The 903,920-nt window shown below is 68.7% G+C and carries 841 protein-coding genes, 8 tRNA genes, 1 other RNA gene, 5 pseudogenes and 4 riboswitches (2 of these 859 running past the window's edge); of the genes and pseudogenes, 425 read left to right on the top strand and 430 right to left on the bottom strand.

The features are described from left to right. The 3 genes from GBB76_RS18355 to GBB76_RS18345 all read right to left on the bottom strand — a co-directional run. Positions 1-1,085, bottom strand: the beginning of a protein-coding gene (locus GBB76_RS18355) for an acetate--CoA ligase family protein (protein ID WP_152304646.1). 1,117 nt of this gene lie to the left of the window's left edge; the window shows 1,085 of its 2,202 coding nt (coding positions 1-1,085); it begins with the start codon at positions 1,083-1,085; the stop codon falls past the left edge of the window. Between the two features lie 10 nt (positions 1,086-1,095). After that, a complete protein-coding gene (locus tag GBB76_RS18350; RefSeq protein WP_152304645.1) occupies positions 1,096-2,631 on the bottom strand; it encodes an acyl-CoA carboxylase subunit beta in 1,536 nt (511 codons plus the stop codon). A 61-nt stretch (positions 2,632-2,692) separates the two neighbouring features. Further along, positions 2,693-3,769: a mandelate racemase/muconate lactonizing enzyme family protein gene (locus GBB76_RS18345; protein ID WP_152304644.1), complete on the bottom strand. Its 1,077-nt coding sequence runs from the start codon at positions 3,767-3,769 to the stop codon at positions 2,693-2,695. A gap of 369 nt (positions 3,770-4,138) precedes the next feature. On the opposite strand from GBB76_RS18345, the gene GBB76_RS18340 reads away from it, so the two are divergent. The 7 genes from GBB76_RS18340 (at position 4,139) to GBB76_RS18310 (ending at position 11,993) form a co-directional block, all read left to right on the top strand. Further along, positions 4,139-5,110, top strand: coding sequence for a tripartite tricarboxylate transporter substrate binding protein (locus tag GBB76_RS18340; protein WP_162375664.1), 972 nt, complete (start codon positions 4,139-4,141; stop codon positions 5,108-5,110). A gap of 84 nt (positions 5,111-5,194) precedes the next feature. Next, complete coding sequence (locus tag GBB76_RS18335; RefSeq protein ID WP_152304642.1) at positions 5,195-5,698, top strand: tripartite tricarboxylate transporter TctB family protein; 504 nt, start codon at positions 5,195-5,197, stop codon at positions 5,696-5,698. Between the two features lie 7 nt (positions 5,699-5,705). Then, positions 5,706-7,232 carry a tripartite tricarboxylate transporter permease gene (locus tag GBB76_RS18330; protein WP_152304641.1) on the top strand — a complete coding sequence of 509 codons (1,527 nt, stop codon included), beginning with the start codon at positions 5,706-5,708 and terminating at the stop codon, positions 7,230-7,232. Beyond that, the gene (locus GBB76_RS18325) at positions 7,229-8,155 is read left to right on the top strand and encodes a CoA ester lyase (protein WP_152304640.1); all 927 of its coding nucleotides are present in this window, start codon (positions 7,229-7,231) and stop codon (positions 8,153-8,155) included. The genes GBB76_RS18330 and GBB76_RS18325 overlap by 4 nt, the downstream gene beginning before the upstream one ends. Before the next feature lie 189 nt (positions 8,156-8,344). Further along, complete coding sequence (locus tag GBB76_RS18320) at positions 8,345-10,276, top strand: glycosyltransferase (protein WP_162375661.1); 1,932 nt, start codon at positions 8,345-8,347, stop codon at positions 10,274-10,276. 101 nt (positions 10,277-10,377) lie between these two features. After that, a complete protein-coding gene (locus GBB76_RS18315; protein WP_152304638.1) occupies positions 10,378-11,505 on the top strand; it encodes a DegT/DnrJ/EryC1/StrS aminotransferase family protein in 1,128 nt (375 codons plus the stop codon). Continuing rightward, a complete protein-coding gene (locus tag GBB76_RS18310; RefSeq protein WP_152304637.1) occupies positions 11,502-11,993 on the top strand; it encodes a GNAT family N-acetyltransferase in 492 nt (163 codons plus the stop codon). Before GBB76_RS18315 ends, GBB76_RS18310 begins: the two co-directional genes overlap by 4 nt. A gap of 22 nt (positions 11,994-12,015) precedes the next feature. On the opposite strand, the gene GBB76_RS18305 is transcribed toward GBB76_RS18310, so the two are convergent. The 4 genes from GBB76_RS18305 to GBB76_RS18290 form a co-directional block, all read right to left on the bottom strand. Further along, positions 12,016-13,959 (bottom strand): glycosyltransferase family 39 protein, encoded by a 1,944-nt coding sequence (locus GBB76_RS18305; RefSeq protein WP_162375659.1) that lies wholly within the window; start codon positions 13,957-13,959, stop codon positions 12,016-12,018. A gap of 433 nt (positions 13,960-14,392) precedes the next feature. Next, a complete protein-coding gene (locus GBB76_RS18300; RefSeq protein ID WP_152304635.1) occupies positions 14,393-14,575 on the bottom strand; it encodes a hypothetical protein in 183 nt (60 codons plus the stop codon). An 80-nt stretch (positions 14,576-14,655) separates the two neighbouring features. Continuing rightward, positions 14,656-15,051, bottom strand: a complete 396-nt coding sequence (locus GBB76_RS18295; RefSeq protein ID WP_152304634.1) for a hypothetical protein — start codon at positions 15,049-15,051, stop codon at positions 14,656-14,658. Positions 15,052-15,090: 39 nt separating this feature from the next. Beyond that, complete coding sequence (locus tag GBB76_RS18290) at positions 15,091-15,897, bottom strand: sterol desaturase family protein (protein WP_152304633.1); 807 nt, start codon at positions 15,895-15,897, stop codon at positions 15,091-15,093. A 166-nt stretch (positions 15,898-16,063) separates the two neighbouring features. On the opposite strand from GBB76_RS18290, the gene GBB76_RS18285 reads away from it, so the two are divergent. After that, positions 16,064-17,173, top strand: a complete 1,110-nt coding sequence (locus GBB76_RS18285; protein ID WP_152304632.1) for a Zn-dependent alcohol dehydrogenase — start codon at positions 16,064-16,066, stop codon at positions 17,171-17,173. A 30-nt stretch (positions 17,174-17,203) separates the two neighbouring features. Here GBB76_RS18285 and GBB76_RS18280 read toward each other — a convergent pair whose 3' ends face one another. The 6 genes from GBB76_RS18280 to GBB76_RS18255 all read right to left on the bottom strand — a co-directional run bounded on the left by GBB76_RS18280 (position 17,204) and on the right by GBB76_RS18255 (position 22,261). Then, entirely contained in the window at positions 17,204-17,932 is a 729-nt protein-coding gene (locus GBB76_RS18280) for a GntR family transcriptional regulator (protein ID WP_152304631.1), read from the bottom strand. 67 nt (positions 17,933-17,999) lie between these two features. Next, positions 18,000-18,794: an alpha/beta fold hydrolase gene (locus GBB76_RS18275; protein WP_162375657.1), complete on the bottom strand. Its 795-nt coding sequence runs from the start codon at positions 18,792-18,794 to the stop codon at positions 18,000-18,002. A gap of 7 nt (positions 18,795-18,801) precedes the next feature. Further along, positions 18,802-19,098, bottom strand: coding sequence for a DUF6166 domain-containing protein (locus GBB76_RS18270; protein ID WP_152304629.1), 297 nt, complete (start codon positions 19,096-19,098; stop codon positions 18,802-18,804). Between the two features lie 66 nt (positions 19,099-19,164). Further along, positions 19,165-20,676: a tripartite tricarboxylate transporter permease gene (locus tag GBB76_RS18265; RefSeq protein WP_152304628.1), complete on the bottom strand. Its 1,512-nt coding sequence runs from the start codon at positions 20,674-20,676 to the stop codon at positions 19,165-19,167. A gap of 9 nt (positions 20,677-20,685) precedes the next feature. Beyond that, the gene (locus GBB76_RS18260) at positions 20,686-21,183 is read right to left on the bottom strand and encodes a tripartite tricarboxylate transporter TctB family protein (protein ID WP_152304627.1); all 498 of its coding nucleotides are present in this window, start codon (positions 21,181-21,183) and stop codon (positions 20,686-20,688) included. A 94-nt stretch (positions 21,184-21,277) separates the two neighbouring features. After that, positions 21,278-22,261, bottom strand: a complete 984-nt coding sequence (locus GBB76_RS18255) for a tripartite tricarboxylate transporter substrate binding protein (protein ID WP_152304626.1) — start codon at positions 22,259-22,261, stop codon at positions 21,278-21,280. Between the two features lie 338 nt (positions 22,262-22,599). On the opposite strand from GBB76_RS18255, the gene mdcA reads away from it, so the two are divergent. Genes mdcA through GBB76_RS18220 form a run of 7 tightly spaced genes read left to right on the top strand, consistent with a single transcriptional unit; the run spans position 22,600 to position 28,788 of the window. Next, the gene (mdcA, locus tag GBB76_RS18250; RefSeq protein ID WP_152304625.1) at positions 22,600-24,258 is read left to right on the top strand and encodes a malonate decarboxylase subunit alpha; all 1,659 of its coding nucleotides are present in this window, start codon (positions 22,600-22,602) and stop codon (positions 24,256-24,258) included. An 11-nt stretch (positions 24,259-24,269) separates the two neighbouring features. Continuing rightward, positions 24,270-24,590 carry a malonate decarboxylase acyl carrier protein gene (gene mdcC / locus GBB76_RS18245; RefSeq protein WP_152304624.1) on the top strand — a complete coding sequence of 107 codons (321 nt, stop codon included), beginning with the start codon at positions 24,270-24,272 and terminating at the stop codon, positions 24,588-24,590. After that, positions 24,587-25,483 carry a biotin-independent malonate decarboxylase subunit beta gene (locus tag GBB76_RS18240; RefSeq protein ID WP_152304623.1) on the top strand — a complete coding sequence of 299 codons (897 nt, stop codon included), beginning with the start codon at positions 24,587-24,589 and terminating at the stop codon, positions 25,481-25,483. The genes mdcC and GBB76_RS18240 overlap by 4 nt, the downstream gene beginning before the upstream one ends. Further along, positions 25,480-26,217 carry a biotin-independent malonate decarboxylase subunit gamma gene (locus GBB76_RS18235; protein WP_152304622.1) on the top strand — a complete coding sequence of 246 codons (738 nt, stop codon included), beginning with the start codon at positions 25,480-25,482 and terminating at the stop codon, positions 26,215-26,217. The genes GBB76_RS18240 and GBB76_RS18235 overlap by 4 nt, the downstream gene beginning before the upstream one ends. Before the next feature lie 5 nt (positions 26,218-26,222). After that, a complete protein-coding gene (gene mdcG, locus GBB76_RS18230; RefSeq protein ID WP_152304621.1) occupies positions 26,223-26,966 on the top strand; it encodes a malonate decarboxylase holo-[acyl-carrier-protein] synthase in 744 nt (247 codons plus the stop codon). Further along, complete coding sequence (locus GBB76_RS18225) at positions 26,960-27,862, top strand: triphosphoribosyl-dephospho-CoA synthase (RefSeq protein WP_152304620.1); 903 nt, start codon at positions 26,960-26,962, stop codon at positions 27,860-27,862. The genes mdcG and GBB76_RS18225 overlap by 7 nt, the downstream gene beginning before the upstream one ends. Then, entirely contained in the window at positions 27,853-28,788 is a 936-nt protein-coding gene (locus GBB76_RS18220; RefSeq protein WP_152304619.1) for an ACP S-malonyltransferase, read from the top strand. Before GBB76_RS18225 ends, GBB76_RS18220 begins: the two co-directional genes overlap by 10 nt. Before the next feature lie 5 nt (positions 28,789-28,793). Here GBB76_RS18220 and GBB76_RS18215 read toward each other — a convergent pair whose 3' ends face one another. Genes GBB76_RS18215 through GBB76_RS18200 form a run of 4 tightly spaced genes read right to left on the bottom strand, consistent with a single transcriptional unit; the run spans position 28,794 to position 32,681 of the window. After that, the gene (locus tag GBB76_RS18215; protein ID WP_152304618.1) at positions 28,794-29,444 is read right to left on the bottom strand and encodes an HAD family phosphatase; all 651 of its coding nucleotides are present in this window, start codon (positions 29,442-29,444) and stop codon (positions 28,794-28,796) included. Next, on the bottom strand, positions 29,441-30,943 hold the full coding sequence (locus tag GBB76_RS18210; protein WP_152304617.1) for an FGGY-family carbohydrate kinase: 1,503 nt from the start codon (positions 30,941-30,943) through the stop codon (positions 29,441-29,443). Before GBB76_RS18210 ends, GBB76_RS18215 begins: the two co-directional genes overlap by 4 nt. A 36-nt stretch (positions 30,944-30,979) precedes the next feature. Next, complete coding sequence (locus GBB76_RS18205) at positions 30,980-31,780, bottom strand: BtpA/SgcQ family protein (RefSeq protein WP_152304616.1); 801 nt, start codon at positions 31,778-31,780, stop codon at positions 30,980-30,982. Positions 31,781-31,820: 40 nt separating this feature from the next. Then, the gene (locus GBB76_RS18200) at positions 31,821-32,681 is read right to left on the bottom strand and encodes a DeoR/GlpR family DNA-binding transcription regulator (RefSeq protein WP_152304615.1); all 861 of its coding nucleotides are present in this window, start codon (positions 32,679-32,681) and stop codon (positions 31,821-31,823) included. 159 nt (positions 32,682-32,840) lie between these two features. On the opposite strand from GBB76_RS18200, the gene GBB76_RS18195 reads away from it, so the two are divergent. From GBB76_RS18195 to GBB76_RS18175, 5 genes are all read left to right on the top strand, one after another. Then, positions 32,841-33,641, top strand: coding sequence for an SDR family NAD(P)-dependent oxidoreductase (locus tag GBB76_RS18195; RefSeq protein ID WP_152304614.1), 801 nt, complete (start codon positions 32,841-32,843; stop codon positions 33,639-33,641). Positions 33,642-33,784: 143 nt separating this feature from the next. After that, on the top strand, positions 33,785-34,927 hold the full coding sequence (locus GBB76_RS18190; protein WP_152304613.1) for an ABC transporter ATP-binding protein: 1,143 nt from the start codon (positions 33,785-33,787) through the stop codon (positions 34,925-34,927). Positions 34,928-34,946: 19 nt separating this feature from the next. After that, positions 34,947-35,744, top strand: a complete 798-nt coding sequence (locus GBB76_RS18185; RefSeq protein ID WP_152304612.1) for a carbohydrate ABC transporter permease — start codon at positions 34,947-34,949, stop codon at positions 35,742-35,744. Positions 35,745-35,828: 84 nt separating this feature from the next. Next, on the top strand, positions 35,829-37,103 hold the full coding sequence (locus GBB76_RS18180; RefSeq protein WP_152304611.1) for an extracellular solute-binding protein: 1,275 nt from the start codon (positions 35,829-35,831) through the stop codon (positions 37,101-37,103). Positions 37,104-37,221: 118 nt separating this feature from the next. Then, positions 37,222-38,100: a carbohydrate ABC transporter permease gene (locus GBB76_RS18175; protein WP_152304610.1), complete on the top strand. Its 879-nt coding sequence runs from the start codon at positions 37,222-37,224 to the stop codon at positions 38,098-38,100. A gap of 31 nt (positions 38,101-38,131) precedes the next feature. Here the strand turns inward: GBB76_RS18175 and GBB76_RS18170 are convergent, their stop codons facing one another. The 16 genes and pseudogenes from GBB76_RS18170 to GBB76_RS18095 all read right to left on the bottom strand — a co-directional run bounded on the left by GBB76_RS18170 (position 38,132) and on the right by GBB76_RS18095 (position 54,684). Beyond that, positions 38,132-39,448 (bottom strand): aspartate aminotransferase family protein, encoded by a 1,317-nt coding sequence (locus tag GBB76_RS18170; protein WP_152304609.1) that lies wholly within the window; start codon positions 39,446-39,448, stop codon positions 38,132-38,134. Positions 39,449-39,452: 4 nt separating this feature from the next. After that, positions 39,453-40,511: a phosphotransferase gene (locus GBB76_RS18165; RefSeq protein ID WP_152304608.1), complete on the bottom strand. Its 1,059-nt coding sequence runs from the start codon at positions 40,509-40,511 to the stop codon at positions 39,453-39,455. A 32-nt stretch (positions 40,512-40,543) separates the two neighbouring features. Further along, a complete protein-coding gene (locus GBB76_RS18160) occupies positions 40,544-41,317 on the bottom strand; it encodes an SDR family NAD(P)-dependent oxidoreductase (RefSeq protein WP_152304607.1) in 774 nt (257 codons plus the stop codon). Next, the gene (locus GBB76_RS18155) at positions 41,314-42,402 is read right to left on the bottom strand and encodes an ABC transporter ATP-binding protein (RefSeq protein ID WP_152304606.1); all 1,089 of its coding nucleotides are present in this window, start codon (positions 42,400-42,402) and stop codon (positions 41,314-41,316) included. Before GBB76_RS18155 ends, GBB76_RS18160 begins: the two co-directional genes overlap by 4 nt. A 14-nt stretch (positions 42,403-42,416) precedes the next feature. Beyond that, the gene (locus tag GBB76_RS18150; protein ID WP_152304605.1) at positions 42,417-42,848 is read right to left on the bottom strand and encodes a diol dehydratase small subunit; all 432 of its coding nucleotides are present in this window, start codon (positions 42,846-42,848) and stop codon (positions 42,417-42,419) included. Next, positions 42,845-45,151 (bottom strand): propanediol/glycerol family dehydratase large subunit, encoded by a 2,307-nt coding sequence (locus GBB76_RS18145; RefSeq protein WP_152304604.1) that lies wholly within the window; start codon positions 45,149-45,151, stop codon positions 42,845-42,847. Before GBB76_RS18145 ends, GBB76_RS18150 begins: the two co-directional genes overlap by 4 nt. A 1-nt stretch (position 45,152) precedes the next feature. Beyond that, a complete protein-coding gene (locus GBB76_RS18140; protein WP_152304603.1) occupies positions 45,153-46,043 on the bottom strand; it encodes a carbohydrate ABC transporter permease in 891 nt (296 codons plus the stop codon). 79 nt (positions 46,044-46,122) lie between these two features. Then, the gene (locus GBB76_RS18135) at positions 46,123-47,421 is read right to left on the bottom strand and encodes an extracellular solute-binding protein (protein ID WP_152304602.1); all 1,299 of its coding nucleotides are present in this window, start codon (positions 47,419-47,421) and stop codon (positions 46,123-46,125) included. A 57-nt stretch (positions 47,422-47,478) separates the two neighbouring features. Beyond that, on the bottom strand, positions 47,479-48,282 hold the full coding sequence (locus GBB76_RS18130) for a carbohydrate ABC transporter permease (protein ID WP_162375655.1): 804 nt from the start codon (positions 48,280-48,282) through the stop codon (positions 47,479-47,481). Between the two features lie 116 nt (positions 48,283-48,398). Continuing rightward, the gene (locus tag GBB76_RS18125) at positions 48,399-49,088 is read right to left on the bottom strand and encodes a GntR family transcriptional regulator (protein WP_152304600.1); all 690 of its coding nucleotides are present in this window, start codon (positions 49,086-49,088) and stop codon (positions 48,399-48,401) included. A gap of 189 nt (positions 49,089-49,277) precedes the next feature. Continuing rightward, a pseudogene (locus tag GBB76_RS18120) lies at positions 49,278-50,491 on the bottom strand (NADP-dependent isocitrate dehydrogenase). A gap of 70 nt (positions 50,492-50,561) precedes the next feature. After that, positions 50,562-51,266 carry a fumarylacetoacetate hydrolase family protein gene (locus GBB76_RS18115; protein ID WP_152304598.1) on the bottom strand — a complete coding sequence of 235 codons (705 nt, stop codon included), beginning with the start codon at positions 51,264-51,266 and terminating at the stop codon, positions 50,562-50,564. After that, a complete protein-coding gene (locus GBB76_RS18110) occupies positions 51,266-52,018 on the bottom strand; it encodes an ABC transporter permease (protein ID WP_152304597.1) in 753 nt (250 codons plus the stop codon). Before GBB76_RS18110 ends, GBB76_RS18115 begins: the two co-directional genes overlap by 1 nt. Before the next feature lie 11 nt (positions 52,019-52,029). Continuing rightward, positions 52,030-52,836 (bottom strand): ABC transporter ATP-binding protein, encoded by an 807-nt coding sequence (locus tag GBB76_RS18105; protein WP_152304596.1) that lies wholly within the window; start codon positions 52,834-52,836, stop codon positions 52,030-52,032. 2 nt (positions 52,837-52,838) lie between these two features. Continuing rightward, the gene (locus tag GBB76_RS18100; RefSeq protein WP_152304595.1) at positions 52,839-53,669 is read right to left on the bottom strand and encodes an ABC transporter permease; all 831 of its coding nucleotides are present in this window, start codon (positions 53,667-53,669) and stop codon (positions 52,839-52,841) included. A 10-nt stretch (positions 53,670-53,679) separates the two neighbouring features. After that, positions 53,680-54,684, bottom strand: coding sequence for an ABC transporter substrate-binding protein (locus GBB76_RS18095; RefSeq protein ID WP_152304594.1), 1,005 nt, complete (start codon positions 54,682-54,684; stop codon positions 53,680-53,682). Between the two features lie 180 nt (positions 54,685-54,864). Here GBB76_RS18095 and GBB76_RS18090 point away from each other — a divergent pair, with 180 nt between their 5' ends. Both GBB76_RS18090 and GBB76_RS18085 read left to right on the top strand, forming a co-directional pair. Next, entirely contained in the window at positions 54,865-55,554 is a 690-nt protein-coding gene (locus tag GBB76_RS18090; protein WP_152304593.1) for a FadR/GntR family transcriptional regulator, read from the top strand. Between the two features lie 70 nt (positions 55,555-55,624). Beyond that, entirely contained in the window at positions 55,625-55,999 is a 375-nt protein-coding gene (locus GBB76_RS18085) for a DUF2147 domain-containing protein (protein ID WP_152304592.1), read from the top strand. Between the two features lie 58 nt (positions 56,000-56,057). Here the strand turns inward: GBB76_RS18085 and GBB76_RS18080 are convergent, their stop codons facing one another. From GBB76_RS18080 to GBB76_RS18070, 3 genes are read right to left on the bottom strand one after another with little or no spacing between them, the layout of a single operon-like run. Beyond that, positions 56,058-57,290 (bottom strand): cyclopropane-fatty-acyl-phospholipid synthase family protein, encoded by a 1,233-nt coding sequence (locus GBB76_RS18080; RefSeq protein WP_152304591.1) that lies wholly within the window; start codon positions 57,288-57,290, stop codon positions 56,058-56,060. 12 nt (positions 57,291-57,302) lie between these two features. Beyond that, the gene (locus GBB76_RS18075) at positions 57,303-58,088 is read right to left on the bottom strand and encodes a DUF1365 domain-containing protein (RefSeq protein WP_202911129.1); all 786 of its coding nucleotides are present in this window, start codon (positions 58,086-58,088) and stop codon (positions 57,303-57,305) included. Further along, on the bottom strand, positions 58,085-59,434 hold the full coding sequence (locus tag GBB76_RS18070; protein WP_152304590.1) for an NAD(P)/FAD-dependent oxidoreductase: 1,350 nt from the start codon (positions 59,432-59,434) through the stop codon (positions 58,085-58,087). The genes GBB76_RS18075 and GBB76_RS18070 overlap by 4 nt, the downstream gene beginning before the upstream one ends. Positions 59,435-59,644: 210 nt before the next feature. Between GBB76_RS18070 and GBB76_RS18065 the strand changes: the two genes are divergently transcribed. The 5 genes from GBB76_RS18065 to GBB76_RS18045 are packed head-to-tail and all read left to right on the top strand — an operon-like array spanning position 59,645 to position 63,599. Next, a complete protein-coding gene (locus GBB76_RS18065; protein WP_152304959.1) occupies positions 59,645-60,211 on the top strand; it encodes a sigma-70 family RNA polymerase sigma factor in 567 nt (188 codons plus the stop codon). Beyond that, the gene (locus GBB76_RS18060; RefSeq protein WP_152304589.1) at positions 60,208-60,876 is read left to right on the top strand and encodes a ChrR family anti-sigma-E factor; all 669 of its coding nucleotides are present in this window, start codon (positions 60,208-60,210) and stop codon (positions 60,874-60,876) included. Before GBB76_RS18065 ends, GBB76_RS18060 begins: the two co-directional genes overlap by 4 nt. A 7-nt stretch (positions 60,877-60,883) precedes the next feature. After that, positions 60,884-61,762 carry an alpha/beta hydrolase gene (locus tag GBB76_RS18055; RefSeq protein ID WP_152304588.1) on the top strand — a complete coding sequence of 293 codons (879 nt, stop codon included), beginning with the start codon at positions 60,884-60,886 and terminating at the stop codon, positions 61,760-61,762. A 47-nt stretch (positions 61,763-61,809) separates the two neighbouring features. Continuing rightward, on the top strand, positions 61,810-62,574 hold the full coding sequence (locus tag GBB76_RS18050; RefSeq protein WP_202911261.1) for a DUF1295 domain-containing protein: 765 nt from the start codon (positions 61,810-61,812) through the stop codon (positions 62,572-62,574). After that, a complete protein-coding gene (locus tag GBB76_RS18045; RefSeq protein ID WP_152304586.1) occupies positions 62,571-63,599 on the top strand; it encodes a cyclopropane-fatty-acyl-phospholipid synthase family protein in 1,029 nt (342 codons plus the stop codon). The genes GBB76_RS18050 and GBB76_RS18045 overlap by 4 nt, the downstream gene beginning before the upstream one ends. 30 nt (positions 63,600-63,629) lie before the next feature. On the opposite strand, the gene GBB76_RS18040 is transcribed toward GBB76_RS18045, so the two are convergent. Then, complete coding sequence (locus GBB76_RS18040) at positions 63,630-64,040, bottom strand: DUF2177 family protein (protein ID WP_152304585.1); 411 nt, start codon at positions 64,038-64,040, stop codon at positions 63,630-63,632. A 371-nt stretch (positions 64,041-64,411) separates the two neighbouring features. On the opposite strand from GBB76_RS18040, the gene GBB76_RS18035 reads away from it, so the two are divergent. Then, entirely contained in the window at positions 64,412-64,897 is a 486-nt protein-coding gene (locus tag GBB76_RS18035; RefSeq protein ID WP_152304584.1) for a hypothetical protein, read from the top strand. A 2-nt stretch (positions 64,898-64,899) separates the two neighbouring features. Here GBB76_RS18035 and GBB76_RS18030 read toward each other — a convergent pair whose 3' ends face one another. From GBB76_RS18030 to katG, 5 genes are all read right to left on the bottom strand, one after another. Continuing rightward, on the bottom strand, positions 64,900-66,612 hold the full coding sequence (locus tag GBB76_RS18030; RefSeq protein ID WP_152304583.1) for a carbamoyltransferase C-terminal domain-containing protein: 1,713 nt from the start codon (positions 66,610-66,612) through the stop codon (positions 64,900-64,902). A gap of 193 nt (positions 66,613-66,805) precedes the next feature. Continuing rightward, entirely contained in the window at positions 66,806-67,537 is a 732-nt protein-coding gene (locus tag GBB76_RS18025; RefSeq protein WP_162375652.1) for a glycosyltransferase family A protein, read from the bottom strand. 71 nt (positions 67,538-67,608) lie between these two features. Then, a complete protein-coding gene (locus GBB76_RS18020; RefSeq protein ID WP_152304581.1) occupies positions 67,609-68,538 on the bottom strand; it encodes a hypothetical protein in 930 nt (309 codons plus the stop codon). Between the two features lie 142 nt (positions 68,539-68,680). Then, the gene (locus GBB76_RS18015) at positions 68,681-68,893 is read right to left on the bottom strand and encodes a hypothetical protein (protein WP_152304580.1); all 213 of its coding nucleotides are present in this window, start codon (positions 68,891-68,893) and stop codon (positions 68,681-68,683) included. A 149-nt stretch (positions 68,894-69,042) separates the two neighbouring features. Then, positions 69,043-71,223 carry a catalase/peroxidase HPI gene (katG, locus tag GBB76_RS18010; protein WP_152304579.1) on the bottom strand — a complete coding sequence of 727 codons (2,181 nt, stop codon included), beginning with the start codon at positions 71,221-71,223 and terminating at the stop codon, positions 69,043-69,045. A gap of 178 nt (positions 71,224-71,401) precedes the next feature. On the opposite strand from katG, the gene GBB76_RS18005 reads away from it, so the two are divergent. Then, a complete protein-coding gene (locus tag GBB76_RS18005) occupies positions 71,402-72,304 on the top strand; it encodes a hydrogen peroxide-inducible genes activator (protein ID WP_152304578.1) in 903 nt (300 codons plus the stop codon). Positions 72,305-72,314: 10 nt separating this feature from the next. Here GBB76_RS18005 and GBB76_RS18000 read toward each other — a convergent pair whose 3' ends face one another. The 3 genes from GBB76_RS18000 to GBB76_RS17990 form a co-directional block, all read right to left on the bottom strand. Continuing rightward, positions 72,315-73,745 (bottom strand): basic amino acid/polyamine antiporter, encoded by a 1,431-nt coding sequence (locus GBB76_RS18000; RefSeq protein WP_152304577.1) that lies wholly within the window; start codon positions 73,743-73,745, stop codon positions 72,315-72,317. Between the two features lie 158 nt (positions 73,746-73,903). Next, complete coding sequence (locus GBB76_RS17995; RefSeq protein ID WP_152304576.1) at positions 73,904-75,139, bottom strand: arginine deiminase; 1,236 nt, start codon at positions 75,137-75,139, stop codon at positions 73,904-73,906. Between the two features lie 25 nt (positions 75,140-75,164). After that, a complete protein-coding gene (locus GBB76_RS17990) occupies positions 75,165-76,598 on the bottom strand; it encodes a basic amino acid/polyamine antiporter (RefSeq protein WP_152304575.1) in 1,434 nt (477 codons plus the stop codon). A 422-nt stretch (positions 76,599-77,020) separates the two neighbouring features. Here GBB76_RS17990 and GBB76_RS17985 point away from each other — a divergent pair, with 422 nt between their 5' ends. Continuing rightward, complete coding sequence (locus tag GBB76_RS17985) at positions 77,021-78,034, top strand: helix-turn-helix domain-containing protein (protein WP_246668974.1); 1,014 nt, start codon at positions 77,021-77,023, stop codon at positions 78,032-78,034. Positions 78,035-78,046: 12 nt separating this feature from the next. On the opposite strand, the gene GBB76_RS17980 is transcribed toward GBB76_RS17985, so the two are convergent. From GBB76_RS17980 to GBB76_RS17970, 3 genes are all read right to left on the bottom strand, one after another. Beyond that, the gene (locus GBB76_RS17980) at positions 78,047-79,303 is read right to left on the bottom strand and encodes an MFS transporter (RefSeq protein ID WP_152304574.1); all 1,257 of its coding nucleotides are present in this window, start codon (positions 79,301-79,303) and stop codon (positions 78,047-78,049) included. Between the two features lie 268 nt (positions 79,304-79,571). Continuing rightward, entirely contained in the window at positions 79,572-80,855 is a 1,284-nt protein-coding gene (locus GBB76_RS17975; RefSeq protein ID WP_152304573.1) for an ATP-binding protein, read from the bottom strand. Beyond that, the gene (locus GBB76_RS17970) at positions 80,852-81,616 is read right to left on the bottom strand and encodes a response regulator transcription factor (protein ID WP_246668973.1); all 765 of its coding nucleotides are present in this window, start codon (positions 81,614-81,616) and stop codon (positions 80,852-80,854) included. Before GBB76_RS17970 ends, GBB76_RS17975 begins: the two co-directional genes overlap by 4 nt. A gap of 431 nt (positions 81,617-82,047) precedes the next feature. Here GBB76_RS17970 and GBB76_RS17965 point away from each other — a divergent pair, with 431 nt between their 5' ends. The 6 genes from GBB76_RS17965 (at position 82,048) to GBB76_RS17940 (ending at position 91,193) form a co-directional block, all read left to right on the top strand. Next, complete coding sequence (locus GBB76_RS17965) at positions 82,048-83,175, top strand: DegT/DnrJ/EryC1/StrS family aminotransferase (protein ID WP_162375650.1); 1,128 nt, start codon at positions 82,048-82,050, stop codon at positions 83,173-83,175. Between the two features lie 60 nt (positions 83,176-83,235). After that, the gene (locus GBB76_RS17960; protein ID WP_152304571.1) at positions 83,236-83,922 is read left to right on the top strand and encodes a NeuD/PglB/VioB family sugar acetyltransferase; all 687 of its coding nucleotides are present in this window, start codon (positions 83,236-83,238) and stop codon (positions 83,920-83,922) included. An 8-nt stretch (positions 83,923-83,930) separates the two neighbouring features. Then, positions 83,931-84,983 (top strand): glycosyltransferase, encoded by a 1,053-nt coding sequence (locus GBB76_RS17955; RefSeq protein ID WP_152304570.1) that lies wholly within the window; start codon positions 83,931-83,933, stop codon positions 84,981-84,983. Positions 84,984-85,035: 52 nt separating this feature from the next. After that, entirely contained in the window at positions 85,036-87,819 is a 2,784-nt protein-coding gene (locus tag GBB76_RS17950) for a glycosyltransferase (protein ID WP_152304569.1), read from the top strand. A 168-nt stretch (positions 87,820-87,987) separates the two neighbouring features. Then, positions 87,988-89,211 carry an efflux RND transporter periplasmic adaptor subunit gene (locus tag GBB76_RS17945; RefSeq protein WP_202911128.1) on the top strand — a complete coding sequence of 408 codons (1,224 nt, stop codon included), beginning with the start codon at positions 87,988-87,990 and terminating at the stop codon, positions 89,209-89,211. 2 nt (positions 89,212-89,213) lie between these two features. Next, positions 89,214-91,193 carry a MacB family efflux pump subunit gene (locus GBB76_RS17940; RefSeq protein ID WP_152304568.1) on the top strand — a complete coding sequence of 660 codons (1,980 nt, stop codon included), beginning with the start codon at positions 89,214-89,216 and terminating at the stop codon, positions 91,191-91,193. A gap of 321 nt (positions 91,194-91,514) precedes the next feature. Here the strand turns inward: GBB76_RS17940 and GBB76_RS17930 are convergent, their stop codons facing one another. The 20 genes from GBB76_RS17930 to GBB76_RS17835 form a co-directional block, all read right to left on the bottom strand. Next, positions 91,515-94,595 (bottom strand): efflux RND transporter permease subunit, encoded by a 3,081-nt coding sequence (locus GBB76_RS17930; RefSeq protein ID WP_152304566.1) that lies wholly within the window; start codon positions 94,593-94,595, stop codon positions 91,515-91,517. A 10-nt stretch (positions 94,596-94,605) separates the two neighbouring features. Continuing rightward, on the bottom strand, positions 94,606-95,706 hold the full coding sequence (locus GBB76_RS17925; RefSeq protein ID WP_202911127.1) for an efflux RND transporter periplasmic adaptor subunit: 1,101 nt from the start codon (positions 95,704-95,706) through the stop codon (positions 94,606-94,608). Positions 95,707-95,899: 193 nt separating this feature from the next. Further along, on the bottom strand, positions 95,900-97,348 hold the full coding sequence (locus tag GBB76_RS17920) for a gamma-aminobutyraldehyde dehydrogenase (RefSeq protein ID WP_152304565.1): 1,449 nt from the start codon (positions 97,346-97,348) through the stop codon (positions 95,900-95,902). A 10-nt stretch (positions 97,349-97,358) separates the two neighbouring features. Beyond that, positions 97,359-98,159 carry an ABC transporter permease gene (locus GBB76_RS17915; protein WP_152304564.1) on the bottom strand — a complete coding sequence of 267 codons (801 nt, stop codon included), beginning with the start codon at positions 98,157-98,159 and terminating at the stop codon, positions 97,359-97,361. A 306-nt stretch (positions 98,160-98,465) separates the two neighbouring features. Further along, positions 98,466-99,413, bottom strand: coding sequence for an ABC transporter permease (locus tag GBB76_RS17910; protein ID WP_152304563.1), 948 nt, complete (start codon positions 99,411-99,413; stop codon positions 98,466-98,468). Further along, complete coding sequence (locus GBB76_RS17905; protein ID WP_152304562.1) at positions 99,410-100,450, bottom strand: ABC transporter ATP-binding protein; 1,041 nt, start codon at positions 100,448-100,450, stop codon at positions 99,410-99,412. Before GBB76_RS17905 ends, GBB76_RS17910 begins: the two co-directional genes overlap by 4 nt. A gap of 301 nt (positions 100,451-100,751) precedes the next feature. Next, on the bottom strand, positions 100,752-101,921 hold the full coding sequence (locus GBB76_RS17900) for an ABC transporter substrate-binding protein (protein ID WP_152304561.1): 1,170 nt from the start codon (positions 101,919-101,921) through the stop codon (positions 100,752-100,754). A gap of 261 nt (positions 101,922-102,182) precedes the next feature. Then, the gene (locus GBB76_RS17895; RefSeq protein ID WP_152304560.1) at positions 102,183-103,091 is read right to left on the bottom strand and encodes a LysR family transcriptional regulator; all 909 of its coding nucleotides are present in this window, start codon (positions 103,089-103,091) and stop codon (positions 102,183-102,185) included. 193 nt (positions 103,092-103,284) lie between these two features. Then, positions 103,285-104,535 (bottom strand): NAD(P)/FAD-dependent oxidoreductase, encoded by a 1,251-nt coding sequence (locus GBB76_RS17890; RefSeq protein ID WP_152304559.1) that lies wholly within the window; start codon positions 104,533-104,535, stop codon positions 103,285-103,287. Next, entirely contained in the window at positions 104,532-105,254 is a 723-nt protein-coding gene (locus GBB76_RS17885; protein ID WP_152304558.1) for a 1-acyl-sn-glycerol-3-phosphate acyltransferase, read from the bottom strand. Before GBB76_RS17885 ends, GBB76_RS17890 begins: the two co-directional genes overlap by 4 nt. A gap of 190 nt (positions 105,255-105,444) precedes the next feature. Continuing rightward, positions 105,445-106,152 (bottom strand): hypothetical protein, encoded by a 708-nt coding sequence (locus GBB76_RS17880; protein WP_152304557.1) that lies wholly within the window; start codon positions 106,150-106,152, stop codon positions 105,445-105,447. 118 nt (positions 106,153-106,270) lie between these two features. Beyond that, on the bottom strand, positions 106,271-107,983 hold the full coding sequence (gene ade, locus GBB76_RS17875) for an adenine deaminase (protein WP_152304556.1): 1,713 nt from the start codon (positions 107,981-107,983) through the stop codon (positions 106,271-106,273). Between the two features lie 4 nt (positions 107,984-107,987). Next, a complete protein-coding gene (locus GBB76_RS17870) occupies positions 107,988-108,947 on the bottom strand; it encodes an aldo/keto reductase (protein ID WP_152304555.1) in 960 nt (319 codons plus the stop codon). A gap of 163 nt (positions 108,948-109,110) precedes the next feature. After that, positions 109,111-109,896: a DeoR/GlpR family DNA-binding transcription regulator gene (locus GBB76_RS17865; RefSeq protein WP_152304554.1), complete on the bottom strand. Its 786-nt coding sequence runs from the start codon at positions 109,894-109,896 to the stop codon at positions 109,111-109,113. A gap of 100 nt (positions 109,897-109,996) precedes the next feature. Then, positions 109,997-111,169 (bottom strand): beta-ketoacyl synthase N-terminal-like domain-containing protein, encoded by a 1,173-nt coding sequence (locus GBB76_RS17860; protein ID WP_152304553.1) that lies wholly within the window; start codon positions 111,167-111,169, stop codon positions 109,997-109,999. Further along, positions 111,166-112,563 carry an AMP-binding protein gene (locus GBB76_RS17855; RefSeq protein WP_152304552.1) on the bottom strand — a complete coding sequence of 466 codons (1,398 nt, stop codon included), beginning with the start codon at positions 112,561-112,563 and terminating at the stop codon, positions 111,166-111,168. Before GBB76_RS17855 ends, GBB76_RS17860 begins: the two co-directional genes overlap by 4 nt. Positions 112,564-112,565: 2 nt before the next feature. Next, the gene (locus GBB76_RS17850) at positions 112,566-113,123 is read right to left on the bottom strand and encodes a biotin transporter BioY (RefSeq protein WP_152304551.1); all 558 of its coding nucleotides are present in this window, start codon (positions 113,121-113,123) and stop codon (positions 112,566-112,568) included. Continuing rightward, entirely contained in the window at positions 113,120-113,731 is a 612-nt protein-coding gene (locus GBB76_RS17845; RefSeq protein ID WP_152304550.1) for an energy-coupling factor transporter transmembrane protein EcfT, read from the bottom strand. Before GBB76_RS17845 ends, GBB76_RS17850 begins: the two co-directional genes overlap by 4 nt. Beyond that, positions 113,728-114,417 carry an energy-coupling factor ABC transporter ATP-binding protein gene (locus tag GBB76_RS17840; RefSeq protein ID WP_152304549.1) on the bottom strand — a complete coding sequence of 230 codons (690 nt, stop codon included), beginning with the start codon at positions 114,415-114,417 and terminating at the stop codon, positions 113,728-113,730. The genes GBB76_RS17845 and GBB76_RS17840 overlap by 4 nt, the downstream gene beginning before the upstream one ends. Before the next feature lie 121 nt (positions 114,418-114,538). After that, positions 114,539-115,375 carry an aldo/keto reductase gene (locus GBB76_RS17835; RefSeq protein WP_152304548.1) on the bottom strand — a complete coding sequence of 279 codons (837 nt, stop codon included), beginning with the start codon at positions 115,373-115,375 and terminating at the stop codon, positions 114,539-114,541. 124 nt (positions 115,376-115,499) lie between these two features. On the opposite strand from GBB76_RS17835, the gene GBB76_RS17830 reads away from it, so the two are divergent. Beyond that, positions 115,500-116,495, top strand: coding sequence for a hypothetical protein (locus GBB76_RS17830; protein WP_152304547.1), 996 nt, complete (start codon positions 115,500-115,502; stop codon positions 116,493-116,495). On the opposite strand, the gene GBB76_RS17825 is transcribed toward GBB76_RS17830, so the two are convergent. Beyond that, the gene (locus GBB76_RS17825) at positions 116,496-116,924 is read right to left on the bottom strand and encodes a GNAT family acetyltransferase (protein WP_152304546.1); all 429 of its coding nucleotides are present in this window, start codon (positions 116,922-116,924) and stop codon (positions 116,496-116,498) included. It lies immediately after the preceding gene. Positions 116,925-117,095: 171 nt separating this feature from the next. Here GBB76_RS17825 and nadA point away from each other — a divergent pair, with 171 nt between their 5' ends. From nadA to GBB76_RS17800, 5 genes are all read left to right on the top strand, one after another. Then, on the top strand, positions 117,096-118,193 hold the full coding sequence (gene nadA, locus GBB76_RS17820) for a quinolinate synthase NadA (protein WP_246668972.1): 1,098 nt from the start codon (positions 117,096-117,098) through the stop codon (positions 118,191-118,193). A 22-nt stretch (positions 118,194-118,215) separates the two neighbouring features. Further along, positions 118,216-119,730, top strand: a complete 1,515-nt coding sequence (locus GBB76_RS17815; protein ID WP_152304545.1) for an L-aspartate oxidase — start codon at positions 118,216-118,218, stop codon at positions 119,728-119,730. Positions 119,731-119,903: 173 nt separating this feature from the next. Further along, positions 119,904-120,767 (top strand): carboxylating nicotinate-nucleotide diphosphorylase, encoded by an 864-nt coding sequence (nadC, locus tag GBB76_RS17810; RefSeq protein ID WP_152304544.1) that lies wholly within the window; start codon positions 119,904-119,906, stop codon positions 120,765-120,767. Positions 120,768-120,939: 172 nt separating this feature from the next. Further along, positions 120,940-121,041: riboswitch (glycine riboswitch) on the top strand. Position 121,042: 1 nt separating this feature from the next. After that, positions 121,043-121,168: riboswitch (glycine riboswitch) on the top strand. Next, positions 121,166-122,539, top strand: a complete 1,374-nt coding sequence (locus GBB76_RS17805) for a D-amino acid dehydrogenase (RefSeq protein WP_371716989.1) — start codon at positions 121,166-121,168, stop codon at positions 122,537-122,539. (Overlaps the previous riboswitch by 3 nt.) A 178-nt stretch (positions 122,540-122,717) precedes the next feature. After that, positions 122,718-123,185 carry a hypothetical protein gene (locus GBB76_RS17800; RefSeq protein ID WP_162375648.1) on the top strand — a complete coding sequence of 156 codons (468 nt, stop codon included), beginning with the start codon at positions 122,718-122,720 and terminating at the stop codon, positions 123,183-123,185. Here GBB76_RS17800 and GBB76_RS17795 read toward each other — a convergent pair. Then, positions 123,182-125,674: a heavy metal translocating P-type ATPase gene (locus tag GBB76_RS17795; protein ID WP_371716988.1), complete on the bottom strand. Its 2,493-nt coding sequence runs from the start codon at positions 125,672-125,674 to the stop codon at positions 123,182-123,184. The genes GBB76_RS17800 and GBB76_RS17795 overlap by 4 nt on opposite strands. Positions 125,675-125,761: 87 nt before the next feature. On the opposite strand from GBB76_RS17795, the gene GBB76_RS17790 reads away from it, so the two are divergent. Further along, a complete protein-coding gene (locus GBB76_RS17790) occupies positions 125,762-126,037 on the top strand; it encodes a metal-sensitive transcriptional regulator (protein ID WP_152304540.1) in 276 nt (91 codons plus the stop codon). Positions 126,038-126,043: 6 nt separating this feature from the next. On the opposite strand, the gene GBB76_RS17785 is transcribed toward GBB76_RS17790, so the two are convergent. The 3 genes from GBB76_RS17785 to GBB76_RS17775 are packed head-to-tail and all read right to left on the bottom strand — an operon-like array spanning position 126,044 to position 129,568. After that, complete coding sequence (locus tag GBB76_RS17785) at positions 126,044-126,679, bottom strand: LysE family translocator (RefSeq protein WP_152304539.1); 636 nt, start codon at positions 126,677-126,679, stop codon at positions 126,044-126,046. A 37-nt stretch (positions 126,680-126,716) separates the two neighbouring features. Then, on the bottom strand, positions 126,717-128,231 hold the full coding sequence (locus GBB76_RS17780) for a malonyl-CoA synthase (RefSeq protein ID WP_152304538.1): 1,515 nt from the start codon (positions 128,229-128,231) through the stop codon (positions 126,717-126,719). Further along, positions 128,228-129,568 carry a glycoside hydrolase family 5 protein gene (locus tag GBB76_RS17775; protein WP_152304537.1) on the bottom strand — a complete coding sequence of 447 codons (1,341 nt, stop codon included), beginning with the start codon at positions 129,566-129,568 and terminating at the stop codon, positions 128,228-128,230. Before GBB76_RS17775 ends, GBB76_RS17780 begins: the two co-directional genes overlap by 4 nt. 228 nt (positions 129,569-129,796) lie before the next feature. Here GBB76_RS17775 and GBB76_RS17770 point away from each other — a divergent pair, with 228 nt between their 5' ends. The 4 genes from GBB76_RS17770 (at position 129,797) to GBB76_RS17755 (ending at position 134,249) form a co-directional block, all read left to right on the top strand. Continuing rightward, a complete protein-coding gene (locus tag GBB76_RS17770) occupies positions 129,797-131,131 on the top strand; it encodes a GntP family permease (RefSeq protein ID WP_152304536.1) in 1,335 nt (444 codons plus the stop codon). 18 nt (positions 131,132-131,149) lie between these two features. Next, positions 131,150-132,613 carry a GH1 family beta-glucosidase gene (locus tag GBB76_RS17765; RefSeq protein ID WP_152304535.1) on the top strand — a complete coding sequence of 488 codons (1,464 nt, stop codon included), beginning with the start codon at positions 131,150-131,152 and terminating at the stop codon, positions 132,611-132,613. A gap of 152 nt (positions 132,614-132,765) precedes the next feature. Further along, positions 132,766-133,035: an acyl carrier protein gene (locus GBB76_RS17760; protein ID WP_152304534.1), complete on the top strand. Its 270-nt coding sequence runs from the start codon at positions 132,766-132,768 to the stop codon at positions 133,033-133,035. Beyond that, the gene (locus GBB76_RS17755) at positions 133,035-134,249 is read left to right on the top strand and encodes a beta-ketoacyl synthase (protein ID WP_152304533.1); all 1,215 of its coding nucleotides are present in this window, start codon (positions 133,035-133,037) and stop codon (positions 134,247-134,249) included. Before GBB76_RS17760 ends, GBB76_RS17755 begins: the two co-directional genes overlap by 1 nt. Before the next feature lie 141 nt (positions 134,250-134,390). Here GBB76_RS17755 and GBB76_RS17750 read toward each other — a convergent pair whose 3' ends face one another. Next, on the bottom strand, positions 134,391-135,362 hold the full coding sequence (locus GBB76_RS17750) for a LysR family transcriptional regulator (protein WP_152304532.1): 972 nt from the start codon (positions 135,360-135,362) through the stop codon (positions 134,391-134,393). 89 nt (positions 135,363-135,451) lie between these two features. On the opposite strand from GBB76_RS17750, the gene GBB76_RS17745 reads away from it, so the two are divergent. The 7 genes and pseudogenes from GBB76_RS17745 to GBB76_RS17715 form a co-directional block, all read left to right on the top strand. Next, positions 135,452-136,702, top strand: coding sequence for a sarcosine oxidase subunit beta family protein (locus GBB76_RS17745; protein WP_152304531.1), 1,251 nt, complete (start codon positions 135,452-135,454; stop codon positions 136,700-136,702). A 145-nt stretch (positions 136,703-136,847) separates the two neighbouring features. Beyond that, positions 136,848-137,141, top strand: coding sequence for a sarcosine oxidase subunit delta (locus GBB76_RS17740; RefSeq protein WP_152304530.1), 294 nt, complete (start codon positions 136,848-136,850; stop codon positions 137,139-137,141). Beyond that, positions 137,138-140,116, top strand: coding sequence for a sarcosine oxidase subunit alpha family protein (locus GBB76_RS17735; RefSeq protein ID WP_152304529.1), 2,979 nt, complete (start codon positions 137,138-137,140; stop codon positions 140,114-140,116). Before GBB76_RS17740 ends, GBB76_RS17735 begins: the two co-directional genes overlap by 4 nt. Positions 140,117-140,259: 143 nt before the next feature. Beyond that, on the top strand, positions 140,260-140,856 hold the full coding sequence (locus tag GBB76_RS17730) for a sarcosine oxidase subunit gamma (RefSeq protein WP_152304528.1): 597 nt from the start codon (positions 140,260-140,262) through the stop codon (positions 140,854-140,856). A gap of 93 nt (positions 140,857-140,949) precedes the next feature. Beyond that, entirely contained in the window at positions 140,950-141,819 is an 870-nt protein-coding gene (gene purU, locus GBB76_RS17725; protein ID WP_152304527.1) for a formyltetrahydrofolate deformylase, read from the top strand. Positions 141,820-141,830: 11 nt separating this feature from the next. Continuing rightward, complete coding sequence (gene folD / locus GBB76_RS17720; RefSeq protein ID WP_152304526.1) at positions 141,831-142,703, top strand: bifunctional methylenetetrahydrofolate dehydrogenase/methenyltetrahydrofolate cyclohydrolase FolD; 873 nt, start codon at positions 141,831-141,833, stop codon at positions 142,701-142,703. 240 nt (positions 142,704-142,943) lie between these two features. Continuing rightward, positions 142,944-143,231, top strand: a pseudogene (locus tag GBB76_RS17715) (GIY-YIG nuclease family protein); the annotation flags it as partial. A gap of 196 nt (positions 143,232-143,427) precedes the next feature. Here the strand turns inward: GBB76_RS17715 and sthA are convergent. Then, positions 143,428-144,822: a Si-specific NAD(P)(+) transhydrogenase gene (gene sthA, locus GBB76_RS17710; protein WP_152304524.1), complete on the bottom strand. Its 1,395-nt coding sequence runs from the start codon at positions 144,820-144,822 to the stop codon at positions 143,428-143,430. A gap of 164 nt (positions 144,823-144,986) precedes the next feature. Between sthA and GBB76_RS17705 the strand changes: the two genes are divergently transcribed. The 6 genes from GBB76_RS17705 to GBB76_RS17680 all read left to right on the top strand — a co-directional run bounded on the left by GBB76_RS17705 (position 144,987) and on the right by GBB76_RS17680 (position 151,103). Next, positions 144,987-145,706 carry an XRE family transcriptional regulator gene (locus GBB76_RS17705; RefSeq protein WP_152304523.1) on the top strand — a complete coding sequence of 240 codons (720 nt, stop codon included), beginning with the start codon at positions 144,987-144,989 and terminating at the stop codon, positions 145,704-145,706. 133 nt (positions 145,707-145,839) lie between these two features. After that, positions 145,840-146,721 carry a glutamine amidotransferase family protein gene (locus tag GBB76_RS17700; RefSeq protein WP_152304522.1) on the top strand — a complete coding sequence of 294 codons (882 nt, stop codon included), beginning with the start codon at positions 145,840-145,842 and terminating at the stop codon, positions 146,719-146,721. Next, positions 146,718-147,446 (top strand): protein glxC, encoded by a 729-nt coding sequence (locus tag GBB76_RS17695; RefSeq protein ID WP_152304521.1) that lies wholly within the window; start codon positions 146,718-146,720, stop codon positions 147,444-147,446. The genes GBB76_RS17700 and GBB76_RS17695 overlap by 4 nt, the downstream gene beginning before the upstream one ends. Positions 147,447-147,453: 7 nt before the next feature. Continuing rightward, positions 147,454-148,791 (top strand): FMN-binding glutamate synthase family protein, encoded by a 1,338-nt coding sequence (locus GBB76_RS17690; protein WP_152304520.1) that lies wholly within the window; start codon positions 147,454-147,456, stop codon positions 148,789-148,791. Between the two features lie 191 nt (positions 148,792-148,982). After that, positions 148,983-150,287 (top strand): type III glutamate--ammonia ligase, encoded by a 1,305-nt coding sequence (gene glnT / locus GBB76_RS17685; protein ID WP_152304519.1) that lies wholly within the window; start codon positions 148,983-148,985, stop codon positions 150,285-150,287. Between the two features lie 255 nt (positions 150,288-150,542). Then, the gene (locus tag GBB76_RS17680; protein WP_152304518.1) at positions 150,543-151,103 is read left to right on the top strand and encodes a hypothetical protein; all 561 of its coding nucleotides are present in this window, start codon (positions 150,543-150,545) and stop codon (positions 151,101-151,103) included. 45 nt (positions 151,104-151,148) lie between these two features. On the opposite strand, the gene GBB76_RS17675 is transcribed toward GBB76_RS17680, so the two are convergent. After that, on the bottom strand, positions 151,149-152,606 hold the full coding sequence (locus tag GBB76_RS17675; protein WP_152304517.1) for a short-chain fatty acyl-CoA regulator family protein: 1,458 nt from the start codon (positions 152,604-152,606) through the stop codon (positions 151,149-151,151). Positions 152,607-152,750: 144 nt separating this feature from the next. Between GBB76_RS17675 and GBB76_RS17670 the strand changes: the two genes are divergently transcribed. From GBB76_RS17670 to GBB76_RS17625, 10 genes are all read left to right on the top strand, one after another. Next, the gene (locus tag GBB76_RS17670; protein ID WP_152304516.1) at positions 152,751-154,286 is read left to right on the top strand and encodes an acyl-CoA carboxylase subunit beta; all 1,536 of its coding nucleotides are present in this window, start codon (positions 152,751-152,753) and stop codon (positions 154,284-154,286) included. Positions 154,287-154,432: 146 nt separating this feature from the next. Next, entirely contained in the window at positions 154,433-156,448 is a 2,016-nt protein-coding gene (locus GBB76_RS17665; protein WP_152304515.1) for an acetyl/propionyl/methylcrotonyl-CoA carboxylase subunit alpha, read from the top strand. Between the two features lie 15 nt (positions 156,449-156,463). Further along, positions 156,464-158,335, top strand: coding sequence for a methylmalonyl-CoA mutase family protein (locus GBB76_RS17660; RefSeq protein ID WP_152304514.1), 1,872 nt, complete (start codon positions 156,464-156,466; stop codon positions 158,333-158,335). A 60-nt stretch (positions 158,336-158,395) separates the two neighbouring features. Further along, the gene (locus GBB76_RS17655; RefSeq protein ID WP_152304513.1) at positions 158,396-158,764 is read left to right on the top strand and encodes a hypothetical protein; all 369 of its coding nucleotides are present in this window, start codon (positions 158,396-158,398) and stop codon (positions 158,762-158,764) included. 52 nt (positions 158,765-158,816) lie between these two features. Then, positions 158,817-160,973 carry a methylmalonyl-CoA mutase gene (scpA, locus tag GBB76_RS17650; protein WP_152304512.1) on the top strand — a complete coding sequence of 719 codons (2,157 nt, stop codon included), beginning with the start codon at positions 158,817-158,819 and terminating at the stop codon, positions 160,971-160,973. Between the two features lie 677 nt (positions 160,974-161,650). Next, positions 161,651-162,400: a GntR family transcriptional regulator gene (locus tag GBB76_RS17645; RefSeq protein ID WP_152304511.1), complete on the top strand. Its 750-nt coding sequence runs from the start codon at positions 161,651-161,653 to the stop codon at positions 162,398-162,400. Positions 162,401-162,404: 4 nt separating this feature from the next. Next, positions 162,405-163,208, top strand: a complete 804-nt coding sequence (locus GBB76_RS17640) for a transporter substrate-binding domain-containing protein (protein ID WP_152304510.1) — start codon at positions 162,405-162,407, stop codon at positions 163,206-163,208. 321 nt (positions 163,209-163,529) lie between these two features. After that, on the top strand, positions 163,530-164,201 hold the full coding sequence (locus GBB76_RS17635) for an amino acid ABC transporter permease (RefSeq protein ID WP_152304509.1): 672 nt from the start codon (positions 163,530-163,532) through the stop codon (positions 164,199-164,201). A 9-nt stretch (positions 164,202-164,210) separates the two neighbouring features. Continuing rightward, positions 164,211-164,870: an amino acid ABC transporter permease gene (locus GBB76_RS17630; RefSeq protein ID WP_152304508.1), complete on the top strand. Its 660-nt coding sequence runs from the start codon at positions 164,211-164,213 to the stop codon at positions 164,868-164,870. Next, entirely contained in the window at positions 164,848-165,576 is a 729-nt protein-coding gene (locus tag GBB76_RS17625; RefSeq protein WP_152304507.1) for an amino acid ABC transporter ATP-binding protein, read from the top strand. Before GBB76_RS17630 ends, GBB76_RS17625 begins: the two co-directional genes overlap by 23 nt. On the opposite strand, the gene GBB76_RS17620 is transcribed toward GBB76_RS17625, so the two are convergent. Next, a complete protein-coding gene (locus tag GBB76_RS17620) occupies positions 165,573-166,517 on the bottom strand; it encodes a LysR family transcriptional regulator (protein ID WP_152304506.1) in 945 nt (314 codons plus the stop codon). The two genes, GBB76_RS17625 and GBB76_RS17620, sit on opposite strands and share 4 nt — an antisense overlap. Before the next feature lie 153 nt (positions 166,518-166,670). Here GBB76_RS17620 and GBB76_RS17615 point away from each other — a divergent pair, with 153 nt between their 5' ends. From GBB76_RS17615 to GBB76_RS17600, 4 genes are all read left to right on the top strand, one after another. After that, positions 166,671-167,495 carry an alpha/beta hydrolase gene (locus GBB76_RS17615; RefSeq protein ID WP_152304505.1) on the top strand — a complete coding sequence of 275 codons (825 nt, stop codon included), beginning with the start codon at positions 166,671-166,673 and terminating at the stop codon, positions 167,493-167,495. A gap of 17 nt (positions 167,496-167,512) precedes the next feature. Next, positions 167,513-168,826 (top strand): efflux RND transporter periplasmic adaptor subunit, encoded by a 1,314-nt coding sequence (locus tag GBB76_RS17610; RefSeq protein ID WP_152304504.1) that lies wholly within the window; start codon positions 167,513-167,515, stop codon positions 168,824-168,826. 39 nt (positions 168,827-168,865) lie between these two features. Beyond that, positions 168,866-172,045 (top strand): efflux RND transporter permease subunit, encoded by a 3,180-nt coding sequence (locus GBB76_RS17605; RefSeq protein ID WP_152304503.1) that lies wholly within the window; start codon positions 168,866-168,868, stop codon positions 172,043-172,045. A gap of 142 nt (positions 172,046-172,187) precedes the next feature. After that, a complete protein-coding gene (locus tag GBB76_RS17600) occupies positions 172,188-172,535 on the top strand; it encodes a (2Fe-2S) ferredoxin domain-containing protein (protein WP_152304502.1) in 348 nt (115 codons plus the stop codon). Here the strand turns inward: GBB76_RS17600 and GBB76_RS17595 are convergent, their stop codons facing one another. Together GBB76_RS17595 and GBB76_RS17590 are read right to left on the bottom strand one after the other, a co-directional pair. Then, on the bottom strand, positions 172,536-173,522 hold the full coding sequence (locus GBB76_RS17595) for an FUSC family protein (RefSeq protein ID WP_152304501.1): 987 nt from the start codon (positions 173,520-173,522) through the stop codon (positions 172,536-172,538). It abuts the gene before it with no gap. Between the two features lie 11 nt (positions 173,523-173,533). Continuing rightward, positions 173,534-174,514 (bottom strand): HlyD family secretion protein, encoded by a 981-nt coding sequence (locus GBB76_RS17590; protein ID WP_152304500.1) that lies wholly within the window; start codon positions 174,512-174,514, stop codon positions 173,534-173,536. A gap of 261 nt (positions 174,515-174,775) precedes the next feature. Here GBB76_RS17590 and GBB76_RS17585 point away from each other — a divergent pair, with 261 nt between their 5' ends. The 3 genes from GBB76_RS17585 to GBB76_RS17575 all read left to right on the top strand — a co-directional run bounded on the left by GBB76_RS17585 (position 174,776) and on the right by GBB76_RS17575 (position 176,430). After that, complete coding sequence (locus GBB76_RS17585; protein WP_152304499.1) at positions 174,776-175,444, top strand: DedA family protein; 669 nt, start codon at positions 174,776-174,778, stop codon at positions 175,442-175,444. A 135-nt stretch (positions 175,445-175,579) separates the two neighbouring features. Next, on the top strand, positions 175,580-176,230 hold the full coding sequence (locus tag GBB76_RS17580; protein ID WP_152304498.1) for a hypothetical protein: 651 nt from the start codon (positions 175,580-175,582) through the stop codon (positions 176,228-176,230). Next, the gene (locus tag GBB76_RS17575; RefSeq protein ID WP_152304497.1) at positions 176,167-176,430 is read left to right on the top strand and encodes a hypothetical protein; all 264 of its coding nucleotides are present in this window, start codon (positions 176,167-176,169) and stop codon (positions 176,428-176,430) included. The genes GBB76_RS17580 and GBB76_RS17575 overlap by 64 nt, the downstream gene beginning before the upstream one ends. 7 nt (positions 176,431-176,437) lie before the next feature. Here GBB76_RS17575 and rpe read toward each other — a convergent pair whose 3' ends face one another. From rpe to GBB76_RS17535, 8 genes are all read right to left on the bottom strand, one after another. Continuing rightward, entirely contained in the window at positions 176,438-177,115 is a 678-nt protein-coding gene (gene rpe / locus GBB76_RS17570) for a ribulose-phosphate 3-epimerase (protein ID WP_152304496.1), read from the bottom strand. A gap of 181 nt (positions 177,116-177,296) precedes the next feature. Continuing rightward, the gene (cbbX, locus tag GBB76_RS17565) at positions 177,297-178,229 is read right to left on the bottom strand and encodes a CbbX protein (protein WP_152304495.1); all 933 of its coding nucleotides are present in this window, start codon (positions 178,227-178,229) and stop codon (positions 177,297-177,299) included. Between the two features lie 257 nt (positions 178,230-178,486). Next, positions 178,487-178,906 (bottom strand): ribulose bisphosphate carboxylase small subunit, encoded by a 420-nt coding sequence (locus GBB76_RS17560; protein WP_152304494.1) that lies wholly within the window; start codon positions 178,904-178,906, stop codon positions 178,487-178,489. Between the two features lie 133 nt (positions 178,907-179,039). After that, positions 179,040-180,509, bottom strand: coding sequence for a form I ribulose bisphosphate carboxylase large subunit (locus GBB76_RS17555; RefSeq protein WP_152304493.1), 1,470 nt, complete (start codon positions 180,507-180,509; stop codon positions 179,040-179,042). Positions 180,510-180,597: 88 nt separating this feature from the next. Further along, positions 180,598-181,683: a class II fructose-bisphosphate aldolase gene (gene fba / locus GBB76_RS17550; RefSeq protein ID WP_152304492.1), complete on the bottom strand. Its 1,086-nt coding sequence runs from the start codon at positions 181,681-181,683 to the stop codon at positions 180,598-180,600. 16 nt (positions 181,684-181,699) lie between these two features. Further along, positions 181,700-183,727, bottom strand: a complete 2,028-nt coding sequence (gene tkt / locus GBB76_RS17545; protein WP_371716987.1) for a transketolase — start codon at positions 183,725-183,727, stop codon at positions 181,700-181,702. A gap of 14 nt (positions 183,728-183,741) precedes the next feature. Continuing rightward, the gene (locus tag GBB76_RS17540; RefSeq protein ID WP_152304491.1) at positions 183,742-184,617 is read right to left on the bottom strand and encodes a phosphoribulokinase; all 876 of its coding nucleotides are present in this window, start codon (positions 184,615-184,617) and stop codon (positions 183,742-183,744) included. A 13-nt stretch (positions 184,618-184,630) separates the two neighbouring features. Continuing rightward, positions 184,631-185,656: a class 1 fructose-bisphosphatase gene (locus GBB76_RS17535; protein ID WP_152304490.1), complete on the bottom strand. Its 1,026-nt coding sequence runs from the start codon at positions 185,654-185,656 to the stop codon at positions 184,631-184,633. Positions 185,657-185,836: 180 nt separating this feature from the next. Here GBB76_RS17535 and GBB76_RS17530 point away from each other — a divergent pair, with 180 nt between their 5' ends. Then, positions 185,837-186,805 (top strand): LysR family transcriptional regulator, encoded by a 969-nt coding sequence (locus GBB76_RS17530; RefSeq protein WP_152304489.1) that lies wholly within the window; start codon positions 185,837-185,839, stop codon positions 186,803-186,805. 6 nt (positions 186,806-186,811) lie between these two features. Here GBB76_RS17530 and glyA read toward each other — a convergent pair whose 3' ends face one another. Together glyA and GBB76_RS17520 are read right to left on the bottom strand one after the other, a co-directional pair. Then, entirely contained in the window at positions 186,812-188,074 is a 1,263-nt protein-coding gene (gene glyA / locus GBB76_RS17525) for a serine hydroxymethyltransferase (protein ID WP_152304488.1), read from the bottom strand. Positions 188,075-188,149: 75 nt separating this feature from the next. Further along, positions 188,150-189,154 carry a DUF2778 domain-containing protein gene (locus tag GBB76_RS17520; protein ID WP_152304487.1) on the bottom strand — a complete coding sequence of 335 codons (1,005 nt, stop codon included), beginning with the start codon at positions 189,152-189,154 and terminating at the stop codon, positions 188,150-188,152. 397 nt (positions 189,155-189,551) lie between these two features. Between GBB76_RS17520 and GBB76_RS17515 the strand changes: the two genes are divergently transcribed. The 4 genes from GBB76_RS17515 (at position 189,552) to GBB76_RS17500 (ending at position 195,948) form a co-directional block, all read left to right on the top strand. Beyond that, entirely contained in the window at positions 189,552-191,360 is a 1,809-nt protein-coding gene (locus GBB76_RS17515; protein WP_246669141.1) for a heavy metal translocating P-type ATPase, read from the top strand. 148 nt (positions 191,361-191,508) lie between these two features. Further along, the gene (locus GBB76_RS17510) at positions 191,509-191,925 is read left to right on the top strand and encodes an Hsp20/alpha crystallin family protein (RefSeq protein WP_152304485.1); all 417 of its coding nucleotides are present in this window, start codon (positions 191,509-191,511) and stop codon (positions 191,923-191,925) included. Between the two features lie 17 nt (positions 191,926-191,942). After that, a complete protein-coding gene (gene lon / locus GBB76_RS17505) occupies positions 191,943-194,378 on the top strand; it encodes an endopeptidase La (RefSeq protein WP_152304484.1) in 2,436 nt (811 codons plus the stop codon). Between the two features lie 136 nt (positions 194,379-194,514). Further along, on the top strand, positions 194,515-195,948 hold the full coding sequence (locus GBB76_RS17500) for a phospholipase D-like domain-containing protein (protein ID WP_152304483.1): 1,434 nt from the start codon (positions 194,515-194,517) through the stop codon (positions 195,946-195,948). A 536-nt stretch (positions 195,949-196,484) separates the two neighbouring features. Here the strand turns inward: GBB76_RS17500 and GBB76_RS17495 are convergent. Beyond that, entirely contained in the window at positions 196,485-197,522 is a 1,038-nt protein-coding gene (locus GBB76_RS17495) for a glutamine synthetase beta-grasp domain-containing protein (RefSeq protein WP_152304482.1), read from the bottom strand. Positions 197,523-197,984: 462 nt separating this feature from the next. Here GBB76_RS17495 and GBB76_RS17490 point away from each other — a divergent pair, with 462 nt between their 5' ends. Beyond that, a complete protein-coding gene (locus GBB76_RS17490) occupies positions 197,985-198,182 on the top strand; it encodes a DUF2735 domain-containing protein (protein ID WP_152304481.1) in 198 nt (65 codons plus the stop codon). A gap of 134 nt (positions 198,183-198,316) precedes the next feature. Here GBB76_RS17490 and GBB76_RS17485 read toward each other — a convergent pair whose 3' ends face one another. The 9 genes from GBB76_RS17485 to GBB76_RS17445 form a co-directional block, all read right to left on the bottom strand. Further along, positions 198,317-199,243: a glutaminase gene (locus tag GBB76_RS17485; RefSeq protein ID WP_152304480.1), complete on the bottom strand. Its 927-nt coding sequence runs from the start codon at positions 199,241-199,243 to the stop codon at positions 198,317-198,319. Positions 199,244-199,378: 135 nt separating this feature from the next. Next, entirely contained in the window at positions 199,379-200,743 is a 1,365-nt protein-coding gene (locus GBB76_RS17480) for an APC family permease (protein ID WP_152304479.1), read from the bottom strand. A gap of 102 nt (positions 200,744-200,845) precedes the next feature. Further along, the gene (locus GBB76_RS17475; RefSeq protein WP_246668971.1) at positions 200,846-202,054 is read right to left on the bottom strand and encodes a cytochrome-c peroxidase; all 1,209 of its coding nucleotides are present in this window, start codon (positions 202,052-202,054) and stop codon (positions 200,846-200,848) included. Between the two features lie 102 nt (positions 202,055-202,156). Then, complete coding sequence (gene tehA, locus GBB76_RS17470) at positions 202,157-203,110, bottom strand: dicarboxylate transporter/tellurite-resistance protein TehA (RefSeq protein WP_202911126.1); 954 nt, start codon at positions 203,108-203,110, stop codon at positions 202,157-202,159. 69 nt (positions 203,111-203,179) lie between these two features. Further along, positions 203,180-203,596 (bottom strand): DUF6691 family protein, encoded by a 417-nt coding sequence (locus GBB76_RS17465; RefSeq protein WP_152304478.1) that lies wholly within the window; start codon positions 203,594-203,596, stop codon positions 203,180-203,182. Positions 203,597-203,599: 3 nt separating this feature from the next. After that, positions 203,600-204,040: a YeeE/YedE family protein gene (locus GBB76_RS17460; RefSeq protein ID WP_152304477.1), complete on the bottom strand. Its 441-nt coding sequence runs from the start codon at positions 204,038-204,040 to the stop codon at positions 203,600-203,602. Then, a complete protein-coding gene (locus GBB76_RS17455; protein WP_152304476.1) occupies positions 204,037-204,372 on the bottom strand; it encodes a helix-turn-helix transcriptional regulator in 336 nt (111 codons plus the stop codon). Before GBB76_RS17455 ends, GBB76_RS17460 begins: the two co-directional genes overlap by 4 nt. A 35-nt stretch (positions 204,373-204,407) precedes the next feature. Then, a complete protein-coding gene (locus GBB76_RS17450) occupies positions 204,408-205,289 on the bottom strand; it encodes an MBL fold metallo-hydrolase (protein ID WP_152304475.1) in 882 nt (293 codons plus the stop codon). Between the two features lie 28 nt (positions 205,290-205,317). After that, positions 205,318-205,521, bottom strand: a complete 204-nt coding sequence (locus tag GBB76_RS17445; RefSeq protein ID WP_152304474.1) for a DUF2892 domain-containing protein — start codon at positions 205,519-205,521, stop codon at positions 205,318-205,320. Positions 205,522-205,785: 264 nt separating this feature from the next. Here GBB76_RS17445 and GBB76_RS17440 point away from each other — a divergent pair, with 264 nt between their 5' ends. Continuing rightward, entirely contained in the window at positions 205,786-206,856 is a 1,071-nt protein-coding gene (locus tag GBB76_RS17440) for a YeiH family protein (protein WP_152304473.1), read from the top strand. Positions 206,857-206,862: 6 nt separating this feature from the next. Beyond that, positions 206,863-207,762, top strand: a complete 900-nt coding sequence (locus tag GBB76_RS17435) for a LysR family transcriptional regulator (RefSeq protein WP_152304472.1) — start codon at positions 206,863-206,865, stop codon at positions 207,760-207,762. 13 nt (positions 207,763-207,775) lie between these two features. Here GBB76_RS17435 and GBB76_RS17430 read toward each other — a convergent pair whose 3' ends face one another. Further along, positions 207,776-208,663 carry a LysR substrate-binding domain-containing protein gene (locus tag GBB76_RS17430; protein WP_152304471.1) on the bottom strand — a complete coding sequence of 296 codons (888 nt, stop codon included), beginning with the start codon at positions 208,661-208,663 and terminating at the stop codon, positions 207,776-207,778. 151 nt (positions 208,664-208,814) lie between these two features. Here GBB76_RS17430 and choX point away from each other — a divergent pair, with 151 nt between their 5' ends. The 6 genes from choX to GBB76_RS17400 all read left to right on the top strand — a co-directional run bounded on the left by choX (position 208,815) and on the right by GBB76_RS17400 (position 214,870). Beyond that, positions 208,815-209,756 carry a choline ABC transporter substrate-binding protein gene (gene choX, locus GBB76_RS17425; RefSeq protein WP_202911125.1) on the top strand — a complete coding sequence of 314 codons (942 nt, stop codon included), beginning with the start codon at positions 208,815-208,817 and terminating at the stop codon, positions 209,754-209,756. Positions 209,757-209,840: 84 nt separating this feature from the next. Then, positions 209,841-211,379: a choline-sulfatase gene (gene betC, locus GBB76_RS17420; RefSeq protein WP_152304469.1), complete on the top strand. Its 1,539-nt coding sequence runs from the start codon at positions 209,841-209,843 to the stop codon at positions 211,377-211,379. A 121-nt stretch (positions 211,380-211,500) separates the two neighbouring features. Beyond that, on the top strand, positions 211,501-211,845 hold the full coding sequence (locus tag GBB76_RS17415; RefSeq protein WP_152304468.1) for a CidA/LrgA family protein: 345 nt from the start codon (positions 211,501-211,503) through the stop codon (positions 211,843-211,845). Continuing rightward, a complete protein-coding gene (locus tag GBB76_RS17410; protein ID WP_152304467.1) occupies positions 211,842-212,564 on the top strand; it encodes an LrgB family protein in 723 nt (240 codons plus the stop codon). The genes GBB76_RS17415 and GBB76_RS17410 overlap by 4 nt, the downstream gene beginning before the upstream one ends. 341 nt (positions 212,565-212,905) lie before the next feature. After that, positions 212,906-213,622 carry a YoaK family protein gene (locus GBB76_RS17405; protein ID WP_152304466.1) on the top strand — a complete coding sequence of 239 codons (717 nt, stop codon included), beginning with the start codon at positions 212,906-212,908 and terminating at the stop codon, positions 213,620-213,622. A 114-nt stretch (positions 213,623-213,736) separates the two neighbouring features. Further along, positions 213,737-214,870: a cupin domain-containing protein gene (locus GBB76_RS17400; protein WP_152304465.1), complete on the top strand. Its 1,134-nt coding sequence runs from the start codon at positions 213,737-213,739 to the stop codon at positions 214,868-214,870. A gap of 143 nt (positions 214,871-215,013) precedes the next feature. On the opposite strand, the gene GBB76_RS17395 is transcribed toward GBB76_RS17400, so the two are convergent. Continuing rightward, positions 215,014-215,634 carry a hypothetical protein gene (locus GBB76_RS17395; RefSeq protein WP_152304464.1) on the bottom strand — a complete coding sequence of 207 codons (621 nt, stop codon included), beginning with the start codon at positions 215,632-215,634 and terminating at the stop codon, positions 215,014-215,016. A gap of 225 nt (positions 215,635-215,859) precedes the next feature. On the opposite strand from GBB76_RS17395, the gene pstS (GBB76_RS17390) reads away from it, so the two are divergent. The 13 genes from pstS (GBB76_RS17390) to GBB76_RS17330 all read left to right on the top strand — a co-directional run bounded on the left by pstS (GBB76_RS17390) (position 215,860) and on the right by GBB76_RS17330 (position 228,115). Further along, positions 215,860-216,876 carry a phosphate ABC transporter substrate-binding protein PstS gene (gene pstS, locus GBB76_RS17390; RefSeq protein ID WP_152304463.1) on the top strand — a complete coding sequence of 339 codons (1,017 nt, stop codon included), beginning with the start codon at positions 215,860-215,862 and terminating at the stop codon, positions 216,874-216,876. 22 nt (positions 216,877-216,898) lie between these two features. Beyond that, complete coding sequence (locus GBB76_RS17385) at positions 216,899-217,801, top strand: helix-turn-helix domain-containing protein (protein ID WP_152304462.1); 903 nt, start codon at positions 216,899-216,901, stop codon at positions 217,799-217,801. 67 nt (positions 217,802-217,868) lie between these two features. Then, complete coding sequence (locus GBB76_RS17380) at positions 217,869-218,270, top strand: helix-turn-helix transcriptional regulator (protein WP_246668970.1); 402 nt, start codon at positions 217,869-217,871, stop codon at positions 218,268-218,270. Continuing rightward, a complete protein-coding gene (locus GBB76_RS17375; protein WP_152304461.1) occupies positions 218,263-218,805 on the top strand; it encodes an arsenate reductase ArsC in 543 nt (180 codons plus the stop codon). Before GBB76_RS17380 ends, GBB76_RS17375 begins: the two co-directional genes overlap by 8 nt. A gap of 10 nt (positions 218,806-218,815) precedes the next feature. Next, the gene (gene arsC, locus GBB76_RS17370; RefSeq protein WP_152304460.1) at positions 218,816-219,241 is read left to right on the top strand and encodes an arsenate reductase (glutaredoxin); all 426 of its coding nucleotides are present in this window, start codon (positions 218,816-218,818) and stop codon (positions 219,239-219,241) included. An 18-nt stretch (positions 219,242-219,259) separates the two neighbouring features. Beyond that, complete coding sequence (gene arsB, locus GBB76_RS17365) at positions 219,260-220,339, top strand: ACR3 family arsenite efflux transporter (RefSeq protein ID WP_152304459.1); 1,080 nt, start codon at positions 219,260-219,262, stop codon at positions 220,337-220,339. A 78-nt stretch (positions 220,340-220,417) separates the two neighbouring features. Then, positions 220,418-220,744: a helix-turn-helix transcriptional regulator gene (locus GBB76_RS17360; protein ID WP_152304458.1), complete on the top strand. Its 327-nt coding sequence runs from the start codon at positions 220,418-220,420 to the stop codon at positions 220,742-220,744. Further along, positions 220,741-221,991, top strand: a complete 1,251-nt coding sequence (locus GBB76_RS17355) for an MFS transporter (protein WP_152304457.1) — start codon at positions 220,741-220,743, stop codon at positions 221,989-221,991. Before GBB76_RS17360 ends, GBB76_RS17355 begins: the two co-directional genes overlap by 4 nt. 12 nt (positions 221,992-222,003) lie before the next feature. Continuing rightward, a complete protein-coding gene (gene arsH, locus GBB76_RS17350; RefSeq protein WP_152304456.1) occupies positions 222,004-222,768 on the top strand; it encodes an arsenical resistance protein ArsH in 765 nt (254 codons plus the stop codon). Positions 222,769-222,972: 204 nt separating this feature from the next. Then, positions 222,973-224,016, top strand: coding sequence for an ArsJ-associated glyceraldehyde-3-phosphate dehydrogenase (locus GBB76_RS17345; protein ID WP_152304455.1), 1,044 nt, complete (start codon positions 222,973-222,975; stop codon positions 224,014-224,016). Positions 224,017-224,018: 2 nt separating this feature from the next. Further along, complete coding sequence (gene arsJ, locus GBB76_RS17340) at positions 224,019-225,257, top strand: organoarsenical effux MFS transporter ArsJ (protein ID WP_152304454.1); 1,239 nt, start codon at positions 224,019-224,021, stop codon at positions 225,255-225,257. Between the two features lie 381 nt (positions 225,258-225,638). After that, on the top strand, positions 225,639-226,925 hold the full coding sequence (locus GBB76_RS17335; RefSeq protein WP_152304453.1) for a tyrosine-type recombinase/integrase: 1,287 nt from the start codon (positions 225,639-225,641) through the stop codon (positions 226,923-226,925). Positions 226,926-227,236: 311 nt separating this feature from the next. Beyond that, positions 227,237-228,115, top strand: coding sequence for an NAD(P)-dependent oxidoreductase (locus GBB76_RS17330; RefSeq protein WP_152304452.1), 879 nt, complete (start codon positions 227,237-227,239; stop codon positions 228,113-228,115). A 355-nt stretch (positions 228,116-228,470) separates the two neighbouring features. Here GBB76_RS17330 and GBB76_RS17320 read toward each other — a convergent pair whose 3' ends face one another. From GBB76_RS17320 to GBB76_RS17280, 11 genes are all read right to left on the bottom strand, one after another. Beyond that, positions 228,471-229,064, bottom strand: a complete 594-nt coding sequence (locus GBB76_RS17320; RefSeq protein ID WP_152304450.1) for a hypothetical protein — start codon at positions 229,062-229,064, stop codon at positions 228,471-228,473. 31 nt (positions 229,065-229,095) lie between these two features. Further along, positions 229,096-229,302, bottom strand: a complete 207-nt coding sequence (locus GBB76_RS17315) for a hypothetical protein (RefSeq protein ID WP_152304449.1) — start codon at positions 229,300-229,302, stop codon at positions 229,096-229,098. Positions 229,303-229,649: 347 nt separating this feature from the next. Then, positions 229,650-230,402 carry a hypothetical protein gene (locus GBB76_RS17310; RefSeq protein WP_152304448.1) on the bottom strand — a complete coding sequence of 251 codons (753 nt, stop codon included), beginning with the start codon at positions 230,400-230,402 and terminating at the stop codon, positions 229,650-229,652. 228 nt (positions 230,403-230,630) lie between these two features. Continuing rightward, a complete protein-coding gene (locus GBB76_RS18965; protein ID WP_256366639.1) occupies positions 230,631-230,759 on the bottom strand; it encodes a hypothetical protein in 129 nt (42 codons plus the stop codon). A 4-nt stretch (positions 230,760-230,763) separates the two neighbouring features. Continuing rightward, complete coding sequence (locus GBB76_RS17305) at positions 230,764-231,153, bottom strand: thermonuclease family protein (protein WP_162375646.1); 390 nt, start codon at positions 231,151-231,153, stop codon at positions 230,764-230,766. 679 nt (positions 231,154-231,832) lie between these two features. Further along, positions 231,833-232,111 carry a hypothetical protein gene (locus tag GBB76_RS17300; protein ID WP_152304446.1) on the bottom strand — a complete coding sequence of 93 codons (279 nt, stop codon included), beginning with the start codon at positions 232,109-232,111 and terminating at the stop codon, positions 231,833-231,835. Positions 232,112-232,141: 30 nt separating this feature from the next. Then, the gene (locus GBB76_RS18685; protein WP_162375643.1) at positions 232,142-232,297 is read right to left on the bottom strand and encodes a hypothetical protein; all 156 of its coding nucleotides are present in this window, start codon (positions 232,295-232,297) and stop codon (positions 232,142-232,144) included. After that, positions 232,294-233,001, bottom strand: coding sequence for a hypothetical protein (locus GBB76_RS17295; RefSeq protein WP_152304445.1), 708 nt, complete (start codon positions 232,999-233,001; stop codon positions 232,294-232,296). Before GBB76_RS17295 ends, GBB76_RS18685 begins: the two co-directional genes overlap by 4 nt. A 1-nt stretch (position 233,002) precedes the next feature. Further along, positions 233,003-233,611, bottom strand: coding sequence for a hypothetical protein (locus tag GBB76_RS17290; RefSeq protein WP_152304444.1), 609 nt, complete (start codon positions 233,609-233,611; stop codon positions 233,003-233,005). Between the two features lie 71 nt (positions 233,612-233,682). After that, positions 233,683-234,105: a hypothetical protein gene (locus GBB76_RS17285; protein ID WP_152304443.1), complete on the bottom strand. Its 423-nt coding sequence runs from the start codon at positions 234,103-234,105 to the stop codon at positions 233,683-233,685. Between the two features lie 10 nt (positions 234,106-234,115). Beyond that, the gene (locus GBB76_RS17280; RefSeq protein ID WP_152304442.1) at positions 234,116-234,541 is read right to left on the bottom strand and encodes a hypothetical protein; all 426 of its coding nucleotides are present in this window, start codon (positions 234,539-234,541) and stop codon (positions 234,116-234,118) included. Between the two features lie 47 nt (positions 234,542-234,588). Between GBB76_RS17280 and GBB76_RS17275 the strand changes: the two genes are divergently transcribed. Continuing rightward, positions 234,589-234,861: a multiprotein-bridging factor 1 family protein gene (locus GBB76_RS17275; protein WP_371716981.1), complete on the top strand. Its 273-nt coding sequence runs from the start codon at positions 234,589-234,591 to the stop codon at positions 234,859-234,861. Between the two features lie 289 nt (positions 234,862-235,150). Here the strand turns inward: GBB76_RS17275 and GBB76_RS17270 are convergent, their stop codons facing one another. Then, a complete protein-coding gene (locus GBB76_RS17270; RefSeq protein WP_152304441.1) occupies positions 235,151-235,990 on the bottom strand; it encodes a hypothetical protein in 840 nt (279 codons plus the stop codon). 1,233 nt (positions 235,991-237,223) lie between these two features. Between GBB76_RS17270 and GBB76_RS17265 the strand changes: the two genes are divergently transcribed. From GBB76_RS17265 to GBB76_RS17185, 18 genes are all read left to right on the top strand, one after another. Beyond that, on the top strand, positions 237,224-237,469 hold the full coding sequence (locus GBB76_RS17265) for a hypothetical protein (RefSeq protein WP_152304440.1): 246 nt from the start codon (positions 237,224-237,226) through the stop codon (positions 237,467-237,469). A 105-nt stretch (positions 237,470-237,574) separates the two neighbouring features. Then, positions 237,575-238,762 (top strand): hypothetical protein, encoded by a 1,188-nt coding sequence (locus GBB76_RS17260; RefSeq protein ID WP_152304439.1) that lies wholly within the window; start codon positions 237,575-237,577, stop codon positions 238,760-238,762. Positions 238,763-238,885: 123 nt separating this feature from the next. Further along, positions 238,886-239,101: a helix-turn-helix domain-containing protein gene (locus GBB76_RS17255; protein WP_152304438.1), complete on the top strand. Its 216-nt coding sequence runs from the start codon at positions 238,886-238,888 to the stop codon at positions 239,099-239,101. A 95-nt stretch (positions 239,102-239,196) separates the two neighbouring features. Beyond that, positions 239,197-239,394, top strand: a complete 198-nt coding sequence (locus GBB76_RS17250; RefSeq protein WP_152304437.1) for a hypothetical protein — start codon at positions 239,197-239,199, stop codon at positions 239,392-239,394. A gap of 2 nt (positions 239,395-239,396) precedes the next feature. Continuing rightward, positions 239,397-239,753, top strand: a complete 357-nt coding sequence (locus tag GBB76_RS17245; protein WP_152304436.1) for a hypothetical protein — start codon at positions 239,397-239,399, stop codon at positions 239,751-239,753. Continuing rightward, on the top strand, positions 239,750-239,980 hold the full coding sequence (locus GBB76_RS17240) for a hypothetical protein (RefSeq protein WP_152304435.1): 231 nt from the start codon (positions 239,750-239,752) through the stop codon (positions 239,978-239,980). Before GBB76_RS17245 ends, GBB76_RS17240 begins: the two co-directional genes overlap by 4 nt. Next, complete coding sequence (locus GBB76_RS17235) at positions 239,980-240,303, top strand: hypothetical protein (protein WP_152304434.1); 324 nt, start codon at positions 239,980-239,982, stop codon at positions 240,301-240,303. The genes GBB76_RS17240 and GBB76_RS17235 overlap by 1 nt, the downstream gene beginning before the upstream one ends. Beyond that, positions 240,300-240,521: a hypothetical protein gene (locus GBB76_RS17230; RefSeq protein WP_152304433.1), complete on the top strand. Its 222-nt coding sequence runs from the start codon at positions 240,300-240,302 to the stop codon at positions 240,519-240,521. The genes GBB76_RS17235 and GBB76_RS17230 overlap by 4 nt, the downstream gene beginning before the upstream one ends. After that, a complete protein-coding gene (locus GBB76_RS17225; RefSeq protein ID WP_152304432.1) occupies positions 240,511-240,816 on the top strand; it encodes a hypothetical protein in 306 nt (101 codons plus the stop codon). Before GBB76_RS17230 ends, GBB76_RS17225 begins: the two co-directional genes overlap by 11 nt. Then, a complete protein-coding gene (locus GBB76_RS17220; RefSeq protein WP_152304431.1) occupies positions 240,813-243,008 on the top strand; it encodes a DUF3987 domain-containing protein in 2,196 nt (731 codons plus the stop codon). Before GBB76_RS17225 ends, GBB76_RS17220 begins: the two co-directional genes overlap by 4 nt. A 363-nt stretch (positions 243,009-243,371) precedes the next feature. Beyond that, entirely contained in the window at positions 243,372-243,674 is a 303-nt protein-coding gene (locus GBB76_RS17215; RefSeq protein WP_152304430.1) for a hypothetical protein, read from the top strand. 124 nt (positions 243,675-243,798) lie between these two features. Continuing rightward, positions 243,799-244,044: a hypothetical protein gene (locus tag GBB76_RS17210; protein ID WP_152304429.1), complete on the top strand. Its 246-nt coding sequence runs from the start codon at positions 243,799-243,801 to the stop codon at positions 244,042-244,044. Between the two features lie 19 nt (positions 244,045-244,063). Continuing rightward, positions 244,064-244,222 carry a hypothetical protein gene (locus tag GBB76_RS18680; protein WP_162375641.1) on the top strand — a complete coding sequence of 53 codons (159 nt, stop codon included), beginning with the start codon at positions 244,064-244,066 and terminating at the stop codon, positions 244,220-244,222. Then, a complete protein-coding gene (locus GBB76_RS17205) occupies positions 244,222-245,601 on the top strand; it encodes a hypothetical protein (protein WP_152304428.1) in 1,380 nt (459 codons plus the stop codon). Before GBB76_RS18680 ends, GBB76_RS17205 begins: the two co-directional genes overlap by 1 nt. After that, entirely contained in the window at positions 245,601-248,663 is a 3,063-nt protein-coding gene (locus tag GBB76_RS17200; RefSeq protein ID WP_152304427.1) for a hypothetical protein, read from the top strand. Before GBB76_RS17205 ends, GBB76_RS17200 begins: the two co-directional genes overlap by 1 nt. 5 nt (positions 248,664-248,668) lie before the next feature. Then, on the top strand, positions 248,669-249,412 hold the full coding sequence (locus GBB76_RS17195; RefSeq protein ID WP_152304426.1) for a hypothetical protein: 744 nt from the start codon (positions 248,669-248,671) through the stop codon (positions 249,410-249,412). Next, positions 249,297-249,569 carry an HGGxSTG domain-containing protein gene (locus GBB76_RS18980; RefSeq protein WP_371716980.1) on the top strand — a complete coding sequence of 91 codons (273 nt, stop codon included), beginning with the start codon at positions 249,297-249,299 and terminating at the stop codon, positions 249,567-249,569. The genes GBB76_RS17195 and GBB76_RS18980 overlap by 116 nt, the downstream gene beginning before the upstream one ends. A 1,460-nt stretch (positions 249,570-251,029) precedes the next feature. Continuing rightward, positions 251,030-252,376, top strand: a complete 1,347-nt coding sequence (locus GBB76_RS17185) for an integrase arm-type DNA-binding domain-containing protein (protein ID WP_152304425.1) — start codon at positions 251,030-251,032, stop codon at positions 252,374-252,376. 236 nt (positions 252,377-252,612) lie between these two features. Here GBB76_RS17185 and GBB76_RS17175 read toward each other — a convergent pair whose 3' ends face one another. From GBB76_RS17175 to GBB76_RS17150, 6 genes are all read right to left on the bottom strand, one after another. Beyond that, entirely contained in the window at positions 252,613-253,335 is a 723-nt protein-coding gene (locus GBB76_RS17175) for a spermidine synthase (protein ID WP_202911258.1), read from the bottom strand. 195 nt (positions 253,336-253,530) lie between these two features. Further along, the gene (locus GBB76_RS17170; protein ID WP_162375639.1) at positions 253,531-254,697 is read right to left on the bottom strand and encodes an MFS transporter; all 1,167 of its coding nucleotides are present in this window, start codon (positions 254,695-254,697) and stop codon (positions 253,531-253,533) included. Between the two features lie 201 nt (positions 254,698-254,898). Next, a complete protein-coding gene (locus tag GBB76_RS17165; protein WP_152304422.1) occupies positions 254,899-255,141 on the bottom strand; it encodes a hypothetical protein in 243 nt (80 codons plus the stop codon). A 71-nt stretch (positions 255,142-255,212) separates the two neighbouring features. Beyond that, the gene (locus GBB76_RS17160; RefSeq protein WP_152304421.1) at positions 255,213-255,560 is read right to left on the bottom strand and encodes a TraR/DksA C4-type zinc finger protein; all 348 of its coding nucleotides are present in this window, start codon (positions 255,558-255,560) and stop codon (positions 255,213-255,215) included. Beyond that, complete coding sequence (locus GBB76_RS17155) at positions 255,553-255,765, bottom strand: hypothetical protein (RefSeq protein ID WP_152304420.1); 213 nt, start codon at positions 255,763-255,765, stop codon at positions 255,553-255,555. The genes GBB76_RS17160 and GBB76_RS17155 overlap by 8 nt, the downstream gene beginning before the upstream one ends. Then, positions 255,762-256,280, bottom strand: coding sequence for a hypothetical protein (locus GBB76_RS17150; protein WP_152304419.1), 519 nt, complete (start codon positions 256,278-256,280; stop codon positions 255,762-255,764). The genes GBB76_RS17155 and GBB76_RS17150 overlap by 4 nt, the downstream gene beginning before the upstream one ends. A gap of 619 nt (positions 256,281-256,899) precedes the next feature. On the opposite strand from GBB76_RS17150, the gene GBB76_RS17145 reads away from it, so the two are divergent. Then, positions 256,900-257,100 (top strand): hypothetical protein, encoded by a 201-nt coding sequence (locus GBB76_RS17145; RefSeq protein WP_152304418.1) that lies wholly within the window; start codon positions 256,900-256,902, stop codon positions 257,098-257,100. A 42-nt stretch (positions 257,101-257,142) separates the two neighbouring features. Here the strand turns inward: GBB76_RS17145 and GBB76_RS17140 are convergent, their stop codons facing one another. The 4 genes from GBB76_RS17140 to GBB76_RS17125 all read right to left on the bottom strand — a co-directional run bounded on the left by GBB76_RS17140 (position 257,143) and on the right by GBB76_RS17125 (position 261,373). Then, a complete protein-coding gene (locus GBB76_RS17140) occupies positions 257,143-257,667 on the bottom strand; it encodes an NYN domain-containing protein (RefSeq protein WP_152304417.1) in 525 nt (174 codons plus the stop codon). Positions 257,668-257,694: 27 nt separating this feature from the next. Further along, a complete protein-coding gene (locus GBB76_RS17135; protein WP_152304416.1) occupies positions 257,695-258,918 on the bottom strand; it encodes a cyclopropane-fatty-acyl-phospholipid synthase family protein in 1,224 nt (407 codons plus the stop codon). A gap of 102 nt (positions 258,919-259,020) precedes the next feature. Then, positions 259,021-259,875, bottom strand: coding sequence for a universal stress protein (locus GBB76_RS17130; protein ID WP_152304415.1), 855 nt, complete (start codon positions 259,873-259,875; stop codon positions 259,021-259,023). 10 nt (positions 259,876-259,885) lie between these two features. Further along, positions 259,886-261,373 carry a SulP family inorganic anion transporter gene (locus GBB76_RS17125; protein ID WP_152304414.1) on the bottom strand — a complete coding sequence of 496 codons (1,488 nt, stop codon included), beginning with the start codon at positions 261,371-261,373 and terminating at the stop codon, positions 259,886-259,888. 757 nt (positions 261,374-262,130) lie between these two features. Here GBB76_RS17125 and GBB76_RS17120 point away from each other — a divergent pair. Next, complete coding sequence (locus GBB76_RS17120; RefSeq protein ID WP_152304413.1) at positions 262,131-262,982, top strand: bifunctional 2-polyprenyl-6-hydroxyphenol methylase/3-demethylubiquinol 3-O-methyltransferase UbiG; 852 nt, start codon at positions 262,131-262,133, stop codon at positions 262,980-262,982. A 170-nt stretch (positions 262,983-263,152) separates the two neighbouring features. On the opposite strand, the gene arsJ (GBB76_RS17115) is transcribed toward GBB76_RS17120, so the two are convergent. Both arsJ (GBB76_RS17115) and GBB76_RS17110 read right to left on the bottom strand, forming a co-directional pair. Beyond that, positions 263,153-264,412: an organoarsenical effux MFS transporter ArsJ gene (arsJ, locus tag GBB76_RS17115; protein ID WP_152304412.1), complete on the bottom strand. Its 1,260-nt coding sequence runs from the start codon at positions 264,410-264,412 to the stop codon at positions 263,153-263,155. Between the two features lie 2 nt (positions 264,413-264,414). Beyond that, positions 264,415-265,458 (bottom strand): ArsJ-associated glyceraldehyde-3-phosphate dehydrogenase, encoded by a 1,044-nt coding sequence (locus GBB76_RS17110; RefSeq protein ID WP_152304411.1) that lies wholly within the window; start codon positions 265,456-265,458, stop codon positions 264,415-264,417. Positions 265,459-265,807: 349 nt separating this feature from the next. Here GBB76_RS17110 and GBB76_RS17105 point away from each other — a divergent pair, with 349 nt between their 5' ends. The 6 genes from GBB76_RS17105 (at position 265,808) to moaA (ending at position 273,645) form a co-directional block, all read left to right on the top strand. Next, positions 265,808-266,566 (top strand): PhnD/SsuA/transferrin family substrate-binding protein, encoded by a 759-nt coding sequence (locus GBB76_RS17105; protein WP_371716978.1) that lies wholly within the window; start codon positions 265,808-265,810, stop codon positions 266,564-266,566. Between the two features lie 42 nt (positions 266,567-266,608). Continuing rightward, positions 266,609-268,021 (top strand): sensor histidine kinase, encoded by a 1,413-nt coding sequence (locus tag GBB76_RS17100; RefSeq protein WP_246668969.1) that lies wholly within the window; start codon positions 266,609-266,611, stop codon positions 268,019-268,021. Further along, the gene (locus GBB76_RS17095) at positions 268,011-269,333 is read left to right on the top strand and encodes a sigma-54 dependent transcriptional regulator (protein WP_152304948.1); all 1,323 of its coding nucleotides are present in this window, start codon (positions 268,011-268,013) and stop codon (positions 269,331-269,333) included. The genes GBB76_RS17100 and GBB76_RS17095 overlap by 11 nt, the downstream gene beginning before the upstream one ends. A 190-nt stretch (positions 269,334-269,523) precedes the next feature. Next, positions 269,524-270,048: an arsenate reductase (azurin) small subunit gene (locus GBB76_RS17090; RefSeq protein WP_152304408.1), complete on the top strand. Its 525-nt coding sequence runs from the start codon at positions 269,524-269,526 to the stop codon at positions 270,046-270,048. An 11-nt stretch (positions 270,049-270,059) separates the two neighbouring features. Continuing rightward, on the top strand, positions 270,060-272,522 hold the full coding sequence (locus GBB76_RS17085) for an arsenate reductase (azurin) large subunit (RefSeq protein WP_152304407.1): 2,463 nt from the start codon (positions 270,060-270,062) through the stop codon (positions 272,520-272,522). Between the two features lie 76 nt (positions 272,523-272,598). After that, the gene (gene moaA, locus GBB76_RS17080; protein WP_152304406.1) at positions 272,599-273,645 is read left to right on the top strand and encodes a GTP 3',8-cyclase MoaA; all 1,047 of its coding nucleotides are present in this window, start codon (positions 272,599-272,601) and stop codon (positions 273,643-273,645) included. 69 nt (positions 273,646-273,714) lie between these two features. On the opposite strand, the gene GBB76_RS17075 is transcribed toward moaA, so the two are convergent. The 7 genes from GBB76_RS17075 to pstS (GBB76_RS17045) all read right to left on the bottom strand — a co-directional run bounded on the left by GBB76_RS17075 (position 273,715) and on the right by pstS (GBB76_RS17045) (position 280,420). Next, positions 273,715-274,782 carry an ArsO family NAD(P)H-dependent flavin-containing monooxygenase gene (locus GBB76_RS17075; protein WP_152304405.1) on the bottom strand — a complete coding sequence of 356 codons (1,068 nt, stop codon included), beginning with the start codon at positions 274,780-274,782 and terminating at the stop codon, positions 273,715-273,717. A 153-nt stretch (positions 274,783-274,935) separates the two neighbouring features. Continuing rightward, entirely contained in the window at positions 274,936-275,754 is an 819-nt protein-coding gene (gene phnE / locus GBB76_RS17070; RefSeq protein WP_152304404.1) for a phosphonate ABC transporter, permease protein PhnE, read from the bottom strand. Further along, a complete protein-coding gene (gene phnE / locus GBB76_RS17065) occupies positions 275,754-276,557 on the bottom strand; it encodes a phosphonate ABC transporter, permease protein PhnE (protein WP_152304403.1) in 804 nt (267 codons plus the stop codon). Before phnE (GBB76_RS17065) ends, phnE (GBB76_RS17070) begins: the two co-directional genes overlap by 1 nt. After that, positions 276,557-277,402, bottom strand: coding sequence for a phosphonate ABC transporter ATP-binding protein (phnC, locus tag GBB76_RS17060; protein WP_152304402.1), 846 nt, complete (start codon positions 277,400-277,402; stop codon positions 276,557-276,559). The genes phnE (GBB76_RS17065) and phnC overlap by 1 nt, the downstream gene beginning before the upstream one ends. A 25-nt stretch (positions 277,403-277,427) precedes the next feature. Further along, a complete protein-coding gene (gene phnD / locus GBB76_RS17055) occupies positions 277,428-278,402 on the bottom strand; it encodes a phosphate/phosphite/phosphonate ABC transporter substrate-binding protein (protein ID WP_202911124.1) in 975 nt (324 codons plus the stop codon). Positions 278,403-278,490: 88 nt separating this feature from the next. Further along, positions 278,491-279,378, bottom strand: coding sequence for a metalloregulator ArsR/SmtB family transcription factor (locus GBB76_RS17050; protein WP_152304401.1), 888 nt, complete (start codon positions 279,376-279,378; stop codon positions 278,491-278,493). Between the two features lie 22 nt (positions 279,379-279,400). Next, positions 279,401-280,420: a phosphate ABC transporter substrate-binding protein PstS gene (gene pstS, locus GBB76_RS17045; protein ID WP_152304946.1), complete on the bottom strand. Its 1,020-nt coding sequence runs from the start codon at positions 280,418-280,420 to the stop codon at positions 279,401-279,403. 481 nt (positions 280,421-280,901) lie between these two features. On the opposite strand from pstS (GBB76_RS17045), the gene GBB76_RS17040 reads away from it, so the two are divergent. From GBB76_RS17040 to pstB, 4 genes are all read left to right on the top strand, one after another. Next, positions 280,902-281,903, top strand: a complete 1,002-nt coding sequence (locus GBB76_RS17040; protein ID WP_152304400.1) for a PstS family phosphate ABC transporter substrate-binding protein — start codon at positions 280,902-280,904, stop codon at positions 281,901-281,903. A 63-nt stretch (positions 281,904-281,966) separates the two neighbouring features. After that, entirely contained in the window at positions 281,967-282,896 is a 930-nt protein-coding gene (pstC, locus tag GBB76_RS17035) for a phosphate ABC transporter permease subunit PstC (protein WP_246668968.1), read from the top strand. A gap of 14 nt (positions 282,897-282,910) precedes the next feature. Next, complete coding sequence (gene pstA / locus GBB76_RS17030; protein ID WP_152304399.1) at positions 282,911-283,831, top strand: phosphate ABC transporter permease PstA; 921 nt, start codon at positions 282,911-282,913, stop codon at positions 283,829-283,831. Between the two features lie 32 nt (positions 283,832-283,863). After that, positions 283,864-284,667, top strand: coding sequence for a phosphate ABC transporter ATP-binding protein PstB (gene pstB / locus GBB76_RS17025; RefSeq protein WP_152304944.1), 804 nt, complete (start codon positions 283,864-283,866; stop codon positions 284,665-284,667). A gap of 78 nt (positions 284,668-284,745) precedes the next feature. Here the strand turns inward: pstB and GBB76_RS17020 are convergent. The 6 genes and pseudogenes from GBB76_RS17020 to GBB76_RS16995 form a co-directional block, all read right to left on the bottom strand. Next, a pseudogene (locus GBB76_RS17020) lies at positions 284,746-285,933 on the bottom strand (acetyl-CoA C-acyltransferase). 37 nt (positions 285,934-285,970) lie between these two features. Then, positions 285,971-286,879, bottom strand: a complete 909-nt coding sequence (locus GBB76_RS17015) for a cation diffusion facilitator family transporter (protein WP_152304398.1) — start codon at positions 286,877-286,879, stop codon at positions 285,971-285,973. Then, positions 286,876-287,289, bottom strand: coding sequence for an OsmC family protein (locus GBB76_RS17010; RefSeq protein WP_152304397.1), 414 nt, complete (start codon positions 287,287-287,289; stop codon positions 286,876-286,878). Before GBB76_RS17010 ends, GBB76_RS17015 begins: the two co-directional genes overlap by 4 nt. Then, entirely contained in the window at positions 287,289-287,525 is a 237-nt protein-coding gene (locus GBB76_RS17005) for a thioredoxin family protein (RefSeq protein ID WP_152304396.1), read from the bottom strand. The genes GBB76_RS17010 and GBB76_RS17005 overlap by 1 nt, the downstream gene beginning before the upstream one ends. Positions 287,526-287,546: 21 nt before the next feature. Continuing rightward, positions 287,547-288,614: a permease gene (locus GBB76_RS17000; RefSeq protein ID WP_246668967.1), complete on the bottom strand. Its 1,068-nt coding sequence runs from the start codon at positions 288,612-288,614 to the stop codon at positions 287,547-287,549. After that, entirely contained in the window at positions 288,611-288,904 is a 294-nt protein-coding gene (locus GBB76_RS16995) for a metalloregulator ArsR/SmtB family transcription factor (protein WP_152304395.1), read from the bottom strand. Before GBB76_RS16995 ends, GBB76_RS17000 begins: the two co-directional genes overlap by 4 nt. Positions 288,905-289,196: 292 nt before the next feature. On the opposite strand from GBB76_RS16995, the gene GBB76_RS16990 reads away from it, so the two are divergent. From GBB76_RS16990 to GBB76_RS16955, 9 genes and pseudogenes are all read left to right on the top strand, one after another. Then, entirely contained in the window at positions 289,197-290,390 is a 1,194-nt protein-coding gene (locus tag GBB76_RS16990; protein WP_152304942.1) for a DUF932 domain-containing protein, read from the top strand. Positions 290,391-290,564: 174 nt separating this feature from the next. Further along, positions 290,565-292,628: a ParB/Srx family N-terminal domain-containing protein gene (locus GBB76_RS16985; RefSeq protein WP_152304394.1), complete on the top strand. Its 2,064-nt coding sequence runs from the start codon at positions 290,565-290,567 to the stop codon at positions 292,626-292,628. A gap of 69 nt (positions 292,629-292,697) precedes the next feature. Continuing rightward, positions 292,698-293,732: a toprim domain-containing protein gene (locus GBB76_RS16980; RefSeq protein WP_152304393.1), complete on the top strand. Its 1,035-nt coding sequence runs from the start codon at positions 292,698-292,700 to the stop codon at positions 293,730-293,732. A gap of 369 nt (positions 293,733-294,101) precedes the next feature. Further along, positions 294,102-295,028 (top strand): DUF2493 domain-containing protein, encoded by a 927-nt coding sequence (locus tag GBB76_RS16975; protein ID WP_152304392.1) that lies wholly within the window; start codon positions 294,102-294,104, stop codon positions 295,026-295,028. Positions 295,029-295,112: 84 nt separating this feature from the next. After that, a complete protein-coding gene (locus tag GBB76_RS16970) occupies positions 295,113-295,367 on the top strand; it encodes a plasmid stabilization protein (protein WP_149577072.1) in 255 nt (84 codons plus the stop codon). Then, positions 295,364-295,786 (top strand): type II toxin-antitoxin system VapC family toxin, encoded by a 423-nt coding sequence (locus GBB76_RS16965; RefSeq protein WP_152304391.1) that lies wholly within the window; start codon positions 295,364-295,366, stop codon positions 295,784-295,786. Before GBB76_RS16970 ends, GBB76_RS16965 begins: the two co-directional genes overlap by 4 nt. A 282-nt stretch (positions 295,787-296,068) precedes the next feature. Beyond that, on the top strand, positions 296,069-296,236 hold the full coding sequence (locus GBB76_RS18795) for a hypothetical protein (RefSeq protein WP_188079217.1): 168 nt from the start codon (positions 296,069-296,071) through the stop codon (positions 296,234-296,236). Between the two features lie 122 nt (positions 296,237-296,358). Next, positions 296,359-296,779 (top strand): annotated as a pseudogene (locus GBB76_RS16960) (hypothetical protein). Between the two features lie 651 nt (positions 296,780-297,430). Further along, positions 297,431-297,757: a DUF736 domain-containing protein gene (locus GBB76_RS16955; RefSeq protein WP_152304390.1), complete on the top strand. Its 327-nt coding sequence runs from the start codon at positions 297,431-297,433 to the stop codon at positions 297,755-297,757. A 54-nt stretch (positions 297,758-297,811) separates the two neighbouring features. Here GBB76_RS16955 and GBB76_RS16950 read toward each other — a convergent pair whose 3' ends face one another. The 3 genes from GBB76_RS16950 to GBB76_RS16940 all read right to left on the bottom strand — a co-directional run bounded on the left by GBB76_RS16950 (position 297,812) and on the right by GBB76_RS16940 (position 299,557). Continuing rightward, positions 297,812-298,030, bottom strand: coding sequence for a helix-turn-helix domain-containing protein (locus GBB76_RS16950; protein ID WP_152304389.1), 219 nt, complete (start codon positions 298,028-298,030; stop codon positions 297,812-297,814). A gap of 102 nt (positions 298,031-298,132) precedes the next feature. Continuing rightward, positions 298,133-298,819: a GntR family transcriptional regulator gene (locus GBB76_RS16945; RefSeq protein WP_152304388.1), complete on the bottom strand. Its 687-nt coding sequence runs from the start codon at positions 298,817-298,819 to the stop codon at positions 298,133-298,135. Beyond that, positions 298,820-299,557 carry an aspartate/glutamate racemase family protein gene (locus tag GBB76_RS16940; protein ID WP_152304387.1) on the bottom strand — a complete coding sequence of 246 codons (738 nt, stop codon included), beginning with the start codon at positions 299,555-299,557 and terminating at the stop codon, positions 298,820-298,822. Between the two features lie 128 nt (positions 299,558-299,685). Here GBB76_RS16940 and GBB76_RS16935 point away from each other — a divergent pair, with 128 nt between their 5' ends. Continuing rightward, on the top strand, positions 299,686-300,837 hold the full coding sequence (locus GBB76_RS16935; protein WP_152304386.1) for a Xaa-Pro peptidase family protein: 1,152 nt from the start codon (positions 299,686-299,688) through the stop codon (positions 300,835-300,837). Between the two features lie 22 nt (positions 300,838-300,859). Beyond that, a complete protein-coding gene (locus tag GBB76_RS16930; RefSeq protein ID WP_152304385.1) occupies positions 300,860-301,567 on the top strand; it encodes a GntR family transcriptional regulator in 708 nt (235 codons plus the stop codon). Between the two features lie 152 nt (positions 301,568-301,719). Here GBB76_RS16930 and GBB76_RS16925 read toward each other — a convergent pair whose 3' ends face one another. The 9 genes from GBB76_RS16925 to GBB76_RS16885 all read right to left on the bottom strand — a co-directional run bounded on the left by GBB76_RS16925 (position 301,720) and on the right by GBB76_RS16885 (position 309,065). Beyond that, on the bottom strand, positions 301,720-302,097 hold the full coding sequence (locus GBB76_RS16925; RefSeq protein ID WP_202911123.1) for a type II toxin-antitoxin system HigA family antitoxin: 378 nt from the start codon (positions 302,095-302,097) through the stop codon (positions 301,720-301,722). After that, positions 302,094-302,390: a type II toxin-antitoxin system HigB family toxin gene (locus GBB76_RS16920; RefSeq protein WP_152304383.1), complete on the bottom strand. Its 297-nt coding sequence runs from the start codon at positions 302,388-302,390 to the stop codon at positions 302,094-302,096. The genes GBB76_RS16925 and GBB76_RS16920 overlap by 4 nt, the downstream gene beginning before the upstream one ends. A 112-nt stretch (positions 302,391-302,502) precedes the next feature. Beyond that, positions 302,503-303,945: an amidase gene (locus GBB76_RS16915; RefSeq protein ID WP_152304382.1), complete on the bottom strand. Its 1,443-nt coding sequence runs from the start codon at positions 303,943-303,945 to the stop codon at positions 302,503-302,505. Beyond that, positions 303,942-304,166 carry a hypothetical protein gene (locus GBB76_RS16910; RefSeq protein ID WP_152304381.1) on the bottom strand — a complete coding sequence of 75 codons (225 nt, stop codon included), beginning with the start codon at positions 304,164-304,166 and terminating at the stop codon, positions 303,942-303,944. The genes GBB76_RS16915 and GBB76_RS16910 overlap by 4 nt, the downstream gene beginning before the upstream one ends. After that, on the bottom strand, positions 304,163-304,981 hold the full coding sequence (locus GBB76_RS16905) for an ABC transporter permease (protein WP_152304380.1): 819 nt from the start codon (positions 304,979-304,981) through the stop codon (positions 304,163-304,165). Before GBB76_RS16905 ends, GBB76_RS16910 begins: the two co-directional genes overlap by 4 nt. Further along, entirely contained in the window at positions 304,978-306,150 is a 1,173-nt protein-coding gene (locus tag GBB76_RS16900) for an ABC transporter permease (RefSeq protein WP_152304379.1), read from the bottom strand. The genes GBB76_RS16905 and GBB76_RS16900 overlap by 4 nt, the downstream gene beginning before the upstream one ends. Then, positions 306,147-307,220: an ABC transporter substrate-binding protein gene (locus tag GBB76_RS16895; protein ID WP_152304378.1), complete on the bottom strand. Its 1,074-nt coding sequence runs from the start codon at positions 307,218-307,220 to the stop codon at positions 306,147-306,149. The genes GBB76_RS16900 and GBB76_RS16895 overlap by 4 nt, the downstream gene beginning before the upstream one ends. 31 nt (positions 307,221-307,251) lie before the next feature. Then, positions 307,252-308,373 carry an ABC transporter ATP-binding protein gene (locus tag GBB76_RS16890; protein WP_152304377.1) on the bottom strand — a complete coding sequence of 374 codons (1,122 nt, stop codon included), beginning with the start codon at positions 308,371-308,373 and terminating at the stop codon, positions 307,252-307,254. 8 nt (positions 308,374-308,381) lie between these two features. Next, the gene (locus GBB76_RS16885) at positions 308,382-309,065 is read right to left on the bottom strand and encodes a GntR family transcriptional regulator (RefSeq protein WP_246668966.1); all 684 of its coding nucleotides are present in this window, start codon (positions 309,063-309,065) and stop codon (positions 308,382-308,384) included. Between the two features lie 209 nt (positions 309,066-309,274). On the opposite strand from GBB76_RS16885, the gene GBB76_RS16880 reads away from it, so the two are divergent. Next, positions 309,275-310,102 carry a hypothetical protein gene (locus tag GBB76_RS16880; protein ID WP_152304376.1) on the top strand — a complete coding sequence of 276 codons (828 nt, stop codon included), beginning with the start codon at positions 309,275-309,277 and terminating at the stop codon, positions 310,100-310,102. Then, the gene (locus tag GBB76_RS16875) at positions 310,099-311,037 is read left to right on the top strand and encodes a LysR family transcriptional regulator (protein WP_152304375.1); all 939 of its coding nucleotides are present in this window, start codon (positions 310,099-310,101) and stop codon (positions 311,035-311,037) included. Before GBB76_RS16880 ends, GBB76_RS16875 begins: the two co-directional genes overlap by 4 nt. Before the next feature lie 23 nt (positions 311,038-311,060). Here GBB76_RS16875 and GBB76_RS16870 read toward each other — a convergent pair whose 3' ends face one another. Further along, positions 311,061-311,336, bottom strand: a complete 276-nt coding sequence (locus GBB76_RS16870; RefSeq protein ID WP_152304374.1) for a helix-turn-helix domain-containing protein — start codon at positions 311,334-311,336, stop codon at positions 311,061-311,063. Positions 311,337-311,658: 322 nt separating this feature from the next. Between GBB76_RS16870 and GBB76_RS16865 the strand changes: the two genes are divergently transcribed. From GBB76_RS16865 to GBB76_RS16790, 16 genes are all read left to right on the top strand, one after another. Next, positions 311,659-311,919 carry a DNA -binding domain-containing protein gene (locus tag GBB76_RS16865; RefSeq protein ID WP_152304373.1) on the top strand — a complete coding sequence of 87 codons (261 nt, stop codon included), beginning with the start codon at positions 311,659-311,661 and terminating at the stop codon, positions 311,917-311,919. Between the two features lie 107 nt (positions 311,920-312,026). Next, positions 312,027-312,245, top strand: coding sequence for a transcriptional regulator domain-containing protein (locus GBB76_RS18895; protein ID WP_152304372.1), 219 nt, complete (start codon positions 312,027-312,029; stop codon positions 312,243-312,245). Positions 312,246-312,477: 232 nt separating this feature from the next. Next, on the top strand, positions 312,478-312,810 hold the full coding sequence (locus tag GBB76_RS16855) for a DUF2285 domain-containing protein (RefSeq protein ID WP_152304940.1): 333 nt from the start codon (positions 312,478-312,480) through the stop codon (positions 312,808-312,810). 118 nt (positions 312,811-312,928) lie between these two features. Then, positions 312,929-313,210, top strand: coding sequence for an AlpA family transcriptional regulator (locus GBB76_RS16850; protein ID WP_152304371.1), 282 nt, complete (start codon positions 312,929-312,931; stop codon positions 313,208-313,210). 8 nt (positions 313,211-313,218) lie between these two features. Further along, a complete protein-coding gene (locus GBB76_RS16845; RefSeq protein WP_152304370.1) occupies positions 313,219-314,328 on the top strand; it encodes a replication initiator protein A in 1,110 nt (369 codons plus the stop codon). After that, positions 314,325-314,978 (top strand): ParA family partition ATPase, encoded by a 654-nt coding sequence (parA, locus tag GBB76_RS16840; RefSeq protein ID WP_152304369.1) that lies wholly within the window; start codon positions 314,325-314,327, stop codon positions 314,976-314,978. The genes GBB76_RS16845 and parA overlap by 4 nt, the downstream gene beginning before the upstream one ends. Further along, positions 314,975-315,226: a hypothetical protein gene (locus GBB76_RS16835; RefSeq protein WP_152304368.1), complete on the top strand. Its 252-nt coding sequence runs from the start codon at positions 314,975-314,977 to the stop codon at positions 315,224-315,226. The genes parA and GBB76_RS16835 overlap by 4 nt, the downstream gene beginning before the upstream one ends. Next, positions 315,223-315,744 carry a DUF2840 domain-containing protein gene (locus tag GBB76_RS16830; protein WP_152304367.1) on the top strand — a complete coding sequence of 174 codons (522 nt, stop codon included), beginning with the start codon at positions 315,223-315,225 and terminating at the stop codon, positions 315,742-315,744. The genes GBB76_RS16835 and GBB76_RS16830 overlap by 4 nt, the downstream gene beginning before the upstream one ends. After that, complete coding sequence (locus GBB76_RS16825) at positions 315,741-316,286, top strand: S26 family signal peptidase (RefSeq protein ID WP_152304366.1); 546 nt, start codon at positions 315,741-315,743, stop codon at positions 316,284-316,286. Before GBB76_RS16830 ends, GBB76_RS16825 begins: the two co-directional genes overlap by 4 nt. A gap of 1 nt (position 316,287) precedes the next feature. Further along, positions 316,288-316,950, top strand: a complete 663-nt coding sequence (locus tag GBB76_RS16820; protein WP_152304365.1) for a lytic transglycosylase domain-containing protein — start codon at positions 316,288-316,290, stop codon at positions 316,948-316,950. 244 nt (positions 316,951-317,194) lie between these two features. Then, positions 317,195-318,934 (top strand): VirD2 family relaxase/mobilization nuclease, encoded by a 1,740-nt coding sequence (locus GBB76_RS16815; RefSeq protein ID WP_152304364.1) that lies wholly within the window; start codon positions 317,195-317,197, stop codon positions 318,932-318,934. Between the two features lie 21 nt (positions 318,935-318,955). Continuing rightward, on the top strand, positions 318,956-320,947 hold the full coding sequence (locus GBB76_RS16810) for a conjugal transfer protein TraG (RefSeq protein ID WP_152304363.1): 1,992 nt from the start codon (positions 318,956-318,958) through the stop codon (positions 320,945-320,947). Positions 320,948-320,952: 5 nt separating this feature from the next. Beyond that, a complete protein-coding gene (locus GBB76_RS16805; RefSeq protein ID WP_152304362.1) occupies positions 320,953-321,399 on the top strand; it encodes a CopG family transcriptional regulator in 447 nt (148 codons plus the stop codon). Positions 321,400-321,663: 264 nt separating this feature from the next. Then, on the top strand, positions 321,664-322,443 hold the full coding sequence (locus GBB76_RS16800) for a phage Gp37/Gp68 family protein (protein ID WP_152304361.1): 780 nt from the start codon (positions 321,664-321,666) through the stop codon (positions 322,441-322,443). A gap of 48 nt (positions 322,444-322,491) precedes the next feature. Beyond that, positions 322,492-323,760, top strand: coding sequence for a three-Cys-motif partner protein TcmP (locus GBB76_RS16795; RefSeq protein ID WP_152304360.1), 1,269 nt, complete (start codon positions 322,492-322,494; stop codon positions 323,758-323,760). Between the two features lie 7 nt (positions 323,761-323,767). After that, on the top strand, positions 323,768-324,721 hold the full coding sequence (locus tag GBB76_RS16790; RefSeq protein WP_152304359.1) for a hypothetical protein: 954 nt from the start codon (positions 323,768-323,770) through the stop codon (positions 324,719-324,721). A gap of 80 nt (positions 324,722-324,801) precedes the next feature. Here GBB76_RS16790 and GBB76_RS16785 read toward each other — a convergent pair whose 3' ends face one another. Beyond that, positions 324,802-325,902 (bottom strand): Fic family protein, encoded by a 1,101-nt coding sequence (locus GBB76_RS16785; RefSeq protein ID WP_152304358.1) that lies wholly within the window; start codon positions 325,900-325,902, stop codon positions 324,802-324,804. Between the two features lie 203 nt (positions 325,903-326,105). Between GBB76_RS16785 and GBB76_RS16780 the strand changes: the two genes are divergently transcribed. From GBB76_RS16780 to GBB76_RS16725, 12 genes are all read left to right on the top strand, one after another. Continuing rightward, a complete protein-coding gene (locus GBB76_RS16780; RefSeq protein WP_152304357.1) occupies positions 326,106-327,005 on the top strand; it encodes an HNH endonuclease in 900 nt (299 codons plus the stop codon). 174 nt (positions 327,006-327,179) lie between these two features. Continuing rightward, entirely contained in the window at positions 327,180-328,151 is a 972-nt protein-coding gene (gene trbB, locus GBB76_RS16775) for a P-type conjugative transfer ATPase TrbB (RefSeq protein ID WP_152304356.1), read from the top strand. After that, positions 328,148-328,480 carry a TrbC/VirB2 family protein gene (locus GBB76_RS16770; RefSeq protein ID WP_152304355.1) on the top strand — a complete coding sequence of 111 codons (333 nt, stop codon included), beginning with the start codon at positions 328,148-328,150 and terminating at the stop codon, positions 328,478-328,480. Before trbB ends, GBB76_RS16770 begins: the two co-directional genes overlap by 4 nt. After that, positions 328,480-328,749, top strand: a complete 270-nt coding sequence (locus tag GBB76_RS16765) for a VirB3 family type IV secretion system protein (protein WP_152304354.1) — start codon at positions 328,480-328,482, stop codon at positions 328,747-328,749. The genes GBB76_RS16770 and GBB76_RS16765 overlap by 1 nt, the downstream gene beginning before the upstream one ends. Before the next feature lie 13 nt (positions 328,750-328,762). Then, positions 328,763-331,216: a conjugal transfer protein TrbE gene (gene trbE / locus GBB76_RS16760; RefSeq protein ID WP_152304939.1), complete on the top strand. Its 2,454-nt coding sequence runs from the start codon at positions 328,763-328,765 to the stop codon at positions 331,214-331,216. Beyond that, positions 331,213-331,974, top strand: coding sequence for a P-type conjugative transfer protein TrbJ (gene trbJ, locus GBB76_RS16755; protein WP_152304353.1), 762 nt, complete (start codon positions 331,213-331,215; stop codon positions 331,972-331,974). Before trbE ends, trbJ begins: the two co-directional genes overlap by 4 nt. An 11-nt stretch (positions 331,975-331,985) precedes the next feature. Next, complete coding sequence (gene trbK-alt, locus GBB76_RS16750) at positions 331,986-332,255, top strand: putative entry exclusion protein TrbK-alt (protein ID WP_152304352.1); 270 nt, start codon at positions 331,986-331,988, stop codon at positions 332,253-332,255. Position 332,256: 1 nt separating this feature from the next. Beyond that, positions 332,257-333,486, top strand: coding sequence for a P-type conjugative transfer protein TrbL (gene trbL, locus GBB76_RS16745; protein ID WP_152304351.1), 1,230 nt, complete (start codon positions 332,257-332,259; stop codon positions 333,484-333,486). After that, positions 333,483-334,172 carry a conjugal transfer protein TrbF gene (trbF, locus tag GBB76_RS16740; protein WP_152304350.1) on the top strand — a complete coding sequence of 230 codons (690 nt, stop codon included), beginning with the start codon at positions 333,483-333,485 and terminating at the stop codon, positions 334,170-334,172. Before trbL ends, trbF begins: the two co-directional genes overlap by 4 nt. Then, the gene (gene trbG / locus GBB76_RS16735; RefSeq protein ID WP_152304349.1) at positions 334,169-335,152 is read left to right on the top strand and encodes a P-type conjugative transfer protein TrbG; all 984 of its coding nucleotides are present in this window, start codon (positions 334,169-334,171) and stop codon (positions 335,150-335,152) included. Before trbF ends, trbG begins: the two co-directional genes overlap by 4 nt. Continuing rightward, positions 335,149-336,330 carry a TrbI/VirB10 family protein gene (locus tag GBB76_RS16730; RefSeq protein ID WP_152304348.1) on the top strand — a complete coding sequence of 394 codons (1,182 nt, stop codon included), beginning with the start codon at positions 335,149-335,151 and terminating at the stop codon, positions 336,328-336,330. Before trbG ends, GBB76_RS16730 begins: the two co-directional genes overlap by 4 nt. Before the next feature lie 2 nt (positions 336,331-336,332). Further along, the gene (locus GBB76_RS16725) at positions 336,333-336,617 is read left to right on the top strand and encodes a DUF2274 domain-containing protein (RefSeq protein ID WP_152304347.1); all 285 of its coding nucleotides are present in this window, start codon (positions 336,333-336,335) and stop codon (positions 336,615-336,617) included. Here GBB76_RS16725 and GBB76_RS16720 read toward each other — a convergent pair. The 5 genes from GBB76_RS16720 to GBB76_RS16700 all read right to left on the bottom strand — a co-directional run bounded on the left by GBB76_RS16720 (position 336,600) and on the right by GBB76_RS16700 (position 340,773). Further along, positions 336,600-337,181, bottom strand: coding sequence for a LysR family substrate-binding domain-containing protein (locus GBB76_RS16720; protein WP_152304346.1), 582 nt, complete (start codon positions 337,179-337,181; stop codon positions 336,600-336,602). The genes GBB76_RS16725 and GBB76_RS16720 overlap by 18 nt on opposite strands. After that, positions 337,123-337,488: a LysR family transcriptional regulator gene (locus GBB76_RS16715; RefSeq protein WP_152304345.1), complete on the bottom strand. Its 366-nt coding sequence runs from the start codon at positions 337,486-337,488 to the stop codon at positions 337,123-337,125. The genes GBB76_RS16720 and GBB76_RS16715 overlap by 59 nt, the downstream gene beginning before the upstream one ends. 234 nt (positions 337,489-337,722) lie before the next feature. After that, positions 337,723-337,799: transfer RNA gene (locus GBB76_RS16710), tRNA-Arg, on the bottom strand. Positions 337,800-337,925: 126 nt separating this feature from the next. Then, positions 337,926-339,182 carry a glycoside hydrolase family 2 TIM barrel-domain containing protein gene (locus GBB76_RS16705; protein WP_152304344.1) on the bottom strand — a complete coding sequence of 419 codons (1,257 nt, stop codon included), beginning with the start codon at positions 339,180-339,182 and terminating at the stop codon, positions 337,926-337,928. Beyond that, positions 339,175-340,773, bottom strand: coding sequence for a HAMP domain-containing sensor histidine kinase (locus tag GBB76_RS16700; protein WP_152304343.1), 1,599 nt, complete (start codon positions 340,771-340,773; stop codon positions 339,175-339,177). Before GBB76_RS16700 ends, GBB76_RS16705 begins: the two co-directional genes overlap by 8 nt. 409 nt (positions 340,774-341,182) lie before the next feature. Here GBB76_RS16700 and rpmH point away from each other — a divergent pair, with 409 nt between their 5' ends. The 5 genes from rpmH to GBB76_RS16675 all read left to right on the top strand — a co-directional run bounded on the left by rpmH (position 341,183) and on the right by GBB76_RS16675 (position 345,487). Continuing rightward, positions 341,183-341,317 (top strand): 50S ribosomal protein L34, encoded by a 135-nt coding sequence (gene rpmH / locus GBB76_RS16695; protein WP_013165198.1) that lies wholly within the window; start codon positions 341,183-341,185, stop codon positions 341,315-341,317. Between the two features lie 65 nt (positions 341,318-341,382). After that, positions 341,383-341,790 carry a ribonuclease P protein component gene (gene rnpA, locus GBB76_RS16690; protein WP_152304342.1) on the top strand — a complete coding sequence of 136 codons (408 nt, stop codon included), beginning with the start codon at positions 341,383-341,385 and terminating at the stop codon, positions 341,788-341,790. Next, positions 341,780-343,597, top strand: coding sequence for a membrane protein insertase YidC (yidC, locus tag GBB76_RS16685; RefSeq protein ID WP_152304341.1), 1,818 nt, complete (start codon positions 341,780-341,782; stop codon positions 343,595-343,597). The genes rnpA and yidC overlap by 11 nt, the downstream gene beginning before the upstream one ends. Positions 343,598-343,601: 4 nt before the next feature. Next, positions 343,602-344,306: a ribosome biogenesis GTP-binding protein YihA/YsxC gene (gene yihA / locus GBB76_RS16680; RefSeq protein ID WP_152304340.1), complete on the top strand. Its 705-nt coding sequence runs from the start codon at positions 343,602-343,604 to the stop codon at positions 344,304-344,306. A gap of 107 nt (positions 344,307-344,413) precedes the next feature. After that, positions 344,414-345,487 carry an NAD(P)-dependent alcohol dehydrogenase gene (locus GBB76_RS16675; RefSeq protein WP_152304339.1) on the top strand — a complete coding sequence of 358 codons (1,074 nt, stop codon included), beginning with the start codon at positions 344,414-344,416 and terminating at the stop codon, positions 345,485-345,487. A 178-nt stretch (positions 345,488-345,665) separates the two neighbouring features. Here GBB76_RS16675 and GBB76_RS16670 read toward each other — a convergent pair whose 3' ends face one another. The 10 genes from GBB76_RS16670 to GBB76_RS16625 form a co-directional block, all read right to left on the bottom strand. Continuing rightward, on the bottom strand, positions 345,666-345,992 hold the full coding sequence (locus GBB76_RS16670; RefSeq protein WP_152304338.1) for a helix-turn-helix transcriptional regulator: 327 nt from the start codon (positions 345,990-345,992) through the stop codon (positions 345,666-345,668). Positions 345,993-346,100: 108 nt separating this feature from the next. Then, entirely contained in the window at positions 346,101-346,565 is a 465-nt protein-coding gene (gene ptsN, locus GBB76_RS16665) for a PTS IIA-like nitrogen regulatory protein PtsN (protein WP_152304337.1), read from the bottom strand. A gap of 103 nt (positions 346,566-346,668) precedes the next feature. Then, a complete protein-coding gene (gene hpf, locus GBB76_RS16660) occupies positions 346,669-347,268 on the bottom strand; it encodes a ribosome hibernation-promoting factor, HPF/YfiA family (RefSeq protein WP_152304336.1) in 600 nt (199 codons plus the stop codon). A 171-nt stretch (positions 347,269-347,439) separates the two neighbouring features. Next, positions 347,440-349,032, bottom strand: coding sequence for an RNA polymerase factor sigma-54 (gene rpoN / locus GBB76_RS16655; RefSeq protein WP_152304335.1), 1,593 nt, complete (start codon positions 349,030-349,032; stop codon positions 347,440-347,442). Between the two features lie 93 nt (positions 349,033-349,125). Beyond that, positions 349,126-350,073 carry an LPS export ABC transporter ATP-binding protein gene (gene lptB, locus GBB76_RS16650; protein WP_152304334.1) on the bottom strand — a complete coding sequence of 316 codons (948 nt, stop codon included), beginning with the start codon at positions 350,071-350,073 and terminating at the stop codon, positions 349,126-349,128. 193 nt (positions 350,074-350,266) lie between these two features. Beyond that, positions 350,267-350,947, bottom strand: a complete 681-nt coding sequence (locus GBB76_RS16645) for an LptA/OstA family protein (RefSeq protein WP_152304333.1) — start codon at positions 350,945-350,947, stop codon at positions 350,267-350,269. Between the two features lie 45 nt (positions 350,948-350,992). Further along, on the bottom strand, positions 350,993-351,790 hold the full coding sequence (gene lptC / locus GBB76_RS16640) for an LPS export ABC transporter periplasmic protein LptC (RefSeq protein ID WP_246668965.1): 798 nt from the start codon (positions 351,788-351,790) through the stop codon (positions 350,993-350,995). Positions 351,791-351,922: 132 nt separating this feature from the next. Next, positions 351,923-352,555, bottom strand: coding sequence for a ribonuclease D (locus GBB76_RS16635; RefSeq protein WP_152304937.1), 633 nt, complete (start codon positions 352,553-352,555; stop codon positions 351,923-351,925). A gap of 64 nt (positions 352,556-352,619) precedes the next feature. Continuing rightward, entirely contained in the window at positions 352,620-353,561 is a 942-nt protein-coding gene (gene ubiA, locus GBB76_RS16630) for a 4-hydroxybenzoate octaprenyltransferase (RefSeq protein ID WP_152304332.1), read from the bottom strand. An 8-nt stretch (positions 353,562-353,569) separates the two neighbouring features. Next, positions 353,570-354,298 carry a hypothetical protein gene (locus tag GBB76_RS16625; protein ID WP_246668964.1) on the bottom strand — a complete coding sequence of 243 codons (729 nt, stop codon included), beginning with the start codon at positions 354,296-354,298 and terminating at the stop codon, positions 353,570-353,572. Between the two features lie 132 nt (positions 354,299-354,430). On the opposite strand from GBB76_RS16625, the gene GBB76_RS16620 reads away from it, so the two are divergent. From GBB76_RS16620 to GBB76_RS16610, 3 genes are all read left to right on the top strand, one after another. Next, positions 354,431-355,231, top strand: a complete 801-nt coding sequence (locus tag GBB76_RS16620) for a 16S rRNA (uracil(1498)-N(3))-methyltransferase (RefSeq protein ID WP_152304331.1) — start codon at positions 354,431-354,433, stop codon at positions 355,229-355,231. A gap of 274 nt (positions 355,232-355,505) precedes the next feature. Continuing rightward, positions 355,506-356,630, top strand: a complete 1,125-nt coding sequence (locus GBB76_RS16615) for a carboxylate-amine ligase (RefSeq protein WP_152304330.1) — start codon at positions 355,506-355,508, stop codon at positions 356,628-356,630. A gap of 126 nt (positions 356,631-356,756) precedes the next feature. Then, positions 356,757-358,127: a glutamate--cysteine ligase gene (locus GBB76_RS16610; protein WP_152304329.1), complete on the top strand. Its 1,371-nt coding sequence runs from the start codon at positions 356,757-356,759 to the stop codon at positions 358,125-358,127. A gap of 13 nt (positions 358,128-358,140) precedes the next feature. Here GBB76_RS16610 and GBB76_RS18675 read toward each other — a convergent pair whose 3' ends face one another. Together GBB76_RS18675 and GBB76_RS16605 are read right to left on the bottom strand one after the other, a co-directional pair. Then, complete coding sequence (locus GBB76_RS18675) at positions 358,141-358,281, bottom strand: hypothetical protein (protein WP_162375637.1); 141 nt, start codon at positions 358,279-358,281, stop codon at positions 358,141-358,143. Between the two features lie 205 nt (positions 358,282-358,486). Continuing rightward, positions 358,487-359,371 (bottom strand): LysR substrate-binding domain-containing protein, encoded by an 885-nt coding sequence (locus GBB76_RS16605; protein WP_152304935.1) that lies wholly within the window; start codon positions 359,369-359,371, stop codon positions 358,487-358,489. A gap of 194 nt (positions 359,372-359,565) precedes the next feature. Between GBB76_RS16605 and GBB76_RS16600 the strand changes: the two genes are divergently transcribed. Continuing rightward, on the top strand, positions 359,566-359,937 hold the full coding sequence (locus tag GBB76_RS16600; RefSeq protein ID WP_152304328.1) for a DUF1127 domain-containing protein: 372 nt from the start codon (positions 359,566-359,568) through the stop codon (positions 359,935-359,937). A 255-nt stretch (positions 359,938-360,192) separates the two neighbouring features. Beyond that, entirely contained in the window at positions 360,193-361,290 is a 1,098-nt protein-coding gene (locus GBB76_RS16595) for an LLM class flavin-dependent oxidoreductase (RefSeq protein WP_371716969.1), read from the top strand. A gap of 260 nt (positions 361,291-361,550) precedes the next feature. Here the strand turns inward: GBB76_RS16595 and GBB76_RS16590 are convergent, their stop codons facing one another. Then, a complete protein-coding gene (locus GBB76_RS16590) occupies positions 361,551-362,951 on the bottom strand; it encodes a glutamine synthetase family protein (protein WP_152304327.1) in 1,401 nt (466 codons plus the stop codon). Positions 362,952-363,147: 196 nt separating this feature from the next. Here GBB76_RS16590 and GBB76_RS16585 point away from each other — a divergent pair, with 196 nt between their 5' ends. From GBB76_RS16585 to GBB76_RS18960, 9 genes are all read left to right on the top strand, one after another. Then, positions 363,148-364,323, top strand: a complete 1,176-nt coding sequence (locus GBB76_RS16585; RefSeq protein ID WP_152304326.1) for an ABC transporter ATP-binding protein — start codon at positions 363,148-363,150, stop codon at positions 364,321-364,323. A gap of 10 nt (positions 364,324-364,333) precedes the next feature. Next, a complete protein-coding gene (locus tag GBB76_RS16580; protein WP_152304325.1) occupies positions 364,334-365,245 on the top strand; it encodes an ABC transporter permease in 912 nt (303 codons plus the stop codon). Further along, positions 365,245-366,066 carry an ABC transporter permease gene (locus GBB76_RS16575; protein ID WP_152304324.1) on the top strand — a complete coding sequence of 274 codons (822 nt, stop codon included), beginning with the start codon at positions 365,245-365,247 and terminating at the stop codon, positions 366,064-366,066. Before GBB76_RS16580 ends, GBB76_RS16575 begins: the two co-directional genes overlap by 1 nt. A 250-nt stretch (positions 366,067-366,316) precedes the next feature. Beyond that, a complete protein-coding gene (gene mutL, locus GBB76_RS16570; RefSeq protein WP_152304323.1) occupies positions 366,317-368,260 on the top strand; it encodes a DNA mismatch repair endonuclease MutL in 1,944 nt (647 codons plus the stop codon). A 23-nt stretch (positions 368,261-368,283) separates the two neighbouring features. Further along, a complete protein-coding gene (locus GBB76_RS16565) occupies positions 368,284-369,564 on the top strand; it encodes an FAD-binding oxidoreductase (RefSeq protein ID WP_152304322.1) in 1,281 nt (426 codons plus the stop codon). Positions 369,565-369,577: 13 nt separating this feature from the next. Further along, entirely contained in the window at positions 369,578-370,099 is a 522-nt protein-coding gene (locus GBB76_RS16560) for a DedA family protein (RefSeq protein ID WP_152304321.1), read from the top strand. Between the two features lie 91 nt (positions 370,100-370,190). Then, on the top strand, positions 370,191-371,309 hold the full coding sequence (locus GBB76_RS16555; RefSeq protein WP_152304320.1) for a DegT/DnrJ/EryC1/StrS aminotransferase family protein: 1,119 nt from the start codon (positions 370,191-370,193) through the stop codon (positions 371,307-371,309). Beyond that, positions 371,306-372,310: a glycosyltransferase family 2 protein gene (locus GBB76_RS16550; RefSeq protein ID WP_152304319.1), complete on the top strand. Its 1,005-nt coding sequence runs from the start codon at positions 371,306-371,308 to the stop codon at positions 372,308-372,310. Before GBB76_RS16555 ends, GBB76_RS16550 begins: the two co-directional genes overlap by 4 nt. Before the next feature lie 2 nt (positions 372,311-372,312). Further along, a complete protein-coding gene (locus GBB76_RS18960; RefSeq protein ID WP_152304318.1) occupies positions 372,313-373,290 on the top strand; it encodes a WxcM-like domain-containing protein in 978 nt (325 codons plus the stop codon). Between the two features lie 37 nt (positions 373,291-373,327). On the opposite strand, the gene GBB76_RS16540 is transcribed toward GBB76_RS18960, so the two are convergent. Beyond that, positions 373,328-375,205, bottom strand: a complete 1,878-nt coding sequence (locus GBB76_RS16540; protein ID WP_152304317.1) for a hypothetical protein — start codon at positions 375,203-375,205, stop codon at positions 373,328-373,330. Further along, on the bottom strand, positions 375,202-375,591 hold the full coding sequence (locus tag GBB76_RS16535; protein ID WP_152304316.1) for a GtrA family protein: 390 nt from the start codon (positions 375,589-375,591) through the stop codon (positions 375,202-375,204). Before GBB76_RS16535 ends, GBB76_RS16540 begins: the two co-directional genes overlap by 4 nt. A 226-nt stretch (positions 375,592-375,817) precedes the next feature. Between GBB76_RS16535 and GBB76_RS16530 the strand changes: the two genes are divergently transcribed. Further along, on the top strand, positions 375,818-376,339 hold the full coding sequence (locus GBB76_RS16530) for a macro domain-containing protein (RefSeq protein ID WP_152304315.1): 522 nt from the start codon (positions 375,818-375,820) through the stop codon (positions 376,337-376,339). 61 nt (positions 376,340-376,400) lie between these two features. Here GBB76_RS16530 and GBB76_RS16525 read toward each other — a convergent pair whose 3' ends face one another. The 4 genes from GBB76_RS16525 to GBB76_RS16510 all read right to left on the bottom strand — a co-directional run bounded on the left by GBB76_RS16525 (position 376,401) and on the right by GBB76_RS16510 (position 378,702). Next, positions 376,401-376,625 (bottom strand): hypothetical protein, encoded by a 225-nt coding sequence (locus GBB76_RS16525; RefSeq protein ID WP_246668963.1) that lies wholly within the window; start codon positions 376,623-376,625, stop codon positions 376,401-376,403. Further along, positions 376,594-376,887 (bottom strand): BrnT family toxin, encoded by a 294-nt coding sequence (locus tag GBB76_RS16520; RefSeq protein WP_152304314.1) that lies wholly within the window; start codon positions 376,885-376,887, stop codon positions 376,594-376,596. Before GBB76_RS16520 ends, GBB76_RS16525 begins: the two co-directional genes overlap by 32 nt. A gap of 122 nt (positions 376,888-377,009) precedes the next feature. Beyond that, positions 377,010-378,029, bottom strand: coding sequence for a ketol-acid reductoisomerase (gene ilvC, locus GBB76_RS16515; protein ID WP_152304313.1), 1,020 nt, complete (start codon positions 378,027-378,029; stop codon positions 377,010-377,012). A 16-nt stretch (positions 378,030-378,045) separates the two neighbouring features. Further along, complete coding sequence (locus tag GBB76_RS16510; RefSeq protein WP_152304312.1) at positions 378,046-378,702, bottom strand: TetR/AcrR family transcriptional regulator C-terminal domain-containing protein; 657 nt, start codon at positions 378,700-378,702, stop codon at positions 378,046-378,048. A 155-nt stretch (positions 378,703-378,857) separates the two neighbouring features. Between GBB76_RS16510 and GBB76_RS16505 the strand changes: the two genes are divergently transcribed. Further along, entirely contained in the window at positions 378,858-379,406 is a 549-nt protein-coding gene (locus GBB76_RS16505; protein ID WP_152304311.1) for a DUF924 family protein, read from the top strand. 48 nt (positions 379,407-379,454) lie between these two features. On the opposite strand, the gene ilvN is transcribed toward GBB76_RS16505, so the two are convergent. After that, positions 379,455-379,970, bottom strand: coding sequence for an acetolactate synthase small subunit (gene ilvN / locus GBB76_RS16500; protein ID WP_152304310.1), 516 nt, complete (start codon positions 379,968-379,970; stop codon positions 379,455-379,457). 156 nt (positions 379,971-380,126) lie between these two features. Beyond that, a complete protein-coding gene (locus GBB76_RS16495; protein WP_152304309.1) occupies positions 380,127-381,887 on the bottom strand; it encodes an acetolactate synthase 3 large subunit in 1,761 nt (586 codons plus the stop codon). Between the two features lie 342 nt (positions 381,888-382,229). Here GBB76_RS16495 and dapB point away from each other — a divergent pair, with 342 nt between their 5' ends. The 3 genes from dapB (at position 382,230) to GBB76_RS16480 (ending at position 384,240) form a co-directional block, all read left to right on the top strand. Further along, positions 382,230-383,036, top strand: coding sequence for a 4-hydroxy-tetrahydrodipicolinate reductase (gene dapB / locus GBB76_RS16490; protein WP_152304932.1), 807 nt, complete (start codon positions 382,230-382,232; stop codon positions 383,034-383,036). 19 nt (positions 383,037-383,055) lie between these two features. Then, a complete protein-coding gene (locus GBB76_RS16485; RefSeq protein WP_152304308.1) occupies positions 383,056-383,679 on the top strand; it encodes a 2,3-bisphosphoglycerate-dependent phosphoglycerate mutase in 624 nt (207 codons plus the stop codon). Positions 383,680-383,793: 114 nt separating this feature from the next. Beyond that, on the top strand, positions 383,794-384,240 hold the full coding sequence (locus tag GBB76_RS16480; protein WP_152304931.1) for a PACE efflux transporter: 447 nt from the start codon (positions 383,794-383,796) through the stop codon (positions 384,238-384,240). 19 nt (positions 384,241-384,259) lie between these two features. On the opposite strand, the gene GBB76_RS16475 is transcribed toward GBB76_RS16480, so the two are convergent. Then, a complete protein-coding gene (locus GBB76_RS16475; protein ID WP_152304307.1) occupies positions 384,260-385,144 on the bottom strand; it encodes a bifunctional helix-turn-helix domain-containing protein/methylated-DNA--[protein]-cysteine S-methyltransferase in 885 nt (294 codons plus the stop codon). A gap of 73 nt (positions 385,145-385,217) precedes the next feature. Further along, the gene (locus GBB76_RS16470; RefSeq protein ID WP_152304306.1) at positions 385,218-385,748 is read right to left on the bottom strand and encodes a DUF2244 domain-containing protein; all 531 of its coding nucleotides are present in this window, start codon (positions 385,746-385,748) and stop codon (positions 385,218-385,220) included. 22 nt (positions 385,749-385,770) lie between these two features. Here GBB76_RS16470 and nth point away from each other — a divergent pair, with 22 nt between their 5' ends. Then, positions 385,771-386,625: an endonuclease III gene (gene nth, locus GBB76_RS16465; protein ID WP_202911122.1), complete on the top strand. Its 855-nt coding sequence runs from the start codon at positions 385,771-385,773 to the stop codon at positions 386,623-386,625. 9 nt (positions 386,626-386,634) lie between these two features. On the opposite strand, the gene GBB76_RS16460 is transcribed toward nth, so the two are convergent. Next, positions 386,635-387,300 (bottom strand): sulfate transporter family protein, encoded by a 666-nt coding sequence (locus tag GBB76_RS16460; protein ID WP_152304305.1) that lies wholly within the window; start codon positions 387,298-387,300, stop codon positions 386,635-386,637. A gap of 255 nt (positions 387,301-387,555) precedes the next feature. Between GBB76_RS16460 and GBB76_RS16455 the strand changes: the two genes are divergently transcribed. Beyond that, positions 387,556-388,911 (top strand): FAD-dependent oxidoreductase, encoded by a 1,356-nt coding sequence (locus GBB76_RS16455; RefSeq protein ID WP_152304304.1) that lies wholly within the window; start codon positions 387,556-387,558, stop codon positions 388,909-388,911. Positions 388,912-388,958: 47 nt separating this feature from the next. On the opposite strand, the gene pheT is transcribed toward GBB76_RS16455, so the two are convergent. The 6 genes from pheT to GBB76_RS19035 form a co-directional block, all read right to left on the bottom strand. Beyond that, positions 388,959-391,364, bottom strand: coding sequence for a phenylalanine--tRNA ligase subunit beta (gene pheT / locus GBB76_RS16450; RefSeq protein WP_152304303.1), 2,406 nt, complete (start codon positions 391,362-391,364; stop codon positions 388,959-388,961). 9 nt (positions 391,365-391,373) lie between these two features. After that, positions 391,374-391,913, bottom strand: coding sequence for a hypothetical protein (locus GBB76_RS16445; protein WP_246668962.1), 540 nt, complete (start codon positions 391,911-391,913; stop codon positions 391,374-391,376). Then, complete coding sequence (gene pheS / locus GBB76_RS16440) at positions 391,910-393,010, bottom strand: phenylalanine--tRNA ligase subunit alpha (protein ID WP_152304302.1); 1,101 nt, start codon at positions 393,008-393,010, stop codon at positions 391,910-391,912. Before pheS ends, GBB76_RS16445 begins: the two co-directional genes overlap by 4 nt. Before the next feature lie 288 nt (positions 393,011-393,298). Beyond that, entirely contained in the window at positions 393,299-393,667 is a 369-nt protein-coding gene (gene rplT / locus GBB76_RS16435; protein ID WP_013165152.1) for a 50S ribosomal protein L20, read from the bottom strand. Positions 393,668-393,700: 33 nt separating this feature from the next. After that, positions 393,701-393,901: a 50S ribosomal protein L35 gene (gene rpmI / locus GBB76_RS16430; protein ID WP_152304301.1), complete on the bottom strand. Its 201-nt coding sequence runs from the start codon at positions 393,899-393,901 to the stop codon at positions 393,701-393,703. Positions 393,902-394,019: 118 nt separating this feature from the next. Beyond that, positions 394,020-395,180, bottom strand: coding sequence for an SH3 domain-containing protein (locus tag GBB76_RS19035; RefSeq protein WP_152304300.1), 1,161 nt, complete (start codon positions 395,178-395,180; stop codon positions 394,020-394,022). Between the two features lie 234 nt (positions 395,181-395,414). Between GBB76_RS19035 and GBB76_RS16420 the strand changes: the two genes are divergently transcribed. Beyond that, a complete protein-coding gene (locus GBB76_RS16420) occupies positions 395,415-396,221 on the top strand; it encodes an undecaprenyl-diphosphate phosphatase (protein WP_152304299.1) in 807 nt (268 codons plus the stop codon). A gap of 80 nt (positions 396,222-396,301) precedes the next feature. On the opposite strand, the gene GBB76_RS16415 is transcribed toward GBB76_RS16420, so the two are convergent. Continuing rightward, positions 396,302-397,258, bottom strand: a complete 957-nt coding sequence (locus GBB76_RS16415) for a complex I NDUFA9 subunit family protein (RefSeq protein WP_371717119.1) — start codon at positions 397,256-397,258, stop codon at positions 396,302-396,304. A gap of 352 nt (positions 397,259-397,610) precedes the next feature. On the opposite strand from GBB76_RS16415, the gene GBB76_RS16410 reads away from it, so the two are divergent. Beyond that, positions 397,611-397,695, top strand: a tRNA-Leu gene (locus GBB76_RS16410). A 255-nt stretch (positions 397,696-397,950) separates the two neighbouring features. Continuing rightward, positions 397,951-398,592, top strand: a complete 642-nt coding sequence (locus tag GBB76_RS16405; RefSeq protein ID WP_246668961.1) for a hypothetical protein — start codon at positions 397,951-397,953, stop codon at positions 398,590-398,592. A gap of 25 nt (positions 398,593-398,617) precedes the next feature. Here the strand turns inward: GBB76_RS16405 and GBB76_RS16400 are convergent, their stop codons facing one another. The 17 genes from GBB76_RS16400 to GBB76_RS16320 form a co-directional block, all read right to left on the bottom strand. Then, entirely contained in the window at positions 398,618-400,540 is a 1,923-nt protein-coding gene (locus GBB76_RS16400; RefSeq protein ID WP_152304296.1) for a cytochrome c, read from the bottom strand. 99 nt (positions 400,541-400,639) lie between these two features. Beyond that, the gene (locus tag GBB76_RS16395) at positions 400,640-401,752 is read right to left on the bottom strand and encodes an acyltransferase (RefSeq protein WP_162375635.1); all 1,113 of its coding nucleotides are present in this window, start codon (positions 401,750-401,752) and stop codon (positions 400,640-400,642) included. Positions 401,753-401,922: 170 nt separating this feature from the next. After that, a complete protein-coding gene (gene trxA / locus GBB76_RS16390) occupies positions 401,923-402,243 on the bottom strand; it encodes a thioredoxin (RefSeq protein ID WP_013165144.1) in 321 nt (106 codons plus the stop codon). A gap of 84 nt (positions 402,244-402,327) precedes the next feature. Continuing rightward, positions 402,328-405,756 (bottom strand): double-strand break repair helicase AddA, encoded by a 3,429-nt coding sequence (gene addA / locus GBB76_RS16385; RefSeq protein WP_152304294.1) that lies wholly within the window; start codon positions 405,754-405,756, stop codon positions 402,328-402,330. Next, on the bottom strand, positions 405,753-408,797 hold the full coding sequence (gene addB / locus GBB76_RS16380; protein ID WP_152304293.1) for a double-strand break repair protein AddB: 3,045 nt from the start codon (positions 408,795-408,797) through the stop codon (positions 405,753-405,755). Before addB ends, addA begins: the two co-directional genes overlap by 4 nt. 18 nt (positions 408,798-408,815) lie before the next feature. Beyond that, positions 408,816-409,535 carry a nucleotidyltransferase family protein gene (locus GBB76_RS16375; protein WP_152304292.1) on the bottom strand — a complete coding sequence of 240 codons (720 nt, stop codon included), beginning with the start codon at positions 409,533-409,535 and terminating at the stop codon, positions 408,816-408,818. Continuing rightward, positions 409,532-411,226, bottom strand: coding sequence for a tRNA (adenosine(37)-N6)-threonylcarbamoyltransferase complex ATPase subunit type 1 TsaE (tsaE, locus tag GBB76_RS16370; protein WP_152304291.1), 1,695 nt, complete (start codon positions 411,224-411,226; stop codon positions 409,532-409,534). The genes GBB76_RS16375 and tsaE overlap by 4 nt, the downstream gene beginning before the upstream one ends. 4 nt (positions 411,227-411,230) lie before the next feature. Continuing rightward, positions 411,231-413,798 (bottom strand): PAS domain-containing sensor histidine kinase, encoded by a 2,568-nt coding sequence (locus GBB76_RS16365; RefSeq protein ID WP_152304290.1) that lies wholly within the window; start codon positions 413,796-413,798, stop codon positions 411,231-411,233. A gap of 135 nt (positions 413,799-413,933) precedes the next feature. After that, positions 413,934-414,899 carry a cysteine synthase A gene (gene cysK / locus GBB76_RS16360; protein WP_152304289.1) on the bottom strand — a complete coding sequence of 322 codons (966 nt, stop codon included), beginning with the start codon at positions 414,897-414,899 and terminating at the stop codon, positions 413,934-413,936. Positions 414,900-415,023: 124 nt separating this feature from the next. Next, positions 415,024-415,467 (bottom strand): Rrf2 family transcriptional regulator, encoded by a 444-nt coding sequence (locus GBB76_RS16355; RefSeq protein WP_152304288.1) that lies wholly within the window; start codon positions 415,465-415,467, stop codon positions 415,024-415,026. Between the two features lie 9 nt (positions 415,468-415,476). After that, positions 415,477-415,950, bottom strand: coding sequence for a dUTP diphosphatase (dut, locus tag GBB76_RS16350; protein WP_152304287.1), 474 nt, complete (start codon positions 415,948-415,950; stop codon positions 415,477-415,479). Continuing rightward, complete coding sequence (gene coaBC / locus GBB76_RS16345) at positions 415,947-417,176, bottom strand: bifunctional phosphopantothenoylcysteine decarboxylase/phosphopantothenate--cysteine ligase CoaBC (protein WP_152304286.1); 1,230 nt, start codon at positions 417,174-417,176, stop codon at positions 415,947-415,949. Before coaBC ends, dut begins: the two co-directional genes overlap by 4 nt. Positions 417,177-417,381: 205 nt before the next feature. Continuing rightward, complete coding sequence (locus GBB76_RS16340; protein WP_152304285.1) at positions 417,382-417,603, bottom strand: amino acid transporter; 222 nt, start codon at positions 417,601-417,603, stop codon at positions 417,382-417,384. Between the two features lie 15 nt (positions 417,604-417,618). Beyond that, positions 417,619-419,187 (bottom strand): 2-polyprenylphenol 6-hydroxylase, encoded by a 1,569-nt coding sequence (gene ubiB / locus GBB76_RS16335; protein ID WP_152304284.1) that lies wholly within the window; start codon positions 419,185-419,187, stop codon positions 417,619-417,621. 4 nt (positions 419,188-419,191) lie between these two features. After that, complete coding sequence (gene ubiE, locus GBB76_RS16330) at positions 419,192-419,971, bottom strand: bifunctional demethylmenaquinone methyltransferase/2-methoxy-6-polyprenyl-1,4-benzoquinol methylase UbiE (protein WP_152304283.1); 780 nt, start codon at positions 419,969-419,971, stop codon at positions 419,192-419,194. Between the two features lie 119 nt (positions 419,972-420,090). Next, positions 420,091-421,020, bottom strand: a complete 930-nt coding sequence (locus GBB76_RS18790) for a L,D-transpeptidase (protein WP_246668960.1) — start codon at positions 421,018-421,020, stop codon at positions 420,091-420,093. 123 nt (positions 421,021-421,143) lie between these two features. Then, positions 421,144-421,620: a hypothetical protein gene (locus GBB76_RS16320; protein WP_152304282.1), complete on the bottom strand. Its 477-nt coding sequence runs from the start codon at positions 421,618-421,620 to the stop codon at positions 421,144-421,146. Between the two features lie 198 nt (positions 421,621-421,818). On the opposite strand from GBB76_RS16320, the gene GBB76_RS16315 reads away from it, so the two are divergent. The 7 genes from GBB76_RS16315 (at position 421,819) to GBB76_RS16285 (ending at position 428,560) form a co-directional block, all read left to right on the top strand. Continuing rightward, entirely contained in the window at positions 421,819-422,349 is a 531-nt protein-coding gene (locus GBB76_RS16315; RefSeq protein ID WP_152304281.1) for a GNAT family N-acetyltransferase, read from the top strand. A 3-nt stretch (positions 422,350-422,352) separates the two neighbouring features. Then, the gene (locus GBB76_RS16310; protein WP_152304280.1) at positions 422,353-423,255 is read left to right on the top strand and encodes a DMT family transporter; all 903 of its coding nucleotides are present in this window, start codon (positions 422,353-422,355) and stop codon (positions 423,253-423,255) included. A 101-nt stretch (positions 423,256-423,356) separates the two neighbouring features. After that, positions 423,357-424,583 carry an ABC transporter substrate-binding protein gene (locus GBB76_RS16305; protein ID WP_152304279.1) on the top strand — a complete coding sequence of 409 codons (1,227 nt, stop codon included), beginning with the start codon at positions 423,357-423,359 and terminating at the stop codon, positions 424,581-424,583. 30 nt (positions 424,584-424,613) lie between these two features. Next, a complete protein-coding gene (locus GBB76_RS16300) occupies positions 424,614-426,512 on the top strand; it encodes an ABC transporter permease (RefSeq protein ID WP_152304278.1) in 1,899 nt (632 codons plus the stop codon). Next, entirely contained in the window at positions 426,509-427,288 is a 780-nt protein-coding gene (locus tag GBB76_RS16295; RefSeq protein ID WP_152304277.1) for an ABC transporter ATP-binding protein, read from the top strand. The genes GBB76_RS16300 and GBB76_RS16295 overlap by 4 nt, the downstream gene beginning before the upstream one ends. Then, a complete protein-coding gene (locus GBB76_RS16290) occupies positions 427,285-428,007 on the top strand; it encodes an ABC transporter ATP-binding protein (protein WP_152304276.1) in 723 nt (240 codons plus the stop codon). Before GBB76_RS16295 ends, GBB76_RS16290 begins: the two co-directional genes overlap by 4 nt. Before the next feature lie 91 nt (positions 428,008-428,098). Further along, a complete protein-coding gene (locus tag GBB76_RS16285) occupies positions 428,099-428,560 on the top strand; it encodes a MarR family winged helix-turn-helix transcriptional regulator (RefSeq protein ID WP_152304275.1) in 462 nt (153 codons plus the stop codon). Between the two features lie 7 nt (positions 428,561-428,567). Here the strand turns inward: GBB76_RS16285 and GBB76_RS16280 are convergent, their stop codons facing one another. Both GBB76_RS16280 and GBB76_RS16275 read right to left on the bottom strand, forming a co-directional pair. Continuing rightward, complete coding sequence (locus GBB76_RS16280) at positions 428,568-429,308, bottom strand: aspartate/glutamate racemase family protein (protein ID WP_152304274.1); 741 nt, start codon at positions 429,306-429,308, stop codon at positions 428,568-428,570. Positions 429,309-429,358: 50 nt separating this feature from the next. Then, positions 429,359-429,433 (bottom strand) — tRNA-Gln (locus tag GBB76_RS16275). Between the two features lie 253 nt (positions 429,434-429,686). On the opposite strand from GBB76_RS16275, the gene GBB76_RS16270 reads away from it, so the two are divergent. Together GBB76_RS16270 and GBB76_RS16265 are read left to right on the top strand one after the other, a co-directional pair. After that, a tRNA-Pro gene (locus tag GBB76_RS16270) sits at positions 429,687-429,763 on the top strand. 137 nt (positions 429,764-429,900) lie between these two features. Continuing rightward, complete coding sequence (locus tag GBB76_RS16265; protein WP_152304273.1) at positions 429,901-430,803, top strand: amidoligase family protein; 903 nt, start codon at positions 429,901-429,903, stop codon at positions 430,801-430,803. 72 nt (positions 430,804-430,875) lie between these two features. Here GBB76_RS16265 and GBB76_RS16260 read toward each other — a convergent pair whose 3' ends face one another. Next, the gene (locus tag GBB76_RS16260) at positions 430,876-431,490 is read right to left on the bottom strand and encodes a carbonic anhydrase (protein WP_152304272.1); all 615 of its coding nucleotides are present in this window, start codon (positions 431,488-431,490) and stop codon (positions 430,876-430,878) included. Between the two features lie 122 nt (positions 431,491-431,612). On the opposite strand from GBB76_RS16260, the gene GBB76_RS16255 reads away from it, so the two are divergent. Continuing rightward, the gene (locus GBB76_RS16255) at positions 431,613-432,539 is read left to right on the top strand and encodes an MBL fold metallo-hydrolase (RefSeq protein ID WP_152304271.1); all 927 of its coding nucleotides are present in this window, start codon (positions 431,613-431,615) and stop codon (positions 432,537-432,539) included. A 21-nt stretch (positions 432,540-432,560) separates the two neighbouring features. Here the strand turns inward: GBB76_RS16255 and GBB76_RS16250 are convergent, their stop codons facing one another. Both GBB76_RS16250 and GBB76_RS16245 read right to left on the bottom strand, forming a co-directional pair. Continuing rightward, positions 432,561-433,352, bottom strand: coding sequence for a DUF1499 domain-containing protein (locus GBB76_RS16250; protein ID WP_246668959.1), 792 nt, complete (start codon positions 433,350-433,352; stop codon positions 432,561-432,563). Positions 433,353-433,371: 19 nt separating this feature from the next. Next, positions 433,372-434,094, bottom strand: a complete 723-nt coding sequence (locus GBB76_RS16245) for an HAD family hydrolase (protein ID WP_152304270.1) — start codon at positions 434,092-434,094, stop codon at positions 433,372-433,374. A 45-nt stretch (positions 434,095-434,139) separates the two neighbouring features. Between GBB76_RS16245 and GBB76_RS16240 the strand changes: the two genes are divergently transcribed. Together GBB76_RS16240 and GBB76_RS16235 are read left to right on the top strand one after the other, a co-directional pair. Continuing rightward, on the top strand, positions 434,140-435,474 hold the full coding sequence (locus tag GBB76_RS16240) for an extensin family protein (protein WP_152304269.1): 1,335 nt from the start codon (positions 434,140-434,142) through the stop codon (positions 435,472-435,474). 90 nt (positions 435,475-435,564) lie between these two features. Next, the gene (locus tag GBB76_RS16235) at positions 435,565-436,947 is read left to right on the top strand and encodes an aminotransferase (RefSeq protein WP_152304268.1); all 1,383 of its coding nucleotides are present in this window, start codon (positions 435,565-435,567) and stop codon (positions 436,945-436,947) included. Positions 436,948-437,277: 330 nt separating this feature from the next. Here the strand turns inward: GBB76_RS16235 and GBB76_RS16230 are convergent, their stop codons facing one another. Beyond that, on the bottom strand, positions 437,278-438,240 hold the full coding sequence (locus GBB76_RS16230; RefSeq protein ID WP_162375633.1) for an AraC family transcriptional regulator: 963 nt from the start codon (positions 438,238-438,240) through the stop codon (positions 437,278-437,280). A gap of 214 nt (positions 438,241-438,454) precedes the next feature. On the opposite strand from GBB76_RS16230, the gene GBB76_RS16225 reads away from it, so the two are divergent. The 3 genes from GBB76_RS16225 to GBB76_RS16215 all read left to right on the top strand — a co-directional run bounded on the left by GBB76_RS16225 (position 438,455) and on the right by GBB76_RS16215 (position 440,735). Then, positions 438,455-439,225: an alpha/beta hydrolase gene (locus GBB76_RS16225; RefSeq protein WP_152304267.1), complete on the top strand. Its 771-nt coding sequence runs from the start codon at positions 438,455-438,457 to the stop codon at positions 439,223-439,225. 76 nt (positions 439,226-439,301) lie between these two features. After that, entirely contained in the window at positions 439,302-440,162 is an 861-nt protein-coding gene (locus tag GBB76_RS16220) for an alpha/beta fold hydrolase (protein WP_152304266.1), read from the top strand. Between the two features lie 78 nt (positions 440,163-440,240). Further along, on the top strand, positions 440,241-440,735 hold the full coding sequence (locus tag GBB76_RS16215; protein ID WP_152304265.1) for a DUF302 domain-containing protein: 495 nt from the start codon (positions 440,241-440,243) through the stop codon (positions 440,733-440,735). A gap of 193 nt (positions 440,736-440,928) precedes the next feature. Here GBB76_RS16215 and GBB76_RS16210 read toward each other — a convergent pair whose 3' ends face one another. The 4 genes from GBB76_RS16210 to GBB76_RS16195 form a co-directional block, all read right to left on the bottom strand. Further along, complete coding sequence (locus GBB76_RS16210; protein WP_152304264.1) at positions 440,929-441,579, bottom strand: TetR/AcrR family transcriptional regulator; 651 nt, start codon at positions 441,577-441,579, stop codon at positions 440,929-440,931. A 36-nt stretch (positions 441,580-441,615) separates the two neighbouring features. Continuing rightward, positions 441,616-444,762: an efflux RND transporter permease subunit gene (locus tag GBB76_RS16205; RefSeq protein WP_152304263.1), complete on the bottom strand. Its 3,147-nt coding sequence runs from the start codon at positions 444,760-444,762 to the stop codon at positions 441,616-441,618. A gap of 14 nt (positions 444,763-444,776) precedes the next feature. Continuing rightward, positions 444,777-445,880 (bottom strand): efflux RND transporter periplasmic adaptor subunit, encoded by a 1,104-nt coding sequence (locus GBB76_RS16200; RefSeq protein WP_152304262.1) that lies wholly within the window; start codon positions 445,878-445,880, stop codon positions 444,777-444,779. Positions 445,881-446,345: 465 nt separating this feature from the next. Further along, positions 446,346-446,948: a L,D-transpeptidase gene (locus GBB76_RS16195; RefSeq protein WP_246668958.1), complete on the bottom strand. Its 603-nt coding sequence runs from the start codon at positions 446,946-446,948 to the stop codon at positions 446,346-446,348. 292 nt (positions 446,949-447,240) lie between these two features. On the opposite strand from GBB76_RS16195, the gene GBB76_RS16190 reads away from it, so the two are divergent. Both GBB76_RS16190 and GBB76_RS16185 read left to right on the top strand, forming a co-directional pair. After that, the gene (locus GBB76_RS16190; RefSeq protein WP_152304261.1) at positions 447,241-447,474 is read left to right on the top strand and encodes a hypothetical protein; all 234 of its coding nucleotides are present in this window, start codon (positions 447,241-447,243) and stop codon (positions 447,472-447,474) included. A 234-nt stretch (positions 447,475-447,708) separates the two neighbouring features. Then, positions 447,709-448,686, top strand: a complete 978-nt coding sequence (locus GBB76_RS16185) for a magnesium transporter CorA family protein (protein WP_152304260.1) — start codon at positions 447,709-447,711, stop codon at positions 448,684-448,686. A gap of 55 nt (positions 448,687-448,741) precedes the next feature. Here the strand turns inward: GBB76_RS16185 and GBB76_RS16180 are convergent, their stop codons facing one another. Both GBB76_RS16180 and pdxH read right to left on the bottom strand, forming a co-directional pair. Continuing rightward, the gene (locus GBB76_RS16180) at positions 448,742-449,485 is read right to left on the bottom strand and encodes an SDR family NAD(P)-dependent oxidoreductase (RefSeq protein WP_152304259.1); all 744 of its coding nucleotides are present in this window, start codon (positions 449,483-449,485) and stop codon (positions 448,742-448,744) included. 63 nt (positions 449,486-449,548) lie between these two features. Further along, positions 449,549-450,175: a pyridoxamine 5'-phosphate oxidase gene (gene pdxH / locus GBB76_RS16175; protein WP_152304258.1), complete on the bottom strand. Its 627-nt coding sequence runs from the start codon at positions 450,173-450,175 to the stop codon at positions 449,549-449,551. 151 nt (positions 450,176-450,326) lie between these two features. On the opposite strand from pdxH, the gene GBB76_RS16170 reads away from it, so the two are divergent. The 8 genes from GBB76_RS16170 to GBB76_RS16135 all read left to right on the top strand — a co-directional run bounded on the left by GBB76_RS16170 (position 450,327) and on the right by GBB76_RS16135 (position 456,852). Then, entirely contained in the window at positions 450,327-450,725 is a 399-nt protein-coding gene (locus GBB76_RS16170) for an RT0821/Lpp0805 family surface protein (RefSeq protein ID WP_152304257.1), read from the top strand. A 100-nt stretch (positions 450,726-450,825) separates the two neighbouring features. Continuing rightward, the gene (locus GBB76_RS16165; protein WP_152304256.1) at positions 450,826-451,782 is read left to right on the top strand and encodes a DnaJ C-terminal domain-containing protein; all 957 of its coding nucleotides are present in this window, start codon (positions 450,826-450,828) and stop codon (positions 451,780-451,782) included. Between the two features lie 211 nt (positions 451,783-451,993). Beyond that, complete coding sequence (fabI, locus tag GBB76_RS16160) at positions 451,994-452,809, top strand: enoyl-ACP reductase FabI (protein WP_202911254.1); 816 nt, start codon at positions 451,994-451,996, stop codon at positions 452,807-452,809. 50 nt (positions 452,810-452,859) lie between these two features. Next, positions 452,860-453,447 (top strand): hypothetical protein, encoded by a 588-nt coding sequence (locus GBB76_RS16155; RefSeq protein ID WP_246668957.1) that lies wholly within the window; start codon positions 452,860-452,862, stop codon positions 453,445-453,447. Then, positions 453,444-454,031, top strand: a complete 588-nt coding sequence (locus tag GBB76_RS16150; protein ID WP_152304254.1) for a histidine phosphatase family protein — start codon at positions 453,444-453,446, stop codon at positions 454,029-454,031. The genes GBB76_RS16155 and GBB76_RS16150 overlap by 4 nt, the downstream gene beginning before the upstream one ends. Before the next feature lie 22 nt (positions 454,032-454,053). Beyond that, positions 454,054-455,439: a M17 family metallopeptidase gene (locus tag GBB76_RS16145; RefSeq protein WP_152304253.1), complete on the top strand. Its 1,386-nt coding sequence runs from the start codon at positions 454,054-454,056 to the stop codon at positions 455,437-455,439. Between the two features lie 172 nt (positions 455,440-455,611). Continuing rightward, the gene (locus GBB76_RS16140) at positions 455,612-455,962 is read left to right on the top strand and encodes a MarR family transcriptional regulator (protein WP_152304252.1); all 351 of its coding nucleotides are present in this window, start codon (positions 455,612-455,614) and stop codon (positions 455,960-455,962) included. Positions 455,963-455,988: 26 nt separating this feature from the next. Further along, complete coding sequence (locus tag GBB76_RS16135) at positions 455,989-456,852, top strand: C40 family peptidase (protein ID WP_152304251.1); 864 nt, start codon at positions 455,989-455,991, stop codon at positions 456,850-456,852. Here GBB76_RS16135 and GBB76_RS16130 read toward each other — a convergent pair. The 7 genes from GBB76_RS16130 to GBB76_RS16100 all read right to left on the bottom strand — a co-directional run bounded on the left by GBB76_RS16130 (position 456,849) and on the right by GBB76_RS16100 (position 466,461). Next, complete coding sequence (locus GBB76_RS16130) at positions 456,849-457,496, bottom strand: NUDIX domain-containing protein (protein WP_152304250.1); 648 nt, start codon at positions 457,494-457,496, stop codon at positions 456,849-456,851. The two genes, GBB76_RS16135 and GBB76_RS16130, sit on opposite strands and share 4 nt — an antisense overlap. Continuing rightward, the gene (locus GBB76_RS16125; protein ID WP_152304249.1) at positions 457,493-459,124 is read right to left on the bottom strand and encodes an ABC transporter ATP-binding protein; all 1,632 of its coding nucleotides are present in this window, start codon (positions 459,122-459,124) and stop codon (positions 457,493-457,495) included. The genes GBB76_RS16130 and GBB76_RS16125 overlap by 4 nt, the downstream gene beginning before the upstream one ends. Continuing rightward, entirely contained in the window at positions 459,121-460,296 is a 1,176-nt protein-coding gene (locus tag GBB76_RS16120) for an ABC transporter permease (RefSeq protein ID WP_152304248.1), read from the bottom strand. The genes GBB76_RS16125 and GBB76_RS16120 overlap by 4 nt, the downstream gene beginning before the upstream one ends. 2 nt (positions 460,297-460,298) lie before the next feature. Then, positions 460,299-461,405, bottom strand: a complete 1,107-nt coding sequence (locus GBB76_RS16115) for a microcin C ABC transporter permease YejB (RefSeq protein WP_152304247.1) — start codon at positions 461,403-461,405, stop codon at positions 460,299-460,301. A 152-nt stretch (positions 461,406-461,557) separates the two neighbouring features. Then, on the bottom strand, positions 461,558-463,378 hold the full coding sequence (locus GBB76_RS16110) for an extracellular solute-binding protein (protein ID WP_246668956.1): 1,821 nt from the start codon (positions 463,376-463,378) through the stop codon (positions 461,558-461,560). 224 nt (positions 463,379-463,602) lie between these two features. Next, complete coding sequence (locus GBB76_RS16105) at positions 463,603-465,501, bottom strand: extracellular solute-binding protein (RefSeq protein WP_202911253.1); 1,899 nt, start codon at positions 465,499-465,501, stop codon at positions 463,603-463,605. Positions 465,502-465,738: 237 nt separating this feature from the next. Then, a complete protein-coding gene (locus GBB76_RS16100) occupies positions 465,739-466,461 on the bottom strand; it encodes a cytochrome c family protein (protein ID WP_152304245.1) in 723 nt (240 codons plus the stop codon). A gap of 221 nt (positions 466,462-466,682) precedes the next feature. On the opposite strand from GBB76_RS16100, the gene GBB76_RS16095 reads away from it, so the two are divergent. Together GBB76_RS16095 and GBB76_RS16090 are read left to right on the top strand one after the other, a co-directional pair. Continuing rightward, positions 466,683-467,459 (top strand): 3-deoxy-manno-octulosonate cytidylyltransferase, encoded by a 777-nt coding sequence (locus tag GBB76_RS16095; protein ID WP_152304244.1) that lies wholly within the window; start codon positions 466,683-466,685, stop codon positions 467,457-467,459. Further along, the gene (locus GBB76_RS16090; RefSeq protein ID WP_152304243.1) at positions 467,456-468,307 is read left to right on the top strand and encodes a prephenate dehydratase; all 852 of its coding nucleotides are present in this window, start codon (positions 467,456-467,458) and stop codon (positions 468,305-468,307) included. Before GBB76_RS16095 ends, GBB76_RS16090 begins: the two co-directional genes overlap by 4 nt. A gap of 154 nt (positions 468,308-468,461) precedes the next feature. On the opposite strand, the gene fabI (GBB76_RS16085) is transcribed toward GBB76_RS16090, so the two are convergent. The 3 genes from fabI (GBB76_RS16085) to fabA all read right to left on the bottom strand — a co-directional run bounded on the left by fabI (GBB76_RS16085) (position 468,462) and on the right by fabA (position 471,123). Next, the gene (gene fabI / locus GBB76_RS16085; protein ID WP_152304242.1) at positions 468,462-469,298 is read right to left on the bottom strand and encodes an enoyl-ACP reductase FabI; all 837 of its coding nucleotides are present in this window, start codon (positions 469,296-469,298) and stop codon (positions 468,462-468,464) included. A 26-nt stretch (positions 469,299-469,324) separates the two neighbouring features. Next, positions 469,325-470,551, bottom strand: coding sequence for a beta-ketoacyl-ACP synthase I (fabB, locus tag GBB76_RS16080; RefSeq protein WP_152304241.1), 1,227 nt, complete (start codon positions 470,549-470,551; stop codon positions 469,325-469,327). A 65-nt stretch (positions 470,552-470,616) separates the two neighbouring features. Then, on the bottom strand, positions 470,617-471,123 hold the full coding sequence (gene fabA, locus GBB76_RS16075; protein ID WP_152304922.1) for a 3-hydroxyacyl-[acyl-carrier-protein] dehydratase FabA: 507 nt from the start codon (positions 471,121-471,123) through the stop codon (positions 470,617-470,619). Positions 471,124-471,558: 435 nt separating this feature from the next. Between fabA and irrA the strand changes: the two genes are divergently transcribed. Continuing rightward, positions 471,559-472,089, top strand: coding sequence for an iron response transcriptional regulator IrrA (gene irrA / locus GBB76_RS16070; protein WP_152304240.1), 531 nt, complete (start codon positions 471,559-471,561; stop codon positions 472,087-472,089). A gap of 123 nt (positions 472,090-472,212) precedes the next feature. Further along, positions 472,213-472,632, top strand: coding sequence for a hypothetical protein (locus tag GBB76_RS16065; RefSeq protein ID WP_152304239.1), 420 nt, complete (start codon positions 472,213-472,215; stop codon positions 472,630-472,632). A gap of 61 nt (positions 472,633-472,693) precedes the next feature. Here GBB76_RS16065 and GBB76_RS16060 read toward each other — a convergent pair whose 3' ends face one another. Then, positions 472,694-473,542, bottom strand: coding sequence for a LysR family transcriptional regulator (locus GBB76_RS16060; RefSeq protein ID WP_152304238.1), 849 nt, complete (start codon positions 473,540-473,542; stop codon positions 472,694-472,696). Between the two features lie 93 nt (positions 473,543-473,635). Between GBB76_RS16060 and GBB76_RS16055 the strand changes: the two genes are divergently transcribed. Then, complete coding sequence (locus GBB76_RS16055; protein ID WP_152304237.1) at positions 473,636-474,049, top strand: tautomerase family protein; 414 nt, start codon at positions 473,636-473,638, stop codon at positions 474,047-474,049. Between the two features lie 3 nt (positions 474,050-474,052). Here the strand turns inward: GBB76_RS16055 and GBB76_RS16050 are convergent, their stop codons facing one another. Further along, on the bottom strand, positions 474,053-474,592 hold the full coding sequence (locus GBB76_RS16050) for an SH3 domain-containing protein (protein ID WP_371717118.1): 540 nt from the start codon (positions 474,590-474,592) through the stop codon (positions 474,053-474,055). A 221-nt stretch (positions 474,593-474,813) separates the two neighbouring features. On the opposite strand from GBB76_RS16050, the gene GBB76_RS16045 reads away from it, so the two are divergent. Next, positions 474,814-475,815 (top strand): D-glycerate dehydrogenase, encoded by a 1,002-nt coding sequence (locus GBB76_RS16045; RefSeq protein WP_152304235.1) that lies wholly within the window; start codon positions 474,814-474,816, stop codon positions 475,813-475,815. 137 nt (positions 475,816-475,952) lie between these two features. Here the strand turns inward: GBB76_RS16045 and GBB76_RS16040 are convergent, their stop codons facing one another. Beyond that, a complete protein-coding gene (locus GBB76_RS16040) occupies positions 475,953-476,801 on the bottom strand; it encodes a molybdopterin-synthase adenylyltransferase MoeB (protein WP_202911121.1) in 849 nt (282 codons plus the stop codon). 139 nt (positions 476,802-476,940) lie between these two features. Between GBB76_RS16040 and GBB76_RS16035 the strand changes: the two genes are divergently transcribed. Together GBB76_RS16035 and GBB76_RS16030 are read left to right on the top strand one after the other, a co-directional pair. Then, complete coding sequence (locus tag GBB76_RS16035) at positions 476,941-478,215, top strand: glycine hydroxymethyltransferase (RefSeq protein WP_152304234.1); 1,275 nt, start codon at positions 476,941-476,943, stop codon at positions 478,213-478,215. Positions 478,216-478,423: 208 nt separating this feature from the next. Next, positions 478,424-478,500: transfer RNA gene (locus tag GBB76_RS16030), tRNA-Arg, on the top strand. A gap of 213 nt (positions 478,501-478,713) precedes the next feature. On the opposite strand, the gene GBB76_RS16025 is transcribed toward GBB76_RS16030, so the two are convergent. Beyond that, positions 478,714-479,418: a thioredoxin family protein gene (locus tag GBB76_RS16025; RefSeq protein ID WP_162375631.1), complete on the bottom strand. Its 705-nt coding sequence runs from the start codon at positions 479,416-479,418 to the stop codon at positions 478,714-478,716. 241 nt (positions 479,419-479,659) lie between these two features. Between GBB76_RS16025 and mtnK the strand changes: the two genes are divergently transcribed. Beyond that, positions 479,660-480,925, top strand: coding sequence for an S-methyl-5-thioribose kinase (mtnK, locus tag GBB76_RS16020; RefSeq protein ID WP_152304233.1), 1,266 nt, complete (start codon positions 479,660-479,662; stop codon positions 480,923-480,925). Between the two features lie 35 nt (positions 480,926-480,960). Here mtnK and GBB76_RS16015 read toward each other — a convergent pair whose 3' ends face one another. Then, the gene (locus GBB76_RS16015; RefSeq protein ID WP_162375628.1) at positions 480,961-481,395 is read right to left on the bottom strand and encodes a PRC-barrel domain-containing protein; all 435 of its coding nucleotides are present in this window, start codon (positions 481,393-481,395) and stop codon (positions 480,961-480,963) included. Between the two features lie 159 nt (positions 481,396-481,554). Here GBB76_RS16015 and GBB76_RS16010 point away from each other — a divergent pair, with 159 nt between their 5' ends. From GBB76_RS16010 to GBB76_RS15995, 4 genes are all read left to right on the top strand, one after another. Continuing rightward, positions 481,555-482,199 (top strand): cytochrome b/b6 domain-containing protein, encoded by a 645-nt coding sequence (locus GBB76_RS16010; protein WP_152304231.1) that lies wholly within the window; start codon positions 481,555-481,557, stop codon positions 482,197-482,199. A gap of 11 nt (positions 482,200-482,210) precedes the next feature. Continuing rightward, positions 482,211-483,002 carry a molybdopterin-dependent oxidoreductase gene (locus tag GBB76_RS16005; RefSeq protein ID WP_152304230.1) on the top strand — a complete coding sequence of 264 codons (792 nt, stop codon included), beginning with the start codon at positions 482,211-482,213 and terminating at the stop codon, positions 483,000-483,002. Positions 483,003-483,063: 61 nt separating this feature from the next. After that, the gene (locus GBB76_RS16000) at positions 483,064-485,112 is read left to right on the top strand and encodes a hypothetical protein (protein WP_152304229.1); all 2,049 of its coding nucleotides are present in this window, start codon (positions 483,064-483,066) and stop codon (positions 485,110-485,112) included. A 354-nt stretch (positions 485,113-485,466) separates the two neighbouring features. Beyond that, positions 485,467-486,066 carry a TetR/AcrR family transcriptional regulator gene (locus GBB76_RS15995; RefSeq protein WP_152304228.1) on the top strand — a complete coding sequence of 200 codons (600 nt, stop codon included), beginning with the start codon at positions 485,467-485,469 and terminating at the stop codon, positions 486,064-486,066. Positions 486,067-486,288: 222 nt separating this feature from the next. On the opposite strand, the gene GBB76_RS15990 is transcribed toward GBB76_RS15995, so the two are convergent. From GBB76_RS15990 to GBB76_RS15965, 6 genes are all read right to left on the bottom strand, one after another. Continuing rightward, positions 486,289-486,924, bottom strand: coding sequence for an NrsF family protein (locus GBB76_RS15990; protein WP_152304227.1), 636 nt, complete (start codon positions 486,922-486,924; stop codon positions 486,289-486,291). A gap of 104 nt (positions 486,925-487,028) precedes the next feature. Beyond that, complete coding sequence (locus GBB76_RS15985) at positions 487,029-487,397, bottom strand: 4-amino-4-deoxy-L-arabinose transferase (protein WP_152304226.1); 369 nt, start codon at positions 487,395-487,397, stop codon at positions 487,029-487,031. Continuing rightward, the gene (locus tag GBB76_RS15980) at positions 487,394-488,464 is read right to left on the bottom strand and encodes an NAD(P)-dependent oxidoreductase (RefSeq protein ID WP_152304225.1); all 1,071 of its coding nucleotides are present in this window, start codon (positions 488,462-488,464) and stop codon (positions 487,394-487,396) included. Before GBB76_RS15980 ends, GBB76_RS15985 begins: the two co-directional genes overlap by 4 nt. Before the next feature lie 19 nt (positions 488,465-488,483). Continuing rightward, positions 488,484-489,239, bottom strand: a complete 756-nt coding sequence (locus GBB76_RS15975) for a glycosyltransferase family 2 protein (RefSeq protein WP_152304224.1) — start codon at positions 489,237-489,239, stop codon at positions 488,484-488,486. Next, positions 489,236-489,979: a TIGR04282 family arsenosugar biosynthesis glycosyltransferase gene (locus GBB76_RS15970; protein ID WP_152304223.1), complete on the bottom strand. Its 744-nt coding sequence runs from the start codon at positions 489,977-489,979 to the stop codon at positions 489,236-489,238. Before GBB76_RS15970 ends, GBB76_RS15975 begins: the two co-directional genes overlap by 4 nt. 11 nt (positions 489,980-489,990) lie before the next feature. Beyond that, positions 489,991-491,148 carry a PLP-dependent aspartate aminotransferase family protein gene (locus tag GBB76_RS15965; RefSeq protein WP_152304222.1) on the bottom strand — a complete coding sequence of 386 codons (1,158 nt, stop codon included), beginning with the start codon at positions 491,146-491,148 and terminating at the stop codon, positions 489,991-489,993. Positions 491,149-491,723: 575 nt separating this feature from the next. Here GBB76_RS15965 and GBB76_RS15960 point away from each other — a divergent pair. The 10 genes from GBB76_RS15960 (at position 491,724) to otnC (ending at position 502,268) form a co-directional block, all read left to right on the top strand. Beyond that, positions 491,724-492,278, top strand: a complete 555-nt coding sequence (locus tag GBB76_RS15960) for a sigma-70 family RNA polymerase sigma factor (RefSeq protein WP_152304221.1) — start codon at positions 491,724-491,726, stop codon at positions 492,276-492,278. Positions 492,279-492,373: 95 nt separating this feature from the next. Continuing rightward, on the top strand, positions 492,374-493,426 hold the full coding sequence (locus GBB76_RS15955; protein WP_152304220.1) for a LysR family transcriptional regulator: 1,053 nt from the start codon (positions 492,374-492,376) through the stop codon (positions 493,424-493,426). Between the two features lie 268 nt (positions 493,427-493,694). After that, positions 493,695-494,954 (top strand): substrate-binding domain-containing protein, encoded by a 1,260-nt coding sequence (locus GBB76_RS15950; protein ID WP_162375625.1) that lies wholly within the window; start codon positions 493,695-493,697, stop codon positions 494,952-494,954. A 78-nt stretch (positions 494,955-495,032) separates the two neighbouring features. Next, entirely contained in the window at positions 495,033-496,556 is a 1,524-nt protein-coding gene (locus tag GBB76_RS15945) for a sugar ABC transporter ATP-binding protein (RefSeq protein WP_162375623.1), read from the top strand. A gap of 4 nt (positions 496,557-496,560) precedes the next feature. Then, entirely contained in the window at positions 496,561-497,559 is a 999-nt protein-coding gene (locus GBB76_RS15940; protein ID WP_162375620.1) for an ABC transporter permease, read from the top strand. 49 nt (positions 497,560-497,608) lie between these two features. Continuing rightward, on the top strand, positions 497,609-498,532 hold the full coding sequence (locus GBB76_RS15935; RefSeq protein WP_152304216.1) for a 3-hydroxyacyl-CoA dehydrogenase: 924 nt from the start codon (positions 497,609-497,611) through the stop codon (positions 498,530-498,532). Positions 498,533-498,638: 106 nt separating this feature from the next. Continuing rightward, positions 498,639-499,358 (top strand): FCD domain-containing protein, encoded by a 720-nt coding sequence (locus GBB76_RS15930; RefSeq protein ID WP_152304215.1) that lies wholly within the window; start codon positions 498,639-498,641, stop codon positions 499,356-499,358. 65 nt (positions 499,359-499,423) lie between these two features. Then, the gene (locus tag GBB76_RS15925) at positions 499,424-500,332 is read left to right on the top strand and encodes an SMP-30/gluconolactonase/LRE family protein (RefSeq protein WP_152304214.1); all 909 of its coding nucleotides are present in this window, start codon (positions 499,424-499,426) and stop codon (positions 500,330-500,332) included. A gap of 12 nt (positions 500,333-500,344) precedes the next feature. Then, complete coding sequence (gene otnK, locus GBB76_RS15920; RefSeq protein ID WP_152304213.1) at positions 500,345-501,613, top strand: 3-oxo-tetronate kinase; 1,269 nt, start codon at positions 500,345-500,347, stop codon at positions 501,611-501,613. A gap of 13 nt (positions 501,614-501,626) precedes the next feature. Continuing rightward, a complete protein-coding gene (gene otnC / locus GBB76_RS15915) occupies positions 501,627-502,268 on the top strand; it encodes a 3-oxo-tetronate 4-phosphate decarboxylase (protein ID WP_152304212.1) in 642 nt (213 codons plus the stop codon). A 239-nt stretch (positions 502,269-502,507) separates the two neighbouring features. On the opposite strand, the gene GBB76_RS15910 is transcribed toward otnC, so the two are convergent. The 4 genes from GBB76_RS15910 to mdoH form a co-directional block, all read right to left on the bottom strand. Continuing rightward, entirely contained in the window at positions 502,508-503,218 is a 711-nt protein-coding gene (locus tag GBB76_RS15910) for a L,D-transpeptidase (RefSeq protein ID WP_152304211.1), read from the bottom strand. A gap of 253 nt (positions 503,219-503,471) precedes the next feature. Next, positions 503,472-508,169 carry an autotransporter domain-containing protein gene (locus GBB76_RS15905; protein WP_152304210.1) on the bottom strand — a complete coding sequence of 1,566 codons (4,698 nt, stop codon included), beginning with the start codon at positions 508,167-508,169 and terminating at the stop codon, positions 503,472-503,474. Positions 508,170-508,490: 321 nt separating this feature from the next. Next, positions 508,491-509,258, bottom strand: a complete 768-nt coding sequence (locus GBB76_RS15900) for a helix-turn-helix transcriptional regulator (RefSeq protein ID WP_162375618.1) — start codon at positions 509,256-509,258, stop codon at positions 508,491-508,493. 145 nt (positions 509,259-509,403) lie between these two features. Next, positions 509,404-511,230, bottom strand: coding sequence for a glucans biosynthesis glucosyltransferase MdoH (gene mdoH / locus GBB76_RS15895; RefSeq protein WP_152304208.1), 1,827 nt, complete (start codon positions 511,228-511,230; stop codon positions 509,404-509,406). A gap of 151 nt (positions 511,231-511,381) precedes the next feature. Between mdoH and GBB76_RS15890 the strand changes: the two genes are divergently transcribed. The 4 genes from GBB76_RS15890 to GBB76_RS15875 are packed head-to-tail and all read left to right on the top strand — an operon-like array spanning position 511,382 to position 514,665. After that, positions 511,382-512,368, top strand: a complete 987-nt coding sequence (locus GBB76_RS15890) for a zinc-binding alcohol dehydrogenase (RefSeq protein ID WP_152304207.1) — start codon at positions 511,382-511,384, stop codon at positions 512,366-512,368. A gap of 8 nt (positions 512,369-512,376) precedes the next feature. Then, entirely contained in the window at positions 512,377-512,778 is a 402-nt protein-coding gene (locus GBB76_RS15885; RefSeq protein ID WP_152304206.1) for a 6-carboxytetrahydropterin synthase, read from the top strand. 10 nt (positions 512,779-512,788) lie between these two features. Then, positions 512,789-513,835: a glycosyltransferase family 4 protein gene (locus GBB76_RS15880; RefSeq protein WP_152304205.1), complete on the top strand. Its 1,047-nt coding sequence runs from the start codon at positions 512,789-512,791 to the stop codon at positions 513,833-513,835. Continuing rightward, the gene (locus GBB76_RS15875; protein ID WP_152304204.1) at positions 513,832-514,665 is read left to right on the top strand and encodes a trans-aconitate 2-methyltransferase; all 834 of its coding nucleotides are present in this window, start codon (positions 513,832-513,834) and stop codon (positions 514,663-514,665) included. The genes GBB76_RS15880 and GBB76_RS15875 overlap by 4 nt, the downstream gene beginning before the upstream one ends. 21 nt (positions 514,666-514,686) lie before the next feature. Here the strand turns inward: GBB76_RS15875 and GBB76_RS15870 are convergent, their stop codons facing one another. Together GBB76_RS15870 and GBB76_RS15865 are read right to left on the bottom strand one after the other, a co-directional pair. Next, the gene (locus tag GBB76_RS15870) at positions 514,687-515,262 is read right to left on the bottom strand and encodes a cytochrome b (RefSeq protein WP_152304203.1); all 576 of its coding nucleotides are present in this window, start codon (positions 515,260-515,262) and stop codon (positions 514,687-514,689) included. Next, positions 515,246-515,974: a RibD family protein gene (locus GBB76_RS15865; RefSeq protein WP_152304202.1), complete on the bottom strand. Its 729-nt coding sequence runs from the start codon at positions 515,972-515,974 to the stop codon at positions 515,246-515,248. Before GBB76_RS15865 ends, GBB76_RS15870 begins: the two co-directional genes overlap by 17 nt. A 305-nt stretch (positions 515,975-516,279) precedes the next feature. Between GBB76_RS15865 and GBB76_RS15860 the strand changes: the two genes are divergently transcribed. After that, positions 516,280-518,100 (top strand): adenylate cyclase, encoded by a 1,821-nt coding sequence (locus GBB76_RS15860; protein WP_152304201.1) that lies wholly within the window; start codon positions 516,280-516,282, stop codon positions 518,098-518,100. Here GBB76_RS15860 and GBB76_RS15855 read toward each other — a convergent pair. From GBB76_RS15855 to arcD, 5 genes are read right to left on the bottom strand one after another with little or no spacing between them, the layout of a single operon-like run. Continuing rightward, complete coding sequence (locus GBB76_RS15855; RefSeq protein WP_152304200.1) at positions 518,094-519,335, bottom strand: arginine deiminase; 1,242 nt, start codon at positions 519,333-519,335, stop codon at positions 518,094-518,096. The genes GBB76_RS15860 and GBB76_RS15855 overlap by 7 nt on opposite strands. Continuing rightward, positions 519,332-520,306 (bottom strand): carbamate kinase, encoded by a 975-nt coding sequence (gene arcC / locus GBB76_RS15850; RefSeq protein ID WP_152304199.1) that lies wholly within the window; start codon positions 520,304-520,306, stop codon positions 519,332-519,334. Before arcC ends, GBB76_RS15855 begins: the two co-directional genes overlap by 4 nt. 5 nt (positions 520,307-520,311) lie before the next feature. Beyond that, positions 520,312-521,316: an ornithine carbamoyltransferase gene (locus GBB76_RS15845; protein WP_152304198.1), complete on the bottom strand. Its 1,005-nt coding sequence runs from the start codon at positions 521,314-521,316 to the stop codon at positions 520,312-520,314. Next, positions 521,316-522,695, bottom strand: a complete 1,380-nt coding sequence (locus GBB76_RS15840; protein WP_152304197.1) for an amino acid permease — start codon at positions 522,693-522,695, stop codon at positions 521,316-521,318. The genes GBB76_RS15845 and GBB76_RS15840 overlap by 1 nt, the downstream gene beginning before the upstream one ends. A gap of 11 nt (positions 522,696-522,706) precedes the next feature. Continuing rightward, positions 522,707-524,191 (bottom strand): arginine-ornithine antiporter, encoded by a 1,485-nt coding sequence (arcD, locus tag GBB76_RS15835; protein WP_152304196.1) that lies wholly within the window; start codon positions 524,189-524,191, stop codon positions 522,707-522,709. A gap of 245 nt (positions 524,192-524,436) precedes the next feature. Here arcD and ppk2 (GBB76_RS15830) point away from each other — a divergent pair, with 245 nt between their 5' ends. From ppk2 (GBB76_RS15830) to GBB76_RS15795, 8 genes are all read left to right on the top strand, one after another. Then, on the top strand, positions 524,437-525,306 hold the full coding sequence (ppk2, locus tag GBB76_RS15830; protein WP_152304195.1) for a polyphosphate kinase 2: 870 nt from the start codon (positions 524,437-524,439) through the stop codon (positions 525,304-525,306). A 43-nt stretch (positions 525,307-525,349) separates the two neighbouring features. Next, a complete protein-coding gene (locus tag GBB76_RS15825; RefSeq protein WP_152304194.1) occupies positions 525,350-525,853 on the top strand; it encodes a hypothetical protein in 504 nt (167 codons plus the stop codon). A gap of 88 nt (positions 525,854-525,941) precedes the next feature. Continuing rightward, positions 525,942-526,343, top strand: coding sequence for a hypothetical protein (locus GBB76_RS15820; RefSeq protein ID WP_152304193.1), 402 nt, complete (start codon positions 525,942-525,944; stop codon positions 526,341-526,343). Next, a complete protein-coding gene (locus GBB76_RS15815; protein ID WP_152304192.1) occupies positions 526,336-527,571 on the top strand; it encodes an HlyD family secretion protein in 1,236 nt (411 codons plus the stop codon). Before GBB76_RS15820 ends, GBB76_RS15815 begins: the two co-directional genes overlap by 8 nt. Then, positions 527,571-529,052: a DUF3300 domain-containing protein gene (locus GBB76_RS18975; protein ID WP_305765047.1), complete on the top strand. Its 1,482-nt coding sequence runs from the start codon at positions 527,571-527,573 to the stop codon at positions 529,050-529,052. The genes GBB76_RS15815 and GBB76_RS18975 overlap by 1 nt, the downstream gene beginning before the upstream one ends. Positions 529,053-529,062: 10 nt before the next feature. After that, on the top strand, positions 529,063-529,983 hold the full coding sequence (locus GBB76_RS15805; protein WP_152304191.1) for a DUF2950 domain-containing protein: 921 nt from the start codon (positions 529,063-529,065) through the stop codon (positions 529,981-529,983). Positions 529,984-530,114: 131 nt separating this feature from the next. After that, positions 530,115-531,806, top strand: coding sequence for a SulP family inorganic anion transporter (locus tag GBB76_RS15800; protein WP_152304190.1), 1,692 nt, complete (start codon positions 530,115-530,117; stop codon positions 531,804-531,806). Continuing rightward, positions 531,803-532,183 carry a hypothetical protein gene (locus GBB76_RS15795; protein ID WP_152304189.1) on the top strand — a complete coding sequence of 127 codons (381 nt, stop codon included), beginning with the start codon at positions 531,803-531,805 and terminating at the stop codon, positions 532,181-532,183. Before GBB76_RS15800 ends, GBB76_RS15795 begins: the two co-directional genes overlap by 4 nt. A 22-nt stretch (positions 532,184-532,205) precedes the next feature. Here the strand turns inward: GBB76_RS15795 and GBB76_RS15790 are convergent, their stop codons facing one another. Beyond that, positions 532,206-533,120 carry a LysR family transcriptional regulator gene (locus GBB76_RS15790; RefSeq protein WP_152304188.1) on the bottom strand — a complete coding sequence of 305 codons (915 nt, stop codon included), beginning with the start codon at positions 533,118-533,120 and terminating at the stop codon, positions 532,206-532,208. A 180-nt stretch (positions 533,121-533,300) separates the two neighbouring features. On the opposite strand from GBB76_RS15790, the gene GBB76_RS15785 reads away from it, so the two are divergent. Beyond that, on the top strand, positions 533,301-534,377 hold the full coding sequence (locus GBB76_RS15785) for a tartrate dehydrogenase (RefSeq protein WP_152304187.1): 1,077 nt from the start codon (positions 533,301-533,303) through the stop codon (positions 534,375-534,377). Positions 534,378-534,389: 12 nt separating this feature from the next. Here GBB76_RS15785 and GBB76_RS15780 read toward each other — a convergent pair whose 3' ends face one another. The 8 genes from GBB76_RS15780 to GBB76_RS15745 form a co-directional block, all read right to left on the bottom strand. Further along, the gene (locus GBB76_RS15780) at positions 534,390-534,866 is read right to left on the bottom strand and encodes a GNAT family N-acetyltransferase (protein WP_152304186.1); all 477 of its coding nucleotides are present in this window, start codon (positions 534,864-534,866) and stop codon (positions 534,390-534,392) included. Continuing rightward, a complete protein-coding gene (locus GBB76_RS15775; RefSeq protein WP_152304185.1) occupies positions 534,863-535,303 on the bottom strand; it encodes a thioesterase family protein in 441 nt (146 codons plus the stop codon). Before GBB76_RS15775 ends, GBB76_RS15780 begins: the two co-directional genes overlap by 4 nt. Then, on the bottom strand, positions 535,300-536,358 hold the full coding sequence (locus GBB76_RS15770; protein ID WP_152304184.1) for a histone deacetylase family protein: 1,059 nt from the start codon (positions 536,356-536,358) through the stop codon (positions 535,300-535,302). The genes GBB76_RS15775 and GBB76_RS15770 overlap by 4 nt, the downstream gene beginning before the upstream one ends. Next, the gene (locus GBB76_RS15765; protein WP_152304183.1) at positions 536,355-537,281 is read right to left on the bottom strand and encodes a 3-keto-5-aminohexanoate cleavage protein; all 927 of its coding nucleotides are present in this window, start codon (positions 537,279-537,281) and stop codon (positions 536,355-536,357) included. The genes GBB76_RS15770 and GBB76_RS15765 overlap by 4 nt, the downstream gene beginning before the upstream one ends. Next, positions 537,278-538,633, bottom strand: coding sequence for an aspartate aminotransferase family protein (locus GBB76_RS15760; protein WP_152304182.1), 1,356 nt, complete (start codon positions 538,631-538,633; stop codon positions 537,278-537,280). Before GBB76_RS15760 ends, GBB76_RS15765 begins: the two co-directional genes overlap by 4 nt. A gap of 150 nt (positions 538,634-538,783) precedes the next feature. After that, positions 538,784-539,740: a LysR family transcriptional regulator gene (locus tag GBB76_RS15755; RefSeq protein WP_152304181.1), complete on the bottom strand. Its 957-nt coding sequence runs from the start codon at positions 539,738-539,740 to the stop codon at positions 538,784-538,786. A gap of 90 nt (positions 539,741-539,830) precedes the next feature. Next, a complete protein-coding gene (ppk2, locus tag GBB76_RS15750; RefSeq protein WP_152304180.1) occupies positions 539,831-540,781 on the bottom strand; it encodes a polyphosphate kinase 2 in 951 nt (316 codons plus the stop codon). Positions 540,782-541,216: 435 nt separating this feature from the next. Further along, positions 541,217-541,909: a GntR family transcriptional regulator gene (locus GBB76_RS15745; RefSeq protein ID WP_246668953.1), complete on the bottom strand. Its 693-nt coding sequence runs from the start codon at positions 541,907-541,909 to the stop codon at positions 541,217-541,219. A gap of 292 nt (positions 541,910-542,201) precedes the next feature. On the opposite strand from GBB76_RS15745, the gene GBB76_RS15740 reads away from it, so the two are divergent. The 10 genes from GBB76_RS15740 to GBB76_RS15695 all read left to right on the top strand — a co-directional run bounded on the left by GBB76_RS15740 (position 542,202) and on the right by GBB76_RS15695 (position 552,140). Then, the gene (locus GBB76_RS15740; RefSeq protein WP_152304178.1) at positions 542,202-543,017 is read left to right on the top strand and encodes a transporter substrate-binding domain-containing protein; all 816 of its coding nucleotides are present in this window, start codon (positions 542,202-542,204) and stop codon (positions 543,015-543,017) included. A 150-nt stretch (positions 543,018-543,167) separates the two neighbouring features. After that, positions 543,168-543,830, top strand: coding sequence for an amino acid ABC transporter permease (locus GBB76_RS15735; protein ID WP_152304177.1), 663 nt, complete (start codon positions 543,168-543,170; stop codon positions 543,828-543,830). A gap of 25 nt (positions 543,831-543,855) precedes the next feature. Further along, positions 543,856-544,509, top strand: coding sequence for an amino acid ABC transporter permease (locus tag GBB76_RS15730; RefSeq protein ID WP_202911251.1), 654 nt, complete (start codon positions 543,856-543,858; stop codon positions 544,507-544,509). An 8-nt stretch (positions 544,510-544,517) separates the two neighbouring features. Next, positions 544,518-545,243 carry an amino acid ABC transporter ATP-binding protein gene (locus GBB76_RS15725; protein ID WP_152304175.1) on the top strand — a complete coding sequence of 242 codons (726 nt, stop codon included), beginning with the start codon at positions 544,518-544,520 and terminating at the stop codon, positions 545,241-545,243. A gap of 39 nt (positions 545,244-545,282) precedes the next feature. Further along, positions 545,283-546,179: a dihydrodipicolinate synthase family protein gene (locus GBB76_RS15720; RefSeq protein WP_152304174.1), complete on the top strand. Its 897-nt coding sequence runs from the start codon at positions 545,283-545,285 to the stop codon at positions 546,177-546,179. Between the two features lie 133 nt (positions 546,180-546,312). Next, complete coding sequence (locus tag GBB76_RS15715; RefSeq protein ID WP_152304173.1) at positions 546,313-547,569, top strand: FAD-binding oxidoreductase; 1,257 nt, start codon at positions 546,313-546,315, stop codon at positions 547,567-547,569. A 12-nt stretch (positions 547,570-547,581) separates the two neighbouring features. Beyond that, on the top strand, positions 547,582-548,583 hold the full coding sequence (locus GBB76_RS15710; RefSeq protein WP_152304172.1) for a 4-hydroxyproline epimerase: 1,002 nt from the start codon (positions 547,582-547,584) through the stop codon (positions 548,581-548,583). Between the two features lie 171 nt (positions 548,584-548,754). Continuing rightward, positions 548,755-549,858: a cis-3-hydroxy-L-proline dehydratase gene (locus GBB76_RS15705; protein ID WP_152304171.1), complete on the top strand. Its 1,104-nt coding sequence runs from the start codon at positions 548,755-548,757 to the stop codon at positions 549,856-549,858. 153 nt (positions 549,859-550,011) lie between these two features. Continuing rightward, positions 550,012-551,049 carry a proline racemase family protein gene (locus tag GBB76_RS15700; RefSeq protein WP_152304170.1) on the top strand — a complete coding sequence of 346 codons (1,038 nt, stop codon included), beginning with the start codon at positions 550,012-550,014 and terminating at the stop codon, positions 551,047-551,049. A gap of 98 nt (positions 551,050-551,147) precedes the next feature. Continuing rightward, positions 551,148-552,140: a nucleotidyltransferase family protein gene (locus GBB76_RS15695; protein WP_152304169.1), complete on the top strand. Its 993-nt coding sequence runs from the start codon at positions 551,148-551,150 to the stop codon at positions 552,138-552,140. Here the strand turns inward: GBB76_RS15695 and GBB76_RS15690 are convergent. From GBB76_RS15690 to GBB76_RS15675, 4 genes are all read right to left on the bottom strand, one after another. Beyond that, complete coding sequence (locus GBB76_RS15690) at positions 552,137-553,153, bottom strand: serine kinase (protein WP_152304168.1); 1,017 nt, start codon at positions 553,151-553,153, stop codon at positions 552,137-552,139. The genes GBB76_RS15695 and GBB76_RS15690 overlap by 4 nt on opposite strands. Continuing rightward, the gene (locus tag GBB76_RS15685) at positions 553,137-553,562 is read right to left on the bottom strand and encodes a lasso peptide biosynthesis B2 protein (RefSeq protein WP_152304167.1); all 426 of its coding nucleotides are present in this window, start codon (positions 553,560-553,562) and stop codon (positions 553,137-553,139) included. Before GBB76_RS15685 ends, GBB76_RS15690 begins: the two co-directional genes overlap by 17 nt. Positions 553,563-553,569: 7 nt before the next feature. After that, complete coding sequence (locus GBB76_RS15680) at positions 553,570-553,854, bottom strand: PqqD family protein (protein WP_152304166.1); 285 nt, start codon at positions 553,852-553,854, stop codon at positions 553,570-553,572. An 811-nt stretch (positions 553,855-554,665) separates the two neighbouring features. Then, positions 554,666-555,454: a DeoR/GlpR family DNA-binding transcription regulator gene (locus tag GBB76_RS15675; RefSeq protein WP_152304165.1), complete on the bottom strand. Its 789-nt coding sequence runs from the start codon at positions 555,452-555,454 to the stop codon at positions 554,666-554,668. Positions 555,455-555,983: 529 nt separating this feature from the next. Here GBB76_RS15675 and GBB76_RS15670 point away from each other — a divergent pair. The 6 genes from GBB76_RS15670 to GBB76_RS15645 all read left to right on the top strand — a co-directional run bounded on the left by GBB76_RS15670 (position 555,984) and on the right by GBB76_RS15645 (position 563,228). After that, entirely contained in the window at positions 555,984-556,532 is a 549-nt protein-coding gene (locus GBB76_RS15670) for a TRAP transporter small permease subunit (protein WP_246668952.1), read from the top strand. Next, entirely contained in the window at positions 556,532-557,869 is a 1,338-nt protein-coding gene (locus GBB76_RS15665; protein WP_152304164.1) for a TRAP transporter large permease subunit, read from the top strand. Before GBB76_RS15670 ends, GBB76_RS15665 begins: the two co-directional genes overlap by 1 nt. A 48-nt stretch (positions 557,870-557,917) precedes the next feature. Further along, positions 557,918-559,030 (top strand): C4-dicarboxylate ABC transporter, encoded by a 1,113-nt coding sequence (locus GBB76_RS15660; RefSeq protein WP_152304163.1) that lies wholly within the window; start codon positions 557,918-557,920, stop codon positions 559,028-559,030. 159 nt (positions 559,031-559,189) lie between these two features. Then, positions 559,190-560,596 (top strand): NAD(P)/FAD-dependent oxidoreductase, encoded by a 1,407-nt coding sequence (locus GBB76_RS15655; protein ID WP_152304162.1) that lies wholly within the window; start codon positions 559,190-559,192, stop codon positions 560,594-560,596. Further along, entirely contained in the window at positions 560,593-561,834 is a 1,242-nt protein-coding gene (locus GBB76_RS15650) for an NAD(P)/FAD-dependent oxidoreductase (protein WP_152304161.1), read from the top strand. Before GBB76_RS15655 ends, GBB76_RS15650 begins: the two co-directional genes overlap by 4 nt. Beyond that, a complete protein-coding gene (locus tag GBB76_RS15645) occupies positions 561,834-563,228 on the top strand; it encodes an FGGY family carbohydrate kinase (RefSeq protein ID WP_152304160.1) in 1,395 nt (464 codons plus the stop codon). Before GBB76_RS15650 ends, GBB76_RS15645 begins: the two co-directional genes overlap by 1 nt. Positions 563,229-563,313: 85 nt before the next feature. On the opposite strand, the gene GBB76_RS15640 is transcribed toward GBB76_RS15645, so the two are convergent. From GBB76_RS15640 to GBB76_RS15575, 14 genes are all read right to left on the bottom strand, one after another. Then, positions 563,314-564,084 carry a LamB/YcsF family protein gene (locus GBB76_RS15640; protein WP_152304159.1) on the bottom strand — a complete coding sequence of 257 codons (771 nt, stop codon included), beginning with the start codon at positions 564,082-564,084 and terminating at the stop codon, positions 563,314-563,316. A 12-nt stretch (positions 564,085-564,096) separates the two neighbouring features. After that, positions 564,097-565,128, bottom strand: coding sequence for a biotin-dependent carboxyltransferase family protein (locus GBB76_RS15635; protein WP_152304158.1), 1,032 nt, complete (start codon positions 565,126-565,128; stop codon positions 564,097-564,099). After that, positions 565,128-565,883: a 5-oxoprolinase subunit PxpB gene (gene pxpB, locus GBB76_RS15630; protein ID WP_246668951.1), complete on the bottom strand. Its 756-nt coding sequence runs from the start codon at positions 565,881-565,883 to the stop codon at positions 565,128-565,130. The genes GBB76_RS15635 and pxpB overlap by 1 nt, the downstream gene beginning before the upstream one ends. Positions 565,884-565,998: 115 nt before the next feature. Next, entirely contained in the window at positions 565,999-567,075 is a 1,077-nt protein-coding gene (locus GBB76_RS15625) for an Ldh family oxidoreductase (protein WP_246668950.1), read from the bottom strand. A 111-nt stretch (positions 567,076-567,186) separates the two neighbouring features. Beyond that, positions 567,187-568,857 (bottom strand): thiol reductant ABC exporter subunit CydC, encoded by a 1,671-nt coding sequence (gene cydC, locus GBB76_RS15620; RefSeq protein ID WP_152304156.1) that lies wholly within the window; start codon positions 568,855-568,857, stop codon positions 567,187-567,189. Beyond that, on the bottom strand, positions 568,854-570,623 hold the full coding sequence (gene cydD / locus GBB76_RS15615) for a thiol reductant ABC exporter subunit CydD (protein WP_152304155.1): 1,770 nt from the start codon (positions 570,621-570,623) through the stop codon (positions 568,854-568,856). Before cydD ends, cydC begins: the two co-directional genes overlap by 4 nt. 73 nt (positions 570,624-570,696) lie before the next feature. After that, positions 570,697-570,912, bottom strand: coding sequence for a hypothetical protein (locus tag GBB76_RS15610; RefSeq protein ID WP_152304154.1), 216 nt, complete (start codon positions 570,910-570,912; stop codon positions 570,697-570,699). Positions 570,913-570,924: 12 nt separating this feature from the next. After that, a complete protein-coding gene (gene cydB, locus GBB76_RS15605; protein ID WP_152304153.1) occupies positions 570,925-572,073 on the bottom strand; it encodes a cytochrome d ubiquinol oxidase subunit II in 1,149 nt (382 codons plus the stop codon). A 1-nt stretch (position 572,074) separates the two neighbouring features. Then, positions 572,075-573,637, bottom strand: coding sequence for a cytochrome ubiquinol oxidase subunit I (locus tag GBB76_RS15600; RefSeq protein ID WP_152304152.1), 1,563 nt, complete (start codon positions 573,635-573,637; stop codon positions 572,075-572,077). A gap of 423 nt (positions 573,638-574,060) precedes the next feature. Next, a complete protein-coding gene (locus GBB76_RS15595) occupies positions 574,061-574,546 on the bottom strand; it encodes a hypothetical protein (RefSeq protein ID WP_152304916.1) in 486 nt (161 codons plus the stop codon). 144 nt (positions 574,547-574,690) lie between these two features. Continuing rightward, on the bottom strand, positions 574,691-575,395 hold the full coding sequence (locus GBB76_RS15590) for an ROK family protein (RefSeq protein WP_152304151.1): 705 nt from the start codon (positions 575,393-575,395) through the stop codon (positions 574,691-574,693). 13 nt (positions 575,396-575,408) lie between these two features. Next, positions 575,409-577,907: a glucan 1,4-alpha-glucosidase gene (locus GBB76_RS15585; RefSeq protein ID WP_152304150.1), complete on the bottom strand. Its 2,499-nt coding sequence runs from the start codon at positions 577,905-577,907 to the stop codon at positions 575,409-575,411. A 653-nt stretch (positions 577,908-578,560) separates the two neighbouring features. Then, positions 578,561-578,953, bottom strand: coding sequence for a VOC family protein (locus GBB76_RS15580; RefSeq protein WP_152304149.1), 393 nt, complete (start codon positions 578,951-578,953; stop codon positions 578,561-578,563). Positions 578,954-578,960: 7 nt separating this feature from the next. Further along, positions 578,961-579,434 (bottom strand): cupin domain-containing protein, encoded by a 474-nt coding sequence (locus GBB76_RS15575; RefSeq protein ID WP_152304148.1) that lies wholly within the window; start codon positions 579,432-579,434, stop codon positions 578,961-578,963. A gap of 115 nt (positions 579,435-579,549) precedes the next feature. Between GBB76_RS15575 and GBB76_RS15570 the strand changes: the two genes are divergently transcribed. After that, positions 579,550-580,431, top strand: coding sequence for a LysR substrate-binding domain-containing protein (locus tag GBB76_RS15570; RefSeq protein WP_152304147.1), 882 nt, complete (start codon positions 579,550-579,552; stop codon positions 580,429-580,431). A 60-nt stretch (positions 580,432-580,491) separates the two neighbouring features. On the opposite strand, the pseudogene GBB76_RS15565 reads toward GBB76_RS15570, so the two are convergent. Beyond that, positions 580,492-580,671: pseudogene (locus tag GBB76_RS15565) on the bottom strand (transposase); the annotation flags it as partial. Between the two features lie 186 nt (positions 580,672-580,857). Between GBB76_RS15565 and GBB76_RS15560 the strand changes: the two are divergent. Genes GBB76_RS15560 through GBB76_RS15545 form a run of 4 tightly spaced genes read left to right on the top strand, consistent with a single transcriptional unit; the run spans position 580,858 to position 588,032 of the window. Next, positions 580,858-583,557: a BPTD_3080 family restriction endonuclease gene (locus tag GBB76_RS15560; RefSeq protein WP_202911120.1), complete on the top strand. Its 2,700-nt coding sequence runs from the start codon at positions 580,858-580,860 to the stop codon at positions 583,555-583,557. Positions 583,558-583,592: 35 nt separating this feature from the next. Continuing rightward, positions 583,593-584,537, top strand: a complete 945-nt coding sequence (locus GBB76_RS15555) for an HNH endonuclease (protein ID WP_162375616.1) — start codon at positions 583,593-583,595, stop codon at positions 584,535-584,537. A 44-nt stretch (positions 584,538-584,581) separates the two neighbouring features. Next, entirely contained in the window at positions 584,582-585,907 is a 1,326-nt protein-coding gene (locus tag GBB76_RS18870) for a hypothetical protein (protein WP_246668949.1), read from the top strand. Between the two features lie 55 nt (positions 585,908-585,962). Continuing rightward, a complete protein-coding gene (locus tag GBB76_RS15545) occupies positions 585,963-588,032 on the top strand; it encodes a 3'-5' exonuclease (RefSeq protein WP_152304144.1) in 2,070 nt (689 codons plus the stop codon). Here the strand turns inward: GBB76_RS15545 and GBB76_RS18780 are convergent. The 10 genes from GBB76_RS18780 to GBB76_RS18775 all read right to left on the bottom strand — a co-directional run bounded on the left by GBB76_RS18780 (position 588,014) and on the right by GBB76_RS18775 (position 594,937). After that, the gene (locus tag GBB76_RS18780) at positions 588,014-588,679 is read right to left on the bottom strand and encodes a hypothetical protein (protein WP_152304143.1); all 666 of its coding nucleotides are present in this window, start codon (positions 588,677-588,679) and stop codon (positions 588,014-588,016) included. The two genes, GBB76_RS15545 and GBB76_RS18780, sit on opposite strands and share 19 nt — an antisense overlap. A 159-nt stretch (positions 588,680-588,838) precedes the next feature. Beyond that, positions 588,839-588,914, bottom strand: a tRNA-Phe gene (locus GBB76_RS15535). A 277-nt stretch (positions 588,915-589,191) separates the two neighbouring features. After that, a complete protein-coding gene (yacG, locus tag GBB76_RS15530; protein WP_152304142.1) occupies positions 589,192-589,407 on the bottom strand; it encodes a DNA gyrase inhibitor YacG in 216 nt (71 codons plus the stop codon). Positions 589,408-589,432: 25 nt separating this feature from the next. Continuing rightward, positions 589,433-590,056: a Maf-like protein gene (locus GBB76_RS15525; RefSeq protein ID WP_152304141.1), complete on the bottom strand. Its 624-nt coding sequence runs from the start codon at positions 590,054-590,056 to the stop codon at positions 589,433-589,435. A 109-nt stretch (positions 590,057-590,165) separates the two neighbouring features. Then, complete coding sequence (locus GBB76_RS15520) at positions 590,166-590,630, bottom strand: low molecular weight phosphatase family protein (protein ID WP_202911119.1); 465 nt, start codon at positions 590,628-590,630, stop codon at positions 590,166-590,168. Between the two features lie 29 nt (positions 590,631-590,659). Beyond that, positions 590,660-591,160 (bottom strand): UPF0262 family protein, encoded by a 501-nt coding sequence (locus GBB76_RS15515; protein ID WP_152304140.1) that lies wholly within the window; start codon positions 591,158-591,160, stop codon positions 590,660-590,662. 10 nt (positions 591,161-591,170) lie between these two features. After that, positions 591,171-592,463 carry a histidinol dehydrogenase gene (gene hisD, locus GBB76_RS15510; protein WP_152304139.1) on the bottom strand — a complete coding sequence of 431 codons (1,293 nt, stop codon included), beginning with the start codon at positions 592,461-592,463 and terminating at the stop codon, positions 591,171-591,173. A 168-nt stretch (positions 592,464-592,631) separates the two neighbouring features. After that, positions 592,632-593,114 carry a DUF2948 family protein gene (locus GBB76_RS15505; protein ID WP_152304138.1) on the bottom strand — a complete coding sequence of 161 codons (483 nt, stop codon included), beginning with the start codon at positions 593,112-593,114 and terminating at the stop codon, positions 592,632-592,634. Between the two features lie 106 nt (positions 593,115-593,220). After that, the gene (gene murA / locus GBB76_RS15500; protein ID WP_152304137.1) at positions 593,221-594,510 is read right to left on the bottom strand and encodes a UDP-N-acetylglucosamine 1-carboxyvinyltransferase; all 1,290 of its coding nucleotides are present in this window, start codon (positions 594,508-594,510) and stop codon (positions 593,221-593,223) included. Between the two features lie 250 nt (positions 594,511-594,760). Then, positions 594,761-594,937 (bottom strand): hypothetical protein, encoded by a 177-nt coding sequence (locus tag GBB76_RS18775; protein WP_202911118.1) that lies wholly within the window; start codon positions 594,935-594,937, stop codon positions 594,761-594,763. Between the two features lie 380 nt (positions 594,938-595,317). Here GBB76_RS18775 and GBB76_RS15495 point away from each other — a divergent pair. Then, positions 595,318-595,392, top strand: a tRNA-Thr gene (locus GBB76_RS15495). Positions 595,393-595,599: 207 nt separating this feature from the next. On the opposite strand, the gene GBB76_RS15490 is transcribed toward GBB76_RS15495, so the two are convergent. The 9 genes from GBB76_RS15490 to GBB76_RS15450 all read right to left on the bottom strand — a co-directional run bounded on the left by GBB76_RS15490 (position 595,600) and on the right by GBB76_RS15450 (position 607,798). Beyond that, the gene (locus GBB76_RS15490) at positions 595,600-596,139 is read right to left on the bottom strand and encodes an invasion associated locus B family protein (protein WP_152304136.1); all 540 of its coding nucleotides are present in this window, start codon (positions 596,137-596,139) and stop codon (positions 595,600-595,602) included. A 50-nt stretch (positions 596,140-596,189) separates the two neighbouring features. Then, complete coding sequence (locus tag GBB76_RS15485; RefSeq protein ID WP_162375614.1) at positions 596,190-599,333, bottom strand: autotransporter domain-containing protein; 3,144 nt, start codon at positions 599,331-599,333, stop codon at positions 596,190-596,192. A gap of 538 nt (positions 599,334-599,871) precedes the next feature. Further along, the gene (locus tag GBB76_RS15480; protein WP_246669133.1) at positions 599,872-600,831 is read right to left on the bottom strand and encodes a helix-turn-helix domain-containing protein; all 960 of its coding nucleotides are present in this window, start codon (positions 600,829-600,831) and stop codon (positions 599,872-599,874) included. Between the two features lie 494 nt (positions 600,832-601,325). Next, positions 601,326-601,532, bottom strand: a complete 207-nt coding sequence (locus tag GBB76_RS15475) for a hypothetical protein (protein WP_246668948.1) — start codon at positions 601,530-601,532, stop codon at positions 601,326-601,328. 267 nt (positions 601,533-601,799) lie between these two features. Continuing rightward, positions 601,800-603,164 carry a diguanylate cyclase domain-containing protein gene (locus GBB76_RS15470; RefSeq protein WP_152304132.1) on the bottom strand — a complete coding sequence of 455 codons (1,365 nt, stop codon included), beginning with the start codon at positions 603,162-603,164 and terminating at the stop codon, positions 601,800-601,802. A 126-nt stretch (positions 603,165-603,290) separates the two neighbouring features. After that, on the bottom strand, positions 603,291-604,121 hold the full coding sequence (locus GBB76_RS15465) for an ABC transporter permease (protein WP_152304131.1): 831 nt from the start codon (positions 604,119-604,121) through the stop codon (positions 603,291-603,293). Between the two features lie 168 nt (positions 604,122-604,289). After that, a complete protein-coding gene (locus GBB76_RS15460; protein WP_152304130.1) occupies positions 604,290-605,141 on the bottom strand; it encodes an ABC transporter permease in 852 nt (283 codons plus the stop codon). 163 nt (positions 605,142-605,304) lie between these two features. Next, positions 605,305-606,639, bottom strand: a complete 1,335-nt coding sequence (locus GBB76_RS15455; protein WP_152304129.1) for a PotD/PotF family extracellular solute-binding protein — start codon at positions 606,637-606,639, stop codon at positions 605,305-605,307. Between the two features lie 64 nt (positions 606,640-606,703). Beyond that, positions 606,704-607,798, bottom strand: a complete 1,095-nt coding sequence (locus GBB76_RS15450) for an ABC transporter ATP-binding protein (protein ID WP_152304128.1) — start codon at positions 607,796-607,798, stop codon at positions 606,704-606,706. Positions 607,799-608,152: 354 nt separating this feature from the next. Between GBB76_RS15450 and GBB76_RS15445 the strand changes: the two genes are divergently transcribed. Next, a complete protein-coding gene (locus GBB76_RS15445; RefSeq protein ID WP_152304127.1) occupies positions 608,153-609,139 on the top strand; it encodes a tripartite tricarboxylate transporter substrate binding protein in 987 nt (328 codons plus the stop codon). A 241-nt stretch (positions 609,140-609,380) separates the two neighbouring features. After that, on the top strand, positions 609,381-610,367 hold the full coding sequence (locus GBB76_RS15440; protein WP_152304126.1) for a tripartite tricarboxylate transporter substrate binding protein: 987 nt from the start codon (positions 609,381-609,383) through the stop codon (positions 610,365-610,367). A 137-nt stretch (positions 610,368-610,504) separates the two neighbouring features. On the opposite strand, the gene GBB76_RS15435 is transcribed toward GBB76_RS15440, so the two are convergent. Both GBB76_RS15435 and GBB76_RS15430 read right to left on the bottom strand, forming a co-directional pair. After that, positions 610,505-611,746 carry a URC4/urg3 family protein gene (locus GBB76_RS15435; protein WP_152304125.1) on the bottom strand — a complete coding sequence of 414 codons (1,242 nt, stop codon included), beginning with the start codon at positions 611,744-611,746 and terminating at the stop codon, positions 610,505-610,507. 144 nt (positions 611,747-611,890) lie between these two features. Continuing rightward, the gene (locus tag GBB76_RS15430; RefSeq protein ID WP_152304124.1) at positions 611,891-613,159 is read right to left on the bottom strand and encodes a GTP cyclohydrolase II; all 1,269 of its coding nucleotides are present in this window, start codon (positions 613,157-613,159) and stop codon (positions 611,891-611,893) included. Positions 613,160-613,379: 220 nt separating this feature from the next. On the opposite strand from GBB76_RS15430, the gene upp reads away from it, so the two are divergent. The 4 genes from upp to hemA all read left to right on the top strand — a co-directional run bounded on the left by upp (position 613,380) and on the right by hemA (position 617,567). Continuing rightward, complete coding sequence (gene upp / locus GBB76_RS15425; RefSeq protein ID WP_152304123.1) at positions 613,380-614,045, top strand: uracil phosphoribosyltransferase; 666 nt, start codon at positions 613,380-613,382, stop codon at positions 614,043-614,045. Between the two features lie 90 nt (positions 614,046-614,135). Next, positions 614,136-614,255, top strand: a riboswitch (guanidine-I (ykkC/yxkD leader). 92 nt (positions 614,256-614,347) lie between these two features. Further along, positions 614,348-615,553: an agmatinase family protein gene (locus GBB76_RS15420; protein ID WP_152304122.1), complete on the top strand. Its 1,206-nt coding sequence runs from the start codon at positions 614,348-614,350 to the stop codon at positions 615,551-615,553. A 149-nt stretch (positions 615,554-615,702) separates the two neighbouring features. Continuing rightward, positions 615,703-616,206: a hypothetical protein gene (locus GBB76_RS15415; protein ID WP_152304121.1), complete on the top strand. Its 504-nt coding sequence runs from the start codon at positions 615,703-615,705 to the stop codon at positions 616,204-616,206. Positions 616,207-616,340: 134 nt separating this feature from the next. Continuing rightward, complete coding sequence (hemA, locus tag GBB76_RS15410; RefSeq protein ID WP_152304120.1) at positions 616,341-617,567, top strand: 5-aminolevulinate synthase; 1,227 nt, start codon at positions 616,341-616,343, stop codon at positions 617,565-617,567. 17 nt (positions 617,568-617,584) lie between these two features. Here hemA and GBB76_RS15405 read toward each other — a convergent pair whose 3' ends face one another. Beyond that, positions 617,585-618,727 carry an AbrB family transcriptional regulator gene (locus tag GBB76_RS15405; protein WP_246668947.1) on the bottom strand — a complete coding sequence of 381 codons (1,143 nt, stop codon included), beginning with the start codon at positions 618,725-618,727 and terminating at the stop codon, positions 617,585-617,587. Between the two features lie 92 nt (positions 618,728-618,819). Between GBB76_RS15405 and hemN the strand changes: the two genes are divergently transcribed. Continuing rightward, a complete protein-coding gene (hemN, locus tag GBB76_RS15400) occupies positions 618,820-620,139 on the top strand; it encodes an oxygen-independent coproporphyrinogen III oxidase (protein ID WP_152304119.1) in 1,320 nt (439 codons plus the stop codon). A gap of 137 nt (positions 620,140-620,276) precedes the next feature. On the opposite strand, the gene GBB76_RS15395 is transcribed toward hemN, so the two are convergent. From GBB76_RS15395 to mscL, 10 genes are all read right to left on the bottom strand, one after another. After that, on the bottom strand, positions 620,277-620,918 hold the full coding sequence (locus GBB76_RS15395; RefSeq protein WP_152304118.1) for a Crp/Fnr family transcriptional regulator: 642 nt from the start codon (positions 620,916-620,918) through the stop codon (positions 620,277-620,279). A 197-nt stretch (positions 620,919-621,115) separates the two neighbouring features. Beyond that, entirely contained in the window at positions 621,116-621,451 is a 336-nt protein-coding gene (locus GBB76_RS15390) for a response regulator (protein WP_152304913.1), read from the bottom strand. Between the two features lie 140 nt (positions 621,452-621,591). Next, the gene (locus GBB76_RS15385) at positions 621,592-622,209 is read right to left on the bottom strand and encodes a response regulator transcription factor (RefSeq protein ID WP_152304117.1); all 618 of its coding nucleotides are present in this window, start codon (positions 622,207-622,209) and stop codon (positions 621,592-621,594) included. 11 nt (positions 622,210-622,220) lie between these two features. Then, on the bottom strand, positions 622,221-623,372 hold the full coding sequence (locus GBB76_RS15380; protein WP_152304116.1) for a nitrogen regulation protein NR(II): 1,152 nt from the start codon (positions 623,370-623,372) through the stop codon (positions 622,221-622,223). Between the two features lie 61 nt (positions 623,373-623,433). Beyond that, entirely contained in the window at positions 623,434-624,642 is a 1,209-nt protein-coding gene (locus tag GBB76_RS15375) for a pyridoxal phosphate-dependent aminotransferase (protein WP_152304115.1), read from the bottom strand. 111 nt (positions 624,643-624,753) lie between these two features. Then, the gene (gene rfbA, locus GBB76_RS15370; protein WP_152304114.1) at positions 624,754-625,626 is read right to left on the bottom strand and encodes a glucose-1-phosphate thymidylyltransferase RfbA; all 873 of its coding nucleotides are present in this window, start codon (positions 625,624-625,626) and stop codon (positions 624,754-624,756) included. 17 nt (positions 625,627-625,643) lie between these two features. Next, positions 625,644-626,531 (bottom strand): dTDP-4-dehydrorhamnose reductase, encoded by an 888-nt coding sequence (rfbD, locus tag GBB76_RS15365; RefSeq protein WP_152304113.1) that lies wholly within the window; start codon positions 626,529-626,531, stop codon positions 625,644-625,646. Further along, positions 626,528-627,592, bottom strand: a complete 1,065-nt coding sequence (gene rfbB, locus GBB76_RS15360; RefSeq protein WP_152304112.1) for a dTDP-glucose 4,6-dehydratase — start codon at positions 627,590-627,592, stop codon at positions 626,528-626,530. Before rfbB ends, rfbD begins: the two co-directional genes overlap by 4 nt. A 4-nt stretch (positions 627,593-627,596) precedes the next feature. Further along, a complete protein-coding gene (gene rfbC / locus GBB76_RS15355) occupies positions 627,597-628,175 on the bottom strand; it encodes a dTDP-4-dehydrorhamnose 3,5-epimerase (protein ID WP_152304111.1) in 579 nt (192 codons plus the stop codon). A gap of 144 nt (positions 628,176-628,319) precedes the next feature. Then, positions 628,320-628,748 carry a large conductance mechanosensitive channel protein MscL gene (mscL, locus tag GBB76_RS15350; protein ID WP_152304110.1) on the bottom strand — a complete coding sequence of 143 codons (429 nt, stop codon included), beginning with the start codon at positions 628,746-628,748 and terminating at the stop codon, positions 628,320-628,322. A 182-nt stretch (positions 628,749-628,930) separates the two neighbouring features. On the opposite strand from mscL, the gene GBB76_RS15345 reads away from it, so the two are divergent. Next, positions 628,931-632,470 (top strand): NahK/ErcS family hybrid sensor histidine kinase/response regulator, encoded by a 3,540-nt coding sequence (locus GBB76_RS15345; protein ID WP_152304109.1) that lies wholly within the window; start codon positions 628,931-628,933, stop codon positions 632,468-632,470. A gap of 251 nt (positions 632,471-632,721) precedes the next feature. Here the strand turns inward: GBB76_RS15345 and GBB76_RS15340 are convergent, their stop codons facing one another. Together GBB76_RS15340 and GBB76_RS15335 are read right to left on the bottom strand one after the other, a co-directional pair. Beyond that, positions 632,722-633,432 (bottom strand): response regulator transcription factor, encoded by a 711-nt coding sequence (locus GBB76_RS15340; RefSeq protein ID WP_152304108.1) that lies wholly within the window; start codon positions 633,430-633,432, stop codon positions 632,722-632,724. A gap of 115 nt (positions 633,433-633,547) precedes the next feature. Beyond that, complete coding sequence (locus GBB76_RS15335; RefSeq protein WP_152304107.1) at positions 633,548-634,012, bottom strand: secondary thiamine-phosphate synthase enzyme YjbQ; 465 nt, start codon at positions 634,010-634,012, stop codon at positions 633,548-633,550. 119 nt (positions 634,013-634,131) lie between these two features. On the opposite strand from GBB76_RS15335, the gene GBB76_RS15330 reads away from it, so the two are divergent. Beyond that, positions 634,132-635,115 carry an alpha/beta hydrolase gene (locus GBB76_RS15330; protein ID WP_152304106.1) on the top strand — a complete coding sequence of 328 codons (984 nt, stop codon included), beginning with the start codon at positions 634,132-634,134 and terminating at the stop codon, positions 635,113-635,115. An 8-nt stretch (positions 635,116-635,123) separates the two neighbouring features. Here GBB76_RS15330 and GBB76_RS15325 read toward each other — a convergent pair whose 3' ends face one another. From GBB76_RS15325 to GBB76_RS15315, 3 genes are all read right to left on the bottom strand, one after another. Next, positions 635,124-635,666: a hypothetical protein gene (locus GBB76_RS15325; protein ID WP_152304105.1), complete on the bottom strand. Its 543-nt coding sequence runs from the start codon at positions 635,664-635,666 to the stop codon at positions 635,124-635,126. A gap of 30 nt (positions 635,667-635,696) precedes the next feature. Next, on the bottom strand, positions 635,697-636,311 hold the full coding sequence (locus tag GBB76_RS15320) for a 2-hydroxychromene-2-carboxylate isomerase (RefSeq protein WP_152304104.1): 615 nt from the start codon (positions 636,309-636,311) through the stop codon (positions 635,697-635,699). A gap of 193 nt (positions 636,312-636,504) precedes the next feature. Beyond that, a complete protein-coding gene (locus GBB76_RS15315) occupies positions 636,505-636,936 on the bottom strand; it encodes a MerR family DNA-binding transcriptional regulator (RefSeq protein WP_152304103.1) in 432 nt (143 codons plus the stop codon). A 530-nt stretch (positions 636,937-637,466) separates the two neighbouring features. Here GBB76_RS15315 and GBB76_RS15310 point away from each other — a divergent pair. Continuing rightward, positions 637,467-640,748 carry a tetratricopeptide repeat protein gene (locus GBB76_RS15310; RefSeq protein ID WP_152304102.1) on the top strand — a complete coding sequence of 1,094 codons (3,282 nt, stop codon included), beginning with the start codon at positions 637,467-637,469 and terminating at the stop codon, positions 640,746-640,748. Between the two features lie 83 nt (positions 640,749-640,831). On the opposite strand, the gene pdeM is transcribed toward GBB76_RS15310, so the two are convergent. Genes pdeM through GBB76_RS15295 form a run of 3 tightly spaced genes read right to left on the bottom strand, consistent with a single transcriptional unit; the run spans position 640,832 to position 645,018 of the window. Continuing rightward, on the bottom strand, positions 640,832-641,521 hold the full coding sequence (gene pdeM, locus GBB76_RS15305; RefSeq protein WP_152304101.1) for a ligase-associated DNA damage response endonuclease PdeM: 690 nt from the start codon (positions 641,519-641,521) through the stop codon (positions 640,832-640,834). Positions 641,522-641,525: 4 nt separating this feature from the next. After that, positions 641,526-644,042, bottom strand: coding sequence for a ligase-associated DNA damage response DEXH box helicase (locus GBB76_RS15300; RefSeq protein WP_202911248.1), 2,517 nt, complete (start codon positions 644,040-644,042; stop codon positions 641,526-641,528). 49 nt (positions 644,043-644,091) lie between these two features. After that, positions 644,092-645,018, bottom strand: a complete 927-nt coding sequence (locus GBB76_RS15295; protein WP_152304099.1) for a class I SAM-dependent methyltransferase — start codon at positions 645,016-645,018, stop codon at positions 644,092-644,094. Positions 645,019-645,093: 75 nt separating this feature from the next. Between GBB76_RS15295 and GBB76_RS15290 the strand changes: the two genes are divergently transcribed. The 4 genes from GBB76_RS15290 to GBB76_RS15275 all read left to right on the top strand — a co-directional run bounded on the left by GBB76_RS15290 (position 645,094) and on the right by GBB76_RS15275 (position 649,576). Continuing rightward, complete coding sequence (locus tag GBB76_RS15290) at positions 645,094-646,155, top strand: ligase-associated DNA damage response exonuclease (RefSeq protein WP_152304912.1); 1,062 nt, start codon at positions 645,094-645,096, stop codon at positions 646,153-646,155. Continuing rightward, on the top strand, positions 646,152-647,879 hold the full coding sequence (locus GBB76_RS15285; protein WP_152304098.1) for a cisplatin damage response ATP-dependent DNA ligase: 1,728 nt from the start codon (positions 646,152-646,154) through the stop codon (positions 647,877-647,879). Before GBB76_RS15290 ends, GBB76_RS15285 begins: the two co-directional genes overlap by 4 nt. Before the next feature lie 91 nt (positions 647,880-647,970). Further along, the gene (locus GBB76_RS15280) at positions 647,971-648,246 is read left to right on the top strand and encodes a DUF6460 domain-containing protein (RefSeq protein ID WP_152304097.1); all 276 of its coding nucleotides are present in this window, start codon (positions 647,971-647,973) and stop codon (positions 648,244-648,246) included. A gap of 4 nt (positions 648,247-648,250) precedes the next feature. Next, positions 648,251-649,576 carry an MATE family efflux transporter gene (locus GBB76_RS15275; RefSeq protein ID WP_152304096.1) on the top strand — a complete coding sequence of 442 codons (1,326 nt, stop codon included), beginning with the start codon at positions 648,251-648,253 and terminating at the stop codon, positions 649,574-649,576. Between the two features lie 7 nt (positions 649,577-649,583). Here the strand turns inward: GBB76_RS15275 and GBB76_RS15270 are convergent, their stop codons facing one another. The 3 genes from GBB76_RS15270 to GBB76_RS15260 are packed head-to-tail and all read right to left on the bottom strand — an operon-like array spanning position 649,584 to position 652,498. Beyond that, positions 649,584-650,663, bottom strand: a complete 1,080-nt coding sequence (locus tag GBB76_RS15270) for a quinone-dependent dihydroorotate dehydrogenase (RefSeq protein WP_152304095.1) — start codon at positions 650,661-650,663, stop codon at positions 649,584-649,586. Between the two features lie 3 nt (positions 650,664-650,666). Then, the gene (locus GBB76_RS15265; RefSeq protein WP_152304094.1) at positions 650,667-651,017 is read right to left on the bottom strand and encodes a DUF952 domain-containing protein; all 351 of its coding nucleotides are present in this window, start codon (positions 651,015-651,017) and stop codon (positions 650,667-650,669) included. Positions 651,018-651,061: 44 nt separating this feature from the next. Then, positions 651,062-652,498, bottom strand: coding sequence for a pyridoxal-dependent decarboxylase (locus GBB76_RS15260; protein ID WP_152304093.1), 1,437 nt, complete (start codon positions 652,496-652,498; stop codon positions 651,062-651,064). A gap of 143 nt (positions 652,499-652,641) precedes the next feature. Between GBB76_RS15260 and GBB76_RS15255 the strand changes: the two genes are divergently transcribed. Beyond that, positions 652,642-653,268 carry a helix-turn-helix transcriptional regulator gene (locus GBB76_RS15255; protein WP_152304092.1) on the top strand — a complete coding sequence of 209 codons (627 nt, stop codon included), beginning with the start codon at positions 652,642-652,644 and terminating at the stop codon, positions 653,266-653,268. Positions 653,269-653,329: 61 nt separating this feature from the next. On the opposite strand, the gene GBB76_RS15250 is transcribed toward GBB76_RS15255, so the two are convergent. Then, the gene (locus GBB76_RS15250) at positions 653,330-653,587 is read right to left on the bottom strand and encodes a YMGG-like glycine zipper-containing protein (protein ID WP_152304091.1); all 258 of its coding nucleotides are present in this window, start codon (positions 653,585-653,587) and stop codon (positions 653,330-653,332) included. 286 nt (positions 653,588-653,873) lie between these two features. Between GBB76_RS15250 and GBB76_RS15245 the strand changes: the two genes are divergently transcribed. Beyond that, a complete protein-coding gene (locus GBB76_RS15245; RefSeq protein ID WP_152304090.1) occupies positions 653,874-654,509 on the top strand; it encodes a peroxiredoxin in 636 nt (211 codons plus the stop codon). 128 nt (positions 654,510-654,637) lie between these two features. On the opposite strand, the gene GBB76_RS15240 is transcribed toward GBB76_RS15245, so the two are convergent. The 3 genes from GBB76_RS15240 to def are packed head-to-tail and all read right to left on the bottom strand — an operon-like array spanning position 654,638 to position 656,600. Then, positions 654,638-655,093: an N-acetyltransferase gene (locus tag GBB76_RS15240; protein ID WP_152304089.1), complete on the bottom strand. Its 456-nt coding sequence runs from the start codon at positions 655,091-655,093 to the stop codon at positions 654,638-654,640. Continuing rightward, a complete protein-coding gene (gene fmt, locus GBB76_RS15235; protein ID WP_152304088.1) occupies positions 655,090-656,007 on the bottom strand; it encodes a methionyl-tRNA formyltransferase in 918 nt (305 codons plus the stop codon). Before fmt ends, GBB76_RS15240 begins: the two co-directional genes overlap by 4 nt. 38 nt (positions 656,008-656,045) lie before the next feature. Continuing rightward, positions 656,046-656,600 (bottom strand): peptide deformylase, encoded by a 555-nt coding sequence (gene def, locus GBB76_RS15230; protein ID WP_152304087.1) that lies wholly within the window; start codon positions 656,598-656,600, stop codon positions 656,046-656,048. A gap of 111 nt (positions 656,601-656,711) precedes the next feature. Between def and GBB76_RS15225 the strand changes: the two genes are divergently transcribed. The 3 genes from GBB76_RS15225 (at position 656,712) to GBB76_RS15215 (ending at position 659,212) form a co-directional block, all read left to right on the top strand. Continuing rightward, positions 656,712-657,914: a DNA recombination protein RmuC gene (locus tag GBB76_RS15225; protein ID WP_152304086.1), complete on the top strand. Its 1,203-nt coding sequence runs from the start codon at positions 656,712-656,714 to the stop codon at positions 657,912-657,914. A 96-nt stretch (positions 657,915-658,010) separates the two neighbouring features. Then, positions 658,011-658,910: a LysR family transcriptional regulator gene (locus GBB76_RS15220; protein ID WP_152304085.1), complete on the top strand. Its 900-nt coding sequence runs from the start codon at positions 658,011-658,013 to the stop codon at positions 658,908-658,910. Between the two features lie 122 nt (positions 658,911-659,032). Then, a complete protein-coding gene (locus GBB76_RS15215) occupies positions 659,033-659,212 on the top strand; it encodes a DUF1328 domain-containing protein (protein WP_152304084.1) in 180 nt (59 codons plus the stop codon). A gap of 145 nt (positions 659,213-659,357) precedes the next feature. Here GBB76_RS15215 and GBB76_RS15210 read toward each other — a convergent pair whose 3' ends face one another. Beyond that, entirely contained in the window at positions 659,358-659,909 is a 552-nt protein-coding gene (locus tag GBB76_RS15210; RefSeq protein WP_202911116.1) for a sigma-70 family RNA polymerase sigma factor, read from the bottom strand. Beyond that, positions 659,906-660,154: a NepR family anti-sigma factor gene (locus GBB76_RS15205; RefSeq protein WP_152304083.1), complete on the bottom strand. Its 249-nt coding sequence runs from the start codon at positions 660,152-660,154 to the stop codon at positions 659,906-659,908. Before GBB76_RS15205 ends, GBB76_RS15210 begins: the two co-directional genes overlap by 4 nt. Positions 660,155-660,356: 202 nt before the next feature. On the opposite strand from GBB76_RS15205, the gene GBB76_RS15200 reads away from it, so the two are divergent. The 7 genes from GBB76_RS15200 to GBB76_RS15170 all read left to right on the top strand — a co-directional run bounded on the left by GBB76_RS15200 (position 660,357) and on the right by GBB76_RS15170 (position 669,903). Then, positions 660,357-661,160: a response regulator gene (locus tag GBB76_RS15200; protein WP_152304082.1), complete on the top strand. Its 804-nt coding sequence runs from the start codon at positions 660,357-660,359 to the stop codon at positions 661,158-661,160. Positions 661,161-661,169: 9 nt separating this feature from the next. After that, on the top strand, positions 661,170-662,495 hold the full coding sequence (locus tag GBB76_RS15195; protein ID WP_152304081.1) for a sensor histidine kinase: 1,326 nt from the start codon (positions 661,170-661,172) through the stop codon (positions 662,493-662,495). 246 nt (positions 662,496-662,741) lie between these two features. After that, positions 662,742-663,245 carry a hypothetical protein gene (locus tag GBB76_RS15190; protein ID WP_246668945.1) on the top strand — a complete coding sequence of 168 codons (504 nt, stop codon included), beginning with the start codon at positions 662,742-662,744 and terminating at the stop codon, positions 663,243-663,245. Between the two features lie 143 nt (positions 663,246-663,388). Beyond that, on the top strand, positions 663,389-663,961 hold the full coding sequence (locus GBB76_RS15185) for a PRC-barrel domain-containing protein (RefSeq protein WP_152304080.1): 573 nt from the start codon (positions 663,389-663,391) through the stop codon (positions 663,959-663,961). A gap of 197 nt (positions 663,962-664,158) precedes the next feature. Beyond that, the gene (locus GBB76_RS15180; RefSeq protein WP_152304079.1) at positions 664,159-666,951 is read left to right on the top strand and encodes a [protein-PII] uridylyltransferase; all 2,793 of its coding nucleotides are present in this window, start codon (positions 664,159-664,161) and stop codon (positions 666,949-666,951) included. Between the two features lie 92 nt (positions 666,952-667,043). Next, positions 667,044-667,469, top strand: coding sequence for a hypothetical protein (locus tag GBB76_RS15175; protein ID WP_202911115.1), 426 nt, complete (start codon positions 667,044-667,046; stop codon positions 667,467-667,469). A gap of 196 nt (positions 667,470-667,665) precedes the next feature. Beyond that, positions 667,666-669,903 carry a transglycosylase domain-containing protein gene (locus GBB76_RS15170; RefSeq protein WP_152304078.1) on the top strand — a complete coding sequence of 746 codons (2,238 nt, stop codon included), beginning with the start codon at positions 667,666-667,668 and terminating at the stop codon, positions 669,901-669,903. 125 nt (positions 669,904-670,028) lie between these two features. Here GBB76_RS15170 and GBB76_RS15165 read toward each other — a convergent pair whose 3' ends face one another. Continuing rightward, positions 670,029-670,793 (bottom strand): M48 family metallopeptidase, encoded by a 765-nt coding sequence (locus GBB76_RS15165; RefSeq protein ID WP_152304077.1) that lies wholly within the window; start codon positions 670,791-670,793, stop codon positions 670,029-670,031. 96 nt (positions 670,794-670,889) lie between these two features. Beyond that, positions 670,890-671,390: a GcrA family cell cycle regulator gene (locus GBB76_RS15160; RefSeq protein ID WP_152304076.1), complete on the bottom strand. Its 501-nt coding sequence runs from the start codon at positions 671,388-671,390 to the stop codon at positions 670,890-670,892. Between the two features lie 416 nt (positions 671,391-671,806). On the opposite strand from GBB76_RS15160, the gene GBB76_RS15155 reads away from it, so the two are divergent. The 3 genes from GBB76_RS15155 (at position 671,807) to GBB76_RS15145 (ending at position 675,077) form a co-directional block, all read left to right on the top strand. Continuing rightward, positions 671,807-673,018, top strand: a complete 1,212-nt coding sequence (locus GBB76_RS15155) for an aspartate aminotransferase family protein (protein WP_152304075.1) — start codon at positions 671,807-671,809, stop codon at positions 673,016-673,018. Next, complete coding sequence (argF, locus tag GBB76_RS15150; protein ID WP_152304074.1) at positions 673,015-673,929, top strand: ornithine carbamoyltransferase; 915 nt, start codon at positions 673,015-673,017, stop codon at positions 673,927-673,929. Before GBB76_RS15155 ends, argF begins: the two co-directional genes overlap by 4 nt. Before the next feature lie 119 nt (positions 673,930-674,048). After that, positions 674,049-675,077 (top strand): Hsp33 family molecular chaperone, encoded by a 1,029-nt coding sequence (locus GBB76_RS15145; protein ID WP_152304073.1) that lies wholly within the window; start codon positions 674,049-674,051, stop codon positions 675,075-675,077. A gap of 31 nt (positions 675,078-675,108) precedes the next feature. Here GBB76_RS15145 and argE read toward each other — a convergent pair whose 3' ends face one another. The 4 genes from argE to GBB76_RS15125 form a co-directional block, all read right to left on the bottom strand. Next, entirely contained in the window at positions 675,109-676,272 is a 1,164-nt protein-coding gene (gene argE, locus GBB76_RS15140; protein WP_152304072.1) for an acetylornithine deacetylase, read from the bottom strand. A gap of 54 nt (positions 676,273-676,326) precedes the next feature. Next, positions 676,327-677,778 (bottom strand): TrkH family potassium uptake protein, encoded by a 1,452-nt coding sequence (locus GBB76_RS15135; RefSeq protein WP_152304071.1) that lies wholly within the window; start codon positions 677,776-677,778, stop codon positions 676,327-676,329. 155 nt (positions 677,779-677,933) lie between these two features. Next, positions 677,934-678,326 carry a Co2+/Mg2+ efflux protein ApaG gene (apaG, locus tag GBB76_RS15130; RefSeq protein ID WP_152304070.1) on the bottom strand — a complete coding sequence of 131 codons (393 nt, stop codon included), beginning with the start codon at positions 678,324-678,326 and terminating at the stop codon, positions 677,934-677,936. A gap of 154 nt (positions 678,327-678,480) precedes the next feature. Continuing rightward, positions 678,481-679,689: an O-succinylhomoserine sulfhydrylase gene (locus GBB76_RS15125; RefSeq protein ID WP_152304069.1), complete on the bottom strand. Its 1,209-nt coding sequence runs from the start codon at positions 679,687-679,689 to the stop codon at positions 678,481-678,483. Between the two features lie 47 nt (positions 679,690-679,736). Next, positions 679,737-679,817, bottom strand: a riboswitch (SAM riboswitch). Between the two features lie 124 nt (positions 679,818-679,941). On the opposite strand from GBB76_RS15125, the gene GBB76_RS15120 reads away from it, so the two are divergent. Together GBB76_RS15120 and GBB76_RS15115 are read left to right on the top strand one after the other, a co-directional pair. Then, positions 679,942-681,057, top strand: coding sequence for a 2'-deoxycytidine 5'-triphosphate deaminase (locus GBB76_RS15120; RefSeq protein ID WP_152304908.1), 1,116 nt, complete (start codon positions 679,942-679,944; stop codon positions 681,055-681,057). Positions 681,058-681,226: 169 nt separating this feature from the next. Continuing rightward, positions 681,227-681,787 (top strand): hypothetical protein, encoded by a 561-nt coding sequence (locus GBB76_RS15115; RefSeq protein ID WP_152304068.1) that lies wholly within the window; start codon positions 681,227-681,229, stop codon positions 681,785-681,787. Positions 681,788-681,975: 188 nt separating this feature from the next. Here the strand turns inward: GBB76_RS15115 and nudC are convergent, their stop codons facing one another. Together nudC and GBB76_RS15105 are read right to left on the bottom strand one after the other, a co-directional pair. Next, on the bottom strand, positions 681,976-682,938 hold the full coding sequence (nudC, locus tag GBB76_RS15110; protein ID WP_152304067.1) for an NAD(+) diphosphatase: 963 nt from the start codon (positions 682,936-682,938) through the stop codon (positions 681,976-681,978). Continuing rightward, positions 682,938-683,357 carry an HIT domain-containing protein gene (locus tag GBB76_RS15105; RefSeq protein ID WP_152304066.1) on the bottom strand — a complete coding sequence of 140 codons (420 nt, stop codon included), beginning with the start codon at positions 683,355-683,357 and terminating at the stop codon, positions 682,938-682,940. Before GBB76_RS15105 ends, nudC begins: the two co-directional genes overlap by 1 nt. Positions 683,358-683,543: 186 nt before the next feature. On the opposite strand from GBB76_RS15105, the gene GBB76_RS15100 reads away from it, so the two are divergent. The 6 genes from GBB76_RS15100 to GBB76_RS15075 all read left to right on the top strand — a co-directional run bounded on the left by GBB76_RS15100 (position 683,544) and on the right by GBB76_RS15075 (position 689,747). Next, positions 683,544-684,746 (top strand): MFS transporter, encoded by a 1,203-nt coding sequence (locus tag GBB76_RS15100; protein WP_152304065.1) that lies wholly within the window; start codon positions 683,544-683,546, stop codon positions 684,744-684,746. Between the two features lie 58 nt (positions 684,747-684,804). Continuing rightward, positions 684,805-685,758, top strand: a complete 954-nt coding sequence (gene pip / locus GBB76_RS15095) for a prolyl aminopeptidase (RefSeq protein ID WP_152304064.1) — start codon at positions 684,805-684,807, stop codon at positions 685,756-685,758. Positions 685,759-685,779: 21 nt separating this feature from the next. Further along, the gene (gene ampC, locus GBB76_RS15090) at positions 685,780-686,952 is read left to right on the top strand and encodes a class C beta-lactamase (protein WP_152304063.1); all 1,173 of its coding nucleotides are present in this window, start codon (positions 685,780-685,782) and stop codon (positions 686,950-686,952) included. A gap of 62 nt (positions 686,953-687,014) precedes the next feature. Beyond that, positions 687,015-687,112, top strand: an RNA gene (gene ffs / locus GBB76_RS15085) — signal recognition particle sRNA small type. Positions 687,113-687,436: 324 nt separating this feature from the next. Further along, complete coding sequence (locus GBB76_RS15080) at positions 687,437-689,413, top strand: DNA polymerase III subunit gamma/tau (RefSeq protein WP_152304062.1); 1,977 nt, start codon at positions 687,437-687,439, stop codon at positions 689,411-689,413. Between the two features lie 13 nt (positions 689,414-689,426). Then, positions 689,427-689,747 carry a YbaB/EbfC family nucleoid-associated protein gene (locus tag GBB76_RS15075; protein WP_152304061.1) on the top strand — a complete coding sequence of 107 codons (321 nt, stop codon included), beginning with the start codon at positions 689,427-689,429 and terminating at the stop codon, positions 689,745-689,747. A 224-nt stretch (positions 689,748-689,971) separates the two neighbouring features. Here GBB76_RS15075 and GBB76_RS15070 read toward each other — a convergent pair whose 3' ends face one another. The 11 genes from GBB76_RS15070 to ccoN all read right to left on the bottom strand — a co-directional run bounded on the left by GBB76_RS15070 (position 689,972) and on the right by ccoN (position 703,758). Further along, positions 689,972-690,595: a TetR/AcrR family transcriptional regulator gene (locus GBB76_RS15070; protein ID WP_152304060.1), complete on the bottom strand. Its 624-nt coding sequence runs from the start codon at positions 690,593-690,595 to the stop codon at positions 689,972-689,974. Continuing rightward, positions 690,592-694,002, bottom strand: coding sequence for an acyl-[ACP]--phospholipid O-acyltransferase (locus GBB76_RS15065; RefSeq protein WP_152304059.1), 3,411 nt, complete (start codon positions 694,000-694,002; stop codon positions 690,592-690,594). The genes GBB76_RS15070 and GBB76_RS15065 overlap by 4 nt, the downstream gene beginning before the upstream one ends. Before the next feature lie 312 nt (positions 694,003-694,314). After that, positions 694,315-695,484, bottom strand: coding sequence for an MFS transporter (locus GBB76_RS15060; protein WP_152304058.1), 1,170 nt, complete (start codon positions 695,482-695,484; stop codon positions 694,315-694,317). After that, positions 695,481-695,696: a cbb3-type cytochrome oxidase assembly protein CcoS gene (gene ccoS / locus GBB76_RS15055; protein WP_152304057.1), complete on the bottom strand. Its 216-nt coding sequence runs from the start codon at positions 695,694-695,696 to the stop codon at positions 695,481-695,483. The genes GBB76_RS15060 and ccoS overlap by 4 nt, the downstream gene beginning before the upstream one ends. Then, the gene (locus tag GBB76_RS15050) at positions 695,693-697,954 is read right to left on the bottom strand and encodes a heavy metal translocating P-type ATPase (protein ID WP_152304056.1); all 2,262 of its coding nucleotides are present in this window, start codon (positions 697,952-697,954) and stop codon (positions 695,693-695,695) included. Before GBB76_RS15050 ends, ccoS begins: the two co-directional genes overlap by 4 nt. Positions 697,955-697,974: 20 nt before the next feature. Next, positions 697,975-698,472 (bottom strand): FixH family protein, encoded by a 498-nt coding sequence (locus tag GBB76_RS15045; RefSeq protein ID WP_152304055.1) that lies wholly within the window; start codon positions 698,470-698,472, stop codon positions 697,975-697,977. A 28-nt stretch (positions 698,473-698,500) separates the two neighbouring features. Next, positions 698,501-699,967, bottom strand: a complete 1,467-nt coding sequence (gene ccoG, locus GBB76_RS15040; RefSeq protein ID WP_152304054.1) for a cytochrome c oxidase accessory protein CcoG — start codon at positions 699,965-699,967, stop codon at positions 698,501-698,503. 229 nt (positions 699,968-700,196) lie between these two features. Next, complete coding sequence (gene ccoP, locus GBB76_RS15035; protein WP_152304053.1) at positions 700,197-701,096, bottom strand: cytochrome-c oxidase, cbb3-type subunit III; 900 nt, start codon at positions 701,094-701,096, stop codon at positions 700,197-700,199. A 4-nt stretch (positions 701,097-701,100) separates the two neighbouring features. Next, the gene (locus GBB76_RS15030) at positions 701,101-701,256 is read right to left on the bottom strand and encodes a cbb3-type cytochrome c oxidase subunit 3 (protein ID WP_152304052.1); all 156 of its coding nucleotides are present in this window, start codon (positions 701,254-701,256) and stop codon (positions 701,101-701,103) included. 10 nt (positions 701,257-701,266) lie between these two features. After that, positions 701,267-702,028 carry a cytochrome-c oxidase, cbb3-type subunit II gene (gene ccoO, locus GBB76_RS15025; protein WP_152304051.1) on the bottom strand — a complete coding sequence of 254 codons (762 nt, stop codon included), beginning with the start codon at positions 702,026-702,028 and terminating at the stop codon, positions 701,267-701,269. An 11-nt stretch (positions 702,029-702,039) separates the two neighbouring features. Continuing rightward, positions 702,040-703,758, bottom strand: a complete 1,719-nt coding sequence (ccoN, locus tag GBB76_RS15020; protein ID WP_162375611.1) for a cytochrome-c oxidase, cbb3-type subunit I — start codon at positions 703,756-703,758, stop codon at positions 702,040-702,042. 300 nt (positions 703,759-704,058) lie between these two features. On the opposite strand from ccoN, the gene GBB76_RS15015 reads away from it, so the two are divergent. From GBB76_RS15015 to cysG, 5 genes are all read left to right on the top strand, one after another. Continuing rightward, a complete protein-coding gene (locus tag GBB76_RS15015) occupies positions 704,059-704,358 on the top strand; it encodes a hypothetical protein (RefSeq protein ID WP_152304050.1) in 300 nt (99 codons plus the stop codon). Positions 704,359-704,450: 92 nt separating this feature from the next. After that, on the top strand, positions 704,451-705,104 hold the full coding sequence (gene msrA, locus GBB76_RS15010) for a peptide-methionine (S)-S-oxide reductase MsrA (protein WP_152304049.1): 654 nt from the start codon (positions 704,451-704,453) through the stop codon (positions 705,102-705,104). Positions 705,105-705,245: 141 nt separating this feature from the next. Then, positions 705,246-705,962, top strand: a complete 717-nt coding sequence (locus GBB76_RS15005) for a hypothetical protein (RefSeq protein ID WP_152304048.1) — start codon at positions 705,246-705,248, stop codon at positions 705,960-705,962. 99 nt (positions 705,963-706,061) lie between these two features. Continuing rightward, positions 706,062-706,559 carry a TIGR00645 family protein gene (locus tag GBB76_RS15000; protein WP_152304047.1) on the top strand — a complete coding sequence of 166 codons (498 nt, stop codon included), beginning with the start codon at positions 706,062-706,064 and terminating at the stop codon, positions 706,557-706,559. Between the two features lie 90 nt (positions 706,560-706,649). Beyond that, positions 706,650-708,155 carry a siroheme synthase CysG gene (gene cysG, locus GBB76_RS14995; RefSeq protein WP_202911114.1) on the top strand — a complete coding sequence of 502 codons (1,506 nt, stop codon included), beginning with the start codon at positions 706,650-706,652 and terminating at the stop codon, positions 708,153-708,155. Between the two features lie 242 nt (positions 708,156-708,397). On the opposite strand, the gene hisG is transcribed toward cysG, so the two are convergent. Beyond that, a complete protein-coding gene (hisG, locus tag GBB76_RS14990) occupies positions 708,398-709,384 on the bottom strand; it encodes an ATP phosphoribosyltransferase (RefSeq protein WP_152304046.1) in 987 nt (328 codons plus the stop codon). Next, complete coding sequence (locus GBB76_RS14985) at positions 709,381-710,499, bottom strand: ATP phosphoribosyltransferase regulatory subunit (protein WP_152304045.1); 1,119 nt, start codon at positions 710,497-710,499, stop codon at positions 709,381-709,383. The genes hisG and GBB76_RS14985 overlap by 4 nt, the downstream gene beginning before the upstream one ends. A gap of 215 nt (positions 710,500-710,714) precedes the next feature. Between GBB76_RS14985 and GBB76_RS14980 the strand changes: the two genes are divergently transcribed. Further along, positions 710,715-711,005, top strand: coding sequence for a GIY-YIG nuclease family protein (locus GBB76_RS14980; RefSeq protein ID WP_152304044.1), 291 nt, complete (start codon positions 710,715-710,717; stop codon positions 711,003-711,005). A gap of 171 nt (positions 711,006-711,176) precedes the next feature. Here the strand turns inward: GBB76_RS14980 and hisS are convergent, their stop codons facing one another. The 3 genes from hisS to GBB76_RS14965 all read right to left on the bottom strand — a co-directional run bounded on the left by hisS (position 711,177) and on the right by GBB76_RS14965 (position 716,010). Continuing rightward, positions 711,177-712,781 (bottom strand): histidine--tRNA ligase, encoded by a 1,605-nt coding sequence (gene hisS, locus GBB76_RS14975; protein ID WP_152304043.1) that lies wholly within the window; start codon positions 712,779-712,781, stop codon positions 711,177-711,179. Positions 712,782-712,859: 78 nt separating this feature from the next. After that, a complete protein-coding gene (locus GBB76_RS14970) occupies positions 712,860-713,975 on the bottom strand; it encodes a TIGR03364 family FAD-dependent oxidoreductase (protein ID WP_152304042.1) in 1,116 nt (371 codons plus the stop codon). A gap of 103 nt (positions 713,976-714,078) precedes the next feature. Next, entirely contained in the window at positions 714,079-716,010 is a 1,932-nt protein-coding gene (locus GBB76_RS14965) for a tetratricopeptide repeat protein (protein ID WP_246668944.1), read from the bottom strand. A 265-nt stretch (positions 716,011-716,275) separates the two neighbouring features. On the opposite strand from GBB76_RS14965, the gene GBB76_RS14960 reads away from it, so the two are divergent. From GBB76_RS14960 to GBB76_RS14950, 3 genes are all read left to right on the top strand, one after another. After that, positions 716,276-717,613, top strand: a complete 1,338-nt coding sequence (locus GBB76_RS14960; RefSeq protein WP_152304041.1) for an aspartate aminotransferase family protein — start codon at positions 716,276-716,278, stop codon at positions 717,611-717,613. A gap of 90 nt (positions 717,614-717,703) precedes the next feature. Further along, on the top strand, positions 717,704-720,184 hold the full coding sequence (hrpB, locus tag GBB76_RS14955; RefSeq protein WP_152304040.1) for an ATP-dependent helicase HrpB: 2,481 nt from the start codon (positions 717,704-717,706) through the stop codon (positions 720,182-720,184). Between the two features lie 301 nt (positions 720,185-720,485). Continuing rightward, entirely contained in the window at positions 720,486-720,704 is a 219-nt protein-coding gene (locus GBB76_RS14950) for a hypothetical protein (protein ID WP_152304039.1), read from the top strand. Here GBB76_RS14950 and GBB76_RS14945 read toward each other — a convergent pair whose 3' ends face one another. After that, positions 720,705-722,024: a hemolysin family protein gene (locus GBB76_RS14945; protein WP_152304038.1), complete on the bottom strand. Its 1,320-nt coding sequence runs from the start codon at positions 722,022-722,024 to the stop codon at positions 720,705-720,707. 159 nt (positions 722,025-722,183) lie between these two features. On the opposite strand from GBB76_RS14945, the gene aroC reads away from it, so the two are divergent. The 3 genes from aroC (at position 722,184) to GBB76_RS14930 (ending at position 725,688) form a co-directional block, all read left to right on the top strand. Then, entirely contained in the window at positions 722,184-723,296 is a 1,113-nt protein-coding gene (aroC, locus tag GBB76_RS14940) for a chorismate synthase (RefSeq protein ID WP_152304037.1), read from the top strand. An 84-nt stretch (positions 723,297-723,380) separates the two neighbouring features. Beyond that, positions 723,381-724,682 (top strand): 3,4-dihydroxy-2-butanone-4-phosphate synthase, encoded by a 1,302-nt coding sequence (ribB, locus tag GBB76_RS14935; protein WP_152304036.1) that lies wholly within the window; start codon positions 723,381-723,383, stop codon positions 724,680-724,682. A gap of 148 nt (positions 724,683-724,830) precedes the next feature. After that, a complete protein-coding gene (locus GBB76_RS14930) occupies positions 724,831-725,688 on the top strand; it encodes a DUF1194 domain-containing protein (RefSeq protein ID WP_371716950.1) in 858 nt (285 codons plus the stop codon). Between the two features lie 138 nt (positions 725,689-725,826). Here GBB76_RS14930 and GBB76_RS14925 read toward each other — a convergent pair whose 3' ends face one another. Next, a complete protein-coding gene (locus GBB76_RS14925; RefSeq protein ID WP_152304035.1) occupies positions 725,827-727,077 on the bottom strand; it encodes a class I SAM-dependent RNA methyltransferase in 1,251 nt (416 codons plus the stop codon). A 213-nt stretch (positions 727,078-727,290) separates the two neighbouring features. Between GBB76_RS14925 and GBB76_RS14920 the strand changes: the two genes are divergently transcribed. Then, entirely contained in the window at positions 727,291-727,827 is a 537-nt protein-coding gene (locus GBB76_RS14920) for a DUF1097 domain-containing protein (RefSeq protein ID WP_152304034.1), read from the top strand. Between the two features lie 39 nt (positions 727,828-727,866). On the opposite strand, the gene GBB76_RS14915 is transcribed toward GBB76_RS14920, so the two are convergent. Then, complete coding sequence (locus GBB76_RS14915) at positions 727,867-728,619, bottom strand: TlyA family RNA methyltransferase (protein ID WP_152304033.1); 753 nt, start codon at positions 728,617-728,619, stop codon at positions 727,867-727,869. Positions 728,620-728,637: 18 nt separating this feature from the next. Then, positions 728,638-730,560 carry a 1-deoxy-D-xylulose-5-phosphate synthase gene (gene dxs, locus GBB76_RS14910; RefSeq protein WP_152304032.1) on the bottom strand — a complete coding sequence of 641 codons (1,923 nt, stop codon included), beginning with the start codon at positions 730,558-730,560 and terminating at the stop codon, positions 728,638-728,640. A 214-nt stretch (positions 730,561-730,774) separates the two neighbouring features. On the opposite strand from dxs, the gene GBB76_RS14905 reads away from it, so the two are divergent. Genes GBB76_RS14905 through GBB76_RS14895 form a run of 3 tightly spaced genes read left to right on the top strand, consistent with a single transcriptional unit; the run spans position 730,775 to position 732,924 of the window. After that, on the top strand, positions 730,775-732,037 hold the full coding sequence (locus GBB76_RS14905; protein ID WP_152304031.1) for a hypothetical protein: 1,263 nt from the start codon (positions 730,775-730,777) through the stop codon (positions 732,035-732,037). A 15-nt stretch (positions 732,038-732,052) separates the two neighbouring features. Then, the gene (locus GBB76_RS14900) at positions 732,053-732,640 is read left to right on the top strand and encodes a protein-S-isoprenylcysteine O-methyltransferase (RefSeq protein ID WP_152304030.1); all 588 of its coding nucleotides are present in this window, start codon (positions 732,053-732,055) and stop codon (positions 732,638-732,640) included. Between the two features lie 32 nt (positions 732,641-732,672). After that, a complete protein-coding gene (locus GBB76_RS14895) occupies positions 732,673-732,924 on the top strand; it encodes a DUF1272 domain-containing protein (protein WP_152304029.1) in 252 nt (83 codons plus the stop codon). A 3-nt stretch (positions 732,925-732,927) separates the two neighbouring features. Here GBB76_RS14895 and GBB76_RS14890 read toward each other — a convergent pair whose 3' ends face one another. The 3 genes from GBB76_RS14890 to GBB76_RS14880 all read right to left on the bottom strand — a co-directional run bounded on the left by GBB76_RS14890 (position 732,928) and on the right by GBB76_RS14880 (position 734,621). Then, positions 732,928-733,350: a DUF1284 domain-containing protein gene (locus GBB76_RS14890; RefSeq protein WP_152304028.1), complete on the bottom strand. Its 423-nt coding sequence runs from the start codon at positions 733,348-733,350 to the stop codon at positions 732,928-732,930. Between the two features lie 28 nt (positions 733,351-733,378). Continuing rightward, entirely contained in the window at positions 733,379-733,624 is a 246-nt protein-coding gene (locus tag GBB76_RS14885) for an exodeoxyribonuclease VII small subunit (RefSeq protein WP_152304027.1), read from the bottom strand. Positions 733,625-733,691: 67 nt separating this feature from the next. Beyond that, positions 733,692-734,621: a histone deacetylase family protein gene (locus tag GBB76_RS14880; RefSeq protein ID WP_152304026.1), complete on the bottom strand. Its 930-nt coding sequence runs from the start codon at positions 734,619-734,621 to the stop codon at positions 733,692-733,694. A 222-nt stretch (positions 734,622-734,843) separates the two neighbouring features. On the opposite strand from GBB76_RS14880, the gene GBB76_RS14875 reads away from it, so the two are divergent. Both GBB76_RS14875 and GBB76_RS14870 read left to right on the top strand, forming a co-directional pair. Then, positions 734,844-735,836 (top strand): L-threonylcarbamoyladenylate synthase, encoded by a 993-nt coding sequence (locus GBB76_RS14875; protein WP_202911246.1) that lies wholly within the window; start codon positions 734,844-734,846, stop codon positions 735,834-735,836. 208 nt (positions 735,837-736,044) lie between these two features. Next, positions 736,045-737,361 (top strand): cell wall hydrolase, encoded by a 1,317-nt coding sequence (locus GBB76_RS14870; RefSeq protein WP_246668943.1) that lies wholly within the window; start codon positions 736,045-736,047, stop codon positions 737,359-737,361. Positions 737,362-737,743: 382 nt separating this feature from the next. Here GBB76_RS14870 and GBB76_RS14865 read toward each other — a convergent pair whose 3' ends face one another. The 6 genes from GBB76_RS14865 to GBB76_RS14840 form a co-directional block, all read right to left on the bottom strand. Then, positions 737,744-738,265: an ATP F0F1 synthase subunit B gene (locus GBB76_RS14865; RefSeq protein WP_202911113.1), complete on the bottom strand. Its 522-nt coding sequence runs from the start codon at positions 738,263-738,265 to the stop codon at positions 737,744-737,746. Then, positions 738,237-738,845: a F0F1 ATP synthase subunit B gene (locus GBB76_RS14860; RefSeq protein WP_152304023.1), complete on the bottom strand. Its 609-nt coding sequence runs from the start codon at positions 738,843-738,845 to the stop codon at positions 738,237-738,239. Before GBB76_RS14860 ends, GBB76_RS14865 begins: the two co-directional genes overlap by 29 nt. A gap of 83 nt (positions 738,846-738,928) precedes the next feature. Continuing rightward, positions 738,929-739,156, bottom strand: coding sequence for a F0F1 ATP synthase subunit C (locus GBB76_RS14855; RefSeq protein ID WP_131833791.1), 228 nt, complete (start codon positions 739,154-739,156; stop codon positions 738,929-738,931). Positions 739,157-739,221: 65 nt separating this feature from the next. After that, the gene (locus GBB76_RS14850; protein WP_202911245.1) at positions 739,222-739,971 is read right to left on the bottom strand and encodes a F0F1 ATP synthase subunit A; all 750 of its coding nucleotides are present in this window, start codon (positions 739,969-739,971) and stop codon (positions 739,222-739,224) included. Between the two features lie 136 nt (positions 739,972-740,107). Then, positions 740,108-740,491: an AtpZ/AtpI family protein gene (locus tag GBB76_RS14845; RefSeq protein WP_152304021.1), complete on the bottom strand. Its 384-nt coding sequence runs from the start codon at positions 740,489-740,491 to the stop codon at positions 740,108-740,110. Positions 740,492-740,824: 333 nt separating this feature from the next. After that, positions 740,825-744,277, bottom strand: a complete 3,453-nt coding sequence (locus tag GBB76_RS14840; RefSeq protein ID WP_152304020.1) for a chromosome segregation SMC family protein — start codon at positions 744,275-744,277, stop codon at positions 740,825-740,827. Positions 744,278-744,473: 196 nt separating this feature from the next. On the opposite strand from GBB76_RS14840, the gene GBB76_RS14835 reads away from it, so the two are divergent. Continuing rightward, positions 744,474-745,022 carry an Lrp/AsnC family transcriptional regulator gene (locus GBB76_RS14835; protein ID WP_152304019.1) on the top strand — a complete coding sequence of 183 codons (549 nt, stop codon included), beginning with the start codon at positions 744,474-744,476 and terminating at the stop codon, positions 745,020-745,022. Positions 745,023-745,152: 130 nt separating this feature from the next. Continuing rightward, positions 745,153-746,139, top strand: coding sequence for a DMT family transporter (locus tag GBB76_RS14830; RefSeq protein ID WP_152304018.1), 987 nt, complete (start codon positions 745,153-745,155; stop codon positions 746,137-746,139). Here the strand turns inward: GBB76_RS14830 and GBB76_RS14825 are convergent. Further along, the gene (locus tag GBB76_RS14825) at positions 746,126-747,169 is read right to left on the bottom strand and encodes an FUSC family protein (protein WP_152304017.1); all 1,044 of its coding nucleotides are present in this window, start codon (positions 747,167-747,169) and stop codon (positions 746,126-746,128) included. The genes GBB76_RS14830 and GBB76_RS14825 overlap by 14 nt on opposite strands. Positions 747,170-747,281: 112 nt before the next feature. On the opposite strand from GBB76_RS14825, the gene GBB76_RS14820 reads away from it, so the two are divergent. Continuing rightward, entirely contained in the window at positions 747,282-748,457 is a 1,176-nt protein-coding gene (locus GBB76_RS14820; protein ID WP_152304016.1) for a site-specific DNA-methyltransferase, read from the top strand. Between the two features lie 5 nt (positions 748,458-748,462). Here GBB76_RS14820 and mutY read toward each other — a convergent pair whose 3' ends face one another. Continuing rightward, on the bottom strand, positions 748,463-749,536 hold the full coding sequence (gene mutY, locus GBB76_RS14815; RefSeq protein WP_152304015.1) for an A/G-specific adenine glycosylase: 1,074 nt from the start codon (positions 749,534-749,536) through the stop codon (positions 748,463-748,465). Positions 749,537-749,634: 98 nt separating this feature from the next. Between mutY and GBB76_RS14810 the strand changes: the two genes are divergently transcribed. Both GBB76_RS14810 and GBB76_RS14805 read left to right on the top strand, forming a co-directional pair. After that, entirely contained in the window at positions 749,635-750,168 is a 534-nt protein-coding gene (locus GBB76_RS14810) for a DUF721 domain-containing protein (protein ID WP_152304014.1), read from the top strand. Positions 750,169-750,269: 101 nt separating this feature from the next. Then, on the top strand, positions 750,270-750,947 hold the full coding sequence (locus GBB76_RS14805; protein ID WP_152304013.1) for a DsbA family protein: 678 nt from the start codon (positions 750,270-750,272) through the stop codon (positions 750,945-750,947). A 135-nt stretch (positions 750,948-751,082) separates the two neighbouring features. Here GBB76_RS14805 and GBB76_RS14800 read toward each other — a convergent pair whose 3' ends face one another. Further along, the gene (locus GBB76_RS14800) at positions 751,083-751,607 is read right to left on the bottom strand and encodes a VOC family protein (protein ID WP_152304012.1); all 525 of its coding nucleotides are present in this window, start codon (positions 751,605-751,607) and stop codon (positions 751,083-751,085) included. Beyond that, positions 751,604-752,716, bottom strand: a complete 1,113-nt coding sequence (locus tag GBB76_RS14795) for a PA0069 family radical SAM protein (RefSeq protein WP_202911244.1) — start codon at positions 752,714-752,716, stop codon at positions 751,604-751,606. The genes GBB76_RS14800 and GBB76_RS14795 overlap by 4 nt, the downstream gene beginning before the upstream one ends. A 325-nt stretch (positions 752,717-753,041) precedes the next feature. On the opposite strand from GBB76_RS14795, the gene GBB76_RS14790 reads away from it, so the two are divergent. After that, entirely contained in the window at positions 753,042-753,626 is a 585-nt protein-coding gene (locus GBB76_RS14790; protein WP_152304010.1) for a glycosyl transferase, read from the top strand. A gap of 16 nt (positions 753,627-753,642) precedes the next feature. On the opposite strand, the gene moaB is transcribed toward GBB76_RS14790, so the two are convergent. The 4 genes from moaB to GBB76_RS14770 form a co-directional block, all read right to left on the bottom strand. Beyond that, positions 753,643-754,203, bottom strand: coding sequence for a molybdenum cofactor biosynthesis protein B (gene moaB, locus GBB76_RS14785; RefSeq protein WP_152304009.1), 561 nt, complete (start codon positions 754,201-754,203; stop codon positions 753,643-753,645). 38 nt (positions 754,204-754,241) lie between these two features. After that, the gene (locus GBB76_RS14780; RefSeq protein ID WP_152304008.1) at positions 754,242-755,183 is read right to left on the bottom strand and encodes a neutral zinc metallopeptidase; all 942 of its coding nucleotides are present in this window, start codon (positions 755,181-755,183) and stop codon (positions 754,242-754,244) included. A 91-nt stretch (positions 755,184-755,274) separates the two neighbouring features. Continuing rightward, positions 755,275-755,907 (bottom strand): alpha/beta hydrolase, encoded by a 633-nt coding sequence (locus tag GBB76_RS14775; RefSeq protein WP_152304007.1) that lies wholly within the window; start codon positions 755,905-755,907, stop codon positions 755,275-755,277. A 157-nt stretch (positions 755,908-756,064) separates the two neighbouring features. Then, positions 756,065-756,997 carry a ring-cleaving dioxygenase gene (locus GBB76_RS14770; protein ID WP_152304006.1) on the bottom strand — a complete coding sequence of 311 codons (933 nt, stop codon included), beginning with the start codon at positions 756,995-756,997 and terminating at the stop codon, positions 756,065-756,067. A 192-nt stretch (positions 756,998-757,189) separates the two neighbouring features. On the opposite strand from GBB76_RS14770, the gene GBB76_RS14765 reads away from it, so the two are divergent. Then, entirely contained in the window at positions 757,190-758,140 is a 951-nt protein-coding gene (locus tag GBB76_RS14765) for a LysR family transcriptional regulator (protein WP_152304005.1), read from the top strand. On the opposite strand, the gene GBB76_RS14760 is transcribed toward GBB76_RS14765, so the two are convergent. Further along, complete coding sequence (locus tag GBB76_RS14760) at positions 758,130-758,579, bottom strand: MarR family winged helix-turn-helix transcriptional regulator (RefSeq protein ID WP_152304004.1); 450 nt, start codon at positions 758,577-758,579, stop codon at positions 758,130-758,132. The two genes, GBB76_RS14765 and GBB76_RS14760, sit on opposite strands and share 11 nt — an antisense overlap. A 186-nt stretch (positions 758,580-758,765) precedes the next feature. On the opposite strand from GBB76_RS14760, the gene GBB76_RS14755 reads away from it, so the two are divergent. Further along, positions 758,766-759,788 carry a sugar-binding transcriptional regulator gene (locus tag GBB76_RS14755; protein ID WP_152304003.1) on the top strand — a complete coding sequence of 341 codons (1,023 nt, stop codon included), beginning with the start codon at positions 758,766-758,768 and terminating at the stop codon, positions 759,786-759,788. 119 nt (positions 759,789-759,907) lie between these two features. Next, complete coding sequence (locus tag GBB76_RS14750; RefSeq protein WP_152304002.1) at positions 759,908-761,242, top strand: NAD(P)H-dependent oxidoreductase; 1,335 nt, start codon at positions 759,908-759,910, stop codon at positions 761,240-761,242. 88 nt (positions 761,243-761,330) lie between these two features. On the opposite strand, the gene GBB76_RS14745 is transcribed toward GBB76_RS14750, so the two are convergent. The 7 genes from GBB76_RS14745 to GBB76_RS14715 form a co-directional block, all read right to left on the bottom strand. Continuing rightward, positions 761,331-761,612, bottom strand: coding sequence for a hypothetical protein (locus GBB76_RS14745; RefSeq protein ID WP_152304001.1), 282 nt, complete (start codon positions 761,610-761,612; stop codon positions 761,331-761,333). A 112-nt stretch (positions 761,613-761,724) separates the two neighbouring features. Then, complete coding sequence (locus GBB76_RS14740) at positions 761,725-765,156, bottom strand: error-prone DNA polymerase (protein WP_202911243.1); 3,432 nt, start codon at positions 765,154-765,156, stop codon at positions 761,725-761,727. Positions 765,157-765,202: 46 nt separating this feature from the next. Next, the gene (locus GBB76_RS14735; protein WP_202911242.1) at positions 765,203-766,708 is read right to left on the bottom strand and encodes a DNA polymerase Y family protein; all 1,506 of its coding nucleotides are present in this window, start codon (positions 766,706-766,708) and stop codon (positions 765,203-765,205) included. A 79-nt stretch (positions 766,709-766,787) separates the two neighbouring features. Further along, the gene (locus GBB76_RS14730) at positions 766,788-767,672 is read right to left on the bottom strand and encodes an ImuA family protein (protein ID WP_246668942.1); all 885 of its coding nucleotides are present in this window, start codon (positions 767,670-767,672) and stop codon (positions 766,788-766,790) included. A 71-nt stretch (positions 767,673-767,743) separates the two neighbouring features. Further along, a complete protein-coding gene (locus GBB76_RS14725) occupies positions 767,744-768,205 on the bottom strand; it encodes a GtrA family protein (RefSeq protein ID WP_246668941.1) in 462 nt (153 codons plus the stop codon). A gap of 10 nt (positions 768,206-768,215) precedes the next feature. Continuing rightward, positions 768,216-769,991, bottom strand: a complete 1,776-nt coding sequence (locus tag GBB76_RS14720) for a glycosyltransferase family 39 protein (RefSeq protein WP_152303998.1) — start codon at positions 769,989-769,991, stop codon at positions 768,216-768,218. Continuing rightward, complete coding sequence (locus tag GBB76_RS14715) at positions 769,988-771,028, bottom strand: glycosyltransferase family 2 protein (protein WP_152303997.1); 1,041 nt, start codon at positions 771,026-771,028, stop codon at positions 769,988-769,990. The genes GBB76_RS14720 and GBB76_RS14715 overlap by 4 nt, the downstream gene beginning before the upstream one ends. Before the next feature lie 215 nt (positions 771,029-771,243). Here GBB76_RS14715 and GBB76_RS14710 point away from each other — a divergent pair, with 215 nt between their 5' ends. Next, positions 771,244-772,080 carry a ChbG/HpnK family deacetylase gene (locus GBB76_RS14710; protein ID WP_246668940.1) on the top strand — a complete coding sequence of 279 codons (837 nt, stop codon included), beginning with the start codon at positions 771,244-771,246 and terminating at the stop codon, positions 772,078-772,080. On the opposite strand, the gene GBB76_RS14705 is transcribed toward GBB76_RS14710, so the two are convergent. Continuing rightward, entirely contained in the window at positions 772,077-772,511 is a 435-nt protein-coding gene (locus GBB76_RS14705; RefSeq protein ID WP_152303996.1) for a DUF983 domain-containing protein, read from the bottom strand. The genes GBB76_RS14710 and GBB76_RS14705 overlap by 4 nt on opposite strands. 338 nt (positions 772,512-772,849) lie before the next feature. Between GBB76_RS14705 and GBB76_RS14700 the strand changes: the two genes are divergently transcribed. Then, positions 772,850-773,053 (top strand): hypothetical protein, encoded by a 204-nt coding sequence (locus GBB76_RS14700; RefSeq protein WP_152303995.1) that lies wholly within the window; start codon positions 772,850-772,852, stop codon positions 773,051-773,053. 13 nt (positions 773,054-773,066) lie between these two features. Here the strand turns inward: GBB76_RS14700 and GBB76_RS14695 are convergent, their stop codons facing one another. Next, positions 773,067-773,729, bottom strand: a complete 663-nt coding sequence (locus GBB76_RS14695) for an exopolysaccharide biosynthesis protein (RefSeq protein ID WP_246668939.1) — start codon at positions 773,727-773,729, stop codon at positions 773,067-773,069. A 350-nt stretch (positions 773,730-774,079) separates the two neighbouring features. Between GBB76_RS14695 and GBB76_RS14690 the strand changes: the two genes are divergently transcribed. Then, entirely contained in the window at positions 774,080-775,366 is a 1,287-nt protein-coding gene (locus GBB76_RS14690; RefSeq protein ID WP_152303994.1) for an Hsp70 family protein, read from the top strand. Here the strand turns inward: GBB76_RS14690 and GBB76_RS14685 are convergent. After that, the gene (locus tag GBB76_RS14685; protein ID WP_152303993.1) at positions 775,329-776,714 is read right to left on the bottom strand and encodes an aldehyde dehydrogenase family protein; all 1,386 of its coding nucleotides are present in this window, start codon (positions 776,712-776,714) and stop codon (positions 775,329-775,331) included. The genes GBB76_RS14690 and GBB76_RS14685 overlap by 38 nt on opposite strands. 365 nt (positions 776,715-777,079) lie before the next feature. On the opposite strand from GBB76_RS14685, the gene GBB76_RS14680 reads away from it, so the two are divergent. Beyond that, entirely contained in the window at positions 777,080-778,486 is a 1,407-nt protein-coding gene (locus GBB76_RS14680) for a sensor domain-containing diguanylate cyclase (protein ID WP_246668938.1), read from the top strand. Positions 778,487-778,501: 15 nt separating this feature from the next. Here the strand turns inward: GBB76_RS14680 and GBB76_RS14675 are convergent, their stop codons facing one another. Then, positions 778,502-778,927, bottom strand: a complete 426-nt coding sequence (locus GBB76_RS14675) for a VOC family protein (protein ID WP_152303991.1) — start codon at positions 778,925-778,927, stop codon at positions 778,502-778,504. A gap of 187 nt (positions 778,928-779,114) precedes the next feature. Between GBB76_RS14675 and GBB76_RS14670 the strand changes: the two genes are divergently transcribed. Further along, positions 779,115-779,888, top strand: coding sequence for a ferredoxin--NADP reductase (locus GBB76_RS14670; RefSeq protein WP_152303990.1), 774 nt, complete (start codon positions 779,115-779,117; stop codon positions 779,886-779,888). Positions 779,889-779,903: 15 nt separating this feature from the next. On the opposite strand, the gene GBB76_RS14665 is transcribed toward GBB76_RS14670, so the two are convergent. Then, entirely contained in the window at positions 779,904-780,218 is a 315-nt protein-coding gene (locus GBB76_RS14665; RefSeq protein ID WP_152303989.1) for a hypothetical protein, read from the bottom strand. A gap of 117 nt (positions 780,219-780,335) precedes the next feature. On the opposite strand from GBB76_RS14665, the gene GBB76_RS14660 reads away from it, so the two are divergent. Next, positions 780,336-780,824: a GNAT family N-acetyltransferase gene (locus GBB76_RS14660; protein WP_202911112.1), complete on the top strand. Its 489-nt coding sequence runs from the start codon at positions 780,336-780,338 to the stop codon at positions 780,822-780,824. A gap of 51 nt (positions 780,825-780,875) precedes the next feature. Here the strand turns inward: GBB76_RS14660 and ahcY are convergent, their stop codons facing one another. The 6 genes from ahcY to GBB76_RS14630 all read right to left on the bottom strand — a co-directional run bounded on the left by ahcY (position 780,876) and on the right by GBB76_RS14630 (position 786,333). Further along, positions 780,876-782,297 carry an adenosylhomocysteinase gene (ahcY, locus tag GBB76_RS14655; protein WP_152303988.1) on the bottom strand — a complete coding sequence of 474 codons (1,422 nt, stop codon included), beginning with the start codon at positions 782,295-782,297 and terminating at the stop codon, positions 780,876-780,878. Positions 782,298-782,446: 149 nt separating this feature from the next. Further along, positions 782,447-782,734, bottom strand: a complete 288-nt coding sequence (locus GBB76_RS14650; protein WP_152303987.1) for an HPr family phosphocarrier protein — start codon at positions 782,732-782,734, stop codon at positions 782,447-782,449. Beyond that, positions 782,731-783,132, bottom strand: a complete 402-nt coding sequence (locus GBB76_RS14645) for a PTS sugar transporter subunit IIA (RefSeq protein WP_152303986.1) — start codon at positions 783,130-783,132, stop codon at positions 782,731-782,733. The genes GBB76_RS14650 and GBB76_RS14645 overlap by 4 nt, the downstream gene beginning before the upstream one ends. A 198-nt stretch (positions 783,133-783,330) precedes the next feature. Continuing rightward, on the bottom strand, positions 783,331-783,783 hold the full coding sequence (locus GBB76_RS14640) for an HPr kinase/phosphorylase (protein ID WP_152303985.1): 453 nt from the start codon (positions 783,781-783,783) through the stop codon (positions 783,331-783,333). Positions 783,784-783,797: 14 nt separating this feature from the next. Then, positions 783,798-785,627: a sensor histidine kinase gene (locus tag GBB76_RS14635; RefSeq protein ID WP_152303984.1), complete on the bottom strand. Its 1,830-nt coding sequence runs from the start codon at positions 785,625-785,627 to the stop codon at positions 783,798-783,800. Positions 785,628-785,634: 7 nt separating this feature from the next. After that, positions 785,635-786,333, bottom strand: coding sequence for a response regulator transcription factor (locus tag GBB76_RS14630; protein WP_152303983.1), 699 nt, complete (start codon positions 786,331-786,333; stop codon positions 785,635-785,637). 188 nt (positions 786,334-786,521) lie between these two features. Here GBB76_RS14630 and GBB76_RS14625 point away from each other — a divergent pair, with 188 nt between their 5' ends. The 3 genes from GBB76_RS14625 (at position 786,522) to GBB76_RS14615 (ending at position 789,579) form a co-directional block, all read left to right on the top strand. After that, the gene (locus GBB76_RS14625; RefSeq protein ID WP_152303982.1) at positions 786,522-787,271 is read left to right on the top strand and encodes a HugZ family protein; all 750 of its coding nucleotides are present in this window, start codon (positions 786,522-786,524) and stop codon (positions 787,269-787,271) included. Between the two features lie 131 nt (positions 787,272-787,402). Next, positions 787,403-789,016, top strand: a complete 1,614-nt coding sequence (locus GBB76_RS14620) for a phosphoenolpyruvate carboxykinase (ATP) (protein WP_152303981.1) — start codon at positions 787,403-787,405, stop codon at positions 789,014-789,016. 41 nt (positions 789,017-789,057) lie between these two features. After that, positions 789,058-789,579: a DUF3016 domain-containing protein gene (locus tag GBB76_RS14615; protein ID WP_162375609.1), complete on the top strand. Its 522-nt coding sequence runs from the start codon at positions 789,058-789,060 to the stop codon at positions 789,577-789,579. 4 nt (positions 789,580-789,583) lie between these two features. Here the strand turns inward: GBB76_RS14615 and GBB76_RS14610 are convergent, their stop codons facing one another. After that, the gene (locus GBB76_RS14610; protein WP_152303979.1) at positions 789,584-791,026 is read right to left on the bottom strand and encodes a sodium:proton antiporter; all 1,443 of its coding nucleotides are present in this window, start codon (positions 791,024-791,026) and stop codon (positions 789,584-789,586) included. 224 nt (positions 791,027-791,250) lie between these two features. Between GBB76_RS14610 and recR the strand changes: the two genes are divergently transcribed. Beyond that, entirely contained in the window at positions 791,251-791,856 is a 606-nt protein-coding gene (gene recR / locus GBB76_RS14605; RefSeq protein ID WP_152303978.1) for a recombination mediator RecR, read from the top strand. 142 nt (positions 791,857-791,998) lie between these two features. On the opposite strand, the gene GBB76_RS14600 is transcribed toward recR, so the two are convergent. The 6 genes from GBB76_RS14600 to GBB76_RS14575 all read right to left on the bottom strand — a co-directional run bounded on the left by GBB76_RS14600 (position 791,999) and on the right by GBB76_RS14575 (position 805,037). Continuing rightward, positions 791,999-793,363 carry an MFS transporter gene (locus tag GBB76_RS14600; protein ID WP_152303977.1) on the bottom strand — a complete coding sequence of 455 codons (1,365 nt, stop codon included), beginning with the start codon at positions 793,361-793,363 and terminating at the stop codon, positions 791,999-792,001. Positions 793,364-793,464: 101 nt separating this feature from the next. After that, entirely contained in the window at positions 793,465-794,418 is a 954-nt protein-coding gene (locus GBB76_RS14595) for a transglutaminase family protein (RefSeq protein WP_152303976.1), read from the bottom strand. Beyond that, on the bottom strand, positions 794,415-796,928 hold the full coding sequence (locus tag GBB76_RS14590) for a circularly permuted type 2 ATP-grasp protein (protein WP_152303975.1): 2,514 nt from the start codon (positions 796,926-796,928) through the stop codon (positions 794,415-794,417). The genes GBB76_RS14595 and GBB76_RS14590 overlap by 4 nt, the downstream gene beginning before the upstream one ends. Positions 796,929-797,051: 123 nt before the next feature. Further along, positions 797,052-800,363, bottom strand: a complete 3,312-nt coding sequence (locus GBB76_RS14585) for a DUF2126 domain-containing protein (protein WP_152303974.1) — start codon at positions 800,361-800,363, stop codon at positions 797,052-797,054. A 237-nt stretch (positions 800,364-800,600) separates the two neighbouring features. Next, positions 800,601-803,792: an efflux RND transporter permease subunit gene (locus GBB76_RS14580; protein ID WP_152303973.1), complete on the bottom strand. Its 3,192-nt coding sequence runs from the start codon at positions 803,790-803,792 to the stop codon at positions 800,601-800,603. 81 nt (positions 803,793-803,873) lie between these two features. Beyond that, positions 803,874-805,037, bottom strand: coding sequence for an efflux RND transporter periplasmic adaptor subunit (locus GBB76_RS14575; RefSeq protein ID WP_152303972.1), 1,164 nt, complete (start codon positions 805,035-805,037; stop codon positions 803,874-803,876). A gap of 532 nt (positions 805,038-805,569) precedes the next feature. Between GBB76_RS14575 and GBB76_RS14570 the strand changes: the two genes are divergently transcribed. Continuing rightward, positions 805,570-805,923 (top strand): hypothetical protein, encoded by a 354-nt coding sequence (locus GBB76_RS14570; RefSeq protein WP_152303971.1) that lies wholly within the window; start codon positions 805,570-805,572, stop codon positions 805,921-805,923. A gap of 264 nt (positions 805,924-806,187) precedes the next feature. Beyond that, positions 806,188-806,277 (top strand) — tRNA-Ser (locus GBB76_RS14565). Positions 806,278-806,299: 22 nt separating this feature from the next. On the opposite strand, the gene GBB76_RS18665 is transcribed toward GBB76_RS14565, so the two are convergent. Then, positions 806,300-806,440: a hypothetical protein gene (locus GBB76_RS18665; protein WP_162375607.1), complete on the bottom strand. Its 141-nt coding sequence runs from the start codon at positions 806,438-806,440 to the stop codon at positions 806,300-806,302. Between GBB76_RS18665 and GBB76_RS14560 the strand changes: the two genes are divergently transcribed. Next, the gene (locus GBB76_RS14560; protein WP_162375604.1) at positions 806,441-806,818 is read left to right on the top strand and encodes an autotransporter domain-containing protein; all 378 of its coding nucleotides are present in this window, start codon (positions 806,441-806,443) and stop codon (positions 806,816-806,818) included. 182 nt (positions 806,819-807,000) lie between these two features. On the opposite strand, the gene GBB76_RS14555 is transcribed toward GBB76_RS14560, so the two are convergent. The 6 genes from GBB76_RS14555 to GBB76_RS14530 form a co-directional block, all read right to left on the bottom strand. Continuing rightward, positions 807,001-807,936 (bottom strand): acetamidase/formamidase family protein, encoded by a 936-nt coding sequence (locus GBB76_RS14555; RefSeq protein ID WP_152303969.1) that lies wholly within the window; start codon positions 807,934-807,936, stop codon positions 807,001-807,003. A gap of 32 nt (positions 807,937-807,968) precedes the next feature. Next, on the bottom strand, positions 807,969-808,661 hold the full coding sequence (gene urtE / locus GBB76_RS14550) for an urea ABC transporter ATP-binding subunit UrtE (protein ID WP_152303968.1): 693 nt from the start codon (positions 808,659-808,661) through the stop codon (positions 807,969-807,971). Between the two features lies 1 nt (position 808,662). Beyond that, on the bottom strand, positions 808,663-809,391 hold the full coding sequence (gene urtD, locus GBB76_RS14545; RefSeq protein WP_152303967.1) for an urea ABC transporter ATP-binding protein UrtD: 729 nt from the start codon (positions 809,389-809,391) through the stop codon (positions 808,663-808,665). Next, entirely contained in the window at positions 809,388-810,485 is a 1,098-nt protein-coding gene (urtC, locus tag GBB76_RS14540) for an urea ABC transporter permease subunit UrtC (protein WP_152303966.1), read from the bottom strand. Before urtC ends, urtD begins: the two co-directional genes overlap by 4 nt. Continuing rightward, positions 810,482-812,104 (bottom strand): urea ABC transporter permease subunit UrtB, encoded by a 1,623-nt coding sequence (gene urtB, locus GBB76_RS14535; protein WP_152303965.1) that lies wholly within the window; start codon positions 812,102-812,104, stop codon positions 810,482-810,484. Before urtB ends, urtC begins: the two co-directional genes overlap by 4 nt. Before the next feature lie 74 nt (positions 812,105-812,178). Further along, positions 812,179-813,432, bottom strand: coding sequence for a transporter substrate-binding protein (locus GBB76_RS14530; protein ID WP_152303964.1), 1,254 nt, complete (start codon positions 813,430-813,432; stop codon positions 812,179-812,181). A 472-nt stretch (positions 813,433-813,904) separates the two neighbouring features. Between GBB76_RS14530 and GBB76_RS14525 the strand changes: the two genes are divergently transcribed. The 5 genes from GBB76_RS14525 (at position 813,905) to GBB76_RS14505 (ending at position 818,235) form a co-directional block, all read left to right on the top strand. Continuing rightward, positions 813,905-814,276 (top strand): transposase, encoded by a 372-nt coding sequence (locus tag GBB76_RS14525; RefSeq protein WP_162375602.1) that lies wholly within the window; start codon positions 813,905-813,907, stop codon positions 814,274-814,276. A gap of 278 nt (positions 814,277-814,554) precedes the next feature. Beyond that, positions 814,555-815,577, top strand: a complete 1,023-nt coding sequence (locus GBB76_RS14520) for an ABC transporter substrate-binding protein (RefSeq protein ID WP_152303962.1) — start codon at positions 814,555-814,557, stop codon at positions 815,575-815,577. Continuing rightward, positions 815,574-816,401, top strand: coding sequence for an ABC transporter ATP-binding protein (locus GBB76_RS14515; protein WP_152303961.1), 828 nt, complete (start codon positions 815,574-815,576; stop codon positions 816,399-816,401). Before GBB76_RS14520 ends, GBB76_RS14515 begins: the two co-directional genes overlap by 4 nt. Positions 816,402-816,411: 10 nt before the next feature. Further along, the gene (locus tag GBB76_RS14510) at positions 816,412-817,266 is read left to right on the top strand and encodes an ABC transporter permease (RefSeq protein ID WP_152303960.1); all 855 of its coding nucleotides are present in this window, start codon (positions 816,412-816,414) and stop codon (positions 817,264-817,266) included. A gap of 45 nt (positions 817,267-817,311) precedes the next feature. Beyond that, positions 817,312-818,235 carry an acetamidase/formamidase family protein gene (locus GBB76_RS14505; protein WP_152303959.1) on the top strand — a complete coding sequence of 308 codons (924 nt, stop codon included), beginning with the start codon at positions 817,312-817,314 and terminating at the stop codon, positions 818,233-818,235. Positions 818,236-818,276: 41 nt separating this feature from the next. Here the strand turns inward: GBB76_RS14505 and GBB76_RS14500 are convergent, their stop codons facing one another. Then, entirely contained in the window at positions 818,277-819,764 is a 1,488-nt protein-coding gene (locus GBB76_RS14500) for an MFS transporter (RefSeq protein ID WP_162375600.1), read from the bottom strand. A 264-nt stretch (positions 819,765-820,028) separates the two neighbouring features. On the opposite strand from GBB76_RS14500, the gene GBB76_RS14495 reads away from it, so the two are divergent. Further along, complete coding sequence (locus tag GBB76_RS14495; RefSeq protein ID WP_152303957.1) at positions 820,029-821,096, top strand: dipeptidase; 1,068 nt, start codon at positions 820,029-820,031, stop codon at positions 821,094-821,096. 6 nt (positions 821,097-821,102) lie between these two features. On the opposite strand, the gene GBB76_RS14490 is transcribed toward GBB76_RS14495, so the two are convergent. Further along, positions 821,103-821,978, bottom strand: coding sequence for a LysR substrate-binding domain-containing protein (locus tag GBB76_RS14490; protein ID WP_152303956.1), 876 nt, complete (start codon positions 821,976-821,978; stop codon positions 821,103-821,105). A 214-nt stretch (positions 821,979-822,192) separates the two neighbouring features. Between GBB76_RS14490 and GBB76_RS14485 the strand changes: the two genes are divergently transcribed. Beyond that, entirely contained in the window at positions 822,193-823,206 is a 1,014-nt protein-coding gene (locus GBB76_RS14485; protein WP_152303955.1) for a zinc-binding alcohol dehydrogenase family protein, read from the top strand. A gap of 43 nt (positions 823,207-823,249) precedes the next feature. On the opposite strand, the gene GBB76_RS14480 is transcribed toward GBB76_RS14485, so the two are convergent. Continuing rightward, the gene (locus GBB76_RS14480; protein ID WP_152303954.1) at positions 823,250-823,546 is read right to left on the bottom strand and encodes a hypothetical protein; all 297 of its coding nucleotides are present in this window, start codon (positions 823,544-823,546) and stop codon (positions 823,250-823,252) included. Between the two features lie 65 nt (positions 823,547-823,611). Beyond that, positions 823,612-824,640 carry a LacI family DNA-binding transcriptional regulator gene (locus tag GBB76_RS14475; RefSeq protein ID WP_152303953.1) on the bottom strand — a complete coding sequence of 343 codons (1,029 nt, stop codon included), beginning with the start codon at positions 824,638-824,640 and terminating at the stop codon, positions 823,612-823,614. A 168-nt stretch (positions 824,641-824,808) separates the two neighbouring features. Between GBB76_RS14475 and GBB76_RS14470 the strand changes: the two genes are divergently transcribed. The 11 genes from GBB76_RS14470 (at position 824,809) to GBB76_RS14420 (ending at position 839,077) form a co-directional block, all read left to right on the top strand. Continuing rightward, positions 824,809-825,867, top strand: coding sequence for a sugar phosphate isomerase/epimerase (locus GBB76_RS14470; protein WP_152303952.1), 1,059 nt, complete (start codon positions 824,809-824,811; stop codon positions 825,865-825,867). Further along, on the top strand, positions 825,864-827,000 hold the full coding sequence (locus GBB76_RS14465) for a Gfo/Idh/MocA family protein (protein WP_202911111.1): 1,137 nt from the start codon (positions 825,864-825,866) through the stop codon (positions 826,998-827,000). The genes GBB76_RS14470 and GBB76_RS14465 overlap by 4 nt, the downstream gene beginning before the upstream one ends. Beyond that, positions 826,997-828,529, top strand: a complete 1,533-nt coding sequence (locus tag GBB76_RS14460) for a sugar ABC transporter ATP-binding protein (protein WP_152303951.1) — start codon at positions 826,997-826,999, stop codon at positions 828,527-828,529. The genes GBB76_RS14465 and GBB76_RS14460 overlap by 4 nt, the downstream gene beginning before the upstream one ends. Further along, on the top strand, positions 828,522-829,550 hold the full coding sequence (locus GBB76_RS14455; RefSeq protein ID WP_202911110.1) for an ABC transporter permease: 1,029 nt from the start codon (positions 828,522-828,524) through the stop codon (positions 829,548-829,550). The genes GBB76_RS14460 and GBB76_RS14455 overlap by 8 nt, the downstream gene beginning before the upstream one ends. 26 nt (positions 829,551-829,576) lie before the next feature. Then, positions 829,577-830,548, top strand: coding sequence for an ABC transporter substrate-binding protein (locus tag GBB76_RS14450; RefSeq protein ID WP_152303950.1), 972 nt, complete (start codon positions 829,577-829,579; stop codon positions 830,546-830,548). Between the two features lie 174 nt (positions 830,549-830,722). Further along, a complete protein-coding gene (locus tag GBB76_RS14445) occupies positions 830,723-831,574 on the top strand; it encodes a polyphosphate kinase 2 family protein (protein WP_152303949.1) in 852 nt (283 codons plus the stop codon). A gap of 124 nt (positions 831,575-831,698) precedes the next feature. Then, complete coding sequence (locus GBB76_RS14440; RefSeq protein ID WP_152303948.1) at positions 831,699-832,937, top strand: SLC13 family permease; 1,239 nt, start codon at positions 831,699-831,701, stop codon at positions 832,935-832,937. 121 nt (positions 832,938-833,058) lie between these two features. Then, positions 833,059-835,677: a plasma-membrane proton-efflux P-type ATPase gene (locus tag GBB76_RS14435; RefSeq protein ID WP_246668936.1), complete on the top strand. Its 2,619-nt coding sequence runs from the start codon at positions 833,059-833,061 to the stop codon at positions 835,675-835,677. Between the two features lie 129 nt (positions 835,678-835,806). Beyond that, complete coding sequence (locus GBB76_RS14430) at positions 835,807-837,969, top strand: FUSC family protein (protein WP_152303947.1); 2,163 nt, start codon at positions 835,807-835,809, stop codon at positions 837,967-837,969. A gap of 2 nt (positions 837,970-837,971) precedes the next feature. Continuing rightward, entirely contained in the window at positions 837,972-838,202 is a 231-nt protein-coding gene (locus GBB76_RS14425; RefSeq protein ID WP_246668935.1) for a DUF1656 domain-containing protein, read from the top strand. Further along, on the top strand, positions 838,202-839,077 hold the full coding sequence (locus GBB76_RS14420) for an efflux RND transporter periplasmic adaptor subunit (RefSeq protein WP_152303946.1): 876 nt from the start codon (positions 838,202-838,204) through the stop codon (positions 839,075-839,077). The genes GBB76_RS14425 and GBB76_RS14420 overlap by 1 nt, the downstream gene beginning before the upstream one ends. Before the next feature lie 28 nt (positions 839,078-839,105). On the opposite strand, the gene GBB76_RS14415 is transcribed toward GBB76_RS14420, so the two are convergent. From GBB76_RS14415 to GBB76_RS14350, 14 genes are all read right to left on the bottom strand, one after another. After that, positions 839,106-840,344: a CaiB/BaiF CoA-transferase family protein gene (locus GBB76_RS14415; protein WP_152303945.1), complete on the bottom strand. Its 1,239-nt coding sequence runs from the start codon at positions 840,342-840,344 to the stop codon at positions 839,106-839,108. 87 nt (positions 840,345-840,431) lie between these two features. After that, positions 840,432-841,421 carry a dihydroxyacetone kinase subunit DhaK gene (locus GBB76_RS14410; protein ID WP_152303944.1) on the bottom strand — a complete coding sequence of 330 codons (990 nt, stop codon included), beginning with the start codon at positions 841,419-841,421 and terminating at the stop codon, positions 840,432-840,434. 107 nt (positions 841,422-841,528) lie between these two features. Beyond that, entirely contained in the window at positions 841,529-841,939 is a 411-nt protein-coding gene (locus tag GBB76_RS14405) for a hypothetical protein (RefSeq protein WP_152303943.1), read from the bottom strand. A 2-nt stretch (positions 841,940-841,941) separates the two neighbouring features. Continuing rightward, a complete protein-coding gene (locus GBB76_RS14400) occupies positions 841,942-843,564 on the bottom strand; it encodes a putative PEP-binding protein (RefSeq protein ID WP_152303942.1) in 1,623 nt (540 codons plus the stop codon). Next, positions 843,548-843,916, bottom strand: coding sequence for an HPr family phosphocarrier protein (locus tag GBB76_RS14395; protein WP_152303941.1), 369 nt, complete (start codon positions 843,914-843,916; stop codon positions 843,548-843,550). Before GBB76_RS14395 ends, GBB76_RS14400 begins: the two co-directional genes overlap by 17 nt. Then, positions 843,916-844,326 (bottom strand): dihydroxyacetone kinase phosphoryl donor subunit DhaM, encoded by a 411-nt coding sequence (gene dhaM / locus GBB76_RS14390; RefSeq protein WP_152303940.1) that lies wholly within the window; start codon positions 844,324-844,326, stop codon positions 843,916-843,918. Before dhaM ends, GBB76_RS14395 begins: the two co-directional genes overlap by 1 nt. Beyond that, positions 844,323-844,937: a dihydroxyacetone kinase subunit DhaL gene (dhaL, locus tag GBB76_RS14385; RefSeq protein ID WP_152303939.1), complete on the bottom strand. Its 615-nt coding sequence runs from the start codon at positions 844,935-844,937 to the stop codon at positions 844,323-844,325. Before dhaL ends, dhaM begins: the two co-directional genes overlap by 4 nt. A gap of 29 nt (positions 844,938-844,966) precedes the next feature. Then, the gene (locus GBB76_RS14380; RefSeq protein ID WP_152303938.1) at positions 844,967-846,598 is read right to left on the bottom strand and encodes a dihydroxyacetone kinase subunit DhaK; all 1,632 of its coding nucleotides are present in this window, start codon (positions 846,596-846,598) and stop codon (positions 844,967-844,969) included. A gap of 63 nt (positions 846,599-846,661) precedes the next feature. Continuing rightward, positions 846,662-847,678, bottom strand: coding sequence for an ABC transporter ATP-binding protein (locus GBB76_RS14375; RefSeq protein ID WP_152303937.1), 1,017 nt, complete (start codon positions 847,676-847,678; stop codon positions 846,662-846,664). Next, positions 847,671-848,783 (bottom strand): ABC transporter ATP-binding protein, encoded by a 1,113-nt coding sequence (locus GBB76_RS14370; protein WP_152303936.1) that lies wholly within the window; start codon positions 848,781-848,783, stop codon positions 847,671-847,673. Before GBB76_RS14370 ends, GBB76_RS14375 begins: the two co-directional genes overlap by 8 nt. A gap of 4 nt (positions 848,784-848,787) precedes the next feature. After that, positions 848,788-849,024, bottom strand: a complete 237-nt coding sequence (locus GBB76_RS14365; RefSeq protein ID WP_152303935.1) for a hypothetical protein — start codon at positions 849,022-849,024, stop codon at positions 848,788-848,790. Further along, positions 849,021-850,001 carry a carbohydrate ABC transporter permease gene (locus GBB76_RS14360; RefSeq protein WP_152303934.1) on the bottom strand — a complete coding sequence of 327 codons (981 nt, stop codon included), beginning with the start codon at positions 849,999-850,001 and terminating at the stop codon, positions 849,021-849,023. The genes GBB76_RS14365 and GBB76_RS14360 overlap by 4 nt, the downstream gene beginning before the upstream one ends. Then, positions 849,998-850,966, bottom strand: coding sequence for a carbohydrate ABC transporter permease (locus GBB76_RS14355; protein WP_152303933.1), 969 nt, complete (start codon positions 850,964-850,966; stop codon positions 849,998-850,000). The genes GBB76_RS14360 and GBB76_RS14355 overlap by 4 nt, the downstream gene beginning before the upstream one ends. 223 nt (positions 850,967-851,189) lie before the next feature. After that, positions 851,190-852,512 carry an ABC transporter substrate-binding protein gene (locus tag GBB76_RS14350; RefSeq protein ID WP_152303932.1) on the bottom strand — a complete coding sequence of 441 codons (1,323 nt, stop codon included), beginning with the start codon at positions 852,510-852,512 and terminating at the stop codon, positions 851,190-851,192. Positions 852,513-853,005: 493 nt separating this feature from the next. Here GBB76_RS14350 and glpD point away from each other — a divergent pair, with 493 nt between their 5' ends. The 8 genes from glpD (at position 853,006) to glpK (ending at position 862,309) form a co-directional block, all read left to right on the top strand. After that, the gene (glpD, locus tag GBB76_RS14345) at positions 853,006-854,556 is read left to right on the top strand and encodes a glycerol-3-phosphate dehydrogenase (protein WP_152303931.1); all 1,551 of its coding nucleotides are present in this window, start codon (positions 853,006-853,008) and stop codon (positions 854,554-854,556) included. After that, the gene (locus GBB76_RS14340; protein WP_152303930.1) at positions 854,553-855,662 is read left to right on the top strand and encodes an ABC transporter ATP-binding protein; all 1,110 of its coding nucleotides are present in this window, start codon (positions 854,553-854,555) and stop codon (positions 855,660-855,662) included. The genes glpD and GBB76_RS14340 overlap by 4 nt, the downstream gene beginning before the upstream one ends. A gap of 10 nt (positions 855,663-855,672) precedes the next feature. Further along, positions 855,673-856,761 (top strand): ABC transporter ATP-binding protein, encoded by a 1,089-nt coding sequence (locus GBB76_RS14335; protein ID WP_152303929.1) that lies wholly within the window; start codon positions 855,673-855,675, stop codon positions 856,759-856,761. After that, positions 856,761-857,663: a carbohydrate ABC transporter permease gene (locus GBB76_RS14330; protein ID WP_152303928.1), complete on the top strand. Its 903-nt coding sequence runs from the start codon at positions 856,761-856,763 to the stop codon at positions 857,661-857,663. The genes GBB76_RS14335 and GBB76_RS14330 overlap by 1 nt, the downstream gene beginning before the upstream one ends. Further along, positions 857,660-858,481: a carbohydrate ABC transporter permease gene (locus tag GBB76_RS14325; RefSeq protein WP_152303927.1), complete on the top strand. Its 822-nt coding sequence runs from the start codon at positions 857,660-857,662 to the stop codon at positions 858,479-858,481. The genes GBB76_RS14330 and GBB76_RS14325 overlap by 4 nt, the downstream gene beginning before the upstream one ends. Before the next feature lie 11 nt (positions 858,482-858,492). Then, positions 858,493-858,798 (top strand): DUF2160 domain-containing protein, encoded by a 306-nt coding sequence (locus tag GBB76_RS14320; RefSeq protein WP_152303926.1) that lies wholly within the window; start codon positions 858,493-858,495, stop codon positions 858,796-858,798. Positions 858,799-858,855: 57 nt separating this feature from the next. After that, positions 858,856-860,613, top strand: a complete 1,758-nt coding sequence (locus GBB76_RS14315) for an ABC transporter substrate-binding protein (protein ID WP_152303925.1) — start codon at positions 858,856-858,858, stop codon at positions 860,611-860,613. 193 nt (positions 860,614-860,806) lie between these two features. Then, complete coding sequence (gene glpK / locus GBB76_RS14310; protein ID WP_152303924.1) at positions 860,807-862,309, top strand: glycerol kinase GlpK; 1,503 nt, start codon at positions 860,807-860,809, stop codon at positions 862,307-862,309. Between the two features lie 36 nt (positions 862,310-862,345). Here glpK and GBB76_RS14305 read toward each other — a convergent pair whose 3' ends face one another. Next, positions 862,346-863,257: a LysR family transcriptional regulator gene (locus tag GBB76_RS14305; protein ID WP_152303923.1), complete on the bottom strand. Its 912-nt coding sequence runs from the start codon at positions 863,255-863,257 to the stop codon at positions 862,346-862,348. 97 nt (positions 863,258-863,354) lie between these two features. Between GBB76_RS14305 and speB the strand changes: the two genes are divergently transcribed. Genes speB through betA form a run of 7 tightly spaced genes read left to right on the top strand, consistent with a single transcriptional unit; the run spans position 863,355 to position 870,130 of the window. Beyond that, entirely contained in the window at positions 863,355-864,332 is a 978-nt protein-coding gene (gene speB, locus GBB76_RS14300) for an agmatinase (RefSeq protein ID WP_152303922.1), read from the top strand. Position 864,333: 1 nt separating this feature from the next. Beyond that, positions 864,334-865,116 carry an SDR family NAD(P)-dependent oxidoreductase gene (locus tag GBB76_RS14295; protein WP_152303921.1) on the top strand — a complete coding sequence of 261 codons (783 nt, stop codon included), beginning with the start codon at positions 864,334-864,336 and terminating at the stop codon, positions 865,114-865,116. Beyond that, on the top strand, positions 865,113-865,844 hold the full coding sequence (locus GBB76_RS14290) for an SDR family NAD(P)-dependent oxidoreductase (protein ID WP_152303920.1): 732 nt from the start codon (positions 865,113-865,115) through the stop codon (positions 865,842-865,844). Before GBB76_RS14295 ends, GBB76_RS14290 begins: the two co-directional genes overlap by 4 nt. Further along, complete coding sequence (locus GBB76_RS14285; RefSeq protein ID WP_152303919.1) at positions 865,841-866,731, top strand: polysaccharide deacetylase; 891 nt, start codon at positions 865,841-865,843, stop codon at positions 866,729-866,731. The genes GBB76_RS14290 and GBB76_RS14285 overlap by 4 nt, the downstream gene beginning before the upstream one ends. Positions 866,732-866,788: 57 nt before the next feature. Next, the gene (locus GBB76_RS18770) at positions 866,789-866,959 is read left to right on the top strand and encodes a hypothetical protein (protein ID WP_202911109.1); all 171 of its coding nucleotides are present in this window, start codon (positions 866,789-866,791) and stop codon (positions 866,957-866,959) included. Position 866,960: 1 nt separating this feature from the next. Continuing rightward, a complete protein-coding gene (locus GBB76_RS14280) occupies positions 866,961-868,424 on the top strand; it encodes a cytosine permease (RefSeq protein ID WP_152303918.1) in 1,464 nt (487 codons plus the stop codon). Positions 868,425-868,435: 11 nt separating this feature from the next. Then, positions 868,436-870,130, top strand: a complete 1,695-nt coding sequence (gene betA / locus GBB76_RS14275) for a choline dehydrogenase (protein WP_152303917.1) — start codon at positions 868,436-868,438, stop codon at positions 870,128-870,130. A gap of 40 nt (positions 870,131-870,170) precedes the next feature. On the opposite strand, the gene GBB76_RS14270 is transcribed toward betA, so the two are convergent. After that, positions 870,171-870,632, bottom strand: a complete 462-nt coding sequence (locus GBB76_RS14270; RefSeq protein WP_152303916.1) for an Lrp/AsnC family transcriptional regulator — start codon at positions 870,630-870,632, stop codon at positions 870,171-870,173. 143 nt (positions 870,633-870,775) lie between these two features. On the opposite strand from GBB76_RS14270, the gene alr reads away from it, so the two are divergent. From alr to GBB76_RS14245, 5 genes are all read left to right on the top strand, one after another. Further along, on the top strand, positions 870,776-871,897 hold the full coding sequence (gene alr, locus GBB76_RS14265; RefSeq protein ID WP_152303915.1) for an alanine racemase: 1,122 nt from the start codon (positions 870,776-870,778) through the stop codon (positions 871,895-871,897). 21 nt (positions 871,898-871,918) lie between these two features. Then, positions 871,919-873,172: a D-amino acid dehydrogenase gene (locus GBB76_RS14260; RefSeq protein WP_152303914.1), complete on the top strand. Its 1,254-nt coding sequence runs from the start codon at positions 871,919-871,921 to the stop codon at positions 873,170-873,172. Between the two features lie 92 nt (positions 873,173-873,264). Continuing rightward, a complete protein-coding gene (gene pncA, locus GBB76_RS14255) occupies positions 873,265-873,927 on the top strand; it encodes a bifunctional nicotinamidase/pyrazinamidase (protein WP_152303913.1) in 663 nt (220 codons plus the stop codon). Positions 873,928-874,024: 97 nt separating this feature from the next. Continuing rightward, positions 874,025-874,228, top strand: coding sequence for a DUF3775 domain-containing protein (locus GBB76_RS14250; protein WP_256366660.1), 204 nt, complete (start codon positions 874,025-874,027; stop codon positions 874,226-874,228). 38 nt (positions 874,229-874,266) lie between these two features. After that, positions 874,267-875,154: a PfkB family carbohydrate kinase gene (locus GBB76_RS14245; protein WP_152303912.1), complete on the top strand. Its 888-nt coding sequence runs from the start codon at positions 874,267-874,269 to the stop codon at positions 875,152-875,154. 22 nt (positions 875,155-875,176) lie between these two features. Here the strand turns inward: GBB76_RS14245 and GBB76_RS14240 are convergent, their stop codons facing one another. Both GBB76_RS14240 and GBB76_RS14235 read right to left on the bottom strand, forming a co-directional pair. Then, positions 875,177-875,854: an LOG family protein gene (locus tag GBB76_RS14240; RefSeq protein ID WP_202911241.1), complete on the bottom strand. Its 678-nt coding sequence runs from the start codon at positions 875,852-875,854 to the stop codon at positions 875,177-875,179. Positions 875,855-875,999: 145 nt separating this feature from the next. Next, positions 876,000-878,039: an NAD(+) synthase gene (locus GBB76_RS14235; RefSeq protein ID WP_152303910.1), complete on the bottom strand. Its 2,040-nt coding sequence runs from the start codon at positions 878,037-878,039 to the stop codon at positions 876,000-876,002. 364 nt (positions 878,040-878,403) lie between these two features. Here GBB76_RS14235 and GBB76_RS14230 point away from each other — a divergent pair, with 364 nt between their 5' ends. The 10 genes from GBB76_RS14230 to GBB76_RS14185 all read left to right on the top strand — a co-directional run bounded on the left by GBB76_RS14230 (position 878,404) and on the right by GBB76_RS14185 (position 889,498). Further along, positions 878,404-879,552, top strand: coding sequence for a transporter substrate-binding domain-containing protein (locus GBB76_RS14230; RefSeq protein ID WP_202911108.1), 1,149 nt, complete (start codon positions 878,404-878,406; stop codon positions 879,550-879,552). Then, positions 879,552-880,208 carry an ANTAR domain-containing response regulator gene (locus GBB76_RS14225; protein ID WP_152303909.1) on the top strand — a complete coding sequence of 219 codons (657 nt, stop codon included), beginning with the start codon at positions 879,552-879,554 and terminating at the stop codon, positions 880,206-880,208. Before GBB76_RS14230 ends, GBB76_RS14225 begins: the two co-directional genes overlap by 1 nt. A gap of 19 nt (positions 880,209-880,227) precedes the next feature. After that, entirely contained in the window at positions 880,228-881,466 is a 1,239-nt protein-coding gene (locus tag GBB76_RS14220; protein WP_152303908.1) for an urea ABC transporter substrate-binding protein, read from the top strand. Between the two features lie 303 nt (positions 881,467-881,769). Further along, positions 881,770-882,642, top strand: coding sequence for a branched-chain amino acid ABC transporter permease (locus GBB76_RS14215; protein ID WP_152303907.1), 873 nt, complete (start codon positions 881,770-881,772; stop codon positions 882,640-882,642). A gap of 21 nt (positions 882,643-882,663) precedes the next feature. After that, positions 882,664-883,728, top strand: coding sequence for a branched-chain amino acid ABC transporter permease (locus GBB76_RS14210; protein WP_152303906.1), 1,065 nt, complete (start codon positions 882,664-882,666; stop codon positions 883,726-883,728). Next, the gene (locus GBB76_RS14205; protein ID WP_152303905.1) at positions 883,728-884,483 is read left to right on the top strand and encodes an ABC transporter ATP-binding protein; all 756 of its coding nucleotides are present in this window, start codon (positions 883,728-883,730) and stop codon (positions 884,481-884,483) included. The genes GBB76_RS14210 and GBB76_RS14205 overlap by 1 nt, the downstream gene beginning before the upstream one ends. Then, complete coding sequence (locus tag GBB76_RS14200) at positions 884,476-885,189, top strand: ABC transporter ATP-binding protein (RefSeq protein WP_152303904.1); 714 nt, start codon at positions 884,476-884,478, stop codon at positions 885,187-885,189. The genes GBB76_RS14205 and GBB76_RS14200 overlap by 8 nt, the downstream gene beginning before the upstream one ends. Before the next feature lie 24 nt (positions 885,190-885,213). Further along, complete coding sequence (locus GBB76_RS14195) at positions 885,214-886,206, top strand: acetamidase/formamidase family protein (RefSeq protein ID WP_152303903.1); 993 nt, start codon at positions 885,214-885,216, stop codon at positions 886,204-886,206. Between the two features lie 224 nt (positions 886,207-886,430). Continuing rightward, positions 886,431-888,152 carry a nitrilase-related carbon-nitrogen hydrolase gene (locus GBB76_RS14190; protein ID WP_152303902.1) on the top strand — a complete coding sequence of 574 codons (1,722 nt, stop codon included), beginning with the start codon at positions 886,431-886,433 and terminating at the stop codon, positions 888,150-888,152. 77 nt (positions 888,153-888,229) lie between these two features. Continuing rightward, positions 888,230-889,498, top strand: coding sequence for a porin (locus tag GBB76_RS14185; protein ID WP_246668933.1), 1,269 nt, complete (start codon positions 888,230-888,232; stop codon positions 889,496-889,498). Positions 889,499-889,532: 34 nt separating this feature from the next. On the opposite strand, the gene fabG is transcribed toward GBB76_RS14185, so the two are convergent. Continuing rightward, on the bottom strand, positions 889,533-890,312 hold the full coding sequence (fabG, locus tag GBB76_RS14180) for a 3-oxoacyl-ACP reductase FabG (RefSeq protein WP_152303900.1): 780 nt from the start codon (positions 890,310-890,312) through the stop codon (positions 889,533-889,535). 259 nt (positions 890,313-890,571) lie between these two features. Here fabG and GBB76_RS14175 point away from each other — a divergent pair, with 259 nt between their 5' ends. From GBB76_RS14175 to GBB76_RS14125, 11 genes are all read left to right on the top strand, one after another. Then, complete coding sequence (locus GBB76_RS14175; RefSeq protein WP_152303899.1) at positions 890,572-891,726, top strand: PotD/PotF family extracellular solute-binding protein; 1,155 nt, start codon at positions 890,572-890,574, stop codon at positions 891,724-891,726. Between the two features lie 200 nt (positions 891,727-891,926). After that, positions 891,927-893,048 (top strand): ABC transporter ATP-binding protein, encoded by a 1,122-nt coding sequence (locus GBB76_RS14170; protein ID WP_152303898.1) that lies wholly within the window; start codon positions 891,927-891,929, stop codon positions 893,046-893,048. Positions 893,049-893,052: 4 nt separating this feature from the next. After that, positions 893,053-893,958, top strand: a complete 906-nt coding sequence (locus tag GBB76_RS14165) for an ABC transporter permease (protein ID WP_152303897.1) — start codon at positions 893,053-893,055, stop codon at positions 893,956-893,958. A 1-nt stretch (position 893,959) separates the two neighbouring features. Next, positions 893,960-894,754 carry an ABC transporter permease gene (locus GBB76_RS14160; protein ID WP_152303896.1) on the top strand — a complete coding sequence of 265 codons (795 nt, stop codon included), beginning with the start codon at positions 893,960-893,962 and terminating at the stop codon, positions 894,752-894,754. Next, positions 894,751-895,560, top strand: a complete 810-nt coding sequence (locus GBB76_RS14155; RefSeq protein WP_152303895.1) for a DeoR/GlpR family DNA-binding transcription regulator — start codon at positions 894,751-894,753, stop codon at positions 895,558-895,560. Before GBB76_RS14160 ends, GBB76_RS14155 begins: the two co-directional genes overlap by 4 nt. Before the next feature lie 5 nt (positions 895,561-895,565). Next, entirely contained in the window at positions 895,566-896,477 is a 912-nt protein-coding gene (locus tag GBB76_RS14150; RefSeq protein WP_152303894.1) for a proline iminopeptidase-family hydrolase, read from the top strand. Continuing rightward, positions 896,474-897,505, top strand: a complete 1,032-nt coding sequence (locus GBB76_RS14145; protein WP_152303893.1) for a phosphotransferase enzyme family protein — start codon at positions 896,474-896,476, stop codon at positions 897,503-897,505. Before GBB76_RS14150 ends, GBB76_RS14145 begins: the two co-directional genes overlap by 4 nt. After that, positions 897,502-898,815: an aspartate aminotransferase family protein gene (locus GBB76_RS14140; protein ID WP_152303892.1), complete on the top strand. Its 1,314-nt coding sequence runs from the start codon at positions 897,502-897,504 to the stop codon at positions 898,813-898,815. Before GBB76_RS14145 ends, GBB76_RS14140 begins: the two co-directional genes overlap by 4 nt. A gap of 93 nt (positions 898,816-898,908) precedes the next feature. After that, positions 898,909-899,754 carry a fumarylacetoacetate hydrolase family protein gene (locus GBB76_RS14135; protein WP_152303891.1) on the top strand — a complete coding sequence of 282 codons (846 nt, stop codon included), beginning with the start codon at positions 898,909-898,911 and terminating at the stop codon, positions 899,752-899,754. A gap of 130 nt (positions 899,755-899,884) precedes the next feature. Continuing rightward, positions 899,885-900,127 carry a hypothetical protein gene (locus GBB76_RS14130; protein WP_152303890.1) on the top strand — a complete coding sequence of 81 codons (243 nt, stop codon included), beginning with the start codon at positions 899,885-899,887 and terminating at the stop codon, positions 900,125-900,127. A gap of 243 nt (positions 900,128-900,370) precedes the next feature. Further along, positions 900,371-901,072, top strand: coding sequence for an aspartate/glutamate racemase family protein (locus GBB76_RS14125; RefSeq protein ID WP_202911240.1), 702 nt, complete (start codon positions 900,371-900,373; stop codon positions 901,070-901,072). Positions 901,073-901,127: 55 nt separating this feature from the next. Here the strand turns inward: GBB76_RS14125 and GBB76_RS14120 are convergent, their stop codons facing one another. The 3 genes in view from GBB76_RS14120 to GBB76_RS14110 are tightly spaced (at most 9 nt apart) and all read right to left on the bottom strand, a layout consistent with a single transcriptional unit that may run on beyond the window. After that, positions 901,128-902,669 (bottom strand): amidohydrolase family protein, encoded by a 1,542-nt coding sequence (locus tag GBB76_RS14120; RefSeq protein ID WP_152303889.1) that lies wholly within the window; start codon positions 902,667-902,669, stop codon positions 901,128-901,130. 9 nt (positions 902,670-902,678) lie between these two features. Next, the gene (locus tag GBB76_RS14115; protein WP_152303888.1) at positions 902,679-903,521 is read right to left on the bottom strand and encodes a carbon-nitrogen hydrolase family protein; all 843 of its coding nucleotides are present in this window, start codon (positions 903,519-903,521) and stop codon (positions 902,679-902,681) included. A gap of 5 nt (positions 903,522-903,526) precedes the next feature. Beyond that, positions 903,527-903,920 carry the 3' portion of an ABC transporter ATP-binding protein gene (locus GBB76_RS14110; RefSeq protein ID WP_152303887.1) on the bottom strand. Its footprint extends 395 nt past the window's final position, so 394 of the gene's 789 nt are visible here — the last part of the coding sequence; its start codon lies beyond the right edge, outside the window; the stop codon is at positions 903,527-903,529.

The following is a 903,920-nucleotide window of genomic DNA, read 5'->3' as shown; positions in this document are numbered from 1 at the left end:
TCGCCGAAGCCCGACGAGATGACCTGCGCGATGCGGCATCGCCCGCCGGCTTCCGCGAGAATGTTCGGAATGCGCTCGGCGCCCACCGCGATATAGGCGTAGTCGACCGGCTCGGGCGTCGCGGCGAAGCTCGCATAGGCCTTGAGCCCCTCGATCTCCGGCGCCGTCGGATGGATCGGGTAGAGGCTTCCGGCAAAGCCGAACGCCTTCATACGGCGGATGAAGGTATTGGCGATGCCGACATCCTTGGTGGAGGCGCCGAGCACCGCCACGGTGCGCGGCTCGAAGAGCGGGCGGAAGGTCTCCCCTGCGGAATCCTGTAGGACCGGGACGGCCGGCTCCGCGCCGGCCGGCGCGCTCAGGATGACGCGGGCGTCGACCGCCACCGCGCCGGTCGCCGAGACGATCACCGGGTTGAGGTCGAGTTCGGCGATATCCGCTTCGTGCGTCATCAGCAGGCCGTCGGCGCCGCCGATGCGCAGCATGACCTCGATCAGCGCCGCCTCGTCGACCCCCGCCTCGCCGCGCGCGCCCTTGAGCAGCGCCCGCCCCTTGAGCTCGCCCAGCATCGCCTCGGCGTCGGCCGCGTCGATCGGGCAGATCCGGAACGCGACGTCGCGCAGCACTTCCACGAAGATGCCGCCAAGGCCCACCATGAGCATCGGCCCGAACTGGGGATCGCGATAACCGCCGATCACCATTTCGCGGCCGGCCGGCGCCATTTCCTCGACAAGCCAGCCGTCCAGCGTGGCGGCGGCGATGAGGGGCTTCTGCGCCATCTCCTCGACGGCGACCCGAACGGCGGCCGCATCGGGCAGGCGCAGCGCGACGCCGCCGGCGTCCGACTTGTGCAGGATCTCCGGGGAGACGACCTTCACCACGAAGGGGCCGTCGAGTTCCCCGGCGATCGCCGCCGCCTGCGCCGCGTCGGCGGCAAGGCGCGAGCGCGGCACGCGGATGCCGAAATCCGCCAGCAGCGCCTTTCCGTCCGCCTCGTCGAGGCTGAGGCGGCCCTTTTCGCGGGCCTGGGAGATAAGGGTCTTGCCGCGCAGGCCGCGCAGCGCCTGGGTGTTCTGGATGGTCATACCGTCCCCCTCAGTAGCTGGTCGGCCAGGTGCGCATGAGATGCTGACCGACGCCGCCGGAACGGCGACGGCGCTGGACTTCCAGCATGCGGATGATCCAGGCGCGGGTTTCCTGCGGCTTCACCACGTCCTGCGCCGAGAAGATGCGGGCCATGTCCCAGATCTCGAGGTCCTTCTGGATATGCGCCAGCGCCTCCTCGAAGCCGTCCTGCCCGGCAGTAAGGTTGTGGACGATGCTGGTGGCGAAGACCGGGTCCATGAAGCTGACCTCGGCGTTCGGCCAGGCGATCATCGCGTCATTGTGCGAGCCGCCGCCCATGGCGACATAGGCACGCCCATAGGCCTTGCGGCACAGCACCGTGACCGAGGGGACGGAGGTCAGGCAGGTGGCGTTCATGAAGTTCATGATGTGGCCGGGCGCGCCGCGCCGTTCCGCATCGGTGCCGACCACGAAGCCGGGGGTGTCGACCAGCCGGATGAGCGGAATGTTGAAGCTGTCGCACAGCACCGTCAGGTCGATGATCTTGCGGCAGGCCTCGGCCGAGAGCGCGCCGCCGCCGACCTGCGGATTATTGGCGATGACGCCGACGGCCTGTCCGTCGAGCCGGGCGAGACCGACGACCGCCGGCTTGCCGAAGCGCGCCTTCAGCTCGAAGAAGCTGTCGCGATCGAACAGGATCTCGATGATCTTCTTCATGTTGTAGACCTGCGTGCGCCGCTCCGGCAGCACGTCGAGAATGCGCTCCTGATCCTCGCCCGAGCCTTCGGGAACCGGGGCGAGCGGCGCCACCTCCCCGTTGTGGCTCGGCAGGTAGGACAGAAAGCGGCGGATCACCGCCATCGCCTCGGCGTCGGTGTCCACGAAATGGTCGATGAGGCCGGTCTGCTCGGCATGCAGCCGCCAGCCGCCCAGTTCCTCCAGATCGACCTTCTCGCCGATCGCCATCGAGACGAGGCGCGGGCTCGATACCGACATGATCGAGCCCTTCTTCATCACCGCGAAGTCGGCGCAGCAGCACAGCCAGGCGGAAGAGCCGAAGGAGGTGTCGAGGGCGGCCGCCACCCAGGGCGTGTCACGCATGCGCCGGAACTGGGTGGTGTCGTTGCCCAGCATCTGGCCCATGCCCTTGGAGCCCATGGCGTCCGGCAGGCGGGCGCCGGTCGATTCGCCGATATGGACGAAGGGCATGCCGCGCTCGGTGCAGGTGCGGCGGATATAGCCCATCTTCTTGGAGTTGGTGGCGCTGGTGGAGGCGCCCTTGACGGTGAAGTCGTTCACCACCACGCCGACCTCGCGCCCCTCGACCTTGCCGAAGCCGGTGATCTTGCCGTCACGCGGCGTCGCCTCGACGTCGGCCTCGAACACGCCGGAGGCACCGAGCAGGCCGACTTCGAAGAAGCTGCCGGGATCCACCAGCGCATCCACGCGTTCCGCCGCGTTCAGCTGGCCGCGCGCCGCGCGCTTGGCGAGTTTGTCCGGGCCGCCCATCTGCCGCGCATGGGCGCGGCGCTCGTCGAGAGCGGCAAGCATTGCGTCGTGAGACATCTACAGATTCCTGTTTCTTCGCTGATGGCCATCGTTCCGGGAAAGGCGCGGAAGCGATGCGCTAGGCGGCAACCTCGGTGGTCGCGACGATCGCCCGCTCGACGGCGGCGCGGTCGAGGCTCGGGCGGTAGCCGGCCGGCATGCGGATCGCGCCGCGCTCGAACGGCAGGGGCACCTCGAACAGGCCGGTCTTCGGCTTGAGGAAGCCATTGAACTCGCCGGCATTGTCGACCGTGCTGCGGGCGATGCAGGCCTCAAGCCACCCGTGCACCTCGCTGCCCAGCCCGTCGCCGAGCACCGGCCGCATGCCGTTGGCCCGCACGGCGTTGAGCCCGTCGGCCAGCCGCTGGAGGCTGCCGAAGCGCTTCAGCTTGAGCTTGCAGAAGCCTACGCCCTCGATATCGGCGGCGCGCTGGATGTCCTCCAGCGTGCAGATCGGCTCGTCGAGCATAAGCGGCACGTTCGAGGCGGCGGCCACCGCGCCATTGGCTTCCCAGTCGTCGGCATCGCAGGGCTGCTCGAACAGTTCGATGCCTTCCGGATCGAGCCGCGAGGCGAACTCGATGCCCTGCGCGCGGCTGAACGCCCGGTTGGCGTCGAGCCGCAGGCTCGCCCGCCCGGCGCAGGCCTTCTGGATGGCGGCGACGCGGGCGAGATCGGCGTCGACATCCTTGCCGACCTTGACCTTGAAGGTGCGGAAGCCCTGCGCCAGCCACTCCTCGATCTCGGCGGCGATGGCGTCGGGCTCCAGCGCGTTGATCGGGGTAAGCAGCGGCTGGTCGCGATGCTCGTCGACGTCGAGCAGGCGGCTGCCTTCCAGCACCTCGATGGCGGTCACGAGAGCCGTCGCGGCCACTTTGCTCCGGTAGAAGTCGGCAAGGATGATGTCCTTGGCCTCCTCCGGAGAGCGCCCGACGACCGCCGCCATCTTCTCGGTACAGAACGCCCAGCCGCCCTCGCGCGTTTCCGAACTTGAGCCGGGCGAGATGTGCGCATCGGCGAAGCCGGTGCGCCCGTCGCTGTCCTCGACCTCGACCAGATAGGGCTCGAACTCGTCGAAGGTCCGGTAGGAGAGCCGGTAGGGCCGGACAAGCGGCAGGCGAAGCCGGCTGAGGCGTATGCGGCGCAAGGTCGTCATGGCGTTTCCCTGAAGCACGGCCGTTCTTCGGCCATGAGGTGATTCCGACGTCACCGATTAGTAGTTGCTATTACTACTACGAACTTTTAGACTGCGCAATGTGGATATGCCGACGAGCGTCAAGCCGCTCGAAAGCGGGAGATGCCGGATGATCGATTCCTGGGCGTTCTCTTCCCGTGGCTGCCGTCTCGGCGGTCGCGGAGCGTTGCAGGGGCCAGGCTGACCGGATCGGCGGGCACCCCCGTCGACCCAAGAACAAGAAAATGCGGCTCGTCGGGCATCGTTGGATGCTCCGGCCAATCGGCCGCCGAGGAACGCCAACGGGACCAATCCGCGCATAAGCGGGCCCCGACCAAAAGGGAGAACGAGATGCTGAAGACGCTGTTTCGAACGGCCTTGATCGCCGCCGCGATAGCCGCGGCACCTGCCGCCGCGCGGGCCGACTATCCCGACAAGCCGATACGCTATCTGCTGCATGTTTCGCCCGGCGGGGCGACGGACGTCATGGCGCGCAAGCTCGCCGTGGCGATGGAGAAGATCCTCGGCGTCTCGATCGTCGTCGAGAACAAGCCGGGCGGCCGCGGCGCGGCGCAACTGGCCGAACTCTCCGCCGCCAAGCCGGACGGCTACACGATCGGCGCCGTCACGAGCACCCATATCGGCGCGTTCAACCAGACCCTCAAGCAATACACGGTCGACAGCTTCGACTGGATCGCGCGGCTGGTGAACGAGCCCTACCTGATCGTCGTCAACCAGAGCAGCAAGATCACCTCGATGAAGGATCTTGTCGCCGCGGCGAACGCCAATCCCGGCAGCGTGGTGATGGCGGGATTCGTGCGCGGTTCCGGCGGGCACTTCGCCTGGGAGATCATGGCGAAGTCCGCCGATCTCGACAGCCGCAAGGTGCGCTGGGTGCCCTTCGACAGCGTCGGCGACGCGGTGACCGCGGCGCTCGGCAACCACGCCGAGGTGGCCATCGCCTATGTCGACCTCGTCAAGACCCATGTCGACGCCGGCAGCCTGCGGGTCATCGGCGTGATGTCCGACGAGAGGGTGCCGCAGTTCCCGAACGTGCCGACGCTGAAGGAGCAGGGCTTTGCCGCCGATACCTCCTGGCAGCAGATGCGCGGCATCATCGGGCCGAAGGGCATTCCCGAGCCGATAAAGGCCAAGCTGGCCGATGCGGTGAAGCAGGCGCTCCTGACGCCGGAGCTCAAGGCCTATATCGAGGAATCCGCGCTGTTTCCCGCCTTCCTGCCGCCGGCCGATTTCACCACCAATGCCGCCCTCCAGGACAAGCTCACCAAGCAGTGGATGGAAACGCTCGGACTGAAGCGTTGACGTTCCGCGTCGAATCCGCGGGAGGCCGCCGCCCGCCGGCGGCCTCCCACTCCGGTGCTTCGTGCGAGAGATATTGCTGTGGCGATGGTAACTTCACACAACGAGTCCGGCGTTGCCGAGACATCCGATCAAGCTGTCTTTCGAATTCGTCTCGAAACGGGTGACGTGCTCGCCGGCGGCGCGCTGCTGGCCATGGCAGTCACGTTCTGGGTGCTCGGCGCCGACATCGACGACGGCGGCGGCTCGGGCATAGGCGCGGCGGACTTTCCGCGCGGCCTGGCGCTCCTGCTCGGCATCGCGTCCTTCATCCTGCTCGCCAACGGCGTGCGCCACGTGCTGGGCACGCGGACCGGCCATCTGATCGAGATCGGCCGACCAAGCCGGGTGATCGCCGGCATGCTGCTGATGGCGGCGTTCGCCCCGGCGATGCGGGCGTTCGGCTACTACCCGACCATGGCGTTTTTCCTGGCCGCCATGCTGTGGATCGCGGATTGCCGCCGGCCCCTCCCCCTCCTGGCCTATGTGGCCGGGTTCCTCCTCTTCAGCAGGGTTGTCTTCGAGACCATCCTGTCCATTCCGCTTCCGTGAGGGCGCCATGCTGGACGGATTTCTCATAGGACTCTCGACCTTCTCGTCGTGGCAGGTGATCGCCGGGCTCTTCGGCGGCGTCCTCATCGGCTATATCGTCGGCGCCCTGCCCGGCCTCTCGGCCGGCGTTGGAATGGCGCTCCTGATCCCGTTCACCTTCGGGCTCGACCCGGTGGTGTCGGTGGTCATGCTGGTGACGCTCTACATGGCCTCCGAATATTCGGGCGCCATCCCGGCGATCCTGATGAACACGCCCGGCGAGCCCTCCTCGGCGATCACCGCGCTCGACGGCTATCCGATGCGCGAGCGCGGCGAGGCGGGTGAGGCGTTGACGCTGTCGATCCTCAGTTCGGCGGTTGGCTCGGTGATCAGCACGATCCTGCTGATCTTCACCGTGATGTGGATGACCAAGATCGCGCTGGCCTTCGGCCCGGCCGAATATTTCGCCCTTGCGGTGCTCGGGCTCAGCCTGATCTCGACGCTCGCCGGCCATTCGGTGCTGCGGGGCTTCATCGCGCTGCTGTTCGGGCTGCTGCTCACCACGATCGGCACCGATCCGGTCGACGGCGTGGTGCGCTACATGTTCGCGGAGGGCCTGATCGGCGGCGTGCCGTTCATCGCCGCGCTGATCGGACTTTTCGCGCTGTCCGAAGTGCTCAAGATGCTGGAATCGCCCGGCGACCGCACCACGCCGCTGAAGGACCTGCCCGGCCTCTCCGCGCAGTTCGGCCTGCTGAAGCCGCACACGGGCAATCTCGTCCGCTCCACCTTCATCGGCTACATTCTCGGCGTCATCCCGGGCGCGGGCGCGACCATCGCCTCCATCACCGCCTATTCCGTGCAGAAGCGCTTCTCCAAGTCGCCCGAGACCTTCGGCAAGGGCAACCCGGAAGGCGTCGTCGCGTCGGAGACCGCCAACAATGCCTGCATGCCGGGCGCGCTCGCCCCGATGCTGGCGCTCGGCATTCCCGGCAAGGCGAGCACGGCCGTGCTGGTCGGCGCGCTGGCGATCCAGGGCGTGCGGCCGGGGCCGCTGATCTTCACCCAGCACCCCGAGATTCCATACTCTATCTACATCGCGCTGCTGGTCGGCATGCCCTTCATGGTGCTGCTCGGCCTGCTCGGCTCGCGCCTGTGGGTACGGCTCACCACCATTCCGGCCTCGGTCGTGACCGGGCTGGTCGCCGCGACCTGCCTGCTCGGCACCTATTCGGAGTCGAACGACATCTTCGCGGTCGGCGTGGCGGTGGCCTTCGGCATCATCGGCTATCTGCTGTCGAAGGTGGAGATCGAGCCGGCGCCGATCGTGCTCGCCCTCGTGCTTGGCTACATGATGGAATCCAACTTCCGCCGCAGCCTCGTCATGTCGGGCGACGACATGGGCATCTTCCTGCGCGAACCGATTTCCGCCGTCTGCCTGGGGCTGGCGCTCATCATCTTCGCCGCGCCGTTCGTCCAGAGTCTTCTCGGCTGGCGCCGGCGGCGGGCCGCGCTGTCTTCTCCCCCGGTCGCCGGCGGAGAGCACGTGTCATGAGCGACACCCGCCCCCGCCGCAGCGTCCTCTACGCGCCGGGCGACAAGGCCCGCGCTCTGGAGAAGATGCGTCAGCTCGACGTCGACGCGGTGATCATCGACCTCGAGGATTCGGTCGCGCCGGAGATGAAGGCACTGGCGCGCGAACGCGCCTGTGCCGCGGTGGCGGCCGGTGGCTTCGGCTTCCGGGAAGTGGCGATCCGCCTCAACGCCCGCTCGACGGCCCATTTCGCCGACGATCTGGCCGCCGTCGGTGCGGCGGGGCCGGACGTGATCGTGCTCAGCAAGGTGGAGACGCCGGAGGACGTGATCGATGCCGAGCGCCGGCTCGACGCGAACGGCGCCGGCACGGGGCTGCGCCTGTGGGCGATGATCGAGACGCCGCTCGGGCTGCTGAACCTGCGCGACATCGCCGAACGCAGCCGCGCCGGCAGCCGCCTGCGACTGGCCGGCATCGTGCTGGGCACCAACGACATCGCCAAGGATACCGGGGTTCAGCCCGGCGAAGACCGGGCTCCGCTCGTCCCCTGGCTGCTTCAGGCGGTGCTGGTCGCGCGCGCCTATGGCCTTCTGGTCTTCGATGGCGTCTACAACGCCTTCTCGGACCTGCCCGGCTTCGAGCGCGAATGCGCGCAGGGCAGGCAACTGGGCTTCGACGGCAAGACGCTCATCCATCCCTCGCAGATCGAGGCCGCCAACCGGGTCTTCGCGCCCGATGCCGACGCCGTGCGGCAGGCACAGGCGATCATCGCGGCCTTCGCCCAGCCCGAGAACCGCGACAAGGGCGCCATCAATCTCGAGGGCCAGATGGTCGAGCGGCTTCACGCCGAGACGGCGGCGCGGCTTATCGAGACCGAAGCCGCGATCCGCCAGCGCACCGCCGATGCGGCCGGCAGCCCGCCCACGGACGGGCCGGGGCGATAGGCTCCGCCGACAAGGCGGCGCCGGGCGGACTGACGCGCGGCGCCGATGATGCGGACGATAATTCCCGAGCGGTTCGGCCCGGCGCAAGAGCGGGCGACCGCGTTGAGCCGACACTCGAAGCGCCTGCGGGGGCGTGGCGGAGGCCGGCGATCGTCGAAGCCGGCCCCATCGGCAACCGGCTTCATTGGAATGCGGGTTCTCCGGCCGGCGCACAGCGCTCCGCGCGGCATCGAAGAACAGCATCCGTTATCGCCCGCCTATCGCGCGAAGTCTTCGCGTTCTATGAAGAGATGGCGCAGCCATACCCAGGTTCAGAATGAGATGACGTCGCCGCAGGCGGACACTACGCCCACGCCAGTCGTGCCGGCACGGCGGCTGCGGGTCGCGGTGGTCGTCCACACCTGGATTCCCAGTCTTGTCATCGGCGTGCTCGCCCCGCTTTCGATCCTGAGGCAGCAGGGGCGTATCGAACTGCGCCTCGTCGACTCGCTGCGCTCGCAGAGGGCGCGCGCGGCGATCAAGTGGAGCGATGTCGTTGTGTTCGACCGCTCCAACGACCGCCGCGAACTGAAGTTGCTCTACGAATCCAAGATCAACCGAAAGCGCGTCATCTATGAGATCGACGACAACTTTCTGGAGATCCCGCAGAGCACGCCGGCGGCCCGGGCCGCGCGCCGCTATTACCGGCTGCATGCCATCAAGGTCTTCATGCAGCTTAGCGACCTTGTTCGCGTCTATTCCCCGCTCATGCTGGCCCAGGCGCGGGAGATGGACGCCGACGCGGTCGTAGCGCCGACCTATTTCGACCGCGCGCTGATCGCCAACCGTCGCCCGCCGCGCCCAGCCCCGGCACGCAAGGGCCTCCCGCCCCTCGTGCGCATTGCCTATCCCTCCGCCCGCACGGACGAGATCCGCCTCGAGCGCATGCTCTACGAGGCCCTGCGACAGATCCTGATGACCCATGAAGGCCGCGTGGAGCTGCATCTGTGGCGTCAGTGCCCACCCGGATTGCTGGGACTGAGGGGTGTCGTCGTTCACCCGGTCTCGCGTTCCTATGACCGCTTCATGCAGTCCTTCTACGCGCTGGGGATCGACATCGGACTGGCTCCCCTCCTCGACGAACCGTTCTACAATTCGAAGACGAACCTCAAATATCGCGACCTCGGCGGATGCGGGATCGCCGGAGTCTATTCGGACTGCGTTCCCTATACCGGCAGCGTCGTGCACGAGCGGACCGGATTGCTGACGGCCAATTCGGTCGAGGCATGGTGCGCGTCGATAACCCGCCTGATCGAGGACGCCGACCTTCGGCGCACGCTCGCCGCAGCGGCACGGGAGGACGTGCACGCAAATTACCGCATCGAAAAGGCCGTAGAGGCGTGGGACGCCGAACTGGCGACGGTGATGAGCCGCCCCCCAAGACCATGGCCATGGCTGTACGCCCCCGGCATCATACTTTCCGCCCTCGTGGTCAGCTCGCGCACGCGCTCTATCCCCGTTTTCGGCGACGCGCCCGTGGATCGCAGCGCGATGTTCGCGGACGCCGTCGCGGCCGTCGGCGGCAGGGCCAGCCGGTCTGTTCCCGGGCCGGAACTCGGCAAGGCGTTGACCGAGGCCACCGACGCGAACCTCGCCCTTTTCCTGGTCGACACGGCTGATGATCTGCGCACCGCGCTCTCCCATCTCGCCCATTGCAACAGCGCCGTGCTGGACATCTCCTTCCTCGCCGTCTCGGCCTCCACCCTGTCGGACGCCGTTGCCGGTCACAGGCTGGAGCCCGGCCTCAGCCTCGTGACGCTTGCGCCGCAGGAGGACGATCCGGCCTCCTCCCGCCGGCAGGCTCACATTGCGGCGATACGGGCGCTGGGTCTGCCGCTCCACATCGTCGGCAGGCTCGCCTCGCTCGAAGAGATGGAAACCTGCCTGACCGGCTATCCCGCGGCCTATCTCGACGTGATCGAGCGCCACATGCATTTCGGGCGCGGGATTCGCGCGGACCGGCGCAGGAAGCGGCGCCGCCGCTTCGCGGCCTGGTGTGCGGGGCGGATGAAGCCGCGCCTCGACCGACTGCGGCGCCGGCTGCGTCTGCTGGCGTGGCGTCTCGGCCTCGAACTGAAGTGAGGAACAGGCAGGGGAAATTACGTCCGCTACGCCCCTGAAATGTGGACCATCCGGTCTGTTGTCGCCATATAATACCGTCAGACTAACGTGGAAGTGTCGCCATGCCGGCCCGATTATTCGTTCCCAGGTTCCGGATCGACGAGTGCCTCGCCGAAATTCGCGAGTGCCTCGAAAAGGGATGGACGGGGATTGGCTACAAGACGCTCATGTTCGAGGCGGCCTTCAAAGACTATGCCGGCCTGCCGCATGCCCATTTCCTGAACTCGAACACATCCGGCCTGCATCTGGCGTTCGAGTGCCTGAAGCGCCGCCTCGGCTGGGCGGATGGCGACGAGGTGATCACCACGCCGCTCACCTTCGTCTCCACCAACCACGTCATCCTGCATGCCGGGCTGACGCCGGTCTTCGCCGATGTCGACGACTATCTGTGCCTCGACCCCCGGAGCGTTGCGCAGCGCATCACGCCGCGGACTCGCGCCGTCATCTTTGTCGGGATGGGCGGAAATGTCGGCCAGTACGCCGCCATCCGCAGCCTGTGCAGCACGCACGGGCTAAGTCTGGTGCTCGACGCCGCCCACATGGCGGGTACGCGTGTCGGCGGCCGTCAGGTGGGGCATGAGGCGGACGCCTGCGTCTTCAGCTTTCAGGCGGTGAAGAACCTGCCGACCGCCGACAGCGGCATGGTGTGCTTCGCCAACCCGGCCGACGACGAGCGCGCGCGCAAGCTCTCGTGGCTGGGCATCAACCGCGACACCTATTCCCGCACGCAGGAGAAGGGCACGTATCGCTGGCGCTACACGGTCGAGGACGTGGGCTTCAAATACAACGGCAATTCGATCATGGCGGCGATCGGCCTCGTCCAGCTGCGTTATCTCGACGAAGACAATGACCGGCGGCGGGAGATCGTCTCCTGGTATCATGCCAACCTGGCGGGTGACCCACGGATCCGGATGGTGGAAATGGCGCCGGATTGCGAGCCCTCGCGCCACCTGATGCAGGTGGAGGTCGCAGATCGCGACGAGGTGATGGTGCGGCTCAACGCCGACGGCATCTATCCCGGCGTGCACTATCACGACAACACCAACTACCCCATGTACGCCCATGCAGCCGGCACCTGTCCGCGCGCAGCGCGGGCGAGCGCCTCGATCATCTCCCTGCCGCTGCATCTGGAACTGAGCCGCGCGGACGTCGACACCGTGAGCCGCTGCCTGAAAGCCGCCGTGCGATGAAGCCGGCCGTCGCTCCGTTCGGCTCCAGAGGCATCCTTCTGCGCCCGATCCGCACCGACGACCTGCCGCTGACCCTGGCATGGCGGAATCGCGACGAGGCGCGCATCTGGTTCAAAAACTCCGCGCCGATCAGCGAGGAAGGGCACCGGCAGTGGTTCGAGGCCTATCTCCGGAAAGCCGACGACCTGCACTTCATCGTGGAGGCGAACGGTGTGCGCGTCGGGCAGGCGGCCGTCTATCATTTCGACGGGACAACCCGATCCGCCGAAATCGGCCGCTTCCTGATCGCGCCGGAAGCTTCCGGCAAGGGCATCATGCGAATGGCGGTGGCGCACCTGCTCGATCTCTGCCGGGACGAGCTGGGGCTGGAGCGCCTGTATCTCGACGTGTTCGAGACCAACCGGAAGTCGATCGCCCTCTGCCGTCAGTGCGGCTTCGAGGAGACCGGCCGCCACGGCGCTCTTCTGACGATGGCGCGCCAACTGTGACCAGGGGCCGTCCGGCCTCGTGTCACTTCAGGCCGTAGCCGACGCGGTAATAGACGGCGCCGGCCGGCTTTCCGTCCTTCAGGATCGTGCGCTCCATCGGCGCGCTCAGGCTGGCGAAATGCTCGGCCAGCAATGGATTGTCGATCTGGTAGCGCCGGAAGGCGAACAGCACGGCGGGCCGCCCGTGCAGCGGCGCTTCCGGGTACCAGAACCCGTACATGAGACTGGTCTGCCCGACGACGCCTCGCCCGACCGAACTGGATACGGGCTCCCCGCTGCGGCTGCCATAGAAGGCGAGTTCGCTGGCCAGCTTGTAGGTGTCGAGCCCCACCAGCAGCGGCTCCTGCCCGGTCTCTTTCTTGACCTCGCCTCCGATGGCGGCGACCTCGCGGCCGAACTCGGTCCAGGCCACCGGCGTTTCCGGCAGGCCCGCCACATAGCCGAGGCCCGGCAGGCCGCTGGCGAGGTAGCCGAGCCCAACTCCATAGATGACGAGGGTGATCGCGATCGTCGGCGTCCACGCCCGGATCATGCGCTGCCGGAAGGCGGAGGCACGCCCCGCCGCCGTCAGGATGGTCGCCGACATCGCCGGAAGCACGGCGAGCCAGAGCGGGCCGGTCCAGTTCAGCTCCACCGTGTGCTTCAGGCTGAAGGCGACGAAGACGGACAGAGGCGTCAGCGTGAAGATCGCGACGAAGAACGAGAGGCGCTTCGTGTCCGCGTCGGTCGATCTGGCGAAGGCGAGCCGCAGTCGCTCCCACACAGCGGCCAGCGCCGCGATCAGGCCGGGGGGCGTGAGAAGCGCCGCCATGCCGCCGATCAGCGCCGGCAGGGAGAAGCGGGACAAGGCCTCCATGCGGCGGGCGCTCTGGAAGACGAAGGAGGCCAGGCCGTTCTCAAGGTTCCAGATGAGCACCGGCGAGAAGATGACGAGGGCCAGCACGGCGGCGAGATAGGGCTCGGGCCGTCTCAGCCAGTCACGCGAGGGCCTGTCGACGAGTATGAACAGCAACGCGGCGGGCCCCAGCAGCGCGATGGTGTATTTCGAGAGCATGCCGAGGCCCATGCAGGCGCCCACGCCCCACCAGGCCCAACGCCGCCGGCCCAGCAAAGCACGCTCCAGGAAATACAGCGCGCCGGCCCAGGACGCCGTGAGCGCGGCATCGGGCGTCATCACGAGGCCGATGCCGAAATAGAAGGGCAGTACCGCCACCAGCAGCAGGCTGACGAAGGCGGCCGACCGGCCGAACATGTTGTCGGCGAGGCGGAAGCTGAAGAAGGCCGTGGCCCACCAGCACAGCCAGGCGGCGATCCGTACGCCGAACTCGTTATGGCCGAACAGGCTGGTGCCGGCCCAGATCAGCCACGCGACCAGAGGCGGATGGTCGAGATAGCCGATGTCGAGATGCTGGGCATAGTTCCAGTAATAGGCCTCCTGCGGCATGAGATCGATCAGGCCGAGGAAGAGCAGCCGCAACACCGCGACATAGAAGACGACACCGATGGCGGCGACGCGCCAGCGCAAAGCGGGAGGGGTCAGCGGATCGACAGAAGGAAACACGAAGAAGGCCGCGCCGAGATAGCTCACGATCGCCGCCGCGCCGATCGCGAACAGGATGGCGGCCTGAACCGGCAGGTCGAGGAAGGTGATGGCGCCCATCAGGACGCCGCCGCGCAGGCCGAGCGCCAGCAGGCACACGGTGACGAAGCGGGCAAAGCGCTCCCCCGCGCGCCCGCGCCCGGCATCGCGTGCCTCGGCGAACGCCCAGCGCGAATACAGGATGTAGTTGAAGACCATGGCGAGGCCGAAGCTGGCGAGATGAGCCGCCGTGAGGCCCGCGCCGAGGGCAAAAAGTGCCTGGAACGCCAGGACGTCGACCAGCATGCCGCCCAGGCCGACCGCCGCGAAGCGCCACGCCCCGGTGGCCGATACCGTCCCGCCCGCCGGGCCAAGAAGACGAGTCACATATGCCAGCATCTGCGCCGTACCGATCTCTGATGCACCGTTGAAACGGCCGGGAAAGTCCCTGAACTCGCGTGCCCCGCCGTCATTGGCGACGATTTCCGACCCGAGGTCGGACCCCGGACCCGCAAGGCGTCACCCCGCCGGAAGGCGATGGCTCGTAGCGAGACATTGCGGCCGGCAGGCATCGACTAAGCTGACAATCGAACAAGTTTATGAATTCGGGTCGGCCGGAGATCCGGCCTCGGCGCCGATGGAAGCGGATGGTGGGCAGGCATTGAACGCGGCAAGTCCGAAGTTCCCGATTGGCGATGTGGCCGCCTGGCCGACGGTCTCCCGGCCCTTACCATGCAGAGGAACCAAATGCCTCCAAAAACAAAGCCCGGCCTGATGGCTCAGGCCGGGCGTGCAAAGGTGCCAAAGGAGGAGGTGGACGCTATTTGCGGATTTCCTTACGGGACACTTCCGGGAACAGCCACATGGCGACCACCATGAAGGCTCCCAGCGCCAGCACCGCGTATTTCGGTCCGACCTGACCGAGATGCGCCTGCAGGACATAGCCCGCAGCCGCGGCAAGTATCACGATCAGCGAGATGGTGAGTTTGACACTCGTGGGCATGTTCGGCTCCGTTGGACTGACAGGACGTTGCGGAGGGGGCGGCGGCGCTGTTCCTCATGGCGCGAGCCTCCCGATCCGGCCTAGACGACCGGGGCGAGCGCGTCGCCCCCGATGCGGTAGAGCGCAGCGAGCGCGCCGATCTGCGCCAGCGCCATGATGGCGAGCACGGCGCGCCCGTCCTTCCAGCGCTCCGGCCAGATCTCGAACGAGGCCGGGGCGAACAGGAAGGCGAGGCCGGCGACCACGATCACGCTGGTCAGGCGCAGCTCGGTCAGGCCGAAGGCGAGAGTGAGCCCGCCGAGCGCCAGCATCAGCGCGCCGTTGAGGAGCGCCAGCGCCGGGCTGGAGGACTGCCCGCGCTCGCGGGCGGCGTTGAGAGGGAACGCGCCCGAGAGGATGAGGAAGCCGACGCAGCACAGCGTCGAGAACAAGGCGAACCAGGCAAGTGCGGCGACGTTCGGCTCGAGTGCGGCCATGACGGTCTCCATGAGGCGGTGACGGGAGGGGGCGGCCCGCTATTCGGCGGGCTGCTGGGTCATCGGGCCGGAGGTGTCCGTGCCGGCGGGCCTCGGGGTGCGCGAGGTCTTGCGCATGTCCCGCTTGATGTAGCGGGTGTCGTAGCCGTTGAAGAGATGGCCGAGGAAGCCGCGGTCGAGGTCGGAGGTGCCGAACGCCCAGTCCATGATCGGGAAGGTGAGGTTCATGTTCCTCTCCATCATGATCGACTGGTTGTGGTGCGCGGCATGGTGACGCCGGTTGGTGTTGATGAACGGCACGTTCCGCACGAACCAGTTCTCGTCGATATGCGTGGTGAAGTGCATGAACTCGTAGAGCAGGTACACGCCCGTGGTGGTGGTGATGAACAGCCAGCCGACATTGGGCGAGATCAGCCAGGACAGCACGACGGCGCCGGGGATCGACATCAGCGTGAACGTCACCAGCGCATAGGGCGGGAAGAAGGTGACGCGCCAGTCGTGATGGTCGGCGAAGCGCATCTCCTCCTCGGTGAAGAACTGGTGGTGCATCAGCGTGTGGCGGTTATAGACCGCGCGCAGGAGCGGGATGCGCGAGGGCCGGTGCATCACGTAGCGGTGCAGCGCCCACTCGAAGAAGTTGCAGAACAGGAAGACCACCGGGACGGTGAGCCATTCCCACCACGCCACGGCGCCGATGTTCGAGACGTACACGTAGAGCGCGGTGAAGCCGATCGTGTAGATGACCGCGATGTGCAACCAACCATTGTACCAGCCGGCGACCCGCTCCCTGTAGGTCGCCCGGTATTTGCGCTGGCGGTCGGTCATGACGCTGGCAGAGAGTTCCATGTCGTCCTCCTGAAGCCTTCCCATCCGTCGCGCCCGCAACTGGGGCGAGCGCTTGTCTTCTGTTGAGATGCATCTAATATATCAATGCTACATCAGAGATCAAGTGCCGTTCCGCGAACCCCCGCGACATCGGGGTCCGCAGATGGTGAAACAGGGAGGACGATCCGTGCCGCTGAGCTACCGCGCCGCCATACTGCATGCCCCGCACGAGCCGCTCGCCATCGAGACGGTGGTCGCCGAGCCGCTCGCCCCGGGCGATGTGCGCGTGCGCATCAAGGCGGCCAGCCTGTGCCATACCGACCTTGAGGTGATCGAGGGCGGGCTGCGCTTTCCCACGCCCATCGTGCTCGGTCACGAGGCCGCCGGCGTCGTCGAGGAGGTGGGCGAAGGGGCGGAAGGGCTCCGCCGAGGCGACCATGTGGTGCTGTCCTGGAACCCGCATTGCGGCGGCTGCTTCTATTGCGGGCGCGATCTGCCGATCCTGTGCGAGGGCTACCTCGCCAACGGTCCGAAGGCGCTCGGCTTCGACGGCGAGGCGCGGGCACGGCTGGCAGACGGGCGCCCGCTCCACCAACTCATGTATCTCGGCGCCTTCGCCGAGATCTGCACGGTGCCGGCGCAGCAGGCCATCGTCATGCCGAAGGAACTGCCCTTCGACCGCGCCTGCCTCATCGGCTGCGGCGTGATGACGGGCGCCGGCGCGGCGATGAACGTCGCCGCGATCCGCCCCGGCGACACCGTCATGGTGCTGGGCTGCGGCGCGGTCGGGCTGGCGGCGGTGCAGGGAGCCCGGCTCGCCGGCGCCGGCAGCGTGATCGCGGTCGACCTCAACGACGACAAGCTGAGGCTGGCCGCGTTAATGGGCGCCGACGTGCAGGTGAACGCAACCGCGCAGGATGCCGCCAATGTCGCGAAGGAGCGGACCGGCGGGCGCGGCGCCGATGTGGTGATCGAATCGGCCGGCCATCCGGCGGTCTTCCGCACCAGCGCGGAGGCGGTGCGGCCGGGCGGCGAGATCGTCTGGCTCGGCAAGATCGACGTCGCCCAGGACGTCGCCTTCCGCTGGGGATCGCTGATGGGCGAGAAACGCATCCGCCGTTCGAGCTATGGCGGGGCACGGCCGGCGCGGGATTTCCCCATGCTGGCAAGGGCCTATCTCGACGGCCGGCTGAAGCTCGACGAACTGATTTCCCGGCACATCGCGCTGGACGAGATCAATGACGGCTTTGCCGGCCTCAAGCGCGGCGAGACCATCCGCAGCGTCGTCATGTTCTGAACTCAGGCCCCGCTCGCCGGCGCGCGGGGCTCAGTCGTCCAGCGTCTTGCGGGTGAAGGATTCGATGTAGTCGATCAGCCGGTCGGAAGCGGCGGCGGCGGCCGCGCGGTCGCCGCGGGCGATGGCGGCGGCAAGCTCGGCGTGGAGATTGGCCGCCAGCGGCAGGTCGGCGACGCGCTTGTAGTGCTGGTACCAGAAGCGGCGCGAGAGCGCGTGCATCAGGCCCATGGAACGCGCGGCGAATTCGTTGCGCGCGGCCTCGGCGGACAGCGTGTTCATCTCACGATCGAGCCGCATGAACTGAAGCCCGTCGGCCCGCTCCGCCGCTTCGCGCATGCCGCGCGCGATCTCGGCGAAGGCGTCGCGCTCCTCGTCATTGGCGCGCTCGGCGGCAAGCTCGGCGATGAGGCGCTCCAGCACCCGCCGCGTCTCCAGCAGGCGGAGCTGGGTGCGCAGGTTGATCTCGGAAACCAGAATGCCGCGGCGCGGCAGCACCAGCACCAGCCCGTCGCGGGCGAGGCGCTGCAGGGCCTCGCGGATCGGCGTGCGGCCGATGCCGAGCCGGTTGACCAGCACCTGCTCGGACAGCACCGTGCCGGGCGGCAACTGCAGGGTGGCGATCAGCTCTTCCAGCTCGCGATAGGCGCGGTCGGTCAGCGTCAGATCCTGGGTATCTGTCTTGCGCGCCCGGCGCGAACGCGCGGCCGGGGACTTCCTCGTATCGGACTTGCTGACCCGCTTGACGCCTGCCGTCGGCATGAGCACTCCTGAACCTTGCGCGGAGATTGTGCCGGTAGTGATGCACTGTTGCAATGCTATTGGAATATCACTTGGATGCGACGATCGTAGCGGGGAATTCTGCGGCACAAGGGCGCAGCAATGTGCGCGCGAGGCGTTGCGGATCATGGGCCATCAGGTGGTGCCCGGCGCCCTCCCACGGCTCGAAGCGCGCGCCCGGAATGAGCGCCGCGAGGCGTCTTCCATGGCTCACCGGGCATTCGTCGTCACTCTCGCCGTGAAGGACCAGCGTCGGCACGCCGATGCGCGGCAGGACGGACTCAAGGTTGCAGTCGCGCACCGACAGCCAGGCCCCGGCGACGGCGAGCGGATCGGCCGCCTCGGACAGGCGCAGGCGAGCGGCGCGGGCCTGCGCCTCGGTCACCAGTTCCTCCGGCGTCGAGGCGCGGAACCACACCGCCTCCCCGCCCGGCCGCGCCGTGCCGCTCGCCAGCACGATCTGGCTGACGCCATCCAGTCCGTGCCGGTCGAAGGTGGCCAGCGTCACCAGCACGCCCATGCTCCAACCGGCGAGCGTGATGGGTTTGGGCGCCATGGCGAGGATGGCGGCAAGGTCGTCGGCGAAGCCGGCAAGCCCATAGCCGGCCATAGTGGCGGGGCGGTGCGAGCGGCCGCGCCCGCGCAGGTTCGGGACGATGAGCGCGCGCGCGGCGTCGAGATGGCCGGCGACGCCGAACCAGCTCGCCGCCGTGCTCTGGATGCCGTGCAGCAGCACGAGGGAGCCCCGGGCGGGCTCCGCCGCCGCGCCTTGTCCGAACCACTCGACCGGGCCGGACGGGGTGTCGAGCAGATGGGCCTGCAGCGCGGCGGCGGACACGGGCATCGACATGTCAGGCGGCAACGGCCGCCAGAGCGGAGTCGATGTCGGCGCTGGTGTATTCCCATTCATTGCCGAAATTGGCGACCACCTCGCGCATGAAGCGCTCGTAGAGCCGCCCGGCCTGGGCCGGATCGCCAAAATGATCGACCAGCATGGCGAAGGCGAGCTGTGCCGGCGCGTGGCCCTCATAGCTCCACTCGAAGCCGTCCCGGCTGATTTCGAGCAGGTCGGTCCGCTCGGGCAGCGGCGCCCCGTCAACCGTGACGGCAACGCCGTCGATGGTGCGGTCTCCACGATACTGTTTCATGGCTTTGCTCTTTGCTGGCAGTGGAAAGTGGGCGGCGCGACCGGGGCACGGGCGCGCCGCCCGGTCTCATTCGGCGGCGACCGGCCGGCGGCGGCGCAGGCGGGCGAGGCCCTCGGCGACAGGTCCCCAGAGCAGCAGCACCAGGGAAATCACCATCAGGCTGGTAACGAGACCGTTCTCCCAGAACACCGAGAGATTGCCGGCAGAGCCGATCATCGCCTGCCGGAACGCATCCTCCGCGCGGTCGCCGAGGACGAGGGCGAGGACCATGGGCGCCAGCGGGTAGTCGAGCTTCTTGAACGCATAGCCGACCACGCCGAAGATCAGCATCAGCCAGATGTCGAATTCGGTATTGGCGACCGTGTAGGCGCCGATGGCGCACATCATCAGGATCACCGGCGCGATCAGCGCGAAAGGTATCCGCATGATGGCCGCGAACAGCGGCACGGTAGACAGCACCACGAGCAGGCCGACGATGTTGCCGAGATACATCGAGGCGATCAGGCCCCACACGAAGTCGCGCTGTTCCACGAAGAGCAGCGGCCCGGGCTGGAGGCCCCAGATCATCAGCCCGCCGAGCAGCACCGCCGCGGTGGCGGAGCCGGGGATGCCGAGCGCCAGCATGGGCAGCAGCGCCGCCGTTCCCGCCGCGTGGGCCGCCGTCTCCGGCGCCACCACGCCCTCCATCTCGCCGGTGCCGAAGCGGGCGCCGCGCGGGGAGAACCGCTTGGCGAGGCCATAGCCCATGAACGAGGCCGCCACGGCGCCGCCCGGCGAGATGCCGAGCCAGATGCCGGCGATGCAGGAGCGGATGAAGGTCATGAAATAGCGCGGCATCTCGGCCCAGGTGCGCAGAACCACCATCAGGTCGATCTTCGCCTTCTTGCCCTTGAAGCTCATGCCCTCCTCGAGGGTCATCAGGATCTCGGAGATGCCGAACATGCCGATGACGACGACGAGGAAGTCCACCCCGCTCATGAGCTCGGGAACGCCGAAGGTCATGCGCATGTCGCCGGAGATGGTGTCGATGCCGACGCCGGCGAGGATGAAGCCGAAGGACAGCGACACGATGATCTTCGCCTTGTTCTCCTTGCCCATGCCGATGAAGCTGCAGAAGGTGAGGAAGAAGACCGCGAAGAACTCCGCCGGCCCGAAGCGCAGGGCGAACTTCGCCACCAGCGGCGCCAGGAAGGTGATCAGCACCACGCCGGCGATGGCGCCGACGAAGGAGGCGGTGAAGGCCGCCGTCAGCGCCTCGCCGGCCCGGCCCTGCTGGGCCATCGGGTAGCCGTCGAAGGTGGTCGCCACCGACCAGGGCTCGCCGGGAATGTTGAACAGAACGGCGGTGATCGCCCCGCCGAAGAGCGCGCCCCAGTAGATCGAGGTCAGAAGGATGATGGCGCTGGTCGGGTCCATGCCGAAGGTCAGCGGCAGCAGGATCGCCACGCCGTTCGGCCCGCCAAGCCCCGGAAGCACGCCCACCACGATGCCGAGCAGCACGCCGATGAACATGAACAGGACGTTGTGGACGGTCAGGGCGACCTGAAAGCCGTCGATGAGATAACCGATATTTTCCATGGGGCCCTCTCAGAATCCGAGCATGGCTTCGAGCGGGCCCTTGGGAAGCGGCACCTCGAACTGCATCTCGAACACCCAGAAGGTGACGAGCGGGATGAGCACGGCGGCGGCGAGGATCGACCACCAGCGGAACGAGCCGAAGGCGATCATGAAACCGCCGAGGAAGAGGGCCGAGGCCAGATAGATGCCGAGATAGCCGATGGCGAAGACGTAGACGGTAAGAGGCAGCAGGACGAGGCTGACCTGCTTGAGCTGCGCCCAGGTCACGAGCACGCGGCTCTCGGCCCGCATGCCCTGCACGAAGACCACCGCCGAGGAGGCCAGAAGGAGCCAGGCGAGGCGCGCCGGGAAGAAGCCGCTCTGCGGGCCGCCCTGCCAGCCGGCTCCCCGGCCGTAGCTGTCCCACAGCACTGCAACGGCGAAGGCGCAGAGCAGGGCCGCGACGACGCATTCGACCGCCCGGCGCGAGAGGCCGGGCTCGGTCTCATAGGGTTCTAGGGATGACATGGGCCACTCCAGGCGCATGGATCGGGCCCTTGCGCCGCGATCGAAAAAGGGAGCGGCCCGCCCCGTGAGAAGCGGGCCGCGTTGCGAGCTGCGCTCAGTTGGTCGGCAGGAAACCGGCCTTGGCCATCAGTTCCTTGTGCTTGGCCTCGTCGGCCGTCAGGAAGTCGACATAGGCCTGACCGGTGCGCACGTCGGAGAGCAGCGCGTTACGCTCGAGATATTCCTTCCACTCGGGCGTGGCGGTGATCTTGCCGAGCAGGTCGACGTAATAGGCCTGCTGCTCGGGGGTGACGTCGCCGGGCATGAACAGCCCGCGCAGCATGTTGTAGGTGAAGTTCAGCCCCTGCTCGCCGCAGGTCGGCACGTCGCTCCACGCCTTGTCGGCCGTGACCTTGGCGGTATAGGCGATGCGCTTGGGCGAGAGCACGCAGAGCGGCCGGGTGAGGCCGGCGCGCCAGTTGGCGACGTCCTCGGAGGGGTTGTTGGTCTCCAACACCACGTGATTGCCGGCGAGCTGGGTCGAAGCCTCGCCGCCGCTCTTATAGGGGATGTAGGCGACCGGCACGCCGAGCTCGGTCGATACGCCGAAGGTGATCAGCTCATCCTCGCGCTTGGAGCCGCCGCCGCCGACCTTGATCGGCGGGTTCGCCGCCTTGGCCGCCGCCTTCAGGTCGCTGACGTTCTTGAGGGGGGATTCATTGTTCACCCACAGGCCGAATTCGTCCTGCGCCACCATCCCGACCGGCGTGAAATCGTGCCAGGTCACCGGAATCTTGGTGGCGAGCGGCGTCATGTAGATGGTGCTCGAGGTGGTCAGCAGCTTGTGCGGGTCACCCTTGGACTTCTTGATGTCCATCATCGCCTCGCCGCCGGTCGCGGCCGGCTTGTTGACGACGATGAACGACTCCTTCGACAGGCCGTGCTTCTGGATGATGGCCTGCATGGTGCGCGCCATCTGGTCGGACGCGCCGCCCGGACCGAACGGCACGATGATTTCGACGGATTTGGTCGGCTCCCAGGCCGAGGCGGCAAATGTCGACAGCAGCAGAACTGCGCCGGCAAGGGCGGCTTGTTTCATTGGCGTTCCTCCAGGGTGTGGGATGCGTTCTGGCTGGCGCGTGTTTCCGCGCCTTAGAATGATACTGGATCAAAACAGTATGATGTGCAACTCATATATTTCAGATATTCTAGTTGCGATCAATGCGTTCCTGCCGTTATCGTGCCAAGCTGAGGGCAATGCACCGCACCCTGCGGAAGCCGGCGCATGAAGGGTCCGGCGGGGCGTCAGGCACTTTTGCCATGCAAAAAATATATCAGGAGGAAGCGCAATGGATACAGTAATCGGCGCAGCCCGGTCCGGCTGCCGTGGGGGCAATGGCGCGCCGTCGGCGCCCGCCTCTCGCTGAGGCGCGCCTGATGGACGCGTCGACCCATTCCGTGCGCGGCAGCTGGGACACGCTGGCCCGCAACTACGAGGCCCGCATCGCCCGTGGCCTCGCGCTCGCCGGCTCCAAGGTGGTGCCCGCCGCGCAGACGACCGCACTGATGGAAGCGGTGATCGAGCCGGGCGACCGGATCTGCATCGAGGGCAACAACCAGAAGCATGCCGATTTTCTCTCACGCGCCCTCGCCGACGTGGCGCCCGAACGGGTTCACGACCTGCACGTGGTGCAGTCGAACATCGCGCTGGCGCCACATCTCGACATTTTCGAGAGCGGCATCGCCCGGAAACTCGACTTCTGCTACGCCGGCCCGCAGGGGCTGCGCCTCGCCCAGCTGGTGAAGGCCGGCAAGGTCGAGGTCGGCGCGATCCATACCTATCTGGAACTCTACAGCCGCTATTTCGGAGACCTGACGCCCCGTGTGAGCCTGATCGCGGCGGAGGCGGCGGACCGCGACGGCAACCTCTATACCGGCCCCAACACCGAGGACACGCCGGCCATCGTCGAGGCGACGGCGTTCCGCTCCGGCGTGCTGATCGCCCAGGTCAACCGCATCGTCGACAAGGTGCCGAGGGTCGACGTGCCGGGCGACTGGGTGAGCTTCGTCGTCGAGGCGCCCAAGCCCCATTACATCGAGCCGATCTTCACCCGCGACCCCGGCGCCATCACCGACATTCAGGTGCTGATGGCGATGATGGTGATACGCGGCATCTACGAGAAATACGGCGTCACCCGGCTCAATCACGGCATCGGCTTCGATACCGCCGCCATCGAACTGATCCTGCCGACCTATGCCGAGGAACTCGGGCTGCGCGGCAAGATCTGCCGCTACATGTCGGTGAACCCCTGCCCCACCTTGATCCCCGCCATCGAGTCCGGCTTCATCGAGGCGATCCACTGCGCCGGCTCGGAACTCGGCATGGAGCACTACGTCTCCGAACGCTCCGACGTGTTCTTCATCGGCCGCGACGGCACGATGCGCTCCAACCGCGTCTTCTGCCAGCTTGCCGGCCACTATGCCGACCTGTTCATTGGCTCGACATTGCAGATCGACCTTGAGGGCAATTCCTCCACCGCCACCCATGCCCGCATGACCGGCTTCGGCGGCGCGCCAAATTTCGGCTCGGAATCGCGCGGGCGGCGCCATGGCAGCCCGGCCTGGCTGCGCGCGGGACAGGAGGCCCATCGCGAGGGCATGCCGCGCGGGCGCAAGCTGGTGGTGCAGATGGTCGAGACCTTCAAGGAAGGGCTGTCGCCGACCTTCGTCGAGCGGCTCGACGCCTGGGACCTGATGGACACGTTCGACCTGCCGCTGCCCCCGGTCATGGTCTATGGCGACGACCTCACCCACATCGTGACTGAGGAGGGCATCGCCAACCTCCTGCTGTGCGACACGCTCGCCGAGCGGGCGCAGGCGATCCGGGGCGTCGCCGGCTACACCGAGGTCGGCCGCAAGCGCGACCGCCGGATGGTGGAGGCGCTGCGCGAGCGCGGCGCCATCGTCTATCCCGAGGATATCGGCGTCGACAAAAGGCTGGCGAGCCGCGACCTGCTGGCCGCCCGCTCGATCAAGGACCTCGTACGCTGGTCCGGGGGTCTTTATGCGCCGCCGGCGCGTTTCAAGAACTGGTAGGAGGGCGCGGCATGGAGCGTCTGGAATTTCGTTTCGCCGGCCGGCCCGGCACCCCTCTCGCCGCCGGCGGCGAGGCGCTGGTGGGCGTGGTGGGCTCGGGCAATCTGGAAGTGATGATCGAGCGCGCCGATCTCGGCGGCGGCTGCCACGCGGTGGTCGATACCTCGATCCGTGGCTTCGGCGAGACCTGGGAGCAGGTGCTCGGCGATTTCGTCGCCCGGCTCGGCCTCGCCAATATCCGCCTCTCGATCAATGACGGCGGCGCCACGCCGGCCGTGGTGATGCTGCGGCTGGACCAGGCCTGGGCGGACCTTGAGGAGACCGGCGCATGATTCCGGCCCGCCACAGTTTTCTGGAAGCAAGCGCCCGCGCCCGGCTGCGCGGCCTGCTCGACGCCGGCTCGTTCCGCGAGTTCTGCGGTCCCTCCCGGCGCCTCACCAGCCCGCATCTGCCGGCGCTTGGCATGCCGGTCGCCTTCGACGACGGCATCGTCGTCGGCGAGGGCGCGATCGAGGGCCGCCCGGTGCTCGCCGCCGCGCAGGAAGGCGGCTTCATGGGCGGGGCGGTCGGCGAGGTGCACGGCGCCAAGCTCGCCGGCCTTCTGGAGCGCGCGCTCGACACCCGCCCGGATGCGGTGGTGCTGCTGCTCGACAGCGGCGGCGTGCGCCTGCACGAGGCCAATGCCGGGCTGATCGCCATGGGCGAGATCCAGCGCGCCGTCTTCGACGTCCGCGCCGCCGGCATTCCTGTCATCGCGGTGATCGGGGGACGCAATGGCTGCTATGGCGGCACCTCGATGATCGCACGCTCCTGCGACCGCATCGTCGCCAGCGAGGAGGGGCGCCTCTCGGTGTCCGGCCCCGAGGTGATCGAAGCGGTAGAAGGCATCGAGGAATTCGATGCCCAGGACCGCGCGCTGGTCTGGCGCACCATGGGCGCCAAGCACCGCCGGCTGATCGGCGAGATCGACACCATCGTCGCCGACGACATCGAGGCGTTCCGCGGCGCCGTCGCCGCCGCGCTCGACGACGCGCGGGCGCTCGACCTCGACGCGCTGGAGGCCGAGCATGCGCGCCTCGCCACCCGCCTCGCCCGCTTCGAGGGCGTGAAGGATGCCCGCGAGATCTGGGCCGCGCTCGGGGTCAACGATCCCGACCGTGTGTCCGACATCGAGGCGGACGAATTCAACCGCCTCGTCGCCGTTCTGGAAGGAACCCGCCCATGAAGGCCGATGCCGCTGCCGCGACCGCCGGCGCCTCCTCCACGGAACGCCTGATCGATACGCTGTTCGAGGACGCCCGCGTCACCCGCACCGGCGCGCTGGTGACGGGCGTCGGCACGCTCGACGGGCAGCAGGTCGCCATCCTCGCGACCGCCGAGCGCACCTATGTCGGCGCCGACCTCGCCCTCGCCATGTCCCGCTATGTGCTCGACGTCATGCACGACGCGCCGGGACGCCCGATCCTGATCATCGTCGACAATAGCGGCCATCGTCTCGGCCGCTGGGACGAGCTGATGGGCAATAATGGCTGCCTCGCCCATCTGGCCGCCTGCCTCTACGCCGCGCGCCGGCGCGGGCACCTCGTCATCGGCCTCGTCAACGAACTGGCGGTCAGCGCCGGGTTCATGGCCCTCGGCATGGCGACCGACGCCTGCTACGCGCTGCCGGCGGCGGAAGTCCGGGTGATGGCGCTGAACGCCATGGCGCGTGTCACCAAAGTGCCGCTCGACCGGCTGACCGAGCTGTGCGCGACCTCGCCCGTGCTGGGGCCGGGGGTGGAGAACTTCCTGCGCGTCGGCGCCCTGCGCGCGATCTGGTCCGGCGATCTGCGGGCGCATCTGCGCGAGGCGCTGACCGAGGCGCCGGCCGGCGCGGACACCCGCCGCGCCCTCGGCCAGGAGCGCGGCGGACGCGCACTGGCGCGCGACGTCGCCGCCCAGGTGCGTGCGGGAGCGTGACGGCGATGCGTCCGGCCGCCCGTTCGTGGATCGGCGCCGCCCCCGCCCTGCCGCGCGGGGCCGCGAGGCCGTGGCCCGCCCTCGCCCGCCACGATCTGGTCTGGCTCGACCCGGTGGAGGCCCCGGCGCGCCTGCTGGCCGCGCGCGAGCCGGACCGGGAACTGGCCGCCGCGTGGGTACGCGCCGGCCGCCCCTTCGTGGTCCGGCGGGAGGACGCCGCGAGCGCCCTCGCCTCTGCCGGATGGCTCGCCCTCGGCCTGCCGCTGCCGAGCCGGCTCGACCGCCGCCGCCTCGCGCTTCGCGCGCCGCGCGAAGTAGTGCTGCGAACCGGCTCCATGCCGCTGCTGGCGGACGCCTGCGACGCCGCCTTCTCCGGCTGGCGCCGCTCCCTGCGCCAGCTTTGCCGGCAACTGTCCGGCAGCGGCGCGGCGGTGCGCACCTATGGCTCGCTCGGCTGGCAGCATCTGACCGGCGAGCCCTATCTCCACCCCGCTTCCGACATCGACCTTCTGATCGAGCCGGGTCCCGGGGCGGATATCGAGCGGCTGCTCGCCGTGCTGTCCGACGCCAGCGCCCACGACTGCCCACGCCTCGATGGCGAGATCACCCTCGCCCCCGACCGCCGCGTCGCGTGGCGCGAGCTGTTCACCGACACGCCCGAGGTGCTCGTGCGCGGGCTCGACGAACTCTCCCTCGTGTCGCGGGAGAGCGTGCATCGCCTGCTTGAGCCGGGCGTCGCGGCATGCTGACCAACGCACGCGCGCATCGGGCCGACCCGCCGCTGGCGGCCGGGGTGGCCGCCGAGATCGACCGCTGCGCGCTCTGGGCGCTCGGCATGGAACTGCGGCTCTATCCCAAGGCCGGGCTGGTGAGCTTCGTCGATACGGGCAGCCATCGCGACATGGACGCCGCCACCTTCCGGCGCAGCGCCGCCGCTCTGGAGGGCTATTTCGGCGGCATGGCCGAGGCGGGCGCCGCCGGCGCGCGCTTCGCCGAACTCAAGGCGCTCGGCATGGCGGCGGAGGCACGCATGTTCCGGGCGACGGGCGGCATCAACACCCATCGCGGCGCGGTGTTCTCGCTCGGTCTGCTGGCCGCCTCGGCGGGCCGCAGCGATCTTCGGGACGAAGGCGCCGACGCGCTGGAACATGGCCTGCGCCTCTGCGAGCGGGTCGGCCTGTGGGGTCCCGACATCCTCGCCGCCCGCCCGCCCGTCGATGCCAGCCACGGCGCGCAGGTACGGGCGCGCTATGGCGCGGCCGGCGCGCGCGAACAGGCGGCGGCCGGCTTCCCGGTGCTGCGGCGCCACACGTTGCCGGCCTTCGCCCTCGCCTGCCGGCGGGGCGCCAGCGTGGAGGCGGCGGGCCTGCACGCCTTCTACGCCACCGTCGCGGTGCTCGACGACAACAACCTGCTGTACCGAGCCGGTCCCGACGGCCTCGCTTTCGCCCGGCAGTCCGCCGGGGACTTCATGGCGGCCGGCGGCATGCTGGTGGGCGAAGGATACGGGCGGGCCCGGGCGCTGCACGAGAGCTTCGTCGCCCGCCGTCTCAGCCCGGGCGGCGCGGCCGATCTGGTCGCGGCCGCCTTCTTCCTCGCGGCCATGGCCGGGCTTGTTCCGGGGCGGGCACTGCCATGGCGCTGATGCTGCTATGTCCCGGGCAGGGCAACCAGCACCCGGCCATGTTCGAGCGGCTCGTCGACGAGGCCGCCGCGCGGCCGATCCTCGACCTTGCCTCGGCGCGGCTCGGCATCGACCTGCGCCGGCTCGGCAGCGCGGAGGATCGGCTCGACTATGCCGACAACCGGACCGCGCAGATCCTGCTCACCGCGCACTGCCTCGCGGTGCATGCCGTGCTCGGCGAGGAAACCGGCGATATCTGCATCGGCTACAGCGTCGGCGAGATCGCGGCGCTCGCCTGCGCCGGCGGCCTCGATCCGGTCGCGGCGTTCGACGTCATCGACGCCCGCGTGCGCTGCATGGACGAGGCGCGCCGCGACAGCGGGCTGGAACAGTCCATGATGGCAGTGATCGGCCTTCCGCTGGCACGGATCGCCGCGCTGGCCGAGGCGGCCGACCTTGCCGTCGCCATCGTCAACGGGTCCGACCATGTGGTGCTCGGCGGCGCGGCGGGCACGCTCGAGCGCATCGAGGCCGAACTGGCGGCGCAGGGTGCCCGCACGGTGAAGCGCCTGCCGGTGCGGGTCGCCTCGCATACGCGCTTCATCGCGGCGGCCGGGCCGGCTTTCCGCGACGTGCTCGCCCGGGCGCCGCTGCGCCGGGCGCGGCGCCACATGCTGTCGGGGATAGACGGGCGGGTCCTGCGCACCCCGGAGGAGGCCGCCGACGCGCTCGCCGAGCAGCTTCATACAAGGCTCGATTTCCGCCGCTGCCTGGAACTGGCGGGCGAGCGCGGGGCGCGCTTCGCCGTTGAAATCGGCCCCGGCCACAGCCTGACGCGGCTGTGCGCGGAGATCCTGCCCGACGTGCCGGTGCGTCCCTTCGAGGATTTCCGCTCGACATCGGGGCTTCTCAAATGGATCGAGCGCACCCGTCAGCAGGCGGGTTGAGGGAATTATCCCGTCGCGAAGAGCGCGATCACCTCGTCGAGCCGGTCGATCTCAAGATCGGCATCGCCGAAACCGCCGCCGCTCGGGCGATAGCCGACCACGAAGAGGCCGGCGGCGCGGGCGGAGAGCACGCCGGAGCGGCTGTCCTCGACGGCGACGACCCTCTCCGGGGCGAGGCCGAGGCGCCGGCAGGCGGCGAGATAGGGCTCGGGATCGGGCTTGCCGCGCGCGACGTCATCGAGGCTCAGCGAGAAGGAGAGCGCATCGGCGATGCCCAGCGCGTCGATATTGGCGTCGACCACGCTGCGGCTGGAATTGGACACGCAGGCCTGCGCGATGCCGATCTTCTCCAGCGCGCGGATCGTCGCCACCGCCTGCGGCAGGCTCACCAGCGAGTCGCGGTTCTCGACGTAGTGGGCGTTGATGCGCGCGATCCATTCCGCCTCCCGTACCTCGGCGGCGAGGCGCGGCGAAATCTGCGTCCATACATCGTGCATGTGGATGCCGCGAAAGGCCTGGTCCGGCAGGTCGGAGACATCCGAGCCCAGCGCCCGGCAGGCGGCGAGCAGGGCGCGGTGGTGCAGCGGCTCGCTGTCGACCAGCGTTCCGTCGATATCCCAGGCGACGGCGCGGAAGGCTCCGGCGATCGGGCTCATGCCGGCTCCCGCGCGGCTTCGAGCGTGCGGTAGAGGGCGCGATAGCGCGCGTAGCCGGCCGCATAGGTGTCGGCATGGGCGGGGTTGGGCTGGAGCACCTCGTCCTGCTGCACGAAGCGGGCGATACCCGCCCAGTCGGCGAGGCCGACGCCCACCGCCGCCGTCCAGGCGGCGCCGAGCGAGGAGCCGGGATGGCCCTTGAGGCGGTGGACGGGCTGGCCGAGCACATCGGCGACGATCTGCATCCACACGCGCGAATGCGAGCCGCCATCCGACACCAGCACGCGCGCGGCGGAATGGCCCATGTCGCGCAGCACCTCGACATGGTGGGCGCAGGCATAGGCATAGGCTTCCAGCAGCGCCCGCCAGAGATGGCCGATGTCGTGCGAGAGGGTGAGCCCGTCGAACACGCCGCGCGCGGCGGGATCGTGCAACGGGGTCTTCTCGCCGAGGAAATAGGGCAGCACCGTCAGCCCGTCGGCGCCAGCCGGTCGCGCGGCGGCGAGCTGGTCGAGATGCTGATGGACGCTGACGCCTTCGCGCGCAGCTTCAACCGCCTCGCCGCCGGCGAAATTGCGCACGAACCAGTTGAGCCCGGAACCGCCGGTCGACATGCAGCCATTGGGCATGAACAGGCCGGGAATCAGGTGGTAGTCGAGATACATCCGCGGATCGGGCTTCACCTGATCGGTGGCGACGAGGATGTCGATAGCGCCGCCGAATTTCAGCAATATGTCGCCCTTGCCGGTGACGCCGGCGCCCAGCGCCGAGGCGATCATGTCGGCGGCGCCGCCGATGACAGGCGTACCCTCAGTGAGTCCCGTCTCGGCCGCGCCGGCGGCGCTGACCCGGCCCATCACCTCGTGCGAGGCGGTCTTGCGCGGGATGGCGCTGCGCGCGATGCCGGCCCAGGCGACGAGTTCGTCGTCGATCTCATGGCGGGAGACGTCGACGAAGCCGGCCTCCAGCGCCCAGTTCTGCTCCACCGCCTTCTCGCCGGTGAGCCGCCAGTTCACATAGTCGTAGGAGCCGAACACCGTCTCGATGCGCGCGAAGACATCCGGCTCATGCCGGGCGATCCAGCGCAGCTTGGCGGTAACGAGTTGCTGGTTGATGCCGTTGCCAGCCTTGGCGATGAAGGACGCCTCGTCCTTCTCGGCGCGCAGCTCGGCGACCTCGGCGCCGCAGCGCCCGTCGCTCTGCTGGATGGAGGGGCGCAGCACCGCCCCCTCCGCGTCGAGCAGCACGACGGCCGGCAGCATGCCGGTGACGCCGACCGCGGCGATCCCGGCGGGGTCGATCCCCGCCGAGCCGACCAGTTCGCGCGTGATGGAGCACACATTCGCCCACCATTGCGCGGTGTCCTCCTCCGCCCATCCGGCATGGGGCGACGACAGCGTCACCGGCCGCGACGTCACCGCGACGATCTCGCCGGGCAGACGCAGCAGCAGGCCGATGGTCGAGGTCGTGCCGATGTCGAGGCCGAGAACATAGGCCATGGAGCGGAAACCCTTCTGACGTGGAGGACGGCGCGGTCAGCGGATGGAATTCACCACATCCATGAAGCGCGACACGCGGGCGGCCTCGACCGGGTTCCAGGTGTTGCCGTCGACCTTGAAATGGGTGCCGATCACCACGCCCGAGGCGACGGAGAAGATGTCGCGGATATTGTCGATGTTGACGCCGGTATTGGCGAAGATCGGCACGTCCTTGACGGTCTCGGCCACCTTGCGCAGATGCGACTGGTCCGCCGGCTGGCCGGTGATCGGGCCGGAGACCAGGATAGCGTCGGCGAGCGAGGAGAATACCGCGCTCTTGGCGCGCAGCTCGATCGGGCGCTGGTCGAGCGAGTGGGCAAACTCGGCATTGATGTTGAACAGCATCTTCATGTCGTCGCGGCCGAGATCGTGGCGCAGGCGCGCCGCCTCGGCGCAGTTGGGCTCCCACAGGCCCATGTCGGAGGCGAACAGGCCGGTGAAGATCTCGCGCACGAAGCTGGCGCCGTTGACCGCGCCGATGGCGACGGTGGCGACCGGATCCCAGAGATAGTTGACGCCGAACGGCACCTTCAGATGCGGCTTCACCGCCCGCACGATGGCACTCATCGCCGCGACCGAGGCGGGCGAGCCCTTGAAGACGTAGGGGCGGTCGTTCTCATTGCCGAACATGATGGCGTCGACGCCGCCCGCCTGCAGCTTCTCGACATCGGCCAGCACGCCCTCGATCAGCTTGTCGAGGCCGCCATCGGCATCATAGAGCGGAGCGCCCGGCAGGGCTCCGATGTGGGCCATGGCGATGACGACCTTCTTCTTGTCGCCAAAACACTCGAATACCATTCTCGCTACTCCTTGAGGGCGGTTGCGCGACGCGCGCGCGTCAGTTTCCGGAAAGGGGAGAGACGATGCGCACGTCGACCCGCGCGGCGGCGAGCGCGGCGGCAATGCGCGGGGGCGGCTCGGCATCGGTGACCAGCATGCCGATCTCGCTGAAGGCGCCGACCTGCACCAGCGACATGCGCTGGAACTTGGCGGAATCGCACAGCAGGATCTTGAGGCCCGACCGGCGCAGATAGACGCGCTTCATGTCGGTGTCCTCGAAGGAATAGTCGAAGAAGCCCTCGGCGGTGATGCCCGAGGTGCCGATGACGGCGGCGTCGAACCACAGCTTCTCGAACTGCGCGATGGCGGTGGGGCCGTGCACCGACATCTCCTCCGGCCGCACCCGCCCGCCGGCGACATAGACCTCGGGCGCGCCGCCATCGAGCAGGGTGGAGATGCGCAGGCTGTTGGTGAATATCTTGAGATGGCCGAGTTCGCGCAGATGGCCCGCCATCAGATAGGTGGTGGTGCCGACATCCATGGCGAGGGTGCGGTAGCCGGTGACGAGATTGGCGGCATAGGCGGCGATGGCGCTCTTGGCGTCGGCGCCACGGCGCAGGCGCGCGTCGAAGCGCGGCTCCTCGCTGTCCATGGCGACGCTGGCCGGCGCCTCGGAAAGCACCGCGCCGCCATGCACGCGCACGAGGCGCCCCTCGCGCTCCAGCTCGACGAGATCGCGGCGGATGGTCATGTCGGAGACGCCGAGATCGGCGGCGATGGCGGTGACGGTGATGGTGCCGGACTGGCTGAGCTGATCGAGAATGCGCGCATGGCGCACATGCGAGAGCATGCGCTGGCGCTCCTCGCCGCCGCCGGCCTCAATGCCCGTCCTGTCCGGAAATGACACGTCGTCGCTCATCTCTGCCCCTCGCCGGTTGCGCAGCCCTGCCTCACAGCCTTGTGCGCAAACCCGGCTGGCTCTGTCTAGCGCAGAAAACGAACAAGATCAAACATACATTTCCGCTTGATGTGTGATGATGTTTGGATAAAGTCGACTCCCAACAGAGGAGTTGCACAGATGCCCGCCAGCGCCGCACCGACGCCGACCTACCCCGAACTCGCGGGCCGTCGCGCCCTCGTCACCGGCGGCGCGACGGGCATCGGCCGGGCCATCGTCGGCGCGCTGGCGCGTCAGGGCGTGCGGGTGGCGATCGGCGACATCAATCTCGCGGCGGCCGAGCGCGCCGCCGGCGAGGTCGGCGAAGGGGCCGCGGCGATCGCCATCGACGTGCGCGAGCGCGCCTCGGTGGAAGCGGGCTTCCAGTCGGTGCTGGAGAAGCTCGGCGGCTGCGACCTGCTGATCGCCAATGCCGGCGTCTCCACCATGAACCCCGCGCTCGACCTCACCGACGAGGAATGGAACTTCAATTTCGACGTGAACACGCGCGGCGTGTTCCTGACGAATCAAGTCGCTGCAAGGCATTTCGTCGCCAAGGGCAAGGGCTGCATCGTCAACACTGCCTCGCTCGCCGCCAAGGTCGGCGCGCCGCTGCTGGCGCATTACTCGGCCTCGAAATTCGCCGTGCTCGGCTGGACGCAGGCGTTCGCCCGCGAGCTGGCGCCCAAGGGTATCCGCGTCAACGCCGTCTGCCCCGGCTTCGTGGCGACCAGCATGCAGACCCGCGAAGTCGAATGGGAAGCCAAGCTGCGCGGCGTCACCCCCGAGCGGGTGATCGAGGACTATATCGGCATGACCCCGCTCGGCCGCCTCGAACAGCCGGAGGACGTCGCCGACGTGGTGGCCTTCCTGTGCTCGGAGCAGGCCCGCTTCATGACCGGCCAGGGCGTCAACGTGACCGGAGGCGTCTACACGACCTGAGGCTCGACGCCGGCGGATGCCGGCGTTCGTATTTTCGCATTACGTTCGAACTTGTTTGTTTACGACCCTGCCCGCCGACACTCCCAGCTGCGCAGCGCGGGAGAGCACGGCCGGGAGCCGCAGGAAAGACCCAGGGAATATCTATGTCGTCGATCGAACTCGATCATGTCTCCAAGCTCTACGCCAACGGCGCCTATGGCGTGCGTGACGTCGACCTGCGGATCGAGGAAGGCGAGTTCGTGATCTTCCTCGGCCCCTCGGGCTGCGGCAAGTCGACCACGCTGCGCATGATCGCCGGGCTGGAGAGCATCTCGTCGGGCGATCTGCGCATCGGTGGGCGCAGCGTGAACAATGTCGCCCCGCGCGACCGCAACATCGCCGTCGTCTTCCAGTCCTACGCGCTCTACCCGCACATGAATGTGCGCGAGAACATGGGCTTCGGCCTCAAGATGCGCGGCGTGGCGCGCCCCGTCATCGACGAAAAGATCCGCGAGGCGGCCGCCCTGCTCGGCCTCACCCCCTATCTCGACCGCAAGCCGGCCGCGCTTTCCGGCGGCCAGCGCCAACGCGTGGCGCTGGGGCGCGCCATCGTGCGCGATCCGGTCGCCTTCCTGCTCGACGAGCCGCTGTCGAACCTCGACGCGCAGCTTCGCGCAGAGATGCGGCTGGAACTCGTCAAGCTGCACCGCCGGCTCGGGCGCACCATCGTCCACGTCACCCACGATCAGGTGGAGGCGATGACGATGGGCGACCGCATCTGCATCATGCGCGACGGGCGGATGATCCAGGTCGGCAAGCCGCTCGAGGTCTATGCGGACCCCGTCGACACCTTCGTCGCCCGTTTCCTCGCCACCCCGACCATGAACCTGATCCCCGCCCGGTTGGAGGGGCGCGGCGACGGGCTGGCGGTGGTCGGGCCGGGCTTCGAACTCGCCGTGCCCGCGCGCCACCGCGAGGCCTATGGCCCGCATGCCGGCCGCGACGTGATCTTCGGCCTGCGTCCGGAGGACCTGCACGAGGCGCCCCAGCCCGGCTATCAGCGCCTCGACGTCGATGTCGTCGCCATGGAGGCGCTGGGCGTCGAGAACATCCTCGTCGGCCAGGCGAGCAAAGACAAAGCCGGCACCGGCGCGCCGGTCGAGATATCGGCGCGGCTGTCGCGGCACTTCACGGCGCCGGTCGGCGCCCAGGTGCCGCTGCATCTCGACCTCACCCCCATGCACCTGTTCGACCCGCAGACGACGCGCGCCCTGCCGCGCCCGCCTCTGCGCGCGGTCGCGGCCTGAGCCCCGAGGAGGAAACGGCATGCGGCGCCTCGCTCTTCACCTCGGACTGCTTCTCGTCTGCGCCGTCATCCTCCTGCCCCTGCTCTGGGTCGTGCGCACCAGCTTCCTGCCCGAGCCGCTGTCCTACTCCTCCGACCTGCTGCCGGCCTTCACCCTCGACAACTATGTCGACCTGTTCACCAGCACCCGTTACGGGCGCTCCTATCTGAACAGCCTGATCGTGGCGACCGGCTCGGTGGTGATCGCCCTGCCCTTCGCGGCGATGACCGGCTACGCCTTCGCCCGCTTCAAGACCAGCGGCAAGGGCGGGCGCTTCGCGGTGCTCGCCACCCAGATGCTGCCGCCTGTGGCCATCGTGCTGCCGGCCTTCGCGCTGTTCCGCACCGTCGGCCTCACCAATTCGCTGACCGGCCTGATCGTCGTCTATGCCGCGCTCAACCTGCCCTTCCTGATCTGGATCCTGATGGGCTTCTTCGAAGGCATTCCGGTCGATCTCGAATGGGCGGCGCAGACCGACGGGGCGAGCGCCTGGGGCGCCTTCTGGCGGGTGGTGCTGCCGGTGTCGCTGCCGGGCATCGCGGCGGCCGGCGTGCTCGGCTTCATCCTCACCTGGAACGAGTTCCTGTTCGCGCTGGTGCTGAGCGGTCCACAGACGGCCACCGTGCCGGTGGCGCTCTCATCCTTGCAGACATCGAACGGCGTGCAGATCGCCAAGGTCTCCGCCGGCGTGGTGTTGGCCATCCTCCCGTTGGTGATCGCCTCGCGCTTCATCCAGCGATTCATCGTGCAGGGACTGACCTTCGGCAGCGTGAAGTGACGCCGCCGCCGCGCCCGATGGGTGCGAACGACCGAACGGGTGCGCCGTCGGGCGATGCCCGAACCAGAGGAACAGGAGAACGAGATGCAGTTGAAGTGTAGCCTGAAGGCGGCCCTCCTCGGCGCCACGCTGCTGGCCGCCGCCCCCGCCTATGCCCAGTCCGTCACCCTGCGCGCCCTGATGGAGGACGTGCCGGAGACCCAGATCATCGAGAAGCTGCTGCCGGAATTCGAGAAGGAGACCGGCATCAGGGTCGAGTTCGAGAAGATCGGCTATGGCGACATGCACGACAAGCTGGTCGCCCAGCTCGTCTCGCCGGAGAGCTACTACAACCTGCTCGAGGTCGACTTCCTGTGGGCCGGCGAGTTCCCCACCGCCGGCTGGCTGGAAGACCTCAACCCCTATATCGCCAAGTCCGGCTTCGACCTGAAGCCCTTCATCCCGTCCATGCTGGACCTGCTCGGCCAGACCAAGGACGCGACGCCGATCCTGCCCATGTACAATTACTCGATGGGCCTGATCTACCGCACGGACCTGCTGGAAGACGCCAAGGTCAAGGCGGCCTACAAGGCCAAGACCGGCAAGGAACTCGCTCTGCCGAAGACGCTCGCCGAATATGTCGAGCTGTCGAAGTTCTTCAAGGCGGGCGGCGGCGTGGTCGGCGCGGCCATGCAGGGCCAGCGCGGCGACCCGAACGCGATGGAATTCTCCAACTACCTGTTCTCCGCCGGCGGCGCCTATCTCGATGCCGGCCGCAAGGTGGCGCTGAACAGCCCCGAGGGCCTCACCGCGCTCAAGCTCTACGCCGACAACGTGCAGAACGGCGCGCAGCAGGGCGCCCTCTCCGCCACGCTCGACGACACGATGCGCCTGATGTGCGCCGGCGACGCCTTCAGCATGGTCACCTACTGGTGGATGCTGCCGCAGCTCGACAACAAGGAGAAGTGCCCGAAGGTCGCCGGCAAGCTGGCGCTGTCGGTGATGCCGGGCGGCCATGGCGAAAGCGGCGGTTGGGGCTGGGGCATCCCGAAGAACACCTCGGATGAATCCAAGGCCGCAGCCTGGAAGTTCATCGAATGGGTGCAGGGCAAGAAGATCTCGGTCGCCCGCGCCATGGAAGGCCACGCGCCGGTGCGCTCGGACGTCTACACCGACCCGGCGGTGCTGGCGAAGTATCCCTTCTACAAGACCGCGCTGGATGTCGTCGCCTCGGGCAAGTCGTTCCCGATCTTCGCCTATTCCGCGCAGTACGAGGACGTGCTCGGCGCCCAGCTCTCGCTGGCGGCCGGCGGACAGGCCAAGCCCGAGGACGCCCTCAAGGCGGCGGCCGACGGCCTGACCCAGCTCCTCGCCAAGTAAGGCGAGCGAGAAACGCTCACGCCCGACCCCTCAACGTGTGAGCGTCGGAGCCCCGCCTCCGGGCGGGGCTCCATCCCTTTCACCGACCGCCGGCAGGCGAACGAGACGGAACGACACGATGCGCGCGGCCCTCATGGATCGGGACTGGCGGAACGGCTGGGCCTTCGCGGCGCCGGGCCTCTTGATGCTGGCGATCGTCATGGGCTTTCCGCTGGTCTATGCGGCGGTGATCTCGGTCTCCTCGCTCACCTTGCTGCGCCCCTCCCTCACCCCGTTCGTCGGCTTCGCCAACTACGCGGCGATGATGAACGATCCCCTGTTCTGGGGCGCGCTGTGGCTGACCATCAAATATTCCCTCGTCACGGTGGCCGGCGAGTTCGTCATCGGGCTGGCGGTGGCGCTCATGATCAACCGCACCGTGACGATGAAGCCGGTCTATTTCGCCGTGCTCACCATTCCCATGGCGATGTCGCCGGTGAGCGTGGCGCTGATCTGGCGCATGCTGCTCCAGCCCAATCTCGGCATCGTCAACCACACGCTGGAAGCGGTCGGCCTGCCGCGCGTCGACTGGCTCGGCAATGCCGACCTCGCGCTGTGGACCATGGCCGGGATCGACATCTGGCAGCAGACCTCCTTCGTCGTGCTGATCCTCGCCGCCGGCCTCGCCTCGCTGCCGCGCGACCCCTATGAGGCGGCCGAGGTCGACGGGGCGTCGCCCCTCCAGCAGTTCTGGTACATCACCCTGCCGATGCTGCGGCCGGTCGCCGCCATCGCGGTCATCATCCAGCTCATCAACGAATTCCGCACCTATGACCTGCCCTACATCCTGACCAAGGGCGGACCGGGCACCTCCACCGAGGTGCTGAGCTTCTTCGCCTATCGCCGCGCCTTTCTCGGGCTGCACCTCAACGAGGGCGCGGCGGCGTCCTTCGTGCTGCTGCTGATCGTGCTGGGCCTGACCGTGCTGTTCTTCGCCACGCTGGAGCGGCGCCGCTAGCCGGCGGCGACGCCCCCCCCCGGCGGCGTTGTCAGGCATTCGCCTTGAGCACGTCGGCGAAGCGATCGAGGAAGATATCGGCATGCTCGCGGGCGAAGGCGAGCGGCGGGCGGATCTTCAGGATGTTGGCGCCCGGCCCGGTGGCGCTGATCAGCACGCGGCGCTCGCGCAGGCCGTTGACGATGCGGCTGGTGAGGGCGGCATCCGGCGCCCTGGTGGCGCGGTCCTCCACCAGTTCCAGCCCGGTGAACTGCCCCGCCCCGCGCACGTCGCCGATCGCCTCATAGCGGCCGGCGAGATCGCGCAGCCCCGCGCGCATATAGTCGCCCACCTCGCGCGCGCGCTCCGGCAGGCCCTCGCCCTCCATCACGTCGAGCACGGCGAGGCCGACCGCGCAGGCCACCGGATTGCCGCCGAAGGTGTTGAAATAGCGCGCCTTGCGGCCGAATTCCTCGACCAGATGCGGCTTCATGATGACCCCCGCCATGGGGTGGCCGTTGCCCATCGGCTTGCCGACCGTCACCATGTCGGGCACCAGCCCGTGGCGGGCGAAGCCCCAGAACTGCGGCCCGACGCGTCCGAAGCCGGGCTGCACCTCGTCGGCGATGAACAGGCCGCCCGCCTCGCGGATCGCCGCGACCGCCTCCTCGAGGAAGCCGGGCGGATCGGCGAACACGCCGTCGGAGGAGAAGATGGTGTCGACCAGCAGCGCTGCCGGCTCGATGCCCTGCGCGCGCATGTCGGCGATGGCCGCGCGCACCCCGGCGGCGAAGGCGGCGCCCACTTCGGCGGCGCCGCGATAGCCGTCCGGCGGCGCGACGAAGCGCACATGCGGGCCGGGCTGCACATAGTCGCCCAGAGAGGGCGAAAGCTCGGACACCGCGCTGGTGAGGCCGTGATAGGCGAGGCGCGTGACGATCATGCCCTGCCGGCCGGTATAGGCGCGGGTGATGCGCAGCGCGAGGTCGTTCGCCTCCGAACCGGTGCAGGTGAACATGATGTGGCCGAGCCCGGCCGGCACCTTGGCCAGCAGCCGCTCGGCATAGTCGAGGATGGTCTCGTGCAGGTAGCGCGTATGCGTGTTGAGGATCGACGCCTGCCGCGCCAGCGCCTCGACCACCCGGGGGTGGCAGTGCCCGACCGAGGCGACGTTGTTGTAGACGTCGAGATAGGCGTTGCCGGCGGGATCGTAGAGCCACACGCCCTCGCCGCGCACGATATGGACCGGCTGCTGGTAGAACAGCCGGTAGGCCGGGCCGAGCAGCTTCTCGCGGCGGCGGATCAGATCCTTCTCCGCCTCCGGCAGGGCGGCGGCAGCTTCGGGATCGAACGCATTGACCATCGACATATGGCTATTTCCCCAGGCAGGCGGCCACGAGCCGCGCGCGGGCGCGCGCGGGGCCGATGACGGCGAAGCGTTCCAGCCCGTCCCAGGCGGAAGGGCTGTTGCGCAGGATGTAGGCGCGGTTCTCGGGGTAGCGCAGCGCGCGCCAGTTGGTGATCGCGACCGTGGTCAGCATGCGCGCGGCGGTGAGATCGAACAGCAGGCTCAGCTCGGTCTCGTCGAGCGGGCGCACCCGGCAATAGGCGGCGGCGAAGTCGGCGACGCCAGCCAGCGGGTCGTCGCCGGCCGCGAGCTGGTAGCTGCAGGCGACGGCGACGTCGTTGACGAGCGCCGTCTCGACCATATCGCCGAAATCGAAGATGCCGGTCACCCGGTCGTGGTCGTGCGCGGCGACCAGCACGTTGAACGGGTTGAGGTCGTTATGGACGATCTGCCGGCGCAGGCGCGGCAGGACGGGCGCCACCTCGGCATCGAAGCGGTCGAGGAACTCGGTCGCCAGCGCGCGCCGCGCCGGGTCCTCGATATGCGCCAGCAGCGGGCGCAGCTTCGCGGCGTGCTGGATGTCCCATTGCAGGAAATGCCCGGCGGCCGGGTGGCCGAAGTCGCGCAGCGCCAGCCCCATGCGCGCCAGCGCCGCCCCCAGCTCCTGCCGCTGGCGGGCGGTGCGCTCGACCTGATAGAGCGGCACGCCGTCGAGCCAGCTCAGCGCGCGCACCACCATGCTCGTGCCGTCCTCTTCCAGCACGAAGGCGGCCTCGCCCGTGCGGGTGCGGCGCAGACAGGGAACGGGAAGCGCGGGATCGCGCGCCTCGATGTGCAGCAGCGCCCTGGTCTGGAAATCGGTGACCAGCCGGTCCTCGGCCGGGTTGGTGACCTTGATCACCAGCGCCTCGCCGGCGGGCGTGGCGAAATGGAAATTCTGGTCCCGCTCGGAGGTGAGCAGCCGCGCTTCGCCGTCGAGCCCGTACTGCTCGCGGAGAATCCGCTCGATCCGGCCGGCGGTAAGCGAGGGCGACGGCGTCGCGAGCGCATCCGCCCGCGGGGCGGTCGTCAGGACGTGGGACATCGGAAAACTCACACCTGCACGCGGGGCAACGGTCACGGCGTCGAGTTGGCGCCGCCGGCCAGGCATTCGCCGCCATCGATCACCAGCGCATGGCCGGTGATGTAGGAGGAGCGGTCGCAGACCAGGAACACCGCCGCCTCGGCGATCTCCTCCGGCCGGCCGAAGCGCCCCATCGGCACCATGCCCGACACCACCTTCTCCAGCGCCCCGCGCCCGCCAAGCTGGGCGGTGTAGGGATCGTTGAAGGCGGTATCGACCCAGCCCGGACAGATGGCGTTCACCCTTATGCCGAAGCGGGCATAGTCGAGCGCGATCTGCTTGGTCATGGTGATGACCGCCGACTTGGTGGTGATGTAGGCCAGCATGCCCTTGTCGAGGAACACGCCGGCATTCGACGCCGTGTTGAGGATGACGCCGCCGCCCTGCGCCTTCATGATCGGCATCGCCGCCCGGCAGGCGGCGAACTGGGCGTGGACGTTGATCGCCCAGGAGCGGTCGAGTTGGCCGCCGTCGATCTCCTCCAGCCCGCCGGCGACCTGGAGCCCGGCATGGTTGTGCAGGATGTCGATCCGCCCGTGCAGGGCCTGTACCTCGGCGATCAGCACCTCGATGGCGGCGGCATCGGCGACGTCGAGCGCGCGCGACTGCGCGCCGTTCCCGGCCAGTTCGGCGCTCGCGCTGGCGGCGGCGCCGTCGCGGTCGGTGGCGTAGACGAGCGCGCCCTCGCGCGCGAAGGCGATGGCCACCGCCCGGCCTATCCCTGAGCCGGCGGCGGTGACGATGGCGATGCGGTCCTTGAGGATCATGGCCGCAGGCTCCGTTCGGTGGCGGCATCGAACAGGTGGATGCCGTCGAAATCGACCGCGAAGCGGGCCGTCGTGCCGAGCGGGGGCACATGGCCGGGCGCGCAGCGGATGGTGACTTCCTGCCCGGCGACCTCGCCGACCACATAGACCTCGGCGCCGCAGGGCTCGACGACGTTGACCTGCACGTCGAAGCCGAAGCGCCCCTCATCGCCGGGCGCGTAGACAAAGGCTTCCGGCCGCAGGCCGAGCAGCACCGTCGAACCCGACGCGGCGGCGACGCCGGCCCATGAGGGGGGAAGCATCAGGGCGGTGCCAACGCCTTCCAGCGCCACCGCTCCGGCCGCCGTCAGCGTGCCGCACAGGAAGCTCATCGCCGGCGAGCCGATGAAGGAGGCGACGAACACCGAGGCCGGGCGGCGATAAAGATCGTCCGGGGTGCCGATCTGCTGGATGTCGCCCTTGTTCATGGCGACGATGCGGTCGGCGAGGGTGAGCGCCTCGATCTGGTCGTGGGTGACGTAGACGACCGTCTTCTTCTCGGCGAGGTGCATGCGCTTGATCTCGGTGCGCATGCTGGTGCGCAGCTGCGCGTCGAGATTGGAGAGCGGCTCGTCGAACAGATAGAGCGCCGGGCGGCGCACGATGGCGCGTCCCATCGCCACGCGCTGGCGCTGGCCGCCGGAAAGCTCGCGCGGCTTGCGCTCCAGCAGATGCTCGATCTTCAGCATGCGGGCCGCCTCGGCCACGCGCGCGTCGATCTCGGGCTTGGGCGTCTTGTTGAGCTTGAGGCCGAAGGACATGTTCTCGGCCGCGCTCATATGCGGGTAGAGCGCGTAGGACTGGAACACCATGGCGATGTCGCGGTCCTTGGGCGCCATCCAGGTGACGTCCCGCTCGCCGATCATGATCTGGCCGCCGGAGACCGATTCAAGGCCGGCGATCATGCGCAGAAGCGTGGTCTTGCCGCAGCCCGACGGGCCGACGAGCACCACGAACTCCCCGTCATCGATCGCGAGGTCCAGCCCGTCGAGCACGCGCACGGGCCCGAAATGCTTGGAGACCTGCCGAATTGTAACGCCTGCCAAGTCCTTGCTCCTGCTCAGTATCTCTTCACGAACAGGCCGCGGCGCGTATAGACGGCGGCGGCCTCCTCGATCAGGGCGGCGACGCGCGCGGCGCCATAGTCGCGGCGAAGCTGCGCCGCGCGGTCGAGAAGCTGCTGCGCGTCGCGGGCACGGCCCGGCCGCAGCAGCTCATAGGTGTCGAGGATCAGTTCCTGCGGCACGCGGACGAGATCGGCCGCGCGCTCGAAATTCTCCGCCAGCGTGGCGCGCCCGGCGGCGCGGGCGATGCGCGCCTGAAGCAGCAGTGCCTCCGGCGTGATGGCGATATCCTCATTGCCGACCTCGCCGGAAAGCACGGCCTCCAGCGTGAGGGCGGAAAGCGGCTTGCCCGTGGGGGTCTTCACCCGCTCGGGCGCCTTTTCCGAGACGGGATATAGGTCGAGGTCGCTGACGGGTTTCGCACTCATTGCGCAGCCTCCGGCGCACGCTTTTCGGGGTGGTAGGTGAGTTCGATGGGGTGGCCCGTCGGTTCGATGAGACCGGTCTCGATGGCGTAGAGCAGCGCCACCCGCACATGGAAGCGCGCGCCCAGCGCTTCGCCATGGGTGGGCACCACCACCGGCTCGGGCGCCTCGCCGAAGGTGTGGCGGGCGGCGTTGCGGCCGAGCGCGCGATAATGGTCGAGCCCGGCGAGGGGGGCGTTGGAAAACAGTTCGAGGTTCATGTGCGGCATGCGGTCGGCCTGGTGCAGCACCGTCGTGCCCTTGGCCTGAATGCCGATTCCGAAACCCGAGCCCGACAGCCGGGCGGCGGCGAGGCCGAGGAAGGAGGTGTCGGCGGTGTGCACCATCCGCACCAACCGCGCCGTGCCGCCGCCGTCCTCGATGCCGCCAACGAGGGCCGCCACCACGTCCGCCAGCGCATGGCCGGCCGTGGTCTGGTGCAGCTGGCGGGCAAAGGCGGGGCTGACGCCGATCACCACCTCATGCGGGTCGGCACCCTTCGCCGCCACGCCGGCGGGCACCAGCCAGTCGGCATCCCCCGCCGCATCGGCGGCGACATTCTCCGCCGCCAGCACGCGCTCGCGGGTGAGCACGTTGCGGATGCCCTGCACCTGCTGCCAGCGCTTCTGCGGCATGCGGTAGCCGGTTCCGGGGCCGCGATAGTCGTTGGGATCGTTGACGGCGCTCATCACCCGCCCGTCGCGCACCAAAGCGGAGGTCTGGAGATAGTCGCCGGAAATGCGCTGGCGCAGCATCAGCAGGAGGTTTTCCGCTTCCTCGGCGTAGCCGCGCCTGGCCAGCGCCCGCACCACGTCGAGCGCGGTGAGGCCACGCGCCTTGATGGCGGCGCTGATCGGCGTCACCTCGCCGGCGGTGTAGCTCTGCGTCTCCTCCGAGCCGGAGGCGAACACCACCGACAGCAGCCGCTCCCGCCCGACCTTGGCAAGACCGAGTTCGTCCAGCACGTCGGCCAGCGCCTCCACCGCGTGCATGCGCACGCCGAGCACCTGATCCTCGTCGACGGGGGTGAGCCCGCCATCGGTCTGGAAGTCGCGCTGGAGGACGAGATAGTCCTCGATCTCCTCACCGTTGAAGAGCGAGGGGTTGAACGAGTTGTCGTATTTCTTGATCGAGCCGAAGCCCGAGCAGATGAGGTCCGAGCCGGCCAGCAGATAGGGCGTGATCTTGGCGCCGACGCGGATCTCGGATTCGCTGGTGCGGGTGTCGTTGCCGGAGGCGCACTCCAACCCGAGCCAGACGGCGATGAGGTTCTCCGCCATCAGTTCGCGCACGCCACCCGCCATGGAGGCGGTGAGCGGGGCGCCGTCGATGCCGCCATTCTGCGTGCCCTGCACGCCCATGGCGCGCTGGAGGCACAGGCAGCGCGCTTCGAGGTAGAGCAGCGAACGCTGTTCGTGAAAGCCCATCAGGAGTTCGGCCGCCGCGCCGGAGGTGCAGCGCGCCTTGATGCCGCGCGAGGCATAGGCGGCGGTCAGCAGCGCCTTCGACCAAGGCGTGTCGTCGCCGTCGATGAAGGCGCGTTCGGTGCCGTAGACCGACACCGTCTCGGCATAGGAGGCCAGCCCGGCGAGGCCGATCTGAAGCTCCTCCGCCTCCTCGATGGAGCACTGGAACAGCACCCCTCCCCGCCCGACCGCCGCGCCCACCGTGCAGGCGAGCGCGTTGGCCCAGCCATTGGAGGCGACCCGCATCGTCGTCTCGATCTCGTCGAAGCCGAGCGCGACGGCGGTCGCGGAATCGGCGGCAAGCTGGAGCGGGTCGTCCTTGGCGTTGGTGACGTGGGCCTGATTGCCGGGGCTCTGGCGCTGGCGCATCTTCGCGTAGGCGAAAGTGATCTCAAGCGCGGACAACCGGCCCACGACCTCGGCGAGGCGCGCCGGCGTCAGACCGCGGGCGAGCGCCTCAAGTTCCTGTCGGGGCACGTTGATATCGACCAGCTTCCGGGCGATGGCGCCCGGGTCCATCGCCATCGCGACCGGGGCCATCTCCGGGTCGATGTGATGGGCGGCGATGAAGGCGTCGATGATGTCGAAATCGCCGGCGGCCTTGCCGTCCATGACGCTCACGCGCCCGCCCTCGATGGTCAGCGACGGCGCGGGATCGTATGGGCTGTGGAAGACCGAGAAGCCCGCCTCCGGGTTCTCGGCGGCGAACAGGTCCTGCCGCAGCGGGCGGGCATCCCATTCGCCGAAACGGCGCCAGCGGTTGCTGGCCGGGGCCGCGCCGTCCTTGCGTGCGTCGCTCATCTCAGTTCTCCCGCATGGTGCGCAGCAGCACCAGCGTCAGCAGGGTGACGACGATCAGAAGGATGAAGGAGACGGCGGCCGCCTGCCCGATGTCGAGGAAGCGGAAGCCGAGGCGGTAGGCATAGAAGGAGATGGTCTCCGTCGCCTTGCCGGGGCCGCCCTGGGTCAGCATGTAGATGAGGTCGTAGCTCTTGAGCGCCGCGATCATGCGGATCATCAGCGTGACCATGATGATCGGCTTCATCAGCGGCCACGTCACGTAGCGCAGGATCTGGAGCCGGCTGGCGCCGTCGATGCGCGCGGCCTCGACCGGCTCGCTCGGCATCGCCTTGAGCCCGGCATAGAGCATGAGCAGCATCAGCGAGGTCTCGTGCCAGATGTCGACGAAGATGACGGTGGCGAGCGCCAGATGGGGGTCGCCGAACCAGCCCTGCGGCGGAATGCCGACGAGGCTGATGAGCCAGTTCACGATGCCGAGGCTCGGGTTGAACATCAGCCGGAACATCAGCGCGACCGCCACCGGCGTCATCAGCACCGGGATCATCAGCACGATGAGGTAGAAGGAGCGCCCCGGCAGATGCGGCTGGTTGAGCAGCAAGGCGAGGCCGAAGGCGATGACAAACTCGAAGACCACGCACAGCACGGTGAGCTTCAGCGTCACCCATGACACATGGGCGAAGTCGTCCGACAGCACCGCCAGATAATTGGCGAAGCCGGCGAAGTCGCCCATGCCGTAGGTGATGATGTATTCTTGGAAGCTCAGATAGATCGAGTACAGCAGGGGCGCGGCGACAACCAGCGCCAGCACGATCACCGCCGGAGCGACGAAGACGTACTGCGCGAGATTGCGGCGGCGGCCGGGGGAACCGGCCCTCATCGTGGCGGTGGTCATCGGTCGCGACCCTGATGTCGTGAGGCACGGGCCCCGGGAGGCAGGCCCCCGGGGCGGGATGGCGCGCTGAAGGGTCCGCTCACTTGAGCAGCGGATCGCCCTTCACGAGACGGCCGAACTTGTCCTGCGAATCCGCCAGCGCCGTCGCCGGAGGCACGTTGTTGGCCAGGACCGAGCCCATCACCTCGGCGAAGGTCTCCACCAGCTGGGTGGAGCGCGACATGATCGGCAGGCCCTTCGAGTGCGCGAGCGCGTTGCCGACCTGCGACATGGCCGGCCACTTCTTGATGAAGTCGGCGTCCTCGTAGATCCACATCTGCGTCGGCTGGCCGCCGGCAAGGGCGCGCTTGTAGGCGACGTCCTTGGACTCGACCCACTTCAGGAATTCCCAAGAGCAGTCCGGGTTCTTGGCGTTGGTCGGCACGGCCCAGCCCCAGGCACCGAGGAAGCTGTCCTTGCCGGGCACGGGGGCGAAGGCCATCTTGCCGACGACGGTGGAGTCCTTGGGGTCTTCCAGCGTCGGGAACAGGAACAGGTAGCTGATCGCGAAGATCGCCTTGCCCTGCTTCAGCGTGTTGGCGACGTCGTCGAAATTGGCGCCGAGCGCGCCCGGCTGGGCGGCGCTGTTGATGAGGTCCGCATAGATGGTGACGGCCTTGGCCGCCTCCGGCGTGTCCATGGTCGGCTTCCACGTCTTGCGGTCGTAGAAGTCGCCGCCCTCGGCGAACAGGTAGTTGGTGGCTTCCATCACCACCGGGTCGGCGCGCTGGGCGGCCATGGCGATGCCGTACATGTCCTTCTGCTTGCCGGACCACTTCACGACCTCGGCGAACTCCTCCAGCGTGGCCGGAATCCGCCAGTCGCGCTTGAACTGTTCCTTGTAGGCCGCCTGGAAGGTCGGGTCCTCGACGATGTCCTTCCGGTAGAGGATGCCCATCGCGTACTGCCAGAAGGGCAGCATGTAGGTCTTGCCCTGCACCGTGCCGTTCAGCGCCATCAGGGCGGGGAAATAGAGGCTGGTGTCGATCTTGTCGCGGGCGATCCACGCGTCCAGATCCCTGATCCAGCCGGCGGTCTTGAACTCGCCGACCCAGTAGCTGTCGACCACCAGCACGTCGTAGCTGGAGGTGGGGGCGGTCAGGCTGGGCACCAGCTTCTCGTGCATCAGCGAGTAGTTGACCGCCTCGATGTTGACCTTGGCGCCGAACTGCTTCTCGAAATCGCCCTTGATGGCCTGGAGCGCCTCGGTGTCCGGCACCGTCTCCATCAGGATGTTGATGTCGGAGCCCTTGCAGACGTCGCTGGCGGCAAAGGCCGGCGAGGCGGCGGCGAGAAAGGCGAGCACGGCGGCACTGGTGCCGAATTTCACGCGTGTCATGACAGTTCCCTTTTGTCGTGAGGCTGGAAGGCCGGTTTGTCCGGTCGGGCTTGTTCGTCAGCCCTTCACCGCGCCGAGGCTGAGCCCGGCAACGAGAAGCTTTCGGATCGCGAAGTAGATGAGCACCATCGGCGCGATGGCGAGCATGGTGGAGGCGCACACCGCGCCGATGGCCGTGCCCTGTTGCGTCACCAGGCTGGAAATGGCGACCGGCAGCGTCTTGGTCTGCTGTCCGGTGAGCATCAGGGCGAACAGGAACTCGTTCCAGCACAGCACGAAGGAGAGCACCGCCGCCGCGCCGATGCCCGGCAGCGCCGCCGGCAGCACGATGCGCCAGAACACGGTGAACGGGCCGGCACCGTCGATCAGCGCCGCCTCGTCAAGCTCGCGCGGCACCCGCTTGAAGAAGCTCACCAGCAGCCAGACCACATAGGGCAGGTTGAAGGTCAGGTAGGTGATGACGAGGCCGGCATGGCTGTCGGCGAGGCCGAGCCGCTTGAAGATGAGAAAAAACGGAATGACGAGGACGATGGGCGGCATCATCTGCGTGGCGAGTATGGCCAGCGGCATCACCGCCCCGCCGGTGCGGAAGCGGTCGATCGCATAGGCGGCGAGCGCGCCGAGCAGCAGGGCGATGGCGGTGGTGAGCAGCGCGACGATCAGGCTGTTCAGGAAGAAGGAGCCGAAATCGAAGCGCAGCAGCACGTCGCGGTAATTGTCGAGCGTGGGCGCGAAGAACAGGTCGGGCGGCATCTGATAGGCCACCACCTTGTCGGCGAAGGAGGTGCGCAGGACCCACACCAGCGGCAGCAGCACCATCGCCGAGGCGCTGCCCAGAATGAGGTGGGATGCCCACTGCACCCATCGAGACTCGCCGACCATCCTGGGTCTCCGCTGCGATCGATGTTATATGTTATAACAATATTGGGCACGTAGCGGCCGTGGCAAGCGAAAAATCGCCCGTCGACGGTCTAGCCCTAGCCGGCCACGGCCAGCGGGCGGATGTCCTCCTCGTCGTCGAGGAAGCGCATGAGCAGGCGCGCGGCTTCGAGAATATCGCGTTGCACCGCTTCGCTCACGCCATTGGCGTCGCCGGCCGAGGCAAGGCCGATGATTTCATCGTGAACGGTGTTGGCGATGGCGTGGAAGCGCCCCTCGCTAGCCAGCGCGTTCAGCCAAGGCCCCGTCTGAAGCCAAGCAAGATCAATGAGTTCGCGCAGGAAACCCATGCCCGATGCCTCATAGATGCGGAAATGGAACCGCTCATTATTAGCGAGATAGTCGTTGAAGCGCCGGTCGCGGATATCCGCCGTCATCGCCGCCGACAGGGCCTCCAGCTCGGCGATGTCGCGGCCGGTGAGGCGCGGCGCCGCCTCGAGCGCCGCCAGCCCTTCCAGCCGCACCCGGACCTTGGTGATCTCCTGGAAACGGCGGCGGGTGAGCACCGGCACGATGATGGTGCGGTTGGGCTGCAATTGCAGCGCCTGCGAGGCGATGAGGCGCTGCAACGCCTCGCGCACGGGTGTCGCCGAGATGCCCAGATCCTTGCCGAGCCCGCGGATCGTCATCGCCTGTCCGGGCTTGAAACGCCCGGTCCGCAAGGCTTCCCGCAGTGCGGCATAGGCCTGTTCGTGCAACGGCTCCTGAAAGAGTTGCTGCAGCTTCATGCACCCGGGCCTTTCCGATTCCGCGACCGCTATTTGTTATAACAAACCAGATCGCGGACCGGGGCGCAAGGGCGTGACGCCCGAACCGGGGGTGGGAGGCGGCGCGGCAGGCCGTCGGAACGCAAACGGGCGGGCGCGGCCCGCCGCCGCCCCGCCCGTCTCCATCCATGCGAGGCGATCAGGAGGCGATCAGCCCGCCATTGCCAGCTTCAGATTCTGGTCGATCCGGTCGATGAAGCCGGTGGTCGACAGCCATTTCTGGTCCGGGCCCACGAGGAGTCGAGGTCCTTGGTCATGTCGCCGCCCTCCACCGTGTCGACGCACACCTTCTCCAGCGTGCTCGCAAAGGCGGCGAGGTCGGCATTGTCGTCGAGCTTGGCGCGATGGGCGAGGCCGCGTGTCCAGGCGAAGATCGAGGCGATGGAGTTGGTCGAGGTCTCCTTGCCCTTCTGGTGCTCGCGATAGTGGCGCGTCACCGTGCCGTGGGCCGCTTCCGATTCCAGCGTGCGGCCGTCCGGGGTCATCAGTACCGAGGTCATCAGACCCAGCGAGCCGAAGCCCTGCGCCACGATGTCGGACTGCACGTCGCCGTCATAGTTCTTGCAGGCCCAGACATAGCCGCCCGACCATTTCAGCGCCGAAGCCACCATGTCGTCGATCAGCCGGTGCTCGTACCAGATCTTGTGCTTCTCGAACTCGGCCTTGAACTCGCTGGCATAGATCTCCTCGAAGATCCTGCGGAAGCGGCCGTCATACTGCTTGAGGATGGTGTCCTTGGTGGAGAGGTAGACCGGATAGCGCCGGGCAAGGCCGTAATTGAGCGAGGCGCGGGCGAATTCGACGATCGCCTCGTCGAGATTGTACATCGCCATGGCGACGCCGGCGCCCGGGGCCTTGTAGACCTCGTGCTCGATGACCTGCCCGTCGTCGCCGACGAACTTGATCGAGAGCGTGCCCTTGCCCGGGAACAGGAAGTCGGTGGCGCGGTACTGGTCGCCGAAGGCGTGGCGGCCGACGATGATCGGCTGCGTCCAGCCGGGCACGAGGCGCGGTACGTTCTTGCAGATGATCGGCTCGCGGAAGATCACGCCGCCGAGGATGTTGCGGATGGTGCCGTTCGGCGAGCGCCACATCTTCTTGAGGCCGAATTCTTCAACGCGGCCGGCATCGGGGGTGATGGTGGCGCATTTGATGCCCACACCCACCCGCTTGATCGCGTGCGCGGCATCCACCGTGACCTGATCGTCGGTCGCGTCGCGGTTCTCGACGCCGAGGTCGTAATATTCGAGATCGATGTTGAGATAGGGGTGGATCAGCTTGTCCTTGATCAGCCCCCAGATGATGCGCGTCATCTCGTCCCCGTCGAGCTCGACGACGGGGTTTGCCACTTTGATCTTTGCCACCGGAACGCTCCTGAAAACCACGTCGCGGACGACCCCGGCGGCGCGCCGCCGGGGTACGCCTGAACGAACCTCAGACCACCTTGACGGTCAGGGTGCCGACGCCGTCGACCCCGCCTTCGAGCAGGTCGCCGCGCACGATGGCGCCGACGCCGGCCGGCGTGCCGGACATGATGACGTCGCCCGGCTGGAGCACGAACAGGCCGGAGAGGTAGGAGATCATCTCCGGCACCTTCCAGATCATCTGGTTGAGGTCGCCGAGCTGGCGCGGGGTGCCGTTCACGTTCAGCCACACCTTGCCGTCGGTGGGATGGCCGATCTTCGCCGCCGGCACCAGCGCCGAACAGGGCGCGGAGGCCTCGAACGCCTTGCCCACTTCCCACGGGCGGCCGAGCTTCTTGGCCTCGCCCTGCAGGTCGCGACGGGTCATGTCGAGCCCGATGCCGTAGCCCCAGACGTGCTCCATCGCCTTCTCGACCGGGATGTTGACGCCGCCCTTGCCGATGGCGACGAGCATTTCGAGCTCGTAATGCACGTCCTTCGACTTGTCGGGATAGGGGAAGGTGCCGTCGGTAATGACGTTGTCGGGGTTCTTCTGGAAGAAGAAGGGCGGCTCCTTGTCGGGATCGTGCCCCATTTCGATGGCGTGCTCGGCGTAGTTGCGGCCGACACAGTAGATGCGGTGGATCGGGAACAGCTTGTCCGAGCCTTCGACGGGAAGCGTCGGAATGCCAGGAGGCGTGATCACGTAGGCGGAATTATCGATGGGCGCGTTCATCAGCGTACTCCTGCATAATAGTCGACGCGTTTTTCAATGCTTTCGATCAGGGCCGACAATCCCATCGCCGCAGCGAAGAGGATGATCGTCAGTGCCCAGAAGTTTTCCATGTCGAAATTGCGCGAGTAAAGCTCGAACAACTCGCCATAGCCGATGATCGACACCAGCAACTGGCCGATCACCACGCCCTTCACGCCGCGCACCACGCCAAGCCGGATGCCGGCGAGGATTTCCGGCAGCGCGGCCAGAAGGATGATCTTGCCATAGAGCGTGGCGCGCGAGGCGCCGTAGCTGCGGCCCATCTCGATCAGCGAGGGCGGCACGCCCTGAACGCCGGCCCGCGTGTCCAGCACGATGATCCAGACCGCGAACAGGAAGACGGTGACGACGACGGTGGTCTCGCCCATGCCGAACAGGATCATCAGCACCGGCACCAGCGCCGAGAGCGGCGCCGAGACGAAGATGTTCACCCAGATGCCGAGCAGGTTGTCCGCCGTCTTCGAGCGCCCCATGAGCACGCCGATGGCGACGCCGGCGACGATCGCGAACGCCATTCCGACGAGGAAGCTGTTCAGTGTGGTGAGCGCCGCCGCCTGCCAGGTGCCGGTCTGCACCAGCGCCACGGCCGCCACCAGCACATTCGAGAGCGGGGGAATGAGGAACATCGCCCCGGAGCGCCCCACGATCTCCCACACGACGCACCAGACAACCAGCGAGGCCATCATCGGGACGCGAAAACCGAAAAGGGTCATGCCGTCCTCCCCTAGTCGACGTAGCGCTTGAGGCCCTGCCAGATCTCCTCGACGGTGTCGAGATAGCCCTGGTCGCGGCGGATGGCGTCGGGAGAGGCGGAGCGGTCGATCTCCGGCTCGATGATCTGCGCGATGCGGCCGGGCCGGCGCGACAGGATGACGATGCGGTCCGAGCAGTAGACCGCCTCCTCGATGGAATGGGTGACGAAGATGAAGGTCTTCTTCTCCTTCTCCACCAGTTCGAGCAGGTCCTCCTGGAACTTGCGGCGGTTCTGCTCGTCCACCGCCGAGAACGGCTCGTCGAGGAGGAGCACGTCGGCGTTCACCGCGAAGGCGCGGGCGAGGCCGACACGCTGGCGCATGCCGCCGGAAAGCTCGTGCGGGAACTTGCTCTCGAAGCCGGAGAGGCCGACCTCGGCGATGTATTTATGGGCGATCGCCTGGCGCTCGTCCTTGCCCATGCCCTTCAGTTCGAGGCCGAAGGCGACGTTGCGCATCACCGTCGCCCAAGGCATCAGCGCGAAGTCCTGGAAGACGAAGGCGCGCTCGGGGCCGGGGCCGGTGACGGTCTTGCCGTTCACGCGGATCTCGCCCGCCGTCGCCGGGATGAGGCCGGCGATGATCTTGAGCAGCGTGGTCTTGCCGCAGCCGGAAGGCCCGAGCAGCGTGGTGAGCTTGCCGGCGGGGAAGTCGAGGTCGATGGAGCGCAGCGCCTCGACCTCGTTATACATTTTGCAGATGCCCCGGACCTCGACGGCGACGTCGGAGCCGGCGGTCCGGGTGGCGGCGGTGGCCGCCTCGGCGGTGATGTTCCGCATGTTCAGGACTTCCTCTTCTCGGGACGCAGCACGCGAAGCTCGAAAGCCTCAAGCGCGGCGAGCGTGAGGGTGGACACGAGGATGATGGAGACCACCGCGGCGTACATTTCCGGGTAGTCCGCCACCGAGCGGTGATAGGTGATGAGATCGCCGATGCCTGTCGGGGTGATCAGCAGTTCGGCGAGGATGACGCCGATGAAACCGGCGGCCAGACCCAGCCGCAGCCCCGCGAAGATGACCGGGCTGGCGTCCGGTATGATGATCTTGGTGATGCGCTGCCACCATGTGCCCTGGAACGAGTAGCACATCGCAACCAATGACGGATTGGCATTGCGCACCGCCTTGTAGCCGTTGAGCGCGATCACCGGCAGGGCGAGCATGATCACCGCCAGCGTCTTCGACACCAGGCCGATGCCGTAGACGAAGGTGATGAGCGGGATCAGCGCGGCCATGGGCGCGGCCTGCACGACGATGAAGACCGGCGCCACCAGCCACTCGGCGAAGCGCGAGAGGCCCATGACGATGCCGAGCCCGATGCCGATGAGGGCGGAGATCGCGATACCGATGACGAGCGGCTGCAGCGTCTGCGCATAGGCGGCGACGAAGGAGCCATCGAGCGTCATCGTCACGAAGGCGCGCAGCGTCTCCAGAAAGGTCGGGAAGGCGAAGCTGATCGGTATGCGGCCGGCGATTTCCCAGATGAGGAAGAACAGGCCGATCGACGCGGTGCGCCAGAGGGCCGTGCGGTGCTCCGAGAGCTTCCTCCAGATGAAGGAAGCCTCGGAGGGGCGAACGGCCCGAGGGGAGCCGTTCGCCTGCGCCGGGAAGGTCATCCCCCCGGCCTCAGTTGGTGCCGACCTTGCCGAGCGCGCGATTCAGCGGCTCGAGCGCCCAGAAATCCTCGACCTTGAGGCTCGCGGGATCGCCCTGGAGTTGGCCGGAGAGGGTGTAGAAGGCGAAGTCGTCCTTAGCCGCCGCCTCGCCGCCGCCATTGGGCGGGAACGCCTTGCCCTGCGCCAGCTCGGTGAAATAGGGCGTGATCTCCGCCACCTGATCGGCCGGCAGATCGGGCAGCAGCTTGTACTTGGCGCGCCACTCGGCGACGATCGCCGGGTTCTTCGTCACCTCGCGCCAGGTGGTCAGCACCGACTCGACGATGACGTCGACGTCCTTCGGATTCTTGTCGAGAAAGTCCTGGCGGGCGAACAGCGCCTCGTCGGTGGCGTTCACGCCGTCGAGCGGCAGGATGATGAACTTGCCGGGCGCCTTTTCCTGCAGCAGGCGGCGACCCGCCGAATCCACGATCGTCGCCTTCACATTGCCCTGCAGCAGCGCGCCCGTGCGCACCTCGGAGCCGGGGATGTAGCTGATCTTGGAGAACTTGATGCCCTGCTTGTCCTCCATCAGCTTCATGATCGCCTCGGTGCCCGAGCCGCGCGAATGCACCGCGACTTCCTGACCGTTGAGATCCTTCCACGTCTTGTAGAACTCGGCGTTCACGGCCGGGTAGAAGCGCAGCGTGGAAAGCTGAAGGAAGATGCGCACCGGCACCTTCACCTTCTGCATCAGGGCGTAGGGGCCGCCGACGCCGATGTCGGCCTGTCCGCTCACCACCGCCTGCGCGGCGATGTCCTCGGACTTGAGGTACGTCATCTCGATCTCGACGCCCTTCTGCTTGGCCAGTTCGAAGGCCGCCAGAAGATGCAGGTTCTCGACGCTCGCAATGTCGCCATAGGCGACGCGGACCTTCGCCTCCGCCTGCGACGCCGCCGCGAGGGCCAGTCCGAATCCGACGGCCAGGGCCGTGCCGGAAAGACCGCGCAATCTCCTCGTAAAGTCCTTGAGCATTTCCAGTCTCCCATGAGCGGGGCGGTTGAATCCGCCGCTGACCAACCCGCGAGGTTGGATACCAATTTCATTTTGGTTTATATTGGCTAGACAGGTCGGTCAAGGGCGGAATGGCTTGACCGCGCCGTATGCACGCTTCATAGATTGAACCAATTCGAACTTTGGTTGAGCCGGACATCCATGCTTACGCCTCCTGCCGACGCGCATCTGGAAAAGGGAATTGTCACCCAGCTGCGCGGATACCTCGCCCAGATCGACCTGCCCGACGATGGCCGCCTGCCGCCCGAGCGCGAATTGTCGGCGGCGCTGGGGGTCTCGCGCGCCGAGCTGCGCAAGGCGCTCGACGTGCTGGAGGCGGAAGGCCAGCTCTGGCGCCATGTCGGCAAGGGCACCTTCATGGGCAGCCGGCCGCTCGACACCTTCGCCGACATCGCCGCGCTCGCACGGCGCAGCAACCCGGCCGAGGTCATGCGCGCGCGCATCGTGATGGAGCCGGAAATCGCCCGCGCCGCCGCCTTCACCGCCACGCCCGCCGACATCGCCGAGATGCGCATGTGCCTCGCACGCTCGCGGCAGGCCGAGACCTGGCGCCAGTACGAGGCGTGGGACACGCGCCTTCACCGCACCATCGCCGAGGCCAGCCAGAACACCCTGCTGCTCGGCCTGTTCGACACGCTGAACGCCGTGCGCCGGGCCGTGACATGGGGACGGCTGCGCACCGAGCCGCTCAAGCCGCTGCCGGACCATCACAGCTTCGCCGAGCACGAGGCCATCGTCGACGCCATCGAGCATCGCGACATCGCCGGCGCGGCCGCCGCGATGCGCAGCCATCTGCAGACGGTGGAGCGCAAGCTGCTCGACCGCCAGTAGGGCGGAGCGATCCGACCGATCCCGGGATGCGTAGGACGCTCATCGCGCCACTTCCGCCCGGGAGGATGTCATGAACCGCCGCCTTGCGCTCGCCGCCCTTCTCGCCCTCGCCCCCGCCGCCGCGTCGGCCGGCTCGCCCGATCCCGCCGGCGTCTGGATGCGCGGCGACGGCAATGCGCGGGTGCGCATCGCCGCCTGCGGCGACAAGATCTGCGCGACCAATCTGTGGATCGGCGACACGTCCGGCGGGGAGTCGGTGGGCGACCGTCTGGTCCTCACCCTCGCCGCCAAGGACGGCTCCACGCTGGCGGGCACCGCCTACGATCCCCAGCGCAACCTGACCTATTCGATGCAGATGCGGGTGGAAAGCCAGCGGCTCCACACCCGGGGCTGCATTCTCGCGGACATGCTCTGCAAGTCGGTGACGTGGTCGCGCGCCGAATGATCGGCGCGTCGGGGCAGGTTTGCCCAACGGACGGAGACCGTCCGTTGGGCGCGATGCCCTAACCGCGCAGCTTGTAGAGGCCGACGTCGATGGCGCCGGCCCGGAACCCGCCCTCGCAATAGCTGAGATAGTATTCCCACAGGCGGTGGAAATCCGGGCCGAAGCCGAGCGGCTCGATGCGCGCGCGGGCGTCGTTGTAACGCTCGCGCCATGCCGCCAGCGTCTGCGCGTAGCCGTGCCCGAAGGTCTCGCTCGCCACAAGTTCGAGACCGGCGGCGCCGGCCTGCTCGGCGATGTGCGTGCGGGTGGGCAGCATGCCGCCCGGGAAGATGTGGCGCTGGATGAAATCGGTGTTGCGCCGGTAGTCCTCGAAACGGTCCTCGGCGATGGTGATGACCTGAAGCACCGCCACCCCGCCGCGCTCGAGGCAGGCGCGCAGCTTGGCGAAATAGACCGGCCAGAACGCCTCGCCGACGGCCTCCAGCATCTCGATGGAGACGATGCGGTCGTACCGGCCGCTCACGTCGCGGTAGTCCTGAAGGTGCAGTTGCGCGCGCGCCGCCAGTTCCGGCTCCGCCGCGAGCGCCTGCCGGCCATAGGCGAGCTGCTCGCGCGACAGGGTGATGCCGGTCACTTCGGCCCCGCGCCGCGCCAGGGCGCCGGCCAGCGCCCCCCAGCCGCAGCCGATCTCCAGCACATTCTGGCCGGGCTCGACCTCGAGCATGTCGGCGATGCGGGCCAGCCGGGCCGCCTGCGCGTCCTCCAGGCTCTGGCCCGGCGCGATGGCGATGGCGGAGGAATAGTTCATCCCCTCGTCCAGCCAGAGCCGGTAGAAATCATTGCCGAGATCGTAGTGGAACGCGATGTTGCGCCGGCTGCCGGCCCGGGAGTTGCGGCGCAGCGCATGCCGGAGCCGGTTCCACGCCCGCACCGGCGGCAGGGCGGCGAAGCGCGCCGACAGGTCGGGCAGGTTGTGCGCAGCGAACTCGATCAGCGCCGGCAAATCGGGGCTCGACCAGTCGCCGGCGATGTAGGCATCCGAGAAGGCGACGTCGCCGCCGATGAGCAGGCGGCGCAGCGCCCGCCAGCGATGCAGCACCAGCGTCGCGTCCGGCCCCGGCCTTGCCCCCCGGCCCGACAGGCGGCGCCCCTCCGGCGTCACCACGGTGATATGGCCGATGGACAACTGGCCGAGCAGCCGGGAGAGAACCGCCTCGCGCAGCAGGAGACGCGGGGCGCTTGCCTCCGTGTCGCGCGGGAGATCGGTGAGACGGTCGGCGTCGATACGCATCGGAATCTGTCCTCAGGAACGCGTCGTGGGCGAGACGGTGACGGGCCGGTCCGGCGAGGGCGGGCGCGGGCGCAGGCCGATTCCCTTGGCCCAGATCCGCAGCGCCTCCCAATGGATGCCGGCGACGACCTTCAGCGTGAGCATGGGGTAGGCCACGAGCGCGCGGCCGAGCTGCCCGTCGGTCAGCGGCCGCCGCCGCGCGGCATGCACCGCGCTCAGCACCGGCCCCTCGCTATCGCTGGCGAGGATGCCGATGCGCAGCGTCTCGCCGGGAGGATCCACCCGGAAGGCATAGGTCAGGTCCATGTCCATGAAGGGCGAGACGTAGAAGTGCTTCTCCGCGCTCTGGCGCAGCGGGGCGGCCGCATCGCGCCCGACCGGGATCAGATAGGAATGGCGCTGCCCGAAGGTGTTGTTCACCTCGTACAGGATCGCCCGCAGCGACCCGTCCCGCCGGTGGCAGAAATAGACGCTCAGCGGGTTGAAGGCGTAGCCGAGCAGGCGCGGCATGGTCAGCAGCCGCACCGCCCCGCCATCCGGCTCCAGCCCGGCCGCGTCCAGCAGGTCCTGCACCTGCTGCTTCAGGGGCACATCGGTGCCGGCGCCATGGTCGCGCTCAAAGAAGCTGAACAGGTTGAAACGGTTGAGCGAGAAGAGGCGCAGGCGCCGGTCGAGCGCGCCCAATTCGTCGAGATCGAGCAGCAGTGAGAAGATGCGGTAGGCCAGCCGATGCACGCGCGGCTTCAGGCGCACATGGAGAACGGAGCCGGCGTAGAGCGCGGAATGCATCGTGCTCATGACACACGCTCCCACAGATGCGGCGCGGCCCCGCCCGGAGGCAGCGCGATGCGGCCCGATTCATCGGCCACCCGCCACGGGCGACGCACGCCGCCCAGAGCCTCCGCCACGGCAAGGCCGGCCTGCAGGCCGTCCTCGTGGAAGCCGGCCCCGAAATAGGCGCCGCAATACCAGAGGCCGCCATCCCCCTGCAGCGACCATAGCCGTTCCTGCGCCGCCATGGCGTCCGTGTCGAACAGGGGATGCTCGTAGCTCGTGCGGTAGGCGACGCTGTCGCTTGAGGGCGGCTCGATCGGGTTGAGCGTGACGAAGAGGGGATGCGACTCGGGCAGGTGCTGAAGCCGGTTCATCCAGTAGGTCACGCAGAGCCGGGGATCGCCGCGCCGGTCGGCGAGGTAGTTCCACGCCGCCCACGCCGCGCGGCGGCGCGGCATCAGGCCCGGGTCGGAATGCAGCACCGCCTCGTTGCGGCTGTAGCGGAAGGCGCCGAGCAGTTCCTGCTCCGCCCGGCTCGGCCGCTCGACCAGAGCCAGCGCCTGATCGGCATGGGTCGCCACCACCACGTGATCGAAAGGCCACTCCGTGCCGTCGCCCGTGTGCACCGTCACGCCGTCCGCGTGCCGCCGGATTGCGCGCACGGGGCAGCCGGATTCGATGCGGCCCTGAAAACGGCGGCGCAGGCGCTCGACATAGCGGCGGCTGCCGCCGTCCACCGTGCGCCAGGCCGGGCGGTCGGCAAGCTGGAGCAGCCCGTGATTGTCGCAGAAGCGCACGAAGGCCGCCGCCGGATAGCGCCCGACCTCGGCGGCCGGTGTCGACCAGATCGCCGCCGCCATCGGGTAGAGATGATCGTCGCGGAAGGCCGCGCCGTAGCGATTGGCGTCGAGATAGCTATCGAGACTGTCCAGCCCGAGCGAAGTGAGGTCGCGCGGGGCGTTGCGGTAGAAGCGCAGCAGGTCCTTCAGCATCGAGCCGAAGCGCGGCGAGAGGAGATTTCCCGGCTGCGCGTACAGGCCGCGCAGGCCCGAGCCGGAATATTCCAGCCGCCCGCCGTCGAGCGACACCGCGAAGGACATCTCGGTCGCGCGCGTCTCGACCCCGATATGGGCGAACAGCGCGGTGAGGTTGGGGTAGGTCTTCTCGTTGTAGACGATGAAGCCGGTATCGACGGCAAGACCGGCGACCTCCACCGTGTTCGAATGCCCGCCGAGCCGGCTATCGGATTCGAACAGGGTGACGTCGTGGCGCTGGGAGAGCAGCCACGCGGCCGAGAGGCCGGAAATGCCGGCGCCGACGACGGCGATCCGTCCTCCGGAGCCGGGCGCGAAGTCCTGACGAATGTTCATGCCGCGCGGTTTCCTGATCGGTGGAGCGAACGCCCCACCTTGGTCTAGGCTGTACGCGGCGCCCCGTTCGCCGGATCACCTCAACCATGAATGATCCGGCGCCGGGGACCGCGCGTAGAAGGGTTCATGAATGCGCTGCTCGACCATTCCCGATCCGAGACGTCTTCCGGCCTCCGGCAGGCCCGGCGGGGGACCGTCGTGACGCATCTCATGGAGGAAAAGCCGGTGCCGGACGGGGACGAACTCGCGGGGCTGATCCGCAAGGTCGCCACGGATCGCGACCGGCAGGCCTATGCACGGCTCTACAGCTATTTCGCGCCGCGCCTGAACGGGTTTCTGCGCAAGGCCGGCCTGCCGCCCGCGGCGGCCGAGGAGATCGCGCAGGAGACGATGCTCAGCGTCTGGCGCAAGGCCTCCTATTTCGATCCCGCGCGGGCCGGCGCGTCGACCTGGATCTTCACCATTGCCCGCAACCAGCGGATCGACCATCTGCGGCGCCTGCGGGTCGCCAATGCCGCCGAGAACGAGATCCCGCCGGAGGAAGAAGCAGCCCCGTCCGGCGAGACGCTGCTGCTGACCGCCGAACGCGAAACCCGCGTGCGCGCCGCGCTGAAGTCGCTGTCCGAGGAACAGGCTGCCGTGGTGCGCCTGTCCTTCTTCAGTGACAAACCGCATTCGGAAATCGCACGTGAGCTCGGCCTGCCGCTGGGCACCGTCAAATCGCGCGTGCGCCTCGCCCTCGGGCGACTGCGCGCACTGCTGGATGCTCAATCATGACCGTACATCATCACGCGACCGATGAAACGCTGATGCGCTACGCGGCCGGCCACCTGCCGGCGGCGCCCGCGCGCGTGGTCGCCGTGCACCTCGCCGGCTGCACCACCTGCCGCACCCGCCTGGCCGCCTTCGAGGCCGTCGGCGGCGCGCTGCTGGAGCAGACCTCCCCCGAGCCGATGGCGCCCGATTCCTTCGCGGCGGCCCTGCGCATCATCGAGGCCGAGGACGGCATGTCCCGCGCGGCGCAGACGCCCGCCCGTCCCGGCCGCTCCCCGGCCCTGCTGCCGGGCGGCATACCGATCCCGGAGCCGCTGCGCGATTGCGAGATGGGCCCGTGGCGATGGATCGGGCTCGGCGTGCGGGCGAGCGCCCTCCGGCTGCCCGAGGACCCGGAGGCGCGGCTGACGCTGCTGCGCGTCGGGCCGGGGCGCAAACTGCCCGAGCACGGCCATTTCGGCACCGAGTTCACGCAGGTGCTGGCCGGCTCCTTCTCCGACGGCTTCGGGCGCTACAGGCCCGGCGACCTCAGCGAGATGGGCCATGAGATTGAGCATCAGCCGATCGTCGACCCGGAAGGCGAATGCATCTGCCTCGCCGCACTGGAGGGCGGCATGCGGCTCACCGGCCTGCTCGGCCGCCTGATACAGCCCTTCGTCAGGCTCTGAGGCCGGCATGCGAGAGTTTGCCTTCGTCGCGCTCACTTTGCTCGCCGGCGGCACGGCGACCGCCTGGGTCGCGCCGGTCGCGGCACTGAACACGCTGTCCCGGCTCGAAGGCGTGGTGGTGACGACCGATCTCGCCTATGCCGACGGCCCGCGCCACGGCGTCGACGTCTACGCGCCGCGCGGGAGCGGGGGCGGGCGTCCCGTGGTGGTGTTCTTCTATGGCGGCGGCTGGGAAGAAGGCGAGCGGGCCGATTACCGCTTCGTCGGCGCCGCGCTGGCGAGCCGGGGGATCGTCGCCCTCATTCCCGATTACCGCGTCTATCCGCAGGTGCGCTTTCCCGACTTCCTGCGGGACGCCGCCCGCGCCGTGCGCTGGGCGCGCGAGCACGCCGCCCGGTTCGGCGGAGACCCCACGCGCCTCGTGCTCGCCGGCCATTCGGCCGGCGCCCACATCGCCGCCATGCTGGCCTTCGATCCGAAATGGCTGGCCGGCGAGCGGATCGACGCGCGACGCGACATCGCCGGCGTGGCGGGGCTGGCCGGGCCCTACGATTTCCTGCCGCTTCGCAGCCCGACGCTGAAGGACATCTTCGGCACGGAAGCGCAGCAGGCCCTGAGCCAGCCGATCAACTTCGTGACCGGCCGCGAGCCGCCGGCCTTCCTCGCGACGGGGGCGCGCGACACGGCGGTCGATCCCGGCAACACCGGGCGCATGGCCGCCCGCATCCGTGCCCAAGGCGGAGAGGTGACGACACGCATCTATGAGCGCGCCGATCATCGCACCGTGCTCGGCGCCTTCGCCCGGCCGCTGCGCTTCATCGCGCCCGCGCTGGACGACGTTGCTGCCTTCGTGCACCGCGTCACCGCCGGGGAGAGGGCCGCGTGAGCCTGTGGGCGGCCATAGCGCTTGCCGCCGCCTGTCTTTCGCTCACCATGGCCTTCGCCTGGGCGCTCGCCGAGCGCAGCGGCAATCATGGCTGGGTCGATACCGTCTGGTCCTTTGCCACCGGACTTGCCGCGGTCGCCGGCGCGTTCCTGCCGGTCGCGGGATGCTGGATGCCCCGGCAGATACTGGTGGCGGCGCTGGTCGGGCTCTGGTCGCTGCGGCTCGGCAGCCACATCCTGCGGCGGACGCTGAAGGGGCATGACGATCCGCGCTACGCGCAGCTGCGCCGGGAGTGGGGCGCCTCGGCGTCGCGGCGCCTGTTTCTCTTCTTGCAGGTCCAGGCCCTCGCGGCGCTGGTCCTCGTTGTCGCGGTGATGGCGGCGGCCCACAATCCGACGCCGCACTGGCGCTGGGGCGACGGGGTGGGCATCGCGCTCGCGCTGCTGGCGGTGGCCGGCGCGGCCGTCGCCGACCTCCAGCTCGCCCGGTTCCGGGCCGATCCGGCCAATCGCGGCCGGGTCTGCGATATCGGCCTGTGGGGGCTGACGCGCCATCCCAATTATTTCTTCGAATGGCTCGGCTGGCTCGCCTACCCCGCCATCGCCTTCGGCTTCACCGGCGCCCATCCCTGGGGCGCCGTCGCGCTGCTCGCCCCTCTCCTCATCTATGTGCTGCTGGTCCACGCCTCCGGCATCCCGCCGACGGAGGCGCACATGCTGCGCTCGCGGGGCGAGGCGTTCCGCGACTACCAGCGGCGGGTGAACGCCTTCTGGCCCGGTCCTGCGGGCCGTCAGCGGAGTGAACGATCATGAGCCTCATCGCCGCCGCCGGCCGTGTCGCCGAGCGCCTGCCGCTGCCCGATCCCGTGACGCGCCTCGGCATCGACATGCTGGTCGGGCGCACCCGCCGCGTGCTGGCGAGCCTGCCGCCGGAGACCGTGCACCGCTTCGCCGAGGAGATGGCCGCGCGGCCCATCGCCGAACATCCCGAGCGCGCCAACGACCAGCATTACGAGCTGCCGCCGGAATTCTTCGCGCTCACCCTCGGCCCGCGCCGCAAATATTCCTGCTGCCTCTATGACGGCGGCGCCGCGACGCTCGAACAGGCCGAGATCCGCGCGCTGGAGGAGACCCTCGCCCATGCCCACCTCGCCGATGGCCAGCGCATCCTCGAACTCGGCTGCGGCTGGGGATCGCTCACCCTGTTCATGGCCGAACGCTTCCCGGCGGCGCGGATCGTGGCGGTGTCCAACTCCGCCCCGCAGCGTCTGCATATCGAGGCACGGGCCCGGACCCTCGGCCTCTCCAATGTGCGCGTGATCACCGCCGACATGAACGGCTTCGACACGCCGGAGACGTTCGAGCGTATCGTCTCGGTCGAGATGTTCGAGCACATGGCCAACTGGCGCGCCCTGCTGGAGCGGGCCAGGGGCTGGCTGGCGCCGGAGGGACGGATGTTCCTGCATGTCTTCACGCACCGTGCCATGCCCTACCGCTTCGACCATGCCGACGCGGAGGACTGGATCGCCCGGCACTTCTTCACCGGCGGCATCATGCCGAGCGAAGGGCTCGTCCGCTGCGTCACCGACCGTTTCACCGTCGAGCAGGAATGGCGCTGGAGCGGCCGGCACTATGCGCGCACCGCCGAGGACTGGCTGGCCAATTTCGACGCCAACCGCGCCCGGATCGACGAGGTGCTGCGCGACGTCTACGGCGCGGACGCGGCCATGTGGCGGCGGCGCTGGCGGCTGTTCTACCTCGCCACGGCGGGCCTGTTCGGGCATCGCGGCGGCGAGGAATGGGGCGTCAGCCACTATCTGCTGCGCCCGCGCGACTGAGGTGAGGGTTTTGCGCGCGGGCCGTCGCGATCAGCCGGACGTGCCGACGAACAGCCGGGTGATGAGCATGCCGGCGGTGGCGGAAGCGGCGGTGAGCACCGTTCCCCAGGCGAGGTCGGCGATGGTGATCAGCGCCGGCCAGTCGCGCAGCGTCGCATGGTTGGTGAGGTCGTAGGTGCCGTAGGCGACGAGGCCGAGGAAGCCCCCCAGCATGAGCGCCGTGGTCCAGCGCCCGGAGCCGAGCGCGGGCTGCACGGCGAAGACGACGATGCCCGCCACATAGAGCAGATAGAACAGGATGGCCGGCGCGAGATTGAGCCCGTCGGCCATCAGGCCGCCGATCAGCGGCCGGTAGAGCCGGCTCGCCATGAGGCTGAGCCAGACGGCATCGATCGCGAGGAAGACGATGCCGGTCGAAACGTAGCTGATGAGGAACGCCATCGGTCCACCCTGGCTCAAGCCGTTGTCCCTGTCCTCTACGGACGCGGGCGGGCCATGGATCTGCGCGGGGCGCCACATTGGCGAAAAGCGTGCGCAGGCGGCAGCTCCCGACCCTGCCTGACGCATGCGCCTAAATCGCGCGCGCCGGCGACTTGGCACTGGCAAAGGCGAGGATTGTGAAGCACCTTGTCTGGAAGGTTTCCGAGAGTGCCGATCATGGCTCGCGCGGACCCGGCGGAATCGGTCCAGCGCCGGCCGCCGCGCCTTTGCCGACAGCATGCCGCCCGACGGGCCTCGCGCCCCTCCATCCTCACTCATGCAGCCTCGTTCACTCCGGGACCCGCCGTCCCGCTCGCCCCAGGAGCCGCATCGTGATACCCGGCCTTTCCATTGAAGCGCTGCTGACCTTCCATGTCGGCGTCAGCCTTGTCGGCATCGTTACCGGCCTCGTCGCCATGGCGGCGCTCGCGGGCGGACGCTGGTTGCGGGGCTGGCAGGCCGCCTTCCTCATCACCACCGCGCTGACCAGCCTCACCGGCTTCCTGTTCCCCTTCAGCGGGGTCACGCCGGCCTTCCTGTTCGGCGTGGTCTCGATGGCCCTGCTGGCGCTCGCCGCCGCCGCCCTGCCCTCCCGCGCCACACGCCGCATCGCCACCATCGTCTATGCGGTGACGGCGACGCTCGCGCTCTATCTCAATCTGGTTGTGCTGGTGGTGCAGTCGTTCCAGAAGCTGCCGGCATTGCAGCCGCTCGCGCCGACGCAGAGCGAGCCGCCCTTCCTCGTCGCCCAGCTCGTCGTGCTGGCGGTGGCGGTGATCATCGGCTTCCTCTCGGCCCGCCGGGGAAAGGTCGCCTGATCTCAGGGCGCCTTCTTCGTCACCAGGAAGGGGCCAATGGCGAGCGTGTCGAGGCCGGAATTCAGCAGCACGTGCACCGCGTCCTGCGGGCGATGGACCAGCGGCAGGCCGTGCAGGTTGAGCGAGGTGTTGAGCACCCCGCCGACGCCCGACAGCCGCTGGAATGTCATGAGCAGGTCCCAGTAGTCGGGATTGGCCTCGCGCGTCACCACCTGCGGCCGGCAGGTGCGGTCATAGGGATGGCTGCCCGCCTTCAGGTCGTTCCACCCCGCCTCCGTGGTGTCGAAGGACAGGATCATGTAGGGCGCGGCGACATGCTTGGGGTTGACCAGATAGTCGTCGGCGCGCTCGGCCAGCACCGAGGAGGCGAAGGGCATCCAGAAGTCACGGCTCTTCACCATCTCGTTGATGACGCGGATGACCTCAGGATTGCGGGGATCGGCGATGATGGCGCGGTTGCCGAGTGAGCGGGCGCCAAACTCCTCCGGTCCCGCGAAGCGCCCGATCACCCGTCCCTCGACCAGCAGCGCGGCCACCGCGTCGTTGATCGAGGCCGGCCGCTCGATGGCGATCTCATGCGCCGCCAGATGGGGCGCGAGGTCCGCCTCGATCGCCTCGGCGCTCCAGTCGGGGCCGAGATAGAAGGAGGAGATCGGCTTGACCGCCCCGCCGCCGCGCAGTTCGGCCTGCGCGAGATAGGCCGCGCCGAGCGCGTTGGTCTCGTCGCCGCAGGAGGGGAAGACGAAAAGCTCGTCGACCTCGTCGAGCTCCATGATCCGCTTGTTGGCCTTGACGTTCATGAAGACGCCGCCGGAAAGCGCGATCCGGCGCACGCCGGTCGCCTTCACGGCGCGGCGCACCAGCTCGCACAGCATTTCCTCGGTGAAGAGCTGGAGCCCGCCCATGATGGCGTCGAAGCGCTGCTCGAAGAACAGGGCCTCCAGCGTCGGCTGCATGTGCAGCGTGTGCGGCACGCCCGAGGTGCGGTGCCAGGTCGGCGCGCCGTCCGGCGCCCATGCGAACAGGCCGTGCAGGCGGTCGGCGATGCGGCGCGAGGCGCTGGGCGAGGCGTAGGGCGCCATGCCCATCAGCTTGTATTCGTGCTCGTTCGGCACCATCCCCATCATGTAGGTGACGACGCCGTACATGGTGCCGAAGGAATGGCTCCAGTCGGTGCTGAACAGGCGCTCGATGCGGTTGCCGCGCCCGAGGCTGACGGTCGAGCACAGTTCGTCGCCCGAGCCGTCCACCGTGATCAGCAGCATCGGTGCGTCGCGCTCGCCCTGCCCGTAATAGGCGGTGGCGGCGTGGCATTCGTGATGCTCGAAGGTGCGGATCGCCTCCGGCCGGAAGCCGAGACCGATAAAGGCCTCGCGCCGGCGCCGCTTCTTGTCGGCATGGACGAGAAGGCGCAGCGGCGTGTGCCGCAGCAGAGCGCGCACCCGGCCGGGAAGCTGGCCGCAGCGCCGGAAGAAGGCGATGCACTCCTCGCGGTCCATCGGCGGAATGGGCAGGTGCCCCGCCAGCGCGACGACCTCGACCTGATCGGGCTTCAGCCCGTGCCGGCCGAGCAGCCAGTCGATCGAGTGCGTGGGGATGCCGTGGTAGTTCTTGATGCGGCGGGGCCGCTCCTCCTGCAGCGCCTCCAGCGCCCCCTCCGGGGTGAGCAGGGCGGCGGCAGCATTGTGGGAGTCGGAAACGCCGAGAATTGTCATAGGGCCACTATATCGTTGGCGCCGACATGAAGGGGCCGGCCGGGATCAATGGCTGTCCAGCTGCGGGACGAACCACGTGCACGGCACATGGAATCGCCGACGGGCCGCACGACGACGCCCGCGTCGCCCGCCACCTGCTTTCATCCGACATTACCGGCAATTCGCCAACAATGTATGACCTCGTGCCGCCGGCTCACCGCCGCGCGGCACGTCCGATCAGACTGCGGAAGAATCCCTGCGGCACGACAGGGCGGCTGCCGCTGCGGATGGTGCGGGTGCCGAGCGAATCCGGCCGCACGCGGATGAGGTGGGCGGTGCCCGGCACCACCTTGTGGACCGCGCCATGGGCAACGGCCGCCATGTTCCACGCCCAGTCCTCATAGCCGCGCCCGGAGCGGAAGTCCGTGCTCGAGAAGCGAACCTCCCGGACCAGATCGGCCGGGGCGAAGCCGAGCGCGGTCCACTGGTTCTGCGCCGCCAGCGCCGCCACGTCGTAGTCGGGATCGTCCATGTCGCGATGGATGAAGACCTTCTCGACGCCGCCGAAATAGACGGACAGTTCCGGGTGCCAGACGCTGAGCCGGGGCTCCCGGGAGCCCCTGCGGAAGGCCTCGTACAGCCAGTCCCGGCCCCACAGGTCGTCGCCGTCGAGGAAGGAAATCCACCGTCCGCGCGCCGCCGCCGCCGCGCAGTTGCGCGCCTCCCCGAGATCGTCGACGTCGAGATCGAGCCGCCGCAGCGGGCCCTCCCGCGCAGCCTCGGCGACGACCTGCCGCGTGGCGTCGTCGGCGCTGTCCAGCACCACCACGATTTCGACCTCCACCCCGCGCGAGGCGGCATACACCGCCGCCGCCCGGGCGCTGGCCAGCGTGGGCCGGAGGATCGCGCCCTCGCGATGGGTGTTGATGACGGCGGTGATATCCAACGCAGAACGGTCCTTGGCAGAAACACGCATGCCGCGCGGGCATGCAGGGAAGGCGCAGGCGCGGCGGGATTTTAGACGGTCAGGCCCAGCCACCGCCTCACGATCTCCCACGCCTCGATGCCGTCGCGGCGCATCCGTACCCAGGCGCCGGGCCGCACGATCGTCACCCCGGCCATGATGGGGGGCGGGGTTTGGAGATAGTGCTGCCACAGCGTGTGGGTCGCCGGCGAGTCGATCAGGATCACCTGCCGGATTTCCAGCGCCCGCACGGCCAGCTCGGCGAATTCGAAACGTTCGGAAAGTGCCAGCCGTTCCAGCACGATCGGCGACGCCTGGGGCGACCGCGCGAGAGCACTGGCCCGGTTGCGCCGACCGCCGGAGACCAGATCGAGCACCAGCAGGCCCGGCGATGTGGCGTCGCCCGCCTCCAGGCCGGCCAGCCGCGCGCAGGCCGGCAGGCTGGCGGGCAGGCGCTCCCCGACAATCAGCCGGTCGGGCGGCACGGCAAGCTGGCCGACGAATGTGCACCACGCCGTGACGAACGCCCCGCCACGGGTGCTCGAATGGCTCGGCAGCGTGTCGGCCCGTCCGCTCAGGCCGGCGAGGGCCTGCGCCGTGCCCGTTTCCTCCTCTCCCACCACCATCGCCTGATCACGGGCAAGGGCGCGCACGGCATCCGGCGCGAAACCGCGCTGCGGCTGGAGGCCGAGCCACTTGCCCCGGCGCAGATAGTGCACGAGCGGATTGCGGCGGCTCGGGTGAGGGTCCGGATTGGTCGCGAGATACCAGTCGGCGTCGAAATGCGCGCTCGGGGCGGCGCCCTGCGGCCCGCCGACCTCAAGGAAATGTCCCAGCGGATCGTCCGCCGCCTCGGGATGCCGCGACAGATAGAAGGCGGGATCGAACAGACCGGAGGCGGCGACGAGCGCGCGATCCTCCGCCGCGCGCCGGGCGCGTTCCCGTTCGGGATCAAGGCGGGCAAGCCAGCGTGGCGCGGTCATCGGATTTCCGCCATGCGGAACCTTGGCGCGCACGGCGTCCCCTGGACGGACAGCCATCCCATCATGCCCGAGCACGCCTCATTCAACCACCCCCGCATCCGCCGGCCGGGTGCCATGGCACGCCGGGGGAGGCGCCACGCCCTCAGCCGGTGAACGGCACTTCCTGTTTCTCGAAGCGCTGCGCGCCGAAATCCTGCCGGTGGATGCAGAAGAACTGCCGCGCGATCTCGCCGACGAGGCGGGCGCGGGTGACATTGGATCCGGCGATGGTGCGGTCGATCCATTCGTCCGGCACGGTGAGGACCATTCCGGTCTCAAGCCGGCACAGGATCTTTCTCAGCTCATCCCCGTCCATGACGCTCCCCACTCCGGCCCGGCTGCGCGAAGCACCGTATAGGCCGGGGAGCGCCCTCGAATCCAGCCCCCGATGCGACGCAGGGCGAGGGGGAGAGCGCGCAGGTCCGGCAGCCACGCAGGCGGCCGCCGGACCCGTCGGTGTCGCGATCAGGCGAGGTCGAAGCGGTCGAGGTTCATCACCTTGGTCCACGCCGCCACGAAGTCGCTCACCAGCTTCTCGCCGGCATCGGCGCTGGCATAGACCTCGGCGAGGGCGCGCAGCACCGAGTTCGAGCCGAACACGAGGTCGGCGCGGGTGGCGGTCCACTTGGTCTCGCCGGACTTGCGGTCGAGGCCCTCATAGACGCCGTTGGCGCCCGGCACCGCCTTCCACTGCGTGCCCATGTCCAGCAGGTTGACGAAGACGTCGTTCGTCAGCGCGCCGGGACGGTCGGTCAGGATGCCGTGCGGCGAGCCGTCGGTGTTGATGTTGATCGCGCGCAGGCCGCCGACCAGCACCGTCATCTCCGGCGCGGTGAGGGTGAGAAGCTGCGCCTTGTCGATCAGCGCCGCCTCGGCCGACACACGCAGCGTGGGCTTCTGGTAGTTGCGGAAGCCGTCCGCCACCGGCTCCATGACCGAGAAGGCATGGATGTCGGTCTCGTCCTGCGAGGCGTCAGTGCGCCCCGGCGCGAACGGCACGGTGACATCATGGCCGCCGGCCCTGGCCGCCTGCTCGACGCCGGCATTGCCGGCGATGACGATCAGGTCGGCGAGCGACACCTGCTTGCCGCCGGTGGCGGACTGGTTGAACTCGGCGCGCACGCCCTCCAGCACGGCCAGCACCTTGGCGAGCTGCAGCGGCTGGTTGACCTCCCAGTCCTTCTGCGGGGCGAGCCGCACGCGCGCGCCATTGGCGCCGCCACGCTTGTCGCCGCCGCGGAAGGTCGAGGCCGAGGCCCAGGCGGTGCCGACCAGCTCGGAGACCGAAAGGCCGGTGGCGAGCACGCTCGCCTTGAGCGCGGCGACGTCCGCGTCGTTCACCAGCGGATGGTTCGCGGCCGGCACCACGTCCTGCCAGATCAGCTCTTCCTTCGGCACTTCCGGGCCGAGATAGCGCGAGCGCGGGCCGAGATCGCGGTGGGTCAGCTTGAACCAGGCGCGCGCGAAGGCCTCGGCGAAGGCCTGCGGGTTCTGCAGGAAGCGGCGCGAGATCTTCTCGTAGGCCGGGTCGAAGCGCAGCGACAGGTCCGTCGTCAGCATGGTGGGCTTGCGCTTCTTCGACGGGTCGTGGGCGTCGGGAATGACGGCCTCGGCGTCCTTCGCCTCCCACTGGATCGCGCCCGCCGGGCTGCGGGTCTGCACCCATTCGAACTTGAACAGGTTCTCGAAGAAGAAATTGCTCCACTGGGCGGGGGTCTGGGTCCAGGTGACCTCGAGCCCGCTGCCGATGGCATCGGCGCCATGGCCGGTGCCGTAGTCGCTGTGCCAGCCGAGGCCCTGCGCCTCGATGCCCGCGCCCTCGGGCTCGGGGCCCTTGTGGGATTCGGGCGCCGCGCCATGGGTCTTGCCGAAGGTGTGGCCGCCGCCGATCAGCGCGACCGTCTCCTCGTCATTCATCGCCATGCGGGCGAAGGTCTCGCGAATGAACGCCGCCGCCGACAGCGGATCGCCATTGGCGTTCGGGCCTTCCGGATTGACGTAGATGAGGCCCATCTCGGTGGCGCTGAGCGGGGCGTCGAACGTGTCGAGGGGACGATGCTTCAGCCAGCTCGTCTCCGGGCCCCAGTTCACGTCCTGGTCGGGCTCCCAGGTGTCCTCGCGTCCGGCGGCGAAGCCGAAGGTGCGGAAGCCCATCGTCTCCAGCGCGACGTTGCCGGTGAGGATCAGCAGGTCGGCCCAGGAGATCTTCTGGCCGTATTTCTGCTTGATCGGCCACAGCAGGCGGCGCGACTTGTCGATGTTCACATTGTCCGGCCAGCTGTTGAGCGGGGCGAAGCGCTGCTGGCCGCGGCCGCCGCCGCCGCGCCCGTCGGCGAGACGGTAGGTGCCGGCGGAGTGCCAGGACATGCGGACGAACTGCGGGCCGTAATGGCCGAAATCGGCCGGCCACCAGTCCTGCGAGTCGGTCATCAGCTTGCGCAGGTCGTTCTTCAGCGCCTCATAGTCGAGTTCGGAGAACGCCTCGCGATAGTTGAACGAGCCGCCCAGCGGATCGGACTTCGAGGAATGCTGGTTCAACAGGTCGACGCGCAGCGTCTCGGGCCACCAGTCGCTGTTCTGCCTGGGGCTGGCGCCATGGGCGACCGGGCATTTCGACACCGCGCCCTCGTCAGTCTTGTCGTTCATCATTCTCTCCGATCATCGCTGCGCGGAACGCGCCCTGTCTTCGGCTTGCCGGTTCGTGTGCACCCGCCTGCGCGCGGCCGGAAGGCGCGCGGGCTCCCAGCCTGGGTCGGCACCGTCTTAGCAAAGCTCTTTCATTATATTAATTCCGATTTTCTGATCGCCACGATAAGTTGAGATTATGACAAACCTGACACTCAAGCAGCTTCGCTATTTCGAGGCTCTGGCGCGCCACGGCCATTTCGGCCGCGCCGCCGAGGACTGCGCGATTTCGCAGCCGGCGCTGTCGATGCAGATCAAGGCGCTGGAGCAGGAACTGGGCGCCGAGCTGTTCGAGCGCGACCGCCGGCAGGTGCGGCTGACCAGCTTCGGCGAGGAGGTCATGCTGCGCGCGGCGGACATATTACGCGCGGTCGACGGCCTTGAGGATTATGCGCGCGCCTCGCGCGACGGCATGGTCGGCCGGTTGCGGATCGGCGTGATCCCGACCGTGGCGCCCTATCTGCTGCCGAACGTCATCGCCAGCCTCAAGCGCCTGCACAACGGGCTCGACATCCATGTGCGCGAGACGCTGACGCCCCGGCTGGTGCAGGAGCTTGGCGAGGGGCGGCTCGACATGGCCATCGTCGCCCTGCCGGTGCACGAGCCCTCGCTGACCGAGACGCCGCTGTTCACCGAGAATTTCCTGCTGGTGCGCCCGCGCGAGGACGAGGGCAAGCCCCCGCCCAACCCGGACGCCCTGCGGGAGATGCGCCTCCTGCTGCTGGAGGAAGGCCACTGCTTCCGCGAACAGGCGCTTTCCTTCTGCAACAAGAGCCCCCCTGCCCTGCCCCCGCGCGACCTGCTGGACGCCAGCTCGCTGTCGACGCTGGTGCAGATGGTCGACGCCGGCATGGGGGTGACGCTGATTCCCGAAATGGCGGTGGCGGTCGAGACCCGTTCCGCCTCGGTTTCGGTGGTGCGCTTCCGCGATCCCCAGCCCTCGCGCACCATCGGCATGGTCTGGCGCAAGACCAACCCGCTCGCCCGGCAGTTCGCCGCGATCTCCGGCGCCGTCCGCGAGAGCGCGCTGGCGACCCGGTAATGTCCCCGCGTCAGACCGCGATGCGTCCGGTGGCCAGCCCGTAGACGGCGAGCACCGCGCCGGCCGCCGCCATCGCGAACAGCACCCGCTCCGGCCCCGTGAACACCCGGTGCCCGCGCTCCTTCTGGGCGATCGCGAACAGGATCGTTCCCGGCGCGTAGATCACCAGCGACAGCAACAGGAAGTACACGCCGCCGGCGAAGACGAGCCAGGTCGCGTAGAAGGTGGCGATGCCGGCGCGCACCAGATCCACACGCCGCTCGCGCGCCTGCCCCTCATAGGTCTCGCCGCGCCAGGCGAGCGTGAGCGCATAGGCCGCCGTCAGCAGGTACGGCAGCAGGATCATCGACGAGGTGAGCTTGAGCGCCAGCAGGAAGGCCTGCTCGGCGAACAGCGTCAGGATCAGGAAGCACTGGACGAGGATGTTGGTCATCCACAGTGCGGCCGCCGGCACGCCGTTGCGGTTCTCGGTGGCGAGGAAGGCCGGCATGCTCTCCATCTTCGCCGCCGAGTACAGCACCTCGGCCGCCAGCAGCGACCAGGAGAGATAGGCGCCGAGCACCGAGACGATCAGCCCGGCGCTGATGAACAGCGCCCCCCACGGCCCGACCACCGCCCGCAGCACCCCGGCCATGGACGGGTTGCGCAGTTCCGCCAGTTCCGGCCGCAGCAGCACGCCATAGGAAAGCATCGTCACCAGCACGAGCAGGCACAGCACGCCGAGGAAGCCGAGCAGGGTCGCAAGGCCGACATCCGAGCGCTTGCGGGCATAGCGCGAATAGACGCTGGCGCCCTCGATGCCGACGAAGACGAACACCGTCACCAGCATGGTGCCGCGCACCTGCGTGAACAGCCCGGCCGCCTCCAGCCCCGGCCCGCCGTAGAAATTCGCCGCGAAGATGTCGGCCTTGAAGCCGAACCCCACGAAGACGAGGAAGAGCAGGATCGGGATGATCTTGGCGACGGTGACGACGGTGTTGATGAACGCCGCCTCCTTCACCCCGCGCAGGATCATGAAGTGAAAGGCCCAGACGCCGACGGAGGACAGCGCCACCGCCAGCACGGTGTTGCCGTCGCCGAGGGCGGGAAACAGCGCGCCCCAGGTCGACTTGACCAGCACCCAGTAGGACACGTTGCCGAGGCAGCAGACGGTCCAGTAGCCCAGCGCCGAGAGGAAGCCGGGATAGTTGCCGAAGCCGGCCTTGGCATAGGCATAGACGCCCGCGTCGAGATCGGGCCGGCGGCGCGAGAGCGTCTGGAAGACATAGGCCAGCATCAGCATGCCGCCGCCGGCGATCCCCCAGGCGATCAGCGCGCCGAGGCCGCCGGTGACGCGGCCGAAGGTCTGCGGCAGCGAGAAGATGCCGGCCCCGACCATGGAGCCGACCACCATGGCGGTGAGCGTGGGCAGGGAGAAGGTCTGCCGGGTGGGTTCGGTCATCGTGTCACCTGAAACAGCCACGCGGCGAGCATTCCTCTCCCCGTCGGGGAGAGGTGGCCCGCGAAGCGGGTCGGTGAGGGGGCTAGGCGATTGCGGCGCCGTGAAGTCCCCTCACCCCAACCCTCTCCCCGACGGGGAGAGGGAGTTTGCCGCTCATCTCAGAAATCCACCGCGTCGCGGATGATCGGGCAGGTCATGCAATGGCCGCCGCCGCGCCCGCGCCCAAGCTCGGACCCGTCGATGGTGATGACCTCGATGCCCGCCTTGCGCAGCAGCGTGTTGGCGTAGGTGTTGCGGTCATAGGCGAAGACCACGCCCGGCGAGGCGCAGACGAGGTTGGCGCCGGAATCCCACTGCGTGCGCTCGCGGGTGTAGTCGTTGCCGCCGGTCTCGACGACGCGCAGCTCCTTGAGGCCGAGCGCCTCGCGCACCGTCTCGACGAGCCCCTTGTCCTTGGAAAGCTCGACGCCGCCCTTGCCGTCCGGGCGGTAGGAGAAGCACTCGATCTTGTCGACGATGTCGGGGTAGAGCAGCACGCAGTCGCGGTCGGCGAAGGTGAACACCGTGTCGAGATGCATCGCCGCGCGCAGCTTGGGCATGGCGGCGATGATCACGCGCTCGGCCGCCCCCTGCGCGAACAGCGCCCCGGCAAGCTGGCTGATCGCCTGCCGCGAGGTGCGCTCGCTCATGCCGATCAGCACGTTGCCCTTGCCGATCGGCATCACGTCGCCGCCTTCCAGCGTGGCGAGGCCCCAATCCTGCGTCGGGTCGCCCCACCACACATTCACCTTGCCGGCGAAGTCGGGATGGAACTTGTAGATCGAGGTGGTGAGGATGGTCTCCTCGTGCCGCGCCGGCCAGTAGAGCGGGTTCAGCGTGACGCCGCCATAGATCCAGCAGGTGGTGTCGCGGGTGTAGAGCGTGTTCGGCAGCGGCGGCAGCAGGTACTCGTTCACGCCCGCAGCGTCGCGGATGAGTTCCAGCGTGGTGCCGCCGATGGTCTCGGGGAACTCGAAGGTGGACAGGCCGCCGATCAGCGTCTCGGCCAGCGCCCGGTTGGGCAGCCCGTCGAGATAGGCGCGCACCTCGTCGACGAAGCCGAGGCCGACCTTGTTCGGCACGACCTGGTTGTCGAGGATCCACTTGCGCGCCTCGGGGATCGCCACCGTTTCGGTGAGGAGATTGTGCATCTCCACCACCTCGATGCCGCGCTCGCGCATCTTGTTGATGAAGTCGAAATGGTCGCGCTTGGCGACGTCGACCCACAGCACGTCGTCGAACAGCAGCGCGTCGCAATTGCTCGGGGTCAGGCGCTGATGCGCGCGGCCGGGCGCGCAGACCATGACCTTGCGCAGCTGGCCGACCTCGGAATGCACGCCGAAACTGGTACCCATGATCAGGCTCCCGTTACTTTTCTTCTCAAGGGGTGATGGTGCCGCTCACGAGGCCGTAGGCGCCCACGGCGCCTGCCACCAGCGTGACGGCGAAGATGATCAGCTCGACCGACGTGAACAGCCGCGCCTTCTGCTCGCGCCGCGCCCACACGTACAGGATGGTGCCCGGCACGAAGAGTACGGCCACGAGGAGCACGTATTTCAGGCCGGCGGCGACGAACATGAACAGCGTGTAGACGACCGCGATCCAGCCGAAGATCTGGTCGCGGCCACGCTCATGCGGCGTCATCTCGTAGCCGACGCCGCTGCGCGCCAGCAGCACGCCATAGCCGGCGACCAGCAGATAGGGCAGCAGCGCGGTCACGCTGGTCATGTCGAGCATGAAGTTGAAGGCGTCGCGCGACCAGTAGGTCGAGATCACGAAGAGCGAGACGACGATATTGGTCATCCACAGCGCGTTGGCCGGCACGCGGTTGCCGTTCTGCGCCGCGAACAGCTTCGGCATGTCCTGCGATTTGGCGGCGGCGAACAGCACTTCGGCGCAGATCAGCGACCAGGCGAGATAGGCGCCGAGCACCGACACCAGCACGCCGATGGAGATGAACACCGCGCCCCAATGGCCGACGACCAGTTCCAGCGCGCCGGCCAGCGAGGGGTTGGCGACGCCGGCGATGTCCGCCCGCGGCGCGGTGGCGAAGGGCAGCAGCGTGACGGCGACCATCAGGCCGGTGACGGCGACGAAGCCGAGAATGGTGGCCGAACCGACATCCGAGCGCTTCGTGGCGAAGCGGGAATAGACGCTGGCGCCCTCGATGCCGAGGAACACGAACACCGTGATCAGCATGGTGTCGCGCACCTGCGCCACCAGCGTCTTCTCCGGCATGCCCACGCCGCCGAAGAAATTCTCCGAGAACTGCGTGTAGTTGAAGAAGAACACGAAGGCGAGGACCGCCACGATCAGCGGCACGATCTTGGCGATGGTGACGACCGTGTTGATGAAGGTCGCCTGCTCGACGCCGCGCAGGATCATGAAGTGGAAGGCCCAGATGCCGACGAGCGACACGATGATCGCGGTGGCGCTGCTGCCGTCGCCGAATATCTCCGGGAAGAAGCGCCCGAGCGTCGAGCCGATCAGCACCCAGTAGAACACGTTGCCGAGGCAGCTGCCGAGCCAGTAGCCGAACGCCGAGAGGAAGCCCATGTAGTCGCCGAAGCCAGCCTTGGCATAGGCGAACACGCCGGAATCGATGTCCGGCCGCTTCTCGGCGAGCGCCTGGAAGACGCGGGCCAGCATGTACATGCCGGTGCCGGCGATCAGCCAGGCGATGATGGCGCCAAAGGGCCCGGTCGCGGTGGCGAAACGACCGGGCAGGTTGAAGATGCCCGCCCCGACCATCGAGCCGACGACCATCGCGGTGAGCGAGAAGAGGGAGAGTTTGCCGGCCGGCTTGTCAGCCATGGTGCGCCTCACGGGGGGTCATGTTTTGGGGCAAGGATATCTGATCGGGCAAGCCTTCGATCCGCCAAATCGACGCGACACGAGGATTATTGGCACGAAAACTCGAATAATTGTTCGTAGCAACCCGCATATTTTCTCGTTTCATTGCTGCACTTGCGGCATTGATGTTCGCAACTGCACATAAAACGGTATTTAAATAACACAAAGATCAGTCCGATCTCCTGCGCACGACTTGCAACCCGGAGCGCATGGCACCCCTGGATCGAGGGTGTCGGTCACGCGTCGGGCGCAGGGTCGGGGCATCGGGTCGCCGTCAACTGCCCCGCCTAGCCCCGCTACCCGTCCCCTCAAAGACCCGGATGCGAACTGGATATAGATCGTGAAGATATGCACTATCCCGAGCGTTCCGCAGGTGCCGGAACATGCCGGGAGCGATGGGTACATTGGTGGACGGGACGCGCCGCTTCGCAGTCGATCTGCACGCCCTTCGCAGCGGCCTCGGCATCGGCGAGTTCGCCCCCTCCGGGCAGGTGGCCAGCGGCCTGCCGGACCTGCTGCGCGCGCGCGAGCACGGCTACCGGCGCATCGACGCCCACACGCTGCTGCATCTGCTGAACTTCGAGGTGATGCAGCCCTACAGCCTCGACCTGTCGCGGCCCGACCTCGTCTGCATCCAGGCCATCGTCGCGGGCAGCTACACGAGGTGGATCGGCGCGCGCATGGACCTCGTGCCGCCGCAGGTCCTGCAGATCAGCAACGTGGCGGCCTCGACCTCGGACACGCAGGCCGGCCGACGGCTGCGGGGCCTGCTGATCGTCTGCGAGCGCGAGCACCTGCTCAGCCACTACCGGCTCGACCTCGCCTCGGTGCCACAGGCCTATCGCCCGATCTTCCTGTCGCGCGAGGGCTCGCCGGAGGTGCTCCAGCTTCCGCTGTCGGCGACCGGCATCGGGCTGGTCGACCAGATGCTGGCGTGCAAATATCCCGAGCCGCTGCGCGGCATCTTCCTCGGCGTGAAGACGGTCGAGTTCATCTGCGACATGGTCGCCCAGTTGCACCGGCCGCAGCGGCCCGCCGCGCCGCGCGCCCTTTCCGGCCATGCCAAGCGCCGGGCGGTGGAGGCGGCGGCCGAGATCTACCGCCGCGAGATCGCCGATCCGCCCAGCATCGAGCAGCTTGCCCTGCGCGTCGGCCTCAACCGCAACGAGCTGACCGCCGGCTTCCGGCAGGCGCACGGGCTGACCCCGCACGCCTATGCCCATATGCATCGCATGGAGCGTGCGCGGGAGCTTCTCGGCGAGGGCACGCTCTCGATCAGCGAGGTCGCGCGCCGCGTCGGCTATGAGGGCTATTCGAGCTTCGCGCGCGCCTATCACGGCCATTTCGGCCACCCGCCTGCCCAGCGCGGGCCGGCGGAGGCGCAGCCCGGCGAGTAGCGCGCTGTCAGCTCAGGCGATGGAGCGGCCGGCGGTTTCCGGCATGCGCCACACCACGACGAGGCTGGTCGCGGCGGCGAGAAGCACATAGCCCGCCGGCGCCAGCGGGCTGCCCAGCGCCTCGCTCAACCAGACGGCGAGGAAGGGGGCGAAGCCGCCGAAGGTCGCGGTCGCCAGCGCGTAGCAGATCGAGGACCAGCGCGAGCGGTCGCCGGTCGCGAAAAGCTCGGCCACCGCCGCCGGACAGGCGCCCGAATAGAGCGCGATCGTCGCCGCCAGCACGAGCTGGCCGCCGGCGATCAGCGCCACGCCGCCGACCGCCTCGACGCTCCACAGCACCGGCACCACGAGCGCCAGCACCAGCAGGCAGGAGGCGATCAGGAACGGCCGGCGCCCGTGGCGGTCGGAAAGCCGGCCGACCAGCGGCACGATCAGGACGATGGCCGCCGTGCTGAGCGTGTTGGACCAGGTCGCCTGCGCCGCGCTGAGCCCGCCATGGCGTTGCGCGAACAGCGGAAAATAGACCAGGAAAATGTAGTAGCAGACCGTCCAGTGCAGGGTGAGGCCGATGACGGTCAGTCCCGGACGGCGCACGCGGCGCAGCAGCGGCAGGGGCGCCGGCGTGCCCGGCGGCGCGCTCAGGAATACCGGCGTCTCGTCGATGCCGGTGCGCAGCCACAGCGCCACCAGGCCGAGCAGGCCGCCGATCAGGAACGGCACCCGCCAGCCCCAGTCCGCCATGGCCTCGGCCGACAGGAAGCCGGCGAGAAGGGCCGCAATCGCGCTGGCAAGAGTGCTGCCGAGCGCCACCGTCACCGACAGGAAGCTGGTGGCGAAGCCGCGCCGGCCCTCGGGCGCCGATTCCAGCAGGAAGGCGTTGGCGACGCCCCACTCGCCGCCGGCCGAGAAGCCCTGCACCATGCGGGCGGCCAGCAGGAGCAGCGGCGCGAACAGGCCCAGCCGCTCATAGGTCGGCAGCAGGCCGATGGCGAGCGTGCCGGCCGCCATCAGGCTCGCCGCGAGCAGCAGGGCCGGCTTGCGCCCGCGCCGGTCGCCGAGCCCGCCGAGCACGAGCGCGCCCAGCGGGCGCATCACGAAGCTGATGCCGAACACCGCCAGCGTCGCCAGCAGCGCCGCCTGCGTGCCGTCCTGCGGGAAGAAGGCGCGCGCGAGATGCACCGCCAGAATGCCGTAGATGATGAAGTCGTACCACTCCAGCACGTTGCACAGCAGAACCCCGGCCAGGGCGCGGCGGCGCCGTCCGGTCATGGCGACGGGTTCCGGCGCAGGCACGGCACGGGGGACGGCACATGGCGCGGCATCATCTGGCACGGCATCATCTGGCACGGCATCATCTGGAATGGAATGCGGCACGGCATGGGCACGGATCGCGGCATGGCCTGCGGCCTGTCCTCCGGACGGTCACGGAATACTGCGCCAACGGACCACGGCCGGGCGGCCGTGACAAGGCGCGAGGCCGCTTGCGGCCCGGTGCGAGGCCGCTCCCGCGCGGTGCGGCGCAGGGTTCGGCGCCACATCAGGCGGCGGCGTCTTCCCCCGCCTCGGAGGGCTCCTCCGCCACTGCCGGGAATTCCAGCACCTGGCGCAGCCCGTGCGGCATGTTGGAGAGCACCAGCGAGCCGCCATTGCGGGTGACGATCTGCTCGGCGATGGCAAGGCCGAGGCCGGCGCCCGGGGTCGGCTGCCCCCGCGCCTGATCGACCCGGAAGAACGGCTCGAAGACGCGCGGCAGCAGCTTCTCCGGAATGCCCGGGCCGCAATCGTCGATCTCGACCCGGGCCCGCCCCTCGACGCAGGCGACCCGCACGCTCGCCCGGTGGCCGTGCGTCGCCGCGTTGATGACGAGATTGCGCAGCGCCCGGCGCAGCGCCTCGGGCCGTGCGCGGATCGCCACCGGCTCGACCTGGGCCGGCTCGACCGCATGGCCGATCGCGGCAAGTTCCGCGCAGGTATCGGCCACCATCGCTTCGAGCCGCATCGTCACGCCGTCGCCCGCCTCCACTTCCTCGCGCACGAGGCGGATGGCACTGTCGGCGATGCGGTCGAGTTCGTCGAGATCCTCGACGAAGGCGGTGCGGTCCTCTTCCGGCAGGAATTCGGCGCGCAGGCGCATGCGGGTCATCGGCGTGCGCAGGTCGTGCCCCGCCGCCGCGACGAGCCGCATCCGGCTCTCCATGGCCTGGCCGAGCCGCGCCGCAAGCTGGTTGATCGCGCGCGCGGCCGCGCGGACCTCGCTCGACCCCTTCTCGGGAACCGGCGCGACGTCGCCATTGGGATCGATGGTCGCGACGGTGCGCTGGAGCAGCGCCAGCGGCTCGGTCAGCCGGCGCACCGCAAGCACCATGACCAGCGTGGTGCCGAGCGCCACCAGCACGATCCAGCCGACCAGCGCCCACTGGTTGCTGGACGCCGGCGCCGGCAGGCCAAGCGGCACGATCAGCCAGCGCCCGTCCGAGAGCGGCGCCGAGACGATCGGCCACATATCCGCCGGCTCGCTCACGCGGACGCGCTGGGTGCGCCCACGCCGCTCCAGCGCGGCGTTGATGCCCTGGGTGGGCATGTCCAGCAGCAGGCCGTCGGCCGGGCCGGCGCCGATGCGGGCATAGGGGCCGATGTCGAGCGGGGTTCGCTCGCGCTCGGCGAGATCGATGAGCATTTCGAGCTGGGCGGCGGCGGCATCGTCGATGCGGCTGAAATCCGGCGGTGTCAGCAGCATCAGCGACAGGCCGGTCGCAACGGCCAGCACGCCGAGCATGGAGCCGACCAGCAGGGCGGTGAGCTTGGTGCGAATGGTGTTCACGGCGGGGGCGGCTCCGTCCCGCCGGCCGATTCCACCCGCGTCGCCAACTGGTAGCCGCCATTGCGCAGCGTCTTGATGATCTGGAAGGTGCCGGCATCGCCCAGCTTGCGCCGCAGGCGGCTGATCAGCACATCGATCGAGCGGTCGAAGCCGCCGGCCGCGCGGCCATGGGTGATGTCGAGAAGCTGCTCGCGCGAGAGCATGCGCCCGGGCCGTTCCAGCAGCGCCAGCAGCAGGTCGAACTCGGCGCCGGTCAGCACGATCTCGCTGCCCGAGGGATCCCAGAGCTGGCGGCTCGTGGGGTCGGCGACGAATCCGGAGAAGCGCAGGCGCAGCGTCGGCGCCGCCTGCGGGACCGTGTCGCGCGGCGACAGCCGGCGCAGCACCGCCCGGATGCGGGCGACCAGCTCGCGCGGGTTGAACGGCTTGCCGAGATAGTCGTCGGCGCCGATCTCCAGCCCGATGATGCGGTCGACATCTTCCTTGAGCGCGGTGAGCAGGATGATCGGCACGTTGGAATGCGCGCGGACCGCCCGGCACACGTCGAGGCCGGAGATGTCGGGCAGCATCAGGTCGAGCACGATGAGGTCGACCCGCCCCTCGGCGAGCCGGCGCTCGACCTCGCGCCCGCTGGCGGCAAGCGAGACGCGGAAATTCTGCTCGGCGAGATAGCGCCCCAGCAGATTTCGGATCTGCTGGTCGTCGTCGACGACGAGGATATGCGGGCCGGCGGCCGGATCGGGACTGCGCATGTCGTTCATGCCGCTCCTATAGCCACGCGCCGCCGGGCGTGCCGGAGAATTTTGCAAACGAAAGTTGCCGGCACCCCGCCAGCAATGTCGCGAAACAAAATTCAGCCGTCGCCAGTATAGCGCGAAACAATTCGCCGGGCGCGACGGCGCGGCCGCCGGCCTCGTCGGGATCGCTCTTCCGGTGGAAGACGGCGATGGGGATGGTACTTCGATATTGACGCCAGTCGTCTGGAAGGCGTCAAAGGTGCGGGATCGGGATCGGCCCTTCGGGCACCCGTTCTCATGGGCGAGGGATGCCGTATGTTGCCGAGCAAGGTCGGATGCCCGTTCGGCCGCCCGCGCGCGCCTTCGCCGGATGGATCGCCCATGCGCGGGACACGTCGATTGCGCGCCGCCGACCAGCCTGCCTGTTCATTCGCCCCTACGGGCAAGAGTCCGACATGCGCGTTCCCCTGCTGAAGCCAAACCCCGCGCGGCTGAGCGCCCATATCGAGGATCTGGAGGCGCTCGAAGCATCCGGCATCTACTCGAATTTCGGCCCGCTCAACGCCGCGTTCGAAACCCGTCTCCTGCACGAATTCTTCGAGGGTGAAGGCGCCTGCCTGACGGCCTGCAACGCCACCATCGCCTTGCTCCTCGCCATCAAGGAGGCCACCCATTTCGGCACGCGGCGGCGGGCGCCCTATGCGCTGATGCCATCCTTCACCTTCGCGGCGACCGCGCACGCCGCCATCTGGTGCGGCCTGACGCCGATCTTCTACGACATCGAACCGGACACGTGGCTGCCCTCGCGCGAGGCGGAACAGCGCCTGCTCGAACGCCACGGCGACGATATCGCCGTCATCGTGCCCTATGCCACCTTCGGCAACAGCCTCGATCTCGACGGCTACGAGGCGCTGTCGCAGCGCACCGGGGTCGGCGTGGTCGTCGATGCAGCGGCCTCGCTCGGCTCGCGCGACCGCCAGGGCCGGTCCTTCGGGCAGGGTGCCGCGATGTCGGTGGTCTATTCGATGCACGCGACCAAGACCTTCGCCACCTCGGAAGGAGCGGTGATCCATAGCGCCGACGCCGCCCGCATCGGCCGCCTGCGCCAGATGGCGAATTTCGGTTTCGACGCGCGGCGCTCGGCCGAGATGCCCGGCCTCAATGCCAAGCTGGCGGAACTGCCCGCGCTGCTCGCCCTCCGAAAGCTCGACGAGATCGACGCCGTCGTCGAGCGGCGGGGGGCGCTCCACACGCTCTACCGCCAGCTTCTGCCCGACTTCGTGTTCCAGACGCATACGGGAACGCGCACGGCGCATCAGTTCGTGCCGGCGCTGCTCCCCGAGCATGCCGGCATCGCGCGCGAAAATTTCGTGGAGCGGATGAAGGCCCGTGGTGTGGCGGTCGCCACCTATTTCAGCCCGCATCTCGCCGAGCACGGCTATTTCCGGGACGTCGCACTCGTGGACGATATTCCCGTAACGGAAAAGATCGCCGCGCGCATTGTGACGCTGCCGCTCCACGACATGATGGAGGAGGCGGAAATCCGCTATGTCTGCGACGCGGCGATGGACTGCCTGCACTGAGGCCGGGTCGTGGCCGCCGGGGGCGTGGCGTCCAGCCGTGGACGGAAGGGGGCGCATATCATGACGATGCAGGGTCGGGACGGACTTCGCCCGGTCGGCCGCGCCGTGCTTTACGGCGCGGGCGGTCAGGCCCGGGAACTGCGCTACGAGCTTGAGCGGGACGGCGCGCGCGTCGTGGCCTTCGTCGACGACTTCGCGTCCGGGCGGCAGGTCGACGATCTGCCGGTTCTGCCGTTCGAGGAGGCGGTGACGCTTTTCGCCGACTGCGACTGGTTCGCGGCCGTCGGCGCCATCGCCGCCCGCGTCGCCCTCGCCGGAAAGATGATGGCGGCCGGGCTGCCGCTCGGGCGCTTCGTCAGCCGCACGGCGCATATGCTTCCCACCGCCCGCGTCGGCGCGGGGGTTCAGGTCTTCCACGGCGCCGTGCTGTCCGCCTCGGTGCGGCTGGGCGATTTCGGTCTGGTGAATTTCGGCTGCGTGCTCTCCCACGACGTCCATGTCGGCGCCTATGCCACCGTCTGCCCGGGCGTGCATGTCGCCGGGCATGTGCGCATCGGCGAGCGCGTGTGGATCGGCGTCGGCGCCTCGATCCGCAACGGGCGCGCCGACGCGCCGCTGGTGATCGGCGACGGCGCGTTCATCGGCGCCGGCGCCTGCGTCGTCGGCGACGTGGCGCCGGGAATCACGGTGGCGGGCGTCCCCGCCCGGCCCTTCCCGGCGGACGGCGTCCCGCGCGCGGGATCGTGACGGGAGAGATGGCGAAGATGCGGGTCTCGGTCGTCATGCCGTCCTACCGGCACGCCGCTTATATCGCTGAGGCGATCCGCTCGGTGCTGGACCAGTCGGTGCGCGATATCGAACTCATCGTCGTCGACGATGCGTCGCCGGACGAGTCCAACGAGGTGATCGCCCGCTTCGACGACCCGCGCCTCATCCATGTCCGGCTGGCGGCCAATGTCGGGGGCAGCGAGGCGCTGAACACCGGGCTGCGACGCGCCCGGGCGCCGCTCATCGCATTGTGCAATTCCGACGACGCCTGGGAGCCGGGCAAGCTCCAGCGCCAGCTCGATATCCTCGAACGGTCGCCCGACATCGCGGCGGTCTTCACCAATGTCGCGTGGGTCGACACTTCGGGAAAGCCGCTGGGCCCGATGACGGGCCTGGACCTCGACCATTTCGCCCAGGAGAACAGGCCCCGGCACGCCTGGCTGAAGCGGCTGGTGGAGGACGGCAACTGCCTGTGCCACCCCTCGATCCTGATACGGCGCGAGGTCTATGCCGCCTGCGGCTACTATGACAGCTATCTGCGTCAGCTCCCGGATTACGACATGTGGCTGCGGCTGCTTCAGCGCCACCAGATCCATGTGCTGCCGGAGCGGCTGGTCCGGTTCCGCGTCCACCCGAACAACACATCGTCGGGACGCTGGCGCGACGTGCGCCGGCGCGACGCGCGCGAGACCCTCTTCATCCTGCGCAGATTCTTCGAGGAGATCACCGAGGCGAATTTCGCCGGCGCCTTCCTGGGCCGCGCGGACGCGCCCGGGGCGGCCGCCAGGGATGAACCCGCCGATCCGGTCGAGATCATGACGTATCTCCTCGCCTATGAGGGACACCGCCGCGAGGATTTTCAGGAGATCGCGCTCGAACGACTCTACCGGTCGCCGCAGCACATCCGCGAGGCCGTGCTGTCGATGCAGGCGTTCCAGTCCGCCATGGCGATGCCCTCGGTGCGCCTCTCCACACCGCGCGGAACCCTGGCGCGCCTGCGGGCTGTCCTTGCCTCCCTCGGGCGGGCGCTGGGCCGGTGAGCAATTCCCCCGCGCCCGCGCCTCTCCCTGCCACCGCGCCCCGGAACCGTTGATGCTCGACCTGCGCAAGCTGGCCGCGATGGCCCATTCGATCCCCTCCGACACGGGCGGGGGCAGCCCGCTCGACAAGCTCTATGTCATGGCCGGGCTGGGCGAACGCCTCGACCTGAAGAGCTTCGTCGAAATCGGGGTCTATCGCGGCCGCTCGCTCTTCCCGCTCGCCTGGTCCTTCGCCGGGCGGGGCGGGCGCAGCTATGGCATCGACCCCTTTTCACGCGCCGCCGCCTTCGAGACGGACCTGCCCCCGGACCTGCGCGAACGGGTGACGGAGTTCATTGCGACGACCGACTATGACGACCTCCACGACGAGGCCGTGCGGCGGTGCGCCGAACTGCAACTGGCCGCGTCCTGCGAGCTCATCCGCGAAACCTCCGACCGCGCCATCGTCACGCTGCGGGCGCGCGGCATCGTCGCGGACATGGTTCATGTCGACGGCAACCACGACCGGCTTCAGGCTCTCCGCGACGTGTCCAGCTACATCGGCCTCATGGCCGAGGGGGCGATACTCGTTATCGACGACACCGACTGGCCCTCCATCGCCGACGCCCTGGCCCATGCGAAGGAACGGCTCTCGCTGGTGTTCGAAACCGGCACCTATGCGGTTCTGATGCGCTCGTCCGACGATGCGCTCATTCGCGGCCTCGGCGAATTCTGCCGCTCGCTGGAGCGGCACGCCCTGCGGTTCATGACGGAGGGTCGGACGCCGAAGGTCTCGGTGTCGATCATCACCTTCAATCAGGAAGACTATATCGGGCAGGCCATCGAGAGCGCGCTGGCCCAGCAGACCGACTTCGACGTCGAGATCGTCATCGGCGAGGATGGCTCGACCGACCGGACGCTTGAGATCTGCCGGCACTATCGCGACCTTCATCCCGACAGGATCCACTTGATCGAGCGGCCGAAGAACCTCGGCGCCGTCGCGAACTATCTGGAAACCTACAGGGACTGCCGCGGCGACTATGTGGCGTTTCTCGAGGGCGACGATTTCTGGACCGATCCCGGCAAGCTGCGCAAGCAGGTCCGGTTCCTCGACCGCCATCGCGACTACGCGATCTGCTTTCACAATGTCTTCCTGGCCGACAGCGACGGCACCCTGCTGCGGCCCTTGTTCGACAGGCTGCCCGATACGACCGCCGCAGCGGATCTGTGCCGGGGGGATTACATCTCGACCCCCTCCTGCATGGTGCGCAACGGCCTCGTCCGCGACATCCCGAAATGGATGTACACCCTGCCCGGTTGCGACTGGCCGTTCGACATTCTGAACGCCGGGCATGGAAAGATAAAATATCTCGACGAGACCATGGCCGCCTACCGGCAGCACACGACGTCCATCTGGACGAGTCGCCCCCTGCATGAATGCAATAGCGTCTCGATACGTCTGGCGACCCGACTCGACCGCTTTTTCGACTTCCGCTACCGCGAGGAGTTCGCAAGCTTCATCGAACGGAACCGGCGGGAATTGGCGCTTCATCTCGATGTGCAAACCCGTGCCAGAGCGCGGATCGCTCCCCCGGCAGAAGCCGTCGGGCAGACGCGGCGCCGGGGACGGATCTCCACCGCGCGCAAGAAGATGAAGCGGTGGCTGAAGCGGCTGTGGAGATGGCCTCCCGCGAGCCTCGCACCGGAGCCGGCAAACCTGCCGCCGCTCGACCTCATCGTCATCGACGACGCCTTTCCCCACCCGCAATCGGCCTTCCGGCTCGAGGAATACGACACCTATCTCGCCATGTTCGAGCGCGCGCGGGTGTTCACCAATGGGCAGGCCTTCGCGTTCTTCAACGAGGATCGACCGCTCGCCGAGGTGATCGCGGAACATGACCGAAGGTCTCCCGCCCTGCGCGGGCGAACCCTTCCGCTGGCCGACAGGCCGCCCACCGTCACCGCCCGTTTCGGCTATGCGGTCTTTGCCGGCAACGCCTGGGCAAATGTCGAATTCTTCGAGGCGCGGAACATACCGTTCGCGTTCACCCTTTACCCCGGCGGGGCGTTCGTCATGGAGGACGAAGCGTCCGACCGGCGTCTACGCAAGATCTTCTCAAGCCCCATGTTCCGGAAGGTGATCGTCACGCAGACGATTTCGCGGGACTATCTTCTGCGGAAGAGCCTCTGCGAGCCCGACTCCATCGAATTCATCTATGGCGTGGTTACCCCGGAGGCCAATCTGGCTCCGCCCGATGCTGCGCATCTGCACTACAAATACGGCAAGGACACGCTGGATATCTGCTTCACGGCGCATAAATACACGCCGGACGGACATGACAAGGGCTACGATATCTTTCTCGACGTCGCGCGCGCCCTCGCGGCCCGGTTCGAGGATTGCCGCTTCCATGTCGTCGGAGGCTTTGGCGAGGACGACCTGCCCATCGCCGGACTGGAGGGGCGGATCACCTTCTATGGCGGCCGCGACCAGGAATGGCTGCGTCGCTTCTATCGGGACAAGGATTTGATCCTCCTGTGCAACGTCCCCTTCGTCGTCTTCCCCGGCGCGTTCGACGGCTTCCCCACCGCCTGCGGGTCGGACGCAATGCTGAACGAGGTGGCGCTGTTCTGCACCGATCCGCTGAACCTCAACTGCGCCTTCGTCGACGGGCAGGACATGGTGATCGTGCCCCACGAGATCGAGGCCATCGTCGACCGGCTGAGCTGGTACCGGGAACACCCGGACGCCCTGCGCGCGCTGGGAAGCAACGGCCGCGCCCGCGCCGCGCAGGTCTACGGTTTCGAGGCCCAGCTCGCGCCGCGTCTTGCCCTGCTTCAGCAAGAGATCATCGCCTAGGCGCCCTGACGAGGCGCGGGCGACCTGGAAATCCTGCAAACGAGGATTGCCGGCGGCCCGCCAGCAACATGACGAAACAAAAGGCGCCCATTCGACGCCCGGTGCGAAACACGCGGGCAATGTCCGGCCGCTAGTCCTGAGACGGGGACGGGCAAACCGGAAGAGACCATGATCAAGGCAGGACGGCTGCGCCCGCTGCTGCTGGCCGCGCTGCTGCTGGTGCCGGCCGGCATCTATGGCGCGCACAGCCAGTGGACGCGCGATGCCACCGCCACGCTGGTGACGGCGCCGGTGACGCGCGGCGACATCGAGGAGACCGTGCTGGCCAGCGGCACGCTGAAGCCGGCGCGGCTGGTGGCCGTGGGCGCGCAGGCTTCCGGGCGCATCACCCGCGTCGCCGTCGCGCTCGGCCAGCAGGTGAAGGCCGGCGACCTCCTCGCCGAAATCGATTCCGTGCCGCAGGAGAACGCCCTGCGCACCGCCCGCGCCACGCTCGCCAATGTGCGCGCGCAGCTCGACGAGAAGCAGGCGCTGCTCCACCGCGACGAGCTGATCCTCGAACGCCGCGCCTCCATGGTGACGCAGAAGATCGTCTCGCAGGCCGATTACGAGGCGGCCGAGGCCGATGTGAAGGCGACGCGGGCGCAGATCGCCCAGCTCGCGGCGCAGATCGACGCCGCCGGGGTGGCGGTCGAGAACGCCGAAAGCAATCTCGGCTACACCCGCATCACCGCGCCCATCGACGGCACCGTGCTCGCCATCGTCAGCCAGGAAGGCCAGACGGTGAACGCCACCCAGTCGGCGCCGACCATCGTGGTGCTCGGCCAGCTCGACGTGATGACGGTGCGGGCGGAGATTTCCGAGGCGGACGTCGTGCGCGCGGCGGCCGGCCAGCGCGCCTATTTCACCATCGTCGGCGACGGCACGCGGCGCTACGACACCACGCTCGCCGCCATCGAGCCGGCGCCGGAATCGGTGCGGACCGACGACAGCTTCAGCTCTGCCTCGACCAGCGCCTCGGCCAGCACGGGCACGTCGGCCAGCACCTCGGCGATCTATTATAACGGCATCCTCAACGTGCCGAACCCCGAGGGCCGGCTGCGCACCTACATGACCGCCGAGGTGCACATCGTCGTCGGCGAGGCGCGCGGCGTGCTCACCGTGCCCGCCATGGCGCTCGGCGCGCGCGACGCGGCCGGGCGCCATCAGGTCGAGGTGCTGGGCGCGGACGGCAAGGTCGAGCAGCGCACGGTCGAGATCGGCCTCAACGACCGCACCGTCGCCGAGGTGCGCGCGGGGCTCGCCGAGGGCGAGCGCGTGGTGACGGGCGACACCGCGAGCGTCGCGCCCGCCGCCTCGGCCATGCCCGGCCCGCCGCCGATGGGGTTGTGACCATGCCGGTGCGCGCGGAATCCCACACGCCCCTGATCGCGCTTTCGCGCGTGCGGCGCGACTACCCCTCCGGCGAGGCGCTCGTGACGGTGCTGGACGGCATCGACCTCGAGATCGCCGCCGGCGAGATGGTCGCCATCGTCGGCGCCTCCGGCTCGGGCAAGTCGACGCTGATGAACATTCTCGGCTGCCTCGACCGGCCCAGCGCGGGCCGCTACCGCATCGCCGGCCGCGACGTGGCGGAACTCGCGGCGGACGAACTGGCGGAGCTTCGCCGCGAGCATTTCGGCTTCGTCTTCCAGCGCTACAACCTGCTCGCCGAGCTTACCGCGCTCGGCAATGTCGAGATGCCCGCCATCTATGCCGGCCGCCCCGCCGCCGAGCGCGCGGCACGCGCGGCCGCCCTGCTCGGCCGGCTCGGCATGGGCGACCGGCTCGGCCACCGTCCCGGCCAGCTCTCCGGCGGCCAGCAACAGCGCGTCTCCATCGCCCGGGCGCTGATGAACGGCGCCGACATCATCCTGGCCGACGAGCCGACCGGCGCGCTCGACCGGCGCAGCGGCGAGGAGGTGCTGGCCATCCTCGGCGAACTCAACGCCGAGGGCCGCACCGTCATCATCGTCACCCACGACATGAACGTGGCGGCGCGCGCCCGGCGCATCATCGAGATCGCCGACGGACGCATCGTCGCCGACCGCCGGGTCGCGCCGGAGGCGCCCGCCTCGGGTGCGGCGCGCGCGGCACCGGGCGGGACGGGCCGGTCATGGCGCCGCACGCTCGACCAGTTCGGCGAGGCGTTCGGCATGGCGCTGCGGGCGATGAACGCCCACCGCCTGCGGACCTGCCTGACCATGCTCGGCATCGTGATCGGCATCGCCTCTGTCGTGTGCGTGGTCGCGCTGGGCGAGGGCTCGCGCCGCAAGGTGCTCGCCAATATCAGCGGGCTCGGCACCAACACGATCGAGATCTTCGCCGGCAGGGATTTCGGTGACACGCGCTCGGGCCGCATCACCACGCTGGTCGTCGCCGACGCGGTGGAACTCGCCCGCCAGCCCTATGTGGCGGCGGCGACCCCCACCGTCTCGACGCAGGGCACGGTGCGCTTTGGCGGGCGCGAGGCGAACGCGCTCGTCAACGGCGTGAGCGAGCAGTATTTCGCCGCCAAGGGCACGCAGCTTTCCGCCGGCCGCCTGTTCGACGCCGGCAGCGTCGAGGCCCGCGCGCTCGACGCGGTGATCGACGAGAACACGCGCAAGGCGCTGTTCGACGGCACGGACGCCGACCCGATCGGCGCCGTGATCCTCATCGGCACGACGCCCGCCCGGGTGGTCGGCGTCGCCCGCCCCCAGCAGGGCGGCTTCGGCTCCAGCCAGAACCTGTCGATCTACCTGCCCTATACCGGCGTGCAGACGCGCATCCTCGGCTCCACCGCCCTGCGCTCGATCACGCTCAAGATCCGCGACGAGGTCGACAGCGCCTATGCCGAGCAGGCGGTGACGCGCTTCCTCACCCAGCGCCACGGCACACGCGACTTCTTCGTCCTCAACACCGACGACATAAGGCGCACCATCACCAGCACCACGCAGACCCTGACGGCGCTGATCGCCGCCATCGCGGTCATCTCGCTGGTGGTCGGGGGCATCGGCGTGATGAACATCATGCTGGTCTCGGTGTCCGAGCGCGTCGGCGAGATCGGCGTGCGCATGGCGGTCGGGGCGCGGCGCAGCAACATATTGCAGCAGTTCCTCACCGAGGCGGTGATGGTGTGCCTGCTCGGCGGCGCGCTCGGGGTCGCGCTGGCGCTCGGCTTCGGCGCGGTGTTCGCCCGGCTCGGCTCGAATTTCGCGCTGGTCTATTCGACGGGCTCGATCCTGCTCGCCCTCGCCTGTTCCAGCATCATCGGCATCGCCTTCGGCTTTCTGCCGGCCCGCAACGCCTCGCGGCTCGATCCCGTCGTCGCCCTCAGTCAATCCAGACAGTAACATTCAACAACATGACAGCATACAATCACAATAATGCGATCACAAAGTTTTCACATTACAATTCGACACTGACAATAGACGGAACATTATCATTAGATGGTGCGTACATGCTTCGATTACTCAAGTATCTATGGCACTTCCTGACGGATCCATATGTGAGAACCTGTCCGCATTGCGGCCTTGAGGACATGTGCGAGGAATGCCTCTACCACTGGTCGATCAAGTGAGGCGTCGCTTCGCCCTCACGCCGGCGGATGCCGGCGGGCCGCGTCGGATGCGGTGGAGGATCAGCCACGGTGCGCCGCCGGCGGCGGCAGGCCCTTACTCGGCCGGGTTGGTGTGCACCAGTCCCGGCGCGATCTCGGCATGGGCGGTGCGGTGGACGCGCCCGATCAGCGAATAGACCGTCGGCACCACGAACAGCGTCAGCAGCGTACCGAGCGACATGCCGCCGACGACGACCCAGCCGATCTGCGAGCGGCTCTCGGCGCCGGCCCCCGACGCGAAGGCCAGCGGGACCGACCCCAGCACCATGGCGCCGGTGGTCATCAGGATCGGCCGCAGGCGCAGCACCGCCGCCTCCACCACCGCCGCGCGGCGGTCGAGCCCGTGGTGCTCCTGCTGCTGGTTGGCGAACTCGACGATCAGGATGCCGTGCTTGGTGATGAGGCCCACCAGCGTGACGAGGCCGATCTGCGAGTAGACGTTGAGCGAGCCGCCGGTGAAATACAGCGCCGCCAGCGCCCCGGTCATCGACAGCGGCACGGTGAGCATGATGATCACAGGGTCGCGGAAGCTCTCGAACTGCGCCGCCAGCACCAGATAGATGAAGCCGAGCGCCAGCAGGAACACGACGACGAGGCTCTGCCCGGCGGCGCGGAACTCGCGGCTCTGGCCGGCGACGTCGGTCTGCACGGTCTGGGGCAGAACCTCGCGCGCGGTGCGGTCGAGGAAGGCGAGCGCCTCGCCCTGCGAGAAGCCGGGCGCCAGATTTGCCGAGACGGTGGCCGCGCGGAGCTGGTTGAAGCGCTTGAGCTCCTGCGGCGCCACGCTCTCGCGCACCGTGACGAGGTTGGAGAGCTGCACCATCTCCCCGCTGGCCGAGCGCAGATAGATGGTGTCGAGCGTCGCCGGTGACGCGCGGTCGCGGGCGTCGAGCTGGACATAGACGTCGTACTGCTCGCCCGCCACCTCGAAGCGCGTCACCTGCCGGCCGCCGAGCAGGCTCTCCAGCGTCCGGCCGAGCACGGCCACGTCGATGCCCATATCCGCCGCCTTGGCGCGGTCGACGGCGACGGAAATCTCCGGCTTGTTGAGCTTGAGGTCGCTGTCGATGCTGACAAGGCCGGGATAGTCGCGGATCCGTTCGAGGAAGCGGTTCACATACTCGTCGAGCTGCTCATAGGTGCCCGAGGTCTGGATGACGTATTCGATAGGCCGCGAGTTGTTCGAGGCGCCGAGCGAGGGCGGATTATTGGCGTAGGCGTTGATCCCGGCGATGCGGCGCAGCTCGGGCGTCAGCTTGGTCACGAGTTCCTGCTGGCGCACATCGCGCTCGTCCCAGTCCTTCAGGCGGCCGATCACCAGGAAGCGATGCACCTCCGGGAAGCCGTTGATGACGAGAACGCTGGCGACCTCCGGCTCCTTCGAGACGATCTGGTCGATCTGGCTGGTGTAGCGCGAGGTATAGGCGAGGGTGGAGCCTTCCGGCCCGCTACCGGTCACGCGGATCACGCCGCGATCCTCCACCGGCGACAGCTCGGAGGGGAGCGCGACCAGGAAGAAGGCGCTGGCGCCGGCCACGAGGAGCGCCGTCAGCAGGACGAGGGCGCGCACCCTGAGCGAGGCCTGGAGTACCCGGCGATAGCCTTCCTCCAGCCCGCGCAGCCGGCGCTCGATGAAGGCGGAGACCCGGCCCGGCTTCTCCTCGTGCTTGAGCAGGCGCGAGCACATCATCGGCGTGAGGCTGAGCGCGATGAAGCCGGAGATGATGACCGCGCCGGCCAGCGTCAGCGCGAATTCGAGGAAGAGGCGCCCGGTACGGCCCGGCGCGAAGGCGACGGGGGCGTAGACGGCGGCGAGCGTCATCGTCATGGCGACGACGGCGAATCCGATCTCGCGGGCGCCCTTGATGGCGGCGGGGATCGGCTTCATGCCGTGCTCGATGTGGCGGAAGATGTTCTCCAGCACCACGATGGCGTCGTCGACCACAAGGCCGATGGCGAGCACGAAGGCCAGCAGCGTCAGCGTGTTCACGCTGAAGCCGAGCGCGTACATGATGGCGAAGGTGGTGATCAGCGAGATCGGGATGGTGACGATCGGGATGATCGAGGCGCGGAACGAGCGCAGGAACACCACGATCACCAGCACCACCAGCAGCACGGCCTCGAGGATGGTGTGGAACACCGCCTTGATCGAGCGGTCGATGAACACGGCGTTGTCGTTGCCGATGGTGGCGCTCATGCCTTCCGGCAGGCTCGCATTCACCGCCGGCAGCACCGCGCGGGCGCCGGCGGAGACGTCGAGCGGGTTGGCCACCGCCTGCTTGATGAGGCCGATGAAGATCGCCGCGCCGCCATTGAAGCGGCTGGCGCGCCGCTCGTCGGCGGCGCCAAGCTCGACGCGCGCCACGTCGCTCATATGGACCTGCGCCCCGTCGGCCCGCTTGACCACGATCTGGTCGAACTGGTCGACCGTGGTCAGGCCGGTGCGCGAGAGCACGGTGAACTCGCGGTCACGACTCTCGATGCGGCCGGAGGGGATCTCGACATTCTGCGCGCGCAGCGCGTCCTCGATGTCCTGCACGGTGAGCGCGTAGGCGGCAAGACGCTCGCGGTCGAGCCAGATGCGCATGGCGTAGCGCCGCTCGCCATAGATCTGCACGTCGGCGACGCCGCTGATGTTCTTGAAGCGGTCGACCACGTAGCGGTCGATATAGTCCGACAGTTCGAGGCCCGACATGCGGTCGGAACGGAAGACGACGAACATCACCGGCTGGGCGTCGGCCTCGACCTTGGAGATGACCGGCTCGTCGATCTCGTCGGGGAGGCGCTGGCGCACACGGCTCACCCGGTCGCGCACATCGCTGGCCGCCACATCCGGGTCGATCTCCAGCCGGAAGCGGACGGTGATGCGGCTCGATTCCGAACGGCTGGTCGATTCCAGCACGTCGATGCCCTCGATGCCGGCGATCGAGCCTTCCAGCACCTGCGTGACCTGGCTTTCGACGATGCTCGCCGAGGCGCCGGGATAGTTGGTGACCACCGAAACGGTCGGTTCGTCGATGTTGGGGTATTCGCGCACCGTCAGCCGGGTGAACGAGACCACGCCGAGCAGAATCAGCAGGAGGCTGAGCACCGTCGCGAAGACCGGACGGCGGATGCAGAGTTCGGAAAGACCCATCGGCTCCGCCTCAGCCCTGCGGCGCGGGCGGGGGGGCCACCACCTCGACCGCCACGCCGGGCTGCAGCCGCCCCTGGCCGGCGACCACGATCATCGCGCCGGCCGGAATGCCGCTCACCTCGACCTCGCCATTGAGGCGCTGGCCAAGCTGCACCTTGGCCTGCCGGGCCTTGCCGTCGACCACCTGCCAGACGAGGCGGTCCTGCCCGCGCGGCACGATGGCGCTTTCCGGCACGAACACCGCGTCGCGGGTCTCGCGCCCCTTCACCACCACGCGGGCGAACAGGCCCGGGCGCAGCACCAGATCGCCATTGTCGAGCCGGGCCCGCACGCTGAGCGAGCGCCCGTTCACATCGACCATGGGGTCGATGGCGTAGATCGTGCCGGTGAAGTTGCGCCCCGGCAGCGCGTCCAGGCTCACCAGAACCGTCTGCCCGGGCGAGATGGCGGCGAGCTGCGTCTCCGGCACCTTGAAGTCCAGCTTCAGCGTGTCGATCTTCTCGAGGTTCACCAGTTCGGTGCCGGTGGCGATATAGGCACCGTTCGAGACCGAGCGCAGGCCGACCACCCCGTCGAAAGGCGCGGTGATGGTGTGCTTGGCGATCTGGACGCGCTGGGAATTGAGCAAGGCGCGCGAGGTGAACAGTTCCGCCTGCGCCTCGTCGAGCGCCCGGGCAGTGCCGGAGCCGGACTGCTGCAGGCGCTGGGCGCGGCTGTAATTGGCTTCCGCCAGCGCGAGGCGCGCCTCGTTTTCTTCCAGCGAGGCCTTCATCAGCGCCGCGTCGAGCTGCACCAGCACGTCGCCGGCCTTCACATGCTGGCCTTCGTTGAACCGGATCTCCAGGATGCGACCGGAGACCTCGGAGGCCACCTTGACCGACTCGTCGGACTGCAGCGAGCCGATGGAGGAGATGTCGGTCGTCACCGCCGCCTGACGGGCAGGCGCCACCTCGACCGGCGCCCGGGGCGCCGCCTTCGGCTCGGCGGCGGCATTGGCCGTCCCCCGTCCGCCGAGCAGAGCCGCCGTATCGACCCAGCCCTTCTGATGCGCGAGGGCCCCTGCCCCCACGAGAAGTGCCGCAATCAGCCACACGCCGGTTCTGCGTTGCATCAGACCCTCATCAAGCTGCGTCGGAAGCAGGAAAATCCATGTTGCGACACAGCAGATGTGAGGAAAAGTTCCAACTTAATTATGTGTCATGTTCCCCCGACGCCGATCACATTCGCGCGGAAGCGGCAGCATCATACTCCAACAGGCGGCGCCTGCCGACCGCCACGCGGCAGCCGGCAGGCGGGGCGGCGAATCAGCCGTTCTTCACCATCACGTGCCGCACGACGGTATAGTCCTCCAGCGCGTAGGCGCTGAGGTCCTTGCCGTAGCCGGACTGCTTGAGGCCGCCATGCGGCATCTCGCTGACCAGCATGAAATGGCAGTTCACCCAGGTGCAGCCATACTGGAGCCGCGCGGCGGTCGCGAGCCCCTTGGACACGTCCCTGGTCCACACCGAGGAGGCGAGGCCGTAATCGCTGTCATTGGCCCACGCCACCGCCTCGTCGGCATCCTGGAACCGCGTCACCGACACCACCGGGCCGAACACCTCGCGGCGCACGATCTCGTCGGACTGGAGCGCGCCGGCCACCACGGTCGGCTCATAGAAGAAGCCCTTGCCGGAGCTGCCCCCGGCGAGCCTGCCGCCGGTGGCGATCTCGATGTGGTTCTGCTCGGAAGCGCGCTCGACGAAGGAGGCGACGCGGGCGCGCTGGCGAGCCGAGATGAGCGGGCCGATGTCGTTTTCCGAATCGTCGGCCTGTCCGAATTTCAGGCCCGACACGGCGGAGGCGAGGTCGGCCACCAGCCGGTCATAGACCTTGGCGCCGGCATAGATGCGGCAGGCGGCGGTGCAGTCCTGCCCGGCATTGTAATAGCCGAAGACCTTCACCCCCTCGACCACGGCCTCGATGTCGGCATCGTCGAACACGATGACCGGCGCCTTGCCGCCAAGTTCCAGATGGGTGCGCTTCACCGTCCGGGCGGCGGCGGTCAGCACCTTCTTGCCGGTGGCGATGTCGCCGGTAAGCGAGATCATCGCCACCTTGGGATGGTTGATCAGCGCGTTGCCGACGCTCTCGCCGCGCCCGAGCACGACATTGACGACGCCTTCGGGGAAGATGTCGGCGATCAGCTTCGCCAGCTTCAGCGTGGTCAGCGGGGTCTGCTCGGAGGGCTTGATCACCACCGTATTGCCGCCGGCCAGCGCCGGGGCGAGCTTCCACGCCGCCATCATCAGGGGATAGTTCCACGGCGCGATGGAGGCGACGACGCCGATCGGGTCACGGCGGATCATCGAGGTATGGCCGGCCATGTACTCGCCCGCCACCATGCCGTGCTGGGTGCGCACCGCGCCGGCGAAGAAGCGGAAGCAGTCGACCACGCCGGGCAGTTCGTCGTTCAGCACCGCGTGGCGCGGCTTGCCGCAGTTAAGTGCCTCCAGCGTGGCGAAGGATTCGGCCTCGGATTCGATGCGGTCGGCGAGCTTGAGCAGCAGGTTGGAGCGCTCGCCGGGCGTGGTGCGCGACCAGTGGGTGAACGCCTTCTCCGCCGCGTTCACCGCCGCGTCGACCTGATCGGGGGAGGCCTCCGGCAGCTCGATCAGCGTCTCCTCGGTCTTCGGGTTCAGCACCGTCTCGGGCGTCTCCGTGCCGGTGACGAAGGCCGAGCCGATGAGCATCTGCGTATCTGCAAGGGCAGTCATGGGGCGTCTCCTATTTTCCGCTTCCGGCCACGGCCTCGCCCTCGCGGGTGAGGTAGTAGGCGGCGAGAATGGGCAGGAAGGTCACGAGGATCACGAGCACGGCGACCACGTTGGTCACGGGCCGCTGCCGCGGGCGGATGAGTTCGGACAGCATCCAGATCGGCAGTGTGGACTGCTGGCCGGCGGTGAAGGTGGTGACGATCACCTCGTCGAAGCTGAGCGCGAAGGCCAGCATGCCGCCCGCCAGCAGCGCCGTGCCGATATTGGGCAGCACCACGAGGCGGAAGGTCTGGAAGGCGTCGGCGCCGAGGTCCATCGAGGCCTCGATCAGCGAGGGCGACAGCCGGCGCAGGCGCGCCACCGCGTTGTTGTAGACGACGACGATGCAGAAGGTCGCGTGGCCGAGCACGATGGTCCAGAAGGAGAAGGGAATCTCCATCAGCCCGAAGGCCTGCCGCAGCGCGATGCCGGTGACGATGCCGGGCAGCGCGATGGGCAGCACGAAGAGCAGCGAGATCGGCTCGCGGCCGAAGAACCGCGCCCGCGCCAGCGCGCCCGCAGCCAGCGTACCGAGCACCAGAGCGAGCGCGGTCGCGATCGCCGCCACCTTCAGCGACAGCCCGACGGCGGCCCAGATGTCGGGCCGCTCCCACACCACGCCGAACCATTTCAGCGTGAAGCCCGGCGGGGGGAAAGCGTAGCTCTTCTCTTCCGTGGTGAAGCAGTAGAGCAGGATGAACAGCAGCGGCACGTGCAGGAAGGCGAGCCCGCCCAGCGCGGCGATCTTCAGGGACAGCGGCGCGCGGGTCATGGCAGCGCGCTCCCGACCTCGATCGACCCCTCATCCCCGGGCTTGACCCGGGGACCCAGATCGGCAGGCGCAGGTCCCGGCCCTCTGGGTGCTCGGGTCAAGCCCGGGCATGAGGGGAATGGGGAGGAGCCTGCCAGGGAGAGATGAGATTTTTGCCGGGGAGCCTCCCCTGGGTCCCGGATCGACGCTCCACCTACGGCGTCGCTTGTCCGGGACACGAGCGACGCTCCGTTTCCCGGACAAGCTGCGCGACGCGCGGCGTTGATCCGGGACCCAGCGAAGACTCTTCTGCCGAACCTGCCTGCCTCACAGCGCATCGAACGCCCCCGTGCGCCGGGCGACGGTGAGGAACACCGCCATGACGAGGATCGGCACCAGCGAGAAGGCCGCCGCCAGCGGGATGTTCCCGGCCGTGCCCTGAAGCGTGTAGACCGCCTGCCCGAGCACCAGCGCCGAGGTGCCGATGATCTGCGGCACGATGTAGTCGCCCAGCGTCAGCGAGAAGGTGAAGATGGCCCCGGCCACCACGCCCGGCAGGGCGAGCGGCAGGATCACCGTGCGGAAGACGAGGCCCGGCGAGGCGCCGAGATCGCCGGCCGCCTCGATCAGATGCGGCGGCACCCGCTCCAGCGCCGCCTGAACAGGGAGGATCATGAAGGGCAGCCAGAGATAGGTGAAGGTCAGCACCATGCCGGTATAGCTGACCGAGAGCGAGGGCCCGCCGACCAGCGGCAGGTCGAGCCACGCCGCCAACGCGCCGCCGAGGCCGAGTTGGTGGGCGAACCAGCCGATGGCGCCCTCCTTGGCCAGCAGCAGCTTCCAGCCATAGACCTTGACGAGATAGCTCGACCACAGCGGCATCATCACCGCGAGGTAGAAGCCCGCCTTCACCTTCGGCCCGGCATAGCGGGCGGCGTAATAGGCGATGGGAAAGGCGATCACGGCGCAGAGCAGCGTGACGGCAGTGGCGATCCCCACGGTGCGCAGCACGATGTCGTAATTGGCCGGGCGGAACAGTTCGAGCAGCGTCGCCGTGGTCGGCTCGCGCACGATGGTGCCGGAGAACTCGTCTATCGAGAAAACCGATTGCCCGAGGAAGACGAACAGGCTGCCGAGATAGACGAGGCCCAGCCACAGCAGCGGCGGCACGAGGAGCAGCAGCGTGAGCAGGCGCGTATGGCGCACCAGCACGTCGGAGAGGCGGCGCAGCACCCCCTCGCGCGGAGCGGGAATGTCGAACGTGGCGAGGCTCACGTTTCGCCCTCCATCGGCACGATGGCGGCGACGGGCACGGCGAGCTGGACCGTCGCGCCGGCGATGACGCCTGCGGAGGTCGCCGGCACGACGGCGGCGAGCTGGAGGCCCTGCCCCGTCACCGCCGTCACCCGGCGCACCGCCCCCTGATAGGACACGTCGATCACCCGCGCCTCGACGACGCTCGTCCCCTCCGGCGCGGCGGCGCCGTGTGAGAGCAGCGCGATCTTCTCCGGCCGCAGGCTGGACGGGCGGGCGGCGGCGCCGAGCGCAGCGGCCTGCGCGGCCTCGAGCACATTGGCCGAGCCGACGAAGCGGGCGACGAAGCGCGTCGCCGGCCGCTCATAGACTTCCTCCGGCGGGCCGACCTGCACGATGCGGCCCTCGTTGAACACCGCCACGCGGTCGGCCATGGACAGCGCCTCGCCCTGATCATGGGTGACGAAGACGAAGGTGAGGCCGAGCGCGCGTTGCAGCCCCTTCAGCTCCGACTGCATCTCCTCGCGCAGCTTGAGGTCGAGCGCGCCGAGCGGCTCGTCGAGCAGCAGCACTTTCGGCCGCACCACGAGGGCGCGGGCGAGCGCGACGCGCTGGCGCTGGCCGCCGGAAAGCTGGGCGGGGCGGCGCGTCTCCATGCCGGCGAGCTTGACCATGGCCAGCGCCTCGCGGGCGAGCCGGTCGCGCTCGGCACGGCCGACGCCGCGCACCTTCAGCCCGTAGGCCACATTGTCGCCGACCGACAAATGCGGAAACAGCGCGTAGTCCTGGAACACGGTGTTCACCGCCCGGCGATAGGGCGGCAGCCCCTCCACCGTCTCGCCGAAGATCTCGATATGGCCGGCATCGGGCTGCTCGAAGCCGGCGATCAGGCGCAGGCACGTCGTCTTGCCCGAGCCGGAGGGGCCGAGCATGGCGAAGAACTCGCCGGGCGCGATGGACAGGTCGACGCCGTCGACCGCCTTCACAGTCCCGAAATGCCGCTCCACGCCCTGGAAGCGGACGGCGGGCAGAGCGAGCGGGGCGGCGTGAGGGTGCATGAAGAAAATCCGGGAAGGCGGGGAAGAGGGCCGGAAACAGGGACACGGCGGGCGTTCCGCCGTGGTCAGGCGCTCCCGCGCCCTCATGGCCGGGCTTGACCCGGCCACCCAGACATTGGGCCGGGCCCAACCGCGGCGAGGCTGGGTCCCCGGGTCAAGCCCGGGGATGAGGGCATTGGCGAACCGCGCGAAGCGGGTCGGTGAGGGGGAGGCAAGGCTGCGGAGCGAAAGGCCCCTCACCCCACCCCTCTCCCCGCCGGGGAGAGGGAGCAGGAACCCGCGAGACCGGCCGACGGAAGGACTACCGCCCGCCGAGCACGGCGATGTAGTCCGACACCCAGCGGTAATAGGGCACGCAGCCGGCGGCCTGGGTGGCGCATTTGGCGACCGGGGTGCGCCAGAAGTGGATCTTCTCGAAGTCTTCCATGCCGTTGGTCTTGCAGCCATCCGGCCCGAGAAGTTCGTTGCCCTTGCAGGCGGCGGGGACGGAGGGCACCGAGCCGAACCACGAGGCGAGGTCGCCCTGCACCTTCGGCGAGAGGGAATGCTCCATCCACATATAGGCGCAGTTCGGGTGCTTGGCGTCGACATGCATCATGGTGGTGTCGGCCCAGCCGGTGGCGCCCTCTTCGGGGATGGTCGAGGCGATCGGCTTCTTCTGGCTCTGCAGCAGGTTGACCTGGAACGGCCAGGAGGAGGAGGCGACGACGCCCTCATTGGTGAAGTCGTCGACCTGGATCATGGCGTCGTGCCAGTAGCGCTGCACGATCTTGCGCTGCTGGCGCAGCAGGTCCAGCGCCGCCTTGTACTGCTCCTCGGTCAGCTCGTAGGGGTCCTTGATCCCCAGCTCGGGCTTGTGCGCCATCAGGTAGAGCGCCGCGTCGGCGATGTAGATCGGGCCGTCGAAGGCCTGGATGCGGCCCTTGTTCGACTTGCCGTCCGGCAGGGTCTGCTCCTCGAAGACGACGTTCCAGCTCTTCGGCGCGCCGTCCTTGAAGGTCTCGGTGTTGTACATCAGCACGTTGGAGCCCCACTGATAGGGCACGCCGTAATGCACGGCGTTGACCGTGTGCCAAGGCGAACTCTGCAGCCGCTCGTCGACGGTGCTCCAGCTCGGGATCAGCTTGGTGTTGATGGGAGCGACCTTCTTGCCGGCGATGAGGCGCAGCGAGGCGTCACCGGAGGCGGTCACGAGGTCGAAGCCGCCCTCGTTCATCAGCGCCACCATCTCGTCGGAGGTGCCGGCGGTCTTCACATTGACCTTGCAGCCGGACTTCTTCTCGAAGGCCGTCACCCAGTCATAGGCCTTGTCGGTCTCGCCGCGCTCGATATAGCCGGGCCAGGCGACGATATCGACCTGCCCCTCGCCCTTGCCGAGCGCCTTCATCTCGGCGGCGAAGGCGGGCTGGAGGGTGAGCGAGGCACAGGCGGCGAGCGCCGGCAGATGCAGATAACGGGCAATGGTGGTCATGTTGTTTCCCTCTGTTCTGCGGGCGCTGACCGCCCTTTGGGGAAAGTGTGCCGCCGCCCCGCAGCACGCGCCACACCAAAGATCAGAAGGCCGATATCGGAAAAACCGATGAGCACGGGATAGGCAGTCTTGCGCCGTCATCCCGGCCGAAGCCCGAAGGGCGCAGAGCCGGGATCGCCCGCCTCCGCCGCCGACGATCCCGGCTCGCGCCTGCGGCGCGTCCGGGATGACGATCTGGCAGCGGCAGGCGGGCACTCGTCGTCAGCGCCGCCCCGCATGGCGGGTGGCGGCAATCGAGACGAAGCCGGAGGCGGCGGCCGAGAGCGGCGAGCCGCGCCGCCAGGCGGTCGCCACCTCCACCGCCGGCACGTCGTCGATCAGCGTGCGCGCCTCGATCTTGTCGCCTTCCAGCGACCAGGGCCGATAGGTGAGGTCCGGCAGCACGGCGACGCCGGCCCCCGTCGCCACCAGCGAGCGCACCGCCTCCACCGAGCGGGTGCGGAACGCCACCGGCGGACGGATGCCGAGCCGGCGCCAGACGATCTCCGAGGCTTCCGCGATTTCGTCAATGGTCAGCAGCACATGCGGCTCGCCCGAGAGGTCGCGCAGGCTCACCCGTTCCTCCGCCAGCGCGGGGTGGCCGAGCGGCAGCCAGACCCGGTAGGGCGAAACCTCGACCGCCTCGGTCTGGAGCGCGGCGGAGCGGCGCCCGGGCGGCAGCACCATCACCGCGACGTCCAGTTCGCCACCGACCAGAAGGTGTTCCAGATAGTCCGCCGCATCCTCCACCGCCTCCACCGCGATGCCGGGAAAGGCGCGGCGGAAGCGGGCGATGAGGTCGGAATAGATGTAGCCGGCGACCAGCGGGGTGACGCCGACCGACAGCCGCCCGGTGAGCGCCGCCGTCTCCGGCCCGGCCAGCGCGCGCCGCGCATCCGCCACGTCGCCGAGGATCTTGCGGGCGTGGCGCAGGAAGTGATGGCCCTTGAGGGTGAGATCGGCGCCGCGCGCATGGCGCTCCAGCAGCTTGAAGCCGAGGTCGAGCTCCAGTTCGCGCAGGGCTTCGGTCACGGTCGACTGCGAGATCGACAGCGTGTGCGCCGCCGAGGAGACGGAACCGTTCTCCGCCACCGCGACGAAATACTGAAGCTGGCGCAGCGAAAAGGCCATCGGACGACCCGGAAGGAGGCGGTTTTTCCGATGGTAGCACGGGTGGCGGCATTGGGGAGATGGGCGCGCCCGTCCATTCCTCGTCATCCCGGACGGCCGCAGGCCGATCCGGGATCGCTTGATCACGATACGCGATCCCGGCTCTACGCGGCTGCGCCGCTGCGGCCGGGATGACGACGAAGAGGGCCGCCGATCAGCGCCCCAGCAGGCTCTTCAGCTCGAAGCTCTCGTCGCCCGCCTGCTCCGGCGTGATCGCCGGCGTGCCGGCGAGCAGGCGGCGGCCGAGCATGTGGTCGGCCGGGCGGTTGACGCTCTCGATGGCGGTGAGCACGCCGTCGCGGAAGCGGAACACCGAAAAGCGCCGCGAGGCGGGGTCGCCGCGCAGCACGGCGGTATCGGTAGCCGCCGCAAGGCCGACCATTTGCAGCTTGAGGTCGGCCTGGTCGCTCCAGAACCACGGCACGGCCTCGAAGGGCGCGGGCTCTCCCGTCGGCGACAACCTGCCGGTGAGGCGGTGGGCGAGGCTGCGCGCCTGATCGGCGGCGTTCTGCACCGATTCGAGCCGGGTCATTCCCCCGGCGAAGCGGCTGGGATAGGCCACCGCGTCGCCCAGCGCGGAGATGGAGGGGTCGGCGGTCGCCAGATGCGCGTCGACCACGATGCCGTTCGCCACTTCCAGCCCGGCTTCGGCGGCGAGTTCCACATTCGGCACCACGCCGATGCCGACCAGCACGAAGTCGGCCGGATGCACCGCCCCGTCCGTCGTCTCGACGCCCGTGACATGGCCTTCCTCGCCGGTGAGCCCGATCACCCCGGCGCCGAGCACGAGATGGGTGCCCATGGCGGCGTGCGCCTGCGCGAAGAACGCCGACATTTCGGGCGAGACGGCGCGGGCGAGCACGCGGCCGGCGCCTTCCAGCACCGTCACCTCATGGCCGAGCGCGCGGACCACGGCGGCGAATTCCAGCCCGATGAAGCCGGCGCCGATCACCACCACGCGGCGCGCGCCCTCCAGCCGCCCCCGGAGCGCATCGGCGTCCGCCCGCGTGCGCAGGTAGAACACGCCGGCAAGGTCGTGGCCGGGCACGGGGAGCGGGCGGTTGCGGGCGCCGGTGGCGAGGATGAGATGGGCATAGGGCAGGCTCGCCCCTCCCTCCAGCAGCAGCCGGTGGGCGGCGCGGTCGAGGGCGACGGCGCGCGCATTCACCAGCTCGATGCGATGGTCGGCGTAGAAGGCGGCCGGGCGCAGCTCGATCTGCTCGATGCCGGCGTCGCCCTTCATATAGGCCTTGGACAGCGGCGGGCGCTGATAGGGCAGGCCGGGCTCCTCGCCCACGAGGACGAGGCGCCCGGCATAGCCGGATTCGCGCAGCGAGGCGGCGGCCTGAAAGCCGCCCTGCCCCGCCCCGACGATGACGATGCCGGGAGTATCGCTCTCGCTCATGTCTCTTTCTCCGCGAGCGCCACCAGCCGGTCGCGCTCGTCATAGATCGCCGCGCCGATCCGCTCCATGAACTCATTGTCCGGCAGGCCGGGCGGGATGGGCGGCAGGAACGACACGGTGATGGTGCCCGGCCGTATCGCGAAGCTGCGCGCCAGCCAGAACAGGCCGGCATTGTGGGCCACCGGCACCACCGGCACGCCCAGCGCCTTGTAGAGCAGCAGCACGCCGCGCTGCATCGGCGCGCGCGCGTCCACCGGCTGGCGGGTGCCCTCGGGGAAGATCAGCAGGCTGCGCCCCTGCGCCACCGCCTCGCGCCCCTCGCGGAACATCTTCTTCATCGCCGCGCCGCCGCCGGCCCGGTCGATGGCGATCATCGGCGAGCGCTTGAGGAACCAGCCGAAGACCGGGATGCGGTACAGCTCTTCCTTCAGCACGATGGCGACGTCCGGCACCAGCCTGGCGGCGGCGATGGTCTCGAAGGTCGACTGGTGGTTGGCGACATAGAGCGCCGGCCCGTCCGGCCGGTTGCCCTCGCCGATGGTGCGGCAGGACACGCCGACAAGGCGCAGCAGCGCCAGCACGCCGCCGGCCCAGACGCGCGAGAAGCGCCGCGTGGCGGGCGGATCGCGGCGTAGCGCGTAATAGGGAATGGTGGCCGCGAGCAGCAGCGTCCACAGGACGAGCAGGATGAGGAAGACGGTCGAGCGCAGGCGGGTCATTGCGGAGCGGCGGGCCTCACGGATCACCCGGCGGGTCTAGCAGATCGAAGCGCACGACGGGAGGGCCGGCCGGTGGCGCGGAGAGGGAGCCGGTTCCAGGTCGAGACAGTAGCCATCGGCCGCCTCGAGGGCGGCGCGGTCCCTAGGCTGCATCAACCCGCATCGTTCGATTCTCCACAATCGGCGCGGCTTACGTCGGATCAGATATGAACTTCAGAAAAGCTTCGCCAGCGAGAGTCGTTCTTCTCTGTAAAATCGCCGCCTTACTTATGCCCACCGATCGCGGGCTCTCGGCCAACCCATCAGAACCCAGCATGTATAGAATAATATCCACCTCTACATTTCCAATCTCTGGAAATGCCAACCCGATTGCGTAAGGTATACTTACTGTTTCGTCAACCGATTCATAATATTTAACTAATTCTTCGTTAGAGCCGGGATCTGACAAAGCGCGGAGAACTGCAATATGCGCAGGAGAATACCTTTCTATGTGCGCCAGAAACGACCCCAATAAAAGATCGCTCAGTTGCATTCCAGACGCAATGTTGAGCGCGGCGTTGCGAAGCGCCTGAAGTTTTTCTGCCCTGTGCGTTCGTCGTGCCGCCTCCATCCCGAACGCTACAGCCGACAGGAAATCTTCGTTCCGGTTCAGCGACGCAGGGTCGAAGGTGCCGAGGCGTTCGCGTATTTCCGCCAAGCCGGTTGCGAGACCAGAGAGCCACTCGGCTTGCCGCTTATGCAACGGGTCCCCAACGACCGTGTCCGCAAACTGCTGAAGTGTGTAACCAAGTCCCGGCAAGACAACATCGAATGCGCCTAAAGACGCCTTAGCGACGTGATACCCAAAAGAACCATGGGCTTGAGCCGGGAGTTTTGTAGAGTCCTCCTCATCGGTCATGAATTGCCCCACAATTGTATAATGATCGAGCCGGTAGCCGCAACGTAACCTAATACCAAGATCAAGCCCGGCCATGACGTCGTGTAGGCAGGGCGGACCGTTCGGGATGACGGAAGCCTCACCCCTCGATCAGCGCGAAGGCGTTCACGTCGAACAGGCCGAAATCGGTGATCTTCAGATGCGGGATCACCGGCAGCGGCAGGAAGGCGACCTGCAGGAAGGGCTCGGGCAGCACCACGCCGAGCGCCTTGGCCGCCGCGCGCAGCGGGATCAGCGCGTCGTGCACCTCCTCGAACGAGGTGTCGGCCATCAGCCCGGCGACGGGGAGCGCCAACTCGGCCGTCACCTGCCCGCCCTCCGCCACCGCGAAGCCGCCGCGCAACTCGATCAGCCGGTTGACCGCCACCGCCATGTCGGCCTCGTCGGCGCCGACCACGGTGATGTTGTGGCTGTCATGGCCGACCGAGGAGGCGATGGCGCCGCGCTTCATGCCGAAGCCATGCACGAAGCCACGCCCGATATTGCGGTTCGCGCCATGGCGGGCGACGACGCAGACCTTCACCGCGTCCTTGTCGAGATCGGCGTGCTTCTCGCCGTCGATGACCGCGAGGTCGAAAGTGAGATCCTCGGTGATGATGCGCCCCGGCACCACGCCGATGACCCGCGTCGCGCGGGACGTGGCCGGAATGCGGAAATCCGCCGCCTCGACCGGCTCGGCCTTCATCGAATCGAGCCCGACCGGCGGCACATGGGCGCGCGCGGCGAAAAGCTCGGGCGTCACCAGCCTTCCGGCGCTGATCACATGGCGGACCGAGCAGGCTTCCAGATCGTCGAGAAGGACGATGTCGGCGCGCCGGCCCGGGGCGATCAGGCCGCGATCGGTCAGCCCGAAGGCGTTGGCCGCCGACCAGCTCGCCACCCGGTAGACATGGTGCAGCGGCGCGCCGCCCTTGATCGCCTCGCGGATCATGTAGTCGAGATGGCCCTCCTCGGCGATGTCGAGCGGGTTGCGGTCGTCGGTGCAGAAGGCGAGGAAGGCCGAGGTGTCGGCCGAAATCAGCGGGATCAGCGCGTGCAGGTCCTTGGAGACCGAGCCCTCGCGGATGAGCACGGTCATGCCCTTCACCAGCTTCTCGCGCGCCTCCTCCACCGAGGTCGCCTCGTGCTCGGTGCGGATGCCGGCCGCGATGTAGCCGTTGAGGTCGCGCCCGCGCAGCAGCGGCGCGTGGCCGTCAATGTGCCCGTCCGAGAACAGCGAGAGCTTGTCGAGGCAGCCCGCGTCGGCGAACAGCACGCCGGGGAAATTCATGAACTCGGCGAGGCCGATGCCGGAGGCGTGGCCGCGCAGCGCGGCGAGGTCGGCGGCGGCGAGCGCCGCGCCGGCGGTCTCGAAGGCGGTCGCCGGCACGCAGGAGGAAAGCTGGACCCTGAGGTCCATGATGGTGTGCTCGGCGCAGCGCTGGAACCAGGCGATACCCTCGGCGCCGAGCACGTTGGCGATCTCGTGCGGGTCGCAAATCGCCGTGGTGACGCCGTGCGGCAGCACGCAGCGGTCGAATTCCAGCGGCGTCACCAGCGAGGATTCGACATGCAGATGGGTGTCGATGAAGCCGGGGGCGGCGAACAGCCCCTCGCCGTCGATCTCGCGCGCCCCGGAATAGGTGTCGTAGGTGCCGACGATGCGGTCGCCCACCATGGCGATGTCGGTGCGTGTGAGCGCGCCGGTGATGACGTCGAGCAGGCGCACATTCTTGATGACGAGGTCGGCGGGCGCCGTCCCGCGCCCCGCCTCGATGAAACGCCGTATCTGCGCGGGGCTACGCCGTGTCATGTCTCTATTCCTTCCACGCGCTGGCCTGATCCAGCCGGGCGATGTCGCCGGCGGTGAGGTGCAGCGCCGCCGAGGCGATCAGCTCGCCGAGCTGTTCGAGCCGCGAGGCGCTGGCGATGGGGGCGGTCACGCTCGGGCGGGCCATGACCCAGGCCAGCGCCACCTGCGTCGGCGTCGCGCCCCTGGCGGCGGCCACCTCGTCGAGCGCGGCGAGAATGCCGAGCCCCTTCGGGTTGAGATATTTATTGACCAGCCCCCGCCCGCGCACGCTCTTCTGCGCGCCCGCCGGGGTGCGGTACTTGCCGGTCAGGAAGCCGCCGGCGAGCCCGAAATAGGTGATGACGCCAAGCCCGTTGGCCTGGCAGATCGGCTCCAGTTCCGCCTCGTAACCGGCGCGTGCGCACAGATTATATTCCGGCTGCAGCGTCTCGTAGCGCGGCAGCTTCTCGCGCGCGGCGACGGCGAGCGCCTCGAAAAGCCGGGGGACGGACAGGTTCGAGGCGCCGATGAGCCGCACCTTTCCGGCGCGGATCAGCCCGTCATAGGCGCCGAGCACCTCCTCGAACGGGGTGTCCGGGTCGTCCCAGTGCGACTGGTAGAGGTCGATACGGTCGGTCTGCAGCCGCGCCAGCGACGCCTCGACCGCCTGCACGATGTAGTCCGGCTTCAGACAGACCCTGCCCAGCCCCATATCGCCGCCGACCTTGGTGGCGATGACGAGTTTGTCGCGGTTGCCGCGCGCCTTCATCCACCGGCCGATGATGGCCTCGGACTCGCCGCCCTCATGGCCGCTCACCCAGCGCGAATAGACGTCGGCGGTGTCGATGAAGGTGAAGCCGGCGTCGAACAGCCCGTCCAGCAGGCGGAACGAGGTGGCTTCGTCGGCGGTCCAGCCGAACACATTGCCGCCGAGGCACAGCGGCGGAACCAGAATGTCGGAGCGTCCGAGGCGGCGCAGTTCCATCGTGGTCTTCCTCCGGCTCGACGGCGCGGCGCCTTCCCTGGGGAACGGCGTCCCGCGCCGAACGGATCCCGTGCGCGGGCAGATCGGCCGTTGCAAATCTATGGCAGCCGGCCGCGATGGCCAGCCACCCGCCGGTTGTATCTGCGCAGGCGGGAGACCGGGCTCAGAACGCCTCGTCGTCGAGGCTGCCGACCTCGATCAGTTCGACCTGCTCGCGCTGGCAGACGTTACGCAGCTCGGGCGACGACACCGTGTCGGTGACGAAGGTGTCGATCTCGCCGATGGAGCCGATGCGCACGGGCGCCGTGCGCTCCAGCTTGGAGCGGTCGGCGACCAGTATGACCTGCCGCGCATTGTCGATGATGGCGCGCGCCACCTGCACCTCGCGGTAGTCGAAATCCAGCAGCGTGCCGTCCTCCTCGATCGCCGAGGCGCCGATGACGGCGTAGTCGACGCGGAACTGGCGCACGAAATCGACCGCCGAGGAGCCGATCACCGCGCCGTCGGCGTGGCGTACCGGGCCGCCGGCCATGATCAGCTCGATCTTCGGGTGGCGGTAGAGCAGCGTCGCCACGTTGAGGTTGTTGGTGATGACCAGCATGTCCTCGTGGTCGGCGAGCGCGCGGGCCACCTCCTCGGTGGTGGTGCCGATGTTGATGAACAGCGAGGCGCGGTTCGGCACCATGGCCGCCGCCGCCTCGGCAATGGCGCGCTTGGCGCCCAGCGCCATGGCCCGGCGGGCCTCATAGGCGAGGTTCTCCACGCCCGAGGCGACCACGGCGCCGCCATGCACGCGCGACATCAGCCGGCGCACGCAAAGATCGTTGAGGTCCTTGCGGATGGTCTGGGGCGAGACTTCGAAACGCGCGGAGAGGTCTTCGACACTGACCCGCCCCTGCGCGCGCGCCAGCACGAGTATGTCCTGCTGGCGGGAGGAGATCGCGTTCATGCGGCCTGGCTGGTCCTGTCTCCCGGGTGTGGATGACCGTCTTCTGCGGACGATTCGTTCCGCATCCTGCACATTGGAGGCGGTCGCGGCAAACAAGGGCTTAGACGCGCTGCAACATGAGCACGCTGGCGAGCCCGCCGGCCGCCGCGATGGCGGCGAGGCCGAGCGTGTCCGGCGGCTCCCCCGCCATCTCGTGGAACAGCCGCACGGCGAGGATGGCGCCCGAGGCGCCGATGGGATGACCGCGCGCCAGCGCGCCGCCGCCGCGATTGATGCGGGCGGGATCGAGGCCGGCCCGCGCGCAATTCCCCCGCGCCTGCCCGGCCGAGGCTTCCATCAGTTCGACCACGGGAATCTGGCTCCACTCCAGCCTCACACCGCAGTCGTGGAGACGGTCAAGGTCCATGAGGATGGTCTCATAGGCAGTTTCCACCAGCGACCAATCGATCGCCTCCGGCGGGTCGTCCGGCGCGGCGGCGAAGGAGCGGGCGAAGAACACCTCGCTCACCGGGCGGCCTAAATGGAGTCGCCGCTCCGCCCATTGCCGCGAGGCTACCAGCACCACCGCCGCCGCATCCGCCTCCACCGCGACGCCGGTGGCATCGAGCGCGTTCTCGCCCTCGCCATGGATCACCGGGGCGCGGGCGCACAGGCGCGGGGTCAGCGCGCGGGTGAAGCTGTCGAAGCCGAGGCCGGCAACCGGCACGATCTCCGCCTCCAGCCGTTCGCGCGCGGCGAGCGCCTTGCGGTGGCTCTCAATGGCGAAGGCCGCCTGCTCGGCCCGGCTCATGCCGCGCGCCGCCCGCGCCAGCACCTCGATCATGTCGGGATCGGGAAGCGGCCATGGCGCGAAGGGCGGGCGATCATAGAACACCGGCGCCTCGCCCTTCGCCTTCGGCCGCACGGCGCGCAAAGGCGACCGGCTGAAGCTCTCCACCCCGCCGGCGAGCACAAGCTCCGCCGCGCCCGATTCCACCATGCGGGCGGCAAGCTGGATGGCGTCGAGCCCGGAGCAGCATTGCGTGTCGAGCGTCAGCGCCGGCACCGTCGCCGGCAGGCCGGCGGCCAGCGCGGCGAGGCGGGCGACATTGCCGCCGCCGGACAGGGCATTGCCGAGGATGACGTGCTCCACCTCGTGCGGCGCGCGGCCGGCATCGTCGAGCACCGCGCGCAGCACCGGGGCGGCAAGGTCATGCGCCTCCACCGCGCGGAAGGCGCCGCCGCGCGGGGCCACCGCCGTGCGGCGGGCGCTGACGATGAAGGCGGCGCTCATCGCGCGAGTCTTTCGCGGGCGATGGCCTCCAGCGCGCGCAAATCGGCCTTGCCGCCGGAGGTGCGCGGCCAGTCCTCCAGCGCGAGGAAACGGCGCGGGATCTTCGCCGCCGGCAGCAGCGCCCGGCAGGCGGCGCGCAGGGCGGGCTCGTCGAACGGCCCGCGCAGCACCGCCACCAGCTCGACGCCGCGCAGCGGATCGGGCAGGCCGAACACCGCCGCCTCCTCGATGCCGGAAAGGCTAGCGAGCACCGTCTCGACCTCCTCCGGGTAGACGTTGAGCCCCGAGGTGACGAGCATGCGCCGCTCGCGCCCGTACAGATAGAGGAACCCCGCCTCGTCGAGCCGTCCATGGTCGCCGATGGTGAGGAAGCCGCCCTCGCGCCGGGTCTCGGGCGCGCTGCCGCAGGCATAGTCATCGAACAACAGGGTGCTGCCGACCCAGATCGCGCCCGCTTCCCCGGCCGGCAGGTCGCGCCCGTTCGCGTCGCGGATGCGCAGGGCGACGCCCGGCGCGGCGCGCCCGACCGAGCCGGCGGGCACGCCCTCGCCCGGATGGGCGATGGTGATGAAGCTGGTTTCCGAGGCGCCGTAGAATTCGGCGATGCCGGCCTTCGGGAACAGCGCCATCGTGGCCGCGCGCGTCTCCGGGCGCCATTTGGCGCCGCTGATCATCAGCACCCGCAGCGAGGGGAAGCTCTCGCCCTGCGCCGCCTCCACCAGCATCTGCAACTGGGTGGGCGTGGCGTAGAGCGCGGTGACGCCGTGGCGCTCGATCAGCCGCAGCGCCCGGCGCGGGTGGAACTGGCGCATCATCACCGCCGTCGCGCCGATGTGCAGGGCGTGGACGACGCCATAGAGGTGCAGCGAGGCGGCCAGCCCGCCCGGCGCCAGAACCACATCGGCCTCGCTCAGGCCGAAGGCGGCGGCGCTGACCGCGAAACTGTCGATCCAGGAGCGGTGGGAGCGGCGATAGCCCTTCGGCGTGCCGGTCGAGCCGGAGGTGAAGCCGACATAGAACGGCGCGTCGGGCGACGGCGGCAGCGGCAGCGGCGCGGCGGCGACGTCCGGCACCGCGTCGAGGGTGAGGGCGGGCGCCAGAGCGGCGTCGATAGCGTCGCGGTAGGTGTCGGGCCAGGCGGGATCGTAGACCAGCGCCTGCCGGCCGCTCACCGCGCAGGCGAGGAAGCTTTCCACCAGCGCCGGCGCGTTGCCGAGAGCGAGCGCCACGCCGGCCCCCGGCGCGGTGCGCGCCGCCAGCCACGCGGCGAGGCCGCCGACGCGGCCGGCGAGATGGGCGCGGCCCAGCACCTCGTCGTCGCACACCAGCGCGGCGCACTCCGGCGCCTGCCGGGCCAGCGCCGTCACATCCGCGCCGACAATCGGCGCCGCCATGGTCAGGCGTTGCGCGAGAGCAGCGCTTCCGGCATGCCGCGCGCCACCGTCTGGGCGATGAGGGCCACCAGCACCGCCTTGATGGTGTCGCCGGGAATGAAGATCAGGCACGCCTTGGCGGCGTCGAGCGGCGACAGGCCGCCGACCAGCGACATGCCGGCAATGCCGAAGGCGTACATCACCACGATGCCGCCGACCACGGCGGCGACCAGCGCGGCCGGGAACACCGGCGCCCTGCGCAGCGCCTGCATGATCCAGCCGGCGACGAAGGCCACCGCGATCCAGCCGAAGATGAAGCCGACCGAGGGCGAGAAGAACACGCCGAGCCCGCCGCGCCCGCCGGCCAGCAGCGGCGCGCCGAGCGCCACCACGAACAGCAGCAGCACCATGGCGAGCGCCCCGCGCCAGGCGCCGAGCATCACGCCCGCCAGCATCGCCCCCATGCTCTGCGCGGTGATCGGCACGCCGCCGGCGAAGGGAAGATCGAAGCGCGGCAACAGGCCGAGCATGGCGAAGATCGCGGCATAGAGGGCGATCTGCACGAGCGAACGGTCCTTCATCGGTGGCCTCCCCGGGGTGCGCCGCCCCGCGCGGCAAGCGCCTCGGCGGTATGGTGGGACAATCTCACTGTCTGGATACAGAAAGGCGCGAGCAGGCGCCAGCCGCCGCGCCTGCCGGCGCGGGCGCGGTACGATTCGTTCAGCGCCTCCCACAGCGCGAACAGCAGCGGCACGAAGCGGATCATCATCGCCACCGCCAGCGCGACGCGGCGCGGGGCCACGCCGAACAGCGCCAGCGGGCGCAGCAGCGGTTCCACCGCGTCCATCATCGCGTCCATGCGGGTGGTCATGGTCACGGCATTGGCCAGCAGCACCATGGCGAGGATGCGCAGGATGACCAGCACGCCGAGCAGGATGTCGCCACTCCACCAGTGCAGCGCCAGAAGCACCGCGAAGAGCATCCAGAGCGGGCGCAGCAGCGCGATCTGCGCCAGCGCCGCCCGCCCCAGAGAGGCATAGAGCGCCAGCACCGCCACCACGAGCCCCGCCATCACCGCCACGCTCTCGACCGGCGTGATGGCCAGGCTGATGACGGCCAGCGCCAGCAGCTTCCAGCCGGCGGAGATGCGATGCAGCCAGGTGCGCTGGGCGAGATAGAGCGAGATCACACCAGCGCCTCCGCGAAGGCGCGGTAGGCGGCGACGACCTCGCCCGGCGCGCCGTCCATCCGCACCCCGCCCTCGTGCAGCCAGACCACGCGGTCGTAGCCGGCGAAGGCGTCGAGTTCATGGGCGACGAGGATCACCTGCTGCGGCAGGCCGGCGATCAGCGCCTCCAGCCGCCGGCGGGTCGGCAGGTCGAGGCTGGAGAACGGCTCGTCGAAGACCAGCACCGCCGGCTCCATAACCAGCACGGCGATGATGCACAAAAACTGCTTCTCGCCCTCGGAGAGCGCGTGCACCGGCCGCTCGGCCCAGTGCGCGCGGCCGAAGCGCTCCAGCGCCGGCACCGCCGCCTTCGCCGCCTCGCGGCGCGGCATGCCCGACTGTTCGAGGCTGAAGGCGACTTCCTCGGCGACGGTGGGGAAAATGATCTGGTGGTCAGGGTTCTGGAAGATGAAGCCGACCTTGCCGGGCAGCTCGCCCGCCTGCTCCGCCGCGTCAATTCCGTGCACCACGACGCGCCCGGCATCGGCGGCCAGCAGGCCGTTGAACAGGCGCACCAGCGAGCTTTTGCCCGAACCGTTGGTGCCGATCAGCCCAACCCGCCGCTCGGAAAGCTCCAGCGACACGCGATCAAGCACGGTGCGCCCGCCACGGGTGAGGGTGACGTTTTCGAGGAGGATCGAGGTCATGGCACGTCATCCCGGACGGCCGAAGGCCGGTCCGGGATCGCGCAAACAGGGACGCCGATCCCGGCTCTACGCGGCGGCGCCGCTGCGGCCGGGATGACGGCCTTCAGGGGCGTGGCACGCGTCACAGCATTTCCAGCGAACGCTTGCGGGTGGGGGGCGGGAACGCCTTGTCGAGCGCGGCGAGATCGTCGGCGTCGAGCTTGATGTCGCGCGCGCCGGCATTCTCGCGCATGTGCTCGGGGCGCGAGGCCTTGGGGATGACGATGTTGTTCGAGCTGCGCAGCGCCCAGGCGAGCGCCACCTGGAACGGCCGGACGCCATGCTTGGCGGCGATCTCGGCCAGCACGCCGGCGGTCTTGATGCGGCCCTGCTCGATGGGGCTGTAGGCCATCAGCGGAACCTCGTTCTCCTCCAGCCACGGCAGGAGATCGAATTCCGGCCCGCGCCGGGTGAGGTTGTAGAGCACCTGATTGACCGCGCAGGCATCGCCGCCGGGCGTGTCCCACAGTTCCAGCATGTCGTCGGTGTCGAAGTTCGACACGCCCCAGTGGCGGATCTTGCCCTGGCTCTTGAGGTGCTCGAAGCCGATGATGGTCTCAGCCAGCGGCACGCCGCCGCGCCAGTGCAGCAGATAAAGGTCGAGCTGGTCGGTCTTCAGCCGCTTGAGGCTGCGCTCGCAGGCGGCGACCACGCCGGCCCGGCTGGCATTGTGCGGATAGACCTTCGAGACCAGGAACACCTTGTCGCGCAGCCCGGCGAGCGCGTCGCCGAGGAAGCTCTCGCAGGCGCCCTCGCCATACATCTCGGCGGTATCGACCAGCCGCAGGCCGAGTTCGACGCCGAGGCGCACCGATTCGGTCTCGTCCTTCCGCGCCGCCGCGCGCTCGCCCATCATCCAGGTGCCGATGCCGAGGGCCGGAACCTTTTCACCGCCGGGAAGAACCACCTTGCCGCTCATCGCGCGTCTCCGTTGCGTCCTCAGGCGGATTGCCACTCCCGCGCCGCCGGCGCAAGCGGCACCGGCCCTTCCATGCTATTCTGGGCGCCGGCCATCCTTCCAGACCTGCCGACACCGGACGCCTATGCCCACGCCGCTGCCCCACCCGACATCCGAGGCCGACCGGCCGGACGCGCCGGAGCCGAGCCTCGCCATCGGCCTGTCGGCGGTGATCGTGGCGGTGACGGGCGACGACCCCAAGGTGCTGACCATCCGCCATGGCGACGGGCGCGATTCGTTGCCCTCCGGCCCGCTGGAGCGCGGCCACCGCACGCTTGAGGTCGGGCTGCGCAGCTGGGTCGAGCGCCAGACCCTGCAGGTGCTCGGCCATGTCGAGCAGCTCTACACTTTCGGCGACCGCGACCGCGGCGAAGACGGCACCCGCGCGCTCTCCCTCGCCTATCTGGCGCTGGTGCGCGAGGCGCGCCCGGCGGGCGATGCCGACGCCGCATGGCAGAGCTGGTACCGCTATTTCCCGTGGGAGGACTGGCGCGACGGCCGGCCCGGCGTGCTCGACGGGCTGGAGCCGGGGCTGCGCGCCTGGGCCGCCGGGGCGGCAAGCTCGCGCATGGGCGAGATGCGCGCCGAGCGCGTGGCGCTGTGCTTCGGCGGGGCCGCGCGCGGCAGCGAGGCCGGCTGGAACGAAGAGCGCGTGCTGGAACGCTACGAACTGCTCTACGAGGCGGGGCTGGTCGCCGAGGCGCTGCGCGAGCGCGGCTCCGACCGCCTCGCGCCGGGCACGTCGGGGGCGGAAATGCGCGAGGACCATCGGCGCATGCTGGCGCTCGCCATTGCGCGGCTGCGCGGCAAGATCAAGTACCGCCCGGTGGTGTTCGAGCTGATGCCGCCGAGCTTCACCCTCGGCCAGCTCCAGCGCACGGTGGAGGCGCTGTCGGGCACGCCGCTGCACAAGCAGAATTTCCGCCGGCTGGTGGAGCAGCAGCGCCTCGTCGAGGAAACCGGCGAGACCACCGCCGAGACCGGCGGCCGCCCGGCCCGGCTGGTGCGCTTCCGCCGCGAGGTGCTGCTGGAGCGCCCTGCCCCCGGCCTGCGCCTGCCCGGCGGCTTCGGGCGGCGGTAGTTACTCGCGGCCGTCGAGCCATTTCGCCATGACGACGCGCGGCGCCACCTCGAAACCGAGCTTCTCGTAGAAGGCGACGACCGCCGTGTTGGTCTCGCGCACCAGAAGCTGCGCCTTGACCACGCCCCGCGCCTTCAGCCAGTCCTGCGCAGCGGTGACGATCAGCGCGCCGACGCCCTGGCGCTGGAGCATGGGATCGACCGCGACGTAGTAGAGCCAGCCGCGATGCCCGTCATGGCCCACCATCGCGGTGGCGCCGACGCGGCCGCATTCGAGGCGGGCGACCAGCACGTCGGACGAGGTGCCGGCGCGCGCGAAGCGGAAATCCGTGGCCGGGTCGTTATAGGGAACGGTGAGCCCGCAGGCCCGCCACAGATGGACCACGGCCCGCTCGTCGGCTTCCTGTGCCGGCTCGATCTTCAACGTCATCCCCGCCTTCTCCCCTCGCCCTGCCGACACCGAAAAAATCCAATGGCCCGATTTGTGACGAAGTGTTGACACCGACTTATACTCAGTCCTAGCATAAGCCCAATCGCCGGGCCTGACGCCCGGTTCTCTTTGGCCCAAGATATACTCAAAAAGAGCATAAGGGAGGTTGCGATGCTGGACCTGAACGTGGCGGCCCGCCGCGACGCCGCCGAGCCTGTCATCGCCAGTCCCGCCATCGCCGGATCCGCCAGCCTCGACAGCTCGCGCGCCTTCGCGCGCGCGCCGGCCGAGCTGCCGCTGCCCCATCTCTATGCCCGCGTCGCCAAGCACGTCACCCCGGCGGAATGGCCGCTGATCGCCCGCGAGGTCGAGGCGATCGAGCGCCTGAAGCGCGAGCGCAACGCCGTCGTGCTCGGCCACAACTACCAGGCGCCGGAAATCTTCAACACGGTGGCCGACATCGTCGGCGACAGCCTCGCCCTCGCGCGCGAGGCGGTGACGGTCGACGCCGACGTGATCGTCATGGCCGGCGTTCACTTCATGGCCGAGACCGCCAAGCTGCTGAACCCGGCCAAGACCGTGCTGATCCCGGACAGCAAGGCCGGCTGCTCGCTCGCCGAAAGCATCACGGCGGAGGATATCCGCCTGCTGCGCAAGCATTATCCGGGCGTGCCGGTCGTCACCTATGTCAACACCTCGGCCGAGGTGAAGGCCGAGAGCGACTATTGCTGCACCTCCGGCAACGCCGTGAAGGTGGTGCGGCACGTGGCGAAGGAATGGGGCGTCAAGCGCATCCTCATGCTGCCCGACGAATACCTCGCCCAGAACGTGCAGAAGGACGTGCCCGAGTTGGAGCTGATCGCCTGGAAGGGCCATTGCGAAGTGCATGAGCGCTTCACCCCGCAGGACATTCGCGACCTGCGCGAGGCGCATCCGGGCGTCGTGGTGCTGGCGCACCCCGAATGCCCGCCGGACGTGGTGGCGGAGGCCGACTATGCCGGCTCCACCGCCGGCATGGCCGACTATGTGCGCGACGAGAAGCCCGCCCGCGTGGTGCTGATCACCGAGTGCTCCATGGCCGACAATGTGGCGGTGAACCACCCCGACATCGAGTTCGTGCGGCCCTGCAACCTGTGCCCGCACATGCGCCGCATCACCCTGCCGGCGATCCGCCGCGCGCTGGAGACCATGACCACGCAGGTCGAGATCGACCCCGCCGTGGCCGGCCGCGCCCGCCTCGCCGTCGAACGCATGCTCGCCATCCGCTGACGTCGCGGGAGAGGATCGCACCGTGAACCATTCGCCGCAGAATGTCGTCGTGGTCGGCGGCGGGGTCGCCGGCCTCGCCACCGCGCTGCGCCTCGCGCCGCTGCCGGTCACGCTCATCGTCGCCGCCCCGCTCGGCAACGAGGCGGCGACCGGCTGGGCGCAGGGCGGCATCGCCGCCGCGCTCGGCCCGGACGACCGGCCGGACTTCCATGCCATCGACACGCTGACCGCCGGCGCCGGCCTGGCCGAACCGCATGTGGCGCGCCGTGTGGCCGGGGCCGCGCCCGGCGCCATCGACTGGCTGGTCGCGATCGGCACGCCTTTCGACCGCAACGCCAATGGCAGCCTCGCCCTCGGGCTGGAGGCCGCCCATTCGCGCCGGCGCATCGTCCATGCCGACGGCGACGGCACCGGCCGCGTGGTGCTGGAGACGCTGACCCGCGCCGTGCGCGCCTGCCCGACCATCCAGGTGATGGAAGGCTGGCGGGCGGGCGCCCTGCTCACCGACGCGCAGGGCCGCGTCGCCGGGATCGCCGCGCGCGACCGCGACGGGCGCGTCGCCGCCCTGCCCGCCCGCGCCGTGGTGCTGGCGACCGGCGGGCTCGGCGGGCTCTACGCCTCGACCACCAACCCGCTCGGCGCGGTCGGCTCCGGCCTCGCGCTGGCGGCGCGGGCGGGCGCGGTGCTGCGCGACATGGAGTTCGTGCAGTTCCACCCGACCGCCATGGCGGTCGGCGCCGACCCGATGCCGCTCGCCACCGAGGCGCTGCGCGGGGAAGGCGCCCGGCTGTTCAATGCGCGCGGCGAACGTTTCATGGCCGAGGTGCCGGGGCAGGAACTCGCCCCGCGCGACGTGGTCGCGCGCGCCATCTTCGCCCAGATCGCCGACGGCCAGCGCGTGGTGCTCGACGCGCGAATGAAGGACATCGAGCGCCGTTTCCCCGGCGTGGCGGCGCTGTGCCGCGCCAACGGGCTCGACCCGGCGCGCGAGCCGATCCCGGTGCGGCCGGCGGCGCATTACCATATGGGCGGCATCCGGGTGGACGATGCCGGGCGCGCCAGCGTGAGCGGCCTGTGGGCCTGCGGCGAGGTCGCCTCGACCGGGCTGCACGGCGCCAACCGGCTCGCCAGCAACTCGCTGCTGGAGGCCCTCGCCTATGCGCGCTGGATCGCCGAGGACATCGCCGGCGCGCAACTGCCGGCCATGGCCACCGCCCTCGCCGCCCCGGCGCCGCGTCCGCCCTCCTCCGCCCGCGCCGAGATCCGCGCGCTGATGGACCGACAGGTCGGCGTGGTACGCGACGCGCAGGGGCTGGAGGCGGCGGCCGGCCGGCTCGGCGAGATCGCCGACGCCACCGGCGACGACCTCTCGCTGGTGGCTCTGGCCATCGCGGAGGCGGCGCTGCGGCGCGAGGAAAGCCGGGGCGGCCATTTCCGCGCCGACCATCCCGCCCCCGCCGCGCTGGCCACCCATTCGGAGACGCGGCTGGCCGACATGCGGCCCGCCGACGCCTCGGACGAGCGGCAGGTGGCGTGAGCGACGTCTGAAAACCACGTCATGCCCGGCCTTGGGCCGGGCCTCCACGCCGGCGCCCGCGACGGGAAGCCATTGAACGGCCCTCACCCCCGGGCCCGACCCGGGGATCCAGATGACTGGATGGCCGGGTCAAGCCCGGCCATGAGGGCTCTGAGAGTGATGCGAGTCGAGCGATGTCATCTGCCCTTACCCCCCTGCCCCGCCTGCTGGTCGAGCCGATCGTGCGCGCCGCGCTGCTGGAAGATCTCGGCCGCGCCGGCGACATCACCAGCGATGCCGTCATCCCGGCCGAGGCGCGCTTCGAGGCGGTGATCGCCTCGCGCCAGCCCGGCGTGGTCGCCGGCATCGACGCGGCGGTGATCGCCTTCGATCTGGTCGACCCCGCCGTGAAGGTCGTGGTCGAGCGCGGCGACGGCAGTGTTGTCGCCCCCGGCGACGTCGTGCTGCGGCTCCACGGCCCGGCGCGGGCGATCCTCACCGCCGAGCGGGTGGCGCTCAACATCGCCTGCCGCATGTCCGGCGTCGCCACCGCCACCGCCGGCCTCGTCGCCATCGCCCGCCAACATGGCAAGGCGCAGATCGTGTGCACCCGCAAGACCACGCCGGGCCTGCGCGCGCTGGAGAAGCACGCGGTGAAGGCGGGCGGCGGCTCCAACCACCGCTTCGGCCTCGACGATGCCGTGCTGATCAAGGACAACCACATCGCGGTGGCCGGCGGCGTCGCCCCCGCCATCCGCGCCGCCAAGGCGCATGCCGGGCATCTGGTGAAGATCGAGGTGGAGGTCGACACGCTGGCCCAACTCGAAGCCGCCATGGCCGAGGGCGTCGACGCCGTGCTGCTCGACAACATGACGCCGGCGATGCTGGCGGAGGCGGTCGCCCTCGTCGGCGGGCGGGCGCTCACCGAGGCGTCGGGCCGGGTCTCGGCCGAGACGGTGGGGCCCATCGCCGCGAGCGGGGTGGACCTGATCTCGGTCGGTTGGATCACCCACTCCGCCCCGATCCTCGACCTCGGGCTGGACGCGGCGAGCGTGTGAGGACGGGGGAGGCAGGGCAAGTTCTTCGGTAAAATCTCTTTCCCACCCGGCGCGGTGCTACGCGGCGTCTTACCCTCCTCCCCTCCCAAGGTCGCAGCCCCGTCATGCGGCGGACACGCGCGTCTGCCCTTGAATGAGGCATGCTTTTGTGCGATGCATATAGCCGTCTGCTAATGGTTATGCGGGAGAGATCGACAGTCCTCCCGGACATGTGTCGGCGCCGACGGAGCAACCCCCCAGGAAACTCTCAGGCACCACGGACCGCATAATCAGGACGATCTGGAGAGAGGCGTCGACGCCGGTCACACGGCGCCAGGGCGCCCACCGAAGGGGAAGCCCGGGATGTCCGGACGGCGCCGCCGTCTGTCCCGGGGCGAGCTCTCAGGTACCGCGACAGATTGGGGACAGCCGGCCGGAGCGCCACGCGGAAACGCGGTGTGCGACGGCCTAGTGGTCCTCAAGCGCGGGAGCCTCCCATGCGCCAGATTGCCGTTATCGGTGCCGGTATCACCGGAATCACCACTGCCTATGCCCTTAGCGAGAAGGGCTACGACGTCACCGTCATCGACCGCCAGCGCTACGCCGCGATGGAGACCTCCTTCGCCAATGGCGGCCAGCTCTCGGCTTCCAACGCCGAGGTGTGGAACTCCTGGGCGACCGTGCTCAAGGGCATCAAGTGGATGTTCACGGCGGACGCTCCGCTGCTGATGAACCCGATGCCCTCCTGGCACAAATATTCCTGGATGGCCGAGTTCCTCGCCAACATCCCGAACTACGAGGCCAACACGGTCGAAACCACGCGTCTCGCCATCCAGGCCCGCAACTACATGTTCGAGATCGCGGCGCGCGAGGGCATCGACTTCAACCTCGAAAAGCGCGGCATCCTGCACATCTACCGCGACAAGACGGCCCAGGACACGGCGCGCTACGTCTCCTCGCTCTACGCGAAGGGCGGGCTTGAGCGCCGCGAGGTGACGCCCTCCGAAATCCGCGCCATCGAGCCGACGCTGCATGGCGACTATTATGGCGGCTTCTACACCCCCTCCGATTCGACCGGCGACATCCACAAATTCACCTTCGGGCTGGCGGAAGCGTGCCGGCGCCGGGGCGTGCGCTTCGTCAGCGAGGCGAGCGTGGAGGGCGTGCGCCACACCGGCAAGGGGCCGGATGGCACCGGCGTCGAGGTGACGTTCACCCTCGCCCCGGACGCCGAGGACAGGCTCCCCACCCGCGAGACGCTGCGCTTCGACGGCGCCGTGGTGTGCGCCGGCATCGGCTCACGCGCCATCGCCGCCGGCCTTGGCGACCGGGTGAACATCTATCCCGTCAAGGGCTACTCGATCACGGTCATGCTCGACGACGAGCAGAGCCAGAACAGTGCGCCCTGGGTCAGCCTGCTCGACGACAAGACCAAGATCGTCACCTCGCGGCTCGGCAAGGATCGCTTCCGCGTCGCCGGCACCGCCGAGTTCAACGGCGAGAACCGCGACATCCGCGCCGACCGCATCCGCCCGCTGGTCGACTGGACCCGCAAGCTGTTCCCCGGCGTGTCGACCGAGAAGGTCGTGCCGTGGGCGGGCCTGCGCCCGATGCTGCCCGACATGATGCCGCGTGTGGCCGCCGGCAAGCGGCCGGGCGTGTTCTACAACACCGGCCACGGGCATCTGGGCTGGACGCTGTCCTGCGCCACCGCGCAGATCATCGCCGGCAAGATCGCCGACGCCATGCCGATCGAGACCCCCGCTCCGGCCCTGCGCATCGCCGCCGAATAGGGTCCAGCCGCCCCCCAGCCCCGGGCGCCCCCCCGCCGCCCGGGTCCGAGCCGAGCCCTTCCGGCTCCCGCCCCGCCTCCGGACCCGCTCCGGGGGCGGGGTTGCTGTTTCCGGCATGCTGGCGCCGCCCCCGATCCTGCGGCACACTCGGGCTCTCACCCACCCCGAAGGAGGACGCATGACCGCGCGACCGGACATCGCCGCGCTCGCGCGACGTCTGCACGAAGGACAGTTCGACAAGGCCGGCAAGCCCTATGTCGGGCATATCGAGCGCGTCGTCGCCAACCTGCTGAACCGCTGGCCCGACGCCGGCGCCGACGAGATCGACGCCGCCTGGCTGCACGACGCCATCGAGGATTGCGGCGTGACGGAACAGAGCCTGCGCGCGCTCGGGGTCTCCGGCGAGACCTGCCGGATCGTCGCCGCCGTGACGCGGCCGGCGGGTTCCGACTATCTCGACTGGATCGGGACGCTGGCGCGCAGCGGCGACCGCGCGGTCATCCGCGTGAAGCTGGCCGACAATGAGGACAACCGCGCGCCGGAGCGCGTGGCCGCCTGGGAGGACGGGCCGCAACGCCTCGCGACGCGCTACGAGCCCGCCCGCCGGCTGCTGGAAGCCGGCCTCGCCGCCTGCGAGGGCGCCTAGAGCTTCATCGCCCGCAGGCGCAGGGCGTTGCCGATCACGCTGACCGAGGACAGCGCCATGGCCAGCGCCGCCACCATCGGCGACAGCAGCAGGCCGAAGACCGGATAGAGCACGCCGGCGGCGATCGGCACGCCGGCGCCGTTGTACAGGAAGGCGAAGAACAGGTTCTGGCGGATGTTGCGCATGGTCGCCTGCGACAGCCGGCGCGCGTGCACGATGCCGCCGAGGTCGCCGCGCAGCAGCGTCACCCCCGCGCTTTCGATGGCGACGTCCGTTCCCGAGCCCATGGCGATGCCGACATCGGCGCCGGCCAGCGCGGGCGCGTCGTTCACGCCGTCGCCGGCCATGGCGACGACGCGGCCCTCGCTCTTGAGGCGGGCGACCACGGCGGCCTTCTCCTCGGGCGCCACCTCGGCCTCGACCTCGGCGATGCCGAGCCGGCGGGCCACCGCCTGCGCCGTGATGCGGTTGTCGCCGGTGAGCATGACGACGCGGATTCCCGCGGCGGCGAGGTCCTTGAGCGCCTGCGGCGTCGTCGCCTTGATCGGGTCGGCGATGGCGATGGCGGCCACGGCCTTGCCGTTCACCGCGAGCAGAACGGCGCTGGCGCCCTCGCGGCGCAGCTCGTCGGCGCGCGCGGCCAGCGCCGAAGCGTCGATGTTCAGCTCCTGCAGGAAGGCGGCGCTGCCGATGACCACCTGCTTGCCGTCGACCAGGCCATAGGCGCCCTTGCCGACCGGCGAGTCGAAGCCGCGCACCTTGGGGATATCGAGGCCGCCCTCCTGGGCCGCCGTCACGATGGCGCGGGCCAGCGGATGCTCGGACAGCCGCTCGACGGCGGCGGCAAGGCGCAGCGCCTCGACCTCCTCGATGCCCTCGGTCACGATGGCGGTGACGCGCGGCTGGCCCTCGGTGAGCGTGCCGGTCTTGTCGACCACCAGCGTATCGACGCTCTCCAGCCGCTCCAGCGCCTCGGCGTCGCGGATCAGCACGCCCATCTGCGCGCCGCGCCCGACCCCGACCATGATCGACATCGGCGTGGCGAGGCCGAGCGCGCAGGGGCAGGCGATGATGAGCACCGCCACCGCCGCGATCAGCGCGTGCGACAGGCGCGGTTCCGGCCCGAACACCGCCCAGGCGGCGAAGGCGAGCAGCGCGCAGGCCACCACCAGCGGCACGAACCAGCCGGCGACCTTGTCGGCGAGGCGCTGGATCGGCGCGCGCGAGCGCTGCGCCTGCGAGACCATCTGCACGATGCGCGCGAGCATGGTGTCGCGGCCGACCTTCTCGGCGCGGATGACCAGCCCGCCGGAGCGGTTGAGCGTGCCGCCGATCACGCCGTCGCCCTCGGCCTTGGTGACGGGCATGGATTCGCCGGTGACGAGGGATTCGTCGACCGCCGAGCGGCCCTCGACCACAGCGCCGTCCACCGGCACCTTCTCGCCCGGGCGCACCCGCAGCAGGTCGCCGACGCCGACCTGGTCGAGCGCGATCTCCTCCTCGCTCTCGTCGGCATTGATGCGCAGCGCGGTCTTCGGCGCGAGGTCGAGCAGCGCCCGGATGGCGCCCGAGGTCTGCTCGCGGGCGCGCAGCTCCAGCACCTGCCCCAGCAGCACCAGCACGGTGATGACGGCGGCGGCCTCGAAATAGACCGCGACCGTGCCGTCCTCGCCCCGGAAGGCGGCCGGGAACAGCCCCGGCGCCAGCACGGCGACGAGGCTGTAGGCATAGGCGACGCCGGTGCCGATGGCGATCAGCGTGAACATGTTAAGGTTACGCGTGACCAGCGACTGCCCGCCGCGCACGAAGAACGGCCAGCCGGCCCACAGCACGACCGGGGTGGCGAGGACGAGCTGGATCCAGTGCGACATCTCCGGCGGGACAAGGTGATGCAGCCCGGCGAACAGGTGGCCGCCCATCGCCAGCACGAAGACCGGCACGGTCAGCACGAGCCCGATCCAGAACCGGCGCGTCATGTCGATCAGTTCGTGGTTCGGGCCGGAATCGAGGCTCACCAGCAGCGGTTCCAGCGCCATGCCGCAGATCGGGCAGGCGCCGGGGCCGATCTGGCGCACCTCCGGGTGCATGGGGCAGGTGTACTCCGTCCCCTCCGGCACCGGCGCGGCCGGCGCCCGCTCGCCGAGGTACTTTTCCGGGTCGGCGACGAATTTGGTGCGGCAGCCAGTGCAGCAGAAATAATAGGTCCGCCCGCCATGCTCGGCCCGGTGCGTGGCCGTGTGCGGGTCGACATCCATGCCGCAGACGGGGTCCTTGGCCATGTGTGCGGCGTGATCATGCGCAGGCGACTGCCCATGTCCGTGCGCATGTCCGTGATCGTGCGTATGGGCCGGCGCGGGCGCGGCGTCATGATGCCCCGATCCGCCGCAGCAGGAGGCGCCCTCTTTGTGGGCGCCCTTGTCGTGGGCGTCGGAACCGGCCCCCGGCGCCTTCGGATCGTGAGCCGCGTGGTCGTGGTCCTTGTCCGCCATGGCACCCTCCCTGCATACCCGCCAATATATACCCTGCACGGGTATCTGGCACTTGCGATATATACCCCGCTAGGGTATATGGCAAGTATGCAGAACGACACCCGCCTTGCCTGCCTGAAGCGCCTGAGCCGGATCGAGGGGCAGGTGCGCGGCATCTCCCGCATGGTCGAGCACAACCGCTATTGCATCGACATCGTGACCCAGGTCGCGGCGGTGCGCGCGGCGCTGAAGAAGGTCGAGGAGCAGGTGCTGCGCGACCATGTCGGCCATTGCGTCGAGCACGCCATTGCCTCCGGCGACGCCGACGAGCAGCGCGCCAAGGTCACCGAGCTGATCGAGGTGCTCGGCAAGCTGCGGGGGTGAGGCGGCTCAGTTGCGCTGCAGGGCGAGATGCGTGCCGAGGCCAACCAGCACGGCGCCGCCGGCCCGCCGCATGAGACGTTGCGCACGGCTCGAACGGCGCAGCCTCTCGACCAGCGCTCCCGCCAGCAGCACGCAGACAAGGTCGGTGGAGGTGAACATCACATTCACGATCGTGCCGAGCACGAGAAACTGCGCCCAGACCGGCAGGCTGGCCGCCGGATCGATGAACTGCGGCAGCAGCGCCACGAAGAACAGCGCTGTCTTGGGGTTCAGCAGCTCGACCGCCACGCTTTCGAGAAAGGCACGCCGGGCCGACTTGGCGGCGAGCGCCGGCATGGGGGCCTCCGCGCCCTGCCGCCGGGTGCGGAACATGCCGATGCCGAGCCACACCAGATAGGCGGCGCCCGCCAGCTTCACGCCCGTGTAGAGCAGCGGCACCGCATGGAACAGGACGGAGAGGCCGGCGGCGGCGGCCACCACATGGGCGTAGCAGCCCAGATGCAGGCCGAGCACCGCCGTCAGGCCGGACAGACGGCCGCGCGCCAGCGTCTGCGCCGCCGTGTACAGCATGGCCGGGCCGGGAATACAGGCGAAAAGGCCCGCCGTCGCGAGGAAGGCCAGGAACAGTTCGTTGCGCGGCATGCCGCCCTCTCCTTGCAGGTAACCCCGGTGGCGCCCGTCAGCTACCGTACAGCCCCTTATACTGCTCGCGCAGCAGGTTCTTCTGCACCTTGCCCATGGTGTTGCGCGGCAGGTCGTCGACGAAGATCACCCGCTTGGGGCATTTGTAGCGGGCGAGCCGGCCTTCCAGCGCGTCGATCACCGCCTTCTCGTCCAGCGTCGCGTCCGGGCGGGCGACCACCACCGCCGTCACCCCCTCGCCGAAATCGGGATGGGCAAGGCCGATCACCGCGCTCTCCACCACGCCGGGCAGCGCGTCGATCTCGGTCTCGATCTCCTTGGGGTAGACGTTGTAGCCGCCCGAGATGACGAGGTCCTTGCCGCGCCCGACGATCTGCATATAGCCGTCCGGCCCGATCAGGCCGAGATCGCCGGTGACGAACCAGCCGTCGTGGAACTCGGCCGCCGTCTTCTCCGGCATCCGCCAGTAGCCCTTGAAGACGTTCGGGCCCTTCACCTCGATCATGCCGATCTCGCCGGCGCCAAGCGCCTCCCCGCTCTCGGGCGACATGACCCGCAGGCTCACCCCCGGCAGGGGGAAGCCCACCGTGCCGGCGAGGCGCTCGCCCTCATAGGGGTTGGAGGTGTTCATGCCGGTCTCGGTCATGCCGTAGCGTTCGAGAATGGCGTGGCCGGTCCGCATGCGCCATTCGCGGTGCGTCTCGGCCAGCAGCGGCGCCGAGCCGGAGATGAACAGGCGCATGTGCGAGGACGCCTCGGGGGTGAGGTTCGGCGACTTCAGCAGCCGGACATAGAAGGTCGGCACGCCCATCAGCACGCTGGCCCGGCCCATGAGCGCGATGACGCGCTCGGGGTCGAACTTCGGCAGGAAGATCATCGAGGAGCCGGCCGCCAGCGTCGCGTTGATGGCGACGAACAGGCCGTGCGTGTGGAAGATCGGCAGCGCGTGGATCAGCACGTCGTCCGGCGTGAAGCGCCAGGTGTCGACCAGCGCCAGCGCGTTCGAGGCAAGGTTGTCATGGGTGAGCATGGCGCCCTTGGAGCGCCCGGTCGTGCCCGAGGTGTAGAGCAGCGCGGCAAGGTCGTCCGGCCCGCGCGGCACGTCGGCGAAGCTGGTGCGCGAGGCATCCGCCGCCGCGCGTAGCGTGCCCTGCCCGTCCGCGCCGAGCGTGACGACCTGCGCGACGCCCTCGGCGCGGGCGATCGGCGCCAGCACCGCCTCGGAGGCGGGATCGCAGACGAACACGCCCGCCTGCGCGTCGCCGAGGAAATACGCGACCTCCGGCGGGGTGTAGGCGGTGTTGAGCGGCAGGAACACGCCGCCGGCCCGCACCGTGCCGAGATAGGCGAACACCGCCTCGACGCTCTTTTCCACCTGCAACGCCAGCCGGTCGCCGGGCCGCAGGCCGAGCGCCACCAGTGCGTTGGCATATTGCGCCGAGCGGCGGTCGGCCTCGGCATAGGTGATCCGCGCGCCGTCGGCGGTCTCGATGAACAGGCGCGAGGCATCGCCCCGGCGCGCGCGCAGGGTGTCGACAAGGTGGCTGGTCATTGGCAGGGCCCGTCCGGCGCGGGCGCCGCCACAGGGTCGGCCGAGGCGAGCTTCGCGCAGGGAACCTTGAGGCCCAGCGAGGCGACATAGCCGTTGCGGATGGTGGTGTTGGCGAAGCGCGCATTGTCGAGGTACTGGCGCAACGTCGCCACCACCTGCTCGCGCGGCGGCTTCTCCATCGACGCCCACTGGCTCTTCGGCACGCTGCCGAACAGGGCGATGGCGTCCCAGCCCTCCGGCCGGTTGATGGAGGCGACGGTCGAGGGCGTGTCGAGGTTCTTGTAGGTCCAGAAGCTCCAGCCGAGGCCGAGGCGCTCGTTGAGCGCGCGGAACTGCGCGTTCCACTCGTCGTTCAGCTCGCCGGTCTCGCCGATGAAGATCGGCACCTGCCAGCGATTGGCGAAGTTGACGTATTTCTGGATCGAGCTGCGCTGCGGGGCGGCCCAGAACATATGGTAGGTGTAGCCGAGATTTTCCGCGAAGGGCGGGCCGAACACGTCGAAATTCGTGCTCCACTGCGCCCCGGCCAGCATGATCGGGTGGTTGGGGTCGACCTCGCGGATCGCCGTCACCAGATCGCGGTAGAAGGGCTCCAGCCGCGAATTCAGCACGTCGGTGTCGTGATAGGGCGTGATCGGCTCGTTGAGCAGGTCGTAGCCAAGCACGGCCGTCTCGTCCCGGTAGCGCTCGGCGATGGCCCGCCACAGGGTGATGGTGCGGCGCTTGAACTCCGGCACGTAGAAGGTCAGGGGATAGCCGACGCCGTCGTCATGGTTCACGCCGGTCTGCCCGCCGGGGGCGGCGTGGATGTCGAGGATCAGCTTGATGTTGTGCGCCTTGGCCCAGCCGACCAGCCGGTCGATCAGCGCCCAGCCCTCGCCGTTCGGGTCGACGCGGTCGGGCTGGTTGCGGTCGAGGAAGAACTTCCAGTGCAGCGGCACGCGCACCGTGGTGAAGCCGGCCCCGGCGAGGAAGGCGACGTCCTCCTCCTGGATGTAGGTCTCGCGGAAATCCTTCCAGAAGCGGGCGGCCTCCTCCGGTCCGGCGAGGTATTCGATCACGTCCTCGATATCCTGCGGCGAGCGCTGGACCGTGAACTTGAACATGTAGCCTTCCGGCAGCAGCCAGTTGCCGAAGCTCATGCCCTTGATGAGGAAGGTCGATCCATCCGGGTTGACGAAGCGCGGCCCCTGCGCCCGCACGAAGCCGGGCGCCGGCGCGGCGGCCTCTGGCGCGGCGGCGGTGGAGTCGGGAGCGGGCGTCTGCGCGCGCGCCGGGAGGGCGGCGAGCAGCGCGAGGGCGAGCAGGGCGGAGGGGGAGAGCAGGCGCGCGATCATGGCCGGAACCTATAAAAGCCCGCGCGTCGCGGCAATGGCGGAACGCGCGGGCGCATCGCCCGATCGTTGCAGGCGCGCTTGCCTCAAGGAAATGCCGCGTGCCCCCACCTTATGGCACCGTGACAGCGCACGCGGGTCAGGCTAAGCGTGCAGCTATCCGCCGGAATACCTGCCCCCACAGACCTGCCCCGCAGTTCCCCCCGCCCAAGCGCCATCCCGTAGCCGCCCATGTATCTGAACTACGCCGCCATCTTCCTCGCCGTCGTGGTCGTCTTCGCGCTCGTCACCGCGCGCGGGCGGGTGCATCCCTTCCTCGCTTTGCTGGCCGCCGCCTTCGCCTTCAACTGGGGGATCGGCTGGTCGCTGAGCTATGTGGTGAAGAATGTCGGCCTCGGCTTCGGCCAGTCGCTGGCGGGGCTCGGCCTCATCGTGGTGGCCGGCGCGGTGATGGCGGAGATCGCCGACGGCACCGGCGCCACGGCGCGGCTGCAGCAGATGGCGCGCGGCTGGCGCTGGCGCGCGCCCCCGCTGGCGCTGCTCGGGCTGCTCGGCGGCATGGGCTCGACCCCGGCCGCCGCCTTCGCGGTGCTCGACCCGCTGCGGCGCGGCATCGGCGGCGACAGCCCGCGCTCGGCGCTCACCCTCGGCCTCGCGCTCTCGGCGGCGCACGGCCTATTGATCCCCGCCCCCGTCGTGCTGGCGAGCCTCACCATCCTGCGCGCCGACTGGTGGCTGGCGGTGGCGGTCGGCCTGCCGGCGGCGATCCTCTGCGTCCTTTTCGGCGTCTTCTTCGCCCGCCTCGCCGCCAGCGGCGAGCCGAACCCGCCCGACACCGCCGCCCATATTGACGGGCAGATTCTGGTGGCGCCCGGGCGCGGGGCGCTGGCGCTCCTCGTCGTCAGCCTCGTGCTGGTCGGGCTGCTGATCGTGCAGTCGCTCGGCGACATCGCCTCCGAGCCCTTCGGCGGCGGCAATGACCGCCATTTCATCCTGGCGCTGGGCGCTCCCGCGCTGCTGCTGGCGGTCGGCACCGTGCTGCTCCTGCTGCTGAGCTGGAACTGGGAGCCCGGCGGGCTCGGCGAGAACGGCTGGGCCGGGCGCGCGCTCGCCAGGGCGGCGCCGCTGCTGTTCATCCTCGGCGCGGCCGCCGGGCTGTCCAAGGTGGTGCAGGAGACCGGCACGGCGGAGATGGTGGCCGAAGGGCTGATCGGCGTTGTGCCCACGGCCGGCGCGCTGGCGCTGCTGCTGCCCTTCCTCATCGCCGCCGTGATCAAGACCGTGCAGGGCTCCTCGCTGGTCGCCGCGATCACCACCGCCGGCATGATGATGGAACTCGCCGCCCCGCTCGGCCTCGGCGACCCGATGGGACGCACGCTGGCCGCGCTGGCGGTCGGCGCCGGCGCCATGACGGTGCCGCAGATCAATGACGCACTGTTCTGGCTGGTGACGCGGGCGGGGCGCTTTTCGCCGGCCGGCGCTCTGGCCCGCCTGTCGTTCGGCGTCTTGCTGCAGGGCGCGCTGGCGCTCGCGGTGCTGATCGCCGTGCGGATCGCCACCGCCTGAGCCCGAAGGACCGCGCCGATGCTTCGCCGCCGTGACTTCCTCGCTTCCGCCGCGGCCGCCGCCGCGCTTCCCGTCCTGCCGGGCATCGGTGCCGCGCAGGACGGTGCCACCGGCGCCGCCGTCCAGCCGCTGGAGCCCGCCGGCACGCCGCGCCTGCCGCGCGGCTTCGTGTGGGGCGCCTCCACTTCCGCCTACCAGATCGAGGGCGCGGTGAAGGAAGGCGGGCGCAAGCCCTCCATCTGGGACACCTTCTCCCACACCCCCGGCCGCATCGCCGACGGCACCAATGGCGACGTCGCCTGCGACCACTACAACCGCTACGCCGAGGACGTCGACCTGATGGCGCGGCTCGGCCTTCAGGCCTACCGCTTCTCCATCGCCTGGCCGCGCGTGATGCCCGATGGCACCGGCCCGGTGAACCCGGCCGGGCTCGATTTCTACGACCGCCTCGTCGACAAGCTGCTGGCGCGCGGCATCCTGCCCATGGCCTGCCTCTACCACTGGGACCTGCCGCAGGCGTTGCAGGACCGGGGCGGCTGGCACAATCGCGACATGGCCGGCTGGTTCGCCGACTATGCGGTGGCCGCCGTCGGCAAGCTCGGCGACCGGGTGAAGCCCTGGGCCATGCTCAACGAGCCCTCGGTGCACGCCATCTTCGGCCACGGCTTCGGCAATCACGCGCCGGGGCTCACCGGCTGGCCGAGCTACGTGATGGCGCAGCACAACCAGAATCTGGCGCAGGGCGCCGGCATCCGGGCCGTGCGGGCGCTGCGCAGCGACCTCAAGCTCGGCACGGTGTTCTCGCTGCAGCCGATCTACCCGTCCTCGCAGGACCCGGCGGATGTCGCCGCCGCCCAGCGCTTCGACGCCTGCTGGAACACCATCAATCTCGACCCGCTGTTCCACGGCCGCTACCCCGCGCCCTTCGACGCCGTGTTTGCCCAACTCGTGAAGAGCGGCGACATGGAGCAGATCCGGGTGCCGGTGGATTTCCTCGGGCTGAACTATTACGGCCCCTCCTGGATCAAGCACGACCCGGCCTCCTTCCTCGCCCAGGCCGGCTACGGCGCGGTGCCGGAGGGCACGCCGCGCACGCTGCTGGGCTGGCCGATCCGCGCGCAGGGGCTGGTCGAGGTGCTCACGCGCCTGCGCGACAGCTATGGCAATCCCCCGGTCTTCGTCACCGAGAACGGCGCCTGCTACGAGGACCCCGCGCCCGCCGCCGGCCTCGTGCACGATCCGGAGCGCACCGAGTACATCCGCGCCCATCTGGTGGCGGCGAGCCAGGCGATCGCGCAGGGCTGCGCGCTCAACGGCTATTTCGCCTGGTCGCTGCTGGACAATTTCGAATGGGCCGAGGGCGAGCGCCGCCGCTTCGGCGTGGTGAATGTCGATTTCGCCACCCAGAAGCGCACGCCGAAATCCTCCGCGCTCTATCTGTCGCAGCTCATCAAGGCACATGCCGGCGGCACCCAGCCGTGAGGCGCCCGCGCACGCCGGGCCCGCGGTCACGCGGGTGACATCGGCCCTACACATATGTCGGTCATTTGACGCAATGGTCCGAAGCGCCTTTCTATAGCGGCAGCCAAGGGCATCCCCGGCTCCGCGCCGAACCCTCGAGACAGAGCAGACGCATGCAGACCAACGATCCCGCCGTCGCCGAAATCGTCGACTTCATCTCCGGTGAGGTCGGGGTCGATTCGAGCCTGCTCACGGCGGACACGCCGGTCGCCGAGCTCGGCATCTCCTCGCTCGACCTGATCGAGACGATCTTCAAGTTGGAAAGCCGCTTCGGCATCGAGATCCCCAATGACGGCCCGCTGAGCGGCAATGACGTCACCGTCGGCACGCTGGTCGAGCACGTCGCCTCGCTCCTCGCCGCGCAGAAGGCCAAAATCGCCTGATGACCACGCGTGTCGCGATTACTGGCCTCGGCGCGCTCTCCGCGCTCGGCAACGACGTGCCCTCGCATCTGGCCGGGCTGCGGGCCGGTACGGTCGGCATAGGCGAGACGCGCGGCGTCGACGTCTCCTCGATGAAGACGAAGATCTCCGCCGAGGTGCGCGACTTCGTGCCGGAGGCGCATTTCGAGCCGCGCCAGCTCGGCCTCATCGACCGCACCTCGCAATTCGCCGTCGTCGCCGCCCGCCAGGCGCTGGCCGATGCCGGTCCGGCGCTGGAGGGAGTGGCGCGCCATCGCGCCGGCGCCATCTTCGCCGCCTCGGTCGGCTTCCACGCCGTCGACGACAGCTATCACAAGCTCTATGCCGAGAAGGCGCCGCGCCCGCACCCCTTCACCGTGCCGCGCGCCATGCCGAGCGGGCAGGTGAGCCATGTGACCATGGATCTCGGCATCCACGGCCCCTCCTTCTCCATCGCCTCGGCCTGCTCCTCGGCCTCGCACGCCATCGGCACCGCCTTCCACATGATCCGCTCCGGCATGCTGGACGTCGCCGTCGCCGGCGGGGCGGAATCGCAGATCACCTACGGCATGCTGAAGAGCTGGGAGGCGCTGCGCGTGCTCTCCCCGGACGGCTGCCGCCCGTTCTCGAAGGACCGTGGCGGCCTCGTCATCGGCGAGGGCGGCGCCGCCGTGGTGCTGGAGAACATGGACCGCGCCATCGCCCGCGGCGCCACCATCCATGGCGAATTGGTCGGTTTCGGCATGAGCGCCGACGGCATGGACATCACCGCCCCCGACATGGCGAGCGCGGCGGCCTCCATCCATTTCGCCCTTGAGGATGCCGGCCTCGCGCCCGAGCGGGTCGACTATGTGAGCGCCCACGGCACCGCCACGGTGCTCAACGACAAGACCGAGACGGCGGCGCTGCGCCACGTGTTCGGCGCGCATCTGGGCAAGCTGCCGGTCTCGTCTTCGAAGTCCCAGTACGGCCACACCATGAACGCCTCGGGCGCGCTGGATTTCGTGACCACGACGCTGGCGCTGCGCGAGGGTTTCCTGCCGCCGACCATGGGCTATCGCGAATTCGATCCCGACTGCGACCTCGACTGCGTGCCCAACGCCGCGCGCGCCGCCGCCATCGAGACGGCGATCTCCTCGTCCTTCGCCTTTGGCGGGCTCAACGCGGTGCTGGCATTGAAGCGCTACGCGGGGTGAGCGGGCGGCCTTTCCGTTTCGCCTCCCTCATCCCCGGGCTTGACCCGGGGACCCGGCGACGCCGTTTGACCTGGGCCTGAGCCTGGGTGGCCGGGTCAAGCCCGGCCATGAGGGATCGCTGAGAGGGACACGGGCGCGTTCTCACGCCTCCACCCGGAACGCCTCCGCCAGCCCCTCGCCGACCAGCGCGGCGAGCGCGGGGCGCTGCGCTTCCAGCCGCGCCCGGCAGAAGGCGGCCATCTCGCGCGGCAGGCGGCCAAGCTCCTGCCGGCGGGCGATCAGCGTGAGATGGCGGGTCAGGCCCGGCCCCGGCAGCGCGTGGCAGGCGAGACCTTGCAGCGAAAGGCCGGCCTCCAGCAGGCAGAGCGGCGTGGTGACGGCGAAGCCCGCCCCGTCAGCGACCGCGCTGGCGACGCCATAGGGCGTGTCGAATTCCAGCGGGCGCGGCAGATCGAGCCGCAGTCGGCGCAGGTGACGCTCCACCTCCACGCCGGTCTTGGAGCGGGCGGAAAAGCGCACCAGCGGCGCGTGCTGCGCCAGCTCCGCAAGGTCCGCCACCCGCAAAGGGGCGGGCAGCCGGGCCGGCAGCAGCAGCACATAGGGTTCGGTGAGCAGCGGCCAGCGCTCCAGCCCCTCGATCTCGTCGAGGTCGTCGGCGCCGACCAGCAGGTCGAGCTGGCGGGTCAGCAGCGCCCCGGCATGGACGGCGGTGAGGCCGGACAGCAGCGAGACCTGCTCGGCCTTCTCGCCCAGCGCGCGGGCGAGCGGGGCCATCAGCACGCGCGAGAGCGAATCGACGAGGCCGGCGCGCAGCAGCGGCAGGCGGGCATGCTCGGCCTCGCGCAGCAGCGGGGCGATCTGGCGCGCTTCCGAGAGCAGGGCGCTCGCCCGCTGGCGCAGCGCCCCGCCGGCGGCGGTGAGCGCGAGCGGGCGGGCGCGGCGGTCGAACAGCGCGATGCCGATGCGCCGCTCCATGTCGGCGATCGACTGCGACACCGCCGGCTGGGTCAGCCCGAGCCGGCGCGCCGCCTGCGCCATGGTGCCGGCGTCGCACACGGCGAGGAACAGTTCCAGCGCGCGCAGGTCGAAGGGAAGCGTGTCGGACGGAGGCATGGTTTCCGGTTCTATATAACCAAAACTTATATTATCACCGGATCGACGGTGATCTATAGCTTTCGGCCGTATCCGATCGCGAGCCCTTCATGCGCTATTCCTTCCTGAGCCTCCTCGCCAACGGGCTGACCGGCCAGAAGGGCTGGACACCGGCCTGGCGCGACGCCGCGCCCAGGCCCGCCTATGACGTGATCGTCGTCGGCGGCGGCGGGCACGGGCTGGCCACCGCCTATTACCTCGCCAAGGTCCACGGCATCGCCAATGTCGCGGTGATCGAGAAGGGCTACATCGGCTCCGGCAATGCCGGGCGGAACACCACCATCATCCGCTCCAACTACCTGCTGCCCGGCAACGAGCCGTTCTACGAATGGTCGATGAAGCTGTGGGAGGGGCTGGAGCAGGAACTGAACTACAACGCGATGGTCAGCCAGCGCGGCATCCTGAACCTGTTCCATTCCGACGCCCAGCGCGACGCCTATGCGCGGCGCGGCAACGCCATGCGGCTCGCCGGCGTCGATTCCGAACTTCTGGACCAGCGCCGGGTGCGGGCCATGTACCCGTTCCTCGACTTCGACAATGCGCGCTTCCCCATCCAGGGCGGGCTGCTCCAGCGCCGCGCCGGCACCGCCCGCCATGATGCGGTGGTGTGGGGCTATGCGCGGGGCGCCGACGCCCTCGGCGTCAACATCGTGCAGAACTGCGAGGTGACGGGGTTCATCCGCGAGGGCGACGCCATCGTCGGCGTCGAGACCACGCGGGGCGCGATCCGCGCGGGCAAGGTGGCCCTCGCCGTGGCCGGCAATTCCTCGCGCGTCGCCTCCCTCGCCGGGCTGCGCCTGCCGATCGAGAGCCACGTCTTGCAGGCCTTCGTCTCCGAGGGGCTGAAGCCGATGGTCGACGGGGTGATCACCTTCGGCGCCGGCCACTTCTACATCTCGCAGTCCGACAAGGGCGGGCTGGTCTTCGGCGGCGACATCGACGGCTACAATTCCTACGCCCAGCGCGGCAACCTGCCCGTGGTGGAGGATGTCGCCGAGGGCGGCATGGCGCTGATGCCGCGCATCGGCCGGCTGCGGCTGCTGCGCATGTGGGGCGGCATCATGGACATGTCGATGGACGGCTCGCCGATCATCGACCGCACGCCGGTGCCGGGGCTCTACCTCAATGCCGGCTGGTGCTATGGCGGCTTCAAGGCGACGCCGGCCTCGGGCTGGTGCTTCGCGCATCTTCTGGCCACGGGCGCGCCGCACGAGACCGCCGGCGCCTACCGGCTCGACCGCTTCCGCACCGGCCATCTCATCGACGAAAAGGGAGTCGGCGCCCAGCCGAACCTGCATTGATGGCCCTTTGCGCTCTCCCCCTCACCCGGCGCGCTACGCACGCCGACCTCTCCCCCTCGGGGAGAGGTAGAATGCGCCCGGCCCCCTCTCCCCGAGGGGGAGAGGGTCGGGGTGAGGGGCCTCGTCACGGCGGAGACCTCTTCTGATGCGTATCCCCTGCCCCTATTGCGGCGAGCGCGACGCCCATGAGTTCGCCTATCTCGGCGACGCCACGCTGACGCGCCCCGACCCGGCGGCGCCGGACGCAGAGCAGGCGTTCCACGATTACGTCTATCTCCGCGACAACCCGGCCGGGACGCATCGGGAGTGGTGGTATCACGCCAATGGCTGCCGCCAGTGGCTGCGCGTGACGCGCGACACCCGCACCCATGCCATCGCCTCCGCCGAGCCGGCGCGCCGAGACAGCGCGCAGGTGGGCATGCCGGGAGCCGCGCCATGAGCCGCCGCAACCGCAACCGGCTGGAAGCCGGCGGGCTGGTCGACCGCGCGCGGCCGCTCGACTTCGGCTTCGACGGCCATCGCTATCACGGCTATGCCGGCGACACGCTGGCCTCGGCGCTGCTGGCGAACGGGGTGCGCCTCGTCGGGCGCTCCTTCAAATATCACCGCCCGCGCGGCATCTTCTCGGCCGGGACCGAGGAGCCGAACGCGCTGGTCGAGCTGCGCCGCGACGCCCGGCGCGAGCCCAACAGCCGCGCCACCGTGACCGAGCTGTATGACGGGCTGGAAGCCACCAGCCAGAACCGCTGGCCCTCGCTCGGGCTCGACCTGCTGAGCCTCAACCGTTTCCTGTCGCCCTTCCTCGGCGCCGGCTTCTACTACAAGACCTTCATGTGGCCGGCTGCCTTCTGGGAGAAGCTGTACGAGCCGGTCATCCGCCGCGCCGCCGGCCTCGGGCGCGCCGCCGCCGAGGCCGACCCCGACCATTACGAGAAGGCCACCGCCTTCTGCGACGTGCTGGTGATCGGCGCCGGCCCGGCCGGGCTGATGGCGGCGCTGGCGGCCGGGCGCACCGGCGCGCGGGTGATCCTCGCCGACGAGGACTTTCTGCCCGGCGGACGGCTCAACGGGGCGCCCGCCGAGGTGCACGGCCAGCCGGCCGCCGCCTTCGCCGCCCATGTCGCGGCCGAACTGACGAGCCTGCCCAATGTGCGGGTCATGACCCGCACCACCGTGTTCGGCGTCTATGACGGCGGCACCTATGGCGCGCTGGAGCGCGTCGCCGACCATCTCACCGTTCCCGCGCCGTTCCAGCCGCGCCAACGCCTGTGGCGGATCGTGGCGCGGCGCGCCGTGCTGGCGGCCGGCGCCACCGAGCGGCCCATCGTGTTCGGCGGCAATGACCGGCCCGGCGTGATGCTGGCCGGCGCGGTCGGCACCTATGTGCACCGCCATGCCGTGCTGCCGGGCCGGCATATCGCCCTGTTCGCCAACAACGACGCGGCGTGGCACGGCCTGCTGGCGGCGGGTGCGGCCGGTGCCAATGTCGAGACCATCGTCGACACGCGCGCCGACGTAGCGCCGACGCTGGTGGACGCGGCCCGCGCGCGGGGCGTCCGGGTCTTCACCGACGCCCGGGTGATCGCCACGCAGGGGCGCACGCTGCGCACCATCGACGTGCTCGGCCCCGGCGGGCGCGAGCGCATCGCCGCCGACACGCTGGCGGTTTCCGGCGGCTGGTCGCCGGCCCTGCACCTCACCTGCCATCATGGCGGCAAGCCGGCGTGGAACGAGGCCATCGCCGCCTTCGTGCCGGGCACCGCGCCGCCGGGAATGAGCGTGGCGGGCGCCGCCAACGGCGCGTTCGGGCTCGGCGCCGCCCTGCGCGAAGGCGCCGCGAAGGGGGCCGAGGCGGCCGGGGCGCTCGGCTTCCCGGTGCCGCCGCTCGACGTGCCGGAGGTCGAGGACGCGCCCTTCGCGCTGACCCCGTTCTGGCATGTGAGAGAATCGCGCGGCGCCGCCTTCGTGGATCTCCAGAACGACGTCACCGCCAAGGATGTCGGCATCGCCCATGCCGAGGGCTTCCGCTCGGTCGAGCATCTCAAGCGCTACACGACGCTCGGCATGGCCACCGACCAGGGCCGCACCTCCAACGTCACCGGCCTCGCCATCATGGCGAGCCTCACCGGCGCCTCGATCCCGGAGACGGGGACGACGATCTTCCGCCCGCCCTACACGCCGGTGGCGCTAGGGGCGCTGGCCGGCCACCATCGGGCCAGGGATTTCCGCCCTCTGCGGCTCACCCCCACCCATGAATGGGCGCGGGCGCAGGGCGCGGTGTTCGTCGAGACCGGAGCGTGGCTGCGCGCGCAGTATTTCCCCCGCAAGGGCGAGCGCGACTGGCTGGAGACGGTCTCGCGCGAGGTGAAGGCGGTGCGCGCCTCGGTCGGGATGATCGACGTCTCCACCTTCGGCAAGATCGACCTTCAGGGGCCGGACGTCGGCACTCTGCTCGACCGCGTGTACATCAACGGCTTCGCGGCGCTCCCCGTCGGCAAGGCGCGCTACGGCGTGATGTTGCGCGAGGACGGCCATGTGATGGACGACGGCACCACCGCCCGCCTTGGCCCTGAGCATTACGTGATGACGACCACCACGGCGAACGCGGCACGAGTCTACCAGCATCTCGAATTCTGCCTTCAGGTGCTGTGGCCGGAGCTTGACGTGTGCCTCGCCTCGATTTCCGAGCAATGGTCGCAGATCGCCATTGCCGGGCCGCGCTCGCGGGAAGTGCTCGCGCGAATCGTCGACGACGGCGTCGACGTGTCGAATGAGACCCTGCCCTTCATGGGCGCCGTCGAGGCGCGGGTGATGGGCGGCGTGGGCGCGCGGCTGTTCCGCCTCTCCTTCTCCGGCGAACTCGGCTACGAGATCGCGGTGCCGGCCCGCCATGGCGCGGCGCTGGCGCAGGCGCTGATGAAGGCGGGCGAGGAATTCGCCATCACCCCCTACGGCACCGAGGCGCTCGGCGTGATGCGCATCGAGAAGGGCCATGTGTCGGGCAACGAACTGTCCGGCCAGACCACGGCGCGCGACCTCGGCCTCGGCCGCATGGCCTCGACCCGGAAGGACTATATCGGCCGCGTCATGGCCGGCCGTCCCGGCCTCACCGACCCGGCGCGGCCGGGCCTCGTCGGGTTCCGGCCGGTCGACCGCACCAGCCGCCTGCGGGCGGGCGCGCATTTCCTCGGCGTCGGCGCGCGGCCGGAGACGGCCAATGACGAGGGCTACATGACCTCGGTCGCCTATTCCCCGCATCTGGCACACTGGATCGGCCTCGGCCTGCTCACGCGCGGGCCCGAGCGCATCGGCGAGAGGGTGCGCGCCTATGACCCGGTGCGCGGCGAGGATATCGAGGTAGAAATCTGCGCGCCCGGCTTCATCGACCCGGAAGGGGAGCGCCTTCGTGGCTGACATCGGACACACGTCATCCCGGACGCGGCAGCGCCGCGAGCCGGGATCGTCCCGCATATCCGGCACGCGATCCCGGCTCGGCGCGCCTGTGGCGCTTGGCCGGGATGACGGCATGGGAATGTTCTCGACCGGAGGGAAGCGCGATGAGTGACCCCCTCAACGGCCTCGCCTTCGACCGCGTACCGCCGGCTGGCGCCTATGGCATCGCCGGCGAGCCGGGCATCCTCGTTTCCACCACGGAGGAGCCCTTCATCGCGCTGGCGGTCGCCCGCAACGGCTTCGGCGCCAGCGTCGCCGAGCGGCTGGGCCGCGCCTTCGGCGGGCCGGGCGCCGACCGCCCGCATGCCGGCTTCGGCTCCGGCAGCACGGTGGTCGGCACCGGGCCGGGGCGCTTCTTCGTGCTCTCGCGCTCGGAGGCCGACATCGCCGGCACGCTGCGCGCGGTGCTCGGCAGCGAGGCCGCCGTCACCGAGCAGGGCGACGCCTTCGTCCTCTTCGAACTGTCCGGGGCGCGCGTACCCGATCTTCTCGCCAAGGGCGCGCCGGTCGACCTCGACCCGCGCGTGTTCCAAGTCGGCGACGCCGCGACCACGCTCATCGCCCATATCGGCGCCACGCTGTGGCGCAGCGGCGCGGCGAGCTGGCGCGTACTGGTGGCGCGCAGCTATGAGGCGAGCTTCACGCGGTTTCTCATCGGCGCCGGGGCCGAGTACGGCCTGCGTCTGGAGGGGCGAGGTTGATGGCGGCGCGCCGCGCGCTTCCCTCCTCCCGCCATCTCCCCTAAAACCCGCCCGCGCGCATCATCGCCGTCGCGGCGTTCCGATGAGACCGACATGACCGACAGCACCGAAGCCTGCGTCCTGACCCTCTCCTGCCCCGACCGGCCCGGCATCGTCGCCGCGGTGGCCAGCTTCCTGTTCGAGCGCGGCGGCAACATCCTCGAGGCGCAGCAGTTCGACGACACCGGCAGCGGCCGGTTCTTCATGCGGGTGATGTTCGACCGCGCGCCCGGCTCCGGCCCGCTGGAGGTGCTGAAGGCCGACTTCGCCGAGGTGGCGGCCCGCTTCGCGCTCGACTGGCGCATGCGCCCGCGCGGCCGCAAGGCGAAGGTCATGCTGCTGGTCTCCAAGTTCGACCATTGCCTCGCCGACCTGCTCTATCGCTGGCGCATCGGCGAGATCCCGATGGAGATCGCCGCCATCGCCGCCAACTACCCGCGCGCGACCTATGCCCATCTCGATTTCGCGGACATCCCCTTCCACTATCTGCCGGTGACCAAGGCGACCAAGATGGAGCAGGAGACCCAGCTCTGGGAACTGTTCCAGTCGTCCGGGGCCGAGGTCGCGGTGCTCGCCCGCTACATGCAGGTGCTTTCGGACGGGCTGTCGGCCAAGCTCTCGGGGCGGTGCATCAACATTCACCACTCCTTCCTGCCCGGCTTCAAGGGCGCCAAGCCCTATCACCAGGCGCATGAGCGCGGGGTGAAGCTGATCGGCGCCACCGCCCATTACGTCACCTCCGACCTCGACGAGGGGCCGATCATCGAGCAGGACGTCGAGCGCATCAGCCACCAGGACACCGCCGAGGATCTCGTGCGCAAGGGCCGCGACATCGAGCGCCGCGTGCTCGCCCGGGCGCTTGCCTGGCATCTCGACGACCGCGTGCTGCTGAACGGGCACCGCACCGTCGTCTTCCGCGACTGAGGAGACCTCTGATGGTCGAGACCCGCCTGATCGACGGCAAGGCGTTCGCCGAGGCGATGCGCGCCCGCCTCAAGGACGAGGTGGCCGCCTTCGTGAGCGAGACCGGCATGACGCCGGGGCTGGCGGTAGTGCTGGTGGGCGAGGATCCCGCCAGTTCGGTCTATGTCCGCAACAAGGGCAGGCAGACGGTCGAGGCCGGCATGGCCTCGCTGGAGCACAAGCTGCCAGCCGACACGCCGCAGGACGAGGTGCTGGCGCTGGTGCGCGCGCTGAACGCGGATTCGAGCGTGCACGGCATCCTCGTGCAGTTGCCCCTGCCCGCTCACATCGACGCGCAGGCGGTGCTCGCCACCATCGACCCGGCCAAGGATGTCGACGGCTTCCATGTGGTGAATGCCGGCCGGCTCGCGGTGGGGCTGGACGCGCTGGTGCCGTGCACGCCGCTCGGCTGCGTGATGCTGCTGAAGGACGCGCTCGGCTCGCTCGCCGGGCTGGAGGCGGTGGTGGTCGGGCGCTCCAACATCGTCGGCAAGCCGCTGGCGCAGCTTCTGCTGCGCGAGGACGCCACCGTCACCATCGCCCATTCGCGCACGCGCGACCTGCCCGGCGTGTGCCGGCGCGCCGATATCCTCATCGGCGCGGTCGGCCGGCCGGAGATGATCCGCGGCGACTGGATCAAGCCGGGCGCCACCGTCATCGACGTCGGCATCAACCGTGTGGCGGGCGCCGACGGCAAGGGCCGGCTGGTCGGCGACGTGGCGTTCGAGGAGGCGCAGGGCATCGCCGGCGCCATCACCCCGGTGCCCGGCGGCGTCGGCCCGATGACCATCGCCTGCCTGCTGGCGAACACGCTGACGGCGGCGCGGCGGCAGGTGGGGGCCTAACCTCGCGGGGCGAAGGACCTCGCGGCCTGCGCACGCGATTGCCGGCATCCTTCGAGGCTCGCTGCGCTCGCACCTCAGGATGACGTCGTGCTTGTGGAATGCAGCGGCACGTCTGAACGGCCAGTCATCGACGATGACGCGGCACGGGGCGCCGCATTCCCTTGCACTCGACCAGATGCGCCGTCATCCTGAGGCGCCCGGCACAGCCGGGCCTCGAAGGATGGGCATCGTAAAGCGGCCATGGCAGCCTTCGTCTACATGCTCCGCCGCGCCGACGGCTCCTACTATGTCGGCTCGACCAGCGCCTCGCTGGAGAAGCGGATCGCCGAGCACGAGAGCGGGGCCTTCCCCGGATATACGTTCCACCGCAGGCCCGTTCGCCTCATATGGAGCGAGAGCTTCGAGCAGATCACCGACGCCATCACAGCCGAACGGCAGATCAAGGGGTGGAGCCGGACCAAGAAAGAGGCCTTGGTGCGGGGCGACTGGGAGGGCGTGCGGCAGGCCGCCCGGCGTGCCGCACGGAAGGAGGGGGTAAGATGCCCAGACGAGCATCCTTCGAGGCTCGCTACACTCGCACCTCAGGATGACGTGGCTCTTCCACCTCAGGATGGCTCGACGTCAGAATGATCGCCTTCCCTTCCCTCCGGCCAGGTACGCCGTCATCCTGAGGCGCCCGGCGCCGCCGGGCCTCGAAGGATGCCCCGCGAATAACGCCGCCCCCTCACCCCCGCGACATGCGGTTCCAGGCGTCGAGGCCGGCGATCTTGTAGGCTTCGGCCAGCGTCGGGTAGTTGAACGTGTTCTCGATGAAATAGTCGATCGTGCCCTTCAGGTTCAGCACCGCTTGGCCGATATGAATCAACTCGGTGGCGCCCTCGCCGACGATGTGGACGCCGAGCAGGCGGCGGGTCTTCACCGAGAAGATCATCTTCATCATCCCGTTGTTCAGCCCCATGATGTGGCCGCGCGAGGTCTCGCGGAAGCGGGCGATGCCGCATTCATAGGGAATCTCGCGCTTGCGCACCTCCTCCTCGCTCATGCCGACGGTGGAGATTTCCGGCACCGCGTAGATGCCATAGGGGAAGAACTCCGGCGGGGGCGGCGGCTCCAGCCCGAAGGCGTGGCAGGCGGCAAGGCGCCCCTGCTCCATCGAGGTGGAGGCAAGGCTGGGGAAGCCGATCACGTCACCGGCGGCGTAGATGTGCGGCACCGCGGTCTGAAGCGTCTTGGGGTCGACGCCGAGCCGGCCGCGATGGTCGACCGCCAGCCCGGCGGCTTCCAGGTTCAGCCGGTCGGTGGCGCCGACGCGCCCGGCCGCGAAGAGCAGCATGTCGGCGGTGACGACGCGCCCGTCCGCCAGCTTGCAGCTCGGCCGCTCATCGGGCCCGAGCGTGATCGCCGTCACCTTGGAGCCGAAGCGCAGGCCCACATTGCGGTCGCGCAGCTCGTGGGTGAACTCCTCGATCAGCTCCCGGTCGATGAAGTCGAGGAAGCTGTTGCGCGGCTCGATCAGCGTCACCGCGACGTCGAGGGCGGAGAAGATCGAGGCGTATTCGACGCCGATGACGCCGGCGCCGATCACCGCGAGGCTGCGCGGCAGCTTCGGCAGGTCGACGATCTCATCGCTGTCGAACACGCTCATGCCGTTGAAGGGCACGTAGTCGGGGCGGAACGGGCGCGTGCCGACCGCGATCAGCACATGGGCACCGGAGACCTTCTCGACCTCGCCGGCCTCGCCGGTGATCTCGATTGTGTGCGCGTCGAGGAAGCGCGCCTCGCCGCGCGCGGTCTTCACCCCGTTGCGGGCGAACTGGTGCTCCAGCACGTCGACCTCGTGGTCGAGCGTCTTGTGCAGGCGCGCCATCAGGTCGGCGGCGCCGATGTCCTGCTTGACCCGGTAGGAGCGCCCGTAGAAACCGCGCTCGCGCCAGCCGGAGAGGTTCAGCACGGTCTCGCGCAGCGTCTTGGAGGGAATGGTGCCGGTGTGCACCGAGACGCCACCGACGCGGCGGCCCTTCTCGATCACCAGCACCGACTTGCCGATCTTGGCGGACTGGACGGCGGCGCGGCGGCCGGAAGGGCCGCTGCCGATGACAATCATGTCGTAATCGTACATTGAGACGCGCACCATCCGGCCAGCAGGAATGTGCGCTATTCGATGCACGATGAATGCCAAGCTTCGATGACGGCGGCATCGGCGCACCGCCTGCGGGCGGGCGGTCGTGCCGGCCGCGCCGCCGCCGGCATTCGGGCTTGGCATTTGCCGGCGAACGGGCTCCGATGGACGTCGAGGGAGAGACGAGCGTGAAGGACAGCCCGCACAGCCGCCGCACCGGGACGGATGCCGCGACGGATGCCATCGGGAATCAGGCGCCCGAGACAGCCGCCGAACTCGCGACCGGCTCGGGTGCCCCGCAGCCGCGCGAGCGCACGCTGGAACAGGCGCTCGGCCAGCAGGTGCGCGCGCTGCGCCGCGACCTCGATCTCACCGTCTCCGACCTCGCCAGCGCGGCGGGCATCGCGGTGGGCACGTTGTCGAAGATCGAGAACGGGCTGATCTCGCCCTCGCTGGCGACGCTGCAGGCGATCTCGACCGTGCTCAACGTGCCGATCTCCTCGCTGTTCACCAGCTTCGAGGAAAAGCGTGACTGCTCCTATGTGCAGGCCGGCGGGGGCGTGCGCATCGAGCGGCGCGGCACCAAGGTCGGCCACCAGTACGAGTTGCTGGGGCACGCGCTCGGCGGCGAGGTGGCGGTCGAGCCCTATCTGATCACGCTGAGCGAGGAAGCGGTGCCCTATAGCGGCTTCCGCCATGCCGGGGTGGAGTTCATCCACATGCTCACCGGCGAGGTGGTCTACCGCCATGGCGAGCGCACCTATCACCTCAAGCCGGGGGATTCGCTGCTGTTCGATTCCGCCGCCAGCCACGGGCCGGAGGAGTTGCTGGTGCGGCCGATGACCTATCTGTCGATCATCATCTATCCGCGCGAGGCGGGATGACGACTGAAGGAATGCGGCCGGGACGACGGCGCCGATAGTTTCTCCCGAAGAAAATATTATTCTCGTCTGATTGACGGCCGGCAGCCGCACTCCTAAAAGATGCGGGACGCCCCATTCTGCCAGGAGTTCCGCCATGTGCGGCATTGTCGGCCTGTTTCTGAAGCAGCCGAAGCTGGAGCCCGACCTCGGCGCCCTGCTCTCGGAAATGCTCGACATCATGTGCGATCGCGGGCCGGACTCGGCCGGCTTCGCCGTCTATGGCGCCGGCACGCCCGGCTTCGTGAAGCTCACCCTGCGCGGACCGGCCGGCGCCGATTTCGCCGCGCTTGGCGCCGCCATCGGCCATCGCGTCACCCCGCGCGACACCCATGCGGTGCTGAGCGTGCCGGCGGCCGAGGAAATCGCCGTGCGCGCGGCGCTCGCCCGCCTCGCCCCTGAGGTTCGCGTGGTCGGCGCGGGCAACCGCATGGAGCTTTACAAGGAGGTCGGCCTGCCCGCCGATGTCGCCCGGCGATTCAAGCTGGAGGCGATGAGCGGCACCCACGCCATCGGCCATACCCGCATGGCGACCGAGAGCGCGGTGACGACGGATGGCGCCCACCCCTTCTCCACCGGCCCCGACCAGTGCCTCGTGCACAACGGCTCGCTGTCCAACCATGCCGGCGTGCGCCGCCTGCTGGCCCGCGAGGGGCTGGAGGTGAAGACCGAGAACGACAGCGAGGTGGCCGCCGCCTACCTCACCTACCGCATGCGCGGCGGCGATACGTTGGGCGAGGCGCTGGAGCATTCGCTCGACGACCTCGACGGCTTCTACACCTTCGTCGTCGGCACCGAGACCGGCTTCGGCGTGCTGCGCGACCCCATCGCCTGCAAGCCCGCCGTCATGGCCGAGACCGACGACTATGTCGCTTTCGCCTCCGAATACCGCGCGCTTGCCGGCCTGCCTGATATCGAGACCGCGCGCGTCTTCGAGCCGGAGCCGGCCAAGGTTTACTTCTGGGATCGCGCCGCATGAACCTGTCGCTGAAACAAGCCGCCCCGGCGGAAGGGGAAACCCTGGTCGACCTCGCCCACACCCCGCTGCGCGAGTTGAACGGCGCGCTGCACAGGCTGGCGGCCGACACCAACCAGACGGCATGGAAGATCGCCAACCCGGCCGGCCGCCACGCCATCGCGGCGGGGCTCGACGTGCCGGTGACGGTCGAGATCGACGGGCCGGTCGGCTATTACTGCGCCGGCATGAACAAGCAGGCGCGAATCATCGTGAACGGCAATGCCGGCGTCGGCGTCGCCGAGAACATGATGAGCGGCTTCATTCATGTGAAGGGCGATGCCAGCCAGGCCGCCGGCGCCACCGCCCATGGCGGGCTGCTGGTGATCGACGGCAACGCCTCGGCCCGTTGCGGCATCTCGATGAAGGGCATCGACATCGTGGTGAAGGGTTCGGTCGGCCATATGAGCGCCTTCATGGCGCAGGCCGGCACCCTCACCGTGCTGGGCGACGCCGGCGAGGCGCTGGGCGACAGCCTGTACGAGGCGAAGCTGTTCGTGCGCGGCTCGGTCGCCAGCTTAGGGGCCGACTGCATCGAGAAGGAAATGCGCGAGGAGCACCGGGCGCTGCTGGCGGCCAAGCTCGACGCCGCCGGCATCCTCGGCGAAGTCGATATGGCGGAGTTCCGCCGCTACGGCTCGGCCCGCACGCTCTACCATTTCCACGTCGACAACGTGTCGAGCTACTGAGGGCGCGATGACCGACCACAGCCACACGCCGCGCACGACACCGCGCGCCTCCGCCACCTTCGACGACTACACGCTGTCGGAAATCCGCCGCGCGGCGGCGACCGGCATCTATGACATTCGCGGCGGCGGGGCGAAGCGCAAGGTCCCCCATTTCGACGACCTGCTGTTCCTCGGTGCCTCCATGTCGCGCTACCCGCTGGAGGGCTATCGCGAGAAGTGCTCGACCGAGGTCGTGCTCGGCACCCGCTTCGCCAGGAAGCCGATCGAGCTGAAGATTCCGATCACCATCGCCGGCATGAGCTTCGGCTCGCTCTCCGCCAACGCGAAGGAGGCGCTCGGGCGCGGCGCCTCGGCCATGGGCACCTCGACCACCACGGGCGATGGCGGCATGACCAATGAGGAGCGCGGGCACTCGACCCAGCTCGTCTACCAGTACCTGCCTTCGCGCTATGGCATGAACCCGGACGACCTGAAGCGCGCCGACGCCATCGAAGTTGTCGTCGGCCAGGGCGCCAAGCCCGGCGGTGGCGGCATGCTGCTCGGCCAGAAGATCACCGAGCGCGTGGCGGCGATGCGCACCCTGCCGGTCGGCATCGACCAGCGCTCCGCCTGCCGCCACCCGGACTGGACCGGGCCGGACGATCTCGAGATCAAGATCGAGGAACTGCGCGAGATCACCGACTGGGAGAAGCCGATCTATGTGAAGGTCGGCGCCGCTCGCCCCTATTACGACACGGCGCTGGCGGTGAAGTCCGGCGCCGACGTGGTGGTCGTCGACGGCATGCAGGGCGGCACCGCCGCCACGCAGGAAATCTTCATCGAGCATGTCGGCATCCCCACGCTCGCCGCCGTGCGGCAGGCGGTGAAGGCGCTGCAGGACCTCGGCATGCACCGCAAGGTGCAGTTGATCGTCTCCGGCGGCATCCGCAACGGGGCGGATGTGGCCAAGGCGCTGGCGCTCGGCGCCGACGCGGTGGCGATCGGCACGGCGGCTCTCGTCGCGCTGGGCGACAACGACCCCCATTATGCCGCCGAATATGAGGCGCTCGGCACCCGCGCCGGCGCCTATGACGACTGGCACGAGGGCCGCGACCCCGCCGGCATCACGACGCAGGACCCCGAGTTGATGAAGCGGCTCGACCCCATCGCCGCCGGGCGGCGCCTCGCCAATTATCTCGCCGTGCTGACGCTGGAGTGCCAGACCATCGCCCGCGCCTGCGGCAAGAGCCACGTGCACAATCTGGAGCCCGAGGATCTGGTGGCACTCACCATCGAGGCCGCCGCCATGGCAAATGTGCCGCTCGCCGGCACCGACTGGATTCCCGGGAGGAACGGGGGTTTCTAGTCATCGTCATCCCGGACGCGCCGCAGGCGCGAGCCGGGATCGCGCGCCGGACTGTTTCGCGATCCCGGATACGGCCCGACGGCCGTTCCGGGATGACGACACGGCAAGAAGGGGCCGGTATCGCGGCCCTGAATATGCATCACCAACGAGCCCTGAACGGGCCGGGGAACAGCACGGAACCGGATTGCACCATGGCGAACGATCTTGCGCATGCCGCCAAAGAGCTCGGCATCAAGTACTTCCTGATCTCCTATGTCGACCTGTTCGGCGCGCTGCGGGCCAAGCTGGTGCCGGCCGCCGCCATCGGCGGCATGCAGAAGGCCGGCGCGGGCTTCGCCGGCTTCGCCACCTGGCTCGACATGAGCCCGGCCGACGCTGACCTGTTCGCGGTGCCGGACCCGGAAAGCCTGATCCAGCTTCCCTGGAAGCCGGAAATCGGCTGGCTCGCCTCCGATCTGGTGATGAATGACGAGCTGGTGGCGCAGGCTCCGCGCAACGTGCTGAAATACACCATGCTGGGCGCCGACAGCATCGGCTACCAGATGAAGACCGGCGTCGAGTGCGAGTTCTTCCTCACCAATGCCGACGGCACGAAAATCTCGGACGCCGCCGACAACGCCATCAAGCCCTGCTACGACCAGTCCGCCCTGATGCGCCGCTACGACGTCATCAAGGAGATCTGCGACAGCATGCTCACGCTCGGCTGGGGCCCCTACCAGAACGACCATGAGGACGCCAACGGCCAGTTCGAGATGAACTGGGACTTCGACGACGCACTCGTCACCGCCGACCGCCACGTCTTCTTCAAGTTCATGGCCCGCTCCATCGCCGAGAAGCACGGGCTGCGTGCCACCTTCATGCCGAAGCCCTTCATCGACCTCACCGGCTCGGGCTGCCACATGCACACCTCGCTGTGGGGACCGGACGGCGCCAATCTGTTCGAGGACGAGGACGGCGAGCTTGGGCTTTCCGATCTCGGTTACAATTTCATCGGCGGGCTGATCCACTCCGCCGACGCCATGTGCGCCTTCACCAACCCGACGGTGAATTCCTACAAGCGCATCAACGCGCCGCGCACCGTCTCCGGCGCCACCTGGGCACCCAACACCGTCACCTATACCGGCAATAACCGCACCCACATGATCCGCATCCCCGATGCGGGCCGGCTGGAGCTGCGCCTGCCGGACGGCGCCGCCAACCCCTATCTCGCCCCCGCCGCCGTGCTCGCCGCCGGCCTCGACGGGATCCAGAACGGCCGCGAGCCCGGCAAGCGGCTCGACATCAACATGTACACGGACGGCCACAAGGTGCGCGGCGCCAAGAAGCTGCCGCTCAACCTGCTCGACGCCCTCCGCGCGCTGGAAAAATCCTCAGTGCTGCGCAACGCCCTCGGCGCGCCGCTGATCGACGGCTACGTCAAGCTGAAGACCGAGGAATGGAACGCCTATTCGCGCCACCTCACCCAGTGGGAGCGCGACAACACGCTCGACATCTGAGGCGCCGCGCCGCGAGACCCGCACGCGACGCCCGCATCACGCCTGTCCGCGCGCCCTACCGCTGCGCGGCCGAATCAGGCAGCGTCCTGCGCAGGTCCGGGCCGGGACGCGTCGGGCGCTCCGGCATCGGGAGCCGGGCCTGTCCGGGAAAGTCATTTGTCGCTGTTCAAAGGGCGCCGGCCGCTGCTCACGAGAAGCGGGCCGAGGCATCACGTGCTGATCACCGGGACGGGGCGGACGGGAACGTCTTTCCTGATGCAGCTGCTTACCCGGCTCGGCCTCGATACCGGCTTCACCGTCGACCGGCTCGATCTCGATCCGGTCGCCCGTGCGGGCCTTGAAGTCGATCCCCGCTGGGCCCACGCGCCCTATATCGTGAAGAACCCCTGGATCTGCGACTATATCGAGGAGCTGCTCGTCGATCCCGAACTCCGGGTCGACCACGTCTTCGTCCCGGTGCGCGATTTCGAGGCGGCGGCGGCGAGCCGGGTGCGCGTGCAGAAGGAGCATACGGGCGTCGAGGACGGGCCCGCCACGGTTCCCGGCGGCCTGTGGAACGCCTCCCGCGCCGCCGACCAGACGGAGGTGCTGCGCGAGCGGTTCACCCGCCTCGTCGAGCAGCTCGTGCGCTTCGACGTCGAGACCACCTTCCTGTGGTATCCCCGCCTGACGCAGGATGCGCCCTATCTGCACGCCAAGCTCAGCCGGGGCCTGAACATGCCGGACCTCGCGACCTTCACGGCGACCTTCGACGCCACCGTGCGTCCGGACTGGGTGCACAGCTTCACCCCCAACGACCGCAACGCGGAAGGCTGAGACGGCGCAAGGCTGAGCCGGCGAAGATCCGGCGGGCGGCCCGGCTCAGTCGCGCACCGAGAACGGCACCACGCCGCGGCGGTCGGGATCGAGCACGATCTCGCGGTCGAGCGGAGGAAAGGCGCGCTCCGGGCAGGTCGCGCGCGGGCAGATGCGGCAATTGACGCCGAGCGGGGCCACCGCCGCCGCCTTCAGGTCCAGCCCGTCGGCATAGACCAGTTCGCCGGCATAGGAGACCTCGCAGCCTATGCCGAGCGCGAAGCGCCGTTCGCGCTGGCCGAAGCGGATGGCCGGCTTGGAGGTGCCGCGCGCGAGGCACAGATAGCGCACCCCGTCCGGCATCTCGCCGACCTGCACCAGCGTGCGCGAGGGCTGCTCGAACGCCTCGTGCACGTTCCACACCGGGCAGGCGCCGCCATAGCGCGCGAACTGGAAGCGCGTCGCGCTGTGGCGCTTGATGACGTTGCCGGCGCGGTCGACCTTGAGGAAGTAGAACGGCACGCCCTTCTCGCCCGGCCGCTGGAGGGTGGAGAGCCGGTGGCAGACCTGTTCGAGGCTGGCCCCGGTCATCGCCGCCAGCAGATCGAGGTCGTGGCGCTTCTCGCGCGCCAGCCGGGCGAAGCGGCGATAGGGCAGGATCAGCGCGCCGGCATAGTAGTTCTGCAAGGACAACCGGCACACCTCGCGCGCCGTGGCGCTGCGAAAGCCCGCGTCGAGCACGTGCTGGTCGATCGCCTCGCTCTGCTCGAAGCGGGCGATCAGCGCGCCGAGGCGGAAGGCCTGGCTGGCGCGGTCCAGCGTGCGCGCCAGCGTCGCCACCCGGCGGTGGCGGTCATAGGCGAGCAGCGGCGCCTCCGGCTGGTCGGCCGGGGCGAGGTCGACCACGATGTCGTGGCGCTGGCGCAGGTGCTGCACCAGCACGCCCACCGCGTCGTCGCGGGCGAACAGGTCGAGCGCGGCGTTGCGCTCTTCCGCCGCCCGGTCGAGGCCGTCGACATAGTTGTCGATGTAGTGGAAATGGTCGCGCACCTCCTCATAGGGGGCGAGATGGCGGGCCTCGTCCGGCGGGGCGCCGCCATCGACCTCGCGCGCCACCGAGACCACGGCGTCGTCAAGCGCGGCGCGGTGCTCCTCCAGCCGGCGCATGGCGCCATGCAGGCGCAGGAAGGCATGGGCGAAGGCGGGCGCGTGGGTGGTGGCGTTCTTCAGGTCCTGAAGCGTCGGCTCCAGCCCGCGGAACACCGGATCGGCCAGCGCCTCGCGAAGATCGGCAACGATACGGTCGAGATCGTCGGCGCCGAAGCGTGTAATGTCGAGGTCGAAGGTGCGGCTGATGGCGAGCAGCACGGCGGCCGTCACCGGCCGCTGGTTGCTCTCGATCTGGTTGATGTAGCTCGGCGACAGCGACAGGCGCCGGGAGAAGTCGATCTGGGTCAGCCCCAGCCGCTCGCGGACATGGCGCACGGCGTGGCCGGCGAACACCTTCTTCGACATGCCGGCCATGAACGACGCCCGATCTTCCATCGTCGATTTTGTGAAAGATTCACAGTTTTACGATCCGCATTTTCACAGCTTATCTTTTGCCTCGCAAGGGCCTAAGACCAACGCGCAGGGCCTGGGTAACAGGGCAGCGTCCGAGGGAACGCCATGAAGCATATTCTCGACGAACTCGAGCAGCGCCGCGCCGGCGCCCGCCTCGGCGGCGGCCAGAGGCGCACCGATGCCCAGCACAAGCGCGGCAAGCTCACCGCCCGCGAGCGCATCGAACTGCTGCTCGACACCGGCTCCTTCGAGGAGTTCGACACCTTCGTCCAGCACCGCTGCACCGATTTCGGCATGGACAAGGCCGAGAAGATCCCCGGCGACGGCGTCGTCACCGGCTGGGGCACGGTGAACGGGCGGCAGGTCTTCGTCTTCGCCAAGGACTTCACCGTGTTCGGCGGTTCGCTCTCCGAGGCGCACGCGGCCAAGATCACCAAGATCCAGGACCTCGCGCTGAAGACACGGGCGCCGGTCATCGGCCTGTTCGATGCCGGCGGCGCGCGCATCCAGGAAGGCGTGGCCGCGCTCGGCGGCTATGGCGAGGTGTTCAAGCGCAACGTGCTGGCCTCGGGCGTCATCCCGCAGATCTCCGTCATCATGGGCCCCTGCGCGGGCGGCGACGTCTATTCGCCGGCGATGACCGACTTCATCTTCATGGTGCGCGACACCTCCTACATGTTCGTCACCGGCCCGGAGGTGGTGAAGACCGTCACCAACGAGACCGTGACCTCGGAGGAGCTGGGCGGCGCCCGGGTGCACACCTCGAAGTCCTCGGTGGCGGACGGCGCCTATGAGAACGACGTCGAGTGCCTGTTGCAGATGCGCCGGCTGATCGACTTCCTGCCGGCCAACAACCAGTCCGGCGTGCCGGAATGGCCGAGCTTCGACGATGGCGAGCGCATCGACGCCTCGCTCGACACGCTGGTGCCCGAGAACCCGAACAAGCCCTACGACATGAAGGAGCTGATCGGTAAGGTCGTCGACGAGGGCGATTTCTTCGAAATCCAGTCGGCCTTCGCCGGCAACATCGTCACCGGCTTCGGCCGGGTCGAGGGCAAGACGGTCGGCATCGTCGCCAACCAGCCGATGGTGCTGGCCGGCGTGCTCGACGCCGACGCCTCGCGCAAAGCCGCAAGGTTCGTGCGCTTCTGCGACGCCTTCGAGATCCCGATCCTCACTTTCGTCGACGTGCCCGGCTTCCTGCCCGGCACGGCGCAGGAATATGGCGGGCTGATCAAGCACGGCGCCAAGCTGCTGTTCGCCTACAGCCAGGCCACCGTGCCGCTGGTCACCGTCATCACCCGCAAGGCGTTCGGCGGCGCCTATGACGTCATGGCCTCCAAGCATATCGGCGGCGACGTGAACTATGCCTGGCCGACGGCGCAGATCGCCGTCATGGGCGCCAAGGGCGCGGTGGAGATCATCTTCCGCTCCGACATTGACGACCCCGCCAAGATCGCCGAGCGCACGAGGGAATATGAGGAGCGGTTCCTCTCGCCCTTCGTGGCGGCCGAGCGCGGCTATATCGACGAGGTGATCACGCCGCGCACCACGCGCAAGCGCATCGCCCGCGCGCTGGCCATGCTCGCCTCCAAGAAGGTCGAGGCGCCGCTCAAGAAGCACGATAATTTGCCGTTGTAGCGACCTTTCTCCCTCTCCCCGTCGGGGAGAGGGTTGGGGTGAGGGGCAACGCCGCCTCGACATCCCGAAGCCGCCCTCCCCCTCACCCGGCGCTCCGCGCCGACCTCTCCCCGACGGGGAGAGGTGAAGTAGAGGCCCCGAGAACAATGTTCTCCAAGATCCTCATCGCCAACCGTGGCGAGATCGCCTGCCGGGTCATCAAGACCGCGCGCAAGATGGGCATCAAGACGGTCGCGGTCTATTCCGACGCCGACAAGGACGCACTGCATGTGGAGATGGCCGACGTGGCGGTGCATATCGGCGCTGCCCCGGCCGCGCAGTCCTACCTCGTCGCCGAGAAGATCATCGAGGCGGCCAAGGCCACCGGCGCGCAGGCGGTCCACCCCGGCTACGGCTTCCTCTCCGAGCGGGCGAGCTTTGCGCAGGCCCTGAAGGAAGCCGGCCTCGTCTTCATCGGCCCCAATCCGGGGGCCATCGAGGCGATGGGCGACAAGATCGAGTCCAAGAAGGCCGCGGCCGCCGCGAATGTCTCGACCGTGCCGGGCTATCTCGGCGTGATCGAGGATGCCGGCCACGCGGCGAAGATCGCCGACGAGATCGGCTATCCGGTGATGATCAAGGCCAGCGCCGGTGGCGGCGGCAAGGGCATGCGCATCGCCCATTCGCGCGACGAGGTCGAGGACGGGTTCGAGCGCGCCCGCTCGGAGGCGCGCTCCTCCTTCGGCGACGACCGCGTGTTCGTCGAGAAGTTCATCGTCCAGCCGCGCCATATCGAGATTCAGGTGCTCGGCGACAAGCACGGCAACGTCGTCTATCTCGGCGAGCGCGAATGCTCGATCCAGCGCCGCAACCAGAAGGTCGTCGAGGAAGCCCCCTCGCCGCTGCTCGACGAGGCCACCCGCCGGAAGATGGGCGAGCAGGCCGTCGCGCTGGCCAAGGCCGTGAACTACGACAGCGCCGGTACGGTGGAATTCGTCGCCGGGCAGGACAAGTCGTTCTACTTCCTCGAGATGAACACCCGCCTTCAGGTGGAGCATCCGGTGACGGAACTGGTCACCGGCATCGATCTCGTCGAGCAGATGATCCGCGTCGCGGCCGGCGAAAAGCTCGCCATCGCGCAGGAGGACGTGAAGCTGAACGGCTGGGCGGTGGAGAGCCGCGTCTATGCCGAGGACCCCTATCGCAGCTTCCTGCCCTCCATCGGCCGGCTCACCCGCTACCGCCCGCCAGCGGAAGGCGTGACCAACGCCGTCACCGTGCGCAACGACACCGGCGTCTATGAGGGCGGGGAAATCTCGCTCTATTACGACCCGATGATCGCCAAGCTGATCACCCACGCGCCGACCCGCGAGGAGGCCATCGAGGCGCAGGCGGACGCGCTCGACGCCTTCGCCATCGACGGCATCCAGCACAACATTCCCTTCCTCTCGGCGCTGATGACGCATGAGCGCTGGCGGGCCGGGCGCCTCTCCACCGGCTTCATCGCCGAGGAATACCCGGACGGCTTCCACGCCACCGCGCCGAGCGAGGGGCTGGCCCGCAGGCTGGCGGCGGTCGCGGCGGTGATCGACAATGTGAGCAATGCGAGGAAGCGCAGGATTTCCGGCCAGCTCGCCGGGCGTCCGGTCGTGTTCGAGCACCAGCGCGTGGTGCGGCTCGGCGACCGCGCCCTGCCCTGCGAGGTCGACCGCACGGCCGGCGGCTTCATCGTCACCTTCCTCGACAGCGAGGGCCGCCCGGCCGGAACCCATGAGCTGCGCTCGGGCTGGAAGCCCGGCGAGCCGGTGTGGAACGGCGTGTTCGACGACGAGGCCATCGCGGTGCAGGTGCGCCCGCGCCTCAACGGCGTGGCGCTGGCCCATCGCGGCGTGGCGGCGGACGCCCTCGTCTACACCAGGCGCGAGGCAGCGCTCGCCGCGCTGATGCCGGTCAAGGAACAGGCGGGCGCGGGCAAGCAGCTCCTGTGCCCGATGCCGGGGCTGGTGGTCTCGATCGCCGTCACCGCGGGGCAGGAGGTGAAGGCCGGCGAGGCGCTCGCCGTGGTCGAGGCAATGAAGATGGAGAACGTGCTGCGCGCCGAGCGCGACGCCACCGTCGCCAAGGTGCTCGCCAAGGCCGGCGACAGCCTCGCGGTCGACGCCGTGATCCTCGAATTCGCCTGACCGGGAGAGCGGGTGATGGACCAGCCGGACCTCGATATCGATCTCGCCGCCTTCCCCGCCGCGACGCGCGCGGACTGGCTGAAGCTGGTCGAGGGCGTGCTGAAGGGCGGCGCCTACGACAAGCGCATGCTCACCCGTACCGCCGACGGCCTCGTGCTCGACGCGCTGCCCGAGCGGCGGCGCGCGGGCGCGCCCATCGCCGGCCGCCCGGCCGGGGCGCCGTGGAAGATCGTCGCCCGCATCGACCATGACGACCCGGCCAGCGCCAACGCGCAGTTGCTCGAAGACCTCGACGGCGGCGCCGACGCGGCCACGCTGGTCTTCGCCTCGGCCCCGTTCGCCGGCGGCTTCGGCCTGAAGCTGCGCCATGAGGAACTGGTGGCGACGCTCAAGGGCGTGCTGCCGGAACTCGTCACATTGCGGGTGGAAGCCGGCCAGTTCCAGGGCCGCGACATCGCGCTGGCGCTGGCCCGGCTGTTCGAGGCGACCGACCCGGCGACGCTCGACCTGCGCTTCGGGCTCGATCCCATCGGCGACTTCGCCGCTCTCGGCGCTGCCCCCATCGAGTGGGAGGCGCTCGCCGCCCGGCTCGGCCAGACGGTCGGCGCGCTGCGCTCGCGCGGCCTCAGGGCGCCGATGGTGCGCGCCGACGGGCGGCTGCACCACGGCGCCGGGGCCACCGACGCGCAGGAACTCGCCGCCGTGCTCGCCACCGCCATCGCCTATCTCAGGGCGCTGGACGCGGCGGGGCTTTCGCTGGAGGAGGCGGCCGGCGCCATCGAGGTGACGCTGACCGCCGATGTCGACCAGTTCGGCACGCAGGCCAAGCCCCGCGCCTTCCGCCAGCTCTGGGCGGCGGCGCTGGCGGCCTGCGGCGCGGCGCCCGTGCCGCTGGCGATCCACATGGAAACCGCCTGGCGCTCGCTGACCCGGCACGACCCCTATGTGAACCTGCTGCGCGGCACGCTGGCCGCCTTCGCCGCCGGGGTGGGCGGGGCCGACAGCCTCACCGTGCTGCCCTTCACCCAGGCGCTCGGCCTGCCCGACGCCGACGCGCGCCGGCTCGCCCGCAACACGCAGGTCATCCTGATCGAAGAATCCAACATCCACCGCGTCGCCGATCCTTCCGCCGGCGCCGGCGCCATCGAGGAGCGCACCGAGACGCTGGCCGCCGCCGCGTGGGACCTCTTCCGCCAGATCGAGCGCGAGGGCGGCATGGTGGAGGCGCTGACCTCCGGCAGTTGGCAGGCGCGCCTCACCGCCGCCCGCGCGGCGCGGGCGAAGGATATCGCGACCCGCCGGCAGCCGATCACCGGCACTTCGGAATTCCCGCTGCTCGGCGAAGGCGTGCCCGCCGTGCTGGCGCCGGCCCGCCGCGCCGCCATGTCCGCCCCGTCGGAAGGCGCGCTGCTGGCCGAACCGCTGGTCCCCCGGCGCCTCGCCGAACCGTTCGAGCAGTTGCGCGCGGCCGCCGCCGCAGCGAGCCCCGCGCCTTCCGTGTTCCTCGCCAGCCTCGGCACGCCGGCCGACTTCACGCCCCGCGCCAGCTTCGCCCGCGCCGCCTTCGAGGCCGGCGGGCTCACCGCGCCGACCAATGACGGCTTCACCGACACGACCGCGCTGGCGGCGGCCTTCACGTCCTCCGGGGCGAAGCTCGCCTGCCTGTGCTCCTCGGACGATATCTATGCCGCCCGGGCCGAAGAGGCCGTGCGCGCGCTTAAGAACGCCGGAGCGCAGGCGATCTACCTCGCCGGCCGCCCCGGCGAACATGAGGCGGCGTGGCGCGCGGCCGGGATCGAGGCCTATCTGTCGGCTGGCGGCGACCTGCTCGCGCTGCTCGACGAGGCCCATGCCCGCCTCGGCCTCCCCGCGAGGACGGAACCATGAGCGCGCCCGCCCGTTTCCCTACAGGCGGCTGTGAAGCCGCATCCACTGTAGGGAAAAATCATGAAAACGCTGAACGTCGCCCTTTGCGGCGCGCTGGCGTGGGGGGCGCTTGCATCCAGCCTGCCGGCGCGGAGCGCCGAGGGCCTGCACGACGGGATCTGGCGCGTCGCGGCGGAGCCGGCCACCGGCCCGTGCTCGCAGCGCCACGAATTCTCGCTCTCCGTCGAGGAGGGCCGCATCCGCTATTCCGGCTACTGGCCGGTGGAGGCGAGCGGCTCGGTGACGGCGCTGGGCGTCATCCGCATCCGCGTGGTGCGCGGGGAGGAGACGCTCGCGGCCAAGGGGCTGGTGCGCGGCGAGACGGCATCGGGCGAGTGGGTCTCGCCGGGCAAGAACTGCACGGGGTCGTGGGTGGCGCGGCGAAGCTGACGCGCCCTTCGGCTCACGCCCCCCAGAAGGGTTTGCCGCAGGAGGGTATCCGATGAGCCGCATTCCCGACTTCGCCGGCCTTGACTGGCGCGTGCCGCACCTTGCCGCCCCTGCCGCCGGCGCGCCGGACTGGGAGACGCCCGAGCGCATCGCGGTGAAGCCCGCCTACGGTCCCGACGACATTGCCGGGCTCGGCTTCGTCGACACCTTTCCGGGCATCGCGCCCTATCTGCGCGGGCCCTACCCCACCATGTACGCGACCCAGCCCTGGACCATCCGGCAATATGCCGGCTTCTCCACGGCGGAGGATTCCAACGCCTTCTATCGCCGCAACCTCGCGGCGGGGCAGAAGGGCCTGTCCGTCGCCTTCGATCTCGCCACCCATCGGGGCTATGACAGCGACCACCCGCGCGTGGCCGGCGATGTCGGCATGGCGGGCGTCGCCATCGATTCCATCTACGACATGCGCACGCTGTTCTCCGGCATCCCGCTGGACCAGATGAGCGTGTCGATGACCATGAACGGCGCGGTGCTGCCGATCCTCGCGCTCTATGTGGTCGCGGCGGAGGAGCAGGGCGTGACGCCGGCCCAGCTTTCCGGGACCATCCAGAACGACATCCTCAAGGAGTTCATGGTCCGCAACACCTACATCTACCCGCCGGCGCCCTCGATGCGGATCATCGCCGACATCTTCGCCTTCACCTCGGCGCACATGCCGCGCTTCAACTCGATCTCGATTTCCGGCTACCACATGCAGGAAGCCGGGGCGACGCAGGATCTCGAACTCGCCTACACGCTCGCCGACGGCGTGGAATATGTGCGCGCCGGCGCGGCGGCGGGGCTGCCGATCGACGCCTTCGCGCCGCGCCTGTCCTTCTTCTGGGCGATCGGCATGAATTTCTTCATGGAGGTCGCCAAGCTGCGCGCCGCCCGGCTGATCTGGGCCAAGCTGATGAAGGATCTCGGCGCGCAGAACCCCAAGTCGCTGCCGCTGCGCACCCATTCGCAGACCTCGGGCTGGAGCCTGACCGCGCAGGACGTGTTCAACAACGTGATGCGCACCATGGTCGAGGCGATGGCAGCGACGCAGGGGCACACCCAGTCGCTGCACACCAACGCGCTCGACGAGGCGCTGGCGCTGCCGACCGACTTCTCCGCCCGCATTGCCCGCAACACCCAGCTCGTGCTCCAGCAGGAGAGCGGCACCACACGCGCCATCGACCCGTGGGGCGGCTCCTTCTATGTCGAGCGGCTGACCGCCGACCTCGCCGCCAAGGCGCTCGGCCATATCGCCGAGGTGGAGGAACTGGGCGGCATGGCCAAGGCCATCGAGGCCGGCATCCCGAAGCTGCGCATCGAGGAGGCGGCCGCCATCACGCAGGCGCGGATCGATTCCGGCCGCCAGACCGTGGTCGGCGTCAACAAGTACCGGCCTTCGCGCGAGATGCCCATCGATGTGCTCAAGGTCGACAATTCGGCCGTGCGCGCCGCCCAGCTCGACAAGCTCAGGCGGCTGAAGGCGGAGCGCGACCCCAAGGCGGTGGCAGCCGCGCTCGCGGCACTCGAGGCCGGCGCGCGGGAAAATGCTAACCTGCTGGCGCTCGCCATCAATGCGGCCCGTGCCAAGGCGACGGTGGGCGAGATTTCCGACGCGCTGGAGCGCGTCTTCGGCCGGCACCGGGCGGAAATCCGCGCGGTCTCGGGCGTCTACCGGCGGGAGGCGGGGGCGATGAGCGACAAGGTGGGCCGCCTGCGCGAGCGGGTCGAAGCCTTCGAGCACGAGGAGGGTCGGCGCCCGCGCATCCTCGTCGCCAAGGTCGGCCAGGACGGGCACGACCGCGGCCAGAAGGTGATCGCCTCGGCCTTCGCCGATCTCGGCTTCGACGTCGATATCGGCCCGCTTTTCGCCACGCCGCAGGAAGCCGCCCGGCAGGCGGTGGAGAACGACGTGCATGTGATCGGCATCTCCTCGCTCGCCGCCGGTCACCTCACCCTCGTTCCCGAGGTGAAGGCCGCGCTCGCCGCCGAGGGCCGGCCGGACATCATGGTGGTGGTGGGCGGCGTGGTGCCGCCGCAGGATTATGACGCCGTGCGCGCCGCCGGCGCCGAGGCGATCTACCCGCCGGGCACCGTCATCGCCGACGCCGCCGGCGAACTCGTCGACAAGCTGGCGCAACGCCTCGGCCATAAGCGGCAAGCGGCAGAGTAAATTGCTGCGTCTCGTTGCTTCATGTATGTTGTAGGGACTTGGATCGATTCGATCAAAAGAGTCGTCCTAGCCGGTTTGACTGCGATCAGAAGCAGTTTCAGCAATCAGAAGCTGACCGCGCACATTACAACAACATCATCATTAGGAGCGACCGAGATGGTCCGACTGGTCCTCGTGGTGGATGTTGCGCGCGTCCTGCTCGCAGTTGCGGCGCTCATCCACCTCTATTTCACCATGTAGTTTCTTCGGCTCGGATACAGGTAGCCAGCCTGTGTCCGAGCCTATTGCGCAACGTGCTGGTCAAAGAAGCGGCATTTCGCCTGCGATGCGGGCGCCAGGGGCTGCGCGGCCGCCCCAATCCAATACGACGTCATCCCCGGGCTTGACCCGGGGATCCACGGTTTGGCTCCCGCTTGGCGCATCGGAAAACGTGGATGGCCGGGTCAAGCCCGGCCATGACGGAGTTCTGTTGGTGCAACGGTCCTCGGTTATCACGCCGCCAGCAACCTTCGGCCGACCTTCTCGCCCCCGCACCGCTTCGTTGGCTCCGGTCAAGGCGGCATCGCCTCCCATACGACGTCATCCCCCGGCTTGACCCGGGGATGACGTCGTGCAGCCGCGCGGCGTTGGCACGTGGCTTGCTTACAATCTTGTATACAAGTTTGTGAGCAGGCCTGATGAACCCAGCCACCGCCAATATCGAGGAAGCGATCCTTTCCGCCATCCTCGCCGGCCGCATCAATCCGGGCACGCGGCTCGGCGAGCAGAAGCTCGCCGACCTGTTCGGCGTCTCGCGCACCCGCGTGCGCGAGGCGATGATGCGGCTGGAGACGCGCGGCGTGGTGCAGGTCAGCGCCCGGCGCGGCTGGTACGTGGTCGAGCCCTCGGCCGAGGAGGCACGCGAGGCGTTCCAGACCCGGCGGGTGATCGAGACCGGGCTGCTGCAGACCGTGCGCGAGGTGCCGCCCGACGTGCTCCATAGCCTCAAGGAGCATGTCGCCATCGAGCGCCGCGCCATCGAGACCGGCGATGTCCATAGCCGCGCCTGCCTGCTCGGCGACTTCCACATCCACCTCGCCGACGCGCTCGGCAACCGGCTGCTGACCGAGATCATCCGCGACCTCACCGCGCGCACCACGCTTATCTCGATGCTCTACCAGCCGACCGAGAAGGCCGAGGAATCCAGCCACGACCACGAGGACATCGTCGCCGCCATGGAGGCGGGTGACCTTTCCCTCGCCGCACGGCTGATGGACGAGCACATCGGCAAGGTCGAGGCCGGGCTCGACCTCACCGCCCGACCCGACCCCCTCGCCGGGCTTCGCGAATTGCTGTCGCCGTCGACCTTCGCCGGCAACGCCCCCTCAGTGCCGCATCTCCACCCCCACCCCCACTCAGCCGGCCCTCCGCCGGACAAGGAGGATTGATCGCATGAACCGTCGTTCCCTTTTTGGCCGCCCGCTCGCTCTGCTGGCCGCCGGCGCGCTGCTCGCCGCCACCCAGATGACGTTGCCCGCCGCCGCCGACGCCCTCGCCACCATCGAGGCGAACAAGGTGATCCGCATCGCCGTGCCGCAGGACTTCCCTCCCTTCGGCAGCGTCGGCGCCGACATGGCCCCCAAGGGCTATGATGTCGACGTCGCCAAGCTGATCGCCGAGAAGCTCGGCGTGAAGCTGGAGCTGGTGCCGGTCACCAGCGCCAACCGCATCCCCTATCTCCAGACCAGCAAGGTCGATCTGGTCATCTCCTCGCTCGGCAAGAATGCCGAGCGCGAGAAGGTGATCGACTTCTCGATCGCCTACGCCCCCTTCTTCAACGGCGTGTTCGGCCCGGCCGACGTGGCGGTGAAGGACGCGGCCGGCCTCGCGGGCAAGACGGTCGGCGTGACGCGCGGCGCGGTGGAGGATCTTGAACTGACCAAGATCGCCCCGGCCGACACCACCATCAAGCGCTACGAGGACAATAACGGCACCATCTCGGCCTTCCTTTCGGGCCAGGTCGACGTGATCGCCACCGGCAATGTGGTGGCCGCCGCCATCCTCGCCCGCAACCCGCCGAAGAAGCCGGAGATCAAGTTCCTGATCAAGAACTCGCCCTGCTACATCGGCCTCAACAAGAACGAGCCGGCGCTACTCGCCAAGGTCGACGCCATCATCGGCGCCGCGAAGAAGGACGGCGCGCTCGACGCCATCTCGGAGAAGTGGCTCGGCACCAAGCTGCCGGCGGAGCTGTGACGGCGGAGCCTGTCGCCGTGTCCCGGCCCGGCGGAGCCGCAGGCGAAGCGCCGAGCCGGGACCCAGCACAGGACTCCGCCTAAGGCGCCTCCCCGAAGGGATGCTTCCCCGAAGGGATCGGAGGCCTTGCCGTTTTTTCCTGGCCCCCGGATCGGCGCCGCGCGACACGCGGCTTGTCCGGGGAACGGCGAGCCCCCTCCCCCCAACCCTCTCCCCTGAGGGGAGAGGGGGAAGAAGGCGGCCTCCGGGCCGTCGCGTTCTCCCTGCGGGGAGCCTGTTCCACGCGTTCCCCTTCCCCCTCACCAGCGGGAGTTCACGGGCATGACCTACGCGTTCGATTTCGACTGGCTGCTCGACTACTGGCCGGTCCTCGTCAAGGGCATCGCCATCACGCTCGAACTCACGCTGGTCGGCGGGATGCTCGGCGTGTCGCTGGGCGTCGCCTGCGCCTGGGCGCGGGCGCTCGGCCCGCTCTGGCTACGCCCTGTCGTCGCCGCCTATGTCGAGCTGATCCGCAACACACCGTTCCTGATCCAGCTCTTCTTCATCTTCTTCGGCCTGCCGGCGCTGGGCCTGCGACTCGGCGAGCTGGAGGCGGCCAACTTCGCCATGGTGATCAATCTCGGCGCCTATGGCTGCGAGATCGTGCGCGCCGGCATACAGGCGACGCCGAAGGGGCAGTTCGAGGCCGGGGCCTCCCTCGGCATGAGCCGTATCCAGACCTTCTGGTACGTCGTGCTGGTCCCGGCGCTGCAACGCATCTGGCCGGCGCTGTCGTCGCAGATCGTCATCGTCATGCTGGGCTCGGCGGCAGTGTCGCAGATCGCGGCGGAGGACCTGACCTTCGCGGCGAACTTCATCCAGTCGCGCACCTTCCGCGCCTTCGAGACCTATTTCGTCGCCACGCTGATCTACCTCGCCCTCGCTATCGCGCTGCGGCAGGGCCTGCGCGGCCTCGGCTGGACGCTCTTTCCCAAACGCACGGCACGGTGAGGAACGGACATGAGCGAATTCACCGACTGGGACATCCTGCGCAACCTGCTGCTGGCGGCGCGCTGGACGGTCGTCCTCTCCCTCGTCTCCTTCATCGGCGGCAGCCTCGTCGGCGCGGCGCTGCTGTTCGCCCGCATCGGCGAGGGCCGGCTGGGGCCGACCCTCGTGAAGGTCTATGTCGAGCTGTTTCAGGGCACGCCCCTGCTGATGCAGCTCTTCCTCGCCTTCTTCGGCCTCGGCCTGTTCGGCATCGACGTGCCGGCCTGGCTGGCGGCGGGGCTGGCACTGATCCTGTGGAGCGCCGCCTTCCTCACCGAGATCTGGCGCGGCTGCGTCGAGTCCATCGCGCGGGGCCAGTGGGAGGCCTCGTCGAGCCTCGGCATGGGCTACATCCAGCAGATGCGCCACGTGATCCTGCCGCAGGCGCTGCGCATCGCCGTGCCGCCCACGGTCGGCTTTTCCGTGCAGGTGGTGAAGGGCACGGCGCTGACCTCGATCATCGGCTTCGTCGAGCTGTCGAAGGCCGGAACCATGGTGACCAACGCCACCTTCGAGCCGTTCAAGGTCTACGGCTTCGTCGCCCTCATCTATTTCTGCCTGTGCTGGCCGCTGTCCCGCTCTTCCCAGATCCTCGAGAGGAAGCTCAATGTCGCTCATCGAAATCACTGAAGTGAAGAAGCGCTTCGGCGACAACGAAGTGCTCAAGGGCATCAATATCGACGTCGCCCCCGGCGAGGTGATCGCCATCATCGGCAAGTCGGGCTCCGGCAAGTCGACGCTGCTGCGCTGCATCAACGGGCTGGAGACCATCGACGAGGGCTCGATCTCGGTCGCCGGCGCCCAGCTGCTGCCGGACGAGCTGCACCTCAAGGCGCTGCGGCTGAAGGTCGGGATGATCTTCCAGGGCTTCAACCTGTTCCCCCACCTCACGGCGGGGCGCAATGTGATGCTCTCGCAGATGGTGGTGCGCAAGACGCCGAAGGCCGAGGCCGAGGCGATGGCGAAGACGATGCTGGAGCGGGTCGGCCTCGCCCACAAGTTCGACGCCTACCCGGACCAGCTTTCCGGCGGCCAGCAGCAGCGCGTGGCCATCGCCCGCGCGCTCGCCATGCAGCCGATCGCGCTGCTCTGCGACGAGATCACCTCGGCGCTCGACCCCGAACTGGTGAGCGAGGTGCTCGCCGTGGTGAAGGAACTGGCGAGCGAGGGCATGACGCTGCTGATGGTGACGCATGAGATGCGCTTCGCCCGCGACGTGTGCTCGCGCGTGGTGTTCATGCATCAGGGCCGCGTGCACGAGATCGGCCCGCCGGAGGAGGTGTTCGCCAACCCGAAGACGCCGGAGCTCCAGCAGTTCCTCGGGGTGAGCCACTAGAAGCGGGCGGGAAGCTCCAGCGCGCCCTGGCCGGGGCGATTGGCCCCGCCGCCGGCGAAGCGCTCGGCCACCCAGTCGACGAAGACGCGCAACCGGCTGCTGAGATGCCGGTTGGGCGAATAGACGACATGCAGCACGATGGGCGCGCTGTGCCATTCCGGCAGCACGCGGACCAGCGCCCCGCTCTCGATATAGGGCATCACCATGGGCTCGATGGTCTGGGTGATGCCCATGCCGGCGAGCCCGGCGGCAAGGTAGGCGGTGGAATCGTTCACCGCCACGAAATAGGGCAGGTCGAGCTCGTAGCGCTCCTCGCCGCGCTCCAGGTCGAAGGCGACCCGGCGCCCGGTGCGGGCGCTGAAATAGCCGATGACGCGGTGCCCGCCCTGAAGTTCGCGCGGGTGCTGCGGCATGCCGTGCTGCTGGAGATAGGTGGGCGAGGCGCACAGCATCAGGCGCACCTCGCCGATGCGGCGGGCGATCAGCATCGGGTCGACGAGATCGCCGCCGCGAATGGCGCAGTCGACATTCTCGGCCAGCAGGTCGACCGGCCGGTCGGTGACGCCGAGGTCGAGCTGGATGTCGGGATAGCGGGCGAAGAAGTCCGGCAGCGCCGGTATCAGCGAATACAGCGCCAGCGAGGACGGGACGTCGACGCGCAGGCGCCCGGAGGGGCTGGCCTGCGAGCGCGCCATCGAGCCGTCGATCTCGTCGAGGTCGGACATCAGCGCCACGGCGCGCTCGTAATAGGCGGCGCCGTCCGGCGTCACCCCGACGCGGCGGGTCGTGCGGTTCAGCAGCCGCGTGCGCAGATGCGCCTCAAGCTGCTGAATCAGCTTGGTGACGGTCGGCTTGGGCATTTCCAGCAGGTCGGCCGCGCGGCTGAAGGTGCCGGCCTCGACCACCCGGATAAAGGCGCGCATCGCGGCGATCTGATCCATGTTACCGGCTCATTATTTCCATACGTGAATAATGTTATCCGATTTTGGCTATTTTTCCGAGAACGAAACGGTCCTAGGTTTCGCGGCATCGCAGCATGAAACAGCGACGGGATCGGGTGGCGGAGAAGCTCCGCAGCCCGATTGTGGGGCGTTATGACCGTTTTGTGGACCGAGGAAGAGCTGGAGATCGGCGGGGCCGCGCTGACCGCGCGGGTCTATCGTCCCGGCGCGCCGCTGCGCCCGGCGGCTCTGGTCCTGCACCTGCACGGCGGCAGCTTCACCGACGGCGATCTCGATTGCAGCGCCTGCGTCTGCCGCCTGATGGCGGAAGCCGGCGCCGTGGTCATCTCGATCGACTATCCACTGGCGCCGGAGCACCCCTTCCCGGCCGCGCTCAACCTCGCCTTCGCCGCGCTCGGCCGCCTTTATGCCGACCGCAGCAAATGGGCCGGGCGCGGCGCGCGCATGTTCGTCGCCGGCGAGGAGGCGGGCGCCAATCTCGCCACCGCGCTGACGCTGATGGCGCGCGACCAGCAGGCCCCGCCCGTCGCCGGGCAGATCCTGCTGTCGCCGATGGTCGACGCCAGCCTCTGCACGCAGTCGATCCACGCGGCCGCCGCAGGCGCGGCGCACTGCAAATGGGTCGACGGCTGGCACCTGTATCTGGGCGGCGCCGAACATGCTGCCCACCCCTATGCGGCGCCGCTCGGCTCGCGCCGCCTGGGCGGGCTGGCGCCGGCCCTGATCGTCACCTCGGAAGACTGTCCGATGCGCGACGAGAGCGTCGCCTATGCGCGCCGCCTGCGCGACTGCGGGGTCGCGGTGGAGAGCCACATGCTGACCGAGACGGAGACCCCGTCCCTCGGCATGGATGCCGCCATCGAGGCCGACCTTCATTGGGAAACGGTCCTGCGCGACCTGTTCCGGAAATTCCTGGCGGAGAATTCCGCCGCACCTGTTCGCACCGTTCGGGCCTGAGGGCCGGGAGATCCGCCATGATGAACGAGACAAACGGTACCGACGCCGTCCCCGCAACGCTCGCGCGCGCCGAAATCGGCCACGACACGAAGCCGGCCGCACGCGGCCGCTGGCGCGAGGCGGGCATCGCGCTTTCCCTCGCGGTGCTGGCCACCGGCGCGGCGGTCTTCCTCGCCTGGCCGAGCAGCGAGGCGCTGGCGACCGATCCGCCGGCGGAAGCGGCCGCGCCCATGGCCATGCCGGTCTCGGTCGCGGTGCTGAAGGCACGCGACACCATGAAGTGGGACGAATTCTCCGGCCGCCTGCGCGCGGTCGAAGTGGTGGAGCTGCGCTCGCGCGTCTCCGGCGCGGTCGACAAGATCCATTTCCGCGAGGGCGCGCTGGTCAAGCAGGGCGACCTGCTCGTCAGCATTGATCCCGAGCCCTTCCAGGCGGCGCTGAACCGGGCCGAATCGCTGCGCGAGGCGGCCGCCGCGCGTGTCGAGCTGACCCGCAGCGAGCTGGAGCGCGGCAAGCAGCTCGTCGACACCCGCGTCGTCTCGGTGCGCGACCTCGACCAGCGCACCAATGCCTTCCGCGAGGCGGAAGCCAATCTGCGCGCGGCCGAGGCCGCCGTGCAGACGGCCAAGCTCGACCTCGGCTACACCGAGGTGCGCGCGCCGGTGGACGGGCGCATCGGGCGCATCGAGGTGACGGTCGGCAATCTCGTCGCCTCCGGCGCGTCGGCGCCGGTGCTCACCAGCCTCGTCTCGGTCGACCCAATCTATGTCAGCTTCGATGCCGACGAGAGCGCCGTGGCCGAGGCTCTGGCCTCGGTGGGCGATCACGACATCGCGCTGACCGAGATCGACCAGATTCCGGTCGAGATCACCACGGCGACCACGGCCGGGCGCACGGTGCGCGGCCATCTCCAGCTCGTCGACAACCAGGTCGACGCGGCGACCGGCACGTTCCGGTTGCGCGCGGTGTTCGACAATCCCGACGGCCGCCTCGTGCCGGGCCAGTTCGCCCGCGTGCGCATGGGCCGGGCCAAGACGGAGCCGGCGCTGGTGGTCAATGAGCGCGCCATCGGCACCGACCAGGACAAGAAGTTCGTCTTCGTGGTCGATGCCGACAACAAGGCCGTCTGGCGGCAGGTCCGCCTCGGCCAGCCCAGCGACGGGCTGCGCGTCGTCGTCGACGGCCTGAAGGAAGGCGAGCGCATCGTCGTCAACGGCCTGCAGCGTGTGCGTCCCGGGGCCCTGCTGGCGCCGGAGATCGTTCCCATGGAAACCGCCTCCGCCTCCGCCGCCGGCGCGCAGGACCCGACCACCTCCGTCGCCGCGCGCTGATCCAGCCGCCGACGCTCTGCCTCCTTGGGGGAGGACGCTATGAATCTGTCCAAGTTCTTCATCGACCGGCCGATCTTTGCCGGCGTCCTCTCCGTACTGATCTTCCTCGCGGGGCTTCTGGCCCTGCGGGTGATGCCGATCTCGGAATATCCGGAAGTCGTGCCGCCGCAGGTCATCGTGCGCGCCACCTATCCGGGCGCCAGCCCGAAGGTGATCGCCGCCACGGTCGCCACCCCGATCGAGGAAGCGATCAACGGCGTCGAGGACATGCTCTACATGTCCAGCCAAGCGACGACCGACGGCGTGATGACGCTGACCGTCACCTTCAAGCTCGGCACCGACCCCGACAAGGCGACCCAGCTGGTGCAGAACCGCGTCGGTCAGGCGGAACCCCGCCTGCCGGAAGAGGTGCGCGCGCTCGGCATCACCACGGCGAAGAGTTCGCCGACCTTCCTCATGGTCGTGCACCTCATCTCGCCCAATGACCGCTACGACATCACCTATCTGCGCAACTACGCGGTGCTGAACGTGAAGGACCGGCTGGCCCGCATCAGCGGCGTCGGCCAGATCGAGATCTTCGGCGGCGGCGACTATTCCATGCGCGTCTGGCTCGACCCGCAGAAGATCGCCGAGCACGGGCTTTCCGCCGGCGACGTGGTCAACGAGATCCGCGCCCAGAACGTGCAGGCCGCCGCCGGCATCGTCGGCGCCTCGCCGGCGCAGTCGGACGTCGACCTCCAGCTCACCATCAATGCCCGCGGCCGTCTGGAGACCGAGGAGGAATTCGGCGACATCGTCGTGAAGACCGGCGCCAACGGGCAGGTCGTGCGCCTGCGCGATGTCGCGCGCCTCGAACTCGGCGCCGCCGACTACGCGCTGCGCTCGCTGCTCGACAACAAGCAGGCGGTCGGCCTCGGCGTGTTCCAGGCCCCCGGCTCGAACGCGCTGGAGATCGCCGAGAGGGTGCGCGAGACCATGGCCGAGGTGAAGAAGACGATGCCGGAAGGCGTCGACTTCGCCATCGTCTACGACACGACGCGCTTCGTCGACGCCTCCATTGAGGCGGTGGTGCACACGCTGTTCGAGGCGGTGCTGCTGGTCGTTATCGTCGTGGTGGTGTTCCTGCAGACGTGGCGCGCCTCGATCATCCCGCTGCTCGCGGTCCCGGTCTCGATCGTGGGCACCTTCGCGGTGATGTACCTGTTCGGCTTCTCGATCAACGCGCTGAGCCTGTTCGGCCTGGTGCTCGCCATCGGCATCGTGGTCGACGACGCCATCGTCGTGGTGGAAAATGTCGAGCGCAACATCGAGAACGGGCTCTCCCCGCGCGCGGCCGCCTATCAGGCGATGAGCGAGGTGTCCGGCCCGATCATCGCCATCGCGCTGGTGCTGGTGGCGGTGTTCGTGCCGCTCGCCTTCATCACCGGCCTGTCGGGCCAGTTCTACCGCCAGTTCGCGCTCACCATCGCCATCTCCACCGTCATCTCGGCGATCAACTCGCTGACGCTGTCGCCGGCGCTGGCGGCGCTGCTGCTGCGCGGCCACGACGCCAAGCCGGACATGCTCCAGCGCGTCATCAACGCGCTGTTCGGCTGGTTCTTCCGCGGCTTCAACTGGGTGTTCGCGCGCGGGTCGCGCGGCTATGGCGGCGGCGTGCGCGGCACGCTGAAGGTGAAAAGCCTCGTCATGGTGTTCTACGCCGTGATGCTCGGCGCCACCTGGTGGCTGTTCCAGGCGGTGCCGCCGGGCTTCGTGCCGGCGCAGGACAAGCAGTATCTGGTCGGCTTCGCCCAGCTTCCCGACGGCGCCACGCTCGACCGCACCGAGGACGTCATCCGCCGGATGACCGAGATCACGCTCGCCCAGCCCGGCGTCGCCAGCGCGGTCGCCTTCCCGGGGCTCTCGATCGCCGGCTTCTCCAACTCGTCCAATGCCGGCATCGTGTTCTCGGTGCTCAAGCCGTTCGAGGAGCGCCAGACCCCGGAGCTTTCCGCCGGTGCCATCGCCCAGCAGCTCAACGGGAAGTACGGGGTGATCAAGGACGCCTTCATCGCCATGTTCCCGCCCCCGCCGGTGCAGGGCCTCGGCGTCGTCGGCGGCTTCAAGCTGCAGCTGGAGGACCGCGCCGGACGCGGCTACGAGGCGCTCAGCGACGTGACCAACGCCTTCATGGCGAAGGCCATGGCGGCACCCGAGCTGACCGGCCAGTTCACCACCTACCAGATCAACGTGCCGCAGATCTTCACCGATGTGGACCGCACCAAGGCCCGCCAGCTCGGCGTGCCGATCAGTTCGGTGTTCGAGACGCTGCAGGTCTATCTCGGCTCGCTCTATGTCAACGACTTCAACAAGTTCGGCCGCACCTACTCGGTGCGGGCGCAGGCCGACGCGCCCTTCCGCGCCCGGCCGGAGGACATCGGCAAGCTGAAGGTGCGCTCCAACAGCGGCGAGATGATCCCGCTCTCGGCGCTGCTCAGGGTCGAGACCACGGCGGGGCCGGAACGCGCCCAGCGCTATAACGGCTTCCTCACCGCCGACTTCAACGCCTCGCCGGCGCCCGGCTACTCCTCGGGCCAGGCGCAGGCGGCGGCGGCGCGGATCGCGGCGGAGGTGCTGCCGCCCGGCTTCGACTATGAATGGACCGACCTGACCTATCAGGAGATCCTGGCCGGCGATTCCTCTTTCCTCGTCTTCCCGCTCGCCCTGCTGCTCGTCTTCCTGGTGCTGGCGGCGCAGTATGAGAGCCTGACGCTGCCCATTGCGATCATCCTGATCGTGCCGATGGGCCTGGGGGCGGCGCTGTTCGGCGTCTGGATGGGCGGGGGTGACAACAACATCTTCACCCAGATCGGCCTCGTCGTTCTGGTGGGGCTGTCGGCCAAGAACGCGATCCTGATCGTCGAGTTCGCCCGCGAGCTTGAATTCATGGGCCGCAACCCGGTCGAGGCGGCGATCGAGGCGAGCCGGCTGCGCCTGCGGCCGATCCTGATGACGTCCTTCGCCTTCATCATGGGCGTGCTGCCGCTGGTGCTGTCCACCGGCGCCGGCGCCGAGATGCGCCACGCCATGGGCATCGCCGTGTTCGCCGGCATGATCGGCGTCACCTTCTTCGGGCTGTTCCTCACGCCCGTCTTCTACGTGCTGCTGCGGCGTCTGGCGGGCAACCGCCCGCTTCGGCAGCACGGCGAGGCCCACGCCGCGTCTCTTCCCGCGGAGTGAGCCTCGTCGCCGGCTGGGAAGCCGTCGGTCGGGGTGTCGTACTGCCCCCCTCGACACACCGATCCTACGCTTCCCGGCCGGCTCTCGCATCGACAAAGCGCGTCGGCGGTGCCACATGCAGCGGCGAAGGACACCGCCGCCGATGAAGCCGATCCGATCCGACTGGACCGACGTGGTCCTCGTCTGCCGAAAATGCGCCAAGAAGCTCCATGGCGGCTTCGGCCCGGACGGCGAACTCTCGCTGCCCCGCGCGCTCAGGGCCGAGATCGCCCGGCGCGAAGGCGGCAAGCCGGCCAAGAAGCCCCGCCGCAAGGGCGCGCGCCTCGCCGTGGTCGAGGTCGACTGCCTCGACATCTGCCCGAAGAACGCCGCCGTGATCATCCCCGCCGGCCAGCCCGGCCGCTGGCTCGCCGTGCCGCGCGGGGCGGATGTGCCGGCCCTCGTCGACACCCTCGTCCCGGCGCCTGCGCCTGCGCCTGCCCGCGACTGATCAGGCCGACCGGCCGGCCAGCTTGGGCGGATTGAGCGCCCAGACCAGCACCGTCATGATGCTGACGCCGATCACGATCCCGATGAGGCGGTCGACCGGCGGATAGAGCGAGACGGGCGGCCCGGCGCCGACCAGCGTCACCAGATAGGCGATGGCCGACTGGGTGCCGATATAGGCCTCCGCCGATTTCCTCAGATGGATGCGGGCGAAGGAGAACACGCCGAGAAACAGCATGACCGCCCACCACCACAGATGGGTGGCGTCGACGAGGATGACGACCAGCCCGGCGGTGCCGCCGATGATGCAGCCGAAAATGCGCTGGGCGCCGCGATGGCGGGTGGCGAGCGGGTCGCTGTCGACCACGATCAGGCTGGAGATCAGCACCTGCGGAAGCTGCGGCAGGTCGAACAGCGACCAGATGACGACGATGGTGAAGGCGCCGAGCCCGGCGATCAGCGACTGGCGCTCGGCATTGGGCGCGCTGGTGGCGGCGGCCTGCGCCTTGAGCCGGGCATGCAGCTCGCCGGCATTCGGCCCCAGCGCCCAGCTCGCCAGCGTGCCGCACACCACGCCGATGACGATCTCGTAGCAGCGGTAATGCGCGAAGGCGTAGAGCTGGTCCGGCTGCGTCATGGTGTAGAGCAGCACCAGCATGAAGGTCAGCGCGCCATAGAACCAGGCATAGCCATAGGCGCTGCGCTGGCGGCCATAGGTGCCGACGGCGGCGGCGATCGCCACCAGCACGATCTGCATGGCGTCGAAGCCCTCGGCCCACTGGCCGACATAATAGCCGCCGAGCACGCCGATCAGGGTCCCGCCGACGCGCAGCACGCCCTTGGTGAACAGCGCCTCGCGGTCGACATTGGCGATGATCATCACGCTGAGCGCGGCCCAGTAGGGCTCCTGCAACCCCATCAGCAGCGCGATGAAGACGGCGGCCAGCACGCCGCAGGCGGTGGCGAGAGCCTGGCGGGTGATGTCGTCCACCGCCCCCTCCCTCAGAACAGGATCAGGACGCGGGCGTCGGCGCCGTTGAACTGCCGCAGGTCGTCGGGCCAGAGGTCGAGCGTGATCTCGACCGGGAAGCGGCGCGGCAGCCGCACCCAGTCGGTGGTCGGCTCGACATAGGGCACCACGCCCGGGCTTTCCGCCGAGCGGGCGACGCCGGCGGCGATGCCGCTGACCTTCCCCCAATGCAGCACCCAGGGATCGGAGCCGAGGGTGAGGAGCACGCTCTGGCCGAGGCGGATGCGCGAGAGGTAGCGCTCGTTCACATTGGCGACCACGCGGCGGCGGCGCTCGGTGACGATGGCGAGCACCTGCGTGCCGACGCGCAGATAGTCGCCCTGCCGGGTGACGAAGGGCGCGATGCGCCCCGGCTCCGGCGCCGTCATCACCGTCTTCGACAGATCGTACTGAGCCTTGCCGAGCGCGGCCTGCGCCGAGCCGATGAGGGCGCCCGCCACCGCGACGCGGCGAGTGGCGACGCTGAGCTGCGCCTCGGCGGCCAGCACATTGGCGCCGGCGGTGGCGACGTCGCGGGTGGCGATGTCGAGCGTCGCCTCGGGCGAGAAGCCCTCCTTCTCCAGCGCCCTGACGCGGCCGAGCTGGTCCTGCGCGTTGGTCTGCACGGCCAGCGCCGAGGTGAGGTTGGCGCGGGCGGCCGTCACCTCGTCATTGGCGAGATCGAGGTCGGCCTTCGCCTGCGCCGCGGCGGCCTGCGCCTCCTGCACCTTCAGCGCATAGGGCGTGCGCTCGATCTCGAACAGGAGCTGGTTCGCCGCGACCGCCTCGTTGTTCTGCACCGCGAGCCGCGAGACCGGCCCCTCGATCTCCGAGGAGATGACGACGATGTCGCTCATCACATAGGCGTCGCCGGTATAGGCGAAGTAGCGCACGCTGATCTCGTAGAGCCCGAACAGGCCGGCCACCGTCCCCAGGATCAGAAGCACCGGATGTCGCAGCAGGCGGCTCAGCATGGGCGGGCGGGTCTCCGCGGCGCCCGGCGCGCGGGCAGACGAGGCGCCATCATCGCGGCTTTGTCGCCCGCGCTCAATCCTTCCCCTGCCCCGGACGGTGCCCGGCGCCGGCGATCGCGCGCCATGGTTAGCGCCGTGCCGGGCCCCGGCCCGGCCCCCGCGACGATCCGCGCAGGGCGCAGGGGCCGGAGAGTGCCCGCGCCGGCCTTGCTGCCGACATCTTCGCCCTCACATTGAGCGCGAAACCGACAGTGTGAGGACATGGAAGCTCTTACCGCGGATGTGGCAGCGTTCCTGCAAAGTCATGACTATCTGATCCCGATCGTCATCGGGATCATCGCCTTCGGCGAGTCCCTGGTGCTCGTCGGCCTCGTCATTCCCGCCACCGCCCTGATGCTCGCCATTGGCGGGCTCATCGGCAGCGGCATCATCTCGCCGGTGCCGGTGATCGGCGGCGCCATCGTCGGCGCAGTGCTGGGCGACGTGGTGTCCTACTGGCTCGGCCGCTGGCTCGGCCCGCGCGTGGTGCACCGGCGCCCGCTGCTGGGCTATCGCGAGCAGGTGGCGCAGGCGCGCCTGTTCTTCCGCCGCTTCGGCTTCGCCTCGGTCTTCGCCGGCCGCTTCTTCGGGCCCGTGCGCGCCACCATGCCGCTGGTCGCCGGCATGATGCGCATGGACCAGCGCCGCTTCCAGATCGCCAACGTCTCCTCGGCGGTGGTGTGGGCGCCGGTGATGCTCGCCCCCGGCTGGCTCGCCGGCAAGGGCGCCAGCGAATTCGGCGCCGCCAGCCAGTCGCAATGGCTGCTGCTGATGGTCGGCGTGACGGTGGTCATGCTGATCCTCACCGTGGTCGTGCTGCGCATCATCAAGGGGCGGATTTCGAAGCGCCCGCGCGTGAAGCGGCGCCCGGCCCCTGCCCAGCCGGGCTGACCGGGGCCGCGCCAGCGGCGCGCTTTACCAAAACCGCAGGCAAGTGTCGGCGGCGCCCCGACCTTGCGGTAGTATCGCCCACGAGGATACCGCCGTAAGGCCGGACGCCGGGAGGCGTCCGCGCAGGAGCACGACATGACCGACAAGCGCGAGCCCTCGCTGGAGCCGAACAAGCCGCGTCCGGCGGCGCCCGAGGGCGCCCCGCGCGCCGCCGCGCCCGCCAGCCCGCCGAACCGCGCCAAGGGCCCGCCGGTCGAGCCGGAGGCGTTCCAGCGCTGGCTCGGCATCGAGCGGCTGAAGGTCGACATGCGCCGGCTGGAGATCGAGGGCCGCAGGGCCGAGGCCGCGCCGGCCCGCGCATCCCATCCCGCGCTGGCCGTGCTCTACGGGATCGTCCTCGTCGCCGTGCTGGGGATCGCCGGCTTCCTCGCCGCGCAGATGCTGAGCCTGCGCGAGGAGATCGGCGCCCTGCGCAGCGCCCAAAGCGAGATCGCCGAAAAACTGGCCTCGATCGAGGCCGCCCGCGCCGCCGCCCCGGTGGCTGTGGCGCCGGCCCCCGCGCCTGCACAGGTGCCCCCGGCCGCCGACAGCGCGCTCATTCCCCCCGCCCCGGCCAGACCGCGCTGGCCGCCCCGGGCGGCGCGACGGAAGCCCCGGCAGAGGCGCCGCCCGCCCTGCCCGGCGCCGGCTACACGGTGCGCATCTTCGCGCCGGTCAACGCCGTGTCGCAGGCGAAGCTGGACAGCTTCACCGCCCCGCTCAAGGCGGCCGGCTTCGACGTGGTGACCTCGGATACCGGCGTGGTGCAGACGACCAGCAACACCATGTCCTATTTCGGCACCACCGAGGAAATGGCGAACCGGGTTGCCAGCATCATCCAGAAGAAGCACCCGGCGATCGCCATCGAGATGCGCGCCTCGCCCTCGATTCCGGCGAGCGCGCGGCAGATCATCATCCTCAACCTGACCGAGGACGCCTTCAACTGAGGCGCGCTCAGGCGGCGGCGCGCCCGCGCGCCTGCCGGCCGGCCTCGCGGATGGCGGCGATATTGGCCGCGTAGCCCTCGCGCCCGTCGCGGAACACCGCCGAGCCGGCTACCAGCGCATTGGCGCCCGCTGCCGCGCAGAGCCGCGCGGTCTCGGCGGTGACGCCGCCATCGACCTCCAGATGGATCGGCCGCTCGCCGATCATCGCGCGCAGGCGGTAGATCTTCGGCAGCACGTCGGCGATGAAGGCCTGCCCGCCAAAGCCCGGATTGACCGTCATCGGCAGGATGAGGTCCACCTTGTCCAGCACATAGGCCAGCGCGCTCTCATGCGTCGCCGGGTTCAGCGCCACGCCGGCCTTCTTGCCAAGCGAGCGGATGAGCTGGAGGCAGCGGTCGAGATGGTGCGTCGCCTCGGCCTGCACGGTGATGATGTCCGCCCCCGCCCTGGCGAAGGCCTCGATGAAGGGCTCCACCGGCTCGATCATCAGATGCACGTCGAACACCTTGTCGGTGTGCGGGCGCATGGCCTTGATGACGTCCGGCCCGAAGGTGATGTTGGGCACGAAATGCCCGTCCATCACGTCGAGATGGATCCAGTCGGCGCCGGCGGCGGCCACATCGCGCACCTCCTCGCCGAGGCGGGAGAAGTCGGAGGCCAGCATGGAAGGGGCGATGAGGGGCATGGGGTCTCTCCTGGCGTGTATCGGCCGTCATGGGCTGGAACGTCTCGCCCCCTCTCCCCGCCGGGGAGAGGGTTGGGGTGAGGGGGACGTTTACATCCGGCAATCGCGTTCCCCTCACCGACCCGCTTCGCGGGCCACCTCTCCCCGACGGGGAGAGGAAGGTCTTACGGATGCGGAGAGTTCAATTGGCGGGACGCAGCGGCGGGTAGCTGTCGATGCCGCCGGAGAAGACCCGGCTGGCGAGGATGTCAGAGGCTTCCAGCGTCACCAGATCGTCCGCCGTCACCGGCCGCTCGCTGGCGAAGAGCCGGTTGGCCTGCCGCAGCCGGGCGCGGTCGAGCGCGTTGCGGATCGAGCGGCCATTGGCGAAATGCGGCTGCTGCATGCGAAGCTCGACATAGCGGTGGAACGCCTCTTCCGCCTCGCGGCTCATGCGGTAGTTCATGGTCTCGAGGATGCGCCCGCCGATGGCTTCCAGCTCGCCGCCGGAATAGTCGGGGAAGTCGATGTGGTGGGCGACGCGCGAGCGGAAGCCGGGATTGGCGGTGAAGAACCGCTCCATGCGGTCGGAATAGCCGGCGAGGATCACCACGAGGTCGTCGCGCTGGTTCTCCATCACCTGCAGCAGGATCTCGATTGCCTCCTGCCCGTAGTCGCGCTCGTTCTCGGGCCGGTAGAGGTAATAGGCCTCGTCGATGAACAGCACGCCGCCCATCGCCTTCTTCAGCACTTCCTTCGTCTTCGGCGCGGTGTGGCCGATATACTGGCCGACCAGATCGTCGCGGGTGACGGTGACGAGGTGGCCTTTGCGGACATAGCCGAGCCGGTGGAGGATCTCCGCCATGCGCAGTGCCACCGTGGTCTTGCCGGTGCCGGGGTTGCCGGTGAAGCTCATATGCAGGGTCGGGCTAACCGCCTGAAGGCCGAAATGCGCGCGGGCGCGGTCGACCAGCAGCAGCGCGCCGATCTCGTGCAGGCGCTGCTTGACCGGCACCAGCCCGACCAGCTCGCGGTCGAGCTGGCCCAGCACCTCGGCAAGGCCGCTGCTGGCGAACTCGGCCCGCAGGTCCACCGTGTCGACGAGGACGGGCGGGGCGTCGGTGATGGCGTCCATGGCGATGTCTCCATTCATTCCCTTGTCGCCTCGGGGGCGGCGCGGCGGCCGTCCGGGATCGTCCGGGAGGACGGCAATCGGGCAAAAAAGAAGGGGGACCGGTTCCGGGCGCGGCATTCCGGAACCGGTCCCTCGCGGTCGGGGAGGAAACCGGACGACCGCGATTTTCCGTCGGGGGAGTAGAGGGAGACCGACGGATCAGGGACGTCGCCCGCGCGCAGGACGGTCGGCGTGCGCGGACGGCGTTAAGGCACGTGTCAGTAGCGCGCGCCCTCGGGGCGGTTGGCGGCATAAGCGCGCGTCGTGTAGCGGATCGACCGGCCCTCGACTTCCTGGCGCTCCAGCGTGAAGCCGGGCTCCTCGGCGGGGCGGTCGGTGATGAAGGACAGGCGCAGCGACTCCCACGTATGGGTGGAGTCGAAGGCGCTCAGGCGGATGTAGTGCCGGCCCTTGTACGCCTTGCGGCACGCGTTCAGCTCGAACATGACGCCGGCGGCGTCGGGCACGTCGAACATGGGCTGGCCCCACAGCTCCCAATAGGTGTTGCGCGGGTGCGGGTCGTCGGTGAACTCGATGTTCACCGCCCAGCCCTTGTCGATGCAGTACTGGACCTGCTTGGCGATCTGCTCGTCCGTGAGGTCCGGCAGGAAGGAGAAGGCTCCCTGGGTCAGGCGCATGGTGGTGTCTCGCTCTCGTCATCCCGGACGGCCAAAGGCCGAGCCGGGAACGGGTTCAGGAAGGGAGCGCCCTTGCGGCTTGCGATCCCGGACCGCGCCTGCGGCGCGTCCGGGATGACGCTCCCGAACGAATTCACTCCGCCGCGGTGGCCTGCGGCACGAAGTCGGGCGTGTCGGTGGAGGAGTAGTTGAAGGTCACGTCCTTCCACGTCTCCAGCGCCTGCTTCAGCGGCAGGCAGTGGCGGGCGGCGGCCTTCAGGATCTCCGGCCCCTCATGGAGGATGTCGCGGCCCTCGTTGCGGGCGAGGATCATCGCCTCCAGCGCGACGCGGTTGGCGATGGCGCCGGCCTGGATGCCCATCGGGTGGCCGATGGTGCCGCCGCCGAACTGGAGCACCACATCCTCGCCGAGCAGGTCGATGAGCTGGTGCATCTGGCCGGCATGGATGCCGCCCGAAGCGACCGGCATCAGCTTGCGGGTCGAGGCCCAGTTCTGGTCGAAGAAAATGCCGTGGGCGAGGTTCTGCGGCACGAAATCCTCGCGGCAGAGATCGTAATAGCCCTTGGTGGTGTGGGGGTCGCCCTCCAGCTTGCCGACCACCGTGCCGGCATGGATGTGGTCGACACCGGCCAGGCGCATCCACTTGGTGATGACGCGGAAGGAGACGCCGTGGCTCTTCTGGCGCGTATAGGTCGAGTGGCCGGCGCGATGCAGGTGCAGGATCATGTCGTTGCGGCGGCACCACTTGGCCATGGACTGGATCGCGGTGTAGCCGATGATCAGGTCGATCATGACGATGGAGGAGCCGAGGTTCTTGGCGAACTCGGCGCGCTCGTACATCTCCTCCATCGTGCCGGCGGTCACGTTGAGATAGGTGCCCTTCACCTCGCCGGAGGCCGCCTGCGCCTTGTTCACCGCCTCCATGCAGTAGAGGAAGCGGTCGCGCCAGTGCATGAACTGCTGCGAGTTGATGTTCTCGTCGTCCTTGGTGAAGTCGAGGCCGCCCTTGAGCGCCTCGTAGACGACGCGGCCATAGTTGCGGCCGGACAGGCCGAGCTTGGGCTTGACCGTCGCGCCGAGCAATGGGCGGCCGAACTTGTCGAGCCGCTCGCGCTCCACCACGATGCCGGTGGCCGGGCCGTCGAAGGTCTTCACATAGGCGACCGGCAGGCGCATGTCCTCGAGGCGCAGCGCCTTGAGCGGCTTGAAGCCGAACACGTTGCCGATGATCGAGGCCGACAGGTTGGCGATCGAGCCATTCTCGAACAGGTCGAGATCGTAGGCGATGTAGGCGAACCACGAGCCCGGCGCGTTCGGCACCGGGTCGACCCGGTAGCACTTGGCGCGGTACTTGTCGCAAGCGGTCAAGCGGTCGGTCCACACGACGGTCCACGTTGCCGTCGAGCTTTCACCGGCGACCGCCGCCGACGCCTCGATCTCGTCGACGCCGTCCTGCGGGGTGATGCGGAACACCGCGATGACGTCGGTGTCCTTGGGCTCGTAGTCGGGCTGCCAGTAGCCCATCTTGCGGTATTCCATCACGCCGGCGCTGTAGCGGCTGCGGGTTTCCTCGGCAGGCTTGGTCTTGTCGATCGCGTTCATCGATCTCGCTCCTGTGCGTTCCCGTCGGCACCGCGCCTCGGCGCGGGCCAGCTCTTTCGTTGGTCGGATCCCCGCGCGGGGGAGAAGGTCATTCGGCGGCGGCGCGCGCGCCGCCGATCACCGGATCGAGCGCACCGGCGGCGTAGCGCTTGGCCATGGCCGCCAGCGGCAGCACCTTGATCGCCGAAGCGTGGCCGGCGGTGCCGAACTGCTCGAAGCGCTCGCGGCAAAGGTCGCGCATCGCGTCCATGGCGGGCTTGAGGAACTTGCGCGGATCGAACTCCGCCTTGTTGCCCTGCGCCACCTTGCGAAACTGCGCCGTCATGGCGAGGCGGCAGTCGGTGTCGATATTGACCTTGCGCACACCGTGCCGGATGCCGCGCACGATCTCCTCCACCGGCACGCCCCAGGTCTGGGGCATCTCGCCGCCCGAAGCGTTGAACAGGTCCTGCAACGCCTGCGGCACCGAGGAGGAGCCGTGCATGACGAGATGCACGCCGGGCAGGCGGCGGTGGATCTCCTCGATCACATGCATGGCGAGGATGTCGCCGTCCGGCTTGCGCGAGAATTTGTAGGCGCCGTGCGAGGTGCCCATGGCGATAGCCAGCGCGTCGACCCGGGTGCGGGCGACGAAATCGACCGCCTGGTCGGGATCGGTCAGCAACTGGTCGTGGCTGAGCTGCCCTTCCGCGCCGTGGCCGTCCTCCTGCTCGCCGGAACCGTGCTCCAGCGAGCCGAGCACGCCGAGTTCGCCCTCGACCGAGGCACCGACCCAATGGGCGGCATCGACCACGCGGCGGGTAATGGCGACGTTGTAGTCGTAATCGGCCGGGGTCTTGGCGTCCGCCTTCAGCGAGCCGTCCATCATCACGGAGGTGAAGCCGTGCTGGATCGCCGAGAGGCAGGTGGCCTCGTTGTTCCCGTGGTCCTGATGCATGCAGATCGGGATCGCCGGGTACATCTCGGTCAGCGCGTCGATCATCCGCGAGAGCATGATGTCGCCGGCATAGGAGCGCGCGCCGCGGCTCGCCTGCATGATGACGGGCGCGTCGACGGCCTGCGCCGCCTCCATGATCGCGATGCCCTGCTCCATATTGTTGATGTTGAAGGCCGGCACGCCGTAATCGTGCTCGGCGGCATGGTCGAGAAGCTGTCGAAGCGTGATGCGGGCCATTGGCTCTCCCTCCGGCTCAGGCGCAGGTCAGCAGGTCGCAGGCAGCGTCGACGACCGCCTCCGGGGTGATGTTGAAGTGCTGGTAGAGGTCGGGGGCGGGCGCGGAGGCGCCGAAGCCCTCCATGCCGACGAAGCGGCCGCGATCCCCGGTCCAGCGGTCCCAGCCGAGCCGGGCGGCGGCCTCGACGGCCACGCGCGGGGCGGTGCCGAGCACGGCGCGGCGGTATTCCGCGCTCTGGCGCTCGAACAGCTCCCAGCACGGCATGGAGACGACGGCGGCATCGACCCCGCGCGCGGCGAGCAGGTCCGCCGCCCTGAAGGCGATCTCCACCTCCGAGCCGGTGGCGAGCAGCGTCACGTCGCGCCGGCGGGCCGGCTTGCGGGCGACATAGGCGCCATAGCCGACGAGGTTCTCCTCCGAATGCTCGGTGCGGAAGGTCGGCAGGTTCTGCCGCGAGAGCGCCAGCACCGAGGGCGTGCCCTCCGCGTGCAGGGCAAGCTGCCAGGCCTCCAGCGTCTCCACCGCGTCGGCGGGGCGGAACACGTAGAGGTTCGGCGTCGCCCGCAGCATGGCGAGGTGCTCGACCGGCTGGTGCGTCGGCCCGTCCTCGCCGAGGCCGATGGAATCGTGGGTGAGCACATAGACCACCCGCTGCCCCATCAGCGCCGAGAGCCGCATGGCGCCGCGCGCATAGTCGGAGAACACCATGAAGGTGCCGCCATAGGGAATGGCGCCGCGATGCAAAGCGAGGCCGTTCATCACCGCCGCCATCGCGTGTTCGCGGATGCCGTAATGCAGGTAGCGGCCGGCATAGTTGCCGGGCGTCACCGAGGCGAGCCCCCTGGTGTGGGTGAGGTTCGAGTGGGTAAGGTCGGCCGAGCCACCGACGGTGAGGTCGGTCGCCGCGTTGATGACGGCGAGCGCCATCTCCGAGGCCTTGCGGGTCGCCACCTTCGGCGCGCCCTCCGAAAGCTCGCGCTTGAAGGCGACCAGCTTCTCGTCGAAATCGGCCGGCAGTTCGCCTTCCATCGCCGCCTCGAAGGCGGCGCGCTGGCCGGAGGCGGCGAGCCGCCTCTCCCAGGCTTCGCGCGCCTTGCGGCCGCGTTCGGCGATCGTCGCCCAGGCCTCGCGCACGCTTTCCGGCACCTCGAAGGGCGGATGGTTCCAGCCCAGCCGCGCGCGGGCGCCCTCGATCTCGGCGGCGCCCAGCGGGGCGCCGTGCACGGCTTCCGTGCCCGCCTTGGTGGGCGCGCCGTAGCCGATGGTGGTGCGGCAGGCGATCAGCGTCGGCCGCGCCGTGCCGCGCGCCTCGGCGAGGGCGTCGATCAGCGCGTGGGGCGCGTGGCCGTCGACCCGCATCACGTCCCAGCCACTGGCCTTGAAGCGGGCGAGCTGGTCGGTCGAGGTGGAGAGGGCGGTGCTGCCGTCGATGGAGATGCCGTTGTCGTCCCACAGCACGGTGAGCTTGGCGAGCTTCAGGTGCCCGGCGAGGTCGATGGCCTCGTGGCTGATGCCTTCCATCAGGCAGCCGTCGCCGGCGATGACATAGGTGTGGTGGTCGACCAGCTCGTCGCCGAAGCGGGCGTTGAGCATGCGCTCGGCGAGTGCCATGCCGACCGCCGTGGTCAGCCCCTGCCCCAGCGGGCCGGTGGTGGTCTCCACGCCCAGCGTGTGGCCATGTTCGGGATGGCCGGCGGTGATCGCGCCGAGCTGGCGGAAACGCTTGATCTGATCGACGCCCATGTCGGCATAGCCGAGCAGATGGTTGATGGCGTAGAGCAGCATCGAGCCGTGGCCGGCGGAAAGAATGAAGCGGTCGCGGTCGGGCCAGTCAGGCCGGCCCGGGTCGAGCGTCATGAAGCGCGCGAACAGGGCGGTCGCGACATCGGCCATGCCCATCGGCATGCCGGGATGGCCGGACTTGGCCGCTTCCACCGCGTCCATGGCGAGCGCGCGCAGCGCGTTGGCCATGTCCTGCGCCATGTCCTCGTGGGGCAGATCGGCGGGGTGCGGGCGCAGCGCCGCATTTTGGCTGGTGAGCATGCTGTCCTCCCGGTTCACGCGGCGCGCCGCTTCTTCTCGACGAGGTTGAGGATCATCGGCGTGAGGATGAGCTGCATCGCGATGTCGAGCTTGCCGCCCGGGATCACGATGGAATTGGCGCGGCTCATCCAGCTCCCGGAAATCATCGAGAGCAGGTAGGGGAAATCGATGCCGCGAGGGCTCTTGAAGCGGATGACGACGATGGATTCGTCCGCCGTCGGGATCCACCGGGCGATGAACGGGTTCGAGGTATCGACCGTCGGCACGCGCTGGAAGTTGATGTCGGTGTGGGTGAACTGCGGGCAGATGTAGTTCACGTAGTCCGGCATGCGGCGCAGGATGGTGTCGGTCACCGCCTCGGTCGAATAGCCGCGATGCGAGCGGTCGCGGTGGATCTTCTGGATCCATTCGAGGTTGATCACCGGCACCACGCCGATCTTCAGGTCGGCATAGCGGGCGACGTCGATATTGCCGCTGGCCACCGCCCCGTGCAGCCCCTCGTAGAACAGCAGGTCGGTCGGCGTCGGGATCGGCTCCCAGGGCGTGAAGGTGCCCGGCGCGCCGCCATATTCGGCCGCTTCCTTGTCGTCATGGACATAGTGGCGGTACTTGCCGGTGCCGGTCTGAGAGTAGGCGCGGAACGTCTCCTCCAGTTCCTCGAACAGGTTCGAGTCGGGGCCGAAATGGCTGTAGTGGTTGTTGCCGCGCGAGGCCTCCTCGGACATGACGCGCTTCATCTCGGCGCGGTCATAGCGGTGATAGGCGTCGCCCTCGATATAGGCGGCGAGCACTTCCTCGCGGCGGAAGATCTGCTCGAAGATGCGCCGCACCGAGGTGGTGCCCGCGCCGGACGAGCCGGTGACGGAGATGATGGGGTGGTGGATCGACATGTTCCCTCTCCCGTCAGGCGCGCAGCAGGCCGCGCCGGCCGAACAACGGCGAGCGCTCGGGCATGGCGGAGGCGCCGCCGTGATAGCGGGCGATGCGCTCGACCTCGGCGCGCGAGCCGAACACCAGCGGCACGCGCTGGTGCAGGTGCGTGGGGATGAGATCGAGGATCGGCCGGCTGCCATCGGTGGCGGCGCCCTGCGCCTGCTCCATCAGGAAGGCGATCGGGTTTGCCTCATAGACCAGACGTAGCCGGCCCTGCGCATAGCCCCCGCGGGCGTCGCCGGGGTAGAGATAGACCCCGCCGCGCACCAGGATGCGGTAGACGTCCGCCACCATGGAGGCGACCCAGCGCGTGTTGAAATCCTTGCCGCGCGGGCCCTCGGTGCCGGCCTGGCAGTCGTCGACATAGGAGCGGATGGCGCCGTCCCAGTGGCGCAGGTTGGAGCCGTTGATCGCGTATTCAGCGGTCTCGGGCACGACGAAGGCGCGCGCCTCGGACAGCAGGAAGGCGCCCGTGGCCCGGTCCAGCGTGAAGACCTGCGTGCCGGCGCCGACGGTCAGTACCAGCGCGGTCTGCGGCCCGTAGAGCAGGAAGCCGGCGGCGAGCTGGGCGGAGCCCGGCTGGAGCAGCGAGTCGGCCCCCACGAAGGGCAGGATCGAGAAGATCGTGCCGACGCTCATATTGCTGTCGATGTTGGACGAGCCGTCCAGCGGGTCAACCGCGACCGCCAGCGTGCCGGCGGGGGCGAGCGTGACCGCCTCGTCGGCTTCCTCGGAGCCGAGAAGGGCGACCGGCGCGGCGGCGAGCGCCTCGCGCACCAGGTCGTCGGCGATGACGTCGAGTTCCTTCTGGCTGTCGCCGTCGGCATGGTGGCCGCGCACGGTGGCGAGCGCGCCGGCCAGCGGGCCGGCGGCCAGAAGCTCTGAAATCCGGATGCCGGCGGCGGCGAGCGCGAGCACGGCGCTGGCGACGTCGCGGCGCAGATCATCGCCTTGCGACCACCCGTCGAGGTGGCCCTGCAAAGTCGGGCGTGTCATTGGCGTTTCCCCAATTATGGCGTGGGCTTATGCCCTCTGGCGTGTCGTTTCCGTGTGCCTTCGAGCGGGGACCCGAAGCGGCGGACGCCTTTTGTTGATCGCAGACTGCACGAATTGCGTGCGTAAGGAAATTCGAATAATCTTACCTATCTCTTCAATTTAACTGAAATGTAATGTTCCATGCGTAATGCCACGCTCAAGCAGTTCCGGGCCGTTGCGGCCATCGTCGAGACCGGCAGCGTCACCGGCGCCGCCCGCAAGCTGAACGTCACCCCGCCGGCGGTGACGATGCAGGTGCAGCAGCTCGAGCAGCATCTCGGTCTGCCCTTGCTCGACCGCGCCGGCGAGCGCTTCCAGCCCAGCGCCGCCGGGCGCGAGGTGCTGGCCGCCATCGCCCGCATCGAGCAGGCGCTGGCCGATTGCGGCGCCGCGCTCGATTCGATGAAGGGTCTGCGCTCGGGCCGGGTCTCGGTCGGGCTGGTCTCGACGGCGAAATATTTCGTGCCGGCGGCGCTCGGCTCCTTCACCCGCGCCCATCCCGGCATCGACGTGGTGCTGACCGTGGGCAACCGCGAGGAAATCATCGCGGGCCTGCGCGCCGACGCCATCGACGTCGCCATCATGGGCCGCCCGCCGCTCGACATCGAGGTCGACAAGACGCTGATCGGCGATCACCCGCACGTGCTGATCGCCCCGGCCGACCATCCCCTGCTCGGAAGGCGCATCCCCGCCTCGGCGCTGGCCGGCTCCACCTTCATGTCGCGCGAGCCGGGCTCGGGCACGCGCGGGCTTATGGAGCGGTTCTTCCAGCAGTCCGGCATCGACCCGCGTATCGGCATGGAGATCGATTCGAACGAGACCATCAAGCAGGCGGTCATGGCCGGGCTCGGCCTCGCCTTCATCTCCGCCCACACCATCGCGGCGGAGGTGGCGGACGGCCGGCTCGCCGTGCTCGACGTGGAGGGGCTGCCCGAGGTGCGGCAATGGTTCGTCGTCAAGCGCACCGCCAAGCGGCTGACTCCGCCGGCCGCCGCGCTCACCGAGTTCCTGTCGCGGCGCGGCGCGGATTTCCTGCCCGACACGCTGCATCTGCCGGGCGTCGCGCAAGCACCCGCGCCGGCCCGGGAGCGGGACGGCGAGCCGGGCTGAGCCGCCTCAGGAATAGATCGGGAAGCGGGCGCAGAGCGCCTCGACCTCGCCGCGGATCGACGCGATGCCGGCGCTGTCCGACGGCGCCTTGACGATGCGGGCGATCCAGCCGGCAACGGTCTCGAACTCGCCGACGCCGAAGCCCCGCGCCGTGCCGGCATTGGAGGACAGGCGCAGCCCCGAGGGCGCCTCCGGCGGGCGCGGATCGAACGGGATCAGGTTCTTGTTCACCGCCAGCCCCGCCGCCTCCAGCGCCTTGGCGGCGATATCGCCGGTGACGCCGAGATCGGTAAGGTCGACCAGCATCAGCCCGCAATCAGTGCCGCCGGCGACGATGCGCACGCCGGCCGCCGCCAGCGTGGCGGCCATGGCGCGGGCATTGGCGAGCACCGCCTCGTTATAGAGCCGGAACTCGGGCCGCAGCGCCTCGCCGAAGCAGGCCGCTTTGCCAGCTACCGCGTGCATCATCACCGAGCCCTGCACGCCGGGGAAGATGCCGTAATTGATGCGGTCGCTCAGCGCCTCGTCGTTCCACAGCACCAGCCCGCCGCGCGCCCCGCGCAGCGACTTGTAGGTGGTGGAGGTGACGACATGGGCGTGCGGGAACGGGTGCGGATACAGCCCGGTGGCCACCAGTCCGGCGAAATGCGCCATGTCGACCATGAGCAGGGCGCCCACCTCGTCGGCGATGGCGCGCAGCCCGGCGAAGTCGATGGCGCGCGGATAGGCCGAGCCGCCGGCCACGATCAGCTTCGCCTCGTGGTCGAGCGCCACGGCGCGCACCTCGTCGAGATCGATGCGCTCGCTCTCGCGGTCCACGCCATAGGTGAGGATGCGGTAGTCGCGGCCGGTCAGCGTGGCGGGGTGGCCGTGGCTGATATGGCCGCCGGCCGCCGTGTTCATCGAGAGGATGGCGTCGCCGAGCCTGAGCAGGCCGAGAAACACGCCACCATTGGCGTTGGAGCCGGAATGGGGCTGCACATTGGCGAAGCGGCAGCCGAACAGCCGCGTGGCGCGCTCCACCGCCAGCGCCTCGATGACGTCGGCGAACTCGGCCCCGCCATAATAGCGGGCATGGGGCAGCCCCTCGACGGTCTTGTTGGTGAGCACCGAGCCCTGCGCCTCCAGCACCAGACGGGAGACGATGTTCTCCGAGGCGATCAGCTCGATCCCGTCGCGCTGGCGCGCCTCCTCGCCGCGAATGGCGGCGGCGAGCTCGGGATCGGCGTCGAGCCCATCGGTGAAGTAGCCGGCGTGCAGGGTCGACATGGGGGGCGGCTCCGGGAGGGAAGCGGTGGGCGGCAGGTCCCGGCCATTGCGCCGGGAACCGCGTCGCGCCGGGCCTCAGCTACGCTTGCCGGTCAGCCAGGACAGCAGCGGGTTGGGCGGCTCGGCCGATTTCGGCATCGCCTCGACCACGATGACCTCGTCGATCTCGCCCTTCTTGAAGGACTTGAGGAAGGCGTCGTAGTCGGCCAGCGAGATGCAGCCGTTGGAATCGCCGCGCGGGCCGAGCAGATAGGGGTGCAGCAGGAAGCCGTTGCGCCCATACATGGGTTGGTCGCCGACCGGGGTCATGCGCACCGCCTCGGTGCCGTGGAACAGCGCCTCGCGCATGCGCAGCTTGTAGCGGTTCGGCGGCGTCACGCCGTGCATCTTCACATGCACATAGCGGATGTCGTCGAACTTCTCGCCATAGCCGGAATGCGCCTCCAGCTTCTTGCCGTTCGGCAGATAGAGCTTCTTGGCGCGGATGTCGTAGATGGCGAACCTGTCCTCGGACGTCGGGTAGCGCAGCTCGTCCTTGGGGGCGGCCTGCTCCTGCGGAGCGGTCTCCTCGGGGGCGGCATCTTCCTCCATCGGCGGCGGCAGCGAGGCGAGCATCTGCGCGGACGGCTTGCGCGGCGGCAGCGGGGCGAGCGTGACCGAATCGTCCGGCGCATCGCCCGGCATCACACGGCCGGCGACGAGCGGGTTGGCCATCGGCAGCGGCACCGTGCTCACCGTCTCCACCGTCGGGGGACCGGCAGCCGGCGGCACCGGGATGGCGGCAAGCAGGGCGGGCCGCACCGGCATGATCGCCGGGCGGAACAGCCAGTCGTCGCCCTGCGCGATCTCGCCGGCGGGATGGAAATTGCGCACATCCGTGACGGAGCGCTGCGGCGGCGTCGACGGCCCGTCCTCGATCGCGCTCGCGACCTCCGGGCCTGCCGGGGCGAGGCGCAGCGAAGGATCGACGCGCGCCGCGTCGGCCGGGGTCGGCAGCGAGGTGCTCGACACCCACGCCACCGCGACCGCCACACCGACGAAGCTCACAGAACCGATGAGGAAAGATCCAATCAGCCGCATAGGCATCTCTGAACAGACGACCGCCGGGCGCAGGAGCACATATGCGCTTCCACGCGCCGGCAACGGCCTTCGATTGCGTTCAACGTCGGCGCCCAAGCCATTGTCCGCCGACGGCCCCCAAGCCAAATCGGTTAATATCCGACCTTAGGTAATATTTCATTAACGCCGCCCCCACAACCCGATCCGGGTGCCGGATCCTCCGTCTTGCTGCGGATGCGGTGTCCTACCGATGGCGGCGAGGCAGGCGGACGACGAAAAGGCAGTCAATGACATCGCGGGCGAACCGCGCCAGCATGTCGCGGGGAGCGCGCGGGTGAAATCGTCGGCGATATCGGACGCAATCCGAACGGTCGGGACCCGGCTGCGGCGCCTGCTGCTGCCGGCGCTGGCGCTGGCGCTGGCGGCGAGCGCCGTCGTCTGGCTGGCGGGGCGGCCGGAACTGGCCGAGCGGATCTGGATCGGCGCCACCGGCACCGTCCTCGCCGTGCTCCTCGTCACCATCGCCGGCAGCCTGCGGCGCGGGGAGTTCGGCCTCGACCTGATCGCCGCGCTCGCCATGGGCGGGGCGCTGGCCTTCGGCGAGAACCTCGCCGGCGCCATCGTCGCGCTGATGTTCAGCGGCGGCGAGGCTCTGGAAGCCTACGCCCACAGCCGCGCCGCGCGCGAGATGACCGCCCTGCTCGGCCGGCTGCCGCGCAGCGCCACCCGCCGCGAGGACGGCCGGCTGCACGAGGTGCCGCTCGACGCCCTCGTGCCGGGCGACGTCATCCTGGTCCGGCGCGGCGAGGTGGTGCCGGTGGACGGCTGGCTGCAAAGCCCGGCCGCCGCGCTCGACCAGTCGGCGCTGACCGGCGAATCGCTGCCCGTGCGCCGCCTGCATGGCGAGGAGGTGCTGAGCGGCTCCACCAATGCCGGCGACGCCTTCGACCTGCTCGCCAGCCGCGCGGCGGCGGACAGCACCTATGCCGGCATCGTGCGGCTGGTGGCGGGCGCCCAGCAGTCCAAGGCGCCGATGGCGCGCCTCGCCGACCGATTCGCGCTCGGCTTCCTCGCCGTGACGCTGACCATGGCCGGCCTCGCCTGGGCGATAAGCGGCGACTCGGTGCGCGCGCTCGCGGTGCTGGTGATCGCGACCCCCTGCCCGCTCATCCTCGCCGTGCCGGTGGCGATCATCTCCGGCATCTCGCGCTGCGCCCGCCACGGCGTGCTGGTCAAGGATGGCGGCGCGCTGGAGACGCTGGCCAAGGTGCGTACCGTGCTGCTCGACAAGACCGGCACGCTGACCGGCGGGCGCCCGCGCATCGTCGGCATCCGCAGCCGGGGCGGGCTGGCGGAGGACGAATTGCTGCGGCTCGCCGCCTCGCTCGACCAGAGTTCGGCCCATGTCGTCGCCGAGGCGCTGGTGATGGCGGCGACCGAGCGGGGCCTCGCGCTGGACGTGCCGTCCGAGGTGCGCGAATCCCCCGGCGCCGGCATCGCCGGGCGGGTCGGCGACCGCGAGGTGGCGCTCGGCGGCTGGGATTTCGTCGCCGCCGCCACCGGCGCCGCCCCCGATGACGGTCTGGTCGGCTGGACGCTGCGGCCGGGAACGGTCGCCGTGGTGGTGGCCATCGACGGCGAACTGGCCGGGGCGCTGCTGCTGGCCGACGAACTGCGCGGCGAGGCCCGCGCAGTGCTGGACGAGTTGCGGCAGGCCGGCGTGCGGCGCGTCATACTGGCGACCGGCGACGAGAGCGAGCGGGCGCAGGCCATCGCCGAGGGGCTCGGCTTCGACGCCGTGGCCAGCGAACTGACCCCGCAGGACAAGGCCCGCCGCGTGATCGCCGAGCGCGGCAACGGCCCGGTGATGATGGTCGGCGACGGGGTGAACGACGCGCCGGCACTGGCCGCCGCCGATATCGGCGTCGCCATGGCCGCGCGCGGCTCGGCGGCCTCCTCGGAGGCGGCCAATGTGGTCATACTGGTCGACCGGCTCGACCGGCTGATCGACGCCATGCGCATCGCCCGGCGCGCCCGCGCGGTGGCGTTGCAGAGCGTCTATGTCGGCATCGGCCTGTCGCTCGCGGGCATGATCGCCGCCGCCTTCGGCTGGCTGGCGCCGGTGCAGGGCGCGTTGTTGCAGGAACTCATCGACGTCGCCGCCATCCTCAACGCGCTGCGTGCCTTGTGGGAACCGGGCGGCGCGCGCACCGGGCAACCGCGCTAAAGCGTGCGTGCATCCGCCCGTTTGCGCGGACGCCCGCCCCGGCCGGCTCCGGGGGTGGCGAGGGCCTCTGGTGTTGCTTCCGGGCGACACCATATGAGCCTCGCGGGTCCCCACCCTCACGGGAAACGGGGCCTGCCAGGAGATGTTCATGACGAAGACTGACCCCCGCCTGTGGATGTGGTCGGAAGCCCTCGAGACGCTCAGCCGCGCCGAGCGCATGCACCGGCAGATCTTCCAGCCGGCCGCGCGTCCGGGCGCCAGCGTGCGCCGCGCCCCGTGCTGGGAACCGCCCGTCGACATGATCGAGGATGAGAGCGAACTGCTGGTGCTCGCCGCGCTGCCGGGCGTCGACCCGGACCAGATCAGCGTGGCGATCCACAACGGAGTGCTCACCATCGCCGGCGAGCGCGTGCTGCCGCCCGAGCTGCGCCGCGCCACCATCCACCGCATGGAGCTTCCGCAGGGCCGTTTCGAGCGCCAGCTGGCGCTGCCGCCCGGCCGCTACGAGGTGATCCGCCCGCGCATGGTCAATGGCTGCCTCGCCATTGTGCTGCGCAAGGTTTGAGGAAGGGGGACAAAGACATGACACACCCCGATTTCGACAGATATTCGCCGCTCCGCATGGCCGATGCCGGCGGCAGCGGGACCAATGGCAACGCCAATGGCAGCGTGCCCGCCGACCAGCTCATCGTGCTGCCGGTGCGCAATTTCGTGCTGTTCCCCGGCGTGGTGATGCCGCTCGCCATTGCGCGCCCGGCCTCCATTGCCGCCGCCCAGCAGGCGGTGCGCGAGGGGCGCCCCGTCGGCATCCTGATGCAGCGCGACGCCAGCGTCGAGGAGCCCGGCCCTACCGACCTGCACCGCATGGGCGTGGTCGCCAACATCCTGCGCTACGTCACCGCGCCGGACGGCACGCACCACCTCGTGCTGCAGGGCGAGCAGCGGTTCCATGTCGAGCAGTTCGCCCGCGAGAAGCCTTTCCTCATCGCGCGGGTCGCGCGCATCGAGGAGAGCGAGGAACAGAGCCCCGAGGTCGAGGCGCGCTTCGTCCATTTGCAGGGACAGGCCAATGAGGTGATGGAACTGCTGCCGCAGGTGCCGGCCGAGCTGGCCGCCGCCGTGCGCGGCTCCAACTCGCCCGCCGGCCTCGCCGACCTGGTGGCGGCCTATGCCGACATCTCGCCGGAGGAGAAGCAGGAGCTTCTGGAGACGGTCGACATCGCCGCGCGCATGACCAAGATCTCGCGGCTGCTGGCGCACCGCATCGAGGTGCTGCGGCTGTCGCAGGAGATCGGCAAGCAGACGCGGGCCTCGCTGGACGAGCGCCAGCGCGAGGTGCTGCTGCGCGAGCAGATGGCGGCGATCCAGAAGCAGCTCGGCGAGGATGACGGCAACAGCGCGGAGATCGCCGAGCTGGAGAGCGCCATCAAGGATGCCGGCATGCCGGAGGATGTGGAGCAGATGGCCCGCAAGGAGCTGGGCCGGCTGCGTCGCATGCAGGACGCCAGCGCCGAATACGGCATGATCCGCACCTATCTCGACTGGCTGATCGCGCTGCCGTGGAAGCTGCCCGAGGAGAAGGCGATCGACATCGCCGAGGCGCGCCGCATTCTCGACGAGGACCATTTCGGCCTCGACAAGATCAAGCGCCGCATCGTCGAATATCTCGCCGTGCGCAAGCTGGCGCCGAACGGCAAGGCGCCGATCCTGTGCTTCGCCGGCCCTCCGGGCGTTGGCAAGACCTCGCTCGGCCAGTCCATCGCCCGCGCCATGGGCCGCAAGTTCATCCGCGTCTCGCTCGGCGGCGTGCATGACGAGGCGGAGATCCGCGGCCACCGGCGCACCTATGTCGGCGCGCTGCCGGGCAATATCGTGCAGGGCATCCGCAAGGCGGGCACCCGCGACTGCGTGATGATGCTGGACGAGATCGACAAGATGGGCTCCGGCATACAGGGCGACCCGTCGGCGGCGATGCTGGAGGTGCTCGACCCCGAGCAGAACGGAACTTTCCGGGACAATTATCTCGGCGTGCCGTTCGACCTGTCGCGCGTGGTGTTCATCGCCACCGCGAACATGCTCGACACCATCCCCGGCCCGCTGCGCGACCGCATGGAGATCATCTCCCTGACCGGCTACACCGATCAGGAAAAGCTCCAGATCGCCCGGCGCTATCTGGTCCGCCGCCAGTTCGAGGCCAATGGCGTCACGCCCGAGCAGGTCGCCTTCGACGACGAGGCGCTCAGCGCCGTCATCCGCGCCTATACGCGGGAGGCGGGCGTGCGCAACCTCGAACGCGAGGTCGGCCGCGCCATCCGCCATGTCGCCGTCGACATCGCCGAGGGCAAGGCGACGCACCGGCGCATCGGCGTCGACACGCTGCCCGACCTGCTCGGGCCGCCGATCTTCGAGGACGAGGTGGCGCTGCGCGTCAGCGTGCCGGGCGTGGCCACGGGCCTTGCCTGGACGCCGGTCGGCGGCGACATCCTCTTCATCGAGGCGACCCGCATTCCCGGACGCGGCGGGCTGATCCTCACCGGACAGCTCGGCGACGTGATGAAGGAGAGCGCGCAGGCGGCGTGGAGCCTCGTCAAGAGCCGCGCCGTCGAGCTTGGCATCGACCCGGCGCTGTTCGCCACCAGCGACGTGCATGTGCACGTGCCGGCCGGCGCCACGCCCAAGGACGGGCCAAGCGCGGGTGTCGCCATGTTCACCGCCCTCGTCTCGCTGCTTACCGGCCGCACGGTGCGCAAGGATACGGCGATGACCGGCGAGATCAGCCTGCGCGGCCTCGTGCTGCCGGTCGGCGGCATCAAGGAGAAGGTGGTGGCGGCCGCACGGGCCGGATTGACGAGGGTCATGCTGCCCGCCCGCAACCGGCGCGACTATGAGGACATTCCTCAGGACGCGCGCGACCGGCTGGAATTCGTCTGGCTGGAGCGGGTGGACGAGGCCATCGCCAATGCGCTGGAGCCGGCCCCCGAGGCCGAGGCGCCGGCGCCGCTGAAGGCGGCGAGCTGATCCTACGCGACCCCCCTGCCGTCCCGGAGCGATCCGGGACGGCGGCTTCCCATCCCTTCCCCTCCCCGGGCGATGATGACCGCGCGCCGGATTCCGGCTAGAGAGCGAGCCGGCACAAGGTCACTGGACGGCGGCGATGGAAAGCTTCTGGTCGCATTACTGGCCGCACATCGTCCTCGTCACCAGCGGCACGGTCGGCATCGTGGCGGCCATCCATGCGGCGATGACCAAGGAGGACGTGCGCGCCGCCATCGGCTGGGTCGGCGTCATCCTGCTGTCGCCGCTGATCGGCGCCGGCCTCTACCTCGTGGCCGGCATCAACCGCATCCGCCAGAGCGCGGCCGGCCGGCGCCGCGCCAGCCAGGACCGGCGCCGCCACCATGAGCGCCCGCCCATCGCCATCTCGCTCTCGCCCAGCCTCTCGGCGATGAAGCGGCTCGGCGACCGGGTGGCGGCCTTCCCGCTCACGACCGGCAACGCCGTGCGCCTGCTCGACAGCGGCGACGAGGCCTATCCGCAGATGCTGGCCGCCATTCGCGGGGCCAAGCGGCACGTGGCGCTCTCCAGCTACATCTTCGACAACGACCCCGTGGGCGTCGAGTTCGCCGACGCGCTGATCGAGGCGCACCGGCGCGGCGTCGCGGTGCGGGTGCTGATCGACGCCATCGGCGCGCGCTATTCGCGCCCCTCCATCGTCGGCCGGCTGACGGCGGGCGGGGTCGTCACCGACCTGTTCATGGGCAACCTCATCGGCCTGCGCCTGCCCTATGCCAATCTGCGCAGCCACCGGAAGATGCTGATCGTCGACGGCACGCTCGGCTTCACCGGCGGGATGAACATCCGCGCCCAGTTCACCAGCGCCCATGCCGGCGACGATCCCGCGCGCGACACCCATTTCCGCGTCGAGGGGCGCGCGGTGGAGCAATTGCTCACCGTGTTCAGCCAGGACTGGTCCTTCACCACCGACGAGTTTCTCGACGGCCCGGCCTGGGCCGAGGCGCCGGAAGCCCCGCCCTGCGGCCCGGTGGCGGTGCGCGTCGTGCCCTCCGGGCCCGACCGCAACCTCGCCTGCGCGCACAGCATGATCATGGGCGCGCTGTCGATCGCGCAGAGCCGGGTGCGCATCTGCTCGCCCTATTTCCTGCCCGACCAGCAGCTCATCGGCGCCCTCGCCGTGGCCGGGCGGCGGGGCGTCGAGGTCGATATCGTGATCCCCTCGGCCAATAATCTGAAGCTGGTCGACTACGCCATGACCGCCCAGCTTGACCAGGTGCTGGCCGGCGACTGCCGCGTCTGGCGGGCGGGCGGCATGTTCGACCATTCCAAGCTGCTGTCTGTGGATGGCTGCTGGGCCTATGCCGGCTCCTCCAACCTCGACCCGCGCAGCCTGCGGCTGAATTTCGAGCTTGATCTCGAACTCTACGATCCCGCCGTCGCCGGTGCCATCGAGGCGCGCATCGGCGCCATGATCGCCGGCGGCCGCGCCGAGACGCTGGCGACGCTGGCCGCCCGCCCGTTCCTCACACGGCTGCGCAACCGGGCGATCTGGCTGGCCTCGCCTTATCTGTGAGCCGAGCCAGCCGAGGCGCCCATCCCGCGCCGCCCCTGCCGGACCCGCCCGCATCGTCATCCGGCCCTTGCTGCGTCGTCATCCCGGACGGCCGCAGGCCGATCCGGGATCGCGTGAAGGAATGGAGAGCGATCCCGGCGCTCCGGCTCCGCCTCCGGCCGGGATGACGGTGGCCGGCCAGAACGTTCTGTCCTGGGTCCCGGATCGGCGCTGCGCTGCGCGCAGCTTGTCCGGGAAACATGGGTGCCGCACGGGCTTCGTCTCCCGGACAAGTGACGCCGCAGGCGGAACGCCGATCCGGGACCCAGCGCAAGACTCTTCGGCGATCCCGGCTCTGCGGCTGCGCCTCCGGCCGGGATGACGATCGGAGGAAGGCGCCCGCGCGGCCGGCCGCGAAGCACGCGGACGCGCGCAAAACAAAAGCCAGCCCCGTTTCCGGGACTGGCTTGAGGGAGACAGTGGCCCGTCTCCGGGACCGTCTCAGGAGGCTGGTGGCGGCGGGGCGGGCGCACGGCCCGGCCCCGGACGCGTCATCCTCACGCCGCGGCGACGGCGGCCTTGGTCGGGACTTCGGAGACCGTCTTCAGGATCTGCGAGGCGATGGCGTAGGGGTCGCCCTGCGAGTTCGGGCGGCGATCCTCAAGATAGCCCTTGTAGTCGTTCTTGATGAACGAGTGCGGCACGCGAACCGAGGCGCCGCGGTCAGCCACGCCGTAGGAGAACTTGTTCCACGGCGCGGTCTCGTGCTTGCCGGTCAGACGCTTGTCGTTGTCCGGGCCATAGACGGCGATGTGGTCCATCAGGTTCTTGTCGAACTGCGCCATCAGCGCCTCGAAATACTCCTTGCCGCCGACCTCACGCAGGTAGGTGGTCGAGAAGTTGGCGTGCATGCCCGAGCCGTTCCAGTCGGTGTCGCCGAGCGGCTTGCAGTGATACTCGATGTCGATGCCGTACTTTTCGGTCAGGCGCTGCAGCAGGTAGCGCGCCATCCACACTTCGTCGGCCGCCTTCTTGGAGCCCTTGCCGAAGATCTGGAATTCCCACTGGCCCTTCGCGACTTCCGCGTTGATGCCTTCATGGTTGATGCCGGCCTCGAGGCAGAGGTCGAGATGTTCCTCGACGATCTTGCGGGCCACGTCGCCGACGTTCGAATAGCCGACGCCGGTGTAGTACGGGCCCTGAGGCGCGGGGTAGCCCTGCGTCGGGAAGCCGAGCGGACGGCCGTCCTTATAGAAGAAGTATTCCTGCTCGAAGCCGAACCACGCGCCCTCGTCGTCGAGGATGGTGGCGCGGGCATTGGTGGAGTGCGGGGTAACGCCGTCCGGCAGCATCACTTCGCACATCACCAGCGCGCCATTGGTGCGGGCCGGGTCGGGATAGACCGCGACCGGCTTCAGCACGCAATCGGAGCTGCGGCCTTCGGCCTGCATGGTCGAGGACCCGTCGAAGCCCCACAGCGGCAGCTGATCGAGCGTCGGGAATTCCGCGTATTCCTTGATCTGCGTCTTGCCACGCAGGTTCGGGGTCGGCGTGTAGCCGTCCAGCCAAATGTACTCAAGCTTGTACTTCGTCATTGCGTGTCTCTCATAGCTTAAGACCGGGCGCCGAAGACCCAGGTCGCTTTGCCGGCCGCGCGAGGATGGTCGGCCGCCAACGGCTGGACTTCCTACAAGCATGTGGCGTGCCAAATGGCCCCGCCGGCGCCGGGCCGGCGCCCGGACCGGCATCGCGGGCGCGAGGTTAGCCGCGCGCGGGCGAGGCTCCGCCCCCCCGGCAAAGCGTGATTCGCCTGAATTCCGCAGGCTTTGGTGCCGTTGCCCGGCCCCGGCGGGACGCGGGCGGCGCACCCGGCGCGGGAACCGGACGGGGGCAAGTTTCATTATGCCACAGACCCTTGCGAGGGTCTTTGGCGCTGCACAATTCCTATGCTCATTGTGATTGTAAAATGTGCATCTTGCGCAAACGCCAAGCAAAATGTGTTATAAGGCCTCATAAGGCTGACGCAGGAACGCGCAGCCGGTAAGGAGAAACGTGCAATGACCAATCATTCGAGTACCGAAATCCGGCGCGAAGGCGCCCAGATCGTCCCGTTCCCCGCCGGCGGCCGTGCCGGCCTCGCCGCCCGTCGCGCCGAGCTGCTTTCTTCCGAGACCCTCAAGGTAGCGCCCCATATCATCATCGGGAGCTGGTACCACGAAGAGGCGATCAAGGAAGACAGCGGGCGCACGAACTGACACCGTCGATCGCACGACGGGAAATGACGATGTTCTGCGCACAGCGCCTGCGATTTACCCCCGCAAGAGGGCCGCGACCCACCGTCCGGCCCTCTTGTCATATCCGGCGCCGCGCAGGCGCCTGAACGACGCCGCTAGCCGAAGATCGACCAGCCCAGCCGCCGGGTCAGTTCTTCCAGCGCGATGCGGCCCAGATGCGAGTTGCCGCTGGCGTCCAGCCCCGGCGACCAGACCGCGATCGAGGCCCGGCCCGGCGCGACGGCGAGAATGCCTCCCCCCACCCCGCTCTTGCCCGGCAGACCGACGCGATAGGCGAATTCGCCCGAGCCGTCATAATGGCCGCAGGTGAGCATGATGGCGTTGATGCGCCGCGCCCGCTCGGGCGACACCACCGAGAAGCCGGTCGAGGGGTTGCGCCCGTTATGGGCCAGGAACCGGCCCGCCATGGCGAGTTGCCGACAGCTCATGGTGATGGCGCAGTGGTGGAAATAGACGCCGAGCGTGTAGTCGACCGGATTCTCCAGCACGCCGAACGATTTCATGTAGTTGGCCAGCGCCCGGTTGCGAAAGCCGGTGCGCTGCTCGGAGGCCGCCACCACCTCGTCAATGCTGATCGAGGGGTCTTCGCTCAGGAAGCGCATGAAGCGCAGGATCTCGCCCAGCGCCTCGCGCGGCTGGTGGCCGGAGAGGATGACGTCCGTCACCGCGATGGCGCCGGCATTGATGAAGGGGTTGCGCGGAATGCCGTGCTCGTTCTCCAGCTGGACGATGGAGTTGAACGGGCTGCCGGAGGGCTCGCGCCCGACCCGCTTCCACAGGAGGTTGCCGATCTTGCCGAGCGCCAGAGTGAGGGTGAACACCTTGGAGACGCTCTGGATCGAGAACGGCATGTCGGCGTCGCCGCCCACCGCCACCTCGCCGTCGCCCCCGACCACGGCGATGCCGAAGCAGCCGGGGTCGACACGGGCCAGCTCGGGAATATAGGTGGCGACGTCGCCGCGGTCGGCGCGCGCGCGCATTTCCTCGGCGATTTCACGGACGACGCGGTCGAGATCGGGCACGGGTTGCGGTCACTTTCGCCGGGTGCGGGTGGGATGGCAGGTACTTTAATGGCACGTGCTTTAGCGCAAGCCCGCCGTGCAAGGCCAGTGCCGCCCGCCCAGTGCCGCCCGTCCGATGCCGCCCCCTCGCCGCGTCTAGCGCGCCTCCTGCCGCCCGACCTCGGGGCGCATCACCAGCAGCAGCGCGCCGGCGGCGATCCAGCCGAGCACGAGATAGGGCCACAGATTGTCGGGGAAGGCCGGCACCGGATAGATCGAATTGTAGAGCGGCCACGCCATCGCCAGCGTGCCGAGACTGCCGAGCACCAGCCAGAGGCGGCTTCCGGCGCGCACCGCGTGCACCGCCGCCGCCACGGTGACGCCGAGATAGGCAACGATGAGCGCCAGCACGCCGATGGTGCCCACGGCGTCGTAATAGTCGGTCGGACCGACGAAGGGCGCCCAGGCGAGCACCCCCGCCAGCATGGCCAGGCTCACAATGGCGACGGCGGTGGTGGGCGTGCCGTGGCGCGGGTGAAGCCGGGCCATGGCCGGCGACAGGCCCGCCCGGCCGAGCACGAACAGCATGCGCGCCCCGGCCGACAGCGTGCCCAGCACGCAGGAGATGGCGGAAACCGCGGCGGCAAGGTCGAGCGCGGTGGCGATGTGGATGTTGCCGTAGCGCAGCGCCAGCGTGTTGAGCGGCGCGTCGCTCGCCGCCAGCGCCTTCATGTCGCCGAGGCCGAAGCCGATGACCTGGATATAGGAGGCGAAGACGAAGAACAGCCCCGCCAGCACCACCGAGCCGAACAGCGCCAGCGGGATCGAGCGGCCCGGCCGGCCGGTCTCCTCGGCCAGCGTCGTCGCCGCCTCGAAGCCGGCGAAGGACAGCACGGCAAAGACGATGGCGTAGCCGACGCCCCACCAGCCGATCGTCGGGTCGGGATGGAACGGGGCGAGGCTGAGGCCGCCCTCGGCATGGACGGCGGTGAGGATGCGCACGCCGAGATAAACGATGACGGCGATGGAGGAGAGTTCCATCACCAGCATGAGCCGCGTGGCGAGGCCGACATCGCGCCACGCCAGCGCCGTGCCGCCCAGAAGGGCGAGGACCGCGACCGGCAGCCACCAGCCGCCCAGATGAATGCCGTGATCGTCGAGCGCCGCGCGCAGGAAGTCGCCCACCAGCGCGGCGCTGCCCGATCCGCCGGCGATATAGAGCAGCACCATGCACCAGCCGGCGATGAAGCCGGCGCGCGGGCCGAAGGTCTTGCCGATATAGGCGAAGCCGGAACCGGCGCTGGTCACGCGGCTGGCGAAGAAGATGAAGGAAAGCCCGACCAGACCGACCACCAGCGTGCCGATGGCGAATCCCAGCGGCGCGGCGATGCCGGCCGCCCCGACCGCCAGCGTGACGTTGAGCGCCATGCCCATTGTCGGCGCCATGACCGACAGGGAGAGGCCGACCGCCTCCACCGGCCCCAGCTTGCGCCTGAGGCTCGCGCCGCCCGTCTCCGCCATGCCGTCCCCCTGCCTTGTCCCGGGCGGATTAGATCCATCCCGGACGGGCGGCGGCAATGGCAAAGATTGGTTCTATCCCGCCCGCAGAGGGCCGGGCGCGGCTCACCCGCCCGGAGCGGCGGGCGCGGGAGGCGGCGCGGAAGGTGGCACGGGCTCGGGCAGTGTCTCGTAGCGCCGGTCGGTCAGCGTCTTCAGGAAGGCGACCAGCGCGTCGATGCGCCGGTCGTCGAGGGCGGGGCCGCTCTCCAGCTCCTTGAGCGACAGCGTGCCCGGCACCTCGGGCGGCGCCCAGGGCCGGCCGGTGGCGGGATCGGTCTGCCGCGCGGGGGAGGATGAATTGTACTTGTTGTAGAAGAGGATGACGGTCCTCAAATCCTTGAAGACGCCATTGTGCATATAGGGTCCGGTCACCGCCACATTGCGCAGCCCCGGCACCCTGAACTGGCCGTCATGGCGCCGGGCCCTGATGTCCTTGCGCCCCTTCAGCCCGTGGTCGACCGGCGCCGCCAGCTCCGGATTGGCCGGGGTGCCGATATTGTGGAAGCGGAAATTGGAGAACGCCTCCCCCTCCCCGCCGGACGCGGTGAGCTTGTGGCACTGGCTGCAATTGGTGAACTGGTTGGAGAAGAACAGCACCCGCCCCAGTTCCTCCTGCGGCGTCATCGTGTAGTCGCCGCGCAGATGGCGGTCATACTTGGAATCAAAGGGCGAGACCTCGGGGCTGCGCTCATAGGCGGCCACCGCCTCGGCCAGCGCGGCGAAGGCGCGCGCGTCGTCGTCGAACACGCCGGGACCGAAGGTCTCGCGGAAGGCGGCGACATAGGACGGCTTCTCCTTCAGCCGGGCGACGACGCTGGCCTTGTCGGGCATCGCCATCTCGACCGGGTTGAGCAGCGGCTGGCCCGCCTGCTCCTCCAGCGTGCGCGCCCGCCCGTCCCAGAACTGCCCGCCGGCGAAATGCCCCTCGGCCGTGCGGCCGAAGTGCGGGGCGAGCGCGGCATAGCTGATCGTCGGCGCGTTGCGGACGCCGCGCGAGGTGCCGTCATCGCCGACCGAGACCGGCCCGCCACGCGGATCGGCGAAGCCGCTCGCCGGATCGTGGCAGGTGGCGCAGGACTGGGTGCGCGCGCGCGACAGGTCGGCGTCGAAGAAGAGCCGGCGGCCGAGCGCGGCGCGCGGGGAAAGCGCCGCCGCCGCGCCAGGTTCGGCGCCCGGCCCGGCCCCCTCCTGCGCGAGCGCGTCGCCCGCAGGCACCGTCAGCATCGCCGCCAGCGCGAGGACCGCCGCCATCATCCGCCGTGCCCGCCTCATGTGCATCTTCCGTCCTGCCTGCGGCCCGCCCGGCAGCTTTCCCGCCGGCAGGGCCGGCGCGTCCATTGGACATGGTGTCCAGCCCCGGGCGGCACGAAGGGATCAGCGCGGCAGCAGCCTTCCGCGCAGCAGGAGCCAGAGCGAATGCGCCGAGGTGCCGGCGACCACCAGCGTCGCGATGGCGAGCAGCCACGGCGCCAGCAGCGCCAGCGCCCCGGTCTCCCCGCGCTCGACGAGCCGCAGCACCGAGGTCGCCAGCGCGGTGAGGCCGAAGGTGAAGGCCCAGTAGGCCGGGGACAGCGGCTGCTGAAGTATCCAGGGCAGCAGCCGGGCGACCAGCAGCAATTGCAGCAGCCCGTAGCCGATCAGCGCGCGGGCGAAGAGGTCCGGCGCGCCCTGGGTGACGCTCAGATAGGCGAACGCGCCGACCACCGGCGGGGCGAGCTGGATGCCGAGCGTCGGCCGCAGCGCCGGCGGCAGCGCCTCGCCGTGCTGGAAACGCTGAAGCAGCACGGATTCCATCGCCAGCCAGGAGAACAGGCCGGCGCCGAAGGCAAGCTGGCCCCAGTCGGTGAAGCCCAGCGCGCCGCAGGCGATCGCCATCACATAGCAGCCGGCGACCGTCGGCAGATACAGCACCGGCGTCGCCGCCGCGGGGTCGCGCCCGCCGCGCCAGAGCCCTCCGGTCCGCCAGACCCCGAAGCCGAGGGTGAAGCCGGCGCCCGCCACCAGCAGGAGAATGGCGGGAAGGCGCGCATAGGGCGCCGCCGCCACGCTGACCAGCAGCGTCGCCACGCCGGCGAGCCCGACGAAGCCGGACTGCACCGGATGGCCGATCTCCTGTAGCGCGAGCGGGCGGGCGAGCAGCCATTTAAGCAGGTAGAGCACCAGCACCACCGCCCAGACGAGCGTTCCCGCCAGCAGGATCGCCTCGGCGATGACGGCCGGGGCGCCATAGACCGCATGGGCGGCGCGCCAGCTTCCGCCGAGGCCGATCAGCCCCAGCACCATGCCGAAAAAGGAGACGGGCACGACAGGCAGGCGCGCGGGCGGCATCGGGGGATTTCCATGTTCCGGAGCAGGAGGGCCGGGCGACCATAGGGCCGCCGGGCGCGCGGCGCGAGGTCAGCCCGCCCGCTCGGCCAGCAGCCGCGCGCTCCACATGCCCGCCAGCATGGCCGGCACGAAGACCAGCGTTCCCGGCGCGCCGAGCCCCAGTGCCGTGAAGGCCGGGCCGGGGCAGAAGCCGCCGAGCCCCCAGCCGATGCCGAACAGCGCCGGGCCGATAATGAGCCGCGCGTCGATGTCGGTGCGCGTCGGCAGCTGGAACCGCTCGGCCAGCACCGGCGCCCGCCGGGCCAGCACGAGGCGGAAGCCGAGGAAGGCGACCAGCACCGCCCCGCCCATGACGAAGGCCAGCGAGGGATCGAACGTGCCGGCGAGATCGAGGAAGTTCAGCACCTTGGCCGGGTTGCTCATGCCCGAGATGACGAGCCCGACGCCGAAGAGCAGGCCGAGGGCGAGATTGACGAGGATCGACATCGCTCAGCCTCCGATGACGTGGCGGGTCAGGAAAACGGTCAGGAAGCCCGCCGCCATGAACACGCCCGTCGCCACGAAGGAGCGCCGCGACAGGCGGGCGAGGCCGCACACGCCATGGCCCGAGGTGCAGCCCGAACCCCACACCGAGCCGAAACCCACGAGCAGGCCCGCTGCCGCCATGAGCGGGGGATCGGAAGAGACGGTCTGCACCACAGGCGCGCCGGTGACGGCGGCGACGAGGAAGGGCGCGCCGACCAGGCCGGCGACGAAGGCGAGCCGGCCGGCGAAGGCGCTGGCGAATTCCCGGTCATGCCAGGGCGGGAGCAGCCGGGAGGCGATGCCGCTGATGCCGGCGATGCGCCCTTCCAGAAGCAGCATCAGCACGGCGGAGGCGCCGATCAGCAGGCCGCCGGCGAAGGAGGCGAAGGGGGTGAACGTGGTCATGACGATGAACTCTCCCCCTGCGGTGCGCAGAACAGGGCGTGCATGGTGGTGATGAAGGTTTCCACGCGCGGGTCGGCGAGCCGGTAGAACACCTGCTTGCCGTGCCGGCGCCCGATGATGAGACCCGCCTCGCGCAGGCCCGCAAGCTGCTGCGACAGGCCGGGCTGGCGGATGCCGAGCAGGTCTTCCAGCTCGCGCACCGAGCGCTCGCCATCGACCAGCGCGCAGGCCACCATCAGCCGGTCGGGATTGGACAGCTTCTTGAGGAAGGCGGAGGCCTCGTCCACCCGCGCCTTCATCTGCGCCGTCTCGCTTGAGAGCGTATCGAGCATGGTCGCCGTCCCCGAGGGTATCCGTCCCAAAGGCTTCAGTCCCACGCGGCGCCTTTCAGCAGGTCGAGCGGGATCTTCAGGTAGCGCACGCCGTTGGATTCCGGCTCCGGCAGCCGTCCGCCATTGGTGTTGATCTGCAGCGATTGCAGGATCAGCTTCGGCATGGGCAGGCTGCGGTCGCGTGCCTCGCGGATCGCGACGAAATCCTCCTCGGTCCGGCAGCGCGTCATGTGGATGTTGGCGGCCTTCTGCTCGGCGACGGTGGATTCCCACATCGGCGCGCGCCCGCCCGGCTGGTAGTCGTGGCCGGTGAAGATACGCGTCTCGTCCGGCAGCGCCAGAATGTCCCGGATCGACTTCCACAGCACCCTCGCGCTGCCGCCGGGAAAATCCGCCCGCGCGGTGCCGCTGTCGGGCATGAACAGCGTGTCGTGCACGAAGGCGGCGTCGCCGACGACATAGGTGACGGAGGCCAGCGTGTGGCCGGGCGAGAACATCACCTTCGCGTCGATGTCGCCGACCCGGAACGTGTCGCCATGGGCGAAGAGCCGGTCCCATTGCGAGCCGTCGGCGGGGAAGTCCGGCCAGTTGTAATAGCCCTTCCAGAGCGTCTGGACGTCCTTCACCTTCTCGCCGATGGCGGTGGGGGCGCCGGTTTTGCCCTTCAGGTAATGCGCGGCCGAGAAATGGTCGGCGTGCGGGTGGGTGTCGAGAATCCACTCGACCGCGTAGCCCTGCGCCTGCACGAAATCGAGGATCCGGTCGGCGCTGAGGCTGGCCGTCTGGCCCGACTTCTCGTCGAAGTCGAGCACCGGGTCGACGATGGCGCAGCGCCGCGTCGCCGGGTCGGCGACGACGTACTGCACCGACCAGGTGCGGGGGTCGAAGAAGCCGGTGACGTCGGGCTTCTGGGTCATGATGTGGCCTCCCGGATCGCCGAGGACGTCACTTGCGCGCGCCGAGCGGGCAGGTCGAGACGCCAAGGATCGAATAGGCGGGGCAGTTGCCGAGGAACGCAGTCAGCAGCGGCACGAAGCCGATCAGGCCGAGCCAGCGCAGATTGCCCTCCAGCACGAACAGGAGCGACAGCAGCGCAAGGCCGACGAGCACGCGCAGCGTACGGTCGATGGTTCCGATATTGCGGGTCATGTCCGGGCACCTTGATGAGCACGGCAGGTCCGTTCCTGCCACGGCAAGAGCTATAATAGTTACGATTTTATGCAATCGTTTTTTGATAAGTATAAACGCTGACGCGTGCTCCTGCGGCGCCCGCGACGGCCCCCCGGGAATCCCACACCCACGCGTATCGACTCCATTCGTTCGCTTTTATCGAACGAAACATATATAATTATGAGTTGGATCGAACGATCTGCTGCATGTCATCTCGTCGCCGTCAACGAAGGAGGCGGCATCATGAGCGTAACGTCACAGGCGATCGCACCGCGCCACGGCGCGGCGACGGCGAAACCCCGGCAGGCGCCGGGCCTGTTGCCGGGGCATCTGCGCGGCCTGTTGCCGGGCCTGCTGCTGGCCGGCGCCATCGCCGCCGCCGCCTTCGGGCTGCGGCAATTGCCGATGCTGGGGCTGCTCAGCCCGATGATCCTCGCCATCGTCATCGGCATCGGCTTTCACAACCTCATCGGCACTCCGGCGCGGGCCAAGGCGGGTGTCGCCTTCTCCATGCGCCGCATCCTGCGCTTCGCCATCGTCCTGCTCGGCCTCCAGCTCACCGCCGCGCAGATCGCCGAGGTCGGCGCCAGCGGCGTCGCGGTCATCGCGCTGACTTTGGTCGCCACCTTCCTGTTCACCACCTCGCTCGGCCGGCTGATGGGCGTCGAGCGCGGGCTCGCCGAGCTGATCGCCGCCGGCACCTCGATCTGCGGTGCCTCGGCGGTGATCGCCACCAACACGGTGACGCGCGCCCCGGACGAGGATGTCGCCTATGCGGTGGCCTGCGTGACGGTGTTCGGCTCGCTCGCCATGTTCGTCTACCCGCTGCTGCCGGGGCTGCTCGGCCTCGACGCCCACGCCTACGGCCTGTGGGCCGGCGCCTCGATCCACGAGATCGCGCAGGTGGTGGCCGCCGCCTATCAGGACGGGCAGGCGGCCGGCAAGTTCGGCACCATCGCCAAGCTCTCGCGGGTGATGCTGCTGGCGCCGGTGGTGCTCTCGCTCGGCTTCATCGCCAGCCGCCGCGCCAGCCATCGCGGGCATGGCGCGGGCGCCCGCCCGCCGGTGCCGTGGTTCGTGCTCGGCTTCATCGCGATGATCGCCGTCAACAGCGTCGTGACCATTCCCGCCGAGGTGAAGGGCGCGCTGGTGGGAGCGACGACCTTCCTGCTCTCCATGGCCCTTGCGGCGATGGGGCTGGAAACCGACATCGCCAAGCTGCGGGCGAAGGGGCTGCGCCCGTTCCTTCTCGGCCTCGCGGCCTTTGCCTTCATCGCCGGCTTCAGCCTAATGCTGGTGAAGATGACCTATTGAGGCACCATGACCCTTGAGCAGCTGCGCATCTTCGTCGCCGTCGCCGAGCGCGAGCATCTGACGAAGGCCGCGCAGGCGCTGAACCTCACCCAGTCGGCGACCAGCGCCGCCATCGCCACGCTGGAGGCGAACCACGCCACGAAGCTGTTCGACCGGGTGGGCCGGCGCATCATGCTCACCGAGGCCGGCCGGCTGCTGCTGGTGGAGGCGCGGGCCGTGCTGGCGCAGGTGGCGGCGGCCGAGCAGGTGCTGGTCGACCTCTCCGGCCTCGCACGTGGCCGGCTGGCGCTGGCGGGAAGCCAGACCGTCGCCAATTACTGGCTGCCAGGAATCATCCAGCGCTTCCGCGCGCTGCATCCCGGCATCGAGGTGCGGCTGGAAATCGGCAATACCGACGAGGTGGCGGCCAGCGTGCACGATGGCCGCGCCGATCTCGGCATCGTCGAGGGGCGCATCGAGGACCCCGCCCTCACCGTCCTGCCGCTCGCCGAGGACGAGATGGTGCTGGTGGCGCCGGTCACGCATCCCTGGGCGCGACAGGCCCCGCGCTCGGCACCGGAACTGCGCGCGGGACCGTGGGTGCTGCGCGAGCCGGGCTCGGGCACGCGGGCGCTCTTCGAGGCCTATCTCGCGGAGCGTGGCGTGCGCCCCTCCGAGATCGACATCGTGCTGGAATATCCCTCGAACGAGGCGATCCGCGCGGCGGTGGAGGCCGGCAGCGGCGCCACGGTCATCTCCCGCCGCGTGGTGGGCAGCGCCATCCGCGCCGGCGCCGTGGTGCCGATCGACCTGCCGCTGCCCTCGCGCGAATTCCTCGCCCTGCGCCACCGCGAACGCACCGTCACCCGCGCGGCGCAGGCCTTTCTCGACCTTGTGCGCCGCCTGCGCGACGAGGCCGCGCCCTAGCCGCGCCCGCCCCTCACGCCTCGCCGATGATCCAGTCGATCAGTTCGCGCGCCGGGCCGGAGGGCTCGGGGCCGGGCCGCAGCCAGTAGCCGCTTTCCGGCCGCGCCAGCGGCGGCCCGACGGCGACCAGCGTGCCGTCGGCGAGAGCGCCGTCGATCAGCCCGGCCCAGCCGAGCGCCACGCCCTGGTCGGCAATGGCCGCCTGCACGACGAGGCCGTAGGTGTTCAGGCTGAAATCGCCCGGCCCCGGCTCGCGCCTCACGCTCATCGCCGCGAACCAGTCGCGCCAGGCGAACCAGCGTGGATGCGGCGTGCTGTCCAGATGCAGCAGCGGCAGGTTGGCGAGCCGGCGCGGGTCCTCGCTCAGCCCGTGCCGGGCGGCGAAATGCGGGCTGCACACGGGAAAGACGCGCTCCTCGAAAAGCTGGGTGGCGCCGGCCCCGAAATCGGCGCGGGTGCCGAACAGCACCGCCACGTCCTCCGCCTCGTCGGCGCCGGGATCGGCGGCGGCGGAGGCGATGATGTGGACCTCGGTATCGGGGCGCACCCGCCGGAACTGCGCCACGCGCGGCATCATCCAGAAGGAGGCGAAGCCGTAATCGGTGAACAGCCGCACCACCGGCTGCCGGCTCATGCGGCGGATGGCGCGCGCGCCGGCATCGAGTTCGGCCACCGCCGCGCTTGCCGCGCGGTGCAGCCGCTCGCCCGCCGGCAACAGCGTGCTGCCGCGATGGCCGCGCTCCAGCAGGCGGGTGCCGAGTTGCTGTTCGAGCATGCGTACCGTGTAGCTCACCGCCGGCTGCGACAGTCCGAGTTCATGGGCCGCCGCGGTCAGGCTGCCGCGCCGCCCCACCGCTTCGAAGACGCGAACCCAGCCGAGGTCGAGGCGAGCTTCAGACATAAGCCTAGTTTATGCCGATCATCGAAAATGAACAACTTCACAGGGCGCAGCATTTAATCGTCTGATGGTCTTACGCAAGGAAGGCCGCAGGCTTCACAAGGCGGCTGCTTGAACATCTCACGGCTCTCGCTCCTTCCAGAGGTGTACCCTGATGAACCGTTCCGTTCTGGCCGCTTCGGCCCTCTGCCTTCTCCTCTCCGCCGGCCCGCTCGCCGCCGCCGACGCGCCGGCCTGCCAGGTCGTGCGCATGTCGGACCCCGGCTGGACCGACATCACCTCCACCAACGCCCTTGCCGGTGTGTTGCTCGACGGGCTCGGCTACAAGCAGGACGTCAAGACGCTCTCGGTGCCGATCGGCTACGAGTCGATGAAGAACGGCAATCTCGACGTCTTCCTCGGCAACTGGATGCCGGCGCAGCAGAAGTTCATCGACGCGCTGAACGAGGCCAAGGCGGTCGAGGTGCTCGGCACCAACCTCAAAGGCGCCAAGTTCACCCTTGCCGTGCCCGACTACGTGGCGGCGGCCGGGGTGAAGGACTTCAAGGACCTCGCCGCCAACGCCGACAAGTTCGACAAGCAGATCTACGGCATCGAGCCCGGCGCGCCGGCCAACCAGAACATCCAGAAGATGGTCGACGCCAATGATTTCGGCCTGAAGGGCTGGAAGCTGGTCGAGTCGGGCGAGCAGGCCATGCTGGCGCAGGTGAAGCGCGCGCAGAACGGCAAGGGCTGGATCGTCTTCCTCGCCTGGGCGCCGCACCCGATGAACGAGACCTTCAAGCTCACCTATCTCTCGGGCGGCGACAGCTATTTCGGCGCCAATTACGGCGGCGCCGACGTGCGCACGCTGGCCCGCGCCGGCTGGCCCGCGCAGTGCCCCAACGCCGCGCAGCTGTTCAAGAACCTCACCTTCGAGCTGTCGACCGAGAACGCCATGATGGGCAAGATCCTCGACGAGGGGATGGAGCCGAAGGCCGCCGCCAAGGCGTGGATCAAGGCCAATCCGCAGGTACTCGGCCCGTGGCTGGAGGGCGTCACCACCCTTGACGGCAAGCCGGGCCTGCCCGCCGTGAAGACCTCGCTCGGCCTGTGACCTCCTGCGGCCGCCGGTGTCGCGACGCCCGGCGGCCGCGCCTTTTCTCCGATATCGCAGACGCGTGCCCTCACGAGGCGGACCATGGCCCAGCCGAACATTCTCGTCCTCATGGTCGACCAGTTGAACGGCACGCTGTTCCCGGACGGGCCGGCCGATTTCCTCCACGCGCCGCATCTCAAGGCGCTGGCGGCGCGCTCCGCCCGCTTCGCCCATTGCTACACGGCGAGCCCGCTCTGCGCGCCGGCGCGCGCCTCCTTCATGTCCGGGCAGTTGCCCAGCCGCACGCGGGTCTATGACAATGCGGCGGAGTTCACCTCCGACATCCCGACCTTCGCCCATCATCTGCGCCGCGCCGGCTATCACACCGCGCTGTCGGGCAAGATGCACTTCGTCGGGCCGGATCAGCTGCACGGCTTCGAGGAGCGGCTGACCACCGACATCTACCCCGCCGATTTCGGCTGGACGCCGGACTACACGCGGCCGGGCGAGCGCATCGACTGGTGGTACCACAACCTCGGTTCCGTCACCGGCGCCGGGGTCGCCGAGATCACCAACCAGCTCGAATATGACGACGAGGTCGCCTATCACGCCGGCCGCAAGCTCTACGATCTCGCGCGCGGGCAGGACGGGCAGCACGTGGGGCAGGCAGGCGGGCGCCCCTGGTGCCTCACGGTCAGCTTCACCCACCCGCACGACCCCTATGTCGCCCGCAAGCGGTTCTGGGACCTGTACGAGGACTGCCCGGCGCTCGACCCCGAGGTGGCGCCGATTCCCTTCGAGCTTCAGGACCCGCACAGCCGGCGCCTGATGCTGGCCAGCGACCACGCCAAGAGCCATGTCACGCCCGAGGACGTGCGCCGCTCGCGCCGGGCCTATTTCGCCAACATCTCCTATATCGACGAGAAGATCGGCGATCTGCTCGACATTCTCGAGCGCTGCCGGATGGCGGAAAACACGGTGGTCGTGTTCGTCTCCGACCATGGCGACATGCTCGGCGAGCGCGGCCTGTGGTTCAAGATGAACTTCCTCGAGGGCTCGGCGCGCGTGCCGCTGATGATCGCCGCCCCCGGCCTGCCGGCGGGGCGCGTCGACCGGCCGGTGTCGACGCTCGACGTGCTGCCGACGCTGGCCGACCTCGCCGCGCTCGATCTCTCCGGCGTCATGCCGTGGACGGATGGCGAAAGCCTGGTGCCGACCGCCACGGGCGGGCCGCCGCGCGGGCCAGTGCCGATGGAATATGCAGCGGAAGGCTCCTACGCGCCGCTCGTCGCCCTGCGCGACGGGCCGTGGAAGCTCGTCCTGTGCGAACTCGACCCACCGATCCTCACCCATCTCGACGACGACCCGCACGAGCGGGTCAACCGCGCGGACGACCCCGCCTGCGCGGAGGTGCTGGCCGGAATGATGGCGACCATGCGCGCGCGCTGGGACCTGCGGCGCTTCGATGCCGAGGTGCGGGCGAGCCAGGCCCGACGCCACGTCGTCTACGCGGCGCTGCGCAACGGCGCCTATTACCCCTGGGACTTCCAGCCGCTCCAGAAGGCGTCCGAGCGCTACATGCGCAACCACATGGACCTGAACGTGCTGGAAGAGAACCAGCGCTTTCCGCGCGGCGAGTAGCCCGTCCAGACGCGCGACGAATTGCTGCCATCACATCAATTCGCTTCACATGGCGCCCATGGCCTGTAGACCCTTCCCCGCGCCGACGCCCGGTGACATCCGACGGCCGTGAGGGGACCGAATGCTGCAATCGCTGACCATCATCGTCGCCTGCCTCGTGCTCGGGGAAGCGGCGCGGCTCGTCACCGGCGCGCCGCTTCCGGGGCCGGTCATCGGCATGGTGCTGCTGCTGGCGCTGCTGGTCCTGCGGCGCGGCCCCGCCCCGGAAATGCAGCAGACCTGCCAGGGACTGTTGCGGAACATGGCGCTGTTCTACGTGCCGGCCAGCGTCGGGCTGGTCAACGAGCTGCCGCGCCTGATCGCGCAGGCCGGGCCGATCGCCGCCGCCATTCTCGGTTCGACCGTGCTGGGGATGATCGCCACGGCGCTCACCATGCGCTTCCTGAGCCGGAGCGAGCCGTCGTGAGCGTGCCGGCCGCCTCCACCCTGTCCGCCATCAGCACCTCCCCGCTGTTCGGCCTCGGCCTGACGCTCGGCGTCTATGTCGGCGCGAGCTGGCTTCAGCGCCGCTGCGGCGGCATCGCGTTGCTCAATCCGGTGCTGGTGTCGGTGACGGTGATCGTGCTGCTGCTGAGCCTCGGCGGCATCGCCTATGCGGACTATCTGCGCGGCGCCCAGTATGTCGGCGTCTTCGTCGGGCCGGCGACGGTCGCCCTCGCTTTGCCGCTCTTCGACAATCTCGGCTCGATCCGGCGCTCGGCGCGGGCGATCCTGCCGGCCATCGCCATCGGCACGCTGACCACCTCGCTGAGCGCGCTGGCGATCGGCCATCTGCTCGGCGCGTCGCGGGAGGTCTCGCTCTCCCTCGCCGTCCATTCGGCGACGACCCCGATCGCCATGGGCATCACCGAGGAGGTCGGCGGCGTGCCGGCGCTGGCGGCGGCCTTCACCCTGCTCACCGGCCTTTCCGGCGTGCTGCTGCACGGCCCGGTGATGCGGCTGGCGCGGGTGAAGGACTGGCGCGCCCGCGGGCTCGCCGTCGGCACCATCGCCCACGGCCTCGGCACCGCCCGCATGCTCCAGATCAACGAGACCGCCGGCGCCTATGCCGGCATGGCGATCGGCATCGCCGCGCTGCTGACCTCGATGATCGTGCCGCTGGTGGCGAGCTTCTGGCCCGGCTGACCGCCGGAGCGCCTCGCGTCAGGCAAACACGTAAAAAAGCATAGCGATATCAGCGGGTCTTCGCGAAACTTATCCAGTTCGGGATATTGCCCGACGAACATCCGGCTGCGATAAATATTCGCCCAGGACGCGGCTGGAATTGCTTGAGCTGACGACCGCCTGACTATCGAGAAACGCGTGCGGATACCAATCCGTCACGGGTTTCCGCTACGTTCGGTCGCGACCGACTGTTCCGCCTGCCTGGATTTGCGGTCACCGGGGGCCGGTGACACCTCGACAGGAGGCGTCTCTTGCAGCAGTCAGTCATTCACGATCATCCTGAGAGGGTCCGCTATCCCCTCATGGAACAGCCGCTCGTCGGCTTCCTTCTGGCCGTCATGGCCGGTTCCATGAACGCGTGGACGCTTCCCAACGCGCAAACCTTCGCCACCGTCCAGTCCGGCAATGTGGTGCAGAGCGGCTTCTGGCTCGCCCAGGGCGAGTTCGAGAAGTTCACCTTCCCCTTCCTCTCGGTGATCGCCTTCGGCCTCGGCTCCGCCTTCTGCGGCATCCTGATGACCACAGCGCTGCGCAAGGGGCGCGTCTTCACGCCCTTCGTCCTGTTCCTGCAGGCGATCATGCTACTGGTTCTCTGGTACCTGGCGCACGACAAGGTCGCCGACCCGGCGGCCGCGATCGACCCGCACTACATCGCCTATGCGATCAGCTTCGTCGCCGGCATGCAGGGCAACGCCTTCCACAAGAGCCACGGCATGCTCTACGGCAACGTCGCCGTGACCTTCGTCGTGCAGATGGCGTTCAACTTTCTCATTCAGGGGCTGTTCCGGCGCGACGGGATCAATGGCGAGCCCAACCTCTACTGGTCCGGCCTGTTCTTCCTGGTCCTGCTCGGCTTCGCCGCCGGCGGCGGCATCGGCTTCCTGATCGGCGACTATGTGCTGAACAGCGGCGCCATCCTGCTGCCGGCCGCCATCGCCGGCCTGCTCGGCATCCTCGCCCTGAGGGAGCGCAAGACCCCCGGCGCAGTCGATCCCTCCGCCGGCGGCCAGTTCGCCTGACCGGCGCGCCCGCCCGGCCTTCCGGGCGGGTGCCACGACCGCCGCCGGCCGCCGGCCGGCGCGCCACGACCGCCTGCGGCGACGCTTCCATCCATTTCAACCAGGAACACTGCGATGACAGACCTGAAACAGCCGATCGTGGGCAGCAAGGGCGCCGACATCGTCGGGCCGCGCAACCCGGACGTCGAGGCGCAGAACCCGGATATCCTGATTCCGCCGCTGACCGACCATGGCGGCATCCCGAACCTCAAATTCCCCTTCGCCATGGCGCATAACCGCCTCGAGGACGGCGGCTGGGCGCGCGAGGTCACCCAGCGCGAAATGGGCTCCCTCAAGGAGCTTGCCATCGTCAACATGCGCCTGCCGGCCGGTGTGGTGCGCGAGATGCACTGGCACAAGGAGGCCGAGTGGGCCTATGTGCTCAAGGGCCGGGTGCGCTTCTACCTGATCGACGACGAGCGCCAGACGCTGGTCGAGGACCTCGAACCCGGCGACCTCTGGCTCGCCCCGGCCGGCTTCCCGCACGCGATCCAGGGCCTCGAGGAAGGCACCGAGTTCGTGCTCGTCTTCAATGACGGCAATTTCTCGGAGAACCAGACCCTTCTCGTCACCGAGCTTTTCGCGCACACCCCGCGCGAGGTGCTGGCGAAGAATTTCGGCGTGCCGGTCGAGGCCTTCGACGGCATCCCCGCCGAGGAGAAATACATCTTCCGCCAGCCGGTGCCGCCGCCGATCGAGCAGGTCCGCGCCGAGCTTGGCGCCGTGACCTTCACCGACAAATACGTGTTCCGCGCCTCGAAGGTCGCCCCGACCCCCTATCCCGGCGGCGCCACCACCGTCGTCGATTCGAAGACGTTCGAAGTGACCAACCTCGCCGCGCTGTTCATCGACCTCGAACCGGGCGGCATGCGCGAGATCCACTGGCACCCCGACGCCGACGAGATCCAGTACTACATCAGCGGCAAGGCCCGCATGACCGTGTTCGACGCGGTCGACAATGCCCGCACCTTCGACTTCGTGGCCGGCGATGTCGGCTATGTCCCGAAGACGCTCGCCCACTACATCGAGAACACCGGCGACGAGCCGGTGCGGGTGCTGAACGTGTTCCACACCGGCGTGTACCGCGACGTCTCGCTCAACAACTGGCTGGCCCTGACGCCGAAGCATCTGGTCAAGGGCCATCTGGACGTCGGCGATCCGCTGATGTCCTCGCTGCGCGCCACCCGCCAGGCCGTCGTCAAGGGCTGACCGGCGGGCGGGGGCGCGGCTGCCCCCGTCATCGGCCCCGTAAACGCAGGACGGCGGCGACCGGGACACCGGCGCCGCCGTCACCTATTCGATGCCGTCACCTATTGGACCCCGGCGACGCTCGCGCGCCGCCGGCCCGCAGGTCAGCCCAGCAGCGGATCCGGGTTCAGGTCGTGCAGCGGAACGTCGGCGATGCCCCAGCTGCGGGTCACGACGTGGATATGCACGTCATCGGCGCCGTTCTTCTTGAGGATGCCGACGATCTTGGCATCGCTCGCCGGGTCGGGCGCGTGCACCCACAGCAGCAGGCCGCCATTCAGCAGCTGGTCGCGGACGACATTGGCATGCTTGCGGCCGAAGGTCCGGGCCAGAAGCAGCCCGACCGCGCCGCCGGCTGCCGTGCTGCCCACCGTCAGCGCCAGCGTCGGGATCAACGCCGCGCCGCCGGTGCCGATGACGGCCGCCGCGCCGATGCCGGCGAGCAGGGCCGGCGCGCCGACGACGGCGGCAAGGCCCTCATGGCGCGTGTCGCTGGAGACGAAGGCCGCGCGCGGCGCATCGCCGCTTTCCGCCAGCTCCTCGACGGTCTTGCCGCTGAGGCGGGCGGCATGGGCGAGCAGGCTCATATCCTCCTGCGTCAGCCCGGCCTCGATCAGCTCATCCACCGCGGCATTGAGCGAGGCCTCGTCGGCGAAGACGGCAACCGCCTCGCGCTCCTCATAGGCATAGTTGCCCGATTCCTGTTCCGCGACCCCAGCAGCCATGTCGGCACCTTTCTTGGATTGGCAGTTTCCTCGGGGGCAGTTTAGAGGCCCGCCACAACAGCGCACAAGATGCCCCGGCACCCGGGCCCGGCGGCAAAAGGACCGACCCGGCCGCCGCCGTCCACATGCGGGCCGCCGGACCGGCCGGTCCCGTCACGCAAGTGTCGCATAGCGCTCCTAATAATATGTCGATATGTCCCGACGTATTGCTATAAAGGTGTCCCGATGCGCCGTCTCCTTCCCCTGATCGCTGCCGCCCTGCTGGTCCTGACGGCGGGCGCCCGCGCCGACGAACTCAGCGGCGCAGGCTCCACCTTCGCCTATCCCATCATCTGGAAATGGGCGCAGGCCTATCGCGAGGCCAGCGGCACCCTTGTGGAGTACCAGTCGGTCGGCTCCTCCGCCGGCGTGAGTCGGCTCCGCGACAAGGCCGTCGATTTCGGCGCCTCCGACAAGCCGCTGAAGCCCGAGGACCTCGAACGCCTCGGGCTCGGCCAGTTCCCCATCGTGTTCGGCGGCGTGGTGCCGGTCGTCAACCTCGCCGGCATCGCGCCGGGCACGATGCGGTTCACCGGCAGCGTGCTTGCGGACATCTACATGGGAAAGATCACCCGATGGTCGGATCCCGCGATCCGGGCGCTCAACCCGGACCTTGCCCTGCCCGACAGCCTGATCGCCGTCATCCATCGCTCGGACGGCTCGGGCACCACCTTCAACTGGGTGTCCTATCTCTCCAAGACGAGCGCGGAATGGAAGCGGACGCTGGGCGAGGGAAGCGCCGTCGCCTGGCCGGTGGGCAGCGGCGCGCGCGGCAATGAGGGCGTGGCGACCGAGGTGCAGCGGACGCCGAACGCCATCGGCTATGTCGAGTTCACCTATGTGACGCAGGCCAGGCTCACCTATGGCCTGGTCCAGAACCGCGCGGGCCGGTTCATCGCCCCGAGCGCGGCCTCGTTCCAGGCCGCCGCGCTCGGCGTGGACTGGACGCAGACGCGCGATTTCTACGCCACCATCAACGATTCCCCGGTGCCCGAGGCCTATCCGATCGCCGCCACCACCTTCATTCTTCTGTACAAGGCCCCGGCGGATGCCGCGCGCAACCGCCTCGCCTTGTCCTTCTTCGGCTTTGCGCTGGGAGAGGGCAGCGACTATGCATCGCGGCTGGGCTATGTGCCGCTGCCGGCGCCGCTGGTGCAGCAGGTGAAGGACTACTGGGCGACGACGTTCAGGCACGGAAGCTGACGCGGGAAACGGAAACGGCACGATGCAGGGCGAGGCAGGACGCGATCAGCCGGTGGATGTGAAGCGCCTCCTGTCGGACGAGGCGGTCGGTATCTTCGACGCACTGGCGCAGCCGACGCGCCTCGACGCCTTCCGCCTCCTGCTGCGCTACGCCCCCTTCGGGCTGCCGGCCGGAGATGTCGCCCGCCTGCTGGCCGTGCCGCACAACACCATGTCGACCCATCTCTCCCATCTGGAGCGGGCGGGCCTGCTGGTCTCCCGCCGCGAAGGGCGCTCGATCATCTACGCGGCGACGCCGGGGCGGACGGAATCGGTCCTGCATCTGCTGCTCGGGGAACTGCCGGCGCCGGCCGACCGGGGCGCGGGCTTCCCGCGCCTGCGGCCGGGCGAGCCGGCGGAACGCTCCTACAATGTGCTGCTGGTCTGCTCGCACAATTCGGCCCGCTCGATCATGGCCGAGGCGGTGCTGAACCGCGAGGGGCGCGGGCGCTTCCGCGCCTTCTCCGCCGGCAGCATCCCGCGCGGGGTGCCGCATCCGCTGGCGCTCGATCTGCTGCGCTCGCTCGGCTACACGACCGAGGATCTGCGCTCCAAGAGCTGGAACGAGTTCGCCGGCGGGGCCGTCGAGCCGATGGATTTCGTGATCACCGTCTGCGACGCCGCCGCCGGCGAGAGCTGCCCGCATTTTCCCGGCCATCCGCTGACGGCGCATTGGGGGCTGCCCGACCCCGCCGCTGGCGGCGGAACCGACGACGAATTGCGGGTGGCGTTCGTGCGCACCTACCGGCAGATCGCCGCGCGCATGTCCGCCTTCGTCAACCTGCCGCTGGAGACCCTCGATCTCGCCAGCCTGAAGGCGCGGCTGGGCGACATCGCGGTGATGGAAGGCGCCACCGAGATGACGCTGGCCGCGCGGGCGGCCTGACGGCGCGCTGCCAGCGAACGGTGTCTTGCCGCTTGATTTATGTCCACCTGTCGGCTATCGTCGACATATGGACACGGATAACGCCCTTTCCGCCTTCGCGGCGCTGTCGCAGCCGACCCGGCTCGACGTCTTCCGCCTGCTCGTCGCCCATGAGCCCGAGGGCCTGCCGGCGGGTGAGGTCGCGCGACGGCTCGACGTGCCGCACAACACGCTCTCCACCCATCTCGGCATTCTCGCCCGCGCCGAGCTGATCGCGCCCGAGCGCCGCAGCCGCCTGATCATCTACCGCGCGCAGCTGGAGACAGTGCGTCATCTGGCTTCCTTCATGTTGAAGGAGTGTTGCGGCGGAAAGCCCGAGATCTGCGCGCCGCTGATCACCGACCTTCAGCCCTGCTGCCCCGCAGGCCCTCATTCCACAGGCACTCATTCCCCAGGCACTCATGCCGCCAAGGAGGCGCGCCATGTCTGACACCGATCCGGCCGGCCACATCTACAACGTGCTGTTTCTCTGCACCGGCAATTCCGCCCGCTCGATCATGGCGGAATCGATCCTCGCCAAGGACGGTCACGGGCGTTTCCGCGCCTTCTCCGCCGGCAGCCGGCCGCGCGGCGCGGTGAACCCGCTGACGCTGGCGACGCTGCGCAGCCTCGATTATCCGACCGAGGGCCTGCGCTCGAAGGACTGGATCGAGTTCGCCGCTGCCGACGCGCCAGTGATGGATTTCGTCTTCACCGTCTGCGACGGCGCGGCGGGCGAGACCTGCCCGGTCTGGCCGGGCCAGCCGATGACCGCCCATTGGGGCATCGAGGATCCCGCCACCATGGAGGGGGCCGAGATCGAGAAGGAGGCCGCCTTCGCGCGCACCTTTCGCTACCTCAAGAACCGCATCGCCGCCTTCGCCGCCCTGCCGATCCGCAGCCTCGACACGATGACGCTGGGCGCCAAGCTCAACGAGATCGGCCGCAGCGAGGGCGCCACCCAACCCCGGCGCGACGTCGCCTGAGGAGGCCCCGATGAGCGACGTCACCATCTACCACAACCCCTATTGCGGCACCTCGCGCAACGTGCTCGGCCTGATCCGCAATGCCGGCATCGCGCCGACCGTCATCGAATATCTGAAGACCCCGCCGAGCCGCGACGAGCTGGTCGCGCTGATCGCCCGCATGGGCGTGCCGGTACGCGCCGTGCTGCGCCAGAAGGGCACGCCCTTTGCCGATCTCGGGCTGGACGATCCGGCGCTCGGTGACGACGCGCTTCTCGACGCGATGATGGCCCATCCCATCCTGATCAACCGCCCCATCGTCGTCTCCCCGCTCGGCGTCCGGCTCTGCCGTCCCTCGGAGACGGTGCTCGACCTGCTGCCCGCCCCGCAGCGCGGCGAGTTCCGCAAGGAGGACGGCGAGCTGGTCGTCGACGCCCACGGCAACCGCGCCGCCTGAACGAGAACCGGAGCCCCCATGTCCCAGACCCTGGCGCTCGCGCCCCGTCCCGCGCGGCTATCCTTCCTCGACCGCTACCTCACCGTGTGGATCTTCGCGGCGATGGCGCTCGGCGTCGGCCTCGGCACGGTGTTCACCGGCCTGCCGGAGGCGCTGAACACGCTGTCGGTCGGCTCGACCAACATACCCATCGCCATCGGCCTGATCCTGATGATGTACCCCCCGCTCGCCAAGGTACGGTATGAGGAATTGCACCGCGTTTTCGCCGACAAGCGGGTGCTGGTGCTGTCGCTGGTGCAGAACTGGCTGATCGGCCCGACGCTGATGTTCGCGCTCGCGGTGATCTTCCTGCGCGACCACCCGGAATACATGACCGGGCTGATCCTGATCGGGCTGGCGCGCTGCATCGCCATGGTGCTGGTGTGGAACCAGCTCGCCAAGGGCGACAGCCAGTATGTCGCCGGGCTGGTGGCGTTCAACTCGATCTTCCAGATCCTGTTCTTCTCCACCTATGCGTGGCTGTTCCTCACCGTGCTGCCGCCTTTGTTCGGGCTGGAGGGCAGCGTCGTCGATGTCAGCTTCCGCACCATCACCGAGGCGGTGCTGATCTATCTCGGCATTCCCTTCCTCGCCGGCTTCCTCACCCGCCGCATCCTCATCGCCCGCAAGGGCGCGGAGTGGTACGCCAACGTGTTCCTGCCGAGGATCAGCCCGATCACGCTGGGCGCGCTCTTGTTCACCATCGTCGCCATGTTCAGCCTGAAGGGCGGCGACCTCGTGCGCCTGCCGATGGACGCGGTGATCATCGCCATCCCGCTGACGATCTATTTCGTCGTCCAGTTCCTCATCAGCTTCGCCATGGGCAAGCTGATCGAGGCGGATTATCCGCGCACCACGGCGATCGCCTTCACCGCCGCCGGCAATAATTTCGAACTCGCCATCGCGGTCGCCATCGCCGCCTTCGGCCTCGGCTCCAAGGTGGCCTTCGCCGCCGTCATCGGGCCGCTGGTCGAGGTGCCGGTGCTGATCCTCTTGGTGCATGTCGCCCTGCGGCTCGGCCGCCGCTGGTTTCCCATGACGGCGCCCGGCGGCTCCTGAGGACGCGCCGGGGGACTATTTCGACAATTGTCGAAACAGGACTTGACCACCGGCGGCGAGGGCCCCTAGCTTATTTCCATGAAACTCGAACAAGCCGCCCGCCAGCTCGAATCGCTAGGCAACCCGACCCGCCTCCAGCTCTACCGGACGCTGGTGCGGGCCGGTCACGCCGGCCTGCCGGTCGGCGGCGTGCAGGAGCGCATCGGCATCGCCGCCTCGACGCTCTCGCATCATCTGAAACGCCTCGTCGACACCGGGCTGGTGACGCAGGAGCGCCACGCCACGACGCTGATCTGCCGCGCCCACTACCCCGCCATGAACGCCCTGATCGGCTATCTCGCCGATGAATGCTGCGCCGACGCGGACTGTCCCGCCGCCGCGGCCGAACCGTCCGCCGCGCCATGAGCGGAAACGTCCTCGTCGCCAGTGCCGGCGAACATCGCCCGCCCGGCGCGCGCAGCCTGTTCGTCACCGGGCTGGGCATCGGGCAGGTCTGCTCCTGGGGCTCGCTCTATTACAGCTTCCCGCTGATCGCCGAGGCGATGGGCCATGAGCTCGGCTGGTCGAAGAGCGCGCTCTATGGCGCGGCGACGCTGGGACTCGCCTTCGCGGGGCTGGCCGCCTATCCCATCGGCGCCGCCATCGACCGGGGCCATGGCCGCGCCATCATGACCATTGGGTCGGTGCTGGCCGGGCTGCTCCTCGTGCTGTGGTCGCAGGTCGAGAGCCTCGCTCTGTTCTATGTCGCGGTGGCCGGCATCGGCGCGCTGCAGGCGGCGACGCTCTACGATCCGGCCTTCGCCGTCATTGCCCGCCGCTCCGGCCCGTCCCATGCCCGGGCGGGGATCACGGCGCTGACCCTGTGGGGCGGCTTCGCCTCCACCGTGTTCATCCCGCTGGTGCAGTTCCTGCTCGACCATGTGGGCTGGCGCGACGCGCTCCTGGTGCTGGCGGCGATCAACATCCTCGTCTGCGCCGGCTGCTACTGGTCGGTGATCGACCCCGGCGCCGATGCACCCCCGCACCGGGGCTCGGCCGGCGCGCCGGCGCTGAGCGGGCGGGCGGCGGTGGCCTGGGCGGCGCGCCAGCCGGTGTTCTGGGCGCTGGCGGTGGCCTTCACCGCCTATTCCGCCGCCTTCTCGGCGTTCACCTTCCACCTCTACCCGATGCTGGTGGAGAAGGGCTTCGAGACCGCCTCGGTGGTGGCGGCGATGACGCTGATCGGCCCGGCGCAGGTGGCCGGGCGCATCGCCATCTGGGTGTTCGCGCCGCGCGCGCCGGTACGGGTGATCGGCTCGGTCACGGTCGCGGTGTTCCCGCTGGCGCTGGTGGCGCTGGAGGTGCTGCCGCCGAGCTTCCTGCTGATCGCGCTCGTCGCCCTGTTCTATGGCGCGGCCAACGGCATCACCACCATCGTGCGCGGGCTTTCCGTGCCGGAAATGCTCACCCGCGAGGCCTATGGCGCGGTAAACGGGGCGATGTCGGCGCCGAGCACCGTCTCGCGCGCGCTGACCCCGCTCGGCGCCGCGCTGATCTGGTCGATGTCGGGTTCCTATGATGGCGTGCTGTTCTGCATCGTCATCACGACCGTCATTGTGGCCGTCGGCTTCTGGCTGGCCGCCTTCCTTTCGCGCCGCGCGGCCACGCCCTGAGGCTTCCGATCGATGAGCACCTTCGACGATTTCACCGATGCGCTCGACCCCGGCCATTTCGACCGGCCGGAACTGGACAAGCTGGCGCCCGCCGCGCCGATGACGCATCCCCCGCGCATCCTGCTGCTCTACGGCTCGCTGCGCGCGCGCTCCTACAGCCGGCTGCTGGTCGAGGAAGCCGCGCGTCTTCTGACCGCCATGGGGGCGGAGACGCGCATCTTCGACCCCAGCGGCCTGCCGCTGCCGGACAGCGTGCCGGCGGATCATCCCAAGGTGCAGGAACTGCGCGCGCTGTCGGAATGGTCGGAAGGGCAGGTCTGGTGCAGCCCGGAGCGGCACGGCACCATCACCGGCCTGTTCAAGTGCCAGATCGACTGGCTGCCGCTGGAATATCGCGGCATCCGCCCGACGCAGGGGCGCACGCTGGCGGTGATGCAGGTCTCCGGCGGCTCGCAATCCTTCAACGCGGTCAACACGCTGCGCGTGCTCGGCCGCTGGATGCGGATGATCACCATTCCCAACCAGTCCTCGGTGGCCAAGGCGTTCGAGGAATTCGACGAGGCCGGGCGGATGAGGCCGTCGCCCTATTACGACCGCGTGGTCGACGTGATGGAGGAACTGGTGAAGTTCACCCTGCTGACCCGCGACCGCCGCGACTATTTCACCAGCCGCTACAGCGAGCGCCGGGAAGCCGCCCTGAAGGCGGTTCAGGAGAGGGCGGCGCCGGAAACCGATCTCGCGACCATCGCCATGACGGGAACGCAGGCTCCCCGGTAGGCGGGTGGGCACGCCACCCGGGCGTGTCGATATGTCTCGAAATAATAATCACGGAAAAGGCGAACTTGAGCCATTCCGACCCCCTCGTGGCGCGCAGACCGTCACCGAACTGTCATTCGCGGCTGGTACGGCGCAGGGGGCCGGAAGCGCGCCGCCACAGCGGGCGAGCGTCCGGGTCATCGGCAATCCGAGGGAGATCCGGGCATGAAGGTCGGCATCAGCGGCATGGGGCGGATCGGGCGGCTGGCGCTGCGCGCGGCGATGGGGGCCGCCGAGCGTCAGAGCAGCGATCCGCGCGCCGGAAACCGGCTCGATGTCGTCCATTTCAACGAGATCAAGGGCGGCGCCGCAGCCACCGCGCATCTCCTCGAATTCGACAGCGTGCAGGGGCGCTGGCGCGCGCAGATCGAGGCCTCGGGCGACGAGGCCGTCACCATAGACGGCAGGCGCATTTCCTTCTCCGCCCATGCCGCCCCGGCCGACATCCCGTGGGGCGACCTCGGCATCGACGTCGTGCTGGAATGCACCGGCAAGTTCCTGACCCCGGCCGTCCTGCAGGGCCATCTGGATCGCGGCGCCAAGCGGGTGATCGTCGCCGCGCCGGTGAAGGTCCCCTCGGTGCTCAACGTCGTCGTCGGCGTCAACGAGCACCTCTACGACCCGGCGGCACACCCCGTCGTCACGGCGGCGTCCTGCACCACCAACTGCCTCGCCCCTGTGGTGAAGGTCGTCCATGAGGCGATCGGCATCCGCCATGGCCAGATCACCACCATCCACAACCCGACCAACACCAATGTGGTCGTCGACGCACCGCACAAGGATTTGCGCCGCGCGCGATCCGCCATGCTGTCGCTCCAGCCCACCACCACGGGCAGCGCCACCGCCATCGCGCTGATCTATCCCGAGCTGAAGGGCAAGCTGAACGGCCATGCCGTGCGCGCCCCGGTGCTCAACGCCTCGCTCACCGACGCGGTGTTCGAGATGAAGCGCCCGACCACGGTGGAAGAGGTGAACGAGCTGTTCCGCTCCGCCGCGCAGGGCCCGCTTGCCGGCATTCTCGGCTATGAGCCGCGCCCGCTGGTCTCCGCCGACTATGCCCGCGACACCCGCTCCTCCATCGTCGACGGCCTCTCGACCATGGTCACCGACGAGACGCTGCTGAAGGTCTACGCCTGGTACGACAACGAGATGGGCTATGCCTGCCGCATGGTCGATCTCGCCTGCCACATGAACAAGGTCGGGATCTGACCATGACGGCCTCCTCAGGCAGCGGGCTGCGCAACTACGCCATCGTGACGGCGGCCTATTGGGGCTTCACCCTCACCGACGGCGCCCTGCGCATGCTGGTGCTGTTCACCTTCTTCCAGCTTGGGTACTCGCCCTTCACCCTCGCCTTCCTGTTCCTGCTCTACGAGGCGGCGGGCATCGGCGCCAATTTCATCGGCGGCTGGCTGGCGGCGCGCTACGGCATCACCCGCATGCTCACCGTCGGGCTGGTGACGCAGATCGCCGGCTTCCTGCTGCTGTCGGCGGTGTCGCCGGAATGGGGCAGCACGCTGCTGGTGACCTGGGTGCTGCTGGCGCAGGGCGTGTGCGGCGTCGCCAAGGATTTGACCAAGACCGCCTCCAAATCGGCGATCAAGATCACGGAATCGCAGGCCGGCGGGCAGGCGGAAGGCCGGCTGTTCAAATGGGTGGCCTGGTTCACCGGCTCGAAGAACGCGATGAAGGGCGTCGGCTTCTTCCTCGGCGGGCTGCTGCTCCAGTTGGTCGGCTTCCGCTACGGGCTGTGGCTGATGGCGGGAGCGCTGTTCCTCGTCATGCTCGGCGTGGTGTTCTCGCTGCCGGCGATGATGGGCAAGGCCAAGGCCAGCGCCAGCGCGCGCGAACTCTTCGCCAAGTCGAAGGGCATCAACCTGCTCGCCGCCGCCCGCGTCGCCTTGTTCGGCGCGCGCGACGTGTGGTTCGTCGTCGGCGTGCCGGTGTTCCTCTATGCCAGCGGCTGGACCTTCACCATGGTCGGCGCCTTCCTGGCGCTGTGGACCATCGGCTACGGGCTGGTGCAGGCGGGCGCGCCCTCGCTGGTCGCCCGCAGCCCGGACGGCCTGTCGCGCGAGGTACCGGCGGCGCGCGGGTGGTCGCTGGCGCTGGCCATCGTGCCGGCGCTGATCGCCGCCGCGCTGGCGCTCGCCCCGCCCGATCCGACGCTGGTGCTGGTCGTCGGGCTCGCCGTGTTCGGCATTGCCTTCGCGGTGAACTCCTCGGTGCATTCCTATCTCGTGCTCGCCTATGCGGGCTCGGAGAAGGCGGCGGAGGATGTCGGCTTCTATTATGCGGCCAATGCGGCGGGCCGCTTCCTCGGCATTCTCGCCTCCGGCTTCCTCTACCAGCTTGGGGGCATCACTGCCTGCCTCCTCGGTTCGGCGGTGATGCTGTTCATCTGCTGGCTCATAACGCTGGCGTTGCCGACGAAGGCCGGATCCCGATAGCGCCGGGCGCGCCCGGGGGCGCCGCGACAATCACTCGTCGTTCAAGATGTCCGGCCGCGTCGCAGAGCTGCGCGTCGCGAGCCGCAGGAACGGTGCGAGAACCTTGCCGGGAACGGCATGGGGAACGGCATCCGGGAGAGAAGGCCGCCAGGCGGCGTACTGCCTTGATATCTCTCGTGGTAAAATGGCGCGCCCGAAAGGATTCGAACCTCTGACCCCCAGATTCGTAGTCTTGCCGTCGCGTTGCTACTGAGTGATACTCTTTGCCACTGACTATCCGCAAGCGGCGTTTTCTCGTTGTGTCGGCGGCTCTGAGTGATACTGAGGGGTATCGTTTCGCCTTCACGGTGGCGACACGGTGGCGACAAAGGAGAAGGTGACATGCCGGTCTTGAAGCTCACGCGGCGGAACCTGTCTTCGCTGCCGGTGGCGGATAAGCCGGTCATCTTCTACGACGAAGACCTTAAGGGCTTCGGCCTGCGCGTCATGCCGAGCGGTCGGAAGACATGGATTGTCGAGTACCGCCCTAACGGGGGCGGGCGCGGCGTGTCCAAGCGCCGGCACGCGGTCGCTGCCTATGAGGAAACGACGCCGGAAGGGGCACGGAAGCTGGCAGCCACGATGTTGGCGAGCGTGCGGCTCGGTGCCGACCCGGCAGAGGAGCGTGCGGAAGCGCGTGACGCTCTCACGCTGCGTGAGGTGGCGGACCTCTTCTTTGCGGATCATGTCGACGTGAAGCGCAAGGCGTCCACGGCGGCGGACTATCGCCGGCTGCTGAAACTGCACATCCTGCCAGAGCTAGGCTCCAAGAAAGCCGCCATGGTTTCCGAGGCGGATTTAGCTCGCATTCATTCGCGGATGCGCGCCACCAAGTACCGGGCGAACCGCGCCCTTGCCGTTGTCAGCAGCCTCTATGCCTTTGCCGAGCGCCGCAAGCTGGTGCCGGCCGGGACGAACCCCGCCGCTCATATCGAGAAGTACCGGGAGGATGGCCGCGAAACGTTCCTCAGCTCGGAAGACCTCGCCCGCCTCGGTGAAGCGATCCGCGAGGCCGAAACGGTTGGCATCCCCTGGGAGCCGGACCCGACCAAGAAGGCCAAGCACGTGCCAAAGGAGAACCGCCGCACCGTGATTGATCCGCACGCAGCAGGCGCCCTTCGCCTGCTGCTACTGACCGGCGCCCGCCTCCGGGAAATCCTAGGGCTGCGCTGGCAATGGGTCGACGTTGAGCGGGGCTTGCTGCTGCTGCCCGACTCCAAGACCGGGAAGAAAGCCGTTGTCCTGAGCGCCCCTGCGCTTGCTGTGCTGTCGGGCCTGCCGCGCATCGGTGCCTATGTCATCGCCGGGGCGAATGCCGGCACGAAGGACGAGAAGCCGCGAGCGGACCTTAAGCGGCCGTGGGCGGCGGTGTCGAAGCGGGCCGGGCTGGAAGGCGTAAGGCTGCACGACCTGCGCCACACGAACGCCAGCGTCGGCGCAGGAGCGGGCCTTGGTCTGCCAATCATCGGCAAGCTGCTGGGGCACGCGAACACGGCAACGACGGAGCGATATGCTCACCTCGACAACGACCCGCTGCGCAAGGCCGCGAACCGCATCGGCAACGATATCGCTGCGGCTATGGGCGAGGCGCCAGCCGAAGGCGGGCGGGTTATCAAGCTGAAGGCCTAGGGATCCAGCAACAGCGCCCAGTTTTGCTAGGGACACGCCCTCAATCTGATGGCGTGCTATCGCCGCCAATCCCATTGGCCATGAAGCGGAGCCCGCTTGCGGCATTCGCGGCGGTCGGACCGAAGTTGGAAGTGTCGCATATGTCTCATGTGTCGCAGACGGACATTCCGAGAATCGCATTGTCGACATGCCTCAGCGGCCCACCGCGTGGAGGACACCAGCTTCTTGAGGCTGAATTGCTGCGATGGCGCGCCTTATTATAGCTGGCACGACGCTTGCCATTCACTCCGAGGCAAAATCGGGAGAGTGCAATGTCGTCATCCGTATCTCTGCTGGGGCTTGGCTCCATGGGCAGTTCTCTAGCGCGCGCCCTTATCGCCGCCGGGATGCGTCCGACATTGTGGAACCGCACGCCTGAGCGCGGTTCACCCTTTGCCTCGTCAGCCAATCTCGCCGGCAGTATCGTCGAGGCGATTCAAAGCTCCGACCTCGTGGTTTCCTGCCTGATCAACTACGCGGCCACATGGTCGAGCCTCGACCGACCTGAGGTGATCGAAGCGTTGAAGGGCAAGACGCTCGTGCAGCTCGCGACCGGACTGCCAGCCGATGCGACGGAGCTAGCTGCATGGGCTGGCCGACATGGCATCCGTTATCTCGACGGCCGGATTTGCTGCTTTCCCGCGACCATAGGCCGGCCTGACGCAGTAATTTACTACGGCGGCGACGCTGCCACGTTCGAGGAACATGTCGGGACGCTCGTCGCGCTGGCGGGCAAGTCGATTTACGCCGGAGAAAACGTCACCAATCCGACCATGCTCGATTGTGCCTTCCTCAGCTACTGCTTCGCGGCGCCTATGGCGATGTTGCACGGTGCGGCGATTTGCGAGGCGGCGGGCCTAGACCCCGAGCTGTTCTTCGCCGCCCTGCCCTCCTTTTCAGCCGACGTAAACCGGCGCTCGGTATCCTTTCGCGAAGCCATTCGCGCGCGGGATTTCACCAACGTGCAGTCAGCGCTGCAAACCGATCTGGCTGGGGCGAGGATGTGGCTCGCTTGTTCCAGCGAACTCGGTGTCGATCCCGCGTTCGCAAAGGCGCTCCTCGATGTCATGAGGGTGCCGGTCGACCAGGGAAAGGGGGCGCTCGATACCGCCTATCTTTTCGAGGCCTTCAAAGGCGCGAAGACTGCATGATTGGCCCACTCGCCGTGCGGCACGGCCATGGTTGAAAGACACGAGCGGCCGCCCGTTGATCACCGCCTAAGCGGGCGGCCTGCCCCTGAATGGGCAGGGTGGCCACGCTCTTTCAGCCATTCTTCAAGAGGGTCGTAAGAAGTGGGTTCGGCCGGTGCCACAATCCCGCTATGGCGGTCTAGCGCCGCGTCGATGGCCTTGCGGTCGTACCGCTGCGTTCCGGGGATGGGGCCGGGAACTATTCCCGCCTTCACCCAAGCCGAAAACCCGGATGGAGTAAGGCCGCAATAGGCCGCAGCCTGGGCTTTGGCCATCAGTCGAGGCTCAATAGGGGGATTTGGTGTCACCAAACAAACTAGAGCTGCTGGTGAGCCGATTCTGAAAGAGAACCGTACCCTGTTATGAAGTAGTTCTCGACTACAATCTGCGGTATGCGGAATTTTGTAGCAACGGCTAGATAGTCGTAGCCATTCATATCGGCGAGCTTTATCCGGAGATGCCACGGATAAAGATATTCCATTGCGGCAAATAGCGCGAAATCTTCGTCATGCAACTCATGATCCAGCGCCGAAGGCTCGTTGCGGTCGAGTGCCTTCTTCAGCTGTTCAATCGGATCTGTTGAGTAATGCTCTTCGGAGTTGCTGCAAAAAAGATGCATAATCTCCTTGCATATGACCAAGCGCGTCCAACACGTATTTAGACGATCCGCGATACGGATTTTCACCCGCGAATCATATCGGAGATAGTGTCCAAATACTTTGTTGAGCTTAGGGGTGCGCGCAATATCAACCTCGAATTGCGGCCCAAACTCGTCTTTGACAAGCAGCATCAGCGGAGCGAGATCAACCGGAACCAGAACGGTACCGTCCGGTTTGGTCAACATCTCACCGCTGACGCGTTTATGCAGGTCGCGCGCTAAAACTAGCGCTTCAACGTAATTGCTACCCATGAGTCATGGGTATAACCACACCGAGCACCTGTCAAAGGAGATTATGCAAGGAAATCGGCTTCGAACTCCGATCCTCGTCCTCGACAAGGGAAAGAAGCTCGGTGACAGCTTCGTCAAGCGTCGTGTTGGCCGGATCGCCAATGAAGCACTTCATATCCTTGAGCCCGTTCTCACGCTTTTCGCGCTTGAACCACTCATTCAGTAGCGCTTGCTTCTGCTCACTGGAGAGTTTGCTCATGGTTACCGTCCCTGCTCCACCTTCGAGGGAGCAAAATCTTGACTCGTGTTTCTAACTGTGCGTGAGAGGAAACGTTCCCTTCTCATTGGGCTTTATATTCCCAACACTAGAGAACACAACAGATTCGCTCACCCTTGTTAACCCGGACAGCGCCACCGATGGGGTCCGATGGCCGCTGACGGCACTAAATCTCGTGGTAATTCGCTGCTGTAGCGGCTAGTTATGGCGAATCGAGGCCAATTGTCGTTTTTTGGCAACGATTCAATAAAAAATGCGTGTCAATGGCCTTGACACCAAAATTCTGGGGAAAGCAGCGCGGGCTAAACTCTCCGCGTAGCGGTCTAACGTCATCCCCCAGCAGGCTTCTGCGCTACATCGACCCTGTGAACATCCGGCCCGACCGTCACCGTGATCCGGTACTCCTTGCCTGCCTCATTGTTCACAGGCGGCGCTATGTGCACCTGACCGCCGACCCACTCCCCCGGCATGATGGTGTTGTCCTTGAGCACTTGGTTTTCGAGTGCAACGAGGTTCTGTCGACCCCTTTCCACGACGGAGGCCGTCATAGCGGCGTTCTCAAAAGCCGCATTGTTGCGGGCGATGTTCGCGGCCGCCGGGCTGTAACTCGTCGTCGTCACAACCGCCGTCCCTCGCGGCGTGTAGACTGTCGAGCGGCTATTGTAGTACCCGGCGTTGTTAGCAGCCGCCGAATTGGCGCCTGCCGCGACGCCGACAAGAATGGCGGCCATGACCTGCCGAGCCTGCTCCTCACGCACAAGATCCTCGTACGTGAAGACCTTTAGCTCTCCTATCGGTTCCCCGCCGACCATCTGCTCCACGGTGATGTTGCTGACGGCGAGAAGCGTCGATTCCTGACCGGCATTGTAAGCGGCAATGACGTAGACGGGCCGGCCTCCGGGAACCATCTCGCGCTTGGCGGGCTTCACCATGACGACGGAGCGCGGCTTCATCGACACCAGGGCCGGATTGCCATCTCGAACGATAGCCTCCTGCCCGACCGAAGGCTTGAATTCGGCGCGTTCGCCCGTGACACACCCCGCCAAAGCCAGCGTCACCGCCAGCACTGCCACTGCACGCATTCTCGGTATCCCCAACCAACCCCGGCTAGATGCTTGCGCATCTACAATCGAGAGTCGAGAGTGCCGGGATACTTCCCGAGGGGAAATGCGGAGTCGGCTTGTGCGGTTGGGGTTGGTTCTACTGTCGCTTCTGGTTGCAACGCAGACTGCCGGCGCGCACGGCGGCGGATGCCGCAAGGATTCACCTCCGGGACAGTGCTGCCACATGGACAAGAAGGCCGGCGCCTTTCATTGCCATTGACGCACGATCAAGACGGCCAGGGCGGCAATCCCGATAACCACGACAATGGCCATTATGCCTCGCCAGGCTGGATCCGGGCCGCCGTAGTCATCGGATTTCTCGTAGCCGCTCGGCATGGCGCTATCGCGCTCCCTTGCGCCAATCCCACGGCAGGATGAAATGCCCCTGCCAGACGCCAGAGCCGGCCGCCTGCGCCCGTTCTTCGTCCGGCACATAGACGAGGCTATACCGCCGGAACGCCAGTGCGTGACCATTCTGGACGAGCCAGCGGCCGGCATCCTCTCCGCGAGCATAGCAGGTGGCAATGACGCGCCGGTAGCGGTCATGCCCGTGCGGCTCACACGTCACCGTCGCGCGGCCGATCCAATCCGCCAGCGCGAAGGCCGCCCCTTGCCCGCAGCGATACTCCGATCCGTCAGCCCTCTGGCAGGTTTGCCGACTCTCTGGCGCGTCGATGCCGTTGAGACGGATGCGCTCGCCGTGGATCTCCAGCGTGTCACCGTCGATCACAGTTGCCTGACCTACGATCAAGCCGGCGGCTAAGGTAGGGGTGGAGAGGAGCCCAAGCAGGCAAACGGCAGCTCGCACCAGCCCGCTATCTCGCATGCAGCAGTGCGCTATTCGCAGCATTAGCTTCCATCTGATATGTCAGGTGACATGACAGCCCGCCGGCCGCCAAGTCTGATCGATACTCGCTCGCTCATCGCCGCCTCCGACGCGATTCTTGGACGCGAACCTGAGAGAATGCAGACTGCACGGGATGCACTGCATCTGCTGCGAGCGCAGATGGCAATTGACGGGGCCGAACCCGCTGCCTTGTCGCTGCTATGCGAGCATATCCGTTGGCTCGACATGCACCTCCGGCGGCGGAGCCAGGCGGGTCTTAAGCTCGTGCGCAACGATATCGAGAAGGTAAAGTAGATCGGCCCAACCTCGCGCCTCACAGACATAACGCAGGTCAGACATGCGGTCGCAAAGTTCGTGAGGCACGTCGCACAGCTCGTCACTATTGTCCATGGCGTTGCCCCTATACGTTGCCCGTAGCCCTACCCCACTCCTTACGGTTGGTAAGATGGTCATCCTTGCGGGGCCTTCGCGCAAGTCCAATCGCTGCACTGCGAATGACTCGGTGAAGGGTTTATCTGCGGCTAGCGATTATCGGGTGGCCTCCAGCGCGCCACCGCTAGGCTCACTCATCACGAGCGCCTTTGCTTTGGCGTCGCTTCGCCGTCAGCTCGCCACGCGCCCTCTCCCTGATCCCGAACGGCGCATTACGCTCTGGATCGTAGAGGGCTTCAAGGGCGTCGATAACGCGGGCGCGACTCCATAAGCGCCTCCCGCCGATCAGAATTCCCTCCGGCAACCGCCTAGCCGCTACATGCTCAAGGAACGTCGAGCGGGCCATGCTGATGAGGTAGGCCATTTCTGCCGCGTCGCAGAAGTCCGGGGGATAAGCGCGGGTGGGCATGTGTACCTCCGGCGGGCTCGCAATCGATCGCTACACGTCGTCGCCCGCCGGGTCATCTTCCTCGGCGTCCGGGTCGCCGTCGAGTTCGTCTAGCAGCAACAGCAGATCCTCGATGACGTTCTCGATAAGCTGGCGCATCGTCGGCGTCACGGCAATGAAGGTCGTCGGCTCGGGGCGCTTGTTCATGCTGCCTCCTTCGCCGCGAGGCGGGCAATGTAGGTAAGGGCCACCCGCACCAGCTCCGTCACGAACGTATCGTTCATCGCGCCTTCTTCGATAGCGAGACGCAACGCTGCGGCGGCATCGTCGGCGGTGAGGGCCGGCGGCAGAATTGGGCGGGCGTAGAAAGCCAGCCACGCCGCCTCCAGATGGTCGTGAGTGTCGTCGAAGGGGTCGACCTGGTTGAACGCCCGGAGCGCCTTCCGATAGGCGAGAATTCGCGAGCGCAGGGGTACGGCGGGCGCCGAGTAGGTTGCGAGACAGTCAACGAGGCTGCCCAGCATCGTATTGGCTGCGTCGCCCTCGGGGATCTCCATCGCAGCGCGAGCGCGTTCCAGCGTGTCGCGATAGAGCCCGAGGGTGGATCGTTTGTTGCCGAGCGCCGCACCGGGTTGATGCTCCCGCACGTCCATGCCCAGGCGAACCTCAATGTCGGTGAACGCCTCGCGGCCGAACGCCGCGAAATCGTGTAGGCCATCTACGGTGGTCGGGGCGGTCACGAGTGCTTCGTAAAGCGCGACCTCCTCATGCCGGCACATGGCGTTGAAGCCGACTTCGTCGTCCGCGAGCGCGGCGTGTTCTGCCTGCTTCACGGCGAGGAGGGCGGCACGCCAGCGGTCAATCAGGATCATGGCCGGGTCGCTCGCATTCCGGGTATTGCTGGTGTCCATGTCACTCGCCCCCCGCGACTTCACCCGACAGCAGGCTCTCGACTTCGCAGAGCTGCGCGGAGAGGTGGCGCGCCATCGCTTGCACAGCGTTGCATTGGTCGCCGTCCAGCGCGGTAGCCATCATGTGGATGGCCTCAACGAGATATTCGGCATGGTCGATGCCATCGAGGGCGCCGAGCACTTCACTCCGCATAGGGCCGCATCTTTCGGCGAAGGCACGAACGCAGCGGAGAATGGCGGCTATGTGCTCCCCGCCCATTGCATCAGCCTGGAAGCCTTGGGGGCTGGCGATGAAGTCGAGGTAGGCGAGCATGCCGGCGCGTGAGGCGGGGGCAGTTGCGATGACAGCATCGCGCGCCACGATATCCTCGTCGCAGGCTCGCGCCGCTTTCTCCCTTGCGCGGGTGGCGGCGGTGGAGCCGGCTCCGTGCTGGCGCTCCACTTCGCCGTGTCGGGTGCAGGCGTCGTCATGAGCCTGCCAGAGTCGGTGATGCGCCTCGATAGCGGCAAAGACCGGATCGGGATCCGCTGCGGCGGAAAGACCAATAGGAGCGACGACGGCGACCGAGGCAGCGGCACCAGGCAAGGTGCGGTGGTTCACATTAGGCATGGCTTCCCCCTTCCCGCTCGCGCATTGCGGCGGGTTTCGCTGGCTGAGAACGGAGAGTGATGGCGAAAGGGTCAGGCGGGCGGCAGCAGCCGCATTGCGCGCTCCAACGTGGCAAAGAACATCTCTTCGGCGTTGGGGACGTCGAGCAGTCTCAGTGGAATGCCTGGCGTGTAGTCGCGGAGCCCTCCACTTATCTCGGACGACTCCCGTGCCAATTCGGTGCCGAATTCGCAGAAGGCACGCACCCCAGCAAGCGTTGTTGGGACGGTCGACAACGCGACAATCGCCGCGCGGCATTCGACATCGCAGGCCGCGTTGATCTCTTCATCGGTCGCCCATTCGGTACAGGCGGCGACATAGGCCGCGCGCGCTACCCTGTAGGCAGAGATTGCGATGATGGACGGATCGGCCTCGGCGTTGCAGGCAAGAGCCGGCAGCGCAACGATGACAGGCGCCAACGCGGCGGCGCGGATGAGGTTGCGGCGTGTCGTCATTGGATGGCCCTCAGTGGTGGACGTGCGCCATGGCGGCGCGGGAGAGTTCGGCGGCGCGGGCGTACAGCGCGGGGAGCATGGCGCTCTCGTCTCGCGTGACGCGCTCGGCAGCTTGAATGGAGAGAATGCGCAGCTCGATGGCTGCCAGTTCGCGGGGCGCCCCTGTGCTGGCGGGCATCGCAGCGCGGGCCTTCTTGGCGTCCTTCCACGCGTAGCGCAGAGCCTCGGACATCGCGGCGCGCCACGTCGGCAGGACCATGGCCGGGCGACGGTCGCCGCAGCGGATAGCACCGGACCAGCGGCGCAAGTACGCCTCGCGCTCACCCTCAATTATCTGCCGCGCATGGGCGACGGCAGCGCGCATGATGTCGGAGCGGTCATAGCGGCTAACGGCAGGCAAGCCGATGACGTTGGCCGGAACAGGGGTGTTCGGCATTGGGATTTGCTCCCGCTCAATTCATTTGATACTAATAGTATTATACAATGAGGCAGGATATGTCAATACCAAAAGTATCAATTCGGCAAATCAAGGCTGCCCGAGCGCTGGCCGGCTGGTCTCAAGAAGACCTCGCCTCCGCATCAGGCGTCTCATTGCCAACCATAAAGCGGCTCGAAGCGCAGGATGGCGAAGTCGGTGGCAGACCAGAAACAGGCCAACGGCTTCGTGGAGCCCTCGAAGCCGCCGGTGTCGTCTTCCTCGAAGACGGCGGGACAGCTGATGGCGGCCCAGGCGTGCGGCTGAGAGAAAAGACCTAATCTAGGCAGCTACTGATGTACGGCGGTGACATCGAAGCGGCGCACAAGGCGCTCGTGGTGGTTTTGCATCGCCTTCATCCGCGAGAACGGCGGAGGCGTTGGCGTGCGCCTGGCAGGGAAGAAGGGCGAATACTCAACAGGCGAGGCAAGGCGGCGAGCGCAGGACCCTTTCCAAGTTCACTGATGGATATGAGCGCGAGCGGACTGTCTCGCCTCATCACGAACATTACCCCCGCTGAAGACGTAGAGATGGCGACACGCGTCAGTTCTCCCCATATGCTGGGGCGGCTTAGTCGTCTCTTGTGCGCAATGGTACAACATTGTCAGGGGGCGTAGGCTGTATAACTTCGACATGTTCCCGCAATGATACCGGCATGAGTGCCGGCTCATACCGTTCAATTAGCTCCCTAACACGTCTAACACCGCCGGCACTAATTGACGATCCCGCGTTGCGCAGTTCCTTTGCAGCGTTTCGATTTACGCTTTCCATAGAAGGCGAAGATCCACTCGACTTCTTGGAATAAGCGCGCAACAGCGCCGCAATTAATTCATTAAGAGAAAATCCAAATGTTACCTCAACGGCAGCGAATTCAGCGCGGTCTCGCTTCTCCCGTTCCTCTTCGACAGATCTTGCGCGCCTTTCCCTCAGTTCTACTGCGTCATCGAGGCTCCAACTCACCACACGGCGAATGCTAGATAGGTAACGCGACGTATCCGACTGGTCGATCTTCTCCTCCACCGTGAAATCGAACTCGTCGATCGCGGTCACGTCGAAGTTGCGCTCCAATTGTTCGATCAGTCCCTCATAAGCCGCTCGTACGGCGCAAATCAAAATGGAATCGACTACATCAGAATTGAATTTCGAGTACGAGCCGTAACTTTCGCGAGGTTCCGGCCGCAGACTGCCAACGCCACGAAGATACATCAACTCGTTGGACGGACGACTATCGAAAGTTGGGTCTTCGTCGCCAGAGAACCACCGAAAATCTGGCGGTTGGCGCCATCTTCTATGCGCGATTAAATTCCCGTAGGTATGATATGGCGAATTCCAGTCAATCTCCGTGTTGTGCCAGCCGGCAGGATGCCAGCGGACCGAAAGGTTCTTCATCTTCGTGATGTGGGCAGACACCTCTATTCTCGGCTTGGCTAACCTATCATTCTCGTGACGGGATCGTAATGTTTCAAGATCCAGCCGCCTCCAATCGACGAGCCGAGAATAGGCATTGCCTGGATGGCCTCCCAACCATTCAATCAGATCCGATAGAACTCTTTCGGTGTGAGGGGGTCGAGAATGACTTTCTATGTCATGAATAGCTAGACCTAGACGACCTAACTCCATCAGTAGGTGAGATACATAGTCTCCAACTGACGTTACGCCATGGCTATACCAACTAATCGCGCGGAACAACTTGATTTGAGGCTGCGGCGGTTGCGCGCGCTTCGGGCCCCTGCGACTGGGTGTCTTAGCCATGAGCCCTCTTCCTCAACTCCCGTCTCATATGGAACCCGATTTATGATAGCAGGGCAACTTGAGCCGATTCGGGAACCCTAGAGGCCCGCCTTTTTGGCTCCCCCTCAAGGGCACTCACTCTCCGGCCGACCCCGCTCTGGTTTCTCGCCAGGTTGACGAGAAACTCGCTTGATCTCGATCACCCCCCTTGGAGAGCTGGCGAACCCCGGCGGCGAGGTCGGCGCGGAATACGCATTTTCTGCGCGCACCCCTGCTACGGTTGCTACGTTTGCTACATTTCGATACCTAATTACCTCTTTTGAGGCGGGTTCGCCAAACCGTAGCAAGCGTAGCAAGGTGGCCGCTCCGACACCGCGTCGACCAGGGCGGTTGATCGGCGGGCCGGGCGCCCGGTTCTTGCGACGAGGTTGAGGCCGAGCTTTGGGAAATTGCCGAAAACCTGCACTGCGCGGACCTCTCCAAGGACGAGCGCGATAGGCAGATACGGCGGTATGCGGAGTTGCTGGGTCAATCGCCGCAAACTGCGGCGTTTGAAAGCGCCCGCGAGGATGGGCGCGGACATCGCCAAGCCGGCGTCGCCTCCGTCATCGCTAAGGAAACAGGTGTCAGCAAGGATACCGTAGAGCGCGCCCTGAACCCTGAACGGGTCGCGGGGGAGCGCGCGGACGCATCACGACCGCCCGCACGACTTCAAGCAGACCCCACATCGGAGCAGTCGGACGGCGCTCTACCATCCCTGCCCCGAGGCGCTGCCGGAGGCGAAAAAGCGACTCTCGCGGGGAGCAATCCGCGCCTGTCCCCAGTTGCGCGCGCTTCCCCGATGTTCGCTACTTGTTCTACAGCACGGCGTCGGTCATGATTCCGCGCACTGATTTCAGCACGGGGCGTAGAATGTCGGACAAGGTGAAGGAAAACCGCCTCCGCCAGATGGCGGGAAGGCAGGGGCTCAAGCTGGTGAAGTCACGGCGCCGGGACGTGCGCGCGGTGGACTTCGGCGGCTTCATGCTCGTGGACGTGCTCACGAACGGCGTGGTGCTCGGATCGGGCGCCTTCCCCTACCAAGCCGATGTCGACGACGTAGAGGCGTACCTGACGGGATCGCCGGAGGGCAGCGGCGAGCGCCGGGCACGAGCGTAGCCCTTCCGCCTGATCGAACGCGCAGGGATAGGCCGGCCAGCCGACAAGTCGAGACGCACCGCTCGGTTTCCCTGTGCTCCATATCGGTGTTGCCGAGGTGTAGGTATGTCCGATGGAAAGATTTTTAACAAGGCGCGCTGGCCGCTGCATATCGCCCTCGCGTGGCGGCTTTCGAAGTGCCCCGACTATCTTAACAAGGTGCAGCCCGACACGTTCCGCCCGTGGCTTCCGTGGCCGGACGGGACCGGCCCGGCTGATGCCCATTCCGCCGCATGGCGCGAGATCCACGACCTTATGTCCTCGACGACGCTCCCCATCAGCGAGTGCGAGGGCGGCCCTGTCCGTATTCAGGCCTACGGCGTCCCCGCCGGGGCAAAGGAAGAGATACCCATCCCTCCCGAAGTCGTCGCAACGTTGGAGTGGGACAGCGATGACGCGCGCGACGATGTTGGATTAGTGACGCGTCGTGGGCTCCCTCTTGATCCGACGAAGGCCTTCCGGCAAGTCACGGTTCCAGCAGGTGCGGTTCGTTACAACTTCGGCGGCGCCGCGCCGCTCCTGTCCGCGAAGCAGTATTTTGGCCCCGCGCCGGAGCCGGGCATGAAGGCGTTTATCCGGCTCGGCGAGGCCGCCTATTGGATCGCGAGCAACGGTAATCGACGCGATTTCTTCGCCGAAGATGTTGAAGTGTGGTCGGGCGCTTATGACGCGCTGGCGGCCCAAATCCAGATCGGCAAGGTCGATCTGATTGGGCGCGACCGGAGCGGCGTCAACCAGGAAGTTGCCGGCTTGCATCTTGCCGGCCTGAAGGTGTTCCCCCCGCAACTGCGTCTGTCGCTTGACGAGATCATGTCGCCCACGCCGGGGCTGTGGGCGTGCCCATTGGCGGTCGACGCCGCCGATTGGGAGCGCGACGGCGGCGACAAGTTGCAGGGCTTGAACGGCGCCGTAGTGTTCTCGCACCTTCAGGTGTCAGGTCCCAATGTCGCGAGCGTTTTCCCCGGCGCTGAAGCGTCCACCCCGTCCGGTGAGGCCGCTAGTGCCCAGAAGCGGGCGCCAGCGGACGTGTTGGCCATCGTTGAGGGGGCGGCGCGCGGTTATGACGACACCCCTCTTTACGAGGAAATGATAGCGGCAATGGCCGAGAGGGGGATGACCAGACGCAAGGCGGCATTTCATGTCGCGGATCGCGCGCAGGGGATCGGCTCACCGGAGAGTAAGGCTGATCGCCTGTACCGAGGCTTCCGCAAATACATCAAATCCATCGCGCCGGCGGGCGGTCGCTCCCCCTAAATTACATACAAACTACACAGATCTACATATCAACTACACAACAACTACGAAGACAGAGGGCGCGTCTCTCTTTATATCTGTCTGCATCAACCGAGCGTCGTCCATCATACGCAGGGCAAACAGATGAATTCAGGTGCGCACCAGCCGGCTCAACACGGCGAATATCTGAGCGAGACGCAGGCCGCCGCTTACGCGAACGTTTCGGTTGCTAAGCTGCGGAAAGACCGAGTGATGAAGCGCGGCTTCAAATACTGCCGCCTTGGTCGCCGCATCATCTATCGCCGGGAAGATATCGACGGCGAGATGGCGGGCAACCTCGTGCACCCCCTGAGTGCCTAAAAGAAAAGGCCGGACCGCTGTTCCACCAGCGACCGGCCTATCCAGCAAATCCCCACAGCCTGCGAAAACTGAAAGGATGAATTGTGGACTCCTATATGATGCAGACCGGCTTGCCGGTCAACGGATTTCCGCCATTGGCGGGCCTGCCGCTGTTCGATTGGCGTCCGCCGGCTATCCCCTCCCGCCCGTCGCCCCGCGCGTCCCGCGCCCTCGAAATCGCGCGGGCTACCGGGCTCCCGCTTGGTGTCGTCATCGTCCACATGCAGGCCGCCGGCCTCGGGTTGGAGGGCTGACGATGCGCGGTGCACAGTCCTTCTACATCCGCGCCCGGATCGGCGACGAAGGCGGGCCGCTTATCGCGGTCAACGGCCGCACGGCATGGGCGCTCGACCAGCTTATGGCGGCGGGCGAGCGCGGGCTTACCCCCGTGTCGCGCCCGGCTCCCCGCTGGAGCCACTATGTGCTCTGCCTCCGCCGCGCGGGCGTTATCATTGAAACGGTGGATGAGCCGCACGCGGGCGCCTTCGCCGGGACACACGCCCGCTACGTCCTGCGCTCCCCGGTGCGCGTGATTGAGCGCAGCGGTGTCGCCGCTCCGCCCCCGCCGCCCGTCCCGGCCGGTGCGCCGCTCGACTATGGGAGGCGCGCGTGAGCAACGTCATTCGCTTCCGCTCGCCTCCGCGCGCCGAACTGAACGGCGGTGTCATCTCTCGCGGTCCTGATACCGGCAAGCAATGGTACTTCATCGATTATGTGGATGAAGAGGGCGGCCGGCTCGGTGTCTGGGACGGCCCGTCCTATGACATGGCCTGCGAAGCTCTTGCCGAATGGCGGCAGGACGGTGTGCGCACCGTCGACCTGCTCCGGGAGGCGCTGTGATGAGCGCAGCCCGCCGCAACAACCTCCCGGCCCGCCGCGCCGCTGAAACACTGGCGTTCACGCATCGCGGCATCGGCTACACGGCGTCGGTCGGATTCTATGAAGATGGCCGGATCGGAGAAAGCTTCCTCGACGGAGTGAAGGCCGGCACCGATGCGCAGATCAACGCGAAGGACGGGGCGGTGATCCTGTCCATCGCTCTGCAATACGGTGTCCCCCTCACTGTCCTGCGCCACGCGGTGGCCCGGAATGACGGTGGCGACCCGCAAGGGCCGATTGGGGCACTGCTGGACTTGATGGCCGGACTGGAGGTGCAGCCGTGAAGGGCCGCACCCTGGAACGCACGATCCGTCGCGCTCTCGCCAAGAGTGAGCGGATTTCGCAAGCCGACCGGCGGTTCTTCGCCGCTTCCGCCGACCTCGCTGGCAGCGCCGAAGATGTCACCGATTTCGAGGCGGCGGCCATCTTCAGCCGAATCGACAAGGGCGGGTTCACCGACCGGCTCGCGCAACGCGCTGCGGAGGCTGGCCATGCTGGTTGACTTCGACCGCATCAATGGCGCCGCCCGCACCGCCCTGCCGGGCATCGTTGACCGCTGGTTGCCTGGCGGTCGCCGCGAGGGTCGCGAATACACCGTGCGCAACCCGAAGCGCGCCGACCGCACGCCCGGCTCGTTCCGAATCAACCTCGCGACGGGGAAATGGAAGGACTTCGCCACCGGAGAAGGTGGCGGAGATCCCATCAGCCTCGCCGCCTTCCTGTTCGACCTGAGCCAGCGTGAGGCCGCCCTGTGCGTTGCCGACATGCTCGGCGTGGACCCGGAACAACGTTCATGAACGTCGATAGCTCGACTGCCTTCGCCCCTCTCGACACCTCCGCCGCCTCCCTCGCGCCGGCCGCTGCTCCGGCTGACGAGTGGCGTCCGATCATCCCCGTGCCGCCGGACGCGCCGAAGGTAGGCAGGGAAGTGCTCTTCAATGCCTGCCCCCGCCGCCTTCGCGATGACGGGTTCGCCTTCACTGACGCATGGGCGTACCGGGCGCCGGATCACTCGGTGCTCTTTTACATCGCGCGGCTGGATCGCCCCGCGAACGGCCGCCCGGCCGAAAAGCAGATGGTCCCCATTTCCTTTTGCGAGGGGCCGGACGGTCAGCGCCGCTTCTTCCCCAAGTCGCAGTCCGCGCCACGCGCGCTTTTCAATCTCCCCCGTCTCGTTGCGGAGGCTCCCGATCTGCCGGTTATGGTGGTGGAAGGCGAGAAGACCGCGCGCGCTGCCGAGGTGCGTTTCTCCGATTACGCGGTGACGACCTCGCCCGGAGGCAGCAAGGCCGCTCGGATGGCGGATTGGAGCGCGTTGCGCGGCCGGCACGTCGTCATCGTGCCGGACGTGGATGCGCCGGGAGACGCCTACGCCCGCACGGTTTCCGAGATAGCGGTGAAAGCCGGCGTCGCCAGCGTGCGCATCGCAGAGATGCCGGACGGCTTGCCCCAAGCGTGGGATTTGGCGGACGACGTGCCGGAAGGCGTCGCTTGGACGGATATCGAGCGCGCCATTGCCGAGGCGCCCGAGGTTGACCAGCAGGCGGTTGCGGACAAGGTGCGGGAAGCGAATGCACCGCTCCCGTTGTTTCAGCCGCTCCCGTCCGCCAAGGTCTTTCCTGTCGATGCGCTGGGGCCGCTGGCGTCTGCCGCGCAGGCCATCGCGAACAAGGTGCAGGTGCCCATGGGCATCGCCGGCCAGTCGGTGCTTGCTGCCGCCGCGCTGGCCGCGCAGCCGCACGCGAATGTCCTCCTCCCCTTCGGGCAGGAGCGTCCGCTTTCCCTGTTCTTCGTCACGGTGGCGGAAAGCGGCGCCCGCAAGTCGACCGCCGACAATGAAGCCCTTTGGCCCGTCTCTCGCCATGAGAAGAACCTGCGCGACCTAGATAGCGAGTTGCAGAAGACGTGGCGCATCGCGCATGCGGCGTGGACGGCAGAGCGCAAGAAGATTGAGGCAGACAAAAAGCTTGGCTTCGACGACCGCAAGGACCGGCTGACGACGTTGGGCGATGAGCCCGAAAAGCCCCTTGCGCCGTTCATCGTCACGGCGGACCTCACCCCGGACGGACTGACGAAGAATTGGCCGAACGCGCATGCGGGGCTCGGCGTGTTCACCGCCGAGGGCGGCGTGTTCACCGGGTCCCACGGCATGAGCGACGACAACAAGCTGCGCACCGCCGCCATGCTCTCTGAGTTGTGGGACGGCCGGCCTATCAAGCGAGTGCGAGCCGGGGACGGCGTGTCCATCCTGCCGGGCCGGCGCCTTTCCCTTCATGTCATGGTGCAGCCGGACGCGGCGGCGGGGTTCCTTGCCGACAAGGTTCTGCGGGATCAGGGCTTGCTCTCCCGCGTGCTCGTTTCGGCACCCGCCAGCCTCGCCGGATCGCGGCTCTACCGCGAAACCGACCCGAAGGACGAAGCAGCCATTCGTACCTATGGCGCGCGGCTCCTCTCTATCCTTGAGGCGCCGGCCAAGATGGCGGAGGGCTCGCGGAACGAATTGGCCCCGCGCGCCCTGGTGATGTCCGCAGCAGCGGAACGCGGATGGCGCGACTTCTTCGACCATGTGGAAGGCGCGCTGTCCGATCCCGAGGTGCGGGCGGTGCAGGACTTCGCCGCCAAGGCAGCCGAACATGCCGCGCGCATCGCCGGGGTGCTCACCATCTACGACAACCCTAATGCGGATGAGATTGCAGAGGAGGCAATGGCCTGCGCTGTCGAGTTGGCGAGCTGGTACGTCGGCGAGGCCATCCGGCTCCAGCGGGCCGGGCTCACCGATCCCAAGTTGATTGCGGCGCAGAAGCTCCTTGAGTGGCTCCAGCCGCAGGGGGGTGAGCCGATCAAGTTCCGGGACATCCTGCAATACGGACCGGGTGACGCCCGCACCAAGAAGGCGGCTGAAACGTCGCTCACGGTTCTTTCCGAACATGGATGGGTGCGGGAGGTGTCCAAGCGCCCCCGCACCTTCGAGGTTGTCGCTGCAGCCTAGCTGCCGTGCTCGATCCCTGCCCACCGCTGCATTGCCGCGACTCACGTTCGAACCGTGGCGCCCGGCAAGCGTAGCAGCGGCGCTGGCAGGCCCAGTGAAGATTTCGCAGATGCCCGCCGCCTGGGAAGTGCCGCGCCATGCTGGCGCGCTTCCTCGGGGGCCTAAAGCCGAGAGGGCTTCGATATGGCATGGCAAGATTTCAAGATGAGGGCGGCCAACGACAAGGACGACGCGCCGGTCGCTCCTTCCCCCTCGCGACCGGCGGTTCCCGCGCTGCACGTCCTCTCCGGTAGCCGACACGGGGAGACCGTAGATCCCCCGGCCAGCACTGCGCCCGCCTCGATCCCCGCCGGGGATATCGCCTTGCTCTATGAGGCTGCCGTAGCGGCCGGCATGCGGCGGGGCCTCTCCCGCGAGGAAGCCAAGCCGGTGTCGCTGTCGATCCTGCGCGCCACGCTCGCCAACGACCCTCGCTTGGCGAAGCCGAGTGCGCCCGGCACCTGCGCGGTGTGTGGGCAGCCCGACGCGAACAAGCCCCTTCTGCCGTTCATGACCGGGCGGGCCGGCGTCTTCACATGGCTGCACCCCGGTGAATGTCATCGCGAGCACCAAGCCCGGCAAGCGATGGCTATCGATAAGTGCATTGCGCGGGCACGCGTCGAGTAAATTGATAGATGTGTCTCTAGATATCACTCAGTATCACTCAGGGTATAAGTGCCTTAATTGTGATACATGACCATCTCGTGTAGACTACCTTTGATCGATTTAGCGATGCGGGGATTTTTTCGAAATGGACAACATGGAGTTTCGGGCCGTTTGTCTTGGCGCTGCGACCAAGACGGCCAGCGGTCCTGAGGAAATGATCCGGCACGCCTTCGCTTACGAGGTGTACCTGTTCGGCGGCGCGGATGCGGCCTTCAATCACCTGAACGAGCGGGCCGCCGCCATCATCGCCGCCGCCGCTGCAACTCTCCAGCCGGGCGCGGCCGAGCCGGACGATGCGGGCGCCGACAGCGAACCGGATCGGGTGCACTGAGCGGGAGGCGGCAATGCGATTGGACAGCAAGATCAACCTGCGCATCCCCAACCGGATGCACGCCGTGTTCGCGCAGAAGGCGCGGGAAACGGGCTTTCCGCTCAGCGAAGTCATTCGCCAAGCCATGGAAGCAGGAATGAGGCAGGAGCGTGAAGCGCATTCCGGGAGGCCGCACTGATGGTCACGATTGCCGAGCTAACCACACGCCGCCCGAATATCCCGGCATCGGGAGGCGGCTTCCTGTCCGGCTTCGCGAACGGGGCAAGCGAGTATCTGGACCAGCGCCAGCAGGCCGACGCATTCCGTCCCTACCTAGACAGCATTTACGGGGAAGCTCCCCGGCAGCCGTCTTTCGTGGAGCGGTTGCTGGGTACAGGGGCTTCGCAGCAGCCGACACCGGGCGGCTCGATGGCCTTGCAGCCCCCGGTTGGCCCGTCCCCGGAGGCCGAAGCCGGCCGACGCTCGCTTGCAGCGCTCAACGAGGCATCGCCGCCGGCCAGTGCCGGCGCAATCCCTGCCCGTACCATCGGCAATCTCGGTGCCCCGCCGCAGCCACCCCGCATTCCCCGCGAGGCTATGGAGCGACTGTTGATGACGCCGGAGGGGCGCCGTTTCGCGCAGATGATTATGCCGGGCGGCGAGATGGATTACCGGCGCCAGCAAGACCAATCTGACCGCGATTTTCAGGAACGCAAATTCGCTGCCGATCAGGAGGAGCGGCGCCTTGCGCGCGAAGCTGATGCCTCCTATCGCGGACGTTCCCTCTCCCTCCAGGAGCGAGCCTTTCGTGAAGGCCGCATTCCGGCGGGATACCGCGCCACGGCAGATGGCGGCATGGAACCCATTCCGGGCGCCCCCAGCGATCCGGCCGCCGCGCTCAAGGCCAGGCGCTCGGCGGCAGAGGCAGCGGGCTTCACCCCCGATGCGCCCGGCTACAACCGCTATCTCCTCACGGGGGAGATTCCCGCCGGGCGGGCCTTGCCGCAGAACACGGTCAACACGCTTGGCGAGGCCGGCAGCGCATATGCCGACCTGAACCGCATCAGCGGGGGCTTTCAGGACTCCTACGGCGGCCAGCCGTGGCTCGGCGACGCGAACAACTGGTGGGGCCGAACCTTCTCCGATGCCGGCTCCGACACGGGGAAGCAGGCTCAGTGGTGGCAGGACTATCAGGGCCAGAAGAACCTTGTCCGGAATCGACTGTTCGGCTCTGCGCTCACGGCGACCGAGAAGGGCGAGTTTGAAAAGGCAGACATCAACCCCGGCATGTCGCCTACCTCGATCACCGCCAACCTTACGCGCCAGAAGGCAGTTGCCGAGCGCGCGGCGAGGAAGCTCGCGGACTACTACACCAAGGCCGGTTACGCGCCGGACCAGATTGAGGCCGCCATTGGTGTTCCGCTCGCCGAACTCGGCATCTCGCCGGGCCGGGGCGGAGCTGGCCGTGGGCAGACAGGTGGCGGCGGGGGCGGCGGCGTTACCGAAGGCGCGACGGCAACCAATCCGCAAACCGGCGAACGGATGATTTTCCGTGGCGGCGCTTGGAGCCCGATGTGATGAGCAACCAGCTTCCCCCCGGCTTCGTGCTCGATACCCCGGCTTCCGGCAACGGCCCGGCGGCGGCTTCCTCTGGTGGAGGCTTGCCGCCGGGCTTCGTGCTGGACGCTCCCGACGCTCCTGACGTTGGCGCCGCCTTCGATCAGTTCGAGGGGCAGCAGCCGGCGCCGGAGATGGAGGCGGGCATGGCTCGCGCCTCGCGCCGCGCGCGTGGTGAAGGCGGTGGCATCGGGATGAACGCCGCTGCTGGCCTGAATGAAGCCCTCTACGGCACGATTGGCGCTGTGGTGGATCTTCCAATCGGCGCGGTCAACCTCGCCACGCGGGGCGTCAACGCCCTCACCGGCGCCGATATCCCGCAGATCGAGGCCAGTTCGGCACGCTCGCTCGGGCGGGTGGCAGAGCGTTATCTAGGCGTCCCCGATCCCGCGAACGTGGATGCGGTGTCGGCGGGCGAGAAGGTCGCGCGCGGATTTGGTCAGGGCGCCGGCTATATGGTGGCCCCCGAGCTTGCCGTGCGGGGTGCGGCGCAAGCCGCCGGCAGGGCCGTGAACCCCTATCTTGAGGCGCTTGTGGGCTCGTCGCGCTCGCCCGGCGACTTCGTGGCGAACACAGTTATTGGCGGGGCCTCCGGCGCGGGCGCGTCGGCTGCTGGACAAGCGGCCCCCGAGCCGCTGCGCCCCATTGCGGAAATGACCGGAGGGCTTATCGGTGGCGGTCTGGCGGCGGCTGGCGCCTCCGCTCCCTCGCTCGCCCGCGCTGGCGCGGGGGCTGGCCGGGAATATCTCGCCCCGCTTTCCGAGGCCGGCCGCGAACGCCTGGCTGCGACGGCCCTCCGGGACGCGGCGACCGACCCGATGGCCGCTCGCGAGACACTGGCGACGCCTTCCGAACTCGTGCCCGGCTCGCGCCCGACCACGTTCCAGCAGACCGGCGATATGGGGCTCGGCGCTCTGGAGCGCACGCTTGAGACCAGCAACCCTATTCCGTTCCAGCAGCGTCGCGCGGACCAGAATACGGCCCGCGTCGGCGCCATGCAGAGCTTGCAGACGACAGGATCTCCGGAAGCCGTGGTGAACGTACTCCGCCAGAACCTCGCCGAGATCGAGCGCGTGACCGGCGAAGTGCTGGACACGGCGACGGCGACGGCACGCGAGCGCACGGCGGGGCTTGGTGGCGCCGGCACCCCGGAGGGATACGGGGCCACGATCCGCCAGCAACTGGACAGCGCGCGCGGGGCAGCGAAAACCCGCGAGCGTGAGTTGTGGGGGCTGGTGGACCCTGACGGCACGCTGGCGCTCGATGTGGCCGCCATCCGCGACGAAGCCCGGTCCATCGTCCAGCGCATGCCTATGTCCGCGAAGCCCGTGGCAGGGGAGGAAAGCGGCATCCTGAACGTAGCGGCGGGCTACAAGAGTGTGATGCCCTTTCAGGAGGTAACGGCGCTACGCTCGCGTGTTTCGGACGCATTGCGCGAGGAGCTTTCGACAAACGGGCAGTCTCAGGTATATCGTCGTCTTTCGCAGCTTCGCGGGGCCATAGAAAATGCGCTTGAGGGCGCCGTGGCCGGCAAGGTTGCGCAGGAAGCGGAGGCCGTGGCTTCGGGCGCGATGCGCGAAGAAGATGGCCTCGCATCGCGACTGACCGGATGGCGGGATGCATGGCAACGCGAACAGGCGTCTAGGGGAGCAACTGCGCTCGGTTCTGGACCCGATGCCGGCGGGCGAGCGGGCGGAGTTCCTGGTTCACGCCGAGGCACGCGCCCGCTCGGAGGCGGATTTCCAGATGCTGAGGGCAATCCGGGAGTACCGGGACTTACCCCCAACGTCGACCCCGGAGCCTACGAGCGACTGAGGGCCGCCAGTGCCGCCACCAAGGCGCGGGCGCAGACCTATGACAGCGGCGCCGTTGGCGATGTGCTGGCACGCTCCGGCTCTCAGGGACCGTTCAAGACGCCGACCGCCGTGGTGCCGGAACGCTTCTTCCGGCGCGGCGCCATGGGTGCGGAGAACATGCGGGCGCTCAAGGAGGCGTCCAACTCTCCCGAGACCATGGCGGCGATCCGCGATTATGCCATCTCCAGCCTGCGCAAGATGGCCGAAGGTGCGGACGGCACGTTGAACCCGTCCAAGGTCGCTATCTGGCGTACCGCCCACAAGGACGCCTTGCGCGCGCTCCCGGAAATCGACGGCATGCTGAAAGGCCCGGTGCAGGCTGCGGAGGCGGTCGCCCGTCTCTCGGTGGAGCGCAAGCAGCGGCTGGATGCCTTCCGAGCCGACGCTATCGGGCGCCTTATCGACGCGGCGCCGGAAGATGTGTCCCGGAAGCTTGGGGCAGTCTTCTCGACGCAGAGCCCGGTGCAGACCATGCGCCGGCTCGCAGCCGAGACTGCCAACAACCCGGAAGCGCGGGAAGGGCTCCGCAAGGGCCTCGCCGACTGGCTTACACAGCGGTTCCTTTCGAATACGGAGGTTGCGGCATCGGGTCAGACCGGCATGCGGTCGGACCAGTTCCAGACCTTCATGCGGCAGAACGAGGCGGCACTTCGTATCGTCTTTGAAGAGCCGGAAGTTAAGATGCTCAAGGCACTCGCCGCCGACCTCCAGCGCGCCAACCGCTCGATCACCGCGACGAAACTACCGGGCCGCTCGAACACAGCGCAGGACATCATTGCCGCCGCCCAGCGGGACAACGCGCCGCGTTCGTGGGCCTCGCTGATTATCGCCCCGGCCGCAAACTTCGGCGCCGGCACTGCCGCGACCGGCTCTATGTCAGCCGGGCTCGGGATGGCTTTGGGGGCGGAGATTGTCGGACGCATGCGCCGGGCCGGTCTCCAGCAGGTGGATGAAATCCTTACCGACGCGATCCTCAACCCCGGCCGGGCCGCCATGCTTCTTCAGAAGGCGCCACCCAAGCCGACCGAGAGGGACATTTCGTCGTTCGCGGCGCGCTACCGCAGAGCGGCCTTTGCCTCGACCATCTCGGCGATTGACGACGGGCAGCAGGAGCGCCAGCCGCTCAATCTCACGGTCGGGCGCTCCAGTCGGGCTGAAGGGAACTGACCCAAATGGCTGCGACCAAGAAACCCGCTAAGAGCGCCCCCTGTCATGCGGCGAGTGAGCCCCGGCAGCCTAAAGGCCGGGAACGCGAGGCGATGGACAAAGCCCGGACGCGTTATTTCGACCGTGCGGACAGGTTCCGCAGCGAACTTCGAGACAGGCAAATTGGGCCTGCCCATTCCGATGATCTCGGCTGGTGCTTCCAGAAGCTCAACGCCTTCGGCACGACCTCCCCTGACTTCGCTGCCGTCGAAATCAACCGCCTTGTGTCGGCAACGTCTCCAGACGGCAGCGTTGACCTTCCCCGACTGAATGCCGCCCTCGCCGTCGTGGACGGGCTCCAGCCAGAGAACGAAGTCGAAGCAATGCTTGCGGTTCAGATGGCGGCAACCCACGCAGTCACCATGGAGATGATGGCGCGCACCACGCGCGCGGACACCGCTCCGCAGAAGGAAGCGTTCGGCAATCTCGCGGTGAAGCTCTCGCGCACATTCGCCGCCCAGGTGGAAGCCCTCGCCAAGCTCCGGCGCAAGGGCGAACAGAAAGTGACCGTCGAGCATGTCCATGTTTATGCCGGCGGACAGGCCGTCGTCGGAAATGTCACCCACAACGGGGTGGGAGGGGGAAGGACCGAAAATGACCGACAACCCGATGCGGACGATGCCCGATCCCTCGCGTTTGCACCTGACTCCCCGGTGTGGAGCGAAGACCAGGAGCGGGAGCCCCTGCCAGTCCCCGGCGGTCAACGGTAAGCGCCGCTGCCGGATGCATGGTGGGGCGGAAGGCTCGGGAGCGCCGAGCGGGCCGGCGAACGGCAACTATCGGCACGGACGGCGCTGCGCGGACATGATCGAGACGCGCCGATTCCTGAAGGCCATGCGGGCGGCGCTCGGCGGTGTTGGAACATAGCGCCTGCTACACTTTGCTACAGTGGGCGCTCGAAGGCCGAAGTGTAGCAAGATTAGCAACCGTAGCAGGGGTGCGCGTGAAAAATCGTATTCTCTCACGTACTCGCCGCTGGAGTTTCTGGAGCCTCCAAGAAGGGACGCGAGCGGCGGCCCAGCCGTTTAAATATCGGACGGAAGACCGGCAGACCGCGCGCCCTGAGTGGCAGGGGATAGCGCCTGCCCATCATAACCTAGGCGACCGAGCCCCAAACGGATGGCGTCATGCAGCCGATAGTCGACCTCCTCGACTTCCATTTTCAGCCGAGCATGATCTTCGGTCTGATCGGCGTCATCATGCTTGCCGCGATAGCCGTCATCACGTTCTGGGGCTTTGACGAGTAGGGCTGCTAAACTTGGCCGCTGTGTTAATCCCACACAACGACCAGGCGCCCGCCGAGGGCCTCAACTGCACGGCCGACGTGTCGGTAGTTGATCTGCCTCCGGCCGGTCCATCCTGCTCGCGCGAAGTAGGTTTTGGAGCCGGCGAGTTGGTCGACATCTGGCAGGGTGTAATTCAACTCTCTTGCCCGAGCCTTGATGGCATCAATGGGTTGCCATGGAGTTGGAGCAGTAGGCACCTTCGGGCGCTTCAAACGTAGGCTTTGAGCTTTGGTTTTGATCTGGCTCCAGGAGCGGCTTGGGAAAGCGGCAAGAAGCTCGCTCTTGCCGAGCCTCCCGAACATCCTGCGAAGCCTCGTTTCTTCAGCGGCCGTCCAGCACTGGCGCCGCTTCACAAGGTCCAGATGGCGGGCCCTTGCTTGGCAAGCGCAGTAGGTCCGACGCTTGAGCCTTCGCACCGCTGCCTTGTAGTCGGGATATGTCGCTCTTAGCGTCGCCTCTTCAGCTTCTGTCCACAATGGATACCCCCTCGGTGTGAATCCAAGGAACCGGATGCGCGCTCGTGCGCGCTCGGCAGCAGCAGCGCCGCGACAGGCATAGTTGATGCCCCATCCAGAAAGGCTGGCCATGCCCACCTCCGCCAAGAGATGTTGGCACAGCTTCGATGTTTGAGCGGCGGCGGCGGCGCGATGTCCCCGCAATCCAAAGGCGCCAGATCCCGCCTCTTCCCGCCAAATCCCGGCCGATTTCCCACGTGGTGGCGACACGGTGGCGACAAAGGAAACGGCGGGCAAGCGCGAGAGTTTTGCGCTCCCGCGCCAAGTGCTTGATTTTGCTATCGGAAAAGTGGCGCGCCCGAAAGGATTCGAACCTCTGACCCCCAGATTCGTAGTTTACTATTATCACTCGCCGCCACTATCCGGCTTTACCCTCCATCTTGATATTCACGATTATTTTCAGAAACTTTACTAAAATATCGCATTCTGTCGTGGACGCGCCTTTTGATCCTGTGCGAGTCTAAAACCGGCTGAAAAACCGGCTTAATTTTTGGCTCGCTACGCACGGGTTTGCAGGGATTGCGCTATGGCCGACATCCGTATCCTCCTCAACGACAGATCAGTAGGCGAACTGAAACCGCTCGATTCCGGCCAATATCGCGCGCGCGATACCCAGCTCAAGGGCTTCTATGTCGTGGTTGGCAAGCGGACCAAGACATTCACAGTCCAGGGCGATCTGCGGAAGGACGGTAGACGCGTCGCCTCGATCTCCGTGCGCATAGGCGATACGTCGGCCATGTCTACACGTGAGGCCCGCGCGATCGCAAAATCACACCTCGCGCAGATCACCAAGGGAGAGCACCCGGGACCCAAAGCGGTAAACTCGCCAACGCCACGCGAAAGCCCGTCTCTTGGGAACTGCGAATTTAAAGAGCGGCAAGATGCGGCTCTGAAAGGCGTTACCTTACAGCAGGCCTGGGAGCGCTATCGCGATGCGCACCTTGTCCGAAAGGGGCGGAGTGCGGGAACGATTGAAGGCTACCGCGATCACGTAGAACGCCTCTTCAAGGATTGGCTTGATCTTCCCTTGCAAATTCTCGCCGACGCCCCTGCCAAGGTCATTGCGCGGCACGATGAAATCACGAAGGAGCACGGTCCCTACATTGCGAATGGCAGCATGCGGACACTGCGGGCCGTCTACAATCATGCGCGCAAGGCGCATCGCCATCTACCAACCGACAATCCAGCCAGCGCCGTTGACTGGAACTCGGAGCTGCGCCGCAGCACAGCAATGGGAATACATGACTTGCCGGGTTGGTTCCAACAGGTAGCAGCGTTGCCCAATCCCATGCGACGCGAGTTCCACCTGTTCTCACTGCTGTCGGGAAGCCGACCGACAGCGCTCATGGAGGCAAAACCGCATCATCTCGATCTTCGCCGCAGGGTGCTGCATATTCCCCGGCCAAAAGGCGGTGCCGACAGAGCGTTCGATATCCCGTTATCGCGGCAGATGGTCATGTGTCTTCTGCGGGTCATCCGGTTTGGCCAACATTTCTATCCGCATGAAGCCAATCAGTGGCTGTTCCCAGCAGAGAGCGACAGTGGACATTTGGCCGAGCAGAAGGAAGCAAGGCACATTTTAGCGAAATGGGGCAATGATTTACGCCAGACGTTCCGGACGCTAGCTACATCGGCGGGAGTGTCTGAGTTCGACGCGCGCCTATTGATGAACCACGCCATTCCGGGGGTAAACGCCGGCTACATTTCTCGGCACAAACTGCTCGAGCATCACCTTAGAGCTCAGCAGCAGGCCATCAGCGACACTATGTTCGGGTCGATTGGCGAACTGACCAGGAAAGATGAGGCGGTTCGCTCCTGGCTCAGCCCACGCGCAACGCGACGCGCCTTAGATGGGGCACGCATGGCTGCATAACGGTGACTTACGATATTCGCACGGACGCTGCATCGCCGTGTTCTGGCCCGATGTCGTACCAATCCCGACGCAGGGCGCTCATTGCGCCTATCACTGGAACGCCAGTGCGGTGGGTTACGTGAAACACCGGTATAGGGGTATGATCATGCGGGTGTCCTGAGGTCCACAGGCACGAAAGCACCCAGCCATTCGTGACCTTGTCGCGCCGGCCCCGGATCCTGCGCAACGCCGCTGCATCATTCGTCGCCTTCCACGTTGCGGGCAATATAGACACACTGATGCGCTTCGCGTCCCTGAAGGGGGTTGTCAAAGACCACAGGCTCAGCACGGGCGACACCGAACGTGGCGCGCAGCAATTCCATAAAAGCGGGATCTTCCCGATTGTTCGACCATAGCGCGAACACCCCCTGCGGGCGCAGATGTCGAGCCAGCGTTGTGAGCCCGTCAAAGGTGTAGAGTGCCGCGTTTGACGGGTGCAGGAGTTCGGTCGGCGAGTGATCTATGTCGAGCAGGATGGCATCAAACCGTCTGCCCGGGCTGACCGGATCAAATCCCGTCGCTGGCGAACCTGCCATTTCAAAGAAATTGCCGTGGATGAGGCGGCATCGTTTGTCCTGAACCAGAATTTGGCCAAGAGGGAGCAGGCCACCTTCATGCCAATCGATCACAGGTTTGAGGGCATCGACAACCAGCATCGAGCGTACCCTCCGATCTTGCAGCACGCTCGCCGCAGTGTAGCCGAGGCCCAGACCGCCGACGACCACGCTAATGTCCGTTTCGGAAAGTTCGGCAAGGCCCAGCCTCGAAAGTGCCTCTTCCGACACCGTGAATTTCGAAGACATGAGGAAATCGTCGTTCAGCTTGATTTCAAATATGTCCTGCCCGGTGGAAAGGTCACGGCGGCGTCGAAGGACAAGAGTGCCCAGCGAGGTCACCTGAAAATCCAACTCTTCGAACATTGCGCTCAATAAATGTCCCTCTTACTCGATTATAATAAATGAAAAATCACATTTTCCTTCAGTTAATAAAGGAGACTGGCATCACGGACGAAGTTTAATTGGATGATGCCTCGCCGTTTTTCCCGAGACCACCGAAACAGAAATCGACAGCAATTCCGTGTGGGTCGATGAACAGCTTACGGTGAACATTGCTGTTCAAGCCGTCGCCATGCTTCTCAGCCGTCCGGCGGCAAGCTGCAGGCCGGCCGCGCTGCACAGCGTATAAGCGACCATACCAAGATACTGGTAGTGCAGATCGACTCCGGCATCCAGCAGCAGGCCCATTATGCCGGGCGCAAGCGCCGAGGCAAGCACCTGCCCTGCGAAGGCCACGCTGCGGATGGCGCCGAGATGCCGACTGCCGAAAAGCTCGACCCAAAGCGCACCGATCAGAGTTTGAGAGGCTCCCGTGGTCAGCGCGACCCCCACCATGAATACCGGGATGATAGAGGGCGACGAGACGAGCGCGAGCGCCAGCGTCGCGAGTGCCATGGGCGCAAGAAATACCGGCAGGACGCGCCGGGCGCCGCCACGGTCGATGGCAGCGCCGGTTGCAAGCGCCGTGGTTACGCTGACCAGAGCATAGAGCGGCAGCCATTGCGCGAAGGAGCCGAACGACCATCCGTTCGCGGCAGCGAGTTGTGACTGATTGAAGAAGATTCCTGTCACTACGAAAGACGGCGCGACAACTCCCGCGAGCACGGCATAAAAGGCGGGTTCGGCCAGCACTTCGGGCCGGCTCCAGTGGCGCACGGCCGGGGTGCCCTCCTCGCCTTCCTGTCGCGAGCGAGCCAACGGCAATGGTTCATGGCGCAGCAGCAAAAGCACCAGAGGGGCCATCAGCAGGCACAGCAAGCCGCCAGCCGCCAGCCAGGTCGCCCGCCAGCCCGTCGCGTCGATCAAGGCGACGGCGAGAATCGGCATCAATGCCTCGCCCATGGGAAAGCCGAGCACGGCCAGCGACATGGCGCGCCCTCGGCGGCGCTGGAACCAGCGCCCGACACCGGTGAGTGCGAGGTGGCCCGGCAATCCTTGTCCGAAAAGGCGTAGCGCGAATATCGTGGGCAGCAGCATCCACACCGATTGGCTGAACGCCATGCCCATGCAGGCACAGCCAAGCGCCACCAGCACCCCCGCCGATTGGGCGCGCAGACGGCGGCCATCGGCCAGCCGACCCACAAAGAAGAGCGTCGCAGCACTCGCCACGGTGGCGACGGCGTAGATCATGCCAAAGCCGCCGTCCGTGAGACCGAAGTCCTTCTTCACCCACGGGGCGAACAGTCCGATGAAATAGGTCTGGCCGAAACTCGAGGAGAGCGTCATCAGAAAGGCCGCAGCCACAAGATCGCTCTGCTTCCGGCGCGCATCCGCATCGCTGCCGGGCGGAGGCGCATCGACGCGCCCTCGCGTGCTCGTGGCATGCTGAGCGCCCGTTGCAGGGAGCCTGAGATCCTCTCCGACGGCGCTGCACGCAGCGGCTACCGGACGCACTTCAATTGAACTCATATTTCTGCCGAGGTCGATTTACTTCAAGCGCCAACCGTCGATGAGACGTGGGAATGCAGCGCGGCACATGTCGAGGTCGTGCATGTCCCACAACGAGACGCACGTCCAGCTGCCGCGGGAATTTCCCCAGGGGGTCAGGCGGAAAGGCGCCCGAGCGTGCTTTTGCAGATGGCGCTCAATGCGCGTGCGGGCCTCGGGCGACAGATGCCGCGCGAGGTAGACGCGGCCGATCGCGCCGTCGTGAAAATCACTGTCTTCCAAGAGACTCCCTTCCGGTTCTTTGGTGGCACGTGGCGCGGCAGGAGGCCATCGGCCCGGCGGGTTATCGGCGGTCACGGGGCGCAGTCGACGCACAGATGCGCGGCAGGGTCGACGTGCAGACGCCGCAAGCCGATGGGTTCGCCGCATTCGCTGCAATATCCGAAGTCACCTTCGTTCATGCGCTGGAGCGCGCGCTCCAGGCGAAGCCTCTGCACGTGAAGGCGACGCTCGATTGCCTGGGCCATTGCCTGGCTCTGCAGGGCGTCGATGCGGCTTAGGCGCCCCACGCTCTGCTGATCCAGCATGACGGTGGCGACCCCGGCCGTCGGCGAGGCGGCGGCCGCAATCGCATCCTCCAGATCTTTCTCGAGCCGTGGGCGGAAGATCGCCTTGACCCTAGTCTCGTATTCGTCAGCCATTGCGGTTTCCTCGAATGAGACCTGATGTGCGGCAGAGGCCTGCCGCCGTTTCGCGTGCCCGCCGCCGCAGATAATCGAGCTTCTGCGCCAAGGCGTGTTCCGGCACCCCGCGCGTTTCGGGCACAGCCCTCCGGATGAAATCGGTCTTGGCGTCGGGGCGGGCGACAAGCGCGCGGGCGATGGCACGATCCATGGAACTGGTCATGCCCGCTCCCCTTCCGCCATCGGGCCGGCACAAAAGTTGATGTCTGGCCACTCCCTGCAGACCCGGTTGAGGGTCCACTGGTTGTGGGCGAGGAAGACGCTGCGCCCGTCAACGTCGCGCGCGATGCTGAGACGCTTTACGCGGATGAAGCGGTCAATCGCAGCGGCGTCTCCGCCAATCCAGAGAGCCATCTCGTAATAGGAGGGAAATATTCTGAATTGTTGCCCTCGCTTGCCTTCCAGGCAGCGTGCCAGGCGACTGAACTGCACCTCGTCGCTGGCGGCCAGGAACAGATGGCCGCCGACCAGCGGATGCAGAAACTGGATGTGCTCGGTGGCGACAAGGGTCCGCAGCGCGTGCACAGCATGGGACAGGTCGCTGACGTGCCGCACCACAGCGCGGCGCAGACTATACCCCGCCGGTAGGGACGGTAACTTTCGGCCGGCACGTTCCCGGCTATAGGCCAACGGTAGGGATGTAGAAGATGGATCGGGCCCGGTGCGCAAATAGGACATGAGAAACCCCTTGAGGAGAGAAACGAAGATCTCTCCAGGGGCTACGGCACGAGCCCTCCCGTACCGCAGCTGCGCCGACGCTCGAATTCCCCTTGATGCTTCACAGGACCGTATCCTTGCCTCAGCCGCATGGCACGGGCCAGCGCGCGGCAGGGCAGCCCTGGGCCGGGCACTCGAAGCCGGATCGCGAAAGTTCCTGCTGCTGAAAGGTCGCAACCCTGTGACGGTCGCGCCGGCGACCCTGAACGGGGCCGCCTGCCGGTCTCCGGCCAAAGCCGCATCTGCCCCTGCATTCGCGCCTCCGATGTTGACGACAAGCGGAAGGCTTCGCGCAACGGGCGACGTACGGGATCGCGGGCCAACTCTCGCTACGGAGTGTGAGCCTGACAATCCCGGCAACATGCCGCGAACCAGCCAGTGCGCATCGCCTCCGCGATGAGTTGGTTCGACCAATTTTGGGAGAACCGATGGTGAAGTTACAACAGTAGCGCATCATCAAAAGTCACAGATCCGTGATCCGCACCTTCCACCGATTGATCCGCAGCCGCCCTGCCGCGGTGGACACCCTGCGACAATTCGACCATGCTGCCCGTTGCAGCTCATATGTCGGGAGGAAACGATGAACGATAAGAGCGCAACGCCGCCGCAACTAACCGTTTTGTTGAACGACGCCGGATCTGCCAGCAGTACCGCCCATAGCTTCAGGTCGGTCGAGGAAGCGGTGCTTCATTGCCTTGCGAAGAAGGCACCGCACCAAGCGCCCGAAAGGATGCAGGGCGCAACGGCCGATGGCACGGCTGCATTGCCGGCGACCTCGTAACCTTGTCCCGCGAGCTTGAGCGACTGCACATGCCGACGGATGTCATTCCGCCGGCATGGAAATAGATGCCACATGTTCGGACAGGTCGATAAACCTGTCGGCCACGTTCCTCAGCTGCGGCGCAACGACGATCGACGCCGGACCGCGCGATGTCGATAGAACCGTCACCTTCTGGCCACCTTTGCGCAGCGCCAGAACGAGGGGCACAAGCTTCGCGTCGGCGGCCACGAGAGCGATACGCTCGGCGACTTGACTGATCCGGAGCGCATCAACCGCCATTTCAACGAGATTGGTCCCGTACCGCTCGCGAGGCAGGCCGGCAAGGTCCTCGACCGTTCGCCCTTTTACGTCAAAGCCGTGGTGGGATAGCCACGTCAGCAACGGCCCCTGGCGGGCCGCCTCTTCGGGATCGCGCACGTCGCGATAATAGCCGGAATAAACAAGCCCTTCCCCGCAAGCCGCAAGATGCCGGATCTTCTCCAGATCAATTCGGCAATCCAGCGCCGACTTCAGCCTATCGCAATGACTTCCATCAATAAAAAGAGCATCACGCCAGTTAATTTGCATGAAACTACCTCATTTTATATTGTTTCTTTAAAATCCGCTCGCTTTCAGATCAGATTCTTTTTGATAGATATAATTTCTTGTTAAAGGCAAAGCGTGTTGACTGCGCGATACTTGTACCTGGAAAACCATCAGGCCTTGGAATCGAAAAGCGCTTTCGGACGAAGCAAGATAGAATTCCCACATACGGGCAAAACGCTCATCATAGAGATGTACGGCTTCCTCGCGGCGGGCCTCGAAACGTGCCCGCCAAGCCTTGAGCGTCTCGGCATAGTGCAGGCGCAAAATTTCGACATCGCAGACGAACAGACCCTGCCGCTCGATCGATGGCAGTACCTCCGACAATGCAGGAATATAGCCGCCGGGGAAAATGTGCTGACGTATCCACGGATTGGTGTAGGAAGGGCCTTCCGATCGTCCGATCGAGTGAACAAGCGCGACGCCATCTTCCGTAAGCAGATTGCGCACACGGGAGAAATACTCGTCGTAATACCGCACGCCAACATGCTCGAACATGCCGACCGAGGAAATCCGGTCGAACCGGCCCTTCATCTGGCGATAATCCTGGAGCAGGTATCGAACCCGCGCATCAAGTCCTGCGTCCTGGGCGCGCCGGTTCGAAACGGCGTGCTGTTCACGCGACAGGGTCAGGCCGGTAACATCTGCGCCGGTCGCTTCGGCAAGATAGAGGCCGAGCCCGCCCCACCCCGAACCGATGTCCAGGATGCGATGATCAGGCTTGATGGCTAGCTTGGCCGCAATGTGGCGCTTCTTCGCTAATTGAGCTTCGCTGAGATCGACGGTGTCGGCATCGAAATAGGCGCACGAATATTGTAAATCTTCGTCGAGAAACAGATCATACAGGCCCGCGCTCAGATCATAATGCTTTTCAACATTTTTCCGCGAACTGCTCTCGCTGTTCTTTTGATGAAGACGTCGCAAAGAGTAGTATAACCGACTGAAAAAACGGGCGGGAGGCGTTGCGACAGAAGAAGGTACGTTCGTAAAGAGCACCCTCAGAAGATCGTATATATCGCCCTGTTCAAGCTTCACCCGCCCGTTCACGTATAGATCGCCAAGAGCCATTTCGGGATTGAACAAGAGAGCCCGGGCCACTCCGGGGTCCCCCAGGCGAACCGTCACCGGCGGCCCGGACCCGTCGCCGTAATGGCTGAGCCTTCCCGAAGGGTCGATCATGGAGAGGTCGCCCGTCGCAATGTGGCGGGAGAGAAAGTCGTGCATCATCTTCAACATGAAGCCTCTCGTTGCAATTACGAGCTGCGCCAGTGAGGGGCATGGCGCCGGAGAGAATCAACGTCCCTAGGCTGGCTCCCACGCCCCGCGCGCAAAATTGGTTCAGCGGAACATCAGGATCGGCACTTTGCAGGAGCGAACCACTTCCACCGTGGTCGAGCCGACGATCATGTTCCGGATGCGCGAATGACCGTAGGCGCCCATGGTTACGAGGCCGATACCATCGGACTCGACGATTTGCGGAATGATCGTCGCGGGCTCCCCGGCGACAATCTGCACACGGGCGGCAAGGCCCGCGCCCTTGAGCTTCGCCGCGGCCTCGTCCAGACGCCGGCGCATGTCCGCCGTCTCGGTGCCGACATGGAGGAGACGGCACTCCAGCCCGGCAAAGAGCGCACTGCGGGCAATATGGTCCACCGCGCGTCCGGCGCTCGATCCACCGTCGAATGCAACGAGAAAGCTCTCGATGGGGCTGAACTCGCGCGAGGCGACCAGCACGGGCCGCTGGCTGGTGCGCACCACCCGTTCCAGATTGGAGCCGAGATGAAGCCGGGCGAAGTCCGCAGCTTCGCCTCGCTTGCCGATCACCACCAGCTCGGCATCCGCTTCGAACTCTTCGAGTGCTTCGAGAAGGTCGCCGTTGCGCAGCTTCAGCACGACGTCGGAGACACCGGTTGCCGTCAGGCAGGATTTTGCCTGGTCGAGAATGATGCGGCCGCGCTGCTGCGCCAGCTTTGCCTTTTGCTCATCGAGAGCGGCAAGCTCGGCCAACAGCGTGTCGCGCCCGTCGGCTTCCAGATTGCCGGTATAGTCAGCCGGCACGCTGCTGGTGGAGCGTCGGCCGAGCATATGCAGCACCTCGACGGAGGCACCGATGCGGGTCGCGACCCAGGCCGCATGCTCACACACGCTACGTGCATAGGCCGAGCCGTCGATCAGCGAGATAATCTTGGTCATTGGCGTTTCCTCAATGGCTCATGAGACGGTCGAGCGCCCCCGGCTTGTCATGGATCGCCAGCCGGTCGACGATCGTTTCACTGGCGGCGTTGAGCCCGATGATCTCGACGTCGGCTCCTTCGCGGCGGAATTTCAGAACGACCGTATCAACGGCGGCAACGCTCGAAATATCCCAGATATGGGCGGGCGTCAGATCAATGGTGACCTTCTCCAGCGCCTCCTTGAAGTCGAACGCATCGGTAAAATCGTCAGACGAGGCGAAGAACACCTGCCCCTCGACGCGATAGGTCCGATGCGTGCCGTCGTCCGAAAGGGAGGACGTCACACGGAATATCTGCGAGATCTTCCAGGCGAAGAAGATGCCCGAGAGCAGCACACCGATCAGCACACCGATGGCCAGATTATGGGTGGCCACCACGCCCACCACCGTCGCCAGCATGACGATCGAGGAACTGCGCGGGTGCAGCTTGAGGTTCTTGATCGACGCCCAGCTGAACGTCCCGATCGACACCATGATCATGATCGCGACCAGAGCGGCCATGGGGATCTGCCTGACCCATTCCCCGAGCACCACGATGAGGAACAGCAGGAAGGCGCCGGAGACGAAGGTGGAGAGCCGCCCGCGGCCGCCCGACTTCACGTTGATCACCGACTGGCCGATCATGGCGCAGCCGGCCATGCCACCGATGAAGCCGGTGGCGACGTTGGCGACGCCCTGGCCGACGCATTCGCGGTTCTTGTTGCCCTTGCTGTCGGTCAGCTCGTCGACGATCGACGCTGTCATCAGCGATTCCAGCAGGCCCACCGCCGCAACGGCGGCCGAATAGGGCAGGATGATCAGCAGCGTCTCAAGATTGAGCGGAATCTGCGGAATGAGGAACACCGGCAAGGTGGACGGCAATTCGCCCATGTCGCCGACCGTCCGCAAATCGAGGCCAAGCCCCATGGAGAGCGCCGTCAGCACGACGATGCAGACCAGGGGCGAGGGAATGGTCTTCGTCACGCGCGGCAGCAGGTAGATGATGGCCAGCCCGGCGGCGACCATCACATAGGTCAGGTAGGGAACATTGGTGAGTTCCGGCAGCTGCGCCATGAAGATCAGGATGGCGAGCGCGTTGACGAAACCGGTCATCACCGAGCGCGAGACAAAGCGCATGACGTAACCAAGCTTCAGCAGCCCCGCCACGATCTGGAGGAGGCCGGCGAGCACGGTGGCGGCGAGCAGATATTGAAGCCCGTGGTCCTTCACCAGCGTGATCATGAGCACGGCGGTCGCGGCGGTAGCCGCTGAGATCATCCCCGGCCGTCCGCCGACAAAAGCGATGATCACCGCAATGGAGAAGGAGGCGTACAGGCCCACCTTCGGGTCGACGCCAGCGATGATCGAAAAGGCGATCGCTTCCGGGATCAGCGCAAGCGCCACGACAATGCCGGCGAGGACATCCCCCCGGATATTGCCGAACCATTCGGCGCGCAATTGTGAAACGGACAGACGCATAGGTATGCAGGCTCCAAAGAGTATTGTGGCGCGTCGAGGCGCGCAAAGGCGACAATTCTCGGCAAAATAGGGAAGAGGGACAGAAGCTGAGGGCAGACGGCGCTATGCCAAAGCTCTCCCGGCTCAAGCGAGCCGAAGGCTAAAGGACATTAGATTGGCGCGGTCAGTCACATGGGCCCGATAATCGCTCTGATCCAGAATGTTGCTGCAATGCAACGTGCGTTGAAATATCGGCGAGCGGGTTCGATGGCAAGCCTAAATTTTCGCCGCCCTGCCACGCGTGGTGCGCGTGGCACTATATCGTTTACCGGCACAGGCCTGATGGCGGGAACCGTGCGAATTGAATGGTAGTAAGGTCGGGTCAGAAAATATGCCCGTGCCGCCTTGACCTGGCCTTCCCTAACGTCATACGCTTTGTTGCGGTGCGGAGGGAATCCATTGTAGATCCGTTGTTTTTGCTGTTATCCGAAATGCGTCCTCTATACGCGGCAAGTTGCTTTTGCGACTGTCTTTTCCTGTCGCTCAAATGCGCAGGCTTCGGGTGGAATAACAGCCAGGCGACGTGGCTTCTGCAGACCCCGCAGCCCTGCGTCGCATCGCGACCGCCAGGGGAACGCTCTTTCCGGCGCCCCTGAGGATCGAGAACGTTTCCGAACACTCCCGGATCACTGCACCTTGCTGCGAAGCCGACAGGCACGCCTGTCATGGCAACGCTGTGGGCTGCGCTCGACCGGGAAGTGGCATCCCCACAGGATTGATGGACCATCTGGCACAAAGAACGCGCAACGGCATGGCCTTTGGCGTAGACCCGACCCGTACGCAATTCTACAGTCTTCGACAGGCTCGATACGATGCGCTGGCGACATCAATAAATGAAATGTCTGCACAGTTTGCCGCGCAAGGAAAACGCCTGAAGCTGATGGATATCGGCGTCCACAACGGCACCATGCTCCGACATCTTGAACACAGGTCCGCGCGCCAGAATATCGACTACAGCATCGCCGATATGGAAATAGGACCCGTCTATGGGCTCAAAAGCGTCGACGAGATCTTCATCGGCGACCTGACGCGGGGATATCCTGACATACCCTCCAATGGCTATGACGTGGTCATTTGCGAGCAGGTGCTGGAGCATATCACGACGCTGGAAACGCCGATCCGCACCCTGGAGCGCATCACCCGGCCGGGCGGCTACCTGTTTGCCGGTGTCCCGGCCTTTCCGCACGGCATCCACAAGGTTCGCGAGGTGGCGCAGCCGACCTGGGACCGCTATTTCCCCCCCGGCAAGATCCGCGGCCACGTCCAGTCTTTCTCGACCCAGAAGTTCCTGAGACTTTTCAAGGAATTGACGAAGCTGGAGCCCGTCGGAGTGCGGGGATTTCGTTTCATCTCCGGTGGCCCGCTGCGTGCGTTGGAGGAGTACCAATGGTGGTGGCGGCTAAGTCAAACGGTCGGCCGCACGATGCCATCCATCTGCACCGAGATTCAGGTTCAGTTCAGGAAGCCGATGACCGCTGCAAATGACTGCCAACTGGCCGCTTCGCATAGCTCCCCATTCGGGTCAAACGGGGTGGCCGAACATCGAGCAACAGCGCCCGTTGGAGAGTGAGAGTATCACCCCCCTTTTCCTTGACGGGTTGAGGGTCGGGAGAGAGTTTGATCTGATCCCCGAAAACTGGACCGCTTGAAGCTGGAGTTTTCCGCGCCGCCGAACGGCGTGACCCGTTTATTCGGCTCCACCGGAACATTGCTGATATCTGCTCCCACGGGCAGGCCTCCTCAGGCGACTCGAACTGTCGATTTCAACGAATCCGCCCGCGTCGGCAGCGCCAGTGTGACGACCCAGCAGATGAACAGCATCAGCGCCGAGCCGATGAGGCAGGCGTAGATGCCGCCGGACTGGTAGAGAAAGCCGGAAGCAAGAATGCCGAGGAACCGCCCCGCCGCATTGGCGGCATAGTAGAAGCCGACATCCTCCGCCGCCTTCTCCGAGCCCGCATAGGCGAGCACGAGATAGGAGTGGACGGAGGAGTTCACCGCGAAGGCGACACCGAATACGCCGAGCCCGACCACCAGCACGAGGGTCGGATCGGGCGGCGCCAGCGCTAGTGCGGCGGCGATCAGCGCCGGAACGATGGCGAGCGCCAGCGACCACCCGCGCGCCGCCGGCACCTCGCGCGAGAGGCCATCGGCACTGCGCGCCACCAGCGCGGGCGCGCCCGCCTGCACCAGCCCGTAGCCGATGGTCCAGAGCGCGAGGAAGGCGCCGACCATGGTGAAGGTCCAGCCATTGGCATAGAGAAACACCGGCACGCCGACGACGAACCACACGTCGCGCGCGCCGAACAACGCCACGCGTGCCGCCGCCAGCAGATTGATCCCCTTGGACTTCGCGAAGAGTTCGCGGGCGCTGCGGCTCGCCTTCGCCTTACCCATCATCGCCGGCAGCGAAGACACAACGCCAAGCATGACGAGGAAGAGCGCCCCCGCCATCAGCCACAGCCCGTAGCGGAAACCGACCGCCTGCAGCAGCAGCCCGCCGAGGAAGAAGCCGACACCCTTCATCGCGTTCTTCGAGCCGGTGAACCAGGCCACCCATTTGAACAGCCGGCCCTCGGCCTCGCCGCCGGCCTGCGATTCGGTGATCTTGATCGCCGATTTGGACGCGGTCTTGGTAAGGTCCTTGGCGACGCCGCACACGCCCTGCGCCAGCAGCACCCAGGTGACGAGCAGCGTGCTGCCCCATTCGGGCGAGGCGGCGGAGAGCAGCAGGAAGCCGGCGATCTGCGTCACCAGTCCGACGGTGAGCATGCGGGTGATGCCGTAGCGCGCCGCCAGCCATCCGCCGATGAAATTGGCGCCGATGCCGGCCGCCTCATAGAGCAGGAACAGGAAGGCCAAGGTGAAGGGCGAATAGCCGAGCTGGAAGAAGGTGAACAGCACCAGCATGCGCAGGGCGCCGTCGGTCAGCGTGAACCCCCAATAGGCCGCCGTCACAATGGCGTAGTTGCGCAACCCGTTCGCCGATGCTCCCACCATGTTCAGATCCCCACCTTGTGCATGTGGCAAGCGAGGTCGACCATGCGACAGGCATAGCCCATCTCGTTGTCATACCAGGCATAAACCTTCAGCAGCGTCTCGTCGGTGACCATGGTCGAGAGGCCGTCGACGATGGAGGACCGGGTGTCGCGGGCATAGTCGGCCGAGACCAGCGGGCGCGGCTCGAAGCCGAGAATGCCGGCAAGCGGCCCCTGTGCGGCTGAGCGGAAAAGCTCATTTACTTCCTCGATCGTCGTCGCGCGCTTCATCTCGAACACCGCATCGGTGAGCGAGGCGTTGAGGACAGGCGCGCGCACCGCATGGCCGTTCAGTTTGCCCTTCAGCTCAGGATAGATCAGCGCGATGGCGGTGGCGCTGCCCGTGGTGGTCGGCTGCAGCGACAGCATGGCGGAGCGGGCGCGGCGCAGGTCCTTATGTGGGGCGTCGACCACCACATTGGTGTTGGTGGGGTTGTGGATCGTGGTGATCTGGCCGTGGCGGATACCGATCGCCTCATGCACCACCTTCACCACCGGGGCGAGACAGTTGGTCGTGCAGGACGCCGCCGTCACGATGGGGTGCATCGCCGGCTCATACAGAGGCTCGTTCACGCCAACGACAACATTGAGAACCGAAGGGTCCTTCACCGGCGCTGCGACGATGACCCGCTTGGCGCCACGCTCAAAATGGCCGTGAAGGACGGCCGGGGTGAGGAACTTGCCGGTGCATTCCAGCACGACATCGACGCCAAGGTCGCCCCACGGAATATCCGCCGGCGCGGCATGGGCGGAGAAGGAAATGCGCTTCCCGTCGATCATGACGGCATCGTCGCCGACGGCCTCGACTGGCGCGCGCCAGCGGCCCTGCACGCTGTCGAACTCAATGAGATGCGCAGTCGCCGCAGCACCGCCCTTGATCTCGTTGAAATGAACAATGTCGAGCCGGTTGCCGGCGCGCGGATCGCTGGCCTGCCGCTCGGCCGCGCCCATCGCTGCCCGCAGCGCCAGCCGCCCGATCCGTCCCATGCCGTTAATGCCGACTCTCATACCGAAGACCCCTCGATGTTGATGTGCCCGGCGCGGGCGTCAGCAGTTTCGTTCTGCAAAGCCATTGCGCCGTACCAGCCGGGAATGACAGTCCGGTGACATTCGCGAACCAGCGGGGAGCCCGGTGGGCCATGCCGTTTCATGTGATCGGTCCGTCTATTTCCGTTGGCGCCAAAACAGAGTAGCGTGACTGGAACAAGAATAACTATAAACAGGAAACGTCATGCCAAGAGACACGATCGTTGGATTGGACAGGCGCGTCTTCATGGTGTCTATACTCTCCTGTGCGGCGACGACTACGGTTTTGAACCGGCCGTCTCAAGCAATATCATCAGAAATACGATTCGGATTGACGCCGGTTTTTCTCACATCGGATCTCGAATTGCTTGGTCGCCTGCAAACATATCTTGCCCGAACGACCGGCACGCCAATTAATCTGATTACCCGCCGCACCTATCAGGAGATCGTTGCTCTCCTTATTTCGAGACAGATCGACGCGGCGTGGATCTGCGGCTACCCCTATGTCATGCACGAGTCCGAGCTTCAGCTCGTGGCCCTGCCGCAATGGCGCGGCAAGCCCCTCTATCAGTCTTATCTGATCGTCGATGCCGATCGCCGGGCGGAAGGCCTCCCCGATCTCAGGGGCGACGTGCATGCCTTCTCGGATCCGGATTCGAATTCCGGCTTTCTGGTCACGCGCGCCGCCCTGGCGCAGGCGCATCTCCGGCCCGAGACGTTTTTCGAGCGGACCTTCTTCACCTATGGCCACCGGAACGTCATTCGCGCGGTTGCATCGGGGCTTGCGACGTCTGGATCGGTGGATGGCTATGTCTATCAAGTGGTCGCCGAGCTGGAGCCTGAACTCACCGCCCGCACCCGCATCCTCCGGCGATCCGAATGGCTCGCCTTCCCTCCGATTGCCGCCCCTCGGATCCCCGTTGATCGTGAGCGCCTCGAACGGCTTTCCGCCGCCTTGCTGAACATGTCGATGGACGAAGATGGACGCGCCATCCTCGCCATGCTGCGGCTCGATGGGTTCGTGCGCGAGGACGCCAGCCTTTTTGATCCGATCGCGGCCAAAGCCGCCATCGTCGCATTGGCGGGCTAGCAAATGCTCTCCCGCCTCAACCCGCGCGCCTGGCCCGTGACAGTGAAGGTGCCGCTCGCCGTCGCCGCCCTCATGGTTCTTGTCGGCGTCGTGCTTTCCGAGCGCGTGCTGTCGCGCCTGGACCAATCCCAGGAGCGTCACCTGCGCGAGCTCGCCCAGAGCTATCTGGACGGCCTGTCTTCGGCGATCGCTCCCTCCATCCTGCGTGACGATGTCTGGGAGGTCTTCGACGCGATCGAACGGGCGCAACAGCTCAACAAGAGCCTGCGGCCGGCGGAGACGATCGTCGCCAACGCCGATGATCGGGTGATCGCTGCTTCCGATCCGCGGCTTCATCCGGTCGGCAAGGCCGTGGCGACCTCGATTGTCGACGCCACGGGTCAGGGAACCTTCCGCTTCGACTCCGGCGCCGATCAGGCCTATGCCCAGCGCGAACTTTCCTATCCCGGCCGGAAGGTGGGGACGATCTATGCGAGCTTCGATACGCGCCATCTGGCGATCGAGCGGCGAGGCGTCCTGACCACGCTCGTTCTTACCAACGGGTTCCTGACCCTCCTGCTGGCGGCGGCCGGCTGGTTGCTGGTAGCACGCATGATGCGGCCGATCCGCATTCTGTCGGACCATCTGGGCAGCGCGCGCGAGACCGATGTCGCGCCCATCGCGCCGGAGATCGTCGCCGCCAGCCAGGGCGAATTCGGCCGCCTCTTCCAGGCTTACAACGCGCTCGTGCAGTCGACGGCGGAGCGGCAGGAACTGTCCAAGCGGCTCGCCGAGGAAGAGCGCCTCGGCAGCCTCGGTCGGCTGGCCTCGGCCCTCGCCCATGAGATCAACAATCCGCTCGGCGGACTATTCAATGCGCTCGCTACCGTCAAGAGCCATGGCCATATCGAGAGTGTCCGTGTCGGCTCGGTGGGGCTGCTTGAGCGCGGACTGGTCGGCATTCGCGACGTGGTGCGCACGACCCTTGCGCTCTACCGCACCGATGGCAGCCGGCGCGACCTGATGGCGACAGACATCGAGGATCTTGGGCTCCTCATCGCTCCGGAAGCCCGCCGGCGTGAAGTCAGTGTCACCATCGGCAACGCGCTGGAGGGCAGCGTTCCGCTGCCGAGCACGCCGATGCGGCAGGCGATCCTGAATCTTCTGCTCAATGCCGTCGCAGCAGCTCCGGCGGGATCCGTCGTCGCGCTTTCGGCGGCAAGCTGCGGGGACGGGCTCGTCGTCGAGGTCCGCGATTGCGGCCCGGGCCTGCCGCTCGAGGCAGCCGCGCTTCTCACCGGCACCGCTGGCGCCCGCCCCCTGCGTGACGGGGCGGGCCTCGGGCTTTGGATGACGCACCGGCTGCTGCATGAACTCGGCGCCACCATCGCGGTCGCCTATCCTGAGACTGCGGGCACCTGCGTGCGCGTATCAATTCCCTTCGAGCGCGACGAGGAGTTCGCCCATGTCGCCTGATCCCGTTCTGATCGGCCTGGTCGAAGACGATCCCATCATGGGCGAAAGTCTGGTGCAGCGACTGACGCTCGAAGGCATGGCCGTCAAATGGTGGCAGGCTGGGCAGGACGCGCTGGGGGAAATCGCCGACCAGCGCTTCAGGGCGATCATCTGCGACATCCGGCTTCCCGACGTGACCGGGGAAGCGGTGTTCCGCGAAGCCGGGCGTCGCGCCAATGCGCCGCCCTTCCTGTTCATCACTGGCCATGGCGATATCGACCAGGCCGTCCGGTTGATGCGCGCGGGCGCCGCCGACTATGTCACCAAGCCGTTCGAAATGGACGACTTCCTGGCGCGCCTGGGCGATCTCGTGCATCCGCCGCTTGAGGCCGACGGTGCGGTTCTGGGCATCTCGCCGGCGATCCGCGAGGTCGAAAGGCTTCTGCGGCGCGTCGCCCGTGTCGGCTCCAGCGTGCTGATCACCGGCGAAACCGGCACCGGCAAGGATGTCGCCGCCCATTTCCTCCACACGATGTCCGATGCCGCAAACGAGCCCTTCATGGCGGTGAACTGTGCCGCCATTCCCGCCGACCTGCTGGAAAGCGAGCTGTTCGGTCACGAGAAGGGCGCCTTCACCGGCGCCGCGCAACGCCATCTCGGCTATGCCGAGCGCACCGGATCGGGCGTCCTGTTTCTCGACGAGATCGGCGAATTGCGGCCGGAACTGCAGGCAAAGCTGTTGCGCCTGATCGAGGATCGGACTTTCACCCGCGTCGGTGGCGAACGGCCGCTGCGGTTCAACGGCCGGCTCGTCACCGCCACCAACGCCGATCTTCCCCGCCGTGTGGCCGCAGGCAGCTTCCGCGAGGATCTGTACTACCGGATCAATGTCGTCACGGTGCGCATGCCGTCGTTGCGGGAGCGGCGGGAGGACATTCCCTGGCTGATGGAACGGGTCTTCGCCGAACTCTCGGGCCGGTTGGCGACCCAGGCCAACGGCATCAGCGCCCTCGCCGAGGAAGCCGCGCTTGCCCATTCCTGGCCCGGCAATATTCGCGAGCTGCGCAACCGCATGGAGCGTGCCATGGCGCTCGGCATGGGCCCCTGGATCATGCCGGGCGACCTGTTTCCCGAGCAGGCCGCGGGCGGCCCCGTGGGCGCCCCTCAGCTCGGCTCGCTGGAGGAGGCGCGCCTTGATGCCGAGAAGCGGCACATCCTGCGTGCGCTCGCCAGCACGCAGGGCGAGATCAGCGCAGCGGCGCGGCTGCTCGGCATCGGGCGCACCACGCTGTGGGAGAAGATGCGCCGGCTCGGTCTGGGTGCCGAGCCGTAGGGCGCAGCCTGCTGTTCGAAAGTCCGAACCAACGGCAGCGCAGCATGTTCGGATTGCCGAACACGGGGCGTCGGCAACCGCCTGACGGCTAAACGTAAGCCGCTGAATTTTATCGCTATTCTAAACTGGCCCACCTCCTGCAAAGCGCTGTCTTCCGCACGCGGACACTGCATGATGGGAGGGAGCGAATATGAAGAGGTGCCAAAGCCTCGTAGATGCCGGCCGCCGCCAGTTTCTGACGGGTGCCGGCGTAATGACCGCCGGAGCGGCCGCAGCAACCGTGCTGCCGGCGCAGGCCAAGGCGGCCGAAGCGGCAGCCGCGCTGGTCAAATACCCGGCGAACCGGCTGGCCAACGTCAAGGACCTCACGACCAATGAGCCGCTGGATGTCGCCTATCCCGACGAGGATGCGCCGGGCGTCCTGCTGAAGCTCGGCACGCCCGTACCGGGCGGCGCCGGGCCTGAGGGCGACATTGTCGGGTTTTCGACCGTCTGCCCGCACAAGGGATTTCCGCTGGCCTATTCCGCCGGCGACAAGACGCTGAACTGCCCCGGCCATTACTCGCGCTTCGACTGCGAAAAGGGTGGGCAGCAGGTCTGGGGGCAGGCGACGCAGAACCTTCCCCAATACGCGCTGCGGATCGACGACAAGGGCGACATCTACGCCGAAGGCGTCGACGAGCTTCTGTACGGCCGCCTATCGAACGTGCTCTGAGGGAGGAAACAATGGCTTACAAGCGCCAGATAGGCCGGCTGCCCATCGTCCCGGCCAACGCCAAGGTCCACAACGTCGTCTGTCACTACTGCATCGTCGGCTGTGGCTACAAGGCCTATAGCTGGGACGCCCGTTATGAGGGCGGTACCGCCCCGGCAGACAACGCGTTCGGCGTCGACCTCGCCGAGCAGCAGGGGGCGGACACCCCGGCCTGGTACGCCCCGTCCATGTACAACATTGTCCGCCAGGACGGCCGAGATGTGCACATCGTCATCAAGCCCGACCGCGAATGCTCGGTGAACTCCGGCCTCGGATCGGTGCGCGGCGCGCGCATCGCGGAGATGAGCTATTCGCGCCAACGCAACACGCAGCTCCAGCGCCTTACCGATCCGCTGGTCTGGCGCTACGGCCAGCTGCAACCGACCAGCTGGGACGACGCGCTCGACCTCGTCGCCCGGGTGACATCGGCCGTGATCGCCGAACAGGGCGAGGATGGGCTGTTCGTCTCCGCTTTCGACCATGGCGGCGCCGGCGGCGGCTATGAGAACACCTGGGGCACCGGCAAGCTCTATTTTGGGGCGATGAAGGTCAAGAACATCCGCATCCACAACCGCCCGGCCTACAATTCCGAGGTTCACGGCTCGCGCGACATGGGCGTCGGCGAACTGAACAATTGCTATGAGGACGCCCAGCTCGCCGACACCATCGTGGCCGTCGGCACCAACGCGCTGGAAACCCAGACCAACTACTTCCTGAACCATTGGGTGCCGAATTTGCGCGGCACCTCGATGGACAAAAAGAAGGCCGAGTTCGGCAGCGAGCCGGTGGCTCAGGGCCGGGTGGTCATCGTCGATCCGCGCCGCACAGTGACGGTCAATGCCTGCGAAGTGGAGGCGGGCAAGGACAACGTGCTTCATCTCGCGCTCAATTCCGGCACCGACCTCGCGTTGTTCAACGCCTGGTTCACCTATGCGGCGGAAAAGGGCTGGATCGACCGGGAATTCATCGGCGCGTCCACGAAAGACTTCGACAAGGCGGTCGCCGCCAACAAGGTCTCGATTGCCGAGGCGGCGGAGATCACCGGCCTTTCCGAGGCCGACATCGTCAAGGCGATTACCTGGATCGCCGAGCCCAAGATCGGCGGCGCCCGCCGCCGCACCATGTTCGCCTATGAGAAAGGCCTCATCTGGGGCAACGACAATTACCGCACCAACCAGTCGCTGGTGAACCTCGCGCTGGCGACCGGTAATATTGGTCGTCCGGGCGGCGGCTGCGTGCGCATGGGCGGTCATCAGGAAGGCTATTCCCGCCCCTCCGACGCCCATGTCGGCCGCCCCGCCGCCTATGTCGACAAGCTCTTGATCGAGGGCAAGGGCGGCGTCCATCACATCTGGGGCTGCGACCACTACAAGACGACGCTGAACGCACTGGAGTTCAAGCGCGTCTACAAGAAGCGCACCGATCTGGTGAAGGATGCCATGAACGCTGTTCCCTATGGCGATCGGCCCGCCATGGTCGCGGCGATCATGGACGCGATACGCAAGGGAGGGCTGTTTTCCGTCGACGTGGACATCGTCCCGACCAAGGTCGGCGAGGCGGCCCACGTCATGCTGCCGGCGGCGACCTCGGGCGAGATGAACCTCACCTCGATGAATGGCGAACGGCGCATGCGGCTCACCGAGCGCTATATGGACCCGCCCGGCGTTGCCATGCCGGACTGCCTGATCGCGGCACGGATCGCCAACCACATGCAGCGCGTGCTCGGCGAGATGGGCAAGACCGACATGGCGGCGAAATTCTCCGGCTTCGACTGGAAGACCGAGGAAGACGCCTTTATGGACGGCTATCACGGCCATGAGAAGGGCGGCGAGTTCGTCACCTATGACCTGCTGCGGGCAATGGGAACAAACGGCTTCCAGGAGCCGGCGACCGGCGTGCAGGATGGCAGGATCGTCGGCACCAAGCGCCTGTTCGCGGACGGAAAATTCAACAAGCCGGACGGCAAGGCGGTCTTCGCCGCGACGCAGTGGCGGGGTCTGGAGGCGCCCGGCAAGCAGGCCGAGAAGGACAAATTCCCGTTCCTGATCAACAATGGCCGGGCCAATCTGGTGTGGCAGAGCGCCTATCTCGACACCGAGAACGAGTTCGTCATGGACCGCTGGCCGTACCCGTTCATCGAGATGAACCCGGATGACATGGCCGACCTCGGCTTGAAAAACGGCGATCTCGTCGAGGTCTACAATGACAACGGCTCGACCCAGGCCATGGCCTATCCGACGCCGACGGCCAGACGCAAGCAGGCCTTCATGCTGTTCGGCTATCCCACCGGCGTGCAGGGCAATGTCGTGTCGGCGGGTGTCAACGAGTTCGTCATTCCCAACTACAAGCAGACCTGGGGCAGCATCCGCAAGATTGCCGACGCACCCAAGTCCGTTCTGCACCTGACCTTCAAGTCGAAGGAATACATCTCCTGACGGCGACGGGCCGTCGCCCCACAGGCGGCGGCCCGTCTTCCTGCCTTAGGCCGCTGCGGTTTCCTGGAGACCCCTGATGAATCTCCGACTTTCCTCCGCCGTCGGCGCGGAGCGCCTCGTTGCGCGCGCCCCGCTGGTCGACACGTTCGGCCGCGCGGTGACCTATCTGCGCGTTTCGGTGACGGACCGCTGCGACTTCCGCTGCGTGTACTGCATGGCGGAACATATGACGTTCCTGCCCAAGCCCGAGCTGCTGACGCTGGAGGAACTCGACCGGCTGTGCTCGGCCTTCGTCGCGCGCGGCGTGAGGAAGCTGCGCCTGACCGGCGGCGAGCCGCTGGTGCGCCGCGACGTGATGACCCTGTTCCGCTCGCTCTCGCGCCACCTGGATTCAGGCGCGCTGGAGGAGCTGACGCTCACCACCAACGGCTCGCAGCTCGCCCGCTTCGCCCGCGAGCTGGCCGCCTGCGGCGTCAAGCGCATCAATGTCTCGCTCGACACGCTGGACCCGGCGAAGTTCCGCGCGCTGACCCGCTGGGGCGACCTCAACAAGGTGCTCGCCGGCATCGACGCGGCGCAGGCGGCCGGCATCCATGTGAAGCTCAACGCGGTGGCGCTGGCCGGCGAGAACGAGGACGAGATCCCCGCGCTGATCGAATGGGCGCATGGCCGGGGCATGGACATCTCGCTGATCGAGGTGATGCCGCTGGGGGACACCGGGGCAGAGCGCCTCGACCAGTATCTGCCGCTCTCCACCGTGCGCGAGCGGCTGGCGCAGCACTGGACGCTGGAGGACATCGCCTTCCGCACCGGCGGGCCGGCACGCTATGTCTCGATCAAGGAGACCGGCGGGCGGCTCGGCCTCATCACCCCGCTGACGCATAATTTCTGCGAGGGCTGCAACCGGGTGCGGGTCACCTGCACCGGCACGCTCTATATGTGCCTGGGTCAGGACGACGCGGCGGACCTTCGCAGCCCCCTCCGCGCCTCCGAGAGCGACGAGACCCTGCACGCGGCGCTGGACGACGCCATCTTCCGCAAGCCCAAGGGGCATGATTTCGTCATCGAGCGCACCGGCCAGGCCCCCGCCGTGCGCCGCCACATGAGCGTGACGGGCGGCTGATCCCGGGCATCGCGGCGCGGGACGCCCGGCCTCGTCGAATTCTTCAGCGCCAACGTGCGCGCCTGCGCTTCAGGCAACCGGAGCGTGGCGGATCTCGGATACCAGGGCATCCGAGATCCGGGGAGCCAGCTCGCGCGCCGTTCGTCCGGCGCCGATCAGCGTCGCGGAAGCAGCGCCCGTCCAATTGCCATAACCGGCAAGCCACAGGCGCGGCTGGGCCACCGCGCGCTGATCGACGACCTCAATTCGACCATCGGACTCCACACAACCCAGAAGCTGCAAATGTGCGGTCTCCGGCCGAAAACCCGTGCACCAGATCACGGCACCGACGGGGCTCGCCGTCCCATCGGGCCAGATCACGCCGTCGGGGGTGAAGCGCTCGAACGGCCGAACCGCATGGAGGATGCCGCGATCGCGCGCCGCCTTGACCGGCGGTACCATCACGATGTCGCCGAAACCTGCGGGGCCGTCCTCGCCACGGACGCGCGCGCTGGCGCGCTCGAAAAGCACCCGCCCATCGACATCATCGGGCAGAAAGACCGGCTCCTGAAGTGTCACCCAGGTCGCGGCCGCGACGGGCGCAAGCTCGGCGAAAATCTGCGCGCCCGAATTGCCGCCGCCAATGACCAGCACACGCTTGTCCCGGAACGGCTCCGGACTTTGATAGAAGGCGGAGTGAAGCTGAATTCCCCGGAACTGATCCTGACCGGGATAGGTGGGAACGAAGGGAGCCGACCATGTGCCTGTCGCGCTGACGACGGCGCTGGTCGTCAAGCGGCGGCCTGTCGTCAATCGGACCTGCAAGCCGTCCATGACAGGCTCTACGGCCTCGACGACGCAGGGACGCTCGATCGCGAAGCCGTAGCGCTGCTCATAGCGGGTGAGATAGTCGATCACCGCGTCGCGGGTCGGAAAGGCGTCGCTGTCTCCCGCTGGCATCGGCCAGCCGGGCAATGAGCTGAACGCCGCCGGGGAGAACAGGTGCAGCGAATCCCAGGTGTGAACCCAGGCACCGCCCGCCGCCTCGCCCGCATCGAGGATGACGAAGCTCAGACCCGCCCGGCGCAGATAATAGGCGGTGGCGAGGCCAGCCTGACCACCGCCAATGACGATGACATCATAATCGGTGGCGTTCATGAAAAGCTCTCCTGTCGCCGTGCCTCGGATCGACGGCTGTTATGCGCCTGCCGACTGATCTCACCTAGTGGGCAGTGGCGCCGGCAGCATCCGCCGGGGCTGATGGGCGACGAGCCGCCGGGAGCGCCGTGAAAGCGGAGAGAGCTTGATTCATCAGATGATGGCGTGGCGGATGCGTGCCGAAATCCATTCGCTGACGACCACCGTGCCGAGGATGACGAGAAGGATCAGCGTCACCTGCGGCCAGGCCAGCGTGTTGAGCGAGCTTTCGAGATTGAGGCCGATGCCGCCGGCGCCCACCAGCCCGAGCACGGTGGATTCGCGGATGTTGATGTCCCAGCGGAACACCGTGATGCCGGCGAAGGCGGGCATGATCTGCGGAACGATGGCGTAGGCCAGCGTTTGCGGGCCGGAGGCGCCGGTGGCGGTGATGGCCTCGACCTGCTTGGCGTCGATTTCCTCGATCGCCTCATAGAGCAGCTTTCCGATAAAGCCGATCGAGCGCAGCGCGATGGCGATGATGCCGGCGAGAATGCCCGGGCCAAGAATGGAGACCAGCAGCAGCGCCCAGATGATGGCGTTGATCGAGCGCGACGAGACGATCACGAAGATCGCCAGCGGACGCACGAAGGCGACGCTCGGCGTGGTGTTGCGCGCCGCCAGAAACGCGATCGGCACCGAGATGAACACCGCGAGCAGGGTGCCGAGCGTGGCAATGTTCAGCGTGTCCCAGAGCGGTTTGATGATGTTGGGAAAGTAGCTCCACCGCGGCGGCACCATGCGCCCGCCAATGTCGGCCGCCTGCGTCGGCGCGTCCCAGACATAATCCCATATCGTATTTTCCGTCATCACGCGCCAGCAGAAGACGGTGAGCGCGACGCCCGCAAGCCAGGCCAGCCAGCTGAGCCATTCGGCCTTGGGGGTCCGCCGCTGCCAGGCGAAACGCCCATTGGCAAGGTGCTGCACCGCCATCACTGCACCCTTTTGCGAATGATGCTCGACGTGTACTCGCTCACCATCACGATGCCGATGATGAGAAGGAGAATGGCCGCCGCACTATCGAACTCATAGCGATCTATCGCGGTATTCAGCGTCGCGCCGATGCCGCCGGCGCCGACGATGCCCACCACTGCCGACTCGCGGAAATTAATGTCCAGCCGATACAGCGACAGGCCGATCAGCCGGGGCATCACCTGGGGCAGCACGCCATAGGACAGCATCGAAAACCAGCCCGAGCCGGTGGCGCGGATGGCCTCCACCGAGGCCGGGTCGATATCCTCGATGTCTTCGGCAAGCAGCTTCGAGAGGAAGCCGATGGTCGCGAAGGACAGGGTGAGGAAGCCGGCGAACGGTCCGAAGCCGACCATGGCGACCAGGAAGATCGCGACGATGATCTCCTGCAGCGACCGCGACACCGCAATGATCGACCGGCACACATAATAGACCGGACGCGGCACGATATTGCGGGCGGCCCCGATGCCGATGGGGATGGAAATGGCGATGCCGGCGACGGTGGATGTCACCGTCATGGTCAGGCTCTCGATCATGCCCTGGACGATGTCGTCCCAGCGCGCCGAGAAGTTCGGCTGCAGGAAGCCGGCGATGAAACGCGCGCCCCGATCAAGGCCGTCGATGACACGGGCCCAATTGACGTCGATGGTCCCCAGCGCCAGCGCGAGATAGATCACAGCGCCCAGCGTCAGGCCGTGGCGCAGCCAGGGATTGGCGATCAGTGGCGCAGGACGCCAGCGGCGCGGACGAACGGCGTCGGACATCAAAGCGCTTCCGCGATCAGCGGCGCGCGGACGCCGCGCAACTGCTCGGAGGCGGCGGCATGCGCACTGTCCTCAGCCTCTTCCTCCCGCGTCATCGTCTTGGACCAGTCTTCCTCGCCATAGATCGCCGTCAGGGCTTCGGGGTCGAGGCTCTCGGGCGGTCCGTCGAACACCACACGACCGGCGCGCAGGCCGACAATGCGCTGCACGAACATCTGAGCGAGGGCGACATCATGGATGTTGACGATCGCGGCCAGATTACGCTCGGCGCAGATCTCGACGATGAGGCGCATGATCTGACGCGAGGTCTTCGGATCGAGGCTGGCAGTGGGCTCGTCCACCAAGAGAATATCGGGCTCCTGCACCAGCGCGCGGGCAATGCCGACACGCTGCCGCTGGCCGCCGGAAAGTTCATCGGCACGCTTATCGACATGGTCCATCAGGCCGACGCGGTCGAGCACCGCAAAGGCCCGGTCGATGTCGGCCTGGGGGAAGCGCCGGAACCAGGCACGCCAAAAGCCAACATAGCCGAGGCGGCCGGACAGCACGTTCTCCATCACCGAGAGCCGCTCGACCAAAGCGTATTCCTGAAAAATCATGCCCATGCGGCGCCGGGCTCGGCGAAGCCCGGCCCGACCTAGCGCCGTCAGTTCAATATCGCCGAGGCGTATCGTCCCCTCGGTCGGCTCAACAAGCCGGTTCACGCAGCGGATGAGCGTGGACTTGCCGGCGCCGGAAGGACCGATCAGGCCGACGACCTGACCGGCCGGCACTTGCAGATCTATGTGATCGAGAGCCCTGTCGCCCTTGGCATAGCGTTTGGAAAGACCCTCGATCCGCAGCATGGTCACAAACCTCGATTGGTGCCTGTCACTTGCAGTCGTAGCTGACACCCATCGCGGCATCGATCTGGCGGATCACCGCCCAATTGTCCTTGAAGGTGATCGGGATGAAAGCTTCCTGCGGCGGCTCGGAGGTCTGGAACTCCTTGAGCAGCGCCGTCCCCTCCCAGTTGAAGGTGCGGAATGCCTCCTTCACCTTCTCGGCCAGCTCGGGCTTGAGGTTGTAGACATAGCCATAGCCGGTCGTCGGGAAGGTCTGCGACTTGTAGATGGTGACGACCTGCTCGGGCTTGATGACGCCGCGGGCGACCATGCGTTTCATCACGGAGTTGGCGATCGCCGCCGCAGGATAATCCTTGTTGGCGACGCCGAGAATGGAGTTGTCGTGCTTGCCGGAGAAGACCGGCTCATAGTCCTTGCCGGCCTCCAGATTGAACTCGGTGCGCAAAAGCGCCGACGGCGCCTTGTAACCCGAGTTCGAGGTCTCGGAGGTAAAGGCCATCTTCTTGCCCTTGATGTCCTCGACCTTTGTGACGCCCGAGCCAGGATAGGTGATGATTTCCATCTCGTAGCCGAACGCACCCTGCTTCGAGGCCATCATGGTGAAGGGCACGAAGCCGGCGCAGGCCACCGCAATCGGATTCGAGCCGGTATTGAAGCCGGCGACGTGAAGGCGGCCAGCACGCATCGCCTCGAGCTGGGCAGCGTTGGACTGCACAGGAAAGAACTGCACCTTCTTACCCGTGGTCTTGGCGAGGTGGTCTAGGAATTCCTGCCACACCTTGGCATAGACGGCCGGGTCCTCCACCGGTGTATAAGCGAAGATCAGCGTGTCGGGATCGATCTGCTTGGCAGCATCCGTGGGCGCATCGGCGACCATGTCGCCATTCGTATCCGTAAAGCGCGGATCAAGCTTGAATTCGGCATGTGAAATGCCAACTCCCGCCATCGTCAACGTAATGGAAAGACCGGACACTCTGAGTAAACGCCGGATCAGTGACATGCATCTCTCCCGAGCAACATTCGCTGATCACGTCACTAATTGTGTTCTGTGACGGTTTGACTACAAAATAGATCACAGTTCGTCGCATTCAGGCCGCACGTGCAGCCAGTGTCATCTCGGTGGCGCCGTCCATCACCGAAATATCGCCGAGGCGAGCCTTCAAGCTGGCAAGGTCGAGGGCCTCGAGCGGCAGGTTGACGAAGGCGGACATGCGGGCCGCGATCTGCCGGTACGTGCTGATGAACGCCGCCCGCAACTCTGTCTCCGTTCCGCCGGATGCGGCGGGGTCGGAAAGACCCCAATGCGCGGTCAGGGGATGGCCGGGGAAAAGTGGACAGCTCTCGCCCGCGGCAGCGTCGCAGACAGTGATCACGAAGTCCATCGGCTCGACGGCGCGCCCGGCAAACTCGTCCCAGCTCTTGGACCGCAGATCGTCGGTCGTGTAGCCGAGCGAACGCAACAGATCGAGCGCCAGGGGATGCGGTGTGTCGCGCGGGACGCTGCCGGCGGAGAAGGCGCGAAAACGTCCGCGCCCCTCGCGGTTCAGCACCGCCTCGGCCATGATCGAGCGCGCCGAATTGTGCGAGCAGACGAGCAGCACATTGTAGCGGCGCTCCGCCGGCTCCCCCGGACGCAGGCGCGGAAACCCGGCGCCCGCATCGGCCTGGGCCGGCAATTCACTGAGCAGCAACTCTAGAACCGCCGCCGCCCTCCCCGTCTTCGCGGCATAGATGATCGACCGGCCCTCGCGGCGCGACGCCACCAGACCTGCCCGCTCCAATTGGGCGAGATGGGTCGACATCGTGTTGTGCGGCACGGCCAGCAGGCGGGCGACATCCCCGGCGTTCAGCCCGAAGGGCGCATAGCGCAGCAGCAGGCGGAAGGCATCAAAGCGGGTCGGCTGGGCCAGCACGTCGAACATCTCGACCGCATCGTCCGACACGAGCCGCTTCACATCCTTCGACTGGCTTTGCATCTATCCGTCCCTGTTCCGTGCGTCAGCTTCCGCTCTTGAACGTCGCCGCCCAATAGTTCTTCACCTGCTGCACCAGCGGCTCAGGCAGCGGAACATAGCCGAGCTGCGATGCATATTCGCTGCCGGCGCCAAGCGCAAAGTCGAAGAAGGCCAGGCCTGTCCGGTTGCGCGCGGGATTGGCTGGCGACTTGTACATCAGAACGAAAGTGGTGGCGGCGATCGGGTAAGCCTCGGGAGCCTCGGAATCATTAATCGTGGCGAAGAAATCGCGCGTCTTCGTCCAGTCCACGCCGAGCGCCGCGGCCTGGAACGAGGCGGCGCTCGGGGCGATAAAATGGCCGGCACGGTTCTCCACCAGGCCATAGGTGAGCTTGGCCTGCGTCACATAGGTGAACTCGACATAACCGATCGCGTTCGGTGTCCGCTGAACGGCGAGGGAGACACCTTCATTGCCACGCGCGCCACTGCCGACCGGCCAGGCGACGGAACTGCCCTCGCCGAGCTCCTGCTTCCATTCCGGGCTCGTCTTGGAGAGGTAGGACACCCAGTTGAAGGTGGTTCCAGACCCGTCCGAGCGATGGATTACGGCAATCAGGCTATCCGGCAAAGAAAGATCCGGGTTGAGTGCCTTGAGCGCGGGATCCGACCATTTGGTGATCTTGCCCATATAGATGTCCGCCAGCACGCCACCCGTAAACCGCATCGTGCCGGGCGCGACGCCGTCGATGTTCACGACCGGCACCACGCCACCGAACACGATCGGAAACTGGCCGAGGCCAAGCCGTTCAAGTTCCTCCGGCTTCAGCGGCTTGTCGGAGGCGCCAAAGTCGGTCGCCTTGTTGCTGATCCGGTTCACGCCGCCGGAGGAGCCGATTGACTGGTAGGCAACGATCGTCCCGGTGGATTGGCGATAGACCTCCGACCATTTCCACATGATCGGATAGGCAAAGGTCGAGCCCGCACCACTCAATTCGTCGGCGCGCGCGCCCGACACGAGGATCAGCAGAGCTGCAGCAATCAGGGCAAGGGAGGAGCGGCGCATCGGAACACCCTTAAAAATCAATCCGTCGGGATAGATCGACGAATGGTTAGAAGTGATATGCGACACCCCCATGACACGGGAAGACATTTCTTTTTGTCGAGAATTTTCGACGTATAATGCGAACATCATCTCGCAGATTCAGCGGCGACGGGGTGGCTGCTGCCAAGTTCCGCGTCCCTCATACAGTTATTGGAGGCATTTCGCCGAACACGTACCCGCGATCCATTCTGATGTATTGCGGCATGTTTATGTTATTGATCAACCTAAATGTCGATTTTCATATTATATATAAAAATATTTAATACATAAACTATTGATAATCCGCGATTTGTTAACGTTTAGGTTCGGAACTTAGATTCGTCTATTCAGAGCAATTAAGAACCGAGACGGCTCTGTCACACACTTGTAACAGAGCAACTCTAGGACAGCGCCGTATCGGGGGGGGGGCCTCCCTAGGTTCAGCTTCAAACGGGAGTGAGCGATGAAGACAATCACCATGGCTGGCGCGCTCGCGCTGCTCGCGGTCAGCGGCGCGTTCCATGGCGCCAGCGCACAGGCCGTTGTCCAGGCCGATGGCTCCTCGACCGTCTTTCCAGTGACCGAGGCGATGGCCGAGGAATTCCAGAAGGCTAATCCGAACATCAAGGTGACAGTCGGCCTTTCAGGAACTGGCGGCGGTTTCAAGAAATTCTGCCGTGGCGAGACCGACATCTCCAATGCCTCGCGCCCGATCACCGCAGCCGAGCAGAAGGCCTGCAAGGAAGCGGGTGTCGAGTATATCGAGCTTCCGGTGGCGCTCGATGCGCTCACCGTGATCGTGCATCCGTCCAATGACTGGGCGTCGGAGATGACGGTTGCCGAGTTGAAGACGATCTGGCAGCCGGAAGCCCAGGGCAAGATCACCAACTGGAAGCAGGTGCGCTCCAGCTTCCCCGACAAGCCGCTCGTGCTGTACGGGGCCGGCGTGGATTCCGGCACCTACGACTATTTCACCGCCGCCATCGTCGGCAAGGAGCACTCGAGCCGTGGCGACTTCACGGCCTCCGAGGACGACAACGTGCTGGTGCAGGGCGTTGCCGGCGACCCGAATGCGCTGGGCTTCTTCGGCCTCGCCTATTTCGAGGAAAACGCCGACAAGCTGAAGGCGGTCAAGATCAAGCTCAATGACTCCGCTCCTGCAGTCGAGCCGAACGTCGAGAATGCCCGCACCGGCAAGTACCAGCCACTGTCGCGCCCGATCTTCATCTATGTGAGCAAGAAGGCGGCCGAGGCCAAGCCGGAAGTCGCGAAGTTCGTCGAGTTCTACCAGGACCCGAAGCACGCCGTCGAACTGGTCAAGGAAGTCGGCTACGTGCCGCTGCCCGAAGCCGCGCTCAAAGCCTTCCAGGAGCGCTTCGCCAAGCGCGAGATCGGCACCGGCTTCACCGGCTCCAAGGTCGGCGTGTCGGTCGAGGATTTGCTCAAGGAAAAGCTCGTCTATTGATGCCGCTCGGACCGGGAGCGGTGAACGCTCCCGGTCCGTACCCTCAACAACCGGAATGGTACAGTGCCCGCCTCCACGACCCTGATGCCGCTTCTCGTCTCCCCGCGCTTCCTGGCGCGCCGTCGCCTGATCGACCGGGCGATGCGCGCCATCATGTTTGGAGCGGCTTTCGTTTCCGTGCTCGTGACCATGGGTATCGTCTATGTTCTGGTGAGCGAGAGCGTGCGCTTCTTCGCTCAGGTGTCGATGGTCGACTTCCTGACGGACACGCAGTGGACGCCCGTTTTCCAGGACAAGCACTTCGGCATCATGACCCTGGTGTCGGGGACCCTGATGACGTCCGGCATCGCCCTGGTGGTCGCGATTCCGGCGGGAACCATTCTCGCCATCTATCTCAGTGAATTCGCCCCGCCGACTTTGCGGGAAATCATCAAGCCGTTTCTGGAGCTCATTGCCGGCGTGCCCACCGTGGCCTTCGGCTACTTCGCCCTGCTCTTCCTGACGCCGCTGTTCCAGACCTTCATCCCCGGCCTTGCCGGCTTCAATCTTCTGGTTCCCGGCGTTGTCATGGGAATCATGATTCTTCCCTACATCGTCTCAGTCAGTGAGGATGCGATGCGCGCGGTGCCGAACACGCTGCGCGAGGGCGCGTATGCGCTCGGCTACACGCGGATGCAGACCGGCGTGAAGATGGTGATACCGGGAGCCCTCTCGGGCATTACCGCAGCCTACATGCTCGGCATGTCGCGCGCGGTCGGCGAGACGATGGTGGTCGCGATCGCTGCGGGACAGCAGGCGAAGATCGCGCTCAATCCCCTGGAGGGCGCCGCCACCATCACGGCCTACATCGTGCAGATCAGCCTTGGCGATGTGCCGCACGACTCGATCGCCTATCTGACGATCTTCGCCGCCGGGCTGACGCTGTTCCTGATGACCCTCACCTTCAACATCATTGCCTTCGTGCTCCGGCGTAAATACCGCGAAGTCTATTGAGGCCTCCCTGCACGATGACCGACCTATCCCCATTGGCTGAAGCCGAGATCATCCGCCGCGCGCGCCGATCCGAAAAGCGGTTTGCGCTGCTCGGCCTGTCAGTGCTCAGCTTGACCATGCTGGTCCTGCTGACCCTGATCATCGACTTCATGGTGGATGGTCTTGGTCGCATCGACTACGACTTTCTCACCAGCTTTCCTTCCCGCCGCCCGAACGACGCCGGCATTCTCTCGGCCTGGGTGGGCAGCGTGCTGGTCATGATCGTCACCGCTTCGCTCGCCGTTCCGCTCGGCGTGGCCGCCAGCCTATATCTCGAGGAATACGCGCCCAAGAACCTCATAACCAACCTGATCGAGATCAACGTCACCAATCTCGCCGGCGTCCCCTCCATCATTTACGGGTTGCTGGCGCTCGGCTTGTTTATTCAGATGTTTGGCCTCGGCCAGACCATCTTTGTCGCCGGCCTCACGCTTGCCTTGCTGATCCTGCCCATCATCATCGTCGCGACACGCGAGGCCGTGCGATCTATCCCTCAGGAGGTGCGGGAGGCCGCCTTCGCCCTTGGGGCTGATAAATGGCAGACGGTAGGGGGCTACATCCTGCCTGCGGCGCGGCCCGGCATCCTCACCGGCGCCATCGTCGGCATGTCGCGGGCGATCGGGGAAACGGCGCCGATCATCACGATCGGCGCGCTTACCTTCATCGCCTTCCTGCCCCCTTCGCCGGTGGGAACCGAATTCCCCTTCATCAATTTCGATTGGCTGGGATCGCCCTTTACCGTGATGCCCATCCAGATGTTCAACTGGGTCTCGCGGCCGCAGGCGGGCTTCCATATCAACGCGGCGGCGACGGGTCTCATCCTGCTCGCGATGACCCTGCTCATGAACGCTGGCGCCATCTGGCTGCGCTACAAACTCAGAAGGGCCATGCGGTGAATCGGCTTTCTCCCAATGATTCCACTCATCTCATCAAACAGGTCGAGGCGGCTCCGCGCGTCCTCGACGCGGCACCGGACCTGCGTATCGATGTGCGCAATCTCGATTTCTACTACGGCACCTTCCACGCCCTGAAATCGGTCCAGCTGCCGGTCGCCAACGCCAAGGTGACAGCCCTTATCGGTCCCTCGGGATGTGGAAAAAGCACGCTGCTGCGAAGCTTCAACCGCATGCACGATCTCTATCCCGGCAATCGCTATGAGGGAGAGATCCTGCTGCTGCCTGAACAGTTGAACATTGTGGGGCGTGACGTCGACCCGATGTTGGTGCGCCTGCGCATCGGCATGGTGTTCCAGAAGCCAAACCCTTTCCCAAAGAGCATCTATGACAATGTCGCCGCCGGCCTGACGATCCGTGGCATCAAAAGCCGATCGGTTCTCGATGAGCGGGTCGAAAGGGCACTGCGGCAGGCTGCCCTGTGGGACGAGGTCAAGGACCGGTTGAAGACGTCGGCCTATGGCCTTTCGGGCGGGCAGCAGCAGCGTCTGTGCATCGCGCGCGCGCTCGCACCGGAACCGGATATCCTGCTTCTCGACGAGCCGACCTCGGCACTCGACCCGATCGCTACGGCCAAGATCGAGGATCTGATCGATGAATTCCGGGATCGCTACACGGTCGTTATCGTCACGCACAATATGCAGCAAGCCGCCCGGATCTCGGACTACACCGCCTTCATGCATCTCGGACTTATGGTGGAATATGGTGCTACGGCCGAGCTGTTCAGCCAGCCGAGGGATGAACGGACGATCGCCTATGTCACCGGAAGATTTGGATAGTGCGCGCGGGCGATAGCGCATGCCTGGTAGACGTGCGGCGGGCCGACGGACCGGAGTAATCTCGCCGGGCCTGCCGCCTCAGTTCATGGTCTCAAGTGCCAGCGCGATCCCCTGGCCGCCGCCAATGCAGAGCGTAACGACGCCGCGCCTCAGTCCATCGCGCTTCATTGCGTGAAGCAGCCGCGTCGTCAGGACGGCACCGGTGGCTCCGATCGGATGTCCGTGCGCGATCGCGCCGCCTTCGACGTTGACCACGTCCTCCACAAGGCCGAGTTCACGGATGACGGCGAGGGCGATGGCGGCGAAGGCTTCGTTGATCTCGATGCACTCGATGTCGCCGACTGACCAGCCGGCGCGTTCGAGCGCCTGGCGCACCGCCGGCACGGGGCCGATGCCAAAGAAGCCGGGCTCGACGGCGCCGACGCCATAGGCGACAAGGCGTGCCGCCGGTGTGAGGCCGTTGGCTTCGGCGAAGCCGCGCTCGGCGAGGATCATCGCCGCCGCCCCCGTGTTCAGGCCGGGCGCATTGCCGGCTGTAATCGTTCCTTCCTTGCGGAAGGCCGGCTTAAGCTTCGCGAGGGAGTCAACTGTCGCGTCCGGGCGATTGTGCTCGTCGCGCGCGAAGGACTCTGGCCCCTTCCGGCCCTTGATTTCCAAGCCGACGATCTCGTCGTCGAACTTGCCGGCGGCCTGCGCCGCGGAAAAGCGCTGTTGCGACCGGGCCGCCCAGCGGTCCTAGTCCTCGCGGCTGATCTGGTACTTCCCGACCAGATCCTCGGTATGCCAACCGGAATGCTGACCCGAAGAGGCGTCGTTCAATCCGTCCCGAAGCATGGAATCATAGATCTGGCCGTCCCCCATGCGATAGCCCCAGCGACCGCCGCTCAAGAGGTAGGGCGCCATGTCCATGTTCTCCATGCCGCCTGCCACCATGGCCTTGGCGAAGCCGAGCCACACCTCCTGGGCGGCGCAGGCGATCGCCTGCGCACCGGAACCACACACGCGGTTGACGGTCATTGCCGGGACCTCGACCGGGATGCCGCCATGTATGGCGGCTTGCCGGGCCGGATTCATCCTGTTTCCCGCCTGAATCACATTGCCCATGACGACGCCGTCGATCGCTGCGGGATCGAGGCCGGTGCGCCGAAGCGTCTCGCGGACCACGGCCGCACCCAGTTCCGTCGCGGGAATGGCCTTCAGGGCGCCGTTATAGGTGCCGATGGCGGTACGGACAGGTGCGCAGATGACGACTTCGGGTCGGGACATTGAATGGCTCCTGGCTGCGAGCATCCCACGGATGCAATCAGACGACGTCATCTGGCGCGAGGCGGCATTGATCCTTGTCACCGACTTCGATTTGCAGCGTGACGTGGGCGATGGAGAACTCATGCGCCAGTTCGCCGGCAACCTGATCGAGAAAACCGTCGCCGGGATGCCCGCCCGGCATGATCAGATGTGCCGTCAGCGCCGCTCTGGTCGTGCTCAAAGACCAGATGTGCAGATCGTGGACGCTGGCGACACCCGGACGTGACGCCAGCCACGCCAGGACTTCTGTGCGGTCGATGGCGGACGGGACGCCGTCGAATGAAAGACCAAGACTGGAGCGCAGAAGCCCGAAGGAAGTCCAGGCGATCAGCAGGCTGACGAGAATGGCGACAGCGGGATCCAGCCAGGTCCAGCCCGTCAGGAGGATTCCGGCCGCAGCCATGACCACTGCGACCGAGACTGCGGCATCCGCGGCCATGTGGAGAAAGGCGCCCTCGGCATTCAGGTCGCTGTGCCGGCTGGTGCGGAAGAGCAGTGCCGTTCCGGCGTTGATCGCAATGCCGACAAGGGCGACGCCCAGGATTGTGGCTCCCGGTACGGCGACAGGTTCCTGGAACCGCTGAACCGCCTCCGTTACAACGGCGCCAACCCCGATCAAGATCGCCACGGCGTTGGCGAGTGCCGCCAGGATGGTTGCTCGCCCCAACCCGTAGGTGAAGTGCGACGTCGGCGGGCGGGCTGCCAGAACGGTCGCCCCCCAGGCGATCAGGAGCCCCGCGACGTCGGTCAGGTTATGCGCCGCATCGGCAAGCAGCGCGAGCGATCCGGTCGCAAGTCCCGCGATCAGCTCGATGACGACGTAGCCGGCATTCAGCGCCACTGCCCAGCGGAATGCCGGAGACAAATCGGTTCGTTCGGGTAATCCGTGGGTGTGGCTTTCGCTCATGGCGTCGACGACTTGCGCCGGATGACCCCCTCCAGCTTCGTGGCCTGCGCGACGGTATTCGAGATCGTGCCGAACTTGCGGACATTGGTGTGCAGCAGATCGAGGCGGTGATTGTCCTCGTCCGTGTCGACGATGATCTCATAGTCGATGGAGATCATCTTCGGCGGGCTGTCCTGCCGGACGCCGTGGAGCTTGACCTCGACGCCACGCAAATCGAACTTCAGCATCGGCGCCACCCGCTCGATCCCCTTGATCATGCAGGCGGCGACGGCGGCGAGAAACAGCTCGGCCGGATTGAAGGCATCCACGCGGCCGCTCACATCGGTGTCGAGCGTGATTTCCGCCTGTTTCGTCGTGGCGAGGCTGCCGTGCGCGTCGATGCGGCGCGCCTCTACGGAATACTCCAGCATCACGCCCTCAGCCACGTCTCAAGGGCGCCTTCCTTCGGCAGCCCGCCAGCATGGACGACCTTGCCATCGATGACGATTCCCGGCGTCGAGGCGATGCCGTATTTCGCGATCTCGGCATAGTCGGTCACCTTCTCGACGCTGACCTCGATGCCAAGCTTCGACGCGGCATCCTTCACCATCGCTTCGGTCGCCTCGCAGCGCTTGCAACCCGGGCCGAGCACCTTCACGTCCTTCATCTTGCGTACTCCTTGTGTATCTCAGTGGAACAGCATGTTGAACAGGAAGCCGACGGCGAGAATCCCGGTGCCGACGACGCCGACGAACACCGCGATCAGGCGCAGTGTCAGGACCTTGCGCAGGATGATCATCTCCGGCAGCGACAGGGCAATCACCGACATCATGAAGGCGAGCGTCGTGCCCAGCGCGGCCCCCTTGGCCAGGAGCGCCTCCACGATCGGGATGACGCCAGCCGCGTTGGTGTACATCGGAATGCCGATGAGAACGGCAGCCGGCACCGACCACCAGGCATCCGCGCCCATGATCCGGACCATGAGGTCCGCCGGCACATAGCCGTGGATCAGGGCGCCAGCTGCGATGCCGACGATGATCCAGGGCCAGACCCGGCCGACGATATCCTTGACCGCGTCGATGCCCAGCCTGATACGATCAATGAGGGTCAGGTGCTCATCGGGGATCACCATCGTGCCGCCAGCCTGGATGTCCTTCACCCACTCCTGCAGCCAGCCCTCGAGCTTCAGGCGGCCGATCACCCAGCCGGCGACGATTGCGACGCCGAGCCCGAAGCCGAGATAGGTGAGCGCCACCTTCCAACCGACCAGGCCGAACAGCAAGCCGAGTGCCACCTCGTTGACCATCGGCGCGGCGATCAGGAACGAGAAGGTGACACCGAGTGGAATGCCGGCGGAGACGAAGCCAATGAATAGCGGCACGGCCGAGCATGAGCAGAACGGCGTCAGAATGCCGAGACCGGCAGCCATGACGTTGCCGAGACCCTCGCGTTTGCCCGATAGGAGCGCCCGTGTCTTTTCGGGCGAGAAATAACTGCGCACGACGCCCATGGCGAAGACGATCAGCGTCAGCAGCAGCAGCACCTTGGGCGTGTCGTAGAAGAAGAAGGCGAGAGCCTCGCCGAGATGGCTCGTCCGCTCCACCGGAAGCAGCGACACCAGCCATTCGGACGCGGGGACGAGCTGGCTGTAGACAAACCCCCACGCAGCAAGGATCAATCCCAATCCGCAGAGCCATTTCCACGTGGGCGAGGTCTTCGGTGCATCGCTGCGGACTGTGATCATTTCGGTGCTCATGCGGCCACCTCTCCTGCAACGTCCGTTGCAGCAATCACTGCATCGACGATACACGCAGCGCTTTGCGGCAAGTCAGGATTACGCCGGTAGCGGACCCATTGCGCATCGCGGCGGTCGACGACCAGTCCGGCGGCCTTAAGCACGCCCATGTGCCGGGACATCCGCGACTGGGTGGCATTCAGGCGTTCCATCAGCTCGCAGACACAGTGCTCGCCACCGTCCCAGATGATGTGGATGGCAGTCAGCCGCGTCGGTTCGGACAGAGCGGCCAGGATGTGCACAACGTTCATAATTTGAAATTCTATCGCCATATGCGCCTATGCGCATGTGTTGAAATACATAGAAGCTATATCAGCCCGCTCACTCCTGACCTGGCTTATGGCCGCCGCTACTTGCCTGCCGAGCGAGTGACGTCGTTCATGACCAACTCGCGACAGGGCGCAAGATCCACGTGCTGATGGTGGCCGATGAGGTGCTCCCCTCGGCAATGCCCCAGTTTAGAGTGAGAGGCGGGTCCGGATTTCCATGACGGTTGAGGGCTGGGAGAGAGTCTTCCGGCGCCCGTCATGGAGGTTGATTCCCATGAACATGCAGGTTCTGGATGCCGGTCGCGACGCCAGCGGCGGCTACAAGGTGGATGTCACGCGCGGCGAACGGGTCGGCCGCGTATCGTCGGAATGGTTCTCAAGGCCGGATGACGAGCGGTTCCTATCGCTCGGCGAACTGGCCGCGATGGTGCGGGGGCGTGCCGATCACAGTCGGTCGCGCCTGGTGGAGACGTCGCGTATCCATGTGGAGGCGAGCCGCTCCAATGCCGAGCGGTTGGCGCTGGTCATTCCCGGGGCGGATGCGCCCGTCGAGCCCAACCATTGGTCCTTCGGTCAGCTCGCGGCCCAGATCGGGGCACCGGCTTCCTATCTGCGCCAGCTTCCCGCAGCCCTGGCCGGCATCAATCTGCAATATGGCCTGACCGCGCACCGCGCGGAGCAGATCAAGACGTTCGAAACTGCCAATGGCCGCGTTGAGCTGCGCGCGGTGACCGGCCCGGATTATGGCCGGATCTATGATCATGAGCTGGTCGAGGCGGTGCAGCGCATTGCTGGCAACGGCACCGGCGACACGCGCTGGAAGGTGCCGGGCGTGCTGGACTGGTCGACGGGAATCTACAATCCGCGTGTCGACATCACCAAGGATACGACGACGCTCTACGCCTCCGACCGCGACGTCTTCCTGTTCCTGGTCGACGATCTCAACCCCATCGAAGCCGGGCGTTTGCCCGACGGCTCGCCGGACCTCTATTTCCGGGGCTTCTATTGCTGGAACTCGGAGGTGGGGGCCAAGACGCTCGGCATTGCGAGCTTCTATCTGCGTGCCGTGTGCCAGAACCGCAATCTCTGGGGCGTCGAGGACTTCCAGGAGATCACCATCCGCCACTCCAAATACGCGGCCTCGCGCTTTGCGCATGAGGCGGCCCCGGCCCTGACCCGCTTCGCCAATTCTTCGCCCATGCCCTTTGTCAACGGCATCAAGGCGGCACGGGCGAAGATCGTCGCGCGCACCGAAGAGGACCGCAGCGACTTCCTGCGCAACCGGGGCTTCTCCAAGGCCGAGACCGCCAGGATCATCGACACGGTGCTGGTCGAGGAAGGGCGCAAGCCCGAGAGCATCTTCGACTTCGTGCAGGGCATTACCGCGGTCGCACGCGACAAGCCGCACCAGGATGCCCGGCTCGACCTTGAGGGCCGGGCCAAGAAGCTGCTGGATCGAGTCGCCTGACTTCCAGAAAGCCGGAGATGCGGACACCCGTGTCTCCGGCTTTGCGGTTTTCCATTTGTGCGGATCTGCGTTTCTGCGGCGTCGTCCTCCAGAGTGAGAGGGCGGCGCTGCGCTTCGTGACGGGTTGGAGGCCGAGAGAGAGGCTCCCGGCCGCCCGTCGCGGAGGTGCCTTCCATGGCGACCAATGTTCAGAAGATCACGCTCTCGCCCTCGCGTGACATCCCCTTCAACAGGCTCCTGCTCAGCCAGTCGAACGTCCGGCGCATCAAGGCCGGGGTCTCGATCGAGGAACTGGCCGAGGACATCGCCCGCCGCGGCCTGCTGCAGGGCCTCAGCGTCCGGCCCGTCGTTGACGACGCCGGGATCGAGACCGGCATGTTCGAGATCCCGGCCGGCGGGAGGCGCTATCGGGCGCTGGAATTGCTGGTGAAGCAGAAGCGGCTCGCCAAGACCGCGCCAGTGCCGTGCGTCATACGTGAAGGCGGTATCGCCGAGGAGGATTCTCTCGCCGAGAATGTCCAGCGCGCGCCGCTGCACCCGCTCGACCAGTTCCGCGCCTTTCTAGCGCTCCGTGAGAAAGGCCAATCGGAGGAGGAGATCGCCGCCGCCTTCTTCGTCTCCGTCGGCGTGGTCAAGCAGCGCCTCAAGCTCGCCTCGGTCTCGCCAGTGCTGCTGGAGGTCTATGCCGAGGACGGCCTGACGCTCGACCAGCTCATGGCCTTCACCGTGTCCGGCGACCATGCCCGCCAGGAGCAGGTCTTCGAGCGCCTGAAGACCTCCTATGACAAGCAGCCCTATGCCATCCGCCGCATGCTGACCGAAGGTGCTGTCCGCGCCTGTGACAAGCGGGCTCAATTCATAGGCCTCGAGGCCTATGTCGAGGCCGGCGGCACCATCCTGCGCGACCTGTTCCAGAGCGACGATGGCGGCTGGCTGCAGGATGTACCGCTGGTCGACCGGCTGGTGGCCGAGAAGCTCAAGGCCGAGGCGGACGCTGTCGCCGGCGAGGGCTGGAAATGGGTCGAGATGGCCCCCGACTTCGCCTATGGCCACACCTACGGTCTGCGGCAGCTGCGCGGCGAGACCATCCCGCTCACCACGGAGGAAGAAGCCAGCCGCGACGCCCTGCAGGCGGAATATGATCGCCTGTCCGCGGAATACGCCGAGGCGGATGAACTGCCGCAGGATGTCGACGCGCGGCTCGGCGAGATCGAGACGGCGATCGAAGCCTTCGAGGCGCGTCCGATCACCTTCGATGCGCTGGAGGTGGCGCGCGCCGGCGCCTTCGTCAGCATCGCCCATGATGGCGCAGTGCGCGTTGAGCGCGGCTATGTGCGGCCGGAGGACGAACTGCCGGTCGAGCCCGAAGTCGCCGCGGAAGACGCCGGGCCGCACCACATCGCGGCGGCGGCCATGCGTAGCGGCGAGGCCGTCATGGCAGATGCGCCGGCGCCCGAGCCCGAGGAGGATGAAGGCTTGTCCGCCATCTCGGATCGGCTGATGACCGAGCTGACCTCGCATCGAACGCTCGGGCTGCGTCAGGCGCTGGGCGATCGGCCCGATGTCGCCTTCCTCGCGGCCCTGCATGCCCTGACGCTGAAGAGCTTCTATCGCTACGGCTCGGATAGCTGCCTCGAACTCGACCTGAAGAGCGTGGCGTTCAGTGCGCAGGCGCCGGGGCTGAACGACAGCGCCTCGGCCGCGGCGATCCACGCCCGGCATGAGGAATGGGCCAAGGTCTTGCCGAAGGAATCGGCTGATCTCTGGGAGACTCTGCGGGAATGGGAGAGCGACAGCCGCTCCGGCCTGTTCGCCCATGTGGTCAGCCTGTCGGTGAACGCCGTTCACGAGGCCTGGAACCGGCGCCCCCGCGCACTCCACCATGCGGATCAACTCACCCGCGCCGTCGACCTCGACATGGCGGCGGCCGGGTGGAAGCCGACCGTGGACAATTTCCTCGGCCGGGTCACCAAGGCCCGCATTCTGCAGGCGGTGAGCGAGGCGAAGGGCGCACGTGCCGCGGAGCGCATCGCGCACCTGAAGAAGGGTGACATGGCCCGCGAGGCCGAAACGTTGCTGGCTGATACCGGCTGGCTCCCGGAACCGCTGCGCGGAGCCGAACCGGCGGCCGGCGAAGAAACGGCGGCGCAGGACGGCACAACGGCCATGGGCGAAGACGAAAACCTTGAGGATACTGAGGACACCACGGACATCCCCCCTGCCGTGGCGGCGGAGTAACCCTCAACACGATCCTGAACCTCGGCCCGCCGGCTCTGTCGGCGGGCCATTGCTTTTGAAAAGCGCGCCATGTCCGGGATTGCTCACGATCTGTCGCGCCGGCTCGCCGATCGAGCGGAGGCGGTCTGCCGTCACTATCTCTCCAATGGACGCCGGGTGGGTCGCTACTGGCTCGTCGGCGATATTAGAAACACGCCCGGCCGCTCGCTCTTTGTCCGGCTCCAGGCATCCCCGAAGGGGCCGGCGGGCAAATGGACCGATGCCGCGACCGGCGAGCATGGCGATCTCCTCGACATCATCCGCGGATCGCTGGGCCTTACCGACTTCGCTGACGTTGCTGCGGAAGCACGGACATTTCTCAACCTGCCGCATCCCGAACTGGATCCCACGTCACCACGTCGCCGCGTCATCCCGGCTCCATCAGGCCACGTGGAAGCGGCAAGGCGTCTGTTCGCCATGTCGGGTCCCATCGTCGGGACCATCGCAGAGACGTATTTGGGCCGACGCGGCATTACGCTTTTGCACGGAACCGGAAACCTGCGTTTCCATCCGCGCTGCTACTACAAGCCTGACGGCGGCCCGACCGAGACCTGGCCCGCGATGATCGCCGCCGTCACCGATCTCACCGGCAGGATCACCGGCGTACACCGCACCTGGCTCGCCCCCGACGGTACGGACAAGGCTCCGGTCGACACGCCGCGCAAGGCGATGGGTGATCTGCTTGGGTCTACCGTTCGCATCGGTGTGCCCGACAGCGTGATGGCAGCGGGCGAAGGCATCGAGACCATGCTTTCCCTCCGGCAGGTCCTGCCCGACATGGCGATAGCACCGGCGCTCTCGGCAGCACATCTGGCCGCCATCCTGTTCCCGCCTGCCCTGAGGCGGCTCTACATCGTCCACGACAAGGATCCGGCCGGTGACTCCGCGCGGGACACGTTGCTTGAACGGGCGAACGCAGAGGGGATCGAGGCCATTCCATTGTCGCCAGCGCTCGGGGACTTTAACGAGGATCTCCAGCGGCTCGGTATCCATGCGCTCCGGACGGGTGTTCGAGTGCAACTCGCCCCGGAGGACGTGGCGCGCTTCCTGAGCCTGACCCCATAGCCGGAACGGGCTGAACCGCGAGACGTGGCCGCCATGCCCGTAAGGATACGTCCGTAACGGCAAGAGGACCGCGCCTTGCGCCTTCGAGAGGGCGATCGGCCGTCAGCCGGGCCGGATCGGCAATGGCTGCCGCCGACGATTTTCCGGCGCGGCTTTCGGGCCGCTTTCCATCGCGAGGCAAAATCGCCGGCTTATCGCCATCCTCCGCTGGCGCTGCGGCCCTCTACGCTTTCCGGCATGGTCTTGTCCCGAAACCGGTTCCCACTTTCGGGGACCATGCCCGCGCTCCGGGTGCAGGTCCGTCCCGCTCGACGGCTTCGTCGCCATGAAGGCCGCCGCGGCAGGCGGTCCAAACCGACGGAGCATCCCATGAGCGCGCATGACGACCACGAGCCGCACCACGTGTCATCCCCGACCGACCACCTGATCCAGGAATTGCAGCTCCACGGTTACCGTCCTTCCGAGGACGAGCGCGACCAGCGCCCGCCACCGGAGGACCGCCTTATCGAAGGCGCCATCGCCGACATCTTCGACGTCCTCGTCGCCACGATCACCGACACCAGCCTCGATACCGACCTCCCTGATCTCCTCTGGTCGACCGTCAACATGTTCCACCGCGCCGTGGACCGGATCGAGCAGAAGCTTGACGTCAACGAGCAGGCCCAGAAGCAGCTTCAGCATGAACAGGACGGCTCCGAGGTGAAGTCCCTCGAGCTCGAGCGTCTGATCGACATCGGCATGAACCTGATCGGCCGCCGCGACGGCATGGAAACCTTCCGCGAGGCCGCCGCCGAGCGCTACCGTATCGCCACCGGCTCGCCCTGGACGCCACGGGCCGGATCACGGGTCAACCATCGCCACCTCACCGCATCGCTGATCGATAGCCGGGATTTCCTCGCCGCCCGGCGGCGCGCTGATAGCGAGGTGCTCGTGCCCGCCGGGCCGAAGATTGCCTTCTCGGGCGGGGACACCGCCGATCACAGGCAGATCTGGGCCAAGCTCGACCAGATCCACGCCAAGCACCCGGACATGGTGCTCCTGCATGGCGGCTCCCCAAAAGGCGCCGAAAAGATCGCGTCCCTCTGGGCCGACAGCCGCAAGGTCCCGCAGGTGGCCTTCAAGCCCGACTGGACGAAGCACGCCAAGGCCGCGCCCTTCAAGCGCAACGACCAGATGCTGAACGTCGTGCCGATCGGGGTCGTGATCTTTCCCGGCACCGGCATTCAGGACAATCTGGCCGACAAGGCCCGCAAGATGGGCATTCCGGTCTATCGGTTCGGGTCTGGTGGCGCATAAGCGCCGCCACCCCCCCCGCCTTGAATGTGATGGCAAACTCTCTATTTTGCTATCAATGCTATCAGCCTTACTGGAGACGCCATCATGCCAGCAGTGACGATTCGTAACCTCTCCGAGGCGACGCACCGTGCCCTCAAGGTGCGCGCGGCACAGCATGGCCGCAGCACCGAAGCCGAGATGCGCGAGATCCTGGAGACCGCCGTTCGCCCTGACACGCGCCTCCGGCTCGGAACGGCGCTCGCGGAACGCAGCCGCCGGCTGGGGCTGACAAATGAGGATATCGACGCCCTCAGCCCGGCGCGTGACAGGACACCTGCCGAGCCCATGAGCTTCGAATGATCCTTCTCGACACCAATGTCATCTCGGAGGCGATGAAGCCCACGCCCGACGACACCGTACGGGCGTGGCTCGACGAGCAAGCGGCCGAGACGCTCTATCTCTCCAGCGTCACCATCGCCGAACTGTTGTACGGCATCGGTGCGCTGCCCGCGGGCAAGCGCAAGGACCGGCTCACCGAGGCCCTGGACGGGGTGATGGAGTTGTTCGCCGACCGTGTCTTGCCTTTCGATATCGCTGCCGCACGACGCTATGCCGACCTCGCCGTGAAAGCGCGCGCGGCCGGGAAGGGCTTTCCGACGCCCGACGGCTATATCGCCGCGATCGCCGCTGCGCACGGGTTCACTGTGGCATCGCGCGACACGAGCGCATTCAACGCCGCCGGTGTGGCGGTCATCAATCCGTGGAACGTGGACAACTGACGACCTGCCACCGGCAGCAGGTGTTGGACCTGGCAACCCAGCGGAAGCGACCTGTGCGGCAACCCGCCATCAAGGTCTCCTGATCGGACGACCATCCCCGTTTCACGACGCTGATCCTTGGGTCCAGCCGATGGCCTGACGCCATCAACCCATGAAGGGTCGGACAACGCTGCGCGTGCCGCCGCTCCGGCTGCGCCTCACGCGGTGATTGCGGCCACCGGCCGGCCTTTTCGGGCGCCTGTCAGCGGGGGATGGACCTCCGCTCGCGCAGGAGCCAGGTCGATGTCCGCCCAGATCGCTCACGCCTTCGCCTTCAGCCTCGCCACCACCCTGATGGCCACCGTCGTCATCTTCCGCGCCGGTGACGGCACGCTCTCCGTCGCCCCGGCTGCCGAATATGACGGCGACGAAGCCGCCATCGTCCGCGAAATCGACCCCTTCGCCTCCTGAGAGGCGAGCGGGCGGCCATGAACGGCGGAGACGGCGTGCGCTCGTGCTGTGACGCCAACGCCAATACCGGAGGTGCATCGGGGTGGTGAGGCGCATCGGTCTGATTTTATGGAGCCGCCCCCATGATCTTCATCGGCATTTTACTCAGCATGACGACGATCGCATTCCTCTGCTGGCTGCTCTTCACGCTGGCGGTATTCGCGTTGCCGCTGTTTGTGGGCATCACGGCGGGCACATGGACCTATGGAACCGGCGCCGGATGGCTCGGCGCTATCCTTGTCGGCTTTGCTGCCGCAGCCCTGACCTTCGGCCTCGGCAGTTTCCTTCTCTCCGCCATCCGTACGACCTGGGCGCGCCTGCTCATCGCCGCCGCATTCGTCGTCCCGGCTGCAGCGGCAGACTTCCACGCCACCCATGGCATCGTGAAGCACACCATGTCCTTCCCAGCCGTGGCAGATGGTGTTTTCGATCCTCGGAGCCGCCGCCGTTGGCATTGCCGCCTTCGTGCGCATCACCGGAAGGAAGACGTTCGGCCCCCTATGACGGGCACAGCTCCCCTTCCTGACACCGCGATATCCGTTCGGCGCACCAGACAGCGAACGGCATAGCGTCCGCGTCAGCCGGCTGGGCCGGGAGGGAGCGGAAGTCCAGAGCGTCCGTTTCGCCATGCTGTACGGCAGGGTTGGCGCGCGCGACGAACGGCGGCCGCGTCGCAGCCGAAAGACCCCTCGGGGCAGAGCATCCGCGACGTTGGCGGGACGGGGAATGGGCAAATTGACCAGCCTAAGGGTATCGTCCGCCGATGCTGGCCGGTCGGGCCTCTATATCCGGCGCGAGGCCAAACCATCTCCCTCATCCATCCGCCCGTGCCCGCTCCAAACGGCCTCCTCAATGGCCTGATCTGGCCGAAGGATGGCTTCGCCTCGAGCGCCTATGCCACAACGGCTGGTTCCGACTTCCTTCCCCTGCCGACGCCACCCCGCGCGCTGCGCGGGGCCCCGGATCGCCGTCATTCCTCGCGAAGCAACAAAGTCGCACCTGGGCCGTCCTTCGCTGCGCTGCGGTCGCAATCCTCACCCCATCGCGCGAGCGCGACGGGGACCCCGAGGCGATGTGGCGTCGCTCGCCTCCGGCCTTTCGATCGCCATCGAGGCCGCAATGGTGCGGGCTCAGAAGACTGGACGGAGACGGAACATGGCCACCATCGGCACCTTCAAGAAGACCGGCACCAACGAGTTCACCGGCGACATCGTCACCCTCAGCGTGCAGGCCCGGGGCGTGCGCATCATCCCCGACACCCGCGCCACCGGCGAGAACGCCCCCAGCCACCGGGTCCTGGTCGGCCGCGCCGAGATCGGGGCCGCCTGGTCCAAGCGCTCCACCGAGGGCCGCGACTATCTCGGCCTCAAGCTCGACGATCCGAGCTTCAACGCTCCGATCTACGCCAACCTGTTCGACGACGAGGACGGCGAAGGCTTCTCGCTGATCTGGTCGCGCCCCAACGGGCGCCGGAGTGACTAAGACTCGCCCGGATCAGGGCCCCGGCCTCACCGGCCGGGGTCCGCTGGAGGAACGTCACTTATCGTCAGGCGGCAGAACCAACTCGACATGGCTCACATCGAGGGCCCGCGCCAACTCGTAGAGCGTGATGATCGTCGGGTTGCGACGGCCTCGCTCGAGACCACTCAGATATTGCTGGCTCAGACCCGAACGCTCGGCAACCTGTTCCTGCGTCAGGTCCCTTACCTGACGCAGGCGGGCGAAATTTCGTCCGACCAGCTTGCGCATATCCATGCGCAGACCGATCGCAATTCCGTCATGCCAAGTTTATCAACTATAATATGTAAACACATCTGGCCGCATGGGACGTGATCCGTACGGCCAGAGCTGGCAGCGTCAAACGGCGGTGTGAGCGCTCGCGACACGATGGAGGCCAAAGGCGATGTGGTTGCGCTGGATATAGCCGACCGCCCTTATGTCGCCGGCCCGAAGCGCACCCACGATTTCGTTGAGTTCACTGGCGAGATCGGCGAGTTGCTCTTCGAAGAAGGCTTCGATCACACTGTACCAAATGCGTGAGGCTTGGAAGTAATAGCGCTCATGAGTCTCACGCAAAGCGAGATTCGCGATCAGCCGGTTGGTGGTGTGATGGAGCTCGTGATTCAGCTGCCAGAACGCCTCCATGTCCCGTTGGCCTTTCAGGGCTCCCAGTCGGTCCTGAAGCGCCAGGATCGTGGAGAGGGCGTGAGGCACCTCTTCTTCCGCAGGGAACTCGCCCATCATTTCGCTCAGGCGTAGCCGAAACGCATAAATATCGCGGAACGCGTTCGGGTCGACGCCCGTCACCATGGTTCCTACGCCGTTGCGGGTCTCGGTGAGACCATCATATTCCAGCCGCTGCAGCGCCTGGCGCACCGGCGTGCGACTGACCGTGAACTCTTCGGCGAGTTCGTGCTCGCCAAGCAGCATGCCGGGCGGGTAGCGCAACAGACAGATCCGGTCGCGCAAGGCGCGGTAGATGTCCGTCACCTGGCCGCGCGGGGCTCGTGTCCTTGAGTTTTCGCTCGTCGCGCTTTCGCTCACTCAATGCTCCCGAAGCAGAATGCCATAATCATCCCGCTGGTCCGCGATCCCGGCAAGACGCAGGCAGTCCCACATCATCGCCTGATTGCTGGTCACGACCGGTTTGCCGAGCCGGCGCTCGAGTTCCTCGATAATGTCGAGAGAGCGTAAAGCGCCACAGCTAATGAAAAGCGCCTCGGCGTCGCTGCGATCGACGCTCAGCGCAAAATCCAGAATGGCTTCCGGCGTCACCCTCACCATATCGGCATCCTTCTCGATGCCCAATCCCTGCATGTGAACGATCTCGAAGCCGCGCGCCGCCATGTAGCTGCGCTCGATGGCATCGACCTCGGCAAGATAGGGCGTGGCAATGGCAATGCGGCTCACCTTCAGTGCCTTCAGTGCACGCATAACCGCGGTGATCAACGAAGTTGCCCTGGCGGTGGGCTTGCCCCGGTTCAGTTCAGCAAACACCTGATCCTCTCCGATGACGACGCTGCCCGAGGTGCAGGCATAACAGACGACATCGAGCGGCTCCTCCGGCAGGAGCAGGCTGGCGGCATCGCCAATGCCCGAGGCCATGGCCGCCAGTGTATCGACGCTGACCCGGTTCGCCATGGATGCGCGCGTGAAGTGAATGCCCACCCCCTTTGGCCGGAGCGTGAACATGTCGTCCTCGATGGTCTGTTCCATCGCCAACAGCACGAACCCGATCTTTGCCCGGTGATGGCGACCCGCATCGCTCTTGATCTCACGCACGACCTTGCTCCCTTGATGTATGCAGCTATGGAAGAAGTCCCAGCCAGAACAGTCAACATTCTTGTATTGACAACGTAATTCACGCCTCTCTATCGTGAGACACACCATAGCTGCATACAGGTCGGCAAATGACAAGCCCCTTTGAGATGCGCACGCATCTTCTCGCCCGGTCTCTCGAGAGCGCCGGCCTCGGACTGGCCCTGCTTAGTGATCCGGACTCGATCGCCTATTACGGCGGCTACTGGAATTATCTCGGCATGGAATTCGGGCGGCCGACACTAATGATCATGCGTCCCGGTCAGGCTCCGGTGATCCTCACTCCGCTGATGGAATCGGACATGTGCGCCGCCATGAGCTGGGTCGGGGACATCCGACCCTGGACCGACGGCGGCCGGGAATGGCGGGACCTGCTCATTGGCCTGTTGGGCAGCCCCGCAACGGCCACGCAGATCGGGATCGAAGCGGCCCGGCTGCCGAATGTGATCGCCGCCGAGATCCGCGAGCAACTTCCCGCGCGCATCCTGACGGATATTGCGCCGCTGATCGCCGAGCAGCGCATGATCAAGTCTCTGGACGAAGTCGCCATCATGCGCCAGGCCGGCGAAGTTGCCATCGCCATGATGGATGCAGCTGCGGACGCGATCGGTCCCGGTGTGCCCGAATATGAGATCGCGCTCGCCGCCATGCAGGCCGGCACGCGCCGGGCCGCTTCCCTGCTGCGCGATCCGCAGGACCGTTATGTCTCGCCACTGATCCACAATCTGCAGATCCTGCAGTCAGGCACGGACACCTGCATGGTCCATAGGCGCGCCGGCGTGCGCCGGCTGAAGTCCGGCGATCCTGTCTATCTGTGCTTCTGCGGTATGGTGAGTTTCCGCAACTACAAGCTCGGCTTCGACCGCCAGTTCTTCGTGCAAACTGTGACTGACGAACAGGCGCGCATCCAGGAGGCCTCCTTGGCTGCCCAGCGCGCCGCGCTGGCCGCGATCCGCCCCGGCATACGCTGCGAGGCAGTCAACGCCGCTGCGGAAGAGGCCTATGCGGCGGCCGGCTTTTCTCCGGGCTATCGCACCGGCCGCTCGGTCGGCATGTCGCTGCTGGAGGCGCCGGAACTCAAGCGCGGCGAGACACGCGAGCTACGGGCCGGCATGACCTTTGCCGTCGACGGCGGCATTACCGTGCCCGGCAAGGGCGGCGGACGCATCGGCGACTCCATCGTCGTGACCGAGGACGGTTTCGACTATCTCACGCCCTATCCCCGCGACCTGAAAGTTCTTTGAGGAAGGGGCCGTAGACGCGAGGATGAAACGTGACGGGGACCGCTTTCACCCGGGATCGCGGCCATCAGGATGTCTCGGCGGGGACCGGCGGCATCAGGTCTACCGCGCCCTGAAGACACGGGCGCTGCTCTACAGGTTCCGTCCTGGGCAGCATCTGGCCGTCGTCGAACTGTCGGATCAGCTGAAGGTCAGTAATACGCCCGTGCGCGAGGCGCTGATCCGCCTGCATGCCGAAGGCCATATTGCCGCTGTTCCCGCGCGAGGTTTCTTCGCTCGCGAACTGCGCCTGCGCGAGATGCAGGAAATCCATGACCTCCTGCAACTTCTCCTCCGACACAGCCTCGAAATAGTGGCTCGTCCGGCATCATTGCGAACCTTGCCCGGTCTGGGGCCTCCTCCCTTGACGCCGTGCGATCCAAGGACGGCCATTGCGCTGGCCTGCCGGACCGAAGCCCTCTTCATCGGCATGAGCCGATGGACGGGTAGCGATGTCATTGAGCGCAACGTGATCGATCTCTGCGAGCGGACCCATCATGTTCGCCGCTGTGCCTATCGATCATCCGATCTGACCGTGCCGCTGCATGCCTCACTCACCGCCCTCGCCGCCGCGCTGGTCGACGGAAAAATGGGGGCGGCTGTGATCGCTCTGAATGATCATTTCAGCGTTCTTGAGGCGGCGCTGCCGGATCTGGTCATGCGCGCGCTCGCGACGTCCTTGATGCAGGACTAACGCGTGTGATCGGGAAGGACATCACCTCGATCACGTCATGCCCGGAAAGGCGGTCACTGTGGATCTCAATGTCCCCACTGATCGTCCGCCTTCGCAATCGAGCTTGATCGTACCCGCACCATCCCCCGCAGTAAATTTTACCTGGGGACATCTTACGCCGCCAGCCTGTACGGCCGCACCAGGATATCCGCCGGCATACCCCACTCCTTGCTCAACTTGCCGATCATATCGACGGTCAGGGCTCGCTTGCGGCGCAGGACTTCCGATGCGCGCGGTGCGGAGCCGAGCAGTGCGGCAAGATCCTGCTGCGTTCGCCCGGTCGCTTCAAGGAAAGCACGCAGCGCCTCTACGGGGTCGGCATCCGGCAGCGGGAAGTGCCGCTCCTCATAGGCCGCGATGAGGTCCGAGAGCACGTCGAAGCGGTCTCCTTCCATTGAATCCGGCTCAGGCTGCCGCTCGAAATAGCGCGTTACCTCGGCCAGCGCCCACTCATAGTCCCCGTCGGTCTTGATCGGTCGAATGTCCATCAAACGGTCTCCGGATCTATGGCGTCATATTCAGCGTGAGTGCCCACGAACTTGATCAACACCCGACGGAATGGATAGGCGACGTGGACGATGAGTCGGAACTTGTCACCACCGACATCAAAGATCAGGCGGCTGTCCCCTACGAAATCCACGATAGTCCCGAAGGTCGCTTTCACGTCCTGAGGGCCTGCCCACGCGGCCTTCGCCACGCGGGCATGCCAGAGCACGAGTGGCGTCTCAGCTTGCGGATAGCGTTCCCAGAAAAGCTCGAGAGTCCGGCGAGCGATGATCTGCATAGGAGCTTATAGCGAATTCCCGAATCGGGAACACGATAATTTCCCAGATCGGGAAATCCATCTCAACAGGGGCACCACTCGGAGTTGGACCGTATCCGTAGCGGCCGTATAGCTAATGCGCATAGAGCTCCCGCCGTTCCGACAGCGGAGGCGGCATGCCGGGACCGTCATCCATCTCATCTTTGGGCTCGATCCAGCCGGCCAGACCGACCCGCTCCAGCGCGGCGCCGGTCGCCAGGAGTTTCATATCCCGATAGTGCGCTCCGATCAGTTGCACCCCGATCGGCAGGCCATCACCGTCCCGACCGATGGGAACGGATAGCGCGGGGTGACCGGTCAAGTTGAAGAGACAGGTGAAGTGAGACAGTGCATTGCCGACAGGCACCGCAACGCCCGCTAGCGTCACCTGCTTCTGATCCAGAGCCGGCGCGACGATCGGCGTCGTCGGCGTCATCAGCACATCGATATCCTTGAGCCGCTCACTTATCTCGGCCTTCTTCGCGGCGAACAGCCGGAGCGCCTGCACATAATGCTCGGCCAGGATGAACTGGCCCTGAAGCAGCCCCTCACGCACATCCTCGCCATACAGATCGAACCGGCGCTGGAGATTTGTCCGGTGCCAGGCAAAAGCCTCGACGAGCTGGACGGCCAGCGAGGCCGTACGCACATGGGTAGCGTCTGGCATCACCACGTCGATTATATGGGCCCCGAGCCGGCGGCATTCCGTGATCAGCTGATGCACGCGCAGGGCAATGTCGGACGTCGTATCCTCAAGATAGGCTCCTCTGGGTACGCCGATGCGCAGGCCATGCAGCGAGTTGCCACGCTCGGAATGATCGGCGTTCGCTACCGAGACGGCCTCACCCGCCTCGCGAATGGTGAGGAACACCTCGGCCGCGTCCCCGCAGCTTCGGGCAAGAATCCCGGCATGATCCAGCGACCAGCAGAACGGTACCACACCCTTCAGACTGATCTGTCCGCGGGTCGGCTTTAAGCCGACAAGACCACACAGGCTGGCGGGAACGCGCACCGAGCCGCCCGTATCGGTGCCGAGCGCGAACATTGCCGTCCGGTTGGCGACCGCAACGGCGGAGCCGCTGGAGGATCCGCCCGCCAGGCGGCCTGGATGATGCGGATTTGCCGGTGTGCCGAAGATAGGGTTGGCGCCGGTGATGCCATAGCAGAACTCGTGCAGATTGTTCTTTCCCAAAAGGATGGCGCCAGACGCCTTGAGGCGTTCAAGCGCCTGCGCGTCTCTGACCGGCCGGTAATCATGCATGGCGCGCGAACCGGCCGTGGTCGGCAACGTTACTGTGTCGAACACATCCTTGCAGGAGAAGGGGATGCCGGCGAGGCGCCCCGATGCGCCAGCCTCTTCCACCCGGCTAGCGCACGCCAGAGCCTCCTCCGCTCCGATCGAGACATAGCTGAGATCGCGGCTATTGCGGGCTTCGGCTCGCGCCAGAAACGCCACGGTCACCTCTTCCGGCCGAACCTCCCCGGAGACCATCAGCCGCCGGAGCTTGCGCAAGGACAGACGCGTGAGGTCGCTCATTGGCCTGTTTCCTGGAAAGGGGGGATTGCCGGTCCGATGTCGGCGAGATCGTGATCAGCGAGCCTCCGCAAGCCCGCCAGCAGATCGCCCAGGCCACTGACGAGGCCATGCCCCGCCCCGTGTACCAGCGGCGCCAACGTCGCTACGGGCCAATCACGCCCGGCAAGCCGCGCGGCGACGTTGGCAAGGAAATCGGCGTCGGGCCAGTCCTGACGGCTCATCTGCGTGCTCCTGCCGATCGCGCCGAGCGAGAGATCAGCATCGCTGTGAGCATGACGATGGTGACGAGGAACACCATGAGCGTGGCTGCGGCGAGCACCGCGGGACTCAACTGGTCCCGCACACCCGACCACATCTGCAACGGAATAGTGCGCTGGTCATAGCCAGCCAGGAACAGGGCGATGACGGCTTCATCGAAGGACGTGACAAAGGCGAACAGGGCGCCTGAGGCGATACCGGGCGCGATCAGCGGCAAGGTCACCTTGAAAAAGGCGGATAAGGGCGGCGAGCCCAGAATGGATGCGGCTCGCAGCAGGCGCTCGTCAAAGGTGGTGAGCGTGCTGCCGACCGTCACCACCACATAAGGCGCCGCCAGTGCGGTATGGGCCAGGATGATGCCGGTGAAGGACTGAGTGAGCCCCAGCGGCGCCAGGAAGAAATAGACCCCCGTGGCGAACAGGATGACCGGCACCACCAGCGGCGACGCGATCATGACAGCCAACATCTTGCGCGGTCGTGTCGGTAGCCGCCGCAATCCAAGCGCCGCCATCGTGCCGAAAAGGGTTGCCAGCGGTGTGACGACGGCCGCGATGCCCAGGCTGTTGCACAGCGCCAGCCGCCACTGCGCGCTTTCCGCAATTTCCCGGTACCAGCGCAGCGACCACCCAGCAGGATCAAGCTGGAGCATGGCCGGCGTGAAGGAGAAATACGGCTCCGGATTGAAGGACAGCGGCACGATCACGAGGAGCGGCAGGACAAGGAAGGCCGCGATCAGGCCGCAGAGAAGATAGAACGCAAAACGGGCGAGCCGGTTCATGCGCGCAGCCCTCCGCGTTCGGCGAGGCGCGGCAGCGTCAAAGCGAGGAGCAGAACCGCAAGCAGGAGTAACGTCCCAAGAGCGGCCGCCAAGCCCCAGTTCAGGCTCCTCTGCATGTGGAAAGCGATCTGATTGCTGATGAGCTGGCCGGTTCGTCCTCCCACCAGGGCCGGGGTGACGTAATAGCCAAGCGACAGAATGAAGACGAGCAGACCGCCGGCGGCGACACCGGGATAGGTCAGCGGAAGATAGACGCGTGCGAAGGTCCGCATTGGATGCGCTCCCAGGCTTGCTGAGGCGCGCACATAGGACGTCGGCAGTCCCGCCATCACCGAATAGAGCGGAAGCACAAAGAAGGGCAGCAGCACGTGAACCATGACGATGATGGTCCCCGTCATGTTGTAGATCAGGTCCAGACGGCCGGTCTCGCCAATGAGGCCCGTCGCGAGGAGCCCTTCATTGATGACGCCGCGCCGTTGCAGCAGCACGATCCAGGCCGTGGCGCGCACCAGCAATGAGGTCCAGAACGGCAGCAGCACCAGGAAGAGCAGCAGCGCACGTAGTGAGGGGCCCGCCGCCGCCATGGCATAGGCATAGGGATAGCCGAGCAGCGCACAGATGAGTGTTACAAGAGCAGCAACCCAGGCTGTGCGCAGGAAGAGATCGACATAAAGTCGCCGCGCTTCCTCCTGCCGAACCATTGCTCCATCAGGCGTTACGGTCAGATCCAGTGCATTGAGCAGATGTTGTCCCGTCCAGGGCGAGGTGACGCGCGCCAGAATCTGCCAGAGGGCGGGATCGCTCCAGCCTGGATCGATCCGCGAAAGCTCGGCGTCAGGCTCCCGCTCCAGATGTCGAACGGTAACGTCGATCAGCACACGAAGCCCATTCCGCTCGCGGTTGAGACGCTGGGCGAGCCGACCGATCTGGTTGGTCGCGCTCGCCTCCCGCAAATCCGCCGAGACTGCGTCAAAGGCCACCTGCCGAACACCGGCTCCGTCCCATTGAGCGAGGGCCTGTCGCGTACGCGGCATGAGATCGGCGATTTCCGGGTCATGGACGCTGCGCACGAGCATGGTCGCGATGGGCGCCAGGAAGGCGATCACGATGAAGGCGACCAGGGGAAGCACGAGCGCCCAGCCGGCGCGGGAGGGCGAGACCGCGTTCATTGGACCAGCCACGCCGCATATCGTTCATTGATCGCGTCGCCATGAGCGGTCCACCAGGCGGCGTCGAAGGCCAGGGCGTTGTTGAAATTAGCCGGTGCCGTTGGAAGCGTGGCGGCGATCGCCGGCGCGATCAGCGGCTGGGAGGATCGACGCACAGGACCATAGGCGATGTATTTGGTCTGCTCGGCCAGCGGACCGGTTCCAGTGGCAAAGCGTACGAAATCAGATGCGGTGTTCTTGGCTTGGGTGCCGGCGACAACGGCATAGTAATCCGCGTTCCAGATCTGCCGATCCCAGATGATCTTCAGCGGCTTGGCGTCGTCCGAGATCGCCGATTGCACCCGGCCATTATAGGCGGCGGACAGCGCGACCTCTCCATCGGCGAGAAGCTGGATCATCTGCGCCCCGGTCTCCCAGAAGACGGCGTGATCCTTGATCGTGTCCAGCTTGGCGAAGGCACGGTCGAGACCTTCTGGCGTTGCGAGGACACGATAGACCTCGGAGGGCGTCACGCCATCGGCCATCAACGCCCATTCAAGTATGGCGTGAGGACGCTTCGGCAGCCCCCGCCGGCCCGGAAACCTCTCCAGATCGAAGAAGTCCTCGATCCGGCTGGGCTTGGCACTGGGAAAGGCCGGATCGCTGAAGGCCAGCACATTGGACCAGATGACCGTACCGACACCACACTCATGCAGGGACCCGGCAACGAAGTCCTTGATGGCCGGAACCCCATCGGAGCCTGCCGGCAGTTGCGCCGGATCGACCTTCTCGAACAGTCCGTCGGCGCAACCACGATCAAGATCCTGCAACTCGACATCAACGATGTCCCAGTTCACCGTGCCCGAACGGACCTGGGCGGTGAGCTCGGCAAGTCCCCCATTGTAATCGACCGACTTGATCGTCACGCCGGTTCTGGCGGTGAACGGATCGTACTGCGACTTGCTCTGGCTTGCCGTGTATTGACCGCCGAAGGAAGCGACGGTCAGAGCGTCCGCCGCGCTCGCGGGGCCAGAAGCAATCAGAAGGCAGAGAACGGCAGCGGACGACACTTGCGGGCACGCGATAACCATGGTGAACCTCCTTAAGATGGGAAGGGTGCGCTCAGGCGGCGAAGGCCCGGGCGTCCTCTCGGCAGAAGCCGAGAGCGATGGTCGCGCCGCGCTCAGGGCGCGCGCTCTGGCCGCAATTGGGCAGTTTCCAGATGATCTCGGTGCCGTCGCGCATCCGGCAGCGCAAGCGGGAAACCTCCCCGAGATAGGTGATGTCGGCGACCTCCACCTCGACCGATGATCCCTCCCCAGTCTGGGCCGGTCGAAGACGCTCGGGCCGGACCGCGAGGTTCACGCGGTCGCCGATGCGCGCGTCGGCGATGTTCCGCGCTTCAAGGACCGCGCCATCGGCGCAGCGGACATGGCAGAACTCGGTATTGGCGGCGATCACCATGCCGGTGATGCGGTTGTTTTCGCCAATGAAACCGGCCACGAAGGCGGTGCGCGGTGCCTCATAGAGCTCAGAGGGCGTTCCGATCTGGGCAACCCGCCCCGTCTCGAACACCGCGACGCGGTCCGAGAGCGACAGAGCTTCGCTCTGGTCGTGGGTGACATAGACGATGGTCGGCCGCAGCTCGCGATGTAGTCGAAGGATCTCGTCCTGCATCTGTTCGCGCAGTTGCTTGTCGAGCGCGCCGAGCGGCTCGTCCATCAGCACGAGCTGCGGCTTGTAGATCAGCGCCCGAGCCACGGCGATGCGCTGCTGCTGCCCGCCGGACAGCTGCGCCGGGCGCCGATCCCGCATGCCATCCAGGCGGATGAGCTGCAGCGCCCAGGCGACACGCTCGGTGATCTCGGATTTGCGCCAGCCGCGAGCCTGGAGTGGATAGGCCAGGTTCTCGCCGACGGTCAGGTGCGGGAACAGCGCATAATGCTGGAACACCATGCCGATATTACGCTTATAGGGTGGCAGCCTGGACACGTCGCGCCCGCCAATCTCGATTGTCCCGGCGCTCGGCGGCTCGAAGCCGGCGAGCATCATCAGTAGGCTGGTCTTGCCGGAGCCTGAGGGACCGAGAATAGTCAGGAACTCGCCCGGGTGAACGTCGAGATCAAGCGCGTCCACCACCTTGGTGACGCCATCATAGCTCTTGTCGACGCAGCGCAGCACCAGAGCTTCCGCCTGGGTCCCGTTGCCTGATGGCGCCAGCGCGCTCGTGACCTTCATCAGCATGGGCACCCTCAATCGTGATCACCCAGCATGAAGCTGGTGATGCGGTTGAGGGTGCGGGCAATGTGGTTGCGCCGGATGAAGCCCACCGCGCGGATATCGCCGGCGGCGAGCGAGGCCAGAATCTCCGTGATCTCGTCTGCTTGTGCCGCGACCTCAGCTGCCCAGTTGAGTTCAGGAAGGATCTCGAGATAGGCGCGGATCGTCTTGTAGTAGAGAACCTCGGAAACCTGCCGGTATTCGGCATTGCCGGAAAGATGCAGGATCTCGTCCTGAAGCCGGTGGCTGATCTGGGCCAAGGCGCGCACATCGACCTGACCGCTCAGCGGTTGGCATTCGGCCAGAAGCTCGCGGAGCGTCGCGGCAATGGCGTCGAGCATGGACGCTGGGTTGAGGTCGCCGAGCAGTTCGGCAAGCTTCATGCGCAGCGCATAGGCATCGCGCAGGGATTTGAGTTCCACCGACGTTACCATCGAGCCGACATTGGGTGTGGTCTCGATCAGCCCTTCATTCTCCAGCGCCTGCATCACCCGCCGCATGGGGGTGCGGCTGACACCGAATTCGCGCGCGAGTTCGGCTTCGCTGAGTGCCGTCCCGGGCGGGTAAATCAGAAGACAGATGCGGTCGCGCAAAGCGCGGTGGATCGCGGAAAACCGCTCCCTCGGCGTGGGTCGGCTCTCAACAGTCACTGTCATGGCGGCCTCCTGTTGCCCAATTGGTACATCTTAAAATATGTATCGTCAACGACAGCGTTCCGGATTCGATAACCGGTATACTGGTTTGCGTTGGTTTAAGTAAGTTTTTGAAATGTCTGGTACATTCCCGAAAGTAATTTGCTATCGACAGCTCCCGCCGCGAAAATTCCTCGCTATCACGCGCGGGAATGCGAAGACGGATAATGTCGATGAGAGGATCTGAATCGGGGGTGCGGGCGGCCAAGCACGATTTCTCGCCGACCTATGACCAGCCTTGGCCGCAGGCCTATTACCTGGCCCATCTCGCTCTCGACTACATGATCTGCGACCGTGCCAAACCGGTGTTCGAGACCATCATTACGCGCCTCCGCCACCAGCGGCCGCATCGACCTCTCAAGATCGTGGATATCGGTGCATCCTACGGGCTCAACGCGGCCCTGCTGCGCGCTCCGCTCACGTTGGACGATCTCTACGCCGCCTATACCCTGGCGGATGGGCCGCTGGCGTCGCAAAGCCTTGAGGATCACGAGGCCTTCTTCACGCGCCAGAAGCTGCGGGAGGACCTTGAGATCGTGGGGCTGGATCCCAGCCGCCAGGCGTTGCGCTACGCCCATGACGTCGGCCTGATTGGAGCAGCCGTGACAGCCAATCTGGAGACCGAGGAACTCACCCCAACGGACCGTGAAGCTCTCCGTGACGCGGATCTGATCATCAGCACGGGCTGCGTCGGCTATGCGACCGTCCGAACATTCAAACGGGTCTACGAGGTGACCGCCGCGTCCCGCCCTTGGGTGGCGAGCTTCGCGATGCATCCCTTTGGCTATGGGGACATTGCCTCGATGCTGGCGGGGTTCGGTCTCGTCACCACCGAGTGCCCACACCTTCGACAACGCCAGCGTCGGTTCTCGACCGCGCAGGAGCGCGCCTCCATCCTCGCCTTGATGGCCGAGCAAGGCATGGATGATCGGCTGGAGCGTACGACCGGCTATATCTACGCCGCCTTCCACCTGTCGACGCCTCGCGAGGACGACGCATGAAGGCACAGCGGGATATTCCCGCCATTGCGCAGCGCCTGGATCCCTTCCTGCTGAAACATTGGCGGTTCATTCTAGCCGCGGCGGAAGAGGGCAGCTTCCGACGAGCAGCGGACCGGCTGGGGGTACAGCAATCGACGCTGAGCCGGCGTATTCGTGACATTGAGGATGCCATGGGGGCCACCCTTTTTGCCCGGTCCCATGCCGGCGTGCGGCCGACTTTCGCGGGACGTCGTCTGCTCGGACCCGCGCGGGAGATTCTGGCACAGGCATCGCAGGCCGCACTGGCGGTGGAGCGCGCTGGAACCGCGCAGGATGGCGTACTTCGCATCGGCCTACCCCCGATCACTCCGGGCGCCCGCCTCACGCAGTTGCTTCATCGCTTCCTACAGGTCTGTCCGCACATCCGTGTCGAACTCGTCGACACAGATCCGGCGTCGCAATGTCAGGCGGCTCGGCGGCATGAACTTGATGTCGTAATTCAAGCCGGGGTACCAGCGCTGAAGGGCGAGGCCGAACTCGATCTGTGGGACGAGCCTGTGCTCATCGTCATGGCCGAGCGGGATGTTCTCGCCGCGTCGCCCGCGATTGACCTCGACGAACTGGCCGGGCGACATTTCATTTTCATGGCGGGCGACCCGGCCCTGCCCGTTTTCCGAAACCTCCTGGCCCACGTGCCTACTGTTTGTTTCTCGGTTGAGCCGCTCGCCCGGGAGACAAGCCTCCTGCAACTGGTCGCGCTTGGACAGGGCCTGACGCTGACGACCGTTTTCGTGTCATCTCATGCACCGGTCACCTGCCGTCCTCTCACAGGACAGGGATTGCCGCTTGGTGCCGTCTGGTCACGCTCGAATCCCAACCCGGCTCTGACGCGGTTTTTGTCCGTCGCGCGCGAACTCAGGAAATACCCGAGCCACCGGTGCGCCGTCCGGACGTGATCTCAAGACATTCGGTTGTCGTGTCACTTGATCCGGCTCGCGCCTGCGGCGCGCCTTCGCTTGGGCTCTGGCGCCATCTCGTTCGCCATGCCGTCCGGCTCGACAAGCGCCACATGGCTCACGCTCAGGGCCAGCGCGATCTCGTAAAGTGTGATGATCGTCGGATTCTTGAGGCCGCGCTCAACGTCGGACAGATATTGCTGGCTGAACCCCGAACGCACGGCAAGCTCCTCCTGAGTCAGCTTCTGAGCCTGACGCAGGCGCGCGAGATTGCGGCCAACCAGCTTGCGCATGTCCATGGCGCAAGCGGTCGCGGATTCCGACGATCAAGTTTATCAACTATAATATGTAGCGATTAATCTCCTTTGCGCCGGCGTACTGAAGCGAACGCCAGCCCCGCCGCCATTCTCGGGGATGAACTCGACGCCGGCGGCTTCGATTGTTCTGAGAGTAGAACAGGGTGCTACCCGTCTAACCGGCCGCGGATCAGGTGCGGCCGTACGCATCTCGGTAAGCTCCTGCGATGCCGCGCCCTCATCACGCGATGCCGCCCCACAACCTGCCCCCCACCACATGTTCGGCCTAGTCTCTCGCTCCTCACGATGAAGAGCGACGCTCACCATGACCCGAGCCTTCCTCGACGCGCCGCCCGATGCGCCGACCGTCACGGACTATGATCGTAGTCATGCCGTGCTCTATCTGCGGCTGCTCGATGCGGAAGCGGCGGGCGCCGACTGGAAGGAAGTTGTCGCGCTGCTATTCGGCCTGGACCCGCTCACGGCCCCGGAACACGCCCGGCATGTCCACACGGCCCATCTGGCCCGGGCGCGCTGGATGTCGACAGAGGGATATCAGCAACTCCTGCGTCGGCCCGACACGTGATCGGGTGATGCCGGCTGGGCATCAGGCCATGTCGTTGACGTTTCTTCCGGAAGCTCCCTTCAGACGAGATCGTCCGGCGTATCGCGGCACGCTCGAGAGGGACCCGGATGGTCCTGCAATCGGCCTGGCAGTCATCAGAGGCCTACGCCTTCGTAGATGCTCTCTCGCCCTCACAGCTCGCCTGGGAATGGCTTCGGCGCAACGAGGCGTATCGGCAAGACTTTGCCATACTCCGTGCGGCCGCCGGAGCCGAGGAGGAGGAGACCCTCGCGGCGCTCATGCGAGCCCGCTGGGGTCTGCGATTTCCCGATCGACCCCACACGTGATTCGCGCGACGCTGCCGTTATCTGGGACCTGGAAACCGACCCCGGCCTGATCGCGCTTGTCGCGCCGTGCGACACTACCTGTGCCCTCCCGACCGCTGGTGATACGCCTCAGGGCACGGACGATCACCAGCATGCATCAGGTTGTGTGATCGTCGGCGCGGGTCGCGACGCGATCACCGTCCTACTGCCTAAGGGCCATCGCCTCGATCCATCCCTGTGTGCTCTCGTGCTGATGGACGCACGCCTACCTGATCGGATCGAAGCTCTGATGCGGCTGTCAGTCCATATGCGGACTACGTCCATGCCGCCGGATCGGAGGATCACGCTCCAGCAGCGCCGGCGCCTGCGCCATATGCTTCAGGCGGGGGACGCTCGGCGCGCGGGCGCGACCTATCGTGAGATCGCCGCCGGCCTGTTCGGTGCCGATCGTGTCGCGGCAGGCCCCTGGAAAACCTCCTCCCTTCGCGACACAGTCATCGCCCTCGTTGAGGACGCGCGCCGCATGGTCGAGGGCGATTACCGCAAGCTGCTGCATCGGCGCCGCCGCCAGACCTCGCCGCGCTAGGGTGGGGAAGTTAGGTCTCAATCTTCCCCATCCCTCCCGACATTCTCCCTCCGCCACCGTGGTCACCGTCCGCCGCCACACTCCGGCGGTTCCCGCCACGCCCACGGAGGCCCGCTTCATGCGACCCGATCTCGCCACCCTCCCGCCGCGCTACCTGCGCACCAAGGAAGCCGCCGCGTTTCTCAGCCTGTCGCCCCGCACACTTGAGAAGCACCGCACCTATGGCACCGGTCCCGCCTATCGAAAGCTCGGCGGGCGCGTCGTCTATTCCATCGACGACCTGCAAGCCTGGACCGAACGCGGCGCGGTCACCTCGACCTCCGATCCGCGCGGCACCGTCCTGCCGGCCAAGCGCCACGCGCTTGCGACAGGTTCGTTCGCCGGCCGCGCCGCGCGCTGAATGCCCCCATGGCGGCGCGGCATCACAGCCTCTCGGAGCGCGGGCAGCTCGATCTGTTCCGCGCCCTGCCGGGGGACTTCGCACTACGCGATGCGCAGGATCTCATGGCCTATCCTTTCTTCTCCCTCTCCAAGACGCCGCGCGTCGCGCCGATCGATTTCCGAACCGGCAGTATCGTCATCCGGGTCGAGGCCGTGCCCGACCACGGAATGGCGACCATCTGGGACGCCGACATTCTCATCTGGGCGGCGAGCCAAATCGTCGAGGCGCGCGACGCGGGGCTGCGCACCTCGCGCCTGATGGCGGCGACACCCTATGAGATCCTCACCTTTGTGGGGCGCGGCACCTCGCTGCGCGATTATCAGCGTCTCAAGGCCGCGCTCGACCGCCTCCAGTCCACGACGGTCTCGACCACCATCCGCCAGCCAGCGGTGGGGCGCCGGCACCGCTTCTCCTGGATCAATGAATGGCAGGAGCGCACTGACCGCAATGGCCGCCCCGATGGCGTCGACCTCATCCTGCCGGACTGGTTCTACCGCGCCGTGCTCGATGACGCGCTCGTGCTCACCATCGACCGCACCTATTTCGGGCTGACGGGCGGACTGGAGCGCTGGCTCTACCGGCTGGTGCGCAAGCATGGCGGGCGGCAACAGGATGGGTGGCGGTTCGATTTCCGGCACCTGCACCAGAAGTCGGGCAGCCTGTCGCCGTTCAAGCGCTTCGCCTTCGAGCTCAGGGATCTGATCCGGCGCCAGCCTCTTCCCGGCTACATGCTGTTCGTTGAGGTCGAGGTCAGTGGCCGGCTGCTGCTGGCCTTCGAGCCCGCCGCGCCCTGTGGACAACCTGTGGATAGCCTCGTGCTATCGGGAACCCGAACTATCGTGCCATCGGGAACCGGCGCCTCGTGCTATCAGGAACCCAAACAGGTCTTAACCCCCTGTCCTAAATCAGGAAATCGCACCCTTAACTTAGAGTCTAACCCAGAATCTAACTTTAAGAGGCGCGCGAGCGCTTTTGCGAGCGCGGCAGATCAGCACCGGCAGGGGGAAACGTGGCCTGGAAAAGCGCCGCCTGATAGGTCCTCGCAGACGCCCCCTCTATCGAGGGGGCATCGATGATTGTCGCGCTCCTCAATCAGAAAGGCGGGGTCGGCAAGACCACCCTGGCGCTGCATCTCGCTGGGCAATGGGCCCGGCAGGGACAGCGGATCACGCTGATCGACGCTGATCCGCAGGGCTCCAGCCTCGACTGGTCGCAGCAACGCAGCCGCGAGGGATTGTCACGACTGTTCGGTGTCGTCGGGCTCGCCCGCGACACGCTGCACCGAGAGGCGCCAGAGCTCGCGCGTGACGCGGATCACATCGTCATTGATGGACCACCCCGAGTCGCCGGGCTGATGCGCTCGGCGCTGCTCGCCGCCGATCTGGTGCTGATCCCTGTGCAGCCCTCGCCCTTTGACGGCTGGGCGTCGGCCGAGATGCTGGCGCTGATCCGCGAGGCGCGGATCTACCGCCCGGAGATGTTGGTCCGCTTCATCCTGAACCGCTGCGGCGCGCGCACCGTTCTCGCCCGCGAGACTGCGCGGACGCTGGCCGATCACGATCCTCCGGTGCTCGCCAGCACCATCGGCCAACGCATCGCCTTTGCGGCGGCGGCGCAGTCCGGGCGTCTCGTCTTCGAGCGCGACGATGCTGGGCCGGCTACGCGTGAGATCTCCGCCCTGAGCGCCGAGATCAATGGTCTCGACCTCGGGAGGTCGTCGCGATGAGTGAACGCCCGACCCGCCGCGATTTTGCCTCCCGGCCTGCTGATCCCGAGCACTGGATCAAGGCGGCAGATGTCTCCGCCGAACGCCGCCCGGGCGCCGCGTTCACCGCGCGCCTCACCATCGATGTCACGCCTGACCTGCGCGGGCGGATCAAGGTCGCCGCCTTCCGGCGCGGCGTCACCGTCGCCGAGATGCTGCGCGACCTCCTCGCGCGTGAATTCCCTCCCACATCAGGAGATCAGCCATGAGAGTGGCGTTTCCGCCCCGTGCCGCAAGCACGGCTTCCGCGTCCAGTCCCCCGTCCGATGCCCTGACCCATGTCGAGCTGACCCATATCGAGAAGCGCATCGAGAACTGGATCCGCTTCGGCCACCCCGCGCATAAGCAGCTTCTGGATCGCCGACGGCGCATCCTGTCCTTCCCTCCCGGCTGCATCTTCGCCTTTGTCCGGTGGGCGTCGAACGACTTCGGCACCGTGGCCTCCCGCCTCGATATCGTGCGCTGCGTGGCGCCGGGCGAGAGCTACCAGACACTGCCCTTCGTGCGTCCCGGCGGCGAGATCCTGCTGCGGGTGGATGGCTGGCCGAAGGTCGAGAAAATCCTTCAGCACATCGACGCGATCGAGGCGATCGGCATCGATCCGGCGACCGCCGCCCCTGATCACTGGGGTCACGTCGCCCACCGCATGAGCGTCGGCTTCGAGCCGCGCGCCTACACGATAGAGCGCCATCAGGCGTGGCTGAAGCGGTGGGAGTGCGGGCAATGAACCGTGCCGCCTATGTGCTGCTGACGACGGTCGCCACCGTCGGCGTGGCCTACGCCGCCACGCTGCCGACGCCACTCAAGCTGATCTGGAATGTCTCGGCGAGCATTCCTGTCGGGCTCTACTCGGTCGAGCCGGCGGATCATCTCGAGATCACCGATCTGGTCGCGGTGATGCCACCGCCGCCGCTCGCCGCGTTCCTCATCGCACGTGGCTATATCGGCGAAGGCACGCCGCTGTTGAAGCGCGTGATGGGGCTGCCTGCACAAGAGGTTTGCCGCTTCGATGACGCCGTCACCGTTGATGGCGTACCGCTGGGCGAAGCGCTGCCGCGCGACCGCATGGGGCGCGATCTGCCGGTCTGGCGGGGCTGCCGGCGTATCGCGGCTGGCGAACTGTTCCTGATGAACCCGGACGTCGGTGACAGCCTCGACGGGCGCTACTTCGGCCCCACCCCCGCTACGGCCGTCATCGGCCGGGCGATGCCACTGCTCACAGATGAAGCCGGCGACGGCGATTTCATCTGGCGCGCTGCGGTGCGCTGACATGCATCGCGCTGCGCTCTTTCTCGCATCCGGACTGCTGATCGGCGGCGCGTCGATTGGCTCTGCCGCCGCGCAGACCATGTCGCCGACCGTGGCGTATTCCGTCACATCCTACGCTGCCTTTATCGACGAAGCTGCGCAGCGCTTCGAGCTTCCGGCCAGCTGGATCCGTGCGGTCATGCAAGCCGAGAGCGGCGGCGATCCGCGCGCCATCTCGCCTGCCGGTGCCATGGGGCTGATGCAGATCACGCCCGCGACCTGGGACGAGCTTCGCGTCCATCACAGTCTCGGCGCCGATCCCTTCGACCCGCGTGATAACATCCTCGCCGGCGCGGCCTATCTGCGCCAGCTCCATGACCGCTATGGCAGCATCCGCGCCATGCTCGCGGCCCACAATGCCGGGCCGGCGCGCTATGCGGCGTCGCTTTCCGGCACGCCGTTGCCGCCGGAGACGCGCACTTACGTCGTGGCTCTAGCGCCCATCCTCTACAAAGAGTCTGCAGCCGGCGCCACCGAATTAGTGCGGCCAATGGCGCAAAGCTGGCGCGAGGCGCCGCTATTCGCCGCGCCGCCCGCGCGCAGCAATCCAGCCGATGCGGCCCACCTAGCGCCGCGATCGGGCGCGCTTTTCGTTGCACCTTTGCCATCGCGGAGAACGCCATGAGCACGAGGATCCGCTTTCGCATCCTGTCGGGCTCTGGCGTTCTGTGGCGAGGAAGGAGGCCCAGCACAGGAACCACGACCGCAGGAGGGCAGGATAAAAGGGCGCACATTGCGCGACGGTCGGGATGTTGGTTCTGCCTGCGTTTGCACGGGGCTTCGGCACCTTTCGGAGCCAAGCCACACGTTTCACGCGCCCTGCAAATGGCTGAAAATCAACAATTTTCTACACATTGCGAGGTTTCGCCATGAGCGATGACCGCGAGTTCCGCGTCCGTCCCGGCCGCATCCGCTCGACCCGCGCCCAGCAGGCCCGCCCCTTCGTCGCCCAGGCGCTCGCCGCGGCCCGGAAGGCCGGCGGCGGGGTTTCCCGTTCGGCCAAGATCGCCACCGGCCACCGCTCGCGTTTCGGCAGCGGGCAGGTCGCCAGCCTTCAGGCCAGTCGCCGGATCACGCCACGCTCACGTGGCGCCGTGGTGAAGGCGCGCGTCGTCCGACACACGACCCGCGCGGGTTCGCTCGGACAGCACCTTACCTATCTTCGCCGCGAGGGCGTGACGCGAGACGGGGAGAAGGCGCGGATGTTTGGTCCCGAGAGCGACAGCGTGAATGTCGATGCCTTCACCGAGCGTTGCCGCGAGGACCGTCACCATTTCCGCTTCATCATCTCGCCTGACGATGCCCTGGAGATGGAGGACCTGCGGGCCTTCACCCGAGACCTCGCTCGCCAGATGGAAAAGGACCTCGGCACCGGTCTCGACTGGGTCGCCGTCGATCACTGGAACACCGAGCATCCCCATGTGCATCTGATCGTGCGCGGCCGCCGCGACGATGGCCAGGACCTCGTGATCTCCCGCGACTATATCAAGGAGGGCATGCGCGATCGCGCTCGTGACCTGATCACCCAGGAACTCGGCCCGCGCACCGAACTCGATATCCGCCGGAGTTTGGAACGCCAGATCGAGGCCGAGCGCTGGACCGAGCTCGACCGCCAGCTCGTGCGCGAGACCCGCGAGAGCGGCATCATCGACATGGCGCCTGCTCCCGGCCGGCAGCCGGACGAACACCATGCGCTGAAGGTAGGACGCCTCCGCAAACTCGAGGCGCTCGGCCTCGCCAGTGAGATCGGCAATGCCCAATGGGTGGTGGAGCCGGAGGCGGAATCTACCCTGCGCGGGCTCGGTGAGCGTGGCGACATCATCAAGCGGATGCACCGCGGCCTGACCGAACGCGGTATTGAGCGCGGCACGGCAAGCTACGTCCTTGCCGCCGAAAGCCTCGACGTGCCGGTGATCGGCCGGCTGGTCGCCCGCGGTCTTGATGATGAACTCCACGGCTCCGCCTATGCCATCGTCGATGGCGTGGACGGGCGGTCCCATCATATTCGGCTGCCCGATCTCGATGCCGCCGGCGATGGTGCGCCGGGCTCTATCGTCGAGCTGCGCACCTTCGATGATGCGCATGGCAAGCGACGTGTCGCGCTCGCCGTGCGCTCTGATCTCGACCTCGCTCATCAGGTCACGGCCACCGGCGCCACCTGGCTCGACCGGCAGGCCATTGCGCGGGACCCCGTTGCTTTGTCGGACGGCGGCTTTGGCGCTGACGTGAATCAGGCACTTGACCGACGCGCCGAGCATCTCATCCGCGAGGGTCTGGCCGAACGGCAGGGACGGCGGATCGTCTTCGCCCGCAATCTCATCGACACGCTCCGCCGCCGGGAACTGGAGGTCGTGGGAGAGAAGCTCGCCGCCGAGACCGGCCTGCCGTTCAACAATGCCGGCAGCGGGGAGTATGTCGCCGGGACCTATCGCCAGCGCCTTGTGCTCGCATCCGGCCGCTTCGCCATGCTCGATGACGGCCTCGGCTTCCAGCTCGTGCCCTGGTCGCCATCTCTTGAGCGCCAGCTCGGCAAGCATGTCTCCGGCGTCGCCCGTGACGATGGGGGCGTCGACTGGAGCTTCGGTCGCAAGCGCGGCCTTGGCCGCTGACCCGAGAGAAGGATCATCACCATGTCGGCGACGAAAATCCTCTGGGGGCAGATCCTCACCGTGCTGCTCATCGTGCTGGCGGCGATCTGGTGCGCCACACAATATGTGGCCTGGAGCCTCGGCTTTCAGGCTCAGCTGGGCGCCCCGTGGTTCGCGCTTCTCGGGCTGCCGATCTACTATCCGCCGGCCTTCTTCTGGTGGTGGTACTTTTTCGATGCCTATGCGCCGGAGGTGTTCTTCCAGGGCGCGCTGATCGCCGCCTCCGGTGGCTTCCTTTCCATCGCCGTCGCCATTGCCCTGTCGGTCTGGCGGGCGCGGGAGGCATCCAGGGTCGAGACCTATGGTTCAGCGCGTTGGGCCGAGAGGGAGGAAGTCCACGCCGCCGGCCTCCTCGGTTCCGATGGCGTCATCCTCGGCCGGTATGAACGGGACTATCTGCGCCATGACGGGCCCGAGCATGTGCTGTGCTTCGCGCCGACGCGGTCCGGCAAGGGCGTGGGCCTGGTCGTACCGTCGCTGCTGACCTGGCCGGGATCGGCCATCGTCCACGATATCAAGGGCGAGAACTGGCAGCTCACCGCCGGCTTCCGCGCCCGGCATGGCCGCGTGCTGCTGTTCGACCCCACCAACGCCAAGTCCGCCGCCTATAATCCGCTGCTGGAAGTGCGCCGCGGCGAGTGGGAAGTGCGTGACGTTCAGAACATCGCCGACATTCTCGTCGATCCGGAAGGCTCGCTGGAAAAGCGAAACCACTGGGAGAAGACCAGCCACGCGCTGCTGGTCGGCGCCATCCTCCACGTCCTCTATGCCGAGAAGGACAAGACGCTCGCCGGCGTCGCCGCCTTCCTCTCCGATCCGAAGCGGCCGATCGAGACCACGCTCGACGCCATGATGAAGACCGCGCATCTCGGCGATACGGGTCCTCATCCCGTCATTGCCAGCGCTGCCCGCGAACTGCTGAACAAATCCGACAATGAGCGCTCGGGCGTGCTCTCCACCGCCATGTCCTTTCTCGGCCTCTACCGCGATCCGGTGATCGCCGAGGTGACGCGGCGTTGCGACTGGCGCATCGCAGATATCGTCGGCGGCAAGCGACCGTCGACCCTCTACCTCGTGGTGCCGCCCTCCGACATCAATCGCACCAAGCCGCTGATCCGCCTCCTGCTCAACCAGATCGGCCGGCGCCTCACCGAGGACCTGCAGGCCAAGGCCGGACGCCATCGTCTGCTGCTCATGCTGGACGAGTTCCCCGCACTCGGCCGGCTCGACTTCTTTGAATCGGCGCTCGCCTTCATGGCCGGCTATGGCCTGAAAGCCTTCCTCATCGCCCAGTCGCTGAACCAGATCGAGAAGGCCTATGGGCCGAACAACTCGATCCTCGACAACTGCCATGTCCGCGTGAGCTTCGCGACCAATGACGAGCGCACCGCCAAGCGCGTCTCCGATGCGCTAGGCACCGCCACCGAGATGAAGGCGATGAAAAACTATGCCGGCCACCGGCTCTCGCCGTGGCTGGGCCATCTCATGGTCTCGCGCTCGGAAACTGCCCGCCCGCTGCTCACCCCCGGCGAGGTCATGCAACTGCCGCCCACGGACGAGATCGTCATGGTCGCGGGTACACCGCCAATCCGGGCGAAGAAGGCCCGCTATTACGAAGACGCGCGGTTTCGGGACCGGCTTTTGCCGCCGCCAACGCCCACTAGTGGTGCAGCCGTGCAGCCCGATGACTGGACCGCGCTGCCGGTGCCCAGGCCCCATGAGGGTACTGGCGGGAGCACCGCGGACGAAGGTCGAGACGAAGACCCGACCGGCTCCGCGCACCGGCACCAGCCCGAGCTCAGCCGCGTGAAGGCAGTCGAGAAAATGCAGCTCATCGAGAACGAGTTCGAGTTCGACAGGGATCGCGACGACGAGATGGAGGACGTCGCCACCCGGAACCGCCGCATGACCGGACTGATGCAAGGTGTGGCGCGGCAGGTCAGCCTCAATCCCAATGACGGCATGGAGCTGTGATCGCCATGGCAGGTCGCCCGAAGAAAGCGCAGATATCCGTCTATCTCGAGCCCGACATCATGGACATGCTGGCGCACTATGCCGCCCAGCGCGACCAGCCCATGTCCCTGATCGCCCAGGCCGCGATCGCCTCCTTCCTGTCCCCCGACAGCGCCGAGCGTCAGGAGGCCGCTCTTGCCCGGCGCCTCGGCCAGATCGATCGCCGCCTCGCGCGGCTGGAGCGCGACCTCGGCATCTCTACCGAGGCCTTCGCCACTTTCATCCGCTTCTGGCTCGCTACAACGCCAGCGCTGCCCGAGCCGGCCGCCCAGGCCACACGGGCCAAGGTCTCGGAGCGCTACGTAGCCTACACCCGCGCCCTCGGTCGGCGCCTGGCGAAAGGGCCTCAGCTGCGGCAGGAGATCGGGGAGGATGTTGGGGGAGCGGAGAAAGACGGGAGCAGCCGGAGTTGATCCTGCTCGGACTGTGAGAAGGCCTGCTTTCGGGCAGGGTCGGTATCGGCGGACCAATCACGACCATTGCAAAGCCCGCCCCGGTCGTCGACAGCTTCCAGTTCAGGTTGAACAACTGTGCGACGGAACTGACGCACCCCTGCCTGATATCGTCGCTACGAAGCTCGATCGAAGCGGTCATGGTTAACGCGATATTTTCTTATGCGAGTTGACTATCCCCCTCGATGAACCGCCTTTCCGGGCGCGATGGAAGAGGTTAATGCCATGGCTGAAACACAGATCGAGTGGACAGACGCCACCTGGAATCCCGTCGCGGGCTGCTCAATCGTCACCGCTGGCTGCACCAACTGCTATGCAATGCAGATGGCTCGCCGGCTCGAGGCGATGGGGGTTCCCAAGTACGAGGGGCTGACCCGAAAGAGCGGCAAACGGGCGATATGGAATGGCGTCGTCCGTGAAGATCGCGCCGCGCTGGACATCCCCTATGGCTGGCGAAAGCCCAGAAAGATCTTCGTCAATTCGATGAGCGACCTCTTCCACGACGCCGTTAGCGAGGACTTTATTCTCGACGTTTGGCGGGTCATGCGAGAGACGCCGCATCATAACTATCAGATACTGTCCAAGCGCCCCAAGCGCATGGCTGAAGTCGTGGCGCGTGCTATCCCCGACGTGCTTCCCAATGTCTGGCTTGGTACCAGCGTCGAAAACGCCGACGTTGTCGAACGGATAGATCATTTGCGTGCGGTTCCTGCCGCCATCCGGTTCATCTCATTCGAGCCGTTAATCGGGCCGGTGGGCGCCGTCGACCTAACCGACATTCACTGGGCGATCGTTGGCGGCGAAAGCGGCACGAACGCTCGCCCAATTCGCGAGGACTGGATCGACGAAATTTACACCCGCTGCGAGACCTTCAGCACAGCTTTTTTCTTTAAACAGTGGGGAACTTGGGGCAAGGATAACAAGAAGCGTTCCAAAAAGGCCAACGGCCGCGAGTACCGTGGACAAATCTGGAATGATATGCCTATGGCGCCTGAGATTATCTGATCAGTCATGTAGTCTGCAGGGCTGTCGATTTGAAAGGTCGCGGCAAATATGGCCGTCAAGCATTACGACTGGAAATTGGGACAGCCTTTGCCGAAGATCGGCACTCACAGCATCGCTAAACACGATGTGTTCGCCAGCTATATCGAACGGTACATCAACATTCTTTCGTCCAATCCCCGGCGTCGGGAGCTGAACCTGACGGTGGTAGATGGCTTTTGCGGCGGCGGCGCCTATCAAAACGGGTCTACGATTGTTGCAGGATCCCCATTAAGAGTTCTTCGGGCTGTAAAGGCTGCTGCAGTCGGCCTTACGATGACGCGGCAGAATGAATTTGCCATGAGGGCGCAATTTTTCTTCATTGACAAGCGCCGGGAACATACTGAGTTCCTTTCTCATGAACTGATGAATTCTGAATTCGGGAAAGATGTTGGAAATTCAATTACAATATTGACGGGTTTGTTTGAGGAGCAATCGACAGAAATTATACGAGCGATTAAAGCCCGCGGCCCTAGCCACCGGTCGTTATTCTTCTTGGATCAGTATGGATGGAGTGCGGTTTCATTCGCGACAATCCGCGAGATTTTCGCCGATCTTCGTAATCCCGAGGTCTTGATCACCTTCTCAGTTGACTCACTAATTGACTACTTTTCGGATGCGACAGCGAGAACCATGGGCGGGCAGGCAATCGAACTTGACCCCGCCATGGGCGACGTGATTAGGGCGCTCAAGACTGAACAGGGGCAGCGTCAGGTGATTCAAGGCATGCTCTACAAGCACATCATCTGCAGCACAGGAGCAGACTACTACACGCCATTCTTTATCCGTTCGGCTGATAGCCGTAGATCCTACTGGTTGCTGCATCTGTCCAAGCACACCCGCGCTCGAGACGAGATGGCAAGGCTGCATTGGTCGATGAGCAATGTTTTCGTTCACCCCGGTGATGCCGGCTTCAACGCTCTTGGCTTCGATCCCAGCATCAATCTGGATCAGGCGAAGCTCGAATTTGATTTCGGCGTCGACGCCCGTAAGGACTCCCTCGCCGCGGCAATAGATCAGCTTCCGCGCTTAGTGCGCGATGACGCGCCAGATGCGGCGACGCCTGTCACGATCGGCGATCTATTTCGCGCGCATTGCAATGAGACGCCACTGACCTTTGATCTCGTTTCCGAAGCGATCGTCCAACTGCGCGACGCCTACAGCGAAATTGATGTTTTCACGGAAGACGGCCGCCCAAGGCCCGCCGCCAAGGCCCTAAGCTGGACCGATCAGGTGCGTAACCGTCCCCAAAAGTCGTTCATCCGGAAGCTCGGCCGATAGGGCTGTCATGATCCACGTCGTCTCGGATCGTTTCTCAAGCCAGGGACTTGGTTCGGTCCTATCCGAGATATTTGAAAAATACGTCAGTTCGGCGCCAGGGTTTCCTAACGGCACAAGAGGACAGAAACTCGTGTCGGTCGCCGATTTCAGCGGTTCCCACGCTGGCTCGCGTTACGATACCTACGCGTTTCTGCTGCTCGATTTAGACGCTAATGACTGGTGGTTTCAGGCGCAACGGGCGTTTCGTCAAGAAATTCTCAAGTCCCGTCGCTTATCGTTTAAGGCATTGAACGACCGTTTCCGCCGATCAGCTTTACCTGTTTTTATAAATGCGGCCAATGAGATCGAAGGGGCTCTGATTGTTGTCGCTGTCGACAAGAATACGGGCAGTCTGTTCGAGCGTTCCGACGACGACGAAGCTCGAGAGTTGCTCGGAGTCTGGAAGAAGTCCGTTCAGGAACAGGTCCTGAGAGTAGCTCATCTGGGCAGTTACCTCGTCGCGGGCTTTTCAGCCCCGAACCAGAACGTTCTTTGGATCGTCGACCAGGACCAGATTGCGGCGAACGACGGCCAATTAACGCAGCTTACCAAGATCGTTGCGGCGGTGGGAGTGCACTACCTTAAGCACGACCTTGGCCATCTCCGATGCGCGACGACGCTATCCGACGATGGCAGTCTAGCCATTGAGGATCTCGCGGCCATTTCAGATTTGGCGGCAGGAGCATTCGCAGAATACTTCAATGCAGTAACACGCCAGGGCCGCTTCCCTGTAAAGGGAGTCATCAGTCTGGAGCCTGTAGGGCTCTCGCCAAAGACGCGCTCCCTTTGTCGATGGCTGCTCGATCCTGGCCATCCTCTATCGAGGCTATTTCTCGTGCTCGACCGCCCCAATGACGGCGCCGGCCTGAGGGCGAGTAAAATAAAGTTCGAACCTTACGAGCCGCTCGTCAAAACGTGCTGACGGCCGTCAGCGGCACCGGCTCCTCCGAGGGGGAGAAGTTCGACGTACTCAGGTGCCATGCCGCGATAACGAGCATCAGGTCACAGGTTCAGGTGGTAGCGCGTGTAGCGGCGCTCGCCAATTCGCGTCAGGGCGCCTTTCTCGACCAGATCGTGCAGGTCGCGCGTGGCGGTGGGGCGTGAGGTGCCGGTGATCGCGAGGTAGTTCTCCGCGCTCAGGCCGCCCGTGAAGCCGCTAGGGCCCTCACGGAAGAGACGGGCGATCACCTTTTCCTGCCGTTCGTTCAACTTGTCGCGGAAGCGATCGTAGAAATGCGCCTTGGCGATGTGGAAGGCGACGCGGCCGAGCGTTGTCTGCTGGGCCGCGATGATCGTTTCCGCGAAATAGACCAGCCAACCCGTGACATCGAGCGTCCGCTGATGGATCTCGAGCTGATCGTAATAGGCCTTGCGATGCTGCTCGATGGTATGGGCGAGCGCGATCAGCGTCGGCTGGCCGATGTTCTGTGCGAGGGATTTTTCAGCGAGCGTTCGCCCGATGCGTCCGTTGCCGTCCTCGAAGGGATGGATGCTTTCGAAATAGAGATGTCCGATACCGGCCCGGGTAAGTGCCGGCAGGGGATTGTCGCCGTCCGGGGCCGAGCCATTGAACCAAGTTAGATAGGCAGCCATCTCTTCCGGAACCCGAGAGGATGGCGGCGCCTCGAAATGCACCGTCGGCCGATCCTGGCGGCCGGACACGATCTGCATCGCGTCTTCATGGAGACGGTAGCCGCCGATCGTTTCCAGATGCCGTCTGTCCGCCATCAACATGCGGTGCCAGCGGAACAGCGTGTCGGCGTCGAGGGGATCCGCCCAGCTCCGGTAGAGATCGACCATCATCTCCGCGATGCCTCGTTCCTTTGGCTTCACGTTGCGATTGTCTGTGTCGAGGCCGAGCTGGCGGCGCAGGGAGGATTGCACGCTGAGGCGATCCAGCGTCTCCCCTTCGATCGCGCTGGTCTTGACCGCCTCGTCGCTGAGGAGTTCGATCCGCAGCAGGTCCCGCTCGCCCTCGCTGACATGCCGGACCGCACCGATCACCTCGCCGGTGAGCAGCAGGAAGCGCCGCTCCAGCGGTTCGAGGGCGACCGGATCATAGGCAAAATGCGGCCAGCCGTGCTGCGTCCAGTTCCACACCATGAGCGATAGGGTCTCCTTCTATCGCTCACATAATAGCGGACACGTGATTGATAGATAGCCGTCCTATCGCTCATGGCCGTCGAAGGAGAACTCAGAGCGTGATGCTGGGTCGATAACGTGACGCGCGCGACAGGGGGAATGGCCCCCTGCTGCCGAATGATGCCCATTCTGCGATACGATCGAATGGGGATCAGGGATGGCACATGGGATTCGGCGTTTTCATTCACCGCTCGGACTCGATCTATGACGACAGCCCGGCTGAGCGGTATCAGTTCCCGCGCCCATATCTGGGACGCGTCGAGGCCTGCGTCGGCGACTGGATCGTCTACTACGAACCCCGGAAAGTGACGGAGACCCGTGGCTATTTCGCGATCGCCAGGGTCGAGCGCGTCGTTCCCGATCCCACCGCTCCGGGCATGTATCTCGCTCTCATCGAACCGGGCAGCTATCTCGATTTTGCCAACCCGGTGCCGTTCACCGATGCGGATGGCGTCGTCGAGCGCGGTGTGCTGAACGCTGACGGGCGCATTTCGGGGCGTGCGCAAGCCGCCGTGCGTCCGCTCTCGCCGGAGGATTTCAACCGGATCGTCACGCTCGGGCTGAATGACAGCGAGCCGCTGCTGCCCCGCGTCGACGAGGGTGCGTCCCTCTCAGGCTTTGAAGAAGAACAGGCGCCATTCGCGTTCGAGCAGCCCCGCGAGCGCATCGACGTTTTCTCCTCTCGTATCGTCCGCGACCGCATCTTCCGGCGCGTCGTGCTGCGCGCCTATGACGAGCGCTGTGCCATCAGCGGGCTCAAGCTGATCAATGGCGGCGGGCGCGCCGAGGTGGCAGCCGCGCATATCCGGCCTGTCGAAGCGAGTGGCCCCGACATCGTCAGCAACGGGTTGGCGCTTTCTGGCACGGCACACTGGATGTTCGATCGCGGACTGATCAGCCTCTCGGATGATCTGGACATCCTCATTTCCCGGCAGACCAACGATCCCGAAGGCGTGCGCGCCTTCATCAACAAAGACGGCCGCGCCATCGCGCCCCGCAGACTGATCGAGCGACCCCATCCCCATTTCCTGCGCTGGCATAGAGAGCATTGTTTCAAGCCGTGAAGCGGAGGCTCCCTATGCCGCTTCCGATCACTGCAGCAGTTCCGCCGTTCGCCTGTCATTGCACGCCACGCTGCGACGCGGATCGAATCCTGTTGAACCGGCCTAATATCGGGCTCTTTTAATCATCCCCACCCGGGATGAGATCGTCATGACCCCGGCATTGTCGGGGTTCGGATGGCGGCAGCACAACATCATCAGGGTTTTGCCCGCGGCGCACGGATGCTGCGTACGGCACTGGGTCCGGCGATCGCCCGGCATCTGGAAGACCCTGAAGTCGTCGAGGTGATGCTGAACCCGGACGGGCGGCTGTGGATCGACCGGCTCTCGGAAGGGTTGTGCGACACGGGTGAACAGCTGTCGGCAGCGGATGGCGAGCGCATCGTGCGTCTGGTCGCCCATCACGTCGGCGCCGAGGTTCATGCGGGCGCCCCGCGCGTTTCAGCCGAACTGCCCGAGACGGGAGAACGGTTCGAGGGCCTGCTACCGCCGGTGGTCGCGGCACCGACATTCGCCATCCGCAAGCCCGCCGTCGCGGTGTTCACGCTGGAGGACTATGTCCGCGCCGGGATCATGTCCGGCGGACAGGCCGAAGCCTTGCGCTCGGCCGTGGCGTCCCGCGCCAACATACTTGTCGCGGGCGGCACCTCGACCGGAAAAACCACGCTCACCAATGCGCTGCTCGCTGAGGTCGCAAAAACCTCCGATCGCGTCGTCCTGATCGAGGATACGCGCGAGCTGAAATGCGCCGCGCCGAATCTCGTCGCCATGCACACCAAGGATGGCGTGGCGACGCTGTCCGATCTCGTTCGCTCGGCGCTGCGCCTGCGTCCCGACCGCATCCCGGTCGGGGAGGTGCGCGGTGCGGAAGCTCTCGACCTGCTGAAGGCCTGGGGCACCGGCCATCCTGGCGGCATCGGCACCATCCATGCCGGCAGCGCCATCGGCGCGCTGCGGCGGATGGAACAGCTCATCCAGGAAGCCGTCGTCACCGTGCCCCGCGCGTTGATCGCCGAGACCATCGACGTCATCGCGGTGCTCTCGGGCCGCGGCGCGGCGCGCCGGCTCACCGAACTCGGATCTATCGAGGGCCTTGGCCCCGATGGCGATTACCGCGTCACCCCCGTCCTCACCGGAGATCTCACATGATCCGATCGCTCAATCGCGCCCGCAGCGCGGCCCAGCTGGCCATTTCTGCCACCTGCATCAGCCTTTTGGCCACGGCCAGCGCGCATGCCGCAGGTTCCTCCATGCCATGGGAGGCGCCGCTGGAGTCGATCCTGCAATCGATCGAAGGCCCCGTCGCCAAGATCATCGCCGTCATCGTCATCATCTCGACCGGGCTGGCTCTGGCCTTCGGCGATACGTCGGGCGGCTTCCGCCGGTTGATCCAGATCGTGTTCGGCCTGTCGATCGCTTTCGCCGCCTCGAGCTTCTTCCTGTCGTTCTTCTCCTTCGGCGGCGGAGCGCTCATCTGATGGCTGAGCCAATCGAGGTGCCCGGCTTCAGCGTGCCGGTCCACCGGGCACTGACCGAGCCCATTCTGCTCGGCGGCGCGCCCCGTGCCATCGCCATCCTGAACGGCACGCTCGCCGGCGCCGTCGGCCTCGGCCTGCGCCTGTGGCTGGTCGGCCTTGCCATCGGGATGATCGGCCATGTCGCGGCGGTGTGGGCCGCGAAGCGCGATCCGCTTTTTGTCGAGGTGGTACGCCGGCATCTGCGCATCCCCGCGCATCTCTCATTCTGAGCGAGATGCCATGATGATGAACCTCTCGGAGTATCGCAGCCGCAACCGCCGCCTCGCCGATTTCCTGCCCTGGGCGGCACTGGTCGCCCCAGGCATCGTGCTGAACAAGGATGGCTCGTTCCAGCGCACGGCGCGGTTTCGCGGGCCGGACCTCGACAGTGCCGTGCCGGCCGAACTGGTCGCGGTCGCCGGGCGGCTGAACAATGCCTTCCGCCGCCTCGGCTCGGGCTGGGCCATTTTTGTCGAGGCACGGCGCCAGGCCGCCGCGACCTATCCGGCGAGCAACTTCCCTGATGCCGCCTCCGCGCTGGTCGAGGCCGAGCGGCGGGCGGATTTCGAAGAGGCCAGTAGCCATTTCGAGTCGAGCTACTTCCTGACCTTCACTTTCCTGCCGCCGGCTGAGGATGCCGCGCGCACCGAAGGCTGGCTCTATGAAGGGCGGGACAAGGCGAGCCTTGATCCCCATGAGACGTTGCGCGGCTTTGCCGACCGAACCGATCGCCTCCTCAACCTCATCGACGCCTTCATGCCGGAATGCCGCTGGCTCGATGACAGCGAGACGCTGAGCTATCTGCATGGCTGTATCTCGACACACCGGCATCGTGTCCGTGTGCCGGAAACGCCGATCTATCTCGATGCCCTACTGGCCGATCAGCCGCTGACCGGCGGGCTGGAGCCGCGCCTTGGCGACCAGCATCTGCGTATCCTGACTATCACCGGTTTTCCCACCGTGACGACGCCGGGCCTGCTCGATGAGCTCAACCGGCTGGCCTTTCCCTATCGCTGGTCGACCCGGGCGATCCTTCTCGACAAGACGGATGCCGTCCGGCTGCTCACCAAGATCCGCCGTCAGTGGTTTGCCAAGCGCAAATCCATCGCCGTGATCCTGAAGGAGGTGATGACCAACGAGCAATCCGTCCTCATGGACTCGGATGCAGCGAACAAGGCGGCCGATGCCGACCTCGCGCTGCAGGAGCTCGGCGCCGACCATGCCGGCATCGCCTATGTCACCGCGACGGTCACGGTATGGGATCCCGACCCGCGCACCGCGGATGAGAAGCTGCGGCGGGTCGAGAAGGTCATCCAGGGCCGCGATTTCACGGTGATGTCGGAGACCATCAATGCCGTCGACGCCTGGCTCGGCTCACTGCCAGGCCAGACTTACGCCAATGTCCGCCAGCCCCCGATCTCGACGCTGAACCTCGCCCACATGATCCCGCTCTCAGCGGTGTGGGCAGGGGAGGCGAAGGACGTGCATTTCAATGCACCACCGCTGCTGTTCGGCAAGACTGAGGGCTCGACCCCGTTCCGGTTCTGCCTCCATGTCGGCGATGTCGGCCACACCCTCGTCGTCGGCCCGACCGGCGCGGGCAAGTCGGTCCTACTGGCGCTGATGGCGCTGCAGTTCCGGCGCTATCCTGGTTCGCAGGTGTTTGCCTTCGACTTCGGCGGCTCGATCCGCGCCGCCGCGCTCGGCATGGGCGGCGACTGGCACGATCTCGGCGGCAGTCTCAGCGAAGGGAGTGCAGAGAGTGTTTCGCTCCAGCCACTTGCGTGCATCGATGAAGCTACCGAGCGCGCCTGGGCTGCGGATTGGATTCTGGGCCTTCTCACCCGCGAAGGCGTTTCCATCACGCCGGAGGTGAAGGAGCACATCTGGACGGCGCTGACCTCGCTCGCCTCCGCGCCGGTCGAGGAGCGTACGCTTACGGGCCTCTGCGTCCTCCTGCAATCCAACGACCTCAAACAGGCGCTGCGTCCCTACTGCATCGGCGGCGCATGGGGCCGGCTGCTGGATGCGGAGAGTGAGCATCTGGGTTCGGCCAACGTCCAGGCGTTTGAGACCGAAGGACTGATCGGGACGGAGGCCGCGCCGGCGGTGCTCGCCTATCTGTTCCATCGGATCGAGGACCGGCTCGATGGATCGCCGACCCTGATCATCGTCGATGAAGGCTGGCTAGCGCTGGACGATGAGGGCTTCGCGGGCCAGCTGCGGGAATGGCTGAAGACCCTGCGCAAGAAGAACGCCTCCGTCATCTTCGCCACGCAGTCGCTGTCCGACATCGATGGCTCGGCGATCGCCCCCGCCATCATCGAGAGCTGCCCGTCCCGTCTCCTGCTCCCTAATGAGCGGGCCATCGAGCCGCAGATCACGGCCATCTATCGCCGCTTCGGCCTCAATGACCGGCAGATCGAGATCCTCGCTCGGGCCACACCGAAACGCGACTATTACTGCCAGTCACGGCGCGGCAACCGGCTGTTCGAACTCGGCCTGTCCGACATCGCGCTGGCGCTATGCGCCGCCTCCTCCAAGACCGATCAGCAGGCCATCGGCAAGATCTTCGCCGTGCATGGCCACGACAGCTTCGTTGAGGCTTGGCTGCGCCATCGCGGCCTGAACTGGGCCGCTGATCTGATCCCCAACCTCTCCAATCTGATCCCCAATGTCGAAGGGAACCGTCCATGACCGTTCGTCCGAAACGATCCCATCGCGCGGCGCGCTTCGCCATCGCACTGATGGCGAGCGTCGTCGTCACGCCTCATCTGATCGACCCCGCTTCGGCGTGGGACATTGTCTATGACCCCTCGAACTATGGGCAGAACGTCCTTCAGGCGGCACGGGCGCTGGAGCAGATCAACAATCAGATCACCTCACTGCAGAACGAAGCGCAGATGCTGATCAACCAGGCGCGCGATCTAACCAGCCTGTCGCATTCCTCGCTCCAGCAGATCCAGCAGTCGGTCCAGCGCACCCAGCAACTGCTCGGACAGGCGCAGAGCCTCGCCTTCGATGTCGGCCAGATCGATCAGGCCTTCCAGCAGCGTTACGGCAACATTCCGCTCTCGGCGTCCGATGCCGATCTTGTCGCCGGTGCACGCTCGCGCTGGCAGACGACCGTTGGCGGTCTGCAGGATGCGCTGCGGGTGCAGGCTGGCGTGGTCGGCAATGTCGACGCCAATAACGCCGAGATGGCAACGCTCGTCGGCCAGAGCCAGGGTGCCACCGGTGCGCTTCAGGCTGCCCAAGCCGGCAACCAGCTTCTCGCTTTGCAGTCGCAGCAGCTCTCCGACCTCATCGCGGTGATGTCCGCCAATGGACGCGCCGCGGCGCTCTCTGAGGCGGAACGCGCGACCGCCGCCGAGCAGGGACGCGAGCAGCGGCGGCGCTTCCTCACTCCGGGCGCCGGCTATCAACCCGGCAATGCCCGCATGTTCAGCAACTGAGGGAGGCGAACATGGACGGAGCCCTGCCGGCCCGGTTAGGGGCGGTGATCTTCGTGGCCATCGCCGGCACGGCGGCGGTTCTTGAGATGAGCCGGGAGGAGAACGCGCCGGAGCCTTCCCCCAGTCGGACGGTCAAGGCCGCGCGCGATCCTCTGCGCGATGAGCAGCGGCAGTGTCAGAAGTTGGGAGAGGCGGCTGCGCAGGACGCCGCGTGCCTGAAGGTCTGGGCGCAGACGCGGGACCGGTTCCTCGGCCGTCCCGCATCGAACGAAGGCCGCTGAGATGGGCGGCACCGGCGTCATCGACACTTTCCTCGGGGTCTTCACCTCCTATATCGACAGCGGCTTCGGCCTCCTTGGGGGCGAGGTCGCCTTCATCGCCACCACCCTCATCGTCATCGATGTCACGCTGGCGGCGCTGTTCTGGTCGTGGGGCGCGGATGATGACGTCATCGCCCGGCTCATCAAGAAGACCCTGTTCGTCGGCGTCTTCGCCTACGTCATCGGCAACTGGAACAAGCTCGCCCGCATCGTCTTCGAGAGCTTCGCAGGGCTGGGTATCAAAGGCTCGGGTACCGGCTTCTCGGTCGATGATCTCATGCGTCCCGGCAAGGTGGCACAGACCGGGCTTGATGCGGGCCGTCCCCTGCTCGAGTCCATCTCCGATTTGATGGGCTGGGTCGCCTTCTTCGAGAACTTCATCCAGATCGCCTGCCTGCTGTTTGCCTGGGCGCTGGTGCTGCTGTCCTTCTTCATCCTCGCCGTCCAGCTCTTCGTCACCCTGATCGAGTTCAAGCTGACGACGCTCGCCGGCTTCGTGCTGATCCCCTTCGGCCTGTTCGGCAAGACCGCCTTCATGGCCGAAAGGGTGCTGGGTAATGTCGTGTCCTCCGGCATCAAGGTCATGGTGCTCGCGGTCATCATCGGCATCGGCTCCACCCTGTTTGGCCAGTTCACCGCGGGGTTTGGGGGACAGACGCCCACCATCGACGACGCCATGGCCATCGTGCTGGCTGCCCTTTCCCTGCTCGGCCTCGGCATCTTCGGTCCCGGCATTGCCGCCGGCCTTGTCTCCGGTGGCCCGCAGCTGGGCGCTGGGGCCGCCGTTGGCACGGGCCTCGCCGCCGGTGGCGCGCTGCTGGCAGCGGGCGGTGCTGCCGGCCTCGCAATCCGCGGCGGCGGGGCCGCCCTCTCAGCGACGGCTGCCGCAGCGCGGGGTGGCGCAACGGCCTATAGCCTCGGTTCCGCCAGTCCGTCCGGCATGGCGGGTGTCGCCTCGGGACTGGGTGGCGTCGCGCGGGCCGCAGGCTCCACCGCCTTGTCACCGCTGGCAAACGCCATCAACGGCACGACCTCGGCTTCCTCCGCCGGTGACGTGCCCGATTGGGCCAAGCGCATGAAGCGCGGCCAGTCGCTTCGCCACGGCGTTTCCGCCGCCGCCCATGCTGTGCGCTCCGGTGACAGCCATGCCAGCGGCTCTTCCGTCTCCCTGTCTGAAAGCGACCGCTCATGAGCCTCTTCAAGCGACCCGCAACCCATTACGGCACCTCGCCCGAGCCGGTCACGCCCTATCAGAAGGCAGCACAGGTCTGGGACGAGCGCATCGGCTCGGCCCGTGTGCAGGCCAAGAACTGGCGGCTGATGGCGCTTAGTAGTCTGTTCCTCTCGGCCGGCTTTGCATCAGTGCTGATCTGGCAGTCGACGAAGGGCACCGTTGTGCCCTGGGTGGTCGAGGTCGATCGCCTCGGTCAGACGCAGGCCGTTGGACCCGCCACCGCAGACTATCGCCCAACCGATCCGCAGATCGCCTGGCATCTCGCCCGCTTCATCGAGCAGGTGCGCAGCCTGCCGGCCGACCCCGTCATCGTGCGCCAGAACTGGCTTCGGACCTATGAGTTCACCACTGATCGGGGCGCCGCCGCGCTGAACGATTATGCCCGCGCCAATGATCCTTTTACCCGGGTCGGCAAGCAGCAGATCGCCGTCGAGGTCTCCAGCGTGATCCGGGCCTCGCCGGATTCCTTCCGCCTCGCCTGGGTCGAACGGCGCTATGAGAACGGCCAGCTCGCCGCCACCGAGCGCTGGAGCGCAATCCTGACCCTGGTGATCCAGCCGCCGCGCGATGCCGAGCGCCTGCGCACCAATCCCCTCGGCATCTATGTCAACGCCATCAGCTGGTCGCGGGAGATGAGCCAGTGAAAACGTCTATCCGTAAACCCGCATCTCCGGCTTTCCGCCGATCCGCCTTTGCGGTTCTCCTGCTCTCCGCAAGCGCGCTGGGCGGCTGCGCATCGGCTCCGAAGCCGCCGCAGATCAGCTATGACAGTGACGTGCCGGCGCTGCCGACGGTGCCGACCGTGGTTGCGGATGAGCGTCCGCGCCCGCTCCACACGCCACCCGCCTGGACGCCAGCCAAGGGCGGCACAGACGCTAAAACGCCTGTTGCCCGCGTCGAGAACGCCAATGCGGCAGCCCGCGTCGAGCCGCGCCGCGAGGGCTATTACAACGCCATCCAGATCTATCCCTGGAGCGAGGGCGCGCTCTATCAAGTTTATGCCGCGCCCGGCCAGATCACCAATATCGCGCTGGAGCCGGGCGAGAGCCTGACCGGCAGCGGGCCGATCGCGGCGGGCGACACCGCGCGCTGGATCATCGGCGACACCGAGAGCGGCGAAGGCGCGAGGCGGCGCGTGCATGTGCTGGTAAAGCCGACGCGGGCGGACATCTCGACCAACCTCGTCATCACCACCGACCGGCGCAGCTACATGATCGAGCTACGGGCTGGCGAGACGCCCTATATGCCGGCCGTCGCCTGGGCCTATCCGCAGGTTCCGGGAGCGCAGCGCTCCAGTGTTCCCGCGACGCCGGTCATCCCGAGCTTCACTGCCCGCAACTATCGCTACGCACTCTCCGGCGACACACCGCCCTGGCGGCCGATGGCCGTCTATGACGACGGGCGCAAGGTCTATGTCGAGTTCCCGCGCGGGGTCATTCAGGGCGAGATGCCGCCGCTCTTCGTCATCGGCGCGGATGGCGAAGCGCAGATCGTCAATAGTCGCATCTACCAGAACTTCCTGATCGTCGACCGGCTGTTCGGTGCGGCCGAGCTCCGCCTCGGCGGCGGGGAGCGTCCGCAGAAGGTGCGGATCGAGCGCACGGACGGGAGGCCGGCATCATGAGTAATCCAAGCAGTCATGACATTGAGGCCGATCTTGCCGCCCCGGACACAGATCATGCCGCCGCCATGCGGCTGCGTCCGGAACCTCCGCGCGTTACGCGCCTTTCGCGGAAAGTGCTGGCCGGGGCCGGGCTGGTCGTCAGCCTCGGCATTGGCGGCGCCCTGATCTATGCGCTGCAGGGTCGCGACAAGGGCACCGGCGGCGAGGAGCTCTACTCCACCCAGAACCGCTCCACCGCCGATGGTCTTGCCGGCCTGCCGCGTGATTACACCGGCCCGATCCTCGGCCCACCGCTGCCGGGCGATCTCGGCCGGCCAATCCTCGACGCCCAAAACCGCGGCCAGCCCGTCGTGCCGCCGACACTGACGGCGCCACAGGTCGATCCCGAGCAGCAGCGCCGTCTCGCCGAACAGGAAGCCGCGCGGACCAGTCGCGTATTCTTCCAGGCTGCGCAGGCCCGCGCGCCGGCGTCGCCAGTGACGGGTGCCTCCGGCTTCAGCGGCCCTGGCTCGGCAGGAACGGGCGGCACGTCCTCACCCCAGGATCGCCAGCTTGCCTTCCTCAATGCCGCTGTCGATCGACGCGTCGTCGCGACCGATCGCGTCATGGCGCCGGCGTCGCCCTATGTGCTGCAGGCCGGCGCTGTCATCCCCGCCGCGCTCATCACCGGCATTCGCTCCGACCTGCCCGGTCCGATCACAGCGCAGGTGACCGAGAACGTCTATGACAGCCCGACCGGCCGCATCCTGATCATCCCGCAGGGGACCCGGCTGCTGGGCCAATACGACAATGGCGTCGGCTTCGGTCAGCGCCGGATCCTGCTGGTCTGGAACCGGCTGATCTTTCCCAATGGTCATTCCATCGTGCTGGAGCGTCAGCCCGGCACGGACGCGCAGGGCTATGCCGGCCTTGAAGACGGCGTCGACATGCATTGGTGGGATCTCGCCAAGGCGGTCGGGCTCTCGACGCTGCTCTCCGTCAGCGCCGAGCTCGCCATGGATGATGAGGACGAACTGATCCAGGCGCTGCAGAGCGGGGCGCAGGACACCATCAACGATGCCGGTCAGGAAATCATCCGCCGGCAATTGCAGGTCGCCCCAACGCTGACCATCCGGCCGGGATTCCCGGTGCGCGTCATGGTCACGCGCGATCTTGTTGTTGAGCCCTACAGGTATTGACCATGGCGAAGCTGAAGCTCGGTCCCATCCCCAGCGACAAACCGGTGAAGGTGGCTCTGTCGCTACCGGGGGCACTTCACCGCGATCTTCTCGCCTATGCCGACATCCTCGCCCGCGAGACCGGCCAGCCGATCAGCGATCCAGTCAAACTCATCGTGCCGATGCTGGAGCGCTTCATCGCCACCGATCGGGAGTTTGCCAAGGCGCGGCGAGAGGCGGAAAGCGCCTTGCCGACAGCGTCTAGGCCGTCGCCATCCTCTCCCGGGCCATCATCCGCACCAGGCTGAGTAGGGTTCGCAACGCCGGATTGTCGTTCTTGGGCGATAAATCACCGAGAACGGCACCTCTTCTCCCACCAGCGGCCGATAGACCACCTCCGGCAGAGCGATTACCGACTCGGACTGGAGCACCGGCACAATGCCTCGCCCGATCGAGACCAAGCCCAACAGGTTGTGGCGTGCGAGCTGCTGTGCACTGATCCGCGGCGAGATGCCGAGCTGTTGGAACTTGTGCTCGAGAAAACCACGCACGTCATCACCCGAGCCTTCGGTACGTACCAGAAAGGTCTCGTTCACGAGATCGCGCCAGGACAGTTCATCGGTCTGCGCGATCGGATGAAGCCGCGGTCTCGCCAACAGGATCGGCTCGCTCCATAAGGCAAGCGCATCGCAATACGGCCAGCTTTGCCGGCCCAGCACGAAGGCGGCGTCGAGATCGAACCGCCGTATCGCTGCAGTATGGCTTTCCGCTGGCGCCTCGACGAATTCGATGTGAACGCCCGCATAGCGCCTGTCATAGCTCTGGAACAGATTCGGCCAGAAAGCCTGAGGCCAAGTTCGAGAACAGGCCATTCTTCAGGTGTCCCTCCTCCGCCCTACCGAGCGCGGCGGCCTCCACAGTCGCCTCGCGGATCTGATCGAGCGCCTGTCGTGTCCGGTTCAGGAAGCGCTGTCCGGCGAGCGTGAGGTTGACGCCGCTTGGGTGCCGAATGAACAGCGACACCCCGATCCCGTCTTCCATATCCCCGACGCTGCGACTGATAGCCGATTCCTGGACGTCCAGCGCCGTCGTTGCCTTACGAAAGCTTCCGTGCTCGGCCGCCGCAATGAAGTAGCGCAGATGGCGCAGATCGATCGAGGTGGGAAACCTAGCGGACATCAGGGATCCGGTGCCATAGGTCAGCGCAATGATACCAACGTCGCCGTGAGGGTCGAATTCGTCAACCTAGGTTCCGTAGTGGGTTATCCCCATCGGACACGCCGCGATGCGACTGGGCGCGAAGCAGTATCCGTCCGTCCAAAACCGGCTGAAAAACCGGCTTAATCCGACAGTTTAAGCCGGCTGACCGAACCCCGAAGGGGCTAAAATAGCTGTCTTTTCAATGAGATAAAATGGCGCGCCCGAAGAGATTCGAACTCCTGACCCCCAGATTCGTAGTCTGGTGCTCTATCCAGCTGAGCTACGGGCGCCCGGCCGTCTCCCTGGCGGGAGCGGCCTGTGTCGCGGCAGGAATGGCTACCGCGAGGGCCCGTCAGCTACCCCGTTTCGGCGGACATTGCAAGACGTCGCGATGACGAGCGGAGCTTTCCACAGGCCTAGCGCACCTCGAAGGGCATGTTGGCGGTCGCCGCCGCCCCGCGCCCGTCGCGCAGCTCGACGAAGAGGCGGTAGCGCCCCGCCGGCAGGCCGGAGACCCGCGCCCCGGTCGGCCCGGCATGGCGCACCGCATCGGGAAACAGCGGCGGCACGGCCTCGGCGTCGCCGCCCACCGAGCGCGCCGCGCTCTCGCCCATCACATACCAGCGCACGTCCAGCGGCTCCCCGTCCGGCTCCACCGCGTCGAGCGTGAAGGTGCCCTCCCCATCCGCGGGCCAGGAGGCGAAGGGCGCGCTCGGCTCCCCCGCCACCCGCAGGGAGACGATGCGCGGGGCGTGGTTGGCGCCGGGCAGCGCGCCGCCCCATGCCTCGGCCATGGCCTCGGCGGCCTCCAGCGTGCGGCCATCGGCCAGCAGCAGGCTGTGCCAGCTCGGCGTCACCTCCTGCTTCTGGCCCCACAGGAAGACGATGGCGCCGGCCTGCGCCTCGCCCAGCGCCTTGAGATAGCGGCGAAGCTGGATCGCCTTCTGCGTCGATGTCGGCTCGAAGGGGGCGCCCCAGGGCGCGCGCGCCGCCTGCCACTGGCCGAGCGCACCCAGTTCGGTGATGACGATCGGCCCCTGCCAGCCCTGCTCCCGGGCGCGGGCAGGGGCGGAATAGAGCGCATCGCCATAGGAGTTGAGGCCGAGCGCCTGGATGCTCGGCGCCTGCGCGATCAGCTTGGCCACCTTGTCGCTGCCGGTCTCGGCCAGCACCGCCAGCGTCGGATGCGCCAGATCGACCCGGCGCACCATGGCCGCCACCGCCTCGATCTCCGGCCAGACCGGCGAATCGTCGGCGAGGTCGACCTCCACCTCATTGCCGATGCCCCACATCAGCAAAGCGGGATGATCCCTGTAGCGGGTAACGAGCGCCTCCAGCTCCGCCAGTTGGCGGGCGCGGAAGGCGGGGTCGGCATAGTCGGCGCCCTGGCGCGGCTGGCCGACCCACAGCCCGGCGATCACCTTCAGGCCGAGCCCCTGCGCTGCGTCGAGCAGCGGGCCGGGGTCCTCGCCATAGCTGCGCACCGTGGTGACGCCGAGGCCCGGCAGCGGCGCCAGCGGGCCGTTGCCGGCCACGCCGCGCACGGCGAAGGGCCGCCCGTCGACGCGGATGTCGCGGCCGGACACCGTGACCTCGGCGGCAAGCGAGGGCAGCGCGGCGAGAAGGAGCGGCGCGGCGGCAAGCCATCCGGCGCGGCGCGGGCGCTCAGCCATGCGAGCGCAGCGCCCGCTGGGCGTCGCGATGGGCGTCGAGATCGACCGGACGGTCGGGCACGCGCAGCTGGAAGGTGGCGCCGATGGTGCCGGGCACCAGCTGGATGTCGCCGCCATGCGCCTGCATCAGCTCGGCGGCGATGGCGAGGCCGAGACCGGTGCCGCCGCGCCGGGCCGAGCCCTGGAACGCCTCGAACAGATGGGCGCGGGCGCGCTCGGGCACGCCGGGGCCGGTATCGGCCACCTCGATCACCACGATGGCGCCCTCGCGCCGGCCGGTGATGCGGATCTGGTCGCGGGAGAGATCGTTGGGCGCCCGCGCCGAGAGCGCCTCGACGGCATTGCGGCACAAATTGAGCAGCACGCGGAACAGCTGGTCGGGGTCGGCGTCGACCTCCAGCCCGCGATCGATCGATTCGACGAAGCCGATCCCGGTCCCGTCCTCGCCGCCGCCGAGGCCGAGCGTGTCGCGCACCTCGGCCACCAGCGGGCCGAGCGCCACCATGCGCCGCTCGGGCGGGGGCTCCTGCGCGCGGCCATAGGCGAGCGTGTGCTGGCAATAGGCGATGGCGCGGTCGAGCGCGGCTTCCAGCTTGGGCGCGAAACGCTGCACCGCCGGGTCCTGAATGTCGGCGAGGCGGTCGGAGATGAGCTGTACCGAGGCGAGCAGGTTGCGCAGGTCGTGGTTGATCTTCGACACCGCGAGACCCAGCGCGGCGAGATGGCTCTTCTGCTGCAGCGTCTCGGCGATCTGGCGCTGCATGGCGGTCAGTTCGCGCTCGGCCTGGCCGATCTCGTCCATACGGGTGCCGGGACCGACCTCCGGCACCGGCAGGGCGGGATTGTCGCGGAAGGCGATCATGCGCAGGGTCAGCCGGCGCATCGGCCGCACGAACATCCAGGCGAGGCCGAGATAGACCAGCGCCCCGGTCAGCGCGGCGATCACCAGCGAGACCAGCAGCAGGTTGCCGGTGAAGCGCAGCATCGCCTTGCGCAGCGGCGTCTCGTTGAACACGATCTCGACGAAGCCGTCGCCGCGCGGGGGCGTGCCGACGGCGCGGATGATGCGCCCGTCGCGCGCCAGCAGCGTGTCGGCCGCCTCCGTCACCGCCTGCCACGGGCCGACATCGCGCACGTCGGCGTGGTGGTCGACGTCGGGGGGCATGTCGGAGGAGGCGAGCAGGCGCCTTGTGTCGTCGCGCTTCAGCGCCACGGTGATGGCGCCGACGCTGCGCAGCAGTTCCTGGGTCAGCTGGGGCGGAATCATCCCGTCCGGCGCGGCGTCCAGCACCAGCGCGGCGGTACGCGCGGCGGCGAGCCGGTCGGACAGCCAGTTGAGGCGGAAGGCGGCGACCGCCGGCACGAGAATCAGCACCTCGGCCAGCAGCACGAAGACGAGGGTGAAGGCCAGCAGCTTGCCGGAAAGGCCGAGATGACGCGGCACGCGCGCGGCCGGCGCCCCGGCGCCGGGGCGGGCGCCGGGGCGCTCGGGCACCGCAGGCACCGCCTCGGCCGGGCGCGCGGAGCCGCTGCCCGCCGCGACGGCGGACAGGGCGACGGCGCGCGTTCCCGATTCCGAATCCTGCTTCATCGAACCCCTGCCCGCGCCGGAAGCCTGCGCATTGCGCGGCGCCCGGCGGATTCCCATCCGAGCCAACGAATGCGGCATGGAGACGACGCAACGTCATTCCTACGCAGGCGCGGGCCGGACGGATCTGTCCCATCCCATCATGTATGGCGCCCGCGCGCGATCGCCAGAGTGTGATCGCGCACGCTCGCGACGGAAGCGGGACGCCCCCGGCGCGATGGCGTGCACAAGTTGGGCGCCGACACGTTGACTCGGGCAGGCGCCCCCCCTATAAGCCGGCTCCAACCACGGCTGCCTACGCGGTCGGGTTGCCCCTCGTATGCGCGCTTGTTACCGCGACTGGTTTCGCGGTCTGCCGGAAGCGGGGAGCATTCCGGTCCGGGCAGTATATCGAACAAGCGGAGAAAGACCCGTGAAGCGCACTTATCAACCCAGCAAGCTCGTGCGCGCCCGCCGGCACGGCTTCCGTGCGCGCATGGCGACCCGCAACGGCCGCAAGATCATCAATGCCCGCCGGGCCCATGGCCGCAAGCGTCTGTCGGCCTGATCCCGCCTTTCGGCCCCATATGGCTGGGGCGCGCCGCGCTGCCGCCTGAGGATCGGCGCCCAGCCATGCACCGGATCGTCAAGCGCAAGGACTTCCTGGCCGCAGCCTCAGGGCTGCGCGCCAATTCGGGTCCGCTGCTGCTTCAGGGCCGTGACCGCGCCGACGAGACCGCGCCCCGGATCGGGCTCACCGTCACCAAGAAGCACGGCAACGCGGTGGAGCGGAATCGCATCCGCCGCCGTCTGCGCGCCGCCGTCCGCGACGCCCTGCCGCGCGCGGGCAAGGACGGTTTCGACTATGTGATCGTAGCCCGGCGCGCCGCGCTCGGCACGCCTTTCGCCGACCTCGTAAAAGACATCGAGCGAGGCATCGCCCGCCTCCATTCAGGAAGCCGACGTCCGCCAAGGCCCGCGCGCGAACAAACCGCGCGGGGTCCGGCGCACGCCGACGGAGAGACGCTGCATGACCAGTGAAAATCGCAATATGATCGCCGCCATCGTCCTGTCGATGGCGGTGCTGATCGCCTGGCAGTATTTCTCCGGCGTCCCGCAGATGGAGCAGCAGCGCCAGCAGCAGCAGGCCGCCCAGCAGCCGGCGCCGGGCACGGCACCGGCCGCCGGCACCGAGGCGCCCGCCCCCGGCACCGCCGCCCCCACCACCGCGACGGGCGCCCCCCGGGCGCTCACCCGCGCCGAGGCCCTCGCCCGCTCGCCGCGCGTTGCCATCGACACGCCGAGCGTCGTCGGCTCCATCGCCCTCAAGGGCGGACGCATCGACGACCTGTCGCTCAAGGGCTACCACGAGACCGTCGACCGGAGCAGCCCGATCATCGTGCTGCTCTCGCCCTCCGGCGGGCCGAATCCTTTCTACGCCGAGTTCGGCTGGGTGCCGGGCGCCGGCGCCACCGTCGCGGTGCCGGGTGCCGATACGCTGTGGACCGCGCCCGAAGGCGCCAGGCTGACGCCCGACGCGCCGCTGGTGCTGACCTGGGACAACGGCGCCGGCCTCACCTTCCGCCGCACCGTCACCATCGACCCTAACTACATGTTCCACGTGGTCGACGAGGTGGAGAACACCACCGCCGCGCCGGTCGCGCTGCATCCCTACGCGCTGATCTCGCGCCACGGCACGCCGCACACGCTCGGCTACTACATCCTGCATGAAGGCCTGATCGGCGTGACCTCGGAGGGTGGCCTCCACGAGGTCAAGTACAGCGCCATCGCCGAGCGCCAGTCCGAGACCTTCCCCTCGGTCGGCGGCTGGCTCGGCATCACCGACAAGTACTGGGCGGCCACCGTCATTCCCGGCGCCGAAGAGAAGGTGCAGGTGCGCTTCTCCGCCGCGCAGACCGGCACCGACCACACCTACCAGACCGACTTTCTGGGCGACGCCGTCAGCGTGGCGCCGGGCGCCAAAGCCTCGACGGATGGCCGCCTGTTCGCCGGCGCCAAGGTGGTGCAGCTCGTCGACGGCTACCAGCAGCAGTACAATATCGACCGCTTCGACCGGCTGATCGACTGGGGCTGGTTCTATTTCATCACCAAGCCGCTGTTCCTGGTGATCGACTGGATCTACCGCTTCGTCGGCAATTTCGGCGTGGCGATCCTGGTCGTCACGGTCATGCTGAAGGCCGTGTTCTTCCCGCTCGCCAACAAGAGCTACGCCTCCATGGCGAAGATGAAGGCGGTGCAGCCGGAGATCACCGCGCTGCGCGAGCGCTATGGCGACGACCGCGTGAAGCTCCAGCAGGCGATGATGGAGATTTACAAGAAGGAGAAGATCAACCCGGTCGCGGGCTGCCTTCCGATCCTGATCCAGATCCCCGTCTTCTTCGCCCTCTACAAGGTGCTGTTCGTCACCATCGAGATGCGGCACGCGCCGTTCTTCGGCTGGATCCACGACCTCTCGGCGCCCGACCCGACGACGATCTTCAACCTGTTCGGCATCATCCCGTGGGATCCCGCCACCGTGCCGGTGATCGGCCACTTCCTGATGCTCGGCGTGTGGCCGATCATCATGGGCTGCACCATGTGGGCGCAGATGAAGCTCAACCCGGCCCCGCCGGACCCGACGCAGAAGATGATCTTCGACTGGATGCCGCTGATCTTCACCTTCATGCTGTCGTCCTTCGCCTCGGGCCTCGTCATCTACTGGGCGTGGAACAACACCCTGTCGGTGCTCCAGCAGTCGATCATCATGCGCAAGAACGGCGTGAAGATCGAATTGTGGGACAATCTGAAGAGCATGTTCGTGCGCAAGAAAAAGCCCAAGGCCGGCTGACGACGTGGGCGATTCCGGACATCAGAACGACAACGCGGCGGCACAGCAGGGTGCCGCCGCGACCGCTTTTTCCCCCGGCGAGATCGAAGCCGGGCGACGGCTGTTCGCCGGCGAGTGGACCTTCCTGTCGGCGGCGCCGACCATCGCCACACTGCCGCCGATGCGCGGCATCGAGATCGCGCTGGCGGGCCGCTCGAATGTGGGCAAGTCCAGCCTGGTCAACGCGCTGACCGGCCGCAAGGCTCTGGCCCGCACCTCGGTCACGCCGGGGCGCACGCAGGAACTGATCTTCTTCGGGCTCGGCCCCGACCTCACCCTCGTCGACATGCCCGGCTACGGCTTCGCCAAGGCGCCCAAGGACAAGGTGGACGCTTGGACCGCCACCGTTCACGCCTATCTGCGCGGGCGGGCGAATCTGGCGCGCGTCTTCGTGCTCATCGATTCTCGGCACGGGCTGAAGCCGATCGACCTCGAGGTGCTGGACGGGCTCGACAAGGCGGCGGTCTCCTATGCCGTCGTGCTCACCAAGGCCGACCAGCTCAAGGCGCCCGAGCGCGCCGAGCGCATCGCCGCCACCCAGGCGGCGCTGACGCGCCGGCCGGCGGCCTTCCCGCTCGTGTTCCCGACCTCCAGCCGCGAGGGCGACGGCATCGCCGAGCTGCGCGCGGCCGTCGTGCGGCTGATGGGCGAGCGCGGCATCGCGGTCTGAGCGCGCGCCGGGCTCCGGCGCGTCCCTTGGTCGGCTGTTGACGCGTGTCATGGCGCCGGCGCGCCGGATGGTCATTCTCCTGCCGAACCCACCGCAGGAGACATTCCATGGCCAAGATGAAAGCGGCGATCTTCGTCGAACCCGGTCGCATCGTCCTCGACGAGAAGCCGATTCCCGACGTCGGGCCGCTCGACGCGCTGGTCCGCATCACCACCACGACGATCTGCGGCACCGATGTGCACATCCTCAAGGGCGAGTATCCGGTCGCCCGCGGCCTGACCATCGGCCATGAGCCGGTCGGCATCATCGAGAAGCTCGGCTCGCAGGTGACGGGCTATCGCGAGGGCCAGCGCGTCATCGCCGGCGCCATCACCCCGAGCGGCTATTCCTACGCCTGCCTGTGCGGCTGCGGCTCGCAGGACGGGCCCGGCATGAAGCACGGCTTCAAGCCGATGGGCGGCTGGAAGTTCGGCAACACTATCGACGGCACGCAGGCCGAATATGTGCTGGTGCCGGACGCGCTCGCCAACCTCGCCCCGGTGCCGGACGACCTTTCCGACGAGGAAGTGCTGATGTGCCCGGACATCATGTCCACCGGCTTCTCCGGCGCCGAAAGCGGCGCGGTGCAGATCGGCGACACGGTGGCGGTGTTCGCGCTCGGCCCGATCGGCTTGTGCGCGGTGGCCGGCGCCAAGCTGAAAGGCGCCACCCGCATCATCGGCGTCGACACCGTGCCCGAGCGCCTCGCCATCGCCGCGCGGCTCGGGTGCAGCCATGTGGTCGATTTCACCAAGGGCGATGTGGTCGAGCAGATCATGGCGCTGACCGACGGGCGCGGCGTCGACGTCTCCATCGAGGCGCTGGGCACGCAGGGCACCTTCGAAAGCGCGCTGAAGGTGCTGCGCCCGGGCGGCACGCTGTCCTCGCTCGGCGTCTACTCCACCGACCTGAAGATCCCGCTCGGCGCCTTCTCCGCCGGCCTCGGCGACAACAAGATCGTCACCACGCTCTGCCCCGGCGGCAAGGAGCGCATGCGCCGGCTGATCGACGTCATCGCCTCCGGCCGGGTCGACCTGAAGCCCCTCGTCACCCACCGCTTCAAGCTCGACGACATCGAGGCCGCCTACGACCTGTTCTCGCACCAGCGGGACGGCGTGCTGAAGGTGGCGATCACGCCGTAAGGGGTGTCGTCCTACGCTTGCGGCGTCCTCGCCGGTGCCAGCGCGCGCTCTCCCTCTCCCCGTCGGGGAGAGGGGTAGGGTGAGGGGCTTGGCTCGGCGTCCCGCCCCCTCACCCGCCGCTGCGCGGCGACCTCTCCCCCTCGGGGAGAGGTCGAACGGACTTTCGTCCGACTGACCCTCACACGTCGTTGGCCGAGCTGAGATTCTCGGCGGCGATGTAGCCGCCCTTCTGCTTGAGGCGCAGGCCCGGCCCGCCGCCGCTGCTGGCCTCGCCGGCGTCGAGGAAGTCGATGCCGGCTTCCTCCAGCACGCGGCGCAGGCGCTCAGCCTCGCCCGGGTCGAGATCGTCGCCCGGCTCGCGGCCCTGCTCGAATTCGTGCAGCCAGTCCGGCGTCACCCGCGCCCGCTCGGCAAGCTCCTGCGGGCTCCAGTTGAGCACGGCGCGGGCGGCGCGGACCTGTTCGGGGCTGACGGCGAGATTGGCGGGAAAAGCGGTTTCGGCCATGGACGGCTCTCCTGACGCGGCGACGGACCCGTTTCACATAGGGCGCCGCCGCCGTGCTGTCAGCACCGGCGACGACGTGTCGAAGCGCGATTGCCCGCCCGGCCCGCCTCAGGCGGCGTCGGTCGCCGGCGTTCCGGTCAGAATGGCGTGGATCGAGGCGGCGTCGCGCGAGGTGCGAAGCTTGCGGGCCACCTCGGGGTCGCGCAGCAGGCGCGCCACGCGGGCCAGCGCCTTGAGATGGTCGGCACCGGCCGCCTCCGGCGCCAGCAGCAGGAAGATGAGATCGACCGGCTCGCCGTCCAGCGCCTCGAAGTCGATCGGCTTGTCGAGCCGCGCGAACATGCCGAACAGCTTGTCCATCTTGGCGAGCTTGCCGTGCGGAATGGCGATGCCGTTGCCGACCCCGGTGGAGCCGAGCCGCTCGCGCTGGTTCAGCGTCTCGAAGATTTCCCGCTCGTCGCGCTTGAGCTGTTCGGCCGCGTGGGCGGCCAGCTCCTGCAGCGCCTGCTTCTTGCTGCCGACCCGCAGGGTCGGGAAGACCGCGGACAACGCCAGAATGTCGTTCAGGGCCATGACGGGATCCGCAGCGTAGCGAGGCGGGCAGTGGTGAAGGGCTTGGCGAGTGGAAGCGCGCGGACGGTCTTCGCCGCCGCGCGCTTGCCGGAACGATGAGCGGTCAATGCACGTCTTCCGAGAGGGCGGCGGCCGGCGGGTCGACCCAGCCGACATGCCCGTCCCCGCGCCGGTACACGACGTTGATGCGTCCATGGCCGGCGTGGCGGAAGACGAGGGCGGAAGCCCCGGTGAAGTCCAGTTCGAGCACCGCGTCGCTCACCGAGAGCCGCGGCAGGCTGGCCATCGCCTCGGCGACCACGGTCGGGCTCCAGCCTTCGATCAGCTCGAACTCGTCATGCTCGGGCGCGGAGAAGACGGTGAGCGGCACCGTCTCGGCCAGCGGGGCGCCGTCGGCCTCGCCATTGGCGGTGCGGCGCTTGATCCGGCTCTTGTAGCGGCGCAGCCGCGTCTCGATCCGCTCCACGGCGGCATCGGCGCTGGCGTAAGGGTCCTGCGCGTCCGCATGGGCCTGCAGCACCGTCCCGCTGTCGAGATGCAGCGCGCAGTCCGAGCGATAGCCGGAGCCCTCGCGGGCCACGGTGACGTGGCCGGACCAGCCGCCGTCGAAATACTTGCCCATGGCGCCGGCAACACGGTCGGAGACCCGTTGCCTCAGCGCCTCGCCCACGTCGAGATTTTTTCCTGAAACCCGCAGCGGCATCGTGACTAGTCCCTCTGCTGGGGCGTGGCCTGGGGCGGTCGATCGTGTCCACCCCTGCCCTGCCCGAACCCCCTACATGCCCGGCCGGTGCCCTTAAGAGGTAGGAGCCGCGAGGGAATGTGTCAACGAGGGGCAGTGGATAGCTTGGCGGAGTTCCGCGCCGGCAGGCGTTCAGCCGGCCGAGAGGGCCGCCTGCTTCTCGCGCCGGCGCTGCACGGATGAAGGAATGCGCATCGCCTCGCGGTATTTGGCGACCGTGCGGCGGGCGATGTCGATTCCCGCCTCGCGCAGGCGATGCACCAGCGTGTCGTCGGAAAGCACGTCGTCCGGACTCTCCGCGTCGATCATCTGCTTGATGCGGAAGCGCACCGATTCCGCCGAATGCGCCTCGCCGCCGTCGGACGAGGAAATGGAGGACGAGAAGAAATACTTCATCTCGAAGATTCCGCGCGGCGTCGCCATGTATTTGTTGGACGTGACGCGCGAGACGGTGGATTCGTGCATGCCGATGGCGTCCGCCACCATGCGCAGGTTCAACGGCCGCAGATGCTGCACGCCGAGCGTGAGGAAGGCGTCCTGCTGGCGCACGATCTCGGTTGCCACCTTGAGGATGGTGCGGGCGCGCTGGTCGAGCGAGCGGGTGAGCCAGGTCGCGGTCTGCATGCAGTCGGACAGGAACGCCTTCTCGCGCTCGTTGCGCGTCGTCTTCTGCACCCGGCTGTAATAGGACTGGTTGACCAGCACGCGCGGCAGCGTGTCGGCGTTCAGCTCCACCAGCCAGTTGTCGATGGACCCGCGCACGAACACATCCGGCACGATGGGCTGGATCACGCCGGAGCCGAAGGCGAGGCCCGGCTTCGGGTTGAGCCGGCGGATCTCGCCGACCATTTCCGCCAGATCCTCGTCGTCGACGCCGCACACCCGCTTCAGCGTGGCGAATTCGCGCCGGGCGAGCAGTTCGAGATGGGCGAGCAGCGCCGCCATGCAGGGGTCGTAGCGGTTACGCTCGCGCAGCTGGATGGCGAGGCATTCGGACAGCGAGCGCGCGCCGATGCCCGGCGGGTCGAAAGCCTGCACGAGGGCGAGCACCCGCTCGACGCTGGCCAGCGGCGCACCGAGGCGCTCGGCGATGCCGGCGAGGTCGGCCGTGAGGTACCCCGCCTCGTCGATCAGGTCGATGAGGTGATGGCCGATCAGCCGCTCGACCGGATCGGAGACGGCAAGGGCAAGCTGGCCCTCCAGATGGTCGCCGAGCGTGGTCTCGGCGGAGACGAAGGCTTCCAGATTGTAGCCGTCGTCGTCGCGGCCGCCGGAGCCGGAGCCGGACCACTCCGAGAAGGCCGGTGCCTCGCCGCTCGGCTGGGGCACGGCCGGCTCGCGGCCGGAATCGTCCGGAAACACGTTTTCGAGATTGGTGTCGAGCCGGTCCTCGATGGCGCGGCTGGATTCCAGCCGCTCCTGCATCCAGTCGGCACGCTCCTCGTGCCCGCCGTCCATGTCGGCGGCATCGGCCGCCTCGGCCGCCTCGAAGCCGGCGCCGGGATGGGCGTCGCCGTCGCCGTCATTGGTGCGCTCGCCCTCGGCGGGGCGCTCGCCCTCGGGCTCGGCCTGGCGCTCCAGCAGCGGGTTGCGCTCCAGCTCGGCCTCGACATAGGCGACCAGATCGAGATTGGAGAGCTGCAGCAGCTTGATCGCCTGCATCAGCTGCGGCGTCATCACCAGCGACTGGGTCTGGCGGAATTCGAGGCGCGGGCTCAGCGACATGGCGCGTGCTCTCCAACGACGACGGACAGGGCGACGGCGGGCCGCCGGGCAGGCAGTCGGACAGGCGGTCGGAGGTGCGGCAGGGGGTCCATGCTACAGACGGAACTCCTCGCCGAGATAGAGCCGGCGCACCTCTTCGCTCGCCACGATCTCCGCGGGCGAGCCCTCCATGAGCACGGTGCCGGAATGGATGATGTAGGCGCGGTCGATCAGGCCGAGCGTCTCGCGCACATTGTGGTCGGTGATCAGCACGCCGATGCCGCGCTCGGTAAGCTGGCGCACCAGCGTCTGGATGTCGCCGACCGCGATCGGGTCGATGCCGGCGAAAGGCTCGTCGAGCAGCATGAAGGTCGGCCGCGAGGCCAGCGCCCGGGCGATCTCGACGCGCCGGCGCTCGCCGCCCGACAGTGCGATGGAGGGCGACTTGCGCACATGGGTGACGCGGAATTCCTCCAGCAGCTCGTCGAGCTGGCGCTCGCGCTCGCGCCGGTTGGGCTCCACCACCTCCAGCACCGCGCGGATATTGTTCTCCACCGACAGGCCACGGAAGATCGACGCTTCCTGCGGCAGATAGCCGACGCCGAGGCGGGCGCGGCGGTACATGGGCAGGTGGGTGACGTCGTGGCCGTCGAGTTCGATGCGGCCGGCATCGGCCTTCACGAGGCCGGTGATCATGTAGAAGATCGTGGTCTTGCCGGCGCCGTTCGGCCCCAGCAGGCCGACCGCCTCGCCGCGCCGCACGTTCAGGCTGGCATCGCGCACCACCTTGCGCCCGCCATAGCTCTTGGCGAGGCCGAAGGCGGCGAGGCTGCCCTGGGGCAGGGCCACGGGAGCGGGGCTATAGGCGGCTGGAGCGGGAGAAGGTGCCTGACGGAAATCGGCGGCCAGCGCCGCCTCGAACTCGGCCTGGAAGGCAGCTTCGAGACCGTCCTGCTCCTGCCCGCCCGGTCCGCCGCCGAAACCGCGCCGGCGCGCGGACTCGCTGCGGGACCCCTGCGGCACCGACTTGCCGCGACCGACGATCGACGAGAACAGTCCCACGCGCACCCTCCGTGGTGAAAACACCACCCGGAAGGTGATAAACGCTCCGAACGCGACTGGCAAATGGCGGATGCAAAAAGCGGGCCGAATCCGCCGTCCCGCGACGTCAGGCGGGCCCACACGTTGTACGTATGCAAACGATGAACGCCGGCGCCCGTCCGGCGGATCGGGGAAGCCGAACGGCGCGGCGCCCCTACTGGGCGGGCTTGGGCGCCGGCCTGGCGGGGGCGCCCGGCTTGGCCTCGCCCGGCTTAGGCGCTTCCAGCTGCTTCATGCTGTTGGGCACGATCAGGCTCTCGATGCGCCCGCCGTCGAAGCGCGACAGGCCGCTGGCGAGGTCGACGGTGAGCTGCTTGCCGCGGATCACATTCGGGCCCGAGGTCAGCACCACCGGGCTGCCGACCAGCGTGATGGTGTTGGAGGCGGTCTCGAACACGCCCTTGTCGCCGGTCGCGGTCTGCTCCTTGGTGGTGACGACCACAGAGCCGATGATCTCCAGCCGGCGGATGGCCGAGGAACTGATCGGGCTGCCGGCGGCCAGCGCCTCGGCGCTCGCGGCCTCGCCGCCCTTGGCAGTGCCGCCCTTGGCGTCGCCGGTCTTCTTGCCGTCGTAATAGACGATCAGCTCGCGGCAGCGCAGCGTTGTGTCGCCCTGCTGCACCACGACATTGCCGGAGAACACCGCCTGCTTCTCCTGGTCGCGGACCTCGAGGCTGTTGGCGTTGATGCGGATCGGCTGGTCGCGATTGGTGGAAAAGCCCTGCAACGCGTTCGGCACGTTGCGGGCCTGCTGCGCGAGCGCCGGCGCGGCCGGGCCGGCGGCGAGCGCGAGGAGGAGGAAGCCGGAACCGGCGAAGCGGGCAAGCGTGATCATGTCAGCATGTCTAGCGGGGCCGGCGCGGGTATTCAACGCCGCATCTCAGGGAGCCGCCCCGACCTTCGGGCCGGGCGCCGGGCGGGCGGAGGCATCGGGCGGCGTGCCGCCGCGCAGTTCGGGCGCCGTGCCGGCCGCGTCGTCGCCGGAGGGCGGCATCTTGAAGTCGAGCTGCACATTGCCGGTCAGCAGGGCGCGCGAATCCTTCTGCGACACCTCGATCCGGTCGGCGGTGATCTGGCCGTCGAGATAGGTCAGCTTGACCGGCTTGTCGGAGGTCAGCTTACCGGTCTTGATCTCGATCTGCGCGTCCTCGAAGTCGCCGCCATAGCCGGAAGAGGTCTGGAAGCGCACGCCGCCGCCAAGTTCGAGCTGCTCGGTCTTGGTGTCGTATTGGCCGGTGCTGGCGGTCAGGTCCGCCCATCCCTTGTCGGCCATCTCCAGCTTGGCGACGATCTTCTGCAATTCGATGCTGTCGGGCGAGGTCAGGTCCTGCGAGGCCGATTCCGCCGAGACCGAATAGCCGCGATTGTCGGACGTGAAGCCGTGCAGGCGCGGGAACTCCATCTTCACCTGCGTTCCCGACAGCGAGACGCGGCCGAGATCGAAGGGCAGGTCCACCGCGATGTTGAACGGGTCGAGATAATTGACCGCCAGGGTGCCGCCGAGCGCCAGCAGGACGGCGAGCGGCAGGGCGCGGCGAAAGAAGCGCACGCGCCGGCTATGGCGATGGGCAGCCTTGAAGCGTTCCGCGCTACGCCGCGCGGACAGGCCGCCGCGCTGCCGCAAAGGCGCCGCCGCTCGCGTATCGCTGCGCTCGGGAGGTTCGACGTGCTTATTCATGCGTGACGGCGTATCCCCGACTTGCGACCGATCCCCACACAATGACCCATTGGTTAAGATGGCGGCTTCCGCGCCCGTGCGCAAGCAGGTGCCCGCTACCGCCGGAGGCGGCGGCCGACTGTCTGCCCGCCGTCAGGTATGCGCGAAAATGTCCTCGTCCGGCCAGCCGGCGAGATCGAGCCGTGCCCGCGTCGGCAGGAATTCGAAGCAGGACTGCGCCAGATCCGTGCGCCCCTCGCGCGCCAGCATCGCCTCCAGCCGGGCCTGCAACGCGTGCAGATGCAGCACGTCGGACGCGGCGTACTGGAGCTGGGCGTCGCTCAGCTCCTCGGCCGCCCAGTCCGAACTCTGCTGCTGCTTGGACAGGTCGATGCCGAGCAGTTCGCGCACCAGCTCCTTCAGCCCGTGGCGGTCGGTATAGGTGCGGGTCAGGCGTGAGGCGATCTTGGTGCACCACACCGGCGAGACCGTCAGCCCGAAGGTCTTGCCCAGCACCGCAACGTCGAAGCGGGCGAAGTGGAACAGCTTGACGCTGCGCGGATCGGTCAGCAGCTTTTCGAGATTGGGCGCGCTGCCCGGCCCGGCGCCGGCGGGGATCTGCACCACGTCGGCGGTGCCGTCGCCCGGCGAGAGCTGCACGACGCACAGCCGGTCGCGGTGCGGGTTGAGACCCAGCGTCTCGGTGTCGATGGCGACGAAGGGGGCGTTCTCGGGCGTGTAGCGGGAGAGGTCGACCAGGTCGCCGCGATGCAGGCGGATGCTCATGAGGGCGGTACTTTCCAAGGTTGCGGCTCCTTAGCACCGCCGGGGCCGCCCCGGCAACATGGCGTCAGCCGGCCAGCGCCTGCGCGATCAGGCCGGCGAGCAGGATCAGCCCGGCATCGCGGTTGGAGCGGAACACCTTCAGGCAGTTGTCGCGGTCGTCGATGTCGACCCGCCACACCTGCCAGCCGAGATGCGCGGCGAAGCCCGCAAGGCCGACCCAGGCGAAGACCCCGCCCCCGGCCGCCGCGAGGGCGAGGCCGATCAGCACCAGCGTGCCGCCATACAGGCCCACCAGCCAGACGCGCGTGGCGCCGGCGAACAGGCGGGCGGAGGATTTGACGCCGACTTCCTCGTCGTCCTCGCGGTCCTGATGGGCATAGATGGTGTCGTAGCCCACCACCCACAGCACGGAACCGGCATAGAGCAGGAAGGCGGACGGCGGCAGCGCGCCGAGCAGCGCGGCGAACCCCATCAGCGCCCCCCAGGAGAAGGCGAGGCCCAGCACGAGCTGGGGAATCCAGATGATCCGCTTCATCAGCGGATAGACCGCCACGAGGCCGAGCGAGGACAGCGCGACGCCGATGGCGAAGGGCGGCAGGCAGATAAGCACGGCAAGCCCGGCGAAGCACTGGACGGCGAGGAAGACGAAGGCGCCGAACAGCGTCACCTGCCCGGCCGGCAGCGGCCGCGAGCGGGTGCGCTCGACGCGTCCGTCGATGTCGCGGTCCAGAATGTCGTTCCAGGTGCAGCCGGCGCCGCGCATGGCGACCGCGCCGATGGCGAACAGCCCGGCATAGGCGAGCGCGGGCAGATAGGCGGGCGCGCCCGCCCGCGTCTGCATGTCCAGCGCCAGCGCCACCGACCACCAGCACGGGATCAGCAGCAGCCAGCTGCCGATCGGCCGGTCGGCGCGGGCGAGGCGCAGGAAGGGGCGCAGAAAGGAAGGCGCGTGCCGGTCGACCCAGTTGCCGGCGGAATCGGCCGGCGCCGGCGCGGCGTGCATCATGGCCGGGCTCAGCGCAGCGCGTCGCCGCCGAGCGTGTCGAACACGCCGCCGGGAGGAGCGCCCATGGACGGCAGGCCGCTCGGCAGGCCGAGACCGGCGGAGACGGAGCCCTGCGTCGGCGGCCCCTCGGCAGCACCGCCACCGCCGCCGCTCTCCTGCGCCTTCGCCACCTCGCAGACGCGGTTGCGCGTCGAGGAGACGGAGTCGGAATTGGCCTTGACCTTCTTCAGCACGTCGTCAGGCACGCCGCACTTGGCCTTGTTGGTGTTGAGGTAGCTGTAGAAGCTCTGCTGGGCGGAGGCGAAGGTGCGGAACAGCGGGCAGAGTTCGGAGGGCGGGCGCTTCTTCTTGACCGCCTTCTCCAGATTGCCGCCGCTTCCCTCGAGCGCCGTTCGCAGCTTCTCGACCTGGGCCTGACAGTCAGCCACGTTGGCCCCGCCCTGCGGGGCCGTGCCGAGCGAGGGCGAGGGCCCCATGGCCGGGGCACCGCCTACGCCGCCGAAACCGGGCGCGAAACCGGGCTGAATGCCGCCGGGCTGCACGGCCCCCGCCGAGGGGGCCGGCGCGACGGTCACGGCGGCAGCGCCCGCGCTGCCCGACGAGGTGTCGCCCGAGCCGCCCGGCGTGCCGATCCACTGCGCGCCGGCCGGCAATGCCGCCAGCGTTCCGGCGAGCATGACCCCGGCGAACACGATCGCGCGGGAACGGGGGAACGAGCACATCTGGCGGGCTTCCAAGGTCGAACCTCTCCTTCAAGCCGTCGGCTGGCGCCGTCTTGTTGACCAAGCGTGATACAGAGGCATTAAAGATTGGGCAACATCACGACGCCCGGCACGAAACCGGCACTAAACGAGAAAATGGCCCGCATCATGGCCCGCGCTCAAGACGATTCGCCCGATCAATCCTACGACTTCCGCGCCCAGCGGCTCTTCGTCGAGGAGGATCTGGCCGAGGGCGCGCTGGTCGCGCTCGACCGCGAGCGCGCCCATTATGTCGCCGATGTGATCCGGCTGGAGGTCGGCGGGCACATCCACCTGTTCAACGGGCGCGACGGCGAATGGCGCGCCCGGCGCGAGGCGGGCGGGCGGCGCGAGGCGCTGCTGCGGATCGAGGTGCGGCTGCGCCGGCAGGCCCCGCCACCCGATCTCGACTATGTGTTCGCCCCGCTCAAGCATGCCCGGCTCGACTATATGGTGCAGAAGGCCGTCGAGATGGGCGCCGGCCGGCTGGTGCCTGTCATGACCCGCCGCACGCAGGCGAGCCGGGTGAACACCGAGCGCATGCGCGCCAACGCCGTCGAGGCCGCCGAGCAGTGCGGCATCCTCAACCTGCCGGCGGTGCTGGAGCCGGTGACACTGGCGCGCTGGCTCGACGCGCTGGAGCCCACCCGCCGCGTGGTGTTCTGCGACGAGGCGGCGCCGCTGGCCGACCCGCTCGCCCCGCTCCGGGAAGCGGCCCTCGGCCCGCTCGCCGTGCTCATCGGCCCGGAAGGCGGCTTCGACGATGCCGAGCGCCGCCTGCTGACGGCCCGGCCGGGAACCCTCGTCCTGTCGCTCGGCCCGCGCATCCTGCGCGCCGACACCGCCGCCGTCGCCGCGCTTGCCCTCGTCGAGGCGGCCCGGCAGGGAGCGCTCGCCATGGCGGGAACCGGCGACGGCCCGGCGCGTTAGCTGGCACTGACCGCCCATGGACCGGCCGCCCGCCCGATGGCCGCACTGGCCCCGCTCCGGAGTGAAACATGCGCAGCCGTAGGTAGTGCCACGCCTGTATTCCAATAATTATAATAAAAATACGAAACGCGCCCGGTCGCGAACAGTTTGCGGTCAGGTCACACTCCGGTCTTACTTTTCCATCATCACGCAGTCGAATCGAGAGCAGGCCGATTCTGCGTCGGCTAAGCATGGCCTGCCGATTCTCTGGTCGACTAATGCGGGGAACCACGCCATGACGACGGAAGATTACCGCATCGGCATCGAGGAAGAATATTTCATCATCGAAGGCGAGACCAAGAGCGCGGTCCGGCGCATGCCCACCGCCTTCATGGGCAAGGTGAGGGACGCCCTCGGCGACGCGGTGAGCGGCGAGATGCTCCAGTCGCAGATCGAGGTGATGACCCGCCCGCACACCAGCGCCGGCGACGCCCGCCGCCAGCTTCACGGGCTGCGCCGCAGCCTTTCCGAGGTGGCCGCCGGCTTCGACCTTGCCTTCCTCGCCGCCGGCACCCACCCGACCGCGAGCTGGCAGACCGGCAAGCGCACCCCCACCCAGCGCTATGACGGGCTGATGCACGACCTGCAGATGCTCGGCGAGCGCAACATGCTGTGCGGCATGCATGTGCATGTGGAACTGCCCGACGCCGACCAGCGCATCGACGTGATGCGGCGCATCCTGCCCTATCTCCCGGTCTTCGTGGCGCTGTCGACCTCCTCGCCGTTCTGGGAGTCCAAGCGCACCGGGCTGATGGGCTACCGCCTCGCCGCCTATGACGAACTGCCCCGCACCGGCCTGCCGGAGCTGTTCGAGACCGCCAAGGACTATCGCGACTACATCGACGCGCTGGTTGCGGCGCGGGCGATCCGCGATTCGAGCTATGTCTGGTGGACCATCCGCCCCTCGGAGAAGCACCCGACGCTGGAGCTGCGTGCCCCCGACAGCTGCACGCGGGTGGAGGATTCGGTCGCCATCGCCGCGCTCTACCGCGCGCTGGTGCGCCATCTTGTGCGCAATCCGAAGCTCAATGCCGGCATCGACGCGGTGGACCGCGCCATCGCGGTGGAGAACAAGTGGCGGGCCCAGCGCTACGGCATCCATGGCAGCTTCGTCGACCGCGCCGCGCGCGAGGCGGTGCCGGTGGCGCAGGCGGTGGAGACGCTGATCGACCAGCTGCACGACGACGCGCAGGCGCTCGGCGGGCTGGACGAGCTTACCCACCTGCGCACCATCATCCGTGGCGGCACCAGCGCCGACATCCAGATCGCGGTCTATCAGGAGGCCGCGCACCGCACCGGCAACCGCACCGAGGCGCTCAATGCGGTGAAGACCTGGCTCACCCACGCCTCGGCGCAGTAGCGCGCTGACGCTGGGGAGGGCGCCGGGGGCGCCCATTCCCCATTTTCCATCGGTAGTTACGGCGATTTGCGTCGCCCGCCGGCCTGTGTATGGTCTCGCGCCCCAGCACGCCGGCCGGAGTCTTCCATGGCGCGAGACCAGATCGACACGCAGCCCATCGAAAGCCGCGACGAACTCGTCGCCTGGTTCGAAGCGGGCAACAAGGCGCCGTCGAAATTCCGAATCGGCACCGAGCACGAGAAATTCCCCTTCACGCTCAAGGGCCACGAGCCCGTGCCCTATGAGGGCGAGACCGGCATACGGGCGCTGCTGGAAGGCATGCAGGCGCTGAACTGCTGGGAACCGATCATGGAGGGCGAGACCATCATCGGCCTCGCCGACAATGTCGGCGGCGGGGCGATCTCGCTGGAGCCGGGCGGGCAGTTCGAGCTTTCCGGCGCGCCGCTCGTCACCCTTCACGAGACCTGCGCCGAGGTGAACTCGCATCTGGAGCAGGTGCGGCAGGTGGCGACCCCGCTCGGCTTCGGCTTCCTCGGCCTCGGCATGAGCCCGAAATGGACGCTCGCGCAAACGCCGGTCATGCCCAAGGGGCGTTACAAGATCATGGCCGACTACATGCCGAAGGTCGGCACGCACGGCCTCGACATGATGTTCCGCACCTGCACCGTGCAGGTGAATCTCGACTTCGCCTCCGAGGCGGACATGGTGAAGAAGCTGCGCGTCGGCCTCGCCCTCCAGCCGGTGGCCACCGCGCTGTTCGCCAACTCGCCCTTCACCGAGGGCAAGCCCAACGGCTTCCTGTCGTTCCGCTCGGAGATCTGGCGCGACACCGACAACAACCGCGCCGGCATGCTGCCCTTCGCCTTCGAGGACGGCATGGGCTTTGAGCGCTATGTCGACTACGCACTCGACGTGCCGATGTACTTCATCAAGCGCGGCGACCATTACATCGACGTCGCCGGCACCTCCTTCCGCGACCTGCTGGCCGGAAGGCACCCGGCGGTGCCGGGCGAGACGGCCACCGTCTCGGACTGGGCCAACCACCTCTCCACCATCTTCCCCGAGGTGCGGCTGAAGCGTTACCTCGAGATGCGCGGCGCCGATGGCGGGCCGTGGGCCAATCTGTGCGCCCTGCCCGCCCTGTGGACCGGCCTCTATTACGACACCGCCAGCCTCGACGCCGCCTGGGACCTCGCCAAGAACTGGACCGCGCCGGAGCGCCAGAAGCTGCGCGACGACGTGCCGAGGCTCGGCCTCAAGGCGGAGATCGCCGGCCGGCCGCTGATCGAGGTCGCCCGCGAGGTGGTGGCCATTGCCCGCGCGGGTCTTGCCCGCCGCGACAAGCGCGACAGCCAGGGCCGCGACGAGACCCGCTTCCTCAAGCCGCTGGACGAGAGCCTCGATTCCGGCCTCACCCCGGCCGAGATCCTGCTCACGCGCTTTGAGACCGAGTGGAACCGCTCGGTGGAACCGCTCTTCGAGCAGTGCGCCTATTGAGGGGCGGCTGAGGTCAGGCTTCGCCGGCAAGTTCGCCATGGCCGGGCTTGACCAGGAAGCCGCACAAAGCCCTCCACGCGCCCGGCATTGGCAGCATTGCGTCCGCCGCAGGCCAGCATGGCGCGGCGTCATGCGCGCGCTTGATCGAGATCAAGCCGGCCCCGCCTCCGTTTCCTAGACTGGTTCCGACAGCGACGACATCGCAACGCGCTCGGCCGAGCCTCGCTCGCCGGCGCCAGGGACCGGCGGGTGGGCCGGTTCCGACCGGACGGCGGGCGAAAGCCCGCCGTTCCTTTTTCACTCGCCCCGAGCGTCATCCCGGCCAAGCGCAGCGCGAGCCGGGTGACGTAGCCCGCAGGCTATTCCGCCGCGATGGCGGTCTCGGAGATGTTGTCGAGGCCCTGCACGATATGGATGGCCAGCGCGTCGGCGAGCGGGGACGCCTCGTGCCGGTTGCGCAGCAGGCCGATGCGGCACGGCGCCAGCGCCGGGAAGCCGTCCGAGGGGCCGAGCACCCGCATGCCGGGGCGCAGCCCCGATTCCGGCAGCACCGAGATGGCGAGGCCCGAGAGCACCGCCGCCGAGACCGCCGTCGAGTTCGACGAGGTGTAGAGGATGCGGAACGGCCGCCCGGCCGCCTGCAGCATGGAGATGGCCTCCTGCCGCCAGTTGCAGGTCTGCCGCCCCAGCGCCAGCGGCACCGGGTCCTCCAGATGCACCGGATGGCGCGAGGAGCCGACCCAGAGCAGTTGCTCGCGCCGGATGATCTCGGTCTCGCGGTTGACCATCTCGCAATCGGTGATGATGGCGAGGTCGAGGTCGCCGGTGTCGATGCGGTCGATCAGGTCGGTCGAGGGATCGCAGACGACGGTCAGCTCGACATTGGGATGGGTCGCCGAGAAGCGCGCCATGATCTCGGGGAGATAGCGGTCGGCATAGTCGTCCGGCACGCCCAGGCGCACCCGGCCGGACAGCTCGGCCGAGGCGAGGCTGGCGACCGCCTCCATGTTCAGCTTGACGATGCGCCGGGCATAGTCGAGCAGCCGGTCGCCCTCGTCGGTGAGGCGCGAGGCACGCCCGTCGCGCGCGAAGATCGGCTTTCCGACCCGCTCCTCCAGCCGCTTCATCTGCATCGAGACGGCAGACTGGGTCTTGTGAACCACATCGGCCGCCTTGGTGAAACTGCCCGTTTCGGCAATCGTGATGAATGTTCTTAATTGATCAATGTCGAGCAGCACGGTCATGGAGCCGCCTCCCATGGGCTTATCATCAATTGCAATGATATCTCGGATCATAAACATTCGCTAGTGTGATCAGTCCTCGCGCGGCATAACGATCCCGTCGCGAACGGGTGACGTCGATTTCGGGTGGCTGGCGAGCCGCCGCGCGATCAGAAAGCCCCATGTCATCGCCGCGCGGCCGACACATGGAGGAATCGATGTCGTATCTTGGTGAAGTTCGCAGAACCGCGTTCCACTCGTTCGGTGCCGCCGCCAGCGGCGTGCTGATCGCCGCCGTCTCGGGCACCCTTCAGTTCATCACGGCGATGGCGCGCCGGCGTCATCTCTCCCAGCTCGGCGAGTTCGACGACCGCATGCTGCGCGACATCGGCCTCACCCGCGCGGACCTGCGCGACGCCTCGTCCGGCCCGCTCTGGCAGGACCCGACCGCCGTGCTCGTGGTGCGCTCGGTCGAGCGCCGCGCCGCCCGCCGGCTCACCGCGCGGGACGCCCTGCGCGACGCCGCCCGGCAGGAGCCGGGCGCTGCCGGCAGCACGCCGCGCCGCAACGATCTCATGTCCTGCGGCTGATAATGGCAGGCCCGCCCATGCCATGCCGCGACCGACCTTACGGCGACATCGACCCCCTCGTGTCGCCGACTTGAAGCCCGCTGGTTCGTCCAGCGGGCTTTTTTTCTTGGTGCTTTTCTTGACGCCTTTCTTGGCGCCCCGCCGCGCTTTGCAGGAACGAAAGACCGTCCTTGCAGGGGCACAGATGCGCGCGGCGCCAGCCCGGTCCATATGGGGACAGCCGGCGCGGTGCCGGCGCGAAACGGGGGCATTCCCATGGCACATGATCGGGCCGAGACGGTGGAAACGCGGGTGGATACGCAGGTCGAGCTCGGCCTCGACACCTTCGGCGACGTCACCGCCGGCGCGGACGGGGCGCTGCTCTCCCACGCGCAGGTCATCCGCAACCTTGTCGACGAGGCGGTGCTGGCCGACGAGGTCGGCGTCGACTTCTTCGGCGTCGGCGAGCATCACCGCGACGATTTCGCGGTCTCCGCCCCCGAAACGGTGCTGGCCGGCATCGCCACGCGCACAAGCCGCATCCGCCTCGGCTCCGCCGTCACCGTGCTCTCCTCCGACGACCCGATCCGCGTCTTTCAGCGTTTCTCGACCGTCGACGCGCTGTCGAACGGGCGCGCCGAGGTCATTCTCGGGCGCGGCTCCTTCACCGAATCCTTCCCGCTGTTCGGCTTCGACCTGAAGGATTACGAGACGCTGTTCACCGAGAAGCTTGACCTGTTCGCGGCCCTGCTGCGCGACAACAACGCGCCCGGCGGCGTCAGCTGGCAGGGCAAGGGACGCCCGCCGCTGAAGGGCCAGCATGTCTTCCCGCCGATCGAGACGGGCACACTGAAGACCTGGATCGGCGTCGGCGGCAGCCCGGAATCGGTGGTGCGCGCGGCGCGCTACGGCCTGCCGCTGATGCTCGCCATCATCGGCGGCAATCCGGCCCGCTTCGCCCCCTATGTCGAGCTTTACCACAAGGCGACCGCCCAGCTCGGCGGCACGCCGCAGCCGGTCGGCGTGCACTCGCACGGCTATATCGCCGAGACCGACGAGGCCGCGCGCGAGGAGGTCTATGCCGACTACAAGCGCATGCATGACCGCATCGGCGCCGAGCGCGGCTGGCCGGCCTATGGCCGCGACGCCTTCGAGCGCGAGATCACCCACGGCTCGCTCTATCTCGGCGCGCCGGAGACGGTGGCGCGCAAGATCGCCAAGACGGTGAAGGCGCTGGGCGCCGCGCGCTTCGACATGAAGTACAGCGCCGGCACGCTGCCGCACGACAAGATGATGCGCGCCATCGAGCTTTACGGCACGAAGGTCATCCCGCGCGTGCGGGAGATTCTGGCGGAAGAGACGGTCGGGGCGTAAGCCCCGCCAGGAAGAACGTCATCCCCGGGCCCGGCCCGGGGATCAACGACTTGCTTGGGCGGCAAGGACGTGTTCCCACGTAAAACGTGGATGGCCGGGTCAAGCCCGGCGATGACGCCGTTACATTAGAGCCCGTCATCCCGGAACGGCCGCAGGCCGTATCCGGGATCGCGTCGGTCGTGCGAAGCCATCTCCGAAAGCGATCCCGGCTCTCCGGCTGACGCCTTCGGCCGGGATGACGGCTCCCACGGAGGGCACCCTCACACGTTCAGCAGCAGATATTCGCGCTCCCAGGGCGAGATGACGCGCATGAAGGTGTCGAACTCCTGCTGCTTCACCGCCGTATAGGTCTTCACGAAGCTCGGGCCGAGCACGTTGGAGATTTCCTCCGAGTACTGCATCGCCGCCACCGCTTCGAGCAGACCGCGCGGCAGCTCGAAATCGAGGCCCTTGGCGTCGGCTTCCAGCGGCTCGGTCGGGCGCAGCCCTTCCACGAGGCCGAGATAGCCGCAGGCGAGCGAGGCGGCGATGACGAGATAGGGGTTGGCGTCGGAGGACGGCACCCGGTTCTCGACCCGCCGCGCCGCCGGCGAGGACGGCGGCACCCGCAGCCCCGCCGTGCGGTTGTCGTAGCCCCACTGCACGTTGATCGGCGCCATCGAATCGCGCGTCAGCCGGCGGTAGGAATTCACGTAAGGGGCGAGGATCGACATCACCGCCGGCAGATAGCGCTGCTGGCCGGCGATGAAGGAGAAGAACTCCGGCGTCGGGTCGCCGTCGCTGTCGGAGAAGATGTTCCTGCCCGTCTCCGCGTCCACGATGGACTGGTGGATGTGCATCGCCGAGCCCGGCTCGTCGGCGATCGGCTTGGCCATGAAGGTGGCGTAGATCTTGTGCTGCAGCGCCGCCTCGCGGATCGTGCGCTTGAACAGGTACACCTGATCGGCGAGCACGATGGGGTCGCCGTGCAGAAGGTTGATCTCCATCTGCGCCGCGCCGTCCTCATGGATCAGCGTGTCGATCTCCAGGCCCTGCGCCTCGGAATAATCGTACATGTCCTCGAACAGGGCGTCGAACTCGTTCACCGCCTGGATCGAATAGGACTGGCGGCCGATCTCCGGCCGGCCCGAGCGCCCGATCGGCGGCTTGAGCGGGTAGTCGGCATCGGTGTTGGGCTCGACCAGATAGAACTCGATCTCCGGCGCCACCACGGCCTTCCAGCCCTTCTTGGCGTAGAGGTCGACGACGTTCTTGAGCACCTGGCGCGGGGCCAGCTCCACCGGCCGGCCGTCGCGGTGATAGGCGTCGTGGATGATCTGCGCGGTCGGGTCCTGCGCCCAGGGCACGATGGCGAGGGTGGAGAAATCCGGCTCCATCACCAGATCGCTGTCGACCACGACGGAATCGACGAGATTGTCATAGGGCGGATAGTCGCCGGAGATGGTCTGGAAGAACACGCTGAGCGGCAGGTTCATCGTCGGGCCGGACAGGAACTTGGACACCGGCATGATCTTGCCGCGCCCGACGCCTGCGAGGTCCGGAACCGCGCATTCGATCTCGGTGATGCCGCGCGCGGCCATCCAGGCCTTCGCCTCGGCAAGGGACGCCACACCGCGGGGATTGTCGACCGCGTCCTTATCGGAACGCTTCTTCTTGGCCATGATTGCCTTCCTGATGCGCCTTCTGCGCCGCCTGAGGCAATCACGGCCCGCTCATGGCCGTCAAGGCGGGCGGACGACGCCACCTTTCCGGGCATGGTAAAAATGTTCGCATTGTGCCGTTGAGCCGTCACGCGAAGCCGGTTAGCGTCAGCGGAAGGGCCGGCTTCGAACCGGTGGGCAACGGGAACCAGTCAGCATGAGCACCGGCGTCGCCGATAAGACGCAGAAGACCGTCGGCGGCATCCGCCGCACATTCGCTCCCTGGAACGACCCGCAGGCCGTCCCGCTGATCCGCTACCAGAACGTGACCAAGAGATTCGGCGAGTTCGTCGCCGTCGATAATCTCTCCCTCGACATCTATGAGCGCGAGTTCTTCGCCCTGCTCGGGCCGTCCGGCTGCGGCAAGACCACGCTGATGCGCATGCTGGCCGGCTTCGAGGACCCGACCGAGGGCCAGATCACCCTTGCCGGGCAGGATCTCGTCGGCACGCCGCCCTACAAGCGGCAGACCAACATGATGTTCCAGTCCTACGCGCTGTTCCCGCATATGAGCGTGTGGGACAACATCGCCTTCGGCCTGCGGCAGGACCGCATGGAGAAGGGCGCCGTCGCCGCCCGCGTCGAGGAGATGCTCAAGCTCGTCAAGCTGGAGAAGTTCGCCAAGCGCAAGCCGCACCAGCTTTCCGGCGGCCAGCGCCAGCGCGTGGCGCTCGCCCGCTCGCTGGCCAAGCGGCCCAAGGTGCTGCTGCTGGACGAGCCGCTCGGCGCGCTCGACAAGAAGCTGCGCGAGGAGACCCAGTTCGAGCTCATGGACATCCAGATGGAGCTCGGCATGACCTTCCTGATCGTGACCCACGATCAGGAGGAAGCGATGACGGTCGCCGACCGCATCGCGGTGATGAACCACGGCAAGCTGGTGCAGGTCGCCCCGCCGGCGGTGATCTACGAGCAGCCGAACTCGCGCTACGTCGCCGACTTCGTGGGCGACGTGAACATCCTCGACGCCAAGGTGGTCGCCCTCACCCCGGGTCTGGTGACGCTGGAAGCCGAGGCGGCGCCGGGCATGAGGCTGACCGCGACGCAGGAATGCGAGGCCAAGGTCGGCGAGAGTGTGGCGCTGGCGCTGCGGCCGGAGAAGCTGCGGGTGGAACTCGACCCGCCGGCCGACCCGAGCGTGAACTGCCTCGCCGGCACGATCTGGGACATCGGCTATCTCGGCGACCTGTCGATCTACCATGTCGAGCTGCCCAACGGCTCGCGGGTCAAGGCCGCCAAACCCAATCTCACCCGCATGGTCGAGCGCCCCATCACCTGGGAAGACAAGGTCTATGTCTCCTTCACGCCGGATGCCGGCGTGATCCTGACCCGGTAGGGAGGCGTCCATGGCGGTGAAATCGCGCGGGCGCTGGCTGGTTCTTGCCGTCCCGTATTTCTGGCTGCTGGCGCTGTTCCTGGTGCCGTTCCTGATCGTCTTCAAGATCAGCCTGTCGCAGGACGCCATCGCCCAGCCGCCCTATTTGCCGACCTTCGACCTGTCGGAGGGCTGGACGGCGTTCAAGGAGGCTTTCGCCGAGCTCTCCTTCGACAATTACGGCTATGTGCTGAGCTGGGACAACGAGTTCATCGAGGCCTACGGCTCCAGCGTCTGGATCGCCGGCATCTCGACCCTGCTCCTGCTGATGGTGGGCTATCCCATCGCCTACGCCATGGCGCGGGCGCCCAAATCCATCCGCCCGACGCTGCTGATGCTGGTCATCCTGCCGTTCTGGACCTCGTTCCTGATCCGCGTCTACGCCTGGATCGGCATCCTCTCGCCGGAAGGGCTGCTGAACCAGCTCCTGATCGCGCTCGGCATCATCAGCCCCGACGCGCCGCTGCAGATCCTCGCCACCGACACGGCGGTCTATATCGGCATCGTCTATTCCTACCTGCCCTTCATGATCCTGCCGCTCTACTCGGCGCTGGAGAAGATGGACGAGACGCTGCTGGAAGCCGCGGCGGATCTGGGCTGCCCGCCCTTCGCGGCGTTCTGGAAGATCACTTGGCCGCTCTCGCTGCCGGGCGTGTTCGCCGGCTGCCTGCTCTGCTTCATCCCGGCGGTGGGCGAGTTCGTCATCCCCGACCTGCTCGGCGGCTCGGACACGCTGATGATCGGCAAGGTGCTGTGGACCGAGTTCTCGGTGAACCGCTCCTGGACCGTCTCCTCGGCGGTGGCGGTGCTGCTGCTGATGGTGCTGGTGATCCCGATCGTCTTCTACCAGAACCTGCAAGCCCGCGAAGTGGAGGGACGTTGATGCGCAAGGGGCTTTCCTGGTTCAACGTCACCTCGATCGCGCTGGGGTTCGCCTTCCTCTACATCCCCATCATCCTGCTGGTGATCTACTCCTTCAACGCCTCGCGGCTGGTGACGGTGTGGGCGGGCTTCTCCACCCACTGGTACTGGCAGCTGTTCCAGAACGAGCAGCTGCTCGACGCCGCCTGGGTGACGCTGCGCGTCGCCTTCATCACCGCCACCGTCGCCACCGTGCTCGGCACGCTGGCGGCGATCACCCTGACCCGCTACGGCCGTTTCCTCGGCCGCACGCTGTTCTCCGGCATGGTCTACGCCCCGCTAGTCATGCCGGAGGTGATCACCGGCCTGTCGCTGCTGCTGCTCTTCGTCGCCATCGGCCTCGACCGCGGCTTCTGGACCATCACGCTAGCGCACATCACCTTCACCTTGTGCTTCGTCTCGGTGGTGGTGCAGTCGCGCCTCGTGACCTTCGACCGCTCGCTGGAAGAAGCCGCGCTCGACCTCGGCTGCACCCCGTTCAAGACCTTCTTCGTCGTCACGTTGCCGATCATCCTGCCGGCGGTGATCTCGGGCTGGATGCTGGCCTTCACCCTGTCGCTGGACGATCTCGTCATCGCCAGCTTCACTACCGGCCCCGGCGCCACCACCCTGCCGATGCGGATCTACAGCCAGGTGCGCCTCGGCGTGACGCCGGAAATCAACGCCGCCTGCACCATCCTCATCGCCATCGTCACCGTGGTGGTGATCTTCGCCTCGATCCTGACCAAGCGGCAGGAGATGGAGCGCCAGAAGGCCGAGCGCATGGCGGCGGCGGAAGCGTAGGGGATCGACTGCGCGTGGCAGGAAGACACGTCATGGCCGGGCCTGACCCGGCCATCCACGTCTTGGCTCCGTGACGCGTCACGTCATCCCGGCCGGAGCGAAGCGCAGAGCCGGGACCGTCCGCCGAAAAGGGCGCTCTTTCCGCGCACGATCCCGGATCGGCCTGCGGCCGTCCGGGATGACGCCAACCCTGCGCGGGCTGCTATACTGCGGCCGATAACCCCCGAATCTCCATCGGACCGCACTCTCCATGCCGCTGCGCCTGCTTCCCTCGCTCCTCGTCGACCGCATCGCCGCGGGCGAGGTGGTCGAGCGCCCGGCGGCGGCGCTGAAGGAGATCGTCGAGAACGCGCTCGACGCCGGGGCCAGCCGCGTCGAGATCGTCATCGATGGCGGCGGGCGCCGCCTCATGCGCGTCACCGACGATGGCTGCGGCATGAGCGCCGAGGACCTCTTCCTCGCGGTCGAGCGCCACGCCACCTCCAAGCTCGACGGCGAGGACCTGCTCGCCATCCACACGCTCGGCTTTCGCGGCGAGGCGCTGCCCTCCATCGGCGCGGTGGCCCGGCTTTCCATCGCCAGCCGGCCGAAGGGGGCGGAGAGCGCGCACGAGATCCGCGTCGAGGGCGGGGTGAAATCCCCGGTGCGCCCGGCCGCGCTCGGCTTCGGCACCCGCGTCGAGGTGCGCGACCTGTTCTTCGCCACCCCGGCCCGGCTGAAATTCCTGAAATCCGAGCGCGCCGAGACGGCGGCGGCGGTGGATGCGGTCAAGCGCCTCGCGCTGGCCCGGCCGGAAGTCGGCTTCACCCTCGTCACCGACGAGCGCGCGCCCCTCACCTGGCCGGCGCGCACGGCCGACGCGGCGGGACGGCGCGCGCGCATCGCCGATGTGCTCGGCCACGAGGTCGGCGCCAACGCACTCGACATTGACGGCCGGCGCGAGGGCGCCCGCCTGTCCGGCCTCGCCGGGCTGCCGACCTACGCCAAGGCCAATTCGCTGTCGCAATACCTGTTCGTCAACGGCCGGCCGGTGCGCGACAAGGTGCTGATCGGCGCCATCCGCGCGGCCTATGCCGACCTGCTGCCCTCCGACCGCCACCCGGTGACGGCGCTGTTCCTCGACCTCGACCCGCGCGAGGTGGACGTGAACGTCCACCCGGCCAAGACCGAGGTGCGCTTCCGCGACGCCGGCAATGTGCGCGCGCTGATCGTGCGCACGCTTTCCGACGCGCTGGCGCTCGCCGTGCCGCGCACCGCCTCGACGGCGGCGGAGCGGCTGGCGCAGTTCGCCCGTCCCGATTTCGGCGGCGGATTCCGGCCGGAGTCCCGACCGGGCAACTATGACTGGACCCGCTCCTGGGCCGCGCCACCGGCGGCGGACGACTCGGCCGGCATGTCTCACCTCTCTGTCGCTGACAGCCAACACCGCCCCGGTGAGGCACCGGACGCCGGATTTTCGGGATTTTCCGAACGCCCCCAGAGCTTTGACTTCGATTTCGGCAGCAACACCCGCGCAGCCCCGGGTCTCGGCCCCGAGATGGGCCTCGCTCTCGCCCTGGTCCCCGGCGCGGATGCCCGCGCCAATGCCGCCCCGGCCGCGCCGGAGCTGATGGAGCGCCCGCTCGGCGCCGCCCGCGCGCAGCTGCACGAGACCTACATCATCGCCCAGACCCGCGACGGCGTGGTGGTGATCGACCAGCACGCCGCCCATGAGCGCATCGTCTACGAGAAGCTCAAGGCCGCCATGGCGCGCGACGGCCTCGCCCGGCAGATGCTGCTGGTGCCGCTGGTGGTCGAGCTGGACCCTTCCGAGGCCGGCCGGCTGGCCGAGCGCGCGCCAGCGCTGGAGACGCTCGGCCTCGTCATCGAGCCCTTCGGCCCCGGCGCCCTGCTGGTGCGCGAGGTGCCCGCCCTGCTCGGCGAGGCCGACATTTCCGCCCTGCTGCGCGAGCTTGCCGAGCACGCCGCCGAATGGGACGACGCGCTGCCGCTGGAGCGCCGCCTGCTCCACATCGCCGCGACGATGGCCTGCCACGGCTCCGTCCGCGCCGGCCGCCGGCTGCGGGTGGAGGAGATGAACGCGCTGCTGCGCGAGATGGAGGCGACGCCGAACGCCGCCCAGTGCAATCACGGCCGGCCGACCTTCGTCACTTTGGCGCTGGCCGACATCGAACGCCTCTTCGCGCGGCGCTGAGGGATCGGCTAGGATAGCCGCGCATGTCTGTTGAAACCGACCATCCCACGAGCTGGTACGCGGCAACCGCGCACCCCCTCCCCGCCTTCCCCCCGCTTGCCGGCACGGTGCGCGCCGATGTCTGCGTCATCGGCGGCGGCTATACCGGCCTGTCCGCCGCGCTGCATCTGGCCGAGGCGGGGCTCGACGTGGTGCTGCTGGAAGCCGGCCGCGTCGGCTCCGGCGCATCGGGCCGCAATGGCGGGCAGATCCACACCGGCCAGCGCCGCGACCAGGACTGGCTGGAAGCCCATGTCGGGCTCGACGACGCCAAGGCGCTGTGGCGGCTGGCGGAAGAAGCCAAGGCGCTGCTGCACGCCCTCATCGCCCGCCATGCCATCGACTGCGACGTCCGGCCGGGGCTCGTCGTCGCCGACCACAAGCCGGGCTATGTCGCGCATTCCCACGCCTATGCCCGCAAGCTGAACGAGGTCTACGACTACCCGCTCGCCGCCCCGCTCTCGCGCGAGGAACTGCGGGAGATGGTCGGCTCGGACGCCTATCACGGCGGCATGATCGACCATGGCGGCGGCCATCTGCACCCGCTCAACCTCGCGCTGGGCCTTGCCGCCGCTGCCCATGGCGCCGGCGCCCGGCTGTTCGAGCATTCGCGCGCGCTGCGCGTCGAGGAGGGCGCGAAGGTGCGCGTCGTCACCGCCTCGGGCGCGGTGGAGGCCGATTTCGTGCTCGAATGCGGCGACGGGCTGCAGGACGGGCTGGACCGGCGGGTCGACACCCATGTGATGCCGATCGCCAACTACATAGCCGCCACCGAGCCGCTCGGCGCGCGGGCGCGGGAGATCATCTCCAACGACGCGGCGGTGGCCGACAGCCGCTTCGTGGTCAATTACTACCGCATCTCCGGCGACGGCCGGCTGCTGTTCGGCGGCGGCGAGAGCTACCGGCGCGGGCTGCGGCCGAATCCGGGCGCCTTCGTGCGGCCCTACATGCTGAAGATCTTCCCCCAGCTGGCGGATGTGCGCATCGACTATGGCTGGGGCGGCATTCTCGGCATCACCATGAGCCGCATGCCCTTCGTGCGGAAGCTCTCGCCGCGCGTGCTCGCGGCCGCCGGCTATTCCGGGCAGGGCGTGATGCTGGCACCCTATTTCGGCCGGCTGCTGGCGCAGGCGGTGAAGGGCCAGCTCGGCGAGTTCGACCTGCTGGCCCGCCTGCCGGTGCCCGCCTTCCCCGGCGGGCCGCTGATGCGCTGGCCGCTGCTGGTGGCCGGCATGAGCTATTACGCCCTGCGCGACCGGCTGTGAGGGCGGGCGACCGATGGGACTGGAAGCCTATGCCGGGCAGGTGCTGGATTTCGTCAGGATCCACGCCCATTGGGCGCCGTGGATCGCCTTCATCCTCGCCTTCGGCGAATCCCTCGCCGTGGTGTCGCTGTTCTTTCCCGCCACCTTCGTCATGGTCGGCCTCGGCGCGCTGATCGAGGCCGGCGGCGCCCCCTTCCTTCCGGTCTGGACGGCGGCGGCGGTGGGCGCCTCGCTGGGCGATGCGGTGTCGTACTGGGTCGGCCTGCACTTCAAGGACCGCGCCCGCCACGCCTGGCCGCTGCGCCTCTACCCGGATCTGATGGCGCGCGGCGAACGCTTCTTCTTCCGCTTCGGCACCTGGAGCGTGTTCATCGGCCGCTTCTTCGGCCCGATGCGGGCGGTGATCCCGCTCATCGCCGGCATGTTCGCCATGCCGCACGGGCGGTTCCAGATGGCCAACATCGCCTCCGCCATGCTCTGGGCCCTCCTCCTCCTCACCCCGGGCGCGGCGGCGATGAAGGCGCTCGGCTATTGAGCGCGCCCGCCGGGGCAGCCGGGGGCGATGCCGATTGCCGTGCGGGGCCAAAAGCTGCTATCGGCACCGACAGATACAAAGAGCCGCTTGCATGACGACCGCGCGCATTCCGCTGAACGACACCGCCCGGCTCTTTGCCCGCCATGCCGACGAAATCGGCCGCGTGATGGGCGAGATCGCGGCGTCGGGCTACTGGCTGAACGGCCCCCACACCCGCCGCTTCGCGCAGGAATTCGCCGCCTATGTCGGCGTGCCGCACTGCATTCCGGTCGCCAACGGCACCGACGCGCTGGAGATCGCCATGCGCGCCCTGCTTCAGGTGCGCGGGATTGAGCGCCGCGAGGTGGTGACGGTCGCCAATGCCGGCGGCTATAGCGCGACCGCCGCGCAGCATGTCGGCCTCGTCCCCGTCTTCGCCGATGTCGATCCCGCGACGCTGCTCATCGACATTGCCAGCGCCGTCGCGGCGCTGGGCGCCGATACCGCGCTCGTCGTCGCGACGCATCTGTATGGCGGTGCCGTCGATGTCGGGGCACTACGCGCCGCCATGAATGCGCGGGGCTTCGCCCATGTGCCGATACTGGAAGATTGCGCGCAGGCGCACGGGGTCCGCTGCGGACAGGTCCTGGCCGGCGCGGCCGGCGACATTGCCACTTTCAGCTTCTACCCGACCAAGAATCTCGGCGCGATGGGCGATGCGGGCGCCATCGTCACCGCCGACGCCGCGCTGGCCGAGACGGTGACGCGGCTGCACCAGTATGGCTGGACCGCCAAATACCGCATCGGCCTCGCCGGCGGACGCAATTCGCGCATGGACGAGTTGCAGGCGGGCATTCTCTCCACGCTGCTTCCTCATCTCGACGCGATGAATGCGCGTCGCGTGGCCATTCTCGACGCCTATGTCGGGGCGGCGTCGGCGGACGTCGCGCTGGTGCGGGCGCCGCAGACGGTGGCGCATCTGGCTATCGCCATGGTCGAGGCGCCCGACCGCTTCCGCGCCTTTCTGGATGCGCGCGGCATCGCGAGCGACGTCCACTACCCGATACTCGACTGCGACCAGCCCGCCTGGCCTACCCCCCGCCTGACCCCAAGCGGGGTAGAGGTGGCGCGCCGCTCGGTGGCGCGTATCGTGACGCTGCCCTGCTTCGCCTTCCTTGAGGACGGCGAGGTCGAACGCATCTGCGCGAGCCTCCGGGATTACACCGCATGACCACGATCTCCCGCGCCGAGGACGCCGCGCCCGAGGGCCGCGAAGGCGGAGAGGCCTCAGCCGAGGTCACCCATTCGCTGATCATTCCCGTCTACCGGAATGCGGAGAACGTGGCGGAACTGGTCGAGGCGCTCGGCGAGCTTGCCACCCGCATCGGCCCTTCCTTCGAGGTGGTCCTCGTCGTCGACGGCTCGCCCGATGCCTCCGGCCCGATGCTGCTGGAGCGGCAGAAGGACTTTCCGTTCCGCTCCAAGATCGCCTTCCACAGCCGCAATTTCGGTTCGTTCACCGCGATCCGCACCGGGCTCGAACTGGCGTCCGGCCGCTACTTCGCCGTGATGGCCGCCGACCTTCAGGAGCCGCCGGAGGTGGTGCTGGCGTTCTTCGACCTGCTGGCGCGCGACGGCGCCGACGTGGTGTTCGGCCAGCGCGCCGAGCGCAACGACCCGTTCCTGCGCACGCTGGCCTCCAACACCTTCTGGGCGCTCTACCGCCGGCTGGTGGTGCCGGACATTCCGCCGGGCGGGGTGGATGTGTTCGCCTGCAACCGCGCCGTACGGGACGCGGTGCTCGACATTGCCGAGCCGAACAGCTCGCTGGTCGCCCAGCTCTTCTGGGTCGGCTACCGCCGCGCCTTCGTGCCCTATGCCCGCCGCGAGCGCCGCCACGGCACCAGCGCGTGGAACTTCAGCCGCCGGCTGCGCTACATGATGGACAGCATCTTCTCCTTCTCCGATGCGCCCATCATGCTCGTGCTGTGGATCGGCGCCTTCGGCTGCCTGCTCAGCCTCGTGCTGGGGGTCGTCACTCTGGTGGCCAAGCTCGCCGGCCTCATCACCGTGTCCGGCTATACCGCGATCATCCTGCTGATCCTGTTCTTCGGCTCGTCGAGCCTCGCCGTGCAGGGCATTCTCGGCTGCTATCTCTGGCGCGCCTTCGAGAACACCAAGAGGCGGCCGCTGCGGCTCATCAGCCGCGTCGTCGAAAAGGAAGGGAGATAGGCGTGTCCGCTCTCAAGGCTCCGGCCGGCGTCTTTATCCACGAGAAGGGCCTCTGCGAAAGCGGGACGGTCGGCGAGGGAACGCGCATCTGGGCGTTCGCCCATGTGCTGCCGGAGGCCCGGATCGGCCGCAACTGCAACATCTGCGACCATGTCTTCATCGAGAACGACGTGGTGGTCGGCGACGACGTCACCATCAAGTGCGGCGTCCAGCTCTGGGACGGCGTGCGCCTCGGCCACGGCGTGTTCGTCGGGCCGAACGCCACCTTCACCAACGACATGTTCCCACGCTCCAAGCAGTATCCGGAGAGCTTCCGCGTCACCGTGGTCGAGGACGGCGCCTCGATCGGCGCCAACGCGACCATCCTTCCCGGCGTGAGGATCGGGCGGCTCGCCATGGTCGGCGCCGGGGCCGTCATTACCAAGGACGTGCCCCCTTACGCCGTGGTGGTCGGCAACCCCGCCGTCATCAAGGGCTACCAGACGCCGAAGCCGGTGCAGGAGGGCGGGGACCTGCCCGCCGCGACGCCGGCGCTGGAGCGCAAGGCTGGAAGCCGTCTGGCCCTCGATGTCGGGCGCTGCGCGCTGCACCGCCTGCCGGGCTTCACCGACATGCGCGGCAGCCTCGCGCCGCTCGAATTCGATCGCGACCTGCCCTTCCTTCCCCGGCGCAGCTTTCTTGTCCATTCCGTGCCGAGCGGCCTGGTGCGCGGCGAGCATGCCCACAGGAAATGCGAGCAGTTCCTCATCGCCGTCCATGGCAGCCTGTCGGTGGTGATCGACGACGGCACACGCCGGCGCGAGGTCGTGCTCGACGACCCGACGGTCGGCCTTTACCTGTCGCCCATGGTCTGGGGCATCCAGTACAAGTTCCAGCCCGACACCGCGCTTCAGGTCTATGCCTCGCACGCCTATGACGCGGCGGACTATATCCGCGAATACGAGGCCTTCCTCGCGCTGGTCGGCGGCGCCTCCGCCTGAGAAGAGCCGGCGCAGGCGGGCGCAGACGGCGCCCGGCCTATCGCGCCCGCAGGACGCAGTACACTTCCAGCCGCTCGATCCGCGCTGCCGCCGGCGCCCCGCCCGGGACGAAGGTGAAGGCGCTGCCGAAGCCGTGAATGTTCGCAAACTCGATCGCGAAACGCGCGTCCCGGCCCGGACGCATGGGGCGACGGGCCGTGCGCTGCTGCGGCTGGCCCTGCGCGTCGAAGGCCACATAGTCGACACGCAGCACCTCGCGCTTCGCCAGATCCAGCGTCCCGGCGACGGTGACGGCGGCGCAGTTGCGCAGCGCCTCCGGTGAGCCGACGTCGAAGCTCAGCGACGCACCGGCCGGAGCGACGAGGTCGAGCCCGCCCTCGCGCAGGGTGGCGCGCTCGGCCTTCCGCACGTCGATGCCAGGATAGGTCGCTTCCGAAAGCGTCCACAGGGCCGGAATGCCGGGGGCCGGCACCGTGGCCAGACCGAAATAGCGGGTGAAGGACACGCCGAGATTCCAGGCGTTCACATAGATGTCCGTCATGTCGCCGGGATAGACGCTCTCGCACAGGACCGGGCCGCCGCGGGCCAGCTGGTCGCGAAGACAGGGAACCTCGGACTGCAGGCGATTGTCGAGATGCTTGCGGTACTGGCTGGCATGGTTGAGCGCGCCGCCGGCGATGGCGAAGACGAACACGATCAGCGCGCCCCACCGCGTGGCCAATGCCCAGCGCGCGCCGAGTTCCCCGCGCTCCTCGGCGAGCAGGAGGCCGGCGACCACCCACGGCCAGATCAGCGTGACCCAGAAGAAGTGGAAGCGCGGGAAACCCAGCGAGAAATAGCCGAGCCCGCTGACATCGCCTTCCGCCAGATGCGCCCGGCCCGCGCTCACCAGGGCGAGATAGGAGGCGATCACCGCGCAGAGCGTGACGAAGATCACGGTGAACCGGGCCACCGGCGGGGGAACCGGCTCCCGCTTCGCGCCGACGTAGCGGGCGGTGTAGCGGACGAAGAGGAAGACGATCAGCGCGACGAGCGCCAGGGTGACGCTGAGGGATATCAGCGCCTGGCTTCGCGACAGCATGATCGAGCGCCCGACCTTGCCGAGCAGGAACAGCCAGAAATCCGGCGAGGTGGGCAGCGCCCATGGCGCGTCCGGCCGGTGCGTCTGACCGCCCTGCGCCACCAGTATGACCCAGAGCTGGCAGGCCGTCGTGCCCAGCGCCGGCAGCGTCAGCGCCAGCGCCGCCCGCCGCAGCGCCGGCCGCAGCTCGGTATTGGCCAGCAGGGCCAGTGCGATGAATACCGCCCACTGCATGAGCATGGCGAAGGCGCCGGAGATGTAGACGAGGCCGGCAACGACGCCGAGAAGGAAGATGGCGGCCAGATCCCAGGCGCGGCGGGCCTCGTGCTCCAGCGTGATGAGCAGGATGGCCAGCACGCACACCAGCGGCACCGCCTGATGATAGGCGATGTTCTGCAGCCCCCAGTAGGTGTCGGGCTGCAGCATGAGAACCGTCAGCCCGAAGCTGAGGGCGATGGCGGCCGTGCTGGTGAGGACAAGCTTCAGCAGCCGCCATTGCAGCCACAGCAGCAAGCCCAGCACGGTGAGCATGGAGACGAGCTGATAGGCGACCGAGTTGCCGGAAAGCAGCTTGAGGGCGAGGAAGTCGAACAGCCGCCCCACCGCATAGATCGTGTCGTTCGCCGGTTCGAACAGCTTGGCGATGGTGAGACGTCCGGGATCGGCGCCATGATAGGTCCGCCAGTCGTCGGCCACCGGCAGATCGAGCCCGTAGGCCAGCCATCCCCACGCGTTGAGACCGAGACTGAGCAGCGGCACCGCGACGAGCAGGAAGACGACCACACGCTCAAGCTGATCGGCGCTGGGACGGAAGGCGGAGAACCTCGGGCTCATGTGATCCTTCTGCGCAGGACGAGGCGCGACGCCAGGAAATTGAGGATGGTCGTGAAGCCGATGGTCGCGATGATGGCGAGCCGCTCGGCACCGAAAACGGCGATGAAGCCCCTGAGGAAGACGAGACCGAGGAGGAAGACGACGATGTAGCTGGAGGCGAGCAGCACCCGGTCGCGCCAGCCGCTGCGCCCGCCGACGAACACCCGGCTGGGATAGACCACGATCAGGAACGCAATGCCGGCCAGCCACGCCAGCGCATAGGCCAGCGAGGGCGACACGACGAACAGGGCGAGCTGGTAGACGCCTAGGGAAAGGGCCGTGTTGACGATGCCGGCGATGCCGAAGCGGGTTGCGTCGCGCCCGATACTTCCAATTCGCGTCGTCATCGCATCGTGAGGTGAGAGGAGCCCCGGAGCGGCATGGCGCCGGGCGAAGCGCCGGTACCGCCTGCGGCCATGAAAGAAGTCATCCAACCGGGCGAGTCAAGTCCGTGGCCGCCGGGCCGCTGCGCAAGGCCGACAACGCATCGGCGTTGCGTTTCCTCAACGACACCGGGCGCGCCTTCCCCGACACAGGGCGCAACGAAAGCCCCCGAGAAGGAAGGACAACACGATGGCGAAGATCCACGAAGTGGAAGGCGACATTCTCCTCAGCGGCGCCGACGCGATCGCCCATGGCGTGGCGCCCGGCGATCATTTCGACACCGGCCTCGCGCTGGCGCTGCGCGAGCGCTGGCCCTCTCTGGCCAAGGACTTCCGCCATTATGGCCGGATCGACCATCCCAAGGCCGGCACGATCTGGGCATGGGGCGGCGTGGCGGAAAACGGCGAGGCGGTGCGCATCCTCAACCTGCTGACGCAGGAGCCGGCCGAGAACGCCACCGGCCGCCCGGGCAAGGCGACGACCGAGAATGTCGGCCACGCGCTGAAGGCGCTGGCCCGTTTCGTCGAGGAGGAAGGCATTGCCAGCCTCGCCCTGCCGCGCCTCGCCACCGGTGTCGGCGGCCTCGACTGGGCGGACGTCAAGCCGCTGATCGAGCGCCATCTCGGCGCGCTCGGCATCCCGGTCTACGTCTATGTGGTCTATCACAAGGGCCAGAAGGCCCGGGAACCCGGCCTCACCGCCGCCGTGTGAAACGGCATCGACCGACGGATACGGAAAGGGCGACCCGAGGGTCGCCCTTTTGCGTTGGCACCTATTCGGCGGCTTCCTTCGGCGGCTTGCCTTGCTTCATCTCCCGCCGTGCCTTGGCGGGCAGAACCAGATCGAATTCGGCAAGTTCGGCCTCGGTGGGCAGGGAACTGTCGGGATCGGCCTTCGCTGCCTCGATGATCTGCTCATCCGTCAGCGCATCGACCTTCGACCAGTCGAAGTCGCGCAGCAGACGTTCAGCTTCCTTCGACGGCTTGTGCGAAGACACGTCTCTCGCTCCGATGTGCCCGTCTCACGGATATAAGGCGCCGTTTGCGCCCTCTCCAGACGAAGACGCACAATATAACACGCCCCGCGACCTCGGCCATCGCTTCGACGCGCGGTTCGCCGGCCACGAACTTCGGTGAGGAGCGCTCGAAGCGCGGGCGCCCGTCAAAGACGAATTCGCTGACGAGAAGTGGCAAACCGTGCTTGGCACGGTTTGCCGCATCCTTGTCGTCGTCCCACTCGAAATCGTCCGTCTCGCCCATGCGGGCCTCCGCAAACCGTTGATGGTCAAGATAGCGGAGACCCGAAAAGCGTGTGGCCGAATTGTCGATAACCCTGGGTATTCTCTGTGGAGGACCTGTGGAAAGCGGCTTCCCGCTTGACCTCAGTTCTTCGCCTTGTCGACGAGCTTGTTCTTCTCGATCCAGGGCATCATGCCGCGCAGCTTGGCGCCGACTTCCTCGATCTGGTGGGCATCGTTGACGCGGCGGATGCCCTTGAAGCGGGCGGCGCCGGCCTTGTATTCCTGCATCCATTCCGAGGTGAACTTGCCGGTCTGGATGTCGGTGAGCACGCGCTTCATCTCGGCCTTGGTCTCGGCGGTGATGATGCGCGGGCCGGAGACGTACTCGCCCCACTCGGCGGTGTTCGAGATCGAGTAGTTCATGTTGGCGATGCCACCCTCATAGATGAGGTCGACGATCAGCTTCACTTCGTGCAGGCACTCGAAATAGGCCATCTCCGGGGCGTAGCCGGCTTCCACCAGCGTCTCGAAGCCGGCGCGGATCAGCTCGACGAGGCCGCCGCAGAGCACCACCTGCTCGCCGAACAGGTCGGTCTCGCACTCTTCCTTGAAGGTGGTTTCGATGATGCCCGAGCGGCCGCCGCCGACGCCCGAAGCGTAGGACAGACCGAGATCGAGCGCGTTGCCGGAGGCGTCCTGATGCACGGCCACGAGGCACGGCACGCCGCCGCCCTTCAGGTACTCGCCGCGCACGGTGTGGCCGGGGCCCTTGGGGGCGACCATCAGCACGTCGACGGTCGACTTCGGCTCGATCAGGCCGAAATGCACGTTGAGGCCGTGGGCGAAGGCGATCGCCGCGCCGTCGCGGATGTTGGGGGCGATCTCGTTCTTGTAGATGTCGCCCTGCAGTTCGTCAGGGGTGGCCATCATCATCAGGTCGGCCCACTTGGCGGCCTCGGCGACGGTCATCACCTTGAGGCCGTCGGCCTCGACCTTCTTGGCGGTCGCCGAACCCGGCTTGAGGCCGACGGCGAGTTCCTTGACGCCGGACTCCTTGAGGTTCAGCGCGTGGGCGCGGCCCTGGCTGCCATAGCCGATGATGGCGACCTTCTTGCCCTTGATGAGGTTAACGTCGGCGTCCCGGTCGTAGTAAACGCGCATGGGAGTCTCCTTGATGTCACGCGTTGATCTTGCCCCGGCGCGTCTTTTCCGTGCCGTGGAGGGTGAGAAACTGGTCGGTGGCCCGCGCCGCGTCGCGCTCGATGCCGGCCGGCGACAGAGCGAGCGTGTCGCCGAGCAGCAGGCGGATCTGCACGTCGCGGCCGACAAGACCGAGGAAGCTGCGGAAGGCGGTCTCGGTGTCGTCGAAGTCGAGCAGGCCCGCCTCGCGGCCGGCATCCAGCAGGGGCTTCAGCCGCTCGCCGATGGCGAAGCGCCCGTTGGCCAGCATGATGGCGCCGAGATTGCCTCCGCCCGTGCCGGCCTGCGCGATGGCGAAGCGGTTGAGCGCGATGGAGGTCGGGCTCGAGATGACGCCGAGCCAGTTGGCGGCGAAGCGGACGAGGCTGTCGCGCAACGCCAGTATGTCGAGCGTCTGGCGGTCGTAATTGCCGGCCCGCACCTTGGAGGCCTGCCAACGCACGGTGGCGCTCAGCAGCCCGTCACGGTCGCCGAACCATTTGTAGAGGCTTTCCTTCGAGCAGCTCGCGCGCCGCGCCACCGCCGTCATGGTCACGTCGCCCCCGCGCTCGACCATCAGCGCGAGCACGGCGTCGAGAACGGCCTGCTGCCGCTCTGTCAGCGTCTCGCCTTGGGGGTCGATCTGCGTCTGCATCGATCGAAAACATCCGTACCGTACGTTACGGTTCCCTGTATAGGAGCGCGCATGGCCATGCAAGCGGAGTCGGCCGGCGGGCTGAGGCTCGACATTTTCGCCCGGCGGGCTATCTCGCTTTCGTCCTGCCGACATCCCGCTGACGGAGACGAGCGATGAGCCGACTGCCCCGCCCTGTAGACATACTGGATTTCTGGCGCGCGGCCGGACCGGAAAGGTGGTTCGAGAAGGACGATGCCTTCGACGCGGCGATCCGCGCCCGCTTCCTCGACGCCTATGAGGCCGCCGCCGCCGGGGAACTCGACGGCTGGGAGGAAACGGCGGAAGGCAGCTACGCGCTGATCCTGCTGCTCGACCAGTTTCCGCGCAACCTGTTCCGGGGTTCGCCGCGCGCCTTCGCGACCGACGCAGCGGCGCGCAACGTCGCCGATAGAGCGGTCGCGCGCGGCTTCGACCGCGCCTTCGACCTGCCGGAGCGGCGCTTCCTCTACATGCCGTTCATGCATTCGGAGGAACTGGCGGATCAGGAGCGCTGCCTTGCTCTGTGCGAGGCGGCGGACGATCCGGAAGGCGTGCATCACGCCGTCGTCCATCGCGACATCATCCGCGATTTCGGCCGCTTCCCGCACCGCAACCCGGTGCTGGGGCGCGACAGCTCGGACGAGGAACACGCCTTCCTTGCCGCCGGCGGCTTCGCCGGCTGAAGGCGCGCGGCGACACCCCGCCGCCGCGCCGTCGTCAGGCCGGCGGCCTCACATGCCTTCCGGGCCGCGCCCGATAGCGGCGACGCCCGTGCGCGAGACCTCGACGAGGCCGAGCGGCTCCAGCAGCGAGACGAACTGGTCGATCTTCTCCGGCTTGCCGGTGATCTCGAACACGAAGCTCTCCAGCGTCGTGTCGACGGTGCGGGCACGGAAGCTGTCGGCGATCAGCAGCGCCTCCTGCCGGATCTCGCCCTTGCCGCGCACCTTGATGAGCGCGAGCTCGCGCTCCACCGCCTTGCCGACCACGGTGAGGTCGACGACGCGGTGCACCGGCACGAGGCGGTCAAGCTGGCTCTTGATCTGCTCAATGATCGGCGGCGCGCCGGTCGTCACCACGGTGATGCGCGACAAATGCGAGGCGTGGCTGACCTCGGAGACGGTCAGGCTGTCAATGTTGTAGCCGCGCCCGGAAAACAGGCCGACGATGCGGGCGAGCACGCCCGGCTCGTTGTCGACCAGCATGGAGAGGGTGTGGCGTTCGGCGGGTTCGATCACAGGGGACATGGGGAACTCTGAAAAGCGGGCTGCTGAAAAGCGGAACAACCACCATTCCTCATGGCCGGGCTTGACCCGGCCACCCAGACGTCGGCCGCACCGAGACGCTGGGTCCCCGGGTCAAGCCCGGGGATGAGGGAAGGAGGCGACGGCGGCGAAGCCCCGTCACACCAGCATCTTGCCTTCCTCGTCGATGGCCTCGTCGAGCGCCTCGGGATGGTCGGGCAGGATCATCTCGTTATGGGGCTTGCCCGACGGGATCATCGGCAGGCAGTTCTCCATCTTGTCGACCAGGCAGTCGAACAGCACCGGCCGGTTGACGCTGATCATCTCGTGGATGGCACCGTCGAGATCGGCCGGGTTCGAGCAGCGGATGCCGACGCCGCCATAGGCCTCGGCCAGCTTCACGAAGTCCGGCAGCGATTCCGAGTAGGAGTGCGAGTAGCGCCCGCCATGCAGCAGGTCCTGCCACTGGCGCACCATGCCCATATACTCGTTGTTCAGCACGAAGACCTTGACCGGCAGGTTGAACTGCAGAGCGGTCGAGAGCTCCTGCAGGCACATCTGGATCGAGGCCTCGCCGGCGATGTCGATGACGAGGCTGTCGGGATGGGCCACCTGCGCGCCGATGGCGGCGGGCAGGCCGTAGCCCATGGTGCCGAGGCCGCCGGAGGTCATCCAGCGGTTCGGTTCCTCGAAGTGGAAGTGCTGCGCCGCCCACATCTGATGCTGGCCGACCTCGGTGGTGATGTAGACGTCCTTGTCCTTCACCTGATCGTACAGCGCCTTGATGGCCTGCTGCGGCTTGATGATGCGGTCGGAGGCCTGGAAGGCGAGCGACTTGCGCGCGCGCCAGCGGTCGATCTGGCCCCACCAGGAGGCGACCGCCTGCCGGTCCGGCTCGGCCTTCATGCCGCGCCAGACGGTGAGGATGTCCTCCAGAACGTGCTTCACATCGCCGATGATCGGCAGGTCGACCTTGATGTTCTTGTTGATCGAGGACGGGTCGATGTCGATGTGGATCTTCTTCGAGTTCGGCGAGAAGGCGTCGACGCGGCCGGTGATGCGGTCGTCGAAGCGCGCGCCGACGCACAGCATGACGTCGCAGTCATGCATCGCCATGTTGGCCTCGTAGGTGCCGTGCATGCCCAGCATGCCCAGCCACTGCTTGTCGGAGGCCGGAAAGGCGCCGAGGCCCATCAGGGTCGAGGTGACGGGATAGCCGGACAGGCGGGCGAACTCGCGCAGCAGACGGCTCGCCTCCGGGCCGGAATTGATCACGCCGCCGCCGGTGTAGAGGATCGGGCGCTTGGCCTTGGCCAGCATCTCAACCGCCGTGCGGATCTTGTCCGGGTCGCCCTTCAGGCGCGGCTGATAGGTGCGGTGCTGGATGTTCTCCGGGCCGACATAGACGCCCCGGGCGAACTGCACGTCCTTGGGGATGTCGACGACGACGGGACCGGGACGGCCGTTCTGGGCGACGTAGAACGCCTCGTGCATGACGCGGGCGAGGTCGTTGATGTCGCGGACGAGATAGTTGTGCTTCGTGCAGGGACGGGTGATGCCGACCGTGTCGCACTCCTGGAAGGCGTCCGTGCCGATGAGGTGGGTCGGAACCTGCCCGGTGATGCAGACCAGCGGGATCGAATCCAGCAGCGCGTCGGTGAGGCCGGTGACCGCGTTGGTGGCGCCCGGACCCGAAGTCACGAGCACGACGCCAACCTTGCCGGACGAGCGGGCATAGCCCTCCGCCATGTGCACAGCACCCTGCTCGTGGCGCACGAGGATGTGCTTCACCTGGTTCTGGTGGAACATCGCATCATAGATCGGCAGCACCGCGCCGCCGGGATAGCCGAACATGTGCTCGACGCCCTGGTCGATCAGGGCCTGCATCACCATTTCGGCGCCGGTCATCTCGCGCAACATGGGTCTCGTTCCTTTTACGCTCGTCATTCGCTGCGGTCGGAAGGGAAAGGTCCAGAAAATCAAAAGGCCCCGTCAGGGGCCATTTTCCGCGCGTCACCGTTAGGCGGAGCAGCCGTCAGGCAAGCTCCGCGGCGACGCGCCGGCCTACGATAAGGATAATTTTCTTGCGCATCTTCGCGCCCTTCCTTCGTAAAGTTGCGCGACCTGTACAGCCACGCGCCGCATGCGTCAAGCGTGAGGCCTGCCTCACGTGAAGAATGTAAGACGATCGCGCACTTTTCGTGGCAGTGGAAGGCCGCTATACCGCGCGGAAGCTTGAGGAGCACACCTTCCATGACGCAGATGCGGCTTGTCGTCGTCGGGGCATCGGGGCGCATGGGTCGCGTGCTGATCCGCACCATCGCCGAGGCTTCCGATCTCCTGCTGGTCGGCGCCATCGACCAGCCCGGCAGCGAGTATCTTGGCCGCGACGCCGGCGAACTCGCCGGGCTGCCGCCGCTCGGCATCAAGGTGTCCGACGACGCCCTCACCCAGTTCGCCGCCGCCGACGGCGTGATCGACTTCACCATCCCCGCCGCCACCGTCGCCTATGCCACCTTCGCCGCGCAGGCGCGGATCGTGCATGTGATCGGCACCACCGGCTTCTCGCCGGAGGATGAGGCCAGGGTCGCCGCCGCCGCGCGCCACGCCGCCATCGTCAAGTCGGGCAATATGAGCCTCGGCGTGAACGTGCTGGCAGCCGTGGTGCGGCGGGTGGCGCGCACGCTGGACGAGGGTTTCGACATCGAGGTGCTGGAGATGCACCACAACCGCAAGATCGACGCCCCCTCGGGCACCGCTTTGCTGCTGGGCGAGGCGGCGGCGCAGGGGCGCGGCGTGACGCTGGAGGAGAACGGCGTGTTCTCGCGCCACGGCGTCACCGGGCCGCGCAAGGCCGGCGACATCGGCTTCGCCACGCTGCGCGGCGGCACCGTGGTAGGCGAGCACAACGTGATCTTCGCCGGCGCCGGCGAGCGCATCGAGCTCGGCCACCGCGCCGAGGATCGCGGCATCTTCGCGCGTGGCGCGCTGGCCGCCGCCCGCTGGGCGCGCGGACGCAAGCCGGGCCTGTATTCGATGACCGACGTGCTCGGCCTCAACGACTTCTGACCGAACGGAGAACGCCCTGATGACCGAACGCCTTCTCGTGCTCGTCCGCCACGGCCAGAGCGAGTGGAACCTCAAGAACCTGTTCACCGGCTGGCGCGACCCGGATCTGACGCCGCTTGGCGTCGAGGAAGCCAAGAAGGCCGGCGCGCGGCTGAAGGCGGAGGGCTACCAGTTCGACCTCGCCTTCACCTCCAACCTGTCCCGCGCGCAGAAGACGCTCGACCTCGCGCTCGTCGAGCTTGGCCAGACCGGCCTGCCGATCACCCGCGACATCGCCCTGAACGAGCGCGACTATGGCGACCTCTCCGGCCTCAACAAGGACGATGCCCGCGTCAAATGGGGCGAGGAGCAGGTGCATCTCTGGCGCCGTTCCTATGACGTCCCGCCGCCCGGCGGCGAGAGCCTGAAGGACACGGTGGCCCGCACCCTGCCCTATTACGTCACCGAAATTCTGCCCAAGGTGCTGCAGGGCAACCGGGTGCTGGTCACCGCCCATGGCAATTCGCTGCGGGCGCTGATCATGGTGCTGGAGAAGCACACGCCCGAGACCATCACCCATCGCGAACTCGCCACCGGGGCGCCGGTGATCTACCGGCTGAAGGCCGATTCCACCGTGGAGAGCGTGGTCGATCTGGCCGGCTGAGCACGCCGGCCGGCTTGCCGGTGCCGAAAGCGGACCCATATGAGTGACGTGAAGACGGCTTCCCCCATTCCGGGAATGCGCCCGGGACGGCCCGACATGCAGGGAAAGACCGTCATGCGCGGCACCGCCGACCGCATTCGCCACGTCGTCAGCTTCGAGATCATCAGCCTGTCGATCATCACCCCGCTCGGCGCGTGGGTGTTCGGCGTGACGATGATGGACATGGGAGCGGTCGGCGCCGGCGCCGCCCTCATCGCGTCGGGCTGGAACTACCTGTTCAATCTCGGCTTCGACCATGCGCTGGCGCGGCTGCGCGGCTCGGTGCGCAAGACGCTGGCCTTGCGCGTGCTGCACGCCGTGCTGTTCGAGGCCGGACTGGTGGCAGTGCTGGTGCCCTTCGTCGCGTGGTATCTCGGCATCGGCCTCGTCGAGGCCTTCCTGATGGACGCCGCGCTGGCGGGGTTCTTCCTCGTCTTCGCCTTCGTGTTCAACTGGGCCTATGACGCGCTGTTCCCGCTGCCCGAGGCGCCCCGGCCGCTCGCCGCCGCCGGGGGCCGATAGGCGCGGCGCGCGGGGCCTGTCACCGCGCGCCGGTGATCTGGCCCGCCTCCCAGCCGAGGATGGCGCGCTTGCGCGTCAGGCCCCAGTGATAGCCGGTGAGATCGCCGTTCTTGCCGAGCACGCGATGGCACGGCACCACGAAGGACATCGGGTTCTTGCCCACCGCCGCGCCGATGGCGCGCGCCGCCTTCGGCTTCTCCACGCAACTGGCGATGCTGGAATAGGTGGTGGCCTTGCCGAGCGGGATGCGCATCAGCGTCTCCCACACCTTCACCTCGAAATCGGTGCCGATGAAGACGATGCGCAGCGGATCGTCGGGGCTCCAGGTGCCACGGTCGAAGATGCGCGCCGCGTAAGGCGCGGTCGCCAGCGGGTCCTCGATATAGATCGCGTTCGGCCAGCGCCGGCGCATGTCGGCGAGCGCCTGATCCTCCTCGCCCTCATCGGCGAAGGCGAGGCCGCACAGGCCGCGCGGCGTCACCATGGCGAGCGCCTTGCCGAACTGCGAGGCATGGAAGCCGTAGCGCACCACGAGGCCGGCGCCGCCGGTCTTCCACTCGCCCGGCGACATGGATTCGTGCACCACGAACAGGTCGTGCAGCCGACCGGGGCCGGACAGGCCCAGCTCATAGGCGGCGTCGAGCACATTGTCGGATTCCGACAGCACGCGCCGGGCGGCGTCGATCGTCACCGCCTGCAGGAAGTCCTTCGGGGTCAGCCCGCACCAGCGGCGGAACAGGTCGGTCAGCGCGCGGGGATGGACCCCGGAGGCGCGGGCGATCTCCTCGACCTCGGGCTGGTCGCGGAAGCGCAGATTCACATATTCGACCGCCCGGCGCACGATTTCGTAATCGGCGGCGGCGATCTCCAGCGGATGGGCGGCGTCGAGATTTGGCGCAAGCACGGGCTTTCTCCTCCTGCTGGTCACCATCCGATCATGCCCCATGAGCGGGAGCCACCCGATTTCGACGCGCGGCTCAGAAGGCCGAACGCACGACGCCCCGCTTGGCCTCGGAAAGCGCGAGGGCGAGGCTGGCCGCCAGTTCCTCCCGCTGCGCCGTATGCAAAAAACTGCCGATCACATAGGGCCGCCCGCGCATCTCCAGCGACAGGCGCTGCAGTCCGTAATCCTCGTGCAACTCGCGATTGAGGCGCGTCCACAGGGGATTGAGTTCCTCCTCGTAGACGGTGCCGTCCTGCGTGACATGGCGAAGCCGGATAAGGCTCGGCGTCACAATGATCTCCTCGCAGGCCCGCGCCGCGCGGAAATTCAGCCGGAAGGCCCACCAGATCGCCAGCACGTCGACGCCGAACAGCCCGAAGACCGGCCATGCGCCCATCAATAGGAAGGCGAGGCCGCAGACGAAGCTGATGCCCGCGACGATGATCATCACGATCAGGAAGCCGCGCTGGTCAAGCGAGCGATGCGGCTGGTACCGCACCGAAAACAGCGTCGGCTCGGCGGGTCCGTCATCCTCAAGGGGGGGAGCGGTATTGGCAGTGCTCATGGGCAGGCATTATAGGTCGAAAATGGCTGACGGGGACAAGGATTCGAAGCGTCGCAGGGCGCCGGCGGCGGCAGGATCGGGGCGCACGCGCGCCGCGAAGCCGGCGGCGGCAAAGCCGGCATCAGGAGCCACGCGCAAGCCCTCCGCCGCCGCGCTGGTGGAGCCGGCGGCGGGCCGGCCCGCGCGCCGCCGCGCCGTCGCCAATGCCGCTGCTGCCGCCATGGGCGGCGCCTTCCGTCCGTGGAGCGAGGCGGAGGTGGAAGCTGCCTTCTCCCGCTTCGAGGAAGCCAACCCGCATCCCGAGGGCGAGCTCGACTATCACGACCCCTTCACCCTGCTGGTCGCCGTGGTGCTGTCCGCGCAGGCGACCGATACCGGGGTGAACAAGGCGACGCGCGGGCTGTTCGCGGCCGCGCCGACGCCGCAGGCCATGGTGGCGCTCGGCGAGGAGGGCGTCGCCGGCCATATCCGCACGCTCGGCCTCTATCGCGGCAAGGCGAAGAACGTCGCCGAGCTGTCGCGCCGGCTCATCGCCGAGCATGGCGGGCAGGTGCCGCCGGACCGCGCCGCGCTGGAGACCCTGCCAGGCGTCGGCCGCAAGACGGCGAATGTGGTGCTCAACATCGCCTTCGGCCTGCCGACCATCGCGGTCGACACCCATCTGTTCCGCATCGCCAACCGCACCGGCCTCGCGCCGGGCAAGACGCCGCTGGAGGTCGAGCTGGGGCTGGAGCGCATCATTCCCGACCGCTTCAAGCTGCACGCTCATCACTGGCTGATCCTGCACGGGCGCTATGTCTGCAAGGCGCTGAAGCCGGACTGCCCGCGCTGCCTGATCGCCGACCTGTGCCGCTGGCCGGAAAAGACCCCCGCCTAAAACCCCAGCCTAGTTTTCCTTGCGCGACAGGCGCTTGTGCAGCCGCACCATGAAAATGGTGGCGAAGATCGGCGTGACGAGGTTGAGGATCGGCACCGAGACGACGGCGGCGACGATGAGGCCGGCGACGAACACCGTGCCCGAATGATGCCGGCGCATCAGCGCCGCCTCGTCCTCGCCGCGATAGCGCAGCGCGGCGAGCTGGAAATATTCCCGCCCGAGCAGATAGGCGTTGGCGACGTAGAACACGACGAGGTTGACGCCCGGCACCAGCAGCAGGAGCAGGGCGACGAGGTTGACCGCCAGCGTCACGCCGAAGAACCGCAGCGTGAGCGCCAGCGAGCGGCCGATCGGCAGCGGCTGGCCCTCCGGGTCCTGCGGGAAGGCCGTGCGCTCGACCTGCGCCGCCACGTCGTCGACGAACAGGCCCGCCACCAGCGACGTCACCGGCGGCACGAGGAAGACGGCGCCGATCAAGATGCCGAAGGCGGCGATGATGTCGATCGTGATCTCGGCCCAGCGCCATTCCAGCGCCACGAGATAGGTGAGCGCGTAATGCGCGCCGATCCCCAGCGCGATCAGCAGCCCCACGGCGAGGCCGATGGAGCGCAGCAGCACCCGTCTGTAGTCCGCCGAGAAGGTTTCGGCGAAGGCGGTGAAGGCGTCGCGCAGCATGGGGCACCCCGTTTCTCCCCTCCTAGGTAGAGTGCGCGGGCGGCCGCCTCAAGCGCACCCGCGCCTTCCACCGAAAAGAGCGCCGATTCGGCACTTGCCTTTTCCCGACGACTTGACGAGTCGCGATTCGTTCCTCAGCGAACAAAGCGTGATTCGCTTGGCCGTGCCGCCTCTTGCCGTCGGCGCCGCCACGCACCGGCTTCGCCCTCCCGCGCCGGCGTGCTAGCGTGGGCTTCTCCTCTCCGAGTTCGCTGCATGACCCGACCGCCGCTCCTTCCCGGCACGCTGACCCGCCGCCGCTTCCTCGCCGCCACCTCCGCCGCGCTGCTGCCGGTGCCTGCGCTCGCCCAGTCGGGCGGTGCGGGCGATGTCGATGTCGCCATCATCGGCGGTGGCGCGGCCGGCATCGCGGCGGCGCGCCGGATCGCTGGCGCCGGGCGCACCCATGTGCTGCTGGAAGCGGGGCCGGCACTCGGCGGACGGGCGCGCACGCGCACCGCCTTCGGTCTGAATGTCGACCTCGGCGCCGGCGGATTTGCCCGCACCGGCGCGACGCTGGCGGCCAGCGCGCAAGCCGACGGCCTCGCCCTCGCCGCCCTCCCCTCCGGCCGCCGGCTGTTCGTCGACGGCCATGAGGCACGCGAAAGCGTCTACGACGCCTTCACCGCCGCGCTCGGCAAGGCGCGGCGCGACATGCTGGCGGCGGTCGATGGCGGCAAGGATGTCGCGGCCTCCGTGCCGCTGGCCGCCCTGCCGCCCGACGCCTGGTCGGCGACGGTGGCGCAGCTTCTCGGGCCGCTGAGCTGCGGGCGCGGGCTTTCCACGCTGTCGGCGCTCGACCTGTCCCTGCGCGATGCCCCGGTCGACGACCTCACCGCGCCCGGCGGTGTCGGCGCTCTGGTCGCGGCGCTGGGCGCGAAGCTCAACATCCAGACCGACTCGCCGGTGACGCTGATCACCAATAGCGGGCGCTTCCACTCCGTCACCGTGCGGGGCCAGCGCACGCCGATCCGCGCCCGCGCCATCGTGCTGGCGGTGCCGGCGCCGGTGCTGGCGGCAGGCGCGCTGCGCTTCAATCCGGGGCTGCCGGGGCGGCTGGCCAACGCCCTGCGCGCGCTGCCCGCCGGGGCGCTGGAGCAGGTGGCCTTCCTGCTGCCGGGAAATCCCGTCGGGCTGGAACCGAACGAGACCGTACTCGTCAAGGCCGGCAAGGCGCCGCCCGCCGTGCTGCGCGGGCGCGTCGGCGGCACCGACCTGCACGTCCTGACCTTCGGCGATGCGCCGGCCCGCGAGATCGCCGAGAAGGGCGAGGTGGCGGCGCTGAAACTGGCCCGCGACTATCTCGGCATCAATTTCGGCATTGCCGGCGAGCGGGTGGCCGAGGTCGTCTGCTCGCGCTGGGGAACCGATCCGCTGATCCGCGGCGCGCTGGTGGCGGCCTCCCCCGGCCAGGGCGGCCAGCGCCGCGTCTTCGCGGACGTGGTGCAGAACCGCATCTTCCTCGCCGGCGAATATGTCCCGGCCGACGACTGGGGCACGCTGGCCGGGGCGTGGCGCTCCGGCGAGGCGGCGGCGACACGGGCGCTCGCCCTCATCGGCGGACCGGCCTGAGGGCCGGGGAGCCCGGATCGGCCTCACGGCCGTCCGGGATGATGGCCTCAGGAGCGCAGCGTCGCGCCGGTCTTCTTCGTCACTTCGGCGACGATCTTGCCCGCCACCGCCTCGATCTCCGCGTCGGTCAACGTCTTCTCGCGCGGCTGCAAGGTAACGGAAAGCGCCACCGACTTCGCGGCCGCGTCAATGCCGGGGCCCTCATAGACGTCGAACACGTTGACCGCCGTGATCAGCTTGCGGTCGACGCCGGCCGCCGCCTTCACGAGGTCGCCGGCCGCGACCGAACGCGCCACCACGAAGGCGAAGTCGCGTTCCACCGGCTGGAAGGCGGAAAGCTCCAGCAGCGGCTTGACCCGCGTCGCCTTGGCCTTCGGCTCGGGAATACGGTCGAGCAGCACCTCGAAGCCGACCAGCGGACCTTCGGAATCCAGCGCCTCCAGCACGGAAGGGTGCAGTTCGCCGAAATGGCCGATCACATTGGCGCCGAGCCGGAAGGTGCCCGAGCGGCCCGGATGGAACCAGCCCGGCGCGTCGGTCGAGATCTGGAGATTGGCGACCGGCGCCCCGGCGGCGGCGAGCACGGCGAGCGCGTCCGCCTTGGCGTCGAAGGCGTCGACGCCCACAGCCTTGCCCGACCAGTGGCGCCCGGCACCGAAGGGCTTGGCGAAGGCGCGGCGGATGCCGGTCGCGGCGATGAACTGGTCCTGCGGGCGGTCGCCCTTGAACACCTGCCCCACCTCGAACAGCGCCACGTCGCCGAAGCCCCGGTCGGCATTGGCCTGCGCGGCGCGGACGAGGCCGGGCAGCAGGCTCGGGCGCATGTCGGACAGGTCCGAGGCGATCGGGTTGGCGAGCGCCAGCTCCGGCTTGCCGCCGCCGAAAGCTTCCGCCTGCGCCTTCGGCACGAAGGACCAGGTGACGGCTTCCACCAGCCCGCGCGCGGCCAGCGCGCGCTTGGCCTTGCGGGTGCGCAGCTGCAGCACGGTCAGCACCGGCTTGCGAGCAGTCTCGTCGCGCGGGAAAGGCAGCGAGGGCACGCGGTCGAGGCCGGCAATGCGGACCACTTCCTCGACAAGATCGGCCTTGCCCTCGATGTCGCCGCGCCAGGACGGGGGCGTGACCGCGACCATGCCGGCGGCGCCTTCCACGGAGAAGCCGAGCCGGCGCAGGATCGCCACCTGCTCGTCCCCATCCGCCACCAGCCCGGTCAGCTTCTCGGTCAGCTCCAGGGGCAAGTCGATCACCCGCGTGGTGTCGGGGATCGTCCCCGCCAGCACCACCTCGGAGGGCTCGCCGCCGCACAGGTCGAGGATCAGCTTCGTCGCCAGTTCCAGCCCCGGCACGGTGAAGGCCGGGTCGATGCCGCGCTCGAAGCGGAAGCGGGCGTCGGAATTCAGCCCCAGCTTGCGGCCGGTCTGGGCGATGTTGATCGGCTCCCACAGCGCCGATTCGACCAGCACGTCGACCGTCGCCTCGTCGCAGCCGGATTCCTCGCCGCCCATCACGCCGGCAAGCGATTCCACCGCGCGGTCGTCGGAAATGACGCAGATGCTCTCATCCACCGCATAGGTCTTGCCGTCGAGCGCCAGCAGGCTCTCGCCCTCCCGTCCCCGGCGCACGACGAGGTTGCCGTGCACCTTGTTCGCGTCGAACACATGCAGCGGCCGGTTCTGGTCAAAGGTCAGGAGGTTGGTGATGTCCACCAGCGCGTTGATCGGGCGCAGGCCGATGGCGCGCAGCTTCGCCTGCACCCAGTCCGGCGAGGGGCCGTTCTTCACCCCGCGAATGAGCCGCAGCGCGAAGGCCGGGCATGGGGCGTCTTCCGCGATCGTCACCGAGACCGGGCAGGGATAGAGGCCCGCGACGGGCGCGATGGGCGCCTCGATCAACGTGCCGAGGCCGGCGGCGGCGAGGTCGCGGGCGATGCCGTGCACGCCGAGCGCATCGGCGCGGTTCGGCGTCACCGCGATCTCGATCACCGGGTCGTCGAGACCGATCCAGTCGACATAGGTCGCGCCGACAGGCGCGTCCTCGGGCAGGTCGAGAATGCCGTCATGGTCCTCGGAAAGCTGCAGCTCGGCCGCCGAGCACAGCATGCCCCGGCTCTCGACGCCGCGAATGGTGCCGATGCCGAGCGTGATGTCCTTGCCCGGAATATAGGTGCCAGGGGGTGAGAACACGCTCTTCATACCGGTGCGGGCGTTCGGCGCGCCGCACACCACCTGCACCGGCTCGCCGGTGCCGGTATCGACCATGCACACGCGCAGCTTGTCGGCGTTCGGGTGCTGAACGGCGGAGACCACATAGGCGATGGTGAAGCCGCGCAGCTTCGCCGCCTTGTCCTCGACGCCTTCCACTTCCAGCCCGATGCGGTTGAGCGCGCCGGTCACGTCGTCGAGCGTGTAGTCGCCTGAGAGGTGTTCGCGCAGCCAGGAGAGGGTGAATTTCATCGGACAGCCCTATCGTTCTGCTTGTTCGTTACGCCGCGCATCGCTTGCCCACCTGTAGCCCTTTTCACCCGTCCCATCGCCGAACCAGGCGAGAGCGACGTCGTCAGCGGCCACAAGGAACTCAATTCCGACATTTCGTTTCTTGACCATGTCGGGCACCGTCTTGCGGTAATCGAGTATCTTTCCCTGGCGATAGGACATCTCGGATCGGGAGCTGTGGAGCGCCAGCCTCCCGCCGGCTTGAATGCTCTTGATGACTTCGTCTTCCGAGACGATCCACGAACCCGTCCAGAAGAAGCCGTCGCCATCGGAGCTGACGCCGCGGTCACCCTCGCAAACGAAGTGAAATTCGGAGACGACATCCTTGCCGGGACGCTTGCCGCCGGGCACGGAAACTCTCTTTGGCGTGCTGCGCTCAGCGAGAACCGCTTCGCACATTGCGGCAAGCTCCGCCGCGCCGCGTGCCGTTGCGTTGGCAAAAAGCTGCTTTAGCTGGGCCGTTTCCATCGCCCGCAGCCGTTCAGTGGACCAGTCCGGAGCCTTGATCACGCGCTCAACCCTCCCGCCAGCGTCGGGAAGTCGAGCGGGCGGAAACCGTAATGGGCGAGCCAGCGGACATCCGCCTCGAAGAAGGCGCGCAGGTCCGGCATGCCGTATTTGAGCATGGCGATGCGGTCGATGCCCATGCCCCAGGCGAAGCCCTGATACTCGTCCGGGTCCAGCCCGCAATTGCGCAGCACATTCGGGTGCACCATGCCGCAGCCGAGAATCTCCAGCCAGTCCGAGCCCTCGCCGAAGCGGATCTCACCGGGGCGCGAGCGGTCGCACTGGATGTCGACCTCCATGGACGGCTCGGTGAAGGGGAAGAAGGACGGGCGGAACCGCATCTTCACATTGTCGACCTCGAAGAACGCCTTGCAGAACTCCTCGAGGATCCATTTGAGGTGGCCGAGATTGGAGCCCTTGTCGATGACGAGGCCCTCGACCTGATGGAACATCGGCGTGTGGGTCTGGTCGCTGTCCGAGCGATAGGTGCGGCCGGGGCAGATGACGCGGATCGGCGGCTTGTTGGCGAGCATGGTGCGTACCTGCACCGGAGAGGTGTGGGTGCGCAGCACGAGGCGCGAGCCGTCCTCCTTGGTCGGAAGATAGAAGGTGTCGTGCATCTCGCGCGCCGGATGCCCCTCGGGGAAATTCAGCGCGGTGAAATTGTGGAAGTCGTCCTCGATGTCCGGCCCTTCCGCCACCGCGAAGCCCATATCGGCGAAAATGGCGGTCAGCTCGTCAATGACCTGGCTGATCGGGTGAAGACGCCCCGCCTCCGCGGGGGTCTCGCGGACGGGCAGCGTGACGTCGACGCGCTCGGTCTCCAGCCGGGTCGCCAGCGCGGCGGCCTTCAGTTCCGCGCGGCGGGCGCCGAGCGCCTCGCCCACCCGGTCGCGCAGGCCGTTAATGGCCGGGCCGGCACTCCTGCGCTCATCCGGGCTCATGCCGCCGAGGCTCTTCAGCAGCTCGGAGACCGAGCCCTTCTTGCCGAGGGCGGCGACGCGGACCGCCTCCAGCCCCGCCTCGTCGGCGGCGGCGGCGATGGCGGCGGCGATCTCGGCTTCGAGGGCGGCCAGATCGGGAAGGGCGGCAACGGACATGAATCAACCTCGACGGCAAGGCAGCGTGAACAGAAGGGAAAGCCCGGCGAAAGCGAAGGCCTCCACCCGCCTGCCGTCATCCTGAGGTGCGAACGCAGTGAGCCTCGAAGGATGTTCATCTGGGACGCCATCCTTCGAGGCCCTGCTTGCGCAGGGCACCTCAGGATGACGGCGCTTGAGGATGACAGCACCTAGAGCGTGGTCTCTTAGCCGAGCCCCGCCAATGCGAAAAGCCCCAACGCTCGCGCGCGGGGCTTTCCAGATTTTGGTCCCGGCATTACCGGAAGATCAGGCGGCCTGCTTTTCCAGCGCTGCCTTGGCCTGCTCGACAAGGGCCGCGAAAGCGGCGGGCTCGTGGATCGCGATGTCCGAGAGCACCTTGCGGTCGACCTCGATCCCGGCCTTGCCGAGACCGTCGATAAATCGGCCATAGGTGAAGCCGAGCTCGCGGGTCGCGGCGTTGATGCGCTGGATCCAGAGCGCGCGGAAATTGCGCTTCTTCACCTTGCGGTCGCGATAGGCGTACTGCTGCGCCTTCTCGACGGCCTGCTTCGCGACGCGAATGGTATTCTTGCGGCGGCCGAAATAGCCCTTCGCCGCCTTGAGCACTTTCTTGTGCTTGGCGTGAGAAGTTACGCCGCGCTTGACACGTGCCATGGGAGTCTCTCCTGGAACTGGCTAAGGGTGGCGTCAGCCGTTGGGCAGATAGAACTTGCGAACGTTGAAGGCATCACGTTCGGACATGACCGTGGTGCCGCGCTGGTCGCGGATCTGCTTGTTGGTGCGCTTGATCATGCCGTGGCGCTTACCTGCCTGGGCCATGATCACCTTGCCGGTGCCGGAGAGCTTGAAGCGCTTCTTCGCTCCGGACTTGGTCTTCATCTTGGGCATTTGGCTCGATCTCCACGGCCGGCAGCCTCCCCGAAGGGAAATCCGGCCCAATCTAGTGTGAGCGTTCGAACCGCCACGGCAGCCCTGTTAGCCGGGCGGTTCTTGAAGGCCGCACCCTCTACAGGACCGGACCGATTATTTCAAGTGCGCGACAGTCCGGCGCCCCGCATGGCTGGGCGCCGGATCCGTCTTGTCCCCGCCTACTGCCTCGGCGGGCACGGCATATTGGGCGGGCACTGCGGCGGACGTCCGCCCTGCTGAGGCGGCCGGCCCTGCTGAGGCTGGCCCTGCTGAGGCGGCCGACCTTGCGACGGCTGACCCTGCGGAGGCCGGCCCTGACCCTGCTGGCGGCCGGCCCACCTTGACCGCCCCCCTGCCATCCCCCGCCCTGCGGCGGCCTCTGGCCCTGCTGCGCGCCGCCCTGGGGCGGCCGACCGCCGGGACCGCCCGGCCCTCCCGGACCGCCACCACCCTGCCAGCCCCCCTGCGGGGGCTTCTGGCCCTGCTGCGGCCAGCCCTGCGGGGGACGGCCCTGCGACGGCTTTCCGGAGGATGGCGGCCGGTTCAGTCCGTCGGGCCAGCCGGGCGCCTGCGGGACGCCGGGCCTGCCGGACGGAGGCTTGCCGCCGGGCCAGCCACCCGGGGGAGGCTTCGGACCGCCGGGACCGCCCGGACCCCATCCGGCCGGAGGCGGCTTGGGGCCACCGGGGCCGCCACCCCAGCCCGGACCACCGGGACCACCAGGGCCGCCGGGACCACCCGGTCCCCAGCCACCCGGAGGCGGCTTGGGTCCGCCCGGGCCGCCCCAGCCCGGACCACCGGGACCACCTGGCCCCCAACCGCCCGGAGGCGGCGGGCCCCAGCCGCCCGGGGGCGGACGGCGCGGCGGCGGCGGGCCCCAGCGGTCATAGGTCGAGTACCAGGGCCGCCCGCGATAGTAGCGCCCCCAATAGTCGTTGAAGCTGAAGGCGATGATCGGCACGCCGATGGTGGGCGCGTAGTCGTAGAACTCGACGCGCCGCCCGCGATAGTTCGCCTCGATGTAGCGCGCCGAGACCCAGCCGCGCACGTCCTCCCACGCGACGTCGCACCAGCTGTAGTCGTCGAGACAGCCATAGATGTCGAGCGGGGTGCCCTCGCCGAGCACCACCACCGCCGGATAGTCGGTGCCCGGGCCGGCACGCAGATTGACATTCGTCGTCACAAAACCGCGGTCCTGCGCGAACGCGGAACCGCCGAGCGCCAGCACAAGCAGGGCGCCCGCGAAAAGACTTCTCATGAAAGACTCCCAAACGTTGCCGTCTCCGGACAACGCCGACCGAGGAGGAATGGAGCCAATATGTTGGGCGGATTCATGTTGGAGACGTGACCCGGGCACGCCCGCGCGAAATATTGCACGGGAAAGCCCTCCCCGCCTGACACAGCGTCACGTTGCCCACGGCGCGCGAAGCGGACAGGATGCGCCCGCCCGGCCCCGCCCGGCGCGCGCCCTCTCTCCCACGGACCCCTCACCATGTCGTTCGGCACCTTGCTCGAAGCCTTCCTTCTCGGCCTGCTGGAAGGCTTCACCGAGTTCCTGCCGGTCTCCTCGACCGGCCATATCCTGCTCGCCGGGCACTTTCTCGGCTTCGAGAGCCAGGGCAAGGTGTTCGAGGTGGTCATCCAGCTCGGCGCCATCCTTGCCATCCTGGTCGTCTACTTCCAGCGGTTCCTGAAGATCCTGCTGACGCTGCCGTCCAGCCCGCGCTCACGCAACTTCGTCATCGGCATCCTCATCGCCTTCCTGCCGGCGGCGGTGATCGGGGCGATGGCGCACGGCTTCATCAAGAGCGTGCTGTTCGAATCGCCGGCGCTGATCTGCGTGATGCTGATTCTCGGCGGCATCGTGCTGCTGTGGGTCGACACGCTGAAGCTCAAGCCGGTGCATGACGACGCCATGGCCTTTCCGCCGCTGCTGGCGCTGAAAATCGGCTTCATCCAGTGCCTCGCCATGATTCCCGGCGTGTCGCGCTCGGGCTCCACCATCGTCGGCGGGCTGCTGCTCGGCGCCAGCAAGTCGGCCGCGGCCGAGTTCTCCTTCTTCCTCGCCCTGCCGACGATGACCGGCGCCTTCGCCTACGACCTCTACAAAAACCGCGACGCGCTGAGCTCGGACGACGCCATCATCATCGCAGTCGGCTTCATTGCCGCCTTCCTCGCCGCCATCACCGTGGTGCGCGGGCTGATCGCCTTCGTCTCCCGCCATGGCTACACGCCGTTCGGCTGGTGGCGCATCGCCGTCGGCGGCGTCGGGCTGGTGGCGCTGGCGCTGGTCGGCTGAGCGCACGAAAAAGCCGCCGGGCGCGGGCGCCGGCGGCTTCCGTATCTCGGCTCCGGCCTCTCGCGCGAGGCCGGAGAATGTCAGGCCGCTTCCGGCCGGGTGAACTGGCCCGCCTTGCGGTAGCGCCACAGATAGCCCGGCAGGATGGCGCCGAGGGCGGTCGGCGCGATGCCGAGCCCTTCCAGCGTGCGCCCTTCGGCCTTCGCCGTCTCCGACACCACATTGTCGTGGCGCAGCAGGCGCACCTGATCGGTGGTGAGCAGCGGATTGGGCAGCAGTTCGAGAATGCGGGCCTGCAGCATGGCGATGGCGTCCGGCACCGGCACCAGCAGTCGCTTGCGGCCGATCTCGGCGAGGGTCAGTTCCATCAGCTGCTTGAAGGTGAACACTTCCGGGCCGCCGAGTTCGTACACCGTGCCGGGCCGCACCACCTCGTCCACCGCCTTGGCGAAGGCCGCCGCGACGTCGCCGACGAAGACCGGCTGGAAGCGTGTCTCGCCGCCGCCGATCAGCGGCAGCACCGGCGACAGGCGCGAGAGCGCTGCAAAGCGGTTGAAGAAGTCGTCTTCCGGGCCGAACACGATGGAGGGACGGAAGATGACCGCTTCCGGCACCGCCTCCAGCGCCGCCGCCTCGCCGACCGCCTTGCTCTTGGCGTAGACCGAACTCGACTGCGTGTCGGCGCCGATGGCCGAGGCGTGGATCAGCCGGGCGCCGACTTCCCGCGCCGCCAGCGCCACCTGCTTCGCCCCGAAATCATGCACCGCCGCGAAGCTCTGGCGCCCGCTCTCATGCAGGATGCCGACGAGGTTGATGACCACCTCGGCGCCTTCCGCCGCGCGCAGCACGGAGGCGGGATAGCGCAGATTGGCCTGCACAGCGGTGATCTGGCCGACCGCGCCAAGCGGCTGGAGATGGCCGGCAAGATCCGGCCGGCGCACGGCGACGCGCACGCGCCAGCCCAGACGCGCCAGCGCGCGCACGACGTGGCGCCCGACGAAGCCGGAGCCGCCATAGATGGTGACGAGGCGCTCCATCGGCGCGGCGCGCTTCAGCAGTTCGGCCTCGCTCTCGAGCGGCAGCTCGTTTGATTCGGCGGCGTCAACCATCGGTTCTCTCCCGGCCCGGCATTGGCATGCCACGACGATTAGCGCGCCGCCGGCCCAGCGTCCATAGGTGAGAGCCCCTCCACCGGCCCGGCGTGAAGACCCATCCCCGACACGGTGCGGGCATAGCCCGGCCGGGGCGGCCGGGCGCGGCTTTCGCCGCCGTCGGGGTCGCCCCGCGCCGCGCCTTTTCCACCGCCGGATGTCTCCTTATGGAAAAGGCGCGTTGACAAGACGGAGTCCGCCCGACTATGTGTCGCCGCCGTGCCCGCAAGGTGCACGTGCCCAGGTGGCGGAATTGGTAGACGCGCACGGTTCAGGTCCGTGTGGGTAACACCGTGGAGGTTCGAGTCCTCTCCTGGGCACCACTCATTTCCCGACGCCTCGCGTCGTTTTTACGTTCGTCGCCCGCACGCTCGCCCGGTGCGGGCGTTTTTGTTTCCGGCGGACGCCGCGCCCGTCCCCACGCCGCCGGCATTCTCCACGCCTCGACAATTCCCGGCTTTTGCGTCATCTCGCCGGCGCGGCGGGAGGAGAACGGCATGAGGGCGCAGCGACTGGCGACGGGACGGTCCACGCGGACGCGTCGATTCGCGTTTGGTCTGTCGTTCGCATCCGGGCTGATGCTGTGCCTGTGGGCGACCACGCCGGCGCCGGCGCAGGAGATGCCGCGCTGGCCGGACGATTTCCGCGCCCGGCTGGAGGCGCTGGCGCTGATCCAGACGCTGAACGCGGACCTGCTCGCCAATGCCAGCGCCACCCTCACGCTCGACCGCTGGTGCGCCGCGCACCGGCTGGCCGGCGAGCCGGTCATCAAAGCCGACCGCGTGAGCGGGCAGGACAAGCCGGCGACCGACGAGATCCGCAATCTGCTCAAGGTCGGCGCCGAGGAACCCGTGCGCTACCGCCGCGTGCGCCTTCGCTGCGGGCCGCGCGTGCTGTCGGAGGCCGATAACTGGTATGTGCCCGCCCGCCTGACGCCCGAGATGAACCGGGCGCTGGAGACCACCGACACCTCCTTCGGCCGTGTGGTGCGTCCGCTCGATTTCCGCCGGACCACGCTGTCGGCGCGCCTGCTATGGCATCCGCTGCCCGAGGGCTGGGAGACCGGCGCGCCGCTGCCGCCCGACGGGCCCGGCGCGCTGGAACTGCCCGATTTCCTGCTGGAGCACCGCGCCGTGCTGACCCTGCCCGACGGCACGCCGTTCAGCGCGCTGGTGGAGAGCTACACGCGGCAGGTGCTCGCCTTCCCGCCGCGCCGCTGAGCGGCGATGCCTGAGGGCCGGCCGGTCAGGGCTCGACCTGGAGGGTCTGGATCACCTGCTGGCCGAAGCCCTCGACATAGGCGTGCTGCTGGGCCGGCTCGAGCCCCGCCCCCGCCGCGACCCGCCCGCAATAGGTCAGGATCAGTGCGTTCGCCACGTCGGCGAGCCGCGCCCTCGGGTTCTTCGCCGCCAGCTCGCGCGCGAGGTCGCCACCCTTATCGCCGGGGACGGGCAGAGCAGGCGTGCCGAGCAGGCTCGCGGCGGCGGCGCGGAGCGCGGCCGGCACCGGCGCGCTCGCGGGGCAGACCAGCGGCCCGGCGAGGCTCCTCGGCTCATGCGCCACCAGCGACTTGCCCGCCGGGCTCGCCCACACGACCGGCACATCCGGCAGGCTCGGCTGGGTGCGGAAGGACACGTCGGCGGCGGCCTGCAGGGTGAAGGCGCGCAGGCGGGCGTATTTCTGGTAGTCCTCGCCGCCGCCGGCGGCCACGACAGGGCAATAGGCGGCCATCAGCGCGTCCACCACCTGCGCCGGGGCGGCGTCGGGAGACGCGCCCTGATAGCTGGCCACCAGCGAGGAGACATCGCGATTGCCGCCGGCGATGGCGGCGCTGAGCGCGGCCACGGCCTTGGGGTTTGGCCCCGGCGCGCCCGGGGCACCGCCGACCTGCGCGCAGTCGAAGGCGGAGGCCGCCTGCGTGCCGTAGTCGGGCACGCTCATCGTCCGGCGCCAGATGGCGACCATGGCCGGCGTGGCATTGGGCGCGGCGGTGTTGCCCCAACTCGTGCGCACATAATTGGCGAGGTCGGCGACCTGCTCGTCCGACAGGCGCCCGGCGAAGGAGGGCATGGCGCCGAAGCGGGCATCGGCCTTCAGGCCCTGCAGCACCACGGCGATCACATTGTAGGGCTCGGCCGCCGTCACCGCCGGGTTGCGCGCCAGCGGCGGGATGGCGCCGAGCAGGCCGGTGCCCTGCACCTGATGGCAGGCGGCGCAATTGTCGATGAAGGTACGGGCGGTGCGGGCGTAGACGTCCGGCGCCAGTGCCGAGACCTTCTGCGGCGCCGGCACGTCGGAAGGCGGCGGGCTGTCGAGCAGATAGGTCGCCATGGCGGCGAGATCGGCGTCGGTGAGGTAGGCGAGGCTGTCGTGCACCACCTCGGCCATCGGGCCGAACACCGTGGTCTTGCCGGGCGCCGAGCCGGTCTTGAGGAACTGGACGAGCTGGTCGCGGTTCCAGTTCTTCGCCAGCGCGGCGGAGGCGATGTCGGGCGCGTAGAAACCGTCGATCTCGGCGCCGGTGAACAGCGCCTTGCCCTTGATCGCGCCCATGACATTGCGCGGGCTGTGGCAGTCCGAGCAATGGCCGAGCGCCTCGACGAGATAGGCGCCGCGATTCCACGCGTCGCTCTTGCCGGCGGTGGGGGCGAAGGTCTCAGGCCGGAAGAACAGTTCGCGCCAGGCGAGCATGCCGAGGCGGATATCGAACGGGAAGGCAAGGCCGTTGGCGCGGTTGGGCGCGTTCACCGCCGGGATGCGCCGCACATAGGCCCACAGCGCCTTCAGGTCGTCCTCGGTGATGCCGGCATAGGCGTCGAACGGCATGGCCGGGTAGAGATAGGCGCCGTCCTTGCGGATCCCGTCATGCAGCGCGCGGCGGAAATCCTCGAAGCTCCAGCCGCCGATGCCGGTTGTCTGATCCGAGGTGATGTTGACCGAGTAGAGCGTGCCGAAGGGCGTGTTCAGCCCCAGCCCGCCGGCATAGGGCTTGGCCGGATCGCTGGTGTGGCAGGGCATGCAGTCGGCCGCGCGGGCGAGATAGGCCCCGCGCTCCACCAGCGCCGAATCGTCGACGGTCGGCGCCTGCGCCCGCGCGGCGGAGAGGCCGAGGCCCCAGACGATCGCCGCGAGGCCCATGACAAGGCCCCGACTCCACCCGCCCGACATGACGCTCTCCACACCCGAACCTGTTCAGGGTGGAATGATTCCATGAATGGGACGCAATAACTATCGCGCTATTCCGGTCGCCGGCTGCGCAACGGGCCGTCAGACCGGCCGTCCGACGACGACCGTCACCTTGTCCTTCAGCCGCAGGAAGGGTCGCTCGACGAAGCGGTAGCTCAGCGCCGCCAGCGCGATCGTCATCAGCAGCGACAGCAGGGTCGACACCACGACGCGCAGGTTTGAGGGCGGAAGGTCGATGAAGGCGGCCATGAGGCGGCCCGTCATGCCGATGGCGAGCAGATGGTAGACATACAGCCCGAAGGAGATCGCCCCGAGCCAGCGCACCGGGCCCCATGACAGCCATCGGCGCGGCCCCGGCGCCCGGATCGCGAGGTCGATCAGCGCCGCGCACATGAGGGCGGCGACGGGATAGCTGAAGACCGAACTCGTCGCCGACGACCATGGCAGGCGCATCGAGGTGAAGACGAGCGCGGCGACGACGGCCACCGCCAGCGAGTATTCCCACCGCCATGCCGGCCGCAGCACGGCGAGCGCCATGCCGGCGAGAATCGATTCGGGCCGCAGGAACGGCGTCACCCAGATGATCGGATGCTGCGCCCCCAGCCCGAAGAAGGCGATGCGGGCCAGCAGGCAGCCCAGGAACACGCCGCCGAGCAGCTTGAGGAAGGCGGCCGCCCCGATCCTGATGTAGGCGAGGAAGACGAAGGGGATGAGCAGGTAGATCTGGAACTCGAAGGACAGCGTCCACAGATGGCCGGAATAGGCGATGGACGCGTTGTAGGACCGGAACCAGGTGACAAAATTGTCGACGAACACCGTTAGCGCCAGGAAGCGGTACGGCGCCGCGCCGTCCTGATTGCCGAAGATCGCCCACATGAGGAGCGGAAACAGGATCATCAAGGGATAGATGCGCAGGATTCGGCGCATGTAGAACTTCGGCGCATCGATCCGCGACGCGCTCTTCATCTCGGCGCCGAGCAGGTAGAAGAACAGGAAGGACGAGATCGCGAAGAAGAGATCGACGCCGACCCAGCCGAAGCGGCCGAGCGTGCGCAGCACCGGATAGCCCAGCAGGTCCGGCGAATGATGGATGAACACCAGCAGGAAGGCGAAGAAGCGCAGTCCGTCGAGCGAGCCGATATAGCGGTCGGGCACCGCGGAGGGGCTCGCCCCGGCTCGTGTCGTCTCGGTCAAGGTCGCGGTTCCCTCTGCAACTCCCGTCCCGGCTGCGGTTAGCACATGCGGGCCGGGCCTGCACATGAAGACATGCCGCCCGACCCGTCCCGCCGCACCGGCAAAGAAAAACCCCGGCGCGGGGGTCCCGGCCGGGGTTTTCGTCGGTTGGTCGCGGAATGGCGGCGCGATCAGATCGCGCTGTTGATCCACTGCAGCATCTTGGCCTTCGGCGCCGCGCCGACCTGACGCGAGGCGAGCTGGCCGTCCTTGAACAGCAGCAGGGTCGGGATCGACATGATGCCGTACTTGGAGGCGGTCGCCGGATTCTCGTCGACGTTCAGCTTGACGATCTTCAGCTTGTCGCCGAGTTCGCCAGCCACTTCGTCGAGCACCGGGGCCACCATGCGGCAGGGGCCGCACCACTCGGCCCAGAAGTCCACGAGGACCGGACCATCGGACTTGATCACGTCGGACTCGAAGCTCTGGTCCGACACCTTTTCGACGCCCATTTGGACACCTTTCGAAGAATCTTGAGAATTCAGGGGAAGTTGCAGCCAAGGTAGGTACCCGCCCCCCCGCGCGTCAAGGCAGCGTCACGGCGAAGTGACGCTTTCCACCGCCCGCTCCAGCGCGGCGGCATCGAGCGCGTGGACCAGCGGGCCGGCGGTGTAGACCAGTTGCGCGGCGACCGTCCGGCCGGGGAACAGCCGGCGCAGCAGCGCGGCGTAGAGGCCGAGCTGGCGGATATGGGCCGCCGGCACCGCCGAGGGCGTGCGCGGCACATGGCGGTCGGTCTTGAAGTCGGCGACCAGCACATGGCCGGGGCCGACAACCAGCCGGTCGATGCGCCCGGAGACCGGCGTGCCGTCGTCGAGAATGCCGGCCAGCGGCACCTCGGCGCGGCTGCCGGAGGCGAACAGCGCGCCGAGTTCCGGCAGCGCCAGCACGCCGAGAACCTCCGCCAGCAGTTCCTCGCGCGCCGGTGCCGGCCAGTCGGAGGCGGCGGCGAGCAGGCGACGGCCCGGTTCCTCCCGCTCCTGCGGCGGCAGGCCGGCGAGCGCCGCCATCAGCCGGTGCAGCAGATCGCCGCGTTCCAGCGCGCGCGCGGCTGCCGCATCGGGCGGGACGTCCGGCGCGATGCCGGGGCCGGCGGCGGAGGGGCGCAGCCCGGTGCGCAGGAGAGGCCCGCCGACCGGCACCGCGAGCGCGCGGGCCAGCGCGCGCTCGGCCGCGTCCCAGGCCGGAACGTCGAGGCTGGGCGTCGCCTCCGGCGCGCCCGCCGGCTCCGCCCCCGCACCGCGCCACCGCAGCACGCTGCCGGCAAAGCCGGTGGCGGGATACTCGGCCGCCTCCGGCTCCAGCGCCCCGCGCACGAGGTCGTACCAGCAATCGGCCGGGCGCCCGCGGGCGCCGTCGGCGCCGCACAACACCAGCGCGGTCTCGGCACGGGTGAGCGCGACATAGAGCAGACGGCGGTATTCGTCCTGCTGCGCCGCGTCGCCGGCCTGCCGGGCGCCCGCCATGGCCGGCGTGTCGTCCCCCTTGGAGGGGGCATGCAGCAGCACGCGGCGCCCGTCCGGCCGCTCCACCCGCAGAAGCCCGGCGCTGCGGCGGGTCATCGGTCCCGAGGTGGTGTCGGCAAGGATGACATAGGGCGCCTCAAGCCCCTTGGCGCCGTGCACGGTCATCACCCGCACCTCGTCGCGCCCGGCCTCCATGTCGCGCTTGGCCTCGGCGCCGCCGCGCCGCAGAAAGGCGAGGAAGCCCGCCAGCGAGGGCGCCTCGATGTTCTCATAGGCCCGCGCCAGCGCCAGCATCTCGTCGAGCGCGTCGGCCGCCTCGGGGCCGAGCCGGGAGAGCATGGCGGCACGCCCGCGCTCGCGCCCCAGCACGCGGGCATAGAAGTCGAAGGGGCGCAGGCGCCGCGCCTCGCCGCGCAGCCGCGCCAGCCGCCGGGCGGCGGCGGCCCATTTGAGGCTCTCCCCGGCCCGGGCGAGGAGCGTGTGCTCCAGCCGGCCGGTGCGCCCCGGCGCCAGCGCCATCAGGTCCGCATCGTCGAAGCCGAAGAGCGGGCTCTTCAGCGCGCAGGCCAGCGCCAGTTCGTCGTCGGGCGAGAGCAGCGCGTCGCCCAGCGCCATCAGGTCCATCACCGCGATGTGCTGGGCCACCACCAGCCGGTCGGCGCCGGCCACCGCGACGCGGGCATGCTTGAGCTCGCGGATCACCGCCTCGAACAGCGAATCGCGCCGCCGCACCAGGATCAGGAAGTCGCCCGGCCGCGCCGGCCGCGTGCCGTGCCGGCCGGTGACGGGAAAGCGGTCGCGGATGCGCGCGGCGATGTGGGCGGCGATCTTGCGGGCGAGCCGGCCCTTGGGGTCGTCGGAAGCGGGGGCGTCGAGCGGGCGCTGCCAGGCGTCGACATCGACCTTCTCGCTCGGCGCCTCCGGCTCCCACATCTCGACCAGCGAGGGCAGCGCGGCATGGATCGGCGCGTGGACGGGCGGTTTCGACTCGGCGGAAAGACCGCGATAGGACGCCTCGACGCCGAACACCTCGTCCACCGCCTCGAGAATGCCCGGCGCCGAGCGGAAGGAGTGCTGAAGCTCGACATGGGCGAAATGCGCACCCGCCGCCGCCTCGAATTCGCGCCGCACCGTGTCGAAGCGGCGCGGATCGGCGCCCTGGAAGGAGAAGATCGACTGCTTCTCGTCGCCCACCACGAACAGGGTGCGCGGCAGGCCCCGGCTCTCGCGGGCGCCCTCCCCGGCGAAGAACTCGGCGACCAGCGGGCGGATCACCTCCCATTGCTCCGGGCTGGTGTCCTGCGCCTCGTCCAGCAGCACATGGTCGATGCCCTGGTCGAGCTTGTAGTGCACCCAGGCCGAGGCGCCGGAGGCCAGCAGGCGCCGGGCCGCGTCGACGAGATCGGCGAAGTCGAGCACGCCGCGCGCCGCCTTGGCGCGCTCATAGCGCCGGGCCGCCTCGCGCCCGAGGATCAGCACCGCGCGGCTACGCTCGCAGGCACGGGCGGCGGCAAGGCGGCGGGCCAGCGGGGCGATGCGGTCGCGCTCGGCCAGAAGCTGGGGGAATCTGGCGCGCACCGGCGCGGCGCCGAACTGGCTGTCGCCATAGGGCTCGCCATCGTCCTTCAGGAAGACATCGGCATAGGCATCGGCCACCGCGTCCGGCGGCGCGGCGGCGGCGGCGAGCAGCGCCCTTCCGCGCCGGGCGGCATTGCCGGCCTCGAGGGCGAGCGCCTCGCCCAGCCCCTGCCAGGCGCCGCGCGGGACGAGCGCTTCCTCGACGATGGCCCGCTCGACCGCGCTGGCCTCGACCGGCCGGTCGAGGCCGACGGCGGCGGCCAGTTCCGCGTCGGTCGCCTCCAGCGCCGGCGCGTCGGCGACGAGTTCCTTGATCAGCTCGCCGATGCCCTCGTCGGAGGTGATGCCGACCAGCAGTGCCAGCGCCCGTCCCAGCTCGCTGCCGGGCGCGCCGGCGGCCTCCAGCACCACCTCCTCGCGGACGCGGGCGAGAAGTTCGAGGCGCGCGGCCTCCTCCAGCTCGCCGAAGCCGGCGGGCACCCCGGCCTCGAAGGGGAAGGCGTGCAGCAGCGCGCCGCAGAAGGCGTGGATGGTCTGGATCTTCAGCCCGCCCGGCGTTTCCAGCGCCTGCGCGAACAGCCGCCGCGCCTGCGCCCGCCGCTGCGCGCCGGGAGAGCCGCCGTCGGTGCGCACGATCTCGGCGTCGAGCGCGGCATCGTCGAGGGTGGACCAGCGGCGCAGCTCGCCGAGCACGCGGTTGGCCATGTTGGCCGCCGCCGCCTTGGTGTAGGTGAGGCACAGGATGCGCCCGGGCGGCACGCCGCGCATCAGCAGGCGGATCACCCGCCGCGCCAGCACATGGGTCTTGCCCGAGCCGGCATTGGCCGACACCCAGGCCGAGAGCATCGGATCGGAGGCCGTCGTCTGCAATGCGGTGGCCGCGCGCAGCGGGCCGGGCGCAAGCGCGTTCGGGTCGCTCATTCCTCGCCCTCCCCGCCGGTGGACCATTCCTTCACCCGCGCCAGATGGTCGTAGTCGCCGAAGCGGCCGCGGAACATCGGCCGCGCCAGCGAGGCATAGCCGCGCGAGGGGTTCTCGAAGGCGGCGACAAGCTGCTCCAGCCGCTCCAGTGTCGACGCGGCGAGCCCGGCGGCGGTCTCGTCCCGGTCGACCGCGCCGGTCTCCTTCAGCTCGCGGGTGCCGAGCTTCACATAGACCAGAGCGGCTGCCGGCTCGGCCGGCAGATCGGGGAAGCTGCCTGCCGCCGCCATGGCCGCCTCCAGCGGCAGTTGCGGCGCGTAGCCGGTCCTGACCTGCTTCGCCGTCGGCACCGCGCCGGTCTTGAAGTCGAGAATGGCGAGCCCGCCCTCGCGCAACTGCTCGATGCGGTCGGCGCGGCCGGTCAGGGTGAAGCGCCCGCCCGCCAGCGCCAGCCGGCCATAGGGCTCGGCGAAGAGGCGCCGCGCCTCCCGGCGCCGCCCGCGCTCCCAGGCGATGAAGCGCGGCACCAGCCGCTCGAACCGCGCCCACCACAGCGCGTGCTCGGCCGGAAACGCCGCCAGCGGCGCGAAGGCACGCCGGCCGAGCGCCAGCAGCGCCGCCTCGGCATCGGCCGGCAGGGCTTCGGGAAAAGCCTGCGCGAAGCTGCCGAGCGCATCATGTATGGCGGTGCCGCGCTCGCCCGCGCCGGGGGCCTCGTCGAACAGGTCGAGCGGGCGCAGCCGCAGCACATGGCGGGCATAGATCGTGTAGGGGTCGCGCAGCCAGGTCTCGATCTCGGTGACACTGAGCCGGGTCGGGCGCAGCGCGACCGGGGGAGCGGGCTCCGGCCGGGCGATGCGGGCGCTTGCCGGTTCTTCCTCGATCAGCGCCGCCAGCCGCCGGAAGCGGTCGCCGCGCATGATCGCCGCACGCCAGCGCGCCTCGCCGCTCACCGCCGCGAGGCGCTGGAGGAAGCGCGAGGGCACGGTCGGCGCGCCGCCGAGCTTGCGCGGATAGGAGAGCACCAGCTCCGGCGCGCCGCAGCCCTGCGCGAAATCATGGGCGGAAAGGCCGATGCGCCGCTCCGGCGCCTCCAGCCCCAGCGCGGTGCGCATCGGCCGGCTGAGCCAGGGATCGGCCCGCACGGCGTTCGGCCAGGTCTGCTCGACGAGGCCGGCGAGCACGACGCGGTCGACTCCGACGAGGCGGGCTTCCAGCGGCCCGAGGATGCGCAGCCGCGCCCCGGCGACCAGAGGCGGGCGCACCGGCTGGTCGGCCAGCAGCAACGGCAGCGCGGCGGCATAGTCGGCCAGCGTCATCGCCGGCGCCCGCGGCGCGCCCTCGGCCAGCGCGGCGAAGGCGCGGGCAAGCGCGGCAAGTGCCGCCTCCTCCTCCGGCGCCCCGGCATCGGGGCCGCTCCAGCAGGCCTCGAGGGCTGCGCGGTGTGCGCCAAGAAGAACAGCGAAGGGGTGCTCGCCCTGCCCCAGCGCCAGCAAAGGGGCGAGGGCCTCGGCGACGCGCCCGGCCAGATCGGCGGCGCGGGCGCGGTCCTCCTCGGCCACCGACGCACGGGGATCGCTGGGGTGATGGTCCCTGGGGTCGAAGCCGGCCACCGCCGCCACCAGCCCATCCGCCCCGGCGCGCGGGCGCGGGCCGCGCAGCACCGTCAGTTCCAGCGCGTCGGCGGCCGCGTCGAGCGCCGGGCGCTCCAGCCCGAGCCGGGCGAGCGAATGGCGCAACAGGGCGGCGAGCGGCACCGGCGCCAGCGCCGCGTGGCAGACATCGGCAACGAGGCGGGCCAGGCGCCCCGGCACGCTCTCCGACAGCGGCTCGCCGGCGGAATCGTCGATCGCCACCTCGAAGCGCAGCAGTTCGGCGGCGACGCGGCGGGCGAGGTCGCGATCCGGCGTGATGAGGGCGGCGCTGCGGCCGGGCGTCTCCAGCACCTCGCGCAGCGCGACCGCGATGGCGAGCGCCTCCTCGCGCGCATCATCCGCCTCGATCACGCTCACCTCGGCGAGCGCGGCGTCGATGGCGCCCGCGCCCAGCCTTTCGCCGAGGCTCGCCCACGCCTCGGTCGAGGCGACCGGGCGCAGCGCCTCGGACAGCAGCCGCTCGCGCCCGTGCGGGGCCGGCGGCGCCAGTTCGCGAACCGCCTCGCGGCCGACGCGCATATAGGCTTTCAGCAGCAGCGCGAGGCCGTATTGCGGGTGGCTCGGTGCCGGCGCCTCGTCATCCGTCAGCGCCTCCCAGGAGCGGGCGTCGAGATCGAGGTCGAGGCCGGGCAGCACGACGCAGCCGCCCGGCAGATGCGCGACGGCAGCCAGCAGGCGCGCGGTCGCCGGCATCGAGCCGGTGGAGCCGGCGGCGATGACCGGGCCGGCATCGGGCCGGCTCGCCAGCCGCTCCGCCTCGGCGGCGATCAGCCGGTCGCGGCGCACGCTGGCGTCGACGAGGTTGGCGTCGGCGAGGAAGGAAGGCCAGAAGTCGCGGGCGATCTTGAGGAAGTCGAGCGCCATGTCCCAATAGCGGTCGTGCTCGCCGGGAACCAGCGTGTCGAGCCGGTCCCACGGCACCTCCTGTGCCGCCATCTCGTCGATGAGATGGGCGAGCGCGTCGGCGAGGGCGAATTCCGCGCCCGGGCCGGCCGCCACCGCGACGCGCCCGTCGTCGCCCCGCAGCGCCCGGCGCCAGCGGCGGGTCAGGTTCGCCAGCGCGAGGCGCCGGGTGGTCGGGGGCACCGCGCGCGGCGGATCGGTGAAGCTCTCGGCGAAGGCGAGCGCGTCCTCGTCGACATCGCCCAGCGGCACGATGCGCGGCAGCAGGGTCACGCCGGCGCCGGCGCGTTCGCGCAGCGCCTCGGCGAGCAGGCGCCCGGCGCGGCGGGTCGGCAGGAAGACGGTGGCGGCGGCGAGCGCCATCGGATCGCCGCGCGGGGCGAAGCCCTCCACCAGCCGCCCGTCGAGCAGGGCGTCGGCCAGCGTCGCGAGGAAGGGCGCGGAAGGCGGGATCGTCAGGAGATTCGGCGCGGCGCGGCTCATCGGGGGCCTCCCGCCCGCTCAGTCCTTGGAGCGTTCAATCGCTTCCTCGGCCTCGGCGATGGCCTCCGGCGTGCCGACATGCATCCACACCCCTTCCATCCGCTCGCCAAACAGCCGTCCCGCCTCCGCCGCGCGGACGAACAGCCGGCTGAGCGAGAAGGCACCCTCGGGCGCCGTCTCGAAGACATGCGGGGCCACCACCGCCGCCCCGGCATAGACGAAAGGCGCCATCTCGCGCTCGGGACGCGGGGTCAGCCGGCCCTCGCCATCCATCAGGAAATCACCGCGCCCATCATAGCCGATCGAGGTCGCGGCCGGGGCGAGCAGCAGCAGGAAATCCATGCGCCTTGCATCGAACTTCCTCGCCAGCGAGGTCAGATTGGGACGAATGCCCTCGATCCAGATCGTGTCGGCATTGACGACGAAGAAGGGGTCGGCGCCGAGTTCCGGCAGCGCCTTGCGGATACCGCCGCCGGTCTCCAGCAGTTCGCCGCGCTCGTCCGAGAACACGATGCGCGGGCGCGTGCGGGGCGCGAGATGGCGCTCCAGCACGTCGGCGTGCCAGTGCAGGTTGACCACCGCCTTCGTCACCCCGGCCGCCGCGAGGCGGTCGAGCACGCGATCCACCAGCGGCCGGCCATCCACCTCGACCATCGGCTTGGGAATGCGGTCGGTGAGCGGGCGCATGCGCTTGCCGAGGCCGGCAGCGAGCACCATGGCGGTCGTGATCGCGGTCATGTGGGGTCGGGTTCTCTCGGCGTTTCGGGCGTCGCGTCGGTCGTCGGGCCGGGAGGCGCCGGTGGAGCGCCGGCGGGGGCGGCCGGGCGGGCGGCGGCCCGCGGCGCGCGCACGCCCGCCTCGAAGCGCGGGCGCGCCTCGGGGGCCGGCACGTGGTCCTTGTACCAGCTCGCCAGCGCCTCGAGGTCGGTGAAGGCGAGACAGCGCTGGAGATAGTTCCAGATGCGCGGCAGGTGGCGCAGATAGGCGGGCTTGCGGTCGCGATGGTTGAGCCGGGCGAAGATGCCGAGGATCTTGGTGGCGCGCTGCGCGCCCATCACCGCGTAGGAAGCCGCGAAACCGCGCACGTCGAAGGTCGGATCGGCCTCGCGCCGCGCCTTGGCGTAGCGCCCGAGCAAGGCGAGTTCCAGCGATTCCGGCACGTCGATGCGTGCGTCCTGGCCGAGCGAGACGAGATCGTAGCCGGGCGGCCCCATCACCGCGTCCTGGAAATCGAGCAGACCGATGCGGGCCAGTCCCTCGCGATTGGGCAGCCACATCAGGTTCGGCGAATGATAGTCGCGCAGCACCCAGACCTTCTTCTGCGCCAGCGCCGGCCCGAGCGCCACCGCCCAGAGCTGGCGGAAGGACTGCCGGGCATCGGCGGCCAGCGAGACGCCGCAATGGGGCAGATACCAGTCGAGCAGAAGCTCGGCCTCGATCAGCAGGGCGGCGAGGTCATAGGTCGGGATGTGGTGCTCGATGCCCGGCGCGACCGGCAGGCTCGCCGGCAGGTCCAGCACGTGCAGCGCCGCCAGCACGTCGACCGCCGCCTCGTAGCGCTCGGGCAGCGGCACCGGCGGGGTGCCGCCGAGCACGCCCTCGTCGCCGAGATCCTCGATGATCAGCAGCCCCGCCTCGAGGTCGCCGCCATAGATGGCCGGGGCCGAGAAGCCACGCTCGCGCAGGCCGCGCGCCATGGCGACGAAGGGCTTCACGTCCTCGGCGAGATGGGCGATGGCGCTGTAGGGCTTGCCGCCACGCACCGCCGGCCCGTCCGGCCGGCGCGGGGCGTTCATCAGTATGGCATTGCGGCGCGGGCCGATGAGGCGCTCATAGCTGCGGCTGGAGGCATCGCCCTGAAGATGGCGGCGCTGGGCCGGGCCGAAGCCGGTCTGGTCGATCAGCGCGCGGATCGACTTCATGCGGAACAGCGCGCCGGCCAGCCGACCGAAGCCGAACAGGCGCAGCCGGCGCATCGTCTCGGAACCGCCGGTCGGCAGGGTGATGTGCACTTCCAGCCGATCCGGCTGAAGCACCGCGATGCCGCCGCGCTCGGGCCATTCGACCAGCGTCACCGCGCCGTCGGTCTGCTCCGACCAGCCGAGTTCGTCGAGCTCGGACGGGTCGCCGAGACGGTAGAGGTCGGCATGCACCACGCGCTGGCGCGGCAGGTCGTAGGTTTGCAGCAGGGTGAAGGTGGGGCTGGGAACCTCGAGTTCCGGGTCGCCCGCCAGCTCGCGGATCAGCGCCCGCGCCAGCGTCGTCTTGCCGGCGCCGAGATCGCCGTCGAGCGTCACCAGATCGCCCGGCCGCAGCATGGCGGCGAGGTCCATGGCCAGCCGGCCGGTGGCCGCCTCATCGGGCAGCGTCACGTCCCAGTGCGCTACCGGGTTGGTCGGGACGGGGCCGGTGTTGCGGCTGTCGATCATGCCCCTACTCCGCCGCGTCGCGGCTGGCGCCGGCTTCCAGCGGGAAAGTGCAGGTGACGAGCGTGCCGCCGCCCTGCGCGGGACCGATGCTCACCGTGCCGCCATGCAGCGCCACCAGCGAGCGGACGATCGACAGGCCGAGCCCGACGCCGCGATGGCGCGAGCCCGCCGTGTGGCTCTCGAAGCGGTCGAACACCCGGGCGCCGATCTCCGGCGGGATGCCCGGCCCGAGGTCGCGCACGCGGAACACCACCTTGTCCTCGTGCCGCTCGGCCGAGAGCGTCACGGTGGACCCCTCGGGCGTGAAGCCGACCGCGTTGGAGAGCAGGTTGTAGAGGATCTGCCGCACCCGCTTGGCATCGGCGCGGAAGCTGCCGGCGGCGTTCTGCAACTCGATGGACAGGCGGATGCCGCCTTCCGCCAGACGGTCGCGCACGCCCTCGGCCGCCGCTTCCATGGCGGCGCGCACATCCACCTCGGCAAGGTCGAGCGTCATCGCACCGGCGTCGATGGTGGCGAGGTCGAGAATGTCGTTGATGATCGCCAGCAGCGCCGCGCTGCTCTCTGTGATGTGGTTCACATAGGCGCGCTGCTTGGGATTGAGCGGGCCGATGCCGGTGTCGTCGAGCAGCTGGGCGAAGCCGATGATCGTGGTCAGCGGCGAGCGCAGCTCGTAGGAGACATGGCTGACGAAGGTGCTCTTGAGATGGTCGGCGGCGACCAGCGCGTCGTTGCGCTCCACCAGCGCGCGCTCGACCTGGGCGCTGTCGGTCACGTCGCGCAGCGTCACCAGCGTTCCGCCATCGGGCAGCGGCTGGGTCGAGCCGTCGAGAACGGTGCCGTCGTTGCGCTCCATGCGGAAATCGGTCGGCATCCGCGCCTCGATGCCGGTGACGGCGGCACTGAGCTTCGTCCACACGGAAGCATCGGCGGTGAGCCGGCGGCAGGCCTGCGCCACGGTGTCGATATGGGGCCGGGCGTCGAGCATGGCCGTGTCGAGGTGCCAAAGCTGGCGGAAGGCCGAATTGAACAGGCCGAGCCGCCCGTCGCTGCCGAACACCGCCACCGCCTCGGCCAGCGCGTCCAGCGTCTCGCTCTGGATGCGGGTCAGCGAGTTGTAGCGGCTCTCCAGCGCGAGGCGTTCCGTCACCTCGTCGAACAGATAGGTCACGCCGCCTTCGGGATTGGGGGTCGTGACCACGCGCAGCGTGCGCCCGCCCGGCAGGTGCCACCAGTGCTCGCGCGGCTCGATGGCGCGGTAGGCAGAGTGCAGGTCCTCGCGCCAGACGCGGAAATCGGCCTGCTCCGGCAGGCGGCGGGCGGCGCGCAGCCGGTCGAGCACGGTGCCGTCGTCGGGCCGGTCGTCGAGGAAGGAGGGGTCGAGGTCGAACAGGCTGGCGTAGGCGGCGTTGTGGAAGACCAGCCGCCGGTCGGCGCCGAAGATGGCGACCGCCGTGGCGAGCTGGTCGAGCGTGCGCCGGTGCGCGCCGACGACATGGGCGAGTTCGGCCCGCACGCTCTCCGCCTCGGTGGCGTCGAGCGCGATGCCCGCCGCGCCGCCGCCGGTCGGCACTTCCAGCACGTCCAGCACCCGGCGCGTGCCGGCCACCACCACCGGCAGGCGGGCCTTGAAGGGCATGGCGGCACCGTGCGCCTGCTGCGCCTGCTCGCGGCTCTGCCGGTCGAGCAGGAACAGGTCGCGGGAAGCGGCGTCCTGCCCGTCGCGCGCCTCCACCGCATGCGCATAGGCCGCGTTGCTCCAGCGCAGCCGGCCATCCTCGCGGCCGACCCACACCGGCGCGGGCAGCGCGTCGAGCAGGGTGCGCAGCGCCGAGCTTTCCTCGCCGAGCGCCCGATAGGCCTCCTGGAGCTGCGCCTGGTCGAGCCGCACGCCGGTAATGTCGCGCAGGCGCAGCACCACCGCAGCGCCGACCGGCCGCCCATCCGCCTCGACGAAGCGTCCGTCCTGGGTGGCGAGCGTGGCGGCGAGCGGCGTGCCGCGCGCCCGCAGCCGGTCCACCGCCGCCTCGATCTCGCGCGCCGAACCGGGCGTCAGCCAGGCTCCGAAGGCGAGGATGCGCGAGGGCGCGGCGACGCCGGTGAAGGCCGGGGTGTTGCCGATGATCTCGGGATCGGCGGCCGGATCGCGCCAGACCACGACGATCTGCGGCTCCGCCATCAGCAGCGCGCGCGCTTCCTCGATCTGGGATTCGAGCCGGGAAATCTCGCCGAACGCCTCGGCCTCGCGGCGCAGCGACTGGCGCCGGAAGCGCAGATGGACGATGGCGGTCGTGGTGGCGAAGACGATGAGGCCGACGACCAGCGCCAGGCCGATCAGCGCGCTGGGGTCCTGCGTCGCCAGCACGGCGAAGGCGTCGGAGGCGAAGGCCGGCAGGCGGGTCTCCGCCCGGGCTGGCGACGAGCCGACGGCGGAAAACCCCAGGGCGAGCAGCGTCGCGGGCAAGGAAAGGGGAGCCGCGACCGTGGGGCGGAGGAGCCGACGCAGGCGCCGCGCGGACGCCGCACGGCCTGCCTCGTCCCCGTCTCCGCCCATGCCGGCCGGATGCGCCATCCGCGCCCGCCTCCCCCTTGCCGACCGCCGTCCCCCGGCTGGCGGCGCCCTCACGGGCGCACACCGAATCACCGAGACTTTACCCAAGCCGGAGTCGCACTAGAAGGGCCGCCGCACCGCAGGGCGATCTTGGGCTCAAAGGCCCTCGAACAACGCGGTAGAAAGATAGCGTTCGGCGAAGGAGGGGATGATCACCACGATGGTCTTGCCCTCGTTCTCCGGCCGCGCGCCGACCTCGAGCGCGGCGGCGATGGCCGCGCCGGAGGAGATGCCGACCGGGATGCCTTCCAGCCGCGCAATGGCGCGCGCCATCTCGAAGGCGGTCTGGTTGCCGACCGTCACCACCTCGTCGATCACCGAGCGGTCGAGCACTTCCGGCACGAAGCCGGCGCCGATGCCCTGGATCTTGTGCGGGCCGGGCTGGCCGCCGGACAGAACCGGGCTGTCCTCGGGCTCGACCGCGACCATGCGCAGGCCGGGCTTGCGCGGCTTGAGCACCTGGCCGATGCCGGTGATGGTGCCGCCGGTGCCGACGCCGGAAACCACCACGTCGACCGCGCCGTCGGTGTCGTTCCAGATCTCCTCCGCCGTGGTGCGGCGGTGAATGGCGGGATTGGCGGGGTTGCGGAACTGCTGCGGGATGATCGCGTCCGGCAGTTCCTTCACCAGTTCCTCGGCGCGGGCCACGGCGCCGCGCATGCCCTGCGCCGCCGGGGTCAGCACCAGCTCGGCGCCCAGCAGGGCCAGCATCTTGCGCCGCTCGACCGACATGGATTCGGGCATGACGAGGATGAGGCGGTAGCCATGGGCGGCGGCGACGAAGGCGAGCGCGATGCCGGTGTTGCCGGAGGTCGGCTCGACCAGCACGGTGCCGGGGCGGATGAGGCCGGCCTCTTCCAGCGACTGGATCATCGAGACGCCGATGCGGTCCTTCACGCTGCCGATCGGGTTGAAGAATTCGAGCTTGGCCAGGATGGTCGCCTTGACGCCGCGTTCGGCGGGCAGGCGGTTGAGGCGCACCAGCGGGGTGTCACCGATGGTCTCGGTGATGGATCCGTAGACGCGGCCACGCCCCGGGGTCTTCGCAACGGTCTCGGCCATGGGTGTCTCCAGCATGAGCGGAGCCGGGCATCGGGCGCCCCGGCCCCTTTATTGGCGGACGATTTTCGCCGGGTCCGGTAGCATATTCACGAGATCAAGTCGAGAAAGCAAAATATAAACAAAATCAAATTGTAAAATCTATACCCTCGGGCAGACCCTTGCGCAGCGTGTTCTGCGCCGCCGAGCGGCACAGGTCCTCGACCGTCACCGCGTCGAGCGCCGCCTCGAAGGCGCGCTCCGCCTCGGCGACGGCGGGCTGCACGATGTCGTGCACGATGGGCGGGAAGCCGTCGAGTGCCGCGTCGCTCTCCGCCTCGACGACGCGAACCACCTCGGCGACGGTGATGCGCCGCCGCTCGCGCGCCAGTTCATAGCCCCCGCGCGGCCCCCGCACGCCCTTGAGCACGCCGGCATGGACCAGGGCCTGCAGGACCGGCTCCAGATGGCGCGGCGGCAGATCGTGACGGGCGGCCAGTGCCTTGGCCGCGACCGGCATGCCACGGGCATGCAGCGCGACGTCGACGACGGCGGCGATGGCGAGAAGACTCTTGTCGGACAGACGCGGCATGCCACTTGGCTAGCGCGATATTTGCCGGCCGTCGAGCCCCGTCGAACCGAATCCACCATCACCCCGTGTTGTTTCAGTTAAACTACCGGCTTCGGTCAGATGAATCCGGGTGACGGGGGCCACCACCATCTGCGCGATGCGCTGGCCGCGCTCCAGCACGACGGGCGCGTCGCTCAGATTGACGAGGAGCACCTTCACCTCGCCGCGATAGTCGGAATCGACCGTGCCGGGCGCGTTGAGCACGGTCAGCCCCTGCTTGAGCGCGAGGCCCGAGCGCGGCCGCACCTGCGCCTCGTAACCTTCCGGCAGAGCGATGCACAGCCCCGTCGGCACCGCCGCGCGGGCGAGCGGGGCGAGGATCAGCGGTTCGCCCTCGGGCAGAGCGGCGATCAGGTCGAGCCCGGCCGAGCCCAGTGTCGCATAGGCCGGCAGCGGCAGGCCCTCGCCATGCGGCAGCACCACGACGGAAACCTCAAGGCTCACGGCGCAGCCTCCCGCGGGCCGAGGGCGGCGGCGATGCGGCCGACGAGGCGCTCGGCAAGTTCGGCCTTGGAGGCCGGCGGCCAGTGCTCGACGCCCTCGCCGGTGATGAGATGGACCTCGTTGCTGTCGCCGCCCATGACGCCGCCGGGGATGCCGCTGCGCTGGGAGACGTCGTTGGCGACGATCCAGTCGCAGCCCTTGCGGGCGCGCTTGGCCTGCGCATAGGCGACCACGTTCTGCGTCTCCGCCGCGAAACCGACGACGAGGCGCGGACGCCGGTTGGACAGATGCGCGATGGTGGCCAGGATGTCCGGGTTCTCGGTGAGGGCCAGCGGCGGCAGGGCGCCGCCGTCCTTCTTCATCTTCTCGCCCGCCTCGCTGGCGGCGCGCCAGTCGGCGACGGCGGCGGCGAAGACGGCCGCGTCCGCCGGCAGCGCGGCTTCCACCGCCGCCAGCATCTCGCGCGCGCTCTCGACATGGCGGACATCGACGCCGGCGGGATCGGGCAGGCTCACCGGGCCGGAGACCAGCGTGACCTGCGCCCCCGCGCGGGCGGCGGCGGCGGCGATGGCGTGGCCCTGCTTGCCGGAGGAACGGTTGGCGATGTAGCGCACCGGGTCGATCGGCTCATGGGTCGGACCGGAGGTGACGAGCAGGTGCCGGCCCTTCAGCGGGCCGGAAGGCACCAGCAGGCCCTCGATGGCGGCGACGATTTCCAGCGGCTCGGCCATGCGGCCCGCCCCATCCTCGCCGCGCTCGGCCATGGCGCCGGCATTGGGGCCGACAAAGGCGATGCCGTCGGCCGAAAGGCGCCCGGCGTTGCGGCGCGTGGCGGGGTTGGCCCACATCGCCGGGTTCATCGCCGGGGCGAGCAGGATCGGCCGCGTGCTCGCCAGCAGCACGGCGGAGGCGAGGTCGTCGGCCAGCCCGTTTGCCATCTTCGCCATCAGATCGGCGGTGGCCGGCGCGACGACAAGCAGGTCGGCCTCGCGCGAGAGGCGGATGTGGCCGATATCGTGCTCGGCCTCGCGGTCGAACAGCTCGGTGAAGACACGGTCATGGCTGAGCGCGCCGGCGGCGAGCGGGGTGACGAAATGCTGGGCGGCGCCGGTCATGACGACGCGCACCGACGCGCCGCGCTCCTTGAGCCGGCGGATCAGGTCGAGGCTCTTATAGGCGGCGATGCCGCCGCCTATCACGAGCAGGATGCGCTTGCCGGCGAGCATGCGGGTGAGCCTGCGCCTTCTTCTTGCCTGCGTGGCCTATAGCTCAGCCGCGCGGCGCAGCCCAGAGGCGGCCGGGCGAGGAAGCGAAATCATTCGGCCGGACCGGCGTGGGGATGATGGCCGCGCGAAGCGACCAGATAGACGATGCCGCCGACGACAAGGGCGCCGACCGGCATGATCAGCAGCAGCAGGAAGTCCGCTGTGGTCATGGCAAGAGACTCCCGAGGAGACGCCTCGCAAGGAAATGTAGGGCGATGCTGCCCACGAGGCAAATCACGCTGACGGCGGCGATACCCAGCACAGGTGCGGCGCCACCGTTCAGCACCGACACGACCGGACCAAGCCCGCCGACGGCCATCACGGCAATGGCAACGCCGTTCAGAAACGTCGCGGACAGCTTCGTCCGCTCATTGTGAACGAGGCTCATCGCAGCGCCTCCCCCTCAGAACAGCAGATGCCCCGCCAGCAGGCCGGCGATCACCCACAGGCCGATCGTCATCCAGCGATTGCCGCGCCCCTCGGCGCGGCCGATGGCCTCGGTGGTCTCGGGCGACAGGGCGAGCCCGTCGCGGGTGGCGAGGTCGAGCTGGGCGGCGATGCGCTGGCCCTGGGCGATCAGCTCCGGCAGCGCCTGCAGCGAGCGGCCGAGCGCGCCGACGCCGGCCGCCGCCTCCTCGATGCGCCCGGCGGGGCCGAGATTGCGCTCGATCCACGTCCGTACCACCGGCTCGGCGGTCTTCCACATGTCGAGCTGGGGATCGAGATTGCGGGCGACGCCCTCCACGACGACCATGGTCTTCTGCAGCAGCAGCAGCTCGGGACGCGTCTTCATGTCGAACAGCGCCGTCACCTCGAACAACAAGGTGAGCAGCTTGGCCATGGAGATCTGGTCGGCGCGGCGCGAATGAATCGGCTCGCCGATGGCGCGGATCGCCTGGGCGAAATCCTCCACCGAATGATGGGGCGGCACATAGCCGGCTTCGAAATGCACCTGCGCGGTGCGCAGCCAGTCGCGGGTGATGAAGCCGAACAGGATTTCGGCGAGGAAACGCCGCTCCTTCGGGCCGAGCCGGCCCATGATGCCGAAATCCACCGCCACCAGCCGGCCGTCGGCATCGACGAACAGGTTTCCCGGGTGCATGTCGGCGTGGAAGAAGCCGTCGCGCAGCGCGTGGCGCAGGAAGGACTGCATGACGATGCGCCCGAGGCGCGGCAGGTCGTGGCCGGCGGCGCGCAGGGCGTCGAGATCGTTCAGCTTGATGCCGTCGATCCACTCGGTGGTCAGCACCTCGCGCCCGGTGCGGTCCCAGTCGACCGCCGGCACGCGGAACTCGTCGTCCTCGCCGGTGTTCTGCGCCAGTTCGGAGAGCGCGGCCGCCTCCAGCCGCAGGTCCATCTCCATCGTCACCGAGCGGGCGAGCGTGTCGACCACGGCGACGAGCCGCAGGCGCCTGCCCTCGGGCGTGACGCTCTCGCCGAGCCGGGCCGCCCGGTAGAAGGACGACAGGTCGATGCGGAAGCGGCGCTGCACGTCCGGGCGCAGCACCTTCACCGCGACGCGATGCACCGTGCCGTCGGGATCGACCACCTCGCCCTGGTGCACCTGCGCGATGGAGGCCGCCGCCAGCGGCGGGCCGAGGCGGGCATAGACGGCGCTGGCCGGCCGGTCGAAATTGCGGGCGATGGTCGCCTCGGCCACCTCCTGCGGGAACGGCGGCATGCGGTCCTGCAGCAGTTCGAGGTCGCGCGCCATCTGCGCGCCCACCACGTCGGGGCGAGTGGCGAGGAACTGGCCGAGCTTCACATAGGACGGGCCGAGCCGGGACAGCGCCGCGCCGAGGCGGGCGGCGCTGGAGGCGGGGCCGCGCCGCTCGATCAGCCGCGCCACCGAGAAAAGCGGCTCGGAGCCGGGCGGGCGCATGCCGGGGTCGATGCGCGAGGCGACGCCTTCGCGGGCCAGCACGAAGCCGGCGCGCGCCAGACGCAGATAATCGCCGAGGGGACTGGCCACGCCGCTAGATCCGCACGCCGGAATGCAGCGCGACGACGCCGCCGGTGAGCGGCGTCCAGGCGACGCGCTGCAATCCCGCCGTCCGCATCATCTCCGCGAACACTTCCGGCGCCGGGAACTTGCGGATCGATTCGACGAGGTACTGGTAGGAATCGGCGTCGCCGGTGACAAGCTTGCCCATGCCGGGGATCAGCTTGAACGAATAGGCGTCGTAGATCGCATCGAGCACCGGCACGTCGACGCGCGAGAATTCCAGCACGAAGCACTTGCCGCCGGGCTTCAGCACCCGGCGCATCTCGGACAGCGCCTTGTCCATGCGCGGCACGTTGCGGATGCCGAAGGCGACGGTGGCGGCATCGAAGCTCCGGTCGGGAAAGGGCAGCGATTCGGCATTCGCCTCGACGAACTCCACCCGGTCGGCCAGACCGAGCGCGCTCGCGCGCTCGCGGCCCACCGCCAGCATGCCGCCATTGATGTCGGCGACGGTGGCGCGGGTCGCCGGCCCGCCCGCCTCGACGGTGCGGAAGGAGACGTCGCCGGTGCCGCCCGCCACGTCCAGCAGGTGGAACGGCCGGTCATTGCGCGGCGGACGCAGGCGCGAAACCAGCAGGTCCTTCCACGCCCGGTGCAGGCCGAGCGACATCAGGTCGTTCATCAGGTCGTAGCGACGCGCGACCGAGTGGAACACCTCGTCGACCATGCGCTGCTTGTCGTCCAGCGGCACGGTCCGAAAGCCGAAATGGGTGTCGCTGCGGCCGCCATCGGCCAAAGTGTCCTGAGCCATCTGCTCGCGGCTCCCGCGTTCGATCCGAAATCGGGCGGGACCATAGCGGAGAGGCCGCGCGCATCCAAGCGGCGGACGGGCACGTGGTTACGCGACGCCGCAGGAAAGCGCCGGGCGGGTCAGATCACCCGCACCAGCGCGCCGACCTTCACCCGGTCGTAGAGGTCGATGACATCCGGGTTGCGCATGCGGATGCAGCCGGAGGAGACCGCCTGGCCGATGGTCTCCGGCTCGTTGGAGCCGTGGATGCGGTAGAGCGTGTTGCCGAGATAGAGGGCACGGGCGCCGAGCGGGTTGTCCTCGCCGCCGGCCATGACGCGCGGCAGGTCGGGCCGGCGCTGGATCATCTCGGTGGGCGGGCGCCATTCCGGCCATTCCGCCTTGCGGGCGATGCGCTCGCTGCCGGACCACTGGAAGCCTTCCTTGCCGACGCCGATTCCGTAGCGCACGGCGGTGCCGTTGCCCTGGATCAGATAGAGATAGCGCGCCCCGGTATCGACGATGATGGTGCCGGCCGGGTCGGAGCTGGTGTAGCGCACCAGCTTGCGGTCGAACTTGCGGTCGATGCCCTTGGCGCCGGTGGCGCGGCGGTAGACCGGCATGGGCGCGGCATCGTCGTCGTAATAGTCGGGCTCGGCCTCGGTATAGGTCGTGGGCAGGGCGGCGGTGCGCGTACCGCCGGTGGAGCGGGTCGCCGGGCGCGCGGGAGCGGCCGCCGGCGCGGCGCCGCCCGCCGAGCCGGCATAGCCATAGACGCCGCCTCCGCCGACATCCGCGCCGGGACGCGGGGGCTGGTAGACATTGCCGCTGGGATAGACGACGCCGGAGCCCGGCCGCCAGGCCGAGGCGCCGGACGCGGCGGCGCGCGAATAGAGCTGATAGGAGGACTGGTAGCCGTAGACGCCGCCCCCGCTCTGCGCCGCAACCGGCCCGGCACCGCCGGCCACCGCCGCGAAGGCGATCATGGCCGCGCCAACCGTCCGAAGCGCGGCGCGAAATCCGGCGGTCAGGTCCGGACGGGACGAGGCGGAAGGCGAATCACCGCGCATGTCGCTGAGGCTCCCAGGGAATTAACCGCAGGATGGTACCTTATGGTTAATAGACCCTTAGGAGCGCAGGGGAATCCGGCCTGCGGGCCGGCCCGCAGGCCGGCGCCGCGTCTCAGTTCGCCGTCACGGGCAGCGAATATAGACCATGGTGCCGTAGCGGCCGGCCACTTCGGGATCGAGCCATTTGAGCACCATCACCTGGCCGTCGAAGCGCACGACCTCGCGGTCGGACTGCGCGCCCGGCGGCTCGTCCGGCAGGCCGATATAGATCGGGCCGGTGCCGACCTGCTTGGAGACCACTTCGGAAGGCTGCGAATCGTCGGCCAGATACATCATGAAGCCGCCCGAGGGGCCCGCATTGATCACATAGGGCTGGCGGCAGCCCTGCCGCGCCTGCGCTTCCGTGCGCGCCGCATCCTCCGGCCGATGGTAGGCGGCCAGCCCCCACTTGCCGACCACCTGCTGGGGTGTGATCGGTGAGGTGAATCGCGGCATGGAGGTTTCCACACGCTGCGGGGTCTGCGTGCCGGCGCAGCCGGCAAGGACGGCCGCGAAAGCCGCGAAGAGGGCCAGACGGACGACGCGGTAGGATGCGATCATTGAGCACTCCGGAACGGATGGCTGCCGGAAGACCGTCGCAACGCGCGAAGGCGACAGACTCCCGGAATCTGACTCCAGCATAATGATTGAGCTTTACGCCAGAAGGCCAGCCGAACATAGTCCGGCCGCGCCCCGACGTCGAACCTTCCGCAAGCTGTGGCGGAAAATTGGGCCGAGCGTCGGGCCGGAGTGTCCGACGTGAACGATTTCCTTATCCGACCGGCGACCGACGCCGATGGCGACGCCATCGCCGGGCTGATCGCCGCCGCCTTTGCCGAATATGAGGGCTGCGTGTTCGACCGCGCGGCCGAGTTTCCCGAACTCGACGCCATCGCCAGCCACTTCGCCGCGCGCGGCGGGACGATCTGGGTCGCCGAGGACGGCGGGACGGTGATCGGCTCGCTCGGCCTCTTCCCGATGCGGGATGACGCCGCGCCCAAAGGGACGATGGAAGTCTCCAAGGTCTATGTGGCCCGCGCCGCGCGCCGGCGCGGCGTCGCCCGCGCGCTGATGGCGACGGCGCTGGCGGAGGCGACGGCCCGCGACGCCCCGGAAGTGCGCCTGTGGACGGACTCCCGCTTCGTCGACGCCCACCGCTTCTATGAGGTGAGCGGCTTCGCGCGCGTTGGCGCCGCGCGCGAGTGCCACGACCTGTCCGCCACCTGGGAATACGACTACCGGTGCGTGCTGGTCGGCGCCGTCCCCCTCCAGCCCGCGATGGAAAGCTGAACCATGGCCCGGTTTCAGTCCGGCCCCGCCCTCATGGCGGTGGCGGGCATCGGTTTGCTGTCGGTGATGGACGGCCTGATCAAATACGTCGCCGGCGCGCATGGCATCGGGCAGATCGCGCTGCTGCGCTACCTCTTCGGCGCGCTGGCGGCGTTCGCCGTCTTCCGCGCGATGCGCACCGCCCTTCCGACCATGGCGATCGTCCGCCCGCATGCCTGGCGCTCGGTCGTGGTGGCGATGACCGCGCTGTTCTTCTTCTATTCGCTGGCGGTGCTGCCGCTCGCCGTGGCGCTGGCGCTGTCCTTCACCTCGCCGATCTTCATCGCCCTTTTCGCCGCTGCCCTGCTGGGAGAGCGGCCGGGGCGGGCCATCTTCATCGCGCTGACGCTCGGCTTCGTCGGCGTGCTGGTGGTGCTGTGGAGCGAGTTGGAGCCCTCCGCCGCCACCGGCGAGGGCGCCAACGCGCTCGGCCTCGCCGCCGCCATCGCCTCCGCCATCACCTATGCGCTCGCCATGGTGACGCTGAAGAGCCGCGCCGCGCGCGACCCGCTGCCGACCATCGTGCTGTTGCAGAACGTGTTCGCCGGCCTGCTGCTGGCACCCCTCGGCATCGCGCAGTGGACAGCGCCGTCCGCCGCCGAGCTGGTCGTGTTCCTGGCCATCGGCCTGCTCGGCACGGCCGGGCACCTGTGCATGGCCTGGGCCTATGGACGCGCCGACGCCAGCCGGCTCGGCGTACTCGAATACACCGCCTTCGTCTGGGCGGTGGGCATCGGGCTGGCGGCATTCGGCGAGATTCCCTCGCCCGGCACGCTGCTCGGGGCCGCCTTCATCGTCGGCGGCGCGCTCATCGCCTCGCGCCGCGCCCCCGCCGTGCCCGAGCCGGATGTCGAAATCGGCCCGTGAGGGCGGGGCGGGCGCAAGACGGGACTGGACCGCCGGCCGGGAGGCGATAGGCTGACGGCAACGCCGCCACCCCCGTCGGCGGAGTGAACCGGAGAGCCTTCATGCGTCCTTCGAGCCTGGGCTGTCCGCGCCGGCTGCGCGCCACGCTGGCGGGCGCGGCGGCACTCCTTCTCGGTGCGCTCCTGCCCGCCGGCGCGGAGCCGATCCGCATCGGCGAACTCAACAGCTACAAGGCGCAACCCGCCTTTCTCGATCCATACCGGAAGGGCATGCAGCTCGCGCTCGACCAGGTGAACGCGAGCGGCGGCGTACTCGGCCGGCCGCTCGAACTGGTCTCCCGCGACGATGGCGGCAATCCGGGCGACGCCGTGCGCGTCGCCGAGGAACTGGTGACGCGCGAGAAGGTGGACCTGCTCACCGGCACCTTCCTGTCGCATGTCGGGCTCGCGGTGGCGGACTATGCCAAGCGGCGCAAGGTGTTCTTCCTCGCCGCCGAGCCGCTGACCGACAAGCTGACCTGGGCCGACGGCAACCGCTACACCTTCCGCCTGCGCCCTTCCACCTACATGCAGGTGGCGATGCTGCTGCCGGCCGCGACGGCGGCCAAGCGCAAGCGCTGGGCGCTGGTCTATCCCAATTACGAATATGGCCAGTCCGCCGCCGAGACCTTCAAGAAGCTGATCCGGGCCGCCCAGCCCGATGTCGAGTTCGTCGCCGAGCAGGCGACCCCGCTCGGCAAGATCGACGCCGGCCCGGTGGCGCAGGCCATCGCCGACGCCAAACCCGATGGCGTGTTCAACGTGCTGTTCGGGCCCGACCTCGCCAAATTCGTGCGCGAGGCCAATACGCGCGGCGCGCTGGACGGCGCCTTCGTCGTCAGCCTTCTGTCCGGCGAGCCGGAATATCTCGACCCGCTGAAGGACGAGACGCCGGCCGGCTGGGTGGTGACGGGCTATCCCTGGTACGCCATCGAAACGCCCGAGCACAAAGCCTTCCTCGACGCCTACCGCGCCGCCTATGGCGACCATCCCCGGCTCGGCTCCATCGTCGGCTACACCACCATCAAGTCGATCGCCGCCGGCATCGCGCGGGCGGGCAGCACCGACACCGAGAAGCTGGTCGCCGCCTTTTCGGGGCTCGCCGTGGATGGCCCGTTCGGCCCCTTCACCTTCCGCGCCAGCGACCATCAGGCGACGCTCGGCGCCTATGTCGGCACGCTGGCGGTAAAGGACGGGCGCGGCGTGATGCTCGATCCGGTCTATGTCGACGGCGCGAGCGTGCTGCCCTCCGATGCCGAGGTGGCGAAGCTGCGACCGGCGGCCGACTGACCGCACGGCCGCGAAGGGCGGGAAGACCGGATGTCGCTCGATTCGCTCCTGTTCCAGGGGGTCAACGGCCTCGCCTCGGCATCGGGCCTGTTCCTCGTCGCCGCCGGCCTGTCGATCATCTTCGGCGTGACCCGCATCGTGAACATGGCGCACGGCTCCTTCTACATGCTGGGGTTGTACCTCGCCGTCACGCTGGCGCCGGCGCTGTCGGGGACAATCGGCGGCGCGGCCGGCTTCTGGGGCGGCATCCTCGCCGCCACGCTGGCGGTGGCGCTGCTCGGCGCGCTGGTCGAGGTCGTGCTGCTGCGCCGGCTCTATGCCGCGCCCGAGCTCTACCAGTTGCTCGCCACCTTCGCCCTGCTGCTGGTGATCAACGACGCAGTGCTGTTCCTGTGGGGACCGGAGGACATTCTCGGGCCGCGCGCGCCGGGGCTCTCCGGCTCCGTCGAATTCCTCGGCCGCCGGCTGCCGGAATACGACATCTTCCTCGCCCTCATCGGTCCGATCGTCCTCATCGTCCTCCACCTGATCCTCAAGCGCACCCGCTTCGGCCGGCTGATCCGCGCCGCCACGCAGGACCGCGAGATGGTCGCCGCGCTCGGCATCAACGAGGCGTTGCTGTTCACCGCGGTCTTCGCGCTCGGGGCCGGCGTCGCCGGGCTCGGCGGGGCGCTGCAGATGGCGCGCGAGCCGGCGAACCTTTCCATCGACCTGTCGGTGCTGGGCGATGCCTTCGTGGTGGTGGTGGTCGGCGGCATGGGCTCGATCAGCGGCGCCTATCTCGCCGCCGTGCTGGTGGCCGAGGTCAAGGCGCTGTGCACCGCGCTCGGCGTCGTCGAGATCGCCGGTCATGCCTTCAACATGTCGCGCCTGACGCTGGTGGCCGAATTCCTGGTCATGGCCTTGGTGCTGATCGTGCGCCCGCACGGCCTGTTCGGTCGGCCGCAGCCGCCCTCGACCGTGCGCGGCGCGGCCGAGCCGCCGCTGGCCCCGCTCGGCGGGCGCGGGCGGATTCTCGCCCTTGTCGCCGTGGCCCTGTTCGCGGCCGTGCCACTGATCGGCCAGTTCTTCGCCTACGCCCCGGTGCTGGCGCTCGACATGGTGATCGCAGCGCTGTTCGCCGCCTCGCTGCACTTCATCATGGGGCCGGGCGGCATGGCCTCCTTCGGCCACGCCGCCTATTTCGGCCTTGGCGCCTATGGCACCGCCTTCGCCGCCACCCAGCTCGGCGCCTCCACCCCGCTCGCCTTCGCCGTGGGGGTGGGCACGGCGGGCGCGGGCGCGGCCCTGTTCGGCTGGTTCTGCGTGCGGCTGGAAGGCGTCTATTTCGCCATGCTGACGCTGGCCTTCGCCCAGATCGTCTGGTCCATCGTCTATCAGTGGGAGGACGTCACCGGCGGCTCGAACGGCCTGTTCGGCGTCTGGCCGCAGGCGCCGTTCGACGAGCCGGCCGGGCTCTACCTCGCCGCGCTGTCAGTGACGCTCATCGGCCTTTTCCTGATACGGCGCTTCGTCTTCGCGCCCTTCGGCCATGCGCTGCGCGCGGCGCGCGATTCGCGCCTGCGGGCGGAAGCCTCCGGCATCCCGGTGGCGCGGGTGCGCTGGCTCGCCTTCGTGATGGCCGGCACGCTGTGCGGGGCCGCCGGCGCGCTGTTCGCCTTCGCCAAGGGCTCGATCTCGCCCGAGGCGATCTCGGTGGGCCGCTCCATCGACGGACTGGTGATGGTGCTGCTCGGCGGCGTGCAGAGCCTGATGGGACCGATCGTCGGCGCCGGCGGCTTCACCCTGCTGCAGGACATGGTGATGCGCGAGACAGACTACTGGCGCGCCTTGCTCGGCGCCGTCATCCTCGCCGTGGTGCTGCTGTTTCCCGCCGGCATTGCGGGGGGCCTGCGCCGCGCGCGGAGCCTGTCGGGGAACCCGCGATGAGCGCCGCCCCGCGCCGAACCGTGCTGGAGGTGCGCGGCCTGACCCGCAGCTATGGCGGCGTGTGCGCGCTCGACGGCGTCAGCTTCGACATCGCGGCGGGCGAGTTGCTCGCGCTTATCGGGCCGAACGGGGCCGGCAAGTCGACCTGCTTCAACATCGTCAATGGCCAGTTGCGTCCGGATGCCGGCACGGTGCGCCTTTCCGGGCGCGACATCACCGGCCTGCCGCCCCGCCGCATCGCCGCGCTCGGGGTCGGGCGCACCTTCCAGGTGGCCGCCGTGTTCGGCTCGATGACGGCGCTGGAGAACGTGCAGACGGCACTCGCCGCCGCGCGGGGCGGCGTGTTCGATCTCTGGCGCCCGGCGCGCTCTCTGGGGCGGGACGAGGCCCTCGACCTGCTGGCGCAGACCGGCATGGCGGCTCAGGCCGACCGCCCGGCCAGCGCCCTCGCCTATGGCGACGTGAAGCGGCTGGAACTCGCCATGGCGCTCGCCGGTGCGCCCCGCCTGCTGCTGATGGACGAGCCCACCGCCGGCATGGCCGGCACGGAGCGGCGCGAGATGATTGCGCTGGTGCGCGCCCTCACCCGTTCGCACGGGCTTGCCGTGCTGTTCACCGAGCATTCCATGGATGTCGTGTTCGGCCACGCCGACCGGGTGATCGTGCTGGCGCGCGGGCGCCTCATCGCCGATGGCAGCGTCGACGATGTGCGCCGCGACCCGCTGGTGCGCGAGGTCTATCTCGGCGGCAGCGCTCCCGCGGGAGCACGGCCATGACCGCATCCGTCCCCCTGCTCGACGTCGACGGCCTCGACGCCTGGTATGGCGAGGCGCGCATCCTGTTCGGCCTGTCCCTCACCGTGGGACGCGGCGAAGCCGTCGCCCTGGTCGGGCGCAACGGCGCCGGCAAGTCGACCACGATGAAGGCACTGATGGGACTGGCTCGGCGGCGGGCGCGCCGCATGGTCTTCGACGGTCACGACCTGTCCGGCCTTCCCACCCACGCGATCGCGCGGCTCGGCATCGGCTACGTACCGGAGGACCGCCGGATCTTCACCGACCTCACCGTGACCGAGAATCTCGACCTCGGGCGCCGCGCGCCGCCCCACACCGCCTCGCCGTGGACCGACGACGCCATCTTCGAACTCTTCCCCCATCTCGCCGATCTGCGCGCGCGGCCCGGCGGACGGATGTCCGGCGGCGAGCAGCAGATGCTGGCGGTCGCCAGGGCCCTCGTCGGCAACCCTGCGTTGCTGATGCTCGATGAGCCATCGGAAGGAGTTGCGCCTATTGTTGTAGAACAAATGATCCACGCACTGACCCGGCTCAAGGCAAGGGGAATGTCCTTCCTGATCTCCGAGCAGAATTCTTTTCTCTGCCGGGCGATCTGTAATCGCGCCTATGTCATCGAGCAGGGAGAAATGCGCTGGCAAGGCGAGATGGATGCGCTGGCAGGGCGCGAAGAATCGACAGGACTATTGGGTCTGGTTGATTAGATTTACCAATATTCCGAGTCTTGCGTTTGCGAGCCGGCTCAATTGTGCTCTGATGCAACGGTAACGGTTGTCTTCGGGGGGAAGAGGGCCAATGGATCCGGACAGCCCTGACGAGGTTGCGGACGTCAAGGCTTCGGCAATCGACGCCTACCGGCTCAGCGAGCAGGTGGGTTTTCTCATGCGCGTCGCCAACCAGCGCCACACCGCGCTGTTCGCCGCGCGCATGATCGAGGGGCTGACGCCGCCTCAGTTCGCCACCCTCGCCAAGCTGCGGGAGGTCGGCCCCTGTTCGCAGAATCGTCTCGGCCGGCTGGTCTATCTCGATGCCGCCACCATCAAGGGCGTGGTGGACCGCCTGCGCGCCCGCGGCTTCGTGCTGACGGCGGACGACCCGCTCGACCGCCGGCGCCGCGCCGTCGGCCTGTCCGAGCGCGGCCGGTCGGTCGCCGACGCAGCCACACTGGTCGCGCAAGCGATCACCGAGGCGACGCTCGCACCGCTGACCGAGGAAGAGCGCATCCAGGTGGTCCACCTGCTCCGCAAGCTCGGCTGACCGTTCTTCAGTCTCCACGCGGCGCGAAGGGGGCCAGCATTCCCGTATAGGCCTTGGGGCGCGGGGGCGCATAGGCGCCCGCCTTGGACGTGGCGAGGCCGACCCGCACCAGCCCCTCGGCCAGCGCCACCGCGCTCGCCACCCCGTCAATGACCGGAACGCCGTGCTCCTCGCCCAGCGCGCGGGCAAGGTCCGCCATGCCGGCGCAGCCGAGCACCACCGCCTCCGCCCGGTCCTCGCGCACCGCGCGGCCGATCTCGGCGGAGATGCGGGCGCGGGCATCGGAGGCGGGGTCCTCCAGCTCCAGCACCGCCACCTCGGAGGCACGCACGGCGGCGCAGCGCCGGTCGAGCCCGGAACGCATCAGATTCGCCTCGATGACCGGGATCGAGCGCGACAGCGTCGTCACCACGGAGAAACGGTGCGCGATCAGGCTGGCCATGTGAAAGCCGGCCTCGCCGATGCCCACCACCGGCGCCAGCGCCAGCGTGCGGGCGGCATCGAGCCCGGTATCGTCGAAGCAGGCGATGATATGGGCGTCGACGCCGACCGCCTCCGCCTCGCCGATGGCCGCCAGCAGCCCGGGCAGCGCCAGCGCATCGTCATAATGGCCCTCGATCGAGGCTGGCCCCATCGCCGAGGTCGCCGCCACGATCTCGGTTCCCGGCGCGGCCACCGCGCGCGCGGCCAGCGCGATCTTGTCGGTCATCGAACGGGTGGTGTTGGGATTGACGAGATGGATGCGCACGGTCGGCCCGCCGGGTGAGGTTGGATATTTCCGGCTTCTAGCACGGGCATTGGCTGGGGCGGGAGGATTCGAACCTCCGCATGGGGGAATCAAAATCCCCTGCCTTACCGCTTGGCGACGCCCCAACGCACCGGCACCCGTGGCGGGCGCCGGCCGTGGGCGCGGAGATAGCCACAGCTTGCGGTGGCTTTCAACCTCGCTCACCGCGCGCGAGGGTGCTGACAAGGCGTTGGCACGGCGAAGATGCGCGGTGGCCGATCACGCGCAAAGGCAGGCGGTTGCGGCCGTGGCGGGCCTGCGCGCCAAATTCATCCACCGGCATGCGACGCCCGCCCCTTGCGGGCCTGCGCATCAGCATGCTACAGGCTCGCGCCGCGTCGGAGTGTAGCGCAGCCTGGTAGCGCACCTCGTTCGGGACGAGGGGGTCGCAGGTTCAAATCCTGCCACTCCGACCAATTAATTTCCCGAGATTTTCCAACCGCCTGACGAACCGGCCGGCCCGCCTGCGGGCGCCGGGGCCGGCGCGTGCGTCTGGACAAGTCCGGCGGTGCTCCCATATCCGCGTCATGACATTCCCGCCGGCGCCACGCGCGTGAAAACACCCCCCTCGAGCTTTCATCCCCTGCCGGTTCCAGACGGCCCGGACGGGCGTGCGCGGCGGGTCGGCGTCGAGATCGAATTCACCGGCCTGTCCGAGCGCGCGGCCGCCCTGTGCCTTTCCCAGGTGCTCGGCGGCACGGTGGAGGAGGAGGACGCACACGCCTTCCTCCTGCGCGGATCGCGCCTCGGCGATCTTGGCGTCGAGCTCGACATCCGGCATGTCCATCCTCACCGACCTGACCATCCCCTACCGTGGCTGCGCCCCCATGCCCGCTGGCTCGGCGTGGCCCTGCGCCCCTTCGTGCCGCGCGAATTGGTGACGGGGCCGCTCGACCCGCGGGCGCTGCCGGAGCTCGACGCCGTGATCGCGCCGCTGCGCCAGGCCGGCGCCGGGGGACGCGGCGCCTCCGCGCTCGGCTCGCTCGGGCTTCACTTCAACATCGTGCCGGCGACGCTTGAGGCGGCGACGGTGCTTGCCGTGCTGCGCGCCTTCCTGCTGCTGGAGGCGCGGCTGCGGACGCAATGCCTGACGAGCCCGGCCGCGCGCTGGCACGCGCCGCCGCCCTACCCGGCCGTCTATACCGCGCGGGTGCTGTCGCCGGACTACCGGCCCGATCTTCGCGAACTTTGCGACGACTACGTGCGGTCGAACCCGACGCGTCACCGCGCGCTCGACCTGCTGCCGTTGTTCCTGCACCTGTTCCCCGAACGCGTCGTCCCGCGCATAAGCGGCAAGGCCAAGCCGCGCGCGGTTCTGCATTACCGTCTGCCGGTCGCCCATGTCGGCGCACCCGGCTGGTCGCTGGCACCCGACTGGAATCGCTGGGTGGAGGTGGAGCAGCTCGCCGCCGACCCGGAACGGCTGGCGGCGGCGTTGTGCGACGGATCGGCGTAATGGGATGGCGCGAAGCCGGCGACGTCCCGCACCCGGGACGCGTCGCCAGCTATGCGCCGGTGCCGCCGGCGGTCAGGCCGGGGAGAAGGTGCCGTCGGGCCGCAGCCGCTCCAGAACACCCGTCGCGACCGCGAAATAGGCGCCCTGAAGCGAAAGGCGCCCATCCTCGATCCGCTCGCGCACCCAGGGGAAGGTCTCGAGATTGCGCAGCGAGAGCTTGACACACTGATATTCGACGATGCGGCGCTGCTCGCCCGGATCGTCGCTGAGGTTCAGCGCGATGTCGCGCGCCGGGCGGGCGATGCGGATCCAGTCGGACAGGAAGTCCTGCGCCTGCTCCGGTGCACCGTCGATGAGCGCGCCGGCGCCGCCGCACAGAGCATGGCCGAGCACCACGATCTCGCTTACCTCCAGCACCCGGACGGCGAATTCGATCGCCGCGCTGGTGCCGTGATGGGCGTGGTCCGGCGTCGAATAGGGCGGCACCAGATTGGCGACGTTGCGCACGACGAAGAGCTCGCCCGGTCCGGCATCGAAGATCATGCTGGGGTCGACGCGGCTGTCGGAGCAGGCGATGACCAGCGTCTTCGGTCGCTGGCCAATCGCGGCGAGCTGTTCGAAGAGCGCCTTGCGTTCCGGCCAGGCCGTGGCGCGAAACCGGCGATAGCCATCCAGTAGTTTGTCCATCCGTCACCCTTGCGATAGGCAGGCCGCTGATGAGTCAATAGCGGCGGCCAGCCCGACGCGCAAACGGGTCGTGCCCGATCCGGCCGCAAACGCCGGACCGGATGCAGGCGGGGGACCAGACGATGGCAGAGGACATTCCCTTCAACCGGCGCTTCGACGCCGTGCCCGGCGTGGTCGAGACGGTGGCGCCCGGCGTGCGGCGCGTGCTGGCGCCCAATCCCGGCCCGTTCACCTTCACCGGCACCTGCACCTACATCGTCGGCGCGGGCGAGGTCGCCATCGTCGACCCCGGCCCGGACAATGCGGATCATCTCGCCGCGCTGCTGGCGGCGGTCGCGGGCGAGCGCGTCACCCACATCTTCCTCACCCATACCCATCGCGACCACAGCGGGGCGCTGGCGGCGCTGCAGGCGGCCACCGGCGCCCCGACCTATGCCGAGGGCCCCCACCGCGCCGCGCGGCCCCTGCACGCGCAGGAGGCCAACACGCTCGAAGGCTCCGGCGACCGCTCCTTCCTGCCCGACGTGGCGCTCGCCGACGGCGCCCGCGTGGACGGCGCGGGCTGGGCGCTCGCCGCGCTGGCGACGCCCGGCCACACCGCGAACCACATGGCTTTCATCCTCGAAGCCGAGCCGGTGCAATCCGAGGGCGTCATCTTCGTCGGCGACCATGTGATGGGCTGGTCGACCACCGTCGTCGCGCCGCCGGACGGTTCGATGAGCGCCTATATGGAGTCGCTGCGCCGGCTCCTCGCCCGCCCGGAGACGCTCTACCTGCCCGGCCATGGCGGGGCGGTGCCGCAGGGGCCCGCCTTCGTCGAGCGGTTCCTGCGCCACCGGCAGTCGCGCGAGAGGGCGATCCTGCGGGCGCTGGAGCGCGGGCCGATGGCGATACCGGACATCGTGCGGGCGATCTATTTCGGCCTCGACCCGCGCCTCGCCAACGCGGCGGGGCTCTCCACCCTCGCCCATATGGAGGATCTGGTAGAGCGCGGCGACGTGCTCACCGAGGGCCCAGCGATCCTCAGCGGCATCTACCGGCTGCCCTGAGCAGCCGGTAGATGCCGGCGGTCACTGGCGGCGCGGGCGGCCCTGCTGGTCGGCGATCTCGGAAAGCAGCTGGTCGACGCGGCGCGCATTGGAGCCGAAATCGCGGTCGCCATTGCGCGCCACCGAGCGGATATCGACCCGCGCCCCGCCGGCGGTGCGGCGCACCCGCACCACGAGGTCGTCACGCAGCCCGAAGGGCAGGCTGCGGGCCACCGCCTCGATCCGCCCGTCGCGCTCGCCGCGCGGAGGCACGGCATCGACGACGAGCCATTTGTGCCGCGTCACCAGCGACAGCATCGCCCGGTAGATCTCCTCGGGCGGCGCGTCGAAGCTGAGCGGCTTGATGCCGGGATAGATGTCGAGCTGGCGTTCGGCCAGCACCTCGCCGGGATAGGCGAGGCCGTTGGAGGCGCGCGAGCGCACCGCGCCGAGGGTGACGAATTCCGGCGGGTCCTGGGTGTCGGTGGTCACGTCCGGCAAGGCGCGCTTGCCGATGCCGAGCGCGGCGATGGTCGCCGTCGGCATGATCAGCACCAGCGCCAGCGCGGCGGCGCCGAGCACGCGACCAAGGCCCTTAAGCCCCTCGTTCCAGATGACGACGAAGCCGGCGAAGGCCAACAGCAGCGCCACCACCGACACGCCGACGCCGGCCAGCACCGTGTAGGCGGCGGTGCGGAAATCCAGCGTCTCGGTGGCGTAGAGCATCGCCCCGATGAAGGTGACGGGAAAAGCGAAGACGGCCGTGCGCAGGCTCCACACGGCGAGCCGGGACATGCGTTCGTCGATGTAGAGCCGCCGGCGGATCATCGCCATGCGTCGCTCCTCCTGCCCGTCATCGTGCCGCTCCGTCGGCCTGCCCGACGATGATGTCGGCCAGCTGTTCGACCGTGTCAACGACAAGGTCGGCCTCGTGCGCGAAGGCGTCGACCGGCCCGGGGCCGCAGCGCACCAGTATCGCCCGGGCGCCGGCGGCGCGGGCGGTGTCGAGGTCGTGGCGGGTGTCGCCGACAAGGGCGATGTCACCGGGCGGCAGGCCGGTCAGGCGGCTGAACGCCTCCACCATGCCCGGCGCCGGCTTGGAACCGTAGCCGGAATCATGGCCGTAGACCGCGCTGAGATAGGCCTCGAGGCCGAGCCGCCCGACCTGCAGCCGCGCGCCGCGCTCGGCATCATTGGTGGCGATGCCGAGCGGCAGGCCGAGCGCGTGCAGCCGGGCCAGCGACTCGGCCGGCCGGCCGAGCGGCGTCAGATGGCGCTCGCCTTCCTCGCGGAACAGCCGATCCACCTCGTGATAGAACTCCGTGCCCGCCACCCGGCCGAGAATATCGGCCCAGAGCGGGCCATACTGGCGCGAGGAACCGGCGATGAGCGGCGAGGTCTGGAGAAAGCGCTGTTCGCCCGGCAGGTAGTGGCTTGCCTGCCACAGCCGCTCCAGCGCACCCTCATCCGCACCCGCCAGCCGGCGCATGACCGAACCGGCGGCCGGACCCCAGGTACGGTCGAAATCGACAAGAGTGCCGTCCTTGTCGAACAGAATGGCGCGTGGGGCGTTCACTAGAGGGTGCAGCCGTTTTGCAGTCGATCGAGGGGGCCTGATAGCATGGAATTCGAACGTCTCCCATTGCGGCTTGGAGCCGCCGCCGGCGGGCTCGCCCTGATCCTCGCAGGCGCGGCGTCGCCGTCCCGGGCGACGGAGTTACAGCAGTCCATCGACCAGACCGGCACCGCCATCAACCGCCAGCTCGGCGACTGGCTCGGCGTGGCGCCGCAACAGCCCGCCGCGCGCAGCAAGCGGCCTCCGGCCGCCACATCGGCCCGGCCGGCGGAGGCGGTGAGCACCCGCATTCCGCTTCCGCCGCGTCGTCCCCTTGAGGCGAGCAGGCAGGCGGTGGATGTCGCCAAGACCGATGTCGCCAAGACCGATGTCGCCAAGACCGATGCCACCAAGACCGACGCCGCCAAGGTGGAGACTCCCAAGGCAGTTGCTCCCGCTGCGGCGCCCGAAGTGTCGGCGGCCGAGGCGCTGCCTCCCCCGCCTGCGACCGCTCCTGTGGCCGAAATGAAGCCCGTCGCCACGCCGCCCGTGGCGGCGCTTGCCGTGCCGCCACCGGAGACCGCCGAGGTTCCGCTGCCGCCGCCCGCGCCGGAACGTCTGGCGGCGCTTCCGCCGGCGGAGCCCGCTGCCGAGGCGACCCCGCGCGCCGACGCGCCGGTGCCGATACCGACCGTCTGTCCCGAACTCTCCAATGACGATATCGGCGTCTTTACCGCCGTCACGGTGACGGCGACGAACGCCGCCTGCACCGTGGACCGGGGCGTCAGCCTTTCCGCCGTGCGGATGAAGGATGGCCGGCTCGTCACGCTGGAGCCGGCCGCCGTGCTTCGCTGCGAGATGGCGGCCGCCGTGGCGCATTGGGTGCGCGACGACGTGGACCCGGCGGTCGCCACGCTCGGCGCGCCGCTGGACAAGGTGCTGGTGGCCGCCGCGCAGCAGTGCCGGTCCCGCAACCGGGTCGCCGGAGCCAAAATCAGCGAGCACGGGCGCGGCAACGCGCTCGACACGCGCGGCTATGTGCTGAAGGACGGTGCCCGCTTCGTCATCGGCACGCCGCGCGCCGGCAGCGCCGAGAAGCCGATGCCGGTCGCCTTCCAGGAAGCGCTGAAGGCGAGCGCCTGCACGGACTTCACCACCATTCTCGGCCCCGGCTCGGACGGCTTCCACGAGGAGCACCTGCATGTCGACCGCGCCGAGCGGCGCTCGGGTGCGGTGCTGTGCCGCTGGGCGACCGGCCCGGCCGTGGCGCGGGTGCCCACGCCCATGGCGAAACCGCCGCAGGCGCCGGGCGATGCCGAGGCGTACGAGACGCCGGAAGACGCGCCGGAAGACGCATCCGCCCCCGATACCGCCGCGTCAGGCACCGATTCCGGTCAATAGCCGCGCCCTCCGACCAAGGGTGCGCTTCCGGCGCGGCGTCCGGCGATCTAGGGTGAGCGCAGGTTACACCCTGCCGGCGGAGTTACGGCCATGCTCACCAATCTTCAGGCTCGTGACGTCGAGACCCTGATCCACCCCTATACGAACCTCGTCGCGGTGCGGGAGGCGGGGCCGCTCATCCTCGAGCGCGGCAAGGGCGTGTGGGTCAGCGATGTCGACGGCAAGCCCTATCTGGAGGGCATGGCCGGCCTGTGGTGCACGGCGCTCGGCTACGGCAACGAGGAACTGGTCGAGGCGGCGGCGGCGCAGATGCGCAAGCTGCCCTTCACCCACATCTTCGGCGGCAAGAGCCACGATCCCGCGATCGAGCTGGCGGAAAAGCTGAAGGAGATGGCTCCGGTGCCGATCTCCAAGGTGTTCTTCACCAATTCCGGCTCCGAGGCCAACGACACCCAGATGAAGCTCGTCTGGTACATGAACAACGCGCTCGGGCGGCCGAAGAAGAAGAAGATCATCTCGCGCATGCGGGCCTATCACGGCGTCACCATCGCCTCGGCCTCGCTGACCGGCCTCGCCGGCAACCATAACGACTTCGACCTGCCGATCGCCGGCGTGCGGCACACCACCTGCCCGCATCATTACCGCCTCGCGGAAGCCGGCGAGAGCGAGGAGGATTTCGCCACCCGCCTCGCCGCCGATCTGGAGGCGCTGATCCTCGCCGAGGGGCCGGAGACGGTCGCCGCCTTCATCGCCGAGCCGGTGATGGGCGCCGGCGGCGTCATCGTGCCGCCGAAGACCTACTACCCGAAGATCCAGGCCGTGCTGGCAAAGTACGACGTGTTCTTCATCGGCGACGAGGTGATCACCGGCTTCGGCCGGCTCGGCACCGCCTTCGGCTCGGAAGCCATGGAGATGAAGCCGGATTCCATCTCCATCGCCAAGGCACTGTCCTCCGCCTACCAGCCGATCGGCGCGGTGCTGATCCCGGAGATCATGTATGAGGCGATGCTGACGGAGAGCGCCAAGCTCGGCAGCTTCGGCCATGGCTACACCTATTCCGGCCACCCGGTCGCCGCCGCCGTCGCGGTGAAGACGCTGGAGATCTACGAGCGCGAGAGCATCTTCGAGCGGGTGCGGGCCAAGATCCCGCAGTTCGACGCCCGCCGCGCCGCGCTGGAAGACCATCCGCTGGTGGGCGAGGCGCGCGGCGCCGGCCTCGTCGCCGGCATCGAGCTGGTGGCCGACAAGAAGACCAAGCACCAGTTCGACCCCAAGCTGGGCGTAGCGGCCAAGGCCGTTGCCTTCTGCCAGCAGGAGGGGCTGATCCTGCGCAACGTGTTCGGCGATGCCGTCACCATCTGCCCGCCGCTGGTGATCTCCCCGGCCGAGATCGACGAACTGTTCGACCGCCTCACCCGCGCGCTCGACAAGACGCTCGACTGGGCGGTGCGCGAGAAGCTGCTGGCGGCGTGAGGCGCCGCCCCTTCCCGGGACGATTCCGCCCCGTCAGGATCGTCCCGCTTCGCGGCATAACCCCCGGGCGGGCCTCGACCGATTCCGGTAGAGGCCCGTCAGCGAGATCCGAGATCGTGGGGATCTATCAAACGGTAAAGCGGCGCGAGTTCGAAGTGCCTTCGGCGCGCCATCCACCAGCCCGGAACAGAACTGGGAACGCTGGCCAAAGCTGATCCGCCGCCCGTCGCCAGACCTCCGGAACCGTCCGCTTTCCGAGAAGGCGGATTTCCTTGCCGTCCGCGTCGAAGTCGGCGCTGTCGATCGCGGCGCGACCACGGGCGCCACAGATCAATCGGCGGCTTCTGCTTCCAGAAGGTCCCTTTGCCTGCGGCCACCGTCGGAACGGCGAACTGTCCTGTACCGCCCAGGCGATATTCCGTGATGGCGATGGAACAGCTTCGAAAATGCGGCCGGGGTCTCGTAGCCGACACGGGTCGCAATCCGTGCAATCGCCTCGTCGCTTGTTTCGAGCAGAAACGCAGCTTCCGACATCCGGCGCGCGATCAGGTAGCGGTACATAGGTTCGCCAACGAGCTTGGTGAACCGAGCCGAAAACGCCGAGCGGCCGAGCCCCACGTGGTGCCCGAGTTCGCCAAGGGTCCAGGGCTGATCCGGCCGTTCGTGAATCAACTGAAGCGCCGGTCCTATGTGCGGGTCCGCCATCGCCCCCAGCCACCCGCCCTCTCCGGAATCGAGAGACGCGATCCAGCTCCGCAGCACCTCGACGAAGAGCACTTCTGTCAGGCGTGAGAGTGCGACATCCTGGCCGGGACGGGCAAACGCCGACTCGCTCACCATGCGCTGGAGAATCGCATCGAGCCATCCGCCGTCTTCCGCCGGCTTCAGGAGAAGCAAGGGCGGAAGCAATTCCAGGACGCTGCCGCGCGAGGGCCGCTCCACGGTGAAATTGCCGCAGATCATCGTCGAGAGCGGTTGGGCGTCACCTCCATGACGAACGACGCCAAGACGCCCGGGCAGCCGATCGAGGTCCAGAATTGGTAACGGCTTCGCCCGGCGATCCGAATAAATCAGGTGCGGCTCGCCGCGCGTGACGACGACAAAGTCGCCCTCGGCCATATGAAGCTCTCGTCCTTGTTCGAGCACCAGGGTAGCCGAGCCGCGACTGAGATAATGGAACAGGGCGTAGGGACGCGCCGGCAATGCCAGGTTCCATGGATGCCCGAGCTCGAAGTGGAACAGCAGAGTCCCACCCAAGCGGACGCGATCGAGCACTTGGGCGAGGATGTCCATCTTTCCGATCCTAATGCGATGGACGGTTAGACACAATATTCGGACGATTGGGGCCTGACGTCCGAAAACGACCCATCCCACTTCATCTCATGTCGAGCTGGCAGATCGCGCGGCAAGCCATTTCGCATAACGGCGGATGGAAGAGGCGCGACGTTGCCGACACGCCTGCCCTCCCCGGAACCGGCGTCGCCCATCATCTCAGCAGGAGCAATCAATGCGAAATCTTCTCTTATCGGTCGCCACCCTCCTCATGGCCGGAGCAACCGTCGCCGCCCCCGCCCAGTCCGCCGAACTGCCCAAGGGGGCAGCCCACAACATCGTCCTCGTCCACGGCGCTTTCGTCGACCAGACGAGCTGGAAGCCGGTTGCCGAGATCCTCACGAAGAAGGGCTACAACGTCACGCTCGTCGAAAACCCGCTGACCTCCCTTGCCGCTGACGTCGAGGCCACCAAACAGGCGCTCGCGAAGCAGAGCGGCAAGACCGTTCTCGTCGGCCACTCCTGGGGTGGCGTGGTCATCACGGAAGCCGGTGACGATCCCAAGGTCTCGGCGCTCGTCTACGTCTCCGCATTCGCACCCGACGTCGGACAATCCCTGGCGACGCTCGCCAAGAGCGGGCCGGCGACCGAAGGCACGGCGGCGATTCATCCTGACGACAAGGGCAACCTCACCATCGACCCCAAGGTGTTTCCGTCGGCGGTTGCGGCCGACCTTCCCCCGCAGATCGCCGAATCCCTGGCAAACCATCAGCTTCCGTTGAGCCACACGGCGTTCGAGGCGCCGGTGGATACGGCCGCCTGGCGCGACAAGCCGACGTTCTACGTGATCAGCACCAAGGACAAGGTGATCGCGCCCGAGGCGCAGAAGTTCTTCGCGACCAGAATGAAGGCCCAGACGACGGAAGTCGCCGGCAGCCACGCTTCGCTTGTCGTCCATGCGAAGGAAGTCGCCGCGGTGATTGAAAAGGCCGCGCTCGCGAAATGACGCGACCGCTCCCGGTGCGTTCGCGCCGGGAGCGCGCATGCCTGCTCGGAACAATACAGCCCATCCGGAGGACGACATGACTCAACGCGACATCGCGGGCCAGGATACCGCCACGCTTGAAACGGCGCCGACCCGGTACATCGAAGGTCGCGCAATTCGCTTCGCCTATCGCCGCCTCGGCCCCGCGACCGGAACGCCGCTGGTTCTCCTGCAGCATTTCTCGGGCACCATCGACGCGTGGGATCCCGCCGTCGTCAACGCCCTAGCCGCCGATCGTCCTGTCATCGCCTTCGACAACGCCGGAGTCGGCCGCTCGACCGGTCAAACGCCCGACAATGTCGCGGCAATGGCACGAGACGCGGTCGACTTCATCGACCTGCTCGGCCTCTCCGAAGTCGACCTGCTGGGCTTTTCCCTTGGCGGCTGCATCGCCCAGCAGATCGCTGCCGAGCACGGATCGCTGGTCCGCAAGCTCATCCTCGTCGGCACCGCTCTGAAAGGCGGAGAGGAACACCTGCTGGCGGTTCTCCAGGAGGCATTCTCCCAAACCGATGCGCCGGACCTCCGCCTACCGCTGTTCTTCACGAAATCGTCCGCCAGCCAGTCGTCCGGCCTCGCGTTCCTGGAGCGGACGAAGATGCGCAAGGATGATCGTGACACCGATAACGGCAGCGCGGTGACCGATCCGCAGGCCAAGGCGCTGATCACCTGGTGCGCCACGCCCGATCCCGGGCACGCCCTTCTGCGCGCCATCCGCCAGCCCGCTCTTGTCGTCAGCGGCAGCCACGACACCATGCTGCCGGCGAACAATGCCTACGCAATGTTCAAGGCCCTCAGTAACGCTCAGCTGATCCTCTATCCCGATTCAGGGCACGGCGCCCTGTTTCAGCACCATGGAGTGTTCGTCAGCCACGTCCGGACCTTCCTGGAAGCCTAGTCGGGAGGTCGCATGAGCCCGGCACGCTCCGATGCGATCGGAGGCACTTTATCCATGCGAGTTGTTACGGAGGATAATATGGCCGTTGCCAAGGTCGAGGTGGAACGTTTCAGCCTCACCAGCTCGAAACCGTTCGACGATGTTGTGGCCGCGCTCAAGTCGGCAATCGGGCAACCTGACATCGTCGAATTCTTCAAGGCGACGAAGGCTGCAAATTCCTTCGCGGATGTGGAGCGCGTCGTGCACGGCGCCCTCGGCCGAACAGGTCTTATGCTCTTCGCAGAATTCGATCTTGGCGCCATTCTGCGCCGCGAAACGGGATCCACGACGCCTAAGATCATACGGTTGGTGGTGGGCAATCCACTCATCATGAAAGAAATGGTCAGGCATCTTCCGGATGCTGGATCTTACGCTCCAGTCACAATCCTCATTGATGAACGTCCCGATGGCGTGCATCTCTCCTATGACAAAATGGAGAGTTATCTACTCTCTTACGGTAGTTCGGACGCTTTCGACGTCGCCCGCAATCTCGACGCGAAAATTGTGAGCTTGCTACACGAATGTGTAGGCTAAACTTTCCTGCGAGTGCTCCAAGCGGATGGACGTGCAAATCCGTTCCGAAACGCGGGACCCGCAGCGCGATGCGGCGGACGATCTCGACGGCGACGCGGGTTGCGGTCGCGACGCGCAGGCTTGCGTGGTCGGCCCCGGCAAAGAACCCCTCGATGAAGGGACCGGAGACGGCGCACGGGTCGGACCGGGCGATTCAATCGCCCGGCTTGTGGCCGAGGCCGCGCAGCACGAAGACAATGACCTGCTCGATGTCGGGCCTGCCAAGACCGGCGCTCAGCGCCATCATGGTGGGGTGCATGAAGCACGTCATCGTGGCCTTCACGCACGCCGCACCGACGACGGCATTCTCGACGCTGAAATCGCCTGACGCCCGGCCCTCTTCGACGATCCGCGCGATCATCGCCTGGACGTTTTCGGCATAGCGCACGCACACGCTCCAGCTCTCCGTCATGGCATCCTCGACCATGTCATTCACGCGGCTATTGGTCATGAAGCGTTCATCGCTGAGCCGCGCGAGTTCCCGCATGAAGTTGGCCAGCCTTGTCGACGGCCGCGCCTGCGACGTCGCAATCGCGTCCAGCTCGGCCTGGATCCCGTCGAGCAGAAGCTCCGCAACCGCCTCGTTGATCGACCTCTTGCTGTCGAAGAAGCGGTACACGTTCGCCGGACTCATGCCGAGTTCGGCTGCGATGTCGGCCACTGTGGTCTTCCGGTAGCCGATCGTGGTGAAGAGCTTCTGGGCGACCGCGAGAATCTCGCGCTGGCCTTCGGAGCCGTCCTGACGTCGGCCGGCGGTCTGGATCTGGGCAGTCATTCGGGCCGGGACACTGGAGGAATGATCCATGAAGGCTACTCCGAAACGGTTTTGGAGGACATGGGCCTACCCATGCCCCTCAACAACGAGAGTCTCGACCTGGCCTGCCTTGGCGCCATCGCGCGGGCGCGCCGCCGGCACGCCGCGCGCGTCGAGCGAGTTCCGGAACCACAGCGCATAGAGCGCGGGCAGGAACAGGATGGTGAGGAAGGTCGCGATGAACAGGCCCCCCATGATGGTGACCGCCATCGGACTCCAGAACGCGCTGGAGGAGAGAGGAATCATGGCGAGAATGGCGGCCAGCGCCGTCAGTACCACCGGCCGCGCCCGCCGGACGGTGGCCTCGACGATCGCCTCGCCGCGCGTATGCGAGCCGGAAGCGACGTCGCTCTCGATCTGGTCCACGAGGATCAGCGTGTTGCGCATTATCATACCGGCAAGCGCGATCACGCCGAGCAACGCAACGAAGCCGAACGGCTTGTGGGCGATGAGCAGGCCCACCGAGGTGCCTATCAGGCCGAGCGGCGCGGTCATGAAGACCAGCGCGAGGCGCGAGAAGCTCTGCAGCTGGATCATCAGCAGGGTGAGCATCGCCATGAACATGATCGGGAAGACGACAAAGAGCGCGGCGTTCGCCTTCTCGGACTCCTCGACCGCGCCGCCGGTCTCGATACGGTATCCGGGCTCCAGGCTGCCCTTGATCGGCTGCAGCACCGGCAATATCCGCGCTGTCACGTCGGGAGGCTGGACACCATCGGCCACATCCGCCCGGGCGGTGATGACGGTGTCGCGGTTGCGCCGCCACAGGATCGGATCCTCCTGCACATAGTCGAGCCGTGCGACCTGCGACAGCGGCACGGCAACGCCATTGCGCGCGACAATGGTCAGGTCGCCGACATGGCCGAGATCGAGCCGCTCGCTCTCGACCGCGCGGGCAACCACGCTGACCTGCTCGACGCCATCGCGGACGGTGGTGACGGTGAGACCCGAAACGAGGGTCTGCAGGGTCTGGGAGACGTCCTGCACGTTCAGCCCCAGTGCGCGGGCGCGTTCCTGGTCGACCACCAACCGCACCGAGGGCGACATCTCGTTCCAGTCGAGATGCGGGTCGAGAACATTGGGATTGGTCCGCATCGCGTCGCGGACACGGTACGAAATCTCCCGCACCTTGATCGGATCCGGCCCGATGATGCGGAACTGAACCGGGAAGCCGACCGGCGGGCCGAAGGCGAAACGGTCGACACGTGCCCGCGCCCCGGCAAGCGCTCCTGCGTCGACAGCCGCCTCGATCCGCTTCTTCACGCGCTCGCGCCCGTCGATGGACCGGGTCAGGATCACGATTTCCGCGAAAGCTTCGTTAGGCAGTGTGGGATTGAGGCCAAGCCAGAACCGGGGCGAGCCCTGCCCGATATAGGCGGTGAAGGTCTGAATATCGGGATCGGTCTGCCCGATCAGCTTTTCCGCCTCCGCGACGATGTGGGTCGTCGCGCTGATCGAGGATCCCTCGGGAAGGCGAAGCTGCAGGAACAGTTCCTTGCGCTCCGAGAGCGGAAAGAACTGCTGCTGGACCAGCCCGAAGCCGAGGATCGAGGTGAAGAAGATCGCGATGGTGATGGCCACGGTGGTGATGCGCCAACGCACGCAGGCGCGAATAACCGCCCGCAGGCCGCGATAGAGGCGGGTCTGGTAGATCGCGTCGTGATCGCCATGCCCGCCAGCCCTTGCCAGCGAGGAAGGCAGCAGCAGCACCCCGAGATAGGGCGTGAACACCACCGCCACGATCCACGAGGCGGCAAGCGCAATGCCCACCACCCAGAAGATGCCGCCGGCATATTCTCCCGCCGCGGACTTCGCGAAGCCCACGGGCAGGAAGCCGGCAACCGTGACCGCGGTTCCGGTAAGCATCGGGAAGGCGGTCGATGTCCAGGCGAAGGCCGCCGCTTCCATGCGGTCATAGCCCTGCTCCATCTTCACCACCATCATCTCCACCGCGATGATGGCGTCATCGACCAGCAGCCCCAGCGCGATGATCAGCGCGCCGAGGGTGATGCGGTGCAGGTCCATCCCGGTCGTGTACATGACGACGAAGGTGGCCGAGAGCACCAGCGGCACCGAGAGCGCCACCACGATGCCGGTGCGCCAGCCGAGCGACAGGAACGAGACGCCGAGCACGATGGCCAGCGCCTCGACGAAGGAGCGCTCGAACTCCCAGATCGATTCCTCGACGATTTCCGGCTGGTCGGCGATCTGCTCGAAGGAGATGCCCTGCGGCACGTCCGCCTGAAAGCTGCGCGTCGCGGCGAGGACGTCCTCGCCGAACGCGATGATATTGGCGCCACGCGCCATCACCACGCCGACACCGAGCGCCGGCACGCCGCGCTGGCGGACCAGGAAGTCCGGCGGATCGACGAAGCCGCGTGTCACGGTGGCGATATCGCCCAGCCTGAAGGTGCGGCCGCCGGATTCCACCGGGGTCTCGGCCACGGCCTTCACGCCGTCGAGCGCCCCGGTGACACGCAGCGGAATGCGCCGCGCATCGGTCTCCATCATGCCGGCGGGGGTGATGTCGTTCTGGCGGGAGAGCGAGTCGAAGATCGCCTGCGGCGTCACGCCGAGCGTGGCGAGCTTGGCATGGCTGAACTCGACGAAGATGCGCTCCTGCTGCACGCCATAGATGTTCACCTTGGCAACGCCCGGAACCTTGAGCAGCCGCTGGCGAAACGCATCGGCGACCTTCTTGAGCTGCGCATAGTCGGCTCCGTCCCCCGTCAGCATGGTGAGGATCGAGTCGACATCGCCATACTCGTCATTGACGTTGGGGCCGATCACGCCCGCCGGCAGAAAGGGGCGGACATCGTCCATCTTCTTGCGGATCTGGTAGAATAGGTCGGGCACTTCGGCGGGAAGCGTGTCATCGCGGAAGGTAATCTGCATCGCCGTGAAGGACGGCTTCACATAGGTCTGCACGCGGTCGAAATGCGGAAGCTCCTGAAGCTTCTTCTCAATGACGTCGGCGACCTGATCCTGCATCTCGCGTGCGGTCGCGCCGGGCCATATGGCCGTCAGCACCGCGACCTTGACGGTGAAATTGGGATCCTCGGAGCGTCCAAGCCGCTGGAACGACACCGCTCCGGCGATTGCGATAGCCAAAATCATGAAAAGCACGAGCGGACGGTGCTCGACCGCCCAGCGCGACAGGTTGGAGCGGTCCATGGCGTTTCTGCCTCTCAGAACGAAAACTGGTCGACGGCCCGGACGCTCACGCCCACGTCGAGCTTCTGGGCGCCGATCAGCACGACCCGGTCGCCCTCGGTAAGGCCCCCGGACACCAGCACGTCCTTTGCCTCATAGGTCGCGACGGTGACCGGCTTGGCGACAAGCTTGCCCTCCGGATCGACGGTCCAGACAAACGGGCCCTTGCCTTGATCGACAAGCGCCGTGAAAGGCAGACGGGCGATGCGCTCGGAGTTCGGATCGGTCAGGGTTACGGTCGCCGTCATGCCGAGTTGCACGTCGGGACCGGCGGCCGGCACCGGAAATCTCGCAAGATAAGTCCGCGTCGCGGCATCAGCGGCCGGCGACATCTCGCGCAAGGTCGCCTCATAGCGGGCATCGGCGTTCGACCATAGCGTAACCACGGCCTTGGCTGTCCGCGCGCGTTGAACGATCGATTCCGGTATGGAGACGACCGCTTCTTTTTCAGCCGTGCGGGCGAGGCGAATGGCGGCGAAGCCGGGCTGCACCACCTGCCCGGGCTCGACCGCAGTCGCGGTGATCACGCCGTCGGCATCGGCGCGGAGCACGGCATAGGACGACGCGTTCTTCGCCAGATCGAGCGAGCGCTCGGCGCGGGCGAGACGGCCTTTTGCCTCTTCCGCCGCCGCGCGCCGCGTGTCGAGCATGGAGGCCGTCGTCCAGCCGTCCTTCGACAGTCTTTCGGCGCGCTGGAACTCCGCTTCGGCCTGCGCCCGCGCGGCGAGCGCAGCGTTGCGCTCGGCCTCGGCCTGCTCGACCTGGAGGCCGAGATCGACCTCGTCGAGCGTGGCGAGAGCGTCGCCCTGATGAACGGCATCGCCCACATTCACCAAACGCTTCGCCACCTTGCCCTGCACGCGGAAGCCGAGGTCACTTTCGACGCGGGCCTGGATGACCCCGACGAGACTGCGCTCGCGGACGCGAGGTTCGAAGGCGATGGGCCGTGCAAGGACGGGCCTCGCCTTCTCAGGCTCCGGCTGCGAACTGTCCGCCGGGCCACAGCCGGCGAGCATGGCGGCGAGCGCACTGACAGCGGCGGCATTGAGGAAATGGAAAAGCGGTGACCGTCCGCGCATGGCGCCCTCGGTTGTTGACGTGCTGAACAGGCGTGACGGACGGCCAGGGTATGAAGCCGGGGCGGTTGTGCGCCGTCTTGGTCGTCCATTGCGATGCAATATGCCGAGATGAATGACGAATGTCAATATTCGTCATTATGCACTCGTCATTCACAGTCCCTGCGCTTTGTGATCGCGTCGCCTGAAAGACCCGGCACCGGGCTACGGCTGATGCCTCCGCCCCCGCGAAAGCTCCTGGGTGCGCAAGGCGGCCGAGGCCATGCGGGCCTTTGCCGAGAAACCAACCGGCTCAACGGGGAGAATCATCCATCGGCGGAATCGGGCCGACCAGAGATGGAGAAAGCCGGACGGTGCCACGCGCTCCTCGAACCGACGGCCCGCCGGCCTCACCTCACCCCTCCGCGCAAACAAAAAGGGCGCTGCCATCGGCAGCGCCCTTGTCGCATCGAAACGTGTCGGATCGGCTCAGAGCACGACCACGTTGGTGCCCTGCGGCACGCGGGTGTAGAGGTCGATCACGTCCTCGTTGAGCATGCGGATGCAGCCGGAGGAGATGGCCTGACCGATATATTCGGGCTGGTTGGTGCCGTGGATGCGGAACAGCGTGTCCTTGTTGCCCTGATAGAGATAGAGGGCGCGGGCACCCATCGGGTTGTGCGGGCCGGGACCGACGAAATTCGGAATGCCGGTCAGGCGCTGCTTGATCTCGGGGGTCGGGGTCCAGGTCGGCCACTCGGCCTTGCGGCCCACCTTGGCCTCGCCCTTGAACGCCAGACCTTCCTCGCCGACGGTCACGCCGTAGCGGATGGCCTTGCCGCCGTCCTGAACGTAGTAGAGGTACTTGCGCTCGGTATCGACGACGATGGTGCCGGGCTTCTCGGTGCCGGCATAGTCGACCAGCGACCGCTGATACATCTCCGGCGGCAGTACCTTCTGGTACGGCGCGGCGGCCAGGAGCTTCTTGTCACGCGGCGTCAGGGACGCCTCCGGTGCCGGCTGGCGCTGCGCATTGCTGCACGCACCCAGCAAGACCGCCAACAGGACAACCATCGCCCCGCGCAAAACCATTTTCAATGCTCCGAATCGCCTGCACGCCTGAGTGCGTGTCTCTCAGCCCGTATGTCGATTAGCCGATGTGGCTTCGGCCTTGAAGGGGCCACGGCGTCGCCATGAGTTTGTCGGCGGAACTTGTTGCGGAAATACCTCAGTTACGTTGGAAGAGGTCGCAAACCGGCCGAAAACCCCTCCGCAATGCCGAGAGGCCTTACCGACGACCCCGACTCTGCATATTTTTGACGCACTCGGCGATCACTTCGTCGGCAGTTGCCCGACAAGGCGGGCAGCAACACTGGAGGAAGGCATGTCTACCGAAGAGTCTCCGGCTCCTCAGAGCCGGCCCAGCGAGCGCTGGGAGCGTTCGCAGCAAGCCAGCCAATGGCGCGAGATCGGGATTTCGGCGGTTGCCGCCGCGGCCCGCTACGCCAGCGACAAGAAGACGGTATCCGATGCCCCCGTTGCGACGGGCGCGGCGCGGACCGAGGATGCGGAAGCCAAAGTCGTCACGCTTCGCGACGTAGAATATTTCGCGGCCTGACGCCGCCGGCCGCAGGGCCGCGCTGCCGACGCCGCTTCATCCCCCGGAACCGACCGAAGACGCAACGCCCCTGACCGGGTGCCGCCCCGACGCGTCCCGCGTCCGGGCCGGAGCGTATCCGCCGGCTCCACGGGCGAGCGATTTCATGCCGGCCCGTCTGCGACGAGGGGCCGGCTGGTAGTCCTTGAGGTTCCGTCGCATGCTCGGCGGTGACGAGAGAGCGTCGGAGACTCCATGATCACCGCCTTCAGCGTGCGCGACGGCGCGCTCGTCCCCCATCGGCTCGGCCCCGGCGACCCGGTGCCGCCCGACGCGGTATGGCTCGACCTGTTCATGCCCGGCGACGGCGAGGACCGCATCGTCGAGGCGGCGCTCGGCATCAGCGTCCCGACCCGCGAGGAAATGGTGGAAATCGAGCCGTCGAGCCGCCTGCGGGTGGAGAACGGCGCGCGCTACATGACCGCCTCCATCGTCTGCAACAGCGAGGGCGAGCACCCCTCCCTCGCCGAGGTCACCTTCATCCTCGCCGGCGGACGGCTCGCCACGGTGCGCTATGACGAGCCGAGGCCCTTCCGGCTGGTGGTGGCGAAGCTCGACCGCACCTGCCCGGACAACATGAAGGGCAACCGGCTTCTGCTGGTGATCCTCGATACCATCATCGACCGCGCCGCCGACATCATCGAGCGGCTGGCGCAGGAAATCGATGCCGTCTCGCGGCAGGTGTTCGAGCGGGAGAGCGTCCGCTCGGGCGACAGCCAGCGCTTCCGCATCATCCTCAAGCGGCTCGGCCAGCGCGGCGATCTCGCCTCCAAGGCGCGCGAGAGCCTCGTCTCGATCGGCCGGCTGGTGACCTTCCTCTCCACCGAGGGCGAGGCGCAGCGCTTCGACAAGGAGCAGCGCGCGCTGCTCAAGAGCATGCAGCGCGACGTCGCCTCGCTGAGCGACCATCTGAGCTATCTCGGCAACAAGATCACCTTCCTGCTCGACGCCACGCTCGGCATGGTCAGCATCGAGCAGAACAACATCATCAAGATTTTCGCGGTGCTGTCGGTCGTACTGATGCCGCCGACGCTGATCGCCTCGGTCTACGGCATGAACTTCCAGCACATGCCGGAACTCGACGAGCGCTGGGGCTACCCGCTGGCGCTCGGCGCGATGGCGCTGGCGGCGGTGCTGCCCTACCTGTTCTTCAAGTGGAAGCGCTGGCTGTGAGGCTCAACGTCATCGCGGATCGGCCTGCCGCCGTCCGGGATGACGGCAATAGTCCTCACACGTGCTGGCCGCCATTGATGTGTATCTCCGAGCCGTTCAGGTAGGACGACGTCTCGGTGCACAGCACATAGATGATCTTGGCCACCTCGTCGGGCGTGCCGAGGCGCTGCATCGGGATCTGCTCGACGATCTTCTCGGTGCCGGGGGACAGGATCGACGTGTCGATCTCGCCCGGCGCGATGGCGTTGACACGCACGCCGAGCCGGCCGAAATCGGCCGCCATCTCGCGCGTCAGCCCGGCCAGCGCGGCCTTCGAGGTCGCGTAAGCGGCCCCCGCGAAGGGGTGCACGCGCGAACCCGCGATGGAGGTAACGTTCACCACCGCGCCATGCGCCTTCTTCAGCTCCTCCAGCAAGCCGCGCGCCAGCAGGATCGGGGCGAAGAAGTTCACCTGGAACACCCGCCGCCAGTCTTCCTCCGGCGTGTTCAACGTGCCGAGGCGCGCCCCGCCCGTCCCCTTGGGCGAGATGCCGGCATTGTTGACCAGCGCGTGCAGCTCGCCGTCCGGCAGCCGGCTCTTGATCTCGTCGACCGCGCGCAGCGTGTCGTGCGGATCTGAGAGGTCGACCTGGATGTGGTCCTCCGGACCCATCTCCCACGGACAGTTTTCCGGGAAGGGGTGGCGCGAGCAGGTGATGACGCGCCAGCCTGCGGCCGAGAAGCGCTTGACGGTCGCGTGGCCGATGCCGCGCGAGGCGCCGGTGAGCAGCAGGATGCGGCGGGGCTGATTGGAACTCATGGCGGTTGTCTTAGCTCAGCGCGACGGGGGTGTCAGGAAGAAAGCGGCCCGGTGCGGGGCCGCTCACGGATACAGGCGAGTGCGCGCCCACTCGCCCTCGTCCGGCGCCTCGCGGCGGAACAGGATGCGGTCGTGCAGGCGGAAGGGGCGGTCGTGCCAGAACTCGATCTGCACCGGGCGGATGCGGAAGCCGGTCCAGTGCGGAGGGCGCGGCACCGTGCCCAGCGCATATTGCGCCGTGACCTTGGCGATGGCGCCCTCCAGCGCGAAGCGCCCTTCCAGCGGGCGCGACTGCTGGCTGGCCCAGGCGCCGATCTGCGACAGGCGTGGCCGGGTGGCGAAATAGGCGTCGGCCTCCGCCTCGCTCACCGTCTCCACCAGCCCGCGCACCCGAATTTGCCGGCGCAGCGACTTCCAGTGGAACACCACGGCCGCTTTCGGCACGGCGGCGAGTTCACGCCCCTTGGCGCTGCCGGTATTGGTGAAGAAGACGAAGCCGCGCTCGTCGCGCGCGTTCAGCAGCACCATGCGCACATCCGGCAGGCCGTCGGCGTCGACGGTGGACAGCGCCATGGCGTTGGGATCGTTGGGCTCGGACTCCCTCGCCTCGGCAAACCATTCCTCGAAAAGCCGAAACGGCTCCGTGGCGGCGGTGAAATCACCGGATTTTAACTCTTCGGGCGCTTCCATAGGGGCATCTTCGGACGGTTGGACCACGGAACCCATGGGCATGTTCCACAGGCGGCGGGCGACGGCGGGGCGGACGGCGGATTCCGCGACGCACGCCGACACCTCATATAAGCGCGTGACGCCGTTCCGCACAGCAGCATCGGTGGCCGGCATGGCGGGCGCTGCCCTGCTGCTCGCGGGCTGCGCCGGAATGGCGCCGGTCGACACCATGGCGACCGGCTCGGTGACGACGCGGGCCAGCGCCTATGCCCGCGAGCCGGTGCCGAAGGGCATCGCCGTCGAGGACTGGGCCGCCGCCCGCCCGGCGCTGGCCGAGGCGCTCGGCACCAAGGCTTCAGCGCCCAGCGTTCCCTGGGAGAACCTTTCCAGCGCCACGCGTGGCACCGTCACTCCGCTGGGCGAGCGCAGCGCCGACGGGGGCGGCAAGTGCCGCGAATTCCTCATGAGCTTCGTGCGCGACGAGCGGGAGGAATGGCTGCAGGGCGAGGCCTGCCGCGCCGCCAAGGGGGCCTGGAAAGTCGATCAGGCGCGCTTGCTGGAACGAAGCTGACGTCCGACGCCGGTCAAGGACGTCCACCGACCGTTGCATCGCGGCAACACGGTGACTACATGGTCGGGTGAGCCGGAACCGCCGGACGAGAACGTCATCCATGCGCGATCCCTATGAAATCCTCGGCGTCGCCCGCAACGCCGACCAGACCGAGATCAAGCGGGCTTTCCGCAAGCTCGCGAAGAAGCTGCACCCGGACGCCAACACGGAAGATCCGAAGGCGCAGGAGAAGTTCGCCGAGTTGAACTCGGCGCACGAGATTCTGTCCGACACGGAGAAGCGCGGGCAATTCGACCGCGGCGAGATCGACGCCGAAGGCAAGCCGCGCGGCTTCGAGGGCTTCCCCGGCGGCGGAGGGCCGGGCGCGCGCGGCTTCCGGCGCGGACCGCGCGGCGAAACCATCTTCGAGAGCTTCTCCTACGGCCCGGAGGGCGCGCGCCGCTCCGGCCACGGCCCGCACGAGGCCGGCGGGTTCGACGACGTGATCGCCGATATTCTCGGCGGCCTTGGCGGGCGCGGACGTGCCCGGGCCGGCGGCGGCGAGCCCCCGCGTGGCAGCGACATCGAGATGACCGTCCCTGTCGCGCTGGAGCGCGTCGTCGAGGGCGGCCCGGTCAAGGTGCATCTGCCGAACGGGCGCGCCGTGGAGGTCAAGCTCCCCGCCAATGTGGCGGAGGGCCACCGCATGCGGCTGAAGGGACAGGGAGAGCCGAGCGCCTTCGGCGGCGCGCCGGGCGACGCCTATGTCATCGTCGCCTATGCCCCGCACCGTCATTTCCGCGTCGAGGGCGCCGATCTGCGCGCCGACGTGACGCTGCCGCTCACGGAGGCCGTGCTCGGCGGCAAGGTGCGTGTGCCGACGCTGGCCGGCGAGGTCGAGCTGTCGGTGCCGGCCCGCACCAGCTCGGGCCGCACCTTCCGGCTGCGCGGAAAGGGGCTGCCCAAGGCGGACGGTGGGTCCGGCGACCTGCTCGCCACGACGCGCATCGTGCTGCCGGAGACGCCAGACCCCGAGCTTGAGGAACTGATGCGCCGGCGCCGCGACAGCGGCGCCTGAGACAGAAGACTTCGCCGCGACGGCGGCGCCTGAGACAGAAAACCTCGCCGCAAGGCCGGCGCCCGAGGCGCCTGCGGGACCCGCGCCCGGCGCATGGCGGGCGTGCCGGCCGCGCGCCTTTTCCACCGCTCGCTTGAGCGGGTCTTGCTGCTGTGCGATAGGAACCGACGCCACCGCGAGGTGGGTAACGTGGACGGAGCATGGCGTGAGCATGGCATCGGGCGGATTGATGAGCGGGAAGCGCGGCCTGGTGATGGGAGTGGCGAACAACCGCTCCATCGCCTGGGGCATAGCCAAGGCCGCCCATGCGCAGGGCGCCAAGCTCGCTTTCACCTATCAGGGTGAACCGCTCAAGAAGCGTGTCGAGCCGCTGGCCGCCGAACTCGACGCCGCCGTCGTCGGCCATTGCGACGTCACCGACCCCGCGACCATCGACGCTGTGTTCGAAGAGACCCAGCGCCAGCTCGGCGGGCTCGACTTCCTCGTGCACGCCATCGCCTTCTCGGACAAGAACGAGCTGGACGGGCGCTATGTCGACACCACGGCCGACAATTTCAGCAAGACGATGCTGATCTCCTGCTACAGCTTCACCGCCGTCGCCCAGCGCGCCGAGAAGCTGATGACGGAAGGCGGCTCCATCCTGACGCTGACCTATTACGGCGCCGAGAAGTGGATGCCGCACTATAACGTCATGGGCGTCGCCAAGGCGGCGCTGGAGGCGAGCGTGCGCTACCTCGCCGCCGATCTCGGCCCGAAGAACATCCGCGTCAACGCGATCTCCGCCGGCCCGATCAAGACGCTGGCCGCCTCCGGCATCGGCGATTTCCGCTACATCCTGAAGTGGAACGAGCTGAACGCGCCGCTGCGCCGCACGGTCACTGTGGACGAGGTCGGCGACGCCGGCGTCTACTTCCTCTCCGATCTCGGACGGGCTGTGACCGGCGAGATACATCATGTCGACGCCGGCTATCATATCGTCGGGATGAAGAATCCCGACGCGCCCGACCTTACCCTCGATCGCGAGTGAAGCGCCCAATCGTGGAGCATGGCGTCATGTCGAAGGCCGGCCTTTTCCGGATGTCCCGTTCCCTGCTGACGGCGGCCGCGCTGGTAGCCGTGACGCTGCCCGCCCTTGTCGCACCGGCGGGCGCGCAGCAGGATGGCTCGATCGTCATCGGCCCGCCCCCGGGCTCGGGCCTGCCCTTCGTGCCGGGTCCGGGCGCGCAGGATCGCGGCGTACCGCCGAATTTCCAGCAATACCCGCTGCTCAGCCGCATCTTCGGCTTCGGCGGCGCGGTCTTTCCCGGCTATGTGAGCCCCAGCAGCGGGCGCAACGACCGCGACCGCCTCGCCTATCTCACCGGCGGCCCCAAGGGCCGCATGATCTTCGCCGCCGGCACCGCCGACCGGCTCTGCCAGATGGGACAGGCGCCCCGCATCCGGGTGCTGAGCGCCCCGGCGGGCGTAAAGATCACCCAGGACATCGGCTCCTTCTTCGCCACCGGCACCGATGCCGGCTCGCGCCGCTGCGTCGGCACGACGGCGGGCGGGACGCGGGTGTTCGCCTCCGGCCGCGCGCCGCGCGGATCCACCGTGACCCTGCGCGTCACCTACCCGCTGAACGGACCCAGCTACACGCACGTCGTGGCCCTGCCCTCCAAATGACGCGGCGCATCTTCCTCGTCCGGCACGGCGAGACCGACTGGAACCTCGCGGGCCGGCTTCAAGGGTCGCACGACATCCCGCTCAACGATCTCGGCCGCGAGCAGGCGGCCGACACCGCCCGCGTGGTCGAGCGCCTGAGCCGTGGCGCCAGCGGCCTCGACTTCGTGTCGAGCCCGCTGAGCCGCGCCGCGCAGACCATGGCGATCCTGCGCGCCGAGCTCGGCCTGCCGCCGGACGGCTTCCGCCGTGACGCGCGGCTGCGCGAAATCGGTTTCGGCCGCTGGGAGGGCTCCACCTGGCCGGAACTGCGCCGGCGCGACCCGGTGAACCTTGCCGCCCGCGACGCCGACCCCTGGCACTTCACGCCGCCCGGTGGGGAGAACTATGCGGAACTCTCGGCGCGCGTGCTTGCCGCTATCGCCGAGCTGACCGGCGACAGCGTGGTGGTGACGCATGGCGGCGTGGTGCGGGCGATGCTGCACGCCTTCGCCGGCATGCCAACCACCGATGCGGTGGAACTGCCGGTGCGCCAGGGCGCGGTCTATCTGATCGAGAACGGTGCGTTCGAACTGGCCGTCGCTTGACGGCGTTTCGGGAGAGGTCGCCATGGGCGCCGAGCTGATCCGGGCCGAAGAGGCCGCCAATCCCCGCCCGATCTGGTGCGTGAACCCGCAGAACTGGCGCGAGGTCGCCGGCGGGGCGGATAGCGGGCTGCCCGCTTCCGCGCTCGCCTTCGCCGAGGCGAGCGGCTTCAAGGCCGAGCCCGGCGCGCTGCTCGTGCTGCCTGCCGCCGACGGTTCCATCGCCGGTGTGCTGTTCGGTGTCGCGGCGCTGCGCGACCCGCTCGCCTTCGGCAAGCTGGCCACCTCCCTGCCGGCCGGCGACTATGCCATCGCCCACCCGCCCGCCGATCCGCGCCTCGCCGCGCTCGGCTTCCTGCTCGGCGGCTACCGCTTCACCCGCTACGGCAAGCGGACCGGCCCCGATATCCGCCTCGTGGTGCCGGAAGGCGTGGACGAGGCCTATCTTCGCCGCACCGCCGAGGCGGTGACGCTGACCCGCGACCTGATCAACACCCCGGCCAACGACCTCGGCCCGGCCGAGATCGAGGCGGCGGCGCGCGCGCTTGCCGCCCGCTACGGTGCCGAGATCCGCGTGACCACCGGCGAGGACCTGCTCGCCGCCAATTTCCCGCTGATCCACGCCGTCGGGCGCGCCTCGCCGCGCGCCCCGCGCCTCATCGACCTGAGCTGGGGCGAGCCGGGCGCGCCCAAGGTGACGCTGGTCGGCAAGGGCGTCGCCTTCGATACCGGCGGGCTCGACATCAAGCCGTCGAGCGGCATGCTCTTGATGAAGAAGGACATGGGCGGCGCGGCCAACGCGCTCGGCCTCGCGCAGATGATCATGGGCCGCGCGCTGCCGGTGCGGCTGCGCCTCATCATCGCGGCGGTGGAGAACGCCATCGACGGCTCGGCATTCCGCCCCGGCGACGTGTTCCCCTCCCGCAAGGGCCTTTCCGTCGAGATCGGCAATACCGACGCCGAGGGCCGGCTGATCCTCGCCGACGCGCTCAGCCTCGCCGACGAGGAGGCGCCCGAACTGCTGATCGACTTCGCCACGCTGACGGGAGCGGCGCGTGTGGCGCTCGGCCCGCAGCTTGCCCCCGCCTATACGGAGGACGAAGCGCTGGCCGCCGACCTCGCCCGCTTTGGCGCCACCGAGGCGGACCCCTCCTGGCGGCTGCCGCTCTGGCAGCCCTACGCCTCGATGCTCGACAGCAAGATCGCCGACCTCAACAACGCGCCGGCCGGGGGCTTCGCCGGCTCCATCACCGCCGCGCTGTTCCTCCAGCGCTTCGTCGAGCGCGCCGGCGCGTGGCTGCATCTCGACATCTACGCCTGGAACCCCTCCTCCCGGCCCGGGCGGCCGGAAGGAGGCGAAGCCCAGACCATCCGCGCGCTCGATGCGCTGATCGCCGAACGCTTCGGCTGACGCCGGACCACGCGACCATCCGCAGCTTCCTCGCGCCCATGGCGTGCGCCCGCAGACGCTGCGTCATCTCGCCCGCCCGTTAAGGATTTCTTCGGCGCGCAACCGTCATAGTCCCGGGAACAATCCGTAGCCGTAACGATTACGGCGCGGTTACAGGCCGGGGACGGGCCACATGGCGGTCGAGTTGCGACCATCGCAGGCGTTGCGCCTTCTGCACGAGCTTTCGCTCGCGCAGGTGCGGGACGATGCGCCCGACCTCAGCCCGCGCCAGCTCGCCATCCTGCTCAGCGTCTATCTGGAGGCGCCGCCGCACACGGTGCGCGGCCTCGCCGCCCGGCTCGGCGTCACCAAGCCGGTGATCACCCGCGCCCTCGACACGATGGGCCAGCTCGGCCTGCTCTCGCGCCGGCGCGACGAGGCGGATCGACGAAACGTCATCATCCAGCGTACGGTGGAAGGCGCGCTCCATGTGGAGCGGCTCGGCGACCTCGTGGTCGCCACCGCCCGTTCGCTCCCGCGCTGACCTCCCGCCAGCATAAAGCCTGCGCCATGACGCATCTGCCCGAAGGCCTCGATCCCCGCCTCACCGCCGCCCGCCCGGACCTCGCCGCCCTGCACCTGAAGGGCATGGTCGAGGCGGCCCGCTTCGTCGCCGGCGAACGGTTCGCCGTCACCCGGCCCGGCGTGCCGGTGCGCAAGGAGCCGGACCCGCTGGCGCCGCTTGTGACGGAGGCGCTCTTCGGCGAGACCGTCACCGTCTACGAGACGACGATGGAGGGCTGGGCCTGGGGCCAGCTCGACGGCGACCTCTATGTCGGCTGGCTGCCCTCCGAGGCGCTGTCCGCCCCCGGCGCGCGGGCCACCCACAGCGTGCGCGCGCTGCGCACGCCGGTGTTTCCCGGCCCTTCCATCAAGCTGCCGCCGACCGAGTTGCTGTCGCTTGGAAGCCGCGTTGCCATAACCGGCACGCGGGAGCGTTTCGCGGTGACGGCAGGCGGCGGATTCGTCTTCGCCGACCATCTCGCCTCGCTCGGCACGCATGAGACGGATTTCGTCGCCGTCGCCGCCCAATATCTCGGCGCCGCCTATCTCTGGGGCGGGCGCTCCAGCCTCGGGCTCGACTGCTCGGGACTGGTGCAGGTATCGCTCGCCGCCGCCGGGATTGAAGCCCCACGCGACACCGATATGCAGGAGAAGGCCGTCGGCGCGCCGGTCGCCTTTTCCGGCGCGCTCGGTGAACTCCGGCGCGGCGACCTGCTGTTCTGGCCGGGCCATGTCGGCATCGTCGAGGATGGCGAGACCCTGCTGCACGCCACCGCCTTCTTCATGTCGGTGGTACGCGAGCCCCTCGCGGCGGCGCTCGCCCGCATCCAGGCCGGCGGCACCCCGCTGCGCAGCGTCAGAAGGCTCTAGCCCTTTTCGGCGACGAAAGCGTCGACCCGCGCCCGGTTGAGCGCGAACCATTGCAGCGCGATCAGCACGAAGCCATTGGCGAAGGGGGCCGGAAACGGCGCGGTCAGGCTCGCCATCGCCTCGTCGACCGGCACCAGGAAAGGCAGCGTGTGCTCGGTCTCGCCCGGCTCGCCGGCCTCGGCCGGCACGTCGCGCGACTCCACGAGGCCGAGATAGAGCGTGGCGTACTCGTCGGTGACGCCCGGCGAGGGCAGGAAGCGCACCATGGGCAGAAGCGCGCGCGGGGCGACGCCGATCTCCTCGCGGCATTCGCGGAGAGCGGCGAGCTTCGGGTCCTCACCCGGCTCGATGAGTCCGGCGGCGATCTCGACCAGTTCGCCCGCGCCGTTGGCCAGTTCCGCGCCGAGACGGAACTGGCGGATCAGCACGAAGCAGGCGGCCGCCGGATCATAGGCCAGCACGCCGACCACCGGCCCGACCCGCAATATGTCGCGCTGCTGCACCAGCGGGGCGCCGCCGGCCCCGGCGAAGGTGGCGCGGATGCGATGATAGGGCCGGAACCCCGCGCCGACCGATTCCGGCGCGCTGGTCTCGACGGAAATCGTGCGGTCGGCCAGTTCCCCTTCCCGGGCACGCCCGCTCATGAGGCGGCGGCCTCGATGTTGAAGGCGGCGGCGAACAGCGCGCGTGTGTATTCGGACTTCGGCGCGGCGAAGAGGTCGGCCGCCGGGCCCTCCTCCACCACCACGCCACCCTTCATCACCATCACCTGCGAGGCCAGAGCGGCGACGACGCGCAGATCGTGGCTGATGAACAGATAGGTCAGGCCGCGCTTGTTCTGCAGGTCGCGCAGCAGGTCGACGATCTGCGCCTGCACGATCATGTCGAGCGCGCTGGTCGGCTCGTCCAGCACCACGAAGGACGGCTCCAGCACGATGGCGCGGGCGATGGCGACCCGCTGGCGCTGGCCGCCGGAGAATTCGTGGGGGTAGCGGTGGCGCGCCTCGGGATCGAGCCCGACATCGGTGAGCGCGGCGATCACCCGCGCCTCGCGCTCGTCCTCGCTCAGCCCCGGCTGGTGGACGCGCAGCCCCTCGCCGATGATGTCGGCGACCGACATGCGCGGGGAGAGCGAGCCGAACGGGTCCTGGAACACCACCTGCATCTCGCGCCGCTGGCCGCGCATCTGCTTGAAGTTGAGCACGTCGATCTGCCGGCCCATGAAGACGATCGGCCCGTCGCTGGAGATGAGCCGCAGCAAAGCGAGGCCCAGCGTGGTCTTGCCCGAACCGCTCTCGCCGACGACGCCGAGCGTTTCGCCGCGCCGTATCTCCACCGAGATGCCGTCCACCGCCTTGATGTGGCCGACCGTCTTGCGCAGCACGCCGGCCTTGATCGGGAACCAGACCTTCAGGTTCTTCGCCTCCAGCACCACGGGGGCTTCCGGGTGCGGCGGGGCGGGATTGCCGCGCGGCTGGGCGGCGATGAGGGCCTTTGTATAGGGATGCTCCGGCCGGGCGAAGATGTCCGCCACCGGCCCCGCCTCGACGATCTTGCCGTGGTTCATCACGCAGACCCGGTCGGCGATGCGGCGTACGATGCCGAGATCATGGGTGATGAACAGCATCGCCATGCCGAGCCGGCGCTGAAGATCCTTCAGCAGGGTGAGGATCTGCGCCTGCACGGTGACGTCGAGCGCGGTGGTCGGCTCGTCGGCGATGAGCAGCTGCGGCTCGTTGGCGAGCGCCATGGCGATCATCACGCGCTGGCGCTGGCCGCCGGAAAGCTGGTGCGGGTAGGAGCCCAGGCGGGTTGCCGGATCGGGGATGCCGACCTCGTCGAGCAGCTCGATCACCCGCGCCCGCGCCGCCGGCCCGCGCATGCCCCGGTGCAGGAACAGGATCTCGGCGATCTGCTGCTCGACGGTGTGCAGCGGATTGAGCGAGGTCATCGGTTCCTGGAACACCATGGTGATGTCGTTGCCGCGCACCCGGCGGATCTCGTGCTCCTGCATCGCGAGCAGGTCCTCGCCATCGAAGACGATGCGGCCGGACGGGTGGCTGGCCGCCGGGTATTGCAGCAGCTTCAGCACCGAGAGCGCGGTGACGGACTTGCCCGACCCGCTTTCGCCCACCAGCGCGACGGTCTCGCCGCGCTTCACGTCGAACGACACCTGGTCGACCGCCAACGTCGTCCGCCCGCCCTGGGTGAAGGCGACGGAGAGGTCCTGGACGGAGAGGAGGGGGATGTCGGTCAACGGGGTCTCGCTCACTGGAAGGTCTTCCGCGGGTCGAAGGCGTCGCGCACGGCCTCGCCGGTGAAGATCAGCAGGCTCAGCATGATCGCCACGGTGAAGAAGCCGGTGAGGCCGAGCCAGGGCGCCTGCACGTTGGATTTTCCCTGCGCCAGCAATTCGCCGAGCGAGGGCGAGCCGGGCGGCAGGCCGAAGCCGAGGAAGTCCAGCGCGGTCAGCGTCATCACCGAGGAGGAGACGATGAAGGGCAGCATGGTCAGCGTCGCCACCATCGCGTTCGGCAGCATGTGCCGCCACATGATGACGGGATTGGACACGCCGAGCGCGCGGGCCGCCTGCACATATTCGAAATTGCGCGCGCGCAGGAACTCGGCGCGCACCAGCCCGACCAGCGACACCCAGGAGAACAGGAGCAGGATGCCGAGCAGCACCCAGAAGCCGGGCGCGAGGATCGAGGAGATGATCAGCAGCAGGTAGAGCGCGGGAATCGAGGTCCATATCTCGATGACGCGCTGGAAGATGAGGTCGGTCCAGCCGCCGAAATAGCCCTGCACCGCGCCGGCCGCGACGCCGATCACCGAGGAGATGATGGTCAGCACGAGGCCGAACAGCACCGAGAGCCGGAATCCGTAAATCAGCCGGGCCAGCACATCGCGGCCCTGGTCGTCGGTGCCGAGCCAGTTCCATTCCAGCGCGCCGCAGCCGCCGGTGCGGCCGAGCCGCTCCACCACCGGCGCGCATTGCGCCTCGGTCAGCATCCAGGTCGGCGGCGAAGGCGCCGGGGTGGGAAGGTCGAGATTGTGCGTCGAGTAGGAATAGCGGATCGGCGGCCAGACCATCCAGCCGCCCTTCTCGGCGATCAGTTTCTGGAGATAGGGATCGCGATAGTCCGCCTCGGTCTCGAAATCGCCGCCGAAGGTGGTCTCGGGATAGGCGATGAGGCCGGGGAAATAATAGCCGCCGTCATATTCGACCAGGAACGGCTTGTCGTTGGCGATGAACTCCGCGCCCAGGCTCAGAATGAAGAGCACCGAGAAGATCCAGAAGCTCCACCAGCCGCGCCGGTTGCGCTTGAAGTTCGCCCAGCGGCGCTGGTTGAGCGGCGACAGCCGGGGGCGGCGCGGCGCCGGCGCGGCGGTAGGCGTTCCGGCGGGCGTGGTCGGCGGCAGGGCGGTCGTGGCGGCGTCCATCGTCAGACGTCCCGCGTGTCGAAGTCGATGCGCGGATCGACCCAGGTGTAGGTGAGGTCGGAAATGAGGTTCACCACCAGCCCGACCAGCGAGAAGATGTAGAGATTGGCGAACACCACCGGATAGTCGCGGTTGAGCACGCTCTCGAAGCCGAGCAGGCCGAGCCCGTCGAGCGAGAAGATGGTCTCGATCAGCAGCGAGCCGGAGAAGAAGGCGGCCACGAACGCTCCCGGAAAACCGGCGATGATGATCAGCATGGCGTTGCGGAAGACGTGGCGGTAGAGCACCGCCCGCTCCGACAGCCCCTTCATCCGCGCCGTGACGACATATTGCTTGCGGATCTCGTCGAGGAAGGAATTCTTGGTCAGCAGCGCCATGGTCGCGAAGGCGCCGAGCACCATGGCGGTGATGGGCAGGGCAAGGTGCCAGAAATAGTCGAGGATCTTGGCGCCGAGCGAGAGCTGGTCCCAATTGTCCGAGGTCAGCCCGCGCAGCGGGAACCACGAGAAGAACGAGCCGCCGGCGAACAGGACGATGAGCAGCACGGCGAACAGGAAGCTCGGTATCGCATAGCCGACGATGATGATCGCCGAGGTCCACATGTCGAAGCGCGAGCCGTCGCGCACCGCCTTGGCGATGCCGAGCGGAATCGAGATGGTGTAGGTGATCAGCGTCATCCACAGGCCGAGCGATATGGAGACCGGCATCTTCTCCGCGATGAGGTCGATGACCGAGATGTCGCGGAAATAGGAACGGCCGAAGTCGAAGCGGGCATAGTCCCACATCATCTTCAGGAACCGCTCATGGGCCGGCCGGTCGAAGCCGAACTGCTTCTCGAGCTGCTGGATGAAGGCCGGGTCCAGCCCCTGCGCGCCGCGATATTTCGAGGAGACCGGATCACCGGCCGGGCCGCTCTGCGGCATGCCGCCGAAGTCGCCGCCGCCGCCGGAAATGCGGGCGGTGGCGGAAGTGCCCTGCCCGGTCAGTTCCGCGATCACCCGCTCGACGGGACCGCCGGGAGCGAACTGAACCACCGCGAAGGAGACCAGCATGATGCCGATGACGGTCGGCACCATCAGCGCGAGGCGTCGGACGATATAGGCGAGCATGCGATCAGGCTTCCTCCGGCCTCGTCGGCCATGGCGCTCAAGGTGGCGGTCGGGCGCACCCGCGTCAACTTAACGTCCGTTCATGCAGGCATTCGCGTGAGGCTCGTCATCCCGGCCAAGCGCAGCGAGAGCCGGGATGACGCCTTGAGGGCTCACCCCGCCGAGCGGGTGCGCGCCGACCAGATCTCAGGGATGGCGCGCGCATAGGTCGGGCGCTCGGCCGTGGGCCAGGCGAACTCGTCCCAGAAGGCGATACGGAACTCCGCCGAATACCATTGCGGCACCCAGTAACGCCCCGCCCGCAGCCGGCGGTCGAGCACCCGGCAGGCGGTGCGCAGCGCGGCACGGTTCGGCGCGGCGATCGCCTGCTCGATCAGCAGGTCGACCAGCGGATCGGAAATGCCGGACAGGTTGTTGGAGCCCGGCGTCTTCGCCGAGACGGAGCCGAAATAGTTGCGCAGCGACTCGCCCGGCACCGTCGAGACCGAGAAGCGCCGCACCGTGGTGTCGAAGTCGAACTCGTTGAGCCGGCGCTGATATTGCGGCGGATCGACGAGGCGGAAATGCGCCTCGATGCCGAGCAGCTTGAGGTTCTTGATGAAGGGCGCGGTGTGGCGCTCCAGCGAGCCCTCATCGTCGAGGAACTCGATGGTGAGCCCCTTGCCCTGCGGGTCGACCAGGCGCCCGTCCCGGATCGTCCAGCCCGCCTCGCGCAGAAGCTGGGTGCCCTTGCGCAGAAGCGTGCGGTCCTGCCCAGAGCCGTCCGAGACCGGCGGCGACCACGGCGCGGCCTTGAGCACCGCCGCCTCTTCCGGCGTGATGCGGCCGCCCAGCGTTTCGATGAGGGCGACCTCGTCCGGGCCGGCCGGGCCCTCGGCCTTGAGGTCGGAATTCTCGAAGAACGAGGTCGTGCGCCGGTAGGCGTCGAACATCAGGTTCTTATTGGTCCACTCGAAATCGAAGGCATAGGACAGCGCCTCGCGCACGCGCGGATCGGAAAAATACGGGCGCCGCAGGTTGAGGAACCAGCCCTGCGCGCCCGAGGGCGTGCGGTCGGGCAGCACGGCCTGCTTCACCCGCCCCTCGCGCAGCGCCGGAAAATCGTAGCCGGTCGCCCAGGTGCGCGAGGTGAATTCCTGCCGGAACAAATAGGTGCGCGCCTTGAAGGCCTCGAAGCCGACCTCGCGGTCGCGGAAATATTCGTAGCGCACCACGTCGAAATTGTTCACGCCGACATTCACCGGCAGGTCGCTGCCCCAGTAGCCGGTGTCACGCTGGTACTCGATGTAGCGGCCCGGCTCGAGGCGGCCGACCTTGTAGGGACCCGAGCCGAGCGGCGTCTCCAGCGTGCTCTCGTCGAAAGGCTTCACGCTGTAATAGGCCTTGGAGAAGATCGGCAGCGAGGCGGCGAACAGCGGCACGTCGCGCGCCCGCGTCGGGGCGAAGCGCAGCACGGCGATATCGTCGCCCTCGGCCTCGGCGCCGATGAGGTCGCGCAGATTCTGCGCGATGATCGGATGCCCCTTGGTCTTCAACAGGTTCAGCGAGAAGGCGACGTCCTGCGCGGTGAGCTTCGAGCCGTCGTGGAAGCGCGCCTGCGGGCGCAGGCGGAAGCGGTAGACGGTGCCGTCGGGCGACACCGACACGCTTTGCGCCACCAGACCGTAAATGGCGTCCGGCTCGTCATTGGCACGCGTCATCAGCGTGTCGAAGGTCAAGTCGATGCCCTGCGCGCCGTCGCCCCTGAGGATGTAGGCGTTGAGCGAATTGAAGGTCTGGAAGGACTGGTTGAAGGCCGCCGTCGGCCCGATCTGCGAGAAGGTGCCGCCCTTGGGCGCGGCGGGGTCGACATAGTCGAAATGGGCGAAGTCGGTGGGATATTTCAGGTCGCCGAACACCGAGAGGCCGTGGCGCTCGGCCCCGGCGGGCGCGCCAGCCGGCGCGGTCTCCTGCGCGAAGGCGCCGCGCGGCAAAGCGAGCGCCGATCCGGCCCCGGCCGCCAGCGCAAGAAGGGCGCGGCGGGAAACGGCGAAGCCGTCATTCTGGACGGCCGAAACGGCCGATCCGGGATCGCGTGCCGAAGTCAGGCCCAGCGGATGACGATCCCGGCTCTCCGGCTTCGCCGGAGCCGGTCCTTGGGCTTGCCGAAGGCAAGACCCGAGGGGCCGAGAGGACGACGGGCCCCTTCCCGCCCCGCTCACTGGGTACCCCCGGTCTTGGCGGCGAGTTCGGCGTCCCACCACCAGATATCCGGGAAGCCGAAGGAATAGGCCGGCAGCTTCTCGGGTCGGCCGAAGCGGTTCCAGCGGGCGGTGCGGGTGGCCGGGTAGTTCCAACTCGGGATCACATAGTCATGCGCCAGCAGCACGCGGTCGAGCGCATGGGTAGCGGCGACCAGCTCCTCGCGGTCCTTTGCGTAGATGACCTTCTCGATCAGCGCGTCGATGCCCGGGTCCTTGATGCCGGCATAGTTGCTGGAGCCCTCGCGGTCGGCGGCGGCCGAGCCCCACATGTCGCGCTGCTCGTTGCCGGGCGAGAGCGACTGGCCCCAGCCGGTGATGATGATATCGAAATCGCGTGCGCGCAGGCGGTTGATGTATTGCGAGATATCGACCTGGCGCACGCTTACCGTGATGCCGAGGCGCTCCAGCGCCGGCTTGTAGAACAACGCGACACGCTCGAAAGCCGGGCTCGACAGCAGGAACTCGATGGTGAAGAGCTCGCCCTTGGCGTTCACCAGCTTGCCGCCCGTGATCTCGTAGCCGGCCTCGCGCAGCAGCTTGGCCGCCTCGCGCAGATTGGCGCGGCGCAGCCCCTCGCTCCAGCCTTCCGGGTTGGCATAGGGCGTGGTGAAGACGGTGGCCGGCACCTGGTCCTTCACACTCTCCAGAATCTCCAGCTCCTTCCCGGTTGGCAGGCCGGAGGAGGCAAGTTCGGTGTTCTGGAAATAGCTTGAGGTGCGCTTGTACTGGCCGAAGAACAGGGTGCGGTTCATGCCGTCGAAGTCGAGGGCGTAGTTGAGCGCGCGGCGCACACGCTGATCCTGGAACTTCTCCCGGCGCAGATTCGGCACGAAAGCCTGCATGGAGCCGGAGGCGCGGTCGGGGAATTCCTCGAGGATCACCTTTCCGGCCTTCACCGCCGGGAAGTCGTAGGCGGTCGCCCAGTCCTTGGCCGAGGTCTCGACGCGGAAATCGTACTGGTCGCCCTTGAAGGCCTCCAGTTCCACGGTGCTGTCGCGGAAATACTCGTAGCGCTGCTCGGCGAAATTGTTGGTGCCGACATTCACCGGCAGGTCGGCGCCCCAATAGTCCGGCACCCGTTCGAAGGAGATGGAGCGGCCGGGGATCACCTGCTTGACCTTGTAGGGGCCGGAGCCGAGCGGGATTTCCAGCGTGCCCTGGCTGATGTCGCGCGGCTTGCCATTGGCGTCGGTGCCGGTCCACCAGTGCTTGGGCATCACGCGGATCTGGCCGACGATCTGCGGCAGTTCGCGGTTGCCCGCCTGGTCGAAGGTGAAGGTCACCTCGTGCTCGCCGGTCTTCGCCGCCGACTTCACATGGCTGTAGTAATAGGCCTGACGCGGATTGTTCTTGGTGACCTGCTCGAACGACCACACCACGTCGTCCGCCGTCACCGGCTGGCCGTCATGCCACTTCGCCTCGGGGCGCAGGCGATAGGTCACCGAGGAGAAGTCGGCCGGGAAGCTCACCGCCTCGGCCAGCAGGCCGTATTCGGTGGCCACCTCGTCATAGGCGGTGGTCATCAGCGTGTCGTAGATGAGCTGGAGCCCCGATGCCGGCGTGCCGCGCGGCACGATGTCGTTGAGCGAATCGAAGGTGCCGTCGACCGAGAGCCGCAGCAGGCCGGCCTTCGGCGCCTCCGGGTTCACATAGTCGAAATGCTTGAAGCCGGCGGGGTATTTCGGCTGCCCCATAAGCGAGAGGCCGTGCCGCCATTCCGGCGCCGGCGCGGAGGCGGTGTTCTCCTGTGCCGCGAGCGGTCCGGCAGCGAGGCACATTCCGAAGAGGGCGGCGCCGAGCAGGGCGGCGCCAATCGCCGGCAAACCACGCACCGGCAGGCGACGCGTCGGCATCGGCCGGGCGGCGGAGGCGGGGAGGTCGGAGCGGCGGAGCCGGTTCTGCATGCACATATCCCTTTTGCGCGCCAACAGGCGCATCCGTTCCACAATACCGGACGCTGCCCGTTTGGCGACGACCGCGAACGGGAGCGACTATGAAGGGCGGTCTTCGGAAAAGAATAAGGCCGACGACGCATTGCGTCGTCGGCCTGACGTGATCGTGAAAAGGCGCGCGGCGTGGCGCGCCTTCTATCAGGGAGTGACGGGCGCCGCGGGCGCGGGCTCGGCGGGAGCCGGCGCAGCCTCGGGGGCCGGCGCGGCAGGAGCCGGAGCCGTCTCGGGAGCCGCCGGAGCCGGGGCAGCCTCGGGGGCCGGAGCCGCCGGCGCGGGAGCGGCGGCCGGGGTCGGCGCGGCGGCTTCGGGCTTGGCCGCTTCTTCAGCCTTGGGCAGCGGCAGCGGGCTGTGCGAGAGCGTGTTCAGATAGACCAGCAGGTCGGCGCGCTCGGTGTCCTTGGCGATGCCGGCGAAGCCCATCGCGGTGCCGGGAATGTCGGCCTTCGGATTCTTGATGAAGTCGGACAGGTCCTGGAAGGTCCATTCGCCGCCATGCGCCTTCATCGCGCCGGAATAGGCGAAGCCCGCCGCGCTGGCGACCGGGCGGCCGACGATGCCGTAGAGGTCCGGGCCGACCTTGGCGCCGGCGCCCTCGACGAAGTTGTGGCAGGCAGCGCACTTCTTGGCGACGGCGGCGCCCTTCTCGGCGCTGGCGGCGGCCAGGAGCACGGGAAGCGGCACGGCGGCCGGGGCGGCAGCCTGGGCCTCGCCGCTCGAAGCCTCTTGCACCGCGATCTCGAAGCCGGGCTTCTCCGGCGCGTGGCTGGAAAACAGAATGTCGGCGAACACATTCAGGCCGAGCGTGAAGGTGAGCACGCCCAGCACCGCACCAGCAATCTTGTTCAGCTCGAAGCTGTCCATCGAAATTATAGCTCCCTCACCCGGCGCGGCGACCATCCGGCTGGTCCGCCAACGCCCCGCGCGCAAATGTAACAGCCGCCTGCGTCGACCGCCAATGGCGCGGCGGAACTAATCATTTTGACGGTTGGCGTGCAACCCGTATAAGCGCGCCGCGGTGCTACGTTTCGCCACTCTGAAGGCGGGCACTCCGGTGCCGCGCGTGACGATGACAAGGCCCTGAAATGTCCTCCCGGGACACACTTATACTTATTCCAGCCCGCATGGCCTCGACCCGGCTGCCCGGAAAGCCGCTCGCCGACATTGGCGGCCGTCCGATGATCGTCGAGGTGGCGCGGCGTTCCGCCGCGGCGGATATCGGCCGCGTGGTGGTCGCCACCGACGACGAGGGCGTGCGTCAGGCTGTGGAGAAGGCCGGCTTCACCGTCGCCATGACCCGCACCGACCATGCCTCCGGCTCGGACCGAATCTTCGAGGCGCTCGGCCAGGTCGACCCGGACGGCCGCGCCTCGCGTATCGTCAACGTGCAGGGCGACCTGCCGACCATCGACCCGGCGCTGATCCGCGCCGCCGTCGATCTGCTCGACGATCCGGCCGTCGACATCGGCACGCTGACCGCCGAGATCACCGACCCGCATGAGCGCACCAACCCGAACGTGGTGAAGGTGGTCGGCAGCCCGCTGCGGGCGGACCGGCTGCGCGCGCTCTATTTCACCCGCGCCACCGCCCCCTATGGCGAGGGCCCGCTGTTCCACCATATCGGCCTCTACGCCTACCGGCGTGCCGCGCTGGAACGCTTCGTCGCCCTGCCCCCCTCGCCGCTGGAGAGCCGCGAGAAACTGGAGCAGTTGCGCGCGCTGGAGGCCGGCATGCGGATCGACGTCGCCATCGTGAACACCGTGCCGCTCGGCGTCGACACGCCGGAGGATCTGGACAAGGCCCGCGCCTTCCTCGCGCGCGAAACAAGCCTGAAAACGAGCCCGACAGGAAAGCCGTCATGACCAGCCGCCGCACCATCGTCTTCCAGGGCGAGCCGGGCGCGAACTCGCACATCGCCTGCCGCGAGGTCTATCCCGACCACGAGGCGGTGCCCTGCCCCACCTTCGAGGACGCCTTCGCCCAGTTGCGGAACGGCGAGGCCGATCTCGGCATGATCCCGATCGAGAACTCGGTCGCCGGCCGCGTGGCGGACATCCATCATCTGATGCCGACATCGGGCCTCACCATCATCGGCGAGTTCTTCCTGCCGCTGTCGCACCAGCTCATGGCGGTGAAGGGGGCCTCGCTCGCCACGGTGAAGACGGTGGAAAGCCATGTGATGGCGCTCGGCCAGTGCCGCAACATCATCCGCAAGCTCGGGCTGAAGGCGGTCGTGGGCGCCGACACCGCCGGCTCGGCCCGGCTGGTGGCCGAGGCGCAGGATGTCACCCGCGCCGCCATCGCCTCGCGGCTGGCCTCGGAGATCTACGGGCTCGACATCATCGCCGAGAACATCGAGGACGAGGCGCACAACACAACGCGCTTCGTCATTCTCGCCAAGGACGGCGAATGGGCGCCGGCCAATAACGGCCCGACCGTGACGACCTTCGTGTTCCGCGTGCGCAACGTGCCCGCCGCGCTCTACAAGGCGATGGGCGGCTTCGCCACCAATGGCGTGAACATGACGAAGCTGGAATCCTACCAGCTCGACGGCGAGTTCTTCGCCACCCAGTTCTATGCCGATGTGGATGGCCACCCGGACGATCAGGGCCTCAGGCTGGCGCTGGAGGAACTGTCCTTCTTCTCGAAGGAAGTGCGCATCCTCGGCGTCTATCCCGCGCACCCCTACCGCATCGCGCTGAGGGCGTAGTCCCGGCACCGTCTGCGTTCACGCGCCGGCCGCTGCCCTGTCGGCGTCATCCCGGCCGAGCGCAGCGAGAGCCGGGATCGTGCCCCGTGCCCCGCGTGTCACGCGATCCCGGATCGGTCCTGCGGACCGTCCGGGATGACGCACCATCCAGGGCCTACTCCGCAGCGGCTTCGCCGGCGGCGCGTTCCTCGGCGTCCTCGATGGTCTTCAGCGCGTCGGGATGCGGCATCGAGATGATGTTGTAGCCGGAATCGACGAAGTGCACTTCGCCGGTCACGCCCGAGGACAGGTCCGAGACCAGATAGAGCGCGGCGCCGCCGACCTCGTCGAGGGTGACGGTGCGGCGCAGCGGGGCGTGACGCTTCTGGTAGTTGAACATCAGCCGCGCATCGGCGATGCCCGCGCCCGCCAGCGTGCGGATCGGGCCGGCGGAAATGGCGTTAACCCGAATCCCCTGCGGGCCGTAATCGGCGGCGAGGTAGCGCACGCTTGCCTCAAGCGCCGCCTTGGCGACACCCATGACGTTGTAGTTCGGCATGACCCGGGTGGAGCCGCCATAGGTCAGCGTGATCAGCGAGCCGCCATTCGTCATCAGCGGCGCGGCGCGCCTGGCAAGCTCGGTGAAGGAGAAGCACGAGATCACCATTGTGCGCGTGAAATTGGCGCGCGTGGTGTCGGCGTAGCGGCCCTTCAACTCGTTCTTGTCGGAGAAGCCGATGGCGTGGACAAGGAAGTCCAGCGAGCCCCATTTCTCCTTCAGCGCCTCGAAGGTGGCGTCGACCGAGGCGATGTCCTCGACGTCGCAGGCGAGCACGGTATCGCTGCCGAGCTGCTCGGCGAGCGGCTTCACCCGGCGCCCGAGCGCCTCGCCCTGGTAGGTGAAAGCGAGTTCGGCGCCCTGCGCGGCCAGCACCTTGGCGATGCCCCAGGCGATGGAGTGATCGTTCGCGACGCCCATGATAAGGCCGCGTTTCCCCTGCATCAGGCTCATGCTCGATGTTCCTTCCGCTCGGGCGCTCACGCCGCTTCGGGGTGCTGCAGCACCAGCACGGCGTTGGTGCCGCCGAAGCCGAAGCCGTTGGAGAGCACGCGCCCGAGCTTGGCATGGTCGACGCGCTCGCGCACGATCGGCATGTCGGCGAAGGCGGGGTCGATCTCGTCGATATGGGCGCTCGCGGCGATGAAGCCGTTCTGCATCATCAGGATCGAGTAGATCGCCTCATGCACGCCGGTGGCGCCCTGCGAATGGCCGGTGAGCGACTTGGTGGCCGAAATCGGCGGGGCCTTGTCGCCGAACACGGCGCGGATCGCCTCGATCTCCTTGAGATCGCCGATCGGGGTCGAGGTGGCGTGCGGGTTGATGTAGTCGATGCCGGCGCCGCCGGCCTCCTGCAGCGCGAGCCGCATGGCGCGGGCCGCACCCTCGCCCGAGGGGGCCACCATGTCGGCGCCGTCCGAGGTCGCGCCATAGCCGACGATCTCGGCATAGATGCGCGCGCCGCGCGCCTTGGCGTGCTCCAGTTCCTCGAGCACGAGGACGCCAGCGCCGCCGGAAATCACGAAGCCGTCGCGGTTCTTGTCATAGGGCCGCGAGGCGACCGCCGGGCGGTCATTGTAGTCGGACGACATCGCGCCCATGGCGTCGAACAGGCAGGACAGCGTCCAGTCGAGGTCCTCGCAGCCGCCGGCGAAGACGATGTCCTGCTTGCCCCAGCGGATCTGCTCGGCGGCGTTGCCGATGCAGATGTTGGTGGTGGCGCAGGCGGCCGAGATGGAATAGCTCGCGCCCTTGATCTTGAACCAGGTCGACAGCGTGGCCGAGGCGGTCGAGCCCATCGCCTTCGGCACCGCGAAGGGACCGACGCGCTTGGGGTTCGAATTCTTGCGGGTGATGTCCGCCGCCTCGACGATGGTGCGGGTGGAGGAGCCGCCCGAGCCCATGATGAGGCCGGTACGCTCGTTGGAGACCTCGTTCTCCTCGAGCCCGGCGTCGCGGATCGCCTGATCCATCGCGACGTGGTTCCATGCCGTGCCGCCACCATGGAAGCGCATGGCGCGGCGGTCGACGATCTCGCTGGCGTCGAGCTGGGGCGCGCCATGGACCTGGCTGCGGAAGCCGAGCTCGGCATAGCGCTCGCTGCGGGTGATGCCGCTCTTGCCCTCGCGCAGGGAGGCGAGAACCTCCTGCGTCGAGTTGCCGATCGACGAGACGATGCCCATTCCGGTTACGACAACACGGCGCATAGGCTTCCTTTCTTTCAAAGCAGGCGAGATGGCGCCGGAACCGGCGCCCCGCAAGGGTCGCGGGCTCAGGTCTGGAACAGGCCGACCTTGAGGTCGCTCGCGCGATAGATCACTTCGCCGTCGGCCTCCAGCCAGCCATCGGCGATGCCGAGCACGAGCCGGGAGCGCATCACGCGCTTGAAGTCGATGCCGTAGACCACCTTCTTCACGCTGGGCAGGACCTGGCCGGAGAACTTGATCTCGCCGGCGCCGAGCGCCCGCCCGCGCCCGGGGGCGCCGAGCCAGCCGAGATGGAAACCCACGAGCTGCCAGAGGGCGTCGAGGCCGAGGCAGCCCGGCATCACCGGGTCGCCGAGGAAGTGGCAGGCGAAGAACCACAGGTCCGGCTTCACGTCGAGTTCGGCGCGTACATGGCCCTTGCCGTTCGGTCCGCCGGTCTCGGAAATCTCGGTGATGCGGTCGAACATCAGCATCGGCGGCGCGGGAAGCTGCGCATTGCCGGGGCCGAAAAGCTCGCCGCGCCCGCACGCCAGCAATTCCTCGTAAGTGAAGCTCGACTGCCGCTCGACCATCGTATCGGTGCTACCCACGCTTGCCACTTTCTTTGCCTTGAGCGGCCTCGCCGCCAGCTCCCCAGCAGCGGTCGCCGGGGTCCGCCCCGACAGGCCGCCGATCGCTCGGCGCTTCCTATCACAGCGTCCTGCCCGCTCAAAGCCGTCGCGGCAACCCGCACGCCAATCAAAATGTCACGGCCATGACAGGCCCGGCGCCAAGCTCCGGCGCCCTGTCCGACACCGCCACAGATTGGAACAATTACGATTATCGCTCCCGATATTGCCCCGGCGCGTGGCGTATAGATATAATAACAGCTGAAAAACGCATTGGCTGGAAGCAGCGGAACAGGTTCGTTCCATCGCCGGCAGCGGTGCAAGACATGTTGCGGATCGGTCGCGCCGGAGCCCCAGGGGCCTGCCGGAGCGCCGATTTACAATGGTTCGGAATGCGAGATGAGTGAAGGCCTGCGCCCCCACAACATAGCGATCTCCCGCGTCGTGATCGACGAGGAGGAGCCCGTGCTGCCGGTTGCCCGCCTGCGCGACGGTGCCGGCACCAGCCGCACCGGCTGCCCGTTCCATGACGTGCGCCACATGCTGCGCGACGTCGGCCTGCGCCCGACCCGCCAGCGTCTGGCGCTCGGTTGGCTGCTGTTCGCCAAGGGCGACCGCCACATCTCGGCGGAAATCCTGCACGAGGAAGCGATCAAGGCACGCTTCCCGGTCTCGCTCGCCACCGTCTACAACACGCTGCACCAGTTCACCGAAGTGGGCCTGCTGCGCGAACTGGCGGTCGATGGCTCCAAGACCTATTTCGACACCAACCCGTCGGACCATCACCACTTCTTCCTCGAAGGCGAGAACAACCTCGTCGACATTCCGAGCGCCTCGGTCGAGGTGGAGCGCATTCCCGAGCCGCCGGAAGGCTACGAGGTGGCGCGCGTCGACGTGGTGGTGCGGCTGCGGCCCAAGCGCCGGGCCTGAGTTTTTACCCTTTGCGATGAACGACGCCCCGGTCTCCGCCGGGGCGTTTTTCGTTTGCGGCTCCGCTTGCCGGGTGCAGCGCCCGTGCTAGCATCCGGCCGCGAATTTTCCGGGGGAAACGTCATGCGGACATATGCGATCGCGGCGGCACTGCTGCTGTCGACGATGGGGATTGCTCAGGCGCAGGAGCCGCCGAATCTGGTCGGCGTGTGGAAGGGCACCGCCCAGGCGGTGGGCATCGGCCCGACGCCCTACCGGCTGCCGGACGGCCCCGGGCCGGTGTTCTTCGACCAGAACATGGAGTTCACCTACACCGTCACCGAGCAGCACGGCGCACGCTTCATCGGCACCATGGCCTCGGGCAGCGGCAAGGAGACCATCATCGGCGCGCTCCAGCCCCCCAGCTTCACGGCGGGCGTCATGCTCGACGATGACGGGCGCTACAGCGTGAATGTGCGCGACGCCGGCACCATCGACGTCTGCTACGATCACCTCTACCCCAAGAACAAGGTGGTGGCCTGCTTCACGCTGAAGAAGCAGTAGGCCGGCACGCCATTCAGGATGATCGAAGGCCGGTCCCGCGACCGGCCTTTTTCATGCGCCCTCAGCCGGCCCGCAGGAACGCCGCAAGGGCACGCAGCGCCTCCGCCGCCGGCGGCGCGCCCGCACGCCCGATCAGCATCACCCGCGCCGGCGGCAAGGGCGGCAGGCCGAGGCGCGGGCCGACATCAGCGGTACCCGATGGGGCGAGATGGGCCGCGAGGGGAGCGACCGCCAGCCCCGCCGCCACCGCGGCTGCCACCGAGGATACGCTGCCGCCGACGAACGCCTCCCGCCAGCCGATCCCGGCCGTGTCCAGCGCGCGGGTCGCGGTGGCGCGCACGCCGCAGGGCGCGGCGAGCAGCGCCAGCGGCAGTGGCGCACCCAGCGGCGGCAGGGCCTCGGGAACCGCGAACCAGCCATAGGCGTCGCGGCGCACCTCCTCGCCGTCGCGCCGGTCGCCCTCGCGGCGCACCACCACCGCGTCGAGTTCGGCCGAATCATAGGCGTCGAGCAGGTGGCGCGAGAACCCCATGCGCACGTCGAACACCACCTGCGGGCAGGCGGCCGCCACGCGGCGCAGCAGACCCGGCAGCGTGTCGCCCGTGGTGTGGTCGGAGATGCCGAGCCGCAGCCGGGCCGGCGCCTCCCGCCGCCAGTCTCGCGCCTCGCGGTCGGCCGCCAGCAGGCGCCGCGCACGCTCCAGAAAGGCGACGCCGTCGGCGGTGGGGCGGACATGGCGGGGCGAACGCTCCAGCAGGGAGCGGCCAAGGCGCGCCTCCAGCTTGCGCAGCCGCAGGCTTATCGCTGCCTGGGTGGTGCCGAGCGCCTCGGCGGCGCGGGTGAAGCTGGCGAGTTCCGCCACCCGCACGAAGGCCTGCACGAGTTCGAGGTCCAGCGGCCGTTCGGTCATATCAATCTGTTATCACTGATAGTTAAATTGATATGATTATATTATCTCATCGAACGACTTAGACAATCCTCCTCGCCAACGAAGGAGGCTGCCATGCCGATGATCCAGATAAAGTTCGCCGCTCTCGCTCCCGCACCGGAGCTGGAAGCCCGCATCGCCGCCCGCGCCGCCGCGCTGTCCTCCGCCCATCTCGGCAAGGACCCGTCCGTCACCGCCGTTTTGGTGGAGCGCGCCGATCCGGCCGCCTGGTTCTGCGGCGGGCGCACGCTCGCCGAGGACGGCCTCTCCGGCTTCTGGCTCGATATCCGCGTGACCGAGGGCACCAACACCAAGGACGAGAAGGCCGCCTTCGTCGCGGCGACCTTCGCGGCGATGGGCGAACTGCTCGGTCCGCTCCACCCGGAAAGCTATGTTCACGTGGTGGAGGCGCGCGGGGATTCCTACGGCTATGGCGGGCTCACCCAGGAGCGCCGCTACATCGCCGCGCGCCCGCTTTCGCCCGGCTAGGCGCTATTCCAGCTTCTCGCCGGGATAGACGCCCCACAGGCGTTCCTGCTCGACGAAGCCGTCGAAGCCGCTGTCGAAGAAGCGGCACCAGCGCCCGTCGCAATGATCGACCTTGCCGAGCACGCCGGGCTCGAGCCGGGCGCGGACGGCGGAGGAACGGCTCGGCTCGGCATAGAGCGCGGTCGGCTCGCCGCCCTTCCACGGGCTGACCAGCGCCGTGCGACGGCCCGACAGCATGGAGTGGTAGACCCAGCCCTCGGTGCCGTCCGCGTCGCGGATCCGCCGCCAGGTCTCGAACTCGGCGGTGATCTCGACCGGCAGCCCGGCGCGGGTGAACACCCACGCCACCGCATGGTCGCGGGTCGGACCCGAGCGCACATTCACCTTGTCGGCCTTGAGGCTGACGAAGCGTGGGACCGGCAGCCCGCTGGTGCGCCCGACCGGCCCGCCGGCCTCCTCCGCTCCGCCTTCCTGCGCGCGCACGGATGTCGGCGGCCCGAGGACGAGCAGCCCGAACGCCAGAACGCAAAACACTTTCCGCAGCTTCGCCCTGCCCCGAAGCCAGTCTTTGAACATCACCCAGATCACCCATTCGTCCGCCGGAAGCGGCGCTCCCCCCGAAACACGCCTGCACCCCGAATCGGTGCATTTTTGTGTTTCGTCGACCCGTCTGCTAAGGAACGCGTCGCCCGGTTTGGCGCGAGTGTGTGGCCCGTAGCGTTAACGGGAGCTTGACCGCGACGGGGATTTGTACGGGGAGCGACATGGCCCGCAAGAAGCCGCTGGTGGTTGTGACGCGCCGGCTACCCGACAAGATCGAAACCCGCATGCGCGAATTGTTCGACGCGCGGCTGAACGTCGACGACGTTCCCATGAGCCAGGCGGCCCTCATCGAGGCCGCCACCACCGCCGATGTGCTGGTGCCGGCGCTCACCGACCGAATCGACGCACGTGTGATCGAGGCGGCGGGTCCGAACCTCAAGCTGATCGCCAATTTCGGCAATGGCGTCGACCATATCGACGTCACCGCCGCCACCCAGCGCGGCATCGTCATCACCAACACGCCCGGCGTGCTCACCGAGGACACCGCCGACCTGACCATGGCGCTGATCCTCGCCGTGCCGCGCCGGCTCACCGAGGGCGCCGCGCTCCTTACTAATGGCGACGGCAACTGGCCCGGCTGGTCGCCGACCTGGATGCTCGGCCATCGCATCTGGGGCAAGCGCCTCGGCATCATCGGCATGGGCCGCATCGGCCAGGCCGTCGCCCGCCGCGCCCGCGCCTTCGGCCTGCAGATCCACTATCACAACCGCCGCCCGCTCCCCGCCCATATCGAGGAGGAGCTGGAGGCGACCTATTGGGACAGCCTCGACCAGATGCTGGCGCGGATGGACATCTTGTCCATCAACTGCCCGCACACGCCGGGCACCTTCCACCTGCTCTCGGCCCGCCGGCTCAAGCTGGTGCGGCCGGACGCCTATATCGTCAACACCGCGCGCGGCGAGGTGATCGACGAGCACGCGCTGATCCGCATGATCGAGGCGGGCGAGATCGCCGGCGCCGGCCTCGACGTGTTCGAGCGCGAGCCGGCGGTGAGCCCGAAGCTGCTCAAGCTCGCCCGCTCCGGCAAGGTGGTGCTGCTGCCGCACATGGGCTCGGCCACGGTCGAGGCGCGCATCGACACCGGCGAGAAGGTGATCGTGAACATCCGCGCCTTCATGGACGGCCATCGCCCGCCCGACCGCGTGCTGCCCGCGATGCTGTGAGGGGCCGCGCGCCGGTCCCTGCCCGTCATCCCGGACGGCCGAAGGCCGATCCGGGATCGTAGGCCGAATGGAAAGCGATCCCGGCTCTGCGGCTGCGCCTTCGGCCGGGATGACGACGCCAGCGGAGCGATGAGGCGCTACCTGACGTGCCCCGACAGATCCGTGATCGTCGGATTTTTCCCGGTGAGCGGGTTGTCCGGGTCCCAGCCATAGCTAAGCGTCTCGAAGCGCATCGACTTGGTGTCGATCATCAGCAGGCGGCCGACAAGGCTCTCGCCGAAGGGCACGACGGCACGGATCGCCTCCAGCGCCACCAGCGAACCCGCCACGCCGGCCAGCGCGCCGAGGATGCCCGCCTCCGCGCAGCTCGGTACCGTGCCGGCCGGCGGCGGCTCGGGGAACAGGCAGCGATAGGTCGGGTTCGGCGTGCCGTCCGGCCCCTTCTCGTGCGGGCGCAGCGTCGTCACCGTAGCGTCGAAGCGGCCCAGCGCCGCCGTCACCAGCGGCTTCCCCGCCAGCGCGCAGGCATCCGAGACAAGGTAGCGCGTGGAAAAATTGTCCGAGCCGTCGATCACCACGTCGACGTCGGCGATCATCTCAAGCGCGTTGGCGGCGTCGATGCGGCCGGCGATGCCCTCGACCACGACATGCGGGTTGAGCGCGGCGATGAAGTCGGCGGCGCTCTCGATCTTCGAGCGGCCGATATCCGCCGTGGTGTGGATGACCTGCCGCTGCAGGTTGGACAGCGACACCACGTCGTCGTCGACCACCACGAGCCGGCCGACGCCGGCAGCGGCGAGATAGACCAGCGCCGGCGCGCCGAGGCCGCCGGCCCCGACCACCAGCATGCTCGCCTTCTTCAGCTTCTGCTGGCCCGGCCCGCCGATCTCGCCGAGCACGAGATGGCGCGCATAGCGCTCCACCTCCTCGGCCGAGAAGAAGGGCTTTCGCGCGGCGGGGGTGGAGGCGGGGGCATCGGTGCTCATCACCGCCGCTATATAGCAACGATCCGGCCCCGCGCCACGGCCTGCCCACGGCCCGTGCCGGGGCTCGGGCACCGGCGCGGACCACACGGCGGAGCGGCCCGGGGCGAGGAATGGCGCGCGAATCGCGCTATCAAGCCGCATGAGCCCGACCCTGACCCCGACCGACTCACGCTCCGATCCGGCGGCAGACGACGCGCTGGTCGCCGCCGCGCTCGCCCGCGCCGAGGCGCTCCGGCAGCGCCGGCTCGTCCTTTATGCCGGCGCCAACCTGCCCACGCCGGGCGTGTTCGAAGCCTACGCGACCGGGCTCGGCGCCATGCCGGCCATGGGGCGCAGCTTCGACAAGGAGCAGCCCGATTCCGATCTCGTCAGCGAGCTGGAGGTCGCGGTGCGGGCGCGGGCCTGCGCGCTGTTCGGCGCCGCCTGGGCCGAGCCGCGCCTGCCCTCGGCGACGCTCGCCAACCTCGCCGTGTTCCACGCCTTCGCCGCGCCCGGTGACCTGATGCTGGCCCCCGCCCCGGCCCATGGCGGGCATCTGAGCCAGCGGCGCGGCGGCACGCCGGAACTCGCCGGCCTCGTGTGCGAGGAGCTGCCCTTCGACGCCGGCGCGCTGTGCCTCGATGCCGAAGGCGCGGCCCGAATGGTGGAAGAGCGCGCCCCGCGCCTCGTCATGCTCGGGCGCAGCGTGATGGTGCGGCCGGACGAGATCGGCCCGGTGGTGGTGGCGGCCCGCCGCGTCGGCGCACTGGTGGTGTTCGATGCCTCGCATGTCGCCGGGCTGATCGCCGGTCGCGCCTATCCCAACCCGCTCGAGGCCGGCGCCGACATATTGGTGACGTCGACCTACAAGACCATTCCCGGCCTGCCGCAGGGCCTCGTGCTCGGCCGCGATCCGGCGCAGGGCGAGGCGCTGGCGCGGCTGCTCGATGCGCGCTTCCTCGCCAATTACAACGCCGCCTTGCTGCCGCCGCTGCTGCGCACGCTGGACCACATGCAGGCGCACGGCACCGCCTATGCGCGGGCCGTGGTCGCCAACACCGCCGCGCTCGCCGCCGCCGTCCGCGCGCGCGACCTGCCGGTGATCGCCCCGCAGGCAGGTGAGCATACCCACCAGATGCTGGTTCCGATCGCCGCGAGCGAAGACCCGCGCGCACTGATCGCGGCACTGGCGCGCCACGGCGTCGTGGTCGGCACCAGCGCCGACATTACCCGCCCCGGACGTTCGGCGCTGCGCGTCGGCACCCAGTTCCTCGCCACGCTCGGTCTCGAGGCGGACGGCATGGACGAGGTGGCCGATCTCATCGCGGGGCTGCTGGAAGGCGAGGACGGCGTGTTCCTGCGCCCGCCCGCCCGGGAGGCGAAGGCGCAGCACGCCACCCTCGCCTGCATCGCCGCCCTTCTGGCGCCCCGCTGAGCCGGGACGCGAAGCATTGTCCGGTAGAGCGTGCGGGGCCCGCCGATCGCGCCGCCCGTTGGGGCCGCCCCTCGCGGCAACACGGCGCCAGCGCAGCGGCACCTGTGGCACCGCTGCAAACAGCCTGCTCGGCCCCGCATCACCCGGTTGCCGGCGCCCGGCCGTTCGACTATGAAGGCGCAGCATCGGTGCGTCTCCCGCGCCGCAGGCACCCGTAGCTCAGCTGGATAGAGCGTTGCCCTCCGAAGGCAAAGGTCGCACGTTCGAATCGTGCCGGGTGCGCCATTTCGGTACAAATCTGAGAACGCCGTTCGCCGCCGCTCCTACGCTTGAGGCGGCGACCAGCGTTCGCAGCAATTCCGACGTCGACCCCATGATGCGAACCTCGTCGTCGGCGACTTCGACACGCTGCGCCAGCGCGCGCAGGTGTCCAATGCCATCAATCGTTCGCGGCGCAACCCGCCAGGTCGGTTGTCTGTGGACCCGGCAAGGACCGGTTCAGTCGGTCGCCGCGGCGAGGATCGGCCCGCCGCCAGGCTCTTGAACGAGTATTGCAGTCTTCAGCCCCTTGGGTATGGCGGGCGTCCTGAAGGCGACGGACTCGCCATTCCAGGCGCCGAGCCGGGCCAGGTGATGGACGACATGGCTGTGGGGCAGCGTGCGCCCGGTATTCTCGCCGCGGCGCACCGGAACCTGCACCGTCGCCGGATCGAACCATACCAGCCAGACATCGGAGCCGCCGCTGCCCGTGCGCCCCTTGCCGATGTCGACGCGGTCGGAAGCGAGCGCGATCGAGGGCCCGGTCTTGGGCGGGCTGCTGGCGATGAGCGCCTGCATCTCCCGGAGATTGAAGCCGATGGCGGAAGCTCGCCCGTCGACCACCATCTGCGGCGTGAACGGGCCGGACTCGCCGAGCCTGGGCTCATAGACGGCCTGCCGCTGTGTGTATGCCGGCTGGCCGAACACGTCCTTCCAGCCGAGATAGTCCCAATAGGTCACGCTGAAGGACAGGGCGAGAACATCGGGACGCTCCGCCAGTTTGATCAGATTGGCATTCGCGGGCGGACAGGACGAGCAGCCCTGGCTGGTGAACAGCTCGACCACGATGGGTTGCCGATCGGGCGTGACGAACTCCGTCGCGGAGGCCGGTCCCGACAGGGCGAGCAGGGTCCCTGCCATCAGGACGCGCGAGGAAAGGCTCATGTGGTCGCTCCGGTTTCGCGTTGATGCCCAGGCAGAGGGCGTTCAACCCGTCTTCGCGTTTGCGCTCCCGCTTGTTACGGACTCACGCATTCGTGTCGCGGCAGGCGGCACAGGGAGGTGCCCTGCCGCTCACTTCACGAAGCCGTGATCGCTGTAATGTGGGCCGCCGTTTCGCCGTACCGCTTATGCGAGGCGCATCGGAAACCCTGCCGGGCTTCGCACACGCGACGCGGAGACCGGAATGCTCACTCATTCGCCTTACGAGCCGCTGCAGGCGCAGACGCTGGCCGACCGGCTGGGCGGTCTGCCGGAAATGACGGCACGTATCGGCCCGCCCGCGCAGTGGCAGGTCCGCGAGATCGGCGACGGCAATCTCAACCTTGTCTTCATCGTCGAGGGCGCGGCCGGATCGGTGGTGGTCAAGCAGGCGCTGCCCTATGCGCGGGTGGTCGGCGAAAGCTGGCCGATGTCGCTCGACCGATCCTTCTTCGAGCATGAGGCGCTGCTGCGCCTGGGCAGCCGCGATCCGGGCCGGCTGCCGGAGCTTTACTATTTCGATCGCCATCAGGCGATCCAGATCATGGAGCACCTCCGCCCCCACATCATCCTGCGCAAGGGCCTGATGGCGGGAGAGCGTTTCCCGCTCCTGGCCGGGCAGCTCGGGCGTTATCTCGCGCGAACCCTGTTCCGCGGGTCCGACTGGGCGATGGAGACGGCGCGGCGGAAGGCGGACCTCGCCTTGTTTGCCGGCAATGTGGAACTGTGCGGCATCACCGAGGACCTGTTCTTCACCGATCCGTTTCATGAGTGCGCGCGCAACAGCCACAGCCCGGCGCTGGACCGCGCCGTCGCCTCCATACGCGCCGACCGCGATCTGAAGCTCGCCGCGCTCGAACTGAAAGCGCACTTCTGCGGCAGCGCGCAGACGCTGCTGCACGGCGATCTGCACACCGGGTCGATCATGGTCTGTGCGGGCGATACCCGCGTCATCGACGCGGAATTCGCCACTTATGGGCCGATGGGCTTCGACATCGGCTCGCTGCTCGCCAATCTCTGGATGGCCGTTTTCGCCCTGCCCGGCCTTCAGCCGGACAGCGAGGAGAGGCGCGCCTATCGCGACTGGATCCTCGATACGGCAGAGACGATCTGGGACACCTTCGCCGAGGAATTCACCCGGCTGTGGCATGGCGAGCGCCAGGGCATTCTCGGCGGGCGGGAACTGTTCGAGGACCAGGGCGACGCCATCGGCAGCGAACTCGCGCTCAACACGATGATCGCCGGCATCTGGCGTGACGCGGTGGGCTTCGCCGGCATCGAGATGCACCGCCGCATTCTCGGCCTCGCCCATATCCCCGAATTCGAGACGATCACCGACGAGGCGCTGCGGGCCGGCTGCGAGCATCGGGCGCTGATGGCCGGGCGGGTGCTGGCGGTCGAGCGCGGGCGCCTGGCCGCCATCGGGCAAGTGCGCACCCTCATCGCCCGGCTGGAGGGCCGCGACCTATGACGGGCGTGCGGTCCTCCGGCAGCGGGGTGCGCCGTTCAACGGCGCGAAATGGCAATCCGGATGATGTCGTCGGGCGGGATCGGCGTTCCCTCGCCATCCTTCCAGGTCGGCAGCTTGGGGAAGTCCTCCCGGGGCAGGTCCAGCACGTTCAGGTGGCGGGCGAGGATGGCCACGGTCTCGATCGGCACGCCGACCGGGCGTCCGCCATAGCCGAACCAGCCGCCGAACGGCATCACCAGCACGATGTGGCCGTCGGGGGTGCGCACGACCTGCTTCACATAACCCAGCACGCGGTCGTCATAGTCCTGCATCGGCAGGCCGATCAGGTCGCCAACCCGGACCTTCTGCGGGAAGCGGCGCTCCATCCGCTGCTGCGGCGTCAGCGCGTCCTGCTCTGGTCCCGGCTGGGTATGCGCCCCACCTTCCGCGCGCATCGGCTTGGGGTCCTCGGCGTGAGCGACTGCCGGCATGCCGCACAGAAGCGAAGCCCCAAGAAGAAAATGAGCAAATTTACGACGCATGATGGCTATCTCCTTCGATGATGCGGAGAGATATGTAATGTTGATTTACAAAATCATCAAGACTATTTCGCATAAATCTCCTGAATACTACAACAAATAGAGTCAGAAATGAAGAAGATGCATCCTGTAGTTATTAGAATAATGCATTGGACCAATGCCGTTGCAATGATCATTATGATCATGAGCGGATGGAAGATCTATAACGATGAAGTTATCTTCGGATTCCTTCACTTTCCCGATGCGATCACGCTCGGCCCCTGGGCGCAGCACGGCCTGCAATGGCACTTCTTCGGCATGTGGGTTCTGGGGCTGAACGGCCTCGCCTATCTGGTCTATGGCATCGTCACGGGCCGTTTCCGGCGCCTCTTGCTGCCGATATCGCCGCGCGAGGTCATTCGCGAGGCGCTGGCCGCGCTGAGCTTCCGCCTGCAGCATGCCGACCTCACCCATTACAACGCGGTCCAGAAGACACTCTATGTCGGGGTGATACTGGTGATCATCCTGCAGGTGATTTCCGGTCTGGCGATCTGGAAACCCGTGCAGTTCTCCTTCCTGACCGCACTGTTCTACGATTTTCAGGGTGCGCGGCTCGCGCATTTCTTCGGCATGACGGCGATCTGCCTGTTCATGGTCGTGCATGTCGCCCTCGCCCTGCTGGTGCCGAAGACGCTGCTCGCCATGGTCACCGGCGGGCCGCGCATCGACGACGACCCCGCCCCCCGCACGCCATCGGCCCACGCCTCGAACATGTGAGAGATCGAGCCATGTCCATCCTTCGACGCCCGACCTCGCTGTTCCGCCCGCGTCGCGGCCCGGACCAGAGCCTGCTCACCGAAAACCGCTCCCTGATCGAGGATATCGACCGGCGCAAGCTGCTGCGCGGGGCTGTCAGCCTCGGGGCGCTGTCCATGCTCACCGGCTGCGACATCGCCGAGCAGAGCCAGGTACAGAGCGCGCTGCGCACGGTCTCCTCCTTCAACGACTGGGTGCAGGCCAGAATCTTCGATCCGAACAAGCTGGCCCCGACCTATTCGCCCGATCAGGTGGTGAAGCCGCCCCGCTTCAACGCCTATTACGAGATCGAGAACGTCAAGCCGGTCGATATCTCAAGCTGGAAGCTGGAGCTGAGCGGGCTCATCGCCGACAAGCGCCCGTGGAGTCTCGAGCAGATACATGCGTTTCCCGAGCAGGAAGTGATCATCAAGCACATCTGCGTCGAGGGCTGGGACTATATCGGCCAGTGGTCGGGGCCCAATCTGCGGCAGTTCCTGACGCGGATCGGCGCGGACCTGACGGCCAAATACGTCGCCTTCCATGGCCAGGACGATTATATGGAGAGCATCGACATGGCCTCCGCCCTGCACCCGCAGACCATCCTCGCCACCAAATATGCCGGCGAGCCGATCACCGATCCGTTCGGCGCGCCGCTGCGCCTGCGCACCGCCGTCAAGCTGGGTTTCAAGAATCCCAAATGGATCCGGGCCATCGAGGTGACGAACACCTATCAGGAGGGGTTCTGGGAGAAGCAGGGCTTCAACTGGTACAGCGGGCTGTGAATGCGAGGAAGGTGGGCGCGCATCGGCTTCGCGGGCCCCGCCGCGCGGCTGCGGAGCCGTGATGTTCTCCTTCGGAGCGACCTTTCTCGCCGGCGCGGTCGGTCTCGTCCTGTGGACGAGCGCGGGCTATGTGCTGGCGCGCGCGCTCGGCATCAGCCGCGCGCTGGCGCTGCCGCTCGCGCCGGCTCTCGGCTGGACCGTGCTGAACGCGCTGGCGCTGGAGATCGCGCGGCATGTCGGACTGCCGCTGGCCGGGACGCTGGGTGCCCTCGCGCTGGTGGGCGGCGCCTGGCTGCTCCGCGACGGCCGAGCGGACACGCCGCCCGACGACACGCCTGTCATACCCTTCTGGATCTTCCTCGCCGCCGGCCTCCTTGCGTTGGTGCCGGCGATGGCGGTGGTGCCGAAGGAGACGACGGCGGGCATCGCCCTCGCCCCGGCCATCTTCGACCATTCCAAGATCGCCCTGATCGACGCCTTCGTCCGCGACGGGGTGCCGCCGGTCAATCCGTTCTATGGGCCGCCCGGCGAGCCGGCGGGCGTCGCCTATTACTATCTCTGGCACTTCGGCGCCGCCCAGCTCGCCGGTCTCACGGGTGCCCGTGGCTGGGAGGCCGACGCGGCGGCGAGCTGGTTTACCGCCTTCTCCACGCTGATGCTGATGGCGGGGCTGGCGCTGCGGTTCGCCGGTTCGCGCCTTGCGGCCGCCTTCGCCATCGCCCTGTGCTGCGGCGGGTCGCTGCGGCCGGTTCTCGAGGCGCTGTTCGGCGAACAGGCGCTCGGCACGGTCCTGCGCCCGGCCACCGGCTTTGCCGGCTGGCTCTTCCAGTCGAGCTGGAGCCCGCACCATGTCGCGGCGGCCGGCGCGCTGGTCATCGCCACGCTGCTGGCGGTGCGGCTCGCCGCCAATCCCCGGGCGCTGACGGCCGCCGTGCTGGGGCTGGTGGTCGCCGGGGCTTATCAAAGCTCGATCTGGGTCGGCGGCCTCGTGCTGGCCCTCGCCATGCTGGCGCTGGTGCCGCTACTGCTGCGCATGAGCCCGCCGGGTGGCCTGCGGCGCCTGCTTCCGCTCGCCTGCGGGGCGGCACTGCTGGCGCTTGCGTTGGTCGCGCCTCTTCTGGTCCAGCAATATCACGCCGGCATGCTGCGCGGTGGCGGCAGCCCCGTCGCCCTCTCGCCGTTCCCGGTCCTCGCCGAGGCCGCCTTCAGCCCCTTAGGGCGTCCGCTCGATCTTGCCGCCTACTGGCTGGTGCTGCTGGTGGTCGAGTTCCCGCTCATCTATCCCGTCGGCGCGGTAGCGCTCTGGCGGCTGGCCTCGCGCAGCGACGCCCACACGCTAGCCGGCTGCGAGGCGCGGGCGCTCGGGCTGCTCACGCTGGTCAGCCTTGCCGCGAGCTGGCTGCTGGTCAGCACGGTCGGCGACAATAACGATCTCGGATGGCGCGCGGTGCTGCCGGCACTCATGGTGCTGACGGCGGCGGCTGCGGCGGGGCTCGCACGACTGGTCGCGCGTCGTCGCGGCATTACCGTCGCGGGCGCCAGCGCCGCGCTGGTGGCGAGCCTCATCGGCGGCGCCATCATCGCTACCGGCAATGCACGGGGCGAGGTGTCCGCCGACGCCGCCGGGTTCGCGCGCGCGCCGGCCATGTGGGCGGCGGTGCAGCGGCATGCGCCGGCAGAGGCGCGGGTGGCGAACAATCCCGCGCTGTTCGCTGATATGACTCCGTGGCCGGTCAACATTTCCTGGGCGCTGCTCGCCGACCGCCGCTCCTGCTTCGCCGGCAACGAACTGGCGATCGCCTTCGCGCCGCTCTCGCGGCAGCGGCGCGGCGAGATTTCCGACCGGTTCCTGCGGGTCTTCGCCGGCGAGGGATCGGCGGACGATCTGCGCGCGCTGGCCGAGGCCTATGGCTGCGATGTCGTCCTGGTCACCGCCCGCGACGGCGCCTGGGCGCGCGATCCGTTCGCGGACAGCCCGCTCTATCAGCTGGCCGAGACCGAGCCCGAGGCGTGGCGGGTCTACGTCGCGACGCCCTCCTTGGGCGGTTCCCGCCCGGACCCGCTCGCGGCGCGGAGTGGTTCCTCCCAGCCTCCTCAAGCGCCGCCTTGAGCCCGAAGAACCGCCCGTCGACCGCCGCCGGGTTGTCGCGGTTGAGCGCCGTGATGCGCCGATGAGGGTCGACCACATAGGTGGCCAGGATCGCCCACGTCGATGGCCGCGCCGAGGACGAAGCCGGCGCGCAATTCCTCGATCCTGGCCTCATAGCGAGCCGGCCGGCCGCCGGCGCGGTACACGCGAACTCCGCTTTCAACGCCGCGAGGTCGTGATCCAGAGACATGGGATCGTCCTTCGGCTCGGGCGCCGGGAATAAGAGGCGTTTCGCATTTTAGTTCGTTCGTTCTATAATGTGCTCCTCCGCGAATGCTGGCATGCTGCTCGCGAAACGAACGGACGGACGAAGCAATGGCCAGACCGAGGGAATTTGACGAAGAAGCGGTGCTGGACGCGGCGGTCCAGTGCTTCTGGAGTCGCGGCTATGAGGCGACGTCGGTTCGCGATCTGATCGAGAGCACGGGGCTGACCGGGGCCAGCATCTACAATGCGTTCGGGGACAAGCGGACCTTCTACCGCAAGGCGCTCGCCCACTATGTCCAGGAAAGCATCGCGGATCGCATCCGGCGGTGCGAGGGCATGGCGCCGCGCGCGGCGATCGGCGCCTTCTTCGCGGAGATTCTCAACCGCTCGCTGAGTGACCAGGATCACAAGGGCTGCATGCTGGTCAACGCCGCGTTGGAAGTTGCGCCGCACGACGCGGAGTTCAGGGAGGACGTGGCCAGCGTCCTGACCCAGCTTCAGGCCTTCTTCCTCGGATGCGTTGCCGCCGGACAGGCCGACGGTACGATCACCACATCTTTGTCGGCTGAGGATCTCGCCCGCCATTTGCTCGGCGTCTTGATGGGGGTGCGCGTGCTAGCACGCGTGCGGCCGGAAAGAGCGGTGCTTGAGGGCGTGGTCAGTTGCGCTTTCGCCCTGCTCGATGGCGGCGTGAGCCGAGCGGCATAGGCCGACATCCACGCGCGCCGCTGGAGCTATGGCCCGCATCTTCAGCCCCCCCGGCCGTGACGCGTGCCGGGATAAGATATCGATGAGTTCATCGGTCTTCGCATCGGCCGTCAGCATCACGCCGATGCCAGGAAATTCGCAGGACGATGCGCTTTCCTTGCTGTCCTGCGGCCGCCTCAAGGCAAGACGGTGCCGATGGCGGACGTTCGCGGAACGGCAGGACTACCAGCGCAGCAGGCTCCGGCCGCCCGCATAGCCGGCGAGCATCATTGCCAGGATGCCGAGGCTGTACCAGACGGCGACGAAGAGCGGGCTGTCATCCGGGCAGTGCGCGGCATACCAGGTTGCGCCGATGGCTCCCGCCGCCAGTCCTGCGACGGCTCCGGTGCGGCCGGGATGCGTCGGCGCGCCCTGGCGGAGAACAAGCAGCAGGCATACCAGCGGTCCCAGCGCCAGCATGGGGATCGTGCGCAGGCAGAAGACGGCATTCTGGCCGACCAGATTGCTCATCCACATGTCGGACGGAAGCACATAGAGTTCACTGGCTATCGCCCCGGCCGCCAATGCCGCCGCAGCGATGAGGAGCCAACCCCAGATGCCGTTGCCGGCGGCCGGCTGCGCCATCGTCAGCGCCATCCCCGCCGCGCCCATTGCCAATGGCAGCATCAGTGCGAATTTGAGCGGGAAACGGAGCGTCTCGGCCGCCTGCGCGAGGTTCGGCCGCAGACCGACCGTCGTGAAGAACAGCACGCCGGCGAGGACGACGCCGCAGAACAGCGCAGCGAAGTACAGCGTGCGGAACGGCCATTGCGGCGCCGCGTCCTTGGCAAGCAGATCGATGAGATCGTCCGTTTTCACGTTTGGCACTCCCGATGCGCAGACAGGCTCTCCCCAGCCGCGCCTTCGCGATGTTCAGGGAATCTCAGTCGATTATCCCAGATAGGCGTGGCGACGAAATTCCACTAGCTGCGCGACAGCACTAACACGCCGACAAGGATGATGCCGATCCCCGTCGCGCGGGCGGGGGACATCGGCTCGCCGAGCAACTGCCATCCCGCCAGCGCCACCAGTACGAATCCGAGCGCGAGAAAAGGATAGGCAAAGGAGACCTCGATGCGGCCCAGCACGTAGAGCCACGTCAGCAGGCTGAATCCGTAGCAGGCCAGCCCCGCCAGAATGGCGGGGCGAAAGGCCAGGTCCGCGAAACCGGCGAGCACCGAGCCATTCCCCGATTGGGCGGCCGATCGCGCCCCTATCCGCAGCAAGATCTGCGCGAGTGCGTTGAACGCTACGCTGGCGAGAATCAGGCCGATCAGGGCGGTACGCGTCATCTTGCCGCCACGCGCGCTCGCGCCGGCTGCTCCTCCGACAGAGCCGCCAACTCGGTCATGCCGTCGGCGAAATCGACCGCAGGCGCCCAGCCGAGTTCGCGCCGCAGCCGGGACGAGTCGGCCGTTATGTGACGGACGTCGCCGAGTCGGTATTGGCCGGTCACGACCGGCGCCGGGCCGTCCAGCGCCTGCGCCAGCGCCTGCGCCATATCCCCTACGGTGCGCGGAGTGCCCGAGCCGACATTGTAGGCCCGGACGCCCTCGGTATGTCGCTCGCAGGCACGCACGGTCGCGGCCGCGACGTCGCGCACATGCACGAAGTCGCGTCGCTGCCGGCCGTCCTCGAACACACGCGGCGCCTCGCCTCGCCGCAGCGCGGAGGTGAAGATGGAAGCGACACCGGCATAGGGCGTGTCGCGCGGCATGCCGGGACCGTAGACGTTGTGGTAGCGCATCATCGCCACTGAACCGCCCGCCGCCCGCGCCCAATTGGCGGCGTAGAATTCCTGCGTCGCCTTGCTGGTCGCATAAGCGTTGCGCGGATCGAAGGAAGTCTCCTCATCCACCAGCCCGACGGCGAGGGGGCGAGCGCAGATCGGGCAAGGGGGCTCGAAATCGCCGGCGGCGAGCGCGCTTTCGAGCCGTGGGCCGGGCCGCACGGAGCCATGCTCGGGGCAGCGGCCGAACCCCTCGCCATACACCACCATCGAACTGGCCAGTGTCAGCCGCGACACGCCCGCCCGCGCCATGGCGGCGAGCAACTCGGCGGTGCCGACATCATTGGAGGACGCATAGTCCGGCATGTCGCCGATATCGACGCCGAGGCCGACCTTGGCGGCGAGATGAATGACGGCATCGACGCCGCTCACCGCCTGCGCCACGAAGGCCGCGTCGCGCACGTCGCCCACCCGCGCCTCGACACCGCGCGGCGTCGTCCATGCGGCACCGGAACGATGCACGTCCGGCCGCAGGGAATCGAGCGCCCGCACCTCGTGGCCGCGTTCAAGCAGCTGGGCGAGCACATGCTGGCCGATGAAGCCGGCGGCGCCGGTGAGGAGGACGTGCATGACTTTCTCCCTGTATCGGTCAGCGCCGCGCCACGGGAACCACCGCCGGCTCGGAGAGCCGCCCCGCGCGCTGGTGCCACGCCAGACGCATGAAGGTGGTGGAGATCTTCCAGGCCGCGCTCAGCCCGGCGGCGAGATTGCCGGAGACCTTTGACTGTCCGCCGCGCCGGCAGCGATGGTCGACCGGCACTTCCAGACAGCGCAGGCCGGCGCCCGCCGCGCGCATCTGCATTTCCAGATTCCACCCATAGGTCTGCTCGCGCATGCCGAGCGCGAGGAGGCGGTCGGTCCGCATCGCCCGCAGCGGCGACATGTCGGTGAAACGCACGCCGTAAGTCAGGCGCAGCAGCACGCCCGCAATCCGGCCCGCAACGAGCTGCTGCGGTGTCATGGAACCGGGTTCGCGTTGTCCGCGCAGCCGCGAGCCCATGACGAAATCCGCCGTGCCGGCCGCCACCGGCGCGACGACGGAAGGGAGAAACGCGGGCACATCGCTGCCGTCGCCATCGAGGAAACAGACGATGTCGCTTCCGGCACCCACCGCCGCGAGGCCGGCGGCGCAGGCCCGGCCATAGCCGCGCACCGGCTCGGACACCACGCGCCCGCCCGCGGCGGCGGCCCGCTCGGCGGTGCGGTCACGCGAGCCGTTGTCGACGACGATCACCTCGCCCACACCTTCGGCCAACACGTCGCGCACCACCGCCGCAATGGCCTCTTCCTCATCCAGGCAGGGAATGACGACGGCGACGTGCCGGAGAGCGTCCTGTCCCGTCATGCCGCACCCGCCTGCGCGGGTTGCGCAACGGCCTGGGGCGCGCGGCGGCGGCGCACGAAGGCGGCGGTGCGCGCGGCGGGCTGACGCACGAAATCGGCCGGCGCGAAGGGCAACGGCAACCCATCCAGCTCCTGCTCCAGAAGAGCATAGGATGCGGCGTCGTCGACATCGTACCAGGGCGCGAGTTCGACGACCGGCAGCCCGATGTCGCGGGCACGCTCCAGCGTCAGGCGGTACACCTCCGGCGTGCTCCACGGAATGTCCGCGAACAGGTGCGGATGCGGCCGGGAGAGCCCGATGAAGGTATAGCCACCGTCCAGTGCCGGGCTCAGCACCGCCCGGTCGCCGCTTTTCAGCGCCTCGACCGCCTGCCGCAGCACCGCCTTCGGCAAGGTGGGGCTGTCGGAATTGATAAGAATGGCGCCCGCATGTCCGCGCGCCAGCAGGTCGGCGATGCCCTTGTCGAGCCGCTGGCCGAGATCGCCCTCGCCTTGCAGCACAAGGCTGAAGTCGGGCGGGAGCAGCCGGGTCAGTGCCCCTTCCGATCCTGCCGGCGTATAGACGGCATAACCCTGCGCATCGCCCTCTGCGGCAAGCTCCGCGATGGTGGCGGAAAGGTCGGCGATGAAGCAGCCGGAGATTTCCGCGCATTCCTCGGGGCGCAGGGGCGGCGACAGGCGGGTCTTGGATTTGCCGGGCGCCGGCGTCTTGCAGATGATGGCCACTGCGACAGTCGACATGATGCGTGTCCTCACATGCGGGTCAAAAGGTCGAGCGAGTCGGCAAGGTCGCGATACAGATCGTCCGGGTCTTCAAGGCCAACGGAAAGCCGCAGCAGGTCGTCCGGGCAGGGCGAGCCCTCGCCTTCGATCGAGGCGCGATGCTCGATGAGGCTTTCGATGCCGCCGAAGGAGGTGGCCCGGCGCCACAGCTGGACCTGGGCGGCGGCGGTGATGGCGGCTTCGGCTCCGCCGCGCAGGCGCAGGGACAGCATCCCGCCGAAACCGTGAGACATCTGCCGTGCGGCGATGGCGTGGCCGGGATGGTCCGGCAAGCCGGGATAAAGGACGGCGCCTATCGCGGGGTGTCCGCGCAGCCGCTCGGCGATCTGGGCGGCACTGCGGCTCTGCTCCTTCACGCGCAGGTCGAGCGTGCGCAGGCCCCGCGTCAGCAGCCAGGCGTCGAACGAACCGAGTACGGCCCCATGCTGGTCACGCATGTCCTTGATGCGCAGCCAGAGCTCTGAACGGTCGGCACTCGTCAAGGCGCCCGCGACCACATCCGAATGGCCGTTGAGATATTTCGTGGCGGAGTGCATCACGATGTCGGCGCCGAAGTCGAGCGGCTTGGTCAGCACCGGCGTCGCGACGGTGGAATCGGCACACACCATTGCGCCCGCCCGGTGGGCGAGATCCGCCACGGCAGAGATATCGGTCACGGTCCAGAGCGGGTTGCTCGGGGTTTCGATCCAGACCAGACCGGTTTTGCCGGGGCGGAGGGCAGAACGGATATCCTCGAGCTTCGACATGTCGACGAAGCTCACCTCGTGACCGTAGCGGTGGGCCGATTGCAGCCACACACGCAGCCCCCAGTACATGTCGCGCGGCGCCACGATGTGGGTCGGTGGCAGGGCGGTGAAAACGGCCGTCGCCGCCGCCATTCCCGAGCCGAACAGAACGGCGTCCCGCGCATGCTCAAGCTCGGCGATCTGCCGCTCGGCCTGCTGGACGGTGGCGTTGTCCTTGCGACCGTAGACGTGGCCGGAGCTGTAGCCGTTATCGGGATCGCGCACATAAGTGGTGCTCATGTCGATCGAGGGTGTCAGTGCGGTCGACGGTGGTCGTCCGACGCCAAGTGCGCGTGTAGCCACGGTTCGGGGCAGAAAACGGCGGGTGGGACGGTCGTCCATGGAACCTGCGATCGGTGGAGCAGTCGGAGCCAAACGTGATGCGGTCCGGCTGACGGCCGGATGCGCGATGTACCCTGTACGCAGCGGGGGGCCACTTCGTTACAGCGCGGTGCTATTTTTGGGTCGGGTCGGCGTCGGGCGTGGACACCGAGGACGTCAACGCTGTCGGATGCGTGGCGTCGCCGGATCGCCGGAAGCGCCAGATCGGCTCGAGACAACGCGCCAGAAGCGCCGCTCCGCAGATCATGTGACCGCCGACGATAGCCCGGCTGCCGGAGGGCGCGCTGCCCGCGCCTTGAACATGGTCAAACGCCTATCCCGCCGGCGTGGATGCCTTGCCTGCGGCCTTCGGGCGGCCTTAGCCCCCTTGCCGCGGCGGACTTTCAAGGAGCGTGACGGCTTCCCTCGTCCAACGCGCCGCCGCGCTTGTCGAAATGCACGGCCCCAAGCCAACCGTTTTGCCGAGCCACAGGACAAGAAGGGCCGTCATGCTATCGCCGCACCCCTCTCGGAGATATAGATTGGGCATTATAAAATAGTCCGGCAAAGGCTGGCGGAGCGCGTAAGAGGCGCATGTGACACAGGCGGATCGCGAGAGTGAGTGGGCCGCCGACATGCGCGCTGCACTGGCGGGCGATGCTGATGCGTATCGCCGGTTTCTGCAATGCGTGACGCCGCATCTGCGCGCCGTGGCGCGCAAGAACTGTACCCAATACGGGGCACCCGTCAGCGATGCCGAGGACGTCGTTCAGGAAGCGTTGCTGGCGATCCATCTGAAGCGCAGGACGTGGGACCCGGCGCGGCCCATCACGCCATGGATTTCGGTCATCGTCCGCAACAAGCTGATCGATATGCTGCGCCGGTCGGTTCGGCTTACCGTCCCCATCGACGATCTCGCCGAAGTGCTCGCCGCCGAGGAGCCGGTCGACGATTCACCTGCTGCCCACATCGGGAGTTTGATCGGCAGACTGAAGGATCGTCAGCGTGCGGTTGTTCAGGCCGTCAGCATTGAAGGCTGCACGACCCGGGAGGCCGCCGCCCGCCTGCGCATGAGCGAGACGGGCGTTCGCGTGACCTTGCACCGGGCGTTGAAAGCCCTCGCGACGCTTCATCAGTCGAGCCCGGGGTGAACAGCAGAGACCCTTCCGGCACGCTGAAGCATCCGCTCAATCGGCGAGCGTAACGCTCCCGGTATCATGTGCGGATGCCGGGAGCCGGTGGAGGCATGTCGACCTTACCAGGGCAGCGTCCGGTCGAAGCGATCGACAAAGCGCAGTCCGGGCTTGCCGTGATTTTTTCCCAGCATATCGGCGACCTGCGGAATGCATTCCTCGACGGTGAAGGTGGCGTCGGCGCCGCCCATGTTGGTCTGGATCCAGCCCGGCGCCACCAGGAGCTTGGCCCGGCGGTCGTGGAGGCCGGCAGTTTCGCGAGGGCCGCCGAACTGCTGGGCCTGTCGCCTTCGGGCGTCAGCCGCGCAATCGCCCGTCTGGAGAACCGCGTCGGAGTGAGGTTGCTTGACCGCACCACGCGGTCACTTCGACTGACGGCGGAAGGGGCGCGTTTCTATGGGGAGGTGCTGCCGCATCTGGAGGGCATAGAAGACGCGGCCAATATCGCCTCGGGATCGGCGAGCCAGGTACGCGGGCGGCTGCGCATCAACGTCGATCCATTCTTCTCGGGCCTGGTTCTCGCGCCGTACCTGCCGGCCTTCTGCAAGAAATATCCGGACCTCAGGATCGAGATCTACACCCGCGATTCGATCGGCGATCTTGTCTCCGACGGCATGGACCTCGCGGTCCGGTTCGGGCCGCAACCCTTGTCGTCCATGGTCGCGCGGCTGCTTCTGGAAACCCGGATCCTGACGGTTGCTTCGCCCGCTTATCTTGAGCAGTACGGGCGTCCGCGGCGGCCGGAGGATCTTGCCAGCCATGCCTGCCTCCAGTTTCGCGATCCTCGGACAGGCCATCCTTTTGAATGGCAGTTCCAGCGCGGCAGGACAGTGATTCCGATCACGACATCCGGACCGGTGCTACTGACCGACGTCAATACCATGCTGACGATGTGCCTGGCCGGAGCCGGCATCGCGCAGGTGATGGCGCTTGGCGTGCAAGGTCATCTCGATGCCGGGCGGCTGGTGGACCTGTTTCCAGACTGGCCGGGAGAGGTGTTTCCGCTCTACGCGGTTCATCCATCGCGACGGAACCCGGCCGCCAAGGTCCGCGCATTCCTGGACTTCTGCCTGGAGATGACGCGCATCGCGGCGCGAACAACCTAGAAATAGCCACCGCGCGGGATTTCGCGCGCGGCACCGGCTCCACCAACTGACGCACGAGGTCCGGCCCGGATGACGCCGAAGGCGAGGTGCGCGCTTCGGCGCCACTGACAGGTATTTTATCAGCTAGACCGAGATAGCTACCCGGCTCGATCAGCATATGGGCCATGGCGCCGAGGGCCCGCCCGCCACGTCGGGCCGGCGCACCAGATCCAGCGTCAGCCACCCACTTGACGGTCGACCTATCGACCTGTCATACCAGTTGACAGCCATGATCACCGTGGCCGCCATAGCGCGCATAAGACGCGTGGGCGTATCAGGAGGAATTGATATGGATCGTGCCTTCAACGCGCCCCGCACGGGGCTGCGGCGCTTGCGCTCGACTTTTTTCGCCATAGGCCTCGCCGCCGGTATCGGCGGCCTGATGCACTCAGCGTCGGCCGAGACGCGTGCGAAGCCGTTCGACGCCTGGCCGAAATCTGACGTGATGAAGACGATGAGCCTCGCCGAGGCCAAGGCCATCGTGGCGGCTCGAACCGGCCCGCAGACCGAATGGAAGGGCCCGACCAGCGGCCCGCAGGCGGCCACCGACGCCGTCACCGTCGTCTATGTCTCGGCCGATCAGTCCTACGTCTCCTTTGTGAACTGGGGCCGTGGCGTGACCGAGGCGGCCGAGGCCCTCGGCTGGAAAGCCGTCACGCTGAACGGCAAGGGCACCGTCACGGGCACCCTCGCGGCCATGCAGCAGGCGGTTGCCATGAAGCCGGCCGCCATCGTCACCTCGGCGGATGCGAGCGCGCTGCAAGGGCCGATCAAGCAGGCGGTCGACGCCGGCATCCCCGTCATCGGCATCCACTCGGCGGCGTTCCCGGGTCCGGACCCCGAGAGCAACCTCTACATGAATATCGGCTCCGATCCGGTCGAGATCGGCGCGGCGCAGGCGGCCTATGTCATCGCCAAGTCGGAGGGCAAGGCCCGGCTGCTGCACTTCCTCGACAACAGCTTCGCCATTGCCCGCCTGAAGGCGCAGGCCGCCACGGAGCCGGTGAAGAACTGCGAGGGCTGCAAGTTCCTCGAGATGATCAACATCCCGATCGCCGACCAGACCAAGCGCATTCCCTCGGTCATCTCGGGCGTCATCGCCAATTACGGCGACGATTGGTGGGGCACCACCTGCTGCGACAACTTCTATCCCTACATCGCCTCCGCGCTGCGCGCCTCGGGCGTCAGCCCCTCCAAGGTTCGCCTCGTCGGCGCCGACGGCCCGCCCTCGGCCTATGACATGATCCGCAAGGGTGAGTACGAGGTCGCGACCGTTCCCGAGCCCTCGACGCTCTTCGGTTATCAGGCCATCGACTCCGTCGTCCGCGCCATGGCCGGGCAGGAGCCGGCGAAGTTCGTGCAGCCCGTCTACCTCGTGACGCGTGAAAACGTCGACAAGGAAGGTGGCGACAAGAACGAGTTCATTCCGAGCAACGGCTTCGCTTGCCACTACATGAATGTGTGGCGCGGCAAGAAGAACGCCTGCTGATCGCGCAGGAGACCGGCTCGCCATCTACCGGCCGGTCTCCACCGCATCCCTGCAATGATCTGTTCTGGACACCCAACAATGACGGACGCTGTGCCGCTGCTGGATGTGCGCGGGCTCAACAAAAGATTCTACGGGGCGCTTGCGCTCAACAATGCCTCGTTCTCCCTGGCGCGCGGCGAGATCCACGCGCTCGTCGGCGAGAACGGCGCGGGCAAGTCGACCTTCATCAAGATCCTGGCCGGCGTCTATGCCGCCGACGAGGGTGAGATCGTCCTCGACGGCGCACCGGTGGACCCGCGGGCGGAAAAGCTCCCGCTTGCCTTCGTGCATCAGGATCTCGCTCTGGTCGACGATCTGAGCGTCGCCGAAAACATCGCCCTCGTCGCGGGCTATCCCAGCCGGCATGGCCTGATCGACTGGCGCGGCGTGAGCCGCCAGACCACGGCGATCTACGAGACGATGCGGATTCCGCCGGTCGATCCGCGCCGGCTGGTCGCCACGTTGTCCACGCCGGAAAAGGCGATCCTGAACATTGTCCGGACGCTGGCCCACACGCCGAAGGTGCTTGTGCTCGACGAGCCGACGGCCGCGCTGCCCGAGCAGGACGCCCATCGGCTGTTCGACGCGATGCGGCGCATGCGCGACCAGGGCGCCAGCATCATCTACGTCTCGCATCGCCTGCACGAGTTGTTCGGCCTTGCCGACCGCGTCACCGTGTTTCGCGACGGCACGCGGGTTCACACCGCGCGCATGGACGAGACCACCGGCGGCGAGATCGTCGAGCACATGCTGGGGCGGGCGGTCGACCTGACGCACCGCACCCACGCGCCCATTGCCGAGGCGCCGCCGGTGCTGAGGGTCGAGAAGCTCGTCGTCGGCCGCCGTGGCCCGCTCGATTTCACGCTGCGACCGGGCGAAGTCGTCGGTCTCGTCGGCCTGCGCGGTGGCGGTCAGGAGGCGGTGGGGCGCGCCATCTTCGGCGCGATGCGGGCGGATTCGGGCACGATCACGCTCGGCGACGTGCCGTTGAAGCCGGATGACCGTATCGCCGAACGCATCGCGGCCGGCATCGTCCTGCTTGCCGGCGACCGGACCAGCGAAAGCACGTTCCCGGGCATGACCCTCATCGAGAACCTGTTTCCCAATCCGGATATACGCGGGCGCTCGCCTTTCAGCCTCACCAGCCCGGCCGGCGAACAGCGCGAGGCGCGGGCGCGGCTCGAACACTTCGATGTCCGGCCGCGCAATGAGCGCGCACTGATCGACTGGCTGAGCGGCGGCAACCAGCAGAAGGTTTGCCTCGCCCGCTGGCTCGAGGCCGACGCACGCGTGGTCATCCTCGAAGAGCCGACCGCCGGCGTGGACATCGGCGCCAAGATCGCCATCCACGCCATGCTTCGCCAAGCCGCCGCGAGCGGACGCGCCATTCTCGTCATCTCCTCCGATCTGGAGGAAGTCGCCACGCTGTGCGACCGCGCGCTCGTCATCGATCGCGGCCGTGCGGCGGGCGAGCTCACCGGCGCGCAGCTGACGGTCGACGGCCTGATCGCCCTTTCCACTCTTGGCGTCGCCGGCGCCCCTACCCCCGCCTCCGGAGGATAACCTCGTGGCCCAGGCAACCCACTCGCGCCCGCTCAAGGTGCTTTCCGAATTCGTGTCGAATTACGGCCTGCTCATAGTCTTCGTGCTGGTGATCGTGGTCTTCTCGGCACTGAGGCCGAACACGTTTCTGTCCTCGGGCAATATCGGCAATCTGCTGACCAGCCAGTCGATCACCGCGCTTCTCGCCTTCGCGGTCATGCTGCCGCTGGCGACCGGGCGGTTCGACATGTCGGTCGGGTACCACATCGGCCTTGCCCATGTGCTGATGATCGGCCTGCAGGTGAATGCCAGCCTTCCCTGGCCCGTTGCGGCAGGTATCGTGCTGGCGACGGGCGTCGTCATCGGCCTCGTCAACGGCATTCTGGTCGCGCGCTTCAAGATCGACGCCTTCATCGCCACGATGGGCGTCGGGTCGCTGCTCTACGGCGTCTCCAACTGGTACACGGACGGGCAGCAAATCCCCGGCTTCAGCCTGCCGGACAGCTTCACCGGCCTGACCGGCTCCTTCCACGGCATCCCGATCACAGCCCTCTACGTCACCGCGGTCGCCGTGCTGCTGTGGGTTCTTCTGGAACGCATGCCGGTCGGGCGCAGCCTTTACGTCATCGGCTCGAATGCCCGTGCCGCCGAACTTTCCGGGCTTTCCGTCCCCAATTACGTGATGGGCGCCTTTGTCGGCTCCGGGTTTCTCTGCGCGCTGGCGGGCGTTCTTCTTGCCTCGATCCTCCGCGCGGCGACGCCGTCGGTCGGGCCGGAATATCTGCTGCCGGCCTTCGCCAGCGTGCTGCTCGGGGCCACCTCGATCAGGCCCGGCCGGGTGAACGTGGTGGGCACCGTGCTGGCCGTGCTGGTGCTCGCCTTCTCGTTCTCCGGCGTCCAGCAACTCGGGGCCGCCTTCTACGTCGAATACTTCTTCAATGGCGGCATCCTGATCCTCGCGGTCAGCCTCTCCGTCTACGCCGCCATTCGTCGGCGCAAGGCCGCCGTCGCCGCGGCGTCCTAAGCCGCCCCCTGTTTCAGCGGGCGCGTGCCGCCCCAATTCGGAGTTCACCATGTCTCGTGTCGCCATTATCGGCTGCGGCGTCGTCGGATCGTCGTGGACGCTTGTCTTCGCGCGTGCCGGCCATGACGTCGTCGTTCACGATCCCTCGCCGGAATCGGCCGAAGCCGCCGTCGCCTTCGTGGCCACCTCTCTGACCGGAACGCCGGATGCAGAAGCCGTCCTCGCGCGTATCCGCATCGCCCCCACGCTCGAGGAGGCGGTCGCCGGGGTCGACTACGTGCAGGAGAGCGCGCCCGAGCGGCTGCCGATCAAACAGGCTCTCTATGCCCGTCTCGACAGCCTTGTGGCGCCCTCGGTGGTGATCGGCAGTTCGACTTCCGGCCTGCCCGCCTCCTCGTTCACCGAGACGCTGGCGACACGCGGGCGCTGCCTGGTCGTTCATCCCGTCAACCCACCGCATCTCATCCCGCTCGTCGAGCTGGTGCCGGCCCCGTGGACGCTGCCGGAAGCCATGGAGTTCGCCGACGCCCTGATGAAGGCGGCCGGACAGGAGCCCATTCGGCTCAGCCGGGAAATCAACGGCTTCGTGGTCAACCGGTTGCAGAGTGCCCTGCTTGGCGAAGCGTTTCGCCTTGTCGAGGACGGCATCGTGTCCGCCGGCGACGTCGACAAGGCGGTGGCCGATGGTCTGGGTCTGCGCTGGTTCTTCATGGGGCCGTTCGAGACGATCGATCTCAACGCCGCCACCGGTGTCGCCGAATACTGCAAAAACCTTGGCCCGATGTATTACGGCCTCGCCAAGGAGCAGGCCGATCCCCGCGAATGGTCCCCCCCGCTGGTGAGCGCCATCGAAGCCGACCGCCGCGCCGCCATCCCGGCCGGGGATCTGCCCGCGCGCCGCCTGTGGCGCGACCGCTGGCTCGCGGCGCTGGTTGGCGCCAAGGCCCGTCTTCGCGAAGAATTCGGCAGGTAGCCGTAGGTTGTATATGGCAGGCGGGTCGCAGCCCCATCTTTCGGATATTTACCGAAGACGTGCACACTCGATCCGCCGTGACCTTTAGCCAATGGAACCGAAACGCATGAGCCGAACGCCCATTCACGCCATCAAGCGGTATCGCCTCTTCGACCATATCGCGGAACATCTGGCGCAGATGATCTATTCCGGCGAGCTGAAGGTTGGCGATGCGCTGCCGTCCGAGCGGGAGTTGATGGAGCGATTCCAGGTTGGCCGACCGGCCGTGCGCGAGGCTCTGTTGTGGCTCAACAAGAAGGGATTGATCTCGGTCAGCGGCGGCGAGCGCGCCCGCGTGACCGAGCCCAACCCCAAGGACATTCTGGACCAGCTCTCCGGTGCGGCGCGCTTCCTGCTGTCGCAGCCGCAGGGGGTCCAGCTGTTTCAGCAGACGCGCATTCTGGTCGAGGTGGCCCTTGCCCGCGAGGCGGCGCGCATCGCCAGCGACACTCAGATCGCCGAGCTGCGAGACCTGCTTGAGGCCAATCTCAGCAGTACCGACATCCCCGGCTTCGTGCAGACCGACGACTCCTTCCATTTCGCGATCGCGCGGGTGCTGAGCAACCCGGTCATCAACGCCTTGTACGACGGCGTGCTGGAATTGCTGCAGGACCAGCGCCACACCTCGCTGCAGGATCCGCGCGCCCTCGCCGCCGCTCGTGCCTGCCATGAGGCGATCTTCGCGGCCATCGTCGCCCATGATCCCGATGGTGCCGAAGCGGCCATGCGACGGCATCTGCAGGACGTCGAGACGTTCTACTGGGCGGTTCGCGGAGAGAAGACCTGACCGCTGGAAGTGCCTGACCATTCAAGATCAAGCGTCCATGGAGACGCGTCTGGGGAGAGCGTCCGATGTCCTATTTCGAGGTGGTGGACCGCCGGTTCACCCGCTTCATCATTCCGGTCTGCCAGCTCGAGAAGCTGTACACCGGCACATTGTGGGCAGAGGGTCCGGTCTATTTCGGCGATGGCCGTTTCCTGCTGTTCAGCGACATTCCCAATGACCGCATCCTGAAATGGGATGAGCAGACCGGCACGGTCGCGCTCTTTCGTTTTCCGGCGAACCACGCCAACGGCAACACGCGCGACCGCCAGGGCCGGCTCGTCACCTGCGAGCACGGGGCCCGGCGCGTGACGCGCACCGAATGGGACGGCTCGATCACGGTTCTCGCCGAATATTACGAGGGCAAGCGGCTCAATTCGCCCAATGACGTCGTGGTGAAGTCGGACGGCACCGTGTGGTTCACCGATCCGCCCTATGGCATCCTCACCGACTACGAGGGCAACAAGGCCGAGAGCGAAATCGGCCGCTGCAACGTCTACCGGCTCGATCCGCGCGACGGCAGCCTTGCCCTGGTGGCCGACGACTTCGACAAGCCGAACGGTCTCGCCTTCTCGCCTGATGAGCGGCAACTATGCGTCGCCGACTCCGGCCGGTCGCACGGGGCCGACCGGCCTCACCACATACGTCGCTTCGACGTGTCGGAAGACAACAGGCTCTCCGGCGGCGAGGTCTTCACCGAGATCGATCCCGGCGTTCCCGACGGCATTCGCTTCGACAATGAGGGCAACCTCTGGGTGGCGGCCGGCGATGGCGTGCACTGCTATGGCCCGGCGGGCGAATTGCTCGGCAAGATCCTCATTCCCGAAGCCGTCGCCAACATCACTTTCGGCGGACCGAAGCGGAACCGGCTGTTCATCGCGGCCACCTCCTCGCTCTACGCCGTCCATGTGAACGCCCGCGGCGCTCAGACCCCCTAAGGATCTTCCATCATGCTGCTTGGATGTGTAGCCGACGACCTGACCGGCGCGACCGATCTGGCGCTCATGCTCACCCGCGAGGGCCTGCGCACGGTGCAGATCAACGGCCTGCCGGACGACGACCTCGATGTCGGCGACGTCGACGCGGTGGTGGTGGCGCTGAAATCCCGCACCAACCCGCCCGCCGAGGCGGTCGCCCAGTCGCTGGCTGCCGCCACCTCGCTGCGCGCGCTCGGCGCCCGCCGGCTGATGTTCAAATACTGCTCGACCTTCGATTCCACGGACCGCGGCAATATCGGTCCGGTGGCAGAGGCGCTGCTGGATTTCACCGGCAGCGCGTTCACCGTCTTCTGCCCCGCCTTCCCGCGGGCGGGCCGGTCGATCTACAACGGCTATCTCTTCGTCAACGGCCTGCCGATCGACGAGAGCCCCATGAAGGATCATCCGCTCACCCCGATGCGGGACGCCAATCTGTGCCGGGTCCTTCAGCGCCAGACCGCGCTGAAGGTTGGGCTGGTCGGCTATTCCGACGTCGATGCCGGCGCCGAAGCTGTGACGACCGCCTTTGCGCGAGAGACGGCGGCCGGGCGGCGCGCCCTGATCCTCGACGCCATCAGCGACCAGCATCTGCGCCATCTCGGAGAGGCCATCGCCGACCTGCCGCTGATCACCGGCGGCTCCGGGATCGCCCTCGGCCTGCCGGACGCCTATCTCGCGCGCGGCCTCGTTCCCCGCCTGACGCCGCCGCCCGTCACCATCACGGCTCCGCCCGGCCGGTCGGTCATTCTGGCCGGTTCCTGCTCGACCGCGACGCGCGGGCAAGTGGCGCGCGCGATCGCCGCCGGCATCCCGTCCCTGCAGCTCGATCCGATGGCTCTCGCCGACGGTTCGGTTACGGCGGACACCTTGCTGGACTGGCTCGCGGCAACCCCGTCCGAGGGTCCGGCGCTGGTCTATTCGAGCGCCGAGCCGGACGCGGTGCGCGCCGTGCAGGAGCGACTCGGCACCGAGGCGGCGGGCCACATCGTGGAGCGTCTGCTCGCGGAGGTGGCCGCTTCATTGCCGGCACGCGGCTATAGCCGCTTCATTGTCGCCGGCGGCGAGACGGCCGGCGCGGTCGTCGGCGCGCTGGGCATCAAGGTGCTGCGCATCGGCCCCGAGATCGACCCCGGCGTGCCGTGGACCGTCAGCCTCTCCGGTCCGCCGGTCGCGCTGGCGCTGAAGTCCGGTAATTTCGGCGCCGAGGATTTCTTCCTCAAGGCGTGGGACATGCTGCGGTGAGAGGAATGCGCCCGTGAACACGGAAAACCACCTGCGCGAACGCATTTGCCAGTGCGGCGCGTCCATGTTCCGTCGCGGCCTAACCTTCGGCTCCACCGGCAATATTTCCTGCCGCCTCGACGATGGCGGCTGGCTGATGACGCCGACCAACGCCTCGCTCGGCGAACTCGACCCGGCGCGGCTTTCCCGGCTCGATGCGGCGGGGCGCCATATCGGCGGCGACCCGCCGACCAAGGAAGCCTTCCTCCACCGTGTGATGTACGCCGCGCGCACCGGAACCCGCGCCGTGGTGCACCTGCATTCCACCCATTCGGTCGCGGTGTCCTGCCTGTGCGGGCTGGACCCCGCCAACTGCCTGCCGCCGCTGACCGCCTATTACGTCATGCGGGTAGGCCGCCTGCCGCTGGTGCCCTATCACCCGCCGGGCGACGAAAGCCTTGCCTATGCCTGCGAGGCACTTGCCGGCACGCATCACGCCCTTCTGCTCGCCAATCACGGCCCGGTGGTCGCCGGCAGCAGTCTCGAGAACGCGATGTACGCAACCGAGGAACTCGAGGAAACGGCGCGGCTTTTCCTCCTGCTGCAAAACCGCCTCACCTCTCCGCTCACCGCCGAGCAGGTTGAAGACCTGCGTGCCCGCCACGCCCTCTGGTAGCGGCTCGACCTTTTCCAGGACAACGCTCGGGCTTGCCAAGGTCGCGAAAGACTCAAGCCAGCGGCAGTCATTGTGCCCCAGGCGGACGGCAACATCGCGTCCGGTCGCGGAAAGCTGGAAACCCGCGTCGCCCCGCCGTCGAAGCGGGGACCTTCCGGAGCCCATCGCGGCTCAGTGGCAGGTTTCCGGGACGGGCCTGATCTTTGTGCCGCCTCCGGCGGACACACGGCGGGCCGTTCCTATGCCGGCAGGACGACCACCTTGGTCTTGACCGGCGTGCGGTCATAAAGGTCGATCATGTCCTGGCTCAGCAGGCCGACGCAGCCGCTGGTGATGCCCGAGCCGATCGTCTCCGGATCGCTGGTCGCATAGATCGTATAGAGCGTGTAGACACCGTTCTGGTAGAGATGCAGCGTGCGGGCGCCGAGCGGGTTGTCGAGACCGCCCGGCATGCCGCGCGCGTATTTGGCGGCCTCGGGCTGGCGCTTGATCATCTCCTTGGGCGGTGTCCAGGTCGCCCACTCGCTCTTGCGCCCGACATAGGCGTCGCCGCTCCACCGGAACCCGTCGCGCCCCACATTCGCACCATAACGGGTGGCGGTTCCGTCGCCCTCGACCCGGTAGACATAGAAGTGGCCGGGATCGACGATGATCGTGCCCGGGGCTTCCTCGGTCTCGTAGCGTACGGTCCGGCGGTAGTATTTCCGATCGACCTTGGTGACATCGACGGCCGGGATCTCGAACTTCTTATCGGGCACAGGTCCGTAGACTTTCTGCGCCTCGGCGAGGCTCATGCCGTCCTGTGCCGCGCAACCGGCCAGCGCCAGTCCGCCGAGACCGGCCATCGAGCCGACCAGAAATGTCCGCCGGTCGAGAACCCCCGCCCGACGCCCGGGCAGAGCGTCCCCGTCCATCTTGCCGAGATCGGCATTCCTGCGGTCCGCGATCATGATTCCCACGCCTTGCTGTCCGACGGGATTGCGCCCCCCGCATACGCACGCCAGCGTCTTGTCGAGCAGAGATAGCCGGTGCGCGGCCCGGCTGGCAAGCTCATCGCCGCGGATGCCCGCGTCTCGGGGGAGGTCGTGAACGTCGGCGCCTGTGAAGGGTCTCGCATGCCGTCCCGATTGCAACGGTCAGCCTGGGCACACGGGCTGGCGCCGGAAAGCCTTCACGTTGCGTTTCCATATTTTGGGTCGTGGCTCAGAACGCGACCTTGATCGTTGCATTCAGGCCGTTCTGGGTGGTGCCATCGCCGAACTGGCCGGCATAGGCGATGCCGAGGGTGGCGGCCGGCGACATTGCGAGGTCGAACCCGGCCTCGACCAGCGCGGCATCCTCGGCGATGGGCACGCCGGTGACGGTGAAGGGCGCGGAGCCGAAATAGCTCTGCGTGAGTTCCGGCGTGACGTCGCCGAAGGCGTGGCGCCAGCCGAGCGTGCCGCGCAGAGTCGCCTCCAGCGAACCGAACGCGATCTCGCGCGCCAGCCGCACGCCCAGCGTCGAAAAGGCGGTGTCGGTGTTCTCGCTCGCCACGGTGAGCGCGGCGCTGCCGCCGGTTTCGCTGAAGCCGCCGGTGTGGAGGCTCACATAGGCGAGGTTGGCGAAGGGCTCGAGGACGGCGAAGCCGGTCTCCACCGAGTAGCCAAGCTCGCCGAAGGCCTGGAAGGTGCCGGCGGTGTAGTCGGCCTTCAAGGTCTCGGCGAGGTCGGGCAGGCTCACCGTGCGGGAGCTCGACACGTCCTGCCACACATAGGCGAGGCCGGTGCGCAGGGCGAGCGCGCCCCATTGCCGGCCGGCATAGGCGCCGACCATCCAGTCGTCGGAGGAGCCGGAAGCATCGCGTCCGCCGGAATCGAAGCTGGTGTAGCCATAGCCGCCCATCACGCCGAGCCGCCAGCCGGAGGACAGGGCGGTGTCGAGCCCGATAAGGAAGCCGCCGGTGTCGGAGGTGAGGCCGGCGGCGTTGGTGCTGCCGTCGAGATCGGTCCAGGCGCCGTAGCCCTGCCCCCACAGCACCGGGCCGCTCGTGGTGGCCGGCGCGGCCTTGAGCGTCATCGCCTCGATCGCGGCCCCCGCGCTGCCGGCGGGAGCACCCGTGGGGGCGTAGCTCATCACCGGCGCGGTGGAGGCGCCGACCGCCCCCTGCGCGGCGCGCAGGCGGTCGATCATCGCCCGGCGGGTGAAGGTGCTGTTCTCCACGAACAGGCCGCGCACCGTGGCGTTGACGTCGCCCGAGAGCGCGGTGAAGGCCGCTTGCGCGCTGGCCTCGTCCGGCAGCAGCGCCACTGCCTGGAACAGAGGGTTGCCGACCGGCAGGCTGTTCAGTGCGTTCGCGGTGCGGAACTGGTTGGGCGTGCGGGCGGCGTCGGCGAAGCTGCGCGCCTGAGCGACATCGAGATAGAGCGCGCCGGCGGCGGCGTCATAGACGAGATCGGCGGTGAAAAAGGCCGAGACCGCGCCGACATCGCCTGTCACCGTTTCGAAGCGGCCGGTGAGGCCGGAGGAGCTGATCAGCGTATAGCGGGCGCCCAGCCGATAGGCGCCGTCCAGCTCGACGTCGATGGCCGCGCCGGCCTCGATGGTGGCGCTGCCGGTGGCGCTCACGCGGTCGGCGGACACGGCGTCGACCTCCACCGCGAAGGTGGATCCGGTCTCGAACACGGCGTTGCCGGCGACGGTGAGCGTGCCGATGGAGTTGCCGGGGCCGAGCGTGCCGCCCGCGCCGACCTTGAGCCCGCCGATGCTGCCGGTGCCGCCGAGGCTGGCGCCGGTGCCGACCTCGACCGTGCCGCCCAGCGTGCCGTTCACCGCCAGATGGCCGGCGGTGACGCTCGTGGTTCCGGTGAAGGCGGCGCTGTTGCCGGAAAAGGCAACCGCGCCCGCACCGGCCTTGGTGAGCCCGCCGGTGCCTGCGAAGCTGCCGGCGAAGGTGGTGTCGATGCTGCCGCCGAACGTCAGATCATTGTCGCCGAGCACAATCGAGGAGCCGGCGACGCCGGACAGGGTGCCGATGCTGCGCGCGCCGTCGGCATCGGAGATGTCGAACACGCTGGTCGCGCCGTAGAGCGTCAGCGCGCCGGTGGCGGCGAGGGCGCCGCTTCCCGAGAGCGCCAGCGTGCCGGCGGAGATCGTCGTTCCCGCCGCGAAGGTGCTGGCGCTGGTCAGGATCACCGTGCCGGCGCCGGATTTGGCGAGCGCGCCGTCCTCGCCGCCGAGCGCGCCATTAAGGGTGAAGCTGTCGGCGGCGCCCAGCGCCGCGACGTTGAGCGTGCCCTCCAGCGTGATGCCGCCGGTGGCGGCGAGGGTCAGCGAGGTGGCGCCGCCCTTCTCCATGAAGGTGGGGTCGGCACCGCCCATGGCGGTATCGGCATTGCCGCCGCGCAGCGTGGCGCCGTCCTCGAAGCTGATGCTGCCGTCCGTCGTGACGCTGTTCGCCCCACCGGCGACCAGCGTGCCGTCGGCCCCGACCGTGAAGCTGGAAGTCGCACCGTCGAGCTGCAGCGTGCCGGCGCCGACCACGGCGTCCTCATCCAGCGTGGTCGGGTTGTCGACCTCGCCGGCCGCGTAGAGGTAGAGCCGGCCTTCCGACACCGAGAAGTCGGTGGCGCCGGTGCCGGACACGGCGAAGACATTCGCGCCGCCCAGCGCCCAGGTGCCGGCCCCGGTCTTCGCCACCGTGTTGGTGAGGTTGCTGGCGCTGCCGCTCATCGGGTCGCGCATGTCGAGCAGCGCCCCTGTACCCGTGCCAACATTGAGCGCGGACGCCGTGCCCCCCTCGGTCCCGACATAGATCGCCGACGCCTGACCACCGAGCGTATTGCCGGAGAACAGGCTGCTTGAGCCATCGCTGACCATCAGGTTCAGCGTGCCGCCTTGCATCGCGATCGCGCCGCCCGCCGACCTCGCGCTGTTGCCGGTGAAATCGCTGTCGACGATGCTCACAACGACGGCGCCGGATGATCCGTCAACAAAGATCGCGCCGCCCCGATCTCCCGCGCTGTTGTCGGAGAAGCTGCTTGCGATGAACGTGGTGGACCCGCCCGCGACGTAGATCGCTCCGCCATTCAACTGGGCGTCATTGCCCATGAAGCTGCTGCGTTCGACGAGAAGGGTGCCATCCTGGCTGATGGCCCCGCCGAAGTAGCCGGAGTTCCCCCTGAAAGTGCTGTCGGACAGTGTCACGACGCCCCTATTCTGGATGGCCCCACCAGAAATAGCCGCCTGATTGTTGCTGAAGGTCGCGCCGGCGATGCTCACCGTTCCAGCTAAATTTTGGAGCACGCCTGCCCCGCTGGCGCTATTCCCGCTGAAGAGATAGCCCTGCGTCTGGCCTTCACCGGAGCCGAGATCGAGCACGCTATCGCTGTTGACCATGATGGCACTGCCGGACATGCTGCTGGTGAAACCCTGCATCGTCAGCCCGGCATCGGCGCCTTCCAGGCGGATCGCACCTGCCTTCCCTCCCGCTATCGCGATCGCGCTGTCGGTCGCAGGGTCGAGCGATACCGACCCGGTGATCTGCAGGGTCGGCATCTCGCCGCTGGCCTGTCCCTCGCTGATCGCCTGCCGGTAGCTGGCCTGCGCCGCTGCCAGCGCCGCCGCGTTCTCTGCAGTCGGCGCGCTCGCATAGGTGGAGATGGCCGACGAGAGGGAGGACGCCGCTTCGGAAAGCCCGGTCACGCCGCTCACCGGCGCGCCGATGTTGAGATGGACGCCGTCGCCCAGCGCCTCCTCACTCGCCACGCTCAGCGTGCCGGAGGATATGGTCGTGCCGCCCTTGTATGTATTGACGCCCGACAGCGTCAGAACCTGCGGCCCGACGTCGACGATGACACGGCCCTGGCCGGTGATGGTGTTCGACACATCGGCGTCTATGCCGTCCAGCTTGAAGGTCAGCGAGCTGCCGAAGTTGTTCACGCCCAGATCGCCGGTGAGGCTCCAGCCCTCCTGCAGCGTCAGGCTGTTGGCGCCGCTGACGAACAGGATGGCCGCCGCGCGCGTCTCGCCGTCGCCGAACAGACCGCCGGAGATGCCGCCGCTGGTGGTGATGTCCATGTCGGCGCCGAACACGCCCACCCCGCCGGCCCCGACGGTGCCATCACCAAACCTGCCCTCGCCGCCTTTTCCCCCGCCCGCGCCAGTGATGGTGCCGCTGTTGTTGAGCGTCAGGCCGGACAGGCCGTATACGCCGGCACCGCCAGCCGCGCCGTCGGAGCCGTAGATGCCGTCGGCGCCATCTCCGCCCTTGCCGCCAATGATCGTGACTTGATTGTCGAGGACCGACGCCGAATCGAAATAGACGCCGATGCCACCGTCGCCGCCGTCGCCGCCCCTGCCCCACTCGCCACCCAAGCCGGCTTGCCCGCCTTTGCCACCCTTGCCGCCGGAAACGACACCGCTTCCGGACAAGGTGAGGCCTATGCTGCCTTCTCCGTAGATGCCGTATCCGCCGCCGCCGCCACCGCCGCCGGAGGCGCCGACTTGGCTGCCGGAGATGAAACCGCTGGAGGCGTTGGCGCCGTCGCCGCCATCCGTGCCGTAAATCCCGGCGACACCCGGATCGAGCGTCGCATCGGTGCTCTGGACCGAACCGGCATGACCGCCGTCGCCACCATCGCCGCCGCCGCGTCTAAAACCGCCGTCATCCGGGGCATCGGCGCCTTCTCCGCCGGCCCCTCCCACCAAGGTGCCCGCGCCGCCGCCGCCGCCGCCGTTGTAATTGGGGACACCCTCATCTGAGGATTCGGAACCATCCTCGCCATCCATCCCATAAGCGCCGCCCAAAGCTGGCGCGGCGCTGACCACGCCGCCATTGCCGCCGTAGCCGCCGAATGTCTCCGCGCCGGCGGGAGAGGCGACGAGGGTGCCGGCGAGCATGCACAGGACGAGAGGCGACACGCTTCCCAGCGCCACGGCGCGGGTGCGGACGGGGGAAGCACGGAAAAGCGCGGATCCATCCGTCGTAAGCGGACCGGCCCCGGCCACGGGACCGCCGCTGCACGCCTCGTCACGCTGCGTCTTTCGCTCCCGCCCGCTGTACGACATCACCCCCCCATGCGGCCACCCAGCCGAGAATGCTCTCGCGCCGGGACTCCAACGCCGTTACCGGCAGGTTAGGCGACAGGCTGCGGAGGTTCATGTCCTCTAAATAGGGGATGGGATCGGAGCGGCAGGCACGCGCGGCTCCGCGTCAGGCCAAGCCGCGAACCGGCAACGGCCCTAGCCGGCGCGGTTGAGCCAGATGCTCATCAGCTCGGCCCGGCTGCGCACGCCGAACTTGCGGTAGATGCGGGTGACATGCTGATGCGCGGTGGACGTCGCCATGTCGAGCCGGCTGCCAATCTCCTTCTCCGAGGATTTGGTAAGCAGCAGGTGCAGCACGCGCCGCTCGGTCGCGGTCAGGGGCGAGGTGGCCATCATGAGGCCGTGGCTCAGGATCAGCTGGCGGTGAAACCACTTTATGCCGCGCAGAACCTGTTCCAGCAGCGCGATCTCGGCATCCGTGAAGGTCCGGCCGGCATAGAAGCCGAAATGCGATTCGCAGTCGTCGTTCAGCGGAAAGGCGACGAACACGGCGTCATGGGTACCCACCGAACCATAGTGGCGCTCATAGAACGGCGTTTCGAACCACGACGCGGGAAGCTCCCGGCGGAAGGAATAGGTGCGGAACGTGCCCACGCCGCGCATGGGCAGCAGGAAGGAAGGGTCGATCTCGCGCCGTTCCCAGACCTCCAGAATGGCCTTGAAATGCTCGTCTCCCGGATGCGGGGGAACGGGGTGCAGCGCCTGGACTGCGGCAACACGCCACCCCTGGAGCGGATCGTCGGCCGCCGGATCGGGCATGCGCACAGCCCCGGCCCAGGTCGCGTTCCAGGCGCTCGTCGCCGTGCAGAGAGAGGACATCAGATGCGCCGCCGCCGCCGCGAACTGGTTGGCCTCGAAATCGGACAGCGCGTCCCACAGGCCGTACACGCCTTCGGTGTTCATGGAGGGTCTTTCGGGGAAATGTCGCAACGCCCGCATGGGCGCGACCGTTCTAATGCTTGCAGACTAACAACAGCTGAGCCGCACGCAACAATGCCGCAAGCGAGAGCGGTGGGTATCCCGGGAAGGCCCACCCGGCCGTCGAGGCTCAGGCCGCGGCCGGTGCCGGCCGGCCCGCCGGGTCCTGTGCCGCGAGGCATGGCGGCGGCACCTGCTCCTCCGGCGTCGCGCACAGTCCGCGCCGGGCGAGCCAGCGCCCCACGGCCGGCTCGGCGGTGAGCACGGCGAAGGGCGCGGCGCCGAGCAGGCCCGCCAGAACCGGCACTGCCCAGACCAGCGCGGCGGGCGCGAAGGCGTAGAGGACGCCCCCCATCAGCACGGCGAAAAGGAATTGCGGCCACAGCCCGCGCAAGGCGGTGCGCCACGACAGGCGCTCGGCGTCGCGCGCCTGCGCCTCCCATGTCACGGTCCGCCCGAAGGCGAGGCCGACCATGAAGATCGCGATGCGCAACGCGACCACCGGCCCCAGCAGCACCGAGAACGGGAACTCCAGCAGCGCGCCGGCGAGAACCCGGCCGGCGCCGCCATAACGGCGCCGTTCGTCGGGCCGCAGCAGCACGTCGAGCAGGCCGGCGAGCTTCGGCGCGAGGCTCATCAGGAAGGTGACCGCGAACAGCGTCAGCCCGAGGCCGGCGGGGAACGGCGTGTCGGCGCGCTCGACGTCGAACACCTTTAGCGTCGCCAGCACCATGAAGAGGACCCAGGCGAAGGCGCCGACATACATCAGGATCGCCCAGGCGATCTGGAACCGGCTCATCGGCTTGAGGCCGGGCATGGCGAGCAGGCGCCAGTACTGCATGTTGCCCTGGCACCAGCGCAGGTCGCGCCGCGTGAACTCGGTCAGGTGCGGCGGGTTCTCCTCGTAACTCTCGGTCTCTTCCGGCAGCACGCGGACCTCGTATCCGGCGCGGCGCATCAGCACCGCCTCGATCTGGTCGTGCGAGAGGATATGCCCGGCGAGCGGCCCCCTGCCCGGCAGCACGGGCAGCGCGCAATGCGCCCTGAAGGGCGCGATGCGGATCACCGCGTTATGCCCCCAATAGGGGCCGCAATCGCCCGCCCACCACGACGCGCCCATCGTGTAGGAGCGCATGCCGTGCCGCATGCCGAACTGGAAGATGCGCGCGAAGGCCGAACGCGACGGCATGCCCACGACGAGGCTCTGCAGGATGCCGAGCATGGGGTTCGCCTGCATGATCCGCACGAGGCGCAGGATGGTGGACGCGCCGAGAAGGCTGTCGGCGTCGAGCACCAGCATCAGCTCGTGCTCGTCACCCCAGCGATCGACGAAGTCGCGGATATTGCCGGCCTTGAAGCCGATATTGTCGCTGCGGCGGCGATAGTGCAGACGCGGCGACGGCCCGAGTTCCTCGCGCCACGCCCGGAACAGGGCCTCCTCCGCCCCGGCGACGGCGTCGAGGGTCGTATCGGAGAGAATGAACCAGGTGAAACGCTCGCCCTCGCCGCTGCGGTCAAGCTCGGCGCGCATGGTGCGCAGCCGGGCGAAGGCGCGCTCGGGATCCTCGTTCCGCAGCGCCATCACCACCGCCACGCGCGCGGTGATCGACGCGTCGTCCGACGCCTTGCCGGCAAAGGGATAGACCGACCGCCGGGGGTCGCCGGGGCCGTGCAGCAGCCACAGGCCGATCACCGCGTTCCAGAAGCCCAGAATGGTCCAGGGGGTCGAGAGGCCGAAAGCCAGAAGCAGCAACCCGTCCAGCGGCGTAAAGCCGCCATGGGCGAGCAGATAGGCGAACAGCGCAACGAACCCGGCATAGGTCGCCGCGTTCAGCCCCAGCACCAGCGCGCGGCGCCGGCGAAGCTCGCGCAGCGACTGCACGCCGGTCGGCACGCACCGTTCCGCCGCGTCCGCACCCGTGAACAGGCCGTCCGCAATCTTCTCGTCCAGGCTCATGGCATCGTCCCGCTGCGCGGCCCCAGCTATCCCTGGGCGCTGCGTGGGAATGATACGCAGCCCCGCGTCGAGAGGTTCACCACTTTGTGGACCAAAGGGCGGCCGGCGGCTGTTAAGAAGGTCGTGAAGCGGCCAGGGAACGCGATCAGCCATGCCGGAAACCTGTGACAGGCCCACGCGGCAGCTCTGGTGCGCGGCGCCGGGCCGCTATGAACTGAGGCAGGCTCCGCTCGGCGAACGGCCGGCCGATGCGTTGACCATCCGGACCATCGTGTCCGGCATCAGTCGCGGCACCGAGCGCCTCGTGCTGGAAGGCGGTGTGCCGGCCGGCGAGCACCAGCGCATGCGGGCGCCGTTCCAGAAGGGCGACTTCCCCTTCCCCGTCCAATATGGCTATCAGAGCGTCGGCGTCGTCGAGGCGGGGCCGGCGGAATGGATCGGGCACACCGTCTTCGCGCTGCACCCCCATCAGGACCACTATGACCTGCCGTTAGCGGCGGCGATGCCGGTGCCCGAGGGCATTCCCCCGGAGCGCGCGACACTGGCCGCCAATATGGAGACCGCCCTCAACGCGATGTGGGACGCCGGGGCCGGTCCGGGCGACCGCATCGTGATCGTCGGCGGCGGCGTGGTCGGCCTGCTGCTGACCGCGCTTGCATGCGCGCTGCCCGGCGCGGACGTCACTCTGGTGGATGTGAGGCCGGACCGGGCGGCGCTGGCCGAGAGCTTCGGCGCCGCCTTCGCCCTGCCGGATGCCGTCCGGGACGATGCCGACATCGTCTTTCATGCCAGCGCGAGCGCGGCGGGGCTGGCGACGGCGCTGGCGGCCGGGGGGATCGAGGCGAGGATCGTCGAGGTGAGCTGGTATGGCGACCGCGCGCCGGCGGTGCCGCTGGGCGGTGCCTTCCACAGTCGCCGCCTGCAACTGATCGCCTCGCAGGTCGGCGCCGTATCACCTTTGCGCAGGCCGCGCTGGCCGCATGCGCGCCGGCTCGCCAAGGCGCTCGACCTGCTCGGCGATCCGCGCTTCGACCGCCTGATCACCCATGTCGTCCCGTTCGCGCAGGCGGCGGACCGGCTGCCGCACCTGCTGACCCGCGAGGAGGACGCACTGGCGATCCTGCTCGATTATCGATGAGGAATGCCATGTACTGTGTCGAGGTTCGCGACCGCATCATGATCGCCCATTCGCTGCCCGACCCGTTCTTCGGGCCGGCACAGGGGCTGCACGGCGCGACCTTCGTCGTCGATGTCGCCTTCTTCCGCGAGGAGCTGACGTCGCAGAACGTGGTCGTCGACATCGGCGCCGCGCTGGAGGTTCTGGCGTCGACGCTGAAGCCGCTGGCCTATCAGAACCTCGACGCGCTGCCCGCCTTCGCCGGCAAGCTCACCACCACCGAATTTCTGGCGCGGCACATCTTCGATGCCATGGCCGACGCCGCCCGCAGCGGGGCGCTGGGCGCGGAGGGGGAAGGTCTCGCGAAGATCCGCGTCACCCTTCACGAAACCGACCTCGCGCGGGCGAGCTATGAAGGACGGCCCGGCTGAGGAGCGGCAGGTGAGCGGTTTCGCCTTCGCCATCCCGGGCGACATCGAACTGGCCACCGGCGGCTATGGCTATGACCGGCGGCTGATCGCCGAATGCCGCCGCGCCGGCCGCGCGGTGACACATGTCGCCCTGCCCGACGGCTTTCCCTTTCCCTCGCCGGAGGAGATCGCCGCCAGCGCGGCGCGGCTCGGGGCGTTGCCGGCCGGACAGGCGGTGCTGATCGACGGGCTCGCCATGGGCGCCCTGCCGGCGGCGCTGCTGAGCGGTCTGCGTCGTCCCATCGCGGCTCTCGTCCACCATCCGCTGGCGCTGGAGGCCGGCCTCGATGAGCGCCAGCGCGCGGGGCTGGCGGCCAGCGAACGCGCGGCGCTGGCGCTGGCTGCCGCCGTCATCGTCACCAGCCCTTCGACCGCCCGGCTGCTGGAACGGGACTATGGCGTCGCGCGCGACCGGCTCGTCGTCGCGGTTCCCGGCACCGATCCGCGCCCGCCCGCCCGGGGCACCGGCGCCCCGCCGCGGCTGCTCGCGGTCGGCGCGGTGATACCGCGCAAGGCGCATGGGGTGCTGGTCGAGGCTCTGGCCGCACTGTCCGCGCTGGACTGGTCCTGCCGCATCGTCGGCGCGAGCGACCGCGACGGCGAGGAGACGCGCCGGCTGCGGCAGCACATCGCCGCGCACGGGCTCGGCGACCGCATCATGCTGACCGGGGCGATCTCCGAGCCGGCTCTGGCGCGCGAATTCGATGCCGCCGACCTGTTCGTCTCGGCGTCGCTTTTCGAGGGCTACGGCATGGCCCTGACCGAAGCCATCGCCCACGGGCTCCCGGTGGTGGCGAGCCGGGCCGGCGCCATTCCCGACACGCTGCCGCCGGCCGCCTGCGTGCTGGTTCCGCCGAACGACCCCGCCGCGCTTGCCGGGGCCCTCGGCACGCTATTGCGCGAGCCGGCGCGGCGGCGGGAACTGGCGCGGAATGCGCGCGAGCACGCGGCATCGCTCCCGGGCTGGCCGGAAACCGCCGCCACCGTCATGAACGCCCTGCGGGAGATCGCCCGATGAGCGGCTTCGACGCCGACTGGCTGGCGCTGCGCGAGCCGGTCGACCATGCCTCCCGGAACGCGGGACTCGCGGCGCGGGTTCGCGAGCATTTCGCCGGGCTCCCCTCGCTCGCCGTGGTCGATCTCGGCTGCGGCACCGGCTCCAATCTGCGCGCGCTGGCGCCGTCGCTGCCCGCGCGCCAGCACTGGCATCTGATCGACGGCGACGGCGCCCTGCTGGACGCGGCGCGGCATCAGCTCGCCGACTGGGCCGACCGCGCGCAGGCGACCGCCGGCGGCCTCGAACTGCACAAGGACGAACTGCGGATCGATGTTCGCTTCGAAGGCGCCGATCTCACGCGCCGCGACCTCGACTTCGGAGGCGAGGGCGCCGGGCTGGTGACGGCGGCGGCGCTGTTCGATCTCGTCTCGCGGGACTGGCTGGAGCGTCTCGTCGCCGCGCTGGCGCCGCGGCGCGTGCCGCTCTATTCGGTGCTGAACTATGACGGCATCGCCCGCTGGCAGCCGGCCGACGCACTTGACGCGCGGGTGGTCGCCGCCTTCAACCGGCACCAGCGCGGCGACAAGGGCTTCGGGCCGGCGCTGGGACCGGAGGCCGGCGAGGCGCTGGCGGGCATCCTGACGCGCCATGGCTACTCCACCTTTTCCGGTGACAGCCCGTGGGAGCTGACTCAGCGGGATTCCGGGCTGATCGCCCGCCTCACCGAGGGTTTCGCCCGCGCCGCCGGCGAGATCGAGCCGGATGCGCGTGAGGTCTTCGCGGACTGGGCCGAAAGCCGGGCCGGAGCACGGACGACGATCGGTCATCGCGATACCTTCGCCGTCGCCTGACCGCCTTGTGCGCCGAACGCGTCAGCCCGGCGGCCACATGCGCGCGAGCACGCCGTCGCGCTTGATGAAGCGATGGCGCAGCGCCGCCGCGATATGCGCCAGCGCCAGCACGCCGAGCGTCAACGCGAGCAGCCCGTGCACGCTGAAGAGGCGGTTCGCCAGCGCCTCGTCGGGCGGCAGGATCGCCGGAAGACTGAACAGCCCGAAGACGTCGAGCGCGGGATAGGCGGAGACGCCGGCCCAGCCGAGCAGCGGCACGGCGAGCAGCAGCGCGTAGAGCGCGCCATGCACCACGCGCGAGGCGAGGCGCTCGAACGGCGTGAGCGTCGCCACCGGCGCCGGCGCGCCGCGCCGAAGCCTCACCAGCACGCGCAGGACCACCAGCCACAGCAGGAGAAAGCCCGTCAGCTTGTGCAGGCTGTAGAGCGACCCGGTGGTCGCGTCGAAGTTCGTCGCCTCGCCACGGGCGACCATATTCAGGCCAAGCGGGATCATGCAGGCGACGAGGACCGCGACGATCCAGTGCAGCCGCCGCGCCGCAAGGCTGTAGCGGGCCGATGTTCCGGCCGTCGGAGCGCCTTCATCCGCCAGCGGCATCGGTGCCTCCCTCGGGCGCGCTGCGAAGGTCGCAATCATAGAGGATGTTGCCGTCGTCGAGGAGATAGGACTGCGCCGCCGGGCGTAGCGCGTCGTCGAGATCGTCGATGGGCCGGAGGTCGAGGCCCGGCCGTCCCGATCCGAGAATGATGGGCGAGAGGCAGATATGAAGGCGGTCGACCCGCCCGGCATCGATGAAGCGCGAGATCGTCGCAGCCCCACCCTCGATCAGGATGATCCGGTGCCCGCGCGCCGCCAGCGCGGCAACGAGGCGGTCCGGCTCGAAGATGTCGGGATCGTGGTCGGGGCCGATCCGCTCCACGTCGTCCGGCCACCCCTCCGCATTCTCCGAGAACACGATGCGGCGGCAGCCATCCGCCTGCAGCCATCGGGACCCGCGCGAGGACCGGCCGGTGCGGTCGATGACGGCGCGGGCCGGGCTGCGGCCCGGAACCCGCCGCGTGGTCAGCTGGGGGTCGTCGGCCAGGACAGTGCCGACCCCGACCACCACCACATCCGCGATCGCGCGCAGGCGGTGCAGGTGATCCATGCCGGAACAGCCGTTGATGTCCCGGGACTTCCCGGTGGGCGTGGCGATACGCCCGTCGAGCGACTGGCCGAGCTGGGCGATGACGAACGGCGCTCCGCGATGTCGCTGGATCGGCTCGTAGAGGGCGACAAGCGGATCGAGCGGGGTTTCGCGACGATTCAAGACAAGCTCCCGTGCGTGGCCGTGCGGCAGTTGGGCGAATGCGGCGCGTCGATCCGACGGGTCCGTGCGGGTGCGACCTATGTAATACGTACGAACCGCCCGTATGGTGCAATGGATGCCGTCTCAAATGGCGAGTAGCTGAGACACCGGCCGCAGGATTGCGACTCCGCCCGGTGCATTTAAGCGCCCGAACCGCCTCCCCCCGGACCACTCGCGTCAGCAGTGCTGCTTGATATTGCACAAGGCGCTGACGAGTTTCTTCCCCACTGTGCCGGCTCTGCCGACTCTGGCGCAGGGGGCGCGCGATGAGCGAGATGGACGGAAAGCCGCTATCGGGTGAGCAGGAGGAGGCGTCGCCGTCTTGCCCCCCGGCGGAAGACGTCCAGCACCAGGTCGAGCGCATCCTCGCCAGCCCGGAGCTGAGGCGGTCCTGCCGCCTTGCCGATTTCCTCGCCTACATCGTCGAAGAAACGCTGCAGGGCCGTCAGGATCGCATCAAGGCCTATTCGATCGGCATCGAAGTGCTGGGGCGCGACGCCGCTTTCGATCCCCAGCTCGACCCCGTGGTGCGCATCGAGGCGGGCCGGCTGCGGCGGGAACTCGAATATTACTACCTCACCACCGGCCGCGACGACCCGGTGGGCATCGAGATTCCCAAGGGCGCCTACGTGCCCCATTTCTTCTACCGCGCCCACGCGGCCGGTCCGGCCCGTCCGGCCGGCGACGGGCCCACCCGCTCCCCGCCCCTGCCGGCCATGCCCCCACGCGGCAATGGCCTGTGGCGACGGCACTGGCGCTGGACGCTCACCGGCGCTGTCATCGCCAGCCTGTTCGTCCTGGTGGGAGTGAGCACATGGAACGAACGGGCGGAGACCGCCATGGCGGGAAACATCGCCAGCCAGCCGACGCTTCTGTTGCTGCCCTTCACTGATCTTGGCGGCGGCGGAAACCTCGGGCTGCGGGCGGCGGCCATCGCGGAGGAATTGAAGACCCGGCTCGTGCGCTTTCGGGAAATCCGGGTGATCGCGCCCGACGGCGCGGGAGCGGCGGACCGGGAAGGCTGGCCGGCGGCCCAGTACCTGCTCGACGGCAGCGTGCGCGCGGACGAGCAGCGCCTGCGCATCACGGGCCGGCTCATCGACCGCGCCAGCGGCACCATCCTGTGGTCGGACACCTACGATATCAGCCTCGCGGCAACCGACACCATCGCGGTGGAACAGGACATCGCCTCGCGCATCGCCGATGCCGTGGCGCAGCCCTACGGCGTGCTGTTCCGCGCCGGGGTTCCCGCCGAGCTCGGCACCGCGTCGGCCGGGGGCGCGGACCACTACCGATGCGCGCTGGACTTCTACCGCTACCGCAGCGACCTCGGCGCGGCGATGCATGCGCCGGTGCGCGCCTGCCTGCTGCGCAGCGTGGCGGACAACCCGGACAACGCCACCGCCTGGGCCATGCTGTCCTATATGTATCTGGACGAGGACAGGTTCGGCTTCAACCGCGTCGCCTCCCCGCCGCCGGCCGGGCGGGCGCTGGCGGCCGCCCGGCGCGCCATCCAGATCGATCCGACGAATGTGCGCGGCCTGCAGGCCCTGATGACCGCGCTGTTCTTCAACCGCCAGCCCGAAGAGGCGCTCAGGATCGGCGCGCAGGCCTACCGGCTCAACCCGGACGATACCGAACTGCTCGGCGAGTATGGCAGCCGGCTCATGCAGGCGGGGCAGCACCGGCGCGGCATGGCAATGATGGAAGAGGCCATGGCCCGCAATCCCGGCGCCACCGGGCTTTATGCCGGCCTGCTGGCGCTCGGCGCCTATCTCGAAGGCGACGACCCGCGCGCGCTGACCCTCATCCGCCGTTCCGACCTGCAGCACTTCCCGATCTACCATTTCGTGGCGGCGCTCATCTTCGCGCGCAACGGCCTCGCTGCCGAAACCGCCGCCAGTCGCGAGGCGTTCCTCCGGATGCGGCCCGGTTTCTTCGCCCGCTTCGACGCCGAGCTCGACGATCGCAACTTCGATGCCGCCGACCGCGCACGGCTGATCGAGGGCGCGCGCGAGGCGGGTTTCCCCGTCTCGCCGCAGGCCGCCGAACCGGCGGCGCGCATACCGGCCGTCCGCTCCTACTGAAGCGGGTCGCGCAAGATCGGGCAGGTCATGCAGTGGCCGCCGCCGCGCCCGCGCCCGAGTTCGTCGCCCTCGATGGTGATGACCTCGACGCCGGCCTTGCGCAGCTTGGTGTTGGTGTAGGAGTTGCGCTCGTAGCCGACCACCACGCCGGGGGCGAGAGCGACGACATTGTTGCCGTCGTCCCACTGCTCGCGCTCCTGCTCGTAGCTGTCGCCGCCGGTGGTGACGACCCGCAGCCTCTGCAGGCCGAGGGCCTCGGCGGCAACGCCGGTGCCGTCCTCGGTGAGGAAGGGCCGGGTCTCGACCGTGTAGTCGACGCCCTCGTCATTGTCGCCGGGCCGCAGGCTGTAGCAGGTGATCTGCTGGCACACCTCCAGGAAGATGTTGGCGACGTCGCGGTCGCAGAGCGTGAACACGGTGTCGAGATGCATCGCCGCGCGCGACTTCGGCATCTGGCAGGCGACGAGGCGCGTCGCGCCGCCACCGGCGAACAGGGCGCGCGCCAGCTGGCCCACCGCCTGCGGCGTGGTGCGCTCGCCCATGCCGACGAAGACCGTGCCGTTGCCCACCGGCATGACATCGCCGCCCTCCAGCGTCGAGGGGCCGAAATCCTCGTCGGGATTGCCCCACCACACCTTGAAGTCGCCATGCCGGAATTCCGGGTGGAACTTGTAGATGGCGGCGACCAGCAGCGTCTCCGGCCGCCGCGCCGGCCAGTACATCGGGTTCAGCGACACGCCGCCATAGATCCAGCAGGAATTGTCGCGCGTGAACAGCGTGTTGGGCACGGGCGGGATGACGAAGCCGGTGGGCTCCAGATAGCGCCCGAACATGCCCTTGGGCGCGAAGGGCAGCTCGAAGCGGGCGATGCCGCCGACAAGGTGCTCGGCGAGCTTCGCGGCCGGCATCTCGTCGAGCCAGGCCCGCAGTTCCTCCAGCATGCCGTTGCCGACATGGTTGGCGGTGATGCGACGGTCGAGCACCCAGTCGCGCCCCTCCCGGATCTCCAGGACGCGCGCCAGCAGGTCGTGGAACTCGAGCACCTCGACGCCGAACTCACGCATCTTGTTGCAGAAGTTGAAGTGCTCCTTCTGCGCCTCCTGCACCCAGAGCACGTCGTCGAACAGCAGCTCGCGGCAATTGCCGGGGGTCAGCCGCTTGTGGGCGAGGCCGGGGCGGCAGACCATCACGGTCCGCAGCACGCCGGCCTCGGAATGAACGCCGAACTGCCTCATGACGATGCTCCCTCGGTGCTTTTTCCGGCGAAGACGATTCCGTCCGCCGTTGTGGTGACGGTGGTGCCGGCGGTGCCGGCGATCATGGCGGAGAGGTCCTTGAGCGAGCCGATGCAGGCGCGCTTGCCGGTGGCGGTGGCGAAGCGGCAGGCCGCCTCGACCTTCGGACCCATCGAGCCGGCGGGGAAGGCAAGCCCGGCCAGCGCCTGCGGCGAGGCGCTGCGGATGGCGCGCTGGTTCGGCGTGCCCCAGTCGACATAGATCGCGTCGACATCGGTGAGGATGGCGAGCAGGTCGGCATCGAGCTCGCGCGCCAGCAGCTCGGTGGCGAGATCCTTGTCGATCACGCATTCGACGCCGACAAGGCGCCGCCGCCCGCCCGGCTGCTCGCCGGGCGCGTACATGGTCGGAATGCCGCCGCCGCCGGCGGCGATGACGACCGTGTTGCGCTCCAGCAGCCATTTGATCGGGCGCAGCTCGAAGATGCGCCGGGGGCTGGGGGACGGGACGACGCGCCGCCAGCTCTCCCCGTCCGCCTTGAAGACCCAGCCCTTCTCGGCGGCCAGCCGGTCGGCCGCCTCCTTCGTGTAGATCGGGCCGATGAACTTGGTCGGGTTGGCGAAGGCGGGATCGGCCGCGTCGACCTCGACCATGGTCAGCAGCGTCGCCAGCGGCCGCTCGAAGGGGAGCAGGTTGCCCAGCTCCTGCTCGATCATGTAGCCGATCATGCCCTCGGTCTGCGCGCCGAGGACGTCGAAGGGGTAGGTCTCGACCTTGTCATAGGCCGCCCCCTGCAGGGCCAGCAGGCCGACCTGCGGCCCGTTGCCGTGACCGACGACGAGCGTGTGCTCCATGGCGACGGGCGCCAGCGCACGGGCGGCGATGGCGACGTTCTCGCGCTGGTTCTCGGCGGTGAGCGCCTGCCCGCGCCGCAGCAGCGCATTGCCGCCCAGGGCGGTGACGATGAGCATCGCCCTCACTCCCCCAGCGTGGCGACAAGCAGCGCCTTGATGGTGTGCAGCCGGTTCTCGGCCTGCTCGAAGGCGACGTTGGCCTCGCTCTCGAACACCTCGTCGGTGACTTCCAGCCCGTCATGAATGCCGAACTTGTCGGCGATGTCCTTGCCCACTGCGGTCTCGGTGTCGTGGAAGGCCGGCAGGCAGTGCATGAACTTCACGCGCGGATTGCCGCTCGCCTTCATCAGCGCCGCGTTCACCTGGAACGGCTTGAGCAGCTCGATGCGCTCGGCCCACACCTCCTTGGGCTCGCCCATGGAGACCCAGACATCGGTGTGGATGAAATCGACCCCCTTCACCGCCGCCTGCGGATCGTCGGTGATGGTGAGGGTGGCGCCGTACTTCTTCTCCAGCGCGCGGGCGACGGCGACGAACTCGTCCGACGGCCAGAGCTTCTTCGGGCCGGCGATGCGCACATCCATGCCCATCAGGCAGCCCACGATCATCAGCGAGTGGCCCATGTTCGAGCGGGTGTCGCCGACATAGGCGTATTTGATCTCATGCGCCGGCCGGTCGGAATGCTCGCGCATGGTCATCACGTCGGCGAGCATCTGGGTCGGGTGATACTCGTCGGTCAGGCCGTTATAGACCGGCACGCCGGCATATTTGGCCAGTTGCTCGACGCCGTGCTGGGAGGAGCCGCGATACTCGATGGCGTCGAACATGCGCCCGAGCACGCGGGCGGTGTCCTTGAACGACTCCTTGTGGCCGATCTGCGAACCGGCCGGATCGAGATAGGTCACATGCGCGCCCTGATCGTGACAGGCCACCTCGAAGGCGCAGCGCGTGCGGGTGCTGGTCTTCTCGAAGATCAGCACGATCTCGCGGCCCTTCAGATGCTCCTGCTCGGTACCGGAGTACTTGGCCCGCTTGAGGTCGCGCGCGAGGTCGAGCAGGTACTGGAACTCGCGCTGCGTGTAGTCCTGCACGGTCAGCAGGGAGCGGTTTCTGAGGTTGAAGGACATTAGTGCATCTCCTTGGGGGGCAGGCGTGCGGGCCCGTGCCGCAGCGCGGGCGCGGCGCGGGAAGCGAGGTTGTGGCGCTTGATCCAGACGAAGACGGGAAGGCCGCTCATAAGGAGCAGGAAGCCCCAGAACACGACCTCGGCGCCCGCGCCGTAGATGGCGCCGATGGAGAAGACGAAGGCGATGGCAGCGAGGGCGACGAGGCCGCCGAGGCGTGCCGGCGGGCGGTAGCGGATGGGGTCGGTGGCGTAGAGCACCAGCTCGACGAGGGCGCAGAAGATGTAGGGAACGAGGCTCGTCAGCGTCGCCAGCAGGATGATGAAGGTGAACTGCTCCACCAGGCCCCGGCTGAGATTCATCGCGATGAGGATGCTCGACAGCAGGCTGGAGACGACGAGCGCGTTCACCGGCGCCCCGGACGCCCCGGTCTCGCCGAGGAAGGCGGGAAAGGTGCCGTCGCGCGCGGCGCCGTAGGGCACCTGCCCCGTCAGCAGGGTGAAGCCGTTCAGCGTGCCGAAGGTCGACACGATGGCGCCCGCCGCGATGGCGAAGCCGCCTACCGGCCCCCACAGATGCTCGGCCACCAGCGCCAGCGGCGCGGTGGAGGCGCCGAGCGCCGCCAGCGGCACCGTCCCGAAGGCGACGAGGGTCACGAGGATGTAGAGCCCCGCCGCGAAGCTGGTGCCGAGCACGGTGGCGAGCGGGATGGTGCGGCCCGGATTGACCACGTCTCCCGCCGGCACGGTCGCCGATTCGAGCCCCAGAAAGGCCCAGAGCGTCAGCGCCGAACAGGCGGCGATGGCGGCCAGCGGATCGGCGCCGGCCGGATTGAGCGGCGTGAAATGGGCCGGCTGGATCACCGCCACTCCGGCGGCGACGAGCGCCAGCAGCGGCAGCAGCTTCAGCACCGTCGTCACCAGCTGGACGATGCCGGCGGTGCCCACGCCCCTCATATTGACGAGGGTGAGCGTCCACAGCGCGGCCAGGCCGACGGCAAGGCCGGGAAGGCCGCTCGCCGCGCCCGGCACGAAGTGGCCGACATAGCCGGTGAAGGCGACGGCGACCCCGGCATTGCCGGCCCACAGCGCGATCCAGTAGCCCCAGGCGATGAGGAAGCCGGCGAACTCGCCGAAGCCGGCCCGCGTATAGGCGTAGGGCCCGCCCGTCCTCGGCACCAGCCGGGCGAGCCGGCCGAACATGATGGCGAGCGTGATCGCCCCGATCGCCGTGACGACCCAGCCGGCGAGGGCCATGGGGCCGTAGGGGGCCAGCGAGGCCGGCAGCAGGAACACGCCCGAGCCGATCATGTTGCCGACCACCAGCGCGGTGCAGGTGGCCAGCCCCAGCCTGCCCTTTGCCGTGCCGCGTGAACTCAGCATGACACGGCTCCTCAGAGCGGGCTGATGGCGCCGGTCCAGAGCAGGTAGAAGGCTAGCGCCGCCAGCCCGAAAATGCCGATGGCGATGACGAGATCGCTGCCCGCATAGGCCCGCACGCCGCGCTGGCGGCAGGCGATCGCATAGACGACGAGGCCCGGGACGAAGAGCAGGGTCGCCATCAGCAGGTAGCTGAGGCCGGCGGCATAGACGAGCCAGAGGCCATAGACCGTGGCGATCAGGCCGATGACGAGATCGCGCCGGCGCTGGCGGTCCTCGCCCTGGTAGCTTTCGCCGGTCAGGGCGAGCTTGAGCGCATAGGCGCCGGAGAAGACGTAGGGCGGCAGGATCGCCACCGAGGCGATGAAGTAGAAGAAGTTGTAGGCGTCCTTGGAGAAGTAGGTCAGCACCAGGAAGGCCTGCACCGCGAGGTTGGTCACCCAGAGCGAGTTGGCCGGGGTGCCGTTGGCGTTCTCCACCGCGAACCAGCGCGGGAAGGTGCCATCCTTGCCGCAGGTATAGGGAATCTCGGCGCAGAGCAGTGTCCAGCTCAGGAAGGCGCCGCCGACCGAGATGATCAGGCCGAGATTGATCAGCCCCGCGCCCCACGGCCCGACGACATGCTCCAGCACGCCCGCCATGGAGGGCACCTTCTGCCCCGCAAGCTCGGGCTGGCTCATGATGCCGGTCGCCAGCAGCGACACCAGCACATAGACGGCGAGCGCGCCGACGAAGCCGATGACGGTGGCGCGCCCGACGTCGCGGCGGTTAGCGGCGCGGGCCGAATAGACGCTGGCGCCCTCGATGCCGATGAACACCCACAGCGTCACCAGCATGGTGCTCTTCACCTGATCGAGCAGGCCGCCGAGCTCGGCCCCGCCCTCGGCGGTGGCGCGCCCCATGTTGCGGAAGGCCCCGAGGAACAGGTCGAAATTGAAGGCGATGATGGCGACCAGGATGAACACCAGGATCGGCACCAGCTTGGCGATGGTCGTCACCACATTGACGAAGGCCGCCTCTTTCACGCCCTTGAGCACGAGAAGGTGGATGCCCCACAGCGCGGCGGAGGCGCCGAGGATGGACAGCACGTTGTTGCCGTCGCCGAAGGCCGGCGCGAAGTAGGACAGCGCCGAGAAGATCGCCACCGCATAGGCGACGTTGCCGAGGAAGGCGCTGATCCAGTAGCCCCAGGCGCTGTTGAAGCCGACGAAGTCGCCGAAGCCGGCCTTGGCATAGGCGTAGGGGCCGGCGTTAAGCTCCGGCTTGCGCACGGCCAGACGCTGATAGACGAAGGCGAGCATCAGCATGCCGACGCCGGTCACGACCCAGCCGATGATGATGGCGAGCGGCGAGGCCCCGCGCGACATGTCGCTGGGCAGGTTGAAGACGCCGCCGCCGATCATCGAACCCACCACCAGGGCCACGAGCGGCAGAAGCGTCAGCTTCCCGGTGGCGGGCGCGGACGCCCGGTCGGACGATGCAGGCTGGATGTCGGCCATGGACGGAACGCCCCCCTGGGCGTCGGCGAGCCATGGGCCGCCCCCCGAGCCAGGCCCGGTCCGGTGCGGTCACGCGCCGCCGGCGCGATGAACTGGGGCCGACGAGATCAGGAGGAGGGAGCGGAAAGAAGTATCATACGGTATGATACACGCGCCCCCTTCCCGTTCCGGCGGTCGCCGGGCCAGATGGGCATGAGGGAGTCCGGCGCGAACCGGGCGGTGACAGCGAGGTTGCGGATCAGGTCATGGGCGCGGACAAGCACGGCAAGAAGCGGCAGGCCGCCCGGGCGGCGGCAGCCGTCCAAGTGGAAACGTCGGGCGCGGTGGAGGGACAGCCTTCCGGCAAGCTCTCCCGCAAGAGCTACGAGGCCGAACTCAAGCGCCTGCACGGCGAGCTTGTGGGCCTCCAGGAATGGGCGAAGGAGACCGGCGCCAAGGTCTGCATCCTGTTCGAGGGACGCGACGGCGCCGGCAAGGGCGGCGTGATCAAGGCGATGACCGAGCGGGTGAGCCCGCGCGTGTTCCGCGTGATCGCCCTGCCCGCCCCGACCGACCGCGAGAAATCGCAGATGTTCGCCCAGCGTTACCTGCCGCATTTGCCGGCGGCGGGCGAGGTCGTGATCTTCGACCGCAGCTGGTACAACCGCGCCGGGGTCGAGCGCGTCATGGGCTTCTGCAGCGAGCAGCAGGCGGAGAAGTTCCTCTCCACCATCTCCGCCGTCGAGAAGGCCATCATCGATTCGGGCATCATCCTGCTGAAATACTGGCTCGAGGTGAGCCCGGAGGAGCAGACCCGGCGCATCGAGCAGCGCATCCACGACCCGCGCAAGACCTGGAAGCTCTCGCCCATGGACCTGAAGTCCTACGGGCGCTGGTACGATTATTCGCGCGCCCGCGACGCGATGTTCGCCGCGTCCGACAGCGCCTGGGCGCCGTGGTACGTCGTCGATTCGAACGACAAGAAGCGCGCGCGCCTCAACGTCATCTCGCATTTCCTGTCGAAGGTGCCCTATGAGGCGCCGCGGCCGGAGAAGGTGAAGCTTCCCAAGCGTCAGAAGGCCGGGGACTATGTGGAGCCGGAGGACATCCGCCACCACGTTCCCCAGGTCTTCTGACCCTCCCCCAGCGACTGGCCGCCAGTACCGACGGAGACGACCAATGAGCGACCCGGGTCACCAGACCTTACCCGCCAAGACTGCCGAACTCGGCGACGAGAGCTTCATGTCCGCCACGGATCTGCGCGGCTACATGGATCAGATCGCCGCCTCCCGCGCCGACCAGGCCGTGGAGGCCATGGACCGCGCCCGCCGCGCCAAGGACGACCTGGCCAAGACGCTCGCCGAGCCCATCGACCTCACCCCGGCGAAGCTGCACGAGATCACCCAGACCCTGCTGATCAAGCTGCGCGCCGCCGCCGAGCGGGGCGAGACCGAGATCATGGTGATGCGCTTCCCCAACAGCCTGTGCACCGACCATGGGCGGGCCATCAACAACACCGAGGAGCGCTGGCCGGAAACGCTGACCGGGCGCCCCCGCCAGGCCTACGAACTGTGGCGCGACCATCTCAAGAGCGCCGGCTACGGGTTGGCCGCGATGATCGTCGAGTGGCCGAACGGCATGCCGGGCGATGTCGGGCTGTTCCTGAACTGGGGAACGAAGTAGACGAAGGGGGGATCCCGCGCAGGATCCCCCGGTCCGTCGCCGGGTTGCCACCGCGCCTGTTGCCGCGCAGATGCTGGAGAGTAAGGGCATGAGCCCGTCGCCGAACCCGGTCGCTCACGACCACCTGCCCTTCTTCATCACCTCGCCGGGCAGTACCGACTGGCTGCTGCTGGTCATGGCCTTCACGCTTGTCGCGGCGGCGCTGCTGGCCGGCGTGTTCTTCCTGCACATCCATTCGCTGCCCGAGCGGCTGGCGCACAAGGGCCAGAAGCTGCAGTTCGAGATCGTCGCGGTGATGTGCCTTCTGGCACTGTTCACCCATGCCCATCTTCTGTGGGTGGCGGCACTGCTGCTCGCCTTCATCGACCTGCCGGACTTCCTCTCGCCGATGAACCGCATCGCGCGCGCTTCCGAAAAGCTCGCCGGCCTGCCCTCGCCGGAGCCGGCACAGGAAGACGCGTCCGCGCGCGGGGAGCACGGACATGCTTGAACTATTGCTCTGCTCGATGCTCACCGTGCTGCCCGACTACCTCTACCGGCGCTATGCGCAGGGCAAGCGGCTCGGCCGCGAGATCACCCTTTACTCGGTGTGGTTCGAACTGCGCTGGGGCATCACCACCTGCCTGATGCTCACGGTGACGCTGATCACCATCGTCTTCTACAATCACCCCTCCACGACCAGCGTCACCGCCTATTTCCGCACTGTGCCGATCGTACCCGAGACCATCGGCCGGGTGGCGCAGATCGAGGTCGGGACGAGCGATCAGGTCGCCAAGGGCCAGCCCATCTTCCGCCTCGACGATTCCGCCCAGAAGGCGGCCGTGGAGAGCGCGCGTCTGCGCATCGCCGAGATCGACGCCGAGATGACGGTCGCCCGTACCGACGTCGCCGCCGCCGAAGGGCAGATCACCCAGGCGGAAAAGGCGCTGCAGCAGGCGCGCGACGAACTCGACACCAAAGCCGAGCTGAACCGGCGCAACGCCGACGTCGTCTCGCGGCGTGAGCTGGAGCGCCTCCAGACGGTCGTCGACGGACGCCAGGGTTCGCTCGCGGCGGCGCTGGCGGCGAAGGAAGGCACGCTGCTGCGGGCCGAGACCCTTCTGCCGGCGCAGAAGGCCAGCGCTGCCGCCGCCCTCGCCGAGGCCGAGGTCGAACTCGCCAAGACAGTCATCCGCGCCGGCGTTTCCGGACAGGTGGAGCAGTTCACACTGCGGGTCGGCGACCTCGTGAACCCGCTGATGCGCCCAGCCGGCGTACTCATTCCCGACGATGCCGGCCGCGAGAGGCTGGTCGCCGGCTTCGGCCAGATCGAGGCGCAGGTGATGAAGGTCGGCATGGTGGCGGAAGCGACCTGCATCTCGCGCCCCTTTGTCATCATTCCCATGGTGGTGACAAGCGTGCAGGACGTCATCGCCGCCGGTCAGCTGCGCGCCAGCGAATTGCTGCTCGACGCGCAGCAGGCTGTCGCTCCGGGCAGCATCACGGTCTTCCTCGAACCGCTGTTCGAGGGCGGCCTCGACGGCGTGCCGCGGGGCTCCAGCTGCATCGCCAACGCCTATACCAGCAACCATGAGCTTCTTGCCTCCGGCAAGGTCGGCGGGCTCACGGCCTTTTATCTTCACGCGGTCGACACCGTCGCCCTCGTGCACGCGCTGCTGCTGCGTATCCAGGCCCTCATCCTGCCGCTGCAGACGCTCGTCTTCTCGGGAGGCCACTGATGCGGCGCGGCGACAGGGACTATGGGGCGGGCCTGCGGGCGACGGTGTCGATGCTGGCCCTGTCGGCCGGCCTGATCGCCGGCGCGACCGCCCCCGCACGGGCGCAGGCGACGATGCCGGCGCCCGCCGCCGGCATGCCGACAGCCACGGTCCCGGCCGCCGAGCCCGCGCCCGCCGTCGACCCGGCTGCGGCGGCACCCGCCATCCGCTTCTCGCAGGAGGAGATCCGCAAGCTGGTGTCGCCCTATGCGCTCTACCCGGACGACCTGCTCGCCCAGCTGCTGCCCGCCTGCGCCTATCCGATCGAGATCGTGCAGGCCGGGCGCTGGCTGGACAAGAACAAGGCTGCGGTCGGCAAGGGCGATTTCAGCGGCATCGACGCGCAGTCCTGGTCGCCGCAGGTCAAGGCGCTGGCCCGCTTCCCCGACGTGATCGCGCGGCTCAACGCGGACCTCGACGCCACCTCCGACCTCGGCGACGCCTTCGTCTACCAGCCGCAGGATGTCGCCGCGACGATTCAGGAGCTGCGCCGTCTGGCGCAGCAGTCGGGCGCGCTCTCCACCACGCCGCAGCAGCGCGTGGTCGTCGAGAAGCAGGCCGAGACGACCTACATCGTCATCGAGCCGGCCGAGCCGGGCGTGATCTACGTGCCGACCTACAACCCGGCGACGGTCTATGACAGCGGCGCCGTCGCGGCCGGAGTGATCGGATTCGGGCTCGGCGTCGCCGTCGGTGCCATGGCCGACAATGCATGGGACTGGCGCTATGGCTGGGTCTACCCGCCGCGCTGGCCCGGCTATCCCGGCTACCGCCCGGGCTATCCCGGATATCCCGGCTACCGTCCCGGCGGCGTGAACAACGGCAACATCAACATCGGCAACGAGATCAATATCGGCAACGGCAACACGCGGCCGTGGCGCCCGGACCCGGACCGCTACCGTCCCGGACAGGGCACCAAGCCCGGCATCGGTGGACCCGGCCGTCCCGGCGGACCTGCCGGACCGGGCGGGCCGGGTATCGGCGGCCCCGGCGCAATCGGGCCCGGCGCAGGCGGTCCCGGCGCAGGCGGTCCCGGTGTAGGTGGACCGGGCCGTCCCGGAGCCCCCGGCGTCGGTGGGCCCGGGGTCGGTGCGCCCGGCATTGGTGGCCCCGCGCGTCCGGGTGGACCGGGTGTCGGTGGGCCCGGCGTCGGCGGACCGGGAGTGGCCGGCCCCGGCGCAGGCCGGCCGGGGACGCTTCCGGCCGCCAAGCCATCCGCCAAGCCGTCGACCAAGCCCGCCCCGCGCCCTGACCGGCCGGCGGCAGGACGCCCGAGCGCGCCGCAGCGTCCCTCGGCTTTCAGCGACATCGGCGCCGGCGGGGGAGCTGCCGGCCTTGCCAAGCGTGGCAGCACGAGCCGCCAGTCGGCGTCCCGCCCGCCCGTGCCGCCGCGCGGCGGTGGCGGACGACCCGGCGGTGGCGGCCACGGCGGACGGCGGTGAGGAGAACGTCATGAACCATCGCACGCTTCTCGCCACGCTTCTGATCGGCGCCGCGCTCGCCGCCCCGATCCCGGCCTCTATCTCCGCGTCGGCGCAGGAGGCCTTCGCCTCGCCCGAGGCCGCGGCTGCCGCCCTCGTCGAGGGCGTGCGCGCGGCCGACGAGGCGCGGCTCGACGCCCTCTTCGGTCCCGGCGCCCGCGAGGTGCTGGGGACCGGCGACCCGCAGACCGACAGCCGCCGCCGCGAGATGTTCCTCAGCCTCGCCGACGGCCGGATGGACTTCGCCGACGGAATGGACGGCGACAAGCTGCTGGTTCTCGGCAAGGTGGGCTGGCGCTTTCCGGTTCCGCTGCGGCCGAAGGACGGCAAATGGTCCTTCGACCTCGCCGCCGGCCGCCAGGAGATCACCGACCGGGTGATCGGGCGCCACGAACTGACCGCCATCGCCGCCTGCGCCGATTTCGTGGCGGCACAGAACGAGTACTTCGCCACGCTGCACGATGACGAGCCGGTGCAGCAATATGCGCGGCGCTTCATCAGCACGCCCGGACGCCATGACGGCCTCTACTGGCCGCCGGAGGGGCCCTCCGACCGCAGCCCGCTGGGCGACCGCATCGCCGCCGCGGCGCTGGAGAAGGTGACAAGCGGCGACAAGCCGCGCGCCTATGAAGGCTACATCTACCGCATTCTCACCGGCCAGGGCCCGCACGCGCCAGGCGGCGCCTATAGCTACATGGTCAAGGACCGCCTTCTGGCCGGCTTCGCCATGCTGGCCTATCCCGAACGGTGGCAGGAAACCGGCGTGATGACCTTCCTGTGCGACCAGCGCGGCGGGGTCTATGAGCGCAATCTCGGTCCCGATACCGCCAAGCTCGCGCCCAGAATCAAACGCTTCGATCCCGGGCCGGACTGGAGCCTCTTCGACCGCTAGCCGCCTCGCGGCCGGCGCCTCCCGGAACGCGGGACCGAGACGAAGGCTGGAATCGACAGGACGGCCCCGCCGTGGCGCACGACGCCGCGCCTCGGGGCCGTCCGTCCCGGTTCGACGCGAGAGAACGCCACATGCCGCTCAGACTACCGATCCTCAAGGGCTTTGCCGGCTTCCAGCCGGCGTGGATCCGCAGCGACGTGACGGCCGGCCTCGCCATCGCCACGGTCGCGGTGCCGAGCGCCATCGCCTATCCCGCGATCGCCGGCCTGCCTCCCGAGGCCGGCATCTATGCGAGCCTGTTTCCCCTCATCGGCTACGCGCTGTTCGGCCCCTCCCGCAAGCTGATCGTGGGACCGGACGCGCCGACCATGACGGTGCTGGCCGGCGTTCTCGCCAGCCTGACGGCGGCGACGCCCGCCGACCGCATGGTCGCCGCCTCGCTGCTCGCCGTCACGGTCGGGGTGATGTGCCTGATCGCCGGGCGGCTGCGCTTCGGCGTGGTGGCGGCCTTCCTGTCGCGGCCGATCCTGCTCGGCTTCATCAGCGGCGTGTCTCTGTCCATCCTCATCGGCCAGATCGGCCGCTTCACCGGCCTGCGCATCACCTCCGACGGGCTGATCGGCCCGATCCTGGAACTGATGCGCAACGCCGGCAGCATCCACTGGCCCTCGGCGGCGCTTGGCGGCGGCCTGCTCGCGCTGCTGCTGCTTCTCGGCCGGTGGAAGTCGCCGGTTCCCGGCCCCCTCGTCGTGGTCGCGCTGGCGGCCCTCGGCTCCTGGCTGTTCGGCTTCGAGGCGATGGGCGTGAAGGTGGTCGGGCCGATCCCGCAGGGCTTTCCCACGCTCTCGCTGCCCTTCGAGACGGCGCTCTCGCTGAAGGAAACGCTGCTCGGCGCCGCCGCTGTCTGGCTGGTGAGCTTCGGCTCCGGCATCGTCGCCGCGCGCAGTTTCGGGGCGCGCGGCAAGTTCGAGGTCGATCCCGACGCCGAACTGACCGGGCTGGGCGCCGCCAACATCGCGGCCGGGCTGTTCAGCGGCTTCCCGGTCACGGTCTCGGATTCGCGCACCGCCGTGAACCTCTCGGTCGGCGGGCGCTCGCAGCTCAGCGGGCTCGTCGCGGCCCTGAGCCTCGCCATCCTGCTGCTCTATCTCAACGATGCGCTGCGCATTCTCCCCGTCCCGGCGCTCGGCGCCATCCTCGCCGCCGCCGCGCTGAGCCTGATCGACCTGCGCGCGTTCGCCGAGCTGTGGCGCATCAGCCGGATGGAATTCGCCTTCGCGCTGATCAGCCTGTGGGGCGCGCTCAGCCTCGGCGTACTCAACGGCGTGATGGTCGCGGTCGCGGCAACGCTGGCCTATGTGCTGCTCAAGGAGATGCGCCCGCGCGACGCCCTGCTCGGGCGCATTCCCGGCCGCCCCGGCTTCTACAAGCTGCACCGCACCCCCAAGGCGCGGCCGGTGCCGGGGCTCGCCGTGTGCATGATCCAGGGCAGCCTGCTGTTCTTCAATGTCGACTATGTGCGCGAGCTGCTGAAGGCGCATCTGGCGGCGCTGCCCGCCGGCACCCGCTGGTTCGTGATCGACGCCAGCGCCGTCGCGCAGGTCGATTCGACGGCGGCCACCATGCTGAACGAGGTGCGGGCGGAGTTCGCCTCCGAGGGCGTCGCGCTCGGCATCGCCGAACTGCACCGGGACCCGATGGACATTCTCGAACGCGCCGGCACGCTGGAGCGCATCGGCAAGACGATGATCTTCGAGGACCTCGAGGAACTCATCCCCGCCTTCGACCGGGCGGAGCCCGCACCCACAGGAGGCACGACATGACCGACACGAAGGCGGCCCGTCCGTTCGCTTCCGCGCTGCTCGCCCTCGCTGCCCTCCTGCCGACGGCGGCGGCGGCCGAGACCAACGCGTTCCTGAGCCAGCTCCGCTCGGAGCTGACGGCGACGGGGCACCGCTGCGAGGCGCGCGCGGACGAACTGCTCTGCAGCAACGGAACGGTGGCGACCTATGCCAGCAGCGCCCCCGACACGGTGAGCGCGGCGCGCAAGCAGGGCGAGCGGACCTATTGCGGGGGCTACGCCGCCGGGCAGATCGAGAAGGGGCTGTTCGAGGGCAAGGCGTTCACGGAGGTACGGGTGCTGTCATCCACCTTCAGCGCGAGCGGCGAACTGGTGTGCCTCATCTCCTACCGACGCTAGCCCGCCCGCAGCACGCGCACCCTCACGCCTCGCGGCTGTAGTCGGGCAGGCGCTCCATCAGCAGCGCGACCATCGCCTCGCGGGCCGGGTCGCGCGAGCCGCGCGCCCAGGCGGCCGCCAGCGGCAATATGTTCAGCGCCTGCGCCCCCTCGAAGGACAGCGGCACGTAGCGCACCCCGGCCACCGACAGGCGCGCGGTCCAGCGCGGCACCAGCGCCACACCAAGCCCCGCGGCGACGAGGCCGACAATGGTCTGCTTCTCGCCGGCGACCTGCGCCACCGCCGGGCGCAGCCCGGCCTGCGCGAACAGCTTCATGGTGAGGTCGTGGCTGTGCGGGCGTGATCGCCGGTCGGGCACGATCAGCGGTTCGTCGGCCAGCGCCTCGACCGTGACGGAGCGGCGCCGCGCCAGCCGGTGGTCGCTGCGCATCGCCACCACCACGCTTTCGCGGAACAGCAGATGCGCCTCGATCTGCCCCCCGAGCACGGCGGGCGGGCGGATGAAGGCGAGGTCCAGCCGGCCGGAGAGCAGGCGCGGCAGCAGGCGGATGGTCTTGTCCTCCACCAGTTCGACCGCGATGTCGGGGTATTGCTGGCGGAAATCGTGCAGCAGCAGCGGCACCAGCCCGGCGGCGGCGGTGTCGACCGCGCCGAGCCGAAGCGTGGTCGCCCGGGCGCGGGCTCGGGCGCGGAAGCGGGCGACGATGTCGTCCGCGCCGGCCAGCAGCGCGCGCGCCTCCTCCAGCAGCGCCGCGCCCTCGACCGTGAGCGCGACCGAGCGCGTTGTACGGCTGAGCAAGGCGGCGCCGAGCGATTCCTCCAGCAGCTGCACCTGACGGCCGAGCGCCGAGGGCATCAGTTCCAGCCGCCGGGCAGCGCGGCCGAAATGCAGTTCCTCGGCGACCGCCACGAAGCAGCGAAGCTGGTCGAGATTCATGGCCCCCGCACCCCCGGTTCGCGCCGCTTCATCGTCCGGGCGGCGCGCCGTGCGATATTATTGCATTTTTTTGTACATTCTAACCCGCATTGAGCTTGCGAACCCGCAGGCCCAGTCTCCGCGCCCCGATAAGCGCCGCTCAGGCGCCGCAACGAACGGCCCGTGCCGGAGGAGCCCCCCATGAAGACCTACAGGATTGCCGCCATTCCCGGCGACGGCATCGGCGACGAGGTGATCTCGGCCGGCGTCGAGGTGCTGCACGCGCTGGCCGGCCGCGATGGCGGCTTCTCCTTCGCCGTCGACACGTTCGACTGGGGCGGCGAGTACTACAAGAAGCACGGCCGCATGATGCCGGAGGACGGTCGCGAGCAGATCCGCCACCACGACGCCATCCTGTTCGGCTCGGCCGGCCACCCGGAAATCCCGGACCACATCACGCTGTGGGGGCTGCGCCTGGCCATCTGCCAGCCCTTCGACCAGTACGCCAATGTGCGCCCGACCCGCATCCTGCCGGGCATCACCTCGCCGCTGCGCAAGGTCGACGGGCCGGAACTCGACTGGGTGATCGTGCGCGAGAACTCGGAGGGCGAATATGCCGGCGTCGGCGGGCGCGCCCATCAGGGTCACCCGATCGAGGTGGCGACGGATGTGGCCATGTTCACCCGCGCCGGCGTCGAGCGCATCATCCGCTTCGCCTTCGAGCTGGCGCGCTCGCGCCCGCGCAAGCATCTCACCGTCGTCACCAAGTCGAACGCCCAGCGCCACGCCATGGTGATGTGGGACGAGGTGGCGACGCAGGTCGCCGCCGGCTTCCCCGATGTGACCTGGGACAAGATGCTGGTCGACGCCATGACGGTGCGCATGGTGATGAAGCCGGAAAGCCTCGACACCATCGTCGCCACCAATCTGCACGCCGACATCCTGTCGGATCTGGCGGCGGCGCTGGCCGGCTCGCTCGGCATCGCGCCGACCGCGAACCTCAACCCGGAGCGGATCTATCCCTCGATGTTCGAGCCCATCCACGGCTCGGCCTTCGACATCATCGGCAAGGGCATCGCCAATCCGGTCGGCACCTTCTGGTCGTCGGTGATGCTGCTTGAGCATCTCGGCGAGAAGCCGGCCGCCGACCGGCTGATGAAGGCCATCGAGCGGGTGACAGGCGACAAGCGCTTCCACACGCCGGACCTCGGCGGCACCGCCCGCACGGCGGACGTCACCGCCGGCGTGATCGAGGCCATCGAGGGCGAAAACGCCTGAGGCCTCCAGCCCTTAGCGATCGAGGAGCGCCGCCAGCCCGGCGCCCTCGATCGTCAGTGTGTCGTGGTCCTCGACCGTGAAGCCGAGACGCCCGTAGAAACTGAGCGCGCCTTCATTGTCGCGGTCGACATGCAGCGTCACGAAGGCGCAGTCCTTGCCCGCCTCGCGCCCGAGCGCGGCGGCGAGCAGGGCACGCCCAAGCCCCGTGCCGCGCTCGGCCGGCGCGACATAGAGGTCTTCCACGAACAGGCCCGGCCGCCCGCGCCAGCCGGAGAAGGCGTAGGTGTAGAGGCACAGCCCCACCGCCTCGTCACCGCGCCGCGCCAGCAGAACCTCGAACAGCCCGAGCCCGGTCGGCCCGTAGCGGTCGAGTTCGGCGACGCCGGCGCGCGGCACAAGGCCCGGATGCACATGATCGGCGAGCCGCGTCAGCATGTCGGCGACGGCCGGCAGGTCCTCGCGCTCAACCGGACGGATCGCGACGCTCATGCGCGGTCGACCTTTGCCGGGTCTTCCGGCGATGGCTCAAGCAGGGCAAGCGCACCCACCCGCACCACGTCCGGCAGTTCGCGGGCGCGCCGCGCCGCGAGGTCGAAATAGACCGTCACCGCCAGCATCTCGGCGCTGACCCCGCGCGCGGTGGAGAGACGGTGCCAGGTGGTGAGCGATTTTCCGCCGACCCGGCGCACGGCGCTGTCGATGACGAAGAGTTCGCCGGCGCGCACCTCCTGCCGATAGTCGATCTCCTGCCGCACATCGGCCCAGCCCTCGCGCCGCGCCTCGATCCAGCCGGAATCGTAGCCGCAGGCGGCGAAGAGGTGCCACGTCGCCTGGTCGAACACGCCGACATAATGCTGCACGTTCATGTGCCCCATGGCGTCGCACTGGGCGGGATAGACCACGCCCTGGAAGGTCCGGATCGTCATGGCCGCTCTCCCGCAAGCGCCACACCCACGCGATGGGCGGCGCGAAATCCGTCGAGGAAGGATGTCAGATTCGCCCCCAGCGCCTCGCAGGCATAGCCGCCTTCCTGCACGATGACAGTCGGCAGACCCAGCTCCGCGATGCGCGCGCCGATGCACCCGAAGCCCGGCGTGGTGACGGCAAGCCCGGCGAAGGGGTCGCCCTCATAGGCATCGAGCCCGAGCGCCACCACCAGCCCGCCCGGTGCGAAAGCGGCGATGCGCTCCAGCGCCCGCTCGAGCGCGGCGAGGAAGCCCTCGTCGCCGGTTTTGCGCGCCAGCGGCAGGTTGAGATTGTAGCCGAGCCCAGCATCCCGGCCGCGCTCGTCCGCGTGGCCCCAGAAGAAGGGATAGAACCGCGCCGGGTCGGCATGGATCGAGACGGTGAGCACGTCGGCGCGGGCATAGAAGATGCCCTGCGTGCCGTTGCCGTGGTGCAGGTCGACATCGAGGATCGCCACGCGATCCGCCACCGCCCGCAGCGCCTGCGCGGCGATGGCGGCGTTGTTGAGGTAGCAGAAGCCGCCGGCGAGATCGGCAAAGGCGTGGTGGCCGGGCGGGCGGCACAGCGCATAGGCCGCCGGCGCGCCCGCGCCCACCAGCCGCGCCGCCTGAGTGGCGGCATGGGCGCTGCGCAGCGCGCAGCCATAGGTGTCGGCCCCTATGGGACAGGAGGTGTCAGCCATGTGGTAGCCGGCCTGCCCGACCGCCGAGAGCGGATAGGCGCCGTCGCGCCGGTCGGGGTGGATGTTGGGGATCACCTCCTCGGAGGCCAGCTCGATGCGCTGCCAGCGGGCGAAGATGTTGGCGAGGAAGACGAGATATTCCGGCGTGTGGACCGCCGCCGCCGGGGCGAGGCCGAGATCGGGCGGCATCTCGTGGACGAGGCCGGCGGCGGTGGCGGCGGCGAACAGCATGTCCGCCCGCGCCGGCGTCTCGGGATTGGGCGCGCGTGCCCCGCTGGTCAGGAAGAAGCCGGGATGGTGCCGCTTCTGCGCCTCGTCATAGATGACCTTCATCGCGCCGTACCCGCCGTAGCTATACCGAGTTCCGCCCGCGCCTCGTCGGGCGTGGCGACACGGTGGCCCAGTTCCTCAAGGATGCGCCTTATCTTGGCGACCTGCTCGGCATTGCTGGTGGCGAGCCGGCCGCGCGCGATGGTGAGGTTGTCCTCCAGCCCGACCCGCACATGGCCACCGAGGATCACCCCCATGGTGCCGAGCGGCATTTGCTGGCGGCCGGCGGCGAGCACGGAGAAGCGGTAGTTCGACCCCAGCAGCCGGTCGGCGGTCGCCTTCATGTGCATGAGCTGCTCGGGCGCGGCGTCGATGCCGCCAAGCACGCCGAGCACGAACTGCACGAAGACCGGCGCCTTGAGCAGCCCCTTCTCCAGATAGAAGGCCACCGTCTGGAGATGGCCGACATCGTAGCATTCCAGTTCGAAGCGGGCGCCGCCCTCGCCGCCGAGATCGCCGAGAATGGTCTCGATGTCCTCGAAGCTGTTCTTGAAGATCACCGAGCGGGTGGCCTCCAGGAAGGCGGGTTCCCAGTCGTGCTTCCACTCGCCATAGCGCTCAGCCAGCGGAAACAGGCCGAAATTCATCGAGCCCATGTTGAGCGAGCACATTTCCGGGCGGATGAGGCGCGCGGCGGCGAGGCGCTCAGCCAGCGTCATGCGCGAGGAGCCGCCCGTCGAGAGGTTCAGCACCGCGTCGCTGCGCGCGCGAATGCGCTCCACGATCTCCACGAACAGGGCGGGGTCGGCCGAGGGCAGGCCGCTCGCGGGATCGCGGGCATGCAGGTGGATGATCGCCGCGCCCGCCTGCGCCGCCTCCACCGCCTGCTCGGCGATCGCCTCGGGCGTGACCGGAAGATGGGCGCTCATGGTCGGGGTGTGGATCGACCCTGTGACGGCGCAGGTGACGATGACCGGACGGCTCATGACGGCGCTCCCACCGGCAGGCCGGCCTCGGCGGCGAAGGTGGCGAGCGCGCGGTCGAGCTTGTCCATGATCTCGTCGATCTCGCTGTCGCTGACGATCAGCGGCGGGCAGACGAGGAAATGGTCGCCGATGCGCCCGCCGCGGGTGCGGCGCGAATAGATGATCAGCCCGGCGTCATAGGCGATGTCGACGAGGCGCAGATGGGCGTTCAGCCCCACCGGCAGCGGCGCCATGGTCTCGACATCCGCCACCAGTTCGAAGGCGAGCAGCAGCCCCTTGCCGCGCACATCGCCGATGAAGGGATAGCGCGCCATCAGCCCTTGCAGCCGGTCCTTCAACGCCGCGCCCTGCCGGGCGGCGGCGGCGATCAGGTCCTGCCGGTCGATCTCGTCGAGCACGGCGAGGCCCGCCGCGCAAGCCAGCGGATTGCCGGCATAGGTGTGGCCGTGGACGAAGCCGCCGGCGTCGATCACCGTCTCGGCAATAGTGCGGTCGGCGACCATGGCGCCGAGCGGTACATAACCGGCACCGAATCCCTTGGAGAGCGCCACGAGGTCCGGCCGCAGGCCCCAGTGCTCGCCGGCGAGGTAGCGCCCGGTGCGCCCGGCCCCGCTCATCACCTCGTCGCTGATCAGCAGGATACCGAATTCGTCGCAGATGGCGCGGATCTCGGCATAGTAGCTGTCGGGGGCCACCAGCGCCCCGGTCGAGGCGCCGCCGACCGGCTCCATGATGAAGGCGAGCACCGTCTCCGGCCCCTGCGCCAGAATCTCCTCGCGCAGCATGCGGGCGTAGCGCAGCCCGCGCTCTTCCAGGCTCAGCCCGTCGCGGTCGAGATAGCAGGTCGGCGCGGGGATTTTCGGCATCTCGCGCAGCATGGGCGCGAAGGGCGCGCTCATCAGCGACATGCCGGTGACGGCGAGCGCCCCCAGCGTCGAGCCGTGATAGGAGGGAAAGCGCGAGATCACCTTCCAGCGCTGCCCCTCGCCGCGCGCCACGGCATATTGCCGGGCGAGCTTGAGGCAGCTTTCCACCGCCTCCGAGCCTCCGGAGACGAAGAACACGCGGTCGAGCCCCTCGGGCATACGCTCCGCGATGCGGGTGGCCAGCGCCTCGGCCGGCTCGTTCTCGAAATGCAGCCGATAGCCGAAGGTGGACAGCTCCATCTGCCGCCGCATGGCCGCCAGCACCGCCGGGTTGGAATGGCCGATATTGGAGACCATGGCGCCGCTCGACCCGTCGAGATAGCGCCGCCCCTCGCTGTCCCAGAGATAGACGCCCTCGCCGCGCGCCAGCATCGGCCGGCGCAGGCGGGTCTGGTAGAACAGGTTGGACGGGGGAGGATTGGTCATCGCGCGCTCGCTGCGTTCGGCCCGCGCCGCGTCCGCAACGGTTGGGCCATGCACCATGCGAGGGTGGCCGCGCCACCATCATCGCGCAAATAGATAATGGACATGGCGAGCATAGCGCCGGCCTATGTCGCACCGCCGGCACGCGGGGGGTCAGGCCCGGTAGCAGCGCTCGTCGAGCGGCACCTCGTCCAGCATCGCGTCGAGCTGCTGGACCAGCACGCGCTCGGCCGGGTTCAGGCTGCGCAGCGGGTGGGTGACGCGGAACACGTCGACCGCCGGCAGCGCCTCATGCGGCGGAAGCCGCCACAGCCGGCCATCCTCGACCTCGCGGCGCGCGACATGGACGGGCAGCGCGCCGACGCCGATTCCGGCGACGATCATGCGCAGCACTTCCGGCAGGTTGGCCGAGACGCCCTTCAGCTTCGGGCGCAGCAGGGCGAGTTCGCGCAACTGCGTGACGGAGTGCAGCGAGCCACCCTCGACATCGGTCTGGAACGAGACCGAATCCTCGCCCTGCAGATCCGCCAGCGTCAGTCCCTCGCGGCCGAACAGCCGGTGCCCCGGCCCGCAGAACAGGCCGAAATATTCGCGGAACAGCACGCGGGCGGCGAGCGCGGGGTCGGGCCGGCTCATCAGGCACAGGCCGAGCGTGGCGCGGTTCTGGCGCAGCCGGTTCAGCACCTCGGCGCTCTCGGTGACGAAGATCGAATAGGTGACGTCAGGGTGCTGGCGGTTGAAGCGTGCCAGCAGCGCGTCGAAATGCGGCGAGACCACGTGGCTGGTCATGGCGATGCTGACATGGCCGCTCACCCGCCCCTCGGCCACGCTCATCAGGCCGGGCAGCTGCGACACCGCCTCGAACATCGACCGGCTCTCCTGGTAGAGGATGCGGCCGGCCTCGGTGACGGCGAAATGGCTGGGGCCGCGATCGAGCAGGCGATGGCCGATCGCGTCCTCCAGCCGCTTGAGCGCGCTCGATATGGTGGGCTGGCGCAGGCCGAGGAACTCGGCCGCGCGCGTGATGCCGCCCTGCTCGACCACCACCATGAAGGTGCGCAGCAGGTTCCAGTCGAGATGAAAGGGCAGCCGCTGCTCGTAGGGTTTCATGATAGACCGGCTCGATGATCGCGCGGATCATTATCGCGCCGGTCTATGAATTGTCGACCCGCGGCGCCGCCGCGGGTCACAGTGTCGGGGTCAGTAGACCTCCGGCACGTACATTTCCGGCGGCACCGGATGGCGCAGATAGTCGTCATGGCGCACACGGCCGGGCAGCACGATGTCCGGGCGGGGCACGGTCTCGTAGGGAATCTGCTCCAGCAGGTGTTGGATGCAGTTCAGGCGCGCCTTCTTCTTGTCCACCGCCTGCACGACCCACCAGGGCGCTTCCGGCGTGTGGGTCCGCTCCAGCATCTCTTCCTTCGCCTTGGTGTACTCCTCCCAGTGGACGCGGCTCTGCAAATCCATGGGCGAGAGCTTCCACTGCTTGAGCGGATCCTCGATGCGCATGCGGAAGCGGAATTCCTGCTCCTCGTCGGTGATCGAGAACCAGTACTTGATGAGAATGATGCCCGAGCGCACCAGCATGCGCTCGAAGTCCGGCACGGCGCGAAAGAACTCCTCAAGCTCGTCCGGGCTGCAGAAGCCCATCACCCGCTCGACACCGGCGCGGTTGTACCAGGAGCGGTCGAACAGCACGATCTCGCCGCCGGCCGGCAGGTGCGAGACGTAGCGCTGGAAGTACCACTGGGTACGCTCGCGCTCGGTCGGCGCGGGCAGCGCCACGACCCGGCAGACGCGCGGGTTGAGCCGCTGCGTCACGCGCTTGATCGCGCCGCCCTTGCCGGCGGAATCGCGGCCCTCGAACAGTACCGCGACCTTGAGCTTCTTGTGCTGCACCCAGTCCTGCAGGCGGATCAGCTCGTGCTGGAGGCGGAACAGCTCGCGGAAATAGATCTTGCGGTCGAGCGTGGGCGCGCCGCCCTCCCCCATGCCCTCGGCGACCAGCTCGTCGAGCCAGTCCTCGTCGAGCTGGGTCTCCAGCTCCTCGTCAAAGCTGTCGGCGATCTCCTCGCGGATGCGGGCGAACTGGTCCTTGGTGTTTTCGGGCTTCTCGTCGGAGTGGTCGTCGGAGTGGTCGTCGGACATGGGCCGTCCCTGATCTGGCTTGCGAAGAGTGCGGGCACGCGCGGCGAACCGGCGACGCCATCAAGCCCGATCGAGGATCGGCGATGTCCCGACGGCCACGTGCGTCATGGCGGCAAACGCTGCCAGCGACCTGTGTACGCCGCCCAACACGACGAAGCTGTGACAGTCTTGCGACAACCCGATGCCGCCCGGGCCGGACGGCGCGGGCAGGCCCCTGGGTGTGGCCACGCGATGCTGGAAGGGGTGCCCGGACGACGTGCGTGCGTTTGGTGGGGGGCACTGGGCGCTAAGCCCGCCGCCCGGACCCCGCCAACCTCGCCCGGCCGGATTGCCGCGTTACGTCCGAATATTTCCGATCGTTGCACGATTGGGGCAATACCGAGGTATTTTCCCCCGGGTTGGCCGGTAGAGGGCGGGGTGGGCCGCGAGCGGGCCTCAGTCGCGCGGGCGGCCGGCGCCATTGGCCGCAGGCGAACGCTCGGCCAGAGCGCGTTCGGCCCGCGTGCGCTCAAGGAAGTCGATCAGCGACACGCTGGCGCCGAGAATGTGCTCGCGCGTGAGCCGCGCCGCCGCCTCGGCGTCGCGCCGGATGCAGGCGTCCAGAATGCCCTGGTGCTCGCGCCGCGCGCGCGCCATGCCCGAGGTCAGCACGAGCTGGGCGCGCAGATAGCGGTCGACCCGGTCGAGCGCGGCGCTGATGGTCTGAAGATAATAGGGACGGCCGGACGGCTCGTAGAGGCTGTAGTGGAAGCGGCGGTTGAGCTCGCCCCAGTGCGAGGAATCGGTTTCCGTCGAGAAAGCATCAGCGAAGCGCTTGGCGGTCTCCAGCCCCTCGGCCGAAATCCGCTCGACCGAATAGCGCAGCACCTCGGGCTCCAGCACGGCGCGGAACTCGAAGATCTCGCGGATCTCGTCGGCGGAGAGGGTCGTGACCACGGCGCCGCGGTAGCGCTGCGTCGAGACGAGGCCCTGCTCTTCCAGCCGCGTCAGCGCCTCGCGCACCGGGATGCGGCTGACGTTGAACATGCGGGCGATATGGTCCTGCCGCAGGGTCTGCCCCTCGGCGATGTCGCCCTTGGCGATCGCCTCGCGCAGCGCGTCGAAAATGACGTCCGAAGCGGATGCCATCTGCGCGATGTCCGTGGCTCTCACCTTCACTTCACACCCCCTAAGACCGAGCCGGCGCGCCGGCTTTGGTGCCGATTCGTCGTGCCGAACATCCCGCACAGACTGCCTTTTCACCAGCCCGCGCACCAGAGGGGCACCCATTGCCGCATAAATTCGCACAGGAAGTGCAAAAAGGATATTGAAACTTGGATCCAAAAATTGGAAGCTTCTCCCGTCGCCGAACGGCGCCTCATCGCCCGACGCCGGACGGCCACTAAGAGCCAATCAAACCTTCCTTCAGAGGAGAGCCGTAATGGCTAAGGGAATCGGCATTCTGGCCGCTGCTGCGCTGACGCTCGCCGCCGCCATGCCCGCGCAGGCCGACAAGCTCGACGATATCATCGCCTCCGGCACGCTGCGCTGCGCCGTGGTGCTGGACTTCCCGCCGATGGGTTCGCGCGACGCGAGCAACAACCCGATCGGTTTCGACGTCGATTACTGCAACGACCTCGCCAAGGCGCTCGGCGTGAAGGCCGAGATCGTCGAGACCCCGTTCCCCGACCGTATCCCGGCGCTGGTCTCCGGCCGCGTCGATGTCGGCGTCGCTTCGACCTCCGACACGCTGGAGCGCGCCAAGACCGCCGGCTTCACCATTCCCTACTTCGCCTTCAAGATGGTCGTGCTCACCAAGGACGGCATCGGCATCAAGGATTACGACAGCCTGAAGGGCAAGAAGACCGGCTCGGTCTCCGGCACCTTCGAGGCGATCGCCCTTGAGAACGACGTGAAGAAGTGGGGCGCCGGCACCACCTTCCGCGGCTACCAGACCCAGGCCGACGTCTTCCTCGCACTCGCCCAGGGCCAGATCGACGCCACCGTCGTCACCTCCACCGTCGCCGCCGCGATCGTGAAGGAAGGCAAGTACAAGGGCCTGATGATGGGCGGCGATGCTCCCTACGACATCGACTACGTGGCGCTGATCGCGCTGCGCAACGAGCAGGGCCTCATCAACTACCTCAACCTGTTCGTCAACCAGCAGGTCCGCACCGGCCGCTACAAGGCGCTCTACGACAAGTGGATCGGCCTCGGCGAGGCGCCCAACCTGACGGTCCCCGGCGTCTACCGCTGAGCGTTCCCGACACCGTCATCCCGGAACGGCCGTCAGGCCGTATCCGGGATCGCGACGGCGATCCCGGCTCTGCGCCTGCGGCTCCGGCCGGGATGACGTTCGTGATATGACGACTACAGGTTGCGGCCTCCGCCGAGCGACGAGCGAACCATGAATTACACCTTTCACTGGCGTCCTGCGTTCCGCGCCCTGCCGGACATGCTGTGGGGGGCGCTGGTCACGCTCGAAATCGCCGCGCTCTCCATGCTGCTCGGTGTGTTCTTCGCCGTGCTGCTGGCGGTCGCCAGCAACTCGTCCTACCGCGTGCTGCGCGGCGCCGCCGCAAGCTGGGTCGAGCTGGCGCGCAACACGCCGGCGCTGTTCCAGATCTACATGGCCTATTTCGGCCTCGGCTCGCTCGGCATCCATCTCGACAGCTTCGTCGCCCTGCTCGCCGGCATCACCTTCAACAATGCCGGCTACCTCGCCGAGACCTTCCGCGGCGGCCTGCGCGCCGTCCCCTCGACGCAGATGCGCGCCGCCCGCTCGCTCGGCATGGGGCAGATACAGGCCTTCCGGCTGGTGGTGATGCCGCAGATGTTCCGCATCGTGTTCTATCCCCTGACCAACCAGATGGTCTGGGCGATCCTGATGACCTCGCTCGGCGTCATCGTCGGCCTCAATGACGACCTGACCGGCGTCACCCAGGAGCTGAATGTCCGCTCCTTCCGCACCTTCGAGTATTTCGCCCTGGCGGCCGTCATCTACTACCTGCTCGCCAAGCTCGTCACCGTCTCCGCCCGCCTGATGGCGTGGCGTCTGTTCCGCTACTGAGGGAGGTGGCGCGATGTTCTCCTCCCTGTTCGAAACCAGCTTCTCCTTCAACGACCTGCTCTTCATGCTGAAGGGCGCTGGCGTCACGCTGATGCTCACCTTCTGGGCGGTGATCGGCGGCACGCTGCTGGGCGTCTTCTTCGGCGTGGTGCGCGCGGTCTCGCCCTGGTGGGTGAACGCCCCGCTCGGCGCGGTGCTGGACGTGTTCCGCTCCATCCCGCTGCTGATCCAGCTGGTGGTGGCGAACTCCTTCAAGACCATTGTCGGCATCCACTGGAGCCCGTTCACCGTCGGCTGCGTGGTGCTGGCGCTCTACATGTCGGCCTATTGCACCGAGATCGTGCGCTCGGGATTCCTGGCCGTGCCGGCCACCACGCGCCGCGCCGCCCGCTCGCTCGGGATGAGCTACTGGCAGGACCTGACCGCCATCGTCTTCCCCATCGCGCTCCGGGTGGCGCTGCCGAGCTGGATCGGCCTGACGCTGGGCGTGATGAAGGACACCGCCATGGTGTGGTGGATCGGCGTGGTCGAATTGCTGCGCTCCTCGCAGGTGATCGTCACCCGCATCCAGGAGCCGCTCTTCGTGCTCTCCATCGCCGGCCTGATCTACTTCCTGATGAGCTTCCCCATCGCCCGCCTCGGCGCACGCCTCGAGAAGCGCTGGCGCGAGAACGACTGAGGACCGAAATGTCGATCGAAATCCAGGACGTCCACAAATCCTTCGGCTCGCTCGAGGTGGTCAAGGGCGTCACCATGACCGTCGAGAAGGGCGAGGTGGTCTCCGTCATCGGAGGTTCCGGCTCGGGCAAGTCGACCCTGCTCATGTGCATCAACGGGCTGGAGCCGATCAATTCCGGCCGCATCCTCGTCGACGGCACCGACGTGCATGCGCGCGGCACCGACCTCAACAAGCTGCGCCGCAAGATCGGCATTGTTTTTCAACAGTGGAATGCCTTCCCCCACCTCACCGTGCTGGAGAACGTGATGCTCGCCCCGCGCAAGGTGCTCGGCAAGTCGCGGGCCGAGGCCGAGGCCATCGCGGTCGAGAAGCTCTCCCATGTCGGCCTGGCCGAGAAGCTGAAGGTCTACCCCTCCAAGCTCTCCGGCGGCCAGCAGCAGCGCATGGCCATCGCCCGCGCGCTGGCCATGTCGCCCGACTACATGCTGTTCGACGAGGTGACCTCGGCGCTCGACCCGCAACTGGTCGGCGAGGTGCTCGACACGATGCGCCTGCTCTCCTCCGAGGGCATGACGATGATCGTCGTCACCCACGAGATCGCCTTCGCCCGCGAGGTGTCGAACCGCGTCGCCTTCTTCCACAAGGGGCGCATCCACGAGATCGGCCCGCCGGCGCAGGTCATCGGCAACCCGCAGCAGCCGGAAACCATCGACTTCCTCAAATCCGTCCTCTGAGACGAACCCGTTCAGATCGAAGCACCAAGGAGCAGTCCCATGTGGCAGGGCGTCTATCCCGCCGTTACCGCGAAGTTCAACGAGGATGACAGCCTCGACCACAAGGAGATGGAGAAGAGCTTCGCCTTCCAGATCGATGCCGGCGTCGACGGCCTCATCGTCAACGGCTCGCTCGGCGAGGGCCCGATGCTCTCCCATGACGAGCGCCTCGCGGTGCTGAAGACGGCGAAGTCCGTGGCCGGCAAGCGTCCGGTGCTGATGACCATCGCCGATTCCGCCACGCGCGACTGCGCCTCGCTGGCCAAGCGCGCCGCGCAGGCCGGCGCCGACGGCCTCATGGTGGTGCCGAGCCTCGTCTACCACACCAACCACAAGGAGACGGTGGCCACCCTCTCGTCCATCGCCGAGGCCGCCGACCTGCCGGTGATGATCTATTCGAACCGCGTCGCCTACCGCGTCGACGTCACCGTCGAGGTGATGGCCGATCTGGCGAAGGACAAGCGCTTCGTCGCCATCAAGGAATCCTCCGACGACATCCGCCGCACCATCGAGATCTTCAACGCGCTGGGCGACCGCTACGACGTGTTCACCGGCGTCGACAACCTCGCCTATGAGGCGCTGGCGGTCGGCGCGGTCGGCTGGGTCGCCGGCCTCGTCATCGCCTTCCCGCACGAGACGGTGGCGATCTACAAGCTGATGAAGGCCAAGCGCTATGACGAGGCGCTGGCGATCTACCGCTGGTTCCGCCCGCTGCTCGACCTCGACGTGTCGACCTACCTCGTCCAGAACCTCAAGCTGGTCGAGGCGCTGGTGACCGGCACCACCGAGCGCGTGCGTGCGCCCCGCCTGCCGCTGGAAGGCGAGCTGCGCGCCAAGGTCGAGAAGACCGTTGCCGACGCCCTCGCCAACCGCCCGGCCCTCGCCAAGGCGGCGTGAGACCTTCTCGTCATCCCGGCCAAGGCGAAGCCGCCGAGCCGGGATCGCGCCCCGACCTCTCAGCCGATCCCGGATACGGCCTGCGGCCGTTCCGGGATGACGGGGCGTGGCAGCGGATCCCCCGGATTCGGCGATGCGTGAGCACAAGAGAATGAGTGAGGACATAGCTGTCGTCGGCGCCGGCATCGTCGGCCTCGCCACCGCCTTCCACCTGCTCGCCGAGGGGCACCGCGTGCGCCTTGTCGAGCGTGGCGGCGTGGCGGAGGGGGCGAGCTTCGGCAATGCCGGGGCGCTGGCCTTCACCGACATTCTGCCGCTCGCCTCGCCGGGCATATTGCGCAAGGCGCCGAAATGGCTGCTCGACCCGCTGGGGCCGCTCGCCATCCCGCCATCCTACCTGCCGCAGATCACGCCGTGGCTGCTCCGCTTCTGGCGCGCCAGCCTGCCGGACCGCTACCGCGGCTCCCTCGAGGCGCAGGGCAATCTGATGCGCCTCGCCTCCCGCGCCATGGACGCGATGATCGACGCCGCCGGCCTTTCCGGGCATGTGCGCCAGGACGGCAATCTCCAGCTTTATGAGAGCGAGGCCGAGCTTTCCGCCGCGCAGCCCGGCTGGGATGCGCGGGCGCGCGAGGGCATCGCCTTCGAGCATGTGCGCGGCGAGCGCCTCGCCGGATTGCAGCCCGGCCTGTCGCCCCGCTTCGTCGCCGGCACCTTCACGCCGCACTGGCAGACGGTGGACGACCCCCACCGCTTCGCCCTCGCCTTGTTCCGCGCGGTGATGGAGCGCGGCGCGACGATCTCCCATGGCGAGGTGAGCGCCATCGCGCCCGCCGCCGAGGGCGTGAGCCTGCGTCTGACTGACGGCACGACGCTGGACGCCGCCCGCGTGGTACTGGCCGGCGGCGCCTGGTCGCGCCCGCTGGCCCGCCAGCTCGGCGACGCGATCCCTTTGGAAACCGAGCGCGGCTACAACACCACCCTGCCGCCCGGCGCCTTCGATGTGCGGCGCCAGCTCACCTTCGGCGGCCACGGCTTCGTGGTGACGCCGCTCGTCACCGGAATCCGGGTCGGCGGCGCGGTGGAACTGGGCGGGCTGAAGCTGCCGCCGAACTTCAAACGTTCCGAGGCGATGCTGAAGAAGGCCGCCGACTTCCTGCCCGGCCTTCGCACCGAGGGCGGCACGCAGTGGATGGGCTTCCGCCCCTCGCTGCCGGACAGCCTGCCGGTGATCGGCGCCTCCCGCGCCAGCCCCCGCGTGCTCTATGCCTTCGGCCATGGCCATCTCGGCCTCACCCAGAGCGCGGCGACCGGCAAGCTGATCGCCGACCTCGTGGCCGGACGCTCGCCGTCCGTCCCGCTCGCCCCCTTCCGTCCCGACCGCTTCTGACGAGTACAATCCATGGCGCGACACAGCTTCTTCTGCATAGACGGCCACACCTGCGGCAATCCCGTGCGGCTGGTGGCCGGCGGTGGGCCGAACCTCGTCGGTTCGACCATGATCGAGAAGCGCGCCCATTTCCTGCGCGAGTTCGACTGGATCCGCACCGGGCTGATGTTCGAGCCGCGCGGCCACGACATGATGTCGGGCTCGATTCTCTATCCCCCGACCCGGCCGGACTGCGACGTCGCCATCCTGTTCATCGAGACCTCGGGCTGCCTGCCCATGTGCGGGCACGGCACCATCGGCACCGTGACCATGGCGATCGAGCACGGGCTCGTCACCCCGAAGGTGCCGGGCGTGCTGATGCTCGACACGCCGGCCGGCGTGGTGAAGGCCGAATACACGCAGGTCGGGCAATATGTGGAAGAGGTGCGCATCACCAACGTGCCCGGCTTCCTCTATGCGCAGGGCCTGACGGCGGAGTGCCCGGAACTCGGCGAGATCACCGTCGACGTGGCCTATGGCGGGAATTTCTACGCCATCGTCGAGCCGCAGGAGAATTTCCGCGACATGGCGGACTTCACCGCCGGCCAGTTGGTGGGCATGAGCCCGGGCCTGCGCCGGGCGCTCAACGCGAAATACGAGTTCGTGCACCCGGAAAAGCCTGAGATCCGCGGCCTGTCGCACATCCTCTGGACCGGCGCCGCCCGCGACCCGCAGGCGCATGCGCGCAACGCGGTGTTCTACGGCGACAAGGCCATCGACCGCTCGCCCTGCGGCACCGGCACCTCCTCGCGCATGGCCCATCTCGCCGCGCTCGGCAAGCTGAAGGTCGGCGACGACTTCGTGCATGAGAGCATCATCGGCTCGCTGTTCAAGGGCCGGGTCGAGGCGACGGTGAAGGTGGGCGAGCGCGACGCCATCATCCCCTCCATCGGCGGCTGGGCCCGCATGACCGGCTACAACACCATCTTCATCGACGACCGCGACCCCTTCGCGCACGGCTTCGTGGTGGTGTGACGGGTTCTTCCTTCGGCGCACCGTCATCCTGAGGTGCGAGCGAAGCGAGCCTCGAAGGATCGTCGAGCAGGGCGTCCTCCTGCTTGAGCCTCCTTCGAGGCCCGGCCTGCGGCCGGGCACCTCAGGATGACGGCGTTCGCAAAATCCGTTTGGGCCGCGAAAGGGCACGACATGAAGATCACCGGCATCAAGGCCTACAAGGTCGGGCTTCCCCTCAAGGAGGGCCGCTACAACTGGTCGAACGGCAATTTCGTCGAGGTGTTCGATTCCACCGTCGTCGCGGTGGAGACCGATGCCGGCATCACCGGCTATGCCGAGTGCTGCCCGCTCGGCTCGGCTTACCTGCCCGCCTATGCCCACGGCGTGCGCGCGGGACTTGAGGAGATCGGCCCGAAGGTGATCGGCCTCGACCCGACCGACCTCAACGTGCTGAACCGCCATATGGATTCGGTGCTGCGCGGCCACCCCTATGTGAAGGCGCCGATCGACATCGCCTGCTGGGACATTCTCGGCAAGGTCACGGGCCTTCCGGTCTACAAGCTGCTCGGCGGCGCGGCGCAGGAAAAGGTCGCGCTCTACCGCGCCATCTCGCAGGAAGCGCCCGAGGCGATGGCCAAGAAGATCGCCGGCTACAAGGCTGAGGGCTACACCAAGTTCCAGCTCAAGGTCGGCGGCGACGCCGATCAGGACATCGACCGCATCCGCGCCACCCGCAATATTCTCGACGCTTCCGACATCCTCGTCGCCGACGCCAACACCGGCTGGACCCGGGCGGAAGCCGCGCGCATCGCCGCCAGCGTCGCCGATCTCGACGTCTATATCGAGCAGCCCTGCCCCACTTATGAGGAATGCGTCTCGGTACGCCGGCGCACCAATCGCCCCTTCGTGCTCGACGAGGTAATCGACGGCGTCGCCACGCTCCAGCGCGCGCTGGCGGACGACGCGATGGACATCATCAACCTGAAGATCTCCAAGGTCGGCGGGCTGACCAAGGCGCGGCTGATGCGCGACATCTGCGTCGCCTCGGGCACGCCGATGACCATCGAGGACACCTGGGGCGGCGATATCGTCACCGCCACCATCGCCCATCTCGCCCGCTCGACGCCGGAGGAGTTCTCCTTCTCCGCCACCGATTTCAACAGCTATGGCACGGTCGACATCGCCACCGGGGCGCCGAAGCGCGAGAACGGCTTCATGACCGCCTCCGATGCGCCGGGCCTCGGCATCACGCCGATCTTCGACGTGCTCGGCGACCCGGCGGTGGTGATCGGCTGAGCGCTTTCGCTCCCTCTCCCCGCCGGGGAGAGGGTTGGGGTGAGGGGTCTTCGACGCTCCGCGATCGCGGAGCCCCTCACCGACCCGCTTCGCGGGCCACCTCTCCCCAGCGGGGAGAGGGTCAAGGCGCCGCACTGAAACACGAGGCCCCCCATGCGCTCATCCAAGGTCATCCACATCGTCGGCTGCCATGCCGAGGGCGAGGTCGGCGACGTCATCGTCGGCGGCGTCTCCCCGCCGCCGGGCGACACTGTGTGGGCGCAGTCGCGCTTCATCGCCTCCGACAACACGCTCCGCAATTTCGTGCTGCAGGAACCGCGCGGGGGCGTGTTCCGTCATGTGAACCTGCTGGTGCCGCCGAAGGACCCGAAGGCGGTTGCGGCGTGGATCATCATGGAGCCGGAAGACACCCCGCCCATGTCCGGCTCCAACTCGATCTGCGTCGCCACCGTGCTGCTCGACACCGGCATCGTGCCGATGGTGGAGCCTGAAACCCACATGGTGCTGGAGGCCCCGGGCGGGCTGATCGAGGCCACCGCCTATTGCCGCAATGGCAAGGCCGAGCGGATCAAGGTGCGCAACCATCCTTCCTTCGCCGACAAGCTCGACGCGAAACTGGAGGTCGAGGGCCTCGGCACGCTCACCGTCGACACCGCCTATGGCGGCGACAGCTTCTGCATCGTCGACGCCCATGCGCTCGGCTTCTCCATCCGCCCGGACGAGGCGAAGGATCTGGCCGAGACCGGCATGAAGATCGTCAAGGCGGCCAACCGCCAGCTCGGCTTCAAACACCCGGAGAATGCCGACTGGAACCACATCTCCTTCTGCCAGTTCGCCGCCCCCGTGGTGGAGGAAAACGGCGTGAAGACCGGCGCCAACGCGGTCGCCATCCGCCCCGGCAAGATCGACCGCTCGCCGACCGGCACCGGCTGCTCGGCCCGCATGGCGGTGCTGCACGCCAAGGGACAGCTCAAGATCGGCGAGACCTTCATCGGCCGCTCGATCATCGATTCGCGCTTCGAGTGCCGCATCGAGGGCGAGACCTCGGTCGGCGGCCGGCCGGCGATCTTCCCCTCCATCATGGGCCGCGCCTGGGTGACGCACACCGCCCAGCTCATGCTCGACCCCGAAGACCCCTGGCCGACCGGCTACCGCCTCTCCGACACCTGGCCGGTCTGGAAGCAGGACTGAGCGGTCCGTCCCGCTATGGCGGGAGCCACCGGCACCATGGTAAGGCTCGGCTCCCGTCGCGCGGTCGCGCGGCGAGACGCCGTGACGGAGGCCGTGCCGTGCCACTCGCTCCCGAGGAGAAACGCCTCCTCTGCCAGCTCGCCGACCCCGAGGCGACAGCGCCGGACGCGGCGCTCTGGTCCGATGCCCGGCTCGGACGGCTTTTCGAACTGGCGCGCGCGCATGGCGTGCTCGCCATCGTCTGGCGCAAGCTGCGCGGCGCGGCGCGGGGCGAGGGCCGCAGCGAGGCTTTCCGCGCCGACATCGAGCGCATCGAGACCGAGCACACGCTGACCGTCGGGCGCGCCATGCTGCTGCGCCACCACGCGGCGCGCATCGGCGCCCGGCTGCGCGAGCGCGCCATTCCGGCCGAGATCGTCAAGGGGCCGGTCTTCGCCGACCGGCTTTACACGCACGCCTCCGACCGCACCTTCACCGATATCGACATCCTCGCCGACCCCGGCGACCTTGACGGCATCGGCGCCGCGCTGGCCGATTGCGGCTTCGTACTGCACGAGAAGGTGTGGGACAACTCGGCCCGCTACCTCGAATATAAATGGTTCTTCGAGGGCAACCCGCAGCTCATGGTCGAGGCGCAGGGCGACCTCGTACACTATCCCTCGCTGCGCCGGCGCCTGTCCTTCGGCTATGCCGAGCTCAAGGCGGTGAGCGAGGGAGCCGAGCCGAGCCCGGCCGGCATGCTGATCGTGGCGGCCATCCATGCGCTGGGCGGGCACAAATTCCATCGCCTGCAATTCGCGGTCGATATGCTGCAGGCGGCGCGGCACATCGTGGACGAGGCCGCGCTCGCGCGCGCGGTGGCCCGCGTCGGGGCCGAACTGGAGGTCGGCGCCGCGCTCCACGTGACGGCGGACCTGTTCGGCGATGCGCGAACGGCGGCACTCGCCGACCGCTTCGATGGCGGGCGCCGGGGCGCGCTGGGGCGGCGGCTGCTGACCGCCGACGCCGTTCTCGACGCCATGCCGAAGCCCAGCCGCGGCTCGCATCTGCGCCGCCACGGCTTCCGCTGGCTTCAGCTCCTCCGCGCCTAGGCGAGCGGCTCCAGCGCCTCGCGCACCCGCGCCCCGATATTGGCGACATCCGCGCCGACGCGAAGCTCGAACACCGGCGTCGACGAGGCCAGCCGCGCGAGCATCGCCCAGCGCCCGGCCTGATGGGTCTGAAGCCCCTCGCGGCCCCCGCGCACATTGTCGGCGGCCAGCGCCGCCAGCGCGTCGACGCGGGCCTGCGGCAACACCTGTGTCGGCCCCTCGCCGCGCGTCACCATGAACAGTCCGGCGACCGGGCGCGGACGGCGATCCTCGATGCGCGCGGGCGGGCCGAGCCGCTCCAGCGGCACCGCCTGCTCGCCGGCCGCGTCCCACGTGTCGGTCAGGGCGGGCGCCAGCCAGGGCAGCAGCTCGGCCGTGCGGTGATGAATCTTGACGAAGCGCGGCAGGCCCCAGGCGCAGATGCCGCCGGCGCCGATCACGATGGCATCGTCCGCGCACAGGCCGAAGCCGGCACCGGCCAGAGCGAGCGCCGTCGTCGTCTTGCCGGTGCCGCTCGGCGCGTGCAGCAGCACCAGCGCGTCGCGGTCCGGCAGCGTCAGGCCAGCGGCGTGGATGAGGGCCTGCCCGAAGGCGTCGATCACCATCTCCAGCGTCAGCAGGCCGGCGGCGGAAGCCGAGCGGAACTCCGCCCCCGGCGCGGTGACGATCTCGGCGCGCCGCCGCGACGGCTCGATCAGCACCGAGACGTCCGGCCCGCGCAGCAGCAGACCCTCGCCGCGCCGGTGAAAGTCGAAATCGCCCTCGCCGGGAATGGGGCCGGAAGCGAACAGCGTGTCGCCCGGCACCGACTCATGGAACGCGCCATGCCGCAGCGTCAGACGGAAATCGGGCGCGCCCTCCGGCTCGACCCGCAGCGAGGCGAGAAAGCGGTCGAGCGGCAGCAGCAGGCTGGCCGCCTCCGCCGCGAGGGCGAGGCGGCGGCCGCCGAAATCGTAATGGGCGAGGTGGGGATCCGGCGCGGCGCGCGCGCACCCGTCAGAGGCGGTGGACATAGATCGTCACCATGTCCGGCGTGCGGTCGCTGAGGACCGGCCGGCCGTCGAGACAGACCCAGCAATGGGCCGCCAGCTGGCCGGTCGGCACGGATCCCCGCTCCACCGCGAAATGCAGTTCCGGCGACAGGCCCGCCTGCGCCATATAGCCGAATCCCAGCAGCCCCTGCCGCAGGCAGCGGCGGTCGCGCATGAGCAGCGGGCGGCGAGTCACGCGCTGGACCGTGCGGCTGATATAATCAGGCGAGAGACCGGCGTAGCGCGGCTGCGGCGCTGCGGGCACGACCTTCAGCACCTCCTCGAAGCTGCGCCCGGCAAGACGGAAGGGCAGCAGCCGGGCCGCCAGCCAGACATCGGCGCGAAAACGCAGGCGACGCAGCAGCGCGGGCGCGCCGGAGGCCCTCGCCATGGCGCCCTCACCCCGTCCGCTGGATCACGCGCTCGTCCAGAAGCTGGAGCGCAAGCGAGCCGAAATCCGCGGCGAGCGTTTCCGAATCGGCGTCGAACTCGGCGCCGAGCAGATCGATCACCTCGGCGAAGCTGCGCGCGCCGTCCAGCTTGAGCAGGAAGGCCTCGGTGGTCTCGTTGCAGGTGAAAAGCTGGCCGCTGTCGGCGAGCAGCACGACGGCGCCCTCCCCGACCGACTGCACCGACGCCATCGGCGCGAGCGCGAGAATGGTGGTCGACTCAATAGGCGCCATGAACATCGTCACTCATGCACGAAAACCCCGCGCGGTCGCTCGCAGGCGCAACCGCACGCCATGCTGCCGCCAAACAGGAAGCGCCCGCAAGCACAAAAAGCCCGGCAAGCCGGGCTATCCCATGCACAGGCGAACGGCCCGGAAGGCCAGCCGCCGTCACACCGTCGGCGTATAGCCCGACGTCACGGGCAGCGTCGCCGCCACGACGGCCGACAGGTTCTGAACCTTCACGAAGGCCGGCGCCGCATAGGTCTTGCGCATGTCGAAATCCCTTTGAATCATAATACCTTGCCCACTGTAGAGGGCGGCGTTGGTGGCGCGTCAACCCACCGGAGTGTAGCCGGAGGTCACCGGCAGCGACGCCGCCACGACCGCCGACAGATTCTGCACCTTCACGAAGGCCGGCACCGCATAGGTCTTGCGCATATCGAAACTCATCTCGTCCGATGCCGCCTGCCCTGGCACGCATCCGCGCGACACACGCAGACCGCCGGGAAACCGCAAAGATGTGGGAAAGGATGGAACCCGCAGCCGCCCACCGGCGGCGCGCGAAATCCCGTCAGGTGTAGTGCACGTAGCCCGAAGTGACCGGCGGCGGAGGCGCCGCCGTGATCGCCGACAGCGACTGCGCCTTCACGAAGGTCGGCGCCAGATAGATCTTACGCATTTAGTCCCCCCCAAACCAACCCCTCTCGCGCCGAAGGATCGGCGGAAAAGGATATCCACCCTAGAGTACCGATAGACGGGTGCATTGCAAGGGCCGGCGACGGCATTACCCCCGTTTATCGCCCCGCCCCGAACGGTATCGTGTTCAGGCGGGCTCGACGGCGACAAGCTCGACGCCGGCGGCCGTCAGGGCCCGTCCCATCGGCTCGGACGGGGGCTGGTCCGTCACCAGAGTGTGGATCGCGGCCAGGGGCGCCACCTCGAAGACGGCGCGGCGGTCGAACTTGCTGTGGTCCGCCAGCACGGTCACGCGGTCGGCACGCTCGATCATGGCCTTGGCGACCTCGGCCTCCTGCAGGTCGAAATCCATCATGCAGGTCTGGTCGATGGCGCCGACGGTGAGCACGGCGTGGCGGGCGCGGAACTTGCCGATCTGCTCGAGCGCCAGCGGTCCGAGACTCTCGCCGGCATCCGCCCCGTAAGCGCCGCCGATCAGGAACACCTTGTGGCCATGGCCGGCGAGCGTGGCGGCGATACGCGGCGCGTTGGTGATGACCACCAGCGGCGGCCGGCCGGCCAGCGCCTCGGCGAAGGCGACCGTCGTGCTGCCGGTATCGACGAAGAGCGAATCATCGGGCTGGAAAAGCGCGCTCGCCGCCGCCGCGATGCGGGCCTTGCCGGCGGCGTTCTGCGCCATGCGCTGGGCGAAGGGCCACTCCTTCTCGGTCACGGCGGCCGGCACCGCGACGGGGACGCCGATCGCCCGGGCGCCGCCATGGAAGCGCCTGAGCCGCCCCGCCGTGTCGAGGCGGGAAAGGTCGCGCCGGACGGTCTCGTGCGACACGCCGAGCTCGCGCGCCAGCACCTCCACGCTCGCCTCACCGGAGCGGGCGACAAGCGCCAGTATGACTTCATGGCGTGAGGTTGGCTGCACGTCCCGTCCCTGCCCTTCCGGTATCCGGCGCCCGGCCGTAGCGTGGATACACCCGCGCCATCTCGTGTCCTGACAAGATCAGACGATGACCGAACGGTCAAGCTCCCTCTATCATTTTTGACCGTATGGGCACATATGAGTCACCATTCTTGCCCGTTTGGGCGAAATGGGCGAAATTCGGCCTTCCTTTCCCGAAAAAACCGGGTACATTGCTCGGAAGTGCGAAAAAAGCGAGCATGCACACAAGCGGTGCAAGGCCGCGCCAGGGGATTGCAGATGACGACATATCGGAAGCCGGCCGCATAGCCCGACGGGGGGCAGGCTGCCGGGCCAGGACCGTGGCGCCGTTGCGCGCGCGGCCGGCTCGGGCAGGGCGTCCCCACGCATCGAGGCGATCCATCCATTCGCATCGCGAGCCCGCGAGCGGGGCTGAAAGCCCGCCCGTGACAGGTCCGGTGTGTCCCATGCGTCGCGCCCCGGCGACAGGCCCGAGGGCAGCGTATTCTCCTCCAGCAAGCGGAGTGACGGCGTGAACGTGGAAAGTGCGGCGCAACGCAAACCGGAAGGCGTCTGGGGTGGCATCGCCCGCTATGTACGCTTCGTCGACCGCATCTCGGACTATGTCGGCTATCTCGCCGCCTCGCTCATTTTCATGATGGGCGGCGTGCTGATCTTCGACGCCATCACCCGCAACCTTCTGAAGATGCCGGTGCACTGGGCGGTGGAACTGACCCAGTTCACCCTCGCCGCCTACTACTTCATGGGCGGGCCGTTCACGCTCAAGAACAACGAGCACGTGCGCATGGACCTCTGGTACTCGACGCTCACGGAGCGCGGGAAAGCGAAGGTCGATCTCGTCACGGTCTGGTGCCTGATCTTCTATCTGGCCGTCCTGCTGACAGGCTCGATCTCCAGCCTGCAATACGCCATCGCCACCAATGAGAAGCGCTTCTCGATCTGGAATCCCTCGGTGATCCCGATCAAGGCGCTGCTGACCGCCTGTCTCGTGCTGATGCTGCTGCAGGCCTTCTCCCTCGTCTGCAAGCACATCGCCACGCTGCGCGGGGAGAAGCTCTGATGACCTATGAGATGATCGCGCTGCTCATGTTCGCGTCGATGGTCGTGGCGCTCATCAGCGGGCAGCTCGTCTTCGCCGGCATCGGCTTCGTCGCCTCCGCCGCCGCGCTGCTGCTCTACGGCCCCGGCGCGATGGACCTGCCGTTCAACCAGGTCTTCAAGCTGTTCAACTGGTACGCCATGCTGACGCTGCCCATGTTCATCTACATGGGCTACATCCTGGCCGAGTCCGGGATCGCGGAGGACCTCTATCGAGCCCTGCACGTCTGGTTCGGGCGCTTCACCGGCGGCCTCGCCATCGGCACCATCTTCCTGATGGTCATCATCTCGGCGATGAACGGCCTGTCCGTCGCCGGCATGGCGATCGGCGCCACCATCGCGCTGCCGGAGATGATCCGCCGCGGCTATGACAAGGTGCTGATCTCGGGCGTGGTGCAGGGCGGCTCGTCGCTCGGCATCCTCATCCCGCCCTCGGTCGTGCTGGTGCTCTACGGCATGATCGCCCGCCAGCCGGTCTCCAAGCTCTGGTTCGCCGGCGTCGGCCCCGGCCTGCTGATGGCGGCGCTCTTCATCATCTACATCTATGTCAGGGTGAAGCTGAACCCGAAGCTGGCGCCCAAGCTGACCGACGAAGAGCTGAACATGCCCTTCCGCGAGAAGCTGGCGCTGGCGCGGGCGGGCATCATTCCCTTCGCCATCTTCTTCTTCATGACCGGGCTGTTCGTGTTCGGTGTCACCAGCCTGGTTGAAAGCTCGGCGGTCGGCGCCACCACGGCGACGCTGGCGGCGCTCGCCAAGCGACGGCTGAACTGGCCGGTGGTGCGCGACACCGCGCTGAAGACGCTGAACGTCTCCTGCATGTTCATGTGGCTCATCCTCGCCGCGCTCGCCTTCGGCACGGTGTTCGACGGGCTCGGCGCGGTGAAGGCGGTCGAGTTCCTGTTCGTCAAGCAGTGGGATCTCAATCCCTGGACCATCATCATCATGATGCAGCTCAGCTTCATCGTGATGGGGATGTTCCTCGACGACACGGCGATGCTGGTCATCGTGGCGCCGCTCTACATCCCGCTGGTGAAGGCGCTCGATCTCGGCTTCGACAACCAGCTCATCTGGTACGGCATCCTCTACACGATCACCTGCCAGATCGCCTACATAACCCCGCCCTTCGGCTACAACCTGTTCCTGATGCGCTCGCTGGCGCCGAAGGAAATCTCGCTGATCGACATCTACAAATCGATCTGGCCCTTCGCCGCGATCATGCTGTTCACCATCATCATCCTGATGGTCTTCCCGCAGATCGCGCTCTGGCTGCCCGAACACATGAACGTCAAGGGCTGAGCCAGATTCCTGTTGCCGACAATGTCCATAAATCCAGAGGAGCAACGCATGACCGACGACAGCAAGAAGGCCGGCGTGAAGAAGCCGGATCCCGCCGCCGACGCGATACTCGCCAGCCGCCGCAACTTCCTCGGCAAGGCGGCGCTGGGCACCGGCGCCGCGCTGGCCAGCACGACGCTGGCGGCGCCCGCCGTCCTGGCCCAGACCGGCCCGATCAAGTGGCGCCTGCAGACCTATTCGGGCGCCCCGCTCGGTGCCCATGTCATCAAGCCGCAGATCGACGCGTTCAACGCGGCGGCCAATGGCGAGATGGTGATCGAGCTCTACTACGCCGACCAGCTCGTGCCGACCTCGGACCTGTTCCGCGCGCTCCAGTCCGGCACGCTCGACGCGGTGCAGTCGGACGAGGCCACCATGGCCTCGCCGGTCGACATCGCCGTGTTCGGCGGCTACTTCCCCTTCGCCACCCGCTACAGTCTCGATGTGCCGGCGCTGTTCCGCTACTACGGGCTGAAGGAGATCTGGGAAGAGGCCTATGCCGACGTTCCCAACGTCACCTGGCTGTCCACCGGCGCCTGGGATCCGCTGCACATCTTCACGGTGAACAAGCCGATCAAGAGCCTCGCCGACATGAAGGGCCTGCGCGTCTTCGGCGTGCCGACGGCCGGCAAGTTCCTGTCGAAGTACGGCCTCGTGCCGGTGACGATCCCGTGGGACAACGTCGAGGTGGCGCTGCAGACCGGCGAACTCGACGGCGTGGCCTGGTGCGGCTTCACCGAGGCCTATGAGGTGGGCTGGGCGGATGTGTGCAACTACGCGCTGACCAACTCCGTCACCGGCGCCTGGTTCGGCAGCTACTTCGCCAATTCGCCGAGCTGGGCGAAGGTGCCGCCGCACCTGAAGGAGCTGTTCCTGATGAGCATCGACCAGTCGCACTACTACCGCGACGTCTGGTACTGGGGCGGCGAAGCCAAGCTGCGCGTCGAGGGCCAGAAGATGGAACTCACCTCGCTGCCGCCGGCCGACTGGGCGACGGTCGTCAACGACTCCAAGGGCTTCTGGGACGAAGTCGCCTCCTCCAGCCCGCGCGCGGGCCGCGTCGTCGCCGCCTTCAAGAAGTACGACGAGACGATGCAGAAGGCCGGCTACCCCTACCGCTGAGCGCGCCGCCGCCAGCCGCACTGCTGCGACCCCGCCCGCCTCCACGGGCGGGGTCGTTCCCCCTCGCGGCACCCGCCATGGCGCGGATGACGCGACGTGCAACGACGTGACGCGACGGGCGCGGCCGGTCGCGTGGTGCCGAACCGGAAGGGAGCGTCCATGCTCCATACCCCCTCCCCCCCTTTCGCCGGGCAGTACGACCTCGCCGTCATCGGCGCGGGCGTGGTCGGCTGCGCGGTCGCGCGCCGCTTCGCGCTGGCCGGCGCGAAGGTGGTGGTGATCGAGAAGGGCGCCGACATCCTCTCCGGGGCGTCCAAGGCCAACAGCGCTATCCTGCACACCGGCTTCGACGCCCCGCCGGGCAGCCTTGAGCTTGAACTGGTGAAGGCCGGGCGCGCGGAATATCTCGCCATTCGCGAAAGCCTCGGCCTGCCGCTGGTGGAGACCGGCGCGCTGGTCTGCGCCTGGAACGCGGCGGAGGCCGACAAGCTCGACGCCATCGCGGCGCAGGGCCGCGCCAACGGCATCGAGGAACTGCGCCTGCTCTCCGGCGCCGAGGCCCGCGCGACCATGCCGGGCCTCGCCGAGCGCCTCGTCGCCGCCATCGAGGTCGCCGGCGAGCACATCATCGACCCGTGGACCGCGCCGCTCGCCTATCTCACCCAGGCGGTGGCGCTCGGCGCCCACCTGCTGCGCGACGCCGAACTCATCGAAGGCCGCTTCGACGGCGACTGGACGCTCACCACCTCCACCGGCACGCTGCGCGCCGCCGCCGTGGTCAACGCCGCCGGGCTCTATGGCGATGTCGTCGACGCGCGGCTCGGCTTCGAGCCCGACTTCGAGATCCGGCCCCGCAAGGGCCAGTTCGTGGTGCTCGACAAGGCCGCCTTCGCCCATCTGCCGCGCATCGTGCTCCCGGTGCCGACCGAGATCACCAAGGGCGTCGTGGTCTGCCCCACCGCCTTCGGCAATGTGCTGATCGGCCCGACCGCCGAGGAGCAGGAGGACCGCACCCGCGCCACCGTCGAGACCGGCGCGCTGGAGGCCCTGCTGGCGCGCGGCGCCGAGATCGTGCCGGCGCTGGCCGGCATCCCGGTGACGGCGGTCTATGCCGGGCTGCGTCCCGCCACCGAGAGCAAGGCCTATCGCGTGATCGCGCGGGCCGACCGGCGGGCCATCACGCTCGGCGGCATCCGCTCCACCGGGCTGTCCGCCGCGCTCGGCCTCGCCGGCCACGCGCTGAGGCTGCATGAGGGCTTCGGCCTGCCGGCGACCGCGCCGGCCACGCCGCCGACCCTTTGCCTGCCCAACCTCACGGAGACGCGCGAGCGCGACTGGCAGCGCCCCGACCATGGCGAAATCGTCTGCCATTGCGAACTGGTGACCCGGCGCGAGATCGAGGCGACCTTCGACAGCCCCGTCCCGCCCGGCGATTTCGGCGGCCTGCGCCGACGCACCCGCGCCGGCATGGGCCGTTGCCAGGGCTTCTACTGCAATGCCCGGCTGGCCGAGATGACCAAGGGCCGGCTCAAGGAACCGCTGGCGGTCGGGGAGCGCGAGGAATGAACGCCCCCTTCGAGAGCACGAGCGCCGATGTTATCGTCGTGGGCGGGGGCCCGGCCGGGGTGGCGGCGGCGATGGAGCTGCGCCGGCGCGGCATCGCCCGCGTGCTGCTGCTCGACCGCGAGCCGGAACTCGGCGGAGCGACCCGCCATTGCGCCCACTCACCCTTCGGCATGCGCGAGTTCAGCCGGGTCTATCTCGGCGCCGCCTATGGCCGCCGGCTGGCGGCGGAAGCGACGCGCGCCGGCGTCGAGCTGCGCACAGGCTATTCCGTGGTGCGGCTGGAGTCCGGCGGCAGGCTGGAGGTCGCCTCCCCGGCCGGGGTCGGCACACTGTCCGCCCGGCGCATCCTGATCGCCACCGGCGCCCGCGAGACGCCGCGCTCGGCCCGGCTGATCCCGGGCGACCGGCCGCTCGGCATCGTGACGACCGGCACGCTGCAATCCTATGTCGCCTTTCACGGGCTGATGCCGTTCCGCCGGCCGCTGATCGTCGGCTCGGAACTGGTGAGCCAGTCGGCCCTGTTCACCTGCCTCACCCATGGCGCCCGCCCGGTGGCGATGATCGAGCCCGGCCCGCACGCCCTCGCCCGCGCGCCCTTCGCCTGGTTCCCGCGCCTCATGGGCGTGCCCTTCCACGTGGGCGCCGACATCACCGACATTCGCGGCGCGGCCCGCGTGGAAGAGGTCACGATCCGGCTGGCCGACGGCAGCCCGCGCACGCTTGCCTGCGACGGCGTGCTGCTCACCGGCCGCTTCACCCCGGAATCCGCCCTGTTCCGCCAGTCGACGCTGGGCGTCGATCCCGGCAGCGCCGGACCCGCCATCGACCAGGACGGGCGCAGCCAGGACCCCCTCGTCTTCGCTGGCGGCAATCTGCTGCGCGCGGTCGAGACCGGCGGCTGGGCATTTCGCGAGGGGCGCGCGGTCGGGCGGGCGCTCGCCGAGGATCTGGCGCGCGGCAGCGAGGCCAACGCCCCGACCCCGGTCGATTTCGAGACGCCTATCAAGCTCGTCGTGCCGAGCCTGCTGCGCGCGGGCGCCAATGCCGCGCCGGCCTTCCCGGACTTCCAGCTCCGCATGGCCCGCGCGGCGAGCGGGCGCCTGTCGCTGGAGATCGACGGCCGCGAGGTCTGGGCGCGGGCAGGCACATGGTGGCCGGAGCGGCGCATCCTTGTGCCCATTCCGCCCGGTGCCACGCGGGCCGGCTCGGTGCGCTTCCGCTTCCGGGAGGGGCAGTGATGCGCGTCGCCGCCATCGACCAGGGCACCACCTCGACACGCTGCCTCGTGGTGGAGAGCGGCGGGGAGGCGCGTGTGGCCGCCAGCTGCACGCACGCGCAGTCCTATCCCGCTCCCGGCCGGGTCGAGCACGACCCGGAGGAACTACTCGCCAACATACGCGCCGTGCTGGCGGCGGCCGGGCCGGTCGACGCCATCGGCCTCGCCAATCAGGGCGAGAGCTGCCTCGCCTGGGACGCGCTGACCGGCGAGGCGCTCTCCCCCGTCATCGTCTGGCAGGATTCGCGCACGGCCATGTCCCTCACCGCGCTCGGACCCGACGCGGCGACGCGCTCGGCGGCGATCTGCGGCCTGCCGCTCGATCCCTATTTCTCTGCCTCCAAGCTCGCCTGGCTGCTGCGCAACATTCCCGCCGTGGCGAGCGCGCAGGCGGCCGGGCGGCTGCGGCTCGGCACCACCGACGCCTTCTTCCTCGACCGTCTCGCCGGCACCTTCGCCACCGACCTCGCCACCGCCTCGCGCACCGGCCTGCTGGACCTTTCGACCGGCGGCTGGAGCGAGGAACTGTGTGCGCTGCACGGCGTGCCGCTCGCCTGCCTGCCGCCCGTCGCTCCGGTCGATGCCGGCTTCGGCGCCATTGGCGGCGTGCCGGTCAAGGCGTCCATCGTCGACCAGCAGGCGGCGCTTTACGGCCATGGCTGCCGCCGGCCGGGCGACGTCAAGATCACCTTCGGCACCGGCGCCTTCCTGCTGGCGGTGACCGGCCAGGGGCGCCCCGCCGGCGCCGGCCTGCTGCCGACCGTGGGCTGGCAGCGCGCCGGCGAGGCGCCGGTCTTCGCGCTCGAAGGCGGGGTCTACGACGCCGGCTCCGCGCTCGAATGGCTGCGCCGCCTCGGCCTGTTCTCCGAGACGGCCGAGCTGGACGGCTTCGAAGGCCCCTCCGCCCTCGCGCGCGGCCTCGTCTTCGTGCCGGCCCTGTCCGGCCTCGCCGCGCCTCATTGGGACCGCACGGCGGCGCCGCTCTTCATCGGCATGGACGCCGCGACGAACCGGCGCGACATGGTGCGTGCGGCGCTGGAAGGCATCGCCCTGCTCACGGTCGGGCTGATCGAGTCGGCGGCGGCGCAGGTCGGCGCCATCGGCGAGATCGCCATCGACGGCGGACTGTCGCAGAGCGCGGGCTTCGCCGGCTTCCTCGCCGCCGCCAGCGGCCGCACCGTGCGGGTGCCGGCGCTGCACGAGATGACCGCGCTGGGCCTCGCCGAGCTGTGCGGCGCCGATGTCGATGCGGCCCGCGCGCAGGCGAGGCGCTTCACGCCGGACGGCTCGGTGACGCCGGCCCAGCGCCAACGCTTCGCGGACGCGCTCGCGCGCAGCCGGGGCTGGCGCAGCTAGAGCATTCCGGTCGCCGGAATGCTCTAGCTGGTTATTTCACGCGTTTTCTTCACGCGAACCGGATGCCACTTCGCTCGAAAACGCTTCAGAGGAATTCCTCCAGCGGCAGCACCGCATAGCCCGCGCCGACCAGCGTCGCGCGCACCGCGTGCGCCATCGCCACAGCCTCCGGCGTGTCGCCATGCACGCACACCGTATCGGCCCGCACCTTGAGGCGGGTGCCGTCGAGCGCCGTCACCTCGCCGGTTTCCAGAATGGCCAGCACCCGCGCCGCCGCCGCCTGCGCGTCGTGCAGCACCGCACCGGGCAGGTTGCGCGGGGCGAGGTTGCCGCTCGCCGCATAGGCGCGGTCGGCAAAGATCTCGCGCGCCAGCCGCAGCCCCGCCTCCTCGCCCGCCCGCTCGCTCGGCAGGCCCGGCATCACCACGAGGATCAGCTCGCGGTCGACCGAGCGCACGGCGCGCGCCACGGTGCGGGCCAGTTCGATATCGTCATTGGCCATGTTGGCGAGCGCGCCATGCACCTTCACATGCTCCAGCCGCACGCCCTGCGCGTGGGCGAGCGCCTGCAGCGCGCCGATCTGATAGACGATCTGCGCCTCGATCTCGGCCGGGCTCTGGCCGAGGATCTGCCGGCGTCCGAACCCCCACAGGTCGAGAAAGCCGGGATGCGCGCCGCAGCCGACACCGCGCGCCTTGGCCTTCGCCAGCGTCGCCGCCATCACCGAAGGGTCGCCGGCGTGGAAGCCGCAGGCGATGTTGGCCGAGGTGACGACCTCCAGCATCCCGGCATCGTCGCCGAGCGTGTAGACGCCAAATCCCTCGCCCATGTCGCTGTTGAGGTCGATGCGCTTCATGCCGGGCTCCGTTCACGCGTCGTCGGGGTCGAGCGCCGAGGTGACGCCGTCGACAAGGTTGTGCGCCAGCAGGCGCTCGCTGGAAAGCTCCGCCGGGCCGGATGGCTCGCCCATCGCCGCCAGCATGGCGAGAAGACATGCCTCCTGCGCGCGCGCCGACGCCTCGGCCTCGTCGGCGCTCACAGCGGCGAAGCGCAGCGCCTCGCCCGGCCGCGCCTGCCCGAGCCGCCACAGGTCCGGCCCGATCACCGTGGCAATCTTGGGGTAGCCGCCCGTCGTCTGGCGGTCGGCCAGCAGCACCACCGGCCGGCCATGGCCGGGCACCTGTATGGAGCCGTTGACGATGCCGTCGGAGACGATGTTGAAGCCGTCCCGATGCGCGAGAACCGGCCCGTCGAGCTGCGCGCCCATACGGTCGGCCTTGTCGGAGACGCGGTACTCCGACGACAGGAACGTCGAAATCGCCTCGTCGGTGAAGTGGTCATCCTGCGGGCCCATGACCACGCGGATCGGCCCGTTTCCAACCGGACGGTGTTCCGGCGCCAGCGCCAGCAGCGGTCCCGCCGGCGCGCCGTTGAGCGGGAGAAGATCACCGGCCCGCAGCGCACGGCCCTCGAAGCCACCGATGGCCGAGCGCGAATGGGTGGAGAGGCTGCCGAGCGTCGGCGCGATCGCGAAGCCGCCGGCCAAGGCGAGGAAGGCGCGCATGCCGGTGCGGGCCGTGCCGATCTCGATGCGGTCGCCGGGCTCCAGAACATGCGCCCGCCACCCCTCGGCCGGCCGGCCATTGATCGCCAGCGCCATGTCGGCGCCCGCCAGCGCGAGGCGCACCGGGCCGCCCTCAATGGTCGCCGACAGGCCGAGCAGGGTCAGCTCGATCCCCGCCATGCCGCGCGGATTACCGACCAGCGCGTTGGCCAGCGCGAGCGCGAGAGGGTCCATCGCCCCCGAGGCCGAGATGCCGAAGCGCTGGTAGCCGAAGCGGCCTTCATCCTGAAGGGTGGAGAACAGGCCGGGCCGCTCGATCAGGAGACGGGCGCCCATCATGCGCCCTCCCGTTCGGCGACGATCTCGCCCGCTTCCGCCGCACGGCACAGCGCCTCGTACTCGCCCCCCGATACGGGTTCGAAGCGGAGCGCGTCGCCGGCAGCGAACAGGAACGGGCGCGCCGTCCGGGCGGGATCGTAGGAGCGCACCGGGGTCTGGCCGAGCAGGTGCCAGCCGCTCGGGATCTCCAGCGGCGGCGCCACCGCCGCCTGCCGGCCGCCAATGGAAATGGAGCGCGGCGGCGTCTTTAACCGAGGATCGCTGCGTCGGCTGGTGTGGATCGCCTCCGGCAGCCCGCCGAGATAGGCGAAGCCCGGCGCGAAGCCGATCATATAGACCCGGTAGGTGGCGCCGGCATGCAGGGCGATCACCTCGTCCGTGCTGAGGCCGTGCCGGCGCGCCACCTCGTCGAGGTCGACGCCATGCGCGCCGCCATAGAGCACCGGCACCCGCCAGACGCCGCACGGGGCGGCCTCTTCCGCGCGAGCCTCGCCCAGTGGCCAGAGCGCCGCGATCTCGTCGCGCAGCCGCGCCTTGCCCAGCACCAGAGGATCGAACATCACGAGGAGCGAGCGATAGGTCGGCACCAGTTCGCGCACGCCGTCGAGGCCGCGCGCCTCCAGTGCGTCGGCCAGCGCGATCACCCGCCGGTTCACGGCCTCGTCGATGGCGTCGCCGAATTCGACGACGAGCCCTGCCTCACCGGCATCGAGCAGGCGCGGGGCCTCGGGTGCATCGGCAGCGTCCGGCACGCGCGATCCTCCCTCATTCGCCCCGGCAGGCGGCACCCGCCCGCCGGGCGCCTTGCCCTCCGACATAGACCACGCGACGCGCGCGCTCGCCACTGCTTCGCCGGCTCAGGCCCGCTCAGGTGGGCGCGCCAAGCGCCTTCAGCTCGGCATAGAGCGTCGCCGGCACCAGCACGCCATGGCGGCCGCGCGCGCGGGCCTTGTAGCGCCGCTCGGCGGGCAGGCGCACGCCGGGCTGCTCGCGCGCGGCGGCGAACAGCGCGTCGCCCTCCGCGAGCCGGGCCGCGAGGCTGTCGGCGCCGAACACCGCTGGGTCGATGGCGATGAACAGCTCGCCGCCGAGCGGGGGCCCGCCATCGCCATTCTCCGCCGCCAGCGCCTGCCGGCTGGTGAGATCGCCGATCAGCGGCCCGGCGATCAGCTCGACCATCATGGAGAGCGCCGAGCCCTTGTGCCCGCCGAAGGGCAGCAGCGCGCCGGCGAGCGCGCGCGCCGGATCCGTGGTCGGCTCGCCCTCCGGCCCCATCGCCCAGCCCTCCGGGATGCTCGCGCCGGCGCGGCGCTTCAGCTCGATCTCGCCGCGCGCGGCGGCGCTGGTGGCGAAGTCGAAGATGAAGGGGCTCCCCTGCGGCCCCGGCCAGCCGAAGGCCATCGGGTTGGTGCCGAGCAGCGGCTTCGTGCCGCCGGCCGGAGCCACGCAGCACTGGCCGACGGTGAAACACCAGGCCGCCAGCCCGGCGTCCACAGCCGGCTCGATATCGGCCCACAGCGCCGAGAAATGGTAGCAGTCATGGATGGCGAGCGCGGCGATGCCATAGGTGCGCGCCGCCTCGATCAGCGCCGGTACGCCGGTTTCGATGGCGAGCGGGGCGAAGCCGCGCCGGGCGTCGACGCGCAGCACGGCGGGCGTGGCGCGCGTGAGCACCGGCAGCGCCTCCCGCGCAGCCTTGCCGCTGCGCACCGAGGCGACATAGCCGATCAGCCGGTAAAGCCCGTGCGAGTGGCACTCGTCGGCCTCGGCGCGGGCGATCGAGCGGGCGATGGCCTCGGCATGCGGCGCGGCGAGGCCGGCACCGACCAGCGTGTCGCGGGTGAGCGCGTGCACCTCGGCGAGCGACAGGCGCACCATGCCGGGCGGGGTGGCCGTATCGGGCGTGGCGGGCGCGGCAATCTCGGAGACACGAGACTCAGACATGGAGAGTTCCTGCGCAGAGGGAGGCAGAGGCGCGCCGGGCGGAGGCGCGGGGGACCCGACGCTCCCCTATAGGCCCTTACGCGGCTTCGTGAAATCGTTCCGACGCTACGCTCACCCGACGACGCGGCCGGCCTCGATGCGCACCACCGTCTCCATCAGCGCCGCCATCGCCGGGTCGTGGGTGATGAGGATCACGGTGCGGCCGGCGGTGGCGGCGAGAACCGCCTCCATGACCGCGCGGGCGGTGGCGGGATCGAGGTTCTCGGTCGGCTCGTCGAGAATCAGCAGGGCGGGAGCGCGCAGCAGGGTGCGGGCCAGCACGAGCCGGCGCGCCTGGCCGGCCGAGAGCCGCGCGCCGCCCTCGCCGATCCAGCTGTCGAGACCGCCGGGCAGGTCGCGCACGAAGGCGTCGAGCTGCGCCGTGGCGAGCGCGCCGTGCATCGCCGCGTCGTCGGCCTGCGGCGCCGCCATCAGCAGGTTGTCGCGGATCGAGCCGTTGAAGAGCTGGGTATCCTGCGCGGCGACGCCGACGAGGCGGCGCAGATCCTCGGGCCGGTAGCGGCGCAGGACGTTCCCGCCGAACCGTATCTCGCCCTCATAGTCGCGAAAGCGCAGCAGCAGGCGGGCGATGGAGCTCTTGCCGGCGCCGCTGGGGCCGAGGAGGGCGAGGCGCCCGCCATCCGGCACGGCGAGGTCGAGCCCGTCGAGCGCGGGCGGTGCCCCCTCGGCATAGCGCAGCCGGACGCCGGACAGGACGAGGCCGGCATCCCGTGGCTCGGGCGAGGGATCGGGGCCGGCGACGATGGCCGGCTCCGTATCGGCGAGCGTGAAGATGCGGCGCGCCGCCGCCATCACCTCGCCCCAGCGCTGCATCGCCCCGGGCAGCGGCGCCACGATCTCGAAGCTTGCCAGCGCCGCCAGCGCCAGTGCCGGCACCATGGCGGGAGCGAGCTGGCCGGCGGCGACGCTGGCGGCCGAGAGAAGGACGGCCGCGCACAGGGCGAGGCCGGCGCAGAAGGCGACCGCGGCGTCGGCCAGCGCCCCAAAGGTCGCCGCGTCGCGCTGCGCCTCGACCATTTCCCCGCCGAGCGCGTCGATGGTCGCAAGCTGGCGCCCGACGGCGCCGCCGGCGCGCAGGTCTGTCGCCCCCTGCAGCGCGTCGACGACCGCCACCCGCAGTTCCGCCCGCAGCCGCACCGTCGCCTCCCCCGGCGCCCGCGCCGCGCGGCGGGCGAGAAGCGGCACGACGAGGCCGGCGCAGAGCAGCAGCAGTGCCACGGCGAGCGCGGTCGGCGGATGCAGCAGCGCCAGCAGCGCCACGACGGCGGCGCCGCAGACGAGCGCCACCGCCAGCGGGGCGCCGAGGCGCAGATAGGCATGCTGGAGCGTCTCGACGTCGGTCTGAAGGCCGGAGGCGAGATCGGCCCCGCGGCGATCCTCGAGCTGGCCCGGGGCCAGCGGCTCGAGCCTCCGGAACAGCCACAGCCGCAGTCCGGCGAGAATGCGGAAGGTCGCCTCATGGCTCACCAGCCGCTCGACATAGCGTCCGCCGGTGCGCAGGATCGCGAACAGGCGGATCGCCGCCGCCGGCAGGAAGTAGTTCATCATGCCGGTGGTCACGCCGGCGAGCGCCATCGAGGCGATGAACCAGCCGGCCACCGTCATCAGCCCGATGCTCGCCAGCACGGTCACGCAGGCGGTCGCGCCGGCGGCGAGCGTCCAGCACCGATAGGGCCGGGCGAGGCCGAGAAGCCGACGCAGCACCCGCAGATCGCCGCTCATGACCGCACCCCCGCCGCGCGCAGCAGCGCGGCGAAGCGGTGCCCGTCCGCCTCGAAGGCGGCGCGCGGGCCCTGCTCGACGATGCGCCCGCCCTCCATGACGACGATGCGGTCGGCGCGGCGCACGGTGGCAAGCCGATGGGCGATGACCAGCGTGGTACGCCCCTGCGAGAGCTGCCCGATCGCCCCGGCGATCACGGCTTCGGTCTCCCGGTCGAGGCCGGCCGTGCCCTCGTCCATCAGCAGGATGCGGGCCTCCTCCTTGAGGAAGGCCCGCGCCAGAGCGAGCCGCTGCACCTGCCCGCCGGACAGCGTGTGCCCATGTTCGCCCAGCGGGGTGTCGTAGCCCTGCGGCAGCGCCTCGATGAAGCCGTCGGCGCGGGCAAGGCGCGCGGCCGCGCGCACCCGCTCGATGTCGACCGCGCCGTCATTGAGCCGGATATTGTCCAGCACGCTGCCGGCAAACATGTGCGGGCGCTGCGGCACCAGCGCGAGCTGGCGCATCCAGTGGTCGGGTTCGATGCCGGAGAGATCGTGGCCGTCCACCGTCACGCGGCCGGCTTGCGGCGGCACGAAGCCGAGCAGCACGGACAGCAGCGTGCTCTTGCCGGCGCCGCTGGCGCCGACCAGCGCGGTAATCTCGCCCGGCTCCAGCCGCAGCGACACCGCGCGCAGCGCGGGGCGGTCCGGCTCCCAGGCGAAATCCACCTCCTCGCAGGCGAGGACGATGCCCGGCGCGAAGACCGGCCTTGCCGTCCCGGCCGGGGGAACCTCCTCGGCGAGCAGGGCCATGATCCGCTCGGCGGCGGCGAGCGCCTCCATCCGCGCGTGGTAGTCGGCGCCGAGCTGGCGCAGCGGCGCGTAGAATTCCGGCGCCAGCAGCAGCACGAAGAAGGCCGCCTCGAAGCCGAGTTCGGCGTCGAGCAGGCGGAAACCGATCAGCACCGCCACCACGGCAATGCCGACGGTGGCGAAGAATTCGAGCGCCAGCGAGGACAGGAAGGCCACGCGCAGCACGTACATGGTGCCGGCGCGGTACTGCTCGGCCGCCTCCGCCAGCAGCCGCGCCTCGCGGGCGCCGGCGTTGAGCGCCTTGAGGGTGGTGAGCCGCTGCAACCCGTCCAGCAGCCGGGCGGAGAGGCGGGTAAGGCGCTGCCACTGCCGGCGGTTCAGCCGCTCGGCGCCCTCGCCGAGCAGGATCATGAACAGCGGGATCACCGGCGCCGTCACCAGCAGGACGAGGCCCGAGATCCAGTCGCGCGGCAGCACGGCGGCGAGGATGACCAGCGGCAGGGTGGCGAGGATGCCCATATGGGCGAGGTAGCGGCTGACATAGGGTTCGAGCGCGTCGACGCCCTCGATCACGACGGTGGCGACGTCGCCGGAGGCGCGTCCGGCCAGCCGGGCCGGCCCGAGCGCCGCGAGATGGCGCAGAAGCCCGGCGCGCACCTGCGCCTTCACCTCGCCGGCCGCCTTCAGCGCCATCCGGTCCGAGGCATGCACGAGCGCGAAGCGCAGGGCGAGCAGCAGCGGAACCGGCAGCAGCCAGGGCAGCACGCCCGACAGGGGCGCGCCCTGCATCACCACGGGCGCGACGGCCGCCGCCAGCAGCCATGCCTGCGGAACGACGAGCGCGGCGGCGAGCGCGGCGAGCGCGGAGGCATGGCGGACGGCCTTGCCGGTGGCGGCGCTCGTGCGCGCGCGCAGCCAGCGTTCCACCGGCGCACCGGGACGCGCCGGCGCCTCGTCGCCGCGCATGTCCGTCATGACGGGCACCCGTCATGACGCGGCACAGCCGGCGTCGGAAGGCCATTGGCAGGTCGCGGGCGGACGCTCACGCTCAGGCGTGCGTGCCGGGCTCGCGGTCGGGCGCGACCGCCGCCGATTCCGCGTCGTCCTGCGTCTCGAACAGGACGCCGGCCGCCGAGGCGACCAGCACCATGAAACCGGTGCCGAGGAACCAGGACAGGTACCAGGGGCCGTAGTCGCCGAGAATGATACCGATGACGACGGCGAGGACGGCGACGGCCATCGCGATGACGAACTTCACGAACATGGCACCAATCCCTCAGAGCGCGTGGTCCGACGCCTCGACATGAGCCGGCTCGACCTTGCCGCGCATCACCCAGAAGGCCCAGCTTGTGTACCAGATGATCAGCGGCATGAAGATCAGCGTGAAGCCGGCCATCCAGCTCAGCGTCCTCAGGCTCGACCCCGAATTCCACACGGTGAGGCTGTGCGAGGGATCCGTGCTGGAAGGCATCATGAAGGGGAACATCGCCGCGCCGACGGTGCCCATCACCCCGATCCAGGCGATGACGCCCAGCCACCAGGCGAGCGCCGGCCGCCGCAGCGCCACCGCGAAGACGCCGAGCAGGAGGCCGGCATAGACCAGCGCCGGGAACACGAGCAGGCGCGGCTCGGCGCCGTAATTGGCCAGCAGTCCGCCGGCGACGGTCTCGACCTGCTGGTGCAGCGGGGTCTGCGCGGCACCCGCCTCCGGCCCCGAGACGATGCGGAAGAAGTCGAGCCGGGAGACCCAGTAGCCGCCGAGGGTGAACAGGACGATGGTGCCCAGGCCACCGGCGGTCGCCACCTGGCGCGCGCGCCCGGCGACCGGCTCGCCGGCGGCGCCGGCCAGCCGCGTGCCGCCCATGTAGAGCGCGAGCGCCACCGAGGTGAGCCCGCACAGGATCGCGAACGGGTTGAACAGCTCGATGAAGCTGCCGGTGTAATAGGAGGTGAGCCGCCAGTCGAAGTGGAACGGCACGCCCTGCAGCACGTTGCCGACCGCCGCGCCGAACACCAGCATCGGCACGAAGCCGCTGACGAACAGGGTGGCGTCCCAGATGTCGCGCCAGTGCTGCGAGGGCATCTTGCTGCGGTACTCGAAGCCGAGCGGGCGCACGATCATGCTCCAGAGCAGCACGAGCATGACGATGTAGAAGCCGGAGAAGGCGGTGGCATAGACCAGCGGCCAGGCAGCGAAGATGGCGCCGCCGCCGAGAATGAACCACACCTGGTTGCCGTCCCAGTGCGGGCCGATGACGTTGATCGCCACCCGGCGCTCGGCATCGGTGCGGCCGACATAGCGCAGCATGGTGCCGACGCCCATGTCCATGCCGACCATGACGCCGATGCCGGTCAGCAGCACGCCGAGCAGAACCCACCACACAACCTTGAGGACGGCATAGGGATCGAGGGCCAGGAGTTCCATCTCAGTAGGCCCCCGCCAGCTTGGCCGCGCCCGAGGTCCCGTGCTCTTCGGGTCCCTTGCGGATGAAATGGACCATCAGGAACATCTCGACGACCGCGAAGATCGTGTAGAGCAGGACGAAGCCGCTGATGGAGAAGATCATGTAGGCGGTGCTGTGGGTCGAGGCGGAAAGCCAGGTGGGCAGCATCTCGTAGACGCTCCATGGCTGTCGCCCGACCTCCGCCACCAGCCACCCGGCCTCGCAGGCGAGGAAGGGCACCGCGATCATCGCCACGGCGCCACGCAGGAACCACGGGCTGCGCTCGACCTGGTTGGTCAGGCTCATCAGTGCCGCGAGAACCATGTAGGCCAGCATCAGCAGGCCGAACCCGACCATGGCGCGGAACGCCCAGAACACGATCCACACCTCGGGGATGGTGTCGCGGGCGGCGCGGGCAATGTCGGCGTCGGTCACGGTGGAAAGGTCGCCATTCTGGGCGTAGCGCTGCACCAGGAAGCCGTAGCCGACATCCTTGCTGTGCGCGTCGAACTGGGCCAGCGCCGCCGCGTCCTTCGGGTTGGCGCTCAGCTTCTCCATCGCCTGCACCGCCGGAATGCCGTTGCGTATGCGGTCCTTCGCCTGTGCCTCCAGCTGGTCGATGGCCGGCACGGTGCCGGAGAGCGAATGGGTGACGAGCAGGGAGAGCACCCAGGGCACCTGTATGGCGAAGTCGTTGCGCTGCTCTTCCTGATTGGGGAAGGCGATGGCGTTGAAGGGCATCGGCGCCGGCTCGGCCTCCCACAGCGCCTCCATGGCGGCGAGCTTGGTGGGCTGCACATGGGCGCCGACATAGCCGAGCGCGTCGCCGAGGGTGATCACGCCGGCGCTGCCGAGCATGCCGAACACCGCCGCCACGCGGAAGGAGCGGCGGGCGAATTCGAGATGACGGCCGCGCAGCATGTACCAGGCGCTGACGCCGCACACGAAGATCGCCGCCGTCACATAGCCGGCGAGCACGGTGTGCACGAACTTCGCCTGGGCGTCGGGGTTGAAGAACAGCGCCCCGAAGCTGTCGAGTTCCATCCGCATCGTCACCGGATTGAACACCGCGCCCTGCGGGTGCTGCATGAAGCTGTTCGCCACCAGGATCCACAGCGCCGAGAAGTTCGAGCCGAGCGCCACCAGATAGGTGACGAACAGGTGCTGCGCCTTCGACAGGCGGTCCCAGCCGAAGACCATCAGGCCGATGAACGTCGATTCCATGAAGAAGGCCATCAGGCCCTCGATCGCCAGCGGGGCGCCGAAGGTGTCGCCGACGAAGCTGGAGTAGAACGACCAGTTGGTGCCGAACTGGAACTCCATGGTCAGGCCGGTGGCGACGCCGAGCGCGAAGTTGATCAGCAGAAGCTTGGTCCAGAACTGCGTCGCCTGCTTGTAGATCTCGCGTCCGGTGGTGACGTAGACGGTTTCCATCACCGCCAGCAGCACGGTGAGGCCAAGCGTCAGCGGCACGAAAAGGAAGTGGTAGAGGGCTGTCGCCGCGAACTGCAGGCGCGACAGATCCACGACGAGATCGTTAACCATGATGCTTCCCCGCCCGGCGTAGAGAGGCGGCCTGGCAAACCGGGGCGAGAGGCTAAAGAGCCCTCCCGTCGGCGGGTCACGCCGCAAGCAGACGCCATGAAACTACCGGCGAGGATGGGTAATTATTACCTCTGCGTCAACACGCTAAAACCGCTCTAAAGAGCTGAAACCACCTGCAAAACGCGCATATTCCGGAAACCGGGCGCGGGCGCCGGGGTGGTATTATGCCGACCTTTTAGTCGGCGACATAACGCTTTGCGGGCGAAGATGACGGCGACAAGACGCCGGCCGCCACGGCCCTCGGACGGGAGGGTTAGTCATTTTGTCCAATGCCCGCCCAAGGGTCCGGCACGCGGGCGCGGACGGGGGCCGGAAGCGGGTAGGCAAGCGGCAGGCGGAGACCGGGCTCCGCCTGCCCGCCGCTCATTTCAGCGCGCTGTCGACGGCGCCGCGGACGAACGCCTCCTGCGAAATGCCGGCCGCCTTCGCCTTGGCATTGATGGCGTCGACGATGGTCGGCGGGAAGCCGACGTCGAGGATGATCTCGTCGGCCCCTTCCAGCGAGTAGACCACCCGGGTGATGCGGGCGGCGAAGCGGTTCACCAGCGACGCCTTCCTGGCGTCGCTGAGCTGCTCCTGCGCGGCCACGGCCGGGCAATAGGCGCCGATGAGGGTGTCGATGATCAGAACCGGGCCGACGCCCTTCGCCTTCAGCGCGGTGACGGCGGCGTTCAGCTTCTCCACATTGTCGAAGGCATCACCGCTGGGCAGCAGCGCCTTGATCTCGCCGGCCTCCTTGGCTTCGAGCGGCTTGGCCGGGCACGCGAAGGCGCCGGCGGCCAGGGACGGCTGCACCATGCCGATTGCCAGGATCAGGGCTGCCGCCGGAATTACGCGAGCAAGGGTCATGCGAGGCTTCTCCATTCGCCGGGTGAGCGTGAAATGCGGGGGCGCTCCCTCGCGCCCACGCCGATGCTTACCATAGGCCGGCATGTCGCCACGAGGGTGCGCGGCGAAGCGCCGCCGGGCGCGGTTGGCGGCCGGCATCGGTCATCATTTGCGCCAGAGCGCGGCGCCGCCCGTCAGGCCGGCTTCGTTCGAGGCGATGGAGACATTGTCCGGCAGGTCGATCTCGACATGCCGGGAATTGCCGCCGCCGAGATAGAGCCGGTCATAGTGGAGCAGCACGTAGAGCAGTTCGATCACCCGGCTCACATGATGGTTCCAGTGGTGCTTGCCATGGGCCTCGAAAGCGGCGACGCCGAGATACTCGTCATAGGTCAGGTTGTCGTGGACCGGATGGTGCGCCAGCTCCATGTGCGGCATCAGATCGCCGTCGCGGAACAGTGCCGTCCCGGCGCCGGTGCCGAGCGTGAGCACCATCTCCAGCCCCTTGCCGGAGACGATGCCGTAGCCCTGCATCTCGGCATCGTTGATCAGCCGCGCGGGGGCGCCGAGGCGTGCCGACATGGCATCGGCCAGCGCGAAGCCCTGCCATAGCTCGGTGCCGAGATTGGGCGCGGTCAGAACCTTGCCGTTGCGCACCACGCCGGGGAAGCCGATCGAGATCCGGTCGAAGGCCGGATGCTTCGCCGCCATGCCGGCATAAGCGTCGAGCAACGCCTCGGGGTGGCAGGGATGGGGCGTATCCACCTTCTCGCGCTCCGAGATCATGGTGCCCTGGTCGTCGATCACCGCGCATTTCAGCCCGGTGCCGCCGACATCGACCGCGAGAATGCCCGCCGCCTTGCTGGTCATAGATCCTGCCCTCTCACTTCGCTGTTTCGGCCGGCTCGGCGACCCGCCGGCTGGCGTCCGGCGCCAGCGGGTCCTGGCTGCCGTGGAACATCGCGCGGTCGCCATCGACGGCGACCGCGAAATCCGTGCCCTCCCATTTGTCGGCGTCGGGCCAGTAGAAGGTGAAGCGCAGATGCTTGCCATGCGCCGCGCCTTCCGTCGGCAGATCGGCGACATGGAGGCCGAAGGCGTTGGCGGCGGTGTCGGTGTCCTGCGTGGTGGCCCAGCCGTCGAGCGACCAGTGGATGCGCGCGGGCGCCGGAAGCTCGATGCGCAGGACGAGGCCGGCGGGGATCGAGCGCAGCTTCTCGTTGAAGCGCCAGATGCGGCGCGGCGAGGTCACCTTTTCCTTGATGTAGCGCTGCACGGTCTGCGGCGGCATGTCGAAGACCTTGCCGTCGCGCAGCGAGCGCATCAGCTTGATGTGCTCGGAATGCGCCCAGACCAGCGGCATCGCGCTGCCCGAGGGCCGGCCCTTGAACAGTTCGCGCTCGGGAATGTCGTCGGCGTCCCAGACCTGCTCGGGCAGCAGCCCGCCGGGGCCGGCCGAATCCTCCAGCGTGACGAGAAGCTGGCCCGCGCGCACCAGATTGCCGGCGGCGATCTCGTAATGAGCCCGCTCGCCGGTCAGCAGCGGCCAGGCGCGGCCGATCCCGGTGCCGTCGAAGGGCGCGCCATCCTCGTGCTCGCCATAGCCGTCGCCATTGTAGCGGTACCAGAGCGGGCCTTGCGGAAGCTCCACCTTCAGCAGCGCGTCGATCGCCTTGATGGTGCCGAGGATGCGCGGATCGTCCGGCGCCCGCAGGCCGAAGCGCACCAGGGCGAGCGCGTCCGGGCTGATGAGCTGCGCCGCCGGCCGGTCGGTGTCGCCTGGCGGGCGGTTCTTCACCGGCACGAAGCCGTCCAGCGGCGAGGCGGCGTCCGCCGTCTCCACCGGGGCGATGCGCACATAATAACCTTCGACGCCGAGCCTCTCCGCAAGCTCGGTATCGGTGGCGAAGGTCCAGCGCTCGACGGAATCGTTCCAGGAGTCGGCGGTTTCGCGCAGATAGCCGGCCTGCTCCTTGCGGCCGATGAGTTCCATCATGTCGGCCGCGGCCAGCAGGGCGGCGATTTCGACGGCCAGCGTGAAGGGCGAGTAGCCGGCATCCTCCTCCCAGCGGTCCTGCCCGGTGACGGGGCCGTTGCAAACGATGAAGCGGACGGCGCGCTCCACCATGTCCATGTAGGACTCCAGTTCGCCATGGGCGAAATGGCCGCCGCGCCGGATCATGTCGGCGAGCAATATGGGGAAGGCGCACTCGTCCATCTGCACGCCGCCCCAATAGGCGGAACCGTCCAGCCAGACATTCTGCGACCAGTGGCCGTCCGCCTCCTGGATCGCCCGCAAATAGCCGAGCACGGACTTCGCCTCGTCGGCCGCGCCGGCCGCCAGCAGGCCGCCGGCGTTCTCCACGAGGTCGCGCGGCCAGACGAGATGGTAGCCGCCGAGATCCTCGTCGCCCTTGTTGAAGCCCCAGGGGATGGAGAGGCTGGCGATGATGGCGCCCGGCATCGAATAGGGCTGGTGGGTGGCGAGCACGATGGTGCTGGCGCGGTAGGTGTTGATGTTCGAGCGACTCTGCGGGTGGTCGAGCGGCAGCAGCGTGCCCTGCCAGGCGCGCCAGCCCTGCACATAGGTCCGGCGCAGTTCCTCGAAGCCCTCGTGCAGGCTGGAGACGGCGCGGAAACCCGCCTCCTCCGGCCGAGCGCCGAAGCCGAGCGCGACCAGCATGGTGCCGTCGCTGGCGGAAAGGTCGATCTCGGCGCTGAGCGCGACATTGCCGTGCTCGGCGCGCTGGTAGCGTTCGTCGAGACAGCCATTGCCGTTGAGCTGCCGCCAGCCGTCCGAGGCGCCGACATAGCCGACCGAGCGCGCCTTCCACGGCACCGAGCAGGCAAGCGCGAGCGAGATGCCCTGCCGGCCCGAGGCGAAGAGCATGGGCGTGCCCTTGTAGTCGCCGACCCAGGCGGTGTTGTCGGCGCCGGCATTGATGAGATGCGGCGCCAGCAACGCGAACAGGCGGTAATCGGCAATGTCGCCGATCAGGGCCTCGAAGGTGACCTTCTGGATCAGCACCTCGCGCCGCGTGTCGGTGATGATCTGCTTCTGGATGCGCCAGCGCCCGTCATGGGCGGTGTTGAGCAGGTGATAGGCCGGGACGCCATGCTCGAGCACGCCGACCTCATGGTCGGCATCGCGCTTCTCTTCAGCGAAATAGCCGTCCGAGGACGTGACGAGGAAGCCGAAATCGCGCGTGCAGGCGGCATCGACACGCGGATAGTAGATCTCGTTGAGAATGCCGTGGCTGAGCGTGAACCACAGCCGGCTCGCCGCCGTGCGGGCGGTGCCGACCCCTACCTTGGCGCTCGATGTCCAGCGCGCCGGGCCGCCGGGCCCGCCCGGCGGCGTGATGGCGTTGTTCTCCGTCATGGACGGTTCCCCCACTGCTTTCATTGGACCGCCGATCAGGATCGCGGCCGGGGGACAGACTGAAACCACTCGGGCCGGCTGCCAAGCCCGCCGGGGAGCGCATTGGGGCTTTATTTCCGGAACGCCGGAGCCGGCACCGGCGCGTGCGGGACCGCGCGATACGTTGCACCCGCCGGCAGCGGGTCGCGGCGGGTCAATCTGGTTGAGGAAACCCGAAACCGGCGCGGCACCAGCGCCTTGCCACGCAGGTGACAGGCGACACGAGACAGAGCGCTACGGGGGAAATGGTGCCGGGCGCTTCTTCACAAATTATCGGCAAAACACTGATTATAAATCAGTTTTCCCAGTTCGATTTTCCGCAGGGCCAACACCGAGGCCACCAATCGGAACTTCGGCCCCCCGATATCTGCTCGAGCCAGTTCGCAGCGAACGCCAAGCCGAGGGGAAAGGCCGATGGCGGTCCTCCCCGCTGCTGCTCCTTCTGGTCACGCTTACGCTCGGCGGCTGCCAGACCGCCACCGGACCAGGCGCGCCGACACAAACGCCCGCCGAGCGGCTCTTCCAGGCGGCGATCCATGTGTCGGCGTGGCGGAACATCTCCTCTCTGGCGCGTGGCGCGGTTCCGTTGTCCCGGGTTGACCAGCCCGAACGTCTCATGGCGCGGCATGGCAGCAGATGCAGATCTTGTTGCCCTCGAGGTCGCGGAAGTAGGCGCCGTAATAGTCCGGGTGGTAGTGCGGCCTGAGGCCCGGCTTCCCCTCGTCCGTTCCGCCGGCGTCGATCGCCATGCGGTGGATATCGTCCACGGTCGCCCGGTCGGCGGCGAGGAGGGCCACCATGGCGCCGTTACCCGCGGTGGCCGGGCGGCCGTCATAAGGCCTGCCCAGCAGGAACAAGGGGCGCCCGCCTGACGCCGGTTCCCACCCCGCCCGTCCGCTCGCGGCGTTGGAGAAGCGCAGCCGCCAGCCAAGGCGCGCCATCAGCGGATCATAGAAGCGCCGGGCGGCGGCAATATCATTGATGCCAAGATTCACGTGCGAAATCATGGGTGCCTCACCATGGCGTGCCATCCTTGCGAGTGAAGGACCAGCCTCGCGCCGAGAACCGCGCCACGAGGTCGTCCTCCGGATATTGGCCCACGTCCTGGGGGTCCCGGTCGCCGATCTCCAGATAGCGGACCTCCTCCGCGGTGCGGTTGACCAGATGATGTGCCAACCCGTTCGCGGGGAAGCCGATGCACATGCCGGGCTGGAGGGGAAACTCGCCCTCGTCCGTCCGCAAGGTGGGCGTGCCACTCAGGATGTAGACGAACTCCTCCTGCCGCGTATGTCGATGGAGCAGCGCGGACTGCGCGCCGGGTGCCAGCGTGGTGAGGTTCACGCCGAAGCGCGAGAGGCCGAAGACGTCGCCGAGCTGGCGCTTCTCCCGCCCCGACATGCGCGCGGCGAACGGCGCGGGGTAGCTCGAAGCCTTGCGGCGTGGCTGCACGTCCATCGCTGCGAGCGGAGCGCGCGCGGGGGGTGTCATGAAGCACTCCTGACTGTTCTTTCGTGCTGGAAACTAGCGGATGTTTGCGGTCAAATCGGTGAGAACTTCTCACCTATCGGTCCGGTCGCGGTGCGAGCGGAAGAGAGGAAGGCCCATGTCCTCCGGTCTGCCGTCGCTGCGCGGCCTTGCCGCCCTAGATGCGCTGGCGCGGCACAAGCGGCAGGGGCCCGCGGCCGAGGCGTTGCGCATCTCGCGGTCCGCGCTTTCCCACCGCATCGCGGATCTGGAGACCGAGCTCGGGGTGCAACTCGTCAGCAGGATCGGCCGGATCTCGGTGCTGACCGACGACGGCATCGCCCTGCTCGCTGCCATGGGCGACGCCATGGAGAAGATCGAAGCCGCCGTCGCGCCGCTGCAACGGCGGCTTCGGCAGATAAGGCTGTCGACCGTGAACACGCTCGCTGCCAACTGGCTATTGCCGCGCCTGCCCTGCTTCCAGCACGCCCACCCCGGCATCGAGATCGCCGTGCTGACGACGCAGAGGATCGTGGATCTCGATGCGGAAGACCTGGATTGCGCCATCCGCCATGGATCGGGCGGATGGCCGGGGGTGGAGGCGACGCTGCTGTTTCGCGAAACGCTGGTCCCCGCGGCGGCCCCGGGGCTGCCGCTGCAGCCGTCCTCAGCCTGGCCGCTCATCCACGCCCGTACCCGCTTTCGCGATTGGGGCCGGTGGTGGCGAGCCTCCGGGCGGAAGGGCGCGGCGCCCGAGGACGGCATGGCGGTAGAGAACAGGGCGCAGGCGCTCGAAGCGGCACTGGCGGGCGCGGGGGTCGTTCTCACCGATGCCCGCTACCTCGACGCGCATCTTGCCTCCGGCCGCCTGCGGGTGCTGGGGCCAACTATCGAGCTGGACACCGGCTTCTACCTCGTGCGGAGCAAGGCGACACGCAACGCACGCAACATGGACGCCCTCGCGCACTGGCTCATCGGGGAGGGAAAGGCCGGGCCCCAGGCGGGATGGCCGCGCATCTGATCGAGCCGATAATCGCCAGCTCGAGCGCGTAGGGGCCGTACTCAACCCGCTTGATGGGAGTTCCATCGCCTTCAGCCGCCGGGCATCGGACACGTCCATGCCGCCGTACTTGGCCTTGAACTTCTAGAAGGTCGCCGAGGAGATGCCGTGCTTGCGGCAGACGTCAGCGGTCTTCGCGCCCGCCTCGTGCTCCTTCAGCATCCCGATGATCTGTTCCTCTGTGAACCTTGAGGCTCGCATCGTCCGTCTCCATGATTGACGGACTCTACCTAAATCTGGAGGAGGATCAGGGTCTCAGATCATCGGCTAAACACGTGATGGTCCAGAACACGCGCCAGTCGCACGGCGTTGTCTTGACCATCCCTAGATGCGATGTGCGAGAGTGCGGTACCGTCGACGCGGTTGTGGTGGGAGATGCAGAGTCCGATGAGTGAAGCGTTTTTTCGGTCTCCCATTCTCAACTCGCCCTATAAAGAGCCTGACCGCCATTGGGATCTTGATGCCAATGGGCAGCCGACCAGTCTGCTCATCGCGAGGAGACGGCCGAGCGCACTGGTCTCTCCCATCCCGAAGCCCCGCAAGCTACGTGGCAAGGCGCTGCAACCTGATCTGCTGACCGATGAGGGCGGTCAGGAGTACAATCCGACCGAAGTGATCAACGGCATCCGCTCGGCGGTGGAGAGCTGGCGGCGCCTGCCGGAGAGCCAGTGGCAGGTGACGCCCACCACCGCGCGGCTGCTGCGGCACTGGCGCACGCACCGCTTCGCCAACCAGAAGCCGTTCTTCTGCCAGATCGAGGCGGTGGAGACGGTGATCTGGCTGACCGAGGTGGCGCCGAAATCGTCCTCTCAGGGCCGGCGCTTCTGGACGCATCTGGAAGCCGCCAATGCGGCGTCCAATCCCGAACTCATGCGCCTTGCGCTGAAGCTGGCGACGGGGGCGGGCAAGACCACCGTCATGGCCATGCTGATCGCCTGGCAGACCGTCAACGCGGTGCGCCATCCCAACGCGAAGAAGTTTTCCCGCGGCTTCCTGGTGGTGGCGCCCGGCATCACCATCAAGGACCGGCTTCGCGTGCTGCAGCCCAACGATCCCGACAGCTACTACAGCACCCGCGAGATCGTGCCCGAAGACATGCTGCCCGACATGGGGCGGGCCAAGATCGTCATCACCAATTTCCACGCCTTCAAGAAGAAGGACGAGCTGCCGCTCAACAAGGTGCAGCGCGCCGCGTTGAAGACGGTGCCGCGCGAGGAGAGCGATGGCGTTATGATCCGCCGGGTGGCGCCGGAACTGATGGGGATGAAGAACATCGTCGTGCTGAACGACGAGGCCCATCACTGCTATCGCGAGCGCCCGCTCACCGCCGAGGAGCAGGCGGGCCTGAAAGGCGAGGAACTCGCCGCGGCGAAGGAGGCCAACGAGGCGGCGCGACTGTGGATTTCGGGCCTCGAGGCGATCAAGCGCGAGCTTGGCACGCAGATGGTCTACGACCTCTCCGCCACCCCCTTCTTCCTGCGCGGCTCGGGCTATCGCGAAGGCTCGCTGTTCGGCTGGGTGATGAGCGACTTCAGCCTGATGGACGCGATCGAGTGCGGCATCGTCAAGCTGCCGCGCGTGCCGATCATGGACAATGTGCCGGGCGGCGACACCCCGATGTTCCGCAATCTGTGGGAGCATATCGGCAAGCTTATGCCGAAGAAGGGGCGGGCCAGCGCCAAGGGCTATGACCCGCAGAAGCTGCCGAACCCGCTGCTGAGCGCCATCGACGCGCTGTACGGCCATTACGAGAAAACCCACGCGCTCTGGCGCGAGAACGGGATCGGCGTCGATCCGGTCTTCATCGTGGTGTGCAACAACACCGCCACCTCCAAGCTGGTGCATGACTACATTGCCGGCTACGAACTGGAAGGCGAGGACGGCAACCGCTCGCTGGTTGCCGGAAAGTGCCCACTGTTCCGCAATTTCGATCCGGACGGCATCGCCCTGCCGCGCATGCGCACCCTGCTCATCGACAGCGGCCAGCTGGACAGCGGCGAGGCGATCAGCCCCGAGTTCCGCGAGGCGGCGGGCCCGGAAATCCAGCGCTTCAAGGACGAGCTGACCCAGCGCACCGGCGACCGCTTCGCCGCCGAGAGCATCGACGATGCCACGCTGCTGCGCGAGGTGATGAACACGGTCGGCCGCAAGGGCGCGCTGGGCGAGGGCATACGCTGCGTGGTCTCGGTGTCGATGCTGACCGAGGGCTGGGACGCCAACACCGTGACCCATGTGCTGGGCGTGCGCGCCTTCGGCACCCAGCTCCTGTGCGAGCAGGTGATCGGCCGGGCGCTGCGCCGCCAGTCCTATAAGCTGCAGGGCGATGGGCTGTTCAAGGTGGAATATGCCGATGTGCTCGGCATTCCCTTCGATTTCACCGCCCAGCCCGTGGTCGCCAAGCCCAGCCCGCCGGACAATATGGAGCGCGTCTTCGCGGTCAGCCCGGAGCGCGACAGCAGCGAGATCCGCTTTCCCCGTGTCGAGGGCTACCGCACCGAGCTGGCGCAGGACGTGCTCACCGCCGACTTCAGCGCCGATTCAACGCTGGAACTGACGCCGGACCTTGTCGGCGCCACCGAGACGGTGAATGCCGGCATCATCGGCGAGCAGGCGGACCTCACTTTGGCGCACCTTGCCGACATGCGGCCTGCCGCCATCGTGTTCCGGCTGGCGGAATGGATCGTCAAGCGCCGGCTCACCGATGCCAATGCCCAGCCCAGGGTCGGCCTCATCATGCAGCTGAAGCCGATCGTGCGGCGCTGGATGGCCGAGCACCTGGTCTGCGCCGGCGGCACCCAGCCGGCGCAGCTGCTCTATTACGGCATTGCCGACCGCGTGGCCGACCGCATCATGGCGGCGATCACCCGCGGGCAGGAGGGCGGCGGGCGGGTACTGGCGCTGCTCGATCCCTATAATCGCGAGGGCTCGACGCGCCATGTGCGCTTCATGACATCGAAGGACCGCTACGAGACCGGCCCGCGCTGCCACATCAACTACGCCGTCATCGACAGCGATTGGGAGGCCGAGTTCGGCCGGGTTGCGGCTGCTAATGATCTATACAAAGGTAAATCAGCGGCTATTCTATAACCTAACGCGTTCTTTCTCGAATATGCAGATTGATGATGCATCAGATTTACGTCGCGAACACTGATAATCAGTGGTTCGATTTTCTGAAGTCAAACCAACCGTTGGAAGACGTAAATTTTTGGAAACCTAATCAGCAGTTATTTAAGGCAATTGGCGAAGGCGGTTTATTTGTCTTTCGCCTGAAGAGCCCTCGAAATGTCATCGGCGGATACGGCGTTCTCGTGAGCAGTATCAATGTTCCCATCCAATTCGCATGGGACTCTCTCGGTATAGCTAACGGCCATCCTGATCTAGGTGACATGATGCGCGCCATTCGTCGTTACCGGACAGACCAGCAAATTACCCCCCAGACGCTTATTGGATGCCGCGTCTTGGCGAATCCGGTTTTCTTTGAGCCTGATGAGTGGTTCGAAATTCCATCGGACTGGTCCTCAAATATCGTAACGGGAAAGGTCTACGACTCCCATTACGGTGAGGGCGCCCGGCTACTCCAGCAACTGGAACAGCGGACGCATCCGTCTGTCTTGTTTTCCCGAGCCAAGAAGAGTTTTGAGGGCTTCGAAGAGGTTGAACAGGCTCGCTATGGCGAGCCTGTATCCATATTGCCGCGCCTGGGACAAGGCGCATTCAGAATCAGGATCGCCGGTCAGTATCGCTTCGAGTGCGCCATTTCGGAGACGCGCGTGCTTCCCGCCTTGGAAGCCGCTCATATCAGGCCCTATTCGTTAGGTGGCACGCACGAGGCTTCCAATGGGCTCCTGCTTCGCAAGGATATACACAGCGTGTTAGATGCCGGCTTTGCGACGATCACCGATGAATACAAATTTCATGTCAGCGATAAAATTCGGCAAGTATTCAACAACGGCAATGAATATCGACGCCTGCATGGGGCTTCGATAAAGCTACCGCAGGATAGTGCATATTGGCCGTCGTTAGAAAATCTGAGATGGCATCAGTCTCAATGTTATGTAGGCGATTGATATGGTGTGCATGGACGCAGGTGAATTTTCGTCGGCTGCGTCTTTTGGGGAGTGCGGTCCGGCGCCAGCTTAAAGCCTCCCAGACCACGCGCTCTCTCCCCTCGCAGACGCCGACCTATAACCGCCTGCGCCACGGCTTCGTCTATAAGCGCGCGCCGCACATCACGCTGAAATCCATCGCCAACAATGCCGAGATCGACACCATCTGGGAGGCCTTCCAGCAGAAGCTGGAGCCGCTGCGCGCGACGCTGAACGCCAGCCTCGGCAAGGCGTGGGAGGAATGGGAAATCCCCCGCGCGGCCGCCACCGACTGGCCGGCCGAGGCCAAGGCCGCGCATGCGGCGTGGTGGACACAGCGGATCGCCCGCCAGAGCGAGATCGACGCCTCCATCGCCGCCAAGGCCGATACCGAATATCTCTACGACCAGCCCTATGACGACCGCGCGCGCGTGCGCGTCGCCGGTCCGTTCACGGTGGAAAGCCTCTCCCCGCACCGCGTGCCGGCGGTGGACTATGACGACAGCCTGTTCGACGAGCTGGAAGCCAACGAGGGCCGTCGCAAGGCAGGCGAGCGCATCGAGAGCGCCGATTTCGCCGAAATGATCCTCGACAATCTGAAGAAGTCCGGCGTGCAGCAGGCGCACAAGGCGGACCGGCTGGTGTTCACCGCGATCAAGCCCTGGCCCGGCCGTTTCATCTGCGCCGAGGGCCGGGTGCGGCAGGCCTCCGAAGGGGAAGGCGACACGCTGGCCGACAGCCCGGAGCGCCGCGCCGCCATCCTTGTCGGCCCGGAATACGGCACCGTCTCCCGCCCCGACATAACAGCCGCCGCCCGCGAGGCGATGGAGGCCGGCTTCGACCTGCTGATCGTCGCCGCGTTCAATTTCGACGCCCATGCCAGCGAGTTCGACCGCATGGGCGCCCTCACCGTGCTGCAGGCGCGCATCAACCCCGATCTGCACATGCCCGACCTCGCCTCGACAGGCGCCGGCAACCTGTTCACCGTGTTCGGCGAGCCGGATATCCAGGCGCATGACGAGGGCGACGGGCTGGTCTCGATCGAGCTGGCCGGCGTCGACATGTACAAGGCCGGGCAGATCGAAAGCTCGGACGCCGACGACATCGCGGTGTGGTTCATCGACACCGATTACGACTACGAGAATTTCCGCGTGCGCCACGCCTATTTCCCCGGCGCCAACGATCCCTACAAGGCGCTGAAGACGACGCTGAAGGCGGAGATCGACCAGGAGGCGTGGGAAAGCCTCAAGCGCACCCGCTCGCGCCCCTTCCCCCGCCCGGCCGGCGGCCGTGTCGCGGTGAAGGTCATCAACCATCTCGGCGACGAGGTGATGAAGGTGGTGGCGGTTTAGGGATGGGAAGCAGGGCGGCGCGGCGGGGGCGACGGTTCGGGTGGGATAAGCGGGCATGACGCTGCTCTACGCCTCCACCTTCACCAAGGCGCTCGGCCGCCTGTCCGCCGCCGAGCAGAAGCAGGTGAAGATCAGCACGGTCGACCTCGCGCTCGACCCGACCGGCAACGGCCTGCAATTGCATCGCGTGGAGGCGGCGCCGGGCTTCTGGACCGCGCGGGTGTCTCAGGATATCCGCCTCGTGCTGCACATGGACGGCGCGCGCACCCTCATCGCCTATGTCGGCCATCATGACGACGCCTATCGTTGGGCCGAGCGTCGGCGCCTGGTGCCGCATGAACGCACCGGGGCGATGCAATTCGTCGAGATCGTCGAGCGGACCGAGGAGATCCCGCTGGCCTTCGCGCCGGTCACCGAGGCCGTGGCCGCACCGGCTGTCCTGCCGGCGAACCGCCCCTTCGCGCAGCTGACCGACGATCAACTGCTCGATGTCGGCGTGCCGCGCGACTGGCTGGAGACGGTGCGCGCCGCCGACGTGGCCAGCGTCGATGGCCTGTTCGCGCGCCTGCCCGACGAAGCAGCGGAAGCGCTGCTCGATGTCGCCACCGGCGGGCGGCTGGAGGACCATGTCGCCCTGCGAGCGCCCCCGGGGGCGGACCCCTTCGCCCATCCCGATGCCCAGCGCCGCTTCCGCACCGTCGAAGGGCTGGAGGAACTGAAAGCCGCGCTCGATGCGCCCTTCGAGCAATGGGCGGTGTTCCTGCACCCGACCCAGCGGGCGCTGGTCGAGAAGGCCTGGAGCGGACCCGCCCGAGTTTCCGGCTCGGCCGGTACCGGCAAGACCATCGTTGCGTTGCACCGCGCGGCGCATCTCGCCCATCGGCCCGGGGCGCATGTGCTGCTGACCAGCTTCTCGCCGGCGCTGGCTGAGGCGCTGCAGCACAAGGTCGACCTGCTGGCGGGAGCCTCAGGGCAGGTGCGGGCGCGCGTGACGGTGGCCGCGCTCGATCAGGTGGCGTATGCCCTCCACACCGACGCCTTCGGTGCGGTGCCTCTTGCCGACACGGCCGCCGTGCAAGGCGCTGTCGAGGCCGCCCGACGCGCGGGTCATGGCGATGGGCATTCCGCGGGCTTTCTGATCGAGGAATGGGAGGAAGTCGTCGACGCCTGGCAGATCGACGACGTCGCAAGCTACGCCGCCGTCCCGCGTCTCGGCCGAAAGACCCGTCTGGGCCAGAAGCAGAGGGAGGCAGCCTGGATGGCCTTCGCCGTCGTGCGGAACCATCTGCGGCAGGCGGGCCTCGTCACCTGGGCCGATATCTACGCCCGCCTGACGCGGCGGATGCTTGACGGGTATGCATTGCCCTACACCCATCTGGTCGTCGACGAGGCGCAGGACCTCTCAGTGGCCCAGGTTCGCTTCCTCGCTGCCGCAGGCGGAGCGCGTCCCGATGCTCTCTTCCTCACCGGCGATCTCGGCCAGCGGATCTTTCATCTTCCTTTTTCCTGGGCCAAACTCGGATTGGACATACGCGGGCGCTCACAGGTGCTGAAAGTCTGCTACCGCACCTCGCATCAGATCCGTTCGCTCGCCGATAGATTGTTGAACTCGACCATCATCGATCAGGATGGCGTCGGCGAAAGCCGCCGAGGCACGGTTTCGGTTTTTGATGGTCCGGAGCCGTCAGTGCGCCTCTTCGCCCGCGTCGAGGAGGAGATCGCCGCCGTCGGTGCGTGGATCCGCGAAGGTGTCGCGGGTGGGATCAAGGCCGAGGAACAGGCCATTCTGGTGCGCGGCGCCGATCAAATGAACCGTGCGCAGGCCGCGCGACGGGCAGCGGGCGCCGATGTCGCGATCCTTGCGATGCATGACGCCAAAGGGCTTGAGTTCCGGGCTGTTGCCGTCATGGCGCTGGATGAAGACGTGCTGCCGGACCCGCAGCGCCTCGCAGCTGTCGGCGATGTCGCCGATCTCGAGGCAATTCAAGAGACCGAGCGGCATCTGCTCTACGTCGCAACGACCCGCGCCCGCGACAGGCTCATGCTTTCGGGGATCGCGCCGGGATGCGAGTTCCTGGACGATGTCGATTCCTCGGCAGGCAGGGTTCAGTTCGGCAGAATGTAGTCCGGCCAGAGCGAGGCGTCGGGCAGGACGGAGAGTGGCAGCCCAACCGCTCGTTTCGGCGGGGCCGCTGCCGCCAGCGAGATAACGGCCGCGTCCTCGGGCACCAGGAGGCCGGCAACGCTTTCGGGGGCGATGCCGTGCGTCACCAGGATGCTGGCGCCACCGCCCTTCACGGCAATGCGCATGACGCCAGCTGCCGGTTCGCTGATATCGAGGTCGGGGCGCTCCACCCTGGATAGACCGGATGTCGGGGCGGCCTTGGCCTCATCCCCATTCAGAATCTCTTGGTAGAGCTGCCGTAGCTCCATCTCTCCGCTTTCCTGCGGCCACAGCACGGCATCGGCGATCCCGCGCTTGTGCGTCATCAACCGTTGCAGCAGGCAGTCGAAGGAGTTGCGTCCGAGGCGTGGATGCACCGCCAGTGGAATGTGAACCGTCACCGGCCGGCCCTGGCCGATGCGGTGCGTGCGGTCATTGCACTGCTCCTCCACCGCGGGGTTCCACCAGCGGGTGAGATGGATGACGTGGTTGGCCGCGATCAGCCGGCGCGCGGCCTCATGCGTTCCGCGTTTCTCGATGGCGCGCAGCACCGCGAGAACCTCTGCCGCGTTGATCTCGCCTATGGGCCTCTTGTCGAGTGCGGGCATCGCTAGGCTGGCGATGCCTGTCAACGGAATTGGAGGCGCCCTTTGTTAGCATCCGCGGATGCCAACGAGCCCCGGAGAGCCGCCGCGAGCCTCGAATTCAGCCAAGTTGAGGAAATTTCCCGCTTTTTGAGCTTCCTAGAGCCACCTAAAGCGGGGAAATGGTGCCCAGGGACGGAGTCGAACCGCCGACACTGCGATTTTCAGTCGCATGCTCTACCAACTGAGCTACCTGGGCGTAGCCGGCAGGCCCTTGGGGCGCTGCGGAGCGGGCGGGTTATAGAGTCTCGGTCGCCCCCTGTCCATATGCCGGAAACGGGAAAATCGCCTTCGTCCCCAGCGCGCGCGCCCGCCCGGCAGCGCTATCGGCCGCCGGCGACACAGGCGGCGGCATCATGGGGCGGCCGACGCCGGATGCGGCGGATGGACGGGCGGGCGCATTCCGTTGATCTCGCGCGGCGGCCAGTCCGCGCGCGGGCCGGCTCTCACGCGGAGGCCAGCTCTCGCGGGGCGGGTTAGCTCTCGCGGGGCGGCTTGGGCGCCAGCGAGGGCTCCTCGCCATCCTCGTCGTCATTCTCGGTGACGGGGATCGCGTAGGCGCCGCTCAGCCAGCGGTGCAGGTCGACATCGGCGCAGCGCCCGGAGCAGAAGGGCCGGTACTTCGCCACGGCCGGCTTGCTGCAGATCGGGCAGGGCTTCTCGCTAGCCGGCGGGCCGTCCTCGGTGCTCATGCGCCGTCTCCCGTCCCGGTGCCGCTCACTCGGGGTTGCCCCAGCGCTGGTGCACCGGGAAGCGCTCGCCGGCGAGCAGCGAGACCGTCTCGGTGAGCGGCAGACCCACCACATTGGTGTAGGAGCCGACCAGCTTCACCACAAAGGCGCCGGCGATGCCCTGGATGGCGTAGCCGCCCGCCTTGCCCTGCCATTCGCGCGCAGCGATGTAAGCGGCCATCTCCTCGCCGGAGAGCCGTTTGAAGCGCACCCGCGTCTCGACGAGGCGCGTGCGCACACCGCCCTTCGGCGTCATCAGCGCGAGGCCGGTATAGACGCGGTGGGCACGGCCCGAGAGCAGGCGCAGGCAGTCCTCCGCCTCCTCGGCGACTTCGGGCTTCGGCAGGATGCGCCGGCCGACCGCGACCACCGTGTCGGCGGCGATGAGATAGGCGCCCTCGTGCTCCTTCGCCGCGCGGCGGCGGGCGTCGGCGGCGATGAGCTTCTCGCGCGCCAGCCGCAGGGCGAGGCGACGCGGCAGCTCGCCACGCTCGGGCGTCTCGTCGATGTCGGCGGGCAGCAGGGCGTCGGGTTCGATTCCGGCCTGGGCCAGCAGCGCCAGACGGCGCGGCGAACCCGAGGCCAGCACCAGTGTCGGGCGGGCGCTCACGCGGTCACTCCTCTTCCGCCGGCAGGTGCGGCGGTGCGTTTCGGCCGGCAAGCTAGAGCATGTGCCGCAAAAGTTGAACGGTTTTTGCGGGACATGTCCCGTAGGCGCCTCAGCGCGGCCGGAAGCGCGCGCGGATGCGCGCTTCCAGCTCGTCACGCACGGCGCGGTAGGCGTCGAGCCGCTGCTCGCGGTTGCCGCTCACCAGCGTCGGGTCCGGCGTCGGCCAGTACTCGACATCGATGGCGTTGGTGCGGGTGAGCTCCAGCGCCCGGTGATGGGCATCGGGCGACAGGGTGATCACCAGGTCGAAGGCGAGCCCCTCATTTTCTTCCAGCTCCTCCAGCGTCTGCGGCCGGTGGCGGGAGAGATCGAGGCCCACCTCGTCGATGGCGGCGGTGACGAAGGGGTCGACCTCGCCCTTGAGCACGCCGGCCGAGCCGACATAGAGCGAGCGGCCGAACAGGTGGCGCGCCAGCACGGCGGCCATGGGCGAGCGCACGCTGTTCTGCCCGCACATGAACAGCACCGATTGCGGCCGCTCGGTGCGCCGGGCCGTGCCCGGAGCTTCGGACATTGGCGGCGGGGCGCCCGGCACCTGCACGCTCAGCCCTTCCAGTGCAGGGCGCAGACCAGCGTGAACAGCCGCCGGGCCGTGCCGAAATCGAGGGCGATCTTGTCCTTGAGCCGCTCGCGCAGCAGCTCGGAACCTTCGTTGTGCAGGCCGCGCCGGCCCATGTCGATGGCCTCGATCTGCGAGGGACTGGCGGTGCGGATCGCCGAGTAATAGCTCTCGCAGACGAGGAAATAGTCGCGCACCACCCGGCGCAGCGGGCTCAGCGAGAGATAATGCTGCACCACCGGGGCGCCGCCCTCGCGGGTGACGTCGAGCACGAGGCGCCCCTCGCTCAGCGAGATGGCGAGGCAGTAGGGGCCGGGCTGCGTATCGCCGAGCGGGGCGAAGCTGTTCTCTTCGATCAGGTCGTAAATGGCGACCGCCCGCTCGTGATCGACATCGATGCTGGAACGGCCGATGGAGGCGCCGTCCAGCGTCACCGCCGCCAGACGGCGGGTCGCGGCATGCGGATCGGCCCCGGGCTCGGCCATGGCGCGCCCGTCAGAGGTTGAGCCGGATCGCCACCGAACGGGCATGGGCGCCAAGCCCTTCCGCCTCGCCCAGCGCGATCGCCGCCGGGCCGAGCGCACGCAGCTGCTCCGGCCCGCATTTGAGGATCGAGGTGCGCTTCATGAAGTCGAGCACGCCGAGCCCCGAGGAGAAGCGCGCCGAGCGCGCGGTCGGCAGCACATGGTTGGAGCCGCCGACATAGTCGCCGATCGCCTCCGGCGTGTGCGCGCCGATGAAGATCGCCCCGGCATGGCGGATGCGGGCCACCAGCGCCTCGGCATCCTCGGCCATGATCTCCAGATGCTCGGGGGCGATGCGGTCGGACAAAGCGGGCGCCTCGTCGAGGCTGGCCAGCGTGATGACCGCGCCGAAATCGTCCCAGCTCGCGGTGGCGATCTCGCGGCGCGGCAGGGTGGCCAGCTGGCGCTCGACGGCGGCGATCACCGCCTCGGCCAGTGCAACGTCGTCGGTCATCAGGATCGACTGGGCGGCGGTGTCGTGCTCGGCCTGCGCCAGCAGGTCGGCGGCGATCCAGTCCGGGTTCTGCGTGCCATCGGCGATCACCAGCACCTCGGAGGGACCGGCCACCATGTCGATGCCGACCGTGCCGAACACATGGCGCTTGGCGGCGGCCACATAGGCGTTGCCGGGGCCAACGATCTTGGCGACGGGCGCGATGGTTTCCGTCCCATAGGCGAGCGCGGCCACGGCCTGCGCGCCGCCGACGCGATACACCTCGTCGACGCCGGCAAGCTGGGCGGCGGCCAGCACCAGCGGGTTGAGCACTCCGTCGGGCGCCGGCACCACCATGGCGAGGCGCCCGACGCCGGCCACCTTGGCCGGCACCGCGTTCATCAGCACCGAGGAGGGATAGGCCGCCGTGCCGCCCGGCACATAGAGCCCCACCGCGTCCACCGCCGTCCAGCGATGGCCCAGCTCGACGCCGGCGGCGTCGACATAGCGCCCGCTCTCGGGAAGCTGGCGCTGGTGATGGGAGCGGATGCGCCCATGCGCGAAGGCCAGCGCTTCCAGCGTGGCAGGATCGCAGGCCTTCACCGCCGCCGCGATCTCCTCCGCCGTCACGCGGATGCCTAGGGTTGCGAGGTCCACGCGGTCGAACGTCTTCGAGAACTCGATCAGCGCGGCGTCGCCGCGCAGGCGCACCTCCTCGACAATGCGCGCCACCGCCTGCGCCACATCCTGCGAGACCTCGCGCTTGGTGCCGAGGAAGGCGCGGAAGCGCTCAGTGAAATCGGGGGTGCGTGTATCGAGGCGGATCGGCATGGCGGGTCCTGCAGGCGGCCTTGAGGGCGAGGTTGCGGGCGCGGGCGTCGCGTCGGCCTGCGCCGGGGCGGGCGACCGGTCAGATCGTCCTATCGCAACCGGGCTCGCCGAACACAAGAGCCTTCGCGCGCCGGCCCGAACGCCCGAACGGCGACACGCCCCCGGCGCTCAGCCGACCTCGTGGCAGGGCGTGCCGCGCGCGTCCCAGGCCGGGCCGAGATCCTCGAGGCCGGCTTCGAGGCATTCGACGTCGAGCTGAACCTCGCCGCCGCCCGAGAACAGGAAGGTGATGGTGCCGGACGGCGCCTCGCTTTCCTCGAAGGTCAGCGCGAGCAGATTGAGCACGGCCAGCTTCTTCTTCAGGTCGATGCCGCGCACCCGCGCGCCGAGCACGCGCTCGAAGCGCAACCCCGCGCGGCGCCGCACGCAGGGGCCGACGGCCGCCGCCGCCGTGCCCACGGGCGCGTCGGGATCGGCCATCGCCTCGGCCTGGATCGCCTTCTCCCAGTCGAAGCGGTTGGCGAGCAGCACGAAGCGCCGCTCCCTCGGCAGGTAGGTCATCTCGCCCACCGCCACCACCGCGTCCTGCAAATGCACCGAAAGGACCGCCAGATCCTCGCCGTCGAGCGCGACCAGCTTCAGCCCGGTCATATTCTCATCTCCGCAACGTCACATGCCGCCCAGATGGCGCCGCGCCGCCGTCGCGGCAAGGGGGCGAGGAACAGTACTTAGGAGAGTACACGCGCCCGGCGCGAATTCAGCCGGCGATGCGTTCGATCTCGGCGCCGCAGGCGGAGAGTTTCTCCTCCAGCCGCTCGAAGCCGCGGTCGAGATGGTAGACGCGGTGGATCATGCTCTCGCCCTCGGCGGCGAGCGCCCCGATCACCAGCGACACCGAGGCGCGCAGGTCCGTCGCCATGACAGGCGCGCCCTTCAGCCGCTCCACGCCCTCGATGGTCGCGGTCTCGCCGTCGAGCTGGATGTGCGCGCCCAGCCGGGCGAGTTCCTGCACATGCATGAAGCGGTTCTCGAAGATGGTCTCGGTGATGCGCGAGGTGCCGCTCGCCATCGTGGTGAGCGCCATGAGCTGCGCCTGAAGGTCGGTCGGGAAGCCGGGGAACGGCGCCGTCGTCACCTCCACCGGCGCGAGGCCGGCGCCGTTGCGCCTCACGCGCAGGCCCTCATTGGAGACGGTGATCTCCGCCCCGGCCTCGCGCAGCGTGTCGAGCGCCGAATCGAGCAGGTCGGCCCGGGCGCCGGAAAGCAGCACGTCGCCGCCCGTCATCGCCACCGCCATCGCATAGGTGCCGGTCTCGATGCGGTCCGGCAGCACGCTGTGGCGCGCGCCCCTGAGGCGCGGCACGCCCACGATGCGGATGGTCGGGGTACCTGCCCCCTCGATGCGCCCGCCCATGGCGTTGATGCAGTCGGCGACGTCGACGATCTCCGGCTCGCACGCGGCGTTCTCGATTGTCGTCTCGCCATCGGCGAGGCTCGCCGCCATCAGCGCGGTATGGGTGGCGCCGACCGTCACCTTCGGGAACACGATGCGCCCGCCCTTGAGGCCCTTCGGCGCGCGGGCCAGCACGTAGCCGCCGTCGATCTCGATCTCGGTGCCGAGCGCCTCCAGCGCGGCGATGTGCAGGTCCACCGGCCGCGTGCCGATGGCGCAGCCGCCGGGCAGCGACACCTTGGCCTCGCCCATGCGCGCCAGCAGCGGGCCGATGACCCAGAAGCTCGCGCGCATCTTGGAGACCAGCTCATAGGGCGCCGTGGTGTCGACGATCACGCGGGCGTCGATCTCCAGCGTCTGGCCGGCATAGGCGTCGTCGCCGCGCCGCTTGCCGGCGACGGTGATGTCGATGCCGTGATTGCCGAGGATGCGCTGGAGCAGCGAGACGTCGGCGAGGCGCGGCACATTCTCCAGCACCAGCTTCTCGTCGGTGAGCAGGCCCGCGATCATCAGCGGCAGGGCGGCGTTCTTGGCGCCGGAAATCGGAATCGACCCGTTGAGGGTGTTGCCGCCGACGATGCGGATGCGGTCCATGAGAGTGTCGTCTCCTTCCAGCCCGGGCGGCGCACGCGCGGCCCCGTGCCGCGCAGAGGTCGCGCTGGCCGGTACCGTCGCCGCCGCTCGCGGCATGACGGGTCGATGGGGCCGATTCGTGGCGTCCCCCGCCCTTTTCCCCTACTGGTCTAGCGCGTGTCGCCGGGCGGGACAACGCGCGCTGCGTGCAGGCATCGCCCGACGCGGGCACCTGCGCGCCCCGTGCCGGCCGCCGGCACGCGCTGCGCGCTCACGGCTTCTCGTCGCGCCGCGCCGGCTCAAGCGCCCCCGGCAGACCCGGGGCCGCCTTGTCGCCGGGCGCGTCCGTCGCCTGCCGGCCGCGTGCCTGCTGCTTGCGGCGCTTGAGATTCTCCCGCAGCGCGGCGGCCAGGCGCTCGGCACGCGCATCTTCCTCCGAACCGCTCATCCCGCTGGTCTCCTTCCGCGCCGCCGGCCGGCCGCAACCCTCAAGCCATAAGGCCGGCGCGGGACGGACGGAAGAGGCGACGCATGGCATCGGTCAGGGGGCGGTACGGGGCAAACGTGGAAGGCAGACATGGAGGGCGGGCAAGGGGGCAGGCATGGAGTGACAGACAACGGCGACCGGACCCGCCGGAGCGGCGGCGACCGCCCCTCCCGCCACCCGTTCCGCCCTTGCCACGCCCTGCCGCAAGGCCTCCGTAACCACGCCCGGCCGGCAGCGGCATGCACAGGCCGGAGCGAATTGCGGCGCCGACGCTTGCGCCGGCCGGCGCGCTGTGGCAAACGTCCCGGCGCCCTGACGGCCTCGCCCGCTCAACGGCCAATGCTGCGGTAGCTCAGTGGTAGAGCACTCCCTTGGTAAGGGAGAGGTCGAGAGTTCAATCCTCTCTCGCAGCACCAGTTTCCCAAGGAAAAATCAGCGCTTAAACACGCAACCGCGTTCTCCCCGCCTGACGACGGGGAGCGGAGCGAATCGTGTCGGCTTCATCAAGGCCGGGCACACATGCGGGAAGGTCGTTCTCGGGCCGTTCTGGCCTGCGCGCCGAACGAGGCGCTGCCGACGGCGCGTCGCCGATGCGCGGGCCAGTCCTGCGACCGGATTGGAGGCTACGGCTTCAGGCTGGCGTCGAGGGCCGCGGTGAAGCCCCTGAAGGAGAGCGGCAGCGTCACCGGGCGGCGGGCGCCGTCCTCGAAGGAGAAGTTTCCGGCCTCGGTGGCGGTCCTCAGGGCCTGCACCGAGGTGGCGTCAAGTTCGACTTCGGCGAGGCAGCCCTGCGGGCAGCGGGTGAAGACGAGCTGCAGCGGCTTGGCCTTCTCGCGGAGCTGAACCTTCACCCCGGCCGGCAGCCAGACCCCGGCGGGCAGTTGCACCACCAGCCGCAGCGGCGCCTTGGCATCGGCCCGCCCGACCGCGACGCTGGCGATCACCCCCTGTCCCTGCGCCTGGATGTTCTGCACCACCTCGCAGATGCGCCCCTTGTCGGCCGCCACGCACCGCACCACCCAATCCTGATAGGTGGCGGTGGTGAGGCCGGGTCGCGCGGGCGCGGCAGCCGGTGCCGGGGCGGCGGGCTGCTGCGCCCAAGCCGTGCCGGCGAGGCCGAGCCCGGCCAGAAAACCCGCCAGCATCAGGAAACGATGCGTCATCGGACAACCCGGTCACGTGAAGGCGGAGCGGCGGAGCGGGCACCGTTCGCTCAGAACTTGAGAGAAAACTGCGCACTGAAGCTGTTCTGGTTGGCCTGGTCGGCCAGCTGGCCGGCATAGTTGAACTGCATCTGGGCGCTGTCGGACAATTGGTAGCCCAGCCCGAACCCGACCAGCGCCACATCTTCGGCGATCGGCACGCCCTGGATGGTGAACGCGGTGGTGCCGCCGCTGGCGAACAGCATGTCGGCCGACGACGTCGTGTCGCCGAAGGCATGCTGCCAGCCCAGCGTCGCGCTCGGAGTGAGGGTGCGCCCCGCCACGGTGAAGGTGGTGGCCGCCCGCACGCCCAGAGTGGAATAGAACGTGCTCTGCGAGGCTCCCTCTACCGCCAACGCCGAGGCGAGCGTGCCGCTCTCGGTGAGGTTGTCGCCGGAGATGTGGACATAGGCGAGGCCGACAAAGGGCTCGAAGGCATAGGCCCCGACCGACAGGTCGTAGCCGATCTCGCCGAACAGCTGGGTGGTGCCCAGCATGTCGTCGCCGTCATTGGAGCCGTAATAGCCGGGGAAGACCACCGCGCGCGACACCGACATGTCGTGCCAGGTGTAGGAGGCGCCGCCGCGCAGCGCGAGGGCGTCGAACTGGGCGCCGGCATAGAGGCCGATATCGTAATTGTCCATCGAGCCCTGGGAGGAGCGGGCGTCGACGTCGAACGAGGTCCGGCTGTAGCCGCCGACGAGGCCGACCCGCAGATGGTCGAGCACGGCCACGTCGATGCCGCCGAAAACGCCGCCGACCGTGGTGCTGATGGAAGCCGCGTTGCCGTTGCCCGAGGTCTCGCCCCAGCCGCCGAAGCCTTCCGCCCAGAGCGTCGGGGCGAAGCCCTGGGACAGCTGGGCCGTGGCCGGGCCCGCCGCCTTGGCGGCGTAGGACAGCGCCCCGGCGGACGGGGCGATGAGCGACTGGCGCAGCCGGCTGCCGACAGCGTCGCGCAGATAGATCGACTGCTGCTGGATCACCGTCAGCGCCGAGGCATGGATCTCGCCCGAGAGCTGGTCGAGAGCCGGCGCCACCGCTCCTTCAGGCAGGGCGAAGATCGCCTCGAAGACGGCGTTCCCCGTGCCCAGCGCCTGCGCCGCGACGGCCACGCTCGCCTCGTTCGGCGTATGGGCATAGTCGGTGAAGGTGAACCCGTTATAGACCAGCGTCAGGAACACGTTCTGCATGTCATAGGTCAGTTCCGGGTCCAGAAAGGCGAAGTCCGACGTGACCGACCCGAAGGTGCCGGTCACCGTGCCGGTCGTGGACAGGATGGCGATCTGGCTCGTCGAGGGATAGCGCCCCGGGCTCGCCAGCACCTCGACGCTCGCGTCCGAGGACAGCGTCACCGCCCCGGTGGCGAGGATCAGGTCGTGCTCGCCTTCCGCGTTCACCTCCACCTGGTAGACCGAGCCCGCATTGAAGGCCACCGGACCGTTCACGGTCAGCGTGCCCGGCGAATAGCCCGGCCCGACAAGGCCCCCGGCATTGACCGTGAGACCGCCGATCGCCGCCGTGCCGCCGAGCACGCCACCATCATTGAGGGTGAAGGCCGACAGGTTGCTCGACCCCGACGCCAGTTGCACGGTGCTGTCGTCCACCGTCACCGCCCCGGTATAGGACGCGGAGAACAGCACCGTGCCGCCGCCGGTGAACGTCACCGCGCCGCTGCCGGTAATCGCATCGGTGAAGGCGTATGTGTCGGACCGGTCGAAAACCAGGCTCGCATTGTTCACCACATCGCCGGCGAGGGAGCCGGTCGTGCCGCCATCGCCGATCTGCAGCGTGCCGGCCGAGATGGTCGTCACGCCGGTGAACGTGTTTGTCCCGGTGAGGATCAACAGGCCGTCGCCGGTCTTGGTCAGGCCGCCGGCGCCCGCGATGGTCCCGGAGAAGGTCGTGGAGCTGTCATCGCCGCCGGCGGTCAGCCCGCTGGAAGCGGCCAGCGTCACCGAGCCCGCGCCGGCCAGCGAGCCGATGGTCTCCTCCGCGTTCACCGTCAGGGTGGCGCCGCTCGCCACCGTGACGGCGCTCAGATCGCCTATGGCCGAACCGCCCGAGGCCACCAGCGTGCCGACTGAGACCGTCGTGGTACCGCTATAGGTGTTGGCGCCGGAGAGGGTCAGTGTGCCGATGCCCTGCTTGGTCAGGAAGCCGGCGCCCCCGATGGCCCCGGTGAAGGTCGTGGAGGTGTCATCGCCGCCGGCGATCAGCCCGCTGGAGGCGGCCAGCGTCACCGAGCCCGCGCCGGCCAGCGAGCCGATGGTCTCCTCGGCGTTCACCGCCAGGGTCGCGCCGCTCGCCACGGTGACGGCGCTGGTATCGCCGATGGCCGAACCGCCCGAAGCCGCCAGCGTGCCGGCAGAAACCGTCGTGGTCCCGCTATAGGTGTTCGCGCCGGAGAGGGTGGTGGTACCACCTCCGGCCTGAACGACGCGACCCGTGCCACCGATACCGGCGGCGAAGGTGTAGGAGCTGTCCGACTGGTTGAAATTGATGACGCCGTCATTGGTCAGGCCGGACACACCTGAGAGCGTGCCCGCGCTGGCGCCTCCCGCCACGGCGTTGCCGAGATTGAAGCTGCTACCGGCATTGATGGTAAAGGTCGCGCCGCTCCCCAACGTCAGCGAACCGCCGAGATTGAGCGTGCCCGTGCCTCCCGTGCCGCCGGCCGTCCCTAGTCCGTCCTGGCCATCCGCGCCGCCGATGACCAGGCCGCCGCCGGCGCCGATGGAAATCGACGAAGTGGCATCGACCGAAACCTCGCCGGCACCACCGTTGCCGCCGACAGCGCCGGCGCCGGCACCGCCGCCGGCGCTGCCGCCAATCAGAAGCGTCTCTGAAACCGCAAGCGCGCCGTCATTGACGATGGCCAGAGTGCCAGCTCCACCGTCCCCACCGGCGCCGCCGATGCCGGCACCGCCACCGGCACCGCCGACCAGGATCGACCTGTTCACGGTCAACGTGGCGTCGTCCACGGTAAGATCGCCGCTGGAGCCCGCTCCGCCGACCGTACCGCCGCCGCCGCCGCCGCCGCCGCCAATGCCGACGAAATCATAGATCCCGTCCGCGTCTATCGTGCCCGTGCCAGCGCCAACAGCACCCTTGGCGGGTGTCTTGCCGGAAATGTCGGTATCGGAAAGATCGACCACCCGGCCACCACCGCCGCCGCCGCTATTCCCACCACCGCCGCCGCCATAAAGACTGCCACCGCCGCCATTTAGCCCCGCGCCATTCAATCCTGATCCTGCGCCGGCGCCGGCGATGCCACCAAGATCGGCACGAGCGGCCGTGCCTCCCGCGCCACCAATCGCGCCGCCGCCACCGCCGCCGCTAACGGCGTATAACGCGGCCCCGCCGTCTCCACCGACTCCGATCAGCAGGCTGTCCGCCTGGGCGGTCCCTGCGGCCAGGACAAGGGCCAGAATGGAAACCCCGGCCAACGCCCCCCCGCGCTGCGCGTCAGCTCGCGTCAAAACCGGCCGCATGATTTCCCCCCGCATCACGTCCCACCCTGCCCTGCGGCCTTACGCCCGCAGCATTCGCCGCGTTGCCGTCGCCTTCGGCGCCCGGATCGGCGTGCTGAAACCCTGGGGAAGTTTATGCAAGGCGAAACGCCGAGGGGGAAGATTTAATTCCTATGATTTTTGCAGGGAATTATGCGTTTTGCCGACCCGGAGCGTCGGTGGATCAGCGGCTTCTGGCAGCGCGGCGCTGGGTATCGCCCGGTGTCTCGCCAAATTGACGGCGATACGCGACCGAGAAGTTGGTGACGTGGTTGTACCCGGCCTCTTCCGCCGCGTGGCCAATGTTGAAACCTTGGTCCTCGATGAGACGACGGCTGAGGTTCAGCCGTTCGGTCCGCTGGAAGGCCGCGAAGGACTGTCCGGCTATCGCGGCGAAGACATGAAGCAGGCGATTGCGTGTCAGCCCCGCAGCGGCCGCCGCCTCTTCCGCCGACAGAGGCCGCTGGGCCCCCGCGCGGATGCCTGCGATCACGTCTTCGACCGCGAAGCGCTCCCTCGGTGTCATCTGCAGACTGGATGCCGCCTCCTGAGCGTGGCAGGCATCGAGGGCTTCGGCCATGATCTGGGCGCAGATGCCGCCGAGCGCGATGCGCGCCGCAGGGCCATCGCGCAGGCTGGTGAAGACAAGCGACTTCAGTCGCCGCAGCCGATTGCTGATGGAAAAGAGCCGGACGCAGGCGCCGCTGGCCGGAGCCTCGCCAAAGCATGCGAGGCTCCCGGGCAGGCCGCCGCCGTACCATTGGGCAAGCCGATCCGGGTGGATCGCCACGCCGACATGCCGAACGACCTGCCCTCCCGGGAGAAGGAAGCGGGTGCCGTTTCGCGCCACACGCAACAGCAGGGCCTTGCCCTGGCCTACCTCATGCGTGGCACCGTCCGGCGTCAGCAGGAAGGAACGCCCGACAAGATGCATGAAGCTGCCGACAAGAGGCTGGTTCTCGGTGTCATGGTCGGCCTGCATGACGCAGGTTTCCTCGACCTCGAACTCCGCCCGATAAAAGGCAAGGCCGATCTCCAGTTCGATCTTTTCCAGCCGCCCGCGCCCCCAGGGCAGATCCAGCAGGCGGCCGTCGAACTTCCACAGGCCGGTCCGCCCCACATTCGCGTCGGCGTGTGTCTGCATGACGTCCACGTTTCATCTTCCCTATGGTCAGGTCTCATATCATTCACGCTGGCGGGCGCCTCGCAAGCCAGTTGTGTGCCAAGGCTATCGGCGGGCGCATCCGGTGCCGCAGAAATGCGCGACGCCGGCGGCGACACTGGATTATCGCCGGCAAGCGGACCTCATCCGCCAACGGATGGATGCACGCGAATCTTCCCGCTCACGGGTGTTGTCGGGATAGCGGCGCGTTCCCTCGACAACGTCGCGGCCGCACATGACCGCTACGGCAAGGACCACGCGATCGTCGCCGTGCGATCGTCGCCGTTCGTTCGCGCCGCCGGCTCGCGCGTCATGTGAGAGACAAGCAGAAGGTATTTACGCGGTCGCATGCGCGCGTGCAGGTGGCGCGGCGCGTTCGGTTGCCTCCGGCGGCACCGTCGCTCCGGTGCTTCGCGCGCACTCCCCCACAGGCGCCCGCGAGCCGCTCATGCGGCCCGCCGGCGCCGTGTCGCGGGCTAGTTGCCGTGACCCTCGCGTTCCTCGCAGCCATAGCCGGCGAGGCACTGGCTCTGGTCCTGCGAGGGAATCCAGCGTGGCACGCCGCCGTCGGCAGCGCTGCACAGGCTGGGATTGGAGACGACCCGGGTGAGCTGACCGTTGCCGGTGTCGAACACGACCTCGCCGCGCTGCTGCACGAGGGCGTTCGCCGCCGCACAGGTCATGGCCGTGGATCGCGGCGTCTCCTGGGCCAGGGCCGGGGCGACAGCCGCGGCGGCGGAAAGCATCAGAACGGCGGACAACAGGACGCGGCGCATTTTCGGGCTCCCCAGATAAACGTCGGCGCCCGGTCCGGGGCCTGCCGACGGCCGCCCCTTCGGGACGGCGCCGCCATCCTAGCAAATCCGCCGGCGTTCATCGCGGCCCCGGACGATCACAACGACGCGTTTACGTCGGGTCCGGCCGCGTCGGGACGTCGCGTGGCGCCGGCCTCAGGCGGTCGCGCCGCTCTCCGACAGCGCGGCCGCAGCCACCGTCAGCTCGGAAGGCTCGGCGAGATGGCGGCGGTTGCGCCCTTCCTGCTTGGCGCGATAGAGCGCCTGGTCGGCCGCTCGCAGCAGCGCGTCGGCATCGAGCCCCTCGACCGGCGCCAGCACCACGCCGACGCTCAAGCCGACCACGATCCGCCGCTCGCCGATGGCGATCGGCTCGGCCATCGATCGAATCAGCCGATCGGCCAGCAGGGCCGCGCCCTCCGTGCTGCCGCCGCTGCCCTGAACGACGACGAACTCGTCGCCGCCGACGCGCGCCGCCAGATCCTCGGCGCGCAGCGTCCGGCGGAAGCGCTCGGCCGCGCAGCGCAGCGCCGCGTCGCCAGCCTCATGGCCATAGGTGTCGTTCACCTGCTTGAAGCCGTCGAGATCGAGCACCATCAGGGCGAAATTCCCGCCCAGCCGCCGGGCGCGGGAAAGCTCCTGCGCGAGGCGCGCCTGCATCACGCTGCGGTTGGGCAGGCCGGTCAGCAGGTCGTGCGAGGCGATGTGCGACAGCCGCTGCTCGGCGGCCTTGCGGCGCGAGATGTCGCGCACCGAGGCGACATAGCCGTCGGGCCGGCCCTGGGCGTCGCGGGTGAGCTTGATCAGCGCCTCGAGCCAGACCCAGCTTCCGTCACGCCGGCGCTGGCGCTGCTCGCTGACCAGAAGGTCGACGCGGCCCGCGCGCAGATCCTCCATCGAACGGCGAAACTCCTCGATGTCGTCGGGGTGGACGATCTCGATGGCCCGCCGGCCGATCAGCTCCGACGGCTCGTAGCCGAGCAGGGTGCGTACCGATGGCGAGATATAGAGCCGCTCGCCGTCGAGATTGCCGCGCACGATGGTGTCGGTGGAATTCTCGGCCAGCAGCCGGTAGAGCGCCTCGCGCTCGCCGGCATGGCGGTGGCCGATGGCAAGGCACACCAGTTCGCTGGCGACAGCGGCGAGACCGGCGAGGCGACGGCGGTCCGCCAGCTCGAAATGGCGCGGCGCGGTGTCCGCCAGCAGCAGCGCCCCGCGCCGGTCGTCCGGCAGGCCGAGCGGCACCCGCACGGCAAAGCGCAGGCCGAGACGGGTGAGTTCGGAGGCCTCGGGATCAATGGCGGCGTCCTCCACCGTCCGGATGTCGCCGGAGCCGTCCATCGGCGCCGGCAAGGCATCGGCCAGCGCATCCGCGCCTCCTTCCGGGTCGAGGTCGCAGAGCCGGCGGGTGGTGGAATCGAGCCACAATTCGGCGTGGGAGACGCAGAAGAGTTCCTTCAACACCGCGTCCAGCGCGTTGAGCGCGCCGCTCAGCCGGTTCTCGTTCGATGTCGAATGCACAGCGAAGTCTCCTGACGTCCAGCCGGCCCCTTTCCCGCTTCGCTTCTACCGCTTCGTACGACAGGAATCCATGTGGGTTAACACGCTCCGCGAGGCCCCCCCGGGCCGCATCGCCGGCCGCCGCGCTCAGCCGGCGATGCGGCGGGCGCGGCGCTTGCGCAGCACGGCGATAGCCGCGAGCGAGACGAGGATGACGGCCATCGAGAACACCGTCGTCACCGTGCCGAGCGCATAGAGCACCGGCGTCGTGACATTGGTGGTCATGCCGTAGATCTCGAGCGGCAGCGTGTTGAAGGTGCCGGCCGTCATCAGCGTACGGGCGAACTCGTCATAGGAGAGCGTGAAGCCGAACAGGCCGACGCCGATCAGGCTCGGCAGGATGATCGGCAGCACCACATGCGCGAAGGTCTGCCACGGGCTGGCGCCGAGGTCGCGCGCGGCCTCCTCATAGGCCGGATTGAAGCGGTTGAAGACCGCGAACATGATCAGGAGGCCGAAGGGCAGCGTCCAGGTGAGATGGGCGCCGAAGCCGGAGGAGTACCAGGCCGGCTCCAGCCCGGCGACCTGGAAGGCGAGGCCGATGCCGAGCGAGATCAGGATCGAGGGCACGATCAGGCTGGCGATGGTGAGATAGAACAGCGGCCCGGAGCCGAGGAAGCGGCGGCGGAAGGCAAGGCCGGCCAGCAGCGAGACGACGACCGTGGTCAGCATGGTCATGACGCCGAGCCCCAGCGAGCGCGCGAAGGCGCCGCCGAAATCGCCCACCGCCTGCTGCTCGAAAAGAAGGTTCTCGAACCAGCGCAGCGACACGCCGTTCATCGGGAAGGTGAGGCCGCCATTCGGTCCCTGGAACGACAGGATGAAGATGGTCGACATCGGCCCGTACAGGAACAGCACGAACAGCACGAAGAAGGCCGTGAGCACGTAGAAGCCGGGGCCGCGCTTTTCGGAGTTCATGGCTGCGTCTCCCTGTGGCCTACGGTTCTGCGCGCTTCGAGGCCGGCCTGCGGCCGGCACCTCAGCATGACGGCGAGCTGTTCGATGCGAGACACGTCATCCTGAGGTGCCCGGCCAGCGGCCGGGCCTCGAAGGATGCTCACAGGGCGCGCCGCTCCCGCCCGCATCTCACAGCTCCTTGCGGATGTTGACGATGCGCAGGATGCCGCCGACCAGCAGCAGCACCAGCACCAGCAGGATCACCGCGTTGGCCGCCGCCGCCGGGTATTGCAGCAGCGCGATCTGGTTCGCCATCATCAGCCCCACCGAGGCCGACTGGCCGCCGGACATGAAGCGCACGGTGATGAAGTCGCCCATCACCAGCGTGACGACGAAGATCGAGCCGATGGCGATGCCGGGCTTGGCCAGCGGGATGATGACGTTGACGAGGATCTGGAAGGCGTTCGCGCCCGCGTCCCGCGCCGCCTCGATCAGCGCGCGGTCGATACGCATCAGCGTGTTGAAGATCGGCGTCACCATGAACAGCGTGTAGAGATGCACCATGGCGAGCACCACCGCGAAGTCCGAGAACAGCAGGAACTCCAGCGGCTGGTCGATGAGACCCATCTGCATGAGCGACTGGTTGAGCAGCCCGTTGCGCCCCAGGAACGGGATCCACGAGATCATGCGGATGATGTTCGAGGTCAGGAACGGGATGGTGCAGACGAGGAACAGCACCATCTGCGTCGTCGCCGAGCGGATGTGGAAGGCGAGGTAGTAGGCGACCCAGAAGCCGATGACGAGCGTCACCGCCCAGACGATGACGGTGTATTTGAGCGTGTTGAGGTAGATGCTCCACGTCACCGGCGAGGTGATCGTCTCCTCGTAATTGGTGAAGACGAAGGCCGGGAATATCTGGATGGAATCGTAGTCCCAGAAGCTCACCATCACGATGGTGGCGATGGGCAGCACGAGGAAGGCCGCCAGGATCACCGCGAGCGGCGTCGCCTGCAGATAGGGAGCGATCCGGGAGAGGGTCATGCGGGGCTTCCGGTGAGCGAACGTCCGGGACGAAAGCCCTCTCCCCGTCGGGGAGAGGGTTGGGTGAGGGGAGTATGCGGCGGCCCCGGAGAGGCCCCTCACCCCAGCCCTCTCCCCGACGGGGAGAGGGAGCCGGAGGCGGCCCCCCGCAGCCACCGTTGCCTCACGCGGCGATGAACTCGTTCCAGCGGCGGACCATGTAGCGGTCTTCGTCCATCACCGAGTTCCAGCACGCCACCGCGCCCATGCGCTCCTTGAAGGAGCCGCCGTCGCGCACCGCGCCGACCGTGTACATCACCTTGCCCTCCGGCGAGAGAATGTCGGTCTTGGCCGGCTGGCCGAGCATCCAGAACGCCCATTCGTCCGGCGTCATGTACTTCTCGGCGGTGGAGAGCACGGCCGAGTAGTAGCCCTGCCGGTTGAGATAGGCGCCGACCCAGCCGGACAGGTACCAGTTGATGTACTCGTAGGCGGCGTCGAGCTGCGCGCCCTTGAGGTGCTTGGCGAGGCCGAGGCCGCCGCCCCAGGCGCGGTAGCCCTCTTCCAGCGGCTGGTAGACGCACGGAATGCCCTTCGAGCGCACCGCCGCCACCGCCGGCGACCACATGGACTGGATGACGACCTCGCCCGAGGCCATGAGGTTCACGCTCTCGTCGAAGGTCTTCCAGAAGGCGCGGAACTGGCCGGCCTTCTTGGTCTTGATGAGGAAATCGATCGTGGTGTCGATCTCCGCCTTGGTCATGTTGCCCTTGTCGGCATATTTCGCGATGCCGGCGCTCTCGCAGATCATCGCCGCGTCCATGATGCCGATGGACGGGATGTTCAGGATCGAGGTCTTGCCCTTGAAGGCCGGGTCGAGAATGTCCTTCCAGTTCTTGATCGGGCGGCCGACCAGATCCGGGCGGATGCCGAGCGTGTCGGCGTTGTAGATGGTCGGGATCAGCGTCATCCACTGGGTCGGGGCGGGCGCGAACTTCTTGGAGTCCGGGCCCTCGACGAAGCTGACCGTGTTGGGCGCGGTGCCCTGCGCGATTTTGGACTCGGGGGTGAGCTTGCCGGTGGTGAAGATCGGCACGATCTGGTCGTAGAACTTGATCTTCTTGACGTCCATCGGCTGCAGCGTGCCGGCCGGGAACACCTTCTTGCAGATCCAGTACTCGATGTCGGCGACGTCGAAGCTGTTGGCCTGGGTGACGACGCGCTGCGACACGGCGTCGGAATCGAGCGCGGTCATCTGCAGCGTGATGCCGAGGTCCGCCTTGCACTTCTCGGCGATGGCGTTGAGGTTCGACACGCCGGTGCCGAACTGGCGCAGCGTGATCGGGTTCTGCGCCCAGATGGTGGGGAAGCCGGTGACGGCGCCGCTGCCGGCCGCCACGCCGCCGAGCGCGGCGGCGCCCTTCAGCACGGAACGGCGGCTCAGGCCCTTCGGCGCAGTCTTGCCGGCTGCGGTCTTGCCGGCCTCTGCGCCGGTGCGGTCCGTGATCTTCTGGCTCATTGAAGTCTCCCGAGCTTTTCTGGTCGGCGTTGCGTCAGTCGAACGACGAAGTCTGGCGGCCCGCTCAGGCCGCGGGCGAGGCCTCGAGTATGTGGACGTCGTGCGGCGTCCAGGCGATCGGCACGGCGTCGCCCACATTGAGCGGGGCCTCGAAGAAGGCGGTCTCCGGCACCTGCACCGAGAACTCGTCGACACCCGGCGCGGCGAGGGCCACCTGCACCTTCTGGCCGTGATACTCGATGTTCTGCACGAGGCCGGTCATCCCGCAGCCGGGCAACGCGCCGGTGCCAAGCCGCACCCGGTCGGTACGCACGGCGATCTCCACCGGCGCCCCCGGCTCCAGCCCCGGCCCAGCCGGGGCGCGGAAGCGGGCGCCGCCGGGCACCTCGAAGGTCACGACATGGTCGCCCACCTCGGTGACGCGGCCCGCCAGCACGTTGTGGTCGCCCATGAAACGGGCGACGAAGGCGGTGGCGGGACGGTTGAACACCTCGCGCGGCGTTCCCGCCTGCTCGATGCGCCCGCCATTCATCACCACCACGAGGTCGGAGAGCGCCATCGCCTCCTCCTGGCTGTGGGTGACGTGGATGAAGGAGATGCCGAGCTGGAGCTGGAGCTTCTTCAGCTCCTGCCGCACCTTGATCTTCAGGAAGGGATCGAGCGCGGAGAGCGGCTCGTCGAGCAGCAGAGCCTGCGGATCGGTGATCAGCGCGCGGGCGAGCGCGACGCGCTGCTGCTGGCCGCCGGAGAGCTGTGCGGGGCGCCGCTCGGCGAGATGGTCGAGCTGCACCAGCTTGAGCATGTCCATCGCCTTCGCCCGGCGCGCCACCTTCTCCTCGCCCTTCATCTTCAGCGAGAAGGCAACATTGTCGACGATGTCGAGATGGGGAAACAGCGCGTAGCTCTGGAACATCATCGCCGTGCCGCGCCGGGCCGGCGGCAGGTCCGTCACCACGGTGGCCCCGAGGCGCACATCGCCTTCGGTGATGCTCTCATGGCCGGCGATCATGCGCAGCGTGGTGGTCTTGCCGCAGCCGGAAGGGCCGAGCAGGCAGCAATAGGTGCCGGCCGGAATCTTCAGCGACACGGCATCGACCGCGAGGGCCGCGCCGTAACGCTTGGTGACATGGATGAGCTCGATGTCGGCGCCCTTGGTCATGTCGGCGGCACGGCTCCCCTGCTGAAGCGAACGCAAGGAGGAACGCAAGCGATATGCCAGTCGAGAAACGGCGGGCCGCCGGGCCTGCCGCCCCCGCCGAGTACCGGCCATCGCCGCACCGCTTCCCCGCCGCGTGCGGAAGGCGCCCATCATTTGGGCATCGTCGACCGACCCTGCACGGATCGGGTACAATCGTGACGAGAATTACATACAATCCGCCGGCTGACGACCGGGCTCCGCAGCGGCGACCAATGAAGGATTGAGCCGACCGCCCCGATGCCGCACTCTGCCACATCGTCAAGGATCCGCAGAGGTCCGCCGCGCGTTAGCGCATCACCCATGGGAGGTCGTTTCATGTTCCGCACGCTTCTCGCGGCCGCCGCCGCGCCGGTCGCCGCCTCGGTCCTCGCGTCCGTACTGGCCCTCGCGCCGGCCGCCGCGCAGGATTTCCCCACCCGCCCGGTCACGCTGGTCATTCCCTTCGCCGCCGGCGGCTCCACCGATCTGGTCGGGCGCCTCATCGCCGAGCGCATGAGCGCCGAGCTCGGCCAGCCGGTGGTGGTCGAGAACAAGGGCGGCGCGGGCGGCAATCTCGGCGCCGCGCAGGTCGCCAAGGCGAGCCCGGACGGCTACACGATCCTGATGGGCACGGTCGCCACCCACGCGCTGAACCCGACCCTCTACAAGAAGATGCCCTATGACCCGGTGACCAGCTTCGCCCCGGTCTCGCTGCTCGTGGTAGTGCCGAACGTGCTGGTGGTGAACCCGGACTTCCCGGCCAAGACCACCGAGGAACTGATCGCGCTGCTCAAGAAGGAGCCGGGCAAGTATTCCTACGCCTCCTCCGGCAACGGCACGCCGCTGCATCTCTCGGGCGAGCTGTTCAAGTCCATGGCCGGCGTCGACATGCAGCACATTCCCTATCAGGGCGCCGGGCCGGCGCTGATCGACGTGCTGTCCGGCCAGGTGCCGATCATGTTCGACAACCTCCCCTCCTCCTCCGGCCACATCAAGAGCGGCAAGCTCAGGGCGCTGGGCGTGACCACCGCCAAGCGCGCGCCCTCCTTCCCGGACCTGCCGGCCATCGCCGAGGTCGTTCCGGGCTACGAGACCTATACGTGGAACGCCGTCTTCGCCCCGGCCGGCACGCCGCCGGAAGTGGTCGCCAAGCTCAACGCCGCCGCCAACAAGGCGCTGGCCGACCCCAAGGTGCAGGCGCGCCTCGCCGACTTCAGCGCGGTCTCGGTCGGCTCGACGCCCGAGGAACTGGGCGAGCACGTGAAGAAGGAAATCGCCAAATGGGCGCCGATCGTGAAGGCGTCCGGCGCGCAGCTCGACTGATCCTTCCACCTCATCCCGGACGACGCACGGCGTCGCTCCGGGATCGTTTTCCGTTCCGGTAGCGATCCCGGATCGGCCTTTGGCCGTCCGGGATGACGATGCTTCGAGCCGACCCGTCATCCCGGCCGCAGCCCGAAGGGCGGAGAGCCGGAATCGCGTGCATCATGCCATGCGATCCCGGATATGGCCTTGCGGCCGGTCCGGGATGACGGATCATCGCGCGCGTTAAGGGGGGCTCGTCATGCATCGCCTGTTCTTCGCCACGGCGCTCGCCGCGCTTCTCGCCCTGTCGCCGGCTCGCGCGCAGCAGGGCGCGCCGGATGCCGCGCGGGATTTCCCGACCCGCCCCGTCACGCTCGACATCCCCTTCCCGGCCGGCGGCTCGACCGATCTGGTCGGCCGGCTGATCGCCGAGGGCATGGGCGCCGCGCTCGGCCAGCCGGTGGTGGTGGAAAATCGCGGCGGGGGCGGCGGCAGCCTCGGCACCGCGCATCTGGCCAAGCAGCCGCCCGACGGCTACGCGGTGATGATGGGCACGGTGTCGACCCACGCACTCAATCCCGCGCTCTACCGCAACCTGCCCTACGACCCGGTGACCGGCTTCGCGCCGGTTTCGCTTCTCGTCATCGTGCCGAACGCGCTGGTGGTGCATCCGAGCTTTCCGGCGAACACGCTGGCGGAATTCATCGCCGAGCTGAAGGCCAATCCCGGCACATACAGCTACGCCTCGGCCGGCAACGGCACGCCCGGCCATCTCTCGGGCGAGCTGTTCAAGTCGATGGCCGGCGTCGACATGCAGCACATCCCCTATCAGGGCGCCGGTCCCGCGCTGGTCGACGTGATCTCCGGTCAGGTGCCGATCATGTTCGACAACCTGCCGACCGCCTCGGGCTACATCAGGAGCGGCAAGCTGAAGGCTCTGGGCGTGACGACGCTGGCCCGCGCGCCCTCCTTCCCGGACCTGCCCGCCGTCGCCGAGACGCTGCCGGGCTACGAGACCTATAGCTGGAACGCGCTGTTCGCCCCCGCCGGCACCCCGCCGGCCATCGTCGACAAGCTCAACGCCGCCGCCCTCAAGGCGCTGGCCGCGCCGAAGGTGCAGGCGCGGCTCGCCGATTTCAGCGCCGTCACGGTCGGCTCGACGCCGCAGGCGCTCGGCGAGCACGTCAGGCGCGAGGTCGCCAAATGGGCGCCGATCGTGAAGGCATCGGGGGCGAGGCTGGATTGAGGCAGAAGCCGCTCGTCCGTCGCCCTCCCTCTCCCCATTGGGGAGAGGTGGCCCGCGAAGCGGGTCGGTGAGGGGGCATGGCACCTGTACGCCCCTCACCCCAACCCTCTCCCCGACGGGGAGAGGGGGTAGGCCCCTCAGAACACCGTGCCGTCGGCGTCGATGGCGATGGGGGGCGGGCCGGCGGGCGGGCGGCGCTCGGCGGCGATGCGGCGCCCCGCCGTCCAGGTGCCGCCCTGCAAAAGCTTGGCGAGCGGGAATTCCGAGGCGTCGAGCCCCAGCCGCTCGCGCACCCGATCGGCCAGAAGGTCCATCAGCGCGACGGTGAGCGCGCGCCATTCCACCACCATCTCCGAGGAAACCGGCAGCTTCTGCGCCGGATCGACCGGCGCGCGCGGCACGATGGCGCCGAGATCCACCAGCAGCCCGCCATTGCGGTATTCCGGCAGCGCGGTCAGCGCATCGAGATCGGTCACGGCGAGGCCGGCCGCCTCGAACGGCTCCAGCAGCGAATAGGTCAGCCACTGCGAGAGCTTGTGGAACGGCACGAGCTGGTCGGAGAGATCGGCCACCCGCACCGCCGGGTGCCGGCCGACATCGCCCAGCGCCACCCCGCCCACCTCCAGCCCGGACGGCCAGATCGCCGACAGCCCGTCGAGCAGGGCAGCGAGGATGCGCTCGGCCGGCAGCCGGCCGATCTTCGCCTGCGGGACGAGCGCGTCGTAGAGCCCGCCCGGGCGGGCCGGCGCGCTGCCGAACAGGTCCGGGCGTGCGGCGAGCGCATGGCCGAGGCGGTTGAGCAGGGCGACGCGGCCGGGCAGGCCGACCAGCGGGTTGTCCTCCGACACCTGGAAGTGCCGGGCGAGCGTGCCCGCATCGAGGCCGATCAGCGCCGGCGCGTCGGCGCGCAGGGGCTGCGCCGGATCGGAGGAGAAGCCCCCCGCCTCGAACATGCAAAGGCTCGCCACCGCCAGCCCCTCGGAGCGGCCGAGCGACAGGCCGGTCGCGTCCTCACGGTAGCGCCAGGCATCGCCCGCGCCCGCATCGAGCAGCACGCTCACCACGGCGAGGTCGATCATGATGCGCGCGAGATCCTCGCGCCCGACGCCGACGAGCCCGGCCTCCAGCGCCGCCCAGCGGCCGACGCCGGCGGCGTCGAAGTGCCGCCAGCGGCTGTGATAGGGGATGTCGAGTTCGGGATAGTCCTGCCGCGTCACCTCCGCCACATAATCGGCCACGACGTCCAGCGCCGCCTCGTCGACGGTGAAGTGCGGCGAGTGGCCCGCGCGCACATGGTCCAGCACCCGATGGCTGCGGGCGCGAACGGCGGCGGGCGAGCGCAAGGCGGCGAGTTCGGCGGCGAGTTCGGGCGGGGTCATGCTGTACTCTTCACTTCCATTGGCCGTCATCCCGGACGGGCCGGCGGCCCGATCCGGGATCGCATCGCGATAAGGCGCGCGGGAGACGATCCCGGCTCATGGCTGCGCCATGTCCGGGATGACGCATTGGAGTAGGGCGCCACCCTACTCCTCCAGCGCGCGCCCCTGCGTCTCGTCGTACTGGCTGCGGAAACCGCCGCTGTAATAGCCGGCCGAGACCTTCGCCTCCATCTCGACGCGGGCGTCGGAGGGGATCAGATCGTCGGGGATCGCCACCCGCTCGACCACCTCGATGCCGGCGCGGGCCAGCGCGTTGAACTTCATGTCGCTCATCGAGGCGAAGCGGTCGATCTTCGAGATGCCGAGCCAGTGGAACACGTCCGGCATCAGCTCCTGGAAGCGCATGTCCTGGAGGCCGGCGACGCATTCGGTGCGCTTGAAATAGGTCTCCGGCAGGTCGCCGCCCTCCTGCCGTTTGCGGGCATTGTAGACGAGGAACTTGGTCACCTCGCCGAGCGCGCGGCCTTCCTTGCGGTTGTAGACCACGAGGCCGACGCCGCCCTTCTGCGCCATCTCCACGCACAGCTCGATGCCGTGGGCGAGATAGGGCCGGCAGGTGCAGATGTCGGAGGAGAACACGTCCGAGCCGTTGCACTCGTCATGCACGCGGCAGGCGAGCGGGGTCACGCCGTCGCCGATCCGCGACGGCTCGCCGAACATGTAGAGCGTCATGCCGCCGATCGGCGGCAGGAAGACCTTGAGGTCGCCGCGCGTCACCAGCTCCGGGAACATGCCACCGGTATGCTCGAACAGCGCCCGGCGCAACGCGCCCTCGGCGACGCCGAAGCGCTCGGCGATGCCGGGCAGGTACCACACCGGCTCGATCGCCGCCTTGGTGACGCGCACATCGCCCTTGGGGCCGATGATGTCGCCGTCGATCTTCAGCCGGCCGGCGCGGATGGCGTCGCGGATCTCCGGCATGTCGATATGGGCGCGGGTGATGGCGATGCTCGGGCGCACGTCGAGCCCGGCGGCGATGGCATCCGCGAAGACCTGGCCGGCGACGTGGCCATAGGGGTCGAGCGAGACGATTTTCGCCGGATCGCCCCATTGCGGGTGCGGGCCGACCGTGTCGGAGGGCGCGGTGTTGGTCAGATCCGCCTTGAAGTCGGCCGGCAGCGCGCCCGCCGCGATGGCCAGCGCCCGGTAGACCGAATAGCCACCGGCATGGGCGCCGATGGCGTTGCGCCGCTGGGGGTCGGTGAGGGTGGCGACCACCGGGCCGCGCTCGGCGGCGCTGGGAGCGCCCCAGTTCAGCGCCGGCGCGTCGGCGGAAACGCCGGTCGAGGCGCCGTGCGAGGTGAGGACGATATGGTTGCGGGAACGACCGCCTGCATTGGCATTGACGGACATGTCTGGCTCGCTTCTGCATCCGGCACCGTCGCCGGCGTGCTGCAAGCAACGGATGTGAGCGCGAAATCGGGCGCTCCGCAAGAGGGTCCCGGCGACCGGCGCGAAAATTTCGGACGAAATGGTCCATTTCTTGTATCGCAAATCGCGCTATCCTCCGCGTGGAGGAGAGCGGCGGCACGCCGCCGCACGCCGCGTCCCCGAGCCTGAGAGAGCCGCGATCATGAACGCGCCCACCGTCCTCGCCCACGCCGCCCTGCCGCCGACCACGGTCGTCGTCGACCACCCGCTGATCCAGCACAAGCTCACGCTGATGCGCCGCTCGCGCACGCCGGCCAACGAGTTCCGCCAGTTGCTGCGCGAGATCAGCATGCTGCTCGCCTATGAGGTGACGCGCGACATCCCGACCGAGCTGGTCGAGATCGAGACCCCGCTGACGACCATGCAGGCGCCGATGCTGGCCGGAAAGAAGCTCTGCCTCGTCTCGGTGCTGCGCGCGGGCGGGGGCATCCTCGAAGGCATGCTGGACATCCTGCCGGCGGCACGCGTCGGCCATGTCGGCCTCTACCGCGACCCGGTCTCGCTGGCGGCGGTCGAGTATTATCTCAAGCTGCCGCGCGACATCGCCGCGCGCACCGCCATCGTGCTCGACCCGATGCTGGCGACCGGCAATTCGGCGGTGGCGGCGGTGTCCGAGGTCAAGGCGTCGGGCTGCCAGTCGATCAAGTTCGTCTGCCTCATCGCCGCCCCGGAAGGGCTCAAGGCGCTGCACGAGGCCCATCCCGACGTGCAGGTCTACACGGCGGCGGTCGACAGCCATCTCAACGACCACGGCTATATCGTTCCCGGCATCGGCGACGCTGGCGACCGCATCTTCGGCACCAAATAGCCGCGGGCCGGGCGCCGAAATCTTCGGCGCCCGGCCCGCGGCCTGCCGCATATCAGGGCTTCCCGTCGGCGGCGGTCCGATCTAACCTGCGGCAAATGTCCCTAGGGTTCCGGCGCCGCCGATCGCGGCGCGGCTGGTCCGAGAGGGGCAGCCCGGCGGCGGTTCATCCGCGTCCTGCCGGGTCCACGGCGGGACAAAAGCCCGGGAGGCTCGCGCGGCATTTCGCGGCGAAGACCCTCCGGCATGCCGCCCGGGGTCTCCCGCGAAGCCGTTCAGGACCCTTCGGCTCACGGAGACACGGCATGCGTCACTCCCCTCAGCGTTCCACCCGACATGCGGGCCTCGCCCCGGCCCCCCGGCGCCTGCGCCACCACCACCCCAATTTCGAGATCAAGGGGATGCAGGGCTGGAAGGCGCTGGAGGCCGAGGAGAAGCTCTCGGAGAATGGTTGGCGCAAGGAGCAGCAATGGGCGCTCGACATGGGCCTGCCCGGCGCCGACTCCATCACCGACAAGTCGATCCCGACCTTCGCGCGCGGCGAGCTTCCCCATTTCGCCGGCATCAACACCTTCATGAAGGCGCCCTATGTCGAGAACGTGCGGGATGTCGGCAAATACGACGCCGCCGTGCTCGGCATCCCCTTTGATTCCGGCACCACCTACCGCCCCGGCACCCGCTTCGGGCCGCAGGGCATCCGCCGCATCTCCGCGCTCTACACGCCCTACAACTACGAACTGGGTGTCGATCTGCGCGAGCAGATGACGCTGTGCGACGCCGGCGACGTGTTCACCATTCCGGCGAATCTCGAGAAGAGCTTCGACCAGATCAGCCGCGGCGTCAGCCATGTCTTCTCCTCGGGCGCGCTGCCGGTCATGCTGGGCGGCGACCACTCGATCGGCTTTCCCTGCGTGCGCGGCATCGCCGAATGCACCTCCAAGCGCATCGGCATCATCCATTTCGACCGCCATATCGACATCCAGGAAAAGGATCTCGACGAGCGCATGCACACCACGCCCTGGTACTGGGCGACGAATCTTCCCAACGTCTCGCCTAAGAACCTCGTCCAGCTCGGCATCGGCGGCTGGCAGGTGCCGCGCTACGGCGTGCAGGAGGCGAGGAAGCGCGGCACCAACGTGCTGACCATCGATGATATCGAGAAGATCGGTCTGGAGAAGGCGGCCGAGATCGCGCTGGAGCTGGCGTGGAAGGACGCCGATGCGGTCTACATCTCCTTTGACGTCGACAGCATCGACTGCGGCTTCGTGCCGGGCACCGGCTGGCCCGAGCCGGGCGGATTCCTGCCGCGCGAGGCGCTGAAGATCCTCGGCCTCGTCGCCGCCGAAGGGCTGTGCGGTCTTGAGGTGGTGGAGGTCTCCCCGCCCTACGACACCTCGGACATCACCGCCCTGTTCGCCACCCGGGTCGTGGTGGAGGCGCTCGGCTCGATGATCGCCCATGGCAAGATCGGCAGCCACAAGCACATGATCGACAAGCCGGTCTCGTATTGAGAGCTTGTACACAGTCGTCATCCCGGACGGCCCATCGGGCCGATCCGGGATCGCTCGCAGGATAAGACGCGCCTCTGTCGGCGCGCGGTCCCGGATCTTCGCGCCCCTGCCGGGCGCTGCGTCCGGGACGACGGAATTAGGAGCGGCCTATGCATCGCGGCCACGACCATCATCATCACGACCACGGCGCGGGCGGGCACAGCCACGCCCATGCCGAATCGCACGCTCACTCTCACGGGCACAATCACGGCCACTCGCCGCGCCCGGCGGCGCAGTGGCAGACCCCGCATCTGCCGCACGGGCCGGAGCCGGAGGAGCCCTCCCATGCCGAGGCCGATCTCGATCTCGTCGAGAAGGCTTTCGTCGAGGGCTTCGCCTCGGCCAGCGACCCGACCAGCTTCCTGCGCCTCGCCCGCGTGCCCTTCGACGGCACGACGGCGGAGGGCACACGCGTCAGCCTGCTGCGGGTGGAGACCGGCGAGACCACGGATGTCGGCGCGGTGATGCCGCATCTGGGCGGCGGCGGGTTCCGCTACGACCCGCTGCCGGCGGCGATGACCTCGCGCCGCCGCACGCTGCGCTTCGTCTATTTCGACGGGCGCGACGCCGTGCCGATGACGCTGGCGCAGGTGCGCACGCTCGCGCAGACGTGAGCGGAGCGCCTTTCCGATAGGCGCGCCCGATCGCCGCGTGCGTGCTTTGCCGGGTTGATCGGAAACACTCCAAAGTTCATGGTGCCATCAAGCGCCCCGCCCCTTGCGGGCGGCGGCCCGAGTTGGGATGCGCCATGGACTACGCACGTTTCTTCCAGGATGCCGTCGACACGCTCAGGAACGAGCGTCGCTACCGCACCTTCGCCGAGATCGAACGCGACGCCGCGCGCTTCCCGCATGCCGTCTGGCACTCGCCGCAGGGCGAGCGCGACATCGTCATCTGGTGCTCCAACGACTATCTCGGCATGGGCTGCCATGCGAGCGTGGTCGAGGCGATGTGCGAGACCGCGCGTCAGGCCGGCGCCGGCGCCGGCGGCACCCGCAACATCTCGGGCAACAGCCATGCCATCGTCGAGCTGGAGGCCGAGCTCGCCGACCTGCACGGCAAGGACGCGGCGCTCGTCTTCACGTCGGGCTATGTATCGAACCAGACCGGCATCGCCACGCTGGCGAGGCTGATCCCGGACTGTCTGATCCTGTCCGACGCGCTCAACCACAATTCGATGATCGAGGGCGTGCGCCAGGCCGGACGGGACAAGAAGGTGTTCCGCCACAACGACCTCGCCCATCTGGAAGAACTGCTGCGCGAGGCCGGCGACCGGCCCAAGCTGATCGTCTTCGAGAGCATCTATTCCATGGATGGCGACGTCGCCCCGATCGGCGCCATCTGCGATCTCGCCGAGCGCTACGGCGCCATGACCTATCTCGACGAGGTGCACGCGGTCGGCATGTACGGCCCGCGCGGCGCGGGCCTCGCCGAGCGCGACGGGGTGATGCACCGCGTCGACGTGATCGAGGGCACGCTCGGCAAGGCGTTCGGCGTGGTGGGCGGCTACATCTCCGGCTCGCGCGCCGTGATGGACGCGGTGCGCTCCTATGCGCCGGGCTTCATCTTCACCACCGCCCTGCCCCCGGCCGTGGCCGCCGCCGCCGCCGCCTCGGTGCGCCACCTCAAGAATTCCGCCGCCGAGCGCACCCGCCAGCAGGCGCAGGTCGCCAAGGTCAAGCGCGCGCTGGACCTCGCCGGGCTGCCGCAGATCGTGACCGAGACGCATATCGTGCCGGTCATGGTCGGCGACGCGGAAGCCTGCAAGGCGGCGAGCGACCTGCTGCTCGCCGAGCATGGAATCTACATCCAGCCGATCAACTACCCCACCGTGCCGCGCGGCACGGAGCGGCTGCGCATCACGCCCGGCCCCTGCCACGACGACGTGCTGGTCGCCCGTCTCGCCGCCGCGCTCACCGATGTATGGGGCCGGCTCGGCCTGCCCCTCGCGCGCCGGGCGGAAGCCGCCGAATAGGCGGCACCGCCGCGCCTTCAATCCTTCGGCTCGGTCCGGTCGATCTCGACGCTCTCGGAGGGCACCGGCGCCCGGCCGAAAAACAGCCGTGCCAGCAGCGGGATCAGCAGGGCAAGGCCGAGGAAGCGCGTGAGGTGATGCGCCGCCACGAAGGCGGGATCGATGCCGAGCACGAAGGCCATGATGGTCATCGCCTCCAGCGCGCCGGGGACATAGGCCACAAGCACCTTGGGCAGCGGCTCCTCGGCCAGCCAGGCGCCCAGCAGCGCGAAGGCGAAGGCGACCGCCGTGGCGATCGCCAGCGCGGCGAGCGAATCCAGGAAGAAGCGGCGCAGCGTCTCCAGCCGCGTGCCGGCGAAGCGGCTGCCGGTATTGGCGCCCAGCACCACGAAGCCGACGATGAGGAAGATATCCGGCAGCCGGCCCTCGATCAGCCCGGCCCCGTGCACCACCCCGCTCGCCAGCATCGAGCCGACCATCGCGCCGCCGGGAAACCGCGCCCGCTCGGCGAGAAACCCGCCGCCGATGCCGACGCCGAGCGAGAGCAGGAAGCTGGACAGGTCCGGCACCACCGGGTTGATCGGCAGCGTGCCGGCCGGCTGGTGGCCGAGCCCGCCCATCGCCACCGGCAGCAGCGCCACCAGCACGAACAGCCGCAGCGACTGGCCGAACACCACCCGCCGCGTGTCGGCGCCCGAATTCTCCGCCATGACCAGCACGGTCGAGAGCGCCCCGGGCGCGGCGGCGAAGAAAGCGCTGCGCCGGTCCCAGCCGGCGACCTTCTCCAGATAGAAAATCACCGCCACCATCATGACGGGCACCGAGGCGACCAGCACCGCCATCGTCACCGGCCATGTGGTGATGCCGCTCAGCGTCTCCGGCGTGATGCTGGAGCCCATCGAGGTGCCGAGGATGATGTAGACGCCGAGGCGCGTGCGCGGCTCGACACCTACCGGCGCGCCGAGCAGCGCGGCAAGGGCGGTGACCACCAGCGCGCCCGAGAGCCAGCCGGCCGGCATGGCGAGCCAGGCGAACAGCCCGCCGCCGGCAAAGGCCAGCGCCAGCGTGGCGCCGTACCAGACGAGGCGGCGCGGCGAGGGAACGAGCTTGGTGAGGAAGGGCGGCAGGGGCATCGGGCGGGACCGGCGGGAACGTCGCATGGAGCGGCACCCGCGACCTCGAAGCGGTCGCGACGGCGCCGGATTTGCGCCGGATCAATGCGACGAATGCCGGCGCGGGTCAAACCTTCTGCATGCATAGTGCAGCCCTCATTCACGCAGAGCGGGCCGTCCCCCGCTACACCTCCTTCCCCACCGCGCCGCATTTCGCCGGCGATGTCGGGGCGGCGCAGCATGCCGCGTGGCTCGGCGCGCTCCCCGCCGACGCGACGCTCTCGCTCTACCTGCACGTCCCCTTCTGCCCGGCGCTCTGCTTCTATTGCGGCTGCACCACCAAGGCGACGCGCCGGCCGGAGCCGGTGGCGGCCTATGCCGCCCGGCTGGAACGCGAGATCGAATCGGTCGCCGCCGCCGTCGGCGGCCGCCGCGTCATCCACATCGCCTGGGGAGGCGGCACGCCGAGCCTGCTCGGCGCGGTGGCGCTGCGCCGTATCGGCGGGCGCCTCATCGAGGCGCTCAACCTCGACGATCTCGCCGAATACGCCTTCGAGCTCGATCCGCGCGAGGTCGATACCGAGCTTGCCGACGCGCTGGCCGCCATCGGCGTCGACCGCGTGAGCCTCGGCGTGCAGGATTTCAGCGCCCATGTGCAGCGTGCCATCGGGCGGATCCAGCCCTTCGCCACGGTGGAGCGCGCCATGGGCCTGCTGCGCGAGGCCGGCGTCTCCTCGATCAATCTCGACCTGATGTATGGCCTGCCGCACCAGAGCGAGCGCGATGTGCGCCGCACCGCCCGGCTCGCCACCCTTCTGGCGCCCGAGCGGCTGGCGCTGTTCGGCTACGCCCATGTGCCGTGGATGCGCCCCAACCAGAAGATGATCGACGACGCCAGCCTGCCCGGCCCGGCCGAGCGGCTGGACCAGTCCGAGGCGGCGCGCCAGGTGCTGCTCGCCAATGGCTATGTCGGCGTCGGCCTCGACCACTTCGCCCGGCCGGACGACCCGCTGGCGCGCGCCGCCGCGGCGCGCCAGCTCAAGCGCAACTTCCAGGGCTATACGGCCGACCGGGCCGACGTTCTGGTCGGGCTGGGCGCCTCGGCGATCAGCCGCTTCCCGCAGGGCTTCACCCAGAACGCGCCGGATTCCGCCTCCTACCAGCGGGCCATCGACGCCGGCGGCTTCAGCACCGTGCGCGGAATCGCCTTCACCGCCGACGACATCAAACGCGGCGCCTTCATCGAGCGGCTGATGTGCGACCTAGAGGTCTACCTCGACCCTCCCACTCTCGCCGACGCGGCGCCGCGCCTTGCCGACCTGATGGCGGACGGGCTGCTGACCATCGAGGGCCGCCGCGTCGCAATGACGGCGGTCGGCCGCCCCTTCGTCCGCCTCGCCGCCGCCGCGCTCGATCACCGGCTGCAGGCGGTCGCGGCGCGTCATTCGGCGGCCGTATGAGAACCGGGGCCGGAAACGAAAAAGGCGCCCTGCGGGAAGCGGGGCGCCAGTCCTCGGAGAGGGTCGATAGACCGGAACGGGGATATTCCGGGCAGGCACGTCACCCGGCGGGGGACGCCGGGAATCCTGATCCTGGCTCAGACCGCGCCGGCGAGGCGGCGCATGCTGCCGCGATCCTGGATGCGCACCTCGTCGGCGCGCTGGAGGACGACAAGGCCGCGCCGCTTCAGCTCGGAGAAGGCCCGGCTCACCGTCTCCAGCGTCAGGCCGAGGAAGTCGGCGATCTCCTGCCGCGTCATCGAGAGGTGCAGCGTGCCGCCGACCATGCCTTCGGGCATCAGGCGGAGCAGGAAGAAGGCCACCCGCTCCAGCGCCGACATACGGCCGAGCACGAGCGCGTGGGAATGCATGACGCAGAGCTGCGCCTCGAAGCGCCGCAGCAGGCGGGCGGCGAGAACCGGATCGCGCTCCAGCGCGCCGCGCTCATGGGTGCTGATGGTGGCCGGCGTCAGCGTCTCGGCCGAGCAGGCATAGGCCTCGGCATAGGCAAGGCCGAACACATCGCCCGGACCGAGCAGTTCGACCACCTGACGGCGCCCGTCGGGGAGAAGCTTGGTGAGCATCACCGCGCCATCCACCACTTCCATGATGCGCCGGGCCGGATCGCCCTCATGCAACACGGTGACATGGGCGGCGACGCGCATGTTCTGGACGTGGTTGTCGACAAAGGCCGGCTGACGCGTCGGGCTGCCGGTTCGTTCTTCGATGATCTGGCGCATCTGTCGTTCCACCTCTTCAACTGAAGCGACGTTAGTGGGACGGAGGGCAGCGCGCAGTTCGGTGGGCTGCGTAAGGGACTTTCCGGAAGCGGAGCGGGATTCGGCCGCTTCAGCGAATCAGACTCTTCGGTCCGATTTCGGCCGAAGCCGTCCCGGAACCCTGCATATCCGGGGACTTGGAGACGCCTCGGGGAAGCCTAGACCGCCGGCAGCACGCGGGTGATCGCGTCGACGTCGAGCGGCTTGCGCACCAGCCAGGTCGGCTTGAGGCCGCGCAGCTGATGGTCGATGAACCCCTGCGACTGGCCGGTGATCACCACCACGCGCGGCGGCGAGGCAAGGCTGAGCAGCCAGCGCACGAGCTGCGCGCCGGGAATGCCGGGCAGACTGAGATCGACGATGACGGCGTCGGCTCCTTCCGGCAGCCCGGCCTTGAACAGGCTTTCGGCGTCGGGATAGGAGATCACCTTGTGTCCGAGATTTCCGAGGATAAGCGCGAGAGAATCGCTCACCCCCGCATCGTCCTCAACCACATGAACCCGCACAGACTCTCTCCCGCTTGTCACGGTCGAAAGTGGAAAAGACCGGCCTCGTCAGCAATTCGTAGGGATGCGTAGAGGGTATTCCCCGGTGCGGCAGACGCCCGGAGCGACGCGGCCCCAGGCCTGACGGCTCAGCCGCGCATGTCCTTGAGCACGATGCGCACCAGATCGGCGGCATTCTTGGCGCCGAGCTTCTCCATGATGCGGGCGCGATGCACCTCGATGGTGCGCGGGCTGATGGCGAGCTTGCGCCCGGCCTCCTTGTTGGAGGCCCCGGAGGCAATCTGCACCAGCACCTCGCGCTCGCGCGGCGTGAGCAGGTCGTGGCCGGGGAAATGGGCGGTCAGAAGGTCGCTCGGCTCGGCGGTGCCGCGCCGGCTGTGCGCCTCGATCGCCTCGCGCACGCGCTCCAGAACCGTATCGGCATCGAAGGGCTTCTCGATGAAGTCGAGCGCGCCGTGGCGGATCGCGTCGACCGCCATCGGGATGTCGCCCTGGCCGGAGATGATGAAGATCGGCGCCGGGTAGCGGTCGGCCTCCAGCTCCTTGAGGATGTCGAGGCCGGAACGGCCGGGCATGTGCACGTCGAGCACGATGCAGGAGGGGACGTGGGTGCGCGCCACCGAGAGGAACGCCGCGCCGTCCGAGAAGCCGCGCACATGGTAGCCTTCGAGGCTCAGCACCAGCGAGAGCGCGTCGCGCACCGCGGCATCGTCGTCGACGATGAAGACCTCTCCCAACTGCGCCATGCCCCGCTCCTTCACCCGATCTCGGCCGATGGCTCCGCAGCGGGCAGGACGAGCGAGAAACACGCGCCCCTGCCATTGCCGCCCGGATCGACCAGCAAATCTCCCCCATGGTTCTGGGCGATCGTCCGCGAAATCGCAAGGCCAAGGCCCATGCCGCGACGTTTTGAGCTAGCAAACGCCTCGAACAGCTTGGCGAGGGCTTCCGGCGCGATGCCCGGGCCATTGTCGTGCACTTCGAGCACCACGCTGGCGTCGATCGCCCGCGTGCGGATGAGGATCGCCGGTTCGCCGGTCCCGGCCGCCGCCTCGATGGCATTGCGCACGAGATTGACGACGATCTGCTGGATCTGCACCGGGTCGACCGACACCGGCGGCAGGTCGGGGTCCTGCTGGCGGTCGATGCGGATGCGGTGGCGCTGGCCGAGCAGCGTCAGGTCGATCGCCTCGTCGATCAGCGGGTCGAGCTGGCGCACATGCCGCTCGGGGTCGCGCTTCTCCACGAATTGGCGCATGCGCTGGATGATGTGCCCGGCGCGCTCGGCCTCGCCGGCCGCCTTGTCGAGGATGTCGCCGGTCACGCGCACGATGTCGACGCCGCGGCTGTGCGCGCGCCGGATCGCCTGCAGATAGAGCATCAGCGCGGTCAGCGGCTGGTTCAGCTCGTGCGCGATCGCCGCGCCCATCTCGTCGATGGCGGAAACGCGCGCCAGATGCACCAGCTCGCTCTGCAAATCGGCGAGCCGCTGCTCGCTCTCCTTGCGCGGGCGCAGGTCGCGCAGGATGCCGATGAACTGGCGCCCGTCCGGCGTCGCCGCCTCGCCGACCGACAGCTCCAGCGGGAACACCGTGCCGTCGGCGTGGCGCCCGCGTACCTCGCGGCCGATGCCGATGATCTTCTTCACCCCGGTGCGGATGTAGCTGCCGACATATTCGTCGTGATCGACGGCGTATTCGAGCGGCATGACGATCTTGACGTTCTGCCCCACCGCCTCAGCGGAGCGGATGCCGAACATCTGCTCGCAGGCCTTGTTGAAGATCAGGATGCGCGCGCGCTCGTCGATGACGATGATGCCATCGGCGGCGGTGTCGAGCACCGACAGCAGCCGGGCCTCGGATACCGTCGGCGGATCATGCAGGTCGGGCGACGCACTGAAATCTTTCATGATTCCAGTTTGCGTCGACGCTCGTGCCGCCGCAAGCCGCCATTCGGTGCGGACGGCCCCCTCAGCGCTTGAGCCAGCCCACCAGCCGCGCCGTCGCCTCGGTGATCTGCGCCTCGCCGCGCGCGAAGCACATGCGGATATAGCTCTCGCCGCCGGGGCCGAAGGCGGTGCCGGGCGCCAGGCCGATATTGGCCTCGTCCACCAGTTTCAGCGCCAGCGCGCGCATGTCCGCCTCGCCCTCGACGCCGAAGAACATGTAGAAGGCGCCGGGCGGGGAGGCGAAGCGCACGCGGTTGGAGGTGGCAAGGCCCGCCGCCACGATGTCGCGCCCGCGCCGCGCCCGCTCGATCTGGTGCTCGACGAAGCTCTCGCCGCGCTCCAGCGCCGCGACACCCGCCCGCTGCATGAAGGCGGCGACGCCCGAGGTCGAGTACTGGATCAGGTTCTCCAGCACGTCGCCGAGCGCGGGATGCGCCTCGATCCAGCCCAGCCGCCAGCCGGTCATCGCCCAGTTCTTCGAGAAGGTCTGCACGAAGAGGATGCGGTCCTCCGGCTCCATGATGTCGTGGAACGACGGCGCCAGCCCGTTGCCGCCCTCCTCGAAGAAGAAGCGGCCATAGATCTCGTCGGCGACGATCCACAGCCCGTGCCGGCGGGCGATGTCGAGCACGCCGCGCAGCGTGTCGAGCGAGGCGACGAAGCCGGTCGGGTTGGCCGGCGAATTGATGAAGATGACCCGCGTGCGCGGCGTCACCGCGCTCTCCAGCCGGTCGAGGTCGAGCCAGAAGCCGCGCGCCTCGTCGAAGGCAAAGGGCACGAAGACCGGCCGCGCGCCGATCACCTCGGCCGCCGCCGCCGCGTTGGGCCAGGACGGCGAGGGAATGAGGATCTCCTCGCCCGCCGACAGGGTGAGTTGCAGCGCGATCTGGATCGACTGCATGCCCGAGCCGGTGACGAAGTAGCGCTCGGGATCGTCGGCGACGCCGTAGAGCCGGTGCATGTAGCGCGCGATTGCCGCGCGCAGTTCGGGAATGCCGCGCTGCCAGGTGTAGAAGGTCTCGCCCGCCGCCAGCGAGCGCGTCGCCGCCTCGCTGATGAAGGCGGGCGTCGGCAGGTCGCCCTCGCCGGCCCAGAGCGGGATCAGGCCCTCATGCCCGCGCCCGTAATTCATCACCTCGACGATGCCGCTTTCCGGCAGCGAGAGCGCCTGCGGGCGGATGTGGTCGAGCAGGGAGGGCATGGGGGTGAAGGGCGCGGATTCGGCGGGCATGTGAGGACCTGTGAGCGGACGGCGAGGCGCCAGTCTATAGCCGAGCCGGCGCCCGCCATTCATCAAAAGACGTGAGCCGGCGATGAATGCAATCGATGGATGCGCCGGACTTCAGTGTTCGCCGCGCGCCAGTTTCAGCAGATAGGCGCCGTATTGCGACTTGCTCTGCGCCGCGCCGAGCCGGGCAAGCTGGTCGGCGTCGATGAAGCCGGCGCGGAAGGCGACCTCCTCGGGCGAGGCGATGCGCAGCCCCTGCCGGCTCTCCAGAATCTGCACGAACTGGGCCGCCTCCAGCAGCGAATCCGGCGTGCCGGTGTCGAGCCAGGCGAAGCCCCGGCCCATCATCAGCACGTCGAGTTCGCCCCATTCCATATAGGCGCGGTTGACGTCGGTGATCTCGATCTCGCCGCGCGGCGAGGGCTTGAGGCCGGCGGCGATCTCCACCACCCGGTTGTCGTAGAAATAAAGGCCGGTTACGGCGAGGTTGGACTTCGGCACGAGCGGCTTTTCCTCGATGGAAAGCACCTTGCCGCCCTCGCCCATCTCCACCACGCCGTAGCGCTCGGGATCCTTGACCGGATAACCGAACACCGTGGCACCGCGTGCGCGCTCCGCCGCCTTGGCGAGAAGCTCGGGCAGGCCATGGCCGAAGAACAGGTTGTCGCCGAGAACCAGCGCCACCGGCTCGTCGCCGATGAAGTCGCGCCCGACGATGAAGGCGTCGGCCAGGCCGCGCGGGCTCTCCTGAACGGCATAGGAGATGGACACGCCGAACTGCGCGCCGTCGCCGAGCAGCTTCTCGAACAGCGCGCTGTCATGCGGCGTGGTGATGATCAGTATGTCCCGGATGCCCGCCATCATCAGCGTGGTCAGCGGGTAGTAGATCATCGGCTTGTCGTAGACCGGCAGAAGCTGCTTCGACACCACCAGCGTGATCGGGTGAAGCCGTGTGCCGGAGCCTCCGGCGAGGATGATGCCCTTCATGTGGTGTTCCCGAAGGTTCAAGTCGCCGATGTGGCGAGAATCTGGTCGACGACGCCCGCCGCGCGCGGCTCCCAGGGAGCGGCGCGGAAGCCGATGGCCTGCGCCAGCTTTTCGCTGGACAGTTCCGAATTGGCCGGGCGGCGGGCGGGGGTGGGATAGTCGGCGGTGGCGATCGGCACGATCTCGGGGCGCCGGCCGGTATGGGCGGCGGCCCGCTCGATGATGGCGCGGGCGAAGCCGTACCAGCTCGTGGCGCCGGTGCCGGCGAGATGATAGGTGCCCGGCGCCATCCGCCCCTCATGGAGCGCGACGGCGGCGGCGAGCAGCCCCTCGGCGACGTCGACCGTCGCCGTCGGGCAACCCTTCTGGTCGGCGACCACGGTCAGCCGATCGCGCTCGCGGGCAAGGCGCAGCATGGTCTTGAGGAAATTGGCGCCGTGGATTCCGTAGACCCAGGAGGTGCGCACGATCAGATGCGCGTCCAGCCGCTCGCGCACCGCGCGCTCGCCCGCTTCCTTGGAGATGCCGTAGACGCCGAGCGGGGCCACGGGATCGTCCTCGACATAGGCGCCGGCCTTGGTGCCGTCGAACACATAGTCGGTGGAGATGTGGATGAGGCGGGCGCCGTGCCGGGCGCAGGCCGCCGCGATCCGCCCCGGCGCCACCGCGTTGATGAGATGCGCCGCCTCGGGCTCGCTCTCGGCGCGGTCGACGGCGGTATAGCCGGCGGCGTTGATCACCACGTCGGGCCGGTGGGCGGCCAGCGCCGCGTCGAGCGCCGGTGCGTCGGTGATGTCGAGCCCGGCCCGGTCCAGCGCGACGAGGCCGGGAACGCGCCCCGGCGCCAGCGCCGCGATCTCGCGCCCCACCTGCCCGCCGGCACCGAGCAGCAGCAACCGCGTCATGTGGTCAGCCCGATGCGCTGGCGGTCGTAGCGGGCCTTCAGCGGCTCCCACCAGCCGGCATTGTCGAGATACCAGCGCACGGTCGCCTCGATGCCGCTCTCGAAATCATGCGCGGGCACCCAGCCCAGTTCGCGCGTGAGCTTGCCGGCATCGATGGCGTAGCGCGCATCGTGGCCGGGCCGGTCGGTGACGAAGGCGATCAGATTCTCCCGCGGGCCGATCGCGGCGTTGGGCACCACACGGTCCATGATGGCGCAGATGGTGCGCACCACGTCGATATTGCGGCGCTCATTGTTGCCGCCGACATTGTAGCTCTCGCCGAGCCGCCCGCGCGTGGCGATCAACTCCAGCGCCGCCGCGTGGTCGTCGACATAGAGCCAGTCACGCACGTTCTCGCCCTTGCCGTAGACCGGCAGCGGCTTTCCCTCCAGCGCGTTGAGGATGGTGAGCGGGATCAGTTTCTCGGGGAAATGGTACGGCCCGTAATTGTTCGAGCAGTTCGACATCACCACCGGCAGTCCGTAGGTGTGAAACCACGCCCGCACGAGATGGTCGGACGACGCCTTGGAGGCGGAATAGGGCGAGTTCGGCTGGTAGGGCGTGTCCTCGCGGAACAGGCCCTCCGCGCCCAGCGTGCCGTACACCTCGTCGGTCGAGATGTGATGGAAGCGGAAGCGTTCGCGCGCCGTCGCGTCCAGCCCGCGCCAGTAGCGCAGCGATTCCTCCAGCAGCGTGTAGGTGCCGAGGATATTGGTGCGGATGAACTCGCCCGGCCCGTCGATCGAGCGGTCGACATGCGATTCGGCGGCGAGATGCATCACGAGGTCGGGCCGGAACGCGTCGAGCGCCGCGCGGAAGGCGCCGCCGTCGCAGATGTCGGCCTGAAGGAAGCGGTGGCCCGGCAGATTGTGCACCTCGCCGAGCGAGGCGAGGTTCCCGGCATAGGTCAGCTTGTCATAGGTCAGTACCTGCCGGCCCTGCCGGACTAGGCGGCGCACCACGGCCGAGCCGATGAAGCCGGCGCCGCCGGTGACGAGAACGCGCTGGGCAATGTCGGTCATGGGATCACGCATCCGCCGCGGCGGCATGAAGGAAGGGCGAGGCGAGGTCGCGCAGCAGCGGCGCGATCCGGTCCTTGCCCGAGAGCACGGCCCGGCCCGCCTCGACCGGCCAGTCGATGCCGATGGCGGGATCGTCCCAGCGTATGCCGGCGTCATGGGCCGGCGAATAGGGCGCGTCGACCTTGTAGGCGACCAGCGTATCGGGCTCCAGCGTGCAGAATCCGTGCGCGAAGCCGTGCGGCACGAAGAACTGCTCGCCCGTGCGCGCGGTCAGCGTCGCGCCAACCCATTTGCCGTAGGTCGGCGAGCCGGTGCGGATGTCGACGGCCACGTCGAAGATCGCCCCGCGCACCGCCCGCACCAGCTTGGCCTGCGCGAAAGGCGGGGCCTGGAAGTGCAGGCCGCGCACCACGCCGACTTCGCCCGAGAGCGATTCATTGTCCTGCACGAAGGCGATCTCGATGCCGAAGGCGTCGAATTCCGGCTTCTTGTAGGTCTCGCAGAAATAGCCGCGCTCGTCGCCATGCCGGACCGGCTGGACGAGAACGATTTCGGGAATGGCGAGGCGTGTGAAGATCGTCATATCGCTGGCATTCGACGGGGACTGCGCGCTTCTAGCCGTTCTTGCGCGTCCGTCACAGTCTTCTCTTGGCCGATACCTCTTGGCCGATACACGGCGCGCGCGAGCCGCTCCCGGCACCGGGGCGCCGGAACCTCGTTCACCCCGTCAGGCCTTGCGGGCGAGGATGTCGCGGATCTCGGTGAGCAGCACTTCCTCCTTGGTGGGCGGCGCGGGCGCGGGCGGCTCGCTGGCGGCGTTGCGGCGCAGCCGGTTGATGCCCTTGACCACGAGGAACAGGATCCACGCGATGACGAGGAAGTTGATGACCACGGTGAGGAAGTGGCCATAGGCGAACACCGCGCCCTGCTCGCGCGCCGCCGCCAGCGAATTCGCGGTGACGGAGGAGGACAGGCCGACGAAGTAGTTCGAGAAGTCGAGCCCGCCGAACACCGCACCGACCACCGGCATGAACAGGTCCGTCACGATCGAGGACACGATCTGCCCGAAGGCGGCGCCGATGATGACACCGATGGCGAGATCGACGACGTTGCCCTTCACCGCGAACTCGCGGAACTCCTTCAGAACCTTGCTCATCGCTGCCCCCTCCTGCGCACGCCGGTCGCGTCACTGTTATACGCGGCGCGCGCGACGGCAAGCCTCCCGGTGGCGCCGGAAACGCCTCGGCTGCGTACCCGCCAACGCCTCCGCCGCCGCTTGCGAAGCCGCGCCGGCGCGGCGCATAAAAAGGGCCCGGCCTCACGCCGCCCGGAGAGCTCATGCTTCAGGCATGGACCATCATCGCCGTCGCGCTCGTCTATATCGGCTTCCTGTTTGCCGTGGCGAGCTTCGGCGACCGGCGCCTGCCGCCGCGCCGGCGCCGGGGGCGGCCCTACATCTATTCGCTCTCGCTGGCGGTCTACTGCACCTCCTGGACCTTCTTCGGCTCGGTGGGCCTCGCCACCACCCAGGGCATCAACTTCCTCACCATCTATATCGGGCCGATCCTCGTCTTCGCGCTGGGCACGCCCTTCATGCTGCGCATCGTGCGGCTGGCCAAGGCGCAGAACATCACCTCCATCGCCGACTTCGTCGCCGCCCGCTACGGCAAGAGCCAGGGCGTCGCGGCGCTGGTCGCCTGCGTCGCCATCGTCGGCTCGCTGCCCTACATCGCCCTGCAGCTCAAAGCGGTCTCGGCCTCGCTGCTCGCCATGCTCGGCGATTTCGAGGGCCTCGGGATGCACTATCCGGTGGTGGGCGACCTCGCGCTGACCATCGCGGTAGCGATGGCCGTCTTCGCCGTGCTGTTCGGCACCCGCCACATCGACGCGACCGAGCATCAGGAAGGCATGATGCTGGCGGTGGCGACGGAGTCCATCGTCAAGCTGGTCAGCTTCCTCGCCGTCGGCCTGTTCATCGTCTTCGGCATGTTCTCGGGGCCGTTCGACCTGTTCGCGCAGGCGGCGGAGAAGGGCGTGCTGCCGGTTTTGACCGACGGCTTCTCGGTGGGAAGCTGGGGCGCCATGACGCTGCTGTCGGCGCTGGCCATCCTGCTGCTGCCGCGCCAGTTCCACGTCGCGGTGGTCGAGAACACCTCCGAGGAGGAGATCCGCAAGGCGAGCTGGCTGTTCCCGCTCTACCTCGTGCTGATCAACCTCTTCGTCATCCCGATCGCCATCGCCGGCCTCGTGTCCTTCCCGCCCGGCTTCATCGACGGCGACATGTATGTCGTCACCCTGCCGCTGTCGGTCGGCGCCCATGCGATGGCGCTGGTCGCCTTCGTCGGCGGGCTGTCGGCGGCGACCGCCATGGTGATCGTCGAGACGGTGGCGCTGGCGGTGATGGTGTCGAACGACATCTTCATGCCCCTGATGGTGCGCGGGCGCGGGCGACGCGACAATGAGGAGACGGCCCGCACCGGCACCCAGCCGGACCATGTGGACATGGGCCACCGGCTGCTGACGGTCCGCCGCATCGCCATCTTCGCCATATTGCTGCTGGCCTATCTCTACTACCGCGTCACCGGCGAGGCGCAGCTGGCGCAGATCGGCCTGCTTTCCTTCGCGGCGGTGGCGCAGTTCGGGCCGGCGCTGTTCATCGGCCTCGTCTGGCGGCGCGGCACGGCGCTCGGCGCGCTGGCCGGCATCGCCGCCGGCATCGCGCTGTGGGCCTATACGCTGCTGCTGCCCAACCTCGTCGATGCCGGGCTGTTCAGCGCCCAACTGCTGCATGAGGGCCCGTTCGGCCTCGCCGCGCTGCGGCCGCAGGCGCTGCTCGGGGTGCAGGCGAGCCCGCTGGTGCACGGGGTGATGTGGAGCCTCACGGTCAACGTGCTGGTGTTCTTCGCCGCCTCGCTGCTGCGCCAGCCGACGCCGATCGAGCGCCTTCAGGCCAGCGTGTTCGTCGAGAGCGACCACGCGCCATCGGCGCCGAGCTTCCGGCTGTGGCGCTCGCCGGTCACGGTGGGCGAGCTTATCTCGACCGTCTCGCGCTATCTCGGCGAGGAGCGCACCCGCGCCTCCTTCGAGAGCATCTCGGCGATGCGCGGCGTCTCGCTGGAGCCGGGCCGCGAGGCCGATTTCCAGCTCATCCGCTATGCCGAGCACCTTCTCGCCTCGGCCATCGGCGCGGCCTCCTCGCGCCTCGTGCTGTCGCTGATGCTGAGGAAGCGCACCGTCTCCACCAAGGCGGCGCTGAAGCTGCTCGACGATGCCTCCGCCGCCATCCAGTACAATCGCGAGATCCTCCAGACCGCGCTCGACCATGTGCGCCAGGGCATCGCGGTGTTCGACCGCGACCTGCGCCTGATCACCTGGAACCGCCAGTTCGGCGAGATGCTGGACCTGCCGCCGGAGGTGCTGCGCATCGGCATCGGCATCGACCAGATCATCCGCTTCAACGCCACCAGCGGCCAGTTCGGGCCGGGGCCGGTCGAGGAGATCGTGCGCGAGAAGCTCTCCCGCTACGCCCGGCGCAACGCGGTGTTCCAGGAGCGACTGGCCCCGCGCGGCGTGGTGATGGAGGTGCGCGTGAACACCATGCCGGATGGCGGCGTGGTGGTGACCTTCACCGACATCACCCCAACGGTGGAGGCCGCCGAGGCGCTGGAGCGCGCCAACGAGACGCTGGAGCGGCGCGTGCGCGAACGCACCAAGGCGCTGGAGAATCTCAACGCCCAGCTCGCCCAGGCCAAGTCGGAGGCGGACGAGGCCAACATCTCCAAGACCCGCTTCCTCGCCGCCGCCAGCCACGACATTCTTCAGCCCCTGAACGCCGCCCGGCTTTACGCCACCAGCCTCGTCGAGCGGGCCGGGGCCGGCGAGGAGACCCGCCTCGCCCACAATGTCGACGCCTCGCTGGAGGCGGTGGAGGAAATCCTCGGCGCGCTGCTCGACATTTCGCGCCTCGACGCCGGCGCGCTCAAGCCCGACATCGCGCCGCTGCGCATCGACGAGATCTTCCGCCAGCTCGAACTCGAATTCGCGCCGCTGGCCAAGGAAAAGGGCCTGCGCCTCATCTTCGTGCCAAGCTCGGCGGCGGTGCGCTCCGACCGGCGGCTGCTGCGCCGCCTGCTACAGAACCTCGTCTCCAACGCCATCAAGTACACGCCGAAGGGGCGGGTGCTGATCGGGGTCCGCCACCGGCGCGGCAAGCTTCAGGTGCAGGTGCTCGACACCGGCATCGGCGTGCCGCTGGCCAAGCAGAAGCTGATCTTCAAGGAGTTCCAGCGGCTCGACGAGGGCGCCAAGGCCGCGCGCGGGCTAGGGCTCGGCCTGTCGATCGTCGAGCGCATCTCGCGGGTGCTGGACCACCCGCTCGCGCTGCGCTCGGCGTCCGGCCGGGGCACCGCCTTCTCGCTGGAACTGCCCTCCGCGCCGCCCATGCCGGCGCGCGAGGAACCCTCGCAACGGCCCGCCGTGGCGGCGGCATCGCTGGCGGGCCTGACCGTGCTGTGCATCGACAACGACCCCGCCATTCTCGACGGCATGGAGACGCTGCTCTCGGGCTGGGGCTGCACGGTGCTGAAGGCGCCGGGAGTCGGCGAGGCGCAGGCCATGCTGCGCGAGCGGCGCTCCAAGCCCGACATCCTGCTGGTCGACTACCATCTCGACAAGGGCGACGGCATCGACGCCACCAAGCAGCTGCGCTGGAAGCTCGGCCCCTCGCTGCCGGCGGTGCTGATCACCGCCGACCGCTCGAAGCGCGTGCGCGACGCCGCCCGCGCGACCGAGATGGAAGTGCTGAACAAGCCGGTGCGCCCGGCCGCGCTGCGCGCCCTGCTCGCCCAGTGCCGCGCCACGCGGGCGGCGGCGGAGTGAGCGGCGATTGGGGCTTCGATCGCCGTCATGGTCGGGCCTGACCCGGCCGTCCACGCCCCGGGGGAAACCGTAGATCCCCGGGTCAAGCCCGGGGATGACGGTGTTATCGATCCTTGGGTCGCCTCAAGGAAAAGCCCGTCATCCCGGACGGCCGAAGGCCGCTCCGGGATCGCGTGCCGGATCGGAAGACGATCCCGGCTCTCGCGCCGCTCGGCCGGGATGACGAAACGGTTGGACGGGAGCGCCCGGTCCTACCCCGCCGCCTGCGCCCAGGTGCCGCCCTCGATCTTGGAGGCGGCGATCACCGCCTGGGTGCGGCTCTCGACACCGAGCTTCTGGAGGATGGCGGAGACATGCGCCTTCACGGTCGCCTCGGAGACCCCCAGTTCATAGGCGATCTGCTTGTTGAGCAGCCCTTCCGACAGCATCATCAGCACCCGCACCTGCTGCGGGGTGAGCGTGCCGAGACGGGCGACCAGCGCCTGCGTCTCCTTGTCGGCGCCGCCGGACAGGTCGACATCGGCGGGCGTCCAGGTGCGGCCCTCCAGCACGGCGGCGATCGCCTCGCGCATGGTCTCGACCGCGCTGGTCTTGGGGATGAAGCCGGACGCGCCGAACTCCATGCAGTTGCGGATGACGCTGGCTTCCTCATTGGCCGAGACGACCACCACCGGAATACCGGGATACTGCGCCCGCAGATACATCAGCCCGGAGAAGCCGCGCACGCCCGGCATGGTGAGATCGAGCAGGATGAGGTCGATATCGCTCTCGCGTTCCAGCAGCGCCTGCAGTTCCTCGAAGCCCCCGGCCTCGAACAGCTCCGCCGCCGAAAATTGGCGTGCCACCGCCTCGCGCAGCGCACCCCTGAACAGCGGATGATCATCCGCGATCACCAGCCGGAAACTCGTCGTCGTGTCCACGCGCAGCCGCCCTTTCCCCGCGCGACCATGCGCTCTCCGCATGCCCGCGCTGCGATCATGGTGCGGTGGAGCCGCGACCGCAAGCAGGGCGCCGTCGGGGTGGCGGGCGGCGCAAGGATGGCTTGGCGGACAGCCCCATCGCTGGGTTTCAAGACCTTTAGTGGGCCTCGCCGACAAACGCCACCACCAATTCGCGCCGATGCGCCCGCGTGCGGTGCTCGACAAGGTAGATTCCCTGCCAGGTGCCGAGCGCCATGCGTCCGCCCGTCACCGGCACGGCGAGGCTGATGCCGGTCAGCACCGCCTTGATATGGGCCGGCATGTCGTCGGGGCCTTCCATGTCGTGCACCCAGCCCGCCTGCTCGGGCGCCAGCCGGTCGAGCGCGGTGAGAAGGTCGACCCGCACGTCGGGATCGGCGTTCTCCTGAATGGTGAGCGAGGCCGAGGTGTGCCGGCAGAACAGCGAGACCTCGCCCTCGCGGGCGCCGACGCCCTCCAGAAAGGCGGCGACGGCACGCGTGATCTCGATAAATCCGCGCCCTGCCGTGTCCACCGTCAGCACGCTCGAAAAACGCCGCGTCACGGCGCTTTCGCGCACCTCGCTTTGCCTGATCTTCGCCATCGGCCTGTCCTCTTTCCGGCTTCGGCGCTGGACGAACCGGGCCGGCTGGGATTGGATAGGCCCGATCACCCCCGCTGACAAACCGTCGCCAACGCCATTGCCGGAGCGTCGCCGCACCCATGACGTCCACGTCCCCCGGAACGCCGCACTCCCCGCTCACCCTCGACCCGGCCCTGTTCGACCCGGCCGCCATCGCCCCCGACACGCGGGCGGTGAACGCCGCCATCGTCAAGGCGCTCGGCGCCATCCCCGACCGCTGGGTGTTCCCCATGGCCGTGCTGCGCAAGCTGCGGCTGGAAGGAAAGGGCCCGTTCCCGCTCGCGCCCGAGAGCCCCTATGCGCAGGCGATCGAGATCGCGGGGCCGCACGGCCCGGTGCCGCTGCGCATCCTCACCCCGCCGGAGCCCGCGAAGGGCGTCTATCTGCACATTCATGGCGGGGGCTGGTGCCTCGGCTCGGCGCGCGAGAATGACGGGCTCAACCACCGCTTCGTCGAGCGCACCGGCTTCGCCGTGGTCTCGGTCGACTACCGGCTCGCGCCCGAACACCCCTGGCCCGCCGCGCCGGACGATTGCGAGGCCGCCGCGCTCTGGCTGGCGCAGGAGGGCCCGGCCCGCTTCGGCACCGAGCGCTACGCCATCGGCGGCGAATCGGCCGGCGGCACCCTCGCCGTCGCCACGCTGCTGCGGCTGCGCGACCGGCACGGGATCGCCCCGTTCCGCTGCGCCAACCTGACCGCCGGCTGCTACGATCTCGGCCTGACGCCGAGCGCGCGCCAGTGGGGCGACGAGCCGCTGGTGCTCAACACGAACGACATCAACGTCTTCGTCGGCCATTACCTGCGCGAGGGCGGCGCGCTCGACCTGCCCGACATCTCGCCGCTGTACGCCGACCTGCGCGGGCTGCCGCCGGCGCTGTTCTCCATCGGCACGCGCGACGCGCTGCTGGACGACACGCTGTTCCTGGCGCCGCGCTGGCTCGCCGCCGGCAATGCGGCGGAACTCGCCGTCTATCCCGGCGGCTGCCATGTGTTCATCGGCTTCCCCGGCACGCTGACCGATCGGGCGCTGGCCCGCAGCCACGCCTTCGTCACGGCGCATTAGGGGCGCGGCTAGAGGCTCTGCCCCTGCGGGGACGTGCCGCGCAGGCGGTCCACCATCTCGAAGAAGCGGCGGAAGACGTGCTCGGCCATGTCCATCGCCTGGTCGAGCCGCTTGCGCGCTTCCTCGGTGCGTTGCTCCTCGCCGGCCGGCGGGACCGGCGGCACGGCGGGCGATGCGGCCGGCGGCGGCGCGCCGGGCGTGGCCGGCTCGGGCGGCGCCATGATGTCGGGAACGCCGGCGGTGCCGACCCCGGCGCGCCCCTTCTCCAACTCGGCGACCTTCCCCTGAAGTCGGGCGATCTCGGCTTCCAGCGCGGCGCGGTCCTCGGGCACCGCCTCGCAGACCCACGCGCCGGATTTCGTGGAGCAGAAGGAGAGCGAGCCGGAGCGCGTGTCGAGCTTCATCAGCCCACCCTCGACCGGCTGCATGACATAGCGGGGCGCGTCGCTGCGGCCCTGCGCGGCGGCGGGCGGGGCGCCGGCGAGCCCCGCCAGCGCAAGCGCGGCGGCGGCAAGCGGCAGGGTGCCGGTTTCCCACAGGGGCAGCCGCATGATCGGCCTCCTCAGCTACGGCCCGTCGCCTCAGGGGGTGAAGGGCGGGCGCCCGCTCGACAATGCGCGCTCGAGCAGATCGATCCGATCCTGCCCCCAGAACACCTCGCCGTCGAGCACATAGGCGGGCGAGCCGAACACGTCGGCTTCGACGGCGTCGGCCTGATTCGTCGCGTAGATCGTCGCCGCGCGGTCGCTTTCAGCCACCTCCAGCAGCGACGTGGGCAGGCCCATCCCGGTGAGAATGGCGGCCAGCGTCGCCGGATCGGCGAGATTTTCCTCGTGTTGCCAGACGCCGGCGGTGAGCCGCGCGACGAGAGGCGCCACGTCGTGGCCGGCAATCTGCGCGGCGATCACCAGCCGGTCGGCGAGATGAGGATCGAACGGCCAGTGCGCCGGGCTGATGTGGAAATCGAGGCCGCGCGCCTCGCGCCAGCGCTTGAGCTCCACCAGCCGATAGCGCTGGCGGGCGGGATGGCGACGGGCCAGCGGCAGCCCGCCGGTCTCGGCGAACAGCTCGCCCAGGAAGACGGGACGGAAATTCACCCGGGCGCCGTGGCGGCGCGCCACGTCAAGAAAGGTCGCATGGCCGATGAAGGCCCAGGGACTGGAAACGGAGAAATAATAGTCGATGGAACGGGACATCGGGGCACTCGGCAAGCGAATCTGGAACCGGCGGCGCACGCGCCGGCCGCACGCTAGAGCGTTTTCGCCCGCCATGGAATCGCCCGGCGGCGCCCCTGATCCGATTCGCCGGTGCCCGAAACGCCGACGGCGCCCGCTGGGGCGCCGCCGATGATCGTCGGGGAGGAGAAGTGAAAAACGCGTCGCCGGCTGGTCAAGCCGCCGAGCGCGCCGAGAAGGCGGCGACCATCTGGCGAAGCTCGCCGATGGCTTCCTCGATCTCGGTCTTCTGCTGTTCGAGCAGCGCGAGCTGCTCGGCGCATTTCTCGCGGGTCAGAGCGAGGCCGCCGGCCGGGACGGCGCTGCCTTCGCGCAGGGCCACCATCGCCTTGATCTCGGCGAGGGTGAAGCCGAGCTTCTTGCCCTTGAGGATGATGGCGAGGCGGGCGCGCTCGGCGGCGCTGTAGAGCCGGGTCAGGCCCTCGCGGCGCGGCGCCAGCAGGCCCTTGTCCTCATAGAAGCGCAGGGCGCGCAGGGTGACGCCGAACTCGCGGGCGAGGTCGCCGATGGTGAAGAAGGCGGAATCGCCCGTGGGGGCGAGATGCGTATCGGCGGTGCGATCGGCCTCAAAGGAGGTGAAGTCCATGTCGGCAGCTCCGGGTGGGGGACGTGGCAACGCGTCAGCGATGTTGCCTCACTGTCGCAGAGAGGTTGCCGCAAGGGGAGAAAGTCACACCCGACGTTAGGGCAACTTACTGTTAAACGGATCGCTAACCGTTTGATTTATAAACAATATGCCTGTCATGCCGGCGACAGGCCACGGCCGGGCAAACTCCGTGCGACAGGCCGTGCAGGCCCTGTTGCGCCTCGCTATCCCGGCCGGACGGGGGCTCGCCGCTGCCGGCTACGACCGTTCTCACTCCCGCTCATCGCTACTTTAATACCTATTTCGTTGCCCTCCTTCGTGCCGTGCGCAGGGGGCCGTCAAGCCGTCATGGTTAATCGCCGGTACTCATTAACTGGCCATTTACCAAGATTCGAAACAGTTGCGCTCAGCAGCCGAAAGAGCCGGCGCGGCGATTCCCGCCGCTCATGGTGCCTGACGCGACGGAGAATACGGTGAGGCAAGGGGCCCCTTCGACGGCCGGGCAGATCGCTCCGGAAGCCTGGCGAGCCATGAGCGAAGCCGCGCAGCGCGCCGGCATGCCGCTCGAACAGTGGCTGAGGAGCCAGCTGATCGGTACCGCCGCCGTGACGGGCGCCGCCGCGAGCGGCGACGCTCCCGGCAGCGTCGCCGATCTCCAGCGCCGCATCGAGCAGCTCGCCGGAAAGATCGACCAGCTCGGCGCCGGCGCCCAGCCGGCCGCCGAACCGGCGCCGGCACCCGTCGCGCCGTCGGCCTTCACCCCGCTGCCGAGCACCGTCGATCTTCTCGAGGCGCCCATCGGCCAGTCCATGGCGCCTCCCGCACCGGCCTATTCCGCCCCGGCACCGCAGGCCCCCGCCGAGGCACCCGCCTCCACCGGCTCGGTCTATGCCGACCAGCGCCTGCAGGCGGCGATCCGCGAGATCGACCAGCGTCTGGAGGCCATGCACCTCATCGCGCCGCGCCACGAGCCGGCCCGTTCCGCCTACGCGCCGCTCCCCACCACGACGCCGAACGCCATCGAGGCGGCCGTGGCGGAGATCGCCGCCCGCCAGAGCGAGCTCGACCGCGACGCCGGCCACCGCCGGCCGGAGACGGCCGCGCCGCGCGAGCCGGCCTATCGCGAGGCCCCGGCCCGCGAGGCCCGCCCCCCGGTCCGCGACGCGATCAGCGAGCGCTTCGTCCGCGATCCGTTTGCCGGTGGCCCCTTCCCCACCCGTGCCGCGCCGCAGCCGCCCGCCGCCCCGCTGCATCCGTCCCCGGTCCACGCGGCCCCGCTCCATCCGGCGCCGGCCTATGCCGCTCCGGTGCAGCCGGCGGCCGCGCCCTTCGCCCCGGCAGCGCCTGCCACGTCGGCCCGTCCGGGCTCGGTGAACGAGACGCTGGCGGCAATTCAGGGTGAACTCGGCGTCATGCGCCAGTCGCTCGGCTCGGTCGCGCCGCGCCGCGCGGTGGACGATCTCCAGCGCGTCGTGCAGCAGCTCGCTGAGCGCGTGGAGCGGGCCGGCGTCCGCGACGAGGATCTGCGCGCCACGCTTCTCGCGCTGCGCGACATGATCGGCGGGCTCAAGCTGCCGGAACACCCCGTGCTGCTGCTGAGCCGCATCGACACGCTCGAACGCAAGATCGACATCGTCAGCGCCAAGTCGGCCGACGGCGCCACCATCGCCCGGCTGCAGGCGCAGGCGACCGAAATCCGCGACCTGCTGGCGCGCACCTTGTCCTCCGACTCCGTCCGCCTGCTGGCCGAACAGGTCTCCATGCTGGCGGTGAAGGTCTCGGAAATCGCGGCCAATGAAGACCGCGTCATCCGCACCGCCTTCGGCTCGCTGGAGCGCCGGATCGATACGCTGGCCGACAAGATCGGCACCCAGTCCGGCGGGCCGCTCCCGCTCGCGGATCTGATGAACCGCCTCGATTCGATCCAGGGCAGCCTCGCCAGCGCCCGCCGCGAACTTCCCGAGGGGATGGAGGCGCTCATCAAGGGCCTGTCCGACCGCATCGAGCGGATCGAGCGCCCGGTGGCGATGCCCGACGAGGGCCCGCGCTTCGACGCGCTCGGCCGCCAGATCGGCGAACTCACCCAGAAGATCGAGAAGGCAGTGGCAGGCGCCGAGATCGCCGGCCAGCTCGCCAGCATCGAGCGTGCCGTGAACGACCTCTTCATCCAGATGGAAGAGACCCGCGCCACCTTCCTCGCGGCGGGTCCGCGCGCCCGGCCGCCGGGTGGCGGCGGCAACCCGAACAGCCCTTCCGCCCGCATCAAGCGCGAGATTGCCGGGCTGGAAGCCGCCCCCGAGGCCGCCGCTCCCGCGCCGGCCGCCGAAGCCGCGCCCCTCGCGGCCCCCGCCGGCCTCGCGCCGGCGCCCGGTCCGGTTCCCGCGCCGGCCCCGGCCGCGCTGGCGGCCGTTCCGCCAGAGGTGGTGTTCGCGCCGCCGCCGGCCTCCATTCCCAAGCCGTTCGAGCCGCAGCTCATGCGCGCGGCGCTCGAGGAGCTGAGCCGCTCCACCGAGGCCGCCGTCGCCCTGCGCACGCAGGGGCCCATTCCCCAGGCCGCCATGCCTCAGGCCCCGGCGCGTCCGGAAGCCCGGCACGATGCCTCGCGCGTTGTGACCGCCTTCGACGACGAGGTCTATTTCCACCCGGTCGACCTCGACGCCGAGGCCGCCGCGCGCAATGTCGTGCCGGGGCAGCCCCCGCGCCCGGCCGCCGGCACGCCGACCCGCACCGCCTTCATCGCCCAGGCCCGCCGCGCCGCCCAGCCTTCCGGCGCCGTGCCGCCCGAGCTGCGCAGCCACATCGCCGAGCGCAACCGCCGCAAGCCCGGGCGCTGGCTCGCCCGCATCCGCGCCATGCTGCTGATCGGGCTGTGCGGCTCGGCACTCGCCTATGGCTCCTGGCACCTGCTGGCGCAGATGCGCGAGGGCCAGCTGCGCGCCGGTGCGCCCGCCCTCTCCAGCACCGCCACCCTGCCGCCGACCGTGCGTCCGGCCGCGCCCGCCAGCGCGCCGGCGCCGGAGGACATCACCGGCTCGGTGGGCGGCACCGCCCGCCCGGAGACGCCTGTGGCGCCCGCGGCGCCCCCGCCCGCCGAGACGCCGGACGCGCCGGCCGCGCTCGGTCCGTCCAGCATGTCGCTGCCGAGCGAGCTTCCCGGCGGCATCGCCAGCCAGACGCTGCGCGCCGCCGCCCTCGCCGGCGATCCCACCGCCGCCTTCGAGATCGCCCGCCGCTTCATGGAAGGCGACGGCGTCGCGCCGAACGCGGCACGCGCCGCCGAATGGTTCACCTATGCCTCGGCCAATGGCTCGGTGCCGGCGGCCTACCGTCTCGGGACGATCTACGAGAAGGGTATGGAGGGCGTGCCGCGCGACACCAACAGGGCGCGCCAGCTCTACGAGCAGGCCGCCGCCTCCGGCAATGTCGCGGCCATGCACAATCTCGGCGTGATGCTCGCCTCGGGCATCGACGGCCAGCCCGACTACCGCACGGCGGCGATCTGGTTCACCCGCGCCGCCGAACGCGGCGTGCGCGACAGCCAGTACAATCTCGCTGTGCTCTACGCCCGCGGCTTCGGCGTCGCCGCCAACCCGGCCGAGGCCTGGCGCTGGTTCGCCCTCGCCGCCGCGCGCGGCGACAGCGAGGCCGCCACCAAGCGCGACGAGATCGCCACGCGGCTCGACGCCCGCGCGCTGGCCGCCGCCCGTCAGGCGATCGAGCACTGGGCGCCGCTCACCGTCGACGCCAAGGCCAACGACACCACGCTGGCCGACTGGAGCAACGGAGCGCCGCGCCAGACCGCCTCGCGCTGAGCGGCGGAACGGCGCCCCCGCGACAAGAGCGGATGACGATCCCGGATCGGCCTGACGGCCGTCCGGGATAACTTGTTTTGAGACTACCGATCCGGCAGGCAGGCGCGGTGGGCGATGCGGTAGGTGCGCCCCGCCCCCACGAGATGGGCGTCGTAATCGCCGCCGAACAGGCCGGCCAACGCCGCGTCGCGGATGTTCAGCCCGCCGGCATAGGCGCCGAGCGCCGGCATGACGAGGCGCCGCCCGTCGGTGGCGAAGCAGCGCCGGCGCAGGCTGCGCCCGCGCACCACCACCCGCGCGACGGGGTGGAAATGGCCGGCGATCTCGCCCTCCCCCGCTTCACCGGCAGGCTCGTGGCGCAAGGTGAGCGGCCCGACCCGCAGTTCCTCGGCGCAGCTGCCGCCCAGCCCCGGCACCGGGTCGGGATCGTGATTGCCGGCGATCCACACCATCTCCCGCCCGCGCATCAGCGCCGCCAGCGCCTCGCGTTCCTCGGTCCCGAGCCGATCGGCGCCGGCGCGGTCATGGAAGCTGTCGCCCAGCGCGACGAGGCTGCGCGGGCGTCGCCGCTCGACGATGCGCGCCAGCACGGCGAGCGTCGCCCGGCTGTCATAGGGCGGCAGCGGCACGCCGCGCGCGGCGAAGGCGGAGCCCTTCTCCAGATGCAGGTCGGCGACGATCAGCATGCGCTCGGCCGGCCACCACAGCGCCCCGGCGGCGTCGAGCACCAGCGTCGCGCCAGCAAGGATCACCGCCGCGCCGTCATCCGCCACGCCCTCATCCCGCGCCGTCTCCGCCGTCCGCTGCACCGCCCATCGCCTCCCTGATCAGTTCGTCCTCGGCCTCAGCCAGCAGCGCCTCGGACGCACCGCCCGCCACCATCTCGCGGCCGATCTCCAGCATCACCGGCACGGCGAGCGGGGAGACGCGCTCCAGCGCCACATGGTCGATTCGCCCCCGGATACGGGTCAGCATGTCGGAGAGGCGGCGAATGTCCAGCAGCCCGGTCGCCGCGTCAGCGCGGGCCGCGCGCAGCAGAACATGGCCCGGCTCGTGCCGGCGCAGCACGTCATAGACGAGGTCGGTCGACATCGTCACCTGGCGGGAATTCTTCTCCTTGCCGGGGAAACGCCGCTCGATCAGCCCGCCGACCACCGCGCATTGGCGGAAGGTGCGCTTCATCAGCGCGGATTCGGCGAGCCAGTCCTCGAGGTCGTCGCCGAGCATGTCGGCGTCGAACAGCCCGTCCAGCGAGAGCCTTCCCTGTGCGACGGCGAGCGAAAGGTCACGCACGCCATAGATCACCAGCGCGTAGTCATTGGCCATGAAGCCGAGCGGGTGCAGGCCGGCGCGGTCGAGCCGGCGGGTCAGCAGCATGCCGAGCGTCTGGTGGGCGAGCCGTCCCTCGAAGGGATAGGCGACGAGATAGTACCGCCCGCCGCGCGGAAAGGTCTCGACCAGCAGGTCCTCGCGCCCCGGCAGGCGCGAGCGCCGCTTCTGCAGGTTCAGCCATTCATGCACCTGATCCGGCAAAGCCGACCAGCCCGCCGGCTCGGCCAGCAGCGCGCGCACCCGCGCGGCCAGGAAGGTGGAAAGCGGGAACTTGCCGCCGGCATAGGACGGCACCTTCGGCTCCTTGGCCTGGGTGCGGGCGACGCGGACCTCCTCCTCGACGATGGCGAGATATTCCAGCACCTCGCCGGCGAAGACGAAGGTGTCGCCGGGGCTCATGGTCTCGACGAAATACTCCTCCACCTCGCCCAGCACCCGCCCGCCGAAACGGGACTTCGCGCTGGCCAGCCGCACCTTGAGCATGCTCGATTCGACGATGGTGCCGACATTCAGCCGGTATTGCTGCGCCACTTGCGGGTTGGCGGCCCGCCAGCGCCCGTCCTTCATCTGCCGGATGCGGGCGAAGCGCTCATAGGCGCGCAGCGCGTAGCCCCCCGTGGCGACGAAATCGAGCACGTCGTCGAAATCCTGCCGGGGCAGGCCCGCATAGGGCTCGGCGGAGGTGACTTCGGCAAAGAGATCGTCCGCCGCGAAGGGGCCGGCGCAGGCCATGCCGAGCACGTGCTGCGCCAGCACGTCGAGCGCGCCGGTGCGGACCACCGCGCCATCCTGCGCGCCCGCCCGCACCGCTTCCAGCGCGGCGCGGCATTCCAGAACCTCGAAACGGTTGGCCGGCACCAGCACGGCGCGCGACGGCTCGTCGAGGCGGTGATTGGCCCGGCCGATGCGCTGCATCAGGCGCGACGAGCCCTTGGGCGCGCCGACATTGACCACGAGATCGACCGCGCCCCAGTCGATGCCGAGATCGAGCGAGGAGGTGCACACCACCGCCTTCAACTTCCCTTCGCCCATCGCCGCCTCGACACGGCGGCGCTGCGAGACGTCGAGCGAGCCGTGATGCAGCGCGATCGGCAGGTTGGCGTCGTTGATGCGCCACAGCTCCTGGAACAGCAGTTCGGCCTGCATGCGGGTGTTGACGAAGACCAGCGTCGTCGTGTTGGCCTCGATCAGCGCGTAGATTTCCTTCAGCGAATGGCGTGCCGTGTGGCCGGCCCAGGGCACATGGGCGGCGCTGTCGAGCATGGAGAGGTCCGGCGCCGCGCCGGCCTCGGCGACGACCAGATCGCCCATGGCGCCGTCGCCAGCCTGCGGCACCAGCCAGCGGCGCAGCGTGTCGGGATCGGCCACCGTCGCCGAGAGACCGACCGTGCGCGCCTGCGGGGCAAGCGCGCGCAGACGGGCGAGGCCGAGCGAGAGCAGGTCGCCGCGCTTGGAGCCGGCCAGCGCATGAAGCTCGTCGAGCACGATGCGCCGCAACTCGCCGAACAGCGCCTCGCCGTCGCCCGAGGCGAGCAGCAGGGCGATCTGCTCGGGCGTGGTGAGCAGGATGTCCGGCGGGTCGCGCCGCTGGCGCTGGCGGCGCGAGGCCGGCGTGTCGCCGGTGCGGGTCTCGATGCGGACGGCCAGGCCCATTTCCTGCGCCGGCTGCTCCAGATTTCGGGCCACATCGACGGCAAGCGCCTTCAGCGGCGAGATATAGAGCGTGTGCACGCCGGGCGGGCGCACGCTGTTGCGGGCGCGGGGGCGCTGCGACAGTTCGACGAGGCTCGGCAGGAAGCCGGCCAGCGTCTTGCCGGCGCCGGTCGGGGCGATCAGCAGCGCCGAACGGCCCTCGCGCGCCTTGGCGAGCAGTTCGAGCTGATGCGCGCGCGGCGACCAGCCCCGGCCGGCGAACCAGCTTCGGAACGGCTCGGGAAGTTGGTCGTCGGGCGCGGCATCCATCGGCACGGCGAGAAGCTAATGCCTCGGCGGCGAATTGCGAGGGGCGCCCTCACTCCGGGCGCTGCGCCACCACCACCAGCCCGGGCACCGGCGCGTCCCTCTCAGTGCGGGTCGATTCCCCCGCGCAGGAGACCAGCACGAGCCCGGCGGTCTCCAGTTCGGCCCGCACATAGCCCTCCGCATGGGCGTAGCGCAGCGTGTCGCGCAGCAATACGCCGGCGCCCTCATGCGTCTCCGCGGTGAAGGCGATGAGCCCGCCCGGCTCCAGCACGCGGCGGCTTTCCGCCAGTATGGGACCCAGCTCGGCGAGGTAGCAGAAAGCGTCGCCGGCGAAGATCAGGTCGACGTCGCGGGCCGGCCGCGCCGCGAGGAAGGCCAGCATCTCGCCGGCCACCAGCCGCTCATAGAGCCCGCGCCGGGCGGCGCGGTCGATCATGTTGGGCGAGAGATCGACGCCTTCGATGGCGCCGATGCGCTCATTGAGCTGCACCGCCACCAGGCCGGTGCCGCAGCCAAGGTCCAGCCCGCGCGCGAAGGCATAGGGCCGGCCGAGCCCGGCGCAGGCGGCCGCCAGCGCCGCGTCGATCACCTCCGGTCCGCGATAGCCGAGCCGCGCCAGCGCGGCGTCGAAACGGTCGGCATACTGGTCGAACAGCGCCCGCACATAGGACTCACTCATGTCGGCCACCACGCCCTCGAGGCGGGCGAGGCGCAGCGCGGCGCCGAGCGTGTCGCCGGGGTCGCGCGCCAGAGCCTGCCCGAAGGCGGCCGCCGCGCCGGAGCCGTCGCCGGCCGCCTCGCGGGCCTCGCCGAGCAGGAACCAGCCGGGCGCGTAATGGCCGGCGCGGTCCACCGCCTCGGTCAGCAGTTCGGCCGCGTCGGCGGCGTTGCCCTCCTCCATCAGCGCGCGCGCCCAGTCGATCCGGCGATCCACGGTCGGGTCGCCGGAGGAGAAAATGAGCCTGCCTGCATTCATGCGGGTGGTTCTCTGGGTCGGCCGCCGCGAGCCATCTCGCGGAAAGGCGGGGTGGCGCCCTATATATCCTCCGCGATGCGACCGGAAGAGCTTCTCCACTCCACGCCACAGGGCCTGTACTCCCCCGCCGGCGATTTCTTCATCGATCCGACCCGGCCGGTGGCGCGGGCGCTGGTCACGCACGGCCATTCCGACCATGCGCGCGCCGGCCATGGCGCCGTCATGGCGACCCGGCGCACGCTCGACATCATGGCGATCCGCTATGGCGAGGGCTTCGCCGGCGCGACGCAGGCAGCGGCCTATGGCGAGCGGGTCGAGGTGAACGGCGTCGGCGTCACCTTCCATCCCGCCGGCCACATCCTTGGCTCGGCGCAGATCGCGCTGACGTGGCGCGGCTGCACCATCGTCGCCTCGGGCGACTACAAGCCCGGCCCTGATCCGACCGCCGAGCCCTTCGCGCCGGTGCGCTGCCATGTCTTCATCTCGGAGGCGACCTTCGGCCTGCCGGTGTTCCGCCATCCGGCCCCCGCCGCCGAGATCGCCAGGCTCACCGCCTCGCTCGCCCTGTTCCCGGAGCGCGCGCATCTCGTCGGCGCCTATGCCCTCGGCAAGGCGCAGCGTGTGATGGCGCTGCTGCGCGCCGCCGGCCATGAGCGCCCCATCCTCATCCATGGCGCAATGGAACGGCTGACGGAGTATTACCAATCGCAGGGCATCGCGCTCGGCGACATCCGCCCCGCCCGCGACGCCACCCCGGCCGAGCGCGCCGGCGCCGTGGTGATCTGCCCGCCCGGCGCGATGACGGACGTGTGGTCGCGCCGCTTCCCCGATCCGGTGACGGCCTTCGCCTCCGGCTGGATGCGCATCCGCGCCCGCGCCCGGCAGAACGGCGTCGAACTGCCGCTCATCCTCTCCGACCATGCCGACTGGGACGACCTCCAGGCCGCCATCCGCGCCACCGGCTGCGGCGAACTCTGGGTCACGCACGGGCAGGAGGACGCGCTGGTGCACTGGGCGCGACTGTCAGGGCTGGAGGCGCGGCCGCTGCACATGGTCGGCTATGGCGAGGAGGAGGCGGAGGGCGCCGCGCCGGAAACCTCGCCCGACGCTTCCCCCGCGCCGGAGGGCGCGCCGTGAACCGCTTCGCCGCCCTGCTCGACCGCCTCGCCTATGAGCCGCGCCGCAACGGCAAGATTCGGTTAATAGCCGACTATCTACAGCATACGCCGGACCCCGAGCGCGGCTGGGCGCTGGCCGCGCTCACCGGCGCGCTCAGCTTCCGCAACGCCAAGCCGGGGCTGATCCGCCAGCTCATCAGCGAGCGCACCGACCCGGTGCTGTTCGCGCTGTCCTATGACTATGTCGGCGATCTCTCGGAGACGGTGGCGCTGATGTGGCCGGCCCCGCCTCCTGTCCCCTCTCCCCGAGGGGGAGAGGGTTGGGGTGAGGGGGGAGGCGGGGCCGGCGTCGCTCCCCCCTCACCCGCCCCTTCGGGTCGACCTCTCCCCTCGGAGGGAGGTGAAAGAGATGTTCCGCTTTCCGCCATCGTCGACGCCTTCACCCATATGGGCCGCGCCGAGATGCCGGCGGTGCTCGCCTCGCTGCTCGACCGGCTGGACGAGACCGGGCGCTGGGCGCTGCTGAAGCTCATCACCGGCGGCCTGCGCATCGGCGTCTCGGCCCGTCTCGCCAAGACGGCGGTGGCCGCGCTCGGCACGCTGGAGCCGGACGAGATCGAGCTGGTCTGGCCCGGCCTTTCCCCGCCCTATGCGGAACTGTTCGCCTGGGCGCAGGGCGAGGGCCCGCGCCCGCAGACCGACGATCCCGCCCCGTTCCGGCCGGTGATGCTCTCCCACCCCATCGAGGACGCCGATTTCGCGGCGCTCGATCCGGCCGCGTTCCGCGCCGAATGGAAATGGGACGGCATCCGCGTGCAGGCGACGCGGGCCCCCGGCCCGGATGGGCACGCCGTCACCCGGCTCTACAGCCGCACCGGCGAGGACATTTCCGGCGCCTTCCCGGACCTTGCCGAGGCGCTCGCCTTCGAGGGCACGGTGGACGGCGAATTGCTGATCCTGCGCGAGGGGCGCGTGCAGTCCTTCAACGTGCTGCAGCAGCGGCTCAACCGGAAGGCCGTCACGCCGAAGATGCTGCTGGAATTCCCCGCCCATATCCGCGCCTACGACCTGCTCGCCGAGAAGGACGAGGACCTGCGCGAGCTTGCCTTCGCCGCCCGCCGCGCGCGGCTGGAGGCGCTGATATCAGCCCATCCGGCGGAGGGCCGGCTCGATCTCTCCCCGCTGGTTCCCTTCGCCACATGGGACGACCTCGCCGCCACCCGTGCCGACCCTGCCGCCCATGGCGCGGGGGAGGATGCGGAAGCGGTGGAAGGGGTGATGCTCAAGCGCGCCGACAGCCCCTATCTGCCCGGCCGCCCGAAAGGGCCGTGGTGGAAATGGAAGCGCGACCCGCACAGCGTCGACGCCGTGCTGATGTATGCCCAGCGCGGCCACGGCAAGCGCTCCTCCTATTATTCCGCCTACACCTTCGGCGTGTGGACGGAAGCGGGCGAGCTGGTGCCGGTCGGCAAGGCCTATTTCGGCTTCACCGATGCCGAGCTGGTCGAGATCGACCGTTTCGTGCGCAACCATACGGTGAACCGCTTCGGCCCGGTGCGGGAAGTGGTGCACACGCCGACCGAGGGGCTGGTACTGGAAGTGGCGTTCGAGGGGCTGGCGCGCTCCACCCGCCACCGCTCCGGCATCGCCATGCGCTTTCCCCGCATCGCCCGGCTGCGCTGGGACAAGCCGCCGGGAGAAGCCGACCGGCTGGCGACGCTGGAGCGGATGGTCGGCCCGTGACCGGCAAGGGGACGGCGACGAAAGCCACGCTCCCCGCCGCCCTTCCGGCGTGCTAGGGAAAGGCCGTTCGCCCGCCCAAGGAGCGTGAATCATGTCCGACCATCACAATAATCTCGGCCGCTGGATGGGCGGCTCGCCCTTCTGGGTGCTGCTGCGCCTCATCGCGCTGTCGGTGGTGGTCGGCGTCATCCTCGCCGCGCTCGGGCTCGATCCCTTGAACATCTTCACGAGCCTGGAAAGCCTCGTGCGCCATCTGTTCAATTTCGGCTTCGAGACCGTCGAGCGTCTGTGGCGCTATTTCCTGCTCGGCGCGGTCATCGTCGTCCCGCTCTGGCTGATCACCCGCGTCGCCAGCCGCGGGCGGTGACACCGTGAATCTGGACTCCGGCGGCCGGGTGGAGGTCACCTCCCGGCGCTTTCTCGTCATAGCCCTGCCGGCGACGCTGGCCCAGATGACGACGCCGGTGCTGGGTCTGGTGGCGACCGGCGCCATCGGCCGGCTGGGCGATGCCGCCCTGCTCGGCGCCGTGGCGGTGGGCGCGCTGCTGTTCGACTTCGTGTTCTGGGTCTTCGGCTCGATCCGCATGGGCACGGCCGGGTTGACGGCGCAGGCGCTCGGGCGCGGCGACACGCTTGAGCTGCGCGCCGTCCTGGTGCGCTCGCTGCTGATCTCGCTGGCGGTGGGCCTCGGGCTCATCGCGCTGCATCTGCCGCTGTCCCATCTCGCCTTCCTCGCCATGGGCGCCAGCGAGACCGTGCACGCGGCGGCGGCGCTCTATTTCTCGGTGCGCATCCTCTCGGCGCCCTTCGCCATCGGCAATTTCGCCATGCTGGGCTGGCTGGTCGGCATCGCCCGCACCGATATCGGGCTCGGGCTGCAGATCCTCATCGCCGCCGTCAACGCGGTGGCGACGCTGCTTCTGGTGCTGCACTGGGATTTCGGCATCGCCGGCGCGGCGGCGGCGAATGTTCTGGCCGAAGCCGTCGGCACGCTGTTCGGCCTCGGCGCGGCGGCGCGGCTGATCGGCCGCAACTGGCGCCTGCCCTGGCGCACCGTGCTCGACCGGGCCCGCCTCGTCGAGACGGTGGCGGTGAATGGCGACATCATGATCCGCACCGCGCTCATCATGTCGGTGCTGCTGTTCTTCACCGCGCAGGGCGCGCGCCACGACGACGTGACGCTGGCGGCCAATGCGGTGCTCTACAACATTGTCATGGTGACGGCCTTCTTCCTCGACGGCTTCTCGACCGCCGCCGAGCAGATATGCGGCCAGAGCATCGGGGCGAAGGACCGGCCCGGCTTCCGCCGCGCGGTGCGCATGGTGATGGCCTGGGGCTTCGGCTTCGCCGCTCCGGCGACAGCACTGCTGGTCGTCGGCGGCGGCGCGCTGATCGACGCGCTCTCGGCCAATGAGCAGGTGCGCGAGGTCGGCCGCGCCTTCCTGCCGCTGGCGGCGCTCACCCCGCTGCTCGGCGTCGCCGCCTTCGCCTATGACGGCATCTATGCCGGCTCGACCTGGGCGCGCGACATGCGCAACCTCATGTTCCCGGCGGTGGCGCTGTATTTCCTGGTCTGGTGGCTCACCCTGCCGCTCGGCAATACCGGGCTGTGGATCGCCTATCTCGCCTTCATGGCCGGACGTGGAATCTTCCTCGCCATCAGGCTGCCGGCGCTGGAGCGGCGCAGCTTCGCCTGAGCCGTCCTCAGGTGCCGGGGAAGCGCTCCGCCACCCGCTCGCGCGCCCGCCGGCCGGTCAGCGCGGCGAGCGTCGTGCCCTCGCGCGACAGGCGGGCCAGCAGCCCCTGCTTGATGCGCCCGGCCAGCCCCAGCCCCTCATAGACGAGGCCGGAATAGAGCTGGATCAGGCTGGCGCCAGCCTCGATCTTGGCCAGCGCCGTCTCCGGGCTGTCGATGCCGCCGACCCCGACGATCGGAAAGGCCCCGTCGGCCCGCACATAGGCTTCCGCCAGCATGCGGGTGGAGAGCGCGAAGAGCGGCCGGCCGGAAAGGCCGCCGGTCTCGCCGCTATGGCGCGAACGCAGGCCCGCCGGGCGCGAGATGGTGGTGTTGGCGACGATCAGCCCGTCGACGCGGCGCCGGCGCACCACCTCGATCACCGCGTCGAGATGCGGCAGGGCGAGGTCGGGGGCGATCTTCAGCAGCAGCGGAATGCCCGGCGCCACGCGCTCGCGCGCCTCGACGAGCCGCGCCAGCAGGTCGTCGAGTGCTTTCTCCTCCTGCAGGTCGCGCAGGCCGGGCGTGTTGGGCGAGGAGACATTGGCGGTGAAATAGGTGGCGAGCCCGGCGAAGGCGGCGATGCCCGCCACATAGTCCGCCGCGCGGTCGGTCGAATCCTTGTTGGCCCCGACATTGACCCCGACAATGCCGGCCCTGCCCTTGCGGGCCGCCAGCCGGGCGCGCGCCGGGCCGTGGCCGCCACTGTTGAAGCCGTAGCGGTTGATCACCGCGCGGTCCTCGGTGAGGCGGAAATTGCGCGGGCGCGGATTGCCCGGCTGCGGGCGCGGCGTGATGGTGCCGACCTCGACGAAGCCGAAGCCGGCGCCGAGCAGCGCGTCCGGCACCTCGGCCTCCTTGTCGAAGCCCGCCGCCAGCCCGACCGGATTGGGGAAGGCGAGGCCGAAGGCGTTCACGGCAAGGCGCGGATCGTCCACCGGCAGCGGGCGGGCCGGCAAGGCGGACAGCGCCCGGATGGCGAGGCCGTGCGCCGTCTCCGGGTCGAGGAGACGGGCCGCCGGCAGAGCGAGGTCGAGCAGCGCGCGCATGGCTCAGCCCTCCAGATCGGGAAAGACGTGCCGGCCGTCGGCGCCCAGCGGCAGCGGGCGCACGGCCACCACGGCGCCAAGACCGAGCGGGCCGTAGAGATGGGGGAACAGCGCGCCGCCGCGCGAGGGCTCCCAGCGCAGCGCGTCGGGATCGAGCGCATCGGTGCGCACGGCCACGAGAAGAAGGTCGTCCTGCCCGGCGAAATGCTTGCCGGCCGTCTCCGCCACCTGCGCGGCGGTGGAGAAGTGGATGAAGCCGTCGGCGCGGTCGACCGGCGCGCCCTCGAAGCGCCCCGCCGCCTCGGCCTCGTGCCAGAGCGCGCGCGGCGCGATCTTGTAGATGATGTCGGTCACGTCAAAGGCCCCCGCATGCGACGGCTCGCGCCGCCGGTCAGGCTCTAGCCCTGCGCGGCGGCGCTGGCAACGGACCTCCAGCACGCGATCATCGCCTCGGCCGAACGGTCGATGTCCGCCGCGCACGTCGCCGCGCCGATGATCGAGACCCGCATCGCCCAGCGCCCGCGCCATTTCGCCCCGCCGGCGAAGCAGGTGCCCTCGGCCTGGATCGCCGCGATGGTGGCGAGCGTGGCCGCGTCGCCCGCCGCCATGTCGCGGTCGGCGCCGAAGCGCACCAGAAGCTGGTTGAGCACGACGTCGTTGAGCACCGCGACGCCCGGCTCGGCGGCGAGGCGGTCGGCCAGCCGCCGCGCCAGCGCGCAATGGCGCTCCACCATTTCGGCCACGCCGTCGCGGCCGAAATGGCGCAGCAGCGCCCAGGTGCTGAAGCCGCGCGCGCGGCGCGAGAGTTCCGGCACGTGATGGGAGGGATCGCGCTCGCCCCCCTGCACCGGCGGCAGATAGCTCGCCGCGATGGTCATGGCCCGCCGGTGCGCCTCGCCGTCGCGCACGATGGCATAGCCGCAATCGAACGGCGTCTGCAGCCATTTATGGCCATCGGTCGCCCAGGAATCGGCCAGTTCCACGCCGCGCGCCAGCGCCGCCCGCGAGGGGCAGGCGCGCGCCCACAGGCCGAAGGCGCCGTCCACATGCACCCAGGCGCCACGCGCCTTGGCCAGCGGCACGAGACTGTCGTGCGGGTCGAAGGCGCCGGTGTTGAGCTGGCCGGCCTGCGTCACCACGATAAGCGGCCCTTGGCGCGGCAAGGCCTGCGCGAAGGCGTCGGGACGGATGGCGCCCTGCGCGTCGGTCGGCACGCGCACCAGGCTCTCGCGGCCGAAACCGAGATAGTTGAGCGCCGAGAAGACGGTGCTGTGCGCCTCGTCCCCGATCACCACCCGCACCGGCGGCGCGCCGAACAGCCCGCGCTCGGCGACATCCCAGCCGGCACGGCGCAGCACCTCGCCACGCGCGGCGGCGAGGCCGACGAAATTGGCCATCGTCGCGCCGGTGACGAAGCCCACCGAGGCGTCGGCCGGCAGGCGCAGCAATTCGAGCAGCCAGCGCGCGGCCACCGTCTCGGCGGCGGCGGCGGCCGGGGCGGCGACATGGTTGGCGGTGTTCTGCCCCCAGGCCGAGGTCAGCCAGTCGGCGGCGACGCCGACAGGATGCGAACTGCCGATCACCCAGCCGAAGAAGCGCGGCCCGGTGGTCGAATGCAGGCCCGGTTCGGCGGCACGTACAAGCGCGTCGAGCACCGCGTGCGGCTCCTCTCCCCGCGCGGGGAGTTCGCCGTCGAAGGCCGCGACCGCCTCGGCATAGCCGATGACCGGCCGCTCGCGCCCGGCATCCGCATCGCGGTAGTCGGCCGCACGCCGGGCGGCATCCATCAGCAAGGCGCGGGTGGCGCTGTCCCGGTCTTGGCTCGGCTCCGGCATCGCTGACCTCCGTGGCGGGGGCGCGCATCCTAGGCCGCGCGGCCGGGCTGTCCAGAGGCGCGGACGCGGTTCGGAACACGGCTGGACTTTGGCCGAAATAGGGTATAATTCCTATTCATCTGACCATATTCCGAACAGGCGCCATGCTCACCCACGCACAGATATGGCGGGCCGTCGACCGTCTGGCCGAGCGCCACGGGCTGAGCGTCTCGGCGCTGGCCAAGCGGGCCGGGCTCGACGCCACCACCTTCAACCGCTCCAAGCGGGAAGCGGCGGACGGGCGCGCGCGCTGGCCCTCCACCGAGAGCATCGCCAAGATCCTCGCCGCCACCGGCACCCCCCTCGACGATTTCATGGCGCTGGTGGACGGGACGGGCGCGGCGCGGCGCGCCATCCCGCTGATCGGCTTCGCGCAGGCAGGCGGCGGCGGCTATTTCGACGATGCGGGCTTTCCGGTCGGCGGCGCCTGGGACGAGATCGCCTTTCCCGATGTCGGCGACGAGCACGCCTATGCGCTGGAGATTGCCGGCGATTCCATGCTGCCGCTCTATCGCGACGGCGATGTCGTGGTGGTCTCGCCGGCCGCGCCGGTGCGGCGCGGCGACCGGGTGATCGTGAAGACGCGCGAGGGCGAGGTGCTGGCCAAGGAACTCAAGCGCCAGACCGCCCGCACGGTGGAACTGCGCTCGCTCAACCCCGAGCATCCCGACCGGCTGCTTCAGGAAGGCGAGATCGCCTGGATCGCCCGCGTGCTGTGGGCGAGCCAGTAGGGAAATACGAAAACGGCCCCGCTCGGGGGCCGCCTCGCTCTGTCTGTTGTCGGCGCTGCGGTCAGCAGCGCACCGCCACGCGGCGGCCATAACGGTCATAGGCCCAGCAGTCGCCGGGCGAGGTGGCCGCGCCGATGAGCGCGCCGGCGCCCGCGCCGACGCCCGCGCCGATCGCCGCGCCGGTGCCGCCGCCGGCGATGCCGCCGATCACAGCTCCCGTGCCGCCGCCGATGAGCGCGCCGCCCGCCGTCCGGCGCTCGGTGGTGGTGCAGGCCGCGAGGCTGAGCGCGACGGCGGAAATCGCAACGATCTTGAGCATGTTCCCTCTCCAGATGCAGCGGCCCCGGCCGATGCGGCGCGGCGCCCGTTTGACGTGGCGTAGGGCGGAAACGCGCGATCGTGGAGGCACGCTCCCGCAAATGTGCGGGCGTTTGCCCCTTACGTCACAGAGCCGTCCGGCCGCCCGTGCTGTAACGTGCGGAACAGGCGTCGGTTCCATGCCGGCCCGACGGGGGGCGCGCTATGGCGCTTCCTAAGCGGGGCGCCCGGCAGTATAATACAAGAATTATAGACTTTTCACTTTCCGCCGCATTCAGGAGGCTGTCATGACACTGCGTCTTGGGGACGTCGTCCCCGACTTCGAGGCCGAAACCACCGAAGGCCCGATCCGCTTCCATGAGTGGCTCGGCGATTCCTGGGGCGTGCTGTTCTCGCACCCGAAGAACTTCACCCCGGTCTGCACCACCGAGCTTGGCCAGGTCGCCCGGCTCAAGCCCGAATTCGACCGCCGCAACGTCAAGGTGATCGGGCTCTCCGTCGACCCGCTCGACGCCCATGCGAAATGGGCGGACGACATCGCCGAGACGCAGGGCTACGCCCCGAACTTCCCGCTGATCGCCGATCAGGACCGCAAGGTCGCCGACCTCTACGACATGATCCACCCGAACGCGTCGGACACCATGACGGTGCGCTCGGTGTTCGTCGTCGGGCCGGACAAGAAGCTGAAGCTCTCGCTCACCTATCCGGCGAGCGCGGGGCGCAACTTCGACGAGATCCTGCGCGTCATCGACTCGCTCCAGCTCACCGCCCAGCATTCGGTCGCCACGCCGGCGAACTGGAAGGACGGCGACGACGTGATCATCGTTCCTTCCGTGAGCGACGAAGCGGCGAAGGAGAAGTTTCCGCAGGGCTGGAAGACGCTGAAGCCCTATCTGCGCGTGGTCGCCCAGCCGGGGAAGTGAGGCACTCTTCGCCGGAACGTCATCCCGGCCGAGCGTCGCGAGAGCCGGGGTCGCGCGCCATGCGACGCGATCCCGGATCGGCCTGCGGTCGTCCGGGATGACGCTCGCCGGCGCGCCCTATCTTTCCCTCAGGGCTCCAGCACCTTGCGGTACTGGATGAAGCCGGTGCGTTCGGCGACGGCGTTGTAGAGGCGCTGCGCCGTGGCGTTGGTCTCGTGGGTGAGCCAGTAGACCTTGGCGGCGCCCTGCGCGCGGGCATCCGCCGCCACATGGGCGATCAGGGCGCGGCCGAAGCCGCCGCCGCGCTGGCCGGGATCGACATAGAGATCGTTGAGGTAGCACACCTCGCCCACCGCCCAGGTCGAGCGGTGGAAAATCCAGTGCACCAGCCCGACCGCCCGGCCCTCGCCGTCGAAGGCCAGCGCGCCGTGCACCGGCTCGGCGGGGTCGAGCAGGCGTCCCCAGGTCGTGGCCGTCACCTCGTCCGGCAGCGACGCCTCGTAGAAGGTGAGATAGGCCCGCCACAGCGGCAGCCAGTGCGCGTGATCCGGGGGCGTGAGTGCGCGGATGAAGGGCGCGCTCATGCCAGCACCGCGCCGGGCCCGAGCGCCGTGCCGCGCAGGAATTCCTGCGCCGCCATCGCCCGGCTGCCCGCCTTCTGCACCTCGACGAGCCGCACGGCACCGTCCCCGCAGGCGATGGTGAGCGCCTCGTCCAGCACCGTGCCGGGTGCGCCCGCGCCGTCGCCGAGCGTCGAGCGCAGCACCTTCACCCGCACGCCGTCGAGTTCGAACCACGCGCCCGGGAAGGGCGAGAGGCCGCGAATATGGTCGTGCACCGCCTTTGCCGGCTTGCCCCAGTCGATGCGGGTCTCGCTCTTGTCGATCTTGGCGGCGTAGGTCACGCCGTCTTCCGGCTGCGGCGTGAAGCCGAGCGCGCCGCGCTCCAGCGCCGCCAGCGCGCGGCCGATCAGGTCGCCGCCGACGATCATCAGCCGGTCGTGCAGTTCGCCCGCCGTCATGTCCGCCCCGATGGCGACGCGCTCGACGAGGCCGACCGGCCCGGTATCGAGCCCGGCCTCCATCTTCATGACGGCGACGCCGGTCTCGGCATCCCCGGCCATGATGGCGCGCTGGATCGGCGCGGCGCCGCGCCAGCGCGGCAGCAGCGAGGCGTGCAGGTTGAGGCAGCCGAGCGTCGGCAGGTCGAGGATGTTCTGCGGCAGGATGCGGCCATAGGCGACCACCACCGCGACGTCCGCCTGATGCGCGGCGAAGGTTTCGGCCGCCGCCGCGTCGCGCAGCGTCGCCGGGGTCAGCACGGGGATGCCGAGGCGCTCGGCCGTGCGGTGCACCGGCGAGGGCACCATTTCCAGCCCGCGGCGCCCGGCCTGCGCCGGCGCGCGCGTGTAGACGGCGACCACCTCGTGGCCGGCGCCGACGATCTCGACCAGCGTCGGCACCGCGAAATCGGGCGTGCCCATGAAGACGATGCGCATGCGGGCTCCCGGCGAGAAAGAGGACAGGCGGGCGAGGATCAGACCCCGTCGCGCTCCTTGTCGCGGGCGAGCTTGGTGAACTTCTTCACCACCCGGTCGCGCTTGAGCTTGGAGATGTGGTCGATGAACAGCACGCCGTCGAGATGGTCGATCTCATGCTGCACGCAGGTGGCGAGCAGGCCGTCGGCGTCGATCTCGCGCGTCTCGCCGTTGATGTCCATGTAGCGCACCCGCACGCTCGCGGGGCGCTCGACGTCGGCGTAATATTCCGGGATCGACAGGCAGCCTTCCGAATAGACCGACAGGTCCTCGGACACGGCGACGATCTCCGGGTTGATCAGCGCGATGGGCCGCTTCTCGTCGCTGCCCTCGCCGCCTTCCTTGCCCTCGGCCTCGCGCGGGCCGACATCGATGGTGACGATGCGCTCGGGAATGCCGACCTGGATCGCCGCCAGCCCGACGCCGGGCGCGTCATACATAGTCTCGAACATGTCCTCGACGATCGCGCGCACGCGCGCGTCCACGCGCATGACGGGATCGGAAATGAGCCGCAGGCGGGAATCGGGGAGGATGACGAGAGGGCGTATCGACATGCCGTTCAGATAGTAGACCGTTCCACGCCGGTCAACGGAGCCCCTGCCCCGGCGGTGGAGAATGTTCCCGCTACGTTCGCAGCCGCATTTCGAATCTGCTAGAAGGGCGCGATGGATCAGGTGCTCTTCTCCCTCGGCAGCCAGCCGGTGACGCTGATGCAGGCGCTCGCCGGCGCCGGCGCCCTCGCCTTCCTCCTGCTCGTCGCCGTGCTGCGCGCCGTCTCGCGCAGCGCCCGGCAGAACGCGCTGGAGGCGGACGAGCAGGCGCGCCGCGCCGACGAGTTGGAACAGCGCCTCGCCGATCTCGCCCGCACCCAGTCGGAGACCATCGGCCGCGTGCAGTCCATGGCCGAGGTGTTGGCCCAGCGCCAGGGCGAACTCGCCCGCGCGGTGGCCGAGCGTCTCGACGCCTCCACCCACCGCATGGGCGAGAGCCTCGCCCGCTCGGCCGAGGCGACGCACGAGAACCTCACCAAGCTCAACGAGCGGCTCGCGCTGGTGGATCAGGCCCGCCTCTCGCTCGGGGAACTGTCCGGCCAGGTGATGAGCCTGCGCGAGACGCTTTCCAACAAGCAGGCGCGCGGCGCTTTCGGCGAGGGCCGGCTGCAGGCACTGGTCGCCGACGGGCTGCCGCGCGACAGCTTCGCCTTCCAGCACACGCTGGCGAGCGGGCGGCGCGCCGACTGCGCTATCTTCCTGCCCGGCGACAAGCGCCCGCTGCTGATCGATTCCAAGTTCCCGCTGGAGGCCGTCACCGCCTTTCGCGAGGCGCAGACGGACGAGGCCCGCAAGCAGGCGCAGACCCGGCTCAAGCGTGATGTCGGCACGCATGTGAAGGACATTGCCGAGCGCTACCTCGTCAGCGGCGAGACGCAGGACATCGCGCTGATGTTCGTGCCCTCCGAGTCCGTCTATGCCGAGCTACACGAGCATTTCGACGAGGTGATCCAGCAGGCTTTTCGCGCCCGCGTCGTCATCGTCTCGCCCTCGCTGCTGATGCTGGCGGTGCAGGTGGTGCAGGCCATCTGCAAGGATGCGCGCATGCGCGAGCAGGCCGACCTCATCCGCGCCGAATGCGGCAAGCTGGTCGCCGACGTGATCCGCCTGCGCGACCGCGTGGGCAATCTCCAGAAGCATTTCGGGCAGGTCAACGAGGACGTCGCGCAGGCGCTGACCTCGGCCGACAAGGTGGCCAAGCGCGGCGCCCGCATCGAACAGCTCGAATTCGAGGGCGAGGCCATCCCCACCGCCGCGCAGGCGGAACTGCCCGAGCTGCTGCCGACCCCGCTCGGCCTGCGCGGCGCGGCAGAATAGCGCTGCCGGCTTCGATTCAGTCCAATTCGCAGGAACCGCGTTCTCTGATAGTCTGATAGAATCCTTCTATCGTGCTTGCGTCAGGAAGCGTCCCGCGTGATCGACCGTTTCGAACTTCTGCTTGCCCTCGCCAAGGAACGCCATTTCGGCCGCGCCGCCGAGGCCTGCGGCGTCACCCAGCCCACCCTGTCGGCCGGCCTCAAGCAGCTTGAGGAACAGCTCGGCGTGCGCCTTGTCGAGCGCGGCTCGCGCTTCATCGGCTTCACGCCGGAGGGCGAGCGGGCGCTGCAATGGGCGCGGCGGGTCATCGGCGACGTGCGCGCCATGCGCCAGGAGATCGCCGGCATGCGCAAGGGCCTTTCCGGCCATCTGCGCATCGCCGCCATCCCCACCGCCATGCCGATGCTCTCCGAGCTCACCACGCCCTTCCACGAGAAGCACGCCGATGTGCGCTTCACGCTGATGTCGGCGACCTCCAACGAGGTGCTGCGGCTGATCGAGAACCTGGAAGCCGATGCCGGCGTCACCTATCTCGACAACGACCCGCTCGGGCGGGTGAAGACCGTGCCGCTCTACCGCGAGGGCTACCGCTTCCTCACCTCGGTGGATTCCCCGCTCGGCGACCGCGCCAAGGTGACATGGGAGGAGGTCGGCCGGGTGCCGCTGTGCCTGCTCACCCCCGACATGCAGAACCGGCGCATCGTCGACAAGCAGCTTGCCGAATCCGGCCACACGGTAACGCCGATGCTGGAGGCCAACTCCACCATCGCCCTGCTCTCGCATGTGCGCACCGGCAAATGGGCCAGCGTCGTCGCCAACACGCTGGCCGACGTCTTCGCCTTCCCCGACAGCATTCGCTCCATTCCCATCGAGGGACCGGAGGTCTCGCACCAGATGGGCCTCGTGGTGCTCGACCGCGAGCCGATGACACCCATCGTCGCCGCCCTGCTCACCGAGGCACGGGCCATCGCGCCGGGGCTTTCCGAGCGGATCTGAGGCACGGGCGCTGCCACGCGCGCCGGCGGCGCGCCAAAAGGGAACCCTGAGCCGGCTCGGCGGTTGTTCCGGCGAAGCGGCCGGCGCCTTCCGCGCCGCCGCACCGTCAACCGGAGGCAGACATGCTGAGCTGGGCGCTTACCTTTCTCGTCGTCGCGCTGATCGCCGCGGTGCTTGGTTTCGGCGGCATCGCCGGCACGGCGATCGAGATCGCCAAGATCATTTTCTTCGTGGCCATCATCCTGTTCCTGGTCTCGGCCGTGGTCGGCCTGCTGCGCGGGCGCCCCGGCCGGGCACCCTGACCAGACGCCCTGACATAGCCCCTTCGCCAACCCCTACCGTCGACGCACGAAACGCCCCCGGCCCAAGCCGGGGGCGTTCTCGTCTGCGCGGCGAGCGGCAACGAGGGTCACAAACGGAGTGTCGGGTAAGGAGAGGAGGCGCGCCTCAGGCGCGTTCGGCTGCCTGCACGGCGCGGGTGGTCTTGTCCGGGCCGAAATCGTCGTCGCCCTCAATGGCGAGCAGCTCGCCGAGGCGTTTGCGGGCGCGGTTCACCCGGCTCTTGATGGTGCCGACGGCGCACTCGCAGATCTCGGCGGCCTCCTCATAGGAGAAGCCCGAGGCCCCCACCAGCACCAGCGCCTCGCGCTGGTCCGATGGCAGCTTGTCCAGCGCGATCCGGAAATCCTCGAAGTCCAGATGCGTCGTCTGGTCGGGATTGGTGGTCAGCGTGGCGGCGAAGGCGCCATCGGAATCGGGCACCTCGCGGCGGCGCTTGCGGTATTCCGAGCGGAACAGGTTGCGCAGGATGGTGAACAGCCACGCCGGCAGGTTGGTGCCCGGCCGGAAGCTCGAAATATTGGCGAAGGCCCGCAGCAGCGTCTCCTGCACCAGGTCGTCGGCGCGGTCGACGCTGCCGCTCAGCGAGATCGCGAAGGCGCGCAGATTGGGAATCGCGGCGATGATGTCGTCGCGCAGCGACGGATCGACCGTGCTCACTTACGACCTCCGCCATCCTCGTCGGAGGGCGTCCCGGTCTTGCCGCCCGCCTTGTCGAGCTGCGCCAGCAGGTCCATGAAACGGTCGGGCACGCCCTGGCGCACCACGTCGTCATACATGGCCCGCAGGTGCTGGCCGATCTTGGCCTGGATGTCGCTTCCCAGCGCCGTGCCCCCGCCGCCTCCGGGCGAGTGGATGAGAGCGTCGGCCGTTGCCGACTGGCCCTCGGACTGATCGTCATTCATAGTTTTTTTTCCCGACATTGAGCCCCCAAGGGTGCCAGAGTGCGATGACGGCTCCGTCGCTCCATGCAGGCCGATAACGACCAAGCGGCACGGCGGTTCCGAAACGAATGCAGATTTTGACGTTTTTTTCGAAACATCCGGAACCCGGTCCGGAATCACACGTTAACGACCGCTTCAGTCTTGCAGCATTGGGGAGACGCGAGTGAGCACTTCGCAACTTGTCGCGCAGCATCTGCCGTTCCTGCGCCGTTATGCGCGCGCGCTGAGCGGCAGCCAGACGGCGGGCGACGCCTATGTCACCGCCCTGCTCGAAACCCTCATTGCCGATCCCGGCACGCTCGACCGCGGGATGGATCCCCGCGTGGCGCTCTTTCGCCTGCTCACGCGCCTGTGGGATTCGGTGACGCTCAACGCGCAGGCCGATCCGGCGGCGGCCCAGGTGCTGGGCGAGAGGCGGCTCGGCCACATTACCCCCGTCGTCCGACAGGCCTTCCTTCTCGTCTCGCTGGAGGGTTTCAGCGAGGAAGAGGCGGCGACCATCCTCGAAGTCGACGTGCCGACGCTGCGCCATCTCGTCGAGGATGCCGGGCGCGAGCTTGCCGCCGAGATCGCCACCGATGTGCTCATCATCGAGGACGAGCCGTTCATCGCGCTGGACCTCGAGGGTCTGGTGGAGAGCCTCGGCCACCGCGTGACCGGCATCGCCCGCACCCACACCGAAGCGGTGGAACTGGCCCGGCGCAAGGCACCCGGCCTCATCCTCGCCGACATCCAGCTCGCCGACGGCTCCTCGGGGCTCGATGCGGTGAACGAGCTGATCGAAAAGGTCGAGGTACCGGTGATCTTCATCACCGCCTATCCCGAGCGATTCCTCACCGGCGTGCGGCCGGAGCCGGCCTTCCTCATCGCCAAGCCGTTCCAGCCGTCGACGGTCGCCGCCGTGATCAGCCAGGCGCTGTTCTTCGAGCGCCGGGCCCGTCCCCGGGAGCAGCGCGCCACCGCCTGAGCGTGACATATGCCGTCTCTTCCCATCGACCTCATCGACGATGCCGCTCGGTGGGTGACGATCGTCGCGTCTCTGGCCATCGCCATCGGCCTCGCGCGCCTTCTCAGGCTGCGCCGCGATCTGGGCGGGCGCGCCCGGCTTCTCGGCTGGCTGCTCGTCGCGCTGGTCTCGATGTTCGCGCTGCTGTCGCTGCTCGTCGTCCTCGACGATTCCCGCAGCCTGCCCTGGCTCCAGTCGGCGGTACGGATCGGCATCGCCGCGCTCAACGCCGTCGGCGCGGTCGCCCTGCTGTCGAATTTCCGGGCGCTGATCAACCTGCCCACGCCCGGCCATGTCGCCAATGAGCAGCGCCGGCTGACACTCGAGCTCGCCACCGCGCTGCAACGCTACGAGATGGCGTTGCGCGGCTCCAACGTGGCGATCTTCACCCAGGATGGCTGCCTGCGTTACACTTCGGTCAGCAAGCCGCTGTTCGGCTATCCGGTCGAGCAGGTGCTCGGCGTCACCGACACCGACCTTCTGGGCGAGGCGCGCGCGCAGCCGCTCAACCTCATCAAGCGTGAGTCCTTCACCGCCTCCGCCGCCCGCAAGGGCGAGACCGAGGTGGAGGAGAACGGCATCAAGCGCTGGTACGACATCCATATCGAGCCGCTGCGCGACCTCTCGGGCACGACCGTGGGCCTGACCGGCGCCGTCGTCGACGTCACCGAGCGCAAGGAGAACGAGCAGCATCTGCGCCTGCTGATGCGCGAGCTCACCCACCGCTCCAAGAACCTGCTGGCGGTGATCCAGGCGATGGCGCGGCAGACGGCCCGCCATGCCGGCTCCATCGACGACTTCGTAGAGTTCTTCAGCGCCCGCCTGCAGGCCCTGTCGCGCTCGCACGATCTGCTGGTGCAGGAAAGCTGGCACGGCGCCTCGCTGACCGACATGGTGCGCTCGCAGCTCGGCCATCACCTCGACAGCGAGAGCGCCCAGGTCTCGATCCGTGGACCGAACATCTTCCTGAAGCCCGAGGCGGCGCAGAATATCGGCCTCGCCCTGCATGAACTCTCCACCAACGCCGCGAAATATGGCGCGCTGTCCGTCCCCGGCGGGCGGGTCGAGATCAGCTGGGCGCGACGGATGGCGGAGGCCGGCGGCGGCTTCGAGTTGTCCTGGCGCGAGAGCGGCGGACCGCCGGTGAAGGAACCCAAGGCGCGCGGCTTCGGCTCGCTGGTGATCGAGCGCAATCTCGCCCGTGGCCTCGACGGCACGGTGGAACTCAGCTTCGCCGCCACCGGCGTCGTCTGCAACGTCTCGGTGCCCGAGCACCACCTCACCAGCGAACGCTAGCGCGCCGGCCGAACCGCCCGCCGGCGCGCCCCGCCGAACGCGGAAACCTAACGTTTCCCCGGCGGGAACCGGATTCCTTTCGGTGCGTTAACCCTGTGACGGCGGCTTTGCCGCACCGTTGCTTTTCAGAATCAGCATGCGCGCGCGGACGATTTGCGCGGCGGGGAGGATTATCCCTGCCGCATGGGCCTTTCTGTGCCCTTCGACCCGCGTCGGCCGTGAAGGACAACACGAAGGGGACGAGCCATGGACAGGATCGCCGGCAGGCTTGCAGCAAGGATCACCATTCGCCGCAGGGCGACGCCGGCCCTGCGGCCGGCCGCACCCGCCATCGCCTCGCGAGGGGTCGCCTATCTTCTCGGTGCCGCCACCGGCGCCGTGCTGATGGTGCCCATCGCCGCCGCCGCGCTCAGCAACGGCACCTTCGCCCGGCTGGCCCCGCAGCCGCTGGCGATCGAGGCCATCGGCCCCGCCCGGTCCGTGCCGGCGCCGGTGGTCAACCGCGCCGCCAAGGGCCCGCGCCTCGACATCGCACCCGCTGCCACATCCGGCCCGGCCACGCCGGCGGAAGCCACCGACCCGGTGGTGGACAACACCGCTCGGGCGGGAAGCGGCACGGCCGTGCCGCCGCGCGTGATGCGCACGCCGAAGGGCTGCCTTTCCTCTATCGGCGTGACGAAATCCAATCTCGCGACCGAAGAGCTGACGGTCTGCGTCGCAGACGCCTCGATGATCGAACGCATCTACTGACGACAAGCTATCTTATTACCATAACTGAACAATTTGTTCGGCACAGGGAACCGAGGGCAATACAGAGGCGTTACTTGTTCAGACGATCGCCTGATCGCTTCTTCATCACATCACATGAACGAAACACGTTACGGGAGATGACGATGACCAGCAAGCTCGCGACCCTGACCGCCGCCGCCGCCCTTGCGCTCGCGCCGGCCGTCGCCTTCGGGCAGAGCCCCACGCCGCAGACCACCACCCCGCCGGCCGCCAGCCCGGTCCAGCCGGATGCCGGCTCGCCGCAGGCCCCCGCCGCCGAGATGCCGAACAGCCCGGCGGCCACCCCCAACCCGATGCCGGGTGACAACGCCAACGCGGCCACCACCACCGTGCCCGCAACGCCCAAATTCGTGAACGCCCAGGCGTCCGGCCAGTGGCTCGGCTCCGACCTGATCGGCACCGATGTCGTGACCTCTACCGACGAGACGCTCGGCGCGATCAGCGACGTCGTGGTCGAGCGCGACGGCAGCATCATCGCCGCCGTGATCGATGTCGGCGGCTTCCTCGGCATCGGCGCCAAGCCGGTCGCGGTATCCTTCGACTCGCTGACCCCGACGCCGACCGGCGACGGCCAGAAGATCGTTGTCGCCCTCACCAAGGAGGAGCTGAACAGCGCGCCGGAGTTCAAGACGCTGGAGCAGCTTCGCACCGAAAGCTCCGCGGCCAAGACGAACTGACCTCGGCCGCACGCGTAGCGACGGCCGGCCAGCGCCGCCGTCAGGATGGACATGCCCGGCCCTCGCGCCGGGCATGTCACGTTCCGGAAGCCGGAATGGTGGACGTTTGGCCTCTCCCGGCACCTTGGCGCCGCGCCGCACGATGACGGCGCGGGCGGGATCGGCTAAAGCGGATATCCGACCAGCCGGACGCAGACATGACCGAACCCCGCCGCCGCACCGACCATCCCTTCAAGGAACTCTTCGACGTCGACGCCCAGCGCGAGGAGCTGTCCGCTCTGGCGCGGCAGGTGCTCGACGACGGCAAGGCCGGGCGCGAGATCGAACTGCGCAGCCAGCTCGCCAAAAGGCTGAAGGCGGCCTACCAGCACGGCCACAAGACCGCCGAGCGCTGGCTGATGGAGGAAGGCTCCGGCCGGCGCTGCGCCGAGCGGCTCTCCCGCCTGCAGGACGAGATCATCGGCCTGGTCCACGAACTGGCGGTCAAGTTCCTCTACCGCTCCGACAACCCCTCCACCTCCGAGCGGATGGCGATCGTCGCGGTCGGCGGCTACGGGCGCGGCCTGATGGCGCCGGGCTCGGACACCGACATCCTGTTCCTGCTGCCCTACAAGCAGACCGCCTGGGGCGAGAGCGTCGCCGAGGCCATCCTCTACGTCCTGTGGGACATGGGGCTGAAGGTCGGCCACGCCACGCGCTCGGTCGACGAATGCATCCGCCAGGCGCGCGGCGACATGACCATCCGCACCTCGCTGCTGGAAGCCCGGCTGCTGCTCGGCGAGAAGACCCTGTTCGACGAGCTGACCCGGCGCTTCGACGCCGAGGTGGTGCAGGGGACCGCCGCCGAGTTCGTCGCCGCCAAGCTCGCCGAGCGCGAGGAGCGGCTCAAGCGTGCCGGCCAGTCGCGCTATGTGGTCGAGCCGAACGTGAAGGACGGCAAGGGCGGCCTGCGCGACCTGCACACGCTGTTCTGGATCGCCAAATATGTCTACCGCGTCCACGAGACGCGCGATCTCGTCGCCAAGGGCGTTTTCACCGCCGAGGAAGCCAAGATCTTCCGCCGCTGCGAGGATTTCCTCTGGTCGGTGCGCTGCCACCTGCACTTCCTCACCGGCAAGGCCGAGGAGCGCCTCTCCTTCGACCTCCAGCGCGAGATGGCCGAGCGGCTCGGCTATGTCGCGCATCCCGGCCTGAAGGATGTCGAGCGCTTCATGAAGCACTATTTCCTCGTGGCCAAGGATGTCGGCGACCTCACCGCCATCGTCTCGGCCGCGCTGGAGGAGCGCCACGACAAGCCGGTGCCCCGGCTCGACCGCATGATCGCCCGGCTGCGCCGCTCGGGCCGGCGCACGCTCAAGGAAAGCGCCGACTTCATCGTCGACAATGACCGCATCAACGTCGCCGACGCCGACGCCTTCCGGCGCGATCCGGTCAACCTCATCCGCATCTTCCAGCTCGCCGGCAAGCACGGCCTGGCCTTCCACCCGGACGCGATGCGCCTGGCCACCCGCTCGCTCAAGCTGATCGACACCAAGGTGCGCGAGAATGCGGAGGCGAACCGGCTGTTCCTGGAGCTTCTGTGCTCGAAGGAAAGCCCGGAGATCGTGCTGCGGCGGATGAACGAGACCGGCGTGCTCGGCCGCTTCATCCCCGAATTCGGCCGCATCGTCGCGATGATGCAGTTCAACATGTACCATTCGTACACGGTGGACGAGCACCTCATCCGCTCCATCGGCGTGCTGTCGCGGATCGAGCGCGGCGACCGGCCGGAATACGGCATCGCCAACGAGGTGGTGCAGCAGATCAAGAACCGGCAGCTTCTCTACGTGGCGGTGTTCCTGCACGACATCGCCAAGGGCCGGCCGGAAGACCATTCCATTGCCGGCGCCCGCGTCGCCCGCAAGCTGTGCCCGCGCTTCGGCCTCTCGGCGGTGGACACCGACACGGTGGCGTGGCTGATCGAGCAGCACCTCACCATGTCCACCATCGCCCAGTCGCGCGACCTCTCCGACCGCAAGACCATCGAGAACTTCGCCAGCGTGGTGCAGAATCTCGAGCGGATGAAGCTGCTGCTCATCCTCACCACGGCGGATATCCGCGCCGTCGGGCCGGGCGTGTGGAACAACTGGAAGAGCCAGCTTCTGCGCACGCTTTATTACGAGACCGAGCCGGTCATCACCGGCGGCTTCTCGGAGAGCAACCGCAACCTGCGCGTCGCCCGCGCGCAGGCCGCCTTCCGCGCCGAACTGCCGGAATGGGACAGCGCCGCGATCGACGCCTATCTCGGGCGCCATTACCCGACCTACTGGCTGCAGACCGACCTTGCCCATCAGGTCGCCCATGCCCGCTTCATCTCCGATGCGGAGGCGCAGGGGCGCGCGCTGGCGACCACCTCGCGCACCGACCCGAAGCGCGGCATCACCGAACTCACCGTCTTCGCGCCCGACCATCCCAAGCTGCTCGCCGTCATCGCCGGCGCCTGCGCCAGCGCGGGGGCGCACATCGTCGACGCCCAGATCAGCACGACGACGGACGGGCGCGCGCTCGACACCATCTCGCTCACCCGCGCCTTCGACCAGGACGACGACGAACTGCGCCGCGCCGAGCGCATCGCCGGGGCGATCCAGAAGTCGCTTTCCGGCGAGATCCGGCTGCCCGAAGTGGTGGCGAAGAAGATCCCCAAGCGGCCGCGCGCCTTCACGGTGGAACCCGAGGTCACGCTCAACAATTCCTGGTCCAACCGCCATACCGTGGTGGAGGTCTCCGGCCTCGACCGGCCGGGCCTGCTCTACGGGCTGACGCAGACGCTCTCGCGCCTCAACCTCAACATCGCCTCGGCGCATATCGCCACCTTCGGAGAGCGGGCGGTGGACGTGTTCTACGTCACCGATCTAATGGGCGCGAAGATCATGGGCGCGGCGCGCCATTCGGCCATCCGCCGGGCGCTGCTGCAGGTCCTCGACGCCGACGACGAGGCCAACGCGGCATAGGTGCAGGCCCGCCTGCCCCTCCTTACCGCTGGGGAACACAGCCCACGCCCCGCCGTTTTCCTCCTGCCGATCCATCGGCCAGGAGGAACGTCATGAACAAAAGTGCCCTCATCCTCGGCGCCGCGCTGTCGCTCGCCAGCGCCAGCGCCTTCGCCGGCCCCTGCACCGAGCGCATCGCCACGCTGGAGAAATCCCTCTCCGCCAGCGACGCCGGCTCGGGCCCGACCAACTCGACCACGACACAGACCACGGCACCCGATCCCGGCGTGCCCAAGGCCGGCGAGACGCCCGGCACCGGCGGCACTGCCGGCATGAACGCCGCCGTCGGCGACAAGGCAACCTCGCCCGCCGACGTGCGCGCGCAGACATCGGGAAGCCCCACCGCCGCACAGGGCGGCGCCTCGTCGGCGAAGCAGGTCAGCGCCGCCATGAGCCGCGCCAAGGCCGCCGACACGTCCGGCGACGCCGCCGCCTGCGGCCGGGCGCTGGACGAAGCCCAGCGGCTCATGAATGGCTGATCGGAGACGGGCCGGAGGCGCCACCCGGCGCCCCCGCCCCGGCGCCTGCCATCTCCCGAGCCGTCAGGGCCGCCGGCGCGGGCCTTCCACCCTCGCCCCAATCTCTCCCCTTAACGCCCCCTTAAAAGCCCTGATTTAGGGTTCGTTTACCGGCGGTTAGAGGGTGCGGAAGAGTTGCGCCCGGGTTGGGGACGGCATGTTCGGACGGCGAGGCAGGGGGGAGCGGCGCGAGCCGGTGCTGGAAGCACCCGGCAGCTTCGTCGACCTGCGCCTGAGCGCCGACGACCGCCCCGCCTATTCCCCCGCGCCGCTGGCGCGCGAGAGGGCCGGCGCAAGCAACAAATCCCGCCCCGGCAACCCGCCGCGCGCCACCGCGCGCCGCCGGCGCGACGACGACTGGGCCGATGCCGAGGACGCCGAATACGAGGACGAGCCGCGCGAGACCCGCAGGAACCGACGCGATGACCGGAGAGGCGGCCGACGCGGGCGGCGCGGCAAGGGCGGGTGCAGCGGCTTCGGGCGCCTCGTCTATTGGGGCGTGGTGCTGGCCCTATGGGGCGCCATCGGCCTCGCCGGCCTCATCGCCTATGAGGCGAGCCAGCTTCCCCCGATCCAGAACCTCGCCATTCCCGAGCGCCCGCCGACCGTGGTCATCCAGGGCACGGACGGCAAGGCGATCGCCACGCGCGGCGAGATGGGCGGCACCAATGTGCCGCTGCGCGCCCTGCCGCCCTATCTGCCGCAGGCCTTCGTCGCCATCGAGGACCGGCGCTTCTATTCGCATTTCGGCCTCGATCCGGTCGGCCTCGCCCGCGCGGTGTTCGTCAACCTGACGCGCGGCCGGCTGCGCGAGGGCGGCTCGACGCTCACCCAGCAGCTCGCCAAGAACCTGTTCCTGACGCAGGAGCGCACCCTTTCGCGCAAGGTGCAGGAACTCATCCTCTCGCTCTGGCTGGAAGCCAAATACTCGAAGAACGAGATCCTCGAACTCTACATGAACCGCGTCTATTTCGGCGCCGGCGCCTATGGCGTCGAGGCGGCGGCGCAGCGCTATTTCGGCAAGTCCGCCCGGCAGGTCACGCTGTCGGAGGCCGCCATGCTGGCAGGGCTGGTCAAGTCGCCCTCGGCGCTGGCCCCGACGCGCAATCTGGAGGGCGCGCAGAACCGCGCCGAGGTGGTGCTGGCGGCGATGCTGGATGCCGGCTTCATCACCCCGGAGATGCGCCAGACCGCGCTCGCCCGCCCGGCGACGCTGGCCAAGACGCAGAGCGCGGATTCCTACGGCTATGTCGCCGACTGGGTGATGGACCAGCTCAAGACCCTTGTCGGCCCGGTCACTCAGGACATGGTCGTCCAGACCAGCGTCGACCCGGCCCTTCAGGCCGCCGCCGACAAGGCGCTGAAGGACGCGCTGGCGAAGTCGGGCAAGAAGCTCGGCGTCGATCAGGGCGCCATCGTGCTGATGGACCCGGCGGGCGGCGTGCACGCGCTGGTCGGCGGGCGCTCCTATGAGGAAAGCCAGTACAACCGCGCCGTCTCCGCCCGGCGCCAGCCCGGCTCGGCCTTCAAGCCCTTCGTCTATCTCACCGCCATGGAGCGCGGCCTCACCCCCGAGACGATCCGCGACGACGCGCCGATCCAGATCAAGGGCTGGAAGCCGGAGAACTTCTCGAAGGAGTATCGCGGCGCGGTGGACCTGAAGACCGCGCTGGCGCTTTCGCTCAACACGGTGGCGGTGCGCCTCGCGCTGGAGGTCGGCCCGGACGAGGTGGTGAAGACCGCCCACCGGCTCGGCATCGCCTCGAAGCTGGAGCCCAACGCCTCCATCGCGCTCGGCACCTCGGAGGTCTCGGTGCTGGAGATGGCGAGCGCCTACGCGCCCTTCGCCAATGGCGGCGTCGGCGTCACCCCGCACATCATCGAGCGGGTACGCGACAAGGACGGCCGGGTGATCTACGCCTATGCCGAGAGCGGGCGCGGCATGGTGATGGCGCCGCCGCACGTCGCCATGATCAACCGCATGCTGCGCGAGACGCTGATCACCGGCACCGCGCGCCGCGCCGACCTGCCGGGCTGGCCGGCGGCCGGCAAGACCGGCACCAGCCAAGATTACCGCGACGCCTGGTTCGTCGGCTATACCGGCCGCTACGTCGCCAGCGTCTGGCTCGGCAATGACGATTCCTCGCCGACGAAGAAGGCCGGCGGCTCCGGCCTGCCGGTGGAGATCTGGAGCCAGGTGATGAAGGCGGCGCACAAGGACCAGCCGGTGGTCGCGCTGCCCGGCGCCGGCTTCGACGGCACGCCCCCGCCCGGCCAGCTTCCGCCCGGCGAGGTGCCGGAGGACCCGGTCGTCACCGGCGGCCCGCAGCGCGCGCCCGCCCCGCGCCCCGGCCTCGACAACTGGCTGCTCGACAAGCTGTTCGGTCGCGGGTGAATTCTCGGCCTTCTTCGTCATCCCGGACGGCCGCAGGCCGATCCGGGATCGCGGGCCTCGAAAGGACGCCCTTCACCTCTCCCCGTCGGGGAGAGGGAGCCAGCCAGTCTTCGCCCCCGCCCGCCCTACTCCGCCCCGTAGCGGTGCAGGCTGGCGCCGTGCTTCTTCAGCCACAATTCGGCGGCTTCGCGCTCGGGGAACAGCCGGTCGACGATAGCCCAGAAGCGCGGGCCGTGGTTCATCTCGCGCCGGTGCGCCACCTCGTGCGCGGCCAGATAGTCGAGCACCGAGGGTGGGGCGAGGATCAGCCGCCAGGAGAAGGACAGCGCGCCGTTGCCCGAGCAGGAGCCCCAGCGGCTCGCCGTGTCGCGCAGGGTGACGCGGGCGATGGAGACGCCGAGCGCGTCGGCATGCCGGTGCGCGGCCTCCACCAGATCGCGCCGCGCCTCGCGCCTGAGATAGTCGCCGAGCCGCCGCGCCACATGGGCGACGTCGCCGGCGACGCAAAGCACCGCCTCGCCCTCCTCGACGCCGGCCCACACCGTGCCACGCGCGCCGGGCCGATGGACGAGGCGATGCGGCACGCCGCGCAGCGGGATCAGCGCGCCGGGCGCGAAGGCCACGATCTCGGGCAGCCGGGCGAGCCGCGTCTCCACCCAGCCGGCATGGCGCTGGACGAAATCGTGCGCCTCGCGCAGCGTGCCACGGGCGGGAATGGTGAGAACGACGTCGCGCGTCGGCGCGCGGACCCGCAGCGTATAGCGGCGGGCACGCGGATTGCGGCGAAGCTGGACGAGAACCTCGGCGCCCGTAATGCGCAGGACGAAATGGCCGGGCTCGGTTTCGGCCGGCGTCTGACGTCGCGAGGGCTGGGAGGCGCGAAACAGCATGAGACGAGCGGGCCGGGAAAGTGGGTCCCAATTATGGCGCCGGATCGCCGTCGCCATCAACGCCCAGGGCCGGAAGGGGGCGGATGCCCCCTGCTCTCAGCGCGCCACGCGACGGCGGTTGCGGTCCTGCACCGGCTGGTAGGCGATGCGTGCGTGATAGGCGCAATAGGGCATGCCGGTCTTGGTCCGGCTGCCGCAGTAGAAGAAGTCCGACTTGCCGGGCTCGCCCACCGGCCAGCGGCAGGTGAACTCGGTGAGGTCGAGAATGGTGCAGCGCTCGGCCATCGGGATGACATTGGCGACCGGATCCGGCAACTCGACCGGCTCGGGCTCGACCATGGGCCGCATCACCGCGGCCAGCGCGGTGTTGCCGACCACCACCGGGCGGGAACCGCCGCTCGGGGCCGGGCGCGGCTTGCGCTGGCGGGGCGTGTTCGAGGCGATCGCCTTGGCGCGGCCCGACAGGCCGAGCCGGTGCACCTTGCCAATGACCGCATTGCGGGTGACGCCGCCAAGCTCGGCCGCGATCTGGCTGGCCGAGAGCCCATCCGCCCAGAGTTTCTTGAGCAGCTCGACGCGCTCGTCCGTCCAGTTCATCGCTCTGCCTCCTTCGCGCCGCCCACAGGGAAGACGGAATCCCTCATCGCTCCGGCCGGGCACTGCCGACCGGATTGAACGCCGCAAACACCACCAGGGAATTGCCGCCGCACGAGATGTCGTATCTGACTGACCAGAGGCTACAATATGCGTAGACTCGCGGCGAGTAGGTTCACGTCCGAAACGATCGTTTTCCCCAGCTAGAGTCCGCGCTGCAACACCACGCTTTCAAGCTGAGTCGGATCAAGGACTTGGCGGCCGCTCACTCTCCCCTCGCGCGGGGTCGATATTGACCGCAAGCCCCTAATCGATAAAATCCACAGCATCGGGTGCCGCCCCCGCAAGGGCGGCACGTTTCGTTTTGGGGCCGGCGCGCGCGCAGCGCAGCGCCGAAAGCTGAGAGAGGGAGGGGCGAGGTGATCACCCCCATCCTGCCGACCTATAATCGTGTCGACCTGGTTTTCGAGCGGGGCGAAGGCGCCTGGCTGTTCACCCGGGACGGGCAGCGATACCTCGATTTCACCGCCGGCATCGCGGTGAACGTGCTCGGCCATGCCCACCCCCACCTCGTGGCGGCGCTGACCGAGCAGGCCGGCAAGCTCTGGCACCTGTCCAACCTGTTCCGCATCGAGGGCGGCGAGCGCCTCGCCGCGCGCCTCGTCGCGGCGACCTTCGCCGACACGATGTTCTTCACCAATTCCGGCGCCGAGGCGCTGGAATGCGCCATCAAGATGGCCCGCAAGTACCATTCCGCGAACGGCCAGCCCGAGCGCGCCCGCATCATCACCTTCGAGGGCGCCTTCCACGGCCGCACGCTCGCCACCATCGCCGCCGGCGGCAACCCGAAATATCTGGAGGGCTTCGGCCCCGCCATGCCCGGCTTCGACCAGGTGCCGTTCGGCGACTTTGAGGCGGTGAAGGCGGCGCTCACGCCGGAGACCGGCGCCATCCTCATCGAGCCCGTGCAGGGCGAGGGCGGCGTGCGGACGGCGCCGTGGGCGTTCCTGCGGGCGCTGCGCGCGCTGTGCGACGAGCACGGCCTGCTGCTCATCCTCGACGAGGTGCAGTGCGGCGTCGGGCGCACCGGCAAGTTCTTCGCCCATGAATGGGCCGGCATCACGCCTGATATCATGGCGGTGGCCAAGGGCATCGGCGGCGGCTTCCCGGTCGGCGCGTGCCTCGCCACGGAAGAGGCCGCCCGGGGCATGACCGCCGGCACGCACGGCTCCACCTATGGCGGCAACCCGCTCGCCATGAGCGTCGCCAATGCGGTGCTCGACGTGGTGCTGGCCGACGGCTTCCTCGACGCCGTGCTGGCGAATGCCACCCGGCTGCGCCAGAGGCTCGCCGAGCTGAAGGACCGCCACCCGGCGGTCATCGCCGAGGTGCGCGGCGAGGGCCTGCTGCTCGGCCTGCGCACGCTGGTGCCGAACACCGAGCTGATCGCCGCCATGCGCGAGGAGCACATGCTCGCCCCGGCGGCGGCCGACAATGTGGTGCGCCTGCTGCCCCCGCTCACCATCGGCGCGGCCGAGATCGACGCGGCGTTCGACAAGCTCGACGCCGCCTGCACCCGCATCGAGGACGGGCTGCGGGCCGGCGCCGCCGCCAAGGGAGCGGCGGCATGAAGCACTTCCTCGATATCGACCTGCTGCCGGCCGACGAGCTTCGTGCCCTGCTCGAACTGTCGAAGGACCTCAAGAGCCGCCGCCACGAGATCGCGGTGGAGAAGCCCTTTGCCGGCAAGGTGCTGGCCATGGTGTTCGACCAGCCCTCGACGCGCACGCGCATCTCCTTCGACGTCGCCATGCGCCAGCTCGGCGGCGAGACCATCATGCTGACCGGCGCGGAGATGCAGCTCGGGCGCGGCGAGACCATCGCCGACACCGCCAAGGTGCTCTCGCGCTATGTCGACGCCATCATGATCCGCATCCTCGACCACAAGGCGCTGGAGGAGCTCGCCGAGCACGCCACCGTGCCGGTCATCAACGGGCTGACGCGCGACTCCCATCCCTGCCAGATCATGGCCGACGTGCTCACCTTCGAGGAGCACAAGGGCCCCATCACCGGGCGCACCGTCGCCTGGACGGGCGACGCCAACAACGTGCTGGTGTCCTGGGTGCAGGCGGCGCAGCGCTTCGACTTCGCGCTCAACGTCGCCACCCCGCCGGAACTGGCGCCGCGCCCCGCGCTGGTGGAATGGGTCCGGGCGAACGGCGCCCGCGTCCGCTTCGGCCACGACGCCGACGCGGCGGTGGAAGGGGCCGACTGCGTCGTCACCGACACCTGGGTGTCTATGGGCGATGCCGAGTATGAGCGCCGGCACAATCTGCTGCGCCCCTATCAGGTCAATGGCGGGCTCATGCGCCGGGCCGCGCCCGACGCCATCTTCATGCACTGCCTGCCCGCCCATCGTGGCGAGGAAGTCACCGACGAGGTGATGGACGGCCCGCAATCGGTGGTGTTCGACGAGGCGGAAAACCGCCTTCATGCGCAGAAGGGCATTCTTGCCTGGTGCCTCGAGGGCGCCAGCGCCTGACGTCTTCCCGAAGGCCCGCACCAGGCGGGCCTTCGCTTCTTCCGGGCCTCCGCTTCTTCCGGACCTTCCCGGCGGGGCCCTCGCGAAACTCGACACGCGCTCCTATATGGGCGGGCGACATGACATCACATCTCCACTCCCCCTCACGCTCGCCCGACGCCCATGCGGTGGACGATCGCGTCACTCCCTTCCACATCGACGGGCTCGATGTGCGCGGGCGCGTCGTGCGCCTCGGTTCGAGCCTCGACGCGGTGCTCGCCCATCACGACTATCCCGCGCCGGTCAAGCGCCTGCTCGGCGAGGCGGTGGCGCTCACCGTCCTGCTCGGCTCGACGCTGAAGATCCAGGGCCGCTTCATCCTGCAGACCCGCACAGACGGGCCGGTCGACCTTCTGGTGGTGGACTTCACCGCCCCGCAGGATGTGCGCGCCTATGCCCGTTTCGACAGTGAGAAGCTCGCCGAAATGCAGGCCGCCCTGCCGCCCGGCTCCGGCTTCGACAGCGGCGCCCTGCTCGGGCACGGCCATCTCGCCATGACCATCGACCAGGGCCTGAGCGTCAACCGCTATCAGGGCGTGGTGGCGCTGGAGGGCGAGGGGCTGGAAGCCGCCGCGCACCAGTATTTCACCCAGTCCGAGCAGATCCCGACGCGGGTGCGCCTCGCCGTCGCCGAGGAGGTGCGCCCCGGCGGCGCCGCCTCCTCCTGGCGGGCCGGCGGCCTGATGGTGCAGTTCCTGCCCTCCGAGGGCGGGCGGGTGCGTCCGGTCGACCTGCATCCGGGCGACGCTCCGGAAGGCACCGAATTGCCCGAGGCGGACGAGGACGACGCCTGGGTCGAGACCCTGTCCCTCATGGGCACGGTGGAGGATCTGGAACTCGTCGACGTGGACCTCTCCAGCGAGCGGCTGCTGTTCCGGCTGTTCCACGAGCGCGGCGTGCGGGTGTTCGACGCCGAGGGCGTGGTCGCCAAGTGCTCCTGCTCGCGCGAGCGGGTGATGAGCGTGCTCGGCAGCTTCACGCCGGAAGAGCGCGGCAGCCTCGTCGAGGACGGCAGGATCGCCGTCACCTGCGAATTCTGCGGCCGAACCTACGGCTTCAAGGCCGAGGAGATCGTGGACACCGTCGAGCCGGATTCCGACGGCGCCTGAGGGGCACCCTTCGTCAGCCCGGACGGGCGCCCTACCCCGCGCATTCCGCGATCAGCCCGCGCAGGAACCGCTCGCAGGCCCTTAGCTGGCTCACCTCGATGAACTCGTCCGGCTTGTGCGCCTGGTCGATCGAGCCCGGCCCGCAGATCACGGTCGGGATGCCCTGCGCCTGGAAGTGTCCACCCTCGGTGGCGTAGGAGACCGCGAAGGTGCGGTTCTGGCCGGCGAGGCGCAACGCCAGCAACTCGGCCTCCGAGCCGGTCTGCGGCGCCAGCGGGGGCACCTTGTAGATGAAATCGGTGAATATCTCCGCTTCCGGCGCCGTCTCCTTCAGCTTCGGCAGCACCACGGTCTGGGCGAAGCGGTCGAAGCGCGCCAGCAGCGCGTCCTCGTCGAAGCCGGGCAGGCCGCGCACATTCCAGCGGATCGCGCATTCGCGCGGCACGATATTGCCGGCGGTGCCGCCATGGATCACCGTCACCTGCACGGTGGAGCTGGGCGGATCGAAGCGGCCGGAAGGGTCGCCGGCCGCGACGAGCTCGGCACGGGCGCGGTCGAGCTCGCCGACCAGTTCGGCCGCCGCGAAGATGGCGTTGGCGCCGAGCTGCGGCATGGAGGAATGCGCCTCGCGCCCGCGCACCGTCGTCACATAGGCCATGCCGGATTTGTGGGCGTCGACCACGCGCATCGAGGTCGGCTCGCCGACGATGCACGCGCGCGGCAGCGGCAGGTCCACGCCCAGCCTGCGCACCGCCGGCACCACGCCCATGCAGCCGATCTCCTCGTCATAGGAGACCAGAAAGTGGATCGGCGTCGCCAGCCGCGCGGCCGTCATCTCGGGCACCATGGCGAGGCAGGTGGCGAGGAAACCCTTCATGTCGCAGGAGCCGCGGCCATAGAGCCGGTCGTCCTTCGGCGTCAGGGTGAAGGGCTCGCTGGTCCAGGGCTGGCCGTCGACCGGCACCACGTCGGAATGGCCGGAGAGGCACACGCCGCCGATTCCGGCCGGGCCGATAGTGGCGAACAGGCTCGCCTTGTCGCCCGCCTCGCTCGGCACGGTCGTGCTCTCGATGCCGAAGGCGGCGAGATAGTCGCGCACGAAGCCGATCAGCTCGAGATTCGAGTTCCGGCTGGTGGTGTCGAAGGCGACCAGATAGGCGAGCAGTTCCTCGGTCGTCGTTCGTCCGGCCAGCATGGAAGATCCTCTTCTCGTCGTCGTGTCAGCATAAGGGGCAAGTGTGGGGTGCGGCTAGCGCCGCCAGAAGCTCGGCAGGAACAGCACCAGCACGGTGAACAGTTCAAGCCGGCCCATCAGCATGCCGAAGGAGAGCAGCCAGATCACGTGGTCGGGCAGGCCCGCGAAGTTCTGCGCCGGCCCCACCACCGGGCCGAGGCCGGGCCCGACATTGGCCACCGCCGTGATCGAGGCGGAAAAGGCCGTGATCAGGTCGAAGCCGAGCCCGTTGATGACGATGCCGATCGTCATGAAGCAGGCAAGGTAGAGGAAGGCGAAGCAGAGCACCGAGGCCACCACGTCGTCGCCGATCGGCTTGCCGCCATAGAGCACGGGGAAGACGCCGCTCGGGTAGATCACCCGCTTGAGGTGCTGCACCAGCGCCGAACCCAGAATCGCGATGCGGAAGCTCTTCATGCCGCCGGCGGTCGAGCCGGTGCAGGCGCCGAGGAACAGCAGGATGAAATAGAGCGCGTCGGTCGGCGGGCCCCAGTTCGTGAAGTCCGCCGCGACGAAGCCGGTGGTGGACATGATCGAGACGACGTTGAACAGCGCCTGCCGCAGCGCCGTCTCGCCCTGCGCGATGCCGCCGAACACCTGTTGCAGCATGGAGACGAGGGTGAACAGCGCCACCAGCGTCAGGAACAGCCGCACCTCGGCATTGGCGAACAGCCGGCTGAAATCGCCCGCCAGCACGCGCACATAGAGCACGAAGGGCAGCGAGCCGGAGAGCATGAAGAACACCGCCGCATATTCGATGGCGGCGCTGTGGAAGTAGCCGATGGAGGCGTCATGGGGAGCGAAACCGCCGGTCGAGATGGTCGCCATCGCATAGGCCACCGCATCGAACACGCTCATGCCGAGCGCGGCATAGACCCCCGCGCAGGCAAGCGAGAGGATGACATAGGTGCCGAGGATGCCCTTGGCCATCTGCGCGGCGCGCGGCAGCATCTTCTCCGACTTGTCGGAGGATTCGGCGCGGAAGAGCTGCATGCCGCCGATCTGCATCATCGGCAGCAGCGCGATCGCCAGCACGATGATGCCGATGCCCCCGTACCAGTGCAGGAAGGCGCGCCAGATCAGGACGCCCGGCGGGCGCTGGTCGAGATTGGTGATGACGGTGGCGCCGGTGGTAGTGAGCCCGCTCATCGCCTCGAAATAGGCGTCGACGAAAGGCAGGTCGGTCTGCGCCCACATGAAGGGGATCGCCGCGAAGGCCGAGAGCAGCACCCAGCTCGCTGCCGTCAGCACGAAGGCCTGCCGCAGGTCGAGCCGCTGCACCTGGCTGGAGCGCCCCGCCAGCCACAGCGACAGGCCGACGAAGGAGGTGATGACCGCGGCGGCGGCATAGACCACGAAGTCGCGCTGGCCGGCGACCAGGTCGACCAGCGCCGGAATCATCATGGTCGTGCCGAGAATGGCGAGCAGCACGCCGATGATGGCGGCGATCGGGCGCAGGTCGATCACGGGATGAAGGAACCGTTCAGCACGGCGGGACGCTCGGCGGCAGGAGGTGGACGCCCGGCGGGGCGATTCACCATAGCCGCTTCGCCGGAGCGCCGAAAGCCGAAGCGGCAGCCGCCCACCGCCAGAGTTCGCGGCCACGCCGCGCCGGGCGCGCGCTAGTTCAGTGTGCGCGCCGCGCCCGGCACGTCGAGCGAGAAGGCCGGCACCTCGGCCTCGAAATCCTCGCCCCGGTCGGTCGACAGGTTGTAGCTGCCTTCCATGATGCCGGTGGAGGTCGGCAGCGGCACGCCGCTCGTATATTCGAAATGCGCGCCCGGCGGCAGCACCGGCTGCTCGCCGACCACGCCGGGGCCGCGCACCTCCTGCACCCGGCCCAGCGCATCGGTGATGATCCAGTGCCGTGACCTGAGCTGCACCGTGTCGGCGCCGAGATTCACGATCTCGACCGTATAGGCCCAGAAATACTGGCTGCGGTCGGGATCGGACCGCTCCGGCGCGAAGCGCGGCGTCACCGTCACCTGTACGCCTCTGGTCGTCGCCCGATACATGGTCCACCTCCCGGCGCCCGTGATCGGACCCGTGCCACCAATGAACGGCGTTTGCCGCGCGAGATCAAGGCGGTAGCCCTTCACGAGGATGTTGGCGCCGCCGCTTTTCCCCGGCCCTCGCGGTATCGGGAAGCCGCCGGCGGCGCCGTTGCCGTCACACCGCCTTCAGCGCGCGGGTCACGTCGTCGGTCAGGTCGTCGACATGCTCCAGCCCGACCGAGAGCCGCACCATGCCGTCGGAGATGCCCATCTCGGCGCGCGCCTCCGGCGTGAAACGCTGGTGCGTGGTGGTGGCGGGGTGGGTGATCAGGCTCTTGGCATCGCCGAGATTGTTGGAGATGCGCACCACCTTCAGTTCGTTGAGGAAGCGGAAGGCACCCGCCTTGCCGCCCTCGATCTCGAAGGTGACGAGCGTGCCGCCACCGCGCATCTGGCGCTTCGCCAGGGCGTGCTGGGGATGGTCGGCCCGATACGGGTAGATCACCTTGCCGATGCCCGGCAGGCCGGCGAACCGATCGGCCAGCGTCGTCGCGCTCGCCTGCGAACGCTCGACGCGCAGCGGCAGGGTCTCCAGCCCCTTCAGCATCACCCAGGCGTTGAACGGCGAGACCGAGGGGCCGGTCTGGCGCAGGAACACCTGCAGATGATCGGCGAGGAACTTCTCCGAGCACAGGATGATGCCGGCCAGGCACCGGCCCTGCCCGTCAATATGCTTGGTGGCGGAATAGACGACGATGTCGGCGCCCAGCGCCAGCGGGCTCTGCAGCATCGGCGTGGCGAACACGTTGTCGACGACCAGCGTCGCGCCCGCCGCCTTCGAGACCTGCGCCACCGCCTCTATGTCGATCAGCTCCAGCGTCGGATTGGTCGGGCTCTCCAGGAAGAACACCTTCGTCTCCGGCCGCACCGCCGCCTTCCAGGCCGCGATGTCGGTGCCGTCGACCAGCGTTGCCGCGATGCCGAAGCGCGGCAGCAATTCCTCGATCACATAGCGGCAGGAGCCGAACAGAGCGCGCGCCGCCACCACATGGTCGCCGGCCTTGAGCTGGCACAGCAGCGCCGCCGTCACCGCCGCCATGCCCGAGGCGGTGGCGCGGGCGACTTCCGCCCCTTCCAGCAGCGCCATGCGGGTCTCGAACATCGCCGCCGTCGGGTTCGAGTAGCGCGTGTAGATGAAGCCGGGATCCTCGCCCTTGAAGCGGGCCTCGGCCTGCTCGGCGGTGTCGTAGACATAGCCCTGGGTGAGGAACAGCGCCTCGGAGGTCTCGCCGAAGGGCGAGCGCAGGATCCCGCCCTGCACGAGACGGGTGTCGGGCCGAAGCTGGGCGATCTCGGCGGGGGAAAGCTTGTCGTTCTGGCTCATCGGGCGGCTCCGGTATCCTGCACAGACCGGGAACGCCCACGCGCATGCGCTGCGCGGCCCCGACCTTTTTAGCAACCTTGTTTAGCGTGGCGGCAAGCCGGCCGGCTCAAATGACCACGTTCGAAAGCTTCGCTTACTCCCGCACCGGACTTGGCGTCAAGGGGCGCGTCCGGTAAAGCGAACGGGGCCTTGGCTCAACTCAAGGCGATCCTTTTCGGCAGCGGAGCGACGGGCGTGGCGGATTCAGGTCTGATGGGCGAGGGCATCCTGCCGGGCCATGCCATCGAGGCGCTGGCGGGGCGCGGCGCGATCACCGCCGCCCGCCCCTTCGATGCCGATCAGGTGCAGCCCGCCAGCCTCGACCTGCGGCTGGGGCCGACCGCCTGGCGCATCCGCGCCAGCTTCTTGCCCGGCCCCGGCGAGAGCGTGGCGGACCGCCTCGCGCGCCTCGCCCTGCACACGCTCGACCTCACCTCCGGCGAGGTGCTGGAAACCGGCTGCGTCTATCTGGTCGAGCTGGAGGAGGCGCTGGCCCTGCCCTCCGACATCGCCGCTTCGGCCAACCCCAAGAGCTCCACCGGCCGGCTGGACGTGTTCACCCGCGTCATCGCCGACCGCGCGCGCGCCTTCGACATCGTGCCCGCCGGCTATGAGGGGAAGCTCTATCTCGAAATCAGCCCGCGCACCTTCCCGATCCTGGTGCGGCGCGGCTCGCGGCTGTCGCAGATCCGCTTCCGGCGCGGCGACGCCCGGCTGGACGAGGAGGCGCTGGGCGCGCTCAATCTCGCGGAGACGCTGGTCGACAGCGCGACGCCGGACACCACCGGCGGCGGCATCGCGGTGAGCGTCGACCTGTCGGGCGCCGGCTTCGGCGGCCTGCTTGGTTTCCGCGCCAAGCACCATACCGGCCTGATCGACGTCGACCGCCGCGCCGCCTGCGACGTCGAGGACTATTGGGAGCCGCTGTTCACCCGCGGCCGGCGCGAGCTGGTGCTGGACCCCGACGCCTTCTACATCCTCGCCTCCAAGGAAGCCGTGCACGTGCCGCCCGGACACGCGGCGGAGATGGTGCCGTTCGATCCGCTGGTGGGCGAGTTCCGCGTGCATTACGCCGGCTTCTTCGACCCCGGCTTCGGCCACGCGGCCGCCGGCGGCCATGCCAGCCCGCATCACGGCGCCCGTGCCGTGCTGGAGGTGCGCTCGCGCGAGGTGCCGTTCATCCTGGAGGACGGCCAGATCGTCGGCCGGCTGGTCTATGAGCGCATGCTGGAGCGCCCGCGCACCCTCTATGGCGAGGGGCTCGGCTCGAACTATCAGGCGCAGGGACTGAAGCTCTCCAAGCATTTCCGGCCGTGGACGCGGGACTGAGGCTGGGCGGCCCCCGCCAAACTCATCACCTAGCCTGACGGCGACTGGCTAACGGCAGCCCCAGTTGACGCGCTGGATCAGTCGAGGATCGCGCAGCGATCCCATGCAAGATGATTCAAAGCTCGTGACGCGCCATGATATAACAATAATCTATTGAGAGGAAAAATATATGAGCGCCAAAGACGATCAAATTAAAATTCTTAATTATCTATATATACGTCTTAATTCTGGAGATAAAAGATATTGTACTATTCCAACAATAAAAAAATATACAGGATTAGAAAATAATAATCAATATATATTGACACTTACGGATGATCTCGAGTCATCCGGACTCATAATCACCCGCCAAGCATATCAAATGTCCGGTGGTCGATTATTTCAAATTACTGCAGCCGGGTTCGACGCCGTACAGCGGGGTGATATTCCTGTCCGTGCAGACAGCGCGGCATGGACCGGTCGCTTTAATTTATCTGAATATCAAAAATCTGAGATTCGTCGAATTCTCAGAGAGATTCGATTAGTCATCGAATCAGCCAAGCTGTCAAACGCTCATACAGCTAACGCTATGGCATTAATAGAATCTGCTGAAAAACTTATCGAAACTCCAGACCCGCTCTGGCCTGAAATCATGCGTCTCTTGCGCTCCCCTACGCTCGCCGGGGTAACGGGAATCGCCGGTCTTTTGATGGCAATCGTGCAGATCCTGATGGCAGCAGCTTCTAGCTAGGTGTTCTAGTTGGCGGACGATGGGCCGTCGTTGAAAATTTCGATACCGCCAGGTCGCCGCAACGCTAACCTCAAGGCCGAAATGCGGTTGGGATATGACTAACCCATAGCGGCCGTATTTCGGCCGCCAAAGGCCAATCGCTTCACTCCGGCCGGGATGACGGCTTCTTTAGATCGCGCGGCGCCCCCTCACCCCGCCGGCGGGTCGCGCCCTTCCACGAAGGCGCGGATCAGATGATGCGCGATCGCCATGGGCGGGGGCGCGATCAGTCCGTCCGGGTGGGTACGGTCGAGCAGCAGGCGCACCTCGTCGCGGTGGAACCAGCGCGCCGCCTCGATCTCGTTCGGGTCGACGGTGATGGCGCGCGAGGCGCCCTGCGCGTGAAAGCCGATCATCACCGACATCGGGAACGGCCAGGGCTGGGAGGCGAGGTAGCGCACCGCGCCGGTGGCGACGCCGGTCTCCTCCATGGTCTCGCGCCGCACCGCCTGTTCGAAGGTCTCGCCCGGCTCGACGAAGCCGGCGAGGCACGACCACATGCCCGGCGCGAAGCGGGCCGAACGCCCCAGAAGGCACTCGTCGCCGTCCACCGTCAGCATGATGACGACCGGATCGGTGCGCGGGAAATGCTGCGAGCCGCAATGCGGGCATTCGCGCCGCCAGCCGGCCTCGCCGACCACCAGCCGTTCCCCGCAATTGGAGCAGAAGCTGCGCCGCGCATGCCAGGCGATCATCGCCTTGGCGGTGGCGAGCTGGCCGATCTCGTCCGCGCTCACCAGCTCCTGCACGGCGATGGAGCGCAGATCGGTGACGAACAGGTCCTCGCGCTCGGCCAGCACCGCGAGCGCGGCGGCGTGCAGCGGCAGCACGAAATGCGGGGTCTCGCCGTCGAGGCCGAGCAGGCAGGCCTCGCCCGTGCGCCCGCCGAGCGCGACGGCCTCGCCCAGCGGGAACAGCGCCTCGAACGCGCCCTTGCCTTCGCCCATGCCGGGCCGGCGCTTCAGCACGAGGCTGTCGCCGGCGACGAGGCAGGCGCGGGCGTGCGGATCGGCGAGCATCGCCTCCGCCTCGCCGCGCCGCAGGCTCGCCCGGTCCAGCCGCGAGCCGACATAGCCGAGATGGGGCCACTCCCCCAGCGTGTGCGTCGCCATCAGGCGGCTTCCAGTGCGCTGCGCAGCCGCGCCACCGTCAGCATCGCCTGCGGCGCCGCATAGGTCCGGCGCTCGCCCACGCCCCAGACCGGCCCCGGCCAGGCCGGATCGCCGGTAAAGCGGGCGATGACATGGATGTGGAGCTGGCGCACCTGATTGCCGAGCGCGGCGACGTTCAGCTTGTCGCAGTTCGTCAGCGCCTTCAGCGCCCGGCTCACATGGTCGATCTCGGCGGTGAGCGTCGCGCGCGAGGAGCCCTCCAGCTCGATCAGCTCGGAAAGCCCCGGCCGGCGCGGCACCAGGATGGCCCAGGGAAAGCGGGCATCGTCCATCAGCCGCACGCTGGCAAGCGCGAGGTCGATCACCGGGAAGGTGTCGGCCTCGAGGCGCGGATCGAGAGAAAAGGCTGTGTCGCTCATCGCCGCCAGCGGCTCCGGTGCCCGGCCGAACTGCGGGCGCGGCCAAGCTATAGCGCCGGCCGCCCGCTCCCGCCATCGCCGGCGGGCGGGGCAGGCTCCCGCCCTCGGCAATTGTCGCCGGCCGCGCCTTGTCCTAGTGATGGACGAGGCGTTCCCCCCGGCGCCGCGTAGGTGAAGTGACCCGCCATGAGCCTGAATATCCCGGCCGATGCCGTGCGCCGTACCGCCATGCCGGTGCTGGTCGCGCTCAGCGCGGCGCATTTCCTCAACGACATGATCCAGTCGCTGATCCCGGCGATCTACCCGATCATCAAGGCCTCCTACGCGCTCGATTTCGGCCAGATCGGCATCATCACGCTGGCCTTCCAGATATCGGCCTCGCTGCTTCAGCCGCTGATCGGCATGTATACCGACCGCTACCCGCTGCCCTATTCCACCGTGGCGGGCATGGGCTTCACCCTCGTCGGGCTGGTCGGGCTGGCCTATGCGGGCTCCTACCCGCTGCTGCTGGTGGCGGCCGCGTGCGTGGGCATCGGCTCCTCGATCTTCCACCCCGAGGCGACGCGCATGGCGCGCCGCGCCTCGGGCGGGCGCCACGGCTTCGCGCAGGGCCTGTTCCAGGTCGGCGGGCAGTTCGGCGGCTCGATCGGCCCGCTGCTGGCCGCCTTCATCATCGTGCCGAACGGCCAGTCGAGCCTCGCTTGGTTCTGCGCCGCCGCGCTCATCGCCATGCCGCTGCTGGGCTGGACCGCGAGCCACCGCGCACTCGCGACGCCGACCCGCCGGCCGGGGCATGCGCATGAACCGGAGGTGGCGCACCGGCCCTTCCGCGAGGTGGCCTTCCCGCTCGCCATCCTCATCGTGCTGCTGTGCTCGAAGACCGCCTACACGGCGAGCTTCACCTCGTTCTACACCTTCTACCTGATCGAGCGTTTCGACGTGTCGGTGCAGACCTCGCAGGTGATGCTGTTCCTGTTCCTCGTCTCCTCGGCCGCCGGCGTGCTGTTCGGCGGCATGCTGGGCGACCGCATCGGGCGCAACAAGATCATCTGGTTCTCGATCCTCGGCGCCCTGCCCTTCACGCTGATGCTGCCTCATGTCGGGCTGGTGTGGACGGGCGTGCTGACCGTCATCATCAACCTCGTGATGTCGAGCGCCTTCGCCGCCATCCTCGTCTACGCCATCGAGCTGATGCCGCACCGCATCGGGCTGATCGGCGGCTTCTTCTACGGGCTGGTGTTCGGCCTCGGCGGGCTGGCGGCGGCGGCGCTCGGGCTTTTCGCCGACCGCCACGGCATCGACGCGGTGTATCAGGTCTGCGCCTTCCTGCCGGCCTTCGGCCTGCTCGCCTTCCTGCTGCCGAGCCTGCGCGGCGCACGGTCGGCGTAACTGCGCCCCGGCACCCGGTAACGGGCGCCGGCAACTCAACCCTTCCGAAGGCCCCGACATGAGCGAACTGCGCACTCTCTACCCGCCGATCGAACCCTTCGAGAGCGGCATGCTCGATGTGGGCAACGGCCATTCCATCTATTGGGAACGCGTCGGCACAAGGGGCGCCAAGCCGGCGGTGTTCCTGCATGGCGGGCCGGGCGGCGGGCTGATGCCGAACCAGCGGCGCCTGTTCGATCCCGCCCGCTACGACGTCATCCTGTTCGACCAGCGCGGCTGCGGGCGCTCCACCCCCCATGCGGAGCTGGAGGCCAACACCACCTGGCATCTCGTCGCCGACATCGAGCGGCTGCGCGAGACATTCGGGTTCCAGAAATGGCAGGTCTTCGGCGGCTCCTGGGGTTCGACGCTGGCGCTCGCCTATGCCGAGACCCATCCCGAGCGGGTGTCCGAGCTGATCCTGCGCGGCGTCTACACCGTCACCCGCTCCGAGCTCGACTGGTACTACCGCTTCGGCGTGTCGGAGATGTTCCCCGACAAATGGGAGGGCTTCCTCGCCCCGCTGGAGACGCCCGAGGAGCGCGCCGACCCGGTGCGCGCCTATCGCGCCCTGCTCACCGGGGCCGACGAGGCGAAGAAGCTGGCCGCCGCGAAGGCATGGTCGATCTGGGAGGGCGAGACCATCACCCTGCTGCCCGAGCCGGCGACCGCCGACGCCTTCCATGACGGCCATTTCGCGCTCGCCTTCGCCCGCATCGAGAACCACTATTTCTTCCACGATGCGTGGCTCGGCGACCGCCAGCTCCTGAACGACGCGCACCGGCTCAGGGGCATTCCCGGCGTCATCGTGCACGGGCGCTACGACATGCCCTGCCCGGCGCGTTATGCGTGGGAGCTGCACAAGGCCTGGCCCGAGGCGGAGTTCCACCTGATCGAGGGCGCCGGCCATGCCTATTCCGAACCCGGCATCCTCGACCGCCTGATCCGCGCGACGGATAAATTCGCCGGCTAATAAAATACGGGGAGGCCACCCATGACCCGCCTTTCACGCCGCGCGCTGCTGGCATCCGCCCTGCTGCCGGTCGCCGCCGCCGCCCTTTGCCCCTCCCGCGCCCAGGCGGCGGAGGATGCCGGGCTCGAGCGCCTCGCCGGGCCGGCCCTGCGCGCGCTGATGAAAGCCAACGGGATTCCCGGCCTCGTGCTCGGCGTCACCCGCGAGGGGCGGCACGCCACCGTCGCGCTGGGCGTCACCGCGCGCGAGCGGGGGCGCCCCGTCATGGCCGACACGCTGTTCGAGCTCGGCTCGGTGAGCAAGACCTTCACCGTGGCGCTCGCCGCGCTGGCCGCCGAACGCGGCCGGCTGGACCTTTCCGCCCCGCTCGGCGTGGCACTGCCGGAGGTGGCGGGCACGCCGTTCGGTGCGCTCACCGCCATCGACCTCGCCACCCACGCCACCGGCGGCATGCCGTTGCAGCTTCCCGACGGCATTCGCAGCGAGGCGGCATTGCTCGGCTGGCTGAGGGAATGGCGCCCGGCCGCCCCGCCGGCGACACGGCGCTCCTACTCCAATGTCAGCATCGGCGTGCTCGGCCTCCTCGCCGCGCGGGCCTTCGGCACCTCCTTCGCCCGCGCGGCGGAGGGCGAGCTTTTCGCGCCGCTGGGGCTGAAGAGCGCCTTCATCGAGGTGCCGGCGGGAGCGAAGGCGCGCTACGCCATGGGCTACAACAAGGCGAACGCGCCGGTGCGCGTGACCCCGGCGCTGCTGGAGCCGGAAGCCTATGGCGTGAAGTCCACCGCCGCCGACATGCTCGCCTTCCTCGACGCCCAGCTCGGCGCGGCGCGCGTACCGGAGGAACTGGCCCGCGCCCTCGCGCGCACCCATACCGGCTATTTCGAGACCGCCGACTATGTGCAGGAGATGATCTGGGAGCGCTATCCCTGGCCGGTCGGGCTCGACCGCCTGCTCGCCGGCAATGCGCTGGATATGGCGCTCAAGCCGCAGCCCATCGCCCGGCTCGACCCGCCGCTGGCGCCGGTGCCCGCCTCCTATGTCAACAAGACCGGCTCCACCTCCGGCTTCGGCTGCTACGCCGTCCTGCTGCCGGCGCGCCGTCTCGGCATCGTGTTGCTCGCCAACCGCAACTATCCCAATGCCGAGCGGGTGAAGGCGGTCTACGCGTTGCTGGCGGCGCTGGGGGAGGGCTAGGCGCGGCACAGGGGCGGCGACGCCCCCTTGCATCGTGCCCGCATCTGACCGATATAGGCGGCGGGAGGTTGGCGGTGGACGAGCCACTCGCCAACCGGGTCAGGTCCGGAAGGAAGCAGCCCCAACGAGCCCGGATCGGGTCTCTGTCCAGCCTCCCACCCTATCCCCACATTGCGGCCGACCACGCGCCCGGCTTTCCGAGCGGACGCCGCCGCGTGTCGGAGCGCCGTCATCCCGGCCGGGCGAAGCGAGAGCCGGGATCGCGTGCCGCTCCTTTCGAAGCCGCCCCTGCGCCGCCCCCTCGGAACGTTCCGGTCCAGCTCCGACAACGATCCCGGATCGGCCTGCGGCCGTCCGGGATGACGATCGGCGGGAGCCCGACGATGGCCCGGAAGCTCCCCGTCGCCATCCCGTCCCCGGAAAATTCCCGCTCGCGTCGTCGCGGCGTTGCGCCCTTCGCGCCTGGCGATGCTATGTAAGGGCCATGAACGCCGACAGCCCGGATACACCCGACCTGACGCACACGGCCGATGACGGGTCGGGCTTCGATCTCGGCCCGCTCCCGGCCGTACCGGCCGCGGCTCCCGCGTCGAACACCCCCTATCGCGTGCTCGCGCGCAAATACCGGCCGCAGACCTTCGCCGACCTGATCGGTCAGGAGGCGATGGTCCGCACGCTGTCCAACGCCTTCACCTCCGGGCGGATCGCGCAGGCCTACATCCTCACCGGCGTGCGCGGCGTCGGCAAGACCACCACCGCCCGCATCCTCGCCCGCGCGCTCAATTACGAGCCGGCCGACGGGCCGGCGGGTGGTGGCGCGCCCACCCTCGACATGCCCGTGCTCGGCCGCCACTGCCGCGACATCATCGAGAGCCGCCATGTCGACGTGCAGGAGATGGACGCCGCCTCCAACACCGGCATCGGCGACATCCGCGAGATCATCGAGGCGGCGCGCTACAAGCCGGTGCTGGCGCGCTACAAGGTCTTCATCATCGACGAAGTGCACATGCTCTCCACGGCGGCCTTCAACGGGCTGCTGAAGACGCTGGAAGAGCCGCCCGAGCATGTGAAGTTCATCTTCGCCACCACCGAAATCCGCAAGGTGCCGGTCACGGTGCTCTCGCGCACGCAGCGCTTCGACCTGCGCCGCGTCGAGGCCGGCACGCTGGCCCGGCACCTGCGCGCCATCTGCGAGGCGGAAGGCGTCGGCATCGACACCGAGGCGCTCAGCCTCGTCGCCCGCGCGGCGGAAGGCTCGGTGCGCGACGCGCTCTCGCTGCTCGACCAGGCCATCGCCCATTCCGGCGGCCAGTCTGCGGGCGGCATGGTCCATGGCGAGCAGGTGCGCGCCCTGCTCGGCCTCGCCGATCGCGGCCGCGTCATCGACCTGTTCGGGGCGCTGATGAAGGGCGATATCGGGCAGGCGCTGACCGAGCTGCGCGAGCAGTACGATTCCGGCGCCGACCCGGCGGTGGTGATCGCCGACCTCGCCGAGTTCACCCATCTCGTCACCAAGCTGAAGATCCTGCCCGAGACCGCCGACGACCCCGCTTTGGTGGAAGCCGAGCGCACGCGCGGGCGCGATTTCGCCAGGGGCCTGTCCATGCGCGTGCTGGCGCGGGCGTGGCAAATGCTCACAAAGGGGCTCGCCGAGGTGCAGCAGGCGGCCAAGCCCATGCAGGCGGCCGAGATGGTGCTGGTGCGCCTCGCCTATGCGAGCGACCTGCCGACCCCGGACGAGGCGCTGCGGCGCCTGCGCGACGGGGCTGGCGAAGCACAAGCCGGCCGGTCGGCGCCTCCTGCACCCTCCTCGCCCGCCCCCTCGGGCGGCGGCGGCGGCGGAGGGGGCGGCGCCTCGGCCATGGCGGCGACCGCGCCGCGCGCCTTCCCCGCGCCGCAGAGCGCCCCGAACGCCGCGCCGAGCGCCTCCGCCAGCCATCTCTCGGTCGCCGCGCGCGGCACGCCGCGCCCCGCCGCCGCCCCTTCGCCGGCGGAAGCGGCGCCCGGCGTCGGCATCGCCACCTTCGAGGACCTGATCCCGCTCGCCGTCGCCAAGCGCGACCTGCGCATGAAGTTCGCGCTGGAAAACCATGTCCGCCTCGTCGCCTTCGAGGACGGAAAGCTGGAGGTGGCGCTCGCCCCCGGCGGCTCGCCGAACGTGGTTCAGGAGTTGCAGTCGAAGCTTTCCGAATGGACCGGGCGGCGCTGGCTGGTGGCGATTTCGCGCGAGGAGGGCGAGCCCACGCTGGCCGAGCGCGCCGCCGCCCAGCGCGACGCCATGATGACCGGCGTGCGCGCCGACCCGCTGGTGGCCGCCGCGCTGGCGCGCTTTCCCGGCGCGTCCATCGTGGATGTGCGCACCAACGCCCCCGACGAGCCGGAGGCCGGCTTCATGAACGATGCCGACCTGATCGCCGCCCGCGAGGACGGCCCGGGGCCGGACGACGAGATCGAGTTCTGAACAGGAGTCCCGAATGAAAGACCTTCTCGGCATCATGTCCAAGGTGAAGGAGATGCAGGCCAAGATGGAGCAGCTCCAGGCCGAGCTCGACACCATCGAGGTCGACGGCGCGGCGGGCGGCGGGCTCGTCAATGTGCGCCTCACCGCCAAGGGCGCGCTGAAGTCGGTGCGCGTCGACCCGAGCCTGCTCAATCCCGACGAGGCCGAAATCGTCGAGGACCTGATCGTCGCCGCCCATGCGGATGCGCGCGCCAAGGGCGAGCGTCTGGTGCAGGAGAAGACGCAGGCGCTGACCGCCGGCCTGCCGATCCCGCCCGGCATGAAGCTGTTCTGAGGCGCGCCCCGCGCTTCTCTTGGTCGTGAGAAGTCGCTGAACGTCATCCCGGCCGAAGCGCAGCGGAGAACCGGGATCGTGTGCCGTGCCTTGCCGGGCAGCGGTCCCGGATCGGCCTTCGGCCGTCCGGGATGACGCGCCTTCAGGCAAGGCGCTGATCGAAACGATGCGCCGGCTCCCTCTCCCCGACGGGGAGAGGGATAGAAAGCCGGCCAGGACGGCGTTCAGCGTCCGCCCGCCTGCTCCACGATCGCCATCACCGCCGCCGCGATCGCCCCGGCCTGCGCGATGAGCGGGCGCTCGATCCGTCCGTAGAGGGTGAACACCGCCGGCTGCACCACGCAGCCGAGCGCCAGCGCGCTGGCGAGGCCGACGCGCCCGGAAGGCACGCCGGCGCCGCGTATGAGCCGCGCCACCGCCTCCACCACATTGGCCTCGGCCTGCTGCGGCACATGGGCGAGATGGGCGTGCTGGTGGATCAGGAGATAGGCGAACAGCGCCGGCTCGGCGTCGAACATCCGGCAGGCGAGTTCCACCACCGCCGCGACCTTCGCGCCGAACGCCTCCCCGCGCGCCTCGATGGCGCAGATCTCGCGGGCGAGCGCGGCGTAGCGGGTGAGGAACAGCTCGCGCGCCAGTTCGTCCTTCGAGGAGAAATGGCGATAGAGCGCGCCCTCGCTGACCCCGACCTTCTCGGCGATGTCGCGCACCGACGTGCCGTCGACGCCCTTGCGGGCGAAAAGCTCCAGCGCCGCCGCCTCGATGCGCGCGCGCGTGTCGGCGCCCACCCGCCCGCGCCGCGCGCCGCCGGCGGGGGCAGGGGCGAGGGCGCCCGGCGGCGTGCTCACGCGCTGCCTCCACCCGCCACGGCGCGGGCGGCGATGGCTTCGAGCGCGAGAACGCGCGCCCGGGTGAAGTCCACCTTGCCGGAGCCGAGCAGCGGCAGTTCGTCCATCGCCATGATTTCGGAGGGAATCATCAGCTCGGTCGCCCCGCTCTCGCGGCCGAACTCCTGCATCGTCGCGCGGGACAGGTCGGGCGTGGTGGTCATCAGGATCACCCGCTCGCCGCGCCGGGGATCGGGCACCGCGACCGTCACGTGCTGGCCATCCGGCCGCAGCGCCGCCGCCATGGCGTCGACGGCGGCGAGCGAAATCATCTCGCCGGCGATCTTGGCGAAGCGCTTCACCCGGCCGCGAATGGCGACGAAGCCCTCCTCGTCGAGGGCGACGATGTCGCCGGTGTCGTACCAGCCGTGCTCCGGCGGCTCCAGCACGCCGGGGGCCTCGGCGCGGACATAGCCGAGCATCACGTTGGGCCCGCGCACCTGCAGGCGCCCGCCATCCTCGATGCCCGTCACCGGCTCAAGCCGGTGGTGGATGCCCGGCAGCATCCGCCCCACCGTGCCGACGCGGTTGAACATCGGCGTGTTCACCGCCAGCACCGGCGCGCATTCGGTGACGCCGTAGCCTTCGAGAATGCGGTGGCCGAACTTCTCCATCCACACCCGCCGCGTCTCCGCCTTCACCGGCTCGGCGCCCGCCACCACGAAGCGCAGCGAGCGGAAATCGTAGGGGTTGGCGGTGCGGGCATAGCCCATGAGGAAGGTGTCGGTGCCGACGATGGCGGTGGCGTTGGTGGCGTAGACCAGTTCTGGGATGATCCGGTAGTGCAGCGGCGAGGGGTAGAGATAGGTCTTCAGCCCCGACACCATCGGCAGCACCAGCCCGCCGGTGAGCCCGAAGGAATGGAAGACGGGCAGCACGTTGAACATGATGTCGGCGGGCGAGAAGTCGATGCGCGCCGCCACCTGCGCCACATTGGTCAGCATGTTGCGGTGGGAGAGCACGACGCCCTTGGGCGTGCCCTCCGAGCCGGAGGTGAACAGCACGAAGGCCGGCTCGTCCGGGTCCGCCGGCTTCGGCGCCGGCAGCGGCAGCATCGCCTTGATCTTGTCGGTGGTGGTGACGGAGGCGCGGATGTCCTCGCTCATCAGCACCCGCACATGCTTCGAAAGCTCGGCGACCTCGGCCTCCAGCCGGGCCTTCTCGACGAAGGCGCGCGAGGCGATGACGACCTTCACCTCCGCCGCCTTGCAGGCCAGCACCAGATTGGAGGGGCCGGCGGTGTAGTTCAGCATCACCGGCACGCGGCCATGGCGCGAGAGGCCGAGCAGCACGACGGCGACGCCGGCGGCGTTGGGCAGCAGCACGCCGACCTTCTCGCCGCGCGCCGTCTCGCGCGCCAGCTTGTCGCCGAGGATCCGCACGCCCAGCAGCAGCTTGCGATAGGACAGGATGGTGCCGAGCGGGTCTTCCAGCACGATCCGCCCCATGCCGAGCCGCACCGCCGCCTCCTCAACCGCCTGATAGACGGTCATGCCGGTGTGGCTGGTCTCGAAGACGAGATCGCTCATCACGTCATAGAGCGCCGCCCCGGCGGCACGCCGGCGCTTGCGGCCCAGAAGCTGCTTGTCGACCTCCAGCCGGCGCGGCGGCAGGATGGTGACGCGCACCTTGGGGAACAGGCGCTTGCGGGTCTGGTGGCTGTCGAGGCGGGAGAAATAGGTCTGCTCCAGCCCCTCGATGCGCACCGGCACCACCGGCGCGTCGGCCTTGTCGGCGACCAGCGCCGAGCCGTCATAGATCTTCATGATCGAGCCGGTGACGGTGATGCGCCCCTCGGGGAAGATCACCAGCTGCTCGCCCTGCTGCACCTGCCGGATCAGGTCGCGGGTCGCCATCGGCTTGGTCGGGTCGAGCGGGAAGGCGCGCACCAGCTTGAGGAAGGGCTTCACCCACCATTTCTCGGCGATGGCGCGGTCGACCGCGAAGACGGGGTCGTTGTCGAGCAGCGCCATGATCAGCGGCGCGTCGAGAAAGCTCACATGGTTGATGGCGATCACCGAGCCGGGGCCGGCGGCCTTGAGATGCTCGGCCCCCGTCACCTCGACGCGGAACAGCACCCGGAACACGATCTGGATCAGGTCGCGCAGCACCTGCCCCTGAAAGGCGCGCCCGGCGAGGATCGCCGCGACGAAGCAGCAGGCGCCGATCAGCATCAGCAGCGCCGGGGCGCCGACGCCGGCCATCTGCAGGCCGGCCACCACCACGGCCCCCACCACCATGAAGGCGGCGTTGAGCACGTTGTTGCCGGCGATCACGCGGGCGCGGCGGTCCTCGTCGGCGGCGGCCTGGATATAGGCGAAGGTCGGCACGACGAAGGCGCCGCCGGCCGCGGCGAGGCCGATCAGGCCGATGGCGGCATGCAGGCCCTGCCCGGAGACGAGGAAATCGTACCAGCCCACCGGCACCGGGCCGGGCGCGGCGGCGCTCATCATCAGCGCCAGGTCGAGCGCGAAGACGCCCATGGCGATGCCGGCGGCCGGCACCAGCGCCATCAGGATGCGCCCTTCCGAGAGCTTGGCCGCCAGCGTCGAGCCGATGGCGACGCCGACGGTGAACAGGACGAGGAACAGCGTCACCACGCCCTCCACCCCGCCGATATTCTCCTTCACCAGCGTCGGCAGCAGGGAGAGCACCACCGCGCCGACCAGCCAGAACCAGGAGACCACCAGCGCGCCGCGCCAGATCGGCCGCTCGGCCTTCAGGTCGGCCAGCAGCGTCATGGTGCTGCGCCAGATGTTGCGGTCGATCACCAGATCCGGGGCGCCCGGCAGGGTGCGGGGGATGGCGCGGGCGGACAGCCAGGCGATCACCGCCAGCACGAAGGTGAAGCCGGCCACCGCCCATTCGCCCGTATGGGTGAAGGCCAGCGCGCCCGCCACCGTGCCGCCGAGAATGGCGGCGAAGGTCGCCATTTCGATCAGCGCATTGCCGGAGACCAGTTCGTCCTTGGCCAGATGATCGGGCAGGATGCCGTATTTCACCGGGCCGAACAGCGCGCTGAGCACGCCCATCAGGAACAGGCCGGCGAACAGCATCGGGATCGACTGCAGCACGAAGCCGGCGCTGGCCACCAGCACGATCCAGATCTCGGCGAACTTCACCCGGCGCGCGATCAGCGACTTGTCGTAGCGATCGGCGAGTTGCCCGCCCAGGCTGGAGAACAGGAAGAAGGGCAGGATGAACACACCGCCGGCCAGCGTCACCAGCGCGCCGCCGTTCACATGGGCGATGCCGTAGAGGATCAGCAGCGCCATCGCGTTCTTCACGAAGTTGTCGTTGAAGGCGGCGAAGAACTGACACCAGAATAGCGGGGCGAAGCGCCGAGCCGACATGAGCCGCGTGAACATCGCCGTTTTCCCCGATTCCGTTTTGTCAGTGAACGATCACTTACATAAAAGCGGAAGGGCGTCAAGGAAGCGGCGGGGCGGATGTGCCCTCGGGAATGCCTCTCTTGGGAGTGTGTCTGAGAAGATGGTCGGGGCCCGGCCGGCAAGGCGGTCATCCCGCCGGAGTCGAGCCGTCATCCCGGCGGTAGTGAAGCCGTCATCCCGGCCGAGCGAAGCGAGAGCCGGGATCGCCTGCGGAAGCGGAGAGCGGGGGCGGCACGCGATCCCGGATCGGCCTCCGGCCGTCCGGGATGACGAGCCGAGGGGGACGCTTCAGACCAGCACGCCCGCCAGCGCCGCGACCAGCAGCGCGCCGTCATGCACGCCGAGCTGCAGGCGCGAGGGCGCGCCCTGCCCGTGCAGCATCAGCGTGGTGCCGGCGGTGGCCAGCGACCAGCCGGCGCCAACGGCGAGGAAGGCCGCCGAGATCGCCACCGCGTCGGCGGAAAGGCTGGCGGCCACGGCCGCGCCGAGGCACAGGAGAAGCGCGGCGAGCGCCATCGTTCCGGCGCCGAGGCGTGCGGCCAGCGCGCCGGCGGCGAGCGCGGGCGCGTACATCGCCACCACATGCCAGGCGACGACGCCGGAAATGGTCGGCACACCGACCCCGCAGCCGGCGAGCGAGAGCGGCGCGCCGGCCATGGTGGCGGTCATCGCGCCCCAGGCGAGCGCGGCCAGCAGCGTCGGCGCCACCACCGCCCGCCAGGGCAGCCGTGCGACGGGGGCGGTGGCATCCTTCGCCTCGACCGTGAAGGCCGCGTGCGAGGCGCGCGCTTCCGGCAGCACGACGGCGAAAGCCAGCACGCCGAGCTGGGCGAGGGCGGCGAGGATCAGGGTTCCGGCGAAGGTGTAGGGCGCGAACGCCTCCTCGGCCACGCCGGCCAGCAGCGGCCCGGCAAGGCCGGCCAGCGCCCCGGCGCCGATCAGCCGCGCCACCGCGCGCCCCTGCCCGTCCGGCGCCGCACCGGCGCCGAAGGCCGCCGCATGGCGGTAGAACAGGCCGAAGCCCTGCGCCGCGCCGAGCCAGAGCGCACCGACGACCAGCAGCGGGAATTGGGCGAGGATCAGCCCATAGGCGGCGAGCAGCCCGCCGGCGACGCCGAGGCTGGCCCCGAGCGCGAACCCCGCGCGCCGGCCGAAACTGTCGAGCAGGAAGCTGGCCGGCAGGCTGGCGAGCGCCGCCCCGAGCAGGAAGGCGGCGAGCGGAACATGGGCCATCGGCAGATAGGCGAGCGATTCAGCCGGGGCCAGCATGGCGCCGGCCAGCGGCAGCACGCCGAGCGTCAGCGCCTGCGCCAGCACCACCAGCGCGAAGCCGCAGGCGAGCCGGCCGGCGCCGAGCGAGCGGCGCAGCGGCCTGCCCGCATCCTCCGGGCAGGCGCAGCCGAGCCGTCCGGCCCGCGCCGCCCCGATCTCGTGCGCGAGAAAATCGCCCGCGCTCATCGCCGTCCGCCGCGCGCCGCGCCAGCGGCCGGACCAATGGCGCGACCGGCGACGGCCATGTCGTCGTCGGCGAGGTCGTCATCGGCGAGCACGCGCACCGCCGCGCCGTCGAGATCCTCGTACTGGCCCGCGCGCAGCGACCACATGAAGGCGGCAAGGCCGAGCAGGCCGAGGCTGAGCGCCGCCGGCACGAGATAGAGCAGCACGCTCATGGGTTCCCTCCCCGCGTCCCGAGGCGGGCGCGCAGCGCGTTCAGCGTGACGATGACCGAGGAGCCAGACATGGCGAGCGCCGCCACCAGCGGCGTCACATAGCCGGCGATGGCCAGCGGCACGGCGATGAAATTATAGACCACGGCGATCAGCAGGTTCTGCCGCATCAGGTGACGGGCGCGGCCGGCGATGGCGAGGGCGGTCAGCACCGGCGCCAGCCGCTCGCCGAGAAACACCGCGTCGGCATGCGCCCGCGTCACGTCCGCCGCCGTGATCGGCGACAGCGACACATGGGCAGCGGCCAGCGAGGGCGCGTCGTTCAGCCCGTCGCCCACCATCAGCACGCGGCGGCGGGCGGCGGAAAGGCTCTCCAGCACCGCGATCTTGTCGGCCGGCCGGGCTTCCGCCCACCAGTCCTCGATGCCGAGTTCGGCCGCCACCGGCGCCACCGCCTCGCGGCGGTCGCCGGAAAGCAGCACCACGTGCCGTCCCTCGCGGCGCAGTTGCTCGACGACGGCGCGGGCGTCCGGCCGCAGGGTCTGGCGCACCTTCAGCACGGCGCATTCCGCGCCGAGCCGCACCGCCACCAGCGAGGCGTCGGGCTCACCGGCGGCGATCCGCGCCGCCAGCGCCGCGCAGCCGCAGAAGGCGGGGCTGCCGAGCCGGGCGGGCAGCCCGTGGATCTCGCCCTCGACCCCGGCGCCGGGCACCTCGCGCAGCTCAGCCAAGGCCACCGCGCCGGGCCGGACGTGCGCGACGGCACGGGCCAGCGGGTGGGTGCTCGCCAGCGCCAGCCGTGCGGCGGCGTCGAGAAGATGGGCGGGCACCTCGTCCTCATTGGCGAGGCGCGGCTCGGGCAGGGTCAGCGTGCCGGTCTTGTCGAAGGCGACGGTATCGACTTCGGCCAGCCGCTCGAACGTGTCGCCGGAATTGAGCAGGATGCCGTTGCGCATCAGTGCCCCGGCCGCCACCACCTGCACCGCCGGCACGGCGAGCGCCAGCGCGCAGGGGCAGGTGATGATGAGCACCGCCACCGCGATCAGCACCGCATGGTGCACCGAGGCGCCGGCGATGAGCCAGCCGATGAGGGACAGCAGCGCCGTCGTGTGCACCATCGGCGCGTAGAGCCGCGCCGCCCGGTCGGCGAGGCGGATATAGCGCCCGCGCGCGGTCGAGGCCTTGTCGAGCAGGCGCTCGATCTCGTCGAGGAAAGTATCCTCGCCCACCGCCGTGGTGCGCAGGCGCAGCACGCCGTCATGAACGAGGCTGCCCGCATGCACCGCCTGCCCCGCCGCCACGGCGCGCGGCAGCGTCTCGCCGGTGACGAGGCTCTCATCCACCGAGGCGGTGCCCGACAGCACCACCCCGTCCACCGGGGCGCGCTCGCCGGCGCGCAGCATCACCTCGTCGCCCGGCCTTATGGCGGCGGCGGGCACGTTGACGAGCGAGCCGTCGGCCTCGATGCGGTTGGCCGTGGTGGCCTTCAAGGCGGCGAGGTTGCCGGCCTCCGCCCGCGTCCTGCGGCGCATGGCGTGGTCGAGATAGCGGCCGGTGAGCAGGAAGAAGAGCAGCATCACCGCCGAGTCGAAATAGGCATGCTCGGCGCTGTTCAGCGTCTCGAACACCGACACGCCGAGCGCCAGCAGCACGCCGAGCGTGATCGGCACGTCCATGTTGAGCGAACGGGCCTTCAGCGCCCGGAACGCGCTCTGGAAGAACGGCTGACCGGCATAGGCGGCGGCTGGCAGCGCGATCAGCGCCGAGAGCCAGTGGAACAGGTCGCGCGTCTCCGGGGTGATGTCGGTGACATTGCCCGACCACACCGACACCGACAGCAGCATGATGTTCATCATGGCGAAGCCGGCGACCGCCAGGCAGCGCAGCAGATGGCGGGAGGTCGCGTTGTCGATCTCCTCCAGCCGGTCGGCCTCGAAGGGATAGGCGCGGTAGCCGATGCGCGCCAGCGCGGCCAGCAACTCGCCGGGCCTTGCCTCCTCGCCGGCCTTCCAGCCCACCGTCAGCCGGTGCGTCGTGTAGTTGAGCCGCGCGCGGGCGACGCCGGGCAGCGCCTCGGCGCCGTCCTCGATCTCGTCGATGCAGGCGGCGCAGTCGACACCTTCGACGGCGAAGGCCATCTCGGTCTGCCCGCTGGGGTCATGGCGCAGGAACAGCGAGAAATCCTGTGCCGCCTCGCCGGCGGGGGCCGCGACCGGCGCACGCCGGCCGGGGACGGGAAGCGGAATGACCTGAGCAGCCATGCGACGCTCCTCCTGCCGCCCTAGCGCACGATCACGCGGTTGGTCGAGCGGAACAGGCGCTCGCCGTCACGGGAGAATTCGAGCACCAGCTCCCACTGGCCGGCCATCACGGCATCGCTCGCCCGCCACTGGCCGGCCCCCACCCTCTCCGGGTCCAGCGTCACGTCGAGCCGGCGGTCGGTCGGATGATGGAGCGCGGCAGCCAGCGTGACGCCGGAAAGCGCGCGCCCGTCGGCATCGCGCGCGGCGACGTCGAGCCGGCCCGGCGCGACATGCGCCTCCACCTTCCAGCCGAGCGAATCCTGCGCCGCCGCCGCCTCGCTCTCCTGCCGGAACACGAGGCCGGCCTGGTAGGAGCTCTCCGTCTCCACCCCGCCGAAGCTCGTCACCGCAGCGCGGATCAGGAAGAAATTGGCGGTGAAGACGACGCCGAAGAAGCCGATGAAGCAGAGCAGCACGGTGCGGCCGGTAAGCGGCCGGCCGCCGGTGCCGTCGAGGGAGGTCGCGCGGGTGGCCATGGTCTCGTCCTCTTGCTCGCCGGGCCGCTCAGGGCCCCTTGAAATGGTCGGGAGCGGCGGAGGTCTCGCCGCCCGCCACGTCGGTGATGTGGAAGGTGACGGGCAGCGAGGCGCCGGCGGGAAGCTTGGCGTGGGTCGAGACCAGCGCCCGCAGCTCATAGGTCTGGTCCGGGCCGACCTCGACCACCGGATGGCCGTTCTCGGTCTCCGATATGCCGCCGGCGATCTCGAGGCGCGCCTCCGGCACGCCCTCGATGGAGATGGCGAAGCGGCGCGGCAGCGGCTGCTTGTTGACGAGGCGCAGCGTGTAGGCGTTGCGGACCGAGCCGTCGGAAAGCTGCACGAAGAGCGGGTTGCGGTCGTGGATGACCGCCACGCCCTCGGAGCCGCGCGTCGCCAGCGTGGCCACCATGATGCCGCCGACGATGACGATCAGCGCGGCATACAGCACGGTACGGGCGCGCAGCACCTTCGACACCGGCGGCAGGCCCTGCTGCCGGCGCTCGACATTCATCTCGGTGTCGTAGGCGATGAGGCCGGTCGGACGGCCGACCTTCTTCATCACGGTGTCGCAGGCGTCGATGCACAGGCCGCACTGCACGCAGGCGAGCTGGCTGCCGAGCCTGATGTCGACCCCGGTCGGACAGGCGACGACGCATTGCAGGCAGTCGACGCAGTCACCGGCCGGCGCGCCGGCCAGCTTCATCGCTTCGGTCTTCTTGAACGAGCCGCGCGGCTCGCCGCGATCGTAGCGATAGGTGACGTTGAAGGCGTATTCGTCCGTCAGCGCCGCCTGGATGCGCGGCCAGGGGCACATATAGGTGCACACCTGCTCGCGCATGTGGCCGGCGAGCACATAGGTGGTGAAGGTGAGGATGCCGATCCACGCATAGGCGACCAGCGGGGCGGTGCCGGTGAAGAGTTGCCAGACGAGGGTGGGCGCGTCGGCGAAATACAGCACCCAGGCGCCGCCGGTCCACCAGGCGACCATCAGCCAGAGAAAGTGCTTCGCGGCGGCCTCGAAGGCGCGCTGGGTGCGCGAGGCGTGCTTGAGCTTCTCGCGCCGCTGGCGCGGGTCGCCCTCGACCATGCGCTCGATGGCCTGGAACAGGTCGGTCCACACGGTCTGCGGGCACAGATAGCCGCACCACACCCGCCCGGCGACCGCGTTCATCAGGAACAGCACCAGCGCGGCGAGGATCAGCAGGCCGGTGACGTAGTAGATTTCCTGCGGCCAGATCTCGATGAAGAAGAAATAGAAGCGGCCATTGGCGAGGTCGACCAGCACCGCCTGCGAGGGCGCGTTCGGGCCACGGTCCCAGCGCACGAAGGGCAGCAGGTAGTAGATGCCGAGGGTGATGATCAGCAGCGTCCACTTGATGCGCCGGAAGGTGCCGTGGACGGCAATCGGATAGATCTTGCGCCGCGCCTCGTAGAGGGGTGCGTCGTCGACGTCCTCCGCCTCCACCTTCTGGACCTTGGTCGCCATGTTCATGTCTGTCCCCGGAACCGCACTGGAGGCTTTCTAATGCCGCCAATGTGGGCCGTTGATCCGGGCCTTGCCGGGCGGGAAAATGCTTATGCGGCGGGACGTCGCTGAGCCGAGCCTCCTTGCCGATTGCCGTCATCCCGGCCGGAGCGCAGCGGAGAGCCGGGATCGCCGGCTCGGCTGGTCCGGCACGCGATCCCGGATCGGCCTTCGGCCGTCCGGGATGACGACCTCTCTACCTTCCGCCGCCGAGGGCGTGCACATAGACGGTGAGCGCCTTGATGGTGCTCGGGTCGAGGCGGCCGGCCCAGGCCGGCATGATGCCGGCGCGCCCGTTGGTGATCGAGGCGATCACGTTGTCGCGGCTGGAGCCGTAGAGCCAGATGCCGTCCGTCAGGTTGGGCGCGCCAAGCTCGGGATTGCCCTTGCCGTCCGCCCCGTGACAGGCGGCGCAGTTGGCCTCGAACACTTCCTTGCCCTTGGCGAGGTCGGGGGTCACGCCCTGCGGCACCGGCAGGCCGGACAGCGAGCGCACATAGTCCGCCGCCGCCACGATCTCGGGACGCGGCAGCATGGCGTCGCGGCCGAAGGCGGGCATGTCGCCGACATGGGCGTCCGCGTCGGTGGAGCGGATGCCGTGCAGGATGGTCTGCTGCACCTGCTCCAGCGAACCGCCCCACAGCCAGTCGTCGTCGTTCAGGTTCGGATAGCCGCGCGAGCCGGCGGCGCCGGCGCCGTGGCAGGGCGCGCAATTGTCGCCGAAGGCGGCCCGGCCCTGGGCGCGGGCGAAGGCCAGCATCTCGGGGTTCGCCTCGATCTGCTCCAGCGAGGCCGCTTCCAGCTTGTCGGCGAAGGCCGCGCGCTGGGTCCGCAGGTCGGCAAGCTGCACCTGCACCGCGTCGCGCGACTTCCAGCCCAGCACGCCGGAGGTGTAGCCGCTGACAAGCGGCCAGGCCGGATAGACGACCCAGTAGATCACCGCCCAGACGATGCAGGCATAGAAGGTCCACAGCCACCAGCGCGGCAGCGGGTTGTTCAGCTCGCGGATGCCGTCCCACTCGTGGCCGGTCGTCGCGACGCCGGTGAAGGCGTCGACTTCATGCTTGTGCGCGTCGGGCGCATTGGTGTCGGCCATGGTCTCAGTCCTCGCTCAGAGGCAGGCGGGCGGCGTCTTCGAACTGCTTCTTGTTCTTCGGCGACAGCGCGTAGAACAGCACGCAGGCGAAGAGGCCGACGAAGTACAGGAGCCCCCAGGTCTGGGCGAACTCGGCGAGCGCGCGATAGGTCTCGTTCATCCCGACCTCCTCAGCGGATGTTTGCCTTGTCGTCGTAGAGCTTGAAGTCGACCATCGTGCCGAGCGCCTGCAGGTAGGCGATCAGCGCGTCGGCCTCGGTCAGCTCCTTCGGATTGCCGTCGAAGTCGCGCACCTGCGCGCCCGGATAGCGCTTCTGCAGGGCGGCCGGATCGGCGTTCGGATCGGCCTGTGCAAGCAGATCGGCCTGCGCGTCGGCGATCATCTCCTCGCTGTAGGGCACGCCGAGCACCGCGTTGATCTTCAGGTCGTCGGCGATGTCGCCCGCCTTCAGCCGCGTCTCGGCGAGGAAGGGGTAGCCCGGCATGATCGAGCCCGGCACCACCGAGCGCGGATCGGCCAGATGCTGGCGCTGCCACTCGTCGGAATACTTGTTGCCGACGCGGGCGAGGTCGGGCCCGGTGCGCTTGGAGCCCCACTGGAACGGGCGGTCGTACATGCTCTCGGCCGCCAGCGAGTAGTGGCCGTAGCGCTCCACCTCGTCGCGCAGCGGGCGGATCATCTGCGAGTGGCAGTTGTAGCAGCCCTCGCGGACATAGATGTTGCGCCCGGCCAGCTCCAGCGGCGTCCAGGGACGCACGCCGGAGACCTTCTCGATGGTGCTCTTCAGGTAGAACAGCGGCACGATCTCGACGAGACCGCCGATCGCGACGACGAGCAGGATGCCGATCAGGAGCCAGATCGAGTTCTTCTCGAAGAACGCGTGCTTGGCCCAGATCGAGGTGGACTTCTTGGTAGCGGCTGCGTCGGCCATGGTTTGCGTCCTCACTCAGCCGGCACGAGGGAAGGGGTGCGCACGCCGGTATCCGCTTCGGCGGTACCCGGCTGGCGGATGGTCATGTACAGGTTGAAGACCATCAGCAGGGCGCCGACCAGGAACAGCACGCCGCCCACCGCGCGGATCAGGTAGAAGGGGTGCATCGCCTCGACGGTCTCGATGAACGAGTATTCGAGGAAGCCGAGCGAGGTGTAGGCGCGCCACATCAGGCCCTGCAGGATGCCCGCCACCCACATCGACGAGATGTAGAAGACGATGCCGATGGTGGAGATCCAGAAGTGCCAGTTCACGAGGCGCAGCGAATACAGCTCGCGCTTCTGCCAGAGCCACGGCACCAGGCAGTAGACGGCGCCGAAGGAGATGTAGGCGACCCAGCCCAGCGCGCCGGAATGCACGTGGCCGATGGTCCAGTCGGTGTAGTGCGAGAGCGAGTTCACCGACTTCACCGACATCAGCGGACCCTCGAAGGTCGACATGCCGTAGAAGGCGACGGACACCACCATGATGCGCAGCACCGGGTCGGTGCGCAGCTTGTCCCACGCGCCCGAGAGCGTCATCAGGCCGTTGATCATGCCGCCCCAGCTCGGCATCCACAGGATGATCGAGAAGGTCATGCCGAGCGTCTGCGCCCAGTCCGGCAGCGCGGTGTAGTGCAGGTGATGCGGGCCGGCCCAGATGTAGATGAAGATCAGCGCCCAGAAGTGGACGATCGAGAGCCGGTAGGAATAGACCGGCCGGTCGGCCCGCTTGGGGATGAAGTAGTACATGATGGCGAGGAAGCCGGCGGTCAGGAAGAAGCCGACCGCGTTGTGGCCGTACCACCACTGCACCATGGCGTCCTGCACGCCGGCCCACACGATGTAGGACTTGGGCGAAAACACCGAGACCGGGATGGTCGCGTTGTTGCCGAGGTGCAGCATCGCGATGGTGACGATGAAGGCGAGGTAGAACCAGTTCGCCACATAGATGTGCGGCTCGCGGCGGCGCCAGAGGGTGGCGAGGAAGACCAGCAGATAGGTCACCCACACGACCGTCAGCCACAGGTCGGCATACCATTCGGGCTCGGCGTATTCCTTGCCCTGGGTGATGCCGAGCACATAGCCGGTGCCGGCGATGACGATGAAGAAATTATAGCCGAGCACCACGAACCACGGCGCCAGATAGCCGGCCAGGCGGGCGCGCGAGGTGCGCTGCACCACGTAGAACGAGGTCGCCAGCAGCACGTTGCCGCCAAAGGCGAAGATCACCGCCGAGGTGTGCAGCGGCCGCAGCCGGCCGAAGGCGGTCCAGGGCAGGTCGAGGTTCAGCGCCGGGAAGGCGAGCTGGAAGGCGATGACCACGCCGACGGTGAAGCCGGCGATGCCCCAGAACATCGCCGCTATGGTGGCGAACTTCACCGGGCCGAAATTGTAGTTCGGCTTGCCGTCGACCTCGAGCGGCGGCAGCTGCGCCGGCCGGTCGAAGTAGCGGTTGAAGATGACGAACACCGTCGCGAGGCTGGCGAAGGCCGAGAGATAGGCGTGGAAGGCATAGGCCGGGTCGGTCGCCTTCGCCGCGACGGTGATGCTCGACACCGCCAGAAGCGCGAACACGATGGCGAGGCCGCCCTCGCCGAAGGTCAGCTTCTTCCGGCCGGACTGGTCGACGCCCGGCTCGGTGGCGCCCGATCCGGTGAACTCTGCCCCGGGGCTGTTTGGCTGCGACATGCGATCCTCCACGTCCCGATCGCCCGATCTGGAACGACTCCATGCTGTGGCCCGGAGCTTTCGCCGCGCGGGCGGCCGGCAACCTTGATCTGCATCAAGTCCACGGGTTCTCACGGACCCGCGAGCCGGCGGCTGAATGCCGCGCCCGGCGTCAACGGCGCTGGACCGGGCGGCGGCGCGGCTGAAACCGTGGGCTTTCGGGACCGGACAATTCCACCGCGCGGCAAAACGCACTAAGAGAAAGGCGGCGCCCCGCGATCCACCGCCGCGGACCGAGAGCCCCCGAGACGAGAGCCGCGCATGATCCGTTTTCTCTTCCGCTTCATCGGACTGTGGATACTGGCCGGCGCCTTCGTCGCCCTCGTGCTCGACGGCGTGCGCTCCATCGCCGCCTCGGAGATCGTCACCACCCCGCTCAGCGTCACCTGGCTCGCCACCAGCCCGGATTCGCTGGCCCGCTTCCAGTCCTTCGTCGAGGGCAACTTCTCCGGCGTCGTATGGGAGACTCTCGCCGTGCCGGTGCTGGGCGCCCCGCTCTTCGCGGTGCTCGGCGTCGCCGGCATCCTTCTGCTGCTGATCGGCCGTCCGAAAGCGGAGTAGCCGGGCCGGACGCGGGCGCGGAGCGCCGCTCCCCTCGCAAATATCGCGCGCGATACCTACATTGGGGACATCCATAAAAGGGAATGTTCCCCATGTTCTTCTTCAAGAAGAGTGCCGACCTGCCCACGCCCGAGCAGGCGCTGCCGGGCCGCGCGCAGCCGCTGCCCACCGCTGAGCGCCATTTCGTCAACGGCCACCCGCTCAAGGGCCCCTACCCGGACGGCTTCGAGACCGCGATCTTCGGCCTCGGCTGCTTCTGGGGCGCGGAGCGCAAGTTCTGGCAGACGCCCGGCGTCTGGGTGACGGCGGTCGGCTACATTAACGGCGTCACCCCGAACCCGACCTATGAGGAGACCTGCACCGGCCTCACCGGCCATGCCGAGGCGGTGCTGGTGGTCTTCGATCCGGCCGTGATCAGCTATGAGCGGCTGCTCAAGCTGTTCTGGGAGAGCCACGACCCGACCCAGGGCATGCGCCAGGGCAACGATGTCGGCACCACCTATCGCTCCGGCATCTACGTCACCTCGCCCGAGCAGCGCGCGCAGGCGCAGGCGAGCAAGGCTGCCTATGAGCCGGCGCTGAAGGCGAAGGGCTTCCCCGCGATCACCACCGAGATCGTCGACGCCCCGGTCTTCTACTTCGCCGAGGGCTACCACCAGCAGTACCTCGCCAAGAACCCGAGCGGCTATTGCGGCCTCGGCGGCACCGGCGTCTCGTGCCCCATCGGCACCGGCGTCGCGGCCTGAACACGCCCCCGCCCCGGAGACGGGGCGGGGGTCAGGCCGGAACGCCCCCTGTCGATTCCTGGTCGCATCGGCTTTTCGTCTTCCGAAGCGGAAGCCTGCCGGGCTAGCGTGGAGCCTCGCGCCACCAGCCGAGGCAAAGCCGTGAACCTTCTTCGCTCTGCACGCCTTCCCCTCGCCCTTCTCGCCGGCCTGCTGCCGCTCGCCGGAGCCACGGCCCAGACGCCGCCGCCCGTCCCGCGCCTGCCTTCGGTGCTGCGCGACGCGCGTTATTGCGAGCTGGTGGCGATCCACGTGACGCTGGACGGCCTCAAGGCCGACGTCTTCAACACGCTCGGCTTCGACGACTGCCCCGCCGCCAAATGGGAGGCGCTGACCCGGCGCGAACTGTTCCGCCAGTTCGACACGCTCGCCGTGGTGATGAACGGGCCGCGCCATTTCATCATGGACGGCATCGTCGCCAGCGGCGAGACGAAGACCGGCGAGGTCATCACCGTCGGCGGTATCACCATGGCCAAGCGCGCGGAAGTCGCGCTGTCGCTGCATCAGGCGACGGGTCCGGCCTATACCGAGCAGACCATCGAGCGCGACACCACCTACCGCTTCGACGCCGGCAAGCCGACCTTCCGGCTCACCGCGCCCGACGGCGGCGTCTATGTCATGCAGTCCTACGCGCAGATCGTCGATCCCGCGCTGACCTATGCCGACCTGCCCGGCCTCGGTCCGCGGCTGAAGCTGCCCGCCGGCTGGAGCTACGCGGCCGTCACGCCCACGCAGGACCTGCTGCTGGTCGCCTCCGGCAAGGCGATCGTCATTCAGGACGAGCTCAAGAACACCTACCAGAAGGTGACGGCGCCGTAGCGGCGGCGCCATCGCCCACACGCCCCCCTTGCCGTCCCCGCGCCGGCATGCGACCCATCTCGCAGCCGCGAAGAGCGGACGGATCGGGACGGGTCGGGCATGGAAAAGCTCATCGAACGCTTCATCTTCGTCAGCCGCTGGATCATGGCGCCGTTCTATATCGGGCTGGTGATCGCGCTGCTGGTGCTGCTGTTCAAATTCGCCAACGAACTGTTCCACTTCGTCACCCATGCGACGCAGTTCGACGAGAGCGACACCATCCTCGGCATACTGGCGCTGATCGACCTCACCTTCACCGGCAGCCTCGTCGTCATTGTCATCTTCTCGGGCTATGAGAACTTCGTCTCCAAGATCGACGCCGAGGGCCATGCCGACTGGCCGGAATGGATGACCAAGGTCGATTTCTCCGGCCTCAAGCAGAAGCTGCTCGCCTCCATCGTCGCCATCTCGGCCATCGCGCTGCTCAAGGCCTTCATGAATCTCGACCGTGGCGTCGACGAGAAGCAGCTCATGTGGCTGGTCATCATCCATGTCGTGTTCGTGCTGTCCGGTGTGGTGCTGGCCTGGACCGACAAGCTGTCGGAAAAGAGCCACTGATATTTCCGCTCAATCTCCGTTTATTGACTTCAATTGACGTTCATTTCGTGTGATAAGTCCGGAACGGATCCCTTCACGCTGATTTTGCCGATGACCGACGACGCCTCCTCCCCCCGCCCCGCCGACCGCCGCGCCGCCACGGCCTCCGGCCGCATGGCGCCGCTCGCGCGGCTGCCGGTGTTCTTCGCGCTGGCCGGCCGCCGCGTCGTGCTGGCCGGCGGCTCCGAGGCGGCGGCGTGGAAGGCGGAACTGCTCTCCGCCGCCGGCGCCGAGGTCGAGGTGTATGCGGCGGAACCCTGCGAGGACCTGCTGGCGCTGGCCGCCACCCCGCCGGACGGCCCGCTGCGCCTCATCGCCCGCGACTGGACCCCGGCCGATCTCGCCGGCGCGGCGCTCGCCATCGGCGCCATCGAGGACGATGAAGAAGGCGCCCGCTTTGCGCAGGCGGCCCACGCCGCCGGCGTGCCGGTCAATGTGGTGGACAAGCCGGCCTTCTGCGACTTCGCCTTCGGCGCCATCGTCAACCGCTCGCCGCTCGTCGTCGGCATCTCCACTGACGGTGCCGCCCCCGTCTTCGGGCAGGCGGTGCGCGCCAAGATCGAGGCGGTGATCCCGCAGGGCTTCAAGCGCTGGGCCGAAGCCGCGCGCGGCTGGCGTTCCTCCGTCTCCGCCCTCGGCCTGTCCTATCAGGGCCGGCGCCGTTTCTGGGAACGCTTCACCCAGGCCGCGCTGGAGACGCCCGAGGCCGCCCCCACGGACACGATGCGCGAAAACCTTCTCGCCCGCGCCGAGGCCGAGCGGGCCGATGCGCCGCGCGGTTCGGTCGCCCTCGTCGGGGCCGGCCCGGGCGACCCGGAACTGCTGACGCTGAAGGCCGTGCGGGTGCTGCAATCGGCCGATGTGGTGCTCTATGACGATCTCGTCGCCCCCGCAGTGCTCGATGTCGCCCGCCGCGAGGCGCGCAAGATGCTGGTCGGCAAGACCGGCTACAAGGCCTCCTGCAAGCAGGACGACATCAACGCGCTGATGGTGTCCCTCGCGAAGCAGGGCAAGCGCGTCGTCCGCCTCAAAGGCGGCGACCCGATGGTGTTCGGCCGCGCCGGCGAGGAAATCGCCGCCGCCCGCGCGGCCGGGCTGCCGGTCGAGGTGGTGCCGGGCATCTCGGCGGCGCAGGGCGCGTCGAGCCGGCTCGCCGTCTCGCTGACCCATCGCGACCATGCCCGCCGCCTCCAGTTCATCACCGCCCATGCCAGGGACGGCAAGCTGCCGCGCGATCTCGACTGGCAGGCGCTGGCCGACCCCGCCGCGACGACGGTGGTCTACATGCCCCAGCGCACCTGGGCCGAGCTTGCCGGCAAGGCGATGGAAGCCGGGCTCGATCCGGCGACGCCGGCCATCGCCCTGTTCTCGGCCACGCGGCCGGAAGAGCGGCAGGTGCCCGCCACGGTCGCCACGCTGGCGCAGGCGCTGGAACAGGCTGTGGCCGACGGCGCCAGCGGGCCGTGCCTCGTGCTTTTCGGCCACGCGATAGGCGAGGCGGCGGCGTTCGCCTTGCCGCGCGATGCCGCCGAAGAGGCGCAGGCCGCGCGGGGGTAAGGCCTTTCTTGGGCGCTCTCCATCGCCGTCATCCCGGACGGCTGAAGGCCGATCCGGGACCGTGCGCAGAAAAATGCGGATACGATCCCGGCTCTCGCTCCGCTCGGCCGGGATGACGGGATTTGTCTTTCCCTCATGCCCGGGCTTGACCCGGGCACCCAGCCCTTGGACCTGTCGTTGCGGCGCTGTTCCTGGGTGGCCGGGTCAAGCCCGGCCATGAGGGAGCAAGGGTGGTCCCGCCCCTACCCGATCCGGCCTTCCAGCTTCTCATAGAGCGGGTTCTCGGCCGCGAACACGTAATCCAGCGGGCCGACCGAGACGGTCGCCGCGCCCTGCTCGCGCAGGAACACCGCCAGCCCATGCAGCGTGTCGGGCGGGCAGTGCAGCGTCACCATGCCCGAGGAGGTCGGCGCGCCGAAGGGCGCCACGGCGCGGAAGCGGGCGAGCGCCTCGTCGACCACGCGCACGTCGCAGGCGGCAAAGCGCGTCTTCACCTCGCGCATGGTGGCGGCGCGCTTGGCCGCCGTCACTCGGTCGAGCAGCGCCCGCGCGCTCGCCCGCGCCCCCGCGTTCCAGTCGGCGTTGAGCGAGGCGACGAGGTTGGCCTCCGAGCGCAGGATCACCCCGTCGTCGACCACCTTCAGCGCATTGGCGCTGAGCGTCGAGCCGGTCGTGGTGATGTCGACGATCAGCTCCGCCGTGCCCGCCGCCGGTGTGCCCTCGGTGGCGCCCAGGCTCTCCACGATGCGGTAGTCGACGATGCCGTGGCGGGCGAAGAAGGCGCGGGTGAGGTTCAGATATTTGGTCGCCACCCGCACGCGCCGGCCGCGCGTGGCGTGGAAATGCGTCGCCACGTCGTCGAGGTCGCGCATGGTGCGCACGTCGATCCAGGCCTGCGGCACCGCCACCACCACATTGGCGTGGCCGAAGCCGAGCCCCTCGACCAGCAGCACCTTCGAGTCCGCGTCCGGTATGCTCTCGCGCACCAGATCCTCGCCGGTGACGCCCAGATGCACGGCGCCGGCGGCAAGCTGGCTGGCGATCTCGGAGGCGGAGAGATAGGCCACCTCCACGCCCTCGACGCCCGACAGCGTGCCGCGATAATCGCGCGCCCCGCGCGACTGGTTCAGCGACATGCCGGCGCGGGCGAAGAAGGCGGTGGCGTTTTCCTGCAGCCGGCCCTTGGAGGGCACGGCGACGATGAGGGGGGAGCTGGACGAGAAACTCATAGCCGGGCCTCCACCGCGTCGAGCCGTTCCAGCCAGACCGCGAAGCCGACCGCCGGGATCGGTTCGGGCGCGCCCAGCCGCGCCAGCAGCCGGTCGTAGCGCCCGCCGGCCACCAAAGGCGCACCCGCGCCATTCTCGTGCAGCTCGAACACCATGCCGGAGTAATAGTCGAGCGGGCGGCCGAAGGCGGCGGCGAAGGACAGCCGCTCCACCTCTATGCCCTGCGCGGCGATGAAATTGGTGCGGCTCTCGAAGGAATCGAGCGCCGCCGCGAGGTCCAGTCCGGCCTCGTCCGCCAGCGCGCGCAGCGCCGCCGCCGCCTCGTCCGGGTTGCCCTGGATGGCAAGGTAGCGCTCCAGCACCGCGACCTTCTCGGGCGCCAGCCCCTCGGCGTCGCCGGGCGCGGCCTGCTCCAGAAAGCGTTCGGCGATCTCGGAGACCGAGCGCCCGCCCACCGTCGAGATGCCGGCGATGGAAAGCAGATCCGTCACCAGCGCGCGCGCCGCCGCCGGGTCGGAGCCGGCCAGCGCCGAGAGCACGCCGGCATGGGCGGTGACGCCGCCGGCCTCCGGCGCACGCTTGAGCGTGGCGAGGTCGGCGCCGAGATCGCCGGCGCGGGCGAAATCCTTGATCAGCCGCCGCCGCCAGCCGGGCGGCAGGTCGAGCGCGTCGAGCAGCGTGGCGAACAGGCCGGCATCGCCGAGGCGGATGGTGGGGTCGACCGCGCCCCACAGCGCCGCCGTCTCCAGCCCCAGCGCCAGCACTTCGGCGTCGGCCGCCTCGCGGTCGGGCCGGCCGAAGGATTCCACGCCGGCCTGGAGCAGCTCGCCTTCCGCCGCATCGGAGCGGAACACCGGGCCGAGATAGGCGAAATCGCGCGGCTGCGCGGCGCCGTCGGCGATGTAGAGCCGGCACACCGGCAGGGTCAGGTCCGGCCGCAGGCACAGCTCGCGCCCGTCCGGGTCGGTGGTGATGAACATGGTGCGCCGCATCTCCTCGCCCGAGAGGTCGAGAAAGGCATCGGCGGGCTGGAGCACGGGCGGCTCCACGCGCGCAAAGCCGGCGCGCGCATAGAGCGCGAGCAGTTCCTCGGCGTGGCTGTTGGCGGCGGGCATGGGCGGGTCCGGTCTGCGGCAAACGGGGCATTCATAAAGCTGCGCGCTTCTAGCAAAGCCCCGCGCCCCGGTCCATGCGCGGGCGGCGACATGGTTTCCGGCGGGGTGCGGTTCAGGCGGCGAGATGGCGTGTGGGCGGGGGGCGGACAGCTGTTACCTTATCGTCATCCCGGCCGAAGCGCAGCGGAGAGCCGGGATCGCGGGGGCACCGGAGTATGAAGCGCTTCTTCGTCTACCTGCTGGCGACCCGGAAAGACGGGCCGGTCTATGTCGGCGTGACCAGCGACTTGCTCAAGCGCGCCTTTGAACATCGCACGCATGCGGTGCCCGGCTTCACCAGCCGCTACAATGTCGACCAGTTGGTCTGGTTCGAGGCGCACGACACGGCGGAAACCGCCATCGCCCGGGAAAAACGCCTCAAGCGATGGCGCCGCGCGTGGAAGATCGCCTTGATCAAAGAGAGCAACCCGGAATGGCGCGACCTCTTCGACGACATCGCTCGGTGAAGGGCGCGGAGAGCGATCCCGGATCGGCCGTGCCGGCCGTCCGGGATGACGTCACAACCTATCCGCCGTCATCCCGGCCGAGCGCAGCGAGAGCCGGGATCGCGCGCCGAAAGTGCGCCTCCCTCGGCACACGATCCCGGATCGGCCGTGCCGGCCGTCCGGGATGACGGGCTACCCCAGCATATCGCCGTGCGGGACGCCATGATGGTCGAGCAGCTCGCGCACCTTCTCAACCAGTTCGCCCTCGGCGCAGGCGAACTGCGCCGGGCGGCTGCTCCGCCACTCGGCATTGTCGGTGATCGCGGCGGCGGCCCTGGCGCCCTCGATCAGGTCCTTGATCTGCACGGTGCCGGCCGCGCGCTCGTCCGAGCCCTGAATGACCACGCAAGGCGAGTTGCGGCGGTCGGCATATTTGAACTGGTTGCCGAGATTCTTCGGGTTGCCGAGATACATCTCGGCGCGGATGCCATTTCTACGCAACAGGCCGACCAGCCCCATATAATGGGCCGTCTGGTCGCGATCCATGACCACCACCACCACGGGGCCGAATTCCGGTTTCGCCTCGGTTTTGAGGTAGGAGAGCGCGGAAGCGAGACGCGAGACGCCGATGGAGAAACCCGTAGCCGGCACAGCTTCGCCCCGGAAGCGCCCGACCAGCCCGTCATAACGCCCGCCGCCGCCGACGGAGCCGAAGCGCACGGGACGGCCCTTCTCGTCCTTCACCTCGAAGGTCAGCTCGGCCTCGAAGACCGGGCCGGTGTAATATTCGAGGCCACGGACGACGGAGGCATCGAAGTAAATACGACCGGGTCCATAACTGTTGCTACGAACAAGCTGGGCCATCTCGTCGAGTTCATTGAGCCCCGCGAGGCCAATCACGGAATCGCCCATAATGGCCTTCCACGCCCCGAAACTCATAGTCTCGCTGGGAAACGACTCCTGGCCCCACGGGTACTTAATGGGCGCAACCTCTCCTTGACTTAGAGCGGCTGCCGTCACCTCGGAGCTATCGTCGAAGAAACGGGTCGTGAGATAGCGGATAATGCGATCAACACCATCTTCATCCAGCCCCGCGCCCTTGGTGAAGTCGCCGCTCTTGGCCTCCGGGTTCTCCCAGCGGCCCTCGCCGAGCAGGTCGCGCACCCCGGAGATGCCGACCTTGTCGAACTTGTCGATGGCGCGCAGCACGGTGAGCCGGCGGCCGGCATTCTCGTCGCCGCCGAGGCCGATGGCCTCCAGCACGCCGTCGAGCACCTTGCGGTTATTGACCTTGATGACGTACTTGCCCTTGAGCCCGAGCTCATCGAGCGTATCCGCCATCATCATGCAGATCTCGGCATCGGCCGCGACGGTCGGCGCGCCCACCGTGTCGGCGTCGAACTGCATGAACTGGCGGAAGCGGCCCGGGCCGGGCTTCTCGTTGCGGAACACCCAGCCGGCGCGGTAGCTGCGGAAGGGCTTGGGCAGCCGGTCGAAATTCTCCGCCACATGGCGGGCGAGCGGCGCGGTCAGGTCGTAGCGCAGCGACAGCCACTGCTCGTCATCGTCCTGGAACGAGAACACGCCCTCATTGGGCCGGTCCTGGTCGGGCAGGAACTTGCCGAGCGCGTCGGTATATTCGATGAAGGGCGTTTCCAGCGCCTCGAAGCCGTACAGCTCATAGACCTTGCGGATGGTCTCCAGCATCGCCCGCGTCGAGGCGAGCTCGCCCGGGCCCCGGTCGGCGAAGCCGCGCGGCATACGGGCGCGGAGCTTGGTGGGTTTGTCCTTGGCCATGGGCGCCGTCCTTCACGAGTGTCGGCGCGGGTTTAGAGGATGGGGCGCCCTGCGGCAATGGCGCTGCCCGTCCCGCCCTCAGTCGAACAGCTCGGCCATCGCCTCTTCCGCGAGGGCGAAGCCGGTGGAGGCGCCGGTGCCGCTGGTGACCACCACGAGGCGGATATGGTCGTGCGGCCGGTCGATGAAGGCGAGCCGGTCGGGCGCCGAGGCATAGGTGCCGGTCCAGCGCTCCACCACCGCCGGGCGGCGGCCGAACAGCGCCGCATATTCGTCGAGGATCAGCGCGTCGACGAATTCCGGCGCGAAGGGGTCGGGGGTGGCGCCGTAATGATGGCTGTCGCCGACCACCAGCGAGCCGTCCGCCGACTGCACCACGATGAGGTGCACGCCATGCTTGAGGTGCTCGGCCTGCTCGGCCGCCAGCAGGCGCTTGAGCGGCTCGGCCTCGGGCAGTTCGGCATAGCCGAGATAGCGCCCGAGCGAGAGATCGGTCATGACAGCGCCGGGCAGCCGGCCAAGCGCGGGATCGGCGACGCGCAACATCTGCAGCTTGCAGCGGGTGAGGCCGTAGGGCCGGAAACGGTCCTCCAGCAGCGTGTGGAAATCGTCGCCGGGCGCGACGACGATGCGCGCGGCGTCGATCGGGCCGGCGGAGGTGTGCACCCGGCCCGGCTCGATGCCGGTCACCGCCGTCTCGCGGCGGAAGAAGATGCCCTGCGACGCCAGCCAGGCGGCCAGCTTCGGGATCGCCGCGCGGGATTCGACGCGCAGATCGTGCGGGCTCCACAGCGCGCCGGAAAGCTCCCCGGCCAGCGCCGGCAGGCGTTCGCGCGCCTCGGCGGGCGAGAGCAGCGTGCAGTCCGCGCCCATTTCGGTCGCCAGAAAGGCGTCGAGCACCGCCACCGCCTCCGGCCGGCGCGCCGCCACCATCAGGCCCTGATGGATCACCTCGATGCCGGCGGCCGGAGCGATCTCGGCCCAGATGTCGCGCGAGCGTCGGGCGCGGCGCCAGCATTCCCCGCGCTGCTGGCCGGTGACGGTGACGAAGCCGAAATTGCGCACCGAGGCGCCGTTGGCCTGCGCGTCGCGGTCGATCACCACCGTGCGAAGGCCGCGCCGGCGCGCGGCGATGGCGTGGCCGAGACCGACGACGCCCGCACCGACGATGGCGAGATCGAAGCTGTCCGACATGAGGGCGTTCCGGTTGCGCGGCGGGAAGACGGGCGGGAAGGAGGCCCAAGCCTATAGCGGTTTCGCCGTGCCGCCGCCACGCGACCTTTGCACCGGCGCGGCGTCAGTTCGCCGCCGCCGCCGAGCCGGGCAGCGGCAGGCCGATGGCGGCGAGATCGGCGCGCACCCGCCGTGCGATGGCCGCGTCGGGGAAGAAGCGATGGATCATCTCGTCCGGCTCCTTGCCCCAGGCCGGCGCGACGGCGACCAGCCTGCGCAGGTCCGCGCGCGCCGCCTCGTCCTCGCCGGCGATATGGGCGGCGAGCGCGCGGGCGAGCAGGCCCGGCGCGTAGCCCTCGCCCATGAGCTGGTCGGCCGCCGCCGCCGCCGCCGGGGCGTCGCCCTTCAGATAGGCGGCGATCACGCGGTGATAGTCGACCCAGGGCGGCATGCCCGGCGCGGCCTGCGCCGCCCCCGCCAGCATCGCCTCGCCGCGCGCGACCTCGCCCAGCGCCACCAGCCGGCCGCCGAAATCGGCGACGATGTCGACGTCGTAGGGGTTCAGCTCCAGCGCCGCCTCGCCGGCGGCGATGGTGGCGCCGCGCGCGCCGCGAAAGAAGTGCACGTCCATCAGCACCCGCCGCGCATAGGCGCTGGTCGGCGCCAGCTCCACCGCCTGCTCGGCCGCCGTCAGCGCCCGGTTCAGCGCCGGCGGGCCGGAGCGCGGATTGGCGCCGGCGCGCAGTTCGTCGAGATAGAGCTCGGCCAGCAGCGCATAGCCGAGGGCGAAGGTCGGGTCGGCGGCGACCGCCTTTTCGAGGCAGTCGCGGGCGCGGTCATGCTCGCCGGGAGCATAGGAGCGCCAGTAGGAATAGGCCATCAGCACGCAGCCATAGGGGCCAGCCGTGGCCGGGCCGCCGGCGGCGGTCACGCGGGCCCGGGCGCGGGCCTGGATGATGCCGTAGGGCTCGGCGATGGCGGCCATGATGTCGCGCACCAGCGCCACCTCGGCGGCGCTCGGGTCGCCGCCCCGGCGCAGGCTGTCGAATTCGTGCGACCAGACGATGGTGCCGTCGCACAGGTCGGACAGGCGCAGCAGCACCGAGAGGCTGCCATCGTCATGGTTCTCCACCAGCCCGCCGAGCGCGAACACCGAATGCGGCGAGGCGCCCTCGCCGCCGCAGTGCAGCGCCGGGCGGGCATCGGGGCTCGCCAGAACGTCGAGCAGGTCGAACCGCGCCAGCGCGTCGCGCACCCGCACCTCGATGGCGCGGGCGGTGAAGTCGCCGCTGCTCACGGCGCCGGCGCTGCGGGCGATCTCGCTCGGCGGCAGCGGGGCGCCGCCGGTGGCGTCGAAGGAGCGGACCTCCACCAGCGGAATGCCGAGGCGGTTGGCGCGCTCCATCGGCTGCCATGCGGCGCCGGTGAGCAGCGCGCGCCAGCCGACGGCATCGACATTCTCCACCGCCAGCCCGGCGACCAGCACCAGAGCGAGCAGCGCGACAAGGCCGAACGCAAGGCGCAGGGGCCGCCGCCGGGCCGAGCCGGGCTGCGGCCGGCGGGGACGCGTCGCCGATGCGTCCTCTCCCGCCTCCGCCCCCTGACCTTCGGGCGCCGCGCCGGCCTCCGGCTCCGTGGCTGCGGCGGCGCCGCGCGGCACGAATTGCGGGACATAGCTGCCGCGCGGCACCACGATCTCGATTTCGTCGGCAGCGCCGGCGCCGGCATAGTAGCGTTCCAGCGCGCGCCGCAGCCGCGTCGCCTCGACCCGCACGATGGGGTCGGCCTGCGGATCGAAGGAAGCGTCCCGGCCGAGCGCCTCGACGGCGATGGTGTAGCCCTTGATGGCGTCGCGCCGCCCATCGAGCGTCGCCTCCACCACGAAGCGCAGTATGTTGGACAGTTGCGGCGAGGAGCGCAGCTCCTCCGAGTCGAGCACATGCGCGAGCGCGCGCCGCACCGCGTCGGACGGAACCTCCGCGGGCGGGACGTCGGCGGGCCCTGCGGCCGTCTCCGTCACGGCGTCGGCCTTGTCGGCGATCGTGCTCTCGGGCACTGCGCGGTCCTATGCTGGGGCCGATTTCCGGACGGGAACCGGCAGATTTCTCCGGCGAAGCGGGAGACCCTGACGCAAGGGGACTCTATCACGGCTTGCGGCGAGTTGATGGCCGCGAAGAGGGCCTGCGGTCAAGCCGGGCGGGCACGGCAGAAAGGAAAGTGATCACATCATGATTATTTCTCGTGAGCGTCCCGTGCCCACGCATTATACATGACTAAAAAAGCGCGGCCCGTCCCATTCGCCGTATCAGCCGGAGCACTCCATGTCTGCTTACTCGTCCGCAGCCGCCAGCCCGAACGATCTCGAAGCGTTCTTCATGCCGTTCACGCCGAACCGGGCGTTCAAGGCGCGCCCGCGCCTCGTCTCGCGTTCGAAGGACGTGCATTACTACACGCCGGAAGGACGGCCGATCCTCGACGCCACCGCCGGACTGTGGTGCGCCAATGCCGGCCATAACCGCGACCCGATCGTCGCGGCGATCCAGGCGCAGGCGGCGGAGATGGATTTCGCCCCGCCCTTCCAGTACGGCCACCCCAAGGCCTTCGCGGTCTCCGCCCGCATCGCCGCCATGGCGCCGGGCGATCTCGACCATGTGTTCCTCTGCAATTCCGGCTCCGAGGCGGGCGACACGGCGCTGAAGATCGCGCTCGCCTACCACGCCACCAAGGGCAACGCGACGCGCACCCGGCTGATCGGCCGCGAGCGCGGCTATCACGGCGTCGGCTTCGGCGGCATCTCGGTCGGCGGCATGTCGCCGAACCGCAAGATGTTCGGCTCGCTGCTGCCGGGCGTCGACCACCTGCCGCACACCTATAACCGCGAGAAGCAGGCCTTCTCCAAGGGCGAGCCGGAATGGGGCGCCGAGCGCGCCGAGGCGCTGGAGGGTCTCGTCGCCCTGCACGACGCCTCGACCCTCGCCGCCGTCATCGTCGAGCCGATGTCCGGCTCCACCGGCGCCATTCCCGCCCCGGTCGGCTATCTCAAGCGCCTGCGCGAGATCTGCGACAAGTACGGCATCCTGCTGATCTTCGACGAAGTGATCACCGGCTTCGGCCGCCTCGGCTACGCCTTCGCCGCCGAGCGCTATGGCGTGGTGCCCGACATGATCACCTTCGCCAAGGGCGTGACCTCCGGCGCGGTGCCGATGGGCGGCGTGCTGGTGCGCAAGCACATCTACGACGCCTTCGTGAAGAGCGACGATCCGGTCATCGACCTGTTCCACGGCTACACCTATTCGGCGCACCCGCTGGCCTGCGCCGCCTCGCTCGCCACGCTCGACCTCTACCGCGAGGAAGGCCTGTTCGAGCGCGTGCGGCAGATCGAGCCGATCTGGGCGGACGCCTTCCACACGCTGCGCTCCAAGCCGGGCGTGCTCGACATCCGCACCGTCGGCCTTGTCGGCGCGGTGGACTTCGAGTCGCGCGCCGACGGTGTCGGCCGGCGCGCCTATGAGGGCATGGAGCGGCTGTTCCACGAGGAAGGCATGATGGTGCGCACCGCCGGCGACACCTTCGCCGTCAGCCCGCCGCTGATCATCACCGAGAGCCAGATGGGCGAGATCGTCGACAAGCTCGGCCGGGTGCTCGACAAGATCTTCTGATCGACCGGGATAATCGGCCCGTAACGGACGAAAAGGGCGCCCCGCCGGGCGCCCTTTGCTTTTGCCGCCGGCGCTGTATAGCCATCGCCGATGGCCATCTCCTTCGCCACGCCCCTGCCGATCGACGATGCGCTGCCCGCGCTGACGGCGGCGCTGCGCGCCGGCAATGCCGCCGTGCTGGTCGCCCCGCCGGGCGCCGGCAAGACCACGCGGGTGCCGCTCGCTTTGCTCGACGAGGCCTGGATCGCCGGGCGGAAAATCCTCGTGCTGGAGCCGCGCCGCCTCGCTGCCCGCGCCGCCGCCACGCGCATGGCGCAGACGCTGGGCGAGGAAGCCGGGCAGACAGTCGGCTACCGCGCCCGCTTCGGCTCGAAAGTGGGCCGCCATACCCGCATCGAGGTGATCACCGAGGGCATCTTCACCCGCATGATGCTCGACGACCCGGAGCTTTCCGGGGTTGCCGCCGTGCTGTTCGACGAGTTCCACGAGCGCAGCCTTGATGCCGATCTCGGCCTGGCGCTGGCGCTCGACGCGCAGTCCGCACTGCGCGAGGACCTGCGCCTGCTCGTGATGTCGGCGACGCTCGACGGCGCCCGCGTCGCCGGGCTGCTGGGTGGGGCGCCGGTGGTGGAGAGCCTCGGGCGCGCCTTTCCGGTGGAGACGCGCCATCTCGGCCGCGACCCGCGCAGCCCGGTAGAGCGGCAGGTGACCGACGCCGTGCTGCGGGCGCTGGCCGGGGAGACCGGCTCCATCCTCGCCTTCCTGCCCGGCGCCGCCGAGATCCGCCGCACCGAGCGCCTGCTGCGCGAGGTGGTGCGCGACCCCTCCGTTGAGATCGCCCCGCTTTACGGCGCGCTCGCCCCCGCCGAGCAGGACCACGCCATCTCCCCCGCCCCCGCCGGCCGGCGCAAGGTGGTGCTGGCGACCTCCATCGCCGAGACCAGCCTGACCATCGAGGGCGTGCGCATCGTCGTCGACAGCGGCCTCGCCCGCGTGCCGCGCTTCGAACCGGGCGTCGGGCTGACCCGGCTGGAGACAATTCGGGTCTCGCGGGCGGCCGCCGACCAGCGGCGCGGCCGCGCGGGCCGCACGGAACCCGGCATATGCCTGCGCCTGTGGAGCGAGCCGGAGACGGCGAGCCTGCCGGCCTTCGCCACGCCGGAAATCCTCGCCGCCGACCTCTCCCGCCTCGTGCTCGACCTCGCCGTCTGGGGCGTGCGCGATCCCGCCTCCCTCGCCTTTCTCGACCCGCCGCCCGCGCCGGCGGTGAAGGAAGCGCGGGCGCTGCTCGTCGCGCTCGGCGCGCTCGGCACCGACGGGCAGGTCACGCCCGACGGGCAGGCGATGGCCCGGCTGCCGCTGGAGCCGCGCCTCGCCCGCATGGTGATCGAGGGCGCCCGGCGCGGCGCCGGCGAGGAGGCGGCGCGGATCGCTGCCATCGTCTCCGAGCGCGGGCTCGGCGGCGACGCGCCCGACCTCGCCCACCGTCTCGACGATTTCGGACGCGACCGCTCCCGCCGCGCCGAGGAGGCCCGCCGGCTGGCGGAACGCTGGGCGCGCGAGGCCGAGCGGCTGGCGCCGCCAGTTGGAAGCGGCGACGCGCCAGCCGGCCCCGCCGCGCTGCTGGCGCTGGCCTTTCCCGACCGCATCGCGCGCGGGCGCGGCGACGGCCGGCGCTTCGTGCTGGCCAACGGGCGCGGCGCGGCGATCGACCCCGCCGCCGGCCTCGCCCGCGCGCGTTACCTCGCGGTCGCCGAGCTGACCGGCACCGCCGACGAGGCCCGCATCCTGCTCGCCGCCGAGATGACCGAGGCCGAGCTGGAGGCCGAGTTCGGCGCCGCCATCACCGAGGGCGTCGAGACCGGCTTCGACGCCGCCTCCGGCGCGCTGCGCGCCCGCCATGTACGCCGGCTCGGCGCGCTGGTGCTGGCCGAGCGCACCGCCGCGCTCAAGCCGGGGCCGGAGACCTCCCTCGCGCTCGCTCGCGCGGCGGGCGCACGCGGGCCGGAGCGGCTCGGCTGGTCCGACCACCAGCGCCAATGGCTCGACCGCGCCCGCTTCCTGCACGCCAGCGCGCCCGAGACCTGGCCGGACCTGTCCTGGCCCGCCCTCGCCGCCCGCGTCGAGGACTGGCTGGCGCCGCAGCTCGACGGGCTGACCTCGCTCGGCCAGATCGACGCCGAAGTGCTCGGCCGCGCGCTTTCCGGGCTGGTGCCGTGGGAGCTGGCGCGGCGGATGGAAGAAGAGGCGCCGAGCCATTTCGAGGTGCCGACCGGCTCGCGGCTGCCGATCGACTATGCCGCCGAGGGTGGGCCGACGCTGAGCGTGCGCGTGCAGGAGCTGTTCGGCCTGACCACCCATCCCGCCATTGCCGGCGGGCGGGTGCCGCTGACCCTCGCCCTGCTGTCGCCGGCGCACCGGCCGATCCAGCTCACGCGCGACCTGCCGGCCTTCTGGAGCGGCTCCTGGCGCGACGTGCGCGCCGACATGCGCGGGCGCTATCCCCGCCATCCCTGGCCGGAGGATCCGGCGGGCGCGGAGCCGACCCGCCGGGCGAAGCCGCGCGGCTGAAGCCACGCACGCGAGGCAGCAAGCTCAAGGCCACGCGCTCAAGGCTGCCGGTGCGGCGCGGCAGCATCCTGCCGGCGCGACAAGGCGTCTTCCGCCGCGCGCCAAGTAGCGGCAGGCATCCGCGAAGCATTAACCATGCGGACGCGGCAAACATTAACCACAGACCGAAGCACAGGACGCGGCCAAGCCGGCCGGGCGCCTGTTTTAACGCGTGGGCAAGGTCTGCGGCGCACGGTAGCCGCACAAGAAAATCTGTTCACAGACAGATGCCATGCGGATGAGTTCAGGCAGAGACAAGGCCATGAGAGAAATGGTGGAACGGGAACTGGTGGGACAGGGGCTGGCGTCGCGTCGCCGCGCCGCCGTTGCCCGCCGCTCGCACGGCACCGGGCTCGAATACGGCCTGATCGCCGCCGCCCTCGCGGTCGCCATCGTCACCGTCGTGGTCGGGGTCGGCACGCGCTATGGCGGCGTGCCGGCTCCGGCCCCGATCGTCACCGGCGAGACGGCGCTGCGCTGATCAGCCCATCAGCGGCGCATGGCGCCGGGGCGTCACCGCGCGGCTGACCAGCAGCTTGTCGACGCGCCGCCCGTCCATGTCGACCACCTCGAAACGCCAGCCCAGCGCCTCGAACACCGCGCCCTCCTGCGGCAGCGCCTTGATCTCGTGCAGCACGAAGCCGGCGGCGGTGTGGAAGTCGGCGTCCTGCGGCATGCGGATGCCCAGCATGTCGGCCATCTCGTCGATCGGCGTCGAGCCGGCGATCAGGTAGGAGCCATCGGCGCGCTCCACCATGTCGGGCTTGGCCTGCCCCGCCTCGTCCAGCACCACCGAGCCGGCGATGGCGTCGAGAAGGTCGGCCGGGGTGAGGATGCCCACCATCGAGCCATATTCATCGACCACCAGCGCCAGCGGCGATTCCGCGTGGCGCAGCACCTTCATGGCGTCGAGCGCGCCGGCGGTCTCCACCAGCACGGCGGCCGGCTTCACGAAGCGGCGGGGGTCCGGCGTCTCGCCGTCGAGATAGGCTTCCAGCAGGTCGCGTATGTCGATGACGCCGACACTCTCCTCCGGCGTGCCCTCGCAGGCCGGCATGCGGGTGTGGCGGGTGTCGCGGATGGTCTTGCGCACCTCGTCGGGGCCGTCCGTCAGGTCGATCCAGTCGACATCCGTGCGCGGGGTCATCACCGCCCGCACCGGCCGGTCGGCGAGGCGCATGACGCCGGCGATCATCCGGCGCTCGTCCGGGTCGATGACGCCCGCCGTCTCCGCCTCGGCGACGATGGCGCGGATTTCCTCGTCGGTGACGTTGTTGTCGTCGGCGCGGCCATGCTCGCCGAGCAGGCGCAGCACGAGGCGCGAGGAGATGTCGAGCAGCCAGACCGCCGGGGCGGCGACGCGCGAGAGTAGCAGCATCAGCGGCGCGATCAGGCTCGCCAGCCGCTCCGGGCTCTGCAGCGCGAGGCGCTTGGGGATGAGCTCGCCGATGATCAGCGAGATATAGGTGATCGCCGCGACGACGAGGGCATAGCCCAGCCCGTCGGAGAGGCCGTGCGAGACACCCTGGGTTTCGAGCCAGTGGCCCAGCATCTCGCCGAGCGTGGCGCCGGAGAAGGCGCCGGCGAGGATGCCGATCAGCGTGATGCCGATCTGCACGGTGGAAAGGAAGCGCCCCGGATCGGAGGCAAGCTGCAGCGCGAGACGCGCGCCGCGCACGCCGTTGTCGGCCATGGCGCGCAGGCGCGCCGGACGAGCGGAGACGACGGAAAGCTCGGCCATGGCAAGGACGCCGTTGATGAGCACGAGCAGGAGGACGACAGCTATTTCGAATAATGGCATCGGGTGACGGGGGAAATCCTCTAATCCGGCCATAACTAGCACGAAAGCCGCCATTCTCCATGACCGCTGGCGCGATTGGCCGCGCGGACGGCGTTTGACGCCCGTCGCGCAGGCGCCTAGAAGCCCGGCGAGACCTTTCCTGCCGCCGGCGGAACCGCAATGTCCTTCAACACTTTCGGCCAGCTTTTCCGCGTCACCACCTTCGGCGAGAGCCACGGCCCGGCCATTGGCGGCGTCATCGACGGCTGCCCGCCCGGCCTGCGCTTCCGGCTGGAGGACGTGCAGGCCGCGCTCGACCGCCGCCGACCCGGCCAGTCGCGCTTCACCACCCAGCGCCGTGAGCCCGACGAGGTGAGGATCCTCTCCGGCACGCTTGCCGAGGAGGACGGCACGCTCGTCTCCACCGGCACGCCGATCGCCTTCCTGATCGAGAATGTCGACCAGCGCTCCAAGGACTATTCGGCGATCTCCGAGAGCTACCGCCCCGGCCATGCCGACTACGCCTATGACGTGAAGTACGGCCTGCGCGACCATCGCGGCGGCGGGCGCTCCTCGGCGCGCGAGACGGCGGCGCGCGTCGCCGCCGGCGCCATTGCCGCCAAGGTGCTGCCGGGCGTGACCATCACCGGCGCGCTGGTGCAGATGGGTGAGATCGGCATCGACCGCGCCAACTGGGACGATGCCGAGATCGGCCGCAACCCCTTCTTCTGCCCGGACGCACAGGCGGCCGCGCGCATGGCCGACTATCTCGACGGCATCCGCAAGTCAGGCTCCTCGGTCGGCGCGGTGGTCGAGGTGGTGGCCGAGGGCGTGCCGCCGGGCCTCGGCGCGCCGATCTACGGCAAGCTCGACGCCGATCTGGCGGCCGCGCTGATGAGCATCAACGCGGTGAAGGGCGTGGAGATCGGCGAGGGCTTCGCCAGCGCGGCGCTGACCGGCGAGAACAACGCCGACGAGATGCGCATGGGCAATGACGGCCGCCCGGTCTTTCTCGCCAACCATGCCGGCGGCATCCTCGGCGGCATCTCCACCGGCCAGCCGGTGGTGGCGCGCTTCGCGGTGAAGCCGACCTCCTCCATCCTCACCCCGCGCCGCACGGTGACGCGCCATGGCGAGGACGCCGACATCGTGACCAAGGGCCGGCACGATCCCTGCGTCGGCATCCGCGCGGTGCCGGTCGGCGAGGCGATGGTCGCCTGCGTGCTGGCCGACCATTTCCTGCGCCATCGCGGACAGGTCGGCACGCCGCCGGCGTGGCCGCTCCCGCGCTGAGCGCCTAGCTGCAACTTTCAGTATAGCTGAAATGCACCGTCGATTTTCATTGCTGCCGAACGCGGGCGGATTTATCGTCCGGTCATGAAACTCGCGGACTGGCTCGTCATGACCGGAACGACCCGCAGCGCCTTCGCGCGCGCGGCCGGCCTGTCGCCCGCCAGCATCACCGCGCTGTGCAAGGACGAGCAGGCCTGGATCTCCCGGGAAGCCGGCGCACGCATCGCCTCCGCGACCGGCGGGGCGGTGACGCCCAACGACTTCCTGGGAATCGAAGGCCCCGAGGTGGCATTCATGACCGAGAATCTGCAGGGCCGCGTCGAAGCGGCGATCGAAGCCTTCGCGCGCGGCGACATGCTGGTCGTCACCGACGACGACGACCGCGAGAACGAAGGCGATCTCATCGTCGCCGCCCAGTTCGCCACGCCCGAGAAGCTCGCCTTCATCGTGCGCCACACCTCGGGCATCGTCTGCACGCCGCTCACCGCCGAGCACGCCAAGCGCCTGCGCCTCAACCCGATGGTGACGGACAACGACGCGCCCCACGCGACCGCCTTCACCATCTCGGTGGACTATCGCCACGGCACCACTACCGGCATCTCGGCCGAGGACCGCACCGCCACGGTGCGCGCGCTCGCCAACCCCAATGCCGGCGCGGTCGACTTCGTGCGCCCGGGCCACATCTTCCCGCTGATCGCGCGCGAGGGCGGCGTGCTCATGCGCTCGGGCCACACGGAAGCGGCCGTCGACCTGTGCCGCCTCGCCAATCTCGAGCCGGTCGGCGTCATCTGCGAGCTGGTCAATGACGACGGCACGGTGATGCGCGGGCCCAAGGTCACGGAGTTCGCCGCGACCCACAAGCTGACCCGCATCTCGGTGGCGGACCTCATTGCCTACCGCCAGCTGCGCGAGAAGCTGGTGAGCCGCTCCGCCGAGTTCGCCGCCCCGACAGTGGTGGGCGAGATGCACGGCATCTCCTATGTCACCCCGTTCGAGCCGGTGAACCATATCGCCCTCGTGCACGGCAAGATCGGCGACGGGCGCGACGTGCTGGTGCGTCTGCACCGGGCCGACCCTATCTCGGATGTCTTCACCGGCGGCAAGGCGATCCGCGCCTCGCTGGAGCGCATCAAGGCGGAGGGGCGCGGCGTGCTGGTCTATCTGCGCGACGGCACCACCGGCGTGCCGGTCTCCTCCGTCGGCGAGGAGAAGATCGAGAGCGCCAAGCTGCGCGACGAGAACTGGCGCGAGGTCGGCCTCGGCGCCCAGATCCTGCGCGATCTCGGCATCTCCTCGATTCGCCTGCTCGCCTCGCGGACGCGCACCTATGTCGGCGTCGCCGGCTTCGGCATCGAGATTACCGGCACCGAGACGCTGGACGGCTGATCGCTCTACCCTGGTAGCGCGCTCACGCGATCGGCATCGCGCGGGCGCGGGTGCCTGCAATTTCGACTTCTGGCCCCCTGCCGGGCGTGTCACCATGATTGTGACGCGTCTCTGACACGTCGAGGTCCCGTCACCGACGGAGGTCGCGATGGCGTGCGTGCGTGGATGGAAGGCGCTGGCGGCGCCGGCCCGACGTCCGGTACTTGGCCTGATGCTGGGCCTTTCTCTTGGCCTGTTCCCGGGCGGTTTTCTCGCGGCGGACGGGGCGAGGGCGGATGAGCCGGTCGACGTCGAGCTGGTGCTGGCGGTCGACGTTTCCTACTCGATGGACCTCGACGAGCTCGCGCTCCAGCGCGACGGCTACATGCGGGCCGTCACCTCGCCCGAATTCCTCAACGCGCTCAAGCTCGGCCCCAATGGCCGCGTGGCCATCGCCTATGTCGAATGGGCCGGCATCGACGAGCAGAAGCTGGTGGTGGACTGGACGTTCATCAGCGGCGCGCGCGACGCCGAGCGCTTCGCCCAGGCGATTCGGCAGGCGCCGCTGCGCCGTGTCTACCGCACCTCCATCTCCGGCGCGATCGAGTACAGCGCCGGGCTGATCGAGCAGAACGGCATAAGGGGCCTGCGCCGGGTCATCGACATCTCGGGCGACGGCACCAACAATCAGGGCCCGTTGGTCGACGCCGCCCGCGATGCCGTGGTCGCGCGCGGCATCACCGTCAACGGCCTGCCGCTGATGCTGAAGGAAGTGGCGGGCTCGATGCTCGATATCGGCCAGCTCGACATCTATTACGAGGACTGCGTGATCGGCGGCCCCGGCGCCTTTGTCATTCCGGTGCGCGGAACCCATGAATTCGCCGACGCGATCAAGACCAAGCTGGTGCTGGAGATCGCCGGCGTGGTGCCCCCGAATCAGCCCCTGATCCGCCCCGCCAACGCCGACGCGCCGCGCATCTCCTGCACCATCGGCGAGCGCATGTGGATGGAGCGCTGGGGGAATTAAGAACCCCGCTCCCGCCCTTCGCCTCCAGCCCCGTCATCCCGGCCGAGCGCAGCGAGAGCCGGGATCGCCCTTCGATGTCACGCGATCCCGGATCGGCCTGCGGCCGTCCGGGATGACGGCGGCAGGCTCGGCGAACCCTCACCGCCGGAACACGCCGACCATCTCCACATGGGCGGAATAGAGGAACTGGTCGACCGGCGTCACGCTCTCCAGCCGGTAACCGCCCTCGCACAGAATATGGGCGTCGCGGGCGAAGCTGACGGGATCGCAGGACACGCCGACCACCAGCGGCACCCTGGCTGCGGCGAGCTGGCGCGCCTGCGCCTCCGCTCCCTGGCGCGGCGGATCGAACACCACCGCGTCGAACGCCTTCAGCTCCAGCGGCAGCAGCGGCCGGCGGAACAGGTCCCGCACCTCCGCCGTCACCGGCTTGAGGCCGGACACCCCGCGCGTCGCCTTCAGGAGAGACTCCACGGCCGGGGCCGCCGATTCATAGGCCGCCACCCGCGCCCGCTCGGCCAGCCGCAGGGCGAAGGTGCCGACGCCCGAGAACAGGTCGGCGATCCGGCCGGCGTCCCGCACCGCCTCCCCCACCAGCGCCGCCAGCCGCGCCTCGCCGGCGGCCGTGGCCTGCAGGAAGGAGCCCGGCGGCAGCGCGACGCGGGCCCGCCCCATGGTGACAAGCGGCGGCTCGCGCTGGAGCACCAGCTCGCCATGGCGGGTCAGCCGCGCCAGCCGGTGGGCGCCGGCCACCTCGGCCAGCGCGGCGACACGGTCGGGCCTCAGGGGGCCGCTGCCGCGCACGTCCATGTCGAGCCCGGTCTCGCTCGCCGTGACCTGTATGTCGAGCGGCTTGGCCAGCGGGGCCAGCACCTGCGCCACCGCCCAGGCCGCCTTGAGCGCGCCGTCGAGGCCGGGCGCCAGAACGGGGCAGGCGTCGATGGCGACGATGGCGTGGCTTCGCCGGCCGGCGAAGCCGACGCTGAGCAGATCGCGCCCCTTCGGCGCGCTGCCGCCGGTGCCGCGCGCGTGGAACACGGCGCGCCGGCGGCCCTCGCCATGGGCGGGCACCAGCGCGGCGACCTCAGGCGCCAGCCCGACGCGCGCCAGCGCCTCCACCACCAGCCCGCGCTTCCATGCCTCATAGGGACCGCTCGCCCAGTGCTGGAGCGCGCATCCACCGCACACGCCGAAATGGCGGCAGACCGGATCGACCCGCTCCGCGCTCGGCTCGATCACCGCGACGAGGCGCCCGCGATCCTTCTCGCGCTCGGTCTCCACCACCTCGCCCGCGAGGGTGAGCGGCACGAAGACCGGGCCTTCCGGCGTGTCGGCGACGCCATCGCCGCGATTGCCGATCCGCGCAATGGCAAGCCGTGCCGTGCTCATCGACGGCTCGCGCACGTCATACGCCATGCAATATTATGTATTGATGCAACAACACTCTGCGTCAATTTATCACCTAATCTTCACGCTCACGTTGAGTTCACAGAATTGATATAGTGCGCGCGAAGCTGATTCCTATTTTTCAAACGGACAGCTTCGTTTACTTAGCAAGCGCACATAATAATAAGTCTTGAAGCGCGCGCAATGGGGGAAAGAATGTCACTTGTTTCGGCTCTTGCCATAAGTGTCGGTGTACTGGGGGGCGTCGCTACCTGGCTCTTCCTCGGACCTCTCGCCGGCGGCCTGCAGATATGGGCCGCCTTCATCGCCTGGGCCTGCTTCTTCCACTGCGGTGGCAAGGAGGCGGGCCTCAAGGCCACCGTGCTGGCCAACATCGCCGGCGCCGTCATGGCGGCGCTCACGCTGCTCGCGGTCACCCGCGGCGGCCTCGGCGAGTCGCTCGGCCTGCCGCTGTGGGCCGGCATCTGCGTCGGCGTCGGCGTGCTGGTGATGATCCTGCTCGGCCACCTGCCGGCCTTCGCCGCCATTCCGGCGATGGTCTACGGCTTTGCCGCCACCGCCGGTTACGCCCTGCTCGCGCAGGACGGGCTGGCGCTCCTTACCGCGCCCGGCCTGGCCAATCCGCTGGCGACCATCATCCTGTCGATGATCGTCGGCGCGGCCCTGGGCTACATCTCCGAAAAGGTCGCCGGGGCGCTCGTCGCCAGCGACGGCGCGGCTCGCCGCGCCTGACGCAACCGACGGAGACGGACGACCGGCGCGGACGGAGCCCTATTCCGCCCGCGCCGCCACGAGCAGGAATTCCTCATTGCCGTCGCCGCCGAGGATGGGCGAGGCGAGACGGTGCGTGACCCGCCAGCCCTGGCCGGCGAGCAGGTCTGCGATGCGATCGGCGGCCGCTGCCCGCGCCGCGGCGTCCTTCACAATGCCGCCCCTGGACAGCTTGTCGCGCCCCACCTCGAATTGCGGCTTCACCAGCGCCACCAGATGCGCGCCCGGCGCGGCATGGGCCAGCGCCGCCGGCAGCACCTGTTCCAGCGAGATGAACGAGACGTCGATGACGACGATGCCGGCCGCCGGCAGCGCGCCGGGCACGAGCGAGCGAATGTCGGTCGCCTCCCGCGAGACGACGCGCGGGTCCCCGCGCAACCGGGCGTGAAGCTGGTCGCGGCCGACATCCACCGCGTGGACGCGCGCCGCGCCGCGCGCGAGCAGAACCTGCGTGAATCCTCCCGTCGAGGCGCCGACATCGAGCGCCTCCAGCCCCGCCACCGACAGCCCGGCGGCATCGAGCGCGGCCTCCAGCTTGAGGCCGGCGCGGGAGACCCATTCATAGGCTTCGCGCGCCTCGATGACGGCATTGGCGGCGATCATGTCGGAGGGCTTGGCGACGGCTCGCCCGTCGGCGGAGACGAGGCCGGCGGCAATCGCCGCCTGCGCGCGGGCGCGGCTGTCGAACAGGCCGCGCTCGACCAGCACGCGGTCGGCACGCCGGCGGGTGGTGGAACGAGCTTCGGGCTTCATCGCCGGGCCCGGCGGACCTCAGCCGCGCCGCAGGGCGGGCGTGGCATCCTGTGTGCGCCCCAGCGCCGCGAACACGCCGGTCACGATGCCGTCGACGTCGAGCCCCGCCTCGCGGAGCTGGCCGGCCGGCGCGTCCTGCTCGATGAAACGGTCGGGCAGGCACAGCGTGCGCACCTTCAGCCCGCGGTCGAGCGCGCCGGCCTCGGCGAGAAGGGTGAGCACATGGCTGCCGAAGCCGCCGACCGCGCCCTCCTCCACCACCACCAGCACCTCGTGCTCGCGGGCGAGCCGCAGCACCAGATCGCGGTCGATCGGCTTGGCGAAGCGCGCATCGGCGACCGTCGTCGACAGGCCGAAGCCGGCGAGCTGGTCGGCGGCGGCGAGGCAGGGCGCCAGCCGCGTGCCGAGCGAGAGCAGCGCGATCTTCGAGCCCTCGCGCACGACGCGCCCGCGCCCGATCTCCAGCGGCACGCCGCGTTCGGGGCGCTCGACGCCGACCCCTTCGCCGCGCGGGTAGCGGAAGGCGATGGGACCCTCGTCATAGGCGGCTGCGGTGGCGACCATGTGGACCAGCTCGGCCTCGTCGGCCGCCGCCATCACCACCATGCCGGGCAGGGTGGCGAGCATCGGCACGTCGAAGGCGCCGACATGGGTCGCCCCGTCCGCCCCCACGAGGCCGGCACGGTCGATGGCGAAGCGCACCGGCAGCCGCTGGATGGCGACATCGTGCACCACCTGGTCGTAGGCGCGCTGCAGGAAGGTCGAGTAGATGGCGCAGAACGGCTTGAAGCCCTCGGTGGCAAGGCCGGCCGCGAAGGTCACCGCGTGCTGCTCGGCGATGCCGACATCGAAGCTGCGCTCGGGGAAGGCGGCGCCGAACAGGTCGAGCCCGGTGCCGGCCGGCATGGCGGCGTTGATGGCGACGATCTTGTCGTCGCGGCGCGCCTCGTCGATCAGCGCGTCGGCGAACACGCTGGTATAGGTCGGCGCGTTGGACGTGGCCTTCTTCTGCGTGCCGGTGGCGACGTCGAAGCGCTGGACACCATGATACTTGTCGGCGGAAGCCTCCGCCGGCGGGTAACCCTTGCCTTTCTGGGTGACGACATGGACCAGCACCGGGCCGGTCGGCGCGTCGCGCACATTGCGCAGCACGGGCAGGAGATGGTCGAGATTGTGCCCGTCGATCGGGCCGACATAGTAGAAGCCGAGCTCCTCGAACAGCGTGCCGCCGGTCCAGAAGCTGCGCGCGAACTCCTCCGCCTGCGCCGCCTTCTTGCCGAAGAAGCGCGGCAGGCCGCGGGTGAGCTGCTTGGCGGTCTCGCGCAGGGTGCGGTAGGTCGGGCCGGAGATCAGCCGGGCCAGATAGGCCGACATGGCGCCCACCGGCGGGGCGATCGACATGTCGTTGTCGTTGAGGATGACGATGAGGCGGGAATCCATCGCGCCGGCATTGTTCATCGCCTCATAGGCCATCCCGGCCGACATGGCGCCGTCGCCGATCACGCAGACGACGTTGCGTTGCGTGCCGGCGAGGTCGCGCGCCACCGCCATGCCGAGCCCGGCCGAGATGGAGGTGGAAGAATGGCCGGCGCCGAACGGGTCGTAGACGCTCTCGGTGCGGTTGGTGAAGCCCGACAGCCCGCCGACCTGGCGCAGCGTGCGGATGCGCTCGCGCCGGCCGGTGAGGATCTTGTGCGGGTAGCACTGGTGGCCGACATCCCAGATCAGCCGGTCCTTCGGCGTGTCGAAGACGTGATGCAGAGCCACCGTCAGCTCGACCACGCCGAGGCCCGCGCCCAGATGCCCGCCGGTGACGGAAACCGCGTCGATCATCTCCTCCCGCAGCTCGGCGGCGAGCCGGGGAAGCTGCTCCTCGGACAGGCGACGCAGATCGGCGGGTTCGCGGATCGTGTCGAGTAGCGGCGTCGAGGGACGGGTCAAGAAGGGCTCCGAAAACTCAATCGTCCGGGAGATGGCCGAAGGCAACGGGCAGGTCCGGGCGAAGTTCAACGGCATACACAAAGGCTTGCCGGGGCGCAACGCAAGGGGCTGCCGCCAGCGGCAACGTGATACCCCGTGCAACAGAATGTGGAGACCGGCGGCCGGACGCAACGGAGCGTTGGCCTCGCGCCCCGGCTTCCTCTAGAAAAACATCATGGAGACCAACGCCATTGCCGCGAGCGGGGAGGCCCCCGCAGAGCATGCCCCCGCCCGGCCGGCGTGGCGGCGGCTGGTGCTGTTCCTGCCCGGCCACGACCCGACCGACATGGACTATCACCACGGCCGCTTCGTCAATCAGGCCGGGCGCTTCGCCGCGCTGTGGTCGATCGGGGCGGCGACCACAGGGCGCCTCGACGACGGGCGCCAGCCCTATGCGCGCTGGGACGTCGACACGCAGGGCGCCAACTGGTCGAGCCACACCGACTACCGCATCCTGCGCTGGGAAGACCTGGTGGTCGAACTGGACGAGCGGCCCGACCCCGTGCGGCTGTGGCGCGGCTATGGCGGGCTGTGGGAGTTCCTGCGCGGCGGCGCGGCGCGCGGCTATTTCCGGGCCAGCCCGCGCTATGGCTTCTTCTTCTTCTTCCCCTACCTGATCTTCGCCCTGTTCGCCGCCGCCGGCGGGCTTGCCGGCTGGCTCGCCCATTGGAGCGCCGCTCTCTACCTGCCGGAATGGGCGGCGCTCGGGCTCGGCGCCATCGTCGCCGTCGCCGTCTTCTTCGCCTTGTTCCATCGCCCCGGCCGCGACTGGCGGCTGCATCAGGCGCTCGACGACTGGGACCTCGCCCGCGACTACCTTGCCGACCGGACCCCTCAGCTCGACGCCCGGCTCGACCGCTTCGCCGGGGTGCTGATGGACGAGGTCCGTTCGGGCCGTCACGACGAGGTGCTGCTGGTCGGCCACAGCCTTGGGGCGACGCTGATGCTCGGCGTGCTCGACCGGGCGCTGGACATCGAGCCGGAGCTGGCGGCAGGACGCACACAGGTGAGCCTGCTCACCTGCGGCGCCACAATCCCCAAGCTCGCCTTGCACCGGGGCGGCGACAAGGTGCGCCGGCAGGCGGCCCGCGTGGCCTCGACGCCCGGGTTGACCTGGGTCGAATACCAGGCCCGCCACGACGCCATCAATTTCTACAAGTTCCACCCGGTGACGCTGCGCCGCGCCGCCTTCGACCAGCCCGCGCCGGCGCCGCTGCTGCGCAACGCCAACATCAAACAGATGCTGACCCATGCGAAGCTGAAGAAGCTGCGCTGGCACGCGATGCGCATCCACTACCAGTTCCTGCTGGCGAATGAGCGCCCAGCCGCCTACGACTATTTCATGTTCGTGCTCGGCCCGCTCACCTTCGCCGACCTCACCTCGCGGGCGGAAGGGCCGGTCGGCCGTTTCGCGCCGGACGGCTCCCTGATCGCCTGAACCAACGGACGCTGCATGTCTCTTCTCGTCGCCGCCAAGATCGTCTGGGCCGCCGGTGTCATCGGCTGGTACGTCATCCGCATGCCCTTCGAGCGCAAGGTGAAGCGCGAGCGGGTGGTCGACGCCCGCGACCGGCTGCGCGAGCTGGTGCTGCTGTCCTGCTCGACGCTCGGGCTCGGCATCACGCCGCTGCTCTGGGCGACCTCGAAGCTGTTCAACTTCGCCAATTATCCCTATTCGCCGGTGCAGTTCGCGCTCGGTACGCTCACCTTCGCCTTCTCGCTCTGGCTGTTCCGCCGCACCCACAAGGATCTCGGCAAGAACTGGTCGGTGACGCTGGAGATCAAGGACAGCCACAAGCTGATTACCGGCGGCGTGTACCGCTATGTGCGCCACCCGATGTATTCGGCCTTCTTCCTGTGGGCGCTGGCGCAGCTCATCCTGGTGCCGAACTGGATCGCTGGCCCGGCCGGCATTGTCGGCTTCGGCATCCTCTATCTCTTCCGCATCGGCCGCGAGGAGAAGATGATGCTCGACACGTTCGGCGACGAGTACCGCGCCTATAGTGCCCGCACCGCCCGGCTCATCCCCGGCGTCTACTGAGGCGCGCGGGTCGGGCGACAGGAGAAACAAAGATGCTGGAACTGCGCCCGGGTTGCGAATGCTGCGACCGCGACCTGCCGCCCGACACGCGCGAGGCCATGATCTGCACCTTCGAGTGCACCTTCTGCGCCGACTGCGCGCGCGAGGTGCTGCATGGCGTCTGCCCGAACTGCAGCGGCGAGCTGGTGCGGCGGCCGATCCGCCCGCCGGCGGCGCTGGCCCGCCATCCGGCGGCGACGACGCGCGTGTTCAACCCCGACTGCGCGGGCCGGAAGGCCGGCTGAGCCCTATCCGGTCAGGCGGACGCCGGCGAAGCCGGATGCCGCGATTTCCGTGCACAGGCCCGACCACTGGCAGCCGGCGCAGGCGGTGCGGATCGTGCCGGCGGCGAAGGCCGCGCGCAGCGCCGCCAGCCGGGCGGGATCGAGCCGCAGTGGCTGCTCCGCCGCGAGCGGCTCGCCGAGCAGAACCCCGACATCGGCCAGCGCCTGAGCATCGCGCATGGCAACGCTGGCATTGAAGCAGTGATGGTCGGCCGCGCCCAGCATGGGGCGGCAGATGTCGTCCGGCCCCTCGACCAGTTCCACCGGCTCACCGGCATTGAGCCGGACGACGATGCGCTGGTAATTGGCGACGAAGGCCGGCGTGTAGCCCTTGCCGACATAGGTCAGCAGGCAGAGCAGGTGATGGCCGCGCAGCCGGACGGTCACGGGCGGCCGCCAACGGCGCGCGGTGAGGTCACTCGCCGTCCAGCGGCTGGGTGCCGGCCGGGCGGCCATCGGCACCGAGGGTGATCTTCTCCACCCGCGCCTCGGCATCCTTCAGCAGCGCGTCGCAGCGCGCCTTGAGCGCCTCGCCGCGCGCGTAGAGCGCGATCGATTCCTCGAGCGGCACGTCGCCCTTCTCAAGCTTGCCGACGATGGCCTCGAGTTCCGCGAGAGCCTTCTCGAAGCTCAGTGCATTCACGTCCGCCGCATCGCTCATCGCGTCCTCCGGTCCCTGAGTCGCGCCCCTTATAGCGCGTCGGGCCTCCGCACTCACCCCGCCGGGGTCAGCCGTGCATCAGCGCCTTCACATGGGCGGAGGCGGAGCGCGCGAGCCCCTCCAAGTCGTAGCCGCCTTCCAGCACCGAGACGATCTTGCCGCCGCAATGCTTGTCGGCGACCTCCATCAGCTTCCGCGTGACCCAGGCGAAGTCTTCTTCCAGCAGGTTGATGTTGGCCAGCGGGTCGCGCGTATGGGCATCGAAGCCGGCGGAGATGATCAGCAGTTCCGGGCCGAAGGCATTGAGACGCGGCAGGATGCGGCTCTCGAAGGCTTCCCGGAAATGCTCGCCATCGTCGCCCGAGCGCAGCGGCGCGTTGACGATGTTGTCGCTGGTGCCGCGCTCGCCGACCGCCCCGGTGCCGGGAAAGAGCGGCATCTGGTGGGTCGAGGCGTACATGACGCTCGGGTCGGACCAGAAGATCTCCTGCGTGCCATTGCCGTGATGAACGTCGAAATCGACGATGGCGACGCGGCCGATGCCGTGCACCTTCTGCGCGTGGCGGGCGGCGATGGCGACATTGTTGAACAGGCAGAAGCCCATCGGCGTGCGGGTCTCGGCATGGTGGCCGGGCGGGCGCATGGAGACGAAGGCGTTGTCCACCTTGCCGGACAGTACCTCGTCGACGGCGAGCACCGCGCCGCCGACGCCGCGCCAGATCGCTTCCCCGGTGCCCGGCGACATCACCGTGTCGCCGTCGATGCGCACCAGCCCCTCGCTCGGCATCGCCTCTTCCAGCGCCGCGACGAAATCCTCGGGATGAACGCGCACAATGTCCTCGCGCGCGGCGACCGGCGCCTGCTCGCGGGCCAGCGTGGCGAAGGTCTCGCCTTCGAACACCCGGTTGAGCACCCGCACCCGATCGGGCCGTTCCGGATGGCCGGAGGGCGTGAGATGTTCGAGGCAGGCGTCGTGGGCGATGAGAAGCGTCGTCATGGCGTTCCTTCGGTCGATCCGGGCGATCGCATGTTTTTCTGGATTGGGCGCGGAGATGGTGGACGATATGCCACGTTCCGGCCCGGGGCCAGCGGGTGGAATGGACGCGCCTCACTTTTCCCCGCGTGCCCGCCGGCGGCCTTTGCCGTTGACCCGCCGGCGCCGGCATCCTATCCGAGCCGACCTGAACAGGGAAAGCGCGTGAACCAGCCGCCCGTGACGATGCCGCCGAGAACGCGGGTGCTGATGGCGGATGCCGCCGGCATCGAGGAGGCCGCGCGCCTTCTTGGCGGCGGCGGGCTGGTGGCGATCCCCACCGAGACGGTCTACGGCCTCGGCTGCGACGCCACCGATCCGCGCGCCGTCGCCGGCCTCTACGCCGCCAAGGGGCGGCCGAGCTTCAACCCGTTGATCGCCCATGTGCCGGATGTGGCCGCTGCGCGCGGTGTTGGGCGTCTTACCCCCGCCGCAGAGGCATTGGCCGCCGCCTTCTGGCCGGGTCCGCTGACGCTGGTGGTTCCCGCTATCGAGGGGGCGACGAGCGAATTGGCCCGGGCGGGACTGGCGAGCGTCGCCATCCGCGTGCCGGCGCATCCGGTGGCACAGGCGGTGCTGCGGGCGGCGGGGCGCCCCATCGCGGCGCCGAGCGCCAATCGCTCCGGCCATGTCTCGCCCACCAGCGCCGCCCATGTGCTGGCCGATCTCGACGGGCGGATCGAGTTGATCCTCGATGCCGGGCCGAGTGCCGTGGGGGTGGAATCGACCATTGTCGACTGCACCGGGCCCGTACCCGTTCTGCTGCGCCCCGGCGGCCTGCCGCGCGCGGCGATCGAGGCGGTGCTCGGCGGCCCGCTGGCCAATGCCCCCCCGCCTTCCGCTGGGGCGGCCGAGGATGACCCCGCCCCGCGCGCGCCGGGCATGCTCGCCTCGCATTACGCGCCCTCGGTGCCGGTCGGGCTCGGCATTGGCGAGGTGCGTCCCGGCGAGGCGCTGCTGACCTTCGCCGGGGCACGGCCACCGGGATTCGAACAGGCCGTCGCGCGGCTCGACCTCAGCCCCGCCGGCGATCTCGTCGAGGCGGCGGCCAATCTCTATGCCCATCTGCGCGCGCTCGACGGCACCGGCGCGCGCGCCATCGCTGTCGTTGCACTGCCCTCCCACGGGCTCGGCGAGGCCATTGCCGACCGCCTGCGCCGCGCTGCCGCCCCGCGCTGAAGCCGGAAATCGCAGAATGATGCGATCTCGTGCCATCTGACGGTGCGGAATTAACGCTCGCGCAAGGTTAATTTGCGACAACCATGGGGCTGGGGCGCGCAAGGTCTTGCCTGTTACTGACAGAGCACGCCGCAGAATGTGTTGTTGCGTCGTGTTGCGTGGGCGTCGGATGGGAATGCGGGTCTCAACGCGCGTTCAAGGCTGGGGGATGAGGGCCGGGCTCCTGCTGGCGATGCTGGCGGGCGGTAGCGGCACCATCGGCTACCAGGACATTGTCGGCCGCATGGCCCATCAGCCCGGCGTCGCGGAACGCGCGCGGCTTTCCATCCTCGGCGGCCCGGTCCACACGCTCAAGGCCTCGACCTTCGCCTGGCCCTCGGCCTCGGCGCTGATGTCCGGCTCGGCGATCGCGACGCCTCCGGCGGTCGCCCTCATCGTCGACGTCAACCGCGACGGCAAGGCCGATCGCCTCGCAATCGCCCCCTCCGAACCGCTCGAGGTCGACCCGCTCGACGGCGCGGCCGGCGATCTCACCCCCGGCAGTCTGGCCGGGGCGGGAACGGCGAGCCTCGGGCCGGCGGACACCCTCGTGCTCAGCCTGGGCACCGGCACCGGGGGGACGGAGGGCACGGCCGGCGCCGGCACCGACCCCTACGAGGATGCCGATGACGGCGAGGGTGCCGGCTTGGCCGCCGATATGGCCGACGTCGAGGCCAACGGCCTCTATTCCGTGCCGGCAGGCGACCCCACGGGCGACCCGACGCAGCTCGAACAGGCCGTGCTCGCGCAGGCCGCGAGCGGCGACTACCACGACATCAGCGTGCCGAGCGACGGCGCCCTCGCCGCCATGGAGGAGGGTGAGGACGAGCCGGGCCGCAGCTATTACGAGACCGACCCGGAACTGCCCCTCTACCGGCAGAATGCCTTCATCTTCGGGCTCGACCACGCGGCCCTGCCGCCGCAGCCCTTCCTGCATCTCTCGCCGGGCGCGCCGTCGGCCTCCGCCGCCCCGGGCGACAGCGGCACCACCACGGCCGCGAAGTCGGAGGCGGGCGACGGCCTGCGCCTCGCCGAGGGCCCGAGCCCGGCCGAGCGGCTGGGGCTTTCCGGCAAGCGGCGTGAGCGGGCGGAGAAGTGCCTCGCCGAGGCGGTCTATTTCGAGAGCCGGGGCGAGCCCCGGCGCGGCCAGATCGGCGTGGCGCAGGTGGTGATGAACCGGGTCTTCTCCGGCTACTACCCCTCCGACATCTGCCGCGCGGTCTACCAGAACGCCCGGCGCCGCTTCGCCTGCCAGTTCACCTTCGCCTGCGACAACATCCGCGACGTGGTGACGGAGCCGCGCCTGTGGGATCAGGCGAAGGAGATCGCCTCCGGCATGCTGGACGGCCTGATCTGGGACGAGAAGGTCGGGCGGGCGACCCATTACCACGCCCGCTCGGTGCGCCCGAACTGGATCCGCGAGATGCGCAAGCTCGACCGCATCGGCGAGCACACCTTCTACCGCCCGCGCCGCTGGACGAGCTGAAGCGGCTCTTTCGCCACGCCCGGCGGGCCATCGCCGGGACCGGGCGACCCTGCCCATCATCGCCTTCTCATCATCGCCGGGACTCTGCCTCCCGGACGGCGCGGAACGTATCGTCGCGGAACTGACGGTGGCAGGCGCGGCTGCGCGGGCAATTCTCCGCTCATCCCGTCATCCCGTCATCCCGGACGGCCGAAGGCCGATCCGGGATCGCGTGAAAGCCGGAGGGCGATCCCGGCTCGCCGCTTCGCGACGGCCGGGATGACGGCCGGAGGAGGGGTCGTTGGCGATCTGCGCGGCATAGACCGGGAGGCGCCCCCCCCGAAAACGACAACGCCCGGCGCGAGGCCGGGCATCGGGTAGTTCGCAGGGGGCGCCTTGAGGCTCAGTTGAGCTTCGACTTGACCTCGGCGACCGCCTCGTTGAGCAGCCGGTCGGCGGTGTCGCCGACGACATGGGCGGCAAGCAGGACCTGCGACGCCTTCACCGCGGCATCGGCAGCGGCGGCCCGCACTTCGGCCAGGGCCTGCGCCTCGGCCTGGGCGATCTTCTGCTCGGCCATCTTGGTGCGGCGGACGATGAGGTCCTCCAGCTTCTGCTTGGCCTCGGCGGCCAGACGCTCGGCCTCGGCCTTGGCCGTGGTGACGATCGCTTCGGCCTCTTCCTCCGCCTCGCGCTGGCGGCGCTTGTATTCGGCGACCAGCTTCTGCGCCTCTTCCTTCAGACGGCGGGCCTCTTCCAGCTCCTTGCGGATCCGCTCGCCGCGCGCGTCGAGCTGACCGAGCATGCCGGAGAAGGCGCCGGCCTTGGCGAGGATCGCCATGAAGATCACGAAGGCGACGGCGACCCAGAAAGTATCGCTACCCACGGTGCTCTCCTCAGTTCTTGATGGCGGCGTCGACCGCATCCTCGACCGCCTGCGGGGCGGGCGTGGAACCGACGAGCGTGTGGACGATGGCGCCGGCTGCCTCGACCGCGATGCCGCGGACATTGGTCAGCGCCGCCGTCTTGGTGGCCGCGATCTGCGCCTCGGCTTCCGCCAGCTTGGCGGACAGTTCGGCTTCCAGCGACTTGCGGCTCGCCTCGGACTCGGCCGACAGCTTGTCGCGGGTCTCGGTGGCGATGCCGTGCGCCTTGTTGCGGGCGGAGGCGAGCGCCTTTTCATAGGCGACCGCCGCAGCCTCGCTCTCGGCCTTCAGCTTGCCCGCTTCCTCGATGTCGTCGGCGATACGGTCGTGCCGCTCTTCGAGGATGTTGGCGATGCGCGGCAGGGCGATGCGGCTCATCAGCACGTAGAGCGCCGCGAACGCGATCACCAGCCAGATCAGCTGCGAGGGAAAGGTATGGACGTCGAAGGGCGGGAAGCCGCCGCCGTGCGCTTCCGCTGGGGGCACCGCAATCTCCACGCCGCTAGCCGCCGGAAGCGGACCGGAAGGTGCCGCTTGGGCGATGACGGTGATACCGGCCGGACCCTGGGTCTCGGACATGGTTCAGGCTTCCTCGATCGATACGGACGTCAGCTCAGTGCGACGACGGGCGCACCCCAAGGGCGCGCCCGGGCCGGAAGGCGTCAGACCACGAAGAGCAGAACGAGGGCGACGACCAGCGAGAAGATGCCGAGACCTTCCGCGAGCGCCGCGCCGATGAAGGCGCGGGCGAACTGGCCATCGGCCGCCGACGGGTTGCGCAGGGCGCCCGAGAGGAAGTTGCCGAAGATGGTACCGACGCCGATGGCGGCGAGGCCCATGCCGAGCGTGGCGAGACCGGCGCCGAGGAACTTGGCGGCTTCCGCTTCCATGATCTTCTCCTGTTGGAATAGTCAGATTGAGTGGATGGCTTGATGAGAGTCCCGCGACGCGCCGATCAGTGACCGGGATGCAGCGCGTCGTTGAGATAGATGCAGGTCAGCACCGCGAAGACGTAAGCCTGCAGGGCGGCGACCAGGAATTCGAGGGCGGTGAGCGCCACGACCATGAACAGCGGCAGCACGGCGCCGAACCAGCCGACGACGCCCGAGGCGGTCATCATCACGATGAAGCCGGCGAACACCTTCATGGCGATATGGCCGGCCAGCATGTTGGCGAACAGACGCAGCGACAGGCTGATCGGACGCGACAGGAAGGAGATCAGCTCGATCACCACCATGAACGGCAGCAGGAAGGCCGGCACGCCCGACGGCACGAACAGGCGCAGGAAGTGGGTGCCGTGGCGCACGAAGCCGTAGATGATGACGGTCAGGATCACCACCAGCGCCAGCGCGGCGGTGACGATGATGTGGCTGGTCACGGTGAAGGCATAGGGGATCATGCCGACGAAGTTGGCCGTCAGCACGAAGATGAAGAGCGAGAAGACGAGGGGGAAGAACTTCATCCCCTCATTGCCCGCCGAGCCCCGCACGGTGGAGGCCACGAATTCGTAGGAGAGTTCCGCCAGCGACTGAAGCCGGCCGGGAACCAGGGTGCGCCCGCGCGTGGCGAAGGTGAGGAAGAAGAACACCAGCGCGACGATGCCGAACATGAAGGCGGCGGAATTGGTGAAGGCGAGCTCGATGCCGCCGGGCTTCCCCAGCTCCACGATCTTGATGATCTGGAACTGATGGATCGGATCGATCACGCTGCCGCTGGCCATCGCCGGTCGCTGCCCTCAACATGCGGCGCCAACGGCGCCCCATCCCCATCCCAAGACACCGTGCACACGGCGCCGCCTTGTCGTCCGGGCGCCCGCCACGAGGGCCGGCGCCGAAAATCTGTCATGCCCCACCGCCGGGCGGCGTCTTGCGGCCCATCTCACCGGCGGCACGCATCATGTTCACGATGCCGGCGCCGAAGCCGAGCAGCATCAACACGATCATGCCCCACGGCGCGATGCCGAGAAGGCGGTCGATCCCCCAGCCGAGGCCGGCACCGACCAGAACCCCTGCGACGAACTCGCTTCCCAACCGGAAAGCCAGCGTCATGCCCGCCGAAGAGGACGTCCGGTCCGGGACGCGGGACGCCTTCTCCTCGGCCCTGCGCTCGGCCTGCACCTTGTCCAGCGCACTGCCGAGGCCCTCAAGCCTGCCGGAGAGCTCGGCATCGGAGACCTCCGACGGAGTTGAGCCCTTCTGGTCGTCCGCCTTGTCCCGGTCGCCCATCGTTCACGCTCAAGCCTGTCAGGAGAAGGATTTCTCCACCCCGAAGCCGGGCGCACCATAGTGTTCGCTCCAAGGGGTGTCAAGGATGTGAACACATCTTTCAAGTCATTGAAATGACATGGGAAATAGGGAGTGTGGACGCTCTGTCGCAGGCACCGGGAAGCCTGTTTTGCACCAAGGGAAGCCGTCCGCGTGTTTTTGGCATGCCAGAGACCGGACGGGAAATACGGCGAACGCCCCATATGAGCCCCCGGCAGGGGCTGCCGGAGCGGGCCGCGAGGGTTCCCCGCCCCGTTTGCCGCGAATCCTGCCGCAACGGCAGAGAGGAGAGAATCAGCTCGCCTCGAGGAAGCGCTCGGCAGTGGCGAGGTCGACCGAGACCAGCTTGGAGACGCCCCGCTCGGCCATGGTGACGCCAAACAGGCGGTTCATCCGGCTCATGGTGATCGGGTTGTGGGTGATGGTGACGAAGCGTGTCTCGGTAAGGCGGCGCATCTCGTCGAGCAGGTTGCAGAACCGCTCCACATTGGCGTCGTCGAGCGGCGCGTCCACCTCGTCGAGCACGCAGATCGGCGCCGGGTTGGTCAGGAACACGGCGAAGATCAGCGCCATGGCGGTCAGCGCCTGCTCGCCGCCCGACAGCAGCGACAGCGATTGCGGCCTCTTGCCGGGCGGCTTGGCGATGATGTCGAGGCCGGCCTCCAGCGGATCGTCCGAATCGGTGAGCACGAGCTGCGCCTCGCCACCGCCGAACAGGGTGGAGAAAAGCTGGCGGAAATGGCCGTCCACGATGGTGAAGCTCGCCTGCAGCCGCTCGCGCGCCTCGCGGTTGAGCCCGTAGATGCCATGGCGCAGGCGCTTGATCGCCTCGGTGAGGTCGTCGCGCTCGGCGGCGAGGCCCTTGTGCTGGCCCTCGATCTCGGAAAGCTCCTCCTCGGCGCGCAGATTGACGGCGCCGAGCCGCTCGCGGTCGGCCTTGAGGCGGGCCAGATCGGCCTCGACCTCGGCCAGCACCGGCATGTCGGCGTCATGCGCGATCCCGGCGATCTCGCGGGCGTCCTCGGGATTGCCGTCGAGCACCTCGCCGATCTCGCGCTCAAGGTCGTGCCGCCGCTGGCGGGCCGCTTCCACCCGGGCCTCGGCGCGGGCGCTGTCCTCGCGGGCGGAGGCGAGGGCATCCAGCGCAGCGCGCGCGGCCTTGTCGGTGTCGGCCTGCCCCGCTTCGGCGGCGGCGAGCGCGTCGGCGGCCTCGCGCCGGGCCTGCTCGGCTTTGGCGATCTCGTCGAGCAGGGCCCGGCGGCGCGCGGCGAAACGCGCGGGCGCATCGTCGAGGCCCTCGCGCTCGCCAGCGGCCTCGGCGACTCGCGCCTCCAGCGCCGCCACCCGCTCGCCCGTGCCCCCGGCCCGGCCTTCCCAGGAGGCCCGCTCGGCGGCGATGGCGGAGAGGCGCCGCACGCGCTGCTCGCGCTCGCGGCCCTGCGCGTCGGCGCGGGCGCGCGCTTCCGCCAGCACGGCGCGGTCCTGCGCCACCCGGGCACGGATTTCGGCCAGCCAGGCCTCACCCTCGGCGGCGGGCGGCTGCTCGGCGACGGCCGCGTGCGCCTCGGCCAGCGCGGCCTCCGCCTTCTCGCACTCCACATCCAGGCGGGCGAGATTGGCCGCGAGTGCGGCAAGGCGCGCATTCTGCTCGCCGGCGGCGCGCTCGGCGCGGGAGAGGTCCTCGCGCGCGACCTCCATGGTGCGCAGGGCGGCGCGGCGGCCTTCGCGCGCCGCATTCTCGCGGGCGCCGGCGGCGCGTAGCGAGGCTTCCGCCATCTCCAGCGCGGCGCGGTGGATGGCGACCTCGGCACGGGCGCCTTCCAGCTCGGCCTCGATATCGGCGAGGCGGTTGCGCTCGGCGAGGCGCCGGGCGGCGGCGGTCGGCGCGTCAGCGGCGGCGGTCAGCCCGTCCCAGCGCCACAGGTCGCCCTCGCGGGAGACGAGGCGCTGGCCGGGCCGGAGCAGGGCCGAAAGACGCGGGCCGTCATGGGCCAGCACAACGCCGATCTGGGCGAGGCGGCGGGCCAGCACCGGCGGCGCCTCGACATAAAGGGCCAGAGCCTCGACGCCCTGCGGCAGCGGCGCGTCGCCCGCCCCGTCGGACAGCGCCCAGTGGACCGGCGCGGCGACGGCGTCGGGCGCGTCGAGATCGTCGCCCAGCGCGGCGCCAAGGGCGCTCTCATAGCCACGCTCGACCCGGATCGAATCGAGCACGGGCGGCCATTGCCGGGGCGTACCGACGTCGAGCAGCTTGGAAAGGGTGCGCGCCTCGGTATCGAGACGCTGGGCCGCGCGCTCGGCCTCGGCCAGCGGACGGCGGGCCTGGTCGAGCGCGGCGCGGGCGCTCGCGTGGGCGTTCTCGGCCTCGAGGGCGGCGGCCTCGGCGCCGGAAAAGGCGTCCTGCGCGATCTCGGCGATCTCGCGCCGCTCGTCGAGCCGGGCGGCGCCGATGGCCTCCTCGAGCTGGCGGCGCTCGCCGGACAGCGCCTGCGCCTCCCGCTGCAACCGGGCGAGGCGCTCGCCCTCCTCGCGCAGCGCGCGCTCCAGCGCCCCGCGCCGGGCCGCGCTCTCGGCATTGGCGGCGGTCGCCTCGGCGAAGTCGCGCTCGGAATCGGCGAGCCGGCCGGCCGCCTCCTCGCGCAGCGCCACGGCCTCCGCTTCCAGCTCGGCCACCTGCTCCTGCGCGATGGCGAGTTCCTCCGCCTCCTCGATGAGGCGTTCCAGCATGGCGCCGGCATCGGCGGCCAGCGCCCGCTCGCGCTCCATGTCGCCGGCGAGCTGGGCGAGGCGGCGGTCGAGTTCCTCGCGGCGAGCGCCGGCGCGGGCCTCGTCGCGGTCGAGTTCACCGCGCGCCAGCGTCAGACGCTGAAGGGCGGCGGCGGCGGCGGCATCGGCCTCGCGCAGCGCCGGCAGTCCGTGCGCGGCGACGGCGGCGGCACGGGCCGCCTCGCCCTGCTGCAAGGTCCGCGCGGCAACCTCGCGCACCGCGAGATCGAGCGCCCGACTCGCCTCGCCGAGCCCTCCGCTCGCCTCCAGCCAGCGCAGCCAGAGCAGAGCGGCCTCGGCCTTGCGGATGTCGGTGGACAGCACGCGGTAGCGCGCCGCCTGCCGCGACTGGCGGCGCAGCGCGTCGAGCTGGCCGCCGATCTGGCCGATCACATCCTCCAGCCGGGTGAGGTTGGTCTCGGCGGCGCGCAGGCGCATCTCCGCCTCCTGCCGCCTTGCGTGCAGGCCGGCGACGCCCGCCGCCTCTTCCAGCAGGCGCCGGCGGGCCGAGGGCTTGGCGCCGACGATCTCGCCGATCTGGCCCTGCCGCACCATGGAGGGCGAGCGCGAGCCGGAGGAGGCGTCGGCGAACAGGATCTGCACGTCGCGCGCGCGCACCTCGCGCCCGTTGATGCGGTAGGAGGAGCCGGCCTCGCGCTCGATGCGGCGGGAGATTTCCAGAAAGTCGGCGTCGTTGAACACCGCCGGGGCGGAGCGGTCGGAATTGTCGACGGTGAGAACCACCTCGGCGGTGTTGCGCGAGGGCCGGGTGGTCGAGCCGCCGAAAATGACGTCGTCCATGCCCTCGGCGCGCATCGCCTTGTAGGAGCTCTCGCCCATCACCCAGCGCATGGCTTCGACAAGATTCGACTTGCCGCAGCCATTCGGGCCCACCACGCCGGTGAGGCCGGGCTCGATCAGCATGTCGGTCGGTTCGACGAAGGTCTTGAAGCCGACGAGGCGGAGGCGGGTGAACTTCATGGTCCTAGGGTGAGGCCAGGCAACCACAAGTTCAAGTGGATGGCGGGCGGCGATCCACGACATGTTGCGGCGGGCGGGTCGGCTGGACGGTGGCCGGCAGGCGGAACCAATGGCCTATTGCGACCGCGCGCCTTCTGCCGGCAGACTGTCCATCATCGCCCGATCCTGCCGTCGATTCCGCCTTGGGAGACAGAAGATGCGCAGCGTTGCCCTCGATATGTTCGATCTGCGCATATTGCGGGAGCTGCAGCAGGACGGCAGGCTGACCAATGCCGAGCTTTCCGAGCGCATCGGCCTGTCGCCCTCGCCCTGTCTGCGCCGCACCCGCCGGCTGGAGGAGGAGGGGCTGATCGCCTCCTATCAGGCGCGGCTGGAGCCGGGCCGGCTCGGCCTCGGCGTACTCGCCTTCATCCATGTGCATCTGGAACGGCAGGTGGAGGAGGCCGCGCGCGAATTCGAGGCGGCGGTGCTGGCGCTGCCGCAGGTGGTCGCCTGCTACAGCGTCACCGGCGACAGCGACTACATGCTGCATGTGGTGTGCGAGGACCTCGACGGCTTCGCCCATTTCGCCCATGACATATTGATGGGCCTGCCCGGCGTGCGCGGCGTGCGCTCCTCGCTCGCGCTCAAGCGGGTGAAGGAAAGCGGGCGGCTGCCGCTCGACCATCTGCGCCCCGTCGCCACGACCGATTCCGCTTCCGAAAAGACAGGCAGCGCGCCGCTCCGCCCGATAAAGCGGCCCTGAGCGGCAGAATCTGCCGCAGGCCGGCCTCCCGGCCCCCCGAGAACGCAAGGACATGCCGAACTAGGTCAACTACACTGACCTAGTTCGGCATTCATTCCCAGTCCCGCTCGGCACTCTCGGGAGGCGCGTCATGGCATTCGTGGCAGACACGTTGACACCTCTGGTCTCCCGCACCGCCGGCTCGGTCCGGTCGGCCGGGCTCGGCACGCCCGCCAACCTCGCCGCGCTGGCGCTGGCCGGCGCCGCCCTGCTGTGGTCCGGCAATTTCCTCGCCGGACGACTCGCCGCCGACATCGTGCCGCCGGCGACCTTTTCCGCCGCCCGCTGGGCGCTGGCCTTCGCGCTTCTGCTGCCCTTCACCGCCCGGGAGATCGTTACCCGGCGCGGGGAGATCGTCCGGCGCTGGCCGTTCTGGCTCGCCTGCGGCGTGCTGAACATCGGCGTGTTCACCGTGCTCATCTATGCCGGCCTCGCCCATACCAGCCTCGTCAACGGCTCGATCATCGGCGCGGCGGCGCCGATCCTCGTCGGTCTGTTCGGCTGGCTGCTGCTGGGCGAGCGGACCTCGGCGCGCTCGCGCCTCGCGCTCGCCGTCTCCACCGCCGGGGTCGGGCTGATCGTGCTGCGCGGCGACATCGCCACGCTGGCGCGGCTCGACCTGCATGGCGGCGATGTGCTGCTGTTTCTCGGTATCGCCGCCTTCGCGCTCTATGCCGTGCTGCTGAAGCGGTTCCCTACCGGCCTCTCGCCGGCCGCCGCGCTCACCGTGAGCATTCCCTTCGGCCTCGTCGCGCTGGCGCCGGTGGCGCTGTGGGAGATCGCCTTGCGCGACGCGGGAACGGTGCAGCCGGGCACGATCGCGCTTCTGGTGCTCTATGTCGGCAGCCTGCCGACGCTCGGCTTCGTGCTGTGGGCGCGCGGGGTCGGCACGCTCGGGCCGACGCGGGCCGGCCAGTTTCTCCAGCTCATGCCGGTGTTCGGCGGTGCGCTCGGCGTCGGCATCATCGGCGAGGCGATGCAGCTCTACCACGCGCTCGGCTTCGCGCTGGTGCTGACGGGGCTCGGCCTGCGCGACCGCCGCCTGCCGGAGAGCGCGCCCTCGCCTAGCGGCGCCTGAACAGGCGGCGGCCGAGCCGGTCGAGTTCCAGCGCCACGAAGGCGAAGCCGCAGCCCACCGTCACGTCGACCAGCCGCTCGGCGATGTCGTGGGCGGCCCCGCCGATGCCGCCGGCGACCAGCTCCAGCAGCAGGATGATGAAGGCGGTCAGCGCGGCGGCGCCGAGCGTGCCGTTGAGCTGCTGCGCCGGCCAGCGCAGCAGCGCCGCCAGCGCCATCCCCGTCAGCAGGGCGGCATGGGCCGGGAAGAGATGGCCGAAGCCGAGCGCGGCGAGGATGCCGAGCAGCGTGCCGGCGAGCTGCTGAATCATGAGCTGCCGGCTCATCAGCGAATCCGCCCTGAGCACCAGCACGATAGCGATCAGCGCCCAGTAGGGCCGGTGCAGGCCGAGGGCGAGGCTGGTGAACAACGCCAGCGGCACCGAGATCGCCACCGCCCCGGCGAATATCCAGCGCTCGCGCGCGGTGGCGCGGATGCGGGCGAGCACCGCGCGCGGCGCCGGCGCGACGGAGGGACGCCACAGGCCGACGACGAGATCCCAGCCAAGCGAGACCAGCCATGCCCAGACCGCGAAGCCGGCGACCACCGGAATGTCGGCCGGCTGCAGCGGCGCGTACAGCGCCCCGACCGCCAGCGTCAGGCAGAGGAAGCGCGAGGCCGCCGCCGCGCTCGGATCGATGCTCTCGACCAGCGCGTAGAGGGCGCCGGCAAGCGCGAAGGCGAGGATGATGAGGCCGGTGTGGTGAGCGACCAGCGTGCCGAGGCCGGTGCCGAGGAGAATCACCGCCCCGGCCGCGCCGATGCGCACGAGCCGCTGCGCCGCCGGCCCTCCGGTATCGAGGGTGAAGCCGAGGATGCAGGTCAGCATGGCGTAGATCAGCCAGATGTCGACGCCGACCACGAGGCCGACGGAGATCGGCGCCATCACCGTCAGGGCGAAGCGGATCGAGCGGGCGAGCAGGCCGTCGCCATGCCAGCGCGGCAGGTCGCCGGCTGCGGCGGGGGATGGTTTACCGATGGTTTCGACCATGCCGCATTCCCCCGGCCATTACCTTTACCCGGTCTTTACCCTGCGCGACGGAGATTGTGGATACGCGCTGCCGCGCGTCTGTTGCGTCCTGTTCGAGTAGGGTTGAGCGTCCATGAAGGTGGTTCGTAACGGGGAGGCCCGCGTGGCGTCCCGATCCGGCGCGATGCGCCGCCCCGGCCCGTCTTCCGAGCTTCCCCTCGACACCATCGTGCGCGGCGATTGCGTTGCCGCCCTGTCGCGGCTGCCGGCCGCTTCGGTCGACCTGATCTTCGCCGACCCGCCCTATAATCTCCAGCTCCAGGGCGAGCTGAAGCGGCCCGACGACAGCCGGGTCGACGCGGTGGACGACGCCTGGGACAAGTTCGAGAGCTTCGAGGCCTATGACGCCTTCACCCGCGCCTGGCTGCTGGCGGCGCGGCGCGTGCTCAAGCCCACCGGCACGCTGTGGGTGATCGGCTCCTATCACAACATCTTCCGCGTCGGCGCCATGCTGCAGGATCTCGACTTCTGGATCCTCAACGACATCGTCTGGCGCAAGACCAACCCGATGCCGAACTTCCGCGGCCGGCGCTTCACCAATGCGCATGAGACGCTGATCTGGGCGGCGCGCGAACCGGGCGGCAAGGGCTACACCTTCAATTACGAGGCGATGAAGGCGGCCAATGAGGACGTGCAGATGCGCTCCGACTGGCTGTTCCCGATCTGCTCGGGCGCCGAGCGGCTGAAGGACGATGACGGCCACAAGGTCCACCCGACCCAGAAGCCCGAGGCCCTGCTGGCGCGGGTGATCCTTTCCGCCTCGAAGCCGGGCGACGTGGTGCTCGACCCCTTCCTCGGCTCCGGCACCACGGCGGCGGTGGCCAAGCGCCTCGGCCGGCATTTCGTCGGCATCGAGCGCGATCCGGTCTACGCCGACGCCGCGCAGGCCCGCATCGACGCGGTGGAGCCGCTGCCCGACCTGACGCTGGCGGCCGCGCCGACTGCGCGCGAAGCCCCGCGCATCGCCTTCGGCGCCCTGCTGGAGCGCGGACTCATCGCACCCGGCACGCTGCTGACCGACGCCAGATCGCGATTCCGCGCGCTGGTGCGCGCCGACGGCACGCTGTCTCTGGAGACGGCGCCGGGCCTCGGCCAGATCGGCTCGATTCACCGCGCCGGCGCCATCGCGCAGGGCATCGACGCCTGCAATGGCTGGACCTTCTGGCACATCGCCACCCGCGAGGGACTGAAGCCCATCGACAGCCTGCGCGCCACGGCGCGCTCGGAAATGGCGCTGGCAGCGGAATAGCCCGCTCACAGCCGCGCCAGCACCTTGCGCATCACGCTCGGAAAGGCTTCGGCGTCGAAATCTTCGGGCCGCACCCAGCGATGGCCGGCGGGCGCGACCGCGCTCGACGGCAGTTCGGCGCGCCAGACGTCCAGTTCCAGCGCGAAATGGCTGAACACATGGGTGACGGGCGCATTGAGCGCCATCCATGAGGCCGGCAGCGGGGCATGGACGGCGGCGTTCGCCACGGCCGCGGCCTCCCAGGGCGTCGAGGGCACCTCGCTCATGCCGCCGAGCAGGCCGCGTGGGGGCCGCGAGCGCACCAGCACCGCACCGTCCGCCCGCACCGCGAGGAAGGCGACGCCGCGCCGCGTTGGCCGCGCGGCCTTGGCCGTCTTCAGCGGATAGCGCTCGGGCACGCCGGCCGCCCGCGCGGCGCAGGCATCGTTCCACGGGCAGAGCGCGCAGGCGGGCTTGCGCGGCGAGCATATGGTGGCGCCCAGATCCATCATCGCCTGCGCGAAATCGCCATGCCGCTCGTCCGGCAGCAAAGTGAGCGCCAGCGCGCGCAGCCGCGTCCGCGCCTTCGGCATCGGCTCCTCAACCGCGAAAAGGCGGGCGATCACCCGCTCCCAATTGCCGTCCACCGGAGCGGCGCGCCGGTCGAAGGCGATGGAAGCGATCGCGGCGGCCGTGTAGGGGCCGATGCCCGGCAGGGCGAGCAGCGCCGCCTCATCGGGCGGAAACCGCCCGTCATGGCGCTCCACCACCGCCCGGGCGCAGGCGTGCAGATTGCGGGCGCGGGCGTAATAGCCGAGCCCCGCCCAGGCCGAGAGCACCTCCTCCAGCGGCGCGGCCGCCAGCGCCTCCACCTCCGGCCAGCGCGCGAGGAAGGCGGCGTAATAGGGCGCCACCGTCACCACCGTCGTCTGCTGCAGCATGATTTCGGAAAGGAAGACGCGGTAGGGATGCTGGCGTTCGCCCGGGGGAGCGCGCCAGGGCAGGCGGCGGCGGTGGCGGTCGTACCAGGCGAGCAATGCCGCCGGCCGGGGCGGCGGGACGCGGGACGGATTGGCGGCTGGATTGGCGGCGGCTTGCATGCGATCCTCGGCGACGTGCCCGCAAGGTGGCTGTATCGGCCGCACCGGGCAAGACGAGATATCCGCCACGCCCGGCCTCCTACCCCGGCTCCGCATCCATGGCTCCACGCTCCTATCCGCGCCCGCTCGCCGACCTGATCGACGCGACCATCGCCGAGAGCTGCCGCCAGCGCGGCCTCGCCTCGGTGGAAATCGTCACACGCTGGGCCGAGATCGTCGGCGAGGCGCTGGCGGCGCGCGCCGTGCCGATCAAGCTGGCCTGGCCCTCGCGTCAGGACAGCGGCGAGCCCGGCGTGCTTCATGTGCGCGTCGAGGGCGGCTTCGCCATCGAATTGCAGCACGACGCGCCTGTGGTGATCGAGCGGGTGAACCGCTATTTCGGCTGGCGCTGCATCGGCCGGATCGCCCTGCGGCAGGGCCCGGTGCCGCGCCCACGGACGCGCCGGGCCTTCGTCGAGCCCGACGCGCGGGCCTGCGACGCGGTGAGGCACCGGCTCGACCGCGAGGTCGGCACGTTCGAGGATTCCGCGCTGGCTGACGCGCTGGCCCGGCTCGGCGTTCTGGTGGCGCGCGACGAGCGCAAACCCGCGCGGGAGCCCCGCCGGGGCGAGCCCGGCTTCACGCAGCGGTGACGTAGCGCGTGCGGCCCCCCCGTTGCCATGTTCGCGCGCTGGCTGTAGGCGCTACGACGTTCTGGGTCCGGCGGCGTCCGGCCTTCCCTTGGAGAGCTACCATGATCGACCGCCGTCGCGTCCTCGAAGGTATCGGCACCGCCGCGCTCACTGTCGGCGCGCTTGTCGCCCTCGCCTCCCCCGGCGGCCTTGCCGGCGGTCTCGGCCTGATCGGCCGGGCCGAGGCGCAGACGGTGGACACCGCAAAGCTGATGGCGCCGGGCCCGCTGCCCGACCAGGTGCTGGGCAAGGCCGACGCGCCGGTGACGATCGTCGAATACGCCTCGCTGACCTGCGGCCACTGCGCGCATTTCCACGAGACCACCTATCCGGTGCTCAAGGAGAAATACATCGACACCGGCAAGGTGCGCTTCATCCTGCGCGAGTTCCCGCTCGACATCGTGGCCAAGGCCGGCTTCATGCTGGCGCGCTGCGCCGGCGAGGGGAAGTACTACCCGCTCACCGACACGCTGTTCGAGACGCAGAAGAGCTGGGCCTTCGGCAACAACCCGGCGCAGGCGCTGCTTGCCATCGCCAAGCAGAGCGGCATGACCGAGCAGCAGTTCAACGCCTGCCTCAACGACACCAAGCTGGCCGGCCAGATCGACGAGACCACCAAGCTCGGCGCCGGGTTCGGCGTCGATTCCACCCCCACCTTCTTCATCAACGGCAAGAAGGTGTCGGGCGCCATGAGCGTGGCCGATCTCGACAAGGAACTGGCGCCCCTGCTCGGCAACTGAGCGGACGCACACCCGACGATCACAAGGGCGGCCTCGCGAGGGCCGCCCTTTTTCATTCGGGGACCGGACGTGCCGGCAGGCGGGCGCGCTTGCGCACCACGTCTGCCACCTCGCGTGCCGCCCCCGTCGTCGCCCTTATGCCGGCAGCACGATCCGTCCCTCGGCGTCGAGGCCGAAGCCGGGATTGTGGGCGATTTCCCAGGCGTGGCCGTCGGGATCGGCGACATAGCCGGAATAGCCGCCCCAGAAGGTCGCCTGCGCCGGCCTCAGCGCCCGCCCGCCGGCCGCCACGGCCCGGATGAGCGTGGCGTCGACCTCGGCGCGGCTGGCGCGGTTGCAGGCCAGCGCCAGCCCGCCGAACTGCCCCGGCCGGCCGGGAAGAACGCCGGCGTCGGCGGCCAGCTCGTGGCGCGGATAAAGCGAGAGCACCGCTCCCCCGGCATCGAAGAAGGCCACGCCCTCCGCCTGCCGCACCCGCCGCTCCAGCCCCAGCGCCTCGTAGAAGGCGATCGCCCGGGGAAGATCGGCAACGCCGAGCGTGACCAGCGACAGCCTGAGCGGCGGCACCGCGCGGGCGGCCGCCCGGCGACGCAGCACGCCCGCATCGGCTTCTTCCTCGCCCGCCGTGCCCGGCGGTTCGTCCACGCCTGCGATGCTCATGTCTCCTCCCCGAACAGCGACAATTGCTCGCCCTTTCGCGGCGGGCGGCGGAAATGGCGGGTGGTCAGCCGCGTGTGGCGCTTGTTGAGACCGAGCCGTTCGACCGCGATCTCGAAGCGCCGCGCCATGGTCCAGGCATAGGGGCCCGAGCCGGTCATGCGCTGGCCGAAGGTCGAATCATATTCGCGTCCCCCGTGCATCTCCTTCAGGAGCGAGAGCACATGGCGGTAGCGGTCCGGGAAATGCGCCAGCAGCCATTCGCGAAACAGGTCGCGGATCTCCAGCGGCACGCGCAGCATGACATAGCCGGCTTCCGACGCCCCGGCGGCGGCGGCGGCATCGAGAATGCGCTCGATCTCCGCGTCGGTCACGGCCGGGATGACGGGGGCGACCAGCACGGCGGTCGGCACGCCCGCCTCGCTCAGCCGGCGGATGGTGTCGAGCCGGCGCTGCGGCGTCGCCGCGCGCGGCTCCATGAGGCGGGCGAGCTTGTGGTCGAGCGAGGTGACGGACAGCGCCACCTTGACCAGCCCGCGCTCGGCCATCGGCGCGAGGATGTCGAGGTCGCGCAGCACCAGCGCCGACTTGGTGACGATGCCGACCGGATGGCCAAAGGCGCTCAGCACTTCGAGGATGCGCCGGGTCAGCCGCCATTCGCGCTCGATCGGCTGGTAGCCGTCGGTGTTGATGCCGAGCGCAATGGTGCGCGGCTCGTAGCCGGGCCGGGCGAGTTCCTTCTCCAGCAGTTCCGGCGCGTCCGGCTTGGCGAACAGCTTGGTCTCGAAGTCGAGCCCGGCGGAGAGGCCCTGATAGGCATGGGTCGGCCGCGCGAAGCAGTAGACGCAGCCATGCTCGCAGCCGCGATAGGGATTGATCGAGCGGTCGAAGCCGACATCGGGCGAATCATTGCGGTTGATGATGGTGCGCGGCTTTTCCACCGTCACGCTGGTGCGGAAGGCCGGCAGGTCGTCGAGGCTCTGCCAGCCGTCGTCGAACGCCTCGCGCGCATGCGGCTCGAAGCGGCCCGCCGCGTTGGAGAGGGCGCCGCGCCCGCGCCGGCGCTCGCCGTCGACCACGCCGCCCGGCGCCGGCGGCGCGGAAATGTCCATCTCCGACAGGGAGGAAAGGTCGCGGGAAGCCGCCTCGGTCTCCCTTTGCCGCTGCGCGCGGCGCTCCTGCGCCAGCCGCCCGACATGGCGGGGCGCCGGAGCGGAGGATCCCGAAAGCGCCGCGCGCGGCGCCCCCGAAGCGGTTTCGATGATGCGGCGTTCCATGGCGGAATCTCTACCCTGACAATGAGAACATAGCAAGAACATTGGCTGAATTGCGACAGCCGGGCTATACGCGCGCACATCGGTGCGATAGGCAGGGAAACGCTTTCTCCGTCAGGCCTTCGGGCCGGTTCCAGCCGACATTTCGAGGGTGCCTGGGCGCGTGATCTCGGTCGTCATTCCCACCGGTGAGACTTCCAAGCTGCTGATCCCGACCCTGGCCTCGCTCGTGCCCGGCGCTGCCGCCGGCATCGTCCGCGAGGTCGTGCTCGTCGATTCGGGCGGGCAGGCGGAGGTGGCGGAGATCGCCGACGCGGCGGGCTGCGAATATATGGAAGGCCCCGCCGATCCCGGCGCCCGGCTGGCCGCCGGCGCGGCGGCGGCGCGCGCGCCCTGGCTGCTCTTTCTCGAACCGATGGGGCTGCTGCAGGACGGCTGGACGCGCGAGGTGCGCAGCTTCACCGACCAGGCCGAGCGCAGCGGCGCGACGGATTCGCGGGCGGCGACCTTCCGGCTGGCGCTGGACGGTTTCGGCGTGTCGCCGCGCCTCAAGGAAGCCGCGGCCGTCATCGGCCACGCGCTGACCGGGCGGCCGCGCCCCGAGCAGGGGCTGCTGATCCATCGCAGCTTCTACGACGTGCTCGGCGGGCATAGCCACGGCGCCCACACGGCGCGCCGGCTCTTCGCCCGCGTCGGCCGGCGGCGGCTGGTGCTGCTGCGCTCGCAGATGCTGCTGCCCGAGGGCTGAACCGCCCCGAGCGGACTTACGCCGGCGCGCGCAGCTTGCCGCGCTTCAGATGCTCGTCGAGCCGGGGCAATATCTCGACGAAATTGCAGGGCTTGTGGCGGATATCGAGCTGGTGGACGAGGATCTCGTCCCAGCCGTCGCGGCAGGCGCCGGGCGAGCCCGGCAGGCAGAAAACATAGGTCGCGTTGGCGACCCCGGCGGTGGCGCGGCTCTGCAGGGTCGAGGTGCCGATCTTGCCGAAGGAGACCATGTGGAACACGGTCGAGAAGCCGTCCATGCGCTTCTCGAACAGCGGCTCCACCGCCTCCGGTGTCACGTCGCGGCCGGTGAAGCCGGTGCCGCCGGTGGTGATCACCACATCGACCGCCGGGTCGGCGATCCAATTGGCGACGCGGGAGCGGATCGCCTCCACATCGTCGGTCACGATGGCGCGGTCGGCAAGGCGGTGGCCGGCCGTCTCCAGCCGCTCCACCAGCGTGTTGCCGGAGCGGTCGTCGGCCGGGGTGCGGGTGTCGGAGATCGTCAGCACGGCGATCGCCAGCGGCACGAAGGGCGTCGGGTTGGACTGGGTACTCATCACGGCCTCGTTCGGCGGCGGTCGCGGCCCGCCGCCTGTCAGATATTGCCCTGGAAGGTGTTGCAGCGCTGCATGGAGCCGCCGTCCAGTCCCAGCTTGAACCACTTCATGCGCTGCGCCGAGGTGCCGTGGGTGAAGCTGTCCGGCACGACATAGCCCTGCGTCTGCTTCTGCAGCCGGTCGTCGCCGATGGCGGAGGCGGCGTTCATCGCCTCCTCGATATCGCCGTCCTCAAGGATGCGCCACTGCGCATTGGCGTGATGCGCCCAGACGCCGGCGAGGCAGTCGGCCATCAGTTCGACGCGCACCGACAGCGCATTGGCCTCGGCCGGGGAAGCCTGGCGCTGCGCCGCCTGCACCTTCGCCAGCAGGCCGATCTGGTTCTCGACATGGTGGCCGACCTCATGCGCGATCACATAAGCGGCGGCGAAGTCGCCCGGCGCACGGAAGCGCTGGCTCATTTCCTTGAAGAAGGAGGTGTCGAGATAGACCTTCTGGTCGCGCGGGCAATAGAACGGCCCGACCGCCGAATCCGCCGCGCCACAGGCCGAGCGCGTGGCGCCGGAGAACAGCACGAGGCCCGGCTCGCTATAGGTCGCACCCTCGGCCTTGAAGATCGGCGTCCAGACATCCTCGGTCTGGGCCAGCACGACGGCGGCGAAGTCGCCGAGCTTCTTGTCCTCGGTGCTGATGCTGCGCGAGGGCGCCGGCTGGCCCTGGGGCTGGCTGTAGCCGCTACCCTCGCCGTCCCCGAGCAGGATCTCGGCCCCGCCGATGAGCACGGCCGGATTGATGCCGGTCGCCCAGGCGATGAGGCCAATGACGATCAGTCCGCCGATGCCGAGCCCGCCGCGCCCGCGCATGCCACCGCCTCGGCCGAAGCCGCCGCCGAGCCCGCCGCCCAGACCGCCGCCGAAGCCGCCGCTCTGGCCCCGGCGATCCTCGACGTTCTTGCTCCGCCGAAAATCCTCCCAACGCATGGAACCCTCCCCGGCGCACCGCCGCCACGGCGATACTTATGTACTCACGCCGTGGCGGCAATGCGGGAAGTGGCGCAGGGTTCCGCGCCGATCAGGCGGCGACCCGGCGCGGCGCCGAAATCCACTGGCGTGCCAGCGTGATGTCGGCCTGCGAAAGCCCGTGCCCGACCGGCAGGGTGCGGTGGTCGAGCGAGGCTCCCGCCGCGCGCAACTGGCCGGCGAGCCGGGCGGCGTTCTCCTCCGGCACGATGGGATCCATGCCGCCGGAGAGCAGCAGCACGCCGCGCCCGCCGAGATCGGCCGCCGGCGGATCGGCCAGCGGCACCATGGCGCGCAGCAGCACGGCGCCGGCCAGCACATCAGGCTGGGTCAGCAGCAGGGCGGCGGCGATGTTGGCGCCGTTGGAGAAGCCGACCGCCACCGGGGCGGCGAGCCCATGGGCCGCGCGCGCCTCGGCGATGAAGGCGGCAAGCTCGGCGGCGCGCAGACGCACGTCCGCCTCGTCGAACACGCCCTCGCGCAGCCGGCGGAAGAAGCGCGGCATGCCGCCCTCCAGCACCTTGCCGCGCGGGGAGAGCAACGCCGAGCCCGGTGAGATCATGCGGCCGAGCTGGATCAGGTCGTTCTCGTCGCCGCCGGTGCCGTGCAGCAGCAGCAGCGGGGGCGCGCCCGCCTCGCTGGCGGGCTCATAGCGATGCACGAAGGAAAGCGCGGTGTCGGTCATAACGGCCTCCTTATAAGTGTGAAACGCGTCATCCCGGCCAGAGGCAAAGCCGCAGAGCCGGGATCGCCCACCATTCTGGCAGCAATCCCGGATCGGCCTTCCGGCCGTCCGGGATGACGGCTGTATCCGACCGCCTACTTGAGGCGGCACCCTTGGGTCAGGCGATCTCGGGCAGCACGGCCTCGATCTGGTCGCGGCGGCCCTCGAGGAAGCCGGGCAGCTTCAGCGCCTCGCCGAGCTTCGCCATCGGCTCGTCCGCGGCGAAGCCGGGAACGTCGGTGGCGATCTCGAACAGCACATGGCCAGGCTCGCGGAAGTAGACGGACCGGAAGTAGTTGCGGTCCTTCTGCTCCGTGGTGCGGATGCCGTGATTCTCGGCGAGCTTCCTCACCATGGCGAACTCAGCCTCGTCATCCGCGGCGCGGAAGGCGATGTGATGCACCGAGCCGCCGCCCATGCGGGCGGGAAGGAAGCCGCCGGCCTCATGAATGTCGACGATGGAGCCGACATCGGTTCCCTCGGCCTTGAAGCGCACCAGCGAGCCCTCGCGGCCGATCTGGGTGAACCCGAAGACGTCGGTGAGGATGGCGCCGGTGGGCGCCGCCTCGGCCAGCAGCAGGTTCACGCCGTGGAAGCCGCGAATGGCGTTCTCGGCGGGCACGTCGGTGCCGATCCAGGTGGGCTGGTTCTCGATGCCGGCCACGCCGACCAGCGCGAGGCGCATGCCGTGCGGGTCCTTGAAGGCCAGCACGGTCTCGCCGAAGCGCTTCACCGGCGCGCTGTGCGCCACGCCCTTCTCGACGAAGCGCTGCGTCCAGTAGCCGATCGAGCCTTCCGGCACGCGGAAGGAGGTCTCCTGCGTCTCGCCGATGCCGAGGCGGCCGGGCGCCACGTGATCCCACGGGAAGAAGGTGAGGATCGTGCCGGGCGCGCCGGCCTCGTCGCCATAATAGAAGTGATAGGTGCCCGGATCGTCGAAATTGACGGTCTTCTTGACCAGCCGGAGACCGAGCGTGCGGGTGTAGAATTCGACGTTGCGGCGCGCATTGCCAGCGATCGCCGTCACATGATGGATGCCGTTGCGGTTCATTGTCCTGCCCTCTTTCGAGCGCGACCCGCGCTCTGTCTGCGACAAGAGATAGCCCGGCATGGACGCAATGCCACTCCAACTTAATTGCTTTGACGCAATCTCGATTCTGCTGTTATCGTCCTCTCCCGGAACGTCCGACAAATCCGGTTTAACCGCAACGACTTACGCTTTGACGACGACTCGGGGAGCAGCATGGCCGAGCCTTTCAAGAACCTCGCCTGGGACGACTTCCGGCTGATCAAGGCGGTGGCGGACGCCAAGGGCCTGCCTTCCGCCGCCGCCTCGATGGGGGTGAACCACTCCACGGTGTTCCGGCGGCTCAAGCAGATCGAGGAGCAGCTCGGCACGCTGCTGTTCGAGCGCCACCGCACCGGCTACGCGCTGACCCCGGCCGGCGAGGAGATGGTGGCGCTCGCCAACCGCCTCGACGAGGAGATCACCGCGGTCGGGCGCAAGCTCGCCGGCCGCGAGCCCGCCCCCTCGGGCGAATTGCGGGTGACGACGCCGGATTCGCTACTCATCCATCTACTGATGCCGATGCTGGCGACCTTCCGGGAGCGCTATCCCGAGGTGCGGCTCGACATCGTGCTGAGCAACCAGCCGCTGAACCTGTCCAAGCGCGACGCCGACGTCGCGGTGCGCGCCACCGACAACCCGCCGGAAAACCTCGTCGGCCGGCGCGTCGCGCGCATCGCCTGGGCGCTCTACGGGCGCGCCGCCGATTTCCCCGAGCCCGGCGAGGTGTCGCCCGAACTGCTCGACCAGCGCAACTGGGTGTCGCTGGGCGACAGCCTCGGGGCGCTGAAGACGGTGAAGTTCGTGCAGGAGAACGTGCCGCAGGAGAAGGTAGCCTACAAGATCAACAGCGTGCTCGGGCTCGCCGAGGCGGTGGAAGCGGGAATCGGCATCGGCCATCTTCCCTGCCTGATCGGCGATGCGCGCCCTGCCCTCGTGCGGCTCGGCCCGCCCGACGACGATTACGCCGCCGATCTGTGGCTGCTGACCCATCCGGACCTGCGCCACTCGCCGCGCGTGCGCGCCTTCCTCGACTTCATCGCCGGGGAGATTACGCGGCACCGCCGTTTCATCGAGGGACAGATCAACCTGCCGGCCGAGCCGGAGGGTGGTGCCGCTACGGCTTGAGGCGCGCCAGAAGCTGGTCGCGCACGCGGGTGATCTCGCCGGTGAGTTCGCCGATCGCCTGCGGGTCGCGGCCGAGGCACTGGCCCATTTCTTCCGGGATGCGGCCGGCTTCCTTGCGCAGCGCCCGCCCCTTCTCGGTGAGATGGATACGCACCTGCCGCTCGTCGGCGGAATCGCGCACCCGCCGCACCAGCCCGGCGGCTTCCAGCCGCTTGAGCAGCGGGGTGAGGGTGTTGGTCTCCAGCAGCACCCGCTCGCCGATCTGGCCGACGGTCAGCCCGTCCTGCGTCCACAGCGTGACCATGGCGACATATTGCGGATAGGTCAGGCCGACCCGATCCAGCAGCGGCTTGTAGACGCGGTTGAAGGCGTGGTTGGCCGAATAGACGGCGAAGCAGAGGAATTCCTCGAGCTTCAATGTATCGTCGGTGCTGGACATGCCGGGACCAAGAGTGCCTAGGTCGGGCACCGTGCCCCTTGCGCGCCGCGACGACAAGCGGGTTTTTGCGTAAGCTCGGACGCCCTGCCGGCTACCGGCCTTGCCGGGCGGCTGTCGGGGTTGTTTGAAGATGGCGACGCGCTCCTCTATAGCAACGCGAGCGCGTCATTCGGGGGAAGTGTGCTGATGTCGGGAGGAGCCGCGACGACCAGGCCGGGCGGCCTGAGCGAGCCGGGGACGCTCGCCGACCTGAGCCCGACCGGCCGCCGCTCGGCGCGGCTGCGGTTGCGCGCCGCCTGGATGTACTATGTCGAGGGCATGACGCAGAGCGCCATCGCCGACGCGCTCGACATCGGCCGCGTGACGGTGGTGCGCCTGCTCGCCGATGCCCGCCAGCTCAACGAGGTGAAGATTTCGCTCAGCCGCGAGATCGCCGAGCTGCCGCGCCTCGAAATGGGGCTTCAGAAGGCGTTCGGCCTGCGCGAGGCAGTGGTGGCGCCGCTCTCCGGCCCGCTCGCCGACCCGACCAGCGCCATCGGCGCGGCCACCGGCCAGTTCATCTCCGACTTCATCCGCTCCGACATGAAGATCGGCTTCGGCTGGGGCCGCACGCTGATGCGCGCGCTCGGCTTCATCGACGAGAAGACGGTGTCCAACCTTTCGGTCATCTCGCTGCTCGGCGGCATCACCAAGGCCAAGCAGTACAACCCGTCCGAATTCGCCTGGCAGCTCTCGCGCCTGTTCCAGGCCGACTGCCACCTCATCGCCGCCCCCGCCATCGTCGACAGCATCGAGACCAAGCGGGCCCTGATCGAGCGCTGCGGCCTCGGCACGGTCTACAACCTCGCCCGCGACATGGACGCGGTGGTGCTCAGCGTCGGCGCGATGGACGAGGAGAGCACCTCGCTGCGCTTCGGCTTCTTCTCCGATGCCGACTGGGCCTCGCTGGTCGCCGCCGGCGCCGTCGGCGACGTCTGCTACAACTTCATCGACATCGAGGGGCGCCCGGTCGACCACCCGATCAATACCCGCGTGATGTCGATCCCGATCGAGACGCTGCAGGCGACGCCCGAGCGCATCCTCACCTCGGGCGGGCCGGGCAAGACCCGGGCGGCGGTGGCGGCGCTGCGCATGCTGCGGCCGACCGTGTTCATCACCGACGAGGTAACGGCGAGCGCGGTACTGGAAGAGGTCGGCGCCGACTACTGATTGCGGAATGGCGGGACGGACGCTTCGCCGCTATTTGCCTTGGAACAAATGTCGAGTACCGAAGAAGGGTGACGCATTAGCCGAAAGGCGAAGGCGGGCCTCAAGGAAGGGTTGAGCGTATGCTCGGTGCAAGCGGGATCGTGCGGACGGGGATCGCCGCCGAACTGGAACAATGGACCGCCAAGCACGGGCCGGTGACGATCGGGCTCGCCGGCGCCGGCCAGATGGGCACCGACCTCATCGTGCAGGCCGCCCTGATGCCGGGCGTGCGCATCGGCGCCGTGACCGAGCTTAACGCGCAGGCCGCCATCGACGCCGCGCTGATGGCCGGCCACCGCCGCGAGGACATCGTCTCCGCCTCCTCCCCGAGCCAGATCGACCGCGCCATCGAAGCCGGGCATTTCGTCATCACCGACGATTACCGCTCCATGTGCGCGAGCGGGCGCATCGACGTGGTGATCGACGCCACCGGCAGCCCGAACATCGGCACGCTGGTCTCGCTGGAGGCGATCCGCAACGGCAAGCATGTGGTGCTGCTGAGCGTGGAGGCCGACATCACCATCGGCCGCTTCCTCAAGCAGGAGGCGCGCGCCGCCGGCGTGGTGCTGACAGGCGCGGCGGGCGACGAGCCGGCCGCCACCGTCGAGCTGATCGGCTTCGCCCAGTCGCTCGGCTTCGAGATCATCTGCGCCGGCAAGGCGAAGAACAACGCCTTCAAGCCCGACGCCGTGCCCGACGAGTTCGTCGAGGAGGCGAAGGCGCGCAACATGAATCCGCGCATGCTGGTGGAGTTCGTCGACGGCTCCAAGACCATGGTGGAGATGACGGCGCTCGCCAACGCCACCGGCCTGGTGCCGGACGTGCCGGGCATGCACGGGCCGGCCGCCGACAAGGATGTGCTGGCGCAGGTTCTGTGCACGAAGGAGGATGGCGGCATCCTCTCGCGCCCGGGGGTGGTCGACTTCACGCTGGGCAAAGGCGTGGCGCCGGGCGTGTTCTGCATCGTCAAGCCGCGCCATCCGCGCGTGCTGGAGCGCATGACCGACCTCAAGGTGGGGCCGGGCCCGTGCTTCGCGCTCATCCGCCCCTATCACCTGACCAGCCTCGAAGTGCCGCTCTCGGCGGTGCGCGCCGTGCTGCACGGCACGCCCGACATGGAGGTGCTGGACCATCCGGTGGCCGAGTGCACGGCGGTCGCCAAGCGCGACCTCAAGCCGGGCGACACGCTGGGCCGGATCGGCGAGTACGATTATCGTGGCTACACCATGAGCTGGCGCGACGCGCGCGACAGCTTCGCCCTGCCGCTGGGCCTCGCCGAGCGGGCGAAGGTGCTCAAGCCGGTCAAGGCCGGCGAGCGGCTGACCTATGACAACTGCCTGCCGGACGAGCAGCTCATCGTCACGCAGATCCGCCGCCGGCTGGACCAGTCCGACGCACAGTTCCTGGCGGCGTAGGCGGCTGTCGGCCGCCTCGCACGTCGCACCTCACGCTGCACATCGTGGATGCCCGGCCTGAAGCCGGGCCCGACGACGTTCGGAGGCGTCAGGCGCTGCCGGGAGGGGAGTTGGCAAGGGTGGTGAAACGGGCATCGGCGAGGCGCGCCTCGGCCTCGGCCAGCGCCTCGGCGAGCTGGCGCACCTGGGCGGGATCGAGCACGAGCTGGAGCGCGGGCACCGGCTCGCCGGGCTTGGGCGGCGCGGTGCCGATCTCGATGCGCAGCCCCACCTTCTCGGCGCCGAACAAAGCAGTGGTGAAGGCCTGCATCGGCCACACCTTCAGATGCCCCTTGTCGTCCTTTTCCCAATCGTCGAACCGGCCGACCATGGCGGCTGCCTCCTCGCTGTCGATGTCGCTTCCGGCGCGGCGCGCCGTCCTCCCGCCGGTCTAGCACCGAACGGGGCGCGCGCGACAGACCGGGAGCCGGGGAGCCGGCGCCTCAATGGAAGTCGCGCGAGCGGGGCAGGATGCGCACCTGCCGGGGATGGCCCTGACCGGAACGCCGGCCGGCGAGCAGATGCCCGGCCGGCGGGGTGCCCTGTTCACCCGGAACCTCCTTCGCCGGTGCTCCCCGCACGCGCTCGTCGCGGCCGGGATCGACCTGCGGGGGCGGCAGATGGCGCGGATCCTCGAACAGGCGGCCGAGCTCGGCGGTGCGGTCGACGACGCGCTCGCCCATGACATGGACAACTCCGTCGCGGCTCTTCTGCACCCGCCCCTCCACCACGACGAGGCGCGCGCCCATCACCTGCGCCCGGTAGCGCTCGAACTGGCGGGTCCAGAGCAGCACGTTGACGATGCCGGTCTCGTCCTCCAGCGTCATGAAGATGGCGTTGCCCTTGCCGGGCCGCTGGCGCACCAGCACCACGCCGGCCGTGCGCACGAAGGCGCCGTCGCGCAGGCGCCCCACCTCGACGCTGGAGGCGACGCCCTCAGCGGCGAAGAGCGCGCGCAGCATGCCCATCGGATGGCCCTTCAGCGAGAGGCGCGTCGTCTGGTAGTCGACCGCGATCTGCTCGGGCAGCGGCATCAGCGGCAGATGCGCGTCGGCGTCCTCGCCGAGTTCGCGCGCGTCGGCCGCCGCGAAGAGCGGCAGCGGCGCGTCGTCCGGCAGCCGGCGCACCGCCCAGGCCGCCTCGCGCCGGTCGAGCCCGATGGAGCCGAAGGCGTCGGCATCGGCGAGCCGGGCCAGCGCCGCCGCCGGCAGGCCGGTGCGGCGGGCCAGCGTCTCGATGTCGGCGAAGAAGCCACCCGCCCGCGCGAGGGTGAGCTGTTCGCTCCATGCCGTGCTGAACCCGTCGAGCTGGCGCAGGCCGAGCCGCAGGGCGAGCGGCACGCCGGGCGCGTCGCGCTCCAGCGTGTTGTCGTGAAAGCTGTAATTGACGTCGGGTGGGCGGATCTCCACCCCATGCTCGCGGGCGTCGCGCACGATCTGCGCCGGGGCATAGAAGCCCATCGGCTGGGCGTTGAGCAGCGCCGCCGCGAAGATCGCGGGGTAGCGACATTTGAGGAAGGCGGAGATGTAGACCAGCTTGGCGAAGGAGGCGGCGTGGCTCTCCGGGAAGCCATATTCGCCGAAGCCCTTGATCTGCTCGAAGCAGCGCTCGGCGAAAGCGCGCTCATAGCCGCGCGCCACCATGCCCTCCACCAGCTTGCCGCGGAAGCCGCCGATGGTGCCGGGGTTGCGGAAGGTCGCCATGGCGCGGCGGATCTGGTTGGCCTCTTCCGAGGTGAATTTCGCCGCCGTCATGGCGAGCTGCATCGCCTGTTCCTGGAACAGCGGCACGCCGAGCGTGCGCGAGAGCACGCCCAATAGCTCGTCGGGATCGTGCGGCGGCCTGGGCGAGGGATAGGTGACGGGCTCGCTGCCCTCGCGCCGGCGCAGATAGGGGTGCACCATGTTGCCCTGGATCGGGCCGGGGCGGACGATGGCGACCTGGATGACGAGATCGTAGAGCCGGCGCGGCTTCAGGCGCGGCAGCATGTTGATCTGCGCCCGGCTCTCCACTTGGAAGACGCCGATGGAATCGCCCGCGCACAGCATGTCGTAGACGTCCGGCTGCTCCTTCGGCACCTCGGCGAGGCCCCAGTCGATCTCCTCATGGGCGCGCAGCAGGTCGAGCGCCTTGCGGATGCAGGTGAGCATGCCGAGCGCCAGCACGTCGACCTTGAGCAGGCCGAGCGTGTCGATGTCGTCCTTGTCCCATTCGATGAAGGTGCGCTCCTTCATCGCCGCATTGCCGATCGGCACCGTCTCGTCGAGCCGGTTCTGGGTCAGCACGAAGCCGCCGACATGCTGGGAAAGATGGCGGGGATAGCCGAGCAGGCGGGCCGCCAGGACAAGGGCGCGCGCGACCATGGGATTGCCGGGGTCGAGCCCGGCCTCGTGGGCCTGGCTGTGCTTGATGTCGCGGCCCCAGCTTCCCCACACCGTGCCGGCAAGGCGCGCGGTGACATCCTCGGTGAGGCCGAGCGCCTTGCCGACGTCGCGCATGGCGCTTTTCGGGCGGTAGGAGATGACGGTGGCGACGATGCCGGCGCGGTGCCGGCCATAGCGCTCATAGATGTACTGGATCACCTCCTCGCGCCGCTCATGCTCGAAATCGACGTCGATGTCGGGCGGCTCGCCGCGGTCCCGCGACAGGAAGCGGGAAAACAGCAGGTTGCTGCTCGCCGGGTCCACGGCGGTGATGCCGAGCACGTAGCAGACGGCGGAATTCGCCGCCGAGCCGCGGCCCTGGCACAGGATGCCCTCCTTCTCGGCGAAATCGACGATGTCGCGGATGGTGAGGAAATAGGAGGCGTAGCCGAGCTCGCCGATGAGGTCGAGCTCGGTCCTGAGCTGCGCCGCCACCTTGTCTGGAACGCCGCCGGGATAGCGCACGACCGCCCGCTGCCAGGTCAGCTCCTCCAGCCGGGATTGCGCCGTATGGCCCGGCGGCACCGGTTCCTCGGGATATTCATATTTCAGCTGGTCCAGGCGGAAGTCGATACGGGCGAGATAGGCCGCGCTCTCCTCCACCGCCTCCGGCGCGTCGCGGAACAGGCGGGCCATCTCCTCCGGCGGCTTGAGGTGGCGCTCGGCATTGGCTTCCAGAAGCCGGCCCGCCGCCTCGATGCTCACGCCCTCGCGGATGCAGGTGAGCACGTCCTGCAGGTCGCGCTGGTCGGGGTGATGGTAGAGCGCGTCATTGGTGGCGAGCAGCGGCACGCCGGCATCGCCCGCCAGTACCTTCAGCGCCGCCAGCCGCAGGCGGTCGTCCCCGCGCCGGCCCATGGTGGCGCCGAGCCAGAGCGAGCCGGGCGCCGCCGCGTCGAGATCGGCGAGACGCGGGGCAAGCGTCGCCAGATTGTTAGCCGGCATATCATCTGGCGGCATCACGATCAGCGAGAGGCCGCGCGCATCGGCGACGAGATCGTCGAGCGCGAGCCGGCAGGTGCCCTTGGCGCCGCGCAGATTGCCCTTGGTGAGCAGGCGGCACAGCCGGCCCCAGCCGCCGCGGTCCTGCGCGTGGGCGACGATATCCGGCGTGCCATCGGCGAAGACCAGCCGCGCGCCCACTGCGAGGGTGAAGGGTAGCTCGGGATCGCGGCCGGCCGCGGCCGCCGCCTGCGCCCGCGCCCGCAGGAAACCGGTGAGCGGGTCGTCCTTCCCGGCGCCGGTATCGCCCGCACCCGCCCGGGCGGCGGCCCACAGAGCGGCATAGGTCGCGCGCGCCTCCTTCAGCGCCGCATGGACGCGCACGACGCCGGCCACCGTGTTGCGGTCGGCGATGCCCAGCCCCGCATGGCCGAGCCGCAGCGCCTGCGTCACCATCTCCTGCGCCGTGGAGGCGCCGCGCAGGAAGGAGAAGTTGGAGGCGGCCACCATCTCGGCGAAAAAGGGCGTGCCCGGCAGGGGTTTCACGGCATCGCCCTCACGGAAACAACCCGTGCACGAACCAGCGCGGGGCGTCGGAGATCCCTTCCTCATGTCCCGGCGCGGGCTCGCGCCCCGGCGCCCGGCCGCGCTCGTAGAAGCCGGCGCGGAACAGCCAGAAGCGCCGCCCCTCGCGGTTTTCCACCCGGTAATAATCGCGCGTCGGCGCGCCCTCCCCCATGGGGCGCCAGTCGCGCCACCATTCCGGGGCGATACGCTCGGGTCCCTCGGCGCGGGCGACCTCATGCACCACGCGCCGCCAGCGGAAGCGTAGCGGCGGGCCGTCCGGCACCTCGGCCAGCGCCTCGACCGGCTGGGGCGGATCAAACAGGGTCAACGGACGCGGCCGCCCCTCCGCGCGCGCCGGGGCGGGACGGCGGGCGGAGGGGATGGCGGGCGGATCGGCCGCCGGCACCAGCGTGCTGGCGCGGTCGGGGTCGTGGGTGTCGCGCGCGAGGAAGCGCAGCACCCGCTCGCGGCCGAGGCGCACGGCGAGCCGGTCGATCAGCGCGGCGACCTCCTCCTCCTCCACCGCGCGCCCGTCGAGACTGACCTGCGCGGGGGTGAGCGGCTCGGCGCGCAGCACGGCAAGGCGCACGAGGTCGAAGCCGAAGCCGGGATCGACGGGATCGGCCAGCGTGTCGAGACGCTCGCGGTAGAGCCGGCGCAGCGCGCGGGAATCGCGCGAGGGGCGCGCGGTCTCCACAGTGAGCCGGCGCACCGCGCCGTCGGCGCGGAAGAAGCTGGCCTCGAAGGCCCGCCCGCCCTCGCCACGCGCCTCCAGCATCAGCGCGAGGTCGTCAGCCAGCAAGCCGAGCGTCGCCTCGATATCCTCGGCGCGGGCGATAGGCTCGGGAAAGCGCCGCTCGGCGATGGCCGCCGGCAGCGGCCGGCGCGGCACGATGCGCACATCCTCAAGCCCCTGCGTGCGCGCGAGCCGCACCAGCAGTTCCATGCCGAAGCGGGCGGCGAGCGGGGTGCCGGGACGGGCGGCGAGGTCGCCTATGGTCTTGAGCCCGGCGCGCGACAGGCCGGTGACCGCCGCCTCGCCGATGCCGAGCCGGGCAACGGGCAGGCCGGCAACCGCCGCCGCCTCGCCGCCCGGAGCGACGATGCCGCCGGCACCGGCGCGCACCAGCGCCCGCGCCGCGTCCGGCGTGCCGGCAACCACCGCGCCGGCACCGACGCCGTGCCCCTTCAGATGGGCCAGAAGGCGCGCGCGCATGTCGGCCTCGCCGCCGAACAGATGCGCGCAGCCGGTGATGTCGAGCACCAGCCCGTCCGTCCCGTCGAGCGCCACCAGCGGCGTCCAGCGGTCGCAATCATCCGCGATCCTTTCGAGGAAGGCGGCATCGGCGACAGGGTCGTGGTCGACGACGGCGAGATCGGGCACGCGGGCGCGGGCATCCGCCAGCGTCAGCCCGGGCGCGAGACCGCAGCGGCGCGCGGCGCGGTCGACGGCGGCGAGGCGCAGCGCGTTCTGCGCCTTCTTGACGAAGACCAGCGGGGCGGGCGCGAAAGGATCGCCCGCGCACGCATCGCCCGCCTGCGGGGCGCCCGGCCGCGAGGCGCCGCCGGCCGTCTCAGCCGGTACGGCGGAGCGCGACGATCTCCCCGCCCCCCGCCGGCGCCGCAGCCGCTCCAGCCGGTCCGCCGGCAGGAACGGGAACCACAGCGCGAGGTAGCGCGGCGAGGTCGCGGAAGGAAGATGTCTCACGATCCCACTCCAGATTCCATGTGCCGCCCTCGACCGGCCGGGAGCCCTCCCCGCCCCGGTGGCGCAGCAGCGTGACGGCGAAGGCCGGACGTCCCGGCGCGCCGGCCGCGCGCTCCAGCCCGGACGGCACCGAGGCGGCGGGCGCCACCCGCCAGCGTGTCGCCACCGCGCTCGGCGCGGCCCGGGCGACGGCGTGCAGGAGAAAGGCGGTGACGCCCGAGGACGCCGCGCGCAGCGACAGCCGCCGCGTCGCGGTGAGGTCGAGCGCCTTCGGCTCGCCCCAGGGCTCGATGACGAGCCCGCCCAGCCCGGGGCAGCGCACCGCGTCGCCCGCCGCGCGCAGCACCGCCTCCGCATCGGACGCGCGCACCAGGATCAGCCGGGCAGGATCGAAGCCGAGGGTCGCAAGGCCGGGGGCGTCGAGCCGGCCGAGCTCGACATCGGCAAGGTCCTGCCGCACCCAGAGGATCGGCCGGGCCGGCGCCCCCGCTCCCTGCCGGCCGGCATCGGCGGCACGGAGCGCCAGCGCCAGCGTGAAGCCGGTGGCGGCGGGCAGGTCGGCGGCGCGCACGGCCTGCACCTCGTGCAGCGCGCCGCAGGCGAGGCGGGCGCCGTTCGCCTCCGGCCCTTCGGCGCCGAGGGAGAAGGCGGCGGCGGCGCCGGGCAGGCGCTCCGCCTCAAGCCCGGCGAGCCTCTGCCTCAGCGCCGCGATGTCGGAAACCGTGTCCATGCGCGCACCAACTATGTTCATGCTTTGTTCTATACACGACTCGTTCCACGCCGGGAGTCAAGACATCGGTCGGGGAACGGGAGGCGGGCGCCTCAGCCGGCGGGGCGGTGCGCCTCGCGGAAGGTCCAGACGGCATTGCCGGCATAGTGCCAGAGCACCAGCAGGCCGGTCACGACGACCTGCGCCGGCAGATAGGGCGCACCGAGCGGCCCGGTGAGCAGCGCCATCAGCAGGGCGTTCAGCGCCAGCCCGATGCCGGCGACGACGACGAATTTCGACACCGCCTCGCGGTGCGGCTTGGACGAGCGGAAGACCACGCGGCGGTTGAGCTGGTAGTTGACGAAGCCGCCGACCAGGAAGCCCGCGGTCGAACCCGCCACCGGCCCCGCCACGCCGCCCTGCACCAGGGCGATAAGCACGGCGTAATGAGCCAGCGTGCCGAGCGCGCCGAGCGCGGCGAACAGGGCGATGTGGCGCAGCCGCGCGGGAAGCCACCCCGCCCGCCACCCCGGCGCCCGCCTGTCCGCGGCCGTCTCGCCCGCTTTGCCGTTCACCATTTCCTCCTCAAGGCTTCGCCTTGGCGACCTGCGCCGTGCCGTCCTTCAGCGTGGCGACCGGCGGAGCGAGGTCGAACCCGTCCTCGTCCGACGGCGCGGCGGCCGGCGGAGCGATCGCCGACGGGACGATCGACTTGCGGTGCATCCGCATGTCGATCACCGCCGCGAGCGGAATGCCCGCGCGGCTCACGCTCGCATAAGGCAGGCCCGGCGCCCCGTCGCAGCCGACATGGCGGGCGGTGAGCAGGAAATCAGCGTCGCCCCAGTCCTCCACCACATCGAAATTCGGCCCGAGATAGGTGGAGGCCTGCACGTCCTCGGCGCAGACCGACACCGCGTAGCGCCGGCCGGCCACGCCCTCATGCGCGAGGCCCTGCTTCAGCGTGAGCGCCGCCTCGCGCAGGCTGGTCGACCAGTAGTCGCCCTCGAACCGTCCCCAGGCGCCGGCCGTGCCGCCGACGAGCTGGTTGTAGGCGACATATTCGTAAGGGTGCAGCCGCAGGAAGGTGACGACATTGAACGCGAACACGGCCAGCGCGGCGAGCGCGAAGCCCGCCCCGGCGAGGCGCCAGCGCGCGCGCAGCCCGCGCCACGCCGCCAGAAGGCCGAGCGCGGCGAGCACCGTCACCGGCGGCAGCACGAAGAGGAAATGCCGGATGCCGTTATAGAGCGGGGGATCGTCGAGCACGGCGAAGGCGATGGGCACGATGATGGCCAGCAGCAGCGGCAGGAAGCCGAGGATGCGGCGCGGATGGGCGGCACATGCGCGGCGCAGCGCCGCCAGCGCCTGCCCGCGCCGCAGCAGCGCGCCCCCCGCCACCAGCGCCGCCGCCAGCGCGGCGACGAGGCCGAGCAGGGTGATTTCCGGCAGCTTGATGAGGAGATATTCCGGCATGTAGCCCGGCGGGATGTGGTCGATGGGGTATTCCCGGCCGTTGAACAGCGTCGTCATGTCGAAGGCGAAATTGCTGAACGTCCCCATTGCCTTGAACAGGTTGGTGGGCGGCAGCATCGACCACGGCCAGGTCGCCGCCGTGATGGCGAGCGCGAGGGCCGCCGCCACCGCGATGCGCGGGGCCAGACGCAGCGGCAGCCGCCAGTCGCGCAGCAGCAGCATCCCCGCGCCGACAGACAGCACGAGGTAGAAGACGGCGAACACGCCGCCGACCCGCAGCCCGAAGGCGCAGCCGATGGCGACGCCAAGCCCGAGGGTGGAGCGCCAGCCCGGCGGCGCCGGGAACTGCACCGCGCAGGCGGTGACGAAATACAGGCTCCACACCATCGCCGCCGCGAAGGGCACGTCCTTGGTATGGGTGAACATCGCCCCGCCATACATGCCGGTGAAGGCGAGCATCAGCACGGCGAGGATGCCGGCCTTCTCGCCGCCGAGCAGCCGGGCGAGCCGCCATACGCCGATCAGCCCGACAAAGCCGCAGCCGGCCGAGAGCAGGTGGCGCCATTCATAGACGGGCAGCGGCACATAGGGCTCCAGCCCCGCCGCCACGAGGTCGAACAGCCCGCCATAGAGGTAGAGATTGATGTAGTGGAAGGCGCGGTCGTCGGTGAAGCCGCTCGCGTACCAGGCGACGAGAAGCTGCCCGTAGGTGTGCTGGACGAACTCGTCATTGCTGATGCCGTAGTCGCGGAAGGTCATGACGATCCACGCCGCGATGGCGGCAAAGACGGCAAGGCTGACCACCCGCGCGAGGGTGAGCGCGCGCCGGCCGCGCGCCGCCGACGGGGCGGCCTCGGTGGCGGTGAAGTCGGAACTGTGAAGGCTCACGGGAGAGGACCATCCGGCACGAGCGAGGACGCATGCCGCGAACCGGCATAGACGGAATCGGCGAGCGGCAGCGCCGCCGGCGGGGCGAAGCCGATCTCGTCGGCGACCAGATAGAGCGGGCGCCGCTTCACCTCGGTGAAGATCCGGCCGACATACTCGCCGATGACGCCAAGGCTGATGAGCTGGACCCCGGAGACGAACAGCATGCTCACCATGATGGTCGGGAAGCCCGGGGTGCGCACGCCGAACACCAGCGCCTCACCGATCAGGTAGAGGCCGTAGAGGCCGGAGAGGCCCGCCAGCACGACGCCGGCCAGCGACCAGACGCGCAGCGGCACCATCGAGAAGGAGGACAGCCCGTCCACCGCGTAGCGCAGCAGCCGCAGCGTGCCGAAGGAACTCTCGCCGCCGGCCCGCTCGGCCACCTCGAACTCGATCTCGTCCTGACGGAAGCCGACCCAGCTGGTGATGCCCTTCATGAAGCGGTTGCGCTCCGGCAGGGCGTTGATGGCGTCCACCACCCGGCGGTCGAACAGGCGGAAATCGCCCGCCCCCTCGGGAATCTCGACTTCGCACAGAGCGCGAAAGAACTGGTAGAAGCCGCGCGTGAACAGCCGCCGTCCGAGCGGGTCGGTCCGGCGCGAGCGGCGCACCGCGATCACCATCTGGGCGCCGCGCTGCCAGCTCTCGATCATCGCCGGGATGACCTCGGGGGGATGCTGGAGATCCGAGTCCATCAGCACCACGATGTCGCCGACCGCGGCGCGCAGACCGGCGGCCATCGCCGCCTCCTTGCCGAAATTGCGGGCGAAACGCAGCGCCTTGATCGCGGGATCGCGCTCGCCAAGCTCGGCGAGCAGGTCGAAACTGCCGTCGCGGCTGCCATCGTCGACGAAGACGAATTCGCGCCGCAGCCCGGGATAGGCGTCGAGCGCGGCGCACAGGCGCGCGTGGAGCGTCTCCAGGCAACGCGCCTCGTTATAGACCGGCACCACAATCGAGATCAGGTCGGGCAGCCGCTTGGAAGTGTTCGCCATGAATTTGATCGGATTTTACTTGATGGTTGCCTTAACGTCAGGCACGTCTGCCACGATACCGGCCGCTCACCCTTTATTTATGGTGTATCGACCTTGCGCGAAACTTGTGCAGGCGTATGAGAGGATTGTGATCTTTGTTTGTCCGAGGCATTCGAAGGAATGACAACCTGAAGCCCATAGTAATCTGCGCCGACGACTACGGACTGAGCGAGGGCGTGAGCGAGGCCATCGAGGGCCTGATCGAGCAGCGCCGCCTCTCCGCCACCGGCGCGATGACCGGGCTTGCCGGCTGGAAGCGCCGGGCCGGCGGGCTGCGGGCGCTGGTGCGCGCGCAGCCCGCCGATATCGGCCTGCATTTCACGCTGACCGGCCAGCGCCCGCTGACGCCGGCGCGGGGCCTCGCGCGCGACGGGCAGCTTCCCGCCATCGGCACGCTGATCCTGCGCGCGCTTGCCGGCGCCCTGCCGCGCGCGGCGATCCGCGACGAGCTGCGCGCCCAGCTCGACGCCTTCGAGGATGGCTGGGGGGCGCCGCCGGATTTTCTCGACGGCCACCAGCACGCCCACGCCCTGCCCGGCATCCGCGCCATCGTCGTGGAGGAACTGGCGGCGCGCTATTCCCGCCTGCCGCCCGGCCACCGGCCCTGGCTGCGCAACTGCGCCGAGCCCGCCGCCTGGGCGCGCCGCCGCCCGATCGGCCGGCGCAAGGCGATGATGATCGGCGCGCTTGCCACCGGGGCAGCGGGCGCCGCCCTCCGGGCAGGCTTTGCGGTGAATGACAGCTTTCGCGGGCTCTACGACTTCACGCCCGACCCGCCCTATCGCGAGGTGTTCCGCGCCGCGCTGGCCGGGCCGGGCGAGCGCATACTGGTGCATTGCCATCCCGGCCGGGTCGACGCGGAACTGCGCCGGCTCGACCCGCTGCTGGAGCCGCGCGAGCGCGAACTCGCCTATCTGGAATCGGAGGCCTGCGGCGAGGATCTCGCCGCCGCCGGGCTGCGCCCCGCCCGCTTCGGCGAAACGGGGACCGCCCCGGGCCCGGGCGCCGGTTAGGTGCGCGGAGGTGCCGGGCGGGGCTCGGCCTGAACGAGGCGGCCTTCCTCGGCCTTGTAGTAGTACTGGCTCGCCACCAGCCAGCCCTTGAGCGGGCGAAGCGGCGGAATGCAGGTGATGAGCAGCACCGGCAGCGTGGTGAACAGGTGCACCCAGTAGGGCGCCTGGAACGCCACTTCCAGCCACAGGCCGAAGATCACCGCCGGCACGCAGACGAAGCAGATGACGAAGAAGGCCGGGCCGTCCGCTGGGTCGGCAAAGGAATAGTCGAGCCCGCAGGATTCGCAGCGCGGCGCCAGCTTGAGGAAGCCGTCGAAGAGCCGCCCCTGCCCGCAGCGCGGGCAGCAGGCGCGCATGCCGCAGGTGAAGGGCGACAGCCGGGGATAGGACACTTCCGCGGGGGCCGGGCCGGACGAATGACGGGCAAGCATGGAAACCCTCCAGCGGCACCGGGATCGAGCGCCCCGGCAACATACGGTCATTAATTAGGAATGACAGCAGTCAATGTCAATTCAATTATCTATTGAATGTATATTGACTGCATATTGGACGAACTGGCCCGGCCGCCGTCCGGTCGCGAGGAAGGGCGTCCCGGCAGGTGCGTTCCGGCAGCGAGCGGCGTCCTGCGGTACCGGGAGGGGGACGTTAACCAATTCGGGGCATCGTTCCCCCATCGCCAAGCCGATTCGCGCCAAGCGCGATTCGCACAACCCGATTCGCACCAAATCGATTCGCCGAACACGAGTGCCCGTTTCATGAGTCCCGTTCGATGAGTAACGTCATTCCGTTCCCCGTCCGCGTCATCTCCGAGGACGAACTGGACATCGACCTCCTGACCGCCGTCGATGTCGCCATACGCGACCTGCGCGACCTCGCCTTCCGGCTGCGCGGCGACGAGACCGGCCATGAGCAGGCGCAGGAGTGCCTCGACATGCTTACCCGCGCGCTGGAAAGCGCCCGGATGCACGGCTGAAGCTCCGCCGCGCTCAGCCCAGCAGGCTGTGGAGCAGGAAAAGTCCGGCCTTGGCGAACGCCCAGACCACGCCGGACACGACGAAGAGCGAGGCCACGGCCAGGGCCATGCCGACGAGGATCCAGATCCCGTCGCGCTCCAATATGCCCAGCCCCAGAATGCAGATGGCAAGCGCCGGCAGCATGTTGCCGAGCGGGATGGGCAGCACCAGCACCACCGCCAGCACGAAGCACATCACCCCCACCAGATATTCCGCCGGCGGATGCGCCAGCACGCCGAGGCGCGGGCGCAGCAGGCGTTCGGCCTTGGCGAGCCACGGCGTCGCCTTGGCGACGAAGGCGGCGAAATCCTTGCGGGCGATCGAGCGGCGGGCGATCAGCGGCGGCAGCCAGGGCGAGCGCCCGAGCGCCAGCTGCGCGGCGAGGAAGATCAGCGGCGCCCCGAGCACGGAGGAGGTGCCGGGCGGCGTCGGCAGCACGTTGGGCAGCGCGAATACCAGCATAAGCGGCCCGAAGGCCCGCTCCTGCATCGCCTTGAGCAGGTCGCCGACCGCGATGCGCTCATGCCGCGTATCGGCGGCAATCCGGCGCAGCACGTCGGACAGGCGGACGGTCTCGTCCATGTCCGCAGCCTGGTCGGCGCCGCCAGTATTCTCGCTCGGCAGATCGGACGGCACGCGGACGTAACTCCTCCCGGGGCCCTGCGCGTGACGTCTGTCGCGAACCCTTGCCTTCAGATAGGCGCGGACTGTGACGTTCGCCAGAACGGCCGGGCCGGAACCTTCGGCCGGCGCGGTCTCTCAGGTCCAGCTGAACAGGAAGGCGCCGACCGCCAGGAGCGTGATCACCACGACGGCGATCGAGTGTTTCATCGTCCAGTTATGCAGCGTCACGGCGTCGTTCCTCCTGATTGCCGCCAAGCTGTGGCGCCTGGCGGGCGCGGCGTCAACATCATGTCCATTGAAGCTGCGACAAGGACGCTTTAGGAAGTCGCCCCTTTCGGTGCCCTTCCCACGGGAGCAACGGCATGGCGTTCTGCGGTCTTGATTTCGGCACCTCCAACACGACCCTCGCCCATTGGCGCGGCGATTCGCCCGTTCTGGCGGCGCTGGAGGACGGCAAGGTGACGGTGCCGAGCGCCGTCTTCTACGACCGCCACGGCACGCTCTCCATCGGCCGCGCCGCCATGGCGCGCTATGTCGAGGGCGAGGACGGGCGGCTCATGCGCAGCCTGAAGGCCGTGCTCGGCAGCGCGCTGATCGAGGAGAAGACGCAGATCGGCCGAAGCGCCATCGGCTTCCGCGACGTGATCGCCGACTATCTGCGCGTGGTGAAGGCACGGGCCGAGGCGAGCGCCGGCGCCCCGCTCGACGCCGTGGTGCTCGGCCGGCCGGTGTTCTTCGTCGACGACGACGAGGCCGCCAATGCCAAGGCCGAGGACACGCTGCGCGCCATCGCCGCCGACATCGGCTTCAGGGAGGTTTCCTCCCAGTTCGAGCCGATCGCCGCCGCCCTCGACTATGAGCAGCAGGTGCGCGGCGAGGAGATCGCCCTGATCGCCGACATTGGCGGCGGCACCTCGGACTTCTCCATCGTGCGCCTCGGCCCGGCGCGGCGCGCCCGCCCCGACCGCAGCGCCGACATCCTCGCCAATGACGGCGTGCGCATCGGCGGCACCGATTTCGACCGCCACCTCTCGCTCGGGGCGCTGATGCCGCTGCTCGGCTTCCGCAGCCCGATGAAGCGCCCCGGCCGGGATGTGCCGAGCGGCTATTTCCACGAGCTGTCCACCTGGTCGAGCATCAACCGGCTCTACACCTCGCGCACGGTGCGCGAACTGCATGAGGTGCGGCGCGAGGCGGCGCGGCCGGAACTGGTCGAGCGGCTGATCCGGGTGATCGAGGAACAGCGCGGCCATACCCTCGCCATGGAGGCCGAGGACGCCAAGATCGCGCTGGCCGAGGCGGAGCGCGCCGAGGTCGACCTCGCCTGGCTGGAAGCGGGCCTGTCGGTCGGCATCACGCCGCAGGAGCTGGTCGAACATACCGATACGCTCGCCGCGCGCATCGCCCGGCGCGTCGGCATCTGCCTCGATCAGGCGGGGCTGAAGGCCGGCGACATCGACGCGCTGTTCCTCACCGGCGGCTCCACCCGCCTCGCCCATGTGCGCGCGGCGATCCTTGCCGCCGCGCCGGGCGCGCGCGTGGTGGAGGGCGACACATTCGGCTCGGTCGGCACCGGCCTCGCCGTCGAGGCGGCGCGGCGCTACGGCGACCTCACCCGTGCCGCAGATGGAAGGATTTCGGCCGCGTGAGCATCTCGAAGCCGATGCGCGAAAGCGAGGCGCCGCGCCCGGTATCCTTCACGCCCGTCCAAGCGAGACCCGGATCGAGATAGTCGCAGCGGTTCATGAACACCGTGCCGGTCTCGATCTCCTCGCCGAGTTCTTCCGCGACGTCGAGATCGGCGGTCCAGATCGAGGCGGTGAGGCCGTAGACGCTGTCGTTCATCAGCGCCAGCGCCTGCGCGTCGTCCGCCACCTTCATGATGCCGACGACCGGGCCGAAGCTCTCCTGCGTCATCACCGACATGGAATGGTCGACGCCGGTCAGCACCTGCGGGGCGAGATAGGGCGTGCCCTCGCGGTTCGCCGGGAAGGTGGCGGGGTCGAGATGGGCCGTCGCCCCCTTGCCCACCGCCTCGGCGATCTGCCCGCGGATGAGATCGGCGAAGCGGCCCTGCGCCATCGGACCGAGCGTGGTGGCGTCGTCCAGCGGATTGCCCAGCCTGTAGCGGGAGGTCAGGTCGACGAAACCGTCGACGAAGCGATCGTAGAGGCTTTCATGCACATAGATGCGCTCGATGCCACAGCAGCACTGGCCGGCATTGTAGAAGGCGCCGTCGACGAGGTTCTCGACCGCGAAGTCGAGATCGGCGTCGGCGCGCACATAGGCCGGGTCCTTGCCGCCGAGTTCCAGCCCCAGCGGGGTGAAGGTACCCGCAGCGGCGCGCTCGATGGCGCGCCCGCCCTCCACCGAGCCGGTGAAGTTGACGAAATCGACCGCCCCCGACCCGATCAGGCCCGAGGTCTGGCCATGGGTCAGCACGAGATTGGTGAACAGGCCCTTCGGCAGGCCGGCGCGGTCCATGGCCATCTGGAACCGCTCGCCGACCAGAATGGTCTGGGCGGCATGCTTGAGCAGCACCGCATTGCCGGCGATCAGCGCCGGGGCGATGGTGTTGACCGCCGTCAGGTACGGGTAGTTCCACGGCGCGACGACCAGCACGAGGCCGAGCGGATCGCGCTTGATGTAGCGCCGGAAACCCGGCCGCTCGTCATGCGGAATCACCGGAGACAGCGCCGCCGGCGCCATGTCCACCACATAGCGCACGCGCTCCTCGAAGCCGCCGAACTCGCCGCCATAGCGCACCGGGCGCCCCATCTGCTGGGCAAGCTCGGGCACGATCTCCTGGCTCATGGCCAGCATCGCGTCGAGGAAGCGCAGCACCAGCGCCGAACGCTCGGCGATCGGCACGTGGCGCCAGTCGCGCTGGGCCGCGCGGGCATCCGCCACGGCGCGGGCGAGCGCCGCGTCGGTGGCGGCGGGGCGGCGGGCGAATTCGGAGCCGTCAATGGGAGAGATGCAGACGATGTCGCTCATGTGGCACCTGAGGAGGGCTCCCCAATCGGTCGCCGAGATGATACGAAAACGCAAGAGGCCGCGTGCTCATATCTTGCCTTCCCTCTCCGGCTCAGGGGCTGGCATTGCGAGAATCGCCATTCTTCCGTAGCCTGCTGTGAAAATCAGACCAGATGGTCCTGATTTACCGGCGGGGCTGCCCGCATCGCTGCTCACGGCCCGTACAGTCCACCGAACCGAACTCGCCGATCACCTCAAGAGCATTGCCGGTCTGCTCCGCGATGAAGCCGAACAAATCCAGGACGTCGTCTTTCGGGTTCGATGTGACCACTCAGGGTACCATTTCAGATAGCGCAACATCGGGCGGCGCGGCCGAGCACGCGGAGATGTTCGATCTCGCGCCGATCTCGCTCTGGCTTGAAGATTTCAGCGCCGTGAAGGCCCTGTTCGAGCGCTGGCGTGCCGAGGGCGTGACCTTGCTGCGCGAACATCTGCGCGGCCGCCCCGACCGGGTGGCGGAATGCTCGACCCGCATCCGGGTGCTGAAGGTCAACAGGCGCACGCTCTCGCTGTTCGGGGCGCGCGATCTCGACCATCTCGTCGCCAATCTCGACAAGGTGTTCCGGGCGGACATGCTCAAGACCCATATCGAGGAACTGGCGCAGCTCTGGGACGGCCACACCCAGTTCGCCAGCCTGGCGGTGAACTACACGCTCGGCGGCGAGCGGCTCGACATCCAGCTCAAGGGCACGGTGCTGCCCGGCCACGAGGAAACGCTGGCGCGGGTGCTGCTCTCGGCCGAGGACGTGACCGAGCGCGAGACCGCGCGGCGCACCGCCGCCCGGGCGGAAGCCTATGCGCACGGCCTGTTCCAGCACTCGCCCGTCTCGCTGTGGGTGGAGGACTTCTCCACCATCAAGCAGCTGATGGACGATGTGCGCCTGCGCGGCATCGAGGATTTCCGCGTGTTCACCGACGTGCACCCGGAATTCGTGCAGCGCTGCATCGACGAGATCCGCATCCTCGACGTCAACGGCCACACGCTGGAAATGTTCGGTGCCGTCTCCAAGGCGGAACTGGTCGCCAACGCCGCCAGCGTCTTCCGCGAGGACATGCTGCGCCATTTCCGCGAGCAGCTCATCGACCTGTGGAGCGGCAAGCTGTTCCACACCCGCGAGGTGGTGAACTACACGCTCGGCGGCGACATGCTCTATGTGCACCTGCAATTCTCGGTGCTGCCCGGCCACGAGCAGGACTGGTCGCTGGTGCAGGTCGCGCTCACCGACATCACGGCGCGCAAGAAGGCCGAGGCCTATCTCGAATATCTCGGCAAGCACGACGTGCTCACCAAGCTCTACAACCGCTCCTTCTATGTCGACGAGCTGAACCGGCTGGAGCGCCGCGGCCCGTTCCCGGTCACGGTCATCATGATCGACCTCAACAATCTGAAGCAGGTCAACGATCAGCTCGGCCACGCGGCGGGCGACACGCTGCTGCGGCGCGCGGGCGAGGTTCTCGCCAAGGCCGTCGACAGCCCCAACTGCGCCGCCCGCATCGGCGGCGACGAGTTCGCCCTGCTGCTGCCGGGCGTCGACGAGGAAGGCGGGCGCGCGGTGATGGAGAACATCGCCCAGCTCGTCACCCTCAACAACCAGTTCTACTCGACCTCGACGCTCAGCCTGTCGATCGGCATGGCGACCAGCGTGACCGGCGAGCGGCTCGAAGGCGTGGTGAAGCGGGCCGACGAACTCATGTACGAGGCCAAGCGCGCCAGCGACGGCGCCGGCCGCTGAGGCCGGCGGGCGCCCTCAGGCGCCGCCGCGCAAGGTCAGCGGCTCCAGCGCGACGCAGTGCACGAAGCACAGCTTGTTGCCCTCGGGATCGCGGCCATAGGCGCCGTAATAGTCCTCGCCATAGCCCGGGCGCAGACCCGGCCCGCCCTCGTCGAAGCCGCCATTCTCCACCAGCGCCTGCCACGCAGCCTCGACCGCCGCCCTTGAGGGCGCGGCGAAGCTCACCTGCGTGCCGTTGCCCCAGGTGGCGGGCAGGCCGTTGAAGGGCAGTTGCACGAAGAATTGCGGCCAGCCCCGGCCGGGCAGCACCCACATGGAGCCGGCCGGGCCGCCATCGTCGGGCTCGTCGACGCGCACAAGGCCGAGCGGCGCCAGCACGGCGTCGTAGAAGGCGGTCAGACGCGCAAGGTCGCGTGCACCGAGAATGATATGGCTGAACATTGATCGCGCTCATGGCAGGCGGGCGGGTCTGTCGATTGTCTCGCAGCGGGAGAGCTCACGGCAAGGGTCGCGCACGGCAAGCGTCGCGCACGGGAAGGGTCGACAGCGCCGCGAATGCGCAGTAAACGGAACTTCGAATTACATTCACTTCCGGTTTGTTGGAAGTTTTCACTTAGACGGTTTGTAAATGAGCAACCTGCATCACGAGCGCGTGCTTTCGGTCCACCACTGGACCGACAATCTGTTCACCTTCACCACCACGCGCGATCCGGCGCTGCGCTTCAAGAACGGGCAGTTCGTGATGATCGGCCTCGAGGTCGAGGGCAAGCCGCTGCTGCGCGCCTATTCGATCGCCAGCGCAAATTACGAGGAAACGCTGGAGTTCTTCTCCATCAAGGTGCCGAACGGGCCGCTGACCTCGCGCCTCCAGCACCTCAAGGTCGGCGACGAGGTGATCGTCGGCCGCAAGCCGACCGGCACGCTGCTGGTGGACTATCTCGTGCCCGGCCGCCGGCTCTATCTGCTCGCCACCGGCACTGGCCTTGCCCCGTTCATGAGCCTGATCAAGGACCCGGAGACCTACGAGACCTACGAGAAGGTCATCCTCGTCCATGGCGTGCGCACGGTGGCCGAGTTGGCCTATCAGGACTTCATCGAGGACGAGCTGCCGCAGAACGAGTATTTCGGCGAGCTGGTGCAGGAGAAGCTGGTCTACTACCCGACCGTGACGCGCGAGCCCTACCGCAACCAGGGCCGCATCACCGACCTCATCACCTCGGGCAAGCTGTTCGCCGATCTCGGCCTGCCGGCGCTCGACAAGGAAGACGACCGCGTCATGCTGTGCGGCAGCCCGCAGCTGCTCGACGACATGCGCGTCATCCTCAAGGAGCGCGGCTTCGAGGAAGGCTCGACCACCGAGCCCGGCGATTTCGTGATCGAGAAGGCCTTCGTCGAGAAGTGAGCCGGGCGCGGCGCCTCAGCGCAGGCGCCGGTCTGAATCCCAGCGTTCCTCGTCGGCGCGCGCCGCCTCCTCGGGGGAGAGCACGCGGTACTCGGCCTCGATGACGGTGGGGCCCTCGCCGGCGCCCGGCGTGCGCTTGCGCCCGCCGAACAGGCGGTAGGCGAGGCCGGCGATGACGACGACGGGAAAGACCACGAGGAACACGCTGGCCGCCACGAGGGCGAGGGCCGTGCCGACGGCGAGGGCCACGGCGATCACGATCGCCACCTGCCACCAGCTCACCCGCCTGACGGTGAAACGCATGCGATCGAACGGATCGGTCGAACTCATCCCGGGATCTTTCCTCCTAGAGCGGCGAGGCCGCGAAAAGCTGATATGGGAGAGCCGAGCCCTCCCCGCCAGCGGCGGGCGTGCGAATTCCCCTCCATCCCGCACAGGCATGCCGCCATGATGCTGCGCCCCGCCGTCGAAGCCGACCTGCCCGGCATCCTCGCCATCTACAATCACGCGGTGCTGCACTCGACGGCGATCTGGAACGACACGCCGGCCGATCTCGCCAACCGCAGCGCCTGGCTGCGCGACCGGCAGGCCAAGTCCTATCCGGTCATCGTCGCCGAGGAGAATGGCGAAGTGATGGGCTATGCGAGCTTCGGCGATTTCCGCCCCTTCGAGGGCTTCCGCATCAGCGTCGAGCATTCGGTCTATGTCGCCGAGGCCGCGCGCGGGCGCGGTCTGGGGCGCACGCTGGTCGAGGCACTGTTCGCCCCGGCGCGGGCGCTCGGCAAGAAGGTGATGATCGGCGGCATCACCGCCGGAAACGAGGCCTCGCTCGCTTTGCACCGGCGGCTCGGCTTCGTCGAGACCGGCCATCTGCCGGGCATCGGCACCAAGTTCGGCCGCCGGCTCGATCTCGTTTTCGTGCAGAAGGAACTGTAAACGAAAAGGGGCGCCCGCAGGCGCCCCTTCCAACGAGAGCCGCGTCCGGCCTCAGTAGCGGTAGTGGTCCGGCTTGAAGGGGCCTTCCACCGGCACGCCGATATAGTCGGCCTGCTCGGGGCGCAGCTTGGTGAGCTTCACGCCGAGCTTGTCGAGGTGCAGCGCCGCGACCTTCTCGTCGAGGAACTTCGGCAGGGTGTAGACTTTCTTGTCGTACTTGCCGGCGTTGGCCCACAGCTCGATCTGGGCCAGCGTCTGGTTGGAGAAGGAGGACGACATCACGAAGGACGGGTGGCCCATGGCGTTGCCGAGGTTCACCAGACGGCCTTCCGACAGCAGGATGATGCGGTTGCCGGCCGGGAACTCGATCTCGTCGACCTGCGGCTTGATGTTGGTCCACTTGAAGTTCTTGAGGCCCGCGACCTGGATCTCGTTGTCGAAGTGGCCGATGTTGCAGACGATCGCCCGGTCCTTCATCTGCCGCATGTGGTCGACGGTGATGATGTCGCGGTTGCCGGTGGCGGTGACATAGATGTCGGCGCGGGAGAAGGCGTCCTCGATCGTCGCCACCTCATAGCCTTCCATCGACGCCTGCAGGGCGCAGATCGGGTCGACCTCGGAGACGATGACGCGGGCGCCGGCCTGGCGCAGCGAGGCGGCCGAGCCCTTGCCGACATCGCCGAAGCCGGCCACGAAGGCGACCTTGCCGGCCAGCATCACGTCGGTGCCGCGGCGGATGGCGTCGACCAGCGACTCGCGGCAGCCATAGAGATTGTCGAACTTCGACTTGGTGACGCTGTCGTTCACGTTGATCGCCGGGAACAGCAGCTTGCCCTGCTCGGCGAGCTTGTAGAGGCGGTGAACGCCCGTGGTGGTCTCTTCCGAGACGCCCTTGATCGACTTGGCCACTTCCGCGAACCAGCCCTTCGGCTTCTCGGCCAGCAGCTTGCGGATGAGCGCGAAGAAGATCACCTCTTCCTCGGAATCCGGCTTGTCGAGGAAGGCGGTGTCGCCGTTCTCGGCGCGCAGGCCGTGATGCACCAGCATGGTGGCGTCGCCGCCATCGTCGAGGATCAGGTTCGGCACCAGAGTCTCGCCCGGCTTCGCGCCGTGCCAGTCGAACAGCTTGGCGGTGAAGTCCCAGTACTCGGTCAGCGTCTCGCCCTTGAAGGCGAAGACCGGCGTGCCGGCGGCGGCGATGGCGGCGGCGGCGTGGTCCTGCGTCGAGAAGATGTTGCAGGAAACCCAGCGCACATCGGCGCCGAGCGCCTTCAGGGTCTCGATCAGCACCGCGGTCTGGATGGTCATGTGCAGGGAGCCGGCGATGCGGGCGCCCTTCAGCGGCTGCGCGGGGCCGTATTCGGCGCGGATGGCCATCAGGCCCGGCATCTCGGTCTCGGCGAGCTCGATTTCCTTGCGGCCGAAATCGGCGAGGCTGATGTCCTTGACGATGTAATCGCTGGCGGTGGCCATGATGCGGCTTCCCTTCTGCCTGACGCGGTGGTGGCGCGCGGGTCGGCGCGCGGATTGGGTAGGGCTTGGCTGCCGCGTGATAGCAGCCCTCCCCGCCAAACACAATAACGATATAAAGATGTCTTTATATGACAGCGGGCGACGCGCGCCTATTCGCCCTCGCCGAAGCGGTCGGAGATCAACGCGTCCAGCGCCTCGATGGCGTGCAGGGCCTCGGGGCCGCTGGCCTCGACGAGGATGGTGGTGCCCGGCGCGGCGGCCAGCATCATCAGCCCCATGATCGAGGTGCCGCCCACCGTCTCGCCGGCGCGGGTGACGCGCACCTCGGCATCGAAGCGCTCGACGGTCTGGACGAATTTGGCGGAGGCGCGCGCGTGCAGGCCGCGCTTGTTGACGATGGCGAGTTCGCGCTGGATGGCCGTCTCGGTCACGGTCACTTCCCGGCCAGAACGCGGCTGGCGATGTTGATGTATTTGCGGCCGGCTTCCTGCGCCTGCGCCACGGCCTCTTCCATCGGCACCTCGCCGCGCACGGTGGCGAGCTTGACCAGCATCGGCAGGTTGATGCCGGCCACCACCTCGATATCCGGCGAGGTCATGACGGAAATGGCGAGGTTGGAGGGCGTGCCGCCGAACATGTCGGTGAGGATCACCACGCCCTCGCCGACATTCACCGCCGCGACGGCATCCACGATATCCTTGCGGCGCTGCTCGATGTCGTCGTCCGGGCCGATCGTGATCGTCTCGATCTGCGACTGCGGCCCCATGACGTGTTCGAGTGCGGCGCGGAACTCGCTGGCAAGGCGTCCGTGCGTGACGAGTACGAGACCTATCATCCTGCTCCGCCGCGCGCCCGTCGGCGCGACTGCAATGCTTCCGCCCGGTGGGCGTCCAAGGTAGGGCGTCCGAGGTAGAGCTTTCCGGTGCCCGCCTCGATGGGGCGCACATCATCGTTGCACCGCACATGAATGGCAAGTACCGCTGGGGAAAATTGGATCCCACCCCGCGGCGCCGGCGCGGCAGGCCGGCGCCGTTCAGTCGGAGCCCGGCCCGGCGAGCAGCAGGGCAAGCACCTGCTGGACCACATCGCCGCCCGCAAAGGCCGGCAGGCGCTGGATTTCGACCCCGTCGACCGTGGTCCGCAGTGCCGCCGTCTCCGGCAGCCGCGCGGCATCCTGCGCGCCGAGATCGACCACGAGATCGACGCTTGTCTCGGCGAGGAAGGGAAGGCGGCGCACGCCCGCCCCGCGTATCTCGATGAGGCCGGCGAGAGGGAGCGGCGCGGCCGCGAAAAGCCGCCCCTCGCGCCGGCTCAGGATCACCCGGTCGTCGGCGACCAGTTCCACTGGCGGCACCATACCCCTGCCGCCGGCGAGGATCAGCGCGAAGGCCAGATGCGACTTGCCGGCGCCCGAGGCGCCCCGGATCAGCACGCCTTGCGCGCCGACCCGGACGCAGGAGGCGTGAATCGTGGCAGAGGCTGCCATCCCGGTTCGCCGGCTCAGCTTGCCGGCAGGCGGACGACGAAGCGCGCGCCGGTCGGCTTCGGCGGCGCGGTGCGGGCCGCCTTGCCCTTGCGGGGGGGCTCCGCCGGGCGGTTCTCCGCCCAGATGCGTCCGCCATGCGCCTCGACGATCTGCCGGGAAATCGACAGGCCGAGGCCGGAATTCTGGCCGAAGCCCTGCTCTTCCGGGCGGTCGGTGTAGAAGCGCTCGAAGATGCGGCCCAGCGCGTGCGGCGGAATGCCGGGACCGTCATCGTCGACGATGATCTCCACCGCGTCGCGGCTGCGCCGGCAGATCACCCGCACTTCGCCGCCCTTGGCGGAGAAGGAGCGGGCATTGTCGATCAGGTTGTTGATGACCTGCCCGATGCGGGAATCATGGCCGGGGACGATGAACTCGTCCGTCGTGCCGGGCGGCTCGAAGGCCAGCGCCACCGTCACCCCGTCCCCGCGCATGACATCGTTCTGCACGCCGGTGACGGTGTTGAGCAGGCGCACGAGATCGACCGGCTCGACCTCCTGGCGCTGCAGTTCGCCGTCGAGGCGGCTGGCGTCGGATATGTCGGTGATGAGGCGGTCGAGCCGGCGCACATCGTGCTGGATCACTTCCAGCAACCGCGCGCGCGAGCTGTCCGACTTGGCGAGCGGCAGCGTCTCCACGGCGGAGCGCAGGGAAGTGAGCGGGTTCTTCAGTTCGTGCGAGACGTCGGCGGCGAAGCTCTCGATCGCCTCGATGCGCGAATAGAGCGCGTCCGTCATGTCGCGCAGGGCGCCGGACAGGTGGCCGATCTCGTCGGAGCGGCTGGTGAAGTCGGGAATCTCGACGCGCTGGCGGGTGCGCCGGCGCACCCGCTCGGCGGCGTCGGCGAGCTTGCGCACCGGGCCGGCAATGGTGCCGGCCAGCAGCAGCGAGAGAACGACCATCACCGCCATGGCGACGAGGAAGACCCGCACGATGACGAGGCGTTCGGCGGCGACCGCCTCGTCGATCTCGCCGCCCTGGGTGGACAGCAGCAGCACGCCGAGAATGGCCCGGAATCGCTGGATCGGCACCGCGACCGAGACGATGACCTGGCCGCGCGCATTCACCTGAACCGCGCTGGCCTTCTGGCCCTGGAGCGCCTGGACGACCTCCAGATAGCCCTTGCCGTTATTAGGGCCGAGCTCCTTGTAGAGCGGCAGGTCACCGCGCTCGAACCAAAACTTCATGCTGTTCCAGCCGCGCTCCATCCAGTTCGGCTTGGGCGTGGTCGGCGAGGGCATGTCGAAGCGCAGGATCTCGCCGCGCGAATAGAGTGAGCGGGAATCGAGCAGAAGCGCGCCGTCGCGGTCGTAGATGCGCGCGCGGGTGCCGGTCGGCTCGACGAGGCGCTTGAGCACCGGGGCGACGCGCTCCGGGTTGATCGGGAATTCGAGCGGGGCGAAGCCCTCCTCGCCCGGGCCGTAGCTCTCGCCGGCCTGAAGTTCCAGCAGCCGCTCGGGGTCGATGGTGATGGCGTTGGTCTCGACCTGCGCCGAGGCGGCGATGGCGCCGGCGATGATCTCGCCCTGCACCAGCAGGCTCTGCACGCGCGCGTCGATCAGCCCGGCGCGGAATTCCGAGAGATAGAGGATGCCCGACACCAGCACGCACATGCCGGCGAGGTTGAGCAGGACGATGCGGCGGGTGAGGCTGGAGAAGCTCTTGAAGGCAACGAAATTGCGTGCCCGCCGCAACGCGCCGAGCAGGCCGCCCCGCGCGGTGCCGGAGGGCGCTGTGGTCTCTGCCGCCTCCGAGTCCGGCCGATCGTCATCGGCGGCGGAGCGCGTCGATTCGGGATCGAGCAAAGAGCCGCTACTCCTTGAAGCGGTAGCCGACGCCATAGAGCGTCTCGATCATCTCGAAATTGTCGTCCGTCACCTTGAACTTCTTGCGCAGCCGCTTGATGTGGCTGTCGATGGTGCGGTCGTCGACATAGACCTGATCGTCATAGGCCGCGTCCATCAGCGCGTTGCGGCTCTTCACCACGCCCGGGCGGGTGGCCAGCGCCTGCAGGATGAGGAACTCGGTGACGGTGAGGGTGACGTTCTCGCCCTTCCAGGTGCAGGTGTGGCGCTCCGGGTCCATGCGCAGCAGGCCGCGCTCCAGCACCTTGGCGCTGTCGGTCTCGCGCGGCAGGGTGCCGTCCTTCGGGGCGAAGCGGCGCAGCACCGCCTTCACCCGCTCCACCAGCAGGCGTTGCGAGAACGGCTTCTTGATGAAGTCGTCGGCGCCCATCTTGAGGCCGAAAAGCTCGTCGATCTCGTCGTCCTTGGAGGTGAGGAAGATCACCGGCATGTCGGACTTCTGACGCAGGCGGCGCAGCAGCTCCATGCCGTCCATGCGCGGCATCTTGATGTCGAAGATCGCCAGATCCGGCGGGTTGGTCTTGAAGCCGTCGAGGGCCGTCGCGCCGTCGGTATAGGTCTGGATCCGGTAACCTTCCGATTCCAGGGCGATGGAGACGGAGGTCAGGATGTTGCGATCGTCGTCGACGAGAGCGATGGTCGGCATCTGCACACTTTCCTGTTCGGCAGCGGTACACGAAGCGGTGAACCCTGCCGGCGTGGCCACAATGTGACACGCAAACTGATTCAACTGAAAATAGCGCGTCTCAAGGCACATAGCCAATCTGGCCGTTTCCGCTTGACGATGCCGTGCGCCGCCTACACCTCTACCGACATACGCTGGAGGGGCTCCCGATGTCACCGACACCACAACCTGCCAACGATTTCGACCCCGCCGGCACCACTCGCCGGCTCCTGCGCGAGGCCCAGACGGGCGCGCTCGCCACGCTCGACGATGATGGCGGTCCCTACGCCTCGCTGGTCCAGCTCGCGACCCTGCCCGACGGCGCGCCGCTGCTGCTGCTCTCCGGCCTTGCGCGCCACACGCGCAACATCGGGCGCGAGGCGCGGGTCTCGCTTCTCGTCGACGAACGCCGCCACGGCGACGAGTTGCAGGGCGCCCGCGCCGGCCTCAAGGGACGCATCGAGCGCCTCGCCGACGAGGAGACGCTCGCCACGGCGCGCCGGCGCTTCCTCGCCCGCCATCCCGACGCGGCCGGCTTTGCCGGGTTCAGCGACTTCGCCTTCTACCGGATCGCGGTCGAGAGCGCCCATCTCGTCGCCGGCTTCGGGCGCATCGTCGATGTCGAGGGCGCCGCGCTCGCGACCCGCGTCGAGGACGCGGCCGAGGTTCTGGCGGCCGAGGCGGGCGCCGTCGAGCATATGAACGCCGACCACGCCGACGCCATCCAGCTCTATGCAATGCACCTGCTCGGCACCGGGCCCGGCCACTGGAAGCTGGTCGGCATCGATCCCGAGGGCTGCGACCTGATGAGCGGGTTCGAGGTCCGCCGGCTGGCCTTCGGCCGGCGCGTCACCGGCGCCCGGCAGATGCGCGAGATACTGGTCGAGCTTGCCGCAAGGGCACGTGCCGCGGTGGTCTGAAGGTACCGCCGGGCGGGGACAATCACGGCTTCGGCCCTGTTTGGCCACAGAAACGGCCCGGAATTTCAGCCAAATGGCCCGACTGGCCTCCCATGGTGCCGCCTCTTGTCACGCGTAAGAGGAGGCCGACCTTGAACCAGACCGGCACACGCAACGAGGATCACGGCGTCGAGGCCATCGGTCTCGACGGCACCGGACGGGTGTTCTGGAATCTAGGCGAGGCCGCCCTGCTCGAGCGCGCGGTCGCCCGCGCCGAGGGGCGACTGTCCGACACCGGCGCGCTGGTCGCCGCCACCGCCCCGCCGGCCGGCCCGGGCCCCGACGATCGCTACATCGTGCGCGACGCCGCGAGCGAGGACCGCGTGTGGTGGGACGGCGTCAACGCGCTGGACCGCGACCGCTTCGAGCGTCTCAAGGCCGACATGCTCGCCCATGCGGGCGGGCGCACCCTGTTCGCCCAGGACCTGCGCGCCGGCACCGGGCCGGGCCGTCGCGTCAATGTGCGCGTGCTGAGCGAGCACGCCTGGCACGCGCTGTTCGTGCGCAACATGCTGTTCCGGCCCGAGGCGGCGGAACTGCCGGGCTTCGTGCCTGAACTCACCATCCTCTGCGCCCCGGGCTTCCGCGCCGAACCCGAGACGCACGGCGTGCGGTCGTCGACGGTGGTCGCCGTCGACCTCGCGCAGGGCCTCGTGCTGATCGCCGGCACGCTCCATGCCGGCGAAATCACCGCCTCCCTATTCGCCTGGCTCGCCCATGCCCTGCCGGATCGCGGCCTGCTGCCGCTGGCGGGCGCGGCCAGCATCGGCGCGGCCGGCGACGTCGCCGTCTTCCTCGGGCGGCCGGGGACCGGCACGACAACGCTGGCGACCGACCCGGCACGGACCCTTATCGCCGACGGGGCGCATATCTGGAGCGCGGACGGCATCGGCGCCGTCGCCGGCGGCAGCCATGCGCGCACGCTCGGCCTGTCGCCGGACGCCGCACCCGCCCTCTACGCCGCCGTCCGGCGCTTCGGCTCGGTGATGGAGAATGTGGCGCTCGACCCCGACAGCCGCGTGCCCGATTTCGACGACCCCGTGCCGGCCGGCGATGCCCGCGCGGCCTTTCCGCTCTCCTTCCTCGCCGGCGCGCGCGCGGAGGAGAACGCCGGCGCGCCCAAGCACATCTTCCTGCTGGTCGGCGACGCCTTCGGCGTGCTGCCCCCCATCGCCCGGCTGACGCCCGCGCAGGCGCTCTACCATTACCTGTCCGGCTATGGCGCCACGCCGGAAGGCACGGAAGCCGGAGGCGAGATGCCGCGCGCCACCTTCTGTGCCGGCGGCGCGGCGGCCGTGTTGCCCTGTCACCCGTCCGTCTATGGCGGCCTGCTGCGCGATCTGCTCGCCCGCCACGCGCCCGGCTGCTGGCTGGTCAACACCGGCTGGATCGGCGGTCGCGCCGGCATCGGCCAGCGGGTGCCGCTGGCGCTCACGCGGCGGCTGGTCGAGGCGGCGCTCTCCGGCGCGCTCGACGGGGCCGAGTTCCGCACCGATCCGAATTTCGGCTTCGCCGTTCCGACCGGAATCGAGGGTGTCGATCCACGCCTGCTGGACCCTGCCCGCAACTGGCCGACGCGCATCGACTATTCGATGACCGCCCGCCGGCTGGTCGGCCTGTTCAGCGCCAATTTCGCCCGCTTCGAGAAGGCGGTCGACGACGAGGTGCGCGCCGCCCAGCCGGGTCTGGCCATCGCGGCGGAATAGAACGACACTTCGCCGGCCGGACGATGGTCACGGAGGAAATCATGCCCTCACGTAAGTCTCGCCTCACCAGTGCCGCGCTTGCCCTTGGCGCGGTGCTGATGCTGCCCCCCGCCGCACAGGCGGCGACGACCGTCACCTTCGTCGCGCCGCAGAACTACCGGGACGGCAACCTTGCCTGGGGGCCGGTCGACCAGCGCCTGACGCTGGAAGGGCTGGAACGCATCATCCGCAGCCTTGCGGCCCGGCGGCTGCCGCCGGGCTATGAGATCGACGTCGCCGTGCTCGACCTCGACCTCGCCGGCAAGATCGACCCGCTGCGCGCGCGCAGCGGCGAACTGCGCGTCATGCGGCAGGACACCTGGCCGTCGATGACGCTGCGCTACAGCCTGCGCCGGAGCGGCAGGGTCGTCGCGCGCGGCGAGGAGACGCTGCGCGCGATGAACTACCTGACGGATCCCGTGGCTGTGCGCTCCACTGACGCGCTGCGCTTCGAGAAGGCGATGCTCGACAGCTGGTTCCGCACGCGCTTCGCCGCGCTGGAGGCGAAGCGGTCGGGAAGCTGAGCCCCTACAGGAAGTAGAGCCAGGTCAGCAGCGCGAAGCAGGGCAGCAGGAAAACACCCGACCAGGCCATGTAGCCGAAGAAGCTCGGCATGGCGACGCCGCGGCTCTTGGCGATGGCCAGCACCATGAAGTTCGGCGCGTTGCCGATATAGGTCAGCGCGCCCATGAACACGGCGCCGGCCGAGATCGCCTCCAGCGTCACCGCGTATTTCGTCATCAGTTCCTGCGCGTCGCCACCGGCGAGGTTGAAGAAGACGAGATAGGTCGGCGCGTTGTCGAGGAAGCCGGAGAGCAGGCCGGTCATCCAGAAATAGCCGGCATTCACCGGCCCGCCCGCCTCGTCCGTCACCAGTGCAACCAGCGGCGACAGCGCCCCGTCCGCGCCGGCCTTCAGGATCGCGATGACAGGGATGATGGTGAGGAAGATCGCGGCAAACAGCTTGGCGACCTCGCGGATCGGCTCCCAGTCGAAGCCGTTGCGCTCGCGGATGAAGGCGGGGGTGATCCAGATCGAGATTCCCGCCAGCGCCAGCAGGCTGACGTCGCGGGCGATCGAGGGCAGCGCCACATGGGTGCCGAGGATGTCGAACTCGATGCCCGGCTTCCACAGCGCGCTCATGAGGATGGCGGCGATGACGCCGGCCAGCAGCGGCAGGTTGCGCCAGCCGCGCAGGCCGAGTCTCTCCGTGTCGGGGGTCGGGTCGACCTTGTGCGGCAGGTTCTCTTCGCGCGCATAGAAATAGCGGTCGAGCAGGTAGAACGCGACCAGCAGGATGGCCGCCACGACCGCCGTGTCGTGGAACAGGTGCTCGGTGGTCCAGAAGAAGCTGACACCCTTCAGGAATCCGAGGAACAGCGGCGGGTCGCCGAGCGGGGTGAGCGAGCCGCCGATGTTCGACACCAGGAAGATGAAGAACACCACCGTGTGGACGTTATGGCGCCGCTCGTCATTGGCGCGCAGCAGGGGACGGATCAGCACCATGGAGGCGCCGGTGGTGCCGATGACGCTCGCCAGCAACGTGCCGATGGCGAGCAGCGCGGTGTTCACGCCCGGGCTGCCGTGCAGATTGCCGGTAAGCAGGATGCCGCCCGAAATGGTGAAGAGCGAGAACAGCAGGATGATGAAGGGGATGTATTCGAGCAGCGCGGCATGCGCGACCTCATAGACGGTGAGGCCGGCGCCGAAGACGGCGATGAAGGGCACGAGGAAGGCGAGCCCCCAGAACAGCGCCACCTTGCCGTAATGGTGATGCCAGAAATGCCCCGCCAGCAGCGGGATGACGGCGATCGACAGCAGCATGCCGACAAAGGGGATGCCCCAGACCAGCGCCAGCGCCGCGCCGTCGATGCCGCCCTCGGCGGCCAGCGCCGGCATGGCCGTCAGCGCCAGTCCCAGAAGGGCCAGAGGCGCGGCGGAAAGGGCGGCTTTCGGCGTCAGCATCGGCATGGTGTCTCCCCTGGCGGTGTCGCTCTTGTCATTCCCGGGTAGCAACCCCCTCCCCGGGTGTCGAGCAAAACCGGCCGCGCGGACGCCGATGTGATCGCCCGCGACGGCCCCTTCTCTCGCAGCCCTTCGCGCCGGCCTTGGCGTGGAGCCGCCACGTGCGCTAGACCGGCGGGGAGCCGGCCGGCCCGCGCAGCACCGCGCCGGCCGCCGGCGAAGAGGATGCCATGCCCCGCGCTGTCGCCGGTCCCGAGATCGAACGCCTGATCCAGCTGCTTGCCCGGGTGCCGGGCCTCGGCCCGCGCTCGGCGCGGCGGGCGGCGCTGCATCTCATCAAGAAGCGCGAGCCGCTGATGGCGCCGCTGGCCGCGGCCTTCGAGGACGTGCTCGGCAAGATCGCGACCTGCCGCGTCTGCGGCAATATCGACGTTCGCGATCCCTGCTCGGTCTGCATCGACGAGACGCGCGATCCGACGCTGCTCATCGTCGTCGCCGATGTCGCCGATCTCTGGGCGCTGGAGCGGGCGGGCGCGCTGAACGCGAAATATCATGTGCTGGGCGGCACGCTGTCCCCGCTCGATGGCATCGGCCCGGACGAGCTGAACCTCAAGACGCTGGTCGAGCGCGCCCATGACGGCGCGGTGAAGGAGGTGCTGCTGGCCCTCGGCGCCACGGTCGACGGCCAAACCACCGCGCATTACGTCACCGAGCTGCTGCGCGATTCCGGCGTGAAGGTCACGCGCCTCGCCCATGGCGTGCCGGTCGGCGGCGAGCTCGACTATCTCGACGAAGGCACGCTGGCGGCGGCGATCCGCGCGCGCACCAGCTTCTGAGCGGCCCGGCCCGAGGGTTGCCCTACGGTTCTGCGTGCTTCGAGGCCGGCCCGAAGGCGGCACCTCAGCATGACGAAGACATTGCCGAAGGAACAACGTCATCCTGAGGTGCGAGCGGAGCGAGCCTCGAAGGAGGCGCGCCCTATGCCTTGGTCGCCGCCAGTTCGCGGAAATGGCCGCTCGCCTGCAAGAATGCCAGCAGCGCCAGCCCCGGCAGGGCGGCGAGCGCGGTGACGGCGAAGAACGCCATCCACCCCGTCTCCTGCGCCACGAAGCCGGCCGAGGAGGCGAGGAAGGTGCGCCCCACCGCCGCCAGCGCGGTGAGCAGCGCGTATTGCGTCGCGGTATGCGCGCGGTCGCCGCACAGCGCCGAGATATAGGCGACAAAGATCACCGTGCCGATGGCGCCGGTGAAGTTCTCGATCACGACCGTCGCGGTCAGCGCCGCCACGTCGACGCCCATCCAGGCCTGCCAGGAAAAGGCGAGATTGGACAGCATCTGGAGGATGCCGGCCACCCACAGCGCGGTGGAGAGCGGGAGGGCGCGGGCGATCACCCCGCCGGCGAACCCGCCGATCAGCGCCGCCGCGAAGCCGACGCCCTTCACCACGCCGGCATAGGTCGCCTTGTCGAAGCCGATGTCGATGACGAAGGCGCCGGTCAGCGCGCCGGCGAAGGCATCGCAGAACTTGAACAGCACCACGAACAGCAGGATCGCCACGGCGTTGTTGCGGGTGAGGAAAGCGCCGAAGGCCCCGACCGCGGTCTGGCCGACGCGGCGGAACACGTTCTCCTCGTGCTGGATCACCGGCTGGCCCGCCGGCTCCTTCGCCATCAGCGCCGCGAACAGGCCGACGCCGACCATCGCCGCCGCCGCGAGATAGCCATAGGCCCACACATCCGCGCGCGGGGTGCCCAGCACCTCGAACCACGCCACCAGCAGCACGACGCCGGCGCCCGAGGCCAGCATGCCGACCCGGTAGGCGGCGACATAGCCGGCCATGCCGGCGGCCTGCTCGCGGGTCTCCAGGCTCTCGACGCGGAAGGCGTCGACCACGATGTCCTGCGTCGCCGAGGCGGTGGCGACCAGCAGCGCGCCGAGCGCCACGTGCCAGGGCGCGGCGACGGGATCCTGAAAGCCGAGCCAGACGACGGCGACCGCCAGCAGGAGCTGGGTGAACACCAGCCAGCCGCGCCGCCGGCCGAGCCAGCGGCCGAGCAGCGGCACATCGAGCGCATCGACCAGCGGCGCCCAGACGAACTTGAAATTGTAGGGCACGCCGACCAGCGCGAAGAGACCGATGGTGGCGAGGTTCACCTTGGCCTCAGCCATCCAGATGGTCAGCGTCGCGCCCGACAGCGCCAGCGGCAGGCCGGAGGAGAAGCCCAGCAGGATGACGATGAGGACGCGGGGACGCAGATAGACCGCGAGGCTGGCGAGGAAGCCGTCATCCTCGTCCCGGGGCGTCCCGGCGGGCGGCGTCTGGGGGCGGGCTGCGTCGGTCATGTCCGGCTCGCTCGGCGGTGCGACAGGGTGGCGTGACTTGGGGCGCGCGATTCGCGCGGCACGCCGTTCTGTCTAGCCCGGACGCGCCGGCCTGTCGCCGGTCACGCCGGTTTGCCGGCCTCCGCTGCGGCCGATGACAGGCGGGGCCCGGCGGCGGGCAGAACCTCGGCCTGCGGTTCCGGCAGGGGGATGACGTCGACCTCGACATTCAGCTTCTGCCCGCCCGAGCCGAACACCACGCCGCCGATGGGCGCGACATCGGTGTAGTCGCGCCCGACCGCCAGAACGACGTGATCGGTCGCGACGATCAGCGCGTTGGTCGGGTCGAGCCCCTGCCAGCCGATCTCCTCGCCGCACCACACGGAGACCCAGGCATGGGTGGCGTCGGCGCCCTGCAGGCGCTCCTTGCCGGGCGGCGGCTCGGTGCGCAGGAAGCCTGAGACATAGGCCGCCGGCAGGCCGAGCCCGCGCATGCCGGCGATCATGATATGCGCGAAATCCTGACACACGCCGCGCCGCATCTCGAACGCTTCCAGCGGCGGGGTCGAGACATCGGTGGCGCGCGGGTCGTAGGTGAATTCGGCGTGCAGCCGGATCATCAGGTCGATGGCGCCGGCCAGCATGGCGCGCCCGGGAGGGAAGCTGTCGGCGGCCCACCGGGTGATGGCCTCGCTCAGCGGCACCGCCGGGCTCGGGTAGAGGTGATGCGCGGGCGAACCACCGGACAGGTCCGCGCTCTCATCGGCGGCCTCGCGCACCTCTTCCCAGCTCGGCCCGGAATCGGCCTCGACCGCCGGCGGCTCCTCCACCTCGACCCGCGCGCGGGTGTGCACGGTGAAGCTGGTGTGCGGGGTCTCGATGCGGATATGGACGACCTTGTTGCCGAAGAAGTCCCGCGTCTCGGTCCACTCGACCGGCTCGGGCTCGACGGAGAACTGGCTGGAGACGACGCGCTGGTTCGGCCTGTCGACGGGCACCATGCGCACGACATGGCGCGCCACCGGCACTGGCGAAGCGTATCTGTAGGCGGTGGTCTGATGGATGTCGTACTTCATGCCAGCAGCTCCCACGGAGTCTCCACCGGCTGGCGCTGGATGAAGTAGCGCTCGGCGACGTCGTTCGACAGCTCCATCAGCTCGGTCTCGACCCCCCACAGCCGCTCATCGTCGAACTCGGCGGCACCGAAAGCCTTCATGGAAGCGGCGAGCCGGGCGGCGAGGCGTTCCTCGGGCGGCGGCGGCTCGTCGCCCAGATGCCCCGGCAGCGCCTCGATATGGGCGACGATGGCCTGGATCTGGAAGGCCAGCGAGCGCGGATTGACCGGGTCCAGCAGCACGAGGTCGAGCACCGGCGCGCGGCTCTCGACCATCACATAGCGCGAGCGATAGGTGATCTGGCTGTCGCACAGCTCCAGAAGCACGTCGAGCGCGCCGGCGGACGGTGCTTCGCCGACCAGCGTGCGGGAGAAGCGGCAGGTGGCGATGGCGCGCTCGATGCGCCGGCCGAGGTCGAGGAAGTGCCAGCCGGCCAGCCGGTTCATGTTCTCCGAGGCGAGGCCCGAAAAAGCGGCAAGCGCGCGCAAAGCGCGGTCGGTGCGCTCATAGGCGTCCGGCTCCGCGCTGGTCACCGGCACCGGCTCGGCCATCATCAGGGCGAGGTCGGCAAGCGTGCGCCACGCATCCGGCGACAGCCGGTCGCGGATCACCGAGGCGGTGTGGCGCGCGGATTCGATGAGGTTGGGCAGCGCGCCGGGCAGATCGCGGCGCGAGAGGGCGGCCAGAACGTGGCGCACCGGGCGCACGCGCGTCACGTCGTCGGGCGCCGCGCCCCATTCCTGCAGCAGATCGAGCAGCCTGGGCACCGAGGCGCCGCCGCCATCGGCGGTGGAGGACAACCGGCCGGCCAGCGTGCGCAGCAGGCGCAGCGTGCACTCGGCACGCTCCACATAGCGGCCGAGCCAGAAGAAATTGTCCGCCGCCCGGCTCGGCAGCGGCCCGGTCTGGCGCTTGATCTCGACATGATCGGGCGCCGGCAGCAGCGTCGTCTGCTCCACCGGTGCCGGGTCGAGCACCCACACATCGGCCGAGCGCCCGCCGCCCTGCATGCTGACCGCGCGCGGATCGAGGCTCTCCGACACGCGGCAGAAGCCGCCGGGCATCACCGTCCAGCCCGCCTCGGTCGCCGCCACGAAGATGCGCAGGATGAACGGGCGCGGCTCCAGCCGGCCGTTGCGCCAGACCGGCATGGTCGACATGCGCACGGCCTCCTGGCCGACGATGTCGACGCCGCGGGTGCGGATCGCCTCCTCGATGGCGGCGCGGCGCACCGGGTCGAGATCGGCGCCGATCACCGCCCCCTCGTCCAGCAGCCCCGGCAGGGTGCGGCGGAAGGCGGGGGCGATGACGAGATCGTCCAGGCTGTCGAGCACGCGCTCGCGCTCGGCCTCCTGGCCGCACCACCAGGTGGCGACATTGGGCAGGATCAGGTCCTCGCCGAGCACCTGGGCGCCGAGGCGCGGCAGGAAGCCCATCATGGCCGGCGCCTCGACCACGCCCGAGCCGATGGCGTTGGCCAGCGAGACCCCGCCCGCCCGCACCGCCTGCATCAGCCCCGGCACGCCGAGCCGCGAGCCGGGATTCAGCTCCAGCGGGTCGGCATAGTCGGCATCGAGGCGGCGCAGCAGCACGTCGACCCGCTTGAGACCGGCCACGGTGCGCACATAGACCACGTTGTCGCGCACGGTGAGATCGTCGCCCTCCAGCAGCACGAAGCCGAGATAGCGGGCGAGATAGGCGTGCTCGAAATAGGTCTCGTTCAGCGGGCCGGGGGTGAGCAGGCCGACCCGGCCCTCGCCGGAACGGTCGAGCCGGGTCAGGCCGGCGCGCAGCGCCTGGAAGTAGCCGGCCAGCCGGCGCACGTTCAGCGAACGGGCAAGGTCCGGCATGGCGCGGGCGATGGCGAGGCGGTTCTCCAGCGCGTAGCCGGCGCCGGAGGGCGACTGGGTACGGTCGGACAGCACCCACCAGTGCCCGTCCGGCCCGCGCCCGATATCGGCGGCATAGATCCGCAGGAAGCTGCCGCCATGCGGATCGACGCCGACCATCGGCCGGAGAAAATCCGGGCTGCCGGCCACCGCCGCCGCCGGCAGCGCGCCCGAATGCAGCAGATGACCCGCGCCGTAGAGATCGGAGAGCACCGCCTCCATCATCTGCGCGCGCTGGATCAGGCCGCGCTCCAGCGCCTGCCATTCGGTGGCATCGATGACGAGGGGAAGGTGCGAGATCGGCCAGGGCCGCTCGCCGCCATTGGGATCGTCATAGACACGGTAGAACACGCCGGAGCGGTAGAGATGGCGGTCAGCGGCGCGAAAGCGGCGGTTGACCTCGTCGATTCCCATCTCGGCGAGCGCCACCAGCAGGGAGGTCCAATGCGCGCGCGGACGCCCTTCCGGGTCCACGAGTTCGTCGTGAACACCCGGCAAGGGCTTGTAACCCGCAAGCAGAGCCTGGACCGCCGCTTCCTCGAAGCGGCGGGTACGGGCCTGCGTCTCACCGCGACCGGCCATATATGCCCCTCGGCGCCCCCGACGATGGAGGACGCTTCCCGCCTGTCCGCGACGCTTGTCGCCCCGCGCCGGCACGCGCCCGCGCGGCCAGCGGCCCATGGCACCCCATCGCCATGGCGCGCGTCAGATATGCGCCGGACGGCGCAGGTCCAGCGTGGCCGGGAATTCGGAGGAAGCCTCCTCCGGCGGCACGAACAGGTAGCCGGGAGTGTGGCCGTAATCCTGGAAGCGCGCCAGACGCCTTGCCTGCGCTTCGTAGGAATTCACCGGGAAAGTATCGTAGTTTCGGCCGCCGGGGTGCGCCACATGGTAGACGCAGCCACCGAGCGAGCGGTTCGACCACAGATCGACGATGTCGAAGGTGAGCGGCGCGTGCACCGGAATCGTCGGGTGCAGGCCCGAGGCCGGCTGCCATGCCTTGAACCGCACACCCGCCACATACTCGCCGAAGCGGCCGGTGCCGAGCAGCGGCAGGCGCCGCCCGTTGCAGGCGACGATGTGGCGGATCGGGTTCAGCCCCTCGACGCGGACCTGAAGCCGCTCCACCGACGAATCGACGAAGCGCACCGTGCCGCCGGCCGCCCCCTCCTCGCCCAGAACATGCCAGGGCTCCAGCGCCTGCCGCAGCTCCAGCGTCACGCCGCCATGCTCGACCTGCCCGAAATAGGGGAAGCGGAACTCGCGCTGCGCCTCGAACCAGATCGGATCGAAGCGGTAGCCGGCCCGGCCGAGATCGTGCAGCACGTCCATGAAATCGGCCCACACGAAGTGGGGCAGCATGAAGCGGTCGGCCAGCGCCGTGCCCCAGCGGGCGAGCGGCCCCTCCTGCGGCTCGCGCCAGAACCAGGCGATGAGCGCGCGCAGCAGCAATTGCTGGGCGAGCGACATGCGCCAGTCCGGCGGCATCTCGAAGGAGCGGAACTCGACAAGGCCGAGCCGGCCGGTCGGCCCGTCCGGCGAGAACAGCTTGTCGATGCAGATTTCCGAGCGGTGCGTGTTGCCGGTGACGTCGGTGAGCAGGTTGCGGAACAGCCGGTCCACCAGCCAGGGCGGCGGCGCCTGCCCCTTGCCGGGGGCGGGCACGTTGGCCATGGCGATTTCCAGCTCATAGAGGCTGTCGTGCCGGGCCTCGTCGATGCGCGGCGCCTGGCTGGTCGGGCCGATGAACAGGCCCGAGAACATGTAGGACAGCGAGGGATGGCGCTGCCAGTAGGTGATCAGGCTCTTGAGCAGATCCGGGCGCCGCAGGAACGGACTGTCGGCCGGCGCCGCGCCGCCGACCACCACATGATTGCCGCCACCCGTGCCGGTGTGGCGCCCGTCGACCATGAACTTCTCGGTGCCGAGGCGTGAAAGCCGGGCCTCCTCGTACAGGTCGCGGGTGATCTCGACGCAGGTCTTCCAGTTCGAGGCCGGATGGACATTGACCTCGATGACGCCCGGGTCCGGCGCGACGCGGATGACGTTGAGGCGCGGATCGACCGGCGGGGTGTAGCCCTCGATATGTACCGGCAGCTTGAGCTCGGAGGCCGTCACCTCGATGGCCGCCAGCAGTTCCAGATAGTCCTCCAGCCGCTCGGTCGGCGGCATGAAGACGCACAGCCGGCCGTTGCGGGGTTCGATGACGAGGGCGGTGCGCACCGAGCCGGTGCCGGTGAGCACTTGGTCGACGCGCTGCTGGCTGTCATCGTCCACCGAGGTCCGGCGGTAGAGCTGGTGCAGCGCCTCCGCGTCCGGCAGGTCACCGGAGATCGTCATCGGATCGGCGGGATTCACGTACGGGTAGGCGGCCGGCGGCACCCAGGGCAGGCTGGCGAGCGGCAGACGGAACCCGACCGGGGAATCGCCCGGCACCAGGAACAGCTTGCCGCGCCGGAACTGCCACTTCTCGCTGACCCAGCCGCGCGAGGAGCGCGCCTGCCAGCGCTGGACCGGCAGCACGTAGCCGCTCGCCCGGCCGAGCCCGCGCTCGAACACCCGCGCCATGCGCGAGCGCGCCTCGGGATCCTCGAGCTTGGAATTCAGCGGATCGACATTCTCGGGCAGATCGCCTTCCTTGAGAATCCAGTAGGCGGGATCCTCGAAGGCGGGCGCGACGAAGCCGGCGCCGACGCCGAGGCGGTCGGCCAGCCCCTCGGTGAGAACCCGCGCATCCTCGGTGGTCGCGCTGGTCAGCCCCTCGGAGGCGATCAGCTCGGGGTCGCGCCAGATCGGCTTGCCGTCCTTGCGCCAGTAGAGCGAGAAGGTCCAGCGCGGCAGGCTCTCGCCCGGATACCACTTGCCCTGGCCGTAATGCATCATGCCGCCGGGGGCGAAGCGACGGCGCAGGCGGCGGATCAGGTCGTCGGCGCGGATGCGCTTGGTGGGGCCGACGGCGGAGGTGTTCCACTCCGCGCCCTGATAGTCGTCGATGGAGATGAAGGTCGGCTCGCCGCCCATGGTGAGGCGCACGTCCTGCGCCGCAAGGTCGGCGTCCACCCGGTCGCCGAGCGCGTCGAGCGCCGCCCAGGCCTCGTCGGAGAAGGGCAGCGTCACGCGCGGCTTCTCGGCGACGCGGGTCACGCGCATGTCGAAGTCGAAGCTGGTCTTGGTCCCCTCCTCCGCCGAGAAGCCGCCGGAGATCGGCGCCGCCGAGGCGGGATTGGGCGTGGCGCAGAGCGGCAGGTGGCTTTCGCCGCACAGCAGGCCGGAGGTGGGGTCGAGCCCGACCCAGCCGGCGCCGGGCAGATAGACCTCGCACCAGGCGTGCAGGTCGGTGAAGTCGACATCGGTGCCGGCCGGGCCGTCGAGCGCCTTCACGTCGGGCTTGAGCTGGATGAGGTAACCGGACACGAAGCGCGCGGCGAGGCCGAGCCGGCGCAGGACCTGCACCAGCAGCCAGCCGGAATCGCGGCAGGAGCCGGAGGCGAGGGAGAGCGTCTCGTCGGGCGCCTGGACGCCCGGTTCCATGCGGATGAGGTAGCCGACGCGCTGCTGGAGGGTCTGGTTGAGGCTGACGAGGTAGTCGATGGTCTTGGCGCCGTCGGCCGGGCGGACCTCCTCGACGAAGGCGTCGAGCAGCGGGCCGCCCTCCTCCGTCTCCAGATAGGGCACGAGTTCCTTGGCGAGCCCGGTGGGATAGGCGAAGGGCAGCGTCTCGGCGAATTCCTCGATGAAGAAGTCGAACGGGTTGTAGACCGTCATGTCGGCGATGAGGTCGACCTCGACCCGGAACTCCGTCGTCTTCTCCGGGAAGACGAAGCGCGCCATCCAGTTGCCGAACGGGTCCTGCTGCCAGTTCACGAAATGGTTCGAGGGCGTGACCTTGAGCGAGTAGCTCTTCACCGGGGTCCGGCAGTGCGGCGCCGGACGCAGCCTGATGATCTGGGGCCCCAGCGCGACCGGACGGTCGTACTTGTAGGCCGTGACATGATGCAGGCTGGCAAAGATTGTCATAGGCACCAACTGGACAGACGGAAGACGACCGGGGCGTTCGCGATCCTAGACGGACCCCGCGGAACGGAACAGTCGGTCTGGACGCATGAATCGTGCCGTCCCGGCGGGAGGGGTGTGCGCCGCCCGGGTGCAGGCGGCGCACCGGCGGCAAAGGCGCCGGGCCCGCGCCGCGGGCACCGGTCGCCTAGAGAAACGCCATCCCGGTGCCGCCAATTGAGGCGGACGGGCCATGCCGGCTCAGCCCGCCGCGGTCGGCGCGCCCTCGCCCGGCCCGCCGGCGGCCGGCGCCACGGTCCCCGGTGCGGCCTTGCCGCGCGAGCGCCACTCCTCGAAACGCTGCAGCACCGCGTAGAAGGACGGCACGAACAGCACCGCGAGGCAGGTCGAGGCCAGCATGCCGGAGAACACGGCGATGCCGATCGACTTGCGCGAGGCCGCGCCGGCGCCGGTGGCCAGTACCAGCGGCAGGACGCCCAGAATGAAGGCAAAGGAGGTCATCAGGATCGGTCGGAAACGCAGCCGGGCCGCTTCCGTCGCCGCCTCCGCAATCTCCATTCCCTCGGCCCGTTTTTCGCGCGCGAACTCCACGATCAAGATGGCGTTCTTCGCCGACAGGGCGATCAGCAGGATGAGGCCGATCTGGGTATAGAGGTTGTTGGAGACCCCGAGCCCGGTCAGCGCGGCGACCGTGCCGAGCAGCGCCAGCGGCACGGCGAGCAGCACCGAGAAGGGCAGGATCCAGCTCTCATACTGGCCGGCGAGAACGAAGTAGACCAGCAGGATGGCCAGCGCGAACACATAGTAGATCTCGTTGCCGACCACCTCTTCCTGATAGGACATGGCGGTCCAGCCGGAGCCGGTGCCCGGCGGCAGCGTCGAGCTGGCGACCTGATCCATGATGTCCAGCGCCTGTCCGGACGAGAAGCCCGGCGCCGGCGCGCCCTGAATGGTGGTGGCCGGGTAGAGATTGTAGAGCGTGATCAGCGACGGGCCGAAGGCGGGCCTCACCTCGGCCAGCGTGCCGAGCGGCACCATGACGCCTTCCGGCGTGCGGATCTTCAGGTTCAGGATCTCTTCCGGTGTGCGGCGGAAATCGGACTCGGCCTGGATATAGGCCTGGAAGGTCTGGCCGAACTCGTTGAACTGGGTGACGTAGCTGGAGCCGACGAAGCCCTGGATGGTGGAGAATACCTGGCCGACCGTCACGCCCAGCGTCTCCGCCTTGACGCGGTCGATCTTGAGATAGAGCTGGGGAACCGAGGCGCGGAACGAGGTCGAGAGGTGGCCGAGCGCCGACTGCGTCGACGCGTTGGCGACAACCTGCTGGGTCGCCGTCTGCAGCGCCGGGAAGTCGAAGCTGCCGTCCTTCTGCTGCACCATCATGGTGAAGCCCGAGGCGTTGCCGATGCCCTGGATCGCCGGCGGCACCAGCACGAAGGTCGCGGCTTCCTCGATCTTCTGCAGTTCCTTGCTCAGCGTGTCGTAGATCCAGCGCAGCCCCTGGCCCGCCTTGTCGCGCTCGTCCCAGGGCTTGAGCATCACATAGGCGACGCCGCCATTGGGGAGGGTGGCGTTGTTGTCGAGCACCGAGACGCCGGAGATGGCGATGACGTTGTCCACGCCGGGCGTCTTGCCGGCGATCTCGGAGATCCTGCTCATCACCTCGGTGGTGCGCTCGAGCGAGGACGCATCGGGAAGCTGCGCGCCGATCAGCACATAGCCCTGGTCTTCGGTCGGCAGGAAGCCGGTCGGCACCCTCGTGATGCCCCACAGGGCGACGCCGATCAGCACCAGGCCGACCGCGACCACGGCGAAGCTCGCCTTGACCATGTGGTGGATGAGACTGGCGTACCAGTGCTCGGCCTTGTTGTAGACCACGTTGAAGCCGCGATAGAAGAAGTTGCGCTTCTCCTCCGGCACCGGCGGGCGCAGCCAGAGCGCGCACTGGGTCGGCTTCAGCGTCATCGCGTTGATCGCCGAGATGAACGCGGTGGCGGCGATGACCAGGGCGAACTGTTTGTACATCTGGCCGGTGAGGCCGGGCATGAACGCCGCCGGCAGGAACACCGACATCAGCACGAAGGTGATGCCGAGGACGGGGCCGAGCAGTTCGTCCATCGCCTTCTCGGCAGCGAGCCGGCCGGGCAGGCCGCGCTCGATATGACGCGCCACGCCTTCCACGATGACGATGGCGTCGTCGACGACGATGCCGATGGCGAGCACGATGGCGAACAGGGTCGACAGGTTCACCGTGAAGCCCATCGCCGCCATGGCAGCGAAGGTGCCGATGATCGTCACCGGCACGGTGGTGGCCGGCACAAGTGTCGCCCGCCAGTCCTGCAGGAAGACGAGGATGACGATGAGCACGAGGATGCCGGCCTCGAACAGCGTCTTGTAGACCTCCGTCACCGAGGCGTTGACGAACACCGTCGTGTCGAACGGCACGGCATAGGAGAGGCCGGGCGGGAAGCTCTTGGCGAGCTCGGCCATCTTGGCGCGCACCTCGGTCGCCACCTGCAGCGAGTTCGCCTCGGGAAGCTGGTAGATGCCGAGCGCCGCCGCCGGCTTGTCGTTGAAGGTGAAGATCTGGCTGTAGGTCTGCGCGCCGATATCGACGCGGGCAACGTCGCGCAGGCGGGTGATGCGGCCGCCATCGGCGTTCGACACCTTGACGATGATGTTCTCATAGTCGGCGGCGTCGTTGAGCCGGCCGTCCATCAGCAGCGTGAACTGGAAGTTCTGGCCCTTGGGCACCGGCGGCATGCCGACGACGCCGGAGGCGACTTCCTGGCTCTGCTGCTGGATGGCGTCGATCACGTCCTGCGGGGTGAGCTGGCGGGCCTGGAGCTCGTCCGGGTTCAGCCAGACGCGCATGGCGTACTGGCCGGCACCGAAGATCGAGACATTGCCGACGCCGTCCAGCCGGGCGATCTCGTTCTGGAGATTGATGACGCCGTAATTGGCGAGGAACAGGCTGTCGTAGCGCCCGTCCGGCGAATAGAGCGTGACGAACTGCAGGATCGCGGTCGACTTGATCTGCGTGGTGACGCCCTGAACCTGCACGGCCTGCGGCAGCGAGGCGAGCGCGATGGCGACGCGGTTCTGCACCAGAACCTGCGCCATGTTCGGGTCGGTGCCGATGGCGAAGGTCACGGTGAGCGTATAGGTGCCGTCGCTGGCGCTCGTCGACTGCATGTAGAGCATGCCCTCGACGCCGTTCACCTGCTGCTCGATCGGCAAGGCGACGGTATCGACCAGCGTGCGGGCGCTGGCGCCGGGATACAGCGTCGAGACCTGGATGGTCGGCGGCACCACGTTGGGGTACTGCGCGACCGGAAGATTGAACAGCGACACGCCGCCGATCAGCACGAAGACCAGCGCCAGGACGTTGGCGAGAACCGGCCGTTCGATGAAGAAGCGTGAGATCATGATACGGGCCTTCGGTTCGGGCGGGCCGGAGCAGGCGTTCGAAACGGAAGCCGGCGCGCGCGGGCGCCGGCGGTCACGGGATCAGTTGCCGGTCTTGGCGGGCGCCGCGGCGGCGGCGGCCGGGGTCGCGGGCGTGCCAGCCGCAGCCGCCTTGTCGGTCGCGACGACCGGATTGACCTTCGATCCGGGCGCGGCGCGCTGGATGCCGCCGGTCACCACGCGATCGTCCGCCGTCAGGCCCGATTCGACCACGCGCATCTCGCCGACCTGCTGGCCGGTGGTGACGATCTTCTGCTCGACGACGTTGTCCTTGTTGACGACCAGCACGTATTTGCCCTGCTGGGCCGTTCCGATCGAGGTGTCCGGCACGAGGTAGGCGTCCGGAATCTTCTGCGCCGGAATGCGCACGCGCACGAACAGGCCAGGCAGGAGCGACAGCTTCGCGTTCTCGAACACGCCGCGCACCAGCAGCGTGCCGGTCGAGGGGTCGACTTCCGGCGACACGTAGTCCAGCCGGCCCTTATGGGGGTACTCGTCGCCCTCGTTCTGGAGGCCGACGTCGATCTCGATTTCCTTGACCTGCTCGATCGTACGGCCCTGGGCGGCCAGCGCGTCCTTGATGCGCAGGACCTGATTCTCGCCGATGTTGAAATAGGCGTAGATCGGGTTCATCTGCACGATGGTCGCGAGCGTGGTCGGCTGGTTGTGGCCGACAAGCTGGCCGACATCAGCGAGGTGGCGGGTGACGATGCCGTCGAACGGCGCCAGCACCGTGGTGTAGCCCAGATTGATGGTGGCGATCTCGATGTTCGCCTTGGCGGCATCGACCGAGGCCTGCGCCTGCTCCATGGACGCGCGTGCCTTGTCGACGGTGGCCTGCGAGGAGAAGTCCTGCTGGCCGAGCGTCGACTGGCGCTGGTACTCGGCGCGGTTGTTGGTGAGCTCCGCCTCGGCGGAGGCGAGTTGCGCCTTCGCCTGGTCGAGATCGGCCTGGTAGGTGTCCTGCTGGATCAGGAACAGCCGGTCGCCCTTCTTGACCACCGCGCCGTCCTTGTAGTCGATCGACATCAGGAAGCCTTCGACGCGGGCCACCAGATCGACCGAATTGATCGAGGCGGTGTTGCCGGTGAAGTTCAGGTAGCGCGTCACTTCCTGGCGGACCGGCGCGGCGATGGTGACATCGGGAGGCGGGGGAGGAACGTATTTGTTCTCCTCGGAGCATGCCGCGAGAAGAAGGGCCGCCATCCCGATACCGGCCAGCCCGATTCCCCTGCGAAGCCGACCGGCCAGACCAATGCTCGGACCCATTCCGTTCCCCTCTGACGCGTGTACCCGCCGGCCGGACTATACAGTCGACTGACGCATTGTCCAGACACAACTATTTAGGTGTATTAAGATACGACAACATTGTCATGACACGTCTAAGTCACGACAAACCGAATGTGCGCTTCCCACTTCCATGTATTTTTATCTATTCTAGGTAACCGGGGCTTCCTACCGCTTGAACAGGCACGCCGCAATAGTGAGCCGCACCCGGCGCGGCGACCGGTTATACCACCGCAGGCGACCGCATCGGCACCGCGCACGGCTCCATGACATGCCGGCTTCTGCTACCTGCCCCACGCCTGAGAGGTGACGCAGGGACAGAATCAAACGCCGTGCCGTCTTTCCCGCGCGGCTCGACTTTTCGCGCGCTTGCACTAGGCTGCCGCACGCGGCGACCTCATCAGCCAGACGACGGTCCGCACGCCGCCTCGGACCGTCCCCGGGGCCCTTCATGTATCCGACGCCAAAGCACGCCCTCGCCGCGACGCTCCTCTCCGCGACACTGCTGGCCGCGCCTGCGGCGCTGGCGGACGATGCCGGCCTCAAGCTCGAACAGGGCGACCTGTTCACCAATGACGTCGGGACGGTGCTCAACGTGGCGGTGGTCAACAACACGCCGAACACGGTCGGCTCGGTGGGCGTGAACTGCGCCTTCACCGCCAAGGGCGCGGCGGTCGGCGCGGCCGGCACCATCATCTTCAACATCGTCGCCGGCGCAAAGGGGCAGGATCAGGTACACCTGCTCGGTCCCAAGGCCGATGCGGCCACCTGCTCGATCACCGGCACCACCCCGCCGCTGAACTGAGGCCCGGCGCCGCCCCGCGGCCGACCGACGGCACGCGGCGCCCGCAGGTCGGGCGGATCGGGGCGCGCGGGAACCTTGCCGGCGGGAATGGGCGGCGCACCCGCGCACGCCCCCTTCCGCGAGGCCGCGCCTGTCAGATGAGGAACACCCGCCATAGCGTCTTGCCAGCGCGACGCGCTTCGCTATATTCCGCGCCTCTTCGACGGATCGTCGCCGGCTCAGCCGGTGCCGCGTCGAAGCCGCCGGGCCGCGCGCCTGGAGGACGGAGGGGTGGCCGAGTGGTTGAAGGCGCACGCCTGGAAAGTGTGTATACGGGAAACCGTATCGCGGGTTCGAATCCCGCTCCCTCCGCCATCAAGTCAAATCATTGATATTGTTATATTTTTAGCCTCAAACGCGCCGCGCCAACCGCCGGCACCGTCAAGGTAAAGAAGACCGCGTTCTGCTCCCGCGCCGCGGTGTAGGCGATCTGGATAGAACCGCCGCTCAGGCGCCGGCCAACCAGCAGATGCAGCAAATGCCGGCCTTCGGCAGAGAGGCCACCGGCCAACCGGGCCAGCCCGCCGCGCCGGGCATGCTGGCCTACGGACCGGCCGCGCCGCGCCTCGAAACGGGCGCCGCGCCGGCCGCCTCACCCTTTGGGCATGCCGATGTGGGCGAGAACGGAACGGAGAGCCGCGCCAGCGCCTATAGCGCGGCGCTCTACGGCAGCTACAAGCTCACCGACGATCTGTTCATCGACGCCCTGCTCGGGGGCAGCTGGCTCGACTTCGACTCCACGCGCTTCGTGACCGCCGACGGCTCGTTCGCGGCGGGAGCCGACTATCGCACCAGCTTCGGCGGCGTCGGCGATGTGGACGGGGTCTTCAGCGCGATGCTGGGCGTGACGTTCTGAGCCGCCCGCCGGATGCGTTGAAAAGAGGTCCGGCGAACGAGCCTGGAGTGCGGCCGTGGCGCCGGCCCCGGGGGGGCTGCTGGGGCCGGCACGGGAAGCGGCGGACGACAAAGGCGTCCCCGCCCGCCGCGCGCGTCGCGGGCGGTGGGAAAGGCGCGGGGATCGCGCCGTTCCGCGCGCCCTCAGAGCAGCGATTTGCGCAGCATCATGTGGACGCCCTTGTTGCCGTCCACCATCTGCGTCACGCGCAGGTTCCCGGCCAGCGAGCACAGCATGTAGGCCTGGTTGCGCGAGAGGTTGGTGCGCTCGCACACATGCTTGACCATCTCGCGCGTCGCCTGCTTGGCGGCGTCGTCGAGATCCTCGTCGAGGCCGATCGAGATGAGGTGGGTGGCGCTCTCGGCGAAGGGCCAGTCCAGCTCCATGTCCTTGCGCAGGGTCAGGCGGAAGGTGCCGGTGACGCCGGTCTCCAGCGCGGTGATGCACACCTCGCCGTCGCCCTGCACGCCGTGGCCGTCGCCGGCGAAGAACAGCGCCCCCTCGTTGAAGACCGGCAGGTAGAGCGTGGTGCCGGCACGCAGTTCCTTGTTGTCCATGTTGCCGCCGAAGGCGCGCGGCACCGGCGAGCCGCAGCGGCCCCAGGCCGGCGGCGGGGCGGTGGCGATGATGCCGAAGAACGGGTCGAGCGGGATCTCGGCGCCCCACGGCATGACGCAGACATTCTTCTCGTGGTCGACGACGGGATGGATGGTCTCGTAGTCGGTGAACTCGTCGGGCAGCGTGCCGAGCAGCGGCAGGATGGAGACGAAGCCCCAGTCCTGGCGCACCTTCACGTCGAGAATGTCGACCTGAAGCACGTCGCCGGGCTTGGCGTCCTTCACATAGACCGGCCCGGTGATGAAATGCGGGCCGGCGCCCTGCGGCAGCGTGTCGAGCGCCAGCGCATAGTCCTCGGGCACCGGCAGCGTGTCGGGCAGCGTCTCCTTGCCGCCGGCCGGGAAGGAATGCAGCGTCACCACGTCGCCGGAGGTCACTTCGAGGATGGGCGGGGTCGTGCTGTCGAGATAGCCCCAGACCATGTTCTCCGGCGTGGCGGGAATTTCGAAGCGGCGCGACATGCTGGACTCCTGGTGCGGTGCGCGAAGGCGGGTCAGACGGCGATGAAGCGGGTGAGATGCTCCCGGCTCATCGTGCTCGCGCGGCCGGTCTCGACGACCGAGCCGCGTGAAAGGATGACGAAGGCGTCGGCGGTCTCGATGGCGAAATCGAGATACTGCTCCACCAGAAGGATCGAGATGCGCCCCTTGAGCGAGCGCAGCACCTCGCCGATCAGGGCGACGATGTTGGGCTGGATGCCTTCCGTCGGCTCGTCGAGAATGAGCAGTTGCGGCTGCGTGACCAGCGCGCGGGCGAGCGCGAGCTGCTGCTGCTGGCCGCCGGAGAGCGCGCCGCCGGGGCGCCGCCACATCTCCCGCAGCACCGGGAAGAGGTCCACCGCCTCGTCCATCGCGGCGGTACCGAAGGTGCCGTGCGCGCGGGCGGCCGCCTCGACATTCTCGGCGACGGTGAGTTCGGAGAAGATTTCCCGTCCCTGCGGCACATAGGCGATGCCGGCGCGGGAGTGTCTATGGGGCGACCACGCGGTAGCGTCCGCCCCGTCGACCAGCACACGCCCGGCGCTGGGGGCCAGCACGCCCATGAGGCATTTCAGCAGCGTGCTCTTGCCGGCGCCGTTGCGGCCGAGCACCGCCAGGCATTCGCCCGGCGCGATCTCGAAGCCGACCTGCCGCAGCACTTGCGCCGAGCCGTAATGCTGATCGAGAGCCTCCACACGGAACTGCATGTCAGCGCCCCAGATAGACGTCGACGACCGCCGCGTCGGCGCGCACGCGGTCCATCGAGCCCTCGAAGAGGGTGCGGCCCTCGTGCAGCACGGTCACGCGGTCGGCGATGCGCTCGACGAAATCCATGTCGTGCTCGACGACGACGATGGCGCGGTCCGGCCGCACCAGCGCGCGCACCAGCTTCGCGGTGCGTTCGGTCTCCTCGTCGGTCAGCCCGGCCACCGGCTCGTCGAGCATCAGCACCCTCGGGTCGGAGGCGATCACCATGCCGATCTCCAGCCACTGCTTCTGGCCATGGCTGAGTTCGCCGGCGAGGCGGCCGGCCTGCTCGGTGAGCCCGACCGTCTCCAGCACCTCGCCGATCCGGTCGTCGAGCGCGGGCGTGTCGAGGCGCGAGCGGAAGCCGACATCGGCGCCGATGGCGATATGCTGGCGCACGGTGAGCCCTTCGAACACGCTCGGCTTCTGGAATTTGCGGCGCAGCCCGGCGCGGGCGATGGCGGATTCGCTCGCCTGGGTGAGATCGAGCGCGCCGTCGAACAGGACGCGGCCCTGTTTCGGCCGGGTGATGCCGGAGATGACGTCGAGTAGGGTCGTCTTGCCGGCGCCGTTGGGGCCGATGACGGCGCGCACCTCGCCATAGTCGATGGCGAGCGAGAGGTCGTCGATGGCGCGGAAGCTGCCGAAACGGACGGTGAGGCCGTCGACGAGAAGGGCGGTGAGGCTCACGGGCGCGCCTCCCCCATCTCTTCCGCCATGCGCTTGGGGCCCATGGGACGCACCAGCTTGAATTTCGCAAGGTCCATCAAGCCGTTGGGGAACACCAGCACGACGAGCACGATCAGCCCGGAGAGGATGAACGGCCAGATGTCCGGCGCCGCCGAGGACAGCCAGAACTTCACCGCGTTGACCAGCAGCGCGCCGACCACCGCGCCGACCAGATGGCCGCGCCCGCCAATGGCGACCCAGACCGCGATCTCCAGCGACAATTCGGGCGAGAGCACGCGCGGGTTGATGATGCCGACCTGCGGCACGTAGAGCATGCCCGCCACCATGGCGATCAGCGCGGAGAGGCACCAGACGATGAGCTTGAGCCGCAGTGTCTCGTAACCCAATGTCCGCAAACGGGTTTCGTCGTCGCGGGTGGCCAGCATCAGCGCGCCGAAGCGGCTGCCGACCAGCCAGCGGCACAGCACCAGCACGAGGGCGAGGACCGCCAGCGAGGCCACCGCCAGCGCGGTGATCATGCCGCTGGTGCCCATCGGCCAGCCGAACAGAACGGAAAAGCCGGTCATGCCGTTATTGCCGCCGAAGCCGGTGTCGTTGCGGAACATCAGCAGCATGGCGACGTAGACCAGCGCCTGGGTGATGATGGCGAAATAGACCCCGCCCACCCGCGAGCGGAACGACACGTAGCCGAAGATGCCGGACACCAGCAGCGTAACCACGACGGCCACGGCGAGGGCATAGGGGAAGAAGTCGAAGCCCGCCCAGTAGAAGGGAAAATCCTTCCAGCCCATGAACTGGAGGAAGTCCGGCACCGTGCCCGTCACCACGAAGGAATGCTTGAGCAGATACATCGCCATGACATAGCCGCCCAGCGCGAAGAACAGTCCGTGACCGAGCGAGAGGATGCCGAGATAGCCCCAGATCAGGTCCAGCGAGATGGCGAGCACGGCGAAGGCGGCAAGCTGGCCAATAGCGTTGGCGAGGTAGCGCGACAGCGCGAACTCGGTTCCCGCCAGCCCCGCCATGGCGAGCGCGACAAGGACGATGAGGCCGATGAGGAGGACGATGGGGCTGGTGGGAGCGATGCGGCTCATTTGCGGCGCCCCTTCACGGCGAACAGGCCCTCGGGCCGCCATTGCAGGAAGGCGATGATCATCAGGAGCACGATCACCTTCGCCGCCACCGCGCCCCAGAGCGGCTCGATCAGCACGTTGATCTGGCCGATGCCGAGTGCCGCCACCACCGTGCCGGCGATGGTGCCGACGCCGCCGAGCACCACCACCATGAAGCTGTCGATGATGAAGTTCTGCCCCATTTGCGGGTTCACGCTGTAGATCGGCGAGAGCGCCAGCCCCGCAAGGCCCGCAAGGCCCGAGCCGAGGCCGAAGGCCATCATGTCGACGCGCCGCGTCGGAATGCCGATGCAGGCGGCCATGTCGCGGTTCTGCGTCACCGCGCGGATGTTGAGCCCCAGAGGCGTCTTGCGCACCACGGCCCAGGTCAGCGCCAGCGTCACCACCGCGAAGGCGATGGCGAACATCCGGTTCCAGGTGAAGATGAAGTCGCCGATGACCGGCACGCCGCCCGACACGTAGAACGGCGTCTCGAACTGCATGTTCTGGGTGCCGAACACCACGCGCACGATGTTGACGAGGAACAGGCTCACCGCCCAGGTGGCGAGCAGGCTCATCAGCGGGCGCTTGTAGAGATGGCGCAGCAGCAGCGCCTCCAGCGCGATGCCGATGGCGGCGGTCACAAAGAAGGCGACGGGGATGGCGAGCACCAGATACCAGTCGAGCAGCGAGGGCGCCACGACGCGCAGCCCCTGCTGCACCAGCCATGTGACATAGGCGCCGATCATGATCAGCTCGCCCTGGGCGAGATTGATGACACCCATCAGCCCGAAGATGATGGCGAGGCCGATGGCCGCCATGAACAGGATCGAGGCGAAGCTCAGCCCGTTATAGAGCGTGGCCAGCGTGTCGCCGAGGGCGATGCCGCGCTCGATGCGGCGTGTGGCGTCGTCCACCGCCGCGCGGAATTCCGGGTTCGCCGCATAGGCCGGATCGGCCGTCAGCGCCGCGATGCGGGTCAGCGCGCGCCGGCTGGGGTTTTCCGCCACCCGGCCGATGGCGCGGATGCGCGCGGCGGGATCGGAGGCGTTGAGCGCCGCGGTCTGGGCGAGAGTGTCGATCTGCTCCTTCAGCCCGGCATCGCTTTCCACTGCGGCGGCGGCGTCGAGCAGTCCTTCGGGAATCTGCGCCGGGCGGCGCTCCAGCGTCTTCAGCGCCGCCGCGCGCTTGGCGACGTCCGGCGCGCCGCGCAGGGCGAAGGCGGCATCGGCCAGTTCGAAGACCGGGCGGTTCTTGAGGCTGAGCAGCGGCGAGCGGGGGGTGCCGGCCGCCGCACGGGGCGAGCGGGTCACCGCATCGAGGCCGCTTTCGTCGAGCACGGCGCCGGCATCGTCGCAGCCGAGCTTGCGGTCGATGACGGCGCGGGCGAGCGGCGCGGCGAAGGCGCGGTCCTCCGCGCTGCCGGAGGCGGCGGTCGCCACCAGCACGGCGCCGGCCCGTCCCATCGCGCCGGCATCGCCGCACAGCTCCTGCACGAGACCGGCGCGGTCGAGCGCGTCCGCGCGAGCGGGCGACGCCGGCGCCAGCAGCGCACCGGCCAGCAGGCCGAGAATGAGGAGCGACGAGACTTTATGCGTCATTCGGGAACTCAAGACGGCCGCTCCCGTCGGGGAACGGCCGTCCCTTGAGAGATCAGGAAAGGCGTTCGCCGCGCTCAGCCATAGGGGCTGAAGGGCACGGGCTTGGGCGTATCCTTGGACTGCCAGAGAATGTCGAAGCCCTGCTTGTCGTTGACCGAGCCGATGAACACGCCACGGGCGACGTAGTTGTTTTCGCCGGTCATCGAGATCTTGTAGCCCGACGGGCAGTCGAAGGTGAGGCCGGCAAAGGCCTTGGAGACTTCCGGCACGTCGAAGGAGCCGGCCTTCGCCGCCGCCATCGCCCACAGATGCACGGAGTCATAGGCCGAGACCATCGGGTCGATGGAGACCGTGCCGCTGAAGGGCACGTTCTTCGCCTTCACATAGGCGGCCCAGTTCTTCAGGAAGGTCTCGTTGGCCGGGCCCTTGGCGTTCTGCAGATAGGCCCAGCAGTTGAGGTGGCCGACCAGCTTGGCGGTGTCGAGGCCCTCGAGGTCGGCCTCCACCATGTCGAGGCCGAGCACCGGAATGTCGGTGGCGAGGATGCCCTGGTTGGCGAATTCGCGCATGAAATCCGGGATCGAGTTGCCGACCACGGTGAGGATGACCACCGGCTGGCCGCCGCCCTGGTCCGCGAAGGCGCGGATCTGGTTGACCAGCGTCTGGAAGTTGGAGAAGCCGAAGGGGACGTATTCCTCCTTCCAGGCGGTCTCCGGAATGCCCTTGGACTTGAAGTAGCCCTTGAGCTGCTTGTTGATGGTGCGCGGCCACACATAGTCCGAGCCGAGCATGAAGAAGCGCTTGGCGGAGACGCCTTCCTCGCCCATCAGATAGTCGACGGCCGGCAGCACCGAGCTGGCGGGGGGCGAGTTCACATAGACGACGTTCTTGGAGTTCTCGTCGCCCTCGAAATGCAGCGGGTAGTACAGCAGCCCGTTCTCCTGCTCGACCACCGGCAGCACGGTCTTGCGCGACACCGAGGTCCAGCAGCCGAACAGCGCGGAAACCTTCTCCTGCTGCAGCATCTGCTTGGCGGACTGTGCGTAGAGCGGCCAGTCGGAGGCGGGGTCGGAGACCAGCACGTCGATGGTGCGGCCATTGACGCCGCCCTTCGCGTTGATCTCGTCCGCCGCCATCTTCACCACATAGTTCAGCCGGCCTTCGAGATTGGCCATCGTGCCGGAGGAGGAGAAGAGGCAGCCCAGCTTCACCGGGCCGGACTGCGCCTGCGCGCTGCGCAGATAGGCCGGCATGGCGAGGGGGGAGGCAAGCCCGGCAGCGGCAACGCCGCCCGCCTGCAGAAAGGAACGCCGCGTGAACTTGACCATGGACGACACCTCAGGGGGGTTCGGAAGATGAGGCGAATTCTGTTGAGCCACGGCGCCGGCGCAACTTCATATAATGTTCAGCCCTGCCCAATGGCGCGTCATACGGAGGCCCCCGGCAAGGTTTCTGGCAGTATTGCCACTTGTCGCCACGGTTGCGGCCGGCGGCGCGCGGTCCGCCACGGCGCGGCAGCCCGCCACCGCGCCAAGGGCCGCGCCAGCCACCGCACCGCCCGTTCGCCCGTTCGCGCTGCGGCGCAATAAAGTCGTTCACCTCGCGGATCGATCGTCTATAGTATGCCCATATTAAGCGCATGCTTATCCGATGGGCGGCTGACGGCCGCCGCTCCATCCCGGCGGCGCAGGGGCGACGAAGAGCGTGTCGGGCATGGGACCTAGCCGTCCCGGGCCCCGACAGGCGGCAGGAGGAGAGTCGACCGTCTTCCGACCCGTCAACGACAGCGAGGACGATCCGATGCGACGTTCGCAGTTCACCGAGAGCGAGATTTTCCACCTCATCCAGGAAGCCGATTCGGGCGTGCCGGTGGATGAGATCTGCCGCACCGCGCAGGTCTCGCTGCGCACCTTCTACCGCTGGCGCCGCCGCTTCGGGGGGCTGAGCCAGCCGGCCGTGATGCAGATGAAGGAGCTGGAGGCGGAAAACCGCCGGCTTCGCGCGCTGGTCAGCAACCTGTCGCAGCGCCTGCACCATCCGCTGCCGGGCGAGCAGCCGCATCTGGCGCGCGGCTCCACCCACCTGCAGCCGCAGCGCGCCTCGGTGCTGGCGGCGGACCGCTGCGGCGGCTCCATGGTCGGGCGCTTCGCCTCCGTTCGCGTCAGCCGATGACGGCCTTGCGCGTTTGTTGAGCGGCGTAAATGGCACATGCGCCATAATGCGCCGCCGTGCGCGAACTGAATAATCGGCGTGCCGTCCGGCTGCGCAGGCGGCGGGCCGCAAATCGTGCAGCGCAAATGTCAAAGCTGTCATTAAGGCGGTGAGGTCCGCATCTGCCGTCCGTGACGGCATTCTACTGCGCTCTATTTCTTCTTGTGCGACCGACCCTGCGGTCATTTCCTGACTTTCCAAGGCGACACGCCAGAATTCGGGAAAGCGGAGAGTGATCCATGTCCAATTACGTGCGCAGAGGTTTTGATCGTCGCGGCTTCCTGAAGACGTCCGCACTGGTGGCCGGCGGCCTGATCGCCGCGCCCTATATCGGCGGGCGCGCCAGCGCCGCCGCCCTGAAGACGGTCAACTTCAGCGAGGCCGTGCACAATCTCGGCTACATCAACCTCTATGTCGGCATGCATGCCGGCATCTTCGAGAAGAACGGCCTCGACATGAAGGTCTCCGCCGCCGGCGGCGACACCCAGACCTTCGCCGCCGTGCTCGGCGGCTCGGCCGACTTCGCCATCGGCGACGCCACCATGGCGCAGATCTCCCGCGAGAATGGCGGCCCCGGCGTGGTGGTCGGCACCGTGGTGCAGCGCGCCCATTATTTCGGCGTGTCGAAGACCATGGAGCCCTTCACCGACCCGATGGCGCTCAAGGGCAAGAAGGTCGTCACCTCCCCCGAGCCGAACACCAACTATTCCGTCACCAAGCGCATGGTGGAGAAGGCCGGGATGAAGCTCGGCACCGACGTCACCATCGTGCCGGTCAACCCGGGCACCGAGATCGGCGCCATGCTCGCCGGCCAGGCCGACATGGCGGTCGCCTACCAGCCGAGCGTCGCCGCCGCCGAGGCGCAGGGCTCCAAGGTCGTGTTCGACTTCTCGAACTATATCGGCCCCTTCTGCAACACCGGCATCATGGTGCTGCCCTCGACCATCGCCAAGGACCCGGCCATGGTGCAGGCGCTGGTGACCTCCTTCGAGGAAGCCTCGCGCATGACCTATGCCGATCCCGCCTTCGCCAAGAAGGTCGCGCGGCTCGAATTCCCCGACCTGCCGGGCGAAGTCGTCGACAAGGCCATCGACGCCGAGCTGAAATACCTCATCCCGGCGCAGTCGGTGATCACCAAGCCGGACCAGTGGGCCAACCTGATGGACATGCAGGTCTATCTCGGCAACGCCAAGGGAACGGTGAAGTTCGACGAGATCATCGACAACTCCTTCGCCGAAAAGGCCATCAAGCAGCTCGGGTGAACGCGGTGGACACCCCCGCCATCGCGGGAGGGGCGGCAACACCGGCGCCAGCCGGCACGCCGCCCCTCATCGTCGAGCACGTGGCCAAGAGCTACGACGCGGACGGGCGCATCGTGCCCGTCATCGGCGACCTGTCGCTGACGCTCGACGAAGGCGAGATCGTCGCCATCGTCGGGCCGTCCGGCTGCGGCAAGACCACACTGCTGAACACGCTGTGCGGGCTGATCGCCGCCGATTCCGGCCGCATACGCTGGCACGGCAAGCCGATCGCCGGCCAGCCTTCCGGCGTCGGCTACATGCTGCAGAAGGACCTGCTGCTGCCCTGGCGCACGGCGCTGCGCAACGTGATGCTCGGGCTGGAGATACGCGGCGTGTCGCTTTCCGACGCCGAGGAGCGCAGCCATGTCGTGCTGGACAAGCTCGGCCTGCACGGCTTCGCCGAGCACTACCCGACCACGCTGTCGGGCGGCATGCGCCAGCGCGTGGCGCTCGCGCGCACCCTCGTCAACGACCCGGACGTGCTGCTGCTCGACGAGCCCTTCGCCGCGCTCGACTTCCAGACCAAGCTCTTGATCGAGAGCGACACCGCGAAACTCGTGCGCGAAAGCCGCCGCTCGGTGCTGCTGATCACCCACGACATCGAGGAGGCGGTCTCCATCGCCGACCGCGTGATCGTGCTCTCCAAGCGGCCGACGCGGGTGAAGACGGTCTACGCCATCGATCTCGGCACCGAGCGCACCGACATGATCGCCGCGCGCGAGAGCCCCGGATTCACCGACTATGTGCGGCGCATCTGGGCCGATCTCGATGTCACGCGGCAATAGAGGAAGCGGCATGGACGGTTCCGCCAGCCACAGCGGCTTCATTCCCGGCGCCAGCGCCGACGACGGGGCCGCCCGGCGCCTCGCCGCCCATCGGCGCGCGCGCCGGCGCGCCACCGCGCTCGTCATCCTGACGCAGATCGCCCTGCTCGCCGCCTTCCTGGCGTTCTGGGAGTACATGACCGCCTTCGACCGGCAGGCGGCCTTCATGTTCGGCTCGCCCTCGGCGATCGCCGGCTTCCTCGCGACGATGGCGATGGACGGCAGCCTGTGGCGCGACACCTATGTCACCGGTGTCGAGACGCTGCTCGGCTTCCTCGTCGGCAACGTCATCGGCACGCTGATCGGCCTGTCGCTGTGGTATTCGCGCTTCGTCTCGCGCGTCATCGAGCCCTTCGTGATCGCGCTGGGCTCGATCCCGATCATCGCGCTGGCTCCCATCATCATCATCTGGTTCGGCACCGGGCTGACCTCGAAGATCGCCATGTCGACGCTCTCCGTGGTCATCGTGGCGCTGGTGACCTCCTACAAGGGCGCGGTCGGGGTCGACGGCGACCAGATCAACCTGATGCGCACGCTGGGCGCCTCCAAGTTCCAGATCTTCCGCAAGCTCGTCGTGCCGGCCTCGCTGACCGACATCTTCGCCGGGCTGAAGCTCACCGTCGGCTTCGCGCTGATCGGCGCCATCGTCGGCGAGTTCATGTCCTCGTCCGAAGGGCTCGGCCACGCGATCTTCAAGGCCGGCTCGCTCTACATCATCCCCAAGGTTTTCGCCGCGCTGGTGGCGACCATCGCCCTCGCCCTCGTCCTCACCTTCATCGTCGGCAAGGTGGAAAAGCTGCTCATGCCCTGGCGCCGCCTGGGCTGAGGCCGCATCCGACCTTTCCGCGTTTCAGTGCCCAATGGAGTGACCATGACCCAGCGCGTCAGCAAGTCCGGCAACATCAAATATGCTTTGTCGGCAAACGACACCTTCGTCGCGGCCGTCGAGCCCGGCGAGACCTTCGTCGTCGAATGCGCCATCAACGCCAATGACGGCACCATCCGCCATCTCGGCCAGCAGCTCACGCAAGCCGACGTCACCTTCCCCTTCGTCAATGGGGCGACCGGCCCCATCGAGGTGAAGGGCGCCAGGGCGGGCGACATGCTGGTGCTGGAGATCGTGGAGATGGAGGTCGACACGCTCGGCTTCACCGCGCTGTGGCCGGGCGTCGGCATGTTTCCCGACTGGGTGCGGCAGAAGGAATTCGGCATGCAGACCCGCGTCGTCGCGATCGGCGACGGCGTGGTGCACTGGAGCGACAAGGTGAAGCTGCCGGTGCGCCCGATGATCGGCGTCGCCGGCGTCGCCCCGGTGCACGGCGCCGTGCTCACCGTCGACAACGGCCCGCATGGCGGCAATCTCGACGTGCAGGAAATCACCGCCGGCAACACCGTGATGTTCCGGGTGAACCATGACGGCGCCCATCTCTTCCTCGGCGACTGCCATGCGTTGCAGGGCGACGGCGAGGCCAACGGCATGGGCGCCATCGAGGTCGCCGCGACGCTGACGGTGAAGGTCTCGCTGGCGCCCGCGCCGGCCCGGCTCAACCATCCGCGCATCGAGACGCCGACGCATATCTGCACGCTCGGCTGCGCCCGCCCGCTGGAGGACGCCATGCGGATCGCCTTCCAGGAGATGATCTACTGGCTGGAGGACGATTACGGCATCCCCGCCGCCGAGGGCTACATGCTGCTCGGCCAGATCGCCGAGGCGCGCTGCACGCAGGTGGTGAACCCGAAATACACCTACATCTGCAAGGTCGACAAAGCCCTGCTGGCCCAGTTCGCGGCGTAGGCACGCCGGGCGGGGGAGGATGCCGCAGGAGGCGCCGTGTCTCAGCCCTCGCGCCGGGGCGGGGCCTTTCCGAAGGCCCCGCCGGCGGCGGCCCATGCTGCCAGAGCCGCGCCCAGCGCCAGCACGCCGAGCACCGGCAGGCTGCTGCGGAAGGCGGCGAGCAGGGCTTCCGCATTCGCCGCCATCCAGCCGCCGGACGTGCCGGTCTCGACCTCCAGCCGCCAGGCCAGCGTGGTGGCGCCGGCGGCGACGCCGAGGCTGGTGCCGAGCACCCGCATCAGATTGAGCAGCGAGCCGGCGGCACCGGCGAGGTCCGCGGGCGCCGCCGCGATGGCCGCATGGTTGTTCGGGGCGATGAACAGGCCGATACCGACACCGGCAAGGATGAAGGCCGGCATGTCCAAGAACCGATGGTCGGCCGGCCAGCTCGCGGCAAGGGCGAAGGCGGCGAGGCCGAGCAGGCAGAGCAGCATGCCCGCCGGGCCGATGCGCCGCGCGCCCAGCCACAGCTTGACGTCGTGGCTGAACGGCGCCGACAGACCGATGGCGACCGGAATGATGGCCAGACGCAGCCCCGCCTGCGCCGGGCTCTCGCCATAGCCGTGGTCCTGCGCGAAGGACAGAAGGAAGAAGATGCCGTAGAGCAGCGCGTAGGCGAGCATCACCGCCAGCGCGCCGAAGGCGAAGGCGGGATTGGCGAACAGGCGCGGGGCGATGAGCGGCGAGGGCGTGGACCGCTCGCGGCGCACCAGCGCCCACAGCAGCACGGCAGCCGCCACGACCGCGCCCCATATCAGCGGGGAGCCCGCCCCCCGGCCCGAGAGATGGTTCAGCGTCGCCACCACGAGGATGATGGCCGGGCCGATCAGCAGCGCGCCACCCCAGTCGAACCGCTTGCCGGCACCGCCCGCCGCCGTGCGCGGCAGCGCCACCCAGCCGAGGACCATCGCCAGCGCGCCGAAGGGCACCGTCACGCCGAAGATCCAGCGCCAGCCGAGCCCTTCCACGATGAGCCCGCCCAGCGCCGGCCCAGCGCTCATGCCGACGGCCTGCGCGGCGGCGAAGAAACCGAGCGCGCGCCCGCGCTGCCCAGCGGAAATGGTCGCCACCAGCAGCGAGATGCTGTTCGCTCCCAATAGCGCGCCGCCCATGCCTTGCAGGAAGCGGAAGGCCAGAAGCTGCTCGAAGCCGGTCGCCAGCGCGCACAGGGCGCTCGCCGCAATGAAGATCGCATAGCCGGCGATGTAGAGCGTCTTGCGGCCGAACATTTCGCACAGCCGGCCGAAGATCGGCAGGAAGGCGGCGAAGGCGAGCAGGTAGGACAGCGCCACCCAACTCACCTCCTGCAGCGGCGCGTCGAAGGCGCGGCCCAGCGTCGGCAGCGCCAGCTGGACGATGGTGGCGTCGAGCTGCCCGACAAAGGCGCCGACGCAGACGAGGCCGACCACCAGCCACGGGTGCCAGCTCTGGCGTTCGAACCAGGCAAGCGGGGCCGGCTCGACAAGCAGCCGGCTCAATACGGTCGTCATAAATACATCCGAAGGCAGGGCCGGCAAGGCGGGAGGGGGGCGACAGGAGGCGCGGCATTCTAGCGTGCCGCCTGCCGGCGGGAAGCGGGCGGCGCCCGGGGCGGCGGACGCAGCGGCCGATGTCCACACCCTGCCTCTGGCCGGACGCCATGCCGCGCCTTTGGCGGGGGCCCCCGGCTCAAAAATGCCGCAGGATACCGCGATGCCGGAGGGATTCGGCCCTCTCCCCACGCGGCCGCACCGACCGAGGAGCTTCGCAACGCCATGCCCCACCCGACCCAGCCGGTCTTCGACGGCCATAACGACGTCCTGCTGCGGCTGTGGAACCGCGCGGCGGCGGGCGAGGACCCGGTAGCCGCGTTCATCGACGGCACGCCGCGCGGCCATCTCGACGCGCCGCGCGCCCGGGCTGGCGGGCTGATCGGCGGGCTGTGCGCGATCTACATCCCCTCCGGCGATCTGGTGCTGAAGAAGGCGGACGCGAAGGGCCACTACGCGACCGCGCTCGCCGCGCCGCTGGCGCGCGCGCCCTCGCTCGACATCGCGCTGGAAATGGCGGCCATCGCCTTCCGGCTGGAGCGGGCCGGCGGCTGGCGCCTGTGCCGCTCCACCGCCGACATACGCGCGGCGGCGGCCGCCGGGGTGTTCGCGGCGGTGCTGCACATGGAGGGCTGCGAGGCGATCGGTGCGGACCTCGCGGCGCTGGAGACCTTTTACGCCGCCGGGCTGCGCTCGCTCGGGCCGGTGTGGAGCCGCAACAACATCTTCGGCCATGGCGTGCCCTTCGCCTATCCGATGAGCCCGGATACCGGGCCGGGCCTGACGCCGGCCGGCGTCGAGCTGATCCGCGCCTGCAACCGGCTCGGCATCGTGGTCGATCTCGCCCACATCACCGAGAAGGGATTCTGGGACGTCGCCGGGATCACCGACCAGCCGCTGGTGGTGAGCCATTCCAACGCCCACGCGCTGACCCCGGTGGCGCGAAACCTGACCGACCGCCAGCTCGACGCGGTGCGCGAGAGCGGCGGACTGGTCGGGCTGAACTTCGCCACCACCATGCTGCGCGCGGACGGGCGCGAGGACGCGCGCACGCCGCTCGCCGACATGGTGCGGCACATACGCTACCTCGTGGAGCGCATGGGCGTCGCCCATGTGGCGCTGGGGTCGGATTTCGACGGCGCCACCATCCCGGCGGAGATCAGCGATGCGAGCGGCCTGCCGGCGCTGGTCGCGGCTCTGGCGGCGGACGGTTTCGCCAGCGGCGAGATCGCCGCCATCCGCCAGGACAACTGGCTGCGGATTCTGGCGCGGGCGTGGGGCGAGACGGTGTAGGCGGCCTCAAGCCGCCGCGCTGCCGGGCGCGGCCGACAGGCTCTCGGTGAGGAAGGCGACCAGCGGGCGCACGAATTCGGCCTCCGCACGCTCCTCGCCGAGCAGCACGATCTCGGTCATCGGCAAGGCGGGCCAGTGCTCCGGCGCCCGCAGCGCCTGCATGTCCGGCCCGATGAAGGAGCGCCCGAGCACGGTGACGCCGAGCCCGCCGGCCACCGCCGCGCGGATGCCGGCGAGGCTGGAGGCGGTGCAGGCGGCGAACCAGTCCCGCCGCACCGCGTCGAGCGCGTGGATCATCACCTCGCGATAGGTGCAGGGCGGCGGCAGCAGCACCAGCGGCGCCGGGCGGGTGAAGTCGGGCCGGTATTCCTTCGAGGCCATCCAGACCAGCTGCTCGCGCCAGATGACGCGCCCGCGCTGGGCGGTGCCGTCCTTCTTGGCCACCACCGCGTCGAGCTGGCCGCCCTCATAGGCGCCGAGCAGGTCGCAGCTCAGCCCGGTGCGCAGTTCCAGATGCAGGCCCGGATAGAGCCGCTGGAAACGCGCCAGCATGCCGGGCAGCAGATGGGGGACGAAATCCTCGCTCACCCCGAGCCGCAGGCTGCCGACGCGCGGCTCCAGCAGCGCGCGCACCGCGACGTCGTTGAGCTCCAGCATGCGGCGGGCGCTGACCAGCAGCTTCTCGCCCTCCTGCGTCAGGGTCAGCGAGCGGCTGGTGCGCTCGAACACACGGCAGCCGAGCAAATCCTCCAGCCGCAGGATCTTCTGGCTCACCGCCGATTGCGAGCGTCCCACCACCTCGGCGGCGGCGGTGAAGCTGCCGGTTTCGGCGACGGCGACGAAGGCCCGGAGCAGATCGATTTCAAGATCAGGATGGCGCATCGCATCTATTCGAATGGCGGCTGAATGCCATTAAAACTATGCGCTTTTCTTCTTGACGGCAACCACGCATCCTCCGCCCCGAAAAACCCGGCGGAGCCTGCCGCGATGCCCACCGAGCCGCCGGAACCCCGGCCGGGCCGGCGCGGATGGCGGCGCGACCGTCGTCGCCTGAACCTGTCGCGGGCCCTTCGCCCGCCAATTGCGAGACCCTTCCATGAAAGCCGTCGGCTACACCAGGCCCCTGCCTGTCACCGATCCCGATTCGCTGGTCGACATCGAGCTTCCCCTGCCGGAACTGCGCCCGCGCGATCTGCTGGTCCGCGTCGGCGCCGTCTCGGTCAACCCGGTCGACGTGAAGCTGCGCGCCGGCGCAACCCCGCCCGACGGCGTGGCGCGCGTCCTCGGCCACGACGCGGCCGGCATCGTCGCGGCGGTCGGTCCCGAGGTGACGCTGTTCAAGGTCGGCGACGCCGTCGCCTATGCCGGCGCCATCGACCGCCCGGGCACCTATGCCGAATACCATGCGGTGGACGAGCGCATCGTCGGCCGCAAGCCGACCTCGCTCGGCATGGCCGAGGCGGCGGCGCTGCCGCTGACCGCGATCACTGCGTGGGAGCTGCTGTTCGACCGGCTGAAGGTGCCCTATGGCGTGAAGGAGGCGGGCGACGCGCTGCTCATCGTCAACGGCGCCGGCGGCGTGGGCTCCATCCTCACCCAGCTGGCCCGGCGGCTCACCGGCCTGACCGTCATCGCCACCGCCTCGCGGCCGGACTCCATCGCCTGGGTCAAGCAGATGGGCGCCCATCACGTCATCGACCACCACAAGCCGCTGGACGAGGAGATCGCCCGGATCGGCATCCCGCAGGTGCGCTACGTCGCCGGCCTCACCGCCACCGAGCGCCATCTGCCGGCGATCCTGCGGGCACTGGCGCCGCAGGGGGCGCTCGCCCTTATCGACGACCCGACGACGCTCGACATCGCCCCGTTCAAGCGCAAGAGCCTGTCGGTGCATTGGGAGCTGATGTTCACCCGCCCGCTGTTCGGCACGCCGGACATGATCCGCCAGCATCACCTGCTCGACGAGGTGGCCGACCTCGTCGATGCCGGGCTCCTGCGCACCACGCTCCAGCAGAAATTCGGCACGATCAACGCCGCGAATCTGCGCAAGGCGCACGCCCTCGTCGAGAGCGGCCGCAGCATCGGCAAGGTTGTGCTGAAAGGCTTCTAGCGGCCAGACGGCCCGCCGCCGCACAGGTGGCGGGCCGGCCGGTTCAGGCCGGATGCACCCCGGCGACGCGCTCGACCTGATCGCGCAGGTCGTCCATCGCGTTGGCGAGGAGATAGAGCCCCTGCGGGGGCTGCACATGGCCGAGATCGCCGGCCGCGCGCACGATGCCGTCGATCGCCTCGTCGCCCTCGGGGGCGGCGGCGCATTCGCGCGCCAGTTCGCGCGCGATGGCCAGTATGTCGTCTCTTGAGATGGCCAGAAGCGGCCTGTTTCCCGGTTCGGTGGCTTCGTCGAGGGCTTCCTGCAGGCGTTGCAGACAGACCCGTTGTTCGGGTGTCATTGATGCCTCCCTGCCCGACAAGATCGGGCGCGGCTAATCTACCGCAGAAGAGGCCCTACGTATTCTTACGAAGGCGTGACAGCGGGCCGGCCGGTCGGCCCGTGCGGCGCGGGGCCCGTGCTTGCGCGCACCACCAGTTCCACCGGCAGCACCGTGTCCTCCGTGCCCTCGTCGCCGGCGATGCGGTCGATCAGCCGCTGCGCCGCGTGGCGGCCGATGGCCTCGCGCGGCTGGCGGATGGTGGAGAGCGCCGGCGTCATGTGCGAGACCAGCTCGATGTCGTCGAAGCCGATCACCGAGACATCGCGCGGCACGGCAAGGCCCCGATGCTGGATCTCGCCGATGAAGCCGCAGGCCATGGCGTCGCTGGCGAGGAAGACGGCGGTCGGCCGCTCCTGTGGCGCCAGCGCCAGCCACATCTCGCCGGCGCGGCGGCCGGAATCGAGGCTGAAATCGCCGGGAAAGACGCGCGGCGCCGGCAGGCCGCGCTCCGCCAGCGCCTGCTCAGCGCCGGCAAGGCGTGCCTCGCTCAGCACATTGCCGGGCGGGCCGGCGACATGGGCGACGACCCGGTGGCCGAGATCGGCGAGGTGAGCGACGGCGAGCGCCGCCGCCGCCCGGTTGTCGATCTTCACCCGCGGTGCGGCGAAGCCGGGAATCCACTCGCAGGCCAGCACCACCGGCACGCGACGCGCCAGCCCCTCGGCCGGCAGCGTGCCGTCGAGCACGATCAGCCCGTCGGCCCGGCTCGGCTCGGCATAGGAGAGCAGCGTCTCACCGCCCATGGCGCGGGTATCGGCGATGAGCAGATTGTAGCCCGCATCCGCCAGCACCGCCGCCATGCCGGCGAGGATCTGCGAGAAGAACGGGTTGGACAGGTTCGGCACCAGCGCCACCACCCCGCCGGTGCGCCGGTGGCGCAGGTTGCGCGCCGCATGGTTGAGCCGGTAGCCGGTCTGGCGGATCGCCTCCTCGACGCTGCGCCGGGTCTCCGCGCTCACCACGTCGGGGTTGGAGAGCACGCGGCTGACCGTCGCGGTGGAAACGCCGGCGAGCCGCGCCACGTCCACGATCTTCGGTCTCTGGTGCTGCATGGCCACTCCATAGACGCGCCGGAGCCCTGCTGGCAATCCACCTCGCGCTGCCGTTACGGCATCCTCCCACGATGCCTCTTGCAATCGATTACAGGCCTCCGCTACGCTCCTTGCAACCGATTACAAAAATAGAACGGTTGGCCGGCAACGCCCGGTCGGGAGGAAACCATGCGGACCATCAAGGGGCCGGGCCTGTTTCTGGCCCAGTTCATCGGCGCCGACGCGCCTTTCGACAGCTGGAATTCCATCACGCGCTGGGCCGCCGATTGCGGCTATGCCGGCGTGCAGGTGCCCACCAACGACGCGCGCATCCTCGATCTCGACAAGGCGGCCGCCTCGCGCGACTGGTGCGCGGAATGGGCGGGACGCGGCGCGGAGAACGGGGTCGTCGTCACCGAGCTGTCCACCCATCTTCAGGGCCAGCTGGTCGCCGTCCATCCGGCTTATGACGCCATGTTCGACGCCTTCGCCCCGCCTGCCGTGCACGGCAACCCGGCGGCGCGGCAGCAATGGGCGGTCGACCAGATGCGGAAGGCGCTGACCGCCTCGAAGAATCTCGGCCTCACCGCCATGGTCAGCTTCTCCGGCGCGCTGGCCTGGCCCTATGTCTATCCCTGGCCGCAGCGCCCGGCCGGGCTGATCGAGGAGGCGTTCGACGAGCTGGCACGGCGCTGGCGGCCGATCCTCGACCATGCCGAGGAATGCGGCGTCGACGTGTGCTTCGAGATCCATCCCGGGGAGGATCTGCACGACGGCGATACGTTCGAGATGTTCCTCGACCGCGTGGACCAGCACCCCCGTGCGAAGATGCTCTACGACCCCTCGCACTACGTGCTGCAGCAGCTCGACTATCTCGACCACCTCGACATCTATGCCGAGCGCATCGGCATGTTCCACGTCAAGGATGCCGAGTTCAACCCGACCGGCCGCAAGGGCGTCTATGGCGGCTACCAGCCCTGGGTGAAGCGCGCCGGGCGCTTCCGCAGCCTCGGCGACGGGCAGGTCGATTTCGGCGCCATCTTCTCCAAGCTGGCGGCGATGGATTTCGACGGCTGGGCGGTCGTCGAGTGGGAGTGCTGCCTCAAGCACCCGGAGGACGGCGCGCGCGAGGGCGCCGAGTTCGTGAAGAGCCACATCATCCGCGTCACCGAGAAGGCGTTCGACGATTTCGCCAGCGCCGGCACCGACCGCGCCGCCAATCGCCGCCTGCTGGGGCTGGAGCGATGAGCGCGCCCCTCAGGCTCGGCATGGTCGGCGGCGGCTCGGGCGCCTTCATCGGCGCCGTGCACCGCATCGCCGCCCGGCTCGACGGGGAGTTCGTGCTGGTCGCCGGCGCGCTGTCCTCCACCCCGGAAAAGTCCCGCGCCTCGGCCGAGGCGCTGGGGCTGGCGCGCTCCTATGACGACTTCGCGGCGATGGCGAAGGCCGAGGCGCGGCGCAAGGACGGCATCGAGGCGGTCGCCATCGTCACGCCCAACCACATGCACGCCGCCCCCGCGATCGAGTTCCTCAAGCGCGGCATCCATGTGATCTGCGACAAGCCGCTGACCGCCACCATGGCGCAGGCCAAGCAGCTCGCCAAAGCGGCGGAAAAGGCCAACGCGCTGTTCGTGCTCACCCACAACTACACCGGCTATCCCATGGTGCGCCAAGCCCGCGCCATGGTGGCGGCCGGCGCGCTCGGCCGCATAAGGCTGGTGCAGGTCGAGTACGTACAGGACTGGCTGACCGAGGCCGCCGAGAAGCACGGCTCCAAGCAGGCCGAGTGGCGCACCGACCCGGAGCGCTCCGGCGCCGGCGGGGCGACGGGCGACATCGGCACCCATGCCTACAACCTCGCCTGCTTCGTCTCCGGGCTCACGCCCGAGGCCCTCGCCGCGGACCTGTCCGTCTTCGTGCCGGGCCGCGCGCTCGACGACAACGCCCATGTGCTGCTGCGCTTTACGGGCGGGGCGAAGGGCATGCTGTGGGCGAGCCAGGTGGCGCCCGGCAACGAGAACGGCCTGCGCCTGCGCGTCTATGGCGACAAGGGCGGGCTGGAATGGGCGCAGGAAGACCCGAACTATCTCTGGCACGCTCCCTTCGGCGAGCCCAGGCGCCGCATCACCCGCAACGGCGCCGGGGCGGGGCCGGAGGCGGGGCGGGTCTCGCGCATTCCGCCCGGCCACCCCGAGGGCTATCTCGAAGGCTTCGCCAACATCTATGCCGAGGCCGCCCGCGCCATCCGCGCCCGTCAGGCGGGCGAGCCGATGCCGGAAGGCGTCGTCTTCCCGACGCTGGCGGACGGGCTGGCGGGCATGCGCTTCGTGGAGGCCTGCGTGCAGTCTTCCCGCCGCAATGCCGGCTGGGTGACGCTATGAGCGCCGCCCCGGAGCGCGCGGCCGCCCCGGTGCTCGAACTGGTCGACGTGCGCAGGAGTTTCGGCCCGATCGAGGTCCTGCATGGCGTCGACTTCGCGCTCCATGCCGGCGAGGTGCACGCGCTGATCGGCGAGAACGGCGCCGGCAAGTCGACGATCATGAAGATCCTCGGCGGCTTTCTGGAGCCCACCTCCGGCGAGGTGCGGCTCGACGGCGCCCGCGCCCGCTTTGCCAGCGGCCCGGCGGCGGAGGCGGCCGGGGTCGTCGTCATCCATCAGGAGTTCAACCTCGCCGCCGACCTCACGGTGAGCGAGAATATCTGGCTCGGGCGCGAACTGGGGCGCCTGCTGCTCGACCACCGGGCGATGCGCGAGGGCACGCAGGCGTTGCTCGACCAGCTCGACAGCCCGATCAGCCCGGAAGCGCGCATCCGCGACCTCACCGTCTCCGACCGCCAGATGGTCGAGATCGCCAAAGCCCTCTCGCGCAACGCGCGGGTGCTGATCATGGACGAGCCCTCCGCCGTGCTCACGCACAGGGAAGTCGAGGTGCTGTTCCGCCAGATCGAGCGGCTGCGGGGGCAGGGCGTGGCGCTGCTCTACACCTCGCACCGGCTGGAAGAAGTCGCCCACCTCGCCGACCGCGTCACCGTGCTGCGCGACGGCGCGGTGGTGCGCCGGGCCCTGCGCGGGGAACTGAGCGAGGACGGCATGGCTACCGCCATGGTCGGGCGCGACCTTCAGGACATCTACCCCCCCCGCCGGCACACGCCCGGCGCGGTGGCGCTGGAGGTGCGCGGGTTCGACGTGCCGCCGCTGGTGCGGGACGTCTCCTTCACGCTGCGCCGGGGCGAGGTGCTGGGAATCTCCGGCCTCGTCGGCTCCGGCCGCACCGAGCTTGCCGAGGGGCTGGTCGGGCTGCGCCCGGCGAGCGGCGAGATCCGGCGCGCGGGCGCCGTGGTCCGCATCGGCTCGGTCGGCGAGGCCGCCGCCCACGGCATGGCCTACCTCACCGAGGACCGCAAGGAACGCGGCCTGCTGCTCGACAAGAGCCTCACCGAGAACCTCACCCTTTCGACCCTGCCCCGCTTCGGCAGCCCCTTCATCTCGCACGAGAAGGAGGAGGCGGCGCTGACGCAGGCCATCGCCGATTTCGACATCCGCGCCCCGCGCCGCGACATGCGGGTCGGCAACCTCTCCGGCGGCAACCAGCAGAAGCTGCTGCTGGCCAAGACGCTGCTGCCCGACCCCGAGATCGTCATCATCGACGAGCCGACGCGCGGCATCGACGTCGGCACCAAGCACCAGATCTACCTGTTCATCGACCGCCTCGCCCGGGAAGGACGCAGCGTCATCGTGATCTCCTCCGACATGCCCGAGATTCTCGGCCTCTCCGACCGCGTGCTGGTGATGCGAAACGGCCGGATCGCCGGCGAGCTGGCGGGCGAGCGCATCAGCGAGACCGACGTGGTGCGGCTCGTGATGGGCACCAGCGAAACGCCCGCACGCGGAGAGCCCGCCAATGTCTGACGCCGCCTCCACCCCCGCCGCACCGGCACATTCCGCCGCACGCGCCGCCGGGGCGACCTCGCGCCTGCCCGGCCTGTCGGCGCTCGGCCCGCTGCTGGCGCTGATCCTGCTCGTCGCGCTGGGGGCCTATCTCAACGAGAACTTCCTCTCCGCCGGCAACGTCACCAACGTGCTCGCGCGCTCGGCCTTCATCGGCATGATCGCGGTGGGCATGACCTTCGTCATCACCTCGGGCGGGCTGGACCTGTCGGTCGGCTCCATGGCCGCCTTCATCGCCGGGGTGATGATCCTCGCCATGAACGCGCTGCTGCCGGCCATGGGGGTCGGCATACCGCTGATCCTGACCGGCATGGCGATCGCGCTCGGCGCCGGGCTGCTGGCGGGGCTCGGCAACGGGCTTCTGGTGACGAAGGCACGCATCGAGCCCTTCATCGTCACGCTGGGCACAATGGGCATCTTCCGCTCGCTGGTGACGTGGCTCGCCGATGGCGGCACGATCAGCCTCGACTTCGCGGTGCGCCAGCTCTACCGGCCGGTCTATTATTCCGGCCTGTTCGGCATCGCCTGGCCGATCCTCGTCTTCGCGCTGGTCGCCATCGCCGGGCAGATCGCCATGCGGCACACCCGGTTCGGGCGTTACTGCGAGGCGATCGGCTCGAACGACCGGGTGGCGCGCTACTCGGCGGTGAATGTCGACCGGGTGCGGCTGCTCACCTATGTGCTGCTGGGCCTGCTCGTCGGCTTCGCCACCATCATGTATGTGCCGCGTCTCGGCTCGGCTTCCGGCTCCACCGGCATGCTGTGGGAGCTGGAGGCTATCGCCGCTGTCATCATCGGCGGCACCGCGCTCAAGGGCGGCCATGGCCGCGTCTGGGGCACGGTGGTGGGCGTGCTGATCCTCAGCCTGATCGACAACATCCTCATTCTGGCGGACCTCGTGTCTCCCTATCTCAACGGGACGATCCAGGGCGTCATCATCGTGCTCGCGGTGGTTCTCCAGCGCGGGAAATCATCCGCCTGAGAGCGGAAAAACGGGAGGAAACAACAATGGAACGCAGGACATTCCTGACCGCGACGCTCGCCACGACCGCGGCCGCCGTCGCCACCGGCGGCCTGTCCGCGCCCGCCATGGCGCAGGGCAAGAAGGCGGTGATCGGCGTCTCGATCCCCTCCGCCACGCACGGCTTCATGGGCGGGCTGAACTGGCACGCGCAGGAGACCATCAAGCGGCTGAAGGCGACCTATCCGAACCTTGAGTTCGTGCTCGCCACCGCCGGCGCGGTCGGCAAGCAGGTCAACGACATCGAGGACATGGTGGCGACGCGCAACATCGACGCCCTCGTCGTGCTGCCCTTCGAATCCGAGCCGCTGACCAGCCCCGTCAAGGCGGTGAAGGATGCCGGCAAGTGGGTGACGGTGGTCGATCGCGGCCTGTCGCAGCCCGGCATCGAGGACCTCTACGTCGCCGGCGACAACGTCGCCTTCGGCCGCGTCTCGGGCGAGTATTTCAAGGCGAACCTGAAGCCCGGCGCCAAGATCGTCGTGCTGCGCGGCATCCCGACCACGCTCGACAATGAGCGTGTCGAGGCGTTCCAGGCCGCCATCGCCGGCTCGGGCATCGAGATTCTCGACATGCAGCACGGCAACTGGAACCGCGACAAGGCGTTCTCGGTGATGCAGGACTACCTGTCCAAGCACAAGAAGATCGACGCGGTATGGGCGGCCGACGACGACATGGCGATCGGCGTCATGGAAGCCATCTCGCAGGCCGGCCGGCAGAAGGAGATGTGGATCGTCGGCGGCGCCGGCATGAAGGAGATCATCAAGCGCGTCATGGACAAGGACCCGCAGATTCCGGTCGATGTCTCCTACACCCCGGCGCAGATTTCCACCGCGCTCGAGGTCACCGCGCTGCGCTTCGTGTCCGACACGCCGGTCTATGGCCGCTTCATCATCGGCTCGACGCTGATCACGCCGGAGAACGCGGCGCAGTTCTACTTCCCCGACAGCCCGTTCTGACCCTTCCTCGCGAAGACCGCCTCATCCGGCGCCGGGCACTCCCCGGCGCCGGTTTTCGTTCCGGCCCGCCGGAAACGGCTTATCCTGGATCAAACCGGAGACCCCCGCCTCGGCTATGATGGCGGGAAGGTATCGCGATGGCGCGCCGTCGCGAACAGTCGAGGGAGGAACGCCATGAGCCTGCACAAGAAGCTGGTCGTCGAGCCGGGAACCCGCGTGCGGCTGAAGGATGTCGATGCCGCCTTCCATGGCGACTACGCCTCCTCCGAGCACGCCAAGGAGGATCTGGCCAAGAACGTCGCGCGGCTCGCCGAGCTGCAGCAGAAGCTCTATGGCGAGAAGAAGCACGCGCTGCTCGTCGTGCTGCAGGGCATCGACGCCGCCGGCAAGGACGGCACCTGCTGGCACGTGATGGCGGCGATGAACCCGCAGGGCACCTATGTGAAGGGCTTCAAGCAGCCCACCGAGGAAGAGCGCCTGCACGATTTCCTGTGGCGGGTGCATGCCCATACCCCCGCCCTCGGTCAGGTCGGGGTGTTCAACCGCTCGCATTACGAGGATGTGCTCGTCGTGCGGGTGCATGATCTCGTGCCCAGGGAGGTGTGGTCGAAGCGCTACGACCGCATCAACGAGTTCGAGAAGCTGCTGACCGAGTCCGGCGTCACGATCCTGAAATTCTTCCTCTACATCAGCCCGGAGGAGCAGCTCGAGCGGTTCCGCCAGCGGCTCGACGACCCGGCGCGGCAGTGGAAGATCAGCGATTCCGACTATAAGGAGCGCGCCTTCTGGGACCAGTATGCGGCGGCCTATGAGGACATGCTGGAGAAGTGCTCCACCAGGCACGCGCCCTGGTACGTGATCCCGTCGAACCACAAATGGTTCCGCAACCTCGCGGTGTCGCAGATCATCGAGGCGACGCTCGACGAGATGAAGCTGAAACTGCCGGCGCCGACCGTGGACCTCGCGAAGATCCGCCAGGAATATCACGCGGCGACCGAGGCGGCGCCGGGCAAGGCCGCCAGGTAGACGGGCCTCGAACAGACCACCTCCGGTAGACGACGGCGCGGCGGTTTCTCTCCGGCGGCGAATGTGCGATCCACCCATACGGCCCGGCGCGCGGTGCGCCGGCCGGGCAAGCCGCGGCGACCTCATGGGCCTCACACTCGTCATCTTCCTGCTGGTCTATGTGGCGATGGGCTTCGGCAAGCTGCCGGGCTTCAAGGTCGATCGCACCGGCGCCGCCATTGTCGGGGCGCTGGCGATGATGGTGGCCGGCAGCATCAGCCCCAAGGTGGCATGGGACGCCATCGACTACAGCAGCGTCGGCATGCTGTTCGGCCTGATGGTGGTCTCGGCGGCCTTCGTCGTGTCGGGCTTCTACGGCTGGACGGCGCAGCGCGTAGCGCTGCTGCCGGTGAGCCCGCCGGTACTGCTCGCGGTGCTGGTCGCGGTCGGCGGCGCGCTCTCCGCGCTGCTCACCAACGACGTGGTGGTGGTGGCGATGACGCCGCTTCTGGTCTCGCTGACGCTGGCGCGCGGCCTCAACCCGGTGCCGTTCCTGCTCGCCTTCTGCTTCGCCGCCAATACCGGCTCGGCCGGCACGCTGATCGGCAGCCCGCAGAACATGATCGCGGCGCAGCAGCTCGGCCTGTCCTTCAACGGCTTCCTCGCCGTCGCCGGCGTGCCGGCGCTCCTCTCGCTGCCGCTGGTCTGGGCGATCGTGACGCTGGTCTATCGCGGCCGCTGGACGCTGGCGCGCGCAGGCGCCGCGCCCGCCGCGAGCGAGCCGGCGCCCGCGCCGGTGCGGATCGACCGGGTGGAGACGGCGAAGGCGAGCCTCGTCACCCTCCTCGTCGTGCTGGCCTTCATCCTCACCGACTGGCCGCGCGACCTCATCGCGCTGGGCGCCGCCGGCGTGCTGCTGATCAACCGGCAGATCGCCTCCAGCGACATGCTCAAGCATGTCGACGGCAATCTGCTGCTGCTGATCATGGGGCTGTTCGTGGTGAATGCGGCGGTGGCCGCCACCGGCCTGCCGCAGAGCCTGCTCGACGACCTGCGCGCCGCCGGGCTGAACCTCAACGACCCGCTGGCGCTGTTTCTCGCCTCGGGGGCGCTGAGCAACATCGTCGGCAACAACCCGGCGGTGATGCTGCTGGTGCCCTTCCTCTCCCCCGGCGCCGAGGCGGAGGCGCTCGGCGCGGCACTGGCGCTCGGCACCGGATTTTCCAGCAACCTCATCGTGTTCGGCAGCCTCGCCGGCATCATCGTGGTCGAGCAGTCGGCGGCCTGCGGGGTGAAGATCTCGTTCGGCGAGTTCGCCCGCGCCGGCGTGCCGGTCACGCTCGCCTGCATGGCGCTGGCGGCGGTCTGGATCGTGCTGATCTAGGGACGCCCGGCGCGGCCCTCCGCCGCGCGCCTTGCTGCACGTCAATGGCAACCGCCCCGGCGGGTATCATGATGGCCTCACGCGAGAGAGGCGCCGCAGCCGCGCCCGGACGGAGGAAGCCATGTCCCAGCCTGCAACCGCCCCGGCCCCGGCCGCCGTCCCTGCGGCCCCAATGCCCGCCGCGCCGCCGAAAGCGGCATCCGGCGCGTCGAACCGCCCGGCGCGGCTCGACGCGGCCGGCATCGCGGCGGCCTTCGCCGGGCTCGGCAGTTCGCCCGCCGGCCTCGCCTCGGCGCAGGTGAAGGCGCTGCAGGAGAAGTTCGGCCCCAACGCCATCGCCGCGCATGAGGAAAGCCGCTGGCGCAAGCTGTTCGGCTATTTCTGGGGGCCGATCCCGTGGATGATCGAGGCGGCGGCGCTGCTCTCGCTGGTCCGTCTCGACTGGGCCGACTTCATCGTGGTGATGGGCCTGCTCCTCTACAACGCCGTCGTCGGCTTCTGGCAGGACAGCAAGGCCGCCAGCGCGCTCGCCGCGCTGAAGAAGGGGCTGGCGCTGAAGGCCCGCGCGCTGCGCGACGGCGCCTGGGTCACGCTCGACACCGCCGAGCTGGTGCCCGGCGACGTGGTGAGCGTGTCCGGGGGCGAGACCCTGCCCGCCGACCTCCTCCTCACCGACGGCAAATATCTCTCCGTCGACCAGGCGGCGCTGACCGGCGAATCCCTGCCGGTGTCGAAGGCGGTCGGCGACAGCGGCTATTCCGGCTCCATCGTCCGCCAGGGCTCCATGACCGGCCTTGTCACCGCCACCGGCAATGCCACCTTCTTCGGCCGCACCGCCAAGCTGGTCGCCTCGGCCGGCGCCAAGTCGCACGCCGAAAAGGCGGTCATCCAGATGGGCGACTTCCTGATCATCCTCTCGGCCGCGCTCGCCGTGCTGCTGGTGGTCGCGCAGGTTCACCGCGACATCGTGGCCAACGGCCATTGGGAATGGTCGCATGCCGGCGCTATCATCCAGCTGGTGCTCGTGCTGCTCGTCGCCTCGGTGCCGGTGGCCACGCCCGCGGTGATGTCCGTCACCATGGCGCTCGGCGCGCTGGCGCTGTCGAAACAGCAGGCCATCGTCTCGCGCCTCTCCGCCATCGAGGAACTGGCCGGCGTCGACGTGCTGTGCTCGGACAAGACCGGCACGCTGACGCTGAACCAGCTCACCCTGCAACCGCCCATTCCTTGGGGCGCGGCCGCTCCGGACGAACTGATCCTCGGCGCCGCGCTCGCCTCGCAGAAGCAGAGCGACGACGCCATCGACAAGGCGGTGATGGCGGGGCTGAAGGACCCGAAGGTGCTCGACCAGTACCATCAGGTCGACTTCACCCCCTTCGACCCGGTGAGCAAGAAGACGGCGGCGCAGGTCACCGGCCCGGACGGCCGGACGGTGCACTACGCCAAGGGCGCGCCGCAGGTCATCGCCACCCTGTGCGGGCTGTCGCAGGACAGCGCGAAGGACTATTTCGGCGCCGTCGACCGGCTGGCGCGGGACGGCACGCGCGCGCTCGGCGTCGCCCGCTCCGATGACGGGGCGACGTGGACGCTGCTCGGCCTGCTGCCGATGCTCGACCCGCCGCGCCCCGACGCCGCCGCCACCATCGCCCGCGCCAAGCAACTCGGCGTCACGGTGAAGATGGTGACGGGCGACGATGTGGCGATCGGCAGCGAGATTTCCCGCCAGCTCGGCCTCGGCGACCATCTCCTCGTCGCCAGCGAGGTGTTCGGCGAGGATTCCAATCCCCAGCACATCGCCATCGACGCCGCCCGCGCGGTGGAAGTGGCGGACGGCTTCGGCCGGGTGTTCCCCGAGCACAAGTTCCAGATCGTCAAGGCATTGCAGGAGCGCGGCCATATCGTCGCCATGACCGGCGACGGCGTGAACGACGCCCCCGCGCTCAAGCAGGCCGATTGCGGCGTGGCGGTGTCCGGCGCGACCGACGCGGCGCGCAGCGCGGCGGCGCTGATCCTCACCGCGCCGGGCCTGTCCACCATCATCGCGGCGATCATGGAGGCGCGCGCCATCTTCGAGCGCATCACCAGCTACATCTATTACCGCATCGCCATGACGCTCAACATCATGCTGGTCGTGGTGCTGACCTATCTCGTCTACGACTTCATGCCGCTCACCGCGATCATGATCGTGGTCATGGCGCTGCTCGACGACATCCCGATCATGACCATCGCCTACGACAACGTGAAGGTGCAGGACCGCCCGGTGCGCTGGGACATGCACCGGATCATCTCCTTCTCCACCATCATGGGGATCATGGCGCTGGTGCAGAGCTTCGGCATCGTGATGCTGGGCATGTTCTGGATGAAGAGCCCCGAGCTGACCGCCATCCTGCCGATGGACCTGCCGCACGTGCAGACCATGCTGTTCCTCCAGCTCGCGGCGGGCGGGCACCTGCTGTTCTTCGTCTCGCGGGTGCAGGGCACGCTGTTCCGGCCGCCCTATCCCAGCCTGCCGGTGCTCGGCGCGGTGATCGGCACGCAGATCTTCGCCATCTTCATGTGCGCCTATGGCTGGTTCATGCCGGCGCTGCCCTGGCTGCTGATCGGCGTGGTCTGGGCCTATTGCCTGGCCTGGACGCTGGTGATGGACGCGGTGAAGCTGGTCTATTTCCACCTCGTCAACGGTCGCGACCGGCAGCCCAGCGTCATCGACGCCTCGATCGGCCCGGCCGTGCCGGGCTGAACCGGCGCGACGCACCCGCGACGCGGCGCAAGGCAACGCGCGAGGCGTCACGGATCGTTTGCGCATCGGACATTCCCTGTTCATCATCGGTGCGCGGATATAGGCCGCGCGCCGGGAGACGACAGGACGATGAGCGTATCCCGGACGACGGACGGGCGGACGGCGGCCGAGCAGACGGCGGCGGCCTCCTGGCGGCCGTCCTTTCCCGTCGACCTCGGCTGGCGCAACGTCGTCTTCTCGCTGCGCACCGCCGCCGCGGCGCTGACCGCGCTCGCCATCGCCTACTGGATGGAGTTCAGCGACCCGCAATGGGCGACGCTGACCGTCTACCTGCTGGCCCAGCCCACCGTCGGCGCCGCCGTGGCCAAGGGTGCCTGGCGCACCGTCGGCACGCTGACCGGCGGGCTCGCCGGCCTCGTCATCGTGGGGCTGTTCTCGCAGGCGCCCGAACTGCTGGTGGGCGTCACCGCGCTCGCCGTCGGCGTCTGCTTCTACATGGGCGCGCGCCTGCGCAACTACGCGGCCTATGCCGCGATGCTGGCCAGCTTCACCCTGCTGCTGGTCGCCTATGAGGGGTCGATGGACCCGCTCGCCGCCTGGTCGGTCGCCACCGACCGCATGGGCGAGATCCTCATCGGCATCGCCTGCATCACCGTTGCCAGCACCATCGTCATGCCGCGCTATGCCGGCGACGCGCTGCGCGAGGGGCTGGCCGGCACCTTCTCCGCGCTCGCCCTCTATGTGGCGACGGCGCTGCGCCTCTCCGAGCCGCCGGCGGTGTTCGCGGCGCTGCGCCTGCGCATGGTGGCGAGCGTCGTCTCCTTCGACGCGCTGCGCTCCTACGCGCTGTTCGAGGCACCGGAAATGCGGGCCGACGGGCCGGCGCTCAACCGCTCGGTGCGCGAATTCCTGGTAGTGCTGGCGATTGCGCGCGGCCTGTATTTCCGCCTCGACAACTGCCGCGAGGACGGCCGCGCCGTGCATGAGCGCATGCGCCCGGCGCTGGATGCGGCGGTGGCGCGGATCGAGCGCATCGCCGCCGATCCCTCCGCCCTGACCGACCCGCACCCGGCGCGGCGCGAACTGCTGCAGGCGCGCACGGCGCTCGCCGCCACGGCGGTCGAGCTGGAATCCATGGCCGGCACCGTGCCCTTCGAGCCGCTCGCCAACGGCGTGCTCATCCTGCGCCGCGCCGGCGACCTGCTGCACGGCCTGTCCATGGTCGTCGTCAGCGAGGCGGCCAGCATCCGCCGCAGCGCCGGCACGCGGACCACCCGCCGCCCCTCGCCCGCCCCGTCCGAGGGCCGGGGCGAGGCGCTGCTGATCGCCCTGCGCGCCGCCGCCATCATTGCGGTGCTCAGCGGCGTGTGGATGGCGACCGCCTGGCCGGACGGCTTCAGCTTCGTGACCGGCGCGGCGGTGACGCTGTTCTTCGCGGTCAACCAGGACAACCCGCTTCCTCCCGCGCGCACCTTCCTGGTCTGGACGACGATCGGCATCCTCGCGGCCTACGCGCTCATGGTGCTGGTGCTGCCCTCTCTCGAAGGCTTCGAGGCGCTGGCGGTGGCGCTCCTGCCGGTGCTGGTGCCGGCCGGGCTGATGGCCGGCACGCCGAGCCGCGCCTGGGCCGGCATCGCGCTGGGCGGCTTCACCATCTCGCAGGTCGGCACCAGCAACGTCTTCACCCCCAACGAACTGGCCTTCTTCAACAACGCGCTGGCGATGCTGCTCGGCATGGTGTTCTGCATCGCCCTGCTGACCGCGCTGCCGGTGAACTCGCGCGCCCGGCGCGGGCAATGCTGGGAACGCGCCCTCGGCGAGCTGCTGCCGGCGGTGGCACGCGGGCGGACGGCGCCGCGCGCCGCCGCCGGGAACATCGTCGGCATGCTGGCCAACCTGCTGCCGCGCCTTGCCCTCGACCGCCAGCGCGACGAGGACTTCTTCCGCGGCACGCTCGCCGCCTCGTCCTGCGCGATGGAACTCGGCCGGCTGGCGGAGGTCGCCGCCGACCGGGCGACGCCGCCGGAGACGGCCGCCACGCTGACGGGCTTCCTCGCCGGCTTCGCCGATGCGCTGGAGCGGCTGGCACGGAGCCGGGGCGACCGCGCGGCCCGTGTCGCCGAGACCGAGGCGCTCGTCACCGGGGCGCGCGCCGCGCTCGCCGCGCAGATGCCGGCGGCGCCGGGCGAGGCCGCGCGCGCGGTGCTGAAGGCCGGCGCGTCGCTGCGCTTCATCGCCGACCGCTTCGACATCGACCGCGCCTATCTCGCGCGCAGCTTCGCGGAGGGCTGAGCGTGTACGAACCCAGCCTCGCCGTGTTCCACACCGTCAATTTCTTCGGCTTCTACCTGCCGCCGCTGCTGTTATGGGCGCTGGCGGCGCTGCTGCCCTACACGCTGCTGCGCCGGGCCTTCGGCTTGCTGGACCTCGACCGCTATGTCTGGCATCGCTCCCTCTTCAACCTCGCTCTCTATGTTCTGAGCCTCGGCGGCCTGATCTTGGCCGGGAACCTTCTATGGCTGTGATGGCGAAAGATCTGATCCGCTACCTCGTCACGCTCGTCGCCGTGGCCGCCGCCGTGGTGGCCGGCTGGTGGCTGTGGGATTTCTATACGCTCTCGCCCTGGACGCGGGACGCGCAGGTGCAGGCCAATGTGGTCGAGGTGGCGCCCGACGTGTCGGGGCTGATCTCCTCGATCAACGTGGTCGACAACCAGCCGGTGCGGAAGGGCGACGTGCTGTTCGTCATCGACCAGCAGCGTTTCACGCTGGCGCTGGAACAGGCGCAGGCCAGCGTCGCCCAGTATGAGAGCGCGCTCAAGCTGGCGCAGGACGACGCCAACCGCGACGCGCAGGTGATGGCGAACGATTCGAGCGCCATTTCCGCCGTCGCGGCGGAAACCTCCCGCACCCGGGCCGACGAGGCCTCGGCCTCGCTCGATCTGGCGCGGGCGGAGCTGAACGTCGCCAAGCTCAATCTGGAACGCAGCACGGTGCGGGCGCCGGTGAACGGCTTCGTCACCAACCTCACCGCCACGGTCGGCGACTACGCCACCACCGGCAACGGGGTGCTGGCGGTGGTCGACCGCGATTCCTTCTACGTCTACGCCTATTTCATGGAGACCAAGCTTCCGGCGGTCCGCATCGGCGCGCCGGCCGAGGTGCGGCTGATGGCTGGCGGACGGGTGCTGGAGGGCACGGTGCAGGGGCTGAGCCGCGCCATCGCCAACACCACGGACGGCAGCCGGCAGCTCCTCGCTACGGTCGATCCGAATTTCGAGTGGATCCGCCTCGCCCAGCGCATTCCCGTGCGCATCGCGCTCAAGAACCTGCCGGACGATCTGCTGCTGGCGGCAGGCATGTCCGCCACCGTGGTCGTGCGTTCAGAGGCGAAGAACTGACACGGGGCGCTGACTCGCCCGGCGCGGCTCAGATCACGCCGGCGGCACGCAGGGCGGCGCGTTCGTCCCCGCCGAGACCGAGCCGTTCTTCCAATACCTCGTCAGTGTGCTGGCCGAGCACGGGCGGGGCCAGCGGCGCACCGACCGGCGAGTCGCTCAGCCGCAGTGGGCTGCGCACGCCCGGCGCCGCGCCGCCGCTTGCGTGCGGAAGCGCCATCGCCAGTCCGCGCGCCATCGCCTGCGGCTCGGCGAAGGCCTGCGCGATGGTGTTGATCGGCCCGGCCGGGATGCCGGCGGCGTCCAGCATGGCGAGCCATTCTGCCGTCGTCTGCCGCTTCAGCGCGGCCTCGATCAGCGGCAGAAGCGTCTGCCGGTTGGCGACCCGCTGGCGATTGGTGGAATAGCGCGGGTCGGCGGCCAGTTCCGCCAGATCGGCGAGGCGGCAGAAGCGGGCGAACTGCGCGTCATTGCCGACCGCGAGGATGAGATGGCCGTCCGCCGTCCCGAAGGCCTGATAGGGCACGATGTTGGGATGGGCATTGCCGAGCCGGCGCGGCGCGGTGCCGCCGACGAGGAAGTTCAGCGCCTGGTTGGCGAGGCTCGCCATGGCGACGTCGAACAGGGCGAGGTCGATATGCTGGCCGCGCCCGGTGCGGTGGCGCTGCTCCAGCGCCGCCAGCACGGCGATGGCGGCGTTCAGCCCGGTGAGCACGTCGACCAGCGCCACGCCGATCTTCTGCGGCTCGCTGTCGGGGCTGCCCGTCACCGACATCAGCCCGGACATGCCCTGGATCATGAAGTCGTAGCCGGCGCGCCCGGCCTCCGGCCCGTCCTGCCCGAAGCCGGTGATCGAACAATAGACGAGGCGCGGGTTGAGCGCGGAAAGGCTGGCATAGTCGAGCCCGTAGCGCTCCAGCCCGCCGACCTTGAAGTTCTCCACCAGCACGTCGCTCGTCGCCGCCAGCCGGCGGATCAGCCCCTGCCCCTCCGGAGTCGCCATGTCGATGGTGACGGAGCGCTTGTTGCGGTTGGCGGTGAGGAAATAGGCGCTCTCGCCGGTGTCGCGGCCCTCGGAATCCTTCAGCCAGGGCGGGCCCCAGCCACGGGTGTCGTCGCCGGCGCCGGGCTTCTCGATCTTGATCACCTCGGCGCCGAGATCGCCCAGAGTCTGCGTCGCCCAGGGGCCGGCGAGGACGCGGGAGAGGTCGAGCACCCGCACGCCGGTCAGCGCCTGCGCCGGGGAAGGGCTCGCGGAAGGATCGGTCATGGCGGTCTCGCGGCGGGTGAGATGGCTCGGGACGGCGGGAGCCTTCTACACCCTCGCCGGGCTCGTTTCACCTCGCCCGCTTTCCCCTCACCACGCCAGCACCGGCGTCGCCACCGGCGCGCACCAGAGCGCGTATTCGTCCTCGCTCAGCAGCGCGATGGTGACCGACAGCCCGGCCATGTCGAGCGAGGTGACGAAGGTGCCGACCAGCGAGCGGGCCGGCGCGACGCCCCGTTCGGCGAGATGGCGCCGCGCGAGGCCGTAGGCGAGATGCAATTCGATCGGCGGGGTACCGCCGAAGCCATTGACGATCAGCAGCGGCCGGAACGCGCCGGCCGGGCCGAGCTGGTCGAGGATCGGCTCGCAGATCAGCCGCACGATCTCGTCGGCACCGGCGAGGCGCGCCCGGTAGAGCCCCGGCTCGCCATGGATGCCGACGCCGATCTCCATCTCCTCCGGCCCGAGGGCGAAGGTCTCGCGGGGATTGTCGGGGACGGTGACGCCGCGCAGCGCCACGCCCATGGAGCGCAGCCGGCCCGACAGCCCCTCGCCCAGCGCCTTCAGCGAGCCGAGACCGTCGCCGCGCTCGGCCGCCGCGCCGAGGATTTTCTCCATCACCACCGTGCCGGCCACGCCGCGCCGGCCGCGGCTGCGCACCGAGGGGCCGGAGGCGGCGTCGTCCTCCACCACCACGGTCTCGACCCGGTGGCGGCCGGCGGCCATTTCCGCCGCCATCTCGAAATTCATCACGTCGCCGTCGTAGTTCTTCACCACCAGCAGGCAGCCGGCGCCGGTGTCGGTCTCGTCCATGGCGGCGAGGATCTGGTCGGGCGTCGGCGAGGTGAAGACATGGCCGGTGCAGGCGGCATCCAGCATGCCGGCGCCGATGAAGCCGCAATGCAGCGGCTCGTGGCCCGCCCCGCCGCCGGAGATCACCGCCACCTTGCCGGGACTGAGCGTGCGCCGGCGCACGAAACGGCCCCCGCCGCCGAAGGCGACGAGATCCTCATGCGCCGCCACGAAGCCGGCGAGGCTTTCGGCCACCAGCGTTTCGGCCGCGTTCATGATCCGCTTCATCCGATCCTCATCCCGGCCGGCGCCTCACCCGCGCCGGCGCGGCGGAAAGGTGCGGGACGGGGATTGGCGTTTCCTCATGGGCGCCCTTCCGGGCGTCGTTCTCGGCATCATTCGCCTCCGTTGACCAGCGCCGCCATGCTGCGGACGAATTCCGCGACGGCGTCGTCGAACATGCGGTTCTTCTTCTCGTCGCCGAAATCCGGCGCCATGACCGAAAGCGTGCGTAGCTTCTCCGTTCCGCCCGCATCCGGCAACCTCCCGGGATGGGCCGCCTCATAGGCGGCGAGGAAACGCTCCTGCTCGCCGGGACTGAAATGGCAGACCCGGAAGATGGTCGGCAGGTGCCGCGCCGGCAGCGGCGTGTCGTAGGTCGGGCTCGTCACCTGGGTGACGAAGCTGCGGTGCTTGCCGAGCGCGCTGGCGAGGCGCTGGCGCGTGCCGGAGGGCCGGTTGTCGAGCAGGCCGGCCAGAATGGTCTTGTAGGCGATCACCGCCTCGTCGATCGGCTCGCGCGCCATGGTCAGCCCGGCGCCCCTTCGCCTGATCCCTCGCCCAACCCCTCGATCGCCGCGCGCACGGCGCCGAGCCGCGCGGGCGCCATGGAGAGGTCGCGCAGGCCGAGCGCGACGAGGCGGCCGACGGCGGCCGGGTCGCCGGCGAGATCGCCGCACACCGAGACCGGCCGGCCAAGGGCGCGGGCAGCGACCGCGATCTGGTCGAGCAGGCGGAACATGGCGGCCTCCGCTCCCGCATAGAGATGCGCGACCGCCGGATTGTCCCGCGCCGCCGCCGCGAGATACTGCATCAGATCGTTGGTGCCCACGGAAAAAAAGGCGGCCGCGCCGAACAGGTCGAGCGTCAGCGCCGCCGCCGGCACCTCCACCATGATGCCGAGCGGGGGGCGCCGCGCGGGCACGCCACGCCGGGCGAGGCGCGCCGCCTCCTCGTCGAACAGGCGCGCCATCGCCGCCAGCTCGGCGGGCAGCGTCACCATCGGCAGCAGCACGTTGACCGGGCCGAGCGCGGCGGCGCGGATCAGCGCACGGGCCTGGATGCGGGCGAGGTCGGGATGGGCGAGCAGGAAGCGCACGCCGCGCGCGCCAAGCACCGAGGCGGGGTCGCCCTCGACCAGCCCCGGCATCGCCTTGTCGCCGCCGAGGTCGAGCATGCGCAGCGTCGCCGGGCGCCCGCCGAGACGCTCGACGATGCGGCGGTAGCAGGCGAGGTGGCGCTCCTCATTCAGCGCCTCGGCGGCATCGGAGAGCAGGAACTCGGTACGCACGAGGCCGACGCCGGCAACGCCCGCAGGGTCGAGCGCGTCAAGATCGGCCAGCGTGTCGATATTGGCGAACAGCCGCACCGGGCCAGTCTCTGCCGCGCCGGTCTCTCCCGCGTACCTCCCCCCCGCACCGAGCCGCGCGGCGGGCGCCCTATCGGCGCCGGCCACGAGATGCGCTGGCGGCGCGTCGAGGCGTTCCTCCGGGTGCAGCCGGACCACGCCCTGCGTGCCGTCCACCAGCGCCGTGTCGCCCGGTTCCGCCGGCAGCGCGCCGAGGCCGACCACCATCGGCACGCCGCGCGAGCGCGCCAGCAGCGCGACATGGCTGGCCGCGCTGCCCGCGGTGAGCGCGATGGCCCCGCCCGCCGACCAGTCATGGGCGAGGAAGGCGCTGGGGGGCATGTCGCGCCCGACATAGACCGCGCCTTGCGGGAAATCGGCGCGGGTGCGTCCCGCCAGCGCGTCCAGCACCCGGTTCTTGAGGTCGGCGAGATCGGCGGCGCGCAGCGCGAAGGCGTCGCCATCGGTGGCGAGCGTGTCGATATGGGCGTTCATCGCGCCCGCCCAGGCCAGCGCCGCCGCCTCTCCGCGCCCGATGCGGGCGAAGGCCGGCGCGGTCAGTTCGCCGTCGAGCAGCAGTTCGATCTGGAAGTCGAGTATGCCGGCGCTCTCGGCGTCCGAGCGGGCGGAGAGTTCACCAAGCTCGGCCACCGCCACCGTGACCGCCGCCGCCAGCGCGGCGCGGGCATCGCCCTCGCCCGGCGCGCCGGGCAGCGGCACCGAGCGTTCCTCGGCGCGGTGGACCGGGCCGAGCGCGCGTCCCGGCGAGGCCGGGCTGCCGCGAAGGTCACGCGGGGCGGCCATCGGCCCGCCCGTCGGTCCGGCCAATCCGGCGCTCCTCGTCGAAATCCCGGCGCACCAGCTCGCTCAGCGCCGCGACCGCCTCCTCGGCGCGCGAGCCCTCGGCACGGATGCGCAGCCTCGTGCCACGCCGGATGCGGGCGCCGATGATCTTCACGATGCTCTTGCCGTTCAGCCACTCGCCGGAGCCGTCCACCGCCACCTCGACGGTGCAGGGAAAGCTCTTGGCGAGGCGGGTGAAGGCGACCGAGGGGCGCGCATGCAGGCCGATGCCGTGCGTCACCTCGACCTCCACCTGCGAACGGTGGGAGCCGGGAGCGCGCGCGAAGCCATGGGAGGGAACGGTCTCGGTCATCAGGAGGACAACTCTTCCGCCGTCGCCACCACGCGGGCCAGCGCCGAGCCGCCCGAGGCTTCCGCCGCCGCCACCACCGCGCCCTCGACGATGGGGGCGTTGCAGATGGCGACCTTCGCCGCGCGGACCGGGCCGAGCATCTCCACCGCCGCCTCGCTGTTGGTCTCGGCCCCGCCGAGATCGACGAAGATGGCGACCCCGGCCTCGGACCACGCCGCCTCGATGGCCGCCCGGATGCCCGCGACATGGGTGCCGAGCCCGCCCTCGGCATTGCCGCCGGTCCAGGCCAGCGGCACGCCGTCGCCGACCATCTGGCGCACCATGTCGGCCGCACCCTGCGCCACCAGCGGCGAGTGCGAGACGATCACGATGCCCACATTGGCGGAGCGGGGCGAGGGGACGGCCGTCATGGCGCGGCATGCTCCTTGAGATACTGGCAGATGGTGGCGGTGAGCAGGGCGCAGCTCGACGCGCCGGGGTCTTCGTGACCGACCGAGCGCGCGCCGAGATAGGACGCCCGGCCGCGCCGCGCCAGCATCATTTCGGTGGCCCGCGCCGCCGACTGCGCGCATTCGGCGATGCGAGCGGGTTCGGCGCGGCCGGCAACCTCCGCCTGCACGGGGTAGAGCACGTCCAGCAAAGTCTTGTCCCCGGGGCCGGAGCGCCCGCGCCGCGCCACCGCCTCGACCGCGCGGGCGAGCGTTGCGGCGAATTCGGCCACGTCCGCATCCGGCGGCAGGCCGCGCCCGAGTTCCATCATCAGCGTGCCGTAGAGCGGGCCGGCCGCGCCGCCGATGCTCATCACCAGCACGAAGCCGATGCGCTCCAGCGCCGCCGGCAGCGGCAGGGCGGCGATGGCCTCGCGCTCGCGATACACCGCCTCCAGCCCCCGGCGCATATTGGCGCCGTGATCGCCGTCGCCGATGGCACGGTCGAGCGAGGACAGGCGCTCGCCATGCCGGTCGATCTCGGCGCGGCACAACGCGATCAGCTCGGCGAGATCGGCGGCGTCGAACGGCATCGGCCTCACTCCCCGTCGCGGCTTCCGGCTCAGCGCCGGGCCAGCGCCTCGAACACCCTGGCCACCGCGACCGCGCCGGGGTCGGGCGAGCCTTCCAGATCGCGCGCGCCGACATAGGCGGCGCGGCCCGCCCGCGCCGTCGCCATGGCCCGCGTCGCCTCAGCGCCCGCCGTCGCGGCGGCGGCAGCAGCAGCGAGGCCTCCGCTCGCCAGCGCCGCCAGGGCGGGCGCCAGCGCGTCGACCATGGTACGGGCACCCGGGGTGGCTCCGCCATAGAAGATCATCCGGTCGAGGCCGGCGCCAAGCGAGGCGGGCAGATCCTCCCCCTCGGACGACGCCTTGGCGGCGGCGGTGAAGAAGATGGAGAGCAGCACGCCGCTCGACCCGCCCATGGCGGTGCCCAGTTCGGCGCCGATGGCGTGGAGCGTGGCGGCGGCATCGGCCAGCGGAAGCTGGCCCAGCCGCGCCTCGATGGCACGCGCGCCGGTGGCCACCGTCGAGCCGGTGTCGCCGTCGCCGGCGCGCGCGTCGAGCCGGTTCAGCTCCTCCTCCAGCCCGGTGAGGGTGGCGCAGGCGGTGCGGATGATCGCCTCCACCGTAGCGTCGGCGCTCGCCGCGATGCCATCGGCCGCCGGCGCGGCGGGAGCCGGCAGCACGACGACTTCGCCGGTCGGCACGGCCGGGCGCCAGGCGAGCGGCTCGACGGGGGAGGCCAGCGCCGCCGCGCGGGCCTCGTCGAGGCGCAGGAAGGACAGCGAGAAGCCGTTCATGTTGAGCGCGGTCATCAGCGCCGCCGGGCCGATGACGAGCCGCACATCCCGCCCGAGCGGGGACGCCAGCAGCGCCTCGGCAATGAGGCTCATCTCCAGCGGCGGCACGGCGCCGAGATTGTTGATCAGCAGCGCATGGCCGGCGCCCTCTTCGAGCCGCGCGCCGAGGCGTTCGGCCATCAGCGCGACGATCTCGCCGGCGGGCAGCAGCGCGATGCGCTCGACGCCCGGCTCACCATGAATGCCGAGGCCGAGTTCGCCCTCGTCGGCGCCGAGCCGGGCCTCGAAGGGCTGGCCGGGAATGGAGCAGGACGACAGCGAGACGCCGAGCGAGACGATGTCGGCGGCGGCGGCGCGGGCGGCGGCGGCGACGGTGGCGAGGTCCGCCCCGGCCTCGGCATGGTGGCCGGCGATCTTGTGCACGAACAGCGTGCCGGCGACGCCGCGCGGCTGGGGAATGTCCGGCAGGGCGATGTCGTCGGCGACGATGACCATCTCGACCCGATAGCCCTCGGCGCGGGCACGCTCGGCAGCCAGGCCGAAATTGAGCCGGTCGCCGGTGTAGTTCTTCACCACCAGCAGGCAGCCGGGCGCGCCGGTCACCGCGCGGATGGCGGTGAGCACGGCCTCGACGCTGGGCGAGGCGAAGATCTCGCCGGAAACGGCGGCGGTCAGCAGGCCCCGGCCGACGAAGCCGGCATGGGAGGGCTCATGCCCGGCGCCGCCGCCGGAGACCACGGCGACCTTCGACGTGTCCCAGTCCGCGCGCAACACGACCTTGATGTCGGGATAGGTGTCCAGCCGGGCCAGCCGGCCGGGCGGCGTCGTGCGCAGGAGCCCGTCCAGCGCCTCGGTGACGATGCTGTCCCGGCGGTTGAAGAAATGTTTCATCGCTGCCTTCCCATCCGTTCGGCGCGCCGGGCGTGGTCCCCGGCGGCCGCACCGCGTCCTTCGTCACACCAGCCGCTGGCCGTCCCGGCCGAAATAGAGCGGGTTCCTCAGCGCCAGGCTGATGCTGTCGCCGGGGCTCACCGGCATGTCCGGGTCGGCCAGCGTCACCAGCTTGTGCCCGCCGAGCCTGATATGCAGGTGGTTCTGGTCGCCCAGATGCTCGATCCAGTCGACCCGCGCATTGCCTTCCGCTGAGGGCGCGATGGCGATGTGCTCCGTGCGCGCGCCGATGGAGGCGGTGCCCGCCGGCGCCGAGACGCCCGGCAGCAGGTCGACCGGCAATATGTTGATATGCGGCTGGCCGAGGCGGGCGGCGACGTGGAGATTGGCCGGGTCGGCGTAGATCTCGCGCGGCGTGCCGATCTGCACCAGCTTGCCCTCGGCGAGAATGCCGATGCGGTCGGCCATGGTCATCGCCTCGATCTGGTCGTGGGTGACGTAGAGCAGCGTCGCCCCGAGTTCCTTCTGGATGCGCTTCAGCTCCAGGCGCAGCTCGCCGCGCAGCTTGGCGTCGAGCGAGGAAAGCGGCTCGTCCATCAGGTAGATCGCCGGGCGGCGCACCAGCGCGCGGCCGATGGCGACGCGCTGCATCTCGCCGCCGGAGAGGCGGGTGGAGCGGTTCTCCAGCTTGTGGTCGATGCGCACCATCTTCGCCACTTCGCGCACCCGCGCGTCGAGGGTCGCCGCGTCCATGCGGCGGGCCGGCGAGCGCAGCGGGAAGGCGAGGTTCTCGTAGACGGTCAGATGCGGGTAGAGCGAATATTGCTGGAACACGAAGGCGACGTCGCGCCCGGCCGGCGCCAGCCCCTCCATCGGCCGCCCGCCGATGGAGATGGTGCCGGCGTCCGGCTTCTCCAGTCCGGCGATGAGGCGCAGCGTCGTGGTCTTGCCCGCCCCGGTCGGGCCGAGCAGCACCACGAACTCGCCATCGGCGATGTGCAGGTCGACGGCGTCGACGGCGCGCTTGTCGCCCGCCTTGCCGAAACTCTTGGTGACGCCCTTCAGGACTACGTCAGCCATGACGGGCCTCCTTGCGCAGCGCGCCCTCGTGCAGCACCGACGGAATCACCCGGCCGGAGCGGGCATCGAACAGCGACAGCCGCTCGCTCTTGAAGGCGAGGCCGACCGGCTCGCCGATGCGGTAGCTGTGCCCGGCCGGCAGGCGCGCGCGCACCAGCCCGCCCTGCGTCTCCACCGTCACGATCTGGTTGGTGCCGAGATATTCGGCGCCATAGACCGCCCCGCGCAGCGGCGAGGCGTCGGAAAAGCGGATGTGCTCGGGCCGCACGCCGAGCGCCAGTGCGCCGGGAGCGACCTCGGCGCGCAGCTCGGGCATCTCCACCTCGGCCGCGCCGATACGGGCGGCGCGCGCCCCTTTCGGCAGGCCGGCCTCGAAGCGGATGAAGTTCATCGGCGGCGAGCCGATGAAGTCGGCGACATACATGGAGGCCGGGCGGTCATAGATCTCCTGCGGCGTGCCGAACTGCTCGATGACACCGTGATTCATCACCGCGATCTTGTCGGCCATCGCCATCGCCTCGATCTGGTCGTGGGTGACGTAGACCGTGGTGGCGTGGATGCGGTTGTGCAGCTCGCGCAGCTCGCGGACCATCACCTCGCGGAACTCGGCGTCGAGCGTGCCGAGCGGCTCGTCCATCAGGAAGCACATCGGCCGGCGCACGATGGCGCGCCCGAGCGCCACGCGCTGGCGGTCGCCGCCAGCAAGGCCCGAGACCGGCCGGTCAAGGATGTGGTCGATCTGGAGAAGCCGCGCGGTCTCCTCCACCCGCGCGCGGATCTCCGCCTTCGGCACGCCCTGCGCCATAAGCGGGAAGCCGATGTTCCGCCGGACGTTCATGTGCGGGTAGAGCGCGAAAAGCTGGAATACGAAGGCGATGTCGCGTTCGCTGGCGCGCCTGTAGGTCACGTCCTCGCCGCCGAGCTGGATGGTGCCGCCGGTGGGCAGTTCCAGCCCGGCGATCATGCGCAGCGTCGTCGTCTTGCCGCAGCCCGAGGGGCCGAGAAGGGCGAGGAACGAGCCGTCCTCGACGGTGAAGCTGGAATCCTGCACGGCGACGAACTCGCCGAACGCCTTACGCAGATGGTCGACCTTGATCTCGGCCATCGGGCTACTCCGGAAACTTCGACACGATCATGAACATGAAAGTGCCGACCAGAAGGGTGACGAGGGAATAGGTGTAGAGCACCAGCGCGAAGGGCTGGAACAGCATGAGGAAGCCGAGCCCGATGACGGTGACGGCGACCGCCTCCATCGGCCCGCGCCGCAGGAAGAAGGGGCGCACGGGCTTCGTGTCGGACGGCGTGGCATCGGGCGGCGTGGCGGCGGCGGGACGGATATCGCTCATTTGCGCACCGCCCCGAAGGTGATGCCGCGCAGCAGCTGCTTGCGAAGCAGGATGGTGAAGACGAGGATCGGCATCAGGAAGATCGTCGTGCCGGCCGCCACCGCCGGCCAGTCCTGCCCGCCCTCGCCGATGATGGTGGGGATGAAGGGCGGCGCGGTCTGGGCGCTGCCGGAGGTGAGCAGCGAGGCGAAGGCATATTCGTTCCAGGCGAAGATCAGGCAGAAGATGGCGGTGGCGGCGATGCCGGTGGTCGCCTGCGGCAGCACCACCTTGCGGAAGGCCTGCAGGCGCGAATAGCCGTCGATCATCGCGGCCTCCTCGTATTCGCGCGGAATCTCGTCGATGAAGCCCTTGAGCAGCCAGACGGCGAGCGAGACGTTGACCGCCGTGTAGAGCAGCATCATGCCCAGCGCCGTGTCGGACAGGCCGAGCTGGCGGTACATAAGGTAGATCGGGATGGCCACCGCGATGGGCGGCATCATCCGGGTAGACAGGATGAAGAACAGCAGGTCGTCGGCCAGCGGCACCTTGAAGCGCGAGAAGCCATAGGCCGCCAGCGTGCCCAGCCCGACGGCGAGGAAGGTCGAGCCGAAGGCGATGATCAGCGAATTGGCGAAGCGCGGCAGGAAGTTCGACGGCCCGGCGATCACCATGTTGCGCTTGCGGGTCACGGCGTCGCAGATGCCGTCCGGCTCCGGCAGCGCGGCGATGTATTCCGGCGTCTGCCGCGTGCGGGTGGTGAAGAGGTTGCAGTAGCCCTCCAGCGAGGGCGTGAACAGGATCTTCGGGGGGTAGGAGATCGAGTCGGGGGGCGACTTGATCGAGGTGAGGAAGATCCACACCAGCGGCACCATGGTGATGACCGCGTAGAGGATCACCAGCGTGGCGGCGATGCGCTTGGAGGTCGCGCCCGGCTCGACGACGGAATGGGCGGCGGTCGCTGTGGTCGGCTTGAAGATTGTCCTGGCCGGGCTCATCGCTGCTTCACCCTGTTGAGCGCCTTGACGTAGATGTTGGCGAGGCCGAACACCGCGACGAAGAGGACGATGGCGAAGGCCGAGGATCGCCCGGTCGCCCACGCCTCGAAGGCGTCGCGCTTGAGCGCGATGGAGGCGACCTCGGTCGTCGAGCCGGGCCCGCCGCCGGTGAGCAGGTTCACCATGTCGAACATCTTGAAGTTCTCGATGCCGCGGAACAGCACCGCCAGCATGATGAAGGGCAGCGCCATCGGCACGGTGATCGACCAGAACTGCCGCCAGGGGGAGGCGCGGTCGACTTCCGCCGCCTCGTAGATGTAGTCCGGGATCGAGCGCAGCCCGGCGAGGCAGATCAGCATCACATAGGGCGTCCACATCCAGGTATCGACGATGATGATCGCCCAGGGCGCCAGCTGGACGCTGCCGAGCATCTGGATCTCGGAGGTCGGAATGCCGGTCAGGAACGAGACCGCATAGGCGAACAGGCCGATCTGCGGCTCGTAGAGGAAGCGCCAGAAATTGCCGACCACGGCCGGCGACAGCATCATCGGAATGAGGATCAGCGTCGTCCAGAAGGCGTGGCCGCGGAACTTGCGGTCGATCAGATAGGCGAGGCCGAAGCCGATCACCGTCTGCAACAGAATGGTCCAGAACACGAAATGCGCCGTGGTCTGCATCGACGCCCAGATGTCGGGGTCGTTCAGCACGCGCGAATAGTTGCCGAGGCCGACATTCCTGACCTCGGCATTGGGCCGGTTGGCCCGGTAGTTGGTGAAGGACAGGTAGATCGCCCAGAACAGCGGGAAGATGTTGATCGCCAGCAGCAGCGCGATGGTCGGGGCGATGAACAGCCAGGCGATGGCCTTGTCGGAGAGCGAGCGCACCCGCCTCGCGAGAGGCTCCGGGGTCGCGCGCACCGCCGCCTCGGCGGTCTTGTCGGCAAAGGTGTGATGGGATGTTGTCACGCGCGCACTCGCTGGCGTCGGCGGTTCGAAAAGGGGCGACCCGGTCAGGTCTCGGATGCAACCGGGTCGCCGTCGGGAGGAAGCGGGGGGCAATTCTCCCTCTCCCCGCCGGGGAGAGGGGTGGGGTGAGGGGTTCGACGCCTTGCGCGTGCTTGCCCCTCACCGACCCGCTTCGCGGGTCACCTCTCCCCAGCGGGGAGAGGGTTAAGAAGGCACTCGGCCCTCAGATCTTGCCGTCTTCCTTGAAGATCTCGGTCCAGTCGACCACCAGGCCGTCGAGCGCCTGCTTGGCCGTGCCTTTGCCGGCGATGACATAGTCATGCACCCGCTTCTGCATCGACTGCAGCAGTTCGGCGTAGCTCGGCTCGGCCCAGAAATCCTTCACGATCGCCATGGATTCGAGGAAGGCCGGGGCGTAGGGCTGGCTGGTCTTGAAGTCGGGGGCGTCGACCACCGCCTTCAGGCAGGAATAGCCGCCGAGCTTCCACCACTTGGCCTGCACGTCGGGCTGGGCGAACCACTTGATGTACTGGAGCGCGGCGTCGCGCTTGTCGGAATAGGCCACCACCGAGATGCCCTGTCCGCCGAGCTGGGCGAAATGGTACTTCTCGGCCGGGTTGGCGAAGAAGCCGATGCGGTCGCCGCCCACCTTCTCGTCCTTGTAGAGGCCCGGCCAGGTGAAGGCGAAGTTCATCTGCATCGCCACCTGCCCGGATTTGAACGCGTCGGCCGATTCCACCATGTAGACGTTGGAGGAGCCCGGCGGCGTGCAGCAATCATAGAGCGCCTTGTAGAATTCGAGGCCCTTGATCGCGTCCGGCGAGTTCACATAGCCCTGCATGTCGTAGGGCTTCTTGGGGTTCTCATACATGAAGCCCCAGTCGTAGAGGACGTTGGTCACGCCCATGGTGATGCCTTCCGAGCCGCGCTCGGTGTAGATCGAGGCACCGTAGATGGTCTTGCCGTCGATCTGCCGCTTCTGGAAGAATTCGGCGATCTGCTTGAGCTGGTCGTAGGTCTTCGGCGCGGCGAGGTCCCAGCCATACTTGGCCTTGAATTCCTTCTGCAATTCCGGCCGTTCGAACCAGTCCTTCCGGTAGGTCCAGCCGACGACGTCGCCCATGGCCGGCAGCGCCCAGTAGTTCGGCGTGTTCTTCGGCCATTCCGAATAGCCGACCACCGTCGCCGGCACGAAGTCATCCATCTTGATGCCTTCCTTGGCGAAGAAGTCGTTCAGCTTGACGTAGTGGCCGTTCTCGGCGGCGCCGCCGATCCACTGGCTGTCGCCGATGATGAGGTCGCACAGCTTGCCGCGCGAGTTCAGCTCGTTGAGGAAGCGGTCGGCATAGCTGGTCCACGGCACGAATTCGAACTTCATGTCGATGCCGGACTTGGCGGTGAAGTCCTTCGACAGCTCGACCAGCGCATTGGCCGGATCCCAGGCCGCCCAGCACAGGGTGAGCTGTTCGGCCTTGGCGGCCTGCGGCGTGGTCATGGCGGCGCACAGCGCGGCCGCCCCGAACAGGGGTACCCACTTCTTCTGCATGCTCTCCTCCCAGAGAACGAAGGTGGGCTCGTCGCCCCCTCCTTTGGCCTTGTCGGCTTGTGGTCTTCAGGTTGCGTTGGTCAGCTTGCGGTCGTCAGGTCACGGTCGTCACGCGGCGGCCTTGCCGGCCCGATCCTGCCGGCGTGGCGTGCACCGGCGAGATTTAGTGTTGTGTTTAGTTAGATACGATTTGCTCAACAGCGCAAGAACAAATCGTTGCTGCGCCGCAGCGTGCCGCATCCGCCCCATGCCGGCCTTCGGCAGCCGGCGCGGCAGAGAAACGGCCGGCGCCGGCGGCGCGCTGCGCCTGCCCTCTCCCGGCCGTCCCGGGTGCCCGATCCGGGAGTACGCCGATGCTGCGTCGCACCTAAACGAAGGTTCGAGTCTTTCGCATTTTGCCCTGTTGCCGCCGAAATCAGTTTCGTATAGCGTCCATACGAAGATAAAAACGAAAGCGCTCCCAACGTAAGGGAGCGCATCCGGGAGGCGCCAATTGGACGCTCGCGCGCGGGACGAAATCTATGACCTCGCCATCATCGGCGGGGGCGTGAACGGGTGCGGCATCGCGCGGGACGCGGCCGGCCGGGGCGCGTCGGTCGTGCTGCTGGAGCAGGGCGACTTCGCCGGCGCCACCTCCTCCGCCTCGACCAAGCTGATCCATGGCGGCCTGCGCTATCTCGAGCATTACGAGTTCCGCCTCGTCCACGAGGCGCTCGCCGAGCGCGAGGTGCTGTGGGGTATCGCCCCGCACATCATCCGCCCGCTGCGCTTCGTGCTGCCCCACCATGACGGGCTGCGTCCCGCCTGGCTGCTGCGGCTCGGCCTGTTCCTCTACGACCATCTGGGCGGGCGCAAGCGCCTGCCCTCGACCCGCGCGCTGGACCTGTCGCGCGACCCGGCCGGGCGGCCGCTGCGCGAGGGCTACAAGCGCGGCTTCGAATATTCCGACTGCTGGGTGGAGGACAGCCGGCTCGTCGTGCTGAACGCGCTCGATGCCGCCGAGCGCGGCGCCGACGTGCGGCGCGGCGCGCGCGTCGTGTCGGCCCAGCGCGAGCCGGAATACTGGCGCCTCGAAGTGGAGGGCGACGGCGGGCACCAGCTCGTCCATGCCCGCGCGCTGGTCAATGCCGCCGGTCCCTGGGTACACGAGGTGCTGGCGCATGTGCTGCGCGCCAATTCGCCGGCTAATGTCCGCCTCGTGCAGGGCAGCCACATCGTGGTGCCGCGCCTGTATGAGCACGACCGCGCCTATATCTTCCAGAACGCCGACGGGCGCATCATCTTCGCCATCCCCTATGAGAATGACTTCACGCTGATCGGCACCACCGACCGCGACTATGGCAGCACGCCGGGCAAGCCGGTCGCCAGCGCCGAGGAGATCGCCTATCTGTGCGCGGCGGCGAGCGAGTATTTCAAGGCGCCGGTCACGCCCGACCAGGTGGTGTGGACCTATTCCGGCGTGCGCCCGCTCTATGACGACGGTGCCTCCAAGGCGCAGGAGGCGACGCGCGACTACGTGCTCGAACTCGACGACGTGGACGGCCGGGTGCCGGTGCTCTCGGTCTTCGGCGGCAAGATCACCACCTATCGCCGCCTCGCCGAGCACGCCGTGCAGAAGCTCGCCCCCTATCTGCCGGCCGCCGGCAAGGCGTCCTGGACCGGCACCGCGCCGCTGCCCGGCGGCGATTTCGCGGTGACCGACCAGCCGCGCGTGGTCGCCCAGCTGCTGCGCGCGCATCCCTGGCTCGACGAGCGGCTCGCACGCCGCCTCGTCATCGCCTACGGCACCCGGGCGATGCGCATCCTCGACGGCGCCCGCTCGGCCGGCGACCTCGGCCGCGTCTTCGGCGCCGATCTCACCGAGGCCGAGGTGCGCTATCTGATGCGCGAGGAATGGGCGCGCACCGCCGAGGACGTGCTGTGGCGCCGCTCCAAGCTCGGCCTGCGCTTCACCGCGCCGGAAACCGCCGCGCTCGATGCCTTCATGTCGGAGATCGCGCCACACCGCGCCGCACCGGCGCCGCTGCAGGGAGCCGCGCGATGACCCTCGAACTCGATCGCGTCAGCCGCACCGTCGCCGGTGTCCCCTACATACGCGACATCTCGCTGCGGCTGGAGCGGGGCAGCCTCAACGTGCTGCTCGGCGCCACGCTGGCCGGCAAGACCAGCCTGATGCGGCTGATGGCCGGCCTCGACGCGCCGACCTCCGGGCGCGTCCTCGTCGACGGGCGCGACGTCACCGGCGTGCCGGTGAAGAAGCGCAGCGTCGCCATGGTCTACCAGCAGTTCATCAACTACCCCTCGCTGACCGTCTACGAGAACATCGCCTCGCCGCTGCGCGTGCAGGGGCTGCTGAAGTCCGAGATCGCGGCGCGCGTCGCCGAGGCGGCGCGGCTGCTCAAGCTGGAGCCCTATCTGGCGCGCACCCCGCTCGCCCTCTCCGGCGGCCAGCAGCAGCGCACCGCCATCGCCCGCGCGCTGGTCAAGCGCGCCGATCTGGTGCTGCTCGACGAGCCGCTGGCCAATCTCGACTACAAGCTGCGCGAGGAATTGCGCGAGGAACTGCCGCGCATCTTCGCCTCCACCGGCGCCGTCTTCGTCTATGCGACGACCGAGCCGACCGAGGCGCTGCTGCTCGGCGGCAGCACCGCCTGCCTGATGGAGGGCCGGCTCACCCAGTTCGGCCCGACCGCCGAGGTCTATCGCCGTCCCGGCGACCTCGCCACCGCCCGCGTCTTCTCCGATCCGCCGCTCAACGCGCTGCGCGCCACCAAATCCGGCCACACCGTGCTGCTGGAGAACGGCTCCGTGCTGCCGGCGAGTGGCGTGCTGTTCGGCGTGCCGGACGGCTCGTACACGGTCGGCGTGCGCGCCCATCACCTGGAGGTGGAGGACGTCGCCAGCGCCGAGCGCCATCCCGGCGCCGACCGGCTGATCCGCCTCGGCGCCACCGTCGCCGTGACCGAAGTGACGGGCTCGGAGAGCTTCCTGCACATGGACATGGGCGAGGAGCGCCTGACCGCGCTGGTGCCCGGCGTGCGGCGCGTCGAGCCCGGCGCGACGGTCGAGGTGCTGATCGATCCGGACCATATCCTGCTGTTCGACGCCGCCGGCCAACGGGCCGGACGCGTCCTGGACGCGGCGGCGTGAGGAGCAGACCATGGCCAGCATCACACTCGACGGTCTCGCCCACGCCTACCGCCCCGATCCGCGCGGTCCGCAGGACTATGCGCTGAAGGAGATCAACCATGTCTGGCGGCAGGGCGGCGCCTATGCGCTGCTCGGCCCCTCGGGCTGCGGCAAGACCACGCTGCTCAACATCATCTCCGGCCTCGTGGTGCCCACGCGCGGGCGCATCCTGTTCGACGGGCACGACGTCACCCGCCTGCCGACCGAGGCGCGCAACATCGCGCAGGTGTTCCAGTTCCCTGTTGTCTACGACACCATGACGGTGCGCGAGAACCTCGCCTTCCCGCTTAAGAACCGGCACCTGCCGCGCGAGACCATCGCCCGCCGCGTCGAGGAGATCGCCTCCCGGCTCGACATGAGCGCGGTGCTCGACCGCAAGGCCTCGAACCTCACCGCCGACGCCAAGCAGAAGATCTCGCTCGGGCGCGGGCTGGTGCGCGAGGATGTCGCCGCCATCCTGTTCGACGAGCCGCTGACCGTCATCGACCCGCATCTGAAATGGCAGCTGCGCTCGACGCTGAAGGAACTGCACCGCTCGCTCGACCTGACCATGATCTACGTCACCCACGACCAGACCGAGGCGCTGACCTTCGCCGACACGGTGGTGGTCATGCATGACGGCGCCGTGGTGCAGACCGGCACGCCCGAGGAACTGTTCGAGCGCCCTGCGCACACCTTCGTCGGCCACTTCATCGGCTCGCCCGGCATGAACGTGCTGCCGGCCACGGTCGAGGGCCGCACCGCCCATGTCGGCGGCGTCGGCATCGACCTCATCCGCTCCTATCCCACGCTGCCGGCCGGCGAGAAGGTCGAGCTCGGCGTGCGGCCGGAATTCGCCACGCTGGCGCCGGCGGGCAGCGGCGTGCCGGTAAAGGTGCGGCGGGTCGACGATATCGGCCGCGCCCGCATCGCCCGCATCGAGATCGGCGGCCACCCCGCCGCGGCGCTGATGCCGGAGACGCTTTCGCTCAATGGCGACGAGGCGGGCCTGACGCTCGACGCCCGCCAGATCCACATCTATTCCGGCGGCGTGCTGGTCGCCGGCGAGGGAGCCGCCTGATGGAAAAGCCCCTCAACAACCGCGCCTGGCTGCTCGTCGCCCCGGTGTTCCTGATCGTCGCCTTCTCGGCCATCGTGCCGATCATGACGGTGGTGAACTATTCGGTTCAGGACACCTTCGGCAACAACCAGTTCTTCTGGAACGGGCTCGGCTGGTTCCAGGAACTGCTGGACCCCACGACCGAGCTTGGCGGGCGCTTCTTCGACGCGCTGTGGCGCAACCTGCTGTTCTCGGCGATCATCCTCGCCATCGAGGTGCCGCTCGGCATTCTCGTGGCGCTGTCCATGCCGCGCGAGGGCTGGAAGGTCGCCGCCACGCTGGTGATCATGGCGCTGCCACTGCTGATCCCGTGGAACGTGGTCGGCACCATCTGGCAGGTCTTCGCCCGCGCCGATATCGGCCTCGCCGGCTGGGCCATCAACGCGCTCGGCATCGACTACAACTACACCGGCGACTCGCTGGCGGCCTGGATCACCATCGTGGTGATGGATGTGTGGCACTGGACCAGCCTCGTCGCGCTGCTGTGCTATGCCGGCCTCAAGTCGATCCCCGACGCCTATTACCAGGCCGCGCGCATCGACGGCGCCTCGCGCTGGGCGGTGTTCACCACCATCCAGCTGCCGAAGATGAAGCGCGTGCTGCTGATCGCGGTACTGCTGCGCTTCATGGACAGCTTCATGATCTACACCGAGCCCTTCGTCCTCACCGGCGGCGGCCCCGGCAACGCCACCACCTTCCTGTCCATCGACCTCGTGAAGCTCGCGCTCGGCCAGTTCGATCTCGGCAAGGCGGCGGCGATGAGCCTCGTCTACAACCTCATCGTGCTGGCCCTGTGCTGGGTCTTCTACACGGTGATGACCAATACCGGCTCCGAGCGCCAGCAGGTGGAGACGCAGCCATGAGCACCTCCGCCAACCGCGCCTCGCGCTCCGGCGCCATCGTGATGACGGTCTATCTCGTCTTCCTGCTGTTGCCGATCTACTGGCTCGTGAACATGAGCCTGAAGACCAATTTCGAGATCAATTCCGGCGTCACCCTCTGGCCGCAGGCGATCACCTTCGAGCACTACATCAAGATCTTCACCGATTCGAGCTGGTACTCGGGCTACATCAACTCGCTGTCCTATGTGGTGCTGAACACCATCATCTCGATCTCGCTGGCGCTGCCGGCGGCCTATGCCTTCTCGCGCTACCGCTTCGTCGGCGAGAAACACCTGTTCTTCTGGCTGCTGTCGAACCGCATGGCGCCGCCGGCGGTGTTCGCCCTGCCCTTCTTCAACCTGTATTCCGCCATCGGCCTGTTCGACACGCCGTGGGCAGTGGCGCTGGCGCACTGCCTGTTCAACGTGCCGCTGGCGGTGTGGATCCTGGAGGGCTTCATGTCCGGCGTGCCGCGCGAGATCGACGAGACGGCGGCCATCGACGGCTATTCCTTCCCGCACTTCTTCCTGAAGATCTTCATGCCGCTGATCGCCTCGGGCGTCGGCGTGGCGGCCTTCTTCTGCTTCATGTTCTCGTGGGTGGAGCTGCTGCTGGCGCGCACGCTCACCGCCACCAACGCCAAGCCGATCGCCGTCACCATGACCCGTACCGTCTCGGCCGCCGGCATGGACTGGGGCCTTCTCGCCGCCGCCGGCGTGCTCACCATCATTCCCGGCGCGCTCGTCATCTGGTTCGTGCGCAACTACATCGCCAAGGGCTTTGCCCTTGGCCGGGTGTGAGGGAGGACGCGATGGAAGACACCACTTCGCGCCTTTCCGAGAACCTCGCCTGGATGGCGTGGACCTGGCAGACCGGGCTGTTCTTCGTCGTCATAGCCGGGTTGCTGCTGTTCTTCACCCTGGTGGCGCTGTGGCGGCCCGAGCGGGCCCGCGTCGGCGTGCTCGGCATTCCCACCACGCGCGGCGACCGGCTGTTCATCACGCTGCTCGGCAGCGCCTTCATCAATCTCGCCTGGCTCGGCCTGGTGGGACCCGATCTCGGCTGGGCGCTCGCGCTCTGCCTTGTCTACGCACTGGCGGTGTTCCGCCTCGTGTGAATGCGCCTAAGCGGTAGCAAGCCGCGCGATTCTGGAAAGAAACGGGAGGAAAGACCCATGTCCAAATCACTGAGTCGAGGCCGGCTCATGCTGGCCGCCAGCGCCGCGGCGCTGATCGCCTTCGCCGCGCCGGCGCGTGCCGACGAGGCCGCCGCCAAGAAGTGGATCGACAGCGAATTCCAGCCTTCCACGCTCTCCAAGGAAGAGCAGATGAAGGAGATGGAGTGGTTCATCAAGGCGGCCGAGCCCTTCAAGGGCATGGAGATCAACGTCGTCTCCGAGACCATCACCACCCATGAATACGAGGCGAAGGTCCTGGCCAAGGCCTTCTCCGAGATCACCGGGATCAAGCTCACCCACGACCTCATCCAGGAGGGCGACGTGGTGGAGAAGATCCAGACCCAGATGCAGTCGGGCAAGAACATCTACGACGCGTGGGTGAACGACTCCGACCTCATCGGCACCCATTTCCGCTACAAGCAGGCCGTGCCGCTGACCGACTGGATGGTCGGCGAGGGCAAGGACGTCACACTGCCGACGCTCGACCTCGGCGACTTCATCGGCATCTCCTTCACCACCGCCCCGGACGGCAAGCTCTACCAGCTGCCCGACCAGCAGTTCGCCAACCTCTACTGGTTCCGCTACGACTGGTTCGCCAACCCGGACTACAAGGCCCGCTTCAAGGCCAAGTACGGCTACGATCTCGGCGTGCCGGTGAACTGGTCGGCCTATGAGGACATCGCCGAATTCTTCACCAACGACGTGAAGGAAATCGACGGCGTCAAGGTCTATGGCAACATGGACTACGGCAAGAAGGACCCCTCGCTCGGCTGGCGCTTCACCGATGCGTGGCTCTCCATGGCCGGCAACGGCGACCGCGGCCTGCCCAACGGCAAGCCGGTCGACGAGTGGGGCGTGCGCATGGAAGGCTGCCGCCCGACCGGCTCCTCCGTCGAGCGCGGCGGCGACACCAACGGCCCGGCGGCCGTCTACTCGATCACCAAGTACATCGAGTGGCTGAAGAAATACACGCCCGCCGCCGCCAACGGCATGACCTTCTCCGAAGCCGGCCCGGTGCCCGCCCAGGGCAACATCGCCCAGCAGATGTTCTGGTACACCGCCTTCACCGCCGACATGGTGAAGCCCGGCCTGCCGGTCATGAACGCCGACGGCACCCCGAAGTGGCGCATGGCTCCCTCGCCGAAGGGCGCCTACTGGAAGGAGGGCATGAAGCTCGGCTACCAGGACGTCGGCTCGTGGACCCTGCTGAAGTCGACCCCGGTCGAGCGCCGCAAGGCGGCCTGGCTCTACGCCCAGTTCGTCACCTCGAAGTCCGTCTCGCTGAAGAAGAGCCATGTCGGCCTCACCTTCATCCGCGAGAGCGACATCTGGGACAAGAGCTTCACCGAGCGCGCGCCCAAGCTCGGCGGTCTCGTCGAGTTCTACCGCTCGCCGGCCCGCGTCCAGTGGTCGCCCACCGGCGTGAACATCCCGGACTACCCCAAGCTGGCGCAGCTCTGGTGGCAGAACATCGGCGACGCCTCCTCGGGCGCCAAGACCCCGCAGGCGGCCATGGACTCCCTCGCCGCCGCGCAGGACTCGGTGCTGGAGCGTCTCGAGCGTTCCGGCGTGCAGGGTGACTGCGGCCCGAAGCTCAACGCCAAGCACCCGATGGACTACTGGGTGAAGATGGCCAAGGAGAACGGCAACCTCGCCCCGCAGCCCAAGCTCGCCAACGAGAAGCCGAAGGGCGAGACCATCGACTACGACACCCTGATCGGCAGCTGGCCGGCGACCCCGCCGAAGAAGAACTGAGGCCCGCCGCGATCTCCGCACCGGGGCTCGCAGACCGGCCCCGGCACTTCGTCCCGGAGGCGCACGCGCCGTCCGGGACGCTCTTCTCCCTCCGCCCCCGCCCGTGCCGGCCGGGGGCGGCCGCAAATGCCGGACGTCGTCCCGGACATGGTGTAATGCCGTGCCGGGACGACCACTTTGCGCGGAGTGCAACGTGACCAGCTATCTTCTCGCCATCGACCAGGGCACCACCTCCTCGCGCGCCATCCTGTTCCGGCCCGACACCACCATCGCGGCGCAGGCGCAGCAGGAATTCCCGCAGCACTTCCCCGCCTCCGGCTGGGTCGAGCACGAGGCGGAGGACCTGTGGCGCACCACGCTCGCCACCTGCCGCGCGGTGATCAAGGAGGCCGGCCTGCGCGCCGCCGACATCGCCGCCATCGGCATCACCAACCAGCGCGAGACCACCGTCGTCTGGGACCGCAAGACCGGCGCCGCCATCCACCGCGCCATCGTCTGGCAGGACCGGCGCACCGCCGATCTGTGCGCCCGCCTGCGCGCGGAAGGCCATGAGCCGCTGGTGCGCGAGCGCACCGGGCTGATCCTCGACCCCTATTTCTCCGGCACCAAGATCGGCTGGATCCTCGACGAGGTGCCCGGCGCGCGCGCCCGCGCCGAGCGTGGCGAACTCGCCTTCGGCACCGTCGATTCCTGGCTGCTGTGGAAGCTGACCGGCGGGCAGGTGCACGCCACCGACGCCACCAACGCCGCCCGCACGCTGCTGTTCAACATCCATACCGGCGCATGGGACGACGAATTGCTCGCCCTGCTGCGGGTGCCGCGCTCGCTGCTGCCGGAGGTGCGCGACTGCGCCGCCGATTTCGGCACCACGCTGCCCGGCCTGTTCGACGGCGCCATCGCCATTGGCGGCATCGCCGGCGACCAGCAGGCCGCCACCGTGGGACAGGCCTGCTTCCAGCCGGGCATGATCAAGTCGACCTACGGCACCGGCTGCTTCGCCCTGCTCAACACCGGCCACACCGCCGTCGCCTCGCAGAACCGGCTGTTGACCACCATCGCCTACCAGATCGGCGGCAAGCGCAGCTATGCGCTGGAAGGCTCGATCTTCGTCGCCGGCGCGGCGGTGCAGTGGCTGCGCGACGGGCTCGGCATCATCAAGAACTCGGCCGAGAGCGAAGCGCTGGCGGACGCCGCCGATCCTGGCCAGCAGGTCTACCTCGTGCCGGCCTTCGTCGGCCTCGGCGCCCCGCACTGGAACCCCGACGTGCGCGGGGCGATGTTCGGCCTCACCCGCAATTCCGGGCCGGCCGAGTTCGCCCTCGCGGCGCTGGAGAGCGTCTGCTACCAGACCGCCGACCTGATCGACGCCATGAACGCCGACTGGGCCCGCTCGGGCGGCGGCCGCCACGGCACCCCGGTGCTGCGCGTCGACGGCGGCATGGTGGCCTCGAACTTCGCCATGCAGCGCCTTGCCGACCTGCTCGCCGCGCCGGTGGACCGGCCGGTGATCCGCGAGACCACGGCGCTCGGCGCCGCCTATCTCGCCGGGCTGCATGCCGGCATCATGCCCGCCCCCGGCCGCTTCGCCGATTCCTGGCGGCTGGACCGGCGCTTCGACCCCTCCATGCCGGCGGAGACCCGCGCCACCAAGCTCGCCGGCTGGCGCGACGCGGTGCGCCGCCTGACCATGCCGTGACGGTGGGGCGGAGCAAGGCGCGGCGCGACGTCGGCGCTAGCTCTCCACCCGGCGGCAATGCTGCGACAGGCAGCGCACCAGCAGTTCCGCCGAAGGGATCGGCTTCTTGCGCGGAAAGGCGATCTGGAAGCGGTCGTCGAAGGTGAAGCGGTCGGGCGCCAGCGCCCGCAATTCGCCGCGCGCCACCCATTGCGCGGCGAAATGGGCGGGCAGGAAGGCCAGATGCGCGCCGGAACTGACCAGCAGCGCCGTGCCCTCCATATGCGCCGCCACCGCCGCCCAGCGGAAGGGAATGCCGCAGATCGGCCCCTCGCTCATATAGGAGCGCCCGGCGAAGGGCTGGGCCGCCAGCAGGGCGGGCGTCAGCTCCGCGTCCGGCACCGCGAACAGCGGATGGCCCCGCCCGCAATAGAGCCGCTGCTCCTCGTCGAACAGGTCGACCGTCTCGACCGGGCCGGAATAGTCCTGCGCCGGGCTGAGCACCACGTGATAGCGCCCGCTCATCACCCCGCGCGCCAGCTCCTGCGGCGCGGCGATGTCGATCTCCAGATGCACGCGCGGCGCGGCGCGGGCGAACTCGGCCAGCGCCGCCGCCAGCCCGATAGTGGCGTTGGAGTACATCGCGTCGACCGTGCCGAAATGCAGCACGCCGGCGAGATCGCCGCGCACGGCCGCCACCGCGCCCTGAAAGCTCTCGATCGAGCCGAACAGGTCCAGCATGGCGGAATGGACCTGCCGCCCCGCTTCGGTGAGGAAGAAGCCGCTGCGCCCGCGCTCGCACAGCCGCACGCCGAGGCGCTGCTCCAGCAGCTTCATATGGGCGCTGATCGTCGCCTGGCTCATGCCGAGCGCGCCCTGCGCCGCCGAGAAGCCGTTATGGCGCACGACCAGCTGGAAGATGCGCAGCAGGCGCAGATCGAGATCCAGAAGGGCGACGCGACGTTCCATACATCGAGGATGACCGATGTGAACGTTGGATCAAGATGATTTTTCGATGCGTCCGCTGCCGCTAGTCTCCTCGGTAATCGAAATCGGGAACAGCGGCATGTCGGCTCATGGTTATGACAAGGGCAGGCTCAACCTGCCCTTCGTTGGCATCTCCACCTTCGGCAAGAACCCCTACCAGCCGGACTGGGACGCCATCGACGCCGATGTCGCCGTGCTCGGCGCGCCCTTCGACTTCGGCACGCAATGGCGCGCCGGCACCCGCTTCGGGCCACGCGCCATCCGCGAGGCCTCGACGCTGTTCTCCTTCGGCCATGGCGGCGCCTATGACCATGAGGACGACGTCACCTACCTGCCGGCCGACAAGGTGCGCATCCTCGACATTGGCGACGCCGACATCGTGCACACCGACACGCTCACCAGCCACGCCAACATCGCCTATGGCGTGCGCAAGATCCTCGCCGCCGGCGCGCTGCCGGTGGTGCTCGGCGGCGACCATTCGATCAACATTCCCTGCGTCGAGGCCTTCGCCGAGGATTGCGCGAAGAATGGCCCGATCCACATCGTGCAGCTCGACGCGCACCTCGATTTCGTCGACGAGCGCCACGGCGTGCGCTACGGCCACGGCAACCCGATGCGCCGCGCCGCCGAGAAGCCCTATGTCACCGGGCTGAGCCAGCTCGGCATCCGCAACGTCTCCTCCACCGCCCGCGAGGGCTACGAGGCGGCCCGCGCCATGGGCTCGGACATCCTCTCGGTGCGGCAGATCCGCAAGCTCGGCATCGAGGCGACGCTGGCCCGCATCCCGGCCGGCGCGCGCTATTACGTCACCATCGACATTGACGGCTTCGACCCCTCCATCGCCCCGGGCACCGGCACGCCGAGCCATGGCGGCTTCACCTATTACGAGGGGCTGGAACTGCTCGACGGGCTGACCAAGCGCGGCACCGTGGTCGGCATCGACCTGGTGGAAGTCGCGCCCGACTACGACCACACCGGCACCACGGCGATCCTCGCCGCGCAGCTTCTGCTGAACTTCATCGGCCGGGTGATGCACCAGCGGCAGGCGGGGGTCTGAGATGGGCCGCCTGCGCTTCGACTTCTCGGGCGAGAACGTGCTCGTCACCGGCGCCAGCCGGGGCATCGGCCGCGCCATCGCGGAAGGCTTCGCGGGCGCCGGCGCGCTTGTGCACATCCTCGCCGACGATCCGGCGGTGACGGACACCGCCGCCGCCATCGCCGCCGCGACCGGCGCCGAATGCCGGCCGATCGTCTGCGACATCACCGATCCGGCGGCCGTCGAGGCGGCGCTCACCGGCATCGGCCCGCTCGACGTGCTCGTCAACAATGCGGGACTCGAGCGCATCACCCCGCTGCTCGACGGGCGGCCGGAGACCGACGACATTTTCCGCCGCATCGTCGACATCAATGTCGTCGGCACCTGGAACGTGACGCGGCGGGCGGCGGCGCTGATGGGCGAGGGCGGGCGCATCGTGCTCACCGCCTCGATCTGGAGCCGCACGGCGGTCGGCGAGTTCTCCGCCTATGTCGCCTCCAAGCATGCCACGCTCGGCTTCACCCGCTCCATCGCCCATGAGCTCGGCCCGCGCGGCATCCGCGTGAACGCGGTTTGCCCGGGCTGGGTGCGCACCGAGGCGGCGATGCGCTCGCTGGCCGACATGGCGCGGCGCACCGGGCGGCCCGAGCAGGAACTGCTCGACGAGATCGTCGGCGCGCAGGTGCTGCCGGGCCTGCTGGAGCCCGCCGACATCGCCCCGCTCTATCTCTTCCTCGCCTCCGACGGCGCCCGCGACATCACCGGGCAGGCCTTCACGCTCGACCGCGGCGAGGTGATGGCATGAACGCGCTCGCCGGACGCAACGTCCTCGTCACCGGCGCCCGGCGCGGCATCGGCGCCGCCTGCGCCCGCGCCTTCGCGCAGGCCGGCGCGCGGGTCGCCGCCGCCGACATCGCCGCGCCCGACGAGACAATCGCGAGCCTCGGCCCGGGCGGGCATCTCGGCCTTGTCTGCGACGTCGCCGACGAGGCGTTGGTGGAGGCGATGTTCGCCGCTCTGACGGAGGAGTTCGGCACGCTGGACGTGCTGGTGCACTGCGCCGGCGTCATCCACGAGGCGCCGCTGCTGGAGACGCCGGTCGAAGCCTTCGACCGGGTGATCGCCATCAATCTGCGCGGCAGCTTCCTCGTCGGCCGCGCCGCCATCGCGATGATGGCCGGGCGCGGCGGGCGGGTGATCCTGACCGCCTCCGACCTCGCCTATCTCGGGCGCGAGACCTTCTCGCCCTATGTCGCCTCCAAGCACGCCGTGCTGGGGCTGACCCGCTCCTGGGCGCGCGAGTTCGCGCCCGGAATCCTCGTCAACGCGCTCTGCCCCGGCCCCATCGACACCGAGATGCTTGGGGCCGCCAGCATGAGCGCGGAATGGCGCGCCCGCGAGCTTGCCATCCCGCTCGCCCGCTTCGGGCGGCCGGAGGAGGTGGCGGCGATGGCGGTGGTTCTTGCCGGTCCCGCCGGGGATTACGTCACCGGGCAGGGCATCGGCGTCAATGGCGGGAGTGTCATGCCATGATCCGCAACCCGATCCCCTGGCCGAACGGGGCGCGCTGCGCCGCCTGCATCACCTTCGACATGGACGCCGACAGCCTCGTCCACATCGCCCACCCGCAGGACGGCCATTCGCGCGTCGCCGCCATCTCCATGCTGCGCTACGGCCCGCAGGTGGCGGTGCCGCGCATCGTCGACAGCTACCGGGCGCTGGGGCTGAAGCAGACCTTCTTCATCCCCGCCTGGTGCATCGAGCAATACCCGCAGGCGGTGGAGACCATACTCGCCGGCGGGCACGAGATCGCCCATCACGGCTTCCTGCACGAGCACCCGCGCGAACTGGACGCGGCGGCGGAGGCGCACTGGCTTGATCGCGGCATCGAGGTGATCGTACGCGCCACCGGCCAGCGCCCGCGCGGCTGGCGCGCCCCGCTCTACAATTTCTCGCACCGCTCGGCCGATCTGCTGATCGAGCGCGGCTTCCTCTACGACGCCTCGCTGATGGGCGACGACCAGCCCTATCTGCTGGAGACCGACACGGGCGGGCTGGTGGAGCTGCCCTCGCACTGGGGCCTCGACGACTGGCCGCAATATGTCCAGTCCTCCGACCTCGACTACATGATGCCCATCCGCGCGCCGCGCGAGGGCTTCGAGGCCTTCCGGCAGGAATTCGAGGCCGCCTACGCCTATGGCGGGCTGTGGGTTCCGGTCGTGCACCCCTTCGCCTCGGGCCGGCTGGCCCGCTGGCGCCTCTACCACGCCTTTCTCGAGGACGTGCTCCAGCGCGGCGACGTGTGGTTCGCGCCGATGGAGGAGATCGCCCGCCATGTGCGGACGGTGAGCGCGGACGGCTCCTGGGCCGCCCGTGTCGATCGCCTGCCCTACTACACGGAGCCCGTACGGGTCCGCTGAGACGCAAGCGGCGGCACCAAAGCACGCCGCGCAACGAACGATCCTAGGGAGACCACCATGGAAGACCAGGCTCTGGCGTGGGAGCGCGAGCTCGAACGCCGCATCCGCATCTATGACCAGCTCGAGGCCGGCGGCCACTGGCCCGGCCGCCTTTCCGCCGTCGACTACTGGGCGATGGCCGGGCTCACGCTCGCGCTCAGCGTCGGCTTCTGGATGTGGGGGCACTGAGATGAGCACGACCAAGGACGATTACCGCCTGGCCGCCGAGCGCGGCGACGCTCCCCTGCTGCCGGGCGAGCGGCTGTGGGGCTTCTGGGAGTTCACCTACGCCAATTCGGCGCTGGCCATCGCCACCTGGGCGTTCCTGATCGGGGGCGCGGTCGGGCTGTTCGTCGGCCCGCGCGAGGGCATCGCCGCCATCGTCATCGGCAACATCATCGGCGTGTCCATCACCGCGCTCGCGACCTGCGTGGCGACCGGGCGCTACGGCGTCGAGCAGTTCGTGTTCCTGCGCTCGATGTTCGGCGCCAACGGCGCCCGGCTGGTCTACGTGCTGGCGGTGGTGTTCCTCACCATGGGCTGGCTCGCCGTGCTCGGCATCATGTTCGGCCGCTCCATCGACGGGCTGCAGACGCTGGTGAGCGGAGGCGACCCCACCGTGCCGGCCTCGCCGCTCAAGATCGTCATCGCCGCCTGCGGTGCCATACTGCTCACCTGGTTCGTGGTGGCCAAGGGCCCGACCTCGATCCGCTTCTTCAACATGATCATCGCCCCCGCTCTGGTGGTGCTGATGTTCGTGATGATGGCGCTGATCCTGTCGCAGCATTCCTTCGCCGAGATCCTCGACATGAAGCCGCTGGCCCCGCCCTTCGAGGACGGCACCGCCAACTTCATCATCGCCATCGAGGTGAACATCGCCGCCGGCATGTCGTGGTGGCCCTATCTCGGCAACCTCGCCCGCCTGACCCGCAACGAGCGGGTGGCGACGTGGCCGAACTTCGTCGGCGTGTTCGGCGCCGCCGTGCTCGGCGAGATCGTCGGGCTGATGGCCGCCGTGGCGCTCGGCAATGCCGACCCGACCATCTGGATGGCGCAGATCGGCGGCCTCGTCATCGGCGTCGTGGCGCTCGGCTTCGTCGCCTTCGCCAACGTCACCTCCATGGCCAACATCCTCTACACCTCGCTGATCGGCCTGCGTCAGGTCGGCACGGCGGGCGTGCGGGCGGTCCGCTGGGAGACGCTGACCTTCCTGTTCTGCGTCGCCCCGCTGGCGCTGGTGATGTTCGCGCCCGGCATCTATGACGGCTTCTTCAAGTTCCTGGTCTGGACCTCGGCGCTCAACAGCGCGCTCGCCGGCATCGGCATCGCCGACTACTTCATCCTGCGCCGGCAGCAGATCGACCTGCGCGCCCTGTTCGCCCGCCCGCAGGATTCCGCCTACCGCTTCTGGCACGGCTTCAACCCGATCGGCCTGTTCGCCCTGGCGGTCGGCTTCCTCGTCTATGTCGGCGTGTTCAACCCGCTGTCGCTGGAGCACACCTCGCTGTTCGTCCTGCTGACGGCGTCCATCCCCTCCTGCCTGGCGGCCGGCCTGTGCCACTGGGGCCTGACGGCCGCCTTCGCCCGCCGGCTGGGATGGGGGGCCTATGGCGAGCGCCCGGCCGTGTCCGCCGCGCCGGCCGCGCAGCTCTGACGGAGACCGAGATGAGCGAAGAATTCGACTATATCGTCGTCGGTGCCGGGTCGGCCGGGTGCGTCCTCGCCGCCCGGCTGACCGAGGACCCCGCCGTGAAGGTGCTGGTGCTGGAATTCGGCGGCAGCGACCGCAGCATCTTCATCCAGATGCCCTCGGCGCTGTCTATCCCGATGAACGGCACCAAGTACAACTGGCGCTACGAGACGGCGCCGGAGCCGGGCCTCGACGGGCGCCGCGTGCACTGCCCGCGCGGCAAGGTGCTCGGCGGCTCCTCCTCCATCAACGGCCTCGTCTACATGCGCGGCCATGCCCGCGACTTCGACGAGTGGGAGGGGCTGGGCGCGCGCGGCTGGGGCTACCGCAACTGCCTGCCCTATTTCCGCAAGGCCGAGAGCTTCGCCTTCGGCGCCGACGAATATCGCGGCACGGGCGGGCCGCTCGCCGTCAACAACGGCAACCGCATGGCCAACCCGCTCTACCGCGCCTTCGTCGATGCCGGACGCGATGCCGGCTACATAACGACCGAGGATCCGAACGGCTACATGCAGGAGGGCTTCGGCCCCATGCACATGACGGTGAAGGACGGCGTGCGCTGGTCGGCGGCCAATGCCTATCTGCGCCCCGTGCTGTCGCGCCCGAACCTCAAGGTCGTCACCCACGCCATGACGCGGCGGGTGCTGGTCGAGGCCGGCCGCGCCACCGGGGTGGAGTATCTCGTCGGCGACACGGCGCGCACCGCCAGGGCGCGCCGCGAGGTGATCGTCTCGGCCGGGCCGATCGGCTCGCCGCACCTGCTCCAGCGCTCGGGCATCGGCCCGGGCGCGGTGCTGCGCGCCGCCGGCATCGAGGTGCTGGCCGACGTGCCGGGCGTCGGCGAGAATCTTCAGGACCATTCCGAGATCTACATCCAGTACGCCTGCAAGCAGCCCATTACCCTCAACGGACGTATGGGTCCGCTCAGCAAGCTGCGCATCGGGCTCGAATGGATCCTGTTCAAGCGCGGCCTGGGCGTGACCAACCATTTCGAATCGGGTGGCTTCATCCGCTCGGACGCCTCGGTCGGCTGGCCCGACATCCAGTTCCATTTCCTGCCCGCCGCCATGCGCTATGACGGCAAGCAGCCGCTCAAGGGCCATGGCTTCATGGTTCTGACCGGCCCCAACAAGCCCAGGAGTCGGGGCCATGTGCGCGCCCGCTCGGCCGACCCGCGCGAGCATCCGGAGATCCTGTTCAACTATCTCGACCGCGAGGAGGACCGCGAGGGCTTCCGCCGCTGCGTGCGGCTCACCCGCGAGATCGTCGCCCAGCCGGCGATGGACCCGTTCCGCGCGGAGGAGATCGCCCCGGGCGCCGATGTGAGGAGCGACGACGAGATCGACGCCTTCGTGCGCCAGACCATGGAGAGCACCTATCACCCCTGCGGAAGCTGCCGCATGGGCGAGGACGCGATGGCGGCGGTGGACAGCGAACTGCGCGTGCGCGGCATCGCCGGGCTGCGGGTGGTGGATTCCTCGGTGTTCCCGAGCGAGCCCAACGCCAATCTCAACGCGCCCACCATCATGCTGGCCGAGCGCGCGGCGGACCTCATCCTCGGCCGTCCGCTGCTGCCGGCCTCCAACGCCGCGATCGGCCTCGCGCCGGGCTGGGAGAGCAGCCAGCGCAGCGGCCGGCCCGCGCGCCCGGTGCTCGGCGGCGCGCTCTGAACCGCTCGGCGCCGGAACGGGCGGGTTCGGCCGAACCCGCCTATTTCGGCCGCCGCCGCGTGGCCAGCACGTTGCGGATCGAGAAGGAGGAGTGGATGCGCAGCACGCCGGGCAGCGTCGACAATATGTCGGTGTGGATGCGCTCGAATTCGGCGGCGTTCTCTACCTCGACCCGCAGCAGATAGTCCGAACCGCCGGTCATCAAATAGCACTCCTGGATTTCCGGGTGCCGGCGCACCGCCGTCTCGAAGCGGGCGAGATAGTCCTCGGTCTGCCGCTCCAGCGTGATGTTGATGATCACCGCCATCGCCGCGTCGCGCCCCGAATGGTCGACCAGCGCGGTATAGCCGCGAATGACGCCGCTATGCTCCATCAGCTTGATGCGGCGCAGGCAGGTCGAGGCCGACAGCCCGACCTCCTCGGCGATCTTCGCCGTGCTCATGCGCGCGTCGAGGCGCAGCAGGCGCAGGATGTTGCGGTCGGTTGCGTCGAGCGCGCTCATGACGGCTTCCTTCAAAAGATCGACGAATCTTGCATAGAAACGTATTCGTTGAAAATCCGATGCGCGAATCGACCGCCCTTTGCGCGATTCCTGCATTATCATCGACACCCGTTCGAGTGATGGTCCAGCGGCGGATGCGGGCGATGTTCGGTGAAATCTCGGAGCAGCTTCTGGCGAGCGACACGGCGCCGGGCATCCTGACCGTCGACCTCCGGGCGCTTGTCGCCAATTACCGCGCCCTCGCCGCCCGCGTCGCCCCGGCGAGGGTCGCCGGCGTGGTCAAGGCCGACGCCTACGGGCTGGGCGCGGCCCGCGTCGCGCCGGCGCTGGAAGCGGCCGGCTGCCGCGATTTCTTCGTCGCCCAGCTTTCCGAGGCGCTGGCGCTAAAGCCCCGGCTCGACGCGGACAGCCGCCTCTATGTCCTCAGCGGCCTGCAGCCCGGCGCGGAACCGGCCTGCGCGCACGCCGGCATCGTGCCGGTGCTGAACAGCCTCGAGCAGATCGCCGCCTGGTCGCGGCTTGCCCGCGCGCGGGGTGAAGAACTGCCGGCGCTGCTCCAGTTCGACACCGGCATGTCGCGCTTCGGCCTGTCGGCGCCGGAGGCCGCGACCCTTTCCGCCGAACCCTCGCGGCTCGACGGTGTGCGCCTCCTGCATGTGATGAGCCATCTCGCCTGCGCCGACGAGCCCGGCGCCGGGCTGAACGGCGAGCAGCTCGCGGCGATGCGGCGCCTGTCCGCCGCCTTCCCCGGCGTGCCGGTCAGCTTCGCCAATTCCGGCGGCGTGTTCCTCGGGCCGGATTATCACGGCGCGCTGGTGCGCCCGGGCATCGCGCTCTATGGCGGCGCGCCGACCGCCGGCACGGCCAACCCGATGGCGCCGGTGGTCCGGCTCGACGTGCGGGTGGTGCAGGTCCGCACCGTGCCGGCCGGTGCCCGCGTCGGCTATGGCGGCGCGCATGTGACCTCGGGCGAACGCCGCCTCGCCACCACGGCCGCCGGCTATGCCGACGGGCTGCCGCGCGCCCTGAGCGACCGCGGCGCCGCCTATTGGGGCGCCACCCGCCTGCCGATCGCCGGGCGCGTCTCGATGGACAGCCTGACCCTCGACGTGACCGCGCTGCCGCCCGGCACGCTCAAGCCCGGCGCGCTGGTGGAGATGATCGGCGCGCACCAGACGCTCGACGCTCTCGCCGCCGACGCCGGCACCATCGCCTATGAAATCCTCACCGGCCTCGGCACGCGCTATCATCGCGTCTACCGCTGAGCCGCCCGCGCGAGTTTGCCCATGAAGATCGTCGTTCTCGGTGCCGGGGTGATCGGCGTCACCTCGGCCTATTACCTCGCCCGCGCCGGCCATGAGGTGGTGGTGCTCGACCGCCAGCCCGGCCCGGCGCTGGAGACCAGCTACGCCAATGCCGGCGAGGTCTCGCCGGGCTATTCCTCGCCCTGGGCGGCGCCGGGCATTCCGGTGAAGGCGCTCAAATGGCTGTTCATGACGCACGCGCCGCTGGTGCTGCACCCGAGGGCCGACTTCGCCACACTGCGCTGGATGGCGGCCATGCTCGCCAATTGCACAAGCGCGCGCTACGCGGTGAACAAGGGCCGCATGGTGCGCATCGCCGAGTACAGCCGCGAATGCCTGATCGCGCTGCGCGAGGAGACCGGCATCGCCTATGACGAGCGCATGCAGGGCACGTTGCAGGTGTTCCGCACCCAGAAGCAGCTCGACTCCATCGGCAAGGACATCGAGGTGCTGGCCGCCGACGGCGTGCCCTTCGAGGTGCTGGACCGGGCCGGCTGCGTCGCCGCCGAGCCGGGCCTCGCCGCCTCCGCCGACCATATCGTCGGCGGCCTGCGCCTGCCGATGGACGAGACAGGCGACTGCTTCAAGTTCACCACTGCGCTCGCCGCCCTCGCGGCGGAGATCGGCGTCTCCTTCCGCTACGGGACCGGCATACGCCGGCTGAAGGCGGAGGCCGGCCGCATCGCCGGCGTCGAGACCGATTCCGGCGATGTCGCCGCAGACGCCTATGTCGTCGCGCTCGGCAGCTATGCGCCGGCCCTGCTGGCCCCGCTCGGCCTGTCGCTGCCGGTCTACCCGGTGAAGGGCTACTCGCTCACCGTGCCGATCGTCGACGCGGCCCGCGCGCCGGTCTCCACCGTGATGGACGAGACCTACAAGGTCGCCATCACCCGGCTGGGCGAGTGCATCCGCGTCGGCGGGCTGGCCGAGATCGCCGGCTTCAATCTCGACCTGCCGGCGGCCCGGCGCGCCACGCTGGAGCATTCGGCGCGCGACCTGTTCGGCGCCGCCGGTAACTGGGAGCAGGCGCAGTTCTGGACCGGCCTCAGGCCGATGACGCCGGACGGCACCCCCGTCATCGGCCCGACGCGCTACACCAACCTGTTCCTGAACGGCGGCCACGGCACGCTGGGCTGGACCATGTCCTGCGGCTCGGCGCGCGTGCTGGCCGACCTCGTGAGCGGGCACCGCCCCGCCATCGCCGCCGAAGACCTTGCCATCGCCCGCTACGCCTGAAGTTGCAGCGGGTCGGCCTCCACAACTTTGCAGTCGAACGACCTGAAATCGCACTTGCGCGGCCGGGGCGACCTGCGCGAAATGGCTGTGCCATGATCGCACCCGAAGCATATGTCCCCGGCAGCAGCGACGTCCTGCTGGTGGTCGACATCCAGCACGATTTCTGTCCGGGCGGCGCGCTCGCCGTGCCGAGAGGCGACGAGGTCATTTCGGCGGTCAACGCCCTCGCCCGCCACTTCCCCCATGTGGTGCTGACGCAGGACTGGCACCCGTCCGGGCACCTGTCCTTCGCCTCCTCGCATCCCGGCGCGCGGCCCTACGAGACCGTCGACGTAGATTACGGCGCCCAGATCCTGTGGCCGGACCATTGCGTGCAGGGCACGCGCGGCGCCGCCTTCCGCCCGGAACTCGACGTGCCGCATGCCGAGCTGGTGCTGCGCAAGGGCTATCATCGCGGGATCGATTCCTACTCGGCCTTCTACGAGAACGACCGCCGCACCCCGACCGGCCTCGCCAGCTATCTGCGCGAGCGCGGCATCCGGCGCGTCTTCATGGCCGGGCTCGCCTTCGATTTCTGCGTGCGGTTCTCGGCGGAGGATGCCCGGCGCATCGGCTTCGACGTGGTGGTGTTCGACGATGCCTGCCGCGCCATCGATGTCGGCGGCTCGGCCGCAGCCACCTATGAGCAGTTCCAGGCGCTCGGCATCGCCTGCCATCCCTCGGCCTGCGTCACCGACGCGGCCGCGCAGCGCTGAGGGCGGCCGCGCCGTCTGCCGGCACATTGCATCCTTTTCCCGCTCCGGCGGTTCTTCTCCATAGGTACGCGCGGGACGCCACCCGCCCGAGCACCGTATCGACCTAGTGGCGCTCGCCTGGCTCGGGCGCGACGACTACGATGCCGGCGACTGGCCCGATGTGCGCGAGGAGGCGGCGCAGGCACACAACGGCCGCACCGCCGCCTATCTGCTCGGCCTGCCCCTGCTCGGCGACTTCCTGGAGGAGGGGCTGTCGCTGCTCGGCTATTCCTGCGAGGAATACGAGATCGGGCGGCTGTGAGCCCCCGCGCATGAGCTTTCCCCAATGAACCTTGCCTGATGGGTCATGTCCTCGTCGTCGGCAGCGTCAATGTCGACCGCATCCTGCGCCTTGCCGCGCCGCTGGGCGGGGGTGGGCGCGTCAGCGTCGTCGGCACCGAACTGCGCTGCGGAGGCGGGGGCTTCGCCACCGGCGCGGCGCTGCTGGCGCTCGGCCACCGGGTGAGCCTCGTCGCCACGCTGGCGGGCGACGAGGCCGGACGGGCCTGCCGGGCCGTGCTGGAGCGGCTCGGCTTCGACCTGCGCCATCTCGTCGCCAGCGAAACGCCGACCGTGCCGCTGGAGATCTTCGTCGATCCCCTGGGCGAGCGCACCATCGTGGCGCCGGCGACGAGCGAGGCGCGCCGCCTCACCGCCCTGCCGGCCATCGCCGCCGACCTCGCCTATGTCAATGTCCGCCGGGCCGACCCCGGCGTGCTGGAGGACCTCGCCCACCGCGCCCGCGTCGTCGCGCAGGTGCCGCTGGAGGCGGGCGAGCGGCGGCCGGCCGAGGTGCTGATCGCCTCCGCCTCCGACCATGCCTTCGCGCTCGGTGCGGGCGCCTTCGATCACGCGCGCCGGATCGGCGGGCCGGGGCTCAAAGCGCTGGTGGCGACCGACGGGCCCCGTCCGGTCCGGCTCTGCGAGGCTGGCGGAAACAGCGCCGTCGCGCTCGCCCCGACCGATCCGCCGGAGGATACCGCCCCCGACGCGCCGCGCGACAGCACCGGCGCCGGCGACGTCTTCGCCGCCGGCTTCATCGATGGCTGCCTGCGCGGGAGCGCCTATGCCGCCTGCGTGCGGCGCGGCAGCGAGACCGCCGCGCGCTTCCTCGCCGACCGCGACGCCTTCTGGCGCGATGCCGGGCTGGCGCTGGAAATGCGGCTAGCCACCCCTCGCCCGGCGTAAGGCGCGCGGCCGCGCCGAAAACTCACACGCGCGGATGGCTGTGCAGGCCGCCGGCCACCAGCTTGTCCCAGATCTCCTCCGCCGTGTCGGCGAACTGGAACTGCGTGCAGTCCTGCTCGCTCACCATGCCGGCGTCGATCATCGCCTGGAAATTGATGACCGAGCGCCAATAGGCCTCGTCGAACAGCACGATGCCGACCGGCGGCGCCTTGCCGGTGATGCGCAGGTTGAGGATCTCGAACAGCTCGTCCAGCGTGCCGAAGCCACCGGGGAACACCACCAGCGCGTTGGCGCGCATGGCCAGGTGCATCTTGCGCATCGCGAAATAGTGGAAGCGGAAAGTGAGCTGGGGCGTCGTGTAGGGGTTGGGCGCCTGCTCGTGCGGCAGGGAGATGTTGAAGCCGATGCTCGGCGCGGCCACCTCGAAGGCACCGCGATTGGCGGCCTCCATCAGGCCCGGCCCGCCGCCGGTGGCGATCACGTTGTCGCGGAAGCCGCCATCGGCGAGGTCGAGCGCGCCGCCGCGCTCGGAGGCGATCCGTCCGAAGGCGCGCGCCTGCTCGTAGAGCAAGGGCTGGCGGCCCGGCCCGTCCTCGCGCACCCGGGCCGAGCCGAACACCACGACGGTCGAGCGGATGCGCCAGCGCCGCAGCTCTTCCTCGGCCTTGGCGTATTCCAGCAGGAAGCGCACGCCGCGCATGGAATCGCCGAGGATGAAGTCGCGGTCGTCGGCCGGCAGCCGGTAGCTCGGATGGGCGAGCCGGCTATGGGCCGGCCGCGTGCGGTTCGCCTCGTCCTGATAGCTCACGTCGCCGTCTTTCCTTCCGTCCTTGCCCGCCACCGGCTCAATCCTCCGACGCGTCGAGTTCGTCGAGCCAGACGCGCGCCTGCGCGTCCGAGGGCGCGCGCCAGTCGCCGCGCGGCGACAGCGAGCCGCCGGCGGTGATCTTCGGCCCGTTCGGCAGCGCCGAGCGCTTGAACTGGTTGGCGAAGAACCGCTTGAGGAACACCCGCAGCCAGTGGCGGATCTCGGCGCGCGAATAGGCCCGGCGGTCCTCGGCCGGGGTGTTGGCCGGCCAGCTTCCGCGCGCGGCCTCGCCCCAGGCCCGCTCGGCGAGGAAGGCGATGCGCGAGGGGCGGAAGCCGTGGCGCGTCAGGTAGTAGAGATTGAAGTCCTGCAGCGCGTAGGGGCCAACAATCTGCTGGGTCGACTGAATGGTGGCGCCCTCATGGGCCGGCACCAGCTCCGGCGAGATTTCCGTCGCCAGCACCGCCTCCAGCACCGCGACGGTGGCCGGCGAGACATCGCCCGAGGCGGCGACGAAGCGGATCAGGTGCTGGATCAGCGTCTTCGGCACCGAGGCGTTGACGTTGTAGTGGGACATGTGGTCGCCCACGCCATAGGTGCACCAGCCGAGCCCAAGCTCGGAGAGGTCGCCGGTGCCGACCACCAGCCCGCCGCGCTGGTTGGCGAGGCGGAACAGGTAGTCGGTGCGCAGCCCCGCCTGCACGTTCTCGAAGGTCACATCGTAGACCGGCTCGCCCGCCGCGAAGGGATGGCTAAGATCGGCCAGCATCTGGCGCGCCGCCGGGCGGATGTCGATCTCGCCGGGCGTGGCGCCCAGCGCCGCGATCAGTGCCAGAGCGTTGGCGCGGGTCGCGTCCGAGGTGGCGAAGCCCGGCAGGGTGTAGGCGAGAATGTCGGTGCGCGGGCGCCCGATCAGGTCCATGGCGCGGGCCGCCACGATCAGCGCCTGCGTCGAATCGAGGCCGCCGGAGACGCCGATCACCGCATGGCGCAGCCCGGTGGTGACGAGCCGCTGGGCAAGGCCCTGCACCTGGATGTTGTAGGCCTCGTAGCATTCCTCGGCGAGGCGCGAGGCGTCCGCCGGCACATAGGGGAAACGCTCGATCAGGCGCTCCAGCGCCACCGGCGCCGCCGGCCGCTCCAGCGCGAAGGAGACCGTGCGGAAGCCGTCCACCTCGCCGCCGCCCTCGGCGCGCGCGCAGTCGCCGAAGGTGTTGGTGCGCAGCCGCTCCTGCCGCAGGCGCTCGAGGTCGACATCGGCGGCGGTCAGCGTCGGACCCTCGGGGAAGCGCGCGCTCTCGGCCAGCGCCTCGCCATTCTCGAAAATCGCCGCCTGCCCGTCCCAGGCGAGGTCTGTGGTGGATTCGCCCGGCCCGGCGGCGGCATATGCATAGGCGGCTATACACCGTGCCGAATGGCTGGCGCAGAGCAGCCGGCGGTGGCGGGCCTTGCCGATGGTGATGTTGCTGGCGGAGAGGTTGAGCAGCAGCTCGGCCCCGGCCAGCGCTGCCCGGGTCGAGGGCGGCAGCGGCACCCAGATGTCCTCGCAGATCTCGACATGGAAGGTGACGCCGACCTCGCCCTGCGCGCGGAACAGCAGGTCGTCGCCGAACGGCGCCTGCCGGCCGGCGACGGCAATCGTGCCGCGCGTGCCGATGCCGGGCGCGAAATGCCGGCGCTCGTAGAATTCGCGGTAATTGGGCAGGTAGCTCTTGGGCACCACGCCCAGCACCTCGCCGCGATGGATCACCAGCGCCGTGTTGAAGAGCTGGCCGGCCCGGCGCAGCGGCGCGCCGACCACCAGTACGGGGTGGAGCGCGCGCGAGGCCTCGACGATCTGCCCGATCGCCGTCTCCACCCGGTCGAGCAGCGCGTCCTGCAGCAGCAGGTCGTCGATGGCGTAGGAGGACAGGCCAAGCTCGGGAAACAGCAGCACGGCGGCGCCGCGCCGGTCGCCCTCGCGCGCCAGCTCCAGATGCGCCTCGACCGCGAAGGCGGGATCGGCGACACGGCCGCGCGGCACGCAGGCGCCCACGCGCAGGAAGCCGTGGCGGTAAAGGCAGTCTGTGTCGGCCATCCCATCCTCGCAGGCACCGGGGCGCCCGCCGGAGGGGCGCGCGAACCGGCGCGATATTTACCCGCCGGGCGCCGCGTGGAAAGCCGCGCGCGCGGCGGGCGTGCGTTTCCTGCGCTTTTGGTGAACCGACGGGGGCTGGCGGCGCGCGGCACTTGTGCATCGGTACCGGCGATACCGAAAACCGCTTGACAAAGGCGCGGCTTCACGCAAGCCTAAGAAAAGAGCGGCGGGCAAAGATGCCCAATGTCGCGGCAATCTCGGTGAACATTTCCAACGACAGTGTCTCTTTCGGGCGCTGCGGGTTGGTGGCAACGACGCCCACGGTCGAGAGACCGGCGGGCGTTTTTTGTTTTGGTCGGAACAGATGACGTCGAAGCACTACCGCATCGGAGTGATGTTCTCCACCACCGGCCCGTACAGCGTGGTGGCGCGCTCCATGCTGAACGGCGCGCTGCTGGCGGTGGCCGAGCAGCCGGCGGGCGTCGTCATCGAGCCGGTCGTGGTCAATCCGGGCGGCGATCTGGCGAGCTACGCGGCGCAGAGCCGCGATCTGCTGAACGCCGGCATCCGCCACGTGGTCGGCTGCTACACCTCCTCCAGCCGCAAGGAGGTGATCCCCTGCTTCGAGAAGCACGACGCGCTGCTCTGGTACCCCTCCCATTACGAGGGCTTCGAGAGTTCCAACAACGTCATCTACACCGGCGCCTCGCCGAACCAGCACGTGCTTCCGCTGGTCGATCACATGCTCGCCAATGTCGGATCGAGCGCCTTCTGCGTCGGCTCGAACTATATCTGGGCGTGGGAGAACACCCGCATCTTCCGCGAGGCGATGATGGCGCGCGGCGCCCGCGTGCTCGCCGAGCGCTACGTGCCGGTCGGCGACACAGAGCTTGAGCAGGTGGTCGAGGCGATCATCGAGGCGCGGCCCGCCTTCGTGTTCAACAACCTGATCGGCACCAGCAACTACGCCTTCTTCCGCGCCTTCCGCACCGCCTGCCTCAAGCGCGGCATCGACCAGCCCCGCATCATCCCGGTGGCAAGCTGCACGCTGTCCGAGCCGGAGCTGGAGGAGATCGGCGCGCAGGCGGTCGACGGGCATCTGAGCTCCAGCGTCTATTTCTCCTCGCTCGGCTCGCCCGCCAACGGCGCCTTCACCCGCTCCTATCGCGACACCTTCCCGGAAGGTCCCTCGACCTCGGCCGATGCGGAAGCCTCCTACATCGCGATGAAGCTGCTGCTGCTCGCCCTCGCCGAGACCGGCACTGACGACGTCGAGGCAGTCAAGGCGGCGGTCACGCGCCAGCGCCTCGCCGCCCCGCAGGGCGACGTGCATATCGACCCGCAAACCCTGCATGCCTATCTGACGCCACGAATTGGCGTTTCAAACGCGTCCGCGCGCTTCGACATCCTCGTCGAGGCGCCGGGCCCGGTCCGTCCCGACCCCTATCTCGTCCAGTCGTCGCCGCGCTATGCGGTCGCTTCCCGCAACTCTTCACTGAGAGTGGTAAAGTGATGGCTCCTCGACTGCTCCAGAATTTCAATGGCGGCCGGGCGTATATCGTCACGTCCAGTCTCACGGCCGTGGAATCGCTGCAGACCACGCTGGGCAAGCTCGGCGTCACCTCGCACTGCCCGCCGCTGGTGGACGGGCGCGCCGATCTCGACATCGGCGCCATGCAGGTCGAGCGCGACATCCTCTTCATCGACGGCGACCTCGACAATCCGGTCGCCCTCGACATCGACGCCGGCTCGCGTCAGCCGCCGGTGCCGATCATCGGCCTGGTCGGCGTGGAAGCGCCGAGCCGGCTCAAGCAGCTGGTGAATCTCGGCGCCACGGCCTTCCTGCGCAAGCCCGTGCAGGGCGCGGCCGTCTACACCGCCCTGTTCCTCGGCATCAACCAGTTCCTGTTGCGCGGCGACCTGCGGGCGCGGCTCGACGACATGGATCGCCGCCGGCGCGGCCGCCGCGCGGTGGTGAAGGCCATCATCGCCCGAATGAACGACACGGGCGTCGATGACGACGAAGCCTATGAATGGCTTCGGCGCGAAAGCATGCGCTCGCGGCTGGTCCTCGAGGACTACTGCGAGGCTTTCATGAAGACGAGGGCCGCCGCCCTCGAAAAACCGGGGCAACGTCTCCCCGAGAGCCGCAGCGCGGAAACAAGATAACCTTTCACAGGAGAATAAAATGACTGGGAAGACCATGCGGGGGCTGCGCGCCGCGGCCCTCACGGGGACGCTTTTGCTCAGCGTCGCCCATGCTTACGCCGCCGACCCGATCAAGCTCGGCGTGCTCGAGGACCAGTCCGGCGACTTCGCCGCCGCGACCATCGGCAAGGTGCACGCCATCCAGCTCGCCGCCGAGGAGATCAACAAGGCCGGCGGCATCATGGGCCGCCCGCTGGAGCTGGTGATCTACGACACCCAGTCCGACAACACCCGCTACCAGGAATTCATGCGCCGCGTGCTCCAGCGCGACAAGGTGGACGCCGTGTTCGCCGGCTTCTCCTCGGCCTCCCGCGAGGCCTACCGCCCGATCGTCAACCAGTTCGACGGACTGGCCTTCTACAACAACCAGTATGAAGGCGGCGTCTGCGACGCCAACATGATCGTCACCGGCGCGGTGCCCGAGCAGCAGTTCTCGACCCTCATCCCGTGGATGATGGAGAAGTACGGCAAGAAGGTCTACACGCTCGCCGCCGACTACAATTTCGGCCAGATCTCGGCCGAGTGGGTGCGCAACATCGTCAAGGAGCACGGCGGCGAGATGGTCGGCGAGGACTTCATCCCGCTCGGCGTGTCGCAGTTCTCCCAGAACATCCAGAACATCCAGAAGGCCAAGCCGGACTTCGTGGTGACGCTGCTGGTCGGCACCGCCCAGGCCTCCTATTACGAGCAGGCCGCCTCCGCCAATGTGAACCTGCCGATGGCCTCCTCGGTCAATGTCGGCCAGGGCTACGAGCACAAGCGCTTCAAGCCGCCATCGCTCAAGGACATGTACGTCACCACCAACTACATCGAGGAAATCGACAGCCCGGCCTCGAAGGCGTTCTTCGCCAAGTTCAAGGCGAAGTTCCCGGATGAGCCCTACGTCAACCAGGAAGCCGAGAACTCCTACCTCGCCGTCTATCTCTACAAGCAGATGATCGAGCGCGCGAAGTCGACCAAGCGCGACGACCTGCGCAAGGAAATCGCCAAGGGCGACGTCTGCATGGACGCCCCCGAGGGCAAGGTCTGCCTCGACCCCAAGAGCCAGCACATGTCCCACACCATCTATCTGGCGAAGGTCGGCGAGGATCACTCGATCTCCTTCCCGAAGGTCTGGGAAGACATCAAGCCGTACTGGCTGGGCGAGGCCGGCTGCGACCTGACCAAGAGCGACCCGAGCGCGCAGTACACGCCCTCGAACCCGCCGCCGAAGAACTGAGCGGTCGATCTCTCCCTCTCCCCCACGGGGAGAGGGTTGGGGTGAGGGGGTAGCACGCTCAGCACCCCGTCCTGGCCCCTCACCGACCCGCTGCGCGGGCCACCTCTCCCCATCGGGGAGAGGCAATAGAGTGCCCATCCCCTCACGGATGCCGCCCCGTTCCCTTCGGCGGCATCCGCAAGCATCGCCCCGGCTGTGCCCCCCCTAGCCTGAGCCGGGGCGATCGCCTTTCCCGCCCGCCGCCGACGGACCGACCGGCGGCGCGCCCCTTCGACGTCGAGAACTCACGAGGCCCCGCCGCACATGGATGTCGGAACCTTCCTCTTCTCCGCGCTCTACCAGTTCGGCGACGCCTTCGCCTTCCTGGTCCTGTCCGCCTGCGGCCTCGCCGTCATCTTCGGCATGATGGGGGTGATCAACCTCGCCCATGGCGAGTTCATCATGTGCGGCGCCTATGTCACCGTCTCGGCCGCCCATGCCGGGGTGCCGCTGCCCTTCGCCATCGCCATCGGCGCGCTGGTCTCCGGGCTTGTCGGCGCGGTGGTGGAGGTGCTGGTGATCCGCCATCTCTACGAGAGACCGCTCGACACCATCGTCGCCACATGGGGCCTCAGCCTGATCGGCACACAGGGCACGCTGATCCTGCTCGGCTCCACCATGGCGGGCGTGGGCACGCCCTTCGGCAGCTTCACGGTCGGCGACTATTCCTATTCGATCTACCGCCTCGTGCTGTTCACCATGGCAGTGGCGGTGCTGGCCGCGCTCTACGCGCTGTTCAACTGGACCCGCTTCGGCGTCATGGCCCGCGCCACCATCCAGGTGCCGCACATGGCCGCCGCGCTCGGCGTCGACACCCGCCTCGTCTACAGCCTGACCTTCGCCCTCGGCGCGGGGCTGGCCGGCCTCGCCGGCGGGCTCTACGCCCCCACCATGACGCTGGTGCCGACCATGGGTACCACCTTCATCATGGAAGCCTTCGTGACCGTGGTGGTCGGCGGCGCCGACGTCTTCCTCGGCACGGCGCCGGCGGCGGCGGTGCTCGCCGTGGTCAAGGCGACCATGACCTCCTGGTACGGCCAGCTCTTCGGCCAGATCGGCCTGCTGCTCGCCGTCATCGTCGTCATCCGGGTGCTGCCGCGCGGCATCTCCGGCTTCCTTCTGCGCGAGCGCGCCTGAAACGGGACAGGAAACACTTTCATGAACGCGCTCTCCCGTTTCTTCCGCCGCCTCGAAGGCCCGCAGACGCTGGGCCGCGGCCCGGCCTTCTGGGTCGGCTTCGTCCTCGTGCTGGCCGCCGCCTGCGCCTATCCGCAGTTCTCGGACGGCTACACGGTCGGCAACACGGTGTACTTCTTCACCTGGATCTTCATGGCGCTCGGCCTGTGCCTGATCTGGGGCTATGGCGGCTCGCTCAGCTTCGGCCAGACCGCCTTCTTCGGCATTGCCGGCTACAGCTACGGCATCCTCACCATCAATTTCGGCGCCGCCTACGGCTTCACCCTGGTGGCGCTGCTGCTGGCGGTGGCGGTCGGCGCGCTGTTCGCGGCACTGCTCGGCTACTTCCTGTTCTTCGGCCGCATCTCCGGCGTGTTCCTCGGCATCGTCACCCTGTCGGTGACGCTAGTGCTGGAGCGCTTCATGGCGCAGACCGCCGGTCCCGAATGGAAGATCGGCGCGGCGCGGCTGAACGGCTTCAACGGCATGAGCAACATGCCTCCGATCACCCTGCCCTGGCCCGGCGGCGACCTCGTGCTGTTCCCCGATGTCGAGCTTTATTATTTCGTGCTCGGCCTGCTGGTCGTCGTCTATCTCGGCCTGCGCATTCTGGTGAACTCGCCCTTCGGCAACATCCTCGTCGCCATCCGCGAGAACCCCGAGCGCGCCGAGATGCTCGGCTACGACATCCGCAAATACCAGCTCGGCGCCTTCGTCATCGGCGCGGCGCTGGCCGGCCTGTCGGGCGTGCTCTACACGAGCTGGGGCCAGTACATCACGCCCTCCTCCATGGGCATGACCGCCGCGGCGCTGCCCATCGTCTGGGTGGCGGTCGGCGGACGCTCCGACCTCACCACCACGCTGGTCGGCACCGTCACCGTGCTCGCCGTGTTCCAGGCGCTCACCATCCATGGCAGCCAGTACGCGCTGGTGGCGATGGGCGTGATGCTGGTGCTCACCGTGCTGCTGGCGCCCTCGGGCCTCATCTTCGCGCTCGCCCGGCTGATCGCCCGGCCCTTCTCCAAGCGTCAGTCGGGAGACGCCTGATGCCCCTCATCGAAACCCGCGCCCTCAACAAGCGTTTCGGCGGCCTGCACGTCACCAACAATGTCGACCTCGCGCTCGAGGCCGGCGAGGTGCACTGCCTGATCGGGCCAAACGGCGCCGGCAAGTCGACGCTGTTCCGCCTCATCCTCGGCGAGCATTCCCCCTCCAGCGGGGCGATCCTGTTCGCCGGCGAGGACATCACCGCCCTCAAGCCGTTCCAGCGCATCCGCCGCGGCATGAGCGTGAAATTTCAGGTGCCCGGCATCTTCAAGGCGCTGAGCGTGCGCCAGAACCTTGAGATCGCGATGCAGCACCACTACCCGCCGGCCTCGCTGGGCGAGGAGATCGACAAGCTGCTCGCCTTCCTCAACCTGTCCGCCGACGCGACGCGCCTCGCCGGCAACCTGTCGCACGGCCAGAAGCAGTGGCTGGAGATCGGCATGGCGATCAGCCTCAAGCCGCGCCTCCTGCTGCTCGACGAGCCGACCGCTGGCATGTCGCCGGAGGAGACCCACGCCACCGGCGAGATGGTCAAGCGCCTCAACGCCGAGGGCATGACCGTGCTCGCCGTCGAGCACGACATGGCCTTCGTGCGGCAGGTCGCCGACAAGGTGACGGTGCTGCATCTGGGCCGGGTGTTCGCGCAGGGCTCGATCGACGAGATCGTCGCCAATGAGGACGTCGCCGCCATCTATCTCGGCCAGACCACCGCGCACGAGACCGCTCACGAGGCGCCGGGAGGGCTCCATGCGTAAGGAAATCATGCTCTCCACCCTTGGCCTGCGGGCCGGCTATGGCGGCAAGCCGGTGCTGCAGGGGCTCGACCTCGAAGTGCGCGAGGGCGAGATCGTCGCCGTGATCGGGCGCAACGGCGTCGGCAAGTCGACGCTGATGAAAAGCCTGATCGGCCTCGTGCCGACGATGGAGGGTTCCATCGTCTACCGCGACAAGCCGGTCGAGCAGCTCACCGCCTTCCGCCGCGCCCGGCTCGGCATCGGCTACGTGCCGCAGGGCCGCGACGTGTTCCCGCGCCTTTCCGTCGGCGAAAACATCGCCGTCGGCGGCATGCGCAAGGGCGGCGTCAGCGACGCCGACCGCGAGCGCGTGCTGAGCTATTTCCCGATCCTCAAGGAGCGCTGGGGCCAGCGCGCCGGCACCATGTCGGGCGGCCAGCAGCAGCAGCTCGCCATCGGCCGGGTGCTGGTCGCCAACCCCTCGCTGGTGCTGCTCGACGAACCGTCCGAGGGCATCCAGCCCAACATCGTGCAGGACATCGCCCGCATCATGGTGCAGCTCAACAGGGATACCGGCGTCACCGTCGTCCTCGTTGAGCAGAACATCGACATGATCCGGGCGATGGCCCAGCGCTGCTACGTCATGGACAAGGGCCGCATCGTCGCCGAACTCGAGCGCGAGGCGCTCGCCGATGGCGAGGCCATGCGTCGCCATCTCGCCGTCTGACAGCCAGTATCCAAGGAGAAAATCATGTCCTGGCTCGAGAACTCCATCCTGGCTCGCAAAGGCCTCGCCAAGGGCAAGGCGGGCACCACCCACGAGATCACCGAAGCGGTGCAGGGCAAGTACCACTATGTCTACGGCCCCTATGTCGACCCGGTGATCCGCGTCGACCCGGGCGCGGTCGTCGCCGCCGAGACGCATGACGCCTTCGAGGGCGCCATCAAGCACGAGACCGACAACCCGCTCGAAATCCTCAACTTCCCCTATCTCAACCCGCAGAACGGGCCGATCTTCGTCAACGGGGCGGAGAAGGGCGACACGCTCGCGGTCTACATCAAGTCCATCGTCCCGCGCGGCGAGCAGCCCCGCGGCACCACGCTGATCATGCCGGAATTCGGCGGCCTCGTGCCGACCGGCGACACCGCCATGCTCAACGCGCCGCTGCCGATCAAGGTCAAGAAGCTGCATGTCGATGCCGAGACCGGCACCAAATGGAGCGACAAGATCACCCTGCCCTACGTGCCCTTCATCGGCACCATCGGCACCTCGCCGGAAATCGAGGCGATCACCTCGCTGCAACCGGACTATTACGGCGGCAACATGGACCTGCCGGATGTCGGCATGGATTCGGTGATCTACCTGCCGGTGAACACCAAGGGCGGCCTGCTCTATCTCGGCGACTGCCACGCCACCCAGGGCGACGGCGAACTGTGCGGCGTGGCGCTGGAGCACCCCACCGTCACCACCATCCAGATCGACCTGATCAAGGGCTGGACCATCCGCACGCCGCGGCTGGAGACCAAGGACTTCATCATGTCCATCGGCTCCACCCGGCCGATGGAGGACGCCGCCCGCATGGCCTATCGCGACCTCATCCGCTGGATGGCGGCCGATTACGGCTTCGACGAGATCGAGGCCTACATGCTGCTGACCCAGTGCGGCCGCGTGCGCCTCGGCAACATGGTGGACCCCAAATACACGATGGGCGCCTCCATCCTGAAGTCGTACCTCACGCCCTGAGCCGGGCAGCCCCCTCTCCCCGTGGGGGAGAGGGTCGGGGTGAGGGGCATCGACCGAGGCAACGCCGCCGCCCCTCACCGACCCGCTTCGCGGGCCACCTCTCCCCGTGGGGGAGAGGTCACGTGCGGCGGGCCACCGCTCTGCACAGCCTTCAGCCATTCCACAACGGCCCCCGCCCGACAGGGCGGGGCGCCGAACGCCCCCTGCTGCCCCGGAGAGAGCCGATGACCACCCCGCTCAAGGTCGCCGCCGTCCAGTTCGAGCCCACCATGTTCGAGAAGGAGCGCAACGTCGCCCGCCTGCTGGAGCTGGTCCACGAGGCCGCCGGCGCCGGCGCCAGGCTCATCGTCACGCCGGAAATGGGCACGACCGGCTATTGCTGGTTCGACCGCGCCGAGGTGGCGCCCTTCGTCGAGCCGATCCCCGGCCCGACCACCGACCGCTTCGCCGCCGCCGCCCGCGCGCTGGGCGTGCACATCGTCATCGGCATGCCCGAGGTCGATCCGCAGACGAACCTCTATTACAACGCCGCCGTGCTGATCGGCCCCGAGGGCATCGTCGGCACCCACCGCAAGACGCACCCCTACATCGCCGAGCCGAAATGGGCGACGCCGGGCGATCTCGGCCACAAGGTGTTCGACACCCCGGTCGGGCGCATCGCCCTGCTGGTGTGCATGGACATCCATTTCGTCGAGACCGCGCGCCTCGCCGGTCTCCAGGGCGCCGACATCATCTGCCACATCTCGAACTGGCTGGCCGAGCGCACGCCCGCGCCCTACTGGATCACGAGGGCGATGGAGAATGGCTGCTACCTCATCGAATCCAACCGCTGGGGTCTGGAGCGCACGGTGCAGTTCTCCGGCGGCAGCTGCGTCATCGGGCCGGACGGCGCTATCGAGGCGGTGATCGACTCCGGCGACGGCATCGCCCTCGCCGATATCGACCTGGAGCGCGCCCGCGCCCGCCGCGTGCTCGGCGAGGAGGTGTTCGCGCAGCGCCGGCCCGAACTCTACATGGAGCTGCCGATCGGCACCCATGCGTGGAACCCGCTCGACTTCTTCGGCCTCTATGGCCACCGCCCGCTGCCGCCCGGCCGGCGCTCGCGCGTCGCCGTCGCCCAGTTCGCCCCGGCGGGAGATGTCGCCGCCAACCTCGCCCGCATCGAGGAACTGGCGGCGCGCGCGGCGCGCGAGGAGGGCGCCGAGCTCGTCGTCTTCCCCGAGCGCGCGCTCACCGGCCTCGACGCGCCGGCCGCCGTGCTGATCGACGGGGAGGCGGTGGCCGGCCTGCTCGCCATCGCGGCACGGCACGGCGTGCACCTCGTCGCCGGCCTTGCCGAGAGCGAGGGCGGCACGCTCTACAACAGCGCCGTGCTGGTCGGCCCGCAGGGCGTGATCGGGCGCTACCGCAAGACCCATCTCGACGCCACCGACCACAATTGGGCGACGCCCGGCGACGACTGGGGCGTGTTCGACACCCGATTCGGCCGGATCGGCATGCTGATCGGCCACGACGCCGCCTTCCCCGAAGCCGGGCGCGTGCAGGCGCTGCGCGGCTGCGACCTCATCGTCTGCCCGGCGGCGCTGCGCGGCAGCTTCACCGCGCCGCATGCCGGCTCGCAAGTGGCGCAGAACTACCCGATCCCGACCGGCGCCGACCCGCATCACTGGCACCTGATGCGCGCCCGCGCCGGCGAGAACAACGTCTTCCTCGCCTTCGCCAACGTGCTCGACGAGGCCGCCGGCTATGCCGGCAAAAGCGGCGTGTTCGGCCCCGATACCTTCGAGTTCCCGCGCCGCGAGGTCATACTCGGCGCCGGCGAGGGCGTCGTCGCCACCGAAATCGACACCACCAACCTCGACACGCGCTACCCGACCAATGTGGTGCGGCGCAAGGATCTCGTGGTCATGCGCCTGCCCCACCACTACCAGCCGCTGGTCCGCTGAATCGAAACGGCCGCTTTCCGTCCGGCGGCGGCTGCCTCTATCATGGCGCCGCCGCGATGCGCGGCGGGGGAAGCGACGTGCGGGGCCGGCATCGGATCATATGGGGGAGCGCGGCGCTGGCCGTCGCGCTCATCGGCACGGCACCGGCGGCGCTCGCCGGCGACGCTTCCCCGCGCGACACCTCAGTCCGCCGCTGCACAGCCGAGGGCGCCGGCTTCTATTACATACCCGGCTCGGATACCTGCCTGCGGCTGGGCGGCTATCTCTGGACCGAAACCTATCTCAATTCCTACACCGACTATCCCGCCGGGAACGACAGGCTCTACTGGGTCGCGACCTATGGCTTCGAGATGGATGCACGCACGGCGACCGAATACGGCACGCTGCGCTCCTACATGGAGCTGCGCATGATCTGGCGCACGGCCGATCCCTTTTCGGGCGCGCCGTCGGAGCCCTTCTTCCAGCCCTGGGACATGCACATCGAGTTCAGCGGGCTCACCGCCGGCCTGACGCAATCCTTCTTCGACTTCTACGCCAACGCCAATGTGCTGGGCACCGACCCCGCCACCATCGGCGACCAGACCCAGCTTCCGCTGCTCGGCTACACCTGGTCGCTCGCCAATGGCTACACCGCCCGGCTGTCGATCGAGGATTCGGCGGTGCGCGATGTGGGGGTGCTGTCGGCGGACGCGACCGTGCCGAGCGACAGCTTCCGGCCGGCGACCCGGCTGCCCGATGTCGTCGGCACCTTCGGCCAGAACGCCGATTGGGGGCAGTTTCAGCTCTCCGGCGCGCTGCACCAGATCGCCGCCGGCGCGGGCAGCGACTCCGTCGTCGGCACCTCCAGCCATGAATGGGGCTATGCGCTGCAGGCCGGCGTGATGTTCAACCTGCCGCAGATCGCCACCGGCGACACGCTCTATCTCCAGGCCGCCTATGCGGACGGGGCGGTCTCCTATCTCGGGCTGATCGACCCGAGCGGCGACTTCACCGCCCCCGACGCCTTCGTGCGGGGCGATGGCAGCCTGGCGCGGACGCGCGGCTGGAGCGTGGTCGGGCAGTACCTGCACAACTGGAACGCCAACTGGAACTCGGCTATCTTCGGCGGCTACGGCACTTTCGACATCACCGACACGCTGGCCCGCGCGACCTATGGCGCCAGCGGCGTCGCCAACATCAATGCCGGCGCCAACCTGACCTGGACCCCGGTGGCGCCGCTCTCGATCACGCTGCAATACGACTACAATCTGTATCAGGCGCAGGACTGGCGCCCGACCGCCGACAGCCTGCCGGTCGCCTCGCAGCAGGCGCACCAGCTCATGCTGATGGTCGCCCGGACGTTCTGAGCGGAACCCTCGCCTTCGAGACAGGCGGGAGGCGTCAGGCGACGCCCATCTCGTCCAGCGCCATCGGCGATTCCGGCAGCACCTGCCCGCCATCGATCACCATGCCCTGCCCGGTGATGTAGCCGGCTTCCTCGCTGGCGAAGAACAGCGCGGCATTGGCGATGTCGAACACGCTGCCGAGCTTCTTCATCGGCACGCTGGCGGCGGTGGAGGCGATATAGGCCTCGCCCATGCCCTCCATGCCTTCGGTCAGGATGTTGCCCGGCATCACCGCGTTGACCGTGATGTTCCACGGCGCCAGCTCGATAGCGGCGGTGCGCATGAAGCCCATCTGCCCGGCCTTTGAGGCGCCGTAATGGGTCCAGCCGGGAAAGCCGGTGATTGGCCCGGTAATGGACGAGGTGATGACGATGCGGCCCTTCTTGGCCGCCTTCATCGCCGGCAGCACGGCGGAGACCGAGAGGAAGGTGCCCTTCAGGTTGGTGCCGATGACGTGGTCGAAATCCTCAACCGTCATCGCGCCGAGCTTGGCGGCAGGGAAGATGCCGGCATTGGCGCACAGCACGTCGATCGAGCCGTAGCGCTCCAGCGCCACGCTCGCCATCGCCTGCATGTCCTCGAGGCTGGTCACGTCGGCGGCGAAACCCGAGGCGTTGGGGCCGATCTCGGCCGCCACGGCCTGCGCCTCGTCCAGCTTGCGGCTGACCACCAGCACGTTCAGACCGGCATGACCGAAGCGCAGCGCAATGCCGCGCCCAATCCCCTTGCTGGCCCCGGTGACGATGACGGTCTTGCCTTCGAGCGACGTGAACATGGTGAGATCGTTCCTGGAAAGTTTGTTTTATCAATGATTTACCGGACACACAGCCGCCGGCGGACACCGATGTGCCGCCGGATTGGGCTGCCTTCCTTTTCATCACGTTGCGCTGCTAAATTGATGTTGTAAAGCCCAAATCAGACTGTTTAGGATCACACACAATCCAACATAAGTTCCACATCCGGAGACCTTCGGAGGTGGTCCTCCATGCGCGGCGACAACCCGGTCCGCGCCAACAATCCAGAGGGACTTCGACATGGCAGGCATTTCCAGAAGGTCGTTGCTCAAGGGCGTGGGCACGGGGCTCGGGGCGCTGGCCGCCGCCGGCCCGCTGATGAACGTCAACAAGGCGTTCGCGGCGCGCGAGAAGGAGCTGAACATCCTGTGCTGGGAGGGTTACAACTCCGCGCAGGTGCTCGACCCGTTCCGCTCCAAGACCGGCGCCACGGTGAAGGCCGAGAGCCTCACCAACGATCCCACCATGATCAACCGGCTGCGCGCCGGCGAGATCAACACATGGGATCTGATCAACGTGAACAACCCCTGGGCGCGCAAGGTCATGCTGCCCGAGAAGCTTATCAAGCCGCTGCCGAAGGCCGAGTTCGAGCCGTTCTTCGCCAAGATGATGCCGGAGTTCAAATGGCCCTATAAATGGGCGATGAGCGAAGATGGCTCCGAGCTGATCGGCATGGCCCAGCGCTTCGGGCCATACAGCTTCGTGGTCAATACCGACAAGATCTCCCGCAAGACCGCGGAAGACACCGGCTGGGACCTATTCAACGACCCCGCGCTGGCCGGCAAATACGGTATTCTCGAATCCGATGACTGGAACGTCTTCAACATCTTCATCATCGCCGGCATCGACCCGTTCAAGGTGCATACGCCGGAAGAGTTCGCCAAGTTCGAGGAGACCGCCAAGCGCGTCTTCAAGGGCGCCAAGCTGATCGGCGACATCGCCTCGATGAACCAGGCGCTGATCTCGGGCGAGATCGACCTGCACATGACCGGCGGAACCTATTCGGTCTCCCCCGCCCGCGCCGACGGCCACCCGAACCTGCGCGGCATCACCCCGCTCCGGGGCCCGCTGCCCGGCGGCAAGGGCGGCATCGCCTGGATCGAGATCACCTCGACGGTGAACAACCCGAACCTGTCGCCGCTGGCGCTCGACTTCCTGAAATATGTGCAGGCGCCCGACGTCGCCCACACCGTGGCCTTCGCCGAGGGCACGTTCAACCCGGTGGCGCAGATGGGCAACAAGGCCTGCTTCGACCTGTTCACCAAGGACGAGCTCGACGCCATCCAGTGGGACAGCCTGCAGGAAGAGATGGACCGCTCGGCCGAGTACGACATCGTGCCCGATTACGACAAGGCGCTCGACCTGATGAACGCCGCCAAGCGCATGCGGGGGTAAGGCGGGGATCGCCTGCGTCCTTCAACGCATCCTGCCCTCATGGCCGGGCTTGACCCGGCCACCCAGGGGCTACGCCGTGCGACGGCGGAAAATCTGGGTCCCCGGGTCAAGCCCGGGGATGGGGGGCGGATTGGAACGATCGACATCCTCGACCACCTGCGGCGACGATCCGCCGCCCCCGGCCCATGACGGAAGACCAGATGCTCCAGACCTCGCCGGCCGCCCCGCAGAGCGCCGACCTCCCGAAGCCGATCCTCCAGCTTGTGGGCGTGCGCAAGACCTTCGGCGGCTTCACCGCCGTGCAGGGCATCGACCTCGACGTGCGCGAAGGCGAGTTCCTCACCATTGTCGGCCCCTCCGGCTCGGGAAAGACCACGCTGCTGCGCATGCTCGCCGGCATGGACACGCCGAGCGAGGGCAACATCACCCTGCATGGCGAGCTGATCAACGACATCCCGCCGAACCGGCGCCCGACCTGCCTGGTCTTCCAGTCGCTCGCTTTGTTCCCGCACAAGAGCGTCGGCGAGAACATCGCCTTCGCGCTCAAGGTGAAGGGCGTGGGCGCCGCCGCCCGCAAGGCCCGCGCGCTGGAGCTGATGCGGGTGGTGCGGCTGCCGGAGGACTATTTCGACAAGAACGTCATGAAGTGCTCGGGCGGCGAGCGCCAGCGCGTCGCGCTCGCCCGCGCCTTCGCCTACGACCCCGAGGTGCTGTTCTTCGACGAGCCGCTCTCGGCGCTCGACTACAAGCTCAAGAAGGCGCTGGAGAAGGAGCTGAAGGACCTTCACCGCGAAACCGGAAAGACCTTCATCTACATCACCCACTCGCTGGAGGAGGCGATGGTGATGAGCGACCGCATCGGCGTCATGCGCGCCGGCCGGCTGGTGCAGATCGGCACGCCGGAGGAGATCTACGGCGCCCCGGTCGACCGCTTCGTGTCGGAATTCGTCGGCGACGTGAACACCGTCAAGGTGACGCGCGAGGTCGATGGCGCGTGGTCGGGCGTCGACGTTCCCGGCCGCTTCGTCCTGCGCCCGCCGCGCGACGGCGCCGCGCTGGACGAGACCTTCATCGTCGTGCGCCCCGAATTCATGCGCTTCCTCGCCCCCGGCGAGAGCGCCGACAACCGGCTGGAAGGCGTCGTCTACAACGAGTACTCGCTCGGCTCGCGCATCCAGTACCAGGTCCGCGTCGATACCGGCGGCGCCGGCGAAAAGGTGTTCCTCGTCGAATTGTCGCGCGCCCGCGCCCTGCCGCCCGGCCCCGACCGCCGCGTCACGCTCGGCTGGGACGCCGCCGACGCCTTCACGCTGGGGAGCTGAGCGATTGTCCGACATCGCCCTCGCCCCCGTCGCGGAATCGCCCGCCCAGATCCGCCACGCCCGCCGCCTGTCGGCCGGGGCGCGCTGCGCGATGCCCGTCGCCGTGCTGCTCGGTATCGGCTTCCTCGCCCCGCTGGTCGCGATCTTCGGCTACGCCTTCGCCACCCCGCGCAGCTTCGACGTGTTCCGCAGCTTCACGCTGGAGAACTTCGCCACGCTGTTCGACCCGGCCAACACGGTGTGGGTGTCGTTCGTCTGGTCCTGCGGGCTGGCGCTCACCACCGTCGCCATCCTCGCCGTGCTCGCCTACCCCATCGCCTATGGGCTGAACATGGTGTTCGGGCGCTGGTCGGCGTTCATCAGCGTGCTGTTCGTCTTTCCGCTCTTCGTGTCGGAGAATGTGCGGCTCTATGGCTGGGTGCTGTTCTACATCAAGAACGGCGTGCTCGACGGCACGCTGAAATGGCTCGGCCTGCCGGGCGGGCCGGAAGTGCTGTTCACCCCCGGCATCACGCTGTTCGGCATGGTCTACACCTACCTGCCCTTCATGCTGTTTCCGATGACGCTGGGCCTCGCCCTTGTGCCGCGCGACCTCGTGGACGCGGCGCGCGACCTCGGTGCCGGGCGGCTGTTCATCTGGCGCGAGATCGAGCTGCCGCTCGCCATGCCGGGTATCCTCATCGGCATGCTGCTCACCTTCGTGCTCGCCATCGGCGCCACGGCGGAGGCGAAGATCCTCGGCGGCCAGTCGATCATCGTCATCTCGCACGACATCGAGATCGCCTTCACCTATTCGCAGAACTGGCCGCTCGGCTCGGCGATGGCGGTGGTCGTCACCTTCTTCATCGCCGGGCTCACCTTGTTCGCCCTGTCGAAGCTCGACCTCGACCGCATGCTGGGGAGGCGCTGACATGACCGGCAAGCGCATGAGCGCCCTGATCTGGATCTGGACGCTGTTCGTCGTCGTGGCGATCTATCTGCCGATCCTGTGCGGCGCGCTGGCGAGCTTCAACAAGAGCCGCTATTTCGGCTTTCCCATCAAGGTCTACTCGACCGAGTGGTGGGCGAAGACGGTCGACTCGATCGAGATCGGCATGATCGTGAAGACCTCGATCAGCGTCGCCCTGCTGGTCACGCTCTTCTCGGTCGTCATCGCCACCTTCGGCGCGCTGGCCTTCGCCCGCTACGACTGGAAGGGCCGGCGGCTGTACCAGAAGCTCATCCTGCTGCCGATCTTCTTTCCCCAGCCGGTGCTCGGCCTCGCCATGCTGCTCGGCTTCAACGCGGTCGGCATCCAGACCAGCTGGATGACGGCGGTGTTCGCCCACATGGTGTGGATCGTGCCTGTCGTGACGCTGGTCATCGCCATTCAGGTCTACGGCTTCGATCCCTCGCTGGAGGAAGCCGCCTTCGACCTCGGCTGCTCGCGCCTTCAGGTGTTCCGGGAGGTGACGCTGCCGCTACTGTGGCCGGGAATCTGGTCGGGCATGCTGTTCGCCTTCCTGCTCTCCTGGAGCAACTTCCCGCTCTCGCTCTACACGACGGGCGCCGACTCGACGATTCCCGAATGGCTCTACGCCAAGATGGTCGCCGGCTACACGCCGATGGTGCCGGCGCTCGGCACCATGGCGACGCTCGGCGCCGCGGCGCTGCTGCTCACCGGCGGGCTCGTCGGCATGCTGGTCCGCCGGCGGGCCGCGGCATGAGCGCGGACGACACACTGCCCGCCGGCGAGCGGCGCCGCCCCCGCCTCGACAAGGCGGCGCGGCAAGACCGCATCCTCGCCGAGATGCGCGCCTCGGCGACGCTGCGCGTGGGCGATCTCGCCGCCGAGCTGGACGTCTCCACCGAAACGATCCGGCGCGACCTGTTCGACCTTCAGGAGAAGGGCCTGCTCAGCCGCACCTATGGCGGCGCGGTGCGCCCCTTCGCCTCCGAGCCCTCGGTGACGGAGCGCCACCGGCTGATGGTGGCCGAGCGCGAGGCCATCGCCGCCGCCACGGTGGCCTTCATCAAGCCGCAGGAGGTGATCGCCATCGGCGCCGGCGCCACCACCACCCATGTCGCCCGGCGCATGGCCGCCGAGTGCCACGACCTCACGGTGATCACCCATTCCTTCTCGGTGGCGACCGTCGTCTCCGCCAACCCGACCATCGACGTCATCATGTGCCCGGGCAGCTACAACGCCCGCGAGGGCATGATGGTGGGGGTCGAGACCGTCGACTTCCTGCAGAACTACAACGTCAACCGCACCATTCTCGGCATTTCCGGCATCACCACGGACGGGCTCGCCGACGCCGAGGCCCCCGCCGCCTGGGTCTACAAGGCGATGATGAACCGTGCCGCCGAAACCATCGTGGTGTCCGACCACAAGAAGTTCGGCGTCCAGTCGCTCGCCATCTGGGCGCGCATCCCCGACATCCAGCGGCTCGTCGTCGACGCGGCGCCGGGCGGCACCCTCGCGCGGGCGCTGGAGCGCGCCCGGGTCGAGGTGACGGTAGCGAGCAGGTAGGTTCCATGTGGCAGATCAAGCCGGCAGACGCGCGCATCGAGGTCGAGGTCGACGGCCACCGGGTCGTCGCCTATTCCTATGGCGCGGGAGAGGAGACCGTCTTCCTGCTCAATGGCGGGCCGGGCCTGCCCTGCGACTATCTGCGCGACGCCCATTCCTTCCTCGCCGGCCACGGCTACCGTGTCGTCGCCTTCGACCAGCTCGGCTGCGGTGCCTCCGACCGGCCGGACGATCCGGCGCTGTGGTCGATCGCCCGCTATGTCGAGGAGACCGAGGCGGTGCGCCGTGCTCTCGGGCTCGGGCCGGTGCATCTGCTCGGCCATAGCTGGGGCGGCTGGCTCGCCATCGACTACGCGCTGACCTATCCGCAGGCGCTGAAGACGCTGATCCTCGAGGACACCGCCGCCGACCTGCCGCATCTGATGACCGAGATGCACCGGCTGCGCGCCTCGCTTGGCCCGGAAACGGTCGAGATGCTGCTCGCCCATGAGGCGGAGGGCTCCTACTCCCATCCCGAATATCAGGCGGCGATCACCCTGCTCAACTACCGCCATGTCTGCCGGCTGCAGGACTGGCCGGCCCCGCTGCTGGCCTCGCTCGATGACTGGAACATGGCCCCCTACATGGCGATGCAGGGGCCGAACGAGTTTCTCTACATCGGCAATCTGAAGGACTGGAACCGCGTGACCGACCTGCACCGCATCGCGGCGCCGGTGCTGATCACGGTCGGGCGGCACGACGAGATCACGCCCGCCTGCGCGCTGCGCATGAAGCAGAACCTGCCGCAGGCCGAGCTGGTGGTGTTTCCCAATTCCAGCCACATGCCCTTCTACGAGGAGCCGGACGCCTATGACGCGGTGCTGCTCTCCTTCCTCGGCCGGCACCGCGCCGCGCCGCCGATCGAGGACGCGCCATGACCGGGACCATGTATGACGACGCCTTCCTGAGCCGGCTGGAAGCGGGGCTGCGGGCCGCGCTGCCGCGCTGGGGCCTGTCGGATGCCTGCGAGCTGCGGCTGCTCACCATCTCGGAGAACGCCACCTTCCGCGCCCGCGATCCGCTGAGCGGGCGCGACGTCGTGTTCCGCGTGCACCGGCCCGGCTACCACACCCGCGCCGAGATCGAATCCGAGCTGGCCTGGCTCACCGCGCTCGGGGCCGAGAATCTCGTCGCCACCCTCACGCCGGTGGCGCAGGCCGACGGCAGCCTGATCGCCGATCTCGACGATGGCGGCACCGTGCGCCACGCCGTCGCCTTCGGGCTGATCGCCGGCAAGGAGCCGGACGAGGCCGACGACCTCGCCCGCTGGTACCGCGAGCTCGGCGCCGTCAATGCGCGCCTCCACGCCCATGCGCGTGGCTGGCAGCGTCCGGAAGGCTTCGTGCGCAAGCGCTGGGACTATGAGGCGATGCTCGGCGAGGTGCGGCTCTGGGGCGACTGGTGCGCCGGCCCCGGCCTCGATGCCGAAGGGCTCGCCGTGCTGGAGCGCACCAGCGAGGTGCTGCGCGGCATTCTCGACGAGTACGGCACCGGCGAGGACCGCTTCGGCCTCGTCCATGCCGATATGCGCCTCGCCAACCTGCTGGTGGACGGCGACACGCTGTCGGTGATCGACTTCGACGATTGCGGCTTCAGCTGGTACCTCTACGACTTCGCCGCCGCCGTCAGCTTCAGCGAGCACGAGCCCTATATCCCGCAGCTTCAGGCCGCCTGGGTCGAGGGCTATCGCAGCGTCGCCCCGCTCTCCGACGACGACTGCGCGATGCTGCCGATCTTCGTCATGCTCCGCCGCATGCTGCTCACCGCCTGGATCGCCTCGCATGCGGAAACCCCGACGGCGCAGGCGCTCGGCGAGGGCTACACCCATGGCACGGTCGCCCTCGCCCGCACTTTCCTCGCCCGTTACGACGCCGACGACTTCGCAGCGGGGAGGGCGGCCTCATGAAAAGCCGGGAACTGCAGATCCTCTCGCTGAACGCCTTCTCGGGCGGAGCCGGGACCACCGCGCCGGACGTCGCCGCGCTCATCGAGCGCCGGCGCGCGAGCTTCGGCGCCGGCTCGGTGCTGTTCTATGACGAGCCCCTGCGCATGCTGCGGGCGGAGGGCGCCTATCTCCACGCCTCGGACGGGCGGGCCTATCTCGACTTCTACAACAACGTGCCCACCGTCGGGCACTGCCACCCGAAGGTGGTGGAGGCGGTGCGCCGGCAGGTCGGCGAGCTCAACATCCACTCGCGCTATCTGTTCGACGTGGCGCATGACTATGCGGAGAAGCTGCTCGCCACCTTCCCGGCGCCGCTTTCCAACCTCGTGCTCACCTGCACGGGGAGCGAAAGCAACGACCTCGCTTTGCGGCTCGCGCGCAAGGCGAGCGGCGGCGAGGGCATCATCGTCACCCAGACCGCCTATCACGGCAACACCTCGACCGTGACCGAGGTGTCGCCCTCCTCCTACCGGAACGGCGCGCCGCCGCCGCGCGTGCGCATGGTGCCGGCGCCCGACCCGGCGCTGTTCGGCAACGACGTCGCGCAAGGCTTCGCCGATGCGGTGAAGGACGCCATCGCCGCGATGGAAGCGGACGGCATCCGCTTCGCCGGGCTGCTGGTCGACACCATCTTCTCCTCGGACGGCGTCTATGCCGACCCGCCCGGCTTCCTCAAGGCGGCGGTCGACGTCGCCCGCGCCGCCGGCGGCCTGTTCATCGCCGACGAGGTGCAGCCCGGCTTCGGCCGCACCGGCGAGGGCATGTGGGGCTTCGCGCGCCACGGGCTGGTGCCAGACATCGTGACCATGGGCAAGCCGATGGGCAATGGTTACCCGATCGCCGGCCTCGTCACCCGGCCCGATCTGCTCAGCGCCTTCTGCGACGATTTCGGCTATTTCAACACCTTCGCCGGAAGCCCCGTCGCCTGTGCCGCCGCGCTCGCCGTGCTGGAGGCGCTGGAGGAAGACGACCTCATCGCCAACGCCGCCCGCGTCGGCCGGCATCTCACCGCCCGGCTCAAGCGCCTGCAGGCGCGCGCGCCAATCACCGCTGTGCGCGGGGCGGGGCTCTATCTCGGCGTCGAGTTCGGCACCCAAGACGGGCCGGCACCCGAGATTGCCCGCGCCCTGATCAACGGGTTGCGCCAGCGCGGCATTCTCATCGGCGCTGCCGGCCGCTACGGCAATGTGCTGAAGATCCGCCCGCCGCTCTGCGTCACCGCCGCCCATGCCGACGAACTGGTCGACGCCATGGAGGAGCTGCTGGGCTGAGGCCGGGCGCGGCCATCTCGACGCGCCGCGCCTTTGCGGCTAGGGCTCTTCGCAGGATCGCCGCGCCGACGCCGCAGCAGGGAGGACATGCCGATGAAGCTCGTTCGCTACGGAGAAGCCGGCCGCGAGCGCCCGGGACTGATCGACGGGGCCGGCATGCTGCGCGATCTCTCGGGGCTGGTTCCCGACATTGGCGGCACGGCGCTGCTGCCCGAGACCCTCGCCCGGCTGCGCGCTACCGATCCGGCCACCCTGCCGGCGGTCGAGGGAAGCCCGCGCCTCGGCGCCTGCGTCGGCAATGTCGGCAAGTTCGTCTGCGTCGGCCTCAACTACACCGACCACGCGGCCGAGGCCGGCATGCCGATCCCCGAGGAGCCGGTGCTGTTCCTGAAGCCGACGAGTTGCATCGTCGGCGCCAACGACGCCATCGAGATTCCGCGCGGCTCGACCAAGACCGACTGGGAGATCGAACTCGGCATCGTCATCGGCAAGCCGGCCAAATACATCGCGCCGGAAGATGCCTACGCCCATGTCGCCGGCTATTGCATCGTCAACGACGTCTCCGAGCGCGCCTTCCAGCTCGAGCGCGGCGGCACCTGGGACAAGGGCAAGGGCTGCGACACGTTCGGCCCCATCGGCCCGTGGCTGGTGACGACCGACGAGATCACCGACCCGCACGCGCTCGACATGTGGCTGGAGGTCGACGGCGTGCGCCGGCAGACCGGCTCCACCCGCACGATGATCTTCGACGTGCCGACCATCGTCTCCTATATCAGCCGGTTCATGAGCCTTCAGCCGGGCGACGTCATCTCCACCGGCACCCCGCCGGGCGTCGGGCTCGGCATGAAGTCACCCGCCTATCTCCGCCCCGGCCAGAGCGTGCATCTCGCCATCACCGGGCTGGGCGAACAGCGCCAGACCACCGTCGCGGCGCCCTGAGGCGACGCGGCGTCGCGTGTCCGCCCGCCCTTTGCGCAGCGTCAATGCGGCGCGCCTGCCCGCCTGCTTAGTTCGCGACCTGCCCCGCCCGACAGGCGCGAGGGCCGCGCCGCAAGCCAGGGAGGCCGTCATGCGGGAAGATGAACTCTACCGGCGTATCCTTGAAGCCGTGGACCAGGGCGGCGAGGACGGCCATGTCGATGTCGGCATCTCGGCCGAAAAGCGGATCATCACACTGACCGGGCACGTCTGTTCGCGCCGGATCCAGATCGACATCGAGGACGCCGTCGAGCGCCTCGTGTCCGGCTTCACCATCGTCAACATGGTCAAGGTCGACCCCTGCCCGGGACGCCCGCTCCCGACGCTGCACTAGGCACGCGACACCGGCTCACCGGGCAGACGCGTATGAGATGGCGCCGCGCGGGCAGTCTTCCATTCGGCGGATGCATCGGGCGGCGGACATCTCCCGCCGTTCCACGCTGGCAGGCCCCACGATCATTGTGCAGTCAATCATAGTCGGCTAATCTTACAGCATCCGTGACGCCGCGTCGGCGTCGCCCTGCGCTGCGAGGTTCGCGTGTCCGCCCCGCTTTCCCCCGCCGCCCTGCGGCTCGGCATGCTGACGCCCTCGTCCAACACCGCGCTGGAACCGCTGACGGCGCGGATGGTGGCGGATATTCCCGGTGTCAGCGCGCATTTCTCGCGCTTTCGCGTGACCGAGATCGCCCTGTCGGACGGCGCGCTCGGCCAGTTCGACTTCGGCTCCATCCTGCCGGCCGCCGAACTGCTCGCCGACGCGAAGGTCGATGTGATCGGCTGGAACGGCACCTCGGCCGCCTGGCTCGGCTTCGAGCGCGACGAGGCCCTGTGCGCGGCGATCACCGCGCGCACCGGCATTCCCGCCTGCACGGCCGTGCTGGCCTTCCGCGAGCTGTTCGCGCAGCGGGGCCTGTGCCGAATCGGCCTCGTCACCCCCTATCTCGCGGACGTCCAGCAGCGCATCCGCGCCAACTGGCAGGCCGCCGGTTTCGACTGCGCGGCGGAGCGCCATCTCGGTCTGCGGGACAATTTCTCCTTCGCCACGGTCGACGAGGCGACGGTGGCCGGGCTGGCGCGCGAGGTGATCGCCGAGGGCTGCGATGCCGTCGCCATCGTCTGCACCAACCTCAAAGGCGCCGCGCTTGCACCGGCGCTGGAGGCCGAGCTCGGCGTGCCGGTGCTGGATTCCATCGCGGTGACGCTGTGGAAGTGCCTCCGGCTCGCCGGCTGCGACACCTCCGCCCTGCGCCATTGGGGTGGCCCCTTCGCGCCCGGATGACGAAAAGGGCGCCCGAGGCGGGCGCCCTCTCCGTCATCGAGGCGAGGGTCGGGGGTCAGACCCGCGCGGACCCCGCGTAGAAGGGGGTCGGCTCGGCCTCGGGCAGATAGCCCTCGTAGAACTTCTTCACATAGGGGAACACGGCGTGGCCGAGTTCCCGGCGGTCGACTTCCTCGGCGCTGCGCGGCTTGCCGAGCGTGTCGGCGATCTCGGCCAGCACCGCCTCGCGGTCGACCTTGGTGAAGCGACCGTCCTGGTAGACCACCTCGCCATTGATGAAGACCGCGTCCACCGCCCCGGTCTTGGCGCGCTGCACCAGCGCGTCGAGCATCGGAATGTCCGGGTCCTGGAAGGGATAGGTCGCCTTGTTCCAGTTGATCAGCACCGCGTCGAAGAAGCGGCCCGGGTCCAGCCGGCCGATGGAGGCGCCGAAGGCGGTGGTCATGGCGCCGGCCTCGGTCGCCATCTTCACCACCTGCGGGCAGGTCGGCACGTCTTCCTCGTCCATGCCCGGCTCGCGGTGGACGCGCAGCGCGAGGCGCAGTTCCGAGAGCATGTCGCGGTCGTCATTGATGCCGGCCTCGTCGAGACCCATGCCGACATTGATGCCCTTGGCTTCCCAGCGGTTGAGCGGGGCGAGGCCCGAGCGCAGGCGGAAATTGGACGAGCAGTTGTGGCAGATGCAGGTGCCGGTGTCGGCGACGATGTCGATGTCCTCGCCATTCAGCCACACGCCATGGCCGAGCGTCATGTGCGGGCCGAGCACGCCGAGGTCGTAGAGGTGGCGCAGCGCCGTCTTGCCGGTGCGGCGGCGGGCATATTCCTTCTGGTAGATGGTCTCCAGCAGGTGCATGTGCATGGGCACGCCGGCCGCCTTCGACTTGGCGTCGAGCGCCTGAAGCCCCTCGTCGGTGCACCAGTGCAGATTGGCCGGGGCAAGCTGGACGCGGGTGAGGGTCTGGCCCGCATTCTCGGCGGTTAGCTGGTCGAACAGCTTGAGGAAGTCGTCGAAGGGCATGGCCTGCGCCTTCAGGTGCCGCGCCAGCTTCTCGCCAAGCTCGGTCGGCAGGCGGGCGCAGAAATCCTCGTCCGCCTCATAGACGAGGCGGTTCTGCTCGCGCACCGCGTAGCAATAGGAAGCGCGCATGCCGAGCGCGCGATAGGCGCCCATCACCCTGCTGGCGGCGCCATGGATGGCGTCATAACCACCCGGCATCCAGCCATGGATGTGCTGCACGGTGGTGATGCCGGAGGCGATCATCTCGAAGGCCGAATAGAGCGTGTCCAGCGTCAGGTCGAGCCGGCGCGCCGGCATGCGGCTGGCGAACCACAGCTCCAGCGCATGGTCGGGCGAGCCGAGCTGGAGCGGGGTCATGCCGACATGGTGGTGGCTGTTGACGAAGCCCGGCAGCATGGCGTGGTCGGGATACTTGCGCAACTCGGCCATGGGAGCGAGCTTCTGCATCTCCTCCAGCGTGCCGGCGGCGACGATGACCCCGTCGCGCGAGAGCACAGCGCCCTCGTCGATGACGTTCGGGGTGAAGCGGTCCTTGATCCCGGTGACGACCCAGCGGGCCTGGACGATCAGTTCAGCCATGATGCTTCCTCAACTCGCAAGAGGCAGGCGCAGGCGCCGTGCCGTGGCATTGGTCTCCCGGGCGTGGACGAGACGTCCGGGATCGATCGGAACGAGAACCGGGCGGTGGCCGCCGCGCGGCGCGCGGGCGAGCGGCCCGCCATCCGGCCCGAAGGCGAGCGTCTCGCCGTCATGGCGCACCGGCCGGCCGGTGACGGTCTCGGTGCCGTAGCGCGAGGCCGCCACCGCATAGACCGCGTTGGCGCGCGCCCCCGCCTGCAATTCGGCGGCGAACAGCCCCTCCGGGTCGGCCGGGGCCGGGCCACCGACCATGACGGCGACGACGTCGGCGCCGGCTGCCGCCGCCGCCCGCCAGCATTCGGGAAAGCGGCGGTCGTAGCAGATCAGCGTCGCGACCCGCACCGGGCCGACTGCGACCGCCGTGACGCGCGGCGCGCCGGGGGCAAAATGGTCGGCCTCGCCATAGGGCTCGCCGTCGCCGGCCGGCGGCAGGTGGATCTTGGCCGCCACCGTCTCGACATGTCCGTCCGGGCGGGCGAGACGCGCGGCATTGAGCGGGCGGCCGTGGCCCGCGCGCAAGGCGAGGCCGAACAGCACCGCTACGCCGGACGCATGCGCCGCCGCGCTCATGCGCAGCGTCGTCGGCCCGTCCTCGTCCTCGATCAGATGCGTCCAGCCCTCCGGTGCTTCGCCGGCTATATAAGGCAGCGCAAACAACTCCGGCAGGATGACGAGGCCCGCGCCGGCAGCCGCCGCGGCGACGATTCCGGCCTCGGCCTCGCGCCAGCGCGGCGCGGGATCGCGGCCCGCCGGGCCGATCGGCACAGCGGCGACGACGAAGGGAGCGGACATGGCGGCTACACCGTCTCCTGCTCGGCGAAGGCCCGGTCCACCTCGTCGGCGAGCAGTTCGGTGAACATGTCGCGATAGGCGTGGTAGCGCGGGTCGCGGCTCTCGCGCGGACGCGGGAGGTCGATCGGCACGATGGTCTTCACCTGCCCCGGACGGGCGGTGAACACCACCACGCGGTCGGCGAGCGAGATCGCCTCGTCGATGGAGTGGGTGACGAGCAGGATCGAGGCGCCGCTGTCGCGCCAGATCTGCAGCAGGAAGTCCTGCATGCGGGCGCGGGTCTGCACGTCGAGCGCGGCGAAGGGCTCGTCCATCATCAGCACCTTGGGCCGCATGGCGAGCGCCCGGGCGCAGGCGGCGCGCTGGCGCATGCCGCCGGAAAGCTCGTCCGGCTTCTTG

The sequence above is a fragment of the Ancylobacter sp. TS-1 genome, from assembly GCF_009223885.1.
GTDB lineage: Bacteria > Pseudomonadota > Alphaproteobacteria > Rhizobiales > Xanthobacteraceae > Ancylobacter.
Note: the sequence above shows the minus strand (reverse complement) of the source record. Positions and strands in the feature narration are given on the sequence as shown.

Excerpts from the sequence above, each read along its gene's own strand:
- GBB76_RS16310 (WP_152304280.1), top strand. The coding sequence starts at position 422,353 with ATGGCCCGGTTTCAGTCCGGCCCCGCCCTCATGGCGGTGGCGGGCATC.
- GBB76_RS17005 (WP_152304396.1), bottom strand. The coding sequence starts at position 287,525 with ATGAAGGACGTGAAGGTGCTCGGCCCGGGTTGCAAGCGCTGCGAGGCG.
- GBB76_RS15260 (WP_152304093.1), bottom strand. The coding sequence starts at position 652,498 with ATGCCGGAGCCGAGCCAAGACCGGGACAGCGCCACCCGCGCCTTGCTG.
- hrpB (WP_152304040.1), top strand. The coding sequence starts at position 717,704 with ATGGCCATCTCCTTCGCCACGCCCCTGCCGATCGACGATGCGCTGCCC.
- ccoO (WP_152304051.1), bottom strand. The coding sequence starts at position 702,028 with ATGGCCGACGCAGCCGCTACCAAGAAGTCCACCTCGATCTGGGCCAAG.
- arsC (WP_152304460.1), top strand. The coding sequence starts at position 218,816 with ATGAGCGACGTCACCATCTACCACAACCCCTATTGCGGCACCTCGCGC.
- rfbC (WP_152304111.1), bottom strand. The coding sequence starts at position 628,175 with ATGACGATCTTCACACGCCTCGCCATTCCCGAAATCGTTCTCGTCCAG.
- GBB76_RS14510 (WP_152303960.1), top strand. The coding sequence starts at position 816,412 with ATGGACGGTTCCGCCAGCCACAGCGGCTTCATTCCCGGCGCCAGCGCC.
- mutY (WP_152304015.1), bottom strand. The coding sequence starts at position 749,536 with ATGCAAGCCGCCGCCAATCCAGCCGCCAATCCGTCCCGCGTCCCGCCG.
- GBB76_RS15680 (WP_152304166.1), bottom strand. The coding sequence starts at position 553,854 with ATGGCGCCTATTGAGTCGACCACCATTCTCGCGCTCGCGCCGATGGCG.
- GBB76_RS17880 (WP_152304557.1), bottom strand. The coding sequence starts at position 106,152 with ATGACCGATGAGGAGGACTCTACAAAACTCCCGGCTCAAGCCCATGGT.
- GBB76_RS18100 (WP_152304595.1), bottom strand. The coding sequence starts at position 53,669 with ATGACCTTCCCGGCGCAGGCGAACGGCTCCCCTCGGGCCGTTCGCCCC.
- GBB76_RS15225 (WP_152304086.1), top strand. The coding sequence starts at position 656,712 with ATGGATCAGGTGCTCTTCTCCCTCGGCAGCCAGCCGGTGACGCTGATG.
- GBB76_RS18225 (WP_152304620.1), top strand. The coding sequence starts at position 26,960 with ATGCTGACCAACGCACGCGCGCATCGGGCCGACCCGCCGCTGGCGGCC.
- GBB76_RS14490 (WP_152303956.1), bottom strand. The coding sequence starts at position 821,978 with ATGCGCCATCCTGATCTTGAAATCGATCTGCTCCGGGCCTTCGTCGCC.
- lptC (WP_246668965.1), bottom strand. The coding sequence starts at position 351,790 with ATGAATAAGCACGTCGAACCTCCCGAGCGCAGCGATACGCGAGCGGCG.
- GBB76_RS16010 (WP_152304231.1), top strand. The coding sequence starts at position 481,555 with ATGAAGAAGATGCATCCTGTAGTTATTAGAATAATGCATTGGACCAAT.
- GBB76_RS15975 (WP_152304224.1), bottom strand. The coding sequence starts at position 489,239 with ATGACGGGACAGGACGCTCTCCGGCACGTCGCCGTCGTCATTCCCTGC.
- GBB76_RS14420 (WP_152303946.1), top strand. The coding sequence starts at position 838,202 with ATGGCGAAAGATCTGATCCGCTACCTCGTCACGCTCGTCGCCGTGGCC.
- mdcC (WP_152304624.1), top strand. The coding sequence starts at position 24,270 with ATGGAGCGTCTGGAATTTCGTTTCGCCGGCCGGCCCGGCACCCCTCTC.
- GBB76_RS18000 (WP_152304577.1), bottom strand. The coding sequence starts at position 73,745 with ATGACCGAACCCACCCGGCAGACCTTCTCCCTGCCCACGCTCACCGCC.
- GBB76_RS17510 (WP_152304485.1), top strand. The coding sequence starts at position 191,509 with ATGACGAAGACTGACCCCCGCCTGTGGATGTGGTCGGAAGCCCTCGAG.
- GBB76_RS15925 (WP_152304214.1), top strand. The coding sequence starts at position 499,424 with ATGTCCTATTTCGAGGTGGTGGACCGCCGGTTCACCCGCTTCATCATT.
- GBB76_RS14580 (WP_152303973.1), bottom strand. The coding sequence starts at position 803,792 with ATGATCTCACGCTTCTTCATCGAACGGCCGGTTCTCGCCAACGTCCTG.
- GBB76_RS16300 (WP_152304278.1), top strand. The coding sequence starts at position 424,614 with ATGTCGCTCGATTCGCTCCTGTTCCAGGGGGTCAACGGCCTCGCCTCG.
- GBB76_RS15660 (WP_152304163.1), top strand. The coding sequence starts at position 557,918 with ATGACCGACGACAGCAAGAAGGCCGGCGTGAAGAAGCCGGATCCCGCC.
- GBB76_RS17895 (WP_152304560.1), bottom strand. The coding sequence starts at position 103,091 with ATGGCCTTTTCGCTGCGCCAGCTTCAGTATTTCGTCGCGGTGGCGGAG.
- GBB76_RS15715 (WP_152304173.1), top strand. The coding sequence starts at position 546,313 with ATGCGTGAGCACAAGAGAATGAGTGAGGACATAGCTGTCGTCGGCGCC.
- cydB (WP_152304153.1), bottom strand. The coding sequence starts at position 572,073 with ATGGAACTCCTGGCCCTCGATCCCTATGCCGTCCTCAAGGTTGTGTGG.
- GBB76_RS17905 (WP_152304562.1), bottom strand. The coding sequence starts at position 100,450 with ATGCACCCTCACGCCGCCCCGCTCGCTCTGCCCGCCGTCCGCTTCCAG.
- GBB76_RS17220 (WP_152304431.1), top strand. The coding sequence starts at position 240,813 with ATGAACGTCGATAGCTCGACTGCCTTCGCCCCTCTCGACACCTCCGCC.
- GBB76_RS15165 (WP_152304077.1), bottom strand. The coding sequence starts at position 670,793 with ATGCTGTTTCGCGCCTCCCAGCCCTCGCGACGTCAGACGCCGGCCGAA.
- mscL (WP_152304110.1), bottom strand. The coding sequence starts at position 628,748 with ATGAGCAAGGTTCTGAAGGAGTTCCGCGAGTTCGCGGTGAAGGGCAAC.
- GBB76_RS15215 (WP_152304084.1), top strand. The coding sequence starts at position 659,033 with ATGCTGAGCTGGGCGCTTACCTTTCTCGTCGTCGCGCTGATCGCCGCG.
- GBB76_RS14985 (WP_152304045.1), bottom strand. The coding sequence starts at position 710,499 with ATGCCCGCCGCCAACAGCCACGCCGAGGAACTGCTCGCGCTCTATGCG.
- pstS (WP_152304463.1), top strand. The coding sequence starts at position 215,860 with ATGCGCCGTCTCCTTCCCCTGATCGCTGCCGCCCTGCTGGTCCTGACG.
- GBB76_RS14765 (WP_152304005.1), top strand. The coding sequence starts at position 757,190 with ATGGCCGAGCCTTTCAAGAACCTCGCCTGGGACGACTTCCGGCTGATC.
- GBB76_RS14560 (WP_162375604.1), top strand. The coding sequence starts at position 806,441 with ATGCCGGCCTTCGGCAGAGAGGCCACCGGCCAACCGGGCCAGCCCGCC.
- GBB76_RS18045 (WP_152304586.1), top strand. The coding sequence starts at position 62,571 with ATGAGCCTCATCGCCGCCGCCGGCCGTGTCGCCGAGCGCCTGCCGCTG.
- GBB76_RS17235 (WP_152304434.1), top strand. The coding sequence starts at position 239,980 with ATGAGCGCAGCCCGCCGCAACAACCTCCCGGCCCGCCGCGCCGCTGAA.
- GBB76_RS16225 (WP_152304267.1), top strand. The coding sequence starts at position 438,455 with ATGCGAAATCTTCTCTTATCGGTCGCCACCCTCCTCATGGCCGGAGCA.
- GBB76_RS17090 (WP_152304408.1), top strand. The coding sequence starts at position 269,524 with ATGAAGAGGTGCCAAAGCCTCGTAGATGCCGGCCGCCGCCAGTTTCTG.
- GBB76_RS14680 (WP_246668938.1), top strand. The coding sequence starts at position 777,080 with ATGTTCGATCTCGCGCCGATCTCGCTCTGGCTTGAAGATTTCAGCGCC.
- GBB76_RS15725 (WP_152304175.1), top strand. The coding sequence starts at position 544,518 with ATGTCGATCGAAATCCAGGACGTCCACAAATCCTTCGGCTCGCTCGAG.
- fabA (WP_152304922.1), bottom strand. The coding sequence starts at position 471,123 with ATGGTCGAGCGGCAGTCGAGCTTCACTTACGAGGAATTGCTGGCGTGC.
- GBB76_RS16400 (WP_152304296.1), bottom strand. The coding sequence starts at position 400,540 with ATGTCGGGCGGGTGGAGTCGGGGCCTTGTCATGGGCCTCGCGGCGATC.
- GBB76_RS15395 (WP_152304118.1), bottom strand. The coding sequence starts at position 620,918 with ATGCGCCAGATCATCGAAGAACGAACCGGCAGCCCGACGCGTCAGCCG.
- GBB76_RS18895 (WP_152304372.1), top strand. The coding sequence starts at position 312,027 with ATGGTCCTGCAATCGGCCTGGCAGTCATCAGAGGCCTACGCCTTCGTA.
- GBB76_RS16260 (WP_152304272.1), bottom strand. The coding sequence starts at position 431,490 with ATGGACAAACTACTGGATGGCTATCGCCGGTTTCGCGCCACGGCCTGG.
- GBB76_RS14230 (WP_202911108.1), top strand. The coding sequence starts at position 878,404 with ATGACGTCGAAGCACTACCGCATCGGAGTGATGTTCTCCACCACCGGC.
- GBB76_RS17690 (WP_152304520.1), top strand. The coding sequence starts at position 147,454 with ATGACCGACCACAGCCACACGCCGCGCACGACACCGCGCGCCTCCGCC.
- GBB76_RS16200 (WP_152304262.1), bottom strand. The coding sequence starts at position 445,880 with ATGCGCGGACGGTCACCGCTTTTCCATTTCCTCAATGCCGCCGCTGTC.
- GBB76_RS17930 (WP_152304566.1), bottom strand. The coding sequence starts at position 94,595 with ATGGGTCTTTCCGAACTCTGCATCCGCCGTCCGGTCTTCGCGACGGTG.
- GBB76_RS16965 (WP_152304391.1), top strand. The coding sequence starts at position 295,364 with ATGATCCTTCTCGACACCAATGTCATCTCGGAGGCGATGAAGCCCACG.
- GBB76_RS17000 (WP_246668967.1), bottom strand. The coding sequence starts at position 288,614 with ATGAGCACCGAAATGATCACAGTCCGCAGCGATGCACCGAAGACCTCG.
- GBB76_RS18055 (WP_152304588.1), top strand. The coding sequence starts at position 60,884 with ATGCGAGAGTTTGCCTTCGTCGCGCTCACTTTGCTCGCCGGCGGCACG.
- GBB76_RS15570 (WP_152304147.1), top strand. The coding sequence starts at position 579,550 with ATGTCCTCCGGTCTGCCGTCGCTGCGCGGCCTTGCCGCCCTAGATGCG.
- GBB76_RS16875 (WP_152304375.1), top strand. The coding sequence starts at position 310,099 with ATGAAGGCACAGCGGGATATTCCCGCCATTGCGCAGCGCCTGGATCCC.
- GBB76_RS18070 (WP_152304590.1), bottom strand. The coding sequence starts at position 59,434 with ATGAACATTCGTCAGGACTTCGCGCCCGGCTCCGGAGGACGGATCGCC.
- GBB76_RS17705 (WP_152304523.1), top strand. The coding sequence starts at position 144,987 with ATGGACGTCGAGGGAGAGACGAGCGTGAAGGACAGCCCGCACAGCCGC.
- urtC (WP_152303966.1), bottom strand. The coding sequence starts at position 810,485 with ATGAGCCGCATCGCTCCCACCAGCCCCATCGTCCTCCTCATCGGCCTC.
- GBB76_RS15310 (WP_152304102.1), top strand. The coding sequence starts at position 637,467 with ATGAGCGAAGCCGCGCAGCGCGCCGGCATGCCGCTCGAACAGTGGCTG.
- GBB76_RS15080 (WP_152304062.1), top strand. The coding sequence starts at position 687,437 with ATGAACGCCGACAGCCCGGATACACCCGACCTGACGCACACGGCCGAT.
- GBB76_RS17885 (WP_152304558.1), bottom strand. The coding sequence starts at position 105,254 with ATGACCCGCCTGCGCTCGACCGTCTTCCTCATCCTGCTCGTCCTGTGG.
- GBB76_RS17535 (WP_152304490.1), bottom strand. The coding sequence starts at position 185,656 with ATGACACGCCCGACTTTGCAGGGCCACCTCGACGGGTGGTCGCAAGGC.
- GBB76_RS17360 (WP_152304458.1), top strand. The coding sequence starts at position 220,418 with ATGAAACTCGAACAAGCCGCCCGCCAGCTCGAATCGCTAGGCAACCCG.
- GBB76_RS17940 (WP_152304568.1), top strand. The coding sequence starts at position 89,214 with ATGCCGGTGCGCGCGGAATCCCACACGCCCCTGATCGCGCTTTCGCGC.
- GBB76_RS18110 (WP_152304597.1), bottom strand. The coding sequence starts at position 52,018 with ATGACCCTTTTCGGTTTTCGCGTCCCGATGATGGCCTCGCTGGTTGTC.
- GBB76_RS18345 (WP_152304644.1), bottom strand. The coding sequence starts at position 3,769 with ATGACGACCTTGCGCCGCATACGCCTCAGCCGGCTTCGCCTGCCGCTT.
- hemN (WP_152304119.1), top strand. The coding sequence starts at position 618,820 with ATGCATAGTGCAGCCCTCATTCACGCAGAGCGGGCCGTCCCCCGCTAC.
- GBB76_RS17790 (WP_152304540.1), top strand. The coding sequence starts at position 125,762 with ATGCAGAACGACACCCGCCTTGCCTGCCTGAAGCGCCTGAGCCGGATC.
- GBB76_RS16045 (WP_152304235.1), top strand. The coding sequence starts at position 474,814 with ATGGCCCGCAAGAAGCCGCTGGTGGTTGTGACGCGCCGGCTACCCGAC.
- GBB76_RS16870 (WP_152304374.1), bottom strand. The coding sequence starts at position 311,336 with ATGGACATGCGCAAGCTGGTTGGCCGCAATCTCGCGCGCCTGCGTCAG.
- GBB76_RS15515 (WP_152304140.1), bottom strand. The coding sequence starts at position 591,160 with ATGGCCGAGCCCGGGGCCGATCCGCATGCCGCGACCCGCCGTCTGGCG.
- GBB76_RS15060 (WP_152304058.1), bottom strand. The coding sequence starts at position 695,484 with ATGAGCGCGGGCGATTTTCTCGCGCACGAGATCGGGGCGGCGCGGGCC.
- GBB76_RS17970 (WP_246668973.1), bottom strand. The coding sequence starts at position 81,616 with ATGAACGACATGCGCAGTCCCGATCCGGCCGCCGGCCCGCATATCCTC.
- GBB76_RS18170 (WP_152304609.1), bottom strand. The coding sequence starts at position 39,448 with ATGTCGATGGTCAATGCGTTCGATCCCGAAGCTGCCGCCGCCCTGCCG.
- GBB76_RS15955 (WP_152304220.1), top strand. The coding sequence starts at position 492,374 with ATGTCGACCTTACCAGGGCAGCGTCCGGTCGAAGCGATCGACAAAGCG.
- GBB76_RS17640 (WP_152304510.1), top strand. The coding sequence starts at position 162,405 with ATGAACCGTCGTTCCCTTTTTGGCCGCCCGCTCGCTCTGCTGGCCGCC.
- GBB76_RS15435 (WP_152304125.1), bottom strand. The coding sequence starts at position 611,746 with ATGACCCCGCCCGAACTCGCCGCCGAACTCGCCGCCTTGCGCTCGCCC.
- GBB76_RS14115 (WP_152303888.1), bottom strand. The coding sequence starts at position 903,521 with ATGTCCGCTCCCTTCGTCGTCGCCGCTGTGCCGATCGGCCCGGCGGGC.
- GBB76_RS15950 (WP_162375625.1), top strand. The coding sequence starts at position 493,695 with ATGATCACCGTGGCCGCCATAGCGCGCATAAGACGCGTGGGCGTATCA.
- GBB76_RS15125 (WP_152304069.1), bottom strand. The coding sequence starts at position 679,689 with ATGAGCCAGAACGACAAGCTTTCCCCCGCCGAGATCGCCCAGCTTCGG.
- phnC (WP_152304402.1), bottom strand. The coding sequence starts at position 277,402 with ATGCTGCGGATCGAGGGTCTTTCCAAACGCTATGCCAAGGGCGACAGG.
- GBB76_RS16605 (WP_152304935.1), bottom strand. The coding sequence starts at position 359,371 with ATGACCGTGCTGCTCGACATTGATCAATTAAGAACATTCATCACGATT.
- GBB76_RS17095 (WP_152304948.1), top strand. The coding sequence starts at position 268,011 with ATGTCGCCTGATCCCGTTCTGATCGGCCTGGTCGAAGACGATCCCATC.
- pstS (WP_152304946.1), bottom strand. The coding sequence starts at position 280,420 with ATGCGCCGCTCCTCCCTTGCCCTGATTGCTGCAGCTCTGCTGATCCTC.
- GBB76_RS17635 (WP_152304509.1), top strand. The coding sequence starts at position 163,530 with ATGACCTACGCGTTCGATTTCGACTGGCTGCTCGACTACTGGCCGGTC.
- GBB76_RS16895 (WP_152304378.1), bottom strand. The coding sequence starts at position 307,220 with ATGGTTATCGCGTGCCCGCAAGTGTCGTCCGCTGCCGTTCTCTGCCTT.
- GBB76_RS14740 (WP_202911243.1), bottom strand. The coding sequence starts at position 765,156 with ATGGTGGCCGCCTCCAACTTCTCCTTCCTGCGCGGCGCCTCCACGGCG.
- GBB76_RS17855 (WP_152304552.1), bottom strand. The coding sequence starts at position 112,563 with ATGGCGGCGCCGATTGTCGGCGCGGATGTGACGGCGCTGGCCCGGCAG.
- ahcY (WP_152303988.1), bottom strand. The coding sequence starts at position 782,297 with ATGGCCACCGCCAGCGATTACATCGTCAAGGACATCAGCCTCGCCGAT.
- GBB76_RS14715 (WP_152303997.1), bottom strand. The coding sequence starts at position 771,028 with ATGGCGAACACTTCCAAGCGGCTGCCCGACCTGATCTCGATTGTGGTG.
- GBB76_RS15250 (WP_152304091.1), bottom strand. The coding sequence starts at position 653,587 with ATGCTCAAGATCGTTGCGATTTCCGCCGTCGCGCTCAGCCTCGCGGCC.
- GBB76_RS17765 (WP_152304535.1), top strand. The coding sequence starts at position 131,150 with ATGCTTCGCCGCCGTGACTTCCTCGCTTCCGCCGCGGCCGCCGCCGCG.
- GBB76_RS16855 (WP_152304940.1), top strand. The coding sequence starts at position 312,478 with ATGGACGCACGCCTACCTGATCGGATCGAAGCTCTGATGCGGCTGTCA.
- GBB76_RS18205 (WP_152304616.1), bottom strand. The coding sequence starts at position 31,780 with ATGGTATTCGAGTGTTTTGGCGACAAGAAGAAGGTCGTCATCGCCATG.
- GBB76_RS15240 (WP_152304089.1), bottom strand. The coding sequence starts at position 655,093 with ATGAGCGCGCCCTTCATCCGCGCACTCACGCCCCCGGATCACGCGCAC.
- GBB76_RS17915 (WP_152304564.1), bottom strand. The coding sequence starts at position 98,159 with ATGACCCGCGCGCCGCTGTCCCTGAAGATCGCCGCGCTGGGCGGGCTC.
- GBB76_RS14860 (WP_152304023.1), bottom strand. The coding sequence starts at position 738,845 with ATGTCCGAGACCCAGGGTCCGGCCGGTATCACCGTCATCGCCCAAGCG.
- GBB76_RS14505 (WP_152303959.1), top strand. The coding sequence starts at position 817,312 with ATGACCCAGCGCGTCAGCAAGTCCGGCAACATCAAATATGCTTTGTCG.
- GBB76_RS18210 (WP_152304617.1), bottom strand. The coding sequence starts at position 30,943 with ATGGCCTATGTTCTCGGCCTCGACATCGGCACGACCTCGACCATCGGC.
- GBB76_RS17585 (WP_152304499.1), top strand. The coding sequence starts at position 174,776 with ATGGAAGCTCTTACCGCGGATGTGGCAGCGTTCCTGCAAAGTCATGAC.
- GBB76_RS17310 (WP_152304448.1), bottom strand. The coding sequence starts at position 230,402 with ATGCGTGCAGTGGCAGTGCTGGCGGTGACGCTGGCTTTGGCGGGGTGT.
- GBB76_RS17530 (WP_152304489.1), top strand. The coding sequence starts at position 185,837 with ATGCGTAATGCCACGCTCAAGCAGTTCCGGGCCGTTGCGGCCATCGTC.
- GBB76_RS17990 (WP_152304575.1), bottom strand. The coding sequence starts at position 76,598 with ATGGCTGACAAGCCGGCCGGCAAACTCTCCCTCTTCTCGCTCACCGCG.
- GBB76_RS15760 (WP_152304182.1), bottom strand. The coding sequence starts at position 538,633 with ATGACCAATCCTCCCCCGTCCAACCTGTTCTACCAGACCCGCCTGCGC.
- sthA (WP_152304524.1), bottom strand. The coding sequence starts at position 144,822 with ATGTACGATTACGACATGATTGTCATCGGCAGCGGCCCTTCCGGCCGC.
- urtB (WP_152303965.1), bottom strand. The coding sequence starts at position 812,104 with ATGACGCATAAAGTCTCGTCGCTCCTCATTCTCGGCCTGCTGGCCGGT.
- GBB76_RS14840 (WP_152304020.1), bottom strand. The coding sequence starts at position 744,277 with ATGAAGTTCACCCGCCTCCGCCTCGTCGGCTTCAAGACCTTCGTCGAA.
- GBB76_RS16185 (WP_152304260.1), top strand. The coding sequence starts at position 447,709 with ATGATCACCGCCTTCAGCGTGCGCGACGGCGCGCTCGTCCCCCATCGG.
- GBB76_RS15380 (WP_152304116.1), bottom strand. The coding sequence starts at position 623,372 with ATGAAAGATTTCAGTGCGTCGCCCGACCTGCATGATCCGCCGACGGTA.
- GBB76_RS18260 (WP_152304627.1), bottom strand. The coding sequence starts at position 21,183 with ATGTCATCCCTAGAACCCTATGAGACCGAGCCCGGCCTCTCGCGCCGG.
- GBB76_RS17195 (WP_152304426.1), top strand. The coding sequence starts at position 248,669 with ATGGCTGCGACCAAGAAACCCGCTAAGAGCGCCCCCTGTCATGCGGCG.
- GBB76_RS17335 (WP_152304453.1), top strand. The coding sequence starts at position 225,639 with ATGCCGGTCTTGAAGCTCACGCGGCGGAACCTGTCTTCGCTGCCGGTG.
- GBB76_RS16865 (WP_152304373.1), top strand. The coding sequence starts at position 311,659 with ATGACCCGAGCCTTCCTCGACGCGCCGCCCGATGCGCCGACCGTCACG.
- GBB76_RS14610 (WP_152303979.1), bottom strand. The coding sequence starts at position 791,026 with ATGCCGATGCTGACGCCGAAAGCCGCCCTTTCCGCCGCGCCTCTGGCC.
- GBB76_RS15170 (WP_152304078.1), top strand. The coding sequence starts at position 667,666 with ATGTTCGGACGGCGAGGCAGGGGGGAGCGGCGCGAGCCGGTGCTGGAA.
- GBB76_RS16985 (WP_152304394.1), top strand. The coding sequence starts at position 290,565 with ATGGCGACCAATGTTCAGAAGATCACGCTCTCGCCCTCGCGTGACATC.
- murA (WP_152304137.1), bottom strand. The coding sequence starts at position 594,510 with ATGGACCGCATCCGCATCGTCGGCGGCAACACCCTCAACGGGTCGATT.
- GBB76_RS14405 (WP_152303943.1), bottom strand. The coding sequence starts at position 841,939 with ATGGCGCGCGAGCCGATCGACGAGGCGGTGATCGCCTACAAGACCATT.
- cydD (WP_152304155.1), bottom strand. The coding sequence starts at position 570,623 with ATGACGGACATGCGCGGCGACGAGGCGCCGGCGCGTCCCGGTGCGCCG.
- GBB76_RS14160 (WP_152303896.1), top strand. The coding sequence starts at position 893,960 with ATGACCGGCAAGCGCATGAGCGCCCTGATCTGGATCTGGACGCTGTTC.
- GBB76_RS15970 (WP_152304223.1), bottom strand. The coding sequence starts at position 489,979 with ATGTCGACTGTCGCAGTGGCCATCATCTGCAAGACGCCGGCGCCCGGC.
- GBB76_RS17405 (WP_152304466.1), top strand. The coding sequence starts at position 212,906 with ATGGAACAGCCGCTCGTCGGCTTCCTTCTGGCCGTCATGGCCGGTTCC.
- GBB76_RS15325 (WP_152304105.1), bottom strand. The coding sequence starts at position 635,666 with ATGCGGCTGCCCCTGTGGGAAACCGGCACCCTGCCGCTTGCCGCCGCC.
- nth (WP_202911122.1), top strand. The coding sequence starts at position 385,771 with ATGGCTGACGGGGACAAGGATTCGAAGCGTCGCAGGGCGCCGGCGGCG.
- GBB76_RS18980 (WP_371716980.1), top strand. The coding sequence starts at position 249,297 with ATGACCGACAACCCGATGCGGACGATGCCCGATCCCTCGCGTTTGCAC.
- GBB76_RS14615 (WP_162375609.1), top strand. The coding sequence starts at position 789,058 with ATGCCCTCACGTAAGTCTCGCCTCACCAGTGCCGCGCTTGCCCTTGGC.
- GBB76_RS16900 (WP_152304379.1), bottom strand. The coding sequence starts at position 306,150 with ATGAACGCGGTCTCGCCCTCCCGCGCCGGCTGGGCGCTCGTGCTTCCC.
- GBB76_RS16040 (WP_202911121.1), bottom strand. The coding sequence starts at position 476,801 with ATGAGCACCGATGCCCCCGCCTCCACCCCCGCCGCGCGAAAGCCCTTC.
- GBB76_RS15720 (WP_152304174.1), top strand. The coding sequence starts at position 545,283 with ATGTGGCAGGGCGTCTATCCCGCCGTTACCGCGAAGTTCAACGAGGAT.
- GBB76_RS16520 (WP_152304314.1), bottom strand. The coding sequence starts at position 376,887 with ATGGGCGAGACGGACGATTTCGAGTGGGACGACGACAAGGATGCGGCA.
- GBB76_RS15885 (WP_152304206.1), top strand. The coding sequence starts at position 512,377 with ATGTACTGTGTCGAGGTTCGCGACCGCATCATGATCGCCCATTCGCTG.
- GBB76_RS16885 (WP_246668966.1), bottom strand. The coding sequence starts at position 309,065 with ATGACAGTGACTGTTGAGAGCCGACCCACGCCGAGGGAGCGGTTTTCC.
- GBB76_RS14445 (WP_152303949.1), top strand. The coding sequence starts at position 830,723 with ATGAGCCTGCACAAGAAGCTGGTCGTCGAGCCGGGAACCCGCGTGCGG.
- GBB76_RS18125 (WP_152304600.1), bottom strand. The coding sequence starts at position 49,088 with ATGAAGCTGCAGCAACTCTTTCAGGAGCCGTTGCACGAACAGGCCTAT.
- betC (WP_152304469.1), top strand. The coding sequence starts at position 209,841 with ATGGCCCAGCCGAACATTCTCGTCCTCATGGTCGACCAGTTGAACGGC.
- GBB76_RS17010 (WP_152304397.1), bottom strand. The coding sequence starts at position 287,289 with ATGCTGGAGTATTCCGTAGAGGCGCGCCGCATCGACGCGCACGGCAGC.
- GBB76_RS16060 (WP_152304238.1), bottom strand. The coding sequence starts at position 473,542 with ATGACCGAACGGCCGCTGGACCTCGAACTCGTGCAGGCCTTCGTGCGG.
- GBB76_RS16725 (WP_152304347.1), top strand. The coding sequence starts at position 336,333 with ATGGCGAAGCTGAAGCTCGGTCCCATCCCCAGCGACAAACCGGTGAAG.
- GBB76_RS17965 (WP_162375650.1), top strand. The coding sequence starts at position 82,048 with ATGCGCGTTCCCCTGCTGAAGCCAAACCCCGCGCGGCTGAGCGCCCAT.
- GBB76_RS16320 (WP_152304282.1), bottom strand. The coding sequence starts at position 421,620 with ATGATCGCATCCTACCGCGTCGTCCGTCTGGCCCTCTTCGCGGCTTTC.
- nadA (WP_246668972.1), top strand. The coding sequence starts at position 117,096 with ATGCTGGACCTGAACGTGGCGGCCCGCCGCGACGCCGCCGAGCCTGTC.
- GBB76_RS16365 (WP_152304290.1), bottom strand. The coding sequence starts at position 413,798 with ATGGCGCATCCGGCCGGCATGGGCGGAGACGGGGACGAGGCAGGCCGT.
- GBB76_RS18780 (WP_152304143.1), bottom strand. The coding sequence starts at position 588,679 with ATGCCCGCACTCGACAAGAGGCCCATAGGCGAGATCAACGCGGCAGAG.
- GBB76_RS18300 (WP_152304635.1), bottom strand. The coding sequence starts at position 14,575 with ATGCCCACGAGTGTCAAACTCACCATCTCGCTGATCGTGATACTTGCC.
- GBB76_RS18105 (WP_152304596.1), bottom strand. The coding sequence starts at position 52,836 with ATGCGGAACATCACCGCCGAGGCGGCCACCGCCGCCACCCGGACCGCC.
- GBB76_RS14340 (WP_152303930.1), top strand. The coding sequence starts at position 854,553 with ATGACCCTCGAACTCGATCGCGTCAGCCGCACCGTCGCCGGTGTCCCC.
- nudC (WP_152304067.1), bottom strand. The coding sequence starts at position 682,938 with ATGGCGACGCACACGCTGGGGGAGTGGCCCCATCTCGGCTATGTCGGC.
- GBB76_RS15640 (WP_152304159.1), bottom strand. The coding sequence starts at position 564,084 with ATGAAGCGCATCGACCTCAACAGCGACATGGGCGAGGGATTTGGCGTC.
- cydC (WP_152304156.1), bottom strand. The coding sequence starts at position 568,857 with ATGAGCGGCGATCTGCGGGTGCTGCGTCGGCTTCTCGGCCTCGCCCGG.
- GBB76_RS14915 (WP_152304033.1), bottom strand. The coding sequence starts at position 728,619 with ATGAAGCCCGAAGCTCGTTCCACCACCCGCCGGCGTGCCGACCGCGTG.
- GBB76_RS17850 (WP_152304551.1), bottom strand. The coding sequence starts at position 113,123 with ATGAAGGACCGTTCGCTCGTGCAGATCGCCCTCTATGCCGCGATCTTC.
- GBB76_RS16295 (WP_152304277.1), top strand. The coding sequence starts at position 426,509 with ATGAGCGCCGCCCCGCGCCGAACCGTGCTGGAGGTGCGCGGCCTGACC.
- GBB76_RS15065 (WP_152304059.1), bottom strand. The coding sequence starts at position 694,002 with ATGTTCACGCGGCTCATGTCGGCTCGGCGCTTCGCCCCGCTATTCTGG.
- GBB76_RS16990 (WP_152304942.1), top strand. The coding sequence starts at position 289,197 with ATGAACATGCAGGTTCTGGATGCCGGTCGCGACGCCAGCGGCGGCTAC.
- GBB76_RS17355 (WP_152304457.1), top strand. The coding sequence starts at position 220,741 with ATGAGCGGAAACGTCCTCGTCGCCAGTGCCGGCGAACATCGCCCGCCC.
- GBB76_RS14960 (WP_152304041.1), top strand. The coding sequence starts at position 716,276 with ATGTCTGCTTACTCGTCCGCAGCCGCCAGCCCGAACGATCTCGAAGCG.
- GBB76_RS18160 (WP_152304607.1), bottom strand. The coding sequence starts at position 41,317 with ATGATCCTCAAGGACCGCATCGCCATCGTCACCGCCGCCGGCTCAGGG.
- GBB76_RS16930 (WP_152304385.1), top strand. The coding sequence starts at position 300,860 with ATGAAACGTGACGGGGACCGCTTTCACCCGGGATCGCGGCCATCAGGA.
- GBB76_RS14360 (WP_152303934.1), bottom strand. The coding sequence starts at position 850,001 with ATGAGCCCGGCCAGGACAATCTTCAAGCCGACCACAGCGACCGCCGCC.
- GBB76_RS17945 (WP_202911128.1), top strand. The coding sequence starts at position 87,988 with ATGATCAAGGCAGGACGGCTGCGCCCGCTGCTGCTGGCCGCGCTGCTG.
- GBB76_RS15450 (WP_152304128.1), bottom strand. The coding sequence starts at position 607,798 with ATGACCAAGGGCGCCGACATCGAGCTCATCCATGTCACCAAGCGTTAC.
- GBB76_RS15685 (WP_152304167.1), bottom strand. The coding sequence starts at position 553,562 with ATGGCGAGGGCCTCCGGCGCGCCCGCGCTGCTGCGTCGCCTGCGTTTT.
- GBB76_RS14820 (WP_152304016.1), top strand. The coding sequence starts at position 747,282 with ATGAAGGTGGTTCGTAACGGGGAGGCCCGCGTGGCGTCCCGATCCGGC.
- GBB76_RS18790 (WP_246668960.1), bottom strand. The coding sequence starts at position 421,020 with ATGCGCGGTGATTCGCCTTCCGCCTCGTCCCGTCCGGACCTGACCGCC.
- GBB76_RS15800 (WP_152304190.1), top strand. The coding sequence starts at position 530,115 with ATGCCGCTCAGACTACCGATCCTCAAGGGCTTTGCCGGCTTCCAGCCG.
- GBB76_RS16565 (WP_152304322.1), top strand. The coding sequence starts at position 368,284 with ATGTCTGTTGAAACCGACCATCCCACGAGCTGGTACGCGGCAACCGCG.
- GBB76_RS17445 (WP_152304474.1), bottom strand. The coding sequence starts at position 205,521 with ATGACCCGCAATATCGGAACCATCGACCGTACGCTGCGCGTGCTCGTC.
- pncA (WP_152303913.1), top strand. The coding sequence starts at position 873,265 with ATGATCGCACCCGAAGCATATGTCCCCGGCAGCAGCGACGTCCTGCTG.
- GBB76_RS17150 (WP_152304419.1), bottom strand. The coding sequence starts at position 256,280 with ATGTCCTATTTGCGCACCGGGCCCGATCCATCTTCTACATCCCTACCG.
- GBB76_RS15625 (WP_246668950.1), bottom strand. The coding sequence starts at position 567,075 with ATGTCTGAGTCTCGTGTCTCCGAGATTGCCGCGCCCGCCACGCCCGAT.
- GBB76_RS14845 (WP_152304021.1), bottom strand. The coding sequence starts at position 740,491 with ATGGGCGACCGGGACAAGGCGGACGACCAGAAGGGCTCAACTCCGTCG.
- GBB76_RS14730 (WP_246668942.1), bottom strand. The coding sequence starts at position 767,672 with ATGAACATAGTTGGTGCGCGCATGGACACGGTTTCCGACATCGCGGCG.
- GBB76_RS17125 (WP_152304414.1), bottom strand. The coding sequence starts at position 261,373 with ATGCGTCTGTCCGTTTCACAATTGCGCGCCGAATGGTTCGGCAATATC.
- trbF (WP_152304350.1), top strand. The coding sequence starts at position 333,483 with ATGAGCCTCTTCAAGCGACCCGCAACCCATTACGGCACCTCGCCCGAG.
- GBB76_RS14470 (WP_152303952.1), top strand. The coding sequence starts at position 824,809 with ATGCGGACCATCAAGGGGCCGGGCCTGTTTCTGGCCCAGTTCATCGGC.
- GBB76_RS15650 (WP_152304161.1), top strand. The coding sequence starts at position 560,593 with ATGAACGCCCCCTTCGAGAGCACGAGCGCCGATGTTATCGTCGTGGGC.
- GBB76_RS16095 (WP_152304244.1), top strand. The coding sequence starts at position 466,683 with ATGTCCTCCCGGGACACACTTATACTTATTCCAGCCCGCATGGCCTCG.
- GBB76_RS18040 (WP_152304585.1), bottom strand. The coding sequence starts at position 64,040 with ATGGCGTTCCTCATCAGCTACGTTTCGACCGGCATCGTCTTCCTCGCG.
- GBB76_RS17415 (WP_152304468.1), top strand. The coding sequence starts at position 211,501 with ATGCTGCAATCGCTGACCATCATCGTCGCCTGCCTCGTGCTCGGGGAA.
- GBB76_RS14485 (WP_152303955.1), top strand. The coding sequence starts at position 822,193 with ATGAAAGCCGTCGGCTACACCAGGCCCCTGCCTGTCACCGATCCCGAT.
- GBB76_RS16970 (WP_149577072.1), top strand. The coding sequence starts at position 295,113 with ATGCCAGCAGTGACGATTCGTAACCTCTCCGAGGCGACGCACCGTGCC.
- GBB76_RS18280 (WP_152304631.1), bottom strand. The coding sequence starts at position 17,932 with ATGCCGACGGCAGGCGTCAAGCGGGTCAGCAAGTCCGATACGAGGAAG.
- GBB76_RS14285 (WP_152303919.1), top strand. The coding sequence starts at position 865,841 with ATGATCCGCAACCCGATCCCCTGGCCGAACGGGGCGCGCTGCGCCGCC.
- GBB76_RS16255 (WP_152304271.1), top strand. The coding sequence starts at position 431,613 with ATGGCAGAGGACATTCCCTTCAACCGGCGCTTCGACGCCGTGCCCGGC.
- GBB76_RS15205 (WP_152304083.1), bottom strand. The coding sequence starts at position 660,154 with ATGAATGACGATCAGTCCGAGGGCCAGTCGGCAACGGCCGACGCTCTC.
- GBB76_RS16815 (WP_152304364.1), top strand. The coding sequence starts at position 317,195 with ATGAGCGATGACCGCGAGTTCCGCGTCCGTCCCGGCCGCATCCGCTCG.
- GBB76_RS15340 (WP_152304108.1), bottom strand. The coding sequence starts at position 633,432 with ATGCGGAGAGCGCATGGTCGCGCGGGGAAAGGGCGGCTGCGCGTGGAC.
- GBB76_RS17140 (WP_152304417.1), bottom strand. The coding sequence starts at position 257,667 with ATGCAAATTAACTGGCGTGATGCTCTTTTTATTGATGGAAGTCATTGC.
- yacG (WP_152304142.1), bottom strand. The coding sequence starts at position 589,407 with ATGAGCACCGAGGACGGCCCGCCGGCTAGCGAGAAGCCCTGCCCGATC.
- GBB76_RS14645 (WP_152303986.1), bottom strand. The coding sequence starts at position 783,132 with ATGATAGGTCTCGTACTCGTCACGCACGGACGCCTTGCCAGCGAGTTC.
- GBB76_RS17745 (WP_152304531.1), top strand. The coding sequence starts at position 135,452 with ATGCGCTATTCCTTCCTGAGCCTCCTCGCCAACGGGCTGACCGGCCAG.
- GBB76_RS15045 (WP_152304055.1), bottom strand. The coding sequence starts at position 698,472 with ATGGCCACCCGCGCGACCTCCCTCGACGGCACCGGCGGCCGGCCGCTT.
- GBB76_RS16115 (WP_152304247.1), bottom strand. The coding sequence starts at position 461,405 with ATGCTCGCCTATATCGTCCGACGCCTCGCGCTGATGGTGCCGACCGTC.
- folD (WP_152304526.1), top strand. The coding sequence starts at position 141,831 with ATGGTCGAGACCCGCCTGATCGACGGCAAGGCGTTCGCCGAGGCGATG.
- GBB76_RS16305 (WP_152304279.1), top strand. The coding sequence starts at position 423,357 with ATGCGTCCTTCGAGCCTGGGCTGTCCGCGCCGGCTGCGCGCCACGCTG.
- GBB76_RS17670 (WP_152304516.1), top strand. The coding sequence starts at position 152,751 with ATGAAGCATATTCTCGACGAACTCGAGCAGCGCCGCGCCGGCGCCCGC.
- trbB (WP_152304356.1), top strand. The coding sequence starts at position 327,180 with ATGGCGGCAGCACAACATCATCAGGGTTTTGCCCGCGGCGCACGGATG.
- GBB76_RS14400 (WP_152303942.1), bottom strand. The coding sequence starts at position 843,564 with ATGGCCGCCCCGCGTGACCTTCGCGGCAGCCCGGCCTCGCCGGGACGC.
- GBB76_RS14570 (WP_152303971.1), top strand. The coding sequence starts at position 805,570 with ATGTATCCGACGCCAAAGCACGCCCTCGCCGCGACGCTCCTCTCCGCG.
- GBB76_RS17050 (WP_152304401.1), bottom strand. The coding sequence starts at position 279,378 with ATGCAAAGCCAGTCGAAGGATGTGAAGCGGCTCGTGTCGGACGATGCG.
- GBB76_RS18085 (WP_152304592.1), top strand. The coding sequence starts at position 55,625 with ATGAACCGCCGCCTTGCGCTCGCCGCCCTTCTCGCCCTCGCCCCCGCC.
- GBB76_RS14475 (WP_152303953.1), bottom strand. The coding sequence starts at position 824,640 with ATGCAGCACCAGAGACCGAAGATCGTGGACGTGGCGCGGCTCGCCGGC.
- GBB76_RS15420 (WP_152304122.1), top strand. The coding sequence starts at position 614,348 with ATGCGTCACTCCCCTCAGCGTTCCACCCGACATGCGGGCCTCGCCCCG.
- argF (WP_152304074.1), top strand. The coding sequence starts at position 673,015 with ATGAAGCACTTCCTCGATATCGACCTGCTGCCGGCCGACGAGCTTCGT.
- GBB76_RS17130 (WP_152304415.1), bottom strand. The coding sequence starts at position 259,875 with ATGACCAAGATTATCTCGCTGATCGACGGCTCGGCCTATGCACGTAGC.
- GBB76_RS18200 (WP_152304615.1), bottom strand. The coding sequence starts at position 32,681 with ATGAGCGACGACGTGTCATTTCCGGACAGGACGGGCATTGAGGCCGGC.
- GBB76_RS16235 (WP_152304268.1), top strand. The coding sequence starts at position 435,565 with ATGCTCACCAATCTTCAGGCTCGTGACGTCGAGACCCTGATCCACCCC.
- GBB76_RS16285 (WP_152304275.1), top strand. The coding sequence starts at position 428,099 with ATGGATCCGGACAGCCCTGACGAGGTTGCGGACGTCAAGGCTTCGGCA.
- GBB76_RS15245 (WP_152304090.1), top strand. The coding sequence starts at position 653,874 with ATGACACTGCGTCTTGGGGACGTCGTCCCCGACTTCGAGGCCGAAACC.
- GBB76_RS14880 (WP_152304026.1), bottom strand. The coding sequence starts at position 734,621 with ATGACGACGCTTCTCATCGCCCACGACGCCTGCCTCGAACATCTCACG.
- GBB76_RS14930 (WP_371716950.1), top strand. The coding sequence starts at position 724,831 with ATGGCGTGCGTGCGTGGATGGAAGGCGCTGGCGGCGCCGGCCCGACGT.
- GBB76_RS14675 (WP_152303991.1), bottom strand. The coding sequence starts at position 778,927 with ATGTTCAGCCATATCATTCTCGGTGCACGCGACCTTGCGCGTCTGACC.
- GBB76_RS16000 (WP_152304229.1), top strand. The coding sequence starts at position 483,064 with ATGTTCTCCTTCGGAGCGACCTTTCTCGCCGGCGCGGTCGGTCTCGTC.
- GBB76_RS15490 (WP_152304136.1), bottom strand. The coding sequence starts at position 596,139 with ATGACGCATCGTTTCCTGATGCTGGCGGGTTTTCTGGCCGGGCTCGGC.
- GBB76_RS14640 (WP_152303985.1), bottom strand. The coding sequence starts at position 783,783 with ATGGCAGCCTCTGCCACGATTCACGCCTCCTGCGTCCGGGTCGGCGCG.
- GBB76_RS15815 (WP_152304192.1), top strand. The coding sequence starts at position 526,336 with ATGCTTGAACTATTGCTCTGCTCGATGCTCACCGTGCTGCCCGACTAC.
- GBB76_RS14670 (WP_152303990.1), top strand. The coding sequence starts at position 779,115 with ATGAGCAACCTGCATCACGAGCGCGTGCTTTCGGTCCACCACTGGACC.
- GBB76_RS16585 (WP_152304326.1), top strand. The coding sequence starts at position 363,148 with ATGAGCACCGGCGTCGCCGATAAGACGCAGAAGACCGTCGGCGGCATC.
- GBB76_RS14625 (WP_152303982.1), top strand. The coding sequence starts at position 786,522 with ATGTCACCGACACCACAACCTGCCAACGATTTCGACCCCGCCGGCACC.
- GBB76_RS16540 (WP_152304317.1), bottom strand. The coding sequence starts at position 375,205 with ATGAGCCCGAGGTTCTCCGCCTTCCGTCCCAGCGCCGATCAGCTTGAG.
- GBB76_RS16015 (WP_162375628.1), bottom strand. The coding sequence starts at position 481,395 with ATGCCGGCAGTCGCTCACGCCGAGGACCCCAAGCCGATGCGCGCGGAA.
- GBB76_RS17675 (WP_152304517.1), bottom strand. The coding sequence starts at position 152,606 with ATGGCCGGCATGTCGAAGAAGGTGTTCGCCGGCCACGCCGTGCGCCAT.
- GBB76_RS15790 (WP_152304188.1), bottom strand. The coding sequence starts at position 533,120 with ATGAATCTCGACCAGCTTCGCTGCTTCGTGGCGGTCGCCGAGGAACTG.
- GBB76_RS14900 (WP_152304030.1), top strand. The coding sequence starts at position 732,053 with ATGTCTCTTCTCGTCGCCGCCAAGATCGTCTGGGCCGCCGGTGTCATC.
- GBB76_RS16495 (WP_152304309.1), bottom strand. The coding sequence starts at position 381,887 with ATGTTGCGCGAGATGACCGGCGCCGAAATGGTGATGCAGGCCCTGATC.
- GBB76_RS17835 (WP_152304548.1), bottom strand. The coding sequence starts at position 115,375 with ATGAGCGGCAAGGTGGTTCTTCCCGGCGGTGAAAAGGTTCCGGCCCTC.
- GBB76_RS16955 (WP_152304390.1), top strand. The coding sequence starts at position 297,431 with ATGGCCACCATCGGCACCTTCAAGAAGACCGGCACCAACGAGTTCACC.
- GBB76_RS14465 (WP_202911111.1), top strand. The coding sequence starts at position 825,864 with ATGAGCGCGCCCCTCAGGCTCGGCATGGTCGGCGGCGGCTCGGGCGCC.
- GBB76_RS14660 (WP_202911112.1), top strand. The coding sequence starts at position 780,336 with ATGATGCTGCGCCCCGCCGTCGAAGCCGACCTGCCCGGCATCCTCGCC.
- GBB76_RS18315 (WP_152304638.1), top strand. The coding sequence starts at position 10,378 with ATGCCGGCCCGATTATTCGTTCCCAGGTTCCGGATCGACGAGTGCCTC.
- GBB76_RS16170 (WP_152304257.1), top strand. The coding sequence starts at position 450,327 with ATGGCGGGCGCTGCCCTGCTGCTCGCGGGCTGCGCCGGAATGGCGCCG.
- GBB76_RS14330 (WP_152303928.1), top strand. The coding sequence starts at position 856,761 with ATGGAAAAGCCCCTCAACAACCGCGCCTGGCTGCTCGTCGCCCCGGTG.
- GBB76_RS14905 (WP_152304031.1), top strand. The coding sequence starts at position 730,775 with ATGGAGACCAACGCCATTGCCGCGAGCGGGGAGGCCCCCGCAGAGCAT.
- GBB76_RS17610 (WP_152304504.1), top strand. The coding sequence starts at position 167,513 with ATGATGAACGAGACAAACGGTACCGACGCCGTCCCCGCAACGCTCGCG.
- GBB76_RS17780 (WP_152304538.1), bottom strand. The coding sequence starts at position 128,231 with ATGACCAGCCACCTTGTCGACACCCTGCGCGCGCGCCGGGGCGATGCC.
- GBB76_RS18350 (WP_152304645.1), bottom strand. The coding sequence starts at position 2,631 with ATGTCTCACGACGCAATGCTTGCCGCTCTCGACGAGCGCCGCGCCCAT.
- GBB76_RS14125 (WP_202911240.1), top strand. The coding sequence starts at position 900,371 with ATGCTGACGCCCTCGTCCAACACCGCGCTGGAACCGCTGACGGCGCGG.
- GBB76_RS15480 (WP_246669133.1), bottom strand. The coding sequence starts at position 600,831 with ATGCAGACACACGCCGACGCGAATGTGGGGCGGACCGGCCTGTGGAAG.
- ccoP (WP_152304053.1), bottom strand. The coding sequence starts at position 701,096 with ATGGCCGACACCAATGCGCCCGACGCGCACAAGCATGAAGTCGACGCC.
- GBB76_RS17560 (WP_152304494.1), bottom strand. The coding sequence starts at position 178,906 with ATGCGCCTGACCCAGGGAGCCTTCTCCTTCCTGCCGGACCTCACGGAC.
- GBB76_RS15910 (WP_152304211.1), bottom strand. The coding sequence starts at position 503,218 with ATGATCGCGGACCGCAGGAATGCCGATCTCGGCAAGATGGACGGGGAC.
- GBB76_RS16810 (WP_152304363.1), top strand. The coding sequence starts at position 318,956 with ATGTCGGCGACGAAAATCCTCTGGGGGCAGATCCTCACCGTGCTGCTC.
- GBB76_RS17825 (WP_152304546.1), bottom strand. The coding sequence starts at position 116,924 with ATGACGTTGAAGATCGAGCCGGCACAGGAAGCCGACGAGCGGGCCGTG.
- GBB76_RS14350 (WP_152303932.1), bottom strand. The coding sequence starts at position 852,512 with ATGCAGAAGAAGTGGGTACCCCTGTTCGGGGCGGCCGCGCTGTGCGCC.
- GBB76_RS16600 (WP_152304328.1), top strand. The coding sequence starts at position 359,566 with ATGTCGTATCTTGGTGAAGTTCGCAGAACCGCGTTCCACTCGTTCGGT.
- GBB76_RS14980 (WP_152304044.1), top strand. The coding sequence starts at position 710,715 with ATGAAGCGCTTCTTCGTCTACCTGCTGGCGACCCGGAAAGACGGGCCG.
- rpe (WP_152304496.1), bottom strand. The coding sequence starts at position 177,115 with ATGCCCCTCATCGCCCCTTCCATGCTGGCCTCCGACTTCTCCCGCCTC.
- GBB76_RS15100 (WP_152304065.1), top strand. The coding sequence starts at position 683,544 with ATGAGCCTGAATATCCCGGCCGATGCCGTGCGCCGTACCGCCATGCCG.
- phnE (WP_152304403.1), bottom strand. The coding sequence starts at position 276,557 with ATGTCCGACGCCGTTCGTCCGCGCCGCTGGCGTCCTGCGCCACTGATC.
- phnE (WP_152304404.1), bottom strand. The coding sequence starts at position 275,754 with ATGGCGGTGCAGCACCTTGCCAATGGGCGTTTCGCCTGGCAGCGGCGG.
- GBB76_RS16130 (WP_152304250.1), bottom strand. The coding sequence starts at position 457,496 with ATGAGCGGGCGTGCCCGGGAAGGGGAACTGGCCGACCGCACGATTTCC.
- cysG (WP_202911114.1), top strand. The coding sequence starts at position 706,650 with ATGACCGACGACGCCTCCTCCCCCCGCCCCGCCGACCGCCGCGCCGCC.
- GBB76_RS15280 (WP_152304097.1), top strand. The coding sequence starts at position 647,971 with ATGTCCGACCATCACAATAATCTCGGCCGCTGGATGGGCGGCTCGCCC.
- moaA (WP_152304406.1), top strand. The coding sequence starts at position 272,599 with ATGAATCTCCGACTTTCCTCCGCCGTCGGCGCGGAGCGCCTCGTTGCG.
- GBB76_RS15180 (WP_152304079.1), top strand. The coding sequence starts at position 664,159 with ATGACCGAACCCCGCCGCCGCACCGACCATCCCTTCAAGGAACTCTTC.
- GBB76_RS17770 (WP_152304536.1), top strand. The coding sequence starts at position 129,797 with ATGTATCTGAACTACGCCGCCATCTTCCTCGCCGTCGTGGTCGTCTTC.
- GBB76_RS17275 (WP_371716981.1), top strand. The coding sequence starts at position 234,589 with ATGAGGCAGGATATGTCAATACCAAAAGTATCAATTCGGCAAATCAAG.
- trbJ (WP_152304353.1), top strand. The coding sequence starts at position 331,213 with ATGACCGTTCGTCCGAAACGATCCCATCGCGCGGCGCGCTTCGCCATC.
- GBB76_RS15740 (WP_152304178.1), top strand. The coding sequence starts at position 542,202 with ATGGCTAAGGGAATCGGCATTCTGGCCGCTGCTGCGCTGACGCTCGCC.
- nadC (WP_152304544.1), top strand. The coding sequence starts at position 119,904 with ATGTCATCTGCCCTTACCCCCCTGCCCCGCCTGCTGGTCGAGCCGATC.
- GBB76_RS17860 (WP_152304553.1), bottom strand. The coding sequence starts at position 111,169 with ATGAGCGCCGCCTTCATCGTCAGCGCCCGCCGCACGGCGGTGGCCCCG.
- GBB76_RS16035 (WP_152304234.1), top strand. The coding sequence starts at position 476,941 with ATGAGCCCGACCCTGACCCCGACCGACTCACGCTCCGATCCGGCGGCA.
- GBB76_RS17155 (WP_152304420.1), bottom strand. The coding sequence starts at position 255,765 with ATGACCAGTTCCATGGATCGTGCCATCGCCCGCGCGCTTGTCGCCCGC.
- GBB76_RS16790 (WP_152304359.1), top strand. The coding sequence starts at position 323,768 with ATGATCCACGTCGTCTCGGATCGTTTCTCAAGCCAGGGACTTGGTTCG.
- GBB76_RS15855 (WP_152304200.1), bottom strand. The coding sequence starts at position 519,335 with ATGAGGCAGTTCGGCGTTCATTCCGAGGCCGGCGTGCTGCGGACCGTG.
- GBB76_RS15505 (WP_152304138.1), bottom strand. The coding sequence starts at position 593,114 with ATGACCGGGCTGAAGCTGGTCGCGCTCGACGGCGAGGATCTGGCGGTC.
- GBB76_RS17600 (WP_152304502.1), top strand. The coding sequence starts at position 172,188 with ATGAAGCCGATCCGATCCGACTGGACCGACGTGGTCCTCGTCTGCCGA.
- GBB76_RS18145 (WP_152304604.1), bottom strand. The coding sequence starts at position 45,151 with ATGAGCGACGCACGCAAGGACGGCGCGGCCCCGGCCAGCAACCGCTGG.
- GBB76_RS15875 (WP_152304204.1), top strand. The coding sequence starts at position 513,832 with ATGAGCGGCTTCGACGCCGACTGGCTGGCGCTGCGCGAGCCGGTCGAC.
- GBB76_RS16890 (WP_152304377.1), bottom strand. The coding sequence starts at position 308,373 with ATGCTGATGAAGGTCACGAGCGCGCTGGCGCCATCAGGCAACGGGACC.
- GBB76_RS14375 (WP_152303937.1), bottom strand. The coding sequence starts at position 847,678 with ATGGCTGACGTAGTCCTGAAGGGCGTCACCAAGAGTTTCGGCAAGGCG.
- GBB76_RS15945 (WP_162375623.1), top strand. The coding sequence starts at position 495,033 with ATGACGGACGCTGTGCCGCTGCTGGATGTGCGCGGGCTCAACAAAAGA.
- GBB76_RS15430 (WP_152304124.1), bottom strand. The coding sequence starts at position 613,159 with ATGTCCGTCAATGCCAATGCAGGCGGTCGTTCCCGCAACCATATCGTC.
- GBB76_RS14760 (WP_152304004.1), bottom strand. The coding sequence starts at position 758,579 with ATGTCCAGCACCGACGATACATTGAAGCTCGAGGAATTCCTCTGCTTC.
- GBB76_RS14920 (WP_152304034.1), top strand. The coding sequence starts at position 727,291 with ATGTCACTTGTTTCGGCTCTTGCCATAAGTGTCGGTGTACTGGGGGGC.
- GBB76_RS14190 (WP_152303902.1), top strand. The coding sequence starts at position 886,431 with ATGACCACCCCGCTCAAGGTCGCCGCCGTCCAGTTCGAGCCCACCATG.
- GBB76_RS14325 (WP_152303927.1), top strand. The coding sequence starts at position 857,660 with ATGAGCACCTCCGCCAACCGCGCCTCGCGCTCCGGCGCCATCGTGATG.
- GBB76_RS14120 (WP_152303889.1), bottom strand. The coding sequence starts at position 902,669 with ATGGCTGAACTGATCGTCCAGGCCCGCTGGGTCGTCACCGGGATCAAG.
- GBB76_RS15775 (WP_152304185.1), bottom strand. The coding sequence starts at position 535,303 with ATGACGATCCGGACCTTCCAGGGCGTGGTCTATCCCGCCCAGTGCGAC.
- GBB76_RS17345 (WP_152304455.1), top strand. The coding sequence starts at position 222,973 with ATGAAGGTCGGCATCAGCGGCATGGGGCGGATCGGGCGGCTGGCGCTG.
- GBB76_RS15115 (WP_152304068.1), top strand. The coding sequence starts at position 681,227 with ATGAGCGCCAAAGACGATCAAATTAAAATTCTTAATTATCTATATATA.
- GBB76_RS14260 (WP_152303914.1), top strand. The coding sequence starts at position 871,919 with ATGAAGATCGTCGTTCTCGGTGCCGGGGTGATCGGCGTCACCTCGGCC.
- ilvN (WP_152304310.1), bottom strand. The coding sequence starts at position 379,970 with ATGTCCCCTGTGATCGAACCCGCCGAACGCCACACCCTCTCCATGCTG.
- fabB (WP_152304241.1), bottom strand. The coding sequence starts at position 470,551 with ATGCGCCGTGTTGTCGTAACCGGAATGGGCATCGTCTCGTCGATCGGC.
- ptsN (WP_152304337.1), bottom strand. The coding sequence starts at position 346,565 with ATGGCCCTGAACGACATTCTGGCGTTGTCCGCGGTCTTCCCGACCCTG.
- hemA (WP_152304120.1), top strand. The coding sequence starts at position 616,341 with ATGGACTACGCACGTTTCTTCCAGGATGCCGTCGACACGCTCAGGAAC.
- GBB76_RS14800 (WP_152304012.1), bottom strand. The coding sequence starts at position 751,607 with ATGAGCATCGCAGGCGTGGACGAACCGCCGGGCACGGCGGGCGAGGAA.
- GBB76_RS14220 (WP_152303908.1), top strand. The coding sequence starts at position 880,228 with ATGACTGGGAAGACCATGCGGGGGCTGCGCGCCGCGGCCCTCACGGGG.
- GBB76_RS18290 (WP_152304633.1), bottom strand. The coding sequence starts at position 15,897 with ATGGAACTCTCTGCCAGCGTCATGACCGACCGCCAGCGCAAATACCGG.
- GBB76_RS14590 (WP_152303975.1), bottom strand. The coding sequence starts at position 796,928 with ATGGCCGGTCGCGGTGAGACGCAGGCCCGTACCCGCCGCTTCGAGGAA.
- GBB76_RS14885 (WP_152304027.1), bottom strand. The coding sequence starts at position 733,624 with ATGAGCGATGCGGCGGACGTGAATGCACTGAGCTTCGAGAAGGCTCTC.
- GBB76_RS17430 (WP_152304471.1), bottom strand. The coding sequence starts at position 208,663 with ATGTCTGAAGCTCGCCTCGACCTCGGCTGGGTTCGCGTCTTCGAAGCG.
- GBB76_RS16825 (WP_152304366.1), top strand. The coding sequence starts at position 315,741 with ATGAACCGTGCCGCCTATGTGCTGCTGACGACGGTCGCCACCGTCGGC.
- GBB76_RS17200 (WP_152304427.1), top strand. The coding sequence starts at position 245,601 with ATGAGCAACCAGCTTCCCCCCGGCTTCGTGCTCGATACCCCGGCTTCC.
- GBB76_RS17590 (WP_152304500.1), bottom strand. The coding sequence starts at position 174,514 with ATGCTGAGCCGCCTGCTGCGACATCCGGTGCTTCTGATCCTGGGGACG.
- GBB76_RS17830 (WP_152304547.1), top strand. The coding sequence starts at position 115,500 with ATGCCCACGCCGCTGCCCCACCCGACATCCGAGGCCGACCGGCCGGAC.
- GBB76_RS18195 (WP_152304614.1), top strand. The coding sequence starts at position 32,841 with ATGCCCGCCAGCGCCGCACCGACGCCGACCTACCCCGAACTCGCGGGC.
- GBB76_RS15545 (WP_152304144.1), top strand. The coding sequence starts at position 585,963 with ATGACGCTGCTCTACGCCTCCACCTTCACCAAGGCGCTCGGCCGCCTG.
- mdoH (WP_152304208.1), bottom strand. The coding sequence starts at position 511,230 with ATGAGCCTGGACGAGAAGATTGCGGACGGCCTGTTCACGGGTGCGGAC.
- GBB76_RS16720 (WP_152304346.1), bottom strand. The coding sequence starts at position 337,181 with ATGGCCTGTTCTCGAACTTGGCCTCAGGCTTTCTGGCCGAATCTGTTC.
- rpoN (WP_152304335.1), bottom strand. The coding sequence starts at position 349,032 with ATGTCGCTGAGCCCGCGCCTCGAATTCCGCCAGACCCAGTCGCTGGTG.
- arsJ (WP_152304412.1), bottom strand. The coding sequence starts at position 264,412 with ATGGTGGGAGCATCGGCGAACGGGTTGCGCAACTACGCCATTGTGACG.
- tehA (WP_202911126.1), bottom strand. The coding sequence starts at position 203,110 with ATGCCGCCCGCGCGCCTGCCTGTCGTGCCCGTCTCCTTTTTCGGCATG.
- rfbD (WP_152304113.1), bottom strand. The coding sequence starts at position 626,531 with ATGACGCGGTTGCTGCTGCTCGGTGCCGGCGGGCAGGTGGGGCGCGAG.
- GBB76_RS17925 (WP_202911127.1), bottom strand. The coding sequence starts at position 95,706 with ATGCAACGCAGAACCGGCGTGTGGCTGATTGCGGCACTTCTCGTGGGG.
- betA (WP_152303917.1), top strand. The coding sequence starts at position 868,436 with ATGAGCGAAGAATTCGACTATATCGTCGTCGGTGCCGGGTCGGCCGGG.
- GBB76_RS18320 (WP_162375661.1), top strand. The coding sequence starts at position 8,345 with ATGCGGGTTCTCCGGCCGGCGCACAGCGCTCCGCGCGGCATCGAAGAA.
- GBB76_RS14600 (WP_152303977.1), bottom strand. The coding sequence starts at position 793,363 with ATGACCGACGCAGCCCGCCCCCAGACGCCGCCCGCCGGGACGCCCCGG.
- GBB76_RS17750 (WP_152304532.1), bottom strand. The coding sequence starts at position 135,362 with ATGCCTCCGTCCGACACGCTTCCCTTCGACCTGCGCGCGCTGGAACTG.
- GBB76_RS15635 (WP_152304158.1), bottom strand. The coding sequence starts at position 565,128 with ATGGGCGCCCGTCTCCTGATCGAGCGGCCCGGCCTGTTCTCCACCCTT.
- GBB76_RS18090 (WP_152304593.1), top strand. The coding sequence starts at position 54,865 with ATGCTTACGCCTCCTGCCGACGCGCATCTGGAAAAGGGAATTGTCACC.
- GBB76_RS16530 (WP_152304315.1), top strand. The coding sequence starts at position 375,818 with ATGGCGAAGATCCACGAAGTGGAAGGCGACATTCTCCTCAGCGGCGCC.
- GBB76_RS16460 (WP_152304305.1), bottom strand. The coding sequence starts at position 387,300 with ATGCTGCGCGACGCCTTCACCGCCTTCGCCGAAACCTTCTCGGCGGAC.
- GBB76_RS14450 (WP_152303950.1), top strand. The coding sequence starts at position 829,577 with ATGGAACGCAGGACATTCCTGACCGCGACGCTCGCCACGACCGCGGCC.
- GBB76_RS17890 (WP_152304559.1), bottom strand. The coding sequence starts at position 104,535 with ATGAGCGAGAGCGATACTCCCGGCATCGTCATCGTCGGGGCGGGGCAG.
- GBB76_RS14805 (WP_152304013.1), top strand. The coding sequence starts at position 750,270 with ATGATCGACCGCCGTCGCGTCCTCGAAGGTATCGGCACCGCCGCGCTC.
- GBB76_RS15120 (WP_152304908.1), top strand. The coding sequence starts at position 679,942 with ATGGGCGAGGGCATCCTGCCGGGCCATGCCATCGAGGCGCTGGCGGGG.
- GBB76_RS16155 (WP_246668957.1), top strand. The coding sequence starts at position 452,860 with ATGTCCCGTTCCCTGCTGACGGCGGCCGCGCTGGTAGCCGTGACGCTG.
- argE (WP_152304072.1), bottom strand. The coding sequence starts at position 676,272 with ATGCTGGCCGGACGAACGACGACCGAGGAACTGCTCGCCTATCTGGTC.
- GBB76_RS16675 (WP_152304339.1), top strand. The coding sequence starts at position 344,414 with ATGGCCAAGATGAAAGCGGCGATCTTCGTCGAACCCGGTCGCATCGTC.
- GBB76_RS15900 (WP_162375618.1), bottom strand. The coding sequence starts at position 509,258 with ATGAACACCGAAGGCGTGTACGGCCTGTGGGACGCGCTGTCCGATTTC.
- GBB76_RS14200 (WP_152303904.1), top strand. The coding sequence starts at position 884,476 with ATGCGTAAGGAAATCATGCTCTCCACCCTTGGCCTGCGGGCCGGCTAT.
- GBB76_RS17040 (WP_152304400.1), top strand. The coding sequence starts at position 280,902 with ATGAAGACAATCACCATGGCTGGCGCGCTCGCGCTGCTCGCGGTCAGC.
- GBB76_RS17260 (WP_152304439.1), top strand. The coding sequence starts at position 237,575 with ATGTCCGATGGAAAGATTTTTAACAAGGCGCGCTGGCCGCTGCATATC.
- GBB76_RS17625 (WP_152304507.1), top strand. The coding sequence starts at position 164,848 with ATGTCGCTCATCGAAATCACTGAAGTGAAGAAGCGCTTCGGCGACAAC.
- GBB76_RS14770 (WP_152304006.1), bottom strand. The coding sequence starts at position 756,997 with ATGAACCGCAACGGCATCCATCATGTGACGGCGATCGCTGGCAATGCG.
- rfbB (WP_152304112.1), bottom strand. The coding sequence starts at position 627,592 with ATGACCGACATTGCCCAGCGCGTTCTCGTCACCGGCGGCGCCGGCTTC.
- GBB76_RS17655 (WP_152304513.1), top strand. The coding sequence starts at position 158,396 with ATGAAAACGCTGAACGTCGCCCTTTGCGGCGCGCTGGCGTGGGGGGCG.
- GBB76_RS17075 (WP_152304405.1), bottom strand. The coding sequence starts at position 274,782 with ATGAACGCCACCGATTATGATGTCATCGTCATTGGCGGTGGTCAGGCT.
- GBB76_RS17295 (WP_152304445.1), bottom strand. The coding sequence starts at position 233,001 with ATGGACACCAGCAATACCCGGAATGCGAGCGACCCGGCCATGATCCTG.
- GBB76_RS18140 (WP_152304603.1), bottom strand. The coding sequence starts at position 46,043 with ATGACCACCGCCACGATGAGGGCCGGTTCCCCCGGCCGCCGCCGCAAT.
- GBB76_RS14665 (WP_152303989.1), bottom strand. The coding sequence starts at position 780,218 with ATGAGTTCGACCGATCCGTTCGATCGCATGCGTTTCACCGTCAGGCGG.
- recR (WP_152303978.1), top strand. The coding sequence starts at position 791,251 with ATGCCCCGCGCTGTCGCCGGTCCCGAGATCGAACGCCTGATCCAGCTG.
- GBB76_RS16615 (WP_152304330.1), top strand. The coding sequence starts at position 355,506 with ATGACGACGGAAGATTACCGCATCGGCATCGAGGAAGAATATTTCATC.
- GBB76_RS14430 (WP_152303947.1), top strand. The coding sequence starts at position 835,807 with ATGAGCGTATCCCGGACGACGGACGGGCGGACGGCGGCCGAGCAGACG.
- GBB76_RS14630 (WP_152303983.1), bottom strand. The coding sequence starts at position 786,333 with ATGCCGACCATCGCTCTCGTCGACGACGATCGCAACATCCTGACCTCC.
- GBB76_RS17955 (WP_152304570.1), top strand. The coding sequence starts at position 83,931 with ATGGCGAAGATGCGGGTCTCGGTCGTCATGCCGTCCTACCGGCACGCC.
- GBB76_RS17795 (WP_371716988.1), bottom strand. The coding sequence starts at position 125,674 with ATGGCGGACAAGGACCACGACCACGCGGCTCACGATCCGAAGGCGCCG.
- GBB76_RS14780 (WP_152304008.1), bottom strand. The coding sequence starts at position 755,183 with ATGCGTTGGGAGGATTTTCGGCGGAGCAAGAACGTCGAGGATCGCCGG.
- GBB76_RS16705 (WP_152304344.1), bottom strand. The coding sequence starts at position 339,182 with ATGGCTGAGCGCCCGCGCCGCGCCGGATGGCTTGCCGCCGCGCCGCTC.
- GBB76_RS15160 (WP_152304076.1), bottom strand. The coding sequence starts at position 671,390 with ATGAACTGGACGGACGAGCGCGTCGAGCTGCTCAAGAAACTCTGGGCG.
- GBB76_RS15575 (WP_152304148.1), bottom strand. The coding sequence starts at position 579,434 with ATGACACCCCCCGCGCGCGCTCCGCTCGCAGCGATGGACGTGCAGCCA.
- GBB76_RS15710 (WP_152304172.1), top strand. The coding sequence starts at position 547,582 with ATGGCGCGACACAGCTTCTTCTGCATAGACGGCCACACCTGCGGCAAT.
- GBB76_RS14755 (WP_152304003.1), top strand. The coding sequence starts at position 758,766 with ATGTCGGGAGGAGCCGCGACGACCAGGCCGGGCGGCCTGAGCGAGCCG.
- GBB76_RS18335 (WP_152304642.1), top strand. The coding sequence starts at position 5,195 with ATGGTAACTTCACACAACGAGTCCGGCGTTGCCGAGACATCCGATCAA.
- GBB76_RS14335 (WP_152303929.1), top strand. The coding sequence starts at position 855,673 with ATGGCCAGCATCACACTCGACGGTCTCGCCCACGCCTACCGCCCCGAT.
- GBB76_RS18775 (WP_202911118.1), bottom strand. The coding sequence starts at position 594,937 with ATGAGCGGTTCGGAGGAAGATGCGCGTGCCGAGCGCCTGGCCGCCGCG.
- dhaM (WP_152303940.1), bottom strand. The coding sequence starts at position 844,326 with ATGACGGCCGTCCCCTCGCCCCGCTCCGCCAATGTGGGCATCGTGATC.
- GBB76_RS14585 (WP_152303974.1), bottom strand. The coding sequence starts at position 800,363 with ATGACAATCTTTGCCAGCCTGCATCATGTCACGGCCTACAAGTACGAC.
- GBB76_RS14520 (WP_152303962.1), top strand. The coding sequence starts at position 814,555 with ATGTCCAATTACGTGCGCAGAGGTTTTGATCGTCGCGGCTTCCTGAAG.
- GBB76_RS17265 (WP_152304440.1), top strand. The coding sequence starts at position 237,224 with ATGTCGGACAAGGTGAAGGAAAACCGCCTCCGCCAGATGGCGGGAAGG.
- pip (WP_152304064.1), top strand. The coding sequence starts at position 684,805 with ATGAGCGAACTGCGCACTCTCTACCCGCCGATCGAACCCTTCGAGAGC.
- GBB76_RS18270 (WP_152304629.1), bottom strand. The coding sequence starts at position 19,098 with ATGAAACAGTATCGTGGAGACCGCACCATCGACGGCGTTGCCGTCACG.
- GBB76_RS18240 (WP_152304623.1), top strand. The coding sequence starts at position 24,587 with ATGATTCCGGCCCGCCACAGTTTTCTGGAAGCAAGCGCCCGCGCCCGG.
- GBB76_RS17645 (WP_152304511.1), top strand. The coding sequence starts at position 161,651 with ATGAACCCAGCCACCGCCAATATCGAGGAAGCGATCCTTTCCGCCATC.
- trxA (WP_013165144.1), bottom strand. The coding sequence starts at position 402,243 with ATGGGCGTCGAAAAGGTGTCGGACCAGAGCTTCGAGTCCGACGTGATC.
- GBB76_RS15385 (WP_152304117.1), bottom strand. The coding sequence starts at position 622,209 with ATGGCGCAGTTGGGAGAGGTCTTCATCGTCGACGACGATGCCGCGGTG.
- hisG (WP_152304046.1), bottom strand. The coding sequence starts at position 709,384 with ATGAGTTTCTCGTCCAGCTCCCCCCTCATCGTCGCCGTGCCCTCCAAG.
- msrA (WP_152304049.1), top strand. The coding sequence starts at position 704,451 with ATGTTCTTCTTCAAGAAGAGTGCCGACCTGCCCACGCCCGAGCAGGCG.
- GBB76_RS15610 (WP_152304154.1), bottom strand. The coding sequence starts at position 570,912 with ATGTTCGTGAAGTTCGTCATCGCGATGGCCGTCGCCGTCCTCGCCGTC.
- GBB76_RS16910 (WP_152304381.1), bottom strand. The coding sequence starts at position 304,166 with ATGAGCCGTCAGGACTGGCCCGACGCCGATTTCCTTGCCAACGTCGCC.
- GBB76_RS18030 (WP_152304583.1), bottom strand. The coding sequence starts at position 66,612 with ATGACAATTCTCGGCGTTTCCGACTCCCACAATGCTGCCGCCGCCCTG.
- phnD (WP_202911124.1), bottom strand. The coding sequence starts at position 278,402 with ATGTCACTGATCCGGCGTTTACTCAGAGTGTCCGGTCTTTCCATTACG.
- hisD (WP_152304139.1), bottom strand. The coding sequence starts at position 592,463 with ATGCCGATCCGCCTCGATACACGCACCCCCGATTTCACTGAGCGCTTC.
- GBB76_RS17450 (WP_152304475.1), bottom strand. The coding sequence starts at position 205,289 with ATGACCCAGAAGCCCGACGTCACCGGCTTCTTCGACCCCCGCACCTGG.
- GBB76_RS15460 (WP_152304130.1), bottom strand. The coding sequence starts at position 605,141 with ATGACCCTCTCCCGGATCGCTCCCTATCTGCAGGCGACGCCGCTCGCG.
- ppk2 (WP_152304195.1), top strand. The coding sequence starts at position 524,437 with ATGGGCGCGGACAAGCACGGCAAGAAGCGGCAGGCCGCCCGGGCGGCG.
- fabI (WP_152304242.1), bottom strand. The coding sequence starts at position 469,298 with ATGAGCCTGATGCAGGGGAAACGCGGCCTTATCATGGGCGTCGCGAAC.
- GBB76_RS14685 (WP_152303993.1), bottom strand. The coding sequence starts at position 776,714 with ATGAGCGACATCGTCTGCATCTCTCCCATTGACGGCTCCGAATTCGCC.
- GBB76_RS16140 (WP_152304252.1), top strand. The coding sequence starts at position 455,612 with ATGGCGGTCGAGTTGCGACCATCGCAGGCGTTGCGCCTTCTGCACGAG.
- GBB76_RS17135 (WP_152304416.1), bottom strand. The coding sequence starts at position 258,918 with ATGTTGAAGATGATGCACGACTTTCTCTCCCGCCACATTGCGACGGGC.
- GBB76_RS19035 (WP_152304300.1), bottom strand. The coding sequence starts at position 395,180 with ATGAGAAGTCTTTTCGCGGGCGCCCTGCTTGTGCTGGCGCTCGGCGGT.
- GBB76_RS17435 (WP_152304472.1), top strand. The coding sequence starts at position 206,863 with ATGACCCTTGAGCAGCTGCGCATCTTCGTCGCCGTCGCCGAGCGCGAG.
- GBB76_RS14835 (WP_152304019.1), top strand. The coding sequence starts at position 744,474 with ATGCGCAGCGTTGCCCTCGATATGTTCGATCTGCGCATATTGCGGGAG.
- GBB76_RS16145 (WP_152304253.1), top strand. The coding sequence starts at position 454,054 with ATGGGCGCCGAGCTGATCCGGGCCGAAGAGGCCGCCAATCCCCGCCCG.
- moaB (WP_152304009.1), bottom strand. The coding sequence starts at position 754,203 with ATGAGTACCCAGTCCAACCCGACGCCCTTCGTGCCGCTGGCGATCGCC.
- GBB76_RS17900 (WP_152304561.1), bottom strand. The coding sequence starts at position 101,921 with ATGACCACCATTGCCCGTTATCTGCATCTGCCGGCGCTCGCCGCCTGT.
- GBB76_RS17245 (WP_152304436.1), top strand. The coding sequence starts at position 239,397 with ATGCGCGGTGCACAGTCCTTCTACATCCGCGCCCGGATCGGCGACGAA.
- ade (WP_152304556.1), bottom strand. The coding sequence starts at position 107,983 with ATGACACGGCGTAGCCCCGCGCAGATACGGCGTTTCATCGAGGCGGGG.
- GBB76_RS14750 (WP_152304002.1), top strand. The coding sequence starts at position 759,908 with ATGCTCGGTGCAAGCGGGATCGTGCGGACGGGGATCGCCGCCGAACTG.
- GBB76_RS18965 (WP_256366639.1), bottom strand. The coding sequence starts at position 230,759 with ATGCCGAGCGGCTACGAGAAATCCGATGACTACGGCGGCCCGGATCCA.
- dhaL (WP_152303939.1), bottom strand. The coding sequence starts at position 844,937 with ATGCCGTTCGACGCCGCCGATCTCGCCGAGCTGATCGCGTTGTGCCGC.
- GBB76_RS18135 (WP_152304602.1), bottom strand. The coding sequence starts at position 47,421 with ATGACACGCGTGAAATTCGGCACCAGTGCCGCCGTGCTCGCCTTTCTC.
- rfbA (WP_152304114.1), bottom strand. The coding sequence starts at position 625,626 with ATGAAGGGCATCATCCTCGCCGGAGGCTCCGGCACACGGCTTCACCCG.
- hisS (WP_152304043.1), bottom strand. The coding sequence starts at position 712,781 with ATGGCCAAGGACAAACCCACCAAGCTCCGCGCCCGTATGCCGCGCGGC.
- GBB76_RS15555 (WP_162375616.1), top strand. The coding sequence starts at position 583,593 with ATGCATCAGATTTACGTCGCGAACACTGATAATCAGTGGTTCGATTTT.
- coaBC (WP_152304286.1), bottom strand. The coding sequence starts at position 417,176 with ATGCTCGCCGGCAAGCGCATCCTGCTCGTGATAGGCGGCGGCATCGCC.
- GBB76_RS17395 (WP_152304464.1), bottom strand. The coding sequence starts at position 215,634 with ATGGCTGCTGGGGTCGCGGAACAGGAATCGGGCAACTATGCCTATGAG.
- GBB76_RS18075 (WP_202911129.1), bottom strand. The coding sequence starts at position 58,088 with ATGAGCACGATGCATTCCGCGCTCTACGCCGGCTCCGTTCTCCATGTG.
- GBB76_RS17465 (WP_152304478.1), bottom strand. The coding sequence starts at position 203,596 with ATGTCGATCCTCGTCAATCTCGCCCTCGGCCTGCTCTTCGGCGTCGGG.
- GBB76_RS14810 (WP_152304014.1), top strand. The coding sequence starts at position 749,635 with ATGGCTCCACGCTCCTATCCGCGCCCGCTCGCCGACCTGATCGACGCG.
- GBB76_RS15805 (WP_152304191.1), top strand. The coding sequence starts at position 529,063 with ATGAACCATCGCACGCTTCTCGCCACGCTTCTGATCGGCGCCGCGCTC.
- fmt (WP_152304088.1), bottom strand. The coding sequence starts at position 656,007 with ATGCGCATCGTCTTCATGGGCACGCCCGATTTCGCGGTGCCGACGCTG.
- GBB76_RS16055 (WP_152304237.1), top strand. The coding sequence starts at position 473,636 with ATGCCGATGATCCAGATAAAGTTCGCCGCTCTCGCTCCCGCACCGGAG.
- GBB76_RS16120 (WP_152304248.1), bottom strand. The coding sequence starts at position 460,296 with ATGGACGCCGCCACGACCGCCCTGCCGCCGACCACGCCCGCCGGAACG.
- GBB76_RS16135 (WP_152304251.1), top strand. The coding sequence starts at position 455,989 with ATGACGCATCTGCCCGAAGGCCTCGATCCCCGCCTCACCGCCGCCCGC.
- GBB76_RS18165 (WP_152304608.1), bottom strand. The coding sequence starts at position 40,511 with ATGTCCCACGTCCTGACGACCGCCCCGCGGGCGGATGCGCTCGCGACG.
- GBB76_RS16165 (WP_152304256.1), top strand. The coding sequence starts at position 450,826 with ATGCGCGATCCCTATGAAATCCTCGGCGTCGCCCGCAACGCCGACCAG.
- GBB76_RS18180 (WP_152304611.1), top strand. The coding sequence starts at position 35,829 with ATGCAGTTGAAGTGTAGCCTGAAGGCGGCCCTCCTCGGCGCCACGCTG.
- GBB76_RS15520 (WP_202911119.1), bottom strand. The coding sequence starts at position 590,630 with ATGTCCGAAGCTCCGGGCACGGCCCGGCGCACCGAGCGGCCGCAATCG.
- alr (WP_152303915.1), top strand. The coding sequence starts at position 870,776 with ATGTTCGGTGAAATCTCGGAGCAGCTTCTGGCGAGCGACACGGCGCCG.
- GBB76_RS17320 (WP_152304450.1), bottom strand. The coding sequence starts at position 229,064 with ATGGGTAGCAATTACGTTGAAGCGCTAGTTTTAGCGCGCGACCTGCAT.
- GBB76_RS16480 (WP_152304931.1), top strand. The coding sequence starts at position 383,794 with ATGCGCGGCACCGCCGACCGCATTCGCCACGTCGTCAGCTTCGAGATC.
- rnpA (WP_152304342.1), top strand. The coding sequence starts at position 341,383 with ATGCACCGGATCGTCAAGCGCAAGGACTTCCTGGCCGCAGCCTCAGGG.
- GBB76_RS14210 (WP_152303906.1), top strand. The coding sequence starts at position 882,664 with ATGAACGCGCTCTCCCGTTTCTTCCGCCGCCTCGAAGGCCCGCAGACG.
- scpA (WP_152304512.1), top strand. The coding sequence starts at position 158,817 with ATGAGCCGCATTCCCGACTTCGCCGGCCTTGACTGGCGCGTGCCGCAC.
- GBB76_RS16980 (WP_152304393.1), top strand. The coding sequence starts at position 292,698 with ATGTCCGGGATTGCTCACGATCTGTCGCGCCGGCTCGCCGATCGAGCG.
- GBB76_RS14225 (WP_152303909.1), top strand. The coding sequence starts at position 879,552 with ATGGCTCCTCGACTGCTCCAGAATTTCAATGGCGGCCGGGCGTATATC.
- GBB76_RS17630 (WP_152304508.1), top strand. The coding sequence starts at position 164,211 with ATGAGCGAATTCACCGACTGGGACATCCTGCGCAACCTGCTGCTGGCG.
- GBB76_RS15175 (WP_202911115.1), top strand. The coding sequence starts at position 667,044 with ATGAACAAAAGTGCCCTCATCCTCGGCGCCGCGCTGTCGCTCGCCAGC.
- GBB76_RS14145 (WP_152303893.1), top strand. The coding sequence starts at position 896,474 with ATGACCGGGACCATGTATGACGACGCCTTCCTGAGCCGGCTGGAAGCG.
- GBB76_RS17205 (WP_152304428.1), top strand. The coding sequence starts at position 244,222 with ATGGTCACGATTGCCGAGCTAACCACACGCCGCCCGAATATCCCGGCA.
- GBB76_RS17520 (WP_152304487.1), bottom strand. The coding sequence starts at position 189,154 with ATGCGGCTGATTGGATCTTTCCTCATCGGTTCTGTGAGCTTCGTCGGT.
- mdcG (WP_152304621.1), top strand. The coding sequence starts at position 26,223 with ATGCGTCCGGCCGCCCGTTCGTGGATCGGCGCCGCCCCCGCCCTGCCG.
- GBB76_RS17495 (WP_152304482.1), bottom strand. The coding sequence starts at position 197,522 with ATGACGAAGTACAAGCTTGAGTACATTTGGCTGGACGGCTACACGCCG.
- GBB76_RS15185 (WP_152304080.1), top strand. The coding sequence starts at position 663,389 with ATGACCAGCAAGCTCGCGACCCTGACCGCCGCCGCCGCCCTTGCGCTC.
- GBB76_RS16765 (WP_152304354.1), top strand. The coding sequence starts at position 328,480 with ATGGCTGAGCCAATCGAGGTGCCCGGCTTCAGCGTGCCGGTCCACCGG.
- GBB76_RS17280 (WP_152304442.1), bottom strand. The coding sequence starts at position 234,541 with ATGCCGAACACCCCTGTTCCGGCCAACGTCATCGGCTTGCCTGCCGTT.
- hpf (WP_152304336.1), bottom strand. The coding sequence starts at position 347,268 with ATGCCGCTGCGGGTTTCAGGAAAAAATCTCGACGTGGGCGAGGCGCTG.
- GBB76_RS16770 (WP_152304355.1), top strand. The coding sequence starts at position 328,148 with ATGATCCGATCGCTCAATCGCGCCCGCAGCGCGGCCCAGCTGGCCATT.
- upp (WP_152304123.1), top strand. The coding sequence starts at position 613,380 with ATGAACGCGCCCACCGTCCTCGCCCACGCCGCCCTGCCGCCGACCACG.
- glyA (WP_152304488.1), bottom strand. The coding sequence starts at position 188,074 with ATGTCGACCCTGCACGCCGGCTACTTCACCGATGGGCTCGACGCCGAT.
- GBB76_RS17800 (WP_162375648.1), top strand. The coding sequence starts at position 122,718 with ATGACCGCGCGACCGGACATCGCCGCGCTCGCGCGACGTCTGCACGAA.
- GBB76_RS17775 (WP_152304537.1), bottom strand. The coding sequence starts at position 129,568 with ATGATCGCGCGCCTGCTCTCCCCCTCCGCCCTGCTCGCCCTCGCGCTG.
- GBB76_RS16150 (WP_152304254.1), top strand. The coding sequence starts at position 453,444 with ATGACGCGGCGCATCTTCCTCGTCCGGCACGGCGAGACCGACTGGAAC.
- GBB76_RS18275 (WP_162375657.1), bottom strand. The coding sequence starts at position 18,794 with ATGCCCGTGTCCGCCGCCGCGCTGCAGGCCCATCTGCTCGACACCCCG.
- GBB76_RS15190 (WP_246668945.1), top strand. The coding sequence starts at position 662,742 with ATGGACAGGATCGCCGGCAGGCTTGCAGCAAGGATCACCATTCGCCGC.
- GBB76_RS16905 (WP_152304380.1), bottom strand. The coding sequence starts at position 304,981 with ATGAACCGGCTCGCCCGTTTTGCGTTCTATCTTCTCTGCGGCCTGATC.
- GBB76_RS15930 (WP_152304215.1), top strand. The coding sequence starts at position 498,639 with ATGAGCCGAACGCCCATTCACGCCATCAAGCGGTATCGCCTCTTCGAC.
- GBB76_RS18685 (WP_162375643.1), bottom strand. The coding sequence starts at position 232,297 with ATGAACAAGCGCCCCGAGCCGACGACCTTCATTGCCGTGACGCCGACG.
- GBB76_RS17665 (WP_152304515.1), top strand. The coding sequence starts at position 154,433 with ATGTTCTCCAAGATCCTCATCGCCAACCGTGGCGAGATCGCCTGCCGG.
- GBB76_RS17950 (WP_152304569.1), top strand. The coding sequence starts at position 85,036 with ATGCTCGACCTGCGCAAGCTGGCCGCGATGGCCCATTCGATCCCCTCC.
- GBB76_RS16005 (WP_152304230.1), top strand. The coding sequence starts at position 482,211 with ATGTCCATCCTTCGACGCCCGACCTCGCTGTTCCGCCCGCGTCGCGGC.
- pstA (WP_152304399.1), top strand. The coding sequence starts at position 282,911 with ATGACCGACCTATCCCCATTGGCTGAAGCCGAGATCATCCGCCGCGCG.
- GBB76_RS17015 (WP_152304398.1), bottom strand. The coding sequence starts at position 286,879 with ATGAGCGAAAGCCACACCCACGGATTACCCGAACGAACCGATTTGTCT.
- GBB76_RS15765 (WP_152304183.1), bottom strand. The coding sequence starts at position 537,281 with ATGAGCCGTCCGGTCATCGTCACCTGCGCCGTCACAGGGTCGATCCAC.
- GBB76_RS16355 (WP_152304288.1), bottom strand. The coding sequence starts at position 415,467 with ATGCCGCGTCTGTCCGACAAGAGTCTTCTCGCCATCGCCGCCGTCGTC.
- GBB76_RS17170 (WP_162375639.1), bottom strand. The coding sequence starts at position 254,697 with ATGACGCTCTCCTCGAGTTTCGGCCAGACCTATTTCATCGGACTGTTC.
- GBB76_RS17300 (WP_152304446.1), bottom strand. The coding sequence starts at position 232,111 with ATGCCCACCCGCGCTTATCCCCCGGACTTCTGCGACGCGGCAGAAATG.
- GBB76_RS15600 (WP_152304152.1), bottom strand. The coding sequence starts at position 573,637 with ATGGTTAACGATCTCGTCGTGGATCTGTCGCGCCTGCAGTTCGCGGCG.
- GBB76_RS15300 (WP_202911248.1), bottom strand. The coding sequence starts at position 644,042 with ATGGATGCCGCGCCCGACGACCAACTTCCCGAGCCGTTCCGAAGCTGG.
- GBB76_RS17760 (WP_152304534.1), top strand. The coding sequence starts at position 132,766 with ATGCAGACCAACGATCCCGCCGTCGCCGAAATCGTCGACTTCATCTCC.
- GBB76_RS18095 (WP_152304594.1), bottom strand. The coding sequence starts at position 54,684 with ATGCTCAAGGACTTTACGAGGAGATTGCGCGGTCTTTCCGGCACGGCC.
- GBB76_RS16290 (WP_152304276.1), top strand. The coding sequence starts at position 427,285 with ATGACCGCATCCGTCCCCCTGCTCGACGTCGACGGCCTCGACGCCTGG.
- GBB76_RS14380 (WP_152303938.1), bottom strand. The coding sequence starts at position 846,598 with ATGAAACATTTCTTCAACCGCCGGGACAGCATCGTCACCGAGGCGCTG.
- GBB76_RS14290 (WP_152303920.1), top strand. The coding sequence starts at position 865,113 with ATGAACGCGCTCGCCGGACGCAACGTCCTCGTCACCGGCGCCCGGCGC.
- GBB76_RS14130 (WP_152303890.1), top strand. The coding sequence starts at position 899,885 with ATGCGGGAAGATGAACTCTACCGGCGTATCCTTGAAGCCGTGGACCAG.
- ubiA (WP_152304332.1), bottom strand. The coding sequence starts at position 353,561 with ATGATGCACGCCGCGCCGGCGCCGGCCGATTCCGCCGGCAACTGGGTC.
- mutL (WP_152304323.1), top strand. The coding sequence starts at position 366,317 with ATGCCGCTGCGCCTGCTTCCCTCGCTCCTCGTCGACCGCATCGCCGCG.
- GBB76_RS14495 (WP_152303957.1), top strand. The coding sequence starts at position 820,029 with ATGCCCCACCCGACCCAGCCGGTCTTCGACGGCCATAACGACGTCCTG.
- GBB76_RS14865 (WP_202911113.1), bottom strand. The coding sequence starts at position 738,265 with ATGCGGTCGACGCCGCCATCAAGAACTGAGGAGAGCACCGTGGGTAGC.
- GBB76_RS16105 (WP_202911253.1), bottom strand. The coding sequence starts at position 465,501 with ATGCCGACGCGTCGCCTGCCGGTGCGTGGTTTGCCGGCGATTGGCGCC.
- GBB76_RS14155 (WP_152303895.1), top strand. The coding sequence starts at position 894,751 with ATGAGCGCGGACGACACACTGCCCGCCGGCGAGCGGCGCCGCCCCCGC.
- GBB76_RS15015 (WP_152304050.1), top strand. The coding sequence starts at position 704,059 with ATGATCCGTTTTCTCTTCCGCTTCATCGGACTGTGGATACTGGCCGGC.
- GBB76_RS14950 (WP_152304039.1), top strand. The coding sequence starts at position 720,486 with ATGAGAGAAATGGTGGAACGGGAACTGGTGGGACAGGGGCTGGCGTCG.
- GBB76_RS16470 (WP_152304306.1), bottom strand. The coding sequence starts at position 385,748 with ATGAGCACTGCCAATACCGCTCCCCCCCTTGAGGATGACGGACCCGCC.
- GBB76_RS16455 (WP_152304304.1), top strand. The coding sequence starts at position 387,556 with ATGACCCGACCGCCGCTCCTTCCCGGCACGCTGACCCGCCGCCGCTTC.
- GBB76_RS16995 (WP_152304395.1), bottom strand. The coding sequence starts at position 288,904 with ATGAACGTTGTGCACATCCTGGCCGCTCTGTCCGAACCGACGCGGCTG.
- fba (WP_152304492.1), bottom strand. The coding sequence starts at position 181,683 with ATGGCCCGCATCACGCTTCGACAGCTTCTCGACCATGCCGCCGAGCAC.
- GBB76_RS14395 (WP_152303941.1), bottom strand. The coding sequence starts at position 843,916 with ATGACCGAGACCGTTCCCTCCCATGGCTTCGCGCGCGCTCCCGGCTCC.
- GBB76_RS17580 (WP_152304498.1), top strand. The coding sequence starts at position 175,580 with ATGACCGACAAGCGCGAGCCCTCGCTGGAGCCGAACAAGCCGCGTCCG.
- GBB76_RS15075 (WP_152304061.1), top strand. The coding sequence starts at position 689,427 with ATGAAAGACCTTCTCGGCATCATGTCCAAGGTGAAGGAGATGCAGGCC.
- katG (WP_152304579.1), bottom strand. The coding sequence starts at position 71,223 with ATGAACGACAAGACTGACGAGGGCGCGGTGTCGAAATGCCCGGTCGCC.
- GBB76_RS15030 (WP_152304052.1), bottom strand. The coding sequence starts at position 701,256 with ATGAACGAGACCTATCGCGCGCTCGCCGAGTTCGCCCAGACCTGGGGG.
- GBB76_RS18340 (WP_162375664.1), top strand. The coding sequence starts at position 4,139 with ATGCTGAAGACGCTGTTTCGAACGGCCTTGATCGCCGCCGCGATAGCC.
- GBB76_RS16420 (WP_152304299.1), top strand. The coding sequence starts at position 395,415 with ATGTCGTTCGGCACCTTGCTCGAAGCCTTCCTTCTCGGCCTGCTGGAA.
- GBB76_RS17330 (WP_152304452.1), top strand. The coding sequence starts at position 227,237 with ATGTCGTCATCCGTATCTCTGCTGGGGCTTGGCTCCATGGGCAGTTCT.
- GBB76_RS14595 (WP_152303976.1), bottom strand. The coding sequence starts at position 794,418 with ATGAAGTACGACATCCATCAGACCACCGCCTACAGATACGCTTCGCCA.
- GBB76_RS18265 (WP_152304628.1), bottom strand. The coding sequence starts at position 20,676 with ATGGAAAATATCGGTTATCTCATCGACGGCTTTCAGGTCGCCCTGACC.
- GBB76_RS16830 (WP_152304367.1), top strand. The coding sequence starts at position 315,223 with ATGAGAGTGGCGTTTCCGCCCCGTGCCGCAAGCACGGCTTCCGCGTCC.
- speB (WP_152303922.1), top strand. The coding sequence starts at position 863,355 with ATGTCGGCTCATGGTTATGACAAGGGCAGGCTCAACCTGCCCTTCGTT.
- GBB76_RS17160 (WP_152304421.1), bottom strand. The coding sequence starts at position 255,560 with ATGGCTGACGAATACGAGACTAGGGTCAAGGCGATCTTCCGCCCACGG.
- GBB76_RS16180 (WP_152304259.1), bottom strand. The coding sequence starts at position 449,485 with ATGAGTTCCAATCAGCCCCGCCGCATCCTGCTGCTCACCGGCGCCTCG.
- GBB76_RS15315 (WP_152304103.1), bottom strand. The coding sequence starts at position 636,936 with ATGGACTTCACCTCCTTTGAGGCCGATCGCACCGCCGATACGCATCTC.
- GBB76_RS15295 (WP_152304099.1), bottom strand. The coding sequence starts at position 645,018 with ATGAATGCAGGCAGGCTCATTTTCTCCTCCGGCGACCCGACCGTGGAT.
- GBB76_RS16595 (WP_371716969.1), top strand. The coding sequence starts at position 360,193 with ATGGCACATGATCGGGCCGAGACGGTGGAAACGCGGGTGGATACGCAG.
- GBB76_RS16915 (WP_152304382.1), bottom strand. The coding sequence starts at position 303,945 with ATGAGCGACCTCACGCGTCTGTCCTTGCGCAAGCTCCGGCGGCTGATG.
- GBB76_RS14480 (WP_152303954.1), bottom strand. The coding sequence starts at position 823,546 with ATGACACCCGAACAACGGGTCTGTCTGCAACGCCTGCAGGAAGCCCTC.
- GBB76_RS16575 (WP_152304324.1), top strand. The coding sequence starts at position 365,245 with ATGCGCAAGGGGCTTTCCTGGTTCAACGTCACCTCGATCGCGCTGGGG.
- GBB76_RS15655 (WP_152304162.1), top strand. The coding sequence starts at position 559,190 with ATGCTCCATACCCCCTCCCCCCCTTTCGCCGGGCAGTACGACCTCGCC.
- GBB76_RS17110 (WP_152304411.1), bottom strand. The coding sequence starts at position 265,458 with ATGAGAGTCGGCATTAACGGCATGGGACGGATCGGGCGGCTGGCGCTG.
- GBB76_RS18215 (WP_152304618.1), bottom strand. The coding sequence starts at position 29,444 with ATGAGCCCGATCGCCGGAGCCTTCCGCGCCGTCGCCTGGGATATCGAC.
- GBB76_RS18060 (WP_152304589.1), top strand. The coding sequence starts at position 60,208 with ATGACCGTACATCATCACGCGACCGATGAAACGCTGATGCGCTACGCG.
- GBB76_RS15105 (WP_152304066.1), bottom strand. The coding sequence starts at position 683,357 with ATGAGCGACACAGCCTTTTCTCTCGATCCGCGCCTCGAGGCCGACACC.
- GBB76_RS17250 (WP_152304437.1), top strand. The coding sequence starts at position 239,197 with ATGATGCAGACCGGCTTGCCGGTCAACGGATTTCCGCCATTGGCGGGC.
- GBB76_RS15770 (WP_152304184.1), bottom strand. The coding sequence starts at position 536,358 with ATGAAGGTCATCTATGACGAGGCGCAGAAGCGGCACCATCCCGGCTTC.
- GBB76_RS14500 (WP_162375600.1), bottom strand. The coding sequence starts at position 819,764 with ATGACGACCGTATTGAGCCGGCTGCTTGTCGAGCCGGCCCCGCTTGCC.
- GBB76_RS16805 (WP_152304362.1), top strand. The coding sequence starts at position 320,953 with ATGGCAGGTCGCCCGAAGAAAGCGCAGATATCCGTCTATCTCGAGCCC.
- GBB76_RS15795 (WP_152304189.1), top strand. The coding sequence starts at position 531,803 with ATGACCGACACGAAGGCGGCCCGTCCGTTCGCTTCCGCGCTGCTCGCC.
- GBB76_RS14235 (WP_152303910.1), bottom strand. The coding sequence starts at position 878,039 with ATGGCCGACACAGACTGCCTTTACCGCCACGGCTTCCTGCGCGTGGGC.
- GBB76_RS16340 (WP_152304285.1), bottom strand. The coding sequence starts at position 417,603 with ATGAGCCTCGTTCACAATGAGCGGACGAAGCTGTCCGCGACGTTTCTG.
- GBB76_RS15590 (WP_152304151.1), bottom strand. The coding sequence starts at position 575,395 with ATGACCAGCAAGGCGGCGGGCATTCTCGCGGTCGATGTCGGCGGCACC.
- GBB76_RS17980 (WP_152304574.1), bottom strand. The coding sequence starts at position 79,303 with ATGACCGGACGGCGCCGCCGCGCCCTGGCCGGGGTTCTGCTGTGCAAC.
- GBB76_RS15890 (WP_152304207.1), top strand. The coding sequence starts at position 511,382 with ATGCCGGAAACCTGTGACAGGCCCACGCGGCAGCTCTGGTGCGCGGCG.
- pheT (WP_152304303.1), bottom strand. The coding sequence starts at position 391,364 with ATGAAATTCACCCTCTCCTGGCTGCGCGAACACCTCTCAGGCGACTAC.
- pheS (WP_152304302.1), bottom strand. The coding sequence starts at position 393,010 with ATGTCCGTTGCCGCCCTTCCCGATCTGGCCGCCCTCGAAGCCGAGATC.
- GBB76_RS15560 (WP_202911120.1), top strand. The coding sequence starts at position 580,858 with ATGAGTGAAGCGTTTTTTCGGTCTCCCATTCTCAACTCGCCCTATAAA.
- GBB76_RS15860 (WP_152304201.1), top strand. The coding sequence starts at position 516,280 with ATGAGCGAGATGGACGGAAAGCCGCTATCGGGTGAGCAGGAGGAGGCG.
- trbL (WP_152304351.1), top strand. The coding sequence starts at position 332,257 with ATGGGCGGCACCGGCGTCATCGACACTTTCCTCGGGGTCTTCACCTCC.
- GBB76_RS14895 (WP_152304029.1), top strand. The coding sequence starts at position 732,673 with ATGCTGGAACTGCGCCCGGGTTGCGAATGCTGCGACCGCGACCTGCCG.
- GBB76_RS14870 (WP_246668943.1), top strand. The coding sequence starts at position 736,045 with ATGAGGGCCGGGCTCCTGCTGGCGATGCTGGCGGGCGGTAGCGGCACC.
- GBB76_RS16555 (WP_152304320.1), top strand. The coding sequence starts at position 370,191 with ATGACGACCGCGCGCATTCCGCTGAACGACACCGCCCGGCTCTTTGCC.
- GBB76_RS15475 (WP_246668948.1), bottom strand. The coding sequence starts at position 601,532 with ATGACCTGTGCGGCGGCGAACGCCCTCGTGCAGCAGCGCGGCGAGGTC.
- GBB76_RS18220 (WP_152304619.1), top strand. The coding sequence starts at position 27,853 with ATGGCGCTGATGCTGCTATGTCCCGGGCAGGGCAACCAGCACCCGGCC.
- GBB76_RS15455 (WP_152304129.1), bottom strand. The coding sequence starts at position 606,639 with ATGAGCCAGAAGATCACGGACCGCACCGGCGCAGAGGCCGGCAAGACC.
- GBB76_RS17660 (WP_152304514.1), top strand. The coding sequence starts at position 156,464 with ATGGACCAGCCGGACCTCGATATCGATCTCGCCGCCTTCCCCGCCGCG.
- GBB76_RS16240 (WP_152304269.1), top strand. The coding sequence starts at position 434,140 with ATGGAATTCGAACGTCTCCCATTGCGGCTTGGAGCCGCCGCCGGCGGG.
- rplT (WP_013165152.1), bottom strand. The coding sequence starts at position 393,667 with ATGGCACGTGTCAAGCGCGGCGTAACTTCTCACGCCAAGCACAAGAAA.
- GBB76_RS14970 (WP_152304042.1), bottom strand. The coding sequence starts at position 713,975 with ATGTCGGACAGCTTCGATCTCGCCATCGTCGGTGCGGGCGTCGTCGGT.
- tkt (WP_371716987.1), bottom strand. The coding sequence starts at position 183,727 with ATGCTCACCAGCCAAAATGCGGCGCTGCGCCCGCACCCCGCCGATCTG.
- GBB76_RS16635 (WP_152304937.1), bottom strand. The coding sequence starts at position 352,555 with ATGAGCATCCGCCTGCATCGCGGCGACCTGGTCGACCTCTCCCGCTAC.
- GBB76_RS18065 (WP_152304959.1), top strand. The coding sequence starts at position 59,645 with ATGGAGGAAAAGCCGGTGCCGGACGGGGACGAACTCGCGGGGCTGATC.
- GBB76_RS14795 (WP_202911244.1), bottom strand. The coding sequence starts at position 752,716 with ATGGACATTTCCGCGCCGCCGGCGCCGGGCGGCGTGGTCGACGGCGAG.
- GBB76_RS16715 (WP_152304345.1), bottom strand. The coding sequence starts at position 337,488 with ATGTCCGCTAGGTTTCCCACCTCGATCGATCTGCGCCATCTGCGCTAC.
- GBB76_RS17555 (WP_152304493.1), bottom strand. The coding sequence starts at position 180,509 with ATGAACGCGATCGACAAGACCAAGCCTGCCGAGGAAACCCGCAGCCGC.
- ppk2 (WP_152304180.1), bottom strand. The coding sequence starts at position 540,781 with ATGTCCGACGACCACTCCGACGACCACTCCGACGAGAAGCCCGAAAAC.
- mtnK (WP_152304233.1), top strand. The coding sequence starts at position 479,660 with ATGCTCACTCATTCGCCTTACGAGCCGCTGCAGGCGCAGACGCTGGCC.
- GBB76_RS15645 (WP_152304160.1), top strand. The coding sequence starts at position 561,834 with ATGCGCGTCGCCGCCATCGACCAGGGCACCACCTCGACACGCTGCCTC.
- GBB76_RS17735 (WP_152304529.1), top strand. The coding sequence starts at position 137,138 with ATGAGCCGCCGCAACCGCAACCGGCTGGAAGCCGGCGGGCTGGTCGAC.
- GBB76_RS15405 (WP_246668947.1), bottom strand. The coding sequence starts at position 618,727 with ATGCGACGTTCCCGCCGGTCCCGCCCGATGCCCCTGCCGCCCTTCCTC.
- GBB76_RS15330 (WP_152304106.1), top strand. The coding sequence starts at position 634,132 with ATGACGTCCACGTCCCCCGGAACGCCGCACTCCCCGCTCACCCTCGAC.
- GBB76_RS15335 (WP_152304107.1), bottom strand. The coding sequence starts at position 634,012 with ATGGCGAAGATCAGGCAAAGCGAGGTGCGCGAAAGCGCCGTGACGCGG.
- GBB76_RS14875 (WP_202911246.1), top strand. The coding sequence starts at position 734,844 with ATGCCGCCGAGAACGCGGGTGCTGATGGCGGATGCCGCCGGCATCGAG.
- GBB76_RS15735 (WP_152304177.1), top strand. The coding sequence starts at position 543,168 with ATGAATTACACCTTTCACTGGCGTCCTGCGTTCCGCGCCCTGCCGGAC.
- GBB76_RS17475 (WP_246668971.1), bottom strand. The coding sequence starts at position 202,054 with ATGAGGCGGGCACGGCGGATGATGGCGGCGGTCCTCGCGCTGGCGGCG.
- GBB76_RS15270 (WP_152304095.1), bottom strand. The coding sequence starts at position 650,663 with ATGCGCGCGCTGCTCGACCTCGCTCTGCCGGCGGCCCGTCTCCTCGAC.
- GBB76_RS15995 (WP_152304228.1), top strand. The coding sequence starts at position 485,467 with ATGGCCAGACCGAGGGAATTTGACGAAGAAGCGGTGCTGGACGCGGCG.
- GBB76_RS14825 (WP_152304017.1), bottom strand. The coding sequence starts at position 747,169 with ATGGTCGAAACCATCGGTAAACCATCCCCCGCCGCAGCCGGCGACCTG.
- GBB76_RS18310 (WP_152304637.1), top strand. The coding sequence starts at position 11,502 with ATGAAGCCGGCCGTCGCTCCGTTCGGCTCCAGAGGCATCCTTCTGCGC.
- GBB76_RS18080 (WP_152304591.1), bottom strand. The coding sequence starts at position 57,290 with ATGCGTATCGACGCCGACCGTCTCACCGATCTCCCGCGCGACACGGAG.
- GBB76_RS17400 (WP_152304465.1), top strand. The coding sequence starts at position 213,737 with ATGACAGACCTGAAACAGCCGATCGTGGGCAGCAAGGGCGCCGACATC.
- GBB76_RS17605 (WP_152304503.1), top strand. The coding sequence starts at position 168,866 with ATGAATCTGTCCAAGTTCTTCATCGACCGGCCGATCTTTGCCGGCGTC.
- ubiE (WP_152304283.1), bottom strand. The coding sequence starts at position 419,971 with ATGGCTCAGGACACTTTGGCCGATGGCGGCCGCAGCGACACCCATTTC.
- GBB76_RS16550 (WP_152304319.1), top strand. The coding sequence starts at position 371,306 with ATGACCACGATCTCCCGCGCCGAGGACGCCGCGCCCGAGGGCCGCGAA.
- GBB76_RS16785 (WP_152304358.1), bottom strand. The coding sequence starts at position 325,902 with ATGGTGTGGAACTGGACGCAGCACGGCTGGCCGCATTTTGCCTATGAT.
- apaG (WP_152304070.1), bottom strand. The coding sequence starts at position 678,326 with ATGTATCGGGCGACGACCAGAGGCGTACAGGTGACGGTGACGCCGCGC.
- GBB76_RS16700 (WP_152304343.1), bottom strand. The coding sequence starts at position 340,773 with ATGAAGCAGGATTCGGAATCGGGAACGCGCGCCGTCGCCCTGTCCGCC.
- GBB76_RS15845 (WP_152304198.1), bottom strand. The coding sequence starts at position 521,316 with ATGTCCTTCAACCTCAGAAACCGCTCCCTGCTGACCGTGCAGGACTAC.
- GBB76_RS15465 (WP_152304131.1), bottom strand. The coding sequence starts at position 604,121 with ATGAACTCCGAAAAGCGCGGCCCCGGCTTCTACGTGCTCACGGCCTTC.
- GBB76_RS16950 (WP_152304389.1), bottom strand. The coding sequence starts at position 298,030 with ATGGATATGCGCAAGCTGGTCGGACGAAATTTCGCCCGCCTGCGTCAG.
- GBB76_RS18005 (WP_152304578.1), top strand. The coding sequence starts at position 71,402 with ATGACAAACCTGACACTCAAGCAGCTTCGCTATTTCGAGGCTCTGGCG.
- GBB76_RS16535 (WP_152304316.1), bottom strand. The coding sequence starts at position 375,591 with ATGACGACGCGAATTGGAAGTATCGGGCGCGACGCAACCCGCTTCGGC.
- GBB76_RS17700 (WP_152304522.1), top strand. The coding sequence starts at position 145,840 with ATGTGCGGCATTGTCGGCCTGTTTCTGAAGCAGCCGAAGCTGGAGCCC.
- GBB76_RS16620 (WP_152304331.1), top strand. The coding sequence starts at position 354,431 with ATGGCCCGCGCTCAAGACGATTCGCCCGATCAATCCTACGACTTCCGC.
- GBB76_RS16850 (WP_152304371.1), top strand. The coding sequence starts at position 312,929 with ATGCGACCCGATCTCGCCACCCTCCCGCCGCGCTACCTGCGCACCAAG.
- GBB76_RS17785 (WP_152304539.1), bottom strand. The coding sequence starts at position 126,679 with ATGCCGCGCAACGAACTGTTCCTGGCCTTCCTCGCGACGGCGGGCCTT.
- GBB76_RS17960 (WP_152304571.1), top strand. The coding sequence starts at position 83,236 with ATGACGATGCAGGGTCGGGACGGACTTCGCCCGGTCGGCCGCGCCGTG.
- GBB76_RS15255 (WP_152304092.1), top strand. The coding sequence starts at position 652,642 with ATGCTCACCCACGCACAGATATGGCGGGCCGTCGACCGTCTGGCCGAG.
- GBB76_RS18255 (WP_152304626.1), bottom strand. The coding sequence starts at position 22,261 with ATGAAACAAGCCGCCCTTGCCGGCGCAGTTCTGCTGCTGTCGACATTT.
- cbbX (WP_152304495.1), bottom strand. The coding sequence starts at position 178,229 with ATGGACGCCATCACCGACGCCCCGCCCGTCCTCGTCGACACGGTGGAC.
- GBB76_RS17680 (WP_152304518.1), top strand. The coding sequence starts at position 150,543 with ATGCAGCTGCTTACCCGGCTCGGCCTCGATACCGGCTTCACCGTCGAC.
- GBB76_RS16505 (WP_152304311.1), top strand. The coding sequence starts at position 378,858 with ATGAGCCGACTGCCCCGCCCTGTAGACATACTGGATTTCTGGCGCGCG.
- GBB76_RS15320 (WP_152304104.1), bottom strand. The coding sequence starts at position 636,311 with ATGTCCCGTTCCATCGACTATTATTTCTCCGTTTCCAGTCCCTGGGCC.
- GBB76_RS17145 (WP_152304418.1), top strand. The coding sequence starts at position 256,900 with ATGAACGATAAGAGCGCAACGCCGCCGCAACTAACCGTTTTGTTGAAC.
- arsJ (WP_152304454.1), top strand. The coding sequence starts at position 224,019 with ATGACGGCCTCCTCAGGCAGCGGGCTGCGCAACTACGCCATCGTGACG.
- GBB76_RS18185 (WP_152304612.1), top strand. The coding sequence starts at position 34,947 with ATGCGGCGCCTCGCTCTTCACCTCGGACTGCTTCTCGTCTGCGCCGTC.
- GBB76_RS16205 (WP_152304263.1), bottom strand. The coding sequence starts at position 444,762 with ATGGACCGCTCCAACCTGTCGCGCTGGGCGGTCGAGCACCGTCCGCTC.
- GBB76_RS15195 (WP_152304081.1), top strand. The coding sequence starts at position 661,170 with ATGCCGTCTCTTCCCATCGACCTCATCGACGATGCCGCTCGGTGGGTG.
- GBB76_RS17540 (WP_152304491.1), bottom strand. The coding sequence starts at position 184,617 with ATGTCGATCCACCACCCCATCATCTCCGTCACCGGCTCGTCCGGCGCG.
- GBB76_RS17695 (WP_152304521.1), top strand. The coding sequence starts at position 146,718 with ATGAACCTGTCGCTGAAACAAGCCGCCCCGGCGGAAGGGGAAACCCTG.
- GBB76_RS15595 (WP_152304916.1), bottom strand. The coding sequence starts at position 574,546 with ATGACCCTTGCTCGCGTAATTCCGGCGGCAGCCCTGATCCTGGCAATC.
- GBB76_RS16375 (WP_152304292.1), bottom strand. The coding sequence starts at position 409,535 with ATGACCGCGATCACGACCGCCATGGTGCTCGCTGCCGGCCTCGGCAAG.
- choX (WP_202911125.1), top strand. The coding sequence starts at position 208,815 with ATGAACCGTTCCGTTCTGGCCGCTTCGGCCCTCTGCCTTCTCCTCTCC.
- GBB76_RS16670 (WP_152304338.1), bottom strand. The coding sequence starts at position 345,992 with ATGGCCGAAACCGCTTTTCCCGCCAATCTCGCCGTCAGCCCCGAACAG.
- GBB76_RS17380 (WP_246668970.1), top strand. The coding sequence starts at position 217,869 with ATGGACACGGATAACGCCCTTTCCGCCTTCGCGGCGCTGTCGCAGCCG.
- GBB76_RS16090 (WP_152304243.1), top strand. The coding sequence starts at position 467,456 with ATGACCAGCCGCCGCACCATCGTCTTCCAGGGCGAGCCGGGCGCGAAC.
- GBB76_RS14830 (WP_152304018.1), top strand. The coding sequence starts at position 745,153 with ATGGCATTCGTGGCAGACACGTTGACACCTCTGGTCTCCCGCACCGCC.
- GBB76_RS15290 (WP_152304912.1), top strand. The coding sequence starts at position 645,094 with ATGCGACCGGAAGAGCTTCTCCACTCCACGCCACAGGGCCTGTACTCC.
- GBB76_RS16845 (WP_152304370.1), top strand. The coding sequence starts at position 313,219 with ATGGCGGCGCGGCATCACAGCCTCTCGGAGCGCGGGCAGCTCGATCTG.
- GBB76_RS16220 (WP_152304266.1), top strand. The coding sequence starts at position 439,302 with ATGACTCAACGCGACATCGCGGGCCAGGATACCGCCACGCTTGAAACG.
- GBB76_RS17455 (WP_152304476.1), bottom strand. The coding sequence starts at position 204,372 with ATGCTCGATACGCTCTCAAGCGAGACGGCGCAGATGAAGGCGCGGGTG.
- GBB76_RS15820 (WP_152304193.1), top strand. The coding sequence starts at position 525,942 with ATGAGCCCGTCGCCGAACCCGGTCGCTCACGACCACCTGCCCTTCTTC.
- GBB76_RS15345 (WP_152304109.1), top strand. The coding sequence starts at position 628,931 with ATGCTTCAGGCATGGACCATCATCGCCGTCGCGCTCGTCTATATCGGC.
- GBB76_RS15745 (WP_246668953.1), bottom strand. The coding sequence starts at position 541,909 with ATGGCATCCGCTTCGGACGTCATTTTCGACGCGCTGCGCGAGGCGATC.
- GBB76_RS16560 (WP_152304321.1), top strand. The coding sequence starts at position 369,578 with ATGGGACTGGAAGCCTATGCCGGGCAGGTGCTGGATTTCGTCAGGATC.
- GBB76_RS18770 (WP_202911109.1), top strand. The coding sequence starts at position 866,789 with ATGGAAGACCAGGCTCTGGCGTGGGAGCGCGAGCTCGAACGCCGCATC.
- GBB76_RS14690 (WP_152303994.1), top strand. The coding sequence starts at position 774,080 with ATGGCGTTCTGCGGTCTTGATTTCGGCACCTCCAACACGACCCTCGCC.
- GBB76_RS14365 (WP_152303935.1), bottom strand. The coding sequence starts at position 849,024 with ATGAGCGATATCCGTCCCGCCGCCGCCACGCCGCCCGATGCCACGCCG.
- GBB76_RS14525 (WP_162375602.1), top strand. The coding sequence starts at position 813,905 with ATGCGACGTTCGCAGTTCACCGAGAGCGAGATTTTCCACCTCATCCAG.
- GBB76_RS17870 (WP_152304555.1), bottom strand. The coding sequence starts at position 108,947 with ATGGAACTGCGCCGCCTCGGACGCTCCGACATTCTGGTTCCGCCGCTG.
- GBB76_RS16795 (WP_152304360.1), top strand. The coding sequence starts at position 322,492 with ATGGCCGTCAAGCATTACGACTGGAAATTGGGACAGCCTTTGCCGAAG.
- GBB76_RS16835 (WP_152304368.1), top strand. The coding sequence starts at position 314,975 with ATGAGTGAACGCCCGACCCGCCGCGATTTTGCCTCCCGGCCTGCTGAT.
- GBB76_RS16920 (WP_152304383.1), bottom strand. The coding sequence starts at position 302,390 with ATGCAGATCATCGCTCGCCGGACTCTCGAGCTTTTCTGGGAACGCTAT.
- GBB76_RS14135 (WP_152303891.1), top strand. The coding sequence starts at position 898,909 with ATGAAGCTCGTTCGCTACGGAGAAGCCGGCCGCGAGCGCCCGGGACTG.
- GBB76_RS17120 (WP_152304413.1), top strand. The coding sequence starts at position 262,131 with ATGGACCATCTGGCACAAAGAACGCGCAACGGCATGGCCTTTGGCGTA.
- GBB76_RS15840 (WP_152304197.1), bottom strand. The coding sequence starts at position 522,695 with ATGCTGAGTTCACGCGGCACGGCAAAGGGCAGGCTGGGGCTGGCCACC.
- GBB76_RS14435 (WP_246668936.1), top strand. The coding sequence starts at position 833,059 with ATGTCCCAGCCTGCAACCGCCCCGGCCCCGGCCGCCGTCCCTGCGGCC.
- GBB76_RS14775 (WP_152304007.1), bottom strand. The coding sequence starts at position 755,907 with ATGACCGACACCGCGCTTTCCTTCGTGCATCGCTATGAGCCCGCCAGC.
- GBB76_RS17985 (WP_246668974.1), top strand. The coding sequence starts at position 77,021 with ATGCCGGGAGCGATGGGTACATTGGTGGACGGGACGCGCCGCTTCGCA.
- GBB76_RS14295 (WP_152303921.1), top strand. The coding sequence starts at position 864,334 with ATGGGCCGCCTGCGCTTCGACTTCTCGGGCGAGAACGTGCTCGTCACC.
- GBB76_RS18330 (WP_152304641.1), top strand. The coding sequence starts at position 5,706 with ATGCTGGACGGATTTCTCATAGGACTCTCGACCTTCTCGTCGTGGCAG.
- GBB76_RS14140 (WP_152303892.1), top strand. The coding sequence starts at position 897,502 with ATGAAAAGCCGGGAACTGCAGATCCTCTCGCTGAACGCCTTCTCGGGC.
- tsaE (WP_152304291.1), bottom strand. The coding sequence starts at position 411,226 with ATGATCGACAGCCGCAACACCGGCCCCGTCCCGACCAACCCGGTAGCG.
- GBB76_RS15415 (WP_152304121.1), top strand. The coding sequence starts at position 615,703 with ATGCATCGCGGCCACGACCATCATCATCACGACCACGGCGCGGGCGGG.
- ccoS (WP_152304057.1), bottom strand. The coding sequence starts at position 695,696 with ATGAGCGTGCTGCTCTATCTCGTGCCGGCGGCGCTCAGCCTCGGCCTG.
- GBB76_RS14195 (WP_152303903.1), top strand. The coding sequence starts at position 885,214 with ATGTCCTGGCTCGAGAACTCCATCCTGGCTCGCAAAGGCCTCGCCAAG.
- irrA (WP_152304240.1), top strand. The coding sequence starts at position 471,559 with ATGAGTGAAGGCCTGCGCCCCCACAACATAGCGATCTCCCGCGTCGTG.
- def (WP_152304087.1), bottom strand. The coding sequence starts at position 656,600 with ATGTCGATACGCCCTCTCGTCATCCTCCCCGATTCCCGCCTGCGGCTC.
- GBB76_RS17620 (WP_152304506.1), bottom strand. The coding sequence starts at position 166,517 with ATGGATCAGATCGCCGCGATGCGCGCCTTTATCCGGGTGGTCGAGGCC.
- fabG (WP_152303900.1), bottom strand. The coding sequence starts at position 890,312 with ATGTTCACGTCGCTCGAAGGCAAGACCGTCATCGTCACCGGGGCCAGC.
- GBB76_RS15825 (WP_152304194.1), top strand. The coding sequence starts at position 525,350 with ATGAGCGACCCGGGTCACCAGACCTTACCCGCCAAGACTGCCGAACTC.
- GBB76_RS15440 (WP_152304126.1), top strand. The coding sequence starts at position 609,381 with ATGCATCGCCTGTTCTTCGCCACGGCGCTCGCCGCGCTTCTCGCCCTG.
- glnT (WP_152304519.1), top strand. The coding sequence starts at position 148,983 with ATGGCGAACGATCTTGCGCATGCCGCCAAAGAGCTCGGCATCAAGTAC.
- GBB76_RS16645 (WP_152304333.1), bottom strand. The coding sequence starts at position 350,947 with ATGATCACGCTTGCCCGCTTCGCCGGTTCCGGCTTCCTCCTCCTCGCG.
- GBB76_RS16880 (WP_152304376.1), top strand. The coding sequence starts at position 309,275 with ATGAGAGGATCTGAATCGGGGGTGCGGGCGGCCAAGCACGATTTCTCG.
- GBB76_RS17255 (WP_152304438.1), top strand. The coding sequence starts at position 238,886 with ATGAATTCAGGTGCGCACCAGCCGGCTCAACACGGCGAATATCTGAGC.
- GBB76_RS15935 (WP_152304216.1), top strand. The coding sequence starts at position 497,609 with ATGTCTCGTGTCGCCATTATCGGCTGCGGCGTCGTCGGATCGTCGTGG.
- GBB76_RS18235 (WP_152304622.1), top strand. The coding sequence starts at position 25,480 with ATGAAGGCCGATGCCGCTGCCGCGACCGCCGGCGCCTCCTCCACGGAA.
- GBB76_RS16730 (WP_152304348.1), top strand. The coding sequence starts at position 335,149 with ATGAGTAATCCAAGCAGTCATGACATTGAGGCCGATCTTGCCGCCCCG.
- GBB76_RS16100 (WP_152304245.1), bottom strand. The coding sequence starts at position 466,461 with ATGGACAGCTTCGAGCTGAACAAGATTGCTGGTGCGGTGCTGGGCGTG.
- arsB (WP_152304459.1), top strand. The coding sequence starts at position 219,260 with ATGTCCCAGACCCTGGCGCTCGCGCCCCGTCCCGCGCGGCTATCCTTC.
- GBB76_RS16975 (WP_152304392.1), top strand. The coding sequence starts at position 294,102 with ATGAGCGCGCATGACGACCACGAGCCGCACCACGTGTCATCCCCGACC.
- GBB76_RS14215 (WP_152303907.1), top strand. The coding sequence starts at position 881,770 with ATGGATGTCGGAACCTTCCTCTTCTCCGCGCTCTACCAGTTCGGCGAC.
- GBB76_RS18175 (WP_152304610.1), top strand. The coding sequence starts at position 37,222 with ATGCGCGCGGCCCTCATGGATCGGGACTGGCGGAACGGCTGGGCCTTC.
- GBB76_RS17490 (WP_152304481.1), top strand. The coding sequence starts at position 197,985 with ATGACCAATCATTCGAGTACCGAAATCCGGCGCGAAGGCGCCCAGATC.
- GBB76_RS17755 (WP_152304533.1), top strand. The coding sequence starts at position 133,035 with ATGACCACGCGTGTCGCGATTACTGGCCTCGGCGCGCTCTCCGCGCTC.
- fabI (WP_202911254.1), top strand. The coding sequence starts at position 451,994 with ATGGCATCGGGCGGATTGATGAGCGGGAAGCGCGGCCTGGTGATGGGA.
- GBB76_RS17175 (WP_202911258.1), bottom strand. The coding sequence starts at position 253,335 with ATGTTCGAAGAGTTGGATTTTCAGGTGACCTCGCTGGGCACTCTTGTC.
- GBB76_RS16230 (WP_162375633.1), bottom strand. The coding sequence starts at position 438,240 with ATGGACATCCTCGCCCAAGTGCTCGATCGCGTCCGCTTGGGTGGGACT.
- GBB76_RS17440 (WP_152304473.1), top strand. The coding sequence starts at position 205,786 with ATGAGCGTAACGTCACAGGCGATCGCACCGCGCCACGGCGCGGCGACG.
- dapB (WP_152304932.1), top strand. The coding sequence starts at position 382,230 with ATGCGGCTTGTCGTCGTCGGGGCATCGGGGCGCATGGGTCGCGTGCTG.
- GBB76_RS14245 (WP_152303912.1), top strand. The coding sequence starts at position 874,267 with ATGGGTCATGTCCTCGTCGTCGGCAGCGTCAATGTCGACCGCATCCTG.
- GBB76_RS14415 (WP_152303945.1), bottom strand. The coding sequence starts at position 840,344 with ATGACCGATCCTTCCGCGAGCCCTTCCCCGGCGCAGGCGCTGACCGGC.
- ccoG (WP_152304054.1), bottom strand. The coding sequence starts at position 699,967 with ATGAACATGGCGACCAAGGTCCAGAAGGTGGAGGCGGAGGACGTCGAC.
- GBB76_RS16510 (WP_152304312.1), bottom strand. The coding sequence starts at position 378,702 with ATGCAGACGCAGATCGACCCCCAAGGCGAGACGCTGACAGAGCGGCAG.
- urtE (WP_152303968.1), bottom strand. The coding sequence starts at position 808,661 with ATGCAGTTCCGTGTGGAGGCTCTCGATCAGCATTACGGCTCGGCGCAA.
- GBB76_RS17480 (WP_152304479.1), bottom strand. The coding sequence starts at position 200,743 with ATGGCGGAGACGGGCGGCGCGAGCCTCAGGCGCAAGCTGGGGCCGGTG.
- GBB76_RS15755 (WP_152304181.1), bottom strand. The coding sequence starts at position 539,740 with ATGAAACCCTACGAGCAGCGGCTGCCCTTTCATCTCGACTGGAACCTG.
- ribB (WP_152304036.1), top strand. The coding sequence starts at position 723,381 with ATGAAACTCGCGGACTGGCTCGTCATGACCGGAACGACCCGCAGCGCC.
- GBB76_RS16195 (WP_246668958.1), bottom strand. The coding sequence starts at position 446,948 with ATGGTTTTGCGCGGGGCGATGGTTGTCCTGTTGGCGGTCTTGCTGGGT.
- GBB76_RS17500 (WP_152304483.1), top strand. The coding sequence starts at position 194,515 with ATGGAAAGCTTCTGGTCGCATTACTGGCCGCACATCGTCCTCGTCACC.
- GBB76_RS14705 (WP_152303996.1), bottom strand. The coding sequence starts at position 772,511 with ATGCTTGCCCGTCATTCGTCCGGCCCGGCCCCCGCGGAAGTGTCCTAT.
- addB (WP_152304293.1), bottom strand. The coding sequence starts at position 408,797 with ATGAGCCGCGCCGCGCCGAATCTCCTGACGATCCCGCCTTCCGCGCCC.
- GBB76_RS16415 (WP_371717119.1), bottom strand. The coding sequence starts at position 397,258 with ATGGAGCGCCTCGTCACCATCTATGGCGGCTCCGGCTTCGTCGGGCGC.
- arcC (WP_152304199.1), bottom strand. The coding sequence starts at position 520,306 with ATGCTCATCGTCACCGCCCTGGGCGGCAATGCGCTGCTGCGGCGCGGG.
- GBB76_RS14320 (WP_152303926.1), top strand. The coding sequence starts at position 858,493 with ATGGAAGACACCACTTCGCGCCTTTCCGAGAACCTCGCCTGGATGGCG.
- GBB76_RS16820 (WP_152304365.1), top strand. The coding sequence starts at position 316,288 with ATGCATCGCGCTGCGCTCTTTCTCGCATCCGGACTGCTGATCGGCGGC.
- GBB76_RS16580 (WP_152304325.1), top strand. The coding sequence starts at position 364,334 with ATGGCGGTGAAATCGCGCGGGCGCTGGCTGGTTCTTGCCGTCCCGTAT.
- GBB76_RS14315 (WP_152303925.1), top strand. The coding sequence starts at position 858,856 with ATGTCCAAATCACTGAGTCGAGGCCGGCTCATGCTGGCCGCCAGCGCC.
- ccoN (WP_162375611.1), bottom strand. The coding sequence starts at position 703,758 with ATGTCGCAGCCAAACAGCCCCGGGGCAGAGTTCACCGGATCGGGCGCC.
- mdcA (WP_152304625.1), top strand. The coding sequence starts at position 22,600 with ATGGACGCGTCGACCCATTCCGTGCGCGGCAGCTGGGACACGCTGGCC.
- GBB76_RS16800 (WP_152304361.1), top strand. The coding sequence starts at position 321,664 with ATGGCTGAAACACAGATCGAGTGGACAGACGCCACCTGGAATCCCGTC.
- GBB76_RS17085 (WP_152304407.1), top strand. The coding sequence starts at position 270,060 with ATGGCTTACAAGCGCCAGATAGGCCGGCTGCCCATCGTCCCGGCCAAC.
- GBB76_RS14440 (WP_152303948.1), top strand. The coding sequence starts at position 831,699 with ATGGGCCTCACACTCGTCATCTTCCTGCTGGTCTATGTGGCGATGGGC.
- GBB76_RS18190 (WP_152304613.1), top strand. The coding sequence starts at position 33,785 with ATGTCGTCGATCGAACTCGATCATGTCTCCAAGCTCTACGCCAACGGC.
- GBB76_RS18050 (WP_202911261.1), top strand. The coding sequence starts at position 61,810 with ATGGCCTTCGCCTGGGCGCTCGCCGAGCGCAGCGGCAATCATGGCTGG.
- ilvC (WP_152304313.1), bottom strand. The coding sequence starts at position 378,029 with ATGCGCGTTTACTACGACCGGGACGCCGACGTTAACCTCATCAAGGGC.
- parA (WP_152304369.1), top strand. The coding sequence starts at position 314,325 with ATGATTGTCGCGCTCCTCAATCAGAAAGGCGGGGTCGGCAAGACCACC.
- GBB76_RS15445 (WP_152304127.1), top strand. The coding sequence starts at position 608,153 with ATGTTCCGCACGCTTCTCGCGGCCGCCGCCGCGCCGGTCGCCGCCTCG.
- GBB76_RS16780 (WP_152304357.1), top strand. The coding sequence starts at position 326,106 with ATGGGATTCGGCGTTTTCATTCACCGCTCGGACTCGATCTATGACGAC.
- trbK-alt (WP_152304352.1), top strand. The coding sequence starts at position 331,986 with ATGGACGGAGCCCTGCCGGCCCGGTTAGGGGCGGTGATCTTCGTGGCC.
- otnK (WP_152304213.1), top strand. The coding sequence starts at position 500,345 with ATGCTGCTTGGATGTGTAGCCGACGACCTGACCGGCGCGACCGATCTG.
- GBB76_RS16485 (WP_152304308.1), top strand. The coding sequence starts at position 383,056 with ATGACCGAACGCCTTCTCGTGCTCGTCCGCCACGGCCAGAGCGAGTGG.
- GBB76_RS17615 (WP_152304505.1), top strand. The coding sequence starts at position 166,671 with ATGACCGTTTTGTGGACCGAGGAAGAGCTGGAGATCGGCGGGGCCGCG.
- GBB76_RS15050 (WP_152304056.1), bottom strand. The coding sequence starts at position 697,954 with ATGGCTGCTCAGGTCATTCCGCTTCCCGTCCCCGGCCGGCGTGCGCCG.
- GBB76_RS17460 (WP_152304477.1), bottom strand. The coding sequence starts at position 204,040 with ATGACCACGTTCACCCCCTTCGCCTCCTTCGCCGGCGGCCTGCTGATC.
- GBB76_RS14945 (WP_152304038.1), bottom strand. The coding sequence starts at position 722,024 with ATGCCATTATTCGAAATAGCTGTCGTCCTCCTGCTCGTGCTCATCAAC.
- GBB76_RS18975 (WP_305765047.1), top strand. The coding sequence starts at position 527,571 with ATGCGGCGCGGCGACAGGGACTATGGGGCGGGCCTGCGGGCGACGGTG.
- GBB76_RS14700 (WP_152303995.1), top strand. The coding sequence starts at position 772,850 with ATGAGTAACGTCATTCCGTTCCCCGTCCGCGTCATCTCCGAGGACGAA.
- GBB76_RS18325 (WP_152304640.1), top strand. The coding sequence starts at position 7,229 with ATGAGCGACACCCGCCCCCGCCGCAGCGTCCTCTACGCGCCGGGCGAC.
- GBB76_RS17185 (WP_152304425.1), top strand. The coding sequence starts at position 251,030 with ATGGCCGACATCCGTATCCTCCTCAACGACAGATCAGTAGGCGAACTG.
- GBB76_RS15665 (WP_152304164.1), top strand. The coding sequence starts at position 556,532 with ATGACCTATGAGATGATCGCGCTGCTCATGTTCGCGTCGATGGTCGTG.
- GBB76_RS18150 (WP_152304605.1), bottom strand. The coding sequence starts at position 42,848 with ATGAGTGCGAAACCCGTCAGCGACCTCGACCTATATCCCGTCTCGGAA.
- GBB76_RS15780 (WP_152304186.1), bottom strand. The coding sequence starts at position 534,866 with ATGAGCGTCGCGATCCGTCCGGTTGAGCGCGAGGACCTGCCGGCCGTC.
- purU (WP_152304527.1), top strand. The coding sequence starts at position 140,950 with ATGACCGACAGCACCGAAGCCTGCGTCCTGACCCTCTCCTGCCCCGAC.
- GBB76_RS14280 (WP_152303918.1), top strand. The coding sequence starts at position 866,961 with ATGAGCACGACCAAGGACGATTACCGCCTGGCCGCCGAGCGCGGCGAC.
- GBB76_RS15980 (WP_152304225.1), bottom strand. The coding sequence starts at position 488,464 with ATGCACGTCCTCCTCACCGGCGCCGCCGGCTTCATCGGCCAGCATGTG.
- GBB76_RS14240 (WP_202911241.1), bottom strand. The coding sequence starts at position 875,854 with ATGCGCGGCGTGCGCTTCCTGCTGGAATACGCCAAGGCCGAGGAAGAG.
- GBB76_RS14855 (WP_131833791.1), bottom strand. The coding sequence starts at position 739,156 with ATGGAAGCGGAAGCCGCCAAGTTCCTCGGCGCCGGTCTCGCCACGCTC.
- trbE (WP_152304939.1), top strand. The coding sequence starts at position 328,763 with ATGATGAACCTCTCGGAGTATCGCAGCCGCAACCGCCGCCTCGCCGAT.
- GBB76_RS18795 (WP_188079217.1), top strand. The coding sequence starts at position 296,069 with ATGTCCGCCCAGATCGCTCACGCCTTCGCCTTCAGCCTCGCCACCACC.
- cysK (WP_152304289.1), bottom strand. The coding sequence starts at position 414,899 with ATGGCCGAGACCGTTGCGAAGACCCCGGGGCGTGGCCGCGTCTACGGA.
- GBB76_RS15000 (WP_152304047.1), top strand. The coding sequence starts at position 706,062 with ATGGAAAAGCTCATCGAACGCTTCATCTTCGTCAGCCGCTGGATCATG.
- GBB76_RS15785 (WP_152304187.1), top strand. The coding sequence starts at position 533,301 with ATGAAGACCTACAGGATTGCCGCCATTCCCGGCGACGGCATCGGCGAC.
- GBB76_RS16610 (WP_152304329.1), top strand. The coding sequence starts at position 356,757 with ATGGCGCGAGACCAGATCGACACGCAGCCCATCGAAAGCCGCGACGAA.
- GBB76_RS15705 (WP_152304171.1), top strand. The coding sequence starts at position 548,755 with ATGAAGATCACCGGCATCAAGGCCTACAAGGTCGGGCTTCCCCTCAAG.
- GBB76_RS17730 (WP_152304528.1), top strand. The coding sequence starts at position 140,260 with ATGAGTGACCCCCTCAACGGCCTCGCCTTCGACCGCGTACCGCCGGCT.
- GBB76_RS17210 (WP_152304429.1), top strand. The coding sequence starts at position 243,799 with ATGGACAACATGGAGTTTCGGGCCGTTTGTCTTGGCGCTGCGACCAAG.
- GBB76_RS15375 (WP_152304115.1), bottom strand. The coding sequence starts at position 624,642 with ATGCCCGCCGAATCCGCGCCCTTCACCCCCATGCCCTCCCTGCTCGAC.
- GBB76_RS14575 (WP_152303972.1), bottom strand. The coding sequence starts at position 805,037 with ATGGCGGCCCTTCTTCTCGCGGCATGCTCCGAGGAGAACAAATACGTT.
- pdxH (WP_152304258.1), bottom strand. The coding sequence starts at position 450,175 with ATGGAAGCGCCCGAAGAGTTAAAATCCGGTGATTTCACCGCCGCCACG.
- GBB76_RS16590 (WP_152304327.1), bottom strand. The coding sequence starts at position 362,951 with ATGGCCAAGAAGAAGCGTTCCGATAAGGACGCGGTCGACAATCCCCGC.
- GBB76_RS14410 (WP_152303944.1), bottom strand. The coding sequence starts at position 841,421 with ATGAAGCGGATCATGAACGCGGCCGAAACGCTGGTGGCCGAAAGCCTC.
- GBB76_RS17290 (WP_152304444.1), bottom strand. The coding sequence starts at position 233,611 with ATGCCTAATGTGAACCACCGCACCTTGCCTGGTGCCGCTGCCTCGGTC.
- GBB76_RS14745 (WP_152304001.1), bottom strand. The coding sequence starts at position 761,612 with ATGGTCGGCCGGTTCGACGATTGGGAAAAGGACGACAAGGGGCATCTG.
- GBB76_RS16250 (WP_246668959.1), bottom strand. The coding sequence starts at position 433,352 with ATGGCGATGATCCGCCGGCGGCTCTACATCGACGAACGCATGTCCCGG.
- GBB76_RS16065 (WP_152304239.1), top strand. The coding sequence starts at position 472,213 with ATGCGGACATATGCGATCGCGGCGGCACTGCTGCTGTCGACGATGGGG.
- GBB76_RS17285 (WP_152304443.1), bottom strand. The coding sequence starts at position 234,105 with ATGACGACACGCCGCAACCTCATCCGCGCCGCCGCGTTGGCGCCTGTC.
- GBB76_RS14530 (WP_152303964.1), bottom strand. The coding sequence starts at position 813,432 with ATGGTCAAGTTCACGCGGCGTTCCTTTCTGCAGGCGGGCGGCGTTGCC.
- GBB76_RS17375 (WP_152304461.1), top strand. The coding sequence starts at position 218,263 with ATGTCTGACACCGATCCGGCCGGCCACATCTACAACGTGCTGTTTCTC.
- GBB76_RS17920 (WP_152304565.1), bottom strand. The coding sequence starts at position 97,348 with ATGACTGCCCTTGCAGATACGCAGATGCTCATCGGCTCGGCCTTCGTC.
- GBB76_RS16210 (WP_152304264.1), bottom strand. The coding sequence starts at position 441,579 with ATGGATCATTCCTCCAGTGTCCCGGCCCGAATGACTGCCCAGATCCAG.
- GBB76_RS15145 (WP_152304073.1), top strand. The coding sequence starts at position 674,049 with ATGACATCACATCTCCACTCCCCCTCACGCTCGCCCGACGCCCATGCG.
- addA (WP_152304294.1), bottom strand. The coding sequence starts at position 405,756 with ATGAGCGACCCGAACGCGCTTGCGCCCGGCCCGCTGCGCGCGGCCACC.
- GBB76_RS14170 (WP_152303898.1), top strand. The coding sequence starts at position 891,927 with ATGCTCCAGACCTCGCCGGCCGCCCCGCAGAGCGCCGACCTCCCGAAG.
- GBB76_RS17740 (WP_152304530.1), top strand. The coding sequence starts at position 136,848 with ATGCGTATCCCCTGCCCCTATTGCGGCGAGCGCGACGCCCATGAGTTC.
- GBB76_RS18015 (WP_152304580.1), bottom strand. The coding sequence starts at position 68,893 with ATGGACGGGGATGAGCTGAGAAAGATCCTGTGCCGGCTTGAGACCGGA.
- GBB76_RS14370 (WP_152303936.1), bottom strand. The coding sequence starts at position 848,783 with ATGGCCGAGATCAAGGTCGACCATCTGCGTAAGGCGTTCGGCGAGTTC.
- GBB76_RS16215 (WP_152304265.1), top strand. The coding sequence starts at position 440,241 with ATGGCCGTTGCCAAGGTCGAGGTGGAACGTTTCAGCCTCACCAGCTCG.
- arsH (WP_152304456.1), top strand. The coding sequence starts at position 222,004 with ATGAGCACCTTCGACGATTTCACCGATGCGCTCGACCCCGGCCATTTC.
- GBB76_RS18295 (WP_152304634.1), bottom strand. The coding sequence starts at position 15,051 with ATGGCCGCACTCGAGCCGAACGTCGCCGCACTTGCCTGGTTCGCCTTG.
- GBB76_RS14175 (WP_152303899.1), top strand. The coding sequence starts at position 890,572 with ATGGCAGGCATTTCCAGAAGGTCGTTGCTCAAGGGCGTGGGCACGGGG.
- GBB76_RS15700 (WP_152304170.1), top strand. The coding sequence starts at position 550,012 with ATGCGCTCATCCAAGGTCATCCACATCGTCGGCTGCCATGCCGAGGGC.
- GBB76_RS17385 (WP_152304462.1), top strand. The coding sequence starts at position 216,899 with ATGCAGGGCGAGGCAGGACGCGATCAGCCGGTGGATGTGAAGCGCCTC.
- GBB76_RS17840 (WP_152304549.1), bottom strand. The coding sequence starts at position 114,417 with ATGACCTCGATCCTCCTCGAAAACGTCACCCTCACCCGTGGCGGGCGC.
- GBB76_RS14925 (WP_152304035.1), bottom strand. The coding sequence starts at position 727,077 with ATGAGCACGGCACGGCTTGCCATTGCGCGGATCGGCAATCGCGGCGAT.
- GBB76_RS15985 (WP_152304226.1), bottom strand. The coding sequence starts at position 487,397 with ATGACGCGTACCGCCCTGATCGGCCTGATTCTCGCCAGCGTAGCGTTC.
- GBB76_RS14460 (WP_152303951.1), top strand. The coding sequence starts at position 826,997 with ATGAGCGCCGCCCCGGAGCGCGCGGCCGCCCCGGTGCTCGAACTGGTC.
- GBB76_RS18020 (WP_152304581.1), bottom strand. The coding sequence starts at position 68,538 with ATGACCGCGCCACGCTGGCTTGCCCGCCTTGATCCCGAACGGGAACGC.
- GBB76_RS15585 (WP_152304150.1), bottom strand. The coding sequence starts at position 577,907 with ATGACGGAGAACAACGCCATCACGCCGCCGGGCGGGCCCGGCGGCCCG.
- GBB76_RS15690 (WP_152304168.1), bottom strand. The coding sequence starts at position 553,153 with ATGTCCACCGCCTCTGACGGGTGCGCGCGCGCCGCGCCGGATCCCCAC.
- yidC (WP_152304341.1), top strand. The coding sequence starts at position 341,780 with ATGACCAGTGAAAATCGCAATATGATCGCCGCCATCGTCCTGTCGATG.
- GBB76_RS17995 (WP_152304576.1), bottom strand. The coding sequence starts at position 75,139 with ATGGGTACCAGTTTCGGCGTGCATTCCGAGGTCGGCCAGCTGCGCAAG.
- GBB76_RS14555 (WP_152303969.1), bottom strand. The coding sequence starts at position 807,936 with ATGTCGCGCCGCTTCGAAATTCCCGCCACGCCGGAGAACATGGTCTGG.
- GBB76_RS16025 (WP_162375631.1), bottom strand. The coding sequence starts at position 479,418 with ATGAGCCTTTCCTCGCGCGTCCTGATGGCAGGGACCCTGCTCGCCCTG.
- GBB76_RS15580 (WP_152304149.1), bottom strand. The coding sequence starts at position 578,953 with ATGATTTCGCACGTGAATCTTGGCATCAATGATATTGCCGCCGCCCGG.
- GBB76_RS15965 (WP_152304222.1), bottom strand. The coding sequence starts at position 491,148 with ATGGACGACCGTCCCACCCGCCGTTTTCTGCCCCGAACCGTGGCTACA.
- GBB76_RS14455 (WP_202911110.1), top strand. The coding sequence starts at position 828,522 with ATGTCTGACGCCGCCTCCACCCCCGCCGCACCGGCACATTCCGCCGCA.
- GBB76_RS18115 (WP_152304598.1), bottom strand. The coding sequence starts at position 51,266 with ATGAACGCGCCCATCGATAATTCCGCCTACGTGATCACGCCTCCTGGC.
- rpmI (WP_152304301.1), bottom strand. The coding sequence starts at position 393,901 with ATGCCCAAGATGAAGACCAAGTCCGGAGCGAAGAAGCGCTTCAAGCTC.
- GBB76_RS17225 (WP_152304432.1), top strand. The coding sequence starts at position 240,511 with ATGCTGGTTGACTTCGACCGCATCAATGGCGCCGCCCGCACCGCCCTG.
- ampC (WP_152304063.1), top strand. The coding sequence starts at position 685,780 with ATGACCCGCCTTTCACGCCGCGCGCTGCTGGCATCCGCCCTGCTGCCG.
- GBB76_RS17315 (WP_152304449.1), bottom strand. The coding sequence starts at position 229,302 with ATGAGCAAACTCTCCAGTGAGCAGAAGCAAGCGCTACTGAATGAGTGG.
- GBB76_RS16405 (WP_246668961.1), top strand. The coding sequence starts at position 397,951 with ATGCTGTGCCTGTGGGCGACCACGCCGGCGCCGGCGCAGGAGATGCCG.
- GBB76_RS17865 (WP_152304554.1), bottom strand. The coding sequence starts at position 109,896 with ATGAACGCGATCTCCTCCCGCCAGCAGGACATACTCGTGCTGGCGCGC.
- GBB76_RS15870 (WP_152304203.1), bottom strand. The coding sequence starts at position 515,262 with ATGCCGCTGGCGGATGAAGGCGCTCCGACGGCCGGAACATCGGCCCGC.
- GBB76_RS14205 (WP_152303905.1), top strand. The coding sequence starts at position 883,728 with ATGCCCCTCATCGAAACCCGCGCCCTCAACAAGCGTTTCGGCGGCCTG.
- arcD (WP_152304196.1), bottom strand. The coding sequence starts at position 524,191 with ATGGCCGACATCCAGCCTGCATCGTCCGACCGGGCGTCCGCGCCCGCC.
- GBB76_RS14270 (WP_152303916.1), bottom strand. The coding sequence starts at position 870,632 with ATGAGCGCGCTCGACGCAACCGACCGCAACATCCTGCGCCTGCTGCGC.
- GBB76_RS16935 (WP_152304386.1), top strand. The coding sequence starts at position 299,686 with ATGACAAGCCCCTTTGAGATGCGCACGCATCTTCTCGCCCGGTCTCTC.
- GBB76_RS16190 (WP_152304261.1), top strand. The coding sequence starts at position 447,241 with ATGTCTACCGAAGAGTCTCCGGCTCCTCAGAGCCGGCCCAGCGAGCGC.
- aroC (WP_152304037.1), top strand. The coding sequence starts at position 722,184 with ATGTCCTTCAACACTTTCGGCCAGCTTTTCCGCGTCACCACCTTCGGC.
- GBB76_RS14150 (WP_152303894.1), top strand. The coding sequence starts at position 895,566 with ATGTGGCAGATCAAGCCGGCAGACGCGCGCATCGAGGTCGAGGTCGAC.
- GBB76_RS14305 (WP_152303923.1), bottom strand. The coding sequence starts at position 863,257 with ATGGAACGTCGCGTCGCCCTTCTGGATCTCGATCTGCGCCTGCTGCGC.
- lon (WP_152304484.1), top strand. The coding sequence starts at position 191,943 with ATGACACACCCCGATTTCGACAGATATTCGCCGCTCCGCATGGCCGAT.